Source organism: Streptosporangium sp. 'caverna' (genome assembly GCF_003203775.1).
Lineage (GTDB): Bacteria > Actinomycetota > Actinomycetes > Streptosporangiales > Streptosporangiaceae > Streptosporangium > Streptosporangium subroseum.
Map to the genome: position 1 here is coordinate 2,177,675 of NZ_CP029711.1, position 922,746 is coordinate 3,100,420.

The following is a 922,746-nucleotide window of genomic DNA, read 5'->3' on the forward strand; positions in this document are numbered from 1 at the left end:
CGGATGACCGGCCTCGCGGAGCACCCAGAACACGCCGACGACATAGCGTGCCCAGCCCTCGGCCTGGTCGAGGGTCTCGATGGTCAGCGGCTCTCCCGCCTGGAGCGACCGCAGCCGGATGACGTCGTCCTCGCGCGGAGCGACCGCCGCGGTGACCCCCCACGGCACCGCGAACGGCAGCACGAACCCGTCGTTGTAGTCGGTGTGCTCGCCGATCAGGTTGACCCGCCCCGGGGCGTGCCACACCCCCAGCGGCTCCACGCCGTACGACTCACGGAAAGCTTCAACAACGCGCATGATCCAACACTCCTCAACAACGTCCCCAGGTAGGTTAGCGAGTCCCCTGAGCATCGGTTTCACCGTCAAAGATCACATCTTGACCCCTTACTGCCCGTCGAATGTGCGAACGGGGCGCACGTTTGGTTGAATGCGGCGTACGGATCGTGTGAGGGGCGGTAGCTCAGCTGGTTAGAGCAGGGGACTCATAATCCCTGGGTCGCGGGTTCGAGTCCCGCCCGCCCTACCCTCCGTGACCACCTAGAAAGCGTCCTTGACCTGCGTGTTCGCAGTCAGGGGCGCTTTCGCCTTGTCCGGCTGTCACCGGCTTCTGGCGGTTGATCGTGCTGAATACGTGCCGAAGTTTCGACAAAGATCCCCGGCCGTCGCTCAAGCTGTGATTCGGCTCCCTGGAGCGGTTGGTTCTTTGCTGAAAGGCGTTGGCTCGAGGGTCACGCACCAGCTACGGCCGGTCGTGGAGTGAAGATTTTCTGTTCACGCTTCAAGCCGTCGATCGAGGGGCGCTCCGCAGGTCGCAGCTGCTGAAAACGCTCATCTCCGTGGTCACCCTGGTCGAAGGACCGAAGGGCGCCGGCCGGCATCGTAGTCGATCCATCGGCGGGGCTGTGGGTCTGTGCGGTGCCGCGTCGCGTTACCTTTGCGGGGTGATCCGCGCCGTAGTGATTGATGTGGACGACACGCTCTGTCTCACCGAGGCGGTGTGTTTCGAGCTGGAGAACGAGGTGTTGGCACGAATCGGCTGCGAGCCGATGTCACGTGCCGTGCACCTGTCAACGTGGGGACAGCCCCTGTTCGATGCGATGCCGCAGCGTTCACCAGGCGTGGACCTTGAGAATTTCAAGATGGTCTATCACGTCGTGCTCCGGGAGTACGTAACAGACGGCCGGCTGGATGTCGTCGTTCCGGAAAACCTCGAAGCACTCGACGAGCTCGCCGTCGCAGGACGCAGCATCATGCTGCTGACGTCGCGCACCGAAGCCGAGGTGGAGCATCTGCTCGCTCCAGACCACGTGCTCGCCGACCGGCTCACCGCCGTCTACCACGGGGGCAACATGCGCTTCAGCAAGCCTGACGCCCGCGCCTTCGACGAACTCCTCGCGGTCACCGGGCTGCGGCCCGGCCAATGCCTGTACGTCGGTGACTCACCCGGCGATGCGCAGGCCGCCAACGGCGCAGGACTGCGCTTCATCGCGTGCCTGCAAAGCGGCGTCAGACGGCGTGACGACTTCGATGATCACCACGTCGACGCGTTCATCGACGCGTTCCCGGATGTGGTCGACGCCGTGGCGCGCCTCGAAGACAGCCACATCCAGGGGTAGCGCCGCTCCGCGGTGGGTCGATGGCAGACGGATGGACAGGGGCCGTGGTTTTTGGCGATCGTTCGATGAGTTTGCGGCCGGACGCCGGTCTATGTTCGTGCCGGCGCGCAAGCCGGAACCCAAGGAGCCACAAGGAGGACAACACCATGGGCACGATCCACGTCGACCTGTTCTCGACGCTCGACCTCGTAGGCCAGGCACCGGGTGATCCTGAGGAGGACTCCGACGGCTTTCCGTTCGGGGGATGGCAGGCGCCCTTGTTCGACGAGACGGTCGGCCGGCACGTCGGTGCCGGAATGGAGGGCATGGACGCCCTGCTCCTTGGCCGCAAGACCTACGACATCTTCGCCGGGTTCTGGCCGAATCAGGTCGACGGCGTCGACGGCGGGATCGCCACGCTGTTCAACGGCATCCCGAAGTACGTCGCCTCGCGAGGCAACCCGGATCTGAGTTGGGCGGGCTCGACGCGGTTGGGACCCGACCTGGTGAGCGCCGTGCGCGAGCTGCGTGACAAGCATGAGCACGTCCACGTGATCGGAAGCCTGAACCTGGTGCAGACCCTCCTGCGCGAGCGCCTCTTCGACCGGCTCGACCTGTGGCTCTTCCCCATCGTGCTCGGCGTCGGCAAGAAGGTGTTCGACGGCGGTGCGGTGCCTGCCAACCTGATGCTCCTCGAGCCGCCCGTCACCTCGTCCAAGGGCGCCGTGCTCCTGCGTTACGGCCTCGGCGAGGGGACCCCGGGCGGCGGGGACATGCGGCGCGAAGACCGCGGCGTCGGTTCGAGCTGAACGGTGGCCGTATTGGTGAAGACCACGCCGCATCCGTACCCGGCGGCCGTAAGGTTCGACTCCCGAAGACCTCCCCAGTTCCGTTCTGATTCTGTCTGAGGGCGGTTCGCGAGTTGATGTCTCTTTCGTCGTTGGGGTAGGGCTTGCGCTCACTCACCCCGGTCGGCTTGGTCGAGACCCCGGGCCCTTGGTGGGATGACTCTCTTCGTCCATGGGGCGGGGCACTTGCCCACGGGGTGCGGGATCTCTCGTAAGGGCCGACCGGTCCCCGCCGGGTCGGTCGTAAGGAGAAGGCACGTCTTCGGAGAAGTCTGCCCAGCGTCGCGGCGCGAAACCGGAGCCGTTCCGCTCGATCTCCACGGCGCGGGCGCCGCCGAAGTGTGCGGGGATCACGAGTGCGCTGTGGTCGGCGGCCCATTGCAACACCTTGCGACGTGTCTGTGCCGCCGTGGCGGGGTCGTGACAGAAACAACTGGACAAGTCCGGTGCCAGCAGCTGCACAGGCGCGTGGAGCAGGTCACCGACGAAGATCGCACGGTCATCGCCTGATGTGAGCGTCAGGACGCCGTGTCCCGGTGTGTGACCCGGTGCGAGGGCGAGTTCCAGGTTTTCGTCGATGATGTGGCTGTCATCCCAGATGAGCGCTCGCCCCGCGCGCAGGATCGGCTCAATCGACTCGGCATAGACGATGGCGCTGCGACCAGGCTCCTCGGTGAGGGCGTTGGGGTTGAAGAAGTCCAGATCGGGCTGGGAGAGCAGGTACTGGGCGTTGGGGAAGGCCGGGACCCGTTCGCCTCCTTCATCAAGGTGAGTGTTCCCTCCCACGTGGTCGGCGTGCAGATGAGTACAGACGACGAGGTCCACGTCGGCCGGTGCCACGCCGATGGAGGACAGCGCGGCCGGGAGCGAGGCACCGGCCGGAACTCCGGGACGGTCGGTATCGACGGCCAGGCCGGTATCGATGACGATGGTGCGGCCACCGCTGCGCAGCAGCCACGACTGCACGGCCACCCGCACGCGGCCTGCCTCGGGGTCCCAGTGCGCCGGGCTGAGCCAGGACCTGTTCGCCTCCCACAGTTTCGGGTCGCCTCCGGGGAAGAACTCGGCGGGGGAAAGAGGCCAGTTGTCCAAGTGCGGGACCATCGTCACCGAGACATCGCCCAACTCGATCGTGTGCATATTCTGATCCTCGACCGGACTGCCTACCGGGAGAAAGAAGGCACATTCTTGTCCACTGATCCCACCGAGGCCCGCGCCGACACGGTCGTCACGGTCGCGACGTATGAAAACTGCCCGGTCACGGGGCTGCTACGCCGGATCGGCGACAAGTGGAGTCCTGCGGTCATCCGCCTACTCGCCGAACGCAGCCACGGCTTCAACGAGTTGGACCGAGCGATCGAAGGCATCAGCCGACGCATGCTGACCCGTACTCTGCGAGGCCTGGAAGAGGCGGGTTTCGTCAGCCGTGCGACGTCGGGTCCGCCATGGGCGCGGGTGGAGTACTCGCTGACCGAGGTGGGGCACTCCCTTCGAGAACAGCTCTTCACGCTCGGACGATGGGCGGACGCGCACAGGTCCGGCCTGGTGCGACCAACCCCGGCGAGTTCGGCCATTCCGGAGGTCGTCGCCGAGCCTCCAACTTCACCCGCCAGGGGTGCCGATGATCAGCCTCGGGCTTTGCCCCTGGGCGGCGGGTGATCTGTCGTTCGGCGGGTAGTCCCGAACCTGAGCCGGGCTTGTTCACCCAGCCGCGCCCATAGTCCGGCAGCGAACCTCGGACCGGCTCGCCTCTTCCAACCCCAACGACGAAAGAGACATCAAATCGCGAACCGCCCTCTGAAGTCGTAAAACGCCGAAAGCCGACGGGAGACGTTGAGAGCCGTAACGCCGGCGCAGCCCGATTCTGGCGACGAGCCGTCGCTGCCGCTGTCGGGTCGGCATAGGACGATCCTCCTTCAGGGCCGTCTGGCTCGTGCTCTCGGTCGGCGGGGCGTCATCTGTCCGGAGGCTGCGTCTCCCCGCAATCAAAGGATGACGCCCCGCCCGGCTCACCAGGTCTTGCCGGCCTGCTCGCGGATCGTGCGGTTGATCGTGTTGAAGAAGTTGGTCAGTGCGATCTCCAGGTTGATCGCGGACAGTTGCCTCTCGTCGAAGTGGGCGGCGGCGGCGTCCCAGATCTCGTCGGTCACGCCCGGCGCGCCGTCCTGGATCCGGGTGGCCGCCTCGGTCAGCGCGAGCGCGGCCCGCTCCTCCTCGGTGAAGAAGGGCGTCTCGCGCCACGCGACCACGTTGTGCAGCCGCTCATCGGTCTCTCCGTGCTTCTTGGCCGACTCGATCCCGGCGAATACGCACGGGCTGCAGCCGTTGATCTGGCTGGCCCTCAGATGGACCAGTCCGAGCAGGCGCGGGTCGACGCCACCGGCGTGAATCGCCTTGTAGAGGTGCTGGATCGCGGTGGACACGTCGGGATTCGCCGCGCCCTTCATACGTGCTTCCATGGGTCTTGCCCCTTCATCGGTTACCTGCGCCCATCCGGGCTCGTCATCACCCATGACGAGGCAGATCCGAGGAAGGTAACAACATGTCCGACACCATCCCGACGGACCTAGTGGCCGAGGCGTTCGAGGCCCAGCGTGACCGGCTGCGGGCGGTCGCCTATCGCATGCTCGGATCGCACGCCGACGCCGAGGACGTGGTCCAGGAGGCCTGGCTGCGGCTCTCCCGTCAGGACACGGAGACCATCCACAACTTCGCCGGCTGGCTGACCACGGTGGTCGGCCGGATCAGCCTCGACGTCCTGCGATCACGCCAGGCCCATCCTGAGGCGTCCTACGACGACCGGCTGTCCGAGCTCGTGGTGACGGTCGACGACGGTCCCGCGCCCGAGGACGACGTGGTGCTCGCCGACTCGGTCGGGCTCGCGCTGCTCGTCGTCCTGGAGTCGCTCGGGCCGAGCGAGCGGCTGGCGTTCGTACTGCACGACCTGTTCGCGGTGCCGTTCGACGAGATCGGCCAGATCCTCGGCAAGTCCACCGACGCCGCCAAGATGCTCGCCAGCCGCGCCCGCAGGAAGGTGCGGGCGACCGAGCGGCCGACGGTCACCGGGCGGGAGCAGCGACAGGTCGTCCAGGCCTACCTGGCGGCGGCTCGCCGCGGCGACTTCGAAGGGCTGCTGCGCGTGCTCGACCCCGAGGTGAAGCTGACCGTCGACACCCCCGACGGCGTGGTCGTCGTCCTCGGCGCCACCGAGGTCGCCGCCGGCGCGCGGCTGTCCTCCGGCGCAGCGGCGCGGGGGCGAGCGGTGCTCGTCAACGGCCTTCCAGGGATCGTGGCGTGGCGCGAGGACGGCACCCCGCTTTCGGTCATCGCGTTCACCGTCGTCGACGGCCGGATCGCCGGCATCACGGTCGTGACCGACCCGGCCAGGCTCGCGTCGATGAATCTGCCGGATCCGAGGTGAGTCACTGCCGAGTCGGCCGCCGCACTGCCGTCGCGCGTGGTCGCCGCCCTCACCGGCTACGCGTCGGAGTTCGCCTTCAACCGCGGCTTCAAGCGCGAGTACGGCATCAGCCCAGGCACCTACCGGCGCCGGGAGCCGGCCGCTGTCCGCCGCGGTACGGACGGGTGCCCGGCGGACGGGCTCACCGAGAAGAGCGCTGGGCGGCGAGCGGTCCCAGGGAACCGAGAAGTGTGAGACGCTCCGCCGTCGGTGTGCCCGCCGCCGGCGAGAACAGGGCGAGGATCTGTGTGCGCTCCTCGTCGACGAGCACCTGGCAGTCGAGTTCCAGCAGGCCCACCTCGGGGTGCTGGATCCGCTTGCGTCTGCTGCGCATCACACCCACCGGATGCAGACGCCACAGGGCCTCGAACTCGGGACTCGCCCGTAGCAGCCGTTTGACCAGGTCCTTCGCCTGCGCGTCGTCGCGGCGGACGGCGGCGGCCCGCAGGTCGGCGACGAGTGCCCGGGACTCCGTCGCGTGATCCTGAACCGGATACCCGGCTCGGGCGCGGGGATCGGTAAACCACCGGTACACCACCGTGCCCGCGGCACCGCGCAGCCGGGTGAGATCGCCGAAGACGGCCCGTGCCAGGTCGTTCTGGACCAGAGTGGCACCGAGGTCGGTCATCACCTGAGCCGGGACATCGTAAAGGCGGTCCAGCACACCGAGCAGGCTCGGCGCGACATGTTCGTCGGACCGCCTGCGGTCCGGCGGTCGGTGCCCGGCCAGCCGGAAGAGATGGTCGCGCTCGTCCAGGGTCAGGCGCAGTGCCCTGGTGATCGCCCGCAGCACGCCCGGCGACGGCTGTGGCGCACGATCCTGTTCCAGACGGGTGTAGTAGTCCGTGGAGATGTCGGCCAGGCGCGCCACTTCCTCACGGCGCAGTCCGGGAGTGCGCCGGCGCCCCGTGTCCGGGAGGCCGACGTCCCCGGGGTCGAGCGCCTCCCTGCGCACCCGCAGGAAATCCGCCAACTGCTTGGTGTCCACCCTTCGAGTCTGCATCACAGCCGGACCGGCAGCCAGAGACCGCCGATCCCTGGGTAAGGCGACTCTGCCTGACGGCTCCGATCGGCGAAACGCTGGTCGCCGGACCGGGAGCCGCCCGGTCGGACGACGATGGAGAAGATCCTCATGAGCAAGGCAATGACCTCCCGGACCTGGTTTCTCACCGGAGCGTCCCGCGGGCTGGGCGCGCACTGGGCCGAGGCGATCCTCGCCCGCGGTGACCGGCTCGCGGCGACCGCCCGTGACAAGGCGGCGCTGGCGCCGCTGTCCGAGCGCTACGGCGACCGCTTCCTGCCGCTGCAGCTCGACGTCAGCGACTCCGAGGCTGTTCGCGACGCCGTGCGGGACGCCGAGGCGGCGTTCGGCGGAATCGACGTGCTGGTCAACAACGCGGGCCACATGCTGGTCGGCGCCGTCGAAGAGGTCGAGGAGGAACAGGCCCGGGCCCAGATGGACGTCAACTACTTCGGTGCGCTGTGGGCCACTCGGGCCGTGCTGCCCGGGATGCGAGAGCGCCGTGCGGGCCGGATCCTGCAGGTCTCCTCATTCGGGGGCCTGGTCGCCTATCCGGCGCTCGGCATCTACCAGGCCTCCAAGTGGGCCCTGGAGGCGATGAGCGAGTCACTCGCGGCCGAGGTCGCCGCGTACGGCATCCACGTCACCTTGATCGAGCCGCTCATGTTCCCCACCGGTCTGGCGGCCACATCCCCGCAGGCCCGGCAGGACCCGGCATACGCCCACGCCCGGCAGGCGCTGTACGCGGGGGCCGAAGCCGGCGGCCTCACGCCGGGCGATCCCGCGGCGACGGCCGAGGCCCTCCTCGCGATCGCGGACACGCCCGAGCCGCCCATGCGGGTCCTGTTCGGGATCGGCGGCCTGGAGGCTCTGCGCACCGAGTACGCCGGACGGCTCTCCGGGCTGGAGCAGTGGGACCACGTCGCGCGCCTCGCGCAGGGAAAGCCGAGCGGATCATGAGCCGCTCCGACCGGCACGCCGAGCGCCGAGGCCCTCGCCGCGGACGGTTTCCCGCTGTATCGGATCGACAGCGGGGAGGTTTCACCGCAAGTCGCTGTTGGGCCATAGCCGATCGCATCGGTCGGCTAGCGTCGCCCGGACAACATCGGCAGCGGGAAGGGCCGCCTCTATGACGCAGCGCCAGCAGGTCACCGTTGACGTTCATGTGATCCTCGAACGCGCGGGTCAGGTCCTGCTGTGTCTGAGGGACGGCACCGGTTACGCCGATGGGCTGTTCTGCCTGCCGTCCGGGCACTTGGACGCCGGGGAAACCGTGATCGAATGCGCCGTTCGGGAGGCTCTGGAAGAGGTCGGGGTCACCATCGACCCCGACCGTCTACGGGCGGCGGCCGTTCTCCACCACCTGCCGCCGGAGGGTCAGCCGAGGGTCGGGTTCTTCTTCGCCACCGACACCTGGGAAGGCGAGATCGTCAACGCGGAGCCGAACAAATGCGCCCGGGTCGAATGGGCGCCCGCCGACGCGCTACCGGGCAACACGGTGCCCTACACCGTGGCGGGTCTGGGCCTCTATCTGGCCGATGCCGTAGTCGGTGTGCACGGGTGGCACGAGACGGCGTCTGCCTGATGCACGACGGAGCGTTCCGGTTCTCCTCGGAGGGCGGGGGCGTTTCGTTGTCCGTTTCGGTATAGCTGTAACCCTTTGCGACGTATGAGGCGTCTTGTTGTCAAGGAGGCCCGATGGATGTCCTGGAAGGCCTCATAGACGAAGACCTCCGGCTGGAGTTCATCCTCGTCGAGGCACTGCACACCGAGGCGGAACGACTGGCCGCCCCCGACGACTGAGTGGTTCCGGCTCCGGCGAGGGGAGCCGGGGCCCCAGACAATGCGACGCCCCGCCCCTTCCCCGGCGGGGCGTCGCAGTCTCCGCAGGTGCGAAGAAACTCCGCCGCTCCGGAGAGCGACAGGGCGTTCATCGCTTCGGCTGCCATCGGGTGGGCCGAAAGCCGTTCCTCCTCGGAACATCTCTCCTGAACCGCTCTGAGGAGTGAACACCGAAGCATCACGGCGATAGCGCCGTGCTCCGGAGCGCACCGCGCGGCAGAGGGACCGCGAGCTCGCCAGTATCGTGGGCGATCCGCAGGTGGCCGCCCTGGTCTGCCCGCATGTTCCTCCCTCGTGCGTCCCGTAGTGACAGGGACGTGCCCGAGCACGACAGGCTCTTTTCCTCTTGCAGACTTCCCTGCTGTCTCCGGCCGTGCGGCTGCGCGGTTTCCGTCCGTCCTGGCTGTCTCCGAAGGTCGCGCGTACCGAGGTTTTGGCCGGCCTGGTCGTGGCTCTGGCGCTGATTCCCGAGGCGATCTCGTTCTCGATCATCGCCGGGGTCGACCCCCGGATCGGACTGTTCGCCTCCTTCACCATGGCCGTCACCATCGCCATCGTCGGCGGCCGCCCCGCGATGATCTCCGCGGCGACCGGCGCCGTCGCCCTGGTCATCGCCCCCCTCAACCGGGAGCACGGCCTGAGTTATCTGGTCGCCGCGGTCATCCTCGGCGGTCTCATCCAGGTGGTCATGGGCTCCTTGGGAGTGGCCAAGCTGATGCGGTTCGTGCCGCGCTCGGTGATGGTCGGATTCGTCAACGCCCTGGCCATCCTCATCTTCGCCGCTCAGATCCCCGAGATGCAGAACGTCCCCTGGGCCGTCTACCCCCTGGTCGCCGGCGGTCTGGCCCTGATGGTGTTCTTCCCGAAGATCACCAAAGCGGTGCCGGCGCCGTTGGTGTCGATCGCCATCTTGACCGCCATCACGGTGGCCGCGGGGATCGCCGTGCCGACGGTGGGCGGCAAGGGCGCTCTGCCGTCCTCGCTGCCGGTTCCGGGCCTGCCCGACGTGCCGTTCACCCTGGACACTCTGAAGCTGATCGCCCCGTACGCGCTCGCGATGGCGTTGGTCGGGCTGATGGAGTCCTTGATGACCGCCAAGCTCGTCGACGATCTCACCGACACCCACTCCAGCAAAACCCGTGAGGCGATCGGGCAGGGCATCGCCAACATCGTCACCGGTTTCTTCGGCGGCATGGGCGGCTGCGCCATGATCGGCCAGACAATGATCAATGTGAAGAACGGGGCCCGGACCCGCCTGTCGACGTTCCTGGCCGGGGTGTTCCTGATGGTGCTGTGCATCGTGTTCGGGCCGATCGTCTCCCAGATCCCGATGGCCGCGCTGGTCGCGGTGATGGTCCTGGTCGCCTTCGGAACGTTCGACTGGCACTCCATCGCCCCCGCCACGCTCAGGCGGATGCCCGCCGGCGAACTCACCGTCATGGCCATCACCGTCGCAGCCGTGGTCGCCACCCACAACCTGGCCATCGGCGTCGTCCTCGGCTCCCTCACCGCCATGGTCATCTTCGCCAAGCGCGTCGCCCACCTGGTCAACGTCACCGCCGTCGCCGACCCCGACGGTCACCAGGTCATCTACTCCGTTACCGGGGAACTGTTCTTCGCCTCCAGCAACGACCTCGTCTACCAGTTCAACTACGCCACCGACCCCGACAAGGTGATCATCGACCTGACCGGCGCTCACATCTGGGACGCCTCCTCCGTCGCCGCCCTGGACGCCGTCACCACCAAATACGAAGCCCGCGGCAAGACGGTGGACATCATCGGTCTCAACACCCACAGCGCCAAGATGCACGACAACCTCAGCGGAGAACTCGCCAGCCACTGAACCGCTCGTACAGGCGGAGTTGCGCTGCCCGCGCCGGTCTTCAGGGCACACGACCATGAGAAACGCTGTCAAACAACGAGAACCGGCGCGGTGAAGGCCCGGCTTTCGTGACGTAGTCGCAGGTGGCAAGCCTGGTGAGCCCACTTGTCGGTGAAGCGGTGCTTTCCGGCGTCGCGTACGGCGGGCTCGGTGGTCAGTGCTTGTCGGTGATGGCTGCGAGGGCGCGCAGCCCCGCCACCACCTCGGACGCGGAGGGAGCCTGCTCGGGGTCGGTGAGCCACTGCGTTATCACTCCCGAGAGCAGAGCCATCTGCACCGCTCCCAGCGATCGCACGGAACCCTCCGCAACGGCGCTCTCCTCGACCCCCAGCAGGAGTGCCGTCAGCCCGCGACGACCTTCGGTCTGGGCTCCGGATAGATATCGACGCAGCTCAGGCGAGTGCTCAGCCTGGAGCAACGCCTCGAACGTGGCGATCCACAGGGTCCGGTGGGTGTCGAACGACTCGATGATCCTCGTCCACATGGCCTCGTACTGTTCCTCAGAGGTCCCCCCGGCGTAGTCGGCCAGCGTGCGTCCCGTCTCGGAGCCCCACTCGTCGATCGCCTCGATGAGCGCCGCGTTCAGCAGCGCCTCCCGTGATCCGAAGTGGTAGCCGATGGCCGCCATGCTGACCCCGCCGGAGGCCGCGGTGATGTCGCGGACCGTGGTCCGTGCCCACCCCCTCTCCTCCAGGCAGCGACGGGCGCCTGCGAGCAGGTCCTCGCGATTTCCCATGCCGCCGATGGTATCGGATGCGTCAGGCAAATGTCTTAGGCGAGCGTCTTGCGCAAATGCCCAAATCTTCCTATGGTCATCTCAGCAACGAACGGAGAGAAAAATGACCGCCACCCGGGCCGAGTTCGCCATCGATGACCGCCGCCTGTCCTACCTCGACTTCGGCGGCAACGGCCGCCCCCTGCTGGCCCTCCACGGCCACATGTCGGAGGCGGCGAGCTTCGCCGACCTGGCCACCGAGCTGTCCCCCGAATGGCGTCTCATCGCCCTCGACCAGCGGGGACACGGCTACTCCGACCGCGCCCCCGACTACTCCCGGGCCGGATACGTCGCCGACGTCGCAGCCCTCCTGGACCATCTGGGCCTCGACCGGGTCGTCGTCCTCGGCCATTCACTCGGCGGCATCAACGCCTACCAGTTCGCCGCCCGTCACCCCACGCGGGTCAGCGCTTTCATCAACGCCGACGGCGCCGTCTCCCTCGGCCTCGACGGCCACAACCCGCTGGCCTTCGTCCTGGGCCTGCCCTACGAGGCCCCCACCCGACAGGCGCTGATCGACGGCATGGGCCCGATGGCCTCCTTCTTCGGCGAGCTCCCGCGCGAACGCCCCGACGGCACCTGGAGCCTGCCCTTCCACCCCCAGGACATCGTCGACTCGGAGGACCTCGTCCACGGCGACCACTGGGCCGACTGGCTGGCCGGCACCTGCCCCGCCCTCCTGATCCGCCCCACCCAGGGCGTCATCCCCGCCGACCAGGCCCAGGCCATGATCGACCGCCGCCCCAACACCCGCATGGTCGAACTGAACACCGACCACTTCGTATACGCCGGTGACCCCATCGGTTTCGCCAAGGCGGTCAACGAGTTCCTCGCCGAACTCTAGGCCGACGGCGGTTCACCGCTGAAGCCGACAGGTCGTTCGGGCGAAGACAGATGCGGTCAGGCTCTGCTGCGGGGCGGGGTGGCGGTTCCGTGGATGCGCTCGGAGTAGGACGCGAACGCCTGCGAAGCCAGGTCCTTGATGACCGGGCGCGCTTCCGCGGGCATGCTGGAGACGGCGATCTGGATGACGTCGGGATCTCCTTCGTACATCATCATGCCGAACAGCAGGGGAAGATGTTCCGGAGGAGTGTCGGCGCCTCCCTCCTGAACCATCTGACCCCACTCGGCCGCGGTGATGGTCTTCTCGACGATCGGAAGGATGTGCTCCTCCTCCATGCCCATGTGCTCGTTGAGCAGGGGGATGATCCGGTCGAGGACGTCGGCCAGGGCCTCGCGGGGCTCGGAGGCGGCGCTGCCGCGCCAGGCTTCCAGCGCCGCGTCGATCTCGTCGTGGGCCTTCTCGATGCCTTCGTGCTGCTCTTCCATCACGTGGACGATCGGGGCGATCTCCGTGGAGCCGCGCTCCAGCAGCCTGGGCCACAGGTGCTTGTCCTCGCCATGGTGATGGTGGTGCAGGGAGGAGTTCAGGAGCCCGATGTGATCGGCGATGATCTGCGAGCGCTCCCTGTCGCCGACCGCCACCCCGCGCACCAGCCCCGGCAGCAGGGTGAACTCCCGCCGGAACACGGTGTGCACCATGTACATCTCGCGGATGTCGGCGTACTGCTCGTCAATGGTCGTCATTTTTCCCCGTGATCACTTCGCGTGTGCCGATACCGCAGGCCCAGTACGGCTGTAGTAGGAACACGGGGCCGCAGGCCCATCAGTTCAATTGGGGCAAACTCCTCGAAAGTGTCGTTATCTCTCGCCGTCGCATCGCTCGAGGAAGTCGTGCCGGACATGAAAAAGGCCACTCCCGAGGCGGAAGTGGCCTTCTCATTGAGCCGAACGGTTACCTGGTCAGCCGCAGTGCTCGAGGGGGCTGTCGTAGACGGCGGAGCCGACCTTGCCGCCCCACTTGATGCACTTCTTCGCCCCGGCGGCCGTTACCGGGCCGGCGTAGTAGTCGAAGTTGCCCGCGTCGGTGGCCCGGGCCTTCCCCTGTACCTCCAGATAGGCCGACACGGCGCTGGCCTTGCCGAGGGACGTGCTCTTGACCGTGGTCACGCAGTTGCGGCCGTTGGCCTTGTTGTAGAGCAGATAAGCCTTGCCGGCCGAGCCGATGGCGGCCGAGTCGATCACGGTGTATCCGCTGCCGCAGATCTTCTCGGGGGTGTAGGGGTTGGTGCTGCCACCGCCACCACCGCTGCCGCCGCCGCAGTTCTTCGAGGCCAGCGTCTGTCCGGGGTAGCCGAACGTGACGCCGTTGAAGACGGCCTTCTGGATGTTCGCGGGGTAGGTCCCGCTCGTACGGACCTCGAAGTGCAGGTGCGGCGGGACGCTGGCGCCCGGCTTGGTGGTGTTGCCGACCTCGCCGATCTTCTGCCCCATGGCGACGCGGGTGCCGGCGCTCACCGAGCGCACCCGCAGGTGCGCGTAGAAGGTCGTCCAGCCGCCGCCATGGTCGATCTTGACCAGGTTACCGAAACCGTTTACAGAACCCTGGTTGGCCGACGTGACGACCGTGCCGGCGGCGGCGGCGACCACGGTGTCACCGAGATCGGCGGTCGCGGAGCTGCCCCGGTTGAAGTCGATCTCCCATGATTCGTGGGCGCTGCTGCCGTTTTTGCCGGTCCAGCTCTGGCCGCAGGGGAAGGGCATCTGAAAGCCCGGTCCCGCGCTGGCCGTGCTGGCCGTACTGCTTGTGCCGGTCGCACCGGCTGCGGGGGCCAGTGCGACCGCGCCTGTCAGGCTGAGCAGCAGGGCTGCCCCTGCTGTGAAACCTCTGATCTTCACGTGGATTCTTCCTCACGCCAGTCGTGATCTTCTTGGATTTCCAGAACGGCACCTTAGGCGATCTTGCCGCCGTATCGGGCATACGGAAAACGTCGATAGGGACACAACTAGGTGTGACCGAGGGCATGAGCGAAGGGCCACTTCCGCTCAGCGGGGGGCCCTTCGGCTCGCCCGCCGGAGGGGGCGGCCCCGGCCATCCACACCGCCGCAGGCGGGAGGTCCGCAACGACCGCTGGCGGCGCTGCCCCGCTCATCCGGTGACCTCGTGCTCCGAAACCGCCGGCGTTCCGGCGCCTCTGCCCGGTCCCGGGAGCCTCCTCCTAGTTCGTGGAGGCGGTGCTCGGCGGCTGGTAGCGCAGTCCATCGAGGGCCATGCCGAGAACGCGTTCGAGCTGTCCGGGCTCGGCGAAGTGGATCATCGTGATCCCGCTGAGGAGTCGTAGGACGTCGTCGAAGCTCGTGTCTGCTCGCGCGACGCCCGCCTGCTGGGCTCGCCGCAGCAACGGCTCGCCCGCGGCGTAGATCTCCGTACGGCAGGTGCGGAAGGTCGCGGTGTCATGGCTGAGGGATTCCGCGAGGGCGCGTTTGGTGGCGGTGTAGCGGACGAAGCGGTGCAGCCAGCCGACGAGGGCGTCCCAGGGCGGCTGGTCGGCGAGGTCGCCGGCGGTGCGGCAGAGGGCTTCGACCTCGTCGACGTAGACGCTTTCGAACAGGTCCTGGCGGGTGGGGAAGTGCCGGTAGAGGGTGCCGATGCCGACGTGTGCGCGGCGGGCGATGTCCTCCAGCGAGGCTGACACGCCGTCCTCGGCGAAGGCCTCGCGTGCCGCGGAGATCAGCGTCTCGTAGTTGCGCCGGGCGTCGGCGCGCTTGGGGCGTCGCGAGAAGACCTCGGAAACCTGCTCCGCACTCGTCATGGGCACGACTCCTTACTCCACTTGCGAGCGGAGGCGGCCTCTCCGCATTGCTTCGGAGGCGGGCCTCCATTTTAGCGTCGCAGTCAACAGATCGGCGATCAAGAACAGACGACGAAGGAATCACCATGATAAAGACCTGGTTCATCGTCGGCGGTTCCCGCGGTCCGGGGTGGGCGCTCGGGTCCCTTGACGTCGTGTTACGTGGAGATCATGGCCAGTGGCGCTGCGTGGGCAGGTCGAACCAGACGCCGGTTCCGCTCTGTCCGGTGCCGCACAGCCGGGTCCAATGGGCGCCGCAGTTCCCGCCGGTGAGCTCGGCGACGATCCGCAGGCCCCGCCCGCCGAGCTCCAGGTCGTCGACGCGGTCGGGGATGCTGAACGGGCGGTGCAGGAGATGCTCGATCAGCGTGGACCCGGTGCCGGAGTCGACGACCTCGGCCCTGATCGGCAGGCCGTGATCGTGCAGGATGCGCAGCTCGTAGGGGCCGGAGGCGTAGGAGGCCGCGTTGGTGGCCAGTTCGGTGACGACGACCTCGAGTTCGGCGATCACATCGGCTGCGAGGGGGAGCCGGGCCAGGCGGTCGCGGAGCAGCTTGCGGGCGCGGCGGGCCGCGTTGTCCGGGGGCAGGCACCAGGCGATCATCCGGAAGCGGCTGCGGGACTTGCCGTGCACGCCTGGGTTTGGTGCGGGAGCGTGCTCGGTGAGCATCGTTGCTCCTGTGGGGTAGAGGACGGGAACGTTGGACCGGCGGCTGGGGCCGGGGCGCCGAAGGCCGGCGCCTGTGAGAAGGAGCCGAATCCTCCGACACCGGCCCCGGGATGCATCCCCGCTGGAAGCGAGGGAAGCGTTGGATGTGGACGAGTTAGATGGATGGGCGCAGCCTGATTACGATCTGGTTGCGATCCTGTGCCACAGGGCCCATGTACGGACAGTTGCTGAACTCATACTCTCCGCATGTCACGTTGGCGATCGGCGTGGCCGATTACCTTGAGTGATCGGTCCTGCCGATACGGCTACGGGCGTGGTGGAGCACTGGCTACCGTGACGTCAACGCAACTCGGCCTTGGAAGGGTCGGCATGAACGTCAGCCATGCGAATGAGCAGGAAATCGACCCCGTCGTCTGGGAACGTCCGCAGATGCGGCAAGCCCTGGCGGCCAGGGACATGGCCGCCGTCTACGGACTGCTGCAACGAATCGGGATCTCTCAACGCCACATAGCCGCGCTTACGGCGCAGTCACAGTCGGAGATATCCGAGATCCTCAAGGGCCGCCAGGTGATGGCGTACGAGGTGCTGGGCCGGATCGCCGACGGGCTGGGGATCCCGCGCGGCTACATGGGCCTGGCCTACGACGCCTCCTCGGCCAGGCTCGTCGGGACGGCGGTGTCCAACCACTACGGCGATTCCGATGAGGACGAGCAAGTACGACGGATGCTCGCCCACGCCGCGCAGGTGACCATCGGCGTGGCGACCGGAGACTCGGAGGAGTGGGCGGAGCCGCTGGCGCCGGTGGAGACCCCGGCCCCGCACCGGATCGGCATGGCCGATGTCGAGCAGGTCGAGACGGTGACCCGCACGCTGCGGGCGCTGGACTACAAGCACGGAGGCGGAGTCTGCCGGGACGCCGTGGTGGCGCAGCTGGCGTGGTCGCAGCGGCTGCTGCATGCCACGTGCACGGAGAAGGTCGCCCTCCGGCTGCACGAGGCGCTGGCGGACCAGCACAACCTGGCGGGCTGGACCTCCTTCGACGTCGGGCTGTACGGCCCGGCCAGAGGTCATCTGGCCCGCGCGCTGGAGCAGGCCAAGCACGCCAGGAACTCCTCGCTGGCGGCCAACGTCCTGTACCGGATGGGCCGCGTCCACCTCCACTGCGACCGGGTCATGGACGCGCTGCGGTTCTTCCAGCTGGGGCAGATCTGCGCGCAGGACGCCAGCTGCGAGCGGACCGTGGCGATGCTCTGCGCCAACGAGGCCTGGGCCTACGCCCTGCTGGGCGACAGCGAGCTCGCCCTCAAGTCGATCAGCAGGGCCCGCGACGAGCTGGCCCGCGCCAGCGCCCGAGACCGGGAGCCCCCGGTGTGGGTGAGCTTCTTCGGCGCCGCCGACCTCGACGCCACGAACGGCATGGTCTACGCGGGCCTCACCGACGCCCATCTCGAAACCGCCGAGCAACTGCTCACCAGCGCGATCGAGAGCCGCGACCCGAGCATGACCAGGAGCAGGGCGTTCGAGCTGACCGCCCTTGCGACGGTTCAGCTCAGGGCCGGTGATCTGAGCACCGGAATCACCACCGGTCGCGAGGCCGTCGCCCTGGCGGCCCAGATCCGTTCTGCGAGGATCATCGATCGCCTCGCACCCCTGGAAGACGCCGCCACACGGCGGACACATAACTGCGACGCCCAAGGCCTCGCCCGGAGCATCTCGGAAGTGCGCGCGGCATGACGACGACCACCGAAACAACGACCACCGACCACACGGGAGGGCTTACCTATGACCGGCTCCACTCGCTGCTGGAAACCGTCTGCGAAAGGGTGGGGCTCGCACCCGGTGGCGCCGAGCTGATCAAGTTCACCAACAACGCGGTGTTCCGCCTCCATCGGGCACCCGTCGTGGTGCGCATCGCCGGATCCACCGCCGTACAGGAGAGCGTGCCGACAGTGGTGCGGGCCGCCCGCTGGCTGGCCGGCCATGATTTTCCGGCGGTACGGCTTCTGCCCGGCTGCGAGCAGCCGATGCGGGTGGAGGGTCACCTGATCACCCTCTGGGAGTACGTCCCGGAAGTGGGGCCGCGTCCCGGCGGAGCGGACGTGGCGGTCCTCCTCAGGCGCCTGCACGCGCTTCCCGGCGCGCCGCGCGACCTGCCGATGTGGCGGCCGATGACCGAGATCCGCCAGCGGCTGGCCGAGCCTGAGGATCTGTCCTCGGTCGACCACGCCTTCCTGCTGGACGAGTGCGACGAGGTCGAAGAGCGGCTCGCCATGCTCAGCTATGTGCTGCCTCCGGGAGTGATCCACGGGGACGTGTTCCTGGGCAACGTCATCGCCGGCCCCGGCGGGCCGGTGCTGTGTGACTTCGACGGCATGACGATCGGTCCCCGCGAATGGGATCTGACCCCGGTGGCGGTCGGCAGCCTGCGGATGGACTATCCCAAGGACGAGCACACACCACTCGCCGAGGGGTACGGCTTCGACGTGACCCGGTGGGAGGGGTTCGCGGTGCTGCGGCGCCTTCGGGAGCTCAAGCTGGTGACCAGCGTTCTGCCCATTCTGCGCAGTAATCCGGGGATCCGGCCGCAGTGGGAGAACCGCATGTACAGCTTCAAGGCCCGTGATCTGGCGGCCAGGTGGCAGCCGTACCGGTGATTGATCTTCCGTACCTACGTACCGCGAAACGGGTACTGAAATGGGGATTCTCCCCGTCCCGTTCTCACGCCGACGGAGACAAGGCTGGCGTTCAGGCATCGACACCCGGCCCGTACGGGCAGTACGAAGGGAGCTTCATACAGTGAGCCAGATCCAGATCCGCAAGCGCCGAGGCCTCTTCAACGCCGTCTCGCTGGACCTGCGGACTCCGTCGGGGCGGCCGATGCCGTACTAGTACTTCAATCCCTGCTTTCCCGAATCCCCCGCCCCACCGGGACGCCGGAGCCGATGAGGTCACCACATGGATCGGCTCCGGCGTCTCGTGTACTCCCTGTAACGGAGGCGACACCGCCGGCGGGGTCATCCGCGGTCGTGATGCTCGTCCTGAGCGGCCCGGTTCCAGTCACCGACCCAGACCGCGATCTGGGCGCGTGAGGTGAAGCCGAACTTGCTCAGGATGTGTTCGACGTGACCTTCGGCGGTGCGCTGGGCGATCACCAGGGACGCCGCGATCTCCTTGTTGCTCATGCCCTGGGCGACGAGCTGGGCGATCTCCATCTCCCTGGGGGTCAGCAGCGACGGCCGCCCGGACCTGTCGGACTGCTCATCCCCGGAAGCGCCTTCGTCGAGGGCGTAGGAGAGCGCCTCGTCGTAGGAGAGGCGGGCGCCTCGTTCGACGGCCATGGAGAAGGCCGACTCTCCCAGAGCCCGACGGACCTGCGACTCGCATTCGTCGTGGTAGCGCATCAGGTGCCCGAACCCGGACAGCGGTGCTCCGATCGCCTGCCAGGCGGTCCGAAGGATTCCCAGCAGCCTGGCCGCTCTCCGATACTTGTGCTCCGTGGTGGCGATCCAGGCCAGCGCCTCCACGCTGAGCCCGATGCCCAGCGAGTCTTCGAGCAGGCGGTCGAACCTCAGGCTCTCCTTCTCGAGTTCTGTCGCGCGACCGAGGTCGCCCTGACGCCATAACTCGATGCCGAGCGCCGCCATCGCGTACGCCCTGTGCCAGCCTTCCTCGTGTTCGTCACACAGCGCGATGCATTCCTCGCCCACGGAGACGGCGCGTGGCGAGTCGCCCAGAAAGGAGTGGGCCAGGGAGAGCCGGATGAGCGTCAGCGCCAGGCCTATCGGATCCCCGGTGGCGCGGTGGCGGGTCGCCGCCTCCTCGTAGAGGGCGACCGCCGATTCGGCGTCCCCCTCGTTCATGGCGACCATCCCGAAATAGAGCGCGACGTGGGCGAGGACCGGCTCCTGTCCCAGGAGCTCCCCGAGACCCCGGCTCTCCTCCAGCATCGCGGTGGCGGAGGGAATGTCATCCTGGAGGATGGCCAGCCAGCTGCCGGCCCACAACGCCCGGGCCCGGACCTCGCTCGATGAGGTGTCGGCGGCGAGCCCCCGGTCCAGCCAGCGGCGCCCCTCGCCGAGGTAGTAGCTGGTGATCCAGTGGTAGAGCAGGTCGGCGGCCATGCCCAGGCCGGTCGCGGTCTCTCCCGTTTTGGTGAAGCAGTGCTCCAGGGCGACGCGCAGATTGGCGTGCTCAAGCTGCAACCTGCTGAACCAGGCCACCTGGGACGGGCCGAACAACCGGCTGTACGCCTCCGCCGACAGCTTCCGGTAGTAGTCGCAGTGCCGGTGCTGTAGCTCTCCCTCTTCCCCGGACTCCCGCAGCCGGTCGCGGCCGTACTGCCGGATCGTCTCCAGCAGCCGGTAACGCACCCCCGACGGATACTCCTCCCGGATCAGGACGGACTTGTCCACCAGCCCGATCACCAGGTCGATGATCTCCTCGCGGGCGATGTCGTTCCCTGAGCAGACCGTCTCGGCCGCCTCCAGGTCCAGACCCCCCGCGAACACCGAGACGCGCTCCCAGAGCAGTCGCTCCTGGTCGGTGCAGAGGGCGTAACTCCAGTCCATCAGGGCGCGCAGCGTCTGGTGACGGGGCAGCACCGCCCGCGAACCCGCGGTGAGCAGCCGGAACCGGTCATCCAGCCGGTTGAACAACTGCTGGACGGACATCGCCCGCAGCCGCACGGCCGCCAGCTCGATCGCGAGCGGGATGCCGTCCAACCGGCGGCAGATCCCCTCCACGGCCTCCCGGTTGTCGTCGGTGACGGCAAAATCGGGCAGGATCGCCTCAGCCCGCTCGGCGAACAGCCGCACCGCGTCAGAGTGCGCGAGCGCCTCGACGGACGGCGGCGGAACATCGGAGTCCGGCAGCGCCAGCGGCGGCAAGGTCAGCGTGTGCTCGCCGTCGATGCCCAGGGTCTGCCGGCTGGTGACGAGAATTCGCAGGTCAGGGGCGGCACGTATCAGCGCTTCTGTCATTACGGCGCACTCGTGCAGCAGCTGTTCGCAGTTGTCCAGGATGATCAGGGACTGGCTGCCCCGCAGGTGGTCGGTGAGCACCTCCATGAGCGACCGGGAGGAGAAGTCGCGGATCTCCAGAGCCTCCGCCACGGTCTGGACGAGCAGCTCCGGTCTGTCCAGCGCGGCGAGCTCGACCAGCCACACGCCGTCCCGGAAGGCCCGCCGCACATCGGCCGCGACCCGCAGGGCCAGCCGGGTCTTGCCGACCCCGCCCACACCGGTGAGCGTCACCACGTGGGCCCCGGACAGGAGGCGTTTGACCTCGGCCACCTCGTGCCGACGCCCCACGAAACTGGTCACCTCGGACGGCAGCCTCTGTGCCCGCCGCCGCTTGGAGGTGGCCGGTGCTAACGCATTCATCGGCGCCTCACGCCGGATTCGTCCGGTGGATCACCATGCACCGGAATCAAGCCGACAAAACCTAGGTTATGCCCTAACCGTTTCTGGTTATACATGCCCTTGCGCGCCCTTGCTCATGCCTCGTGCACAGTGTGACGGTTGACACCACCGATGCCATCGGTGGCGTCACGCACGAGGCCGTGCCGCCCGGGAGCCGACTGCGATCTTCATCCTTAGGGGGCGCTCGGTCGTTGACAGCGGCGCGTCGCGTGTCGGATTGTGAAATCAGCTGTTAATAGCGTAAAGCGGAGGAATGGGCATGAAATTGCACGTCCTCGACTGTGGAGCGATGAGCTGTGACCTGACCTGGCTGCTGCTCAAGCCGGGCCGCACGATCAGACCCAGGTCGGAGCGGGATAAACCGGTCGAATGGTATTCCTGTACGACTCACGCGGTTCTTGTGGAGACGGACGAGGGCACCCTGCTGTGGGACACCAGTTGCCCACGTGACTGGGAGACCCGCTGGGTGCCGACGGGGCTCCAGGAGTTCTTCCCCTACGACCAGGTCTCCGAGGAGCAGTATCTCGACGCCCAGCTCGGCGGGCTCGGCGTCGGCCCCGAGAACCTCGACTACGTGGTGCTCTCACACCTGCACTTCGACCACGCGGGGAACGTGCGGACATTCGCCGGCACCGGTGCCCGGCTGGTCTGCAACGACAGGGAGAAGGAGTTCGCCTTCGGCTACGAGGGCGCGTTCACCGGGGCGCACCTGAAGGCCGACTACGAGGGTCTCGAGTTCGAGACGGTCTCCGGCGACACCGAGATCCTCCCGGGGGTCACGCTCATCGAGGCGCCCGGCCACACGCCCGGCACGATGGCCATGCGGGTCGACCTGCCGGAGTCCGGGACCATGATCTTCACCTCCGACGCCGTCTACCTGGGCGACTCCTACGGTCCGCCCGCCATGCCCGCGTCGATCGTCAACGATCTGAGCGCCTGGTACGCCTCCGTGGAGAAGATCCGTTCGATCGCGGAGCGGTCCGAGGCCAATGTGATCTTCGGCCACGACGCGGCGCAGCTGCGCTCCATGCGTACGGCTCCCACGGGCTTCTACCAGTGAACGGCTTCCAACCAGTGAGAGAGAAGTGACGACGGTGTACACCGCTCCGAGCAATCCCGAGTCCGTCTTCACCTACGGAGCCCCCGCGCTGAAGTTCGGCCCGGGCGCCTCGGCCGAGATCGGCTTCGACCTCGGCCAGTACGGCGTCCGCCGGGCCCTCGTCATCACCGACCCCGGGGTGGCGGCCACCGGAGCGCCGCAACGGATCGCCGAGCAGTTCGCCGCGTACGGCATCGAGGCACGTGTATATGACGGCGTGCACGTCGAGCCGAGCGACGAGAGCATGCGCGCGGCCATCGAGCACGCGCGCGCCTCCGGCCCCTGGGACGCCTTCGTCGCGGTCGGCGGAGGGTCGAGCATCGACACGGCCAAGGCGGTCAACCTGCTCACCACCAATCCCGGCGAGCTGATGGACTACATCAACCCTCCGGTGGGAGGCGGCCGGGCGCCGTCGAATCCGCTCAAGCCGCTGGTGGCGGTGCCCACGACCACCGGCACCGGCGCGGAGAGCACCACGGTCTGCGTGCTGGACGTGCTGGAGCTGAAGGTCAAGACCGGGATCAGCCATGTACGGCTCCGCCCGGTCCTGGCGGTGGTCGATCCCGACCTCACGCTGACCCAGCCCGCGGGGGTGACGGCCGCCGCCGGGATGGACATCCTCTGCCACGCGCTGGAGAGCTACACCGCCCGGCCGTACACCTCCTACGAGCGCAAGCGTCCCGAGGAGCGCGTGCCGTACTGCGGCTCCAACCCCGTGGCCGACATGTGGTCCGAGCAGGCCCTGCACCTGCTCTCCCGTTCGTTCCGCAGCGCCGTACTCCACGGGGACGACGTCGCGGCCAGGGCGGAGATGGCGATGGCGGCGACCTTCGCCGGGCTGGGATTCGGCAACGCGGGCGTGCACATCCCGCACGCCAACGCCTACCCCATCGCCGGGCGGGTCAGGGATTTCCGGCCGGAGGGGTATCCGGACGAGGAACCGATGGTGCCGCACGGAATGGCCGTCGCGCTGACCGCCCCCGAGGCGTTCCGGTTCACCTTCGAGGCCCAGCCGGAGCGGCACCTGCGGGCGGCCGAGCTGCTCGACCCGTCCGCGGGCAAGCCGAACGATCTCGCGGAGTTCCTGCCCGGTGTGCTGATGAAGCTGATGCGGGACATCGGCATTCCCAACGGCATCGGCGGCGTCGGCTACACCAAGGCCGACGTCCCCGCACTCGCGGAGGGCACGATGAAACAGCAGCGCCTGCTCGCCACCTCTCCGCGGCCGGTCGACGAGGACGACGTGGCGGGCATCCTGACACGCTCCATCGAACTGTGGTGAAACGGGGACGTGGCCGTTTTCGCAAGGGTGGCGCGGTGGCCTTTCGAGGGCGACAAGGCCGTCTTGCGAGGGTGACGCGGTGGTTTACGGGGGGTCCTTGCGAGGGCGAGGCGGTGGTTTTTACGAGGGCGACGTGGCCGTCTTACATGGGCGGGGCGGTCGTTTTACGGGGGCGAGGTGGAGGACGTGACCACCTTTGCGAGAGCGTAGAGAATGTGGCGATTTTCGAGGATTTCGAGAATGAGGTGAGGACGTGGCCATCTACGAGCTGCGCTGCCGCGAGGGACACCGCTTCGAGGTCATTCAGTCCTTCACCGCGCCCCTGCCGGGCTGCCGCGAGTGCGGTGCGGCCACCGACAAGGTCCCCAGCAGGTTCGCGGTGACAGGCAGGGCCGCCACGCCGCCGCCCGCCGAGATGATGCCGCAGACCTGGCGGGGCACCCACAACGCGGACCGGGAGTACGTCGCCGAGCTGCGGCGGGCCGCCGACGCCCGCCGCGACCTGGAGGAGCGGCACCCCGAGCTGGCGGGCGACCGGAGGCCGATCATCGCGCACGAGGGCCGCTACGAGAACGCGCCGTTGCGTGCGGGCGACCGGCCGCCGATCGGTGACGTCCCGGGGCACGGTCGGCCGATCGGTGATATTCCACGTCGCGGACGGTCAACCGGTGACGTCCCGGGGCACAACCGGCCGGTCGGTGATATTCCGAGTCATGGTCGGCCGACCGGCGTCCCGGGTCATGGCCGTGGGAACACGCACGGCCAGGGGCGTGGGTCCTCGGCCGACGGGCCGCATGCCGGGGGAGCAGCAGGGGGAGTGACGTCCTGAAGCCATCCGAGCTGGCCACCGCGCTGCGCCGGGCCGGTGTACGCGACGTCGACGCCTCGTCGAGGAGCCGGGCGGAGTACTCCTCCGACGCCTCGCTGTACCGGGTCCCTCCCGCGGCGGTGGTCTTCCCCCGCGACGCGGAGGAGGTCGCCGCCGCCCTCGCGCTCTGCCGAGCCGAAGGGGTGCCCCTGACCGCCCGGGGCGCGGGGACCTCCATCGCGGGCAACGCGGTCGGGTCCGGAGTGGTCCTGGACTTCACCCGCCACATGGGACGGCTGAAGTCGCTCGACCCGGAGGCGCGGACCGCGACCGTCGAACCCGGGATCGTGCTCGACACGCTGCAGCGCCTGGCCGCGCCGTACGGCCTGCGCTTCGGCCCCGATCCCTCCACGCACAGCAGGTGCACGATCGGCGGGATGATCGGCAACAACGCCTGCGGGTCCCGCGCGCTCGCCTACGGCCGTACCGCCGACAACGTCCTGGCTCTCGACGTGCTCACCGGAGGCGGGGAGCGGCTCTCCACGGGGCGCGCCGCGGACAGGTTCTCCCCAGGACGCGGCGCGGACGGGTTCTCCACGGGACGGGATGCTCACGGGTTTCCCGCCGGACGCGGCGCGGACAGGCCCTCCACGGGACGCGGTGCTCACGGGTTTCCCGCCGAGCACGGCGCGGGCGGGCTCTTCACCGGGCATGACGCGGACGGTGCCGAGCGTGGTGTGGACGGCTCGCCGACGCTGATCGGGCTCCAGCGGGTGGTTCGCGACAACCTCGCGGTGATCCGCACCGAACTGGGCCGGTTCCGGCGCCAGATCTCCGGATACTCGCTGGAGCATCTGCTCCCCGAGCGCGGGTTCGACGTGGCCAAGGCCATGGTCGGCACCGAGGGCACGTGGGGCGTGGTGCTCGGAGCCGAGGTTCTTCTGGTCGAGGCGCCCGCGCGCACCGTGCTGGTCGTGCTCGGTTACCGGGACATGGCCACGGCGGCGGACGCCGTACCCGCCCTGCTGCCGCACCGGCCCGTCGCGATCGAGGGCATCGACGCACGCATCGTCGACGTGGTGCGGACCCGGCGCGGAGCCGGGCGCGTACCGCCGCTTCCTGCGGGGGCCGGCTGGCTCATGGTCGAGCTGGGCGGCGATTCGGAGGCCGAGCTGAGATCGGCGGCGGTCGCGCTGGTGACGGACTCGGCCGCCGACGACAGTCTCGTGATCACCAACCCGGCCCACGCGGCCGCCATCTGGCGGATCAGGGAGGACGGCGCGGGGCTGTCGGCGCGTTCGGCCGCCGGCGCTCCGGCCCACGCGGGCTGGGAGGACGCGGCCGTTCCTCCGGAGCGTCTCGGCGCCTACCTGCGCGAGTTCGAGGCGCTCATGATCGGCCATGGGCTGACCGGCGTGCCGTACGGCCACTTCGGGGACGGCTGCCTGCACATCCGCATCGACTTCCCCTTCGACCGGGCCGACGGCGCGAAGGTGTTCCGCGACTTCGTCTTCGACACCGCCCGTCTGGTCGCGTCGTACGGGGGCTCGATGTCCGGGGAGCACGGTGACGGCCGGGCGCGCGGTGAGTTGCTGCCGCTGATGTACTCCCCGGCCGCGCTGTCGGTTTTCGCGGCCGCCAAGGCCGTGTTCGACCCCGGTGACGTGCTCAACCCCGGCGTGATCGTACGGCCCGCCGCGGTCGACGCCGACCTCCGGCTCCAGCCGCCGCCTCCTCCCGTCAAGGGCACGGCCTTCTCCTACCCCGACGACGGCGGCGACCTCACGGCCGCGGTGCACCGGTGCACCGGGGTCGCGCGGTGCCGGTCCGACATCGTGGACAGCGGCGTCGTCATGTGCCCCTCCTACCTGGCCACCCGCGACGAGAAGGACTCCACGCGGGGCCGGGCGAGGGTGCTCCAGGAGGCGGTGAACGGCGCGCTGCCCGGTGGCCTGCGGGCGCCCGAGGTGCGTGAGGTGCTCGACCTCTGCCTGTCCTGCAAGGGATGCAGGTCGGACTGCCCCACCGGTGTCGACATGGCCACCTATAAGGCCGAGGTGCTCCACCAGACCTACCGTCATCGCCCGCGCCCGGCCGCGCACTACACGCTGGGACGGCTTCCGCGCTGGGCGCGGCTGGCCGGACTGGCTCCGAGGGTGGTCAACGCGATGCTGGGAGTGCGGCTCATCGCCGCGATCGCCAAGCGGCTGGGTGGGATCGACCACCGGCGCTCGCTGCCCTCGTTCGCCGAGCGCCCCTTCCGCCGTCGCCGCCCGACACGGACGGCAGCCCCGGGCACGGGGACGAGCCTGAGCGCGGGGACAGGGACGAGCGCAGGGAAGGGAAGAGACACGGGCGCCGGGAAGGGCCTGAGCGCAGGAACGGGGGCAGAGCCGGGGACAGGCACGGGGGCTGGGATTGGTACGGGGAAGGGCCTGAGCGCAGGAACCGAGGCAGAGCCCGGAACAGGCACGGGGGCTGAGATTGGTACGGGGACGAGCCTGAGCGCAGAACCGAGGGCAGGGACGAGCCTGAACGCAGGGACGGGGACGAGGGTGGTGCTCTGGGTGGACACCTTTACCGACTGCTTCTCGCCCGAGATCGCGCTGGCCGCCGTGCGGGTGCTGAACGGCGCCGGCATCGAGGTGGCCGTCCCGCGCGCCTCCCTGTGCTGCGGGCTCACCTGGATCTCGACCGGACAGCTTGACACCGCGCGGCGCAGGCTCCGGCGGACCGTGGACGCCCTGGCCCGGTACGCGGAGGAGGGAACGCCGATCATCGCGCTGGAGCCCTCGTGCACGGCGGTACTCCGCTCCGACGCCGTCGATCTGCTCGGCGGCGGCGATCGCGCCGCGAGGCTCGTCGCCGCGTCGGTCCGGACCCTCGCCGAGTTCCTGACCGACCTGCCGGGCTGGACGCCACCCGACCTCGGCGGCGTGGAGGTGCTGGCCCAGCCGCACTGCCACCATCACGCGATCATGGGGTGGGACACTGACAGGGAACTGCTCGTCCGGGCGGGCGCCTCGGTGACGTCGGTCGGCGGCTGCTGCGGCCTGGCCGGCAACTTCGGCGTCGAGCGGGGGCACTACGAGGTGTCGGTCGCGGTCGCGGAGACCCAGCTCCTGCCGGCCGTACGGCGGGCGGGGAAGGACACGATTCTGCTCGCCGACGGTTTCTCCTGCCGTACCCAGCTCGACCAGCTCGCCGGTGCCAGGGCCTGCCACCTCGCCGAGCTGCTGGCCGACCCGCCCCGATGACCGGGGAAACGACCCGGTAGGCCGCCGGAACTCGCCGGGCAGGCCGTCACACCTGGAGGGACCTCCGCAGGAGGACGCCGGGGAATTTCCCCGGAAGGACACGGGGAACCCTGCGGGAGGGCGGCAGGGAAATCTCCGCGGAAGGACGCACGGAAACGTCTGCGGAAAAGGTCACCGGAGACGGTCTTCAAGCGCGTCTAGGGACTGCCCCCACGGCCCTGTGGGCTCTAGGATGCCCGGAGGCTGGCGATAGAGCCCCTTAACATCCGACTTGACGGATGTTGTGCTCTATTTGTTACCAAAGAAGCACTTAATGCCTTATGTTACAGAGTCACGCTTCTGATGCATGTGTGTTCCGCCCCTCCCCCCATGAGGTGATTAGTGAAGAGGCGCCTGCTTCTTGCAGTGCTCGCGTCCGCGAGTATCGCCATTCCGCTGACGGTAATCCCGTCTGCGGCGACCGCGGACTCCATCCGGCCCTCCAGCTTCGAGCGTCTGGAGGGGGCATTCAGCTACACGAACTTCAAGCCTGCCGCCCTGGATCCCGCTCGTCAGCTCAAGGTCCTCATCCAGGTCACAGGCACACCGGTCGGTGACGCCACGGCCGACGCCGAGGAGGCCGGCAAGACCGTCGACAAGCCGTCCCTGCGCTCCGCGCTCAAGAAAGAGCAGCAGAGCGTCGAGCAGAAGGTGGAGACCGAGGGCGGAAAGGTCCTCGCCACCTACACCGACAGCTTCAACGGAATCGCCGCCACGATCCCTGTGCGCAGCCTGCCGGCACTCCAGCAGGCCCCCGGGGTCGTCTCCGTGCACCCCACCCGCACGTTCAGCCGTGACAACACGGCCGCCGTCACCTACATCGGAGCCCCGCAGGCCTGGCAGGACCTCGGCAAGACCGGTACGGGCGTCAAGGTCGCGATCATCGACACCGGGCTGGACTACACCCACGCCAACTTCGGTGGCTCGGGCAACCCGGCCGACTTCGCGAACAACGACGGCACGGTGATCGAGCCGGGCACGTTCCCGACCGCCAAGGTCATCGGCGGCTACGACCTCGTGGGCGACGACTACGACGGCGCCATCCCGACCTCGTTGCCCAAGCCCGACCCCGACCCGCTCGACTGCAACGGCCACGGCTCCCACGTGGCGGGCAGCACCGCGGGCTTCGGAGTCGACACCGCCGGTAAGACCTACACCGGCTCGTACGACTCCACCACGCACACCAAGGCCTTCAGGATCGGCCCCGGTGTGGCGCCCAAGGCCTCGCTGATGTCCTACCGCGTCTTCGGCTGCGAGGGCTCGGCGAGCGAGGAAGTCATCGTCTCCGCGATGGAGCGGGCTCTCAAGGACGGCGCCAACGTCGTCAACATGTCGCTCGGCTCGTCCTTCGGCCGTGTCGACGAGCCCTCCGCGCAGGCCGTGCAGACGCTGACCCGGGCGGGCGTGACCGTCGTCGCCTCGTCCGGCAACTCGGGAGCGAACGCCTACATCACCGGAGCCCCCGCCGTCGCCCCGAGCGCCATCTCGGTAGCCGCCATCGACGCCGCGCGCGCCCAGCTGCCCGCCGCGAAGATCTCGGTGGACGGTGTCGAGATCATCGCGCAGAACTCCAACGAGGCGCCCCTGCCCTCCGGAACGCTGCCGATCGCGGTGCTCCGCACCAGCTATCCGTCGGGACCCGTGTCGCTGGGCTGCGCCCCGGCCGACTACGCGGCCTACCCGGGTGGCGTCGCCGGCAAGCTCGTGATCACGCTGCGCGGCACCTGCGCCCGGGTCAAGCGGGCCATCCTCGGCCAGCAGGCCGGCGCCGCCGCGGTCGCGATGATCAACACCGACGCCGCCTACCCGGCCCTGGAGGGTCCGATCACCTCCGACCCGGACACCGGTGAGGCGTACACGGTCACCATTCCGTTCCTCGGCATCAGGAGCACCGACGCCGCCGCGGCCGCCTCGCTGGACGGCAAGAGCACCGCGCTGACGGCGCTGACCCTCCCCAACCCCGGCTACGCCCAGCTCGCCTCCTTCTCCTCGGGCGGCCCCAGCAACGGCAGCAGCGCGGTGAAGCCGGACGTGACCGCGCCCGGTGTCGCGGTCGTCTCGACCGGTGTCGGCACCGGTTCGGGCCCCGCGACGATCTCGGGCACCTCGATGGCCTCCCCGATGGTCGCCGGTGTGGCCGCGCTCGTGAAGGAGGCCCACCCGCGCTGGAAGCCCGGCGTGATCAAGGCCGCGATCGTCAGCACGGCCGACGCCACCTCCAAGATCGTGGGCTACACCGCCAGGGTCGCCGGTTCCGGCGTCGTCGCCACCCGTCAGGCGGTCGGCGCCTCCGTGGTGGCCGAGACCAAGAAGGACGGGGGCAACCTGTCGTTCGGTCTGCAGAAGATGACCGGCGCGTTCAGCGGGAGTGAGGATCTCACCCTCCGCAACACCGGCAGCACCTCGGTCACCTACGATCTGGCCGCCGCGTTCAACGGCCAGTCCTACGGCGCGCAGGTCGCGGTCTCTCCCGCGTCCGTGACCGTGGGCCCGAACAGCAGCCGCACGGTGAAGGTCACCCTGTCGCTCAGCGCGCAGGCCGTGGCCGCGCTCCCCGCCGCCGAGGAATCCAACTTCGGCACGCTCACCCACATCCAGGGTGCGGTCACCGCCACGCCGAAGCAGGCCGCCGAGGGTGTCTACCCGCTGCGGGTCGCGTTCTTGCTCGTCCCGGACGCCCAGTCCCAGGTCTACTCCACCAACCCGGGCAAGTACACCCCGGGCACCGGTGGGCTCACGACCTCCATCAAGGTTCAGAACGGCGGTAAGCACTCCGGTGCCGCCGACGTCTACGCCTGGGGCATCACCGACGCCGATGACGTCACCGGCGCCGAGGACTCGATGGACGTCCGCGCGGCCGGGGTGCAGTCGCTCCCCGGCGCGGTGCTCGGCGGTGCCAGCACCGACCGGTCGCTGGTCTTCGCGGTCAACACCTCGGGCCGCTGGTCCAACGCGGCGGCCAACGAGTTCGACATCCCGATCGACACCAACGGTGACGGGGCGCTCGACTACATCCTGGTCGGCGCGGACTACGGTCTGGTCACCACGGGTGACCTCGACGGCCGGTTCGCCTCGTTCGTCTTCAAGGCCGACGGGTCCCTGGTGGACGCGTGGGTCGCCACGGCTCCGATGAACGGCGGCACGCTGCTGATGCCGGTTCTCGCCTCCGAGATCGGTCTGGCAGAAGGCTCCTCCCGCTTCACCTACTCGGTGACCGGCATCTCGCAGGTTCCCGAGGGTCTCGTCGACGACACCGAGGCGGCGGCGTTCGACGCCTTCGCCCCGGCGATCACGACGGGGACCTACGTGCCGCTCGCGCCCGGCGCCTCGTCCACCATCGAGCTCACCGTCGACCAGGCGAAGCTCGCGGCCACGCCGGCGAAGGGCTGGCTCGTGGTCAGCCTGGACAACAAGGTCGGTGACGAAGCCGACCAGCTCGACTTCGGCAGGTTGCCGGCCGCAAAGCCGTAACCAGCACATACGGCAGTAACTCAACAAACACAGCACGCAGGCGCCCGTCCCCGGATCCCCGGGGGCGGGCGCCCGTGCGTGGACGGCCCGGCCGGAGGAGCGCCCGTGCGTGGACGGCAGAGCCGGAGAACGACCGTGTCGAAAGGCGGCCGGCGGCGCGGGTCGCCGCGATCGGGCGTGTCCACGACGGACGTCGATCTGTCATCTCCCCTGACATACGGTGACGGGATCGCGCAGCGTGTGCCGTTCTGTGATCAGCGGTGGTTATCGTGCCGATGGTGAGCGAGGCGGATGGCGAACTCATCGGCGGGCGATACCGGTTGATCGAGCCGGTCGGGGTCGGCGGTATGGGCCGGGTCTGGCGGGGCCGCGACGAGCTGCTGGATCGCGAGGTGGCGGTCAAGGAAATTCTGTTTCCGCAGGGTATGGACGCCGCCGAGCGGGAGGTGTTCGGTAAGCGGGCGATGCGTGAGGCGCGTTCGGCGGCCCGGCTGAATCATCCGGGCATCGTCACCGTGCATGACGTGATCACTCGTGACGAGGCTCCGGTGATCGTGATGGAGTTCGTCCGCGGTCTGTCGCTGGACCAGCGGATCAAGCGGCAGGGGCGGCTGGCCCCGGTCGAGGTGGCGCGGATCGGCGCGATGATGGTGGAGGCGCTGGGCGAGGCGCACGAGGCCGGGATCGTGCACCGGGACCTGAAGCCGGCCAACGTGCTGCTGTCGGGCAACCGGGTGGTCATCACCGACTTCGGGATCGCCAGTCTGGCCGGGGACGCCACGCTGACCACGTCGGGGGTGCTGATGGGGACTCCGGCGTTCATGGCGCCGGAGCAGGTCCACGGTCTGCCGGTCACCGCGGCGTGTGATCTGTGGTCGCTGGGGGCGACGCTGTACGCCGCGGTCGAGGGCCGCCCGCCGTACACCGGAGTGAGCATGGTGGCGATCCTGGCGGCCCTGCTGAGTCAGGAGCCCGCCCCGTCGGTGCACGCGGGCCCGCTGGCGCCGGTGCTGGCCGGACTGCTGCGCAAGGAGCCCGCCGAGCGGCTCAGCGCCGGCCGGGCCGCCCAGGCGCTCACCGCCCTCGCCCACCAGGCGTATCCGCACTCGTCCCCGGGCTCGTACCTGGATCCGGCCCTCCCGTCAGCGCCTTCCACCGACGGTCCCGGTGCGCTCGGTTCGGGCGAGCGGCGCCCGGGCGGCGGAACCGGCGGCCCGGGCAGCGGGCAGGAGACCTCTCCCGTCCCCGCCGCGGCGGTGGCGCCGGCCCCCGTCGCGGACCGGTCCCTGCCACGGCGCCGTGTCCTGCTCCTGGCCGGGCTCGGCGCCCTCACCGTCGTCGGCGTGCCGGTCGCGATCGCCCTCACCCGCGACTCCGATGCCGAACCGAGCACCACCTCCGCCACCCCGGGCACCACCCCCAGCCGCACACCGAGCGCCGCCTCCAGTCCCGGACTGATGACCACCTTCACCGACCACACCAAAGACGTCTGGTCGGTGGCCTTCAGCCCGGACGGCAGGACCGTCGCCACCGGCAGCGAGGACAACACGGTGCGGTTGTGGGACGTGGCCGATCGCAGAAACGTCGCGACCCTCACCGGCCACACCGAGGCCATCTACTCGATGGCCTTCAGCCCGGACGGCAAGCTCCTCGCCACCGGCAGCTACGACGACACGACGCGGTTGTGGGACGTGGCCGCTCGCAGCAGCGTCGCCACCCTCAGCGGTCACGCCGACCGCAAGGGCGCCGTCTTCTCGGTGGCCTTCAGCCCGGACGGCAGGACCCTCGCCATCGGCGGCAACGACACGGTGCGGTTGTGGGACGTGGCCGGTCGCCAACCCGTCGCCACCCTCACCGGCCGCGCCAAAAACGTCTGGTCGGTGGCTTTCAGCCCGGATGGCGGGCTCCTCGCCGCCGGTAGCGAGGATGCCACGACGCGGTTGTGGGACGTGGCAGGTCGTAAAACGGTCGCCACTCTCACCGGCCACACCGACGGCGTCTACTCGGTGGCCTTCAGCCCGGACGGCAAAACCCTCGCCACCGGCAGCGACGACGATACGGTGCGGTTGTGGGACGTGGCCGCTCGTAAAACGGTCGCCACCCTCACCGGCCACACCGACGGCGTCCGCTCGGTGGCCTTCAGCCCGGACGGCAGGACCCTCGCCACCGGCGGCGGCGACGATACGACGCGGTTGTGGGACGTGGCCGGTCGTAGAACCGTCACCACCCTCACCGGCCACACCGGCACCGTCCAGTCGATGGCCTTCAGCCCGGACGGGGCGATCCTCGTCACCGGCAGCAACGACAAGACCGTGAAGTTGTGGCGGACCCGTTGACCCGGCCATCGCCGGCAGCGGGCCGTTACGGCCGGAGAACCCGGCGGCGACTCGAGGAGACGCCTCTCCTTCCTGTCCCGCTCCGAGGCGGTCCGGCAACCCGGCTCTTCGACGTCAAGCGGGGCTGAGGCATCCACGGGCTCGTCGGGCGGACCGCGAGCGGGGCTTCGCGCACCGTGGCGGCGTCGCCGCGGTACGCACCCGGGCAGCGCGACGAGGAGGGACCGATCATTTGGGTCGGCCGCTGCGAACGGCCGCTCCAGGGCGGGCAAAGAGGTGCTAAAGCCATGCTCTAGCGTGATCACCATGAAGGCGGCTCGGTATCTGTGCTGGCTGGCCTGGGAGCAGAAGGGCCGGGTCGCGCTGGGCGCGACGCTGGGAACCCTCTGGATGGTGGGCCTGACGCTCCCGCCGTACCTGCTGTCCAGGGCGATCGACGACGACCTGGCGCTCGGCTGGGTGCTGGCGCTGCTCGGTGCGGGCCTGGTCAACGCCTGGCTGGCGATGTTGCGGCACCGCACGATGACCAAGATCCGGATGGACGCCAACTTCCGCACCGTGCGCGCCCTGGTCGAGCAGATCAACATGCTGGGCGCCGACCTGCCCAAGCGCGCTTCGACGGGCGACGTGGTGACGATCGGCATCGGCGACGTCATCGCCATCGCCGCCTCGCTGACGGTGACCGGCCCCGGCGTGGGCGCGGTGATCAGCTACGGCGTGGTGGCGGCACTGCTGCTGCAGGTCTCCGTGGTGCTGGCCGTGGTGGTGCTGCTGGGTGTGCCGCTGCTGGCGATCCTGCTCGGCCCGCTGCTCGGGCGGCTGATGAAGGTGCAGAACGGCTACCGCGAGAACCAGGGCAGGCTGACCACCCGCCTGGTCGACCTGATCGAGGGGCTGCGGGTGCTCAACGCCTTCGGCGGCAAGGGCACCTACGCCGAGCGGTACCGCGCCGACTCGGCGAGCCTGCGCGAGCAGGGCTACCGGGTGGCGTCGCTGACGAGCTGGATCGGCGCGCTGGGCACCGGATTGCCGGCGCTGTTCCTGGCCGCCGTCACCTGGCTGGGTGCCCGGCTGGCCGCCGAGGGAGCGATCACGGTGGGCGAGCTGGTCGGGGTGTACGGGTACATCGCCGTGCTGGTGGTGCCGGTCTCCGCCTTCATCGAGGGCAGCTTCCAGATCAGCAACGGCCTGGTCGCCGCCCGCCAGGTCACCCGCTTCCTCGCGCTGCGCGCCGAGGAGCGGCCCCGGCCCGCCGGGCCGGAGGTCGCGCTGGGGAGCCTGGTGGGGCTGGTCGGCGCCCGGCCCGAGGAGAGCGTGGCGCTGCTCGAAGGGCTGGGCGGGTTCGACGGCACCTCCCTGATCGCCGACCACGACGCCGCCCTGTTCGCGGGCACGCTGCGCGAGGTCCTCCAGGGCCGGGGCGAAGCGGACGACGAGGCCATCCACCGGGCCGTGCACGTCGCCGCGGCGCAGGACGTGGTCGCGGGGCTGCGCCACGGGCTCGACTCGATGATCGAACCCGGCGGCCGCAACCTGTCGGGCGGCCAGCGCCAGCGCGTGCGCCTGGCCCGGGCGCTGCTGGCCGAGCCCGAGGTGCTGCTGGCCGTGGAGCCCACCTCCGCACTGGACGCGCACACCGAGTCCCTCCTCGCGGGGCGGCTCCTTACGGCACGCGCCGGCCGTACGACGTTCGTGGCCACCACCTCGCCGCTGCTGCTCGCCCAGGCCGACCGGGTGCTGTTCATCGAGGACGGGCGGGTGGCCGCCTCCGGCACCCACCGCGAGTTGATGGAGTCCACCCCCGCCTACCGATCGGTGCTCGCATGAACCGCGACCTGCCCATCGCCGACCGCCGGCAGGTACGGCGGGCCGCCCTGCGCCTGGTCAGGCGCGACGTGCCGGGCTTCACCGCGACGCTGCTGCTCAACAGCCTCGCGGCGGCCGCAGCGCTGGTCAGCCCGTGGTTGCTGGGCCGCATCGTCGACTCCATCAGAGCCGGAGGCACGGTCGACCTGCTCGCCGCGATCGCCGTGGGCGCGGTACTGGCCCAGCTGATCCTGTCCAGGTACGCCGAGAAGATCGGCACCCGCTTCAGCGAGCGTGTCCAGGAACACATCCGCGCCGAACTCCTGGACCGCGTGCTGGCCCTGCCCGCCGCCACGGTCGAGCACATCCGCACCGGCGACCTGACCGCCCGTGGAACCACCGACGTGGCCGCCGTCGGCCGCACCCTGCGCGACGCCGCCCCCGCGATCCTCGTCTCGAGCCTGCAGGCGCTCTTCCTGATCGTCGCCGTCTTCCTGGTCGACCCGGTCCTGGGCGCCTGCGGCCTGCTCGCGCCGGCCGGCATCGCGGCCGCCTCCCGCTGGTATCTTCGCCGCGCCCGCCCCGCCTACCTGGAGGAAGGCGCCGCCCGCTCGGAGCTGGCCGAGCACCTGGCCGCCAACGCCGCGGGCGCCCGCACCATCGAGGCCCTGGGCCTGCAGGCCAAGCGCACGCGGGTGGTGGAACGGGTGATCGAGCGCAGCCGGGTCGCCCAGCTGCGGACCCTCTTCCTGCGCAGCGTGCTCTGGCCCTCGGTGGAGGTCTCCTCGCTCCTGCCGCCCGTGCTGGTACTGCTGCTCGGCGGGGTGCTTCTGGACCGCGGCCAGGTCACGCTGGGCGCGGTCGTCACCTGCGTGCTCTACCTGCGCCAGCTCGGCCAGCCGATCGAGACGATCCTGATCTGGCTGGAGCAGCTGCAGAGCAGCGGCGCCTCCTTCGCCAGGATCGAGGGCCTCGCGACACCGGCGCGGGAGGAGGTCGCCGCCGCGGCGCCGCAGGGGGACCGCATCGAGGCGCGCGGCGTGCACTTCGCCTACGAAGGCGGCGACGACGTGGTGACCGGCGTCGATCTGACCGTACGGCCCGGCGAGCGCCTGGCCGTCGTCGGCCCCTCGGGAGCCGGCAAGTCCACCCTGGGCAAGCTGCTGGCCGGCATCGACCACCCCCGCCTGGGCACGGTCACCGTCGGCTCGGTGCCCGTCGCCGACCTCTCTCCCGCCCAACTCCGCGAGCACCTCGTCCTGGTCACCCAGGAACAGCACCTGTTCCTCGGCACCGTCCGCGACAACCTGCTGCTGGCGGATCCGACGGCCGGCGACGACCGCCTGGCCAAGGCGCTGGCGGCGGTCGGCGCCGACTGGGTCGCCTCGCTCGACGACGAGCTGGGCTCCCAGTCGTCCGGCGCCACCCTCGGCCCGGACCGGGTCCAGCAGCTCGCCCTGGCCAGGGTCATCCTGGCCGACCCGCACACCGTCATCCTCGACGAGGCCACCGCCATGCTCGACCCCCGTACGGCCAGGCGCGCCGAACGCTCGCTCGCCGCCGTCCTGGAGGGGCGGACCGTCATCGCGATCGCCCACCGCCTGCACACGGCCCGCGACGCCGACCGGGTGGTGGTCATGGACGACGGCCGGGTGGTGGAGGTCGGAGCCCACGACGAGCTGGTCGCGGCGGGCGGGGTGTACGAGGCGCTGTGGAGGTCGTGGCACGGCTCGCGGAGTGTCGGCGCCGAACACGATTCTCCGCCGAGCTGACCGGTTGAACCGGGAGACGATCGGACCTCGGCTCAGATCGCGGAGCGGTTCTTGAGCGCGGCGAATAGCACTGCCGGGTGGCAGGTAGCATGCGAATGTCCGGAAAGCGGCGGTGAGGCTTTCCGTGAACATCGAGATCCGCGCCGGAGCGTAACCCTCCAGGCTCCTCAAACAATCAAGAGACGATCAGCGGCAGCCGGTTTTCATCGCTACGGCCAGCTTTATCGCGTCGCTTTTCCATATAAAAAATGCGCACCCGAGCCACCTGGGCGACGAGAACCATCAGCCGGTTTCTCGCGGTTGACCTCGCCTCGGACAAGAATGACCTGCGGACTGCGGCCCATCTGTCAAGGCATTCCATCACATGTCACGGCCTGTGGCCGTGGGCATGCGATGCGCGCTGCGAGTTTTCGCACGGTGAGCAGAGCAATCAATGTCCTGCTCCGCGGCGAGATCGTCTTACTCACATAAACGCCACATCTCACAGGCGGCATCCAGGGGAGCCGCGAGTTATGGCGTCTGCCACTCAAGAGCAGATGAATCCTCCAATCATTCAGAGCGAAGGACAGAAAATATGGGACGCGCTCACCTCATCGTCACGCCCCTTGTCATGGGCCTCCTCGTGACGGGCTTCGCCGCCCCCGGGCAACGGCCGCCCCCGGAGTCTGCGACCCGGGCCCCCACGGCTTCTCTCCAGACGTACTACAGCCAGCGGCTGGCCTGGTCCGGCTGCCGCGACGGCTTCCAGTGCACGAAGCTGACCGTGCCGCTCGACTACGCCCAGCCCACCGGAGAGAAGATAAAGATCGGCATGATCCGTCTTCCGGCACGCGGCAAGCGGATCGGCTCGATCGTCATCAACCCCGGTGGTCCCGGCGGCTCCGGCATCGACTACGCCAGGGCGGCCACATCCGTTCTGTCGTCGGATGTCCGATCGCGGTTCGACGTCGTCGGCTTCGATCCGAGGGGTGTGGGCGCCTCGGCCCCCGTACGGTGCCTCACCGGCCCGCAACTCGACCAGTACCTCAGCCTGGACGCGACCCCGGACTCACCCGCCGAGACCAAGGCCCTGGAGCAGGGAGGGCAGAAGTTCGCCGCGGCGTGCGAGGCCAGGTCGGCGAAACTCCTTCCCCATGTCGGCACGGCCGACGCCGCTCGTGACATGGACGTGATGAGGGCGGCTCTCGGGGACTCCGGGCTGACCTACCTGGGGAAGTCGTACGGCACCTACCTGGGCGCCGTGTACGCGAACCTGTTCCCCAAGAAAGTGCGCGCCCTGGTCCTCGACGGCGCCATCGATCCCACGCTGTCCCTGCTCCAATTGAACGGAGCCCAGGCACGCAGCTTCGAGGTGGCCTTCAGGTCCTTCCTCGGCGACTGCTTCCAGCGCACGAACTGCCCGTTCACGAGTCATCAGAAGGACGAGGCCTTCAACCAGCTCACCGACCTGCTGCACCGGGCCGACAAGACTCCGCTGCGCAACACCCTCGACAGCCGGAAGATCAACGAATCCATGGTCGTGACCGGCGTCCTGGCCCCCCTCTACGACCGCACGGAATGGCCCGGCCTGCGACGGGCCCTCGCCGCGGCCTTCAAGGGCAACGGCACGAGCATTCTGCAGATAGCCGACATGTACAACGAGCGGTATCCCAACGGCACCTACGCCAACGAGACCGACGCCAACGTCGCCATCAACTGCCTTGACCATTCCTACCCGAAGACGGTTTCGGGCTACGAGGAGGAGTCCCGCAAGGAGATGACCGGGGCCCCGCACTTCGGCGCCTACGTCGCGGGAGGCTCCCCGACATGCGCCTACTGGCCGGTCAAGACCACGGCCACCGACAAGCCGCTTCGCGCGGAAGGCGCTCCTCCCATCGTGGTCGTGGGCACCACGCGTGATCCCGCCACGCCGTACGCGTGGGCCCAGGCCCTGGCGTCCCAGCTGTCCTCGGGCAGGTTGATCAGCTACGACGGAGACGGTCACACGGCCTACCGGATGGGCTCCTCATGTGTCGACCAGCTGGTCGATCGCTATCTGATCTCCCGCACGGCCCCACAGGCCGGCGCTCGCTGCCCCGAGGTCGCATCGACGGAGCGATGATCTGGGGGCCGTCGAACGGCTGGAGCCACGGGGCGTCAACGGGAGCCGCCCCGAGGCCCGCGTCCGCCGCGGACATGGCTGATCACCGCCTCAACGTGCCGGTAGGGCGCGAATCGGCGGCGGGACGACCAGGGCCCGGACGCCTCGGCTGAGCCGCGGGGCGTCGACGGGAGCCAACCCGCCCACCCGCCCCGGCCGGTGGGCGGGTTGTTCTCCGCGGGGTGTCAGGGGCCGGTCGCGGGCCAGATGCCCGCGCGGCCGAGCTGGGCGGGCAACCGCTCTCCCAGCTCGGCCTCGATGAGGGCCGCGGCGGCGAGCACGCCGGGCAGGTCGGCGCCGGTCGTCACCCCCGAGCGGTGCAGCAGGTAGAGCAGGTCCTCGGTGGCGATGTTGCCGGTCGCGGCGGGGGCGAAGGGGCAGCCGCCGATGCCGCCGGCGCTGGCGTCCAGGGCGGCGGCGCCCGCTTCCAGGGCGGCGAGGGCGTTGGCGTAGCCGGTGTTGCGGGTGTTGTGGAAGTGGAACCGCAGGGGGCGAGCCGAGACCTCGCCGACCGCCTCCACCAGGCGGCGCACGTCGGACGGGACGCCGACGCCGATGGTGTCGGCCAGCGCGACCTCCTGCGCCTCCGGGCACCGCCGTACCAGCTCGGCGACCCGCGCGGGGTCGACCTCGCCCTCGAACGGGCAGCCGAAGCTCGCGCCCACGGTCAGCGTCACCCCGAGCCCGGCCTCGCGCGCGCGGCCCGCGATCACGCCGAAGCCGCGGACCGCGTCGTCGACCGACATGCCCTGATTGCGTTGGGAGAAGGTCTCGGTGGCGACCACGACGACGTTCACCTCGTCCATCCCGGCTTTCAACGCCCGGTCCAGGCCGCGCTCGTTGAGCACCAGCCCGGCGTAACGGACCCCGGAGACGCGGGGCACCCGCGCCATGACCTCCTCGGCGTCCGCCATCTGCGGCACCCGTACCGGATGCACGAAGCTGACGGCCTCGATCCGCCTCAGGCCCGCGGCGACCAGCGCCTCGACATAGGCCACCTTCGCGGCGGTGGGCACGATCACCGACTCGTTCTGCAGGCCGTCACGCGGACCGACCTCGACCACCTCGATATTCATGGATTGTATGCAACCCCTTGTCATAAGCCGGGCATATCCCCATCATGGTGACATCTCGCTCGGAGGAATGTACACATGTCGGTGGTTGATGATGTTCGTAGCCTGATCCTCGGGGGCCAGTACGCCCCCGGTGACCGGCTCGGCGAGGTCGAGCTGGCCGAGGCGCTCGGCGTCAGCCGGACCCCGGTCCGCGACGCGCTGCGGCGGCTGCAGTCCGAGGGGCTCGTCGACATCACGGCCAACAAGGGCGCCCGGGTCGTGGAGTACCCCCGGCAGGACCTGGAGACGATCTTCGAGCTGCGGGCCAGGATCGAGGGGCTCGCCGCCCGCCAGGCGACGGCCCTCGCGACGCCGCAGGACGCCGACGCCCTTCACGAGGTCGCCGTCGCCATAAGGGAGCACGCCGCGCGGGGTGACCAGGACGCGGTCTACCGGCTCAACGCCGAGTTCCACCAGTCCCTGGTACGGCTCGGCTCCAGCGCGGTGCTCGCCCAGTCGATCAGCTCACTGATCCACTCGGCCGTGCTGCTGCGCACGTACAGCTCCTTCGACGAGGAGGCCATGCGGCGCAGCGTCAACCACCACATCGAGATCGCGGCAGCCATACGGGCCGGGGACCCGGAATGGGCGGAGGCCGTCATGCGCGCCCACCTGTTCTCGGCCAGGGCGTCACTGCTGGGTCCCCGTCGACAGGAGAACGAATGAGAGGCCTTCCGCTCGCCGACGTGCGCGTCGTCGAGCTCGGCCAGCTGCTGGCCGGACCGTTCTGCGGGCAGCTGCTCGGCGACTTCGGCGCCGAGGTGATCAAGGTCGAGGATCCGGGGCGAGGCGACCCGATGCGGCAGTGGGGCCGGGAGAAGCCGTACGGCAAGTCGCTGTGGTGGCCGGTCGTGGCGCGCAACAAGAAGTCGGTGACGTGCGACCTGCGCACCCCCCGGGGCCAGGAGCTGGTCCGCGGTCTGATCGCGAAGGCGGACGTGCTGCTGGAGAACTTCCGGCCCGGCACCCTGGAGCGCTGGGGAATGTCCCCCGAGGAGCTGTACGCGATCAACCCCCGGCTGGTCATCACCCGGGTCACCGGGTACGGCCAGACGGGACCGTACGCGCCGCAGGCCGGGTACGGCTCGATCGGCGAGGCCATGGGCGGCATCCGCTACGTCACCGGCGACCCCGACCGGCCGCCGTCGCGCGCGGGGATCTCGCTCGGCGACTCCCTCGCCGCCATGCACGCCTGCATCGGCACCCTGGTCGCGCTGCACGAGCGCGACCGCAGCGGGCAGGGCCAGGTCGTCGACTCGGCGATCTACGAGGCCGTGCTCGCGATGATGGAGTCGATGCTGCCGGAGTGGCAGCAGGCCTCCTACCAGCGCGAGCGCACCGGCTCCGTGCTGCCCAACGTCTCGCCGAGCAACGTCTACCCCACCAAGGACGGCGACTCCATCCTCATCGCCGCCAACCAGGACAGCGTGTTCCGCCGGCTGGCCGCGGTGATGGGCGCGGACGAGCTGGCCGAGGACCCCCGCTACGCCACGCACGGCGCGCGCGGCGAGCACATGGCCGAGCTCGACGAGATGATCGCCGCCTGGACGGCGGGATTCTCCGCCGAGAAACTGCTCACGCTGCTCAATGAGAGCGGTGTCCCCGCCGGGCGCATCTACCGGGCCAAGGACATGTTCGACGACCCCCACTTCGCGGCGCGCGAGGCGATCGTGCGCGTTCCCCACCCGGAGTTCGGCGAGTTGGCGATGCAGAACGTCGTGCCCAAGCTGTCGGCGACCCCCGGCAGCGTGCGCGCCGTCGGACCCGAGCTCGGCCGGCACAACGACGAGGTCTACCGAGGTCTGCTCGGCCTGAGCACCGAGGAGATCGCCGCTCTCGCGGCCGACGGCGTCATCTGACACCCGCGACCACGACCCGTACGAACCCCGCCGGGGGTCGTCCGACACCCGGACCCACAACTCATACGAACCCTGACGGCCGACGGCGTCGTCCGTCATCCGAAGCCGCAGTCCCGACGAATCCTGACGGCAGAGGGCGTCATCCGAAGCCGCAGTCCCGACGAATCCTGACGGCAGAGGGCGTCATCCGAAGCCGCAGTCCCGACGAACCCTGACGGCAGAGGGCGTCATCCGACACCCGAAGCCATGACCCGCACCACCCCCGCACGAAGGACTCTGACCTGAACAAAGGGCTCTGAAAGGAGCACCGCCATGCGTTACCGGCTAGGGGTGGACGTCGGAGGGACGTTCACCGACATCCTCCTGATCGACCAGGATTCGGGGCGTACCTTCCGCGCCAAGACCCCCTCCACCCCCCACGACCAGTCCGTCGGCGTCCTGGCCGGAATCGAGAAGGCGTGCGCCGAGGCCGGGATCTCGCTGGCGGAGATCGGCCAGGTGCTGCACGGCACCACCGTCGCGACCAACGCGATCCTGGAGGGCAAGGGCGCCCGGGTCGGACTGGTCACCACCGCCGGGTTCCGGCAGGTGCTGCAGATCGCCCGGTCCTTCGTGCCGGGAGGCCTGGCCGGCTGGATCATCTGGCCCAAGCCCGAACCGCTGGCCGCCCTGGAGGACACCGTCGAGGCGGTCGAGCGGGTCGCCGCCGACGGCTCGGTCGTCACCGCGCTCGACGAGGAGTCCCTGCGGGTCTCCCTGCGCCGGCTGAAGGGCGTCGAGGCCCTGGCGGTCTCACTGATCAACTCCTACGCGTTCGACGGTCACGAGCGACGGGTCGCCGAGATCGCCGCCGAGGAGCTGCCGGGTGTGCCGATCTCGATCTCCTCGGAGGTCCTGCCGGAGATGCGCGAGTACGAGCGGACGATCACCACGGTCGTCAACTCCTACGTCCAGCCCCAGGTCGCCCGCTACATGGACAACCTCGCCACGAAGATCGCCGGTGGCGGCGTCGACGGCAACCTCTACGTCCTGCGCAGCGACGGAGGCCTCGCCTCGGCCGCCGCGGCCGCGGCCGCCCCGGTGAACCTGCTGCTGTCCGGACCGGCCGGCGGCGTCGCGGGCGCCACCTGGGTCGCCGAACAGGCCGGCTTCCCCGACTTCCTCACCTTCGACATGGGCGGCACCTCCACCGACGTCGCCCTCGTGCAGAACCTGCAGCCGCGTACCGGCCGTGAGACCAAGGTCGGCGACCTGGCGGTCCGGTCGGCCTCGGTGGACGTGCGCACCGTCGGCGCGGGCGGCGGATCGATCGCGCACGTGCCCGAGCTGACCCGCGCGCTGCGCGTCGGCCCGCAGTCCGCCGGCGCCGTTCCCGGACCCGCGGCGTACGACAGGGGCGGCGAGGATCCGACCGTCACCGACGCCAACGTGGTCCTCGGCTACCTGCCGGCCCAGCTGGCCGGCGGCGAGATCGTGCTGGACCGCGAACGCGCGCACCAGGCCGTACAGCGGATCGCCGACGCGATGGGCCTGCCGTCCGCCGAGGCCGCCGCCCAGGGCATCGTCGACATCGTCAACGAGAACATGTTCGGCGCGCTGCGCCTGGTCTCGGTGCAGCAGGGCTTCGACCCCCGAGACTTCGCGCTCGTCGCCTTCGGCGGCGCCGGCCCGCTGCACGCCAACGCGCTCGGCAGGCTCACCGGCTCGTGGCCGGTCATCATCCCGCCGTCACCCGGCGTGCTCTGCGCGTACGGCGACGCCACCACCTCCCTGCGCGACGAGGCCGCCCGCACCCACATCCGCCGCTTCTCCCGGCTCACCGACGCCGAGCTGGCCGACCTGCTCGCCGAGCTCGCCGAGACGGCGGCCGCGACCCTGGAGGCCGAGGGCATCGACCGGGACGCGCAGACCGTGACCTACCAGGTCGACGTCCGCTACCACGGCCAGGGCTTCGAGATCCCGATCACCCTGGAGCCGGGAACCGGGCTCGACGCGCTCGGCAAGGCCTTCGACGCCGAGCACGAACGGCTCTTCTCCTTCCTGCTCGGAAACGAGCACGAGCTGGTCAGCGCCCGCGCCGCGGTCAGCGGCCCGCGCCCCAACGTCCAGCCGGCGGCGCTGGCCGAGGGCACCGGGGACGCCTCGGCCGCCGTCACCGGCACCCACAAGGTCTGGGTCGAGGGCGGCTGGGCCGAGACCTCCGTCTACGACCGGTCGAAACTGCTGGCCGGCAACATCGTCCAGGGTCCGGCGATCGTCGTCGAGATGGACTCCACCACCCTTGTCCTGCCCGGCCACGCCGCCTTCGCGCACGAGAGCGGCTGCCTGCTCATCAGTCCCGTGGAGGCGTGATGGCTCAGATCATCGAGACCGCGACGGCACCGCTCACCCCGGTGGACGTCGACCCGATCACCATCGACATCATCGAGAACGCGCTGCGCAACGCCCGCTACGAGATGGACGAGGTGCTGTTCCGCACCGCCCTCTCGCCCGGCATCCGCGAGCAGCACGACGAGTTCCCGCTGATCGGCGACCCCTCCGGGCGGATGGTCGTCGGCCAGTTCGGCCTGTCGATCCCGGCGCTGCTCGACGGCTTCGAGGGAACGATCGAGGAGGGCGACGTGCTGCTCACCTCGGACCCCTACTCCTGCGACGGCGCGATCAGCCACGCCAACGACTGGCTGGTCGTCATGCCCATCTACGTGGCGGGGCGGGTCGTGGGCTGGGCGTCGATGTTCGGCCACATGTCCGACGTCGGCGGCAAGACCCCCTGCTCGATGCCCACCGACGCGCGCACCATCTTCGAGGAGGGCGTGGTCATCCCGCCCTTCAAGCTCTACTCCAAGGGCGTGCTCAACGAGGACGCGCTGCGCATCATCCTCAACCAGGTCCGCCAGCCCGACTGGAACCGCGCCGACCTCAACGGCATCATCGCCGCCTGCCGTACGGCGTCGCGGCGGATCCAGGAGCTGTGCGCCCGGTTCGGCGCCGACACCTACACCTCGGCACTCGACGCCCTGCTCCAGCGCAACTACGACGCGATGAAGACGCTGCTGTCGATGCTGTTCGAGGACGGCGAGACGCTCACCTTCGCCGACTACATCTGCGACGACGGCGTCGGCTACGGCCCGTACAAGCTGGTGCTCTCGCTGACCCGCACCGGGGACAAGGTGCTGCTGGACTTCTCGGGCAGCGACCCGCAGGCCCAGGGACCCATCAACTACTACATCAACGAGAACCTCGCCCGGATGTTCTTCGGCATCTACCTGATCACGGTGGCCGACCCGCAGATCCTCTGGAACGACGGTTTCTACCCCCTGGTCGACGTGCACATCCCGGAGAAGTCGTTCTGGAAGCCGGAGTATCCCGCCGCGCTGAACGCCCGCAACCACGGCATCGGCCGCATCTTCGACCTGTTCGGCGGGCTGCTCGGGCAGAAGACCCCCGACCTGCTCAACGCGGCCGGCTTCTCCTCCTCCCCGCACTTCATGTACTCGGGGAACCGCTCCGACACGGGGGAGTGGTTCCAGCTCTACTCCATCGGCTTCGGCGGCATCCCCGGCCGCCCGATCGGCGACGGACCCGACGGGCACTCGCTGTGGCCCTCGTTCACGAACATTCCCTGCGAGTTCCTCGAGTCGTACTACCCGATGCGCATCGAGCGCTGGGAGACCGTCGCCGACACCGGCGGCGCCGGGCTGCACCGCGGCGGCAACGGTGTGGACGTGGCCTACCGGTTCCTGGAGCCCGGAACGATCGCCATCCACGACGACCGCTGGCTCACCTATCCCTGGGGCGTCAACGCCGGCGAGCCGGGCGCGCGCGGACGCAAGTGGATCGAGCGGGCCGACGGCCGGGTGGAGACGCTGCCCAGCAAGATCCACGATGTGCCGGTCAGGCCCGGCGACCTGCTGCACTTCGTCACCTGGGGCGGGGGCGGGTGGGGCGACCCGCTGGAGCGCGACCCGGCCCTGGTCGGCCTGGAGGTACGGCGCGGCCTGGTGACCGCCGAGGGCGCCGCGACCTACGGGGTCGTGTGTGATCAGGACGGCACCGTGGACACCGGCGCCACCGCGGAACTGCGCGAGCGGCTGCGCGCGACCCGGCCGGAGCCGTCGGTGTTCAACATGGGACCTCCGATGGAGGAGATCCTCGCCCGCTGCGAGGAGGAGACCGGCCTGCCGGCCCCGAAGCCGCCGGTCCGGGTGTGATCAGGGACCACGAGGAGGTGTTCGGGCGCACCCTGCCGTTCGGGGAGCGCCCGGCACTCGTCCTCATCGACCTGATGCGCGCCTACTTCGAGCCGGGCGCCGAGCTGTACATGGGCTCGCGCGACTGCCTGGACGCGGCGGCCCGCGTCCTTCTCGCGGCCCGCGACGCCGGCGTCCCCGTCATCCACACACGCGTCGCCTACGGTCCCGGCGGCGTCGACGGCGGCCTGTTCTTCCGCAAGGTCGCCCCGCTGCGTCACCTGGTGGGCGACGGCCCGCTCGGCGCCCTGATGCCCGAGGTGACCCCGCTGCCCGGCGAGCTGGTGATCGTCAAGCAGTACGCCAGCGCCTTCTTCGGCACCAGCCTGGCCTCCACCCTCACGGCCCTGGGCGTCGACACCCTGATCGTCACCGGTGTCTCCACCAGCGGGTGCGTCCGGGCCACCGCCGTCGACGCCGTCCAGCACGGCTTCGTGCCCGTCGTCGTCCGCCAGGCCGTCGGCGATCGCGACCCCGGGCCGCACGAGGCGAACCTGTTCGACATCCAGGCCAAGTACGGAGAGGTCTGGGACGACACCGAGGTGATCGCCCGGCTGGCGGGGTGGGTCTGAGGGTTCTCACGGCATGACTCGACGACCGTAGAACTTGACGTTCACATCACGTGCAAGCCGCCGGCTTGCACGTGATGCCCGCGGCACAGCACGGCCGCGGCGTCGTCATCGCCCGCCCACGGCTCGGGGAGCCGGACGGGCATCGCTTGGTGTTCGGCAATGCCGAACGCGCGGTACGGTAGCGGCGTGGGAGAGACGATTCAATCCGTCGAGCGCGCCGCGGCCATCCTGCGGCTACTCGCTTCCGGTTCGCGCCAGCTCGGCGTGGCCGAGCTGGCCACGGCGATGGGGCTGCCGAAGGGGACGCTGCACGGGATCCTGCGCACGCTGGTGCACGTGGGTTTCGTCGAGCAGGACCGGGCCAGCGGCAAGTACCGGCTGGGCGCCACGCTGCTCGCCCTGGGCGGCAGTTACCTTGACCTCAACGAGCTGCGGGCACGTTCGCTGAACTGGGCCGACGGCCTGGCCGGCAGGAGCCGGGAGAGCGTGTGGATCGGCACCCTGCACGAGGGCCAGGTGCTCGTCATCCATCACGGGTTCCGGCCCGACGACAGCATGCAGGTGCTGCAGGTCGGCGCGCACCTGCCGGCGCACGCCACCGCGCTCGGCAAGGTGCTGCTCGCCGCCGATCCCTACATCGACCCCGCGCGGCCTCTCGCCGCCTGCACCCCGCGCACCCTCACCGAAGTCGCCGCCCTGGAGGTCGAGCTCGACCTGGTGCGCACCCAGGGCTGGGCCTGTGACCTGGAGGAACTGGAGGAGGGCGAGGTGTCCATCGCCGCGCCGATCAAGGACCACGGCGTGGTGGTCGGCGCGATCGGCATCCGTGGCGCCATCGAGCGGCTCACCGAGGACGGCGAGCCGCAGATGGTGCTGGTCTCCTACGTGCGCGACGCGGCCCGCGCGATCAGCCGCGACCTGGCCCGCTGAGCGCACACCCCCTCCGGTGAACACTGCCGAAACATGAGGAAATGTCCGGAAACGTCCGGGAAACCCTATTGACTTGCCCCGGTGACCGAATAATATTCCCCTCAGCGTTCGGCGATGCCGAACCATTATCCAAGAACTTGCGAGGAAATCCGTGCCCCGACAGGACTACGTCGCCTCCATCGACCAAGGCACCACGTCGAGCCGATGCATCGTGTTCGACCGGGACGGCAGCATCATCTCCGTCGCCCAGCGCGAGCACCGGCAGATCTACCCGAAGCCCGGCTGGGTGGAGCACGACGCAGAGGAGATCTGGCAGGTCGTCAGCGGCGTGCTGGACGAGGCGATCGGCGGCGCCGGCATCGACAGCGGCCAGATCGCCGCGCTCGGCATCACCAACCAGCGGGAGACCGCGGTGCTGTGGGACCGGGCCACCGGCCGCCCGGTCTGCCCCGCCATCGTCTGGCAGGACACCCGCACCGACGCGCTGGTCCGCTCCCTCGCCGCGCACGAGCAGCTGTTCCGTGACCGCACCGGGCTGCCGCTCGCCACGTACTTCTCCGGGCCGAAAGTACGCTGGCTGCTGGACGGCACACCGGGGCTGCGTGAGCGGGCCGAGCGTGGCGAGGTGCTGTTCGGCACCGTGGACAGCTGGCTCATCTGGAAGCTCACCGGCCGGCACGTCACCGACGTGACCAACGCCAGCCGCACCCTGATGATGAACATCCACACCCTGGACTGGGACGACGAACTGCTCGACGTGCTGGCCGTGCCCCGCGCGATGCTGCCGCAGATCCGCCCCTCGTCCGAGGTGTACGGCCGCACGGCCGCCGGCATCCCGGTCGCCGCCGCGCTCGGCGACCAGCAGGCCGCGCTGTTCGGCCAGGCGTGCTTCGCGCCCGGCGAGGTCAAGTCCACCTACGGCTCGGGCAGCTTCCTGCTGATGAACACCGGCCGCGAGCCGATCGCCTCCAAGCACGGCCTGCTCACCACGGTCGGGTACCAGATCGGCGACACCCCCGCGGTGTACGCGCTGGAGGGCGCGATCGCGGTCACCGGATCGCTGGTGCAGTGGCTGCGCGACAACCTCGGCCTCATCTCCACCGCCGCCGAGATCGAGACGCTCGCCCGCACCGTGGACGACAACGGCGGCTGCTACTTCGTGCCCGCCTTCTCCGGCCTGTTCGCCCCGCACTGGCGGTCCGACGCCCGCGGCGTCATCGCCGGGCTCACCGCGTTCGTCAACAAGGGCCACATCGCGCGGGCCGTGCTGGAGGCCACCGCGTTCCAGACCCGCGAGGTGGTCGACGCGATGAACGCCGATGCCGGCCTGGCGCTCACCTCGCTGCGCGCCGACGGCGGCATGACCGCCGACCACCTGCTCATGCAGACCCTCGCCGACGTGCTCGCGGTCTCGGTGGTACGGCCGATGGTGGCCGAGACCACCGCGCTCGGCGCCGCCTACGCCGCGGGCCTGGCCATCGGCTACTGGCCGGACACCGACAGCCTGCGCGCCAACTGGCACAAGGCCGCCGAATGGCAGCCGCGCATAGGCCCGGAGGTGCGCGAGCGCGAGTACCGCAACTGGAAGAAGGCGGTCGCCCGCACCCTCGACTGGGTCGAGAACTGACCCCCCCGTCCGTACCGGCGACGGTGCATCAGCTCTCCGCCGGCCCACTCGGCGACCTCCGTACGAAGGGGACACATCCATGACCATCGCCACCCGCGACCTGCGCGCCGCGACCCGTGAGGAGCTGTCCGGCACCGGCTACGACCTGCTCGTCATCGGCGGCGGCATCCTCGGCATCGCGGTCACCTGGATGGCCTGCCAGGCCGGGTTGCGGGCGGCCATGGTGGACGCCGGCGACTTCGCCGGAGCCACTTCCAGCGCCTCCTCCAAGCTCGTGCACGGCGGCCTGCGGTACCTGCAGAACGGCAACCTCAAGCTGGTCGCCGAGAACCACCGGGAGCGCCGAGCGCTCGCCGCCGACGTCGCGCCGCACCTGGTGAAGCCGCTGCAGTTCGTGGTGCCGATCTACCGCGGCGGCCCGCACGGCGCGGCCAAGCTGGGCGCCGGGGTGTTCCTGTACTCGGCGCTGTCGGCGTTCGGCGACGGCCCCGGGCGGCTGATCACGCCGCGCCAGGCCGTGGCGAAGGTGCCCGCGCTGCGCACCGACGGGTTGCGCGCCGCCGCCGTCTACGGCGACCACCAGATGAACGACAGCCGCGTCGCGGTGATGACGGTGCGCGCCGCGGTGGACGCCGGCGCCGTGGTGCTCAACCACGCCGAGGTCACTGGCCTGCGCACCCGCTCCGGCCAGGTCTGCGGCGCCGAGCTGCGCGACCGCCTCGACGGCAGCGAGTTCGGCGTCGAGGCCCGGCTGGTGCTGAACGCCACCGGCCCCTGGGTGGACCGGCTGCGCCGGATGGAGGACCCCGGGGCCGCGCCCAGCGTGCGGCTGTCCAAGGGCGCGCACCTGGTGCTGCGCCGCGACGAGCCGTGGAAGGCGGCGCTCACCACGCCGATCGACCGGCACCGGGTCGCGTTCGCCATCCCGTGGGAGGACCACCTGCTGCTCGGCACCACCGACGAGGCGTACGAGGGCGACCCCGCCGAGGTGCGCGCCACCGACGCCGACATCGACCAGATCCTCGCCGAGGCCGGACTGTCGGTGCGCACGGACCGGCTGCGCCGCGAGGACATCACCTACGCCTTCGCCGGGCTGCGGGTGCTGCCCGGCGGCCCCGGCGACGTCGCCGCGGCGCGCCGGGAGACCGTGGTCACCCGCGGCCGTGGCGGCATGCTCTCGGTCGCCGGCGGCAAGTGGACCACGTACCGGCACATCGGCCGGCACGTGCTGAACACGCTGTCCCGGCTGCCCGGCCGGCCGCTCGGCGACGACCTGGCCGACATCCTGCCCGCGGTGCCGCTACCCGGGCTGGCCAGCCCGGACGCGGTGGCCATGCGGCTGTGGACCGACCGCGAGCCCGGCGCCCGGATGGATCCGCTGGTCGCCCGGCACTTGGCCACCCACTACGGCACCATCGCCTTCGACCTGGCCCGGCTCATCCGCGAGGACCCGGCGCTCGGTGAGCGCATCCACCCCGGCGGGCCGGACATCTGGGCCCAGGCCGTCTACGCCCGTGACCACGAGTGGGCGGCCACCGTCGACGACGTCGTGCGCCGCCGCACCACCCTGACCGTCCGCGGCCTGGACACCCCCCAGATCCGCGAGCGCATCTCCGCCCTGCTCACCTCGGCCTGACCCCGCCTCTCACTCCCCGGTAACCCCCCATACAAGTAGGTACCACCATGAAGCCCCTTTTGCGCCGCAATGGATTCTGGCTCGCCCTGTCCCTCGTGCTGTGCCTGCTCTCCGGCCTCGGCGCCTCGTTCGTGCAGACGGCCGGCGGCAGCGTCACCATCAAGGACATGCGCTGGGAGACCCGCTCGGGCCACCTGCTGAGCGCGCTGCTGTTCAAACCCGACTCCGCCACCGCCGAGCGCAAGGCCCCCGCGGTCGTCGTCAGCCACGGCTGGTACAACACCCGCGAGATGCAGGACCTCAATTTCGTCGAACTCGCCCGGCGCGGCTACGTCGTGGTGTCCATCGACATGTACGGCCACGGCAACTCCGACTACCTGCCCGAGGACACCGAGGCCGTCGGCGGCACCGGCATGTACGACGCCGTGCGGCTCGTCGCGGACCTGCCGTACGTGGACGCGAGCAAGATCGGCGTCAGCGGCCACTCCTTCGGCGCCCGCGCGGTGAACTTCTCCGTCGCCGAGGACAACGCGGCCCCTGCGCCGCTCATCGCCGCGGCGCTGCTCGTCGACAACGACCCGACCTACCGCGACCCCACGACCAAGCAGTACGCGAACATCTACGGCACCCGCGACGTCGGCCTCATCCAGGCCCAGTACGACGAGTTCTTCTTCCGCAGCCGCGACGCCGACGGCAACGTCGTCACCGTGCCGCGGGACTACCCCTCGACCCCCAACGCGCAGTCGTTCCTGCACTTCGGCGCCGACCCCGCGCAGGCCACCGACAAGCGCGTGGCCGGCCAGGTGTACGACCAGAACGGCGCGATGCGCGTGCTGTACAGCCTGAACCAGACCCACCCGTGGGGTCACACCTCGGCCACCGCCGCCGACCGCCAGATCCAGTTCTTCCAGCAGGCCCTCGGCGCGCCGAACCCCATCGCGGCCGGCTCCCAGGTGTGGCAGTTCAAGGTGGCCTTCAACACCCTCGGCCTGATCGGGTTCGGTATCTTCCTCGTCGCGTTCGCCCGGGCGCTGCTCGGCACCCGCGCCTTCGCCGGGCTGCGGAACACCGCCGTGGCCGAGGTCGTGCCGACCACCCGTAAGGGACTCACCTGGTTCTGGGGCGGCCTCGTCGTCGCCGCCGTCGTGTCCGCCTTCAGCTACGTCTGGCTGAGCCAGCGCGTCGACGACTTCGCCCCGGCCGGGTTGCCGCAGGAGGCGCCGTACTTCATCGGGCTGTGGGCCGCGGTGAACGGCGTCGTCGGGCTGATCATCATGGCGCTCGCGTACCGGCTGTTCGGCCGCGGTAACGGGCAGGACCTGCGGGCGCTCGGCGTGCTGCCGGGCTGGCGGGCGTTCTTCCACGGCATCGGGCTGGCGCTGACCGTGGTGGTGGCCGCGTTCGCGATCGTGTTCGTCGTCGACTACTTCTTCACCACCGACTTCCGGCTCTGGGTGGTCGCGGTGAAGACGTTCACCCCGGACAAGATCGGCATCGCGCTGCTGTACCTGCCGCTGTTCCTGATCTACTTCTTCGCGAACTCGCTGGCGATCAACAGCTTCAACCGGTTCACGCTGCGCGGCAAGGAGGGGTTGAACACCGCGGTACTGGCGCTGTTCAACGCGCTCGCGCCGCTCGTGCTGGTGATCGCCCAGTACGGCACGTTCTTCGCGACCGGCGACCTGATCGACGGGTTCGGCGGCATCTACAGCATCTGGTTGTTCCCGGTCGTGGTGATCCTGGCGGTCGCAGCGGTGGTGTCCCGCAAGATCTACCGGGCGACCGGCAACCCGTACATCGGCGGCTTCATCAACGCCGCCGTGGTGGTCCTCATCTCGGTCACCAACACCCTGACGATGGCGTAAGCGTTCTCGACGCCGTCAAGTGAGCGGCGGCCGCCCGGGTTTCCGGGAGGCCGCCGCTCCGTCATTCCAGGCCCGGCGGAGGTCGGCGTCACGTGTCGGGCCGCAGCAGGGGACGCACGCTGTCTGCGCACGCCCAGGCTCTCGGCCCTGGCCCGCTTGGAGCCGCCTTCTCCCTTCCTTTCCCGTGTGTGTCAAGCCCGGATCTGGCGGGTGATGGAGGGGTCGGTGATGGCGGTGTCGTTCGCCAGCAGGAAGGCCTTGCTGAGGATGAGCGCCAACCGGCCGTCCTCCTCGAAGGGAAGGAACAGCCCGGCATGAGGATCGCGTCCGGAGACGATGCACAGGTAGGCGTCGTTGGGTTCCATCAGGATGTTCGCCGATCCCAGATGAATCTTGTAGGTGCGTAGATCGCCCCGGACCACCAGGAAGCGGTCGGTCAACGTGCACCGGTCGGCGATGGCCGTACGGCCGATCAGGCGCGACAGCGCGTCGCGTCGCACTTCGGCGGAGGACGTCAGCGCGGCGAACGAGCCGGTCCGCCAGTAGTCCTGCATCTGGTCCGGTCCCTGGTCGGCCCACTGGGGGTCGGTCATGATCGAGGTGACAGCCACGAAAAGGTCGACGTCCCGCATGGCCTCGCTGAAGACCAGCGCCGGGACCTCCCTCAACGGCGCCTCGTGCCAGGTGCCCCCGGCCAGCCTGTGGAAGCGGATCTCGTCGGTGAGCGCGTAGCCCTCCTCGTACAGACCGTGGCTCAGTGTCGCCCGCCACTGCCCGCCCGCCAGTACTCGCTGAGCCGCCCCGTCGTTGTGGCCGCCATCCCAAGACCCCAGGTAGTGGGACTTCCAGCCGCGGTCTTTAAGCAGCGCGCGTAGTTTGCGGTAGTCCACCACGTGCCTGGCGAACCGGTTGGAGTAGGTCCCGGTCGTCTCCTCGGCGGGGGTGAGCAGGTAGACCTCGCGGAAGGCCTGCTTGAACGGCTGACGCAGCTCCTTGCCCTCCACGACCTCCCGCCAGGCGCGCACCTCCTCCACGGACGCGCGCGCCGGATGCCACAGCCGCACCGGCACGTCCGGCACGCTCAACCCCAGTTCGGCCCGCCATACTCCGGGCGCGACCTCGAACTCCCAGAGCAGCCGGTCGGTGATCGCGTGACCTTCAAGCTGCCGGTACGGCGGAGTCGGCTCACCGGTGTATCCGGCCTCCAGCGCTCTGGCCAGGGTGGCCTGTTGCTGCGCGGTCTGCTTGGCCAGCTCGCGCAGCCGCTTGACCTCATCGGGGTGCTCCCGTTTGACCGCCGCCGGGACCGCCTTCAGCTTCTTGTCGCCGTGCCACCATGACAGCTCGACCTTGCCGTCGGTTGAGATCACCGCCGTGTGCTCGCCGACGGCCTGGCGCAGCCGCCCGTCGGGTAGCCGGAACGCCACCTCCAGCCGGTTGGCCAGGGCGGGCTCGATGCGCTTGAACTTGCGGTCCAGTTCCTTGGGCACCCCCGCGTGCCGGGTGATCCGGCGAGCGGTGCGCAGCGCGGTGATCGCCTCGGGGGTCGGGTAGTCCTCCGCCGCGCGGGCAATCTCGAACAACAGTGCCTGGGAGGGCAGGGTCTTGGCCGGGGTGGGAGCCACCGCGATCCCGCGTACCAGATTGTCCAGCAGCTCGGGCAGCCAGGGCTCGTCCCGGAAGAGCGCCAGCCGGACGGCCCGGCCGAGGGTCGTCTTCTCGCTGACCTCGAACGCCTTCTCCGCGCTGTAGGGAATCTCTCCGGCGTGGATCGCCGCGACGCGGGCCTCGGCCGCCTTCAGAGCCGTCCGGGCGAAGTCCGGGTAGCCGGGCTGGCCACCAAGCCACTCGATCACGCCGAGCAGCGGGGCGACATGGTCTGGCCGTGGCCGTACCGCCTCGGCGAACAGCGCCCGCCGCTCCACGTCCCAGCCGAGAAGCACGTCCATCTCGGCTACCGCGATCGGCCCGCACCCCTCGGCGAGCCGGGCGCTCACTTCGGCGTCCATGCCCGCCAGTCCCGCCGCCACCAGCAGCACGAAGGGGGATGCGTACAGTCTTTCTCCGTCCGGCATCAGGAATCCGACCAGCTCGCGGGCCGCCACGGCCAGCCGCTGCTCGTCGACCACGTACGGTGCGAATATCAAGCCGCCGTCGACGGTCCGGATCGCCGCGCCCAGCCCGGCGCTCAGCTGGGAGGCCTCGGGCCAGTAGGCGGGGTCATCCGCGGTCCCGGTGATCAGATTGTGCAGGCGCTGCGCGAGGGGGGAGAGGTTCATTCCGATGGTTCCTGTCAGGGGTGGATCTGGCGGGTGATGAACGGGTCGGTGACGGCTGCCGAACCGTCACCGCATCCAGGCCGATGCGGTGATCGGCCCAATCGCCTCGCGAAGGTCTCTGCGAGGCGATTGCCGCGTGGCTGGTTCGAGTTCGTCGATCAGATGGCATGGCTCCGGTTCTGGTCAGATGAACGGGCCGACGAGGCCGGCGAACTCCTCCGGGCCGACGATCCGCACGCCCAGGCTCTCGGCCTTGGCCCGCTTGGAGCCCGCTTTCTCCCCGGCCACCAGCAGCGACGTCTTCGCCGAGACGCTGGAGGAGGATCTGCCTCCGGCGCGCTCGATCAGCTCGTTCATCTGGTTGCGGGTCAGCGCCTCCAACGCCCCGCTCATCGCGCCGGTGACCACGACGGACATCCCGGCCAGCGGTCCCTTGGACGTGTCGCTCGCCTCCGCGTCGGGGTCGGCCTTGGCCTCGGCGTCAGGAGCGGCGGGGGGCGTCCAGTTCGGGTGGGTCATGTTGACCCCGGCCCTGATCAGCTTGTCGATGAGATCGCTGAGTCCGACCAGCTCCGTCACCACCACCGGCGCCTTCCCCGAGCCGAGGCCCGGCACCGCCTCGATCGCCTCGGCGTCGGCGGCGCGGATGGCGTCCATGCTGCCTTCTCTGAACCAAGGGATGATCATGAGCTTCAGCTGGTGCGCTCTCATTTAAGTCGCGGAAGTGCCGGTCCAGCACTCTATCGACCGTTGCGAAGGCGTCAAGAACGCCGTCTTGACTGGCGACCTCGGCGACCGGGGCCAGGACACGGTCGCCGAGGTCGCCCGGTGCGGTCTGAAGCCGACACCGCGGATCGCCGACCCGGCGTTCGCCGGTTCGCGTACGGCCCGCAACCGGTAGACGTCGTGCGGGCCGTAGCCGCGATGCCTTGAGGGCGAGTTCGCGTTGTAGCTCGACTTGCTTGGCGTACTGACCCTCATTGCTCCAGGACCAGAAGGACCATGGGTATAGCTGGATGCGGGGCTTGGTCATATCGTCCATTTCTGATGGCGCGCCCATCGGCATCGGTCCAGCAAGCGAGCCTTGGAACTGCTGACGTCCAGGGCCGGTGTGGCCATCGACCCGTTACCGCGTCCGGGCCGATGGCCACCACCGGCCCGATCGCCTCGCGTAGGCCTCTACGAGGAGATTGCCACACGGCTAATTCGAGCTCGCCGATCGGATGAGACGACTCCGGTCCTGGTCAGATGAACGGGCCGACGAGGCCGGCGAACTCCTCCGGGCCGACGATGGAAGGTGCGCTGGCGGGCCCGCGCGGTCTCGGCCACCGCCGCCTCCGCCTGGTCAAACTGGCAGTCCTTCACCATCGGCCTGCCCAAGCCCACCGCCACCGGCCTGACCGTCACCCCGTCGAAGGTGGTGGACGGCGTGACGGTGACCACCACGCTCACCCCCACGCTGAAGGCCACCCTCACCCACCCGACCGGTCAAGCACTGCGCGCCGAGGCCGAGATCGAGCACGACCCGGCCGCACCCACCGAACAGGGCACCGGCCAGATCTGGACCGGCAGCGCCGACAACGTCCCGGCCGGCACCCAGGCGAGCATCGCCATCCCGGCCGACACGCTGGCCGACGGGTGGAAGGTGCGCTGGCGCCTGCGCGCGGTCACCGAGCAGGCATCCTCGCCCTAGTCGGACTGGCAGCAGGTCACCATTGACGTCACCCAGCCCGGCGAAGAACCCCTGGCCCAGACCGCCGGACCGGTGATCCGCACCGACCAGAGCTTCACCGCCGCCGCCTGGCTGCGCTGGAGCGACAAGGACGGCGACTACACCGTCGCCGAGCAGAGGGGCACCCACCAGGCGCCCTTCCGGCTCGGCAACACCCCCGACCGCGGCCTGGTGTTCACCCTCACCAGCGCCGACACCGCCGACGCCACCGTCCAGGGCGTGCAGTCCGACGTCGAAGCACCGGTCGGCGAGTGGTTCCACCTGGCAGGCGTCTACGACGCGGAAGCCAAGACCGCTTCGCTGTACCTCAACGGTGTCCAAATCGGCACCGCCCCGGTTGGCTTTCCCGCCTGGAACGCCGCCACCGTCATGACACTGGGCACCAACATTCTCGGTGACCTCGACGAAACATGGGTCTACCAGCGGCCCTTGAGCGCCGCTGATGTCACGGGCATGATCGCTTCGGCCACGGCCACGGCCACGCTTGCGGCTGCACCCACGGTTCAGAAGAAAGCCGGGCCGATCCCGGCTGCGACTCAAGCCGGGGGATTCGATTATCAGCACCCTAAGCTGGAGAACTGCATAGCCAGCCCCGGCGAAACTGGCTATGCCGAATATGACGCCCGCATCCAGGAGCGTCCCTACTCCTCGTGCTGGTCTGCCTACCTCTACATCCAGCATTATGTAGAAGAAGAAGACGACAACGGTAACAGGATAAAGAAGCGGGCGTTTAAGCTGGGCTCGGTTTGGGCGGCGCTGGCAAAGAGCGTGGCAGATGCCGCGATCGCGGTCCAGAACGACGACACTCTCCGATTCCGCGCCACCTGGGTGGCTCACAGCTATCTGGGCAACGAAACCGGGACCGGAGTTGTGAACGGCGGGGTAACCGGCGTAAAACCGCACGACATGAAGATGTTCACCCGTCTCGACGAATTCGCTATCGTCGACAAGGACGGGCGCGTCAAGGTTCCCGGAAATAAGCTGAGGGGCCTTTACCTGGATATGCTTGTCGAAGCCGACGCGAAGGACGAGGGCGACTGTGACACCGGTGACCCAGGGGGGCCCCGGGATGTCTCGGGGTGGGTCACCAATTCGGACGAGAATTTTCTGATCCAAGCCGAAGGCTCTCCCACGCACAATACGATATGCTCATTCATCCCCCAGATCAGCCTGCATGCCAATGGCCCTGGTAATTTTATGAACATCCCGCTGTACAGCCAGAAAGTATTCGATGAGCGCGGCAAGCTTATCGGCATACTCCGTAAAGGCAGTGACCCGGGCGAGAATAAACGCTGGGTGCCCAACTTCCGGTGCGACTGGAGGATTTTTGGCGACAACGATCCGGACGTCGCGGATCGCAAGTATGCCTGTGTCAACACGCGAGCCAAGCAAGTATTCGTCATGTCCGAGAGCAGAGATACAGATTGGCCGGAGGTCACCAGGCACATCAGAGCCGCGCTGAACGCCGATAACAAGGGAACCTTCCCTCCACTCAGGCCAGGCCATGATTGGACGAAGCCGTCATACCCGCCCACACGCAAGATTCTAGGCAACGAGCAGAACAAAGCAATACCCGGAAATTGGGGTGCCCCCGGAGCGAACAACCCGGCAGGCGCGCCGCTGACTCGAGGCCCAGAGGTTGTAACTAGCGCCGAGAACCGGTTGCATTTCCAGCGGATCGATCTGCATATGGATCAGGGAGCTATCGAGGAGAATCACTGGCTACTCGCCAACGTCAATAAACCCTATAATATAAACACGTGCAAGTACTATGAGCGATCGAAGTACCCAAATCCGGACAAGCCCCTAGTATTGCCTTACAGAAGGGACCTGAGCTGCGACGAATACCCATTCGCCAACTCAATGGAAGGAGCCAAAAGAGCTAAGGGAAACTATTCTCTGCGCGTAGTAGATACTACACAAAACAGGCTGCACGGAACCCAAATCTGGAAGTTCTTTGCGGACTTCCGCGTGGGAGAAGGAAACAAGTTCTGGGTGCTCACCGAGGACTAAGTTAGGAAGCGTTTAAAAAGTGCTACCCGTCGTGAGCGCGGATCCAGATTGAATGCATCGCAAGGCGGAGGAGAAGCTCGTAGCGGAGTTACGGGCGACGACAATGCGGCGAGGCGCCATCTGAATGCGCGCACAGCGGAGCATGGACTTTTTAAACACTCCTAGATGCCAACCGTTGCGATCGGCGGGGTGGGGATTGTATAATCCGATTCCCACCCTGCTCGCCTCTTAAAAAATGAGCTGAACTGAATGGGGCTCTCTACGTGAAAATTTTCCCTACCGAAGGACAGAAAGATCTTCTGGTTGAGAATAGGCTTTATGATTCGTTCTTTGCGACATGGGTCAGCATCGAAGGCATCAATGCCGTGGCCATGCGCCTCGAAGTCGCACCAGAAGCAAAAACGATATGCGATTTACAGACCGCTGTGCGCTTATGTGATCCTAGCCCCGGGACGCAATGGTTCTGGATAGCCCAACATGCGCCTGGATGGTCCCATATTCTTACTCTGAGCGGGGCAGGTCCATGCCCAGACACTCTTAGTCTCAATCGCCAGCGTGTTTTCGAGCTCGCATATATCGGAGGAATCGAGGAAATCTATCCTCTAGCCTATACCTACGACGGTAAATCCGATGCTGACTTCTTCGACGTTCTCGAATATGCCCCATATTGGGAGGATTTCGATTCTTCTCACCATATCCCGGTAGAAGAAGAGCTCGAGCAGCAACTGATCATTATGGGTAGAATCACTGGACGGTTCTACGACCGGGAATTTTTCTCCTCACAGGGGCTGCTGTGCAAGATGCCCTAGTGTTCTGATTCGTTAACTCACGCTTCCATCGCGCGCGCTTGAAAAGGTGGCCGTTCATATCGGAAAGGTGTCTCCGACCTGCAGTTCCGGGCCACCTCGCACGCGCCCCTGCTCGACACGGCATATACGGAACCCTTTTCATCCTCTGGCAGACGTCTGCCGGTGACAGCATGATCGCGAGTTCGGCGTTCGTCTGAAGACGTAGAACTGAGTGCCATAGGCGATGGGCGCTTAAACCGTCTAATTGATTGAGGTCTGATGTACTCCGGCTGAGGAGACCCCAGGGCTGGACCAGACCCTAACCAATAGTGAAAACGTCTTGACCGTGCGCCTCGTCGACTTCTCCGGCCAGGTTCAAGTGCCGACCGGGGCCAGCAATCAGAGGTCGAGGGTGATTATCCATCTATAACGAGTTTATGAGGAGCCGCTGACGGCGCCCGGACAGTAGCTGCGCAGCCACGCGTAGCCACTGTCGTTTGGGCCCAGAAAGGTACGATCATAAAAAGGCGGATATTTGGGCGGCGAAGTTGTCGGGGGTGACAATGTGTACGCCGAGAGTTTCAGCCTTAGCTCGCTTGGACCCCGCGTTCTCCCCGGCCACCAGCAGCGACGTCTTCGCTGAGACGCTGGAGGAGGATCTGCCTCCGGCGCGTTCGATCAGCTCGTTCATCTGGTTGCGGGTGAGCGCCTCCAACGCCCCGCTCATCGCGCCGGTGACCACGACGGACATCCCGGCCAGCGGTCCCTTGGACGTGTCGCTCGCCTCCGCGTCGGGGTCGGCCTTGGCCTCGGCGTCAGGAGCGGCGGGGGGCGTCCAGTTCGGGTGGGTCATGTTGACCCCGGCCCTGATCAGCTTGTCGATGAGATCGCTGAGTCCGACCAGCTCCGTCACCACCACCGGCGCCTTCCCCGAGCCGAGGCCCGGCACCGCCTCGATCGCCTCGGCGTCGGCGGCGCGGATGGCGTCCATGCTGCCGAAGTGCTTGGCGATGCGGCGGCTCATGGCGCGGCCGGTGCCGCGTACGCCCAGCGCGCAGAACACTCTGCTGAGCGGTTGTGCCTTGGCCCGTTCGATGGCGGCTAGCAGGTTGTCGGTGCTGGTCTCGCCCATCCGCTCCAGGCCCAGCACCTGCTCGCGGGTCAGGAAGAACAGGTCGGCGAAGTCGGCGATCAGCCCGGCGTCCAGCATCTGCCGGATGCGTTTCTCGGCCAGGCCCTCGATGTCGAGCTGGTCGCGGCCGGCGGCGTAGCCGATGGAGGCGATCACCCGGCAGGCGCGCCCGCGCACGCATCGCCACCGCTCCTGGGAGGCGTCGATCGCATCGCCGCACAGCGGGCAGACCTGCGGGATCGGGATCGGCTCCTCCTTGCCGGTGCGCAGGTGCACGACCGGGGCCTCGACCCGGGGGATCACGTCGCCGGCCTTGTAGACGACCACGGAATCGCCGAGCATCAGGCCCCGGCGTCCTATGTCGGAGGCGTTGTGCAAGGTGGCGTAGGTGATGGTGCTGCCGTCGATCTCGACCGGCTCCAGCACGGCGCGCGGGGCGATGATGCCGCTGCGGCCGACGTTCCACTCGACGCCGAGCAGTTTGGTGATCTTTTCGGTGGCGGGCAGCTTGTAGGCGATCGCCCAGCGGGGGGCGCGCGAGCTGAAGCCGGCCTGCGCCTGGTCGGCGGCGAGGTCACACTTGATCACGATGCCGTCGATGCCGAAGGCCAGCTCGGCGCGTTTGGCGGCGATCTGCTCGATGCGCTCCTGGACCTGCTCCAGGGTGGTGGCGACGATCCCGCCGACGTCGGTGACGGCGGTGGTCTGCACGCCCTGGCCGGCGACCCATGCCATGACCTCGCTGTGTGGCAGCTCGCGCAGCCGCGCGGCCTGCTCGGAGGCGTCGTCGGGGGCGGGCAGCGCGCCGTAGCCGAAGAACGTCAGCTCGCACACGTACGGCCGGTCCTGGGCGCGCAGCGTGCCGGCGGCGGCGCTGCGCGGGTTGGCGAACGTGGTGCCGTCGTGCGCCTGGCGCTTGGCGCACGCGGCCTCGAACTGCGAGGTGGTCATCATCACCTCGCCGCGCAACTCCACCGTGACCGGCTCGGCCAGCCTGGCGGGCAGTCCCACGATGGTGCCGATCGCGTGACTCACGTCCTCGCCCTTGGTGCCGTCGCCCCGGGTGACCAGCTGCGCCAGCCGCCCGTCGCGATAGCGTGCGGCGATCGCCAGCCCGTCGAGCTTCGGCTCCACGCTCCACGCGGTCACCGGACGGCCCAGCCTGCGCTCCAGTGACGCGGCCCAGTCGACCAGTTTCTCCGCGCTGAAGACGTTGTCCAGGCTCAGCATCGGCACCGTGTGCGGCACGTCGCCGACCACCGCGCCACCGGCCACCTTGCCCGTCGGCGAGGACGGCAGCACCTGCTCGGGATGCTCGGCCTCATACGCCTGGATGCCCCGGACCAACCGGTCGTAGGCGTCGTCGTCCAGCGTGGAGGTGCCGTCTCCGTAATAGGCGGCGGCGGCGTCCAGAGCGAGCTGAACGGCTTCGGTATAGGCGCTCTGATCAGCAAGGAGAGCGCTGGGGGGTGCGTCGGTCATGATCCCATCATCGCGTTCGCCACCGACAATTTCCGGCCCGCAGAACGCGACCCCGAGCCGGAGCATCCCTCCTGAGCGCGGCCGCCGACGAGGACCACGCCGGGTGGTCCGTCGCGCCGGCCCATCGCCAGAGTCCGGTTGGCGATGACATCAATCTTGAGACGAACAGTCTGTGTTCGACGGGGGTACGGCGCCAGCGCGTTGGTGCCTTCGAGAAGATCACTGGCTGCCGGGCCGGGATTTTCCTCGGCTACGCCACATCCTTCGGACGTGCTGGAATGCGACCTTCTGAGGCGCTTTCTCTGCGCTTCCTCGAACCTTATAGATTGTCAAGATCATAGTCATCAATCTTTAGTGAGTGATGTCAGGCTGCGCGATTAACCCGGACCCGCATACGGGCTCCCGTGTGAATCGACAGAAGTCGCTGCTTTATCGGGGAGACAGTTGTGTTCGTGGCCCGTTTCCGCACCACCGACGTTTCTCATGAACTGCGCTTCGCGGCCTGGCATGAGATGACGTCCAAAGCACTCATCAGCACCGCCGTGACCAGCGACAGCGTGGACGACTTCGCCGCCACGGTCAGTGTGCTCGATCTCGGTGCCGTACAGATCTCCACCGTGGCCTATCCACCGTTGCGGGCGACGCGCACCGCCCGTCTGATCCGGGGGTCCGATCCCGACCTCTACTACGTGACGATGCCGTTGCGCGGAAAGCTCGGCGTCAGCCACGTCGATCGGGAAGCCGACGTCGACAGCGGTCATTTCGTGGTGATCGACACCTCGCGGCCGGGTGTGGTCGCCAACCAGGAGCCGGTGGAGCACCTCATCGTCCAGGTTCCCCGATCGGAACTGCCGAAGTCGCGGGCGCTGAGCGCCGTTGTGGCGCGGCCCCTTCCCATCGGCAAGGGCATGGGCTCGCTCATGGTGAACGTCGCCCGGCAGCTGATGCACTCCGCCGAGGAATACCGCCCGGCCGACGGAAAGCGGCTCACGACCGTGGTCATCGACCTCGTCGCGTCCACGCTGGCCGGTCATCTGGACGAGGACGACACCACCCGGGATGCCGGGCAACGACTGCTGAAGCCGAGAATCCTCGACTTCATCGAGAAACGGCTTTCGGACCCGGCGCTGTCGCCGCCGGCCGTCGCCGCGGCGCACAACATCTCCGTGCGCTACCTCCACCTGTTGTTCCGGGACCAGGGGCTGACCGTCGCCGGGTGGATCCGCGAGCGCCGCCTCGATCGATGCCGCCGTGACCTGCGCGACGCGGAACTCTCCGGGCGCCCGGTGCACGCGATCGGCGCGCACTGGGGGTTTCCGGACGCGACGGCGTTCAGCCGGGCGTTCAAGCAGACGTTCGGTGTCCCGCCCGGTGACTACCGCCGCCAGCACGCCGAGTCTTAGGAGTGCGCCGACGGTCAAGGGCTCTACGCGCAGCGTCAATGGGACCGGCACCTCGGAGATCCATCATCTTCATAACATCCGAATTGCGCTGATCGGAGTGGGCCATTCGAGAGTGTGAGCCCCGGCCGAAAGGCCCGAGACCGCTGCCGAATGAGGGTCTCGAGCTTTCGGTCTCCATCAAATAGCGCAGCACAGTACATCAGAGCGCGGAAGGGAATAAGAATGACTCGTCGCAAAATTGCCGCGGCATTACTCGCGGCCGGGACAATTCTCGGCACGACCGTGGCGGTCGCGCCGCCGGCCAACGCCATGGCGTGCGAGCAGCAGATCGGTCTCACCTCCTGGAGCGGAAACGTCATCACCGGCTACGGCAGCCTGACCGGCTGCCCCAGCGCGTCGACCGCCGGCCTCTGGATCCAGCGGTGGAGCGGCTGGCGCTGGGAGGAGGTCGCGGGCCCGGTAACCGCACACCAGGGCTACGACACCTTCATCAGATTCAACTGCGCCGGTTGGGGAACGCAGACCTGGCGCACACTCATCAACGGGGTGACGGTCGGCGGTGTTCTTAAGGTCAAGGGGTCCAACGAGATTCGATTCCACTGCGGCTGATCGGCTCCTGCCCAACTTCGGCGCCAGCCGGTCCTGGTTCAGCGGGTTATGAGCTGACCTGGTCGAGAACCAGACATAGTCTCGATTCTTCATAAGTGGGCTTTGGCCGCTACGCGGCCAAAGCCCACTTTGTTTTTCTGCGGGTGGCCGTGTTGGCGGCCCGACCGTCGCGTCGGGTGGCGGGTTCCACGGGCCTGGGTGGTCTCCTTCCGGGGGTGTCGGGACGGGGTGGTGCTGACCTCAGGCGCTCTGCCACACACCACCCCCACCAGGGCACAGGGGAACCGAACACCATCACATGCCTTACGTACCTGCGGCTCAAGCATGCGGCTGACCAGGGAAAAGGTTTGACGGCTACAGATAATCGCCAGCCAGTCGAGCTTCGGCTCCACGCTTCGCGCGGTCACCGACCGGCTCGGCCTGTGCTCCAGAGACGCGGCCCAGACGGGGGCCCATCGTGCGGTGGCCCCTCATAGGTCGGCACCAGACCGGTTGACGTTTTACGATCGTTTCCTCATGAGATTTCGAAACTTTCGGCAACGGCTGATAGCAGCATAGTCACAGGTCAATGGCTATGACCGTGCCCCTCGTCGCGGGTATCTGGCGCGCGATGTGGATGCTCGGATTTACCATTTTGATCATCTAAACTTCCGAATGTTTCTGAAACTATTGACGACATCTGTTCGTAACACCTAGCGTGGCAGCGATCGAGTTCATGGCCTGAGCGCAGGCCGCCGGCGAGGGCGGAGTGCCTGGTCCTGCGGCTGCGGCGACGGCGGTCGGGGACGGATGGGTCGGATGAGAGCCGCGCTGCTGAAACATTTCGGTACACCCCTTGTCATCAGCGACGTCGGGCTCGACGAGCCACACGCGGAAGAGGTCCTCGTCCGGGTCGAGGCGGCCGGTGTCTGTCACAGCGACCAGCACTATCTCACCGGGGATCTGCGGTGCCCGCTGCCGGTCGTCCCCGGGCACGAGGGCGCCGGTGTGGTCGAGGCCGTCGGGCCGGGCGTCACCCGGTTCTCGCCCGGGGACCGTGTCGGCCTGATGTGGCGGCCCCGATGCGGGCAGTGCCGCTACTGCCTCGTCGGGCGGCCCGCGCTGTGCGAGGCGGCCGGCATCCAGGCGAGCTCGGGCGGCCTTCTCGACGGGACCACGCGCCTGCACTCCGGCGGGGAACGGGTCCATCACCTGCTCGGCGTCTCCTGCTTCGCCGAATACTGCGTCGTCTCCGAGCGCGCCCTGGTGCCCGTACCGGCGGAGGTGCCGGCCGAGATCGCCGCGATCTCCGGGTGCGCCGTCGTCACCGGCGTCGGCGCCGTGCTGAACGTCGTGGGCAGGTGCGCGGGCGACGGCATCGTGATCTTCGGCGCGGGCGGCGTCGGGCTGTCGAGCGTCCTTGGAGCGGTCCTCGAAGGCGCGAATCCGATCGTCGTCGTCGACGTCGTGCCCGAGCGCCTGGAGATGGCGGCGAAACTGGGCGCCACGCACACCGTCGACGCGTCCGGGGAAGACGTCGCCGAGGCCCTCCGGGCGATCCGTCCCGGCGGCATGGAGTGGGCGATCGAGGCGATCGGCCGCCCCGCCACGCTGGAGACGGCGATCGACGTGCTCCGCCCGGGCGGAACGCTCGTGGCGGTCGGCCTCGGCGCGGTCGGCACGACGTTCGAAGTGCCCCTCAACGTGCTCGTGCAGCGCGAGAAGCGAGTGGTCGGCAGCCTGTACGGCTCGGCCAACCCGCTCATCGACCTGCCCAGGCTGTTCGACCTCTATCTCGCCGGACGCCTTCCGCTGGACGCGCTCATCGGCCGGCGGTATCCGCTGGATCACATCAACGAGGCCTTCGACGACCTGACCCACGGTTCGGTCGGCCGGGGCATCGTCCTGCCCTGGGAGTCGCAGTGACCGCCACACAAATCATCCTGCTCCGGGAGTCGCAGTGACCGTCACACAGGACGAGCATCGCTACGCCGTCTATCCGAGCCTGCGCGACCGGGTCGCCTTCGTCAGCGGCGGTTCGACCGGTCTGGGCGCGGAGTTCGTCTCCGCGCTGGCCGCGCAGGGCGTCCGGGTCGGCTTCGCCGACATCGACGCAGCGGGCGCGGAGCGGCTGCTCGACCGGCTCAGCCGTACGGACTGCCCGAAACCGCTGTTCGTCGAGGCCGACGTCCGCGACATCGCCCGGCTGCGGGCGGCGATCGCGGAGGTGGCGGACGGGCTCGGGCCCATCTCGATCCTCGTGAACAACGCCGCCAACGACGAGCGCCACGACTCGCAGGCGGTGGACGAGGCCTACTGGGACAACGCGATCGCGGTGAACCTGAAGCACCACTTCTTCGCGACCCAGGCGGTGGTGCCCGGCATGCGCGCGCTCGGCGGAGGCTCGGTCATCAACCTGGGCTCGGTCAGCGCGCACACCGACTTCGTCGGCCTGCCCGCGTACGTGACGGCCAAAGCCGGCATCGAGGGCCTCACCCGTACGCTGGCCCGCGAGCTCGGCCCGGATCGAATCCGGGTCAACTGCCTCATACCAGGCTGGATTTTCACCGAGCGGCAGCTCGCGCAGTTCGTCACACCCGAGACGCTGGCGAAACTCGACCAGGTCCAGTCGCTGAAGGACAACATCACGCCGGCCGACGTGGCGCGGATGGTGTTGTGGCTGGCGGCCGACGACAGCGCCATGTGCACCGGCCAGAAGTGGATCGTCGACGGGGGATGGATGTGAACGACATGACAGGACCTGAACGGCGCAGCGCGCACTGGTTCGCCGCCGAGGGGCGTTCCGGCATGCTGTACCGGTCCTGGATGCGCAACCAGGGGTTCGGGCCGGAGGTCTTCGACGGCCGTCCCGTCATCGGCATCGCGAGCACCTGGTCGGAGCTCGCGCCGTGCAACTCGCATCTGGACCGGGTGGCGGACGCGGTCAAGCGCGGCGTCTGGCAGGCCGGCGGGTTCCCGCTGGTGTTCCCCGTCCCGGCCACCGGCGAGACGCTGATGCGCCCGACGGCGATGCTGTATCGCAACATGCTCGCCATGGCGGCCGAGGAACTCATCCGGGCCAACCCGCTGGACGGCGTGGTCCTGCTGTCCGGTTGCGACAAGACCACGCCGGGGCTGCTCATGGGCGCGGCCAGCGTCGACCTCCCGGCCGTGATGGTGACCGGCGGGCCGATGCTCAACGGCAAGTTCCAGGGCCGCGACGTCGGTTCGGGCACCCACGTGTGGAAGTTCGAGGCCGAGATCAAGGCCGGACGGATGACCGTGGAGGAGGGCTACGCCGCAGAGGGCTGCATGGCACGTTCGAACGGGCACTGCATGACGATGGGCACCGCCTCGACGATGGCCTGCGTGGCCGAGGCGCTCGGCATGCAGCTTCCCGGGTCGGCGACCTGGCCCGCCGTCGACATGCGCCGCATGGAGGTCGCGCAGGAGGCCGGGCGGCGGATCGTGGACATGGTCGAGCAGGACCTGCGCCCGAGCACGATCCTCACCCGGGAGGCGTTCGAGAACGCGATCAGGACCAACGCCGCCATCGGCGGGTCCACCAACGCGATCATTCACCTGACCGCGCTGGCGGGACGGCTCGGCGTCGACCTGCCCCTCGACGACTTCGACACTCTCGTGCGGGACGTGCCGACCATCGTCGACCTCATGCCGTCCGGCCGGTTCCTGATGGAGGACTTCTGCTACGCGGGCGGCCTGCCGGTCGTCATGCGCCAGCTCGACGAGGCGGGCCTGCTCCACTCCGAGGCCGTCACGGTCACCGGCCGCGCCGTCGGGGAGAACGTCGCGGGCGCGGAATGCTGGAACACCGAGGTGATCCGCCCGATGGCCGAGCCGCTGCTGCCGTCCGGTACCGGCACCGCGATCCTGCGCGGCAATCTCTGCCCGAACGGCGCTGTCATCAAGCAGTCGGCCGCGTCGCCGTCCCTGATGCACCACGAGGGCAGGGCGCTGGTGTTCGACTCGCCCGAGGCCTACCACGCGGTGTGCGACGACGAGGATCTCGACGTCACACCGGACGACGTGCTGGTCATCCGGGGCGCCGGGCCGAAGGGGTACCCGGGCATGCCCGAGGTGGCCAACGTGCCGCTGCCCACGAAGCTCCTGCGCGAGGGTGTCAGCGACATGGTGCGCATCAGCGACGGGCGGATGAGCGGCACCGGATTCGGTACGGTCGTGCTGCACGTCTCGCCCGAGGCGGCCGTCGGCGGCCCGCTGGCTCTGGTCCGCACCGGTGACCGCATCGAGCTCGACGTGCCGGCCAGGCGGTTGACGTTGCACGTGGACGACGAGGAGCTTGCCCGGCGGCGCGCCGAGTGGAGCCCGCCCGCCACGGACGAGGCGGGCGGATACCGGTGGCTGTACCGCGAGCACGTCCTGCAGGCCGAAGGCGGCGTGGACTTCGGGTTCCTGCGGGGCAGCCGCGGAAGCGAGGTCCCGCGCGAGTCGCACTGACGTCCGCGGACGGCGCCGAGCCGGAACTCACCGCCAACACATCGGCATTCAGCACCAGGGAGCGACCGTGAACATCGTCAGATACCGCATGCGAGATTCCGCGGAGCCGCGGGTGGGCCTGTACGACGACGACGGCGTCGCCGAACTCACGGGCGTGCGGTCACTCGCCGAACTCTGGGCCTCGCCGCTCGCCGACCTGCGGGAGCGGCTGACCGGCGGCTCGCTCGGAGCCCGGGTGCCCCTCGGGGAGGTCGATCTCCTCGCGCCGGTCGACGGCACGACCGAGGTGTGGGCGGCGGGCGTCACGTACGAGACGTCGCGTGAGGCGAGAGTCGAGGAGAGCGAGCGCGCCGCGACCGTCTACGAGCTGGTCTACGACGCCGAGCGGCCGGAGCTGTTCTTCAAGTCGGTCCCGTGGCGGGTCGTCGGCCCGGACGGCAGCCTGGGCGTCCGCGCCGACTCGGTGGTGGACGTGCCGGAGCCCGAGCTGGCGCTGGTGGTGAACCGCTTCGGGGAGATCGTCGGCTACACGGTGTGCAACGACGTGTCCTCACGCAGCATCGAAGGGGAGAACCCCCTCTACCTGCCCCAGGCCAAGATCTATTTCGGCGCCTGTGGTCTCGGCCCCTGGATCAGGCCGGCCTGGGAGATCGAGGATCCGTACGACCTCAAGATCGAGATGACGATCGACAGGGAGGGCAGGCGGGAGTGGAGCGGCGAGGCGAGCACCGCGAGGCTGCGCCGGCGCCTCGACGAGCTGGTGTCGTACCTGATGCGCGGTGACGTCCATCCGGACGGGGTCATCCTGTCGACCGGCACGTGCCTCGTGCCTCCGGCGCCGTTCACGCTCACGGACGGCGACACCGTCGAGATCGGCATCGAGGGCGTCGGAGTGTTGCGCAACACGGTCGTGCGGGGGGCCCCGCACGGCGAGAAGCCATCCGAGGGGGATCGGTCATGATCGAGAACGTCCACGGTTTCGCCAGTGCCGATCCGAGGACGGGGCGTGACGTCGAGCGGGTCGGCGCCGAGACGTCACCCGCCGATCTCGACGACCTCTGCGCGCGAGCGGCCGTGGCCGCGCGGGAGCTCGCCGGGCTGGGGCGCGCGGGACGCGCCCGGCTGCTCCGATCGATGGCGCGCTCGCTTGAGGAACGCCGGGCCGACCTGGTCGCGGTGGCCGACCGTGAGACCGCCCTGGGAGAGCAGCGGCTCAACGGCGAGCTGACCAGGACGTGCTACCAGCTCGAGTTGTTCGCCGACGTGGCGGAGGACGGCGCCTATCTTGAGGCGACCATCGACCACGCGGGGGAGACCCCGATGGGACCACGGCCGGACCTGCGCCGGATGCTGGTCCCGCTCGGACCCGTCGCGGTGTTCGGGGCGAGCAACTTCCCGTTCGCCTTCTCCGTACCCGGTGGCGACACCGCCTCGGCCCTGAGCGCGGGCTGCCCGGTCATCGCCAAGGTGCACGAGGCGCACCCGGCGACGTCGGTGCTCAGCCACGAGGCGCTCGCCGCGGGCGCCAGGGCGGCCGGTGTCACCCCGGACGTGATCACCCTGGTCTGGGGGCGAGAGGCGGGCGTCGGCCTGGTCAGGCATCCGGCCGTCCAGGCCGTCGGGTTCACCGGCTCCCTCGGCGCCGGGCGCACGTTGTTCGACGTCGCGTCGTCCCGGCCGTCGCCGATCCCCTTCTACGGCGAGCTGGGCGCGCTCAACACGCTCGTCGTGTGCCCCGAGGCCGCCGCGTCGCGCGGCGAGGAGATCGCCGCGGGGCTCGCGGCCTCCTTCACGCTCGGTGTCGGGCAGTTCTGTACGAAGCCGGGCATGGCACTGCTTCCCGCCGGCGCGCACGGCGAGGCGATCCGCCGCTCGCTGGCGGAGCACGTCGGCGCCCTGCCCGCCGGCTTCATGCTCAGCGAGCGGACGGCCGACGCCTACCGCCGCGGCGCGGAGACCCTGCGCGGCATGGACGGCGTCCGGGTGCTCGCCGGCGGCGAGGAGACCGGCGAGGGCGGCGGCTGGACCGGCACGCCGCTGCTGCTGCACGCGGACGCCGGCGCCGTGACGGGCGCGCTGCTCGAGGAGTGCTTCGGGCCGGTCCTGGTGGCCGTCGAGTACACCTCCGAGGATCATCTTCTCCGGCTCCTCGAGACCTTCGGCCCGGCTCTCACCGGGACGGTCCACGCGGACGCGGCGGACGGCGATCTGTCGGCCCGGCTTCTCGCGCAGCTGTCCGGCACGGTCGGACGTGTCGTGTGGAACGGCTTCCCGACCGGTGTGGCGGTGGCCTGGGGCATGCACCACGGCGGGCCGTACCCGGCTACCACCAGCGTGCTGCACACCAGCGTCGGCACCACGGCGATCCGCCGCTGGCTGCGCCCGATCAGCCTGCAGAACGTTCCGCAGGAACTGCTGCCGGACGAGCTTCGCGATGCCCCGGCCGCCTCCGCGGGACTCATCCGCCGTGTCGACGGCGTCCTCACCCACAGCGAATAACGTCACAGCGAACAACGTCACGGCGAACAACGTCACGGCGAACAACGTCACAGCGAACAACGTCACAGCGAACAACGTCACAGCGAACAACGCGCGGCGAACAACGCCACGGCGAACAATGCGCAGCGAGGGCGGCCCGGGATCTCCCGGGCCGCCCTCGCCGTCTTGTGGTACCGATCCTGTCGGCGCCGCCCGTGGCCGGCGCCGACGGACCGCTGTCAGTCCTCGGCCGCCCCGGAGGTGACGGTCGCCTCCATGACCCGGTCGAAACCGACCTGGCGCCGCGGCCCGGTCATGGAGACGGAGATGGTCTCCCTGATGTCCGCGCTCGACGCGCCGACCCGCAGCTCGACCGCGCCCGGGTCGACCTGCCGCCGTCCGGACGCTCCGGTGTAGGAGGTCTGGTCGGCATGCAGCGTGATCGTGACCTCGCGCGTCTCACCCGGCTCCAGATCGACCCGGTGGGCCGTCAGCAGCGACTGCACCGGGCGGGCGACCTCGGCGACCGGGTCGTGAAGGTAGACCTGCACGACATCCGACACCGGGCCGGCCGCGCCGTTGTGGAGTGTCACCCGCACGTCGAAGGTGCCGTCGGTCGGCCACGTCGCCTCCGCGCCGGCGACGACGTCCTTCCACGTGATCGGGGTGTACGACAGTCCGTGGCCGAACGGGAACAGCGGAGTGGGGTCCACCGAGCTCACCTCGCTGCGCCGGCTCAGCGGCGCGGCCAGGTAGGTGGAGGGTTGGTTGCCGCCGTCGCCGGGAAAGCTCACCGGGAGCCGTCCCGCCGGATCGGCCCGGCCGGACAGCACGTCGGCCAGAGCCCGCGCGCCCTCCTCACCGGGGAAGAACCCACACACGACGGCCGCCAGGCGGTCGACCTGCCGGGCCAGCTCGTACGGCCGGCCGACCAGAAGCACCAGGACGACCGGGACGCCGGTGGCCAGCACGGCCTCCAGCAGTTCCTCCTGCCGCCCGGGCAGGCGCAGGCTCGCGGCGTCGCAGCCCTCTCCGGAGGTGCCTCGCCCGAACAGGCCCGCCTGGTCGCCGAGCACGGCCACGCAGACGTCGGCGTCCGCCGCCGCGGCGACGGCCGCGGCGATGCCCTCGTCGTCGCCGCCGAGGACGGGCACACCCTGCTCGTAGCGCACGTCATAGCGGGCGGGGTCGGCGCGCAGCGCCTCGACCAGGGTCGGCACCTCGATGCCCATGGGCACGTCGGGGTGGTGCACGCCGACGTGCATCGGGAACGAGTAGCAGCCCATCATGGCCTGCGGGGTGTCGGCCCGGGGCCCGACCACGGCCAGGCGCAGGCCCGCCGCCAGCGGCAGCGAGCCGGTGTTGCGGAGCAGGACGACGGAACGGCGGGCCAGCTCGCCCGCGAGGGCACGCTGGGACTCGCCGTCCAGCACGGCGTCGTCCGTCTCCTCCAGAACGGCGGGCTCGGGCGTCCACTCCTCGTCGAGCAGGCCCAGCCGGACCTTCTGCAGGAGCACGCGACGCAGCGCGCGGTCGACGAGAGCGACGTCGACCTCGCCGCGGTCGATCGCCTCGATCAGCGGCGGGCCGTAGGCGTTGACCGTGGGCAGCTCCACGTCGATTCCCGCCGTCAGCGCCAGCCTGGCCGCGTCGCCGGGGGACCCGGCCACGTTGTGGAGGGTCTGGAGGAAGGCGACGGAGAAGTAGTCGGCCACGACGGTGCCGGTGAAACCGTAGGTGTCGCGGAGCAGATCGGTGAGCAGAGTGGGGTCGGCCGCGACCGGAACGCCGTCGATGTCGGTGTAGGAGTTCATCACCGAGCCGACCCCGGCCCGCAGCGCCATCTCGAACGGAGGCAGCAGCACGTCGGCGATCTCCCGGCGGCCCACCGAAACGGGGGCCAGGTTCCGGCCCGCCTTGGAGGCCGAGTAACCCACGAAGTGCTTCAGGGTGGCGATCACACCCGCGGACTGCACTCCGCGGACGTACGCGCTGCCGATCGTGCCGACGAGGACGGGGTCCTCGCCGATGGTCTCCTCGACGCGGCCCCACCGCAGGTCGCGGGCGACGTCCACGACCGGGGCGAGGCCCTGGTGGATCCCGAGCCGCCGCATGGTGGCGCCGATCTGCGCCCCCATCCGCTCGACCAGGTCCGGGTCGAAGCTGGCACCCCAGCACAACGGCGACGGGTAGACGGTGGCCTTCCAGGCGGCGAGGCCGGTCAGGCACTCCTCGTGCACCAGCGCGGGAACGCCCCACCGTCCCGCCGCGGCGATCGAACGCTGGGCGCCCGCGAGCGTGGTCGCCCCGGTCAGGACGTCGACGGGCTTGGTGCCGAACGGCCGGGTCAGCTGACCGATGCCGTTCTGGACGAGCTCGTCCCACCCGACCGGCAGCGACGTGAACTCGTGCTGGTGCGGGGCCATCTCACCGTCGCCGTCGTCGATGCCCACCCAGACGCCGTAGAGCTGCGCGACCTTCTCGGCCAGGCTCATCCTGGCCATCAGGGCCTCGACGCGGTCCTCGTCGGGGACGCCGGCGTCCCTCCAGACCTCCACCGGGGTGTCAGTGCTCATAGCCACGGTCTTCTTCTCCGTCTGTCGTTGGAATCGCTTGCACGGCCGTCGGCGGCATCAGTCCAGCCACCCCCCGGACGACGGTGCGTGCCGGTCGAGCTCGTCCCACAGCTCGGGGGCGATCGGGGTGGTGGCGAGATCGAGGGTGGTCCTGATCCGCGCGGGTTCCGAGACGCCGACGATGGTCGACGTCACCCGGGGGTCGCGCAGCGAGAACTGCAGCGCGGCGGCGGCCAGGGGCACGTCGTGGGCGGCGCACACCCGCTGCATCGACCGGACCGCTTCCCTGACGGACTCGTCGGTGTCCCGGTAGGCGTAGCGAGGCTGGGCGTCCGGGCCCTTGACCAGCATGCCCCCGCCGTACGGCGCGCCGTTGACGAAGGCGACCCCCCGCGCGACGGCCTCGTCGAGCAGCGGGCCGGCTTCACGGTTCACCAGGGTCCAGCGGTTGTGGTTGATCACCGCCTCGAACACTCCGGTCCCGATGAACCGCCGCATCAGCTCCACGGGGCCGCCGGCGACCCCGAGGTGGCCGACGACGCCGGCGTCGCGGAGCGCGACCAGCGCCTCGACCGGTCCGCCCGGGGCCATCGCCTCCTCGAAGGTGACGTGGTACTCCGGGTCGTGCAGGTACATCATCGGCACGTGGTCGACGCCGAGCCGTTCGAGGCTCTCCTCCACCGAGCGACGCACGCGCTCGCCGGAGAAGTCGCCACTGTCCGGGTCGGGGTCGGCCTTGGTGGCCAGGACGAACCCGTCGGGGATCCCGCCGCGGCGGCGCAGGACGGCGCCGATGCGCAGCTCGGCGCTGCCGCCGCCGTAGTTGTTCGACGTGTCGAGGAAGTTGAACGGGCCGTCGAGCACGGCCTCGACCGTCGCCTCCGCCCTGTCCTGGCCGACCGCGTAGCCGTACAGCGCGGGCATGCTCGCCAGGGGGCTGGTCCCGATGCAGATGGGGGTCACGGTGAGCCCGGTGCGGCCGAACGCGCGGCGCTCCGCCGGGTCGGGCGACACGTCGCGCGTGTGGTCATCGGTCATGTCAGATCACGAATTCGGTCGTGCGGCGGCCACGGCATCCGGGCTCGGCCCGGAAGATCATGCCTGCCGTGGGCTGACGCCGCAGGTCGTCGGGGGACAGTTCCTCGGTGGAGGTGCTGATGATGAGCCGGTCCAGATCGGGCCCGGCGAAGCAGCACGACGTCACCTGTGACACCGGCAGGCCGACGGTGCGCTCGACCAGGCCGTCCGGGCCGAAGCGGCAGACGCGCGATCCTCCCCAGAAGGCCACCCACACGGCGCCCTCGGAGTCGACCGTGAGCCCGTCGGGCATCCCGGGGATGGCGGAGGTGTCCGCGAACACGCGCCGGTCGGACAGGGCGCCCGTCGTCACGTCGTAGTCGAACACGTCGACGCGGTGAAGGGGGCTGTCCACGAAGTAGCACAGGGTGGCGTCGGGCGACCAGTCCACCCCGTTTCCGATCGTGACGCCGGTGAGCACGGTGTGCAGGGATCGGTCGGCGTCGAGGCGGTACAGGCGGCCCGCGCCCGGCTCGAGGTCGTACGCCATGCTGCCGGCGAAGTAACGCCCGGCGGGATCGACGCCCGCGTCGTTCATGCGGATCTCCGGCCGGCCCGCCAGCGGGGCGGCGAGCCGTTCGGTCAGCCCGTCGCGCGTGGCCAGGGCCACGCCGTCGCCGTCCGCGACGACGAGAGTCCCGGGCCGGGTCGTGGGATGCACGGCCGTGACCGGCGCCGGCAGGTCGAACCAGCCGACGTCGGCGCCGCCGGCGGTGTCCACGCCGGCGTCGAAAACCCGCCCGCGGGGGATGTCGACGAACCGTAACCGGCCCGCGGCGTCGTCCCACACGACGCCCTCGCAGTGGACGCCGGAGACGTCCAGCCAGGGTTCCGCCGCCAGGTCGCCTTCGGTGCCCGTCATCACGGCGTCAGCGCCGCCGCGGCGGCCCGGTGCCCCTCGACCAGCCGGCCCAGGATCGCGTCCGTCTCGGCGTCGGGGCGGGTCTCCCCGGCGTGGGCGGCGCGCCATTCGTGCAGCCGCCGGGCCCCGGCCGACCATGTGATCGTCGGCTGGAACGCCGGGACGAACCGCTTGATCTTGGTGTTGTCGAACACCGCGCTGTGCATCAGGTCGCCGATGATGAGGTCCGACCAGAACCAGTCGGGGGCGACGGTTCGGATGAGCTCCGAGGACAGGTGCAGGAGCCGGGCCGGCGTCCCCTCGGTGCGCCCGATGATCCCGTAGATCTCGTCCCACGTCAGCGCCTCGTTGGAGGTGATGTGGAAGTCCTCCCCGATGGCCTGCCAGTTGCCGATCAGGCCGACGAGCCCCACCGCGAAGTCCTTCGCGTGCGTCAGGGTCCACAGGCTGGTGCCGTCACCGGGCACGACCAGCTCGTCGCCGCGGGCGATCCGGTCCCACGCGGTCCAGTCGCCGGGCAGCGGCGGGTGGGCGTCGTCGTAGGTGTGCGACGGCCGCACGATCGTGACGGGGAAGTCGCGCTCCTCGTAGGCCCGGTGCAGGACGTCCTCGGCGGCGATCTTCTCCTGGGCGTAGCTCAGGTAGGGGTTGTGCCGGGTGGTCGACTCGACGATCGGCGCCCGCCGTACCGGCTTGTGGTAGATCGAGGCGCTGCTGATGTGGATGTACTGGCCTGTGCGGCCTTCCAGCAGTTCGGCGGCGGCAGCGGCGTCCTTGGCGCCGAAGCTGAGGAAGTTGACCACGCTGTCGAATGTCGTGCCGTCGAGGGCCCGGCGCATCGACTCCGGGTCCTGGACGTCGGCTTCGATCGTCGTGACCCCGGCGGGGAGAGGCCGGCGGCCGGCGGTGCGGCCACGGTTCAGGACGTGGACGTCCTGGCCCTGACGCACCGACTCGGCGACGCTGGCCGAGCTGATCGTGCCGGTGCCGCCGATGTAGAGAACCTTCACTGCAGGACTCCGGATCTTGGGTGGTTCTTGGACTCGTGGGGTGGGCGGGATGCGATCAGCTGCGCGACTTGCCGGCGTACCAGTCCTCGAAGCCGTTCTCCACGACGCTGATCAGCAGGTCCTCTGACCGGACGCCGATCTCCTCCAGCCGTTTGGCGATCTGGTCGAACATCGCGTACTTGGTGGTCACGTCGTACATGTGCACCATCAGGATCTGGATGCTGACCAGCTGCCGCCGCTCCACGCCGTTGTAGCCCGGATCGAAGACGATCTCTTCGGGCGCGTGCGTGCGGAAGATCTGGAACTTGTCGGTCGGGTCCATCCCGAGGCCGTCCACCAGAGCCTGGTGGACGCCGTCACTGATCTGCGGGCCCAGCCGTTCGGCGAGGGAACGTTCGAGGTCGATCTGTACAAGAGGCAACGGTGTTCCTTTCAGCGCCGGGCGTCGACCGGTGTCCGGCACCACGGCGAGGTGTGCGCGAAAAGAGGCACAGAAAACTTTCGGAAAGTCTATGAAACTTAATGTCTGCAGCGACAACGTAGAACGGAGTATCGGGGAACGTCAAGGGTCAGGCATGGACGAAAGGCCGGCACGGTGACATCTTTGCCTGTCAGGAGGCTGCAGCGCTGATCACTCCCGCTCTGCGGCTCCGGTTGCGCGCAGACGTGCCCGGTACTGGGGGAGCGCCCCCGGTCGCCGGAGAGGCGGAGCGTTCTCCCTGGTGAACAGCATGATCAGTGCACTGGCTCGCGACCGTTCGCCCGTGGCCGTGGTTCGCACCGCGCCGGAGAGGGACTCCTGCGGCCGGGGTCGGCCGGGGTCGAGTGCCGCAGACAACTTTCTATAAACTTTCGCACCGTCCGGTCTGCGAGGGCCTCTCGAGCCGGGACGACGCCATCCGAGAGTGGGACTGACCTGTGAAAATCGCGGTTACGGGCGCGAGTGGCAAGACCGGGCGCGCCGTGGTCGAGGACCTGCTCGCGCACGGGCACGAGGTACGCGCCGTCGACGTCGCCGGGGCTCCGGGGGATCGGGGCGAACTGGCCGACCTGGGGGCGCCGCTGCTGCGCGCCGACCTGACGGACTTCGGCGACACGGTGGACGCGCTGACCTCGGTCGACGCCGTGGTCCACCTCGCGGCGATCCCCGCGCCCGGCTTCTTCACCGACGCCCGCACGTTCACCGCGAACACCGCCATGAACAGCAACGTCTTCCTCGCGGCGGCCAAGCTCGGGGTCGGCAGGGTGGTGTGGACGTCGAGCGAGACCACCCTGGGCTTCCCGTTCGGACCGCGGACCCCGCCGCGTTACCTGCCGGTGGACGAGGAGCACTACCCGCACCCGACCTCGGCCTACGCCCTGTCCAAGGTGGTCGGGGAGACGATGGCCGAGCACATCTCCGCCTGGTCGGGGATCCCGATCGTCGGCCTCCGGCTGTCGAATGTCCACGACGCGGCCGACTACCCCAAGATTCCCGGTTTCTGGGACGACCCGCTGACCCGGGTGTTCAATCTGTGGGGCTACGTCGACGTCCGCGACGTCGCGCAGGCCTGCCGTCTCGCCCTGCTGGCGGAGGTGACGGGCGCGCCCGCATATGTGATCGCCGCCGGGGACACGCTGATGGACCGGCCTTCGGCCGACCTCGCCGCGGAGGTCTTCCCCGGAGTGCCGGTCCGCCGTCCGCTCACGCCGTACGAGAGCCTGCTCAGCAGTGACAAGGCCCGTGACGAGCTGGGATATCGCCCGCGGCAGTCGTGGCGTGACGTGCTCGGCCTCCCGCGGGCATGAGCCGCGGCGGCCGCGGTGTCAGCGGCGGCCGCGTGAGATCCGGGCCGGAGGCTGGTACGGCGCGGTGCTGTTCCTGACCACCAGGCTGGTCGACAGTTCGAGACGCAACGGCTGTTCACCGGGGGAGTGCGTCGTCTCGAGCACGTTGCGGATGGCCAGCACGGCCATCTGTGCGAGCGGCTGCCTGATGGTGGTCAGCCGAGGCCATAACCACTCGCACACCTCGGTGTCGTCGAACCCGACGACGCTGAGGTCCTCGGGGATGCGCAGGCCCCTGGCGCGGGCCACGTCGTACACGCCGGCCGCCTGCTGGTCGGAGCCGGCGAAGATCGCCGTGGGCGGTTCGGGCAGGTCGAGCAGCTCGGCGGCGGCCCGCCTGCCGCTCTCGGCGTAGAAGTCGCCCGGCCGCACCAGGCTCTCGTCGAGTGGCAGCCCCGCACGCCCGAGAGCGGCGCGGTAGCCGTCCAGGCGCTCAAGACTGCACCGGACGTCGTCGGGCCCCGTGATCATGCCGATTCGGCGGTGGCCCAGCTCGGTGAGATGTTCCGTGGCGGCGAAACCGCCCGCCCAGTTGGTGGCGCCGATGGTCGGGACGTCGCGGTCGTATCCGCCGACCTGGTCGATGACGACGAAGGGGGTGTCGATCGGGCGCAGCTTCTCCGCGGACACCTGCCGGGTGTTGGTGACCACGAGGACCACGCCGTCGGTCGGCCGGGAGGCCAGCGTCTTGAGCCACTCGCGCGGCTGGGCCTGCCGATCGTGGGTCACGGTCAGGATGAGGCTCGTGCCCAGCCGGTAGGCCTCCTGCTCCGCACCCCTCAGCAGCTCACAGGCCCAGGCCGTGTCCAGCTCGGTGATCACGAAGTCGACCACGCCGACCTTGCCCGCCTCGGATCTGGTCCTGCGCTGGTAGCCGGTCGAGATCAGGGCGTCCTGAACCCGGCGGCGGGTCTCTGAGCCGACGGTCTCCCGGCCGTTGAGCACCTTGCTCACCGTCGGGGCGGAGACGCCCGCCGCCTGCGCGACCATCAGGATGGTCACCCGGTCGGCGTCGGCGCTCCGGGGAGCCCCCGCCACCCGCTTCTGTGTCCTCGTCCGCTGCTCGGTCGCCACGACACCTCTTCACGCGCTGAGCCAGTGTTGTCGAAAGTTTCTATAACGGTAGCACCGCCGGTAGCGGCTCGTTGGGCTCCGCGACAGGTAGGCTGCCCACGGCATATGTGCCTAAATGTCGCAATTTTGGCTTTGCCCTGGCCCGCTGACACGCGGCGGGCACCGTCCTGCGCGGCGTCCCGGACCCCGTCTCCGTCGCGCAGTTGCTCGGCTATGACCTGCGGATATCACATCGACGATCTCGACGTGACCGCCCCCTCCGGGGGTGAGTGCGCCTTGACGGGGGCTGCGGGACACATCCCACGTAACTGAACGGAAACAAATTCGGCTGAGGTTATTGACACCATCCCCGGGCTGGTGCTCTTCTCTCACAAGAAGACTTTCCGAAACTTTCTGTTCTCAAGCGTGCAGCTTTCGGCGATCGGCGATCCCGACCGTAGGAGGACGCACCATTCCGTTCCGCGACCCGTGCCGACCTCGTCGCCACGTGTGAGCGGACCCCGTGCTCATGCGTGAGCACAGACCGTCGCGGTCGTCCCCGTTCGGCGGAGGACGCGCGGCGTCGACACGACCAGTGCGTGCGAGTCACGTGCAAGGAGAGATCATGCTGGGATCCTCGCGAATCTGGAAGCGCCGTCTCCCCGGAGCCGCAGCCGTGTTCACGGCCGCGGCGCTGGCGCTCGCCGGATGCGCCGGCGGAAGCACGACCGAGACCACGGACAAGGGCTCGGCCGACTCGGGCAATATCACCTGGTGGGGGTGGACGCCTGACGCGGCCCCCGCCGAGGCGTACATCAAGGAGTTCAGCAAGGCCTATCCGAAGATCAAGGTCACCTACAAGAAGCTGACCATCGACGGCTATGACGCGGCGATCCGCCCCGCCCTGGCCTCGTCGGTCGGCCCCGACGTCTTCGACGTCGCGCCGGGGGCCGCCAACGGTTCGGTCGGCATCTACGGCGTGAACGCCATCGACCTCACCCCCGCGGTCGAGAAGTCGCTCGGCGCGGACTGGAAGTCCAAGCTGGCCCCGATCGGGGTGAACAGCCTGACCAAGGACGGCAAGCTCGCCGCGCTGTCGGTCGGCTCCAACTACGCCGGATCGGTCTGGGTCAACCAGGACCTGTTCGACAAGTACGGCCTGAAGCCGCCCACCACCTACGACGAGTGGAAGAGCGTCTGCGCGACCTTCAAGACCAACGGCGTCAAATGCTTCGTGCAGGGCGCCGCCCAGACGGCGTTCAACGAGGACACGCTGCAGGCGATCAGCAACAACGTCAAGCCGGGCGTGTGGGCGCAGGCCCTGGAGAAGAAGGTCCCGTGGACCGACCCGACGATCGTCCAGGCGCTGAGCATCTGGAAGAAGCTGTTCGACGACAAGATCATGCAGGATGGGGCGCTGGGCGTGCAGCAGTACCCGGACGCCAACAACGACTTCATGTCGGGCAAGGCCGCGATGGTCATGATGGGCACCTGGTACATGCAGTACTCCACCGTGGAGGGCAGCACGGCCGCCATCTCCGGCGCCGGCGTCGCGAGCCCCAAGCCGTTCACCCAGCTGCCGATCGCGTTCCCCGACGTGGCCGGCACCGGCAACGTCGGGTCGCTCTACGGTGACGCGGACTTCGGCCTGGCCGTGAACAAGAAGTCCAAGTCCATCGCCGCCGCCACCACCTTCGCGACCTGGCTCGGAACCTCGCAGGCGGGCCAGCAGGCGGTCGGCGACATCCTCAACGACATCCCTGCCCTGAGCAGCGTCCAGCCGGACTGGACCTCGATCAAGCTGGTCAACCCGACGGCGCAGCAGCCTGCGCTGGAGAAGCTGATCAGTGACGCGGGCAAGTCGGCCGAGCCGCGCCTCGCGACGGTGAGCGCCGACCTGCAGACCGCCATCGGTGTGGCGTCGACCACGGTGGCGGCGGGGCAGGCCACGCCCGAGCAGGCCGCCGCGACTCTGCAGAGCACCGCCGAGAAGATCAAGTAGAGCCGCTGACGGCCCGTCTCATCTCACCCGCGCAGGGAGATCCATGACTTCCACAACCTCACCGAAGATCGGGGCGCGCCGTCCATCGCCCGCCCCTCTTCCGGGCAACCCCCGGAAGAGGGGCGGGAGGCCCTCGGGCCTGCCGTGGATCCTGCCGGCGTTCGTCTTCGTCGTCGGACTGATCTACTTCTGCATCGTCGAAACCGGCTACATCTCGACGCTCGACTGGGACGGCACCAGCCCGACCCCCACGTCGGTCGGGGTCGACAACTACACGGCGATCATGCAGGACCCCATCTTCTGGAAGGCCATCTGGCACACGGTGGTCTTCTTCATCGTGACGTTCACCGTGCAGACCGCCATCGGGTTCGTGTTCGCGGCGCTGCTGCACTCGAAGGTGCGGCTCGGCGCCGTCTACAAGGTGCTCGTCTTCGCGCCGGTGGTCCTCGCGCCCGCGACGATGGCACCGGTGTTCCGGCAGATGTTCGCCGCGGACGGCCAGCTGAACTGGGCGCTGGACCACATCGGTCTCGGCTTCCTGTCCCAGCCCTGGCTGGCCCAGTCGACCACCGCGATGCCGGTGATCATGTTCATCACGGTCTGGCAGTTCACCGGCCTCACGTTTGTCCTCTACTACGCAGCGATGGGGCAGATCGACCCCGAGACGCTCGAGGCCGCGCGCACCGACGGGGCGAGCAACCTCCGCGTCCTGAGAAGCATCGTCTGGCCCGGTGTGCGGAGCACGACGGTGGCCCTGGCGATGCTGGGCGTGATCGGTGCGCTGAAGACCTTCGACGTTCCGTACCTGGTGACCATCGGCGGGCCGAACTACAGCACCGAGTTCCTCGGGACCTATATCTACCGGATCAGCATCCCGTCGGCCCACGTCGGCTACGGGGCGGCCCTGTCGATCCTTCTGCTCATCCTGGCGTTGCTCGGCGCGATCATCGTCGCGACCCGCGCCAACCGTAAGGACGGTGAATCCAGTGTTTGAGGCGCGTCGGCTGTCGACCAGGCTGCTGCTTCAGATCCTCGTAACCCTGATGATCATCCCCTACCTGTTCCCGCTGGTGGTCATGGTCCAGGGATCGCTCGCGGGTGAGGGATTCGGCAACTACCAGGCCGTCTTCGCCGTCGGCGCCGTGGGGACGTTCTTCAGGAACAGCGTCATCATCTCCGTCTCGACGATCCTGATCGTCTACGTCCTCACCATGTTCGCCGCCTTCGGATTCTCCAAGCTGCACATTCGTGGCAAGGAGGTCTACTTCTGGATGATCCTCGCCGCCCTCACCCTGCCCGAGGTCGTGCTGCTCACCCCGCTGTTCGCCACGACCCTCAACCTGGGCGTGTACGACACGTACTGGGCGGTAGTGTTGCCGCTGGCCGCGCTGCAGATCCCCTTCACCGTCCTGCTGGCCCGCAAGTTCATCGACGGCGTCCCCGACTCGCTCTTCGACGCGGCGCGGGTCGACGGCGCCAACGTGTTCACGGCCTTCCGCTACATCATCGTGCCGATGACACGGCCCATCGCGGCGGCGATCGTCGTCCTGACGCTGATCAGTTCCTGGAACGACTATCTGCTGCCGCTGGTGCTCATCCAGGACCCGGCGAAGCAGACGGTCACGCTGCTGCCGCAGTTCTTCGTCAGCCAGTTCAGCAACGACCAGACCAAGGTCCTGGCCAGCGCGGTCATCATCGCGATCCCCGAGATCGTGGCCTACCTGTGCCTGCAGCGCCTCTTCGAGAGGGGCCTGGCGGCCGGCGCGCTGAAGTAGCACTTCCCCGAGACCACCCCATGATCCACCGCGCTTCCAGATTTGAGGAACAGAGCACATGACGTCGAACAACACGGCCTTCCTCCGCACGGCAGGTCGCGAATTCGTCGACCAGACGGGCACCGTCGTACGCCTGCGGGGCGTCGCCGTGGGTGGTTGGCTGAACATGGAGAATTTCATCACCGGCTACTCCGGCAACGAGTCACTGATGCGCGGCACGGTCCGTGAGGTCCTGGGCGAGGAGAAGTACGAGCTGTTCTTCGATCGGCTGCTGACCGCGTTCTTCGACGAGGACGACGCGAAACTGCTGGCCGGCATGGGCATGAACTGCGTGCGATTCCCCGTCAACTACCGGCACTTCGAGGACGACTCCAAGCCGTTCGAGTTCAAGGAGGACGGCTTCCGCCACCTCGACCGGGCCATCGAGGCGTGCGCGCGACATGGGATCTACTCGGTCATCGACCTGCACGCGCTGCCGGGGTCGCAGAACCACCACTGGCACTCCGACAACCCGACCCACCGGCCGGCGTTCTTCGACCACCCCCATTTCCAGGACCGGGTGGTGGCGATCTGGGAGCGCATCGCCGAGCACTACAGGGACAACCCCTGGGTGGCGGGCTACAACCCGATCAACGAGCCCGCGGACGAGTCGCGCAAGGTCGTCGGGCCCTTCTACACCCGCCTGGTCGACGCCATCCGCGCGATCGACGACCGCCACATCCTGTTCCTCGACGGCAACACGTACTCGACCGAGTTCGACGTCTTCGACAAGGAGTGGGACAACACCGTCTACGTCTGCCACGACTACGCCGCCCCGGGCATGGGCAACGGCGGCGACTATCCCGGAGTCACCGACGGCAAGTACTACGACAAGGCGGTGCTGGAGGAGAAGTACCTCAAGCGCACCGAGTACAGCCGCCAGACCGGCACCCCGGTCTGGGTGGGCGAGTTCGCGCCGATCTACACCGGCGACGAGCGCAAGGACGCCATGCGCCGGGAGGTCCTCGAGGACCAGCTCGAGATCTACCGCCGCGAAGGGGCGAGCTGGTCGAGCTGGATGTACAAGGACCTCGGGCGGCAGGGTGTGGCCATGGTGCGGCCCGACTCCCCGTACCTGCGGCGCTTCGGCGACTTCGTGGCGAAGAAGAACCGCCTGGGCGCCGACAACTGGGGGAGCGACGGCAACGGGATCATCGAGGTGACCAAGCCGTTCCAGGACATGATCGCGAATGAGTTCCCCGACTTCGATCCGTACCCGTGGGGCCGTTTCGACTGGGTCCGCACGCTCATCCTGAACCTCGCGGTCGCCCAGCCCCTGGCCTACGAGTACGCCAAGCTGTTCCACGGGCTGAGCGACGACGAGCTGATCGCCCTCGCCGACTCGTTCGCGCTCCGCAACTGCGATGTCCGGACGACCCTGGTCGAGCAGCTGCGCAACGGCTGAGGCCACCCGGTCAGGCCGGACACCGGCACCAGGATCACCGACCGCAGGATCGGTGTCTCCCGGCTACGCCAGGTCCCCGGTGGGCGTACGGCTCACCGGCCATCCTTCGGCGGACGCGAGTTCCGCGTACCGGGCGGCGTTCCGTACCGCCGCGCCGCCCGGATCGTTGTTGAAGTACACGTAGACGTCGCAGCGGTTGTCCCAGGCGGCGTCCAGACGGCGTAGCCAGGAGCGGAGCGCGCCGTCGCCGTATGAGGGCCGGGGATCGGCCCGGCCCTCATGAAACCGCAGGTAGCCCCAGTCGGCGGTCCGCCACAGGGGCGTCCGCGGGCGGCCGAGCCGGTCGGCCCAGCACAGGGCCGCGCCGTGCGCCGACAGCGTCTCGCGGACGGGGTCGCTCCACCAGGACGCGTGCCGTGGCTCCACGGCGACCCGAACATGGGCGGGGAAACACCCCAGGCACGCGCCGAGCAGCTTGGGGTCCGCCCTCAACGTCGGTGGGAGTTGCAGGAGGACCGGTCCGAGCTTGGGCCCCAGGCCGTCGGCCGCCGCCATCAGACGCTCGACCGGCTCCTGCGGATCCTTCAGCCGTTTGACGTGGGTGAGGAACCGGCTGGCCTTGATCGCCATGACGAACGTGTCCGGGGTGCGATCCCTCCAGCTCTCGAAGGTCTGGCGCGTCGGCAGCCGGTAGAAGGTGTTGTTGTTCTCGACCGTCTCGAAACGCTCGCCGTACCGCTCAAGCCAGAGCCGCTGGGGCACGCCGGGTGGGTACAGCACCCCGCGCCAGTCGGCGTACTGCCAGCCGGACGTCCCCACCAGCATCATGAGAGCTCAGCCCGTCGACTTCCGGCTTTTCCGCACGAGCACGTCCTGCCCAGCCGGCCTGGGCGCCACACCGACCGCTGCCGGGGCTTCACTCCGGCAGCGGTCGGCGACCCGGACATAGGCGACGGTGCCGCCCGCGGCGCGAACGTCGGCGATCGCCTTTTCCATGCGTCCCAGCAGGGCCTCACCGTCGCTTTCGGGGAGCAGCGTGAGGATCGCGGGCTGATAGTCCGTGACGAGCAGGACGGTGCGTGCGGGGTCGAGCGCGGGGGCGGTGCTCATACGAGCGTCTGCCTTTCCGACGGCGCCTGATCGGCGTTCTTGTGTCGGGGCGTGCGGTCGCGTCGAGGGAGGAGGAGCGGAGTCGCCAGGAGCAGGAGACCGGCGATCGCGATCGCGGTGCGGGGGCCGGTGAGGCCGGCCAGCAGGCCCCACAGCCCGGTCAGGGCCGCGATGGTGGCTTTGCTGGTGATCGACCAGGCGGACAGGGTCCGGGCGACCCGGTCCGACGGGAGCTGTTCGAGCCGGTAGGTGGCGAACACCGGATTGAACACGCCCATGCAGGTGATCAGCCCGAGTTCGACGGCGATGACGAGGACGAGCCCGGCGACACCGGGGCCGATGAAGGCCAGTCCGAGTGACCAGCACGCGCGCAGCGTCCCGGCGACGAGCATGACCCTGTGCCGCCCGAACCGTGCGACGAGACGGCGGGCCAGCCGCGAGCCGATGAGGCCGCCGATGCAGGGGGCGCCGAACGCGAGGCCGTACTGCCAGGGTGCGAACCCGAGGTCGCCGAGCATGAGGACGGCGAGCAGCGGCGAGGTCGCCATGATCAGGCCGCTGATCAGGACCGTGTTGAAGAACAGCGGGCGCAGCGCCGGGCTGGCGAGGATGTACCGCCACCCCTCCAACAGGTCGCCGGCCCGGAGCCGGGGCGGTGTGTCGGTCCGGGCGGGGTGCGGCTCCCGCCCGCCGATGGCGCGGATCCCCGCGGCCGAGAGGAGGAAGCTGAGCGCGTTGGCCACCACGGTCGTCACCGGGCCCACCAGCCCGAGCGCGGCGGTGCCGAGCGGCGGCCCGAGCGCGGTGGCGGTCCAGGTCGTGGCCTCGAACCGCCCGTTCGCGACGAGCAGGTCCTCCGGCCGCACGAGCGCCTTCAGACACGCCCCGCTCGCGGCGGTGAAGGCGATGTCGGCCGCGCCGACGACGACCGCCACAACCAGGAGTTGAGCGAAGCTCAGCCGGCCGAGCACGTACGCGGCGGGAACGCTCATCAACGCCGCGAACCGGATCAGGTCCATCGCGACCATCACCGGCCGCTTGCGCCGGAACTCCATCCACGGCCCGAGTGGCACCGCGACCACCGCCCCGACCGCGAGCCCCGCGGCGGCCAGCACCGACACCTCGGCCGGCCCGGCGTCCAGAGCCAGAATCGCGATCAGGGCGAACGCGTCGAACGCGAGCCATGTGCCGAACGCGCTGACTGCATATGCGGCCCAGAACCACCTGAACTGCCGCCCCAGCGACCTTCCCAACGTGCACCCCGCCATCTCCGGAAACAACCACTCGTTGACCCGAGAGATCAAAACGCGCAGCCGGTAGGCTCGTCAAACAACCGACTGGCCGAAGGTGCACAACTGAGAGTTGTGCCCTAAGGTCGGTCGGTGTGGATCTCGATGCCGTGCGCACCTTCGTCACCGTCGTGGACACCGGCCAGTTCCAGCACGCCGCCGTGGACCTGTCGATCACCCAGCAGGCCGTCTCCAAGCGCATCGCCGGGCTGGAGAAGGACCTCGCGGTGCGGCTGTTCACCCGCACCGCGCGTGGCGCCGAGCTCACCATCGACGGGCAGGCGTTCCTGCCCCACGCGCGCGAACTGCTGCGTGTCGCCGAGCGCGCGGTCGCGTCCGTGCTCCCCGGCAGCCGTCCGCTGCGCGTCGACGTGATCGCCTCACGCAGCGGGGCCTCGGGCCTGATGCGCGGCTTCCATCGCGTGTATCCCGAGATCGAGCTCGACGTGGTGATGCTGTTCGACATCGAGACGGCCGTCGCCGCCATTCGCTCCGGTGCGATCGACGCGTCCTTCCGCGCCGTCACCGTTCCCGGCCGGCCCCTTCCCGAGGACATCGAGTCCGTCTGGGTGCTCGACGAGGCGCTTCAACTCCTCACCGGGCCCGCCCACGCGCTGGCGGGCGCCCGGTCGGTGACCGTCGCCCAGCTCGCCGGGCACCGGATCTGGATGCCCGGCATCGTCCCCGGTACCGAGTGGGCCGCCTACTACGACGATCTCGTCGCCGAGTTCGGCCTCACCATCGAGGCGACCGGCCCCAACTTCGGCTCCGACGCGCTCCTCGACACCATCGCCGACACCCCGGCCCTCGCGACTTTCATGGGCGAGCAGACCCGTCTGGTCTGGCCCGCCGACCACGGCCTGCGCCGCATCCCGGTGACCGACCCGACGCCCGTCTACCCGCACTCGCTCCTGTGGCACCGCGACAACCCCCACCCAGGGCTGGTCACCCTCCGCGCCCACCTCGCCGCCGCAGCGGCCGGCCACGACACCGCCGGGACCTGGGTGCCGGGCTGGGCGATCCCGCGCTGAACGCCGCCGCGTCCGCGACCTCGTGGCCGGATCGACGGGCCGGGTCAGCCCGCGGTCGTCCGCCATCCCTGCCTGGATAACCAGGCACGCCGAGGAAAAGGCTGTCCGAAAAGGACGTGAAAAACTGACCGATATTACTTCTTGGTATTTCTGGTGGGCTTCGGAGGTTTTTTCGGGTTCCGGGAAGATGCGTTAAATCCGGACAAAATTCTTTAAATAGTATTAGGGTCACGCAGATGTCATCTGTTGGCCAACCCCTGACGACCCGCTACGCATGGCTCGACGCCCTGCGTGGTCTCGGTGCGACAGCCGTACTCCTTGAGCACATGACCTACCGCTTCCTGCCTCAGCTGCGGCCAACCTGGTTCAATCTCGGAATATATGGCGTTCTTGTGTTTTTCCTGGTCAGCGGTTACATCATTCCCGCCTCGCTGGAGCGCAGGGGCGAGGTACGGGCATTTTGGATCAGTAGGGTTTTTCGTCTTTATCCCCTCTACATCCTGACCATTTTCATTGTTCTTCTGGCGGTCCCGGTCCAGCCGCTCCGTGCGAACATCGACCCCCTGAGCCACCTCACGATGCTGATGGAGGTCACCGGCTCGTGGGCGTTCACCGAACCGATGTGGACGCTCTCCTATGAAATGGTCTTCTATCTCCTGGTCACGGCGCTGTTCGTGACCGGCGTGCACAGGCGCAGCGGGCTGTTCGCCGTTTCGTTCGCGCTGCTGTCGGTGCTGGTGGCATTCGTCATGCCGGCGCGGGGCCTGCTCAGCGGGCCGATCGTGCCGATCGTCGTGCTGGTGGTGATCCTGGCCTCCCTGGGCTGCGTACTGTTCGGGCCCAGGGCGGTCCGGGTGACGGGAGCACTTGTCCTCGGTGCGCTCGCCGTCACCCTCGTCTCGATCGGCAGCCGCGTGCCCTGGCAGGGGGCGATGATCCTGGCGGTCATGTTCACCGGCACGGTCGTCTACCGATGGGAGCAAGGCCAGGGTTCGGGGCTCTGGCCCGTCCTGGGTGTCACCTTCCTGATCTGCCTGACACCCTTCATGAAGCCGGTGACGATCAGCGGCCCCGCCAACCTGATGACCGTCGTCCTGGCCGGCGGCACGTTCGCGGGCTTCATGGCGCTGCGCAACCGGCGTCTGCCGTACCCCCTGGCCTGGCTGGGACTGATCAGCTATTCGGTGTACATGCTGCACGTGCCGCTGCTGCGGTTCTTCATCCTCGTGGTCGGCGAACCACGGAGGTTCCCGGAGATCGTCCAGCTCGGCCTCGGTCTCACGGCCATCGCCGTCATCTGCGGGATCAGCTGGCTGACGTACAGATTCGTCGAGCTGCCCATGCAGCGGCTCGGCCGGCGCCTGGCCCACAGACGCCCCGCCGAGCTTCAGCGTTGACGGCGTTGAGCTATCGCGGCTCGCCGGCACCCTGCCAGTCGTAGCGGGCGTCGGGGACCTTCTCCTCGTTGTCGCTGCCGTCTCCGAGGGTTGTCAGGGTGAATCCGTGTCGTTCGTAGAGGCGGCGGGCGCCGGTGTTCTGCTGGAACACGTGCAGGCTGAGCAGGTCGGGTCGTGCCTTTTTGGCCTGGGTGAGCAGGGCGGTGCCGATGCCGTGGTCCTGGGCGTCGGGTGTGACGTAGAGGTGTTCGAGCCAGTGGTCGTTCAGTGCGACGAACCCGATGACCTGGCCGTGTTGTTCGGCCACCCAAACTTCGTGGCCGGGAACCATGATGTGGGAGATCCAGGCCCGGGTCTCCTCGTCGGTGTGCAGCTCCGGCAGGTACGTCATCTGACCGCGCGCGGCCAGGAAGACCTCCGCGATCCGTTCCGCGTCGCCGGATCGGACCCGGCGCACGTGGGTGCCGGGGCTCACGACGTCGCCCGGAGGGTGTGCGCCGCTACGGGAGTTCGTTCGATCGTCATCTCGTCGATCAGGGCGAGCAGCCTCGGATCATCGGCCGCGCAGGAGGACATCGTGAACATGGCGACATCCTCACACCCGCTCCTCACCCGCGACCACCGAATATCCCGGCGGGCTGACCGGCGACGAACCGCGCCAGGTCCGCCGCGGTCGGCGCCGTGGCGGGACCGTAGGAGGTGACCGACAGCGCCGCGGCCGCGTTCGCGGTACGGGCCGCGTCGATCGCGTCCGCACCGGTGGCGATCGCGGCGACGAAGACCCCGGTGTGGGTGTCACCCGCCCCGTTCGTGTCGACCGCGTGGACGTCGAACCCCGGCACGTGGACGGGAGCGGCGTCGCGCGCGGCGACCAGGCATCCGTCGGGACCGGTCCTGACCAGGACGCCGCGCCTCCCGGTGAGCCGGGCGAGCTCGGCCGCCGCGGCCGCCGGATCGTCTCGACCGGTGGTTCTGGTCGCCTCCCGGGCGTTGCAGCTCCACCAGTCCGCCCGGGACATGACGGAACGCGTGACGTCCGCGGGGATGAGGTGGACCAGGGGCCCCGGGTCGAAGACGACCGTGACGTCGTCGTGGACGCCGGGCAGCCAGCCCATCAGGGCCCGCCGGTTGAGCGGGTGGAGCATGCCGTACCCGGACAGGTAGACGACGTCACGGGGACCGGGACGGATCGCGTCGAGATCCTCGCCGGTCAGCGTGGCCTCGGCGCCGGTACTGGTCACGAAGGTCCGCTCGCCCTCCGCGTCGACGATGCTGACGACGAAGCCGGTGTCGAGACCGGCCTTCGGCCGCTGCCGAACCTCGATCCCGGCGCCGAGCATGGCGGCCCTGGCCCTGTCCCCGAAGGGGCCGGTGCCGTGGGCGCCCGCGTAGACGACCGGCAGCCCCTGCCGCGCGGCGGCGACCATCACGTTGAACCCGCCGCCGGTGGTCGTGTCGGATCCGGTGGCCAGCACGTCGCCGCCGCGTTCCGGCAGCGCGGGGACGTCGAGGACGATGTCGACGACGACGTTGCCCAGGTGCAGCAGCCGGCCGGATTCGGAGGCCACGGCCCTACCTCCGTTCCGGGGGCGTCACGAAAGGCGGTGCGAGAGCCACGGTTCTACCTCCGAGCCGAGGTGATGAAGGACGCGATAGGGGAGTCACGGCCCCACCCCCGGGCCGGGATCGCGAAGGGCGGTACGGTCGCCTCGCGCGCTCTTCGCCCGCAGGGTCAGCAGCCTGGCGGCGGTGTCGTCCAGCCGCAGGTCGTTGACGCGCGTGACGGTGTCGCGGGCGTCGGCGGGGAAGGCCTCCACCCCGTGGCAGGCGCCGCCGACGGAACCGGCCATCGCGGCGATGGTGTCGCAGTCTCCGCCGACCGAGGCGGCGAGCAGGCACGCCCGCCACGGGTCGTCCTGGCACGCCCAGAGGGTCGCGAAGGCGGCGGGTACGGACTCCTGGGTGGCCAGGCTGGTGCCCACCAGCGTGTAGACGCGCTCGCAGACCTCCTCGGCGGACAGCCCTTCGACGAGGGTGGTCGCCCACCTGATGCGCGCGGCCACGTCGGCGGCGGCGACCCAGTGCCCGCGCCGGGCCGCGAGCCGGGCGGCGGCCTCGGCGAACCGTACGGCCTCCGGAATGGTGGCTCCGTCGATTCCCGCGCTGACGGCGGCGGCCACGGCCGCCGCGCCCGCGAGCGCGACCCCGGTGTTGTGCGTCAGACGGCTCACCTCGACGACCCGGTCCACGAGGGCGTCGAGGTCCGAGGGTCCCACGGCGATGCCGACGGGGGTGATCCGCATCGCGGCGCCGTTGGTGGTGCCGGACCGGCCCGCCTCGTTGACGTCGGTCCCGGCGAGCACCTCGGAGACCGCGTGCTTGGTGGACGGGCCCAGGAGGTCCAGCGATCCGCGTGCGCGCATGGACTCCTCCCAGGTCACGAGGCGTCTGGCGAGTTCGGCCGCGTCGGCCTCGCCGTCTCCGTCGATGATGAGCCCGGCCACCAGCATGGCCTGCTCGGTGTCGTCGGTGATCGAGCCCGCGGGCATTCCCGCCGCGAGCGGATGGTCCTGCGGTGCGGCCTGGAAACCTTCGAGGAAGGGGCCGTACCGTGCCACGATCTGCGGGCGGGACAGCATCTGCGTCGGCATGCCGAGCGCGTCTCCGAGGGCGAGCCCGTAGAGCGCACCCGCGGCACGCGACTGTCGGTCCGTCATGAGGTGCTTCCGTCGGTGTCGAGCGGGTGCTGGCATCTGTCCGTCATGAGGCGCTTCCGGCGGTGTCGAGCGGGTGCTGGTGTCTGTCCGTCATGAGGCGCTTCCGTCGACGTCGAGTAGATACCGATGTCTATACGTCATGAGGAGCTTTCGTTGAAGTTGAGCAGGAGCTGGAAGTGTTCGGGGTCGAGCAGGCTGTCGACGTGCTCGACGAAGGCCCCGCCGGCCGTCCAGCTCGTCCGTTCGGTGTTCAGGAACCACTCGCCCGCGTCACGTCCGAGCAGGGCCGCCTCGCGCTCGTCGATCCGGCGACCGCGCACCCTCTGCTCACCGTGGTCGGCGTGCAGCCCGGCGCGACCGAGCTCCTCGGTCAGCGAGTCGCCTCCCAGTCCCCGGCCGGGCAGCTCGCTCAGCCCTTCGAGCGCGGGAACGCGACTGCACTCGTAGGAGACGACGGTCCTGGGGACGATCTCGCGGACACGCTCGACGACGATCACCTCGGGGGAGTCCAGGTTCAGGCGTTCGGCGAGGCGATCGTCCCGCCTGGCGGTGATGGCGAGGACCCGGACCCGGGTCTCCGCTCCCTGGGCGGCCAGCGCGTGGGCCCACCCGAGCCGGTCGTCCAGCGGGCGGCCGTCGAACATGACGAACGACCCCTTGCCCGTCCGCGTGGAGATCAGGCCCGCCTCGTTGAGCTCGGCGAGCGCGGTGCGGACGGTGTTGCGGCTGACCCCGAAGCGCCGGGCGAGGGAGAGCTCGCCCGGCAGCCGGGTCCCGCGTTCGACCTGGCCGGAACGGATCTCCTTCTCCAGCGCGACGGCGATCCGCCGGTGTTTGAGGTGCACGGTGCCGCTCACGGACCCGTCCTTTCCCCGGGCGCCGTGGACGTCGCGGGGCGATCCCCTGCATCACGCGGGATGCTTGGGACCTCGGCGTCCTGCCCCAGGACGTCGGCCACGGTGACCACCTGGATAAGCGGGCCGTAGAGCCGCATGACGTCCAGGGCTCGCCGGTGGTCGGCGTCGCTGACGCCGGCGCACGCGTCGGCGACGACCTGGACCTCGACGCCGGCGTCGGCGGCGGCGAGGGCGGTCGACAGCACGCAACAATCCGTACTCACGCCCGCGAGGAGCAGCCGCCCGCCGTCACCGACCCTGGCGGCCAGTTCCGGGGTCCACTTGCCGAATGTCGTGGCGTCCAGCGTCGGGCCCGCGACGGGGGCGAGGTCGTCGACCAGCTGGTAGATCTCCGACTCCGGGGGCTGCAGCGCGAACGGCCACTGCGCGTAGTACTTCGCCCAGGCGCCGCGAGGGGTCTCGGGGGCGACGAAGCGGGTGAAGGTGACCCGGGGGCCGAACGCCGCGACCAGTTTCCCGATCGGGCCGACGGTTTCGGCGAATCGGGGGGCGAACCACTGGCTGCCGGGCTCGCCGAAGATCTTCTGCATGTCGATGACCGCCAGCCACGGTGCGCTCTGCGGATCGTCCGGATCGGTGCCCGGTGCGTACGGAGTGCTCACAGCCGGCCCGCCTCCACCGGGGCCGCGCCGGGCCCCGCCGGCGCCAGGGCCTCCTGGGCGCGCACGCTGGATCGGTTGAGCGCCCAGGTGGCGGCGAACCCCACGACGAGGGCGAGCAGCACCCCCAGGTTGGCGAAGGCCCAGGAACCGGACTTGCCGCCGAGCCCGAGAGGATCGAGCAGGTAGCCCTGCCACTCCAGCCAGCTCGCGGACGTGTTGACGACCAGACCCCATCCGAGGACCGTGCCGATGACGATGACCGCGATGGACCGGAACTGGACGTCCCCGTACCGGCCCGAAGGACGGTAGAGGTCGATCTCGTCGTAGTCGCGGCGGCGCCGCAGGAGGTCGGCCAGCATGATGCCGCACCACGCGGCGACCGGGACGCCGAGAGTGGTCAGGAACCCGCTGAACTGGCCGAGGAAGTCGTCGGTGATGAAAACGATGTAGACCGTTCCCGCGATCATGAGCACGCCGTCGATCAGGGCGGCGACGTAGCGCGGCGCCCGCAGGCCGGTCGCCAGCAGCGCCAGGCCGGAGGAGTAGATGTCGAGCACGGCGCCCCCGACCAGGCCCAGGACGGCCACGATGGCGAAGGGGACGAGGAACCAGGTGGGCAGGATGGTCGTCAGCGCCCCGATCGGGTCTCCCGCGATCGCCTCGTTGAGGGGCGCGGACGAGCCGGCCAGCAGCAGGCCGAACACCAGCAGCACGATCGGCGCGACGGACGCCCCGAACGTCGTCCAGCCCACCACTCCCGCGCCCGACGACCTCCTCGGCAGGTAGCGGGAGTAGTCGGCGGACGCGTTGACCCAGCCGAGGCCGAACCCGGTCATCATGAAGACCAGGGCGCCGATGAACTCCTGACTTGAGCCCGAGGGGACCGAGGCGACGGCCTCCCAGCTGATGTGGTCGAGGACCAGGACGATGTAGACCACCGTGAGCACGCCGGTCACGACCGTGATGACCGTCTGCATCCGCATGATCAGGTCGAATCCCATGACGCCGCCGACCACGATCAGGGCGGTCACCACGATCAGGGCGCCGACCTTCGTGGAGGTGCCGCCTCCCCAGCCGAGCCGCTCGAACACCGTCGCCGTCGCCAGCGTCGCCAGCGCGGTGAGCACGGTCTCCCAGCCCACCGTCAGGATCCACGAGATCGCGGACGGCAGCCGGTTGCCCCGCACCCCGAACGCCGCCCGGCTCAGCACCATGGTCGGAGCCGACCCCCGCTTGCCCGCCACGGAGATGAAGCCGCAGAGCAGGAAGGAGAAGACGATCCCCAGGATGCCGGCCGTGAGCGCCTGCCAGAAGGAGATCCCGAAGCCGAGGGCGAAGGAGCCGTAGCTCAGCCCGAGGACCGAGACGTTGGCGCCGAACCACGGCCAGAACAACTGTCGCGGACGGCCCTTGCGATCGGCGTCGCCGATCACGTCGAGCCCCTGCACCTCGATCTTGAGCTGCCGTCCGCCCGCGCCACCGGACGGCTCGCTTTCCTGTCCGACCTGCTTACCGACCATGGAACCCACCTGTCTAGACCTGTTCAGTGGAATGTAGGGGCCGGTCTCGCCAAGCGTCAAGGAAGCGTCAAAATTCCTAAGATTTCGATATCTGGCCAAACCGATGCCGGGCCTGGCCGGCGTCCGGCCGGACCCTCGTCCTGGAGTTTCGCCTCTCCCGTGAGAACCACGGGTCGACGTACACCGGGGGAAAGATCACCGAGGGCGCGTCGAGGTCGTGACCCCGGGACTCCGGCCGAAGACGTGGCCTGCCGGGGGGAGCGTGAGACGCGGGGTCAGGCGGGCGCCGTCATCGCACACCCGCCCGTCCGACCCGGTCGCAGATCCACGCCCGGTTGCCGTGTCAGGCGGGTCCGCGCGCGGTATGCGTCACCGCGCACAGGCCCGCCGGGCCCGGCGGCATCTCATCGGCGAACACCTCGGAGTCGAGCAGGGGCTCGTAGCCGAGGTCGGCGCGGGCGTTGGAGAGGTCGAAGAGACGGCGTGTGTTGGCCGAGACCCCGAAGTAGACGCCGTAGCGCACCTCGGCCGCCAGCGCCGCGCGGACCAGCCGCCGCAGGTCGGCGGGCGCGAGCCACTCGGCGATGTTGCCCGTGGTCGTCGGCGCCTGCCGGCACAGGCCCAGCCGCAGGCAGGCGACCGAGGTGCCGCCCGACGCGGCGACCACGGAGCCGTACGCCTCGGCGAAGGCCTTGGTCGCGCCGTACCGGCAGCACGGGCGGGCCGGCCACGACGGATCGACGAGCGCCCCGCCCGGCCGCACGTAGCCGCCCATGACGTGCACCGACGTGGCCAGGACGACCTTCGCGACGCCCGCGGTCAGGGCGGCGTCGAGCACGGTGGCGACCGTGTCGACGTTCGGGCTCCGCAGGTCGGCCCACGGGGCGGAGGGATTGGGAGAGGCTGCCAGGTGGACCACGGCGTCGACGCCGTCGACGGCCTTGGCCGCGAACGCGGGATCGGACAGATCGCCGACGACGACCTCGGCGCCGTCCCAGCCCTGGACGTCACGCCTGTCGGTCACCCGCAGGTCGAGCCCCTCCAGACCGGGACGGAGCTGCCCGGCGACTCTTCCGGCGGCGCCGGTGATCAGTACGGTGGCCAAGGAAACCTCACCAGTTCGTGAACGAGCCGTCGTCGCGCCGGAAGCGCGGTGGCGGGTTCATTATCACCGGCGTCGCACGCCGGGCGGCCGCCAGATTCGATCTCCACCCCGAGCCCGGGCAGGCCGGCGGGGACCACCGCACCGCGTGTGCTCGCCCAGGTGATCGTGAGCGCGCCATCCGCGACCACCGGCGTCGCGACCGCGTTCCCCGGATGGCGCTTTCGCCAGCCGATGATGTGAAATGTCAGGACCCTCTACAGCTTGGAGATCGCTGTGCCGCTGTTCGACCTTCCCCTGGAGAAGCTCCGCGACTACCTGCCCGAGCGTGAGGAGCCGGCCGACTTCGACGCCTTCTGGTCCAGGACCCTGGCCGAGGCCGCCGAGCACGACCTGGCCCCCACGTTCACGCCCTACGACATTCCCCTGACCGCCGTCGAGGTCTACGACACCTCCTTCGCCGGCTGGGGCGGCGACCGGGTGAGCGCCTGGTTCCTGGTTCCGCGGGGTGCGGAGGGCCCGCTGCCGTGCGTGGTGAAATACATCGGCTACAGCGGAGGCCGGGGCTTCGCCCACGATCATCTGACCTGGACGTCGGCCGGCTACGTCACGCTGGTGGTCGACACCCGCGGCCAGGGCGCGGCGAGCGTGAGCCAGCCGGGCGCCACCGCCGACCCGCACACCGGCGGCGCGCCGCACGCGCCGGGGATGATGACCCGGGGCATCCTGGACCCCGAGACCTACTACTACCGGCGGGTGTTCACCGACGCGGCGCGCGCCGTCGACGTGGCGGCGGGTCACCCCGCGGTCGACGCCGGGGCGATCGTGGTGTCGGGCGGCAGCCAGGGCGGCGGCATCGCCCAGGCCGTCGCCGTGCTCCGGCCCGACGTGCGGGCCGCTCTGATCGACGTGCCGTTCCTCACCCACTTCCGCAGGGCCGTGGAGATCACCGGACGCGACCCCTACCAGGAGATCGTCCGCTTCCTGTCCTCCCAGCGCGGCGCGCCCGAGCAGGTGTTCCGCACGCTGTCCTACTTCGACGGCCTCAACTTCGCCGCCCGCGGCCAGGTTCCCGCGCTGTACTCGGTGGCGCTGATGGACGACATCTGCCCGCCGTCCACGGTGTTCGGCGCCTACAACCACTGGCAGGGACCGAAGGAGATCACCGTCTGGCCGTGGAACAACCACGAGGGCGGCGGTCCCTTCCAGGTGGAGGAGCAGCTGCGTCACCTGAGCAAACTCCTGGCCGACCGCTAGGAGTTTGAGGATGCGGTGGACGGCGAAGTGATCTCTGTCTACTTTCGGGCATTCATGTAACTTTCGTCCCAATTGCAACTTCTGTATGCCCACCTGTCGCACCGCTCCTGGATCTTTGACGGCGGCCGGGCGATCTCTGCCCGGCCGTACCGCAGGAGCAACTCGCAGGGGGGCGGAAAGCACATGCGTGCATGGCGCAAGGTCGCGGCGGTCGCGGCGCTCGGAGGGGCGATGGCAGCGCTGCCGGGGATGGCCTCGGCGGACAGCGATCACGGTCGGCCCGGAGACGGCCACCACGACCAGCCCGGAGGCGGTCACCACGACCAGCCCAAGCGTGACTTCGACCTTCAGGCGCACCGGGGCGGAGCCGCGCTGGTGGCGGAGTCCACGCTGCCCGCCTTCGCGAACGCGCTCGAGCTCGGGGTGAGCACCCTGGAGCTGGACATCGCGATCACCAAGGACGGCAAGGCGGTCGTCTCGCACGACCGGAAGATCGACGGCCGCAAGTGCAAGGACACCGGGCCCGTCTCCGCCGGTGACCCCCAGTTCCCCTACGTGGGGAAGTTCATCAAGGACCTGACCGTCCAGCAGATCAGGACCATGGACTGCGGCTCGCAGACGCTGCCGGAGTTCCCCGGGCAGCGCCCGGCGCCCAAGGCGCGCATGACGTTGCTGAGTGAGGTCTTCGACCTGGTCAAGGACTATCACGCGAAAGACGTGATGATGAACATCGAGACCAAGTTCGAGGCGGGCGCCCCGACGGAGACGGCGCCGCGTGAGCAGTTCGTCCAGGTCGCGGCGGAGGAGATCCGCAAGGCCGGGATGCTGAAGCAGGTCACCATCCAGAGCTTCGACTGGGGCGCCCTCATGCGCATGCACCAGGTCGAGCCGCGGCTGCCCCTGGTGGCGCTGACCAACCCGGTCTACGACGGCGTGCCCGGCACCGAGGTGTGGCTCGGCGGGCTCGACCTCGACGACTTCGGCGGCGACCCGCTGAAGGCCATCAAGTCCTTCGGAGCCTCGGCGTTCTCACCGCTGCCCGGCACCCCCGAGGGCGGCATGGTGACCGACCCCGCGTACAAGCCCTACGTGACCAAGGAGCTGGTCGACGAGGCGCACCGCCTGGGCATCAAGGTGATCCCGTGGACCGTCGAGGACAAGCCGACGATGAACGCGATGATCGACGCCGGCGTGGACGGCATCATCACCGACTACCCGGACCGGCTGCGCGAGGTCATGGCCGACCGCGACCTCAAACTGCCCAAGAGCTACCACCTCAAGCACCACGGCCACTGATCGGCAGGCGCCCGGGCCCGGACGGCTGTACCCGTCCGGGCTCTGTACGCCCCTGATGCCGTGACCTCGCATGCCGTGGATCGAGGTCAGGGGCGGGCCGAGCAGGCGCGATGTCCGATCGGCATCGTGCCACCGGAACGCCTCGACGCCGTCACGGTCAGGTCAGGTGGCGGGTCGGGCCTTCCGTCAGAAGCGCCAGCGGGTCTGGCTGAACTCGTCGCCCTTGCCAAAGCCGAAGACGACCACGGGGACGACCTCGTACACCAGAGCCTTGTTGCCCTCGCCGTGGAAGGCGCCGTCGCGTACGTCGAAGTGCCAGTCGCTGCCGTACTTCGACTCGTACATGTCGGCGACGAGCTGGAGCCTGGCGTGGTCGCCCACCTTCACGGCCTCGCCCTCGACCACGAGGTCGAGGCCCTCGCCGAGGGCGTTGCGTCCGGTGGTCAGGACGCAGTGCGGGTTGTGCGCGAGGTTCTTGGCCTTGCGCTCCTCCGAGCCCGTGCAGAAGTACAGGGCGCCGTCCAGCCAGACCGAGAGCAGCGGGGTGACGTGCGGCCGTCCGTCGGGGCGCACCGTCGACAGCCAGTAGATCTCCGCGTTCTCCAACTGGTCGCGCGCCTGGATCCACCCCGTCGGGGTCGCGCCGTCGCTGCTGAACCGGGCGTCCAGCTCGGTCACCGGCTCCGTGCCTGTCGGGTCTGCTATGTCTGACATGTGCTGTCTCCTTCGTGGTTTCGGCCCGGCTCCCGAGAAGCTCGAACCCGGGCTCGGATGGAGGGGAGGCCCGGAGCACTACGTGCGGCCAAGCCGGTGCAGCGTCCAGTCGGCATCGTGCCATCGGGGCACCTCGACGGCGTTGCGGGCGTCGATCAGGACCCGCTGGTTCACGACCTCGGACACCGCGTCGGGGTCGATGGTCCGGAACTCCGGCCAGGCGGTCATGGTCAACAGGATGTCGGCTCCGGCGGCGGCGGTCAGGGCGTCGTCGGCGTAGCCGAGCTGCGGGTGGACGGCGTGAGCGTTCTTCACCGCCATCGGGTCGTAGATCGTGACCGTCGCCCCGAGCGCGTGGAGCCGGGCCGCGACGTCGAGGGCGGGGGAGTCGCGCACGTCGTCGGTGCCCACCTTGAAGGCCGCACCCCACACGCCGATACGGCGGCCGGCCACATCACCGCCGCACGCCTTACCGGCCATCTCCACCACCCGGTCCCGGCGGCCGGCGTTGATCCGATCGACCGCGCGAAGCAGGTCCGCCGCACAGTCCACGCCGAGCTCGTGGGCCCGGGCGGCGAAGGCGCGGGTGTCCTTGGGCAGGCAGCCGCCGCCGTAGCCGATGCCGGCGTCCAGGTACGCACGGCCGATCCGTGAGTCCAGGCCGATGGCGTCGGCGAGCTCGGAGATGTCGGCACCGGAGGCTTCGCAGACGTCCGCCATCGCGTTGATGAAGGAGATCTTCATCGACAGGAAGGCGTTCGCCGATCCCTTGACGAGTTCGCACGTGGCCGGGTCGGTGACGACCAGCGGGACCCCGGCGTCGGTGATGGGCCCGTACACCTCGCGGATCCTCTCCTCCGCCCGCGCGGAGGTGACTCCGACGACGATCCGGTCCGGGCGCAGCGTGTCCTGCACCGCGTGCCCCTCCCGGAGAAACTCGGGATTCCAGGCGACTTCGACGTCGTCTCCCGCCGGGGCCAGCTCCCGGACCAGAGCCTGGGTCGCCGCCGTGGTGCCGACCGACACCGTGGACTTGCCGACGATCACGCAGGGCCGGTGCAGGTGCGGGGCGAGAGAGCGCACCGCGGCGAACACCTGCGACAGGTCGTAGTCGTCCCGGTCGGCCATGCCGGGAGTGGAGACCCCGAGGAAGTGCGTCTCCCCGAACTCACCCGCCTCGGCGAAGTCGGTGGTGAACCGCAGACGCCCGGAGGCGACGTGCCGGGCGAGCATCTCATCCAGCTCCGGCTCGTGGAACCAGGACCGCCCCGACCGCAGGATAGCGATCTTGCTTTCGTCGATGTCCACGCCGACCACTTCATGGCCGATCTCCGCCATCGAGGCCGCGTGCGTCGCGCCCAGATGGCCACACCCGATCACCGTCATTCGCACGTGTTCATCGTCCTTCCGCAAGGAGGTACAGCGTGAACGTCAACCTTGTCGGCTGAGGACGCTGGAACGCCCCTCACACGGCCGGTAGGGCGGAGATGGGACACCAGGTCCTCTCTTACCGCGCGAGCGAGGCCGGCGCCGTGCCGCCTTCGGCGCACCGCGAGAACGGGACGGGTGCCGCCGGCGAGGTCCGCGGGAGACCGGACACGGCTCACGGGAGCCGTGCCCCGGCGGGTGAATCGGATCGTCACCGTGTCGACTCCCAGTCCAGCTCGCCCTTCACGACGGTGGGACGCCAGCCGTGGAGCGGTCTGCCGCTCTCCAGCGACCTCGCGGTCGCCCGCAGGAGCGCGAGGTGGCGTGATTCGGGATCCTTCCAGAACCCACCGACATTTCCGCCGCCCGAGGCATTCGAACCTCCATCCATCGCGACAGGATTGGCCGGCGCCCCGCCCAGGCGCCGCGCCTGGAGACGCGGCGCACGCCGCCTCCGACAGGAGACTTCCCCGTCACGGTCCGGCGGCTACGAAGGCGTGCCCGGTCCGGCCGAGATGGTCGCGTGGTACGCGAGATCACATATATCTTGATATGAAGATATATGTGAGGAGTTGCGATGTTGCATCATGTCCAGCTGGCCTGTCCCCCCGGTAGCGAGCCTGCCTTGAGGGACTTCTACGAAGGTGTGCTCGGCCTGCCCGAGATCCCGAAACCACCCGTCCTCGCCGCACGCGGCGGGTGCTGGTTCCGCGGCCATGGCATCGAGTTGCACCTGGGCGTCGAAGCCGACTTCCGCCCGGCGCGCAAGGCGCATCCCGGTCTCCTGGTCCGCGACATCGACCGGTGGGCCCGGCGTCTGAACGAGGCCGGTTATCCGGTCGCCTTTGATGACGACTTCCCGGGGATGCGCCGCTTCTACAGTGAAGATCCCCACGGCAACCGCCTGGAATTCCTCGAACCGCTTACCTGAGAACGGATGACCTCTCTGCCCGGCCGGGGCAGGCGGCTCTGCCCGCGACGGTGTCGATGTGGAAGCCATCGACGGTGGTACCCCGTTTCAGTGGTGGGGCGCCCACCGGTGGAGGTCGTCCTGGATGAGGTTGAGCTCCTGCAGGGCCCGGGTCGCACCGGTCCGCCGCGACAGGTCGAAGGCCTCGCGAGCGATCGCGGCCGAACGCTCGCTCTCGTACGCGTCGGCGTACGCATGGGCGAGACGGGCCATGGTGTAGGCCGTCATGTAGCCCGCCGGGGCTCCCCGCAGGTCCCGCTCCAGGATCTCGATCGCGTCGGCGGGATGATGAAGCTCGATGAGGCACCCGGCGGCCAGCGCGTTGGGAAGCCCGGCGGGATAGTCGACCATGTAGGGCAGGTCGTCGCCCGGGGTCTCGGGTGACTCCGCGGACTCCTCCAGGCGGCGATGACACATGTCCTCGGCTCCGGCCATGGCGTGGCCCTGGGCTTCGTGCCGGCGGGCCATCGCGTCCAGCGGCGCGGGCGGGGCGACGCGTTCGCGGGCGGCGACGGCGAGGTCTATCACCTCGCCGGGATTGTCCCAGGTGCCTTGGAGGCCGGCCCGGTGGGCGAGCGCGTACGCCACGAGGTGCTCGTCACCGGCTCGGTGCGCCGCGGTCAGGGCGCGGTCGGACCACGCCAGCGCCTCGCTGAGATTGCCGGCCTCGTAGTGCATGCGGCTGACCAGGTCGGCATTCTGCGAGCTGAGCAGGAGCAAGGCCTGACGGATGCCGGATCCGACGCCGCGGTGCAGCCCTTCGATCGTGTCGAAGACCGGGGACAGGGTGTCGGCCAGGCCGGCCGGGTGATGGTCCGTCAGGGCGTAGGTTCGCAGGATCGTCGCGAAGTAGGCCGCGGTCTGGTCGTCGGCCCGCTGGGGATCCTCGATCGCCCGGCCGGTGCGCTCCTCCTCCTCGGCCGAGAAGCTCTCCGTCATCAGCGGAACGCCCGTCAGGTGGTGCCAGAGCGTCGTGCCCGCCGCGTCTCCGACGAACAGGTCCGTCTCATCGGTGCCGAACGCCCGGCAGAGCAGTTCCGCGTGCAGCTCGTCGGGCCGCTGCTCCCCGGCCTCCCACGAGCGGACCATCCCCGCGAGCCCCTCCTGGCCAGGCAGGCGATCACGAGTCGACTCGTCCGAGGCGTCGGCCATCTGTTTCCCGAGCTCTCGCCGGTTCCACAGATGGGCCCGCCGCTGTGCGCGCAGGCGGGCGGCCCAGATGGGAATGTCGATGGTGATCATCATCGCATCCTCTCGATGCGTGGATGGAAAGTCCCCTTTATCCCTAAATGCCGCTCTTATTCTCCTCTGCCGATACTTGTCCGGTAAGCAGGCAAATGCCAAGAATCGGGCGGTGGCCTTGACCTCCGGTTGGGCATTCTGGCGTCCCTGGTCCGGCCTGGTCCCGACCGGCGGCGCCGCTCCTCGGGGGTGCGATCCTCTCGTCTCCATGTTCTGATGCGTGGCCATTGGACGACTTGCGGCCTATTTACTCCTGTCTCATGACAGATGGTCAGAATGATTTGATATTTCCTCTTCTCTTCAGTCTCTCCATGCACAGCGTTCACTCGTGCGATCCAAAGTTTCCGCCCGAGAGCAAGCCACTTGATCGGTGCTTATGAACGCAATAGGAGGGACTGCACCCGATGCAGCCGATGGCAGCACAAAAATTATTCGGTGGCTTACGGAGCCGAGGACGTCTCGCCGCGGCCGCCGCTGTCGCGGTGCTGCTCGTGAGCAGTCTTGTGACGGCGGCGTACGCCGATCCGCAGCCGGGAGAACGGGACCGGGGACGGCCCAGCCCGACGCCGACCGGTTCCCGGAACCCTCCGACGCTCACCCCCGTCAGCGGTTCGTACCTCGAGAGCACGGCAAAGGTCGTGGCGGTCCCGACCACGGCCGGTGACAGCGTCACGACACTCGCCGTCGACGGCGCCGCACTCAACGCCACCCGGACGGTGGGCGTCTCCAAGCTCAGCTTCGACGTCGGCTCGAACTCGACGGAGGCGCAGTACCACAGCTACGTGCTCGTCAACGGCGAGCACCGGATCGACATCGGCGACCACGTGAACGAGCGGGCGACCATGGAGATCCCGAACGAGCGCCTGGTCAAGGGTGAGAACACCGTTGAGATCGTCGTCGGTACGATCGCGTCCTCCTGCGGCCAGAACTACGACGACTTCGTGCTGTCGGAGGTGAGCCTCGAACTGCTCGGTGAGGTCGCGGACGGCGAGGACAACCCCTACACCCTCTCCTTCGGCGACGGCAGTTGCGGCACGAACACCTCGCTGCTGACGCGCGCCACGCTCAAGTTCTTCGTCCAGTCCGACCCTCAGGGCACCACGGGTCTCACCGCGGACGTGGACACGACGACGCTCTCCAACGGAGAGCACGTCATCACCGCCACCACCGCGGCCAGGGTCACGGTCAAGAACACCGTGACCGTGAACAACGCCCCGGCCGGGGCGCCGCGGCTGATGCCCGTGGACGGCACGCTCGTGGCGGGCACCAAGCCGGTCTTCGCCATGGTCCCGGCCGCCGGCGAGGGCGGCGTCGGCTCCCTCACCGTCGACGACGCCGAACCCGTCACGAAGGCCACGCTCGGCAACGGCGCCGCGATGTTCGGCTTCGACGTGGGCGCGGACTCGATCGACGACAGGTTCGACAACTTCCTGCTCGTCAACGGCAAGCGCATCGACCTGGGCGGCTCCTGGGTGAGCCGTCGCGTGACCGTCGCGGTCCCGGCCCGGTTCCTGGTGCCCGGCGACAACACGATCAAGGTCGTCACCGGTGACCTCAAGGAGTCCTGCGGCAACAACCGCGACGACTTCGCGATCGCGAACCTCGATCTCGCCCTCGACGGCGCCACCGTGACCGGCCAGGACGTCAAACCGTCGTACGACATGGGCGACGGCACCTGCGGCGACAACCAGGCCCTCCTCCGCGAGGTCGAGCTGCGCTACACGATCGACGCCCCGGCGGTGCACGTCATCGAGACGCTCGGCTCGGGCAACGCGACCCTCAGCTTCAACGTGGCCACCAACTCGATCGAGGCGCGCTACCAGAACTTCGTGCTCGTCAACGGCCAGAAGGTCGTGCTCGACGGCGACTTCGTGAGCCGGCGCGTCGACCTCACGATCCCCAACGAGTTCCTCGTGCCCGGCTGGAACACGATCGACTTCGTGACCGGCACCTTCCCGACGTCCTGCGGCAACAACCGCGACGACTTCACGATCTCGAACATCGCCCTCACCCCGGCACAGGGCACGGCGACCGGCCAGATGCTCAAGGCCTCGTACGGCATGGGCGACGGCAACTGCGGCGACACCGTGAACCCGCTGACCGAGATCGACCTCGAGTTCCTCGTGGACGCTCCGGCCCGCGGCCTGCGAGCGGACCTCGACACCACCGCCATCAAGGACGGCAAGCACACCCTGGCCGCGAAGTCGACCACGGGTGAGGTCGCCACCCGCCTCCTGATCACCGACAACTCCGCGCCGCAGGTCGTCAGGAGCGTCCCGGCCGCGAACAAGAAGATCACCGCCTCGGTCGTGCTGGATGTCAGGATCGAGGACGCCTCCAGCGTCGTGTCCGGGCCGGACATCAAGCTCGACGGCCGGCCGATCGCGCTGGGCGCCCAGGTGGGCCCGGGTCTGAAGGCCGGTAAGCACACCCTGGCCGTGACCGGCACCGACGGGCTCGGCAACACCCTGACCCGCGAGATCGTGTTCGAATCCGCGGGCATCCCGGACGTCCCCACCGAGTTGACCCCGGCCGTAGGGGCCGTCAACGTGTCGGATCCCGTCAGGCTCTCGGCGAAGGTGGCCGAACCCGACGGCGGCAAGGTGACGGCGACGTTCTCCGAGGCCGAGATCCTGACCCCGGACGAGGTGTTCCAGGGCACGGCCCCGTCCGTCCCCACGACCCTGCGGATCCCGGGCGAGAGGCGCGTCAGGACCGACGGGCTCGATCCCGCCGACGGCAGGACCCTCGACGCGCCCGCCGGCCGGGACCTGACCTACCAGCGGTACGACGTCCAGGTGAAGGGCCACGTGGACTCGCCGGTCCTGCGCTGGGAGGGCGCCATCGACCCCGAGCGCCTGGCGTCGCTGCGGGTGTGGAACACGAAGACCAAGGCGTGGGACCTCCTGACGAGCACCCGGGGCGCCGCCGGCGGCAAGACCGTTCTCACGGCCGTCGTCGACGGGGAGTACGTCGACAAGCAGAAGATCCATGTCATGGTGACCGGCGAGGACCCGTTCGCCGACGACATCGAGCCCGGTGACCCGAACGGCTTCGCCGACCCCTCCACGTACGACTTCTCGATCGTCCACTACACCGACACGCAGTACATCTCCGAGGGCGCGGTGGAGCAGGAGACCCCCGAGGAGCGCGCGGTGTGGGAGTCCGCCTACGCCGGCGTCGTCGACTGGATCAAGGCGAACAAGGACGCGCGCAAGATCTCGTACGTCGCGCACACCGGCGACATCATCGAGAACAACATCCGCAAGCCCGCCGACGAGGCCACGCAGCAGCAGGTCGTCGGCGAGTTCGAGGTGTCCTCGAAGCAGCAGCGCGTGCTGGACGACGCGAACATCCCGAACGGCGTGATCGCCGGCAACCACGACAACCAGTCGGGCACCGAGGACGGGCCGGACGCGATCTACAACAAGTACTACGGCCCGGGCCGGTACCAGACGGCGTCGCAGGGCTGGCAGCACGCCAAGTACGGCGGCCCGTGGAAGGAAGGCGACAACCAGAACCACTACGACCTGTTCTCGGCGGGCGGGCTGGACTTCGTCGTGGTCGGCCTGTCGTACGGCGTGACGAGGGAGGAGGCCGAATGGGCCGACTCCGTCTTCAAGAAGTTCCCCAACCGCAACGGCATCCTGCTCTCGCACGACTATCTCGTGCCGAGCACCAACCCCGACGGGCGCGGCGCCGGATTCTCCGCCCCCGACGGCTCGATGCTCTACAAGACGGTGGTCGAGAAGAACGCGAACGTCTTCCTCATCCTCGCCGGACACGAGCACGGCGTGGGCACCAACGTGAAGCCGAAGGTGGGCCAGGTCGGCAACGGCGTCGTCGAGCTGCTGGCGGACTACCAGTTCTACACGGTGTCGGCCGACCGTCTCGGGCTCACCGAGATCGGTGGATACAACCCGGCCGACCAGCTCCAGTTCGGCGCGAGCTTCTTCCGGCTGCTGCAGTTCAACGTCAAGCGGGCGGAGCTGAGCGTGGACACGTACTCCCCGCTGCTCAACGACTTCGGCGCCATGGAGTTCGACCCCCTGCACCGCTACAACGGGCTCGAGGACAACATGGTGCTGCCGGTCGATCTCACCTCCCGTACGACGAGCTTCCAGACCGACTCGCTGGCGCTCTACAAGCCCACCCGGACCATCGGCAAGAGCACGGTCGCCTCGGGTCAGGTCGCCTCGGTGACCTGGGACCGCCTCAAGGAGGACACGGCCTACGCCTGGTTCGTCACGGCACGCTCCACCGGCGGCGGCGTGACCGCCTCCGAGCCGAGCGTCTTCGTCACGAAGGACAAGCACGGCCGCCCGGGCACGTGGGGACCGAACTCACCCATGTACCGCTGGTTCGACCGCTGACCACTGACCACTGACCAATCGCCGCCGCCCCGGACCCGGTCCGGGGCGGCATTCACCCCCGAACTGGAGAAACGAGACATGCCCCGCAGGCGCTGGCTGTCCGCCGTCATCCTCGCCGTCATCCTCGGCGGCGTGATGGCCGACCTGGTGCACCCCGCTCCTGCGGCGGCGCACGAAGCGACCACGAGCGCTCACGCCGAGGTGACCGGCACGGGCGCGGACGTCAGGGTCGTGCTCGACCTCGAGTACGACCTCCTCATGAAGTCGGCCTGGCTCTACGCGGAGGCCTACGAGGCGAAGGAGCGGACCGAGCAGCTCCGCCAGCTCGCGATCAACCGCGACGCCGTGACCGACTACGTCACGGGCCGCTTCGCCGTGGCGTACGACGACAGGCCGTGCGCGCCCACGATGGTGGGCGACGCGGACGTACGCGTCCGCGACAAGGTGGCCTTCGCGGTGCTGACCTACGCCTACGCCTGCGAGGGCGAGGCCGGGGGAGCCCACGCGATCTCAAGCGCGCTGTTCCCCGACTCCGAGAGCTTCGTCCACAGCACGGAGACGCTCGTCCGGTACGAGCTCGACGGTACGAAGGGCTCCGCGGTCCTGGTCGCCAAGGACCCGACGCTGCGGATCGGCGAGCGCCGGGCGTCGGATCAGATCTGGGAGTTCTTTCTGCTCGGCGCCGAGCACCTGGTGCTAGGCCTCGACCACATCTTCTTCCTGATCGCCCTGCTCATCGGCGCCCGCCGCCTCCGCGACGTCGTCGTCACGGCCTCCGCCTTCACGGTCGCCCACAGCATCACGTTCCTCCTGGCGGCGATGGGAGTCGTGGACGTTCCGGGAGAGATCGTCGAGCCGATCATCGCGGCGTCGATCATCGTCGTGGCGCTCGCCAACCTCCTGGGCCGCGAGGACGACAAGTTGGGCAGATGGCGGCTGCCGATCGTCTTCGCCTTCGGCCTGGTGCACGGGCTGGGCTTCGCGGGCGCGCTGGACATCAACGAGAGCGGGTCGTGGGAGCTGCTCCTGTCACTCCTGAGCTTCAACGTCGGCATCGAGCTGACACAGCTCGCGATCATCGCGGTGCTCTTCCCGCTGCTGGTGCTCCTGCGCCGGACGTCCGCGTCCCGCTGGGCGGTGGCCGCGCTGTCGGTCCCCATCGTGGCGGTCAGCCTGTACTGGTTCTTCGACCGCATCCCGCTGCCGCTCTGACGGGAGCCGGCCGCTTCAGGCTTTTGGCGAGGCGTCACGTCGGTTCCACCCCGGGGACGCCTGACGGTTGGCATCGGCCGATGGTATGGCGGCCATGACCCTCCCCCCGATCTCACCTGATCTGTCCGGTCTGAACCGTCGTCGGCTCCTCGTCGGCGTGGGCACCGTCGCCGGACTGGCCGCCTTCAGCCAGGTGCCGCTCCAGGGCACCGCCCTCGCGGCGCCGCGCACCCGCAGCGGCGAGTACCCGTTCAAGCTCGGCATCGCCTCGGGCGACCCGCTGCCCGATGGCGTGGTGCTGTGGACCCGGCTCGTGCCCGAGCTGTTCAGCCCCGACGGTGGCATGCCGAGCCGTTCGGTGCCGGTCGACTGGGAGGTCGCGCTGGACGAGCGCATGCGAAGGGTCGTCAGGCACGGCACGGTGTCGGCCCTGCCCGAGCTGGCGCACTCGGTGCATGTCGAGGTCGAGGGGCTTTCGCCGGGTCGGGAGTACTACTACCGCTTCCGCTACCGCGGAGACGTCTCCGCGGTGGGCCGCACCCGCACCGCGCCGCGCGATCACGGCTCGCTGGAGTCGTTGAAGTTCGCGTTCGCCTCCTGCCAGGACTGGACGCACGGCTTCTACGCGGCCTACCGGAGCATGGCCGAGGAGGACCTCGACCTCGTGATCCACCTCGGTGACTACGTGTACGAGTACGGAGTGCCGGCCGACGGCGGCATGCGCAAGACGGCGATGCCGGACGTGCTGCGCGAGGGGCCGCAGGACCTCGACCGCTGGCGGATGCAGTACGCGCTGTACAAGTCCGACCCGGACCTGCAGCGCGCGCACGCCCGCTTCCCGTGGATGGTCACGTGGGACGACCACGAGGTGGAGAACGACTACGTCGGGGCGTACGACGGCACGATCAGCACGAAGCGGGCCGCGGCGTACAAGGCGTGGTACGAGCACCAGCCCGTGCGCCGCCGGTCGCTGCCGCGCAGGAACGGCTCGGTCGATCTCTACGGCCGGTCGAACTGGGGCGGTCTCGCGCAGATCGATCTGCTGGACACGCGGCAGTACCGCACCGCGCCGCCGTGCGGCTGGGGTGAGGCGCCGGCGTGCGACGCCGGCGACGACCCGGCCAAGGGCACCATGCTCGGCGCCACGCAGGAGAAGTGGCTGCTCGACGGGCTACGCCGTTCGAAGGCCCGATGGAACGTCATCGCGACAAGCGTGATGATGGCACGCCTGGACCACGACGGCCCGACCGGCGACATCCTCTGGCATGACGCGTGGGACGGCTTCCCGGCCTCGCGGAAGGCCATCACCGACACGTTCACCTCGGCCAGGGTGCGCAACCCCGTGCTGGTCGCCGGCGACTGGCACTCGACGTTCGTCAACGACATCAAGAGCGACTTCGACAGGCCCGAGTCCCCCGTCGTGGCCACGGAGTTCGTCGGCACCTCCATCACGACCAACGGTGACGCGGAGGTCTACGGGCCGTACTACGGGCCGATGATGAAATGGAACCCGCACATCAAGTTCTTCGACGGCGACCGTCGCGGCTACGTCACCTGCAGGCTGGACGCGCACGAGTGGCGGACGGACCTGCGGATGGTGCCGACGGTCAGCCGGGCCGACGCGGCCGCCACGACGTTCGCCTCGTTCGTGATCGAGGACCGCCGGCCGGGAGCCGTCAGGGTCTAGCGCCGCGTCATCTGGCGGCCAGTGCCGAGGCGCCCAGGCCGCCGCTCGTCTTCGAGCCCGGCGCCGGGACGACGGTGGACCTGGAGATCATCGACCCGTGCGCCCGGGCAGAGCGGTACGGAGCCACCGGCCGGCCCGGCGCGTCGGCCGAGCGTCACGATCGGGCCGAGGCCGCTCGCAGGGCGGACACCAGCAGGTGGCCCGGGTACTCGCGCAGCCGAGGGTAGGCGCTTCTGTGGTAGCAGCTCCAATAGCTGATCACCCGTTGCCCTGTCGTCGTCAGAAAGTTCGGGTTGTCGGCGAGGAATCGCCCGTAGGCGGCATGGACGGCGGAGCCGGGCCGGTTGAGATCCTCAAGCGCGCGGTGGATGTCCGACACGATCTCCACGACGTACTCTCTCTCCGCCTTACGGCGCAGCGCGAACGCCGCCATCTCCGCCAGTCGGGCTTCCCTGCTGGTCTCCAGGATGTCCAGCGCGCGGAGCAGGGCGGCCTCGTCCGTCCGCACCTGCCCGGCGCGGCTGGTGATGTGGTTCCAGGTCGCGTTGAACCCAAGGGGTTTGTAGTGCCCGACCGCGCATCTGAGGGAGGTGTAGCGCCGGCCGTACGGGAGAGCCTGATCGCGAACTCGGCGCGCGTAGGTGCCGAAGCTCACGGTGTCGCCTGGAGGGCGCGATGGGAGTCCATGAGGGCGAATCCGAACGGGTTCACCGGAGGGACGGCGCGGCCGTTGGAGGCGGTCAGGCCGCTGTCCCGGAGGAGCCGTCGATTCGCCCGCTCGGCGACGACTGCCTTTCCGGCGGAGCGGAGCAGCTTCATGATCTCAGACACCGTCACACACTGACATGTCGGGATACGAGCGGATCACTGGATATCGCAGCTCGTCCCCGGCGGCATTTACGCTGGAACGATGAAGATCGTCATAGGACCGACGGCGCTCATCGTCAAAGTGCCGGAGGCGGAGCCGGTGGTCGGTCGTTGGCGTGAGCGCTTCGATCCCTTCGCCGCCCGGGGTGTGCCCGCGCACGTGACGGTGCTGTACCCGTTCCTGGACAACGGCCGGATCGATGATCGACTTCTGGGCGAACTGCGTGAGCTGTTCGCCGCGCAGGCCTCGTTCGAGGTGCGGTTCGATCGTTGTGGGCGCTTTCCCGAAGTGCTGTATCTCGCTCCCGAGCCGGAGGCCTGGGGGGAGGGGGAGTCCGCGCCGAGATGGAGTCACTCCTGGGAGAGGCGGGCGAGGAGCCGGGGGACGGCGACGCCGATGGGGTCGCGGATCACCTCGGTGGCCAGCTCGTCGTAGGGGGTGGGATCGGCGTTGACGATGACCAGGCGAGCGCCGGACTCCACCGCGATCCGGGCCAGCGAGGCCGCCGGCTGCACCTGCAGCGACGTGCCGATCACGACGAACACCTCACACTGTTCGGCCGCCTGGATCGCCCGGGTCGTGGTCTCGGCGGAGAGCGCTTCGCCGAACATGACGGTGGTGGTCTTGAGGATCGCGCCACAGTCCAGGCAGGCGGGATCGGGGTCGCCCGCGTCGATCCGGTCCATGGCCTCCCGCAGGGTCGATCGGGCGGCGCAGCCGGTGCAGACGACGCCGAACATGTTGCCGTGCAGCTCCAGCACCCGTCCGGGATCGGATCCGGCCTTCTGATGGAGGCCGTCGACGTTCTGCGTGATGAGCCGGTCGAGCTTCCCGGCCTTCTCCAGCTCGACCAGCGCCAGGTGGGCGGGGTTGGGTTCGGCGCTCCAGGCGGGGCTGTCGCGGCGGAACAGCCAGGAGCGGCGGCGGATGTCCGGGTCGTCCAGGTAGTAGTCGATGCTGACGAGCTTCTGGTAGTCCGGATCGGCGCGCCACAGCCCGCTCGGTCCGCGATAGTCGGGGATGCCGGACTCGGTGGAGATTCCCGCGCCGGTCATGACGGTGATCGCGTTCATCGTGAACTCCTTCTGAGGACTGATCGTCGCCGACGTCGACCGCGCTGACGGGCTCGCCGGAGAACGGTCGACGCCCGGCACGGCCATCCCGGGTGGCATCATGATCAGCGGATACTACGCCGCAGGTGCCCTTGCCGTCCTGAAGGAACGATCACCTCGTACGGTGTGGACCGAGGTCGGGCCGTGTGGGAGGCCAAGGACGCCACGCTCGGAGACCTGAGGGCTCCCGGCCGAGTTGATGCCCATACAGTGAGTGTCGTGGATCGAGTAGAAGTCGCGGTGCGCAGGCCGCAGGGTCCGGATGAGCAACTCCGCGTGGGGACGGTGCTTTCACGCACCGGGACCCTCGCCAGAGTTCAGTGGAACGACAATGGAGCAGTAGAGGAGAACGTACGTCTCGGCGGTGAGAACCTGCTGGCCGTCGCCGGCACCCGGCGGCATCAGTTCCTGATGGACCTGCCCGCCCTCATCGAGCGGTTCGCCTCCGATCCTGTCGCAGTGGTTGTGGAACTCCTTCGCGAGAGCTCGAAAGGGCTCAAGGCCCAGGCCATCAAGGAACTCCTCATCGAGCTCGGCCTGGAGCCGGCGGCAGTGGACCGGGCATGGAGGGGCGTGCAGGCGAAACTGGCCAAGCGTGACGACGTGCGCTTCAGGGCGAACACGTACAGATGGGTGTGGCCGCGTCCGGCTGAGGATGTGATCGACTCTCCGGACCCTTCCACCGAAGTCGAAACGACGGCTCTTCCGGTCGACGTCGAAGCGACGGACACTCCGGTTTCCGAGGCTCCTCAGGCCGACGTCGAAACGACGGCCGCTCCGGTCGACGTCGAAGCGACGGACACTCCGGTTCCCGAGGCTCCTCAGGCCGAAGCGACGGCCGCTCCGGTTTCTGAGGTTTCTCCGGTGGCTCCCACGGTTTTCTCCACAGCTCCCGATGCGGTTCCGGAGATTCCTGCGGCTCCTCCGGCCGAAGCCGGCGCGAAGGTGACCGGGACGGAGACATCCGCACCGATTCGGAAGTCCTCTTCGCCGGTGGCGGGCGTAGCCGAGACGGCAGAAGACCGGAAGCCCTCCTCGCGGGCGGCCGACGTGGCCGAGGCGGCAGAAGAGCGGGCACGGGTGCTCGCCGAGCGTTGCGAACGCCTCGAACGGGATCTGCAGAGCGCGAACGACAGGGCGATCAGGCTCCGCACGACCCAGGAGCGCCGGCTCCGGATCGATGTCGTCCGCGCGCTCGCCGGTCTCGCAGCCGAGATCGAGGAGATGGTGACCGGCAGGGCCACCCCGGAGACCATCGTTGAGCGAGTACGGAGCCTCGCCGCGGGACAGGCGCTGCACCCCATCGGCACGGTGGGCGAGGAGCCCGGTTTCGACCCCGCGCTGCACGAACCTCTGGCCGGCGCGCCGGAGCCCGGAACGCCGGTGAGCGTCATCCGTCCCGGATACCTCTGGACCACTCCGGAAGAGATCATCCTTCACAGGGCGCTGGTCGAGCAGGTGCGAGCGTAGTCGGTTGAGCGCGAGGCGGAGCCCCGACCCGGGTACGACCGGTGCCCCGGGCCGGGCGGTCGATGAGCGGATGCTGACCCGGGTGCGGGCGCTGCTGGCGAAGGCCGAGTCGACGGAGTTCGAGGCCGAGGCCGAGACGTTCACGGCCGCGGCCCAGTCGCTGATGGCCCGGCACAGCATCGACGCCGCGATGCTGGCCGCGCAGTCGGGCGGCCGGTCCGGCGCCGAGGAGCCGCAGGAGCGCCGGTTGAGCATCGACGCGCCGTACGAGGTGCCCAAGCTGATGCTGCTGAACGCGGTCGCCTCGGCCAACCGCTGCCGTTCGATCTGGCACAAAAAGCTGGGATTCGCCACGGTGCTGGGCTTCCCGCCCGACCTGCACGCGGTGGAGGTGCTGTTCACCTCTCTGCTGGTACAGGCGGTCACCGCGATGACCCGTGCCGGTTTCCGCCGGGACCACTCGGGCCGTTCGCATACCCGTTCGTTCCGGCAGTCGTTTCTGGCCGCCTACGCCCAGCGGATCGGGGAGCGACTGCTCGACGCCACCGGTGAGGCGGTCCAGCAGGCGTCCGCCGAGACGGGCAGGGACCTGCTGCCGGTGCTGGCGGCGAGGAACCAGGCGGTCGACGCCAAGGTCGAGCAGCTCTTCCCCAAGCTGGGCACGTTCGGCCCGAGCGCGATCAACAACCGTGAGGGCTGGATCGCCGGCCTGGTCGCGGCCGACCAGGCCGTGCTGGACACCCGTCCGAAGATCCCTGAGGGAAGCTCCTGACCGCCTTGCAGGAAGACATGCCGACCGGCCCGGCTCGTCACCGCGTCGCCGTACGCCTCGCCCGCCGTACGGCTCACCCGAGCCGTACGGCAGGCCGCGGGCTCAGGACGGCCGGCGGGCGGGGAGCATGTCGTCGTCGGGGATGGACGACGGCGACGGCGTGTTCCTCGCGGTCGGCGGGACGTCGGCCACCCCGGCCCAGCGCCGCAGGGTCGCCGTCGCCGCCTGACGGTCGGTCTCGGTCAGACCGGCGATGCTCGCTCCGTGGTTGGCGCCCGGCGCGACGTACAGATAGGAGTCTTTCCTGCTGGGCGTGAACCGCTCCGCGCTCCACGGGTCGTTCGCGCCGTAGACGAACATCATCGTGCTCGACTGCCTGTGCACCCAGTGGTCCACGTCCAGCATCGGCAACGCTCTGTGCGCGGAGCGCAGCTCGGCGGGCAGGACCGAGTTGGGCTGGTAGAGACCGGGATAGCGGGTCAGGCCGCGCAGGTGCTTGAACTTCAGCTCGGGCCAGCCGAGCTGGTTGGCCGCCTGGTAGTAGTACGGCGCGTAGTACTCCATGCCCTGGTCGGTGTAGAACAGGAAGCCCGCGACGGAGTCGATCCAGTTGTAGATCTCGTCGTCGGAGGCCGTGGCGGGCGGCACGGTCGCGCAGTCGGGCGCGCTGGAGTACTGCCAGAACGCCCACACCGTGTCGAGCACCGTCATCTCGAACGACCGGTCGGCGGTGCCCAGCGTCCGGGTGAAGGTCTGCTGGTTCAGCGCGGCGGCCGCCTCCAGCTTGGGCACCAGCCGCTTGCGGCGCTTGAGCGCCTCCTTCTGCACATTCTCCAGCGAGGTACGGCAGGCGGCGTCGCCGACCTTCTCGAAGAACGTGTCGTAGGCGCCGTCGGAGGGGTTGACCCGGTCGTTCGGCGCGACGTAGGCCACCACGCCGTCCACGTCGCCGGGGTAGAAGCGCCGGTGGTAGACCGAGGTCATGCCGCCCTTGCTCGCGCCCGTCTGGATCCATTTGCCGGAGTAGACCGTCTTGAGCGCCTGGACGATGCGGTGCTCGTCACTGGCCTCCTGCCAGATGTCGAGCTTGCTCCAGTTCGCTGGGTCAGGCCGGGACGAGCGGAAGAACCGGTGCTCGACCGAGACCTGGTTGCCGTCGAGCAGCCGCGTCGGCTCGGTCCGGGAGGCGGTCGGGTTCACGGCCAGGCCGTACCCACCGGTGAAGAGCACCACCGGCGCGTCTTCGGAGCGGTGCAGCAGGGTGAGCCGCTGCTGGTACGTCCCCCGGCGGGGGTCGCGGTGGTCCACCGGCTGGGTGAGGCTGAGGTTGAAGAACCGGTAGCCGGTCGGCTGGGTCTCGGAGACCACGCTCAGGCCGGGGATGGCCTTGAGCCGGGCCAGCAGGGTGTCCTCGGCTGTTATGACGGCCGGAGCGGCCGGTTGCGTCTGCGCCGAGGCGGGCAGGGCGACGGACCCGGCGGTGAGCAGCGAGAGGATGAGGGCGGGGAGCACCCGAGATCGCACGATCATGTCTCCTGGGGGGTGGTGGTCGGTCACCGGAGATCACGAGGTCAGGTCAGGGGAGATGGGTCTCATGCTCCGGTGACTACCGAGAAATAAAGAGATGATCGTTACCTTAGTAACATTTGTCGCGTTTTAGGAGATGTTCGCGGAGATCGGATCAGGCGGGAACGCCGTCCTCGCACGGCCGGTTGGCTGAGCGCGTCGGAGGCGGCCGAGGTCGGCACGCAGGCCGCCCACGCCACGTTCGCGCCGGTCATGGCAGTGATCATCGTGCTCATCGGGCTGGCTTCTCCCGACCAGCAACCGGCGGGCGCGGAACGGACCCGCCTCATCGGCGCCTCCGAACAGACCACGCCAGCCGGCGCCTCTGGCGTCCCGATCAGTGTTCAGCGGCCTCGGGATCCGAGAGGATCCTCAGCCGGGTCTCGCGCTGCCATTTGATTTTCACATCGAAGTGCCCTTCGGTGCCGGTCTTGGCGATCACGGCTCCGGCCGACGCGCTCAGCTTGATGCCGAATTGAATCTCGACCTCGTCCGGCGGAGTGGCCATCGTCCGGAACTGCTGCAGAGCACTCGACGCGGCGTCGCGGACATTGACCAGGGCATTTTCAAAGGAAATTTTCGCTTGGGCGAAACCATCTCCTCTTCGAGAAAGACGCTCCACGCCCGGCTCCGGGTCCAATTCGACGAGGACAGAGCCCCCCTCGTCGTCGAGGTCGAAACGCACCCACTCTGTCATGCGACGGCTCCAATCTCATCCATGAAAATCATTCAGTGCATGAAAGTTCGCGCAGTTCCTCCTGCTCCTGCGCGGTCGGATTCGACTGGACCTGAACTTTATCCAGGTCCGTAAGCAGGGTGGAGAGTCGCGTTGGATCTGGATTGCTCAGATATTCCAGGACGGCGCCACTGAACGCGTCGCGCACGGCTGGAGCCATGAGATCCGACGCGTCCATGCAGACCGTGGCCGCCGAGCCCAGGACTTCAGCGATGCGTCGGCCGATGCGGTCGTCGGGGTGATGGGCGTCGACCGATACCTTTCGGTGCACTGAGAAGGCGCCGCCATCTCGTCTGCCAGGCCAGTTCCGTTGCGCTTCCTCGCTCGCCAGGAATTTGATCAGTTCCTGGGCCTCCGGTGTGTTGTTGAACATTCCGGCCAGGTCGGCGGAGACCGCCACCGGCTGGCGGGCCGGATCACCGCCGTTCTGGCCGAATGACGGAAACGGGAAGAAGTCGAAGTTCTTTTCCGACGCGGGAAGCTTCTTGCCCGCCTCGGGTGCCCCGTCATCGGTGTTGCCCACCGACCGGTAGGTGTCGGTGATGAACGAGGCCTGATGCTCTAGGAAGCAGCCGGGCGGGTCGGTGAACATCGCACGGCCCGCATCGGTGAAGTCGGTCAGCAACGCGGCCATCCGGCCTTCGTGGACGAAGCCCGGCGTGGACACGACCTCTCCCCAGGTCTTCCATGCGTTTTCCACCTCGGGGGATGTCCACGCCAGCAGGCCCGCGGCCCACCGCCGATACGTCTCGGGGCTGGTCTGGTGCAGCAGGATGTCCTCGATCCAGTCCGTTCCCGGCCAGCCGGACGAGCGCGTTGCGCGCATTCCCATACACCAGGGGGCCTGGTTCTGATCGGCGATCGCGCGGCTGCGGATGAGAAGTTCCCCCCAGCTTCGAGGTGCCGGCGCGCTGAACCGTGATGGGTTGTACCAGATGATGCTCTTGAGACTGACCTTGATTGGAATGGTGTAGATCTCGCCGTTCAGCGGCAGCAGCCATGGACGGCTGTACTCGTGTTGAAGTGCCGAAGGAATCACCTTGCTCAGCGGGGCGAGGTCGCCGCTGCGCGCATATCGTGCCAGGTCACCGGTGCTCGACAGGATCGCGATGTGGGGAGGGGTTCCTCGTTGCAGGTTGGACTGCAGGGCCTCGTCCAGCGCGCGGGTCCCGGTGTACTCGTAGCGGATGCCGGTCTTCTCGGTGAAGGCGTCGAGCACCTTCTCGAAGTTGTCGCCCTCGGTCCCGGTCCAGGTCGCCAGTACGGACACGGTTCGATCCCGGGACAGCGGCGAGCATCCGATGACGGCGGTGAGCACCGAGAGTCCGATGAGACCGGCGGTGACTGCGCGGAACATTGATCGTGTCATCGTGGCTCGTACCTGTATTCGTTGATACGCGGATGGATGCCGCTCCAGATCAGCGCGCCGATGATGACGGACAGGAGCGGGATCAGGAACGCTAGGCCCGAATACTCCGCCGCGTCCGTCGTCCGCTCGATGGCCTGCTTGCTGCTCTCGGCCACCTCGAACGGGGCGGGCGCGTCCGCGGCTCCGGGATCGCCCTGCGAAGCGGTGAGCGCCTGCCGGGCGGTGAGGCCGCACCGGTCAAGGTTTGTGCCGCACTCAATTGACAGCAACTGCGCCAACTGCGTGTTGCCGGCCCGATATTCCGTACCCGTCTCGGCCTGTCTGGCCGCGACCACCGAAAGCACTTTCTCGTGGGCGTCGTCGAGCCGGTTCTTAGAGACATGGGCTAGCGAGGTCATCGATGCCAGGCCGACCACGAGTACGGTGGCCGCCAGCAGCAACACGTTCAAGGTCCGGCGGAAACGTCGTCGCAGGAAGAGCTGTGTCGCGCCGAGCAGGACCAGCACCAGGAGAAGGGAGACAGCCCAGCTGATCGTGGCCGCCGGCATCATCCAGGTGGACGGAAACCGCTGTTTCAGCCATGCGTACTGCTGCTCCCGAAAGCCGTTGAGCACATCGAGGATGCCGCCGTCCTCATGCAGGAGGTGGGAGGCATACCAGAGGTACGTCGCACCGAGGGCACGGTCCCCGCGCTGGTAGTGCTCCCCAGCCTGTTCGACCATGTCCGTGTAGACCACGAGCAACCCCTGGGCCAGCTGTAGCCCGTCGGTCTCCTCGGCATCGTCGGCCGCGTTGTCCTCGGCGGCCTGCGCCAGATTCAGGCCGGCGATCTGGATCTGTTTCTTGTACTCCAGCTCGGCCGGGAGCGTCGTGGTCTCCGAGCTGTTGGGGGAGATGGTGATGGCGGCTCGATCTGCGGCGGCCAGTGCCCGCTGCGCGTTCGAGATTTCCAGGATCGCGGGCATCGCCGTGGAGCCCGCGGCGGTCACGGTCTGATGCACCCCCTGAAACAACCAGAGGGAGGTGGCAAGCAGCGCGACCATTGTGATCATCAGCCCGGCCCGCAGCCGTCCCAGGGTTCTGCGTGTCGTGCTTGTGGGCATTGCGGTCGTAGGCGCTCCCGGCGGGGACGCGGCCAGGACGGACGACGTCGCCGGAGGCCGCGGCGACGGGGGGAGCGAGCTCATTGATCCTCCAGCTCGCTGCCGCATGCCTCGCAGCGCCTGTCGCCGGCGAGTGCGACGCGACCGCAGTCCGGGTTCGGGCAGCGGCGGCCCTTGGCCACCGGCCGCTCATCCGGCTTCGGGTGAGGGCGCGGGGTGTGCGGGTCGTGGCTCAGCGTCGAGAACCGCGAGCTGAGCGCCACCCCCATCAGGTCCCGGCGTTCGATGACCTCCTTGAGACGCACCTCTCCCCGGACGGCGTCGACGATGTGAACGAGGTGGGACAACCGCTCCAGGTTCTTCGTGTTGTTCAGCTCCGTCGCGAGCCTGACGGCGCGACCCCACGCCTGTTCGGCCTCATTGAGGTCACCGGATTCATAGGCCTGGCATCCGGCGTTGACCGCTTCCCTGAGCTCCACGTGCTCGGTGTAGTGACCGACCTTCGGGTGGATCCGGGAAGACCGGACCGGGTCGTCGGTCCAGTGAATGAGAATCGGAGTCCCCCTGCCGGGCACCTCCACCTCGGGCGCTCCGGCCCCGTCCCCGTCGACCTCCAGATCCACCCGTGCCAGCCGCAGATCCCGGCCGCTCTCGCGGCCGGTCGGGTCGATGGTGAAACAGACATGGTATTCACGGCTTTCCTCGCCCCACGGACCCGTGACGAACTCCGCCGTCCTGTCGCCGGTCCTCTCGAGATACTCGGTGAGGTCGGCCTCCACCGGAAAGACCTGCTTGACGAAACGGATGTCGGCGCCGGGCAGGAGCTGGAACCTGACGCGCAGGTCGGGAACGACCTTGCGCATGGCGGCCCGCGTCATTTCCTGGAAGTCGGCCACCAGGTCGGAGTCCTCGCGTGCGGCGTCGGCCGTACCGCGCAGTTTGGCGACGATGCGGAGCAGTTCGTTCGATGCCCAGCCGTCCCCGATACCGCGGGCATCGCAGTAGAAGAGCCCTTCGCAGGCGTCGAGTTCGGCGTCGAGCTGGGCTCTGGACTCGCTCTGGTTCTGGCCGTCGGTCAACAGGATCACATGTCTGATCGCGGCCGGCTGGGTGGTGAAGATCTCCCGGGCGAGGCTCAGCCAGGTGCTCATCGCCGTGCCCCCGTGGTCGGTGAGTTGCCGTACGGCGGTTTTCGCCGCGGCCCTGCCCTCCCGCGTCGCGACGGCCAGCCGGGGCCGTGCCGGATACACCATCCTGGCCTCGTGCGTACCGGCCACGATGGCGAAGAGCGCCCCATCCCGTAGCGTGTCGATCGCCGCGATGCTCGCCCGCCGCGCTGCGGCGATCTTCGTGCTCGGCATGCCCATCGAGCCGGAGGAATCCACGAGGATGACCTCGGCCACCGTGGGTTCGAAGCCGTCGAGGTGCTGCGCGTTGACCGTGAGAATGGCGTGCATCTCATCGACCGCGGCCTGAAGGTACTTGTTCTGGCCCACATCTAGGGTGAAAGCGGGTCGGGTCCCCATCCGTGCCTTCTCTCCTTCGTGACTCCGTCGGCCGATTTCCGTCGGTCCACGTCCTGCATCGCTGTCCGGTGCCGGACACGCGGGTCGAAAAGATCCACAACGAATCTGCCGGCGGAGCCCTTCATCGCAGCGTTTCCGGGCGAACGGTGTTGGCGAGATCGATCAGCGCGTCATGATCGGCGGCGTGGCCCGCCTGCCGGGCGAGCCTGCGGAACGAGGCCTCGAGGAGCAGGCGCTGGTGCGTCTCGTCGGCCGGGTCGGCCAGGATCGGCGCACCGTGCCCGTGCGTTCGCCCGGCCATGGGCGCGCCCACCGGGCTTCCCGGCTCCAGCAGCCAGTCCAGTGCCGCTTCCTGGACGACGGCCGTCAACCGGGCGCGGGCGTCACCGTCCCGATCACCGTCGTCCAGATAGAGGGTCCGTAGCCGGCTGATCACCTGGTCGAGGTCGGCGGCGGTGGGCAGACGGGTGGCCGCGGGACCGGCCTGGAGCCGTCCGGAGTGAATCCGGACCGCGGCGATCCTGGCCGCGTCGAAATGCCGTGAGACCTGGGGCACCTGATCGAGGACCTTCACCGCCTCGATCCGGTCCCCGGCGGCCAGACGGATGCGTGCGAGCCCGAAGGCCGCGCTCACCTGCGAGCGATCACGCCGCCATATCGCCTGGTAGTAGCGTTCGGCCTGATCCGGCCGGCCGAGGTACTCGGCGCAGAAACCCAGCGCCAGCTTCGGCGCGTCCTCGCTCGGCAATGTCGTGTAAACGATGTCGAACTCGCGGACGGCACTGGGCCCGGCCTGGGTGTCGCGCTTGCGTACGGCGTTGGGCGCGACCCTGACGTCGCGTTCGCGGACGGCGTCGGGCCCGGCTTCGACGGCGGCGATCTGGTTCTTCGCGAGCGCGAGGAGCCCGCGGTGCCAGGCCGCCCGCCAGTTGCACGGTGCGGAACGGCCGAGGATCTCCTCGGCCCTGGCCAGATACTGCTCGGCGCGGTCGATCTCGGCCAGTTCGAGGTGGGCTCGGCACATGAAGAACTGCGCCTCGGCCGACCGCTCCTGAACGGCCCCGAGCTTGTCGATGAGCCGGCCGGGGTCGCCCGCGCTGACGTTCGCCAGAAAGTCGGCCGCAGGATCGGCCGGATCCACCCGCGGCGTCGGCAGCCGGACGGCGACCGCGGGAGGGGCCGGCATGCTGGGATCCAGCAGGCTCGTACGGCCGGCGGGGTGGGTCCAGCGCTCCAGCGGCGGCACCGCTCCGAGTCCGGCGTCGAGCAGCGCCGCGGTCGGCGCGAAGACCGTGGAGGGTTCGGGGCGCGGATGCCCGTCCCGCAGCGAGAGGATCTCCCGCAGCACGCCTCGCAGCTGCTCCGACATCTCCGCCGCGGACGAGAAGCGCTCGTCGAAAGGCCCGGTCGCTCGCCTCAGGAGGCGCTGGAACGAATCGATGCCCAGGCCCGTCAGGTCGTTCCCGGCCGCGGCAAGCTCGGGGCCGGGGCGGAACAGTTCCCGCAGGGTGTGGCCCACCGTGTGAAGATCGGACCGTACGGTCAGTCCATGCGCCCTGATCTCCTCCCAGGAAACCTGGAATCCCTGGGTGGAGACGATCGGAGCGTCGGTGTCCCCGATCCAGCGCACCGCACCGAGGTCGATCAGCTTGATCTGCTTCCTGGTGTGGATGACATTGTCCGGCTTCATGTCGCAGTAGAGCAAGCCGTGGCGGCCCGACTTCGCGTCCGTCAGATCGTGCAGGTATTCGAAGGCCGAGAGGATCTGCAGGCCGTAGGCGATCACCTGCTCGACGGGCAGTTTCTGGCCGGCGGCGATCGTGTGCAGCGGCTGCCCGCCGACGTACTCCATCACGATGTAGTCGGTCTCTTCGCCGGGCAGCGGACCGGGATGGGTGACGAAGTTGAAGATACGGACGATGTTGGGGTGATGGATGGTGGTGAGGAACTCCCGCTCACGTGCCGCCAGCTGTGCCCCGACCTCGTCGTTGGAGTTGATCAATCCTTTGAGCGCGACGTAGAGCCCGCCCAGGTTGGTGTCCCTGGCGAGATAGACCCAGCCGAAACCGCCGTGGGCCAGGCAGCCGATCACCTCGTACTGACCGACCATCTCACCGGGTCGCAACTTCGGCTTGAAGGAGTACGGGGTGCCGCAGATCGGGCAGAAACCCTGGGAAAGGGCCGGCTGGCCGAAGTGGCCGCCTCCGATGGTCCCGGTGCACCCCTCCTTCCCGCAGGGACGTCCGTGCGCGGGTGGTCTCGGGTCTGGATCGATGCGGCTCTGCGGGTCCTCCGGCGGGAGTTCGGGCAGCGAGACCAGCTCACTGGTCATGCTGGACACCGAGTGCACCCGGGCCAGGCTCTCGCCGGTGGGCCGTTGCGGAGATCCCGGCTCCGCCCCGCCCGGTACGCCGGGCGGGGCGGAGAGCCTCGGATCCGCGTGCGAATCCGAGGTGTCCTCGTGGCCGCAGGTGTCGCAGTAGCCGGTGTCGTCGACGGTTCCGTCGCAGCCGGGGCGCTTACAGGGCTTCACTCCCCGGCCTCCCCGGATCTGTTCGCGCGCCTACGCCTGATCGCCGCTTCGTACCGTCTGACCATCACCTCGGATTCCCTCAGGTCGCACGGCAGTTCGTCCCACAACAACCGGTGAGCCTCGTCGTAAAGCCGGCCGAGCTCGATGTCCTCGGCCAGACCCGCGCCGGCGGCCATCGCCTTGTCCACCTCCGATCGCCCGCGCAGTTCGTCCCTTCGGTCCAGCGACGCCTCGAGCATCCGGCCGAACTCCTCAATCCGCGCCGATGCACGGTCCTGGGCGCGCATCAGATCGCGAAGTTCTCGTACGGTCCAGCCGTCCTCGGGCGCGGAGCCCGGAGGCCGCAGCAGGCGCAGCCGGTACGAGGCCGCGAGGTCGGGCGGATCCGGCACACCGGCGACACGCGGGGCGACCTCCTGCCAGCGCTTCACGACCCGCCTCTCGGCGGTTTCAAGATCGGCAATCTTGTCCGCCAGTTCGTCAAGGAGCAGCCGGACGCACTCGCGCTCGTCGGTCGCCACCTCCGACTCCAGCGACCGGGCCCGGTCGAGGGCCGGAGAGGAGTCGCGACGGAACACCAGGAGCAGGCGCGATCCCTGTTCGGCGAGAGGTCGTAGCAGGTGATCGACCAGGGAGATCGGGTCTTTGGCGTCGTCGATGCCGTACACGATGATGGTCATGGGCGGGACGCCGTCGCGTATCCGGTCCGTCGCGCCGCCGGACGATCCGAGCCGGATGCCCAGCCGGTCGAGGGTGCGCCGGGAGATCTCTTCCTCCGTCTTGTTCGACGCGTCGATGGCCAGATCGAGGCCGGCGGCCGGGGAGACGGTCCCCGGCGGCGCGGCGGCCAGCACCTCGTCAGGGGGACGCTGTTCCCGATCGGACGACACGATGACGCTTCGCAGCGTCTCCGACCGTGCCGAGTCACGGCTGCCGGCAGTGATCACGCGTACGTTGCTCGGTGCGGCGAGCCAGCCGGTCACCTGCTGGCCGAATTCGACATCCGGAACCCGCGGATTGAACCTCCGCGCCGTCTCCCGATCGACCGCGGTATGTCCACGCGCCCATCCGCCGACCGAGGGCAGGTATCGCACAATGGTCTCAACCGGGATCATGTAGGCGATGTCCGCCGGCTCGCCGGTGTATCTTCCGACCACCATGCCCACCACATGGCTGTTGCCGATGTCGAGGACGGCCGCGCCGCTGAATCCCCTCGCCGGCCGGCCGGGACTCCAGTCGTTCATCTGTACCCATTCGCCGCGGGGACCGCAGTTTCCGGCAAGCCTCATGAAAGCTCCGAGGCCATCCGCGTGACCACTCGGGAATCCCTGTGCGTATACCTCGCCTCCCAGGAGAATCGCCCGCCTGTAAAGCGGGGCGTCATAACCACCGGATTGGGCCTTGGCCAGCTTGAGCAGGGTGACGTCCCCCTCGCCTCTCTCCCTGCTCGGGACCCAGCAGCCATCCTCGACCCGGCCCGTCGTCGTCGCCTCGGGGCGGGTGATGAATTCCACGATGACAGCGATATCAGGCTGCTCCTGGCCGGAGCCGACAACATGGGCGCAGGTCAGCACGTGCTGGGTCCCCACCAGCATTCCGGCGCCCAGGATCTGCTCGGTGGCGGCATCCCGGATGCGCACGTGCCATGGGTACGGAATGCTGCCGGCGTCAGTCGAGCGCATCACGATTGACCTCGGTCGATCGATGAGAGCAATCCCCGGCTTCTCGGAAACGATCAGATTGACAACCTGTCCGGTATCTCATTTCGAGGCCAACGGTAATCCACCGCGTTCGATCCGTAAAGGAATTACAGATTAGGCGCTCAAGCATTCCGTTGTCATTCGTAACGACCGATCCGGGTGTATGCGAGGTCCATCCGGTAAACGGTGCGACTCGATTTCATTTGGTTCTATCGAAGAGGTTGCGGACCAGGGTTCCGGCAGTTATCGTTTATCTGTTTTGCCGATATGGCCCTCACGTATCGTGATGGTTGAATCTCCTGGCCGCCTCGGCTCTTGGCCTCCGCACCCGTTTGTACGGGTGATGTGCGAATCGAGATGAATCCCCGACCTGCCGAGGCCCTGGGCCGTGGGCGGGACCCACCCGTCATCCCGAGCACTTCGAAAGGCGAGGGCAACGTCTGCGAAGTCGCTGTATGCCGCAAGCCTCTCCTGCCTGAGTCGCCTCCGGGCCCGCCCCGCCGGCATAGATGGTTTACGTCTATAAATGGTTGGCCGCCTGTTTCACGCCATGTGGAGGTCGAAAATGACCAACCAGGAGATCGATCCCCGCACGCCGGTCCTCGTGGGGGTCGGGCAGGCCTCGGAGCGGGTCGACGAGGTCGGCTACCGGCGTCTGTCACCCGTCGAGCTGGCCGCCGAGGCGGCCGGAGCGGCCATCGCCGACACGGGCGCCGACCCCGCCGCGGTGGCCGCGGCCGTCGACGTCGTCGCGGGCGTGCGCCAGTTTGAGATCTCCGTTCCGGGCGTGCCCTCCCCGCTGGGCAGATCCGACAACTACCCGAGATCGGTGGCCAACCGGGTGGGCGCGAACCCGGCCCGCGTGATCCTCGAGGTGACGGGCGGTCAGGGGCCGCAGCACCTGGTGAACGAGTTCGCCGCCGCCATCGCGGCCGGATCCGCCGAGGTCGTGCTCCTCTTCGGTTCGGAGGCCATCTCCACCGTCCGGCATCTCGCGAACGCCGACGACCGGCCGGACTTCGGCGAGACCGTCGGCGGAGATCTGGAGGACCGCGGCTACGGCCTCGAAGGTCTCGTCTCCCGGTTTCAGGCAGCCCACGGCCTGGCCGGCGCGCCGAGCCAGTACGCCCTGTTCGACAACGCCCGGCGCGCGCGGCTCAAGCAGACCAGGCAGGAGTACGCGGACGCAATGGGCGCGCTGTTCGCGCCCTTCACCCGAGTGGCCGCCGCCAACCCGCACGCCGCCGCCCCGGTCGAGCGCTCCGCGCGGGAGCTCGTCACCCCGACCGAGAGGAACCGGGTCATCGCCGATCCCTACACCCGGTACGTCGTGGCGCGGGAGAAGGTCAACCAGGGCGCGGCCGTGCTGCTCATGTCGGCCGACGCCGCCCGGCGGCTCGGTGTTGCCGAGGACCGGTGGGTGTTCCTGCACGGCCATGCCGACCTGCGCGAACGCGACCTGCTGGACCGCGTCGACCTCAGCGCGAGCCCCGCCTCGATCATGGCCGTCAGGCACGCCCTCGACGTGGCGGGGATCGGCGTCCACGACCTCCACACCATCGACCTCTACAGTTGCTTCCCGATCGCGGTGTCCAACATCTGCGACGGGCTCGGCCTGACCGCCGACGACCCGCGCGGGCTGACGGTCACCGGCGGGCTGCCCTTCTTCGGCGGCGCGGGCAACAACTACTCGATGCACGCCATCGCAGAAACCGTCCAGCGCCTGCGCGCCGAGCCCGGCACGTACGGGCTGGTCGGCGCGAACGGCGGGTCGCTGAGCAAATACTCCGCCGGCGTCTACTCCACCACCCCCGCCGAATGGCACGCCGATGACAGCGTCGCGTTGCAGGCCGAGGTCGACTCCTGGCCGGGCGTCGACGTGGCCGTGGAGGCCGACGGCTGGGGCACGATCGAGACCTTCACCGTCAAACACGGCCGTCGCGGGCGCACCGGCATCGTGGTCGGACGGCTGGAGGCCGACGGCCGCCGGTTCCTCGCGAAAACCGAGGACGGCGACGAGGAGATGCTCGGCCTGCTCAGCGTGGACGAGCCGATCGGCCGCCGCGTCCACGTCCGCTCCCTCGACGCCGGCAACCGCGTCACCACCACCCGTACGCGGATGGACGAGCTCTTCCCGCCCCGTCCGGCCGTACCGCGCGACGACGAGCAGAGCTCTTCCACCTGATCAGAGCGGTAGGCATCGCGGACAACGGGCGAACCCAGCCGAATCATTGAGCCGGTCGCCGGTCGCCGGTCGCTGGTCGCCGTTTGCCGTTCGCCACAGGATCTGGTCCGCGCCCGCTTCACCCTGACCGTGAATATGAGAGCCGCACCCGCCACCATGCAGGTCACTGTGGGAAACCACCTCTGCGACCCTCGGGCCGGGCATTGAGAATTGCACCCGGCGGAGTGGCCATCGTTCAAGAAAGCGCTGCCACAGGTCAGGACACTGTGACCATCGAACGGTTCCGATGTGTGTCAGCGCCCCGCCCGGTTCGCGAGCACCGCCAGACCGATGCGGTTCTGGCAGCCGGTCTTGTTCATCACGCTGGCGACGTGACTCTTGACCGTGGTGATGCCGATGTACAGCCGCTCCGCGATCTCCCTGTTCGACAGCCCCTCGGCGACGAGTGCGAGCACCTCATGCTCGCGCTCGGTGAGCGACGACGGCAGCGCGGGAACCACGGGCGGCGCCCGGTGGCCGGAGGCGGCCTGGTCCACCAGTCGCCGCAACGGCGACTGGCTGAACATCCTCTCTCCTCGCGCCGCCCCGCGGATCGCGTTCAGCAGGTCACCCGGTGGGGTGTCCTTCGTGACGAAGCCCACCGCACCCGCGGCCAGCACCGGGTAGAGGTGATCGTCGTCGTCGAACGTGGTGACGGCCAGCACCTGGGTGGCGGGGCGGGCGGCGACGATCCGCCGGGTGGCGACGATGCCGTCGATCCCCGGCATCCGCAGGTCCATCAGCACCACGTCGGGCATGAGCCGCGCGGCGAGTCGTACCGCCTCCTCGCCGTTCGCGGCATCGCCCACCACCTCCAGGTCCGGCTCGGACTCGCACAGCATCCGCAGGCCCAGCCTGACCAGCTGCTGATCATCGGCGATGAGTACGCGGATCACGGCAGCACCGCCGACATCCGCCAGCCACGCTCGGTCGGTCCGGCGTCGAAACGCCCGCCGAGCAGGCTGACCCGCTCGTGCATGCCGATCAGTCCGTAACCGGTTCCGCGCGCGGGTTCCCCCGTGCCGTCGTTGGATATGTCCATCCGTACCGCTCCGTCCTCGGCCAGGCTGACGCACAGCCTGACGCGGGCCGTGGGGCCCGCGTGCTTGACCACGTTGGCCAGTCCCTCCTGGGCGAGCCGGAGCACGGCCAGGCCGCGCACGGTGTCGAGCTCGGCGACCGCCGGATCGACGTCGGCGCTGACGTCGAGCCCGTTGCCACGCCCGTGCTCGACCACGGCGTCGAGCGCGGCGGGCAACCCTTCGGGCTCCACGATCGACGCCGGCTCCCTCCCCGGGGCGCGCAGCACCTCCACCAGGGTGCGCATGTCGGCGAGGGCCGCACTGCTGGTCGCGTGCAGGTCGTCGAGGAGCTCGTCCACCCGTGAGTCCTTCGCGGGCAGCACATGCTTGGCCACGCCCACCCGCAGCACCATGGACGACATGTGATGGGCGACCAGGTCGTGCAGCTCCCGCGAGATGGCGGTGCGCTCGGCCAGCCGGGCCTCCCGCACCCGCGCCTCGCCGCGCTCCCGCTCCCGGTCGGCGACCTGCAGGCCGAGCCGGACGTAGGCGGCCAGCAGCAGCGGCACACCGACCACCACGGAGATGCGGAACAGGACCGACGGCAACTGCTGGGGGAGCTCGTCGAACAGGTTGACGCACACGACCATGCCCAGCGTCGCGGCGCCCGCCGCCACCTGCCTGCCCGGACGCCGTATGGCCAGATCGAACAGCAGCACGCAGGCGAGCACCTTCATCGCCGGCACGGCTGCGAAGCCGTACAGGTCGGCGACGGCCAGCAGCCCCGTCTGGACCAGCAGCGAACCGAACGGCGACCAACGGCCGAGCATGCTCAGCGCGAGGGCACCCAGCGCGAGGGCCCAGTCTCGGGCGTTCACGCCGGGCTCGAAGAACAGCAACTGCCCGATCAGGCAGAAGAGCAGCACCAGCGTGCGGGTCAGAACGCGACCGGGCTCGAAGGCCCGTTCGATCCATCTCACGATCCCATCGTAGGTCGGCGGGGCCGACACGGCCTCCTGCGCCGGGAGGAGGCCGCATCCTCCCAGCGGTCGCCGACCGCGGCCCGCAGCATGAGGCGGCCGACGCGTGGCGCGACGAAGCTTGACCGAGGTGGACGGTGACGCGCGAAGCCGTCCGCAGGTGGTGACGTGCGGAGTCGTCTATCGGCGGTGATGCGCGGAGTCGTCTGCAGGTGGTGACGCGCGGAGTTGCCTACGGGTGGTGAGGCGCGGAGTCGTCCGGAGGTGGTGACGTGCGGAGCCGTCCATGGGCTGTGACGCGCGAAGCCGTTTGCAGGTGGTGACGCGCGGAGTCGCCATGCGGGAACCGATGACGCGACGGACGTCCGTCACGGGATGACCAGGAAAGGGCTGCGCCAGTGACCGTAAACGATCGTGGGCGGGATTCCGTCCCTCAGAACGAGGACCTCCTGTCCGCTGGCGATGAGACGACACCGCCGAGCACACCGCGCGGGAACGGTGCCGGGCGATCCGGTCGCCGGGTGTTCATCGGGCTCGCCGCCGCCGCTGCCGGTGCGGCGGGGCTCGGCGGCGCGCTGACGCTTCCGCCGTACTTCACCTCCCCCTCCACGAGTCCGCCGCCCGCGGCGCCTCCGCGGGGCCGATTCGACGGCAAGGTCGTCCTGGTCACCGGGGCCACGTCGGGCATCGGAGAGGCCGCGGTCAAGGCGTTCGCGGCCGAGGGAGCGAAGGTCGGCTTCTGCGGCCGGCGCGTCGAACTCGGACGCCGGGTCGAGCAGGAGATCCGCCGATCCGGCGGCGTCGCGCGCTACATCAGGGCCGACGTGCGTGATCCGAAACAGCTTCAGCGGTTCGTGGACGAGACGGTCGGTGCCTTCGGCCGGCTGGATGTGGCGTTCAACAACGCCGGGATCACCAAGACCGCGCCGGTCCACGAGATGACGCTGGAACAGTGGGCCGATGTGCAGGACACCAACGCGCGCGGGGTCTTCCTCGCCATCAAGTACGAGGTGCCGCACATGCTCAAGGCAGGACACGGCGTGATCATCTGTACCGCGTCGGAGTCACGGCGGCCGGGCGGTGTCGCGTACACCGCGAGCAAGCAGGCGATCAAGGGCATCGTGGACGCCGCCTCCATGGACTACGGCCCGAAGGGAATCCGGGTCAACGCGATCGCACCGGGTACGACCGACACCGCGCTGGCTCGACCGCAGGGCATTCCGGACGCCATCTGGGAGGCGTTCAAGCGGGCCTGGGGGCCGCGGAACGTATCCGGGCTCCAGCGAATGGCCACGCCCCAGGAGATCGCCCGAGCGGTGGTCTCGCTGGCGACCGACGAGTTCTCCTACATGGCCGGCTCGACCGTGCTGGTCGGGGGCGGCCCACTGGGCGGCGGTGCGATGAACATGCCCCCGGGATTCCCGTCGGCTCGCTGATTCACCGAGGACGGCCTGGCTTACTCGTTGAGTGCCCATAAAAGAAGTGGGATAAGTCGGGATGATCTGAAGAGAGACGCACAAGGCGGCAAGATCGCAGGTTGCGGTGATCGCCGCGGGCCTGTGGAGGTGGCCGCGAGCGCGGAGTCTTACAGCGCGGGAACTCCCAGCTCAGCCTGCGATGGAGATGGCGAAGAGCTGGCCGGTGGCGGCCTTGACGAGTTCGGCTCTTTCGGTGGCAGGGTCGATGATGGCCACGTCAGCGGTCCAGTCGAGACCGACCACGAGCCGGGTTCCGCTGAACGTGATCCCGTCCTGGATCGCGTTCCTGAGGTAGTCACCGGAGATACGGCGGTCCTTGGCCGGGTCCTTGGGGGACAGGAAGAGCAGGGTCGGATCATTGTGGTCGCTCCACAGGACGGCGACCTGTCCGTCGGTTGAGGCAGCCAGGGCGCCGTCCCACGCTGTGGCCGGGATCGTAACCGTGCGGGTGGGATTGAGGTCGAAGTCGTAGAACTGGAGTAAGCTGCAACCTTCCGCGAGGGCGGCCGGCCCGGCATGAGGGACGTACGCCAGGCTCCTGCCGAAGCCGCCGCAAGGCTTGCCGTCCTTGTCCTTGGGTAGCGGAAGCCGTACTCCGGTGAGTTTTGCGGCCGTCACTTCGTGAAGGACGGTGACCGCGCCGAAAGGCTCGTCCAGGCTGTCGTTGTCCTGGCGGCCGGGTCCGTCCTGATATTCGTCGGTGGCGCCGATCATGAGGCCCACGCCGCCGCGTGCGAGGGGGCCGAGGGCCAGGTGCCCGCCGAAGTGGTCGTTGGGTTCCGAGGTGCCGGGCACGCCGCTGGTCTCCTGCGTGATTCGACGGATGACCGAGCCCTTCCTGGCCAGGTAGACGGCTCCGCCGGGCTGCTCGTTCGGTGCGCCGATCGCGATCAGGTCGCCGTAGGCGGTGACGGAGTCGCCGAAGTTCGCGTCCTCTTCCGGTCTGAGGGAGACGAGCTTTCCGGGTGGGGCGGCGGCTCCGCCGTACAGGATGTAGACCGCGCCGGCTTGGGTCTTCCCCGCGACCGTGTGGCCCGGCGCGCCAACGATCACGTCGATGCAGTCGTCGTCGTTGACCTTGGCCATGGTTACCGACCAGCCGAAGCCCTTGGACCTGTTCCCGGGAGGGGTGGGGATAGTGATGACCTTGTCCGCCGACAGGACGTGTACACGGCCGACGGGGCCCACATAGCCGATGGCGATGTCGTCACGCCCGTCGCCGTCGAAGTCGCGTGCGCTCGCCTTGGCACAGTCGGTCTTCGCGGGCCGGGTGACGGCGATGGTGGGCCGGGTGACGGCGACTGCCGGTCGGGAGGCGGTCGCTGCGGGTTGAGTGGCCGGGGCCGCGCTGGGTGCGGGTTTCGATGGCGTCGCCGAGCAGGCCGTCAAGGTGCAGATCAGCAGTGCAGCGGTGGCTTCAGCCCGCAATCGGATCACCTCGGCGATAGGCGGTCGGGGCTTTGGTCAGCTTAGTTCTATTTGATCAGCTTGGTTCTACCGGTGGATGAATCGACGACGGCCACGTTGCCGTACGGCCCGCCGATCGAACCGAGCACGATCCGGTCGCCACTGAAGGTCACTCCGAAGCTCCCTGGTAACTCCTTGCCGGATGTCGGCGGCCCCAGTGCCACTCGTCCTGACCGGACGGAGCCTGCGCGAGCTCGCCCGCGACCTCGACCTCGAACGTCTGACCTTGGTTCCTGGGCTCGTTATCCCTACGGAGTTCCGCTATGGCTCCGGCCTGACCAGGTTCCCCAAGCGCATGCACAAGGGGAGGACGCCGAGTCACTATGGATACCTGATCCGCTGCGCAGATATCAGCGCCTACTGTCGCCTGCTGGAGCGGTTAGCGGAAGAACATCCCGGAGCCATGTGATCGGCTTCCAAGGTCAGAGCTGCAGTCTCCTCAAAGCTCGCTTGATTGGATGTAACCACCCGGATCATCAAGAAGCTTGTTGAGCAGGGGTTGAATCCTCGGTGTGCCGAGGATTTCCAAGAAGGCGATCGAAGAGCTGAGGAGCGGCCTGGCCGGCGAAGTCCGCACACGTCACCTTCAACGAACGAAGCACTGTTCCGCGGCTACGGGACGATGATCGCCTTCACGACCCGGTGCGCGGCGACGTCCTCCAGGGCCCGCTGTGCCGCGCCGAGGTCGTACTCCCCGCTGATCAGGTCGGTCCACGGAAACTGCCGCCCGTAGCGGGCCATCACCTGGACCGACCGGTACAGGTGGCCGACGTCGCTGCCCCAGCAGCCGCGGATCTCCAGGTGTTTCTGGTTGAGGTCCAGATGCGGGTTGAACGTCGCGTCGCCCGCGTTGGTGTACTGCCCGACGACCACGTACCGGCCGGCGTCCCGGGTGAGCCGCATTCCCTCGGGAACCGCCGCCGGTACCCCGGTCGCCTCGACAGTCACGTCGGCGCCGCGGCCTCCGGTCGCCTCACGGACCGCTGCCAGGCGCTCGTCGGCGGTCGTGGCGGTGATGTCGAGGACCAGATCGGCACCGAACCGGGTCGCCGCGTCCAGCCGGACCTTCGACCCGTCGACCACGATCACCTGCCCGGCGCCGCGCAACTGTGCCAGGACCGCCGCGCACAGCCCGACCGGTCCGGCGCCCTGGACGAGCACGGTGTCACCGAACGCGATCTCGCCGAGCGTCACCGCGTGCAGGGCGGTCGGCATGCCGCAGCCTCCGGCGAGGAAGGCACGCCAGTCCAGCCCGTCCGGCAGCGGGACCACATGCACCCCCGGCTTCAGGTGGATGTGATCGGCCCAGCCGCCGAACAGCCCGTCGTCTGCGGAGAGCGTCACCCCGTACACCTTCCGGGACGGGCAGCGGGTGGTGGCGTGGCCGACCGTGCAGTACCAGCACCGCCCGCACGTGCCGTACACGTCGAGGAACGTGACCACCCGGTCCACCTCCAGCGGCGCCCCCGACACGTCCCGAGCCGGGGTGCCCGGGCCGAGCTCGGCGACCCGCCCGACGCTGACGTGACCCGGGATGATCGGGTACGGTACGCCCGCGAGCTGCCCCTTCCACAGATGCGCGTCGGTGCCGCACACCTCGCTGCCGAGCGTCTGGAGCAGGACGGCTCCGGGTTCGAGCTCGGGGCGGTCGAACGTCCGCAACTCCAGCGGCGCATCGGGCCGGGGCATGACGACTGCGGAAATCATGTTCTCTTCCCTTCTCTGGACTGGATCAGATCTCTGGACTGGATCGGATGGACGGCGACGGCGTTCGCGGTGACGACGCTGCCGATACCGGTCACTCGTGCGGACGCGGGACCTGGTCGAGCAGGAGTGGGGGGCGAAGGACAGCGGACCGAAACCGTACGGCAGAGACCGCGCTGCCGGCCGGGCTCCGGCGCGATCGAGTGCTTTGGCATCGAAACATGCGCCCCGGCGATGCGCTCGACCGTCTCGCACCGTCATTGAGCTGCGTCATTGCTCCTTAGCGTACGTTTCCGGTCCGTTGTTCTTCGACCCCCGAACCGCAAGATCCAGCCGGAGCACCTGGCCTACCACAGAAAGGTCATCTCAAAGCGGAGTCGAACGGCGCCTTTGGACCAGCGAATCCGAATGGGTTCGAGCCCTGTAATGCGGCTGGACCAGGAGGTGCGGTTGTCGAAGACCGTTGGGCCGATGCTCCGGTGGGTGCGCAAGAACGTCCGCCACTGTCCTCTTCAATATCCGCCGGCGTGTGGCCACGGACACCGAGCCGTCCCTGCAAGCGGTTGTATTAACCCGTGTTCGAGCGAGATTTTTCCGCTCGACCTCCGACGAGGTCTATCCCGCCTGAGCTGTGACGGCGATGAAACCGAATGTTGCACTTCGTGAGCCAGATCACTGCAAAGGGTTGACCTCTTAGTGCGTGAGCTATAGGAAAGCGCTATCCCACTCACTAATTCCCCGAAGGGCCAGTGATGACCCTGAGTCCCGCACCGGCGGGGACGACCGAGGTGCCGGTCACGCCGCCCCCCGAAAAGGCGGGCCCCTCCCACCTCGAGCGCCTCAAAGGCTCCCGCAGCCGATCGCAGGCATGGGCGGCCTACCTGTTCCTGGCCCCTTGGTTCATCGGCCTGTTCGCGATCACGATCGGCCCGATGATCGCCTCGCTATACCTGTCGTTCACCGACTACAGCCTGCTGAGCGAGGCCCACTGGGTCGGCCTCGACAACTACGAGAAGATGTTCACCCAGGACGACCGGTTCATGGCCTCCCTGAAGGTGACGACCACCTATGTGGTGGTGTCCGTTCCGCTGCAGCTGGCCTTTGCCCTGGGACTGGCCCTCGTGCTGGACAAGGGGCTGCGCGGCCTGTCGTTCTACCGGTCGATCTTCTATCTGCCGTCGCTGCTCGGGGGCAGCGTGGCGATCTCGATCCTCTGGCGGAAGATCTTCGGAGTCGACGGCATCGTCAACTCGTTCCTGGGCCTGTTCGGCTACGAGGGATACGGCTGGGTGACGAGTCCCGACACCGCGCTCTGGACGCTGATCATCCTGCACGTCTGGACGTTCGGCGCCCCGATGGTCATCTTCCTGGCCGGGCTCCGCCAGATCCCGCAGAACCTGTACGAGGCGGCCTCGGTCGACGGCGCCGGCAAGTGGCGGAACTTCCGCTCGATCACCCTGCCGTTGCTCACCCCGATCATCTTCTTCAACCTGGTGCTGGAGGTGATCAAGTCGTTCCAGTCCTTCACCCAGTCCTTCATTGTCAGCGGCGGCAACGGCGGACCGGTCGACTCGACCCTCTTCTACACGCTCTACCTCTACATCAAGGGCTTCAAGAACTACGAGATGGGCTACGCGGCCGGCATGGCCTGGGTGCTGCTGCTCATCATCGCCGCGCTGACCGGTGTCAACTTCCTCATGTCTCGATTCTGGGTTTTCTATGGCGACGAGAAGTAAGCGCGTGCCGGCCCTGTTCCGGCCCGCCCCTCGCCTGGTCAGGCATCTGCTGCTCATCGTCGCCGGGCTGTTCATGCTCTACCCGCTGCTCTGGATGGTCTCCAGCTCGCTCAAGCCCGAGGATCTGATCTTCCGGGAGCCGGGGCTGATACCGACCGCGGTGACGGTCGAGAACTACACCCAGGGCTGGGACGCCCTCAAGCACTCCTTCGGCTACTACCTGTGGAACTCGGCGGTCATCACCTCCCTGGCGGTGATCGGCAACCTGGTCGCCTGCTCGCTCGCGGCCTATGCCTTCGCCCGGCTGGAGTTCCCGCTGAAGAAGATGTGGTTCGCGATCATGCTCGGCTCGATCATGCTGCCGCATCACGTCACGGTCGTCCCGCAGTACATCGTGTTCGCCAAGATCGACTGGATCAACACGATCTGGCCGATCGTCGTGCCGAAGTTCCTCGCGACCGACGCGTTCTTCATCTTCCTGATGGTGCAGTTCATCCGCACCCTTCCCCGGGAGCTGGACGAGGCGGCGGCGATCGACGGCGCGGGCTACTGGCGCACGTTCATCCAGGTGATCCTGCCGCTGTGTATCCCGGCACTGGCGACCACCGGGATCTTCACCTTCATCTGGACGTGGAACGACTTCTTCTCCCAGAACCTCTACCTGACCAACTCCGACAACCTCACCGTTGCCGTCGCACTCCGGCAGTTCATGGACTCCGGCGGCGACTCCTCCTGGGGGCCGCTGTTCGCAATGTCGATCATCTCCCTCGGCCCGATCTTCGGCTTCTTCCTCGCGGGCCAGAAGTATCTCGTCCGGGGCATGGCGACCACCGGCCTCAAATAGTCCCTCCCACCCCCCATCTCCCGGAGGTATCTCGATGAAGCGCATTCTGGCGGCCGCCGCCATCACCCTGGTCGCGATATCGGCCACCGCGTGCGGCAGCGACGACAGCAGTGATTCCGGCGGGAAGACGAAAGTCGTCTTCTCGTACTGGGGCAGCGACGCCCGGCAGAAACTGACGGAGTCGGCCATCACCACGTTCGAGGGGAAGAACCCGACGATCGACATCGAAGGTGACTTCTCCGACTGGGACAGCTACTACGAGAAGCTGGCCACCAAGACCGCGGCCGGCGACGCCCCGGACGTCATGTCCATCGAGATCCGCGGTCTCGCCGAGTACGCCGGCCGCGCCACCCTCGCCGACCTCACCGGCAAGGTCAACACCGCCGACCTCGACCAGGACGTGCTCAAGGCCGGCCAGGTCGACGGCAAGCAGTACGCCATCCCCACCGGCGTCAACGCCTTCCCGATGATCGTCAACAGGGCGACGGTGGAGAAGGCGGGCCAGAAGGTCCCGGACGACACGGCCTGGACCTGGGACGAATACATCTCGATCGCCCAGAAGGTGACCGAGAAGAACGACGGCAAGATCTGGGGCACCGAGTACAACGAGAACCCCGCCTTCCTGCAGCTGTTCGCCGCCCAGCGCGGGGAGCAGTTCTACAAGGACGGCAAGATCGGCATGTCGGAGCAGACCATCAAGGACTGGTGGATCCTCCTGCAGAAGATCATCTCCACCAAGGCCGGTCCGAGCGCCGCCCAGATGCTGGAGACCGGCACCAACGTCGACCAGGCCCTGCTCGCCACGAACGCCAGCGCGTTCGGCAGCTGGTGGAGCAACCAGCTCACCACGCTGAGCAAGGGCTCCGGCCAGGAACTCGACCTGCTGCGGATGCCGAAGGCCGAGGGCGCGACCACCGCCGGCATGTTCCTGCAGCCGGCGATGTACTACACGATCTCGTCCAAGACCGAGAAGGCCGACGCCTCCCAGAAGTTCGTCGACTTCCTCGTCAACGACCCCGAGGCCGGCGCCATCCTGCTCAGCGACCGCGGCCTGCCGACCAACCCCAAGGTCGTCGCCGCCATCAAGGACAAGCTGACCCCGGCCGACCAGAAGGTGCTGACCTTCATCGACTCGATCAGGAGCGAGCTGAGCCCGATCGCGATCCCGCCGAAGGGCTCCATGGAGATGGAGGACATCCTCAAGCGCGCCACCGACTCGGTGCTGTTCGAGAAGGCCTCCGCGGACGACGCGGCGAAGACCTTCCTCACCGAGGCCAACGCCGCCCTCACCAAGTAACCGGCATCCGCCGGCGTGCCGTACGGCTCGGCGCGAGCCGTACGGCACGCCGGCTTTCACTCATGGAGTCCTTGATGCGATACGCCTTTGTCGGGCTCGGCCACCGAGTACAGCTGTACATCGACGCGCTGCTCGGCGAGTGGAGCGACACCGGCGAGATCGTCGCCCTCTGCGACGTCAACCGGACCCGGCTCGGCTACTACCTCGACCGGATCGGACGCGACGTCCCGTGTTTCGCGCCGCACGAGTTCGGCAAGATGCTCGAACTCGCGGACGCCGTCGTGGTCGCCACCGTCGACGCCACCCACGCCCGTTACGTCGTCGCCGCGCTGGAGGCGGGCAAGGACGTCATCGTGGAGAAGCCTCTCTGCACCACCGCGGAGGACTGCGCGGCGATCATCGAGGCCGCCGAGCGGAGCACCGGCCGGCTGATCGTCACCTTCAACTACCGCTACTCGCCGCGCAACAGCGCCGTCCGCCGGCTGATCGCCGACGGAGCGATCGGCGACGTCACCTCCGTGCACTTCGAGTGGGTGCTGGACACCATCCACGGAGCCGACTACTTCCGCCGCTGGCACCGCGACAAGGCCAACTCCGGCGGCCTGCTGGTGCACAAGTCCACACACCACTTCGACCTGGTCAACTGGTGGCTCGCCGACACCGCCCGCTCCGTCTACGCCCGGTCGGCGCTGCGGTTCTACGGAGCCGACAACGCCCGCGCCCGCGGCCTGCACGACCGGCCGGAACGCGCTCTCGGCGCGCCGGAACTCGGCACCGACCCCTACCTCCTCGACCTCTCCGCCGACCCCCGGCTCAAGCGCCTCTACCTGGACGCCGAGCACGAGGACGGCTACATCCGCGACCAGGACGTGTTCGGTGACGGCGTGACCATCGAGGACAACATGGCCGTCCTCGTCGGCTACTCCCGCGGAGCGACGCTCAGCTACTCCCTCAACGCCCACGGCCCCTTCGAGGGCTACCGGGTGGCCGTCAACGGCACCGAGGGACGGCTGGAGTTGGAGGTCGTCGAACGCGCCTGGACCCCGCCGCAGGCCGCGATCGATCCGACCGCCGCCGACAAGGCCCACGCCGTCGGCGCCTCCGAGCGGCTCGTCCTGCACCGGCACTGGAGCGAGCCGGAGGAGATCGCCATCTCCTCCGGCGCGGGCGGCCACGGCGGCGGCGACGCGCTCCTGCTGAACGACGTCTTCCGCGGTGCCGGCGAGGACCCCCTGGGGCGGCAGGCAGGGCACCACGCGGGTGTCGCCAGCGTCATGATCGGGGTCTCGGCCAACCTGTCCGCCGCGACCGGCACACCCGTTCTCCTCAACGAGGACGGCACCCGGCCCGCGGACTGAGACTCTGGAGCGATGTCTCGCATGACATCTGGGCTTTTAGGGTGATTTGAGTAGCATGATCCAGCGCTCCCTGAATCGACGGGGGGCCAGCTGGGAGAAGCGATGCACACCGCCCTCGTTAAGCCGGACATACTGTGGCGATCGGCTGACCTGCTGGCGCAGCCGAATGTCCTCCCGGCGGCTCCCGGTGTCTACGGGTGGCACTTCAACCACTCACCGGGCGCGGGACTACCGGCCGGCCGGCTTCTCTACGTGGGTATCGCCCCGCGCCGGATGGCCACGCACAAGAGTAGGCAGAATCTACGAACGCGTGTCCGCTACCACTTCCGGGGCAATGCCGAGGGCTCCACCCTGCGTCTGACTCTGGGCTGCCTGCTCGGGCTCGAACTCCGCCGCGTTGGCAGCGGGAAGCGGCTTACCTTCGGAAAGACCGGAGAGCAGGAACTCACGGAGTGGATGGCTGAGAACGCTCGGGTGTGCTGGCTGCTCCACCCGGAGCCGTGGACCGCCGAGTCCGCGTTCATCGCAGAGCTGGACCTGCCGCTCAACCTGGACCAGAACCGGAACAACAAGTTTCATGCCCACCTGACGAGTCTGCGGGCAGCTGCACGCACGAGGGCGCGTGAGCTACCCATTCTCATCTGACCGTGTGGAATGGTGGGTTTGGTGCCGTGTGCCACAAGATGCAATTTTCCTCCTTGACGAAATGGGTGAGCCGTCGTGCGACGGCGTGATCCACTCTTCGGATGTCTTCGGCTCCTGTTTGCAGCGGGATCAGATATGAAAGAAGACGTATCAGGATGATCTAATTAATTAATGCCTCGCAACTGCAATATGGCCCCTACTTCGTAGGAGGTAGTTGTGGTTCCGGTGGTTGTAAGGGTTATTGTAATGGTTGGTTCGCTACCGCTAATATCTAACATTCCGTTGATTGTGGCCTTGGCCGTTAAGTCTTCAGAAGATTGTTGGCCAGACAATATGTATACTGGATTGACGCCTACGACCGTTCCAATGATTGGAAAGATGTCACTCCTGGAATCAGGAGGATCATAGACAAAACTGCCGCCTTCGCGACTGTCTATTACAAAAACTGCTCCAGTAAAGCGCGCTTGGGCGCGCTTAATGAACTCCGCACTCCCTTGTAGCTGTTTGAAGGAAATAATATTCTTGACGGTGTAGCGCTTGCCATTAGCCTTGTATGTATCAGGGTTTGATTTCTTAGAGCTGGCGTAAGGCACGGGCTCTATCGGTGAGGATATTAACGCTTCAGGGTCATCGGAGACCAGTGAGGCTGTCAACGTAGCAGTAAAAGTTCCTCTCGTGCTCCTACCGAACGCATCTAGTCCTTGAAGGCTGAATGCTCCTTCAATCTTAGATGCCGAAGTGCGGAATCGTATCTCACCTCGATCGGGTACATAAGCGCCTGCCAAGATTCCAGGTGTAGCGGTGAATGAGTTCATGCTTTGCTTAAGCGTTGGGGGTGGATCCACAGGCGTGATAAGGGTTTCTCCGTTGTTTTCTCGAATGTGAACCACTGCCGCATCAAGACCACTTCCGAAACAGGTGCCGTTGGTTCCAAACCAAATAGCTCCTGGTGCAGGCGCTCCCCAAGGATTTCCTACCTTTAGGCACAATTCATAAGGTAGATGATCGGTTGACTTGCGGATGCGCAACTCGCCTTGTTGGTCAAATCTTGCGCTCCCAATAGCACTTCCGCTTAGGACAACGGTGTACGCACCTATCTGTACAGGTGTTGAGCGTTCGGATTGACCGTAATCGCCAATGATGAATATGATCGTGGTAGTACCAATTAGAAGAATCAGAGAAAGGATGGACCATATCGCTTTCTGTTGGCGTCGGGAGAAATTCCCAAATATAAGAGTATTTTCGTCTCCTGTTACAACTGGGCCAAGAACGCTCCCCTGAATATTGACCGATGAATCACCGGCCGGACGGGGGTCTTGCATCAGTACTCCGCCTATTGCTCGATGGTGTTGTTATCGCCGGTAATAACTGGACCGTGAACGTCCCCACCGACCTGTACGGATCTCGAACTAGTTGCTGAATCTGGCCTAGGTGCAGTGGGGCGTCTATGTGGTTTAGGGATAACTGGAGGGGATGGTGGCTTGCGGATCGCGAGAAACCCAAAAACTAGACCAGACACACCGAAGGCGAGACTGGCAAATCCTGAGAGGATGCTGGACCAGTTATCTGCTTCCGCGAGAGTCCGGCTAGATAGGAACCAGGCCCACACTCCGCCACCAAGACAGAGCGTGATCAACACCAGTGCTATAACCGACTTCGTGCGCCGGGTCAATGGATCTACTCCGTTCAACCGAAGACCGCTTGACACAGCACGGTGCGATCTTGATAGGTGATGCCGCCGCAAGGCTCCTAAAAGAAATCATAATGTTCGGCGATATTTTCGTCACCCAACTGGAAGGGAGACTTAGCGGAAATCGCCCGATTGCGACTGTCGGAGACGCTCCTTCTTAAGATCATCGAGAGTAAATTATGGCAAATGCATCACAAGGTGACAAAATGTGGCAAATGGTAAATAAGTTAACTTGTTGCTCAACCTGAACAATTTTGTCCCGCTTTAAGGGATTGGCTGCCTTTTCAGGGGGTGAAGCGGCGGCGTAGTGCTCTGAGAGCTACTCGGGCGGAGCGGGTGCGCAGGAGGAGCGCAGTGAGTCCTATGCAGGCGGCAGCCACTGCGGCGAGTATCCAGGGTTCGTCGGTTTCCAGGACCTGGAGGAGCGCGAGAGCGATTCCGGCGGGGACAGTGACGATGGTGAACACGACCACGGCGCTGTTGACGTTGCGGCTCTCGTCGTCGCGGGTGAGCCGGTTGAAGTCGCTGATCTCGGTGAGGATCTGCTCGAAGCGTTCGCGGAGCGAGTGCTGGCGTTGGTAGGCACTCAGGAGCTGGTTCGGGGCCCCGTGTGGAGTCAGATACTGCGCCCACAGCCGGCGCCGGAAGGCGCTGACCTCGCGTTCGAGCTCGGCCATCGTCGCCAAGAGCGAGGAGTCGAGCGCGGCGGCCATGCGCTCCTCCAAGTGGGTGAGCCCCTGCTTCTGCAGCATGCCGAGCAGTACGGCGTCCAGATAGATCGAGCGCAGATACAGCTCCGCGTAGCCGAAGAACGCGTCGTCTCGCCCCTGGTCGGGCCGCATGCCGACGACGCCCATCCCATCCCGCAGGACAACCGCGTGCCAGTCACTGGAGAGCCGGATGATCTCGTCGTTTGACGGTTCGAGGTTCTGGGGATCGGGGGGATAGTCGGCCAGGTTGGTCCGGGAGGCCAGGGCCCACAGCCACTGGAGGGCGGGCGCCCAGCGCCAGTAGCGAGGCTGCCGGTACAGGCGCGGTAGGCCCTGCCTGGCCGGGGTCACGAAGGAGACGGTGAAGGGCCGGCCACCCGGCTCGATCTTGGCCTGGCCGTCGATGAGTTCCTGCGGGTCGAAATCGGCGGGTGGGGCGTCCCTGCGGCGGGCCAGTGCGCGCAGCAACGCGATGGGCGTTCCTCGCCTGGGCCGCAGATGGATTGCCACCAGCCCGCAGGCATCCGGCTCGTCGGTCACGCGGAGGGCCTCGACACCCGTGATCTCGACGTCGCCGACGACGCGGTGGGAGTCGTCGTGCCAACGCCTCGGATGCGTCGTGTCGCCGTACAGCATGCGGGCCGCCTTCACGCTGTAGTACTCGCCGCGCGCCTCGGCCGTGGAGCGGACCTGGCGATGCCGGAGGATCAGCGGCCCCGGCGCCCAGGTGGGGGTGGCGGGGAAGCGGGCCTCGTAGACGACGACCAGGGCCTGCCGCGCCATCCGGGTCACCGGTAGTAGTCCTCGACGTCCGGCAGGTCCAGGCGGATGACGTAGCACGCGCGCTCGGCGTCTTCGGGATCCACCAGGAACCGCACCCGTTCACCGGTCCGGATGGTACGGAATCCCTCGGTCACGATGTCGGCGTACATGAAGGAGTGGTGAGCCTCGGTCTGTGCGTCGCGGACGATGTAGGTGCCCTGGCGACCGCCGTGCCCGCTGCCGTGCGGCATGCGGTCGACGATGTAGCCGAACCGCTGGCTGCCGGCCTCCTCGTCGCTCATCACAGCTCCTCGACGCATCGGAAACCGACCGCGTTGCTGCACACCCGCCGCCGGCACAACCCCTTGGACGAGGTTTGCAGTGCCCGGTAGGGGTTGTCGTAGGAGCCGCCGCAGATGACCACCTCGTTCAGGTCGTCGAGCACGGTGCCGGTGATCTCCCAGATGTTCCCGGCCATCTCACGGATCCCGAGGGGGGAGACGTTGCCGGGGTGCGCGTCGACCGGGCCGGGCATGGCCTGGCTCAACCTCCCGCGATCGAGCTCCTCCCGCCACGCCTCGTAGGTGATCAGCTGATGGCCGCTCCAGGAGTCCGCGGAGTTGACGATGTCCAGGTCGATGTCGTCGCCCCAGGGGAACAACCGGCCGTCGGTTCCCCGCGCGGCGGCCTCCCACTCCAGGGAGGTCGGCAGGCGTTTGCCCTCGAAACGGGCGAAGGCGTAGGCACTCCAGTAGTTGACGCAGACCGCCGGATGGTTCTCGTATGCAGGGTCGGTGAAGTACGTCTGGACCTTGAGCCGTTCCTGCCACGGCTCGTGGGAGAACTCCGGTGGCTTGTCCGGGTGATCCCACCGCTGCGAGCCGTCCCGGCGGATCGCCTCCAGGAAGCGGTTGTAGCGGCCGACCGTGACGGGGAAGCGATCGAAGCGGACCGGCCGCTCGACGTGCCGGAGCATCAGATGGTGGCTCGGCCCGACCAGGTAGACACCCGCGGGCAGGACACAGTCGTCGGTGGAGGCCGCCGGTGTCCGGCTGGACCGCCGGTAGAGGAACTCGCGAACCTGCTCGGTCAGGCGCGGGCTCGCCTCGGGGGAGGCCTCCCGGTCGGCCGTCTCCCGCAGATGCTCGGCGGCCAGCAGCTCCTGGTACGCACAGTGGACGAAGGCCACCGCGGACGGGCCCGCGAGCCGGAACAGCGCCCGGAGCCGGAAGGCGTCATAGGTGATCCGCCCGCCTTCGAACAGCTCGATGCCCAGGTCGTTAACGAGATCGACGAGCGTGAAGACCGTACGGCCGCGCAGAAAGGCTGACCCGAAGTAGGTCGTGATCGAGGGCAGGGCGGGCGTCAGGCCTGCCGAGGCCGTGACCTGGGTGATGTGCTACCAGGCCAGCTCGGCCAGGTGGGGGAGACTCCGGTCCCGGTCGAGATCCAGGTCGTCGGCCAGGCGCATCTCCAGGGGCGAGGCGGCGGCGGTGACGTCGTGCAGGCGCAGCGCGGAGAAGCGCGGCACGAGCAGGGGGTTCACGCCCTGGGCGTGGAGCTGCTGGACCAGCTTCTCCGACACCAGGGCGGTGCCGTCCAGCAGCCGCCGTACCTGCGGGGAGTCCTCAAGGAAGGAGACCCGGGAGGTGGTGATGACCGCCGATTCGGCGGACAGGACCTGGGCGATCTCGGCGAACAGCTCCAGGAACCCCGCCTGGGTCGTCGACGGCACAGCCTCGTCGATGCCGTCCAGCGCGCAGAGCACCGAGCCGGAGCGGGCGAAATAGTGGAACACGTCGAAGACGTACGTGCTCTCCACGGCCATGTACGGGGTGAGAATACGCGTGACGAACTCGCGAAACTCCTCATCCCGTCGCTTGAGGCTCATGTCGAAGTAGAAGCGGTATCGCCGCCGGCTCGCCGTGGCCGACCGGGCGACCAGCTGCTTGAGCAACGTCGTCTTGCCGCTGCCCGACCGGCCGACGATGAGCAGGTTCCCGCCCGAGGCCGCCACCTCGTCCAGCAGCCGATCGGCCGCGCCGACCTGGGAGACCTGCTGCTCGCCCGTACGCTCGTCGGTGGTGAGCAGATCCCCGGAGATCGTCAGCCGCCCGGCGTCCAGCAGCTGCGGGTAGGTGCCGACGACGTCGGCCAGATGCCGGTCCAGGTCGACGAACGCGTCCATGAACCGGTCGTAGGTGAGAATCCGGTAGTCGCCGCCCAGCGGGCTGGAGGTCTGGCCGGCGCCGTTCTCCTCCAGGATCAGGAACCGGGTGAGCTTCGGGAGCCGGGTCTGCAGCAGCTCGCCGTCGGTGGCGTCCAGGACCTGGACCACGTCCTCGACGTTCTTGCTCAGCAACAGCTCGACATACTCGCTGCGCAGGCCTCGCTCGCGGAAAAACAGCTGGTAGACGGTGTTACGGGACAGCTCGAACCGCTTGACCGGCTGGAAGCCGAGCGTGAGATACAACCCCGCGAGAAACTCCGCCTTGGCGGCCACCTCGGGAGCGAGCTTGGGCACGTCCCCGCTCAGGATGCCGCTGCCGGTGCTGCCGAACCACGCCAGCACGTCCAGCAGGCGGCGCACCGCGGTCAACCCGTCCTCGTCGGCGATGTCGTAGCCGTCGTGGGCGGAGCGGTTCCGTAATCGCTGGATGTCGCGGAGGGAGTCGAGGACGGTGCTACTGCGGATGTACGGCTGCGCACCCTTGATCAGCTCGCTCAGCGCCTTTCCTCCTGGGTCGCCGGGGACATTGTGGTGTCGCCAGAGTTGCTTGAGGATCCGTTCGGTGATCTTCCCGACCAGGGCGATGGCGTTCTCGGGGTAGCCGTCGCCGAGGGACTTGATCGGGCGCTCGAAGTCGAGGCCGAGATGGCGGGCGACCCGGGAGTGGTCGTCCAGCTCGTTTCTGAGCTGGAACAGACGGGTGTCAAGCTCGATGCTCACGCTTTCAGCCCTTCACGCCGAGCACGAAGGCGAACCGGTCCGGAAACCGTATCTCGGGGCCGGGATGCTTGCGGTGAATCTCGGAGATTCCCGCTTCGAGTTCGGCATCATCAAAGCTGGCCAGCAGCGACATATACCGGTTGCGGACCATTCGCGTGTAGCGCTCGACGGTGAACGCGAGCGGGAACTCGTCGTAGGTCAGCTCGGCGCGCAGACCGCTGTGTTCCATCGCGGCGGCGATGCTGGCGGGGTCGGGCTGCCGTTCCTGAAAGAGTTTGAGCGCCGCGCCGAACAGCGGGTAGTCGATGGTCGTCGGCAGCATGACGACGAGGATCCGTCCGCCCGGTCGCAGGAGGCGGGTCAGACCGGTGAGGACCTGCGGTGGATCGGTGACGTGGTGGAGCACCTCCTTGAGGAGGATGGCGTCGTAGCCGTCGTGTGGCGGTGTGATCCGTCCTTCGGCGAGGTCTTCGGCTCCCGCATGCAGTGGGATCAGACGCTCATCGGCGGGGAGTTGCTCCAGCATCGCGGGGGAGGGGTCGGCGCAGACCACCGCGTTCGCGTGCTCCGCCAGACCACGGGAGTAGAGGCCGGTCCCGCATCCGAGGTCCATCGCCAGGTCGCCTTGGTTGAGGCGTAGCCGGTTGAGGATGGCGGCGGTCATCCACTGGATGAACTCCGGACTGTAGGCCCAGTTCTCGTCGTACTTGTCCGCCAGGCGGTCGTAGTGAGCCCGCGTGACATCGCTCTGCACGAGACGTTCCCTCCAAGCCGAGGCACCAGGGCAAGCCTCAGCATCCGACGAGTGGCAACGCCAGTCAAGGAACGGTCAGTCCGTGTGAGGGGTTTCGGTCGACGGCGTCTGAGATCTTCTCGTGCGGATCTCACCCACCCCTTGGTGCGGAGAACCAGAGAGTGAGACATCAGGGAGGCCGGCGCCTGGGACAAGGATGGGATCAGGTCCATAGACGCCGGCCTCTTGGAAGGTCCACGCTCAGCACGGGGGAGCTATCAGCGTGGACCGGTCTGCGGCCAGGCGGTTAACTGTCGCTGCGTGTCAGCAACGCGAAGGCGACGGCCTTATCCACCTGGTTGGTACTTGAGGATCCTGGTGGGATAGCTGCGACGGTGTCCTTGGGGAGCAGGTCCGTCGGCGGCAGCCCTTCGCGCGTTCCCGTATCCAGGGTTTCCCGATTTGGCTTGATGGAGTTTGCCCGGAACGGTGGGGACTGCGGCCGGGTCTCGGTCCCCATCCACAACCTCGCACCACTTCGGTGTTTCGTCAGTGCTGAGAACACGAAGCTCATATGGGCGTCCGCGTGGGTCTCAGCCTTCGCGTAGCCGGAACCACACGCGTTTGCCGCCCAGCAGCGGCTCGATCTCCAGGTCATCTGTGAGCAGGGACAGTAGGAACAGCCCTCGGCCGCCCTCCTCGTCGAGGGCTGGTTCCTTCACGGCCGGGAGGGTGTCGTCAAAGTCGGTGACGGCGATCGTGATCCCGTCCGGGGTCTCGCGAAGCAGCACCTCGCAGCCGCCGCGGGTGTGCTTGTGAACGTTGGTCAGCAGTTCGGTGACCCCGAGCTCGGCTGTGAAGCTCAGATCGCTCTTGCGCCAAACTCGCAGGTGAATTCGGACGATCTCGCGAACGGGCCCGATCACCTCCGCGTACACCCGAGTAAGCACCATGGAGCATTGGCGTACGGGATCAGCCGTCATAACGGGCATGGGACGTCTCCAGGGGGATGGGCGGACAGATCCGGCGACCATGGCTTTCTGTGACTGAGAAGACACTTTCCGTCGTCACGCCTTGATGATGCAGCGCGAGCTACCCTCCAGGCAAGTCATTCTCCAAAGAAAGTCTTTCCTGCAGAGAGAATTGCGTTTCCTCGCGCTGACCCGAGCACTACGCTTCCCCACGTGGAAGGAGGTGGACGTGCCCGTCGAACCCACCCCGCGACGCCGCCGTCTGGGCGCAGAACTCAGACGCATCCGCGAAGCCCTCGGCTGGACCCAGGAAGAGGCGGCGAGCCATCTCGGCTACCAGTCCCTCTCGACGATCAGCAAGATCGAGAATGGGCTGCAGGCACTCAAGATCCAGCAGCTTCCCCACTTCTTCGAAGTCTTCGGCATCACCGATGCCGCGCTGCGAGAAGAACTCCGCGACCTCGTGCGTCGAGCTGGCGAAGCCGACTGGTGGCAGCGCTACGAAGGCGTGGTCGATGATCCGCTCGGCGACTATCTCTCCCAGCTGGAGAGTGCCAACGGCCTATTCGTCTTCAACCCCCTCGCGGTCCATGGCCTGCTCCAGACCCCGGGCTATGCCCGGTCGGTCACCGAAGGCAGCCGAGCCTGGAAGACCCCCGAAGACATCGACCGCTTCATCGCGCTGCGGCTGGAGCACCAGCGCACCATGCTGGAACGCCAGCCCTCGTTGAAGGTCTGGACGGTGATTCCCGAGGGTCTACTGCGACAGGAAGTCGGAGGCCGGGCCTGCATGCGCGCTCAGGTCGAGCATCTGATGCACCTTGCCCGCACCAACCCCGCCATCACCATCCAGGTCCTGCCGTTCTCCGCCGGAGCCCACGCGGGAATGGACGGGCCCTTCATGCTCATGTCCTTTCCCGCCGGGCGCGACCTCGTGTGCATTGAGTCCCTGCGCGCCTCCCTGCACCTGAACGAGCCCGAGACAGTCGAGCTCTACCGCACCACCAGCGACCTTCTGAAGTCCGACGCCCTGTCGCAGAAGGCCTCGCTGCCACTCCTCACCGCGATCGCCAAGGACCTCTCGTGAACAAGGACACCCTCGACCCAGCTTGGATCGAAACTCAGCTCCGCGACGCCCGCTGGCACATCAGCAGCCTCAGCAGCGGCGGCACCAACTGCGTCCAAGTCGCCTTCCTGGACGAGGGCGTTGTGGCCCTGCGCGACTCCAAAAATCCGGAGAAGGCGCCGCACCTGTTCACCGACGCCGAGTACAACGCCTTTATCGGAGGCATCGAGCGCGGCGAACTCCGGCGTTCCTGAGCTTGCAGGATCATCCGGGCGAGGCGGCATGGCGAACGCCGCTGACCACGCGGGTGGACTCACCCATGGGCGGCCCCGCTCGCTGTTGGCGGATGTCTGCGGCAGGGCAAGGCTCCCCACCCAGCGGTGCCGGGCTAATCGAGTTCACCAACAACACCGTTTCCGTCTCTGCCAGGCGCTCGTCGTGGTGCGCATCGCCGAATCCGCGGCTGCACGTATCCGCGTGCCGACACTAAGTACCGAGGTGAGGCGTGGAAGATCTTGCTTGAGACTACGCTGTGCCATGTGAGGTGGACGGCATGCTGCTGAGGTTCAGGACCGCGAATGTGCGATCCCTTCGGGATGAGCAGGAGTTGACGTTTGTCGCGCCACTAGAAGCGGATGCCGCCCGCGAGATAAAGCTGGCGGACGGAACCATCAGGGTGTATCCCCTGATCGGTATCTTCGGCGCCAATGCTTCGGGGAAGTCCAATATTCTCGCCGCCTTGTGCGACATGCGGGATGCGGTGCTCGACTCCTATGCGCGCTGGGCCTCGCGCCAAGGTATCCCGCGCCATGTATTCGGCCTGGCTCCCAAATGCGCGTACGAACCGTCCTTCTTCGAGGTCGACGTTGTCCTCGACGGCGTGCGCTGGACGTACGGCTTCGAGCTGGGCGCGGAGCGGGTCGAGTCCGAGTGGGTGCACAGCTATCCTCGGGGCCGCCGTCAGGAGTGGCTGGACCGGGACGCCTCCCGGTCCGAGCCCTACCGCTGGCCCGGGAAGCGGATCCAGGACCGTGGCCAGCTAGCCCGCCGCACGCGCCCCGACACGCTGCTACTCTCGACGGCCGGTACGGACAACCATCCGCAGCTTTCCGTGCTCTTCCACTGGTTCCGGCGCAACCTGTGGTCCATCGGTCCGGAGGGGGAGCGGAAGGACAGGGAGAGTTTTACCGCGACGCAGTTAGAGGGTGAGCAGGGCCCGCGCATCCGGGAGTTGCTGCGGGTTGCGGACCTGGGCATCACCGGTGCCGAGGTCGAGCCGGGGGAGGCAGGGCGGTCACACGCGGTCCGACTGCTGCACCGGTCGGCTGACGGCGGAGAAGTCGCCTTCGACTGGCAGCACGAGTCTTTCGGAACCCGGTCCTGGTTCGCGCTACTCGGCCCGATACTGCTAGCCCTGGATGAGGGCGCGGTGCTATTGATTGATGAGCTGGACGCCAGTCTGCACTCCCGGATGGCGGCCGAGGTCATCCGTATCTTCGCCGATCCGGATGCCAACCCAGCGGGCGCGCAGCTAATCTTCACCTCGCATGATGCCTCCCTGTTGAGCAGCCCGAGTGGTGAGCGTCTGCTGGCACCGGAGCAGGTTTGGCTGACGGAGAAGGACAAGGATGGTGCTACACAGTTGTACGCCCTGACGGAGGCACAGCCAGGAGAGGAGGAGAACCTGACGGTGTCATACCTGGAGGGGGCGTTCGGGGCGGTACCTGATCTACTGGAGGGGCAGATCGCCAGGCGGATGGCGGTCAGGCGGGGGTCGGGTCAACGCTGATGGCTAAGAGAGCGAAGGGCAAAGACGTCCTTCTCCCGGCACCTAGGGGAAACCGGCGTCAGCGCGCCGTCTTCGTTTTTACTGAGGGTAAAGTCACCGAGCCGAAGTATATTGAGGTGGTCAAAGCGTTGGTGGATGTGCCGGTCAATGTCCACATTGCGAATGAGCGGGCGTCAGACTCCAAACGTACCCCTTCTGACCTCCTCATTCAGGCCGTCAAGCTGTTAGAAAAGAAGAGACACGAGGACAGCAAGGCGGGGTTGCCGCAGTCGATGCAGACACAGGTCTGGTGCATCTTCGACCATGATGGCCGAGATCAAAACGAGTTGAACAGCTTGCTGACGCGAGCGAAGAACTGCGGAGTTGAGATCGCCTTCTCCAATCCCTGCTTCGAGGTCTGGCGGCTGCTGCACCTGAAGTCGGTCAACGGCGCCTTCGGCGGTGTCTGCGGTCAGGTCGCGCGGCGGCTTCCTCAGGAGTTTTACCAGGTGCCGGGCGGTATCAAGCATGTCGTTTCCGAACAGATCAGTGACAGATTCGCGATCGCCTGGAAGCGTGCATTGGAGATGAACGCTCAACATCCCGAGCATCTTGCACTGCCTAGTAGGGATCCCTACACCAACGTCTACCGCTTCGTGGAGCACGGTATGGGCGTCACAGCTTACTGACCTCGCTCTCGATATCTGCCTCCGCATATTCATGCTCAGTGCTTCCATAATGGCTTTAAGGTTCCTATGCGCCCAGGTGCACATCTGGGAGAGCGGCACAGGAGGAACTTACGTGGCTAAGCTTGGCCTTAGGCAACTGGAGCGGCACCTTTTCGGTGCGGCGGACATTCTTCGAGGCAAGATGGATGCCTCCGAGTACAAGGAGTACATCTTCGGGATGCTCTTCCTGAAGCGCTGCTCCGACCAGTTCGAGGCGGTCCGCGAAGAGTTGATCAAGGAGCTGGAACGCGGTGGCCGGAGTAGGGAGGAGGTCGAGCGGGCGGCGAGCAATCCGATTTCCTACCAGGGCGTCAGCTTCTTTGTTCCGGAAGAGGCCCGGTGGCAGCACATCAAGGATACCTCCCGTGCCAAAGATGTCGGCAACCTGCTGAACAAGGCTCTCTGTGCCTTGGAACTGGCCAATTCCGAGGCGATCGAGGGTGTTCTGGAGCACATCGACTTCACCAAGAGGGTTGGCCAGTCTACGATCCCGGACAAGCGGCTTCAGCAGCTCATCGACCACTTCAGTCGTTACCGGCTGCGCAATGACGACTTCGAATTTCCAAACCTGCTCGGCGTCGCCTACGGATGTCTGATCGGCGAGTTCGCCGATTCAGCAGGCAAGAAGGGCGGCGAGTTCTACACTCCACCCGGTGTTGCCCGCATGATGGTCCGTTTAGTGAAGCCCGGCCCGAACATGCGCGTCTACGACCCCTGTGCCGGCTCAGGCGGCATGCTCATCCACGCCAAGGAATATGTCGAGGAGCACGGCCAGGACTTCCACGACCTGACCTTTTTCGGTCAAGAGTACAACGGCGGCACCTGGGCCATCTCCAAGATGAACATGCTCCTGCATGACATGCTCAACGTTGACCTGCGCAACGACGACACCCTCGCCAATCCGCTGCACACGGAGGGCGGAGAGCTGACTCGCTTTCACCGGGTGCTCACCAACCCGCCGTTCTCGCAGAACTACACCCGTGATGGCATGGAATACCCCGAGCGGTTCATGTACGGCTTCGTGCCGAGGGCGGATCTGATGTTCGCCCAGCACGTGCTGGCCGTGCTGCTCCCTGATGGCATCGGCGCAACCGTCCTGCCGCAAGGCGTGCTCTTCCGTAGCGGAAGGGAGAAGGACATCCGCGAAGGGATCATCAAGGCTGGCCGCCTGGAGGCGGTCATCGGCCTGGCCCCAAACCTCTTCTACGGCACCGGCATTCCCGCCTGCGTCCTGGTCCTGCGCGGCACGGCCCAGCGCCCCGAGGAGCGGCGCGGCAAGGTGCTGTTCATCAACGCTAATCGCGAATTTACCTCCGGCCGGGCCCAGAACTACCTCGACGCTCAGCATGCCGAGAAGGTCGTCGCCGCCTTCGAGGAATATCGCGACATCCCCGGCTTCGCTCGCGTCGTGGACATCACGGAGTTGAAGAAGAACGACTTCAACCTCAACCTCCACCGCTACGTCGACAACACCCCGCCGCCCGAGCCCCAGGACGTCCACGCCCACCTGGAAGGCGGAATGCCGCGCGCCGAGGTGGCGGCCCGGAAGGATCTGCTCGCCGCGTACGGCATCGACCCGCTGGACCTTTTCGCGGAGCGGAAGAACGGCCATGGCAGGTATCTGGACTTTCTGCCCGAGGGCCAGCGGCCCGGCCCTGCCCAGCTGACGGAACTGGCCCGCCCGCGCGAAGACGCACTGTGGCAAGCGTTCGACGAAGCGTGGGCGGTCCTGGCTCGGCGGCTGGAGGCAATCGCAAACTCGTCTGGGGAGGATGCGGACCGGAACTCGCAGAAGCGCAAGATCACACTGATGCGAGTGCATAGCGAGCTGACGTGGGCCCTCGTCGATCGGTTGGAAGCGGTTGGCCTGCTGGATCGCTACGCCCTAGCGGGCGCAGTTGTCGGGTGGTGGCGAGAGATCATGTATGACCTACTGACGGTGGTGGAGCATGGATTTGCCGCGGTGGTGGACAACTGGGTGATGGACGTTCTTGAGCGCTTGGGGCAGGTTCCGAGCTTCGAAACGGGGAACCTACGGAAGCCTTCGGCAGCGGAGCGGCGGCAGGCCTACGAACACAAGATAGTCGCTGCCATGATGCCCTGGTTCCTGGAAAAGCTGGCGGAAGCGAACGCCCGAGCGGTGGACTTGGACACGGAACACAAGGACGCCGAGAGTAGAAGAGCCATAGCAGGGGATGGAGATGACGATACCGACGCGGCGTTGGCGGAGAAGAGCGAACTCCTAGCGCTCAAGCGGGAGCGCGACAAGGCCTATGCCACGATCAGGCGGCTGGAAGCCGACTTCCAAATCGCTGATGCCCGGCAATCCCTAGATGAGGCAGGGGAGCAGGACATCGTCCTCCGCGTACTGCGTGAGGACCTGGCTGGCAGGCTGGGGAATCTCGTTATGCGCAGGCACAGCGAACTTGTCAAGACGTACCAGGACTGGGAGGAGAAATATGTACTCTCGTTCCGCGAGATCGAGTCCCAGCTAACAGGGTCCGCCAAGACTCTGCTCTCTCAGCACAACCCGTGGTCGCGGCCAGAGCCGTGGGACTTCGGTAATGCCGGTCCGCATCACATCGGAGAGCACCACCGCGTCGCCCGCAGAATTCATGCGGTGATCGACACCGAAAAGGCCATCGAGGCAATACTTGCCAAACTGGATATCAACCGTCAGGCTGTGCTCCTTCCTGCGTTGGATCCAGTATTCAGTTCCTCGCAAGAGTGCGAACGTCTTCCGTTGAGGGAAGTTATTCGCTCTGTGCAGCGTGGTATTACCGGACCACTGAACCGCGACGCTCACGGCATCCCCGTCTTGCGGGCAAACAATTTTGGTGATAGTGGGATGGATCTCAGAGATCTCCGGTACCGCTCTGACCACACAGCAGGAGCTTTCCTCCTGCGTGCCGGGGACGTGCTTCTCGCTTATGCCTCTTTCACCGCTGAGCGTGCGGACCGCGCGGCGGTCTGGCAGGGCGAGCTGTCAGGAGCAATGTTCTCCTCGGACTTGCTGCGCATCATTCCCGATACCCAACGGCTCCTCCCCGAGTACCTGGTGGAGTGGCTGCAGCATCCGACTGTCTACCAGCGGATCCGCTCCCACACCTTGTTGACAGAGCTTGGGCACCACCTGACCATGGAACGCCTGTTAGACCTTGAAATCGAGCTACCTAGTCTAGAGGAACAGCGTCGAATGGCGTACGAAATCATTGAACTGGACAAAAAGTGCAGCAGAAGACGGACGCAGCTGGCCAAGCTGCATCTGATCAAGCGAACCCTGACGGAGAACCTGATGACTGGCCAGAGGTCAGTCACCTATGCGGACTGAACTGGTATCAACATCGCCCCTGGAACATTCAACGCTCGCGGGTGGCGCGTGGATGCCCAGGTTATCGCGTGGTGGTTGGGCACGGATCGTGCGGATCACGGCCCGATTGGGCGGCTGTCGCCGAAGAGGTGACTGGTTGGCAGAGTGAGGACAGAAGAATGGACTTTTCACCTTTGAGAGGAAACGCACTCTTCTCAAAGGTGAAGAGCACCAATGATGGGAAGTACTACAGGATCGTGAAGCGCTGTGGCTCGTCAGCACGGTCGCCCCATCGAAGTCGGCGAGACGAGCCGAAAGAGCCGTGACGGCGAGTTACCGGGGAAATGCGGCGCTGCGCTACAGCTCCATCCACAGCATGGTCGTCGACTTACGGCAGTCACAGCTGATTTCGCAGCTTAGGGGCAGCAGAGTGCCACTCCGGAACGGTCAGATCGCCCCGAAGCCGCAGGTACAGAGCGTCGACTCACTGGGATTCGTCGGCCAGCGATCCCAGCGCCGCCTTCAGGGTCGCATTGCCGCGATATCCAGCCCATGTCCACCACCACAGGTCACCAAAGGGCGTGCGGAGGATAACCGTGCCGCCGGGGTGAACAGTCACGAGTCTATCCTCGCGGACCGACACCGGCCCGCTGACCGCCTGCCGGCTCAGCGTCACTGGAGGGCCCTCGCCGAGGAGAAACGTTCCGCATCACCCTGGCCACCGCGAACGAGGCGTCACCGATCCCGACCGCCCCCACCGTCGCGTGGCTCGACGAAGCAGCGCCGTCGCTTCCAGTCCTCAGGTACCCGCCACGTGTGCCCGCCCAGCAGGATCAACCGTGGCTCGTCCACGGAAGCGCTCAGCAGGGAGGGATCGATCTTCCCGATTTCCTGGCGACTGTGCAGCACGGTGAACTCGGGCACGGCGGTGAAGACAGTGGTGAGGCCTATGAAGTATCGGCGGCCAAGTGCTTCTCCGCGATCCTGCTCGCCTCAGGGGGACAGGGTTGGGATGTTGACGACGGCGACGTCGATGCCGACGTTACGGAGGGCCGAGGTGGCCTGCAGGAGTGACACCTGCGCGAAGGTGAACAGGTTCTCGACGGTTAGAGGCTTCCCGCTCTTGAGTGAGATCGCATAGATCACCTTCTTGGGCATGAAGTCATCCTTGACGGGGTGGCCGGGGTCTTTCTCCCTCACCTTCTTGAGAAACTTGTGACGGGCCGAACTGTCCAGACGGAGAGCATCAGCGGAGACACGCCCCTGGGCGAAGAGATGGTTCAGCGGCGCGGTCGACGCGGCGCGCTTGACATGGATGAGCTCGTTCTCCACACCGAACAAATCGCAGGACTCGAAGCCTCGCGGGTGCTGCTCGGTAAAGATGAGCTTCCTATCCATGCAGACGAATCCGCCCGCGGCTGCTGCTGCCTTGTTGTAGGCCTCCTCGTCCTTGAGGGCAGCGGTCCAGTTGATCAGTGAGCTCCCTGCGGAGGCGGCAAGAAGTTCACGGACCTGCTCCCGAATGCTCTCGAGGTGCCGATCGCCAACCTCGTACCAGCGCCCCTCGTGATAGAAGAAGCGGCTCGTTCCGAGCGCTACTTCGGCGGCCAGCCACTTGTGCGCCGGAATCTTGGCGCTGGCGACCTCCTGGCCTGCCTCATCTCGACACAGCTGGATGTGTCCCTTGGCCAGCGCGGTTAGCCGCCTTCCTTCTCGCAGGCTTTGCGTCTTCGTCAGCACGTGGTCCAGGTCCAGATCGTGGACGGACTCCCTTCGCGGGCCAATCTTGACCCAGTGCGACGTGGCGCTGTCCGCTTCGTCCAGACAGACAGTGGGCGCCGTCAGTGCGATGCTGCCGAGCGACGGGTCGCCCAGCAATCCGTCGAGACGCCGGTCAAGTTCGACTCGGCGGCTGTCGTCGGACTTGAGCGGCCGAACACGGGCGATGACGTCGAACGCAGGTGCGGGCGATTCCTTGGTGGCGATCCGATTGATCTCGGCCAGATCCGAAAGCAGTTCCTTCGGCGCACTTCCCAGATGGATCTTGAGGGCATCGGTGCCGGCGATCTGTACGGACTGCTTGCGTCCCTTGTTCAGGGTGAGCGAGATCTCTCCTATCTTGCCGGCGAGGCGGCTGACCACTTCGCCGTACTCTTCGATGGCGAAAGCACGGATGTGCTGGTCTTGAGCCGCCGAGTTCCGATCGGTCCGTCCACGCGCGTCCATCATGCTGTGGGTGACCTGGCGGACAGCATCCGGATTGAGCGTCCTCAGAGCGAATCCGAATCCGAAGCCCGGCGTGACATGGGACGGATTAAGGAGGAGATGCCCCATCCCATAAGTGATGGCGAACACCTTGCCCTCGATGGGGACGAGCAGCACTCCTGCGGCCGTCCGGTTCTCCACCGAGGGACGGACAGCTGTGAGCCGGTGTATCGCATCGATCCACTCGGGAGGGCGGCCTCCGCCGATAACCCCGGTGTAGAGCAGGCCACGGACAGAACCGATACCCACTTCCTGGATCGTGAAGTTGTGTTCTTCCTGGTATTTGAGGTTCAGCGCCTCGTGTAGGTCTTCAGGGGCAACCGGGACGTCCTGGAGCAGGTACAGCGTGCCGCGCCTTGTCCGAGGAGCGGTTTCCTCGTCGGAATCAGAGGTGATTATCTCGTGGTCGTTGTTCACGCCGATCTCCTTATGGAGTAGGGGGATGATGCCGGAAAATGCCGATCCGCTCGTTCAAGCCGTGGTCGAGCGACTGCAGGGCTAAAAGTGCTGTTGGCGAGGGTGGACTGATACGTGGTGCTCTACCGGCGGTCGTCGGAATGACAGCTGGCCGCACGGTGCAGCGGAGGTCGAACCACTGGCCGATTCGGCTACGCCTCCGACCTGCTGTCCCACTTCATGCGACCGCTCCCGGAGCGGAGTGGAAGATCTCTGCCATCCGCTGCGGCCACTACTGAGATTTGTGGGATCACTATGCCGGGCGGCTGTGGTTCCAGGCGGTGCTGAAGAGGAGCAATGCGTAGTCGTACATCAGCCCTGGACGACGCGCGACGATGCACGGGGAGTTACGGCCGTGTTCTGCCTGCTGGTAGATGGTCAGGTAGGCGACGTTGTCGGTGATGATGACGCGGTGCACGTTGGGCAGGTTGTAGAACCGCAGCGAGACATGCTCGCGGTGCCGGGCGACCTCGCTCACGTAAGCGGCGTTTATACGCACCTGTTCGGTGAGCAGGCCGGAAGAGAAGCCCAAATCCACACGGCGCATTTCCTCCTCCCGTCTGGAGAGCCAGGAGTCGGGGCCGAGGTCGGCATCGGGAAGGAGGACCTGTACGGACTCCAGTCGCCTGCCCGCGGCCTCCCAGACGGGGGTGAATCCGTCGCGCGTCAATTCGTTCCCGCGGCCGGCGAGAACGCGCACCCAACGTGCACGGGTCAGTTCGGACGCCAGTTCTCTGGAGGCCAGGCGCTGTCGCGGGAGGACGCGCCGAACCCCCAGGCCTGTCAGCCGGGAGAGAAGTGCGACCGGCCACTGGCGGGAACGCATGGAGAAGGCCCAGCCTCCCGCGACGGCGAGGGCGGTGGCGAGGAGAGAGCTCACCACACCGAGTACGAACTCGTTCATGTCCGTCTCCTTCGTCAACGACCGCCAGGGAGTGCTAGGAGGTCAGGCCCTGTCAGTCGGCAGATGTAGATAGGGGAGGAGGCTGCGCAGGACCGTCGCCGCGTGCCATGCGGCGATGTCGTGGTAGTCGTCGTTCTTGGTCGGGCTGGCATCATCGGAGATCCCTCGCACGACGACCCAGCCGCGTACGGTCTGGGGCCCGTCCTGCTCGTGGAATGCCTGGGTCAGACCGCCGGCCTCCATGTCCACGGCGAGGATCTTGTCGTTGAAGGCTTTCAGGTATCGGATGATCTCCGACTCGGCATTCGCGATCACTGCTTCGCCTGAGCCGATCGGCCCAGTGAGTACTCGGTGCTCACGTGTGATGCCGTGGGTGTCGGTGGTCTGGAAACTGTCCGACTCGTCGTAGTCGATGAAGAAGGAGTTGAGGGCGTGGCCGATCGCAGCCGGTGCTTCGCGTTCCTCGCCTCTGCGCTTCTGCCCATCCGGGGTCTCCTTGCGGAGGTCGTAGTAGACGACCCGGGGAGTTACGACGACGTCGCCGATTTCGATGTCCGTGTGGATGCCTCCACCGATTCCGACTAGCACAACGATGGCGGGGTTGTAGTGCCGACGGAGGTGATCGAAGGCCATGACGGTCGACCGCTGTCCTGGGGACAGCGCGCGGATGGCAGCGACTCGGGTGACCGTGTCCCGGACGTTCACCGTCCCTTCGAAGAAGGGAAGATCTCCGCTTTGGGCCCGTTGTAGGCCGAGCACCTTGTAGATCGCTTTAGCCTCCTTGCTGAGTACGGTGATCACTCCCACGTCGGCACGCCTGCCATGTGGTGTTTTCTTCTCTCGGTCGGCCGACAGGTTGACTGTCGCTCCGTGTCCGACCGCAGACTGGCTGACCACCGTGGATCCCCCATAGCTGACGACACCACTGTTTCCGGTCATCACTGATCTCCTTCGCTTTTCGAGGACTGCTCGGGGTTCTTGTCGGGTTCGCGAGCGTCCGCACGTACTTGTGCGCCGGTGCCTATTGCTGACTGCTTGATCTCGGTCCTTCCGCCCATGTTGAGCACGCCCGTGTTGATGATGCTGGTCGCCTTTTTCTTGAACGCAGAGGTGTCGAGCCCATGTGACTCGAGAAAGTCCTCGACTGCTTTGAGTAGGCGCTGTTCGATGAGTTTCATGTGGTCGTGGATGGTGACCTCGTCCAGTTGCGCATGCTTCCACGGGGTTGACTTCTCTTCCCGGATGCTCAGTTCGGCGCCGATGGCCATCCCGCGCCGGGGTTTGAGCATGCGGTTCTTCCGGGCTCGTACGGCACTGGTCAAGAGCAGGGGAGCCCCGGCTAGATGCCACATTCCCGCTACTTCGACGGGAAGGTTGAACAGCCTGCGCAATGTAGAGCGCACCACCGCGCTCGCGCCGTTCTCACCGAAGCCGTTGAGCACGTGATACTCGGTGGGAGTGCGGGTCAGCGCGCAGGCGGCGAAATCGAGACTGAGCGCTCGGCCCTTGACCGTGACCCGGAGGAAGACCGTCGTGACCAGCTCTCCGGTGGCACTAGCACCGATCTCCAGAAAATGGTGAACGGCGCCGTAGGGGTCATCGATGATCTTATCTACGTCACTCGGGTCGGGCCGCTTCCGTAGCCATTCGGGTCGAGGGGGTACGTCGGTCTCGGCGATGTACAACCGGTCCCGCATGGTGAACCCGCGCAGCCCGGTCGGATCGTTGGTGTCCCCCATGGGGGCCATCGCGGCCTTCAGATAGGCCACGAGCTCATGAGCCCCAAAACGTGGTGTCGGAGGCTCTAGCTCTTCCATCGATTTGTGTTTCTTGAGATCCGCCGGGTCTTTCACTGATCGCAAGAGCTGGATGGTGAGCGGGGGAAGCCAGCGGTGCACAAGCTCGCCGCTGCCCACGAACGGGCTCCGGTCCTCGTCGACCAACTCGAAGACGAGGTCCTCCGGTTCCACTTCGACCACCGACTGCAAGGGCCTGCGGTAGACCACGTAGGGGTGCGACTGCTGGTCCTTGATTGCTTGTTGGCGCAAGGTGAGTTTCTGCGGTCCTGGCGAGTCTGCTCCGTGCATGCGATTGAGGCGCCACTGGTAGGCGGCACCTCTTGCGCCCACCACGACAGTGATCAGCAGCGCGAGGAACGCCGTCGCTCTCGTCACGTTGTCCAGCGGAACGCGGGAGAACGCGGCTGTCAGAGGAAGCAGCATGATCAGGACGGCACACCCCATGCCGCTGAGACGTAGAAGGCGTGTCTGCTGCCGTAGTTCGTCCGATTCGCTTTGCCACCTTGTTTTCCGCAGCCATCTGTTCATCGCCGCCTTGGCTCGAAGTGGGAGCACCACCCGGGCACTTCTGACCATCAGGCGAAACAGGCCCCAGAACCCGAGTGCGCTGGCGACGGCGAAGGTGGCCGGCGGATCGACGAGGAAACCGATAGCGAAGACCGCTAGGACGCACACGTGTTGCGCCATCTCCAGGCTCCATGCCCACCAGGCGTGCCTGATGACCGGGACGAGATCAAAGCCGTACGACGGGGCGACCATACGTGTCGTGTCGTTGTGGACCTGACGAAGGATGACGCGGCAAAAGGCGGGATCGAGATAAACACCCGCGCAGAGGTGACGGGTGGCCGTGTCTTTCCTCAAGGAACCGTGGTGTCCCTGCTCGCCTCGTGCTGCTTCCGATCGAGCCATGCCACCCTCCCACTCTTCGTTTAGGTCCTCTTGACCATAAGTCGTCGACCATTTCAGGTCAAGGTGACCTTTAGCTACAGTGTTTTCATGATGGAAAGATCCAGTCGAGGCCGGGCATCGGTCACCGTGACCGTCGACCTAGTGATCCTCACCGTCCGGCGGGATCAGCTGCGGGTCCTGCTAATCGAGCGAGGCAATAAGCCATACCTGGGGCAGGCGGCGTTGCCAGGTGGGTTTGTCCGAGACGGGGAGACCCTGGATGAGGCCGCGCTGCGGGAGCTGAGTGAGGAGACCGGGCTTGACGGCCGCAAGCTGCATCTGGAGCAGTTGCATGCCTACAGTGACCCGGACCGTGATCCGCGGGGCAGAGTTATCACGGTGGCCTACCTGGCACTCGGTCCTGATCTTCCGCTGCCCGTCGCAGGTACGGATGCCGCAGCGGCACGCTGGGAGCCGATCTCATCTGCCCTCGCTGACGACACGTCGCTGGCTTTCGACCATGCCGCGATACTGAGCGATGGTCTGGAGCGGGCGAGGACACAACTTGAGCACACGACGGTGGCTGCGGCGTTTTGCCCTGAGCCGTTCACTGTTGGCGACCTGCGCCACATCTATGAGGCAGTGTGGGGATTCAAGCTCGATCCCAGTAATTTCCGCAGGAAGGTGACGCGGACGGAAGGGTTCCTCGAACCCACGGGTGGGCGCCGCTTTCCTGAGACCGGCAGACCCGCAGCTCTCTACCGCCGGGGGTCCGCATCGCTGCTGGTCCCGCCGCTGTTGCGATCAAGCGAGGTCTTCTCCTGATTCGTCGAGGGTGCCGGTTCGGGGTACGCCGCTTCACCGGTGTACCCCGAACCAGCCATAGCCTCGACTACCAGCCGCGGATTTTACGGCCGTGCTCGGTGTCGGGGTGCAGCAGGGCGTCTGCGACGCGCCCACCGGAGTCCTTGGCCCCGCCGCCGAAGTTGAGGGTTCCCTGGGCGTTCGCGCTGGCGGCGACGCCGTCCCAGTAGCGGGCCTCGCGCTCCCAGCGCACCGAGTCCAGCAGCTCGATCAGCTCGTCCTGGCTCAGCTGCCTGCCCGAGGACGCCCAACCGGTGGCCTGGTGTACGACGATGCCGATCCCGGCGAGTACGGCCGGTGCGGAGACGGCGCCACGCGCGGCGAAGTGCGGATGCAGACGCGTGAGGAGCTCCGGCAGCAGGTCGAGGAGCCGGCGCTCGGCCTGCTCGGCGGTGACCCCCTCGGGCAGACCGCTCTCGTGCAGGGTCGTAGAGGACAGAGTGAGACCGGACCGTCCGTGCAGCGCGGTGATCACCAGCACCCGCAGGGCGGAGAGGGTGATCAGCTCAGGGTCGGTCTTGGTGAGCTGCCGCTTGCGCGTCTGCATGAGCTTGGCGAACGGCACGATCTTCCCGTCGTGCTCGACCTTGGCCGCGCCCGCGACACGATGGGCGAGCCGGGTGCCGATGTCGCGCTGGTCCATGGACATCGCCAGGTTCTTGGCGACCGGCACCCCCTCGACGTTGCGGTCGTAGAAGATCTGCCGGGCGTCCGCGACACTCAGCCCGAAGTAGAGCTCGAACGGCACCCGGACCGTGCTCAGCCGCTCGTAGGTGATCCCGAAGCGCTCCGGGTTGTCGGACAGCTCGTGCCATGCGGCGACCTGGGTCTCCCCGTCGACGGCCACCACCGACGTACCAGCGATCATCGTGATGGCGCAGATGCCGCTGCCGGGGATCAGCTCGTCGCCGACCGTGCCGGGCTGGCCGTCCAGCCAGAGCGTGATGGGTGGAGTGGACCAGCCGGAGCCGTACTCACCGTTCACACCTGAGGCGATGTAGGACGCGTACGAGGTGACATTCCGCCCCTTCTGGGTGGTCTTCAGCATCCGCTGCACCAGGGCGCGGAGCTCGGCATGCCGGCGCAGGGCGCCGGGGGCGTACTTCAGCGCCCGCTTGTCCTCCTCGGTCTTCGGGGAGGGGACGAGCTGGAGCAGCGTCGACAGCCCCATCGTTCCGATCACCGCGTCCGGCCGGAACGGGGTCACGATCAGCTGGATTCCTTCGACGGCCGCGGTCGGCATGGTCAGCGTCATTGTTCTAGCTCTCTCTCGGCAGGGAACGGCTCAGGTCCGGCGAGATTTCGCGAGACCAAACGTCCTGGGGTGGCGTGAGACGAGATTGACACCTTTTCCTTCCTTGTAGTGGCTGAATTCCTGACATCCCCCGGTATCAAGAAAAGCACTCTACATTTTCCCTTTTGGTCGTAATGTGTGCGGAGTCGAAGGCCGACAGCGATCACGAGGGGAAGAGTCCGCATGGCGCAGCCGTCGTTTCCCCTCCCGGAGAGCTCCGCCCTCTCGCTGGTTTCGATGTCCGAGATCGCGGCGATGGCACAGGTCCAGCGCTCCGTGGTCCCTACTTGGCGCCGTAGGCACAGTGGATTTCCTGCCGTCGTCTTCGAGAACGCCGGACGCTCCTGGTTCGATGGGCGGGAGGTGGTCGAGTGGCTCCTAGCCACGGGGCGGGGGAATGCCGACCCCGCCCACCTTCGGGCAGAGTTGGCTCTTCATGTTATTTCCGGCCATAAAGGTCATTTCGGCCCACGACACCTCGTTGAAATTGTCGGCAGCCTGCTCTGCCTCCGTCACCTCGACCAAAAACCTCTTATTTATGGCAAAGCGGACAATGGGCATATAAATGCTGATGAAGCATGGAAGGTGCTCCAGAACCGGGCCGAGCGGATGGATCCCGAGGACGAATTCGTGCTCCGCGAGCTGCGGGCCGCCAACAGTTCGGCGGTCGTGCTGGCGCACCTCGCCGAGGATCTGGTCGAGGCCGCCTATACCACCGGGGGCGCGTACGAACGGCTTCTGGAGCTGCGGGCACGCCTCGGACTCACGGAGCTCACTGCCGAGGCTCTCACCCTCGACCTGCAGGAACTCTTTGTCCAGCTCGCCGATCCCCGGTCCGTGGTGGAGCGGCGCGAGCAGATCACCGTCGCTGACCCGCACGCCCGAGCGGGAGATCTCCTGGCGGCGATCGTGCATGCCGTGGACGCCCCCGCGACGACACGCGCCCTGGCCGCGGAGCCCGACGCCCGCCTCGCCCGCCTTGTCCGTCGCCGGTTGCTGCTCGCCGGTGTCGAGGAGGTTGACCTCGATGTCCAGACCGGCCTTGACCTGGAGGAGAGGCTGGCGGACCCGGACCTGATCGTCACTCAGCTTCCCTACCAAGCCGCCGAGACACGGTCGAAGTTCACCGCGCTGGTGGGCATCGAAAGGATCGCCGACCTGCTGGGACCCGGCCACACAGCGCTCGTGCTCGGCCCCGCCGACGCCCTGGTCGATGCGCTGTCTGACACCCAGGAGGCCCAGCTCCGCTCCGCCCTACTACGGAGCGGTGTCGTCGAGGCGGTCATCGACCTTCCCGGCGGCGTGACCCCGTACCGGCCCGGCTACCGCTGCGCGCTTTGGGTGCTCACACGCGACCCGGTCCTGGCCGCACGCGGATACGTGCTGCTCGCCGACATCAGCGCCGAGCCGCTGAACGAGCAGGTGCGTACGCGGCTGGCCGAGGATGTCCTGATCTGGCGGGCTGAGGGCCGCCATGCCGGGCACGACCCCCGCTACGGGCATGTCGTCTCCATCGCTCAGCTCGACGCGAGGTTCGGCGGTTCACTCACCCCGCCGGGACCGCCCGCTTCCCAGACCCTGTCCCGTACGGTGACCGAACGCCCCGCGCTGATCGCCGAGGCCGAGGGTCGGTTGGAGCGGGCCGGCGAGCAGGCCCGGCGATACGCCGATGACCACGGCCGTCCGCACGTCAACGTCGTGCAGCGCACCGGCAGGGTGCCCACGCCCACCGCGGTCCGGGCGCTCATCGCCGCGCAGCGGGTCATGAAGGTCAGCGGCCACCGTCTCAACGCGGAGCACATCGTGCCGGACGGTCATCACAACGTGCTCGGCACCGAGGAGATCGGCGGCGGACCGATCGGCGCGCGGCGCATCGACCGCGCCGTCCTCGCCACGTACGGGAACGCGGCCTTCACCGAGCCCGGCGACATCGTCTACACCACCTCGCCCCGGCTCGGCCTGATGGTTGACCACGACGGTCTCTCCGTCGTTGCGTTCCCCGCCCGCGTCCTGCGCGTCGCCCCCAACACCGAACGCCCTCTCACCCCCCGTGTACTCGCCGCCCTGCTTGGCGCGGCCAGGAACACCGGTCGCAGCCCCGGCGCGGTACGGGCCGCACGGCCGATCGAGGACTTCGTCGTCCCCGACCTGGACCCGGCGGACATGAGGCGTGCTGACGCTTTCCTCGCCGACATCGAGCAACGCCAGGAGTTGTTGCACGCCCAGGACGACACGCTCACCGAGATTCGTCGCCTGACGGTCGCCGGTCTCGCCGATGGCACCCTCACCATCGCCGACCCCTGATCCTTCACAACTCCCAACCCCCTACGGAGAAGAGAACCGATGCCCCCGCGCAAACAAGCGACACCCGGCCAGGGTGAGCTGCTCGACATGTCCACCACCAAAGAAATCCAGGACATCCTGTGGAAGGCCGCGGATAAGCTCCGCGGCTCCATGGACGCCTCCCAGTACAAGGAATTCGTCCTCGGCCTGGTCTTCCTCAAATACGTCTCCGACGCCTTCGCCGAGCGCCGTGCTCAGCTCATTGCGGACCCGGAGCTGGCCGAGATCCCTGAGCACCGCCGCGCTGCCTTCCTAGAGGAAAAGGACGAGTACACCGAGGAGAACGTCTTCTGGGTTCCGCCGACCGCCCGCTGGGACTACATCTCTGACAATGCACAGAGCGCGGCAGACGGCGTCGGCAAGCTTCTCGACGACGCGATGAACGCGACCATGAAGGAGAATCCGACCCTCACCGGGGTTCTTCCGACGATCTTCAACCGGGACAATGTCGACAAGAAGCGCCTCAAGGAACTTGTCGATCTGATCAGCGACGCCCGCTTTACAGGCCACGGTGATCGCCCGGCGCAGGATGTGCTGGGTGAGACCTACGAGTACTTCCTTGAGCGGTTCGCCCGCGCCGAGGGCAAGCGCGCAGGGGAGTTCTACACCCCTGCGAGCGTGGTACGGCTACTGGTGGAGATCCTGGAACCGTACGAGGGCCGGGTCTACGACCCGTGCTGCGGCTCAGGCGGCATGTTTGTCCAAGCCAGAAAGTTCGTCACCGCCCACAGAGGCCACGACTACACCCACGCCATCGCGGTGTACGGCCAGGAGGCCAACGAGCGCACCTGGCGGCTGGCGAAGATGAACCTTGCCATCCACGGCATGGACGTCAAGGGCGTGGGCGACCGCTGGGCCGACACCTTCGTCGAGGACAAGCACCCTGACCGCAAGGCCCACTTCATCATGGCCAACCCGCCGTTCAACATGTCCGACTGGGCGCGGAACACGAAGGACCCCCGGTGGAGGTTTGGCGTTCCACCGCAGTCCAACGCCAACTACGCCTGGCTGCAGCACATCGTCTCCAAGCTGGGGGAGCGCGGTAGCGCGGGCGTGGTCCTGTCGAACGGCTCGATGGCTTCCAAGCAGTCGGGCGAAGGTGAGATCCGCGCGGCACTGGTCGAGGCCGACCTGGTCGCGTGCATGGTGGCACTGCCCGGCAACCTGTTCCGAACGACGGCAATTCCGGTCTGCCTGTGGTTCCTGACTAAAGACAAGACCCCGCAGGGGACGAAGGCGCTTAGCGAGCGACGCGGGGAGGTGCTGTTCATCGACGCCCGAAACCTGGGAACGATGATTGACCGAACTGAGCGCATCCTGACGGACGACGACCTCGCCAGAATCGCCGACACCTACCACGCCTGGCGCGGCACGGAGTCCGTCAAGACGAAGGGCCTGAAGTACGAGGACGTGGCCGGCTTCTGCTATTCGGCGACTCTGGAAGAGATCCGCGAGCACGACTTCGTGCTGACGCCGGGGCGGTACGTCGGCGCGGCGGAGACCGAGGATGACCCGGATGCGGAGCCGATGGAGGAGCGGATCGCACGGCTGAGAGAGGAGCTGTTCGAGCACTTCGAGGAGTCGGCACGGCTGGAGAAGGTCGTGCGCGAGCAGTCGGGGAGGATCTGATGAAGGCCCAGAGTGCACGATTCGGAGACTTGCTCTCCTATCCACTCCGCAGCGGGGTGACCGTTTCGAAAGATAGGCGAGGAATTGGAATCCGAATGATCAACATGGGGGAACTCTTTCGATATCCCCGGCTTGGCGATGTGGATATGTCATTGGTTGATATTGATCACTCGGACTCTAGTCGCTATTTGGTAGCGCCGGGGGATCTTTTGTTCGCAAGGCGTTCTCTAACGGCGGAAGGTGCGGGAAAATGCACCATCGTTACCTCTGTGTCGAGAAATACAACATGGGAAAGCTCCATCATTCGAGCTAGGTTGGACGCAAGGCGGGCGAGTCCCGAATTCTACTACTACCTGTTCCGTTCACCTGTTGGACGAAAGCTCATCGGGAGCATAGTAGAGCAGGTCGCAGTGGCTGGCATCAGGAGTAGTGATCTAAGTAATCTCTGCGTCCCATGTCCACCGCTTCATGAGCAGCGTGCTACCACGATGCTGCTTGGGGCGCTAGACGACAAGATTGAAGTCAATGAGCGTATTGCGGCGATCTACGAGCAGCTCCTGCAATTGCAATTCGATGAGTTGGGTGTTGCTGGGGAACTTGACCCAGCCAATACAATCATGGCATCGGAGCTAATTGAGTTCAATCCAAAGGTCTCCAAACCCTCGACTGGCGAAGCTGTATACGTGGATATGGCGGCCCTCTCGACGAATCGTGCAGGAATCCAAACATGGGCGCGCAGGAAGCCAAAGTCGGGAACACGCTTCTCGAACGGCGACACACTTCTTGCACGCATAACTCCGTGCCTAGAGAACGGCAAGACTGGGTTCGTCGACTTCATGGCTGAGGGCGAAGTAGGAGTGGGGTCTACCGAGTTTATCGTCATGCGCTCTCGACCTGGGATCCCCAGCGAGTTGAGCTACTTCCTCGCACGAAATGAACGCTTCCGAGCCCACGCCATTCGCAACATGGTCGGATCCTCCGGACGCCAGCGGGTTAGCGCTACCGACGTGGCAGATTTTCTCGTAAATCGTCCTAAAGCTGAAGCGCTCACGGATTTCGGTGCTGCAGTATCAAAAGCATTCGCACACATGAAGTCGCTCGAAAACGAATCCCGCACCCTCGCTGCCCTGCGCGACACCCTCCTCCCCCAACTCATGTCCGGTCGAATCCATGTCAGGGACGCGGAACAAGTCGTCGAGGACGCCTTATGACTATCAACAAGAACAACGACAAGATGACCGAGGCCACCTGGGAGAAGCTGGCTCTGGAAGAGCTTGCCCAGCTGGGTTGGGAGTCCACAGCGGGTAAGGACATCTCTCCCGGTTCCGAAAAGCGGATGACCTGGGACGACCTCATCCTCCATGATGAGCTGCACGGAGCGATCGAGCGTCTTAACCCTGCTCTCCCCCCTAACGCCATAGACGACGCCCTCTCCGTCGCCACCGCCCCCACCTCCCGTGAACCACTCCCCGAGAACCGGCTCGCTCACGAATACCTCACCTCCGGCATCCGAGCAGTCCCCTATACCGACGAGTTCGGTGCGGAGCACACTCCCACTATCCGCATCGTCGACCTGCGCAACCCCGAGGCGAACACCTATCGCGCCGTCAATCAGGTCACCGTCATGGACGGTGAGTATGAACGCCGCTTCGACCTCGTCCTCTACGTCAACGGCCTACCCCTCGCCGTCGTCGAGCTTAAAAGCGCCGCCGACGAGCACGCCACGCTCAAGGACGCGCACGCCCAGCTCCGCACTTACGTCGGCGAGTTCCCCCTCGCGTTCCGCTATAACGTGCTTTGCCTGGTCTCCGACGGGATCACCGCCAAGTACGGAACCCCGTTCACCGACGAGTACGAGCACTTCGCACCCTGGAACGTGGACGACGAGGGTGACCCCGTGGACACCAACGCGTTCGACCATGAAGGGCCGGAGGCACTCTTCCTTGCCCTGAATGGCCTGTTCAGCCAGCCAAGGTTCCTCTCCTTCACCCAGGACTTCGTTAATTTCACCCCCAAGGGCAAGCGCATCTCGAAGCCGCACCAGTTCTACGCCGTTCAAAGGGCCGTCGAGGCGATCGTCGAGGCGTCCCGCAGCAACGGGCAGGCCGGGGTGGTCTGGCACACGCAGGGTTCCGGCAAGTCCGAAGAGATGGTGTGCACCAGCGCGCTGACCTCCCGACACCCCGCGCTCAACAACCCCACGATCGTCGTCATCACCGACCGCACCGACCTCGACGACCAGCTTTTCAACACCTTCCAGGACAGCCAGACCCTCCTCGGCCAGACCCCGACCCAGGTCCAGACCCGTGAGGAGCTGCGCACGGAGCTGACCAACCGCCGGACCGGCGGCATCATTTTCACTACCCTGCAGAAATTCGGCCGTACCAAGCAGGAAAAGGACGTCGGCGCGGACCACCCGCTTCTGTCCGACCGGCGCAACATCCTGGTCATCGTCGATGAGGCGCACCGCAGCCACTACGACAATCTCAATGGCTATGCCCGCCGCCTGCGCGAGGCTTTGCCGTACGCCACGTTGATCGCCTTCACCGGCACGCCCATCTCCAGGGCCGACGCAAATACTCGGGAGGTCTTCGGCGCAGGCAAGGATTACATCGACGTCTACGACCTCAAGCGGGCTGTGGACGACGGGGCGACGGTCCGTGTTTATCACGAGCCACGGCTTATCCCGGTCTCGCTGCCCCCGGATGTGGACCCGGAGGCCATCGACGAGCAGGCCAACGCGTTGACCGCGGACATGGATGATGCCGAGCGGCGCCGTGCCCTGCACTACGCCGCGCAGATGACCAATGTCTATGGTGCTCCCGACCGGATAAAGACCCTCGCCGAGGACCTGGTGGCGCACTGGGAGAGACGTTCGGAGCTGATGCGCCCGCAGATCGGCGAGTCAGGCAAGGCGATGATCGTCTGTGTCACCCGGGAGGTCTGCGTCAGAGTCTACGATGCCATCGCCGAGCTGCGACCCAAATGGGTGGACAAGGACCCGCGCAAAGGCAAAATGAAGATCGTATTTCACGGTCTTCCCAGTGATCCCCAGAATCTGAAAAACCACGCGCTGCGCCCCTCCCAGCACAAGATTATCCAGGCCCGGGCGAAGGACATCAAGGACGAGCTGGAGCTGATCATCGTCCACTCCATGTTGCTCACTGGCTATGACGCCCCGCCGATCCACACCCTCTACATGGACCGTCCCATGCGAGGGGCGAATCTGATGCAGGCTCTGGCCCGAGTCAACCGCCGCTTCCGGGGTAAGCAGGACGGCTTGCTCGTCGGCTACGCGCCGCTCACCGAGAACCTCAGGAAGGCACTCGCCGAATACAGCTCCGGCGACCAGCAGGACCAGACGTTGGGCAGGGACGTTGAACGGGCCATCACCGAGGTCCGCAACGAGCACGCCACCATCTGCGGCTTGCTCTCCGGCATACCCTGGCGGACGCTGCTGGCCGACACTTCCAGGCCCAAGCCGTACGTGCACGCCCTGCGCATGACCGCCAATCATCTGCGCGACCCGCGAACCCCCGGCAACCAGGTCGAGTCGGGTGCCAAGACGCTCGGTGTACGTTTCCGGGAGAGCGCCACGCGGCTGGAGCGTTTCTACCGGCTGTGCGCGATGAGCAGGGAGATCTCCGAGCGCTTCGGCGACCTCCAGACCTGGCGCAAGGACATCGCCTTCTTCAGTGAGGTACGCGCCTGGATGGTGCAGCTGGACGCCGCGGACCGCGAGGCCAGCGGCAAACCGTTGGCCTCCGAGGTCAACGTCTACCTCAACCAGCTCGCGGCCTCCGTCGTCGACGCTGACGAGATCACAGACCTGTACGCCGAGGCCGGTCTTGGCAGACTCGACATCACCCATCTCAATGACGAGCACCTGCGCGAACTCCAGAACTCCGAGACACCGCACCTGACGGCCGAGGCACTGCGCCGGTTGATCGAGCAGAAGATGCGCGAGGTGACCCGGCACAACATCGTCCGCAGGGAGAGCTTCGTCGAGAAGCTCGAAGACCTGATGATCCGCTACATGCGGCAGCAACTCAACAGCGCCGAAATGATCGCCGAGCTAGTCGCCATGGCCAAGGAAGTCTCCGCGGAAGCCCGGCGCGGCGAGCGCTTCGACCCTCCGCTTAACCACGCCGAGCTGGCCTTCTACGACGCTGTGGCCAACCACGATCTCGCGAAAGTCTTGATGGGCGACGACACCCTCGCGCAGATCGCCCGTGCACTGGTCGCGGACATCCGTAAGAATCTGAGCGTCGACTGGCTCTCCCGCGAGCCAGTACGCGCCAAGCTGCGCACCCGCATCCGGCGCCTGCTCGCGAAGTTCGACTACCCGCCGGCAGAGGAGCGCGCGGCCGTGGACCTCGTCCTCAAGCAGATGGAAACCTTCGCCAACGAGTGGGCCCCGGGGGCGCAGTAACCGGTATCCATGCCTCGGATTTAAGCCCCGCTGAGGAAATGCGAGCAATGTGTGGAAGGTCACCCAGGCTCCGGCAAAGTGGAGCTTTATCCGATTTGACAGCTTGGGGTTGAGGCTGAGACCCGTGACGACCTGCGTCGAACCCCGGTCGAGCGTCGGACGCGAAGCGCCCGTCTCTCACTCCTGGAGCTCTCTCACGTCCTGACGCGTCGGAGATCGTCCTTGCAGCATTGAACGGCCGCTTGACTACTGACATGTACCCGAGGTGATCCATATGCCGCGTGAAGGAGGACGAGTGACTGATCTGGATCTGGACAAACTCCGCAGAGAGTGGTTCGCAGCCTTTATTGGCGACCTTCTACCCCGGTCTGAGGTCCCCAGCGTTCGACCGGATCTGGGCGAACCGGAGCTGGCCCGGTCATTGCTCTGTGCGAGAGTTGCCATGCTCGACGGAAGGGGATACCGGGCCTCCGAGATCGGCGCCCTGCTGATCGGGAGTCACCTGTTCTCCACTCCCTATCCGGAACAGCAAGACCTTGACAAGCTGATCAAAGCCGTGCGGTGGCGGACCCGGTTCAGCGGCCGGTTTTCGCTGTTGAACGGCGCGCTCCTGCCACTGGCCCCAGACGACGTCTACTTATATCTTCTGGAGCACTGGGCAGCGGAACGAAGCCGTACTCTCACTCCCGGGCAGATCCAGCGGGAGCTCACTCAATTCTGGGGCGTGAAGGACACGCGGATGCTTCAGGTCTTGAGCTCTCTGCCCGCTGATCCTCTGAAGGACTACCGGAACCTCTTCAACCGACTGAAGTCCGAGCCGGATATCCATGCCCGGAACCTCGCCGCCGGCTCATTGACCCACCAGACGGCGGTGCGTGCCGCGGACTTGTGGTTCGACCGGCTGTGCTGGAATCCCAACGCCATCCAGCACCTGTTCGAGATAGGAGACGATCTCGTACGGAGTCGGGCAGCCGAGCGACTCCTGAGCAACACCCTGGCCGGAATGTCTTTGGATTCCGCTCTAGCGAGCACAGTCTCTCGCGCGCTCTCCTTCGTCCGCGATCATCTGGAAGCGGTCGCCGGCACGCTGGAGGGACTCAGCGCCTTCGAGCGTGATCTGATCCGCGAACGCACCGCCGACGAACAGTTCCAAGATGGTTGCCTGAAGGCGTACCTCGGCTGGGCGGATTCCTCCTTCTCCGGCTTCAGCGAGAACGACACGGCGCGCGGGGTGTGGGGGCCGCTGCCTTGGTGGAGCCTTGCCACGAAGGATGAGCAACAGAGGGAAGCCGCTGCGGGTCTGCTGGTCCGGCGAGGCGCGAACCTATCGGTCGACGCCAGCGTCCCTGACATTCTCGACCTTCGGATCACAGCACCGGGTCTCGGCTCTTCCGGCCTTGATGCTCACTATTCCTATGCTCTCAAGCACCTCCCGGACATCTGTGAACTCCTCCTGCTGGCCCGACGCGGACGGGTCAACATCGACATCCTCGGCGAGAGCGAAGCGGATGAATGGGATCAGTCGGAAGTTCTCCTGTACGGCACCCTGGTCATCGAGCTTGATGGTGAAGTCGTCTCCGAACTCGCCCTACGCGCTACTCGGGCATTGCGTGCGTTGCTTCCTCCCGCTCGCGCCGACGATCTGCACCCGGGTGAGGAGAATATCCATCTGGCGAAAATCCTCCAGACAGCGGGCTACTCGATGCCAGAGCAGGGACGCTTCGAAGCGCTCTGATCCTGCCATGCATGATGACCGCCGAACCGGACAATTGCAGGGGCCATTGGGATTTGGCCACCGTCCTCCACTAGTTCACAACCCCGGGTGAGTCGATTGCCTAATTACACCGAGGCTCAAGCCGAGGCCATTTCCTGCCTCGACGAACCGCTGCAGATCATCGCTTGTGCAGGATCGGGCAAGACGCAGGTCATCTCACAGCGGATCGCTGCCATCCTTGCCCACCCGGACGTAGAACCCCGGAACCTCATTGCTTTCACGTTCACGGAGAAGGCCGCAGCCGAGTTGAAGGAACGCATCCTCTCGATTCTCGAGAAGGAAGGCCTCGATACGTTCGGTCTTGCCGAGATGTACGTCGGCACGATGCACGGGTATGCGCTGGGCCTTCTTCAGCGGCTGGTCCCCGAGACCTTCAAGTTCTCGGTCCTCACCGAGATCACTTCCCGGATGTTCGTCGACCGCAACAGCCGCAAGTCGGGCCTGACGGTCTGTCCGACGCTCTCCGGCGGCACGCCGTACCTGCGGAGGTTCTTGCACTCGCGGCTCTTCCTACAGGCTACGAGTGTTCTGCGGGAAGACACTGTCGACTGGGACCTTGTTCCAGTCGGCGTGGTGGCATCCTTCGAGGACTACATGAAACTCCTCTACGGGCATGCCTACTTCGACTTCACCGAGATGATCCACTTGGCGGTCCAGTTTCTTGAGGGTGACGTCGACGAAGACGAGAGCGCCGGCATCGTTCAGCAGCACATCCGAGACGACATCCGATACGTGGTGGTCGACGAGTACCAGGACGTGAATCCGCTTCAGGAACGGCTGGTCCGCGGCCTGACCCAGTTCGGCGCCAACCTCTGCGTGGTGGGTGACGACGATCAAACGATCTACCAGTGGCGGGGGAGCGAAGTCTCCAACATCGTTACCTTCAAGGACCGGTACGAGGGCGTCCGCCAGGTCACGCTGGGTGAGAACTTCCGGTCCAGTGAAGGCATCGTCGAGGTCGGCCGGTCCGTCGCCGAGCGAATTCCGGACGCGAACCGGCTTCCCAAGGCGATGGTCCGGGCCGGGCATCAACGATGGCAGCGCGGCGACATGATCGCGCGCGAGTTCGCCGACGAGAACGACGAGGCTGAGTGGATCTGCGACCGCATTGAGGCCATGAGGGGTCTCGCTTTCCAGGACACCGCGGACGGGGAAGCACGAGGACTTTCGTGGTCTGACTTCGCGGTCCTCTATCGCTCAGTCGCGAATGACGCTGGTGCTCTCGTGGAGGAGATGCGCCGGCGCGACATCCCCTACGTGGTGAAGGGCCTGAACCGGCTCTTCGAGAGCCCCGAGATCCAGGCAGTCGTCGGCGTCTTCCGTTACATGGTTGGGCTGATGACTGCTGCAGACCTTCACAATCTCTGGGCGGATGCGAAGCTTCTTCCGTCAACCGCAGACTGGGACGGCGCAATGGCGCTGCTGGACGAAGGGCGCGACTTCGACCGCGGCGAGCGTTGGGGCGTGTACAACATTCAGCGCCTCTACCTCGAGTTCATGGAAGCCCTGGGTCTGCGGGAGGAGACGGTTCCAGGGGAGTCTTTGCGACGCGAACTGGTCTTCTACCAACTGGGCAAGTTCAGCCAGGCGATCTCGGATTTCGAGCAGATCTACTTCAACACCGACCCCAAGCAGAAGTACGAGGCGTTCGCCGCTTGGCTTGAGCATCAGGCGCCCGGGTACTACGCGGATTCGGACGCAGACGTGGGTTACGCGACGCCCGACGCGGTCACGCTGACCACGGTCCACCAGGCAAAGGGCATGCAGTGGCCGGCGGTCTTCCTGCCTTGTCTTCGCGCGAACCGCTTCCCGGCCAAGCGACAAGGCGGACTTGGGCTGTTCCACCTCATCCCCGAGACCGCCGTGGGGGACGCCGACCGATACAAGGGCACGCTCGATGACGAGACGCGACTGTTCTACGTAGCGGTGACGCGTGCTCAGAAATACCTGTATGTCTCCTTCTCGCCGGGGCCGAATCAGCTCTACAGGAAGCGGTCGGTCTTCTTCGACCACTGCGCGGCCCAGCAGTGGTTCTCGACGCGAGACCAGGGCGTCCAAGCAGATGCGCTTCGGCTTGAACCGCAGGCTCGGCATGAGACTCCCAGCGTCACGCTGTCGTTCTCGGAGCTGAAGTACCTCTTCGAGTGCCCCTACCAGTTCAAGCTTCGATTCCTCTATGGGTTCAACCCGCCACTCCATGAGGCCCTCGGCTACGGGAAGGGCCTCCACGACGCGCTCGCCGAGATCCACAAGCGGGCGATCAACGGCGACCTGGCTTCCCTGGCCGAGGCTGAGAGCCTTGTCACCCGGCATCTGCACACTCCGTATGCCTACCCCGAGCTCAAGGCAACCCTCCACCGTGCAGCCGTTGTGGCAGTCCAGCGCTACCTCAGGGAGCATGAGACTGACCTCGCGCAGACAGTGCACAGCGAGAAGCAGGTCCAGGTGCACGTGGCGCCGGGGATCACCGTCGACGGCCGCATCGACCTCGTACGCAGACTCGACACCAACGAGCTCGCGATCGTCGACTTCAAGTCGACGGCTCGAGCTCAGGACGAAGACGTGACCCGAGATCAGCTGCACGTCTACGCGGTGGGCTATGAAGAGCTGACGGGTGAACGCGCGGATCTCATTGAGGTACTGAACCTCGATGAAGAGGGAAAGACGATCCGAGAAGAAGTCGAGGATCCACTGCTCATCGGTGTGCGGGCACGGATCAAGGAAGCCGGAGACTCGCTGCGCGACAACAACCTCCCTCGGTTGTCCGTCTGGGGCGAGCAGTGCGGCAAGTGCGACCTGGCCGAACTCTGCCGAGACGTGCCAATGGAGGCGAAGCGAGACCGACGCGCGGCGACGGGACGTTGACGTCAATTGGCAGTCGGTGAGTGTCCCGGCGATTGACCGAGCAGGCCCCTCGTCGAGCGGGCGTTCGGGGTTCCTGACTCGTCGCGCTCGACGTCCGGTTCCGCAACGTCCTTCCAGCCACCGTCGAATCCGAAGTAGTCGATCCGGCTCGCAGGATTCTGGATGCGGTAGACCTTGAAATCATCGCCCTGCGCGTTCTCTACGACGTAGAGCCAGAACAGGTCTCCATCCTTGACCGCCTGCTGATGCTGGCGGCGCGACAGCATGACGCCAGCGATGGACCACTGGCCGCCCGTCGACTTGATCTCGATCCGCCTCACGAGCTCGCCGCGCTTGTCGTACGACTCGACATCGAAACCTGCGTTGCTGTGCGCCATCTCGTGGGGATCGCGGCCGCACTCGCGCTCGTACTCCAGTACGCGCGCGACGCCGGCCATGTCGATTGGCGACAGGTCTGGAGCCTCGTCGCCAACGGCCCCGCGATCGCCCTCGTCCTCGTCGGTCTCCACGACGTAGGAGCGCAGGCGAGTCTGTCGCCCGGTTCGGGTATCCGATCCGTCGCCCTTGCGCCTTCGCTCGCCCGTTCCCTTGCCGCCACCGCCGCTGCCACTACCCGAGCCGCCACCGCCACCCGTGCCGCCACCGCTACCGCCGCCCGTGCCGTGGCGGTTCTCCTTCGCGTCGGGAGCCTCGTCTCCTTCTGACTCCACGGTTTCGCCGTGGCTGCTTTCACCTATGTTGCTCTCGGCGTCGGCATCCGTCGGTGCATCGTCCACGAAGTCATCGGCCACGATGGCGTCGTCACCTACGTCTGCCGTGGGGCTCCATGAGGCTTCGTGCTCGGTCGTGTCGAGCTTCGCGATACCGAAGTCATCGAGCGCGAGGTGTGCCTCTTGAGGCGAGATCGCACTCAGGATGGGCTCAAGCCGCATGGCGAGTGGTCCGGGGTCGTCGTCGGGCGCGATGGCCCGGGCAAGTTCTCGTGCGAGTGCCCGGTCCGACGCCTTGTCCGCGTACACGAGATGGTCCTCGTCAGGCAGGTAGATCGCGTCGGCGCCTTCCGGACCGATCTCATACGAGTAGCCGAAGAGTTCGGCCCGGTAGGAAACCCGGAGTCGGGCTGCGCGCAGGATCGTGAGTTCTTGCAGCTCATCGAGGACCTGCTCGTCGTCAAACACCCGCCGGAGAGCGCTCAGACGGTCAGCGATCCTGTTGGGGAGCTCGGTGTCGACCCGGGTATCGACATCAACCAACTTGGCCTTGATGAGTTCCTCGACCCGCTGCACTCCGGCTTCGGCAAGGGCCGGCCAGGTGCCATGAACACGAGGGATCACATTGTGAGCGAGCTGAGGGAAACGCTTGTGAAGTGCTCGGCTGTCCTCGAAGAACAGATGGTCCGGCCACGCCAAGAGTCCGCGGGGATCAAGGGTCGAGCGCATGCGCCCCAGCTTCGGAAGGACGCTGCCGGCCTCGGCATGCTCCAGGAGCTCAGACAGTCGGCTCCAGCAGCCGTGGATGGCCTCCGCCCCGTCCTGGTCCACCTGGTCTGTGCCGTACTCGTGAAGGATCGATTGTAGTACGGCCGCGATCTCGGTCGGTCCGGGTTCGTGCTTCACGCCGACGACGTCGAAAAATGGCTTGTACTGGAGCCAGTCCTCGGGGAGGGTTGTGCCCCATCTACCGAAGGGCGACTTCTGCCAGAACGCGGTTGTGGGTAGGACAAAGCGTCCCTGACCGATGTAGACACACGGCGTCCCGCGAAGTTGCTTAACGGCTTGATGATCCGCGTTGTTGCTCAGCACCCGGTAGACGTCCGGGTTCATCTCGCTCTCGGCGGCCGCGCAATGTTGGAGGTGGGCCACGACTGTCCTGGCCGGCGGAGCCGACGGCATGCCGAGCCAGCGCAGCCGCTGGAAGAAGCGGCTTTGGAGGTCCGAGGCCAGTCCGAGTTCGTCGCCCTGAGTGCCGTACAAGTGGCGGGCGTTGGTGGGTAGCACCTCGCTGGGCTTCGCGCGTCCGCCGCGCTTGAGCGGAAGCCATCGTCGCGCGGTCAGGAACTCAGGTGGGCTCTCTGGCAGGTCATCACGTGCCTGGAGTGTCCGCAACACCGCCCCGACAACGGAGGCGTCCGGATCTTTGTCTCCGCTGGCAAGCCTTTCGACCGCCACGATAAGAGCGTGGTCGGAGGGTAGCTTCCGCACACCGAGCCACTCCAGAACAGAGGGAGCTACGCCAGTGGTGAGTGCGACGGGAAGGGCGGGGGCCAACGTCGATATATCTGGAGACGGCAGGTGTACCGCCGGTGCGGGGCGTAACTGCTCGTCGGCGCAGGGCACGAGCGCGGCTGATGCAAGGCTCTCCCGGAGTCCGGTGAGCTCCTCCTGGTGAACGGCGATGAGCTTGAGTAGTTCGCTCGCCTGGCTGATGGAGATTCTCCCCGCCTCTGCTGCCGGGAGAACATGAAGGCGGATGTAATCAACGATGTTGAGCGGCCGCGCGCCGAGCGCGCTCAGAAGTTTGTGATAGTCGCGTGCTGCGGTGTGTGCGACCAGGTTCGCGACCTCAATCGGATCGCGGAAGTCGTTCGGAAGTGACAACTTTGTCAAGGGTTCAAATCCGGAGGCAGTCGGAAAGATCGGAAGCTCGGCGACCTTCTGACGAGTTGTGGGGTTGGTGATCCCCACCAGATTTAGGTTCAGCCAGTCGAGCAGGTTGTCAGCAAATGCGCCGAGCGCTTCGGTGTCTACGGCCTGCAGGATGCGCGCGGCACACGCGACGTCCAGGGGTGAACATGCCTCCCGGAGCCCCGGGCAGTGCGTCTCGATCGTCTCCACATCCGCAATCAGCAGATCGTCGACCAAGACCTCGAACAGCGTGCCGTCGTCTCCTGATGCCGGCCACACGACCTGAGATGGCGGCGCGACCATGCCATTGCGGCAAGGAACGATCGCCACATCCCCGATGCCATCGACGTTGGCAACCTTTCCTGGCAGGCGTTCGAGCGCGTCGAGGATCTGGATCAGCTCATCGCGATCGAGTGGACCGTCTGACAGGTTGAACGCCTCGGTGATGCCTTTGGAGCGGAGTTGCTCGACGACATTCCGGCCGGTCAGCACGCTTATTTCATACGCCGTATACATGGCGTTCGTGTACAGGCGGCGGTGCAGGTGCCGCGCAACTAGCGGCAGGCCAATCTTGGCCAGCGCCTCGCCAGACTCGTAGAGCTCTGACTCTGCCGGAAGTAGCACGTTTTTCGGTAGTGCACGTGTGCCGCCGATCGTATCGACGACGGGAAGACCCGGAACCACCTGGCGCAAGGCACTGAGATACGTCGCAGAGTGGTTCGGTTGGTCGATGCTTACTCCACGGCCCAGGTCCGTGATGCCGCCAAGGAACTCCCAGAACGCTGGCAAGCCAAGTCGCTCGGCGATCCTGCCTGCTTCCTCCGCTATGCCTCGTGCGACCGCAGAGATCGCTGCGCGGTTCCACTCCGCGTGATACCCGGAAGACTCGAAGCGGACTGCCTTCCGGTCAGTGCTGGGAAAGAACGCAGCATTGACGTTGGCGGGCAGCCCGCTGGGGGTCTGAGTCGGCAGCGTGGCATAGAGCACACCGGAGTTGATGCTCTGATCGACCGGCATCGCGATGGTGACCATCGTGGGTCGCTCCGGATGGATGAGGCCAGCTGCACGTTTCACCAACAGACGAGCATCCGTCTGGAACTCCGACTGGATGGTAAGCCACCGCGTGCTGGAGGCCGTGTCGTGGACGACCACTCCGTCCTCGACATCTTCGCGCTCGATGCAGAACCTGCCCCGCGAGGTTTCGAGTTCAATGCTGGTCACGTGCTGTAGGAACAGCGCCGTGGCGTGAGCGTCATCGAGGAGCGCTGTCTCAATTTCCGCAATCGTTTCGTCACTTACCGGCGGGACTTCGAGTTTCTCCCGAAGTGGGCTGGCGACGCGGGCCCACGGCAGAACGAATGTTGTTCCTGGCCCTCCGTGCGCTCTGGCGCACTGCCCGTCGCATGATCGGAGGCGTTGATCCTCCTGGGCAGTTTCGTCAAGAATCCAGTGCTCATCGTCGTACAGAAGCTCGGGAGCATCCGTGATCTGGTACACCGAGGTGAAGCCGACCCCGAAAGCTCCAGTTGTAGATGCGTCGCCTGCCTTGGTGCGGCCGGCAAACCGGCGGAAGGCGTGAAGGTCACATCGCTTTGGCCAGGGACAGTTGCCGTCATCTTCTCCGCAGTCGGTGAAGGTGCCGTTGTTCCAGACCGTGAGCGCGTCGTCGGTCACCGTGAATCTGATGGTGGTGGCGTTGCCAGCGTCGTCGGCGTTCTGGGTGAGCTCGTGAGGGATGGTCGTCGCCCCACCGAGGTCTCGCAGTGTCGTCGCAAGCGCGTCGAGATAGTCGGACGACTTCGAAAGTGTCCGGCGCTTCTGCTCGTTCACGGCAGGCGTAGCTGCTCGTCGAGCGGGACGGTCGTCGAGGGCTGCCCTTGCGTCCGTAGACAATCAGCGAGGCAGAGCGTGTCATGACTGAGCCGGGATGCGCCAAGTCTGTCGCCGCCCCGCAGGTCGAACGAGGTTCGGTAGAGGGCCGACGGCTTCTCGACGTATAGCGGGTCGAGGACGGCGCCTGGCACCGTCAGGGGGTGAGTCTTCAGCTCAGTCATGGATGCCCTTTAAGAGGATTTTCGATCTCGCCTCACCGTAGCGCCTGATCTTGGGGGTTTCTGGTTATGCGGCAGGCTAGGCGGTGACGATGTAGCCGAGGGATTCGAGCTGGAGCGGTGCTCACCTTCCCACGCACCCGTGGGCACGGGAACGTCGATCATGAAGAAGCTCTCCCACCTTGTCGCTGAGAATGGCCGTCACCCGTCGTACGTCCTTGCTCCGCTCGTGGCGCTCCACGTTGGACTGCTCCTGGCCGGCAGCAAGATGGCCGCTGTCAGTCGTCGATGGCTTGATAGGCGCAGGTCCAGAAGTCGCGGAACACAGCAGGTGGCATCGGGGACGTCATGTGCCGCTGAGTCAGCAGGATCCCGATCAGCTCCTCAGCCGGATCGGTGTAGACGGAGGTCCCCGTGCCGCCGTTCCAGCCGAACCGTCCGGGGACGGCGGACAGGTCGTTCCGCCGAGTGACGACGTTGACCCCGAGTCCCCAGCCACTCCCACCCCCGAAGAACACGGCGTTCTCCGCCTTCTGCTCCTCGGTGAGCTGGTCGGTGGTCATCAGCTCGACCGACGGCCTGGACAGGATGCGTTGCCCGCCGTACCGGCCCTTGTTCAGCATCATTATGCAGAAGGCCAGCAGATCGTCGGCGGTCGAGACCAGTCCGCCACCCGCGGACGGGAAGGCGGGCGGCCGTCCCCACAGACTCTGGCGGGGATCGTCGTCGAGCACGAGCGCTCCCGTCCCGGAATCGGGCCGGTAGGCGGCGGGCAGCCGGTCCAGCTTGTCGGCGGGGACGTGGAATCCGGTGTCCTTCATGCCGAGCGGTTCGAAGAGGCGCTCCTTCAGAAGCTCCTCCAACGGCCGCCCGGTGGCCCGGGCCATGAGCACCCCCAGGACGTCGGAACCGGTGTGGTACATCCACTTCTCTCCCGGCTGGTGGACCAGGGGCAGATCGCCGAGCCGCTTCATCCACTCATCGGGCTCGATCGGTCCGACCCGCGGGCCGGGGGTCAGTCCGGCCTCGTCCAGCGCCCGCTGAATCGGATACTCCCCGGGCTGCGCCATCACCATTCCAGTGCCCATCCGGAACGTCAGCAGATCGCGCAGGGTGATCGGCCGATGCGCCGGAACCGTGTCGTCGAGGGGGCCGCTTGGCCGCCTCAGAACCTTGCGGTCGGCCAGCTCGGGCAGCAGTTCGTCCACCGGGTCGTCCAGTCGCAGCCGGCACTCCTCAATGAGGATCATCGCTGCCGCTGCCGTGACCTGCTTGGTGACCGAGGCGATGCGAAAGATCGCGTCGCAACGCATCGGCCCGCCGCCGCCGTCGGCCTCCATGCTGCCGACCACCTCCACGTGCACTTCACCGCGCCGGGCCACCAGGGCGACCAGACCCGGCAGGTCACCGCGTGCGACATGCCCGGTCAGCACCTCGCGCATCTTTGCGAGCCGTACCGTCGACAGACCTGAAGCGCTCATCCCTGCTCCTCCGCGTTGCCGCCTCCCGACCAACAGACCCCACCGTACGGCGGCGCTGGATGCATCGGGCCTCAGCCATCTCAGCGCACTGTCAGCCGGGTGCCATCATCTACGAACTCGGTCGGTCTGACATCGGATCGCCCCGTAAGTTCCGCCCGGTACGGCCGGCCCGATCACCGTCATACTCCGGTTGCGTTGTGGTCGGGAGTCACAACCTCGCGCGCACGCAGGCCCGGGTGATCGACATTCCAGCCGATCACCCGGCGAGGGCGGCGAGTCGTGGCGGGGTCAGAACGTCACCAACGGGTCTCCGACGAAGTCGGCGATGAAGTTGACGAAGAAGAACCCGAAGAACAGGAAGTTCAGCACCAGGATCACGTAGTGCCACCAGCGGGGACGGGCGGGCCGGGGCAGCTTGGCGTTGAGGTACATCAGCATGAACGGGTAGATCAGCGCGCCCAGGTTGGACATGTTGGCCGACCACTGGACCAGGCTGATCGGAACCGCCAGGTGCAGCACGATCGCGATGACCACCAGCAGGCCGAACATGAACGGGTAGTAGAACCTCCGGGGGTCGCCCTCGATGAGCACCCGGAGCCGGGGGCTGGTGGCGTGGGCGGCGTCGGTCACCACCCGGACCATCCCTTCGAAGATGCCCAGCTGGGTGGAGAAGAGGATCAGCACCCCCAGGATCAGCGCACCGACGAACATGGCCTGACCGTATTCGTCGCCCAGGGCGCTCGCCACGAACGTCGGCACGTTCGCCTGGGTGGGCCTCTGGCCGGACAGCTCGACGGCCCTGGCCATCAGTATGGTCGGCAGCAGCATGCCGAGGATGGCCCCGACGAAGAAGACGCCCCACATGTCCACCAGCAGCAGGCGGTACCAGCGGCGCCAGCGACCGGCGTTGACGGGATCGTCGGGGAAGGTCACGCCGCTGTCCAGGAGCTCGCTTTTCGGCCCGCGCAGCCCAGCGATGAAGCCGGTGCGGTAGCCCATGCCGTAGCCCTTGTCACGGTAGTGGCCCATGACGTACCAGTTCAATCCGGAGGCGAGGGCGGTGAACCCGGCCAGCCCGCCGAGCTGGGTCGCGGTGATCCCGGCCGGCGGCGCGGCGGGGGTGACGAAGCCGCGGATCGCGTCCCACCAGATCTCGAACGGCACGACGAAGATGTCGATGAGCAGCAGCGCGACCAGGATCGCGCCGACCATGCCCCAGTTGGCGAGCTCCAGGGTCCGGCTGATCTTGCGGGCGGCGGCGGTGATGGCGAAGACGAGCAGGAGCAGGCCTATCGCCCACAGCCGCGGCTCCTCGGCGCCGGCCGGCGCGACCTCGCCGTGCACGAGGGCGTAGACGCCCTGCCCCGCGGAGGCGGCCCAGCCTCCGGCGATGAAGGCGAAGATGATGATGAAGGCCGACAGTGGCACCCAGAGCGCGAAGCCGGGCGGCACGCGCCCCCAGCCCACCACCGGTGACTCGCCGGTGGCGAGGACATAGCGGGAGCACTCGACGTTGTAGAAGGTCTGCAAGATGGCCGAGACCAGGATGACCCAGCCCACCCCGACGAATCCGTACTGGCCGACGGCCTGTGGCCCCAGCAGCCACTCGCCGCTGCCGATGGAGATGCCGAGCGCGATGAGGCTCGGGCCGACGGCATATTTGAACAGCTCTTTCGTACCGAGCCGAGAGACTCCGAAGACCTCCTCGGGCTCGGGTAGATCCGCGATGGCGAGATCCGGACGGCTGACTCCGAGCGGATGGGACCGGGTGACTTCAGTCATGGCGATCCTTCAGGGTGGGGGGACTCCCTTGCTTCGACACTGATCCTCCGAGCGCACATCGACAAGGCCCAACGTGTGAATACCGCTTCACGGACGGCAGGGTGCGGGTGCGGTGACGCACCGGGCGGTGGCGGCCGCCGCCCGGGTGTCGGTGGCGGCCACGAGCCGAGCCCGCGACGACCTCCACCCGCTCTTGCAGGCCGGCGGCCCGCATTGTGGGACGAGAGGCGAAGATGTTGCGGGCAGGTCGAGTATGTTTCTCTCTCGCTGGGATGCGCGGAAAGTCCCTTGTGGGATGCCTTGATCTGCGCGGTGGTGGTCGTCAGCCCACTGCCGTGACGCCGAGCACGGCGCCGGCCGTCGCGTGGGAAACAGCGGCCTGCGGAGCCCACGGTGTCGGGTGGGGAGCGGGTTCAACCTGCTCGTTCGAGATGACCGTCGCCCAACCGACGTGTCGCCGCAGTCGGTTACCGCAGGTCGCGTCGGGTGTCAGGCCGGACTGTTCCCCGTGCCTGTCACCCGAAGCGCCGCATCAGGCCAGGTTGCCGGCCGGGATCCGGGTCGGAGCGAACCACCCTTGAATCCAGTTCGGGTAGGCGATCGGCGACCGGCTGACCTCGTCGAGTTCGGCGAGATCCTGCTCGGTGAGGGTCAGGTCGCCGGCGGCGATGTTGTCCGTGAGCTGTTCCAGCTTGCGAGCGCCGACGATGACGCTGGTGACGGCGCGCTGGGCGAGCAACCAGGCGATGGCGACCCGGGCGGGGCTCACCTCGTGCCGCTCGGCGACGGCCCGCAGCACGTCGAGCACCCTGAAGCCCTTCTCCTCCTCGAACGGGACGAAGTCGAAGCCGTTCTGGGCTCGGCGGGAGTCTTGTTCGGTGGTCACCCCGCCGCGGTCGAACTTGCCCGTGAGGAATCCGCCGACAAGCGGTTGCCACACCGTCAGGCTCAGTCCCGCGTCCTCGGCCATGGGTACCAGGTCACGCTCGGCGTCGCGTGACAACAGCGAGTAGTGGATCTGATTGGCGACGAACTTCGCCTGGTCGTGCAGCGCGGAGACGCCCAACGCCTTGCTGATCTGCCAGGCGGAAAGGTTGGAACAGCCGATGTAGCGGACCTTTCCCTGCCGTACCGCGTCGTCGAGCGCGCTCAGCGTCTCCTCGATCGGCGTTATGTGGTCGTAGTTGTGGATCTGATAGAGGTCGATGTAATCGGTCTTCAGCCGGCGCAGGCTGTCCTCCAGGGCCCGCATCACGTGCAGACGGGAAAGCCCCTGGTCGTTGGGCCCCGGTCCGACCGGAGCGATCAGCTTGGTGGCGAGCAGCACGTCCCGCCGGTGCTGCCCGATCGCCCGGCCGAGCAACTCCTCGCTCTCGCCGTCGGCGTAGACGTCGGCGGTGTCGATGAAGTTGATTCCGGCGTCGAGTGCCGTGCCGACGAGCCGATCCACTTCCTCCTGCCCGAGTGCCCCATGGGTGCGGTACACCGGGTGCTCCTTGCCACCGAACGTCATCGTGCCCAGGGAGATCTCGGAGACCCAGACCCCGGTACGTCCCAGCAGACGATATTTCACCAGTTATTCCTTCCTGTAGATCCGCCCGGTTCACCGGCAGGCGACTGGGCGTCTCATGTATTTTCGATCACTATGTCCGGACACCGTGTCCGGAAATGACCGTACACGATGTCCGGATGAGGCGTAGTGCGACGTTCGCCGCCGAGCGGCGACCCTAGGATCAGGGCATGCCTTCGATTACTCGACGACGCACCGCGAAGGTCGGCCGGCCCACCACGGCCGAGGCGGAGATCCTGGCCGCGACGGAGCGTCTCCTGATCAACGGCGCGAATTTCACCGAGCTCGGCGTGCAACAAATCTCCACCGAGGCCGGCGTCGCCCGCTCGACCTTCTACAGCCACTTCCGCGACAAGGTCGACCTGCTCGTGCGCCTGGCCACCGAACTCATGACCTCCTCCTTCGACGTCACCTCGGCATGGGAGCCATCAGAGGGTGTCGAACGTCTTGCGGACGCCTTCCTGCAAGTGGTGCGGGTCTACCGGAAACACGCCGCCGTACGGCGGGCGATCGCCGAGGTCGCCACCTACGACGCGACCATGCGTGACTTCTGGAGCGAAGAACTCAACCGGTTCACGGACTGGACGATTGCGATGCTCCGCGCCGAGCAGGACGCGGGCCGCATCCCTGCCGACCTCGATCCGGTGAGCGCTACCCGGGTGATCGTCATGGGCGGCGAACGGGCCCTTGTCGACCAGGTCACCGCCGGGGATCCCGGCAGCGACGCCGCGTTCGCCCGCGAGCTGGCACTGATCTGGTGGTACGGCGTCTACCGCCGCCTGGCGGACCACGGTAAGTAAGCGCTTCAGATGTGGGTTGGTCCGGGTTGAGGAACAGCGGAACGGCCGTAGTCGGAGTCGTCGGTGATCCGCAGGCGTCGTCCTCGTCGTTGCAGACGATCACGGTCAGGACGGAGCCGAAGCCGCCGCTGGGCCACCCACAGCGTTCAGCCCTGTCTTGCCCTCGATCACACCGTGCTCTAGCCTGGGCCGCATGACCACGTGACCAGATTTCAAATCTGGTCACGGAGTCGGGACCTCGAAGGGGGCTGGAAGATGGCGCGGTTTTCCGCACGCTCGGCCGACGCCGAGCGCGACCTGCGGGCCGATCGGATTCTGAACGCGGCCCGTGAGCTGCTGGTGTCGTGGGGATACCGGCGGATCACCATCGATGAGGTCGCCCGGCGCGCGGGCGTCGGCAAGGGCACCGTCTACCTACACTTCAGCACGAAAGAGCAGCTGTTCATGACGGTGATGACAGCCTCGCACCTTCGGATGGTCGAGCTCTTCCTGCGCGACCTCGACGAGGATCCCGCGGCGCTCCTGCTCAGCAGGATGGCCAGGTCGGTCTACACGCGGGCGCAGGAGGACCCCGTTGTCCGTGCGATCTTCACCGGCGATACCGACACCCTCGGTTCGCTCATCCAGGTCGTATCGACGGCCCCCGGGGATCTGGCCGAAGAGCGCGAGCGCGCCATGGACGAGTATTTCGAGCTCCTGCGCGAGCGCGGCGTGCTGCGCGCGGACTCATCCGTTCAGGACCAGCGTCACGCGTTCGTCGCGATCCTGATCGGCTTCCTGACCATGGAGCCGGCCGCCAAGAGCACAGCGGGGGACATGCTCACCCAGGTCGTGCGCCTGGCCTTCGAGGTCTCCGACGACCCCGAGCGGCTGAACACGCTGGTCCCGCACATCCGCGGTGTCCTCCGGCGCATGGTCGACCGCCTGCACGACGAGATCCGCAGCAACATGAACATCTGACCACGACAGAAGGGGTCACCATGGACACCGTCAACTTCATGGACGAGGAACTGATCCGCGACCCGTTCACCGCCTTCTCGCGGATCCGGGAACAGGGCCCGCTCGCCCGCTGCGCCATTCCCGGTGTCGAGCAGCCGGTGTGGCTCGTCACCCGGTACGACGACGTCAAGATGGTGCTGAACGACCCGCGGTTCGTCAACGACCCGGCGAACGTGCCGGGCGCGGGCGCGGACAACATGGCGGCGCAGATGCTCCAGGCGCGCGGGGTGCCTCCCGAGTACAACAAGTATCTGCTGGAGAGCATCCTCGCCTTCGATGGCGTGGACCACCTGCGGCTGCGCAGGCTCGTCTCGCGCACGTTCACCGCGCGCAGGGTCCTGGAGCTGCGGCCACGGGTGGAGGAGATCACCGAGAAGCTGCTCGACCGGCTTCCGGAAGCAGCCGAGAACGGGGTCGTCGACCTGCTGGAGCACTTCGCCTACCCGCTGCCGATCATCGTGATCTGCGAGCTGGTCGGCGTTCCGGAGGAGGACCACCCGCTGTGGCGGGAATGGAGCAGGACCCTGGTCTCGTCGTACGGCCCGAGCTTCGCCGAGGCCGTGCGCGACATGGTCGCCTACATCCAGGAGCTGATCGAGCGGCGCCGCGCCGAGCTCACGGGCGACCTGATCAGCGGGCTGATCCAGGCTCAGGACGAGGATGGTGACCGCCTCAGCGACACCGAGATGGTCACCATGATCATGACGGTGGTCGTCGCCGGGCACGAGACCACCGCCCATCTGATCGGCAACGGAACCGCCGCACTGCTCACCCACCCCGATCAGCTCGCCCTGCTGCTGTCGGATCCCGCCCTCGCCCCCCGCGCCGTCCACGAACTGCTGCGCTGGTGCGGCCCCGCTCTGGCGGTGCGCATGCGCTACGCCACGGAGGACGTCGAGGTCGGCGGCGAGAAGGTACGCAGGGGAGAGGCGGTCATGCCGTCCCTGGTCGCGGCCAACTACGACCCGCGTATGTTCGGCGACCCGCGGCGGCTCGACATCACCCGGGTGCCCGACGGCCGTCGTGAGACCCACGTCGCCTTCTCTCACGGAATGCACTACTGCCTCGGCGCGGCCCTGGCCCGCCAGGAGAGCGAGGTGGCCTTCGAGGCGCTGCTGCGCCGCTTCCCCGGACTCTCTCTGGCCGTCGACGGCGACGACCTCGAGCGCGACCTGAACCCGGGCGCCTGGCGCCTCAAGGCGCTGCCCGTGAAGCTCTGAACGGTCCGGCGCCGGAGCGGATCAGCGGTGAACGGTCTCGCCCGTGAGCGCTTCGGACTCGGTAGGCCCCGGGCCTTCGTCAGCCGCTTCGCGGCGGTCGCGGTCCGCTCCCGGGGAGCGCGTGGCTCGATGCCGGTGCCCTTGACCGCCTTGGCGAACTCGGCGTCGAACCGCTCCTGCCGGGCGCGCGGCCGAGTTTCTCCGGTCCGCAAGCGAGACGGTTTCATCTGCGGGCCCGAGGGCGACGTTCCTCCTCGGCATCGCCGCTCTTCGCGGTTGTCAGAATCGCGCTCGCGACAACCTCGAAGAGGTGATCGGCGCGTGGCGCGAGCGAGGGTTGATCGCCGAGCCAAGCGAGCATGGCTATCAGCGCAAACAAATCGGCGCCATCGATATCGCTCCGCGCCATGCCCGCGATCTGGGCGCGGGTGAGGAGCCGCGCACCGGCCGCGCGCAGGGTGACGCACGAAGCGTGAAGCGCGGATTCGGTGTCCTCGATGGCGGCTGCCATCAGCACGGTCACGCCCCGATACTCGGTTGTCCAGGCGACGCAGTCGCGTAGCCACGAAACGAGAGCGTTTTCGGGCGAACTCGACGTCTCGAGCTCGCCTGCCTTTGCCGTCAGTTCGTCGAAGCTCGTGCGGAGCAGGGCATCGAGCAGCGCCTCGCGCGTCGGGAAATGCCGCAGCAGCGTCGCGAGCCCGACATCGGCCCTGCGCGCGATGTCGCGCAGTGACACGTCGACGCCATGCTCGGTGACGGCGGTGCCCGCTACCGCGAGCAGGTGGTCGCGGTTCTTCCTGGCATCGGCCCGCATCTGTCCCTCTCGCCTATCCGGATCAGTGGTCCATTTGACTATCCGGATCAGTGGTCCATATATTCGGACCAGTGATCCGTTTATGTGGAGCGCTGATCCGAATAAGCCTATCCCGCAGCGCGAGCAGGAGAAAACGATGCCGACACACACGATGAGGGCAGTCCGGCTCCATGAGCACGGCGGCCCTGAAGTTCTGCGTTACGACGAGGTGCCGATTCCCGAGCCGGGGCCGGGTGAGGTGCTCGTTCGCGTCCACGCGGCCGGCATCAACCCTCCGGACTGGTACCTGCGCGGCGGGATGACCACGATGCCCGGGGAGACGGAATCGACGGTCAGCCTGCCGACGATTCCGGGGACGGACGTGTCGGGCGTCGTCGCGGCCGTCGCCGCGGACGTGGACGGCCTCGCCGTAGGTGATGAAGTCTTCGGTCTTCTGCGTTTTCCCAGCTTCAACGGCAGCGCATACGCCGAGTACGTGGCCGCGCCCGCCTCGGACCTCGCACGCAAGCCGGCCGGCATCGACCACGTGCACGCCGCCGGGGCGCCCATGGCCGGGCTCACCGCGTGGCAGTTCCTGATCGAGCTCGGACACGGTCACCCCTCGCCCTTCCAAGAGGTACGGCATCGCCCGACAGCACTCGACGCCGACACGACGGTGCTCATCAACGGCGCCGCGGGCGGCGTGGGGCACTTCGCGCTACAACTGGCGAAGTGGAAGGGTGCACGTGTCATCGCGGTGGCATCGGGCGCGCATGAATCGTTCCTGAGCGAGCTCGGCGCCGACCGGTTCATCGACTACACCAAGAGCCGTCCCGAGGAACTCGTGCACGACATCGACCTCGTTCTCGACACCGTCGGCGGCCCCGACAGCAGCCGCTTCCTGCGCACGCTCAAGCGCGGCGGCGCCCAGTTCCCCGTGCTCCCCGGGGACTTCGACGAAGAAGAGACCGCGAAGCTGGGCGTCACGGTCTCGAGCGCCCAGGTCCGCTCGAACGGCGCGCAGCTCGCTGAACTGGGACGCCTGCTCGACTCAAGCACGGTCCGCGTCGCGATCGACAGCACGTTTGCGCTCGCGGATGCCCGAGCAGCGCACGAACGCGCCGCCCGAGGGCACATCCAGGGCAAGATCGTACTCACGGTCGCTTAGAAACGAGCCGTTTCACCGACGCGTCCGGCGCTCGTCCGCGGGGCACCGGCGGCCATCGAGACGCCGACGCGGAGAGCTTGGGGCGCGTCCGGCGACCAGGCGGCCACGATGCTCGCAGCGGCGAACCGATCCGTGCGGTCGGCTCGGTTCGCCGCAGGAGATTGCCGAGACGGTCGCATTCCCGATGCCGGCGGAGTCGCGTACATCACCGGCTGGCACATCACCGTCGCCGGCGGCAGCGGTCCGGCGTTCTGGCGGTGGAGCGGTCGGTCGCAAGGCGGTGCACCGCTCATGTCACGCCCTCCGCCCTCCCAGCGCACACCAGGTGCCTGCCGTCGCTGTGCGCGCCCGATCTTTCACCCGACAACCGAACACGAGCGAGGTTTGGTATGACGACAATTGCGGCTTTCGGCTGGGGAAGCAGCCACCTCAACACAACGCCGGCGGGAGAGGTGAATCTCGACCCTGCAGAGCGGCTCGCCGTCCAGCAGACGCTGGCACGCTACGCCTTCGCCCTGGATCACGGAGATCTGGTGACGTTGGAGGGAGTCCTGACCGAGGACGCCACCTGGACGGCCTCGATCGCCGGTGAGGTCGAGCAGGGCCCATTCATCGGACGCATAGCGATTCTCGACCTGGTACGAGAGGCAACGGAAGCACAAACCGATCAGCGAAGGCACAACCTGGTCAACATGGTCTTCCGCCGTGCGGACGCCGACACTGCAACGGTGTGGACCAACCTGATGCTGACGTCGAACGCGGGCGGGAGCACGACCGTGATCGCGACCGGCTTCTACACGTTCACTCTGCAGCACGCCGAAGGCGAGTGGCGTATCGCGAAGGTGTTCGTCGGTCTGGACAACGCCGCGTGAAGCTCAGCGACTACCGAGGTATCGGTTCAGGGCGACTGTGATGTCGCTGGTGGGTGTATCCCAGCGCTATGCGGTACCGGGGCCGAGGAACAACGGGACAGTGATGTGCCCCGCGTTTTCCAGACAGCTGTTTGAGGTCTGATCCACGCTGAGCTCGGAGGGGTCGTCGAGTTCGTCGTGGCCCTTGGGCGCCGGCCTTCCCCAACGGCTCCCAACGGAATGACGCGCGCGAACGTGACTCTGGCCTGCCGGCCGCATCGAGAGCAGGACTCGATACATGTGGCGGTCGGCCAGATCAGGCCGGGCCGGCTCCGGATACTTGATATCGAAGCACTTCAGTGTTGCGGATCATCGCCGTCTGAGTGCCGACGGACTCGTCTCGCTCGCCCGGAGCCGCCGCTCATATCCCCAGTCGGACGAAGGGGTGTTGCCGAGCCTGTTCGACGCCGGATCCACTTGACGAGGGTTGGGAGGTGGCGAATGGGCAATTCGTCCCAAACTTCGTATCGAGGATGTTTGGGCATCTGGGGAACGTGAGTGAACGCAGGAATTCTTTACTTCGGAACGTATTCCGAAGTACCATGCAGCATGGTTACACCGACGGTTCCTTTCTCTGATCTGTCGAAGCACTCCAAGCGTGTCGCCGAGACCCTTGATCGGGTTCATCGAGTGCACGTCAAGCGCCGCGACGGAGAAGACCTGTTCATCTCCACGGCGCGGCATGATCGGCAACGGGAGGAAACCGCGGACGTCGCGGCCCGGATGGTCGCCGCGCTCCTCGCCAGCGACGAGGGAGTCCGGGCCATCCTGCACGCCTTGCCCTCAGTCTTTCCGTGGGTCCGTCACCTTTCGTTGGACGAGACGCAGGAGTTCGTCCAAGAACTGGTCGAGGCCACGCGAGACGCGGTCGATCTGGACGTCCACGCCACCCTGCATCGGGTCATCGTCGAATGGCGTGCCACCGCCCGAATCCTGGCCGACCCCGCGTTGACCGCACAGCTCACCCGTGCGCTGCCCGATGAGGATCACGGCGAGGTGGTCGTGCTGTGAGTCCCAAGCGTGGCGACGCCGTGGCCCCGCCACCAATCGGGGACGAGTGGCACCTGCGATTTGCCACAAGTGAGGCGGCCAAGGGATGGGTTGATCTGTGCTCCGAGGCCGTGGGCAACACTCGGCGCTGCTTTGAGGCGTTGCGTGACGCCCCACTGTCGCAAGAAGATCCCGACCGGCAGCACCGGTTGCGCGGACGCCTTGCCACCGGGACACTGGGCGGTCGCGAGTATCCGCAGTGGGAGTACGAGGTCACCGCAGGCGGCCGAGTGCGTTACCTCGTCGACGAGGCTCGGCGAACCGTCCATCTCGTCTATGCCTCCACCCGCCATCCCAAGGACACCGACGGCTGAACCCGACCCCCGCACCGACGCCACCCAGTGTTTCCAGCGGGTTGAGACCGGCTTACGACGGGTGTGGTGCCCGCCCCCGAGCCGGAGCGGGAGAGAGCGTGTTCGTCGGCGGTCTTCCGGTTGTCGTGTGGGACGACGGGATCGCCTGGGCAGTAACGCCTGGCAGTCGAGACGATGCGAATCTCTTCATGGCTGTGGGGGGCGACTCACCGTGCGCGCGGCTGGGAAGAATGAAGGCCGATTCGTCCAAGCCGTGGCCTACGCCATCGCGCACAATATGGGCGGGAGGTGCGCATGACGAGCAACGACGAGACGACCGCGGCGACCGGTGGCGCTGAGCTGGACGGGCCCACCGCATGGCGGACCCTGACTCCGCTGATGGACCTGGTGACCCCGATGGCGCTCCGGGTGGCCGTGACCCTGCGGCTGCCCGATCTGATGGACGAGGACGGCTCGGACCTCGACGACCTGGCCGTCCGGGCCGGCGCGGACCCGGACGCGTTGGGCCGGCTGCTACGCCATCTGGTCAGCCGCGACGTGTTCGTCGAGCCCCGGCCCGGCACGTTCGCGGTGAACGGGACGGCCGCCCTGCTGCGCCGGGACCACCCGTCCGCGGTGTGGCGGTGGCTGGACCTGGACGGGTTCGGCGGCCGGATGGACCTGGCCTTCACCGGTCTGGCGGACACGGTACGGACCGGGCAGCCGGCCTGGCCGGCGGTGTTCGGCGCACCGTTCTGGCATTACCTCGACGCCAACCCCGAGCTGAGCGCGTCCTTCGACGCGACGATGGCGGCCAACGCCGCGTACCGCGAGCTGGCGGAGGGCTACGACTGGTCGGCGCTGACCCAGGTGGCCGACGTCGGCGGCGGCACCGGGGCGCTGCTGGCCGAGCTGCTGCTGCGCCACGACGGCCTGCGCGGTGTGCTGATCGACCTGCCGGACACCGCGTCACGCGCGCAGCGATACCTGGCCGGGCGCGGGCTGGCGGACCGGTTCGAGACGGTCGGGCGGAGCTTCTTCGACGAACTGCCCGGCGGCGCCGACGCGTACGTGCTCAACCGGGTGCTGCACGATTGGACCGACGCCGAGGCGACCGCCATCCTGCGCCGCTGCGCCACCGCGGCGGGCGGGCAAGGCCGGGTGCTGATCCTTGAGTCGCTCGGTGCCCTGGAAGCCGATCCGGCCATGTTCGCGGAGATGAACCTGCGGATGCTGGTCCTGAGCGGCGGCCGCGAACGGACCATCGACGACTACCGGGCGCTGGCCGCAGCCGCAGGGCTGCGGGTCGTCGCCGTGCACGACATCCCGGCGCGGCACACCGTCGTCGAGTGCGTCCCGGTCACCGTCGACACCTGACGACCCTTTTCCCGTCTCGCACCGACCTCAGGCGCGCGAACTCAGCGGGTCATCCTCATGATGACCGGACTGTGGTCGGACAGGGTGGTCGACAGTACGGAGCCGCTGGTGGTGGTGACTCCCTTCGTGTAGATGTAGTCGATGCGGGCGCCACCGTGGGTGGGCTTGTTCGCATACTTGGCGCCGGTGTCCACCCAGCCCGCGCTCACGAATCGCTTCGACAGCGCGTCCGTGGGCTTGGCGTTGAAGTCGCCGGTGAGGATCAGCTGGGATCTGGAGCCGAAGTAGTTCAGGACCTTTGCAGCCTGAGCCTCCCGGCGGCTGACCGAGGTCTGCGACAGGCCGGGGGACAGGTGGGTGCTGAACACCGTGATCGTCGAAGTGCCGCCGAGGGCGAGCTTCGCCCCGGCCATGGAGCGGTTGACCGGGCAGGTGGTGAAATTGGTGAGCGGGACTGTCACGCGTTCGACGATCTTGAACGAGGACAGGATCGCGTTGCCCGCGTTGCCGGGTTGCGGGTCGTCGCAGGGGCCGACGTTGTCGCCCGCGCCGAAGTGGGCGTTGGCGGTGATGTCCCAGCCGAGCTCATCGGCCAGCTGTCTCACCTGGTCGGCGTCCGGCCTGCGGTGGATCTCCTGGAGCGTGACGATGTTGGCGCCGCTGTCGCGGATCACCTTGGCGATGGCCTTCATGTCGGCGCTCTCGCCGTGGATGTTCCAGTCGAGGACGACGAGCTGTGTGGCGGCCTGAGCGGTGGCGGGTATGGCGGAGGTGACGGCGAGCACGACCGCCGTAATCATATAAATCCCTCTTGTCACACGCATGCCCGGAGATCTTACGGACATCGTGAATGCCCGTATAGCCCGTCGGGGATCTGGTAGGGCTTCTCATCCGAGACGACGAGGTGGGGGATCGAGCCGCGGATCCTCAGCCGCTCGTGGTGGGCAGTTCCACTCGCAGCAGGGTGCCCCGGCCGGCTGGACTCGTGATCTCGATGGATCCGTACAACGCCTCGACCCGGTCGATGAGCCCGGTGAGGCCGCTGCCCTGGCCGGGATCGGCGGAGCCGACGCCGTCATCGCGTACCGACAGATGTAGCCGGCCGTCCTGGACGTTCGCCTCGACGTGGACGCCCGAGGCCTGCGCGTGCTTCGCCGCGTTCGCCAGGGCCTCCGCCACGATGTAGTAGGCCGTGATCTCGACGGTCTCCGGTAGCCGGGTCTCGATGCGTACGTCGAGGTTCACCGGGACGGCGGAGCGGCGGGCCAGCCCGCTGATCGACGGCCCGAGGCCCCCCTGGGTCAGGATCGCCGGGTGGATGCCGTGCACGATCTCCGCCAGATCGTTCAGCGCGTCCGTGAGGCCGGCAGCGATCTTGGACAGCTGGGCCTTGAGCTCGGGGGCGTCGTCGGGCACGTTGTGCTCGGCGGTACGGAGATCCAGGACGAGTGAGATGAGCCGTTGCTGGGTGCCGTCGTGCAGGTCCCGTTCGACCCGGTGCCGGGCCTGGTCGGTGGCGGCCACGATCCGAGCGCGGGAGGCGGTCAGGTCGGTGCGGGCCTGGGCGTTGGCGATGGCGATGGCCACGAGATCGGTGAAGTCGCAGATCTGCGTCTCGGCTCTGCGGGGCAGCAGCCGGTTACGGGTTGAGAAGGCCGCCATCACCCCCCAGCACTTTCCCTCGACGGTGATCGGGGTGCCGATCCCCGAGCGGATGCCGTGTTCCCGGAGGAAGACGCACAGCGGGCTCACGGCGTCGATGAAGCAGTCCATCCGCACGGGGGAGTTCTTCTGCAGCGCCATGGACGGAATGTTGCTGCCCACGATCGTCCAGCTGGTGCCGATCGGCAACACCTTGTCGGGCTCGCCCCACGCGCCGATCACGGTCGTCGTCTGGTCAGGCTCGTAACGGAGCATTCGGGTGAGGTCCGCGCCGAGGACCTCACCCACCTCCTTGGACACCGCGGCGAAGACCGTGGACGGTGGTTCTCCGCACGCGATGAGCGTCGCCAACCGGTGCAGGGCGGCCTGTTCCCGGACAAGCCTTCTGAGCCTGTCCCGGCTCTCCCACGGAGAGATCGACATGGTGGTGAACACCCGGTCGAGCACGATGGTCTCCTGATGGTCGGATGGCGGTTCAGGCCGGCCGCGCGATACTTCGGTTCCCGTGTCTCAAGGCGGCCCCGCGGGCTGGGTCACAGGGCGCGGGCCGGCGGACCGCGGGTGTGATGTCGCTCGACGACGATGGATACGGCGAGCGTGACGTCGTGTCGCGCCTTCGATGCCTGAGGCCGGCCAGACGGTGTCTCGCAGTCGATTTCGCTCGTCCGCGGATATGTCCCTGCCCTACCGATTTCCGGCATCGAATTGAACCGGCCCTCATGGCCGAATGACCGAGGCGCCGCAGGCGATCTCCACCGTTCCACACCCTGTCCCGCCAGGATACGTCGAGGTCAGACGCTGAGACCATGGCGAGCGGGCGTGGCTGTCGGATCCAGTCCCGCCTTTTTGGCCGCCTTCTCGTCCATGGCGAAAGCGTGGCGTTCCACTTGTCGGAGCCTTACTTTTCGGAAAAGGCGGACGACCGTATGAAATGGGCGATTACTCCAACCTGATTGGATCCGATGCCCATGACCCGAACGCCGCATGGCTGTACGCCGTGTAAGGAATGGCTCCGGAGTTCGCGCGGCGCGGGGATGTGTGCGGAGTGGGAGCCGGATGAGCCGATCGGCTCGTGGGCGCCGGCGATCTAGGCGCTGGGTTCGCCGTCGCGCATCGCCTCGCGCGTGATCGTGGAGGTGGGACGGTCCAGACCTCGGGCGATCTCCGCGTAGGTGAGGCCGTCGGCCCGCCCCGGCGCGATTCGACGGCGGCCCTGCCGGGTGAGCCCGCCTCCCGGCGTCGCGAGCTTTTCGCGGCCGGTGATGCCCGAACTGTAGCGTTCGCTTTCAGTCAATTGCAACGCATGGATAGTTGTTGTTGCATTCCCTTCAGAGTCACTGCAACGATTTTGCTGCTTTTACCTGCATCAATGCTTATTTTCCGCAACGAACATGTTGCCTTGGACTGGAATGCAACGTAGCGTTTCCATTGTCAGAAACAACGAGGCACAGGAGCGCATCATGCAGAAGTTCGCCACCCCCACCCCGATCACCACCATCCTCGACCTCCCCGCCGGACGCCTCCAGCTCATCGCCGCCGACCGCCCCGACACCACCGTCGAGATCCTGCCCACCAACCCCGCCAAAACCCGCGACGTCCAGGCCGCCGAACAGACCACCGTCACCCACACCGACGGCATGCTGCGGATCCACACCCCCCAGCCCAAAAACCAGCTCTTCGGCCCCTCCGGATCCATCCAGATCACCGTCCAGCTGCCCACCGGCTCCCACCTCGAAGCCACCACCGCCGCCTGCGAACTGCGCAGCGTCGGCCGGCTGGGCGAGGTCACCTTCGACGGCGCCTACCACCAGATCAAAATCGACGAAGCCGCCAGCGTCCGGCTGACCGCGGTCGACGGCGACGTGGAGATCGGCCGGCTCGGCGGCTCCGCCGAGGTCAGCACCGCACGCGGCGACATCCGCATCGCCGAGGCGGTGCGCGGCACGGTGGTGTTGCGCACCCAGTCCGGTGACATCTCGGTCACCGCCGCCGCGGGCGTCTCGGCCGCGCTGGATGCCGGTACCTCCTTTGGCCGGATCAGCAATGCCCTGAAGAACAACGGCGGTGTCGAGCTTGACATCCGTGCCACCACCTCCCACGGCGACATCACCGCCCGCAGCCTCTGACCATCCGCGGGCTCCTTCCGGGCACCCCGATCGGCAACGGCGCCGCCACCGCCATCGCCTGGTGCGCCGGCACCGCCGCCCTCTCCTACCTCCAGGCCAAGAGCACCTTTCAACAAGGCCTGACCACGAAAAGGGTCGACCAGGGCCGTCAGACCAACGGGTCTGACGGCCCTGAACCTTTCCCGCCCCTCGCACGCACGTCCCTGATCGATGCTGATGGTGAAGTCCCGACACAAGAAGCCGGAGAACGTCCGCCGCTGCTTCGAACCGTCGCCAGAGGCGAGCGCCGAGCCTACGAGCCTGCTCGCGCCCGGCGGTAGCAATCGCCGAGCCGCGTTCCTTGACCCTTCTCGGTGGCGACGGCGGAGGCGGAGAGGAGCGTCGCAGCGGCGAGGCTGCCCCAGAGGGCGGCCGGGCCGTGGGGTGCGAGAGCGGTGATGACCGCTGGGGAGGCGGCGAGGCCGAAGCCCGTGGATAGCTGGAAGCGGGTGAGGGTGCGTCCCAGGACATGCGCCGGGGCGAGGGCGGTGACGAGCGCGGTGGCGCTGCCCGCATAGATGATCTCGCCGAGGGTGCAGACCACGGACACCGCGGCGACAGCCGGGGCACCCCAGCCGCGTCCCAGGGAGGTGGCCGCGAGGAAGCCGAGGTAGGACGCGGTGAGCACCACACCGGCGATTGCCAGCGCGGACCGGCGGGGAAAGCGGGACATCAGGACGGTGACCGGAACCTGCAGGGTGACCACCAGCACCGTGTTGGTCACGAAGATGGCCGCCGACCACACCGGGGAGGCGTGCATCTGCGTCACCAGGACCAGAGGGAGCGCGACTTCGAAGATGTTGAGGCAGAAGGCGTAGATCACGTTGGCGGCCAGCAGCGCGCGCATCCGGGGTGCGGGCTCGTCGTCCCTGTCCCTGGCCGCGGCAGCGGCCGGATGAGCGTGCACGTGGACCGACCACGCCAAGGCCGCCGCGGCGAGGTAGGCGAGCCCGGTGACGGCTGCCAGTGCCTGCAATGCGGTGGTGCCTCCCGCCAGGCATGCGGTGGCGAGGAGCGCACCGGCGCCCAGGCCGGCGTTGCGCAGGGCGCGGCCCCCTGCGAGGGCGGCGTCGCGTTCCCGGCCGTGGGCGACCGTGGCCACGAGGGCGGCGTGGGCGGCCGGCCATGCCTGGTTGCCGATGCCGAGGAAGAGCGCCGCTGTCGCGAACAGCCAGACGTTCCCCGTCGGGGTGGCCAGCAGCAGCGCCACGCCCAGCACCCGTACCAGCATCGACGCCGCCACGACCGTGCTGCGTGCGCCCCGGTCCAGCCATCGGCCCACCGCGGGCATGCACACGAGACCCGCGACGGCGCCGGCTGTCATGGCGGTGCCGGTGACCGGAGCGGACAGCCTGAGCACCGTCACCCCGTAGAGCAGCAGAAAGGGCCGCAGCAGGCCGGTGCCGAGCGCGTCCACGGCCAGGGCGACGGCATAGCGGGGGCCTCCGGAGGCTCGGAGGAGGGCGCGGGGACGGATTCCGGTGGTGGTTGCCATGGCGCCAACGGTCGTGCCGGGCTGCCGGATGGGGCACGTCGGTTGACGGACATCGTCAACCGACGCCGTCGCCGGCCGTCCGACCAGCGATGATGGGGGCATGACGCTGCGCATCGACATCACCGGGCTACCGGCCGAGCGGCTGCGGTTCGCCGCCTCCCCGCTGGCCGAGCTGACCGCGATGTTGCACGTCCTGGCCGAACCCGGGCATCACCCGCGGCTGGCCGGCTGGGCCGGGGACGTCTGGGCCGGGCTGCCGCCGGAGCTGGCCGAGCGGTTGCGGGAGGCGGAGTTCCTCTGGCGTTCCTCACGAGCCGACTTCCTGGTCCCCGCCCGGCCTCGGCAGACCCTCGCCGAAGAGCTGGACGATGTGGACCGGATCGACGACGAGACCTATGTGACCGCCGCGCTCATCACCACGTGCGGCAGCAACCGGGTCCTCTTCGCTGCGCCGTCGCCGCTCGCCGACGCAACCGCGCGCGAGCGGGCCCTGGAACTGGCCCAGGCCCGCGGCGCGCTCCAGGAGGCGTTCGCGGAGCGGCTGCTCGCGGACCCGGGCGCAGTGCGGGCACGGGTGCGCGACACCCTCGAACAGTGCGCCGAGGCGTTCTTCGACGCCGCCTGGACAGGCGTCGCCGTGCGACTGGCCACCGACCTGCGTCTGAAGAACGACCTGCTGAAGCGCCAGGGCATCAGGGCGGCACTCGCCTCGGTCTCCGGCGCGGTCACCCTGGCACCGGACGGCGACTGCATCGTCGTGGACAAGCTGCAGGACAACGCGACCGCCGCCCACAGCACCGGGGTCACCTTCATCCCCAGTGACTTCGGCCGCCCGCACCTGGTGGTGGTCCACGCGCCTGGATGGCAGCCGGTGGTGCAGTACCCCGTGGCCGAGCCGAGTCCGTCGGAGCCGGTGTCGCTGGAAACGGTCACCCTCCGGCTGGAGGCACTCGCACATCCGGTACGGCTGCGGCTGCTGCGCACCTTGGCCCGCGGCCCGCACACCACCGGCGAGCTGGCCCACGCCTGGGGACTCTCGCCCCCGGAGGTCTCCCGCCACCTCGCCGTCCTGCGCCGAGCGGGCCTGCTCACAGGCCGGCGGCACGGTCGTTACATCCGTTACACCCTCAATCTGCCCGATCTGACGGTGCTGGGCGCCGACCTGCTGGCGGCCGTACTGCGCTGAACGGCTTCGGTCTGCCAGAACGCGGGCGACCGCCGCCTGCTTCGTGGAAGAACAGGAGCGGTGTGTGCGGGATGTACATCTCGGACAGACGATGTTCTCGCGATCAACCACGCCCTCAACGGGATCTGCGACGGCGGTGGTGCGAGGCGCCGACACGGACGGGCTTGCCACGGCGGTACTGTCGCGGTTCTTGAGGCCGACGTATTCAAGGAGGGGCGGAGACACATGCGTGACGCACAGGTGCTGGCGGACGGCTCCCGGATTCGCTGGGTGGAGATCGCCGGTACCGGACCGGCCCGGGTCTGCGTCCACGGGGCTGGGGCGCAGGCGGCGGCATACTTCACCCAGGCGATGACCTTGCCGCTCCTGGCGGGCCGGCGGACCTTGATGATGGACCTGCTGGGCTTCGGGCTCAGTGACCGTCCGGCGGAGTTCGGCTATCGGCTCGACGACCACGCCGACGCGCTTGCCCGGGCGATGGACGGCGCCGGTGTCGGTGACGCCGAGGTCATCGGTCACAGCATGGGCGGTGCCGTCACGATCGCGCTGGCCGTTCGACGACCGGATCTGGTGTCCCGGCTGATTCTGGCCGAAGCCACCCTCGACCCGGTGCCTCCACCCGCGCCCGGCAGCGTCGGCATCACCAGTTTCACCGAGGCCGAGTTCGCCGCCGGCGGGATGGACCGGATCCTGGATCAGGTGGGGCCGTCGTGGGCCGCGACCATGCGCCTCGCCGATCCCACGGCGCTGCACCGCAGTGCGTTCGGTCTGCGCGCCGGTGCCGGCCCGACCACCCGGGAGCTGCTGACGAACCTGCGGATTCCGCGGACGTTCCTGGTCGGGGCGCTGTCGCAGCCGCTCGCCGGACGATCGGAGCTGGAGGCCTCCGGGGTGCGGGTCGTGACCGTCCCCGACGCCGGCCACAACATCATGCTGGACAATCCACAGGCATTCGCCGAACAGGTCGCCCAGCACTGAACGGTCCCGGCCAGGTCGAGCCCGCCGATCGCCGCGAGGAGCGGCGTCAGGACGGGCGCGACGATCACCCGTCACGTGCCCGAACCCCTTAAGCTCGTCCTCGATCCGCGCGGATAGTACGGGTCGGTTCGATCTCTGCTGGTTCGGGGCCGGCGGGGTGCCGGTATTCCCACCACCGGTACTCCTCGCCCCCTCGTTCCAGTCATCGCCGAGCACGGCCTTCTCGCCGTGGAGCACGGAAGGTTTCCATTCGGTCGAGGAAGCCCGCGCCAAAAGGATCTCCACCCCACCTGCCGGCGTGTCGCCGGCCTCCCGAAGCAGCCGATGAAGGGGGGTGGAAGGCACCCATGATCAACCCTAACCAGGCTTGCCCGTTATCAGCTAATTTGGGTTAAATGTCGATTAATGGTGTGCACCTCGTCGGTAGTGTCCCTCTGGGTGATGCGGAGGAGGTCTTCCGCACCGTTGCCGCTCAGCTCGGGAGCCACTTCCGGCGTGTCCCGGACGGCGAGACCGGTGTTCGGTCCAACTGGACGTTCTGGCAGAGGGCGGTGTTCGAAAAGACCCCCGGCCTGATCACGGGCGGGGTGGAGGAAGGCGAATACAGCCGGACCCCGAAGTTCCGGCTGCGTGACGGGGTCGACCCCGCCGCCCTGCGCTTCGGCGCTCTCGGTTACGCGGAGGCGGCGCGCGCGTCGTGGGAGGTCTTCCAGCGACTGCAGGCCGCCGGAGTGCTGCCCGACGCTCGCTTCCAGGTGAGTCTCCCGACGCCGATGGCTCCCATCCGGCTTCACTTCGACGCCAGTGTCCAGGCCGCGGTCGAACCGGTCTACGAGGCGGCCATGCTCCGCGAACTGGAGCTGATAACCGACGCCGTTCCGCACGACCGGCTCTCCATCCAGTGGGACACCGCGGTCGAGTTCGGCATGCTCGAGGGCGTTTTCCCCAGCTGGATCCCCGACCTCGAGCAGGGAATCCTCGATCGGCTGATCCGCTTGGGCGATGCGGTTCCCGCCGACGTCGAGGTCGGCTACCACCTCTGTTACGGCGACAGCGGACACCGCCATTTTGTCGAACCGAAGGACACCGGACGTCTCGTGGCCGTCGCGAACGCGCTGGCCGACGGACTCACCCACCCGCTCGCGTGGATCCACCTGCCCGTCCCGATCGGCCGGACGGACCCCGCCTACTTCGCCCCCCTGCGCGACCTGCGACTGCCTGCCCGTACGGAGCTCTACTTGGGGCTCGTCCACGCGACGGACGGCGAAGACGGCGCGCGGCGGCGTATCGACGCCGCGCTGACCGCCGCCGACGCGTTCGGGGTGGCGACGGAGTGCGGCTTCGGCCGGCGCCCACCGGAGTCCGTGCCAGGGTTGCTCGCCCTGCACGCGGCGGTGGCCGGACTCGCGACCTGACCACGTACGGCGCCGGTGTCCACCCGGGCCTGGCAGGACATCGTCCGTCTCATTCGATCACCACGCGGTTGGTCGAGACGGAGACGGACCCTGTTCGCGTCCATGGGCGGCCGAAGGCGTGAAGGTTCGGTCATGGTGATCGGCGCAGAGAGCGCCGCCGGACTCGTCCAGGTTGTGCGCGGCCCGCTTGCCTGTATGAGGTGATCAATCGAGCCAGGTACCTGCCCGCGATCTCCAGCGGCTCCTCACTTCCGGACATCTGGGCGGCCCGTTCGACGCCCTCCAACGTGTTGATCACCGTACTCATTCGATCATTGATCCCGGCGGCGGTCGCCCAAGACGGAGAAGAGGACCGTTCCCGCCAGGAAGCCGATGACGCCCGGCAGGAGCAGCATCCCGAACGGGCCGCTGGAGGCCACGTCCGCGGGTCGCGGGCCGATCACGCCGGTCGAGTCCCAGGTGGCCGTGAATCGGTCGCCCACAACCCGCTTCTCCCTCTCCCGCATCAGGCCGGAGATGGCTCGCCCATCCGGCGCCGCGAGGGCCAGCCAGTAGGTGCAGCGGCCCTTGGTCTCCTGGCAGGTTCGCCCGGTCACCACGACCTCGCTCGTCTGTCCGTGCTGCTTGAGGTAGACATCGGGCACCGCGGAGTACGCGCCCAGAATCAATGCCAACCCGACGACGGCACCGGCGACGGCGGCGGGCTTCGTCAGGTACGACCAGCGCGACCAGGACCACGGGATCGCGAAGAACGCCGCCATCGCCAGGAGGCCGCCGCCCACATCACCCGACACGCCGCCCTGGGCCGACACGAGCGGCCCGGCGACCATGCCGACCGCCACGCCCATCACGAGCAGCGCCGCCCGCATCATCGGCATCGTCGCCAGTCCTTCCGGGCGTGCAAAAACGGCAAGGCGCAGGCGGACACCGTATCGAAGTCGTGCGTGAGTTCCGGTGGGCTGTGGTCGGCATCGTGATGGATGCGGTTCCCGGTCCCGGGTCGGGGCGGGGAAGATCGTGTCCGTCGATAATGGTGTGTGCCCTTCACCCTGAGCCACGTCGTCGCAATTTTGCCGCTGCGGCGATGGCTGCCTCCCTCGGCGCTGGCGGTCGGTGCGATGGTGCCGGATCTGCCGTACTACGTGCCGCTGCCTTTCTCCTCGAACACCACCCACGACTGGCTGGGCGGGTTGCCGGTGGATCTGCTCGTAGGAGTCGCGGTGCTCGTTGTGTTCCACCTGTTGCTGCGCGGGCCGTTGACGGCGCTGGCCCCGGAGGGGGTGCGTGCGCGGTTGCCCGATCGGGCGCCGTCCGGGCGTGGGATCGCGGTGGTGGCCGCCCTGCTGATCGGTGCCGCCACGCACCTGGTGTGGGACGGGTTCACCCAGGTAGGTGGCTTCGCGGTGGTGCACTGGCCGGCGATGCGCGTCTCGGTCGTCGGGGCGCATCGGGTGTTCAACGTGGTGATGTACGTCAGCTCGCTGGGCGGGCTCGTGGCCTTGGCCTACTGGTTCGCCCTGTGGTATCGGCGCGCCGCCGTACGGCCGGGGCGATGGCCCGGCGTGACAGGACTTCTTCGCGGGTGGGTCCTGGCCATCGGCGTGGGCGCCGCGGGTGTCGGTGCGGTCATGCTGGGAAGCAGCGACCGTGCCGCGGTGAGTCTGTACGACCTGGTGCGCTGCGTGATCCTGGGCGGGATAGGCGGGTGCGGCGCCGTTCTGGCCTGTTACACGGTCGCGTGGCACCTGTGGCCGGCGATGCGCTCCCGGCCGGGTGCGCATCAGCCGGTTCACGCCGAGACGAGTGAGGCCGGTGTCCGGGACGGGTCCTCGGACATCAGTGTTTGAAGGTCCCCCTCGGTATCGGGGAAAGGCCCGTCGGAGAGGTGGGAACGGGTCGCCGCGATCGATTCGGTCACCGGGCAGGAGTGGTGGCCTTCAGCGGCATAGGGCTCGCACGGGTGTGATGATCTCGTCGACGAGCCAATGCGCGACCTGTGAGGGGTAGGGGCTTCGCAGGCTCAGCACGATGTGTGTCATGCCGGCGTCGATGAGATCCAGGATCGCCTTCCGGTCACCGGCCGGGTCGTCGTAGGAGACGATGTACTGCACGGAGCGTGTGATCGTCTGCCGGTCCCGGCCGATGGCGGCGCAGTGGGCGTCCAGGACGCGGCTGCGTTCGGCGATGTAGTCGAGGGTGTTGTGCGGCGGGCCGGGGATGTTCCAGATGTCCGCCTGCTCGGCGACCAGGCGCAGGGTTTTGGTGCCCCAGCCGCCGATCAGCAGTGGCGGGCCCGGTCGCTGGACGGGCTTGGGCTCGTTCTGGTTGGCCTTGAGGGTGTAGTGGCGCCCGTGAAAGTCGAAGACATCTTTCGTCCACATGTTCTTGAGGATGGTGATGGTCTCGGCAAGGCGGGCGATGCCCTCGGCTGGGGAGACCAGGGTCAGGCCGTAGGCGTCGTACTCCGCGATGGCGGGGTTCTCGCCTGCGACGCCCCCGGCGTCGGATGGCTGATGGGTGCCGCCCACGCCGAGTCCCATGATCAGGCGGCCCTGGGAGATCACGTCCACTGTGGTGGCGATCTTGCCCAGGACTGCGGGCTCACGGATCCGGTTGCTGGTCACCAGGAGACCCAGCCGCAGACGCCGGGTCTGTGCGGCCAGGGCGCTCAGCAGGGTCCACCCTTCGAGGATCTGGCCGTTCCTGGGGCCGGCGACAGGCATGAGGTGATCCCACAGCCATGCGTCGGCAATCGCCGGCAGGGCGTCGGCCTCCTGCCATACGCGGGAGATCTCCTCGTAGGTGGCGCGCATCGGGGTGGTCTTGATGCCGAACGTCACCCGGTCCCGGTGTTGGTTGCTCATCACGTGTGTGCGTCCTTCGGCTCGACGTACCGCCATCGAAGGCGGCTTTATCGTCACCATAGAGGATCGTCAGTAGTGCTGACTATCAGCGGGTGGGATAGAGTACGGCCATGACAGATGATCCACCCTCAGAGGTCCTCACCTCCCGCCTGGGCTATCTGCTCAAACACGCGTACCTGCGGCTGACCGAGGCGTCCACGCTCGCGCTCGCGCCGTTCGGTATCGACGGCCGCGAACTGGCGGTCCTGGCCGTACTCGCCACGCAGTACCCGCTGTCCCAACTGGAGGCGGCAGGCAGGCTTGGCATCGACCGCACGACGATGGTGGCGCTCATCGACACCCTGGAGGCCAAGGGCCTCGTCGAGCGCCACCGCAGCGCCCAGGACCGGCGCAAGAACACCGTGCAGCTGACATCAACGGGCCAGGACTGCCTGCGCCAGGCCGAGCAGGCCCGCAAGGAGATGGAACATCGGTTTCTCGCCCCACTTTCCCCCTCGGACGCAGACCAATTGGTCCATGCCCTGCAGACTCTCGTCACGGCCCCGAAGAGTCTTGACTGACAACCGGGAGCAACGCCCCGACCATCGTTCAGGGTTCGGGCAGTGAGGGCTGTGCAGATTACGCCCGGCACGCGGATGGGAGAGCCGGGCGACCTGTACGCAGGCCGCCTGGCCGTTTCGCTGTCGTGGGCAGGGGCGCCTGCCCGGGAAGACGTTCATCGTGCGCCGTTACTGCTCCCAGGCGCAGATCGCGTACGCCGTGACGGTCCAGTAATGGCCGATCGGCTCCATTTCGGACGCCCGGACCAGGACCTCGTCGCTGGTCGGGATGAAGTAGTCGAGGGTGACCTCGCCGTGGCCGTTGCCGATGGAGAATCCGGTCCCCAGGACCACCTGCCTGTCACCGGCGGCGCCGCAGGCGACCTCGATCGGCTTGTTGGACGAGGTGCTCTGGCTGGTCTCGGAGTAGAGCCACAGTCCCGCCGGCGGGTCTTCGGCGCAGATCGCGAACACCCGGAGGGTCCAATCGGTGTATGTCGCCGGATACCTGTTCACCGCGTGCGCGTAGACCATGTTCAGCTGCGGGATGAGGTAGTCGAGGCTTGCCGTACCTCGGGCTCCTTCCAGTTGGTACCCGGTGCCGAGCAGGAACTCGCCGGGGTCGCAGGTGACGGACACGGGGATCATCCCGTTGAGCGGGGAGACCCGGGAGAGGATCGTGGTCGATTCGTCCGGGTCGCCGCAGACGGCCCGCACGCGGATCGACCAGGAGGCCGAGGTGCCCTCCTCGGTCTCGACCCCGTACGCGCTGACGGTGTACGTGGTCGGTATCACCTCGTCGATGACGACAGCTCCACTCGCGCCGATGATTTCGGCTCCCGTACCGAGCACGCGCGTGCCCCCGGTGCAGGTGACCTCGGCGCCTTTGTCGTTGGAGTTGCTGTCACTGGTGGCGTACTTGACCTGGTAGCCGGAGATGTCGGCCGACGACGCGCTGGCCGGCACCGTCATGATGGCGGCGGACAGCGCGATGACGAGTGACACGGTGGCGGCCCAGGCGCGCCTTGTGGTGCTGGGTAATACGGGCAATGCAGCCCTCCCTGAACGGTGGGTTCGTGGGTACCTCCCCGATCTTGGGGAGCACGCTCCCTGACTTCCCACACCATCACCCTCGGCCTCGCGTCGCGCTGTGCCCTTTTACCAGCTGTGGCCTGGTACTTCTTCCTGGAGTGATCGGGTCAGACGTGATAGCACCTATGTGGAGACTCGGGGCTCTGCCGCCCGTGCGTTGACATATGGGCTTGATCGTCGGGTAGACCTGGCCCATGTCTTCTCCGCGGTACGAAGGGTGGCTGCTGGCCGGACGGTACCGCCTTGTGGCTGGGCTGGGCCGGGGCAACATGGCGACGGTATGGCGTGCCCATGACGAGTTCCTCGATCGTGAGGTCGCGGTCAAGGAGGTCGCGATCCCCGATCACCTGGTCGGGCAGGAGCGCGAGGTCCTGCTGGGACGCACGATGAGGGAGGCGCGCCTCGCCGCACGGCTGAGCCATCCCAACATCGCCGCGGTGTACGACGTGGTGCAGGCCGACGGCCGTCCGTGGATCGTGTTGCAGCTCATCAGGTCACGCAGCCTCGCCGAGGCGATCGCCGAGGAAGGACGTCTGCCCGTTCCCGCCGTCACACGCATCGGGTTGGAGGTGCTGTCGGCGCTGGAGGCCGCCCACGCGGCCGGCGTCATGCACCGTGACGTCAAACCCGCCAACATCCTGCTCACCGAGGACGGGCACGCGATCCTGACCGACTTCGGGCTGGCCACCAGCACCGTCGATGAGGACCCCTGCCTCACCACGGCGGGAATAGTCGTCGGCACGCCCGCCTACATGGCTCCCGAGCGTGCCAACGGCGCCGCTTCGAGCGCCGAAAGCGACCTGTGGTCCTTGGGGGCCACCCTGTACACGGCCGTGGAAGGCAGCGTCCCGTTCGCTCGCGGCACCGTACTGGCCACCCTCGCCGCCGTGCTGACGGCCGCCCCCGAACCGTTCCGGCACGCCGGCTCCCTGGCGCCTGTCATCACCGGCCTGCTCGACAAGGATCCCGCTCGGCGTACCGACGCCGTCCGCGTCCAGGAGCAACTGCGGAACGTGGCCGCCCTCTGGGACGAAGGACCGGACGGCATCGCGGCGTCGCTCTCCACCGCGTGGATCGAGGCGCCGACTGTTGTCCAGAACATCGCCGATCGCTCCGAGGACGGCCCCCGGTCACCGTCGATACGTCAGCGGATCACCAAGCATCGGCGCCTGTCAGCCGGCGCCGCGGCCCTGGTCGTCGGCGTTTTTGTTGTCACCACCGTCACCGCCGAATGGCGGAGCGATGAGCCCGGCCGACCGGAGCGGGCCGTTCCCTCCGGTACCGCCCCCATCGCGGTGCTCCGGACCACCCCCACCCCCCACGTGAAACCGGTGACCGACGGCCACCCCACCCCCACTCCCACGCCCACTCACACTCCTCAGCGCCGCAGGCAGTCCGGCCCCCTCCCCGATCCGCCCCGTGCCGAACCCCAGGAGCCCGGCACTCCCAGAGGCCCCGCGAAGAAACCCAAGGAACCCAAGCCCGTCAAACAGAAGCCGATCCAGCACGGAAACGGCCAGGGGAACGGCAACGGTCAGGGGAACGGAAACGGCAACAAGAACTAGCCGTGTTCGGGTGCGATGGTGACGCCGGTACGGCGGGCAGGTGGTCGCCGGAGGTAAATCGGGTGACCGGGCGGGATGGCAGGCCATAGCGTACGGATTTCAGGTGGTTGAGAAGAGGGAGCGTCATATGGGTCCGGCAGAGGTTCGTCGTCTGACACCCGAGGACTGGGAGATCTTCCGAGATGTCAGGCTCGTGGCGTTGGCCGACGCACCGGAGGCCTTCGCCTCGTCGCTCGAACGGGAACAGGCCTACGACGAGGCACGGTGGCGCGACTGGATGCAGCCGGAGCGCGGGGTGAAGGCGATCGCCCTCGTCGAGGGCAGGGTGGTCGGAGTCGCCGGTGGCTGGGTGCCCGAAAGCAGGGGCGGGGCGGTCGAGGTCTACAGCATGTGGGTCGACCCGGTCGCGCGGGGCACCGGAGTCGGAGCCCTGCTCGTCGAAGAGGTCGTGGGATGGGCCGCTGAGCAGGGCTATCACAAGATCGAGCTGTGGGTTGTGGACGGGAACGACGGTGCCGCGCGTCTGTACAAGCGTCTGGGCTTCGAGGCCACGAACGAGTCCCAGCCGCATCCCAATGATCCCGGCCTCCGCGAGTGGCTGATGGTTCGCATGCTCGGTGCATTGATCTAGCGGAGTGTCTCCGAGCCTTGACCGGGTTGTTTCGGGGACGGCCGGCCACGGGGGGACCCGGTCAATGTTCTCGTGCCACCAGGTTTCTTGCGGCACGTGAGGATCGATTCGGGTGGGGGCGTGTTCAAAGGAGCGATCTCGCGTCGAAACGCGGCTTCAGCGATGATCTGGAGCGATCGCTCCGCCACGCGGTTTCGGCGATGACGTGGGCGAGCGCATCGACCGGGTGAAACACGAGCGCCGCCGTCTTCGGACCCGCGGCGACATGACAGGCTGGGCTCCATGGATGAGTCGACGCCTCAGCCGGGGGCTCCAGAGGAGATGCGGGCCGAAGACGGGCATCGCCGTCGCCGGGCCGGGATCTCGCGGGCGGAGGTACGCCGCGGATGAGTGAGCCGGTGGTCTGCTCGGCGAAGGGTTGCCAGGCGACGGCGGTGTACGCCGTGGTCTGGAACAACCCCAAGATCCACACGCCCGATCGGGAGAAGATCTGGACGGCCTGCGAGGAACACCGCCGGTCGCTCTCCGACTTCCTGGACGCACGCGGGTTCCTGCGCCGGGTGGACAGGTTGTAGGCACCGGCTCCGGACGGAGCACGGAGCACGGAGCACGGAGCACGGAGGAGTTCACAACACCGCTTCTGTCGTTGTGCGCGGAACCTTGGGATCCTGCCGGCCCGTGCACCGGCATACGGCGACGTTGACCGCTGATGTTCAATGACCGACGCCGGCTCATGTAGAGAGCATCTATGCAGGTCAGAGCTGGTCGCATGGCCCTACATGGCTCACTCGCGTTCGGTGATCACCCGAGCCCGGTCCCAAGGACACCGGCGGCTGAAACCGAATGACAATACCTGCCATACGATGCTGAACCATGATGAGCCGGCACGTCGTGGCGCAGCGAAATGAAATCCCTCCGAGCTCGCGGAACGGCGCCTCGGAGAGAGGGAGCGGCGTCGCCATGGGACCGGCCGAGGACGAACGGAAGAGCGCGCTGTCGGATGAGTGACCATGGACTCCGGTTCTCGATACTGGGACCGGTACGCGCTTGGCGGGACGGCGACGAGGTGGAGATCGGCTCGCCCCAGCAACGGCTGGTCCTCGCCGTACTTCTTCTGGCCGAGGGCAGAGCGGTCGGCCAGGACCACCTGCTCGACGCCGTCTGGGCCGACGACCCTCCGCGCACCGCCGTGAGCACGTTGCGGACCTACATCTCGCGACTGCGCTCCGTCCTGGGCGCGAAAACGGTCGTCTCCATCGGAAACGGGTACGCCCTCGCGGGCGGAGTCTGCGACCTGGTCACCATGGAGGAGTTGTCCCGCGAGGGAAGGTACGGCGAGGCGCTGGCACTCTGGCGGGGAGAGCCGCTCGCCGGGATGGAGGGACCCTACGTCTGGTCCCAGCGAACGAACCTTGAAGAACGGCGACTCGCCGTGCTGGAGCGCAGGCTCACCCAGGACGTCGAGGAGGGCAGGCACACCGAGGCCATCGCCGAGCTGACCGCGCTCTGCGGGGAGCATCCGGCCAGGGAGCGGCTCTCCGGCCTGCTGATGCTGGCTCTGTATCGTTCGGGAAGACAGGCCGAGGCGATAGGAGTGTTCACCGACACCCGGAAGCTGCTCGCCGAGGAGCTCGGCATCGACCCCTCTCCCGAGCTGGCGGAGCTCTATCAGAGGATCATCACGGCCGATCCCGCCCTCGGCGCGAACCAGACCGCGAAACCGGCCGTGAGGCAGGTGCCCCGGCAACTCCCCGCCGACGCGGCGGACTTCACCGGGAGAGAGGCCGAGATCGAGGCGATGGTGGGGGCGCTGAGGTCGGGAAACGCCTCGGCGCTGATGATCTCGGCGCTGTCGGGTGCGGGCGGCATGGGCAAGACCACCCTGGCCGTCCACCTGGCGCACCGGCTCGCGCCGCACTATCCCGACGGCCAGTTCTTCGTGAACCTCCAGGGGACGAGCGCGCGGCCCCTGTCACCGGAGACCGTGCTCGGTTCCTTTCTGCGTTCTCTCGGGGTGGACGCCTCGGCCGATTCGGCGGAACTGAGCGAACAGTCGGCCCTGTACCGTTCCGCGCTGGCGGACCGGCGGATGCTCGTGGTGCTGGACAACGCCGCGAACGCGGCGCAGGTACGGCCGCTGCTGCCGGGTGCCGCCGGGTGTGCGGTGCTGGCGACGAGCCGCGTGAAGATGGTCGGGCTGTCCGGCGCACGGCAGGTCGACCTGGGCGTGATGGACCACGACGAGGCGATGGCGCTGATGGCCAAGGTGGTGGGGGAGTCGCGGGTGGCCGCCGAGCGCGAGGCGGCGGGGGATCTGATCGGGGCGTGCGGGCATCTGCCCCTGGCGATCAGGATCGTGGCCTCGCGGCTGGCGGTGCGGCCCGCCTGGAGCGTGGCCAGGATGCGAGACCGGATGGCCGACGAGCGCCGGCGGCTGGCGGAGCTGCGCGTGGGAGACCTGGCCGTCGAGGCGACGTTCGCCCTCGGTTATGACCAGCTCGACGCGGCACACGCCTCGGCGTTCCGGCTGCTGGCGATCTCCGACACACCCGACCTCTCGCTGGCGGCGGCGGCGGCCGTTCTCGATCTGGACGAGTCGGAGGCGGAGGAGGCCTGCGAGGCACTGGTGGACGTGAGCATGCTCGAGTCGCCCTCTCCCGGCCGCTACCGCTACCACGACCTGCTCAAGATCTTCGCCCGGTCGCGGCTGGACGACGAGGCTGAACGGCGGGCCGTGCTCGCCCGGTTGCTCGACTTCTACCTCGCCGGGATGACGGGGGTCTTTCACCTGACCAACCCGGGAGTCCCAGTGCGCGACTCGGGCGAGGCGATCCGTACCGGGCCGTCCTTCGCGGACAGGGAGGCCGCGGTCGGCTGGGCGGAGGACGAGGAACGGGGGGTGCTCAGCTGCGTTCACCAGGTCGCCCAGACGCCGGGCAGCGCGCTTCTCGACGCGGTACGGCTGCTCGACATGGCGTCCGACGTGCTGGAGACCGATGCGGCTCCCGAGCGTTACGAGCGGACGGTGGAGGCGCTCATCGAGGCGGCGGCGGCTCGGGGGGAACGCGGTGCCGAGGCACACGCGCGTTGCCTGCGCGGCGAGTTCCGGATGGGCCGCAGGTTCGCCGAGGCGGCGATCGAGGACGGCGCCGTCGCACGTGACCTCAGCCTGGCCGAGGGCGACCGGGCGACGTACGCGAGGAGTCTCAACCTGCTGGCCATGGCCGTCTCCAGCCAGCGGTCGAAGACCGAGGCGATCGCGATGTACCGCGAGGCGATCGAGGTCTGGCGCTCGCTCGACGATCGCTGGCTGGAGCCCATGGGCCTGGGCAACATGGCGCTCGTGCTCGCGTCGGAAGGCAAGATCGACGAGGCGGTGGAAGCCGCGGAACGGGCCAACCGCATCACGCATGAGCTGGGCGGCATGGTGGATCCCGACGTCATGTACCAGTCGGCCATCGTGCTGCGCGAGGCCGGACGCCCGGAGGAGGCGCTCTCCCGGCTCCTGGAGACGCGAGGGGAGTACCGGCGGCTCAAGCAGCGCGTCCGGGAGGGGGCGACCCTGCTGCGGATGGCCGAGACCTACCTCGTCGTGGAGCGGCCCGACCGTGCCGTCGACTGCGCCGAGGATTCGCTGGCCATCATGGCGAAGGCGGGCGACGAATGGGTTCGGGGCAAGGCGCTCGTCGCACTCGGGCAGGCGCTCGCCCGGCTCGGCCAGCCGGCCCGGGCGGAGGCGTGCCTGGTCGAGGCACTAGAGGTTTTCGCGCGGCGGAACCTGCCGGAGGCCGACGACGTACGGATCCTGCTCAAGGCCGACGACGTGCGGAGCCTGCCGAACCAGGGTGGGGCGCCGCGCCAAGGCGCCGAGCGGGAGGACGTCGGACAGCTCGCTCTTCCGTGAAACCCATGGTCAGAGCCGTATGGCGGAAGATATGTTGATTCTCCATGCGTCGAACCGACTCTCTGCGTAAGGTCATCGCTACAAATAGTGACCGAAGCGGGGGTTGTCGTTGTTGACTCGCGCGCAGATCCGGCTCGTGATGGCCGGACTCATGCTCGCCATGCTGCTCGCCGCCCTGGACCAGATGATCGTGGCCACCGCGCTGCCCACGATCGCGCAGGAGCTCGGCGGGCTGGACCAGCTCTCCTGGGTGGTCACGTCCTACCTTCTCGCCTCGACGGCCGGGACCCCGCTGTACGGCAAGCTCTCCGACCTGTACGGCCGCAAGCGGATCTTCCAGAGCGCGATCGTCATCTTCCTGATCGGCTCCGTTCTGTGCGGTCTCGCCCAGAACATGGTTCAGCTGATCGTCTTCCGGGGTGTTCAGGGACTGGGCGGCGGCGGGCTCATGGCGCTCGCGATGGCGATCATCGCCGATGTCGTCCCGCCCCGCGACCGGGGGCGCTACCAGGGGCTCTTCGGCGGCGTGTTCGGCCTGGCCAGCGTCGCCGGGCCGCTGGTCGGCGGCTTCTTCACCGACCACGCCACCTGGCGCTGGATCTTCTGGATCAACCTCCCGCTCGGGGCGGTCGCCCTCGCCGTGGTCGCGGCCACGCTCCACCTGCCCGGCAGGAGGGTGCAGCACAGCATCGACTATCTCGGGGCCGTCCTCCTGACCGCCGCGGTGTGCTGCATCCTGATGGTCACGGTGTGGGGCGGCCGGACGTACGACTGGTCCTCCTGGCAGATCATCGGGCTCGCGGGCGTGGGCGTCTGCCTGACCGTGGCCTTCGCCGCCTGGCAGCGCAGGGCGTCCGAACCGATCCTGCCGCCCCGGGTCATCGGCCATCCCGTGGTCGCGGTCAGCGCGGGGCTGTCGCTGCTGTCGGGGGTCGCGCTCTTCGGCGCCATCGTCTACCTGCCCGCCTACTTCCAGATCGTCCGCGGCGACACGGCCACCGAATCCGGGCTCGCCCTCGTCCCGCTGACCGGCGGGGTGATCGCCGCCTCCATGGTGAGCGGATGGCTGATCTCCAGGACGGGCCGGTACAGGGCGATATCCGTGCTGGGCGCGGCGATCCTGGCCGGCGGCCTCTACCTGCTCAGCCTCGTCGAGGTCGACACCTCCACGGCCGTGCTCCTGGCCTTCACCGTCGTGGTCGGCCTCGGGGTGGGCGGCTTCATGCAGGTGCCGCTGGTGGCGACCCAGAACGCGGTACGGCCCGGCGACATCGGCAGCGCGTCCAGCGCGATCGCCTTCTTCCGCACGCTCGGTGGCTCGCTGGGGACCGCGCTGTTCGGCACGATCCAGATCCGCGCCCTGGAGGAGCAACTGAGCGACGCCGGTCTGCCGGCGCAGGCCGTACAGCTCGATCCCGTCCTTCTCGGACAGCTTCCCGCCGCGCAACTGCGGCAGCTGCTGGAGGCGTTCACTGCGGCGGTCCAGGCCGTATACCTGTGGGCGATACCGTTCGCGGTCGCCAGCCTGCTGCTCGCGCTGTTCCTGAAGGAGATACCGCTGCGCGGGGGCGGGTCCACGCGGCCGAGCGCGGTGACCCTCGCGGTGACCGGCGTCGCCCTCAGCTGGCTCGCCGACCGGCTCGAACAGGGTGGATCACCGCGGCTGGTCGAGGCCGCCGCCCGGCTTGCCCCCGCCGATCAGGCCGGTGACGACGTCACTCGCGCCCGCGTGGCCTCCCGTCAGGTTCTCAGACCGCTGGCCGGACAGATCCTCCTCGCAGCATTGACGGAAAAGGAGAGGAAATGACGCGTTATCTGGCCGGTCTGATCACCGCGACCGCCGCTCTGGGTGTCGGGACGTGGCTGCTGCTCGCGCCGTACGCGCTGGACTACCCGTCCGGCGGCACCGCGTCGGACGTCGACCTGTGGACGGGGGCGGGAGTGTGCGCGCTCTCCCTGGTCACCATCGTGGTGTGGGTGCGGGCCTGGCGAGCCCGGCTCCGCGACGACGGGCTTCTCCCCGAGCGTCCCGTCCCGCAGCCGGGCATGCCGGAGGAGCCGCCGGTCCCCGCCGCGACCGAGCCGACGATCGAAGACCTGCACAGCCTGCTCAAGCCCCTGGTCACCGCGCTGGCGGCCGATCAGCTGGAGTACGCGGCCCGGAAGACCGGCGGAACCACCGAGGAGCGACGATGAGCAGACTGGGAATCATCGGCATCGGCCTGCTCTTCGCGACCGGGATCTGGCTGGTCGCCGCGCCGTTCGTGACCGGTCAGCAACCGGACGGCACGACCTGGACGGCGGCGACGCGCAACGACGTGATCGCCGGCGCCCTGCTCACGCTGCTCGGCTTCGCGGGCTTCTTCACCGCGCTCGCGGGCCACATCGCCGACCTGTACGCCAGGGGTGCCGGGCCGTCCGTTCCCCAGTGACCGCGGAGCGGCCGATCGGCTTCGGTCGAACGCGCGTACACACGGCGAACTTCGCTAGTGACCGCGGAGCGGCCGATCGGTTCGGACGAACGCGCGTACGCACGGCGAACTTCGATCGAGCCGGGCGAACGTGCGCGCGTACGGTGAGGCGACCACGAGCGTTCGATCGAGCCGGGCGGGCGTGTGCACGCACAACGGATCGACCACGCGGCGGTTGATCAAGCCGGACGAACATGTGTACGCAGAGCGGAAACGGTGCTGTCAGGGTTTCTTTCCGCTTTCCCATAGGCTTGGCTGCAGTATTTCGGTCACATGGCCGCGACCTGGAACACGGGGGACACCTGAAGATGGCGGGACGCGGAGAAGGTCCGGACTTCGTCGAGGCGCTGGCTCGCGGGCTCGACGTGCTGGGGTGCTTCGACGCGGATCGGCCCCAGATGAGCCTCAGCGAGGTGGCCGCCGCGGTCAACCTGGCCAGGCCGACGGCCCGGCGGCTGCTGCTCACCCTGGAAGAGCTCGGTTACGTCCGCTCCCACGGCAGCCAGTTCACGCTCACCCCGCGTGTGCTGAGCCTGGGCGTCGCCTTCGTGAGCTCGCTCGGCCTGTGGGACATCGCGCGCCCGCACATGGAACAGCTGGTCAGGAGCACCGGCGAGTCCTCTTCCATGGCGCAGCTCGACGGGTCGGACATCGTCTACGTCGCCCGGGTCTCGGTGCCGAAGATCATCGCGCTCCGGGTGGAGATCGGCACCCGGTTCCCGGCGTTGCAGACCTCGCAGGGCAAGGTGCTCCTGGCCGCCCTGGACACGGACGTCCTCAAGAGCGTGCTGGCCCAGCCCAGCCGGTCCCGTCTTCCCGAGTTCACGCCGCGCACCCGGGAGGAGGTCGAGAAGGAGCTCCTCTCGATCCGCGCCCGGGGCTGGGCGCTGGCGGACGAGGAGCTCGCGCCGGGCGTACGCTCCGTCGCCGTTCCGGTCCGTGACGGGACCGGAGCCGTACGCGCGGCGATGAACGTCACCGTCCACGCCGCGGAGACCAGCCTCGACACCCTCGTCGACGAACACCTGCCCCGGCTCCTGCGCACGGCCGGGGACATCTCGGCCGAGTGGGCGCTCTGGCAGTCCAGGCCACACAGCGAGGTCACCGACCAGATGTGATGTCTCAGGACGTCGGTTCCACGACGTCCTCCATGGTCAGCTGCTGAGAGCAGGTGCCGAGCGGTTTTGGCGGCTGGTCCGAGGTGACGCGGCAGCCGGCACCGTTGTCTGTCAGGACGCGGCGGATCGGGGTGATGCCGTGGTCGGGAAGAACGCCACGGCCCGGTGCCGGAAGGCGACCGCGATCACGGCTCTCCCGTCATCCAGGGCCTCGGTGCAGGCGAGCCGGGAATGCTCGTCGAGCGCGGAACGACCGATCTTCCCGATGTCGGGACCAGCGCGTTTGGAGGCGCAGGCGGCTGTGCTCGGCGTCAACGTTCGAACTTCTCGATGGCCGCCGGGGTGACGGGGGTGAAGAAGTTGACGAGGTTGCCGTCGGGGTCGCGGAACAGCAGCGACCGGTTGCCCCAGGGCATCGTGGTGGGCTCGTTGACGAAGTCGGTGACGAAGCCGGTCAGGTTCTGGTGCACGCGGTCCACGTCGTCGACGAGGAACTCGATGATCACGCTGTGGTTGTCCGCCGGGCGGGCGGAGCCCGGGGCGAACAGCGGGACGGTGCGGGTGCCGGCGATCGCGAGGGTGGCGCCCGCGGTCTTGAGTTCGGCGAAGTCCTCGGTGGCCCACGTCGCCCGCACCCCCGTGGCTCGCTCGTAGAACTCGACGAGGCGCGCGACGTCGCCGGCGATGATGCGGATCGAGACGAAGTCCATGGTGTTCTCCTTGGTTGACGGAGTCGCTGCACTCCGCAGGCTAGGAGAAATAGTGGACAGAATCGGTCCAGTATTCGCATTAGGCTGTGAACATGCCTCGACCCACCGGCCGCGTGCTGACGCTCCTGGAGCTGCTGCAGTCGGGCGGCACTCGGACGATGGCCGAACTCGCCGACCGGCTCGGCGTCGAAGGGCGCACCGTGCGGCGATATGTGGACCATCTGATCGACCTTGACGTGCCCGTGGAGTCGGTGCGCGGCCGCTACGGCGGATACCGGCTCGCCCCCGGGTACCGTCTGCCTCCGCTCATGCTCAGCGACGACGAGGCGCTGGCCGTGCTGCTCGGCTTGGTCGCCGGCCGCCGAGCAGGGTTGATGACGGCGGATCACGCGGCGAGCGAGACGGCATCGGCCAAGATCCGGCGAGTGCTGCCCAAGCACGTCGCCCACCGGCTCGACACGCTCCTGGAATCTCTCGCCTTCACGGATCAGCCCGGTGAGCTCGCCACCCCGGACGCAGGGGTCCTGCTCACCATCGCCGACGCGGTGCGCCACCGCCGACCGGTCTCGATCAGATACACCGACCGCGACGGCCGGCGCAGCGAACGCACGCTGCACGCGTACGGGATCGTCGCCCATTCGGGCCGGTGGTACGTCACGGGCACGGACGCCCGGATCGGCGAGGACCGAACCTTCCGGCTCGATCGCATCGCGGACGCGAGGACCTTGCCCGGCTCATTCGAGGCGCCCGTGGGTCCCGGTCCGGCACAGCGCGTGTTGTCAGGGTTCGCCACGGCTGAGTATCGGCATGAGGTGACCTTGCGGATCCACGGGACCGTTGAGCAGATCCGCGCTCACCTTCCCGCCGGCGTCGCGAGCCTGGAGGAGCACGAGCCCGCGGCAGACGAGGACCGGGCGACCGAGCGCTGGCTGCGCGTCGAGCTACGGGCGGAGCGGCTCGACTGGTTGCCTCCGGCACTCGCCTCACTCGACCGGCCGTTCGTCGTAGAGCGCCCCGATGAGCTGCGCGACCTCGTCATCGCGCTCGCCGATCGCCTCGCGTCCCGCGCCCGCCAAGCCTGACGGCGAGGAGCCGATGTCATGAGATGGCACAACCAGAAGGCCGCCGACCTGGCGCCGCCAGGTCGGCGGCGAGGTCATCGGTCAGAAGGTCAGGACGACTCGGTCCGTCACGAAGTTGCGTCGGCAGTGAGGTCGCCGGTCAGAAGGTCAGGATGATCCGGCCCGTCGCGCTGCCGTCGGCCTGGCGCAGCCACGCCGACTCGGCGTCGCCGAGCGGGGCGATCTCGTGGGCGACGGCCAGCCGTCCGAGCACGGCCTGCTCGGCGATCAGGGTGATCGCCGCGGCGCGCTGTTCGGGGCTCAGCTCGTTGTTGGTGTAGCCGAGCAGCCGCAGCGATCTGCTGCGGAGCGTGGAGGAGTCGATGGGGCAGGTCTCGGCGGCGGAGCTGCCGAGGTTGACCAGCCTGCCGCCCGTCCGCAGGGTGCGGGCGGCCGCCGCGGCCGGTGGGCCGAAGAGCGGGTCGAGCACCAGGTCGACCGGCCCGTCGGCGACGGCGGCGAAGCGCGCCGCCAGCTCGGCGACGTCATCGGTGTCGAGCGCGACGACGGCATCCGCGCCGGCCCGTTTCGCACGCTCCCGCGCGGCCGGTGAGCGCGCGCCCGCCACGACCCTGCGGGCGCCGGCGATGCGGGCCAGCTGGACGGCCGCCTGCCCGACCACTCCACCGGCGCCGAGCACCAGGACCTGCTCGCCGGCGACGAGCTCACCGCGCCAGGTCAGCGCCATGTGGGCGGCGACGGCGGAGAGCCCGAGCGCGGCGACGGCGGCCGGGTCGGCGCCGTCGGGAAGCTCGACGAGGTCCTTCACCGGGATCGAGGCGATCTCGGACATGCTCCCGTCACCCGGGGCCATCCCGGCCGAGGTCGGGAACCACACCGCTCTACCCCCGACGGTCCCGACGCCCTGGACGCCCGGCACGTACGGGGTCCGCGGCAGGCCGAAGTAGGATGTGCCACTCGCGCAGAGCAGGTCCAGCGGGGTGATGGGGGCGGCGCGGACCTCGACCAGCGTCTCGCCGGGCAGGGGGACGGGCGCGTCCCGGTCGACCACCGACGGCGGCCGGCCGGGGCTCTGGATCTCCGCGGCGCGCACGGCTCAGGTGGCGATGTCGGGGTAGGGCATCGACACGTGCGCGAGCCGCCGAGCGTACTCGGTCTGGAAGCCCATCGGCTCGTGGTCGCGTTCGAACATGGCGATGAACAGCGTGAGCGTCAGGAACGGGTGCGCGCCCAGCTCGAACAGCGCCGGGTAGTCGTGGGCGGCCAGGGCCTCGCGCTCGACGTCGTCGAACCGCAGCCAGGTGGAGGACTCGCCGTCTATGCAGTTGAGGATGCGGTTGGCGTACTCGGTCTCCCACATCGCCACCGTGGCCCGCGGGTCCTCGCGGTAGCGCTCGACGAGCTCGGGGTCGCGGTCGACGGTGTACAGGAACTTGTTCAGCAGATACTTGCTCACGACCTGCCTCCGTTCGGGTACCAGGTGAAGTAGGCCTCCATGGTGTGGAACAGGTCGTAGGTGTCGACGTAGTCGGCCTTCCGGCCCTCGCCGGCGACGCCCATCATCAGCATGAAGTCCATGAAGCCGTGGGTGGCGTTGCCGGGCAGGTGGAGGCTGTCGAGGGTGACCTCGGACAGGCAGCCCTCGATGTCTCCCGACGAGATCCACTCGACGGCCTTGCGGTCGAACTGGGGGTCCGGCCCGGTCGGCCCGAACTGGCGCGGCCCGCCGAGTTCGAGCGACAGGTGCCCGGTGCCGATGACCGCTACTCGTTTGTCCTCCGGCCAGGACTCGATGAGCTGGCGGATGGTGCGCCCGAGCTGCACGAACCGCTTCGGCTGCGGCAGGGGAGGGGCGAAGATGTTGGTGTAGATCGGCACGATCGGCAGGTCGTTCTGCGGGCGCAGGGTGATGATCGGGCAGGTGATGGAGTGGTCGATCCGCAGCTCGTTGGAGAAGGCGAGGTCGAATCCGGCGTCCAGGCCCTCCCGCAGCACGTAGGCCGAGAGGTCTTCCTGGCCTTTGAGGAGCATCTTCGGCAGGCCGAACTCGCGTTCCTCGTTGTAGAAGTTCGCGTCGTAGAAGGGAGCCTTGCCGACGAGGAACTGGGGCATGTTGTCCAGCCAGAACTGGTGGAAATGGTCCGAGCCCACCATGACCAGCACGTCCGGCCGCGCCTTCGTCAGGGTCTCCCTGAACGCCTCCACCTTGCGCACCCACTCGTCCGCGAACGGAGGACGGTCGTCCCCGACGGCGGTGCTGGCGCGGTAGTAGAAGGGGTGGTGAGTGGACGCGATCACCGCGACCAGTTCAGCCATGCGAACCTCCATGGGCATCGGCGGGGGTGTAGGGCTCGGGGGCTACGGACCGGTTGTTCAGGTCCACCGACAGGAAGATGTCATTGGCCACCGGGCGGCGTAGCTCCTCGGCGAGCTGCCCGATCAGCCCGGCGGTGCGGGCGAGCAGGGCGAAGCCGCGCAGCAGCTCCAGCGGCAGGCCCAGGTCGGCCAGCGCGGCGCCGCAGACACCGGCCCCGTTGAGGGGCAACGTCCTGCCCAGCACCTGCGGGTGGACGCGGCCGATCGCGGCGAACAGCGACAGGTGCGGTCCGAACAGGTCTTCCTCGGCGGCGATCCGCATCAACCGCGGGGTGCGGGGGTCGCCCTCCTTGTGCACGTGGTGACCGAGGCCGGGGACGAACCTCTTCGCCTCCCGCTGAGCCCGTACGGTGTCCAGGGCCAGGGCGTCCCAGCCGGCGTCGTCGGCCGGCAGCGCTCCGTCGGCCGAGGTCAGCACGTCGTGCAGGAACCGGCCGCAGTCCTCGGTGACGCCCAGGAAGCGGGACCCGCCGCCGAGCAGCCCGGCCGCGAGCGCGCCCTGGATGGAGTCCGGCGCGGAGAGGTACGTCAGCCGGGTCACGATCGCGGTGGGCGTGAACCCGTGGTCGGCCAGCGCGGCGAGCACGGCCTCGAACACCCGGGTCTCTCCCGGCGTGGGCCGTCGCTGGGTCGCGAGCCAGAACGCCAGCTCCCCGAACCCGACCGTGCCCATCACGTCCTCTGCCAGGTCGTGGCCGAGCAGGGTGATCTTCTTCAGGGACGAGGCCCCGAGCGCGGTGGGATATTCCGGCCGGTCGATCCGCTCCGGCCTCTCCGTCTGCTCAGCCACGGTCGTCCTCCTGCGGGCCGGTCAGCCACCTGCGCAACTCCGCGCCGTGCTCGTCAAGCTCGGGTGGTGGCAGAGTATAGGTGACCGGCGTCTCGGAGAACCTGATCGGATGCCGCGTCGTCGGGATCGCGCGGTCGCCTTCGCCGACCTCGACGACGGGGTCGAGCCCGAAGCGCTCCGCCATCGCGAACCCGCCGTCGATGGTGTTGATCGGCCCGCTCGGCACCCCGGCCTCGACCAGCAGCTCGAACCACTCGACCGCGCCGCGCTTGGCGAGCCGCTCGGTGAGGATGGGACGCAGTTCCTCGCGGCGCTCGGTGCGGTCGGCGTTCCTGGCGAACCGCGGGTCGTCGGCGATCTCGGGGATGCCGAGGACCTCGCACAGCTTGCGGAACTGCCCGTCGTTGGCGGCGGCGACGATGAGGTCGTTGTCCGCGGTGGGCAGCGGCTCGTACGGGAACACGCTCGGGTGCGCGTTGCCCATGCGGTAGGGCACGACGTCGCCGGCGACATAGGCGGAGCTGTGGTTGACCAGCCCGGTCAGCGCCGAGGACAGCAGGTTGACCTCGATGTGCTGACCCTGACCGGTGCGGTCGCGGTGCCGCAGCGCGGCGAGCACGCCGATGACGGCGTGGTTGCCGGCCATCACGTCGAACACCGAGATCCCGGCCCGGTAGGGCGGGCCGTCCGGGTCGCCGGTGAGGCTCATCAGGCCGGAGATGGCCTGGACCATCAGGTCGTAGCCCGGCACGTGCCTGCCGGCGCCGGAACCGAACCCGCTGATGGAGGCGTATACGATGCCGGGGTTGGCGGCCTTCACGGCCTCGAAGCCGAGCCCGTACTTGTCCAGCCCGCCCGGTTTGAAGTTCTCGATCAGCACGTCGGCGCGGTGGGCCAGCTCCCGTGCGACCTTGGCGTCGGCCTCGTTGCGCAGGTCCAGCGCGATTGATCGCTTGCCCCGGTTGATCCCGAGGTAGTAGGTCGAGACCTCGTCACGCACCGGGGGCACCCAGGCGCGGGTGTCATCTCCCTTGGGGCCCTCGACCTTGACAACCTCGGCGCCCATGTCCGCCAGGAGCATCGTGGCGTACGGGCCCGCCAGGACCCGGGAGAAGTCGGCCACCAGCACGCCGGACAGTGGCCCGCCTCCGGTCGATCTCTCCGGTACGGCATCGTCTGCCATCCAGCTTCCCCCTGTGTCCGTCTAGTGGACATTCGTCCGCAAAATTGATTCTGGCATATGAAGAACAGGTGTCAAGCAGTTCACCGTACCCCTTGACATTGGCCTAGATGCTCATAAAGGTGGCAGCGAACAGGGTTGACCGTTTGGCGGACATGAGTCCGGTAGATCGGATTACGCTGCGAAACCGGTCGTACACATGGTGAGGAGTTCGTCGATGAGCGAGCGGACCGAGTTCGGGCCCGGGCGGCCCGTGGTGCTGCGGGGCGGCACGGTGCTGCCGATGGACGACAGACGTCAGGTGCTCACGCACACCGACGTCCTCATCGTCGACGACCGGATCGCCGCGGTGGGACCCGATCTGCCGGTGCCGGAGGGCACCGTCGTGATCGACGCGACCGACGGCATCGTCATGCCCGGGATGATCGACACTCACCGGCACATGTGGCAGACCGCCATGCGCGGTTACGGCGCGGACTGGACCCTGACCCAGTACTTCGTCTGGTACTACCTGGAGCACGGGAAGCTCTTCCGCCCGGAGGATGTGTACGCCGGCAACCTGCTGGCCGCGATCGAGGCCGTCGACAGCGGTGTCACCACCGTCGTCGACTGGTCCCACGGCCTGCAGACCGTCGATCACGCCGACGCCGCCGCCGACGCGCTGCAGTCGGTGCCCGGCCGGTTCGTGCTCGCCTACGGCAACATCCAGCAGCCGCCCGCCGAGTGGACCGGTACTCCGGAGTTCCGCGACTTCATCAGCCGCCGGATCACCGGCGACGACATGTTCGGCTTCCAGATCGCGTTCGACGTCACCGGCGATCCGGCCTTCCCCGAGAAGGCCGCCTTCGAGGTCGCCCGCGAGCTCGGCGTCGCGGTCACCACCCACGCCGGAGTGTGGGGCGCCACCGGCGACGACGGCATCCGGCTCATGCACGACCACGGCTTCATGACCCCCGAGACGGTGTACGTGCACGCCGCCTCGCTCTCCGCGGACTCCTACCACCGCATCGCCGCCACCGGCGGCTCCATCTCGGTCTCCACCGAGAGCGAGCAGAGCGCCGGCCAGGGCTACCCGCCCACCTGGGCCATCCGCGCCCACGACATCCCGGTCTCGCTCTCGATGGACACCAGCGTCTGGTGGAGCGGTGACCTGTTCTCCGCCATGCGCACCACGCTCGGCGCCGACCGTTCCCGCGAGCACATGCAGGCGCACGCCAAGGGCGACACCGTCACGCACGGCAGCCTGCGCGCCGAACAGGTCGTCGACTGGGCCACCCGCGGCGGGGCCCGCGCCCTCGGCCGCGACCATGAGCTCGGCAGCATCGAGGCCGGGAAGAAGGCCGACGTCGTCCTCATCAAGAACGAGCACTCGCCCGTCTCCTTCCCGCTGCTCAATCCCTTCGGGCACGTCGCGTTCCAGGCCCAGCGCGGGGACGTGCACACCGTCGTCGTCAACGGCCGCGTGGTGAAGCACGAGCACCGCCTGGTCGACGTCGATCTCGCCGCGGCCCGCCGCCGGATCGAGCAGACCGTTGATCACCTGCGGTCGACGATGGGGGAAGAGGCATGGCAGAAGGGGATGAACCCCGACATCCCCGAAACCACCATCCTCGACAATCCCTACACCTACACCGACTATCACAGCTCCTCCACGCACAGCCAATGAGCACGGCCGATCGGGCCGATGTCAGTCCAGGCCGGGTGCGTGGCGCGGGCGCAGGGCGTGGGCGCGCAGCGCGGCCCTGGCGGCGACGGCGCCCTGCGAGGTGAGTGCGAAGGGGGCGTCGAACGAGCGCGCGGGGTGATGACAGTCGAGTGCCCACAGCCGGTGACGCAGGACGGCCAGCTCCTCGCGGACCGACTGGGCAAGTCCGCCGGAGGTGTCCCACTCCTGACCGAGGACCTCGACCGTGTCCCGCTCGAGGTCCTCGGCGTTCATGGGGCCGTGGACGGTGAGCAGCATCAGCATGACCTCCCGGGCGGTGACGGTGAACGCGTGTCCCTGGCCGATCACGGCCGAGACCGCCGTGTTCCACAGCAGGGTCTCGTCGGCGAGCATGCGGCGGCCCAGCGGGGTGAGGACGAGCTGCTTGCCGGTACGGCGGACCGCCTTCATCTCCCTGGTGGCCAGCTCGCGAATGCTCTGCAGGGGAAAGACGTCGAACTCACGGGTGAGGGTGCCCGCCAGGAGTTCGCGCCAGCCGAACAGGTCGACGGCCTCGGTGACCAGTCGCGGGATGATGTAGTGCCGCTCGGTGAGCGGCAGCCCGTCGGCGGCCTTGTCCAGCAGCCAGCGCAACAGCGTGAACGCGCCGGGCGGGGCGATGACGGGTTCCCGCAGCTGGGAGACGACCGCCCGGCACAGTTCGGCTCTGCGCCGGTTGCGCGGTCGAGTCCAGGTCGCCAGGCGTTCGGCGTGGACCCGCTCCAGCCAGGATCCGCCGGGCCGGGGCGCGGTCAGGTGGCGCTCCACCACCGCTGCCCGCCTCTTCTCCCAGCCGCGTGCCCCGACTCGAAGATCACCGGACGCGATGGCCAGCTCGATGGCGGCCGAGGCGGCGTGGTGGGCGGCGCTCTCCTGGGCGCCGCTGAAGTCGCCCCAGGCCAGCACCCCGGTGTCGGGCGGAATCAGGCCCGTCTCGTGCAGCGCGGCGCGATAGGCGTCCCGGCCCGCGTCCGTTCCCTCGATGGCGTAGACGGCCATCAGGTCCCTGGTCGTGGCGGAGGTGCAGATCCCGGCGTAGCGATCAAGGCCCACCAGGGTGAAGAAGCGGCCCAGCGCGGTGGTCACCCGTTCGGGATCGTCGACGAGCCAGGTGGTAGGAAGCGTGTCCCAGAGGAACTCACACAGCCGTAGCGCGGTGATCGCCTCCAGGCCGTCCTCGCCGGTCAGCGCGCTGAGCGCGGCTTCGACGAGGCCGACCGCCTCATCTCCCTGCTCGCGGCGTAACCCGGCGAGAGCTTCCCGTTCCATCTGCATGCTCTTCAGTGTGCCCTCCTGGGCGATTTCTCACAGGCCGGGGGCCGATCCGTGCGACGAGGCCGCCTGCGGCGACGAAGGCGCCCGGCCCGGCGGTGTTGGTCAGGTGTTGGTCAGGTGTTGGTCAGGTGTCCTTACCCCCGGAATTCCGTCACGCCGAGCCGTTCTGGTCCGCGGGTCCCGCGGCGTTGAGGGCCTGCTCGAAGGCGACGTACGCGTCCGGCGTGAACAGGACGAACCGCACGTCCACCACCCGTGTCGGAGTGGCGCGTACGGTGTCGACCGCGATGCGGGCGGCCTCGGCCATCGGCCAGCGGTAGATCCCGGTGGACACCGCGGGGAAGGCGACGCTGGTCGCGCCGAGTTCGTCGGCGGCCCGGAGCGACTCCCGGTAGCAGGAGGCCAGCAGTTCCGAGCGGTCTTCCGCGGCGGAGAAGACGGGGCCGACGGTGTGGATCACCCAGCGGGCCGGGAGTTCACCCGCCGTGGTCGCCACGGCCCGGCCCGTCGGAAGCCCCTTGCCATAGTGCGAGGCGCGGAGTTTCCGGCAGGCGTCGAGGATGGCGGGGCCGCCGCGCCGGTGGATCGCCCCGTCGACTCCGCCGCCGCCCAGGAGCGAGGAGTTGGCCGCGTTGACGACGGCGTCGACGTCCTGCCCGGTGATGTCTCCCTGTACCAACGTGATCCTCATAAAATGTGCCCTTTCACAATGTTTGTTCCTTTTGTGTTAAATCTGACCTTTGGTCATATGCGGCCTGACAGGTTGAGGCAAAGATTGCCGCTGGCCCCCGATGTCGTGGCGCCGCCTCGCTCCACAGGCCCGTCCCCCCACATGATCTTCGTCACAGCGAAACATCAAACGCCCCATAAGTGCGTATTCTGCGCATTGATCGCTATCCACGTATGGCAGAAGGCCCTCGTGATCTGACAGGTCGCGAGGCCTTTCTTCGCCATGCCCTGCCTTCTGCAGTGCCCCCTTTTCGACGGGCAACGCTGCTGCCCGAGATCCGGGTACGGAGCGCCGTCCGTCGCGTTGAAACGGAGACCCCCCATGCGGCAACGCCGTCGTACCGCTCACGGCGCGCTCGTCCTCGCGTTCGTGGCCGCCTTCGTGGGCAGCCCCAGCATCGCTGCCGCCGAACCGGCCCCGACCCCGGCCCCGCCCCCGGTTCCGCTGGGCGTGGCACAGGACACCTCACCGGACTCCGGCGAGGCGACCGCCAGGACGGTGACCCTGATCACCGGCGACAGGGTCACCTCCTTCGGAGGCCGGATCACGGTGAAACCCCGCCACGGCGTGCAGTTCCTGCGCTACGGCGACGGCAAGCACCAGTACGTCATGCCCAGCGACGCGATCGCCCTGCTCCGGGCCGACCGCCTCGACCGCCGGCTGTTCGACGTGGAGGAACTGCTCGCCGGCGACTACGACCGGCTGCCCGACCTGCCGCTGATCGTGTCGGACTCCTCGGCCACGCGAGGGCTGACGGCCGGCCGCCGGCTCGCGGCGGTCGACGGGTTCGCGGCCAAGACGCCGACCGCCGACCTCGCGAAGAACTGGCCGGCCCTGCGGACCTCCCTGACCACCGGGAAGGTCTGGCTGGACGGGCAGCGCGCCCTCTCGCTCGACGTCAGCGTGCCGCGGACGGGTGCCCCGGTCGCGTGGGCCGAGGGCCTGGACGGCACCGGGACGACGGTCGCGGTGCTCGACAGCGGCATCGACGACACCCACCCGGATCTCGTCGGGAAGGTCGCGGGACGGAAGAACTTCGTCACGGGCTACGAGGGCGACAACGACCTGAACGGGCACGGCACCCACGTCGCCTCGACCGTCGCCGGCTCCGGAGCGGCGTCCGGCGGCAGGAACCGGGGCGTCGCACCGGGTGCGACGCTGCTCGACGGGAAGGTCTGCTTCAACTACTTCGGCCAGGGGGCCTGCCCCGAGTCGTCGATCCTCGAAGGCATGCAGTGGGCCGCCGCGTCCGGCGCCAAAGTGATCAACATGAGCCTCGGCGCCCCGGACAGTCCGGGCGTCGACCCGCTGGAGCAGGCGGTCAACGACCTCACCGCCGAGTACGGCGCGCTGTTCGTGATCGCGGCGGGCAACGACGGCGTCCCGCAGTCGATCGGGTCCCCGGCGTCCGCGGACGCGGCCCTGGCGGTCGGCGCCGTCACCAAGACCGGTGTGGTGGACTACTACTCCAGTCGCGGCCCGCGCCTCGACGACTACGGCGTCAAGCCGGAGATCACCGCTCCGGGCACGGACATCGTCGCCGCCCGCAGCACGTACACCGAGGACGGCCGGCCCGGCGAACCGTACATCGCACACTCCGGCACGTCGATGGCCACGCCGCACGTGGCAGGGGCCGCCGCGATCATCACCCAGGCGCACCCGCAGTGGACGGCCGAGCAGCGCAAGTCGGCGCTGGTGGGCTCCGCCAGGCCGAGTCCGGACTTCGACGTGTTCGCCCAGGGCGGCGGCGAGCTGGACATCGTGCGGGCGCTGAAGCAGCCCGTCAGCACCTCGCCCGCCTCGGTCAACCTTGGTTTCCAGGCGTTCCCGCAGGGTGACGAGGACGTCGCGCGCACCGTGACGTACCGCAACACGGCCGCCGCGCCGGTCACGCTGAACCTCGCCCTGAACGGCGACGCCCCGTCCGGTCTCTTCTCGCTCGGCGCCACCTCGGTGACCGTGCCGGCCGGTGGAGAGGCGTCGGTGGAGTTGAGCGCCGACCTCGATGCCGCGGGGAGCACGTACGGCGTCTTCTCGGGCCGGTTGACGGCGACGGCCGAGGGCATCGCCGTGCAGACGCCGTTCAGCGTCTTCCGGGAGGAGCCGAGCGCGGACCTCAAGGTGAGCGCGCTCGACCGCGCCGGAGCACCGGCGGCGGGGTCGGTCACGATGATCGCCAATCACAGGACCGAGCAGACGTTCTACACGATGGAGCCGGAGGCGACGTTCCGCGTGCCGATGGGCACCTACTTCGCGGCCACGCTGGCCACCGGCGACGACGGCACGTCGACGCTGGTCTCCAACCCGAACCTGGTGGTCACCAAGGCGGTAAGCCTCGTCATGGACGGCCGGAAGGCGCGTCCCGTCGACGTCACCATGCCGGAGAGAAGCGCGGCACCGGTGGAGGTGTCGGTGTCCGCGGAACAGTCGGGCGAGATCCGCAGCATGATCGCGGGCATCTCCGGTGACGATCCCGGCGCGCTGTACACCGCGGACCTGGGGACGAAGAAGGCCTCCGGGTTGACGACCCTGGTGAGCGCGCTGTTCGCCAAGCCGGACGGCAAGGGCGGTTTCAGCGGCAGCCCGTACACCTACCAGGCCGGATGGCACCACACCGGATCGTTCACCACCGGCTTCACCGAGCACGTCAAGCAGAAGGAGCTGGCGACGGTCCGCGCCGAGTACGCGGCCAACACGACCAACGCGGCGGGCAGCGTGGGGTGGCGGAGCAACACCCCGATCGTCCCCGGCATCAAGTATCCGGTCGGCGTCGAGCTGCCGGGCATCCCCCTGCCGGGGACGCGTACGGAGTACTACGTGGGCAACACCGCCTGGGAGTCGATCGTCCAGGAGGGGATCGAGGGGGCGGACTTCCCGACGCTCCTCGCTCAGCTGGGCAGACCGGCGACAACCCGTGCCGCCGGCCGTAAGGACACCGAGCGCTGGAACGGAGCCGTGCACGGTCTCCCGATGACCCCGGCGTACCCGGAATATCCGATCGTCGAACGGCGGGTGGACGAGCTGCTGCTGCGGCTCGGCGGCTACGCGGACGCCGAGGGTCACCTCGGTTACTCGGAGGCCGACGGCGTGGGCGGGCGGATCGCCGTCTACCGTGACGGCAAACTGGTGGGGGAGCGCGAGGGCGCCTACGCCGGGTTCGACATGGATCCCGGAAAGGCCCGCTACCGGCTGGAGTACAGCGTCACGGCGCCCTCCCTGCGGCTGTCCACGCGGCGCGACACCGTGTGGGAGTTCGACTCGGCGCACAACGCGTCGAGCGTGGCCCTGCCGCTCACCGCGATCGGCTTCGCCCCGGACCTCGACCTCACCAACACCGCGAAGGCCGGTCGGGTCATGACGATCCCGATCACCTTCACCCGGCAGGCCACCGCGGGCAAGGTGCGCAAGGTCGACGTTGACGTGTCGTTCGACGACGGCGCCACCTGGCAGAAGGCCCCGGTCGTCCAGCTCCTCGGCACGTCGAGCGCCGTGGTCCGGAACCCGGGCGGGCCCGGCTACGTGTCGCTGCGCGGGCACGTGGTCGACTCGGCCGGGAACAAGGTCACCATGACCGTGATCCGGGCGTACGCGACCAAGTAGCGGCATGACGTCGGAGGCCGTGTTCGCGACGTCGAACACGGCCTCCGTCCTATCGGGCCGGCGCGGCTTCGGCGATGACGGTGGTGATCAGTTTCGCCACCTCCGCCGGGCTGGACAGGAACGGGGAGTGGCCGGTGAGCAGGCGGCGAACCGTCGTGGCGCGGGAGGCCATCTGCTCCTGGAAGGCGGGGGCGAGCACGTTGTCCTGCTCGCAGACCACGTAGGTCGAGGGGATGGTCTTCCACGCCACCCTGGTCAGGACCTCGGTGCACGACCGCACGCTCTGCGGGAGCATCCGGGCGACGGCGCGGTCGGCTTCGTCTACCGGAACGTCCGCGTAGAAGAGGTCGCGAGAATCGTCGGGAGGCAGAAGGACATCGCCGTCCCGCGTCGGAAACTCGGTGTCGCCGGGGGCCATGGAATCTCCCTCGTCGAGCAGCAGAGCCGCGAGGTAGATGATGTGGGAGACGTCGCCCGCCTCGCCGGCCGCCTGAGTGACCGGAATCCCGCCGTACGAATGCGCGACGATCACCACGGGGCCGCCGAGGCCGTCCAGACGTTCCCGGATGACCTGGGCATCGTCGTACATGCCGAAGACCTGGGCGCCTTTCTCGGCCGCGCTCGGCAGATCGACGGTGTGGACCGCCCATCCTTCGTCGGTGAGTTCCGGCAGGAGTCTCTCCCAGCACCAGGAGCCGTGCCATGCTCCGTGCACGAACAGCAGAGCCGGCCGGTCGTTCGTGACCGTGTCCATGCAGCATCCTTTCCAGGCGGAGGTCATCCTTGTTCGCCCCCGAGATTTGTTCTCCGTGTAGCTTTATGTACCGCTAACGGATAGTCCATGAGGGAAAGTCCGATTTTCCTGCGCGACCGTCCAGGGTCGCCGCGGACCCGTTGCCTCATGTGTTGCCGCCGCTGTTTGCCCGCCGGGCAGGTCTGGGCGCGGATCGCGGAGGAGCTTCCCCTGCCGTGACGCGAGTTGTCGCATGCGTTGTCACCGCTGAACGTCTTGGGCGCCGCGTCGGCGTCTCTGCGCGGGCGGGAACCGGAAAACACATGCGCGAGATGGCCGGGAGATCCTGAAGCCACGGTGCGCCGCAAGGTGGGAAATCAGCGGGTCAGTATGTGGGTGGCAGCGGCTTGACCCGCGTTGGGCATGATCGCGATAGTTATTTCATGCCATATGAGAAGTTTGACGAACTGTCCTTCGGTGAAGAACGCGAGCCCTGGCTGCAGACCTGGGTCACCGCGCATCGGTGGATGCTCTCGATCGCGGTGGCGACGGCCGTTGTTCTCGCCGGGCTCGGCACGGGCGGGTGGTATCTCCACAGGCAGTCGTTGCTGCCCTCTCCACCGCCGGACGTGGCGCTCCCGCCCGCGGTCAGTTTTGTTGTCGAGCTCTGCCTGAAGAAGAATTCAAATTGCACGACGGGCACGATCGAGCAGGCGGCCGAATTTGTTCGCGGGATCCCCGAGGTGGCGTCGTCCGTCGTGGTGACGCATGAGGAGCGTCTGGCCCGGTTCAGCGAAACCTCACTTACAGGGGAGGACCTGCTGAAGAACGGGGATGGGCTCTGGCCTGCCGAGATCGAAGGCGAACTCCGCCATACGGAGGACTTCGAGGTGGTCAAGCGGCAGCTCACCGGAGAGCCGGGTGTCGCGACTGTGTCCCGCTACAGCAGGAATTTCTGGAAGGGCAGAGCGGATCTCCAGGTGAACCTGTGCGGGCTCAGCCGCCTCTCCCCGGCGTGCCGAAACGGCGCCGGCACCGAGACGCAACGTAACGCGGTCGTGGCGCGGTTGCGGGAGCAGAGCGGGGTGAACAAGGTGTTCCTCGAGGACCCGGCATTCGGGCTGCGACTGAGCCGGCACTATCAACCCGAGTACTACCTGACGATCAACGATGTCCCCGAGAGGCTCTACGTGCGGTTGGATGATCCGGCCAAGGCCCGGGCGGCAGGTCAGGCGGTGCTCGCCATGCCCGGCGTCGAATCGGCGAGCTTGATCAAGTGACAGGCGGAGACGCGAGCTCCCACCCGCCCCCGCCATCCTGCGGCTCGCGTCACTCACCGTGGTCTCTATCTGGGGCGTAGCCGCTCCAGGCGCTCGTGACTTCGAAGATCCGCCCATGTCGCCGGGCTGTGTCTCGTGGAGGTCGTGGCGCTTGTGCGTCAGGAGAGTGTGGCGCTTGTGCTTCAGGTGAGGTGCATAGACTCAAGATCGACTGAGTCGTCACGAACGGGGAATCGCAGTGGTCGATCGTCTGGCGCGTGTCGTGGCCGCGTTTCTGGTGTTACCGGCCCTCGGCGCGTGCTCCGCGCAAAACGCGGACCCATTGCTGAAGGACCCGGCCCAGTGGCCGCTGGTCAAGCTGAAGGGCCTGACCGACCCACCGAAACTGCCCGAAGAGGCGGAGCGGGTACTTGCACAGATCAAGGTCGGTTCCTACGACCTGATCGCGTGGATCCACTCCTCCGGCCTGTGCGGGCTGTCCGGCTCCGACTGGAGCATGAACGTCGACATGATCAGGTCCGAGGGGCAACCGGCGCGGGAAGAGGGGTTTTCCGGGCCGGTTGAGCCGGCCGTGGGCAGTTCCAGCGAGAGCAAGGTCAGTCTGTTCTGTACCCCCACCAGGATGCTGATCAGGGTCGAGGGGGAGACGTCGAAGCCCTCCGTCTCCGGCGACGCGGTCGCGCAGCTTTTCAACGGCGGGCTCAACGCCGTCGTCGGCTCGCAAGAAGCTCGGCAGGAGTCGCTGCCCGGCGCGACCGTGACTCCGGGTGGATAGCGGGTCACCCACGCGCCCCGGTGACCTCGCTGATCGGGACTGTACGGGCCGCTCGCTGATCGGGACCGTACAGGTCAACGGTGTGTCAGTTGGTCGGGTGAGCCGTCTTGGGGATGGGCTTGTCGAGCATCGCGCAGACCGCACCGTTCACCAGGGCCTGGTCGGCGGCACCGACCTTCGGGTCGGCCAGGCCGAAGATGGTCGTGGTGAAGATCGAGACGGTGCGGCGGCCGGTGCCGTCGGTGAAGTTCTGGCTGGAATAGCCGGGGACCTGACCGACATGACCCCATACGGCGCCGCACGGTGTGACGACCTTCTCCAGGCCCAGCCCGTACCGGTTCGGATTGCCGGGCTCCTCGGCGACGGTGGTCCGCATCTGCTTCAGCTGGGCAGGAGGCAGCAGCTTGCCGGACATCAACGCGGTGTCGAAGCGGCCCCATTCCTCGGCGGTGGAGACCATGCCCCCGGCGGCCCATTCCGTGCTCAGGTTGATCCAGGTGGTGTCGACGTGGCCGGCGCGGCCGGGACCGGCGAACTTCGTCCCGGCGGGCGTGCCGGGAGGAAGCAGGGGCGCGATATGGGCGGCGTCGGGCTCGTAGCCGTGGGCGAGCTTGCGGTTGTCCGGCCGGCGGGTGCCGGTGGCCATGTAGGTGTTCTTCAGGTTCAGGGGCCGGGCGATCCGTTCCTGGATCAGGTCGCCCAGGCTGTGTCCCGTGACCTTTTCGGCGATGAGGCCGAGCGCGATGTAGTTGGTGTTGCTGTAGGAGTACTGCTTGCCGGGGGCGAACATCGGGTCGTGCCCGACCGCTGCGGCGATCAGCTCCTCGGGGGTCCACTGCCTGGTGTCCTGGCCGGTGAATGCCTTGAGCACGTCTGGATCGTTGATGTAGTTGAACAGGCCGCTGGTGTGGTTGAGCAGCATCCGCAGGGTGATTGCATCGCCGTTCGGGATGAGGCCGGGCAGCCATGTCTCGACCGGGTCGGTCAGCTTGAGCCGGTGTTCGGCGACAAGTTGCAGGACCACCGTGGCTACCACGGTCTTGGTGCTGGAGCCCATCCGGAACTGATCATCCGATGCGAGCGTGTGCTCGGTCCTGGTCCAGGGCGCCTGCCGGACGATCTCGATCGCCGGTCCGTTGCCGTCGTTGACCCGCACGATCACCCCGGGAGCGCCGGCGTCCACGGCCTGCCGAGCCAGCTTGGTCAGTTGAGCCGTCCGCGTCACCTCCGCTTCGGTGTGCCCCGCTGCGATCTGCGTGGCCGAAGCCGATGCGGCGGACGCCCCGGCCGCGACCGCACCGGTCAGGGCGGTGGTCAAGAGCAGCGCCAGCGCCGCACGCCGACGCGGCGGCAGGATGTTCTCGGTCATGTGGTGCTCTCCTGAGGGAATGCCCGGCTCGATCAGACCGGCGATCTGCGAGCTGACGGGCTTGTGCCGAACACCGATCAGTCTGTTCGAGCACGGGCCGCCCATCGATGTGGCTGACCCCCTGGTTCAGGATGTGATTACCGACCACACAGGATGCGGCTGGCCCCACCACGCGTCGTCGGCGCGGGCCCTCCACTCGGATCCGTGCTCCGTTCCACCGACGATCTTGTCGATCGAACGGTGCCGGATCGGCCGGTCAGAGCCAGAAGGTGTCGTGGCGGAAGTAGAAGGCCGCCAGTTCCTCGTCGCTGGGACGGCCGGAGACGGCGAACTCCGCCAAGCCCTCGAAATATCCCTCGCGAGGAGCGCCAGGGGCGAAGTGCAGCAGCATCGACGCGGGTTCGCCCGACTCGTTGCGGAAGGCATGGATGCCGCCTTCGGGGACGTGCACGAAGTCACCCGGCCTGGTGTCGATCCAGCGGTTGCCGTCGTAGATCCGTATCGTTCCGGTGAGGGTGAAGAACGACTCGGAGATCGACCGGTGGAAGTGCTGGTCGGGCCCGCTCGGCTCCGGCCCCATCTCCCAGCGGTAGAGGCCGAACCGGCCGTTGGTGGAGGCTCCCGTGGCCAGGTAGTGCACCGTGTTGCCGGACCGGTAGGTCAGCTCGGGCTCGTGGGCCGCCGGACGGTAGGTCGCGTTGATCTCGCCCTTGTCACCAAAGTAGACCGGATCCGGATATGTCATGATCTGCCCTCTCGTGTGTCTCCGCCTGGGTCCCTATTCAACCGCTACCGGGTCACGGGCAGGCAGCGGGGAAGGCCATGATCCCCTGAGCCCATGAGCCGGTGGGGGATCAGGCTCACGTGCCCGATGCCGGGCCGTCTGCCGGGCCCTTGGCCACGGCTCCCTATCCTGGGATCAAAGGGCATCTTCCACAGCGCGTCGCCGCACCCACGGGGTGCGGCATGCGGCTGCGACCGGGCCGTCGGCCCGGCGGGTGCCCGTGGCGACGCCGGGCGGCAGGGTGCCGTCGCCGGGCGAACCACGGCTGCCGCGCGTACAGGCACGCCGGCCCCGTGGCCGTTCATCGGCGCCGGCCGCAGCAACGTTCACATTCCTGTCGGGCAGGAGGAACGACCATGACCACACACCGTTCCCGCACTCGCCGTGCCGCCGTTGCGGCCGCCGCCGCCGTCACCGCCGCGGCGGTCCTCGGCGCCTGCGGCGGTGAGAACGTCCTGAGCAGGGGATCGGGCGATATCGTCGCCGTCGCGGTGCGGGCCACGCCTCCGCCCTCCTCATCCACGCACAACGCCGCCGATGTGTCCTTCTCCCAGCAGATGATTTCGCACCACCGGCAGGCGGTGGCGATGGCCGAGCTCGCCGCGGGCCGGGCGTTCTCACCGGAGGTCAAGGCTCTGGCGACCAGGATCAAGGCAGAGCAGGGCCCGGAGATCGGGACGATGTCCGGGTGGCTGAAGACCTGGGGCGAGCGGGTGCCCGGAGACATGCCGGGGGCGGATCATCCGGGCCACGACATGCCCGGGATGATGAGCACCGAGGAGATGGACCGGTTGTCGAAGGCCTCCGGGAAAACCTTCGACACCATGTTCCTGCAGATGATGATCGCCCATCATCGGGGCGCGGTCGCGATGGCCGGGACCGAGAGGTCCACCGGCTCCTACCCGCCCGCCAAGGACCTGGCCGAGGCCATCATCGCCTCGCAGAACAAGGAGATCGGCCAGATGGAGTCCCTGCTCGGCGCCGGATAGTCGTCGTTCCCGGTCGATGCCGCGGGCCGGATCCCTCCTCGGGAGCGGGGCGTGCGAGGAGGAGCGGTGACGCCCGCCGTACCCGATCGCGCCGGGCAGGGAAAGTCGGGTCCGGCGGGACGGGCCCCGCCTAGCGTGGTGATCGAAAGGAAGGAGGTCCGGGGTTGCTGGAGCGGTTGAACCAGGCCATGGAGCACATCGAGCAGCATCTTGATCAGCAGATCGAGGTGGACGAGCTCGCGCGGATCGCGCTCACGTCGGAGTATCACCTCCGGCGGTTGTTCTCCGCGCTGGCGGGGCTGCCGTTGTCGGAGTACATCCGTCGCCGGCGGCTCACCGTCGCGGGCGCCCGGGTGCTCGCCGGGCAGGAGACGCTGCTCGAGATCGCGGTCCGTTACGGCTACGGCTCGGGGGAGGCGTTCGCACGGGCGTTTCGCGCCGTGCACGGCGTCGGACCCGGCGAGGCCAGGCGGACCGGTGCGGCTCTGTACTCCCAGCCCCGGATGTCCTTTCGCCTCGTCATCGAAGGGAGTAGCGGCATGCGGTATCGGGTCGTGCAGAAGGAGGAGTTTCAGGTGGTGGGCCGGAAGGCGCGGGTCCCCCTGGTCCATGAGGGGATGAATCCGGCGATCGTCGCGTTCATACGGAGCATCGATCAGGAGACCGTACGGCGTATGGAGGAACTGTCGGACCAGGAGCCGAGGGGGATCGTCAACGTGAGCGACGGTCTCGCCGACCGCAGGGAGGAGGGCACCGAGCTCGACTATTACCACGGAGTGGTGACCGGCGCCGCCGTACCCGAGGACATGGAGGCCCTCACCGTCCCGGCCGGGACCTGGGCGGTCTTCGAGAGCTCGGGGGCGTTCCCGCAGGCGCTGCAGTATCTGTGGCGAGATGTGTTCACGCAGTGGTTCCCCTCCAACCCCTACCGGAGCAGGCCCGGCCCCGAGATCTCGTCCACGCGGCTGTCGCCGGACGGGACGCAGGCCGACGCCGCGCTGTGGATCCCCGTGGAACGGACCGCCGACTGAGGGGGTGGCGACGGGGACCGCCTGCTGGGAAGGCCGTGACGGAACGGTGGCCCGTTTTCGGGGCCTGTGGCGAACGAAGATCTGTCGCAGGCCCCAAGGGCGCACGGCGGTGGGAACGTCCTCTTGTGGTCGCACATGTTCAGGTCGGCCGTGTGTGCCTGTCCAGACGCGGACATGGTCAAGCGCTGGACTGTGGAATGTCTGTGCTGGTTCAATAAATCAAGATCGCGGCGGCGCTGATTCCGGTCCTGGAATCAGCGCCGTTCGTGGGCGCAGAACTCTTCGCATCGGGAAAGACCAGGCAGCTCCGGAGAGGTGTGCGTCATGGTCCTGTGGGGGCGCGACAAGGAGCGCGAGGCGCTCGATGCCCTTGTTGAGGCGACACGTCAAGGTCTGAGCGGCGTGGTGGTGTTCCAGGGCGATGCCGGCATCGGCAAGACGGCGCTTCTGGACTATGTCGCGGGCTCGGCGGCGGGTGTGCGGGTCATCCGGGTGGCCGGGGTCGAGGCGGAGTCGGACTTTCCGTTCGCGGCCCTGCACCGGCTGCTCATCCCGTTCCTGAAGGGTCCGACCCGGCTCTCCTCCTCCCAGCACGCGGCCCTGTCCGTGGCCTGCGGGCTGGCCGAGGGACCGCCCGCCGACCGTTTCCTGGTCGGGCTGGCGGCGTTGAGCCTGCTGGCGGAGGTGGCCGAGCGGGGGCCTGTGCTGTGCTGCGTGGATGACGCGCAGTGGCTGGATCGCGAGTCGGTCAACGTGCTGGCCTTCATCGGCCGGCGGATGCACGCCGAGGGGATCGGCCTGGTGTTCGCGGTGCGCGGAGGCTTCACCGGCCTGGAGGGTCTGCCGGTGGTGGAGGTGACGGGCCTGGAGGAGCGGCCCGCCCTGGAGCTGCTGCGCTCGGTGGTGGACGGGCCGCTGGACGCCCGGATCGCCGCGCACATCGTGGCCGCGACCGCCGGCAACCCGCTCGCGCTGACCGATCTGGGGCAGGAGCTCTCCACCGACCAGCTCATGGGCGGCATCGCACTGCCCGCGCCGTTGCCGGTCGGCGGACGCCTGGAGGGCCATTACCTGGCCCAGGTGCGGGAGTTGCCGCGGGCGACGCAGACCTGGCTGCTGCTGGCGGCGGCCGAGCCGACCGGTGACGTGGGCTACATCACCGAGGCGGCCGCGCTTCTGGGGGTCGGGCCGGATGCGACGGGGCCGGCGGAGGCGGCGCGGTTACTGGTGATGCGGGCGGACGCGGAGTTTCGTCATCCGCTGGTGCGCTCGGCGGTGTACGGCGGGGTCACCAGCGTGGAGCGGCGCCGTGCGCACGGCGCGCTGGCGGCGGTCACCTCGCGGTCCGATGACGCCGATCGGCGGGCCTGGCATCTGGCGGCCGCCTCGATCGGCCCGGATGAGTCCGTCGCCGTCGAGCTTGAGCGCTCGGCGGAGCGGGCGGCGGGCCGGGGCGGGTACGCGGCGCGTGCCACCTTCCTGGCACGCGCCGCGGAGCTGACGCCGGAGGGCTCCGGCCGGACCGGACGGCTGCTGGCGGCGGCCGAGGCGGCCTTCATCGCCGGGGCGCCGCTGCAGGCCCAGACGCTGCTGGAGGCCATCGACATCGAGGTGATCGACGACATCGGCCGGGGCAGGGCACTGACGGTGCGATCTGGAGCCCTCATCGCGCTGGGCGCCTCAGAGTCCTTCGCCCAGGCTCCCGCCCTCTGCCTGGCGGCCGCGGTGGCCTTCGGGGAGGAGTCGCCGGAGCTGGCCCGCGACGCGCTGCTGGACGCCGTCGCCCACGCGGTCCGAGCCGAGCATCTCATCCGTGACACGACACTCGCCGAGATCGCCCGGATCGCCGAGACCACTCTGACACCCGCTCGTTCACCGGCCCCGCCGGATCTCGTGCTGCACGGTTTCGCCGCGCTCGTCTCCGGTGGCTACGAACAGGCGGTCCCGCACCTGCGGCGGGCGGTCGACGCACTGCTGGACCCGGACACCCCCGACGAGGGTGTCCTGAGGAGATACCAGACATGCGTCACGTTCTCCATGATGATCTGGGATAACGAGTCGCAGGGCGCCGTCATCCGGCGGGTCGCCGACGTCGCCCGCAGGACCGGCTCGCTGTGGCATCTGGACAGCGCCCTGTTCTGCGCGTCGATGTTCGAGACCAACCTCGGCGATCTGGCCGCCGCCGACGCCTATCTGGTCGAGGGTCACCAGATCCGCTCGGCGATCGGTGCGACCTCTGACACATGGGAGATCTACCGCCACCCCGAGCTGCTCGCCTGGCACGCCGGCGACGACAAGCTCGATGAGACGCTGCGCCGCTCGATGGAGGCGGCGACGGTGCTCGGCATCGGCGCAATAGAGTCGATCGCCCGCATCGGCCGCGTCATCCTCGCCATCGGCAGGGGCGGCTACGCCGAGGCCTGCGCGATCGCCCACCATCTGGTGGACACCGACACACTGGGCGTGCACTCCCGGCTGCTGCCCGAGCTCGTCGAGGCCGCGGCCCGCTCCGGCGACCGGGTGCTGGCGGCCGCCGCCCTGCGCACCCTGACGGCCCGGGCCACCGCGAGCGGCACTCCCTGGGCGCTCGGTCTGCTGGCGCGCTCGGAGGCGATCCTCGCGCACGGTGACCACGCCGAACCCCTCTACCGCCGGGCGATCGACATCCTCACCCCGACCAGGGCCCGTTCCGACCTCGCCCGCGCCCACCTGCTCTACGGCGAATGGCTGCGCCGGCAGAAACGGCGTCGCGACGCCCGCGAGCAGCTGCGCACCGCCGTGGCACTGTTCGAGGACATGGACGCCGCCGGATTCGCCGCGCGGGCCACGCAGGAGCTGCTGGCCACCGGCGAGAACGCCCGCAGCCGCTCGGCCGAGACGGCGACCGACCTCACCCCGCAGGAGAGCACGATCGCCCATCTGGCCAAGGGCGGCGCCACCAACGGCGAGATCGCCGCCCACCTGTTCATCAGCGCGAGCACCGTCGACTACCACCTGCGAAAGATCTTCCGCAAGCTCGACGTCACCTCACGGCGGCAGCTCGCCCAGGCGCTGCCCGACTGACCCGGGCTCACGACTACGCGCTCCACGGGGTTCGAGCGACGCCGCCTTGATCGAGGATCAAGGGGTCGGACAATCCACCCAAAAAGGGAGCTGCGATGGGATTCATCACCGCCACCGATGGAGCGCAGATCTACTACAAGGACTGGGGCGAGGGACGGCCCGTCGTGCTCAGCCACGGCTGGCCGTTGAACGCCGACAGCTGGGAGGCCCAGATGCTCTTCCTGGCCTCCCACGGCTACCGCGTCATCGCCCACGACCGCCGCGGCCACGGACGCTCCACCCAGACCTGGCACGGCAACGAGATGGACACCTACGCCGACGACCTCGCCACGCTCATCGAGACGCTCGACCTGCGCGAGGCCACCCTCATCGGGTTCTCCACCGGCGGCGGCGAGGTCGCCCGCTACATCGGCAGACACGGCACCGCGCGCGTCGCCCAGATCGTGCTCGTCTCCGCCGTGCCGCCCTTCATGCTCCAGACCGACGACAACCCCGGCGGGGTGCCGATCGAGGTGTTCGACGCCATCCGCGCCGGATCCCTCGCCGACCGCTCCCAGCTCTACCGCGACCTGGCCGACGGGCCGTTCTTCGGCGGCAACCGCCCCGGGGCCGACCCCTCGCAGGGAATGCGCGACGCGTTCTGGCTCCAGGGACTGCAGGCGGGCCACCGTAACGCCTACGAGTGCGTCGCGGCGTTCTCCGCCACCGACTTCCGCGCCGACCTGGACGCCTTCGACGTGCCGACGCTCGTCATCCACGGCGACGACGACCAGGTCGTGCCGTTCGAGGTCGGGGGCAAGGCCTCGGCGGCCCGGATCAAGAACGCGACCCTCAAGGTCTATCCCGGCGCGCCGCACGGCATCACCGACACCCACAAGGAACAGCTCGGCGCCGACCTCCTCGAATTCCTCAACTCCTGAGCCTCGCTTTCCGTCCGCAGCGCCCCTGCTCGCATGCTCGAAATCGAATGAAAGAGAAGCTCCCGCATGTTTTCTGAGCGACCGCGTCGCAGCCGCGTCATGACCGCGCTGTTCACGACGTTCGTCCTGCTCCTCGGCTTGACCGGCGTCACCGCGCCGGCGTCGGCCGCCATTCCCGCCACGAGCGCCACCGGCGTCAAGCCCACCGTGGTCCTGGTCCATGGCGCGTTCGCCGACGCCTCCGGCTTCAACGACACGATCGCCCTGTTGCAGAAGGCGGGCTTCCCCGTCATCGCCCCGGCCAACCCGCTGCGCGACGCCGCCGGTGACGCCGCCTACATCTCCAGCATCCTCGACACGATCCCCGGGCCCGTCATCCTCGCCGGGCACTCCTACGGCGGCATCGTGATCACCAACGCCGCACGCGGGCACGCCAACGTCAAGGCGCTGGTCTACCTGGGGGCCTTCGCACCCGACGAGGGCGAGAGCGCGCTCCAGCTGGCCGGGCAGTTCCCCGGCAGCGAGCTGGGCGCCGCCCTCATCGCACGCCCCTACCCACTGCCCGACGGCACCCTCGGCCAGGACGGCTACATCGACGCCGCCAAGTTCCGTGCGGTCTTCGCCGCCGACCTGCCCGAATCCCAGACCCGGCTCATGGCCGCCACCCAGCGCCCCGGCAGCGTCGGCGGGCTCGCCGGCCCCAGCGGCGTCCCGGCCTGGAAGACCATCCCGTCGTGGTACCTGATCCCCACCCAGGACAAGGTCATCCCGCCGGCCGTCCAGCGCTTCATGGCCAAGCGCGCCGGCAGCAAGATCACCGAGATCCGCTCCTCGCACGTCGTCATGATCTCCCACCCCGCGGCCGCCACGGCCGTCATCGTCGCCGCCTACGCCGCCACCCGCTGAGCTTCCCGCCCACCGACCGGCCGCGGGTCCGCGTCACGCATGGCATCGGGCCCGCGGCCCACCCGGCACCGACTCTCCGGAAGGACCATCCATGAGCCCCACGTCCACGCCTCCCGACACCATCGTCTTGATCCATGGCTTCTGGGTCACCCCCCGATCCTGGGAGCACTGGATCACCCACTACGAGAGCAAGGGATATCGGGTGCTGGCCCCGGCCTATCCCGGCTTCGAGGTCGAGGTCGAGGCGCTCAACGCCGACCCCACCCCGATCGAGGAACTCACCGTCCCCGCCATCATCGCCTCGCTGGAAAAACTGATCGACGGACTGGACTCCCAGCCGATCATCATGGGCCACTCCGCGGGCGGCGTCTTCACCCAGATCCTGCTCGACCACGGCTACGGCGCCGCCGGGGTCGCGATGAACTCCGCCCCCACCGAAGGCGTCCAGGTCATCCCGCTGTCGCAGATCAAGGCGACCTTCCCGGTGCTCAAGAACCCGGCCAACCGGCACAAGGCCGTCGGGTTCACGTTCGAGCAGTGGCACTACGCCTTCACCAACACCTTCTCCGAGGAGCAGTCCCGCGCCCTGTACGAGCGCTATCACATCCCCGCCTCCGGCAACGTCTTCTGGGGCAGCGCGCTGGCCAACATCCACCCCGGCAAGGACGACACCTACGTCAACTACCACAACGACGACCGGGCACCGCTGCTGTTCATCGCGGGTGAGAACGACCACCTGATGCCGCCCAAGATCCAGCGGTCCAACGCCAAGCACTACACGTCCGACACCGTCACCGAGGTCAAGGAGTACGAGGGCCGCTCCCACCTCATGCCCGCGCAGGAGGGCTGGGAAGAGGTCGCCGACTACGCCCTGGACTGGGCCCTCAGGCACGCCCGCTAAGCAGACCACCGGGCGGGGCGGCCTCGCGGGGCCGCCCCGCCCCCCGGAGGGAACAGCGCATGACCGACGTCCGCATCACCCACATCGGCGGCCCGACCGCCCTGATCGAGGTCGGGCCGTGGCGGCTGCTGACCGACCCGACCTTCGACCCGCCGGGCCACAAGTACTTCTTCGGCTGGGGCACGAGCTCGCACAAGGTGGCCGGACCCGCGGTCCTCGCCGCCGATCTTCCCCCGATCGACGCGGTCCTGCTCACCCACGACCACCACGGCGACAACCTCGACGTCGCCGGACGCGCCCTGCTGCCATCGGCGGGCGTCGTGGTCACCACACCGTCCGGCGCCGGGCGCCTGGGCGGTGGCGCCCGCGGCCTGGCGCCCTGGGAGACCATGCGGCTGGAGGCGGCCGGACGCCCGAGCATCGAGATCATCGCGACCCCGGGCCGCCACGGCCCGCCGCTGTCCCACCCGATCATCGGCGACGTGACCGGCTTCGCCCTGAAATGGGACGGCCAGCAGCACGGCGTGCTGTGGATCTCCGGCGACACCGTCCTCTACAGGGGCGTGCGGCAGGTGCCCGACCGGCTGCGGGTCGGCACCGTACTGCTCCACCTGGGCGGCGTGCGCTTCCCGATGACCGGCCCGGTGCGCTACACCATGACCGCCCGCCAGGGCGTGGAGCTGTGCCGCCTGCTGCGCCCGCACACCGCCATACCCGTCCACTACGAAGGATGGGCCCACTTCCGCCAGGGGCGAGAGGCCATCGAGCACGATCTCGCGAGCGCGCCGGAGGACATCCGCCACCGCTTCCGATGGTTGCCTCTCGGTACCAGGAGCGAGGTCACCGTGTGACCTGCGAGACCACCGCTCCCGTGCTCTCACCGGCGGACGGGCACGGACCCGCGGTGTTCCCGTGTTCCCATCGGCGGACGGCCGTCGACCCGTGGTCAGGCGGCGAGGACCGGGCGGGAAAACGGGTCGCGGTCCGGAGAGATCCGTTCCTATGCTCGGGGACCATGACTCTGAAGTGGGTTCCGCTGACCACAGGCGACATCGATGCGTGGGCGGAGCTGCTGGCCGCCATCGAGGACGTGGACCAGACCGGGGAGAACTACGAGGCGGACGACCTCGCCGAACGTCTCGCCAACCCCCTGCTCGATCGGGCCGAGGGCACGCTGGCCGCGTGGGACTCCGGCCGGCTCGTCGCGGTCGGAGTGACCATGGCCAGGCCCGCCGCCACCCCGGTCCACCAGATGACCCTGTGGGGCGGAGTCCATCCCGCATACCGCCGCCGGGGCCTGGGCGGCCACCTGCTCGGCTGGGCGATGAGCAACACCCCGGTGCTGCACGAGCGCCGCTTCCCCGGGCAGCCGCTCGAACTCCACTTTCATGCGGACTCCCGCAACGAGGGCGCGAGGGCACTGGCCGCCTCGATGGGCATGAGCCCGGTCCGATGGTTCTACGAGATGACCCGTGATCTGGGCGCCGAGTTGCCGGAGCACTCTCTGCCCGGCGGGCTGAGGATCGTCACCTACCGCGACGACCTGGAGGATGCCGTTCGCGGGGTGCGCAACCTCTCCTTCACCGACCACTGGGGCAGCGTCGAGCACACGGCGGAGTCCTGGAGGGCGGCCCTCATCGGAGTGAAGGCATTCCGGCCCGAGGGCTCCTTCGTCGCCCAGGACGAGTCAGGGGCGAGTGTGGGCATTCTGATCACCCATTACTACGAAGCGGACACGGAGGCGACCGGCATCCGTGAGGCGTGGATCCAGATCATCGGCACCCTGCGCGAGTGGCGTGGCAGGGGAGTGGGGAGCGCACTGCTCGCCCACGCCCTGGCCGAGTTCCGCGCGCAGGGCTACCAGAGGGCCGGGCTGGGCGTGGACGCGCACAACTCGACCGGCGCTCTTGGCGTCTACACCCGCGCGGGCTTCGAGATGGGCCACCGCGCCGTCACCTACGCGCTCCCGCTGGTTCCCTGAGAGCTCGGCCGCCCCGCAAGGCCGGTGCGCACTCTCCCTCCCGGCCGCCGGTGTGATCAGCGCGTGGCTGCTCGCCACGAGCGAGGAGCTCTCCACGTTGTGGGACGACCATGAGGTCGCCGTCCGAACGAGCGGGCACAGACGGGCCGTCCGAACGAGTGGGCACAGACGGATCGTGCATCCCGCGGGGCCGTGGGGCCGTGGGGCCGGAAAATCCACGGCATCGGGTCACGGACCGGCAAAGAGGCATCGCCAACCATGAAGGTTCCGGCTAGCATCGGCCACCTCTCGATCATGAGGAGATGGGCATGAGCTGGTTCTCGGATCGCCTCTTTATCGGACGTCTACGGACAGGTCCCACCGTTCTGCTGCCCGCCGAGGCGAGTCCCTCGGTCCTGCTGGAGATGCTCCGGCTCGTCGATCCCGGCGCGCACTTCGACGGCGACGACATCATGGTGGCGGGGGTCCGGGTGACGGCCGGCGTCGAGCTGGCGGAACCGCAGCTCCACAAGCTGAGCATCCAGGACGAGAAGCAGCTCTGGGCCCATCGGGTCGTCGCCGACGGCCCACTGCCCGTGAACGGTTTCGACGAGGGTCTCGCGGAGGGGATCGCCTACCGTCTCGGCGGCTGGTCGATGACGAGGGGGCTGATGAGCGATCCCGCGGAGGACGACTCCCGGGGCCCGATCGCCTATCTCGGGGAGATGCCGCCCCACGAGGAGATGCTCCCGTTGCTGCGACGGCATCTGCGCCCCGCCGACTCCATCAAGCAGAGCTGGCAGCAGGCGGGTCCCGCCGAGCTCGACGACGGAATCGTCCACCTTCTCCAGGAAGACCTTCACATGTACGGCGGAGCCGACATCCTGGTCTCCGCCGTCCACGAGTACGAGATCCCTCCGGCCGTGCACGCCGTGATGCCGTACGCGAAGCAGCTGGTCAAGGTCGACGTGCGTCCCTTCGAGGACGCCGACGGCACGATCCTCCTGTCGGGAGACGAGGCCATGCTCGAGATCGGAGCGGTGGCTTTTGCGATCGTGGACGCCTTCAGAGGTCAGGTGACCGACATCTGGGGCTTCCAGGTCTCCGAGCCGGAGGACCTGCTTCCCTGCGGCTACCTCGACACCACGGAAGCCACGGAAGCCACGGAAGCCGCTGCCCTGGACTCCTGATCAATGCTCGGCGTGGCTACCTCGACACCGCGGAAGGCGCGGAAGCCACGGCCCTGGACTCCTGATCAGTGCTCGGCGGCTGGGGACGCAGTCCGTCGAGGGCCAGGCCGACGACGCGTTCGAGCTGCCCGGGCTCGGCGAAGTGGATCATCGTGATCCCGCCGACGAGGCGCATGACGTCGTCGAAGCTCGCGTCTGCTCGCGCGACGCCCGCCTGCTGGGCTCGCCGCAGCAACGGCTCGCCCGCGGCGTGGACCTCCGTACGGCAGGTGCGGAAGAGCTCGGAGTCACGGTTGAGCGCCTCGGCGAGGGCGCGTTTGGTGGCGGTGTAGCGGACGAAGCGGTGCAGCCAGCCGACGAGGGCGTCCCAGGGCGGCTGGTCGGCGAGGTCGCCGGCGGTGCGGCAGAGGGCTTCGACCTCGTCGACGTAGACGCTTTCGAACAGGTCCTGACGGGTGGGGAAGTGCCGGTAGAGCGTGCCGATGCCGACGTGTGCGCGGCGGGCGATGTCCTCCAGCGAGGCTGACACGCCGTCCTCGGCGAAAGCGTCGCGTGCCGCGGAGATCAGCGTCTCGTAGTTGCGCCGGGCGTCGGCGCGTTTGGGGCGTCGCGAGAAGACCTCGGAAACCTGCTCCGCACTCGTCATGGAGAGGTGCCCTCCTTACTCACTTGCAACCGGAGGCATTCCTCCGCTACTTTGTGGAGGTGCCCCTCCGCTACTGTTCGGAGGAGAGCCTCCGAATACTTTACATCCATCACGAACGGGTGGGCAAAGCTCCTCTCGACATCCCGCGTTCCCCGTGAAGGCCGGCCCCGGGAATCGGGTGCCCGGCAGACCGGATCAACCTCGTTTTCAGGCTCCCTGAACGCGCATGCCTGAAAACGAGTCTCTTAACCGTAAAAATGGAGATCTTTGTGGCTTCGACCACCAGACGTACCACCTATCAGTTGACCTTCGTGGTTCTCGCGGCCGGCGCCGGGTTCTTCTCGATGATGCAGTCGCTCATCAGCCCGGTGCTCTCCACGATTCAGCAGGACCTGCACACCTCCCAGAGCACCGTGACCTGGGTGCTGATCGCCTACCTGCTCTCCGCGTCGATCTGCACTCCGATCCTGGGGCGGGTCGGCGACATGGTCGGCAAGGAACGGGTGCTCGTCATCGCCCTCGTGGGACTCGCCGTCGGCTGCCTGCTTGCCGCGATCGCGCCCAACATCGGCGTGCTCATCGTCGCCCGCGTCATCCAGGGCGTCGGCGGAGCCGTTTTCCCCCTCTCGTTCGGGATCATTCGCGACGAGTTCCCCCGGACGCGGGTGCCGTCGGCCATCGGGGCGATGTCGGCCCTCATCGCGGCGGGCGGAGGCCTGGGCATCGTGCTCGCCGGGCCGATCGTCAATGCTCTCGGCTATCGCTGGCTGTTCTGGATTCCCATGGTCATCGTCGCGCTGACGGCCGTGGCGGCGTACCTGTTCGTCCCCGAGTCACCGGTCCGGACCCCGGGCCGGATCAGCTGGCTCGCCACCCTCCTGCTGTCGGGCTGGCTCGTTGCCCTGCTGCTGCCGCTCAGCGAGGCGCCGGTATGGGGCTGGGGCTCTCCCAGGGTCATCGGCCTGCTGGCGGTCGCGGTCGTCATCTTCGCCGCCTGGGCCGTCGCCGAGGCCCGCTCGGCCAATCCGCTCATCGACATGCGCATGATGCGCCTGCCCGCGGTGTGGACCACCAACCTCGCCGCGCTGCTCTTCGGGGCCGCGATGTTCGCCGTGTACGGGTTCCTTCCGCAGTTCGTGCAGACCCCGACGGTCTCGGGCTACGGCTTCGGGGCGAGCATCACCGAGGCGGGCCTGCTGATGTTGCCGATGCTCGTGACGATGTTCGTCGCGGGCATCCTCAGCGGGCGCGTGGAGAGGGTGTTCAGCCTCAAGGCACAGCTCGCCACCGGCTCCGCGTTCGGCGTGCTCGCCTGCGCCGCGCTCGCCGCAGCCCACGACGAGCGCTGGCAGATCGGCGTCGCCGCGGGCGTGTTCGGGCTCGGCATCGGTCTGGCGTTCTCGTCCATGACAAACCTGATCGTGAAGAGCGTGCCGGCACAGCAGACGGGTGCCGCCGCCGGGATGAACGCCAACATCCGTACCATCGGCGGCTCGATCGGGGCCGCGGTGATGAGCAGCATCGTCACCGGCAACCTGCAGTCGAACGGGCTACCGTACGAAGCCGGATACACCCACGGTTTCGCGACGCTCGCGGTGCTCTCCCTCACCGCCGTCGCGGCGGCGCTCCTCGTGCCCACCGCCGGCCGCGCGGCCCGCGCCGACGACGCGGCGCCGGTCCTGCCGTCCCCCCGTGACATCGTCGGCGCCGAGGCGAAGTGACCCGGCGGCGGAATACTCTCTGAGATCTTGAGGTTCGCAGGCAGTGGCAGGCATCGCAGACCCCCCGGCGGAGGCTTCGGAATGGCGCAGATCAGAGAGCTCTATCTCACGGCGGCCGCGTCGGTGGCGAAACTGATCGCCGCCCCGGAGGTGGCCGCCGCATGGCGTGAGCCGAGCGCGTTGCCGAAGCTCAGCGTTCAGGGGCTCGCCGGTCATCTGGCCGGGCAGGTCTTCTTCATTCCCAAGGTGCTCGCCGAGCCGGTGCCCACGGAAGAGCTCATCTCGATCCACGAGTACTACGCACGGGCGAGCTGGATCGGATCAGATCTCGACGATCGGTTCAACGTGCTCATCCGGACCAGCGGGGAGCAGGACGCGGCGGACGGCCCCGCCGCGTTGGCGGGCCGGGTCGAGGCCACCGTCCGGGAACTGCGCACCGTGCTGCCGGCCGTCCCGTCGCGGCCGGTACGCCGTCCGACCTGGGGGGCGTGGTCGATCAGCCTGGACGACTTCGTGACGAGCCGGCTGCTGGAAATCGCCGTCCACAGCGATGACCTGGCCCACAGCGTGGGGATTCCAACGCCCGAACTGCCCGCCGAGGCCGTCGAGACCGTCGTCGACCTGCTGTCTCGGATCGCGCTGAGGCGGCACGGCGCGACCAACGTGCTGCGCGCGCTCAGCCGTGCCGAACGCGCGCCTGCCTCGATCTCCGCGATCTGACGATCCGCTCCGGGGAACGCCTGTCCCGTCGGTGCCGATGACGGTCGCCGGGCTGGGCCGGATCACCGGGATGTTCTTCGAGGCCGGGAGCCGGCCGGTGCGCCCGCACGTGGTCCGGACGCCTGACGGCTTCCCGCCGCGCGTGATCGTCTTCGCGGCGTTCCGGCGGTTCTTCCTCAGGGGCGTGGAGGAAGAACCGATCAGGGGCTGGGCGAGGGGGCGTCGGCCCCGTGGGAGGAATACCGTTCGCCGTGCCAGGGGAGTGTGACCGGCTCTTCTGGAATATCCCCGCTGAGCAGGCGCCGCATCAGGTCCGCGAGGTTGAACGGGGTGACCCGATCACGGGTGGTGCGCAGCTCGGGCAGTGTCCACCAGCGGTGGGAGACCATCATGGCGCGCTCGAACTCCTCCTGCCCGGAGGTGTCGATCTCCGCCGAGTCGACGCGGAGGAAGAAGAACGAGTCGGTCGCCAGGTAGGTGGTTTTGTCACCTCTCCAGTGCCCGGTGGTGACGGCCACCACCGGCCCCAGGTGCTCGGGAGGAACGACCAGCCCGGTCTCCTCCCGGAGCTCCCGGGAAGCCGCGACGGGGAGGGACTCCCCGGCCGCGACGCCTCCCCCCGGGGTGAACCAGGCGAGCTCGGCGCGGCGCTCGCCCTCACCGCGGCCCTGAAACAGCAGCAGGCGGTCCAGCGAGTCGGTGAGGAGAATCCGGGCGGTCGGCCGGGGCACGGGGATCGTCACGCTCGTGATCGTAACCTCGTTCCCAGCCCGGCGGCCTGCCTACGGCGCCAGGAGCTCCACCGCGCCGCGTCCGCCGTCGACGCGGATCCTGTCGCAGGCGCACGGTCGCGGTGCCGATGCCGGTCACGGCCGGTGATCACGGGTGAGACGGCCGACGATCCCCCTCGTCCTGCGGGAATGGAACAGCGGCTCGACATCCGAAGACCGAACGCTGAGAGCGCTCTCTGACTTTTTCACAATCAGGCCTTGACCCGAGTTAACCTTCGCGTAACAGTGACATCAATCGGTCTTTACGCTGCAGCGACGTTCGGCCGTTCCCCTCGTTCGCCTTGTGAGAGGTTACGAATGAGTCACCCCCCAACAAGAAAGCGCTCTCTCGGGTGGATTTCGATCATCATCGCGGCCCTGGTGCTGCCGATGGTCGCGATCACCGCCTACGCCGCGGTTCCCCCGACCCCCTCCGGGTGGTCCCTGGTCTGGAGTGACGACTTCAACGGCGGTTCCGGGTCGCTTCCCTCCTCCGCCAACTGGATCGTCGACACCGGCCACGCCTACCCCGGAGGCCCCGCCAACTGGGGCACCGGTGAGGTCCAGAACTACACCGCCAGCCCGTCCAACCTCAGCCTCGACGGCGGCGGAAACCTGCGCATCACCCCCATCAAGAGCGGGACCGAGTGGACGTCGGCCCGTATCGAGAGCCGCCGCGCCGACTTCAAGCCCGCCGACGGCCGCGTCCTTCGCATCGAGGGACGGATCCAGATGCCCAACGTCACCGGCAGCGCCGCGCTGGGTTACTGGCCCGCGTTCTGGGCGCTCGGGGCTCCGTACCGGGGCAACTACTGGAACTGGCCCGGCACCGGCGAGTTCGACATCATGGAGAACGTCAACGGGATCAACTCCGTCTGGGGCGTGCTCCACTGCGGGGTGAGCCCCGGCGGTCCCTGCAACGAGACCACCGGAATCGGTACCAGCAGGACCTGTCCCGGTGCGTCCTGCCAGTCGGCGTTCCACACCTACCGCTTCGAATGGGACCGCAGCGTCAGCCCGAACCAGCTCCGCTGGTATGTCGACGGGCAGCAGTTCCACAGCGTCAGCCAGGCCCAGCTCGACGCCGGGACCTGGAACGCCATGACCGGCCACCAGGGCTACTTCCTCCTGCTCAACGTGGCCATGGGCGGTGCGTTCCCCAACGCGCTGGCCGGGCAGACCCCGACCGCGGCCACGGTCTCCGGACGTCCGATGCTCGTGGACTACGTGGCCGTCTGGCAGAGCGGCTCCGGGACCCCGCCCACCAGCACTCCGACACCCCCTCCGGGCGGTGGGGTGGACGCCCGCTCGACCATCCAGGCCGAGCGGTACCAGGCGCAGGCGGGCACGGCGGTGGAGACGACCACCGACACCGGTGGCGGGCAGAACGTCAGCCAGATCGGCAATGGTGACTGGCTCCGCTTCGACGGAGTGAACTTCGGCACCGCGGCGGCGACCCAGTTCAAGGCCCGGGTCGCCTCCGGAGCCGCCGGCGGGGTCAGCGGGCTGGTCCAGGTGCGCCTCGACAGTCCGACGGCCGCTCCGATCGGGGACTTCGCCCTCGGCAACACCGGCGGCTGGCAGAGCTGGCGTACGGTTCCCGCCAACATCGCGGGGGTGACCGGGACCCACACGGTCTACGTCACCTTCACCAGCGGGCAACCCGCCGACTTCGTCAACCTCAACTGGATCACCTTCGGCAACTGACCCTCCCGCGGCCCGCGCGTCCCGGGGCACGGCATGTGCCCCGGGACGCGCGGGCCGTACCCCGGAGGTCCTGTCCCGGGGATCGGCTGCCGCCGCGCCCCGGGGCTACACCCCGGAGGGTTTCGTCCGAGGGGTCGGCCGCCGCCTGGCCTTACGCCGTGCCGGTTCGTCGGCGCACGTGGCCGGGGAACCTCAGCCGGTGATGCGCATGAGGGAGACGCGGTCGCCGCTGACGGTGAAGGTGAAGTCGGAGGGGCCGTTGAAGCCGCGCCCGCCGACATCGGCCGAGACGGTGACCGTGGCCCCGGTCTGGCGTACGGCGGTGACGGCCAGGCTCACGTCGACCCCGATGAACTCCTCGTCGCTCCAGCTGCGAATCGCCTCTCGCCCGCGAAACTCCCGTCCCCAGTCGTCGACGGCGCCCTCGTCGGTGAAGGAGCCGAGGAAACCCTCGGTGTCTCCGGAGTTGGCGGCGTCGATGGCTCGCTGGACGGCGGGATGAGTGGTCACGGAGTCCTTCTTTCGATAGAGGCCGCGCTCGGTGGAGAGACGCGGGGCGATGCGGGCTCGGCCTCATGGCCCGACCTCTGGGGATCCGAGTCTGCCATGCCCTGCGTCAGGCCGACGGCCGGGTGGAGCGGTGGGCACACACGCCTGGATGAGCCGTTGCGCGATGCTGGATGTCTGTTTTGAGAAGGTGCGTGAGGCCGACGTCACGACCGGGCAGCGGCGGCCACCGGGGGCGGAGCCGTGCGGCGTGGTCGCCGAGCCGGTCCTTCTCCCCGGTCGGGCTGCGAAAACCTCCCGGCGGCGGGCCATGCGAGAGCCGCCTCCGGTGTGACTTCGGCCCCTTGACATGATGCGTAGTTCACATATATCCGTTATTTTAGTAACAAATATGGCGAGCGTTGCCCACTGTTGATCGGTATCGAGCATGACGGTGGACGGCGCATCCCCCGCGAAAGGTTGACCGTGCCCCTCCCCTTGTTGTCCCTTCAGCTCTACAGCGTCCGGAATGCCCTCGAAGAGGATCTTTCGGGCACGATCGCCAGAGTCGCCGAGGTCGGCTACCGGCAGGTCGAGTCCTCGTACAAGTTGTACTCCCGCGGCCCGGAGTTCCTCGACGCGGTGCGCGCCAACGGCCTGACCTCACCCACGATGACCTCGTCGCTGATAGACGTCGATCTGGACGCGGTGTTCTCCGCGGCGAACGAGCTCGGCGCGAACACGGTGGTGGACACGTTCGTGCCTGAGCAGTTCTGGAGGACGGAGGCCGATGTCGCTCGCATCGCCGACCACCTGAACACGGCGGCGGAGAAGGCGGCGGACTACGGCCTGCGGGTCGGTTACCACAACCACTGGTGGGAGCTGGAGCGGAAATTCGCCGGTCGCACCGCGCTGGAGACCCTGGTCGACCGGCTCCGTCCCGAGGTGGTGCTGGAGGTCGACACCTACTGGGTCGCGGTGGGGGGAGAGAACGTGCTCGACCTGCTGGGCCGCCAGACCGACCGGGTACGGTACCTGCACCTGAAGGACGGCCCCGTCAACCACGAGAACACCCAGCAGCTGCCGGCGGGCCAGGGCAAGATGCCCATCCCCGAGATCCTCGACGCGGTGCCGCACCTGGAGGTCGGGGTGGTCGAGTTCGACGAGTACTCCGGGGACATCTTCCAGGGGATCGCCGCGAGCTTCGCCTACCTCAACCCGAGGGTCACGGCATGAGCGCGTCGGGCCCGATGGGCGTCGGCGTCATCGGCGCCGGGAAGATCAGCGACCAGTACCTGGAGAACCTCACCCGCTTCCCGGATGTGGAGGTCCGCATCGTCGCGGACCTCTACCCGGAACGGGCCGCCGAGCAGGCCGCGGCCTACGGGGTGCCGGAGTCGGGACTCCCCGAGCAGGCGTTGCAGCACCCCGATGTGGAGATCATCGTCAACCTGACGATCCCGGCCGCGCATGCCGAGGTGTCCATGGCCGCGCTCGACGCGGGTAAGCACGTGTGGACGGAGAAGCCGTTCTCGCTGGACAGGGCCTCCGGACAGCGGCTGCTGGAGAAGGCGGAGAGCGCCGGCCTCCGGATCGGGGGAGCGCCGGACACCTTCCTCGGCGCCGGCCTGCAGACGGCCCGGCGGATGATCGAGCGGGGCGACATCGGCGTGCCGCTGACCGGGCTCACCCTGTTCGAGGTGCCGGGGCCGGTGGACGACCACCGCAACCTCGAGGTGCTGCTCTCGCGCGGCGCGGGCCCGCTGTGGGACATGGGACCGTACTACCTGACCGCGCTGACCCAGTGCTTCGGCTCGTTCCGCTCGGTGGTGGCGGCCGGTCGCATCGCCCGGCCGACGCGCGTCCTTCAGGTCGGGCCCAAGACCGGGCAGGAGATCACCGTGCAGGTCCCGACCCATGTCAGCATCATCGCCGAGTTCGAGTCCGGGCAGAGCTCGACGAGCGTGCTGAGCTGGGACTCCCCGCACCGCCGCGTGGGCCATGTGGAGATCGTGGGTTCGGAGGCGACGCTGTCGATCCCTGACCCGAACCACTTCGACGGGGACCTCCACATCCGGCGCGCCGGCGACGACGACTGGACGACCGTACCGGCCGTGGGCCCGGTGGGTGGTCGCGGGCTCGGCACGCTGGACATCGCCCGTGCCGTGCGGGCACAGGTGCCGCACCGGGCCTCCGGCCGGTTGGCCTACCACGTGGTGGACACGATGGCCGCGGTCTCGGAGTCGATCGAGCGCGGGGAGGCCGTGTCCGTGCGGAGCTCGGTCCCGGCGACGGAGACCGTCGGCGAGGACTGGGACCCCTACCTCAAGACCCTCTGACAAGACGCGAACGGCGCCCGCCGGGGACGGGCGCCGTTCGCGTTTCCGGTGTTCGGTGAGGAATCAGCCCCGCTGAGCGTGGAGCGTCTCGATGATGCGGATGGCCGCGAGCGCGTCCCGGGGATCCACGGGGAGCGGGCCGCGACCGGACAGCGCCTCGGCCAGGGTCGCGTAGAACCGCCGGTAACCGCCGCGTTCGGTCGGCACCGGCCTGTCGTCACCGTCACGCCCGAGCCTGCCGTAGGACTCGGCCGGCTCCACGCCGAAGCCCTCGTCCACGGAGGACATTCCGGCTGCGAGCTGCGACTCCTGCGGATCCAGCCCCCACTTGCCGTAAGCGGACTCCGAGCCGAGCACCCGGAAGCGGAATCCGCGCCGCGCGACCAGGCTGCTCATCGCCAGGTGCGAACGGACCCCTGACGTGTGGGTGAGCGCGATGAAGCTGTCGTCGTCGTTGACGGCGTTCTCCCGATGGCGATCAAGCTCGCCGTACGCCTCCGCGACCGGCCCGAACAGCTGCACGGCCTGGTCGATGAGGTGGGTGCCCAGGTCGTAGGCGACGCCGCCGCCGTCGCGGCCGGCGGTGCCGCTCTTCCAGGCCGGCCGGGGCCGGGGGTTGAGCCATTCGAACCGGGACTCGAAGCGCCAGACCTGTCCGAGCTCGCCCTCCTCGATGAGCCGCCGGACGGTCAGGAAGTCGCCGTCCCACCGCCGGTTCTGGAACACGGTCAGGGGCACCCCGCGGCTGTCCGCGAGCGCGATCAGCCGTTCGGCGTCGGCGGCCCGGACGGCCAGCGGCTTGTCGACCACGGTCGCCAGGCCTCGCTCCAGAGTCCGCTCCGCGAGCTCCACGTGGCTCGGGGTCGGCGAGGCGATCACCACAAGGTCGAACTCGTCCGCCGCGAGCAGTTGGTCGACGCCGGCAAGGATGCGGGCATCGGGGTAGCGCTCGGCCGCCGCGCGCGCCCGGCCCGGGTCGCCGGTGACGATGCCGCGCAGGGCGTACGCGGGGTCGGCGCTGATCAGCGGCGCGTGAAAGACGCTGCCGGCCAGGCCGTACCCGACGATGGCGGTGCGGATCCGTGCGGGGGCCATCAGATCCGCCCTCCCACGTGTTCCTTGACGAGCCGGCCCACTTCGCCGCCCACCGGGGTGCCGGTCCGGCCGGCGAAGCTCGCCACGATCCGCTGGCAGTCCAGGATGTCGGCCCTGCCGGCGTGCAGGCCGGATCGGGGCTCCAGCCCGTCGCGGACCATGGCGTGAAACGCCTCCAGCTGGGTCTCGAACGCCTCGGTGATGCTGCGGCGCAGCACCCTGTGCTCCGCGTCGCCGTCCAGCGTGGTGGTGACAAGCTCCGTCGGCGCGTGCAGGAGGTAGGGGGAGGGGAAGGTCAGCTCCACCGTGCCCCGCCCGTGCACCACCCGTACGGTCTCCCGGTAGGCCGGAAAGTCGGGCAGGTAATGCCAGGAGAGGCTGAACCGGCCACCGGCGGCGAGCGTGCCCGTGGCGGAGATCGACGGCGGATGCTCACCGAAGGACTTCCGGTCGCGACCCACCTCCCGCCGGGTGTGCCGGGAGCTCTGCCGCCAGATGTCGGCGAAGTCCACCGTTGCGGGCGGCGAGTCGAAGCTCCTCAGGATCGACAGGTCGTGCGCGAGGCTGCTGACCAGCGCGCCGCGGTAGGCACGCCACAACGCCTCGTCGGCGTCGCCCACCGCGTCGCGCCGGAGGGCCTGGTCCGCGGCGTCGCCCTCGGCCAGCACCTGCGGAGGCAGCGGCGAGCCGGGACCGATCACCCGGGCGAAGTCCAGCTGGGACGCTCCGGTGGGATGCAGCACGGTCGCCTCGATGCTGCGGATGTCGTCGACGTCCGCCAGCAGCCGCGCCGCTTCGATGACCGCGGGGTCGTACTGCTTCATGTAGCCGAGCAGGATCGCCGGGTGCCCGAGATCGGGTTCGGCGGCGATCAGGTCGTCGACCTCGGCCGTGGTGAAGGCCAGCGGTTTTTCGCAGAACACCGGCAGACGACGGGCGAAGACGGCCCGGACCGCCGACGCGTGTGAGCCGCGGGACAGGATCATCACGGCGTCGATGCCACCGGCGTCGAGCATGTCGTCGAGACCGGTGAAGCGCCGGGACTCGGCGATGCCGTATCGCCGGCCCATGGCGTCGGCGACCTCGGAGGAGAGGTCACAGATGCTTGCGATGGTGTACAGGTCGGGCCGCTTCGCCAGGAGCGGCAGGTGGACCGCCTGGGCGACCGCACCGAGCCCGAGGATCCCCATACGGATGGGTGACGGGATCACGCCGTTGGCCTTTCAGCTCGTCGTCTTGTTGGTCTGAGTCCCGAAGGGCATCCGCAGCGCGGATTTGATGTTGTGCCCCTGCTGCATCGCGGAGAACGCCTCCTCCCACTGCTCGATGGCGTACACGCCGCCCAGGACCAGCTCCGGACGCAGCTTGTCCTGGCTGAACAGGCGCAGCACGTTCTCCCAGGTGCTCCAGGTGTGCGAGTAGCACCCGTAGAGGGTCACGGCCTTCTTGACCAGCGGGTCCAGGGTGAAGTCGAGAGGCTGCGGTCCCCAGCCCACCTTCGCGATCGCCCCCGCGGGGCGGACGAGCTCCATGCTCTGCCGCAGCGCGGCGCTCACTCCGGTCGCGTCGACCACCAGGTCGGCGCCGAGCCCGTCGTGCAGTTCCGAGACCACCTCGGCCGGGTCCTGCCGGGTGATGTCGACGACGTGGTCGGCGCCGAGCTGCTTCGCCTTGTCCAGCCGGTGGGCGTCGATGTCGGTGCCGAGCACGACCGTCGTGGCCGCGCCGCGGAGGATGGCGATCTGGAGGGCGAGGGTTCCGATCGCCCCGGCCCCCTGGATGACCACCAGGTCCCCGGGGTTCACGGTCGCGCGTTCGACCACCGCGTTGTACGCGACCGCGTAGGGCTCGCACATGGACGCGGTCTCGAAGCCGATGTTGTCCGGAATCCTGTGCAGCACACGGGGTTCGGCCACCAGATACTCGGCCATCGCCCCGTCACGCTTGAGTCCGTAGCCCTCACGCCACGGGCACAGGTTGTAGCGGCCGCTGCGGCACAGGGAGCACACGCCGCAGATCGACGCGGCGGTCTCGCACACCACGCGATCTCCGGTGGACCATCCGGTCACACCCTCGCCGACGGCGGCGATGACACCGGCCGACTCGTGCCCGAGGACGACCGGCAGCACGCCCTTGGAACTCTTGCTCTGCGTGTTGTGCCACATGTGGATGTCGGATCCACACACCCCGACGGTGTGCACCCGTACGAGGACCGTCCCCGGTCCGGCCACCGGCTCGGGAACATCACGAACCTCCAGTGCGCCGTCGGTGTTCGCGTATTTGACCAACGCCTTCATCAGCGATCTCCAGCTCGTAGCTTCGTCGATCGAGCGGTGGGGCTTCCGGAGCACTCGGGATGGTCCTCCAGAGTGCTGACGGGCGCAAAGAATGCTCGCTCCCGCCCAACAATAGTTCAGAATCTGGTCAAAGTCTGTATGCTATCTCCCACACTTTGGTGTTAACGTACCGATTTAGATAGTGAGTCGTTAGGAGCGGCCGTGAGGATCGCAGCGTTCCCGAAGGGCGACCTGGAGCAGATGGTGATCCGGCGCACCAAGTCCATCTTCGAGTGGATCGACGAGGCCCGGACACTCGGGGTCGACGGACTCGAACTTCACACCGGGTTCTTCTGGTCCACCGCCGAGGACGAGGTCCGGCGCATCGGCGATGCCATCGCGGCCGCCGGCTTCCAGATGCCGATGATGTGCGCCTCGCCCGACTTCACCCATCCCAACCCTGACGTCCGGGCGCGGGAGATCGACGGTCAGGCCGAGTTCATGCGCATCACCGCCCTGCTCGGCGGCCCGGGGGCCACCTGCCGCGTGCTCAGCGGGCAGCGCTACCCGGAGGTCCCCGTCGAGCAGGGCGTGCGGTGGGCGGCCGAGGCGATAGGAGAACTCCTCCCGCTCGCCGCCGAGCTCGGCATCACCCTGGCCATCGAGAACCACTACAAGGCCAGCACCTGGACCTACCCTGAGCTGGCGCAGTCGCCGGACGTCTTCCGGGCCCTGGTCGACAGCATCCCCGACCGCGTCCATTTCGGGGTGCAGTACGACCCCTCCAACGCGATCACCGCGGGCGTCGACTCGGCCGAGTTCCTCCAGAGCGTGATCGACCGGGTGGTCACCATGCAGGCGTCCGACCGCTTTCTGGAGGCCGGCACGACGCTGGACGACCTGCGCCAGGCCGACGGCACCATCGGATACTCGCCGGCCCTGAAGCACGGCGTCATCGGGCAGGGGCTCAACGACTACGACCGCATCTTCACGATCCTGGTGGACGCCGGTTACGACGGCTGGATCAGCATCGAGGACGGGGTCAACGGCATCGACGAGCTACGCGCCTCGGCGGACTTCCTCCGAGAGGCTCGCGACCGCTGGTTCGGTGGGTCGACGGCGGTTCGGGTGCGCAGCCACGAGGCTGCCAAGAGCGCGGCCGGTCACACCGGCTGAACCGCCGGACCCGCCCGACGCGGCGGGAACATCCGGCGGCAGAGACGGGAACACCCGGAAACAACAGGGAGGGACAGCATGAGTACGTCGATCCGAGGTCTGCGACGATCCGATCTGACCCATGGCATCGTGCAGGTTTCGCTCGATCTGAAGACCCTCGACGACGGGCTGCGCATGGCCGCGATCGCGGTCGAGGCCGGTGCCGACTGGCTGGAGATCGGCACCCCGCTGGTGATGGCGGAGGGCGTCCGTGCCGTGCGCGCCCTGCGCAAGGAGTATCCGGACCATCCGCTGGTGGCCGACCTGAAGATCATGGACGGCGGATACGGCGAGACCACCATGTACGCCGAGGCCGGCGCCGATGCGGTGGTCGTGATGGGCCGCGCCCACGACGCGACGGTGCAGCGGGTCTGCGAGGCGGGGGAGGCCCACGGAATTCTGGTCATGGGCGATGACATGGGCGCCGACGACCGGGTGGCCGAGGCGAGACGACTGGAGGACCTCGGGGTCGGCATGGTCATCCACCACATCGGCCATGACCACCGCAGCATGCACCGGGAACTGAACCTGTCCCCGCTCACGGATCTGCCCGGCATCGTCGCCGCGACCACCGTTCCCGTGCAGGCGGTCGGAGGGCTCTCCATCGACCAGGCGGTCGGCTGCCCGGCCATCGGCGCCGGAGTCGTGGTGTTCGGCGCCCCGCTGGCCATCGACGACGAGACGTCGTTCACCATCCCGGAACGTGATCTGCCCCGGATCCTCGGAGAGGCGATCGCTCGCGTGCACGCCACCCCGGTAAAGGGATGACCGCCCCGGCCGGTGTCGCTTTCCAGCGGCTGCATCACGCCACCTTCACCATGCCGGTCGGCGAGGAGAAGCGGGCCCGCGCCTTCTACGGCGGTGTGCTCGGTATGACGGAGGTGCCGAAGCCGTCGACCATGCGGCCGATCGGCTGCTGGTTCCGCCTCGGAGGCGTGGAGATCCACGGGTTGCCCGAGGAGGATTTCCGGCCGAACCGGCTCGGCCACCCGGCGATCCTGGTCGACGACCTGGACGCGCTCGCCGCCCGGCTGGCCGAGCACGGCGTCGCCGTCGAGACCGACGACCGCTTCCCGGCGCATCGCCGCTTCCACACCTACGACCACTTCGGCAACCAACTCGAATTCCTGCAGCCCGATCCCCGAGCGGACCCGGCCAGGTGAAGGAGACCTGATGTCAACCCGTCCCGTGACGCTGTTCACCGCGCAATGGGCAGACCTGCCTTTCGAGGAGGTGGCCCGGCTGGCGAGCGAGTGGGGTTTCGACGGCCTGGAGATCGCCTGCAAGACACAGCATCTGGATGTGGACCGGGCGCTTGAGGACGAGAGCTATCTGAACTCCCGGCGAGAGATCCTGGACCGTTACGGGCTCGGCGTCTGGGCCCTGTCGAACCACGCCCAGGGCCAGGTGATCTGCGACGACCCGCTCGACTTCCGCCACGAACCCATCGTCGGCCCGCGAACCTGGGGAGACGGCGACCCGGACGGAGTCCGCGCCCGGGCGACCGAGCAGGTCAAGCGGACCGCCATCCTCGCCCGTAAGCTCGGTGCGTCGGTGGTCACGGGATTCACCGGCTCGAAGATCTGGCGCTACGTCGCGATGTATCCGCCGGTCTCCCAAGAGGTGATCGACGACGGCTACGCGGACTTCGCCGCCCGGTGGAACCCGATCATGGATGTCTTCGACGCGGAGGGCGTGCGCTTCGCCCTCGAGGTTCATCCGAGCGAGATCGCCTACGACTACTGGACGACGGTGCGGACCCTGGAGGCGATCGACCGCCGCGAGGCCTTCGGGATCAACTGGGATCCGAGCCACATGATGTGGCAGGACATCAACCCGTCCAACTTCATCGTCGACTTCGCCGACCGGATCTACCACGTCGACTGCAAGGACACCAGGATCCGCGCGAAGGACGGCCGGGTGGGCCGGCTCGGTTCCCATCTCGCCTGGGGAGATCCCCGGCGCGGCTGGGACTTCGTCTCCGCCGGCCACGGTGACGTGCCCTTCGAGGACTCCTTCCGCGCCCTGGAGTCGATCGGCTACACCGGGCCGATCTCCATCGAGTGGGAGGACGCGGGAATGAGCCGGATGCACGGCGCGCCGCAGGCGCTCGCCCTGGTGCGGTCCCTGCTCTGGGAGCAGCCTCACGCCCGCTTCGACACGGCCTTCACCCAGAGGTGACGTCCGTCCGGCCATGCGGCCGGAACGCATAAGGCCCGGCCGTACGGCCGGGCCTTACTGCTTGAATCAACGTGCCGGGTCCTACGGTTTGAACACGACCAGCTTGTGGTGCAGCAGTTCGTCGATCGCGTACTTGACGCCCTCGGTGCCCTGCCCGGAATCCTTGACCCCGCCGTAGGGCATGTGGTCGGCGCGGTAGGACGGGGGCATGTTCACCAGCACGCTGCCCGCCTGTGCGCGGGCCGCGAACCCCATGGCCTCGCCGAGGTCGCCGGTGTAGATCGAGGAGTTCAGCGAGTAGCGTGAGGAGTTCACGCCGCGGATCGCCTCGTCCAGGTCGTCGACGACGAGCACGCTCGCGACGGGGCCGAAGGCCTCCTCGCAGACGAGCACGTCTCCCGGATCGACGTCGGTCAGCAGGGTGGGCTCCAGCACCCCGTCGATCACGTCGCCGCCGGCGAGCAGCCGCGCGCCGGCGGCCACCGTGGCATCGATCGAGCCTTTCAGCTTTGCCGTCGCCTCGGTGGTGATGAGCGGCCCGACCACGGTGGCGTCATCCCGCGGATCGCCGTACCTCACCGTCTTGAACCCGTCGCCCAGCAGGGCGAGGAATCGATCGGCCACCCCGCGGGTCACGTACAGCCGCTGCAGCGAGACACAGGCCTGCCCCGAATTGGCCAGGGCCGCGGTCATCGCGTCGGCGGCCGCGCGCTCCAGATCGGCGTTGTCGGTGACGACCATGGCGGTGTTCGAACCCAGCTCCAGCACGTGCAGCTTCTGGGGCGACCTCGCCTTGAGGTCCCAGCCCACCCGGCTCGATCCGGTGAAGGTGATCACCGCGACCCGGGGGTCGTCGAGCCACGGCTCCACGACGTCGGCGGGCGTGCCGGTCACCAGGTTGAGCCACCCCGCGGGAAGGCCCGCCTCCGCGAACACCTCCACCAGCAGGCCGGCGACCAGCACCGCCCTGTCGGACGGTTTGAACACCACGGCGCATCCCGCCGCGAGCGCCGGCGCGACCTTGTGCAGCACCAGGTTGAGCGGGAAGTTGAACGGGGTGACGGCCGCGGCGATGCCTCGGGCCTCGGGCACCGTCAGCGCGATGGTGCCGGCCCCCGACTCGATGGCGTTCAGCGGCACCGCCTCACCGGCCAGCCGCCTGGTCTCCTCCGCCGCCCAGCCGAGCGTCTGCACCGCCCGGTCCACCTCACCGCGCGCGGCGGTGATCGGCTTTCCGGTCTCCGCGGTGATGGACCGGGCGAACTCCTCGCCGCGCCGCTCAAGGAGCTGCGCGGCGGTCGCCAGGATGCGGGCACGTCGCGGCACGGGCAGCCCCCGCGCCATGGCCCGCTCGGCCGCGTCGACGGCACGGACGGCGTGCTCGGCCAGGCCCACCGCGACCGTGCCGATCTGCTCGCCCGTCCAGCGGTTGCGAACCGGGCGTCGATCCGCACCGGCGACCCAGGCCCCGTCGATGTACAGCAACTGATCGCAATCCACCATGGTCTAGCTCTCGCTCCCGTCTCCGGTGCCGGCATGTTCGCCGTACTGTTCCTCGATGTTCCTGCGCACCGTTTCCGCGAACGCGGTCGTCGACGCGTCCCCGCCCAGATCACGGGTGCGAACGCCCTGTGCCAGCGTGGCCTCGAAGGCGGCGACCAGGTGTCCGGCGGCCGCGGGATGTCCCAGGGCGTCCAGCATCATCGCGCCGCTCCAGATCTGGCCGATGGGATTGGCCACGCCCTGCCCGGCGATGTCCGGCGCCGATCCGTGGACCGGCTCGAACATCGACGGGTGCCGGCGCTCGGGGTTCAGGTTGGCGCTCGGTGCGGATCCGATGGATCCGGTGATCGCGCCGGCCAGGTCGGAAAGGATGTCGCCGAACAGGTTGGAGGCCACGATCACGTCGTAGCGGCCCGGGTGCAGCACCAGGCTCGCGGCGAGTGCGTCGATGAGCTCGCTGCGTAGCTCGACGTCGGTGAAATCGGCGAGCACCTCCCGGACGACCTCGTCCCAGAACGGCATCGTGTGCACGATGCCGTTGCTCTTCGTGGCCGAGGTGAGACGCCCGTTCCGGCCCGCGGCGAGCCGGGCGGCGTACCGCGCCACCCGCTCCACACCGCGCCGGGTGAAGACCGACTCCTGTACGGCGAGCTCCTCGGCCAGGCCGCGGTTCATCCGCCCGCCGATCTCTGAATACTCGCCCTCGTTGTTCTCGCGTACGACGACCAGATCGATCGGGCCGGAGTCGGCGAGGGGGGAACGCACGCCCGGCAACGTCTTCACCGGACGGAGGTTGATGTACTGCTCGAACCGGCGCCGGATCGGAATCAGCAGGCCCCACAGGGTCTCCACATCCGGGATGTCCGGAACCCCGACCGCGCCGAGAAAGATCGCGTCATGCTCGGCCAGGACGTCCAGCCCGTCGACCGGCAGCATCCGGCCATGGGCACGGTAGTAGTCGGAGCCCCAGTCGAGATGGTGCCAGTCGAAGTCCAGCCCGTGCAGATCCGCCAGCAGGTCGAGGCAGTCGATGGCCGCCGGCATCACCTCCTGGCCGATGCCGTCTCCCGCGATGACCGCGATCCGATGGCGGCTCATGAGACGGCATCGGCCGTGACGCCGATCTCCTGGGGCACGGCCGTCACCGTCACCACGTCCACGTCCTGCTGTTCCAGCATGCGCTGCTGTTCCTCGGAGATGCCGTCGTCGATGACGATCCGGTCGATGGCCTCCCAGTCGCAGATCTTCACCATCGCCGAGGCGTAGAACTTGGAGGAGTCCGCGAGCAGCACGACCCGCTCCGCGACCTCGATCAACGCGCGTTTGGTGATGGCGTCGAAACCGTTGCCGCAGAAGGCGCCCCGCTCCCCGACGCCGCTCGCGGCGAGGAAGAGCGTCTCCACCCGAAGGTTGGAGATGGCCGCGAGGGTGGCCGGTCCGTCGAAGGACAGCGACTCCGGGTGTAACAGCCCGCCCAGACACATGACCTCCGTGCCGGCACGGCCGATCAGGCTCGACACGACGGGGAAGGAGTGGGTGACGACCGTCACGTTGCGGTCGGGCGGCAGCAGTTCGGCCACCTGGCGAGCCGTCGTTCCGGCATCGATGGCGATCACCGACCCGACGCCCACCATCTCGATCGCCTCAAGCGCGATGGCCCGCTTGGCGTCGGCCATCTTCATGTCTCGCAGACGGTAGTCGCTGCCCTCCATCTCCTGCTTGGACAGCGAACCGACACCGCCGCGGAATCCGCGCACCTTGCCCTGCTCGGCCAGTCGCATCACATCGCGCCGGATCGTCATCTCGGACACGGCGAAGGCCTTGGACAGCTCCATGATCGTGCAGTAGCCCTGCTCCCCGATGAACTGCACCAGCCGCTCGCGGCGCTCCGGTGCCGAGGTGTACCGGAAGGTCTCTTCGCTCATCCCCCTGCCTCCTTCGTTCTTACGTCTGACGCCAAGGAACGGGCGACGGTGCGCTGCTGACCCCGTGACCGCAGGGCCTCCGCCACGATGGTGGTCAGCGCGCGCAGCCTCTCCGCCGACCGGCGGGTGAGCGCGTCGAGCGTGTCGGGATCAGCGACCGTATCCTCCCAGATGGCTCGTCCGGCGAGGAATCCCTGAGCGCCGCCCAGGCACGCCTCTCGGAGGCCCGGTGCGAAATCGGGCTGGTTGACGCCGTTGGACAGCACCACCCAGGGGCCCGGGACGATTTCCGTCATGCGTTCGGAGTGCTCCCGGACACGCGAGAGGTCTCCGGGCAGGTAGCCGGGCATCTCCGCCTTGTAGATCGTGCCGCCGAGGGTAGAAAGCTCGCGCGCCGCCTGGAAGATGGCGGCGTGGCGGGCATCGGGACCGTCCCATTCCAGGCCGGCCGCCGGCCGCACGATGGCCTCCACCAGGCTGGGGACCCCCGCGGCGTCGGCGACCTCGAGGAATGACCGGACCAGTCGCACCCGGTCCTCCGCGCCGTCGTCCGGTCGCCAGATGACCAGGAACTTCACCGCGGCGGCTCCGACCCGCCCGATGAACTCGGGAGTGACGAGAGGATCGAGACTCGTGTCGACCACCCCCTGGCCCGGAGGCTGGTCCAGAACATCCGCGGCGAGGATCAGGCTCGACGAGGGGCCAAGGCTGTCGGGCCGGGCGTCGGTGACGGCAAAAGGACGGTCGAGCAGGATCGCCGAAGCCAGCGGTGACAGCACCCGTGTCGCCGTTGCCTTGAACCGGCGCAGAGAGTCGTCGTCGACTTCCAGGCCGTCCACAAGTGGGAACATTCGGCGCAGTGACTCCCGCTGATCCAGCGCCAGCATGGCAAAACCGCCCTGGGCCGATTGCAATGACGCTACCGGCTTCGCTGTCGCTTGATCATCCGGGGCTACGTGGTTCCCAGACATCTCTCTCCGTTCAGGCATATTCATCAATCCACGGTGCAGGCCGCACCGTGGACAGGTATTTTTCGGTCTCGGCGGCATCGGGGATACCGCTTCTGCCGTCGAGGGCCCGGCAGGACAGCGCCGCCACCACGTTCGCCCGCCAGGCCGCCTCCACCAGGGACCGGCCCTCGACCAGCCCGGCCAGCAGCGCGCCGTGGAAGACGTCACCGGCGCCCATGGTGGACACCGGATCGACGGTCACCGGCGGCACGTGTACGACCCGGTCGTTCACGAGCACCTCGCACCCCTCGCCACCAGCGGTCGCCACCACCCGGCGGGCGCCCGCGGCGGCGGCTCGAAGGCTTCCGGTCACGTCCTCGGCGGGGAAGGCGGCACGCAGCGAGCCGACAGTCGGCGAGTACAGGTCGACGTCCCTGAGGTCCAGCCGGGGAATCGGGTTGCCGCCGTCGATGCTCAGCGAGACCTCGTCCGACCCGCCCCGCAGCGCGGCGCGCACGCTGTCGTATCCGGTCTGGTCGACGTGCAGCCACCGGGAGGCGCGGGTCGGTACGGAGCCGGGGTCGGGCGACACCGAGGGCGAGGTGACGATCGACCGGGAGCCGGACGCACGGGACACCATGATCATGCTCTGCGGCGTCCGCACGTCCGGGCGCGTCCGCAGCCAGCGGGTGTCGACTCCCTCGTCCTCCAGGAGTCGTCGGCTGAGTTTCCCGGCGTCGTCGTCGCCGACGACGCCGCAGAAGCCGACCGAGGCGCCGAGCCGGGCGAGGGCGACCGCCGCGGTGGCGGCGGGACCGCCCCCGGCGACCACGAATGGGTCGCCGAGCACACGGTCGTCCTCGGCGGGCATGCGCTCGATCGTGGTGATCGTGTCGACGGTGACGACTCCGACGCAGATGACGTCCAGCGCCATTCTCCTCACCCCTACTTCACCGCACCGGCCGTGAGACCACTGACCAGATATCGCTGCAGGATCAGGAATCCGACAACGATCGGCACGCTCACGACGAGAGCCGCGGCCATGACCTGATTCCAGTAGACATTGGTCTCCGTGGCGTAGCTCTGCATTCCCACGGAGAGGGTCCGGGTCTCGCTGTTCGTCAGTTGCGAGGCGAAGAGGATCTCCCCCCAGCCGGTCATGAAGGCATAAACGGCGACCGCGATGATGCCGGGTCGTGCGGCGGGCAGGATGATCCGGAAAAGCGCACCGAGCGCCGTGGTGCCGTCCACCTTGGCGGATTCGTCGAGAGCGCGCGGAATGCCGTCCATGTAGCTGGCCAGCATCCAGATCGAGAACGGCAGGGTGAAGGTCAGGTACGTGACGATCAGGCCGATCCTGGTCTGATAGAAGAACGTGAACCCGAGACTCTTGTCGATGTTGACGAAAATGATGAACAGCGGCAGCAGGAAGAGCACGCCGGGGAACATCTGCGTCGACAGGATGACCCCGGAGAAGGCACCCCGGCCCCGGAACCTGTAGCGCGAGATGGCGTACGACGCGAAGATCGCGATGACCACGCTGAACAGCGTCGCGACGGTGGTGACCACGAGGCTGTTCACGAAGTACTGGGCCAGCGGCACGGTGGACCACATGTCGACGAAAGGCCTGAACGTCAGATGCCTCGGCCACCACTGGAACTCGCCCTGCACGTCCCGCAGCGGCTTGAGCGCCGAGGTGACCATCACATAGAGCGGCACCGTCGTGAACACGGCGAGAGGGACCAGTACCACCCAGCGGAAGACACGGAACGACAGTTGCTCACGCATGGCGGTTCACTCTCCTGTTCCACAGCGCCCACAGGCTTGAGACGACGACGAGGAAGAGCATCAGCAACACGGACATCGCCGAGCCCAGGCCGAAATTCCAGGTGATGAAAGAACTCGAATAGATGTGCACGGTCAGCAGGTCCGCGGATGGCGGCGGATTGGGGCCGAACAGCACGTACGGGGTGTTGAACTCGCGGAATGTCCACAGGAACAGCAGCAACAGCAGGACGGCGCTGATGGGGCGCATCATGCGCAGCGTGATGTGACGGACCTGTTGCCAGGTGCTCGCACCGTCGATCGAGGAGGCCTCATAGAGCTCTTCGGGAATCGCCTGCATGCCGGCCATCGACATCAGGAACGCGAATGGCCACTGCTGCCAGATCGACACCACGACGAGCGAGATGAACGCGTTGCCGCCGATGAGCCAGAACGGCCGGTCGTTCACGAGGTGGACACCGTCGACCAGTAGCTGGTTGAGCAGCCCGTTGTCCCTCTGGAAGATGAACTTCCACACGATGATGCCGGCGTAGGCGGGCAGTGCGTAGGGGATGAGGAACAGGGTGCGCAGGAAACCGCGACCGCGCGCCATGCGTTGCAGCACGATCGCCGCCGACATCCCGAAGGCGTATGAGGCGCCGACGACGAGGATCGTGAAGCCGAGGGTGACCCCGAAGGACCGGAGCAGTTGCTGACCGATCGGACCGGAGAAGTCCAGCGCGACACTGAAGTTGCCGAGACCGGTGAACGGCGCCGCCGACCAGTTCGTGATGAAGAGCTGGGTGAGCTCGATGAGACTCATGAAGATCCCGACGATCATCGGGAGGACGTGGACGAGTAGTTCGAACGCCACAGCCGGGAGGATCAGCAGGTAGGGCGCCGCCCGTGTCCAGCTGAACCTTTTCATGAGTCGCGGCCGGGCCGCGTGCGGGCCCTGCTCATCTGGCGGCGTCCGTTCGGACCGCCTGGGGAACGTCACTGCCATCTCGTTCTCCTCGGGTTGACGTCGTCCCTGGTGCTGGGCTGACGCGGGACGATGTCAACCCGTGGTTCGGTCGGGTTGTCTGGGACGGATGGATTCAGCTGGCACCCATCTTCTGCTGGGCCTCCTCCAGCGCGGCCTTCACGTCGGCGTCGCCGATGGTGGCTCCGGTCGCCGCCCGCGCGATCAGCGCGACGGCCGCACCGCCGACGTTGGCCTGGAAGGCCTGGATCGCCGGGACGATGGGCAGCGGCTTCGAGTAGTCCGACAGGATCTTCGTGAAGGCGTCCAGCTTCTCCTGGTCATCGGTGAAGGAGGCGGACGCGCCCTTGACCGTGGGCTGGGTGGTGTAGGCCTTGTTGAGGATCTGCTGTTCCTCGTCGCTGGTCATGAACTTCACGAACTGCAGCGCGGCGTCGAGGTTCTTCGTGTTCTTGAAGATGGAGATGTTCGTTCCGGCGACGAAGCTCGAAATCTTGGTGCCGCTCGCGGGCGCCGGGATCGGCACGATGCCGTACTGGTCGGGCTTCATGCCGTTCTGCGTCAGGACGTTGATCCCGGAGGTCTGCGCCATGTACATGGCCGCGTTGCCCCGGGCGAAATCTCCGGCGGCCTGCGCGGAGTCGGTGTACTGCGCGGCGCTCGGGTTCACGACGTGGTACTGGCTGAGCAGGTCGACGTACTGCTTGAGGCCCTTGAGCATCCCCGGGGTGGTGAAGGTCGGCTTGCCGGCCTGGTCGAAGGCCGAGCCGCCGTTCTGCTCGCTGAAGATGTAGGCGAAGTGCATGCTCGCGTTGACGGTCGCGCCGGGGAGGACGATGCCGTACTTCTTCTCAGCGGGCTTGGTCAGCTTCTGGGCGGCCGCGACCAGGTCCTCCCAGGTGGCGGGCGGTTGCAGCCCGGCGTCGGAGAAGAGCTTCTTGTTGTAGTACAGCGCGTACACCTGGCTGTACAACGGGATCGAGGTCGGGGGAGTGCCGGCCACCCCGGAGGCGGCGAAGGCGCTTTCGACAAAACGATCCTTGCCCCCGATCTTCTGCAGGGCGGCGTCGTCGAAGGGGTAGAAGGCGCCGGTCGACTGGAACGTCGCCGCGTTGGTGTTTCCGATGTTGAGCACATCGGGTCCCTGTCCGCTCACCGCGGCGGAGAGGGTGTTGTTGGTGAGGTCGGTCCATGGCACGACCTCCAACTTGACCTTGATGCCGGTCTGCTGGGTGAACTTGTCCAGTTCCGGAGTCAGGATCTGTTTGTCGTTGTCCAGGCTCGCGCCCTGGTTGCTCGCCCAGTAGGTGAGGGTGACCGCGCCGTCGCCGGCACCGGTCCCGCCGCCCGAGTCGGAGTTGCCTCCGCAGGCGGTCAGGGCGGCGGCGAGGAGTACTGCAGAGATACCGGCTGCGAGGGGTTGGGGCTTCATCGCGCCGCTCCTGATGAGTAGGGCAAGCGGGGGGATTTCGCTTACCTTGCCGTTAAGTGTTGCCATTGGAACACTGGCTCAGGGTTGGTGTCAATGGAACATCCTTTGATGTTTTCCAACCAGTCGTTGAATCAAACCAGAGCCTTCCTGTTCCAAGACGACCACCTGTTGTGCGTAGGCGACATGGTTGAGAGGTTGGACATGCGTCGTCCGCCCCGGGGCGGGAGCAGAGGTTGATCGCGATCGTTCCCGCACAAAGGAAGGGAGTTGGCGGCACGGAGGAGAAGGGGAACGGCCGTGTGAAGGGGCGTCAAGCCGAGGGGCACGTCACTCGGCGGTCGTCATCAACGCGGCTGCGCGGCCGGTGAGATCAGGGTTCTCCGACCGGTGAACGGTGAGTCTCGGCCTGATCGGGGAGAGGACTTTCGGGCGCCGGGTCCTTCGCCGCCGTGGAGCCTTTCGACCGGGTCCCCGTGGTGGCGAACGGGGAGTACCGCGGCACCCAGCGCAGCAGCGCGGCCGCGGCCACCACCCCGGTCACGCCCATGGCGGAGATGCCGAGGGCCAGGCTGCCCAGCCCGGCGGCGGCGGAGACGATCAGCGGTCCACCGGCGCTTCCGGAGTCGGCACAGAGCCTCCACACCCCGAGGAACTTCGAGCGGATCGCCGGTGGCGCGACATCCGCGCCGAGGGTCATCAGGATCCCGCTGCCGATCCCGTTGCCGAATCCCATGAGCATCGCGACGACGGTGAACGACACCAGCCCGTGCGTGAGCGGCAACAGGGCCTGGGTCAGCCCGAGTACGAGCATCGACGGGACGGCGATCCACAGCCTGCCCGCGTAGTCCATGATCTTTCCGGAGGGATAGAAGGTCAGGGTGTCCACGAGTCCGACGATCCCGAAGACGATGCTCGTGGTGGAGGGGTTCAGACCGAGATGCTCGGCCCACAGGGGCAGCACCGTCTGCCGGGTGGCGCGCACCGACCCCACGAGGAAAACGGCCAGGCCGAGGGTCAGGAACACCCGGCGGTGCCGCACCATCACCGACCGGACGGAGACGGGCGCGGGCCGGTGTTCCCGTGCCACGGCCGGTTCGGACACGTCGGGCACGAGCAGGACGATCAGCCCGGCGATCACCGCGCAGGCCAGAGCCAGCCAGTAGACGTAGTGCACCGGGCGGTCGTACACCACCGCGGCGCCGAGAAACGGCCCGATGAACGCCCCCACCCGGGACATGCCGCCGAGCGTGGACAGCGCCCTGGCCCTCAGCCCCACGGGGATGACCTCGGTCAGGTAGGACTGCCGGGCCAGGTTGAACACGGCGTTCGTCGACCCGGTGGCGGTGACGGCCAGTGCCAGCTGCCAGAGCGTGGTGGCCATCACGCAGCCCAGAAGCGTCACCACGGCGATTCCGGCGGCGATGAGCATCGCCCTGCGATCGCCCACCCGGGCCGCGAGAGCCCCGGCCGGCACGTCTCCCAGGATCTGTCCCACGCCCAGCAGCGCCAGCAGCAGCCCGGCCGTTCCTATGGAGGCGCCGAGGGTGAGCCCGCTCAGCGCGATCATGGGCATGATCGCGCCCATGCCGATCTCGAAGATCAGGGTGGGGAGGAAGACGGACGGCACCATGCCGGCGAGGGATACCGGTCGGGAACTCACCTGCTCGGGCCTCGCTTTCAGGGTCGCCGGTATCTGGCATTCCCGGCGATCCTATTCGTGGGGATTTTTACGTCATGCCCCGGGCGGGGTGAACGTCGCGACGCGGCGGACCGGGCGCGACCTGCCGTTTCGTACGGATGTCGCGGAGACCGGAATGAATCCGGGCCTGGACGAGCTGTTACACGATGTTGAATGTCCGTTTTGAGAAGGCTCGTGGGGCCAACGCTACGATCGTGCAGGAGTCGCGGGGGCGACTCTTCCGGCCTCTGCCGGGACGGCTTCCGCAGGGGGGCTCCAATGGACGAAGCCAGGCTTCAGAAGTTCGTGGATCAGGTCGTACTCGACATGGGGGCCGCGTTCGGCGCGGCGACGGTCGTGCTCGGCGACCGGCTGGGCCTGTGGAAGGCGATGGCGGGGGCGGGTCCGATCGGCGCCGGTGAGCTGGCCCGGCGCACCGGCACCAACGAGCGGCTCATCGCCGAATGGCTCGCGGCCCAGGCCGCCGCCGGATACGTCTCCTACGACGACGGCGCCTACACGCTGACCGACGAGCAGGCCACCGTGTTCGCCGACGACTCCAGCCCGGTGTTCATGACCGGGATAGCCGAAATGATCTCTTCGGTGTATCGCGACGAGGACAAGCTCGTGGAGGCGTACCGGGGTAACGGCGGTCTGGCCTGGGGAGATCACGACCGGGCGTTGTTCGACGGCACCGAGCGGTTCTTCCGCCCGGGGTACACCGCCAACCTCTCGACCAGCTGGATTCCCGCGCTCGAAGGAATCCAGGACCGGCTGGACGACGGCGCCCAGGTGGTCGACGTCGGCTGCGGGCACGGCGCCTCGACCGTGGCGCTGGCGCGGGCGTACCCGAACTCGTACTTCACCGGTTTCGACGCCCACGGGGAATCGATCATGCAAGCCCGTGAGCGGGCGGCGGAGGCCGGGCTGGCGGACCGGGTGAGCTTTGAGACGGCCTACGCCGACGACTACCCCGGGACCGGCTACGACCTGGCGTGTCTTTTCGACTGCCTGCACGACATGGGAGATCCCGCGGGCGCGCTACGGCATATCCGATCCACTCTCGCGCCCGACGGCACCGTGCTGCTGGTCGAGCCGTTCGCGTACGGCCGGCTGCCGGACGACCTCAATCCGGTGGGCCGGCTCTTCTTCAACGGCTCGGCCACGATCTGCGTGCCCGGCGCGCTCTCGCAGAACGGCCCTGAGGCGCTGGGCTCCCAGGCCGGGCCGGAGCGGTTGTTCGAGGTCGCCGCGCGGGCGGGGTTCACCCGGATGCGCAAGGCGACCGCCACGCCGTTCAACCTGGTGCTGGAGCTGAAACCGTGATGCTCCGGCCGACGGCGCCCACGAACCGCCGAGCGTCGGATTGACCCCGTCGCCACGCGCTTTCCGTTGCCTCCGCGGCGCTCCTCGCCGCCCCGGGGCGTTGAGGAGAGCCCGGCCGGTTCCGTCGGCGTGGGGAGCCGGATCGGCTCCGTCAGTGTTTGGAGGAGTGCTTGGGGGAACGCTTGGAAGGGTGCTTGGAGGGGGCCACGGGGGAGGTGCTGCTGAGGGGGACCTCCTGGTGGCGGACCACGCCGAGCTGCACCGTCTGCCGCGGCAGCAACGCGTCAAGCAGCCAGCTCCCGGCGATGCGCGCCCGGCCTCCGGGGATGGCCAGCAGGTGATAACCCCTGGTCACCGCCTTGGCCACAACACCGGACAGCGGCACGCCCAGCGGGTTCGCCGCGGCCTTGGCGTCGCCCAGGTCGACGACGAATCCCAGGTCGCTGTGCTTGTACGGCTTGCGCTCTCCGTGACCGTAGGAGGCGGCGACGTTGTACGCGGCGCGCCTGCCCTGGCGGGTGGCGTGCTGGGCGGTCATCGCGGTGTATTTGCCCGGCCTGGTCAGGTCCGGCACCGCGGCCGCGTCTCCGCAGGCGAAGATCTCCGGGTGGCCGGGCATGTTGAGATATTTGTCCACCAGCAGCCGTCCCTTCTCGGTGGGCAGTCCCAGCGACTCCACGAGCGGGTCGGGCCGCACGCCCACGCACCAGACCAGCGTGCGGGTCGGTACGAACTCCCCGGTGGAGAGCTTGACCCCCTCGGCGGTCGCCTCGGCCACGCTGGTGCCGGTGCGGATGTCCATGCCGCGCTCGGTCAGGGTGCGGTGTGCGATCCGCGACAGGCGCTCGTCCAGTTCGGGCAGGATGCGCGGGGCGAGGTCGACGAGGAGCCAGCGGATCGGCTGGTCGCGCAGGCCCGGGTGGCGCTTGCCCGTGGCGAGGGTCAGGAGCTGGCCCTGCGCGGCGACCTCGGTCCCGGTGTATCCGGCGCCCACGACGACAAACGTGCAGCGTGCCTCCCGCTCCTTGGGGTCGTCGGCATCGGCGAGCTCGATCTGGCGGATGAGATGGTCGCGCAGGTAGAGCGCCTCGTTGATGCTGCGGAAGCCGTGCGCGTACTCGGCGACTCCCGGGACGGGCAGCAGCTTGTTGACGCTGCCGACCGCGACCACGAGGCGGTCGTAGCCGAGGTCGCGCGGGTTGCCCTCGGCGTCGGTGCACTTCACCCTTCGGCCCTGCACGTCCACGGAGTCCACCGTGGCGAGCAGGTGCCGTACCCCCGGACAGCAGCCGGTCAGCGGGATCGCGACCTTGCGCGGATCGAGGATGCCCGACGCCACCTCGGGCAGCAGCGGCAGATAGAGGAAGTAGTCGGTCGGGTTGATCAGGACGATCTCGACCGCGCCCCGGGCGATCCGGGAGAGGGTCCTGGCGGCGTTGAAACCCGCGAAGCCCCCTCCCACAATGACGACTCTCTGCCGGTTGGCCATGACCCCGAGTCCCTTCCCCGGTGCGGAACTTCCGTCCTTAGCCGCTTGCCCCTTTTGGTGGCACATCACGCATCCGGCCTGGAAACGGCCCGCCATCGTGTGCGCCCCGCGGGTCGAGGCGAGGGCGATGAGGGGCCTTTCGCGCCGAATGGGAGCTTCCATGCTGAACGGGGCGACGGGCGCGGCAGCGTGCCCTCCGGCGGGTCGTAGGCGGCGTCCGGGGCGGATGGCGGCTGGTGATGGTGGGCCGATTCGGACTCAGGTGAGTAACGTCACATCATGGGATGAATGGGACTAAGTGGGACACACCTCTGGTTAACACTCATGTAACACAGAGCACGCCCATCGTCTGGAGTCACTGGACCAGCGTGCACAACCAGGGGGAAACACCATCATGAGCAAGATCACACGTCGTCTGGCAACCGCTACCGCCACTCTCGCAGTGGCGGGCGGGATCATCTTCGCGGCCGGGGGCGCGGCATCGGCGGCCACATACGAGAGTGACAGCCACACTGCCACCGTTGCCACCCGACAGGAGGTGGTAAAGGTCGTAAAAGTGGTAAGCCGGAGCTGGGACGGACACCGGTGGTGGAGCCGCTACAGCAAGAACGGCAGCCTTTACCTCTCCATTCAGGGGCACCGCTACCGGTATGACGGCCACCACTTCTACCAGTGGAGCCACGGCAAGTGGAGGCGCCTGACGTCTGCCTCCATCCGGCACCTTGGCTTCGACCGCAAGCACTTCTCCGGCCACCACGGCGACCACAGCGACCACGGGCACTCGGACCACCACGGGAACTCGGACCACCATGGTGACTCCGGTCACGGCGACTCCGGTCACGGGAACTCCGGTGACCACGGGCACGGGCGCTAGGCATGGGCGCCGAGTTCGAGGAGAGCGCGTCGGTAGGCGGGGCCACAGCTCAACAAGCTGAAGAACTTCCGGGCGGTGGCTCCGCGCCCCGACAGGCACGAACGGATTCCTCAGGTCGCCATCGACGTCATCCCGATCAGGATCCGGCTCCGAGTCTCCGTTCCGCGACGGATTCACCAGGTCGCCATCGACGTCATCTCGACCAGGACCCGGCTCCGCGTCCCCAGTTCGCGATGTAGGAAACGATCTCCAGATCGATCCGTCCTCCGGATCCGATGGCCTGTCTCCGAACTTTGATCGGATAGCACCGCCGGACAGCCGCTTCCTGGGGGGGAACCGGTTTTCCCGGCGAGGTTGTGACGGGCCATCGGATCGGGGGCTTCCGGGTTCGGCCACGGTCGAGAACGACAGGGTGAGCCGGACCCGGGAGCCGACCCCATTCGGTGGGAGGCGGGGCACCGCGGCCCCTTTTTCAGGGTGGGACAGAATTACGGGATGACGGGACCGCAAACATCCAGCTCATCGTTCTCCGAGCGGACCGCATGGGCACGAAATCTCCAGACGCCCCTGCGCGAGTTCCTCCGTACCGAGACCGGCAGCGCCGCGCTCCTGCTCGTCGCGACGGTCCTCGCGCTCCTGTGGGCGAACACGGACTCGTCATCGTATGAGGCGTTCTGGGGGACGCAGCTCTCGATCCGCGTCGGTGACATGGGTGTGTCACAGGATCTCCGTCACTGGATGAACAACGGGCTGATGACGTTCTACTTCTTCGTCATCGGTCTGGAGGCGCGCCGCGAGTTCGACATGGGCGAGCTGCGCGAGCGGCGGCGGATGGCGCTGCCGCTCCTGGTGGGCATCGGCGGGATGGTCGTTCCCGTCATGATCTATCTCGCGGTGAACGCCGGGCTCCCCTCCGCGCACGGCTGGGGCGCGGCGATGTCGACGGACACGGCGTTCGCGCTCGGGATCCTCGCACTCGTCGGGACCCGCTTCCCCGAACGCCTGCGCGCCTTCATGCTCAACATCAGCGTCGTCGACGACATCGTCGCGCTCGGCGTCATCGTGGTCGTCTACAGCGGCCACATCTCCATGTCCGCGTTCGTGGCCGCGTGCGGGATCTTCGGAGTGACCCTGCTCGTGCGCGCCAATGGGGTGCGCTACGGGCTGGTGTACGGACTGCTCGGCGCGGCCACGTGGGTGGCGCTCTTCAAATCCGGCGTCGATCCGCTTGTCGTCGGCCTGGCGATGGGGCTGCTGACCTTCGCGTATCCGGCGGCACGCAGCGATCTCGAGCGTGCGAGCGGCCTGTTCCGGCTGTTCCGAGAGCAGCCGACACCGGAGTTCGCGCGTTCGGCCCAGCAGGGACTCGTGTCGGCGATCTCGCCGAACGAGAGGTTGCAGCAGCTCTATCATCCGTGGACCAGCTACGTGATCGTGCCGCTGTTCGCGCTCTCCAACATCGGAATCGCGATCGACGGCGCCCTCCTCTCCCGTGCCTTCACCTCGCCGATCACGCTCGGGATCCTGTTCGGCTACCTCCTGGGAAAACCGGTCGGGATCGTCGCCGTCTCGTGGCTCGTCACGCGGTTGAGCCGTGGCCGGCTCCGTCCGCCGGTGGGCTGGGCCGCCGTCCTGGGCGGCGGCACGATCGCCGGCATCGGCTTCACCGTCTCCCTGCTCGTCGCGAGCATCGCCTTCAGCGGCACCGAGCTGGAGGAGGCGAAGATCGGCGTGCTCAGCGCGGCGATCTGCGCGTCCGTTCTGACCTGGGTGGTCGCCCAGGCGACCGCGTTCCTGCCGCTGCGCGTCCGGATCCGCGCGCTGTTCGGCACGGCCGAGTCCCTCGTCGACCTGGCCGCGCCGGTCGACTCGCGCCGTGACCACGTGCGCGGGCCCGCGGAGGCGCCCGTGACGGTGGTCGAGTACGGGGACTTCGAGTGCCCCTACTGCGGCCAGGCGGAATCCGTCGTCCGCGAGCTGCTCGCCGACTTCGGCGACGTCCGTTACGTCTGGCGGCACCTGCCGCTCAACGACGTCCATCCGAACGCGCAACTGGCGGCGGAGGCCTCCGAGGCCGCGGCCGCGCAGGGGGCGTTCTGGGAGATGCACGACCGGCTGCTGGAGGACCAGGGCGAGCTGAGCGTACGCGATCTGATCCGCCACGCGGAGGTTCTCGGTCTCGACGTCGAGCAGTTCCATCGGGACCTGCGGGAGCACCTCGGCACCGCCCGGGTCGCCGAGGACGTGGACTCCGCCGACCTGAGCGGCGTGGCGGGCACACCGACGTTCTTCCTCAACGGGCTGCGGCACCAGGGCTCCTACGACATCGCCACGCTCTCCGCCGCGGTGCGGGCGGCCCGTGCGCGCGCGGCGATCAGATCGTAGGCCGATCGGCAGGCCGGGGACAGCCGGGGACAGCCGGGGACAGCCGGGGACAGCCGGGGACAGCCGGGGACACGGTTGGCCGCGACCGGTTACCGGTTGTGGGGGAGGGCGACCGACGGGCGGGGGCGGCCGGGGTGCGGTCGGCCGGGCGTGAGGTCACGTCCTCCGGTTAGGCCGGGGGCCGAGGGGTAATCAGCAGCACATGCTTGATCTCTTACCCGAGGAGACCCTCCGGGAGATCGTCAACCTGCTGGTCCGCCTCGTCGAGGCCGCCGGCGCGATTGTCATCTTCGGCGGCGCGGCGGTGGCCTTCGTGCGCTTTCTCCTGGTCGCCGTACGACGGCGTGACGACAACGGCTTCATCGCCGTACGCCTGTTCCTGGGACGGTTTCTCGCACTGGGCCTGGAGTTCCAGCTGGCCAGCGATGTGCTGCGTACGGCCATCGCGCCGACCTTCACGCAGATAGGGCAGCTGGCGGCGATCGCGGCCATCAGAACGGCGCTGAACTTCTTCCTGAGCAGGGAGATCGAGAGGGAGGGGCGTACGGTGAACGCCGCCCCCCGTCCTCCCGCGTCCGGTGCCGAGAATGCCTGAGCAACTCGTCCGGACGGGCGTCACCCTGATCGTCGCCGCGGGACTGGTCTGCGCGCTCGCCGTCCTGTTCGCCGGGGGCGGCCCCAGAACCGCGATGGCGGTGTTGCTGGACTTCCTTCTGGCGGCCGGGCTTCTCCGCCTCTCCATGGCGCAGACCTGGACGGCGATCGCCGTGGCGGCCCTCACGGTGGTGATCCGCAAGGTCGCCATCGCCGGCTTCTCGCTCCCGCTGGGGTGGGAAGGGCGGATGCGATGGGGTGGTGATCATCAGGCGTCCGACGCGGACGCGACGTCGAGGAGGCCCGGGCAGGGGAACCGGTAGGGGGGTGCGGGGGCCAGGAAGGAGACCGGCGAGGGGATCAGGTCGACGCGCCGGCGCGGCGCTTCGTCCAGACGTCGAAGGCCACGGCGGCGAGCAGCACCAGGCCCTTGATGAGCAGCACCCGCTCGCTGGGCGCGCCGATGAGGGACATGCCGTTGTTGATCACAGCCATGATCAGACCGCCGGTGATGGCGCCGATCACCTTGCCGACACCGCCCTGAACGGCCGCGCCGCCGATGAACGCGGCGGCGATGGCATCCAGCTCGAAGCTGGTGCCCGCCGTGGGACCCGCCTGGTTCAGCCGGCCGGCGAAGATCACTCCGGCGAGTGCGGCGAGCACGCCCATGTTGACGAAGATCCAGAACGTGACGGACTTGACCTTGATCCCGGACAGGCTCGCGGCGTTCAGGTTGCCACCGATGGCATAGATGTGGCGGCCGAAGACGGCGCGGTTGGTCAGCAGGGTGTAGGCCAGGACGAGGACCGCGAGGAGGACCAGCACCCAGGGCAGGTTCTTGAACCTGGCCAGCTGGATGATGACCGCCATCACGACCGCGACAGCGGCGACGATCTTGAGGATGAACAGGGGCAGCGCGTCGACCTGCTGCCGGTAGCCGATGCGTCCCTGGCGGGTGCGCCACTGCGTACCGATGATCGAGGCCACCGCGGCCAGTCCGACGAGCAGCGTCAGCAGGTCGGCGCCCCCGAGCGGGCCAAGGCCGATGTTGCCGAGGTAGGAGGAGGTGAAGCCGTTGGCCAGCGTGCGGACCTCGTCGGGGAACGGGCCGATGCCCTGGTTGCCGAGCACGGTCAGCGTCAGAGCCCGGAAGATCAGCAGACCGCCCAGGGTCACGATGAACGCCGGTATGCCGAAGTAGGCGACCCAGTAGCCCTGCCACGCCCCGATCAGCGCGCCGGAGACGAGCGTGATGATGATCGCCAGTGGCCATGCCACGTGCATGTTGACCATCAGCACCGCTGCTATCGCACCGGTGAGCGCCACCACCGATCCCACCGACAGGTCGATGTGGCCGGCGATGATGATCAGGATCATGCCGATCGCGAGGATCAGGATGTAGGAGTTCTGCACGATGATGTTGGAGATGTTCTGCGGCTTGAGCAGCTCACCGTCGGTGACGACGGAGAACAGAACAATGATCAACGCGAAGGCGATGTAGATGCCGCTCTGCCGCAGGTTGATGGAGAAACGGCCTCCCGACGCCGCTGCGGGAACGGGAGGAAGGCTTCCGCTCGCGGGAGCGGGAGAGGTTTCACGTGGAGGGGCCTGACCGCTGCTGCTCATCTGTGCCATTACTCCTTTTCCTTGGTCATGAACTGCATGAGCCGCTCCGGGGTGGCGTCCGCCCTTGAGACCTCACCGGTGACGCGTCCGGCGGACAGCGCGTAGATGCGATCGCAGATACCGAGGAGCTCGGGAAGCTCCGAGGATATGACCAGGACGGCTTTGCCCTGGTCGGCGAGCTTGTTGATGATGGCGTAGATCTCGTACTTGGCGCCCACGTCGATGCCGCGGGTGGGCTCGTCGAGGATCAGCACGTCGGCGTCAGTGAAGATCCACTTCGACAGCACCACTTTCTGCTGGTTGCCGCCGCTGAGCTTCCCGGTGACCGACAGGACGCTGGGGGCCTTGATGTTCATCTCGGTGCGGTAGTCGCTGGCGACTCGGAATTCCTCGTTGTCGTCGACCCAGCCGCGTTTGGCCAGTTTCCCCAGCGCCGCGGCCGAGATGTTGCGCTTGATGTCCTCGATCAGGTTGAGCCCGTACCGCTTGCGGTCCTCGGTGGCGTAGGCCAGCCCATGCTGGATCGCCTCGCCGACCGTGCGGAGCTGGATCTCCTGCCCGTTCTTGTAGACGCGGCCGGAGATGTCGGTTCCGTAGCTACGGCCGAACACGCTCATCGCCAGCTCGGTACGGCCGGCGCCCATGAGACCCGCCAGACCGACGATCTCGCCGCGGCGCAGCGTCAGGTTGGCGCCGGACACGACGACACGACCGCGCTGGGAGGGGCTGTGCACGGTCCAGTCCTCGATCCGCAGCACCTCCTCGCCGATCGTCGGCTCGTGCGGCGGGTAACGGTTGTCGAGGTCACGGCCGACCATGCCCGAGATGATCCGGTCCTCGGTGACCGCGTCGTTCTTCATGTCCAGGGTCTCGATCGTCCGGCCGTCGCGCAGGATCGTCGTGGAGTCGGCGATGGCCCGGATCTCGTTCAGCTTGTGCGAGATGATCACTGAGGTGATGCCCTCGTCACGCAGCCCGCGCAGCAGGTTGAGCAGGTGCGCCGAGTCCTCGTCGTTGAGCGCCGCGGTCGGCTCGTCGAGGATGAGCAGCCGGACCCGCTTGGACAGCGCCTTGGCGATCTCCACCAGTTGCTGCTTGCCCACCCCGAGGTCCATCGCCCGCGTCACCGGGTTCTCGTGCAGCCCGACCCGTTCGAGCAGCTCCATGGCCTCGGCGTTCGTACGGTTCCAGTCGATCAGGCCGCGCTTGGCCCTCTCGTTGCCCAGGAAGATGTTCTCGGCGATCGACAGGTGCGGGCTGAGCGCCAGCTCCTGGTGGATGATCACGATGCCGAGCTTCTCGCTCTGCCTGATGTCGGAGAACTGGCTCAGCTCGCCGTCGAAGTAGATCTCGCCCTCGTAGGAGCCGTGCGGGTAGACGCCCGACAGGACCTTCATCAGGGTCGACTTACCGGCGCCGTTCTCTCCGCAGATCGCGTGTATCTCGCCTTTTCGCACCGTCAGGTTGACGTCCTGCAGTGCCTTGACGCCCGGGAACGTCTTGGTGATCCCGCGCATTTGAAGTATGTGGTCGGTCATACCGTCCGCCTCCGCACCGTTGCCCCCATCCGCCGGATGTCCGGTCGGCGGCGAGTGATGATCGCCGCCGACCGGACACCTTTCACCGTGCCGCCGGTTCTCCTACTTGAGCTGGTCTTCGGTGTAGTAGCCCGAATCGACCAGAAGCTGCTTGTAGTTGTCCTTGTAGACGATCGCGGGGTCGAGCAGGTAGGACGGGACGACCTTGCTGCCGTTGTCGTAGTCCGTGGTGTTGTTCACCTCGGCCTTGCCGCCCTTGAGCACGGCGTCGGCCATCTTGACCGTGACGTCGGCCAGCTGGCGGGTGTCCTTGTAGATCGTGGCGTACTGCTCACCGGCGATGATCGACTTGACCGAGGCGGCCTCGGCGTCCTGGCCGGTGACGATCGGGTAGGGCTGGTCGGCGGTGCCGTACCCGTTGCTCTTCAGCGCGGACAGGATGCCGATGGACAGACCGTCGTACGGCGAGAGCACGCCCTGGACCTTGGCGTCGCCGCCGGAGTAGGTCTTGGTGAGCACGTCCTCCATGCGCTTCTGCGCGGTGGCGGGGTCCCAGCGCAGGATCGCGACGGTCTTGAAGTCGACCTGGCCGCTCTTGACGACGAGGGTGCCCTTGTCGATGTAGGGCTTCAGGGTCTCCATCGCGCCGTTGAAGAAGAAGGTGGCGTTGTTGTCGTCCGGCGAGCCGGCGAAGAGCTCGATGTTGAACGGGCCCTTGGCGTCGCCGTCGGAACCGTCCTCCTTCTTCAGCCCGAGGCCCACCAGCAGCGAGGTCGCCTGCTGCACGCCCACCTTGAAGTTGTCGAAGGTGGCGTAGTAGTCGACGTTGGGGCTGTTACGGATGAGCCGGTCGTAGGCGATCACCGGGATCTTCTTGTCGGCCGCTTCCTGCAGCTGAGTGGTGATCGCGGTGCCGTCGATCGAGGCGATGACAAGAAGCTTGGCGCCCCTGGTGATCTGGTTCTCGATCTGGTTGACCTGCGTGGGAATGTCGTTCTCCGCATACTGCAGGTCGACCTTGTAGCCCAGCTTCTCCAGGGCGCTCTTGACGTTGTCGCCGTCGTGGATCCAGCGCTCGGACGACTTGGTGGGCATGGTGACGCCGACCAGGGCCTCACCCGCCGCACCCGGCGCCGCCGAACTCGCCGCGTCCTGATCGACGGTCTTGGTGCTCGAGCCACAGGCGGTCATCGCCATGGCGAGAGCCAGGCCTACCGACGCGGTGGCCAGCTTCGCTAGCTTCATGTTCTCTCCTTCATGTGACGGGGGTTCAGCTCGGCGGGGAAGTCCAGGCCCGGATGCTCGTCAGAGGGGGCCGTGCTGCCTCCTGAGATGCTGAAAGAGAGCCGGAGCGCCTGGCGTCCCGAAGGCAGCCGGTGCTCGGGCGGCACGCCGGAGCCACAAGGGGCGGAGCCGTTGCCCTGGCGCTTCTGGTCCAGGTGCCGCAAGGCGGAACGACTCGATCGAGCCGTGCCTCCGGCGGCATGAAGGTGGGCTCCTACGAGGCCCGCCTTAATGGTGTTAGCGCTCACATTGATCTTTATAAACCTTGCGATGACGTGAATGACTTTGTGACGTGCCATCAAATGCCCGCATTGCCCGACTGTCAACCCCTGGGAGATCAACGTTGGTGAGAAATGCTCCCCCAACGTCTGCCCGGAGGTCCGTTCCCACGTCCGAGCAGCGCGGATCGACATAGAACGGCGTGTTGACAGTGCCTGTGTGAACGTTAACACCTGCTCTGCAACATTCCGGAAACAATGTCATGATCGTAAGCCGGTCGTGACCGTCGGCGTCGGCTCCGTCGCGCATCCGCCCGATCTGCCGCACGGTCGGCGGGAACGGGCATCCGGGCGTCTCGCACCGGCGAACGGGCCTTCCGGCTCCTCGGGAAGGGGCGGCACCGGCTGCGACGGACCTTCCGAGACGCGTCCGGGCACCCGCGGCCCTCGTTTCGGGCCGCCGCGCCTCGTCCTCCGCGGAGGACGAGGCGCGGCGGATCCTCGGCATGGACGTCAAGGGCCACCTCGCGGAGACCGTACGGCTCCGGGCGGCGTCCTTGGGACACCCTCCGGCGCACGTGACCCGCCGTTCCACGTCGCCCTTCCGGGGTATCGCTGATGGCATGACTCCAGAATCGAAGGATCCGCTGGCGGATCTCGACCCTTTCGACATCTTCGACGCAGAGGCCACCCGTCTGGACCGTCACTTCTCGGGCCTCGACGACGAGGGCTGGAACCGCCCCTCCCGGTGCGAGGGCTGGTCGGTGCGGGACATCCTCGGGCATCTCGCCGGGGAGGAGCTGTACAACCACGCCTGCCTCGACGGCGACCTCGACGGTTTTTTCGCGATGCTCGCCCGCGAGGGCGCCGGAGGCGGCTTCAACGGCTTCAACCAGTGGTGCGTACGGCAGCGCCGCGACGTGCCCGTCGAGGAGGTGCTGGAGGAGTGGCGGCGGGCGAACGCGGAGACGCGCGAGCGCATGCGGTCCCTCGGCCGCGAGGCGGAGCTGCAGACTTCGGCGGGGCCGTACCCGGTTGGCCTGCAGGCCTTCCACTACGACTCCGAGTACGCCACCCATGCCGACGACGTGGGAGCGCCCGTCTCGGATGGCGAGGCCGGCGGGCGGGCGTGGTGGCGGGCCAGGGTGGGCGAGTTCGTGCTCGGCGAGCAGGGATCGGGCGTCCAGGTCGGCCTGACCGCCGAGGGGGTCTCGGTGCGGGTGGACGGCATGAGCGAACGGCTGCCCACGGACGTGTTCGTCGAGGCCACGGTCGGCCGGTTGCCGGATGATCACCCGCTTGACGGCGGGCTCAAGGACGCCCTGCGGTGTCTTGCCTGACCCGGATGGCAGGGCCCTATGTGTCATGCCTGACCCGGGCGGCAGAGCCCGAGGTGTCATGCCCGGCTCACGTGACAGGGCCATGCCGCCCTGTACGCGACGGGGCCATCCCGCCCTGTCTCGTCTGACCCTGAGGACGGGATCGCCCCGCGATGCCCTGCCCGGCCGGGACGAGGGGAGAGGCGGCGTCCTCGGCTCGGCCGAGGCGGCGGTCGGTCCGCCGGGCCGGTACGGTGTGCCCTCCGCAGGAGTCAACCGGGCGTCGAAGGAAGTGGCAAGTGGCAGACGGTGACAGCCGGAAGGGGCCCGGACGGTTCGGAGCGCCGTCCGATGCGCCCGTGATCCTGAGCGACGTTCCCGGTTCCTTTACCTGGAAGGTTCTCCACGACCGGCACCCCGCCCTGATCCAGAAGGTCCGCGACGCCACGCCGTACGATCCGGAACGGCTTCGGGCACTCGACCTTCTGCTCGGGGAGATCACCGAGGGTGTGATCGGGCCGCTGGAGGGTGCCATGCATGATCGGGACCTCTGGGAGAGCTGGGACCGGGGCCACATCGGAGAGCGGTGGGACGACGCGCCGTTCCTGTGGACGGAGAGCTACTTCTACCGCAAGCTCCTCGCCGCGGTCGGATACTTCGATCCCGGTCCGTGGCAGGGCATAGATCCGTTCGAGCCGTTCAAGCAGGCCGAGCTGTTCGGTGAGGCCGTCGACGACGAGCTCCGCGCGCTCGACGGATTTCCCGCCCTGGACGTGGGGGAGCGGGACCAGGCGTTGATCCTGAGGGCACTGTGGGGAAACCGGGCGGACCTCGTGTTCCGGATCTCCGCCGGAGGTTCGGGGCTCGCAGCTCAGGTGCCGGGCCTGGTGGCCGACGACAGCGCGCTCATCTGGTCGATGATCGACGGCCTTTCGGCGACGGGCGGGTCCCTGGCGGGTGGCGCTCCGGCGGGTGGCGATTCGACGGTCGGCCGGGGCCTGGCGGGCGGCGCTCCGGCGGCCGATGGTCGCTCCTCGCGGATCTGCCTCGTCGCGGACAACGCAGGAAGCGAGCTGCTGCCGGACCTCGTCCTGATCGACCATCTCCTGCATGCCCGCGGCGTGGGGGAGGTCGTCCTCCATGTCAAGCCGTCCCCCTACTACGTGTCCGACGCGATGATGACGGACGTGGTGGCCTGCCTGCGCCGCATGTCCGAAGCAGGAGGTCAGGCCGGCGAGATCGGGGGCCGGCTCCGGGAGGCGATGGGATCGGGACGGCTGCTCGTGCGGGCACATGTCTTCTCGTGCGCGCCCCTGCCGTACAGCGAGATGCCCGACGACCTGAGGAAGGACTTCGCCTCCGCCTCGCTGACGATCATGAAGGGTGACCTGAACTACCGTCGCCTGGTCGGTGACAGGTACTGGCCGCCGACCACGCCGTTCGCCGAGGTCACCGGGTATTTCCCCGGCCCGGTGGCGGCCCTGCGGACCCTGAAGTCCGAGGTGGTGGTCGGCCTCGGAGCCGAGACGGTCACGGCTCTGGAGGCGAGCGGACAGCCCTGGCGCGTCAGCGGCACACACGGCCTGATCCAGGCCAGATCGTAAGCCGCCGGTGGCGGCGTCAGGCCCTTTCGGGCCTGGCCGTCACCGGCGGCGTCTCCCGTCTCGCGATGATCAGCGGTCGCCCTGCGGCATGATCCTTCACCGGCCTGGGTCGGAATGATGACCAGTCGTTGCCCTACGGCACGATCGGGCTTTCACCGGCCTGGATCAGGACGACGATCAGTCGTTGCTCCGCGGCTCGATCGGGCCTTCACCGGCCCGGGCCAGGACGACGATCAGCCGTTGCTCTGCGGCACGATCGGACCCTCGCTGGCCTGGACCAGGACGAAGCCCGCACCCTGGAACGCGAGCTGCGCGGCCTCGCCGCTCCCGCGGCCGATCAGCGCGCCCGCCTTCATGGTGCGGTTGACACCCACGCGCAGCTCGGCGCTCCAGCACACCGCGGACTGGCTGTCGGCGAAGGTCGGCGCGCCGGAGGTGTCGAGCAGCACGGGGGAGCCGTGCGCGGTGACCGCCACCCAGCCGGTGCCCCGGATCGTGGTGTTGAACAGGCCCCCGGCGGCGATGCCGGCGCCCTGGATGCGCTGGATGTCCCAGGTGAGCTGCGGATCGAAGGCCAGCAGGTTCGTCCCGTTGACGGTGATCGCCTCGTTCTCCAGGTAGAACAGGTGCACGTCGTCGGCGTTGTCGGCCAGGAAGAGCATGCCCTGCCCGCGGACCCGCATCAGCGGCGCACCCTCGCCGGTGACCATTTTCTTCAGGAACCGCCCCATCCCTCCGGAGCCCTCGTAGTCGAAGTCCATCTGTCCCTGGAAGGCGACCATGGATCCCTGCCGCGCCAGCACCTCTCCGTTCAGCTGCACCCGCAGCATCTTGGCGTTCTGCAGGGCGAAGTGGCCGGGGAGCGGGCCTTGCTCCAGGTTTCCGAAGAACGAGCTACGCACGGGGATGCCTTTCGGTATCGAGTCGGTGCCGAGGAAAGTCGTACGAATGACGAACCGGACGTCGCCGTAGTTCCCTTCGACGTTCCCCTCGACCGCCGGAGACGGCGGTGGGAGATTCTCCCGGCGCGGTTGTTACGATCGGCTGATGTCCGACCTCGGGAAGGAAAGCGTGAGATCGCGCCCATATGTGCTGTTGAGCTGCGCGATGTCCGTCGACGGATACATCGACGACAGCTCTCCGGAGCGGCTCCTGCTCTCCAATGACGAGGACTTCGACCGTGTCGACGCGGTGCGGGCCACCTGCGACGCGATCCTGGTGGGAGCCAACACCGTCCGCCGTGACGACCCCCGGCTCCTGGTCCGGTCGCAGGCCCGCCGGCAGGAGCGGGTCGCGCGAGGGCTGCCGCCGTCGCCCGCGAAGGTGACGCTGACCACGGCGGGCGACCTCGACCCGTCCAGCCGCTTCTTCGCCGACGACGGCGCGGTGAAGATCGTGTATGCCGCGTCGGCCGCCGTCGGCAAGCTCGCCGCCCGCCTGGGCGAGACCGGGGCGACGGTGGTCGACGCGGGTGACTCCGTGGATCTCCGCCGCCTCCTGGAAGACCTGGCCGGGCGCGGGGTGCGCCGCCTGATGGTCGAGGGCGGGGCCTCGGTTCACACCCGGTTCCTCCAGGAGGACCTCGTGGACGAGCTTCACCTCGTCATGGCGCCGTTTTTCGTCGGGCACTCCACCGCCCCGCGCTTTGTCCACGACGGCGACTTCCCCCGCGATCACCGGCGCCGGATGGACCTGGCGGAGGTCCGGAAAATGGGCGATGTCACGCTCATGCGCTACCTGCTGGCCTGACGTACCGTGCACGGGGGAGATGTCCGATGAACGATCATGACTGGCTACGGCTGGCCTGCGACCTGGCGGGGCTGTGCCCGCCCTCGGAGACGGCGTTCTCGGTGGGGGCCGTGGTGGTCGGCGCCGACGGCGAGGAGCTCTCCCGCGGATACTCGCGAGAGACCGACTCCCACGTCCACGCGGAGGAGTCGGCGCTCGGGAAGATCTCCCCCGACGATCCCCGGCTGGCCGGGGCCACGGTCTACAGCAGTCTCGAACCGTGCAGCAAGCGCAGCTCCCGTCCCCGCACCTGCACCCGGCTGATCCTGGACAGCGGTGCCCGCCGGGTGGTGCTGGCCTGGCGGGAGCCTGCGATCTTCGTCGACTGCCACGGAGCGGAGGAGCTCGCGGCGGCCGGGGTGACCGTGCTGGAGATCCCCGAGCTGGCGGAGCGCGCCCGCGAGCCCAACGTCCATCTCCTCTCCCGCTGACGTGCGAGCCCCCTCGGCCGCCTCCGACGCCGGCAGCGCGTAGGCCTGTTCTCCCAGGTGGTCTTCCAGAGTGGCCTGGAACTGCCGTTCGGCGTGCCTGTCACCGCCCTCGGCGAGAGGGTGTCGCCGTCGGCCGGCAAGTACGAATAAACCCGAAAATAACTACTTAAAGTTATAAGGATAGGCCGATAGGTCCCTTAACTGCGCTTATATCCAGTTTTTCTGTTTGAGGGTCGCTGCTCTCGGTAGTCATTCAGATATCGGACGAGAGGCCAGCCCCATGAGATCGATCGAATCAGACGCGACCTTTCCTGATCCGCCACTGGCGTGTGCGCATCACCTCCACGGCGAACTGCGAGTGCCGCGATGACCGGCGCGGCGACGACCGGCACCGTTCTCGTCGCCCGCATGGACAACGCGGGAGACGTCCTGCTGGCCGGGCCCGCGATCCGCGCGGTCGCCAAGGGCGCGCGGGAGGTCGTGCTGCTGGTGGGACCGCACGGCCGGGCCGTGGGCGAGATGCTGCCCGGCGTGTCCAGGGTGGTGGAGTGGCGGACACCGTGGATCGATCCCGAGCCGTCGCCGATGACCGGCCCGCACGCCCTGCGGCTCCTGCGGATCATCAGGGACGTCGCTCCCGAGCAGGCGCTGATCTTCACCTCGTTCCAGCAGTCGCCGCTGCCGCTCGCCCTGCTGTTCAAGCTGGCCGGAACGCCGAGGACCGCCGCGATCTGCGCCGACCACGCCGCCTCGCTGCTCGACGTGCGGCACGTCGTCGACGAGAGCGTGGACGTGCCCGAGACCGAGCGCATGCTCGCCCTGGCCAGGGCGGCGGGATTCGACCTGCCGCGGGGAGACGGCGGAGCGCTTGCCCTACGGGGTCCGCTGCCCGAGGTCGGCTACCTCACCGGGCCGCCCGGCTACGTGGTCGTGCACCCTGGAGCCTCGGTGCAGGCCAGGGCGTGGCCGGCTACGAGCTGGGCGCGGGCGGTCCAGGATCTCGTCCGCGCGGGCCGGCGGGTCGTGGTGACCGGCGGCCGCGGAGAGCGGGCGCTCACCGCGAGGGTCGCCGGCGGCGCCGGGCAGCACGGCCTCTCGGCGGGACCCGCCTTCTCGGGTCAGTGGATGGCGGGCGGGCCCACCCTCGCCTGCGGCGTGGCGGGGGACGAACGCGCCCTCACGGACGGCTGGGTGGAGGGCGGCCCCGCCCTCCCGGGCGGCTACTGGGAGAAGAACGGGTCCACGGGGAGATCCATCACCGACCTCGGGGGAAGGACGACCTTCGCCGAGCTCGCCGCGGTGCTCGCCGGAGCGAGCGTGGTGGTGGTGGCGAACACCGGTCCGGCCCATCTCGCGGCGGCGGTCGGCACGCCGGTGGTCAGCCTCTTCGCTCCCGTGGTCCCGGCCGGTCGATGGGCGCCGTACGGCGTGCCGACCGTGATCCTCGGTGATCAGCAAGCTCCCTGCCGGGGCACCCAGGCCAGGGTGTGCCCGGTTTCCGGCCACCCGTGTCTTACGTCCGTGTCAAGCGATCAGGTGGTAGAGGCCGTTAACCGCCTGGTATGCGCGAAAGAGGATGTTAAATGAAAATTGCTCTGATATCAGAGCATGCGAGTCCCCTGGCGGCCATCGGCGGCGTCGACACCGGCGGGCAGAACGTTCATGTCGCCGGCCTGGCCGCCGCGCTGGCGGAGAGAGGGCACGAGGTCGTCGTCCACACCCGGCGCACGGCCGTGACCCAGCCGGACCGGGTCTTCCTCCGTCCGGGCCTGACCGTCGAGCACGTCCTGGCCGGGCCTCCGATCTTCCTTCCCAAGGACCAGCTGCTGCCGTACATGCCGATGTTCGCCGCGCATCTCGCGCGGCGATGGGCCGAGCGCCCGCCCGACGTGGCCCACGCGCACTTCTGGATGAGCGGCCTGGCCACTCTGATGGCCGCGCGGGATCTCGGGATCCCGGTCGTGCAGACCTTTCACGCCCTGGGCACCGTCAAGCGGCGCTGGCAGGGCGTGGCGGACACCAGCCCGGCGGGGCGGATCGCCGTCGAGGCCGACATCGGACGGCGGGCTCACGCGGTCGTCGCCACCTGCCGCGACGAGGTGAGCGAGCTCCTGCGGATGGGCGTGCGCAGGGAGCGGATCGTGGTCATACCGTGCGGGGTCGATCTCGACCTCTTCTGCCCGGCCGGATCCGCCGCCCCCCGCGGATCACGGCAGCGCATTCTCAGCATCGACCGCATCGTTCCCCGCAAGGGGCTGGACACCGTCGTGCAGGCCATGCGTGATCTGCCGGAGGCCGAATTGCTCATCGTGGGAGGCACGCCCGAGGACGACGAGGCGGTGCGACTGCTCCGGATGGTCCACTGCTACGGCCTGTCGGACCGGGTCCGTCTGATCGGCGGCGTCGACCGGACCGAGGTGCCGGTCCTGATGCGCTCGGCCGACGTCCTGGTGAGCGTGCCCTGGTACGAGCCGTTCGGCATGGTGCCGGTGGAGGCCATGGCCTGCGGGGTGCCCGTGGTCGCCTCCGCGGTCGGCGGCCATCTCGACACGGTCGCCGGGTGCGGGATGCTGGTGCCTCCCCGCCGCCCGGGCGCCCTCACCGGGGCGCTGCGCGACGTGCTGGGCCAGCCCCGGCTCCGGACGTCGCTCACGAAGGCGGGCGAGCGGCGCGCCCGGCTCCTGTACGGCTGGCCGCAGGTGGCGGGGCGCACCGAGTCCGTCTACCTCGATGTGCTCACAGAACGTCGCGACGGTTCGTCGTCGCGGGAAGCCGGCCCGCGTCCTCGGACCACCGAGCCGTCAAGGAGCAATGGAGCCGGCCGGGAGGGCGAACCGGAAAAGCAGACACACGGTTAGGCGAGTACGGAGTCGACCCCGTACTACCTGCCTTGATTTCCGACGGATCCTGCCTGCGGCCGGGCGGAGAGGTACGCGAGGATCCTCTCCGCTGTGGTGGGAGGCTTCGGGCCCCCGGCCGGCTCGCCGCTCTGGGCGGACTCCAGGTCCTGATGGAGGATGCACATCACGCGGCCCCGGAGGAGACCCGGGTCATCGTCCCGGCGGGGTCGATCACCATGTCGAGAACGTTCAGATCGTCGATCATGCGTCGGAGCGTGGGCTCGCTGAGCCGGATCCAGCGCTGGTCGGCGCCGAGCACCTTGGCCAGGCGGATCGGCGAAGAGAAGGCGGCTGCCGTTCTCTTGCCCGACGCGGTCCGAAACAGGCGCAACGACACGGCGAAGGCGCCTTCACGGACCGGGACGAATAACGGTACTTCCGACATAACTTCCTCCTACGGAGAATTCCTACAAGAAGGACGTTACGGCCTTGCAGGGAGTTGGCGGCACGATCCCTACGGAATCTCTACGGGAACGGCCGAAGGGCTGACGCCGTATTGACGTCGAGCGGCCCCGAATCCGGAAAGATCCGACGCCGTGTCGACGCCGAACGATCCCGGGCCCGCAGAGGTGGTCCCTGCTGACCTGCCCCACAGCCGGCACCTCACACGGAAAGGGCGGCGGAGGTCAGGCCTGGCCGAGGGAATCGGTGCGGACGAGCCGAAGGAAGGCCTTGAGTCCGCTGATGACCTCGTGGTTGTCGGTGAGACCGTCCACGGTGTCCTCGAAGCGCCGGGCGATCCCGGTGATCCGGCGATCCAGGTCTTCGTCGCCCACCCGCAGGTCGGTGTGGAGCGTCTCGACGTCGCGCTGGAGCCGCTCGGCCGACTCCGTCAGCGCGGTCACCTCGGTGGTCAGACGCTCCACCCGGGAGACGAGGGCCACGATGTCCTCGCGGGGATAACGGGCCTCGCTCATCAGCGTGGTGACCCGTTTGTGAAGGTGTGAGAAATAGGCGCCCGCCGGCCGGAAGAAGGTGCTGAGCAGGTAGAACCCGGCGAAGTAGTAGCCCACCTCGGTGCCGGAGAAGAAGGTGATGACGGCGAGGAGCGCCGCCGAGACGAGGTGACCGCCGACGGCGAAGCGGCGCATGCGCCCGGCGATCTCCAGGGCCTCGGCCTCGTGGGCGTCGGGGACCTCGATGCCGCGTTCCCGCGACACGTGGATCTCGTGGACGACCTGACGCGCTCCGAAATACAGGTTCCAGGGGAGGGTGAGGAGCAGGATCAGCCAGATGAGGCTGATCGCGCCGAGCCCGAGTGACAGGACCGTGGACAGCGGAACATCGGCGTATACGAGCAGCCACGCGGCGACCACCGTGGTGACGAGCGCGACCAGAAAAACCCACCATTTCATGATGCGATCGTCCCGAAGATCCAGACGGCGGGGGAGGGCGCGCACACTCAGCCGTGACTGAGCACCCCTACTCAGATCACCGGACTCATTTCGAAGGGGATGTCACACTCGAGCGTCGCCGCACCTCTCAAGGGGGGAAGCACACGACATAAGGACCATCCATGCCCGACAATCCGGATGACACCTCGACGCGGGTGTTCGCCGACCATCGCGAGCTGCTGTTCTCGATCGTCTACAACCTGCTCGGCAACGTGGCCGACACCGAGGACGTGTTGCAGGACACCTGGCTGTCGTGGGCGCCCAGAAACCGGGCGTCAGGCGCCGAGGAGATCACCAACCCGCGCGCCTACCTGGTACGGATCGCGGTCAACCACGCGCTCGCCCGGCAGGGCGCCATCCGCCGCCGCCGCGAAACCTACGTGGGACCGTGGTTGCCCGAACCCCTGCTCACCGACACCGTCCCGGACTCCGCCGAGCCGGCCCTGCGCGCGGAGTCGGTGTCGATGGCGTTGCTGGTGGTGCTGGAGACCCTCACCCCGCTGGAGCGGGCGGTGTTCGTCCTGCACGAGGTGTTCGGCTATCCCCACACCGAGATCGCCGGCATGCTCGACCGCGCCCCGGCCACCGTACGGCAGCTCGCCCACCGCGCCCGCGAGCACGTCCACGCCCGTCGCCCCCGCTACCAGGCCAACCCGCGCGTCCAGCGGCAGGCGACCGAACGGTTCCTCGCCGCCGCGCTCGGCGGTGACCTGGACGCCCTGATGCAGATCCTGGCGCCGGACGTGACCATGTGGATCGACGGAGGCGGCAAGGCCCGGGCCTCCGTCCTGCGCCCGGTGCACGGTCGCGACAAGGTCGCCCGCATGATCGCCGGTGTCACCTCCCGCGCATCCGAAGACCTGGACGTCCGCTACCGGACGGTCAACGGCGATCCGTCCGCGGTGCTGTTCGCCGACGACGCCCCATTCGCCGTCATGGTCATCGACCTCAGCCCGGACGGGGAGCAGGTGTCGGGAATCTACTCCGTCACCAACCCCGACAAACTCTCCCGCATCCAGGACACGCCAGAAGCGGTACGGAGCTCAGGAGGTGCGGACGAGTCCTGAAGCCGCCTACCTCGCCCAACGCCGACCGGCGAAACCATGGGAATCGACCGCTGAGGTCTCGGCCGAACCCGGGGCGATTCGGTGCCGTTCAGCGGGGCGGTGCGCAGCGACGCCGCCTTGCATGATCACACGCCACCGGTCCGTGGCGGCCGCCCTTCGTGGGCCGGGACCACACGCACTTGGCCATTGGCAGAGCGCATCGGTGACGACATGATCCGCGTCATGTTCGTGACCCGGTCACGTACTTCAGGCGGTAAGGCGAGTGCTGCGGCGTTGGAGCCGCCGGGGTCACTCGGCCCGCTGGGAGGTCCAGACGACCTCGCCGTCCACCCGGGCGTCGGTCGGGACGAGGCCGGCGCGGCGAGCCACGGCCGACGAGACGGCGTGGTCGGGGTGGACGGTGGCGACGATGGTGCTCACGCCGCGCTCCCTGAGCCAGGCGACAAGCGCGAGCGCCGCCTCGCCGGCGATGCCCCGGCCCTGCCAGGGGACTCCCACCACCCAGGCCACGGAGGCCTCGGCGGGGGTCACGGTGGCCTGGACATAACCGGTCAGGGGATCGGACCCGCTCGAGCCTTCCGATCCATCGCCGGTCTCCGTCTCGCCTGCGGTCTCCGTCTTGTCGCTGGGTTCCGATCCGCTCGCGGTCTCCGGCCGACCCAGGTCTCGCGACGCGTCCGTGGGCTCCGACGTGTCCGGGCCTTGCGAGGCGTCCGAGTTTTCCGACCTGTTCAGGTTCTGCGACGGGTGCAGGCGGATCACCCAGTTGAGCCATACCTCGTCACGGCCTGGCGGAGGCCCGGCGACCATGCGGGTGTAGCGGGCGCGGAGCTCTGACGGGGTCGCCGGGGAGCCGCCGATGAAGGCGTGGAGGGCGGGGTCAGCGAGCGCCTCGGCCATTTCGGCCGCGTGTTCCACCGCCAGCGGTATGAGCGTGAGCCGGGGAGTCCTGATCGGTTCGGCATCCATAGTCAAACGAGTGTTCCACGGTTGGCAATCGCCTGGCGATCGGTCTGTGTTCGACTGGCACCGGGTTCGTCGAGGAGGATCAGTGGCCGTTGAAGAGAAGCCGTACTTCAGAATCGTCTGGCCCCTCCCGGCTCAGTCCGGGCAGGGCGGGTCAGACGTGGACAATCGAACGATCGACGGTGTCGAGAGTGAGCCGGACACGGACGGCCGGACGGTCGAGGATGGGTCGGGTACGGACCGCTGAACGATCGGTGGTGTCCGGGCGGGTCGTACGCGGACGATCGAACGGGGGCGATGCCCGGGGCGAGCCGGACACGGACGGGCGACGGCGCCCGGGCAGGCCGGACACGAGCAATCGAACGGCGGTGCCCGGGCAGGCCGGACACGGATGACTGAACGATCGACGGTGCCCGGGGCGAGCCGGACACGGACGATCGGACGGGCGAGGGCGCCCGGGGTGGGTCAGACGCGGATGACCGACTGGTCGACGCTGCCGGGGGCCAGGACGTGCTCGATGACCATGACGGCGGCGCCGATCACTCCCGCGCGGTCGCCCAGCTCGCTGGCGGTGATCGTCAGGTGCTGGGTGGCGAGGGGGAGTGACCGGCTGTAGATGACCTCGCGGAGGCCGGCGAGCAGTTGCTCCCCGGCCTCGGCGATGTCTCCGCCGAGCACGATCACCGAGGGGTTGAAGAAGTTCACGATGGAGGCGAGGACGTCGCCGACCTCGCGGCCCGCCTGCCGGATGAGCTGGACCGCCTGGGTGTTGCCGCCGCGCACGAGGCGGACCACGTCGCGGCTGTCGGAGGCATCCACGCCGGCGGCGCAGAGGCGGGCGGCCATGGCGGAACCGCTCGCCACGGCCTCCAGGCAGCCGATGTTGCCGCAGCGGCAGACGGTGTCGAGGGCCGAGGCCACCCGGATGTGGCCGATGTCGCCGGCCGCGCCCTGCGCGCCCCGGTGCAGGCGGCGGTCGCTGATGATGCCGCAGCCGATGCCTGTGCCGATCTTGACGAAGATCAGGTGGTCGGCCTCCGGGCGGGCGGCCCAGTGCTCGCCCAGGGCCATGATGTTCACGTCGTTGTCGACGAGGACGGGTGCGCCAAGGCGTGAGCCGAGCCACTCGGGGACGGGGAAACCGTCCCATCCAGGCATTATCGGCGGATTGACCGGCCGTCCCGAGCTGTGCTCGACCGGGCCCGGCAGCCCGACGCCGATGCCGCAGACCTCGTCCAGGTCGTGGCCGGTCTCGGCGAGCATCTCCTCGAAGGTGCGCTGGAGCCAGGCGAGTGTCTCCTCGGGTCCACGGTCTATCGATATCTCGGCCGCGCGTTCGGCGAGGACCTCGGTGCCCAGATCGGTGATCGCGACCCGGGCGTGGGTGGCGCCGAGATCGGCGGCGAGGACGACGCGGGCGGCGCGGTTGAAGGTGAAGGCGATGGCGGGACGGCCGCCGGACGAGATGGCCTCCTCGGTTGGAATGATCCACTGTTGGCTCAGCAGCGCGTCGAGGCGCTGGGCCAGGGTGGATCTCGCCAGTCCGGTCAGTTGCACCAGTTCGGCCCTGGTACGGGCCTGTCCATCACGCAGGATCTTGAGAAGCGCCCCCGCGCCGGCGATTGAACCGTTCGCTTCGTTCAGCATGCGCACAGTCAACACTCCTCGTTTCCGCCACGTCAAAGCGACTTACGCCTCTCGATGCCTTCATTATGCCTAATGGTGACTTACTTTTGCTTGACCATCGCCATAAGACCCCTTTAGCATCCCGAAATATGGAGGAAATTGGACGGTTACCGGCGAATCAAGTACGACCGCGTGTTGCCGGGACCGGATTTACGGGCACGGTTCACAGGCTCTCCACGGACTGCTCCGCCGGCGGGTCGGCGCAGGTGGGAGCAGGTATTCATGATCGATCGTTTGGCCGGCCGACGCCGGCCGGGCGGATGGGCGCCGTCGTGTTACCCGGGGAAATGGGCGCGTCGTGATTCTCAGAATGCGCGGTATCGCCAAGAGTTTTCTCGGGGTGCGCGTGCTGAGCGGGGTGAATCTGGAGGTCGCCGCCGGTGAGGTGCACGCCGTCGTGGGCGAGAACGGCGCCGGGAAATCCACGCTGATGAAGATCCTCGCTGGGGTCCACTCGCCCGATGAGGGCAGCGTCGAGATCGACGGCGTCTCCGTCTCCTTCGCCCACCCCGTCGAGGCCCAGCGCGCCGGGGTCGCGATCATCTATCAGGAGTTCAACCTGCTGCCCGAGCGCAGCGTCGCGGAGAACGTCTTCCTCGGACGGGAGCCCGTCCGGCGGGGGCTGGTCGACCGCACCGCGATGGAGACCGACACCACGCGGCTGCTGAAGGAGCTCGGTGAGACCTCCTTCGTCTCCCACGACCTGGTCCGGCACCTGTCCATCGCCCAGCAGCAGGTCGTGGAGATTCTCAAGGCGCTCTCCCAGGACGCCCGGATCATCGTGATGGACGAGCCCACGGCGGCACTGGCCGAGCACGAGGTGGAACTGCTCTACCGGCTGGTCGCCCGGTTGCGGGAGCGGGGGATCGCCGTCCTCTACATCTCCCACCGGCTGCGGGAGGTGTTCGACCTGGCCGAACGGGTGACCGTACTGAAGGACGGCGCGCTGGTCAGGACCGCGGACACCGCCGACATCACCTCCGACGAGCTGGTCAGGCTGATGGTCGGCCGCGACCTCGGCACCTACTTCCCGCCTCGCGGCACCGAGACCGGTGAGGTACGGCTCAGCGTCCGGGGCGGCGGCAACGCCGTACTCGACGGGATCGACCTCCAGGTGAGCGAGGGGGAGATCCTCGGGGTGGCCGGGCTGCAGGGGTCGGGCCGCACCGAGCTGGCGAAGGCGATCTTCGGTGCGGAGCCGTTCACGCGCGGCACGATGAGCCCGCTGCGGCCCAGGTCGGTACGGCAGGCCGTGGCCGCCGGGATCGGGCTGGTGAACGAGGACCGCAAGGCCGAGGGGCTCGCGCTGCGCCAGTCGGTGCGGGACAACGCCCTGCTGGTCTCCCGTTCGGTACGGCGAGGCGGCAGGACCGACATCCGGGAACTCCTGGAGTCGGTACGGCTCCAGCCACCGCGACCCGAGCAGGAGGTCCGCTACCTGTCCGGTGGCAACCAGCAGAAGGTCGTGCTGGCCAAATGGATCACTGTGGCACCCAAGATCCTGATCTTCGACGAGCCCACGCGGGGGGTCGACGTGGGGGCCAAGGCCGCGATCCACGACCTCATGCGCGGGCTGGCCAAGGACGGCATGGCGATCATGATGATCTCCTCCGAACTCCCCGAACTGATCGGCATGAGCGATCGCATCATCGTGATGCGCGACGGACGCATCGCCGGAGCACTTCCCGCCGGCCCCTCAGAGGAGACCGTCATGCACTTGGCCGCCGGCGAGGTGACGCCGTGACCGAACGTACCCTCACCTCTTTCTCCCTCCGAGGGAAGGTGACCGGCTCGACGCTGATCATCTATCTGGCCCTGATCGGCGTCCTGCTCATCGGATGGGTGCTGGTGGCGGTCGACGGGGGGAACTTCCTCACTCTGGAGACCGTCGTCGGCATCCAGCAACGATCGGCCGCGCTGGGGATCGTCGCGGTGGGACAGACGCTGGCGATCCTGGTCGGGTCGCTGGACCTGTCGGTGGCATACCTGATCAGTCTCACGTCGCTCGTCGCGGCGGAGATCATGGCCGGGCAGGACGGCGGGATCCTCCCGGCCGTCGCGGCGGTGATCGCGGTGAGCGCGCTGATCGGCCTGGTCAACGGGCTGGTCATCACGCGGCTTCACGTGCACGCCTTCATCGCGACGCTCGGCGTCGCGCTGATCATCAAGGGAGTGGTGGACCACCTCTACGACGGGCCGTCCGGCAGCGTGCCCGAGTCCTTCCAGCGGCTCGGCTACGACAGGCTCGGGCCGGTTCCGGTCTCGGCGCTGCTCTGGGCGGCCGTCGCCGTCGCGGCGTGGTTCCTGCTCCGCCGTACGAGGCTCGGATACCGGATCTACGCGGTCGGCGGGGACGAGGAGGTGGCCCGGCTCTCCGGGGTGCGGACCGGCAGGGTCATCGTCGCCACTCACGTTCTCTGCTCGATCTGCGCCGGGATCGCCGGGCTGCTGCTGGCCGGCAGGCTCGGCGCGGGGGCGCCCACGGTCGGCACCGACGGCGGCTACGACCTGGAGTCGATCGCCGCGGTGGTGCTCGGCGGCACGGCCCTGGCCGGCGGCAAGGGCGGGGTCCCCGGAACGGTCGGCGGGGTACTGCTGCTGGCCGTGCTCGACAGCATCTTCAACCAGCTTGAGGTCAACGCGTTCTTCAAGGACGTGGTGCGCGGCGTGGTCATCGTCGCCGCGGTGGCCGTTTATGCCCGCCGTACCGTCAGGAGGCGATCCCGATGAGAGCCCTCAGGTCCATGGGGCCCATCTTCCTCGTGCTGGCCGTGCTGCTGGTGCTGATCGCCGCGGCCAACCCGTTCTTCCTGGAGCCCGCCGGGTTCCTCGCGTTCGTCAAGCGCGCCGCGCCGCTGGTCATCCTGGCGGCGGGGCAGTACTTCGTGATCGTCTCCGGGGAGTTCGACCTGTCGGTCGGGTCGCTGGTCACGGTGCAGGTGGTGGTGGCCGCCCGGCTGATCGACGGGGACGAGACGGCGACCTGGTGGGTACTGGCCCTGCTGATCGTGATCGGGCTGCTGGTCGGGCTGATCAACGGGGTGATCACCACCGGGCTTCGGGTGCCGTCCTTCATCACCACGCTCGGCATGATGCTCGTGCTGTCCGGCGCGGTCTTCCTGTGGACGGGCGGCGCCCCGCGCGGCGCGCTGTCGGAGACGTTCAGGATGTTCGGCCGGAAAGACCTCGGCGCGGTGCCCTGGTCGGTGCTCATCCTGCTGGTCATGGGCGGAGCGGCGATCATGCTCATGCGCTCCGACTTCGGCAAGCGGCTCATGGCCACCGGGGACAACGAGCGCGCGGCGGGGCTGTCCGGCGTCCGGGTGAACCGGACCAGGATCCTCGCCTTTGTCATCTCCGGCCTGGCGGCGGCCGTCGCGGGCATCCTGCTCGGCGGTTTCGCGGGGGTCTCCGCCCAGGTCGGACAGGGTCTGGAATTCCAGGCCATCACGGCGGTCGTGCTCGGCGGGGTAGCCCTGGGCGGCGGGCGCGGTTCGGTGGTCGCGGCCATGGCCGGCGCGCTCACGCTCGAAGCGCTGTTCACGCTGCTCAACCTGTACGGAATCTCGGGGGCCCTGGAGTACGCGGTCCAGGGCGTGATCATCATCGCCGCGGTCGCTGCGGGGGCCGTACGGCTTCCGTTCAAACGTGTGGCGCGTGCTTGAACGCGCCTCCGGTAAGGACGCGTTCCTCGACAGAACGCACCTCTCGAAGAGATCGAACCCTCTCGGTAGAACGCTCCACACCAAAGCGCTCCTCACCAAGAGACACCCCCTAAGAAAAAAAGGAGACCTCCATTGAACAGGTCTATCGCGGCCCTCGTCGCGGGAGCCTCCGCGCTGTTACTGGCCGCCGGATGTGCCAGCGACAAACCGACGGCGACCGCCACCGCCCCGGGCGCCTCGACGTCGGCTCCGGCCGCCGCCGCGTCGTCGGGAACGGGAGAGCAGTCGAAGTTCTTCGTCCAGGCGGACTTCGACGCCGAGCTCGCCATGCGCACCCAGAACGCGGAGGGGCCCGCGGACAAGCCGTGGGAGCAGGCCATCGCTCCGGAGATGATCGACACCGCCAAGTACAAGAAGGACGGGCCGTACCACCTCTGCTTCTCCAACGCCGCCGTCAACAACCCGTGGCGGCAGGTGGGCTGGAAGACGATGCAGGCCGAGGTGGCCCTGCACAAGGAGATCACCAAGTTCACCGCCCTCGACGCGGAGGGCAAGGACGACAAGCAGATCTCCGACATCGCCGAGCTGGTCGGCCAGGACTGTGACGCGCTCATCGTCTCGCCCAACACGACGGCGACGCTGACCCCCGCGGTGACCGGCGCCTGTCCCAAGATCCCGGTGATCGTCTTCGACCGCGGCGTGGAGACCGACTGCCCGGTGACGTTCATCAACCCGATCGGCGGCTACGCCTTCGGTGCCGACGGCGCCGAGTTCCTGGTCGAGAAGGTGCCCGCGGGCGGGAAGATCCTCGCGCTGCGGATCCTGCCGGGCGTCGACGTGCTGGAGACCCGCTGGTCGGCGGCCAAGGTGTCCTTCGACAAGAGCCAGCTCAACGTGGTCGGGGTCGAGTTCACCGACGGCGACGCCGCGAAGACCAAGAGCATCGTGAGTGACTACATCCAGCGCCACGGCAAGATCGACGGCATCTGGATGGACGCGGGCGCGACCGCCGTGGCCGCGATCGAGGCCTTCGAGGACGCCGGCCAGCCGGTGCCGGCGATCGTCGGCGAGGACCAGCAGGACTTCCTGCAGAAGTGGAAGGACGGCGGGCTCACGGCCATCGCGCCGACCTACCCCACCTACCAGTGGCGCACCCCGGTCATCGCCGCCCTGAAGATCCTCAAGGGTGAGGAAGTGCCCAAGAGGTGGAAGCTTCCCCAGCCCAAGATCACTTCCGAGAGCCTGGACACCTACCTCCAGCCCAACATGCCGCCGCTCCACTACGCGCTCTGCGGCTGCGAGGACCTGCCTGACTTCCCCGCCAAGTGGGGTGGCAAGTAGGGCTGATCCGCCAGTGGGGAGGAGGCGGCGCCCGGGGCCGGGCGCCGTCTCCTCCCCGACCGTCCGCCGCGCCGTGACCCCACGTCTGTGGGGTCACGGCGCGGCGGTCACCTGTCATGGGACGGCACGTGTTCACGAGGAAAAGGGGTTGCCGGTGTTCTCGATCGGAGTCAACACGTGGGTGTGGGTCTCGCCGCTGACGGGCGAGGATCTCGTACGGCTGGCGCCGAAGGTGGCCGCCTGGGGGTTCGACGTGATCGAGCTGCCGGTGGAGCAGGTCGGTGACTGGGATCCCAAATGGGCGGCCGGCCTGCTGGAGGAGCTCGGCCTGAAGGCGTCGGTGGTGCTGGTCATGCCGCCCGGCAGGGAGCTCGTCGCGACCGATGCCGAGACGGTCAGGTCGACCCAGGAGTACCTGCGTCGATGCGTGGACGCCGCCGTGGCGGTGGGGAGTCCGACCATCGGGGGCCCGGCCTACGCGTCGGTCGGGCGGACCTGGCGGATGTCGGACGAGGAACGGCGGGCGTGCTACGCCGAACTGCGCAAGAACCTGACCCCGGTCGGGGAGTACGCGGCGGAGCGTGGGGTGACGGTCGCCGTCGAGCCCCTCAACCGATACGAGACCAGCCTGATCAACACGGTGGAGCAGGCCGTCGAGGCGGTCGGCGGGATCCCCGGGGTCGGCCTCGCGCTGGACGTCTACCACATGAACATCGAGGAGCGGGATCCGGCGGCGGCCGTACGGCGGGCCGGGGAGCTGGTCGCGCACGTGCAGGTCTGCGCCAACGACCGGGGCGCTCCGGGAGCCGACCACCTGGACTGGCCGGCCCTCGTCGAGGCGCTGCACGCGGTGGACTACCGGGGCCCGCTCTGCATCGAGTCCTTCACCGCGCACAACCGCTCGATCGCCACCGCCGCCTCGGTCTGGCGCCCCCTCGCCGCCAGCCAGGACCTCCTGGCCACCGACGGCCTGGCCTTCCTCCGGGGTCTCTGAGACCGGATCGGATGACGGGTCCGACGGCGGATGGAGGTGGGGAGGTCGTGGGTATCCGCACCTTCTACGTCGATCCGCTACCGATCCAAGACCGGCCGCGAGGCTTCGCCCCCATGCTCGGCGAAGCCCTGCGCGCGGGCGAGCCCGGCTCGAAGGCGTTCGCCATCGGCGTGTAGAGGGGGCGGCCCATCCCTGGGCCGCCCCTTTTCGCTCAAGCGCCTACGGTCCCGTCGACACCCTCGCGGAGAAAGTCCGCGTGCCCGTTGTGGCGGCCGTACTCCAGAAGCACGTGCACCATCACCATCCGCAGCGACACGTCCTCGCCCCACCTCGGCTGGTGCCCGGACAGATCCAGGGACTCGGCCTCCCGCTCGACGCGGCGTGAGTTCTCGACCTCCGCCTCCCAGGCCGTGAACGCCTCGGCCCTGGTCGAATTCCTGGCATCGTACGCCGCCTGAAAGTCGATCTTGTCGGACCAGACCATCGGGGCGTCGTTGTCCTCGAACACCCGGCGGAACCAGGTCCGCTCCACCTCCGCCATGTGCCGCACCAGGCCAAGCAGCGAAAGCGTCGACGGCGGCATCGACTGCCGCCGGAGCTCCTCATCGGTGAGTCCCTCGCACTTCATGGCGAGGGTCGCGCGCTGGTAGTCGAGGAAGGCCCGCAGCATTTCACGTTCGCTGCCGAAGTTCGGGGGTCCTACGCGATTGTCGGTGGTCACGGGTCTCGCTCCTCGTCCAGGCTTCAGCTCAAAGGGCAGAACCTACTCTTATCGGTCAACCCTCGTTGAGGGTCGCCTGCCCGGACCAAGGTAGGACGAGCACCGCGCCGTTCCAGGACCGACCGGCGACGCCGACCACCGGGAAGCCGCTGAGCTCAGGTCGTGTGGAAAGCACACCCTCGGAACGAGGGCCGTCCTGACGCGGCCGCCCGGTGCCGCCCGCCTCAGGCGAAGAGATCGACGGCGTTGCCGTCGGGGTCGTGGACGATGGCGTACCGCTGGCCCCAGACCGCGTCCCAGGGTTCCTTGTGGCCGTGGTAGCCGAGCCCGGTGAGCTTGCCGTACGCGGCGTCGACCTCGGAGGGGGAGTCCAGCCTGAAGGCCAGTGCGATGCGGTGGCCGCCGGTGGGCCGTTCCCAGGCCGGATCGAACGACCGGACGGTGTCCTCGGTGTCCCAGGCGAGGCGCAGGCCGCCGGGCAGTTCCACCTCGGCGTGCGGCGACGCGTCCGCCTCGGGCGGCAGGTCGAGTCCGAGGTGACGGTAGAAGGCCAGGGAACGGGCCATGTCCTGGACGACGAGGCCGATGAGATCAATCTTGGCGTGCATCTTGGGTCGCCCCTTCAACGTGGTGGGATGTTGTGGTTGATCCGGAACAGGTTCTGCGGGTCGTAGCGCGACTTCACCTCGGTGAGGCGGGTGAAGTCCGCCGGCGTGTAGGCGGTCCGGACCCGCTCGACGCCGACGTCGTCGATGCCCAGGAAGTTGGCGAAGGAACCGCCGGTGCACCAGGGCCGCATCTTGTCGTTCAGCGTGCCGTGCGCGAGCCGGTTCTCCTCGATCCGGTCCGGATCGAGGAGCGAACCGGAGTAGAGGGAGAAGGCCGCGTCGCGTCCGCCGACCGCGTTCGGCACGGCGGGCGGCCGGGCGTAGGCGCCGCCGAAGTGGCGCAGCTCGACGACGAACGGGGCGTCGGCCTCCGGTCCCGCCAGCGACACCAACGTGTCGACGGCGTGCGCGTCCAGGTGGCCGAGCAGGACGTTCGTGTCGTAGGCGGCGGCGGGTTCGGTCGGCTCGTGGTGGATGGATCCGACCTGGGCGTACGGCATCTCGCCGACGGTGTCGAGCAGCCGGGGGCCGAGGTCGCGCAGTCGCCGGGTCAGCCGTTCGCCCTCCTCCGCGGGGCCGCTGTGGGCGATCCGCACGTGGGTGACAAAACGGCCGCGCAATGATCCGGGCACGGCGGGATCGTCCGGGTAGTGGATCAGCATGACCGAGGACGCCATCTCCTCGGGTACGGCCGCCGCCCACTCGGCGTAGGCGTGCAGGACATCCGAGGTCGCCTCGGCGGGGAAGTACAGCCCTCCTCCGTACAGGCGTGCGACCGGGAAAAGGTCGATCTCCATGGCGACGACCACCCCGAAGTTGCCCTTTCCGCCGCGCAGCGCCCAGAACAGGTCCGGTTCGAGATCGGCCGACACCTGCCGCAGCCGTCCGTCGGCGGTCACGACCTCGAACCCGCGCACGTGGTCGGCGGCGTAGCCGTAACGGCGGCCGAGCAGGCCCGCCCCGCCGCCGAGCGTGTAGCCGACCGCGCCGACGTTGGGGCTCGATCCGTTCAGGGGAGCCAGCCCGTACGGCGTGGTCGCCTCCAGCACCCGCTGCCAGCGCACCCCGGCCTCGACCCGGGCGGTCGCGGCCGCCGCGTCGACCTGGACGCCGTCCATCCGCCGCGTGTTGACGAGCACGGCGTCGTCGGCCGTGACGGCGGGCCCGTGCCCGGTCGCCAGCACCGCCACGGGAAGGTCGCGGGAGGCGGCCGTGGTCACCGCGGCCCGTACGTCCTCCGCGCAGGTCGCCCCGACGATGAGGGCCGGACGGTGTTCGACGGCGAGGTTGAACCCCGACCGTTCCCCGTCGTAACCGCCGTCGCCCGGCTGGAAGACCGGGCCCGTGAAATCGTTCATCCAGGTGAGGCTAGTGACGGCGGTCATCCCGGTCTTGTAGGAATCGGACACGTCCACACGCCGGATCAGGCCGGCTCGCGGTGTGACGGTGCCGACCGGGGAGCGTGCTGCCGCGGACGCAGGCCCGCGTCCCGGCTCAGGACCCGGAACCGGAGACCGGGCCGTCGCCGTTCTCGGGAGAAGTCCCCGCCCGGCGCGGGCGCCTGAAGAAGGCGGCCACCGCGTAGGGGTCGACGGGGTCGGTGAGCAGGGCGAGCATCTCCTCCCGGCGTTCGGGGTCGATCTTGAACGGGTGGCCGAACACGTGCGGGCCCGCCCCGTCGTCCAGCAGCCTGGTCAGCATCAGGTCGCCGGGCAGCGCCTGCTGGGAGAGCAGCTCGTCGGTCAGCGTCACCCGCTCCTCGCCCTCGCGTACGGTGATCTCCTCCCCGGCGACGTCGAGGACCTCCCACAGGCGCAGCGGCGTCCGCCGCCAGGACTCCAGCAGCGCCGTCTCGTCGTCGCGCAGCCACTCTCCCCGCGCGTCCAGGAACTCGCCGACCACGTCGTTCTCGAACAGCGCCAGGTCGGCCAGGGCGGGCTCGGCCACCCTGACGCTCAGCCCGATCAGGTCGTCGAGCAGGCTCCTCCGGGCCGGGCGGTAGAGGTAGGTGTGCAACTGCCGGAACAGGTGCGCGGACCGCTCGGGCAGCGGGGCGTCGGGGTCGGTACGGCACGCGGCGTACTCGGCCGCGTCCTGCTGGGCCAGGGCAAGATCGGGAGCGGCGAAGAGCGCCTCGGAGATGAGCTCCGCCGCCTCGAACGAGCGGCCCTCACCCTCGGCCGACCTGGCGATCAGCAGCAGCGCGGCCGGTTCGGTGCGGGGGAGCGCCTCGATCAGCGCCGGGCCGAGGGGCTCGCGCTCCACCTCATCGGCGATCTTCGCGAGCACGACCTCGGAACGGGACAGGTAGGTGATCGCCTTGGACAGGTCGTTGCCCTCGTCGTAGGTGCGCAGCGCGCTGCGCACCAGGGTCAGCCTGATGATGTCGAGCGAGGTGAGGTCCGCGACCGACGCGGGGTCCCACGGCGCGCCCACGATGCCCACCCGGCCTCCGTGCAACTCCAGGGAGGCGTTGCGGAGCAGCGGGGCCAGCGGGGGGAGTGGGTCGGCGAACGTCTCGGGAGCCTTCATCAGCAACTCCAGGACCACGACGTCGATCGGCACGCCGGGGCTGGGCTCGAGCCCTTCGGCGAAGGCGCGCAGCCCGTCCAGTGCCTGCTCCCCGAACTCCTGGACGACCCGGATCGTCCGTTCGGCGGGGAAATCGGCCAGTTCGGTGATGGACAGCTCGAAGGTGCCGTCGCGCAGGCGCAGCGCGATCATGTCCTCCGGCTTCACCCCGGCCAGCCAGCCCTCGGGCCCGGTCAGGACCGGCGCGCCCGTGTCGATCGAGGTCCGGACCAGGCCGCCCACGGCCAGCGGCACTCCCGCGCCGTCGGCCAGCCGTGCCCACAACCGAAGGTCGTCGGCGGCCAGCAGCACCCCGTCCGTCAGCTCGGCCCGGGTGACGAGGTGCGTCAGCACCGCGCCCTCGCTCAACGTCAGAAGCTCGCTCATCCATCCATTGTTCTCGACCCGGGGGCATGACGGCACCGCCGCCGCCCCCGTGAGAGTTCACGGAAGCGGCGGCGGCGCTTGGCTCACCGTCGACCCTGGGCGCTTATGGCCTGGTCAGGCCCAGGGCCGCTCGTGGCCTGGTCGGCCCTGGGAGTTCCTACGGCCTGGTCAGGCCCAGGCGGAAGGCGCCGGAGCCGCTGTAGGCGTGGACCCGGACGCGGTAGGTGCCCGCGGTGCCGGTGTAGGTGAAGGCCTCGTCGGGGCTGGCGGTGGCCCCGCTGGCCACGTTGGTCCAGGTGGAGCCGCTCAGCTTCTGCAGGTAGATGTCGAAGTCGGTGCCGGTCGGACCGTCAAGGCAGACGCGCTGCACGCCGGCGGCGGCGCTGTAGCCGGTGCTGCTCGTCGCGTAGGCGCTCTGGTTGGAGGTCAGGGTGCCGGTGTAGGTGTTCTGGTAGCCGGTGCACCCGCCGGTGGGCGGCGGGGTGGTTCCGCCGGTGGTCAGGGTGAGTCCGTAGGCCTGCAGGATCTCGTTGATCGGCTGGAAGTAGGTCGTGCCGCCGGAGGTGCAGTTGCCCGATCCGCCGGAGGTGACGCCCTGCGCCTGGCTGCCGGAGATGAGGGAGCCGCCGGAGTCGCCGGGCTCGGCGCACACGCTGGTGCGGATCAGGCCGGTGATGGTGCCCTCGGGGTAGGTGACGCTGGCGTTGCGGGCCTGGATGGTGCCGCAGTGCCAGCCGGTGGTCGAGCCCGCCCGGCAGACCGACGAGCCCACGGCCGCGTCGGTGGATCCGCCGACCTGGACGATGCCGTTGGTGTAGCCGTTCACGACGCCGGTCGGGGTCCAGTTGGAGTTGACCGCGACCCAGGAGTAGTCGTTGCCGGGGAAGGAGGAGGCCTGGAAGGTGCCCTGCGCGACCTGGTTGGAGCCCCTGGTGGTGGCTCCGGCGGTGCCGCAGTGACCGGCGCTGGCGAAGCCGCCCTGGGTGCCGCGGGTGACCGAGAAGCCGACCGAGCAGCGGGAGCCGCTGCCGATGTAGTAGGCGTCGCCGCCGCGGACGTCGTAGAGCGGCCGGGGCTGCTCGGTGGAGGCCTCAACGCGGATCAGGGACTTGTCGGCGCCGCTGGCGTTCACGAACGCCTCGGCGGCGGCGGGGTCGGCCGCCAGCACCACGACGCTGTTGCTCTGGAGGTCGACGTACCAGGAGGGCACCGACTTCGACGTGCCGGCGGCGGCGTCGAGCTGCGCGTTGGCGGCGTCGAGCGCGGCCAGCGAGTGCTTGACGAGCTTGGCCTCGGCACCGGCGCGGAGAATGGAGGTGACCTTCGTCGAGTCGCTGGTGGCGACCACGAAGGTGGAGGTGGCGCCGGTCACCCAGGCCCCGGCGAAGCCGGCGGCGAGCTGCTCGCGGAGGGCGGGCCCGACCTTGGCGGCGGCGGCCTCGTTGATCAGACGGGTCGCGGCCTGCTCGGCGGTGATTCCGAGGTCGCGCGTGAGTCCTTCGATCATGGCGGGTGCGGGCTGGGCGGCGGCTGCGGCCTGGGCCTGCGCCTGGGCGAACGCTGTGGGGGCGGCGGTTTCTCCGCCGGGCCCCGTCTGGGCGATGGCGGGGGTGGCCACCAGTGTGAGGGCGAGCGCGAAGCCCGCCGTCACGGCACTTCTGCGGAGCATGGGTTGATCTCCTCATGTGGGGGGTGGCGCAAACGTAACGGTGTTCACATGAGGCACGGCTCTATCAGATGTCACCTATCGCCACGTTATGGAGAGATCATCACGTTACGGAGAGGTACCGAAGCCGGGATTGTCGGCCAGCCAGACGGCATATCGCCTGCTCCGCCGTACCGCGTCGGTGTGGGCGGCCTTCGCGTGCTCGAATATCGTCGATACGACTCCGGCGGTGGACGTCTCCGGATGCCAGCCGAGCAGCTGCCGCCAGCGCAGCGGGGCGCCGGTGAGCGGCACCAGCGCCAGGCCCTCGGCCGGCTGGAAGGTCGCCTGGCACAGGGCCACGGCACGGCCGACCTTGGCCAGGTGCATGCACGTGGCCACATCGGTCTCGTAGATGGTCTTGGGCGTGAAACCCGAGCGGGCGCAGGCCGTGGCGAAGCAGTCGCCGAAGCAGCTGTCACCGGGGGTGACCGTCCACTGCTCGTCGGCCAGCTCGGCCAGCTCGACCTCCTTCCTGCCCGCCAGGGCGTGGTCCTCGTTCAGCAGGACGAAGACCGGATCCGTCCCCACGGTCAGCCACGCCACCGGTCCCTCCACCGGAGGCGAGCTCTCCCCGCAGGCGCCGATGATCGCGAAGTCGACCCGGCCGAGCATGACCATCGTGGTGAGCTCCTTGGCCGACCAGGAGGTGTGGGTGCTCACCGGCGTCGTCGGCCATGCCGTGGCGAGCCGGTCCACCAGTCCGCCCAGGATCGGGCCGTTGGTGGCGCCCAGCCGGTATCTGGGGACGTCCACGCTCGCGTTGGCGAACCGGACCGCCTCCTCCTGAAGCTCCCGGGCGGCGGGCAGCAGCACCATCGCCCGGGACAGCACCAGCTCCCCGAGAGGCGTGGCCCGTGCGCCGTTGTGGTCGCGTTCGAAAAGAGCACCGCCGAGCACCCGCTCTATGCGTTTGAGCTGCGCTGTCAGCGCAGGCTGGGCCAGACCTAGGTTGGTGGCCGCCTTGGTGACGCTCCCGGCATCGGCGACCGCGCGGACGATCTTGAGGTGTCGGAGCTCGAGGTCCATACCGGGAACGTAAGGCCACATCGGTATGCCCGCAATGCAAATGTGTCACGAAATCTGACGGATTTTCGTCGAATCGTTCCAACAGGAAGCATCGCCGAGGTGGCTGGGAGGTGAAGGTGGGCCGTGACGGGGTAGGCGAGTCCTATGACGATGGGAATTGATCCGAAGGACCTGTCCGAGGATGACCTCTTCCGTGAGCTGCGACAACTGCACGCGACCCGGACGGAGACGCTCATGCACGGTTCCGATGAGGCGCTCGCCAACCACACCACGCGGTCCGAGGAGCTGGAGCAGGAGTATCTGCGCCGCCACCCCGCCCGGGATGTCGATCCCGAGCGACTGCGGGCGGGCGCCCGGCTGCGCTGACCGTCCCCGATCTCACGATGAACTGTCGAGCCGTCCTCGGCCCTGCGGTCGGCGGCTTGGGGTATCGGGCTGTGCCCGATCCCGTGATCGGGCCTGAGATATTGAGCTCGCAGGGTGGCGGGTCTCCCGTCTGGTGACGCGTTTCGCCAGGTGGGGGACCTTTTTTTGGTGCCCGAGGTGGCGCAATCCGAACGTTACCCTTATTTTCCTACCTGGTAGCTAGGGTTGTGTGCATGGACAAGGTGACTGCCGTACCGGCGCTCGCGGACGGACGGCGCCCCAGGGCCGACCGGGCCCGGCAGGTGGCGGACCTCCTGCGCGGGGAGATCGCGCACGGGCGGTTCGGCGGAGGGCAGCTGCCGCTGGAGGCCGCGCTCGCCCGCGAGTTCGGCACCTCGCGCAACACCGTCCGCGACGCGCTTGACCTGCTGCGGGACGAGGGGCTGATCGAGCGCTGTCCCGGTGTGGGCACCACGGTCTCGGGCGAGAAGTATCCGCACGGCCTGCACCGGCTGCTCGGACTCGCCGAGGTCCTCCACGAGCACGGCGAGGTGACCAACGAGGTCCGCGCGATGTCTCTCATCGAACCGCCCCCGGCGGTCAGCGGGCGGTTGGGTCTGGCCTTGGGAGAGCCGGTCGTCTACGTCGAGCGCCTGCGCCGGCTCAACGGGCTGCCGCTCTCGCTCGACCTGACCTACCTCGTCCGCGACGTCGGCGAACCGCTGTTCGACGCGGACCTGGAGCACAACGACATCTTCGTGCTCCTGGAGCGGATCGCCGGGCAGCGGCTCGGGCTGGCCGAGCTGAGCCTGGAGGCCGTCAACGCCGACGCGCACACCGCGGCCGTGCTCGGCGCCCCGCGCGGCGTGGCACTGCTGATGGTCGAACGGCTCGCCCACCTGGCCGACGGGCGACCGGTGGATCTGGAGTTCATCCGCTTCCGCGGCGACCGCCTGACCATGCGCGGCCACCTGCGGCGCTCCCCGAACGACTCGATGGAGAAGACATGGCCATGATCACTCAGCGCGTCGAGGTCCCGGTGACCATCGACGAGGCACTCTGCATCGACGGCTGCACGCTCTGCGTCGACGTCTGCCCGCTCGACTCACTCGCGATCAGCGACGAGACGGGCAAGGCGTACATGCACGTCGACGAGTGCTGGTACTGCGGGCCGTGCGCCGACCGGTGCCCCGTGGACGCCGTCACCATCAACATCCCCTACCTGCTGCGCTGAAAGGCCGCGCGCGTGGGTGGCGACCGCGGTCGCCACCCTGCCCGCCGAACCGCGCGATCCCCATGCCGGCCGCGCGGACTCCCGCGAACGGATCCCGAAGGAGCTGCAGTGGAGATCCCCTCGATCGACGACCGCCTCGACCTCGAGTGCGAGGTGCTCGTCGTGGGCGGCGGCACCGCCGGAACCATGGCCGCGATCACCGCGGCCGAGCGCGGCGCGCGGGTGCTGCTGCTGGAGAAGGCCCACGTACGGCACAGCGGGGCACTGGCCATGGGCATGGACGGCGTCAACAACGCGGTCATCCCCGGCAAGGCCACCCCCGAGGACTACGTCGCCGAGATCACCCGGGCCAATGACGGGGTCGTCAACCAGAAAACGATCTACCAGACGGCCACGCGGGGCCACGCCATGGTGAAGCGGCTCGAAGGCTACGGGGTGAAGTTCGAGAAGGACGAGTACGGCGAGTACGCGGTGCGGCGCGTGCACCGCTCGGGCAGCTACGTGCTCCCCATGCCCGAGGGCAAGGACGTCAAGAAGGTGCTCTACCGGGTGCTGCGCCGCCGCGACATCCGTTCGCTGGTCCGTATCGAGAACCGTTTCATGCCCGTGCGAATCCTCACCCAGGGGGGCAGGGCGGTGGGGGCCGCCGGGTTCGACACCCGCTCCGGCCGGTTCGTCACGGTCAGGGCGGGCGCGGTCATCCTGGCCACCGGAGCCTGCGGGCGCCTCGGCCTGCCCGCCAGCGGCTACCTCTACGGCACCTACGAGAACCCGACCAACGCCGGTGACGGCTACGCGATGGCCTACCACGCGGGCGCCGAGCTCAGCGGCATCGAGTGCTTCCAGATCAACCCGCTGATCAAGGACTACAACGGCCCCGCCTGCGCCTACGTGGCCAACCCGTTCGGCGGCTACCAGGTCAACAGCAGGGGCGAGCGCTTCGTCGACTCCGACTACTGGTCGGGCCAGATGATGTCCGAGGTGTCGAGGGAGATCGCCTCGGCCCGCGGCCCGATCTACCTCAAGCTCTCGCACCTGCCCGACGAGACCGTCAGCGCCGTCGAGGGCATCCTGCACTCCACCGAGCGCCCCACCCGGGGCACCTTCCACGCCGGGCGCGGCCACGACTACCGCACCCACGACGTGGAGATGCACATCTCCGAGATCGGCCTGTGCGGCGGGCACTCCGCGTCGGGCGTGTGGGTGGACGAGAACGGCGCGACCACCGTCCCCGGCCTCTACGCGGCGGGTGACCTGGCGTGCGTGCCGCACAACTACATGATCGGCGCGTTCGTCTTCGGCGACCTGGCGGGCACCCACGCCGCCGCCCGCCACGCCGTGCCGGAGACGCTCCCCGAAGATCAGATCGCCGCCGCCCACGAGCTGGTCTACCGCCCGCTCCGCAACCCGGACGGCCCCCCGCAGCCGCAGGTCGAGTACAAACTGCGCCGCTTCGTCAACGACTACGTCGCCCCGCCCAAGACCGGCGCCAAGCTGGAGATCGCGCTGGAGTCCTTCGAGCGGATGCGCGGCGAGATCGCGGAGATGGGCGCGCGGACCCCGCACGAGCTCATGCGCTGCGCCGAGGTCGACTTCATCCGCGACTGCGCGGAGATGGCCGCCCGCTCCTCCCTCACCCGGACCGAGAGCCGCTGGGGCCTCTACCACGAGAGGGCCGATCTCCCCGAACGGGACGACGACGGCTGGCTGTTCCACCTCAACCTGCGCAAGCGCGCCGACGGCGCCATGGAGTTCCTCAAACGGCCGGTCGAGCCGTACCTCGTGCCCGTGGCCGAGTTCCAGCCCACGGGCACCGAGCCGGTGCTCCTCGGGGCCCGGACCACCGTCGCGGTACGGCGGGCGAGCGCGGGCGGGGCAGAGCGGGGCTCGGTGGGCCGCTCACCACGCATCCTGGAGCTGCAGCGGCTGGCCGAGGACCAGCCCGGCGTCGGCCGGCTCGCCCCCTACCTCGCCGACGAGGACCCGAAGATCAGGCGGGCCGCGATCGCCACGCTGACCGAGACCGTGCCCGAGGGGACCGGCGCCGCGCTGATCGCCGCCCTCGCCGACGGCCACGGCATCGTACGGCGGGCCGCGGCGACCGGGCTCCGCGAGCTGCTGGAGGTGCTGCCCGCCACGCCGGAGCTGGGCGGCGGCCTGACCGAGCGGGTCGCCAGCCCCGACCCGGTGGTGCGCGCCACCGCGGTGGACGCCCTGCGCGCCCTGCGCCTGGGGGGAAGCGAGATCTTCGCCGCGGCCGTCTCCGACACCGACCGCAGGGTCCGGATCGAGGCCATCCGCGGCCTCGTCTCGCTGAACGAGACCGCCCTGGTGGCCGCGGCCGCGGACGACCCCGCGCGCGAGGTCCGCGTCTGGGTCGCCCGCGGACTCGGCCTCGTCGGCAGGCCCTCCGCCGCCCTGGCCCGGCTCGCGGGGGATCCGGATCCGCTCGTCAGGGCCGCCGCCCTGGAGTCGTCCGGAGCGGTCGCGGACCCTCTGGAGGCGCAGGCCGTACGGGCGCTGAAGGACCCCGCCTGGGAGGTCCGCGTCGGTGCGGCCAGATGCCTGGCCGCGGCCACCCCGGAGGTCGCGGTCGGACCGCTCCTGACGGTCCTGTCCGACGACAACCTCGACGTCCGCAAGGCCGCGGTGCTCGCCCTGGCCCCCTGGACCTCCCGGCCCGACGTGACCCGCGCCCTGCGCGCGGCCGGTGACGACCCCGACGCCGACGTCCGGGCCTACGCCCGCAGGTCACTGGCCGGCAGCGCGCGCTGAGGCCCTTCACGCCCGCGGGCCAACGGCCGGCCGCGCGCCGAGGTCAGCGCCTGTCCCGGGTCATGACCCGGTTCCTGGTGCCGCGATCCTGGCCGTCTGAAGGGCTGGGGGAGGGTGCGCTTGTCTCGAGTTATGATCCGCACGCTTCCGGGCGCCTTGATGCTGGCCGCCTGCAGTGCCAAGGGAGGGTGCGCCCGTTCCGGGTCACGACCCGGTTCCGAGTGCCGTGATCCTGGCCGTCTGGAGCGCCAGGGAGGGCGCGCCGGGGCGGTTGTCGATCTCGATGTGAGGCACGGCGGGTGGTTCGTCCGCCTTGATCGCCCGCAGGTAGTCCTCGAAGCGGGCCAGTTTCCCCGCGTCCCTGGCGAGGCCCCTGGCCTCCAGCCGGGAGCGCAGGGTCGGGCCGTCCGAGCGGATCCAGATCAGGTGGACCGGCGGCCCGCCCAGCTCCTCGACCCAGCGTTCCCACCGCTCCGCGTCGTGCACCTGGCCGGTGAACGGCCCCTCGATCATCACCGGGCAGCCGTGGGAGCGGATCTGCCGGGCCGTCGCCGTCATCCCCTCGTACTCATGCCGCTTGACGTGCTCGTCATACCAGGGGCCCTCGCGCTCTCCGGGCTCACGATCGTGAGCCCGGAGGGTGGCCGCCACGAACCCGGCGTAGAGGGTGTCCTTGTCGAGCAGCGCGGGCACCGGGTCGAGCCGCGCGAGCAGCGCCGCCGCCACGGTCGACTTCCCCGCGCCCGGCGGCCCGCTCACCACCCACAGCGGAGCCGGCCGGCCGGTGGCCTCGCCTCCGTCCGGCCCCGCCAGACCTCCACCGGGCGTCGCCACGTCCGGGCCGTCGTCCCGGCTCACGGGATGCCGGCCCTGGCCGCGTCCTCGTGCCCGTCTCCGCTCACGGGACGTCAGTCCCGCCAGGCCTTCGCCACGATCTCCACGACGGCCGGAGCCTGGGCGAGACCGGCCTCGAAGGCCGGGCGCCACAGCGCGCCGTCCATGACGTTGGAGCCGAACACGGCCATGGACGCCTCGTCGGGGCCCACGTGGGCGATGGTGGCGTCGCCGAGCTCGGCGACCTCGGCCTCGAAGCGCTGCCGCGGCGCCATGCTCGCCAGCGGCTCCAGGATCACCACGGTGGAGCTGCCCGCCGCCAGGTCGATGTTGGTCGCCGAACGGACCCCGCCGTCCATGTAACGGTGCCCGTTGATCTCCACCGGCGGATACACGCAGGGGACCGCGCAGCTGGAGGCGACGGCCAGCACCAGCGACGCCCCGGAGTCGCGCTCCCAGACCGTGAACTCGCCGGTCTCGGCGTCGACAGCGGTGATCATCAGGCGGCGCTCCGGCCACTCCTTCACGGGCAGCCGGTTGCCGACGGTCTCGATCCTGGCTCCGGTGTCCTCCACGGCCAGAGCCATCGCGCCCACCCGGCGCCTGGCCTCCTGGGGTTCGAGGGAGGGGTCGTAGAGCAGGGCGAAGGCGGCCATCACCGGCTCCATGTCGACCGGGGGAGCCTTCGCGGCCGGGGCCTCCGCCTGGGTGCCGACCGAACTCTCCAGATCGGCGCCGGTGGTCACCAGCGCCCCGACCACCGACCCCGCCGAGGTGCCGATCACCAGATCGGCCTCTCCCAGATCCACGCCCGCGCGGCGCAGGCCGGTGATGACCCCGGCCTCCCAGGCGATTCCCGCTATACCCCCGCCACCAAGCACCAATGTCCTCGTCATGTGCCTATTCATACCCGATCATTCCTTGCGACTGAACAGCAGGTGCTCTCGATTACCTGTCGTTTGTAGACAGGACAGAGGACGGTCACCCACCCCCGGGTGACGAGAGCCGGCAGCAGACGGTCGCCGGACCGGTCATGCGCGGCCTTCAGACGTCGCGGCCCTCCATGCCCGCCTGGGCGGGGTCGACGCCCCAGGAGATGATCCGCCTGGGGTGGATGCGGATGATCTCGCGGCTCATGTACGGCGAGGGTGGGTCGTGGTCCTCGACGGCCTCGGCCGTGCCGCGGATCTCCACGCCTCTGACCCGCCAGGGGTCGACCGAGGCGAGGTCGTCCACCACGAAGGCCACCTGGCCGTTCGCCCGCACGTTGCGGAACTTCCTGGTCGTCCCCATCGCGCGCCCGTAGATGTCGATGGTGCCGGTCTCGGGATTGTGGCGGAAGCCGGTCGGACTATTCTGAAGCACCCCGTCGGCGCCGGCCGTGGCCAGGCGGCCCAGGTGCTGTGTGGCGAGGTAGTCGAGTTCTGCCTGCGTGAACGTCATGGTTCAAGCATTCAACCTCAACCTTGCTTGAGGTCAAGTTAAAGTAAGATATGCCCAACAATCCGGAGATCACCGTCGGCCAGCTCTCCGAGCGCAGCGGGGTCGCCGTCTCCGCCCTGCGCTTCTACGAGTCCAAGGGCCTGATTCGCAGCCGTCGTACGGCGGGCAACCAGCGTCGCTTCTCCCGCGACACGCTCCGCAGGATCGCCTTCATCAGGGTCTCCCAGCGCGTGGGGATCCCGCTGAAGGTGATCCAGGACGCGCTCTCCGCGCTTCCCGGCGAACGCACGCCCACCCGCGAGGACTGGGCGAGGCTCTCGGCGAGATGGCAGGGCGAGCTGGACGACCGCATCAAGCAGCTCGAACGGCTCCGCCACGGCCTGACCGAGTGCATCGCCTGCGGCTGCCTCTCCCTGGACCGCTGCGCGCTGTCCAACCCCGACGACGTGGCCGCCGCCCGGGGACCCGGCTCGCGCCTGATGGTCGCCCCGCGCGACGGCTGCGCTCCCTCCTGCTAGCGGGCACCGTCCGGGCGGGCGCCCGCCCCGGTGGGATCGCCGTACGGCGCGGGTGCCCGGCGGGGCGCTCATTTCTCCCGAAGGGTCGGCGGGGCGCTCACTTTTCCTGGAGTACGGACAGGATGTTGCCCGCGGGGTCCTTGAACCACGCGATGTAGGGGCCTTCTCCGCGGTGGATGCCCTTGCTGTCCATCTCGGGAAGGCCGTAGTTCTCGAAGCTCACTCCGCGTCCGGTCAGCTTGTCGACGGCCGCCTCGATGTCGTCCACCGGGAAGTTGAGGATCGTGAAGGACGCCGGGGCGTGGTCGGGCTTGGGATAGATCAGCACGTTCGTGCCACCGGCGAGGTGCAGGGTCACGAGGCCGTACTCCTCGGACAGGTCCAGGCCGAGCGTCCCGCCGTAGAACTCCTTCGCCTTCTCCATGTCGTTCACGGAGAAGCCGCTGAACGCGTTGATGTCCTTGAACATGACGCCGCTCCTTCGCGGGTGGTGATTCGCACTCCGGTTCTAATCTAGAACCGGCTGGTTGCGAATAACAAGCATCGAATCGCCGGTGGGCGGGCGCCGCCGGCCTGGAAGGGCCCGGAGCCCACCGGCGCATTCGCGATCTTGGTTCGCTCCGCGCGGGCCGGTTTCGAGGGTCGGGCGGACCCTGGATGAGGACGGCCGTTACTCCGTGTTCCAGGCGAAACTTATGGAAGTTTCGCGGGTTTTGCCGCGTGCCTGTTAGTTGTGTCTCCAAACTATTGACGGCCCAGGGTCCGGCGTGTGACCCTCTGGGCGTTCATGCACGCGCATCATGGGCGGCTGACGGTCAGGGTCCCGCCACCTGATCGTGCATGGCGGTTTGTCCGTTGCTTTGCGAAGGGAAGCCGTACATGCGAAGAAGGCTGTTCAGCATGCTCACCGCCGTGGCGGTGGCGTGCGCGACGGTCGGCGCGGCCGTCGCGGGCGGGACCGCGTCAGCGTCCTCGTCCGTGGCCGCCGCCGAGCCGTACCAGTGGAAGAACGTCAGGATCGACGGCGGCGGATTCGTGCCGGGGATCATCTTCAACCAGACCGAGAGGAACCTGATCTACGCCCGCACCGACATCGGCGGCGCCTACCGCTGGGAGCAGTCGAGTAAGAGCTGGACCCCGCTGCTCGACTGGGTGGGCCTGGACAAGTGGGGCTACAACGGCGTGGTCAGCCTTGCCACCGACCCGGTGGAGACCGGCAGGGTCTACGTCGCCGCCGGGATGTACACCAACAGCTGGGACCCCAACAACGGCGCGATCCTGCGCTCGGCGGACAAGGGGGCGACCTGGCAGGCCACGGCGCTGCCGTTCAAGCTCGGCGGCAACATGCCGGGCAGGGGGATGGGCGAGCGACTGGCCGTCGACCCCAACAGGAACAGCATCGTGTATCTGGGCGCGCCCGACGGCAACGGCCTGTGGCGCAGCACCGACAAGGGCGTGACCTGGGCGAAGGTGGCGTCCTTCCCCAATCCGGGCAACTACGCCCAGGACCCCGCCGACCCCAACGGCTACCTCAGCCACCGCCCCGGCGTGGTCTGGGTGACCTTCGACAAGTCCTCGGCGACCGCGGGCAACACGACGCAGAAGATCTACGTCGGCGTCGCGGACAAGGAGAACACCGTCTACAGCTCCGCCAACGGCGGGACCACCTGGACCAGGGTCGCCGGGCAGCCGACCGGCTACATCGCGCACAAGGGCGTGCTGGACAACACCGGCCAGACGCTCTACATCGCCACCAGCGACACCGGCGGGCCGTACGACGGGGCCAAGGGTGACGTGTGGAAGCTCAACACGGCCACCGGCGTGTGGACCCAGATCAGCCCGATCCCCTCAAGCTCGGCCGACGACTACTTCGGCTACAGCGGCCTCACGGTCGACCGGCAGCGCCCCGGCACGCTGATGGTCGCCACCCAGATCTCCTGGTGGCCGGATGTGATCTTCTTCCGCTCCACCGACAGCGGTGCGACCTGGACCAGGGTCTGGGACTTCACGTCGTACCCGAACCGCAGCTTCCGCTACACGATGGACGTCTCCTCCTCACCGTGGCTGACCCTCGGGGCGAACCCGCAGCCACCCGAGGTGGCGCCCAAGCTCGGCTGGATGACCGAGTCGATGGAGATCGACCCGTTCGACTCCAACCGCATGATGTACGGCACGGGCGCCACGCTCTACGGCACCGAGGACCTGTTGAAATGGGACACCGCCGGTGCCCAGTTCACGATCAGGCCGATGGTGAAGGGGCTTGAGGAGACCGCGGTCCTCGACCTGATCAGCCCGCCCTCCGGGGCCCCACTGGTCAGCGGGCTGGGCGACATCGGCGGCTTCCGCCACACCAACCTCGACGCCGTCCCGCCGATGATGTTCACCTCCCCGTACTTCACCTCGACGACCAGCCTCGACTACGCCGAGACCAACCCGGCCGTCATGGTCCGCTCCGGCAACTTCGCCGACGCCGACCGGCCGAACGACAGCCACGTCGCCTTCTCCACCGACGGCGGCGCCAACTGGTTCCAGGGCGGCGAGCCCGGCGGGATCAACGAGGGCGGCACGGTCGCGGCGGCGGCGGACGGATCCAGGTTCGTCTGGGCGCCCAAGGGCGTGGGCGTGCACTACTCGGTCGGTTTCGGCAACACCTGGACCGCCTCCACCGGCCTCCCGACCGGGGCCGTGGTGGAGTCCGACCGGGTCAACTCCAGCAAGTTCTACGGCTTCAACGCCGGGACGTTCTACGCCAGCACCAACGGCGGCGTCTCGTTCACGGCCACCGCCGCGACCGGGCTGCCGGCCGTGGGCAACGTCAAGTTCAAGGCCGTGCCCGGCCGCGAGGGCGACATCTGGCTGGCGGGCGGCGAGACGGGCGCGTCCGGCATCTGGCACTCCACCAACGGCGGAGCGTCGTTCACCAAGCTGTCCGGCGTCACGAGCGCGGTCAACATCGGGTTCGGCAAGGCGGCGCCCGGCCGGAGCTACCAGGCCCTGTACACGCTCGCCACGGTCGGCGGGGTGAGCGGCGTGTTCCGCTCCGACGACACGGGCGCCACCTGGCTCAGGATCAACGACGACCAGCACCAGTACGGCAACGCGGGCGAGGCCATCACCGGTGACCCCCGGATCTACGGCCGGGTCTACCTCGGCACCAACGGCCGGGGCATCCTCTACGCCGACAACGGCGGGGTCGTCCCGCCGGCGGACACCGTTCCGCCGTCGAGGCCGGGAACCCCGGCGGCCTCGGCGATCACCTCTTCGGGTGCCACGTTGACGTGGACGGCTTCGACGGATGCCGTTGGGGTGAGCGGTTATGACGTGTATCGGGAGGCGGGGGCGACGGATGTGAAGGTCGGTTCGCCGACCGGAGCGTCGTTCGCGGTGACCGGGTTGTCTCCGGACACCTCGTACTCGTTCTATGTGATCGCCCGTGATGCCGCGGGCAACAGTTCGACGGCCTCCAGTCCGGTCACCTTCAGGACCATTCCGGGATCTGCGGGCAGCGGATGCACCGCGGCCTACAGAGTGACCAACTCCTGGCAGGGCGGCTTCCAGGGCGAGGTGACGGTGAAGAACGCCGGCACCGCGGCGATCAGTGCCTGGACCGTCAAGTGGTCGTTCCCGAACGGCCAGACGATCACTCAGCTCTGGAGCGGGGTCCACACCCAGACCGGTGCCGACGTCACCGTGAAGAACACGAGCTGGAACGGCAGCCTGGCGGGCGGCGCCTCCACGACGTTCGGCTTCGGTGCCGGCTGGACCGGGACGAACGGGGTGCCCTCCACGGTCACCTGCACCATCGGTTGAGCCCGGGGTGGCGTGCCCTTACAGGGACACGTCACCCCGGTTCGACCCGTGGTGGCGTGCCATCTAAGGGCACGCCACCACGGGTCGAACCGGAGCGGTGGCGTGCTTCCCAACCAGGGAGCACGCCATCACCGCTGCGGTCCAGGTAGCGGGACGCGTCCACCTCGGAAGCGCGCCCGCGGGCGGGACCCAGGCTGACGCATCCGGGCGTCACAGCGTGATCAGGAATCGCGTTTTCGCAGCTCAGAGGCCGAAAATTGACCGCTCGTCCTGAGGGCGGCCACACGTGCACGACGCGTACCCCGGGGTGGGCGGAGGAAGGTCGTTCGGGCCTATTCTGGAACCTAACCAACGGTCCGGGGGAGTTGCGTGACGATCTCAGGTGGAGCGGGAAATCCTCAGGACGGGCCCCAGAGGCAGTCCGCGACCGGCGACGCTCTGAAGGACGACGAGGCTGGCGCGGAGCGGTTGGAAAACCCTCAGAACGGGCTCCACAGGCCGTCCGTGACCGGTGACGCCGACGACTTGAAGGACGAGGCGGCGGAGCGGTCCGCCATAGGCCGCAGGCTCGACAGGGTCAGGTCCACCCCCGCGGGACGGCTCACCCTGAAGATCGCCGTCGGCACCGTCGGTGCCGTGCTGGTCGTCGCGGGCCTCATCATGGTGCCCTTCCCCGGCCCCGGCTGGCTGGTCGTCTTCGCCGGTCTGGCGGTCCTGGCCACGGAGTTCCACTGGGCCAACCGGGTCCTGGATTTCGGCAAGCGAACCCTGGCGGGCTGGACGGCCTGGCTCGGCCGCCGGGGCTGGACGGTCAAGATCCTGGTCGTCCTCGTCGCCGCCGCGGCGGCCGCCGTCATCGTGTACTACGGCCTGAAGCTCAGCTTCGACTTCGACCTGATAGCCGAGGCCCGGAAGCTCTTCACCCGTTGACGCCTCCGGAGCCCTACGAACTCCGGATCTTCATGAACTCCGGAGCCCCGTGAAGAAGTCCGGCCCGCCGTGACGATCCGGCTGTCACGCGTCCGACGCGTCAGCGGAGGCCGGGCCGGCATCCGGGAGGCGTGACCGACGACGGCGCCCGTGAGGTCGAGTTCACGGGCGGCCACGGGCACCCCCTGCCCGCGATGGCGGAGGCCGGGCCGACGTCCGGGAGGCGCGATCGCGACCGTGAGGTCGAGTCCGCGGGCGGCTACGGGCGTTCCCTGCCCGCGATCAGGTCGGCGACTCCGTCCAGGATCCGGGCCAGGCCGAAGGTGAGGGCGTGGGTGGGGCTGGAGGCCGCCTGATACTCCTCGCCCGCGGACTGACCCACGCGTGAGGCCACGGGGAACCGGGACGCGTCCGCGACCTTGTCGAGCAGCGGGGCATTGGAGACCCACCATTCGGCATCCGTCATCCCGGTGTCCTGCTGGGTCTGCGCCATGTTGGCCTGGAGCCTGGCGGTGCCTTCGACGTGGGTCAGGATCAGGGCCAGGACGGAGTCCATCTCGACGTCGGACAGGCCGATGCCGTCCAGCGGACGCAGCTCGGCCTCGTATTTGAGCGTGGCGTTCGGGCCCAGCACGGGGCGGCCGCCGACGATGTGCAGCATCCAGGGATGCCGCCGGTAGAGGTCCCAGTTGCGGGTGGCGATGAACTCCAGGGCGCCCCGCCAGCCGCCGGGCTGTCCGGACGGGGCGTCCACATCGGCGTAGAGCTCCCCGAAGGCAGTGTCGATCATGAGGTCGGTCAGCTCGGCCTTGCCGGGGACGTGGGTGTAGAGGGACATGGTCCCGACCTCCAGCCGATCGGCGACCTGACGCATGGAGACCGCCTCAAGCCCGTTGGCGTCGGCGAGCTCGATGGCCGCGAGGACGATCGACCGGACCGTCAGCCCGGACCGCCCCGGCTTGCTGTGCGAGCCCCACAGCAGCGCCAGGCTCCGGGCCGGATCAGCGTCAGAGGCTTTCTTTCCACCCACGGGAACAATCTCCAAATCGTCGTCGTTGGGTCCACCGTAACCGAGCCGTACGATGTACGGTACGGTCTACGCTTCAAGAGTGGATCGATGTCGGCAGATCTTCCGGCCTGGCCGGACGGGAAAAGGGTGGATGTGAAGGCAGTCGAGTTCGCGATCGCCGCGCAGGGCGTGCGCAAAAACTATGCGGGGGCCGCGGAAGGGGCCGGTCTCAACGGATTCGATCTACAGGTGCCGGTCGGTACGGTCTGCGGCCTGCTCGGGCCCAACGGCGCCGGTAAGACCACGGCCATCCGGATCCTGGCCACGCTCCTGCGCCTGGACTCGGGCCGGGCGAGCGTCGCGGGCTTTGATGTCCGGGCACAGCCGCGGCAGGTGCGCGAGCGCATCGGGCTGGTCGGTCAGTACGCGGCGGTCGACGAGATTCTCACCGGGCGGCAGAACCTGGTGATGTTCGCCAGGCTGAGTCATTTCTCCCCGGCGGGGGCGAAAAGGCGTGCCGATGAGCTGCTGGAGCGCTTCTCCCTGGCGGACACGGGCAAGAAGCCGGTCGGTAAGTACTCCGGTGGCATGCGCAGGCGGCTCGACCTCGCGGCGAGCCTGATCGTCGCACCGCCGGTGCTCTTCGTGGACGAGCCGACGACCGGACTGGACCCGGCCGGTCGCCGGGAGGTCTGGGCGGCGATCCGAGATCTGGTCGGCTCCGGCACGACCGTGCTCCTCACCACCCAGTATCTGGAGGAGGCGGACCGGCTGGCCGATCGGATCTCGATGCTCAGGGCGGGCCGGGTGGTCACCGAGGGCACCCCCGAGGAGTTGAAGTCCGCCATCGGCGGTGACTGGCTCGACATCGTGCTCGCCGACGCGGGGGATGTGGCCGCGACGGAGGCCATCGCCGGAAGGGTCGCATCCGGCGAGGTGCGTGTCGACGGTGAGGCCCGTCGCGTCAGCGTCCCGGTCGCCGAGCGCACCAGGGCACTGGTCACGATGGCCACCGCGCTCGGGGATGCCGGGGTCGAGCCCCTCGACATCACCTTGCGCCGCCCCACGCTCGACGAGGTGTTCCTTCATCTGATGGGGGAGCAGACGGCGACGGGGAAGGAGACGGTGACCGATCACCGGACGGTGAAGGGGAAGGCGGCGATCGATCACAGGGCGGCGACGGCGGAGCGGGCGGTGATCGATGACCGGGCGGCGGCGGATGATCGGGCGGGCGAACCGCCCGGCGGCGGTGACCCGACCGCGAACCGGCCCGCGTCCGCAGGTCCCGCCACGGGTACGGAGGCGACGGTATGAGCACGACGACCCCGATGAGCGCGGCGCACCACACCTTGTCCACCGGATCTCCGCTGTCCAGGTTCGGCTGGACGCTGGCGGACGCCTGGACCATCACCCTCCGGGACCTGAACCACTGGGTCCTCCGGCCCGGCACGGTCATCGTCGGATGGGTCTTCCCCGTCATGATCGTGCTGATGTTCGGCGGCCTTTTCGGTGGCGCCATCGGTGTCCCCGGCGGGGGTGGCTACTTCGAGTTCCTGATGCCGGGCATGTTCGCCATGACCATGCTCTTCGGCCTGGAGACCACGATGATGGCGGTCACCACCGACGCGGCCAGGGGGGTGACCGATCGATTCCGTTCGATGCCCATGAGCGCCTCCGCGGTGGTTCTGGGCCGGTGTGTCGCGGACATGCTCAACTCGGCCGTCGGGTTGATTATCATGATCGGCACCGGGCTGCTGCTGGGCTGGCGCTGGGAGGGCGGATCCGCCGCCGCGCCGGCCGCCGTCGGGCTGCTCCTGTTGTTGCGCTTCGCTCTGCTCTGGGTCGGCATCTACGTCGGGCTCATCGCCGGCGGACCCGAGGTGGTGACATCCGTGCAGATCCTGGTCTGGCCTGTCGGCTTCCTGTCCAGCGTGTTCGTCGACCCGGCCACCATGCCCGGCTGGCTTGGCGCGGTCGCCCAGTGGAACCCGCTCTCGACGACGGCCACGGCCGCCCGTCAGCTCTTCGGGAATCCCGGATGGGGAGGAGATTCCTGGATCGCCCAGAACGCGACGCTCATGGCGGTGGTCTGGCCGCTCCTGTTGATCGCGATCTTCCTGCCGCTGTCGGCGCGCGGTTTCCGCAGGCTCGGCGGCTGACGGACCGGGCCTTCCGGTGCACTGAGCGGCTTGTAACCCTGCGGGGCCGGTCTCGCCTCTCGCGCGCCCTCATCGCGGTCCGCGAGGGGCGGCTCTGTTACCTGGGCTTCACAGCATTTTCGCCGCGGGAAGATGCTCCGTCTTTTACATGGTGGTGACGCGATCCGTCGTGACCTGTAACTGATGGTAGTGACCCTGGGAGCATGAGTGAGACGGAACGGGAACGATCCGCCTCGGGGTGGACGCTCAACAGAGAGTTGCTCAACGTCGGCGCGATCATTGTCGCCGCAGGTATAGCCCATCTTGTCATGGGCCTGATCGGGCACGAGAAATACGGGCCGGTGATGCTTCTGCTGCTCGGCGGGGTGCTCGTCGCGGCGGCCCTCGGCCACCGCTTCTACGAGCATCGGCGGCACCGTCCCCGGATGGCCATCGAATGCGGCAGGTGCGGAGAGTCGCTGGGCGGAGGACCCTGATCCGGTACGGCGGGCGGCGACCGGAAACGGCGACCGACGGTAATCGGGACGCGGTTACCAGGAATGCGACGGCAACCAGGAACGGTGACCGGGAATCATTACGGCGACCAGGGACATGATGATCAGAAATACGACGATGACCGGAAACGGCGGCCAACGGTAACCGGGGACGAGTGGGATCGGTCCTCGCCGGGGTCCAGGACGTTCGGCCGGTGTATGCGCGGCCGGCGTTGGCCTGACGGGAAAGCCGTCCTGGGCCCCGGCGTCGCCGCCGTTCCGGGTTCGCGATTACGCGATCTTCAGTCCCAGGGCCGCCATTCCCTGCTCGTGGTGGGGAACCAGGCCCATCTTTCTGTAGAAGGCATGTGATTTCTCGCCGTCCGGCGACGACTCGTGCTCGGTGGACAGGAAGAAGAACTTGCAGTGGGAATAGCGATCCGTCAGGTGGTCGAGCAGCGCCCGGCCGATTCCCCGGCCCTGGAATTCGCTGTGCACCAGCAGATCCTGGAGATAGCAGATGGTTTCGTCGTCGGAAATCGTCCGGGCCAGTCCGACAAGCCTGCCGGAGTCGTCGCGGGCGGTGATGACCAGATGCGAATTGCTCAGGCTGCGCTGGAGCTTCGCCATGTCACGGGTATAGCCACCCCAGCCGACGGAGTCGTAGAGCTCGAAGAGCTCGTCGGTGGCAAATGACTTTTCCCTGGAAATTATCATCTCAGCGTTTCCTTGTGGAGTTCCGCCGCAAGTGGCGTGGTCGTATCGTGTGAGGCTTTCTGAGTGGCTGCCGCATCCGCGTTATATCCGGCAATGCGTGCGTGATTTCGGATCGGCCGGAAAGAGGCGGACGGTTTCGAATGGGAGGTCGGAGAGCCGCGACCGGGTCGGCAGGCCGGGGCGAGTTTACACTTTTCCAACCAATTCGCTCTAGATCATGATCTTGATGGGTTTGCAGCCTAGTATTCCGTCGTGCCTGTGTCTCCTGGGTTTTATCGACTGCTGTGTTGTTCGGTTGTCGCGGCCTCCGTGGCCGCGATGGCGCCGCCGGCCGCGCAGGCCGCAGCTCCTGCGGCGCCCGCGGCCATCGTGCTGCCCGGCACCCGTGTGACCGCGCGGGAGAATCCGGCGGACCCGTTCGCGGTGACCTCCTACACGTCCGGCACGTCGGCCTACGTGCGCGGGAGCGCGGGATTCTCCAAGCAGGCCTCCTACAAGGAGATCACGGTGGCCCCCAAGGGCGGTAGAGCCCTCGCGGTCCCCACCTCCTACCGCGACGGCTACGACTCGGTGATCCTCGTCGATCTGGCGACGGCCAAGGGCACCAGGATCAGGACCGTCAGGAAACCGGTGGTCGCGCAGTACGTTCACTGGACGCGCGACGCGAAGAAGGCCGTTCTGACCGTCGAGAGAAAGAGCGGCACGAGCTGGGAGACCGTCGGGTTCGTGGTCGTCGACGTGGCCGCCAAGACCGCCCGGACGGTGATCGTGGCGGGAGTGGCCAAGGCCGCGAAGTTCCGCTGGAGCCCCGACAACACCGACGTGATCGCCGAATACCAGGGTGGCACCCGCTTCTACCGTCAGACCGGCGAGGTCCGGCGCACGCTGGCCAGGACGGGCCGGCCCGCGGGAGGCGAGGACGTCTTCTCGCCCTCCGGCCGCGGGTTGATGACGTGGTGCCCCGCCACCTACACCGAGCATGTGTGCGTCTGGGACCGGGTCTCCGGCAAGCTCACCGCCAAGGTGCCCGGCGTCCGGCCGAAGACCGTCTGGGGCTGGTGGGACGAGAAGCACATCATCGCGGTCGTCCCCAACGGGAGCGCGTACAGGGCCGTCCTGGTCGATCTCAAGGGCAAGGTCGTGCGGGCGCTGGCCGACATCTCCGCCGCCGACTGGAACAACAAGCTCTATCTCAGCTACACCCGTAAGTAGCCGGCCGCGGACATGCGGTCCGCGGGTCTCGGGCGGTCACGCGGTGCCCTGCGGGCGTCGCCGGCGCCCGAGCCGTCACAGATACAGGCCGGTGCCGTTGTCGGTCTGCGGGGTGGCGATGGCGTGCAGGTCGCGCTCGCGCATGACCAGGTAGGGCTGGCCGTGGATCTCGACCTCGTACTGCTCCTCGGGATTGAACAGGACCTTGTCGCCGACCTTGACCGCGCGGACGTTCTGGCCCGCGCCGCAGACCTCGCCCCAGACGAGTCTGTTGGCCATCTTCACCGTCGCCGGGATGACGATGCCGGCGGTGCTGCGCCGCTCCTCCGACTCCTGCTCGGCTTTCACCATGACACGGTCGTGGAGCATCTGGATCTCGAACTTCGGGTCACCCACGGAACAAGTTTATGGGAACCGGGGAGCCGTACCGGCTGATCCTTGCAGGGAGAAGGGGGTTCTCTGCCGGGGGAAGCCCCGTTCGCCGGTGATTTGATGATCAACATCTGATGTGAGGTGCCGGGTAGGATCGGCCGCTATGACGTCTGCTGAGCTTGTTAACGACTTTCTCGACTGGTATCTGAAGGCGAACCCCATCCACGCGGCCCTCGCCGGCGCGGAGGGCTATGACCGGACCCTCGGCGACTTCACCGAGGCGGGCATCCTTGCCAAAGAGCAGGAGTCGCGGCGCTGGCTGGAGCGGCTTCAGGCCGCGGGGGGTGACGGGCAGGGAGACCCCGAGCCCTTCGAGGATGAGATCGATCGTGAGCTCGTCATGGCCACGCTGCGCGGAGGGCTCGCCTACGAGGCCTGGCCCGCCTGGCGGCGTGACCCGTCCGTCTACGTGGGGCCCATCTTCAACTCGATGTTCGGCGCGTTCCTCTACCGGTTGTCCTCCGAGGCCGAACTGGTCGACGCGGCCGTCGCGCGGCTGGCCGAGGTGCCGGACGTCCTCGCGGCCTGCCGTGCGAACCTCGACCCGGCGCTGGCGGCCCCGCTGCTGATCGAGCGCGGCCTGGGCCAGGCCCGTACGGCCCGGAACTTTCTCACCGAGACGATTCCCGGCCAGGTCGCCGACGAGGCCCTGCGCGCCCGGCTGGCGGCGGCGGCCGAACCCGCGGCGGCGGCCTTCGACGAGCTGGTGGAGTTCTTTGAGGGCTTCGAGGCCACCGGCACCTGGCGGATGGGGGAGGAGCTCTACTCCACCCTGCTGCGCGAGCGGGAGATGCTCGGCTACGGCGCCGACGAGCTCCTCAAGCGCGGTCAGGCCGCCTACGACGAGCTGGACGCGCAGATGCGTGAGGTCGCCGTGCGGCTGACCGGTGACTCCGACGACTGGCACGCGGCCATCACCGAGCTCCAGGACGACCACCCGGCGACCCTGGAGGGCATGCGGGCCGAGTACGAGGCCGAGACCGAGCGGGCCAGGGAGTTCGTGCGCGAGCGCGGCCTGGTGACGTTCGCCGAGGGCGAGGAGTGCCGGGTGGTGCCCTCGCCGGAGTTCCAGCGGCCCATTCTCGCCGTCGCCTCCTACATGATGCCGCCGCCCCTGTCGACCTCCAGGATCGGGCACTTCTTCGTGCCGTTCACCCCTGACTCCTTCACCGAGGAGCAGGTCCGTCAGCGGCTGCGCACCAACGCCAGGGCGCAGATGCCCTCCATCGCCGTCCACGAGGCCTACCCCGGTCACCACTGGCACCTGTCCTGGATGGCGGGCAACCCGCGCCGGGCCCGCCAGCTGTTCCGCACGCCGTACTTCTCCGAGGGCTGGGCCCTCTACGTCGAGAAGGTCATGCGGGAGCAGGGCTACTTCACCACTCCCGCCCAGGAACTGGCCCACCTGGAGTTCCGCCTCTTCAGGGCGGCCCGCATCATCGTGGACGTCTCGCTGCACTGCGGTGAGATGACCATCGAGGAGGCCGAGCACTTCATGACCACCAAGTCCTCGCTCACCCCGGGCACCGCCAAGGGCGAGGTCAACCGCTACTGCGCGTGGCCCACCCAGGCCCCCTCCTACCTGACCGGCGCGCTGGAGATCGACCGCATCCGCGACGACTATGTGGCCGCGAGCCGGGGCGACCTGCGTACGTTCCACGACAACCTGGCCGGTTCCGGTGGCCTTCCCCTGGGCCTTGCCCGCCGGGTGGCTCTGGAAGGGTAGCGGCATGTCCCAGAACGAGGTGATCGAAGCGAGGGTGCTGGACGCCCTCGACGAGGCGGCGACGGTACGGCTGCTGGCCGACCTGGTACGGGTGCCGAGCGTGACCGGCACCGACGCCGAGTCGGATCTGCAGCACCACTGCGCCCGCCTGCTCGTCGAGGCGGGCCTGGACGTGGACGTCTGGAAGCTCGACCTCGACGAGCTCAGGGCGGCTCCCGGTTTTCCCGGCACCGAGGCCCCGCGCACCGAGGGTTACGGCGTGGTCGGTGTCACGGAGGGCGAGGGGGAGCCGGCGCTCGTTCTGCAGGGGCACGCGGACGTCGTGCCGATCGGTGACCCGGCCAGGTGGGAGGGTGACCCCTTCGCCGCCCGGATCAGCGGGAACATCATGCACGGCAGGGGCGCCTGCGACATGAAGGCGGGCCTCGCGGCGAACCTCGCCGTCGTCGCCGCCCTCTCCAGGTCGGGAGTACGGCTGGCGCGACCGCTGGCCCTGCACTGCGTGGTGGGGGAGGAGGACGGCGGCCTGGGCGCGTTCGCGACCCTGGCCCGCGGCCACCGGGGCGAGGCCGCGGTGATCGCCGAGCCGACCAGCGGGGCGATCATCGCCGCGACGGCGGGTGCGCTGACGTTCCGGATCGAGGTCGCCGGGCGGGCGGCCCACGGAGCCACTCGCTACGAGGGGGTCAACGCCCTGGAGGTCTTCTGGCCGGTCTTCGAGGTGATCAGGCGGCTGGAGGCCGACCGCAACCGCGATCCGGACCCGGTCTTCGACGGCAACCCGATGCCCTACCCGATCGAGATCGGCACGGTCCGCGCGGGCGACTGGGCCAGCAGTGTGCCGGACCTTCTCGTCGCGGAGGGGCGGCTCGGCGTGCGCCTGGACGAGGATCCGGCGCAGGCCCGCCTGGCGCTGGAGAGCGCGATCGCCGAGCTCGATCACCCGTGGCTGCGCGAGCACCCTCCGGTCGTCACCTGGCCCGGCGGCCAGTTCGCGAGCGGGCGGCTGCCCGCGGGGCACGCGCTGCTGGGCCAGGTCGCCACGGCGGTGGCGGAGGTCACCGGCTCCCACCCGGCCGAGGCCGCCGCGCCGTACGGGAGCGACCTGCGTCTCTACGCCGCCGGTGGCATCCCGGCCCTGCACTACGGTCCTGGCGACGTGCGCTTCGCCCATGCTCCGCGCGAGCAGGTCGACCTGCGCGAGCTCCGGGACGTGACCCGGGTGCTCGCCCTGCTCGCCCTGCGCCGCTGCGGGGTGAGGGGCTGAGCCGGAGGGAGGCCGCATCGCGGCCACCGTGCTAGGCGTAGGTGCTGCGGACCTCGACGATGTCGGCCAGCGGGAACTCCAGATAGTCTCCCGCCTCCTCGCACCACGCGTCGAGCACGCCGCTGCGCAGCTCGCCGTGGCTGATGGTCGCGGTCAGGCCGTCGGTCAGCGTGATCGCCGCCTGCACGCCCCGGTCGACCACGAAGCCGAGCAGGGACTGCTGGGCGGTCGGCAGCCGGAAGGCCAGGCGGCCGATGACCGCCCAGGTCCTGCCGTTCTGCTGAGCGGCGTTGTCCTTGGAGGCGAGCAGGCGGCCGGCGTGCTCGCGCGGGTCAGGCGGCGGCTCGACCAGCAGGTGCGACGACTGCTCCAGCTCGGCCACCCGGCCTCCCGGCAGCAGGATCAGCCGCCCGTTCTGCGGCTCCTCGATCCGGGCGCGGCGGATGGTGATCTCCCCGGTGTCCTCGATCGGCACCGGGGCGTAGCCGTTCTCCCTGAGCGCGGCGAGGGTCTTGTCGGCGGGCATCGTGCTGGCCAGCACGGTCGGCGCCAGCAGCCGCAGGCCCAGCCTGGACAGCCGCCGGTGCCCGGCGATCTCGGCCAGCAGCACCGGGTCGGAGGCCTGCACGATGCAGGCGACCGTCGTCACGCTGACCTCGCCGTGCCGTCTGGCCACGTCGTGCACCAGATAGTCGAGGGGCTGCGGCACCGCGCCCACCTCGGCGAGGTCTGCCAGCAGGCCGTCGGCGGTGTGTCCCGCGTCCATGGCGCGGCGCACGCTCGCCGGGGTGAACCGCCATACCGAGGCCGCGCCGCGGGACTCGCGCTCGGCGGCCCGGTCCAGCAGCTCGGCGAGCTCGCTGGAGGGCGGGCCGGTCACCACGGCGGTGAGGTCGGCGCCGAACAGCGCGCTCCGCCGTACGCTGGCCAGCGCCCGGGTCGAGCACTCCACCAGCAGGGGGTCGTTCTCCACGATCGGCGTGGAGTCGTCGGTCTCGTCGCCGGCGGCGGTGTCCAGGCCGGCCAGCGCGCGGCCGAGGTCGGTGATCGTGTCGAGGGCGACCAGCCCGAGCATCCGGGCCTCGTCGAGCACGGCGGGGGCGCACTCGGCCAGCAGCGACTGGTCGAGCAGGGGGGCGTGCCAGTGTGTGGCGCCGACCAGCCCCGCCCGGTCGGTGCAGGCCGTGTTGGCGGGCAGGCGGGCCAGTACGGCGAGCACCGCACGTCTCGCCCGCGCGACCGCCGCCCCCGCCGGGTCGTCGCCCAGCACGGTGCCGTACTTGCCGTCGGTCCTGCGGAGCGACGAGCGCTCCATGCGCCACCACGCCGACAGCAGCACGCGGAGCCTGGCGGCCGCGTCGTCCAGCCGCCAGCGGTCGAACTTCTCGGTGGGCACCAGGCCGCCGGCCGAGTCGTCCCAGGCCAGCAGCCGGGCCACCGCGCAGATCTCCAGCAGCAGCCGGGTCTCGTCCTCGTCGCAGCCGGTGTCCTTGGCCACCCGCCGGACCTCGCGCACGCCCACCCCTCCCGCCTTGAGCAGCGGCAGCGGGATCTTGGCGGTGTTCTCCAGCATCGCGGCGCAGCGCTCGACCACGTGCGGGGCGGCCAGCGTCATCAGGTGGTCCACGGCCTCGGGGTCCACCGGGACCGTGCCGAGGTCGGGCGGGCCGGGGGTGAAGGGCGGGTGGTAGTCGGGGCCGCGCAGCGCGAGCGACACCTCCCGGGGCATCTCGGCCACGTTCCAGCTCGGACGGAAGATCAGTCCGTGGTCGACGGCCCACTTCTCGGGGGCGCCCGGCACGACGAACCTGCCGCCGTCCACGGTGCGGACCGGGCCGTCCCAGGCGAACTCCTCCAGGAGCCGTCTCGTGCCCTCCGGGGCCCGCTCGACCAGGGCGCTCACCCGTTCGGGATCGGAGAGGACCTCGGAGACCTTGGTGATCGTGCGGCGTTTTGGGCCCTGCGGCAGGCCGAGCGTCCTGGCGAGCCCCCGCAGGGCGTCGGCGCTGACGGTCCAGGAGTTCAGATAGTGGGTGAGCGGCTCACCGAGCCCGCAGGGGGCCGTCCACCAGCGGGCGACCCCGCCGGCCACGCGGATCCGTCCTTCGTCGTCCGGCCAGGCCAGGGCATGGTCGAACAACAGGTCGAGCCAGGGCGTCACCTCGGCCTCCGGCACGCCCATGAAACGGGCCACTTCCTCCGGGCGGACCTGATCGCCGAGGGCCAGTGACGCCTGCGCCACCTCCAGGGACGGCAGTGGCAGCCCGCGCATGACCTCCATCACCGCGAAACCGTTGCCCAGTCGCTGCGCCAGGGTGTCCAGGCGGCGCGGCCACGGCGGGGCGAGGGCGTCCAGCCGGTTGGCCAGAACTCGGGCGAGCCGTTCTTCGTCGAGGGTTTTCAACCATCCGAGCAGGTGATCGTCCATCTCGTAGCTCTTTCAGGAATCTCGCGCGGGGACTCTCCGTGAGCCATAAACATCCACGGTAATGCAGAGGGCATCTCCGACGGCATGCACCGCGCAGAATGCAATGCGTTACCACATCGACGGCCCGCTTCTGATCGGCCCCGGGACCGCCGGGGGAGGGGAGGGCGGGTCCCGGGACCGATCGGCGCCAGTTGAAGGGGAAGAGGCGGCGCCGTTCGGGAAAGGTTCGGTTGCGGAGGTTCGGGGGGCCGTGATCCCCTGGGGGGATCCTTGAGAGGGGCCTGAGAGGTCTTACTCCTCGGGGAGGTCCGGGCGCAGGACCGCCCACACGATCTTGCCGTACGGCGCCAGCGGCGCCCAGCCCCAGCGCAGGCTCAGCGACTCGACGATGTGCAGTCCGAGCCCGCCGATGTCGAGGGGCGCCGGGTCGCGGAGCGCGGGGAAGCCGGCCCCGGGATCGTTGAGCGTGCAGGCGACCAGACCGTTCCTGCGGATCAGGGAGAGCCTGATCGGCTCTCTGGCGCGCGACTCGGCCAGTCGCAGACCGTGCCTGAAGGCATTGGTGGCCAGTTCCGAGACGACCAACTCCATGTTGTCGCTCAGCTCGCCGAGCTTCCAGCCAGTGAGCGTGCCCGTCGCGAAGCTGCGGGCGGAGTGGACGGACTCGGCCTGTGGCGGAAGCACGAACGTGGCGCTGGCCATGGCCGAGGAGCCGGAGACGAGGTCACGCGCCGCGTCAGGCCACCAGCCGACTGGGGGCCACCAGTCGAGCGCTGTCCATGACGTTGACGATCGGGGGGGCGCGGTTTGGGCGGACTGCACAGCCGCAATCATGGTGCAAACTCCCGTGCAGGTGCAAGGGCGAATGCACGTGCATAAGGTCTGTGCAACCGCTACGGTTACCCATGAGTTCGACATTTCGTAAGGAAAGGGGATCTTGTTCGCGGCCCGGTAACTCTCGGGGCGCAAAGTGACAGACTGTCGATCAGGAAAGCGAGCGAGGAGCACCACGTGTCCATGGATCCGCCCGGTACCGGTTCCACCGTTCGGCGCATCATGCTCGGCGCAAGCCTGCGCCGTCTGCGTGAGGAGAAAGATCTCACCCGTGAGGTGGCGGGGTTTCACATCCGCGCCTCCGAGTCCAAGATCAGCCGGATGGAGCTCGGCCGTGTCGGTTTCAAGACCCGAGACGTGGAAGACCTGCTCACCCTGTACGGCGTGCTCGACGACGCGGAACGGCGCGGCCTGCTGGAGATGGTCCGCGAGGCGAACACCCCTGGTTGGTGGCACAAGTACGGCGACCTGTTGCCGAGCTGGTTCACCACCTACGTGGGGCTGGAGGAGGCGACGAGCGTGATCCGCACCTACGAGGTGCAGTTCGTTCCCGGCCTGCTGCAGACGTCCGCCTACGCACACACCGTGATCCGGTTGGGCCACCCGGACGTGCCAGAGGCGGAGATCGAGCGTCGTGTGCATATGCGCATGCAGCGGCAGGATCGCCTGACGAAGAAGGACGGCCCGCGGCTGTGGGCGGTCATCGACGAGGCGGCCCTGAAGCGTCCCATCGGAGGCAGGGAGATCATGCGTGAGCAGCTTCAGCACCTGCTGGAAGTGGCCACGCTGCCCAACATCACCCTTCAGGTGATGCCCTTTCGATCAGGTATGCACGCGGCCGAGGGTGGTGCGTTCAGCATCTTGCGATTTCTCGAGTCCGATCTATCGGACATCGTCTATGTCGAGCAGCTCTGGGGTGCCCTCTACCTGGACAAGCGTGAGGACATCGATCCATACCTCACGGCCATGGAGCAGTTGTGCGTGGAAAGCACCACGCCTGGGGGCACCGCCGAGATCCTCGGCGACCTTCTCAGAGAGATGTAAATGGAGCAGACCTATAACGGCATGCCTGCCACTGACCTTGCCGGGGCCAGCTGGCGCAAGAGCCGGTACAGCAACTCTCAGGGCAACTGCGTCGAGCTCGCCGAACTGGCGGACGGCAGCATCGCGGTCCGTAACTCCCGTTTTCCCGAGGGTCCAGCCTTGATCTACACACGTGATGAGATCCGCGCCCTCGTACTCGGGGTGAAGGACGGGGAGTTCGACGGGCTGACGGTGTAACACCGTTTTTACATCCGGCGCAGCGGGTTAACCGTGGCGCGCCGGTGACGTAACCGGGGAAGTGGGGCGGTGGGGAAGTGTTTGAGCCCACAGCGATTGGGGGCTCAAACCGTGCTCGATCAAATGACCTTGTATCCAGTGGCCGACGACGTGCTTTTCGCGCCGGGAGGCCGCGTCGTGATCCGCACCTACGGAGTGGCCTCGGCAGCCACGGGGGACGGTGCGATCGCTCCGGTGTCCTACCGGACCTGGGTCACCGGAGTGCGTGACCAGCCTCGCTACTGGCGCTGGGGTCACTTCGAGGACGCTCGCCACGGCCACCGCAAGGTCATCGAATGGCTCACAGGCCGCGGTCCGCAGCCCGCGGCCGCGGCCGCGGCCGCCTGAGCAAGATCCCCGTGCTGTACGGCGTGCGCCTCCCCGACCGGGGAGGACGGCCGGGCGTCCGCCAGGATCGAGGAGGCGGTTTCCGTACGGCGGGGAGCCCGCCCGATGCGGCCGGGCGGTTCGTCCCCGTGTCAGACGGGGGCGTTCCAGGTGAGGACGACCGGCTCGGCGTGTTCGAAGCCCAGTCGTGAGTAGGTGCCGGTGTCCAGGCGGAAGAGCCGGCCGTCGGTGGGGGACAGGTCGAGCCAGCGGGCGCACAGCACCCGCAGAAAGTGCCCATGGGCGACCAGGACGACGTCGCCCTCGGCGGCCCTGGCCCGGGTGATCACTCGATCGGCGCGGGCGCCGACCTGCTCCGCGCTCTCGCCGGGGTGCTCGTCGTCACCGGGGACGACCCCGTCGCGCCAGAGGTACCAGCCGGGACGGGTCTTGCGGATCGTGTCGGTGGTGATGCCCTCGTAACCGCCGTAGTCCCACTCCCACAGGTCGGGCTCCGTATCGTACGCCTTCAGCCCCGCGAGCTCGGCCGTCCTCCGGGCCCGCAGGGCGGGGCTGACCAGGACCAGGTCGAACGTCTGGCCTTCGACCAGTGGGGCGAGCGCTCGCGCCTGGTCCTCGCCCTTGTCGGTGAGCGGCAGGTCGGTGCGGCCGGTGTGACGGCCGTCCCTGCTCCACTCGGTCTCGCCGTGCCGCAGCAGAATCATCTGGTTCATGATGAAGCCCATCATGCCGGTACGGCGAACACCGGTCAGACCGCGCCCCGCGAGCCCGCCCACGGGCCGTACGGCGGGCACCGGTCCGCCGGTTCGACGGGCACCCCGTGGGCCCGCTCACGGGCCGCCGGTCCGACGGCGCCCTGCGAGCCCGCCCCTGGACCGCCGGTGCCGCGGTAGAGCGACCCGAGCACGCGGCCGGAACATGGGGGCGTGAGAAACTGGATTACGTGACGATATCTGTGGGTCTGGTGGGCGCGGGGCCGTGGGCCGAAATGGTGCACGCGCCGAGGCTGGCGGCCGGGCCGGACACGCGCCTGGCCGGAGTGTGGGCACGGCGACCCGAGGCGGCGAGAAGATTCGGGGCCCCGGTCTTCGAGCGGATCGAGGAGCTGTTCGACAACTGCGAGGCGGTCGCGTTCTCGGTGCCGCCCGCCGTGCAGGCCGAGCTCGGCGTGCTCGCCGCCAAGGCGGGCAAGGCACTGCTGCTGGAGAAACCGCTCGCGGCAGATCTGGACGGCGCCCGGCGGCTGGCCGGAGCCATCGCCGAGGCTGGCGTGGCCTCCCAGATGGTCCTCACCTGGCGTTACTCCGCGGCGACCCGGGCGTTCCTGGCAAGGGTCTCGGCCATCGAGCCCTTCGGCGGGCACGCGGCCAACATCACCGGAGCCATGCTCGGAGGAGACTTCGCCACCCCGTGGCGGCTGGAGCGCGGTGCGATCCTCGACGTCGGCCCCCACATGATCGACCTACTGGAGGCCTCGCTCGGCAGGGTCGTCGGGGTCCGAGCCCACGGCAACCCGCGGGGCTGGGTCGGCCTGCTGCTGGAGCACGAGACCGGCTCGGTCAGCGAGGCCTCGCTGTGCCTGAGCGTTCCCGGCGAGCTACCGCCCTCCAACGTGGGAATCTACGGCCGCCTGGGCCGGGAGTCCATCAACGACACCCAGCTCGGCGACGACGTCTTCTCCCTCATGCTCGCCGAGTTCGCGACGACCGTACGGCGCGGCGGCGGGCACCCTCTCGACGCCGCGCACGGCCTGCACCTCCAGGAGATCATCGCCGCCGCGGAGGAGCAGCTCACGTAGGCGGTGGCGCCTGACTAGGACTGCGGGTCGACCTGCTTCGCGGTGGGGATCGGGCTTCCCGTACGGCGTGCGTGCCAGAGCATGAGCGAGCCCAGCGCGAATCCGATGAGGATCGGGGCGCCGTGCGCGTCACCGATCACCACGAGGAGGACGGCCCCGGCCGACAGCGCGACAGCCCCCACGCGGGGGAAGGCGGGTAGCCGGGCATGGCCGAGGACCACCCAGGCGGTGAGCCCGCCGAGCAGTCCCGCGATGGCGAGGGAGGACCCCGCGCTGTAGTCGCCCATCGCGTAGCTGAAGATCTCCCCCGAGAGCGCCCCCGCCAGGTACAGGGCGATCCAGCGGAGCCGGCCGTAGACCCGTTCGGCGACCGTGCCGAGGACGAGCAGCGCGGCGGCGTTGAAGACGATCTGATGCCAGCCCTCCGGATTGATCAATATGGGGCTGATCAGTCGCCACCACTGGCCGTCGAGGAAACCCGGAGTCCTGCTCATCGCCTCCCTTACCGCGGGAGAGAGCAGACCCGCGACCGTGGTCGTCGCCGTGACCGTGAAAACGGTCCAGGTCAGCCAGGTCTGGCTGAGGCGTGCGGTGGTGCGCTCGGACCGGGGCGGGAGGGCTGCCGGTTCGGCGCTCTCGGTCATGGAGGTCTCCTCGGTGGTCATGCCCACGACTATAAGGACGAAAATTACACCAAGGCAATATTTATCCTGAGACTATTTTTTCACCCGGTATATTGGTGTGCATGACCGAGGAACTCCGCCTGCGCGAGCGCAAGAAGCTTCAGACTCGCCACTCTCTGTGGCAAACCGCGATCGATCTGTTCGTGGAACGAGGCTTCGACAACGTCTCCGTCGCGGAGATCGCGGCGGCCATCGATGTCTCCAAGAAGACCGTCTTCAATTACTTCCCGACCAAGGAAGACCTGGTCACAGCTCCGATGGAGGAGCACGTGGACGAGCCGGCCCGGATCGTCAGGGATCGGGCGGTCGGAGAGTCGGCGATCACGGCCCTTCGCCGCCATTTCCTCGCCGCGCTGGCCGTTCGTGACGCGGCGACCGGTCTCAACGACAACCCGGCGGTGCTCAACGTCCAGCGGCTCGTCCGCGTCACTCCCTCCTTGACGCAGCGCGTCTACGTCTTCTTCGCCCGCAGCGAGGATTTCCTGGCACGGGAGTTCGCCGGGCAGACGGAGGCGGCGGACATCGCCGCTCGCGTCGCGGCCGCACAGATCCTGAGCGTCCGCAACGTGCTCGTGGCGGAAAACGTGCGGCGTCTCCTGGAGGGAGAGTCCGCCGATGCCGTTTATCCGGACGCCGTCGCGAACGCGGAGCACGCCTTCGACGTACTGGAAGGCGGCCTCGGCGCGTACTGCACGCGCGAGGCGGAGGCGGATTGAGCTGTGCGGCGGAGGCGGGTTGATCTGTACGTGTGAGACGGGGGCGGGTTGATCCGCGCGCGTGGGGTGGGGGCGGGTCGATCCGTACGCGCGAGACGGAGGCAGGCCGATCGCCATCGCGCGGGGTCTCGCACGATTCCGGCCGGTCCTTTGGGTGGAAGGGCGGGCCGAAAGCCCTTGATGCTGGAGTGTTCGGGTGAATTGATAGCGTCTATCTGACGCGCAGCGCGTAGCGAAGTCCGGTGTGAGTCCGGCGCTGTCCCGCAACTGTCATGATCCCCCCGGATCGAGCCAGGTCGCCTCCGCTGCGCCGACGCTGCCAACCCTCGTGGAAAAGGGTGATCCGTCCCTTCTTCGGGTCTCTTTCTTCCGGCAACCGAAAGGACCTCGCTTGAGGCCCGTACGTACCGCCCTCGCAGGCGCGCTGCTCGGCGTGCTGGCCCTGGCCGGATGCGGTCAGAGCTCCACCACCGCCTCTCCGAGCGCGGATCCCACCTCCGCGGCCCCCACGACCGCGGCACCCGCCGCGGCGGAGGGGTTCCCGGTCACGGTCGAGGCGGGCAACGGCTCCGTCGTCCTCGCCCGGAAGCCCGGGCGGATCGTGTCCCTGTCGCCCACCGCGACCGAGAGCCTGTTCGCCATCGGAGCCGGACCCCAGGTCGTCGCGGTGGACGACCAGTCGGACTACCCCGCCGAGGCGCCGAAGAGCGACATGTCCGGCTTCAAGCCGAACGTGGAGGCGATCATCGCCAGGAAGCCCGATCTCATCGTGCTCGCCAACGACCTCGACAACGTCGTGGCCGAGCTGAGCAAGATCGGCATTCCGGTGCTGCTGGAGCCCGCGGCCACCAAGCTCGACGAGGCCTACGACCAGATCGCCGACCTCGGCGCGGCCACCGGCAACAAGGCCAAGGCCGACGAGGTCGCGGCCGACATGAAGAAGCAGATGGAGGAGCTCGCGGCCACCGCGCCGAAGGACACCAAGCTCACCTACTATCACGAGCTGGACGTCACGCCCTACGCGGCCACCTCCGGCACCTTCATCGGCCAGATCTACGGACTGTTCGGCCTGACCAACATCGCCGACAAGGCCCCCGACGCGGCCGGAGGCTATCCCAAGCTGTCGGCCGAGTTCGTCGCCCAGGCCGACCCGGACCTGATCTTCCTGGCCGACACCAAGTGCTGCGCCCAGTCCAGGGACACCATCGCCAAGCGCCCCGGCTGGTCCAAGCTCTCCGCCGTCAAGAACGACCGGGTCATCGCCCTTGACGACGCCGTCGCCTCCCGCTGGGGCCCGCGTGTCGTGGACCTCGCCAAGCAGGTCGGCGACGCCGTGCAGAAGGCCACGACCGACTAGGTGACCGATCTTTCTCGTCCCTCCGACTCCTCCGGCGGTTCCCGGGGACGGCGGGCGACCCGGCTGAGCCCGGCGGTGGTGGCGGCGGCCGTGGGCATCCTTCTGGCGAGCATGCTCGCGGGACTGCTGGTGGGCGCGGCCGATATCGGGCCGACCAGGGTGGCGCTGCAACTGCTCGACTGGCTGCCCTTCGTCTCGGTCGACTCGGGACTGTCGCCCGTCGAGCAGGGGCTGCTGTTCGAGCTGAGGCTGCCCCGGGTCCTGCTCGCCGCGATCGTCGGCGGGCTGCTGGCCACCGCGGGCGCCGGGTACCAGGGTGTCTTCCGCAACCCTCTGGCCGACCCCTACCTCCTGGGGGCCGCCGCGGGCGCCGGTCTCACGACCACGGTGGCGATCGTGTTCATGAAGGGCGACGACCAGGGGCTGCTGATCCCGGCCGCGGCCTTCGCCGGGGCCATCGGCGGCGTCCTGCTCGCCTACGCGCTGGGCAACGTGGCGGGCCGGGGTGGCGGCACCGCCACGCTGGTCCTCGCGGGGGTGGCGGTCTCGTCCTTCCTCACCGCCATCCAGACGTTCCTGCAGCAGCTCAGGGTGGAGGAGCTGCAGCGCGTCTACTCCTGGATCCTCGGCGACGTCGGCGGGGGCTGGGCTCAGGTCACGCTGGTCGCCCCGTACGCCGTCGTCTCAGTGGTGATCATGCTGCTGCACGGCAGGCTGCTCGACGTGCTCTCGGTCGGCGACGACGAGGCGGCCAGTCTCGGCCTCAACGCCACTCGCGTCCGGCTCGTCGTGCTGCTCGCCGCCTCCCTGGCCACCGCGGCGGCCGTCGCGGTCAGCGGGCTGATCGGCTTTGTCGGCATCGTGGTCCCGCACGTGGTCCGCCGTCTGGCGGGAGGGTCCTACCGGATCGTGCTTCCGCTCTCGCTGATGGGCGGTGCGGCCTTCCTGGTCCTCGCCGACCTGATCGCCAGGACCGTGCTCTCCCCGGCCGAACTGCCCATCGGCGTGGTCACCGCCTTCGTCGGCGCGCCGTTCTTCGTGGCCGTGCTGCGCGTGACCAGGCGGGTGGACACGTGAACCGGACCGCACGCGATCAGACGGGTGGAGGCGTGGGCGGGGTTGGGCTTGACCAGGCGGGCGGAGACGTGAGCGGACGCGCGGGCGGGAACGGTGAGCTTGCGAACGCGGGCTCCGAGCCGGGAGGCGAGGAGATCGCGAGCCGGGTCAGGGTGCGGAACCTCGCGGTCGTGCTGGAACGGCGGAGCGTGCTGTCCGGCATCGACCTCGACGTCCGCGACGGCGACTGGCTGGCCGTCATCGGGGCGAACGGCGCGGGCAAGTCCACGCTGCTCAAGGCCATGGCCGGGGTGCTGCCCTGCTCGGGCGAGGTGCTCATCGACGACGCGCCGGTCCGGCGGCTCAAGCCCAGGGACCGGGCCCGGCTGATCGCCTATGCCCCGCAGTCTCCCGCGTTGCCGGTCGACATGACCGTGTTCGACTACGCCCTGCTGGGCCGCACGCCGTACATCCCCTATCTGGGCCGTGAGAGCCGCCACGACCGTGAGGTGACGGCCTCGGTGCTGGACCGGCTCGACCTGTCGCCCTTCGCCTCCCGCACGCTCGGCCACCTGTCGGGCGGCGAGCGGCAGCGCGTCGTGCTCGCCAGGGCACTGGTCCAGCAGGCCCCCGTGCTCCTGCTCGACGAGCCCACGACCGCCCTGGATCTGGGGCACCAGCAGCAGGTGCTGGAGCTCGTGGACCGGCTCCGGCTGGCCGACGGTCTGACCGTCGTCACGACCCTGCACGACCTGAGCCTGGCCGGTCAGTACGCCGACTCGATGACGCTGCTCTCGGGCGGCCGGGTCGCGGCCGCCGGCACCCCGGCCGAGGTGCTGACCGGGGAGCTGATCGGCGAACACTTCGACGCGCGCGTCCGCGTCGCGACCGGTCCCGGGGGCCGGCCCGAGGTCCACCTGGAGCGCCCTTGAAACTCACCTACCGCGACGAGGACGGGGCCAGGCTGGGATCGCTGCTGTGGGAGTTCGGTCCCGGACGGCGGGCCATCTCCTCGGCGATGCTCGGCGGCGGCATCGGCCCGGCGGAGTGGGCGCTGAACGCCCAGGTGGTCGCCGGCTACTCCCGGATGGACCCGGTGGACCACCTGCTCGAGATGGCCCCCGCCGGGCCCGGCGTCGGCATGCTCACCGCGGCCTCGGTCGACCGCTTCGTCCGGGCGGACGACGGGGGAGCGGAGGCGGCGGCGACCGTCGGCCTGCGCGTCCCCACCTGGGCCGCGGCCCCCGACGGCGTCCCCGACCCCGAGCTCGCGCCCCTGTACGTCCCGGGCACGATCAACATCATCGTCGCCGTGCCGGTCGCCATGAGTGACGCCGCCCTGGTCAACGCGGTCATGACGGTGACCGAGGCCAAGTCCCAGGCGCTGGCGGAGGCCGGTTTCGCCTGCACGGGCACGGCCTCCGACGCCGTCTGCGTCGCCGTACGGGATCACGGACCCGAGGAGCTCTTCGGCGGCCCCCGTTCCACCTGGGGCGCCCGCATCGCCCGCGCGGTCCACACCGCCGTACTTCAGGGTGCCCAAGCCTGTGCGAATCGTGATCAATCAATTACATAAGGTAGTGGAATCGCGGGAAGTAGCATGTGAGTGAGGGCAGGACTCCCGATACTGAGCAGGTGACCGTAATGGCAACGACGGAGCCGACGACCAAGCGGACGGTCCTCCAAGGAGAGCCGCCGTTCACCGTCGACGACCTGCTCACGTTTCCCGACGACGGAAACCGCTACGAGCTCTTCAACGGGAGCCTACTGGTGAGTCCCTCGCCCACGCCTATGCATCAGTATGCGAGCCTGCGCCTTGTGCGGATCCTCGAAGATGCCGCACCGCCGGAGTTTCAGCCGCTGCAGGAGGTCAATCTCCGGGTGGGCCCCCGTGACTTCCTCATCCCCGACCTCGTGGTGGTGCCGACGGAGGCCCTCGACAGGACGGAGCTGATGTTCGCGCTGAACGACATCCTGCTGGCCGTCGAGATGGTCAGCCCGAGCACTCAGACGCGAGACCGTCACATCAAGAGGTCCGTCTACGCCGCCGCGGGCATTCCCGCCTACTGGCGGATCGAGCTCTCCGAGGGGCCGTCCCTCTACGTCCACGAGCTCGCCGGCGAGGAGTACAAGCCCGCCGAGAAGCATGAGGCGGGAGAGATCGCGACCCTGCTCGCGCCCTTCGAGATGAGCTTCGATCCCGCAGTGCTCGTTCGGCCCCGTGCCTAGCGCGGTGATGCGGGTGCGTCCGCCGCGTTCGGGGCGTCGTGCCTTCGGCCGGCGGCTCCGGCAGGGCGGCGACTGAAAACCGGGTCGCCGTCCCCGCCGTGAACGGCAGGCGGTTCTCCTGGCACGCCGTTGTCCGAGCGTGATCTATCCGGCTCACCTGACTGTTCACGTGATGGTTGTACGACATGGGTAGAAGTGGGCGATTTTTCGCTTTTGTACCTACTTGTGCTAGTTTATTGCGACGCAAGGCCGTTGTCCCGCCGGAGCTGTTCAGAGGGGTGCGATGGCTGAGGATGGCTTTGTGGTGTTGTTGCCGAGAGGGCGCGCATTCTCGCCGGATCGGGCACGCGAAGCATAGACTTTGCGCATCTGCTCACGGCGGGGTGCGGATGAAGCGAAAGACCGTGAATGTCAAGGGGAAAAGCCGGGTGAAGGTTCCCAAGCTGTTACCTTTCGCAGGTAAGCGCGGGAAGAAACCCAATTCTTCGGGCTCAGACGGTTCACTTATTCGCTGCTCTTTGCGACCCTTGTCCTATCCCCTGTAGGGAGTGGCGATGCGGCGGTTCGGTTCGTTCCTGGCGTTGGTCGGAGGCCTGTCACTCGCGGTGGCCGCGGTGACCCCCGCGCTCGCCCACGAGCATCCCAGTGGAATCACCGATCTGGTGACCCCCGCGGTGGTCCGGATCGAGGCCACGGCGAAGATCAAGGTCACCCTGCTCGACCACATCGGCGAACTGCTCCACGTGGAGCGTTCCTACGATGTGCCGATCGGCACCGGCACCGGCACGGTCGTCAATCCCGAGGGCGCCATGGTCACCCTCACCCGGGTGGTCAAGAACGACCTCGACCTCGAGGTGTACGCCGCCAACAAGATCTTCGCCGCGCACCACAAGGTCAAGATTCCCGCGGACTTCGAGCGGCACACCCTCAAGGACGAGCAGCTCAACCACCACCTGCAGGAGTGCTACCCGCCCAAGCAGCCCACCGCCACCTGCATCTTCGACGTCACCACCGACCTCAGGGTCTTCCCCAACATCGCCCCTGCCGACAAGGAGGGGTTCAAGGCCGAGATCGTCCGCACGGGTGACAAGCCCGACAGCCCCGCCGTGCTGAGGCCCGTCGGGCGCGCCGACGGTGGTGCGGGCCTGCCCACGGCGCCGCTCGCCACCGTGGTGCCCACCAAGGACGCCTCGCCGGTGGCGGTCGCCGGGTTCACCGGGCGACCCGCCGCGAACCTCCCGGAGACCGTGGACATCGGTCACCTGCGGGCGGGGGGCGCCGGTGAGAGCGGCCGGCAGTTCAGGGATCCGGAGAGCAAGGTCAACGAGCCGGAGAAGCTGGGGGCCCTCGTCGACAGGGGGCTGATCGGCGGGCCGGTGATCGAGGACAAGAAGGGCGAGGTCGTCGGGCTGCTGGTCGGCGGGGGCAAGGACGCCAGGATGATCGGCATCCGGGAGGTCACCAAGGCGCTGGCCGAGGCCGACGTCGCCCCCAGACGCGGCCCGATCGACGCCGCCTTCGAGCAGGCGCTGACCCGCTTCCACACCCATTACTACGGGGCCGCGGTCCCCGCCTTCCAGCGGGTCCTTGACCTCTATCCGGGCCACACCGTGGCCGCCGCGCACCTGAAGACGTCCCAGCAGAAGCGCGGCACCGCCGAGGACGCGGGGACCAAGGGAGCCACCGCCGTCGCCGACACGGGAGAGACGCCGCTCTGGCCGCTTCTCGTCGCCGGGGCCGTGCTCGTGGGGGTCGTGGTGGTGTGCGCGCTGCTGCTCTGGCGCCGCAGGTCGTCCGCACCGGATTCCCCGGAGAGTCCGCCCGCGCCGACCAGGCCTCCCCTGACCAACCCGCCCGCGCAGACCAGGCCTCCCCTGACCAATCCGCCGTCCGCTCCGCCGGGACCGGCGTTAGACGAGAAGGCCGACGCCACGATCGTGGTCGGCCGTTCCTTCCCCGCGCTGCCCAGGACCCCCACCTCGCCGGGCCAGCCGGTGCTGGTCGCGAAGGGGCCCGACACCAAGAGGGAGCCCGGCAGCAAACCGGCCGACACGCCCACGCAGCAGAAATACTGCACCGGTTGCGGGATGGGCCTCGGCCCCGCCCACAGCTTCTGCGGATACTGCGGCCAGTCTGTCAAGACGTGATGTCCATGAATGACAGGGCGCTGATCGGGCGGGAGGTGGCCGGTTACTACATCGAGGACCTCATCGGCAAGGGCGGCATGGCCGTGGTCTACCTCGCGGTGGACCCCCGGCTCAACCGTCGCGTCGCACTGAAGATCCTCAACCCGCTGCTCGGGGAGGACGACCGGTTCCGCCAGCGCTTCGTCCTGGAGTCGCGGACGGTCGCGAGCATGGACCACCCCAACATCATCCCGATCTACGAGGCCGACAGCGCCGACGACGGCACCCTGTACATCGCGATGCGCTACGTGGACGGCCCCGACCTGCGCAAGATCTTCTACGACCGCGGGCCGATGACGGTGAGCCAGGTCAACCGGATCTTCGCCCAGGTGGCCGCCGCGCTGGACACCGCTCACGCGCACGATCTGATCCACCGTGACGTCAAGCCCGCCAACATCCTGATCGCCGCTCACACCGAAGGCGACCACGCCTATCTCACCGACTTCGGCATCACCAAGCACCGCACCTCGCTCTCCGGGCTGACCCAGACCGACCAGTTCATCGGCACGCCCCGCTACATGGCGCCCGAGCAGATCAACAAGGAGCGCATCGACGGCCGCTGCGACCAGTACGCCCTGGCCTGCGTGGTCTATGAGGCGCTGGCAGGGCAGCTGCCGTTCCAGCGCGACAACGAGATCGCACTGCTCTGGGCGCATCTGGCGGAGGCGCCCACGCCGCTCACCACGCTCCGGCCCGACCTCCCGCTGGAGGTCGACGGCGTCATGATGCGGGCGCTGGCCAAATCGCCCGAACAGCGCTACGACACCTGCGCGCAGTTCATCGCCGAGCTGCGTGACGCGATCAGCGGAACGAGTCAGCCCTACGAGTTCGCCAGGGTGGCGCCGACCGAGGAGGCGAGGAGGAGACAGCCCAAGCCCGGCGGCGGCAAGGGCATTCTCATCGGTGCCGCGGTGGCGATCGTGACGATCATCGCGCTGGTCGCGGTGCTCGCGACGGTCCTGCGGGGCGGCGACGACTGGACGGCCCAGAAGGGCTCGGCCGCCGTGCCGATCGCGTTCGAACATCCCGCCGACTGGACGCTGCAGCAGCAGGCGGACGTGTTCGTGGTGGCCTCGCCGCACGCGGACGAGTTCCGGACGCTCTTCGCCACGCCGGTCACCGCCGACTGGGCGAACGCGAACGAGACCATCAAGAACACGCCGGAGGAGGCCACCGGCTTCTACGCGCAGACACTGGACACGCTTGATCCCCGGGGCGGGGCGCAGCAGCTGCAGGAGACCCTGCAGTCCTCGCTGCCGGGCAAGGTCAGCGTCTTCTCCGAAGTGGTCCAGGTGAGCGTGGGCGGGCAGCCCGCCGTACGGCTGGAGGGGTCGATCGCCGACCCGCAGCGTGGTGGCCAGCTCGACTTCACGGGGTGGGCGGTGGAGCGGGCGGACGAACCCGCTCTGGTGATCTACTTCTGCGCGCCCAGCCGGTGTGACAACGCGCTGGCCAACCGGTTCATCCGGAGCGTGTCCTTCCCGACGTAGCGATCCTCCGGCCCGTGGAAGAAGTGCCGGTCCTTTCGGCCCGTGCCTTCGGGAGCGGTTATTGGGCTTGGTCGTCCCAAAGAACGGCTATCGGATGAAATATGCCATTTTGGGGGTAATGGCTTTTGTCTCACCTGTGGGCGGATTTTCGGGATAGCCCGTCCCGTACGCATGAAGGAAATGCGGCTTTAGTCCCAAATGCGGCGGTTCTTTAGTCTCCGGACGCGGCGGTTCCTTCTCTCCTTTCGATACCTCCGCACGGCGTCGAAATCCGAGCTCACCGGTTGCGCGATTATCGCTCTCGGGCGCCGAGGCAGGGGGCGGCTCGTTCAGGGGGTTCGGGCCGGGCGGAGGCCGTTCATGACGATGGCGACCAGATCGTCCACAAAGCCGGGCGGGACCTGGACCGAGGCCGCGGTGGGGTCGAAGAGCATGGGGGGCAGGACCAGCTCGTGACAGGCGCCGACGATCATCGTGGCGGCGGCCTCGACGCTGACGCCCTGGGCGATGCGGCCGAGATCCTGCTCGGCGCGCAGGTAGCCGGCCAGGTGCGCCCGCAGCCCCAGCCCGTCTCCGACGGGACTGGGCATGCCGGCGAACAGGGCGAGGACCTCGGGCCGGCCGAGCAGACCCGCGAAGGCGGGCAGGATGGCGGTGTGCAGGGCCACGCCGTGGGTGAGGTAGGCGCGCAGGTTGGCCTCGACGGTGCCGCTGCCGGCCTTGCCGGGCAGCTCGCCCAGCTCGCGCTCCACGGTCTGGACGTGGGCGTGCAGGGCGAGCGCGAGGAGCTCCTCCTTGCCCGCGAAGTGGTTGTAGAGCACGCCGTCGGCGACCTGGGCCTCCCGGGCGATGTCGCGCACGGTGAGGCCGACGGTGCCGCGCAGGGCTATGAGGCGTTCGGCGGCGGAGATCAGGTGCTCGCGCAGGCTCTGACCGCCGCCGTCACGCAGGACGGCTGCTTTTCTCGGTGACATCACATGCATCGTATGAGTGCCACGGCCCGCGCGTCGCCCGGCAGGCGATGAGGGTGCGCCGCGCAGCCGTGCGGTGTCGGGTTCCTCCGCGTATGGTCCGCGTCGTCGCGTGGCGGGTGGCGGTGACGACCCAGGCGGCGCCGCGTAGCCGTGCGGTGTCGGGCTCCTCTGTGTACGGTCCGCGTCGTCGCCTGGCGGTTGGTCAGGGGCGGGTGGCGGTGACGACCCACGCGGCGCCGCGTAGCCGTGCGGTGTCGGGTTCCTCTGTGTACGGTCCGCGTCGTCGCCTGGCGGTTGGTCAGGGGTGGGTGGCGGTGACGAGCCACGCGGCGCCGCGCAGCCGTACGGCGTCGGGCTCCTCGTAGGGCCGCATCGCCGCCGTGAGCGCGTCACGGGCCCGGGCGGCGGCGGTCTGGTCGACCTGGCCGAGCATGTGGCGGACGGGGCCCCAGGCTTGGAGGAACCCGGCCGCGTCCGCGGCGTCCTTACCCCATACCTGGGGCGCCTCGACGGGCACCGAGGTCACCTTCTCGTAGCCGGCGCCGGTGAGCACCTCGCGGATGCGGGCCGGGTCGGCCAGCGACTCCGGCCCGTCGGAGGCGGGCCACAGGGAGTCCGGAGGCAGGTGTTCGGCCATCGCCGCGAAGGCGGCGCCCAGGTCGTTGTCGCTCATGTCCCGCAGGGCCAGGAAGACGAGGCGGCCTCCCGGTCGCAGCGCGTGGCCGATGTTGGCGAACGCGGCGACCGGGTCGGCGAAGAACATGATCCCGAAGCGGCTGACCGCCACGTCGAAGCCCGCGGCGGGGAAGGGGTGGATCTGGGCGTCTCCCTGCTCGAAGGTCACGTTGGCGACCCCCTCGTCGGCGGCGGTGGCGCGTGCCCGCTGGAGCATCGGCGCCGACAGGTCGATCCCCGCGGCGTGCCCGAGCCGCGCCCGCCGGGCGGCCAGCCGGGTCACCTGCCCGTTTCCGCACCCGATGTCGAGCACCCGGTCCCGCTCGCCGATGGCGGCCGCCGCGAGCAGATGGTCGTTGAATCCGCTGTTCACGGCGTCGTAGCGGTCCTGGTGATCGGCCCAGTGGTTGCCCTCGTAGCCGTTCCACGCCTCGGCCTGCTCGGTGTTGACGATGGAATGCATCATTTCCTCCTGCGGGCACGATCGAATGGTTCCGTCGGCCTCGGGGTCTCGATTAGGTTGTGCCTCTATTATGAACACACGTTCATGAATACATGTTCATAATGGTGTACGGGGCCGGGAGTGTCAACGGGACACAAAAATCAGGAGGCCCTGGGCGGACGGTTCGTCCGGCCCGGACGGCGCGCGCCGCGAAAGGCGAGGGCCGCACGCCGGTTTGCCCGCGTTTACATCCGTTGAACGACCGTTATCGCAGGTCGGCGAGATATCACCGATGGGGGTCCAGGGCGGTCCAACTGCCACAAACTGGATATATGAGCAAACCGATGACAGAAAGCAACGGTAGGAACGCCGCCGCTCACGGGCTTCTCGAAGACAAGGTGGCACTGGTCAGCGGGGCGGGGCGGGGCATCGGCGCCGCCGCCGCACGGCTCTTCGCCCGGGAGGGCGCGTCGGTCGTGCTGACCTCACGCACCGAGTCCGAGCTGAGCGACGTGGTCGACGAGATCCGGGCGGCCGGAGGCACCGCCGACTACGTGGTGGCCGACATGGCCGACGCGGAGAGCATCCAGAACGCGGTCGACACGGTGGTGGAGCGCCACGGGCGCCTCGACGTCGCCTTCAACAACGCCGGAGTGTCCATTTCCCACGTACCTCTGGCCGAGGTGCCCGACAACGACTTCGACCGGGTCACCTCGATCGACTACAAGGGCGTCTGGCTGGCCATGGTGGCGGAGATCAAGGCGATGCGCGCGACGGCCGGGGGCGGGGCGATCGTCAACAACAGCAGTACCGCCGGCCTCAGGGCCAGCGCGAAGCTGGGGCCGTACTCCGCCTCCAAGCGGGCGGTGAACAGCCTCACCGAAACCGCCGCCGTCGAGTACGGGCCCGAAGGCATCCGGGTCAACGCCATCGCTCCGGGCACCACCAGGACCGCGATGTTCCAGCGGCTGGTCGCGGAGGAACCCACCATCGTCGAGGAGTTCAGCACCGGCACTCCGCTGCGCCGCGTCGCCGACCCGGAGGAGGTCGCCGAAGCGGCCGCCTGGCTGCTGAGCGACCGCGCCTCGTACGTCACCGGCGCGGTCGTGCCCGTCGACGGCGGCCTCACGATATGAGTCCCTGCCGGGATCGAGGTTCGCGTCCGGCCGTCAGGTGGGCAGTCGCAGGCCGGTGCTCGCCGAGAAGAGCTGTTCCTTGCCCGGCACGATCCGCAGGAGGACGCGGGCGCCCTTGGACGGCGGCGCGGTGGGGTCGACCCGGGCGATGACGGTCTGCTCACGGAGAGCCGGATCGGTCGCGTCGGCGTACTGGCCGTAGAGGAAGGCGTCCGAGCCGAGCTCCTCGACGACGGTGACGGTGACCGGGAAGGTCGTGTGGTCCTTGTCGGCGTCGCCGACCACCTCGACGGCCTCGGGCCGGAAGCCCAGGATGACGCGGTCGGTGCCCTCGTCCTTGAGCGCCTTGAGCGTCTCGCGAGTCAGCCGCGTCCGCGTCCCACCGGAGAGGACCGCCTCCTCGCCCTCGACGCGGTATTCGGCCAGGTTCATCGACGGGGAGCCGATGAAGCCGGCGACGAAGACGTTGGCCGGCTGCTGGTAGAGGCGCAGCGGCGTGTCGACCTGCTGCAGGAGCCCGTCCTTGAGGACCGCGACCCGGTCGCCCATCGTCATGGCCTCGACCTGGTCGTGGGTCACGTAGACGGTCGTCGTCCCGAGCCGGCGCTGCAGGGCGGCGACCTGGGTTCGGGTCTGCACGCGCAGCTTGGCGTCCAGGTTGGACAGCGGCTCGTCCATCAGGAACACCTTCGGCTCGCGCACGATCGCCCTGCCCATGGCCACGCGTTGCCGCTGGCCGCCGGAGAGCGCCTTGGGCTTGCGGTCGAGGAACTCCTCCAGATCCAGCAGGCGGGCCGCCTCGAGAACCCGGCGGTCGCGCTCGTCCTTGGGAACCTTGATCACCCGCAGGGCGAAGCCCATGTTGTCGGCCACCGACATGTGCGGGTAGAGCGCGTAGTTCTGGAACACCATCGCGATGTCCCGGTCGCGCGGCGGCAGGTGGGTGACGTCACGCTCGCCGATGGCGATGCGCCCGCCGTCGACCCTCTCCAGCCCGGCGAGCATGCGCAGGGAGGTGGACTTCCCGCAGCCGGAGGGACCGACGAGGACCAGGAACTCGCCGTCGGCGATGTCGAGGTCGAGGGCGTCCACCGCGGGCTGCGTGGACCCGGGGTAAACGCGGGTCGCCTCGTCGTAAAGGACTCTGGCCATGTCATCACTCCTGCGGTTGTACGACTGCCTTGACCAATCCGGGGTCGCGGGTCCCCGCCGTGAGCGCCTGCTCGACCTCGGCCAGGCCGTAGTGGCCGGTGACCAGGGCGTCCAGCTGAACGCGTCCCGAGACGACCAGCTCGATGGCCGTCGGCCAGGTGTTCGCGTAGCGGAACGTGCCCGTCACCTCGAGCTCACGCGTCTGCACGTGCGCCAGCGGCAGCGGGATCTCGTCCCCGCCCATGCCGACGAGGACGACCCGGCCGGCCCGCTCGACCGAGCGGACGGCCTCCCCGATGGCGGCGGGATGACCCGAGCATTCGAGCAGTACGTCGGGGCCGAACGCGGCATCGGCCAGGCGGTCCTCCCGTACGTCGAGGGTCGCGCTCGCCCCCAGGTCGCGGGCCAGCCCGAGCCGGACGGGGTTGACATCGGTGATCATGACGTCGGTGGCGCCGAAGGCCCGGGCGGCCTGCAGGCAGAGCAGCCCGACCGGGCCCGCGCCGGTGACGAGCACGCGGGTGCCCGGCCCGACCCGTGCCTTCCCGCAGGACCACACGCCCACCGACAGCGGCTCGATCAGGGCGGCGGCGTCATCGGACAGGGCGTCGGGGACGGGGTGGGCGAACTCCTCGTGCACGACGACGTACTCGCAGAAGGCGCCGTCGATCGGAGGGGTGCCGAAGAACCGCATCCGCGGGCAGAGGTTGTAGCGACCGGCCCGGCACTGCGGGCAGATGAGGTCGGGCATTCCCGGCTCCAGCGAGACGCGCTGCCCCAGGCGGTGACGGCCGGCCCCGGCCCCGGTGGCGACCACCGTCCCGGAGGGCTCGTGGCCGAGCACCAGCGGTGACTCCACCACGAAGTCGCCGATCCGCCCGTGCTCGTAGTAGTGCACGTCGGAACCGCACGTCCCGACCGAGGAGACCCGTACGAGCACTTCCTGCGGGCCGGGCTCGGGCCGGGGCCGTTCCTCCAACGTGATCTTTCCCACGCCGTGCAGCACGGCCGCGCGCATGGTGTGCTCGCGCGTGGCCCTCCTTTCGCCTCCTCGCCGGTGTTGGGACCGAGGATGAACGTTGTGCGAGGTCATGGCCCACGCTCCTACTCTCCGGTGACGGCGCCGAGGGTGAGCCCGGTGACCAGCCAGCGGCGCACGGCGAGCCCGGCGAGCATCATCGGCACGACCACGATCGTGCCGATGGCGGTGAGCTGGCCCCAGTCGATGCCCGTCTGCGTGACCAGCTGGGAGGCGGCGATGGGCAGCGTTTGGGAGTTGGGACCGGAGAAGACCACGGCGAACGCGTAGTCGTTCCAGGCGAAGACCAGGCAGAGCACGAAGGTGGTGACCAGCCCCGACTTGGTCAGCGGCAGGATGACCGTGCGGAAGGCCTGCCAGCGGGTGCAGCCGGCGACGAGCGCCGACTCCTCCAGGGAGGCCGGCACCTCGGCGAAGAACGCGCTCATCAGCCAGATGGCGAACGGCAGGTTGAAGGTCAGGTAGGCCAGCACCAGGCCGGGAATCGAGTCGATCAGGCCGAGCCCGCGGAAGATCAGGAACAGCGGGACCACGACCGCCGCGATGGGCGCCATGCGGGTCGAGATGATCCAGAAGGCCAGGTGTTTCTTTCCGCGCATCTGGGTCCGCGCCAGGCCGTAGCCGGCGAGTGCGCCCAGGCAGACCGCGAGCAGCGCGGAGATCCCGGCGGCGAGCACGCTGTGCCAGATGTAGGGGCCGAGGTTGTTCGAGCCGGTGAACAGGTTGCGGTAGTTGTCCATGGTCGGCGTGAACAGGACCTGCGGCGTGGCCGAGGTCACGTCCGTGCGGTTCTTGAACGACGACAGCAGCATCCAGAGCAGCGGGACCAGCGTCCAGAGCAGGGCCACCGCGAGAAGAAGCCCCACCACCCACCGCGAGCGCCGGCTGCTCTCCTCCAGCGGGGACTGCGGCACCCCCGGCGGGGCGGCGAGGACCCCGTGCCCGTTCCCCCGTACGGCCTGATCGGGGCCTGCCTGCCGGGGTACGGACGACCGCGGCGTCATCGAGGTGCTCATCGGGCCGGCCCCCCTTCCCGTGCGGCCTGCCGGGGTACGGATGATCGTGATCTCATCGGGTCAACCCCCTGGTGTCCAGCAGCCGGACGAAGGTGCGGGCGATGAAGATCGAGAAGGCCAGCATCGCCAGGCCGATGGCGGCGGCGTAGCCGAGGTCGAAGAAGCGGAACGCGGTCTCATACAGCCGGATGGGGACGATCTTGGTCGCGTCCGCGGGGCCGCCGTTGGTGGTGACCCAGATGATGTCGAAGTAGCGGATGGCGTCCATCGAGCGGATGAGCAGGGCGACCAGCAGCACGTTGGCGATCGCGGGGAAGATGATGTACCGCAGCGTCATCCAGGCCGGGGCGCCGTCGACGGCGGCGGCCTCCCGCACCGACTGCGGCACGCTGGACAGGCCGGCCAGGGTGATCAGGGCGATCAGCGGGGTCCACTCCCACACGTCCATCAGCACGACGGCGGCGAAGGCGCCGGTGGGGCTGCCGAGGATGTCGCCGGTGTAGCCGAGGGAGCGCAGCACCCACGCGTAGAGCCCGAAGGTGGAGTCGGTGAGGTAGCGGCCCAGCAGGCCGACGATCACGGGCGCGGCGAACATCGGCAGCAGCAGCAGGCTGAGCAGGACGTTACGGCCGCGCAGCACCCGGTACAGGCACAGCGCGATGCCCACCCCCAGCGCCATCTCCAGCCCGACGGTGAGCACGAAGTAGATGATCGTGCGGAGCCACGACATCCACATGTCGGCGTCGGTGAAGAAGCGCACCCAGTTGGTGATGCCCACCACTTCGAGCCGGACCCCGCCCAGCAGCAGGACGCGGGAGAAGCTCATCGCGATCAGGGCGAGGAAGGGCACGATCGACAGCGCGGCCAGCAGGATCAGGCCGGGCGTCATCATCCTGCCCTCGAAGCCGAAGCGCGGCTCCTTGGGAGCGGTGCGCTGCGGCCGGGTGGCCTGGCGGAGCACCGGTGAGGAGTCTGCGGCATGCGCCATCAGGCCACCCACCCCCGTTCCACGATCTGGTCCACCCGATCCTTGATCGAACGCATCGCCTCCTCGGGCGGCACCGATCCGGTGAGCATCCGGGACAGCTGCGTGAAGATCGCGGTGTTGCACTCGTTCCACATCGGGATCTTGGGCCGGAGGCCGATCTTGTCGGGCTTCCAGGCCTGCCGCACCGCGGCGGCCGTGAGCATGTTGGGCATCGACGAGGGCCGCTTCTCGGCCGCGCGCACCTCTGGCAGCTCGTAGACGGAGGTACGCGTCGGGGTGCCCCCACCGGCCTTGCTCTTGAGGTTGGCGAGCTGCGTCTGGGGCGAGGTGGCCCAGACGATGAACAGCCAGGCCGCCCCACGCTCGTTGGGCATCGTGTTCCCGCTGATCGCCACCCCCGTGCCCCCGTACATGTTGGCAGTGCCGCCCGGGCCCTTGGGCAGCGGCGAGTAGTCGACCTTGCCGGGCAGCACCTCCTCGTTGCTGGCCGCGTACTCGTGCCAGTTGGGGCACATCGCCAGCCGTCCCGCGCGGAACGCGGCGCCCAGGCCGTCCCAGTCCCACGTCTTCGAGGCGGGGTCGGCGATGCCGAGCAGCCGGTTGTAGAACTCCGCGCCCGTGATCGCGGCGTCGGAGTCGATCCGGCACGGACCGGGGCTCCGCGACCCCATGCGCCCGACTTCCTTGCCGTTGTCGAAGTAGTCGCCCCCGTAGGACCAGAGCACGTTGCTGAAGTCGTTCATCAGGGAGTCGTGCTGGCGGCCCTGGTGCCCGGTGCCGTACGCGACGTCCGACGTGGCGTTCTTGTTGAACCACTCGGCGATCCTGAAGTACTCCTCCCACGTCCGGTCGCCGCTCGGCTGGGGGTCGAAGCCGAGGTCGTTCGTCATGCGGTCGCGGTATCTGTCGAACAGGTCGCGCCGGTACTGCCAGATCATCGTCGGGGCGTCGTACGGCAGGGCGTAGACGGGCGCGGACTCGACGAACCGGCCGGCGGCGTCCAGCTGGGTGGGGATGAAGTCGGTGAGGCCGAGGGGCAGGTCCGGCAGGTTCGGATCGGCCTGCAACGAGCGCAGGTCCACCAGCCCCCGCTGGTACGGCGCGAGCACCTGGTAGGGGTCGGCGTAGACCACCTGGTACTGGGCCCGGCCCGAGGCCAGGTCGAGGGCGACCCGCTGGACCAGCGCGGTCAGCTCCAGCGTCACGATGTTGACGTTGATCCCCGTCAGGTCGGTGAACGGGCGGAGGTTCGCGGCGATGGCCGCGGTGGGAGCGGTGTTCTCCGAGATGAAGTTCAGGGTGGCGCCCTTGAACTGCCGCCACTCGTCGCCGCCGGCGACGCGCGCCACGTCGCTGTGGGAACCGCAGGAGCTCAGGCTCCCGGCCAGTGTGAGGGAGGCTCCGGTGGCCAGTGCGCCACGGAGAACGTCACGCCTGCTCGGCTGAGGCTGAGATGGATGGTCGCTCACTGCACCTCCCGACACCGCAGGTCAGGGCAACGACGATAGTTTTATCCCATTTATGCAGTTATATCGCGAAAGTATTGATTTAAACATATATGTGATGTTTTGTCCCAAAAATGTGGGGCCTTGGTTTTCATTGAGAAGTGACGGCGGGGTTTGTTGAACCGAGGAGTGGCGGCGGGTTCGTTGAACGCGCTCGATCGAATGGAGCCGTGCTTTGCCTTGCTTGCACCGTTATGGGTTGGTCGGGAAACCGCAGCACCTTCCATGACGCACAGACAACGTCCTTGGGATCGGTGGCTGACTCCTTGATGGATAGCCTCGAAAGAACGCCGTCGAGGCTCAGACCCGACGGGATGCCGCCTGAGGCGCCGCGACGTTGCCATCCCGACCACGTCGGGGCCTCCGCGGGCCGATGCCTCGTCCCCCGACCAGCGAAAGGCCATTGTCATGTCCAATCCTTGGGAGACCAAGAACCGACTGTGCGAAGCGGTCAATGCTCACGATCTGCACCGAGTGATCGAGTGCTACAGCCCGGACGCCGTCCTTGTCGGGCCGGCGGGCATAGCAGAAGGGCATGAGCAGATCGCCTGGTACTACGAGCAGCTCTTCAAGAGCTTCCCGGACTTTCACCAGACGGCGTGGTTCGAGGTCGCCTGCGACGAGCCCGCGGTCACGGAATGGACGATCACCGGCACCCACATGGGGCCTCTCCTCCTGCCCGGCGGGCGCGAACTGGAGGGAACCGGCCGTCGCATCACGGTCCGCGCCTCCTGCGCGGCCCACGTCGCCAACGACATGATCGTCACGCACCGGGAATACTTCGATCAGCTGGAGCTGTACAGCCAGCTCGGCTTCGGCCTGACCAGGCTTGACGGCTTCGCCGTGTAGGTCGAGGTGGGTCGGGCGCTCATCGCCAGGCCGAAGGCCGCGTTCAGCTCGCGCTGGGGACGGTGACGTTCCTTTCCCTGAAGTTGTAGCCGTTCTTCGAGGCGTTCTCCCGCAGGGACTCGAAGGATTTCATGCTGGCGTCGAGGTCGGCCTGGGTGGCGGTGCCGTTCTTCAGCTTGCCGAGCAGGTTGTCGAAGCTGTCGCTGACCGCCCTGGTCCCCTTGCACAACGTCGGGTTGGCCATGGCGAAGCGCCTGGCGACCTTCAGCTCGTGAAGGGTGAAGGCACCGGCCGCGGCCGCCTTCAGGAAGTTCCGCTTCCGTCTCTGCGCCCCGCGTTCGAAGCCGCCGCTCCGCAGCGGCTTGTAGATGTAGCGATAGAAGGCGCCGAGGGCGAGGCCCGCGTGCAGTGCGAAACGCGTCTTGGCGAACGGCCTGGCGTTGGCGGTGGCCGGGCACTCCCCGTCGTACTCCTGGTCGGCTTCCGCCGCCGGTGCACCCGCGGCGGGCGGGACGCCGGGGTCCGGTAGATCGGGCGCGGGCGCAGAGTTCCTGGTCGCCACGATCTCGGGATTCGCGGTGGTCGTCTGGTCGCCGGCGCAGCCGCCGAGCAGCGTCACGGCCAGCAATGCCGCCGCCGGGACGGCAACGGACCGGGCACCCCGTACAGGCATTTTTCCCCCTGAAGAACTTCAGGCGCTCCGATTCGCACCTTCCCTCACCGCCGTACCCTTCGTATCCGAATAGACACATTCTGTGAGCAAGGTGATTTCCGGAGACGCCTGGCCGGCCAGGCGGGATTCCGGGTCCGGGGCTACCGGTCGGGGGCCTGGTCGTCTCCGGAGAGTCCGGTGAGGAATCGCCGGACCGCCCGGGGGCTGCGCAACAGGCGGAGGTCCGCGTGGGGAGCGTGCGCGGTGATCGCCTGTGCCAACCGGGGGAGGCCGCGTCGCCGGTAGGCCCACACCCAGCGCCAGAAGTCGGCGCGTTCGCGGCCTCGCCGGATCGCCTGCCAGGCGCATCGGGGAAAGGAGAAGTCCAGTACGACAATGGTGTCGGCCGCGCGGAGCCGCACGTCGAGGGCGCTGTCGTAGGGTCCGAGGTCGCCATCGAGGATCCAGGCGTCCCGCTGGACCAGCTCCCGCTGACGAGCCGCCCATCGGGCGGGAGCCGTCGCGGTGAGATCGGGCTGCCAGAACAGCGTGTCCAGCTCGATGACGGGCAACTCCGTCACGTCGCCCAGACGGCGGGCGAGAGTCGATTTGCCCGCGCCGCCCCGACCGAGGATCACCACTCGTCTCACGCTTCCATGATGCCCCGGGGGCGGTGCTCCGCACCGGGCCGCCGCCCCGCCGGCGCATGGACTTCTCCTCCTGCTGCCACGTCGCGTGATCGTCGAAATCGACGGAGTTCACGAGGAATCTCGACGGGACGCCGTAGGCTGTCTTAACGATCATTTGTTTTCGACCTGTGCAGGAGCCCCCGTTGCCGGACATTTCTCCCATCACGGATGAAATATGGGCCAAGCTGGACACTTCCGTGGCCCATTCCGCGCGACTGTGGAACTACCTGCTCGGCGGGAAGGACAACTTCGCCGCCGATCGCGAGGCCGCGGAACAGGTGCTCGCCTTCATGCCGGAGCTGGTGCAGTCGGCTCGGTTCAACCGGGAGTTCCTGGGTCGCGCGGTGCGGCATCTTGCCGGTGAGGCCGGTGTCCGGCAGTTCCTCGACATCGGCACCGGGCTACCCACCGCCGACAACACCCACGAGGTCGCGCAGGCGACCGCTCCCGACTCCCGGGTCGTCTACGTGGACAACGACCCGATGGTCCTGGTGCACGCCCGGACACTGCTGACGAGCAGTCCCGAGGGAGCCACCGACTATCTCGACGCGGACGTCCGCGACCCGGGCCGGATCCTGGCGGAGGCCCGCAGAACGCTGGACTTCGATCAGCCGATCGCGGTCATGCTGCTCGGCATCGTCAACTTCGTCATCGACGACGAAGAGGCTTACGAGATCGTCCGGACGCTGATGGACGCGGTGCCCGCCGGCAGCTACCTGGTGATGTCCCACCCGACCCGTGAGGTCAACGCCGAGGCCGTCGACCGGGCTCTTGAGATGTGGAACGACGGCGGCTCCGCCAAGATGGCCGTCCGTACGCCGCAGCAGATCACCCGTTTCTTCGACGGCCTCGACCTGCTCGATCCTGGCCTGGTCACCTGCTCGCGGTGGCGTCCGGACGGTAACGACACCACACCGACGTCCGAGTTCGGCGCGGTCGGTCGCAAGAGCGGCTGACCCTCCAGCCACTCCCGCGACGCCGTATACCGTCGTGCGCGGCCCACGTCTCCGGATCGTTTGCGACGGCGTCGAGGTCGGCCGCGACCGACTGCTCGCCGGGGTGCCCGGCGGATGGGCCGGCGCCGATCCGCCGGGCACCCCCCCCGCATTTAGGGGCAGGTGGTCAGAAGGATGGAGACGACGGTGCAGGTGGCTGAGGCCTTGTCATTGGCCGGGTTGGGGTCGGCGGGCGCGGAGGTGGTGCGCGTGCCGGTGACCGTGACCTGGCCGAGGGAGAGCAGCCGCAGAGGCAGGCGGAAGGTCTTGCTCGCGCTTGCGCCGCTGGCGATCGCGCCATAGGCGCAGGTGACCGACCCGGCGGCGCTGGTGCATCCGGCTGCCAGGTTGGTGGCGATCTTGCCCGGCGGCAGGGTCGCGGTGAGGGTGGCGGAGGTGACCGCGTTTGGGCCGGTGTTGTGGGCGGTCAGGGTGTAGCTGAGGTAGGGCGCCAGGATGCCCAGGTGCGGCTGTGCGCCGAAATTGACGTCGATGTCGGCGGCGGGCGGCGTGTTGACGGTGGTGTTTTCGGCGTCGGTGTTGTTGGCCGGGGTGGGGTCGGTTTTGGTGCCGGTGACCGCGGAGGTTGCGGTCAGGGTGCCGGTGGCGGTGGGCTTGACCGTGACGGTCACCGTGGCCGAGGCGCTATTGGCCAGCACGCCGATCGGGCAGGTGATGGTCGGCGCGGCGATGGCGCACGAGCCTTGGGAAGCGGCGGCGGAAACGATGGTGCGGGCCGTACCGGACAGGGCGGTGGACAGGCTCACCCCGGTGGCGGCGTCGGGCCCGTTGTTGGTGATGGTCGCGGTGTAGGTGAAGGTGCCGCCCTGGCTGACGGGATCGGCCGAGTCGGCGACGGTGACGCGGAGGTCGGTGGATGGCGCGGCGCCAGGTGTGGCGAAGGCCACCGCGTAGGGGAAGTCGCCGACGGCGATGGTGGCGGTTACGGCGTTGGTGGCGGTGTCGATCACCGAGACGTTGTCGTCGCCGCTGTTGGCGGCGTAGACGTGGGCGCCGTCCGAGGCCACAGCCAGCCCGTACGGGCTGTCGCCGACGCTGAAGGCGGTGGTGACGGTGTTGGTGGCGGTGTCGATCACCGAGATGGTGCCGGAGGCGACGTTGCCGACGTAGGCATGGCTGCCGTCCGGGGTCAGTGCGACCGTGAAGGGGGCGTATTCGACGTCGACGTTGGCGACCACGGTGTTGGTGGCGGTGTCGATCACCGACACGGTGGCCGAGTTCTGGTTGACGCTGTAGACGCGGCTGCCGTCCGGGGATGCCGCGACCCCGTTCGGGGCTTGGCCGACCGGGACGGTGGCGGTGACCGTGTTGGTGGCGGTGTCGATCACCGACACCGAGTCGGAATCGTGGTTGGAGACATAGACGCGGCTGCCGTCCGGGGACACCGCGACCCCAAACGGGACCGTGCCGACGGCGATGGTGGCGGTGACGGTGTCGGTGGCGGTGTCGATCACCGAGACGCTGCTGCCGCCGCCGTTGGCGACGTAGACGCGGCTGCCGTCCGGGGACACTGCCGCGCCCGCCGGGCTTGCGCCGACGGTGATGGTGGCGGTGACGGTGTTGGTGGCGGTGTCGATCACCGAGACGGTGCCGCCGCCGCTGTTGGTGATGTAGACGCGGCTGCCGTCCGGGGATGCCGCGACCCCGTTCGGGGCTTGGCCGACCGGGACGGTGGCGGTGACGGCGTTGGTGGCGGTATCGACGACCGACACGGTTCCCGCGGCAAGGTTGGCGACGTAGGCGAAGGTCTGAGCGGCCGCGTGCGCGGGCAGGGTGGTGAGGCCGGTCATGGCTAGGGCGGTCAGCAGCGCGCACAGGGCTGCCATCGTGCGTCGTCGTAAGGGCGTGACGACGTGCGTGGTGGAAAGCATGAAGTTCCTCAGGGTGAGTCGAAGGATGATGCCGCGCGCGATGACGCCTTCATGCGCCTGGGTGCCCCGTCCACCCTCGCCCGCGCTGGAACCGGCCCAGATCAGGCGGCGGGACCGGCCCGCCGTACGCGTCGTGGCCGTTGACGCGTGACCAAACGCTGAACGTCGCGGTATCGGGGAGGGCTTCGTGCTCGACGTAACCTCATCTGCTCTCCCGTCGGTTGTGGCAGGTCCACACACCCGACGCGCGACAGAGCACGTGACAGAGAGTAATAAGTGTAGAACCTTCGGTCATTTACCTACATTGCCGCCCTCGGCTCGGCAACCGCGTGGCCTATACCGGACAGTTTCTGCGACTGACTGGACACGTACGGTTACTGCCGGAATGTTGCCGGTTTGGCGCATGCGGCCACTTATCGCGCGAGGCGGGTATGTGCGCGCCGTTGTGACCGCCTCGCCCGCAACTCCATGACCTTGATCCAGGGCCACTGTCGCCGCCGTCCCGACACCGGCCTACGATCCTGCTATGTACAACGATGGTCTGGTGGCGTGTACCGACACAGAGCTGATCATTGGGCGCTACTACTTCCCGTGGGGGTCCGCCAAGCGGATTCCACTCTCTGCCATCCGAGGGCTGAGCTGGGTGCCGCTACCGAACGGCAGCTGGCGGATCTGGGGCTCTGGCGACTTCGTGCACTGGTTCAACCTGGACTCCGGCCGACCGCAGAAGAAGGCCGCGCTCATGATCGACCTGGGTCGAAGGGTCGTACCAGTGATCACGCCTGACGAGCCGGGCCGGCTCGTCGAGGAACTCACCGCCCGCGGGATCGCCACCGGTGGAAACTTCCCGCAGGGCCCCACCGGGCTCGCCTGACCGGGAGAATCGGCGTCCTGTCGGCGCATGGGAGATGAAGATGTCAGACCGGGTGGTCATCGCGGCTTTCTCGCCGCCCGGACGATCTTCCTGATCAGTCCGTCGTACTTCTCGCCGGTCGCGTTCCGGAGGCCGGCGTGGTGGCGGCTTCGGTCGAACCCGGGGAGGTCCGCGTCTTCGATCACCTGGACGCAGAGTCCGTTGACATCGCCCTCGACCGGCTCGACCAGCCCGGTGAGTGACCTCTCCTCTCTGATCCGCTCCCCGGAAAATCCTCGACCACCCTCCGTCGTGATCAGGACGCGGAGCGGGTGGCCGCCGCGAGGGTGTGAATCTCCTCGATGATCGCGGGCCAGAGCTCGCGGGGGAGGTGGTGGCCCATTCCCGGGTAGAGCACCAGGCGCGCGCCGGGGATGGCGTCGGCGGTGGCCTTCGCCGCGCTCGGCCGTACCATCGGGTCGGCCTCGCCGTGCAGGACGAGCGTGGGGATCCGCAGCCCGGCGAGCCGGGAGGTGAGATCACCCGTCGCTCCGAACGCCGCCGAGTGGCGCATCATGCCGTCCTCGCGGGGATCGCGGTCATAGGACAGCGTGGCGAGTTCCCGTATCTCCGCCTCGTCGAGTGGGTAGACGGGGGAGCCGATGAGGCTCATGGCGTCGACGAGCCGGTCCCCGGCGCCTTCCCTGCCGGGGGTGCGGCGTCGCAGGGCCGCTCGCAGGAAGAGCCGGGCCACGGTCCGCATGTTCGACCTGCCGCGGCCCCAGCCCGGTTGGCTCATCATCGAGGTGAGGGTGCGCACGCGTGAGGGGTGGCGGAGCGCGGCGACCTGGGCGATGACCCCGCCCATGGACACTCCGACCAGGTGGGCGCCTTCCCAGCCGAGCGCGTCCATCACCGCGACGGCGTCGTCGGCCATGTCCTCCAGCCGGTAGGAGGCGACCTTCCCGGCGCGGAACCAGTCCTTCAGCAGGTGGGGCTGCCCGGTGAAGTGTGTGGACAGCCCGGTGTCCCGGTTGTCGAAGCGGGCCACCGCGAAGCCCCGGTCGGCCAGCGCGGCACAGAGGTCATCGGGCCACGCCACCATCTGCATGGCGTTCCCCGCGATCAGCAGGAGTGGCTCGCCATTCAGAGAACCGAACGTTTCGTAGGCGATCTGGACGTCGCCGTTGCGCGCCATGGCGATAGACATGGTTGGTACCTCCGCCCGTTTGGCAATGCACTTGCATTGTAAAAGTCGGGCGGCACGATTTTCAACGGAGAACGGCATGCCCAAGCAGGTAGACCGGGAGGCGCGGCGGCGGCAGATCGCCGAGGCCCTGCACCGCATCCTCGACCGCGACGGGCTGGAGGCCGTAAGCCTCCGCGACGTGGCCGCCGAGGCGGGCGTGTCCATGGGAATGGTCCAGCACTACTTCAAGAACAAGGACCAGATGCTCTACTTCGCCCTGGAGCATCTGCATGCCCGCATCACCCGGCGCATCGCCGCCCGCGCCGACTTCGGCTCGCCCCGTGACCTCATCCGCTCCGGGATGATCGAGATGCTGCCGCTGGATGACGAGCGGCGCACCGAGGCACGCATCGCGATGGCCTTTCTCGGCCGGTCCGTGGTGGCGCCCTCTCTGGCCACGCTCCTGAGAGAGGCCTATCCCCACATCATCGCCTTCTGGGCGGGGCAACTCCGTACCGCCCAGGAGACGGGCCAGGTGCCGGGCGACCTCGACCCCGAGCGTGAGGCCATGATCCTGTACGCCCTGACGCAGGGGCTGGTCAGCCCGACCCTGATCGACTGTTATCCGGCGGAACTCGTCGAGGCCACCGTCGACTATCACCTCGACCGGCTTTTCCGCCAAGGCCGGTGACGGAAGAGCGTCCAGCCGTACGGCTTGCTCACCGGTGCCGGTGCGGACCTGGACATACGGAGCTTCTTCGGAGCGCTGTCAGCGGATCTTGGTGCCGTACACGTGGTCGACCGTCATCGTCATGAGCACCCTGCGGTCGGCCACCATCACCGACCGGTATTCGTCCCAGTCCGGGTGCTCTCCGGCGGCGAGGCGGTAGTAGTCCACCAGTGCCTCGACCTCGGGACCGTGGGGGTCGGTCCCCGGCCCGATGAGTGTCGCCGTTCCCTCCGCGGTGGCCCACGCCACACCGTCGGGGCTGGTGACCTCCAGCGTGGCCCGTGGGTCTCGACGCAGATTCGCCGTCTTGGCGCGTCCCTCGGTCATCGAAACGTGGATGACGCCTGCGTCCTGGTCGTAGAAGGGCATGACGGGAGAAAGCTGGGGGCGGCCGTCCGATTTGATCGTTGCGAGGACGCCAAGTCGACTTTCCGCGAGCAGCGTGCGTGGGTTGAACGATGTGGCGGTCATGTCCAGGTCCAAGTCGCGACCGGATGGCGGCTATTCCCGGCGGTGCCGGGCCGACGGCCGTCCACCCGTGAATCGGGACGACGCGAGGGACGGAGGCGGTGCCGCCTATACGCGGATGTGAACATAGAGTTACAGTACAGCTACCTAGAGTAGTGGAATGGAGACGCGACGATGACCGCCGTCAACCGCAAGCATGACCTCTGGTTCGACACGGAGGACACCGACCGCGATGGCGGAATCGCGCGTGTGGACCCGCCCGCTCCGTGCCGGCAGGCCGTCGGGCAACTCGGATGTGTGTCGGATCCGGCCAAGATCCGCCACCTGGTCGACGTCTACAACACCTTCTGGGAGTCGCTGGTCCGGCAGACGGACGTCAACCGTGACGGCGGCGTCTCACGGGCGGAGTTCTGGGCGGCGATGGAGCGGGAAGGCGCCGACCTCGACCGGTTCGAGCAGGCCTCGAGGCGGAGCTCGCCCTGTTCGTGATCAGGGGTGTGCCGGCCCTTCGCCTGTTCGCGGTGTCCCGGGTTCCGGTCCGGCCGCGTCGCGTGCGGCCTGCCGGGAGCGGGTGGCCAGCCAGAGGTCGAATCGGTCGCCCGCGTCGTCGAGGTGGCGTCCGGTGATCCGCATCGCCTTGTCGATCCGGTTGCGTACGGTGTGGCGGTGCACCCTGAGCAGGCGGCTGGTCTCGTCCCAGGAACCGCCGGTGTCCAGCCAGGCCGTCAGGGTCGCCACCAGGGTCCCGCTGGGATCGGCGAGGTCGAGCGCTCCGAGCATGGCGTCGGCGTAGCCCCGCAGCGCTCGGCGGTCGCCCAGTTCCAGCAGCAGCCGGCTGGAGCGGCTCTCCCGCGCCTCCACGGGCTGCCCGGTCATCCTGCTCATCTCCAGGAGGTTCCCGGCCTGCCGGATCGACGAGGCGGCCGACTCCGGCGCGACGGGGGGCCCGATGCCCGCGGGGCAGCCCGGAGCGAACCGGCTGAGGACCTCCCGCACGTCGAGATCGCCGCCGACGACGACCTCGATCACCCCGTCCGTGATCCTGGCCAGCCCTCCCGGTACGGCGAGCGCCAGATCCGCCGCCACTTCCGCCACCTCCGCAGCCTCGCTCGCGGGTCTGACCGCCAGACCGCGTACGGCGTCGGCGGCCAGCCCGGCCTCGGCCAGCACGTCCCGGGCCTGCCCGGCCGAGGCCGCGTCCAGCAGCCGCCCCAGCAGGGCGGATCGGTGCCCGCGCTCGGGCTCCTCGGCCAGGTGGCGGCGTTCGAGTTCGAGGGAGAGCAGCGAGACCAGGCCCGAGGCCAGCAGCCGCGTCGTCGGCTCCATCGAACCGGTCAGCATGAGCAGCCCGCGCAGCCTCCGGGCGCCGAGCGGCTGCACCTCCACGTGGGCGGTGCCCACGATGCTGCTCCCGCTGCCGTGCATGCCGCGGGCGGCGACCCGCTGGATCAGGTCCGCGCCGGAGCCGAGCAGGTCCGCGGTGTCCTGACCGGATGCGGCGATCAGCCGCCCGAGGGGGTCGGTCACCGCGACGCCGATCCCGGTGGCCTCCGTCCACGCCTTCAGGGTCGGGGCAAGCCCGCGGCCCGAGGCGGCGGCGGTCGTCAGCCGCCGCTGGGTCTCGAACGCGCGCTCCAGCCTCTGGCGCTGCTCGGCCGCCCGCGCGGCGAAGACCGCCTTGGTGACCGCGATGAAGGGGATCTCGTCGGGCACGGTCAGCAGCGGCAGCCCGGCCTCCTCGGCGGCGGCGATCAGCGGTGCCGGCGCGTGCTGGTAGGGCAGGCCGTGCCCGAGCCCGAGCGCCAGCCCGCAGGCTCCGCCCCCGGCGACGTCATGCACGTAGGCCCGGCACGAGGCGCGGTCCATCGGCAGCAGCAACCCGATGGTCATGAGCAGCTCGCCGCCCTGCAGCCACTCTCCCGGCCGGACCAACTCGGACGTGTGGGCGGCCTCGACCAGGCGATCCAGATGATGTGACCCGACGACCACCGACAAGTGAAGCTCCGGCAGGGCGACCAGGTCGGCGATGCGAAACGCCATGGACACAGTGTCCAACAGTTCCCGGAAGATTCGCCAATCGTTCCATCCTCGTTTTTATTCCGGCCGCATACCGTTTCCGGCAACAGCCCGCCGCGACGCCCCCGAGGAAGTCCCATGAGCGACAGACCAAGGCCCCTAGCGGGCATGCCGGCCATCGAAGTGCGCTCCATCGACTACGTCCCGGCGAGTGAGAGGCACGGCAAGGTCTGGCACCAGGGACCGTTCTGGTTCACCGGCAACTTCGTGCTGACCACGATGGTGACCGGCTTCCTCGGCCCCGCCTTCGGGCTCAGCCTCGGCTGGTCGGTGCTGGCCGTCGTTCTGGGCGCGTGTTTCGGCACCTTCTTCATGGCCTTCCACGCCAACCAGGGCCCGCGGATGGGCCTGCCGCAGATGATCCAGTCGCGGGCCCAGTTCGGCCTCCGCGGGGCGATCGTCCCGTTCGCCGCCGTGGTCTTCGTCTACGTCGGGTTCAACGTCTTCAACGTCGTACTGGCCACGCAGGGAATGCAGACCATCCTGCCCGGCGGCGCAGGCCTGTGGTACCCGCTGCTCATCGGTCTCGCGATCGTGCTCGCCGTGGTCGGCCACGACCTGCTGCACAAGGTGCAGCGCTGGCTCACCTACCTGCTCATCGCGGTGTTCGCCGTCATCACGATCGGGGCGCTGACACAACCGGACGGGCCCTCGGCGGCCCCGGTCTCCGGTTTCTCCTGGACGTCGTTCCTCCTGGTGTTCTCCGCGGCGGCGGGCTACCAGATCAGCTACGCGGTCTACGTGTCCGACTACTCCCGCTACCTGCCGAAGGACGTGTCCTCCAAGAAGGTGATCTGGTGGACCTACGCGGGTGCCGCGGGGTCGGCCGTCTGGCTCATGTCGCTGGGCGCCCTGCTGGCCTCGCTGACGCCCACACCGGACGCGATCGCCGGAATCCAGAAGATCGGGAACGATATCGCGCCCGGGTTCGGCACCTTCGCCGTGGTCGTCTCCGCCCTGGCGCTGATCACCGTCATGGCCGTCAACGCGTACGGCGGCATGCTCACCTCCGCGAGCATGGTGGACGCCTTCCGCACGGTGCGGCCGACCATCGGGATCCGGGTGATCGGCGTCGTGGCGATCCAGGTCGTGGTCCTCGTGGTGGCGCTTCTGCTGCCCGCCGACTATCTGGCCAGCCTGAACGTCTTCCTGCTGCTGATGCTGTACTTCCTGATCCCGTGGACCGCGGTCAACCTCGTGGACTTCTACTTCGTACGGCGGGGGCACTACGCCATCACGGCGATCTTCGATCCGCGCGGCATCTACGGGCTCTGGTCCTGGCGCGGTCTGACCGCCTACCTCGTGGGCATGGCCGCGATGGTCCCCTTCTTCTCCACCTCCTTCTTCACCGGTCCGGTGGCGGCCGCGCTGGACGGAGCCGACATCTCCTTCGCGGTGGGCCTGCTGGTGTCCGGCCTGCTGTACTTCGCGCTCACCCGCGGGATCGACCTGGAGGCCGAGAAGGCGGCGGTCGCCGCCAGCGACCGCGAGCTGGAACGCCGTGAGCCGCGGGCCGGCCACGACCCGTCCACGTCCCCGGTAACGGCAATATGAGCAATATGAGCCAGATGCCACTGACCTCCGTCGCCTGCTGCCAGATCACCCTCGCCGTGGGGGACCCGGACGGCAACCGCGCCGCCGCCCAGCGGGCCGTCGAACGCGCGGCGGCCGCCGGAGCCCGGATCGTGGTCCTCCCCGAACTGGTCAACAGCGGATACGTGTTCCGCGATCGGGAGGAGGCGGCCGGGCTCGCCGAGCCGCTGGACGGTCCCACCGTGACCGGCTGGATCGCCTCCGCGCGACGGCACGGCCTGATCCTGGTGGGAGGACTGTGCGAGCGTGACGAGGACGGGCTCGTGCGCAACTCCGCCGTGCTCGTCGACGCGAGCGGCGTGCGAGCCGTTTATCGCAAGACACATCTGTGGGACATGGAGAGGACCGTCTTCACCCCGGGGGACGAGCTTCCGCCGGTCGTCGACACGGAGGCCGGCCGGATCGGACTCCTCGTCTGCTACGACCTGGAGTTTCCGGAGTGGGTCCGCACCGTGGGGCTCCGCGGCGCCGACCTGCTCTGCGTTCCCACGAACTGGCCGCTCTCCCCGCGGCCGGCGGGGGAACGCCCCGCCGAAGTGGTGCGGGTGCAGGCGAACGCCTCGGTGAACCGCATGTTCGTCGCCGCCTGCGACCGGGCCGGACCCGAGCGCGGCGTGGCCTGGGTCGGCGGCTCGGTCATCGCCGACGCCGACGGCTTCCTCCTCGCCGGCCCCCTCCCCGACTACGACGAGGGACTGGTGATCGCCGAGTGCCGGCTCGGTGACGCCCGGAACAAACGCATCAGCGAGCACAACGACGTGCACGCCGACCGCCGGCCGGAGCTGTACCGGTCGATTCTGGAGCCCGCGCAGAGCGCGGACCGACTCCCCATGGAGAGAGAGCACCATGCTTGACGCACCCCGCGATTCCAGCGGTCCGGGAGATCCCGTCGGCCCGGTCGACGCGATGAGCGTGCCGCGGTTCGCGGGGCCCTCGACCTTCGCCCGCCTGCCCCGTGTGGACGAGGTCGGTCATGTCGACGTCGCCGTGGTGGGGGTGCCCTTCGACGGCGGGGTCAGCTACCGGCCCGGGGCGCGGTTCGGCCCCGCCCACGTCCGCGCGTCCTCCAAGCTGCTCCGCCCCTACAACCCGGCCCTGGGGGTCTCGCCGTTCGCCGTACAGCAGGTGGCCGACGCCGGTGACATCGCGGTCAACCCGTTCGACATCGGCGAGGCGGTCCGCACCATCGAACGGGCGGCCCGCGATCTGGGCGCCGACGGCACGCGGCTGCTCACCATCGGCGGTGACCACACCATCGCGCTCCCGCTGCTGCGGGCGGTCGCGGCGGAGCACGGTCCCGTGGCGGTCGTCCACTTCGACGCGCACCTGGACACCTGGGACACTTATTTCGGTGAGCCGTACACCCACGGCACGCCGTTCCGCCGGGCCGCCGAGGAGGGATTGCTCGACCCCGGACGATGCCTGCACGTGGGAATCCGCGGGCCGCTCTACACGCCGGACGACCTCAGGGAGGACGACGTCCTCGGCTTCCAGGTGGTGCACTCCGACGACTACCAGGACGCGACCGTCGCCTCCGTGGTGCAGCGGATGCGTCGCCGGCTCGGCAGCGGTCCCGTCTACGTGTCCGTCGACATCGACGTGCTCGACCCGGCGCACGCCCCCGGCACCGGGACGCCGGAGGCCGGAGGACTGACCAGCCGCGAACTGCTGAACACCCTGCGCGGCCTGGTCGGACTCGACGTCGTCGGAGCGGACATCGTCGAGGTCGCCCCCGCGTACGACCACGCCGAGATCACGGGTATCGCCGCGGCGCACGTCGGCTACGAACTGCTCTCCGTCCTCGCCCGCAACCGCCGGGACGCGCCCCTCATGCCGGATGGGACCGCGCGGTCGCGGGAGTAGGAACACCGCGACGACCTCGGGAGGCCCGGCGGTTCGCCCCCGGACCGCACGGTCGCGGAAGTAGGGGCGCCGTGACGACCCAGGGAGGACCGGCGGTTCACCCCGGATGGACCGCACAGTCGCGGGAGATAGAAGTGCCGCGGAGTCCCTCGGGAGGACGGCGGTTCACCCGCCGATCGCCTCGGCCACGACGGATCCGGACGTCTCCGGCGTCTCCGTTGTCTCCGCCGTTTCGCCGTGCACACGATCGGCACCGGTCCGAGCGGGGTCGGACGCCTCCGCCGTCTCCCCGGCCGGGCCCGTTTGGGAACGTTCCCAACCGGGGGGACGATCGACCGGGGTGATATCGCACAGCCCGGCGACCGCGTCGAGCGGCACGTCCTCGGCGACGGCGCTCACCAGCAGGGTCTCCATCCCGCGCAGCAGCGTGTGGACCGTGGTCCGGGGCAGGTAGGCGGTGTCGGCCAGCAGGTGGAGCTCGCAGGTTTCCCTGGCCGGGCCGATGATGAACTGGACCGTGGTGGCGTCCACGTGATCCCAGGAGCCGGCCGGGGCGAACGTGGTCCGCCCGGTGAGGGCGGCGATCGCGGCGGGGTCTCCCGGCTGCTCCAGCGCGGGCAGGTCGGGCCAGTCGCCGCCGCCCCGCGTGTCGTTGAAATAGGCCGACAGGTCGATGGGCCCGCCCCGTCTGCGGCCGACCTCCTCACGCATCGCCATCAGGCCGAGCGGTTCGTAGTGAGCGTGGCGGTAGGCGGTCAGGGCCTGCCGGTGCCCGATGCGGGTGGCTTCCGCCAGGGTCCCGCCGGGCAGCTCCAGCATGAAGATCCCGTCCTGCGCGGCCGGGCCCACTAGGGCGCCGATCCGGGGATCGTGCCGGTTGGCCCCGATCAGCTGCATGGCTATCCGCCGGTGCCCGGTCAGGGTCGACAGGAGCACGGCGCTCGCCGTGGTCAGCACGCTGGCCGTGCTGACCGACCAGCGCGCCGCCAGCGTTTCGGCGGCGGCGCCGAGCGCGACCGACCTCATGAGGATCCGGATGAACCTCGGCTCCCCGGACGGGTGGCGGGGGTAGTCGAACATGAACGCGGGCGCCTTCTCCAGCACCGCCTGCCAGTATCGGACCGCTCTCTCCCCGCGTACGGCACCCGGTCCCTCGCGCTCGAAGGCGGCCTGGTCCATCGGCTGCCAGGTGGGTTCGGGCGGGTCGTTCCCGGCCAGCAGGTCGCGCCAGTCGGCCGCCAGCAGGCCCAGCGCTCCTCCGTCGGCCGCCAGGTGGGACAGGCCGAAGGCCACGGCGCGGGGCCGTCCGCCGATCGTCACGACGGCGCACCGCACCGGTAGCTCGGCCTCGTAGTCGAACGCGGCGGCGGCCAGGCCGGCGGCCAGTTCCCTGGCGGCGGTCAGCGGTCTGGCGTGCCCGCCGTCGACGACCTGGACCGTCAGCCGTCCCTCGCGCGTCACGTGCTGGACCATGCCGCCGGGGGTCCGCCGGAAGTTCGTCCGCAGGGTCTCGTGCCGTTCGAGGAGGCGGCGCAGGGCCCCCAGGACGGTGTCGAGGTCGCGCCTGCCGTAGACGGGCAGCGTCCAGGGCATGTTGAAGTAGGAGTCGCCGTCGGCCCGCCACGTGGTCAACCGCCAGATCGACGACTGTCCCCAGGTGAGCGGGGCCACGCCGCCCCGGGCGCCGGTGAACTCCACGACGGCCGTGCCGTCCGCCGTCGCTCCCGGCTCGGGCGGCGGCGGCACCCGTGACGCCGGGGCCGGATCGTCGGTCTCGGCACGGAACCGCTCGGGATCGGTTCGCAGAAAGGTCGCACCGTCAGAATTCACGCCACAAGGCTGATCTTCCCGAACCACGGTGTCAATGGGTGTCTCAGCGACCCGGGCCCGCCGTTCCGTCCACACGGAATCCGGGCGGAATCCGGGCGCCCGCGCGGGCTGTGAGGATGCCCGGCCGACCCGCAGACACCCCGCCGCCGCCGGCCCCGAGACGTTCTCGCGAGGACGCCCGTCCGGTCCGTGGGCGCCCCGCCGCTCACCGGTTCCGAGACGTCCTCACGAGTATGCCCGTCCGGTCCGCCGGCGCCCGCCGCTCGCCGGCTCCGAGACGTTCTCGCGAGGACGCCCGGCCGGCTCACGAGCATGCCCGGCCGGTCCGCTCGCCGGCTCCGAGGCGCCCTCGCACCGGAGCCGGTCGCTCGCCGCGGTTTCCGGGGCCCGGACCTAGATCGACCGTAAGAGATGTGTCAATGCTTGTACCTATTGTGTATATTTTCCGTCATTAGATCTCATGTGAGGGAGGATTTATCGTGCGAGCTTTCCCGCAGGTGTTGTTCGACGAGGCACACAGCGAGTCATGGACCATCCGGCGGGACGTGGCCGAGACGATGAATCCGGGGCACCCCGACGACAGCAGCTACGCCCGCGCCGCGGGACTGCTGCGCGGTCTCGGGCACTCCGTCTCCGCGCACACCGAGGGCCCGATCACCCCGGCCCTGTTGAGCGCGCGGGACGTCTTCGTGATCGCTCATCCGTCCGCCGAGCGCTGGGAGCGCACCACCGGCCTGGGCAGCCCCGTCCTGCCCGTCGAGGAGCTCGACGCGATCGAGGAGTACGTCGTGGGCGGCGGCGGGCTGATCGTGCTGGCCGAGTACGAGCAGGAGAAGTACGGCAGCAACGTCACCGAGCTGCTCGCCCGCTTCGGCGTCGGCGTCGAGCACACCCTCGTCCGGGATCCCAGGAGCGCCCACAACGGCGTGGCCTCCTGGGTTCTCGGAACCCCGGCGGACACGACCGGAGACGCGTCCGGGCAGGACCTCCTCGCGGGGGCCCGCCGCGCCTGCTTCTACCGGTCCGGCGTGCTCACCGCCCCCGGGCACGCGACCGTGCTGTTTCGGACGTCGCCCACCGCCGACCCCGCCGGCCGGCCCCTGGCCGTGGCCGTACGGCACGGCCAGGGCCGCGTCGTGGTGGTCGCCGACTCCGACCTGTTCGGCGACGACTCGATCGGCGACTACGATCACGCCGCCCTCTGGGGCAACCTCGTCACCTGGGTCGCGCGCGTGCCCGTCCCGGCGGACACCAGGGAGTCGGAGGCGCGAGCCGCCTTCCAGGGGCTCAAGGACGCCGTGGAGGCGATCAAGCCTCTGCAGGCCAAGGACGGCTCCATCGAGGGCGATCGCGACCGGGCGGTGGAGCTGGTCTCCGAGATCGTCGACCACGTCGTACGGCTCGCGCCCCGCTTCCCCCACGACGAGGCCTACCTGACCGCCGTCGTCGCCGACTTCCGCAAGTGGGTCGAGCAGGGCCTCGGCGTGCCCGACTTCCTGGACTCGCTCGACGCCTTCCACCCCGACACCCAGCGGGTGGACGGTTTGGAGCACCTGGTCGTCTTCCCGATGTACACGCAGAACGGCACCACCTTCCGGCACATCGAGGCGGTCTGGATCCGTACGATCTGGCCGGAGTGGCTGGCCGAGCTGGAGCGCACCCGCTACGACAACCCGATGTTCGTGCCGATCGCCTTCGAGGACTTCACCTCCGGCTACGACACCAACTCCGCGGTGCTCTTCCCCGAGACCGTCGCCGTCCGCGAGACCCCGGCCCGTTTCACCTGGGGCGGCATCTTCGCGGACCGCGAGGCCGCCCGGTTCCGCGCGGTGAGCAGGGCCGCCGCCGCCACGCTCAAGCTCGCGCTGCCGCCGGACGCGACCCGGCTGATCGAGTCGCAGGACCTGGCCCAGGACACCTTCGTACTCTGGGACCTGATCCATGACCGTACGCACAGCCACGGCGACCTGCCGTTCGACCCATTCATGATCAAGCAGCGCATGCCGTACTGGCTGTACGCCCTGGAGGAGCTCCGCTGCGACCTGACCGCGTACGGCGAGGCCGTGAAGCTGGAGGGGGAGGGCGTGCCGCACGCCCGCTACGTCCAGCTCGCGATCCTGTTCGACAGGCTGTTCCGTTTCCCGATCACCGGTGCCCGGGTCCGTAACTACGACGGGCTCGGCGGGCAGCTGCTCTTCTCCTACCTGCACCGCAACGGTGTCGTCAGGTGGACCGACAACCGGCTGAGCGTTGACTGGGACCGGCTCGCCGACGGTGTCGCCGACCTGCGCGGCGAGGTGGAGAAGCTCTACCGCGACGGCATCGACCGCTCCAAGCTCGCCCACTGGCTGGCCGCGCACCAGCTCGTCGCGGCCTACGTGGAGCCGCACCCCGCCTCCGTCTGGGCTCGCGGCGTGGACGCGCTGCCCGTCGAGGACCCCCGGGCGACCGGAGGAAGCCCTCCCGCGAGCAACAGCACCAAGGCCGTGGTGGACGCGGTGCTGCCCGACGAGTTCCCCCTGAGCATGTTCTACGAGGCCCTGCGTCGTAAGCTCGGCGATGTCGTCGACTCCACGAAGGGCATCCGAGCATGATCATCGTTGTTACCGGCGCGTCCGGCCCCGCGGGCCAGGCCGCCGTCCGCCGATTCACGGGCGAGGGGCACACGGTCATCGGGGTGGACAGATCCGGCGACCACGGGATGCCGGTGGAGCAGCCGGACCGGGTCGAGGGGCGCGGGGAACGAGCCGGCGATCACCCGGTCAAGCATGATCACCGGCAGGTCGACCTGCTCGACTTCGACGCCGTGAAGAACCTCGCGGAGTCCATCGGGGCCGAGCACGGCCGGGTGGACGGGGTTGTGCACCTGGTCGGAGGCTGGCGCGGGTCCAAGACCTTCGCCGAGACCAGGCTTGAAGACTGGGACCTCCTTCACGATCTGTTGATCCGTACTCTCCAGCACGTCACGCTGGCCTTCGAGCCGCTGCTGGCGGCCAGCGAGCGCGGCCGGTTCGTCATCGTCTCCGCGAAGGCGGCCGAGCGCCCCACCCAGGGCGGCGCGGTGTACGGCACGGCCAAGGCGGCCTCCGAGGCCTGGACCCTGGCCTTCGCCGACGCGCTGAAGGGCACCGCCTCCACCGCGAATATCCTGGTCGTCAAGGCGCTCGTGCACGACGGCATGCGTGCGGCGAATCCGGAGAAGAGGTTTCCCGGCTTCACCGACGTCGACGACCTCGCCAAGGCGATCGACGGCCTCTGGGACACCGACGTCAACGGCACCAGATTGGATCTCACACACGAGTGAGCGCCGGGCCGGACCTCGCCCACGGGTGAGCACCGGATCGGATCTCGCCCGCGAGCGGGCGCCGGGTCGGACCTCACGCACGGGTGAGCACCGGATCGGGCCTCGCCACGGGTGAGCGTCGGGCCGGATCTCGCCCGCGAGCGGGCGCCGGATCGGACCTCACCCGCGAGTGAGGAGACAGGCACAACCAGCGGCCGGCCGTCCACGCACCGCCGGACCGCTTCGCTGAGGGGAAGAAGTGACGGACGCGATTCGCAGGCACGACCCGCTGGTGAAGGGCTTCGCCAGCGACAACTACGCCGGGGTCCACCCGGAGATCCTCCAGGCCCTGGCACTCGCCAATGGGGGGCATCAGACCGCCTACGGCGACGACGTCTACACCGAGGCGCTGCAGGAGATCTTCCGCGGGCACTTCGGACCGGAGGCCGTGGCCTGGCCGATGTTCAACGGAACCGGTGCCAACGTGGTCGCGCTCCGCGCGATGACCTCCCACTGGGAGGCGGTGGTCTGCGCGGATTCGGCGCACATCCACACCGACGAGGGCGGGGCGCCGGAGCGGTCCGCCGGACTCAAGCTGCTGCCCGTGGCCACCCCGGACGGCAAGCTCACCCCCGACCTGATCGACAGGCAGGCATGGGGATTCGGCGACGAGCACAGGGCTCAGCCCAAGGTCGTCTCGATCACCCAGACCACCGAGCTGGGCACGCTCTACACTCCCGCCGAGATCAAGGCGGTCTGTGACCACGCCCACGAGCTCGGCATGGTCGTTCATCTCGACGGCTCCCGCGCCACCAACGCCGCCGCCGCGCTGGACGTGCCGCTACGCGCGTTCACGACCGACGTGGGTGTGGACGTGCTGTCCTTCGGCGGGACCAAGGCCGGGCTGATGTTCGGCGAGGCCGTCGTGGTGCTCAACCCCGACGCCGTCCGCGGCCTGCGCTACCTGCGCAAGAGCTCCATGCAGCTCGCCTCCAAGATGCGGTTCGTCTCGGTGCAGTTCGAGGCGCTGCTCGCGGGCGACCTGTGGCTGCGCAACGCCCGCAACGCCAACGCCATGGCCCAGCGGCTCGCCGTCGCCGTCAGGGACATCGACGGCGTGGAGGTTCCGCGCCCCGTGCAGGCCAACGCGGTCTTCGCGATCCTGCCCCGTGACGTGACCGAGCGCCTGCAGAAGCGCTTCCGCTTCTACACCTGGAACGAGGCCACCGGCGAGGTCCGCTGGATGACCGCGTTCGACACCACCGAGGCCGACGTGGACGCCTTTGCCGCCGCCCTGGCGGAGGAGATGGATTCGTCGGCGTAAGGCGGCACAGGGCACGGCCCGGAGCCTGTGGCGGCCCCGCCCATCGGCGGGACCGCCACCGTGATCCGAGGGTCCGGGCGCGTCAGGCCTTGTGGCCGGTTTCGTGCTCGTAGGCGGTGAGCTGCTGTTCGAGGGCCTTCATCAACTCGAACACCTGGCTCGGAGGGATGCGGATCCGGCTGACGATCCGGGTGGGCACGCTGACGAAGTGCTGGCCGGAAGAGGGGTCGTTGGCCAGCTGGGGTGGTCTGGTGATCACCGCGAAGTCCAGGACGAAGCCATCCTGGGTGTGCCACACGGAGGCGAAGTTGGCGTATTGCCCCGATTCGACCTCGGCGGAGATGCTCACCTCCAGGCGGTTCTCCGGCTCGTCGTTCACCATTTTTTCCTCCGGCCAGGTTGGCTCCATGCTGCCCTGGCCGGAAACCGGCCGCACAGGGACGCGCCGACACTATTAAAGGATGGAAGGCAGCCGCTGGGCGCCGCGTTGCCTCAACATGTCGGTCATCAAACTGATCTCACTTGTCTGCCCGTCGACGATGTGCTGAGCCATCGTGGTCACCTCGTCCCGGTCGGACAGTTTCAGCAAGCCTTGGGCCATCTGCACGCCGCCTTCGTGATGGCGGATCATGAGCTGGAGGAAGAGGATCTCCTTCTCCTTGCCTTTGGCGTCGCTGAGCCTTTTGATGTCGTCCTTGCTGGCTATACCGGGCATCGTGGTAGGCGCCGCAGCCGTTACACCGTGACTGTGACCGGTCATCCAGGCCATCTCCGGCCGCTCGCCCGTCTGGTTCAGGCCCCACTGCTGTAACCAGCCGGTGAAGATCCCGCGCTGGGCCGTCTGCGTGATGATGATGTCGTAGGCGAGCCGCCGCAGTGACTCGTCCGTGCTGCCGTCTCTGGCGATGAAGGCCATCTCGACGGCCTGGGCGTGGTGCGTGGCCATGTCGCGGGCGAACCCCGCCTCGGGCGAGGTGTCGGTGGGGGTCGTGGTCCTCCCGACGAGGAACAGGAGGATGGCCCCCACGGCCAGAAAGCCGAACAGCACGCCGAGCGTTACGCCACGCCTGGATTTTGGAACCTCTTCAACAGGGATTTCCATAGCTCATCCAGAGTACCCACTGTCGTGAATCGTCGCCGTACCGCGCTTTGCCGATCGCTTATTCTCTGCATACGCCAGTAGGGCATAGGGTGACCGGAGTTGTTTGCCGGCTGGAGGCCCGATGACCAAGGAAAAGGCGCAGTCGAGGCGAGATCATCTCGTCAGGATGCGTGCAGAGCAGAAGCGCAAGGAACGCCGGACCGCGTTCCTGATGTGGGGTGCTGGAGGCGCCGTCATCCTTGTGCTCGTTGGATTCGTTGCTTTTTACCTGGTCAAGGAACGGGCGACGACGTCGCTGGACGCCGTCACGAGTGCCAAATATCCGGGAAGCCTTCACGTCCAGACCAAGGTGAAGTACAAGGAGAACCCGCCGGTCGGTGGCGAGCACAACCCGGCGTGGCAGAACTGCGGCATTTACGATCAGCCGCTCAACAACGAGAACGCCGTCCACTCGATGGAGCACGGCGCCGTGTGGATCACCTACCAGCCTGATCTGCCCAAGGCCCAGGTGGACAAGCTGAAGGAGCTTGCCTCCAAGGACTACATGCTCCTGAGCCCCTACCCGGGGCTCCCCGCCAAGGTCGTGGCGAGCTCCTGGAACAAGCAGCTCAAGCTGGACAGCGCGGAAGACCCGCGTCTGCCCAAGTTCATCAGCACGTACAAGAACAACAGCGCGGAGACCCCCGAGCTCGGAGCGGCCTGTGACGGTGGAGTGAGCACCGTCGCCGCCGACGCCCCGATTCCGGAGACCACGCCGACGGCGGCGCCGAGCTCGACCGCGGGCACCGACGCACCCGTGACCTCCGCGCCCAGCAGCTCGCCGACCGGCTGACCTCCGTACGGCTCCGCCCCGCGGAGCCGTACCGGCAGGACGGAAGACGCCGGAAGAACGGCGCGAAAGCCGTACTTCCCGATAGAAGAACCGGTCGACCCGATCCGTCGGGCGCTCCGGCGGATCGGCCCTTTCCGGTCGGCCCGCTGAGCGCCCAACGGATCGATACGTGCGCCGGGCGGAACCGGAATTCCCGGTCCGGGCTCCGTCTCGCGGAGCGCTACTGGGCCAGCACCCGCTCCAGGGGGACCGCTTTCATCCTCTGAGCCTCGGCCACGGCCGGGTTGGTCAGGTATCCCTCGTGGGTGTTCAGCCCGAGGGCCAGCGCGGGGTCGCTCCTCAGGGCTTCGAGCCAGCCCAGGTCGGCGATCGCCAGGGCATAGGGCACGGTCACGTTGGTCAGCGCGTACGTCGAGGTGTGCGGAACCGCGCCCGGCATGTTGGCCACGCAGTAGAACACCGAGTTGTGCACCTGGTAGACCGGGTTGTCATGGGTGGTGGGCCGGGAGTCCTCGAAGCAGCCGCCCTGGTCGATGGCGATGTCCACCAGGACCGAGCCGGGCTTCATCCGCGAGACCAGCTCGTTGCCGACCAGCTTGGGGGCCTTCGCGCCGGGCACCAGGACCGCGCCGATGACCAGGTCCGCGGCCAGGACCGCGCGCTCGAGCTCGTAGGTGTTCGAGGCGACCGTCATGCAGCGGCCCTGGTAGATCAGGTCCGCCTGGCGGAGTCTGTCGATGTTCTTGTCCAGCAGCACCACCTCTGCCTGCATGCCCATCGCGATGGTCGCGGCGTTCATGCCGGAGACCCCGGCGCCGATCACGACCACGTTGGCCGCGTGCACGCCCGGCACCCCGCCCATCAGCACGCCTCGCCCGCCGCCCTGGCGCATCAGGTGATATGCCCCCACCTGTGGGGCGAGTCGCCCCGCCACCTCCGACATCGGGGCCAGCAGCGGCAGGGAGCCGTCCGGCGTCTCCACGGTCTCGTAGGCGATGCCGGTGACACCGGATTCGAGCATGGCCCGGGTGCACGCCTCCGACGCGGCCAGGTGCAGATAGGTGAAGAGCACCTGTCCCTTGCGCATCCGGTGATACTCCTCGGCGACCGGTTCCTTCACCTTCAGGACGAGGTCCCCCTCGGCCCACACGTCGTCCGCCGAGTTCAGGATGGTCGCGCCCACGCTGAGAAAGTCGGAGTCGAGGATCGAGGATCCGGTTCCGGCGTCTTTCTCGACGAAGACCCGATGGCCGTGCCGGATGAACTCATGGGCTCCGGCGGGAGTCAGGGCCACACGGTATTCACGGTTCTTGACCTCACGGGGAACTGAGATCTTCACGGTTCCTCCAGGTGCGCATCTGGCGTCACTTTCACTCTGCGTTCCCCGGAGAGCAGCCACTATGCGCAACATGGAAGGAATCGGCCAATGTTGATGACAGGGTGTCAATCACGGCCGGTCTCCGTGTTTTCGACGCCGGTCTTGACCGTCTGGTTACCCGCCTTCCTGCGCTGATCGGTAGGCTCGCCGCGAGCAAATGCGAGGAATACGGGGATGTGACATGGAGATGCACGAGGGTCCGGGTGGGCCGCCCGTGCCGCAGGGACCTCCGGCCGGGTCTCGTGAGCCTTCTCTGTGGACGCGGGGAGTCTTCCCCGAGCCATATGGCTTTCCCTCCGGGACGCAGGAACCTTCGGACGGATCTCCCGGCGACCCTTCGGGTTCGCGGGAATCCTGGTTCGAGTCGCCTCATACCCCGTCCCCGGATCCGCAGGGATCTCCGGCCGGGCCTTACGACTATCCTTCGGACCCGCAGGAACCTCCGGCCGGTCCCTATGACAATCCTTCGGCGCCTCCGGCCGGCCCCTATGACTATCCTTCGGGCCCGCAGGGATCTCCGGCCGGGCCCCGTGCTCCGGAGCCGTCCGGCCCCTACGGATCCGTGCCCTCCGATCCTTTCTCCAGCCCGCAGGAACCGTTCGACGGTCCACAGGGACCGTCCGAGCCTCCGCCCGGCTCGCAAGAGCCGGCGGGGAGCCCACCCGGTTCGCCGGTGCCGCCGGTGCCGCCGGTGCCGTCGCGCGGCAGGCACAGGTCGCGCGGCCCCGAGGCGAGTCCGCCCGGCGGCGTACCGGGTGACCCCAGGGCAAGCCGGGTCACCACCGGGATCCTGATCGCCGCCCTGGTCGTCGTCGTACTGATCACCGGGGTGCTCAGCACCATCGCGGTGCTCATGACGAGGAACCCCGACATGCCGCTCGGCGGTACGCCGCCCAGGCGTCTGTCGATCCCCATCCACTTCGCCCCGGTGACCGGGACCCAGGCCGGATCCTGCACGACCCCCGAGGGCGTTCCCGACGACCAGGGACGGACCTGCTACACGATCGCCGCCGGGGTGAACGTGAACGCCGTACGGAAGATCGAGGCCGTCCAGGAGAAGAGCGGCGCCTACTCGGTCAGGATCGCGTTCGCGCCCGCGTTTCGCGAGCAGATCAGCGACCTGACCCAGGAGGCTGTCAACCAGCCGATCGCGATCGTCGTGGGGGAGAAGGTGGTGGCGGCCCCCCGGGTCGCCCAGGTGATCACCGATGACAGCCTGAGCATCGCGGGCTCCTTCACCAAGGAGCAGGCGGACGCCATGGTCGTGCGACTCCTCGGCGGCGGAACCGGCGGGACCGGGGGGGTCGGCGGGACCGGGGCGCCGACGGGCCAGCCTCAGCCGACCTCGCCGACCGTCACGTCCGTGCCCTCGAACCAGCCGGTGTCCCCGCCGGGCGCGACCCCGCCCGCCGGGACCACCTCGCAGCCGACGGCCTCGTCCCCGACGATCGCACCGGCCGCCGGGCCGGCCACGACGCGCTCGCCGGTCACCACACCGGTCACCACGTCCACGGCGGGGGCCGCCCGCGCTGGGGAGGAAGGCCTCGACCACAGATATCCGGACTGCAAGGCCGCGTTCAAGGACGGTTACGGGCCCTATTTCAAGGAGACCCACGAGGAGTACAAGTGGTACGTCGACAAGGACAAGAACGGCGTCGCCTGCGACTCCGGTGACATGACCTAGAACATCAGCTTCTCGATGCCGTCGATGGCGAAGTACGCCGCGAAGATCAGTGCGATCACCCAGAGCAGCCACGGGATCTCCCGGATCCTGCCGAGCGTCGCCTGGATGACCGTGTAGGAGATCACCCCCGCGCCCACGCCGTTGGTGATGCTGTAGGTGAACGGCATCAGCACGATCATCAGGAACGCCGGGATCGCCAGGGTCAGATCCTCCCAGGGCACGTTCCTGGCCTGGGTCATCATCAGCGCGCCCACCAGCACCAACGCGGGAGACGCGGCCGCCGACGGGACGACCGTGGCGAGCGGGGTGAAGAACAGGGTGACGGTGAACAGGGCGCCGGTGACGAGGGCGGCCAGCCCGGTCCTGGCCCCCTCGCCGACCCCGGCCGCCGACTCGACGAAGACGGTGTTCGCCGAGGCGCTGGCGAACCCGCCGATCGCCACGGCCACGCCGTCGGCGGTCAGGATGGCCCCCAGCCGGGGCACCCGGCCCTGGGAGTCCACCAGGCTCGCCTCGTCGCTCACCCCGATGATCGTGCCCATCGCGTCGAAGAACCCCGACAGCACCAGGGTGAACAGGATGATCCCCGCGGTCAGCACCCCGGCGCGGGCGAATCCGCCGAACAGGTCCACCTGGCCGACCAGCCCGAAGTCCGGCACCGCTATCACCCCCTCCGGTACCCGGGGGACCACGATGCCCCAGGACTCCGGGAGGACCGTCGCGACCGAATTGACCACGATGGCCAGCACGGTGGTGACCACGATGCCGATCAGGATGGCCCCCCGGATCCTGCGCACGAAGAGGACGATTATCAGCAGGAGGCCGATGCAGAACACCGCCACGGGCCAGCCCGTCAGGTGACCGGTCCTGCCGAGCTGTACCGGCGCTCCCGTCCCCCTCCCGACGAACCCGGCGTCCACCAGTCCGATCAGCGTGATGAACATGCCGATCCCCACGCTGATCGCGTGTTTCAGAGCGAGCGGGATGCTGTTCATGATGAGGCGGCGCAGCCCGGAGGCCGCCAGCACGATGATCAGCAGTCCTTCCAGCACGACCAGCCCCATGGCCTGCGGCCAGGTCATCAGCGGGGCGGCCTGGTAGGCGACCACCGCGTTCAGGCCCAGTCCCGCCGCGACGCCGAACGGGGCGTTGCCCACCAGCCCGATCAGGATCGTGCTGACCGCCGCCGCGAGGATGGTCGACGTGGTGAGCTGCGGAATCGACAGCTTCGCCCCGGTGACGTCGGTGGCGCCGCCGAGGATGATCGGGTTCAGCAGGATGATGTAGGCCATGGCCATGAACGTCGTGAGGCCACCCCTGATCTCCTGGCCGACCGTCGACCCCCGCTCCGACAGCTCGAAGAACCGATCCATGACCTCCCCCTCGCGGACGGGGGGCGACCGGTTCCTACCCGTTCAGTGCGATGTCATGGGGGCGGATGGGCACGCGGGGCAGCGGCAGGCCGGTGGCGGCCCGTACGGCGGCGGCCACCGCAGGGGTGGAGGAGAGGGTGGGGGGCTCGCCCGCGCCACGCAGGCCGTAGGGGGAGTGCGGGTCGGGGTTCTCCAGGATCGACACCTTCATGGGGGGCATGTCGAGGATGGTGGGGATCAGATAGTCGGTGAAGGACGGGTTCAGCACCCTTCCGTCGCGAACCTGGATCTCCTCCATCAGCGCCAGTCCCAGCCCCTGCGCGGAACCGCCGTGGATCTGACCCTCCAGGGCGAGCAGGTTCATGATCTTTCCCACGTCCTGGACGGCCGTCAGCTCCACCACCTTGACCAGGCCGAGCTCCACGTCCACGTCCACGACCGCGCGGTGCACGCACAGCGCGAGCTGGGTGTGGGAGTTGCCCTGCCCGGTGGCCGGATCCATCGGGAAGGTGCGCCGGTGACGGTACTCCCGGGTCTCCTCGACCGCGCCGGCCCGCTCCAGCACCTGGACCAGCGACGATCCGTCGGCCATCAGATCGTCCAGGCGCTTCCTCACGGCCTCGCAGGCGGTCTTGACCGCGCCGCCGGTGACATACGACTGCCGGGAGGCCGACGAGGACCCGGCCGAGCCCACCGTCGTGTCCGCCTTCGCGACCGTCACCCTGTCGATGCCCAGCTCCGTCCTGGCGATCTGCGCCTGGACCATCAGCAGGCCCTGACCCACTTCGGCCGCCGCAGTGTGCACCAGGACGTGCGGCTCGCCGCCGAGCAGCTCCACCCTGACCCTGGCGGTGGAGTAGTCGTCGAAGCCCTCGGAGAAGCAGATGTTCTTGATGCCGACGCCGTATCCGACGCCCCGCCGTACGCCCTCGCCGTGGGTGGTCTGTGAGACGCCGCCCGGCATGTCCAGCAGACCGGGGTCGTCGGCGACGGCGGGCAGCGGCATCGCGGCGAGCTCGCGGAGCATGTCGGCCAGCGGCGCGGGAGTGTCGATCACCTGCCCGGTGGCCAGCGTCGAGCCCTGGGAGACGGCGTTGCGGATGCGGATCTCGACCGGGGAGATCCCGCAGGCCTCGGCGAGCCTGTCCATCTGCGACTCGTAGGCGTAGCAGGCCTGCACCGCGCCGAAGCCGCGCATGGCGCCGCAGGGCGGGTTGTTGCTGTAGACGCCGTAGGCGTCGATCCAGACGTTGTCCACCTCGTACGGTCCCACTCCCAGCGAGGCGGCGTTGCCGACCACGGCGGGGGAGGAGGAGCAGTAGGCGCCGCCGTCGAGCAGGATCTCCGCCCTGACGTAGAGCAGCCTGCCCTCGCGGGTCGCGCCGTGTTCGTAGCGCATCCAGGCCGGGTGCCGGTGGACGTGACCGAAGAACGACTCCTCGCGGTTGTAGACGATCTTCACGGGGCGGCCCGTGCGCAGCGCCAGCATGCACGCGTGGACCTGCATGGACAGGTCCTCGCGGGCGCCGAACGCGCCGCCCACCCCGGCCAGCGACAGCCGTACCTTCTCCTCGGGAAGCCCGAGGCACGGCGCGATCTGGTCGCGGTCCACGTGCAGCCACTGGGTGGCGACGAACAGGTCCACCCCGCCGTCCTCGGCCGGTACGGCCAGACCGGACTCGGGGCCGAGGAAGGCCTGGTCCTGCATGCCGACCTCGTACTCCCCGGTGACGACCACGGGGGCCTCGAAGTCGGAGCCGACCCGCACCGGCTGGTGGCGCAGCACGTTGCCGTGGTCGTGGACCCTCGGGTAGGAGGGGTCGAAGGCGGCCCGGCGGGGGTCGGTGACGGCCTCGCGGAGCTCGTACTCCACGACGATCGCCTCGGCCGCGCGCCTGGCGCGCTCGGGGTGGTCGGCGGCCACCAGCGCGACCGGTTCGCCCTGGTAGCGGACCTGGTCGACGGCCAGCACCGGCTGATCCTTGTGCTCCAGGCCGTAGAACTTCTCGCCGGGCACGTCCTCGTGGGTGAGCACCGCGAACACACCGGGCATGGTCAGCGCGGGGCCGATGTCGATGGAGCGGATCCACGCCGAGGGATGCGGGCTGCGGAGGGTCACGCCCCAGATCATGTCCGCGAGATACAGGTCGGAGGAGTAGGCGAACTCACCCGTCACCTTCAGGGTTCCGTCGGGGCGCAGAACGCTCTCGCCGACGCCCTGACCCCGTCGGGTTTCGACGTCCTGGCTCTGTCGGGTCTCGATGTCGCTCACCACAGCAGTACATCAGCAGGGCCGGGCGCCGGACAGGGCAGACACGACGAAACACGGGCCGGAGCCATTGGCGACTCTTGTGGCCGCATCCGTTGCGGCCGCCCCGGCCATCGGGGACCCGGCGGTCTGGAACCGTTCACAGCGACCGGGTGGAACCGTTCGCGACGACCGGGGGCCCGTTCACGACGGTCGGCCGGTGGAACCGTTCGCGACGGCAGGGGGCCCGTTCACGACGGCCGGCCGGGTGGAACCGTTCGCGGCTCTCGGGGCGTCATGATCCCGTCAGAGCCGTGATCGGCCTCCCGTGAGCGGCCAGAACCGCCTCCTCCTCCGCCAGCCCGTTCTTCAGCTCCTCGGTGCCCGTCGCCCGGGCGGTCGCGACGGAACGGGCCAGGTAGGCCGCGGCCTGGTCGAACTCGCCCAGGAGACGGGAGGATCGGGCGAGACCGAGGAGCATGTACGGCTCGGCGATGCTCAGTTTCGCGACATGCGCGCAGGTCAGGGCGGTCTCGTAGCAGATTCGGGCCGAGGCGGGATCTCCCAGGTCAAGGTGGATGTCGCCGAGCTTCTCATGCACGGCCGTCTCCTGATAGAGGTTGCCGTCCTCGCGGGTCTGGGCCAGCGCATCGCCCAGCACCTTCAGCGCCTGATCGAACTGACGCAGTTTGTGGCGTGCCGCACCGATCGTGGTGGCCGCGTAGTGCTCACCCGGCCTGTGCCCGATGGTTTTCGCGACTTTTCGCTGCGCCTCGGCGTAGCCGATCGCCTCCTCGTAGTGCCCCAGGACAAGATGGATCTCACCGAGACTGCCCAGGGCGATCTGCTCGCCGTGGAGGTCGGACAGTTCGCGGAAAAGAGCCAGCTCCTCCAGGACGTGGGCCAGGGCCTCCTCGCGGTGACCGGTCACGCAGAGGGCCATGCTCATGTAGCCGTGCGCGTACGCCTGGATGTTGCGGTCGCCCAGCCGCTGGCCGATGTCGAGGACCTGCCGGTTGATCGCGAGAAGGCGCGAGGGCAGACCGGAGCGCTGGAGGTGCCAGAAGAGGGAGAGGGCGAGGGCGGCTCCGAGGCGGGCGGTCCGTTCCTCGGGGGCGGCCATCGCCTGGGAGGCGGCGGACAGGAGATTGGCGAGCTCCTGCTCCAGCCACTCGCGAGCCTCGTCCCCAGAGGTGAGCGGGGCGGGATCCGCGCTGAGGTCGACCTCTGTCGGCGCCGGGCGCCGGTAGCCGGAGAGCTTCACGGCCAGGCGTGTGGTCGCGACGTACGAGCTCAGCGCCCGGTCCAGCGTGGCACTGCGGACCTCCTGCGTCTGCTGCCGTACGGCCTGCTCGCCGGCGAACAGCCGTATCAGATCGTGCAGCCGGTATCTTCCGGTCTCGTCCACTTCCGCGAGATGCCCGTCGACCAGCCGTTCCATGGCGCGTTCGGCCATGTCGACGGGAACGTCCAGGAGGGCGCCGATGACGTGGGAGGTCACGTCGGGCACCTGAAGCACACCGAGCGCGCACAGCGCGTGGGCGGCGGTCCGGTCGAGGGGGTGGGCGCCACCGAGGAACAGGTCGTAACTGACCGCCAGGCTGGAGCTGACCGCGAGATCTCCCGCTTCCAGCTCGTGCAGACGTCGCCGTTCGTCCTCCAGGCGTTCCACCAGATCGGCCACCTCCCACTGCGGCCGGTTCGCCAGCCTGGCTCCCGCGATGCCCACGGCCAGCGGCAGGTTTCCGCAGAGGCCGACCAGGCGCGTCGTCGCCCGGACGTCCCTGGCGACCCGCTCGGCGCCCGCCAGCCGCGCGAGCATGATGGTCGCCTCCGTCTGGCTCATCCGGCTGATCCGCACATGAACGCAGTTGTCGACCAGGGCGAAGGTCTGCCGGCTGGTCAGCAGGATCGTGCTGCCCTTCGGCACCGACAGCAGAGGACGGACCTGGGCCAGATCGACGACGTCGTCGAGGACGACGAGGACGTCCCTGCCGTCGAGCAGGCTGCGCCACAGGGCCGCGGCCTCGTCGACGTCGGCGGGAACGGTGTGCGGGGCGACTCCCAGGGCCCGCAGGAACCTGCCGAGCACCTCCAGGGGTTCGAGGCGCCGGATGCCCGGCGTCGCCCCGTGCAGGTTGGCGTAGAGCTGCCCTCCGGGAAAGCGGTCGCGGACCAGGTGCGCGGTCCGTACGGCCAGGGTCGACTTCCCCGAACCCGGCGGTCCGGTGATGGCGACGACATGGTGGGGAAGCCTGCCGTTCGGCGGGGAGAGCAGCGATCTCAGCTGTACCAGCTCCTCTCCGCGCCCTACAAAATCGGCGGGGTCGCGCGGCAGCTGGCGGGGGATCGGATCGCAGGGAGCGGCCTCGACGAGATGGATCGATTTCGCCGGAAGCCTCAGGTCGAAGACGCTGCCGGAGGCGAGTATCCGCTGGTGGAGATCCTGAATCGGCTGGCAGGGCTCCAGACCGGTCTCCTCCGCGACGACCTTTCTGAACCGCTGGTAGGCGCGCAGGGCCGCGGCTCTGTCTCCCGCCCCGTACAGGCTGAGCATGAGCTGTGCCCACAGCCGTTCGTGCGTTGGATTGGCGAGGGCCGCCGCGCGCAGGCCGGACGCGGCCTCGGCGTATCTGCCCAGACTGAGCCGTATCTCCGAGAGTTCCTCCAGCGAGGCGAGGTGCTCCGCGGAGAGGTGGGCCGCCGCGTCGTCCAGAGACCGGCTTCCCCTGGAATTGAGCAGGGCCTCGCCGCGCCACAGACCGAGGGCCTGCTCGAAGCAGTGATACGCGGTGTTCAGGTCGCGGGCGCGGGACGCCTGTCTCCCCTGCCGGACGCGGTCCTGGAAGGCGAGCAGGTCGAGATCTTCCGGCTCGACGGCGATGAGGTATCCGTCCGCCTGGGTCTCTATCGGCGTCGAACGCAGATCATCGGGGGAGAGCAGCTTGCGGAGCGTGTGAACGTACGTTTTGATGTTCCGCTCCGCGGAGGGCGGAGGGGCGCCACCCCACAGCGACTCCATCAGATGCTCAATGGATGTGGGTGTATTGGCCCGCAGGAGGAGCGTCACCAGAAGCTGGCGATGTTTGAGACGCTGGATGTGAATGGTCTCGTGCTTGGCATTGCGAACCGTCAGGCTACCGAGTATCAGAAATGTCATGGGTTAGTCCCAATGCTCTCGGCTTCGGTCCGTCCCAGTGCTGACAAACGAGGTTTTTGAGGATAATAGTAGCCGATCATTGCCTCAAGCCATTTTTTTCGGGGGGTTGTTTTCTTGTAATGTATTGGGAGTGTATTAACGATCCTTCGCGCAATCCAGGCGCGCCCGCTTCCGGCGGCCGGGGCGTGAGATCGGGGCCCCACCGGATCGGTCAGGCGGTCTGGCGGCATCGCCGCGGGCACCGGACCGGCTGCTGTGCCTGGGGTTGGGGGTTTCCCTTCTTCGACCTCACCCGCTTCCGGGTTGTCCTCCAGCCACTGCTCAGGCGCTGGGGGGCGGCGGGCCGGGTCATCGAGGCGAAGTGTGAAGGCCCGCTCGCCCTCGAACCCGAATGAACCGTTCGCTCCGTGGCTGAATCGTCCGTGGCGTGTCCGGCGCACATTACCCGGTGTCCGATGCGAAATCCCTGGATCGGGGCTGGGAGATGGGCCTTGGCCGCGACTTCGCCGCCGGGTCATCGCGTATATCTGGTAAGCGCGATAAGCGGGCGCCGTCTTGCCCTTGCGATTGGCATTAAAATGTGGTTTTCTCGCATTGCGTTCGGTTTTGGGCTGGCCGACGAATGTGCTCCAGGGGCGGCCTGCATTCTCGGCGTGGATCGGGCACACCTGCCGGAGAAGCGCCGGCGCGTTTCTCGATGCTGAGACACCGGGAAACGCGCCGAACACCCCAACTTCAAGATTGATTAGTTCTGTTGACGTGTGGTCGAGGAGAGTCGGGACGACCCTCGACCACGATCAGCCTCACATGCCACGGGCGGGCGGGGCCCACTGGCTGGGGGAACTCATCACCGGATGAGGTCTCCTTGCCATGACGGATCGGCCGATCTGCCGATCCGTCCTCACGGGCGGGGAGATCCGCGAGCTGAACTCTCGCCTGCGGGGTGGATCCGGTCCAGGTTGGGCTCTGCCTTGGGAGGGGCCGGGCCCAAATCGGACTCCTAGTAGGGATAGGTCCAGTAGTCCAGGGTGGACGCCGCCCTGGAAGGGGCCGGGCCCAGATTGGACTCCTCGTAGGGGTAGGTCCAGCCCAGGCTGGACCCGTCATCTTGCAAAGAAGACTGAGGGGCGGCCGCTGAGGGGGCAGACGAATCGGCGCTGGCGGTCGTAACATTGCCGGTAACGGCTAAAGCGGCCGCAAACAGCGTGGCGAGGGCAGACAAGGCAAGACGTCGGCGCACGGGGAAGACTCCTGTCGTAGGTTCTGCTGCTCAACGATATCTTTCAAGGGGTAACGTGACTGGTCAAGACTTGGTCGGGCAGCGCATCAAGACCGTCCGTCGTCAACGGGGTCTTTCCCAGGCGCAGCTCGCTCATCCAGAACTCTCGGACAGTTACGTGTCCCTGATAGAAAGTGGCAAGCGTACTCCGACGCCCGCGGTCTTGGAGCTTCTGGCCAACAAGCTCGACTGTTCGCTCACCTACCTCATCAACGGCGTGACGGCCGAGCAGATGAAGGAGATCGAGCTCGTCCTGAGCTACGCGCAGCTGGCCATGGACAACGGCGAGGTGACCGAGGCGCGCACGCGCTACGCGGAGCTCCTCGCCGACAGCGGCCTCGCGGGGTTGCCCCAGCTCAAGCAGGACGCCGAGTACGGCCTGGCCCTGGCGACCGAGGCCTGCGGAGACCTGGACGAGGCCATCCTCCTGCTCAACGGTCTGCGTCAGAACGAGTCGGCGCCGATGACCCCCGATCGCTACGTCGCCGTCGCCGTCACGCTCTCGCGGTGCTACCGCGAGCAGGGAGACCTCGCCGAGGCCGTGTCGGTCGCCGAGCAGATCCTGGGCAGGACGGCGCGACCGATCTGGACGGACGGCCTGATAAGGCTGGGTTCCCAGCTTGTCGCCGCCTACATCGAGCGGGGAGACCTGCTCCGGGCCCGTCAGTTCTCCGCGGAGGTGCTCGCCGCCGCCGAACTCCTCAACACGCCGATGTCGATCGTTCTGGCGCGCTGGAACGCCGCGATCGTCGCCGTCGAGAGCGGGCAGAGCGATGAGGCGGTCAGCCAGGTCGAGCGGGCCTTCGCCATCCAGTCCGAGTACGGGGATCCCGGTCGGCTGGCACGGCTCCGCAGCGCCTACGCGGAGGTTCTTCTGGCCGTGCGGCCCATGGAGGCCGGTGCCTGGCGCGACATGCTGCTCAAGGTGGACACGGAGTTGTCCGAGAGTTCCGCCAGTCCGATGGACAAGATGCGCTGCGCGATGAGCCTCGCCCGCGTGGAGCTGCTGCTCGACAAACCCGAACGGGCCAGAGAGCACATGAAGGGGGTCTGCGACATGCTCGACGGAATGCCGCAGGCCGTGCAGGCGGAGGCCCGGATCCTGTACGGCCAGGCTCTCGCGGAGCTGGGCAGGCAGGAGTCGGCCCTGGACGAGCTGCTCGTGGGGGCGAGATGCCTGGAGCAGTCGCCGACCACCCGATACACCGCCCACGCGTGGCTGACCGCCGCGCAGGTTCTGGAGCGCGTCGACGAGCCGGCCCGCAGCGTCGACGCCTACAAACGGGCGCTGGCCTGCGTCGGGCTGTAGATCGGGGGCGGGGAGGTCGAGACCGCGTGGAGGCGTCGGTAGCCTTGTGGGTGCTATGAAGACTTCCCCTGTCGCGGTCGCCCTCGCGCTTCTCGCCACTTTCGTCCTCGGTACGGCCTTCGCCTCGCCCGCTCTCGCCCACGACGCGCTCAAGAGCAGCGATCCCGCGAAGGGCGCCAAGGTCGAGAGCCTGACGGAGGTGAGGCTGACGTTCAGCGCCACGACGCGCTTCCCGAACGTCATCGTGCGCACCGCGGACGGTGGTGTCCACCAGGACGGCAAGCCCGTCGTCGACGGTCCCGTGGTCATCCAGAAGGTCAAGGACGACCTCCCGCCGGGCGAGTACGTCATCGCCTATCGGGTGGTCTCCTCCGACGGTCACCCGATAGAGGGGGAGATTCCCTTTACCCTGGTCGGTTCCCCGGAACCTCCCTCCGCGTCCGCCTCCACGTCGGGAGAGGCGTCTCCGCCCGCCTCGGAGAGTCCCTCCGCGGCGCCCGTGGACGCCACGGCCACCGGCACGCCCGGCTCGGCTCTCGCGGCAGAGAGCGCGGACGAGCCCGCCTCCTCGGGCGGTGTACCCGGCTGGATGTGGCTTGTCGTCGGAGGTCTGGCCGGTATCGGCATCGGCCTGTTCTTCAGCCTGCGGAACAAGAAGCAGCCATGAGCCGGCCGGGGCAGGCCGCAGCGGCAGAGCGCGCGGGAAGTGGCAGCGGCCGGATCGTGAAGCTCGCACTGGCGGCCGCGGCGGCGGCCATCGTCGCGCTGGTGATCGCCATGATCGCCAGTGGCGCGGCGACTCCGCGCATCATCCCCGGACTGCCCGACCAGGGCGCGTTCACCCGCTGGGGGATGCCGCTGGCCAAGCTGACCATGGACACCGCGGGCGTGCTCACCATCGGCGCGTTGCTGGCCGCCGCGGTCTTCCTCCCCAGCGACAAGGGTCTGCTGGGCAAGCCCGCACTCGCCTACGTCAAGGCCGCCTCCTGGATTGCGCTCGTCTGGGCCTGCGCGGCGGCCGCCACGATGGTGTTCAGCCTGTCCGAGGCACTGGGTCTGCCCGTCACCGACGTGCTCGGCGGCAACGAGCTCACCAGCTTCGCCAGCCAGGTGTCCCAGGGCATCGCGCTCACCCTGGTCGTGCTGTTCGCGGTGGCGATCGCGCTGTTCGCCCGCGGGGCGATCACCGTGGGCACTGCCGGCGGGCTGCTGGTGCTCGCGCTGGTCACCCTGCTTCCTCCCGCGCTGACCGGGCACTCCGCCTCCTCGCCCAACCACGACCTGGCCACCACCGGCGTCGCCGTGCACCTGCTGGTCCTCGCGCTCTGGGTGGGCGGGCTCGTCGTGCTCTGCACGCACGCGCTGCGCCGGCAGCCACAACTGGAGATCGCCGCCACCCGGTTCTCCGCGATGGCGCTGTGGTGCTTCATCGGCGTGGGCCTGTCGGGCGTGTTCAGCGTCATCGCCAGGCTCACCTCGATCTCCGAGCTCTACACCTCCGCCTACGGCCTGCTGCTGCTGGCCAAGACCGCCGCGTTCGTGGTGCTCGGTCTCATCGGCTGGTGGCATCGGAAGCGGACCCTGCCCCTGCTCACCGCGGGCAGCCCGAGGACGTTCGTCCGGTTCGCCTCCGGCGAGGTCCTCGTCATGTTCGTGGCCGTCGGGCTGGCCGTCGCGCTCTCCCGCACCGCTCCGCCCCCGCCGATCCTGCCGGTCGACCAGGCCTTCGACGTGCTCGGCTACGTCATGCCGCCGGAGATCTCGCTGGCCAACCTGGCCTCGCTATGGTGGTTCGACCTGTTCTCCGGGACCCTGATCGTGCTGCTCGGCGGCCTCTACCTCGCCGGGATCATACGGCTCGCACGACGCGGCGACTCCTGGTCCGGAGGCCGCACCGCCGCGTGGTTCGTCGGCATGGTGATCCTGGTCATCGCCACCCAGAGCGGTGTCTCCCGCTACGCCAAGGTGCTGTTCAGCGCGCACATGGCCGAGCACATGACGCTGTCCATGCTGGTGCCGATCTTCCTGGTGCTCGGAGCCCCCGTCACCCTGGCACTGCGCGCGCTCAAGCCCGCCGCCCGCAGGGGCGACCGCGGCCCGCGCGAATGGCTGACCGCGATCCTGCACAGCAGGTTCCTCCGCGTCGTCGGTCATCCGGCGGTCGCCACCGCGATCTTCATCGTCTCCACCTACGCGCTGTACTTCACCCCGCTGTTCCCCGCCGCGATGGAGGAGCATCTCGGCCACATCGTCATGACGATGCACTTCCTGCTCAGCGGTTCCCTGTTCTTCTGGGTGATCATCGGAGTGGATCCGGCCCCCTACAAGCTGCCGCACGTGGCCCGGCTGATCCTGCTGTTCGTCACGATGCCGTTCCACGCGTTCTTCGGCCTCGCGTTGATGAGCATGAGCACAGTGCTGGCCAGCGAGTGGTACGACCAACTCGGCCGGACCTGGGGTGCCTCCGGAGTCCACGACCAGCAGACCGGAGGCGCCATCGCCTGGGGCTTCGGGGAGGTTCCGACGCTGATCGTGCTCCTCGCCCTGGCCTTCCAGTGGTGGCGGGACGACGAACGGACGGCCCGCCACGCCGACCGACGGGCCGACGCCGCCGCGGCCCGCACGGGCGGCACCGGTGATGCGAAACTCGATGCCTACAACGACTACCTGGCCAAACTCAGCAAACGAGACAGCGAGAAGAAGTAGCCGGACGGTTACGGCCGCCTGTCTTCGGCTCCTGTCGCGGGCGCGTCCTGGTGGCCTAACACAGGCGTCTCCAGTAACCTGACAAAAGAGGACATGGGCTCACCATGGCGGGCGCAACGCTCCGTTGCCGCACGCCACGCCCCATCACATGTCCGGTCGGGGGACCGGTGGCTTTCATGTGGATCAGGAAGGTTGAGCGGTGTCCGAGGAACTTCGCCTGCACGAGGGACGGAGCCTTGCCCAGGCGCTGGAGGAACACCTCGCCGAGTGGGCCGAGCGCACCGGGATCGCCGTCGAGATATGGGCGCTGCCCGCGCACGACGTCTCTCCCAGCACCGCCAGAGCCGTCCTCGCCACGCTGGGCGAGGCGCTTGCCAACGTCGAGTCGCACAGCGGCGCCCGCGTCGTGTCGGTCGCCGTCACCCTGGGCCCCAGCGGCCTGCGCATGACGGTGAGCGACGACGGCGTCGGCTTCATCGGCCCGCTCACGGGCCGGGGCGTCACCGCCATGCGGACTCACTTCGCCGAGGTCGGAGGCACGCTCGGCATCAACGGCGTCCTCGGGGAGGGCACCACCGTCACCGGGGCGGTGCCCCATCGGGGCTAGGCGTCGCTCGACGCCGGGGCGGGCGCGCTCTTCGAACCCGGGCTCCGATCCGGGAGCACGGTTCAGGGCAGGGTCAGGACCTCGTGGCCGGTCTCGGTGACCAGGATGGTGTGCTCGAACTGGGCGGTCCGCCTGCGGTCCTTGGTCACGGCGGTCCAGCCGTCCGGCCAGATGTCGTAGTCGATGGTGCCGAGCGTCAGCATGGGCTCGATGGTGAACGTCATGCCCGGTTCGAGCGTGACCGCCAGCGACGGATCGTCATAGTGCGGGACGATCAGACCGGAGTGGAACGTGGTGCCGATGCCGTGGCCGGTGAAGTCGCGGACCACGCCGTAGCCGAACCGCTTGGCGTAGGCCTCGATGATGCGGCCGGCCACGTTGAGCTGGCGGCCGGGGGCCACGGCCTTGATGGCTCGGTTGGTGGCCTCGCGGGTGCGCTCGACCAGCAGGCGTGACTCCTCGTCCACCTCGCCGACCAGGAAGGTGGCGTCGGTGTCACCGTGCACGCCGCCGATGAAGGCGGTGATGTCGACGTTGACGATGTCGCCCTCGTGCAGCACGGTGTCGTCCGGGATGCCGTGGCAGATCACCTCGTTGATAGAGGTGCACAGCGACTTGGGATATCCCCGGTAGCCGAGCGTGCTGGGGTAGGCGCCGTGGTCGCAGAGGAACTCGTGGCCGATCCGGTCGAGCTCGTCGGTGGTGATGCCGGGCTCCACCCGCTTGCCGACCTCTTCGAGCGCCTGAGCCGCCAGCTTGCCCGCGATGCGCATGCGTTCGATGATCTCGGGGGTCTTGACGTCGGGTTCTCCGGTCTTCGGAGATTTCTTCCCGACATACTCCGGCCGCTCGATGTGGGCGGGAACCTTGCGCAGGGGCGAGATTCGCCCGGGCTGGAGCAGTGTCGTCATGGTCCCCCAGTCTAGTTGCGCTTCTCACTGGGCAGGATTGCCCCATGAGTGATCGATGGTGGTTCTGCCTGACGCACATGGCGGTCGAGCCCGACGAGGGCTGCCCCAACAAGGACCGGATGGGCCCCTACGAGAGCCGCGAGGCCGCGGCCAACGCGCTGAAGACCGCGGCCGACCGTAACAAGCAGTGGAAGGAAGGGGACAAGGCCTGGGACGGCGACGACTAGACGATCAGACGGAACCGACCGGGGGCCGCGCCTGGCCGTCCACGACGGCGTAGGCGCGGACCGGGAAGGTCCCCAGGCCCACCACCATCGGCGGGGTCGCGTGGAAACGGAAACCGGCGTCGGGCAACGCGGCCAGGCCGGTCATGTGCTCCACGATCGGGATGCCCGCGCCGAGCAGGAGTGTGTGCGCGGGCCGTTCGCCGCGAGGCGGGGCGTCGTCGATGTTCAGGGTGTCGATCCCGACGAGCGCGGCTCCCTGCTCCACGAGCCATCCGGCCGCCTCCGGTTCGAGGTAGGGGTGGCCGTGGAAGTAGTCCTCGGTGCCGAAGTGCCGGTCCCAGCCGGTGTGGATCAGCACGGCCTTCCCTCGCACGTCGTCTCCCGCGAACCGGTCCAGGCCCACCGAGCGCAGCCCCTCGGCCCGTACGACCAGGCCGGGCAGATCGGCGATCGCCTCCAGCGGCACCCCGGACAGGTCGGGTCCCTCCGGATAACGGTGATAGGGAGTGTCCAGATAGGTGCCGGTGTTGGCGACCAGCTCGATGCTGCCGATGTGAAACTCGGTGCCGGGCGCGTAGATCTCGTGCGAGGCCTCCCGGCTCAGATGCACACCGAGCCGGGGCCCGGGCACCCCCGGGTAGGTGCGCATGCCTTCGATGATGCGATGGCTCAGCTCGACCAACCGGGTCACGGGACGCTCACCGTCTTCTCTCTGGATCGGGCCGCCGCCATCCTGACGACGGCCACGACGCCGATCACGCCCCAGACGACGTTGAGGATCGTCGAGGGCCAGGCGGAGTGGTGGGCCGAGTTGATCATCAGGGCGATCGACCCGGCGAGATTGATCGCCTGGTACGGCATGCCGTCCCCGGCCATGCGGGAGGTGGACACCATGGCGTAGCCGTACAGCATGATCCCGGCTCCGACCCAGCCGAGGAGGTTGACGAAGAGGGACACCGGCGTCATGTGCCGGTGGAGAAGGGGCTCATGCCCTCATGATTTCCGCTCTTGTCACTGAAGAGCAAATAAAGTTTCCTTAATACCCACGTAAGCTGAGCTGTATGGACATCGATCCTCGACGGCTGCGGGTGCTCCACGAGGTCGCTCGCCGCGGTGGCGTCATGCGGGCGGCCGAGGCACTCCATCTGACGGCCTCGGCGGTCTCCCAGCAGCTCATGATGCTGGAGCGGGAGGTCGGGCTCGCGCTCATCGACCGGTCGCAGCGCAGGGTCTCCCTCACCCCCGCGGGCAGGGTCCTCGCCGGATACGCCGAGCGGATCGAGGAGGAGCTGGCCGAGGCTCGACGGGAGCTGATCCGCTTCACCGAACGGCTGGCCGGTCCGGTGGCGATCGCGGCGTTCCCCACGGTCATCCGGCACCTGCTGGTGCCCGCGCTGGGCATCCTGGCCGACCGCCATCCCCAGATCGAACCGCGCATCCACGAGCTGTACGGACCGTCCGCACTCCAGGAGCTCCGGCTCGGCGGGATCGATCTCGCGGTCACCGAGCAGGACGCCGACAAGATCGTCGCGGTTCAGCCGTCGATCGTCTCCCACCCCCTCCACGTGGACGAATACCGCATCGTGGCGCCGCCGGGCTGGGCGGAGATCCCCCGCGGGGTCGCGGACCTGGGCGGTGTGCCCTGGGTGGCCGGGCCGCCCGACCAGGCCTGCGGGCACGCCCTGGAGCGGCTCGCCGCCCTGCACGGTTTCATCCCGCGACGGGTCCACGTGATCGAGGAGTTTCCGCCCACGCTCGCCCTGGTCGCGGCGGGGCACGGCGTGGCGATCGTGCCGTCGATGGCCCTGCTCGAGGTCCCGGCGGGGGAGGTCGTGGTCACCGACATCCCCAATGTGGGCGCCCGCCGGCTGGACGCCGTGACCCGCCTCAGCCGCACTCGCTCGGGGGAGCCCGACCCGGTGCAGGCCGTGGTCGTCGCGGCGCTCAGGGAGGCGGCGGACGGCCTGGTGACCCGGCTCGGCGAGCGCCGCGAGACGCGCCGGCCCTAGTCGCCGATCTGCGGGCCGTTGACCCGGTCCAGCAGCCTCGCCAGCCGGTCGCGCAGGCCGGAACGCCGGTGGGTTCCCTCGCCCGCCGCGGCGCTCACCAGATGCTGGGCCCCGTCGAAGGAGAACGGCGCGTGGTCGGGGATCGTCAGCGCGTCGTGGGCCAGCCCCTCCAGCCTCCGGTCGCCGCCGTCCAGGGCCAGGATCGTCGCTCCGGTGCGCCGGGCGTCACTCACCCTTTCGAGCAGCGCCTCCGGGGCCTGCTCCTCGGTCACCACGAACAGGGTCTCGCCCCGCCTGGCGTGCTCGATCCGCTCCATCCCCACCCGCAGGTGCGCGGGCGCGCCGGGGGCGGGCGCCCAGCGCACCAGCGTCGGGGCGAGCTGCGGCAGGCCGGAGAGCCGGGCCTCGTCGCTGAGATGCGCGGTCAGGTGCCAGGGCTCCTCTTCGGGGGTGCCGACCACCAGCAGGCCTCCGGGGGAGCGCGTCGAACGGAGGGCGAGACCGAACTCGCGGGTGCGCTCGACCCAGTCGGTCGAGGAGAGGATCTCACGCAGAAGTGCCACAGCCCCAGCGTCCATGCTTTCCATCGTGCACCAGTCACCCCCGGATGGTCCCGATAATGCGTTCCTGGGATGATCTGGACAGGCGATATCTTCAATGAAGATCCCTAGAACAGCCGAGGAGCGACAAGTGAGCACTGATATTCCGGACGTGAGCGGAATCTCGATCGGGATCCTGGGCGGTACCGGCGATCAGGGCAAGGGTCTGGCCCGGCGGTTCGCCCTCGCGGGACACACCGTGCTGATCGGCTCGCGGAGTGCGGAGCGGGCGCAGGAGGCGGCGGCGAGCATCGGCGGGCCGGTGCGCGGCGCGGACAACTCGACCGTGGCCGCGGAGGCCGATGTGGTGATCGTGGCGATCCCGTGGGAGGGACACAGATCCACCCTGGAGTCCCTGCGGACCGAGCTGACCGGAAAGATCGTCGTCGACTGCGTCAACCCGCTCGGCTTCGACAAGCAGGGCGCCTTCGCGCTCCAGGTCGAGGAGGGCAGCGCCGCCCAGCAGGCCGCCGAGGTCCTGCCCGGCAGCCGCGTGGTCGCCGCCTTCCACCATGTCTCGGCCGTCCTGCTGCTGGACCCGGAGGTCGCCGAGATCGATCTGGACGTGCTCGTCCTGGGCGACGACCGCGAGGCCACCGACACGGTTCAGGCGCTGGCCGGCCGGATCCCGGGCGTGCGCGGCGTGTACGGCGGGCGCCTTCGCAACGCCCACCAGATCGAGGGGCTGACCGCCAACCTCATCTCCATCAACCGCCGCTACAAGGCCCACGCCGGGCTGCGCGTCACCGACGTGTGACGGCTCCGGGCGGATGAGTCCGGGGGCGACTCCGGACTTGGGCCCGGTTGTCTCGGACAGGTGCTGTTCCCGGTGGCGGGGAGGTCCGGCCGCCGTCACGCGAGACCACGGGGCGGCGCCTCCGAGCGCCGACCGGGTTGTCTCGGGAACGGGAGCCGAACCCGGTCGGCGGTGCGCGCGGGGCGACTAGATCCAGCCGGCGTCCTGGGCGATCCGGATGGCGTCGATCGTGTTGCGGGCACCCGTCCTGGTGATGGCGCCGGTCAGGTAGTTGCGCACGGTTCCGGGGGAGAGGTGCAGCCGTCTGGCGATCTCCTCCGCAGGGGCGCCGCGTGCGGCCTCCCTGAGCACGGTGGCCTCGCGGAGCGTCAGCGGGCTCGCGCCGTACTCGACGGCCGCGGCGACCAGTTCGGGATCCAGCACCCGCAGGCCCTGGGCGGTGCGCCGGATCGCGTCGGCGAGGCGGTCGCCAGGGGCGTCTTTGACCAGGAACGCCTCGATGCCGGAGTTCAGGGCGCGGCGCACCTGGCCGGGCTGACCCATCGCGGTGAGCACCAGCACCCGGCAGCCGGGCAGTTTCTCGCGCAGCTCCACCGAGGCGGTGATGCCGTCGACTCCGGGCAGGTCGATGTCCAGCACCGCCACGTCCGGACGGCTGCGCAGGGCGGCGGGGACGATCTCGTCGCCGCGGGTGACCTCGGCGACCACGTCGATGTCGGGCTCCAGCCTCAGCAGCGCGCTGAGCGCCGCCCTGATCATGTGCATGTCCTCGGCGAGCAGCACGCTGATCATGCGGGCACCTCCATCGTGAACCGGAACCCGTCGTCCTCGATCCGCTCCGCGCTCACCGAGCCGCCCAGCCCGGCGGCTCGCTCCTTCAGACCGGTCAGCCCGCCGCCGTCCGCGCGACGTTCCAGGGCGCCGTCGTTGACCAGCTCCAGCCGTACGGCGCCGGCCTGTACGGAGGTGCTGATCGAGCAGTTCGTCGCGCGGCTGTGCCGTACGACGTTGGTGGTCCCCTCGCGCACCGCCCAGGCCAGCGCCTCGTCGACCTGCCGGGGCACCTCCAGCGGGGCGAGGCTGGTCCTGCAGCTCACCCCGGAGGACTCCAGCAGGGCCATCGCCCGGTGCACCTCCTCGGTCAGCGACATCTCCCGGTAGCCCCGCGCCACCTGCCGCACGTCCTGGGCGGCGTCCCTGGCCACGTGGATCAGCTCGGTGAGCTCTCCTTCCGCCGCCACGGGGTCGCGCCCGATCAGTTTGCGCGCGAGGTCGCCCTTGAGGGCGATGGCGGCCAGGCTGCTGCCCAGCCCGTCGTGCAGGTCCCGGGAGATCCGCAGCCGCTCCCGCAGCACCGCGGCCTCCGCCAGCTCCGTCCTGGCCTGCTCCAGCTCATCGGCGACGGCCACCAGCCGCACCAACCCGTAGATCGTGAATCCGGTGACGAAAAGGGTGATGTCTGCATACAAGCCGTTCACCGGTGCGAAATCCGGCGCCGAGGCGTTCCACATGGCAACGAAATGGACCACCGTCATCGAGACCAGGGCTCCGAAGGCGAGCGGCAGGCGCAGGCGCAGGAGCGCGGGGCCGAGAAGGATGCATGGCGCGCCCCACCAGAGGGATCCGAGAAAGGGCGGAAGAATCATGATCGGGGCGTAGGCGGCGACCGCCTGGACCAGCAGGCCGACGGTCAGACCACCCGGCTCGGCGCCACGCAGGGCGGCGCGGATGTGCAGGAAGTGGGGGACGAAAAAGCCGGGGAGCGCGACCGAGAGCACGGCGATCCCGGTGAGCCCGCCGTCCTGGACGATCAGGATGACCGCGGAGATCATGAAGCCTACGGACATCAACACGATCACGCCGATGGCCAGGCGCCGGGGGGTTAACCGCATATGTGTGAACCTACGACTTCCTCGTCTTCCCGGGGAGCCGGCGCGAGGGGGCGAGGCCACGAGCGTTCCGTCTTCCAGGGGCCTGCGCGATGTGGGTGAGCCCACGACCTTCTTGCCTTCCAGGGGATCTGTGGGGTGGACCTATGACCTTCTCGTCTCCCAGCGGAACCAGCGCCTGATCGCGAAAAGCCCGATGGCCGCCCAGACCACCAGCTTCAGCGCCGGTACGGCCGCCGCCCCCAGGTCGCCGAGGAACGTGCCGTCCGCCGCGTAGGCGACCTGGGCCGCCTCCACGACCGCGGCGGTCGGCAGCAGATCGAGCACCGTGCCGGCCCAGCCGGGAAGCATCTCCAGCACCGGGCCGAAGCCACCCGCGCCGATACCGGCCAGGAAGAAGAACGGCATGGTCATGACGGTGGATACCTCGGTGCGGGGGATGACCGCGGTGAACGCCGCTCCCAGGAGGCACAGGACGGCGGCGCCCGCGACCACGAACACCAGGTACAGCAGGGGGTTGCGCGGCACCGTCAGGCCGGTCAGCGCGTACAGGGACACCGACACGACGCCGGTCAGCAGCGTCGCCTGAACGACCAGGTTGCCCACCTCGCCGCCGAGGATGTCGCGGTCGCTCAGCCCGGTGGTCCGCATCCGCTTGAGGAGGAGCTGGTCGCGGCGGGCGGTGAGCGTCGTCGCGATCTGGCTGAACGTCGCGATGGTGAGGAACGTCACGAGCACCCCCAGATGAATGTCCAGCAGGAACCTCGGGCCCTCCGGGCCGACCCTGTCCATCATGAGCGGGAGCCCGATGCCGAGAAGGACGAAGAGCCCCACGGACGTGGTCAGAGCCGCCTTGTCGCGCCAGAAGAGACGGCTGTCGAAGCGGGCCACCACCGCCAGATCGTGTGCGGACATGATCACACCGTCGCTTTCTTCTCGGACTTCTCGCCGGAGGCGAGGTCGAGGAACAGGTCTTCGAGCGTCGCCGTACGGACCTCGAGGCCGCGCAGGCGCAGGCCACGTTCGCTCGCCCAGCTCAGCAGGGTCTGCGCGGCGAGGTCGGGATCGGCGAGGCGATACACCGCGATGCGGCCCTCCATCGTGGTGACGGGCACGGGCAGCTCCTCGGGAGCGACCGAGGAGGGCAGTTCGAAGGCGACCCTGCCGGTCTCGGCTGCCAGGGTCTCGGCCATGCCGCCGCCGGCGACGATCAGCCCCTGATCCATGATCGCCATGGAGGAGGCCAGGCGCTGGGCCTCCTCCAGGTAGTGCGTGGTGAGCAGGATCGTGGTGCCCTGGCCTGCCAGTCTCTGGATGACCTCCCAGGTGTTCCTGCGCGCCTCGGGGTCCATTCCCGCCGTGGGCTCGTCGAGGAACAGCGCGTCGGGGCGGCTCAGGACGGCCAGGGCCAGATCCAGGCGGCGCTTCTCCCCTCCGGAGAGCTGGCGCACCCTCGTCGTCGCCTTGGCGGCCAGCCCGGTGAGTTCCAGGGTCTCGTCGCGCGGCCGGGGGGCGGCGACGAAGTCGCGCCAGGCGTCCACGGTCTGCGCCACCGTCAGGTCGGGGAAGAACCCCGCCTCCTGGAGCATGATCCCGATGCGGGCGCGGACCTTGCTCCGATCCCTGGCCGGATCGAGCCCGAGCACTCGGACGGTGCCCTCATCCGGCGCCTGGAAGCCCGCCAGCACCTCCATCGTCGTGGTCTTCCCGGCCCCGTTGCGCCCGAGGAGGGCGAAGATCTCGCCCGGGGCGACGTCGAAGGAGATGCCCCTGACGGCCGCGAAGTCTCCGTAGCTCTTCGTGAGCCCGTCCACCTGAATCGCTGTCATATCTCAGATCCTGGAGGCCTGGCCTGGCGGGCAGTAGTGAAAAATTCATGACTTCGCCCGAGCGGTGTCGCGATCCGGTGGAGGGCTGCCGGGGGCGTCGCCGAGATGCGGTGACCGTACCCGGATCGTCCGTGGGCCGCTCGTCCCGTCGGCGATGTGCGGACGGCGGACCGCCCGGTGTCGCCGGGGCACGGCGGCCGTACCCGGGTCTCCCGCCCCGGACGGCGGACCGCCCGGGGCGCGGATCCGGTGTCGCCGTCCTGCGGGGGATTTTGCCCCCGTAGGAAAGGGTCGTACGTCACTCTCGACCGTTTGGATCTGACAAACACCTGGTTAACCGGACATTCTTGACGCATGACTGAACTTCGCCCTGAGACGCGCACCGTCCATCTTCCTCACCCGCAGCTGAACGGCAGTCGTCCCATCTCGGTGCCGATCTACCAGACCTCCGGTTTCGTCTTCGACGACCCGGCCGTCTTCGCCGATGGGATGGGGCGTCCCGACGGCGCCTTCGTGTACGGGCGGATGTCGAATCCGACCGTCAGGTCACTTGAGGAGGCCGTCGCCGGGCTGGAGGGCGGCGTCGGCGCCATTGCCACCGGCTCGGGCATGGGGGCCATCAACTCCGTACTGCTCGGCCTGCTCAAGCCCGGTGACCACCTGATCGCGCAGAAGCCCCTCTACGGCGGCACCGCCGGGATGATCAACGATCTGATCGAGCGCTTCCAGATCGCCGTCTCCTACGTTTCCGAGGCCGACCCGGAGGCTCTGCGCGCGGCCGTGCGGCCCGAGACCAAGCTGGTCTACCTGGAGACCATCGCCAACCCGGTGACCCAGGTCGCCGATCTTCCCGGTATGTGCGCGGTGGCTCGCGAGGCCGGTCTGATCTCGGTGGTGGACAACACCTTCGCCTCGCCGATCCTGTGCAGGCCGCTGGAGCACGGGGCCGACATCGTGGTCCACTCCACGACCAAATATCTGAGCGGGCACACCGACGTGCTCGGCGGGATCGCGGTCTTCGCCTCGGACGAGCTCTACCGCAAGGTGTGGTCCTTCGCGATAGAGCTGGGCGCCACCGCCGACCCGTTCGCCGCGTGGCTCACCCTGAGAGGCATCCAGACCCTGCCGCTGCGGATGGAGCGCCACTGCTTCAACACCCGCGAGCTGGCCACCCGCCTCAACGACCATCCCGCGGTCTCCGCCGTGCACTGGCCCGGCCTGCCCTCGCACCCCTCCTACGAGCTGGCGGCGAAGCTGCTGCCGGACTTCGGCGGGGTCTTCTCCTTCGACCTGGCGGGCGGGCGCGCGGCGGGGGAGAGGTTCATGGGTGCGGTACGGCTGGCGCTGCTGGCCCCGTCCCTCGGGGGAGTCGAGACGCTCATCCTTCACCCGGCCAGCACCTCCCATCGCATGCTGACGGCCGAGGAGCTCGTCAGGAACGGGATCGGGGAGGGCACGATCCGGGTGGCGGTGGGCATCGAGCACGTCGAGGACCTGTGGGCGGACTTCGAGCAGGCGCTCTCCTGACCCTCCGGGCTCCCCGGCGGGACACCCTTAGGGGCCCCGACCCGGTTGCCGCTGTTGCCTCCGGTGGCTCCCGGCCCTGGCCGCCTCCACTCGCGGGGCCCAACCCGGTGACCGCCGTCGCCTCCGGCGGCTCCAGGCCTTGACCACTCCCGTTTGCGGCCTCTGATCGGTGATCGCCGGTGCCTCCGGCGACCGCCGGTTCATGATTTCGACAGCCGTTGCCGCCGGTGATTCCCTGCCCGGGCGAAAGAGCGTAGACATAGTCCGCAGGGTTTGCTTTCCGGAGGGTGGAGCCAGTGCCGCTGAAGAGCTACGGGGTCCTTGCGGGCCGCGCCGTCGCCAGTCGTCGCGAGGGGTCCACGGACTCCCCGCACTACCAGATCCACCTCGTCGACCAGGCCGGGACCTCATATCGGGTCGCGGTCAACGTCGAGTCCCAGCAGGCTCCTTCCGAGCTGCTCTATCTCGCCGACGAGGACTTCCGGCACCCGGTGGTGCAGGCACTTCCCCAGGCCGCCGGAGGCTGGACGGCCCTGCCGTCCCGTCCCGGTGGCGCCGCCCTCGACTACATCCGGGGCAACCTGTTCGACCCCGCGGGGATGCGCGTCATCCCGCCGGACCTTCCCGGCGTGGACAACGACCTGGCCGACAAGCTCGACCACTACATCCAGCGGGCGATCGCCGACCCCGCCGCGATCGTCTACGCCTTCGGTGAGCGCTGGGGCCCCGAGTCCGGCACCCCCGACAAGGTCTTCGGATTCCGGCCGGGCAACGGCGTGCACGACATCCATATGAACCAGGGCAACTCCCGGCAGTTCCGCGGTGACGACGGTGTGTGGCAGGACGGCGGGGTGATCCTGCACTTCCCCGCGGAGTCGCGCTGGGTCGCGATCTTCCTGGCCTTCCAGTCCCAGTCGTGGCACACCGATGACATCACCGGGCACACCCTGCCGGAGACTCCCGTACGGCCGGGCAAGGGCGAGGAGCCCGTCCGGATCCTCGCCGCCCTCGTCAACCCCGCCGGGCCCGGGCCCGAGAAGGTCACCCTGCTGAACGCCTCTCCCGGCCCGGTCGACCTCGCGGGCTGGTCTCTGGTAGACAGACAGAAGAACCCTTTTCCCCTGCCGGCAGGCCCGCTGGCTTCCGGCGACACCCTCGCGCTCGCCATCGGTTCCCCGTTCGAGCTGGGTGACGGAGGAGGCGCGATCACGCTGCTGGACGCCGCCGGGCTCAAGGTCCACGGAGTCTCCTACACCGCGGCCCAGGCCAGGCGGGAGGGCTGGACGATCACCTTCTGAGAAGGATGTTGCGAGTGAGCGTGTCAATCGGGGATGTCGAGCGAGCCGCCGAGCGGATTGCCGCGTATGTCCGCCGTACGCCCGTGCTGGAGGTGGCACCGGGGCTGTTCCTGAAGTTGGAGGGGACGCAGCACTCGGGGTCGTTCAAGGCCAGGGGCGGTTTCAACCGGGCACTGATGGCGGGGGAGCTGCCCGAGGCCGGGTTGATCGCGGCGAGCGGCGGCAACCACGGTCTGGCGGTGGCGCACGTGGCACGGACCCTGGGCGTCAGGGCGGAGATCTTCGTGCCGACGGTGTCCAGCCCGGTGAAGGTCGCGGGGCTGCGTGCGCTGGGTGCGGAGGTGACCCAGATCGGGGCCGTCTACGCCGAGGCGTACGAGGCGTCGGCCAAGCGGGCGGGCGAGACCGGCGCCCTGGACATTCACGCCTACGACCAGGCCGAGGTGGTCGCCGGGCAGGGCACGGTCGGGCTGGAGACGCTGGAGCAGACCGGAGGGGTGGACACGGTCCTCGTCGCGGTCGGCGGCGGCGGGCTGATCGCCGGGATCGTCGCCGCCCTTGACGGCCGGGCCCGCGTGGTCGCCGTCGAGCCCGAGCTCATTCCGACCCTGAACCGGGCGCTTGAGGCCGGAAGGCCGGTCAAGGTCGGGGTCAGCGGGGTCGGAGCCGACGCCCTGGGCGCCAGCCAGATCGGTGCGATCTCCTACGACCTCACCAGCGCCGCGGGAGTGCGGAGCGTCCTGGTCTCCGACGAGGCCATCGTCGACGCGCGACTGGACCTGTGGCGGTCCTACCGCGTCGTCGCCGAGCACGCGGGTGCGGCGGCCCTCGCCGCCCTTCGCTCCGGCGCCTACGTCCCGGCCCCCGGAGAGCGGGTGGCCGTGATCGTGTGCGGCGCCAACACCGACCCGGCGGACCTGGTCTGACTCCACGCCGGAGCCGCTCGCCCCGTACCGGGCGAGGACCGGCCGCCCGGGTGCCGTCAGGATGTCTTCCTGGGGCGCCGGGGCGGCCGGACGCGCGTATATCAGCGGTAGCCGCGCTCGGCGGCTGTCAGTGGTAGCTGTGCTCGGCGGTGGGGAAGGCGCCGGTGGCCACCTCGTCGGCGAAACTCCGGACGGCCTTGTCCATCTCCTGAGCCAGGTCGAAGTACTTCTTGACGAACTTGGCGGGGCGGGCGGTCAGGCCCATGAGGTCCTGCCACACGAGAACCTGGGCGTCGGTGGCGGGACCGGCGCCGATGCCGATCGTGGGGATCGACAGTGACGCGGTGACCCGTTCTGCGAGCTCGCTGGGGACACACTCCAGGACCACGGAGAAGGCTCCGGCGTACTCGAGGTCCTTGGCGTCGGACATCAGCTCGTCGCCTGACTGGCCGCGGCCCTGGACCCGGTAGCCGCCGAGGGTGTTGACCGACTGGGGGGTCAGGCCGAGGTGGGCCATCACCGGAATGCCGGCCGAGACCAGGGCCTCTACCTGGGGGAGCACCCTGCGTCCGCCTTCGAGTTTGACCGCGTGGGCGCCGGCCTCCTTCATGAAGCGGGCGGCCGTCTCCAGTGCCTGCTGGGGCGAGGACTGGTAGGAGCCGAACGGCAGGTCGGCGACGACCATCGCGCGGGACGAGCCCCGCACCACGGCCGCCGTCAGCGGCATGAGGTCGTTGACCGACACGGGCAGCGTCGAGTCGTACCCGTACACGACCATGGCGGCCGAGTCGCCGACGAGGAGCACCGGAATGCCCGCCTCGTCGAAGACCTTGGCGGTCATCGCGTCATAGGCGGTGACCATCGGCCACCTCTCGCCCCGCTCCTTCGCCGCGGCGATGTCTCGTACGGTGATCCTTCGTCCAGCCTGGCCGCCATAGAGAGAGGTCGGACGGCTGGTGACGGAAGAGGACATGGGAACCCTCCAGAGAGTCTCGAGGCGCCCCAGTGGCGTCCCCGGACATTTCCGATGATTGCATGCGTTCGGTTGGTTCAACAGCCCCGGCCTGCCCGGTAATCCAGTGGCGGCGCTGTCGGGGGTATGCGGCACAATGCATGCGGAGGTAAGCAATCAAATGGCTATAGAACCTTACCGTCGGCTGCTGGCCATCCCTGGCGTGCGGTCGTTGCTGCTGGTGGGCCTTGTCGCCCGGATCCCCTCGACCGCCGTCGGCATCACGCTGACGCTGCACGTCGTCACCGGGCTCAAGCTCGGTTACGGCGCGGCCGGCCTGGTGACCCTGACCAGCACGGTGGGGATGGCCATCGGCTCGCCTCTGTCCGGACGGTTCGTCGACAGGCTCGGCCTGCGCCCGGTGCTGGCGGTGACCACCCTCGCGCAGCTCGTCTTCTGGAGCACCGCGTGGGCGATGTCGTTCCCCGTGCTGCTCGCCTCCTCCGTGCTGGCGGGCCTGCTGAGCCTCCCGGTGTTCAGTGTGATCAGGCAGTGCCTCGCGGCCCTGGTCCCGGTCGACCAGCGCAGGATGGGCTTCTCCCTCGACTCGATGATCGTTGAGCTCTCCTACATGGCCGGACCCGCCCTGGCGGTCGCCGGGGTGACCATGCTCGGCAGCATCTGGACCATGTGCGTCCTCGCGGCCGGTCTGGTCTTCTCCGGGACGGCGCTGATCGTGCTGAACCCGCCCACCCGTTCGGCGGAGGAGCTCCAGGCGCCTGGCGCGAAGGTCTCGCGGCGCCAGTGGCTCACCCCCGGCCTCCTCACGCTGCTCGGGGCCGTGTCCGCGGCGACCTTCGTGCTGGCCGCCACCGAGCTGTCGCTGGTGGCGACGATGACGGCGTCGGGCGACACCGCGTGGGTCGGGCTGGCGATCGGTCTGTGGTGCGTATACTCGCTGGTCGGCGGCTTCGTGTACGGCATGCTGCCCCGGGGGCTGTCGCCGCTGGTCCTGGTCGGCGCCATGGGCGCGCTCACGATCCCCGTGGGGCTGGTGAGCGGTGACTGGCACTGGCTGCTCCTGGCCCTTCTTCCGGCCGGTGTGCTGTGCGCCCCGGCGCTGTCCGCCACAGTCGACACCGTGAGCCGCTGGGTTCCCGCCGCTGCCCGGGGCGAGGCGATGGGCCTGCACGGCACGGCGCTCCTGATCGGCGGGGCCTCCTCTGCGCCGATCGCGGGGGCGATCATCGACGGTGCCGGTCCCAACTGGGCCTTCACCGTCGCGGGGGCGTTCGGCGTGGTGATGGTGCTGATCGCCCTGCCGTTCTGGCGGCGGAGCGGATCGCCGGTCGAGGCGCCCGTCCCGGTCACCGCCTGACCTCTCGGCCGCCCGGGTGGGTCACTCGCGTTAACATGACGTAAATACGAAACGATACGGTTGCGTATCGAATAGATCATCGCTACGCTTGTGTTTCGAAACGCATTCGTATCGAAAAACGGGGCTCGCATGGAACAGCAGCTTGGTCACCCCAAGCGTTGGAAGATCTTGGGAGTGCTGGTATTCAGCCTCCTGGCGGTCGTGCTCGACAACACGATCCTGAACGTCGCCTTGAAGACCATCGCCGACCCTAAAGTCGGCCTGGGTGCCACCCAGAGCCAGCTGGAATGGGCGATCAACTCATACACGCTCGTGTTCGCGGGGCTGCTGTTCACCTTCGGGGTGATCGGTGACCGGACCGGGCGCAAGCGCATGCTCCTGGTGGGCATGGTTCTTTTCGGCCTGGCCTCGCTGGGCAGCGCCTACGCGCAGGATCCCGGACAACTGATCATCGCACGCGCGTTCATGGGAATCGGCGGCGCCGCGATCATGCCGGCCACGCTGGCGATCATCTCCAACGTCTTTCCCCCGGAGGAGCGCGGCAAGGCGATCGGCTTCTGGGCCGGTGGCGTGGGCCTGGCCGTGGCGATCGGACCGATCACCGGTGGTCTGCTCATCGAGCACTTCTGGTGGGGCTCGGTCTTCCTGATCAACCTGCCGATCGTGGTGATCAGCATGGTGCTCATCTCGCTGATCGTGCCCGATTCGCGTGACCCCAGGCCCTCCAAGCTCGACCCCGTCGGCGTGGTCATGTCCATCATCGGTCTCGTCGCCATCACCTACGGCATCATCCGGGGCGGAGAGCTGGCCACGATCGCCAGTGCCCAGGTGCTCGTCCCGACGATCCTGGGTGTGGCCGTGCTGGCCGCCTTCGTCTGGTACGAGCGCCGGATCGACCACCCGGCCTTCGACGTCACCTACTTCCGTGACCCCCGCTTCGCCACCGCGATCGGCATGGTCGGCATCATGTTCTTCGCGATGATGGGCGCGATGTTCTTCCTGGTCTTCTACCTGCAGATCGTGCTGGGCTTCAGCCCGCTGCAGGCGGGCGCCCTGCTGATCCCCTTCGCCGCCGCACAGCTCATCTTCGCCCCGCTCAGCCAGCAGGTGGCCAGGCGCTTCGGCGGCAAGCTGTCCGGCACCGTCAGCATGGTCGTCGTGGCCGGCGTGCTGGCCTCCTACGCGCTGATGGACGCGAACACCCCCATTTTCCTGATCGAGATCGTGTTCTTCATCCAGGGCGCGGCGATGGCCAACATCATGCCGCCCGCGACCACCGCGATCATGGAGGCGCTCCCCAGGGAGAAGGCCGGCGTCGGCTCGGCCATGAGCAACACCGTCCGCCAGGTGGCGGGGGCCCTCGGCGTGGCGCTGCTGGGTTCGGTGCTCTCGGCCACCTACCGCGACGAGATCGCCCCCGCGCTGACCGGCCTGCCCGAGGGGATCAGGCACGTCGCCGGCGAGTCCATCACCGGCACGCTCACCGCGGCCCAGGGCCTCGGCGCGCGTGGCGCCGCGCTGATCGAGCCCGCGAAGCTGGCGTTCGTCGACGGCATGCACGTCACGGCTCTGATCGCGGCCGCGATCGCCCTCGTCGGAGCCCTGGTGGTGGTCAGGTGGCTACCGGGTAAAAATGCTCCGGTATTCGTTCCGGCGAGCCGGGATCGCGACGAGGAACCGGCAGTAGTGTAGGCAGGCGATGACGACCACCGACGAGACGCAGACGGCCCGCCCCGCGGGCCGTCCCCGCAGCGCCAGGGCAGAAAAAGCGATCATTGACGCGACCCTCGACCTGATAGGCGAGAGCAGCGGCCTCGCCGAGCTGTCGATCGAGGCGATCGCCGCTCGCGCGGGGGTCGGCAAGACCACGATCTACCGGCGCTGGTCCAACAAGGAGGACCTGCTCGTCGACGCGCTGGCGACCCTCAAGTCGCCGCTGCCCTCGCCCCGGGGCGGTTCGGTCCGCGAGGATCTCGTCGCGTACGTGGAAGTCTTTCAACGCGACGCGTGCGACGCGAGCAAGCGCTGCGTGATGAACATCGCGATGAACGAGGCCGAGCGGCACCCGCGCCTGGTGGAGCGGATTCGCCAGGTGACCATCGAGCCCCGCAGGGCGGCGATCGCCGCCCTGCTGAGGCGCGGTATGGCCACCGGCGAGCTCCGGGCCGACATCGATCCGCTCATCGCGATGGCCGCGCTGATCGGCACCGCGATGTGGTACGTCCGAAGCGAAGGGGCCGCCGAGGTTTCGAGGGAGCTCGCCGAACGGGTCGTCGACCAGCTTCTGGCCGGCATCGCCCCGGCTGAAGCCGTGGCCGGAGCCGTGAAGCCGGAGCCGTGGCCGGAACCACAGAGCTGAGCCGTAGAACCGAGCCGTAGAACGACAGGGCCCCCGTCCACGTGGACGGGGGCCCTTTTCAGGTCAGCTACCGAGGTGGTCGAACTCGCCGAGTTTGACGCCGGCGACGAAAACGTCCCATTCGATCTGGGTGAAAAAGAGCTTCGGCCCCTGGGGATTTTTGGAGTCGCGGAGCACGTGCAGGGCGCCGAGGCCGGCCTTGTGCCCGGTGCCGGGGGCGTCCATTACGGCGACCTCGACGCAGTCGCCGCCACCGGAGCCGCTGAGAGAGGATTTACGCCAGGTCGCGCCGGTCAGGTCTGCTGCCATTCGGTTGTCACCTTCGCTATCAGATCGGCGCCGGCCCGCGCGGGCAGGGCCTCCGCGCGGATAGCTTCGTATCGCTTGCAGATCGCCGCGACGTTGCGTGGATGATTCGTGACATGCCCTGCGACGGCGGACTCCAGAAATACACTATCCAGGCTGCTTTCGATCTCCGCAATGGGGAACTCTTCTTTCCGCGCCTGCAATCGAGCCCCCATTGGCATGCCCTTTTCGGGCACATTTGCATGGAAATCTTCCTGTGTTCGGTTGTGGCCAACAGGGCGGCGAGTCGGCCATGTATGAGTCGGGCCCTCCGGGACGACGGGAAGCCCGGGAGGCGCCAGATCGCATCGACGCCATTTTGGCGATCGGGTACTCGCTTTCAATATGTTCCGGAAGGATCGCGGACGGTCTCCCCCTGGTAATTCGGACATCCTCCGGCTGAAAGAAATTCTCTGCGGAGCATTTTTCGGCCAAGGGCCGTTGACCTGCGTGTCCGTTGTTTTCCGTGCTTACCGCCGGAGCCCCTGTCACCGCTCCGGATCCACCGAGAACGTCGCCGCCGATCGGCGACGACGTTCGCTCTTTCCCCAAGAATTCTGACAAAGAGGGTGAATGTGAGGTAAGCCCCATGGAACTACATGGGCGTCTGGTGGAGAAGGACGACACGCCAGCCGTCGGGGGTCCGGCGATAGACCGTCGACGCGCACCACGAGGACGTCTCGTCGCCGGTGGTACTTGTCAGTTTGTAGGCCACCACGGCTCCTGTGTCGCCGAGCGGCTTGACCACGACATCGTGCGCCTGGTTGCGTCGGTCCGGGTTCCCGGTCCCCTTGGCGTACATGTCGAGAACTTGCCGCCTGGACACGATGCCGTAATTTCCCACGGCCACGAAGTCATCGGCGCAGTACTCCTCGAAAAACTTCTCGTCATAGGCCGCGTCGGCGTTCAGCATCCGCTGCTCGATTTCTACCAGCGTCTTTTCGATGTCGCTCACCCTGCCAACTCCTCTGCGTAATGTGCGACCTACGCTGCCAGCCATACCTGACACCTCCCGACAGGTACGCCTACCGCAGGAGCCCGGAGAATTTTGGACCGGTAGCCTCGGCTCGCCGAACATTCCGGGTGGCCGCGGAGAACCTGAGGCGATCGGCTCTGCGACATCGAGCCCGGGCCGTCGGCAGGCGGTCGGTCTCGCCCGTCGTATCCCGCCGACGTCGCCGGCGGTCTTCCCGTACGGCGAGACGACATTCAAAAACGGCCGGTTCGGGATGGCCGGAAAGAACCCGTCAGGTGGTGGTTTCGCGCCAGCGGTTGGTGATGGGGAGGCGGCGGTCGCGGCCGAAGTTCTTGGGGGTGATCTTGGGACCCGGGGGATACTGCCGGCGCTTGTATTCGGCGAGGTCCACCAGGCGGATGATCCGGGCGACCAGGGCCGGGTCGTGGCCGGCGGCGATCAGTTCGGCGGAGCCCATGTCCTTTTCGACGTAGTCGTACAGCAGGAGATCCAGCACCTCGTACTCCGGCAGGGAGTCGGTGTCCCGCTGGCCGGGGCGGAGCTCGGCGCTCGGCTCCTTCTCGATGGACTCCTCCGGGATCGGGGGCACCGCGAAGCCGTACAGGAACTCGCCGGCGGTCCCCGCCTGGGCGTTGCGCCAGCGGGACAGGTCCCAGACCAGGGTCTTGAGCACGTCCTTGATGGGGGCGAAGCCGCCCGCGGAGTCGCCGTAGAGGGTGGAGTATCCGGTGGCCAGCTCGCTCTTGTTGCCGGTGGTCAGGACCAGGTGGCCGTGCTGGTTGGACAGGCCCATCAGGATCATGCCGCGCACCCGGGCCTGCAGGTTCTCCGACGCTATGCCGGACAGCTCGATCTCCTTCTCGAAGCCGGTCACGATGTCGGCGATCGGCGCGATCCGGGCGTTGATCCCCTGCCGGTTCACCAGCTCCTGGGCGTCGCCCACGGAGTGCTCGGAGGAGTAGCGCGAGGGCATCATCACCACGTGCACCCTGTCCGGGCCGATCGCGTCGGAGGCGATCGTGGCCGTCAGGGCCGAGTCGATGCCGCCGGAGAGGCCCAGGATGACCGACTCGAAGCCGTTCTTGGCCACGTAGTCGCGGACCGCGAGGACCAGCGCGGAGTAGATCTCGGCGACGTCGTCGAGATGCTCGGCGATCGAGGGGGTCTCCGGTTCGTACGGTTCGACGGGGGACGCCGACAGCTCCAGCCGCTCCACCGTGATCACGGTCCCGTCCCCGGCGTCCACCTGGAACGTCCCGAGACCCCCGAACCTGGCCTCGGGCAGCTCCAGATCCGTGATCAGCAGTTCCTCGGTGAATCTCGCGGCCCGCGCGATCAGCTCACCGGAGGCGGAGACGACGACCGAGTCGCCGTCGAAGACCAGCTCGTCCTGCCCGCCCACCTGGTTGACGTAGGCGAGGGCGCAGCCGGCCTCGCGGGCGCGCCGGGCGACCAGCGCGAGCCGTACGTCGTCCTTCTCCTTCTCGTACGGCGAGGCGTTCGGCACCACCAGCAGCCCGGCTCCCGCCTCGGCCACCACCGAGACCGGGCCGCCCTCCTGCCACAGGTCCTCACAGACCGCGATCGCCACGTCGACCCCGTGCAACCGGAAGACGGGCATCCGGTCCCCGCGCACGAAGTAGCGATACTCGTCGAAGACGCCGTAGTTCGGCAGGTGGTGCTTGGCGGTCTTGGTGACCACGCGGCCCCTGTGGAGCAGCGCCGCCGCGTCCAGCGGGGCGCCCTTGGGCTGCCCGACGCGCGAGGCGAGGTTCGCCCGATCGACGTAGCCGACGACCACGGGGATCTCGCCGAGGCCCTCGTCCGCCAGCCGTCGCGCGACTTCTTCGACGGCGGCGATCGACGCCTCCACGAACGAGTTGCGCAGCACCAGGTCCTCGACCGGATAACCGGTCAGGAACATCTCGGTGAAGACGACCAGGTGCGCGCCGCGGTCGGCGGCGCGCCGGGTCCACTCGACGAGTTTGTCGGCGTTGGCCGCCAGGTCGCCGACCACGGGATTGCTCTGGGCCAGGGCGATACGGAGTTGAGCCACATGTTCCACCTTATTCCCGGCGGTGGAGGGACCTGTATCCCCGGCGGTGAAGGGACCGGTTCACAGGTGATTCAGGCTCCGTTAAGCGGGTCTCGGGCCTGGCGAGTCCGTCTCCCGGCGAAACGTCCCCGGGTGGATCCCGAGCCGTTTCGCCGCGGCCCCACCAGAGCCGTGCCGGAACCACGGTGAAAAACAGGTTCCCTCAGCCTGAGGAAGGCACCGTTCGGACCCTTCTCTAGCCGAGGACGTTGAGCAGGCCGAGGTTCTTGGCCTTGGCAGGCTCGGTCACCCGCTGGAGCTCCTTGCCGGAGGCGTTCAGGATCACCAGCGTGTTGGCGGCCGCGCCCTTGACGCGGACCGCGAGACGGCCGTCGTTCAGGTAACGGGCGCCCAGCAGCCTGCCCTTGACCGGGATGGGGATCTTCCTGCCGGTCGAGGTCTCGTAGATCGACGGGTTGGTGAACAGGGGCCAGGAGCCGTCACCGCCCTCGGCGTTCGCGCCGATGGCGTTCACCACGACCCGGCTGCCGTTGGGGGACAGGCTCTCCACGTGGTTGGCGAGCTTGATGCCGCGGGCCTTGGTGGAGGTGCGGAATCTGGTGTCCAGGAGGTAGACGCCGCGGGTGTCGCCGGCGTACCCGGCGAGCGTCCTGCCGTTGGCCGACCAGGTCAGATGGCAGATACCGATGGTCTTGCCGGAGTCGACCGCGTTCCTGCCGTCGGCGCCGACCACGATCACGGTCGCGGCCGTGGCGGTGCCCTTCTTCGGGTAGGCGATTCGCCTGCCGTCGGCCGTCCAGGCCGGGGTCGCGCAGGGCCCGACGTAGAGGGCGTCCTTGGCGATCACTCTGTCCCCACCGGCGGACTTGACGTGCAGACGGCCCTTGTCGTCGATCCAGGCGATCCGCTTGCCGTCGGGTGACGCGGAGAACTGCCCGGTAAGGGCCTCGCCGCCGATGGCCAGGCTGCTCCAGCCGCGCCGGTGGGTCAGCACCTCGATCTTGGAGCCCCTGTAGCCGAGGTAGACGGCGCCCGCGACCGGAGCCGTCCGCGACGAGGCCAGCGGAGTCGTCCGTGACAGGGTCGGCAGGGCCGTCTGTGACGAGGCCGTCGGAGTCGTCTGTGACGAGGCCAGGGCGGGAGCGGCGACTGTGGCGGTGGACACGGCGAGTGCGGCGCCGGCGGCCATGGTCCAGTGCTTCACAACGAGCTCCTCAGATCAATTCACGAACGGATCGAATCCATCAACGGATAGTTAGAGGCCGGAGAGATCAAAAAGGTTCACATCCAACCGGCCGAAATCGGCAGGAGGACCTCCACCATCCTGTCGGCCTCCTTCACCGTGCCGCTCCACCATGCCGATCTCCGGTGCCGCGCCGGTTCGTCCTGGTCCTTCTGCGCGGTGTTCGAGGAGACCTCGACGAGGCTCCGTCATCGTGCCGATCTCCGGTGCCGCGCTGGTTCGTCCCGATCCTTCCGTGTGGTGTTCGAGGAGACCTCAGCGCCGCTCCGTCATCGTGCCGGCCTCCGGTGCCGCGCCGGTTCGTCCTGGTCCTTCCGTGTGGTGTTCGAGAAGACCTCGGCGAGCCCGGACGCCACCCGGTCGGCAGGCGTTCACCGCGGGATCGACTCCATACGGCGCCGCAGCGCCGGGCCGATCGCGAGTACGCTCCCGGCGGCCATCAGATTGAGGGTGCCGACGACCAGCCAGAGCACGGTGGGGCTCACCTCGAGCAGTCGCGTGCCGAGCAGCGGGGCGAGCATGGTCCCGCACGACCAGGCCAGGCCGTACAGGCCGGAATAGCGCCCGCGCAGATGGGCGGGGGCGAGGGCGGCCACGATGGCGCCCGCGATGCCCGCGGTGACGATCTCGCCCAGGGTCCACACGACCACGGTGGTCGCGTATCCGGTGATGTCGGAGACGAACGCGGTCAGCGCGAAGCCCGCTCCGATGATCGTCAGACCGACGGCGAGGACCGTGCTGTGATCGCGCCTGCCGAACCAGTCGCCGGTCAGCGGCTGGAGGAGCACGATCAGGATGCCGTTGACCGCCATGATCATGCCGTAGTCACCGGTGGTGAACTTCTCGTGGGTCATCGCCAGCGGCAGGGTGGTGAACGCCTGGACGTAGACCAGGGTGGAGAGCACGGTGATCAGGGTGAAAGTGACCATCAGCCGGTCCCTGAGCACGTCGGCGAAGCCGCCACGAACCCGCTTGCCGGCCTCGTCCGGGTCCCCCTTGCCGTGCCGCTCGTCCCGTGCGGGCAGCGTCTCGGGCACCGCCCGCCACACCAGGAGACCGAAGGCCACCGCGGTGGCGGCGTTGATCCCGAACATCCAGCCGTACCCGGCCTGCGCGAGCCAGCCGCCCGTGACCATCGCCACCGCGAAGCCCAGGTTCAACGCCCAGAAGAGAAGCCCGTAGGCGCGCGGCCGGTCGTGGGGCGGGATCAGGTCGGCCACCAGCGCGTTGGACGCGGGCCGGTAGGCGTCGATGGTCATGCCGAGCACGAACATGCTGATGACGATCGCCGGAAGCGAGGTGCTGTAGCCCAGCGCCACCATGGCGACCGCCGTCGCGATCATGCCGCCCGTCAGGGTGACCCGCCTGCCGAACCGGTCGGCCAGCCACCCCGCCAGGATCTGCGAGAGCAGCGAGCCCACGCCGAACACCGCCATCACCACGCCCGCCGCGCCGTAGGACATACCGCGCGCCTGGGTCAGGTAGACGCCGATGAACGGCTCGACCATCATGCCCACCCGATTGACCAGCGTGCCGGCCCACAGGGCCCAGAAAGCCCTGGGCAGGCCGCCGATCTTCGATTGCAGGAAGGTGGGTTTCGGGAGGGTCGTGGTGCTCATGGGACCAGGTTGGACAGGCGTCCGGGCATGCGCCAATCTTTTAGTCGTGCCTAAAAAGTCCTGTTATGTCGAGTGGATCTTCGCCATGGACGACGTGGCCAGGATCCGCTTCGCCTTCTCGCCGATCTGGGAGTTGGTGGCGAGTCTGCGCACCCTGCGCGATCCGGCCAGGCACTCCCTTCACCTGCCCTGGGTGCGCGCCGTACGGCCCCGCCTGACCGGAATCGACCTGTCGGAGCTGTTCGCGCTGGTCCCGCTCCAGGGATATCTGGTGGACTTCGTCACCCCGACGCCCGAGACTCCGATGCCCGACTTCGCCGCCGACCTCGAGCGGGTACGGCGGACGCACCCCGAGCGCGCGGCCGAGGAGGCGACCTGGGTGAGCGGGTCCGACCCCCGGGTCATCGAGCGTTTCCTGGCGGACCCCGAGGCGGGCGTGGCCCGGGTCGCCGACACCTTGGAGCGTTACTGGGAGATCGGGTTCGCCGAGTTCTGGCCTCGGATCTACGGCCTGCTGGAGGGCGACGTGCTGCGGCGCTCCCGGCAGCTCGCCGTGGGCGGGGCCCGGGAGCTCTTCGGCGACCTGCATCCCAACGTGCGCTGGCGCGGAGACAGGCTCACCGTCACCCGTAACTGGGAGTATTCCGCGCCGCTGGGCGGCGACGGCCTGGTGCTCGTGCCGACCGCCTTCTACTGGCCGGATGTGGCCGTGATGGTCGAGCCGTACCAGCCGATGCTCGTCTATCCGGCGACGGGCGTCGGCACGTTGTGGACCTCGGGCCCGCCGCCCGCCCCCGGCGCCCTCGCCGCGCTGCTCGGCCGGACCAGGGCGCAGATCCTGACCGCCCTGGCCGACCCCACGACCACCTCGGCGCTCGCCCGGCAGATGTCCCTCACCCCGGGCGCGATCAGCCAGCACCTGAGCGTCCTGGCGGACGGCGGCCTGGTCACCCGCCGCCGCCTCGGCCGCGAGGTCGTCTACCGGCGCACCCCGGTGGGGGACTCCTTGGTGTGCGTCTCCTGATCTCCCCGGCGGTCGCATGATCGTTCGTCTGCTCCACGCCGCGCGTCCGGAGCCTCCCGCTCTCGCGGGCGGGCCGGGCCGGAGTCCCGCTGTCACGGGCCCCCGGAGTGCCCCGCCCTCACGGGCGGGCCGGAGTCCCGCTGTCACGGACCCCCGAAGTGCCCCGCCCTCACGGGCGGGCCGGAGTCCCGCTGTCACGGACCCCCGAAGTGCCCCGCCCTCACGGGCGGATCCTTCCCCGCATGCCTCCATGGGGACATGCGGGGATCGTACGGTTACGGCACGTCGTACCGGCTGGACTCCAGGAGCCATTCCAGCTGGGCCCTGGGCGCGGCGAGAAACGCGCACGCCACCCTGCTGAGGTCTCTGGCCTGGCCCGCCGGGATTCCGAGCTGGTCGAACAGCCCCGGCAACCGCCTGGCGGCGGTCCGCAGATCCTTGGAACGGGCGGCGATCCGGTCGTTCACCCACGTGACGGCGTCGCCGTCCGAGAACCCGAAGGCGACGGCGGCGACCGTCACGTAGTTGTGCACGTCGCCGTTCGCGCGTTCCTTGTGATGGGAGGCGACGTCGTTGCACCAGGCGGTGACGTCGTTGCAGGCGTCCATGAGGGTCTGCCAGGTCGGGGTCTCGCGCAGCTCGACCGGAACCTCCACCCCCAGACACGGTTCGACCAGGTCGAACAGGTAGGGGCCCGCCGTTCCCCGGCGGAGCGCCGGATACTCGGCCACCGAGGGCACCCGCCCCGAGCACCGGTTCTCGGCCTCCGTACGGCAGGCCGCCCCCTGGGCCGCCAGCCCCACGAGGAACCGCCGGCGCCAGCGCGGGCCCATCCGCGCGGAGGTGACCTTCCAGAGGTCCTCGAAGGCTCTCTCGACGGGGGAGGAGGCGGGGGCGGAGCCGCGGGCGATGAGATCAAGCCGTTCGAAGGCGACGTCCACGATCTCGACCGCGCGTCCCGCGGGCTTCTCGTCCCATTCGTCGTCGAAGTGGAACAGCCAGGTCAGCCACTTGGCGAACAGGAACGCCGCGTCCGTGCCCGACTCGGCGAAGGCGCGGCCGGCCATCCGTTCGAACCCGGCCTGAGCGGGCGTTTCCAGCCCCATCTCGCGGGTCCAGCCGGCGAGTTCGGCTCCGATACGGTCGATCGAGGGGTGCATCTGGCAGCGTGCGGCCATCGCCGGGACCAGGTCGGTGAGGGGGAGCAGCAGGGCCGCGGCAACTCCCGGAGCCCGCTCCGGCGGTGAGGGCACCCCCGTTTCGCCGATCGCCGGGGTGGGGGGCCGGGTCGAAGGTTGAGCGAAGGACTGGGTGAGGGTCGGGGCCACTAGATCGGCCCGAAAAGCCAGTTGCCGGCGGCGTCGGGATCGGTGCTCGTGTAGTACTGCCGAGCCGCCTCGACCAGCTCGGTGACCGAGATGTTGCCGTCCCGGTCGAGGTCGAGCCGGTCGAAGGCCGCCTCCACGTCCTCGTACGGGGTGCCGAACGCGGCCATCATGACCTGGAACCCGTCCGGCCCGACGGAGCCGTCTCCGTCGGTGTCGCACAGCTCGGCGAACGCCTCGGTCGCGGGTCCGAAGACCGTGTCGAACCGGTCGCCCTCGATGAAGGCCGAGGTCATGCCCGCCCGGAACTCCTCGGGGGAGATCGCGCGGTCACCGGCGGCGTCGATCTCCGTGGACAGGGTCTGCCAGATCGACCCGAAGCCCTGGACGAGTTTGCTGCCGGCGGCCGAGGTCGGGGCCTCGCCGAAGCCGACGAGGATCCGGGCGCCGAGGCCGAGAAGGTCACCGCGCTCGATCGAGCCGTTGCCGTTGACGTCCATGTGCCCGAAGGCGCGGTCCAATTTATGATTGAGGAGCTCGAGGCTCATTTTGACTCCCACGTTACTTGAAGAACTCAGATCGTTACCCTAAGTGACGATAGCGAGACGATTCCAGGAACCACTCCAGGTAAGCCCTGGGTATGGTCAAGAAAGCGCATACCACTCGGGTCACCTCGCGGGAGGCGGCGAATCCGAGATCGTGCCGTTCCAGAAGCAGGGGAATCGCGCGGGCGGCCGTCCAGAGCTCCTCCATCCGGGCCACGACACGGTCGATCACCCATTCCACGGCCGCGTCGTCCGGGCGGTCCAGCCAGGCGGAGGCGACGGCCACGTAGCCGCGCCCGGTGGTCAGATCGTCGCACCAGGCGGCCACGTCACCGCTCGCCTCGACGACCGCCCGCCAGCGCGGGCTCTCCTGGACCGGGGCGGGCACCTCCACCCCGGCGCAGGGCTCCACCAGGTCGAACAGATACCGGCCGAAGGCGTTCCTGCCCAGCGCCGGGTAGCCCTCGATCGACGGGCAGCCCTGGATCGGCGGATGCTCGCCGGTCGATGTCCGGTCCCGGAACGGCGACCCGCTTCCGGCCGGCGGCCGGTCTCCGGCGGAGAGCCGATCCCCGGCAGGCGGCCGGTCTCCCACCGGTGTGCCGGTGACGAGCAGCGCCTCGTGCTGGGCGGTCAGCCCGGCCAGGAACCGTTCGCGCCATCCCTGGCTCATCCCGGGCGCACAGGCCCGCCACAGGTTCGCGAAGGAACGTTCCAGCGGCAGCGGTCCCGGCTCGCCGCCCTCGGCCACCGCGAGCACTCCGGCGAATGCCGCCGGATCCTCGCGGAAGCGGGACATCCACGTCAGCCAGCGGGCGAACAGCGAGGCCGTGCCCGTGTCGTAGCCGGCGAACGCCCGCCCGGCCAGCCGGTGGGCGCCGGGGTCGGCGTCCAGGCCGACCTCGCGCGACCAGTCGATGACCGCGGCCTCGATCTGGTACACCGACGGGTGCATGGGACACGGCATCGCCATCGCCGCGAGCCGTTCGGCCAGCTGGGCCGGCGGCGTGGCGGCGCACGGCGGTCTGCGGAGTTCGGTGCCCATCGTCGTCTTCCCCCCGGATAGCACTTCAGCGGCTCCGGTCGCACACTGTAAGAGGAGACGGCGCAGGTTGTGGGGAGGCGCGACGTGGCCGATGCCGCATCTCACCGTTCTCCCTCGTAACGTGTGCGAAACACGGAGCAGGCAAACTGGTAGACCACCAGGCGTGTCGCACCACGTCGGCAATGAAGGAGAAGCCTTGGACCGCCAGCAGGAGTTCGTTCTCCGCACTCTCGAGGAGCGCGACATCCGGTTCATCCGGCTGTGGTTCACCGACGTGCTCGGGTTCCTCAAGTCGGTGGCCATCGCCCCGGCAGAGCTTGAAGGTGCTTTCGCGGAGGGCATCGGGTTTGACGGCTCGGCGATCCAGGGCTTCGCCCGGGTCTACGAGTCGGACATGTTGGCCAAACCGGACCCATCAACGTTCCAGATCCTGCCCTGGCGCAGCGAGACGCCGGGCGCGGCCAGGATGTTCTGCGACATCCTCATGCCGGACGGCTCACCCTCGCACGCCGATCCGCGCTGGGTGCTCAAACGCACCCTGGCCAAGGCCTCCGACATGGGCTTCAGCTTCTACACCCATCCCGAGGTGGAGTTCTTCCTGCTGAAGGACCGGCCGGAGCGGGGCGACCGTCCCGAGCCGATCGACGACGGCGGATACTTCGACCACACCCCGCACAGCGCCGGTCACGACTTCCGGCGCAACGCGATCATGATGCTGGAGTCGATGGGCATCTCCGTCGAGTTCAGCCACCACGAGGGCGGCCCCGGCCAGCAGGAGATCGACCTGCGCTACGCCGACGCCCTCACCACCGCCGACAACATCATGACCTTCCGTCTGGTCATGAAGGAGGTCGCGCTGGAGCAGGGCATCTGGGCGAGCTTCATGCCCAAGCCCTTCACCGAATATCCGGGCTCCGGCATGCACACCCACATGTCGCTGTTCGAGGGTGACCGCAACGCCTTCTACGAGCCGGGCGCCGACTACCAGCTCTCCAAGATCGGTCGCTCGTTCATCGGCGGCCTGCTCACGCACGCCGCCGAGATCACCGCGGTCTGCAACCAGTGGGTGAACTCCTACAAGCGGCTGTGGGGCGGCGCGGAGGCGATCGCCGGAGCCGGCGGCGAGGCCCCGAGCTACATCTCCTGGGGCCACAACAACCGCTCGGCCCTGGTCCGGGTGCCGATGTACAAGCCGCACAAGAGCGGCTCCACCCGCGTCGAGTTCCGCTCCCTGGACTCCGCGTGCAACCCCTACCTGGCCTTCGCCGTGATCCTCGCGGCCGGGCTGAAGGGCATCGAGGAAGGCTACGAGATGCCCCCCGGCGCCGAGGACGACGTCTGGGCGCTGACCTCGGCCGAGCGCCGCGCGCTGGGCATCCAGCCGCTGCCCCAGTCGCTGGACGAGGCCATCGCGGTCATGGAGCGCAGCGAGCTCGTCGCCGAGACCCTCGGCGAGCACGTCTTCGACTACTTCCTGCGCAACAAGCGCAACGAGTGGAACGACTACCGCCGCCAGGTCACCGAGTTCGAGCTCGGCCGTTACCTGCCGATCCTGTAAGCCCGGGTCGGCGGGAGATTCTCTCGGAACGAAGGCGTGGGGCCAACGGTGGCGAACCGTTGGCCCCACGCCGTTTCATCGGCTCCGGGCCATGGGCCTGCGAGACCCGGGAGCGGGCGGTCTCACGGATCGTGTCCGCGTCGGGGCGGCGCGGGTTCCGAGGGCGAGTCCGCACCGGGTGAGAGGGCATTCGCCGTGCCCCGGAGCCCCGCCGCCCGGCGGCGGAGCGTGTCACAACGCTTACCCGGTGGTGGACCGCCGAACGTCATGCGGGCGTTACCCGTGGCTAACGGCGGCGTCATCGACCCCGAGTTGGCTGTACGTGCAACGACCCAGGTAAAATCGGCCTGTCCGTTTAGAGGTATTTCTGAGTATTAATCGCCATAAAAGGCGACAGGAGGTGCGGTATGACGACGGCTGCCGAGCTGCAGACCGTGGTGACCGTTCCGGCGCGTTTCCGGGGGCCCGAGGGCGTCGCGAACGGCGGGTGGATCGCGGGTACGGTCTCCGAGGCGCTGCACGGCGTCCAGCACGACTCGGCCGTTGAGGTCACGTTGCACGCGCCCACGCCGCTGGACACACCGTTGCATCTGCGCCATCTCGCCAACACCGCCACCCTCACCCACGGTGAGAACCTGCTGGTCGAGGCCATCACGGTGGCCGAGGAGCTTGACGCCCCGGAGTTTGTGCCCTTCAACGAGGCGGCTCTCGCCGAGGGTGGATTTGTCGGATTTGTCGCCCACCCCTTCCCTGGCTGCTTCGTCTGCGGGGTGCGCGACCCCGGTGACGGCATGCGCATCTTCCCCGGCCGGGTGTCCGGCACCGATCTGGTCGCGGCCGGTTGGCGGGTGCCGATGACCGTCGCCGAGGAGGACGGCGTCGTCTCCGACGCGATCATCTGGGCCGCGCTCGACTGCGCCACCGGCTGGGCGCATTTCCAGCCCGGAGAGTCGGCCCTGCTGGGCCGCCTGACCGCGCGGATCCACCGCCGCGTCTATCCCGGCGGCACCTACTCCGTGGTCGCCCGCGCCACCGGCCGCGAGGGCCGCAAGCTCTTCGGCGAGAGTGCCGTCTACGAGGTCGACGGCACCCTGGTCGCCTCGGCCAGAGCCGTCTGGATCACTCCGGCGTAGGGCCGCCGGGAGGTTCTACCGGCTGAGATGCCGGGCGACCAGTGAGGCGCAGCGGTCCTGGAACAGGATCGTGTAGTGGTTGCAGTCCTCGACCAGCTCCTCCTCCAGGGCGGGCAGCCGCCTCCTCCAGGTGGCGGTGAGCTCGTCGGGGATCATGCCGACCGGCTGGTCGAGCAGGCCGCGAGGGGCCCGCAGCAGTGACAGCGGCGACTTCACCGCGTGGAGCGCGGCGCCGATCTCCTCGCTCTCGTTGAGCAGCCACCGGCCGTCCTGGCGGACCGGTTCTTGCCGCACCCGTGAGCGCACCGCGCCCTCGGGGCCGGTCGCGTCGTAGCGGACGTACTCCTCCGCCTCGTCGTTCCAGTTGCCGGCGAAGGCCGGGTGGGCCTTGAAGAAGTCCACGTAGGCGTCGGCGCTCGGAAAGGTCCGGTCGAGCCGGGCGAGAGCCGGGCCGATCGTGGCGTCCAGGGTCGCGTCGGCGTCCAGGCCGGGAAGCAGGGGCAGCGGGAGCCCTCCGTCGAGGAGTACGACCCTGGCGTAGTCGTGGCCCGCCGCGGCGAGGACCGCGATGTAGGCGCCCATCGAGTGGCCGGTCAGCACGATGTCGGACTCCGCGCCCACGGACCGGGCGACCAGGTTCACGTCCTCGGCCTGCCGCGGCAGGCCGTACGGGCCGGGAAGCCCGGCGCTGTGGCCGCGGCCCCGGAGATCCATGGCGACCAGCGACCATTCGGCGGGCAGCCGCCGGGCGACGGCGTTCCAGGCCATGAGCGAGGCGGTGATGCCGTGCACCGCCACGATCAGACGCGGTCCGGTGCCGAACCGGGCGACGCGCAGCGCGCCGCCGGGAACCTCGACATCGCTCAAGACAGGGTTCACGGGACTCTCACAAAATTCGCGGATGAAGTGATGCTCAGGTTCGTACGGCCCCATGCGACGGAGCCGCGCCGTACCGGCCGCATGCCCGTCCCGGAGGTCGCGGCAGGCATGAGGAACGGGTCGTCCACGTCGATGGTGGCGGGTGTCTCCGCCCGGGGTCAACGTCCAACGATCAGAGTCGGAGGGAATTGTGACGGTTTCCACGGCGGTGGAGCACGTCCCCTGGTAGGTAACACCGCCTCATACCAGCCCATAATTACTCCATGAGGATTACCGTCATCGAGCACGAGGCCGACGCGGGCCTGGGGTTCTTCGCCGGATGGCTGGCCGATGCCGGGGCGGGGTTCGAAGTCGTCCGGCCCTACCTGGGAGAGGCCGTGCCCGAGCGGGCCGCGGGCGGGCTGATCGTGCTCGGCGGCGAGGCGGCGGCCTGGGAGGACGAGCAGTACCCCTGGCTGCCCGCCACCCGAGACCTGATCCGGCGCTCGGTGGAGGGCGGCGTGCCGACCCTGGGGATCTGCCTGGGCGCCCAGCTCATGACGCTCGCCTGCGGAGGCGCCGTCGAGCGCGGTGAGCACGGGCTGGAGGTGGGCGCGTGTGAGGTCGTCCCGCTCCCGGCAGCCGATGCCGACCCGCTGTTCGGCGGGCTGGGCCCCGCTCTCGCCGTCCAGTATCACCGCGACGCGACGACGGCGCTGCCCCCGGGCGCGGTGCCGCTGGCGACCGGCGACCCCTACCCCAACCAGGCCTACCGGCTGGGGGACAGGGCCTGGGCGGTGCAGTTCCATCCCGAGGCCACCCCGGAGATCTTCACCGGCTGGACGGTGGGGTCGGCGGATCACCTGACCGAGCGCGGCTACTCGGTCGAGGAGCTCAACACGCAGGTGAAGGAGGCACGGGAAGGTCTCGCCGGCACCTGGAAGTCACTCGCCGAGCGTTTTGTCACCGTCGTCCAAACCGCGTGACTGCGCGATTACGGTCCGAATCCGCTAACGACGCCGCACACTTTCAGGATTAGCGTGTGCGGCGACGCTCCGGATACCTGGGAGCGCGAGCCCGACCTGAGAGGGTGAGCGGAGAGGCCACATCGCCTCCACCGCTCGCCGAGGACCGAGGCGAGCGCGATGTGCGGGGGAGCGTGCACCTTTGATCGCTCGGGGTAGGGATTGAGGAAGGTCACCCGTGGTTGTGATCGAGGATGAGGGAGGGGCGGTGGACACCGTGCCCCGAATGCAGACGACCGCCGGGCGACTGGCCCGGCTCGGTTTCGCCGATGGGGCCAGAGCCGAGCGGCTGCTCGACGAACTGGGCCCGGAGGCGGTCGGCGACATCGACCTGCTGGCCTCCCTGGTCGGCACGGCGGACCCCGATCTGGCGCTCACCTCGCTCAACCGGCTGGCCGAGCGGGATCCGAGCGTGCTTGGATCGTTCCGGTCCGACCCCGGTCTGCGGACCCGGCTGCTCGGCGTCTTCGGCGTCAGCGCGGCTCTCGGCGAGCACGTGGTCAGGCATCCCGAGCACTGGCGCCTTCTCGGCGGGGCGCAGGCCGTACAGCGGCCGACCGAGGCGGAGCTCCGTGCCGAGCTGCTGCTCGCGGTCGGCGCCGAACCGGAGAACCCCGAACCCCGCGCGGGCGACGCCACCACCGACACCCTGGTCGCGCTGCGTGTCGCCTACCGGGGCCGCCTGCTCCACCTGGCCGCCCGTGACGTCACCGGCGAACTCTCGCTGTCCGAGGTCACCGCCGAGCTGTCCGACCTGGCCGGGGCCGCGCTGGAGGCGGGCCTCGCCGTCGCGCGGTCCGAGCACCCGGAGTCCGACTCGGTACGGCTGGCCGTCATCGGCATGGGCAAGTGCGGCGCGCGCGAGCTCAACTACATCAGCGACGTCGACGTCATCTTCGTGGCCGAGCCTCGCGAGGGCGCCGACGGGACCGTCGACGAGAACAAGGCCATCCAGCTCGCCACCCGGCTGGCCCAGGGCATGATGCGCGCCTGCTCGACCAGCACCCCGGAGGGGTCGCTGTGGGAGGTGGACGCGGCACTGCGCCCCGAGGGCAAGGCCGGACCCCTGGTCCGCACCCTCGCCAGCCACCAGGCCTACTACCGGCGCTGGGCCAAGACCTGGGAGTTCCAGGCGCTGCTGAAGGCCCGGCCGATCGCGGGCGACGCCGAGCTCGGCGGGCAGTACGTCTCCCTGATGAACGACATGGTCTGGCAGGCCGCCACCCGCGAGAAGTTCGTCGAGGACGTGCAGGCCATGCGCCGCCGGGTGGAGGCCCACGTCCGTACGAGCGAGGCCGAGCGCCAGCTCAAGCTGGGGCCCGGAGGGTTGCGAGACATCGAGTTCGCGGTCCAGCTGCTCCAGCTCGTCCACGGCCGCATGGACCCGCTGCTGCGCCGCCGCGCCACGCTTCCCGCGCTCGCCGCCCTGTCCCGGGGCGGTTACGTCGGCAGGGACGACGCCAAGGCGCTCGCCGAGGCGTACACCTTCCTGCGCCAGATCGAGCACCTGATCCAGCTGCACCGGCTCCGCCGTACGCACGTGGTGCCCGAAGGCGTCGCCGACCTGCGGCGGCTGGGCCGGGGACTGGCGATGACCGTCGACCCGGTGGGGGAGTTCACCACCCAGTGGAAACGGCATGCCATGGAGGCCAGGCGCCTGCACGAGAAACTGTTCTACCGCCCGCTGCTGCAGGCCGTGGCCCGGCTGCCCGAGTCGGAGGACCGGCTCTCCACCGTCGCCGCGAAGGCCCGCCTGGAGGCGCTCGGCTACACCGACCCGACGGGCGCGCTGCACCACATCAGCGCGCTGAGCACGGGCGTCTCGCGTCGCGCGGCGATCCAGCGGACCCTCCTGCCGGTCATGCTCGGCTGGTTCGCCGACGCTCCCGACCCCGATGCCGGCCTGCTCGGCTTCCGCCAGATCTCTGACAAGCTCGGCGCCACCCCGTGGTACCTGCGGCTCCTCCGTGACGAGACCGCCGTCGCCTCGCAGCTGGCCCGGTTGCTCGGCACCAGCCGCTACGCGACGGGGTTGCTGATGGACGCCCCCGAGGCGGTGACGATGCTCGGCTCGGAGGCGGAGCTGGATCCCCGGCCGGTCGCGGCGCTGCTGTCGGAGGCACGGACCATGGTGAGCCGCTATCCGGGCGAGGCCGAGAAGGGCGTGGGCGCGGCGCGCGGGCTGCGCCGCAGGGAGCTGTTCCGTACGGCGGTCGCCGACCTCTCCGGGCACATTGGCATCGAGGAGGTCGGCCAGGCGCTGTCGGCGCTCAACGACGTGACGATCCAGGCCGCGCTGGACGCCGCCGTCGGCAAGGTCGAGATGGAGAGGCGCGCTCCGCTGGGCACCCGGTTCGCGGTGATCGCGATGGGCCGCCTGGGCGGGATCGAAAGCTCCTACGGCAGCGACGCCGACGTGATGTTCGTGCACTCGCCGCTGGAGGGGATGCCGGAGCGGGAGGCCACCGACGCGGCCTACGCCGTGGCCAACGAGCTGCGCCGCCTGCTGGCCCTGCCCTCCTCCGACCCGCCACTGATCATCGACCCGGATCTCCGTCCGGAGGGCCGTCAGGGCGCGCTGGTCCGTACGCTGGCCTCCTACGCCGCCTACTACGAGCGCTGGTCGTCGCCGTGGGAGTCCCAGGCACTGCTGCGTGCCCGGTTCTCCGCGGGAGACGCGGAGCTGGGCGTCTCACTCCTGCACCTGGCCGATCCGCTGCGCTATCCGGAGAGGGGCATCTCCGACGCGGCCGTGCTGCAGATCCGCAAGCTGAAGGCGCGGATGGAGGCCGAACGGCTGCCCCGCGGCGCCGACCCCGCCCTGCACACCAAGCTCGGTCCCGGCGGGCTGTCCGACGTGGAGTGGGTGGCCCAGCTCATGCAGCTCCGTCACGCGGGACGTCTGCCGTCGCTGCGGACCACCCGCACCCTGGAGACGCTGCGTGCGGCGGTCGTGGAGGAACTGCTGTCCGAAGCCGACGAGGAGGTGCTCGGCAAGGCCTGGATCTTCGCCTCGCGCATCCGCGACGCCATCGTCCTGGTCCGGGGCCGCGCCGCCGACTCCATCCCGGTGGACGTCCGCGAACGCGCGCTCATCTCCCGCGTCCTCGGCTATCCGCCGGACGGCAGCGAGGACTTCGTGGACGACTACCGCCGCGCCACCCGCCGTGCCCGCCGGGTCGTGGAGCGCGTCTTCTACGAAGGCTGACCCGTTCCCCGAAGGCCGGTCCGGGATCTTGGACCGCCTCCGCGAAAGCCGTTCTGTGCTTCGGGGACGGCCTCGGACCCGCTTCTGGGAAAGTCTGTCCGGGCTTCGGGACGGTCCCGGATCCGCCTCCGCGAGAGCTGTTCCGGACGTCAGGAGGCCGGTCCGTTCGGGCGGTCTCGGATCCGTTCGCCGGATCGCGGGGGCGGGCCCGCGTGCCGGTTACGAAACCGACCTGTTTTACGTGATCACGTTGCGCCGCCTGGGACAGGCGTGTATCAACGGTCCGGGTGATCCGATTGATATCGATTTACGTTGATTTGGCCATAGGCCTGATTCTGGCCTTCCTGCTTCTGTCCCTGCTGGTGAGCGGGGTCAACGAGGCCTTCGTCCGGCTGCTCGGGATCCGCAGCAAGTTTCTCTGGGCCTACCTCAGGGACACACTGGACGGAGGTCCCGAAGAGGGAAGGTCGTGGATCCCGTCGAAGATCGCTGACATCTTCGCGAAGCTGCCCTTCTCCAAGGACGACCCGCGTCCGGTGCACAGCCCCGACCCGGCGCCCTCGGTGGTCGAGCCGATGCGGGTCGACCCCGTGGTGGTCCCGACCGCCGAAGAGCCCGCCACGGACGGCTCCACCGCGAACACCTCCGAAGGGCTCGCCGACGAGGGGGTCACCGCGGGGCTCGCCGCGGGGGAGGCCACCGGAGAGCCCGCCGCCGAGTCCGCCGCCGGGAAACCCGCCGAGGGGTTCGCGCCGATCGACATGACCGCGCGGCTGTACGAACGTCTCCAGGAGATCGACCATCCCAAGGGCGCTCGCACCAGCATCGCCAACATCCCGCCCGAGCGGTTCTCCGGCGCGGTGATGGAACTGGCCTCCGCCGAGGAGAACGGGATCGAGGGTCTGCTCGCCAAGCTGGAGGCCATCAACAGCCCCCTGGCGGGCCATCTCAGAGGCGTGTGGGAGGGCGCCCAGCGGGACATGGGGAAGTTCCGCAAGGGCGTCGAGAACTGGTTCGACGGGGAGATGCAGCGGCTGTCCATGCTCTATGGCCGCTACGTCAAGCTGGTGGTGTTCGCGCTGGGAGTGGTGCTGACGCTGGTGTTCAGCATGGACGCGCTGGAGTACGGCAAGACCCTGCTGCGCGACAACGCCTACCGCACCGGGGTGACCGCCATCGCGGGGGGCGGCGGGGATGGATACGCCGCGCTGAGGGACAAATGCGCGGGCTCCGAGGTCGGTGTCGCCGAGCCGTACGGGTGCGTCACCGAGTCCCTCAGCTCCCCGGCGCTGGTCAAGATCTTCGACCACGCCCTCGTGAGCGTCACGATGCCGCCCGAGGACTCCGACGAGCCCTCCTTCCACTGGAACGGCGGAGCCTGGTGGGACCGGCTGATCACTCCCGGGCACTGGCCCGGCTACCTGCTCACCATGGTCGCGCTGTTGTTCGGCGCCTCGTTCTGGTGGGACGTCCTGCGCCGGCTGACCGGCGTCCGAGGCCAGCGCTCCTAGCCGTCGCTCCCGCGGCCGAACGCGCCGGGCCGGCGGGAACCGCCGGTGAGTACGGGGTTCCCGCGACCGCCGGGCGACTCCTGGCCCGCGCCGGTGGAGGCCCGGTTCGCCCGCGCGGAGCACACGCTCCCGTTCGGGAGCACGGCTCCAGGGCTCAGCGGAGCTCCGCCAGGAGCAGGTCGACCTGGGGGAGGGGGTCCGGACCGAACGGGCGGACCACCACCGTGTCCGCTCCGGCCTCCCACAGCGACCTGACCTGGTCGGCGGCGGTCTCGGGAGAGCCCGCCGCCATCACGACCTCGCCCGGATCGATCTGCAGGAACTCCGCCGCACCGGCCGCCAGACGCGCGACCGCCGTGGAGTCTTCACCGATGTACAGGTGGGTGAACACCACCAGCTCGTGATCGCCGCCGCCGATCAGCTTCCGCGCCTCCTCGATCTGCGCGCCGCCGACCCCCTCGGGCAGGATCGTGCCCTGTGCCGCCCTCCCCGACAGCTCCAGCGAGCGGGGCCGTACCACCCCGGCGAGGACCGGCGGCGGAGTGGCGGGCGGATGCACCAGGCTCACCCCGTCGAGGTGGACGGCCCGGCCCTGGACGGTGACCGTCTCGCCGCGCAGCAGCGCGCGCACCGCCACGATGGTCTCCTCCAGCAACGCCAGCGGCGAGGGCGCGAGTACGCCCACCTGACGCATCCAGTCCTGGACGCCGTGGCCGATCCCGGCGGCGAGCCGGTGCGGGTACAGCCTGGCGAGGTTGCCGAACTCCATGGCGAGCAGGGCCGGACTGCGCAGCGGCGCCGGAGCGATCCCGATGCCCACGCGGAGCCGTTCGGTGACGGCGAGCGCGGTGGCCGCCGACGAGATCGATCCGGTCCAGCCCAGATCCTCCACCACCCAGACGTCGTCCACCTCGGCCGCGTCCAGATGACGGCAGAAGGGGACGAGCGACTCGGGAGGGAGGTCGCGGTCGAACATCACGCCGAGGCGCATATATCTCCTAGGAAAAACGGGAGTGAGACCGGCTATGGGAAACGGTAGTAACCGGCGAAACCCTTGACCGCCGTGATGGGGTCGATCCGGATCTCGGTGCCGGTCCTGAGCGCATTGATCATCTTGCCATCGCCGATGTAGACGCCCACGTGGTGGGTCCTCACCTTACGCGCGCCCACCTTGCCGTAGAACTTGCGTGTGCCGACCTTGCCGTAGAAGACGAGATCTCCCGGCTGCGCCCTGGCGGCGGAGATCCTGGTGAGCCGCCGGATGTGATCGTTGGTGTTGCCCGGTCCCAGCACGTCCCGCCCGTAGGCGAGCTGGTAGACCCATCTGGCCAGCCCGGAGCAGTCGAGGCCGAGGGTCCTGGTGGCCGGGCACGGCCGGACCGAACCCTGGTATCCCTCGCAGGTGCCGAAGGAGGGACCGGGAGTCTTGGCGTGGCCGCCGCCCCAGGAGTAGGGGATCTCGCCGCCCTGCCAGCCCGGCTGGTACTGCCCGGCCTCGATGGAGTACGCGATGGCGGTGAGCCGGTTCAGGGTGACGGGCAGGGTCGGGGCGGAGGCTGAGCCGCTGAGGAGCAGGAACGTTCCCAGAAGCACGGCCGTCGCCGCCCGCCGTCGGCGTCTGGGCAGGTCACGGCGTTCGGAAAAGTCGTCGCGTCCGGGAAACCATCCGGGCGACCGGAGGTGTCCGAGGGGGTCGCGACGTCGCTCCCCGGTCTGGGGAGGCTTGGGATGTGCCCCTTCGTACCGGAGAACCTCTGTCACGTCACCTCACCGATTTGTCGCCATAAGTTATGGCCAGTCTGCCTAACAAGTCGGTGACGCGCGCCGGGCGAACCCTGACCGATCCGGCCGGGCTCAGCCGTCGATCTAGACCTTCCTGGGCCCTGTCGTCTCCGTATCGGCCCTGGGACTCTCGATCCCCTCGGTGGCCCGAGGAGGCATTGGACATGCCGCTGCCCGCGTGCGGAGGCGCGCGGGCAGCGGTAGCGCTGGAGCGAAGTACGGGGGAGATCGTTCCCCGTGCCTAGCGGTCGTCAGTCGTCATCCCCGTCGTCGTCATCGTCCACGCCGGGTCCGTTCGTCGTGTTGACCACGTCCGGGCCGTCGTCCCCGTCATCGTCACCCCCGCCTCCGCAGCCGCTGACCAGGCCGACGAGCGCCGCCATGGCCGCGGCGCTCAGCGCCGCCTTCCGCGTGGTCTGAGCAAGCATGCACAACCTCCAGGTGATGATCTCCGGCCGGACGCGTCGGCGTCCGTCGAATCACCTCTGTCCGGTACGGCGGAGATCTAACGGCCGGCGGCTCAGACCCCGCCCTGAGGGCCTGTCATGCCGGCGTGGAGGTGGCGAAGCCGGCGACCGCCCGAGCGAAGGTCTCGGGCTCCTCGATGTGACCGAAGTGGCCGCTGTTCTCCAGGATGAGCAACTCGGAGCCGGGAATCAGTTTGTTGAGTTCGCGTGACCAGCGCACCCCGCAGATGACGTCGTAACGGCCGACGATCACCAGCGCCGGAACCGTGAGCGAGCCCAGCGTTTCCCGGTCGTCGATGAGGTCGGGAGCGAGGTTCTCGTCGAGGCCCGAGATGTGTGATCCCCCCACCGAGGCCCGCATGGGCGCGAACTCCTCCACGCGCCCCCAGTAATCGGCGAAGTAGGCCGGGAGCAGCCCACGGACCGCGACGGTGAACTCCTCGTCGTTGGAGATGGCGGGGATCGACTGGAAGGCGTCGAGGACCTCCTGGAGCTCGGGGTTGCCCGCGTTCCTCCGGGTGAAATCCTCCAGGTTGCGCATGGCCTCGGCGAAGTGCTCGGCCCCGGTGACCGGCGCGCTGTCGTACAGGATGACGCCGGCGAGACGGTCGGCGTGACGCAGGGCGTAGTGCTGTGTCACGAAGCCGCCGTGCGAGTGGCCCAGGAGATACACCTTCGGCAGCGCAAGGTGATCGATCAAGCCGTCGAGAACCCGTGCGTAGCGGTCGCGCGTGTAGCCGTTGGGATGCGTCTCCAGGCGGCCCGACCCGCCCGTGCCGATCGGCTCCACGTACACCATGGTCAGGTGCTGCTCCACCGCCGGCATCCTGAGGTACTCCCAGAGGACTCCGGGACCACCGGAGTGCGCCAGGCACACCGGTCCGGTGCCGTGGACGTGGTAGCGCTGGGCGACGCCGTCCACGTCGATGACATGGGTGCCGGGCGACAGTGGGTTCGTGGCAGAGGTGCTCATGAGGTCTCCGGTCGTGATGGTGGTGTGAACACCGACAAGATGCGGAGACCGCGGGTAAGTTCGATTCCATCTCTGTGATGACGGTCACAGAACGCGCTGCGGGCGGCGAGCGCCTCACGCGTCGGGGGGCAGCCCGTTCGCGTCGAGCAGGACGACGGCGGTGCGTATGCCCACCCCGTCCAGGGTGCCGGGGTACATCATCACCCGGGCGCTCAGCCCGTCGAACAGCATGGTGAGCTGGATCGCCAGCGTGGCGGGGTCGGTGGCGCCGCCGAGCTTCGCCTGTTCGGCGAAGTAGTCGGTGAGCTGCTGCTTGCCCTGCCGGGCGATCTCGCTCGCCGGGTGAGCGGGGTCCTTCAGCTCGATCGAGGCGTTGACGAACGGGCAGCCGAAGTACTGCGCCGCCGCGACCAGCTTCTCCATCTGTTCGAAGACGTGCAGGATCCGCCGGCGTGGGGTCCCGTCGGTGGATCGGTCGAGGAACAGTGCGAAGTTCGCCGGGCCGGACCGGGCCAGCACCTCGGCCAGCAGTTCGTCCTTGGTCTCGAACAGCTGGTACATCGACCGCTTCGACACCCCGGCCGTCTGGCAGAGCTTCTGCACACCGGTGGTGGCGAAGCCCTCCAGGTAGAACAGCTCGGTCGCGGCCTGGATCAGACGCTCGCGGGGGGAGGTCTTCGCGGTCGACGTCATAACCGCAGCCTACCTCCTGGTTGGCACTTAGAAACCGATCGGTTTATAGTGGCTGAAACCGATCGGTTTCCAGCGGTCTCCGCCGCGCGAATCGTCCTTCTCCGTGCAAGGGAATTCACATGAAGATCCAAGACTCCGTGGTGTTCGTCACCGGAGGCGGCCGCGGTCTCGGCAAGGCGCTCGTCGACGAGGTGCTCGCACGTGGTGCGGCCAAGGTCTACGCCACCGCCCGCGACCCGAAGACGATCACCAACCCGGACGTCGTCCCGTTGCAGCTGGAGGTCACCGATCCGGCCTCGGTGGCCGCCGCCGTCGCACAGGCCCCGGACGTCAACCTCCTGATCAACAACGCCGGCGTCACCCTGGCGGCGGACTACCTCAATGGGGATCTGGAGGAGGTCCGCCGGGAGTTCGAGATCAACTTCTACGGGCCGCTGCACATGACCCGGGCCCTCGCGCCCCGGCTCATCGCGAACGGCGGGCACCTGCTCAACATCCACTCGGCGCTGTCCTGGTATGCGACGCTCGGCGCGTACGCGGCGTCCAAGGCGGCGCTGTGGTCGATGAGCAACGCGCTGCGGCAGGACCTGCACCCGCACGGGGTGGGCGTCACCGGCCTGCACGTCGGCTGGGTCGACACCGACCTCGCGACGCAGTGGGCGGGGGACGCGCCCAGGTCCGCCCCGGCCGACGTGGCCCGGCAGGCGATCGACGGTGTCGAGGCGGGTCTGCACGAGGTGCTCGCCGACGAGTGGACCCGTCAGGTGAAGGGCGCCCTGGCGGCGGACATCACCGCGCTCTACCCGCACGTGGCCGTCAACGGCTGATCCACGGATCGGGAGGGCCGCGATCGCCGGCCCTCCCGGCCTCCGGTGGGGCAGCCGCGCCACCCGAGGGCGCATCGGCCGCGGCCCCCGCGAAGTGCCTCATGCCGCCTGGGAAGGGGTGCATGCCGCCGGGGGAGGAGCGCATGCGAAAGGCCGTCGAGCCTTCCCTCGGAGGAGGGACGGTCAACGGCCTTTCGCAAGATGCCCGAGTGCCCTGTGCGTGATCTGGCGGATCAACCCGCCAGTGTGTTTCCGCAGATCAGAGGCTTGGCGGCTCAGACGTCGTAGTACAGCTCGAACTCGTGCGGGTGCGGGCGCAGGCGGATCGGGTCGATCTCGTTCTCACGCTTGTAGGTGATCCAGGTCTCGATCAGGTCCGGCGTGAACACGCCGCCTTCCAGCAGGTATTCGTGGTCGGCCTCAAGGGCGGCGAGCACCTCCGGGAGCGAGCCCGGGACCTGCGGGATGTTGCGGGCCTCCTCGGGGGGAAGCTCGTAGAGGTCCTTGTCGACCGGCTCGACCGGCTCGATCTTGTTGCGGATGCCGTCGATGCCGGCCATGAGCTGGGCGGCGAAGGCGAAGTACGGGTTGCACGACGGGTCCGGAACGCGGAACTCGATGCGCTTGGCCTTCGGGTTGGAGCCCGTGATCGGGATGCGGATGCACGCCGAGCGGTTGCGCTGGGAGTAAACCAGGTTGACCGGGGCCTCGTAGCCGGGGACCAGGCGGTGGTAGGAGTTCACCGTCGGGTTGGTGAACGCCAGCAGCGACGGAGCGTGCTTGAGCAGACCGCCGATGTAGTAGCGGGCGGTGTCGGACAGACCCGCGTAGCCGACCTCGTCGTAGAAGAGCGGCGCGCCGTCCTTCCAGAGCGACTGGTGGCAGTGCATGCCGGAACCGTTGTCACCGAAGATCGGCTTGGGCATGAAGGTGACCGTGTGGCCGTACTTCTGCGCCGTGCTCTTGACGATGTACTTGTACAGCATCAGGGTGTCGGCTGCCTTGAGCAGCGTGTTGAACCGGAAGTCGATCTCGGCCTGACCGGCCGTGCCCACCTCGTGGTGCTGCATCTCGACGTCGATGCCCGCCTCGATGAGCTTGCGGACCATCTCCGAACGCAGGTCGGTGAAGTGGTCCATCGGCGGAACCGGGAAGTAGCCGCCCTTGAAGCGCGGCTTGTAACCGAGGTTGCCGCCCTCCTGGGCCTTGCCGCTGTTCCAGGCGCCTTCGATCGAGTCGATGTAGTAGTAGCTCGACTGAGCGTTGGTCTGGAACCGCACATCGTCGAAGATGTAGAACTCGGCCTCGGGGCCGAAGTAGATCGTGTCGGCGATGCCGGTGCCCTTGAGGAACTCCTCGGCCTTGCGGGCGACGTTGCGCGGGTCGCGGCTGTAGGCCTCACCGGTCAGCGGGTCGTGCACGAAGAAGTTGATGTTAAGCGTCTTGTGCTGCCGGAAGGGGTCAAGGACGGCCGTGGACGGGTCGGGCAGCAGGAGCATGTCCGACTCGTGGATGGCCTGGAAACCACGGATCGACGACCCGTCGAACATGAGACCTTCGGTGAAGACGCCGGCACCGAAGTTCTCCGTGGGGAACGTGAAGTGGTGCGTCGTTCCCGGCAGGTCCGTGAACCTGACGTCAACGAACTGCACTCCTTCGTCCTCGATGAACTTAAGGACGTCTTCGGCGGAGTTGAACACGCGAACCTCCCAAGGGGCACGGGCTAGACACCGAATATAGGTCTCTGCCGTTACCGCCCCGTGTCTCGTTTGTTTCACCTGTGTTAAGGGAAAGCAGCCTCCACGTTAGTCCTGGGATGCGACTGGACTCGTCATAAAAGCGCTTCCTTTGCCCGAGTTTCACGTGCCGGTAGTAAGGCTGCACTTCTCGTCTCTCACGTTATCGTCGAGATCGTAGGGGTCTACCGGAGCGCCGGTGGCCTTGAGAGCCTCCTTGTCGGGGACGGAGTCGTCGTAGAACGGGTGGGTGAATGCGTCGTTGATGTCGCAGCGGGCGCCCGCGACGCCGTCGGCGTTCCAATCGGCGAGCCATATCACCAGCTCGCCGTTCTCGCGGTAGGCGTGGATCTCGCCGAGGTTGTGCGCGATGATCCGCTGGGTGGGCTCCGGCCGTCCGGGGCGGTGAATGGCGTAGACGAATAGATAATTCACTCTGATGCGGACTCCGGACCTGCCGTCCTCGCGGAAACCGGAGTATTTCGTCCTTCCCTTGACCTTGATCACGTCGGTGGCCAGTTCGGCTGTTTTCGGTGCCAGGCTGGTGACCCAGTACCTGCTGTCCCAGGCGTTCTTTTTCGGACTCCTACGATCCAGGTTCTTCAGGAACCACACGCGTTGCTCAGGATGCAGGAGTTTCGTCAGAGCCGTCGGCTTGCCACCCATGAGCGTTTTGCGATCGAGATGGGAGGCCTTCAGCATGTCCCGGGTGCGCTGCAGAGCGGTGGCGACGTCCTTTCGGCTCAGCCCACCCGTCGCCCTGGCCGCAGGCATCACCAACCCCTTGGCGCCGTCGGCGTAGTTCTTGGCCGGAGAGCCCTCGAAGGGGGAGAGCTTCGGCGGCCTCACGTCCACCGGTGCGGTCTCTTCGGGAACCTGGCCGAGGCGCAGGGCATCCATGCCCATATTGGAGAACCGCTCGGAGACGACGCCGGGGATCATGCTCACGACCTCGGGCCGGTAGGCGACGAACAGCCCGGCGCCCGCCACGACGGCGACCACGGCGAACGCCGCGATCCGCCGGTTGCGGCGACGCCTGACGCGTGGCAGGCGCGCCCACTCCTGGGCGGCGGCCTTGTTCATCTTCCGCTGTTCGTTCCGGTCGATCTGCGCGGTGAGTTCGTTGAAGCGCTTATCGACGTCTTCTAGGTCAGACACTGGGGGGTTCTCCGGTGGAAACAGATGTTGAGAAGTTGAATGACCATGATGTACGGATTTTTACCGGTTAGATACTAGTTTGGGCGGATGCGGAGGCGAGCCTCGGGGCGGATACCGTTGAGGTTATGAGCAGCAGGCAGCAGCCCCGTTGGACCCAGACCTGGCTCGGTGGCGTCAGGTCGGCCGGAGTCGACCTGGGCTATCCGGGAGAGCGGCTCGGTCTGCCCAGGGAGGGCAGTGGCGCGGTCGCCGGATTCGGACGCAGGATCGGCGCCATCGTGATCGACTGGCTGATCTGCACCTGGGCCATCACCCAGGGACTCCTGCGGATCGATCCCGTCCAGCAGGGCTGGGTCCCGATCCTGATCTTCGCGGCGGAGTACGTCCTGCTGGTCGGGACGATGGGCATGACCTTCGGCATGCGCCTGCTCGGCGTCCGGGTCGCCGCCCTTGACGGCGGGCGCCCCGGGTTCGTCTCCGTGCTGGTGCGCACCCTGCTGCTGTGCCTGGCCGTACCGGCGCTCATCTGGGACCGTGACCAGCGAGGCCTGCACGACCGCGCGGCGAACACGGTGGTCGTGCGCATGTGAACGGCCCCTGCCCCGGCTTCGGACCTGTCCGTCTCCGATGAGCGACCCGGGCCGAGGCTCCGGGCGTGTGTGCCCGTGAACGACCCGCACCGAGAGCTCGGGCGTGTGTGCCCGTGAACGACCCGTACCGAGGGCTCGGGCGTGTGCCCGAGAACGGCTCCGGACTCCGAACCGGACGCCGTCGCAGACCGTAAGCGATCTCTTCGCCGGGGGCGAGAGGGAAGAGCCCTTCGCCCCCGGCGAGGAGGAGACCCGCTACCGGCCCGCCGCGTAGCCCTGAGCGCCTCGCGGGTTGGCCGCGGCCCGCAGGAAGCCGGAAGAGTCGATATCCCTGGCCACCGCGCTGAGGCGGCCGAGCGACCAGGAGTCCTGGACCTCGACCTCGTGTCCGCGCCGCCGCAGCTCCTCGACGACGGCGGGATCCACCCGATCCTCGATCATCATCACGCCGGGCCGGGACTCACGGGGGAAGAACGAGCTCGGGAAGTGCTCGGAGTGGAACATCGGCGCGTCCACGGCCTCCTGGAGGTTCAGATCGCCGTGCACGACGGACAGGAAGAAGTTCAGGCTCCACTGGTCCTGCTGGTCGCCCCCGGGGGTGCCGAAGGCCAGCCACGGCTTGCCGTCGCGGAGCGCGAAGGACGGCGACAGGGTCGTGCGGGGGCGAGCACCCGGACGCAGGGAGTTCGGCAGCCCTTCCTCCAGCCAGAACATCTGGGCCCTGGTCCCGAGGCAGAAGCCGAGGTCGGGGATCGTCGGTGAGCTCTGCAGCCAGCCGCCGCTCGGAGTCGCCGAGACCATGTTGCCGTGCCGGTCCACGACGTCCAGATGGCAGGTGTCGCCGCGGACCCGCCCGTCGGAACGGACGGTCGGCTCGCCCGCGCCCGCGAACGACGCGCCGCCGTCGCGCGCCGCGTCGCCCGGAGCTCGCGTGGGAAGCCGCGGGGCCCGCCCGTCCGGGCTGCCGGGCCGCAGGGCGCCGTCGGACCGGGGTCCGACCAGGGCCCGCCTCTCGGCGTTGTAGGCCTCCCCGAGCAGCGTCGCGAGCGGGACGTCAGTGTGATCGGGATCGCCGTACCATGCCTCGCGGTCGGCGAACGCGAGCTTCGAGCACTCGATGATCGTGTGGAGGTAGTCGGCGCTGAGGTGCCCCATACCGGACAGGTCGAACCCGGACAGCAGCGCGAGCTGCTGCAGGAAGGCGGGACCCTGCCCCCACGGCCCGGTCTTGCACACGGTGTACCCGTGGTAGTCGAAGGTCAGGGGGTCCTCGACGGTGGCCTCCCAGCCCGCGAGGTCCTCGGCGGTGAGCAGGCCGCCGTGGACCTTTCCCGAGGTGTCCTTCCAGGCCGTCTCGGCACAGAACTTCGCGATCGCCTCGGCGACGAAACCGCGGTACCAGCTGTCGCGGGCGGCGGCGATCTGCCCCTCACGGGTGGGGGAGGCCTCGTGGGCCTCGGCGACCAGCCGCCGGTAGGTGGCGGCCAGCACGGGGTTGGCCAGCCGGGATCCGGCCTCGGGAACGCGGCCGTCCGGCAGCCAGGTCGCGGCGGAGGTGGGCCAGTCCTCGGTGAACATCTGCTCCACGGCCCCGATCGTGCCGGCGACGCGCTCCAGGACCGGGACGCCGTTCTCGGCGTAGGAGATCGCCGGCTCCAGCACGTCGGCCAGCGTCCAGGTGCCCCAGCGTTCGAGCATGAGCATCCAGCCCCCGAACGCGCCGGGCACCGTGGCGGCAAGCAGTCCGGTGCCCGGGACGAGGTCCAGTCCGAGGCCGGTGAAACGGTCGACGGTGGCGGCGGCGGGGGCCACTCCCTGGCCGGAGACCACCGAGACCTTCTGCTCAGCCTCGCTCCACAGCAGGATCGGCACCTCGCCGCCGGGCCCGTTGAGATGCGGTTCGGCAATCTGCAGGACAAAACCGGCGGCCACCGCCGCGTCGAAGGCGTTGCCGCCGCGCTCCAGCACGCTCATCCCGGTGGCCGACGCGAGCCAGTGGGTGCTGGCCACCATTCCGAAGTCACCTGTCAGCTCGGGCCTGGTCGTGAACACGTGGATCCTCCCACTTCAACGGGCTCCGACCGTTTTGCCGGAGTCCCACGGTCTTATTCTCCTGCGGTCGCGGTCGCGGTCGCGGTCGCGGTCGCGGTCGCGGTGGCGTCGGGCACATGGTCGGCCGTGACGAGGTGGCAGGCCACCGGGTGGTCGCCGAGGCGAAGGTCCCGCAGCTCGGGCACCTCCGTACGGCAGCGGTCGACCGCGACCGGGCAGCGCGTGTGGAAACGGCAGCCGGGCGGTGGGTCGAGCGGACTCGGCACCTCGCCCGAGAGCACGACCCGACGCCGCTGTCTCTGTTTGACCGGGTCGGGGACCGGCGCGGCCGACAGCAGCGCCTGGGTGTACGGGTGCCGCGGCGCGGCGAAGATCTCCGCGGTCGGTCCCGTCTCCACGATCCGCCCGAGATACATGACGGCGATCCGATCGGCCAGGAACTCCACGACCGAAAGGTCATGGGTGATGAACAGGCAGGAGAACCCCATGTCGCGCTGGAGGTCGGTGATCAGGTTGAGCACCGAGGCCTGTACGGAGACGTCCAGCGCCGACACCGGCTCGTCGGCCACCACCAGCTTGGGCTCCAGGATCAGGGCCCGGGCGAGGCTCACCCGCTGGCGCTGCCCCCCGGACAGCTCGTGAGGGAAGCGGCTCAGCGTCTCGGCGCTCAGCCCCACCCGCTCCAGCATCGCCGTGACCTGCCTCGCCGCCTCGCCACCCCGGGCGAGCCGGTGCCGCCGCAACGGTTCGGCGACGATCTGCCCGATCGTGAAACGTGGGTTGAGCGAGGAGTACGGGTCCTGGAACACGATGTGGACGTCACGCCGGAGCGGGCGCAGCGCCCTGCGGGACAGGTGCGTGATGTCGCGGCCCACGAGGCTGACGGTCCCCGAGGTGGGCTCGGTCAGGCGCAGGATGCACTTTCCGACGGTGGACTTCCCGCTGCCCGACTCGCCGACCAGCCCGAGGACCTCTCCGGGACCGATGGAGAGCGACACGCCGTCCACGGCGTGGACCACGTTTCCCCGTCCGGCGCCGTAGTGCTTGACCAGGTCGCCGACCCGCAGGATCGGCTCTGCCACGGGTGACGTCACGGGTGACCTCCGGGGTGGAAACAGGCGGCCAGATGCGCGTCCCCGTGCCGCTCCAGCGGAGGGCGGGAGGCCGCGCAGTCGGCCTGGGCCGACGGGCATCGCGGATGGAACGCGCACTCCTGCGGATCTGAGAGCGGCGAGGGCACCATGCCGGGGATCTCGGTGAGCCGCCTGCGCCCGTCCGGCCCGACGACCGCGGCCGCGGGAAGGGCGCGCATCAACCCCAGCGAGTAGGGGTGGCGAGGACGGGCGAACAGTTCCTCGACCGGCGCCTGCTCGACGGCCCGGCCCGCGTACATGACCACGGCCCGGTCGGCGATGTCGGCGACCACGCCCAGATCGTGGGTGATCAGAATGATCGCGGTTCCGAGCCGGTCGCGCAGGTCGCGGAAGACGTCGAGCACGCCCGCCTGGATCGTCACGTCCAGCGCCGTGGTCGGTTCGTCGGCGATCAGCAGCTGGGGGGAGCAGGCCACCGCGATGGCGATCATCACCCGCTGGCACATCCCGCCCGACAGCTGGTGCGGATACTCCCCGACCCGCCGGTGGGGGGCGGGGATCCCCACCAGCTCCAGCAGTTCGACGGCGCGGGCGCGGGCGGCCCGCGCGGACAGGCGCTCGTGCCGGCGCAGCACCTCGGTGATCTGGTAGCCGACCGTGAACGACGGGTTCAGGGAGGTCATCGGCTCCTGGAAGACGACCGCGACCTCCTTGCCCCGTATTCGCCGCATCTCCGCCTCGGGAAGGACCGTGAGCTCCTGCCCGTCGAGCTTGATCGACCCTGACAGGCGGGTCGTGGCGGAGGGCAGCAGCCGGGGCACCGCCATCGCGGTGACCGACTTGCCGCAGCCGGACTCGCCGCACAGCGCGAGGATCTCGCCTCGCTCCACGCTGAACGACACGCCCTTGACGGCGTGCACCGTACCGTCTTCGGTGTCGAAGCCGACCGTGAGGTCGGTGATCTCGAGGAGGCTCATCGGCCACTCCCGGGATTGACGGGGTTCATCGGCCGCTCCTTGGGGTCGGCGGCGTTCACGGGCCGCTCCTGGGGTCGAGGACGTCGCGCAGACCGTCTCCGAGCAGGTTGAAGCCGAGCGTGGCCAGCGCGATCAGCAGACCGGGCCAGATCGCCAGCCACGGAGCCGTGTCGAGGTACTGCTGCGCGTCGCTGAGCATCACGCCCCACGACGGCGTCGGCGGTTGCACGCCCAGCCCGAGGAACGACAGCGTGGCCTCACCGATGATCGCGGTGGGGATCGCCACGGTGGCTTGGACGATGAGGGGGCTGGCGGAGTTGGGCAGGATGTAGCGGAACAGGATGTGACCATCGGTCGCGCCGTCGGCGATCGCCGCCGACACGTAGTCCATCTCCCGGATCGCCAGCACCTCGCCGCGCGTGATCCGGATGACCGCGGGAAGCTGGGCGAACGAGAGCGCCAGGACGACACCGCGCAGCGACGGGCCCAGGATCGCGGCCAGCCCCACGGCGAACACCAGGAACGGGAAGGCCAGCGTCACGTCGACCAGCCGCATCACGATCGAGTCCAGCCACCGCCGGTAGAAGCCGGCCGCCAGCCCGATCGGGATGCCGACGACCATCGCCAGCATCGTGGACAGCACCCCCGCCTGCAGCGAGGTCCGGGCTCCCGACGCGACCCGGGCGAACGCGTCGCGACCGAGGTCGTCGGTGCCCAGCAGGTGGTCGATCGAAGGCGGCATCAGGGTCGCCAGGTAGTCCTGGGCCGAGGGGTCTCCGCTCACCAGGGGGCCGAAGACGGCCAGCATCAGGAACGCCACGACAAGCGTCAGGCCGATCATGGGCATCGGGCGGCGCCGGAAGCGGCGCCAGAGCCGGCGGCGGCGATCCGCCCGGCCCGAGTTCCACCGCACGATCGGCTCAGGGGAGAGTGTCTTCTCAGCCACGGGAACCTCCCGACAGCCGGACGCGCGGGTTGAGCAACGCGTAGGCGATGTCAACGAGGAGGTTGACCAGCACGTACCCGGTGACCGTGACCAGGACGACGGCCTGGATCACCGGATAGTTGCGGGTGAGGACCGCGTCGATGGTCAGCTTCCCGAATCCGGGAAGCACGAATATCTGCTCGACGACCACCGCACCGCTGATCAGCGCCCCGAGCTGCAGGCCGAGTACGGTGATCACGGTGGTCAGGCTGTTGCGCAGGGCGTGCGCGCCGACGACCTTGGTCTCCGACAGGCCCTTGGACCGGGCGGTCCGGACGTAGTCGGCCGACAGCGCCCCGAGCATCGCCGACCGGGTCTGCCGCATCAGCACGGCGGCGAACCCGGTGCCGAGCACCAGGGCCGGTAGCACCATGCGCTGCAGGTTGCCCGCCGGATCCTGCGTGAAGGGGACGAACCCGGACGCCGGCAGCCAGTGCAGGGTGACCGAAAACAGCAGGATGCCGAGCAGCCCGAGCCAGAAGTGCGGGACGGACAGGCCGATCAGGCCGAACCCGGTGGCGACGTAGTCGGCGAGCCGGCCGCGCCGTACGGCGGCGACGATGCCGGACAGCACGCCGATCGTGATCGCCACCAGCAGGGCCAGGGCGGACAGTTCGAGGGTCACGGGCAGGCGCTCGACGAGGATCTGCCCCACCGGCAGCTGGTCCTGGGTGGAGCGGCCGAGGTTGCCGCTCAGGACCTGGCCGACGTAGTCGACGTACTGCGTGGGCAGGGGCTTGTCGAGGCCGTAGGCGTGGCGGATGGCCGCGACCGCCTGGGGCGTCGCGTCCTCACCGGCCATCACCAGTGCGGGGTCGCCGGGCAGCGCCCTGATCCCCAGAAAGATCAGGACGCTGGCCAGGAACAACACGATCAGTGCCGCTCCGCCTCGGCGGAGGACGAACCAGAGCATCTGGCCGGTCCTACTGGGCGAGCCCGGCGGTGGTGAACCGCGGGAGCCCGTCCTCGTAGTACTTCACGCCGGCGACGTTCTTGTTCATGCCCAGGTAGTACTTGTTGTGGTACAGGTAGATGACGCTGCGGATCTCGGCCGCCCGCTGGACCGCCTTCGCGTACAGGTCACGACGCTCGTTGACGTCGCCCGTCGCCGCGGCCTCCTTGATGGGGTCGTCGATTCCCGGGTCGGACATGCCGCCGAAGTTGTTCGTGCCCCCGCTGGTGATCAGGTTGGTGACGTTGCCGTCGGGGTCGACCCGGCCGGACCATCCGTTGAGGAAGGCGTCGAACTTGCCCTCCCTGCCCTGCTCCAGGGTGGTGACGAACTCGGCCGTCTGCACGGTGACGGCGAACCCGGCGTCCTTGACCATCTGCTGGATCACCTGGGCCAGCCGCTGGTTGGTCGCGTCGTTCGGCGAGAGCAGGGTCACCGGGATCGGGGTCTTCGCTCCGCTCTCCGTGACCAGCTGCTTGGCCTTGGCCGGGTCGTGCGGGGGGCACTTGAGGTCGGGCGAGCGGTAGGGGCTCTTCAGCGGCAGGGGGAAGCAGTCAGGCTCGTACAGACCGTTGTAGACGGTCTTGTTGATGACGTCTCGGTCGAGGGACAGCTCGAAGGCCTCGCGGAGCCGGGGATCGCCTGCCAGCGCCGTGTCGACCTTGCCCGGCTTCTCCGTGGCCCCCTTGGCGTTGCCCACGTTGATGGTGAAGCCGTAGAAGCCCAGCCCGCCGCCGGAGACCACCCCCAGGTTGGGGTCGGCCTGAACGCCGGCCACCGTGGTGGTGGCCAGCTGGTCGGCCACCTGGACGTCACCGGACTTGAGGTTGGCGGCCCGTACGTTCGGATCAACGATGATCTTGTAGACGAGCTTGTCGAGCTTGACCTTCGCGGCGTCGTAGTAGTCCGGCGCGCGTTCCAGGCGGATCTCGCTGCCCGAGGTACGGCCGGCGAACTTGAACGGCCCGACACAGACGGGAGCGGCGCCGAAGTTGTCGCCCTCGCTGTCCAGCGCCTTCGGCGACATGATCATGCCCGCGCGGTCGGCGAGCTGCGCGGTCAGCGGGGTGAAGGGGCGCGCCAGGGAGAGGCTCACCGTCTCCGGGTCCACGACGGTCACCTCCTCCACCGCGGCCAGGTCGGCCTGGCGGGACGACTTCTCCCACGTGCGGTGGCGGTCCAGCGACTTCTTGACCGCGGCGGCGTCCAACGTCGTGCCGTCGTTGAACTTGAGGCCGGTCCGAAGCTTGATCGTGACGGCCTTGCCGTCCGCCGAAACCTCCGGAAGCCCGGCCGCCAGCTGGGGAACAAGGGCGGAGGCGGCGTCTATGTCATAGAGCTTCTCGCACATGTTCACAAATACCTCGCGGCCCACGAGGGTCGTCGACAAGCTCGGATCCAGGGCATCCGGGTCCGCGTTGAGCGCGACGGTGAGGGTCCCACCCCCCTTGACCTGACGGTCGTCGGCCCCGGCACCGGTGACGGAGGGGGCCGGTGCGCTGCCGCCTCCACCTCCGCCGCAGGCGGTGAGGACTAAGGGTGACACGGCGAGGGCCACGACCAGCCTGCGGAAGCTCAAGGGGGATCGCATGGGGGGCTCCTTCTTTCCCGAGACAACTCAGGGGCAAGTCAGGAGACTGTATACGATGTACGGTTTCGGAAGTGTTTCTCCTTTACAACAGGAGAGGGGCCTTCCTGTCACATGACAGGTGAAACACCGGCCCCACCTGCACCTTGTGTCCCCTCGGGCCGCCGCGTATTCGGCTCGGCCGGAAGTGGCGAATCGGTCGACAAGGTCGCAAAAAACCGGGCCCCGTGCGGGGGCCCGGCCGGGAGACGTCCTGCGGCTATCTCACGCAGGTGAAGATCGCGGTGCCGGGCAGGTGGCGGCCACGCAGCGGGCTCCAGCCGCCCCACTCACGGTCGTGGCCCTCGGGCCACTCCGGCTCGGTCAGCGCCGTCAGGGTCATCCCCGACGCGGTGATGTGCCCGATCCAGTCCGCCATCGTCCGGTGATGCTCCACGTAGGTCGGCTGCCCGTCGTCGCCCATCTCCACGTACGGCGAGCGATCGAAGTAGGAGCGGTCGGCGGTCAGCCCGCCGGGACCCGGATCGTCGGGGAAGGCCCAGCGGATCGGATGGCTCACCGAGAAGACCAGGCGGCCACCCGGGCGCAGCACCCGGCGGGTCTCGGTGAGAACGGACCTCGCGTCGGCCACGAACGGCAGCGCGCCGAACGCCGAGCAGGCCAGGTCGAACGACTCGTCGGCGAACGGCAGGGCCTCCGCGTCGGCCTGGACCACCGGGAGCGCGGAGTCGGCGTCGATGTCGATCCGGCGGGAGTGCTGGAGCTGGCGGAAGGACAGGTCGAAGGCCGCCACCCGGGCCCCCCGGCCGGCCAGCCATCGACCGCACTGCCCCGCACCGCAGCCGATCTCCAGGATGTCTCTGCCCACGACGTCGCCCAGCAGGTGGGCATCGGCCTCGTCGAGGCCCTCGGGGCACCAGACGAAGCCGGAGTCACGCAGGAACTCTCCGTGCTCCGCCTGGTATTCGTCGGCGGCGCCGTCCCACCAGCCGCGGTTGGCCCGCGAGGTGACCACGGCGTCCACTCGATGACGGCCGATCCCTGCGAGGCTCATCAACGCATCTTCGGCCGAGGCATCCTGGCGCCGCGCGGCAGCGGCCCCTTGGGCATCGGCAGAGTCTGCGGAAGAGCCTTGAGCCGGCTGTTGATCTCGTAGACGGCGGGCTTCTTGAGGTTGCGGGGCAGCTTCATCAGGTGCCGTTGCAGCTTGGCCAGCGGGATCTGCCCGTCGCCGTCACCGCACTGGATGTCGTAGACGGGGACGTCGAGGGCGACGCGCTGGACACGCTTCTTCTCGGAGACCAGCATCTTCTGCACTCGGCTGCCCGGCCCCTCGGAGACGAGGATGATGCCGGGGAAGCCGACCACGCGGTGCACGATGTCCTGGTCGCGGGTGACCGCGACGGCCGGGGTGACCTCCCACTGGCCGCGCATGCCCTGCAGGATCGCGGCTGCGGCGCCCACCTGGCCGTGCAGCATGGAGTACTGGGCTCTCTGGGCGAGCTGGCCGAACACCACCAGTCCGACGGTGAGGGCCAGCATGACCCCCAGGAAGAGCAAGTACCAGATCAAGCCCGTGACCAGGCCGATGACGACGCACAGCACGAGTGTGCCGAGCGCCGACGCGTAGACAATCGGCATCCCCTTGGGGTTGGCTTCCTTGATGATCTTCGCGATCATGCCGAGCTGCTTGATGCGCCCCGGGCGCTCTGATTCTGCGGGCTTTTTGGCCATGCTCCGAGAATACAAATCCAGGGGTCAAGATGTGAAAACGTGACCTGCCGCTTTCGGGCGTAAAGGGGCGAAGGGGCCACGAAGGCGAAGGGCCCCGCACGTGAGGTGCGAGGCCCTGAGATCACAGGTGCTCGTAGGGTCCGGAAGGCCCGGAAGCCCTGATCAGACGTGCTGGCGAGCCTCGATGGCCTGCTTGTAGAGGCGGCCGGCCCGGTAGGAGGAACGGACCAGCGGGCCGGACAGGACTCCGGCGAAACCGATGGCCTCGGCCTCCTTCTGAAGCTCCACGAACTCCTCGGGCTTCACCCAGCGCTCCACGGGGTGGTGGCGCGGGGTGGGACGCAGGTACTGGGTCACGGTCAGCAGGTCACATCCGGCCTCGTGGAGGTCGCGCATGGCCTGGACGATCTCCTCGCGCTCCTCGCCCATGCCGAGGATCAGGTTCGACTTGGTCACCATGCCGGCCTGGCGGGCCTTGGTGATCACGCCCAGGGATCGCTCGTAGCGGAACGCCGGCCGGATGCGCTTGAAGATCCGCGGCACGGTCTCGATGTTGTGCGCGAACACCTCGGGCTTGGAAGAGAAGACCTCATCGAGCTGGTCCTGGTCGCCGTTGAAGTCGGGCACCAGCAGCTCGACGCCGCAGCCGGGAAGCAGCGCGTGGATCTGCCGCGCGGTCTCGGCGTACAGCCAGGCGCCGCCGTCGGGCAGGTCGTCACGGGCGACGCCCGTCACGGTCGCGTAGTTGAGGCCCATCTGCCGCACCGAGTCGGCCACGCGGCGCGGCTCGTCGGTGTCGTACTCCTTGGGCTTGCCCGTGTCGATCTGGCAGAAGTCGCACCGCCGGGTGCACTGGTCGCCGCCGATGAGGAAGGTGGCCTCGCGGTCCTCCCAGCACTCGGAGATGTTGGGACATCCGGCTTCCTGGCAGACGGTGTGCAGGCCTTCGCGTTTGACCAGCGCCCTCAGCTCGGTGTGGTTGGGACCGGTTCGGTACTTGGTCTTGATCCACTCGGGCTTCTTCTCGATGGGGGTCTCCGCGTTGCGGACCTCCAGCCGGAGGAGCTTCCGGCCTTCAGGGGCAACGGTCATGAGATCTCCTTCGCCGGTCGGGGGACCGGGGCGCTGAATACATCGGTTCGCTTGTCACGCTGGCTCACCGTCTCAGCTTATGTCCCGGAAGAACATGAGGCGGACCCGGGTCTCAGCGCCGGAAAAGGTCCTCCTCGGGAAGCTCGAAGGCCTGCGCTCCGAGTGCCTCCGCCAGGTGCTTCTCCGCGTACGGCATGACCTCGTCGACCACGATCCGGCGGCCGGTCTCGGCCGACAGCGAGGAGACCCCGGCGTCGCTGATCCCGCACGGGACGATCCGGTTGTACCAGCTCGGGTCGTTGGAGCAGTTGAGCGCGAACCCGTGCATCGTGACACCTCCCGCGACCCGGATGCCGATCGCGCCGACCTTCCTGTCCGGGAGGCCGTGCGAGGGGTCGCCGGCCACCCAGACGCCGCCGCGGCCCTCCACCCGGCCCGCCTGCACCCCGAAGTCGGCGCAGACGTGGACGAGCGTCTCCTCCAGGATCCGGATGTAGGAGGTCACGTCGAGCCGCTCCCCGAGCCTGATGATCGGATAGCCGACCAGCTGGCCGGGACCGTGCCAGGTGATGCGGCCGCCCCGGTCGACGTCGATGACCGGGGTGCCGTCGGAGGGCCGCTCGTGCGGGGCCGTGCGTTTTCCCGCCGTGTAGACCGGTGCGTGCTCGAGCATCAGACAGGTGTCGGGAATCTCATCGGCCGCCCGGCGGGCGTGGATCCGCCGCTGAAGATCCCATGCCTGCTCGTAGGGGAAGTCAACGCCAAGACGGACGATCGCCAGCTCACTCACGCATCAAGAGTAGTTGACCCATCGGGGCTCAAGACGTGAGAAGTCGAGGCTCGATGCGGAACTCCTTGGTCCCACCAGCCCCATCGTGCTCCACTTTGTATGCATAGGCGCCTTGATGCACGGTAACGGCCTGGATGAATTCCGTGCCGACGTAGTGCAGCGCGACGCCCTCGTCGGCGGCGTAGCCGCCGGGCAGCTCACCGGAGGCGACCGACCGGTGCAGCAGCTCGCGGCGCTGCGGGTCGGAGTTGTAATGAACGCCACACGAGTGAGGCAGGAACCCGAGGCCGTCGGCCCACGTCCGCAGGGTCGGGCCGAAGGAGTCGGTGTTGCCGCCCACGTGCCAGCAGAGGGCTCCCGCGCTCTGCCCGGACAGCACCACGCCCGCCTGCCAGGCCTCTCTGAAGGCCTCGTCCAGGCCGTGCAGCCGCCACAGCGCCGCCAGGTTGGCCACGCTGCCCCCGCTGACGTAGATGACGTCCTGGCTCAGGATCCACTCGCGAGGATCCGCGACGTTGGGCATCGGGAAAACGGTCAGATGGCTGACCTCGACGTCCCATTCGCCGAACGCGCCGTACATCTTCAGCAGCCATTCGGCGTCGTCTCCGGTGGCGGTGGCGAGCAGGCCCAGCCGGGGTCGGTCCTGACCGGTCAGATCAAGGGCGTATCTGAGCAACGGGCTCGCTTCGAGGACCCCGTGGCGTGCGGAGGGGCGGAAGGAGCCGCCTCCGATGGCAAGAATGTGAGACTGCCCGGACCTGCCCATACGTATCTCTCCAGTGGCTCCAGCGGCGACAAGGGACCCTAGAGTACGGTGGCCAGTGCCTCGTTGAGACGCGTATGCCGGAACGCATGGCCGCTGTCGAGCAGGCGCCGCGGAAGCACCCGCTGCCCGATCAGCACGCCCTCCTCCGCGAACCCGCCCAGGGCCGTGCGGAGCAGGATCCCGGGCACCGCCAGCGGCATCGTGGGACGGTGGAGGGCCTCCCCGAGAGCCCTGGTGAACTCCGCGTTGGTGACCGGTTCGGGGGCGGTCAGGTTCACCGGACCCGATATTTCCGGATTTTTTATGAGGTTTTGGACGGCGAGCACCCAGTCCTCGGCGGAGATCCACGACCAGTACTGCCGCCCGGATCCCAGCGGAGCGCCCAGTCCCAGCTTGAAGATCGGCAGGATCCTGGACAGGATGCCGCCGTCACCGCTCAGCACCAGGCCGGTGCGGAGCAGCACCACCCGGATGCCCGCCTCCTCGGCGGGCGCCGTCGCGGCCTCCCACGGCACCACCACCTCCTCCGCGAGGAACCCGGTGCCCGGCGGGGCCGTCTCGTCCACCGCGCGGTCGCCGGTGTCCCCGTAGAAGCCGACCGCGGAGCCGGACAGCAGCACCGGGGGCTTGGCGGACAGGCCGGTCAGTGCCTCCACCAGCGTTCCCGTCCCCTTGACCCGGCTGCGAACCACCTCGCGCTTGTAGTCGTCGGTCCAGCGCCGGTCGCCGAGGCCCGCCCCGGCGAGGTGGACCACCGCCTCCGCGCCTTCCAGGGCCGCCGGGTCGACAATGCCCTTCTCCGGGTTCCAGAAGGACTCGTCCGAGTCCCGTGGGACACGCCGGACCAGACAGACCACCCGGGCGCCGTCGGCGCGCAGAGCCTTGACCAGAGCCGATCCCAGCAGTCCCGAGGACCCCGTCACGATGATCGTCATATCGCTCAATCTAATCGACCTCCCCCCACATATTCGGAAGGCGGGCGCTCACCGGACGCACCGGATTCGCAGCGCACCGGAATCCGCCGTGGAATCTCGTGGGCCCTCACGAAAACGCGGAGGGAGGACGGAACCCTCGGAAGCCCGGGATGTCCTCCGGATGGACGCCCGTTCCGGGCCGAGAATCGGGGCGGTCCCACTGAAGGTGATCTTCGAGATCGTGGAGAAGGCCTCAGGAGGCCTCGGGGAAGACTCGCGGGAGAACGGAACGGGCCGGCCCGCGAAAACGCGGACCGGCCCGGCGGAGAGAAGAGGGCTGAACGGACTAGCCGTTGAGACCCAGCTGGTTCTCGAAGTTGCCCTCCTCGAGGCGACGCTTGATCGTCGTCAGGAAGCGGGCGGCGTCGGCACCGTCGACCAGACGGTGGTCGTAGCTGAGCGCGAGGTAGACCATCGAGCGGATCGCGATGACCTCGCCCTCGGCGGTGTTGATGACAACCGGGCGCTTGACGACGACGCCGGTGCCCAGCATGCCGACCTGCGGCCTGTTGAGGATCGGCGTGTCGAACAGCGCGCCCCGGCTGCCGGTGTTGGTCAGCGTGAACGTGCCGCCGGTGATCTCGTCCGGGCTCACCTTGTTGGTGCGGGTGCGCTCGGCGAGGTCGGCGGTCTTGCGGGCGAGACCGGCGATGTTGAGGTCACCGGCGTCCTTGATCACCGCGACGAGCAGGCCGCGCTCGGTGTCGACGGCCATGCCCAGGTGCTCGGCGTCGAAGTACGTGACCTCGTTGGTCTCGTCGTTGATCGTGGCGTTCAGCTTCGGGTGCTGCTTGAGCGCCTCGACGGTCGCGAGCGAGAAGAACGGCAGGAACGAGAGCTTGACGCCCTCGCGCCGCTGGAACTCCGCCTTCGCCCGGTCGCGCAGCTGAGCGATCCTGGTGACGTCGACCTCGACCACGGTGGTCAGCTGTGCCGCGGTCTGCAGCGATTCGACCATGCGCTTGGCGATGGTCTGACGCAGGCGAGACATCTTCTCGGTACGGCCGCGCAGCGTGGTGTCCACCACGACCGGCTCGGGAGCCTGCGCGGCGGCCTGGGCCGGAGCCTGGGCGGCCGCCTGCGGGGCGGGGGCGGGAGCCTGCGCTGCGGCCCGCTCACGCTGGTTGCGGGCCGCCTCCAGGACGTCCTGCTTGCGGATCCGGCCGCCGACGCCGGTGCCGTTCAGCGAGTCCAGGTCGACGTCGTGCTCGCCGGCGAGCTTGCGCACCAGCGGGGTGACGTACGGGCTGTCGCCGGAGGACTGCGGGGCGGGCGCGGTGGTCGGCGTCGGCGAGATCGGGGACGGCGGAGGCTGGGTGGCCTGCGGAGCCGGGGCGGGGGCGGCCTGCGGGGCGGGGGCCGGGGCAGGAGTGGGCTCGGGGGCCGGGGCGGCGGCCTGGGGAGCGGGCTGGGGGATCGAGGAGATCGGCTGCTGCGCCTGCTGAGGGGCGGGCGCGGGCTCCGGCTCAGGCTCGGGCTCGGGGGCCTTCTCCTGGGCGGGGGCGGGGGCGGCGGCCGCGGAGCCGTTCTCGTCGATGATGGCGAGCTCGGCGCCGACCTCGACGGTCTCGTCCTCGGCTACGATGATCTTGGTGAGGATGCCCGCCGCCGGCGACGGGATCTCGGTGTCGACCTTGTCGGTGGAGACTTCGAGGAGCGGCTCGTCCGCCTCGACGCGCTCACCCTCCTTCTTCAGCCAACGGGTGACCGTGCCCTCCGTGACGCTCTCACCGAGCTGGGGCATCTGTACGGACTTCGGCATTGGTGTCTTCTCTCGCGTTCCAGGTGAGGGCGTAGTTAGTTGTGAACGTGCAGGGGCTTGCCGGCCATGGCCAGCATCGCCTCGCCAATGGCTTCCGACTGGGTCGGGTGCGCGTGGATAAGCTGCGCGACCTCGGCGGGGAGAGCCTCCCAGTTGTAGAGCAGCTGCCCTTCGGTCACGAGCTCGCCGATGCGACGGCCGACCATGTGCACGCCGAGCACCGGGCCGTCCTTCGCAGTGATGATCTTGACCGCGCCCTGCGTCTGCAGGATCTGGCTCTTGGGGTTGCCCGCGAGGTCGTAGGTGAACTCGACGATCTCGTGGCCGCGCTCCCTGGCCTGGACGGCGGTGATGCCCACCGAGGCGACCTCGGGGTCGGAGTAGGTGATCCGCGGCACACCGTCGTAGTCGATCGGGACCGGGTTGAGCCCGGCGATGTGCTCGGCCACCAGGATGCCCTCGGCGAAGCCCGCGTGAGCGAGCTGCAGGGTCGGGATCAGGTCGCCGACCGCGTAGACGCCCGGCACGCTGGTCTGGCAGAACTCGTTCACGGTGACGGTGCCGCGCTCGATCGCGACACCCGCCTCCTCGAGGCCCATGCCGGCGGAGACGGCGCCGCGGCCGACCGCGACGAGCAGCAGCTCGGCGTCGAGGGTCTTGCCGTTGGCGAGCGTGACGACCACGCCGTTGTCGGTGATCTTGACGCCCTCGAAGAACACGCCCAGCTCCTGCTTGATGCCGCGGCGGCGGAAGGCGCGCTCCAGAAGCTTGGAGCTCGACTCCTCCTCCAGCGGGAGCAGGTGCGGCAGGCCCTCGACGATCGTCACCTCGGCGCCGAACGAACGCCAGACGCTGGCGAACTCGACACCGATGACGCCGCCGCCCAGGACGACCACGGAGGCGGGCACGCGGTCCAGCTTGAGCGCGTGCTCGCTGGTGATGATCCGCTCGCCGTCGATCTCCAGACCGGGCAGGGACTTGGGCGCGGAGCCCGTCGCCAGCACGATGTTGCGGCCCTCGTAGACGGTGTCGCCCACGGCGACCCCGTTCGAGACGAGACGGCCCTCGCCCTCGATGATCGTGACGTTCTTGCTCTTGAGCAGACCCTGCACGCCCTTCCAGGCGCGAGTCACGATCTTGTCCTTGAACGCGTGGACCGCGGGCACGTCGATGCCCTCGAAACGGGCCTTGACGCCGTAGGTGGCGCTTTCCCGCGTCTCGTCGGCCACTTCCGCTGAGTGCAGAAGAGCCTTGGTGGGGATGCATCCCCGGTGCAGGCACGTGCCGCCGATCTTGTCCTTCTCGATCAGCGCGACCGTCTTGCCCAGCTCGGCCGCCCGCAGAGCGCAGGCATACCCACCGCTACCGCCACCCAGGACGACGATGTCGTAGGGGCCGCTGCCATCAGCCACAGGAAAAGCTCCTTGTCGGATCGGAATACCGTGTTCACGGTCGCGCCCGTCGCGGGCACTCGCCGGCTCCGCGGATCCCGACTCGGATCCGCACCGCCGCTCTTGTGCCCGGCTCGACGCTGTGCCGGTGCCCCGCCTCTGGCTTGACCCCGACAACCGCATCTTTTCATTTGTCTACGTCGCTTGTGACCCGCTTACGCGGGCCATGACTAGCCCGCGTAACGCTCGGCGAGACCGACGAGGGTCCGGGTGATCGCCCCGGTGCCGCCCTTCGGCGTGTAACCGTGGGCCTCACCCTTGTTGAAGGCGGGACCGGCCATGTCGATGTGTGCCCAACGGACGCCGTCCGGCACGAATTCCCGCAGGAAGATGCCCGCCGTCAGCATCCCGCCGAAGCGCTCGGGATGCAGGTTGGCGATGTCGGCGACCGGGGAGTCGAGGCCCTTGCGGAGCTCGTCGGGCAGAGGCATGGCCCACACGGCCTCACCCTGCTCGCCCGCGATCTCGACGATCTCCGCACGGAGATCGTCGTCGTTGGCCATGACGCCCGCCGTCCGCCAGCCCAGCGCGACGATCTGGGCTCCGGTGAGCGTGGCGACGTCCACGATCAGGTCGGGGTTGTCCTGGCCGGCGCGGGCGATGCCGTCGATCAGGACGAGGCGGCCCTCCGCGTCGGTGTCGAGCACCTCGACGGTCTTGCCCGAGAAGCTGGTGAACACGTCGGAGGGACGCTGGGCCGAGCCGCTCGGCATGTTCTCCGCCAGGCAGAGGTAGCCGATCACGTTGACCTTGAGACCCAGCCTGGCGATCGCGAGAAGTGCGCCGAAGATCGAGGCCGCACCTCCCATGTCCGCCTTCATCCAGTCCATCGCGGCCGACGGCTTGAGCGACAGGCCGCCCGAGTCGAAGGTGATGCCCTTGCCGACGAGTGCGATCGTCTTGGCGGCCTCGGGGTGGCCGTAGGCGAGGCGGACCAGGCGCGGCGGGCGGATCGAGCCCTGGCCGACGGCGACGATGCCGCCGTAGCCGGCCTCCTCGAGCTGCTTCTCGTCGAGAACCTCCACCGACAGCCCGGCCTTCGAGCCGGTCTCCTCGGCGATCTCGGCGAAGCGGGCCGGCCACAGGTCCGACGGCGGGGTGTTGACCAGGTCGCGGACCAGCGAGACCGAGTCGGCCAGGGCGGAGGCGCGCTCGATCGCGGGCCCGGCGTCCTCGGCGTCGCTCAGCACGGTCAGCTCGGTCACCGGGGCGGGTCGCTCGCCGGTGGTCCGGTATTTGACGAAGGAATAGGCGCCGAGCAGGCCGCCGACGGCGACGGCCCCCGCCTGCTCCGCATTCGCGGCGGGCAGGGCGAGCGCGACGCGGCCGGTGCCGGCCAGGGCGCGGATCGCGGTGCCGGCGGCGCGGCGGAGGACCTCGGCGTCGTAGTCGCCCTCGGGTGCGTCGCCGAGACCGACGACGACCAGCAGGGGAGCGGTCAACGCGCCGAAGGTCGGCACCTTGGCGACCTCGCCCGGCTTGCCCTTCATGCCCACGCTGTCGAGCGTCGCGGCCAGTCTGCCGCCCAGCGCCTCGTCGAGGCCGTCGGTCCCGGGGGCGGGGCGCAGACCGTCCGGGCCGGTATGGATGCCGACGACCAGGGCGTCGGTATCGAAAGAGACAGCGTTGTCAGTTGGGGTCAGCCGCACAGTGGTCACGTAGGCCGATGCTAGTCGCGCTTGGCGAATGCGCGTTAACGAGGGTTCGTCCTACGAATCGCCGCATCTGATGGTGCCATCCTGGGTAGCACCATTCAGGGAAATGATGCTAATGTCACTAGCACTATGTTGCTTACCCTGGATCTGAACGATCTCCGGCCCCTGCACGAGCAGGTCGCCGAGGCGATCCGACGAGCCGTCGCCGAGGGGTCATACGCACTCGGAGACCGGCTCCCGCCCGCCCGCGACCTGGCCGAGGCACTGGGCATCAACGCCAACACCGTCCTGCGCGCCCTGCGCGACCTGCGCGACGAGGGCGTGCTGGAGTTCCGCCGCGGACGCGGGGTGAGCGTGCTCAGCCGCCCCGACCCGCGCAGCGTGATCGAGGAGAAACTGCGGGCCCTGCTCTCCGAGGCGGGCCAGTACGGCTACCGCCACGACGACGTCATCGAGCTCATCAGGGAAATTTCATGACCGGGCCCCGCTCCCGGTCCTTCAAAGGAGAAACCGTCATGGGCCTGAGAGGCCGGTTCCTTTCCGTGGCAGTCGGCTGGTTCGCGCTGCTGACCGTCGTCATGGTCGCCGTTCCCCTGGCGCTGCGGGATCGGCTGCCCGAGCCGATGGCCTCCCACTGGGGTCCGTCGGGTGCTCCCGACGGGTCGATGTCCTTCGCCACCCTGCTCGCCCTGCAGCTGGGCATATGGGTGCTGATCGGCGGCGGGGCCTGCGCGGGCGCCCTCCGCGACTCCTGGATGCTCCGGCGTCGCGCGAGCCGTATGGGCCTCGGCGCCCTGCTGTGCGGCGGTGGCCTGTTCCTCGTGGGCCTGCAACTGGTCACGCTCTCCGCGAACCTCGACATTCCCACCTGGTCGGCGGCCGCCCCCCTGTCGTGGGACGCCCTGCTGGTGGTCGCCGTGATGCTGCTGGGCGGTTGGCTGGGAGCGCTCGCGGCTCGGCCCGGCCCCGACGAGTCCCCGCGATCGAGCGGCACCGCGACGGAGACGATTCCGCTCCGTCCCGGCCAGCGCACGGTCTGGGTCTCCTCTGTCCGCAACGGCTGGGTCTCCGGGATCGGCGGATCCCTTGTCGCCGCGGGGGCGGGCTTCGCAGCGGTCGCCCTGCTCAACGGGAACGACGCGCTGTGGCCTCACTCAGTGATCATGATCGTGACCGGCCTTCTGGCCCTGACCTTCAGCTCGGCGCGCGTGCAGATCACCGAAGACGGCCTGCGGATCTCCTACGGACCGCTGCGCCGGCCCCGCAAGCACATCCCGATCGAGCGGGTGCAGCGAGCCTGGTCGGAGGAGCGATCCCCCTGGGAGGTGGGCGGCTGGGGCATCCGGGGCATGCCCGGCGCCGCGACGGTCATGCTCCGAAGCGGGGAGTGCCTGGTCGTGGGCTACGTCTCCGGTGGCCGGTTCACCATTTCGATCGACGACGCCGAACACGGCGCCGCCCTCCTGAACACTCTCGTCGCCAGAACGCCCGCCGGCACCGGTTCGGGCTGACCTCCCGTGCCGATCGACCGGTTCCGATAGCCGTCCTTCAGGGCCGGCGGGACGGGAAGCGCCGCCTGCGCCCGCTGTCCAAGCCGCCCCGCTCCGGGGCCGCCCCTGCCTCGGCGGACCCCCGCGGGCCGACCCCAGGCCCCCCGGCCCTCAGACCTCAAACCCAGACCCCAGGCCCCAGACCCGACCCCCAAGGCTCCCTGAGGTCCTCCGAAGCCCACAAAACCCCCTGAAAGCCCCCCGAAGGCTCCTATGAAGGTGACCGTCATGCCTCGTCGTTCGACTGATCTCTGGCTGTTCCTGCTCCTCGCATTCGGCTTGTCCTGGCTGTTCGCCCTTCCCCTCTGGCTGACGGACGCACCCCTCGGTTCTCCGATGGTCACGGCGGTCGGCGTCGCGATGATGCTCACCCCGACGCTCGGTGTCCTCGCTGTCCGGTTGTACGGCCGACGGAAAGGACAACCCGGGACCACCTGGCGCGAATGGGCCGTACGGACCGGTCTGTCCCTGGGTGAGCGCCGAGGGCGCACGTTCGCGCTCATCGCGCTGGCCTGGTTCGGCATCCCGCTGCTGGTCGTCGTGGCGGCCGCGTTCAGCGCCGCCCTCGGGCTGCTCTCCGTGGACCTGGGCGGACTCAGCATGTTCCGCCAGAGTCTGGCCACCGTCACCCCGGGGCAGGCGCTTCCGCTGGAGCCCGAGGTGCTGTTCGCCGTGCAGATCGTCTCGATGGTCCTGATCGCCCCACTGATCAACTCGATTCCGGCCTTCGGGGAGGAGTGGGGCTGGCGAGGTTGGCTCCTGCCGCGGCTGATGCCGCTCGGCACCTGGAAGGCGCTGCTGGTGTCCGGAGTGATCTGGGGGGCCTGGCACGCCCCGCTCACCCTGCGTGGCTACAACTACCCCGAGCTGGGAGCGTGGGCCGCGCCCATGTTCGTCATCTTCTGCGTGGCCTTCGGGGTCGTGCTCGGCTGGCTTCGCCTCTACTCCGGCAGCCTCTGGCCGGCGGTGATCGGCCACGGTTCCCTGAACGCGTCGGGCGGTCTCGTCATGCTCATCGGCGACGCGGCGGATCCGCCCAACCTCGTCGTCGCCGGGATCACCGGGCTGGTCGGCTCCGCGCTCCTGGCTGTCGTCTCGGCCGTGCTGCTCAAGAGCCGGCCGATCCGGCACACCGACTCTGTCGCGGTCTGAGCCCGTTTCGCTGAGCGTCGGTCGGTCCGGCCGTCGGCCGCCTGCCCCGCTCCATGCCGCCACTGCGGTCCGAGGTCCGGTCGGCCCCTTCCCACCCATGTACGCGGTCGGGGCGACCGTGGGGCGATCCAAGTGTGAGCTGGCGAGTAGGGGGCGATCCGAGCGAGGCGGTGGGTGCGGGGCGATCTGAGTGAGCTGGTGGGTGCGGGTGACCCGAGCGAGGTGGTGGGTGCGGGGCGGCCCGAGTGAGCCGGTGAGTGGGGGTGGCTCGGGTGAGCTGGTGGATGCGGGGCGATCTGAATGAGCTGGTGAGTGGGGGTGGCTCGGGCGAGGTGGTGAGTGTGGCGAGTGGCCGGGGGCGGTCTCAGCGAGATCTGGGGTGGTCAGGCGACGATGACGCAGGCCACCAGGGCTGCGGCCGTGGCGGTCTCGACGAGAGCACCGAGCACGTCTCCCGTGACCCCGCCGAGCCGCCGCACGGCCCTTCGCCGAAGGACCCAGGCCGCCAGCAGTCCCACGAGGACGGCCACGGGGAAGCCCCAGAACGCCGGTATCCCACTCCCGAATGCCGGATCTCCCAGAAGAAGGCCGGGACCGTCAGATCCGCCCACTATGCCGGTCCCCTCGACGAGGCCGTACCCGCTGGGAGGCGAGAGGAAGACCTCAAACCGTGAGTCCGGCAGCCACGACGCGAAGGTGTCGCTGAACTGGAAGAAGGCCACGACCGCCGTTCCGGCGAGCACGAGGACGGTCATGACCAGTGCGACGCCTCGCCGCACGGTGCCCGCGACCATCGAGCCGAGCCCGCCCGGACGGGCCGAGGGGATGCCCACGAGGCAGGCCCAGGTGAGGGTAAGCCTTCCCGTCACGCAGGCTGTGACCAGCGCGATCGGGCCTACCCCCGCGGTGGTGGCCTCCGATAACGTCCCGACCTGGATCAGCAGGGTGAAGACCAGCGTCACGACGCCGAACGGGCCGATGTCGGACCGTTTCATGATGTCCAGTGCCCGCTCGGCGGGCTTGCCGCTGCCCAGCCCGTCCGCGAGGTCGGCCAGCCCGTCCAGGTGCAGTCCCCGGGTGAGCAGTGCCAGGGTCCCCACCGCCAGCACCGACGCCGGAAGCGGAGTGACTCCCAGCCACAGTGCCAGCGTGAGCACCACCCCGGCGACGGCACCGAGCAGCACCCCCACGATCGGTGCGACCGTCATCGCGATCCCACCGGCCCGGCGATCGACCACCCCCGGACGGACCGGGAAAACACTCAACGTGCCGACCGCGAGACGGATCCCGTCGGCGAACGTGGACGGACTCTCGGAAGGCGGCGTTTCAGACACGATCGGTGATCGTAGCCCGGAGGTCATCCCTCACGGCGAGCGTGGGTGCCCCGCCCCCGTTTCCCTCTCATCCTGCGCGGATGTTGTTGTAGGACGGGCCGTTCCGAGGTGGGCGGGCCGGAGGGTGGCGTGGGGTGGGCCGTTCCAAAGGGGCGGGCCGGAGGGTGGCGTGGGACGGGCTGTTCCGGGGTGGGTTGATCTGAGGGTGGCGTGGGACGGGCTGTTCCGGGGTGGGTTGATCTGAGGGTGGCGTGGGGTGGGTGGTTCCGGGGCGGGCCGGATGTTCTTGCGGGATGGGCGATCCCCGGGGACGGTCAGATGGGGAGGGGGAGAAGGCGGCCGGAGACGACCAGGGTGACGTCCTCGGATTCGAGGGCGAGACGCTGGTTCAGGCGTCCGAGGACATCGCGGAACATCCGGCCGCTGGAGGTGGCGGGCACCACACCGAGACCGACCTCGTCGGAGACCGCCACGACGCGGGCACGGGTCTGCCGCCAGGCTGCGACCAACTCGTCGCATCGGGCCGTGACCGCGTTCCTGGCACTCCCGCTGTTCCCGCCACCCTTGTTGGTTCCGCTGTTCCCGCCGTCATTGTCGGTCTCACTGCTCTCGTCGTTTCCGTCGTTCCCGCTGTTCTTGTCGTATGTGCTGTCCGTGCTGCCCTCGTCCGTCCAGGCGTCGCACTCGTCGAAGACCGCGGCGACCCACGTGCCGAGCCCGTCGATCAGCATCGGGGTTGTGGCGGTCCGCAGCAGGCCGGCCAGGTCGGTGGTCTCTGCCGTGTCCCAGTGGGCGGGCCTGCGGTCCCGGTGTGCGTCGATCCTGCGCCGCCACTCGGGGTCGTCGCCGCCGGAGGGACCGGTGGCGACGTAGAGGACCTCGGGCTCGGCAGCCAGCCGGAGCTCGGCCTCCGCGGACTTCCCCGACCGTGAGCCGCCCAGCAGCAGGGTCCTGCGGGGGAGCGGGGGCATGGGAGGCACGAGCTCCCGGGTGTCGATGATCGTTCCGTCCGGTACGGCACGCACCCCCCACAGCGCGGCTCGCCGGATCAGCTCGGTCTCCGTCGGCACCCGGTGATCGATGTCCACGGCCACGACATGTGTCCGCTCGCCGACCAGGCCTCTGCGCCGCAGGTCTCCCAGGCGCTCCGGCCGGTCCAGCACGTCCATCAGCACCAGATCAAGCGGTTCTTGGTCATGGGTCTTCCGGTCCGGCGTTTCTTGACCGTTCGCCTTGCGGTCCCGTGCCTCCGAGTCCAGTGCCTTCTGGCCATGGGTCTTCCGGTCCGGCGTTTCTTGACCGTGCGTCTTTTGGTCCAGAGGCTCCTGATCGGGCGCCTCCCGGTTCGGAGCCCTCTGGTCGTGCACTTTCTGAGTCGGCGCCCCCTGGCTCGGCGTCTTCTGCCGGTTGTCCGTCAGCGCGGGGCTTCGCGGCTCGGTCCGCTCGCCGTACCGGCCTGGGAGCGGGGCCGCGTAGAGGATCCGGTCACCGTCGGGTGTGGTGACGGTGAGGCCGTCGGCACCGGTTGTGGCCCGGTAGCCGGAGGGGAGCGGGCCGGTGAGGGGAAGCCGTACGGAGTCGGCCAGGACGATCGCGGTGGGGCGGCGATGGCCGTGGACCAGGCGGGCGCAGGAGGCGCACCCGCAGTCCGGGAGGGGCCAGCCGCCCGCTCCCGCCGTACCGGAGATCAGGACCTTCACCGAGCCCTCCCAAGGATGCCCCGGTCTTCAGATCGGGGCTGTTGACGGCCTCAGCGTACGGGCGCCCGATCTGACCGACGTGGGCGGCATGATTTTGGCTCCACGCTCGGAGCGTCTTGGAGAGGTAGGGTTCGTTGAGCCGTCGAGGGGGCACCAGCAAGACCCGTAAAAGGAGCGTAATGGCATGACTTGGCACTGGCGTTATGAAAACGCAAATGGTGGCGAGGTAACTGAGGGAGTTTTGCCGTCCGACATGTTCCCAAGTCAGGCCGATGCCGAGTCCTGGCTTGGCGAGAGCTGGCGTGAGCTGCTGGAATCCGGTGTTGAGAAGGTCACCTTGCTTGAAGGTGACCGGGTCGAATACGAGAAGATGTCACTGCGCTCCGAATGAACGAGAAAACCCCTTGAGTTTCCCCGTCAACGGGAAAACTCAAGGGGTTTTATTTATTGTGACGATTACGGGCGCTTCTCGGGGCTGACGGTCTTGGCGGGGTCCCGCTCGACGATCGAGCCAAGAACATCGTCGATCTTCTTCAGCACGTCGGTGTCCAGCTTCACGCCCGACGCCTTGACGTTGTCATGGACCTGCTCCGGCCTGGTCGCCCCGACGATGGCGGAGGCCACGTTCGGGTTCTGCAACACCCAGGCCACGGCGAGCTGGGCCATGCTCAGGCCGAGGTCGGCGGCGATCGGCTTCAACTCCTGGACGCGGGCGAGCACGTCGTCGTTCAACAGCCTGGCGATCATGTTGCTGCCGGACGGGTCGGTGGCCCGGGAGCCGGAGGGCGGCGGCTGGCCCGGCAGATACTTGCCGGTGAGCACACCCTGGGCGATCGGGGAGAAGACGATCTGGCTGACTCCCTCCTTTTCGCTCAGCGGCACGATCTCGGACTCAATGACCCGCCACAACATCGAGTACTGCGGCTGGTTGGAGACCAGACGGTCGAAGCCCATCTCATCGGCGATCTTCAGAGCCCGGGAGATCTGGTCGGCGTTCCACTCGCTGACGCCGACATAGAGGACCTTGCCCTGCCGTACGAGGTCGTCGAAGGTCTTGAGGGTCTCCTCCATCGGCGTCTCGTTGTCGAAGCGGTGAGCCTGGTACAGGTCGACGTAGTCGGTCTGCAGGCGCCGCAGCGAGCCGTGGATGGACTCGGTGATGTGCTTGCGGGAAAGTCCGCGGTCGTTGCGGCCCGTGCCGGTGGGCCAGTAGACCTTGGTGAGAATCTCCAGGGACTCACGGCGGACGCCCTTCAGCGCCCGGCCGAGCACTTCCTCCGCCCTGGTGCCCGCGTAGACATCGGCGGTGTCGAAGGTGGTGATTCCCTCGTCGAGGGCGGCCTGCACGCACTGCTTGGCGGCGTCCTCCTCGACCTGGGAACCGTGGGTGATCCAGTTGCCGTAGCTGATCTCGCTGACGATGAGACCGCTTCGGCCAAGGTGACGGAATTCCATGTGTTTGACCCTAGTGGTCATCATGAAACAAGCTCATTTCGGGATACTCTGCCCCGGTGCTGAAGTTGATCACCTCCCGATGGGTACGGTTCGCGCTCGCGGTCGTCGGGGTGGCGGCGATCGTCGCGACGGTCCTGCACCTGCGCCGGAGCCCAGTGCGGCAGGGCCCGGCGATTCCTGGAGGCGCGTCCGAGGGTCCTGGGGACAACGCGTCCGGGGACAAGGCGGGCGAGGCGGGGGAGGCCGGGAGCGCATCCGAGTCTCCATGGCCTCCGGTCCCGATCCTGGGCGTTCCCACCGACGGCGACCTTGCACGTTATACCGCCGGGCGGCTCACTCTGCAGGGGTTCTTCAGGGACCCTCTGCCGAGAGTGTCCCTGGGTGAGATCACCCGGAACCGTCCACTCCTCTGGGGTGTTGCCGGGCTCGCGCTGTGCCTCCTGGTCTTCGGCGCGCAGGTCCTCGAGAACACGGCCTTCTCGAAGGAGATGGAGACCGTCGAGGAGTCGGCGGCCTTCGTGGGGAGCACCGACTGGAGGTCGGGCGAGTCCGAAAACGACTTGTGTCCCGAAATGCCAGACAGCTTGGCAATCGGAAGGCCGGATGACCTGGTGGCCGAGGGGACGGTTGGCCTGGTACGCACGTTCGGCCAATGCCTGATCGATGTCGAGTCCGTCGGGGAAGGGTCGGACGGCCTGGTCACCACGCACGTCGGCCCGGCCGGCCCGGACAGCGTGTGGACGCTGGAGGAGATCCCCTCCGACAAAATGCCGGTCGGCGAGGAGCAGGCCCCGGTCCCGGTCCGCGATGAGCCGGTCCCGGCCCGTGAGCCGGTTGCGGACGCGGACTGCCGGCCGGAGGTCCGGGCGCCGAGGGTGCGAGCCGTCAGCCCAGGGGTGACCCGGGCGGTGAATCGGCAGTGGCGGCGGATCGAGACATGGCTGAAGGCCAACGCCCCCAAGACCCATCTCACGCTCGGCGGGCCCGGCAGGGCTCGGACGATCGCGGTCGCGGAGGCGCAGATGGGCCTGCGGTTCCCCGACGACCTTCGGGCCTCCCTGCTCCGCCACGACGGAGCCGTCTCCTCGAAGGACGCCTGGGCGTTCGGCTTCCTCGACAACGAAAGCCAGGGGGTTCGCGGTATCCGCGACACCTGGCGAGGGCTGTGCGAGGCCGAGGGGGAGGACGGGAGCGACGATCCGCGATCGGAATCGTGGGACGGGCGAATGATCCCGATCGGTGCCGACGGGAGCGGCAACCACCTGGTGATCGACTCGGTGGTGGGCGACGTGGGGGACACCGACAACGAGGGCACGATGAGCTTCACACCGGGGGAGATCCGGATCGGCTCGTACTACGAGCTGCTGAAGGCGACCGCGAACGCCCTGGAGACCGGCGGGTTCATCGGCTACTGGAAGCCTGGGGCGGTCGACGGCGAGCTGGAGTGGAACATCCCCGGCTAGCCATGATCGGCGGCAGCTCCGGCAGCGGCTCCGACATACGGTCGAATGGGATAAAAGCATCAAATACTGCATAAAACTCTTATTGCGACAAGTTCTGCTTACAGCTAATTGTTAGAAAACTCCCAGCTAACTGCCAGAAATCGCACCCGGGAATCTCGCGCGAACGGGTCCCGCACAGCAAAAACCCCGCCTCTCCACGGAGAGGCGGGGCCGGGAAAACCTGCTTGCCCGCGTCCTACTTCTTCGGCGGGACGGGCTTGCCGCCGGGCAGGAAGGCGGGGGGCGGGAAGCGCAGCTTGCGGATCTGCAGCGCGCGCATGGCGGCGTAGAAGCCGACACCCTTGAGGCTCTCGTCGGGGAACTTCTCGGCGACGAGTTTCTTGACCTTCCAGGACACCCAGACCGAGGTGAACAGCACGCCGACCATCATGACGGGCCAGCCGATCGTGATGACCGCGACGTAGACGGCCTCGCGGACACCCGCCGGGAAGGGAACCCAGGTCAGCAGGAGGATGACGAGGGAGAACGGCAGGAAGTACTGGCTGACGACGCGTCGTGAGTCGACCCAGTCACGGGCGAACTTGCGGGCGGGCCCCCGGTCGCGTGCGGGGAAATACTTCTCGTCGCCGCGCATCATGCCCTCGCGCGCCTTGACGCGGTCGCCGGCCTGGCGCGTGCGGAGCTGTTTGTAGGCCTCTTTGCGATTCTGGGGGGCGTTCACCGGCTGGCGGCGACGGCCTTCGGCGTCCCGGCGCTTGGGTGTGGGACGCCCCTTGCCCGCAGGCTTAGGATCGTTATCGGAGGCGGGGGAGTCGTCCGCGGTGGTCTGGGTACGTCGGAACACATCGTCAGCCTACCGGGACTGCAACTTAGTGACGCCCCCGCGCGTTATGCGTAGGGTGAACCCTATGGTGGTTCCGGCGTTTTTACGGGGGGCTGGAATCGCTGGGGTGACCCGAAGCGCACTTGAAGAAGGGGACGGCCGACGCGCATGAGCGTGATGAAGAGACTTTCGTTGATCTTCAGGTCCAAGGCGAACAACGCGTTGGACAAGATGGAGGATCCGCGCGAAACCCTGGATTACTCCTATCAGCGCCAGTTGGAGTTGTTGCAGAAGGTGCGCCGGGGCGTGGCCGACGTCGCCACCTCGCGGAAGCGGGTGGAGTTGCAGATCAATCAGATCGAGGCCCAGTCGCGCAAGCTTGAGGAGCAGGGCCGCAAGGCGCTCGGCGTCGGTCGTGAGGACCTCGCTCGCGAGGCGCTTACCCGCAGGGGAGGCCTGCAGACCCAGATCGCCGACCTCCGCGTGCAGCACGACAACCTGCAGGCCGAGGAGGAGAAGCTCACCACCGCCTCGCAGCGCCTGCAGGCCAAGGTCGACTCCTTCCGCACGAGGAAAGAGACGATCAAGGCGACCTATACCGCGGCCGAGGCGCAGACGCGGATCAACGAGGCCTTCTCCGGCATCTCCGAGGAGATGGGCGACGTCGGTCTGGCGATCCAGCGAGCCGAGGACAAGACGGCCTCCATGCAGGCCCGCGCGGGCGCCATCGACGAACTGCTGGCCAGCGGTGCGCTCGACGACTACAGCGGACAGCGCGGCGACGACATCCAGGCCGAGCTCGACCGCATGGGCGGCGGTCAGGACGTGGAGCTGGAGATCGCGCGGATGAAGGCCGAGCTCGGCCAGGGCTCCGCGCCCAAGAGTGCGATCGAGCCGGGTCCGCCCCAGCAGCAGCCGAATCAGCAGCCGCAGTCGAACCAGACGCAGCAGCTGCGCCAGCCGGGGGAGGGGCTGTGATCGTTCGCATCATGGGAGAAGGGCAGATCGAGATCGGGCCTGACGATCTCGAGGTCCTCAACGCTCTGGACAGTGGGCTGGAAGCCGCGATCGAGGCCGGGGACGAGGAGACGTTCCGGGTCCAGCTGCACGCCCTTCTGGACAAGGTCCGCCACGTCGGCAAGGCGCTTCCGGACGACAGCCTGGAGTCCTCGGAGCTGATTTTGCCTCCGTCTGACGCTTCCATGGACGAAGTGCGGGAGATGCTCGGCAACGAGGGTCTGATTCCCGGCTAGCTTGGACATATGGCACAAACCCGGTTTGCCCCGGACCGGGGCCTGACCAGTCGCATGGTTCTGACCATGTTCCTGCTCGGACTGCTCTATGTCGTCTTCGTGGGCGTGCTGATCGCGCTGGGGATGCGGTCGATCACGGTGCTGCTCATAGCGGGCGGCATCCTGCTGGTCCAGTACTTCATGTCCGACCGCATCGCGCTGTTCGCGATGCGCGGACGTGTGGTCTCACCGCAGGAGGCCCCTGAGCTGCACGGCATGATCGATCGGCTCTGCGCCATCGCCGACATGCCGAAGCCGCGGGTGGCGATCGCCGACTCGGATGTTCCGAATGCTTTCGCCACCGGCCGCAACCAGAAGAACTCGGTGGTCTGCGTGACCACCGGGCTGCTGCGCCGCCTTGACGGGCCCGAGCTCGAAGGCGTGCTCGCCCATGAGATGTCCCATGTGGCCCACCGCGACGTCGCGGTGATGACGATCGCGTCCTTCCTCGGCATGGTCGCCGGGCTCATGACCAGGATCGCGCTCTACAGCGGCCTGGGCGGGCGCAGCCGCGACGACAGGAGCGGCGGCCTCCCGATCGGTTTGATCATCCTGCTGGTCTCGGTCCTGGTGTACGCGGTCAGTTTCCTGCTCACCCGAGCTCTGTCGCGCTACCGCGAGCTGGCCGCCGACCGCGCCGGAGCGCTGCTCACCCAGCGGCCCTCGGCCCTGGCCAGCGCGCTGGTCAAGATCAGCGGCGAGATGGCCCGCATCCCGACGAGGGATCTGCGCGAGGCCGAGCCGTTCAACGCCTTCTTCTTCGTCCCCGCCCTATCCGGAAAAGCCAGTCTGGCCGCGATTCTGGCGACCCATCCGCCGCTGGAGCGGCGCCTGGAGCAGCTCGCCAAGATCTCCGCTCAACTCGGACGGGGAGTGTGATCCGTGAGCTGGTGGGATGTGCTGCTGGGCCGTACCGAACCGGCGAAGGCAGACCTGGACGCGCTGTTCGCGCTGCCGTCGGCGTCGGTGACCCTGCAGGCCGCGACCGGCTTCGCACCCACCGGGTCGGGAGCGGTCTGCTTCCGTTCGGCCGAGGGCGGAGCCTTCGCCACGCTGCAGCGTGACATCGCCGAGTTGCTGGACTCCGGGGGCGGGCCGCCGGTGGAGATCTCCCAGGACTCCTACGGATACACGTGGCTGCTGGTGCGCCGCGCGCCCGACCAGTTCGGCGACCTGGTCACCGACCTGCACGCCGTCAACTCCTCCCTGGAGGCGGCGGACTTCGGCCCCTCGCTGCTCTGCTCGCTGGTCTCCTTCACCGACCCGAACGGCCGCAGGCTCGCCCTGGTCTACCTCTACAAGCAGGGCACCTTCTATCCGTTCGCGCCGCTGTCCGGCCAGCGCAGGGACAACACGCTGGAGCTCGAGATACGGGGTGCGCTCGCCGGGGAGCTTCCGATCGAGCCCGACCTCGGCCGCTGGTTCCCGCTCTGGGGTGCTCCGGGCCTGTAGAGGTTCCGGCGCAGCGCCGCGGACCGGTTCCCCACGCTGCTCGCCGGCCGGTGAGCCTGGTGGACGCCGCTTTCCTCCCGATCCGGTCAGCTGGCCGGCGCATGGGTTTTTAGTGCATAGATCGTGATTTTCTGCCTTCACAATGAGGTGCTAAAAGCCCTCAAGGGAAGGTGTGGCCATGCCGGACCTCGTGCCCTTGCGGACCGGGGATCCCCAGTGGATACGGGAGTATCGGCTCACCGGGCGGCTCGGCGAGGGCGGCCAGGGAACGGTCTATCTGGGTGTGTCACCCACGGGCGCCCGCGTCGCGGTCAAACTGCTCCGCCCCGGCCGTGCCCAGGACGGAGAGGCGACGGAGCGTTTCGTCCGCGAGGTCGGCATGGCCCAGCGGGTCGCACCCTTCTGCACCGCCGCGGTAATCGGCACCGGGGCCGCCCGGGGACGGCCGTACATCGTCAGTGAATACATCGAAGGCCCGACGCTGGAAGCCGTCGTGACCTCCGAGGGGCCGCGCGAGGGATCGGCCCTGCACCGTCTGGCGGTCGGCACCGTCACCGCACTGGTCGCGATCCACCAGGCGGGGGTCGTGCACCGAGACTTCAAGCCGTCCAACGTGCTGCTCGGCCCCGACGGCCCCCGGGTGATCGACTTCGGCATCGCCAAGGCGCTCGACCGGACCTCCACGCTGACCGTGACGACGATCGGCACCCCGTCCTACATGACCCCCGAGCAGCTGGCGGGGGAGGACGCGGGGCCGTCGGCCGACATGTTCGCCTGGGGCGCCACGATGGTCTTCGCGGCCACCGGGCGGCCGCCGTTCGGCACCGACAGCCCGCCCGCGATCTTCAACCGGATCATCAACCTGGAGCCCGACCTGCGGGCGATCACCGATCCGGCCCTGCGGGACCTGATCGGGCAGTGCCTGGACAAGGACGAGGGCAGGCGCCCCACGGCGGGGGAGGCGCTGCTGCGACTGCTCGGCCACGCGGGCGGGGCGCCCGGTGCGGCGACGCCCGCCGCACCCCGCGGCATCCTCGCCGAGGGGTCGGCCGCCGCCTCGCCGGACCCGGCCCGGAGGCCCTCGCCGTACTCCGCGCGGGGAGAGGGGCCCGGTTCCGCGCGGGGAGAGGGGTCCGCCAAGGGCCGGGGCGGACTCCGGATCGCGGTCGGCGGAGGACTCGCGGTCGCACTCGTGGCGGCCGGGGGGATCACCCTGGCGCTGAGGGGCACGGCACCCGAGGTGATCGGCCCCACCCGGGCCGGCGACATGCGGGACGTGATCACCCCACCGTCTGCCGACCCGACCCCGACCCCGACCCCGGCCGTCTCCGGCCCGCCCCGCGCGAGCAGGACGATCAGGCTGCCCGACAGTTCGATCACGGTCTACGAGAGCGACGACGACCCGATCCAGCTGAGTTCCTACAGCCTGGAATGGGACAGACGCCTCTACGTGCGCGAGCCCGGAACCAGCCGGTTCACCAAGAACGACGACTATTTCCAGTACACGGTCAACGCCTCGGGCAGCCACGCGCTGGCCACCGGACGGAGCTACGACAAGAGCGGCTACGCCGTCGTCTCGGTCGTCGACCGGCGGTCCGGTACGGCGAGCCGGATCAGGATCGCCAGGGATCCGGTCTACCCGACCCTGCCGCAGTGGTCCCCGAACGGCGAACAGGGCCTGGTGACCCTCTACGAGGTCGTCGGGAAGGACCGGAAGAAGAGCAGGGAGTACGGTTACGCGATCATCGACATCGCCACGAAACAGGCCAGGGTCGTCCGCGTGAAGGAGAAGGACGCGGGCACGTGGAGCTACTTCTGGCGGGGGGACGGCCGCGCGGTCGGCACCTGGGCGCTCACCGGCGAGACCCAGCGCATCCGTTTCTATGACCTGCGGGGCACCGTGCTGCAGACTTTGCTCGACGTCGGCACGCCGATCACCGTGGAGGGCGACGACGTCTCTCCGTCGGGCTCGCTGCTCATGACGTACTGCAAGGGGACCGAACAGGAGATCTGCATCTGGTCCACAGCCGCCGACGGGGAGGCCAAGGCTCGGATCCCGTTCGAGACCAAGCGGCTCATCGGCTGGTACGACGACCGGCACCTCGCCGGCTGGCGGAAGAGGGGCACCGGTTACGAGGCCGTGGTGATCGACTTCCAGGGAAAGGTCGTGCGGGTGCTGGCCACCAGCGCCGAGCCGGCGGAGTACGACAGGCAGTTCATGCGCTACACACGAGGGAGCTGAGATGAGGGACTGGAGCCACGCCGAGCACGTCCAGGCCGCCGGGGTGGAGATCGTCCGGATGGCGGACGTCCTGCGGGACGGTGACATGTCCACTCCGGTACGGACCTGTCCCGGCTGGAATTTGGCCGAGCTCACCGCCCACACGGGCGGTCTGCACCGATGGGTGGCCGCCATGGTGCGCGACCTGTCCGAGCGGCGCTACGACCGCGACGGGATGGACATGGGCCTTCCCACCGATCCGAGTGGCTACGCCGCCTGGCTGGGAGAGGGGGCGAAGGTGCTGTCCGAGGCGCTGCTGTCGCAGGATCCGCAGGCGCCGATGTGGTCGTGGAGCGCGGACAGGCAGGTGCGGTTCTGGTCGCGGCGCCAGCTTCACGAGACCGTGGTGCACCGGGTCGACGCCGAGCTCGCGCTGGGCGTCCCGGTCCTGATCGACGAGGACGTGGCGGCCGACGGGGTCGAGGAGTTTCTCGACGTCCTGCCGTACGTGCGGTGGAACCCCGGTGTGGCCGAGCTCAGGGGGGCGGGCGAGACGATCTCCCTGCAGGCCGACACCGGCGCCGGGTGGGTGATCACCGTCGATCCCGATCGTTTTCACCACCGGAGATCCCTCCAGCCGGGAACGGTGACCGTCCGCACCGCCACCTCGGCCGACCTGATGCAGGTGGTGTGGGGGCGGCGCAGCGCCGACGACTACGCCGTCGAGGGGGACACCGGGCTGTTCGGCTGGTGGAGGGAGCACAGCGGGATCTGACACTCCGGCCGGGGCCCGGGTCGGACGCCCTAGGCTCCAGCCGGGCCCGGGCCGGAGGTTCAGGTCAGGGCCCTGCCCCGGCCCGGTACCCGGGGCAGGGCCCCTGGGCCGGTGTTCGAGGTGGGGCCCGGGGGATATTTCACGGCAGGTCCCGGCCCGATGTTCAAAACATGACAGGGCACGTCGGCGACTCCCCGACACGGCTGTCGCCCCGTGATGCGATGAACTCATGAAGCTATCTCACGCGGCGGCCGTGACCCTGCTCGCCTCCATGGGGTCCCTGGGGCTGTTCGGCGGGACCGCGTTCGCCGATCCCGAGACGACGAGGGCGGTCCCCGAAGAGCCGACGTCCTGTTGCGCGAAGCCGCAGGTCACGGTCCGGGGAGAGGGAATTTATGCCGCCACTCCCGATGTCATGCGGCTGAACGCCGGGGTTGAGGTCCGTCGTCCCACCGCGGGGGCGGCCTTCACCGAGGCCCGCAAGGTGGCCGCCACGCTGACCCAGGTGCTGATCAAGGCCGGGATCGGGGTCAAGGACCTGCGGACCAACCAGCTCTCCCTCGGCCCCGAGTACGAGACCTACCCCAAGGTCGCCGGTTACCGTGCGGCGCAGGGCGTCGAGGCCGTGGTGCGCAACATCGAGTCCGCGGACCGGGTGGTCGACGCGGTGGCCGCGGTGGGTGAGGACGTCCGGCTGAACGGCCTCTCCTTCGAGGTGTCCGACACCCGGGCGGCGCTCGAGGCGGCGCGCGACGCCGCCTTCAAGGACGCCAGGGCCCGAGCCGGGCAGTACGCCAAGCTGGCCGGCCGCGCACTGGGCCGCGCCTTGACGATCAATGAGGAGAACGTCGTCCGGAACCCGCCGGCCATGGCCGGCGCCATGTTCGCGGAGAAGAGCTCGATCAGTCCCGGCCAGCAGAACATCTCGGTCGACGTACTGGTGAGCTACGAGCTCAAGTAGTCCTTGGCAGGGCCAGACCCGCGTACATGCCGGTTTTGGGGTACGCAGCCGGCCCCGCGCAGGTGACAGGTCCCCGTGTACGAGGCCCCGTGTACGAGGCCCCGTGTACGTGACGGGCCCCGGCGGGCAGCTGCCCGCCGGGGCCCGTCACGTGGTGCCGGAAACACCGGACATCCCGGATATCAGGGAAGGGCGAGCATCCGGTCCAGGGCGACCTTGGCCCAGTGGGCGGTGTCCTCGTCCACGGTGATCTGGTTGACGACCTGGCCGGCCGCGAGGGACTCCAGCGCCCACACCAGGTGCGGCAGGTCGATCCGGTTCATCGTCGAGCAGTAGCAGACGGTCCGGTCGAGGAACGTCACGTTCTTGTCGGGGAACATCGTTCCCAGCCGCTTGACCAGGTTCAGCTCGGTGCCCACCGCCCAGGAGGACCCGGCCGGAGCCTCTTCGAGCTTCTTGATGATGTATTCGGTCGAGCCGACGTAGTCGGCCTTGGTGACGACCTCGTGCGTGCACTCGGGGTGGACCAGCACGTTGACGCCGGGAATCCGCTCGCGGACGCCGTCCACGCACTCGGCGGTGAAGCGGCCGTGCACCGAGCAGTGCCCCTTCCAGAGGATCATCTTGGCGTTCTCGAGCTGCTCGGCGGTCAGCCCGCCGTTCGGCCGGTGCGGGTTGTAGACCACGCAGTCGTCCAGTGAGAGGCCCATCTCCAGCACCGCGGTGTTCCGGCCCAGATGCTGGTCGGGCAGGAACAGCACCTTCTCCCCTCGGGAGAAGGCCCACTCCAGGGCGCGCTTGGCGTTGGACGAGGTGCACACGGCGCCGCCGTTGCGCCCGCAGAACGCCTTGATGTCGGCGCTGGAGTTCATGTAGGTGACCGGAACCGTGATCTCGGCGATCCCCGCGTCCTCCAGTGCCTCCCAGCACTCCTCGACCTGGTTGAACGTGGCCATGTCGGCCATCGAACACCCGGCTGCGAGGTCGGGCAGGACGACCTTCTGGGAGTCGCCCGTGAGGATGTCGGCCGACTCGGCCATGAAGTGCACGCCGCAGAAGACGATGTACTCGGCGTCCGGCCGGGCCGCGGCCTCCCTGGCGAGTTTGAAGGAGTCGCCGGTCACGTCGGCGAACTGGATGACCTCGTCGCGCTGGTAGTGGTGCCCCAGCACGAAGACCCGCTCGCCCAGCGCCGCCTTGGCCCGCCGCGCGCGCTCCACGAGCGCCGGGTCGGAGGCGGACGGCAACTCGCCCGGGCAGTCGACACCGCGTTCGCTGTGCGGGTCGGTCTCCCTGCCGAGGACGAAGAGCGGAAGTCCGGTATCGGTGGTCGTCACGACCACACCCCCTTATCGTCGAACTGACGACTAATGATGACACACGTCCCCGGGCGCTTTATTCCCGGGGGGAGCCTGGGGGGAAGGGTGTGAGGGAGGTCTCTGGAATGTGTAGCAGGCGGCCGGTGTTGGTAGCTTCTAAGTAGGACGTCATTAACAGACAACCGCTCCAGCCGGGCGGTTGACGCAGACGCGGGAGTCAACACATGTCGGTTGAGAGCAGCGAGACCAGCACCGAGACCGGCGCGGCGCAGGGTCTGATCCTTAGTTCCGCAGCCGCAGCCAAGGTCAAGAGCCTGCTGGAGCAGCAGGGCGAGGAAGGCCTTCAGCTGCGCGTGGCCGTGCAGCCCGGTGGCTGTTCCGGCCTGCGTTACCAGCTCTTCTTTGACGACCGTTCGATGGACGGCGACGTCGTCTCGGACTTCGGCGGCGTGAGCGTCGTCACCGACCGGATGAGCGCCCCGTACCTCGCGGGTGCCACGGTCGACTTCGTCGACACGATCGAGAAGCAGGGCTTCACCATTGACAACCCGAACGCCGGTGGTTCCTGCGCCTGCGGCGACTCGTTCAACTAGGCGACAACACGAAGGCCCCGCGGGGTGACATCAGTCACCCCGCGGGGCCTTCGTGTGCCTGTCCGGTCCCGTATTCTTGCGTGGTTTCACACCTACCGTTCCTTGAGATGCAGACAACGAGGAGAAGAACCCCGTGCGCATCGCCGTCACCGGCTCCATCGCGACCGATCATCTGATGACTTTTCCCGGGCGCTTCGGCGACCAGCTCATCGCCGAGCAGCTCGACCGGGTATCCCTTTCCTTCCTTGTGGACGAACTGCAGATCCGCCGTGGCGGCTGCGCGGCCAACATCGCCTTCGGCATGGGCTGCCTGGGACTCACGCCCATCCTGATCGGAGCGGTCGGCACGGACTTCGCCGACTACCGGTCCTGGCTCGAACGACACGGTGTCGACTGCGACTCGGTATACGTCTCCGAGCTCCATCACACCGCCCGGTTCCTCTGCACCACCGACGAGGATCACAACCAGATCGCGTCGTTCTACACCGGTGCTATGGCCGAGGCCCGGCAGATCGAGCTCGGCCCGATCGCCCAGCGGCTCGGCGGTCTCGACCTGGTGCTCATCAGCCCCAACGACCCCGACGCGATGCTCCGGCACACCGAAGAGGCCCGCCAGCGTGGCATCCCCTTCGCCGCCGACCCCTCGCAGCAGCTCGCGCGGATGCCCGGCGAGCACATCCGCCTGCTGGTCGACGGTGCCGCCTACCTCTTCAGCAACGACTACGAAAAGGGCATGATCGAGCAGAAGACCGGCTGGTCCGACGAGGAGATCCTCGACAGGGTCGGCGTCCGCGTCACCACGCTCGGCCCCAAGGGCGTCGTGATCGACCGCAAGGGCGAGCCGTCCCTGCACGTCCCCCCGGCCCCCGAGCTCGGCAAGGCCGACCCCACGGGCGTGGGCGACGCCTTCCGCGCCGGCTTCCTGGCGGCCCTGGGCTGGGGTCTGCCCCTGGAGCGCTGCGGCCAGGCCGGCAACCTCACGGCCACCCACGTGCTGGAGTGCGTCGGCGGCCAGGAGTACGAGCTCGGCCAGAAGGTCTTCCTGGACCGCTTCGCCGACGCCTACGGCGCCGCCGCCGCCGACGAGGTGGCCCAGTTCGTGAAGTGCCACCACGCCTGAGCCTTCTTATCGGCACGTACGGCCAGGCCGGGTGGGGGCCCACCGCCGCCACCCGGCCCGGCCGTACGACACGCTCCTCGCCCGGGCCCGGCCGCTCGCCGCGACGCCGTACGGCGGAAGGATCAGTAGTTACGCCGCACGTGGATCGCCCAGCCGCGCTGGGGAAGCTCGTAGCTGCCCACGTGGTGGTGCGACTTCAACCGGCACCAGGCCGGGATGTCGCTGAAGGCGGCGGGGTCGTCGGCGAGGACCGCGACGATCCCGTTGCGCGGGACGTCGTTGATCTGCGCGGCGAGCATGATGATGGGGATCGGGCACTTCTTGCCCAGCGCGTCGATGGTCAGCGCCGGGGGCTGTGCGGATCCCTCCGGGGTGGCCTGGCCGGACGTCATGAAGTCTTCACTCCCCGAATATTGATCATGGTTTTACTCCCGCGTCCTCGCGAATCCTTCTCACCATCTCAGGCAGGACGGAGAGGAAGCGGTCGACCTCCGTCGCGGAGGTGCCCCGGGGCAGCGACACCCGCACGTTCCCGTGCGTGAGCACGCCCATGGCCTCCAAAACATGTGACGGACGAAGCGTACTCGCCGTGCACGAACTGCCGGACGATACGGCGAATCCAGCTTTGTCGAGTTCGGTCAGCAACGCCTCGCCCTCTACGTAAAGACACGAAAAGGTGACGATATGTGGCGCGCGCGCGACGGGATCGCCGATGACCTCGACATCGGGGACCAGCCGGGGCACCTCGGTTCTGATCCGGTTCACGAGCGCCGAGAGCCTGGCCGACTCCGTGCCCGACTCGGCCACCGTGGCACGTAGCGCGGCGGCCGCCGCGACGATCGCCGGCACGTTCTCGAAACCGGGTACGCGGCGGTGCTCGCGGTCGTCCTCGGGGAGCGGGGTGCGCCACCGGGTGCCCTTGCGGATCACCAGCACGCCGACCCCGGCCGGGCCGCCCCACTTGTGCGCGCTCGCGGTCAGCACCGACCAGCCGCCAGGCGACGGCATCCGGCCCGCGGTCTGCGCGGCGTCCACCAGCAGGGGCACTCCCGCCTCGGCGCACACCGCCGCGGCCTCGGCGATCGGCTGAACCGTCCCGACCTCGTGGTTGGCGCTCTGGAGACAGGCCAGGGCCGTACCCTCCGCGAGGACCGCCTTCCGGAAGGCGGCCAGGTCCACCGCGCCGGTGAGGCCGACGCCGACCGTCTCGACCGAACCGCCGTCGCGTTCGTGGATCCCGGCGGCGTGCAGCACGCTGGAGTGCTCCACCGCCGAGGTCACCAGGCGGCGGCCGGCCCTGCGCCGCCCGTGCAGGGTGCCGAGCACGCCGAGATGGATCGCCTGCGTGCCGGACGAGGTGAACGCGACCTCGTCGGGGCGGGCTCCGAGCGCTTCCGCGACCTCTGTCCTGGCCTGTTCGAGTAACATTCTTGCCCGGCGGGCGGGGCCGTACAGCCTTGCGGGGTCGGCCCAGCCGACGTCGAGCGCCGCGATCAGAGCCTCGCGCGCCTGAGGGTGCAGCGGCTCCGTGGAGGCCGCGTCGAAGTACGCCACCTTCCAATCGTCGCACCACGCGTGGTGCAAGCGGGGGCTGCGCGGGGGGGCGGGCCTAGTCCGCGCTAATGTGTCCCCCAGCGTAAAGCTGTGAACTACAAGCCGTGAATACGAATAAACGACCGCCCAGGAGTGACTCCTGGGCTTCCTCTGTGGGGTAGGCGATCCGTGAGTCCGACCCGCCGTTCTGCACGGCGTCCGTTGGCCCGCCGCCGGGTGCCACGCGCTGCCGCTCTGGCGCTGCTGATGGTGTCCGCAACGGCGTGCAGTGCCGATACTCTCGATGAGTGGTCCCGTGGCGGTATGCCCGTCGGCGTCACCAAGCAGGCCGAGACCGTCCAGAGTCTGTGGAACGGATCCTGGATCGCCGCTCTCGCCACCGGTGTGGTCGTGTGGGGCCTGATCCTCTGGTCCGTTGCCTTCCACCGCAAGAAGAAGCACTCGAAGGAGGAGCTGCCGCCTCAGGTGCGGTACAACCTGCCGATCGAGATTCTCTACACGGTGGTGCCGATCATCATGGTCGGCGTTTTCTTCTTCTTCACCGCGCGGGACCAGGACTACGTCAACGTGGTCTCCGGCACTCCCGACGTGAAGGTCAAGGTTGAGGGCTTCCAGTGGAGCTGGCGCTTCACGAGCGAGTACGCCGGCAAGACGGCCCAGGTGGTCGGCACGCCCGTCGCCGACTACACACAGGGACCGCAGCTGGTGCTCCCGATGGGCAAGAAGGTCGAGTTCGACCTCAACTCGCCGGACGTCATCCACTCCTTCTGGGTGCCGGCCTTCCTCTTCAAGCGTGACGTGATCCCGGGCGTGACCAACAAGTTCGAGATCGAGACGTTGAACAAGCCCGGCGTCTTCGCCGGCCGCTGCGCCGAGCTCTGCGGTGTGGACCACAGCCGGATGCTCTTCTCGGTGAAGCTCGTCACACCGGCCGAGTATGACCAGTACATCGCTAGCCAGGCGGGTGCCCAATGACCGCACTTAACGAACCTGTCGCCTTCGTGCCGGTGACGACCCGCAAGGGTTCCGTCATCGCGAAGTGGGCGTCGTCCACCGATCACAAGATCATTGGACATCTCTACCTGATCACCTCGTTCATCTTCTTCCTGATCGGCGGCGTCATGGCGCTGATCATGCGAGCGGAGCTGGCGCAGCCGGGCCTGCAGATCACGAGCAACGAGCAGTTCAACCAGCTGTTCACCATGCACGGCACGATCATGCTGCTCATGTTCGCGACGCCGCTGTTCGCGGGTTTCGCCAACGAGCTCATGCCGCTGCAGATCGGCGCCCCGGACGTGGCCTTCCCGCGTCTGAACATGGTCAGCTACTGGCTCTTCACCTTCGGCAGCCTCATCGCCCTGTCGGGTTTCCTTACCCCGGGCGGCGCGGCCAGCTTCGGCTGGACGGCGTACACCCCGCTGTCGAACGCGATCACCTCGCCCGGTATCGGCGGTGACCTGTGGTTCGTCGGCCTGACCATCAGCGGTCTGGGCACGATCCTCGGCGCGGTCAACTTCATCACCACGATCATCTGCATGCGCGCCCCCGGCATGACCATGTTCCGGCTGCCGCTCTTCACCTGGAACGTCCTGCTCACCGCGATCCTGGTGCTGATGGCCTTCCCGGTGCTGGCCGCCGCGCTGCTCGCGCTGGAGGCCGACCGCAAGCTCGGCACGCACATATTCGACTCGAACACCGGCGGCGCGCTGCTCTGGCAGCACCTGTTCTGGTTCTTCGGCCATCCCGAGGTCTACATCATCGCGCTGCCGTTCTTCGGAATCATCACCGAAGTCCTGCCGGTCTTCAGCCGCAAGCCGCTGTTCGGTTACATCGGCCTGGTCGGCGCGACCATCACCATCGCGGGTCTGTCGATCACGGTGTGGGCGCACCACATGTTCGCGACCGGACAGGTGCTGCTGCCGTTCTTCTCCTTCATGACGTTCCTGATCGCGGTTCCGACCGGCGTGAAGTTCTTCAACTGGGTCGGCACCATGTGGCGGGGACACCTGTCGTTCGAGACGCCGATGCTGTTCGCCATCGGATTCCTGATCACCTTCCTGTTCGGTGGTCTGACCGGCGTCATCCTGGCCTCGCCGCCGCTGGACTTCCAGGTGTCCGACTCCTACTTCGTGGTGGCCCACTTCCACTACGTGGTCTTCGGCACCGTGGTGTTCGCGATGTTCTCCGGCTTCTACTTCTGGTGGCCCAAGTTCACCGGCAAGATGCTGAACGACCGCCTGGGCAAGGTGCACTTCTGGACGCTGTTCGTCGGCTTCCACACCACCTTCCTGGTCCAGCACTGGCTGGGCGCGGAGGGCTTCCCGCGGCGGTACGCGAACTACAGCCCGCTCGACGGCTTCACCGACCTCAACATGATCTCCTCGGTCGGTGCGTTCCTGCTGGGCGCCTCCACGTTGCCGTTCCTGTACAACGTCTGGCACACCTACAAGAACGCTCCGAAGGTCACCGTGGACGACCCGTGGGGCTTCGGCAACTCACTGGAGTGGGCAACCTCCTGCCCGCCCCCGAGGCACAACTTCACCTCGCTTCCGCAGATCCGGTCCGAGCGCCCGGCGTTCGACCTCAAGTACCCCCACGTCTCGGCCAAACGTGAGCTGGAGGAGACCCGATGAAGGTCCAGGGCTGGTTGTTCATCCTCTGCGGGGTCTTCTTCGCCGCCGTGGACGTCGTCTACTGGTACTGGTCCAAAGAGCCGGTCGGCACGACGGCGATGGCCATCTCGGTGGGCTTCGCGTTCATGATCGGGTACTACCTGATGTACACCGCTCGCCGCATCGGCGAGCAGCCTGAGGACGACAAGCAGGGCGAGATCAGCGACGGCGCGGGGGAGCTCGGCTTCTTCAGCCCGCACAGCTGGTGGCCGCTCTTCGTCTGCCTGGCGGTCGCGCTCAGCGCGGTCGGCATCGTCATCGGCTGGTGGATGTTCCTGATCGGCGTTTTCGCGATCATCATGAGCATGATCGGATTCGTCTTCGAGTACTACAGGGGTCACTTCTCGCACTGATCCCCACGAGCTTCACCGAAGAACGGACCATGGAAAACTTCCATGGTCCGTTTTTTGGCGTTTATTAGCACCTCTGGCCGGATGTCTTATGTGGTCAATCGCTTACTCCGGGTAATAACAGGATGAGCAGATCAGTCCGGGACAGGGGAGTTCAAGTGGGGCACGCGATCCGTGGTTCGATCCAGGGGGCGGGATTGCTGGTCCTGGTGCTGGCGACCTCATGTTCGTCGACCACCGCCGTCAAGAACGACGATGCCGGGGGCGTTCCGCAACACGCCAACGCCGCCGTGGCCGTGACCCCCCTCGACAGGACGCGCGACGTGCCGACGGACACGCCCATCCTGGTCGCCGCGGACGGCGGGACCCTGAAAGAGGTCACCGTGAAGGCCGTCAAGGGCACACAGGGCTCTCTGCAGGGCGTTCTGAGCGCCGACCACACCCAGTGGCGCAGCCGCGGCACAGCGGCTCCAGGAGCCTCCTACGAGGTCACCGTGACGGCGGTGAACGCGGCGGGCGCGGTCACCCGGAAGACCACCTCCTTCTCCACGGTGAAGGGGAAGGAGACCCTCGCGATCGAGAGCCTCATGCCGAGCAAGGACACGACCGGCCTGACCGTCGGTGTCGGCATGCCGGTGATGATCGCTTTCGACAAGGACGTCACCGACCGCGTCTCCGTCGAGCGGAATCTGTTCATCCACACGTCCAAGCCGGTCCTCGGGGCGTGGCACTGGTTCGACAACAAGACCGTGCACTTCCGCCCGAAGCACTTCTGGCCGGCCCGCACCAAGGTCCGGGTCGAGGCCCGCCTCGCGGGAGTGCGCGGTGGCCCGGGCCTGTACGGCAAGCGGAACCAGGAGATCGAGTTCAAGGTCGGCCGCTCCCAGATCACCCGGGGCAGCACCAACTCCCACCAGCTCACCGTGAAGCGCGACGGCAAGACGGTCCGCCGGATGCCCATGAGCGCGGGCCAGGGCGGCGTCTGGAAGTACCACACGACCAGCGGCATCCACCTGGCCATGTCCCGTGAGCCGGTCACCGTCATGACCTCCCCCGGCATCGGGCCCGGCTCGGCCGGCTACTACCAGATGACCGTCTACAACACCGTCCGCATCTCCAACAGCGGTGAGTACATCCACAGCGCCCCCTGGTCGGTCGGTTCCCAGGGCTACTCCAACGTGAGCCACGGCTGCGTCAACGTCAGCCCCGACAACGCCAAGTGGTTCATCGACAACACCCTGATCGGGGACCCGATCATCATCACCGGCTCGCCCCGCCCGCTGGAGCCCACGAACGGCTGGGGCCACTGGCAGGAGAACTGGAAAGAGTGGCTCAAGTGGAGCAGCGTCAAGCACTTCACCACCGAGGACGTCTGAGCGTCCAGGTGTGACCGTTGCGTTCCCTGAGCGGCCTGCCTGACCCGTGAGTGCCCTGAGCGGCCTTCTGCCCCCCGGCGCTCCTTGAGCGATCTTGCCTGACCCCGTGGCGCCCTGAGCGGCCCGGTCACGACCGTGGCGCTCTCCGAGGCGCCCAGTCGTAGCCGTGACCTCCCTGAGCGGGTCTGCCTGACCGACCCTCCCTGAGCGGGCCTGCCTGACCCGTGGGTGCCCTGAGCGGGTCTGCCTGACCCCGTGGGGCGCCCTGAGCGGCTCCTGAGCGGTTGGCCGCTCTTCTGGCTGTCCGTGGGACCGTGGCCGCTCTCTGAGGGCTCCCTGAAGCACACGGACACGACCGTGACGTCTTTTAAGCGGGTGGGGGATGCCTGAGGTCCGGTCCGCGACCGTGGCGGCTGCCTGAAGCGCACAGAGGTGACCGTGACGAGGCCGTGCAGCCGGTCGTGCCGGCGACGGCACGACCGGCTGCACGGCCGGTGACGATCGGTCAGCGGGCCGGAGAGGACGTGTCGTCCTCTCCCGGGCCGACGGCCGCGTGCTTCTCCTGGTCCTCGCCGTGGCCGTCGGTGAGGGCGATCTTCTCGCCGCCGTAGGCCTTGCTCATCTTGGCGCGGAGCCTGCCGAGTGGATGGCGCATCTTCTCGGAGGGGACGCCGTCGCCGTCGCCGTCGGGGGTGCCACCGTCGGTCCCGGCGATGATCGGGACCGGCTTCTTGTCCCGGATGAGAGCCTCGATGCCCTTGTTCGGCGGGGCGTGCACCTCGATGTACTCCCCGTCGGGCAGGCGCTTGATCACGCCTGTCTCCACGCCGTGGTCGATGGTGGCCGCGTCGATGCGCTGCAGGCCCAGGCAGATCCGGTAGGTGATGAGGTACGCCAGGATCGGGCCCACGATGATCAGGACCCGGCCGACGTAGGTCGTCACGTTCAGCGAGACCTGGAAGAAGGCGGCGATCTCGTCGTTGGCACCCATCAGCCAGAGCAGGCCGTAGAAGGTGATCGCCGTCATGCCGATCGAGGTGCGGTGCGGGTTGTTGCGGGGACGGTCCACGACGTGGTGCTCGCGGTTGTCCCCGGTGACCCACCGCTCCACGAAGGGGTACAGGGCCATGCCCGTGATGATGATGCCCAGCGGGACCAGCGCCGGGATCAGCACGTTCAGCGGTAACGTGCCGCCCGCCGTCCCGAAGAGGTTGATCTCCCAGGCGGGCATCAGGCGGAGCGAGCCCTCAAGGAAGCCCATGTAGAAGTCGGGCTGCGAACCCGCCGAGATGTCCGACGGCGTGTAGGGGCCGAACAGCCAGATCGGGTTGATCTGGGCGGCGGTGCCCAGCAGGGCGATCACCCCGAAGGTGAACATGAAGTAGGCGCCCGACTTGGCCATGAAGGCCGGGTAGAACGGGGCTCCCACCACATTTGCGTTCGTGCGGTCCTTGCCCGGCATCTGGGTGTGCTTCTGCACCCACATCAGGATCAGATGAGCGGTGATGAGCGCCAGCAGGATGCCCGGGATGAGCAGGATGTGGATCGAGTAGAACCGTGAGATCACGTCCGCGCCGGGATACTCCCCGCCGAAGAGGAAGAAGGAGAGCCACGTGCCGACCACCGGCAGCGAGAGAATCACGCCCTGGGTGATCCGCAGGCCGGCGCCGGAGAGCAGGTCGTCGGGCAGGGAGTAGCCGGTCAGACCCTCGAACAGGGCCAGCGTGAACAGCAGGACGCCGATCAGCCAGTTGAGCTCGCGCGGCTTGCGGTAGGCGCCGGTGAAGAACACCCGCAGGGCGTGCACCATCAGGCCGGCGATGAAGAGCAGGGCCGCCCAGTGGTGCATCTGCCGCATCAGCAGGCCGCCGCGGACGTCGAAGCTGATGTTCAGCGACGAGGCGTACGCCTCGGACATCGTGACGCCCTGCAGCGGCTGGTAGGAGCCGTTGTAGACGACGTCGCCCATGCTGGGCCTGAAGAAGAACGTCAGGAACGTGCCGGTCAGCAGCAGGATGACGAACGAGTAGAGCGCGACCTCCCCGAGCAGGAACGACCAGTGGTCGGGGAAGATCTTCCGCAGGTTGCGTTTGAGGAAGTTTCCCGCGCCGATGCGTTCATCGATGAAGTTGCTCACGCCCGCGATGTGCTTCGGGACAGGTCCGACGCTCATGCGTGGCCTCCGTTCTCACGGACCTCGGCCTCGGTGTCGCCACGATCCCAACGGCTGGGACCAACTACGGCGGAGCCTGTCGCGGCGACTGGATATGTCTGTCGTGGCTACGCGGTATATCTCAATTATCCACAATGGTGTCTGACCTGGGCAAATGGGGTCACCGGACGGGAGGCGATCTCGGCGGCGCCGCGGTTCCGGAAAACGTCGAGGCCCGGACACCGTGTGGTGTCCGGGCCTCGACTGTGGCGTCAGCGGTGATCGGTCAGTGGGTCAGGGAAGGCTTGTCGTCTTCGCCCGAGCCCACGGCCGCGTGCTCCTCGTGGCCGTGACCGTGGCCGTCGGTGAGGGCGATCTTCTCGCCGCCGTAGGCCTTGCTCATCTTGGCGCGGAGCTTGCCGAGCGGGCTGCGCATCCCCTTCGAGGGGATGCCGTCGCCGTCGGGGTCGTCGCTGTCGGCCCCGGCGATGATCGGGATCGGCTTCTTGTCCCGCATGAGGGCCTCGATGGCCGGGTGCGGTGGGACGTGCACCTCGATGTACTCGCCACTGGGCAGGCGCTTGATCACGCCGGATTCCACGCCGTGGCCGATGATGTCCGCGTCCTTGCGCTGCAGGCCCAGGCAGGTCCGGTAGGTGATGACGTATGCCAGGAACGGGCCCACGAAGATCAGGACCCGGCCGACGTAGGTCGTCCAGTTCAGCGAGACCGAGAAGAACGCGGCGATCTCGTCGTTGGCACCCAGCAGCCAGAGCAGGCCGTAGAAGGTGATCGCGGACATGCCGATCGAGGTGCGGTGCGGGTTGTTGCGGGGACGGTCCACGACGTGGTGCTCGCGGCGGTCCCCGGTGACCCACTGTTCGAGGAACGGATACAGGGCCAGGCCCGTCATGATGATGCCCATCGGGACCAGCGCCGGGATCAGCACGTTCAGCGGTAACGTGCCGCCCGATCCCCCGAAGAGGTTGATCTCCCAGGCGGGCATCAGGCGGAGCGCGCCCTCAAGGAAGCCCATGTAGAAGTCGGGCTGCGAACCGGCGGAGATGTTCGCCGGGTTGTAGGGGCCGAACAGCCAGATCGGGTTGATCTGGGCGAAGGTGCCCAGCAGGGCGATCACCCCGAAGGTGAACATGAAGTAGGCGCCGGCCTTGGCCATGAAGGCCGGGTAGAACGGCGCGCCGACCACGTTCTCGTTCGTGCGGCCCTTGCCCGGCATCTGCGTGTGCTTCTGCACCCACATCAGGATCATGTGAGCGGTGATGAGCGCCAGCAGGATGCCAGGGATGAGCAGGATGTGCAGCGAGTAGAACCGCGAGATCACATCTTCGCCGGGATACTCCCCGCCGAAGAGGAAGAACGTGATCCACGTGCCGACCAGCGGCAAGGAGATCGCCACACCCTCGGTGATCCTCAGACCGGCGCCGGAGAGCAGGTCGTCGGGGAGGGAGTAACCGGTCAGACCTTCGAGCAGGGCCAGCGTGAGCAGCAGGACACCGATCAGCCAGTTGAGCTCGCGCGGCTTGCGGTAGGCGCCGGTGAAGAACACCCGGAGCGCGTGCACCATCATGCCGGCGGTGAACAGCAGGGCGGCCCAGTGGTGCATCTGCCGCATCAGCAGGCCACCGCGGATGTCGAAGCTGATGTGCAGCGACGAGGCGTACGCCTCGGACATCGTGACGCCCTTGAGGGCGTCGTAGGAGCCCTCGTAGACGGTGTGGCCCATGCTGGGCTTGAAGAAGAACGTCAGGAACGTGCCGGTCAGCAGCAGGATGATGAACGAGTAGAGCGCGATCTCACCCAGCAGGAACGACCAGTGGTCGGGGAAGACCTTCCGCAGGTTGCGCTTGAGGAAGGTTCCCGCGCCGATGCGCTCGTCGATGAAGTTGCTCGGACCCGCGATGGGCTTCGGGACGGTTCCGGTGCTCATGCGTGGCCTCCCTTTTCACGGACCTCGGCCTCGGCGTCGCCGCGCTCCCAGAAGCTGGGACCGACGGGGACGGCGAAGTCCGACGCGGCGACGAGGTATCCCTCGCTGTCGACGGCGATGTGTAGCTGGGGCAGAGGCCGGGCCGCGGGTCCGAAGATGACCTTGGCGCCGTCGGCGGCGTCGAAGGTCGACTGGTGGCACGGGCACAGGATGTGGTGCGTGGTCTGCTCGTAGAGGGCCGCGGGGCAGCCGACGTGCGTGCAGATCTTCGAGTACGCGACGATCCCGTCGGGCGCCCAGTTCTTGTTCGTCCCCGACTTGATCTCTTCCGGACGGAACTTGATCAGGATCAGGGTGGCCTTGGCCAGGGCGTTCAGGTCGTGCTCGAAACCCTCGGGCACCACCGACAGGATGCCGCCGGGGGAGTTGAAGTCCGCCGCGCGGATGGGCGCGCCGGTTCCCTCGACGACGAGCTTGCGGGGCTTGCCGTCCTTGGTCTTCTCTCCCCAGACGGTGTGCCGGAGCTTGCTGGGGAAGTTGGTGTGGGGCGGGCCGAGGTCCCGGAGGAGGACCAGCGGTGCCACGCCCAGCGGTGCGGCGGCGATCAGCAGCGTACGGCGGAGCAGCGGCCGCTTGGTGATGCCGCTCTCCTTGGCGCCCTGCAGGAAGGTCTCGCCGACGTACTCGCGGGCCTCGGGGCCGGAGACCATCGGGTGGCGCTCCTGGACCAGGCTGTACTTCGGCATGATCAGGCGCACCCAGACCACGATGCCCGCGGCCAGCGCCAGCAGCGTCAGGGTGAGCGTGCCGCCCAGGGCCAGGTTGGAGACCTGCGTCTTCTCGACGTCACCGACCTGGAACACCACGTAGGAGACGATGAAGCCGAGGCCCGACAGGAAGGCGATGACAAAGAGGAGGGCGGCGAACTTCTCGCCCTTCTTCGCCGTCTTCTCGTCCTGGAGGACCACGCCGGGAACGTCGACCTCCTCGGTCGCCGGCTCCTCGGCTCCGAGCAGGGAGTTGCCTGCGGCGGGTGGGGGGGTGCCGATCACGCGCCTTGGCACGCGCTCTTCGGGCTGCTCGATGTCGTGATTGTTGTCAGTCATTGGGCCTGTCGCTTCTTCGCGGTGATCCAGATGGCGGCCAGAATGAGCAGGCTGATGCCCACGATCCAGGCCACCAGACCCTCGGTGACCGGGCCGACGCGGCCGAGACCCGCACCGCCCGGATTGGGCTCGTCACGCACGCCCACGATGTAGGCGATCATGTCCCGCTTCTGCTGGGGGGTGATGATGCTGTCGTTGAACACCGGCATCGCCTGCGGGCCGGTGATCATGGCCTCGTAGATCTGCCTCTCGGTGGCCTCGTGCAGCGGCGGAGCGTGCTTGCCCTGGGTCAGGGCGCCGCCCGCGCCGACGAAGTTGTGGCACTGGATGCAGTTCGCACGGAACAGCTCCCCGCCCTTCGCCTTGTCGCCCAGGGCGGCGTCGACCTGCTCGTTCCCGGGGACGGCGGGGCCGCCGCCGAGGGACTGCACGTAGGCCGCGAGCTGCCTGATGGTCGTCTCGTTGACCCAGGGCGCCGGCTGCTTGCGAGGTGCCTGGGGGCCGGGGTTGGCCATGGGCATGCGGCCGCTGCTGACCTGGAAGTCCACGGCGGCCGCGCCGACGCCGACGAGGGTCGGGCCCTGCTTGGTGCCCTCGGCGTTGAGTCCGTGGCAGCTGGAGCAGCTCAGCTCGAAGAGCTTCTTTCCCTCGGCGACGTCGTCGGCCTTGCCGGAGGCGATGGCCGCATCGGCCCGCTCGTTCGATTTGGCGGTCACCAGGGTGTAGAACCCCCCGATCAGCACCAGGGCCAAGAGCAGGACGGCGTATCTCGCGAGGGGATGCCGCCGCCTAGCGGTGATCCTATTCACAGAGATCCCCGATTCCTTATTGAATGCCGTAGATGGTCACGAAAAGGCCGATCCAGACCACGTCGACGAAGTGCCAGTAGTAGGACACGACGATGGCGCTGGTCGCCTGCTCACGGGTAAAGCGCTTCGCGGCGTACGTGCGTCCCAGCATGAAGAGGAACGCGATCAGTCCACCGGTCACGTGGAGGCCGTGGAAGCCCGTGGCCAGATAGAACACCGAGTCGTACGCGGAGTGCGACAGGGTGTGCCCTTCATGGACCAGCTGGCTGTACTCGTACAGCTGGCCGCCGACGAACGTGGCCCCCATCAGGAAGCTGAGGATGTACCAGAAGCGCAGCTTGGCGACCTGGCCCTTCTCAGCCGCCCACACGCCCATCTGGCAGGTCACACTAGACAGGACCAGGATGATCGTGTTGGCCAATGAGAACGGGACGTTCAGCTCGGCCTCCGGCCAGGGCAGACCCTGGCCGAGGCTCACTGACCGGATGGTGAAGTACATCGCGAACAGCGCCGCGAAGAACATGAGCTCGGAGGACAGCCAGACGATCGTCCCCACGCTGACCAGATCGGGTCTGCGGGACGAATGTGCTGCCGTCGTCGTTGAAATTGCGGATGCTGTCGCCACGGGCAGCATTATTGCGGTTCCCCTGCTCGGGTCGCCGCACGACCCCCCGATAGGGGGGGCAAACGTAACCCCAATGCGGACGTATGGGGCAATTCGCTCACCGATGCCTCCGGCCTGGGTCCCCAGGCGAGCTGACCGGTAGCATCCCAGGTGACCATACATCGACGAGGGATATCGACGAGGGATAGTGAGTGCGACCGTGAGCACCGACGACAAGATGAGGGTCCTCGTCTACAGCGACGACGCGAGCACCCGCGAGAAGGTGCGGCAGGCGATCGGCCGTCGCCCCGCCGGAGACGTGCCTCTTGTGGAGATCGTGGAGTGCGCCACCCATGCCAAGGTCATCCAGCACTTCGACTCGGGTGAGATCGACGTCGCCGTGCTCGACGCCGAGGCCCAGCCGGCCGGCGGCATGGGCGTGGCCCGTCAGGCCAAGGACGAGGTTCACGACTGCCCGCCGATCTGCCTGCTGATCGCCCGCCGTGACGACCGATGGCTGGCCGAGTGGTCGCGCGCCGAGGCCGTCGTGCCGCAGCCGATCGACCCCGTGGTCCTTGCCGAAGCCGTCGCCGACCTGATGCGCCACCGCCTCTCCACTCATCTGACCACCCGGTAGAACCCCCCTGGAGACACCCCATGGACGCGCGCACCACCTGGCCCGCGCTGTTGTCGGCCCTGCTCACCGGTGAGAACCTGACGGCCGACGAGGCCGCCTGGGCGATGAACGAGATCATGTCCGGCTCCGCCACGTCCGCGCAGATCGCGGGCTTCGCGGTGGCGCTGCGCGCGAAGGGGGAGACGGTCGCGGAGGTGACGGGTCTGGCACGCACGATGCTGGAGCGGGCCACCCCGCTGACGGTGGAGGGACCCATCGTCGACGTCGTGGGCACCGGCGGCGACCGGGCCCACACCGTCAACGTCTCGACCATGGCGGCGATCGTGGCCGCCGCCGCGGGCGCCCGGGTGGTCAAGCACGGCAACCGCGCCGCGTCGTCCTCCTGCGGCGCCGCCGACGTGCTGGAGCACCTGGGCATCATGCTCGACCTGTCTCCGGCCGACACCGCGAAGGTCGCCGTCGAGGTGGGGATCGCCTTCTGCTTCGCGCCGGTCTACCACCCGGCGCTGCGTTTCGCCGGGCCGCCGCGCAAGGAGCTCGGCATCCCGACGGTCTTCAACTTCCTGGGCCCGCTGACCAACCCGGCCAGGCCCACCGCCCAGGCGATCGGCATCTTCGACCCGGGCATGCTTCCCGTGGTCGCGGGCGTCTTCGCCGAGCGGGGGGTGTCCGCCCTGGTGTTCAGGGGCGACGACGGGCTGGACGAGCTCACCACCGCGACGACCTCCACGGTCTGGGTGGTGCGCGAGGGGACCGCCACGCGGACGGTCTTCGACCCGGCCGCGCTGGGCATCCCCCGGTCGGCGGCGGACGCGTTGCGAGGCGGGGACGTGGTGTTCAACGCGCGGGCCGTGCACGACCTGCTCGACGGCAAGACCGGCGCGGTCCGTGATGCGGTGCTGCTCAACGCGGCGGCCGCGCTGGTCGCACTGGACGGCGCGGGCGACGACCTCGACGCCGCGATGGCCGCCGGATACGCACGCGCCGCGCAGGCCGTCGACTCCGGCGCCGCCGCGGCCATCCTCGAACGCTGGATCGCGTTCAGCCGGTCGTTGAAGCCGTCCTGATCGGCTGTCCTGCTCGCGCGAAAAGCCGTCCCGGCCCGGGAATCCGGGTCCGGGACGGTCGCCCGCGCGATCGTCAGTCGGACTCGCCGAGACCGATCGAGAAGGCGGCGTCCAGGTCGTGCCTGGAGTAGGTGCGGAAGGCGATGTGGGTCTCGGTGTGCAGCACCCCGGCGACCTTGTTCAGGCGCCCGGGGATGACCTCGGCGATCTCCTCGTAGGCGGAGACGCGGACCATGGCCATCAGGTCGTACTCCCCGGTGATGGAGTAGACCTCGCTCACCCCGTCGATCTCGGCGATCGTCTGGGCGACCTCGGGGATCCGGTCCACCTCGGCGTTGATGTGAACGATCGCGGTGACCACGAGTTTCCTCCTCGTTGAGTGCGGGGGCTTGCCGCCTTCGAAGTTATCAGCGCAGCGGACGGCCCTCGCGCGGCCGTTGTGGCAGGGCGGCCTGGTAGGCGCGGTCGATGCGGGCCTGGAGCCGGCCCGCGCCGAGGGTGGGCAGGCTCCAGGTGCCCTCGACCTGCGCCAATCGCACACCCGGGGTCTCCAGCCAGCGCAGGACGCACTCGGTCTCCTCCATGCTGGCCGCGGGGACGGGCCCCGGCCCCGGCACGACGGTCTCGGCGGTGGCCACCAGGGCGTCCACGAACAGGGTGGGATGGGCGCCCTTCGGCATCACCCCGGCCGAGGCCAGCCGGCCGTACCGGATGACGTGGATGTCCCAGCCGCCGCCCCCCGCGGGGCTGGCCGCGACCATCTGGGGGATCACGGTCAGCGCCCGCAGCCTCTGCATGCGCGCCGAGGCGCGGATGTAGGAGGCGAGCCGGTCGCGGTCGGCGGCGGCCTCCTCGTAGCGCTGGTCGAGGGCGAGGCGGTCCATCCGGGCCTCGATCGCGGAGAAGACCGCGGAGGCGTCCAGCTCCATCGCCTGGCGGGCGCTCGCGACGTGCAGGCCGTACTCCTCGGGGCTCTGGCGGCCCTCGCACGGCGCCCCGCACTTGCCGAGCTCGGCGAGGGCGCAGGCGGAGTGCCTGGTCCGCAGGGTCATCTTCTCGGTGCACTGCCGCAGGGGAACCGTCTCGTACAGCGCGGTGCGGGCGTCCTCGGCGGCACGGGTGCTGGTGAACGGGCCCAGATAGCCGGCCTTGTCGTCTTTGATCTCGCGGACGATCGACAGGCGGGGAAACGGCTCGTCGGTGAGCTTGAGCCAGAACATCTTCTCCGGAAAGCGCGACCTGCGGTTGTATCGCGGCTTGGCCGAGCCGATCAGCCTGAGCTCCCTGACCTCGGCCTCCAGCGGGGTCGCGCAGACGATGGTCCGGATCCGCTCGGCGATGCCGATCATCTCCCGGACGCGGGGCCGCGTCTCGCCGGCGGTGAAATAGCTGCGGACCCGGTTGCGGAGGTTCGTGCTCTTGCCGACGTAGAGGGGGTCGCCGCCGGAGTCCTCGAACACGTAGACGCCGGGGCTGCTGGGCACGGCGTCGGCCAGGTGCCGCTTGCGGCGCTGCTCCGTGGTGGGCGCGCGGACGAAACCCTTCAGCTCCTCCAGGGTGTGCACCCCGAACGAGCCCGCCCGCTCCAGCAGCGCGTGGAGCACGTCCACGGTGGCGCGGGCGTCGGCGAGCGCGCGGTGGCAGGGCTCCGTCCTGCTGAAGATCTTGGCCAGCGTGGACAGCTTGCAGTTGGGGGCCTCGTCACGGGTCAGCAGCCTGCGGGCCAGGACGACGGTGTCGACCACCGGGTGGCGGGGCGGAGGGTAGCCGTGAGCGGCGCAGGCCGCCTTGATGAAGCCCAGATCGAATCCGGCGTTGTGCGCCACGAGGGTGGAGCCGCGGGCGAACTCCAGGAACGAGGGCAGCACCGACTCGATCCTCGGCGCCGCCACGACCATGCTGTCGGTGATGCCGGTCAGCACCGAGATGAACGGCGGGATCGGCGAGCCGGGGTCGACCAGGGTCGCGAACTCGCCGAGCACCTCACCGCCCCGGACCTTGACCGCCCCGATCTCCGTGATCGCGTGCTCGCCCGCCGAGACGCCGGTCGTCTCCAGGTCGAACACGACGAACGTGATCTGGCTGAGCGGCATGCCCAGCTCGTCCAGCGTTCCCTGTACGGAGTTCTTCACAGTTCATGACCTCCACGGTTCACGACCATAGAAGCCCCGACCGACATTTGCCGCTCCGGGGTCCCCGTCGGGGTGCACCGGTTACGGCCGCCAGTAGCTCCCGTCCAGCATCCGCTCGAGGGCGGCCCGGTGCAGGACCAGGTCGTCGGGGTCCTCGGGCATGGGCTGCTCGCCGAAGTGGACCCGGCGCTGCCAGACGCGGGCCATGATGACGCCGTGCCTGAGCGCGGCGTACATCTCGTAGAACTCCATGTCGCGCGGCTCGTAGCCGGTGATCTCCCGGTACGTCCGGCAGACGTCCTCGCGCCGCATGAAGTCCGGCATGCCGGGCAGCTCGAAGACCTCGGCGACCTCCTGGAAGAACTGGTGCAGGAAGATCATCCAGGCGATGTCCAGCTCGCGGGGGGCGACGGTGGCCATCTCCCAGTCCAGCACCGCCACCGGCGTGAAGTCCCTGTAGATCACGTTTCCGATACGCGCGTCCCCCCAGCTCAGCACGTCGGGTCCGGGGTCGGCCGGCCAGTGGTCCTCCAGCCAGTCGAACGCCCGCTCCAGCAGCGGGATCCGCATCGAGCCGTGCGCCCAGTCGTAGTAGGCCCGCTGGTCGTCGACGTGCCTGCGCAACGCGGACCCGCCGGGCCCGGCGATCTCCAGCGGCCGCAGTTCCTCGGCGGTGAAGACGGTGTCGTGCAGCCTGGCCAGGATCTCGACGCTTCGCCGCTGCAGCCGTCCCCGGTCGGCGGGGGAGGCGTCCAGCAGCCAGCCCTGGAAGGTGTAGGGCGTCACGTCCGGCGGCACGTCGCCGAAGAGCCGCTCCATCACGAAGAACGGGGCGCCCATCGGCTCCGGATCCGGTTCGAACCACAGGGGCCGCGGCGCGAGCACCCCCGCGCGCTCCCTGACCATCCGCATGACGTCGAACTGCCTGCCGAGGTCGTAGTCCGGGAAGACCGGCATCGCCTCGCTCGCCGGGGCCATCCGGGCGACGTACCGGAGCTCCTGCGCGTCCTCGGCGGTGCCCCGGAGGGCATCGAAGATCAGCGTCTCGCTGGACAGGCCGTTGCCGTCGGGGTGGGACAGCCGTGACACCGTGACGGGACAGTCCAGGCGGCCGGTCAGCCACGACTCCAGCCGCTCGCGCAGCTCGTCGAGGTCACGGGTGGAGGTGCGCATCTGTTCGGCCTGCGGGCGCTCTTCGGTCGCGTCTTCCATCGCGCTCTCCCCGGGTGGCGTGCGTCACAAGTCAGTGATCACAGTCGTATACCTGGGAGCAAGCGCTTGTCCATAAAGAATTCACCATCAAGACTGATCTTTCCGGACTTCCGGTCAGGTCGGGGTCAGGGTGCGGTAGCCGTACCCTTGACGAGAAGACCAATCCGAGTAGGGGCCGTGATGAGTTCAGCCGGAGAGGGCCTGTCTCGTCCGCTACCTGAGCAGGTTCGCTTACACGTCGTGGAGCTGGCATCCCAGATCCTCGGGTCGATGCCCGCTGCCACGATTCCCCTTCCTCTCAGGGGAATCGCCAAGTTCGACCCCCGAAAGCGGGCCAAGCTGGGCAGCGCGCCGATCGCCGCCCAGCTCGAGACCGACAAGAAGTTCCGCGAGCTGGTCGCCGAGACGCTGAGCACGGGCTGGCCCGAGCTGATCACGAGCCTCGCCGAGGGCGTCGTGCCCCCGGCGGCCGAGCCCGTCCTGGTCGCCGCCGCCGCATATCTGACCCGGCCACCGGGCTGGGCGGAGATGGTTGAGGCCGCTCGCGCGGACCTGGAGCAGTCGGCGGCCGCGGCCGAGGGGTCGGCGCAGGAGCAGACGCTCCAGCGGCTGCGCGAGCAGCTCGCCGCTCAGAAGACCGCGACCAAGGAGGAGGCCGACCGGCTGCGCGAGCAGCTCAAGGTCGCCCGGTCGGAGATCTCCGACCTGCGCCGCAAGCTGCACGACGCCCGCGAACGGACGAAGGCGGCCGAGAAGCGGGCCGCCGAGGTGCAGGAGACCGCTCAGGAGGCGATGGCCCTCGCGGTCTCGGCGGGAAGCGCGGGGGAGAGCGAGCTGCGACGCCTCCGCGAGCGCCTGGCCGACGCCGAGCGGCAGCTGGAGTCCACCCGCCGGGCGGCCCGCGAGGGCCGCAGCGTGGAGGACACCAAGGTCCGCATGCTGCTCGACGCGCTCCAGGACGCCGCGGCCGGGCTGCGCAGGGAGCTGGCCCTGCCCTCCAGCATCCACCGGCCCGCCGACTCGGTGGCCTCGGTCGCGCCCGGCAGGCAGGGTGTCCAGGGGGTGCCCGCGCGGGCGCTCGCCGACGACGACCCCGCCCTGCTCGACCAGCTGCTCGCGCTGCCGCAGATCCACCTGATCGTGGACGGCTACAACGTGACCAAGACCGGCTACGGCACGTTCACCCTCGCCGACCAGCGCAACCGCCTGCTCACCGGCCTCGGCGCGCTGTACGCGCAGACCCGCACCGAGCTGACCTGCGTCTTCGACGGCGCGGAGTTGAACGGCCCGGTTCCGATGTCGGCCCCCCGGGGCGTCCGGGTGCTGTTCAGCGCCCCCGGCCAGATCGCCGACGACCTGATCCGCCAGCTGGTCCGCGCCGAGCCCGCGGGACGTGCGGTCGCCGTCGTCTCCTCCGACCGTGAGGTGGCCGATTCGGTCCGCCGGATGGGGGCACGGCCGGTGCCTTCCGTATTACTTTTACGTCGTCTCGGGCGGGCCTGAACTTTTCGGCTCTATGGTGCATCGGATCACACCTGGAGGTTGATTCGATGAAGAAGATCATAGCGCTGGTCTGCGTCGCGCTCGTTGCCGGTACGGCCGCCGCCACGGCGCCCGCCATCCCCAAGGGTTTCCTGCTCTACGAGAAGGCCGCGGCCAAGAAGGACAACGATCCCGAGACCAACTGGAAGGTCGGCAACTCGCCGAAAATCCGGCTGGCGGTGAACCCGTGCGACAGGGCCGATCTCGGCGTCACCGGCCGGGCGGCCGGGCGGACGGTGACGTTCACCGGCGTGCCGGACTTCATGAAGGTCGAGCAGGTGATCCTGTACGGCTCGCAGACGGCCGCCAGGAAGGCCGTCATCCAGGTCCGCGGGGCCCTGGCGGCGTGCAGGTCCAGGACGGACTCGGGCGCCGGCTACCGCTACGTCTCCACGCCCGTGACCGGTCTCGGAGACGAGGCTCTGAAGGTCTCCGGGCAGGTCTACTACGGCGGGAAGGTCGGCGTCGGCGGCGACCGGAGCGTGCTGGTGAGGAAGGGCAACGCCGTGTTCGTCTACCTCTGGGCCGGGGAGTACTCCGCACCGGCCGGGCGAGACTGGGCCGGCCAGCTGCGCGACGCCAAGGCGATGACCGCGAAGATCTGTCGTGTCGCTACCTGTGAATAGTGACCAAAACGACTGAAAAGGTGAGTTGTACCTTACTTTCTCTGTACTATTCCGACGCAGGGCTTTGCAGTCGGGAGGCGTCGTCGTGGCCGTGGCGGGTATGCCGGTTAGATTGATTCGGATGCCGTTGGCCGCGGGGCTTGCCCTCGCGCTGCTGACGCTGCCCATGGGCGGTGCTTCGGCCGAGCCGAAACCGACGGTCGCCCAGGCCAAGGCGAAGCTGGAGAAACTCAACGACCAGGCTGACGCTGTCGTCGAGAAGTACAACCAGGCCGCTGAGAAGTGGAAGAAGGCCAAGAAGAAGTACGACACGCTGAACGGCGAGCTCACCCGCCAGGGTGAGAAGGTCGCCGGGCTGCGCAAGGAACTCGTCACGATGGCCGTCAGCACCTATCAGGTCGGCATGGTGAGCGGCTGGGAAGGCCTGGTCAACCAGGCCGACCCGGATGACCTGCTGAACGGCATGGCCGCCGTCGACCAGCTCTCGGCCTCTCGCGCCGAATCCCTGAACGCCTTCGACGAGGCGACCAAGTCGCTGCGGAACAGTCGTGACGGCGCCAAGAAGGCATTGGCGGAGGCCGACGAGACGCGTGACGAGTTGTCGGGCGAGAAGGCCAAGGCCGACAAGATGGTCAAGGCCCAGACGAAGATCCTGCGTGAGCTCAACGCCTTCCAGGTGGGCAACCCCAACGGCTCCGGAGTCCAGTACACCGGTTCGGCCTCCGGCAACGCGCGAGCCGCCCTGGCCTTCGCCTTCGCCCAGATCGGCAAGCCGTACCAGTACGGAGGGACCGGCCCGAGCGGCTGGGACTGCTCCGGTCTCATCCAGGCCTCCTGGAACAGCGGCGGGGTCAACCTTCCCCGTACGACCTGGGAGCAGTGGAGCTGGGGCGCGAGCCGCAAGGTCTCCCTGAACGACCTCCAGCCCGGTGACCTCCTCTTCAGCGAGGGCCTCGGCCACGTCGGCATGTACGCGGGCAACGGCCAGATGGTCCACGCTCCCCAGACCGGAGACGTCGTCAAGGTCGTCCCCCTGTCCTCCTACGGCCGCAACTTCGTCGGAGCCGTCCGCCCCTGACCGGGTGCGTTCGTGAGAACGGCTCCGCGGTGACCTGCGGGTCCGCCGCCGTCAGGCGCCACCGCCTGCGTGGGTCCGGTTCAGCGGTCCGACGCGGAGGCGAAGTAACGCCGCGGGTTGCCGACCAGCATCGTGGTCAACTGCTCCTCGGTCACACCGGCTTCACGGAGAGCGGGGATGACGGCGTCAAACAGGTAGGTGTAACGCCAGTTGGGCATCAACTCTTCGCGTACGCCGGGCGGAAACCACATGTTGTGGCATGAGGCGTCGTGTGAGAGAACCATCCGGTCGGCCAGGCCCTCGCCGGCGAGTTTCGCGACAGTCGCCACGCGCTGGTCCGTGGGCAGCAGGATGTCCAGCCCGAACCTGTCCATGCCCACGTAGGACCCGTTGTCGATCAAGCGATGCAGATAATCGAGGTCAGCGGTGTCGCCGCTGTGGCCGATGACCACCGCGCCCAGATCGACGCCCTCGCGGCGCAGGACCTCCTGCGCGATCAGGCCCGTCCGGTGCGTGGCGCCTGTGTGCACCGTGATCGGAACGCCGGTGCTCCTGTGAACTTCGGCGACGGCCCTCATCACCCGTTCCACGCCGGGTGTCAGCTCCTCTTCTATGGCGCACTTGAGGAACGCGGCTCTGACGCCCGTGCCGGCGATTCCCTCGGTGATGTCCCTGGTGAACATCTCGACCATGTATTCGGCGCCGCCCAGTAGCGTGCCGGGCCCGTGGTAGTGGAGAGCCATGGGGACGTCGTTGAGGGTGTACAGCCCGGTGGCGGCGATGATGTTGATGTCCACCTGGGCATTGACCCGTGCGACCAATGGGATGTCCCGTCCCAGCCCGATCACCGTCGGGTCGACGATGGTGTCGACACCCCGGTCGGCCAGTCCGCGAAGCCGGTCGACGGCGTCGGCGACGATCCGCTCCTCGTCCCAGGCCTCCGGGTGATTGCGCCGGAGCTCCTCGTCGAGGACGAAGACATGCTCGTGCATCAGCACGGTACCGAGTTCATGCGCCTGCACAGAACCCCTCACCGTCTCGATCTGCGGCATTTACTGCTCACCACTCTCTGTGGGTTTCGGATCACTCTCGTCAGATGAAATGAGATACGACCGGCCCGGTGTCCGGGCGCCGGGAAGAAGCTCACCCCCACGACGTCGCCGGGCCGCTCGGTCGCCCGGTTCGGTTCGCGATCAGGGATGCCGCCCGTTCGGCGATGGCGAGCACGGTCGCGTTGGTGTTCGCCGACACGATGGACGGCATGACGGACGCGTCGGCGACGCGCAGCCCTTCCACTCCCCGGACGCGCAGCTCCGGGTCGACCACGGCTTCGGCGTCTGTGCCGATACGGCAGGTGCCCACGGGGTGGAAGTACGAGTTCGTGTTTCCCCTGACGTACGTGCTGCAGGCGTCGTCGTCTCGCACGTCCGGTCCGGGAAGGATCTCGCGAGACCGCCAGGGATCGAGCGCCTCCGCTTCGCCCAGTTCGCGGGCGCGTCTGAGGCCGATCACCATGCGGTCGACGTCCCGTTCGTCGGCGAGATAGTTCGGGTCGATGACGGGAGGAACGGCCGGATCGGGGCTGCGCAGATACAGGGACCCACGGCTGGCGGGACTCATCAGCGAGACGAGGACGGAGTATCCGCCACCGGCGACCGACCACCCCGGTCCCATGATCGCGGGGGCAAAGCCGATCTGCAGGTCGGGGTCGGCGTCGTGTGTACTGCGGAGCAGAACGTGTGGGGGCAGTGAGAAGGGACCGGCTGCCGGAAGCCGCGTGGCCTCGTAGACCACTTGAGTGATCGGGTGGTCATGAAGATTCTGTCCCACCCCTGGGAGGTCGACGAGTGTCCGTACTCCCACGTCGTCCAGGTGCGCGGCGGGTCCGATGCCGGAGACGAGGAGCAGCTGTGGTGAGCCGATCACCCCGGCCGCGAGAACCACCTCCTTCTCGGCGTGGACCGTGTGAACACCGCCGTCCAGCACGTACTCGACGCCCCGGCAGCGTTCACCGTCGAGCAGCAGCCGCCGGACGTGAGCCGAAGTGATGACCGTGAGGTTGGGGCGGCCGATCGCGGGGGCGAGATACGCGTCGGAAGCGCTCTGGCGCTTGCCCTCGAACACGTTCGCATCCGTCCAGGACACCCCTTCGGCCTCGACGCCGTTGCCGTCTTCCAGGGGCGTGTGGCCCGTTTCCACCGCGGCCTGGAACCACGCCCGCTGCAACGGGTCGGGCTCGGGGCCGCGTTCGATCAGCGTGGGACCCGAATCGCCGCGCACGGCCGCGTCCCGGCCTGGGGCGTTCTCGCTTCGCCGGAGGTACGGCAGCAGGCTGTCGTAGTTCCATCCGGTCGCGCCTGCCTTCTCCCACGCGTCGTAACTCGATCGATGACCGCGCAGGTGCGCCATTCCGTTGATGCCACTGGACCCGCCGAGCACCTTGCCGCGGGGCCACGCGTGGCTCCGTCCGAGAGCGCCTCGCTGGGGCGTGGTGACGTAGGACCAGTCGACCGGGGAAGACCACAGACCGAACCAGGCCGTCGGGTCGCCGGCGAAGCCGGGGCCCTCGCTGGGGCCCGCCTCCAGGAGGAGGACCTTGCGGCCTGGGTCCGCTGACAGGCGAGAGGCGAGCACACAGCCGGCCGTTCCACCACCAACGATGATGTAGTCGTAGGGGACCATCATGCTTCTTCCGTGTCATCTACTTTTGGCATGTTTTGTCCTTAAGCGCGCTACGGACGATGCGGGCCATCGGCCGGTGAGGGCAGCCGGCCGGCGTGTATGTCGTGCTCAGCGCAGGGTTCGGCCGAGGAAGCCGCGGATGTAGCCGGCGATGGTGTCCAGGTGGCTTTCCAGGGCGAAGTGGCCGGTGTCGAGGAGGTGAATCTCGGCGTCGGGCAGATCGCGCTGGAAGGCGCGGGCGCCGTCGGGGCCGAAGATCTCGTCCCCTGCTCCCCAGACGGCGAGCAGGGGGACCTGCCTGGTGCGGAAGTACTCCTGAAGGGCGGGGTAGAGGTCGACGTTGGTCGGATAGTCCCGGAAGAGCTGTAGCTGGATCTCGTCGTTGCCGGGCCGGTCCAGCAGGGACTGGTCATGGGTCCAGGTGTCCGGGCTGACGAGGGTGGGGTCGGCGACCCCGTTGAGGTACTGCCAGCGGGTGCTGTCCAGAGACAGCGCGCCGCGCACGGGGGGCTCGGTGTCCGGTCCCGGGGCGGCGGCGTAGGCGAAGAGCCCGTTCCAGAAGGAGTCGACGAACCCGTCGGTGTAGGCGTTGCCGTTCTGGGTGATGATCGCGGTGATCTGCTCGGGGTCGCGGGTCGCCAGGCGCCAGCCGATGGGCGCCCCGTAGTCCTGCACGTAGATCGCGAACTTCTCGACGCCCAGCTGCCCGAGGAGTCCGGCGGTGATGTCCGTGAGGGCGTCGAAGGTGTAGGGGAATTCCTTGACGGAGGGCATGGAGGACCGGCCGAAGCCGATGTGGTCGGGCGCGATCACGTGGTAGCGGTCCGCCAGGAGCGGGATCAGGTGGCGGAACATGTGCGAGCTGGTCGGGAAGCCGTGCAGCAGCACGACCGTGGGAGCCTCGGCCGGGCCGGCCTCGCGATAGAAGACCTTCTGGCCCGCGACGGTGGCGGTGAGGTGCCTGATCTCAACCATGTCTAACCCCTTATAGCTCTTTGTGTGGTTAGGGGAAGTGAAGCATCAGGCTCTATAACCTGTCAAACCGCTCTATGGGGTTAGTGAAGCTCTGGCATCTCGTGGGCCGTTCGCTCCGTGCGCGGCGGCGATCGCCGTGGGCGTCGCATCGGCCCGTTGCCTGCGTGCTCCGCGTAGAACGATCAGGGGTTCCGGCGATGTACTAACCTGCTAAGAAGAGATTTCAGGTTAGATGGGAGGGGCGTCGATGACCCCGGACAACATCGTTCTCGCCCTGTTGAACAGTCGGCCCGTGATCGAGGGGACCTCCCAGGACGCGCTCGCCGATGACGCCGAGGGGCGGCGATGGCTGAGCGCGCACGGCGGACGCGGATCGGAAGGCGAGCTGCGCTTCACGCGACGCGCCCGGGATCTCCTGGACCGCGTCGTGCGTGGCACCGCGCGGGCGCCCGCCCTTGCCGAGGTGGTCGCCCACGCGCACAAGGTGCCGCATCTCGACGGCGACGGGCTCCGATGGGAGCTCGTCGTGGACGAGGATGAGCGCTTCGCGGTGGAGGTGATCCTCGCCTGGGACGAGTTGCGCCGCGGTGCCCCCGGACGCCTTCGGGCCTGCGCCAACCCCGAATGCACGCTGTTCCTGCTGGATCGCAGCCACGCCAACCGCGCCCGATGGTGCTCGATGGCGATCTGCGGCAACCGTATGAAGGCGCGCCGCCATCACGAGCGGACGCGCACCGCGGGCGGGTAGGCGGTGATTCATCCGCCGCCGGTCCGGAACCGCCGGTCGGGCGGCTCGCCGAGCGCGCCGGTATCGGCCGCCCGGTGACCTTCTCCCGTTCTCCGGCCACCTCGACGCGGGGGAGCGGTGGCCACTCCGCGGGCGTCCGGGCCGCGTTCGGCGGGAGCGGTCGTTTCCCGGCGCGTCAGCCGGCCGCCCGCAACGTGCCGAGGGTGGCCCGTGCCTGCTCGCTCAGGGCCGTGCGCACGGGCGCGGGCATGCCGCCGAGAACGATCTCAACCTCCTCCGGGGTGCCCACCTGCTCCAGGAAACCGACCAGCAGGTCCGTTCCCACCTCGGGCGTCGTGGCGATGACATGCCGGGAGAAGTCCGCCCAGGCCTCCTCGGAGACGTGATCACGCAGGGCCGGGAAGAGAACCGGCTCCTCGCGTTCCAGATGCAGATGGACCAGGTCGCGTACGGCGACCGCCGCGTCGACGAGCGAGGCCCGGTCGGTGTCCACCGTGGCCGCGCCGAGCGCGTTGAGCGCCGCGTCCAGCCGGTCGTGCTCACCGCTGAGACCGGCGAGCGGGTCGGCGGCCTCGGGCGCCTTGGCGGTGATCATCGGCCAGAGGATGTCGTCCTCCGTCTCGTGGTGGTGGTGCAGGTGCGCGACGAGGAAGTCGCGGACGTCGGTCAGGGCGGCCGCCGGCGCCGAGGGACGAGCGGCGGCTTCGGCCAGCAGAGAGGTGGCCCGGCGGTGGATGTCGTGGATGAGACGGGTCTCGATGACCGCCGTCACTTGGGAATCTGTCACGTGGGGAAATTATTGAGTAGAGAGTCCTATTGTCAATAGAGTCTACTCTCCCATGGGGTAATGTTCATCGGGATGGGCTCCTACAACTCGCCTCGACGCACGGACGCCGCGCTCTCCACGCGCGCGGCGATCCTGGAGAGCGGACGCAGACTGTTCCTCGCCGACGGCTACGCCAACGTGACCGTCGCGGACATCGCCTCGGCGGCGCGGGTGGCCGTCCAGACCGTGTACGGCAGCACCGGCGGCAAGGCGGCGATTCTGGCGGCCCTGCTGGCTCCGGCGGTCGAGGACCCGGCCGTCGAGCAGACCCTCACCGGGATCGCGGCGACCGACGACCCGCGCGCGGTCATCGCGATCACCGCGGCCGGCACCCGGCAGGCGCATGAGCGGAACTGGGAACTCGTCTGGGGCCTGCTCCACCAGAACCTCACGGAGCCTTCCGCCGCAAGCGTCATGGAGGCGATCGAGGCGGCCTACATCGGCGCACTCACGGCGGTGGCGGACCGGCTCGCGGCCCTGAACGCGCTGAGGCCGGAGCTGGACCACGCCGGCGCCGTCGACCTGCTCTGGTTCTACCTCGGCCAGTCCGCCTGGCTCACCCTCGTGGGAAAGCGGGGCTGGGACTTCGACCGGGCCGAGGCCTGGATGGCCGGCGCGGCTCAGCAGGCCCTGCTGAGTGCGCCTTCCGTCACATCGGTCAAGCGCCGCCGGCCCGAGGGGTCGTCCGAGCCCGCGAGGTAGCCGTCGACCCCCGGCTACGTGGACCTGTCGTTCGCCGTCCGGCCGTTGTCGGATGGTCCGGCCAGGGGGAGGCGGAGGATGAAGCGTCCGCCTCCGGAGGGGGACGCTCCGGCCTCGATCGTCCCGTCGTGGGCCTGGGCGATGCCGCGCGCGATGGCCAGGCCGAGGCCCGTCCCTCCCCGGTCGCGGCTACGAGCCGCGTCCAGCCGGGTGAACCGCTCGAAGATCCGTTGCCGGTCGGCTTCGGCGACGCCCTCCCCGTCGTCGTCGACGATGAGTTCGGCGCTGTCGCCGTTCTGCCGCACCTCGACGACCACCGCGAGCCTGGCGTGCCGCTCGGCGTTGTCCAGCAGGTTGGTGATGGCGCGGCCGATCTGGCTGCGGATGGCGTGGACGGGCACGTCCGGAGTGAGCCTGAGCCGCACCCTGTCCGGATCGGCTCGCTGCGAGACCTCCGTCCCCACGATGGTCGCCAGATCGACCCTCTCCCGCAGCTCGGATGCGCTGGACTCGAGCCGGGTCAGCAGGAGCAGGTCGGTGATGATCGTCTGCAGCCGATCGACGTCATACAACGAGTGCGCGAGCAGGTCGTTCAGGTCGGTCTCCTCGGGATGCAGCTGAGCCTCCTCCAGCTGCGCGCGAAGGCCGGCGACGGGGGTGCGCAGCTCGTGGGAGGCGTCGGCGGCGAACTGCCGCTGCTGGGTCAGCGCCCGATTCATCCGGTCCCTGGCGTTCTCCAGCCGTTCCAGAGTGCCGTTGACGGTCCGGGCCAGCCGGGCGATCTCGTCGTCACCCACGGGTTGCGGGACGCGGTTGCCCAGGTCGTCGCCGTTGATCGCGGCCAGTTCGGCGCGGATCGCCTCGACGGGCCGTAGCGTCCGGCCGGTGACCTTCCAGGTTGTCGAGGCGGCCAGGAGGACCAATATGGTGCCCTGGGCGGCGAAGAGGGAGTCGATGACCCTCGTGGAGCTGTCCGCGGGAGCGGACCGGCCGGCGTAGACGATGGGTGAGTCCGGCGCCGAGGTGACCCGGAGCGCGGAGAGGTGGACGCACCCCAGCTGCCGTTGCGCGCAGGTCCCCACATCCTGCTCGGGGTCCTGCGGCGTCGGCCACGCCGTACTCAGGGGCGGCAGGCCCTGGGCGTCGGCCGAGGAGGCGACGACGCGGTGGTTGCTCGCCACGACCTGCACCAGGTCGATCCCCGGCACGCCGGACTTGATGGGATCGGTCAACCGCCCGAGATGGTCGGCGGCGGCCGCGGAGGTGGCCTCCTGCCGTGCTTGCAGCCACACGCTGTCATTGATCGCCCGGTGTGCAACCAGGCCGGCCACCAATCCCGAAGGAACAAGGAGAAGCACGGCCAGGAGGCTGACAAGGACGGTGACCCGTCCGCGAATCGATCGCGGACGGAACCGGACACCCCGTGAAAGCGGAGGCGTGGTAGGCATAGGTTTCCCCCTCATGCCTGTCGACTACTCAATCGGTCGTCAACAAGGTGATCACGGTGGCCACACCTGGTGTTCTGGTGTCGCTCATCCGATTAGGCCGAGATATCGCCTACAACCGCGACGGCCGGACCGTGTTCCTGCGTTGTTCCTGCGTTTCTGTGTTGCCGTGCTTCCTCGCGTTCGCAAGGCCGGTGGACGCCGTCGTACTCGCCCGGCCGTCCATTGACACCCGGGGTCGATTCGCGCTCCGTGGCGGATCTTCGACGCCGTGGGCGTGAACCGGTGCGGGGGATGACGTGCGCGGTGCGTTTCCTGACGCGTCCCAACCCTTTAGGTTTATCACCTGATCTGCGGTTTTACAGATCGTCATCGATGTCTTGAACGACTTTCACCCCTTTCGTATGACTGTATTGCACATACCGTATACAGTATTGCCTTTCCAGGGGGTCGCGAGGCCCTGACCGTACGCGTGGGCCGCCGGCGGCGGCGGCGCGTCGGAAGTGCGGACCTCGAGCCGGAGGGGCCGGTGAGGGGGCGACGGCTCGTGTAGGCGGAATGCAAGGGGTTCGGGGTCAGATGTCCACGGTGCGGCGGGCCATGTCTGCCGGGCGCACGGCTGCCACTCGACCGGGAGGCCTCCCTTGATTACCACTGCCGTTCTCGTTTTTCTCGCCCTGTTCCTCTTTCTGCTTCTTGTCCTGCTCGTCGTCTCTACATACAACGGCCTGGTCAGCAGGTGTGGCGCGGTGGACAGCGCCTGGGCGCAGGCGGACGCGCAGCTCAGGCGCCGTCACGACCTCGTCTCCATCCTGGTGGAGACCATGGAGGGCCACGCCGTCCACGAGCGGCAGGCTCTGGAGGCGGTGGCCGCCGCGCGTTCCCAGGCCGTCGGCGCGCGGACTCCCGCCGAGCAGGTGACCGCCGAGAACCTGCTGTCCGGGGCGCTGCGGAGCCTGCTCGCGGTGGCCGAGGCCTACCCGGACCTGAAGGCCGGCCGGAACTTCGCCAAGCTGCAGGAGGAACTGGCCGCCACCGAGAGCCGGATCGCCTACTTCCGGCAGTGCTACAACGACGCCGCTCTCATCTACAACAACGCGATCCAGATGACCCCGGCCAACATCGTGGCGAGTGTGAACGGCTTCTCGCAGCGCGAATACTTCCGCGCGCCGGATGAGGAGCGCAGCCCGGTGAGGGCGCGATTCTGAAACCGTTTTTCCTGTCTTGGAGGGGAGGGGCGCCCAGGTGACCGCGCTGCGGCAGAGGACATCGGCCTACCTAAGCATGTCAACCTGGCATAACGCTCTCACCTGGGGGAATGAGCTGCGAATGTCGTCCGAAACTCGTCCTGCCAACGGGGACACCCGCACCTTCCTTGGCGCGATCATTCGTAATCCCTTCGAACTGGGGGCGATCGCGCCCAGCTCAAAGGCCGTGGCCCGCCTGGCCGCGTCGGTCGTCCCGGTCACTCATGGAGCCGTGGTCGTCGAGCTCGGCGCGGGCGGTGGTGTGATCAGTGACGCGATTCGCGAACGGCTTCCGCCGGGCGGGCGGCAGCTCGCCGTCGAACTCAACGACGACATGGTCCGCCATCTGCGGCGCAGCCGCCCCTGGTTGGAAGTGATCGCTGACGACGCGGGTGACCTGGAGAAGTTACTGGGGCGGGCCGGGGTGACACGGGTCGACGCGATCATCTCCTCGCTTCCCTGGACCCTGTTCGACGAGCAGCGGCAGAAACATATTCTGGACGGGGTGTCGGCCGCGCTCGCTCTGGGCGGGAGGTTCAGCACCGTCATCACCCTGTCCGCGATGCCCTCCAGGCGGTTCAGGCAGTTCCGCGGGCTCCTGAACCGCACCTTCGCCACCGTCGGCACCATGGGCCCGGTCTGGCTCAACGTTCCGCCCGCGCTGGTCTTCACGGCATCGAGGTCCCACTCCGACCTCGGGGAGTGAGGGCCTGCCGGTAAGGGACGCGACACCCTCGGCTCCGGCCGGGCGCGTCTGTCATCGCTGCTGGGCCAGCACGTCCCGGAGGACGTCGGCGACCGAGGTCTGGGCGAGCTGTTGCCGCACGGCTTCTTCGAGTCCGCCGTACACACGCCGCAGCGCGGGCTGGATTCCGTAGCCCACCGGGCAGCCCTCGTTCGGCGGAGTGCGGTGCATGCCGAACAGGGGGCCCTGCTCGACGGCCTGGTGAACGTCGAACAGGCTGATCGACTCGGGATCGCGAACCAGGCTCCATCCGGCTCCCGCGCCGCGCCGCGCCTCCACGAAGCCGGCCTTGCGGAGATCTCCGAGGCAGCGCCTGATGACCACCGGATTGGTGTTCACGCTGCCGGCGATCTGCTCCGAGGTCACGACCTCGCGGCCGCCACGCCGGTCGAGCTCCATCCACGCCAGTATGTGCGCGGCGATCGTCAACCTGCTGTTCGCGCTCATCATCGCCCCATCTCCGCTGGATGTAACAGTACATGTTATAACAACCGCCGCCAAGCGCCCGCTTGGTCTTGGCATGCGGGGTCGGCGGCCGGAAACGCACCAAGCGAGGGGCTGTTTCCGTCTGCCGTTATCGGCCGGTTTCCGCATGCTCGTCCCGAGTCTGGGCCATCGCTTGCGGAGTCCTCCGGTGATCCGCCGTCCACGGTCGGAGCGGTGAGGATCGCGGCGAGAGCGACGGTGAATGATCCTGCACGGAAGTGAATGACCATAGGCGGCGACAAAGATCGTGCGCGGTGACGGAGATCATATTGAAGATCAAGTCAGATGTGACGTATCTGACAGAAATAGAGCATTTGCCGTGGTGATTCATGGAATGTGACCAGAGTCATATCTCAATAGCATAAATAGCCCTTATGCAGGGAGTCTGGAAGGGTGAAGAGCTCTCTTCGATCTTCGAACATGACGATTGCTTTGCCGAACGTTGAAGACCGGGGTAGTTTCTGGCGTCGCGACGTTCAAGCCATGCCGTCGCGATGAATGTCGGCCCCCAGGGCCGGTGTCTCTCATAGAAATCCAACCGGCCACCGCTTCTCCCCATCGGGGTTCGACCCCACTGCGGTGGCCTGCCGAATCCATGCAGCCAGGAGGCATGGAACCGGGGACCCAATGGGCCCTTAAAAGCGTGGCCAGGGGTGAATCGGCGCATTTCGCCGTAGGGCATCTTCCCAGCCCGAATCCGTCAGCTAACCCGGTAGGCATCAGTGGAAGTCCCAAGGAGAAATCCTGTCTACCACCCTGCATAACCCCCGTTTGTCGCGCCTTTTCCGCCTTTCCATCGGCGGGTTCGCCCTCACAATGACCGCCTCAGCCGGAGCGGTCACGTTGGGGCCCATGGCGGCACAGGCGACGGCGAACAGCGCGACCACCCTTCAGGTCAAGAGCACGGCGAAGACCTCGACTCAGGTCGGAAGCACGGCGAAGGCCAGGTTGAGCAAGGTCGCACAGCAGAAGGTGAAGGCCAAGAAGGCCGTCTCCACGGCCAGGAAGCAGATCGGCGCCCCGTACCGGTGGGGAGCCACCGGTCCCGGCGCGTTCGACTGCTCAGGGCTCGTCCAGTACTCATGGCGGAAAGCAGGCGTCAAGCTCCCCCGCATCACGTACAGCCAGTACAGGGCTGTCAGGAAGAAGGTCTCGTGGCGCAACCTGCACCCCGGTGACCTGATGTTCTTCAGCGGGAAGGGCCACGTCGGCATGTACGTCGGCAAGGGCAGGATGGTCCACTCGCCGAGCAGCGGCAAGACGGTCCGGATCGTGAAGCTGGAGGGGTACTACAAGTCCTCCTTCACCGGAGCGGTCCGTCCCGGCGGCTAGCCCAGGGATCAGAGGCCCAGGGATACAGGGATACGGCCCCGTCCATCCGCGCGGATGGACGGGGCCGCTCCATGCCCGTCGAGTAGCATCAATCCATATGTCCGTCCCGAAGGGGCGCCGCGCCGTGCTCACCGGGATGCTGGCGCTGATCAGCGCCGCTCCGCTCGCCGGAGGTGGGCCGATTCCGCAGGACACGCGCGGTCTCTGGCCCGGCGCGGCCACCGTCGTGCGAGGTGAGCGCTCCCTCGTGATCGGCCACGGCGTCCCGTACGGAAGTCTCCGTGATCTGGCCTCCAGGGCCGACCGCGCCCGCCGCGGCGTCGAGGAGGTCTGGGGTCCGGTCCGGGCGGTGATCCTGTTTCCCGCCACGGACGCCGAGGCCGCGGCGCTCGCGGGAGCCGGCGGCACCGGCGGCCTGGCAGCCCTGGCGACCTCGGATCGGGTGATCGTCCTGCCGTCGGGCTACGCGAGGCTCAGCGAGGTCGGCCGTGACGTGGTGATCACGCACGAGCTCACCCACGTGGCCACCGGCGCGACCCGGGGCGGCCGGGTGCCGATGTGGATGTCGGAGGGCTTCGCCGACTACGTGGGCTACCGCGACGCCGGGATCGCGGTCCGCACGGTCGCCGCCGAGCTGGCGCTGGAGGTGCGCGACGGCATCCTGCCCGCCCGTCTCCCCGGGCCCGGCGACTTCGCCCCCGGAGCGCCGCGGCTGGCGCAGGCCTACGAGGAGGCGTGGCTCGCCTGCCGTCTCATCGCCGAGCGCTATGGCGAGAAGGCGCTGGTGAGGCTCTACGGTAGCGATGTCGGGAGCACCCTGGGCCTGTCCGAGGCGTCGCTCGTCGGGGCCTGGCGCGACTACCTCCGGAGGGAACTCGGATGACGCTGAGTAAGACGGACACGCCCGCGGGACTCCGGACGGCGGGGTGGGCGCTGGCCGCCCTCGGGGCGGTCACGCTGGCGATCGTGGCGTTCACCACACCCTGGCGAGAGCTGGCCGCGGGGGCGCCGACCGTCGTCCCCGACCCGGCCCGCGACTTCCTCCCGGAGCAGATCGCCCGCGCGGAGACCTTCGACGCACTGGTCAGCGTGCCCTCCTACCTGTCGCTCGGCCTGACCCTGGTCGTCGCGGGAGTGCTGGTGGGCACCCCGCTGGGCGCACGGCTGCTCGGCCGCCTGAGAGGACCGTGGTGGCTGCGGGTGCTGCTCGGCGTCCTGGGGCTGTCGGTGGCGGTGGCGATCCTGCGCTGGCCGCTGGGGATGTGGTCGGAGACCCACCTGCGCGCCTTCGGGCTGTCCACCCAGACCTGGGCGACCTGGACGGCCGACCGGATCAAGAACCTCGGCGTCAGCACCGGGCTGACCGCGATCATGGTGCTCGCGGTGGTCGCGCTGGCACGGCGCTTCCGGCGCTGGTGGATCCCCGCGGCGATCGGCGCGTTCGTGCTGACCCTGCTCGCCTCGTTCGCCTACCCGGTGGTGATCGAACCGATCTTCAACGACTTCCGGCCGATGGCCGCCGGGCAGCTCCGCGACGACCTGCTCACCATGGCTGCCAGGGACGGCGTGCCGGTCGAGGACGTGCTCGTCGCCGACGCCTCCCGGCGGACCACGGCGCTCAACGCCTACGTCTCCGGATTCGGCGCGACCCGCAGGATCGTGGTCTACGACACGCTGCTCCGGGCGCCCGCCGACCAGGTCGAGCTGGTGGTCGCGCACGAGCTGGGCCACGCCAAGGCGGGCGACGTGCTCTCCGGCACGCTCATCGGCGGCCTGGCCGCGGCGTGCGGGGCGTGCCTGCTCTACCTGGTGACCTCGGCGGGAGCCGTACGGCGGCGTGCCGGGATCCCCTCGCTCGCCGATCCGAGGGCGGTGGGACTGATCATGGGGCTGCTGAGCCTGGCCACGGTCCTGTCCGGTCCCGCCCAGAACCTGATCAGCAGGCACATCGAGGCCCGCGCCGACGTCCACGCGCTGAACCTGACCAAGGACCCGGCGACGTTCATATCCATGCAGAAACGGCTGGCGATCTCCAACATCTCGGATCTGTCGCCCGACGCCTTCGAATACCTCCTCTACGCCTCCCACCCCACGACCCCGCAGCGCATCGCCATGGCGCGCTCCTGGGCCCTGCTGCACGGCCTCCCCGCGCCGTGAGCGCCGTGAGCGCCGTGAGCCGCACCCTCATCGTCACCAACGACTTCCCGCCCCGGGCCGGCGGGATCCAGTCGTTCGTGTACGGCCTCGCCGCCTGCCGCCCGCCGGACTCGGTGGTCGTCTACGCCCCCGAATGGCCCGGCGGCGAGAGCTTCGACAGCCGGCAGCCCTACCCGGTCGTCCGCCACCCCACCTCGCTGATGCTGCCCACGCCCGCGGTCGCCCGCCGGGCCGCCGCTCTGATCGCCGAGTTCAAGTGCGACACCGTGGTGTTCGGGGCGGCGGCGCCACTCGGCCTGCTCGCGCCCAGGATGCGCGCGGCCGGGGCCCGCCGTGTCGTCATGGTCACCCACGGCCACGAGGCGGCCTGGGCGGGGGTCCCGATCGCCCGCCCGCTGCTCGCGAGGATCGGCGACCACGCCGACGTGGTGACCTATCTGGGGGAGTACACCCGGCGAAGGCTGGCGAAGGTGATCCCGCCCCACAAGCTGGTACGGCTCGCGCCCGGCGTCGACACCGCCGTGTTCCGGCCGGACGCCGGCGGCGAGGCAGTGCGCGCGGCGCTCGGCCTGGGGGACCGGCCGGTCGTGGTCTGCCTGTCCCGGCTGGTGCCGCGCAAGGGCCAGGACACCCTCCTGCGCGCCTGGCCCCACGTGCTGCGCGCCGTGCCCGACGGGGTGCTGCTCCTCGTCGGCGGCGGGCCGTACAGGAAGACCCTGGAACGGTTGGCCCGGACGCTGGGCGACTCGGTCAGGTTCACCGGACCGGTGCCGGGGGCGTCGCTGTCCGGCTACCTCGCCGCGGCCGACGTGTTCGCCATGCCGTGCCGTACCCGCCTGGGCGGCATCGACGTGGAGGGGCTCGGCATCGTCTACCTGGAGGCCTCCGCCAGCGGGCTGCCCGTGGTGGCGGGCTCGTCGGGCGGAGCCCCGGACGCGGTGCTGCACGGGAAGACGGGGCTGGTGGTCGACGGCACCTCCCCGCACGAGGTCGCGGCGGCGCTGGTCGGCCTGCTGAAGGACCCGGCCGGGGCGCGCGCGATGGGGGAGCGCGGACGGGAGTGGGTCACGCGCGAGTGGGGCTGGGACCTCGTCGCCTCCCGGTTCGCTCAGTTGCTCGAAGGTGCGCCGACCTTCTAGGCCGTGCCCCGCGCCGTGTTCTAAGGTGATCCGGGCTGCAAACGGGAGGTCTTATGTACTTCGGCGGTGACTACAACCCCGAGCAGTGGCCGGAGCAGGTGTGGCACGACGACGTGGTGCGCATGCGTGAGGCCGGAGTCAACCTGGTGACGGTCGGCGTCTTCTCCTGGGCATCGCTGGAGCCGCGGGAGGGCTGCCACGAGTTCGGGTGGCTGGACCGGGTGCTCGACCTGCTGGACGCGAACGGGATCGGCGTCGATCTGGCGACGGCCACCGCGAGCCCTCCGCCGTGGTTCTCCGCCGCCCACCCCGACTCGCTCCCGGTGGACGCGGGCGGGCACGTCCTGTGGCCGGGAAGCCGCCAGGCCTACTGCCCCTCCTCGCCGAGCTACCGGGCCGCCGCCGTACGGCTGGCACGGGCCCTGGCCGAGCGGTATCGCGACCACCCCGCGCTGCGCATGTGGCACGTCGGCAACGAGTACGGCTGCCACGTGGCACGCTGCTACTGCGACGTCTCCGCCGCGGCGTTCCGCGCCTGGCTCCGCGACCGCTACGACCTGCCCCGGTTGAACGAGGCCTGGGGCACGCGGTTCTGGTCGCAGGAATACGCCTCGTTCGAGGAGGTCCTGCCGCCGCGCAGGACCCCGGCCGTCCCCAACCCCGCCCAGGCACTGGACTTCTTCCGGTTCAGCTCCGCCGAACTGCTCGCCTGTTACCTGGCCGAGCTGGAGGTGCTGCGGGAGGTGAGCCCCGGTGTCCCGGTGACCACCAACTTCATGGCCGGGCTGCACTGGGACATCGACTACTGGGAATGGGCGCCGCACGTGGACGTGGTCTCCACCGACCACTACCTCCGCGCCCACGATCCCGAGGCCCACATCGACCTGGCCTTCGCCGCCGACATCACCCGGGGCCTTGCGGGCGGAGCACCGTGGCTGCTGATGGAGCACTCCACCAGCGCGGTCAACTGGCAGCCGCGCAACATTCCCAAGACCCCCGGCCAGATGCGCCGCAACTCCCTGGCCCACGTGGCCAGGGGATCCGACGGCGCGTTGTTCTTCCAGTGGCGGGCCTCCCGCGCCGGAGCGGAGAAGTACCACTCCGCGCTGCTCCCGCACGCGGGCGTGGACTCGCGCGTCTGGAGGGAGGTCTGCGAGCTCGGCGCCGACCTGCGCAGGCTGGAGGAGGTCGAGGGCTCCAGGGTCGGCGCCGACGTGGCGATCGTGTTCGACTGGCAGAGCGTCTGGGCGCAGGAACAGCCCGGCCACCCGAGCGTCGACATGACTGTGCGCGACGAACTCGCCGCCTGGCACCGGGCCCTGTGGAAGCTCGGCGTCACCGTGGACTTCCTCCCGGCCCACGGCGACTTCAGCTCCTACCCGCTGCTCCTGCTGCCCTCCCTGTACGTGCTGGGCGAGACCGACCGGGCGGCCCTGGACTTCTACGTCGAAGGCGGCGGCACACTGGTCGTCGGCGCCTACTCCGGTGTCGTCGACGAGAACGACGCCGTCTGGACCGGCGGTTACCCCGGCGCCCTGCGCGACCTTCTCGGCGTGCGCATGGAGGAGTTCGTGCCCCTGGGCGAGGGCCGTACGGTGACGCTGTCCGACGGCTCCACCGGCGGGGTCTGGCGTGAGCTCGGCCGGACCACCACCGCCGAGGTGATCGCCTCCTACACCGATGACGGATTCCACCCCGGCGGTTCCGGGACCGGGGGTTTCTCCGAGGGCGGCTTCCCAGGCGGCTATGCCTCCTCGGGCGGCGGGCCCGACCCCTGGGCCCGGCACCTGGCGGGGGCGCCCGCGATCACCCGCAACGAGCACGGTTCCGGTGCGGCCTGGTACGTCTCCACCCGGCTGGACGACGCCTCCCTGCGACGTCTGCTCGCCCGGATCGCCGCCGAGACGGGCATCGCCGCCCCGGCTCCCGGCCTGGAGCTCGTACGGCGGAGCCACCCCGACGGCTCCACCTACCTGTTCGCGATCAATCACGACGACGAGAAGGACGTCGCGCTGGCCGAGTCCGGCACCGACCTGCTCACCACGAAGGACTTCCCCGGTACGGTGCCGGCGGGCGGCGTCGCCGTGATCAGGCAACGCCCGGAGGCCGGGTAGGGATCGGGCTTCTTCCCGGGCAACCGGTCACCCGGTGGAGCCGGAGGCCGGGTAGGGGCCGGTGTTTTCCCCGGCGGGCAGCCGGTCACCCGGTGGAGCTCAGGAAGAGGCGGCCGGTCATCGGATGGCGCCCCCCGTTGAGGTTGCCGGTCACCCGGGAGTCCGCCGGGTGACCGGCGGTCATTTGGTGGAGCCCAGGGTGAGGCCCGCGATGAAGTGTTTGTGAAGGAGCTGGAAGACGATGAGCGTGGGGAGCGCGACGAGCACCGATCCGGCGGCGAGCAGGTTGTAGTCGGTGAAGAACTGGCCGCGGAGGTTGTTCAGCGCGCTGGTCACGGGAAGCTTGTCGCCGGAGGACATCAGCACCAGCGCCCAGAGGAAGTCGTTGTACATCCAGGTGAACTGGAGCGTGCCCAGCGCGGCCAGGGCCGGACGGCACAGGGGCAGGGTGAGCTGCCAGTAGCGCCGCCACACGCCGGCCCCGTCCACCAGGGCGGCCTCGGTGATCGACTCGGGGATCGTGCGCATGAAGTTGGTGAGCACGAACACGCAGAAGCCGAACTGGAACGCCACGTGGACGAGGGTCAGCCCGAGGTAGGAGTCGTAGAGGGACAGGGAGTCCGACAGCCACCAGGGCAGCGGGATCATCGTGTAGACCGTGTAGAGCGGAGTGATCAGCACCTGGGGCGGGAGCAGGTTGCCCGCGGTGAAGACGATCAGCAGGGTGCGGCGGCCGGGGATGCGCGTCCGGGCGATGGCGAACGCGGTGAACGAGGCGAGCAGCAGGGTGAGAAGCACGCCCGGGACCACGATGATGAGCGTGTTGAGGTAGTACTTGGGCAGTTCGGCCTGGGTCCAGGCCTCGCTGTAGTAGTCGAGCGTGAGCGTCTCCGGCAGGGAGAAGTAACCGAGCCTGGCCGTCTCCTGGTACGGCCGGAGCGAGGCGTAGAGGGCGAGCGCCAGCGGGACGAACCAGCCCAGCGCCACCAGTCCCAGGAAGACGTGAAGCAGGATCCGCAACGGCCTGACCCGGCGGGGCGGGGCGGCGGGGGCGTCGACGGCCGGTGTCAACGCTCCTCCCTGAAGAGCTGCGTCAGATAGACGATGATGAACCCCATCGAGATCACCAGCAGGACGACCGCGATCGCCGAGCCGAAGCCGATCCGGCTGGCCTCGCCGACGATGTTCTCGGTGACGAGCACCGACAGCAGTTCCAGGCCGTTCCTGCCCTTGTTGATGGCGTAGACGATGTCGAACGCGCGCAACGCCTCGATGACCGTGATGACGAGGACGATGACGTTGATCGGGCGGAGCGTCGGGAACACCACCCGGAAGAACGCCTGAGTCTCGCTGGCGCCGTCGATCGCGGCGGCCTCCTTCAGGGCGGGGTCCACCGCCTTGAGCCCCGCGAGATAGATGATCATCACGTAGCCGACGTGCCGCCAGGCCGCCGCGACCATGACGACCCAGATGTTGACCGAGGGGTCGCCCAGCCAGTCGGTCTCCCTCCCGGTCACCGCGTTGAGCACGCCGTAGTCCTGGGAGTAGACGAGCTGCGCGATGAAGCCGACCACCGCCAGGGAGAGCACCACCGGCAGGTAGAGCGCGCCCTGGTAGAGGCGGGAGAACCGGATTCGCCGGTCGAGCAGCACCGCGCAGAACAGTCCGAACGGGGTCGCGATCAGGCCGAGGAAGGCCAGCCAGAGCACGTTGTTGCGGACCGCGGTCCAGAACGGCGGATAGGAGGTGGCGAGGTCGTGATAGTTCTCGGCGCCGATCCAGCGGATCTCGGAGATGCCGTTCCAGTCGGTGCCGGACAGCACGATCGAGGCCAGCGTGGGCCCCCAGATGAAGGCCACGTTGATGCCGATCGCGACGCCCAGCCCGATGGTCAGGACGACCACGTCGCGCGAGGAGTGACGACGGGCTCGCAGGCGCGTCACCGGAAGATATTGGTTTTCTGTGCCTCGATGTCCTTCAGTAGGGCGTCGATGTCGTCGGGCTTGCCGATGCACCGCTGGAAGGCGGGGATCATGACGGTCGAGGCGAAGTCGGGGCGGGTGTCGCGGTCGAGGAACTGGGAGATGTGCGCGGCCTGGGAGACGAGCTCGGCGCCGCGTTTCTGCAGCGCGCTGTAGCCGCTCGTGTCGGCCTTGGAACTGGCGGCGAGCGTGCCGGGGTCGAGTTTGGTCGCCACGTTCTGCGACGCGGCGGAGGCGAGGTGCTTGAGCAGCTGCTTGGCCCCGTCCACGTTCCTGGCCTTGGCCGAGATCATGTAGCCGTCGATCGGTGCCTCCACCGAGTCCTGACCGTGCTGCGGGTTGATCTCGGGGAAGGCGAAGAAGTCGAGGTCGTCGAGGTCGCTCTCGGGGAACTGCTGGGCGACGAACATGCCCAGGAGATACATGCCCGTCTTCTTCTGCTGGAGCGACTGGGCGGCCTCCTGCCAGGTGCGCCCGTTGGCGCCCGGCTGGTGGTGCTCCAGGAGCCCGCGCCAGGTGTCGAAGACCTGCTTGACCCTGGGGTCGGTCCACGACTCCTTGCCCGCCATGAGCGAGATGTGGAAGTCGTAGCCGTTGACCCGCATGTTGACGATGTCGAAGGTGCCCATCGCCGGCCAGCCGTCCTTGTCGGCGAAGGCGATGGGGATCAGCCCGTCGGACTTCATCTTCGTGGCCAGCGCGGTGAACTCGTCGAGGGTCTTCGGAACCGCGTAGCCCTTCTCCTCCCACACGCTCTTGCGGTAGAAGACGGCCCAGGGGTAGTAGGTGAACGGTACGAAGTACTGCTTGCCGTCCGAGCCCGTCGCCGCCTGCTTGAAGGCGGGGGTGTAGTCGGCGCCGATCTCCTGCCAGACGTCGGAGATGTCCGTCGCGAGCCCCTGCTCCGCGAAGAACCGCATCCGGTAACCGGCGAACCAGGTGAACACGTCGTCCGGCCTGCCCTGGAGATAACGGTTGATGTTCTCCTGGAACGTGTTGTGGTCAACAGTGTTGATCTTCACGTCCGCCTGGGTGAACGCCTGCACGACGGTCTGCAGCGCCTTCTTGGGAACCTCGTCGGAGGCGTTCGAGCCCACGGAGACCGTGCCCCGCGCCGCGGCTCCGCCGGTGCTGGGAGTGCCCTGGTCGGCGGGGTTGGAGCAGCCGGCCAGGATGGCCGGGACGCCGAACGCGGCGGCTCCGAGCAGCGAGTTCTGAAGCATGGTCCGGCGGGACATCGGCAATGGGTGGGTCATGGCTTCTCCTGACCGAAGTGCTCATGTTCCCCCGAAATCCCTCACGTTTCATCACATAGAAGATCGAATGTCAGGGCTTGTCAATGAATTTTTTTCGCATCACTGTTGATTTATGGTGCTTTGGCCCACGGCGGCCACGGCGGTTCCCGGCTGCCTACGGCACCTCGCGGCGGCTCGGGGCAGCCCGGAGAAAACAGCTCGTACGGCGCCGCCCGGGCGGGCGGCCCGGCGGGAACGCAAAAGGCCGCGGCGACCCATCCGGGTCGCCGCGGCCGGCCGGAGCGGCGTCAGCCGTACAGGGCGTCGATGTTCTTGGCGAAGTCGCGCATCACGACGTTGCGCTTGACCTTGAGGGTCGGGGTCACGTGCCCGCTCTCCTCGGTGATGTCGACGTCGAGCACCGTGAACTTCTTGATCTGCTCGGCCTTGGAGACGAACCTGTTGGCGGTGTCCACCGCCTTCTGCACCTCGGCGAGGACGGCCGGGTCGGCGCTGAGCTCGGCGAGGGTGGCCCCCGCCTTGCCGTTGGCCGCCTTCCACTGCTCCAGCGCCTCGGGGTCGAGCGTGACGAGCGCCGCGACGAACGGTCTGTCGTCGCCGACCACCATCGCCTGGCTGACCAGCGGGTGAGCGCGGATGTGGTCCTCCATCGGGGCCGGGGCGACGTTCTTGCCCGCGGCGGTGACGATGATCTCCTTCTTGCGGCCGGTGATGCGCAGGTAGCCGTCGTTGTCGAGTTCGCCGACGTCGCCGGTGTGGAACCAGCCGTCCGTGTCGATCGCCTCGGCGGTGGCCTCGGCGTTGTTCCAGTAGCCGTCGAAGAGGTGGCGGCCCTTGACCAGCACCTCGCCGTCCTCGCCGATGCCGATCGTGACACCGGGGAACGGCTTGCCGACGGTGCCGATTTTGTTGGCCCCCGGCAGGTTGACCGTGGACGGCGCGGAGGTCTCGGTCAGGCCCCAGCCCTCGAGGACCTCGATGCCGACGCCGCGGAAGAAGTGGCCGAGCCGCTCGCCCAGGGCGGAGCCGCCGGACACCGCGACCGACAGCCGGCCGCCGGTGGCGGCGCGGAGCTTGCCGTACACCAGCTTGTCGAACGCGGCGTGCTTGAGCTTGAGGCCGAGCCCGGGCCCGCCCGCCGACCGCGCCCGGCTCCAGGCGACGGCGGTGTCGGCGGCGGCGTGGAAGATCTTGCCCTTGCCGTCGGCGGTGGCCTTCTGCTCGGCGCCGTTGTAGACCTTCTCGAACACCCGGGGCACGCCCAGCAGGAACGTGGGCCTGAAGCCCTGCAGGTCGGGGCCGACGTTCTTCATGTTGGGCGTGTGCGCGAGGATCGTGCCCGTCTCGACCAGCACGACCTCGATGATGCGGGCGAAGGAGTGCGCGAGCGGCAGGAACAGCAGCGCGGCCCTGCCCTCCTCGGTGAAGAGCGACTCCAGGGGACCCCGCGCCACGTTTCTGGCGGTGAACAGCAGGTTGTCGTGGGTCAGGCGGCAGCCCTTGGGCCTGCCGGTGGTGCCCGAGGTGTAGACGATGGTCGCCAGGTCCGTGCCGCCGCGAGCGGTCCTGCGCTCGGCCAGCGTCTCGTCGGACACTCCGGAACCGCTCGCGGTCAGCTCGTCCAGGGCGCCGCCCTCGATGCGCCAGACGTCCTTGAGCTCCGGCAGTTCGGACACGCTCTCGCGCACGGTCTCCTCGTGCGACTCCAGCTCCACGAACACGGCCTTCGCGCCGCTGTCGGAGATGATCCACTGGACCTGGTCGGCGGAGGAGGTCTCGTAGATCGGCACGCCGACGGCGCCGGCGGACCAGATCGCATAGTCGATCACGGTCCACTCGTAGCGGGTGCGCGACATCAGCGCCACCCGGTCGCCCGGTTCGAGACCGGCCGCGATCAGCCCCTTGGCCACCCCGGCGACCTGGTCGCGGAACTCCTTCGCGGTGACGGCGGTCCAGTCGTCGCCGGTCTTGCGGCGCAGGGCGACGACGCCCGGCTCCTCGTCGGCGCGCTGGAACACCGTGTCGGTCATGGTGGCGGACAGGGGGACATCCACCAGCACGGGGACGCTGTACTCGCGCACGGATCACTCCTGAAGACGCACGGATCGATGGGCTGCCTGGAAGCTATCGCGATAAGTTACGTGCAGGTAGATCCGTCACCCAGGTGTTACGAGGACAATTCCACCGTACCAAGCCGCCAGGTGAGGCCGCAGGACGACGCACTCACCGCTCCCGTCGCATTTGGCCTGTCTGCTCGTGCCCCGACCGGTAGATAGTTAGGATATCCGGCATGCGGGTTCATGTCGTCAGTGATGTGCACGGAAGGGCCGACGCTCTGGCTCGTGCGGGCGACGGTGCCGACGCACTCGTCTGCCTGGGCGACCTGATCCTTTTCGTCGACTACGACGACTACTCCCAGGGCATCTTTCCCGAGCTGTTCGGGGTGGAGAAGACGGCGGAGTTCATCGCGCTGCGCACGGCCAAGCGGTTCGACGAGGCGCGGACGATGTCCGCCGCCCTCTGGGCGTCGCTGGACGGCGACCCGCGCGAGCACATCGAACGCTCCGTCCGGCGGCAGTACGGCGAGATCTTCGCCGCGATGCCCACCCCCGCCTACATCACCCACGGCAACGTGGACCTTCCCCGCTACTGGCCCGAGTACGTCAGGCAGGGTCACCACGTGCTCGACGGGGAGACGGTGGAGATCGGCGGGCTCCGGTTCGGCTTCGTCGGGGGCGGCCTGCGCACGCAGTACCGGACACCGAACGAGATCGACGACGAGGAGTTCGCCCGCAAGGTCGAGGCCGTGGGCAAGGTGGACGTGCTCTGCTGCCACATCCCCCCGGCCGTCCCCGAGCTGCTCTACGACGTGGTCGCCCGGCGTTTCGAGCGGGGGAGCGAGGCCACGCTGGAGGCGATCAGGCGGACTCAGCCGCGCTACGCCCTGTTCGGGCACGTGCACCAGCCGCTCGCCGGCCGTACACGCATCGGCAAGACCGAATGTCTCAACGTGGGCCATTTCCGCAACAGGGGGGTCCCCTTCGTGCTCGAGTGGTGAGCCGGAGACGAGACCGGTGCGTCAGAGGTTCGCGCGGAAACGACGAACCAGTACGGTAAGCCCATGGCTGATCGCACCACCTCAAGCATCACGATCGGCGCGGGCCGATCGACCATCATGACGGTGATCGCCGACTTCGACTCCTACCCGGAGTGGGCGGGTCAGGTGAAGTCCGCGCGACTCCTCTCCACGGGGGAGGACGGCCGCCCCGAGACGGTCAGGTTCGTCCTGGACGCGGGCGTGATCAGCGACGAATACACCCTCGGCTACACCTGGCGCGACGAGGACTCCGTCGACTGGAGCATCGTCGAGGCGGGAAAGATGGTTTCGAAGCTCACCGGAAGTTACCGCCTGGCCGACGTGGGCAGCGGTACCGAGGTGACGTACGAGCTCGCCGTCGATCTCAAGGTCCCGATGATCGGCATGATCAAGCGGAAGGCGGAGAAGGTCATCATCGACACCGCCCTGAAGGGACTGAAGAAGCGCGTCGAAACCTCATGAGAGAACAGGGCCGGCGAGCCCGAACCCTCACCGCGTCCCCGGCACACGGTCCGGCGGCGAGGGCATGCCCCCAGCCGCCTCCCCGGGAGGTCGCGTGAGCAGGGTTCTGCTGTTCACGGGCAAGGGCGGCGTGGGCAAGACGACCGCCGCGGCGGCCACGGCCACTCTCGCGGCCAGGTCGGGGTTCAAGACGCTGGTGGTCTCCACCGACACCGCGCACTCACTGGCCGACGCGCTCGGCGTGAGCGTCGCCGACGAGCCCACCGAGGTCGCGTCCGGTCTCTACCTCTACCAGGTGGACACCCAGAAGGCGCTGGAGCGCCAGTGGGGCGAGCTGCGCGACTACGCCAGGGACGTCTTCGCGGAGCTGGGCCTGGACGAGATCACGGCCGAGGAGATCACGGTGCTGCCCGGCGCCGAGGAGATCATCGCGCTGCTGGAGCTCCGCGAGCAGGCCCTCACCGGGCGCTGGGAAGTGATCGTCATCGACTGCGCTCCCACGGCCGAGACGCTCCGGCTCCTCGCCCTGCCCGAGGCCCTCGACTGGCACATGAACCGGCTGCTGCCGGTCGGCAGGCGGCTCCTTCGTGCCCTCTCGCCGCTGGTCCGCCGGCTGGCGCAGGTCAGCATGCCGGGAGACCACGTGGTCGGCGCGGGGGAGCGGCTCCATCGGAGCCTGCTTGAGGTGCGCGAGCTCCTCACCGGGCCCGAAACGAGCGTCCGCCTGGTGCTCACCCCCGAGGCCGTCGTGCTGGCCGAGGCTCGCCGTACGCTCACCTCTCTCAGCCTGTACGGCTACCGCGTCGACGCGGTGATCGCCAACCGGGTCTTCCCCGCCGAGGGCGCCGACCCATGGCGGCAGAGATGGGTGGAGGCCCAGTCCAGGCACCTGGCAGAGGTGGAGCAGTCCTTCGCCCCGCTGCCCATCCACATCGTGCCCTATTTGGACGCCGAGCCCGTCGGTCCCGACGCCCTCGCCCGGGTCGCCGAGGTCATGTACGGAGACGCGGACCCCTTCGCCCCGCCCACGGTGGACCCGCCGCTGCGGATCACCGCCGAGGGCGAGCTGATCCTGGCCCTGCCGCTCGCGGGGAAGGGAGAGGTGGATCTTTCACGCAAGGGCGACGAGCTGATCATCAACGTGGGCTCCTATCGCCGGGTCCTCGCCCTGCCGGCCGCCCTGGCCCGCAGGTCCGTAAGGGAAGCAGCGCTCCGAGACGGGTTTCTCCGGGTACGGTTCGAGGCGGGAGGGCCTGATGACAGAGAACACGAATGACGCCCAGAAGGACCAGAAAGCCACGCACGCCGAGCCGGCGCAGAAGGCGGAGAGCACCGAGACCGCGGGCGGGACCCAGCGGTCCGAGCCGGCCGAGCAGGCTGAGCGGGCGGAATCGACCGAACGCGCTGAAAGCGCCGAGCGGACTGAGCCGACCGAACGCGCCGAGCGGCCGGGGCGAGACGAGCGGTCCGAGCGGCCCGGACGAGACGAACGGGCTGAGCGGTCCGAGCGGACTGAGCGGTCCGGACGCGATGAGCGGGCCGAGCGGACTGAGCGGTCCGGACGCGATGAGCGGGCCGAGTGGGCCGAACGCGACGAGCGGGCCGGACGGAACCGGAGCGAGCGGACCGGCAGCGACCGGGATCCGCTGAGCGCCGCGACCGAGGAGGCGTTCAAGCTTTTCGAGACGCTCCAGCAGAAAGCCGCCAGGGAACTGCGCAAGAATCTGATCAAGGGCACCATGAGCGGATTCGGCAGCGCGTTCTCCGGCGGCGGACGCGGCAAGAGCCAGGACGTGTGGGAGGAAGCGATCTCCGAACACGACGAATACATCTGCCGGGCCTGTCCCGTCTGCCGCGCGATGGCCGCGCAGCGCGAGTCGGGCGGCGCGGTCACCGATCACCTCATGCAGGCCGGTACCGAGCTGTTCGCCGCGTTCAAGTCGGCCGTCGACGGGCTGAACAAGCCCTCGTCCGCACAGCGGGCGCGGGAGCGCGGACAGGAAGAAACCCCCGTGGAGCACATCGACCTGGGGTGAGCCCAGGGGGAGAGGGTGGATGCACAATGGCGCTGACCATCGGCGTTGACATCGGCGGTACCAAGGTCGCGGCGGGAGTTGTGGACGAGGACGGCAACATCGTCGAGCATCTTCTGCGGCCCACTCCGGCGGAGAACCCGGAGCAGGTCGCCCACACGATCGGCGACGTGGTCCTGGAGCTCGGGAAGGGCAGGGAGATCGAGGCCGTGGGCCTCGGCGCCGCCGGGTTCGTCGATGAGACCCGCGCCATCGTGCGCTTCGCCCCCAACCTCGCCTGGCGCGAGGAACCGCTGCAGAAGAAGGTGTCCGACCTCGTCGGCCTGCCCGTCGTGGTGGAGAACGACGCCAACGCGATGGCGTGGGGCGAGGCCAGGTTCGGCGCGGGGCGCGGCGAGACCCACGTGGTGTGCGTGACCGTCGGCACGGGCATCGGCGGCGGCATCGTGCTCGACGGCTCCCTCTACCGAGGGCGCTGGGGCATGGGCGCCGAGCTCGGCCACATGCAGGTGATCCCCGAGGGACGTCTGTGCGGGTGCGGCAACCTGGGCTGCTGGGAGCAGTACGCCAGCGGCAGCGCCCTGGTGATCGACGCCAGGGAGAGCGCCGAAGCCAACCCCGAACAGGCCGCCAAGCTGCTGAAGATCGCCGGTGGTACGCCCGACCTCATCGAGGGCCCCGAGGTCACAGAAGCCGCCAGGCAGGGCGACCCGGCGGCACTGGCCGCGTTCGCCTCCATCGCCCAGTGGCTCGGCCGGGGTCTGGCAGACCTCGCCGCGATCCTCGATCCGGGCTGCTTCATCCTCGGCGGCGGCGTCTCCCGCGCCGCGGACCTCTGGCTCGATCAGACCCGTGAGTCCTTCGCCGCTCATCTGACCGGCAGGGGGCATCGTCCCCTGGCCGATATCCGCCTCGCCGAGCTTGGCGCGTCGGCGGGTCTGGTCGGCGCCGCGGACCTCGCCCGGAGACGCTGATCCCCGATCTCACCCCGAAGACGTCGACCTCGGCGTTCCCGCCCGGAGGCCCGGCCTCGAAGGGCTCTTCCCGAAAGTGCCGATCTTGGTGCTCCCACCCGGAGGCTCGATCCTGGAGGGCTCTTCCCGAAGGTGTTGATCTCGGCATCTCGCCCCAGAAGCCCGGCCTTGGAGACCTCTCACCCCCAAGATGTCGATCTCGAACTCCACCCCGAAGGCGCTGACCAAAGGCTTTTTTGCTCCCGGCACCCCGAAGTTTGCCGCGCCTGACCTGCTCATATGCGATTTATGCGTAGATGGTGGCATGTCGCACGCTGTGCGGTTACGATCGCGCCACGCTTGGTCAATTGACGTCCTCCCCGGTTTGAAAACCGGGGATTCCAGCACCCGGCCTTCCAGCCGGGTCTGTCGGTTCGCGGTTCATCGGCCCGGGCAACCCCGAAGCCTCCCCGCGCAGACACGGCACGCCCTGCCGTGTTCAAACAAAACATGCCCCACTTGGCTATCGCGGAACACCCCGCCCCTACCGAGCCCCACTCGCACACCAAGAGAAAACACAAGAAGTGCTTCCTCCCCGTTCTGAAGGACGGGGCATCTGCCCTAAGTATCCGGTGAGGTGTCCATGGTGCTCAGAGTCGCCAGCTACAACGTGCGTTCGATGCGAGACGACGTCGCCGCGCTGGGGCGGGTGATCACGGGGCTCCGTGCCGACGTGCTCTGCGTGCAGGAGGCGCCCCGGTTCCTGTGCTGGCGCGGTAAGCGCGGGCGGCTGGCCGCCTCCGGAGGGCTGACCGTCGCGGCGGGCCGCCGCGGTGGCGGAGTCGCCGTGCTGGTCGGCCCGGGGGTGAGGCTCCTGCGCGGTGAGGGCCACCTGCTGAAGTGCTTCTTCGGCCTGGAGCGGCGCGCGATCGCGATCGCCGTGGTGGAGATGGACGGACAGCGGGTGGCCGTCGGCTCCATCCACCTGGATCTCGACGAGACCGCCCGGCTGCACCACGCGCGTGAGGCGGTGACGCTGCTGCAGGCCGCCGCCGATCGGTTCGACGCGCTGCCCGTGCTCGCCGGGGACATCAACGAGCAGTCCGACCAGCCGACCTGGCAGCACCTCGCCGAGCGGCTGACCGACTGCTACACGGTCTCGCCGCGCGGCGACGGCTTCACCTTCCCGGCCAGGGGCCCGCACAAGCGCATCGATGCGATCTTCGCGGTGGCGGGCTTCTCGGTGGTCTCCTGCGGCGGGATCGACGCCGACCCCGCCGACCTGGTGGCGGCCACCGATCACCTGCCGGTGGTCGCCGAGCTGAGTCACCCGCATCCCGGGATCGACGACCGCCTGGAGCAGGTCCACCAGGAGACCGTCGAGCGGGCCGCCAGGAGCGGACGGCTCGGCCGGGCGGGCCGGTCCTGGCGGCCCGGGAAGATCGCGGATTTTACGGCAGTCGGCAGGTCGCCGCGTCGGATCACCCCGGCCGGTTGAGGTCAACCGAGGGGAGCGGTACATGAGGGCGAGAGCGCCCCGTACCATTTGTGGCATGACCCGTCGCCTTCCGCGGCGTGCGCTGGCGCTCTGCGCGGGAGGCCTGCTCCTGTTGTCCTCGCACCCGTCCGCTGCTCACGCCGATCCTGTCAGTCCGTCCACGCTGGAAGCATGGCAGGCTCCGGTCAGCGCGGGGCTGAGCAGGGACGGATCGCTGTCCGACGTGGCGGGGATCTCGGCCGGCAGCGTCTGGGCGGTGGGTCAGCAGAGCGTCTGGGACATCTGGCAGAGCCGTGGCGCGATCACCCACTGGGACGGCACGACCTGGACCGAGGTCGGCATCCGCAACGATCCCACCGGTGCCGGGCTCCTGCGTTCGATCGCGGCGGCCTCGCCGACCGAGCTGTGGGCCGTCGGCGAGGGTCATGACGGCCTGCCGTACCTCGCGAGAGGGGACGGCACGTCCTTCGACAGGATCACCATCGACAGGCTGCACGTGGGCGACTGGCTGGGCGGGGTGGCGGCCACCACGGGCCGGATGGCCGCCGTCGGCAGTCGCGACAAGCAACCACTGATCATGACCGGGACCGACGGAAAGTGGAAGTTCACCCAGCTTCCGGACCGGGGCACGCTGTACGGCGTGGCACTGTCGGGCAAGAGCGACGGATGGGCGGTGGGTGACTCCGCCGGTAAGCCGTTGATCATGAGGCAGTCCGGTTCGCGCTGGAAGACCTTCCATATCCCGGACATCCCCGGCGGCTACCTGCGTGACGTCTACTTCGACAGCCCGAAGCGGGCACTGGCGGTCGGCGGCGTCTCGCAGGGAGCCGACAGGATCATCCCGCTGATCCTGTCCTGGAACGGCAAGAAATGGTCCCGGGTGTCTCCCGGCGGCGGGGACGTGCGCCTGTACGGCGTGACCGGCGACCGCAAGGGCCACTTCTGGATCTCGGGAGTGGACCTGGAGCAGCCGGAGGAGGCGTTTGTGCTCAGCTACGACGGCCACAAGGTCGAGACGTTGCGCGGCCCCGAAGCTCCCGCCTCCCGCACCATCAGGCTCCAGTCCCTGGCCTACCTGCCCGGCACCGGCACCGTGTGGACCGTGGGCCACGTGGTGGACGCGGCCGGCCGATACACCGACGTGATCGAGCGGTTCGGCACCCCGGAGCGGGCCAAGCCCTAGCCGCGCCCCGGCCGCGGGAGGACCGCGGTCGTCGGACGCCGCCGGGCGTGACCGTCGGACGGCCGCGCCCGTCAGACGGCCGACGCCCGTCAGATGACCGCGCCGTCGTCCCAGCCGGAGTCGCTGGGCGGACCGTCGCCCATCCTCACCACCAGCGCCACAAAACCGCCGATGAACGCGGCGACGGCGGTGAACAACATCCAGCCCTGCAGGTGCCAGTTCAACGCGGCGCTGAGCAACAGGTAGGCGGGACCGCCGAACAGGGCCAGCCACGCGACCTTGGTGGTGGCGTCCGTCTTGGGCAGCGGGGGTGGCTGCGGGGGGACGTAGTGGCCCTCGTCGTCGGCCTGTTCCGAATCCGGGTCCGAATCGGTTTTGGGGTCGGCGAGGTCGTCCTCCATCAGGAGGTGCTCTTCCTCGTCCGGCTGTTTGATCACTCGTCGTGGAGGTTCGGAGGGCAGGTTCTCGCTGTCCGGCCACGGCTGATCGGCCGAGTCGCGCTCGGCCGTGTCGTTGAAGGACGCGACGATCTGACGCCAGACCTCGTCCTCATCGCTTTGAGGTGTCACTTAGCTGGGCTCGTTATCCATCGGCCGGTCACTTTCTCCCGGAGACCGCGCTTCCCCCGCTCGCGCTCAGTCTCTCTGCAAGGGTACCGAGGCGTTCGTCCGGATGAACTCCAGGCTCCCCGCGAAGATCCGCTCCGCGTCGTTGTCAAGCGTCGCGACGTGGTAGCTGTCGGTGAGCTCCACCACATTCAGATTCCCCCCGGTCAGCTTCTCACGCAGAATACGCAAACTGGTCGATTTCACCACATGATCCTGTGGACTATGGAAAACCAAAACGGGTTGGGTTATCTTCCCGAGTTCCGACTGGGTCAGCGACCAGAGTCGCGGGAGGGTGGCCGCGGCCTTGAGCGGGGTGCGCGTGTAGGCGAGTTCGGTCACCCCCTCCTTCTTGACGTCCCCGCCGACGCCCGGCACCGACGGGACCACGAGCCCGAGCAGCGGCGCCAGCCTGAGCAGCGGCACGTCGTTGACCACGGACGGGTTGACGAGCACCAGCCCCTTGATCCCGTCGCCGTTGACCTCGGTCAGCCGCAGGGCCATGCAGCCCCCCAGCGACAGGCCCATGATGAAGACCTCGGAGCAGCGGCCGCGCAGGTCCGCCAGGGTCTTGTCCAGCTCGGCGTACCAGTCTTCCCAGCGGGTGCGGTTCATCTCCTGCCAGGTGGTTCCGTGGCCGGGCAGCCGGGGTAGTGCCACTGTCATGCCCGCCTCCGCCAGGTATTCGCCCCAGGGGCGCAGCGACTGCGGAGACCCGGTGAATCCATGACAGAGCAGAACGCCGATTTGGCCTCCCGCGTGGTGGTACGGCTCCGCACCGGGCATGACTGGCATCGCGGCTCCTTTGGTTCGCCCGATCGTCGCACGAGTGGGCGGTATTTTGCGAGAGGTGTATTTGAGTGGTTTGAGGGTGTAGGTGGTCGGGGTCTGAAGTGGGAGGATAATTCCAGGTCCTCGCCTGTCAATCGAAGGAGCATCGAGTGTTCTACTGGGTGGTGAAGGCCATCCTCGGGCCCTTCCTCCATCTCATTTTCCGCCCGTGGGCGGAGGGTGTGGAGAACGTCCCGAAGGACGGGCCGGTAATCCTGGCCGGTAACCACCTGTCGTTCGCCGACCATTTCTTCGGAGCGCTCTTCCTGCGGCGCAAGGTGATCTCCCTCGGCAAGTCCGACTATTTCACGGGCCGGGGCATCAAGGGCCTGCTCAGCAAGGCATTCTTCAGCGGGGTCGGCACCGTTCCCATCGACCGGTCCGGGGGGAAGGCCAGCGAGGCGGCGCTCCGTACGGGCAAGCGCATCCTGAACGAGAACCAGGTGCTCGCCATCTATCCCGAGGGCACCCGCTCTCCCGACGGCCGCCTCTACAAGGGCAAGACCGGCGTGGCCCGGCTGGCGCTGGAGTCCCGCGTGCGGGTGATTCCGTGGGCGATGGTCAACACCTTCGAGATGATGCCCCCCGGCCACGCCCTTCCCAAGCTGGGCATCCGTCCCGGGGTGAAGTTCGGCAAGCCGCTGGACTTCTCCCGCTACTACGGGATGGAGGAGGACCGGCTCGTCCTGCGCGCCGTCACCGACGAGATCATGTACGCGCTGATGGAGCTCTCCGGCCAGGAGTACGTCGACAAATACGCCGCGAGTGCCAAGGTCGAGGCGGCCCGCGCCGCCAAGGAAGCCGTCAAGCGCCCCCTTCCTTAGGGTCTTCGATCTCCCGCGGCCGTCTGAGGGGTTCGGGCATGCCGGCCGGTGTGTCCGTGCCCGTACGGAGTCCGTGGTGTCGCGCCGGCCTGCGGAGACGCCGGCCTGCGGAGACACGGTGGGCCGGTGGCGGAGACGCCCGCCGGATGGCCGCCCGCGGGGTGCCGGTTCCCGACGAATGTCTCCGGCTGTCTCCGGCACCGAGGGGCTCATCCGTCAGGCGCCGGCACCGTGGGTTTTGCCGGGAACCGGCATCGAATGGCTCAACCGAAGAGCGCCCGGGCGAGCGCGAGGCCGACGAACACCGCCCCCAGACCGGCGGCGATCGAGGCGATGACGTTGGCGGCGGCGAAGAACCTCGCGCCGGTCTCGGCCAGCCGCAGCGTCTCGTACGAGAACGTCGAGTAGGTGGTCAGCGCCCCGCAGAAGCCGGTGCCCAGGAGCAGCTGCACTCCGGGGCCCGCCGCCCCGGACAGCGCCGCCCCGGTCAGGGCGCCCAGGATCAGCGAGCCCACCACGTTGACGGCGAAGGTGCCCCAGGGGAAGACCGTGTCGTGACGGGCCTGCACGGCCCGGTCGGTCAGATAGCGCAAGGGCGCGCCGACGGCGCCGCCGATCAGCACCAGCAGCCAGTTCACCGGGCCTGCCCGCCGCGGTGGGCAACGACCTCGACCTCGTCCAGGATGGCCAGACCCTCGATCAGCAGATCGTCCAACCGGGGCAGGAAGGCGCGGACCTTCTCCTCGATATCGACGATCATGATGGCTACCGGCAGGTCGTCGGTCATCGTCAGCAGCCGGGTGGTGTGCACGACCTGGGTGGCGCCGAAGCCCTCCATGCCGCGGAAGACCGACGCCCCGGCCAGTCCGGCCGCGTGGGCGCGGTGCACGATCTCGGTGTACATGGGGCGGTGATGCCAGGTGTCGGTGTCGTCGACGAAGATTGTCAGCCGCAGGGCCCGTCCGGACAGGATCATCGTGTTCTCCTTGCCGTCTTCAGCGCCAGGAGCCGGCGGGTGGTCCACGACCCGGCCGTCACCGCGGCCAAGGCTGCCAGGACCGTTGCCGCCAGATAGCCGAGCGCCGTGCCGGCCCGGCCACCGGAGACCAGGCGCTCGATGTCCACGCAGTAGGTGGAGAAGGTGGTGTATCCGCCCAGCACCCCGGTGGCGAAGAACGGCCGGACCCAGGCCGGCGCCGTCCACGCCTCGGTCAGAGCCACCAGGAGGATCCCGATCAGCAGGCACCCTGAGACGTTGATGCCCAGCGTGGCCCACGGGAAGGAGCCGGGTGCGGCCGGCCACAGCAGGCCGGCGCCGTAGCGGGCGCCCGTGCCGATCATGCCGCCGGCGGCGATCACCGCCAGCACGCCGTAGTGCGAGCGGCGCAGCTCGCGGCGCCGGCGCGCATCGGTGAGATCGACATCGGGGTCGATGGGTTCGTCAGCCACTGTCTTGAGCCAAGCTCCTGTCCCGCCCGCTGGGACGCCTGCTCGCGGTCCTCATGGTCGATGGGTTCGCCAGCCGCTGTTTCGAGCCTAGTGCGATCCGAAAACGCGCCTCATGGCCACCCCCGAGGGTGTCGTTCGCCGGAGCGGACCCCGGCCGAGCCTCCTGGACCCGGGTCCGGAGGAGGTCAGCGGGTCGACTCGCGGACGATCAGCTCGGGCTGGAACATGATCTGCTGGTGGGCGTGTGAGTCCGGGTTGTCGCATTCGTCGAGCAGCAACTCGGTGGCGACCCGGCCGAGCCGGTGGGTCGGCTGCCGGATCGAGCTGAGCGAGACCGCGGAGGCGGAGGCGAAGTCGATGTCGTCGTAGCCGATGAGGGAGAGGTCCTGGGGGACCCGGACGCCCGCCTGGAGCAGCCCGCGCAGCATGCCGAGGGCCAGAAGGTCGTTGGCGCAGAACACGGCGTCAGGCAGCCGCCCCTCGGCGATCAGCTTCTCGGCCGCCTGCTGCCCGGACCGGGCGTTCATCGCGCTCATCGCGAGCTCCTCCAGCGCCTCCCCGGGGTCGTGGCCCGCCGCGGTCAGCGCCCGTTCGGCGCCGATCAGGCGGTCGGCGCACTGGCGGATCGTGAGAGGGCCGGTGACGTAGGTGATCCGGTCGGCTCCGGCGGCCAGCAGGTGGGAGACCGCCAGGGAACCGCCGGTGACGTCGTTGACCGCCACCGAGCACTGGTCGGCCCGCGTCGCCGGATGGTCCACCAGGACCACGTTGATGCCGCGGTCCTTGAGCTGGTCGACCTTCGCGAGGTCCGCCCCCGCCGGGGTGATGAGCACCCCGCGGACCCGCTGTTCGGCGAAGACCAGGAGGTTGCGCTCCTCCTTGAGCCGGTCGCCCGAGGAGTTGCCCAGGATCACCGCGTATCCGCGCTCGCTGGCCGCCTCCTCCACGCCCGCCGCCACGTCGGTGAAGAACGGGTTGCCGATGTCGATGACCGACAGGCCGACCGTGCGGCTGTGCCCGGCCCGCAGGCTGGAGGCCGAGCCGTGCCGGACGAACCCCAGGTCGCGGACGGCCTCCTCGACGCGGATGCGTGTTGATTCGGCGACCTTCTCCGGGCGGTTGAGCACGTTGGACACCGTGCCGGGGGAGACTCCGGCCCGCGCCGCTACTTCCTTGATGCTCACCGAACTCATGAGCACAGATTAAAACGTAACAACCGCTTGGACGCCAGTAAGGCGTCGGAACTTTCGACTTGCCGGGTCCGGCCTCCGCTTTCAGGCCTAAAACGTTTTGATCACGAGGACCATTCGAGGGCGTGTGACGATCACGGTCACCGGTGGTCATCCGGCGAGCGGCCTCCCGACGGGCGAGGGCGCCCGGCCGTGATCCGTAACCATCGGGCAATCCATGCCCCCGCCGCGGCAGGCCGCGGGGCGGCCTGCCGGCGTCATTGGCGTCATTGTGAGGATTTCCTGCGGTCTCCGGCGGAACCGCTCGGCGAATGAGCCTTGCGCGGCCGGGGGAGGAACGTTTTAATCCCCGGTAAAGCCGATATGACGGGCGTGCTGCTCATCGTTCATTCGAAGCGCTTCGACCTGGAAGGGAGAAACGTGGTCGTTTGCGGCGGGGACGGAACCCCCGATGGCGGTTCGGGGAAACGCGGGCCGGGGGCGCCCCGCTCACGGCCGAGGCCGGGGTTTCCGGGGGCCGGGGGTCGGGGTCGGGGGCCCGGGGGAGATGCAACTGTCGATCCGGGGGACCTCTTTTTTTCGCGCGTTGGGAAAGCGCTTACCAAGAGAGAAGCATGAAGATCGGTAAGCGTGCCCTGGCGGGAGCGCCGGCGGCCGGGCCGCTCGCGACGGTGTCCGCCTGCGGCGGCGGCGGCGAGGCGACCGGCGGCAAGGTCGCCATCCGGTTCGCCTGGTGGGGCGACGGTGGTCGCGGTGATCGTCTCCCCGAGGTTTCCCATCGTCACCCCGCTGGCACTCGGGCGGCTGGTTCTCGCCGCCGTTGCCGTCGATGCCCGGGTCGTTACGGGTAAAAACGTATCAATCTCGTAACCCTGTTCGGAGGCGTTGACAGTGTTATGCGTCCCGCGTAGCTTCATAATCGGCTCTTAAAACGTTTTAGACGTAGTTCGTGCGCGGCCTGGATTAGGGATTTTTATGATCAAGGACTTGCTGCGGCGGCAGCACATCGAGACCCCCTCCTGGGCGTTCGGTAACTCCGGCACCCGATTCAAGGTGTTCGCCCAGCCCGGAGTGCCCCGCGACCCGTTTGAAAAACTCGCCGACGCGGCGCAGGTGCACCGCTTCACCGGGGTGGCGCCCACGGTGGCGCTGCACATCCCGTGGGACCGGGTGGCCGACTACGGCGCGCTGGCCGCCCGGGCGGCGGAGCTGGGAGTGGGCATCGGGGCGATCAACTCCAACGTGTTCCAAGATGACGCCTACATGCTGGGCAGCGTGACCAACCCGGACCCAAGGGTGCGGGCGCGGGCGATCGATCATCTGCTGGAGTGCGTGGACATCATGGATGCCACCGGCTCATCAACGTTGAAGCTGTGGTTTTCCGATGGCACCAACTATCCGGGCCAAGACGACATCCGCGCCCGCCAGGATCGTTTGGCGGTGGCGCTGGAGCGGGTGTATGCCCGGCTGGGCGAGGGCCAGCGGTTTTTGCTGGAGTACAAGTTGTTTGAGCCGGCGTTTTATGTCAGTGATGTGCCGGATTGGGGCACCGCGTATGCGCACTGCCTGCGGTTGGGCGAGCGGGCGCAGGTGGTGGTGGATACCGGTCATCATGCGCCGGGCACGAACATCGAGTTCATCGTGGCGTTTTTGCTGCGGGAGGGCAAGCTGGGCGGGTTTGACTTCAACTCGCGGTTTTATGCCGATGACGATCTGATGGTGGGGGCGGCGGATCCGTTTCAGTTGTTTCGGATCATGTTCGAGGTGATCGGCGGGGGGGGGGTGGAGGCGGAGGCCGGGGGGGCGTTCATGTTGGATCAGTGTCACAACATCGAGCCGAAGATCGCGGGGCAGATTCGGTCGGTGATGAATGTGCAGGAGGCCACGGCGAAGGCGTTGCTGGTGGATCGGGGGGCGTTGTCGGTGGCGCAGGCGGCGGGGGATGTGCTGGGGGCCAATGCGGTGGTGATGGATGCCTATAACACCGATGTGCGGCCGTTGCTGGGGCAGGTGCGGGCGGAGATGGGGTTGGATCCCGATCCGATGGCGGCGTATGCCCGGTCGGGGTATTTCGAGAGGGTTCGGGATGAGCGGGTCGGCGGCGCCCCCGCCGGCTGGGGCGCCTGACCCCGGCCATCGGCCAGGGCGAGATGGGGTGCGCCGTTCCTCGGCGCCTGTGGAAGGCAAGCAACTAGTGAGTGGGAGATGTCATGAATTCGGCTGTTGAGGAGCTTCTCCAGCGGTCGCGTGCTCTCGGTTCCGATCCGCGTAACACGAACTACGCGGGGGGCAACACCTCGGCCAAGGGCTCGGCCCCCGACCCGGTCACCGGGTCGGACACCGAGCTGATGTGGGTGAAGGGCTCGGGCGGGGACCTCGGGACGCTCACCGAGGGCGGTCTGGCCGTACTGCGGCTGGACCGGCTCCGGGCACTCGCCGAGGTGTATCCGGGGGTGGAACGCGAGGACGAGATGGTCGCCGCGTTCGACTTCTGCCTGCACGGCAGGGGCGGCGCTGCGCCGTCGATCGACACGGCGATGCACGGCCTGGTGGACGCGGCGCACGTGGACCACCTCCACCCGGACGCGGGCATCGCGATCGCCGCGGCCGCCGACGGCCCCGAGCTCACGGTGCGGATCTTCGGTGACCGGGTGGTCTGGGTGCCGTGGCGGCGGCCCGGATTCCAGCTCGGCCTGGACATCGCCGCGATCAAGGCGGCCAACCCGCAGGCGATCGGCTGCATTCTCGGCGGGCACGGCATCACCGCCTGGGGTGACACCTCGGCCGAGTGCTCGGCCAACTCCCTGGACATCATCCGCACCGCCGAGACCTACCTGGCCGAACACGGCAGGCCCGACCCGTTCGGCCCGGTGATCCACGAGCCTCTGCCGGAGGCCGTACGGCAGGAGCGGGCGGCCGCGCTGTTCCCGCTGATCCGCGGCCTGGCCTCGACCGACCTGCCCCAGGTGGGCCACCACACCGCCACCGCCGAGGTGCTGGACTTCCTGTCGCGCGCCGAGCACCCCCGCCTGGCCGCGCTCGGCACCTCGTGTCCCGACCACTTCCTGCGCACGAAGGTCGCGCCGCTGGTCCTGGACCTGCCCGGCGACGCACCCCTGGACGAGGTGACCGCGCGGCTGCGCGAGCTGCACGCCGAGTACAGGGAGCAGTACGCGGCCTACTACGCCCGGCACGCCGTCCCGGGCTCGCCCGCGATGCGCGGCGCGGACCCGGCGATCGTGCTGGTCCCCGGCGTGGGCATGTTCTCCTTCGGCAAGGACAAGCAGACCGCCCGGGTCGCGGGCGAGTTCTACGTCAACGCGATCAACGTGATGCGCGGAGCCGAGGCGGTGTCGTCCTACGCGCCGATCGAGGAGTCGGAGAAGTTCCGCATCGAATACTGGGACCTGGAGGAGGCCAAACTCCGCCGGATGCCCCCGGCCAAGCCGCTGGCGACCCGGGTCGCGTTCGTGACCGGCGGCGGTTCGGGCATCGGCGCCGCGACCGTACGCAGGCTCTCCGCCGAGGGCGCGTGCGTGGTCGTGGCCGACCGGGACTTCGCGGCGGCCGAGAAGGTGGCCTCCGAGCTGGGCGAGACGGCGCTCGCCGTGGCGGTGGACGTGACCTCCGAGGAGCAGGTCACCGCGGCCGTACGGCAGGCGGTGCTCGCCTTCGGCGGGGTGGACCTCGTGGTCAACAACGCCGGGCTGTCCCTGTCGCGCTCCCTGCTGGAGACCACGCTCGCCGACTGGGACCTGCAGCACGACGTGATGGCCCGCGGGTCGTTCCTCGTCTCCCGCGAGACCGCCCGCGTCATGATCGAGCAGGGGCGGGGCGGGGAGATCGTCTACATCTCCTCCAAGAACGCGGTCTTCGCCGGTCCGAACAACGTCGCCTACGGCGCGGCCAAGGCCGACCAGGCGCACCAGGTCCGGCTGCTCGCCGCCGAGCTGGGCGGCCACGGCATCCGGGTCAACGGGATCAACCCCGACGGCGTGGTCCGCGGATCCGGGATCTTCGCCTCCGGGTGGGGTGCCAACCGGGCGGCCGTCTACGGCGTGGAGGAGGAGAAGCTCGGCGAGTTCTACGCCCAGCGGACCCTGCTCAAGCGCGAGGTGCTGCCCGAGCACATCGCCGCCGCCGTCTTCCAGCTCACCCAGCTCACCCAGACCACGGGCCTGCACATCCCGGTGGACGCGGGTGTGGCCGCGGCGTTCCTGCGATGAGGCGGTACGCGGCCGTCGACCTGGGCGCCTCCAGCGGGAGGGTCGTCGTCGCCGAGGTGGGCCCCGGCACGCTGAACCTCCACGAGGTGCACAGGTTCGCGAACGTGCCCGTACGGGCGGGCGGCACGCTGCACTGGGACATCCTGCGCATCTACCGGGGGGTGCTGGACGGCCTGCGGGCCGCCGGCCCCGTGGACGGGATCGGGGTGGACTCCTGGGCGGTGGACTACGGGTTGCTGGACGAGCGCGGCGCGCTGCTCGGCAACCCGGTGCACTACCGTGACGGCCGCACCGAGAAGGTGAGCAGCCGGGTCCCCTTCGAGGAGCTGTACGCCCGCACCGGCATCGCGCGCCAGCCGTTCAACACCATCCACCAGCTGGCCGCCGAGCCCCGGCTGGGCTCGGCCACGACGATGCTGCTCATCCCCGACCTGATCGCGTACTGGCTGACCGGGGAGATCGGCGCGGAGCTGACCAACGCCTCCACCACCCAGCTGCTCGACGCCAGGACCCGCGAGTGGGACGCCGTCCTGGCGGGCGGCTTCGGCCCCGCCTCGAAGATCCTCCCGCCGCTGCGGCGGCCGGGCGAGGTGATCGGCCCGCTGACGGCGGAGGCCGCGGACGAGACCGGGCTGCCGCCGGGCACCCCGGTCATCGCGGTGGGCTCGCACGACACGGCTTCGGCCGTGGCCGCGGTCCCGGCCGACGGCGAGCGGTTCGCCTACATCTCCTGCGGCACGTGGTCGCTGGTCGGCGTCGAGCTGGACCAGCCGATGATCAGCGAGGAGGGGCGGCGGGCCAACTTCACCAACGAGGCCGGTATCGACGGCACCGTCCGCTACCTCCGCAACGTCACCGGCCTCTGGCTCCTGCAGGAGTGCGTCCGCGTCTGGGAGACCGGGGGCGAGCGCGTCGACCTGGAGGCGCTGCTCGGGCAGGCCGCAGGGGAGGCGCCGTTCCGGTCGACGGTGGACGCCGACGATCCGGTCTTCCACGCGCCCGGCGACATGCCGGGACGCCTCGCCGACTTCTGCCGCCGCACCGGCCAGCCGGTCCCGGAGACCCGGGCCCGGATCGTCCGCTGCGTGGTGGACTCCCTCGCGCTGGCACACCGGGCGGCGCTCCAGGACGCCCAGCGGCTCACCGGGCAGGAGGTGGATGTGATCCACATCGTCGGTGGAGGTTCTCGCAACGCCCTGCTCTGCGAGCTCACCGCGGACGCCTGCGGTCTTCCGGTGGTCGCGGGGCCGGTCGAGGCCACCTCGATCGGCAACGTCCTGGTCCAGGCCAGGGCCGACGGCGCGATCTCCGGCACCCTCGCCGACCTGCGAGCCCTGATCCGCGGCACCCAGCGGCTGGAGCGCTACGAGCCCCGGGCGGACGCCGCGGTGCCGGCCGCGAGGGCGTTCGCGCGGCCGGCACGGTAACAAGAACGGGAAGTCGTGAGACGGGATTCAGGGCGGCCGTGAATCCCGTCTCACGCGCCCGGCCGGTGTGCCGCCCCGTGAGGACGAGACGCACCGCCGGGGAGTTCGGCGGTCGTGAGTCCCGGTCGCGCTTCAGCCGGTGGGCTGTCCCGTGAGGTGGGCGCGGATCTGGCGGATGTGCTCGGGGGTGGTGCGGCAGCAGCCGCCGACGAAGGCGGAGCCCGCGGCGTTCCACTCGGCGGCGGCCTGACCGAACTCCACCGGGTCGGCCAGCCCGAGCCAGCTGTGGCTCGCGGCGTCCCAGAGCTCACCGGAGTTCGGGTAGACCATCGCCGGCTTGCCCTTGATCTGGCCGATAAGGCTGAGAATGTGGCGCGGCGCGGTGCAGTTGACGCCGACCGCGATCACCTGCGGGTCGCCGGCGAACAGCGCGGCGGCCTCCTTCAGCGGGGTGCCGTCGTTGATGCGCTCACCGTCGCGGCAGGAGAAGCTCACCCACGCCCGCATCTCCGGAGTCTCGGCGAGCAGCCGCTTCAGCGCCTTGGCCTCGGTGTAGGACGGGATGGTCTCGCACGCCAGCAGGTCGGCCTCGCTGCCGGCCAGGATGTGCCAGCGCTCCCGGTGCCAGTCGGTCAGGCCGTCCTCGTCGAGGTCGTAGTCGCCGGTGTATTCGGCCCCGTTGGCCAGGTAGGCCCCGTAGGGACCGACGCTGGCGGCCACCGTGCCCGAACCGTGGGCGTCGCGGGCCTCGACGGCCAGGTGCACGGAGAGCAGGATCAGATCCTCGGCCTCGGCGGGGCTCAGGCCCCGCCGTACGAACGCCGGAATGCTCGCCTGGTAACTCGCGGTGGTCGCCACCTCCGCCCCCGCGGCGAAATAGTCGAGATGCGCCTGCCGGATCACCGCGGGATTCTCCAGAAGGAGTTTCGCCGACCAGAGCTCGTCGCGCAGGTCCGCGCCCAGCGCCTCCAAATGCGTGGCCAGCCCGCCGTCCAGAATCACCATGCCGCTACTTTATGGGGTTGCGGTCCCGGCATCGCCTCGACGAACTCCGCTGTGGCGCGGAGTCAGGGGCCACTCGATCGAAAAGAAGTGCTTTCGGGCGAGAAAGCTGAGTTTTGGCTGGGAAATATTCCCGGAACGAGATCGTCGATCTTACGCAATAGATCCCGCTCACACTTGCCTCCAAAGATCTTGGAGGTTTCTTTGAGTTACAGCAGGCGTGGTTTTCTGACAGCGGTCGGCACGACGGGTGGCGCAGGCGCACTCTTCGCCACGATGGGTGCGCTCGGCCTCGCGCCCACCGCCGAGGCGATGACCCGTACGGCTTTCACTCCTCCGCAGCCGTCCGATTTCACCCTCACCGGCAGGGGCGCGAAGAAGGTGGTCGTGCTCGGCGCGGGCGTCGCGGGCCTGGCCACGGCCTACGAGCTGGGCAAGGCGGGCTACGACTGCACCGTGCTCGAGGCGCTGGACCGGGTCGGCGGCCGCAACTGGACCATCAGGGGCGGCGACAGGATCACGGAGCTGGACGGCTCGACCCAGATCTCCCGCTTCTCCGAGGGCGTCTACATGAACGCCGGGCCCGCCAGGCTCGCGCAGTGGATGGTCACCATGGACTACTGCCGCGAGCTGGGCGTTCCCCTGGAGGTCTTCACCAACTCCAACGCCCAGTCGTACATCTTCAACGAGGCGGCGGGGATGACCGCGCCGGTCCGCTGGCGTACCGCGAAGTCGGATGTCTACGGCTACATCTCCGAGCTGCTCTCCACGGCCACGGACAGCGGCGCGCTGGACGCCAAGCTGACCGCGCAGGACAAGGAGAGGCTCATCTCCTTCCTGAGAGGTTTCGGCGCGATCGGCACCAAGGCGAACGGCTTCGCCTACACCGGTGGCGAGCGCCGGGGGCACAGCGTCGATCCCGGCGCGGGCGAGCAGCCGGGCACCGCGCTGGGTCCCGTTCCCTCACTCTCCGACGTGCTCGCCAGCGGAGTCGGACAGCGCTTCTCCTTCGAGTTCGGCTACGACCAGGCGATGCTGATGTTCCAGCCGGTCGGCGGCATGGACTCCATCCCCAAGGCGATCGCCGCCGCGGTCGGCAAGGAGAAGATCCTGCTGAGATCGAAGGTCACGAAGATCACCGACCTGGCCGACGGCGTCGAGGTCGAGTACCAGGACAGGAACGGCAGGACGCGGAAGATCAAGGCGGACTTCTGCGTGGCCACGATGCCGCCGCACATCCTGGCCAAGACCCCGCACAACCTGGGCCCCGACGTGCAGGCCGCCCTGTCCATGCCGACCGTCACCTCGTCCGGCAAGATCGGCCTGGAGTACCGTCGCCGGTGGTGGGAGATCGACGAGAACATCTACGGCGGCATCACCAACACCGACCTCGACCTGTCCGTCATGTGGTACCCCTCCTACGGGTACGGCACGCGGCGCGGTCTCGTCATCGGCTACTACCACAACGGGGCCAACGCGGACTCCTACGCCGCGCTCCCGCACCCCCAGCGGGAGAAGCGCGCGATCGAGCAGGGCATGAAGATCCACGGCGCCAAATACCGGGACGAGCTGGCCTCCTCCGTGTCGGTCGCCTGGAAGCTCCAGCCGCACATCGAGGGCGCCTGGGTCGGGTGGCCGTCCCGCACCGGCGGATACCAGCTGCTCAACAAGCCGGCCGGTCACGTCCACTTCGCCGGCGACTGGCTCAGCTACATGATCGCCTGGCAGTCGGGCGCCCTGGAGTCGGCCCGCAAGACCGTCACCGACCTTCACAAGCGCGTGCTCACGCACTGACCAGGGCCGTAGCCCATCCGCAGGACCGTCACCGATCTCCGCAGGCGCATGCCCATGCCCTGGACCGGGCCGTAGCCCACCGGCAAGACCGTCACCGATCTCCGCAGGCGCGTGCCCATGCCCATGCCCTGAACCGGGCCGGGGCCCGTCCGTAGGACCGTCACCGATCTCCGCAAGAAGGTGCTCACGGGCCCGCCCGCACGCTGTGCGGGCGGGCTCCGGCGGGAGTCAGCCGATCCGGCGCAGGGCCTCCGCCATGCCGGCCAGGCCCACGGGGCCGAGCTCCAGGGCCGCGGTGTGCCAGCGCTTGAGGTCGAAACCGGGTCGCCGCGCGGCCTCGTCCCTGGCGGCCAGCCAGGCGCGCTCGCCGAGCTTGTAGGAGATCGCCTGGGCGGGCCAGCCGAAGTAGCGGACCACCTCGGCGTGGACGCGGTGCGGCTCGCAACGGCCCCGGTCGCGGAGCACCTCGCACGCCTTCTCGAAGGTCCACTTCGAGCCGTCGGGCAGGGGCAGGTCGAGGTGGACGCCGATGTCGATGACCACCCGGGCGGCCCGCAGCGCCGACGCGGCGAGCATGCCCAGCCGGGTGCCCGGCTCGCTGAACCAGCCCAGCTCGTCGGCCAGCCTCTCGGCGTACAGGGCCCAGCCCTCACCGTGCCCGCTCACCCAGGAGTTCTTGCCGAACCGTGACAGGCCGTCCCCGGCCACCCGGGTGGCGCCGAGCTGGAGGTGGTGGCCCGGCACCCCCTCGTGGAAGACCACGGTCAGCTCGCTCCAGACCTCGAACCGATCCCGTCCCTCGTCCACCGGCCACCAGGTGCGGCCGGGGCGGGACATGTCCTCGCTGGGGGAGCTGTAGTAGGCCGCGCCCGAGGACGAGCCGAGGGCCAGGGTGACGTCCACCGTGCGCAGCGGCTCGGCGATGTCGAAATGAACGCCGTGGAGCTGGTCGATCGCCTGGTCGTGGCGCTCCTTCAGCCAGCCCAGGTAGGCGTCCCGGCCCTCGACGTACTGCGTCTCGTTGAGGATCGCGGTCGCCTCCTCCACCGAGGCGCCCGGTCGTACCAGCTCCGCCTCGGCGGCCAGCTCCGCCTCGATGCGGCCCAGCTCGGCCCAGCCCCATTCGTAGGCGTCCAGCAGGTCGACGTCGGCGCCCAGGCTGATCCGGGCGGCCACGGCGTAGCGTTCGGCGCCGACCGCGTCGGTCTCCGTCGCCCGGGGCGCGTAGTCCTCACGCAGGTAGCGGGCGGCCTCGGCGTAGGCGGCGTGCGCCGAGGCGGCGCCCGCGTCCAGCTCGCCCCTGACCGGCCCGTCGCCGTAGCCCGCCACGAAGTCCCGGTGGGTGGAACCGCTCGCGAAGAGCTCGGCCTGCGCGGCCAGCTCCATCGCCTGGCGGCGGGCGGCCCTGAGCCCCTGGGCCAGCCCGGTCTCCAGGCTCGCCCGCCAGCCGTCCAGCATCTCCGGGATGGCCGCGAGCCGGGCGGCCACATCGCGCCATTCGTCGTCGGTGCCGTGCGGCAGCAGGTCCACGCTGTCCCGCAGATCGGCGAGCAGCCCGAAGGGCGCCTGCACCGCGCGGAGCGGCTCGCCGATCTCGTACGAGGCGAGTTCGGCCTCCAACCGCTCGCGCAGGTGCGCCGCGGCCCGCACATCCGCCTCGTCCTGTGGACGCAGGGAGGCGAGTCCGCCCAGCGTCTCGACGATCAGGGCGGCCCGGGCGGCGTCGCCGTCCGGGCTGTAGTCGGTGGCCGCTGCGAACTCGGCGTCGACGCCGTCGCCTCCGGCGGCGACCGGTTCGAGCACCGCCCAGCGAGAGACGTATTCATCGCAAAGGTTAAAGATCGGGCTGGTCATTCCGGCACCCTAACCGAGGTGACCTGGGGAGTCACTTCTTTATCGGCGGGCGTTCGCTCCAGGCCACGACGGTCGCCCCTCCGTCAGGATGATGTTCCCCTTGGGGCCCGCGGCGGCCGTCTTCCCCATCCGGGTGACGGCCGTCCCGGCCACGACGGTCGCTCCTCTGCCAGAGGCGGTCTTCCCCAGGGCGGCCGTCTTCCCCATCCGGGTGACGGCCGTCCCGGCCACGACGGTCGCTCCTCTGCCAGAGGCGGTCTTCCCCGCAGCGGCCGTCTTCCCTTTCGGGTGACGGCCGCCGCGGACCACGACGGGTCACCGCTTCCAGAACGCCCGGCGCCTTCCGGGTCCGATCAGCGCCTCCAGGCCTTCGACGGCCCGGCGCATGAGGGCGTCCACGTCTCCGCCGGACTGCAGGTCCCTGGCCAGGGCCTCCAGCTCCGCGTGACCGCCCAGGTAGACGGCGAGGGCCGAGAGGCGGCTGCCCAGGTCATCCAGGTGGCGCAGCCGGTCGGCGACCGGAAGGGACGCGACGGCGCGCAGTCGCTCCAGCTCCTCGACGAGCTGCTCCCTGGGCAGCTCCTGCCGGGGCGTCCTCATCGGTGCGGGAGTGGGCAGCATCCGGGAATGCCCGGAGAAGCCGCCGGCGGCCTCGGCCTGCGGCGCGCCGGTCACCATCCCGCTCGCCGCGAACTTCGGCGCGGCGCCCGGAGCCGCCAGCCCGGGCGGGGGCACGGGAGCGGCCGAGGAGACCATCATGGTCTGCATCATCGGCATGGCGGCGGCGGCCGGGCTCTCCCAGCCGCTGGGCAGCTCCACCGGCTGGATCACCCTGTGCCCGGGACCGCCCTCGGCGACCACCTGGCTGTCGACCGCGACGAACGCGGTGAACCGGCAGAGCACGCCGTACTTGAGCGAGACCTCGACGATCTCACCCTCCAGCGAGCGGTCGCCGCTCGCGTAGCGGTCCTCCAGCGTGCGCAGCCGGGCACGCGCCCAGATCGCGCGCGCAGCGGGGTTGTCCACGACCGTCGCGGCGACCCGCCGCTCCCAGGGCTGGGCGGCTCCGTCCAGCCCGCGTACGGTCAGCGCCCCGCCGGCCGGGCCCCGATAACGCCCGAGGACGGTGAGCGGGACGCCCGGGTAGATCGAGCCGAGGTGGCCGACCGTGTCCGGTACCAGGTCGAGCCCGTCGGCCTTGAGGGACAGATCGGTGACCAGGGGGGCGCCGATCCGGCGGTGGATGTGTTCCATCGCCTCGTCCAGCCGGTCCTCGGACTCCACCAGCTCGCACCGGCCCCCTCCCAGCCCGGCCAGCCTGCCCAGGAAACCGGCGTTGACCGCCCTGTCGATGCCGACCGTGTGCACCCGCACCCCGGCCAGCCGGGCGCCGGTCCGCTCCAGGATCTGGTCCTCGTTGCCGACCTGCCCGTCGGTGACGAGAACGAGGACCCGGTCCCTGGCGGAGTCGGCGAGCAGCGTGACGGCCTGCTCCAGCGGGGTGAGCATCTCGGTGCCGCCGCGCGCCTCCAGCCGGGCCAGGTGCTCCACGGCCCGGTAGCGGTTGCGGTCGGACGCCTCCGACAGCCCCTCGCCGAGTCCGTCCGGGTGCTCCACGACGCTGTCGAAGGAGAGCACCGCGAACCGGTCGTCCGAGGTGAGCGTGTCGACGATGCGGGCGGCGGCGCGCCGGGCGGCGACCATCTTCCAGCCGGTCATGCTGCCCGAGCGGTCGAGTACCAGCACGACGTCCTTGGGGTTGGCCGTGGATCGCACCGGGCCGGGGACGACGGTCAGGGTGAACGTTCCCTCGTCTCCGTCGGGGGTCAGCGCCAGGGAGGTGGAGGCGTCGAACGACAGGCGCAGGATGAAGTCGCGGTCCAGCCGCTCACCCGGCTGGAGGCGGATCGTGTTTCCCTCCTCCTGGACCACGTGCAGGCTGGAGCGGACCTCGCGCAGCTCCAGCCCGGCCTCCTCGACGGAGACCGCGAGCGAGAGCCGCACCGGGTTGGGGAACCCGGGCAGCAGCACCGGAGGTGTGATCCGGGAGGCGTCGGGGACCGCGTCGGTGTCCGGCGCCCAGCCGGCGCCCGCCTGCTCGCCGTCGAGCGGGGTGCCGGGGACGTAGCGGGGGGCGACGACCAGCGGGAAGCGGAAGGTGGCCGCGCCGTCCTCGTAGGGGAGCGGCTGGTTGAGCGTGAGGTGCACGGTGACCCGCTCGCCCGGCACGATGTTGCCGACCCTGATGGTGAAGACGTCCGGCCGGTCCTCCTCGGCGATCGCGGCCCGTCTGCCCTGGGAGATCGCCTGGTCGTAGTCGGCCCTGGCCTGGCCGCGCTCCTTGAGAATCCCCTCGATGACCCGCCCGTCCGCCTCCATCCTGAAGGCGGTCACGGCGGCGCGGTCGGGCAGCGGGAAGACGTAGGTCGCCTCGAGCGCCACGTCGTGGGGGTTGCGGAAGCCCTGGACCACCTCGACCCCGGCGATCAGCCCGGACACGGCGGCGGTCACGTCCACGCTCTCCAGCGGCAGGTTGCCGCGCTCGGTGACGAGGGCTCCCAGCCCCGCGTCCGGGACCGGGGCGCACTCCTCCGGCCGTAGCGTTGCGATCGAAGTGATCATGATTGCTTTCCTTCCGGAGAAGTGAGACCGCGTTCGCGGAGGACCGCCAAGAGCGCCGCGGACGCGGCGGTGATCTCGGCGAGGTCGTCTGGTGACGGGGTACGGCCACCGCCGTCGAGCAGCACCGTCACCCCGGCCGCCAGCCGTACGCCGTGGACGATCGCGGCGGGCTGAGCGGGCTGAGCGGGCTGAGCGGGCGGGGCCGGGGACCGGGGCTCCTCGGCGACGGCCGGTGCGACGGGGGGAGGCCCGGACGGGGCGGAGAGCGATGCGGCCGGGGCGGCGGGCGGCTCGGCCCAGAACCGGGGGCGTGGAGTCCTGGTCGCGACCGTCGCGGCCGTCTCGTCCGGTGTCTCCGGGAGGTGGGCGATCGCCTCCAGGATCTGGTCGGCCGCCCCGGTGAGCTCGGCCTGTATCTCGGCGATGGTCAGGCCGTCGGCCTGGCGGCGTTTGACGGCGATGAGCTGCAGCAGGTGGCGCCTGCCGTACAGGGCGACGCGACCGCGGCGGGCCGACGGCGGGTCGAGCAGGCCGATCGTGGAGTACCACCGGATCAGGCGTTCGTTGGGTACGTCCCTGACCCGCCCGTTGAGCCGGGCGGTGGGGGCCAGCGCCGTGGAGGCTCGCTCTGCCAGTTCACCGATGGTCCATTCCATGCGCCCATAGTGACACTGTCACGATTACAGTGTCAACATAGGGAAGACATATCCGGGTAAGGGCGTTGAAATTCAAAGGGATAACTTGAGGTCAAACCGGGGGGAGTACGCCTCATGTCCGCAATTACCAGCCCACTCAAGCCCGATGCCAAGAAGATCGTCGCCACCGCGCTCCAGGGGGCGCTCGTCGATCTGCTCGACCTGTCGCTCCTGACCAAGCAGGCTCACTGGAACGTGGTCGGTCACAACTTCCGCTCGTTGCACCTGCAGCTCGACGAGATCGTCGCGGCCGCCAGGGAGCATGCGGACACCGTCGCCGAGCGCGCGGTGGCTCTCGGGATCAACCCCGACGGCAGGTCGTCCACGCTGGCCAAGACGACGGAGCTGGCGCAGCTGGAGACGGGCTACATCAACGACGGCAAGATCGTCGCCGCCATGACGGACATCCTCGGGTTCATCGTCGGCCGGATGCGCGAGCGCGTCCTGGACACCGATGAGCCCGATCCGGTGACCCAGGACCTCCTCATCGAGATCACGCAGGACCTGGAGAAGCACCACTGGATGATGGAAGCCCAGCGCTAGGGCGTCTCAGCGCGGCGGAGCGCCCCGGCCCGTGAGGGCCGGGGCGCTCTCTGTTTGCGAAGCCGGGAGAGAGCGCCGATCGCCCGGTTCTTCATGCCCTGGTTCGCCTGCGGGAGCAGCGCCGAACCCGGCGGCCCAGGGCTCTCCGAGGGGTGAATCCAACTGAACCGATCAAGGCCTGAGATGGGCGGGCCGCCCTGCTCGCCGCAGCCGCGGCCCGTCAGCCTGCGTTCACCGTGAGGGCCATGCTCGGAGGGATCGCCCCGAACGCCTCGCTCATCCGGGCCTGGAGCGCTTCGCGCCCCGGATCGTCCCCGGTCTCGGACCACTCCTTCAGCGCCCAGCGCCAGGCCGCCACCATGAGTTCAAGGGGCAGGTGAAGCTGGACACGCTCGGGGCCGTCCGGGCCGAGGCGCGCCGCCACGGTGTCGACCACCGCGCGGGTGATGTCGGCGCAGTGCTGAAGGCTGTGCGCGGTCAGCGACGGCGTGGCCTCCGCGAGGCGTCGGCTGGCCACGAATCGACGCTCCCAGCTCGGGTCCATTCCCGCGAGCGTGACCGCCAGCGCTTCCTGGTAGACCGTCAGGATCGGCCCGGCCAGCGGGCACGCCGCGATCTCCACGGCGTAGCCGGCCCACAACTCCTTCTCGGGAGCCAGCGCCACGTCCTCCTTCGAGCTGTAGTTGCGGAAGAACGTCCGCTTGGAGACCTCCACCGCGTCCACCACGTCGTCCAGCGTGGTCGCGTCGAAGCCCTTCTCGGTGAACAGGCGAAGCGCGGCGTCCGCCAGCGCCTCCCGCGTCCGCAGCTTCTTCCGCTCCCGCAGTGAGAGGTCGCCGGGAGGGGGTCCGCCGGCCGGTGAGATCACAACCATGAGTGTAGTGACGATACGCGCCACGATAATCGCTACTTGACGGCAAATGCCACTCAGTGGCAAATTCTCTCTCGTTGTCGCCCATCCTGCGAGGTTCGAACATGCGCGCCCAGATCATCGATCACGCTGCCCCGGGACACCTGACGCCGGCTCAGGTCCCCGATCCCGAGCCCGCTCCCGGCCAGGCTCTGATCCGGGTAAGCGCCATCTCGCTCAACCCCGGCGAGGTCACTCACGTACTGCCGTACGCCGAAGAGGGCGGCGTCCCGGGCTGGGACGCGGCAGGCATCGTCGTTCAGGCCGCCGCCGACGGCGGCCGCCACGACCGGTCACTGACGACGTTCTTCCTTCTGGACGGCACACCCGGGATCGGCGCCGACCTCACCTGGCTGGCCACCCGCCTCGACAGCGGAGACCTGGAGCCGCAGATCTCCTGGCGCGGGTCATGGACCCGCATCACCGAGGCGACGAGCGTGCTCACCGGCGGCGGCCTGCGTGGCAAAGCCGTACTGGACATCGACCACGCGCGCTGACGCGATCTCTCAGGCGGAACGGACGCCGTCGGCATCGCTCACCCCGGCAAGGACGGGACCGTTCTCGGCTCTCGCCGCTCCCCGAACCGCTCCCTTCCCTGCCGGGGTGAGCCGCGTCCGCCTCCCGAGCTGCCGATGACCCCGGGTTCGGAGGCGGCCTTCGCATCCTCCGCCGGGGAATCGGCCGGTCCGGGGAGACGGCGCTCAGAGAAGGTGACGGGCCAGGGCGGCCACCGGGTAGGGGGTGGAGAGCAGGTCGCGCAGGCCGTCCAGGTGGGCGCTGCCCGGGATGTCCAGATCGGCCAGGCCCGTCTCGCGGACGGTCAGCTCCCAGACCCGGTCGTCGGCCGTGTTCGCGGCGTGTTCGAGCTCCTGGAGCACGGTCGTCTCGCCCCTCTCCTTGACCAGCAGTGACAGCAGGTGCGGCCAGTGGATGGTCAGCGCCGCGAGCTTGGCGACCTCGCCGTCCGAGGCGGGCGCCGCCCCGGCGAGCGTGCGGCGGTAGGTCAGGAAGGAGTAGAAGCGGAAGACGTTCACGTAGCGCTTGATCTCGCGAGGGTTGAAGAACGTCAGGGCCGGAAGCACGAACTCGATCGCCCGGTAGGCGTTCTCGTCGCTGTAGAGGTCGTCGAAGACCCGGTCGGCGGCCTCGCGCGTCGCCGAGCACAGCCCGCCGATCGCGTCGGAACACTCGATGCCCAGGGCCTCCTGCGCCCGCCAGGCCACCTCGTCGAGGTTCGCCGCCGTCGGCTGCAGCGCCCAGATCGCGTCCTCCAGGCGGCTCACCTGCTCCGGATCCGTCTGCTCCATCGCATGCGGCCCGCCCGCGGTGAGCGGTGCGTCGGCCGCCGGGCGCGGCCGACGCACGGCTCCGCGCCACCATCGCGTGCCTCCCTGCGACCGCCGTACCGCCCCGGGCGGCGGTGGCACGGCCTCGCGCGAGGGCGCGACGCCCCGGTACGGCGGTGACACGGCCGCGGTGGCCGGCTGGCCACGCCCGCCTGACAGGTCCCTCCCGGCGGCGCGGGGCGTCGCGGTCTCGGCGGCGCCGACGCCGGCGGCCTCGGGCATGCCCAGCAGCGCGCGTACGAAGCCGGGCAGCCGGTCGGCGTCGTCCAGCAGCGGCACGCTCAGCGGCAGCTGCACGATCTTCTCCAGGAACCGCCAGCCCAGCCCCGCGCGCCCGTCGGCCCGCAGCGTCTCCATCAGCTCCGGATAGGCGGCCTCCACGTGCGCGACGACCACCTCCGGCTCCATGGCCAGCACGAACACGCAGTTCGGGAACTCCCCGGCGAGGAACAGGTTGATCGCCTCGATGACCTGGGCCACCGTCCCGGGCGAGCACCGGTCCAGGTCGTCCACGAACACCACCAGAGGCCGCTCCTCGGTGGCGACCAGGTCGAGCACCTGCCGCATGTCGGTCTGCACCAGGTGCAGGAAGCCGGTCCTGGACCGGTAGCCGGGGTTGATCGCGACCTCGGTGACGAACCCGTCCGCCGCGCCGGGGGCGAGCAGGTCCGGCTGGCGGACCAGCCCGCGGAACGCGTTGTCCGCCGACTCGCCGAAGAACCTCGCCAGCCGTACGGCGCCCGCTCCCACCACGGCCACCGACCCGGCGGCGCCGACGGTGGCGGCGGCGCCGTCGAGGAAGGCGCCGAACGCGGGCAGCAGCGCGGCGCCGGCGACCAGGGCGCAGGTGAGGACCAGGACGGCGACCAGGCCGAGCGCGACCGGCAGCAGGCGGGTCATCGCCAGGTGGTAGGCGCGCCGGCGGACCGCCTCCCTGTCGATCCTGGACAGGTTGAGCTCCAGCCAGAACCGTTCCCGCTCCGCGCGGGGCAGCCGTTCGGTGACCTGACTGATGATCTCGTGGGCGAGCCCGGCCCAGACCTGCTCGCCGCTCTGGTACATCCACGGGTTGAACCAGACCGTCGGCCGCCAGTCCGACCGCCGCAGGGGAAGGGCGCCCGGTTCCGCCTGCCCGGTGCTCTCCTCGGGTCGCCGCCCGGCTCTGGTCAGCACCTCGGCGTTGGTCAGGGCCTTGTCCGTGCGGGAGCCGGGGAGATGGATCGGGGCGGGCCGGTCGGCGGCCCCGGGGTCCAGCAGGTCCTGGATCATCCGCATCAGGGAGGTCTTGCCCGCGCCCCACGGCCCCTTGACGCCGATCGTGAGCGGGGGCCGGGTCTCGTGGTGGCGGACGAAGGCGGCGATGGCCTCGGCGTAGACCCGGTGCCCGAGCTGGTCCTCGGTGGTCCACCGGTCGGCGGTGAGCCTGGCCCGGGGCCGTACGGTGCGCAGCCCGGCCCGCCGGCGGCGGAGCACCGCGGAGGTCTGGGCCCGCTCGGCCGCCGACAGCCGCGAGTAGCCGAAGGCCCGCACGTCCGGGTGGACGAACGTGGTCGTCTCGCCGAGCAGCCCCCACTGCCTGAGCTCGCCCGCGTCGCCGAGGACCTCGTCGATCGACTCGTCCTCGTCGAGGAGAGACGCCTTGCGCAGCAGTTCCCTGGCCGGTTCGCTCAGGTGGAGCTCGTAGACCCGCCGGACGATCTCGATGCCGGAGGCCTGGGGAGCGGAGTCGCCGAGCCTGGACAGGAGGTGGGCGAAGGCGGCGTGGGCCGGGGCGGACGGGTCCCAGGCCGGGGTCAGGGCGACACCGGCGACGGCGCCGTAGGTGATCAGGATGGGGGTGCGGGCGGCCGAGGCCGCCGCGTAGTGGTGGAGCGCGTAGGCGTGCAGATCGCCGATGGTGATCGTCCCGTCCCCGTCGAGATCGGCGGCCCGGGTGGCCAGGCCTTCCGCGAGGACGTCGGTCAGGGTGCGTACGGGGCCGAGAAGCGTCTCGTCGAACCTCAGCGTCAGGGTCAGTGCCGCGGCGACCACCTGCGGCTCTCCGGCCACGGCCAGCTGCCGGACCGGCGTGGCGGAGTCGTCCAGGGCGCTCCAGCCGAAATCCATGATCAGCAGTACGGCCGCCGCCAGCGACTCGCCGACCTGCCGGCCGAACGCGCCGATCATCGATCCCAGCTGCCCGGAGGTCCAGCCGTTGTCGGCCGGCAGCCGGATCACCAGCAGGTCCCCCTCCTCCGCCGACCGGAGGAAGTCCCACACCCGCTCGCCGTCGGCGCGCGCACCCTCGCTGCACTCGGAGTCGACGGTGAAGCCCTCGGCGCGGAGCGCGTTCGCCAGGCGCACGTCGGGGCGGGCGGCGAAGGGAGCGCCGGGCAGGCCCTCGAAGGACCAGGCGGGCAGAGGGGACGGGGCCGAGGACCGGACCGGTCGCGAGGGCGAGGACGGCGCCGAGACCGGCGACAGGTTCGAGGGCGTGGTGGGGGACGGGGCCGAAAGCGGGATCGAAGACGGGGTCGAGGGCGCGGCCGGGACCGAGAGCGCGGCCGGGTCCGGGTCCGGCGGCGGGGCCGGGGAGGGGCCGGGGGACGGCGCCGGGACGCAGGTCAGGGCCGAGATAGAGCCCGGACCCGCGTCCAGGAAGACCAGGGCCCTGTGGGTGCCCACCCCGGGGGCGGTCTCGAGGATTGGATGTGCGAACGCGAGTCCCTCACTCAACGGTTCCCCCGGTCTGACAATGGTGTGAAGTGTGGATCTCACTCTGAACGCACCCGGCCCGGAAAATGGCGATCTTGGCAATAGGGCGACCTGTTTTGACGAACGTTTGTTCCTCGGTTTCCGCAAAATTTGTACCGGAGGCGTCCCGGCGTTCATATGAGTTCGATCAACTGGCGGCGTACCGTGAGGGCAACGAGGAGGCGCCATGCTTCGCCGTACGTTCGTGCGCACCGGGACCCTGGTCGCCGGAGCGGCCTTCGCCGGATCACTCTGGCAGGGGGCCGCTCGCGCCACCGCGCCCCGCGACGGCAGCCCCTACGGCCCGCTCGGCTCACCCGACGCCAACGGTGTCGCGTTGCCGTCGGGGTTCACCGGCAGGATCGTCGCGCGCACCGGGCACCGGGTCGGCGGGGTGCTGTGGCACCCGGCCCCGGACGGCGGCGCGTGCTTCCCCGACGGCGACGGCTGGATCTACGTGTCCAACTCGGAGATCCCGCTGCTCGGCGGCGCGTCGGCCATCAGGTTCGGACCCGACGGGACCGTCCGCGGCGGTTACCGGATCCTCTCCGGCACCAACCTCAACTGCGCCGGAGGCCGTACCCCCTGGAACACCTGGCTGTCGTGCGAGGAGATCCTCCGCGGCCGGGTCTTCGAATGCGACCCCTACGGTTCGCGCGCCGCGATGCCGCGCCTGGCCATGGGCAGGTTCAAGCACGAGGCCGCGGCCTGCGACCCCGACCGGGAGGTCGTCTACCTCACCGAGGACGAGCCGGACGGCTGCTTCTACCGGTTCGTGCCGTCCCACTGGGGCGACCTGACGGCGGGCCGCCTGGAGGTGCTCTGCGCCCCGTCCGAGACCGGCGCGGTGACCTGGCAGCGGGTGCCCAACCCGAACGCGTTGCTGGAGGCGACCCGCCACCAGATCGACGGCGCCAGGCACTTCACCGGGGGAGAGGGCTGCCACTACGCGGAGGGGATCTGCTTCTTCACCACCAAGGGCGACAACCGGGTGTGGGCCTACGACGCGGAGAACGAGCGCCTGGAGATCGTCTACGACGCCGACTCCCCGCTGAACGGCGTGGACAACATCACCGGCACCCCCTCCGGCGACCTCTACATCGCCGAGGACGGTGGAAACATGGAGATCAACCTCATCACCGTCGACCGGGTCGTCACGCCGTTCCTCCGGATCACCGGGCACGCCAGGTCGGAGATCACCGGCCCGGCCTTCTCCCCGGACGGCAGCCGCCTCTACTTCTCGTCCCAGCGCGGCGCCCGCGGTGACGCGGCCGGCACCGACGGCGTCACCTACGAGATCACCGGCCCGTTCCGCCGCTGAGCGACGCGCCCTCCCCGACGACACCGCTCGTCCGCTCTCACGGGCCGTCCGCTCTCACAGGCCGGTCGTTCCCACGGCCGCCGAGGCGGGTCAGAGATCGCGGAGGGACAGGGAGCAGCGGGCGCGGGGACGGGGCCGGCGATCGCGGAGGAGGGGGCCGGAGAACGCGAGGGGCGAGGTCACAGATCGCGGGTCCAGGTCTCCTCGGTGAAACCCTCGCCCTTCTCCGCCTCGACCAGCTCGAAGCCCGCCGTCCGGTAGATGCGCCTGGCGCCCAGCAGCACGTCCCTGGTCCACAGCGTGATCCGCCGGTAGCCGGCGATCCTGGCGAAGCGCAGGCACTCCTCCACGAGCCGTCCGCCGATCCCCATCCCCCGGGCGGACGGCTCGACCAGGAGCAGCCGGAGCTGGGCCGTCTCGTCGTCCTTGCGCACGCAGAAGACGCACCCGGCCCGCTCTCCGTCCACCTCGGCGATCCACCCGGCCTCCCGCGAGGGATCGTGGCCGTCCACGTAGTCGGCCACGATCTGGGCCACCAGCGCCTCGAACTCCAGGCCCCAGCCGTACTCCTGGTTGTAGAGCAGGCCGTGCCGGTACACGACCCAGCCGAGGTCGCCCGGGCGCGGCGGACGGATGACGTACGGCCGCGCCTTCGGGCCCTCGCCGAGGATCTCCTGGATCGTCCCCATGCTCGCGATCAGCCGGCGCCGGTCCTCCTCGGCCACCCCGTCCAGCAACTCCCGCACCTCCGTGGCCGCCTGCTCGTCGAGGGCGGCGAACACGGCCCTGCCCGCCTCGGTCAGCCCGATCACCTGGCGCCGCGCGTCGGAGACGGACCGCTCGCGCACGACCAGCCCGTCCGTCTCGAACCGGCCGAGCATCCGGCTGAGGTATCCGGCGTCGAGCCCGAGCAGCCGCCGCAGCTCGCCGGCCTCCATCAGGTCCCGCCGGTCCAGCTCGAACAGCACCCTCACCTCGGTCAGCGAGTAGGGGGCGTCCAGGACGTTCTGGTGAAGCACCCCGATGACACCGGTGTAGAAGCGGTTGAAAGCGCGGATCTCCGCCACCTGGTTTTCCATGCTTGACAGGATCAATGATTCCGTTGACTGAGTCAACGAAATATTCTCCGATCGTTCCAGCCGATGGGCATCCCGTTTCCGAGGGTCTCAGGGGGGCAGCCGGTGCCCGGCCGTCGTTCGGCTGCGCTAACTTCGCAGACTGGCTGAGAACAGATGATGAGCTGAGGGCGGCGCATGTCGGCCTCCAGAATGGTGGGAGCACGATGGCCGAGGTCGCGTACATCGGTGGATACACGCCGGATACCGGTGGGTCCGGGACAGGGATCACCCTGGTGGAGCTGGGAAGCCTCGCACGGCTCGGCGAGACGGCGGCCTCGGGCCCGTCCTTCCTCGCCGCGCATCCCCTGCTCCCGGTCGTATACGCCGTGGGGGAGAGCGAGCAGGGCACGGTCGGTGTTTTCGCGCGGGCCGCCGACGGCGCGCTGAGCCCGCTCGCCCAGCGGCCCAGCGGGGGGTCCTTCCCCTGCCACGTGGCCGTCGACCCGACCGGCACGCTGCTCGCCGTGGCCAACTACGGAGACGGCACGGTCAGCGTGCACGGTATCGACGAGTCCGGGCTCCTCACCGACGTGTGGACCTTCTCCCACGGGGAGCCCACCCACGCCCACCAGGCGGTCTTCGGCCCCGACGGCGTGATGTACGTGAGCGACCTGGGCGCCGACGAGGTGCGCCGCTACCTGGTCACGGACCAGGTGGTGCCGCATCCCGACGGTCCGGTACGGCTCGCGGCCGGCATGGGCCCCCGGCACATGGCCAGGAGAGGGGACCACTGGTACGTGGCGGGGGAGCTGGACGGCACGGTCCGCGTGTACGACGCCGGGTGGAGTGAGATCAGCGTCGTCGAGGCCAGCGGCATCGAGGGGAAGAACCAGCCCTCGCACCTGGAGGTGTCCGGGGAGTTCGTCTACGTCGCCAACCGGGGCCCCGACACGATCTCGGTCTTCTCCGGCCCCGGCCTGGAGAGGGTCGCGGAGGTTCCCTGCGGCGGTGACTGGCCGCGGCACTTCGCCGTCGCGGACGGCCGGATGTACGTGGCCAACCAGCGCTCGGACGGCGTCGCCGTACTGCTCATGAAGGACGGGATCCCGCGGGTCGGCGGAGAGGTGTTCGCGGTCGGCTCGCCCTCGTGCGTGCTGCCGCTGTCCTGACGCCGGGATCCGGCCGAAGGTCCTGACGCCGTCGAGAAGCCGTACCGACATCAAGATCCGTCCAAGATCCCGTGGCTCCGCACGGGGCGGGCCTTTCCCACGGACATGCTGCTGTCCATGCGTCGAATGTCCGCGTGTCTGGCCGCTCTGGCGGTGACCTCGCTGGTCGCCGGATGCACGGTCCTTCCTCGCGCGGGCGGGCTTCCCAGCCCGCCCGCCACCCCGGCCGCGGTTCCGTCCACGACTCGGGACACGGCTCGGGCCGCGCCGGCCGCCTCCTCCACCTCGGTGGAGAACGCCAGGAAGGGCAGCCCGCACTGGCGGACGCGCAGGCCGGGCGCGGAGCACGAGATCGAGGGCTTCGCCGACCGGGTGAGCATGCTGCCGGGGGAGAGCTTCCGGCTCTACGTCTCGACCACGGCCGCCCGCTACACCGTGCGGGCCTTCCGGGTGGGCTGGTACGGCGGGGCCGGAGCCAGGAAGGTGTGGGAGTCGGAGCCCCTGCCCGGCAGGCGGCAGGCCCCGCCCGAGACGATCGCCGCCACCCGCACGGTGACCGCCGCCCGCTGGAAGCCCGGACCGGCCGTGGACACCTCCGGCTGGCCCGAGGGCTCCTACCTCCTCCGGCTGGACGCCGACACCGGAGCCGGGCGCTACGTCCCCGTCACCGTCAGATCCGCCTCCACCCGCGGCCGCCTGGTCGTCGTCAACGCGGTCACCACCTGGCAGGCCTACAACGACTGGGGTGGCCGCAGCCTTTACCGGGGGCCCGGCGGTTTCGAGGACAGGTCCCGGGCGGTCAGCTTCGACCGTCCCTACGACACCTCGGGAGCCCGGCTCTTCCTGGACATGGAACGCGACGCCATCGAGGTCGCCGAACGCAGCGGCGTTCCGCTCGCCTACGTCACGAACCGGGAGCTCGACGACGACCCGCACATCCTCGACGGCGCCACGGGGCTGATCTCGCTGGGACACGACGAGTACTGGTCGGCGCACATGCGGCGCACCGTCGAGGCCGCTCGCGACCGAGGGACCAACCTCGCCTTCCTCGGCGCCAACGCCGTCTACTGGCGGATCCGCTTCGCCAGGACGCCGCTGGGCGCGGGCCGCCTGGTCGTCTGCGGCAAGGACGACGCCGGGGACCCCGGCACCCGCCTGTGGCGCGAGGACGAGCCGGAGAGCTCGCTGACCGGTCCGATGTACGACTGCTTTCCCGCCGAGGCCGCCTACGTGGTCTACAACCCCGGCCACTGGATCTTCAAGGGGACCGGGGTCAGGCGTGGCACCGCCTTCCCCGGCATGGCCGGGGTGGAGACGGACAAGGTCTTCTCCGGCGTGCCCCGTCCGATGGAGATCCTGTCGATCTCCCCCCTCAACTGCGGCGGCAGGTCCACGATCGCGCACAGCGCCTACTACACCGTGCCCGGCGGCGCCGCGGTGTTCAGCTCGGGCACCATGCGCTGGGTGTGCGCGTTGCGCGGCGCCCGCTGCGGCCACGGCGTCACCGGCAGGGCCGCGGCCTTCGTCCGCAGGGCCACCACGAACATCCTGCGGACCTTCGCCGCCGGCCCCGCCGGGCGGCTCCACCCGGCCGAGGACAACCTCGAACCCCTGGGACTGGGCGGCCCGTGGGATGGTTAGACCAGGGGCGGGTCCGGATCGCAACGTCGAACCAGAGGGCTCGTGAGGCCTTTGGAGCGGGAGCGGGTTCCCGGAGCCGGGCTGCCCACGGGGCCGCCGGATCCGGTCCGTGGTCTGGAACCGTCTGACCCGTGAGACCGTTGGGTGCAGGAGCGGGATCGGTTTACGGTCACGACGAGCGCGGTGCCCACGTCGCTCCGGTATCCACTGCCGGAACCGACATGTGAGGGCTCATTCGGTTTGGTCTAGACCATTGGCCCGCTCTGGAGGCAGAATGCGTTGCGTCGGTGGCGGAAATCGCCCGCCGGACGCATCACCACGCTTACCCTTGCCGTCTTGCCTCGGAACCATTACCGGAGGATGCCATGCGTATCGGAGTGCTAACCGGGGGCGGCGACTGCCCCGGCCTGAACGCCGTTATCCGCGCCGTCGTGCGCAAAGGCGTGACCGTTCACGGACATGAGTTCGTTGGATTTCGTGACGGCTGGCGAGGTCCGCTCGAGGGCGACACCATGCAGCTGGACGTCCAGGCCGTGCGGGGCATCCTGCCGCGTGGTGGCACGATCCTCGGCTCGTCGCGGACCAACCCCATCAAGATCGACGGTGGCGTTGAGAAAATCAAGGAGAACCTGGCGCAGGGTGGGATCGACGCGCTGATCGCGATCGGCGGTGAAGACACCCTCGGAGTCGCCAAGCAGCTCTTCGACAAGGGCGTGAAGGTCGTCGGCGTGCCCAAGACGATCGACAACGACCTCAACGCGACCGACTACACCTTCGGGTTCGACACGGCCGTCAACATCGCCACCGAGGCGATCGACCGGCTGCACACCACCGCCGAGTCCCACCACCGCGCGCTGATCTGCGAGGTCATGGGCCGCCACGCGGGCTGGATCGCCCTGCACGCGGGCATGGCCGGCGGCGCCAACGTCATTCTCATCCCGGAGAAGCCCTTCGACATCGACAAGGTCTGCGCCTACGTCGAGTCCCGCTTCAAGACCCGGTACGCCCCGATCATCGTGGTCGCCGAGGGTGCCCACCCGATGGAGGGGCAGATGGCGCTGCAGGCGGGTGAGCTCGACTCCTTCGGGCACGTGCGTCTGGGCGGGATCGGCGAGATGCTCGCCAAGGAGATCGAGAAGCGGACCGGCAAGGAGGCCCGCACCACCGTGCTCGGCCACATCCAGCGCGGCGGCACTCCCACGGCCTTCGACCGGGTGCTGGCCACCAGGTTCGGTCTGCAGGCCATCGACGCGGTCCACGACGGCGACTTCGGCGTCATGGTCGCGCTGCAGGGCACCGACATCGTGCGGGTCGGCCTCGACGAGGCCACGAAGGAGCTCAAGACCGTTCCGGTCAGCCGCTACGAGGAGGCCGAGGTCTTCTTCGGCTGACAGAGGTGTGAGGGGGCGCTCCCGAGGTCATGCCCGCAGGCACCTTGCGAGCGCCCGGCCCCGTCCTCGGGGCCGCGGGTGACCGGTGGCCCGCACCTCCTCTCCGGTACGGCTCACGTCTCGACGGAGTGGTCCGCGGTGGCGCAAGCTGTACATCATCGGCCGGTCGAGCCGGCGGTGATGGCCGCCTCGGCGTGCCGGAGGGCAGGATCGGCTGGTGATGGGGATCGACGGGTCGTTCTGGCGGGCGATCGCGGTCTTCCGCGTCGCATCCCTTGTGTACGCGGCGGTTCTGCTCGTCGGCGCCGGAGGATACGCGCGCCCGATGATCGGCTTGCTGGTGATCGGCGTCATGGCGCTGTGGACCGTGGCGACGATCTTCGCCTACTCCATCGAGGAGTTTCGCGGCTGGCCGCTGCTCGCCCTCGACATGCTCGTGACCCTGGGCTGCCTGCTCAGCACCCCGCTGGTGCAGGGCGTCTACCAGCAGGACATCCTGCCGATCACCGCGACCTGGATGGGCGGTGCGGTGCTGGCGTGGGGCGTGCACGGCGGGCGGCGGGCCGGGGCCGCGGCGGCTCTGATCGTCTCACTGACCGACCTGTGGCTGCGCGGGGCCGGCGGGCTGGACTTCGAGAAGCTGCCGATCAACGGCACCGTGCTGTTCTTCCTCGCCGGGGTGGTGGTCGGGCACGCCGCCCGGCTGACCAAGAGGGCGGAAGAACGCATGCAGCAGGCGATCGAACTGGAGGCCTCCGGTCGCGAGCGGGAGCGGCTCGCCCGGGGCATCCACGACTCGGTGCTCCAGGTGCTCGCCCTGGTCCAGCGGCGCGGCCAGGAGCTGGGCGGCGAGGCGGCCGAGCTGGGCAGGCTGGCGGGTGAGCAGGAGGCCGCACTGCGCGAGCTGGTCAGGCTCCGGCCGGAGCCGCCGGCCGCCGGCATCGCCGACCTGCGCACCCTGCTGCAGAAGTATGGCTCGGCCTCCGTCACCGTCTCGGCTCCGGCGACCCCGCTGACCCTGCCCGCGACCGTCGCGGGGGAGATGGCCGCGGCCGTCGGCGCCGCTCTGGACAACGTCACCCGCCACTGCGGGACGCAGGCCCCCGCCTGGATCTTCGCCGAGAGCGACGGCGGCGTGATCACCGTGACCGTCAGGGACGAGGGGCCGGGCATTTCCCCCGGCCGCCTGGAGGCCGCCGCGGCGGACGGCCGGCTCGGCGTCGCCCAGTCCATCCGGGGACGCATCGCCGACCTGGGCGGTACGGTCACCGTGGTATCCGGTCCCGGCGGGGGCACCGAGGTCGAGATGTCGGTGCCGGCTGATCTTTAATCAGGGAGTTCGGATGCGCGTGATGGTGGTGGACGACCATCCGATGTGGAGGGACGGACTGGCCAGGGATCTGGCCGAGGCCGGCTACGAGGTCGTGGCCGCGGTCGGGGAGGGACAGCAGGCGGTCCGGGTGGCCGCGGCGGTCCGGCCCGAGCTGGTCGTGCTGGATCTGCAACTGCCGGACCTGTCGGGGGTGGAGGTGGCCAGAAGGCTGGCGGCGTCGGACCCGCCTCCCCGGGTGCTCGTACTGTCGGCCAGCGGAGAGCAGGACGACGTGCTGGCGGCGGTCAAGGCAGGCGCGTCAGGGTATCTGCTGAAATCCGCGAGCAAGGAGGAGTTCCTTGAGGCGGTCAGGCGTACCGCCGGGGGTGACGCGGTGTTCACTCCCGGGCTGGCGGGGCTCGTCCTGGGGGAGTATCGGAGGCTGGCGGCCCAGCCCGCTCCCGACGTGGCGCCACGCCTGACCGAGCGGGAGACGGAGGTGCTCCGCCTGGTCGCCAAGGGCCTGTCCTACAAGCAGATCGCCGAACGACTCGTGCTGTCTCATCGGACCGTGCAGAACCACGTCCAGAACACGCTGAACAAGCTGCAGCTCCACAACCGTGTCGAGCTCGTCCGCTACGCCATCGAGCAGGGCCTCGACGAACCGCTCGGCGAGCCGTAGGAGCCGCGGGCTCGCTAAAGTGGCCGCCGGCGCGTTAGCTGAATCTGGCCGCGCTTTGTTGCGTTGTGACGATCGAGATCTCATTCGAGTCGACGCCCTCGTTTCCGGCCACGCGGATCGTCGTAAGAGTTCCGTGATCTTCCGCCATTTCGCCTGATGGGCGGTGATGCCGATGGCCGCCCATATGCGCGGGATGCAATCCGTGCAGGTGATCTGCCGTCTCGCCGGAGTGTAAAAAGCGTTTGAGGAGTCCGGTGTTAACCGGATGTGGCTCGCACGCGGGATTCCGGTCGCATCGCAATGACCTCTAGAACATTCAACTTTGAGGTTTGGATATCTCCGGGAAAACGGAGGGCCAAGGAGAAATAACTCCAAGTGATTAGGCGCTCACTCTCGGTTTTTGCTGCAAATCCGAGAGTAATCTGACCGAACCGAGACCTTTGCCTCCTTGATGCACCACCCCGGTGCCCTGCAACTAACGTGGAATTCATGTCCGGCTCCGCGCCGGCGTTCTTGCGATACCGATTCGACGTTGTGTCAGTCGGGGTGTCGCGCGAAACCCAATCAATATGACATGGGGTGTTCTACATGTCCAAGGTCAGAAACGCTCTCGTCGCCGGTGCAATGGTGGCCTCCGCCCTCGTCGTCCCCGTGACGATGCCGGCTCAGTCCGCCAGTGCCGGAACCCCGACCCAGGCTTCCAGCGGCACGAGCACGACCCTCATTCAGAGGCCCTGCCGCAACGCCAACAACCCTGACAGGTGCAGGGCCAGGAGGAACAACAACAATAACAACAACAATAACAACAACGGAGGCCGCGGAAACAACAACAATAATAACAACAACAATAATGGAGGTCGCGGGAACAATAACAACAACAATAACAACAACAATGGAGGCGGGAACAACAACAATAACAACAACAATAACGGAGGCGGAGGAAATAACAACAACAACAATAACAACAACAACGGGGGCGGGAACAACAACAATAACAACAACAACAACTGAGAATCCGCGGAACGGCCTGAATTCCCTTCTGGTCGGCCCCAGGGGCCTGGATAGAGGGGTCGGGCCGCGAATCAGCGGTTGAGCTGAGACCGTTCGGTGTGAATCCGCCGACATGGCCGGGCCAGGGGCGCGGTCCGTGAGATCCGTTCGGGGGTGCTCATTGACCGACGTCTGTGCCGCACCGCCGTCCGTAAAGACTCCCTGCGAAACCATTTCGGGATGGAAGTGACCTCCATCGCCGTCGGAGAATGAGCAGGTGTCCAAGAAAGGTGTCAGAGTCGAATCCGGCGTCGGCGTAATCGTCGAGGTCGGCGGCGGCCGCGTGAAGACGATCTCAGAGCCGGTGAAGGCGGTCCCGCGAACCCGGTAGATCATCGGGTGGGTACGGGGTCGTCACACATACAGCTACCACGGCACAGCGAATGAACTTCGGCCCCGCCGGCGGACAACAGTTCGTCGGCGGGGCTCTGCCGTGCGGTTGCGCGTTCACGTCCCGCGCTTCCCGCGGATCCGTCCGAGGCCGGTTTCGAGGTCCTGGCCGCCGTTGGCGGGCGCGCGGCGGCCCGGATGGCCGTATTCCTGGGGATTCCCGGGGGGCCGTACGGACCGCGGCCAGACGTGCCGCCGCTCCACGGGCGGGCGGAACTCCTCCGATGCGCCCCGGGCAGGGCTCCGGCGGGTCGCGGGGCCTACTAAAGTAACGAGGTCGAGACGTTGTCTTTAGGCGGTCCCGCGAGACACTTGACGATGGTTCCACTTTCCCCTCGAAGCTCCACCGGAGGTTGCACCATGACCATGTCCGCTCTGGGCGAGCCCTGTGTTCTGCTCAAACTGGGCGAGGTCGTCCTCAAGGGAAACAACCGAGAGCTCTTCGAGCAGAGGCTGCAGGCCAACCTCAAGGCCGCCCTGAAGGACATCGGCGTCAAGGTCGACGTGCGGCAGCGCCACGGAGTCATCGCGCTCTTCCTCCCCGAGGGCACCGGCGTCGAGATCGCCGACGCGGTCGCCGAGCGGGTCAGCCACGTCCCCGGGCTGATCTGGATCCACCGGGCCTGGAAGGTCGCCAAGGACCCCTCGACGATCACCAAGGCCGCGATCGAGCTGCTGGCCGACCGCGACGACGTCAGGCGCGGCGTCTCCTTCGCGGTCCGCTCCCGCCGCCGCGACAAGCGTTTCCCCTTGACCTCGATGCAGCTGGACCGCTCGGTCGGCGGAGAGCTCAACGACATCTACGGCCTGCCGGTCGACCTGAAGAACCCCGAGCTCGTGGTCTCCATCGAGGTCGACCGCGACGAGGCGTTCGTCTTCACCGGCGGTCTGCCGGGCCAGGGCGGGCTGCCCGTCGGCAGCAGCGGCCGGGGCCTCGTCCTGATGTCCGGAGGCATCGACTCCCCGGTGGCGGCCTACCGGATGATGCGCCGCGGCATGCGGGTCGACTTCCTGCACTTCTCCGGCATCCCGTTCAGCACCTCCGAGTCCATTTACAAGGCGTACGCGCTGGTCCGGGCACTGGACAAGTTCCAGGGCAAGTCCCGGTTGTGGGTCGTCCCCTTCGGCAAGGCACAGCAGTCCATCAAGGCCTCCGGCCAGGAGCGCCTGGCGATCATCACTCAGCGCCGCCTGATGCTCAAGACCGCCGAAGAGGTCGCCCACCGCCTCCGCTCGGCGGCTCTGATCACGGGTGACTCCCTCGGCCAGGTGGCCTCCCAGACCCTGCAGAACATCACCGCCCAGGACGACGCGGTCGACCTGCCGATCCTGCGCCCGCTCATCGGCTTCGACAAGACCGAGATCATGGCGGAGGCCCGCCGCATCGGCACCCTGGAGATCTCCGAGCTTCCCGACGAGGACTGCTGCACCCTCCTCGCCCCCCGCCGCGTCGAGCTCGCCGCCAAGGTCGCGGATCTCAAGCAGATCGAGCGGCGCATGGACGCCGAAGATCTCGCCGTCCAGCTGGCCGGCTCCCTCCAGGAGTACAAGCTGGAGGACTGAGAGCGGACCTTCCGGTACGGCAGGCGGTCTGTGGCGCCGGCCGTACCGGAAAAGCGTCGGTGCCCGTGGCGGATCGACGCGAGGCCGGGCATGGGGCCACGCCTCAGGCGAGGGTCAGGGCGTCGCCGGCTGCGATCTTGCCCAGCAGCGGCGGGAACTCGCGCATCACGCGCGCCAGCTCGTCCAGGTCGCCGTCGACCAGTGCCTGGGGGCCATCGCAGAGGGCCTGCTCCGGGTGGGGATGAACGTCGATGATCACGCCGTCGGCGCCGACGGCGATGGCCGCCCGGGTGAGCGGCAGGACAAGATCGCGGTGGCCGCCGGAGTGGGACGGGTCGATGATGACCGGCAGATGCGACAGCCGCTGGGCGACCGGGACCGCGGAGACGTCCAGGGTGTTGCGGGTGGCGGTCTCGAAGGTGCGGATGCCGCGCTCGCACAGCACGATGTCGAGATTGCCGCGCTGGGCGATGTACTCGGCGGCCATCAGCCACTCCTCGATGGTGGCGTTCATGCCGCGCTTGAGCATGACCGGCTTGCCGATCCCGCCGACCGCCTGGAGCAGCGCGAAGTTCTGCGCGTTGCGGGTGCCGACCTGCAGCATGTCGGCGTAGGAGGCGACCAGCTCCACGTCGTGGGCGTCGACGACCTCGGTGACGATGGGCAGTCCGGTCTGCTCGCGCACGTCGGCGAGGATCCGCAGGCCCGCCTCGCCGAGACCCTGGAAGGCGTAGGGGGAGGTACGGGGCTTGTAGGCGCCGCCTCGCAGCAGGGTGGCCCCGGCGGCCCTGGCCATCTGGGCCGCCTCCAGCGTCTGCTGCGGGGTCTCCACCGCGCACGGGCCGGCGATCAGCGTGACCGTGCCGGGGCCGATGGGCACGCCGCCGACCCGGACGGTGGAGCGCTCGGGATGGTTGTCCCGGCTCACCAGCTTGTAGGGCGCGGTCACCCGCATCACGTCGGCCACCCCGCGCATGCCGCGCAGGTTGAGCGTCGCGAACTGGGCGACGTCGCCGACCAGGCCGATGATCGTACGGCTCACTCCCCGGCTGACGAAGGCGTCGCCGCCCGCCGTATCGATGATCTCCACGATCGCCTCGACGTCTTTCTGGGTGGCGTCGGGGCCCATGACGATGACCATGTCTCTCCTCTGGTGCTCGGTGGTCGATGGGGGGCTGGAAACGCAGAAGGCCCCGAGTCCGAAATCCGGACCCGGGGCCTTGAGGTTCGCCTGGCTGTCAGCGCAGCATCTGGGGGCGAACGGTCCGACCTACGGGTCCGTCGCCATACCAAAACCAGAACACAGTACGCATCGCGGGTAATGATAGCGCACCGCGCGATCGTGCCCGTGACCTGGAGAGGGAGGAGGCCGTCAACCGGGTGCCCCAGGGCGACGCGGCGCGGTGCGTCGTCCACCCAGGCGGCGCTGGAGCGCTACCCTGAGGCCCGCCCGGTTGACGGTCGACGGATGTGGTGGCCGAGGCGGCGATCCCGATGATCCCGGCGACCACGGCGATCACGGCCGAGGCGGCGGTGGTCGGCGGCGGTGGCCGGGTGTGACAGCCGGTCGGCTCCGGAGCGGTGATCGGGTCGGCGGTGAGCTTTATCCGGTGGCCGCCGGACCGGCGGAAAACTCGCGGTGGCAGGATTGCCCCGTGTTACCGGGGAAACGGCGAGGGGAGTGATGGTGGAGCAGTCCGAACCTCCACGGGAGGACACTCGTCTGCCTCCAGGCCAGTACGTCCCCCGAGGACGGCCGGTGATCCATTACGGCCGGGTGCCCACGTTCCGCCCGGCCACGTGGGAGTTGCACGTCATGGGGGCGACCGCTTCGGGTGAACAGCACCGGTTCACCTGGTCGCAGTTCTCCGAGCTGCCACGCACCACGATCCTGGCCGACTTCCACTGCGTCACGAAGTTCTCGATCATGGGAAACGAGTGGAGCGGGGTGTCGGCGGCGACGCTGATGAAACTGGCCCCGCCCGCGCAGGACGTGAAGCACGTGATGATCTGGGCCGAGTACGGCTACAGCGCCAACGTGCGGATGAGCGACTTCGCCGGCAGCCAGACGATGTTCGTCCTGGAGCTCGACGAGAAGCCGCTGCCCCCCGAGCGCGGTTTCCCCGTCAGGCTGGTCGTCCCGCACCTGTATGCCTGGAAGAGCGTCAAATGGGTGCGCGCCGTGGAATACCTGCTGGAGGACAAGCGTGGCTTCTGGGAGGAGCGTGGCTACCACAACATCGCCGACCCCTGGCGCGAGCAGCGCTACTCCTATCAGGAGGAACCGGGCGAAGGGCCGCTGTGATCGGGGTTTTTCCCTGATTGTCCGGGGCGGTTGGCCGCGGTTGGCTACGGTTCCCCCATGTCGACCAGTGGCTGGATGCTGCTCTGCGTCACCGGTACCTTTCTCGGGTTCATCCTGCCCCGCCGCCGGCCCGTGTCCTCCCGCCGTCCGGACGATCTGCCGGACGAGGCCACCTTCGTCACCCTGCACATCGCGGCGATGGCGGCTCCCTCGCTGCGAGCCGGGCTGACGCGCGACTCCGCGCGCAAGGCGGTCTGTCACCTGCGGATCCTGCTGGGCACCAGCGCCGTCGCGGTGTCGGACGCCGGCGGCGTGCTCGCCTGGGACGGCGGGGCGGACTGTCACCGGGCCCACGCATCCGAGCACGCCCGGATCGCGCTCGCCTCGGGACGCTCGCACGTGGTCACCGGAGACGCCTTCGCCTGCGGCACCCCGGATTGCCCGATCCGGGGCGCGGTGGTCGTGCCCCTCGTCGTCGACGGGCGGGCGGTGGGCGCGCTGGCGGTCTATGACACCGCGTTGAGCGCGGTGCTGGTGCGGACCGTCACGGAGGTCGCCCGATGGGTCTCCGGTCAGCTGGAGCTGGCCGAGTTCGACTCCTCCCGGCGGCGTGCCATGGAGGCCGAGCTGCGGGCGCTGCGCGCGCAGATGTCCCCGCACTTCGTCTACAACGCGCTGACCACCATCGTCTCCTTCGTCCGCACCGACCCCGAGCGGGCCCGGGAGTTGCTGATGGACTTCGCCGACTTCACCAGATACGCGCTGAGCGGGGCACGGGACTTCACCACCCTGGCCGAGGAGCTCCACTGCGTGGACCGGTATCTGCTGCTGGAACGTGCCAGGTTCGGCGACCGCCTCCGCTTCACCGTCCGGGTGGCGCCGGAGGTGCTGTCGATGCCGGTGCCGTTCCTGTTTCTGCAGCCGTTGGTGGAGAACGCCGTCAAGCACGGGGTCGGCGCCGCCGCAGGGCCCGGCGAGGTACGGGTGACGGTCGAGGACGCGGGCTCCGAGGCCCGCATCAGCGTGGAGGACGACGGGCGGGGCATGTCGCCCGAGCGGGCCAGGTCATTGCTCGGCGGCGACTCCCGTCGCGGGCGGGGCGAGGGCGGGATCGGGCTGGCCAACGTCGACGCCCGGCTCCGCCAGATCTACGGCGAGGACTACGGCCTCGTCGTGGAGAGCGAGCTGGACGCGGGCACCAGGGTAAACCTGCGATTGCCCAAGGTTCACCCTCGGTAATAGCTATTTGTAGTCAAACTATTACCTGAAGTTGCCATGCGGCTTGCGGTGGAAGTGGTTCAGGGGGCAGCGTGGGGTCATGTTGCGAGTCCTGGCCGTTGACGATGAGGTTCCCGCCCTGGAGGAGATCGCCTACCTCCTCCGCCAGGACCCCCGGATCGAGCACGTGTCCACCGCTCCCGGCGGCGTCACGGCGCTCCAGGACATGGTTCAGATGATCGGGACCGGGGAGCGGCTCGACGGGGTCTTCCTCGACATCCGCATGCCCGGCCTCGACGGCCTCGACCTGGCCCGGCTCATCGGTGGCTTCCCCAACCCGCCCCGGCTGGTGTTCGTCACCGCCCACGAGGAGTGCGCCGTCCAGGCCTTCGAGCTGGAGGCGGTGGACTACCTGCTCAAGCCGGTCCGGGCCGACCGGCTGGCGGAGGCCGTGCGGCGCCTGGAGGCCGCGATACCTGCGGCGGCCGGCTCGGCCCCGGAGGACGTCATCCCGGTCGAGCTCGCCGGACGGACCAGGTTCGTGCCCCAGCAGGCGGTCTGGTTCGCCGAGGCGAAGGGCGACTACGTACGGCTGCACACCGTGGAGGGCAGCTATCTGGTGCGCATGCCGCTGGCCGCGCTGGAGCGGCGCTGGGCCGGGTCCGGGTTCATCCGGGTGCATCGCAGCACGCTGGTCTCGGTGCGGCACGTGAGCGAGCTGCGTTTCGACGGCGGCCGGGTGATGCTGCGGGTGGGCACCGAGACGCTGCCGGTCAGCCGGCGCCACACCCGTGAGGTCCGTGAGCAGCTCGTCCGTCAGCTCCGGGATCGGCCGCTGGCCTCCATCGCGGTCAAGGGCCGGCCGCTGCCGTCCTCCGCCATGACCAAGGACTGGCAGCTGCCCTCCGGCGCGACCAGATAGAACGCCGGCCGGCACACGTCGCGCCCTCCGCCGGCCGGCACGCGGTGTGCCGTCCGCCGTTCCGCACGCGCTGCGTCGCGTCGTTCCGCTCGTTCCGCACGCGTCGCGCCGTCCGCCGTTCCGCACGCGTCGCGCTGCGCCGTCCGCTGTTCCGCATGCGTGCGCCGTCCCGCACGCGCCGTCCCGCACGCGGCGTGCCGCCTGCCGTTCGGCGCACATCCGCACTCGCCGTGGTGGTACCGCCGGGGAGCGCCCTGCCGGGGTTCGCCGTGGTTCGTCGCCGGAAAACGCGTTTCCCGGAAGACGGAACCCATCCGGGGAGCTCGAAAACACATCCCCCGGAAGAGGGAACACATCCCGGGGGGCTGGAAAACACATCCTCCAGGAGCCGGAACCCACATCCTGGAAGCACGAACACACATCCCCCAGGAGTCCGCAAGCCCATGAATCGACCGTTCGTCGTTCGTGGACGACCGTTCGTCGTGCGGATACCTTCCGTACATCGACGGCTACACACCGTTAAACGCGCTGGCCAAAAAGCAGGACTCACTCTTCTGGGTGCCCCTCTAGTGTTCCCTCATCGGAGAGCGAGACCCGCGACATCGGGGGGACAGAGCCGCAAGGCTCGCAAAAGACCTGGTGCGCGGGAAATTCGGGTGAGCGTCGACATTGGTCACCCGGCTGCTGGGTCCCTGACCGGGGGGTAGGGCCCACCGATCTCCGGTATGGCGGGACGCCTGTGCTAGCCCACGGGTCGGACCGTGATCCGGCCACACGGGGGCGGCCGGATCGCGAAGATGGGCGTCCCGTCTCGCCCGCTGACCGTCCGGCCCAGGTCAGCGGGCAGTCAGCCGATGACGGGGCCGCGGCCGGCGAATCCGGCCCGACGGTCGTCGCTCGACGCCGGTGGGCGGAACCCCCGGATGGCGGGCCGCGGCCCGCCATCCGGCCCGGTGATCCGCGCTTCAGTCGTCGCGGAGCTTCTTCAGCAGTTCGATGTCCTCGCGGTGCTTCTCCGCGCCGCCCGGCGTCTCGATGCAGATAGACACCCCCGCGACCACCGGGTGGCGCATCATGTCGGCGAAGGGCCGCATCCCGATGTGACCCGAGCCGATGTTCTCGTGCCGGTCCTTCTTGGAGTCGCACACGTCCTTGGAGTCGTTGGCGTGGACCAGCTTGAGCCGGCCCGGGGCGATCGCGTGCAGGGCGTCGAAGGTCTCCTTGACGCCCTCGGCCGTCGACAGGTCGTGGCCCGCGGAGAAGGCATGGCAGGTGTCCAGGCAGATGCCCGCCTTCGGGTGCCAGTCGAGGGCGGCCAGGTAGGGCTCCAGATCCTGGACGGTCGCGCAGAGCATCGCGCCCTGCCCGGCCATCGGCTCCAGCAGCAGGTCCGGGCCGTCCTCGGGGATCTCCTCAAGGAGCGGCAGGAGATGCTCGTGCAACTGGCGCAGGGCGTCGTCGCGGTGCTGGGTGACCGCCGACCCGGTGTGGATCACCAGGCCTTTGGCGCCGATCGCGTGGGCGCGCAGCAGGCCGTGCCGTACGGTGGCGACCGATTTCTCCAGGGTGTCGGCACTGGGAGAACCCAGGTTGACGAGATACGGCGCGTGCACGAAGGACAGCATGCCGGACTCGCGCAGCTCCGCGTCCTGGGCGGGGTTGCCGGCGGCGAGCGCCCAGCCGCGCGGGTTGGTGACGAACACCTGGATCATCTCGGCGCCGATGTCCGAGGCGTATCGCAGGCCGCCCTTGGCCAGGCCGCCGGTGACGGAGACGTGTCCGCCGATAGGGGAGAGAGGAGTCATGGTGACATCAAGCTTAGGCCTTGACCCCGACCGTTTTCCGGACCCCGCGCGGCGGGGGCGGGTGTGTCCGGGGCCGCCGGGCACGCCGATCGGCCCGAATGAGTTACACCATCAGGAATCCGGATGAGCTACGCCACAGGGAAAAAGTCCACGCGATTTGCTGGACCGCGCATGGTGGTGGTGTATGTACTGCTCACATGCCGAATGTGAACTCCGCACCGCCGGTGGCGGGGCTGGCCGAATTCAACGCGCTGAGCGCGGCCGAGGCCGAGGCCGAGCTGCTGACCTGCTGCGCGTCCCGGACCTTCGCCCGTGAGGTGACCGCGCTGCGCCCCTACCGCGATCTCGACTTGCTGGCCGGGGTGGCGGAGGCCGCCGTGCGGGACCTGGAGTGGTCCGGCGTGCTTGAGGCGCTGGCCGCCCACCCCCGGATCGGCGAGTCCCGTACGGGCGGGCAGGCGTCCGGGTCGTCGCCGGGGGCCGTTCGGGCTTCCCCCGCGGACCCCGGCGAGTCGTCCGGCGGAGAGGGCCCGGCGACCTCCCGGGAGCCCGGCCGCTCCGGCAGGGAGTCGGGCTGGTCGCGTCAGGAGCAGTCCGGGGTGGGTGCGGCCGGACGGGAGGTCCTCGAGGAACTGGCCGAGGGCAACCGCGCCTACGAGGAGCGGTTCGGCCACGTCTATCTCGTCTGCGCCACGGGCCTGTCGGCCGAGGAGATGCTGGCCCGTCTCCGGGAGCGGCTGGGCAACAACGAGGAGGCGGAGCGGGACGTCGTCAGGGCCGAGCTCGCCAAGATCACGCGGCTGCGGCTGGCGAAGCTGCTGGGAGGCGCCGCGTGAGCCTGTCCACGCACGTGCTGGACGCCGCCCTGGGCAGGCCCGCGGCGGGCGTCGCCGTACGCCTGGAGAAGGACGGCCGGGTGCTCGCCGAGGGGGTCACCGACGCCGACGGCCGGATCGGGGGCTGGACGTGCGGGGCCGGCGCGCATCGGATCGTCTTCGACACCGGCGCCTACTTCGCCGCCCGTGCGGTGGACGCCTTCTACCCCCGGGTCTCGATCGACTTCACGGTCGTGAACCCGGCTGAGCACCACCACGTGCCCCTGCTGCTCAGCCCGTTCGCCTACTCGACCTATCGAGGGAGCTAGCTTGACCTCCTCTCCACGGCCGAGGCCCGGGGTCTCCACACCGGAAGGATTGCGATGACCGTCATTCTCGGCCCAAACCGCTACGGCAAGGCGGAGACCCGCCTGGTCCGCGTCGTCAGGGACGGCGTCGTCCACCACATCAAGGACGTCACCGTCAGCTCGGCGCTCTCCGGCGACATGGAGGACGTCCACCTCACCGGTGACAACGCCTCGGTCCTGACCACGGACACGCAGAAGAACACCGTCTACGCCTTCGCCAGGAAACACGGCGTGGCCGAGATCGAGGACTTCGCGATCCTGCTGGCCCGCCACTACGTGGAGTCCCAGCCCACCGTCCACCACGCCCGCGTGGAGATCGAGGAATACTTCTGGGACCGGATCCCGGTGGCGGACGACTCCGCGCCGGGGGCCGAGGGCAAGCGGCACTCCTTCGTCCGCTCCGGCCGGGAGGTGCGCACCTGCCTGGTCCACCACGACATCGACGGCACCACCACCGTGGTCTCCGGGCTGAAGGACCTGGTGGTGCTCAACTCGACCGACTCGGAGTTCTCCGGCTACATCCAGGACGAGTACACCACCCTCCCGCCCACCCGGGACCGTGTCCTCGCCACCGCGGTGTCGGCTCGCTGGCGGCACCTTTCCGAGGCGTCCCCGTACGGCGAGTCGTACGCTGAAGTGCGCGGATGCCTTCTGGGGGCGTTCGCCGAGACCTACAGCCTGTCGTTGCAGCAGACGCTCTACGCGATGGGCGAGCGGGTGCTGAACGCCCGCGAGGAACTCTGCGAGGTGCGCCTGGCGATGCCGAACAAGCACCACTTCCTGGTGGATCTCACGCCGTTCGGGCTGGACAACCCGAACGAGGTGTTCTACGCCGCCGACCGTCCCTACGGGCTGATCGAGGGCACCGTGCTCCGTGACGACGCCCCCGCCGCCCTTTTCGCCTGGGAGTGACGATGGATTTCCTGCGACCCGCCACGTGGGCGGAGGCGCTGGCCGCCAAGGCGGACCGGCCGGAGGTGGTGCCCATCCAGGGCGGCACCGACATGATGGTCGAGCTCAACTTCGACGTGCGCCGGCCGACCGGGCTGCTCGACCTGAACCGGGTCGCGGAGCTCGCGGGGTGGAGCGAGGAGCCGGACGGCAGGCTCAGGGTCGGCGCGGGCGTGTCGTACGCCCGGCTGATCTCCGAGCTGGGAGACCGGCTGCCCGGCCTGGCGCAGGCCTCGCGCACGGTCGGCTCGCCGCAGATCCGCAACCGGGGCACCGTGGGGGGCAACCTCGGCGCGGCCTCGCCCGCGGGGGACAGCCACCCGCCGCTGCTGGCCGGGAACGCGGTCGTGGAGGTCGAGTCCGCCGCCAGGGGCGTGCGGATGGTCCCGGCCGACGGCTTCTACCTCGGGGTCAAGCGCAGCGCGCTGGAGGCCGACGAGCTGATCCGGGCGTTCTGGATGAGCCCGGCGAGCGGACCCCAGTACTTCTCCAAGGTCGGCACCCGCAACGCCATGGTGATCGCGGTCTGCTCGTTCGCGATCGCGCTCCACCCCGGCGAGCGCCGGGTGGGCACCGGCATCGGCTCGGCCGCCCCGACCCCCCGCCGCGCCGTCGCCGCCGAGGAGTTCCTCGCCGCCGAGCTGGACTGGGAGGCGAGGCTCGACCCCGCGGTGCTCGGGCGTTTCGGGGAGCTGGCCGCCGAGGCCGCCTCGCCGATCGACGACGTGCGCGGCACCGCCGACTACCGGCGTCACGCCATCGCGGTGATGGCGCGGCGCACCCTTACGTGGGCATGGAACGAGTTCCGTTCGGGACACTTCGAGAGGAGAGCCGGCTGATGCGCCTCACCTTCACCGTCAACGGCCGCCAGGAGATCGCCGACGACGTCTGGGAGGGCGAGAGCCTCCTGTACGTCCTGCGCGAGCGGGTGGGCCTGCCGGGCTCCAAGAACGCGTGCGAGCAGGGCGAGTGCGGCTCCTGCACCGTCTACCTCGACGGCGTCACCGTCTGCGCCTGCCTGGTCGCGGCCGGCCAGGCCGAGGGCAGGGAGATCCGCACCGTCGAGGGTCTCGCCGACGGCGACCGGCTCGACGCGGTCCAGGAGGCCTTCGTCGAGTGCGGCGCCGTCCAGTGCGGTTTCTGCACGCCCGGGCTCGTCGTCCAGGCCCACGACCTGATCGAACGGATCCCGCAGCCGTCCGACGCGGAGATCCGCGAGGCCCTGGCGGGCAACCTGTGCCGGTGCACCGGCTACGAGAAGATCCTCGACGCCGTACGGCTCGCCGCGACACGCAAGGCAGGCATCAGATGAGCGCCATCCTGATCGAGAACGTCCACATCGCCCCGGTCGTGGGCGAGGAGATCCCCTCCGGGCACATCCACGTCGAGGGCGACAGGATCGTGGCCCTCGGCGCGGGGCCCGCCCCCGTCGTGACGGGCGCCACCCGGATCGACGGGACCGGCTGCCTGGCCACCCCCGGCCTGGTGAACACCCACCACCACCTCTACCAGTGGGCCTCCCAGGGGCTGGCCCAGGACGCCACGCTGTTCGAGTGGCTGACGGCGCTGTACGACGTGTGGGCCGCCATGGACGCCGAGGTCGTCAGAGGCGCGGCGGGCGCGGGCCTGGGCTACCTCGCCCTGTCCGGCTGCACCACCTCCAGCGACCACCACTACATCTTCCCGAAGGGACGCGGCGACCTGTTCGCCGCGGAGATCGAGGCGGCCAGGGAGATCGGCCTCCGCTTCCACCCCGCCAGGGGCTCGATGGACCGGGGCAGGTCACAGGGCGGCCTGCCGCCGGACGTCGTGGTCGAGCGGCTCGACGAGATCCTCGACGCGACGGCGGAGGCCGTCGACACCTACCACGACCCGTCCTTCTCCTCCAAGCTGCGCGTCGCGGTCGCCCCCTGCTCGCCGTTCAGCGTCAGCGCCGACCTGATGATCCAGGCCGCCGCGCTGGCCAGGTCCAAGGGCGTGCGCCTGCACACACACCTCGCCGAGACCCTCGACGAGGAGGAGCACTGCCTGGAGCAGTTCGGCCTGCGCCCGGTCGACTACATGGAGAAGCTCGGCTGGCTCGGCCCGGACGTGTGGTTCGCCCACGCCGTCCACCTGAGCGACGGCGACATCGACAAGTTCGTCCAGACCGGCACCGGTTCCGCGCACTGCCCGAGCTCCAACGGCCGCCTCGGCGCGGGCATCGCCCGGGTCTCCGACATGCTCGGCCGGGGCGCGATCGTCGGCCTCGGGGTGGACGGCAGCGCCTCCGCCGAGCTGACCTCGCTCTCCGGCGAGATGCGGCAGGCGCTGCTGTTCCAGCGGGCCAGGTACGGGCCCACCGCGCTCACCGCCCGCCAGGCCCTGGAGCTCGCCACCCTCGGCGGCGCGAAGAACCTGGGCCGCCAGGAGGAGCTCGGCTCCCTGGAGGCCGGCAAGCTCGCCGACATCGCCCTCTGGAGGACCGACGGCGCCTTCGCCTCGGCCGTCGTCGACCCGGTCTGCACCCTGGTCTTCGGCTCCCGGCAGCCGCCGCTGGCCCGGCTCCTGGTGGGCGGCGAGACCGTCGTCGAGGACGACGAGCTGCGCACGGTCGCCCAGGACGAGCTCGGCCGCGCGGGGGGCCGGGCGCACCGACGCCTCATGCGCCTGGCCGCGGAGCGGGGCTTCACCGCCGGCGGGGAGGCCGGTTCCTGATCGGCCCGGGGCCGCCGGCTTCTTTGGCGACCCTCGTCACCGTCGGGTTCGGCGTGGACGGACGCCCTGAGCGCGGGGCCGAGACAGGGGGGCCGCCAGGGCGTTCAACCCCGTTCCCGGGCAAGTGTGATGATGGTTCTCCATCTCACCGGGTTCCGGCACTCGCCCCCGCCCGCTCGTACCGGGCGGGAACGGATGCCCGCCCGTCCTTCATCAGGGAGCAGGGTTGTCTGAGTTGTCAGGACATGTCGTGATCGCACCGGACAAGTTCAGGGGATCGCTGACCGCCGCCGAGGTCGTCGCCCGGGTGGCCGCGGGTCTCGGCCCCGGCGTCACCACCGTCGCGCTGCCGGTGGCGGACGGCGGTGACGGCACCGTGGACGCGGTCGTGGCCAGCGGGTTCACCCGTGTCGAGGTCGAGGTCGCCGGTCCGGTGGGGGAGCCGGTCCAGGCCTCCTACGCCTGGCGGGACGCCTCCGCCGGAGGGGACGTGGCGACGGCGGTGGTCGAGCTGGCGGAGGCCTCGGGGCTGCGGCGGCTGCCGGTCGCCGACGGGGCGTCCGCCGGGACGGACTCGCCCGCTCGCGGCGACGTCAAGCTCGCGGCGCTCACCGCGACCAGCTACGGCACCGGCGAGCTGATCGCCCATGCCGTACGGCGGGGCGCCGGGCGGGTCGTGCTCGGGCTCGGCGGCAGCGCCTCCACCGACGGCGGCGCCGGCATGATGCAGGCGCTCGGCGTCCGCTTCCTGGACGCGGAGGGGCGGGATCTGCCGTTCGGCGGGGCCGCCCTCCGCGGTCTCGACAAGATCGACACCTCGGGGCTCATCGAGATCGGCGGCGTCGAGTTCGTCGTCGCGGGCGACGTGGACAACCCGCTGCTCGGCCCGCACGGCGCCGCCGCCGTGTACGGCCCGCAGAAGGGCGCGAGTCCCGAGGACGTGAAGCTGCTCGACGCGGCCCTCGCCAGGCTCGCCGCGGTCGCCGCGCACACCCACGGCCTGGTCGGCGCCATCGAGCACGACGGCGTGGTCCGTTCGATGGGCGTGGCCGCCCAGCCGGGCGCGGGCGCCGCCGGAGGGGTGGGTTTCGCCGCGCTGGCCTTCCTGGCGGCCGATTTCCGCCCCGGCATCGGGTATCTCCTCGACCTGCTCGGCTTCCACGACCTGGTCCGGGGCGCCCGCCTGGTCATCACCGGCGAGGGCTCGCTGGACGAGCAGACCCTGCGCGGCAAGGCTCCGGCAGGGGTCGCGGCCGCCGCCGCCAAGGCCGGAATACCGGTCGTCGCGGTCTGCGGCCGCAGGGCCCTCGGGGACGACGAGCTGAACGCGGCGGGCATCACGGCCGCCTACGCGCTCACCGACATCGAGCCCGATCCTGCCGTGTGCATGTCCGACGCGGGCCCGCTGCTGGAGCGGCTCGCGCAGAGGGTCGCGAAGGATCACCTTTGAGCGTGGAGGCCGGCGACGTGATGGATCTGGTCATCCGCTCCCGCCGGGCCGTGCTGCCCGGTGGGGAGGGCCCGGCGGCGGTCGCCGTACGGGACGGGAGGATCGTCGGCCTGCACGCCTACGACGCGCCCCTCGCCGCCGCCGAGCAGGTCGATCTCGGCGGCATCGCGCTGCTGCCCGGTCTCGTGGACACCCACGTGCACGTCAACGAGCCGGGCCGGACCCACTGGGAGGGCTTCGCCTCCGCCACCCGGGCGGCGGCGGCGGGCGGCGTGACCACGATCGTGGACATGCCGCTCAACTCGCTGCCACCGACGGTGAACGTGGACGCGCTGGCCGAGAAGAGAAGGGCCGCGGCCGGGCAGTGCCTGGTGGACGTCGGCTTCTGGGGTGGTGCTATCCCCGGGAACCTCAAGGATCTGAGGCCGCTGCACGAGGCGGGCGTCCGGGGGTTCAAGTGCTTCCTGTCCCCCTCGGGCGTCGAGGAGTTCCCGCCGCTGACCCCGGGCGAGCTGCGGGCCGCCATGGTGGAGATCGCCTCCTTCGACGGCCTGCTGGTCGTCCACGCCGAGGATCCCGCGCTGCTCGGCGACCCGGCCGGACCGGGATACCGGGAGTTCCTCGACTCCAGGCCGGGGGAGTCCGAGCGCCGGGCGGTCGAACGGGTCGCCGCGCTGGCGGGGGAGACCGGCGTGCGGGCGCACATCCTGCACGTGTCGTCCGCGCTCTGCCTCCAGCCGCTGGCCAGGGCGCGGGAGGAGGGCGTCAGGATCACCGCGGAGACCTGCCCGCACTACCTCACACTGATGGCCGAGGAGATACCGGAGGGCGCGACCCAGTTCAAGTGCTGCCCGCCGATCCGATCCTCGGCCAACCGCGACGAGCTCTGGCGAGGCCTCGCCGACGGGGTGCTGAGCTGCGTCGTCTCCGACCACTCACCGTCCACCCCCGATCTGAAGGTGCCCGACTTCGCCGCGGCGTGGGGCGGGATCTCCTCCCTTCAGCTCGGCCTGACGGCCGTCTGGACCGAGGCCTCGCGGCGCGGGCACACCCTGGAGGAGGTCGTCCGGTGGATGGCCGGGAACCCGGCCGCGCTGGCAGGTCTCCACGGCAAGGGCGTCCTCGCCGTGGGCGCCGACGCCGATCTGGTCGCCTTCGACGCCGATGCCGGTCACACCGTGGACGTGTCCTCCCTGCACCACAAGAACCCGGTCACGCCGTATCACGGCAGGACGCTCACGGGGGTGGTCCGCACCACCTGGCTGCGCGGCCGGGTCGTCGACCCGGCCGTGGGTCCGGTTCTGGATCCGGCCCTGAGCCCGGCCGCGGAGGGCCCGCTGGGAAACCTCCTCTGACCGCTCCGGCCCCGGAGCCCGTTCCACCTAGAAAGGGTTTTCCATGAGTGAGTTCACCGCACTGCCCGACCTCGCCCTGCGATCTCTCGGCGGTTCGGTCATCGCGGCCAACGACGAGTCCTTCGCCGAGCGGGAGAGCCTGATCCGGCCCGGCCGGCCCGGCTTCCAGCCGCACACCTTCGGGGCCAAGGGCCAGGTCTACGACGGCTGGGAGACGCGGAGGCGGCGCGAGCCCGGCCACGACTGGGCCCTGGTCCGGCTCGGCCTGCCCGGCGTGATCCGCGGCATCGTGATCGACACCGCCTGGTTCAGGGGCAACTACCCGCCCCACGCCTCCGTCGAGGCGGTCGCGATGGAGGGGTATCCCACGGTCGCCGAGCTGGAGGCCGCCGGCTGGACGGAGATCGTGCCCAAGAGTGAGATCAAGGGCGACGCCGAGCACTTCTTCGAGGTGGCCGACGAGCGCCGCTACACGCACGTCCGGCTGAACATCTTCCCCGACGGGGGCGTCGCCCGCCTGCGGGTGCACGGCGAGGTCAGGCCCGACCTGGCGCTCTACGACGGCCTCAGCCTGGACCTGGCGGCGCTGGAGAACGGCGCGCTGGTCACCGCCTGCTCCAACCAGTTCTACTCCTCGCCCAACAACGTCCTGGCCCCCGGTCTCGCCCGCCACCAGGCCGAGGGCTGGGAGACCGCCCGCCGCCGCGACGGAGGCAACGACTGGCTGGTGATCCGCCTCGCGGGCGCCGGGATCATCAGGCTCGCCGAGATCGACACGACCAACCTGCTGTTCAACGCTCCCGGCGCGGTCTCGATCGAGGGCACGGCGGACGGGACCACCTGGTTCGGGCTGCTGCCCAGGACCCGCCTGCAGCCCGACACCCCGCACCGCTTCCGCATCGGGGACGCCCCGGCGGTCACTCACGTCAGGGTGGACATCCACCCCGACGGCGGGCTTGCCCGCATCCGCCTGCACGGCTCCCTGAGCGAGGGCTGACCCCTGCTCCCGGAGCTCGGCCACTGAGCTCTGACGCCTGTTTCCGGGGCTCGGCTCAACCGAGCCGACCCCTTGCTCCCGGGGGCCGGCTCACTGCCAGAGGGTCGCCTCGGTGCCGGGCGGAACCTGCTGCCCGGCCTGCGGAATCTGGGCCAGAACCCTTCCCCGGCCCAGGCCTCTTTTGATCTTCACCTTGAATCCCGCGGCCTGCAGCTCGCCCCTGGCCGCCTGGATGTCCTTGAACAGCACGTTCGGCACGACCACGACGACGCCGCCGTCCGTGGCGTTCTGGTCGTTGTTCTCCCACGGCCAGTGCCATTCGGGGTTGGTGCACTGCGACAGGGTCAGCCGGATGGCGGCGCCCTTGTCGATCTCCGCGTTCGGCTGCGGGTCCTGGGCGATGACCGTGCACGGCTGGGCGGCATCGGTCTGCTCGACGAATTCGGGGACGAACCCGCCGCTGCGCGCCGCGCCGTCGGCCTGGTCGCGGGGCATGCCCTTGAAGTCCGGTGTGAGCAGGCCCGCGCTCATGATCAGACCGACCTTGCTGCCCTCCTTGACCAGGTTTCCCACGGCCGGGCTGGTCCGCATGACCTGACCACGCGGCACGGTCTCGCTGGCCTGCTTCTTGACGGCGCTGACGACGAGCCCGGCCTCGGCCAGTTTGCTCCTGGCCTCCGCCTCGCTGATGCCCACGGCGTTCGGCACGGCGATCCGCTTGGGGCCCGCGGAGGCGATGAGGACCAGCTTGGGGTTCTCGTCGGTCATCTCGACGCCCGCGGCGGGTTCCGTCCGCAACACGTTGCCCTTGGCCATCTTCTCGTCGTTCTCAGCCTTGCCGGCCTCGACCTTGAAGCCGAGCCGCTCGGCCTCGCTCGTGGCGATCGTGATGTTCTTGCCCACCAGGGTCGCGGGCACCTTGATGGAGTCGGTCTGGGACGACAGCCAGGCGGTCACCCCGACCCCGGCCACCATCACCACGGCCAGCGCGATCAGGAACCAGAGCGGCCGGAACCTCGCCCGGGTCTTGGCCGGAGGCGGGGCCTGGCGGCTCGTGGCGGGACCGGTCAGCAGGTCGGCGCGGGGCTGGACCAGCGTGTGGTTGGCCGGCGCCGGCGGTGGCACCGCCAGATTGTGGCCCTGCGGCGGGCCGACCGGGGCGGACGGCACCGGGCCGCTCTCCCTGGGCAGCATCCGGTGCGCCTCGACGGCCGCGACCAGCAGCGCGGTGGCGTCCGCCGGGCGTGACGCGGGGTCGCGGGCCGTCGCACGGGCCACCAGCGTGTCGAGCAGCGGAGAGGAGCCCGGCAGCAGGGCCGAGGGCAGGGGCACGGTGTCGTGCACGTGCCGGTAGGCCACCGACATCGGGGTCTCGCCCTCGTACGGCTGGCGGCCGGTGAGGAGCTCGAACAGCATGATTCCGGACGAGTAGACGTCGCTGCGGGCGTCGGTGGAGCCGGAGGTCACCTGCTCGGGCGACATGTAGCCGATGGTGCCGATCATGACGCCCGTGCGCGTCTGGTTGGTCGCCTCGATGGCACGGGCCAGGCCGAAGTCCACGACCTTCACCCGGCCGTCATCGCTGAGCAGCACGTTTTCCGGCTTGACGTCCCGATGGACGAGCCCGGCCTGGTGCGCGGCGCCCAGCGCGGCGAGCACCGGGATCATGACTTCGAGGGCCTCGCGGGCGGGCAGCCTGCCCCGGTCGCGAAGCACGTCGCGCAGGGTGCGCCCCGGGACGTACTCCATCGAGAGATAGACGTTGTCGCCGTCGGTGCCCTGGTCGAAGACGTGCACCACGTTTGGGTGCGAGAGACTCGCCACCGACTTGGCCTCGCCGATGAACCGCCGCACGAAGGCGGGATCCTCCGCGAGGGAGCGATGCATCACCTTTACGGCGACCGTGCGATCGAGCCGGATGTCCAGGGCCAGATAGACGGTCGCCATGCCGCCCCGGGCGATCCGGGACTCAACGCGGTAACGCCCGTCGAGGAGTTTCCCGACGAGAGGGTCCGTAAACGTCGTGTCCACGAGCCCGAGTTTAAGGGCGGTTTGACGTCCGCAGGATCCTTGTGTCGTAAACCGATGCCGAGACGTGGCGGTTTTCTATGGATTGAGGGGAGAAGAGGCTTCTGCATACCGACGTCGGGGTATGCGCCCCGCCAGTCGGGCCAGACGTCCCGCGCCGACCGCCGAGCGCATGGCCTGTGCCATCAGGTCCGGACGCTGTGCCCTGGTCACCGCGGTGGCCAGCAGAACCGCGTCACAGCCCAGTTCCATCGCCAGTGCGGCGTCGCTGGCCGTACCGATCCCGGCGTCCAGGATCACCGGCACCTTCGCGAACTCCACGATGAGCTCGATGTTGTGCGGGTTACGAATTCCCAATCCCGAACCGATCGGCGCGCCCAGCGGCATCACCGCGGCGCAGCCCACCGCCTCCAGCCTCCGCGCCAGCACCGGATCGTCACCGATGTACGGCAATACCACGAACCCGTCGGCGACCAGCCGCTCGGCCGCGTCGAAGGTCTCGATGGGATCGGGCAGCAGGGTGCGCTCGTCGGCGATGACCTCCAGCTTGACCCAGTTGGTCTCCAGGGCCTCCCTGGCCAGCCTGGCGGTCAGCACGGCCTCCCCGGCGGTGAAGCAGCCCGCGGTGTTCGGCAGGACCTTGATGTCACGCTTGCGCAGCACGTCGAGCACCGAGCCTCGCGCGCCCGGGTCGAGCCGCCGCATCGCGACGGTGGTCAGCTCGGTCCCCGAGGCGGCGAGCGCCTGGTCCAGGATCTCCAGCGAGGGCGCGCCCCCGGTGCCCATGATCAGCCGGGAGGAGAACCTCTCCCCACCGATCATGAAGTCGTCGTCCATGCCCACGCCGATGTCGCTGATATCTGTCATCTGCTCCGTCATCCTCCCTGCACGGCGGTGAGCACCTCGACCCGGTCGGCCTCCACGAGTGCCGTGGAGTCCCAGGCACCCCGCGAGACGACCTCGTCGTTCACCGCGACGGCCACGCCGCCGCTGACCCCGGTCAGCTTCTGTACGGCCTGCCTCACGGTGGCTCCCCGGGGCAGCTCGTGCGCGGTGCCGTTGATGGTCACGTTCATCTGAGTCCTTCTGGCGTGGAAACCCCGGGCTCCGGCGTCGGGGATGTCGGCGGTGCCTCCTGGAAACGGAGGGGCGAGCAGATCGCCGAGAGTCCCCGGTCGGCCTCGCCCGAGCAGAGGTCGGCGGTGAGCGGGGCGAGCAGCACCCCGGCGCGGTGGTGCCCGGTGGCCAGGGACAGGCCGGGCAGGGAGGTGGGACCGATCAGCGGCAGGTTGTCCGGGGTGCCGGGACGCAGTCCCGCGACCACGTCGGCGACCTCCAGCTCGGTCACGCCGGGGACGAGCTCCCGCGCGTCGCGCAGCAGCTCCCAGAGCCCTCCGGCGGTGACCCGGGTGTCGAAGCCCATCTCCTCCTGGGTGGCCCCGACGACCAGCTCTCCGTCGCCGCGCGGCACCAGGTAGACGTGCGAGCCGTGCACCACGCCGCGCACGCACCGCTGGAGGATCGGCGTGGGAGAGCGCAGCCGCATGATCTGGCCCTTGACCGGCCGCACCGGCGGCAGCACCTCGGTCGGCAGCCCCTCCAGCGCTCCCGACCAGACCCCGGCGGCCAGGATCACCCGGCCGGCCCCGACGGACTCGCCGGTCGCCAGCCGCACTCCGGTGACCGTCTCACGGGAGGCCTCCAGCCCTGCCACGCGGGAGCGGATCAGCGCGCAGCCCAGTCGCTCCAGCGCCGCCAGGAGCGCGCCTGTGACCCTCCTGGGGTCCACCCAGGCGTCCCCACCGGCCAGCAGGCCTCCGCGGACGGAGGGGGCGAGCATGGGCTCCAGGCGGCGGCACTCGCGGCCGGTGAGCCGCTGGGCGGGCAGCCCGAGCTTGCCGATGAAGGTGGCGAGCTCGTCCAGCGCCGCCAGGTCGTCGGAGCCGAAGGCCACGTCCAGCGTGCCGTCGGTGCGGTAGTCGAGGTCGTGGCCGCTGGCCGCCTCGAGCTCGGCCGCGAACGCGGGCCATCTCTCGAGGGAGGCCAGACCCAGCTGGAGCAGGGGCTCCTCGGTGTAGGTGACCTCGCTGACCGGTGCGAGCATGCCCGCCGCCGCGTGCGAGGCCCCGGAGGCCGGTGCGGGATCGACCACCGCCACCCTCAGGCCGGAGGCGGCCGTGCGCCATGCCACCGACAGCCCGATCACGCCCCCGCCGATGACGAGTACGTCGAAGTGGTCTGCCATACGTGCTCCGCTCCCTTCGCCGGCATGACCCGGATCAGGTTCGTGGCGGTCGAGGGCCCGCATGCGGTCGCGCTCGAATTCCCGCTCGCCCCGTGATGTGAGAAATCGCGCTTCGGGCACGCCGTGCCGTCTCTCGCACATCACCGGGATCGCTGGAGTCCTCGCAGCTCCGCAGCCCTCCTCTCAGCCCGGTGCGTCCCGGGCTCCCGCGCGTCTTATCCCTCCTACCTTAAGGGCTCCGACAACACATTCATCGCGCAAGATGTGAGCTAAATACCGTTTTCGTTATCAACGACCGTTGGTAGGAGGTTGGCTCGGCCACTTAGGGTCAGGAAGTGTGAATCATGTCGTGGTGGTTGGCGCCGGCCTGGCCGGTGTGCGCAGCGTCGAGGCGTTACGGGCCCGCGGGTTCGGCGGCACGATCACGTTGCTGGGAGAGGAGCAACATCGGCCGTACGACCGCCCTCCCTTGTCGAAGGGGGTGCTCATCGGCAAGACCGACTCCACGATCGTCGACTCCGACCTCGACGCGCTGGAGATCGACTTCCGCCCCGGCGTGTCCGCCAAGGGGCTCCACACGGGCGTGGTGGAGACCACCGAGGGCGAGCTGGCCTATGACGGCCTGGTCGTCGCCACCGGCGCCCGCCCCGTCCGGTTGCGCGGCGACGGCCCCCAGCACGTGCTGCGCACCATCGACGACGCGCTCGCGTTGCGCGCCCTGCTCACCGAGGGGGCGAGGGTCGCCGTGATCGGCGCCGGCTGGATCGGCGCCGAGGTCGCGACCGCGGCCCGCAAGGCGGGTTCCACGGTGACCGTCGTCGAGGCCGCGAGCTTCCCGCTGGCCACGGCGCTGGGCTCGGTCGGCGCGCACACCGCCTCCTGGTACGCCCAGGCGGATGTGGATCTGCGCCTCGGCGTCACGGTCGCCTCGGTCGACCAGGGAGGGCTCACCCTGGGCGACGGATCCGCGGTCGAGGCCGACGTGGTCGTCACCGGCGTGGGCGTGCGGCCCGCGGTCGAGTGGCTGGCCGGCTCCGGCATCGCGCTGGACAACGGGGTCGTCACCGACGAGCATCTGCGCACCTCGCTGCCGGACGTGGTCGCCGTGGGCGACTGCGCCGCCTGGTGGTCGCGCCGCTACGGCCGCCGCCTCCGGGTCGAGCACTGGGACACCGCCCTGGGCGCCCCGGACGTGGCCGTGGCCGCCCTGCTCGGCGCCGACGCGGTCTACGACCCGGTGCCCTATTTCTGGTCCGAGCAGTTCGACAACATGGTGCAGTACGCCGGGTATCACGACGGCGCCCGTCTGGTCCTGCGCGGCGACCCCGCCGCCGGAGGCAAGGCCAACTGGGGGGCCTGCTGGACAAACGAGGACGACACGCTCGCCGCGGTGCTCGCGGTGAACCGCCCCCGGGATCTGCTCCAGGGCCGCCGTCTCATCGAGGGCGGGCAGCGCCTCGACGTCCATCGCCTGGCCGACCCTGCGGTAGCGTTGCGCGACTGTACGGTGGCGTAACCTCGCCGCCGGGTGTTTGGCGAAGGGCTCGATGTGGTAGTGGTGGATTCGTGACGCTTTCTGTTGCGCAGATCGACCGGGAAACCGACCAGTTGGTGGGCGAGTGGCTCACCCTGACCGAGGTGGCCAGAAGGCTCAACCTGAGCGCCGGTCGCGCCAAGCAACTCATCAAGGACCGCAAGCTCATCGGTGTGCGACGAGGCGGTGGCGAACCCCAGGTTCCCGCGGCCTTCATCGCCGCGGACGGCGATCTCGTCAAAGGCCTGTCGGGCACCCTCACGGTGCTGCTCGACGCCGGGTACGACGACGTCGAGTCGCTCCGGTGGCTTTTCACTCCCGACGACACCCTTCCGGGGTCACCGGTGGACGCGTTCCGCGCGGGCCGCCATACCGAGGTCAAGAGACGTGCGCAAGCCCTCGGTTTCTGACGCCCGCCTGTATCTGTGCACCGACGGGCGTCGTGACCGGGGAGATCTCGCCGATTTCCTCGACGCGGCCCTCGCGGGCGGGGTCGACATCGTGCAACTGCGCGAGAAGGGCCTCGAGGCACGCGAGGAGCTCAGGCTCCTCGAGGTCTTCCGCGAGGCCTGCGACAGGCACGGCAAGCTGCTGGCCGTCAACGACAGGGCGGACATCGCGTACGCGATCCGTCCTGACGTGCTCCACCTCGGCCAGGACGACCTGCCGGTGCCGATCGTGCGCGACATGCTCGGCGACGACATCCTCATCGGGCGTTCCACTCACGCCCCCGAGGAGGCGTCCGCCGCGGCCGTCGAGGCCGGTGTCGACTACTTCTGCTGCGGCCCGATCTGGCCGACGCCCACCAAACCCGGGAGGTCCGCCCCGGGCCCCGGCCTGCTCAGGCATGCCGCGGCCCTGGACACCGACCGGCCCTGGTTCGGCATCGGCGGCATCGACCTCGTCAACCTGGACGAGGTCATGTCGCACGGCGTGCGCCGGGTCGTGGTCGTACGGGCCATCACCGAGGCCGACGACCCCAAGGCGGCGGCCGAGGAGTTTCGGCGGAGGCTGACCGCTCCGAGCTGAGCGCGGGGCGGCCGATCGCTCCGGGCCTCGTCGAGGAGGACGCCGAAACCACGGCCTGCCCCGTCCGGGCAGGCCGCCTCAGGGGTCAGGTGCGGCGCGACGTCGCGGCCACGGCCAGGTCGGCCAGGGCCACGCGGGCCTCGGCGGTGATCGGCGCTCCGTCCAGCGAGCCCAGGGCGTCCTCGAGGTAATTCTTGATCATTGCCTCGCACGCGACGAGCGCCCCGGTCTCCTCGATGATCTGGCGCAGCCGGTCGACGCCCGCCACGTCCAGCGCCGGGTCGCCGAGGGTGCGGCGCACCACCTCCGCCTGGGCGGGGGAGGCCGCGGCGAGCGTCCGGGCGATGAGCATCGTCCGCTTGCCCTCGCGGAGATCGTCGCCCGCCGGCTTGCCGGTCTCGTCGGGGTCGCCGAACACGCCGAGGATGTCGTCGCGGAGCTGGAAGGCGATGCCCACGCATCGCCCGTACTCCTCGCAGAGCCGGTCGATCCACGGCTCGCGGGCCTGCGCGGCCAGCACCAGGCCGAGCCGGAGCGGTTGCTCCACCGAGTATTTCCCGCTCTTGAAGAGGGCGACCCGCAGCGCGCTGTCGAAGGTGTTCTCGCCGTGGGCCTGCTCCAGCAGGTCAAGGTACTGACCGCACATGAGTTCGGTGCGCATGTGGTCGTGAACATTCTGGGCCGCGGCGAGCGAGGCGGGCGGCAAACCGCTGCTCCGCCACATCTCGCTGGACCAGATGAGCATCAGGTTGCCCAGCAGGATGGCCGCGCCCTCCCCGAACTGCTCGGCCGAGCCGTGCCAGCCGGCCTCGCTGTGCAGCGCCTGGAACCTGCGGTGCGCTGAGGGCATGCCCCGGCGCAGGTCGCTGGCGTCCATGACGTCGTCGTGCACGAGGGCGCTCGCCTGGAGGAGCTCGAGCGAGGCGGCGGCGGTGAAGATCGCGGGGTCGTCGCCCCCGCCCGCACCGCGCCAGCCCCAGTAGCAGAAGGCGGGACGCAGCCGTTTCCCGCCGGCGAGGAAATCCTCGGCGGCCGAGATGAGGGGAGCCAGCTCGGGAGCGCTGACCTGGGGCCGACGCTCGTCGACGAACCCCCGGAGAGAACGATCCACTTCGGACCGAATGGTGTCGAGCGCGGCTGCGGAAGTGGTCATGCACTGAGATTAACCGGCCGGAGGAACCACTCATATGGGTGAGGAGGGGAAAGATCGCGATTGTTGACGGGCGCCGGAGAGGGTATGCAAAGCGGACATCTCAGGGGGGCATTGGGATCGAGGCCGGCGGCGGGCATTCGAGGCGGACGCCGGAACGGGCCCCGAAGGCGTATCGGAACGGGCACCGGACACGGGTGCCGGGGCGACCGGGCCAGTACCCTAGGGGTATGGCTCTGGGTCGCCCGTCAATCCTTCCCGATCGTGTTCCCACCGTCCGCGAGCTCCTCGCCGCCGGTGGCCGGTCGTTCTCCTTCGAGTTCTTCCCACCGAAGACCGATGAGGGGGAGCGGCAGCTCTGGCGCGCGATTCGCGAGTTGGAGTCGCTGCACCCCACGTTCGTGTCCGTCACCTACGGCGCCGGCGGAGGCACCCGCGACCGCACGGTCGACCTCGTGGAGCGGCTCGCCCACGAGACCACGCTGACCCCGGTCGCCCACTTCACCGCGGTCAACCACTCCGTCCGCGAGCTTCGCCACCTGATCGGCAGGTTCGCCGGGGCGGGTGTCCGAAACATCCTCGCGGTGCGGGGCGACCCGCCCGGCGACCCGATGGGCGAGTGGGTGCCTCACCCCGAGGGAGTCCTCTACGCCGACGATCTGGTCCGGCTGATCCGCCAGTCCGGAGACTTCTGCGTGGGCGTGGCCGCCTTCCCCTACAAACACCCGAGGTCGGGCACGGTGGAGGCCGACACCGAGCACTTCGTGCGCAAGTGCCGCGCGGGCGCCGACTACGCGATCACCCAGATGTTCTTCGAGGCCGACGACTACCTGCGGCTGCGCGACCGGGTGGCGGCCAAGGGCTGCGACACCCCGATCATCCCCGGCATCATGCCCGTCACCCAGATGAGCACGATCGCCAGGTCCGAGCAGCTCTCCGGCGCGCCGTTCCCGCCCCGCCTGACGGCGAGGTTCGAGGCGGTCGCGGACGACCCCGCGGCCGTGCGCGAACTGGGCATCGAGCACGCCGCCGAGCTCTGCCAGACCCTGCTCGACGAGGGCGCACCCGGGATCCACTTCATCACCTTCAACCGTTCGAGCGCGACCCGGGAGGTCTTCCAGGCCCTCGACTTCGCGCCCAAGGCGGTCTCGCTGGCCGGCCGGTGACATAGCGGCACCCCACGTCCCCGGCGCGGGGGGAAGCGGTCGTCGTGACCCCTCCTTCGCGGGGATCGCGGGCCTCGGCCCCGCAGGGAGACCTCGGGCCCCGGGCCCGCAGGGAAACCTCGGGCCCCGGCCCCGTAGGGAAACCGTATGGGGGCGTAGCGACGGTCGGCGCGCCTTTCGGTAAGGTGCACCCCATGCCGTCGCCAGACAGTGCAGCCAATACAGCGGAAACGGGGAGCGCCGGATCGGGCGCGTCCCCGGATTCCGGCACGCGCGCGGGTCTGGGACGCTGGCTGCTCAGTGGTCTCCAGCGCCCGGATCACAGGAGCACGGGGCCGCACGCGGAGGAGGTCCCGCACGCGCAGCACTCGTGGTGGCAGGTCATGTGCCTCACGGGTGTCGACTACTTCTCCACGCTCGGTTACCAGCCGGGGATCGCGGCGCTCGCCGCCGGGACCCTCAGCCCGATCGCGACCCTGCTGCTGGTGGCGCTGACGCTCTTCGGCGCGCTGCCGGTCTATCGCGCGGTCGCCAGGGAGAGTCCCAACGGCCTGGGCTCCCTGGCGATGCTGGAGAGCCTGATGCCCGGCTGGCGGGGCAAACTGCTGGTGCTGTTCCTGCTCGGGTTCGTCGCCACCGCGTTCATCGTGACGATCACCCTGTCGGCGGCGGACGCCACCGCGCACGTCCTGCACAACCCGTTCGTGCCGGAGTTCCTGAGCGGCTGGCAGGTCCCGGTGACGCTGGTGCTGATCGCGGCCCTGGGCGGGGTGTTCCTCGTCGGGTTCAGCGAGGCGATCTCCATCGCGGTGGTTCTGGTGGCCGTCTACCTGAGCCTGAACGTGGTCGTCCTGGTGGTGGCCGTACAGCACGTGATCGCCAACCCCAGCTTGATCGCGGACTGGCAGAACGCGCTGACCACCGAGCACTCCAGCCCTATCGCGCTGATCGCCGTCTCGCTCTACGTGATGCCGAAGCTCGCCCTGGGCCTGTCGGGGTTCGAGACCGGGGTGGCGGTGATGCCCCTGGTCAGAGGCAGCCTGACGGAGCGGATCGGGGGCGCGAAGAAGCTGCTGACCACGGCAGCGCTGATCATGAGCGTCTTCCTGATCGCCTCCAGCTTCCTCACCACCGTGCTGATCCCGGCGCAGGAGTTCCAGGAGGGCGGCAAGGCCAACGGCCGCGCCCTGGCGTACCTCGCCCACGCCTATCTCGGCGACTGGTTCGGCACCGCCTATGACATCAGCACCATCGGCATCCTCTGGTTCGCCGGCGCCTCGGCCCTGGCGGGCCTGCTCAACATCGTGCCGCGCTACCTCCCCCGCTACGGCATGGCACCCGACTGGTCGCGGGCGACCCGGCCGATGGTGCTCGTCTTCACCGCCATCTCATTCGCGATCACCTTCTTCTTCGGCGCGGACGTGGAGTCCCAGGGCGGCGCCTACGCCACCGGCGTGCTGGCGCTCATCCTGTCGGCGGCCGTCGCCGTCACCCTGTCGGCGTGGAAGAACGGCCGGACGAGGACCGCGATCCCATTCGGGATCGTCGCGCTGATCTTCGCCTACGCGCTGGTCGCGAACATGATCGAGCGCCCGGACGGACTCGTGATCGCCTTCTTCTTCATCCTCGCGATCGTCGTCACCTCGCTGATCTCCCGCGCCACCCGCTCGACCGAGCTGCGCGTCACCCGCATCACCCTGGACGACCAGGCCCGCCGTTACGTCAACGAGGCGGCCGAGATCCACCTCATCGCCAACGAGCCGCATGCCCGCGACTGCAAGGAGTATGTGGACAAGGCCCGTGAGGCCTGGGAGCTCCACCGGCTCCGCAGCAATGAAGGCCTGCTGTTCCTGGAGGTGACGGTGCCCGACGCGTCGGAGTTCGAGAGCGAGCTCCGGGTGATCGGCGAGGAGAGGCACGGCTTCCGCATCCTTCGCGTGGAGAGCCCGACCATCGCCAACGCGATCGCGGCGATCCTCCTGCACCTGCGCGACCTGACCGGCAAGACGCCCAACGTCTACTTCCACTGGGCCGAGGGCAATCCCATCGGTGCGCTGCTGCGCTATCTCGTCTTCGGCGGGGGAGATGTCCCTCCGCTCACCCGCGAGGTCCTGCGGCAGGCCGAACCCGACGCCGAACGCCGCCCTCTCGTCCATGTCGGCTGACGTCGGCCGACGCGCCGGGGTTCGCCCGCCGGCGCCTGCCCGCGCTCACTCGTTCAGCGGAAGCACGACTCCGAGGATCGCGTAGCGCTCGTAGCCGCCGGGGAAGATGAACTGGGTGAGCAGGTCCACGAAGCCGATGCTCCGGTAGAGGTGCCGGGCCGCGGTGGGCTGGTCACGGGTGGACAGTACGGCGGTGCGCTCCAGGCGGCCCGTGCACATGCCCGTGATCATCGCCCGGCCGACGCCCTTGCCCTGGTAGTCGGGATGCACGTGGATCTCGGCGAGCTCCAGGGCGTCGCCGAGCCAGCCGCGCGCACTTCCCTCGCCGTTCTTCTCCGCGATCGCCCGGCGCACCACGTCGTGCCACCACTGCCCGGGGTCGCCGTGGAAGCCGTAGGCGACACCGACCGGCGTCCCGTCGGAGGTCTCGGCGAACAGGCAGGTGAACCCGGGATGGGCCGCGTGGTTCCTCATGATCGCTTTTCGCCCCGAAAGCTGATCACTGGGCGGATTCATCGCCGCGGTGTAGACATCGAGGACCGAGTCCAGCCGAAGGGTGAACTCATCGGGGGCGACCCGTCGCAGTCCGATCACCCGACGCACCCTAGCAGGACCGGTGCCACGGGGACCGCAAAATGGTGCGAAAGCGGTGCTTAGTGATTTTCGTGGAACTTTTGGACATCTTTACCTGCTCTCCGGCCCGGGTGACCCGGGGCTGAGAAACGCGCCCCACCGAGGCCGCTGCGGAACACACCGCACCATGCGAGGCATGCGCGTCCTGCCTCCACGCCGGTGTTCCCCCGCGGGAGCGGAACGAACCCGGGCCGGCGAGCGCTCGGGCACCGTCCGGTCTCCGTAGACGCGCGGCCGCGACGGACGGCGGGGCGTTTTCCGTTCGATCAACGGCCCGCTCTCCGCGGTCGAACGCTCTTCCGGTGGTGCTCGTCAACGAGCACCACCGGCCTCCGCGGGCGTGGGGTCGCACCGGACAGCGGTTACTCGACGTCCACCGGCACGCCGCCGGTGATGCGGATGAGCTCGTCGAAGGAGGTGGGGAAGATCGTGTGCGGATGGCCGGCGGCCGCCCAGACCACCTCGTGCTTGCCGAGCCAGGTGTCGACGAGCGTCCTGATGGGGGCGGGATGACCGATCGGGGAGACCCCGCCGATGACCTGACCGGTGGCGGTACGGACGAAGTCCGGGCTGGCCCGCTTCACCTTCGCCACGCCGATCGTCTCGGCGACGAGGTCGGTGTTCACCCGGTGGGCGCCGCTGGTCAGCACCAGGAGGGGCTCACCGTCGGCGTCGAATATCAGGCTGTTGGCGATGGCGCCGACCTCGCAGCCGAGCTGGGCGGCGGCGGTGACGGCGGTGGGAGTGGCCTCCGCGAACACGACGATCTCGCCCGAGACGTTGTGCTCGGTGAGGATCGCGGCGACTTTCTCGACGTTTGGATGCAACTTTTCTGGCACTCGGCCACTCTAAACAGGTTGACCATGCATTACCGCTTCATTACCTCTGGCCGACGTAGGCGGTTCGTACGCTATGGTCCCTTGATTCGATCTCTAGCGATGTAAGGGGTTGATTTTAAGTGAGGGTTGGACAACGGCTCGGAGTGGCCGCGCTTATGACGGCGGGCGCCGTGCTTCTCTCATCCGCCGGAGTCGCGAACGCCCAGTCCGTCACCTCGGCGGCCCCGGTCGTCGTGGCGAAGGCCGAGGTGTCCACGGCGGCGTCCAGGGTCGAGGCGTCCAGGTTCGCCGCGCCCGGCAAGACGCTCAAGGTCGGGGCCAAGGGCACCGAGGTCAAGGTGCTCCAGACCCGGCTGGCGGAGCTCGGCTACGCGCCGGGCAGGATCGACGGCCGGTACGGCGGGTCGACGCTGTCGGCGGTCTGGGCCTTCCAGAAGGTCAACGGCATCTCGCCGACCAGCACCGTGGCGAGCAGGACCTGGAACGCGATGGAGATCCCGCGGGCTCCGAAGGTGCTGGTGCCGGGCGGCAAGCCGACCAGGGTCGAGGTCAACCTCGCCAAGCAGTTGCTGGTCCTCTACGTCAACGGCCGGGTGAAGCTCATCAGCCACATCTCCTCGGGCAGCGGGATCGCGTACTGCGAGACGGCCACCTGGCAGGGGAAGCCCCAGCGGTTCTGCGGTGACGCCCGCACGCCGACCGGTGACTACAAGACGACCTGGCGGAGGGACGGCTGGCACAAGTCCTATCTGGGCCAGCTCTACAACCCGATCTTCTTCAACGGCGGCATCGCCTTCCACGGCGCGTTGTCCGTGCCTCTGGCACCGGCTTCTCACGGTTGTGTTCGACTGCCGATGCAGGTGGCGGAGGTCCTTCCCGGCCTGGTCGGCACGGGGGTTCCCGTGCACGTTCGGGGCAGGTTCGTCCGATAGTCGCAGGTGAAGGCCCCGGGAGATTTTGATCTCCCGGGGCTTTTGCTTTTCAACGAAGATCGAACTTTTGTTCGTGGTTTTACTTGACACTATGAGTGATCGAATTTATGTTCGATGTAATGACGCGGGGTTCGTGACCCGCGTCCAGGGCGGGTCGATCTGGTCCATGTCATCGGCGGGAGTCGATCGGGCCAGGTCGCGGCGGGCGGGGAGAGGGGAAGCTCCTCGTCCGGCCGCCCGGTGAATTTGTCGGTGGGGTCTGCAAGTGTGACTTCACCGGCGAAATCGCCGGGAGCCGCTTGCGACCAAGGAGGCTGAAGCACATGACCCCTCGGCTCAGCGATTCCGGTGGGCCCCGGTTGTCCCCTACGGTGCGGGCACACCTCACAGACGCGCGCGACTGCCTCGATGAGGCGGCCGCCGCCCAGACTTCCGCCACGCGTTACGTCGCCGCCCACCTGGCGGCACTCAGGGCCGCCGCGGCGATCCTGGCCGCACGACCCCGTCCCATGGACGGCCGCAGGCGCCGGCTTCGCAGTGCCTGGGAGCTGCTGCCCGAGGCCGAGCCCAGGCTGGCCGACTGGGCGCCGTATTTCGAGGTGAGCGCGGCCAAGCGGGCCTCGGCCGAGGCCGGGATGACGCGCGTGGTGTCGTCGCGGGACGCGGAGGAGCTGATCTCCGAGGCGGAGCGGTTCGTCACGGCGGTGGAGCAGCTGCTCGGCGTGCCCACGCAGCCCAGGTTGCCGGGCCGCGTGCCCCTCGCGGGTTGATCGTGTTCTCTTCCGGTGGAAGGCGGGGCCGGTCAGGGGTCAGGGCATGACCTGAACGGCACGGCCGGAGGAAGAGCCTAGGCGGCGGCGGAGGCCGTCGGGTAGGTGACGCGGTGGCGCAGCAGGAGCATGGCGGCGTCGTCGCCCAGCGGCCTGCCCACGTGGCGGAGCAGGTCGGCGCGGAGGGCGTCCAGTGAGAGCTGCGGGTCGGAGCCGTTGAGCAGGTGCGCCCGCGAGGACAGGGGATAGAACGCACCCCTTCCGTTGCGTGCCTCGATGACCCCGTCGGTGTAGAAGAGCACCTGGCCGCCCGGTTCGAACGGGATGTGGTACGGCATGGGCTCGATGGCCTTCAGCGAGCTCATGCCCAGGGGGAGCGCCTCGTCCGGCGGATCGGCGAACCAGCTCTTGCCGTCGGCGGAGAGCACCATGGGCGACGGGTGGCCGCAGTTGATGACGGTGATGGTGGAGCCGGCGCCGATCTCGGCGAGCACGGCGGTGACGAACTGCTCGCCGGACAGCTCCCGGGTCAGGGCGTTCTCCAGGCGGACCACCACGCCCTGGAGCTTGCCCTCGTCGTGGGCCGCCTCCCGGAAGGCGCCGAGCACCACCGCGGCGGTCTCCACGGCCTCCAGGCCCTTGCCCTGGACGTCTCCCACGATGATCCTGACCCCGTGCGGGGTGGTGACCACCTCGTACAGGTCACCGCCGATCCTGGCCTCCGCCGTGGCCGAGGTGTAGGAGACGGCCACACCGATCCCGGGCCCCGCCCGGCGCGGCACCGGCCGCAGCAGCACCCGCTGGGCGGCCTCGGCCACCGAGCGGACGTCGGCGAGCTGCCGCTCGTGGCGGAGCCGCCCGGCGCTGGCCAGCACGCTGGCGATGGTGACGCCGAGGATGGCGATCATCGTGATGTTGGTGCGGGACGTCCAGAGGATGTCGTTGTAGAGGCCGAGAGCGACGAACAGCGCCAGGGCGACGGCACCGACCAGTGTGGTGCGCGCCAGGCCACAGGCCACGCTGGCGAAGGCCGGGCCCAGGGCGAGCATGGAGAGCAGGCCGGCGGTGGGGCCGGAGGCGAGGTCGACGACGGCCACCGCGCCCATGACCACGAACGGCAGGAGCTTCAGGGTGTCCTGGGTCCTACTGGTGCCGATGGACGCCAGCAGCCTCAGGAAGGCGCGCGTCCTGGTCGATCCCAGGGACGCCATGACGGCTTGGCGACGGCTCTTCGGGCGCGGTCGAGAGTGGTCGTGCCGATCCTCTCCCGAAGCCATGTCCACCACATCTCGCTAAATGCATGTTTGCCTTTTCCTACCACAACCACTGTCGCCTGCGGTGGAATGAAGGCGATGTTCCGCTGAGAGCAGGATTTCCGGTGGGGTGGGCACGCCGGACCCCGGCGCACCCACGACCGGACGACCGTCAGAAAGCCTCGACGGCGCGGCGTGCCTCGGGGTCCAGGACGCCCCAGCTGATGAGCTCCTCGGTGAGCTCGGTGGGGGACTTGTCGTAGATTACGGCGAGCGAGCGGAGGTCCTCCTGACGGATGGACAGCACCTTGCCGTTGTAGTCGCCACGCTGGCTCTGAATGGTGGCCGCGTAACGGGCAAGCGCACCCGCCTTCTCCTTGGGGAGCTGGGCAAGGCGCTCAAGGTCGATCACAAGTTTCGGTGTCGGACCCAGGGGGCTTGGAGCGGCTCCCCCGGGCAGCAACTCCGAGACCGGCACCCCGTAGAAATCAGCCAGCTCGGCAAGCTTCTGCACGGTGACAGCGCGATCGCCGCGCTCGTAGGAGCCAACGACAACCGCCTTCCAGCGTCCACGGGACTTCTCTTCGACTCCATGCAGGGACAAGCCCTGCTGGGTGCGAATGGCGCGGAGTCGTGCACCCAGCGACTTGGCGTACTCAGACGGCATCGGTTGGCCCCCCGGCTCTCTATGTGCTGCTCTCAACTTGATTGTGCTACCTCGCAACTTATGCCCCATCCACCGGGTTGGTGCCCGGGGTAGGCACCTTCGGTGACCAGAGCGTCAGGGTTCACCCGATAACGCCGCGAGGTGTGGTTACGGACAGTGACGGTAAAGCTGTGGGAGCCTAAGGTCAAGCTGATTGGAAAAAAGATGTCGAATCCGGTCCGGTGTGGTCCGCCTCAAACGCCACACTTGTCCTATTCCACATCGTGAACTCTCACGTGTTTCCCGACTTTTCACCAGATTTCGACTTCTTTTGCAGGTTTCTGGGCAACATCATCACCGGGCACGGCGCCGAGCGTATGATCTTCAACGAGACATCGCCAAGAAACACCCGGCGCAACGGCCCTGCCTGGCTGGAGGCGCAGATCAGCATCGCCCCGGCGGGCCAGTCGACGCCGGCGAGCGCCGCCGCGACGTCCCTGCCCTCCAGCACCTCCACCTCGGCCCGTACCGGCCGGTGACCGCGTGCCACCGTCTCGAGGTCGGCCGCGACCTGTTCGCGCACCCGGGCGAGCATCTCCTTGACCACGGAGTGCCGCCCGCCGCTCACCACCAGGGTGATCAGGCGCAGCGGCACGTCCAGCTGCGTGGCGAGCGTGACGGCCTGCCTGACGGCCTGGCCCGCGGCCGGATCGCGCCGGTAGGCCACCGTCAGCTGCCGGAGCCCGGGTGGGGGCGAGGTGCCGTACCCCCTGGGAGCCAGCGCCACGGGCACGGGAGAGCCGTGCAGGAGCTGGTCGGCGGTGCTGCCGAGGGAGATGCGGCTCCGGCCGCCCCGCGGGGCCGAGCCGATGACCACCACGTCGGCGTCCGTCCGGGCGGCGAGTTCGGCCAGACCGCGCCCGCTGCCCCGGTTGCCGTGGGAGACGTAGTCGATCGGCACGTCCCGCACCTCCGCCAGCAGTCGCCGAGCCTGTTCGAGGGTCTGGGCGGTCTGCTCGGCGATGTACGCCTGCCATTCGGCGTCGATCTTCCCGGGGCCGGGCGTGGTCCAGGCGGGCGGGTGGACGTAGGCGACCGTCAGCCGGGCGCCGGCCTGCCTGGCCAGCAGTACGGCCAGCGCCAGCCCGTCCCGGCACCGAGACTCGGGAACGAATCCGGCGAGAACGTGTTCGATCTTCATCCGAGGCTCCGGTTGAGACGGGAGTGGCGGTAGCCGTAGAGGAAGTAGGCGGCCAGGCCGACCAGCATCCAGATCGCGAAGGCCAGCCAGGTGACCCCCGCCAGCCCGAGCATCACGATGACGCAGAAGATCACGCCGAGGATCGGCGTGATCGGGAAGAACGGGGTCCTGAAGCTGCGAGGCAGGTCGGGCCGGGTGCGGCGGAGCACCAGCACGCCGACGTTGACGATGGCGAAGGCGAACAGGGTGCCGATGCTGGTGGCCTCGGCGAGCTGGCCCAGCGGGATGAACCCGGCGAGCACGGAGACGAACGCGGCCACGATGAGCGTGTTCGCCACCGGGACCTGGCGGCGCGGATCCACCTTCTCGAAGATCTTCGGAATCAGGCCGTCGCGTGCCATCGCGAACAGGATGCGGGTCTGGCCGTACAGCACGGTGAGGACCACGCTGGCGATGGCGACGACCGCGCCGAAGGAGATGATGAGGCCCGGCCAGGTGGCGCCGGTGGCCCGGTCCGCGATCAGGGCGAGGCTGGCCTCGGTGCTCTCGGGGTCGAACTGCCGCCACGGCATGGCGCCGACGGCGGCCAGCGCCACCGCCACGTAGACGACCGTGACGATGACGAGCGAGAAGACGATCGCCAGGGGGAGGTCCCGCCTGGGGTTCTTGGCCTCCTCCCCGGCGGTCGAGGCCGCGTCGAAGCCGATGTAGGAGAAGAACACCTGCGAGGCGGCGGCGGTGATGCCGGCGATCCCCATGGGGACGAACGGCGTCAGGTTGCCCGTGCTGAAGGCGGTGAAGGCCACGAGGCAGAAGAACACGAGAACCACGACTTTGATCATCACGAAGATCGCGTTGGCGGTGGCGCTCTCGGAGGCGCCGCGCAGCAGCAGCCAGGTGGCGAGCAGGACGATCAGGATCGCGGTGAGGTTGAGCACGCCGCCCTGGACGCCGGGGGAGTGGGTGACGGAGGCGGGCAGCTCCCAGCCGAACAGGTCCCGGAAGAAGTGGTTGAGATACTCGCCCCAGCCGACCGCCACCGCCGCCACCGAGACGGCGTACTCCAGCATCAGGCACCAGCCGCACACCCATGCCACGAGCTCGCCCAGGGTCGCGTAGGCGTAGGAGTAGGACGAGCCGGCGACCGGGATCGTGCCGGCCAGCTCGGCGTAGGAGAGGGCCGAGAACAGGGCCGTGATCGCCGCCAGCACGAAGGCGACCACCACCGCGGGTCCCGCCTTGGGCACGGCCTGGCCGAGGATGACGAAGATGCCGGTGCCGAGTGTGGCGCCGACGCTGAAAAGAGTGAGCTGCCACAGGGTCATGGTCCGGCGCAGCTCCCCGCCCTCGCCGTGGCCGCCCTCGGCGATGATCTGGTCGGTGGGTTTGGTGCGGAACAGCCGATGCGCCACGGAAGCCATGTCCACGGAAGCCATGTGTCGTCTCCCTCCCCTGCCTGTGCGGCGATGATCCGTCTGTCAGGGGGGCCGGCCGGGCCCTGTCCGCCGGAAGGCGGGCGGGGACCCTCGGTCAGAACACGTCCTCCCGTGTCCGGGTGGTGCGGGGCGAGGTGATGGCGCCTGTCTCTCTCCCCGGATTCATTCCAGTTTCCGGTCGGTTTTCATCGGGTTCCGGGTCATGTTCTGTTCAGATTCCGTCGCGTTCGAGCGGGCAGCTCATGCATCGGGGGCCGCCGCGGCCGCGGCCGAGCTCGCTGCCCCGGATCGTGATCACCTCGATGCCGTGGCCGCGCAGGAAGTTGTTGGTGGTGGTGTTGCGCTCGTAGGCGACGACCACGCCGGGTTCGAGGGCCAGCACGTTGCAGCCGTCGTCCCACTGCTCCCGCTCGGCCGAGTAGACGTCCTGCGTCGGGGTGAGGACCTTGATGTCGTCCAGGCCGATGGCCCGCCCGATGGCCCGGTGCATGTCCTCGGGAGCGTGATCGGTGATCTTGAGCTCCTTCTCGTTGTCCCCGGGTTCGACCGTGTAGGAGGGCAGCATGCCCAGGCCCGCGAACTTGGTGAACACCCCGACGTCCACGTTGGTCATGACCGTGTCCAGATGCATGAACGCCCGCGCCTTCGGCATGTTCAACGCGACGATCTTTTCCGCCGACCCCTTGGCGAACAGGCTCCGCGCGAGCATCTCCACGGCCTGCGGCTGGGTGCGCTCGCTCATCCCGACCAGCACCGCCCCCCGGCCGATGACGAGCACGTCGCCGCCCTCGATCGTGGCCGGCGCGGCGGGCAGCCCGGACATCCAGACGTTGTAGCCGCCCTCGCCCGGCCTGTCGTACCCGGGGGCGAACAGCGGGTGGTAGCGGTAGACGGCCTCGTAGTTCACGGTCTCGCGCTGGCGGGCCTTCTTCTTCATCGCGTTGATGGAGACGCCGTCGTAGATCCAGCAGGAGGTGTCACGGGTGAACAGGTGGTTGGGCAGCGGCGGCAGGATGAAGTCGTCCGGCGCGAGCGTGTGGAACGCGAGGCTCTTGGGGTCGATACCTCTCTCCACGAGCTCGCGTTTGGTGATGCCCCCGGTGAGATACAGCTGGAGTTCGGCGGAGTCCATCGCGTCCAGCGCGTTGCGGAGGGCGTCGACGGCCATCGGCCCGAAGTACCGCTCGTCGATGATGTGGTCGAGGACGAACTTGCGGGCCTCGGGGATGTCGATCGTCTCGCGCAGCAGATCCGTCAGCAGGTGGACGGCGACGCCGCGGTCGCGCAGCACTCCCTGGAACTCCTCGTGTTCCTCCACCGCGCGCTGCACCCACAGCACGTCGTCGAAGAGGAAGTCGTGCATGTTCGAGGGGGTGAGCCGCTTCAGGGACAGCTCGGGCCTGTGCAGCAGGACCTGGTGAAGGCGGCCCACTTCGGAACCGACGTGAAAAGTCATGGTCTTCCTTCGTCGTCGCGAACGAGATCGTCCGGGGTGCGGAGGCCCCGCCCCCGGGGCCCCGGAGGCGGGGCCTGCCCTCCCGGAACGGCGGGACGGTGCGAGACATGCGGGGCGGAGGCGGTGATCAGAGGGATCCCGTCGAAGTCACCGGAGCCCACGAGGTCGACGGGGACGGCGGCCGCCGGGAGGCCGCGTGCGCCGTGCCCGGGCGCTTCGGTTGTGTCAGCCGGATCATCACGGATCGTCTCCTCTCCGGCGAGGGCGCGCGGGCGATCATGACAAGATCCTCCCACTTCACGCTTATTGGCACAAATCTCACATATCACCCAAATTCATGAGTAATACCGAAAAGATCCCCGTGGGGGAGGGGGCGAAACCCGTGCCGTCGACGGGGCCGCGCATCGAGCCGTGTTGGTGGTTTGTCCATGTCAGTGAGCTAAGGGGGTGATTCCGAGGAGTCAGGCTCCGGCTGCTACCGTGGGGGCGTCGGCTTCCTTTAAGCCCCGTCCTGTGAGGCGGGAAAGGTGGTGTTTTCTTTGGCTGATGCCATTTCGCATGCTCAGAGCAGCGCACGTGCGGTCCTCGAAGGGCCTGACATCAACCGCGCGCTGATCCGCATCTCCCACGAGATCCTTGAGCGCACCAAAGGCGCGCAGGACATCGTCCTGCTGGGAATCCCCACCCGGGGCGTCCATCTGGCCCACCGCCTGGCCGCCCACATCAGGCAGTTCGAGGGCCGTTCCGTGCCCGTCGGATCCCTCGACGTGACGATGTACCGCGACGACCTCCGCCTCCGCCCCGCCCGCGCGCTGGGCCGCACGGAGCTGCCCGCCGACGGCATAGACGGCAAGATCGTCGTCCTCGTCGACGACGTCCTCTACTCCGGCCGCACCGTCCGCTCCGCGCTCGACGCGCTCAACGACCTGGGCCGTCCGCAGGCCGTCCAGCTCGCCGCCCTGGTGGACCGCGGGCACCGCGAGCTGCCCATCCGGCCCGACTACGTGGGCAAGAACCTCCCGACCTCCAAGTCCGAGATCGTCAAGGTCTATCTGGAGGAGAACGACGGCCGCGACGCGGTCCTGCTGCTGAAGGAGGACGAGAAGTGAAGCGGCACCTGATCTCGGCGGCCGACCTGAGCCGCGACGACGCCCTGCTGATCCTGGACACCGCCGACGAACTGGCGAAGATCTCGGAACGTTCCATAAAAAAGCTGCCGACCCTGCGCGGCCGTACCGTGGTGAACCTCTTCTTCGAGGACTCCACCCGGACCAGGATCTCCTTCGAGGCCGCGGCCAAGCGGCTGTCGGCCGACGTCATCAACTTCTCCGCCAAGGGCTCCAGCGTCTCCAAGGGCGAGTCGCTCAAGGACACCGCGCTCACCCTGGAGGCGATGGGCGCGGACGCCGTCGTCATCCGGCACGGCGCCTCCGGCGCGCCGCACCGGTTGGCCACCTGGGTGCGCGGCAGCGTCGTCAACGCCGGTGACGGCACCCACGAGCACCCCACCCAGGCACTGCTCGACGCCTTCACCATGCGCCGCCGCCTCGGCTCGCTGGACGGCAGGAAGATCACCATCGTCGGCGACGTGCTGCACAGCCGGGTGGCCCGCTCCAACGTGCTGCTGCTCAGCACGCTCGGCGCCGAGGTGACCCTGGTCGCCCCGCCGACCCTGTTCCCGGTGAGCGTGGACTCCTGGCCGTGCCAGATCTCCTACGACCTCGACGCCGTGCTGCCCAAGTCCGACGTGGTGATGATGCTGCGCGTGCAGCGTGAGCGCATGAACGCGGCGTTCTTCCCCACCGAGCGGGAGTACAGCCGCCGCTACGGCCTCGACCGCGACCGGGTCGCCCGGATGCCCGACGAGGCCATCGTGATGCATCCCGGCCCGATGAACCGCGGAATGGAGATCGCGGCCGAGGTGGCCGACTCGCCGCGCTCGACGATCGTCGAGCAGGTCGCCAACGGTGTGACCACACGCATGGCCGTCCTGTACCTGCTGCTTGGCGGCGCCGACCTCGGGGGAGAGATTCAGTGAGCAGCATCGTCATCAAGGGCGCGAGCATCCTCGGCGGCGAGCCGCAGGACATCCTGATCCGCGACGGGGTCGTGGCCGAGATCGGCCAGGAGCTGACCGGCGACGAGACGGTCGAGGCCCGGGGGCTCATCGCCCTGCCCGGCCTGGTCGACCTCCACACCCACCTGCGAGAGCCCGGCCGCGAGGACGCGGAGACCGTCGCCACCGGCACCCGCGCCGCGGCCCTCGGCGGCTACACCGCCGTCCACGCCATGGCCAACACCGAACCGGTCGCCGACACCGCCGGCGTCGTCGAGCAGGTCTGGCGTCTCGGCCAGGAGGCCGGCTACTGCGACGTGCAGCCGGTCGGCGCCGTCACCGTCGGCCTCGGAGGCGAGCGCCTGGCCGAGCTCGGCGCGATGGCCGACTCCGCCGCGCAGGTCCGCGTCTTCTCCGACGACGGCAAATGCGTCTCCGACGCGGTGCTCATGCGCCGCGCGCTGGAGTACGTCAAGGCCTTCGACGGCGTGGTCGCCCAGCACGCCCAGGAGCCGCGCCTGACCTCCGGCGCGCAGATGAACGAGGGCGCGGTCTCCGGCAGGCTCGGCCTGACCGGATGGCCCGCGGTCGCCGAGGAGGCGGTCATCGCCCGCGACTGCCTGCTCGCCGCGCACGTCGGCTCCCGCCTGCACGTCTGCCATGTGTCCACGGCGGGCTCCGTGGAGATCCTCCGCTGGGCCAAGTCGAAGGGCTGGGACGTCACCGCCGAGGTGACCCCGCACCACCTGCTCCTCACCGACGAGCTCGTCGAGGACTCTCCCGTCGGCGCCTACAACCCGATCTACAAGGTGAACCCGCCGCTGCGCACCCGCGCGGACGTCGAGGCGCTGCGCGAGGCGCTGGCCGACGGCACGATCGACTGCGTGGCCACCGACCACGCCCCGCACCCGGTCGAGGACAAGGAGACCGAGTGGGCCGCCGCGGCCATGGGCATGATCGGTCTGGAGACGGCGCTGTCGGTGGTTCAGGAGGCCATGGTGGAGACCGGGCTGCTCGACTGGGCCGGCGTCGCCGAACGCATGTCGCTCGCCCCCGCGAGGATCGGACGCCTCCGGGGTCACGGCCGGTCGATCGAGGTCGGCGCCCCGGCCAACATCACCCTCTACGACGCCTCCGTGCGCGGCGAGGTGGACCCGTCGGGCTACGCCTCCAAGAGCCGTAACACGCCCTACGAGGGCAGGACCCTCCCCGGACGCGTCATGGCCACCTTCCTAAGGGGCAAGCCGACCGTCCTGAACGGAAAGCTCGCGTGACGCCTCCGACAACGACGCCGAGGACGCCGAGGACGCTGAGGATGCTGCCGCCGGGTGAGGGCGTCCCACATCGTGGAGAGACGCTCCTCCAGAACATCGGATATTTCATACTTTGCGGAGCAATGACCGAGATGATCGGGGTGTTTGAGTGACCGCAGTGCTTGTGCTGGAAGACGGACGTGTCTTCCACGGGATCCCCTACGGCGCCGAGGGCGAGACCTTCGGCGAGATGGTCTTCAACACGGGGATGACCGGATACCAGGAAACCCTGACCGATCCCTCCTACCACCGCCAGATCGTCGCGATGACCGCGCCGCACATCGGCAACACCGGGATCAACGACGAGGACCCGGAGTCCTCGCGGATCTGGGTCTCCGGCTACGTGGTCCGCGAGCCCGCCCGCGTCTTCTCCAGCTGGCGCGCGGGCCGCTCCCTGGACGACTACCTCAAGGAGCAGGGCGTCGTCGGCATCGCCATCTCCGGCACCCGCGCCCTCACCCGGCACCTGCGCGAGAGGGGCGCCATGCGCGCCGGGGTCTTCTCCGGCGCGGCGCTCGCCCCGGTCGAGGAGCTCCTGGAACGGGTCCTTCGCAGCCCCGGCATGGAGGGCGCGGACCTGGCGCAGCAGGTCTCCACGAAGGAGCCCTACGTCGTCGCCGCGATCGGGGAGAAGCGCTTCACCGTGGCCGCCGTCGACCTCGGCATCAAGTCGATGACCCCGCACCGGATGGCCGAGCGCGGCTGCGAGGTGCACGTCCTGCCGGCCTCCACCACCGCCGGGGAGATCCTCGCGCTCGACCCGGACGGCGTCTTCTTCTCCAACGGCCCCGGCGACCCCGCCACCGCGGACGGGCCGGTCGAAGCGCTTCGAGGGGTCCTGGACGCGGGCATCCCGTTCTTCGGCATCTGCTTCGGCAACCAGATCTTCGGCCGGGCCCTGGGCCTGGGCACCTACAAGCTGCGCTACGGCCACCGCGGGGTCAACCAGCCGGTCCAGGACCGGCGCACCGGCAAGGTGGAGATCTCCGCGCACAACCACGGCTTCGCCGTACAGGCTCCCCTGGAGGGGACCTTCGACACGTCGTACGGCCCGGCGGAGGTCAGCCACGTCAACCTCAACGACGACTGCGTCGAGGGCCTGCGCCTGATCGACCGCCCGGCCTACAGCGTCCAGTACCACCCCGAGGCCGCGGCCGGCCCGCACGACTCCGCGGGTCTGTTCGACGATTTCTGCGCATTGATGGAACAGGCGCGGGGAACAGGGATCGAAGTGGCCGGCGCGGTGCACGAGAGGCCGAGCGTGACCACGAACACGAAGGGAAGCAAGGGTGCCTAAGCGCACGGACATCCAGTCGATCATGGTGATCGGCTCAGGGCCGATCGTGATCGGCCAGGCATGCGAGTTCGACTACTCGGGCACCCAGGCCTGCCGCGTGCTGCGCGCCGAGGGCTTTCGCGTGATCCTCGTCAACAGCAACCCGGCGACGATCATGACGGACCCCGAGTTCGCCGACGCCACCTACGTCGAGCCGATCACCACGGAGATCATCGAGAAGATCATCGCCAAGGAGCGCCCCGACGCGCTGCTGGCCACCCTCGGCGGCCAGACCGCGCTGAACGCCGCGATCGACCTGTACGAGGCCGGGATCCTGGCCAAGTACCAGGTCGAGCTGATCGGCGCCGACGTGGACGCCATCCAGGCCGGCGAGAACCGCGAGCTGTTCAAGGGCATCGTGACCAAGGTCGCGAAGGAGAGCGGACTCAACGCGGAGTCGGCCCGCAGCTTCGTCTGCCACACCATGGACGAGTGCCTGGCCGCCGCGGGCGAGCTGGGCTACCCGGTGGTCGTGCGGCCCTCCTTCACGATGGGCGGAGTCGGCTCCGGGTTCGCCTACGACGAAGGCGAGCTGCGCCGCATCGGGGGAGCGGGCCTCGACGCCTCTCCGACCACCGAGGTGCTCCTGGAGGAGTCCATCATCGGGTGGAAGGAGTACGAGCTCGAGGTCATGCGCGACCGGGCCGACAACGTCGTCATCGTCTGCTCCATCGAGAACATCGACCCGATGGGCGTGCACACCGGCGACAGCGTCACCGTGGCCCCCGCCCTGACCCTCACCGACCGCGAATACCAGAACATGCGCGACGTCGCCATCGCGGTCATCCGCGAGGTCGGCGTCGACACCGGCGGCTGCAACATCCAGTTCGCCGTCGACCCGCGCACCGGGCGCATGATCGTCATCGAGATGAACCCGCGCGTGTCACGTTCCAGCGCGCTCGCCTCGAAGGCCACGGGCTTCCCGATCGCGAAGATCGCGGCGAAGCTGGCCATCGGCTACACCCTGGACGAGATCCCCAACGACATCACCAAGGAGACCCCGGCGTCGTTCGAGCCCTCGCTCGACTACATCGTGGTCAAGGTGCCGCGCTTCGCGTTCGAGAAGTTCGCCGGGGCCGACGCGACCCTGACGACCCACATGAAGTCGGTCGGCGAGGCCATGGCCATCGGCAGGTCCTTCCCCGAGGCCCTGCAGAAGGCGCTGCGCTCGCTGGAGAAGAAGGGGGCGGTCTTCACCTGGGCCGGGGAGCCGGGGGCCAAGGAGGACCTCCTCGCGGCCTGCCGCATCCCGCACGACGGCCGCCTGTTCACCATGCAGCAGGCCATCCGGGCCGGGGCCACCGCCGAGGAGCTCTTCGACGCCACCTCGATCGACCCGTGGTTCCTGGACCAGCTGTACGTGATCGACGAGGTCGCGGCGGAGCTGCGCGAGGCGCCCCAGCTGACCGCCGAGGTGCTGACGAAGGTCAAGCGCCACGGCTTCAGCGACGTGCAGATCGCCGAGCTCCGCGACATGACCGAGCCCCGGGTCCGCGACCTGCGCCACGCGCTCGGCGTCCGGCCGGTCTACAACACCGTCGACACCTGCGCCGCCGAGTTCGCCGCCCAGACGCCCTACCTCTACTCCACCTACGACGAGGAGACCGAGGTCCCGTACGGCGACCGCCCCAAGGTCCTCATCCTCGGCTCGGGGCCCAACCGGATCGGCCAGGGCATCGAGTTCGACTACGCGTGCGTGCACGCCTCCTTCGAGCTGTCGGCGGCGGGCTACGAGACCGTCATGGTCAACTGCAACCCCGAGACGGTCTCCACCGACTACGACACCTCCGACCGGCTCTACTTCGAGCCGCTCACCCTGGAGGACGTCCTGGAGGTCGTCCACGCCGAGCAGCAGACCGGCACGGTCGTGGGCGTCATCGTCCAGCTCGGCGGCCAGACCCCGCTCGGCCTGGCCCAGTCCCTCAAGGACGCCGGGGTCCCGATCGTCGGCACCTCGCCGGAGTCGATCCATCTCGCCGAGGAGCGCGGCGCGTTCGGCCGGGTCCTCGCCGAGGCGGGTCTGCCCGCGCCCAAGCACGGCGTCGCGGTGACCGTGGACGAGGCCCTGGCGATCGCCGAGGAGATCGGCTACCCGGTCCTGGTCCGGCCCTCCTACGTCCTGGGCGGCGCCGGCATGGCCATCGTCTACGACGACGAGACGCTGAGCTCCTACATGGGCAAGGCGGAGGCCGCCAGCGACCACCCGGTGCTGGTGGACAAGTTCCTCGACGAGGCCGTCGAGATCGACGTGGACGCGTTGTTCGACGGCGAGGAGCTCTACCTCGGCGGCGTGATGGAGCACATCGAGGAGGCCGGCATCCACTCCGGCGACTCGGCGTGCTCGCTGCCCCCGATGACGCTCGGCAGCTACGACATCAAGCGCATCCGAGCCGCCACAGAGGCCATCGCCAGGGGCGTGGGCGTGCGCGGCCTGCTGAACGTGCAGTACGCCATGTCGGCCAACATCCTCTACGTGCTGGAGGCCAACCCGCGCGCCAGCCGTACGGTGCCGTTCGTCTCCAAGGCCACGGCGGTGCCGCTGGCCAAGGCGGCGGCCCGCGTGATGATGGGCACCACGGTGGCCGAGCTGCGGGCCGAGGGCATGCTCCCGGCCGAGGGCGACGGCGGCACCATGCCGCTGGACGCGCCCATCGCGGTCAAGGAGGCGGTGCTGCCGTTCAACAGGTTCCGCGGCGTCGACATCGTGCTGGGCCCCGAGATGCGCTCCACGGGCGAGGTCATGGGCATCGACGAGTTCTTCGGCACGGCCTACGCCAAGTCGCAGGCCGCCGCCTACGGATCGCTGCCCGTCAAGGGACGAGCGTTCGTCTCAGTCGCGAACCGGGACAAACGGGCGATGATTTTCCCGGTCAAGGCTCTCGCCGACCTCGGTTTCGAGATCCTGGCCACCGAGGGAACGGCCGAGGTGCTGCGCCGTAACGGCGTCCATGCCAAGATCGTGCGAAAGCAGAGCGAGGGAACCGGATCCGACGGCGAGCCGACCATCGTCCGGCGCATCCTGGATGGGGAGGTGGATCTCATCGTGAACACGCCCTTCGGCAGCCCCGGCCAGTCCGGGCCGCGGCTGGACGGCTACGAGATCCGCACCGCGGCCGTGCTGCGGGGCATTCCCTGCATCACGACCGTCCAGGGCCTGGCCGCGGCGGTGCAGGGCATCCAGGCGATCGTCCGCGGCGACATCGGCGTACGGTCACTTCAGGAGCACGCCAGGCGGTTGCGGAGTAGCTGAGGGGAGGGTTCGTTCCCCTGTGGGGTCGATGCCTTAAGCGGAGGTGAGGGAGACGCCTGTTACTCCGGTACAGGTGACGGGCACGGTGCTGACGACGCGCCGGGTCGACGCCTACCATGCGCTGACCGTGGTGGCGCCCGGCATCGCCGAGCGGTTCCGGCCCGGCCACTTCGTGGGAGTGGCCGTCGGCGGGGCCCAGACGTCGATGCTGACGCGCCGCGCCTTCTCCGTCCACGACGTCAAACCCGACTACGGCGGCACGGTGGAGTTCGTCTTCACCGTGCGAGGCCCGGGCACGGCCTGGCTGGCCGAGCGCCGTGCCCGTGACACCCTGGACCTGGTCGGCCCGCTCGGCCGCCCGTTCCCGTTGCCGCGGGACCCGGTGACCTGCGTCCTGGTCGGAGGGGAGTACGGCTCGGCGACGCTGTTCCCCGTGGCCGACGCCCTCCAGCAGCGCGGCTGCCGCGTCGACTTCGTGCTCGGCGCGGTCTCGGCCGACCGGGTGTTCGGCGCCCTGCGCGCCAGGAGGATGGGGGAGACCACCACGCTGACCACCGAGGACGGATCCGTGGGCATGCGCGGCCGGGTGACCGACGTGCTGCCCGGTGTGATCGCCGACGTCCGGGCCGACGCGGTCTACGCCTGCGGCCCGATGCCGATGCTGCGCGGCGTCACCGCGGTGGCGGTCGAGTTCGACATTCCCGTCCAGGTGGCCGTGGAGGAGCAGATGGCGTGCGGGACCGGCGTCTGCATGACCTGCGTTCTTCCGGTCATCGGAGACGACGGTGTAACCCGGATGGTGCGCTCGTGCGTCGAAGGACCGGTCTTCCGGGGCGAGCGCGTCCGCTTCGACGATGTGGGAACGATCCCGTTCGACGCGCTGGGAGCGCCCGGTGGGGGAACACGGAATGTCGGTTGACATGCGGACGTACCTCGGGCACGTGGAACTGATCAATCCGATCACCACGGCGGCGGGGTGCGCGGCATCGGGCTCCGAGCTCTCCCAGTTCTTCGACCTGGGCCGGATCGGCGCGCTGACCACCCGGTCGATCACGATGGCCCCCAGGGCGGGCCGTCCGACCCCCAGGATGGCGGAGACCCCCTCGGGCATGCTCAACGCCATCGGGCTCCAGGGGCCCGGCGTGGACGCCTTCCTGGAGCGCGAGCTGCCCTGGCTGGACCAGCGGGGCGTCAAGACCGTGGTGTCCATCGCCGGCGGCACCGTGGCCGAATACACCGCGCTCGCCCGCAGGCTCACCGACGCCCCCGGTGTCAGCGCGGTGGAGGTCAACCTGTCCTGCCCCAACATCGAGGACCGGGGCCGGGTCTTCGCCCGAGACGGCGCGGCCTCGGCCGAGGTGATCGCCTCGGTGCGTTCGGTGATGCGCTACGACGTGCCGGTGGTGGCCAAGCTCTCCCCGGACGTGATGGACATCGTGAGCGTCGCCCGCGCGTGCGTGGACGCCGGCGCCGACGCGCTCTCGATGATCAACAACCCGCTCGGCATGAGCATCGACACCGAGGCCATGCGTCCCTCGCTCGCGGCGGTCACCGGCGGCCTGTCGGGCCCCGCCATCCGGCCGCTGGCCGTACGCTGCGTGTGGCAGGTCCACGCCGCCCTGCCCAGCGTGCCCGTCATCGGCATGGGCGGCGTGCTGACCGGCAGGGACGCCTTCGAACTCATCCTCGCGGGCGCCTGCGTCGTCGCTGTGGGCACGGCGCTGTTCCACGACCCATATGCCTGCCTGCGCATCCTGCGCGAGCTGGAGGAGCTCCTGGCCGCCCGGGGGTTCCATCGGCTGGCGGACGCGGTCGGGCTGGCCCATCGCCCGCCGGGGGCGGCCACCCGGCATCGGACGGACCTGGAGGAGAGCTCTCTTTAGACATCCCTCCCGGCCCTGCGGGCCGGGAGACCCGGCCGAGGCCGGATGGTTCGCGGTTCGCAGGCCCCGCCCAGCGGCCGGAGGCCTCTCCGCGCAGCCACCTCGCGCCTCAGAGCCGTCGGGCACGCCGACGGCCGGCCCTATGCCACCGACGGACCCAGACCAGCGAAAGGAACTCACAGATTCCGATGAACGCCACTCCTCACCGGCTCGAAGACCGAAGCATCCCGGCGGACCCCCGATGACGCCCGCGCCCATCGCCGTCGCCCTGGACGCCCCGGACCTCGAGACCGCGGCCCGCTGGGCGAGCCTGGTGACGCCCCACGTCAGCACGGTCAAGGTCGGGCTCGAACTCTATCTCCGCTACGGTCCCGACGTGATCGCCTCGATCCGCGGGGCGAGCGGCGTGCGGTTGTTCCTGGATCTGAAGCTCCATGACATCCCGAACACCGTCGCGGGCGCGGCCGGCGCCGTGGCCCGGCTCAAACCCGCCATCCTGACCGTCCACGCGACCGGGGGCCCCGCGATGATCGAGGCGGCGGTGAACGCCCTGCCCAACACCCAGATCGCGGCGGTGACGCTTCTCACATCGCTCTCCGAGGCCGACCTGGAGCGGATCGGTGTGAACGGTCCCGCGAGTGACGCCGTGCGCCGCCTGGCGGTCATGGCCGTCGGCGCGGGCGCCCAGGCCCTCGTCTGCTCGCCGCATGAGATCACCACGGTGCGCGCGGAGGTCGGGCCGGACATCACCCTGATCATTCCCGGTGTCCGCCCCGCCGGCACCGCGAGCCAGGATCAGGTAAGAGTAGCGACTCCCGAGCAGGCTTTCGCCGACGGGGCGGATCTTCTCGTGATCGGCCGTCCGATCACCGGCTCCGCCGACCCCGGCGCGACGGCCGCGGGGATCGCCGCGTCGCTCCGGCGCACCTCTGCGGCCACCGGACGGCGATCATGATCCAACCCCTGAAAACGCGGCGTTGAGCGTAGTTTCGTAGACGGAACGCGACGGCATGGTTACGTAAAGTCACGAAGTAGATTTTCTCAAGGAAGAAAGTGGCCTTGACGTTGCTTGAAGCGCCATGACCAGCTAGTTTCCCTTCCCGTCCGAGTACATCGACAGGAAATTCGAGGTGACCCGGCGTGGCTCTTCCTCCCCTTACCCCTGAGCAGCGCGCCGCAGCCCTAGAGAAGGCTGCGAAGGCACGAAAAGAGCGTGCCGAGGTGAAAAACCGCCTTAAGCACGGTGCGGTCTCTCTGACTGAGGTGCTCAAAGACGGGCAGGCCGACGACGTCATCGGCAAGATGAAGGTTTCGGCTCTTCTGGAGTCGCTTCCCGGCGTGGGCAAGGTCCGCGCCAAGCAGCTCATGGAGCGGCTTGGCATCGCAGATTCCCGCCGCGTGCGGGGTCTCGGTACCAACCAGCGAGCTGCGCTCGAGCGTGAGTTCGGCGGGGCCGAGAGCTAATCTCGGTTCAGTACGAACACATTCACCCCGCATCCGCGGGGAAGGCATCACGGGGGGTTTGGAGTGACCGGAACGTCGTGGCCCGATGCGAGTCGGGCTCCGGAGGCAACCGCGAAGAGCGGGTCCGGTCGCGCCACATCCCCTGTCGGGAGTCCGGAGAAGGCGCGAGCCTTCGCCGGACTTCCGACGGGTAACCGCCTCACGGTCCTCTCCGGACCGTCGGGCGTCGGCAAGTCCACGGTCGTCGCCGAGCTTCGGCGGGCACACCCCGAGGTGTGGCTGTCGGTCTCGGTGACCACCAGGAAACCCCGCCCCGGTGAGGTCCACGGGGTCGAATACTTCTTCGCCGACGAGGCGGAGTTCGATCGCCTCGCCGCCTCCGGCGAGCTGTTGGAGTGGGCCGAGTTCGCCGGCAACAAGTACGGCACGCCGCGGGGTCCGGTGCTCTCCAAGCTCGCCGCCGGGGTGCCCACGCTGCTGGAGATCGACCTGCAGGGCGCCCGGCAGGTCCGTGCGACCATGCCGGAGGCAATCCTGATCTTCCTGGCCCCCCCGACCTGGGAGGAGCTGGAGAAGCGCCTGCGCGGCCGCGGCACGGAGCCCGAGGACGTCATCGCGCGCCGCCTCGCCGCGGGCCGGATCGAGATGGCCGCCGAGCAGGAGTTCGACCTGACTCTGGTCAACACATCCGTCCAGGATGTGTGTCATCGGCTGATAGCCTTGTTGGCTGATGCTCCCGAGGCCTCACGCCCCGGACGTTCACCTAGCTAGGGGAAACACAACGTGGCAACCAGCGCCGCCTATTCCGAAGGCATCACCAACCCGTCGATCGACGCGCTGCTCGACATCGTCGACAGCAAGTACAGCCTTGTGATCTTCGGCTCCAAGCGGGCGCGTCAGATCAACGCCTACTATTCCCAGCTCGGCGAGGGCCTGCTGGAATACGTCGGCCCGCTCGTGGAGACCCACGCCCAGGAGAAGCCGCTGTCCATCGCGCTGCGCGAGGTCAGCGAGGGGCTGCTCACCTCCGAGCCGATCGAGGGCTAGTCCCCCCGTGCCGACGCCTGACGGTTGCAAACCCGGTGTCGTCCTCGGGGTGAGCGCGGGCATCGCCGCCTACAAGGCGTGCGAGCTGCTCCGCCTCTTCACCGAGTCCGGTCACGACGTCCGCGTCGTGCCGACGAGGGAGGCGCTCCGCTTCGTCGGCGAGCCGACCTGGGCGGCCCTCTCCGGCAACCCGGTGACGACCGACGTCTGGGAATCCGTGCACGAGGTGCCCCACGTCCGGATCGGACAGGGCGCCGACCTGGTGGTGGTCGCACCGGCCACCGCCGACGTGCTCGCCAAGGCCGCCCACGGCCTGGCGGGCGACCTGCTCACCAACACCCTGCTCACCGCGCGGTGCCCGGTGGTGTTCGCCCCGGCGATGCACACCGAGATGTGGGAGCACCCCGCGACCCGGGCGAACGTCGCCACGCTCCGCGAACGCGGGGCGATCGTCATCGATCCCGCCGTGGGCCGCCTGACCGGCGCCGACACGGGCCCGGGCCGGCTGCCGGACCCCAAGGAGATCTTCGAGGTCTGCCGGCGGATCCTCACCGGGCGGGCCGCGGACCTGGCGGGCCGCCGCCTGGTGATCTCCGCCGGCGGCACCCGCGAGGCCATCGATCCGGTCCGTTTCATCGGCAACCGCTCCTCCGGTCTCCAGGGCTACGCGCTGGCCCGCACGGCGATCGCCAGAGGCGCGGAGGTCACGCTCGTGGCCGCCAACGTGGCCCTGCCCGATCCGGCCGGCGCCAGGATGGTCCGGGTGGAGTCGGCCCTGGAGCTGCGCGCCGCCGTGCTGGACGCGGTGGAGGGCGCCGACGCCGTGGTCATGGCCGCCGCCGTCGCCGACTTCCGGCCCTCGGCACAGAGCGGGTCGAAGATCAAGAAGACCTCGGCGGAGCCTGACTCAATTCATCTGGTGAAAAATCCAGACATCCTTGCCGAGCTGGGCGAGCGCCGCCGCGAGGGGCTCAAGCCGTACCCGCAGGTGATCGTGGGGTTCGCGGCCGAGACCGACGACGTCCTCGCCAACGGGCGGGCCAAACTCGCCCGCAAGGGCTGTGACCTGCTCGTCGTCAACCAGGTCGGCGAAAATCTCGCCTTCGGCACCCCGGACAACGCGGCGGTGGTCCTGGTCGCGGACGGTGACCAGGTGGACATCCCGCGCGGTCCCAAAGAGGCGCTCGCCGACGTGGTCTGGGATCTCGTGGCCGCACGTCTTCTCTGATCTGCCTGATCTGCTTGCCCGGGATCTTCTCTCGACGGATACTGCGTCCGAGATGACCTGGAACGTTGCAGTAGGGAGGGATTTGACCATGCCGGTTCCCGCCGCTGTCAGAGCTCGTTGCCGCGCGCTGCTCCCTCCCGGGGAAGACCTGCGCTACATCCTGCCCGCAACGTCGGCGAGCTTCCCGGAGACGGCGTCCTTCCTGATCGCGATCACCGACCGCTCCATCTGCGTGATGTCCACGCTGCCCACGCTCTCCCCGCTCTCCACCGGGTTCTCCGACCGGAACCTGCCGACCGCGGTCTACGCCACCCATTCCCGGCGGACCCGGCTCGGCCCGGTGGAGTTCTCCGCGGGCGCGGCCATCGAGTTCGGAGGCATGGTGTTCAAGGTCGACGAGGAGTACGTGGCGGTGATCTGCGCCGCCGACACCGAGGTGTTCGCGCCCGAGACGCTGCCCCCGGACCCGCTTCCCCACCTCTGACGAGTGTCCGGTCCCTTCGGCCTCCGGCCGGGACCTCGGCCGCTGACGGGGGTTCTGACGGAGGCTCCAGCGAAGTTGATTCGGGGGCTTTCTCCCTGATCAGGACGTACTCGATTTGGTAAGATAGCTCCAGGTGAAGACCTGATTGTCCGGCCTCTGCCTCCCGCCGAGGCGGACCGACACGCGTTAGCCGGATACGAGATGGTTTCGCGACGCCACTCCAGGTGGGGCTAGACTTCGGCGAAGCGCTACTGGTGTCCTGTCGACGCCAGAGCCCCCAGACGCCAGCAGCCGCTGCATGAGGAGCCACTGACTTGTCCCGTCGCCTTTTCACCTCCGAGTCGGTCACAGAGGGCCACCCGGACAAGATCGCCGACCAGATCAGTGACGCGATTCTCGACGCCATGCTCAAGGGTGATCCCAAGAGCCGTGTCGCCGTCGAGACGCTGATCACCACCGGTCAGGTCCACGTCGCCGGAGAGGTGACGACGGAGACCTACGTCGACATCCCCGGTCTGATCCGGGAAAAGATTCTCGAGATCGGCTACGACGCCTCCCACAAGGGCTTCGACGGCGCCTCCTGCGGCGTGTCGGTGTCCATCGGCGCTCAGTCGCCCGACATCGCCCAGGGCGTCGACGACGCCTACGAGGCCCGCGAGGGTGAGGGCATCGACGAGCTCGACCGTCAGGGCGCCGGCGACCAGGGCCTGATGTTCGGCTACGCCTGCCGCGAGACGCCCGAGCTGATGCCGCTGCCGATCCAGCTGGCACACCGCCTCGCCGAGCGCCTGTCGCAGGTCCGCAAGGACGGCACCGTTCCGTACCTGCGCCCCGACGGCAAGACCCAGGTCACCATCGAGTACGACGGCGACAGGCCGGTCCGCCTCGACACCGTGGTGGTCTCCACCCAGCACGCGGCCGAGATCGACCTCAAGGAGATGCTCGCGCCGGACATCAAGGAGCACGTGGTCGACCCGGTGCTCGCCGGCCTGGAGATCGACACCGAGGGCTACCGCCTGCTGGTCAACCCGACCGGACGCTTTGAGATCGGCGGCCCGATGGGCGACGCCGGCCTGACCGGCCGCAAGATCATCGTTGACACCTACGGCGGCATGGCCCGCCACGGCGGCGGCGCCTTCTCCGGCAAGGACCCGTCCAAGGTCGACCGCTCGGCCGCCTACGCCATGCGCTGGGTCGCCAAGAACATCGTGGCCGCCGGTCTGGCCGACCGCGCCGAGGTCCAGGTCGCCTACGCCATCGGCAAGGCACACCCGGTCGGCGTGTTCGTGGAGACCTTCGGCACCGAGAAGATCGAGACCGAGAAGATCCAGGAAGCCGTGCTCAAGGTCTTCGACCTCCGCCCGGCCGCGATCATCCGTGACCTCGACCTGCTCCGCCCGATCTACTCGGCCACCTCCGCCTACGGGCACTTCGGCCGGGAGGGCTTCTCCTGGGAGTCCACCGACCGCGCCGAGAGCCTGCGCGCGGCCGCCGGTCTCTGACCTCAGCCTGTGGGACGGCCCCCGTGAGACTTCTCACGGGGGCCGTCCCATGCCCGGGCCGGCTGCGCCTCCGGCCACTCCGCGTCCTACGTCGGCTCGAAGGCCTGAGCCGTCGGCGGGGGCGGGCGTACGGATCGGAGCGTTCCGCGTGGTGCCGCGTCTGCCACCCACCCCGCGCCGGACAACGCGCTCTGCGAGAGGCCGCGTGGGCGGCACGGGAAATCTCCGGTTCAGGCCGGAGAGGAGGTCACATGCCGGCCGGTATGACCGGGTGGCGCTGGACGATGATCGTGCTGCGCACGATGGCCTCCTTGTACAGCGCCGCCGTACGCCCGGTGAGCACGGTGGCGCGCGGGCTGTCGTCGGCGTTGACAAACTGGATGAGCCCGTCGCGCCGGCCCAGGCTGATGCACTGGTTGAAGTAGCGGAAGTGCAGCGGTCGTGGCTCGCGTCCGGACAGGCGGTCGGCGAGGGCGCGGACGGCCTGCTGCGCGGTCGGCAGTCCGGTCGCGCACGCCATGCGCAACTCCTGCCCGTCCGGCCGGTGGATGGCCGCCGCGTCCCCGATCCCGTAGACCTCCGGGTGCGAGGTCGAGCGGAGCGTCTCATCCACGATCATGCGGCCGTGCCCGTCGACGGCGAACCCGGCCTCGCGAGCCAGGTGCGGCACCCGGAAACCGGTCGTCCACACGACGGTGTCGGCGCCGATGTGCTCGCCGCCCTCCAGCAGCAGACCGTCCGCGCGGACCTCGGCCACCCGGACGCTCTCCCGGACGTCGATGCCGAGGCGATGGAAGGTTCGCCGCAGGTAGCGCCGGCCGCGCTCCGACAGCGAGCCGCCCAGAACGCCACCGGTCACCAGCTTCACCCTCAACCCCGGGTGGGTCTCCGCCAGCTCGGTGGCGGCCTCGATGCCGGTCAGCCCGCCTCCGACCACGGCGATCACCTCGGCCTCGCCCACGCGCTCTCTCAGGCGCAACGCCCGATCGGGCTCGATGACGCTGTAGGCGTGCTCGGCCACGCCGGGAACGGAGTCGAGATCGGCCTGGCTGCCCAGGGCGTAGATCAGGATGTCGTAGCCCGCGGCCTGGGACGCCCGCTCCAACCGTACGGTCCGCTCCGCCGCGTCGATCTCCGTCACGCGGTCGACGACGAGCTCCACCCCCGTGCCCTTGAGGAGATCTCTCAGCGGGAGGTCCCGGAGCCGCTGGCCCGCCGCGAGCTGGTGCAGCCGTACCCGCTCGACGAACCGATCGCTCGCGTTGATCAGCGTTACCTCGGTGTCCGTCCACCTGGCCGCCAGCTTGGCGGCGGTGAGCCCCGAGTAACCGGCGCCGAGGACCACAGTACGGAGTGTCATTTCTTGTTCCCTTCGTCGCCTTAAGAACCGGCGACCGGGATCATCCGTGACAGCGTCCCCTGTGAGTTGGATCACGTAACCGGCCGACGTCTCCGCCGGAGAGGTCCTCGCGCGCGGCGTGTCCGACGAGGCGCTGGGACGCGGAGATCCACCGGCTCGGGCGGCGGCCCGTCGTGATCGTCGTCGCCGGGCCCGAGGGATACGTCTCGCCGTCCCTCTACCGGGCGGAGCCGTATGTCCCGGCAGCGTGGGCGGCTCCGGCGAGGATGCCGCCGTACTGGATGGCGACGAGGTGGCGGATCGGGATCGTCTCGTCGGGAGTGCCCGCCTCGGCTTCGGCGCACCAGGTGGCGTAGGTCTCGGACAGCGCGCGTGCGTGCGCCCGGATGGCCGGGGTGCCGTTGCCGATGGCCATCTCGCCCTCCAGCGCGCGCAGCAACATTCCGCCGAACCGCAGCCGTGTGCTGTGCACGAGCTGGTGGCAGGACTGCTGTTCGGCCACGGTGGCGGGCCGATCGGCGGTCGGCTCCTTGGCCCGGTACAGGGCGGTGGAGGCTGTTTCCTCGAGCAGCGGGACGGAGAACCTGCTCGCGCGGATGAACGGGGAGTCGGCCCTCAGGTCGGACGCCACGGCGGTCATCGTGTCGTCGAGTACGGCGAACGTCTCGCGCAGCTCCGCCCCGTGAGCCCGGAGCAGGTCGGAGTAGACGATTCCGGCGGGGGAGTGGTCGTCCGCAGCGGGGTCCCTCCAGTAGGGCAGTTCCGCGGCCAGGCAGAGCGTGCCGTACCGGGCCGCGTAGGAGTCGCTGGCACCGCCTCCGACCTGTTCCATCGGGTCCTGCCCGAGCGCCTCGAGGTAGTCGTAGGCGTCCTCCAGGCGGGGAGTCAGGAAGACGGCCTCGTCCAGCCTCCGTAACGAGGGATGCTCGGCCTCGCCTCCGTGCAGAGGCACGCCGTACCGGCCGGGCAGCGCCTTGAGCACGGACTGGAGCTCGGGAACCGGGCGGCTGAGGTAGAAGTAGGCCCCGCCCATCTCGCTGTTGTGCAGGTTGCTCATGAACGCCGGACGGGTCTCGTCGATCAGCCGCATCAGCGCCAGCGTCTCGGGTATCACCCGGTCGAAGTAAGCGTTCTTGTAGGAGAACGGAAAGGTCCATTCGACCTGTTCGTCGCCGGCCGGCCGGTAGAAGTGCCTGCCGTAGTGGGCCTTGGTGAACGGCCCGGCGAACCATCCCTCGTTGAGCCGGGTCCCGTCCGGGTCCAGGCAGCCCACGATGTGCCAGGTGTATCCGGTGGACTCGCGCAACGTGGCGTCCTGGCACATGCGGGTCGCGAGGTGGACCACGGTGAGCCCGCCGATCGGCTCGTTGGGATGCGGCATCGCACCGATCAGCGCGTGGCGCGGTCCGTCGCCGACGGTCAGGCAGAGGATCGGCTCGCCCAGGCTGGAGCTGCCCACCCGCCGTAGCGAGGCGACGCCGGGGTGGTCGGCGGCCAGCCGGGTGAGGGCGGCCACGACCTCGTCCACGGTGGCGAATCGGTGGTAGTCGGGAACAGAGTCGAGTTCGTCACTCATCAGGGGGTCCATCACCTCTCACAGCGTGCCGGCCACGCTCCCGGAGGACACCGTGGTGGTTTCCAAGGTCAGAAGCCAGCATTTGTCGTAACCATCAAGCAGCCGCCATAAAAGGGATGAACTGCTTCAATAGGACACTTCTGGGTGGTGTCCATGGGACCCGTGGGGAAGGATCGACGTGTCGGCGCCCGGACCTGCTACCCGATGGCGCGGCCCTACCGGCCGTCGCTGGGCCAGGTACTGGAAACGCTGGGAGGCGCTGCGCTCTCGGCGGCCTGTCTTCCGGACGACCGGCATCTCACCGTCGGCGAGCCCATCGTGCGCGACCTCGACGACTCCCCGGAGGCGTCCTGCCGGCGGGGGGCTCACGGGTCACCAGCCCGGCCACCCTGGAGCTCCTGCGGCGGGCGGACAGGGAAGCATACCACGCCGTGGTCGTCAAGCCCCGATGCTGGAAGGCCGTGGAGAACCGCTCCCGGCTGCCGCCCGCCCTGGACCCCGGAACCGTGCCCGGCCACCTGGTGGCCTGCCACCTCGCGGACCGGTGACCGCCGCGGGTCTCGGATCTCGCCGTCGCCGCCCCTCTCACGCGGTGGACGGCCCGGTGGACGGCCGCGGCCTCGAACAGGGGCCCGTCTGTTTCGGTGCTCAAGCGCCAAGACGGCTTCCGGCATCTGGTAGGACATGTGGGTGACCCACGCCAGCCCCTCGTCGGACGACGACGCCCTGCTACCGCTCGACGCCGTGCGCGCGCGGCCCGTGCCGGGCGGTGCCGCGACGGCGCGGGCCAGGGCGGCCAGGGCCGTCAGAGCTGCCGAGACCCCCAGGACCGCCGCCACGGCCAGGGTGCCCAAGACGGACGCCCCGGCCAGGGGGATGCCGGAGCCCGCCGCGGTGCTGCCGGTCGCGCGGGTCGCCGTGGACATGCCGCTGCCGCATCTGGACCGTCCGTTCGACTACTTCGTCCCCGCGGCCCTGGACGCCGACGCGGTGCCCGGCGCCCGGGTCAGGGTCCGGTTCGCGGGCAAGCTCGTCGACGGGTTCCTGCTGGAGCGGGCGGAGACCACCGAGCACGAGGGCAAGCTGGCCCGCCTGGAGAAAGTCGTCTCCGCCGAGCCCGTGCTCACCCCCGAGATCGTCCTGCTGGCCCGCGCGGTGGCCGACCGTTACGCCGGAACCCTGGCCGACGTCCTCCGCCTGGCCGTACCGCCCCGTCACGCCAGGGTGGAGGCGGAGGGCATGGCCGCACCTCCGGAACCGGACGCGGAGGCGGAGGCGCCTACGGGAACGGAGGCGGCAGTTCATCCGGAACAGGACGCGGCGGTGTGTGCGGGAACGGACGCGGCAGTTCATCCGGAACAGGACGCGTCGGTTCATACGGGAACGGACGCCGCGTGTCCGGATGTGGATCGAGGCCCCGGACCGTGGGCGGACTACCCGGACGGGGAGTCGTTCCTGGCGGCCCTCGCCGACGGACGGTCGCCGCGGGCCGTGTGGACCGCTCTGCCCGGGATGGGCGAGGGCGGGCCCGCGTGGGCGACGGCGGTGGCGACGGCCGTGCGGGAGACCCTCCGAGGGGGCAGGGGGGCCCTCGTGGTGCTTCCCGACGGGAAGGACGTGGCGCTGGCCGACGCGGCGCTGAGCGCGGCCCTGGGGTCCGGGACGCACGTGGCGCTGACCGCCGATCTGGGGCCCGCCGAGCGCTACCGGCGGTGGCTGCGGGTGCTCCGGGGACAGGCGCGGGTCGCGGTCGGCACCAGGGCGGCGGCGTTCGCCCCGGTCAGGGATCTCGGGCTGGTGGTGATCTGGGACGACGGGGACGACCTGCATGCCGAGCGGCTCGCGCCGTACCCGCACACCAGGGAGATCCTCTCCCTCCGTGCACACCAGGCGCGCGCGGGCCTGCTCATCGGGGGATACGCCCGTACGGCGGAGGCCACCCAGCTCATCGCCACCGGCTGGGCGGGGCCCATCGCCGCCGCCCGCGAAACGGTCAGGAACAGGGCTCCGAGGGTCCATCCCGCGGGAGAGGACTCGGAGCTGGCCAAGGACGAGGCGGCCAGGGCGGCGCGGCTGCCCAGCCTCGCCTGGCGGACGCTGCGCGCCGGCCTGGAGAGCGGTCCGGTGCTGGTGCAGGTCCCCCGGCGGGGCTACCTGCCCGCGCTGGCGTGCCAGAACTGCCGGGCCCCGGCGCGCTGCGGGCACTGCAGGGGACCGCTCGCGCTGCGCAGCGGTCATGCCGTCCCCTACTGCCGCTGGTGCGGCCGGATCGCGGGGGAGTGGCGGTGCTCGGCCTGCGGTGCGTCCCGGGTGCGGGCGCAGGTGATCGGCGCCCGCCGTACGGCCGAGGAGCTGGGCAGGGCCTTCCCCTCGGTCAAGGTCAGGACCTCGGGCAAGGAGGGGGTGCTCGCCACGGTCGGCGCCGGTCGCGCGCTGGTGGTGGCCACCCCGGGGGCCGAGCCGGTGGCCGAGGGCGGTTACGCGGCCGCGGTGCTGCTGGACGGATGGGCGCTGCTCGGCCGGCCCGATCTGCGGGTCGGCGAGGAGACGTTGCGCCGGTGGATGAACGCGGCGGCGCTGCTGCGGCCCCGGGCCGAACTGGTGGTGATGGCGGACTCCTCGGTGCTCGCCGTCCAGGCGCTGCTGCGCTGGGATCCCATCACCCATGCCGAACGGGAACTGGCCGAGAGGACAGAACTAGGTTTCCCCCCTGCGGTAAGGCTGGCGACCCTTACGGGGTCTCCCGCGGCGGTGCGGGAAATGCTCGGCGAGGTGGTTCTGCCCGGTGAGGCGCAGGTTCTCGGACCGGTTCCCGTGGACGCGCCCAGGGGGGACGAAGTGCGAGAACGCGCCATGGTGCGGGTCCCGCGAGGGTCCGGATCGGCCCTGGCCGCCGCGCTGAAAGGGGCCGTCGGAGTGCGCTCCGCACGTAAGGCTTCGGAGGTCGTCAGGGTATGCATTGACCCCCTCGATGTGATTTGAGTTATTTCCCCGATTCGCGGTGCTGGCAGTAAGCCGTTAATTTTCCCCTGTGTCGATCGAATGGGTGAATCGGGCCGTAGACGACCTGCGCGCGTGGGGGCGTGCGCATGGCCTGGATGTTGACGTGGACGAGGTACGGCTGCTCTGCGACTACGCGAGCGACTATCTGGACGTGAACGAGCTGGGTGACTTCACCCCGGTCGCCTTCGAGGAACTGCTGCTCAACATCTACCCCCGCAAGGTCATCGCCCCGCCGGAAAGTGCCTCCGAGACCGTCGCCGCGGCTCGCACGCTGGTCGACTTCCTGCTCGCGACCGAGGAGATCGGCGGCAAGATGGCCGTCCGCATGCGGGTCGTCCTGGACAGGATCGAGCCCGAGATGCCGGTCGCGCTCGCCGACACCTCCCGGTTCGGCATGGCCAAGAGCCTGTTCAGCGCGATGGGCGCCGACTCGCTGGAGCAGGGCGACGTCTCGCTGTCGGCGGTGGAGGAACCCGTCTCCGAGGCCTGTGACTGCCCCGGCTGCTCCCCGCTTCCCCCGGTACGGCTCGCGCCCCGAGAGACGCTCGCCGGGAGCGTCCTGCGGGTGCCCCTGGTGACCGACGTCCGGCGGCTGGTCCAGTGGATGCTGGCCGGGGGCCGCACGCCGACCCTCAAGGGACGGCTCAGGGTCCGCGACGCCGCCGAGGCCACCGCGCAGCTCGCGGTGGCCGATCCCGCGCTCCTGTGGAACCTGGCCGTCTACACCGGGCTGGTCGAGGTGGAGGGCGCCGCCATCTTCGACGGCGAGGACTTCGACCCGCTCGGCACGTGGGCGGCGGTGGTGGAGTTCGTCGTGGAGAAGGAGACCGGCGGCGCCGTCACCGGCGACAGCTCCCTCGACGAGGAGCTCTACGGCCTGTGCGACATGCTCTACCGCCTGCAGGCGCCGGTGCCGATCCCCCTCGTCACGGAGTACCTCGAGGAGATCGGGCTGACCGAGGACGGGGAGATCGACGTCCAGGACGTCGTGCGGCGGCTGGCCTACTGCGGGCTGGCCGAGCCGGGAGACGAGGTCCTGGAGCTGACCCCGCTGGCCCTGTGGGGCCTGCGGGAGCTCTACGCGGACCTGGGCATCGAGGCGCCCGAGGCCGCCGACCTGACCGTCGCCGACGCGTCGGAGCTCATCGAGGGACTGCTCTCCGGGATACCCACCGAGATGGCCGAGGCCGACATCGAGGGCTGGCTGGAGAACAGGACCCCGGCCGAGGCCGCCGCGGAGCTGCTGGGCGCCGCCTCCGGCGCCCCCTCGATCGCCCGGGGCATCGCGGTGACGATCGTCGACCGGCTCGGCCCCGACGCCGAGGCCGCGGTGCGCGCCTACCTGGAGGAGGCGGAGCTGCGCCCGCACGCCATCCACTGGCTGTCCGCCCGGGGCCTGGCCGCCCCGGCGCTCACCCAGGAGGAGGTGCTCTGGATGAGCGTGGACATGCTCGCCCTGGCCATGCCCGCCGCCGAGGACGACCCGGAGACGTTCGCCGAGAACATGTCGGCGTCCGGCCCGTCGGCACACGTGATCGAGGAGATGTGGCGGGTCGACCACCCGGACGTCGTCGACGTCCTTGAGCTGCTGGGACGCTCCCTGGAGGACCAGAACACGGCCAAGGCGGCCCGTAAGGCGGCCTTCAAAGCGCGTTCACGCGCGATCGGTTGAGCCGTGTATGTGTGAGGCTCGAGTGCAGTAAGTTTCACGGGTGGCAAAGAGCGGGAACACTGGCAACGTCTTCGATATCGGCGAATTGCGCAGGTTGGTGGACGAGCTGGGAGCAGGACCCCGTGAGGCGCGCGCGGCCGTTCTCGAAGGAGCCGTCGCCGACAACGAGGACTGTGACTGCCCCAGCTGTGGCACCGACGCGCTGACCTTCCCACCGGTCGAGCTCTCGCCGGACGGCGAGCTCGCGGCGTCCGTGCTCAAGGTCCCGCTGGTGCTTGACGCCCAGCGGCTGGCCGCGTGGACCGGCACCCGCGAGGTGTCGCCCGAGAGCCTGCTGCCCGACCCCTTCCTGCCGTGCGCCGAGCTCGGGCTGCCCAGCCCCGCACGGCTGCACCTGCTCTGGGTCGTCGCGGTCAACACCGGCATGCTCCGCATCTCCCGGGGCGTGGCGGCGCCCGGCCCCCTGGTGCTCTCTCCCGAGCTGCCCCCGGAGGCCCTGCTGGGATTCTGGGACGGCGTGGTCATGGACGTCCTGGACCGCGCGGACGAGGGCCTGACCGGATCCGCGGTGGTGGACGACCACCTCGCCGAGATGCTCGCCACCCTGTACGCCGTGGGCGAAGGCCTCTCCTCGGCCACCCTCGTCAAGGGCATCCTCCAGTCGCACGAGGTGGCCTGCGAGGCCCGCCCGGCGGAGATGCGGGCGCTGACCGTCGCCCTGCCCCGCGAGCTGGAGGCGGCGCTGTCGCTGCTCGGCTACTGCGGGCTCATCGAGCCGTCGCAGGCGGGCTGGCCCCGGCTGACCCCGCTCGGCATCTGGGCCGTCCGCCAGGATCTGCTGCGCGAGGGCCACGACGCGCCCACCGGCGCGGAGGTCGCCGCCTTCGCCGACCTCGGCGCCGCCGAGCTGGTCGACGAGATCGTGAAGGGCTCGGCCGCTCCCAGCGCCGTCACCGTGTGGCTGGAGTCCCGTCCCCCCGAGGTCGCCGCCCGCGAGCTGGTCAAGGTCGCCGTATCCGGTACGGCGGGCCTGCGCGGGGCCGTGGGCAGGATTCTGGAGGAGCTCGGGCCCGAGGCCGAGACCCCCCTCAGGGAGGCGCTCTCCGAGCCCGCCATGTGGCGCTACGCCGCGTCCTGGCTGCACATCCGCGACCTGCCGGCCCCCGACCTCACCCCCGCCGACAGCACCTGGCTCACGGTCGACTCGCTCGCCTCGCTGATTCACCTCGGCAACGTCCCCGAAGCTCTGTGCGGGTTCGACGCGCTCGAACCCGGCGAGGACCTGGTCCGGCTGGTGGAGGAGATGGCCCTGGTGGACCATCCCGACACGATCGCCGTCCTGGACCTGCTGGGCGCCCATCACAGCAAGGCGGCGGTGGCCAAGAGCGCGCGCAAGGCGGCCATGAAGGTCCGTTCCCGATAGGGGCCACGGGGGCCACGGCCCCGGGAGGCGGCCGTGAGGGCTCGCTTCGAGGGCTCGTTCCCGATGGGGGCACGGCCGGCGGGGCGGCCGTGAAGGTCCGTTCCCGATAGGGTCACGGCCAGGGGTTCCCGCCGCTCTCTCGGCGTGCGGGCAGAGGATCCGAAGGACCCGGTCAGGCCCTTAGACTGGGAGATCCCCGGAAAGTGTGAGGAGATCCCTGTTGGCCATTCAGCCGATCCGCCTTTTCGGCGACCCGGTGCTGCGCACTCCAGCCGATCCGGTGAAGGACTTCGACAAGGAGCTGCGCAAGCTCGTCAAAGACCTCACGGACACGATGATGGACGCCCCCGGAGCCGGACTGGCCGCGCCGCAGATCGGGGTCGGCCTGCGGGTCTTCACCTACTACGTGGATGACCAGCTCGGCCACCTGATCAACCCCGGTCTCGACCTGTCGGACGAGAAGGACGAGGAGGGCGAGGAGGGCTGCCTGTCCTTCCCCGGCCTGTCGTACCCGACGCCCCGGGCGGTGCGGGCCGTGGCGACGGGCTTCAACATGCACGGCGAGCCCGTCACCCTTGAGGGCACCGACATGATGGCCCGTTGCTTCCAGCACGAGACCGACCACCTGGACGGCGTGCTGTTCATCGACCGGATGGATCTCAGGCAGCGCAAGCTCGCCATGAAGGAGATCCGCGAGGCCGAGTGGAGCGGGCTGTCGTCGACCCCCACGTTCAAGTTCTCTCCGCACGCTACCCACGGGAAGGCTCTGTAGGAACCTTGCGCCTGGTCTTCGCCGGAACCCCGGACACCGCCCTGCCCTCGTTGCGGGCCCTGATCGATTCACCGCGCCACGACGTCGTCGCCGTCGTCACCCGGCCCGACGCCCAGGCGGGCAGGGGCCGCAAGGTCCAGCCGAGTCCCGTCGCCGAGCTCGCCGAGGAGGCCGGCATCGAGATCCTCCGGCCGCACAAGGCCGGCGATCCCGAGTTCCTGGAGCGGCTCCGGCGGCTCGACCCCGACTGCTGCCCGATCGTGGCCTACGGCGCGCTCCTGCCGCAGCCCGCCCTGGACATCCCGCGGCACGGCTGGGTCAACCTCCACTTCTCACTGCTGCCCGCCTGGCGCGGCGCGGCTCCGGTGCAGCAAGCCGTGCTGCACGGTGACGAGATCACGGGCGCGGCCACCTTCCAGCTCGTCAAGGCGATGGACGCCGGTCCGGTCTACGGCGTGGTCACCGAGGAGATCCGGCCCACCGACACCAGCGGCGACCTGCTGGCCCGGCTCGCCGTTTCCGGCGCCGGGCTGCTGCTGGCGACCCTGGACGGGATCGAGGACGGCAAGCTGGAGGCCATGCCGCAGCCCGTCGAGGGGGTGAGCCTCGCCCCGAAGATCAGTGTGGAGGACGCCAGGATCGACTGGTCCGCGCCCGCCATGCGGGTGGACCGCCTGATCCGCGCCTGCACGCCCGCCCCGGGCGCGTGGACCGAGTTCCGCGGTCAGCGGGTCAAGCTCGGTCCGGTGCGGCTCGCACCCGACGCCGCGGGCGCTGCGGCTCTGGCCCCCGGCCGGATCGCGGCGTCCAAGAATTCCGTTCTGGTTGGTACGGCCACGCACCCGGTCGAGCTGGGTGAGGTGCAGCCGCAGGGCAAGCGCCTGATGAACGCGGGAGAGTGGGCCCGCGGTGTGCGGCCCACCGACGAGGATCGGCTGGCCTGAAGATCATGAATAATCGGGGGAACGGCGGGGATGTCCCGCGCGGCGGCGCAGGCGGGGCCGGAGGCCGCGCGCGAGGCGGTGCCGGCGGCCAGGGAGCGGGCGGTCGCGGGCAGGGCGCCGGTGCTCCGGCCGGAGGCCGCAGTCAGGGTTCCGGCGGTGGCCGGGGCTCCGGCGGGGCTTCAGGTGGCGGACGTGGCCAGGGTTCCGGCGGCGCCTCAGGCGGCGGACAGGGCGCCGGGGGCAGGAGCGCCGGAGGCAGAGGCGCCCGGCCGCCCAAACCGGTTCACGACGCGGCCCGCAACACCGCATACGACCTGCTGCGCGCCGTCGACGAGCGCGACGCCTACGCCAACCTGCTGATGCCCGCGCTGCTGCGTGAGCGTCGCCTGTCCGGAAGGGACGCGGGCCTGGCGACCGAGCTGGCCTACGGGACCCTGCGCGGCCTCGGCACCTACGACGAGATCATCGCCGCCTGCAGCGACCGGGCCCCGGAGAAGGTGGACCCGCCGCTGCTCGACGCCATCCGCCTCGGGGTGCACCAGCTGCTCAAGACCCGGGTTCCCCCGCACGCCGCCGTGGGCACGACCGTCGACCTGGTGCGGCTGCGCGTGGGCATCGGCGCGTCGAAGTACGCCAACGCCGTGCTGCGCAAGGTCTCGACCCGCTCCCTGGAGCAGTGGCTCCCGATCGTGGCCCCGGACTCCACCGAGGATCCGATCGGGCATCTGGCCGTGACGCACAGCCATCCCCGGTGGATCGTCACCGCGCTGCGCGACGCCGTCGGCGGAGACTTCGACGAGACGGCCGCACTGCTGGCCGCCGACAACGAGCGTCCCCGGGTCACCCTGGTCGCCCGCCCCGGCCGCTCGTCGATCGAGGAGCTTCTCGCCTCGGGCGCCGAGCCCGCCCAATACTCTCCCTACGCGGCCTACCTGCCCGAGGGCGACCCCGGAGCCGTCCCGGCCGTGGCCGAGTCGCGCGCCGCCGTCCAGGACGAGGCCAGCCAGCTTGTCGTCCTGGCCCTGACCCGGGTCCCGGTGGAGGGCACGGACTCCCGCTGGCTCGACCTGTGCGCCGGCCCCGGTGGCAAGGCGGGCCTCCTGGACGCCATCGCCACCCACGGAGACGAGTCCGGCCGCGCGCCGGTGCACGCCTCCGGGGAGCAGGCCGGGTCATCCGGTCCGGTGGCCTTCTCCGGCGGAGCCAACCTCCTCGCCGCCGAGCTTCAGTACCACCGCGCCCGCCTGGTCTGGCAGACCACCCGCAACGCCTCGGTGGTCACCGTCGACGGTACGGCTCCCGCCTGGCGGCCCGGGTCGTTCGACCGGGTCATGGTCGACGCCCCCTGCACCGGCCTGGGCGCCCTGCGCCGCCGGCCGGAGGCCCGCTGGCGCCGCGACCCCCGCAGCCTCCCCGAGCTCGGCAGGCTCCAGCGTGACCTGCTCACCTCGGCCCTCGACTCCGTCCGCCCCGGCGGGGTCGTCGCCTACGCGACCTGCTCGCCTCACCTGGCCGAGACGGCCGCCGTGGTCGGTGACATCCTGCGCCGCCGCGACGACGTCGAGGCCCTCGACGCCCGCTCCTACCTTCCCGAGGTCGACGGGCTGGGCGAGGGCCCGCACGCCCAGTTCTGGCCCCATCGCCACGGCACCGACGGGATGTTCCTGGCGCTGCTGCGCCGCCGCTGAGCGATTGCCCGGCCTGCCCCTCGCGGGGCCGGCGCGGGAGATCGCGCATGGTCGAGGGCGGGGGCTCACGGCGCCTCCGCCCGAATTCACCCCTTGATGAGTTTGCGGTCCTATCTACCAATTGTCCTACTTTTGCCCTTTGTGTGACTTTGAACTGCCCCCCGATGTTGTTGAAAGATGGAAAGACTTCACGACAAGCGAGGGGTTGTCGAGATGTGTGGAATCGCTGGATGGGTGGACTTCGAACGCGACCTCAGGCAGTCACGGGGCGTCGCGCAGGCCATGACCGACACCATGTCCTGCCGCGGACCGGATGACGAAGGACTGTGGCTGGCTCCACACGCCGCGATGGGGCACCGGCGGCTCGCCATCATCGACATCGAGGGCGGACGGCAGCCGATGATCGCGGATGAGGACGGGCGGGAGCTCGCCGTCCTCATCTACAGCGGGGAGGTGTACAACTTCCGGGAGTTGCGCGCCGAGCTGACCACACGAGGCCACCGATTCCGCACACGCAGCGACACCGAGGTCGTCCTGCGGGCCTACCTGGAATGGGGCGAGGATCTCGCCACCAAGCTGAACGGCATGTTCGCCTTCGCCATCTGGGACACCCGCCGCGAGGAGCTACTGCTCGTCCGCGACCGGATGGGCATCAAGCCGCTCTACTACTACCCGACGCCGGAGGGCGTGCTGTTCGGCTCGGAGCCCAAGGCGATCCTCGCCAACCCGCTCGCACAGCCGGCCGTGGTCGACGCCGACGGGCTACGCGCGCTGATCTCCTTCGTCAAGCCACCGGAGCACGGGATCTACCGCGGGATGTACGAGGTGCGTCCCGGCCAGACCATCCGGGTGAGCCGGCAGGGACTGAGCAAGCGCCGTTACTGGAAGCTCGAGTCCTACGAGCACCCCGACGACATTCCCACCACCGTCCGGACCGTGCGAGAGCTGCTGGACGACATCGTCGACCGTCAGACCATCTCCGACGTGCCGCTGTGCACCCTGCTCTCCGGCGGCCTCGACTCCAGCGCCGTCACCGCGCTCGCCCAGCAGGCGGTCGAGAAGCAGGGACTGGGCAAGATCCGGTCGTTCTCCGTCGACTTCGTCGGCTACAGCGAGAACTTCAAGCCCGACGAGATGCGCGGCACCCCCGACACACCGTTCGCCCACGACGTCGTGGACCACGTCCACACCGACCACGCCGACATCGTCCTGGACTCCGCGGACCTCATGAACCCGAGCGTGCGCGCCGCCGTCCTGAAAGCACGCGACATGCCGACCGGCATGGGCGACATGGACACCTCGCTCTACCTGCTCTTCAAGGCGATCCGGAGCCAGTCGACGGTGGCGCTGTCGGGTGAGTCCGCCGACGAGGTCTTCGGCGGCTACCGGTGGTTCCACGACCCCGCGGCGGTCAACGCCGACACCTTCCCGTGGCTGGTGTCGGGGGAGGCCATGAGATTCACCGGTCTGAACATGATCCTCGGCGAGGACGTGCGGCGCGAGCTGGACATTCCCGGCTACCGCGCCGAGAGCTACCGGCAGGCGCTGGACGAGGTGCCGCGGCTGCCCGGCGAGAGCGCCACGGAGAGGCGCATGAGGGAGATCAGCTACCTGCATCTCACCCGGTTCGTGCAGATCCTGCTCGACAGGAAGGACCGCATGAGCATGGCCGTCGGCCTCGAGGTCCGCGTGCCGTTCTGCGATCACCGGCTGGTGGAGTACGTCTTCAACGCCCCGTGGGCGATGAAGACCTTCGACGGCTACGAGAAGAGCCTGCTCCGGGCGGCCTCGGAGGACATCCTGCCGCGTTCGGTGCTCGATCGCCGCAAGAGCCCCTACCCCTCCACCCAGGACCCCTCCTACGAGCAGGCCCTTCGCGTGGAGACGGCCCGGCTGCTCGACCGCGGGGACGTCGCCGCCACGCCGCTGATCGACCTCGACAGGATACGGGTCATCCTCGAACAGCCCATGTCCGAGGACAGCCCCCCGGGAACCCGGGCATCGCTGGACGGCCTGCTCGAGTTCAACCAGTGGATCGAGGACTACCAGCTCCAGATCAAGGTCTGACGTCCCCGGCCGCCCTCCCGCGCCGCCGAGCCGGCCTCGGCGTTCGTACGGGGCACACCGCCGGCTCATTCCGGGATCTTCGGAATGAGCCGGCGGTGTGCGGTCCGGCTGGCGAGGCGGCTTACGGCCCTGCCCGGGCGGCGGGGACCCGGCTCTCCGGTGCCGACCCGATCGTGCGTGCCGACCGCCCTGCCCGGGCGGCGGGGGCTCAGCTGTTCGCGTCGCCGGGCACTCTCACGGTGAGCAGCATTACGGGCAGGGACGCGACGGCGAGGACCAGAAACAGCGTCCTAGGGGAGCTCGCGCCGGCCAGCAGGCCTCCGAGCAGCGCGCCCAGGGGGCGGGTGCCGAAGACGACCAGGCGGGCCGCGGCGAGGACCCGGCCCATCAGGTGGGTGGGGATGGCCTTCTGGCGAATGGTGACGATGATGACGTTGACGATGCCGGTCGCGAAGGTGGAGGCGAAGAACGCCGCTCCGACGGCGAACACGTTCGGGACCAGCGCGCACACGACGAAGAAGACGGCGTTGATCAGAACGGACGTGGTGAGGATGACGGCCGGACTCCAGTGCCGTTCCACCCTGGAGCTGGCGAGGGCGCCGAGGACGGCGCCCACGGCGGAGACGGTCAGCAGGGTTCCGTAGCCGATCTCGGACAGGCCGAGCGCGGCCGTCTGACCTACGGCATAGACGATGAAAACGGCCATGAACGCCGCGTGGAGCAGATTCAAGGTGCCCGCCATGACGACGATGAGCCGTATGAGAGGGTCACGCCAGACCACGGTGACACCTTCGCGGACATCGGCGCGCAGGCTCATGGGACCCGAGCGCGGGGAGGCGTAGGCGCCTCTGATCGCGAACAGGGTCAAGGCGGAGAGCAGGTAGAGGGCGGCCGGGACGGAGAGCGCGGCGACCGCGCCCAGGGTGATCAGCGCACCGGCGAGGGGACCGCCGACGAAGTTGTTCATCGCGACGCGGGTGCCCTCGAAACGGCTGTTGGCCCGGGACAGGTTGCCGGTGGAGACGATCATTGGGACGAGGGCGGATCCGCTCAGGTCGGCGAAGGTCTCGGCGGAGCCCAGCAGGAAGGCGACCGCGTAGAGGAGCGGCAGCGACAGCTCGCCGGCCAGGGCCGCTCCGCAGATTACGGCCAGGACGGCGCCGCGGGCGAAATTGGCGTACAGGATGATCCGCCGCCGGTCGACCCGGTCGATCACCAGTCCCGCGACCAGGCCGAAGAGCAGCCACGGCAGGGTGAACGCGGTGGACACCCCGGCGATCAGCGAGGGAGAGTCGGTGAGGCTCAGCGCGAGGAGGGGCAGGACGAGCAGGGCCAGGCCGTCGGCGAGGTTGGAGAACGTGGCCGAGCCCCACAGCCAGGCGAACGGCCGGCCCAGTGGGGCAGGGGAGGCAGGGGGCGTCGCGGCGGACATGGCCGTTCCTCTCGGGAGGCCCGTCACCTCTCCTGTCGGAGTGGACGGGGTTGCCCACTACATCTGGGCACGCGGGAACGCCAGGGGTCGTCGTGACGGCGTCCGTGGGGTGGTGGGCGTCGGCCGGTGCGCGAAACAGGGAGCGAGCGCCGGCCGGGGACGGGGGCGGCGGTGGGGCCTCGACCGGTGCCGGGAGCGGACGTCACCGGGGACGCCGGGTGGTTCCGGTGGGGCGTGGACCGGGATCCGGAGGGGCAGGGGAGCGGACGTCACCGGGGGACGCCGGGTGATTGCGGTGGTGGGACGTCGGAGGCCGGGGCGGGCGAGGTCGAGGTGGGCCGGGACGGGGAAGTACTGGTGGCGGCGAAGAGGCGCACCGTACGGGAGCCGGGCGGGCGCAGGGCGGGATCGGCGGTGCGGGGGAGATAACGCTCGGAGAGGGCGGTCAGCTCATTGCGGAGGTCGTGGGTCTCCTCGGCGGTCAGCCAGAGCGTGCTGCCGATGGTCGCGGTGGCCTCCTGCCACTCCCCGGGCTCCCCGGGCATGGCGCGGTGCCAGGTGAGCAGGCGCTCCATCTCCCGGCGGACGAAAACCTCGGCGAACGCCAGGGTGGCGTTCTCCTGCTCGGGGGAGGCGGCCACCCTGGGAAGGCTGTGCCGCAGGTGGGTGCGGCGCCAGGGCTTCTCCCTGCCGGGTGAGGCGACCTCCTCGATGAAGCCGTGCCTGGCCAGGATCCGCAGGTGGTAGGAGCAGCCGGCCACGCTCTCACCGATCAGCTCCGCGCAACGGGTCGCCGTCGCGGTCTCCTCCGCGGTCAGGGCCTCCAGAAGCGCCAGCCGGACGGGATGGGCCAGGGCCCGCAGGGCCAGGGGGTCGCCCACGAAGTTGTCGGTGATCTCTCTCGCCATGACATGACTCAACCATCTAAAGAAGTCTTTAGCAAGACTCCTTTAGGTGCCTCGACGCCGGGCCTTCATCCGGCGCGGGACGGCGGCGCCCGCCGCCGGTCGGCGAGCGTCCACGGATGAGCCGTCCGCCGGTGACCGGCGGGCCGGAGAGGACCAATAGACTCGACCGCATCATGGCCGTACAGATCTCTCCCAGCATCCTGTCCGCCGACTTCGCCCGCCTCGCGGAGGCGGCCGCGGCGATCCCCAACGCCGACTGGCTACACGTCGACGTCATGGACAACCACTTCGTGCCCAACCTGACCATCGGGCTGCCGGTCGTCGAGTCCCTTCTCAAGGCGACCTCGACGCCGCTCGACTGCCACCTCATGATCGAGGACCCGGACCGCTGGGCCCCGGCCTACGCCGAGGCCGGTGCGGGCAGCGTGACCATCCACGTCGAGGCCGCCAAGGCTCCGATCCGCACCCTGCGTCAGATCCGCGGGGCCGGAGCCCGCGCCGGCCTCGCGCTGAACCCGGCCACGCCGGTCGAGCCGTACGAGGACCTGCTCGGCGAGATCGACATGTTGCTGGTGATGACCGTCGACCCCGGATTCGGCGGGCAGAAGTTCCTCGACGTGGTGCTGCCCAAGATCCGCCGGGCCCGCACGCTGATCGACGGGCACGGGGGCCAGGTCTGGCTGCAGGTGGACGGCGGGGTGTCGGCCCAGACGATCGAGCGCTGCGCCGAGGCGGGGGCGGACGTCTTCGTGGCGGGCAACGCCGTCTACGGGGCCGACGACCCGGCCCGCGCGGTGGACGGCCTGCGGGCCCTCGCCGAGAAGGCCTGACCCCTCACGAACGCGGAGAGGGCCCGGTCCGTCACGGACGTCGGGAAAGCCTGATCCATTACGAGCGCCGGGAAGACCTGGCCGTCACGGTCGCGGGGAAGGCCGGGGCTGTCGCGGCCCCGCCGCCCCTCGGCGGGCCGCGACGAGAGGCGGCGGCCGGATGGCCGGGGGCGGCTGCGGCCGGGAATGCCGACGGGCCGCCAGGTCCTGGGACCGCGGTGCGGGCCCAGGAGGCGGTGCGGGCGGGGACAACCGCGGTGCGGGCCCGGGCGACCTGTCAGAACCGCGGCGCGAGCCCGGGTGACGCCGTCAGGACTGCAGTGCGGGGTCCAGCACGACGTCCTTGCCGTGCACGGTCGGCTGCTCGGGGAAGTGGCAGGCGGTCAGGTGCCCCTCCAGGTTCCCCTCCAGCCTGACCAGCGGGGGCTCCTCGGTCGCGCACTTGTCCTGTGCCTTCCAGCAGCGGGTGCGGAAGCGGCAGCCGGACGGCGGATTGATCGGGGAGGGCACGTCTCCGGCCAGGCGGATCCGCTCGCGGGGCTCGTCGTCCACGGTGACCTCGGGGACCGCGGAGAGCAGCGCGTGGGTGTAGGGATGGCGCGGACGCGTGTAGAGGGAGTCCCGGTCGGCGATCTCGACGATCTTGCCGAGATACATGACCGCGACCCGCTGGGAGAAGTGCCTGACCACGGCCAGGTCGTGCGCGATGAACAGGAACGCGATGCCCATGTCGCGCTGGAGTTGCTGGAGCAGGTTGACGACCTGCGCCTGGATCGACACGTCCAGCGCCGAGACCGGCTCGTCGGCGATGATCAGCTTGGGGTTGAGGGAGAGCGCGCGGGCCACCCCGATACGCTGCCGCTGACCGCCGGAGAACTCGTGCGGGAAGCGGTTGTAGTGCTCGGGGTTGAGCCCGACGATCTCCAGCAGCTCCTGGATCCGCTTCTTCACGCCGCCCGGAGGGTTGATGCCGTTGATCTCCATCGGGCCGCCGACGATGCTGCCCACCGTGTGCCGGGGGTTGAGCGACGAGTACGGGTCCTGGAAGATCATCTGAATCTCGGCCCGGATCGGCTTGAGCCCCCTGCGGCTGGCGTGGCCGATCTCCCGCCCGGCGTACCGGATGTTGCCCGCGGTCGGCTCCAGCAGCCGGGCGGCCAGCCGTCCGGTGGTGGACTTGCCGCAGCCCGACTCGCCGACCAGCCCCAGGGTCTCCCCGGCGTGCACCGTCAGGTCGATGCCGTCCACCGCGTGGACCTGGCCGACCTGGCGCTTGAAGATGAGGCCGCCCGTCAGGGGGAAGTGCTTCTTCAGCCCGGACAGCTCCAGCAGCGCCTCGCCGCCGGATTCACCGGTTGTCTCGCTCACTTGTGGATCTCCCGCTTCTGGGCGAGGGTCAGGTAGCACGCGTCGCCGTGGCCGCGGTGCGGGGACAGTTCGGGCCGTTCGGACCGGCACAGCTCGGGACCCGCCAGCTTCGCGTAGTCGCACCGGGGGTGGAACGGGCAGCCCGGCGGGACGTTGATCAGGCTCGGCGGCGTGCCGCGAACCGGGAGGAGCGGCACGTCCACCGCGGAGCTCAGGCGGGGCATCGAGCCCAGCAGGCCCCAGGTGTAGGGGTGGCGGGGCTCGTGCAGCACCTCCTTGACGGTGCCGCGTTCCACCGCCCGTCCCGCGTACATCACCAGCACGTCGTGCGCGGTGTTGGCCACCACGCCCAGGTCGTGGGTGATCAGGATGATCGAGGTGCCCATCTCGTCCTGGAGGTTTTTGAGCAGGTCCAGGATCTGGGCCTGCACGGTCACGTCCAGGGCGGTGGTGGGCTCGTCGGCGATCAGCAGGTCGGGGTCGCAGACCAGCGCCATCGCGATCATCGCGCGCTGCCGCATGCCGCCGGAGAACTGGTGGGGATAGTCGTCCACCCTGGTCTTCGGCTGGGGGATGCCGACCCGCGTCAGCATCTCGATCGCGCGGTCCCTGGCCTCGGCGCGGCTCGCGCCCTTGTGCTTGCGGTAGACCTCACCGATCTGCTTGCCGATGGTGTGGTACGGCGAGAGCGACGTCAGGGGGTCCTGGAAGATCATCGCGACCTTGTTGCCGCGCAGTTTCTCCATGCTGGACCGGGAGGCGCCGATCAGCTCGTCGCCGTCCAGCCGGATCTCGCCACTGATCGTGGTGTTCTCCGGGTTGTGCAGGCCGAGCACGGTCAGGTTGGTCACCGATTTACCGGAGCCGGACTCGCCGACGATGCCCAGCGTGGTGCCCTTCTCCACGTCGAAGGAGAGCCCGTTCACGGCGTGGACGACGCCGTCCTCGGTGTGGAAGTCGACGGTCAGGTCACGGACGGAGAGGAACGGAGTTGACACTTTCTTCGGACTCCTAGCTCAGCCGCACGCGGGGATCGATGAAGGCGTACATGATGTCCACGATGATGTTGAACACGACGATGGCCCCGGCCGCCACCAGCACCGTCGCCATCAGCATGGGCAGGTCGGAGGAGGTGACGGCTCTGATCGAGAGCTGCCCCACGCCCTGCAGCCCGAAGGTCGTCTCGGTGATGATCGCTCCGCCGATCAGTGCTCCGAGGTCGATGCCCAGGATGGTGACGATGGGGGTCAGGGTGCCGCGCAGCGCGAATCTCATCACGACGCTGCGGGCCGACATGCCCTTGGCCCGCGCGGTGCGGACGTAGTCCTCACCGAGTTGCTCCACCATCGTCGAGCGGGTCATGCGGGTGTAGTTGGCGGTGAAGATGAGCGCCAGCACGATCCAGGGCAGTAGCAGCCCGGCGGCCCAGGAGAGTGGATTCTCGGTGAACGGTATGTATTTCGGTTGCCGCAGGATGTGGTTCTGGTAGACGAGGAAGTACAGCGCGAGCGTGCCGACGAAGTAGATCTGCACGGAGGCGCCGATGAGGGACGACACACTGGCGATTTTGTCCAGCGCCTTCCCCTGACGCAGCGCCGCGATGATGCCCGTGGCCACGCCGAAGGTGAAGAAGATGACCGCCGCGCCGATCGTCAGCGAGATGGTGAGCGGGAGCCGGTCCAGGATCGTCTCCAGCACCGGCGCCTTGTTGACGAAGGAGTAGCCCAGGCAGGGCGCCGAGCAGTGTCCCAGGCCCTGGTAGTCGCGGCCGACGAAGATGCCGGCCAGCCAGGACACGAACTGGGTGAACAGCGGCTGGTCCAGTCCCAGATTGTGCCGCGCCTGCTCGAGCAGCTCGGGCGGGCAGACCTTGCCGCACGCGAGCCGCGCCGGGTCGGCCGGTACGGCGAAGAAGAGGAAGAACGTGACGGCGGCGATGATCACCAGAGTGACCGCGGCGCCGAAGGTTCGGCGAGTGATGAATCGAAGCATTGCCTGTTTCCCGACGGTGGCTTGGACCGCTGCGGGGGGCCTGACGGCCCCCGGGCCGTGATCTCGCCCATGTCGTGCTGCGAGATCACGGCCGCTGGTTTCCTACGGCTTCACGAAGATTTCTACGGCTTCACGAAGATGGTGTTCGGCTGAACGATCCACTGCTGCGGGTCGATCTCGGCGCCGCCCACCTTGGAACCGTGGAGCATGGTGGAGATCTTGTTCTCCGCGACGACCAACGGGGTGATCGTTTCCTGGATCTTCTTGTCCAGGGCCATCCACGCGGCGTTGGCCGCGTCGATGTCGGTCATAGCGGTGATCTTGTCCATCTCGGCCGTGATCGCCGGGTCCTTCAGGTGCGAGTAGTTCGGCGCGCCGTCGCTGACCGGGCCGAAGACGACCGGCAGCACCGTGGAGCCGGACGGCCAGTCGGCGCCCCAGCCACCCCAGTACATGTCGAACTCGTTCTTCGTCTTGCCGATGGAGTCGTAGTAGGTCTTGCGGTCGAGCGGCTTGGCCACGACCTTGATCCCGGCCTTCTCCAGAGCGCTCTTGATCACGACGGTGACCTGCTCCTGGACCGGCGTCTGGTTGTAGGCGTAGACGATGGTCGGAGTCGGGTTGCTCGAGGAGGCCAGCAGTTCCTTGGCCTTGTCGATGTCACCCTCGGGCTTGGCCACCTTGTTGAACAGGTCGTAGGACTGGTAGCCGACCGTGGTGTTCTCGTTGAGGATCGTGGTGGGCAGCGCGGCGGCCGCGGGGCCTCCCAGCGTCTGCTGGATCTGCTTGGACGGCCAGGCGAAGTTGATGGCCTGGCGGATCTTGGGATCCGTCACCCGGTCGAGGTTGAAGTAGTAGTAGTTGCCGTACGGCGAGGGGCTGTTCATCCGGCGCGACGCCAGGGAGGAGTCGCCCAGCACCTGCTGCAGCCGCTCGGGCGGGACGGACGCGTAGAAGGTGAAGGCGCTCTGGTCGGGGCCCGAGTCCGCCATCAGGCGGTCGGTGATCTGCAGGGCCTCCTGGCCGAACTCCATGTGCCACTTGTCGGGGTAGGCGCCGCGGATCGGGTCGGTGGCCGGGTCCCAGTTCGGGTTGCGCTCAAGGTCGATGGACTTGTCCACCAGGTGCGACTTGATGATGTAGGGCCCGCTGGAGACGGGCTCCTTGTCGTACTTCTCCTTGGTGTCCTTGGCCTTGGGCACGATGCCGTAGCCGGCCATGGCGAAGGCGTAGTTGGCGTCGGCGTGCGGCGTCTTGAACTTGTAGACGATCGTCTTGTCGTCCGGCGTCTCGATGGACTCCATGCTCTTGCCGTCGTACGGGCCCTGGTAGGCCTTCTTGTAGTCGACGTCGGTCAGCCACTGCTGGACGTAGGTCGGGCCCGTGGTGATGAAGGGCGCGAACGTCCGCTCCATGCTCCACTTGACGTCCTCGGACGTGATCGGCGTGCCGTCCTGCCACTTCACGCCGTCCTTGAGGGTGAAGGTCCAGGTCTTGCCGCCGTCGGAGGGGGTGCCCGTGTCGGTGGCCAGGTCACCGACCAGCTTGAACTCACCCGCGGCGACCCGCTTGTAGCCCGTCAGGGCGCGGCCGATCAGCAGGTTGAAGTTCGACTCGGTGTTGACGTAGATCTGGGCGGGATCGAGGTGGGAGAAGTCATCCCGGTCGAACATCGTGACGGTGCCGCCCTTGACGGCGCCTTCCGGTGCGATGGCGGGTCCCTTGGAGTCATCAGCCGTGCCGACGGTGATCGTCGGCGGCTTGTAGGCCGCGGTGGGGGCCGCCGCGCCGGGGGTGTCGCCGGAAGTGGCCGGGGCACCCGGGTTGCCCTCGGCGCACGCACTCGTCATTGCGAGAACGCCGATGGCGAGTGCGGCTACTGCTGACCGCGTACGGACTGTCATCTCTCTCCTATTGGATGGATCTAGCGCTTAAGTTTGGGGTCGAAGGCGTCGCGGATGGAGTCTCCGAGCAGGTTGAAGGCGATCACGAAGATCAGCAGGGCGACACCTGGGAAGATCAGATAGGTGATGTCGTTCTGGTAGATCTCGGTGCCGCGCCGGAACATGCGGCCCCAGTCGGGGATGGGCTCGATCATTCCGACGCCGAGGAAGGACAGCGCGGCCTCGGACGTCACCAGTGCGGGCAGCAGCAGCGACGACTGGATCAGGATCGGCGTCCACAGGTTGGGCAGCAGTTCCTTGAACACGATCCGGGCGGGGGAGGCCCCGGTGACCCGGGCGGCCTCGACGAACTCGCGTTCGCGCATGGAGAGCACCTGGCCGCGCAGGAGCCTGGCCAGTCCGGCCCACCCGAACAGCGTCAGCATGACCACGAGCGTCACGGCCCGCAGCCAGACCGGGGTCTCCTCATCCGGGCTGACGAAGATGTTCTCGATGACCGGCATGAACGCGATGATGAAGAGCACCGAGGGGAACGACAGGACGGTGTCGATCAGGCGGCCGACGAGGTAGTCGGTCTTGCCGCCCGCGTATCCGGCGACGATGCCGATCACGACGCCGATCGCCGTCGTGAGGACCGTCGCGATGACCGCGATCAGCAGTGAGGTTCTGATCCCGTAGACCAGTTGCATGAACACGTCGCGGCCCAGGCCTGGTTCGAGACCGAACCAGAAGTCCGAGCTGATGCCACCGCTGGGCAGGATCGGATAGCCATAGTCGTTGAGCAGCCCCGGGGTGTCCTGGCCATAGAGGACGTAGGGGTCCTTGCCGTACAACCAAGAGATCACCGGCGCGAGTATCGCGACCAGTAGAAAGAAAATCACCACGACGGCGGAGGCGATACCGGTCCGATCGCGGCGGAAACGCAGCCACATCAGCTGCCCGGGTGAACGGCCCACCGTTTCCGGTGGCTTCACCGTGGGCGCCTCGCCAATCGTAGTCGTGGCAGGTGCAGGGATGGTCATCGTGCGGGGGCCCCCAACGAGCATGGCTGAGCTGGATCTCAAGGAACCATTGCAATTGACCATGAACAAATCAATACTTGGACCATTCCTGATTTTTTTGTTGTGAAATGTAAATCAGGTTGTGGCTGCAATTCCGTTGACGCAGAAGGGGGTCGGATGGAACAGTAAAGGTACCCAGAAGTTCATATTCACGGATCTGTGACACAACTATGACGCTATTAAGATGAATTCATCTTGTTCTTGTCTTGGTTGTGTAACAGACTCGGGACATATGTGTTTAGCCCGCTTTCGTAGGGTAACTACCTACTTACGAGGGGGTGGCGTATGGATCACGGGCTGTTCGGGCCGGATTCGGTGACCTGGCGGGTGATGGGGGAGCCGATCCTGCTCGTGGGGGGCTTCCGGGCCATGCTCATGCAGGGCCTGCACCCCCGCGCGATGCGCGGCGTCGCCCAGAACTCCGCGCTGATGGATCCCTCCGAGGCCTGGGCCCGCTTCGCCCGCACCACCGAGTTCGTCCGCGTGCGCACCTACGGCACGAGGGCCGAGGTCGCCCGTGCCGGCGCCCGGGTCAGGAAGATCCACTCACGGCTCACCGCCCTCGACCTCGACACCGGAGAGCGTTTCCGCCTCGACGATCCCGACGCGTTGCTCTGGGTCCACGTGGGCGAGGTCGACTCCTATCTGTCGGTCGCCCGCAGGGCCGGGGTGCGCCTGACGGACGAGGAGGCCGACCGGTTCGTCGACGAGTGGCGGCGGGCCGCCGAGGTCGTCGGTCTCCGTCCCGATGACGTGCCCCGTTCGGTCGGCGAGATGTACGACTACATCGAGAGCTGCCGGCCCGGCCTCTACTTCGCCCCCGAGGTGCCCCACCCGCTCCGTCAGTCGTTCAACGCTCCTCTCCCGGCGCGCCTGACGCCGCTCAAGCCGGTGTTCCCCGTGCTCACCCTGCTGGCGTTCGCGACCCTGCCGCGCTGGGCTCGCAAGCTGTACGGCCTGCCCGCGACGCCGCTCGGCGACCTGTGGGCGACGGCCAGCCTGAGAGCCCTGCAGACGGGGATCGGCCTGATCCCCGCGCCGGTCAGATACTCCCCGGACGCCCGCAGGGCAAGGCGGGCGATGGCCGAGCGGGTCGCCTAGCCCGGCCCTCGACGCACCCGGCCCCGTACCCCCGGCCTGCCGGGGCAGAGCGTCCGGGAACCGGCTCGGACCAGCCGGTTCGGGTCGTCCGGACGTGAATAATCGAGCGCTTGGTCCATATTGTGGAGGTGCGTCCCGTTCGGTTTGCCGGACGTGGCACACTGATATAGGGGGAGCGAGCCCGACGCGGTGAGCTCCCACCAGACAGAGCAGCGTGCTCCGGGGTCGGTGAAAGTCCGAACCGGCGGTTACAGTCCGCGACCCGGTCGATGCCATCGACCGGTTGACCTGGTGAAATTCCAGGACCGACGGTTAAAGTCCGGATGGGAGGAAGCGCGCGAGCGGAGAGTGTCTTCGGGCACCCTCCGCTGACTGGGTGTATACACCTGTGATCCCCCGGGGCCCGCCGTGGCAGAAAGCTACTGGCGAGTAGGAGACCTCGGGTGACTGATCGGGCGCAGACGCGCCGGGCGATCGAGCGTACGGCCCACGGGCGCGACGCTACCGGCCCCCATCCCTTCGCAGGCCGTGCCGGCCTCGACATCCTTGACGTCCCCTCCACCCGGCCCCACGCGGCGGTCCCGGTGGAGGCCGCCTTGACGAACGCCCCCTCAGCGAACGCCTTCCCATGGAACGCCGTCCCGGTGGACGCCGCCCGGATGGACTTCGCCCCGGCGGATGTTGTCCCGGACGCCGCCCTGACGGGCGCCCCGCCGAGGGTGCCGTTCCCGGTGGACACCGCCCGGCGCATGCCGGAAGCGGTCCGGCCGATACCCCCGAAGGAGCTGTGAATGTTCACCGGAATCGTTGAAGAACTGGGTGAGATCGCCGCGATCGAGCCGCTTGAGGACGCGGCGCGGATGTCGATCCTGGGCAAGGTGGTCACCGCCGATGCCGGCCACGGCGACTCGATCGCCGTCAACGGCGTCTGCCTGACCGTGGTGGACGTGCAGGGGGAGGTGTTCACCGCCGATGTGATGAAGGAGACCCTGGACCGCAGCTCGCTCGGCGCGCTGGAACCGGGATCCCCCGTCAACCTCGAGCGCGCGGTCCGCGCGGACCAGCGTCTGGGCGGCCACATCGTGCAGGGCCACGTGGACGGCACCGGCGTGCTGCTGTCGCGGGAGCCCGCCGAGCACTGGGAGGTCGTCCGGATCTCCCTGCCGGACGACCTCAACCGCTACGTGGTGGAGAAGGGCTCGATCGCGGTGGACGGCATCAGCCTGACCGTGATGAGCGTGGACGGCGAGGGCTTCGCCGTCAGCCTGATCCCGACCACCCTGCAGCTCACCACCCTCGGTGCGAAACGGCCCGGCGACCCGGTGAACCTCGAGGTCGACGTGATCGCCAAGCACGTGGAGAAGCTCGTCGGCGCGTATGTCCCCGGCGGCCGGTCATGAACTGGGCCGAGGCGGGATTCGAGGTCCTCGGGACCAAGGTCCTCTGGACCGATCTGATCGGGAACGTGGCCGCGCTGGCCACCGTACTGCTGGCGATCCGCAAGTCGATCTGGACCTGGCCGGTGCAGCTCGTCGGCTCGGTGCTGCTGCTCGTCGCCTCCGTCAACGCGCACATCACCGGCAACGCGCTCAAGCAGTTCATGTTCGGCGCGCTGGCCGTCTACGGCTGGTGGCGCTGGTCGCGCGGTACCCAGAACGGCCAGGAGCTGGCCGTGCGGCCCGCCACCGGCCGCGAGCGGTCCGTGCTGCTCGGAGTCATGGTCGCGGGTACGGCCGCGGTCGGTCTGATCTTCTTTGCCACCGGGCTCTCCTGGGGTTCGTACGCCCCGCTGCCCGAGGGTTACTTCCTGGTCGCCGCCGACGCCTACATCTTCGTCGGCAGCGCGGTCGCGACCTGGGCCCAGAGCCGGGCGCTGGTCGACTTCTGGCTGATCTGGGTGGCCGTGGACCTGGTGGGCGTGCCGGTCGCCTTCCGCTCGGGACTGGTCGTCTCGGGAGCCGTGTACGGAGTGTTCTTCGTGCTTGTCCTGATCGGATTCTTCAACTGGCTCAAGGAGTACCGGTCGAGGGCCGTGCTCGTTCCGAAGGAGGCGGTGTGATCAAGCTGGACCCGATCGAACGGGCGATTGCCGATATCCGCGAGGGTAAGGCCATCGTGGTCGTCGACGACGAGAACCGCGAGAACGAGGGTGACATCATCTTCGCCGCGTCCAAGGCCACGCCGGAGCTGCTGGCCTTCACGATCCGGCACAGCAGCGGCGTGGTGTGCGTGCCGATGCGCGGTGAGGACCTCGACAGGCTCGGCCTGCCGCTGATGGTGCACGACAACAAGGAACGCCTCCGCACCGCCTACACGATCAGTGTGGACGCCCGTGACGGGGTGAGCACCGGCATCTCGGCCTCGGACCGGGCCAGGACGATCCGCACCCTGTGCGACTCGGCCACCGAGCCGTTCGAGCTGGTACGGCCGGGCCACGTCTTCCCGCTCCGCTACCGCGAGGGCGGCGTGCTGGTCAGGCGCGGCCACACCGAGGCGGCCGTGGACCTGGCCGTGCTCGCCGGGCTGGGCTCGGCGGGCGTGCTGGCCGAGGTCGTCAACGACGACGGCACGATGATGCGGCTGCCCGAGCTGCGCGAGTTCTGTGACCTGCACGACCTCGCGCTCGTCTCGATCGAGCAACTGGTGGAGTATCGGCGGCGGACCGAGCGGATGGTGACCCTGGTCGCGGAGACACGCCTGCCGAACCAGTATGGAATGTGGAAGGCGTACGGCTACGCGAGCGCGCTGGACGGCGGCGAGCACCTGGCCCTGGTCTACGGCGACCTGGAGGACGGGGAGAACGTCCTGGTCCGTGCGCACTCCGAATGCCTGACCGGGGACGTGTTCGGGTCGCTGCGGTGTGACTGCGGGGTGCAGCTCGACCGCGCGATGTCCACGATCGCCGCCGAGGGCCGAGGAGTGATCGTGTATCTGCGCGGGCACGAGGGACGCGGGATCGGGCTGCTGGCCAAGCTCAAGGCGTACGGCCTCCAGGACAGCGGCAGCGACACCGTGGACGCGAACCTGGAGCTCGGACTGCCGGTGGACGCGAGGGAGTTCTCCAACGCGGGGCAGATCCTCGCGGACCTGGGCGTGAAGTCGATCCGGTTGCTGACCAACAACCCGGCGAAGGTGCGGGGCATGGACGGCTACGGGATCAAGGTGCTCGGCCGGGAGCCGATGCCCGTGGCGATGAACCCGTACAACGAGAAATACCTGAGGGCCAAGCGCGACCGCCTCGGCCACGACATTCCCGAGGAGAACGCATGAGCGGCACCGGACGTCCCCCCGCGCAGGCCGTCGAGGCCGGAGGGCTGACCGTCGGCATCGTGGCCGCCCGATGGCACGAGAAGATCACCGACCAGCTTGTGGCCCGCGCCGTACAGGCCGTCCAGGACAGCGGCGCCACCGCGACCGTGATCCGCGTGGCCGGGTCCCTGGAGGTCCCGGTCATGGTCCAGGCCCTGGCCCGGCGGTGCGACGCGGTTGTCGCCCTCGGGGTCGTGATCCGCGGTGAGACCGCCCATTTCGACTACGTCTGCGACTCGGTGACCTCCGGCCTGACCCGGATCTCCCTGGACGAGGAGATCCCGGTCGGTAACGGCGTGCTGACCTGCGAATCCCTCGACCAGGCCCTCGACAGGTCCGGACTGCCCGGCAGCCACGAGGACAAGGGTTACGAGGCCACCGTCGCGGCCCTGGAGACGGCGCTGCTGCTGAGGGGCCTCCGGGCCCTGGAGGCGCCGAAGGTGGCCGATCCGGGGCGGGTCTGAGAGGCCGAGGCCCGGAACCCGCCGGGGAGGCGTCCGGGACGTGCCCGGGGCCGTGCCGGGACTCCTCTCCCGCCCGTCGCGGAGCATGACGCCCGTCGCGCTCGCGACGGGCGGGAGAGACGCCTCCACGCCGGTGCCCGTGTGCGGCCGGGCCCGGAGGTGCCGTGCGGTAAATTTCGTTCGGCACTGTGGCCGGCCGTCACAGCCGTCGTGACCGGTGGTCTGCCCGAAGGATCGTGATCTCCAGTTGAGCCCAGAGAACGTCTCTCCGCCCGCCCTGCCCGTCGTGTGGCGGCCGAGGAAGGGCCGGATCGTGGCGTACGGCTTCGCGGGTGTGATCGTGCTCGGGGCGTTGCTCCTGGCGATCCTCCTGCCGCCGCCGTTCACCGTCCCCGACAAGATCGCGATGGTCGGGCTCGGCGCGATCGTCGCCGGGGTCCTGCACCTGCTGGGGCGGTGCCGGGTGGAGGCCGACGAGCGGGGGATCACCGTCGTCAACCCGCTGCGCGTGCACCGCTACGAGTGGTCCGAGGTGCTCGGGGTCAGCCTGATCGTCAACGAGCCCTGGGCCAAGATCGACTTCGCGGACGGCGTCACGATCGGGGCCATGGGCCTGCAGGGGTCGGAGAAGAACCGGACCGTACGGCAGGTCCGCGAGCTGGCCGCGCTCATCAGGGAGCGCGGCGAGGCCACTGAGACCCGCTGACCCGCTTCCGGTCCCCGTCCGCTCCCTCTCAGAGAGCACGGCTCAGGGGGGAGCACGGCGAGGCCGGCGAGATCCGCCGACCCGCCTCCGGTTCCCGTCTGCCCCCTCTCAGGGGAGCACGGCTCAGGGGGAGCGCGGCGAGGCCGGCGAGATCCGCCTCCGTTCCCCGTCCGTCTCTTCTCAGCCGGTGACCGCGGCGGACTCGGCCGTGGACGCGCCTGACCCGGTGGACCGGAGGAGGCCTCAGGTCTCCTCGGCGAACCGTTCGGCCTTGTCGGTCTCGCCGGCCACGAGCAGGATGTCGCCGCTCTGGATGAGCGTGTCGGAGGTGCAGTAGGTGAACCCGCTGCCGGGCTTCTTGATCCCGACCACGGTGACCCCGTACTTCTTGCGGATGCCGAGCTCGCCCAGGGGCTTGCTCTCGGCCCATCGGGGAGCCTTGGTCTTGATCAGGGCGTAGCCCTCGTCGACCTCCACGTAGTCGAGCATCCGGCCGGTGACCAGGTGCGCGACCCGCTCGCCCATGTCGTGCTCGGGCTGCACCACGTGGTGGGCGCCCACGCGCTCCAGGATCCGGCCGTGCTGGAGGGTGATCGCCTTGGCCCAGATGTCGGGGACGCCGAGATCGCTCAGGATCGAGGTGGTCAGGATGCTCGCCTCGATGTCGGTGCCGATGCCGACCACGGCCCGGCCGAACTCCGCGATGCCCAGCTGGGTGAGCGCGTCGGGGTCGGTGGAGTCGGCGCACACCACGTGGGTGAGCTGCCCGGAGAGCTGCTGCACGGTCCTTGAGTCGCTGTCCACGCCGAGCACCTCGACGTCGCGTCCCACGAGTTCGACCGCCAGCGAGCCGCCGAACCGGCCGAGGCCGAGCACCACGACCGCGTCGCCGCGGTTCTTCTTGTCAACCAACGAGAGGACGCTCCTCCGGATAGCGGAACCGACGGGTCTGGATGTGCAGGGCCAGGGCGGCGCCGAGGGTCACCGGGCCGATTCGGCCGATGAACATCAGGGCCGTCAGGACCAGGTGCCCCGCGGTGCCGGCCTGGGCGGTGACCCCCGACGACAGGCCGACCGTGCCGAAGGCGGAAATCACCTCGAACAGTACGCGGTCGAGCTTGAACGGGGTCACCACCATCATCACGAAGGTGCCCACGGCGACGGACGCCACGCTCAGCAGCGCGATGGTCAGCGTCTGCCGCTGGAGCTGCTCGGGGATGCGGCGTCGGCCCGCCGAGACGTCCGGTTCGCCGCGCAGCTCGGCGAGGATGACGTACCCCAGAAGCGCGAACGTCGTCACCTTGATGCCGCCGCCGGTGCTCGCGCTGCCCGCGCCGACGAACATCAGCACGTCGCTGATCAGCCAGGAGTTCTCGGACATCTGGGAGGTGTCAACCGAGTTCAGGCCGCCGCTCCGCGTCATGGCGCTGTGGAAGAACCCGGCCATGATCCGCAGGCCGGGGGAGAGCCCGCCCATGGTGCCGGGGTTGTTCCACTCGGTGATGGTGATGGCCAGGGCCCCGCCGAACAGCAGGACGGCGGTCATCCCCAGCGTGATCTTGGTGTGCAGTGACCAGCGGGCCGGGCGGCGCCAGTGCAGCCGGAGCACGGCGTAGACGGGGAAGCCGAGGCCTCCGGCGACCACCGCCAGCGCGAGGGGGAGGCAGATCCACGGGTCGCCGACGAACCTCATGATGCTGTCCGGCCAGAGCGCGAACCCGGCGTTGGTGAAGGCCGAGACGGAGTGGAATATCCCGTAGTAAAGAGCGCGGCCGAACGGCTCGCCGTACCCGATCAGGAAGCGGGCGGTGAGCGCCGCGGCGGTCAGCACCTCCGCCACCAGCGTGACCTTGGCGACGCCCGTGATCACCCGGCGCACGTCGCCGGGGCCGAAGGTCTTGGTCTCGGCCTGGGTGTTGAGCCGGGCGCGCAGGCCCAGCCTGCCGGAGACGACCACCGCGAGGATCGAGGAGAGCGTCATGATCCCGAATCCGCCGATCTGCATCAGCACCAGGATCACGATCTCGCCGAAGAACGACCAGTGTTCCGCGGTGTCGTGCACGGCGAGTCCGGTCACGCACACCGCCGAGGTGGCGGTGAACAGAGCGGACGTCCACGAGGTCGTCTCGCCCGCCTCGACCGCCATCGGCATCGACAGCAGCCCCGTGCCGATGGCGACCACCGTCAGGAACGCCACCACGACGACTCTCGACGGTGTGTTGATCTGACGGACCGGATTCCTCACAGGGGGTGAGAATACGCCTGTTCGCCCCCGAACCTAAGATCGTTCGCCCGATCGCCCCGGGGTGATCGGGCGCAGCCGCTCCGGCCTCCCCCTCCGGGCACCGCCCGCGGCGGCCCGCCATGGCCGATCTCTGCCATCTGATGCCGGATCCGATGGCACTGTTCTCCCAAGCCTTGATCGGACATTCAGGCGTAACCTGAGGTGGTGGTGAGGCGGACGATCGAGGCATCGGACATGGAGTCTCCCGGCCGGCTGGCCGAGTTGCTCGAGGAGCGGGCTTATCTCGCCGACGAGGGGCTGGCCACGGCGGCGTTCCTCGCGCTGCGGATGGGCCGCCCGCTGCTCCTCGAAGGCGAGGCGGGGGTCGGCAAGACCGAGCTGGCCAGGACCCTGGCCGCCGTGCTGGAGGCGCCGCTGATCCGGCTGCAGTGTTACGAGGGACTCGACGCCTCCCAGGCGCTCTACGACTGGGACTTCGCCCGCCAGCTCCTGCACCTGAAGGCCGCCGAGGCGGGCGGGATCACCGACGCCGCACGGCTGGAGGGGGAGGTCTACGACCGGAGGTTCCTGATCGCCCGGCCGTTGCTGAAGGCGATCGAGACCCAGCCGGCGGTGCTGCTCATCGACGAGGTCGACCGGGCCGACGTGGAGTTCGAGGCGATCCTGCTGGAGGTGCTCTCGGACTTCGCGATCTCCGTCCCCGAGCTCGGCACGATCCGCGCCGAGCGGCCGCCGGTGGTCGTGCTGACCTCCAACCGCACCCGCGAGGTGCACGACGCGCTCAAGAGGCGCTGCCTCTACCACTGGCTCGAACACCCCTCTTTCGAGCGGGAGGTGGCGATCCTGCGCAGGCGGCTGCCCGCGTGCTCCGAGAGCCTCGCCGAGCAGGTGGCCAAGGCGACGGCACGGCTCCGCGAGACCGACCTCATCAAGCCTCCCGGGATCGCCGAGACCCTCGACTGGACCGAGGCGCTGCTGACCCTCGGCGCGCGGGAGCTGGACCCCGACGTGGCCGCCGCCACGCTGGGCGCCCTGCTCAAGCACCGGGAGGACCACGAGGCCGTGCTGGGGAACGGGTTCTTCGGTGATCTCCGACGCTGACGGCGACCGGCGACGCGGCGGTCCCGCCGACGCGGAGACGGCTGTGCCTGCCGCGTCCGCCGAGCCTGTCGCGTCCGCTGTGCCTGCCGTGACGCCGGGGGACATGGTCGCCGTCATGACCGGCTTCGCCAGGACGCTGCGCGCCGCCGGGGTCCCCGCCGACCACGAGAGGACCCAGAACTTCCTGCGAGCCCTGTCCCACCTGGACGCCGCCAGGCCCGACGACGCCTACTGGGCGGGCCGCTTCACCCTGTGCGCCTCGGCCGACGACCTGCCCCGCTACGACCGGGTCTTCCGGGCCTACTTCGGGGGGCTGCGCGCGAGCCGCGCGAAACCCGCCGCGATCACCGTCGTCCGGCACACCGCGGCCCTGGCCGGTGACCGGGAGGAGAGCGGCGACGGTCCGGTCCTCGCGGCGACCGCGAGCGCGGTGGAGGTGCTGCGCAACCGGGACGTGGCCAGGATGACCGGGGCGGAGCTGGCCGAGGTGCACCGGATGCTCGCCCTGCTCAGGGCGGGGCGTGAGCAGCGCAGGTCGCGGCGGTTCCAGCCGTCGCACCGGGGCCGGCTGGACAGCAGGGCGACGATCCGCGAGGCGCTGCGCAGGGGCGGGGAGACCGCCAGGCTCCGCTATCGCACGCACAGGACCAGGCCCCGCCGGGTCGTGCTGCTGGTGGACGTCAGCGGTTCCATGACCCCCTACGCCGACACGCTGCTCCGCCTCGGCCACGCGCTGGTCAGGTCCGAGCCCCGGGCCACCGAGGTGTTCAGCACGGGCACCCGGCTCACCCGGCTCACCGCGGAGCTGCGCCACCGCGACCCGGCCACCGCCATGAACGCCGTCTCCCGCGCCATCCCCGACTGGAGCGGCGGCACCCGGCTGGGCGAGGAGCTGCGGAGGTTCCTGACGCTGAACGACGCGGGGGGCGCGGTCGTGGTGATCGCCTCCGACGGGTGGGAGCGGGGGGACGTCTCGCTGCTCGGCGCGGAGATGGCCCGGCTGTCCCGGACGGCGCATCGCGTGATCTGGGTCAACCCACATAAGGGGCAGAAGGGTTACCAACCGCTCACCGCGGGGATGCGTGTGGCACTGCCGTACGTTGACGACTTTGTGGCCGGGCACAGCCTGGCCGCCTTCGAGGAGCTAGCCAGGTTGTTGGGAGGCGCGAATGCGTGACGTGTTGATGCAGATCGCGCGGTGGTGGGAGACCGGGGAGAGGTTCGGCCTGGCCACCGTGGTGGATACCTTCCGTAGTGCCCCGCGCCCGCCGGGCGCCTCCATGGCCGTGCTCGGCGAGGAGGCGGAGGGCAGTGTCTCTGGCGGCTGCGTCGAGGGCGCCGTCTACGAACTGGCCCAGGACGTGCTCGCCTCCGGCACGCCGGTCCTGCAACGCTACGGCGTGAGCGACGACGACGCCTTCTCCGTCGGGCTGACCTGCGGCGGCATCCTGGACGTGTTCGTCGAGCCGATATCGCGCGAGACCTTCCCCGAGCTGGGGGCGATCGCCGAGTCGGTGCGGGAGCGCGAGCCGGTGGCGGTGGCGACCGTGCTGTCGGGACCCGGCGCGGTCGGGGCCCGCCGGGTGATCTGGCCGGACCGCTCCTCGGGCTCGCTGGGCGTGGCCCGGCTCGACGAGGCGGTGGACGACGACGTCCGGGGCATGCTCGCGCAGGGGCTCACCGGGGTCCGGCGCTACGGCGCGGAAGGTGAGCGGCGCCTCGACGATCTGTCGATCTTCGTGAACTCCTTCGCCCCGCCGCCCCGGATGCTGGTCTTCGGCGCGATCGACTTCGCCGCCGCGGTGGCCAGGGTCGGCAAGTTCCTCGGCTACCACGTGGTCGTGTGCGACGCCCGGCCGGTGTTCACCACGGCCAAACGCTTTCCCGAGGCCGACGAGGTGATCGTCAAGTGGCCGCACGACTACCTCAGCTCGATCACCGTGGACGAGCGGACCGCGATCTGCGTGCTCACCCACGACCCGAAGTTCGACGTTCCCCTGCTGGAGGTGGCCCTGCGCACCCCGGCGGGCTACGTCGGCGCGATGGGCTCGCGCCGTACGCACGAGGACCGGCTGGCACGGCTCGCGAAGGCGGGCCTGAGCGAGGCGGAGCTGAAGCGGCTGCGCTCGCCGATCGGCCTGGACCTAGGCGCGCGGACCCCGGAGGAGACCGCGGTCTCCATCGCGGCCGAGCTGATCCAGCTGCGCTGGGGCGGTTCCGGGCAGCCGCTCACCGACGGCTCGGGCCGGATCCACGGGCACGGGCCCCACGCGTGATCACGATGGCCGGGCGGAGCCGAGGAGTCACATGAGATCTGGAAGCGCGGGGCTGCTGCTGGCGGCCGGGTCGGGGTCGCGACTCGGCACGCCGAAGGCACTGGTGGAGTTCCGGGGAGAGCGGCTGGTGGACCGGGGGATCCGGCTGCTCCATGACGGCGGCTGCCATCCCGTGGTCGTCGTGCTGGGAGCCGCCACCGCGCAGGTGCGGGGTGCGGTGACCGTGTGCAATCCCGACTGGCGCTCCGGGATGGGCTCCTCGCTCCGCGTCGGCCTGGGCGCGCTTCCCGACGGTGCCGAACACGTGGTGATCGCCCTGGTGGACCAGCCGTTCATCGGCCCGAAGGTGGTGGAGCGGCTCATCCGGGCCGCGAGGGACGGAGCCTCGGTGGCCGTCGCCACCTACGGCGGGGCGCGGCGCAACCCGGTGCTGATCGCCAGGGAGCACTTCGAGGAGGTCGCCGGGCTCGCGACCGGTGACACCGGCGCCCGGCCGTTCCTGCGTGCCCACCCCGAGCTGGTCGTCGCGGTGCCCTGCGACGACATCGGCGACCCCGCCGACATCGACACTCCGGCGGATCTGTCCGCGCTGCGGGCCCGCTGAGGTCTCCCGCGGCGGCGGGCCGGACGGGAGGGGCTCCCCGCCGCCGGATTCAGAGGCCTTCCCGCCGCCGGGTTCAGAGACGGAGTGACGCGACCGCCGCGCGGTGGTCGCTGCCGGCGGCCTGCTCGACACCGGCGCTGGTGGCGGTGAGGCCGCGGTAGAGGATGTGGTCCGGGCGGGTGACGGGGAAGGACGCCGGCCAGGTGAAGCCGAACCCCTCGCCGGCCTCCTGCTGGGCGTCCGACAGGGGCGGCACCAGGCCCGCGCGTTTGCGGTCGGTGGTGGCGGTGTTGAGGTCGCCGAGCAGCAGCAGGTGCTCGCTGGTGTCCCTGTCGACGATCTTCCCGGCCTTGGCGAGGGTCTCGTCGCGCAGGTCGGTCTGGCCGGGCCGGGCGGAGGCGAGGTGCATGACGTAGACGGTCAGCTTTCCCCTGGGGGTCTTGACCACCGCCCGCAGGGCCCGTGCCCAGTCCAGGCCGATGTCCACCTTGCGGGTCTCGAGGATCGGAAACCGGCTCCAGAGGCCGACCGTGGCGATCCGGTAGTTGTACGGGAAGTGCTCGTTGAGGAACTTCGCGGCCGGGCCGCCCGGCGTCAGCTCCTGCACCGCGACCAGGTCACGGCCTTTCGAGACGGCCTGTACGGCCTGCGCCGACTGGGCGTTGGTCGCGCCCACGTTGAGCGTGGCGACGGACACGTCGCTCAGCCCGCCGGGCGGGCTGTGCAGCAGCGTGGGGCCGAACATGAACGCCCACACGGTCACGGGGACCAACGCCGCGGTGACCACCTGCCACGAACGGGTGAACAGCGCGCCCACCAGCAGGAGCGGCGTGGCGACACCGAGCCAGGGGAGCACGCTCTCCAGCACGGGCGTGAACCCGCCCAGCTCCGGCAGCAGCCAGTGTCCCCCGAGAACCAGGGAGAGCACCCCCGCCGTCACGACGATCGACCACCTCAGCACATCGCTCCTCGTCCGCCGCACCCGAGGGATCCCCTACCCCGGAATGCGTAGGCTACCGGCCGTAGGGCGGCGGCGCGGGGCTTGGTGCTTCGGCGGTGAGTGGTTAACCTTTGTTGCCGAGACAACGGAACAACATTCGGTTTCGTCGGCGTATGCGGAAGGACGATCTCACGATGCGTATCGGTATGGCCCTGAACTACTCAGGGGGCTTCAAGGAGACGGTGGCCGAGCTGGCCGACTACGAGAAGGCCGGTCTCGACATCGTCTTCGTCGCCGAGGCCTACAGCTTCGACGCGGTCAGCCAGATGGGCTACATCGCGGCCAAGACCGAGCGGCTGCAGATCGCCTCCGGCATCCTGCCGATCTACTCCCGGACCCCGACCCTGCTGGCCATGACCGCCGCGGGCATGGACTTCGTCTCCGACGGCCGCTTCACCCTCGGCCTGGGCGCCTCGGGCCCGCAGGTCATCGAGGGCTTCCACGGCGTGCCGTACACCGCCCCGCTGGGCCGTACCCGCGAGATCATCGAGATCTGCCGCCAGGTCTGGAAGCGCGAACGCCTGACCTATGAGGGCAGGCACTACACCATCCCGCTCCCCGCGGACCAGGGCACCGGCCTGGGCAAGCCCTTGAAGATCATCAACCACCCGGTCCGCGACCGCATCCCCGTCGTGGTCGCCGCCATCGGCCCGAAGAACGTCGAGCTCTCCGCCGAACTGGCCGAGGGCTGGGAGCCGATCTTCTACATGCCGGAGAAGGCCGCGGACGTCTGGGGCGCCTCCCTGGCCGCGGGCAAGGCCAAGCGCGACCCGGCCCTGGGCGAGCTGGACGTCATCGCCCAGGCGGCGCTGGCCATCGGCGACGACGTGTCGGACTGGCTGGAGCTGGGCCGCCCGATGGCGGCCCTCTACATCGGCGGGATGGGCGCCAAGGGCAAGAACTTCTACAACGACCTCGCCCGCCGGTACGGCTACGAGAAGGAGGCCGAGCAGATCCAGAACCTCTATCTCGACGGCAAGAAGGACGAGGCCGCCGCGCTCGTCCCCCACGAGCTGCTCGAGAAGATGTCGCTGATCGGCTCCGAGGGCCACGTCCGCGACCGCCTCCAGGCCATGAGGGAGTCGGGCGTCACGACCATCAATGTCACCCCGCTCGGCCGTACGCACGAGGAGCGCATCCAGCTGATCGAGAAGGTCAGGGATCTCGCGTCCTGACCTCTCCGCGAGCGGGAGGACCGGCCGGGCCGGCCTCTGCCCGAGCCGCGGCCCGGACCGGGCCGCGTCTCTCCCCGAGAGGGGGGCCGGTCCGGGGCCGGACCCCTCCCGCTCACGGAAATCACTTCACATGGTCGTAGCGCCATGAAACCGGTCAATAACATTCAGATATGACCGTCACCCATGCTCGGCGCCGCGAACACCTGGCGGCTCTGCTCCCCGCTCACGAGGCGGACGCGATCCTGGTCACCCATGGCGTGAACGTGCGCTATCTGACCGGCCTGGACAGCTCCAACGCGGCGGTGCTCGTCCGGGCCGACGCCACCGCGACGCTGGCCACCGACTCCCGCTACACCGAGACCGCTCGGCGGATCTGCCCCGACATCGAGGTGATCGAGGAGCGCGACGTCGCCGGGGGCCTGGTCTCCAGGGCTCGCAGGATCGGCGTCGAGGCCGACCACCTGTCCGTCGCCGACTACTTCCGGCTGGGCGAGGACCTGCTGCGGGTGTCCGGGATGGTGGAGGCGGTGCGCCTGGTCAAGGACGAGGCCGAGATCGACCTCATCCGCACCGCGTGCGAGCTCACCGACCGGGCCCTCGCCGACGTGCTGCCCATCCTGAGGCCCGGACTGACCGAGAAGGAGATCGCCAGGGCGCTGGAGTGCCGGATGATCGAGCTGGGCGCCGACAGGCCCGCCTTCGACTCGATCGTGGCGAGCGGCCCCAACGGCTCGATTCCGCACCACTCGCCCTCGGACCGGCCGCTGGAGCGCGGTGATCTGGTCACGATGGACTTCGGGGCACTCTACGAGGGCTACCACGCCGACATGACCAGGACCGTGGCGATCGGCGAGCCCGCGCAGTGGCAGCGCGAGCTGTACGAGCTGGTCCGCGCGGCCCAGCGGGCCGGTCGCCGTGCCGTACGGCCCGGCGCGATCACCCATGACGTGGACGCCGCGTCCCGCGACCTGATCGTGGAGGCCGGGTACGGGGAGTACTTTGGGCACGGTCTCGGCCACGGTGTCGGGCTGGAGATCCACGAGGAGCCGTTCCTGTCTCCGGCAAAGCCAGAGTCCGACCCCGAGCACGCTAGACTAAAGGATCGAGTTCCGGTCACCGTTGAGCCTGGGGTTTACCTACCGGGCAGGGGCGGCGTCCGCATCGAGGACACGCTCGTGGCGCGTGATCAGGGGCCGGAACTTCTCACACGGACGACCAAAGAGCTGCTTGTCCTTTAAGAGCGGCCGTACGCAGGAGAGACTAGTGGCGACGACGAACGACCTCAAGAACGGCCTGGTGCTCAAGCTCGAAGGCGGTGAGCTCTGGGCGGTTGTGGAGTTCCAGCACGTCAAGCCCGGCAAGGGCGGTGCGTTCGTCCGCACCAAGCTGAAGAACGTCAGGTCGGGCAAGGTCGTCGACAAGACCTTCAACGCGGGCGTCAAGGTCGAGGTGGCCAACGTCGACAAGCGCGAGATGCAGTTCTCGTACATGGACGGCGAGGAATACGTCTTCATGGACACCGAGAACTACGACATGCTCAACGTCTCCAGGACGTCGGTCGGCGCCGCCGCCGACTACCTCCTGGAGAACATGCTGGCCGTTCTGGCGATCAACGAGGGCAACGTCCTCTACATCGAGCTGCCCGCGGCCGTCGAGCTGACCATCACCGAGACCGAGCCCGGCCTTCAGGGCGATCGCTCCACCGGCGGCACCAAGCCGGCCAAGCTGGAGACCGGCGCCGAGATCAAGGTGCCGCTGTTCATCACGACCGGCGAGAAGGTCAAGGTCGACACCCGCACCGGCGATTACCTCGGCCGAGCCTGATGTCGGCTCGGGGTAAGGCGCGCAGACGCGCGCTGGACATCCTCTTCGAGGCGGAGGCGCGGAGCGAGAATCCACTGAGCGTTCTCGCCGAGCGCCTGGAGCGGGCCGAGCCACCCGTGAACGAATACACCACCACGATCGTCGAGGGTGTCTGCCGGCACCAGATCCGCATCGACGAGCTGATCACCACCTACGCCGAGGGCTGGACGCTCGACCGCATGCCCGCGGTCGACCGCAACCTGCTGCGTGGCGGCACCTACGAGCTCCTGTGGATGCCCGACGTCCCGGAGGGCGTTGTCATCAGCGAGTGGGTCAGCCTGGCCTCCGAACTGTCGACCGACGAGTCGCCGCAGTTCGTCAACGGCCTGATGGCCCGCTTCAAGCAACTCAAGCCGTCGCTGGCGCTGTAGCGCCATCCAGCGGGGGCCGGCGGACCTGTCCCCGGCTCCCCGACACGCGTATGTATGGCGCCCGTCCCGGCCTCCGGCCGCGACGGGCGCCCGCGTGTTTTCATCGCATCCTTATGCCCCGGAATCGACCCGTGCCGGGAAAAAACTCGATCAAGCGTGAGTATGGATCGTGCTTGGGCCGCTTCACGGGCGGTCCAGCGTAGGCTGGGTTCGTCACCGAAAGAGGAGGCGATCTGAAGTTGCATGCCGTAGGCATCTCGCGGCAGGCAGGCACCCCGGCGGTACGAACCGCTGTCGTGTGGGATGTCCTGCGTGCAGTGCTGGCCGATCAGATGGCCGCTACAGGCCGTGATCGACTCGACATCGTCGATGCCGGGGGTGGAACGGGCGGCTTCGCCGTACCTTTGGCCGATCTGGGACATGCTGTCACGGTCGTCGACTCCAGCCCCGACTCGCTGGCCGCGCTGGAGCGCCGCGCCGCGGAGGCGGAGGTCGAGGTGCGCGCCCTGCAGGGCGACGCCGCGGACCTGGGCGAGCTGCTCCCCGCGGGCGGCGCGGACCTGGTGCTCTGTCACAGCGTGCTGGAGTACGTGGAGGATCCGGTCAGCGCGATGACGGCCATGGCCGGTCTGCTGCGCAAGGGCGGGGTGATCAGCGTGCTGGCCGCCAACCCCATCGCCGCGGCGTTGCATCGCTCGGTCGCCGGCCGCTTCGACGAGGCCCGCCAGATCCTGGAGGACCCCGAGGGGCGCTGGGGCGATCGTGACCCCACGCCGCGGCGCTTCACTCGCGAGAGCCTGGAGCGACTCCTCGGCATGACCGGTTTTGTCCCCGGGGAGGTTCACGGTGTGCGGATCTTCGCCGACCTGGTGCCCAGCAGGCTGCTCGACGGCGAGCCGGGGGCCGCGCGTGCCCTGATCGCCCTGGAGCAGGCGGCCGCCGCCCATTCGGTGCTCCGTGACATCGCGACCCAGCTGCATGTGTTGGGTCACCGGTGAAGGGCACATCGAACGCGTGTTCTCGTAGAATGACGTCGTGTCGAGAAAACAGCAGATGCCGCGTCCAGGCCCGAATCTGGGCGCCGACGACACCGGCTGTCCCATCCTCCACGTCGACATGGACGCCTTCTACGCCAGCGTCGAGCTGCGTGAGCGCCCCGAGCTCAAGGGAACACCCGTCATCATCGGCGCGCCCGGTGCGCGCGGGGTGGTGCTCAGCGCCACCTACGAGGCCAGAAGGTTCGGCGTGCACTCGGCGATGCCCATGACCCGGGCCCGCCGCCTCTGCCCCCAGGCGGTGATCATCCCCCCGAGCCGCGGCAAATACTCGGAGGTCTCCCGGGGCGTCATGGAGATCTTTCACACGTTCACCCCCGAGGTGGAGCCGATCGCCTCCGATGAGGCGTTCCTCGACGTCGGAGGGGCCCGCAAGCGGCTGGGCCCGCCGGCCGCGATCGCCGAGATGATCCGCGAACAGGTCGTGCACGAGCACGGGATCACCTGTTCCGTCGGGGTCGCCAACAGCAAGTTCGTGGCCAAGCTCGCCTCGCAGCACTGCAAGCCTGACGGCCTGCTGGTCGTGCCCGTGGATCAGGTGGTCGACTTCCTCCACCCGCTCCCCGTGGCGGCACTGTGGGGCGTGGGAGAGCGCACTGAGCAGTCCCTCACGAGGCTCGGCATCAAGACCGTCGGTGATCTCGCCAGGGTCCCGGTCGCGACGCTGGAGCGAGGGCTCGGTCAGGCGGCGGCCACGCACCTGGCCGCGCTCGCCTGGGGGCGCGACGAGCGCCCCGTGACCCCGCACGTGCCCGACAAGAGCATCGGTGCGGAAGAGACATTCACCACAGATGTTGACGATCCGGTGAAGATTCGCAGGGAGTTACTCCGCCTCTCGGAACGGGTCGCCGCGAGGCTCAGGCAGGGTGGTCACGTCGGCCGGACGGTCAGTGTCAAGCTTCGGCGGGCCGATTTCAGCACGATTTCCCGTTCCCGTAGCCTCCACGAGCCCACGGACGTCGCCCAGATCCTCTACGCCACCGCCTGTGAGCTGTATGCCGCTGCCGGCCTGGAAAATGTACGACTTCGCCTGGTCGGAGTGCGTGTGGAGAACCTCCGCCCGGCAGACGGGGCGACCAGACAACTCGGCCTGGGAGAGCGCGAGACGGGTTGGCGGGAGGCCGAACAGGCTATGGACAGGGCGGTCCGGAGATTCGGTCAGGATGCGGTGCTCCCGGCGTCGCTTGTTAGCCCGCCGTTTGATGGAATAGACCCATGATGCCGCCTCCGGTTTGGACTACGTTGGACGTTTTCTTTCGTCTACGTCTACAGCCTCGTATTCTGGGGATAACCGACCGCGAGGTTCGGACACCCCGTGTCGTCCGTCACCGTCTTCCCCGTCCTGGGGCTGTCCTTGGGAGGCGCCGTGCCGCTCTCTGAGCACGAGCAGCGCTTGCTCGACCAGATCGAGCAGGCCCTCTACGCCGAGGACCCGAAGTGGGCCAATACCGTCAGGATCAGTGATCCGCGCAGCCATTACAGGCGTCGCCTGGTGAAGGCCTCCATCGGCTTCATCCTGGGCGTCGTCCTGCTGATGGTCGGCGTTGTGATTATCAACATCCCGCTCGGCGTCGGCGGTTTCGTGGTCATGCTCGCCGCGTGTTTGTGGGGTCTGTCCAGTTGGAAGCGGATGAACGGGTTCGGTGAGGCATCCACTGCCGTGCCGTCCGATCAGCCGCAGAGCAAGGCGGGGCGCCGCAGCTCCCGGCCGAGCTTCATGGAGCGCGTAGAAGAGCGCTGGCGCCGTCGGCACGACGAACGCTAGTGAAGAAACGTTCCGCCACCTGACGGTGGCGGGCCGTTCTCTTTGATGATGTGGGTCACTCCCGATGGGAGTGACCCACATCATCGGCCGTGATGTCTCTTTAGCCTGTCCTGTCGCGGTCGAGTCCTCCCGCGTTCAGGCGTTCCTCCTGGTCGGCCGGCGGAGCCTGATGTTCTCCAGCCGGTCGAAGCCGTCCAGCAGCCGCCCGCCCATCGCCCGCATCCGCAGGAGCGTGGAGGTCGGCAGCAGCACGGCCCTGATCCGCCTGCCGCGGGTCACGGTGGCCGCCAGGGCCCGCCGTACGCGGTGGAGGTCGGCGCGGAGCGAACCGATCTCGCCGGGAGTCCTGGCGTAGAGCATCCGTTCCACCACCGTGGCGATCCTGGTCACCGCGGCCGTGGCCTCCGCGTCGAACGCGTACTGCTCGGCCAGCCGCCGGGCCAGAGCCCTGGGACTCTCGCTCGCCTGCCTGGACATGCCGTAGTCGCACAGCGCGTCGTCAAGCTCGGACCACGCCGCGCTCACCGCCGGCTCCCCTCGGTGGGTCCTGGCCGAGGTGACGCCGGTGAGCCCGGGGGCGGCCGGATCCTGGAGATCCGCGTCATCGGGGGAGGCCTGGATCTCGCGGGAGTAGGCCCTGCGGCGGCGGGCGCGGAGTTCCAGGCGGAACATCCCCGGGATCAACGCGATCAGCAGGACGATCGCGGCCCCGATGCCGATCTTCGCGATCAGCGGCACGCCCTCGTCCACCGGGATCAGCGACCCGCCGAACTCGGGATCGAGCGGGCGGCCGCCTCGGTTGGCCGTCGGTCCGCCCGGCAGTTCCGCGCCGCTGGAGCTGGAGGTGGGACTCGCGGAGGGCTCGTCGGTGGTGGTCGGCGCGATCTCGGGCCGGGTGTAGGACGGCACCGTCGCGCTGCCCTGACCACCTCCGCCGGTGGGGGTGGGCTCGAACCGCAGCCATCCCGTGCCCTCGAAGTAGAGCTCGGGCCAGGCGTGCGAGTCGTGGGTGCGCACCTGCCACTCGCCGGCGAAGTTGGTGCCGCTGGTGTAGCCGATGGCGACCCGGGCGGGGATGCCCACAATTCGTGCCAGCACCGCCATCGAGGAGGCGAACTGCTCGCAGTACCCGGTCCTGTTGCGGATCAGGAAGTCCGTCAGGGCAGAGGCGCTGCTCCCCTGGGTGGCCAGGCTGTAGGTGAATCCGCCATCCTTGGTGAAGAACTCCTGCAGCTCGATCGCCTTCTCGTAGAGGCTCGCGTTCTGGTCCGTAACCTGCCCGGCCAGCTCCTTGATCGCGGGCGGAAGGTTCTCCGGCAGCGCCAGGTAGCGTTCGTTGATCGCGGCGGGCGCGGCCCCCGCCGTCTTGAGCGCCTCCGCCGTGGGCTTGGGTTCGGCGGTGGTCACCTCGTAGGACAGCCCTCCGGCGGTGTCCCGGGTGGAGAACACCATGAGCGTGTCGCGGTCGGGCCGCCAGTCGCCCTCGACGGTGACCTTGGTGGCCGGATAGGGCAGGGGTAGGAAGCTCAGTCCCCTGACCTCCTCGCTCACCGTGATCTTGGTGGTCGCCGGCGTGGTGGGCACGGAGGCGCTCTGGCCGACAGCCGGCGGCATCGGCCCCTCGGAGGTCCGGTCCTCCGGGCGCCCCCTCGGCTCCGACATCGTCCACTGGTCGCCGTCGAAGGTGTCCAGCGAATACATCCGCAGATAGCGCGGGGAGCTGTCGCTGATGGTGTACGTCAGGACGGTGGAGTTGTTCGGCAGCGAGAGCTGGCCCCGCAGGTTGACGATCGGATTGGGGATGCTGACCGAGTTGCCGCCGCCGCCCCTGCCGTTGCCCACACCGAACCCGAACAGCGGGTCCGGCTCCAGGGTGGGCAGCAGCGAGGGCAGAAGGACGGCCAGCACGATCGCGGTGACCCCGATGCGCTTGCCGGACAGCCGCAGCGTCCCGGTGTCGGAGGTGGCGGGCCGCGGGGCGACGAAGGACGGCGTCCGGCGCACCAGCACCGTCCGGCCCCAGTGGCTGACCCGTTCGCGCCCGTCGGCGACCAGCAGCGCCAGGTAACCCAGGGCCCCGATGATGAACGCCGGCCAGCTGATCGGCTCGACGACGACCGCGGCCGGAACGGTGAACAGCGCCAGCAGAGGCAGTCCGGTGAGTGCCGCCCTGCGCAGCCGGGAGGCCAGCAGGTCGACGAGGATCGCGATCAGGCCGACGCCGCCGCAGGTGAGCAGGACGATGCCGACGCTGTCGGGCACCGGGGCGGCGAATCGCTGGATGTCGGTGAAGCCGGTGGACAGCAGCTCGCCCAGCCTGACGACCGACTCCTTGGTGGGCACCACCTTGGCCCAGGCCTGCTCGCCGGTGAACACCGCGGTCAGATAGATCAGCACTGCGACCAGCTGGGCCAGGGGCGCCAGCCAGTTCGGCAGGGTGTAGCGGCTGGCCAGGACGCCGACGCCGGTCACCACCAGGATGATCCCGAGACTCGTCCAGAACCAGCTGCCGCCCTGGAAGAGGGGGTAGAGCGCGATCGCGACCGCTCCCGTGGCCACTCCCGACGCTAGGGGAAGTCTCATGAGCCGCCCTTGCTCGCTGCGAATCGCCCGCGTTGCGCGGCGTCCGGCCACACGCTCGCGATGGAGGCGCCCGCGGGCAGCCGGACGATGCGCCAGCCCATCCCCGCGAGCACCGCCTGCGCCGCCTGGTATTCCTCGTTGTCGCCGAGCTCGGGACGTTCCCAGCCCGCCACGTCCAGCATCACGGCCACGCCGGTCACGTTGCCGTGCCTGAGCCTGGCCAGCTCCTGTGCCTGCTCCAGGTCGATCCCGCCGAGCACGGCCACGATCAGCCCGTCCCCACCGCCCTGCCGCAGCGCGCTGATGCCGTACTCGAGTGATCGCGCCGGGCTCGTCCGCACGACGGCCAGGGTGTCCAGGAGCGACCAGCTCAGCCCGGCGTCGGTGAGGTGCTCGGCCCCCTGGTCGGTGACCAGGCGCAGGCCGAGGCCCTCGTGGGCGAGCTGCACGCCGATGGAGGCCGCGGCCGAGACCGCCACCTCGAACGAGGAACGCGGTCCCTCGCCCCGGTGCGCGTAGCGGCGGGTGTCCAGGAGCAAGGCCCCCCGGCTCTGCCACTGCTGTTCCTCGCGCCGCACCATCAGCTCGCCGTACCTCGCGGTCGAGCGCCAGTGCACCCGCCGCAGGTCGTCTCCCTGCCGGTAGTCGCGCGGCGCGACGTCGTCGTCACCCGCCGACGCCACGCTTCTGGTACGGCTGTCGCCTCCGCCCGTCCACTCGCCGGAGAGGCGGACGTGGGGCAGCGCCGTCACCTGGGGGGTCACCACGAGCGTGTCGCTGATGGTGAAGGATCTGGTCAGCTCCACCAGACCGAAGGGATCGCTGATCCGGATGGAGAGCGGTCCGATGGTGAAGCGGCCGCGCAGGTCGGAGCGGACCCGGTAGTCGATCTCCCGGACGCCCTGCGACTCCACCCGGTCCAGGACGAACCTGGGCCGGGCGCCGAGCGCGTAGGGAACGGTGTCCTCGATCATCAGCAGGCCGGTCGGCAGCCTCGTGACGTTCTCCAGCCGGAGCGTCACCGTGGCCTCACTGCCCAGCTCGGCCCTCGGCGGGTCCAGGCGGCGCGCGCAGCTCAGCCGGTAGCGCGTGCGGGCCACCACCAGGGCGGCCAGCAGCGGCAGGGAGAGGATCAGCACGCCGATCCTGAGCAGGTCGTGCTCACCGAGGATGAAGGCGCACAACAGGGCCGCGATGCCGGATGCGAGGAAGGACCGGCCGCGGGCGGTGAGCGCCTTGAGGCCGGAGGTCACTTCGCTTGGGCCTCAGGCACGGGCACCCTGCGGATCAGGTCGGTCATCACCTGTTCGGGCAGGCGGCGCTGCCCCTGGGCCTCGACGCTGGGCAGCAGCCGGTGGGCGAGGACGGGGACGCACAGCTCCTGCAGGTCGTCGGGGATGACGTAGTCGCGACCGGCGAGCGCGGCGTGCGCCCGGGCGGCCCTGACCAGCTGCAGGGTCGCGCGCGGAGAGGCGCCGAGCCGGAGGTCGGGGGAGTTGCGGGTGGCGGTCACCAGGTCGATCGCGTACTTCTTGATCCCCTGCGAGACGTAGATCGCGCGCACCGCCTGGATCAGGGCCTGGATCTCGGCGGTGGTGGCCACCGGCTCCAGCTTGTCGAGTGGAGAGGCGCCGCCGTGCACGTCGAGCATCTCCAGTTCGGCCGTGGCCGCGGGATATCCCATCGCGATCCGGGCGGTGAAGCGGTCGCGCTGCGCCTCCGGGAGAGGGTAGGTACCCTCCATCTCGATGGGGTTCTGGGTGGCGATCACCATGAAGGGGGTGTCCAGCTTGTAGGTCGTGCCGTCGACGGTGACCTGATGCTCCTCCATGCACTCCAGCAGGGCCGACTGCGTCTTCGGCGAGGCACGGTTGATCTCGTCGCCGACCACGATGTTGGCGAAGATCGGTCCAGGCTTGAACTCGAACTCTCTGGTCTGCTGGTTGTAGGCGCTCACACCGGTGATGTCGCTGGGCAACAGGTCGGGGGTGAACTGCACGCGGCGCACCGGGCAGTCGATGGACCGCGCCAGCGCCTTGGCAAGCATGGTCTTGCCGACTCCGGGCACGTCCTCGATGAGTAGGTGGCCCTCGGCGAGGAGGACGGTCAAGGTCAGGCGGACGACGTCGCTCTTGCCCTCGATCACTGATTCGATCGACTGGCGGATCCGGTGCGCGGTGACGGCGAGATCATCGAGCTGCGGTGAGACGTCATGGGTTACTGCCACCAGGCCTCCATGAAGGTACGGCGTTACGCGCCGGGGGTTCGTATTGCGGACCTTTGTAGGTCCATAGCTCATTCTGCGTACTGACCCTACGGCGCTGTACGTTCCAGCGGCGACTTTATGTGGTCATTAGGGCCGATTCCGGGTGAACAGCCACAGTGTGTGGCATGGCCGTCGTGTTTTCGTGCGATTGACGTACGGACTCCGTGACAGATGGACGTGATCGGGCGCGGCCGAGACCGGCGTTGACCGGGGGGCTCCACTTTCCGCCACTCATCACCGCGATGCGGTCGATTCGCAAATCTTCTGACTATTCGGGTGCCTTCTGGGCGTGCTCGCGACACGCAAGGGGGCCCTCATCCCCTCCACTCCGCACCACCCCTTCTGAGCTGCGGAAATATCAGCAAAACAGCGCGCGAAGACCCGCAGAATCAGTTGACGGTGGGGAGAAGTGGAGTATGGTGGTGCGCAGTGGAGGGCAGGGGCTACTAACGCCGGGCACTCCGCCAGGCACGGGAGGTGGGGCCGGTGTTCCTCGGCACTCATCACCCGCGTCTTGATGACAAGGGACGGCTGTTCCTGCCGGCGAAGTACCGTGAGGAGCTGGCGGAGGGTCTGGTGATCACCAAAGGCCAGGAGCGCTGCCTCTACGTTTTTCCCGTAGAGGAGTTCCAGCGCATTACCGAGGCTCTGCGCACCGCGCCGATGACCGCCAAGGCGGTCCGCGACTACAGCCGTGTCTTCTTCGCCAGTGCATCTGACGAGGTCGCCGACAAGCAAGGCCGGATCACCGTCCCACAGGCTTTGCGCGAATACGCCAACCTGTGCCGTGACTGCGTGGTCATCGGAGCCAACACCCGGCTGGAAATCTGGGATGCACACGCCTGGAGCACTTATCTGGCCGATCAAGAGCAGGCTTTTGCCGATCTCTCGGAGGAGGTGCTGCCAGGGATTCTGTGACTCCACGGTCGACTCATCGGTTAAAACGTCGTTCGGCGAGGTCTCCACCCGCAACCACACCTAGTCCGTCAGCTGATGCACCTTCCCCGGTGTCAGGTGACGGACCGATACGCGGGTGCGGATGGGGACCTGGCCGGACGGCCCCGAGGGTGGGGGCCAGTAAACATACCGATGAACGTCCGCCGCACGTCTGTGAGACGAGGCGGAAAAGGGGGATTGCGCTTCATGCGCGCGGGTAACGACAACCATGATCTTCAGGTGCCGGGCGGCCACGTGCCCGTGATGCTTGATCGCGTACTCGAGCTTCTCGCTCCCGCGCTTGCCCGCCCTGCTCCCGTCGTCGTCGACGCCAACCTCGGACTCGGCGGCCACGCGGAGGCGCTGCTCGCCGCACACCCCTCGCTGCACCTGATCGGGATCGACCGCGACCCCGACGCGATCGAGCGGTCCACGATCCGGCTCGCGCCGTACGCCGACCGGATCACGCTGGTGCGCGCGGTCTCCGACGAGCTCACCGAGGTGCTGGCGGAGGCCGGTCACCCCCGTGTCCACGGCGCGCTCTTCGACCTGGGGGTCTCCTCGCCCCAACTGGACGAGGGCGAGCGAGGCTTCGCCTACTCCTACGACGCCCCGCTGGACATGCGGATGGACCGCGACGAGGAGCTGACGGCCGAAGTCGTCGTCAACACCTACACAGCCGCCGAACTGATCAAGATTCTCCGTAATTACGGCGAAGAGCGATTTGCTCCGCGTGTCGCGAACCTAATCATCAAGGAAAGGGCCAGGGAGGCCATAACGTCGACCAAGCGGCTTGCGGAGATCGTCCGTACGGCGATCCCAGCCGCGACCAGACGGACCGGGGGCAACCCCGCGAAGAGGACTTTCCAGGCGTTGCGGATCGAGGTGAACGCGGAGTTGACGGCGCTGGAACGCGCGCTCCCAGCCGCGCTCGACGCATTGACGCTGGGCGGGCGCGTGGTCGTGCTCGCGTACCACTCCCTTGAGGACCGGCTGACGAAGCAGGTCATCACGGCGCGGACCAGGGACACCAGCCCGCCGGGGCTGCCCGTCCCGTTGCCGGCGCATCAGCCGCGGTTCGCCCTTCTGACCAAGGGAGCCGAGCTTCCAAGTGAAGAGGAGGTCACCCGCAACCCGCGGGCGGCCTCTGCCCGGTGTCGGGCGGCAGAGAGGATCCGTGAGGCAGTTGACGAGGAGTGAGTCAGACGTCCGCCGCACCGCGCCGAGCCGTGGTGCGCGACCTGCCTACGTCCCCCGCACGATGCCGCAGGGACACAGGCCCAGACCGGCCAGGCCCGCACCGGCCAAGCCCGTGCCCGTCGGCGCGCCGGCCGCACCGGTCGCGGCCCCCGCGGTCGCGGCGCCCCGCCCCGCGCGTGCGCCGAGGGCTCCCTTCGTGCTGCTCGTGGTCGGTCTGCTCTGTGGCGGCCTGGTCAGCCTGCTGCTGCTGAACACCGTCCTCGCCCGGGACTCCTTCGAGCTGAGCAAGCTGCGCGCCGACATCAACCTGTCCCACCAGCAGAAGGAAGAGCTGGAGCACACCAACATGCTGCTCGAGATGCCCGCCGCGGTCGCGGACAAGGGCGAGCTCCAGGGACTGAATCCCGACTGGAACAAGCTGAACCCCCTCATCCCCGGCCAACCCACCAGCCGGACCGCCAGCGACGGACAGACGCTCGCCGGGCAGGAGCCAGTGCCGGGCACGGGCCGGTGAGGGACGCCGGAGGCAGGGGCCCGGGGCCGGGCCGGGGCGGTTCCGGCGGCGGTTCCGCCGGAGGCACCGGTCGCCGTGCCCCGGGCGGTCCCGGCCGTCCGGACGCGACGGGAAAGCCGGGTCCGGGCCGTCCGGCCCGCCCGGAGGGCCCCGAGGGCCGCGGAGGACCGGGTTCGTCCGGCAGGCCCTCCGCCGCCGACGGACCGGCCAGGCCCGGTTCCTCCGGCAGGCCGTCGGGTTCCGACGGGCCGAACAGGTCCGGTCCGTCCGGCAAGGCGCCGGGTTCCGACGGGCAGGGCAGGGCCGGTGGGTCCGGCAAGACACCCGGGCCCGAGAGATCCGCCAGGCCCGGAAAGCCTTCGGGGCCTGAGCGGCCCGTCAGGCCCGGTGCGTCCGGCAGGCCTCCGGGTCCCGCCGCGCCGCGCAGGCAGGGTTCCGCGGGCAAGGCGCCGGAGCCCGGGCAGGGCAGGTCCGGGCGACCCGACAGGCAGGCGAGGTCGCGCTCCGAGGGAGCGGGCAGGCCGGAGGTTCCCGGCAGACCCACGCGTCCGGAGACGGCGGGCAGGTCCGGCAGGCCTCCGGGCCCCGAGACGCCGCGCAGAGCGGGGCGTCCTCCGCGGCCACAGGAGCCGCAGACCGCCCCGGGCCGGGTCCGTCCCGCCCCGAGGCGGACGGGCGAGCAGACGACCGATCCGGGCCGCATGCGCCCCAGGGGATGGTCCGGCGGCAGGCCGCCGCGACCGCCCGCGCGGCCGCCGGCGGTGCTTCGGCTGGGCAACCCCGGCAGGCGCATCAACATCAGCCTGATCGCGATGACCTTCGTGCTCTCCATCTTCGCCGGACGGCTCATCCAGCTCCAGGGCCTCGACTCGAAGGTCTATACGGCGGAGGCGGCCAAACAGCGGGTCCAGGCCGAGAAGCTGACCGCGCGGCGAGGCTCGATCACCGACGTCAACGGACACGAGCTCGCGCTGACCCTGGAGGCGCGCGAGATCTTCGTCGATCCCTCCGAGGTCGACGCCAAAAAACGCGACCAGGTGGCCACGGTCCTCGCCAAGGAGCTGAACCAGCCGAAGGAGGGGATCGCGGCCAAGCTCGCCGACACCAGCAGCCACTACGAGCAGGTGGCCGCCACCGTCGACCCGCCCATCGCCCAGCGGATCATGGATCACGAGTTCAAGGGCGTCGGCGCCAAGCACCGCTACCGGCGCGACTACCCCGGTGGCAACCTGGCGGGCACCCTGCTGGGGTTCGTCGGCGACGACGGCACGGGACTGACCGGGCTGGAGAGCACCTACGACAAGCTGCTGGCCGGCCGCGACGGACAGCAGTTCGTCGAGACGGGAGCCATGGGGCAGCGCATCCCGATGACCCGCAGCACCCTGGAGGCGCCGGTGGAGGGCCGGGACGTACGGCTCACCATCGACCGCGACGTCCAGTGGGCCGCGCAGAAGGCGATCACGGACCAGGTCACGGCCACCGGAGCCCGCACCGGCAGCGCCATCGTGATGGACGTGCAGACCGGTCAGGTGGTCGCCATGGCCAACGCCCCCGAGCTCGACCTGAAGAACTGGTCGAAGACCCCCGCCAAGGACTGGGTCAACCGATCGGTGGCGGACGTGTTCGAGCCGGGCAGCACCAACAAGGTCATCACCGCGGCGGCGGCCCTGGAGTCGGGAGCCGTTCGGCCCGACACCCTGTTCACGGTCCCCGACCAGGTCAGGTGCGCGGACCGGGTGCTTCGGGACTCCCACCCGCACGCCGTCGAGCGGCTGACCTTCTCCGGCATCGTGGCGACCTCCAGCAACGTCGGCACGATCCTCGCCGCGCACAAGATCGGAGACCAGAAGGTCGGAGACCAGAGGCTGTACGAGATGTTGCAGCGCTTCGGCTTCGGCGCCAAGCCCGGCGCCGGCCTCCTGGGTGAGGAGGCCGGGCTCCTGCCCGACTGGAAGTCGTGGTCGGGCAGCCAGCGCTGCACGATCGCCTACGGCCAGGGGGTCTCGGTGACCGCGCTCCAGACGGCCAGCGTCTACCAGACCATCGCCAACGGCGGAGTCCGCGTCGCCCCGCAGGTCGTGGCCGGTACGACCGCCGAGAACGGCACGTTCACGCCGTCGAAGCCGGGCAAGCAGACCCGGGTGGTCGGTGAGCGTACGGCGAAGGAGATCTCCTCCATGCTGGAGGCCGCGGTGAGCGAGGAGGGCACGGGCCACCTCGCCGCCATCGACGGCTACCGGGTGGCCGGTAAGACGGGTACCGCGATGCGCTATGACGCCAAATGTCAGGGCTATTGTGGATATAGCGCGACGTTTGTCGGGTTTGCCCCCGCGGACAAACCCCGTCTGGTCGTCCTGGCAGTGGTCCAGGACCCCCAGAAGGGCTACTACGGCGGGGAGATCGCGGCCCCGGTTTTCAAGCAGGTGATGACGTTCGCCTTGAAGAGCAAGAAGATCCCGCCGACCGGCACCCAGCCCTCTCCGGTGCGGATACGCGCCGGAGAATGATGAGTGAAGGTACGCTCTCGCCGTGCGTCCCCCGTCGTCCATGCGACCATCCACCAGTTCACCCCGTTCGCTCTCGGGGCTAGCAAGCCTGCTCGGCGCGCCTTCCGGCACGTCACGAGCGCCGCTGGCCGCAATCTCGGGGATCACCATCGACTCGCGCCAGGTGCGGCGGGGAGATCTTTACGTCGCGCTGCCGGGAGCCGCCTCCCACGGCGCCGACTTCTCCGCGCAGGCCCTCGCCGCGGGAGCCACCGCGATCCTGACCGACCAGGCGGGCAGGGAGGCCGCGATCGCCACGGGCCTGCCCGTCCTCGTCGTGCCGGATCCGCGCCGCCTGCTCGGGCAGGTCTCCGCCTGGGTGTACGGCAATCCCGCGGCGGACGTGATGGTCATCGGCGTCACCGGGACCAGCGGCAAGTCCACCACCAGTTTCCTGCTGGAGGCCGGGCTGCGGGCCGCGGGACACAAGGCGGGGCTGATCGGGGGCGTGGAGATCCACGCCGGTGAGCTCCGCTTCATGCCGAAGCTGACCACCCCGGAGGCCAGCGACCTGCAGGGCCTGTTCGCCCTCATGCGCGAGCAGGGCGTCACCGCCGCCGCCATGGAGGTCTCCAGCCACGCGCTGGCACTGGGCCGCGTCGACGTGGTGTTCTACGACGTCGCGCTGTTCACCAACCTGTCCCAGGACCATCTCGACTTCCACAAGGACCTCGACGACTACTTCGCGACCAAGGCCCGGCTGTTCACCCCCGAGATGAGCCGTGTGGGTGTCGTCAACATCGACGACGCCCACGGGCGCAAGCTCCTCAGCCTGGCCAAGATCCCGATGACCACCTTCTCCGCGGAGGGCACCCCGGAAGCCGACTGGCGGGCCGTGGACGTGCGTCTGGGCGCCGAGGGCAGCACCTTCCGCGTCGCCGGCCCCGGCGGTGTCGAGGAGGCCGTGACGATCTCGCTGCCGGGCCTGTTCAACGTGGCCAACGCCCTGGGCGCGGTCGTCTCCCTGGTGGAGGCCGGGGTGCCGCTGCGGACCGCGGTCGCGGGTGTCGGCACGCTCGCCGGAGTGCCGGGCCGGATGGAGCGGGTGCCCGGGGGCGAGGATTTCCAGGCCATCGTCGACTACTCGCACAAGCCGGGCGCCGTGGAATCGGTCCTGCGCTCGCTTCGCGAGGTCACCACGGGCAGGCTGACCGTGGTGCTCGGTTGCGGCGGTGACCGTGACCGGGGCAAACGCCCGATGATGGGGGAGGCCGCCGCACGGCTGGCGGATGTGGCTATTCTCACCAGCGACAACCCCCGCTCCGAGGATCCGCTGCGGATTCTCGCGGAGATGATGGACGGAGTTCTCAGCGTGCCCCAGGATGGGCGCGCACATGTGATCATTGAGCCGGACCGCGCCGCGGCCGTCGACCTGGCGATAAGCCGGGCGGGTTTCGGTGATGTCGTCGTCGTGGCTGGGAAAGGTCACGAGCAGGGGCAGTACGTCGGTGACGAGGTGCTCCCGTTCGACGACAGACAAGTGGTCGCCGACGCGATCGTCAGGCGGCGGAACCGAACCGGGCGCCGAAGCACGTATGGAGAGTAGGGAAGACGCATCATGATCCCGTTGCCGCTGGCCAGGATCGCCGAGATCACCTCGGGCGCCCTCGCGGGCATGGCCGATCCCCGCGCGGTGGTGCGCGGCCCGGTCGTCATCGACTCCCGGGCCGTCGAACCGGGGTCGCTGTTCGTCGCCATCAAGGGCGAACGAGTCGACGGGCACGACTTCGCGGCCCAGGCCATCGCCGACGGAGCGGTCGCCGTGCTGGCGTCCAAGCCCGTCGAGGTCCCCGCGGTCATCGTGGGCGACACCGTGGCCGCGCTCGCGGCCCTGGCCACCGCCGTCTGCGTGGACCTGCCGGAGACCACGGTCATCGGCATCACCGGCTCGGCGGGCAAGACCACGACCAAGGACCTGCTGGCCAGGCTCACCGCCAGGATCGGCCCGACGGTGGCCCCCGCGGGCTCGTTCAACAACGAGATCGGCCACCCGCTCACCGTGCTGAAGGCCGACGAGGGCACCCGCTACCTGGTGCTGGAACTCAGCGCCAGATACGTGGGCGACATCAGACACCTCACCCGCGTCGCCCCGCCGAAGATCGGCGTCGTCCTCAACGTCGGCACCGCCCACCTGGGCGTCTTCGGCGGCAAGGAGGCGATCGCCAAGGCCAAGGGAGAGCTGGTCGAGGCGCTGACCAGCGACGGCGTGGCCGTACTGAACGCGGACGACCCGCTGGTGGCCGCGATGGCCGAGCGCACCCAGGCCAGGGTCACCTGGTACGGCCGCGCCGAGAGCGCGGACGTACGGGCCGAGGACGTGACCGTCGACGCCCGGGGCCGCGCCGCCTTCACGCTGCGCACCCCGTCCGGGGCCGCTCCCGTCCGGCTCAGGCTGTACGGCGAGCACGCCGTGCAGAACGCGCTGGCAGCCGCCGCGGCCGCATACGAGCTCGGCCTGCCGGTCGCCACCATCGCGGAGGAGCTGTCGGAGGCCGAGCCCCGCAGCCGCTGGCGGATGGAGGTCACCGACCGCCAGGACGGGGTCACCGTGATCAACGACGCCTACAACGCCAACCCCGAGTCCATGCGCGCCGCCTTCGGCGCCCTGGACGCCCTCGCGGGCGGGCGCCGCCGCTTCGCGGTCATCGCCGCGCTGCGGGAGCTGGGCGAGGAAAGCGCGGCCCTGAACGAGGATCTGGGCCGTCTGGCCGGGAGCGCCGGTCTCACGGGCCTGTTCGTCGTCGGCTCCGACGCCGAGCCGGTCCTGGCCGGCGCCAGAGCCGTCGCCCAGGACGGCGCGGGCGGTGTTCCGGGTCCGGACGGCGCGAGCTCCCCGCAGGAAGACCAGGAAAACGGAGCCGCAGCCGCGGCCACCGTACGAATCACGCATGTCGCCGACGCGGCCACGGCGGGTGCCGAGTTGTCGGGGCTCCTGGCCCCGGGCGACGTGGTGCTCGTCAAGGGGCCGCGTGCGGCCGGACTGGAACGTGTGGCCGCAGTGCTGCTCGAAGGTGACCGCCAATGACAGAGATCATCATTGCGGCGGCGGTAGGTCTGCTGCTGTCCATGTTCGGCACGCCGCTGGCCATCCGCCTGTTCTCGCGGCGTGGCTACGGGCAGAGCATCCGCGAAGAGGGCCCCTCGGGCCACCACGACAAGCGCGGCACCCCCACCATGGGCGGCACCGTGATCGTGATCGCGGCGCTGGTCGGGTTCGCCTGCGCCCACCTGGTCAGCCAGACCACGCCCACGATCTCCGCGATCCTGGTGCTGTTCCTGATGGTGGGCCTCGGCGCGGTCGGCTTCCTCGACGACTTCATCAAGATTTACAAGCAGCGCAGCCTCGGCCTGCGCAGCGGCGCCAAGGCGCTGGGGCAGCTTGTCATCGGCGCGGTCTTCGCGGTCCTGGTGACCCGCTTCCCGAACGCCTACATGATCACTCCGGCCGAGACCCGGCTGTCGTTCCTGCGGGACTTCGGCCCGTCCATCGGTCTCATCGGGTTCGCGATCCTGGTGCTCATCATGATCGTGGGCTTCTCCAACGCGGTGAACCTCACCGACGGCCTCGACGGCCTGGCCAGCGGTGCCACCGGTGTGGTGCTGGCCTCCTACGTGCTGATCGGCAACTGGCAGCTCCGTAACAGCTGCACCGTCCAGCTCGGTCCCAACTGCTACTGGGTCCGGGACCCGCTGGACCTGGCCGTGGTCGCCGCCGCCGTGCTCGGCGCGCTGGTCGGCTTCCTGTGGTGGAACGCCCCGCCCGCCAAGATCTTCATGGGTGACACGGGCTCGCTGGCCCTGGGCGGCGTGCTGGCCGGACTGGCCATCACCACCCGCACCCAGTTCCTGCTGATCATCCTGGCCGGGATGTGCGTGATCATCACGATGTCGGTGATCATCCAGGTGGGCTTCTTCAAGATGACCGGTAGACGGGTCTTCAGGATGGCGCCGCTCCAGCACCACTTCGAGCTGGCGGGCTGGGCGGAGACGACGATCGTGGTGCGCTTCTGGCTCATCGCCGCGCTCTGCGCCGCAGCCGGCCTCGGACTGTTCTACGTCGAATGGATGCCCAAGTGACGAGCGAGCGCGGCGAGTGAACCGATGAGCACGACAGTTCCGTCCGCGGGGGAGGGCGGCGTGATCTGCGTCGCCGGTCTCGGGGTCTCCGGTACGGCCGTCGCCCGGATCATGGCCGCCCGGGGCGAGAAGGTGATCGTCCTGGAGGGCAGGGACGGCGAGCGCGCCAGGGCGAGCGCGGAGGAGCTCGCCGGGCTCGGGGTCGAGGTCCGCTTCGGCGAGCCCACCGAGCCGCCCCCGGGCACCTCCATGGTCGTCACGACCGGCTGGCCGCCGCACCACCCGCTGCTCGTCGCCGCGGCGGCGGCCGGGATCGAGGTGATCGGCGAGGTCGAGCTCGCCTGGCGGCTCCGTCCGGCCGGTGCGGCGCCGTGGCTGGCGTTGACGGGCACCAACGGCAAGACCACCGCGGTGCGGATGCTCACCGCCATGCTGGCCGCCGCGGGGCACAGGGCGCTCGCGGCGGGCAATGTCGGGACCCCGGTCCTGGAGGCCGTCACGGGGCCCTGGGACGTTCTGGCGGTGGAGCTGTCCAGCTTCCAGCTGCACCGCTCGCCCAGCGTGGCCCCGCACACCGCCGCCCTGCTCAACGTCGCCCCCGACCATCTCGACTGGCACGGTTCCCTGGAGGAGTACGCCCGCGTCAAGGGCGAGATCTTCACCCGGGCCGGGACGGTCGTCCACAACGCCGACGACGAGTGGGCCGCCCGCCTGGCCGCACCGTACGGGAGCGCGCAGGGACACCCCGGAGCCGCGCGGAGCGTGAGCTTCACCCTCGGCGTCCCCGGCCCCGGTCAGATCGGCGTGGTCGAGGACCTGCTGGTGGACCGGGCGTTCGTGGCCGACCCCGTGCGCAACGCCGAGGAGCTCGCCTCGTTCGCCGACGTCCGGCCGTTCGCGCCGCACAACGTGGCCAACGCGCTCGCCGCCGCGGCCCTGGCCAGGTCCTACGGGGTGCCGGCCGAGGCCGTACGGCGGGGCCTGCTGGACTTCGTCCCCGACCCGCACCGGATCGCGCACGTGGCCCGGGTCGGCGAGGTCGACTACGTGGACGACTCCAAGGCCACCAACCCGCACGCCGCCGCCGCGTCGCTCGCCGCCTACGCGTCGATCGTCTGGATCGCCGGAGGTCAGCTCAAGGGCGCCGACGTGGACGAGCTCGTACGGCGGGCCGCGCCGCGGCTGCGCGGTGCGGTGCTCCTGGGCGTCGATCGCGGGCGAATTCGCGAAGCTCTGACGCGACACGCCGGGAATGTTCCGATCATTGAGGTGTCCGGGCAAGACACTGGGGTCATGGATCGCGTCGTCACCGAAGCCGCAAGGCTCGCCACCCCCGGAGACACCGTGCTGCTGGCTCCGGCCGGTGCCTCCCTGGACATGTTCGCCGGTTACCCGGCCCGAGGGGAGGCGTTCGCCCGAGCCGTGCGGCGTCTCGCCGCAGAGGACGGCGGGAGACGGGCGTGAGCGTGACGGCGCACGAGGGCGCCGCCTCCCGCCAGGACGGGTTCCGCGAGCATCTGAACGCCTTCCGGGAGCTGCTCAACCGGCCGCTGACCTCCTACTACCTGATCCTGGGATGCAGCGCCCTGCTGCTCGCGCTGGGCCTGATGATGGTGCTGTCCGCCTCCAGCATCGAGGCGCTGCAGGAGACGGGAAGCCCGTTCTACTGGTTCTTCAAGCAGTCGATCTCGGTCGCGATCGGCATCCCGCTGATGTGGATCTGCGCGCAGCTGCCGCTGCGGTTCTTCAAGCTCGCCGGATACCCGCTGATGGCGCTGTCGATCATCGGCCTGGTGCTGGTGCTGTTCGTCGGCACCTCCCAGCTCGGGGCCCAGCGCTGGATCGACCTCGGCCCGATCTACCTGCAGCCGTCCGAGCCGGCCAAGTTCGGGCTGATGCTCTGGGGGGCCGACCTGCTGGCCCGCAAGGCGCGCGGCGGCCGGATCGAGTGGCGCAACCTGTTCATCCCGCTGATGCCCGGCACGGTGATCCTGGCCGTCATGGTCATGCTGGGGCGCGACCTCGGCACCACGCTGGTGCTGATGCTGATCTTCCTGGCGCTGCTGTGGGTGGTGGGCGCGCCGCTGAAACTGTTCGGCGGGATCCTCGCGGTGGCGGTGCTCGCGGTCATCGTCATGATCAGTACCGAGGGCTACCGCTCCGAACGGATCGCGGGATGGCTGGACCCGTGGGGCAACGCCCAGGGGTCGGGCTTCCAGGCCGTGCAGGGGCAGATCGCCATGGGCAGCGGCGGCTGGTTCGGGCTGGGTCTGGGCTCCAGCAGGCAGAAGTGGAGCTGGATCCCGCACGCCGAGAGCGACTTCATCTTCTCCATCCTCGGAGAGGAGCTCGGCCTGATGGGCACGCTCGTCGTGATGGCGCTGTTCGGCCTGCTCGGCTACGCGGGGCTGCGGGTGGCCACCCGGGTCAAGGACCCGTTCGTCCGGCTCGCCTCGGCCGCCGCGGTCGCCTGGATCGCGGGCCAGGCGATCGTCAACATCGGCGCGGTCATCGGCGTGTTCCCCATCACCGGGATCCCGCTGCCGCTGGTCTCCTACGGCGGATCCGCTCTGTTACCCACCCTCGCCGCGCTCGGCATGCTGCTCTCGTTCGCAAAACATGAACCTGGCGCGCGCGAGGCTCTCGCCGCGCATGGCCCCGGACCGGTGGCGCGGGGCCTAAGCTGGCTTGGCCTGGGTGGTCCGGCGCCGAAACGATGGCCGGTCCGCAGAAAACGATAAGCGAAAGGACCGACATGAGGGTGGTCCTCGCCGGCGGCGGGACGGCCGGTCATATCGAACCAGCGCTGGCTCTGGCCGACGCGCTGCGCCAACTTGACCCGAACATCGGGATCACCTGTCTCGGCACGGAGCGCGGCCTGGAGACCCGGTTGGTGCCGGCGCGGGGTTACGAGCTGCAACTCGTGCCCGCGGTGCCGCTGCCCCGGGCCATCACGCCCCAGCTCCTGAGCGTGCCCGGGCGCCTGGCGGGCGCCATCAACGCGGCCGCGGGGATCATGGACCGTGTCCAGGCCGACGTGCTGGTCGGTTTCGGTGGTTACGTCGCGACCCCCGCCTACCTGGCGGCACGGCGGCGCGGGGTGCCGATCGTGGTGCACGAGGCCAACCCGCGGCCCGGACTGGCCAACCGGCTGGGCGCGCGGCTCACCGACCACGTCTTCACCGGCCATCCGGACACCCCTCTGGCCCGTGCGAAGTATGTGGGGATCCCTCTTCGCCGTGAGATCGTCACGCTGGACCGGCTGTCCATGGGCGACAAGGCGCGCTCCTGGTTCGGGCTGGAGGCCGACCTGCCCACGCTGCTGGTCACCGGCGGCTCCCAGGGCGCGCGGTCGCTCAACCAGGCGGCCCTGGCCGCCGCCCCCGCGCTCCGCAAGGCCGGGGTGCAGGTGCTGCACGTCATCGGCCCGAAGAACACGCTCGAGGTGGAGCCGCCGCCGGGCGACCCCCAGTACGTCGTGCTGCAGTACGTCGACCGGATGGACCTGGCCTATGCCGCCGCCGACTTCGCCCTGTGCCGGAGCGGCGCCATGACCTGTGCCGAGCTGACCGCCGTGGGCCTGCCGGCCGCCTACATCCCGCTCCCGCACGGCAACGGCGAGCAACGCCTCAACGCCATGCCGATCGTGCAGGGCGGGGGCGGCATCATGATCGACGATGCCGATCTGACCTCGGAGTGGATCATCCAGAACCTTCTGCCCATCCTGTCGGACCCCGAACGCGTGGTCATCATGTCCGAGGCGGCGTCCAGGATGGGCCGCAAGGACGCCGATGTGACGCTCGCCCGCCAGGTGATGCAGATCGCGCAGCAGGGGAGAAGTAAGTGAGTCGGACGAGAACCCGACGCAGTGAGCGCAGCGGCCGGTTGAGGGACGAGACCGTCCGCGTAGCGAACGAGGAGTGGTGAGCGGCCGGATGGGTGCGACGAGAACCCGACGCAGTGAGCGCAGCGGCCGGTTGAGGGACGAGACCGTCCGCGTAGCGAATGAGGAGTGGTGAGCGGCCGGATGGGTGCGACGAGAACCCGACGCAGTGAGCGCAGCGGCCGGTTGAGGGACGAGACCGTCCGCGTAGCGAATGAGGAGTGGTGAGCGGCCGGATGGGTGCGACGAGAACCCGACGCAGTGAGCGCAGCGGCCGGTTGAGGGACGAGACCGTCCGCGTAGCGAATGAGGAGTGGTGAGCGGCCGATGAGCCTCGTCAAGTTGGTGGATCCGGTCGCGGCAGGAGATCTCGGACGGGTTCACTTCATCGGGATCGGCGGCTCCGGAATGTCCGGCATCGCCCGCATTCTGCTCAAGCGCGGCGTGCCGGTCTCCGGCAGCGACTCGCGCGGCTCGGACATGCTGAACGGACTGCGGGAGCTGGGGGCCAGGGTCCACATCGGCCACGCCGCCTCGCACATCAAGAACATCGACACCGTCGTGGTCTCCACCGCGATCCGCGACTCCAACCCGGAGCTCGGCGAGGCGCTGCGCCAGGGACTGCGGGTGATCCCCAGGGCCGCCGCTCTGGCCTCCGTCATGGCGGGCAAGACAGGGGTCGCCCTGGCGGGGACCCACGGCAAGACCACCACCACCTCGATGCTCACGGTGGCGCTGCAGAAGTGCGGCGCCGACCCGTCCTACTGCGTCGGCGGCCAGCTGGTGACCACCGGCCTGGGCGCCGACGAGGGCACGGGCGAGGTCTTCGTCGCCGAGGCCGACGAGAGCGACGGCTCCTTCCTCATGCTGGCTCCGGACATCGCCGTGGTGACCAACGTGGAGCCGGATCATCTGGACAACTACGGCGATCCGCGCGCGGTCTACGACAGCTTCGCCCGTTTCGTCGAGCGGGTCGGCAAAACCATGGTCATCTGCGCCGACGACCCCGGTTCCGCCGCGCTGGTCCCGATCGCCCGTGCGCGCGGCCTCAGAGTGATCACATACGGTGAGGCCGAAGACGCCGACCTCAGGGTTGGTGAGATCACTCCTGACGGCCTGGGCATCACCTTCGAGGTCCACGGCCACGGAGAGGTCAGGCTGGCCGTCCCAGGCCGTCACAACGCGCTCAACGCCGCCGCGGCCATCGCGGTGGCGGCGGAGCTGGGGGTGTCCTTCGACGAGATCCGTGACGGCCTGGCCGCCTTCACCGGTGCCAAGCGCCGCTTCGAGGCCAAGGGGGAGGCCGGGGGAGTCGCGGTCTTCGACAGCTACGCCCACCATCCGACCGAGCTCGCCGCCGACCTGCGCGCGGCGCGGGACGTGGTGGCGTCCTTCTCGGGCACAGGCAGGGTCATCGCGGTCTTCCAGCCGCATCTCTACTCACGGACCAGGTTCTTCGCCGACGAGTTCGGCATCGCCCTCGGGCTGGCCGACGAGGCCATCGTCCTGGACGTCTACGGTGCCCGTGAGGATCCCGAGCCTGGTGTTTCGGGGGCGCTGGTGGCGGGTAAGGTGCCGCTTCCGGCCGATCGGGTGGCCTACGTACCGCAGAGGGAGAGCGTCCCCGCCCTGGTGGCGGGCAGGGCCAGGCCCGGTGACATCGTGCTCACCATGGGCGCGGGCGACGTGACCGAGCTCGGGCCCAAGATCGTGGCGGAGCTGGCCGCGCGGTGATCCGCGCCAGACGACGCAGGTCGCCGGAGGGGGCGGGGCGATGAGCAGTGTGTGGCGGTCGGCCTTCCTGGCCCTGCTCACCGTGGGGGTGGTGGGCACCGCCGCCTGGCTGGTGTTCTTCTCGTCCGTGCTCGGGGTGAGGGAGATCCAGGTGGTGGGCAACCTCGGCCTCCCCGCCCAGCGGATCCAGCAGGTGGCGGGGGTGGCCGAGGGCAAGCCTCTCGCCACGGTGGACCTGGCCGAGGTCGAGGACCGGGTCGGCAGGATCCCGCAGATCGAGTCGGTCGTGGTCAGTCGCGGCTGGCCGGGCACCCTGCTGGTCGAGATCGTGGAGCGTGAGCCGGTGGCGGTGGTACAGGTCGGGCTCAAGTCCGCGCTCATGGACCGGCACGGGGTGGTGACCGAGATCAGGGACGTCGCGCCCCCGACCCTTCCCGTGCTGCGGGTGGACCGCCCGGGGCCGAACGATCCGGCGACCGCCGCGGCGCTGACCGTCATGGGTGCGCTGCCGGCGGATCTGGCTCCGCGGGTCGCGGAGGTGCTCGCGCCCTCCGCCGAAACGGTCTCATTGCGTCTCAAGGACGGCCGTACGGTCGTGTGGGGCGGAGGGGACCGTCCGGCTGACAAGGCGCGGATCCTTGTTACGCTGCTTAGACGTCAGGCTGACACCTATGACGTCAGTTCGCCTGACGTTGTGACCGTTAAGTGACGTCATCGGATCACGCGCGTTCTCTGGACAAGGGCGGCCTGCGACACGCCGGGCTCGCTTGCGGCGCGGTTAGTTGACCCGCCTGGAGCGTAACTCCTACTGTCCGTATCACTCCTCAGGTTGACATAAAGCTAAATCTCAACTTGAGGGTGAGGGTTTTGGAAACGACGGCACGGGCCCCGTGCCGCATGAAATTGCAAGTCAACGAGCGGAAAGGCCCCTCGTCGTGGCAGCACCGCAGAACTACCTCGCGGTCATCAAGGTTGTAGGAATCGGCGGAGGCGGAGTCAACGCCGTCAACCGGATGATCGAGGAGGGACTCAAGGGCGTCGAGTTCATCGCCATCAATACCGACGCCCAGGCGCTGCTGATGAGTGACGCCGACGTCAAACTCGATGTCGGACGCGAACTCACCCGCGGCCTCGGCGCGGGAGCGAATCCCGAAGTCGGGCGCAAGGCGGCCGAGGACCACCGTGAGGAGATCGAAGAGGTCATCAAGGGCGCCGACATGGTGTTCGTCACCGCCGGTGAGGGCGGCGGCACGGGCACCGGCGGAGCTCCGGTGGTGGCCAACATCGCCCGCTCCCTGGGTGCGTTGACCATAGGCGTAGTGACCAGGCCCTTCAGCTTCGAGGGCCGTCGCAGGGCAATGCAGGCCGACGCCGGTATCGAGACCCTCCGCGAGGAGGTCGACACCCTCATCGTGATCCCGAACGACCGGCTGCTGTCGATCTCCGACCGGCAGGTGAGCGTGCTGGACGCCTTCAAGGCGGCCGACCAGGTGCTGCTCTCCGGTGTCCAGGGCATCACCGATCTCATCACCACCCCGGGTCTGATCAACCTCGACTTCGCCGACGTGAAGTCGGTCATGTCCGGCGCCGGTTCGGCGCTCATGGGCATCGGCCACGCGCGCGGCGACGACAGGTCGGTCGCGGCAGCCGAGATGGCCGTCTCCAGCCCTCTGCTGGAGGCCAGCATCGACGGTGCGCACGGTGTGCTGCTGTCGATCGCCGGTGGATCCGACCTCGGTCTCTTCGAGATCAACGAGGCGGCTCAGCTCGTCTCCAACGCGGCCGCGCCGGATGCCAACATCATCTTCGGTACGGTCATCGACGACGCCCTGGGCGACGAGGTGCGCGTCACCGTGATCGCCGCCGGGTTCGACGAGCCGGTCGCGGAGGTCAAGACGGTCGTTCCGCAGCCCGCCTCCCGCCCGCAGCCGGCGTCCCGCCCGGTCCCGCCGCCCTCGGTGACCTCCCCGGTTCGTCCGATGGCGCCCACGGTCAAGGCCGAGCCCCGTCCGGAGCCGAGGGTCGAATACACCCCGCAGCCGATGCGGCCGGTCGCGGGCCCGCCCTCCGCCCCGGCGGAGGCGCCGCCCGCACAGCAGCAGAGCCACCCGGTTCAGCCCGCCCCGCAGGCGCATTCTCCGGCAGAGCACGTCGAGCCGCACCGCACGGAGGAGTCGCACTCTCCGCAGGTGTCGATCCCGCGCCCGGCTCCCGAGCCGTCGCACCCGAGTTCGATCTCCGCGAGGGTTCCCGACCCCGGTCGCCGGCGTCCGGTGATCTTCGAGGAGCAGGAAGAGGAGCTGGACGTCCCCGATTTCCTGAAGTGACATTGCTCACGGCTGGGTGGATGACGGATCACTCAGCCGTGGCCGGAAGAATAGATTCCGCCTGTTTGTCAGTATTCGAGCGGCGGAGACGTGACGGAAACAACACGACGTGATGAGATCGCGGCCGGCCTGGCCAAGGTGGAGGCGGAGATCGCCGAGGCCTGCCGGGCCGCCGGCCGTACCCGCCGGGAGCTGACGCTCATCGCGGTGAGCAAGACCTACCCAGCCTCGGACGTGCGACTGCTGGCCGAGTTGGGGGTGACGGACGTGGGGGAGAACCGTGACCAGGAGGCCTCGGCCAAGGCGCGGGAATGCGCCGACCTGGGCCTCGTCTGGCACTTCATCGGCCAGCTGCAGACCAACAAGGTCCGTTCGGTGATCGGTTACGCCGACGTCGTTCATTCGGTGGACCGCCCGCGCCTGGTGGCGGCGCTCAGCCAGGAGGCGCTCAGGGTGGGCAGGGAGATCACCTGCCTGGTGCAGGTCGCCCTGGACGGTGACCCCGCAAGGGGCGGCGTGCCGCCCCAGGACGTGCCGGCCCTGGCCGAGGCCGTCGCCGGATCCGGGGGGATCAGGCTGGGCGGGGTGATGGCGGTCGCGCCGCTGGGGGAGGAGCCCTCCAGGGCCTTCGCGAGATTGCGGGAGATTGCGCAGGTCGTACGGGATGCTCATCCCGGGGCCGACGCCATCTCGGCTGGAATGAGTGGTGATATGTCCCAGGCTATTGCGAATGGTGCGACACACCTGCGTGTTGGTACGGCGTTGCTCGGTCGCAGGAAGCCCTTCGTCAGGTAATGTCCCTTCAAGTGGGCCTTGGCGTCCGCGTATCCAGATAGAGGTCGAACGGTGGTGAGCTCCAAGGGGGTGTGGCTACCGCCCCGGGCAAATCAAAGTAAGACGGAGGAAGAACTAGCGATGGCCGGCGCGATGCGCAAGATGGCGGTCTACCTCGGTCTTGTGGAGGACGACCGCTACGAGAGATACGACAGCTATTCCGACGACGAGTACGAAGACTTCGACGACCCTCGGCGTGAGGGCGATGAGCGCCCTGGCACGGTCCAGGACCGCGAGGACGACACTGATCCAGGCGTGCCCGCCCCGAGGCCCGCGACGACCGTCCTGGAGCGCCGGACGACCGATCTGGCCCGCATCACGACGCTTCATCCCCGTACATACAACGAGGCGCGCACCATTGGTGAGCACTTCCGTGACGGGACCCCGGTCATCATGAATCTGACCGAGATGGTTGACAGTGATGCAAAACGACTTGTTGATTTTGCGGCAGGTCTGGTCTTTGGCCTACATGGCAGCATTGAACGTGTTACCAACAAGGTGTTCCTGTTGTCCCCAGCCAATGTTGAGGTGACCGCCGAGGACAAGGCTCGAATCGCGGAACGCGGATTCTTCAACCAGAGCTAGAGTTCCACCATGAACAGTGACCGACCGGACAGGCCCCGACGGGACCGGCGTCGGCAGGACAGAGTGGAGACAGGGGCGGACCATGGAGCTCGTTAGAGGGATCTTGGTCATCGTTCTTTCGATCTACCTCGTTCTGCTGATCGGCAGAATGATCTTTGAGACGGTGCAGGCGTTCGCACGTCAGTGGCGCCCCACCGGGATCGTCCTCGTGTTGGCGGAAGCCGTATACACGGTGACCGATCCACCTCTCAAGTTCCTCCGCCGTTTCATTCCACCACTCCGGTTGGGTACGGTGGCCTTTGACCTAAGCTTCACAGTGCTGTTCATTGTGGTCTTGGTCTTGATCCAACTCGTGTCCGCGCTTCCGTGATCGAGTACCGTCCTCCGGATCGACTCCAAGCGCGCCAAGGAGACCGAAATGCCGCTGACGCCCGCTGATGTGCGGAACAAGCAATTTAGTACGACCCGACTCAGGCCGGGTTACGACGAGGAAGAGGTAGACGCCTTCCTTGATGAGGTGGAGTCCGAGTTGGACCGCCTCATTCAGGAGAACGAGGAGCTCCGCGCCAAGCTGGCGGAGTGCCTGCGGGGCAAGGTCCCCGGTGGAATGGGCATGTCCATGGCGCCCGCCCCGATCGCCGAGCCCAAGCCTGAGATGATGATGCAGCAGCCGGAGCCGATGCGCGCTCCCGAGCCGGTGCAGCATCAGCAGCCTGTTCCCGTCGGCATGGGGATGCCCCCGGCTGAGGACAACATGGACACTGCGGCTCGCGTGCTCGCCTTGGCCCAGCAGACTGCGGACCAGGCGATCGCCGACGCCCGCCGGGAGGCGGACGAGACGGTGACCAGGGCGCGTCGCGAGGCCGACGACATTCTCGGCAAGGCGCGTCGCCAGGCCGAGCAGGTCATCGGTGACGCCCGTGCCCGCGCCGAGACGCTCGAACGCGACGCGCAGGAGCGGCACCGTCAGGCCATGGGCTCTCTGGTGCAGACTCGTGACGAGCTTGAGCGCAAGGTCGAGGAGCTCCGCTCCTTCGAGCGCGAATACCGCAGCCGTCTGAAGCTGTACTTGGAGAACCAGCTCGCCGAGCTGAACGTGGCTGCCGAGGGCAGCGGCGGATTCCCGATCGTGAGCGGGCCTCCGGCCATGTCCCACGCCGTGGCTCCGGGCGTTCAGCAGCCGATGCAGGGCCCCCCCAACAACCCGTTCGGTGGCGATCCGTCGCAGCATTCAGGCGCCTTCCAGGGCGTTGACGGTCCTCACAACGACCGCCGCTAAGGTGTCGCGGGTCATCCCCCTTGATCCGCACCAGGAGTTTTTCTGTGATCCTTGTCAGCGCTGGCTTGGTGCTCACGGCCATCGTCCTGCTTATCGCGGGGTTCGTGCTGGGCCAGGCATATCTGGTCATGTGGTCGATCGCGATCAGTCTTCTGTCCGCGGTCTTCCTGGTGATCGGGGCGTTGTTGCGCCGCCACGAGTTGTTCCCCGGCGGGCACGCCGGGGCTGCTCCGGCCTTCCCCCAGAAGGGGCCGGTTCCGGCCGGACCGCTGCCCGCACCGCACATGATGCCGAACCAGACCTCTCCTCACCCCCCGCAGATGATGATGCCGCGCGGCATGCAGCAGACGGCGACCGTCGCGGCCCAGCCACGGGTGAGTCCGATGACCAGGCCGGTCCCCGCCGCGAGGCAGGGCCCCCTGGACGACGGGGCGATCGTGCTGGTGATCCCCGGACGTAAGCGCTATCACGTCGCGGGATGCCGGCAGCTGGTCGGCAGGGATCATGAGGAGCTCACTCATGAGGAGGCACGGGAAGAGGGCTTCACGCCCTGCACCACGTGCCTACCGGAGTCCATCGCCGGGACGCAGCCGCAGGACGCCCCCGCAGGAGCGCAGGAGCCCGTCAGGCCCCTCCAGCAGGCGGCTTCCCAGGAGTCCAGCTCCTCCGGCGCCCCGCGAGAGCCCGGTCATCACGAGGCCACCGCCAGATTCACGTCCCCGTACAAGCCTGTCGCCTCGCCCGCAAGGCAGGAGACCTCGTCCGCCAGGCAGGAGAGCCCGCTCGCCGGGCAGGAGACCTCGGCTTCCGGACAGGAGACCGTCGTTCCGCCGGCCAGGCCCTACGCCCACCCTCCGGCGGCGCAGACATCCCCTTCGGAGCCCGGGCGGACACGTTCCCAGGAGCCGGGGGAGACGCGTCCTCAGGAGCCGGCGAGCCCGCCGCTCCGCACCGGGCAGTCCGCCGTCCCGTCGTTCTCGTTCCTGTCGCCGTCCATTCCGGAGATCCCCCCGGCCGAGTCCGAGGCGACCAGCTGGTTCAACCGCGACGCGGTCGCGCCTGAGGAGTCCGGCACCGGAGCCCCGGCGAATCCCGATCCCGAGCTCGTCAAGCCTGGATCGCCCGCCGAGTCCGAGCCGGCCAAGCGAAAGCCCGCCGAGCCCGGATCGCCCACGGCGGCCGAGTCGTCGACCAGGTCTGAGGCATCGGCCCGGTCCGAGGCCTCGGCCGAATCTCCGGCGGCCAAGCCGGAGACCCCCGAACCCGTCAAGTCTGAGGCCGCCGGGTCCACGTCCGTCAAGCCTGAGGCTTCCGGATCCCAGGCGGTCGAGCCTGAGATAGCCGAATCTGAATCCGCCGCGTCCGAGACCGCTTCTGCCAAGGGGGAGGCCCCTGAGGCGCCCTCCGAGGTGAAGCGGAAGGCTCCCGCCGTGCCCGCGCCCGCGGAACCGGCGGACGAGGTCGCCGAGTCCGTGGAATCGGCCGAGACCGCACCCGGGCGCGCCGGGCAGCCGGTTCCAGCCGACCTCACCCCGTCGGAGTCCGCGGCGGCCGAGTCCGACGAGGCCGCGGAGCCGTCCGCTCAGAAGGCTCAGGAAAGGGTTCCGTTCGAGGATCGCGATGACGACGACACCTCCCCGGGGGGCATCCCGGTCGTCTGGGATCAGCCGGGTTCGGCAGATCCGGAGACGGAGCCCGGCCAGGAGACGGCGTCCGACGCCGAGCCCGGCCCGAAGCGGGAAGCGGTCAAGGTCATCGCCGGCACCCGACGCTTTCACGACTCCGACTGCCCTCTCATCAAGGGCATGGGCGGCAGTGGCGTCGAGACCATGTCCCAGAGCGAGGCCGAGGACGCGGGTCTGACCAGCTGCCCCATCTGCCTGAGCGATCACTAGCCCGCGCCCGCCGGCGGCTCTGCCGTGGGCGGCGCGTCCCCGGCGTCACGAGCGGGCGGAGGCTCCGGACGCCCGTGACCCGGATCGGGACACGGGCGAGCCGTAGAAGCGGATCGGGACACGCGTGAGCTGTAGAGGTGGATCAGGACACGCCTGAACCACGCGCGGGCCGCGGAAGCGGATCAGGGTACGTCTGAACCGCGCGGGCCGCGGAGACGGATCAGGACACGCCGGCACATGAGAAAGGGCCCCGGGACTCCCGGGGCCCTTTCTCATTCGTGGATCCTGCCCGCGGTCGCCCGCGGATGGGTCAGACCGTACGGCGGAGCTGGAAGGTCAGGCCCAGGTCGGCGTCCTGCAGGACGGGGAGATCATCCGTGGCGCCCTCGGTGAGGGACACGGCGAGGACCTCGTCGGCCACCGTCCGGCCCTGGGTGCGGAGGGCTTCGGCCAGGTCCGCGTCACCGGTGGACCACCACACGTCGATCCGGTCGGAGATGGACAGGCCGGTGGACTTGCGGGTGTCCTGGAGCAGGCGGATGACGTCGCGGATCAGACCCGAGCGGCGCAGGTCATCGGTGATGGTCAGGTCGAGGGCGACGGTCTCGCCGGTGCCGGTGTCGACGGCTCCGGTCTCCACCGCCCAGCCGGACATCGGCTGCTCGGTGACGATCACGTCCTCGGTGGTGAGCTCCACCGTGCCCAGCTCGCCCGCGTCCACCGAGACCGGCGAACCCGAGCGGAGCACGTGAGCGAGCTTCCCGGCGTCGGCGGAGGTGACGGCGGCGGCGACCAGCTTGGTCTGCGAGCCGAACCGCTTGCCCAGCGCCCGGAAGTTGGGCTTGACCGTGAAGGAGACCAGGTCGGACTCGACGCCGGACAGGTCCTCCAGGCCCTTCACGTTGAGCTCGTCGGCGATCAGCTCGCGCAGCTCGGGGGAGAGCGCGGCCCAGCCGCGAGCGCCCACCAGGGCGCGGCCGAGCGGCTGGCGGGTCTTCACCCCGCTGGAGGCGCGGGCCGAGCGGCCCAGCTCCACCAGGCGGCGGACCAGTGCCATCTGCTCCGACAGAGCCCCGTCCAGCAGGTCGTCGTTGACCGCCGGCCAGGTGGCCAGGTGGACCGAGACGGGGGCGTCCGCGTCGCGGAGCACGTCCCAGACGTAGTCGGTGGTGAACGGCACCACCGGCGACATCAGCCGGGTGACGGTCTCCAGGCACTCGTACAGCGTGGCGAACGCCGAGGCGTCACCGGACCAGAACCGGCGGCGGGAGCGCCTGACGTACCAGTTGGACAGGTCGTCGAGGAACTCCGCCAGCCGCCGCCCCACCCGGGCGGTGTCGTACTCGTCCATCGACGCGGTGACCTCGGCCACCGTACGGTGCAGCTCGGCCAGGGCCCAGCGGTCGATGAGCGGGCGCTCGGCGTACGGGGGGGCCTCTTCGAGCTTGGACGGCGACCAGGACTCGGCGTTGGCGTAGAGGGTGAAGAACGACGCGGTGTTCCAGTAGGTCAGCAGGACCTTGCGGACGATCTCCTCCAGGGCGCCGTGCCCCACCCGGCGGGCCGCCCACGGCGAGCCGCCGCAGGCCATGTACCAGCGCAGCGCGTCGGCGCCGTGCTGGTCCATCAGCGGGATCGGCTCCAGCACGTTGCCCAGGTGCTTGCTCATCTTGCGGCCGTCGTCGGCGAGGATCAGGCCGAGGCAGAGCACGTTCTCGTACGACGACTTCTCGAAGACCAGCGTGCCGACCGCCATCAGCGAGTAGAACCAGCCACGCGTCTGGTCGGTGGCCTCGCAGATGAACTGCGCGGGATAGGCCTCCTGGAGCATCTCGGCGTTCTGGTGGGGGGCGCCCCACTGGGCGAAGGGCATCGAGCCCGAGTCGTACCAGGCGTCGATCACGTCCGGCACCCGGCGCGCCTCGGCGCCGCAGGTGGGGCAGGGCAGCGTGACGTCGTCGACGTAGGGGCGGTGCGGGTCGAGCGCGGAGACGTCCTGGCCGGACAGCTGGCTCAGCTCGGCCATCGAGCCGACGCAGGTGATGTGCTCCTCGTGGGCCGAGCAGATCCAGAGCGGCAGCGGAGTGCCCCAGTAGCGTGAGCGCGACAGCGACCAGTCGACGTTGTTGCGCAGCCACTCGCCGAAGCGGCCCCACTTGATCGTCTCGGGGTACCAGTTGGTCTTCTCGTTCTCGGCGAGGAGCTGGTCCTTGATCGCGGTGGTGCGGATGTACCAGGCGGGGAGGGCGTAGTAGAGCAGCGCGGTGTGGCAGCGCCAGCAGTGCGGGTAGCTGTGCTCGAAGTGGCCGCCGCGGTAGAGCAGGCCGCGTGCCTGCAGGTCCGCGGTGAGGCCCTCGTCGGCGTCCTTGAAGAACTGGCCGCCGACCTGGGGGACGCCTTCCAGGAAGCGCCCGTCGGGGCCGATCGGGTTGACCACGGGCAGGCCGTACCGCTTGCAGGTCGTCAGGTCGTCGGCGCCGAAGGCGGGCGCCTGGTGGACCAGGCCGGTGCCGTCCTCGGTGGTGACGTAGTAGCCGAGCACCACGTAGTGCGCGCCGGGGATGTCGACCAGGTCGAAGGGACGGGAGTAGGTGGTGTGCTCCAGATCCGCGCCCTGGAAGGCGGCCAGCACCTCGGCGTCCTCGCCCAGTGCCGAGACCAGCAGCGGCTCGGCCACCACCAGCACCTCGTCGGAACCGGCGGGGCGCGCCGCGACGTAGGTCACGTCGGGGTGCACGGCCACCGCAGTGTTGGAGACCAGCGTCCACGGGGTGGTGGTCCAGATCAGCAGGGAGGCGCCGAGATCGGCCAGCGGGCCCGAGGTGGCGGGCATGCGGACGTAGACGGACGGGCTGCTGACCGTCTCGTAGCCGCCCGGCTGGCCCAGCTCGTGGTCGGACAGGCCGGTGCCGCAGCGGGGGCAGTACGGCGTGATCCGGAAGTCACGGGAGAGGAGATCCTTGTCGAAGATGACCTTGAGGGACCACCAGACCGACTCGATGTAGGCGGGGTCCATCGTCCGGTAGGCCTGGGACAGGTCGATCCAGTAGCCCATCCGCTCGGTCATCTCTTCGAAGGCGTCCACGTGCCGCAGCACCGACTCGCGGCACCTGGCGTTGAACTCGGCGACGCCGTACGCCTCGATGTCCTTCTTGCCGGTCAGGCCGAGCTCTTTCTCGACGGCGACCTCGACGGGCAGGCCGTGGCAGTCCCAGCCGGCCTTGCGGGGCACGTTGAAGCCCTGCATCGACTTGTAGCGGGGAAAGAGGTCCTTGAAGACGCGGGCCTCGACGTGGTGCACGCCCGGCATGCCGTTGGCGGTGGGCGGGCCCTCGTAGAAGACCCAGTTGGGACCGCCCGCGTTCTGCTCGACCGAGCGCTCGAAGACCTTGCCGTCCCGCCAGCGGTCGAGGACCTTGTGTTCGAGGGCGGGAAGATCGATCTGCGCGGGAAGAGAACGGAAATAGGCGGACATGGCGAGCGGGACCTCCACGCTGGTGCGGGCAGTGGCGTGGAGGGACGAGACCCTTCGGGCCCCGCGGTACCACCCTCCTTGACCCTCGCTGGGAGGGCCCTCTTCCTTGGATCTGCTGCCGGGTCTACTGGGTCTGTGAAAACCGTTCTTCCGGCGGCTCCGGGGTGATTTTCCCTCCGCGTCTCGCCCCGGGCTCACACCGTCCCCGGGTCGCTCGTGCGAGGGGGCACGGAGGTAGCTGTCCCCATCAACGCCTTGCAGCCTCAAACGATAACGCAAGGGCTCCCCCGAAGCTTCCCGATTTCGAGGGGGCTCAGGCGGAATCAGGAGGAAGGGGGCGGATGTTACGGGAGTGGTAAACATTACGGCGGGTCGTTTGCCGTTCTGTTATATGAGATCTAAGCTGCCCGCACCGTTTACCACTTTGGATACGGTCCGATCTCGAGTAAGGAGGCCGACATGGCCGCGACTGTGCGCGCCGATGAAAGCGCTGTAGTGCCGTCGTCGAACGGTGCCGTCGTCACCTGGTCGGCCAAGGAGCTCGCGGAGGTTCGCGAGCAACTGGCCACGGAGATCGAGGAGCTGAACGGGGAGATCGCCAAGTCCGAGTCGGAGATCGCGTCGAGCGATGTCACCGACGGTGCGGGGGACGACCAGGCGGATGCCGGGGCCAGGACATATGAACGCGAACGCGAGATCGCCCTTACCCTGAACTCACGCGACCTGGTCGCGCAGAACGAGCGAGCGATCGCCCGGATCGACGCAGGGACCTACGGAGTGTGCGAATCGTGCCATCAGCCGATCGGAAAGGAGCGCCTGCAGGCGTTTCCGAGGGCGACGCTGTGCGTGGCCTGCAAGCAACGGGAGGAGCGCCGCTGACCGGTGACACCGTTGACGGGGCGGCTCCGGCCGCCCCGCTCGCGGCGCGCCGGGTCGGCGTGCTCGCGGTGATCGTCCCCATCGTCTACCTTCTCGATCTCGTCACGAAGACGATCGTGCTGAAGACGCTTGAGGGCAAGGAGCCGTTTGTCGTCATCCCCGACGTGCTCCAGTTTCGAGTGATCTTCAACTCCGGGGCCGCGTTCAGCCTCGGCGCCGGCATGACGATCGTCTTCACGATCGTCGCGGCAGTGGTCGTGGTGGCCATCCTGCGCACCGCACGCAACCTGCGCAGCCTGCCGTGGGCGATCACGCTGAGCCTGCTGCTCGGCGGAGCGCTCGGCAATTTGACCGACCGCGTCTTCCGCTGGCCGTCGGGCTTCGGCAGGCCCTCGCCGTTCCAGGGGCACGTCGTCGACTTCGTCGAGACCTTCCCCGGGCACTTCGCCGTCTGGAACGTGGCAGACTCGGCAATTGTCTGCGGCGGAATCCTGGCCGTCTTCCTCGCCTGGCGGGGCTACCAGATCGACGGCACGCGCGACATAAGAGAAGAGAAGAAAGATGGCTGAACAGCGGAGTCTCCCGGTTCCCGAAGGGCTGGAAGGCGAGCGCCTCGACGCGGCCCTGTCGCGGCTGTTCGGCTTCTCCCGCACCCGCGCGGCTGAGCTGATCGTCGCCGGTGACGTGCTCGTGGACGGCTCGCTCGCGGCCAAGTCCGACAGGGTCCACGGGGGTGCGTGGCTGGAGGTGACGCTGCCGCCGCCGCCCGTCGCGCCGATGCCGGTGGCCGAGCCCATCCCCGGCATGAAGATCGTCTACGAGGACGACGACATCGTCGTCGTGAACAAGCCCATCGGGGTGGCGGCCCACCCGACCACCGGCTGGACCGGGCAGACGGTGATCGGCGGCCTGCTCGGCACCGGGCACCGGGTGTCGACCAGCGGCGCTGCCGAGCGCCAGGGCATCGTTCACCGCCTGGACGCCAACACCACCGGCGCCATGGTCGTGGCCAAGAGCGAGCACGCCTACTCCCACCTGAAGCGGGCCTTCAAGGAACGCACGGTCGAAAAGCACTATCACGCGCTGGTCCAGGGTCACCCCGACCCGTCGCGCGGCACCGTGGACGCTCCGATCGACCGCCACCCCTCGGGGGACGGTCGCTGGGCGGTCGTGGCCGGAGGCAAGGACTCGATCACCCACTACGACACGATCGAGGCGTTCCGCGCGGCGTCCCTGCTGGACGTCAAGCTGGAGACGGGCCGGACCCACCAGATCCGGGTTCACATGTCGGCGCTGCACCACCCGTGCGTCGGCGACCTGATGTACGGCGCGGATCCCACGCTGTCCGCGCGCCTGGGCATCACCCGGCAGTGGCTGCACGCGGTCTCCCTGGCCTTCGAGCACCCGTCGACGGGGGAGTGGATCACCTTCACCACCGAATATCCGGAGGACCTGTCCCACGCCCTGAAGGTCCTGGGCGGAGAGTCCTAGCGGCTCTGACGGGACCATCCGGAGGATCTGCCGCTCACGTCCTGATGGTCCTTGGGCGGAGAGGCCCTGGCGGGATTACCCGCCAGGATCTGCCCCACATCGTGAAGGTTCTAGCGGGTCTGCCGCTTCCTTGGGTCTGCTCTTCCTGCCCGTTCCCGCCGGGGCCGCCGGTCGTGCCGCCGGCCCGGCTCTAACCCTCGCCTCGGGGGCCGAGGGCGGTCCCTTCCTGGGGGGCGGGCTGAGCGGCCGAGCCGGCCTGTCCCGAGTCCTCCCCGGAGCCGTGCCCCGAGCCCGAGTCCTGCCCCGAGCCCTGGTCGGCGTTCTGGCCGGGGTCGTCCACGGAGCCTTCTCCGGAGTCTCCGGAGTCGTCCCCCGAGCCGTTTCCCGGGTCCTTCCCCGGGTCGTCCTGAGAGGGCTTGCCCGACGGCTTGCTCGTGGGTTTGCCAGAGGGGTCGCCCGAGGGCTTGCTCGTGGGTCTGCTCGTGGGCTTGCCCGACGGGTTGGCCGATGGGGCGGGCCTGTCCCAATCGGACCTGTTCGGGGCCGGACCGTAGTAGGGCTCGCTGGGGGCCTGCCTCGTCCTGGTCGGTGCGGGATCGTCCTGCACGGGCAGTTTCGCCTCCTCGGGCTTGTTCTCCGAGGTGGTTTTCCGCACGGGAGTGCTCGGCAGGGCCGGTGACTCCACCGGGCTCGTCGAGGAGGAGTTCGAGACGACCCAGGCCATCCCGGCCGAGGTCAGGGCGATGGCGAGCGCCATCGCCATGACGGCGAGCAGCACCGGGCGCCGCCGTCGCCCGGTGGAGGTCAGGATGGGCCCGGGGTCCGACGCGATGGACGGCTCGTCCATCGGCGCCGCGTCATGTGCAGGGTTCTGCGTGGGGCCGTCCTGTACGGACGACGGTGCGAACGACGGCATCGACGGCGCCACCGGGATCGGGGCCGCGATCCGGGTGGGGTCCGCAGCGGAGAGATCGATCGGCACGGTGGGCTGCGGGGCGGTCCCGTTCACGATCGCCCAGAGATGGGTCTGCGCCTCCTGCGCGGACATGCGCTCCGCCGGGTCCTTGCGGAGCAGGCCGAAGATCACCGGGCCCAGCGATCCGGCGAGCTTCAGCGGCGCCGGATGCTGGTGCATGACCGCGCTGAGCGTGGCCAGAGGATGGGCCCGCTCGAAGGGTGAACGCCCTTCGACCGCCACGTAGAGCGTCACGCCGAGCGACCACAGGTCGGAGGCGAACTCCGCGGGCCCCCCGCTCGCCCGCTCCGGCGCGATGAACGCCGGGGTGCCGATGAGGGAGCCGGTCTTGGTCAGCGAGGAGTCACCCTCGAGGACGGCGATGCCGAAATCTGTCAGCACGGCCCGTCCGTCGCCCGCGAGCAGCACGTTGTCCGGCTTCACGTCACGGTGCAGGACACCCACGTGCTGGGCCGCGAACAGCGCCCCGAGCACCTCGATCCCGATCTGGGCCACCCGCGCCGGCGGCAGCGGCCCGTCCTCCCTCACCACGGCTCCGAGGGTGCGGGATTTCACCAGCTGCATCACGATCCACGGGCGCCCGTACTCCTCGATCACGTCGTAGACCGTGGCGACGCCCGGATGCCCGACCCGCCCGGCGGCGCGGGCCTCCCTGAGCGTCCGCATGGTGAAGATCTCGCGCTCGGGACCGGTCAGGTCAGGAGAGGGAATGATCTCCTTGACCGCGACCTCCCGGCCGAGGACCTCGTCGCGTGCCCGCCAGACCGTTCCCATGCCTCCGCTGCCGATGCGTTCCAGCAATCGGTAACGGGCCCCGATGATCTCCTGCGAGTCGGACATGTGCCTCGAGTACCCCCAGATGAGGTCAACAATCCGTATACACGGTATCCCGCGATGAGGGAAGTGCTGGTACGGCCTGCTCCGTTGTCGTGTCCCGGAGGCCTTGGCCCCGCGCGGAAGGGCCATTCTACGAGGAGTCCACGGTGGGAGTGATCCATTGGTAGATCTTTGATTGCAATCGTATCGTGATCGACCGGCCGGAGCGTTCCTGGTCGCGGAGCACGGGTTTGGGGGGCCGCTCGCCCGAATAAACCCATCCTCACCGGATAAACCACCGGGAGGGTCTCCCGCGCCGAGCTGGAAACGGTCTGAAAATCATTCGGGGGACGGCCGGCCCGGTGCGGGCTTTTCCCGCCCTTCCCGGCATTTACTCGGGTGGAGAGGCGATCGGAGGGAGTGACCTGTGAGCGTGAGACGACGCGTTGCCGTCCTGTCCGCCCTGGCTCTTTTCCTGGGCGTGGGCATGGGCGTGGGCGCCACGACCGCGGGCTCCGCCCTCGCCACCGAGCGGCCGGGGCCGTCTCCGGTGCGCTCGGGCACGCTGCTCGACGAGGTGCCGCACAGCGGGGAGCTACGCGTGTGCACCACCGGTGACTACCGGCCTTTCACCTACCGGGACCCGAGGACCGGCGCGTACAGCGGCATCGACATCGACATGGCCCGGGACCTGGCCAGGAGCCTCGACGCCAAGGTCGAGCTCACCCCCACGACCTGGGGGAGCCTGGTCGCGGATCTGGCCGCGGGCCGCTGTGACATCGGCATGGGCGGGATCTCGGTGACCCTGGACCGGGCCCGTGAGGCGGTGTTCAGCGAGCCCTACCGCACCGACGGCAAGACGCCGATCGTGCGGTGCGCGGACAAGGACAGGTACGGCACGCTGGGGCAGATCGACCGGTCCGGCGTGCGGATGATCGTCAATCCGGGCGGGACGAACGAGACGTTCGCCCGCGCGCACCTGCGCCACGCGACGATCGCCGTGCACCAGGACAACAACACGATCTTCGACGAGATCGTGGCCGGGCACGCGGACGTGATGATCACTGACGCCAGCGAGGCGCTCTACCAGGCCAAACTGCATCCGCAGCTGTGCGCGGTCCACCCCGACCGGCCGTTCACCTTCGCCGAGAAGGCGTATTTACTGCCGCGCGGTGACCAGGAGTTCGCGAACTACGTGGACGAATGGGTGCACCTGCGCACCCACGACGGGACCTACCGGCGATACGCGCGGCCCTGGCAGTAAGTCCTCAATGGGTCCTGGCGGCAGGAAGGCGCGCTCCCCGCGGCCGGACCACTCCCGGGCCGGGCCGGAGGAGTGCCGTCACGGCTTGGGCTTGAAGGTCGCGGTGAACGTGTCGAAGAACGCCGGGTCCCACTCGGAGTCCGGGCTCTCCCAGTAGATCGCGTACGGTATCTCGGAGGCCGTGTGGAACCCCCGATCGAGGACGTGCGTCCGGACGCCCTTCTTGAGGTAGAGGAACTCCCAGTCGGCGGCGGCCACGCCGCGATAGGTCAGCAGGGTGATGCGGATCCGCTCGTAGCCCGGCCAGAGGTTCTTGGCCGTCCCGGCCTTCTCGACCTTCTGCCAGTGCCTGACGGGGTCCTTCTCGGAATCCTCGGTCGACTCGATCCACAGGAAGGCGTCCGAGTCCGGATCCCGGAACTCCACCCGGTCGCGGTCGGGAAACCGCCTGGCGCTCCAGCCCCTGGGTATCGCGACGGTGAAGCCCATCGAGTCCCGGTGCATTTTCCAGCCCGGGGGAATGGCCTGGCCGGACGGGGTGGGAGTCGCCTTGCGGGTCTTCGAGGGACGAGGAGAGGGCTCGGCGGCGCGGTCATCGGGGAACGTGGCCGTGGACACCGGCCGGTCGCCCTGGCTCGGCGTGTCGTCCGGACCGCCGGTCAGCAGCCAGACGCCGACTCCGATCACCGCCACGAGGGCGGGCACCCCGATCAGGATCGCGATCCGCTCCACCGGCGGGCGCCGGTGGAGAAACCCGCTCACGGCGCCGGTGGGCAGACCTCGATGCGATCGGGAAACCGGATACGGGGGCTCGGCGCCGTGGGGCGGCTGCCCGGAGCGTGTGGGCGCGCCCCGGTACGACGGTTCGCCGCCATACGGCGACTGCTCGGAGTACGAAGGTCCGCCCCGGTACGACGGTTCGCCGCCATACGGCGACTGCTCGGAGTACGAAGGTCCGCCCCGGTACGACGGTTCGCCGCCATACGGCGACTGCTCGGAGTACGAAGGTCCGCCCTGGTACGGGGACTGCGCCGGGTTGCTCCTGTAGGCGGGCTGCCCGGATCCCGCCGGACCGTCCTGGTGGTCGGGCCGGCCCGGTTCGGCCGCCCGACCCCTGTAGGCGGGCCGTCCGGGCTCGGCGGGACCGCCCTGATAGGCCTGCTGCCCGAGATGGGCGGGCCGCCCCGGCCCTGCCGGACCGCTCTGATGGGGCCGGCCCGGTTCGGCCGCGTCACCTCGGTAGGCGGGTCGTCCGGGTTCCGCCGAGCCGTTCCTCCCCGGATCGCCGGGGGAGTGCCGCAGGCGCCACGCGCTCGCCGCCCCGGCCGGAGGGGCCTGATGAGCGGGCCCCCCGGCGTACGGCGACCGGGATTCGTACGGCGGCTCGCTCCGATGGGCCTCGGCGCCCGGGGGGGACGACTGGGAGGGGCGTGAGGCGAAGCCGTGATCCGCCGACGGCGCCGACGGCCCGTCCGCGTCGAGGAGGCTCCTGTGCCGGGAGGCCTGGTTTCCGGGTCCGGAGGCCTGACCCGAGGACACGCGGTTGAGCAGGGCCTCGGCCTGCTCGGGGTCCATCCGGGCTCCCGGGTCCCTGGACATCAGACCGAGGATCACGACGGAGAGGGGCCCGGTATACGTCATGGGGCTGGGCTCGCCGTGGAGGACCGCCTGCATGGTCGCGGCGGCCGTGGACCGCTCGAAGGGCGGACGGCCCTCCAGGGCCGCGTACAGGGTCGCCCCGAGGGACCACAGGTCCGACAGGGGGGTGGCCGCCAGGCCGTGGAGCCGTTCGGGGGGCAGGAACGCCGGGGTGCCGACCATCCCGCCCGTCCGGGTGATCGCCGTCTCGTGCGTCATCGCGGCGATGCCGAAGTCGGTCAGCACCACCCGGCCGTCGTCGGCAAGCAGGACGTTCTCCGGCTTGACGTCGCGGTGCAGCACGCCCGAGGCGTGCGCCGCCCGCAGCGCGCTCAGCACGTGCAGGCCGACCGAGGCCACCTGGCCCGGCGCCAGCGGCCCGTCCTCGCGGATGACCGCGCCCAGCGACCGCGACCGGACCAGCTGCATGACGATCCAGGGCCGGCCCTCCTCCTCGACCACGTCGTGCACGATCACCACGGATGGATGGTCGAGCCGCCCGGCGGTCCTGGCCTCCCGGATCGTCCGCCGGTTCAGGTCGGCCCGGGCGCTCTCGTCGACCCCGCGGTAGCGGACCTCCTTGACCGCCACGATCCGGTCGAGAAGCTCGTCATGGGCACGCCAGACGATGCCCATCCCACCTTCACCGATGGGTTCGAGCAGACGGTAACGGCCCGTGACCTTCCGTTCGGTCAATTCCTCTCGCCCCCCAGGCTCATGCATCGTCGTCGGTCAGGACACCGCTCACTTCTTCGACGAGAAGGTCTTGGCGAATCCCTCGAAGAGGGGCAGGTTCTTCTTCCAGTTGGAGGCGAGGGTGTGCCAGTAGATGGCGTAGCCCCGGCCGCCCTTCTTGGCGATGAACCCCCGGTTGATCACCCGGGCCTTGCCCGCGTTCATGTTCCAGGTGAACTCCCAGTCGGCGGCCTTCACCATGTAGTCGACCTTCTCGATCCGAATCCGTTTGTAGCCGGGGAAGTTGCCCCTGCTGTGGGGCTCCTGCTGCTCCCAGTCCTTCTTCGGGTCCGAACCCCCCTTGTCGACGTACTCGATCATCAAGTAGCTCACCGAGTCGCTCGGGCTGCGGAACCGCACCTGCTTCCCGTTCCGCCTCTCCACGTACCACCCCTTGGGCAGGCCCACCGAGAAGCCGTTGCCGTCCTTGTGCATGTGCCAGCCGGCGGGAAGCGCGGACTTCTCCTTCTCCTTCGTCTTGGTGGGACTCGGCGAAGGAGACGGTGAGGGCTTCTGCTCGGGCGTGCTCTCCGGAGTCGTCTCGGCCGGGCCGCTCGGCGCGTTCGACCCGGTCGGCCCGGTCGCGCCGTTCGGCCCGTCCGAGCCGCTCGGGCGCGCCTGCGACGAGCCGGTGCCCTGGTCCTCGGTGGTCTGGCCACTGCGCAGTCCAAGCCAGCCCGCGACCACCCCGACGACCAGCAGCGCGGGCAGGACCACCAGCAGGCCCCGCTTCATCGGCGCCCGCGGCACGTTTCGCGAGGTCGCCGTCATCATCCTCTGGAAGGAGGGATCCTCGGTCCCCGCGTCGTCGGAGGAGAGCTCGGAGTACCCCTTGGACGGGGCGAGGGGTTCGGGCCGCGGGGCCGGGACGGGCTGCCGTATGGGCGGGAAGGGGTTCGGCCGGCCTCCGGGAGCCGGGCGTACCGGCGGCTTCGGCTCGGGCCTGGGTGCGGGAACGGAGCTCTGCCGCGCCGGCGGGGCGGTCTCCGGCCGTGCGGACGAAACGGCCTCCGGCGGGGCGGGTTTCCGCTCCGCCTCGGACGCGGGCTTCTGCCGTGCCTCCTCGGCCGGCGCCTTCGCGGCGGGCTCCCGAGACTTTTCCCGCGGGGGAGAGACGGGGGCCTTGGAAGGCGCCGGTACGGCGACGCCCAGCTTCGCCCCCGTGGCGGGGAAGCCCTCGGCCCGGAACTGGATCCCCGGATCGGTCTCTGCCGTGGCCGAGGTGCTTGCGGGGCTCATCACGGCGGGCATGACGGACGTCTTGGCGGGCTGATCGGGCTGCTTGGGCTGTTTGGGCTCGCCCTCGGCCACCGCGCGCAGCAGCCGCTCGGCCTCGTCGTAGTTCATGCGCAGGGCCGGATCCTTGCGGAGCAGCCCCTCGAGGACCGGGGCCAGCCGTCCGGCGTTGACCGGGGTCTCGGGCTCGTCGTTCAGGATGGCGTGCATGGTCGGCAGCGCCCCGCCGCGATCGTGCGGGGGCTTGCCCTCCACCGCCGCGTACAGCGTCGCCCCGAGGGACCACAGGTCGGACTCACGCTGCGCGGTCGCGCCCTTGATGCGCTCCGGCGGGATGAACGCGGGGGTTCCGGCGATCCCGGTCATGGTCAGCGCGGTCTCGGTCTCGAGCGTCGCGATGCCGAAGTCGGTCAGCACCACCCGGCCGTCGTGGGCCAGCAGGACGTTCTCCGGCTTGACGTCCCGGTGCAGCACTCCCTGGGCGTGCGCGGCACGCAGCGCGTCCAGGAGCTGGAGCCCGATCTCCGCCACCCGTTCGGGCGGCAGCGGACCGTCCTGACGCATGACCTTGCCGAGGGAGCGGGACTCCACCAGCTGCATGACGATCCAGGGCCGTCCGTCCTCCTCGACCACGTCGTGGACCACCACGACGTTCGGGTGCGTCAGTCGCCCGGCGGCGCGCGCCTCACGCTTGGTGCGCCGGTTGAAGTCCTCCTGGTTGTCCTCGCCGAGCATGTCGGCGTAGCGGACTTCCTTGATCGCGACTTCGCGGTCGAGGAACTCGTCGTGGGCCCGCCAGACGATGCCCATGCCACCTCGGCCGATGGCTTCGAGCAGGTGGTAGCGGGAGGCGACCCGGCGCCCCTCAGGCTGTGCTTCGGCCATCAACCGCCTTACCTCCTTCTAAACCCCCGAATACTCTCATAGCCAAGTAAAGTGATCGACTTAAACGGGGTTTTGGAGTCCACACTTTGAGATGCGGTGTCCGGCAGGTGGCAGGTGGCGGGGACATGGCTTATCGTTGGGCGCATGACTTGCTGTTCAGCGTTTATCGTGCCGGCTCCGGAGGGCCGGTCGTGACAGCGTGATTCAGTGACCATCCGGAGCCGGCACGAGGCAGAGACACATCGTCTCTGCCTTTTCTGTTTTCTGACGAACCCGCCGGCTCGCGGGATGTGCGCCGGCTGACCATGGGAGCCGAGATGTCGTTGACCGCACGCCTGGAGCGTGGAGCCGTGGAGCTGGGAACACTCGCGGTGGGGGCGGGACCCGTCGTGGTGATCGGCGGCGCCGGGGCGGACGCCCGCTGGATCAACCTGCGTGACCACCACGGGCGCGTCCCCGCGGCCGAATCGGTGGCGGCGGTCCGCGCCGACTGGTCCGGGCCCGTCCTGGTGGAGCCGTTCTCGGTGGCGGATCTGCCGGAGATCGCCGCGAACGCCGCGGGCGTGGTGGTCGGCGCGGCCTGGATGCAGGACTTCCAGCTGGTCCGCGCGGTCGCCCGGCTCGGCCTTCCCGTGCTCGTCCAGCGTGCCCCCTCCGCGACCCTGGAGGAGTGGCTGGCCATCGCCGACTACTGCGTGGCCGAGGGCAACGACAGCGTGGTGCTCTGCGAGAGCGGCAGCCGTACGCACCTGGGCGGGGTCACCCTCGACCTGGCCCTGATGCGCGCCGCCCGTGAGAAGTCCGGCCGACCCGTCCTGGCCGACCTCGGCGGTGACCCCGCCCTGGCCGCCGCCGCGGTCGCCGCCGGTGCCGACGGCCTGCTCCTGTCTCCCGGCGCCACCGAGCAGGAGGCCCTCGCCGCCCACGAGGCCGTGAAGATCGTCGGAGCCGTCACCCGCAGGGAGGACCCCGACTCCCTGCTGACCGCCCGCGATGCCATCGACCGCGTCGACGCGGCCCTCGCCGTCCTCCTGGAACGCCGGGCCGAGCTCGCGGGCACCATCCAGCGGCTCAAGCCCGTCGGCGGCTTCGCCGGTCGCGACATGGACCGCGAGCGCCGCCTGGTCGCCGACATGGCCCGCCGGGCCCCCACCCTCGGTGAGGAACGTCTCGCCCTCATCATGAACGCCGTCATCGAGGCGGGCCTGCACCTCGCGGAGGAACGCATGACGACTCACCGGGGCTGAATTCGCCGCCGGTCATCCTGTGACGGTCAGCAGACCGGACGGGAGCGCCTTCGCCACCCGATGGCCGTCATCGAACGGGACGGCACGCGTGGCGATCCGGTCGAATCGCAGGAGGGCGGTCGAGCGCGACGTGGCCGACCTCACCGGCGCCGTCGGCCCAGGGGAAGCGGTCACAAGGGAAACCCGTCGGTCCCGTACGGCGGTGTGCGTGCCGTGGGGACCGACGGGTCACCTGTCGCGAAGGCCGATGCGGCCGCGGGACGTGTCGTTCAGTGGGGCATCCGTACGACGACGGTGTTCGCCACCTTGTCGTGCAGGCACTGCCTGAGCGGCTTGTCCCAGAACTGGGACAGAACGTTCACCAGGCTGAAGATGCCACCGATGAAGGTGAGGAGGGCATTGAAGGTGAGCAGCTGCGGTCCCCAGAGCACGGCGGTCCGCTTGAGGGCGGTCTCCGAGTCGAGCCCGCCCTGGACGCCGGCGCCCACCGTGGTGATGCGGATCTTCAGGAGCTTCTTGCCGAGGGTCTGCCCGTCCCGGGTGATCTGGAAGTACTCGTAGGCCCCGTAGATCACGAATCCCAGGATGGCCGAGACCAGCAGCCCGAGGAACGAGGCGGCGGGGAACAGCCCCGTGATGATCGGGGTGATGATGATCCGGACGACGACGCCCAGGATGATGCCGTCGATCAGGCGGGCAAGGAGACGCTCCCACCAGAAGGCCAGCTCGGGGAGAGGCGGCGGAGCGGCCTCGTAGGGGTTCTGGCCGTACTGGTTCTGGTAGGGGGGTTCAGCGGTCATTGACGTTCTCCACTTGCTCGCCCAGAGGGCTGTCGGTGTTCGGGGGGTGGATCGCTGTTCCAGGCCGGTGTCCGTCCGATCCTCCTGTGATCACCGCTTCGGCGGGACAGAAGGGAGACAGGCCAGATCGGAGCGCCGGTTTGCTGCTTTCCGGACAAGAACATACCGCCACGATCGGCGAATCGCTCCAGTATGCACCCGACCAACCCCGGAGTGTTATTTTTCCTTTGGGTTGAGTTTGATCCCTGTTTGGCCGGGGTCTGCGAGAGGGCACGCGGCAGGGTTGAGCAGCTCGGCGAGGGCGACGCTCCCTCCGCGTACGGCGTCCTCGCGTGCGGTGTTCCCGCGTTCAGCCGCGCTGCCCCATGTGCTTGCGCCGACCGGTGACGCGGTGCGCGCGCCCCTCGTCGCTGCGGCCCTCCTCCTCGTCCTCGCGGCGTTCGGCCTCCAGCGCCTCCTTCATGCCGGGGGTGAACCCGCCGCCGAACCGTCCCATGTCCGGGTGGTGGAAGGAGGTCGGGGAGACGTTGCGCAGAGCCCGGGTCATCGACGACACCCAGATCGGTCCCGGGAGAGAGGCGCCCTGGACCGCGCCGTAGTACTCGTCGCCGATCTGCACGCCGGTCAGCGGATGTTTGTAGGAGCCGCGGATGTCGCCCACGCTGACCGCGGCGGCCAGGTCGGGGGTGTATCCGGCGAACCAGGCGGAGGTGTAGCCGTTGTTGGTGCCGGTCTTGCCCGCCGCGTCGCGGCCGATGTCCTGACCCGTCATGGTGCCCTTGGTGAACACCCCGGACAGCACGTGGTTCACCGCGTCGGCCACGTCGCGCTCGACCGCCCTCTTGCAGCTCGGCCGGACCGCCACACGCGTGCCGTCCCGTTCGATGATGTCCATGATGGCCATCGGGCGGCAGTAGCGGCCCCGTGCGCCGAACGCGGCGAACGCGGCCGCCACCGTCAGCGGATCCATCTCGTTCACGCCGAGGGTGAAGGTCGGGACCTCACGCAGCGGGGTGCCGTCGGCGCGGGCGATCCCGAGCGCTCTGGCGGTCTTGACCACCGAGCAGAGGCCCACCCGCTGCTCCAGCATCATGTAGAAGATGTTCACCGACTTCCAGGTGCCGGTGTAGATGCTCTGCGGGCCGCCCGAGCCCTCGCCGCTGGCGTTGAAGATCTTGGCCGTGGGGGCGTTGACCTTGCGGCCGTTGCAGTTGGTGAAGCCCTGGCGAGGCACGAACATGCCCGGCGTCATGAAACCGTCGTCGAACCGCCAGCCCTTGCTCAGCGCGGTCGCCAAGGTGAACACCTTGAACGTGGACCCCGCCTGGAAGCCCTGGCCGCCGCCGTGCGCCACGTCCACGGGAAGGTTGAAGGTGGTGCTGGGACCGTTGTTGTCCTTGCCGGAGTCGCGGCCGTACTTCTTGCTCGCGGCCAGTGCCCTGATCCGTCCGGTGCCCGGCTCGACCATGGCCTCGGCCGCGACCTCGGTGTCGCGCTGGCCGACCCGCGAGGAGATGGCGCGTTGCGCGGCCCGCTGGTCCTGCGGGTCCAGGGTGGTGTGCAGTACGAGGCCGCCCCTGGCCAGGCGCCGCTCCCGCTCCGGACGGCTCGGGCCGAAGGCGGGGTTGGTCAGCAGCTCCCGATGGACGTAGAGGCAGAAATAGGGATAGGAGCTCTCGGCGCAGCCACCCGGCTCCGGCTTGAGATGGATGCTCAGGGGACGCCGCTTGGCGGCGGCGACCTTGGGCTGGGGGGCGTACGAGAGCTGGGCCATCCGGTCCAGGACGATGTCCCTGCGCTCCCGCAGGCGCTCACGACGCTGTTTGCCCAGCGACGGATCGGTCGAGTACGGCGCCCGCACCGCGCCGGCCAGCGTCGCCGCCTGTGACAGGGACAGTTTCGACGCCGGGATCGAGAAGAAGCGCTGAGCCGCGGCCTCCACCCCGAAGGCCCCCGCGCCGAAGTAGGCGATGTTGAGATACCGCTCCAGGATCTCGGCCTTGCTGTACTTCTTCTCCATCGCCAGCGCGTACCGCAGCTCGGTGATCTTGCGCTGGATGCTCGGCGCGCGGGCCTGGTCGCGCTCGTTGTCGCTCTCGGAGTTCTCGACCAGGATGTTCTTCACGAGCTGCTGGGTGAGCGAGGATCCTCCCTGCCGCACCTCGCCCGCCTGGGTGTTGGTCACCAGCGCCCGCAGCGTCCCCTTGATGTCCAGGCCCGCGTGCTCGTAGAACCGGGCGTCCTCGATCGCCACGATCGCGTCGCGCATGACCGGGGCGACCTGGTCGAGCTTCACGAGCGTCCGGTTCTGCTTGTAGAACTGGGCGAACTGCTTACCGCGCCTGTCCAGGAGCACGGTGCGCTGGGAGAGCGGGTCCTCGCGCGGGCTCGGTGGCAGGTCGATGAGGGTGGTCGTGACCTTGTTGGCGGTGAGCCCCACGGTGCCGACCAGGGGCAGCGCCGCCATCGCCGCCAGCAGCCCGCCGAGCACACCGCAGGTCACCAGCCCGCGCAGGCACGCGGAGGGCCTCCGTCTCTCCTCGCGTCGCAATGTCACGCATAGTAAGGTGCAACCGGGTGATCACCTACAAACACCCGATTGCGAATCCTTACCCGTCCTGCACCTTTTCTCTACTGATCTTCAGGCCCAGCGAGGCGAACTGCTCGAACGGCCGGTGGTAGCCCCGTTCGATGTGGTGCACCCCGCGCAGGGTGGAGGTGCCCTCCGCCGCGGCCGCCGCGAGCACGGCGGAGAACCCGGCCCGGATGTCCGGCAGGGTCACGTCGGCGCCGCTCAGCTTCGACACACCGCGAACGACCGCCGAGTGCTTGGCGTTGGTGTCGTGGTAGCGGCAGGCCGGACCGCCGAGGCACACGTCGAAGACCTCGATCTCGCAGCCCATCTTCTGCAGGGCGGGCACGTAGACGAGGCGGTTCTCGAACACCGTCTCGTGCAGCACCGACATGCCCTGGGCCTGCGTGAACAGCACCATCAGAGGCGTCTGCCAGTCGGTCATGAACCCCGGGTGGGTGTCGGTCTGCACCGCCGCCGCCCGCAGCCCGTTCGGCGCCGACGCCGACAGGTAGTCGTCGGTGATGTCCATCTCGGCGCCCATCCGGGCCAGGGTGGTGATCGCGGTGACCAGCCGGTCCTGCGGGCAGCCGTGCACCCGCACCTGCCCGCCGGTGATCAGCCCGGCCGCCAGGTAGGAGAACGCCTCGATCCGGTCACCGTTCAGCCAGGTGGACGCGCCGTGCAGGCGGTCCACCCCCTCGATCACGATGCGCCGGTCCGGGCTGAGCTCGATGCGCGCGCCCATGCGCTGCAGGAACAGGGCGAGCTCCACCACCTCGGGCTCCATGGCCGCGCCCTTGAGCACGGTCTTGCCCTCGGCCAGCACCGCCGACATCAGGATCGTCTCGGTCGCGCCCACGCTGGGGTAGGGCAGCTCGATGCGGGTCCCGCGCAGCCGCTTGGCCTTGGCGTAGATGCCGGTGTCGCTCACCTCGACCTCGGCGCCCATCGCGCGCAGCGCCTCGACGTGGAAGTCGACGGGCCTGCGCCCGATCGGGTCGCCGCCGACCAGCGGCACGAAAGCCTCGCCCGCCAGGTGCAGCAGCGGGCCCAGCATCAGGATGGGGATCCGGTTGAGACCGGTGAACGCCGCCGGGACGTGGGGATTGATCTGCGGCCCCTGGGAGATGACGATCTCCCCGGAGGTGATCTCCACGTCGATGCCGAGCGCCCGCAGCATCTGCGCGGTGATCCCGACCTCACCCACGTCGGGCGCGTTGTGAATCGTGCTCTCACCCATGCCGAGCATGGCGGCGACCATGTGCTTGGAGACGCCGTTCTTGGAACCACGCACCTCGACGTCACCGCGTAGCGGTCCGGAGGGTTCGATCAGCCATGCCTCTTCGTTCACTTGGACAGAGTAACTGGAGTCCATCGGAACCTCTGGTAGCGCCTGGCGAGCTGATAGGTAACATCGGGCACATCAACACAGAGGGTGAGGGGTATTACATTGCGGAACGCGCGTGACTTCGCTGTCACCGTGCTGGCACTGGGCCTGGCCGGGGTGATCGCCGGAGTCCTGTGGTCGCTCGCCGCGCCCCGTCCGCCGTACGTCATGACCAAGCAGGGCCCGATGCTGGCCGACCCCACCACCCAGGCGCTCATCGCGGCCGACGGCTGGTTCGTCATCATCGCCGGCGCCCTCGGCCTGGCGTGCGGTGCCCTCGGCTACAGCCTGTCGCGCAGGGGCCGTCCGCTCGCCGTGGTGCTGGGGCTGGCCGCGGGCGGCCTGCTCGGCTCGTACATCGCCCTGGTGGTCGGCCAGGCGGTCAACCTCGGGGCGGCGACGGTCACCGCCTCCGGGGCGTCCGCGTCCCTGATCGCCGGCCCGCTGAACCTGACCGCCCAGGGGGTGTTGCTGGCGTGGCCGGTGCTCGCCGTCGGGCTCTTCTTCGCCCTGGAGAGCGTCGCGGGCTACCGGGACTCGCCGCTGCGCCGTCCGTTCGGCGGGGAGGACCCCTACGGACCGCTGTCCGGCTACGACATCAGCGACAGGTAGGTCTGCGGGTGCCGTGCCCGGTGGCGCTCTCGAACGCGTGAGCCAGGCGCAGGACCTGCATGTCGGCGAAGGGGCGTCCGACGATCTGCACGCCGACCGGCAGCCCGCCGCCGGTGAACCCGCACGGCACCGACGCCGCGGGGGCGTGCAGCACGCTGATCCAGTAGGCGGAACGCATCCATGCCAGGTAGTCCGGCAGCGCCTGTCCGTTGATCTCCGAGACGTACGGCGCGTCCACCGGGAACGGCGGCACCTGGCTGACCGGGGCGATCAGGAAGTCGTAGGTGCGGAAGAAGTCGCCCATCCGCTGGTAGAGGCCGCTGCGCAGCCGTTCCGCGCGCGCCAGGTCGGCCCCGGTCACCTCGCGGCCCCGCTCGACGTTCCACCGGACGTTCTTCCCCACGCGGTCCTGGGGGAGGTCGCCGAAGGACGACGCGTAGTGCCAGGCCCGGTAGACGCGGAACGCGTCCTCGGCGTCCGACAGATCCAGGTCCACCCGTTCCACCCGCGCGCCCAGCCCTTCGAGCACGGCCGGGGCGTCCGCGGTGACCTTCGCCGTCTCCGCGTCGACCGGAAGCCCGCCCAGGTCAGGGCTCCACGCGATGCGCAGTCCGGTCAGGTCCAGCTCCAGCGGCTCGGCGAAGACCGCGCCGCTCTCGGTGATCGACAGGGGAGAGGCGGCGTCGAACCCGGCCACCGCGCTCATCATCAGCGCCAGGTCTTCGGCGGTGCGAGCCATCGGCCCCGATACGCCGAGGGTGAACCACGCCGCGATCGCCGACGGCGACGGCACCCGCCCCGGCGTCGGCCGCAGCCCTGCCACGTTGCAGAACGAGGCCGGATTGCGCAGCGAGCCGCCCATGTCGGAGCCGTCGGCCAGGGCCACCATCCCGGTCGCCAGCGCCGCGGCCGCCCCGCCGCTGCTGCCGCCGGCCGACTTCGACAGGTCGTACGGGTTGCGGGTGGCGCCGAACAGCTCGTTCACGGTGTGTGAGCCGGTGCCGAACTCCGGGGTGTTGGTCTTGCCGACGGTGATCGCCCCGGCCTCGCGCATCCGCCGGACGATCGGCGCGTCCTTGGCGGGAACGTGGTCGGCGAAGAGCGGTGAGCCATACGTGGTGCGGATCCCCGCGGTGTCCGTCAGATCCTTGTGCGCGACCGGCAGCCCGTGCAGCGGCCCGCGCCAGTGCCCCCGCGCCAGGTCCCGATCGGCCTCCCGGGCCTCCTCGCGGGCGCGTTCGGCCACCAGCGTGACGATCGCGTTGACGTCCGGGTTGATCTCCTCGATCCGGCGCAGGTGCGCGTCGAGCAGCTCGACCGCGCTGACCTCCCTCGCGCGCAGCAGCTTGAGCATCTCGGTAGCGGTCAGGTAAAACATCTGCTCCCCCGATCAGGTACGGCCTGCGCCGAGTCTCGCCGAAGGCCGTCGTTGAGCGCGCCGGCAACCTTCGCCAGGATTGCCCGGGATTCCCCGGGGAAACCCTCGGCGCCGCACACGGCGTCGACCGGACTCACCCGTGAGTTCTCTCCCCGAGACGACCCGGTCGGTGTCCCCGGGACAACGCGGTCAGGGCGCGGAGGGACTTCACTGGCCAGTCTTGCCGATGGGCGCGGTGATCGCCTGCGTGAGCCGTGCCAGCTCCGCGGGGGCGGTCTCGATCTGCAGCCCGCGCCGTCCGGCGGAGAAGTAGATCGTCGCGAAGTCCAGCGCGGAGGCGTCGATCACGGTCGGCAGGCGTTTGCGCTGCCCCAGGGGGCTGATGCCGCCCACCACGTAGCCGGTGACGCGTTCCACCTTGGTGGCGTCGGCCATCGCGGCCCGCTTGCTCTTCAGCGCCGCCGCGAACGCCTTGAGGTCCAGCTTGCCCGCGACCGGCACGACCGCGACGGCCAACCCGCTCTCCACCTCGGCCACGAGCGTCTTGAAGATCTGCTCGTACGGCACGCCGAGCGCGTCGGCCGCCTCCTCGCCGTACGCCTGCGCGTCGGCGTCGTGCTCGTAGGGATGAAGGGTGAAATCCACCTTGGCCTGGGTCAGCGCCACCGTCGCGGGGGTCCCCTGACCGCCTGTGCGCTTCGACTTACTCACGGCTGGCAGCTTACTCGTGACCGGCGGCGTGAGACATCGAATGGATCTACAACGTAAAGGAGTGCGCTCGCGCATGCGCGCTCCGAAGCCGGACCGAGCGCCTTTCTCCTCCGCCGGAGCGAGGGAAACGCCGTCGCCGAGGTGCGTCCGGACCCCTTCGGCGAGGCGAGGGAGTGCCGTTCCTAACTCTGCGCCTTTGAGTGAATACCCAATGTATTTTCCGCTGTTTAACGAAAGGATGAAGCGTCCGGATGGTGGACAAGATGAGACCGGGCGTCAACCCTCCGTAGACTGGGCGGGTGATTTCCCGTACCGACCTGCGTGGAGCCCTCCCCGAGGACCTCCATGGCGTGCTGCCCCGTGCCCAGCTCGACGTTGAGGCCGCCCTGGAGAAGGTGCGGTCGATCTGCGAGGACGTGCATCATCGCGGGATCGCGGCCGTACGAGAGTGGACCGCCAGGTTCGACGGCGTGGAGCTGGAGTCCACCCGTGTCCCCGCCGAGGCGATCACCAAGGCGCTGGAGGAGCTCGATCCGAAGATCCGGGCGGCCCTTGAGGAGTCGATCCGCCGCGCCCGCCTCGTCCACCGCGACCAGCGGCGCACCGACGTCACCACCCAGGTCGTGCCCGGCGGCACCGTCACCGAGCGCTGGGTCCCCGTCGAGCGCGTGGGCCTGTACGTCCCGGGCGGCAGGGCGGTGTACCCCTCCAGCGTGGTCATGAACGTCGTCCCCGCCCAGGAGGCCGGGGTCTCCTCCCTCGCGCTCTCCTCGCCCGCGCAGCGGGAGTTCGGCGGGCTGCCGCACCCGACCATCCTGGCCGCGTGCGCGCTGCTCGGGGTGGACGAGGTCTACGCCGTCGGCGGGGCCCAGGCCGTGGCGATGTTCGCCTACGGCACCGAGGAGTGCGCCCGGGTCGACATGGTCACCGGCCCCGGCAACATCTGGGTCGCCGCCGCCAAGCGCCTGCTCAAGGGCCGTATCGGCATCGACTCCGAGGCCGGGCCCACCGAGATCGCGATCCTCGCCGACTCCACGGCCGACCCGGTGCACCTCGCCGCCGACCTGATCAGCCAGGCCGAGCACGACACGATCGCCGCAGCCGTCCTCGTCACCGACTCCGTCGAACTGGCCGAGGCCGTCGAGCGGGAGCTGCCCCGCCAGGTCGCCGCCACCAAGCACGGCGAGCGGATCGCCGAGGCCCTGTCCGGACGCCAGTCGGGCATCCTCCTCGTCGACGACATGGAGGCCGGGCTGCGCGTCGTCGACGCCTACGCCGCCGAGCACCTGGAGATCCACACCGCCGGCGCGTCCGCGCTGGCCGCCCGGGTGCGCAACGCCGGAGCCATCTTCGTCGGCGCGTACGCGCCCGTCTCACTCGGCGACTACCTCGCCGGGTCCAACCACGTGCTGCCCACCGGCGGCTGCGCCTGCCACTCCTCCGGACTGTCGGTGCAGACCTTCCTGCGGGGCATCCACGTCGTCGACTACAGCCGTGAGGCCCTCGCCGAGGCGGCGGCACACGTGTGCGTGCTCGCCGACGCCGAAGACCTTCCCGCGCACGGCGCCGCCGTCCGTGCGCGTTTCGACTGGGAGATCCCCTCGTGAAGCTTGAGGACCTGCCGATCCGCGACGACCTTCGGGGGCGCACGCCGTACGGCGCGCCCCAGATCGACGTCCCGGTCAGGCTCAACACCAACGAGAACCCCTACGGCCCCTCCGCCTCCCTGGTCACCGACCTGGCCGAGGCGGTACGGCACAGCGCGGCCGGGCTCAACCGCTACCCCGACCGCGACGCCGTCGCGCTCCGCCAGGACCTGGCCGCCTATCTCGGCCATGACCTGACCACGGAGGAGGTCTGGGCCGCCAACGGCTCCAACGAGGTGCTCCAGCAGATCCTGCAGGCCTTCGGCGGCCACGGCCGCACCGCGATGGGCTTCGAGCCCTCCTATTCGATGCACCCGATCATCACCAGCGGCTCCTCGACCGAATGGATCTCCGGGGCGCGCGAGGACGACTTCGGGATCGACCCGGACAAGGCCGTCGCCGCGATCGAGGAGCACCGGCCCGACATCGTCTTCCTCACCTCGCCCAACAACCCGACCGGCACCGCGCTCGACCCGGCCGTGATCGCCAGGATCGTCCAGGCCGCGCCGGGCATGGTCGTCGTGGACGAGGCCTACTTCGAGTTCGCGCGCACCGGCACCCCGTCGGCGCTGGTCCTGCTGCCGGACCACCCCCGGCTCATCGTCACGCGGACGATGTCCAAGGCGTTCGCCATGGCGGGCACCCGCCTCGGCTACCTCGCCGCCGACCCGGCGGTGATCGAGGCGCTGCTCCTGGTCCGCCTGCCGTACCACCTGTCGACGCTCACCCAGACGGCGGCGCGCGTCGCGCTCGCCCACCAGACCGAGCTGCTCGGCACCGTCGACCTGCTGCGGGCCGAGCGGGACGCGACGGTGGAGTGGCTGCGCGACAAGGGGCTGACGGTCGCCGACTCCGACGCCAACTTCGTGCTGTTCGGCCGTTTCCCGGATAGGCACGCGGTCTGGCAGGGCATGCTTGAGCACGGAGTGCTGATCCGCGAGGTGGGCCCGCCGGAGTGGCTGAGAGTGTCCATCGGAACGGCCAAGGAGATGGCGGCGTTCCGCGCCGCCCTGGAGGGAACCCTGTGAGCAGTACCACCGGTGAGTTCGCGCCGCGCCGAGGTCGCGTGGAGCGTGGCACCAAGGAGACCTCGGTGCTGGTCGAGGTCAACCTCGACGGCACCGGGAACGTCGACGTGTCCACGGGTGTCGGGTTCTACGACCACATGCTGAACCAGCTCGGCAAGCACGGCCTGTTCGACCTGACCGTGAAGACCGAGGGCGACCTCCACATCGACTCCCACCACACGATCGAGGACACCTCGATCGCGCTGGGCGCCGCGTTCCGCGAGGCTCTGGGCGACAAGTCCGGCATCCGGAGGTTCGGCAACGCGTCCTGCCCGCTGGACGAGGCCCTCGCCCAGGTCACGGTCGACCTGTCCGGCCGCCCGTACCTCGTGCACAGCGAGCCCGAGGGCATGGCCCCGATGATCGGCCCCGACTACGACACGACGATGACCAGGCACATCCTGGAGTCGTTCGTCGCGCAGGCCGCCATCTGCCTGCACGTCCACGTCCCCTACGGCCGCAATGCCCACCACATCGTGGAGGCCCAGTTCAAGGCCCTGGCCAGGGCCCTGCGCGAGGCGTCCGAGCTCGACCCCCGCGCCACCGGCGTGCCCAGCACGAAGGGTGTGCTGTGAGCCAGAACTGGGCGGCCACGGCGATGGCCTTCATCGCGCTCTTCCTGGTGGGCGGGATCTTCTCGTTCTTCAAACAGGGACTGAAGAAGGGCGCGATACTGCTCGGCGCCCTCGCGGCCCTGGCGACGACGGCGGCGGTGCTCTGGTGGTGATGCCCCGATGGTGAACATAACCGTTCTGGACTACGGTTCCGGCAACCTGCGCTCCGCGGAACGCGCCCTGGCCCGGGTCGGCGCCAACGTCACGGTGACCTCCGACTACACGGAGGCGATGGAGGCCGACGGCCTCGTCGTCCCGGGCGTCGGGGCGTTCGCCGCCTGCATGACCGGGCTGCGCGCCGTACGCGGTGAGCGCATCATCGGGCGGCGCCTGTCGGCGGGGCGGCCGGTCCTCGGCATCTGCGTCGGCATGCAGATCCTCTTCGAGACGGGCGTCGAGCACGGCGTCACGACCGAGGGCTGCGGCGAGTGGCCGGGGACGGTGGAGCGCCTCGAGGCGCCGGTCCTGCCTCACATGGGCTGGAACACCGTCAAGGCGCCCGCCGACACCGTGCTGTTCGCCGGAATCGACCCGGACACACGCTTCTACTTCGTCCACTCGTACGGGGTGCGGACCTGGGAGCTCCAGGCGGGGCCGGGTTTCGACGACCCCCTGGTCACCTGGTCGGAGCACGGTGTCCCGTTTGTGGCGGCGGTGGAGAACGGCCCGCTGACGGCCACCCAGTTCCATCCCGAGAAGTCGGGCGACGCCGGAGCCCAGCTGCTCACGAACTGGCTCGGAACCGTCAGGTGAGCGCTCGGCAGGGCTTTCAGCCGGGTCCTCGGTCGAGCCTCTCACCGGTTCCCTTACCGGTCCTCTCGTGGGATCTCCCATGAGCAAGGAACGGGCCCGGCGCAGGGCCGAACGCGAGGCCGAGCAGGCACGCCAGGCGGCCCGGGTCGCCGAACGCGAGGCCAAGCTGGTGCGGCGCCGCCAGCGGGTCGGCAGGGTCACCGCCCTCCTGCCCGGCAGGCCCGTCCGGATCGCCTCCCAGGGCGGGATCATCGCCCGTCGCCGCCGCGCGCAGAACGGCGGCGTGGCGGTGCTTTTCATGATTGTCCAGGTGATCGCCTGGCTGCTGTGGTCCTCGTGGAGCGCGCGGTTCGGGGTCTTCGTCCTGTCGCTGCTCTTCGTACCGCTTATCGTCACCCTTGTCTTCGACCGGAGGTCCTGATCAGATGTCGCTAGAGCTGCTCCCCGCCGTGGACGTCGCCGACGGCCAGGCGGTCCGCCTGGTCCAGGGCGCGGCCGGCACCGAGACTTCCTACGGCGACCCTCTCTCCGCGGCGCTCGCCTGGCAGGAGGCCGGCGCCGAGTGGATCCACCTGGTCGACCTCGACGCCGCCTTCGGGCGCGGTACCAACCGTGATCTCCTCGCCACCGTCGTGGACGCGCTCGACGTCAAGGTGGAGATGTCCGGCGGGATCCGCGACGACGCCTCCCTGGAGGCCGCGCTGGCCACCGGCTGCCGCCGGGTGAACATCGGCACCGCGGCCCTGGAGAACCCGGCCTGGTGCTCCAAGATCATCGCCGAGTACGGCGACAGCATCGCGATCGGCCTCGACGTGCGCGGGACCACCCTCGCCGCCCGCGGCTGGACCCAGGAGGGCGGCGACCTGTGGGAGGTCCTCAAGCGCCTTGAGGGCGACGGCTGCCCCCGCTACGTCGTCACCGACGTCACCAAGGACGGCACGCTGCTCGGCCCCAACCTGGAGCTGCTCCGCGAGTTCTGCTCCCGCACCGACAAGCCGGTGGTCGCCAGCGGCGGCGTCTCCTCCCTGGACGATCTGCGCGCCCTGGCCTCGCTGGTCCCGATCGGCGTCGAGGGCGCGATCGTGGGGAAGGCGCTCTACGCGCAGGAGTTCACCCTCGAAGAGGCCCTTGCCGCGGTGAGATCGTAGGTTGCGGGGAGTCGCGGTCATAGGTCGCGGGGAGTCGCGGTCGTGGGTCGCGAGGGCGAGGGAAGCCGCGGTCGTAGGCTGCGGGAAGAGTCGCAGCCGTTGGTCACGAGCGCGGGAAGAGTCGCGGTCGTAGGTTGCGAGCGCGGGAGAGTCGCGGTCGTAGGTCGCGGTGGCCCGCCGCTGCCGGTCGAGGCGGAGGCGGAGGCCTGCCGTGGATGAGGAGCTTTGATGAGTGTCGCGGTACGAGTGATCCCCTGCCTGGACGTGGACGCCGGGCGGGTGGTCAAGGGCGTCAACTTCGAGAACCTCCGTGACGCCGGAGACCCGGTCGAGCTGGCCCGCCGCTACGACGCCGAAGGCGCCGACGAGCTGACGTTCCTCGACATCACGGCCTCCAGCTCCGACCGGTCCACGATGTACGACGTGGTCAGCCGGACGGCCGAGCAGGTGTTCATCCCGCTGACCGTGGGCGGGGGAGTGCGCTCGGTCGAGGACGTCGACAGGCTGCTGCGCGCGGGCGCGGACAAGGTGGGCCTGAACACCGCCGCCATCGCCCGTCCCGAGCTGCTGACCGAGGCGTCGCAGCGGTACGGCGCGCAGTGCATCGTGCTGTCGGTGGACGCCCGCCGGGTCGTCGACGGCCCGCCGACCCCGTCCGGTTTCGAGGTGACCACCCATGGCGGTCGCCGGGGCACCGGCATCGACGCGATCGAGTGGGCCCGCAGGGGCGAGGAGCTCGGCGCGGGGGAGATCCTGCTCAACTCCATGGACGGCGACGGCACCCGTGACGGCTACGACCTGGAGATGATCCGCGCCGTACGGCGGGCCGTGTCGGTCCCCGTGATCGCCAGCGGCGGTGCCGGCTCCCTGGAGCACTTCCCTCCGGCCGTCGAGGCGGGGGCGGACGCGGTCCTGGCCGCGTCGGTGTTCCACTTCGGCCAGCTCAAGATCGGCGAGGTGAAGGACACTCTTCGCCAGGCGGGCCACCCCGTCCGCTGACCCGGACGGTCACCCGGCATTTGAGAGCGCGGTGGTCAGGCGAGGGTGCCGGGGTCGATCGTCAGGGGAACGGGGCCGGGCAGGGTGGCGGTGGTGCCGGGCGCGATCGCGGCCACCTGCCGGTAAAGATCACCATCGAGCTGGTAGACGTCGATGACGAGGGTGTTCTGGTCGACGATCCAGTACCACTCGCATTTGGTCCGGGCGTATCGGCTCATCTTGGTGAGGCGGTCACGGTTGGAATTGGTGGACGTGACCTCCGCGAGGACCTCGATCTCGTGTGGTTCCACATAGAGATCGCTGTCGGTGTCACGGCGGAAGACGGCGATGTCGGGAGCGAACACGGTGTCGGAGTTGAGACGGTGGTTGACCGGGCCCTCCACGTCCAGGTCCAGACCGTCGGCCTGCAGGCATGCCTCGATGGCGTTGATGAGGCGCCGGGCGACGCGCTGGTGACGGATGGAGGGGGCGGGGGTCATGACGATGCAGCCGTCCTCAAGCTCGAAACGGCGGCCGAGGTCGCCGAAGTCGTGATGCATGAACTCATCCGCGCCCCAGTAGCGCGGAGCCCCCGAAGGCACCTCGTGGGGTTCGGACCCAGGCGCATCAGTCATGCCGACCACGTTAGTGCTTGACCGGGAAGGTTCGCCGGGTGACTGTTCCGGCGGTTGGACGTGCGGTGACGTCCGTTGATCCGACCGTTGGGGGTGTGGTGGCAGAGCTTGTCCGTGTGCGCAGGTTGACCGACCAGGAGGGGCAGAAGCTGCAGCAGATCGTGCGCCGGGTACCGGTGATCGCGAAGCTGGTGCAGGCCGATGAGGACACCGTCCGTGATGTGATCCACCAGTTCAACGAGATCCGAACGCGCCCGCATCCGCAGCGAGAAGGGAATCCGCTGGGGCGGACGCCCTCTGTTGCAGCCTGACCAAGCCGGTGAACCTATGCGGTCAAAGTACGAGGTAGTCGCGTCACGAATTGAAGCGGCTCTTCGCAGTTGAGGGTGTAGCTGCGGGGCGTGCGGCGATCGCCGAACTGGGTCGATCCCGTCGAGGCATCCCCAGTGGGAGAGACTCACTTGTCCAGTCCAAACCGAGAGCCCATACGGCTGACGGGCGGCGCTCGCTCACTCCTCTTCGCCGCGTTCTTCGCGGGCAAGGGCGGCGCGGCTTGCCCAGACCCCCGCAACCCCCACGACCGCCACACCTGCTCCTATGGCCGCTTTGCGCCCCGCCTCTGCGGCCGCGTTCTTCAATTGCGTCGGGTCTCGGGTCGCGTCCCACCATCGTGTCGCCTCCAATGAATGTCGACCAGACTCGATTCCGAGCGGCCTGTGGAATTCAGCGACGGCGATGCCGACATGGTTGATCGAGCCCACCACAGCCCGATGCGCGGGCAAGTGCAGGAGCACATTCGAGTTGGTCGTGCCGGCAGCCGCATCCATGCGTGCCATCAGGTGCTCGATCTTCTGCAAGATGAGTTCCCGCCGCTTCTGCCGGTCATCCTTCAGCACGAGTCGATGCCCGTCCAGTTCGTCCGGAGACTTGTCCAGCACCCGCTCCAGTCGCAGCACGTCGAGCGCGTCTTGCAGTTCGAAGCAACGAGCCACAACGGTGAGTAACTCCTGAACCTTGGGCTCTGCTTTCTTGGTTATCTTGGCGAGATCACCGATCTTGGTCGTGCTCTCCACTCTCTCCGCGAGTGCGTCGAGTCGACCCAGCGCCCACCCCAGGGCGTCCGTGATCGTATGAGTCCTGCCCTGTACGGTCGACCACGTATCATCGTCGACCCGACACTTCCGTTCTAGAAAGGTCATGGCGGACTCGATGTCAAGGCCCGCTCCGAACACCTTCGCCAACTCAGCATCCTTCTGAGCGCGGAGCACGTCGTCGACCTTCTTGTCGATCGTCGCGAGATAGCTCTTGATCTCGCTCATTTCATGCTGCCTCGCGAGCTGCGCCATAATCCCCGCCGCACCGGCAAGAATCGCCGGATTGGTCAGGAGCGAGCCGGGCCCCTTCGCGATCTGGAGCCATGACTCGATTGAGCCCGGTTTCCCCACCATCGCATAGTTGACGCCCGGCGTCTTGCTTTCCATCAGCCCGAACTTCCTGACAAGATGCGCGGACTCCTTGGTCATCTTCAGCCAGCAACCTGAGTTGGCGGCAATTTCAGAACCCGCCTGTGCGACTCCAGCCCCGGCATGGAGGAGAGGTCCGAGCCTTTGCAATCCGAGGTCCCTCGACAACGACAACAGTCCCTCTGAGGCGAGGAAGTGCTCGACATCCGTCGGGTTCCCGATGACCGCAAGTCCATCGCCGTCACTGATCAGCTGAATCTCGTTATCCATCGCCCGCTCCTGTAGTGACTCCTCGCAGTTGAGGGTGGTTGGGGTGAGCGGCGCAAGAGCCTCCATCATCGGAAGACGTCGACCTCTACCCGGCCACCAACGCGCGCACTGCGGCTACACCCTCAACTGCGAAGAGCCGTTGAAGCCCAACACCTGCCATACGTTCGAACCCTCGGCCTCTTCGACCAGATCGCGGAGCTTTGCCAGTCGCCAGGCAGCTCCATCACCACACCCCTAACGGTCGGATCAATGGACGTCACCGCACATACAATCGACGGAACAGTCAACCCGGCGAACCTTCCCGGTCAAAGCACTAGCGGGGCTCTGGGGCGTCTCAAAGCGTGGTTGCTTTATGATCACCGATCGCAGATGCGAGGCCCTGCGGATCTTTAGCATCCGGATTCCTTCAATATGGGCGGCCCTCGTCCGGCATCGTCTCTCCTCAAAACGAACGTATGCGAATCGTATAAGGATGATTACGGAGAGACATTGCAATGTGGAAAATGGGGCGCTCAGTGGCTGGCGGGAGCGGGCGTGGTCGCGCTGCGGTGGGTCGGCGTTCCGGCCGGCCGTCGTGGTCGCGGTCTAGTGTTCCAGGCCTCCGGCCTGCTCGGGCGTGATGGTTGCGGTCCCTTTTTTATGCCGACCGGAACACCGACCCACCTCCGCGCCTTTCTGCTCCGCCGTACGGAGCGCGGGCCGTAGCCGCTCTGTTTCGGGCCGCCCCGGATGCGTCCTGATGCTGAAGCCTCCGTGCGAGCCGGCTAAGGGTTGATCGCCGTTGCTGAAGCGACCCAGCGGAAAGGAGCGCATGGTCAGGCGCAGCGGGCGTACGACCCACGCGGTCTCGTTCTCTGTCAGGTTCAGCGTGCCTATCTGGGACACCGTCGACAGCTTCTCTGGCGGATCCGAGGTCAGTTGCCATGCCAGCGAAAGCGTCGGCAACTCCGGCATGCTGCTTTGATCGAGCCTGCGGTAATCGCCAGAACCTTATGCTCCGAGATATCGGAAATCTGTTGACCGCAGGCGATCTCTCTGGATTTGATGGTTGGGAACTATCTGAAGATGCTTCCCAAGCTCCTTCTATTTCCTTCGTGTCGAGAGAGGTCGAATGCCCCTCGAACCCCGGTTTCGCCGGGTTGCGGCATTGCATCGCCGTTTTGTAAATCGTGAGACCGTTTTTGAGGCGTTTGAGGAAGAGCTCTCCCAAGTCGGTTACGGGCCCAGGATCTTCAACATCACGGGCGTCGGCGGGATCGGTAAATCACGGTTGTTGCGCGAGTTCGGTGAGCGGATCAAGAAGACCCATCGGGTGGTGGCGCTGGACCTGCAGGTGCCCGCTCATCGCCAGCAGGAGGACGCGCTGGCCGTACTGCGTGGGCAGTTCGGCGAACAGGGGGCGCGATTCGATCGATATGACATCGCCTACGCGGTGCTGTGGCAGCGACTTCATCCGCATCTCGGGCTCACCGGAAACGGACTGCCGTTCATCGAGCACAGCGAGGTCCTGAGCGAAGTGCTTGACAGCGCCGCGGGTGTGCCGGTCTTCGGCACCGCAGTCGGGCTGCTCAAGCTCCTGGACAGGGGCAATGCCACCCGTAAGCGCCGCCGTCACCTGCGGGATGACGAGACTCTGCGGCAGTTGGATGCGCTTTCCGGCGCAGAACTGGTGGATGCCGTCACGTTCCTGTTTGCCGAAGATCTGCGTGCCTGCAGTGATGACAGGCCGTACGTCGTGCTGATCGACGCCTATGAAGCGCTTAGCCGTACCGCCGTCGATGATGTCTGGCTACGGGATCTGGCCGCACAGCTCGATCGTGGGTTGACTGTGGTGGCGAGCCGGGAACCGCTGGGTTGGGAGGCCTACGACGTCGATTGGTGGCAGGTCGTCCGCCACGCGCCGATTGAGGGGCTTTCGATGGCGGCGCGACTGGAGTTGCTCGCCGACAGTGGGGTCACCGATGCCTCCCAGCGGCAGGTGATCGCTCAGGCGAGTGTCGGCCTGCCGTTCTACCTGCATTTGGCGACCGACAGTCAGGCCAGCGGCAACGTGGTCTCCCAAGGTGAAATCGCCCAGCGTTTCCTGCAACATGTCGGGGCGGAGGAGAAGCGCTATCTGCAATTGCTGAGCGTGACCCGGACCTTCGATTACGGCCTGTTCCAGGGGTTGGCGGTGGCTTTCCAACTGCCCGGCGGCCGGTTGGCCTGGGAGGGGGTGACAGGCTATTCCTTCGTTTATCCGGCGGGCGATGGGTGCTTTCAACTGCATCGGCTCATGGCAGACATGCTGTGCGCACGACTCTCGCCCGACATGGCCCAGGACGCTCACCGAGCTCTGTACGCTCTCTGGAGCGAGCGGGCCACGGACGCAGTGGGCATCCGTGAAGCGGTGTTCCACGGCCTGAATGCGTGCATGCTCCGTGACGATGAACTACTCGCCTATGCCGACCGGATGACCGCGTACGGCGGGACCCAAGGTATCGCGGGAGTGATCTCCGATCTGCGCGCCCACCTGGACGATGGCGGCGACTCTGCGCTGGAGGATATCGCGGCCTGTCTGGCGGCTGAGGCGGCCGTCCTGCTCGGTGATTCCGAGCAGATCAATGCGTTGACCCCGGATAGCGAGTGGAAACTGGGCAGTGAGGCTGGGGCGCGGCTCGCCGTGGCAGCCGCTCATGGGCGTCGCATCTCTGGGCAGACCGTCGGAGCGCTGCGCATTTATACCGACGTACTGACCGTCCACGGTGGTGCGGCGCGACGCCCCGCCGGTCTGTGGGCCGCTGACCTGCACATGGCTCAGGGCCGTTTCCGGCAAGCTTTCGATCTGGCCGGAGAGGTCACGCGGGAGTGCCCTCCAGATGACGGGGTGCTTCTCGGAGATCTGGCACGGCTGCTCCATCTGGCGCTGCGGTTCTCCTATGACTTCACCGACGCGGATCGTCATATGGAAGAGGCTGCCCGGCACTACCGGGAGGCAGGGACGATCGTCGGTGAAGCGCTGATCACAACTAATCGAGCGGAGTTGCTGGCCTGGACTGACCCATTCGCCGCTATCGCTGTCGCGTATGAGGCCATTGAGGCCAATACCGACCTTGGGGCGATGCACGAGGTCGGCAAGGCTTACAGCGCGCTGAGTCAGGCGCTGCTGGTGCTCGGCCGTCTCGGAGAAGCTTCCATCGCGTTGGATTCGGCTTGCGTCGCTTTGGAGAAGGCCCGATATCGCTCAGGCCGAGCGCGAGCCGAATTGCTCCGGGCATGCCTGCACGTCCGTAGTGAGCAGCCTGAACTGGCTGCGGTTTCGGTCCGCTGGGCTGTCGATGAGCTCTTGGCCGTCGAGGTTTATCCGACGTTGATCGTTGTCGCTGACGGGTTGCTGGAGGTCATTGACCGGCCCGATGAGAGGGTGAGCGAGGCCGCTCGGCAGGCTTGGGCGGCGATTGAGCCGATCGACTCACGCAGTGCGCTGGAGACTCGTATGACATATCACTTGCGGAGGCTGCTGGGATGACGATCGATCTCTATCGAGCCGCGCTCACCGACTCCGGGGCCAGCGGTTTTTATAACAAGAACGTGCGGATCGATGGTCCGTCCGGGCCGGTGATCGTGCGTATTCCCTTGCACGGCGCGGACAACGTCGATCTGCGGATCTGGCCCGAGCACGAGGTCCTGACCGCGATCGCCCCCTACGTGACTTATGCTCCCAGGCTTTTGCAGGTCTCCGAGTCGCCTGCCTATCAGGTGCACGAGTTCATCTCCGGCGATGTTCTGGACGACATTGCGCCACGAGGACAACGCGTTCCTGAAGTTGTCCTGACCCAGGTCGTTGAGCTGTTCACCCAACTTGTGGCGGTGCCCCGGAAAAGCCTGCCCGGCCTACCGGAGGCCTGGCCCGAGGACGGGGACACCGGTGCTTTCGCGCGTGTGCTGTCGGACACCACACAGGGCGTCTACGACATGTTCAACGAGGAGTTCGGGCAGTTGTTCTCGGACCTCGGAATTCCTGAAGACCCACTGGCCCTCGCGCGTGATGGGTGGTCCTCCCTGGCCTCGCGTCCATTTCACCTGGTTCATTCGGATGTCCACCGCAAAAATATGATTTTCAGCTCGGATCGTGTGACTTTCCTCGATTGGGAACTCGCCCTGTGGGGTGATCCGCTCTATGAGCTTGCCGTGCACTTTCACAAAATGGGCTATCGGGACGATGAGCGCGACGCCGTACTCGCTCGGTGGGTGAGGGAGATGGCCCCGGAGTGCACGCTTGGCTGGGAGCGTGATCTGAATACCTATCTCGCCCATGAGCGGGCGAAATCGGCCATCGTCGACACTGTCCGCTACACCCAGCTCGTCACCGGAGGGAAGCTCCTCGATGAGGAGGAACATGAGCTGATCGACAAGCTCACGGCCAAGCACGTGGCGGCGGCTTCGGTCTGGGGTCTGTCTGGGTCGGCCGACTATGAGCATGTCGAGAGAGCTATACGGCGATTTTCAAATCGGCCTGATTGACGTGGCTGTTTCTCATATCTCCGTTTCCCGGCTGATTGTGGTCCACATGCTGTTGAACCATGCCCGAGCCTGAGCGACGTACTGCGAGGCCGTGGAGGACGGATCGTCGGTGAGTGCGTAATGGAACAACACGGAGTCCTTACCCATGACGTCGTACAGTTCTTTTCGCTCGCCGTTCAGGCGGGCCGTGTGCTTGACGACCGGGTAAAAGCCGAAGAATGCCTGCTCATGGTTGATCAGGTAGAGCTTGAAGGATGGCATGGCCGCGTAGGTGCGTATCTGCACCGAAGCGTTCTTCACCAAGCCGAGGTCGGCCAGTTCGTGCACTCCGTCGGCGATGGCCTGTGTGCTGCGCAACATGATCCGGAGGGCTCGTTCCCTGACGCCGGAATCATCGGTGAGATCTTCGGCCAGGCAGGGCAGGAGCATGGGCTGCTCCAGATCCGGGAGAAGAATCCGGATGGTGATCGAGTCAGGAGTGAGCCGTCCGATTCGGACCTTGTCCAGTGGTTCCTGGAGTATTCCGGCGAGCGTCTCACCGGAGAAGCCGGCGAAATCGATGGAGACACTCGTATCGTCGAAGGCGCGCTCCAGATGTGGGCGCAGTTCGACTGGGAGTTCGGTGCGTTCTCGCACGAACACGCCGCTTCCCTGCCGCGAGGAGACCAGCCCTTCGTCGCGGAGGAGGCGAATGGCCTGTTGGACGGTCATTCGTGCCACGCCGTACGTCTTCGCCAGTTCGGTTCCGGAGGGAAGTTTCTCTCCAGGCTCGAACTTCTTGGTAAGGATCGCAGCCCGGAGCGCATTCGCCACCTGCTTGTACGGCGGGCGCGGGTCGTCGGGATCCAGACTCACCATGGGTGAAGCTTAAGTTATCTAGGCTGCCTAGACCGGATTTTGCGATTTCCTTGACACTTCCATTACTGAGAGTAACAGTAAAGGTTGCCTAGATGGCTAGGCAGATTAGGTAAGTAAGCGGAGGTGGCTGAAATGACCTGCAGCGAGAACCTGTGCTCCGTCCTGTCTACGGGGCATGTGGCCCCGGCATTGATCGAGGCGATGGTTGGGCTCCGTCCCAGTGGGATGACCTACCGGCGGACCTTTGCCGGTCGTCCGGATCAGATCCCTCGGGCTCGCTGTTTCATCAGGTTTCTCCTGGAGGACTCGCCCTGCCGAGATGACGCCGAGCAGATCGTCGCCGAGCTTGCGGCCAACGCTGTCGCCCACACGAGCAGCGGGCAGGCCCACGGAACCTTCATCGTCGAGCTGACCCGCAAGGTCGCGGTCATCCGGGTCACCGTCTACGACTGCGGCTGGGGCGGCATCCCCAGGTTCAACCGCTGCCGGGAGGCGGACCCGCTCGCCGAGCGCGGCAGGGGACTGGCAGCGGTCGCGGCACTGGCCTCCAAAGTCGGTTGTCGTGGCACGCAGGCGGTAGGTCACGCGGTGTGGGCCGAACTCTCCCAGACTTGATCGTCATATGTGCCCTGGCCAAAGTGACAGCTGGGTGAGCTCGGGGAAGAGGCTCTCGGCGAGCTTCCGGACCCTGCGGTGCGCCTCCTCCAGTTCGCCGGCGAACTCCACGCCCGGTTCGTCCAGCTGCGGCTTCGCGATGGCGATCGTACGGACCGCCCAGTCGCCGGGCCCAGGCGGTGCCCGCGCACCGGGGCCCGTTAGGGTGACCCGGTATCGAGTTCCGGTCTGTCTGAGGTGCGGGGGCGCTGTGGCGGGGACGTCTGCCGGAACCGGGCAGCCGGGGTTGGAGCGCCGCCTGGGGCTGGCGGACGCGGTGGTGATCGGCCTGGGGTCGATGATCGGCGCCGGGGTCTTCTCGGCGCTCGCCCCGGCCGCGGCGGCGGCCGGATCAGGGCTGCTGCTGGGCCTGGGTCTCGCGGCGGTGGTGGCCTACTGCAACGCCACCTCCTCGGCCCGGCTGGCGGCGCGCTATCCCGCCTCCGGCGGCACCTACGTCTACGGCCGGGAACGGCTGGGTCCCTTCTGGGGCTACCTGGCCGGCTGGAGTTTCGTGGTGGGCAAGATCGCGTCCTGCGCGGCGATGGCCCTGACCGTGGGCGCCTACGTGTGGCCGGGACACCAGCGGGAGGTGGCCGCGGCCGCGGTGGTGGCCCTGACCGCGTTGAACTACACCGGAGTGCGGAAAGCCGCGTGGCTGACCCGCACGATCGTCGCGGTGGTGCTCCTCGTACTGGCCGCCGTGGTGGTGGTGAGCCTGCTCAGCGGGCAGGCGCGGGCGGCACGGCTGGACATCGCCTCCGACGCGGGCGTGGGCGGCGTTTTGCAGGCCGCGGGCCTGCTGTTCTTCGCCTTCGCCGGCTACGCCCGCATCGCCACCCTGGGTGAGGAGGTGCGCGACCCCGCCCGGACCATTCCCCGCGCGATCCCCATCGCCCTCGGCGTCACCCTGGTCGTCTACGCGGCGGTGGCGATCACCGCCCTGGCCGTCCTGGGGCCGCAACGGCTGGGCGAAACGGTTGCACCACTGGCCGAGGCGGTCGGGGTCGCGGGCGTGCCGGCTCTCGTCCCCGTCGTCCGCGCCGGCGCCGCGATCGCCGCCCTCGGGTCGTTGCTGGCGCTGATCCTCGGCGTCTCCCGCACCACCCTGGCCATGGCCAGAGATCATTACCTGCCGCCCGCCCTGGCCGCCGTGCACCCGCGTTTCAAGGTGCCGCACCGGGCCGAGCTCGCCGTCGGCGCCGTCGTCGCCGTGCTCGTACTGGTCGGTGACCTGCGCGGTGCCATCGGGTTCTCTTCCTTCGGCGTGCTGGTCTACTACGCCATCGCCAACGCCTCCGCCTGGACTCTTTCTCCCGGCGAAGGCCGCCCGCCCCGGGCCGTTCCCATCCTGGGTCTTGTCGGCTGTGTGGCCCTGGCGTTCAGCCTGCCGTCGGTCGCGGTGCTCTCGGGCACGGCCGTTCTGGCGGTCGGCGCCGTTCTGTACGGGGCCCGGCATCTGCTGGGCGGCCGATGATCTCGGTAACCGTCCAGGCTCGATGTGCGGTGTGGGCCGAGCCGCCTTCGCTCTGATCGACGTCCGGAGTGCCATCGTCCGTGGCGGGCCGCGCCCGAAAGATAAACCGCGCGGCGCGGTGTTCCCGGAGTATTCCAAACAATTCGGACAATCAGCGTTATCGGAGGTCAGCGGGGTACTGCCTGTGATTACTCAGCAGGTTCGCCGTCGGCTGGGATGTGACGATCACCAGGGTGGACGGCGTCCGTGGACGTCGGCGTGTCGCCGCCGTCACGGACGCCGACCTGTACACCGCGGTACGCGCGAACCGGAGCCGCGGGAACAGAAGGATGGAGCATCCGATGGACCTTCATGCCGCCATAACGATCAATCGCCCCCGCGAGGAGGTGTACCGCTACTGGCGCGACGTCGAGAACCTTCCCCGCTTCATGACGCACCTGGAGTCGGTGGAGACGACCGGCGACGGGCGCTCGCACTGGAAGGCGAAGGGGCCCCTGAAGAGGACCGTCGAGTGGGAGGCGGAGATCGTCGAGGACAACCCCGGCGAGCTGATCTCCTGGCGTTCCCTGAAGGGCGCCCTCGTCGGCAACAGGGGTTTTGTGCATTTCTCCGACGCTCCCGGCGGGCGCGGCACGGAGGTGCGGGTGAAGCTCATCTACGACCTGCCGGGCGGCAAGGTCGGCACGGCCGGCATGGCCCTCGCCAGGCTGCTGGGCGAGCATCCCGAGCAGCAGGTGCGAGACGACCTGCGCCGGTTCAAGCAGGTCATGGAGACCGGCGAGGTGGTTCGCTCCGAGGGCAGCCCGGAGGGCACCCTCACGTCGCGCCAGGTCAGGCAGCGTCCCGCCCAGCCCGCGATGCGGTAAGGAGAATCACATGAAGGCCAACTGCTGGATGGGCCGGAACACCGTCGAGGTCCATGAGGTTCCCGATCCCAGGATCCTGAACTCCCGCGACGCCATCGTCCGCGTCACCTCGACCGCGATCTGCGGCTCCGACCTGCACCTGTACGACGGCTACATCCCGACCATGAAGAAGGGCGACATCCTCGGCCACGAGTTCATGGGCGAGGTGGTGGAGGTGGGCCCGAAGGTGTCGACCCTGCGGGTCGGCGACCGGGTGGTCGTCCCCTTCCCGATCGCCTGCGGCAACTGCGTCGCCTGTGCGCACGGCCTGTACTCGGTGTGTGAGAACTCCAATCCCAACGCGGGTCTGGCGGAGAAGCTCATGGGCCATTCCCCCGCGGGCATCTTCGGTTACTCCCACATGCTCGGCGGCTACCCGGGGGGCCAGGCGGAGTACGCGCGCGTGCCGTTCGCGGACGTGGGGCCGATCAAGATCGAGAATGGCCTGAGGGACGAGCAGGTGCTGTTCCTGTCCGACATCCTGCCCACCGGCTGGATGGGCGCGGAGATGTGCGACATCAAGCCCGGGGACGTCATCGCCGTATGGGGAGCCGGGCCCGTCGGCCAGTTCGCGATCGCCAGCGCCTTCCTGATGGGGGCCGAGAAGGTCATCTCCATCGACCGCTTCCCGTACCGGCTGAAGCGGGCCGAGCGGGCGGGCGCGCAGACGCTCAACTACGAGGAGGTCGACGTCCTCGACGCGCTACGGGACATCACCGCCGGGCGGGGCCCGGACGGGTGCATCGACGCCGTGGGCATGGAGGCCCACCACCCCGCCGGCGTCGTGCACGCCTACGACCGGGTCAAGCAGGCGACCCGGATGGAGACCGAGCGGCCGCACGCCCTGCGCGAGGCGATCATGTCCTGCCGCAACGGCGGGACCGTCTCCGTGGTCGGTGTCTACGGCGGCCTGCTCGACAAGTTTCCGATGGGCTCGCTGATGAACCGGTCACTGACGCTGAGAGGCGGCCAGTGCCACGTGCAGCGGTATCTGAAGCCCCTGCTGAAGAAGATCCGCAACGGCGACATCGATCCCAGCTCCGTCGTCAGCCATCGCATGCGGCTGGAGGACGCTCCGCGCGCTTACGAGATGTTCAAGAACAAGGAGAACGAATGCAACAAGATCGTTCTCACTCCCTAGCGGGGCTCTGCCGGGCGGTCGGCTCGCGGTGGCGTGCTCGATCCACCGGCTGATCTCGCTGGGCCGCGCTCACGGGATGCCGACCGTCTTCGGGCCGGAGGGGAGTCGCCGCGCCGCCTGCTCGCCGCGCCTGCCGTACCAGGAGCTCCACAGGGCGAGCAGCCCGATGGTCCCTGTCAGGAGGATCGATGACAGGCCGACCATGACATCGGTCGGCAGCAGGTAGATCAGCGGGATGCGGATGGCCGACTCGGCCAGGAGGGTGATGCCCCACACCAGGGTCATCACCAGGTAGACGCGGCGGAAGGCCAGCTCCGCGGCGTACAGGGCCTCCCAGCGTCGTACGGTGTCCGCGTTCTCGGCGCCGAAGAGCTTGGCCACGGCGAAGGCGGCGGGACGGCCGAGGGCGCAGGTGCCCAGGAACACGACGCCCCGGGGCAACGGATCTAGGCGTGGCCGCCCACGGTCACGGTGCCGATGGTCAGCCGCGGGCTGGCTTCGAGGATCTCGCCGACGCGTTCTCCCTGGTGGTCGAGCTCGTCGCGTTGTGAGGCCGTGAGCTGTACGAGAGGCTCGACGGTGATGTCGATCCGGCGGCCCGAGCGGCGCTGGTGCCACAGTCCGGCGACGACGCCGTCGACCAGGAGGACCTGGAAGTTGCCGGGCAGCACGCGTTCGGCCGCGCGGCCGGGATAGAGCAGCTCGGGTGGCTGGTTGCCGACCCGGTAGGCGTAGCCGTCGAAGTACGGGAGCAGCCGAACGCCCCGGGGCGGGGCGGGGGGAACCTCGGTGTCGCCGGCCGCCACCCACGCGGAAGCGCCCTCGACCTCGACCCGCTGGAGCTCGCCGGCCAGGGACGAGAAAAGGTCGCTCGCCCAGCGGACCGGGGCGCCCAGCCAGTGCGCGAACCGTTGCGGGGTGGCCGGTCCGTACGCGTGCAGGTAGCTCCTCACCACGTGGGACAGGGCGGCCGAGGCGTCGGCCGGCTCGGAGCCGGGCAGCCATCGGCCCGGGCTGGTGTAGGTGACCTTGCGGCCCCGGTTGGGGCCGAAGCACAGGGCGCCCCGCATTCCGGCCAGGTGCATGACCTGGCGCCAGCGGGGCCACATGCCCTGGAACGCGGGCATGACAAGGTCTCCGGCCCACGGCCCCGTACGGTGGACCACCGCGTCGCCGAGCTCGTCGATCGTGAGTTCGTCGTCCCGCAGCGTGTCCGCGATGGCCGCGAGGACCGCTTCGACCTGGCCGGGGGTCATCCGCACGTCGTCGGAGAAGCCGTTCTGGGACGGCGGGAGGGCTGACAGCGCCGCGACCCACAGGGGCAGGTCGCGGGTGGGAAACAGGTGAACGGTGCCGCGCGGGCCGAACGTCTTGACCAGGCTGTGCTCGGTCCAGAGGGCCTCACGGACGTCGGTGCGCGTCGCGCCGGCGAGGCGGAGCCCGACGGCCAGTTCGGCGGCGGACATGACCTGCGCGTGCGTGCCGGCCATGGCGCCGACGATGTCGGCGGGCCGGGAGTTCTCGGACGGGGTGGCCAGCGCATGCCGTTCCAGACGCCGGGCGCGCACCTCGGCCCAGGAGAGACACGGGACTTCCGTCGGGCGGTCGGACATCGAGTACGGCTCCTTGGCACGAGGGGACGAAGGGGGGGCGGGGCGGTCGCGTCCCCCGAAGGGAGATCCCCCGGGGGAGATATGGAGGCGGCGCGGTCACGTTCCCCGGAGGGAGAAGAGGGAGATGCGGAGGCGGTGCGGCAGCGTCGCCGGGCGGGAGACGCGGCCGCCTGTGGGTCAGCGGACCTTGCCGAAGAACTCGCGGATGTCAGCGGCGACGTGATCGGGCTGCTCCATGGCGACGAAGTGGTGGCCGCCTGGATTGTCCTCCGGCCAGTGAACGATGGTGTTGTGTCGTTCGGCGAGCCGGCGGATTCCGGGCGGCCCGCTGTACACACCGGTCGGCGCCGCCGTCTGACCCTCCGGCCAGCCGAAGCCCGTGCTGTCGTAATAGGGCCAGGAGGAGGTTCCCAACGTCCCGGTGAGCCAGTAGAGGCTCACGTTGGTGAGGAACAGGTCGCGATCGATCACCTGCTCCGGCGGTTTGGCGGCGGTGGTGAACTCCTTGAACTTCTGCGTCATCCAGGCCAGCGCGGCGACCGGAGAGTCGTGCCACCCGTAGGCGAAGGTCTGGGGCGCCGCGCGCAGCAGCCCATGATGGTCCACGCCGTTCACCCAGTCCTGCTTCTGAAGCTGCGCGTAGGCCGCCCGCTCGTCGTCGGTCATCTCGGGAACGTCGGCTTCGGTGGGGAAGCCGAGCCCGCTGATGACGTAGACGCCGATCACGTGCTCGGGATCGACCTTGGCGACCTCCGGGGCGACGTACGCGCCGAAGTCTCCTCCCTGGGTGCCGTAGCGGTCGTATCCGAGGCGGCTCATCAGCTCCGCCCAGATCCGCGCCACGCGCGTGGCGTTCCAGCCGGTCTCGCGCGGCGGGGCGGAGAACCCGAAGCCGGGCACCGACGGCACGACGACGTGGAACGCCTGAGACGGGTCGCCGCCGTGCGCGCGGGGATCGGTGAGGGGGCCGATGAGGTCGGTGAACTCCACGAACGAGTTCGGCCAGCCGTGGGTGAGGATCAGCGGCAGGGCGTCGGGCTCGGGGGAGCGCACGTGCAGGAAGTGAATGTCCTGACCATCTATCTCGGTCATGAACTGCGGAAACCGGTTCAGCCGGGCCTCGTGCCGACGCCAGTCGTAGCCGTCGAGCCAGTGATCGGCCAGGTCCTTGAGGTAGCCGGCGGGGACGCCCCGGCTCCACTCCTCGCCGGGCAGCTGCCGGGGCCACCGGGTGCGGGCCAGCCGGTCGCGCAGGTCGTCCAGGTCCGCCTGGGGGACGCCGATGCGGAAGGGGCGGATATCGGTGCTCATGACTCTCCTCGGCAAGTGTGCCCGCCGCGTCCTCCCGGAAGATCCGGGCGGTGTGCCGCGGTGACGTGATCGACGATAGGAGCCATCTAGGACAGGTTCTGTCCCATATGGCCGGGCATGATGGATCTCATGAGCGACACCTCCGCCCGGCTGCTCAAGCTGCTGTCCCTGTTGCAGACCCCGCGCGAATGGCCCGGCAGCGAGCTGGCCGAGCGCCTGGGGGTCAGCCCCCGTACGGTCCGCCGGGACATCGACCGCCTGCGCGAGCTGGACTATCCGGTGCGGGCGACGATGGGGGCGGTGGGCGGTTACCGTCTCGCCGCGGGCAAGGCCATGCCGCCGCTGCTGCTGGACGACGAGGAGGCGGTGGCCATCGCGGTCGGCCTGCGCATGGCGGCCGGGACGCCGGTGGACGGCATCGGGGAGGCGTCCGTGCGGGCCCTGACCAAGCTGGAGCAGGTGCTGCCGTCCCGGCTGCGGCACCGGGTCGGCGCGCTCGCCGCCGCCGTGGTCCCGATGCTGGCCGGGGACGGGCCGGGCGTCGATCCACGGGACCTGACGGTGCTCGCCGGGGCCGCCGCCAACCGCGAACGCCTGCGGTTCGACTACCGGGCGGGTGACGGGAGCGAGAGCAGACGCCTGGTCGAGCCGTACCGTCTGGTGGCGGCGGCGCGCCGCTGGTATCTGCTGGCCTACGACAACGATCGCGACGACTGGCGGAGCTTTCGCGTCGACCGGATCGGCGATCCGCGGCCGACCGGCGTGCGGGTCGCGCCCCGCGAGCCGCACGGGCAGGACGCGGCCGCCTTCGTCACCGACAGGCTGTGGTCGTCGGCACCCACCTACGAGGTGCTGGCGACCCTGCGTCTTCCGGCCGGCCAGGTGGCCCAGCGGCTCGGCGCCGCCCCGGGCGACGTCCAGCCGATCGACGAGCACAGCTGCCGCCTGCGCGGGCGCGCCGACACCCTGGAGTGGCTGGCCTCCAGGCTGCTCATGCTCGGCTGCGAGTTCGAGGTGCACGAGCCGCCGGAGCTGCTGACGTACCTGCGTGCGGTGGGCGCCCGCGCCATCCGGGCCACGGAGGCCACGGCGGAACCGGCCGTCCGGGCGGATCACGTCGCCCGCCGGGAGGGGTGAGGCCGCCCGGCGGTGTCGATCGGCCTCACGCAGACCGCCGGGCCCGCCGTCGCGGCGAGCCCGGACCGCTGCTTCCGGCGCTCGGCCTCAGAAGGCCTTGAAATGGTGGAACAGCTCGTAGGCGACGTCCTGGGCCGCGAAGGACTTGACCTCGGAGCGTTTGACGGCCAGGTAGGCGGAGCTGCGGAGGGGGCCGAGGGCGTTCATGAGGACGTCGTCGGCCTCCAGGGCGTCCAGGGCCTCGTCCAGGGAGCTGGGAAGGCGGGGGACGCTTCCCTCGGGAAGGGTGGCGGGGTCGACGTTGACCGCCTCGCCGGGGTCGAGCTCGCGGCGGATGCCGTCCAGGCCGGCGTGGATGACGGCCCCGAGCGACAGGTAGGGGTTGGCCGAGGAGTCGGAGGGTTTGATCTCCAGGTTGGTGGAGGCCGCGACGTCCTTCCCGGTGGGGGAGCAGATCCGCACCGCCGCCTCCCGGTTGTCCATGCCGTAGCAGGAGTAGGCGCTCGACCACATCTGCGGCGCCAGGCGCCGGAAGCTGTTCACCGAGCCACAGGTCAGCGCGGTGAGCGCCGGAAGGTGGGCGATCAGGCCCCCGATGAAGTGATACGCCGTGGCCGACAGGCCGTAGCGGCCGGAGGGGTCGCTGAAGACGTTGACGCTGAGCTCGGGATCCCACAGGGAGACGTGGATGTGTGCGCCGTTGCCCGCCTGGTCGGCGATGGGCTTGGGGGCGAGGGACGCCCACATGGACATGCGGGTGGCGACGCCCCGGACCGTCTCGCGGTAGATCACCTGGTTGTCGGCGGCGCGCATGGCGGGGGCGTGGCGGATCGAGAGCTCCTGCTGGCCGTGGCCGAGCTCGGGATGGCAGTGCTCGGGCCGCAGGCCCTGGCTCTCCAGGGCGTGGACCAGGGCCATCGTGTAGTCGTGGGTCTGGTTGAAGCCGGTGGTGGAGTAACACAGGCTGTCGTCGACGGGGACCAGCCGGTCCGGGCCGCCCGCGGGGTCCGGGACGCGGTGGCCGAGGGTGAACTCGGGCTCGTAGGCGGCGACGAGGGCATGGCCCTCATCGGCCAGGGCGGCGACGGCCTCGCGCAGGAAGGTGCGCGGGCAGGCGGCCCAGGGGGACCCGTCGGGCAGACGCAGGTCCGACAGCATGGCCGCCGCGCCGGGAGCGTAGGGCAGACGGACGAACGTGGCCGGATCAGGGACGATGCGGACCTCGCCGACCGGGCCGAGATGCTCGACGCTCTGAAGCCCGTCGAGCATGTTCATCGCCATCATCGCCACGGTGTGCCCGATGCCGGTGCCGAGCCGTTCGGCGAGCAGGGAGCGTGAGGTGGCCTTGCCCCGGATCACACCTCCGTGGTCCGCGTAGAGAAAACGGATCAGCTCGACGCCCTCTGTGTCGGCGCGTTCGACGACGCGCCCCGCTGCGGGATCGAGTGTGTGAACTCCGGTGATGTCGTAACGATCGCCCATGCTCTCTGCCTAACACGTCCCTGGGGGACAGCGGAAGCACATCGCACGGTTGCTCGGCGTGGGGAGGGTCCTGCGCTCCCCCGTGGCTCGGACGGGAGCGCCGAATAACTCACATCAGGGCGGGGTGAACCACCGCCGGCCGGTCAGGTGAGCACCCGAGTGAAAAACAGAGCCAACTGATCGGCTCCTCTCGCGATCCCATCAACGACTCCGTTGACCGCACTCGCCGCCTCGGCGGGCCTGGTAAACAGATAGAAGACCACGAACGCTACCGCGAGGTAGGTGAGGACCTTCTTGACCTGCATGGGGGCCTCCCGCAGTTCCATTCCCAGCCGTATGTACCCACATTTTACCGATCTTTGACCTGTGCGGCCCGAGTGGCTCCCGGATTCTGGTGATCATACCCGTCTCGCAGGCGCGATCCATTGCCTGAGCGAGGATTGGCATAGGTCACACCGCCATGGTGGGGTCGCCGGGGGCTCCTGTCCAACCTTTACTGTCACATGTACCGGTAGGGCTACGAGTCCGCGCCGGCGTGATGGCGCGGCGGGCGCGGGCGAGGCGACGGGCGGGGTCGTGATCGAGGACGCCGGCGCGGCGTCCATCGCCGCGAGGACGACATCCGGACCCGGGTGAACCGGCCGCCCTCACCGGGCCGGGCCGGGGCGGAACGCCCTCCCGGCCCGCACGGACGGAGATCCTTCCCGAAAAACCCGAGGGAACTCGGCATCGCGGGGCATCCGGATCCCCGACGGTTCCGAATAAGGGGTCATACCGACCCAAGGGACCCCCGATGACCCCACCTGCCTCCGCCGTTCTCATCCTCCACGGCGGTCGTGCCACCGGCCGTGAGCCCACGGCGCCGACCCAGCTCGCCGTGCTCAGAATGATCCCCTTCGAGCGTGCCGTACGGCATGCCACCCGCGGGCGCGACGTCGCGGTCTCGCGCCCGAGGTTTCGGGTGCGCGGCTGGAACGGGGCCGAGGCCTCGCCGGTCGCGGACGTGTACGCGATCATCGAGCGGCTCGGCGTCCCGGTGGTGCTGATCGGACACTCGATGGGGGCGCGCGCGGCGCTCCGGGCGGCCGGGCATCCCCTGGTGACCGCGGTCGCGGCCCTGGCGCCCTGGCTCCCCGCCGGTGAACCCGTCTCCCCGCTCCCCGGCAAGCGCGTGCTGCTCGCCCACGGTGACCGCGACACCGTCACCGATCCCCGCGCGACCTGGGCCTACGCGGAGCGGGCGCGGCACGGAGCCGTGCGCGTGCCTTCGCGGGGCGCGCGAGACGGCGCGGGCGCCGTGGCCGTGATCGAGGTGGCCGGAGACGGCCACGCGATGCTCCGCAGGGCCGCTCTCTGGCATCGCCTGGCGGTGGAACTGACTCTTTTGTCGCTTGACCGGCGGACCGCACCGGGGCCGGTGGCGGACGCCTTCTCCCGGGCCGCCGACGGATCGCCCCGGCTCGTGCTGTGAGAGCCGTGGGAGCTGCGAGAACTGCGAGAGGACATCGATCGATGGAGAGGCGCAGGATCGCCGTCATCGGAAGCGGCGTGGCCGGTCTCACCGCGGCGTACGTGCTGGGGCGGCGCGACGACGTCACCCTCTTCGAGGCGGACGACCGGATCGGCGGGCACGCGCACACCCACGACGTGGCGTCGGCGGACGGCCGGACGCTGGCCGTGGACAGCGGGTTCATCGTCCACAACGAGCAGACCTACCCCCGGCTCGTCCGGCTCTTCGCCGAACTGGGCGTGCGGACCCAGCCCTCCGACATGAGCATGTCGGTCTCGTGCGGGGGCTGCGGCCTCGAATACGCCGGGGGCAAGGGGGCGCCGGGCCTGTTCGCCCGGGTCTCCAGCCTGACCCGCGCGCCGTACCTGAGGATGCTCGCCGAGGTGCCGCGCTTCCACCGGATGGCCCGCGAGGCGCTGGAGCACGGTGACGACCGCACGCTGGGGGAGTTCGTCGCGGGCTTCTCGCCCTATTTCATCGCCCACTTCACGACCCCGCTGGTGTCGGCGGTCTGGTCGTGCCCTCCCTCGGACGCCGGGCGCTATCCGGCGCGCTACCTGTTCGCGTTCCTGGCCAACCACGGGATGCTCACCGTCTCCGGCTCCCCGCGCTGGCGGACCGTCACCGGGGGCTCACGCGACTACGTCGAGAAGATCGCCAAGACCCTCACCGCCGTGCACACCTCCACCCCGGTCCGGGCGCTGCGCCGTACGGGGGAGGGGGTGGAGCTCCACGCCGACGGCGTCCACCGGTTCGACGCGGCGGTGGTCGCCACCCACCCCGACCAGGCGCTGCGCCTGCTCGCCGAGCCGACGCCCGGCGAGCGGGAGGTGCTCGGCGCGTTCCGCTACTCCCGCAATCCCGTGACCCTGCACACCGACCCGTCGGTGCTGCCCCGGGCGCGGCGCGCGCGAGCCTCGTGGAACTACCGGATGGAGTCCTGTACGGCGGGCGCCGCCGGAGCGCGGGTCACCTACGACATGAACCGCCTGCAGCGGCTGGAGGCGTCGCGGCCCCATCTCGTCACCCTGGGCGCCGAGATCCCCGACGGGCACGCGATCGCCCGGATGACCTACGAGCACCCGGTGTACACCCCCGAGTCGGTCGCGGCCCAGGAGCGGCTGCCCGCGCTCGACGACGACGTGATCGCCTACGCCGGGGCCTACCACGGCTGGGGGTTCCACGAGGACGGCTGCGGCTCCGGCGTCCGCGCGGCCGAGGCGCTCGGGGGGCGGTGGTGACCGCCCTGTACGAGTGCGTGATCACCCACGTCCGCTCCGAGCCGATCCGCAACGACTTCAGCTACGGCTCCTACCTGTGGCTGGTGGACCTGGACCGGCTGCCGCGCAACCGCCCGCTGGCCGCGTTCCACGCGCGCGACCACGCGGGTGATCCCGCGCTGAGCATCAGGCAGAACGTCGACGCCTTCCTCGCCGGGCACGGGATCACCGCGGGCCGGATCACGATGCTCGCCAACGCCCGGGTGCTCGGCCACGTGTTCAACCCGCTGACCGTCTACTGGTGCGACACCGGCGACGGGACCGCCGTGGTGGCCGAGGTGCACAACACCTACGGCGGGCGCCACAGCTACCTGCTGCGCCCCGGCGAGCGCGAGGTGGCCAAGGAGTTCCGCGTCTCGCCGTTCAACGCGGTGGAGGGCCACTACCGGCTCAGCCTTCCCGAACCCGGCGAGCGCCTCGCGCTCACCGTCGTCCTGCACAGGCCGGGACGGCCCCCTTTTGTCGCCGGGGTGCGAGGACGCCGCAGGCCGGCGACCGGGCCCTGGCTCTGGCGGATGGCCGCCAGGCACCCGATGGCCCCCCTCGTGGGCAGCGCCAGGATCCGCCGCCAGGGGATCGGCCTGTACCTGCGTGGCCTGAGAACAGTTCCCCCGGAAGGACCCAGATGACCTCGACGACCGAGCGGGTGGCCACGGCCTGGCCCGATGTCGACACCGTGCCCGCCTCACGCCTGCGCGGCGTGCCCGTGCGGCTGCTCTTCCCGCGCGCCGTGCGGCGGCTGCCCCTGACCGTGGAGCTGCCGGACGGGCGGCTGCTCGGCACCGGCGGCCCCGTGATGCGGGTGCGACGCCCCGAGGCGTTCTACCGCCGGGTCGGGGCCTCCGGGCTCATCGGGTTCGGCGAGGCCTACATGGCGCGCGACTGGGAGGCCGACGACCTGCCCGCCGTGCTCACGGTGATGGCCGAGCGGCTGACCACGCTCATCCCTCCGGGACTGCAGCGGCTGCGGCGGCTGGCCGTGCGCGGGGTGCCGCAGGATGAGCTGGGCGGCCAGGAGAGCGTCCGGCGCAACGTCTCGCGCCACTACGACCTGTCCAACGAGCTGTTCGCCGAGTTCCTGGACGAGACCATGACCTACTCCAGCGCATTGTTCGAGGGACCCGCGTCGTGGGAGACGCTCGCCGGCGCCCAGCGGGCCAAGATCGACCGGCTGCTGGACCAGGTGGGGGCGGGGCCGGGCACCCGGCTGCTGGAGATCGGCACCGGCTGGGGCGAGCTGGCGCTGCGGGCGGCGTCGCGGGGCGCGCGGGTCACCTCCGTCACCCTGTCGCGGGAGCAGAGGGCGCTGGCCGTCGCCAGGGTCGCCGACGCCGGGCTGTCGGACCGGGTGGAGATCCGGCTGGCCGACTACCGGGAGGTGGACGGCAGCTACGACGCGATCGTCAGCGTCGAGATGGTCGAGGCGGTCGGCGCCCGTTACTGGCCGGTCTACTTCCGCGTGCTGGAGGAGCTGCTCGCCCCCGGCGGCCGCATCGCGATCCAGGCGATCACGATGCCGCACGACCGGATGCGGGCCACCCTGAACACCCACACGTGGGTCCAGAAGTACATCTTCCCCGGCGGCATGCTGCCCTCGGTGACCGCGATAGAGGAGAACCTCGGCGGGCTGCGGATCACGCGGCGGCTCTCGCTGCGCGACGACTACGCCGAGACGCTCCGCCTCTGGCGCGAACGCTACCTGGAGCGGGTCCACGCCGTCGGCGCGCTCGGGTTCGACGAGGTCTTCCACCGCATGTGGACGCTGTATCTCGCCTACTCGGAGGCGGGATTTCGCTCACGCTACCTGGACGTCTGGCAGTTCACCCTCGGGAGGCAAACATGACCGTCACCGCACCCGCCGCCACCGGCGCGGCAGGAGTCCTGGCCCCGCTGCTGCGCGGCCTGTTCGGCGGTGAGCCGCCGCTGCGGCTGCGCACCTGGGACGGCGGTTCGTACGGCCCGGCGGACGCGCCCACCGTGGTGCTGCGCTCCCCGAGGGCGCTGCGGCGCATGCTGTGGAGCCCGGGGGAGCTCGGCCTGGCCAGGGCGTACGTGACGGGCGAGCTGGACGTGGAGGGGGACCTGGCCGACGGGCTGCGCCGGGTCCGGGAGGCGGTGGCGGGCGGACCCGGAGCGGCCCGGCCCCGGGTCGACCGGGTGCGGGCCGTACGGGCGCTGCTGAGACTGCGCACCGTGATCGGCCGCCCCCCGGCCCCGCCCGCCACCGAGGCCCGGCTCGGCGGCAGGCCGCACAGCCGGGGCAGGGACCGGGCGGCGATCTCCCACCACTACGACCTGTCCAACGACTTCTACGCGCTGATCCTGGACGGGTCGATGGCCTACTCCTCGGCGTTCTTCGAGCCGGGAGACACCCTCGCCGGCGCCCAGCGCCGCAAACTGGACATGATCTGCCGCAAGCTGCGCCTGGAGCCCGGCATGCGGCTGCTCGACGTGGGGTGCGGATGGGGCTCGCTCGTGTTGCACGCCGCTCGCGAGTACGGCGTGTCGGCCACCGGGGTCACCCTGTCCGGGGAGCAGAAGGCGTTCGTCGAGTCGCGCTCGGCGGGGCTGGACGTGACGGTCCGGCTGCAGGACTACCGCGACGTCGCCGACGGCCCCTACGACGCGATCGGCTCGGTCGAGATGGGCGAGCACGTCGGCCGGGACAACTACCCGCTCTACGCCTCGGCCCTGCACCGGCTGGTCAGGCCGGGCGGGCGGGTGCTGGTCCAGCAGATGTCACGCGGGGCCGGCCATCCGGGGGGAGGGCCGTTCATCGAGACCTACATCGCCCCCGACATGCACATGCGCCCGGTCGGGGCGACCATCGCGCTGCTGGAGGCCCCCGGCCTGACCTTCGAGCACGCCGAGGCGATGGGAGAGCACTACGTCAGGACCGTGCGCGAGTGGCACCGCACCTTCGAGTCCCGGTACGCCGAGGCCGTCGCGCTGGTCGGCGAGGAGACGGCCCGCGTCTGGCGGCTCTATCTGGTCGGTGGTGCGCTCGCCTTCGAGCAGGGCAGGATGGACGTCCACCAGGTCCTGCTGAGGAGGCCGTGATGTCCTGGTGGATGTTCTGGTGGTCCCTGCTCGCCTCCGCGACCGCCCTCGCCGCGCTGCTCGCGGTCACCCTGGCCGTGGCGCTCAGGGTGGGCCGCCACTCGGTGATCGACGTGGCCTGGGGCCTCGGGTTCACGCTCGTCGCCCTGGTGTCCTACCTGATGTCCGGCTCGTCCGGCTCCTCCGGCGGCGAGGAGGCCAGGCGGCTGCTGGTGCTGGGGCTCACCGCCGCGTGGGGGATGCGGCTGGCGTTGCACATCGGGCGGCGCAACGTCGGTGAGGGCGAGGACCCGCGCTACGAGCGGATGCTCGGCCGCGCCCTCGGCAGCCGCACCCTGTACGCGGTCCGCACGATCTACGCGACCCAGGGCGTCGTCCTGCTCTTCGTCTCGCTCCCGGTCCAGGTGGCGATGTTCGAGAAGGGGCCCCTCGGCTGGGCCACCTGGGCCGGTACGGCCCTCTGGCTGGTCGGATTCGTGTTCGAGACGGTCGGCGACCGGCAGCTCGCCCGCTTCCGCGCCGACCCCGGCAGCGGGGGCAGGGTCCTGGACACCGGTCTGTGGCGCTACACCCGCCATCCCAACTACTTCGGCGACGCCTGCGTGTGGTGGGGTCTGTTCCTGGTCGCCGCCGATCAGTGGCCGGGCGTGCTGACGGTGCTCTCGCCGGTGCTCATGACCTATTTCCTGGTGGCCGGGACCGGCAAGCCGCTGCTGGAGAGGCAGCTGTCGAAGTCTCGCCCCGGCTACGCCGACTACGTCCGCCGTACCAGCGGGTTCTTCCCGCTCCCGCCCCGGGGCGCACGCGACGCCCCGGGGCGGGAGCGCGGGTGACGTTCGGAGCGGGCCCCGGCCTCCGGGTGAACCCGCGTCGGTCCGGACGAGAGATGTGAGTGGGCGGGTCAGGTGCCCAGCGAGGCGTCCATCAGCTTGGCCACCACCTCGTCGTCGCCGGTGACGTCGACCCTGGCGTGGGACTGGCGGCCGAAGCAGAAGAGCATGAGCTCGCCCGCCGCGCCGGTCACCTCGGCCTGGGGGGTGTCCTTGGGCCCGCCGATGGCGACGCCGCCGCCGATGCGGTGCAGGACGACGCGGACCGGTGACTTGCGCAGGAACACGCGGGTGCCCGCACGGGCCTGCTTCCAGAGGGTCTCGTCGAAGTCGGCGGGAAGCTCGCGCGGCTCCCAGACCCGCTGCGCACGCCGTACGTCCTCGTGGTGGATGAAGTATTCGGTGGTGTTGGCCAGCCGGTCCAGGCCGGGCAGGCGGTAGATCCCGGAGGGGCCGGAGCGCAGGAGCTCGACGAGGCCCGCGTATCCGTGCTTGGCCTTCAGGGACTCCTGCACCCTGGCGGTGTATCCGGCCAGTGACGAGATCATGATGCCGCCGGCGGCGTCGGCGCGGCGTTCGCGCAGGACCAGGTGGGCGACGAGGTCGAAGGTGGTCCAGCCCTCGCAGAGAGTGGGGGCGTCCGGGCCGAGCCCGGCGAGCAGGTCGCTGAGCGCGGCGCGTTCGGCGCGGGCGTATGTCACATGTCGACCCTACCAAGGTTGTTGTTCGGGCAACCACAACGCCGGATGCTCGCCTGGCGTGACGGGTTCGGGAATAAGCGCTTGATCCAAATTGATAGTGACTTAGATAGAAATATTTCCTCTGAAAGGACACCCCCCGAGTGGCGAGCAAGGTGACTCCCGCCGTCATGCGCCGGGGGCTTCAGGTCCTCGGGGTGGCCATCCGGACGGAGAAGGCGGTCTTCGCCGCCGCCGTCGTGTTCAGCGCGCTGTACGGCGGCATGACGGTCGCGTCGGCATGGGCGCTCGGCTGGGCCACGGAGAACGTCGTGCTGCCCGCGTTCAAGCAGGGAGAGGCCACCACCGGCACGCTCGTCCTCGGCACGGCCCTCATCCTCGGTGTCTCCCTCCTCAAGGCGATGGGCGTGGCCGGACGGCGGTTCCTCGCCGGGGTCATGCAGTACCGGATGCAGGCCCACTCCCGCCGGGCCGTCACCCGGCAGTACCTGAAGCTCCCGCTGGCCTGGCACCACAGGCACCCGACCGGCCAGCTCCTCTCCAACGCCAGCGCCGACGCCGAGGCCGCCTGGGCGCCGCTGGCCCCGCTGCCGATGGCGGTCGGCGTGATCGTCATGCTGGTCACCGCCGCGGTCGCGATGGTGATCACCGATCCGATCCTCGCCCTGGTGGGCTTCCTGATCTTCCCGGCGATCGCCGTGCTGAACCTGGTCTACCAGCGCAAGCTCAGCCCCCTGGCCACCCGGGCCCAGCAGCTCCGCGCGGAGGTCAGCGAGATCGCGCACGAGAGCTTCGACGGCGCCCTGGTCGTCAAGACCCTCGGCCGCGAGACCGAGGAGACCGACAGGTTCCGGGCCAGGGCCCACGAGCTGCGCGACGCCAACATCGCCGTCGGCAGGGTCCGCGGCCTGTTCGACCCGATGCTGGAGGCACTGCCCACGCTGGGCGTGCTCGCGGTGCTGCTGATCGGCGCGTTCCGGCTGGAGAGCGGCGCGATCACCTCGGGAGTCCTCGTCCAGGTCGCCTACCTGTTCACCCTGCTGGCCTTCCCGATCCGCGCGCTCGGCTGGGTGCTCGGCGAACTGCCCCGCGCCGTCGTCGGCTACGAGCGGATCAAGGGCGTGCTCACCGCGACGGGCTCCATGGAGTACGGCACCGCCACGCTGGCCGGGGAGTCCCCGGCCAGGCTGGAGGTCCGCGACCTCGGCTACTCCTACGGCGACTACCCCGTCCTGCACGACGTGAGCCTGAAGGTCGAGCCCGGCCGCACCGTCGCGCTGGTCGGCCCCACGGGCTCCGGAAAGTCCACGCTCACCCAGACCTTCGTCCGCCTGGTCGACCCGGAGGCGGGAGCCGTGCTGGTGGACGAGGTGGACCTGCGCGAGGTCGCACACGGCGGGGTCAGCGACGTGGTGGCGCTGGTGCCCCAGCAGACGTTCCTGTTCGACGACAGCGTGCGCGGCAACGTCACCCTCGGCCTGCCGGTCGGGGACGAGGACGTCTGGGCGGCGCTGCGCCTGGCCCAGGCCGACGGGTTCGTCAGCGGTCTCCCCTCGGGGCTCGACACCATGGTCGGCGAGCGCGGCACGACCCTTTCCGGTGGACAGCGCCAGCGGGTGGCACTGGCCCGCGCGCTGGTCCGCCGCCCCCGGCTGCTCATCCTGGACGACGCCACCTCCAGCGTGGACCCGCAGGTCGAGGCCAGGATCCTGTACGGCCTGCGGGACGCGGCCCAGGCCTCGACCGTGATCGTCGTCGCCTACCGGATGGCCACCATCGCCCTGGCGGACGAGGTCGTCTACCTCCAGCAGGGCCGGATCGCCGACCGCGGCTCCCACGAGGAGCTGCTGATCCGCTGCGAGGGATACCGCAACCTGGTCACCGCCTACGAACGTCAAGAGGCCGAGCGCGAGGCGCTCGGCGCAGAGGAAGAGGTCAGCGCGTGAGTTCGTTGCAGGGGGTCGAACGGTCGGCGAGCGCCACCGTCCGGCATGGACTGTCGCTCACGCCGGAGTTTCGCAAGGGGCTGGTCGGGACGCTCCTGCTGGCCGTGGTGGCGACGCTGGGCAAGGTGATCGTGCCGATCGCCGTCCAGCAGACCATCGACACGGGGCTCCAGGAGTCGGGCCCCGACCTGGCCTACATCCGCACCGCCGTGCTGCTGTGCGCGGTCGCGGTGGTGTTCACCGCACTGTGCGCGTACTGGATGAACGTCCGCCTCTACAGGACGAGCGAGTCCTCCCTCGCCACGCTCAGGGTGCGCGGCTTCCGGCACGTGCACGACCTGTCGGTGCTCACCCAGAACGCCGAGCGCCGAGGGGCCCTGGTCTCCCGGGTCACCGGTGACGTCGACCAGATCAGCGTGTTCATGCAGTCGGGCGGACTGATGATCATCGTTGCCATGGGGCAGCTCCTGGTCGCCACCGTGCTGATGTTCATCTACTCCTGGCAGCTCGCCCTGCTGGTCTGGCTCTGCTTCCTGCCGCTCCTGGTGGCGCTGCCGCGCTTCCAGCGGTGGCTCTCGGGGGCCTACACGCTGGTCCGCGAGCGCGCCGGCGACATGCTCTCCGCCGTCAGCGAGGCGGTCGTGGGCGCGGCGGTGATCCGGGCCCACGGCTCGGAGGCCCGTACGGCGCAGCGGCTCGACGTCGCGATCGACGCCAACAAGGCCGCCCAGGCCCGCACGCAGAAGATCGTCGCGACCGTCTTCCCGCTGACCGAGATCGTCGCGGCGGTGGCCGTGGCCGGGGTCGTGCTGCTCGGGGTGAAGCTGGGCGTCGGGGGCGACATCACGGCCGGGCGCCTGATCGCCTTCCTGTTCCTGATCACACTGTTCGTCTCGCCGCTGCAGGTCGCCACCGAGGTGCTCAGCGACGCGCAGAACGCGATCGCCGGATGGCGGCGCATCCTCGGCGTGCTCGACACCCCGCCCGACGTCGTCGACCCGGGCCCGGAGGGCGTCGAGCTGCCCCGCGGTCCCATCTCGGTCTCCTTCGAGGACGTCGGGTTCGCCTACCCCGGCGGCGTGCCGGTGCTGCACGAGGTCTCGGTGCGCATCCCGCCGCGCTCCAGGATCGCCGTGGTGGGGGAGACCGGTTCCGGCAAGACGACCTTCGCCAAGCTGCTCACCCGGCTGATGGACCCGGCCTCGGGCCGGGTCACCGTGGACGGGGAGGACCTGCGGACGGTCCGTTTCTCCTCGCTGCGCGAGCGGATCGTCATGGTGCCGCAGGACGGTTTCCTGTTCGACGGCACCCTGGCGGAGAACATCCGATTCGGCCGCCCCTCGGCGACCGACGAGGAGATCCGGCTGGCCCTGACCGAGCTGGGGCTCGCCGACTGGCTGGAAGGCCTGCCCGAGGATCTCTCCACCCGGGTCGGCCAGCGCGGCGAGTCGATGTCGGCGGGCGAGCGCCAGCTCGTCGCGCTGGCCCGCGCCTACCTGGCCGACCCGGACCTGCTCCTGCTGGACGAGGCCACCTCCGCGGTGGACCCGGCGACGGAGGTACGGCTGGCCCGCGCGCTCGAGGGGGTCACGCGGGGCCGTACCGCCGTCTCCATCGCCCACCGGCTGTCCACCGCCGAGGCGGCGGACGAGGTGCTGGTCTTCGACAAGGGCCGGATCGTGCAGCGCGGCCCGCACGCCGAGCTCGTCCGGGAGCCCGGTGTCTACGCCGACATGCACGCCTCCTGGGTCTCGGCCCGCAGCTCCTAGAGGAGCTTTTCGAAGGGGTGCACGCCGACGGTCTCGGGGTCGGCCTCCACGTCGTAGAGCGGGGTGTAGCCGCCGGTCAGGTAGAGTCCGGCGGCCTCGGGCTGCCGGGGGCCGGTGGTGAGGTGGATCCGGCGGTAGCCCCGCCGCAGCGCCTCCCGTTCGAGCTCGCGCACGACGGCGAGGCCGAGGCCGCGCCGCCGGTGGTCCGGATGCGTCCAGATCCGCTTGAGCTCGGCGGTCTCGGGGTCGTGGCGGCGGAACGCGCCGCCGGCGACGGTCTGCCCGTGCTCGACGAGGATCAGGAACGCCCCTCCCCGCTCCGGGGCGAACTCGTCGTCGGGATAGCGGGAGAGCTCCTGGTTGGGGCCGTACCGGCTGGTGTACTCGAAGTGCAGGTCGTCCAGGAGCGGCCGGACCTCCGGGTCCCCGACCGCGACGTGCCGTACCTCGATGGAGTCGATGCTCACTTGGGCTGCCTGGGGAGACCGGGCGGGTTGATCAGGGACTCCGGCAGCGCCTCGTTCTCGAGACCCCAGCGCTTGAGCACCTCGGCGTACTTTCCGTTCTTGATGAGCTCGTTCAGCGCCTCGTTGACCGGCTTGACGAGCCCGTTCCCCTTGAGGGTCATGACCGCGATCAGGCCCTGGATGGAGCCGCCGCCCGGAACGGTTCCCACGATCCTGCTGTCGCCGCCGACGGCCACCTGGTAGGCGATGGACGGATTGGGGCCGAAGTAGGCCTGGATACGGCCGGACTTCAGGGCGAGCAGCACGTCGCCGTACTTCTGGTAGTACTGGATCCGGGCCGCCTTGAGCCCGGCCTTCTGGTTCTGGGCGTCCCAGTCCAGCAGGATCTTCTCCTGGTTGGTGCCCGACCCGACCGACACGTTCAGCCCGGCGATGTCGGCGGGCTTCTCGATCTTGGTGATCGGGCTGTCCGCGCCCACCTGCCAGGCGAGCTGGTCCACCCGGTAGGTGGCGAAGTCGTAGATGTCCTTACGCTCCTCGGTCACCGTGACGTTGCTGAGGGCCACGTCGTACTTGCCGGACTTCACGGCGAGGAACAGGTTCTCCCACGAGGTGTTCTCCTCCTTCACCTTGAGGCCCAGGACGTCGGCGATGAGGTGGGCGAGGTCGGTCTCCACGCCGATCGGCGTGGTGTCGTCGTCGGCCAGGAACGTCAGGGGCGGGGAGCCCTCGCCGTTGAAACCGACGGCGAGCTCACCGTCGGCGCGGATCGCCTCGGGAACCTCGGCGGCGATGGCCTCGACCTTGTCGGCGCGGACCCGGTTCTGCTCGGGGCTGGTGTTGATCTTCGCGCCGGTGGCTCCGGGCGGAGCGGTGGCGGAAACCGCCTCGGACGTGCTCGCCGTGCTCTCACTCGCGGCGCAGGCGGAGGCGAGGAGGAGGGGCAGGGCGACGGCGACGGGGACGAGCCTCGATAAGAACGACATGTCAATCCTTGCTCTGGGGTCAGAGAACCTTGCTGAGAAACAGGCGGGTGCGTTCGTGCCGGGGCGCGTCCAGCACCTGGGCGGGGGTGCCCCGCTCGACGATGCGGCCCTCGTCCATGAACACCACCGTGTCGGCGATCTCGCGGGCGAAGCCGATCTCATGGGTGACGACGATCATGGTGGTGCCGCTCCCGGCGAGGTCCTTCACCACGTCGAGCACCTCCCCGACGAGCTCCGGATCCAGCGCTGACGTCGGCTCGTCGAAGAGGATGACCTTGGGTTCGAGGGCCAGGGCGCGGGCGATGGCCACCCGCTGCTGCTGCCCGCCGGAGAGCTGCCGGGGGTAGGCGTCGATCTTGTCCGACAGCCCGACGCGTTCCAGCAGCCGGACCGCCAGGGCCTCCACCTCGGCCTTGGGCCTGCGCTGGGCCGAGGTGGGCGCCTCGGTGACGTTCTGCCGCACGGTCAGGTGCGGGAACAGGTTGAAGCTCTGGAAGACGAACCCGATCCGGGTCCGCTGCCGGAGGATCTCGCGCTCGGAGAGCTCGTACAGCCTGTCGCCCGCCCGGCGGTAGCCGACGAGCTCGCCGTCGACGGTGACCGACCCGCTGTCCACCTTCTCCAGGTGGTTGACGGTGCGCAGCAGGGTCGACTTGCCGGAGCCGGACGGGCCGAGGATCACGGTGACCTCGCCCGCGCCGACCTGGAGATCCACCCCGCGCAGGACCTCCAGCGACCCGAAGCTCTTGTGCACGGCCTTCAGATCGACCATCGCGGCGCTCATGCGCGGCCCTTCGCGTAGTGGCGCTCGATGTAGTGCTGCGCGACGGACATCACGGAGGTCATGACCAGATACCAGACGGTCGCCACCAGCAGCAGCGCCATGACCCGGCCGTTGCGGTTGTAGATCACCTGAACCTGGTAGAACAGCTCGGGCAGGGCCATGATGTAGACCACCGAGGTGCCCTTGACCAGGCCGATGATCTCGTTGCCGGCGGTGGGCACGATCGACCGCATCGCCTGGGGCAGGACGATCCGCAGCAGTTGCCTGGTCCGGGGGATGCCCAGCGCCGCGGCGGCCTCCCGCTGCCCGCGGTCCACCGAGAGCAGGCCCGCCCGGACGATCTCGGCGGCGTAGGCGGCCTGGTGGAGCGCGAGGCCGAGCGCGGCGGCGGTGACCGGGCCGATCAGGTCCATGGTCCCGATGTCGAAGAACGCCGGGCCGAACGGGACGCCGAAGGAGAGCCTCGGGTACAGCAGCGCCAGGTTGTACCAGAACAGCAGTTGCAGGATGAGCGGGATCGAGCGGAACAGGGCGATGTAACCCCAGGCCGCCGAGGACAGCAGCGTGTTCCTCGAAAGTCGCATGAGCGCCAGTACGGTGCCCAGCAGGAAGCCGAAGACGATCCCCAGCGCGGTCAGCTCCAGCGTGAAGACGACCGCCCGCAGCACCGAGGGCGCGAACAGGAACTCCCCGACCACCTCCCACTCCCAGGCGGGATTGGTGATCAGCGCGCTGGCCACCATGGCCAGCAGCACGGCGATGGCCGCGGCGGCCACCCACCGTCCCGGATGCCTGGTGGTGATCACTTTCAGCGCGGGGCTCCCGGGCTCCCCGGCGCCGTTCGCCGGGGGTGCGGCGGCCCGCGCAGGGGCGGCGGATCCGGATCCGGAGGCGAGGAGCACCCGGTCCCGGCCGTGTCTCCGGTGCGTTCGCACCGATCGCGCCGCCAACCGGCGTGGGCCGGGAGCCGGACGCGGTGCCGTCTCCGGTCCGTTACGGATGTCACCGCCACCGATGCCTGGAAATTCGACGGGCATGGTTGAAGCCTTTCTGGCCGGTCGTCCGGGGAGAGAGAGGGGAGGCGCGCGGGCGGCGCTCCGCCGAATGAGCTGGAGCGTCAGTGGCGACAGGAGGAGGACCACACGCGGCACAGGTCGATGTGACCGCGGATCACCAGCCGGAGCTCGGACTTCATGCCCACACTTCAACACAGTCCCGTAATCCCGTCAAGACCTACTGGTTTAGTAGGTTTTTGTCATGGCGATCCCATGGTTATCCCGAGGGCGGCGGCGTGCGCCGCACGCGATGATTTCACCGAGGATTAACGCCCCCCGGAGGAGGCAGAGGATAGAACGAGCGCTAAATTCTGTCTCAGGGGTAGGAAACCATGACGAATGTGCTGGGTGATGAACCGGTGGATAAGCAGTTCCCGATCCTTCACGTGCGCTCGGCCATAGCCCGCGGTGACCTGCTCGACGAGCTGCCGAACCTGCGGGTCAGGGACGATGACGACGATGATCCCGTCCTGGTGCGGCTGGACGGCAGCGCCGTCGACACCTGGCGGGAGAAGTATCCCTACGCCGAGCGGATGGACCGGTCGGAGTACGACCGGCTCAAGCGCCTGCTCCAGATCGAGCTGCTCAAGCTGCAGTACTGGGTGAAGGACACCGGCGGCCGGCTGGTGGTCCTGTTCGAGGGGCGTGACGCGGCGGGCAAGGGCGGCACGATCAAGCGGTTCATGGAGCACCTCAACCCGCGCGGGGCGACCGTGGTCGCGCTGGAGAAGCCGAGCGAGCGCGAGAGCACGCAGTGGTACTTCCAGCGCTACATCTCGCACCTGCCGGCCGCGGGGGAGATGGTCTTCTTCGACCGGTCCTGGTACAACCGCGCCGGGGTCGAGCGCGTGATGGGCTTCGCCACGCCGGAGGAATACCTGGAGTTCATGGAGCAGACCCCCGAGTTCGAGCGCATGCTCGTCCGGGACGGCATCCACCTCGTGAAGTTCTGGTTCTCGGTGTCCCGCTCCGAGCAGCGCACCCGCTTCGTGATCCGCCAGGTCGACCCGGTACGGCAGTGGAAGCTGTCGCCGATGGACCTGGAGTCGCTGGACAAGTGGGAGATGTACACCGAGGCCAAGGAGGACATGTTCCTGCACACCGACACGGAGGAGTCGCCGTGGACGGTGATCAAGAGCAACGACAAGAAGCGGGCCAGGATCGAGGCCATGCGCCATCTCCTGAGCCTGTTCGAGTATGACAACAAGGACCACGAGATCGTGGGGTCTCCCGACCCCCGGATCGTCGTCCACGCCACCGACCTGCTCGACGACGACCGCACGCCGGGAACGCCATCCCTGCCGCAGGTCTGATCGATCGACGGCGGTCGCTCCTCCTGACCGTCGGACGACCGGCCTCTCACCGCCCCCGGGCGCGTGCCCGGGGGCGGTCGCCCGCTCAGCGGGTGCCCGCGTCACCGCCTGACAGGCGCTGGGCGAGGTAGATGGGAACGATCGACGCCACGATCAGGGCGGCGGCCACCACGTTGACGACCGGCGCCTGGTTGGGACGGAAGAGGTTCTCGAAGATCCACAGGGGAAGCGTCCTGACCCCGGCCCCCGCGGTGAACGTGGTCACGATGATCTCGTCGAAGGACAGGGCGAAGGCGAGCAGACCACCCGCGAGCAGCGCCGAGCGCATCATCGGGAAGGTGATCAGCCGGAACGTGGTGAAGGTGTCGGCGCCCAGGTCGGCCGAGGCCTCCTCCAGGGAGGAGCCCATGCGGCGCAGGCGGGCGAGCACGTTGTTGTAGACGGTCACCACGCAGAAGGTCGCGTGCCCGATGATCACGGTGAACAGGCCCAGGCTCACCCCGAACGGTTCCAGCACCGCCCGGAAGGCGTTGTTCAGCGCGATGCCGGTGACGATGCCGGGCAGGGCGATCGGCAGCAGGATCAGCAGCGAGACCGCGTTCTTGCCGAAGAAGTCGTACCGCTGGATCCCGAAGGCCACCATCGTGCCGAGCACCAGGGCGATCGCCGTGGCGCCCAGCCCGGCCTGGACGGACGCCCACAGCGCGTCGCGTACGCCGGTGGAGTTCCAGGCCGCCTCCCACCACCGGACGGTGAACCCGGTGGGCGGCCAGGCGAACGTGCGGTCGGTGTTGAAGGAGTTGACCAGCACGATGAGCAGGGGCACGTAGATGACGCCGAGCCCCCCGGCCAGCATCGCCCACAGCGCCGTGCGTGCCGTACGGGAGAGGTTCACAGGTTCTCCAGGGCGCCGGTGCGGCGGACCGCGGCGAGGTAGACCAGCATGATCACCACGGGGACGGTGGCGACCGCGGCGGCGAAGGGGAGGTTGTTGGCCGCGCCGATGTTGTCGTAGACGACGTTGCCGATCAGCTGCGACGTGCCGCCCACGATCTTCACGGTGATGTAGTCGCCGAGCGACAGCGAGAAGGTGAAGACCGAGCCCGCGATCACGGCGGGGAAGGTGAGCGGCCACACGACGGTCCAGAACGTCCGCGGGCCGCGCGCACCCAGATCGCCGGCCGCGTCCAGCAGCGAGTCCGGCAGCCGTTCGAGTCCGGCGTAGATCGGCAGGATCATGTACGGCAGCCACAGGTAGGACAGGGTGAGGATCGTGGCGGTCAGGCCGTACCCCCAGCCGAGGATGCCGTCAGAGGAGAGCATGATCCGCCAGGCGTAGGCCTTCACCAGGTAGGACGCCCACAGCGGGGTGAGCACCGCGATCACCAGCCAGCGCTGGGCGCGGGGGGAGGCCAGCTTGGCCATCGCGAACGCCATCGGGAACGCGATGACCAGGTCGATCAGCGTCACCGCGACCGCCACCCCCACCGAGCGCAGGGCGATCGTCCGGTAGACGTCGAGGGTGAACAGATCCTGGAAGTTGACCCAGGTCAACTCCTTGACCACGTCGCCGGTGAAGGTGTCGGTGCTCCACAGGGCCGTCACGAACAGGGCCGCCAGCGCGCCGAGATAGGCGACGCCGAGCCAGAGCAGGGGCGCGGACAGCAGCAGCGACAGCCGTACACCCGCGTGACGGTGCAGAAAGGCGGTGAGCCGGCGTCGCGGCGTGCGGCCCGCCGTCGCGGTGGGGGTCAACTTCGGTTCCTCCGTGTAAGGGGACCCCGGGAAGGGGGCGGGGACCGGGCAGGCGGGCCCGTACCTCCTGCCGTGCGGATGGTTCCTGCGGGGATCAGCCCTTGATCTCGGTCCAGGCCCGGGTCCAGGCGGAGTAGTCCTTGCACGTGACGTCGGTGCGGCCGTCCAGGCACTGGGCGATCGGCGTGGTCCAGTACCAGACCTTGGAGTAGTAGTCCTCGTCGGCCGCGTGGAAGGTCTCGCAGTGCTTGGGATCGGCGGTCAGCTCACAGGACTTGGCGTTGGACGGAGCCTCCCCGAAGTATTCGGCGACCTGGGCGTTGGCCTGGGGGGAGATGATCCAGTCCATCCACTTGTAGGCGCAGTTCGGGTGCTTGGCCGCAGCGGCGATCATCCAGGTGTCCGACCAGCCGGTCGACCCCTCCTTGGGCAGGGTCACCTCGATCGGGGCCTTGTCCGCGGCGGCCACGTTGGCGATGACCTGCCAGGTGGTGCCGACCACGGAGTCGCCGCTCTTGAAGGCCTGGACCTCCTTGGTGTAGTCCGACCAGTACTCGCCGACGAGCTTCCTCTGCTGCTTGAGCAGGTCGACCGAGGCCTGGAACTGCCCGTCGTCCAGCGCGTAGGGGTTCTTGATGCCGAGCTCGGGTTTGGTGGCCATCAGATACAGCGCCGCGTCCGCGATGTAGATCGGGGAGTCGTAGGCCGTGATCTTCCCCGCGTACGGCGAGGCGGGGTCGAACACCACGCTCCAGGAGTCGGGCGCGGGCTTGACCGTGTCGGTGCGCCACATGAGCAGGTTGGCCCCGCGGCCGTGCGGCACGCCGTAGGCCACGCCGTCGATCGAGTTCCACGCCTTGTCCTTGAGGCCGGCGAACACATCGGCGTAGTTGGGGATCAGCGCGGTGTTGACCGGAGCGACGGTCCCGCCGGCGATCAGCCGCAGTGAGGCGTCGCCCGAGGCGGAGACGGCGTCGTACTCGCCGGTTTTCATCAGGTTGACCATCTCGTCGGACGTGCCCGCGGTCTTGGCGTTGACCTGGCAGCCGGTCGCCTTCTCGAACGGGGTGACCCAGTCGACCTTGGGATCGTTGCTCCCGTCCTCGACGTATCCGGCCCAGTTGACCAGGTTGACCTGACCCTCGCCCGTGCCGAGGGTCTTCAACGACTCGATCTTGGGCGGGGTGAAGCCGCTCCTGCCCGGAGCGGGGGCACCGGCGCCGGGCTCCGGCGAGGAGGCGCCGCAGGCGGTGACGGTGACCAGGGCGAGCGCCGAGAGGGCGACCGCGCTGTGCCGGATGAGAGTCCGGGGGGTGGATCGCATGTGATGACTGCCTTTCCTACGAGACGCCTTCTTGCGAGACGATCGCGAACTCGTGCCGGCGGTGCCAGACGAGGCGGACCCTGGTGTCCCGCAGACTCATCACGTCCATGGACGAGACCTGCAGGTTCTGCTGGAGGGCGATGAGCCGCCCGCCCACGTCGAGCTCGACCACGAACCGGGTGGCGGGCCCGGCGTAGACGACCTCCGAGACGGTGCCCGTCGCGCTGTGCTCGGCGGCGTCGACCGCGTCGTCGAGCCCGGCGACGCGCAGCTTCTCCGGCCGCACGCTGAAGGTGCCCTCCCTGCCGAGCACGGCCCGCGCGGCCTCGCCGGAGATCAGGTTGGAGGTGCCGACGAATCCCGCGACGAAGGGGCTGACGGGTTTTTCGTAGATGTCGGCCGGGGTGCCCACCTGCTCGATCCGGCCCCGGTCGAACACCGCCACCCGGTCGCTCATGGTCAGCGCCTCCTCCTGGTCGTGGGTGACGAACAGGAAGGTGATGCCCACCTCGCGCTGGATCGACTTGAGCTCCACCTGCATCTCCTCGCGGAGCTTGAGATCCAGCGCGCCGAGCGGCTCGTCGAGCAGCAGCACCCGGGGGCGGTTGACCAGGGCGCGGGCCAGGGCCACCCGCTGGCGCTGGCCGCCGGAGAGCTGGTTCGGCCTGCGCCGCTCCAGGCCCTCCAGCCGGACCGACTCCAGCGCGGCCAAGGCGCGGACGCGGCGCTCGGCCTTGGGGACCCGCTTCACGCGGAGGCCGTACTCGACGTTGTCCACCACGTTCATGTGCGGGAACAGCGCGTAGTCCTGGAAGACGGTGTTGACGTCCCGCTCGAAGGGGGCGAGCCGGGTGACGTCCACCCCGCCGAGCTCGACCCTGCCGGAGGTGGGGGTCTCGAAGCCCGCGATCAGCCGCAGAACGGTGGTCTTGCCCGAACCCGACGGCCCGAGCATGGCGAAGAACTCGCCGTCGGCGATGTCGAGGTCGACACCGGCGACCGCGGCCACGGCGCCGAAGCTCTTGCTGAGGCCGCTCAGTCTCACAGCTGGGTCTGACATGGCGAAAACCTATGAGGCCAAATCTCTTACCGCAAGGCTCGTTGCGATATCACCGTCGCGGGCCGCCGGGGGCGAGGCATCCGTGCCGGCTCCCGCGACCAGGCGGGCCGAGCGGGCGGACGGGGATGGCCGCCCAGCGTGCGGTAGCCGTGATCGTCGATAGGTTCGGGGTCTCGTCCGGCCATGCCGGACGCCGTACCTCTCCCTGGTTGCGGCACAATTGCGGCATGTCCCTTGACCCAGCCATCGCGGCACGACTGAAGCGCACCGGCGACGGGCTGGTGCCCGCCGTCGTCCAGCAGTACGACACCGGCGAGGTGCTCATGCTCGCCTGGATGGACGACGAGGCGCTGCATCGCACGCTCACCTCCGGCAGGGCCACCTACTGGTCGCGCAGCCGCGGGGCCTACTGGGTGAAGGGCGACACCTCCGGCCACGTCCAGCACGTCAAGTCCGCCGCCCTCGACTGCGACGGCGACACGATCCTGCTCAAGGTCGACCAGGTGGGCGCCGCCTGCCACACCGGCGACCGGACCTGCTTCGACGCCGACGAGCTGACGGTGACCTCGGAGTGACGGCCAGGCGAGCGCTGTGGACCTGGGTGATCGTGTGCGTGGCGGGCGCCGCGCTCGTGCTGCTCACCGCCGGGCGCGAGTGGTTCACCGTGACGTACGGCGTGCGCAAGGTGGCGGTCTCCGCCGCGGAGCTCGCTCCCGCGCTCGGCCCGGCGGCCTGGGCGGGGCTCGCCGGGGTGGTCGCCGTGCTCGCGACCAGGGGCGTGTGGCGCAGGATCATCGGTGGCGTGATGGCGCTCTGCGGGGCCGGGGTGATCGCCGCGGCCTGGTGGGGGAGCGGCGCGAGCGCGGCGCTGCGGATCTCGGCGAGTCAGGCGCCGATGGCCGGGGGCGGCGCTCCGCAGGTCGCCTCCGTCATCGCCTGGCCGCTGATCGCCACGGTCGGGGGTCTGCTCCTGCTGGGCGGGGGAGTGACGGCGGTTCTCAGAGGTGATCGCTGGCCCGGCATGTCCGACCGCTACGACCGCCCCGGCTCGAATCCCGAAGGCGCGGGCCGTACCCTCGCCGAGAGCGCTCCCAGCGAGCGGGCGCTGTGGGACGCCATCGATCTCGGCGCCGACCCCACGGCCGGACCGGAGAACAGGGAGTAGAGCCGGCGGCGGTTCCTGATTTCCTGGTTTCCTTTACGGCCACAACTTGCTCACAAGGCGGGCGGAGCTCCTCGTCCACGGCGTGTTTTAGCTAGGATTTCGCCCGCAACTTGCATATAGGGGAGCTATTCATGAGCTATGGGAATCAGCCGGGTGGTTACGGACCACCTCAGGGTGGCGGTTACGACTCCTCCGGCGGTTACGGCTCCGGTGGGTACGGCACGCCGCCCGGCGGCCACGATCCCTACGGCGGCTACGGCTATGGCGCGCCGCCGCCCCGAGGCAACAACGGCATGGCCATCGCCGCGCTGGTCATGGGCATCGCCGGACTGTTCGCGTGTGGTATCACCTCGATCGTGGGCGCCGTGCTCGGCCACATCTCGCTGAGCCAGATCAAGCGGACCGGCGAGGAGGGACGGGGCATGGCCATCGCCGGTCTGGTCCTGTCCTACTTCGGCATCGCCTGCTGGGTGCTGGTGCTGGGAGGGCTCCTCTTTCTGGGCATCATCGGCTCGACCAGCATGCCGGGCTAACCGGGGAGCCACGGGGACGACGGGGACAGGGCTTCGCTTCCCCTGGGTATCGTGGCCGGTGGCGGGTCGCCGCCGGTGGGGAGTTCGGGCGAATCATGGTGACGGGGAAGATCGCGAGATCACGTCGGGCGCGGGCGCGGGCCCTGCTGGCGCCGCTCGGCGTCGCGGCGGCGGTCGGCGCCGCGACGGTGTTCGTGAGCGCGGTGGACCCGAACGAGCCCGGTCACTACCCCACCTGCCCGTTCCTCATGCTCACCGGGCTCTACTGCCCGGGCTGCGGTGGGCTCCGGACCGTCTACGCGCTCGCCCACGGCGACCTCGTCACCGCTCTGGGGCTCAATCCGTTCGTTGTGGTCCTGGTGCCGGTGCTGGTCGCGCTCTGGGGGCGCTGGGCGCTGCGATCCTGGCGCGGAGAGCCATTTAACGGTAAATCCATACATACTGCCTATATTTGGATATTTCTCGCTTTAATGATCGCCTTTTGGGTGGTGCGAAATGTTCCCTTTGGGGAATTCCTGGCTCCCTAGTCACCTATAGGCGTTACCCGGTGGCAAGGCGACCTCGGCCGGGCCGATACCATCGGCGAGACAGGGCAATCGATCGGGAGGGACCTTACTCGTGAGCGAGCGGAGCGAGCGAACCATGGGCACGGCAACGTTCGCGGACCTGACCTCCGAGCTTCGCGAGGAGGACAGATGAGCGTGCTGGAGGAGATCCTCGAAGGGGTCCGCGCCGATCTGGCCGAGCGGCAGAAGAGCGTATCGCTGGCCGAGCTCAAGGAGCGGGCCGGGCGGGCTCCCGCACCCCGCGACGCCTACGCGGCGCTGGGCGGCGACCCCGTGGCGGTCATCGCCGAGGTCAAGCGTTCGAGCCCGTCCAAGGGGGCACTGGCCGCGATCGCCGACCCCGCGGCACTCGCCGCCGACTACGAGTCGGGCGGCGCCCACGTCATCAGCGTGCTGACCGAGAGGCGCCGCTTCGGCGGCAGCCTCGAGGATCTGGCCGCCGTCCGCGCCGTCGTCGACATCCCGGTGCTGCGCAAGGACTTCATCGTCACCTCCTACCAGCTCTGGGAGGCCCGCGCCTACGGCGCCGACCTGGCGCTGCTGATCGTGGCCGCGCTGGACCAGAACGCGCTGGTCTCGCTCATCGAGCGGGCCGAGTCGATCGGGCTGACCCCGCTGGTCGAGGTGCACACCGAAGAGGAGCTCGACCGGGCGATCGACGCCGGAGCCAAGATCATCGGCATCAACGCGCGAGACCTCAAGACCCTTGAGGTGGACCGCGAGGTGTTCGCCAAGCTGGCGCCCAAGATCCCCGAAGGCATCATCAAGGTCGCCGAGTCGGGCGTGCGCGGCCCCCATGACCTCCTCGCCTACGCCAGGGCCGGCGCCGACGCCGTCCTGGTCGGCGAGAGCCTGGTCACCGGCAAGGATCCGCGGGCCGCCGTGGTCGACCTGGTCACCGCCGGTGCCCACCCCGCATCCCGACCCGAGGGGCAGTAAGCAGTGACAGCGCAAGAAGGAACCGTTCTCACCACCGCCGACCTCGCCGGGAACGGCGCCCACGGCAACGACCCGGACATCCACGGCAAGTTCGGCGTCTTCGGCGGACGCTACGTGCCCGAGGCGCTCATCCCGGCGCTGGACGAGGTGGCGGCCGAATACGACAAGGCCAAGAACGACGTCGCGTTCATCCGTGAGTTCGACCACCTGCTGCGCACCTACGCCGGGCGGCCGACCACGCTGACCGAGGTGTCCCGCTTCGCCGAGCAGGCGGGCGGCGCCCGGATCATCCTCAAGCGCGAGGACCTGACGCACACCGGCGCCCACAAGATCAACAACGTGCTCGGCCAGGCCCTGCTGACCAAGCGGCTGGGCAAGACCCGGGTGATCGCCGAGACCGGCGCAGGCCAGCACGGCGTCGCCACCGCGACCGCCGCCGCCCTGATGGGCCTGGAGTGCGTGATCTACATGGGGGCCGTCGACTGCGAGCGCCAGGCGCTCAACGTCGCCCGCATGAAGCTGCTCGGAGCCACCGTCATCCCGGTCACCAACGGCAGCCAGACCCTCAAGGACGCGATCAACGAGGCCTTCCGCGACTGGGTGGCCAACGTCGATCACACCCACTACCTCTTCGGCACCATCGCCGGGCCGCACCCCTTCCCGGAGATCGTCCGCGACTTCGCCCGCGTCATCGGCGTCGAGGCCCGCCGCCAGATCCTGGAGCTCACCGGCAGGCTGCCGGACGCGATCGCCGCGGCGGTCGGCGGCGGGTCCAACGCGATCGGCATCTTCCACGCCTTCCTCGACGACGAGGGCGTCCAGCTGCACGGCTACGAAGCCGGCGGCCGCGGGCTGGAGAGCGGTGAGCACGCCCTCACGCTCACCCAGGGCTCCGTCGGAGTGCTGCACGGCTCCCGCACCTACGTCCTGCAGGACGACGAAGGCCAGACGATCGAGTCCCACTCGATCTCCGCCGGTCTCGACTACCCCGGTGTCGGCCCCGAGCACGCCTGGCTCAAGGACACCGGCCGCGCCTCCTACCACGGCATCACCGACGCCGAGGCGATGGACGCCTTCTCGCTGCTCTCCCGTACCGAGGGCATCATCCCCGCGATCGAGTCCTCGCACGCGCTGGCGGGAGCCCTCAAGCTCGGGCGCGAGATGGGCCCGGAGGCGACCATTCTGGTCAACCTCTCGGGCCGTGGCGACAAGGACATGGGCACCGCCATGAAGTACTTCAACCTCTGACGACCGACTTGCTTCCCCTCCGGCCGCGCCCGGAGGGGACGGAGGCCACGAACCGCAACGGAACTCAACGATGACGACTCTTCAGACGGTGTTCGCCAAGGCGAAGGCGGACGATCGCGCCGCCCTCATCGGATACCTTCCCGCTGGATTTCCCACGCAGGACGGTGCGATCGCCGTCGCCACCGCCATGGTGGAGGCGGGCTGCGATGTGATCGAGATCGGCCTGCCCTACTCCGACCCGCTCATGGACGGCCCGACGATCCAGGACGCCGTGCACAGGGCGCTGACCAACGGCACCCGTATCGCCGACGTGCTGCGCACGGTCGAGGGCGTGGCCAAGACGGGCGCCGCCACGCTGGTCATGACGTACTGGAACCCCATCGACCGCTACGGCGCCGAGCGTTTCGCCCGCGACCTGGCGAACGCGGGCGGGACGGGCACGATCACCCCCGACCTGACCCCCGAGGAGTCCGAGCCCTGGCGTACGGCCAGCGCCGCGGTCGGAATCGACACGGTCTTCCTGGTCGCGCCGAGCTCTCCCGAGACGCGCATCAAGGCCGTCATCGACAGCTGCACCGGTTTTGTCTACGCGGCCTCGCTGATGGGCGTCACCGGCGCCCGCGAGTCGGTCGGCTCGGCGGCGCAGGGCCTGGTCGAGCGGACCCGTGTCCACACCGACCTGCCGATCTGCGTCGGGCTGGGCGTCGGCACCGGCCGGCAGGCCGCGGAGGTGGCGGGCTACGCCGACGGCGTCATCGTCGGCTCGGCGTTCATCCGCCGCATCCTGGACGCCCCCGACGAGGCCTCCGGCCTGGCCGCGGTCCGCGAGCTGGGCGCCGAGCTGGCGGCGGGCGTCCGAGGCTGATCGTTTCATCTGGAATCCCGTCTGGAATGCGGCCGTCCGGCAGGGCGGCCGCATTTTCGTCTCCGTTCCGGGCCGGCCGTTTCCCGCTACCCTGAGACCCGCGTCGATCGCGGTGGGTAGCCGCTTCGGTGGTGTCATGCCGCCCTCCCGGCGTGTCCGAGGGCTCAGATTGCTATCGTGGTACTCCGTCCATCGTCACTCTCCCTTCTGCTTTAGGCCGACCGGTTTATCCGACGCTTATCCAGCTCATGATGGGGTTTCCTTCAGATACAGCGGGCACCCGCAGGGGACGGCCGTGCCGGGCGCCCGGATAGGAGACGAAGGTGCTTGTGACTTCCGATAAGCCCGCGCCTCTTAGGTCGCGTGCGGTGGGTTCAACGCTACTCTGGGTAACGACCGTCTCGCGTCTGCTGCTGGCGGGCGTGCTGATCGTCGCTGGTTGGGGCAAGATCGGCACTCCTGTGCTCTCGGTGCAGGCGGTCAAGGCATACGAACTGCTTCCATACTCTCTCGCCACGGTGGTCGGCTACGGCCTGCCCATCCTGGAGATCGTCCTAGGGGTGTTGCTGATTGTCGGGCTGCTCACCCGTGTCGCGGGCGCCATCTCGGCGCTGCTCATGCTGGCGTTCGTCATCGGCATCGCCTCGGCGTGGGCCCGCGGGCTGCGGATCGACTGCGGCTGCTTCGGCGGCGGAGGTCCGCTCAAGGCGGGAGTGGAGCCCAACTATCTCTTCGACATCGTGCGGGACTTCGGCTTCTTCGTGCTCGGCGTGCTCATCGCCTGGTTCGCACCAGGACGGTTCGCGCTGGACTCCGCGCTGGGGCTGGTCCCCGGGCAGGAGCCATACGACGGCATCGAGGGTGACGAGGAGGAGCCCCATGAAAAGGAGAATCGCTGATGGGCAAGGCCGCGCGGGATCAGTCGGCGCGTGACCGCGTCAAGGCGCAGCGCGAGGAGCAGCGGCAGAAGGAGCGGATGAGGCGCATGGTGACCATTGTGGCCGCGGTCGTGGTCGCACTGGCCGCGGTCGGGGCAGGCTGGTGGGTCGCGGCCAAGGGCAGCGAGTCCGAGCAGGCCACCACGGCGATCGCGCCGATCACCGTTGCCGCGGACGGTTCCGTCGTGATGGCCAAGACGGGCGTGGAGAAGCCCGTCCTGGACGTCTACGAGGACTTCCAGTGCCCCGCGTGCAAGGCTCTGGAGGAGACCAGCGGAGCCACGATCAAGAATCTGGCGGCCGAGGGCAAGGCCAAGGTGGTCTACCACCCGATCACGATCTTCACCACGCCCGTCACCCGTGGCAACTCCGTCCGTGCGGGAGCCGCCTCCCGCTGCATTCCCGGCGGCACTCCGTGGATCACGTATCACGACAGGTTGTTCAAGGAGCAGCCTTCGGAGACCGCGGAAGGGTTCAAGATCAGTGATCTGGTCGCCTGGGGCAAGGAAGCGGGAGTCACCGCTCCGAACTTCGAAAAATGCGTGACCGGTCAGGAAAAGGCACCCGAACACACCGCGTACAGCACCAAGATCCTGGAGACCCAGAAGCTCACGGGCACGCCGACGCTGAAACTCGACGGCAAGGAGCTGAGTCAAGACGTGGCCTTCAAGCCGGCCTCGCTGCGTCAGGCTATTCTTGATGCCGCAAAGTAGTCTGCGAACACGGTAACGTCACCTGACATGCCCCTCGCCTCGATTCCCAGCCCCTCCCAGGGGGTCTGGCATCTCTTCGGTGTGGTCCCGCTTCGGGCCTACGCACTGTGCATCGTGCTCGGCGTCATCGTCGCGGTCGTCATCGGTGAACGCCGTTGGCGTGCCCGCGGCGGTGAGCCCGGCACGATCGTGGACCTCGCCGTCTGGGCCGTGCCGTTCGGCCTGGTCGGTGGTCGCCTGTACCACGTCATCACCGACTGGCAGCTCTACTTCGGACCCAACGCGCCCAATGAGCCGATCGAGGCGCTGTACGTCTGGAACGGTGGCCTGGGCATCTGGGGCGCCGTCGCACTCGGCGCCCTCGGAGTGTGGTTCGGCTGCCGCAACCGGGGACTCTCCCTGGGCGCGGTGGCCGACACCATCGCCCCCGGCATCGTGATCGCCCAGGCCATCGGCCGATGGGGCAACTACTTCAACCAGGAGCTGTTCGGCAGCCCCACCGACCTGCCGTGGGGCCTGGAGATCGACCCCGACAGGCCGGGCACGGTGCCGGGCGTGGACACCTACCACCCCACGTTCCTGTACGAGTCGATCTGGGACCTGGCCCTGGGCCTTGCCCTGATCTGGGTCGGACGCAGGTTCGCCCTGCGCCACGGCCGGGTGTTCGCGCTCTACGTCGCGGGCTACACCGTGGGCCGGTTCTGGATCGAGGGCCTGCGCGTCGACACCGCCCACCACATCCTGGGCCTGCGGCTCAACCAGTGGACCTCGATCATCGTGTTCATCGGCGCGATGATCTACTTCTGGTACGCCAGGAACAAGACCAACGACGAGCAGGTCGGCATGACGCCGGAGCTCGCCCTGGGCTCGCCGGGCGCAGAGGGCTCCATCGACCCGGCGCACCCGTCCGACCAGGCCGACGACGCCGACGACGCCGACGACGCCGACGACACTGCCGGCGAGGCCGCCAGGGACGGCGAGGGGCCTTCGAGGGACGGGGAGCCGGAGGCGATCGCGGGCACGCTGGGCGAAGGCGCCGAGGAATCCGCTGATCCGGCGCATCCGGCCGACCAGGCCGACACGTCCGGCCCCGCGGGCGAGGAGCCTCAGGACCTGCCCCAGAGCGTCGTCGTGACCGAACCGGCCCGGGAGCCCGGCGCGGACGACGAGCGTCACAAGGTGGCGGCTGAGAAGGTCGTCGTGCCCGGGAAGGACGGCGCTCTCCACGAAGACGTCACGGTCGACGCCGTGTCCGAGGGAGAGAAAGAGCGGCGATGAGCCCGGGGGGCCGCGCCGAGATCCATCATGAGCATCGTGATGTCAACGGCGGCTGGCTGCGTCCGTCGGTGTTCGGCGCGATGGACGGGCTCGTCTCGAACTTCGCCCTGATCGCGGGGGTCGCCGGCGGCACGGCCAGCACCAGGGTCATCGTGCTGGCCGGGGTGGCCGGCCTCGCGGCCGGCGCGTTCTCCATGGCCGGCGGCGAGTACGTCTCGGTGGCCAGCCAGCGAGAGCTCGCCCTGGCCGAGATCGACGTCGAACGCAACGAGATCGAGCGTCATCCCGAAGCCGAGCAGGAAGAACTGGCCAAGTTCTACGAGGGCCGCGGCGTCGACCCCGTCGTGGCGGCCGAGGTGGCCAGGCAGATCTCGATGGATCCGGTGAAGGCTCTGGAGGCGCATGCCAGCGCAGAGCTCGGCGTCACCCTCGAAGATCTGCCCTCGCCGAGGATCGCCGCGCTCTCCTCGTTCCTGTTCTTCAGCGTGGGCGCGCTCCTGCCGCTCCTGCCGTACCTCCTGGGGGTCACCAGCCTGGTGACCTCGGCGGTGCTCTCCTGCCTGGCCCTGTTCGGCGCGGGTGCGCTGGTCTCCCGGGTGACCGCGCGCAGCTGGTGGTACAGCGGGCTCCGCCAGCTTCTCGTCGGTGTGGTCGCGGCCGGCCTGACCTTCACCCTGGGCAACCTCCTGGGAGGGAGCTGACCGATGAGCACACCCCCGCGCAGGCGCCGCCGCAGTCCGGTCAGGGCGACCCAGGCAGTGAAGGAACCGAAGGAGCCGAAGCCGGCGAAAGAGCCGAGGCGGGCGAAAAAGCCGAAGGAACCCTGGAACGTCCCCCGCCTTGAGGAATGGGGCCTGAGCCGGCTCCAGCAGCGGCTGGTGGTGGTCGTCGGGTCGGTGGTCGGCGTGGTGGTCGCCGTGGTCGGCTTCATCCTCGCGGTCAACGCGATCGGCGGCACCTACGTGCCCGAGCGGGCCGCCTCCTCGGCCATCGGCAGCCAGCCCCGGCCCGACACCTACAAGGGCTGGGTCTCGCCCAAGCTGTTCGCGCCGATCGCGCAGAGCGAGGCCGACCCCAAACCCCTGACGCTGAAGGACGTCTTCGCCGAGAAGACCCTCAAGGGGGACAAAATCACGCTGCAGCTGGCGGGCACCCACCTGGACGCCGACTGCGCGGCGGCCGTCTGGGGCCAGGAGCTGGTGGACCTGCTCGCCCAGGGAGGGTGCACCCAGGCCGCCCGGGGCATCTACACCAGTTCCGACGGCCGCTACGTCGCCCAGTACACCCTGCTCAACCTGCGCGACACCGCCTCCGCCGACGCGCTCGTCCAGACGTTGACCACCCTGCACCGGGGCGGCTGGGTCCAGATCCTGGAGACGGACAAGGCGGTCTTCCCCGTCGGCGGTCACACCGAGGGCAGCGGCCACGCCATGGGCCACTACGCGGGCCTGGTCTGGTACGGCCGCGCGGACGGCGCCGATCCGGGCCCCAGAGACGACTTCCTCTCCCTGGGCCTGACGGTCCGGGGCGCGGAGAAGGCGGTGTTCCGCCGGGTCGTCGCGGCCGATCCCAGCGCGACTCCGGCGCCCTAGCCCCCGCCGGTCCCAGTAGGGTCGTCTGTCATGCGTAAGTGGATCGTCGGCGTCGTGCTGGTCGTGGTCGCCGGGGCGGCGGTGTTCCTGTGGACGCGGGGCGGCGAGGCCGCCCCGCGTGCGGCCGTCTTCCGCGGTGAGCCGACCTCGGCTCACTACGACCCCATCGCCACCCGCGCTCTCGACCCCGAGCCGCTGACCGTCGCCGAGATCTTCCCCGGCGGGTCGGTGACCTCGGGCGCGGCCACGCTCACGGTCAAGGGGACCGAGACGCTGACCGACTGCGCCCAGGCGGTGTGGGGCAGCGCCGAGGGCGCGGTCGCCGGGTGCACACAGGCGCTGCGGGCCCGCTACGAGACCCCGGACGGCCAGATCTCCGGGCAGTTCATCATTTTCAACCTGGCCGACTCCGCCGCCGCCGACAAGCTCGTGGCCGCCCTCGGGAACGGCGGTTTCGTACGGCTCGCACCCGGCACTCCCGCCGGTTTCGACGGCGCCCGAAGCTGGGCACAGGCCCGTGCCCTGGGGCACTACGTCACCCTGAGCTGGGTCGGCCCGGCGGCGCCGGAAGACCAGGTGGACCTGACCTACGCGCAGGTGGCGGTGGACGGCCTCAGCCTGGTCATCCAGCAGCGGCTGCTGCTCTGAGGGAGCGCGCCGCCGGGGCGGGGATCTCCTCCGCTCGGTGACGTGCCGCCCGGGGGCCGGCCGCTCCGCGATGTCCCGCCCTCGGCCGCCTCGCCGCGTTTCGCCCGAGGGGTCGGGCCGTCCCGCTACGTCTCGCTCGGCACGGTCAGCGAGCTCGCCACCGCGGCGGGGAGCTCCTGGAGGCGGTGGGCGGGCAGTTCGAGGACGGTGACGTCGTCGGCCCAGGGGGCGACGGCGGTGATGACCGCCCTGGCCTGCTTCTTGGTCAGATCGCCCCGGGCTCTGATGAGGGCCTCGCGCCAGGTGTTGGCGAGCTTGCCGTGGGCGTTGTCCAGGATGCGGCGCAGGATCCGCCCCATGTCCGTGGTGGGAGGCGGCAGCCGTACGACGTGAACGGCGCTCCCGTCGGCGGTGAGCTCGTAGACGGGAGAGAGCAGGTCGGCGGGCAGGTCCTTCGGCGGCCCGGCCAGCGTGATCCGGATGTCCTGGGCGCGGGTGGCCAGCAGGAGCCGGGGGAGCGCGGCCTCCAGGGCGGCGGGGACGGCTATCGCGACCCGGGCGGGGTCGGTGGCGTGGGGCTTGGCGAGCCAGGTGGTCAGGCGCGCCCGGGGCACCTTGGGAAACACGTCCCCCGGCCACTCGCCGACCAGTACCTCGGGGGTGAACTCGCCGAGGGAGGCGGCCGGCGCGGGCTCGGCGGGGCCGGTGGACTCCACGGACTGCGGGCCCTGGGTGTAGATGGCGGTGCCGTAGCCGTCGACGCGGGCGGCCACGGCGGGCCAGGTCTTGGTGGTGGGACGCAGGACGTACAGGTCGGCGGCCGAGCCGATGGCCTCCGCGCCGAGATAGCGGTTGAAGTCAGGATAGATCGCCTCGTTGACGAGGTTGAGCTGGGACAGGGCGTGCTGCACCTTGAGGGCGAGAGCCGGGGTGCGCTCGCTCGCGCCGTAGGCCAGCAGGATCCTGCCCTGCTCGCGGTCGCGGAGCCCCTCCACGCCGCGGGCGACGAACAGCCCGACGCCCTCGGGGGTGTAGGGCGGGTCGGTGATCACCAGGTCGGCCCAGGCCTGGGCCGAGGCGGGCAGGCCCAGGCGCAGGTCCGCCCAGCGGGTCCGTACGTTGAGGCCGAGCCGGTCGGCCTGGTCGGCGATGTAGGCGAGGATGCGCTCGTCGAGGTCCACGACGGTCACCTCGACCCCGGGATGCAGCATCGCGGTCGCCAGCGAGGTCAGGTCGTGGTCGCCCACGCACAACAGCCGGGCGCCGTCCAGCCAGAACCGGGCGTCCAGCAGCAGCGCCCGCCTGACCACGGTGTCGGCCGTCGCGGCCACGTGATCCAGCGTGTGGCGGCCGCGGGGCGCCTTGGTGATCAGCTCGTCCATTCGCGCGACCAGGCCGGTGTGATCCGGCAGCAGGTGCGCCACCGGGTCGGCCGGTACGGCCTTGCTCACGGTGAAGCCGGTGAAGCCGGTGAGACCCGCGCGGACGGCCGGACCCGTGGAGCCGGTCAGGCTCGCCGGGCCCGTGAGACCCGTCGGGTCCACGGGACTCGCCGGGCCCGTGGAACCCGTCCGATCCGGGGGATCCGCGAGGCCCGCCGGAGGTTTGGGGAGCCGGAACCGGTCGCCGGACCGCTCCAGCTCGACCTCGCGCAGCAGGGACTCGATGGTCCGCCGTGACGTCGCGGTCTCCCGGACCAGCTCCGCGAGCGTCCACCAGCGCCCGTCGTTCAGCGCCGCCAGCGCGTTCCGCAGTCGCCTGCCGTCCACTCCCGCACGCGCGACGAGCGCCATCAGCGGGTCCATCGGGCCACTCGGTTCCATTGGCCCACCTTAAAGCCCGGACCTGGAATGCCTCGCCACGCTGCGGCGTTCAACGAATCGGGGCGAACCAGCACTAAATACGTGCGATTCGGACCGGGTAGGCAGGTTTCCGGCAGGGTACGGTAATGTCTACCCACCACGCAGCAGGGCCAACGTCGTCCCTTTGCTTGTTCCAAAGAAGCAAGACGACGGGAGGGATTCAATGCCTGCTGCCCACCTCGGCTTTCCCGAGCCTCAGGGCCTGTACCACCCCTCGCACGAGCACGACGCCTGCGGTGTCGCCATGGTTGCGGATGTGGCCGGCCGCCGTAGTCACGACATCGTCGCGAAGGCCTTGACCGCGCTGTGCAATCTCGATCATCGGGGGGCCCAGGGTAGCGAACCAGACACCGGTGACGGAGCCGGGATCCTGACGCAGATCCCCGATGCCTTCCTCCGCGCGGTGGTAGATCTTTCCCTGCCTCCGGCCGGTGCCTACGCCGTCGGCATGGCCTTCCTGCCCAGCGACTCCGAAGCCCGCGAGATCGGCGTGCGGATGATCGAGGAGATCGCCGCGGAGGAGGGCCTCACGGTCCTCGGCTGGCGCGACGTCCCGGTCGACGCGGAGCTTCCCGGGCCCAGCGCCCGCGCGGTGATGCCGTTCTTCCGCCAGCTGTTCGTGGCCTCCCCGAACGGCGAGACCGGCCTCGACCTCGACCGGCTGGCCTTCTGCCTGCGCAAGCGCGCCGAGCACGAGGTGGACGTCTACTTCCCCTCGCTGAGCTCCCGGACGATCGTCTACAAGGGCATGCTCACCCCGCTGCAGGTCGAGGCGTTCTTCCCCGACCTGAGCGACGAGCGCTACGAGACCGCGATCTCACTGGTCCACTCGCGCTTCTCCACCAACACCTTCCCCTCCTGGCCGCTGGCGCACCCGTACCGCTACATCGCCCACAACGGCGAGATCAACACCGTCAAGGGCAACCGCAACTGGATGCGCGCCCGCGAGGCGATGCTGGAGACCGCCAACCTTCCGGGTGACCTGTCGCGGCTCTTCCCGATCTGCGACCCGAGCGGCTCCGACACCGCCTCCTTCGACGAGACGCTGGAGCTCCTCCACCTCGCGGGGCGCAAGCTGCCGCACGCCGTGCTGATGATGATCCCCGAGGCGTGGGAGGGTCACACCGAGATGGACCCCGCGCGGCGGGCGTTCTACGAGTTCCACTCCACGCTCCTCGAGGCCTGGGACGGCCCGGCCTCGATCACCTTCTCCGACGGCACCCTGGTCGGCGCGGTCCTCGACCGCAACGGGCTGCGCCCCGGCCGGTTCTGGGTCACCGCGGACGGACTGGTCGTGCTGGCCTCCGAGGCGGGCGTGCTCGACATCGCGCCGGAGAACGTGGTCAGAAAGGGCCGCCTGCAGCCCGGCAAGATGTTCCTGATCGACACCGAACTCGGCAAGATCATCGAGGACGACGAGATCAAGGCCGAGCTGGCCGCCGAACTGCCCTACGCCGACTGGCTGCACGCCGGGCTGGTCCGCTTCGAGGAGCTGCCGGCCCGCGCGCACGAGGTCCCGACCCACGAGGCGCTGATCAAGCGGCAGCAGACCTTCGGCTACACCGAGGAAGAGCTGCGCATCATCCTGTCGCCGATGGCCAAGGCGGGCATCGAGCCGATCGGCTCGATGGGCACCGACAGCCCCGTCGCGGTGCTCAGCGAGAAGCCCCGCCTGCTGTTCGACTACTTCAGCCAGCTGTTCGCGCAGGTCACCAACCCGCCGCTGGACGCGATCCGCGAGGAGCTCGTCACCTCCCTGGCCAGCACGCTCGGCCCCGAGGGGAACCTGCTCGACCCGGGCCCGGTCTCCTGCCGCCAGCTCGTGCTGCCCTACCCGGTGATCGACAACGACGAGCTCGCGAAGATCATCCACATCAACGACGAGGGCGCGCTGCCGGGCTTCCACCCGCACGTGATCTCCGGCCTGTACGAGGTCAGAGGCGGCGGCGAGGCACTGCTCCACCGCATCGAGGAGATCTGCACCGAGGCCTCCGAGGCGATCAGGGGCGGGGCACGGGTCCTCGTGCTCTCCGACCGGGGCTCCTCCGACGTCCTGGCGCCGATCCCGTCGCTGATGCTCACCGGCGCCGTCCACCACCACCTGATCGCCGAGAAGACCCGCACCAGGGTCGGCCTGGTCATCGAGACCGGCGAGGCCCGCGAGGCGCACCACATGGCGCTCCTCATCGGGTACGGCGCGGCCGCGATCAACCCCTACCTCGCCATCGAGACCGTCGAGGACATGATCGACTCCGGGACCCTGGAGATCGACAAGCACAAGGCCGTGCGCAACCTCATCAAGGCGTACGGCAAGGGCGTGCTGAAGGTCATGTCCAAGATGGGCGTGTCCACGGTCGCCTCCTACACCGGCGCGCAGATCTTCGAGGCGCTCGGCCTCGGCCAGGACGTCATCGACACCTGCTTCGCCGGGACGACCTCCCGCCTGGGCGGCATCGGCTTCGACATCCTCGCCCAGGAGGTCGCGCTCCGCCACCAGCGGGCCTACCCGCGCGCCGAGAACGCGCACCGCCGCCTGGACGTCGGCGGCGAGTACCAGTGGCGCCGCGAGGGCGAACCGCACCTGTTCAACCCCGAGACCGTCTTCAAGCTGCAGCACGCGACCCGCTCGCGCCGCTACGAGGTCTTCAAGGAGTACACCGGCCTGGTGGACTCCCAGGCCGAGCGGCTGATGACCCTGCGCGGCCTGTTCAAGTTCAGGGAAGGCGTCCGCGAACCGGTCCCGATCGACGAGGTCGAGCCGGTCAGCGAGATCGTCAAGCGGTTCTCCACCGGCGCGATGTCCTACGGCTCCATCTCGATGGAGGCGCACGAGACCCTCGCCATCGCGATGAACCAGCTGGGCGGCAAGTCCAACACCGGCGAGGGCGGCGAGGACTCCGAGCGGCTGAACGACCCCGCCCGGCGCTCGGCCGTCAAGCAGGTGGCCTCCGGCCGCTTCGGCGTGACCTCGGAGTATCTCGTCAACGCCGACGACCTGCAGATCAAGATGGCCCAGGGCGCCAAGCCCGGTGAGGGCGGCCAGCTGCCCGGCCACAAGGTCTACCCGTGGATCGCCAAGACCAGGCACTCCACCCCCGGCGTCGGCCTCATCTCGCCGCCGCCGCACCACGACATCTACTCCATCGAGGACCTCGCCCAGCTCATCCACGACCTCAAGAACGCCAACCCCGCCGCCCGGGTGCACGTCAAGCTCGTGGCGGAGGTCGGCGTCGGCACGGTCGCGGCGGGCGTGTCCAAGGCCCACGCCGACGTCGTGCTCATCTCCGGCCACGACGGCGGCACCGGCGCGTCCCCGCTGACCTCGCTCAAGCACGCCGGCGCCCCCTGGGAGCTCGGCCTGGCCGAGACCCAGCAGACGCTGCTGCTCAACGGCCTGCGCGACCGGATCACCGTACAGGTGGACGGCCAGCTCAAGACCGGCAGAGACGTGATCGTCGCCGCGCTGCTCGGCGCGGAGGAGTACGGCTTCGCCACCGCCCCGCTGGTCGTCTCCGGCTGCGTGATGATGCGCGTGTGCCACCTGGACACCTGCCCGGTCGGCGTCGCCACCCAGAACCCCGAGCTGCGCAAGCGGTTCACCGGCAAGCCCGAATTCGTGATCAACTTCTTCGAGTTCATCGCCGAGGAGATCCGCGAGCACCTCGCCGCGCTGGGCTTCCGCAGCCTCGACGAGGCCGTCGGCCACGCCGAGATGCTGGACACCACCTCGGCCGAGCAGTACTGGAAGGCCGGCGGCCTGGACCTCGCGCCGATCCTGCACCAGCCGGAACTGCCCGCGAGCGCCGCGCTCCGCCGCACCCAGGGCCAGGACCACGGGCTGGCCAAGGCCCTGGACCACACCCTGATCCAGCTCGCCGAAGGCGCGCTCAAGGACGGCAGGCGGGTCACGCTCGACCTGCCCATCCGCAACGTCAACCGCACGGTCGGCACCATGCTCGGCCACGAGGTGACCAAGCGGTACGGCGGCTCGGGCCTGCCCGACAACACCGTCGACATCCGCTTCACCGGCTCGGCCGGCAACTCCTTCGGCGCCTTCCTGCCCAAGGGCATCACGCTGCGGCTGACCGGCGACGCCAACGACTACCTCGGCAAGGGCCTGTCAGGCGGCCGGATCACGGTCCAGCCCCACGACGAGGCCCCGCTGGAAGGTCACATCATCGCCGGAAACGTCGGCCTGTACGGCGCGACCTCCGGTGAGGCGTTCGTCAGGGGCGTCATGGGGGAGCGGTTCTGCGTCCGCAACTCAGGCGCCACCGCGGTCGTCGAGGGCGTCGGCGACCACGGCTGCGAATACATGACGGGCGGCAAGGTCGTCGTCCTCGGCCCGACCGGCCGTAACTTCGCGGCGGGCATGTCCGGCGGCATCGCCTACCTGCTCGACCTCAACCTCGCCCGGATCAACCGCGAGATGGTGGAGATCGAGACGCTGACCGAGGCCGACTCCGAAGCACTGCGGGAGATCGTCGAGGCACACATGACCGAGACCGGCTCCACGGTGGCCAAGACGCTCCTCACCGACTGGGACCCGTCCCGCTTCAGCAAGATCATGCCGAAGGACTACAAGCGGGTCCTGAAGGCCGCCGAATCCGCCCGGCTCGAAGGCCGCGACATCGACGAGGCCGTCATGGCCGCGGCGGTCCAGGGATGACGCCGATGCCGACACGGATCGGCGCCCACGGCAGGCCGCGCTCACCGGGCCGCCACCCGGAAACGACGCCCGCCGGCGGCGCCCGCCGACCACGCTCATCGGACCGTCCGGCGACGACGCCGGCATCGATCCAGGCCGTCACCGGCCGCGCCCACCAGACCGTTCAGGATTAAGGGAGGTACGACCGATGGCTGACCCTAAGGGTTTCCTCACTCACGAACGCGAGCTGCCGGCCCGCCGCCCCGTGGATGTCCGCATCCGCGACTGGCGGGAGGTCTACCAGGACTTCCCCAAGCCCGAACTGACCAAGCAGGCCGCGCGCTGCATGGACTGCGGCATCCCGTTCTGTCACAACGGCTGCCCGCTCGGGAACCTCATCCCCGAATGGAATGACCTCGTCTACCGCGACGACTGGCAGGAGTCCATCGAGCGCCTGCACGCCACCAACAACTTCCCAGAGTTCACCGGCCGCCTGTGCCCGGCTCCGTGCGAGGCGGCGTGCGTGCTCGGCATCAACTCCGACCCCGTCGCGATCAAGCGGGTCGAGGTCGAGATCATCGACCGCGCCTTCGCCGAGGGCTGGGTCACCCCCCGGCCCCCGACCTCGAAGACCGGCAAGAAGGTCGCGGTCGTCGGCTCGGGCCCCGCGGGCCTGGCCGCCGCCCAGCAGCTCACCAGAGCCGGACACGACGTGGTGGTGTTCGAACGCGCCGACCGGATCGGCGGCCTGCTCCGCTACGGCATCCCCGAGTTCAAGATGGAGAAGCGGCACATCGACCGGAGACTCGCGCAGATGCGGGCCGAGGGCACCGAGTTCCGCACCGGCGTCAACGTCGGCGTCGACATCACCGCGGCCCGGCTCCGCGAGGAGTACGACGCGATCGTCCTGGCGGGCGGCGCCACCCAGTGGCGCGACCTGTCCGTCACCGGACGCGACCTGGGGGGCATCTACCAGGCGATGGAATACCTGCCCCCGTCCAACAAGGTCCAGGAGGGCGACTACCCCGTCTCCCCGATCAGCGCCGAGGGCAAGCACGTCATCGTGATCGGCGGCGGCGACACCGGAGCCGACTGCATCGGCACCGCGGTCCGCCAGGGCGCCGCGTCGATCACCCAGCTGGAGATCATGCCCCGGCCCCCGGAGACGCGTCCCGGCAGCCAGCCGTGGCCCACGTTCCCCATGCTGTTCAAGATGGAGAGCGCCCACGAGGAACTGGCCGAGGGCGGCGGCGACCGGGTCTACGGGGTCTCCACCACCGAGTTCGTCGGCGACGCCGACGGCAACGTCCGGGCACTGCGCCTGGTCGAGGTCGAAGGCCCGGGAGCGGGATTCAAGCCGATCCCCGGAACCGAACGGGAGATCCCGGCCGAACTGGTCGCCCTGTCGATGGGCTTCGTCGGCCCGGAGAAGAACGGCCTGCTGCAGGAGCTCGCCCAGACCGCCGGAGACGAGTTCTTCGACGCCCGGGGCAACGTCGCCCGCGACAAGGGCTACATGTCCTCCGTGGACGGTGTGTTCGTCGCCGGAGACATCGGCCGCGGCCAGTCGCTGATCGTGTGGGCGATCGCCGAGGGCCGCTCCGCCGCCTCGGCCGCCGACCGTTACCTCACCGGCCAGACGGCCCTCCCGGTCGCGATCCCGCCGACCGCCCGGCCACTGGTCTGACGAACATCGCCGGTGTTGCCGGTACGGCATGTACGCCGTACCGGCAACACCGGCATTGCTTTTCCTGCCGTACGGTGATGGGGATACTAACGGCGGACAGATTGCTTGACCGATTACATGCCTGAAGGGTGACTTCTTTTGATCAGGCCCGGTACGGAGGATCGATGAATCGCGGGACCAGACGCCTGACGGGTGCGGCGACGATGGTCGCCCTGGCGGCAACCCTCACAGCCGGCACCCTCACAGGCGGAGCCAACGGGGCCACAGCCGCCACCGGGCAGACCCGCGACTACCTCGTCTTCTACGCCGACGGCGCCAAGGACAAGGCGCTCGCCGCGATCAGGAAGGACGGCGGCACCACGCTGTCCACCGAGGGCAAACTGGGATACGTCGTGGCCAGGGGGCCCGGCACCCGCTTCATCGAGAGCCTGGCGGGCAGCGACGCCGTCGCGGGTGTCTCCTCCAACCGCGAGATCGGCTTCGCCGCGTCGGACGCCGCGACCGCCCCGACCAGGGGAAGCGTGTCGGACATCCCGGCGGTCAAACTGTCCGGCGGCGCTGAACCACTGGCCGGACAGCAGTGGGACATGAAAATGATCGGCGCCACCGCCGCCGGCTCCTACGCCACCGCGCCCGGCAGCAAGAAGGTGCTGGTCGGCATCATCGACACCGGCGTGGACGGCAAACACCCCGACATCGCCCCCAACTTCAACCTCGCGCTGAGCCGCAACTTCGTGACCGACCGCCCCAACGACTCCAACGGCAAAACCCTCGACGGCCCCTGCGAGTTTCCCGGCTGCAAGGACCCCGCCGACTGGGACGACGACGGCCACGGCACCCACGTGGCCAGCACGATCGGCTCGCCGGTCAACGGCCTGGGCATCGCCGGCGTCGCCCCCGGAGTGTCCCTCGTGAACCTGCGCGCCGGCCAGGACTCCGGCCTGTTCTTCCTCAAGCCCAGCCTCGACGCGCTCACCTACGCCGCCGACGCCGGCATCGACGTGGTCAACATGAGCTACTACGTCGACCCGTGGCTGTTCAACTGCGCGTCCAACCCCGCCGATTCCAAGGCCGAGCAACTCGAGCAGCGCGGCGTCATCACCGGCATGCAGCGCGCCATCGACTACGCCCGCAAGCGGGGCGTCACCCTGATCAGCGCCCTCGGCAACGGCTCCACCGACCTCGGCAAGCCCAAGTCCGACGCGACCAGCCCCGACTACCCCGCCGACAGCGAGCGCGTCCGCAAGGTCGACAACTCCTGCATCAACGTCCCCGCCGAGTCCAAGGGCGTCATCTCGGTGTCGGCGGTCGGCCCGACCACGCGCAAGGCCTACTACTCCGACTACGGCAACGAGCAGGCCGACCTGGCGGCGCCGGGCGGAGACGAGTACGACGGCGGCAAGAAGGCCGACGTCACCAGGACCGTCCTGGCCGCGGCCCCCGAGCACGTGCTCCGCAGCCAGGGGATGCTCTCCGCGAGCGGTGAGCCGCTGAGCCCCTCGATCGTCCGCGACTGCCTGAACGGCGCCTGCGCCTACTACCAGTACCTCGCCGGCACCTCCATGGCCTCCCCGCACGCCACCGGCGTCGCCGCCATCCTGATCAGCCGCTTCGGCAAGCCCGGCAAGGGCGGCGTCACCATGCCCCCCGAAGACGTCCAGCGCCTGCTCTACGCCACCGCCACGAAGAAGTCCTGCCCCTCACCGCGCAAGTACGTCTACCGCATGGAGGGCCAGGAGATCACCCAGGTCTGCGAAGGCTCCAAGACCGACAACGGCTTCTACGGCCACGGCATCGTCGACGCCGGCGAGGCGGCCAAGGTTGCGCCCTAGAGCCCCGCAGGAGGCGCCGTCGAGCCTGTCCCGCCGGATGCCCGTCGGCTGAGCACCCCGTCCCGAGCGGGAAACTCGCCTGCCGGGCGCTCCGGACCGAATGGGAAGCCCGTCGGCTTGAGGATTCAGGACTGAGCGGGAAGTTCGTCGGCTGAGCACCCCGTCCCGAGCGGGAAGCCCGTTGGCCGAGGGTTCTGGACTGAGTGGGAAGCCCGTTGGCTTGAGGGTTCCGGACTGAGTGGGAAGTTCGTTGGCTGCGTGCTCCGGATCGAGCGGAAGCCCGTCGGCCGAGCCCATCGGGCCGAGTCCGGCAGCCCAGAGATCGACAGCAGGACGACCGTGTCACGGGGGACTTTCGCGGGTCACGCCCGAGTTCGGACATACCAAAATTATCGTTACCCGGCCCCTCTGATCCGGCCCCGCGAAACTCGCCGAACGAGATAACCTGCGAGACCCGCCACAGCGGGCCGATCCCGCAAAATACCACCCCGAAAGCGGAGGACAGGGACCCCGGCCGGGATCTACGGTCGAGTTATGGCCTATCGCCTCATCGGGGAAGCCGCGATGGTGGTGCACTTCCTCATCCTGGTCTTCATGGCCGCCGGCGGGTTCCTCGCCTGGCGGTGGCCGCGCCTGATCTGGGCCCACCTGGCCGTCGCGGCATGGGGCCTCGTGTCCGTCGTGACCGGCGTCGAGTGCCCGCTGACCGTCGTGGAAGACTGGGGCAGGCGCAACGCGGGGGAGCGAGGGCTGACCCCCGGCGGGTTCATCGACCACTACATCGAAGGGGTCGTCTACCCGCAGGAATACACCAACGTGGCGCGCCTCGGAGTGCTGATCCTCGTGCTCGCCTCCTGGCTCGGATACCTATGGAGACGCCGCCGGAACCCCCGCCGGAACACCGCGGCCGACTGTCCACCTCCCGTTCACCAGCGGTAGCGTTATGTAACCCAGTTTTTCGTTGGCGGAATGACTAACGTCACAACCCAGTGGTCTGTACCAATTAGGGTGGGATCCGTGACTCGTCGCGCGAAAATCGTCTGCACTCTCGGCCCCGCCACCTCCTCTCCCGAACGCCTCCGCGAACTCATCGTCGCGGGCATGGACGTGGCCCGTTTCAACCTCAGCCATGGCAGCCATGAGCTGCACAAGGAGGTTTATGACAGGGTGAGGGAGGCTGCCGCCGAGCTCGGTCGTGGCGTAGGCGTGCTGGCCGACCTCCAAGGTCCCAAGATCCGAGTCGGCAGGTTCGAAGAGGGCCCCGTCCGCCTCGGCTTCGGTGACGTCTTCGTCATCACCACCGAAGACGTCCCGGGCAACCGCGACCAGGTGTCCACGACCTACCTCGGACTTCCCAAGGACGTCAACCCCGGCGACAACATCCTCGTCGACGACGGCCGCGTCCACCTGGAGGTGACCGCGGTCGACGGCCAGCGCGTCACCACCCGCGTGCTCATCGGCGGCATGATCTCCGACAACAAGGGCATCAACCTGCCCGGCGTCAACGTCAGCGCCCCGGTCCTCACCGACAAGGACGAGACCGACCTGCGCTGGGCCCTGCGCACCGGCTGCGACATGATCGCGCTCTCCTTCGTCCGCCGTCCCTCCGACGCCGACGTGGTGCGCAACATCATGGAGCAGGAGGGCATCCGCCTCCCCTTGATCGCCAAGATCGAGAAGCCACAGGCCGTCGAGCGGCTCCCGGCGATCGTCGAGGCCTTCGACGGCATCATGGTCGCCCGCGGTGACCTCGGCGTCGAGCTGCCCCTCGAAGAGGTGCCCATCGTGCAGAGGCGCGCCATCGAGCTGTGCCGCGAGAAGGCCCGCCCGGTCATCGTCGCCACCCAGATGCTCGAATCAATGATCACCGCTCCGCGCCCCACCCGCGCGGAGGCCTCCGACGTCGCCTACGCCGTCATGGACGGCGCCGACGCGGTCATGCTCTCCGGTGAGACCTCGGTCGGCAACTACCCCGTCGGGGCCGTCGAGACGATGAGCCGCATCGCCACGACCGCGGAGAAGACCTCGCTGCAGGCCACCCACAGCCTGGACCGGCTGCCGGAGACCACCGGCGGCGCCATCGCCCGTGCCGCCGCCGAGGTCGGTGCCATCGTCGGCGCCAAGGCACTGGTGGCGTTCACCATGTCCGGTGAGACCGCCCGCCGCCTGGCCCGCTACCGCTCGCCGATCCCGCTCCTGGCCTTCACCTCCGCCCCTGAGATCCGCAACCAGCTCGCGCTGATCTGGGGCGTGGAGACCTTCGAGGTGCCCTTCGTCCACCACACCGACGACATGGTCCGCCAGGTCGAGGCCTCGCTGCTGGCCAACTCCCGCTTCGAAAAGGGCGACAAGGTCGTCATCGTCGCAGGCTCCCCTCCCGGAACGGCCGGCTCCACCAACGCGCTGCGCGTCCACACCATCGGCTCGGCGGTCTCGAACCCCGCCTGACCCGCCCAGCCCCACCTGATCCGCTCGTCGTCCGACCCGCTCGTCTGGATACGGCCACCGCCCTGGCGGTGGCCGACCGGGCGGCCCCCGGCCCCGGCGTTCAGCCCGCGTCCCGGCGTCCCCACTCGCGCCCCAGGACCCGGCGTCCCGCCCGCACCCCGGCACCGGCCGTCCCGGCGTCGCACTCGCACCCCGGCATCCTGGCCGTCCCGGCGTGGTGCAGATCCACACAGCAACATCGCCCGGGGCTGTTCCACGCTCAGGAGCACCGCTTCGGGCATTCGGCTCAGCCCGCAACAAGGGCTTTACCTTGCGGACTTTCGATAATCAATAAGCCGGAAAATTTCCATTGGTAAGCATTAAGTAAATCCGGTAATTAAAACTTAAACCTATGTGTGCGCGTTTTTTAATATGTGGAACAATTTTCGGACGCGCGCTCCGTTCGAAGCCTGCGAAGGCCGAGGGGGAGCGCCGAGCGGGCTTCAGCTGATCTTTTTGTATCCCCGTCGCAGCGGGAAGATGCGAGTCCCTCCGTGATTTCCTCCCTTTCCATGAAACGAAACAACTTCAGGCGCTGTCCGACTGGTTCGGAGCCGATGACAGGGCCGATCGCTCATGCGTGGTCGTATTCTCGGGGCTGCAAGAAAGCCAGTCACTCACGCGTGGTCATACTCCCAGGTCTGCAAGGAAATCGGGCGGCCTTTCTCCTCCGAATGAATCGGCGGCGCCTCCGTCAGGCGATACCCAGACGCACGGGCCACCGCCGCGCTCGCGGCGTTTCCGGCCTCGATCTCCAGCAGCAGCCGGGAGACGCCCACGGTGTCATGGGCGAAGTCCGTCATCACCCGCACCGCCCGCGCCGCCAGCCCCCGCCCCCGATACGCCGCCCCCATGGCGTAACCGATCTCCGCGACATCCAGATCCAGCTCGCTCAGCATCAGCAACACCTCACCCATCGGCTCGCCCCCGTCAACGGTGACGGCGAGCTGAACCCGCTTCCCCGCCGCCCGCCTCTCCTGAGCCCGCTTCAGATAGACCCGCGCGGCCTCCAGGTCGAACGGCGAGGCCAACGGCGTCCAGTAGGCCACATCCGGGTCGTCGAACAACCCGACCATCGCCACCAGATCGTCGTCCTCCCACTCCCGCAGCACCACCCCGTGCCCGCTCAGCCTCACCACCCCCGGAAGAGTTGCCGGAGCACCCCCCGACGCCGCCGAGGCACCCTCTGAAAAAGCCGCCGGTACATCGCTCCGGCCTCCCCGGCCGTTCCCCGTCGCTTCCACGCCGCCACCTTCCGATCAACAGTCTTCCGAGCAACCTACTCGCGCCCGCCTGCAGCCCACCCACCACCCACCCGCCGCGCGAGGGACGGCCGAAGCCGGCCCGGCAACCCGCCGGCCCGCTCGGGAAAACCCGTTGCCGCCCGCACCGGCGAAAGACCATCCTGAAGTCGTCTCCACGGGGCGGCGCCGGAGCTGGAGAGCCGGGCCTGACTGTAAATCAGGTGTTTCGACTAAGGGGGTTCGAATCCCTCTCGCCCCACCACGCTCTCGCCCCAACCACATCAGTACTTCGGGTCAGTACTTCGGCCCTACGAACTCGTCCAACCGCTCAACCGCCTCACGCTTGGCCACCGAGATGGTGTTGGGCTTGGAGTAGCGCCACTCCACCTTCAGGAGATCGAGCACCTCCCCGCAGAGATCGAGAATGTCCTGGGACTCGTTCACGAAGAGATAGCGCGGATACTCGTACCAGTGGTCGCTGCCGTTGAAGTGACGACGGACCCGGTTTATCCCGCGGTAGCCGTCGGAGTGAGTCAGACCTCGGGCGAAGCGACCCGGATGCTCTTCATTGATCTCGCGCTGCCATCTCTCCAGCGTGATCGCGCGCTCGTGTTTCCGACCGGGGCCGTGTTGGGGAAACAGGCAAGCCCAATGCTTGGAATAGCTTTTGATCTCTGTCCAGCCTGGGTGCCGACGGCGACTGACGGACGATGTCGGCATGACCGTCGCCATGACCTCCGCTGCCGCCTCTATCAGGCCGGGCCAGGTGCCGCAGCATGCGAGCGAGAGTTGGTAGACACCTTTCTTGCACAGCAGGACATGGCCGTCGCCGAGGTAGAGCCCGAGCAGGTAGGCATAGGCCTCGAAGTCGAGCTTTCGGCCGTGGCACCGAGGACACGAACGGTGTCTTCTGATGTCCTCGTCCTCAGTTGTCCGGCGTGTTCGTGTTCGCCATTTCTGCACGGCGCCTAGGGATACACCGCACAGATCGGCTACCTGACGATCGATAAGGCCGAGCGCGGACAGTTGCAGAGCGCGGTCGACGGTTTCGCGGGGGTGCATGAAGCAACCATGCCAGCGGCCACCGACAGTTTCGGATTCGCTACAGAGGGTGGTTCAAGGAGTTGATTCGAAGAGTCCAGTGGGCGATTTGTCCAGGATTGAAAGACTCTGTCAGTTGGGTGCCGGAAGCGGGATTCGAACCCGCACGCCCTTTCGAGCAGACGCTTTTGAGGCGTCCGTGTATGCCATTCCACCATTCCGGCTGATATTTCCGGACTTGTCCGGATTTTTACATCGGTGACGAGCATACCTAGAGCTGGATCAGCCGTGGACACCGACGTAGTCCTAATCTAGCGGACGTCGGTACTCTCTTGCTCGTGAGTACGCAGCGGCGAGTGGTGATCGCGGAAGACGAGGCACTGATCCGCCTCGACCTGAAGGAGATGCTGGAGGAGGACGGGTATGCCGTCGTCGGGGAGGCCGGGGACGGGGAGACCGCGGTCAAAATGGCGTTGGAGCACCGGCCTGATCTGGTGATCCTGGATGTGAAGATGCCCATCCTGGACGGGATCTCGGCCGCCGAGCAGATCGTGTCGCAGCGGATCGCGCCGTGTCTGATCCTCACGGCCTTCTCGCAGCGGGATCTGGTCGAGCGGGCCAGGGACGCCGGGGCGATGGCGTATCTGGTGAAGCCGTTCACCAAGTCGGATCTTGTGCCCGCGATCGAGATGGCGGTCAGCAGGCATGAGGAGATGGCGGCGCTGGAGCGGGAGGTCGGCACGCTCTCCGAGCGGTTGGAGACGCGCAAGCTGGTCGAGCGGGCCAAGGGGTTGCTCATGGAGCAGCACGGGTGGAGTGAGCCGCAGTCGTTCCGGTGGATTCAGAAGGCGTCGATGGATCGCAGGCTGAGTATGCGTCAGGTGGCTCAGATCGTGGTCACGGAGATGTCGGGGCCCGCGGCCGGGGGTGCGGAGACTCCGGAGGTCTGATTTCCGCAGGGCGCTCCGGAGGCCTGATTTCGGGGTGGGGCGTCGTGTCTGGCGGTGCCCTGTGGTGGGAAGTCTTTCTCTGGGCCAATGTGTGTGTCCACTGGTCGAGACGTCGGGTGTGCCTTCGCGTACTCGGAGTGATCTACCTGTATTGCATTAGATTGCCAGTGACCATGGCTTTTGTATCTGATAGCCGAAAAGGATCGGTGTTATAACGAAACAGCAACGGTGGGCCGTCCTGTATCGACCCGTGACATCCGCTAGCTGTACTAACCGACACAACCCCCTGGCACACCTCGCCAGGGGTGGGCATCTGTGAACTCGGTCCTGACGAGGGACTGGGCGAAAGGAAGGCAACCTTGCGGCCTAAGTCTGCACGCCTCGGTGGAGTGCTTGCCGTCGGTCTGGCGCTCACCCTCGGTCTCGCTGCCTGCTCAGACGGAGGAGGCACGGAAGCCAGCCCGGAAGCCGGTAGCTCCAGCGCCGCCGCCGGCAGCACCATCAAGCTTGGGTTCATGGGCGACCTCACCGGCGCGAACGCCGGCATTGTCATCCCTCCCAGGAATGGTGCGAAGCTCGTCATCGACGAGTACAACAAGACCAATCCGGCCGTGAAGGTCGAGATGGTCGAATATGACAGCCAGGCCGACCCTTCGAAGGCCGTCGCGCTGGCTCAGCAGGCCATCAAGACCGACAAGATCGTCGGTCTGATCGGCCCGGCGTTCTCGGGCGAGTCCGCCCAGGTGGCGCCGGTTATGGAAGAGGCGATGATTCCGAGTATCTCGGCATCCGCCACGAACGCCGCTCTGTCGGCGAACGGCTGGAAGTACTGGCACCGGGTTCTCCCGAGCGACAGCGTTCAGGGCCCCGGTATCGGCAACTTCATGGCTGACGGCGTCGGCGCGAAGAACGCTTTTGTCATCGACGACAAGTCCGAGTACGGCAAGCCGCTGGCCGATGTCGTCAGGACCACGCTTGAGGGCAAGGGCGTGAAGCTGACGAACGACTCGCTGGACCCGGCCGAGAGCGACTTCTCCTCTGTCGTGAACAAGGTCGTGGCGGCGAAGCCTGACGCGATCTTCTTCGGTGGTTACTACGCCGCGGGCGGTGTCCTGCTCAAGCAGCTCCGTGACAAGGGCGTGACGGCGAAGTTCCTGTCCGGCGACGGTTCGCTGGACAAGGGCCTCATCGACGGCGCGGGTGCCGCGAACGCCGAGGGCGCTCTCGTGGGCTGCCCGTGCTACATCGCGACCCCGGATGTCACCGACGCGAAGGTGAAGGCCTTCGCCGACGCCTACAAGGCCGCTTACAGCGCCGACCCGGCGATCTACGCGGCCGAGGGCTATGACGCGGCCACCGTCTTCATCGACGCGATCAAGGCGGGCAACACCACCGCTGACAAGATCAACGCCTTCATCGGCACGGTTGACTTCGCGGGTGTCTCGAAGCAGGTCAAGTTCGAGGCCAACGGTGAGGTCGCGGCGAAGGACATCTACATCTATCAGGTCAAGGATGGCGCGATCGGCCTGCTTGGCAAGGCCGCCGAGGCCAAGCTGGGCTGAGCCGGGAGCTTGAAGAAAGAGTTAGGTAGTTGATGCGCGAGGAGCGGGAACGCCGCGATGCGTTCCCGCTCTCCGCGTACTTCCGGTCAGAGTCCACGAGGCTTCGCCGGAAGTGGTGTACTACCGGCACAGTGCAGGCGACCCCCGCTAGAAGTGGTAAACCCTAGTGCTCAATGACTTCGTCAATCAGTTCTGGCCGGCGACGATCGACGGCCTCGCCTTCGGCTCGATCTACGCCCTGATCGCGCTCGGCTACACCATGGTGTACGGCGTGCTGCGGCTCATTAACTTTGCACACTCCGAAGTGTTCATGATCGGAACTTTCGGTGCGATGGTCGTGCCGTTTGTGCTGGGCATCTCCTCGCCGCTGACCGGCATCGCGCTGGTCGGCATCATCGTGGCGATGATTCTGGCGGGCATGCTGGCTTCGGCGGGCACGGCGATGGCGCTGGAGCGGATCGCCTACCGGCCGCTGCGCAGTCGCGGCGCGTCCCGGCTGGCGGCTCTCATCTCGGCGATCGGCGCTTCGATCTTCCTGCAGGAGCTGTTCGCGCTTCTGATCATTCCGAAGGTCTTCAACCGTCCGCAGCAGGGCCGGATTCCGATGGCTCTGCCCCGGCTGATGGAGCGGACCGAGCTTTTCTCGATCTTCGGCCATGCGGTCCGCGTCGACCAGATTCTGGTCATCGTGGCGGCCATCGGCATGATGGTCGCGCTCGATGCCCTGGTGAACCGTACGAAGGTCGGCCGAGGGATTCGCGCCACGGCGCAGAACCCCGAGGCCGCGGTTCTGATGGGCGTCGACATCAACAAGATCGTCCGGATGACGTTCCTCATCGGCGGTGGAATGGCCGGTGTGGCGGGCGCCCTCTATCTGATCTCGTACGAGAACACGAACTATTTCATCGGGTTCCTCTTCGGGATCAAGGCGTTCACCGCGGCGGTCCTGGGTGGTATCGGCAACCTGCGTGGCGCCCTGGTCGGCGGTATCACGCTGGGTCTGGTGGAGAACTACGGAGCCATCTTCTTCGGCTCCGACTGGAAGCATGTGATCTCCTTCTCCATCCTTGTTCTCGTCCTGATGTTCCGTCCCACCGGAATCCTCGGTGAATCACTTCAGCAGGCGCGCGCATGAACCAGAATCCCCTGGCACGTTTCCGTACCGGACTTGGCAACTTCGGCGACGTCATGCACGATCGCTGGCTGAACACCCCGGGTTGGCAGCGCTGGATCGTCTATCTGTTGCTGATCGTGGTGGCTCTGCTGCTGCCGTCGGACAGCATCGGCAGCTTCATGTCGCCCGACACCGACTGGGCGAGCATCCTGTTCTTCCCGATCGGGACCTATGTGGTCCTGGCGATCGGCCTGAACGTGGTGGTCGGTCAGGCGGGCCTGCTGGACCTGGGTTTCGTCGCGTTCTACGCGGTGGGCGGTTACGCGATGGCGTTGATCGGCACCAGGCTCGGCTGGAACTTCTGGGTCATCATGATTGTCGGCATCGCGCTGTGCGCGCTGTCGGGCATCACGCTGGGTGCTCCGACGCTGCGGTTGCGCGGTGACTATCTGGCGATCGTCACGCTGGGCTTCGGTGAGATCATCCGTATCACCGCCCGCAACACCGACGAGATCGGTGGCCCGAACGGCATCCGCGGGATCCCGCACCCGCCGAGCATCAACGATCTCCACATCTTCGGAGTGGACATCTCCAACCTGCTGGGCGGTGTAGAGCCTCTCAAGTACGGCGTGCTGGACCCCAAGCCCTACTACTACCTGCTGGTGGGCTTGGCCGTCATTGTGATCATCCTGGTGAAGCGCTGGGAGAAGAGCCGTGTCGGGCGGGCCTGGGCGGCGATCCGTGAGGACGAGGACGCGGCCGAGGTCATGGGCGTGCCGACGTTCCGGTTCAAGATGCTGGCGTTCGCGATCGGTGCGTCCATCGGTGGTTCGATGGGTGTGCTGTGGGCGGCGAAGTCCATCTCGATCAACCCGAACGACTTCCAGTTCCTGCTGTCGGCGACGATTCTGGCCGCGGTGGTCATGGGCGGCGCGGGCAACCTTCCGGGTGTCATGCTGGGCGCGTTCGTGGTGGCGTGGCTGCCTGAGCGTTTCCGCGGTCTGGAGGAGTACCGCATGTTGATCTTCGGTGCGGTGCTCGTCGCGCTGATGATCTTCCGTCCCGAGGGTCTGCTTCCATCGCGTCAACGCAGGGCGGAGCTGAAAGAGGGAACAGGTGGGATGGGTACGCTCGGCGCAGAGGTGCCCGGGCCCGAGGCGCGTGGCGAGGAGGTGGCTTCCAAGTGAGCGCTGATGTGAACGCGGAGGCGGTTCGGGAGCCGGAGCCCGTGCCGGTCCAGGAGCGGAGCGGTCGCGCGATGCTGGAGCTGAAGAGCCTCGTCATGCGCTTCGGCGGTGTCACGGCGCTGCGCGATGTCAACCTGACCATCAACGAGGGTGAGATCTTCGCTCTCATCGGCCCGAACGGCGCCGGCAAGACCACGGTCTTCAACGTGGTGACGGGTGTCTACCAGCCGACCGAGGGAGAGATCCGCTTCCTGGGTGAGAAGATCAGCGGCGTCAAGCGTTTCAAGATCACGAAGCGTGGTATCGCCCGGACGTTCCAGAACATCCGGCTGTTCCACAACATGACGGCGATCGAGAACGTCATGGTGGGCGCCGACGCGCATCACCGGTCGGGTGTGGTCAGTGTGGCGCTGGGGCTTCCCTGGCACCGTACGGCCGAGCGCGGCGGTCGTGAGCTGGCGATGGAGTTGCTTGACTTCGTCGGCATCGCGCATCGCGCGAACGACCACGCCAAGAACCTGCCCTACGGTGACCAGCGCCGGCTGGAGATCGCCCGTGCGCTGGCGACCCAGCCGAAGCTGCTCCTGCTGGACGAGCCCGCCGCCGGTATGAACCCGGCGGAGAAGATCGCCCTGCAGCAGCTGATCCGGGATATCCGGGACGCCGGCCGTACGATTCTGATCATCGAGCACGACATGAGTCTCATCATGGGCATCAGCGACCGTATCGCGGTGCTGGACTTCGGTCAGAAGATCGCCGACGGCCTGCCGGACGAGGTGCGGAACGACCCTCGGGTCGTCGAGGCGTATTTGGGGGCTCCCGCAGATGCTTCTTGAGGTCAAGGACATCCATGTCCACTACGGCAAGATCGAGGCGCTCAAGGGCATCTCGGTCGAGGTGAACGAGGGCGAGATCGTCACGCTCATCGGAGCGAACGGGGCGGGCAAGACCACGACCCTGAAGACGATCTCGGGTCTGCGTGGCCTGTCGTCGGGGAGCATCTCCTTCGACGGCAAGGACATCAGCAAGCTGCCCGGCCACCGGCGCGTTGTCGCGGGTCTGGGTCAGGCGCCCGAGGGCCGGGGCATCTTCCCCGGTATGACGGTGCACGACAACCTGTTGATGGGCGCCTACACGCGTTCGGGTGACTTCTCCGCCGATCTGGCGGAGGTCTACGAGCTGTTCCCGCGGCTGGCCGAGCGCAGGGTCCAGATGGGCGGGACGATGTCCGGCGGCGAGCAGCAGATGCTCGCCATCGGCCGTGCCCTGATGGCCAAGCCGAAGGTGCTGTTGCTGGACGAGCCGTCGATGGGTCTGGCGCCGCTGCTGGTGCAGCAGATCTTCTCCATCATCGCGGAGATCAACCGCCGTGGCACCACGGTGCTGCTGGTGGAGCAGAACGCTCAGCAGGCGCTGAAGCTGGCTCATCGGGCCTACGTTCTGGAGACCGGGAAGGTGGTCAAGAGCGCGCCCGCCGCGGACCTGCTCAACGACCCCGCCGTGCAGGCCGCCTATCTGGGCGGTTCCGTCGCGGCTGAGGTGTCGGAGGAGGCGGAGGAGCAGGCGTAAGCCTCACCACGTGACATCCTGGGCCCGCCGCACGCATGTGCGGCGGGCCCGTCCGTTCTAGGACGTTCTACGACAGGGGCACCTCGGCACCGTCGGTGGTGCCGGTCACGCCGAGGGGCGGGTCGCCGAACAGCCGGATCGCGGTGACCTTCGCCTCCTTGGGGATGTCGAACCAGAGGTCCATCTCGATTCTGACCCCGGCGCCGAGCGGGAGCGTGTCGGGCTGGCGTTTGATGGCCTGGGCGAACTTGTCGACGGTGTAGGTCGCGCCGCCGGCCGCGACGAGTTTCTGCCGTCCCGCCACGAAGCGGGAGTTGGCGCGACCGGGGTTCTCCACGACGATCCGCACGACCACGTACTGGCCCTTGGCCTGCCATTCGGCGTGGGTGCCGAAGAAGCCGCTCAGGCCGGTCTGCAGGCCGATCACCTGGAAACGGGTGTCGCCGTCGTTGGCGGGCTTGGCGGCGATGGGGCGCTCGCTCGGGCGTACCGGGCGGGGCGGCAGTTCGTAGGTCGGCGTGGGGGTGGCCGTGGGGGAGGCGGATCTCGCCGGATCCGTTCCGGTGCAGCCGGTCAGGACGGCGGCGGTCATGACGGCACCGGTGAACAGGATTAGGGGGTTTCGCACATCGGGCAACGTAATCGAGGCGGCTTTCGAATTCAATGTGTGGGCGGTGCCCGGATCCGGTAGGAGTGGCGCCGGGGCTCGATGTCCGGGTGGCCGGGAGGGCGTGTGACCTCCCGTGATCCGGTTCCGGTCGCCACGCCGGAGCGGGATGGCGGCCATTCGATTCGGTGAATGGCCCCCTCCGGTTCCATGATGGGAAGGCGTTACTGATAAGGGAATCTCGAACGTGGTTGTTGTCCGAATTGTGTCGTACTGGTGATCTGCATGGTCGTGCAGGTGAGGAAGCATCGCCTTCACTGAGGTATTCATACAAGATGCGACATTTCACCGTAAGGAGGCCGTTGTGGGCCTGAGTTTTGTTTCCCGTCGTGCGCTCACGGTGGGCGCGGTGGCCGTGGCCGGTGTGCTCGGCCTGTCGGCCTGCGGCGGTGGCTCCACCACCAGTGCGAGCCCGAGCGACGGTGCCTCGTCGGGCGCCCCCGCGGCCGCTACCGGTCCCAAGCTTGTCACTCCCGGCAAGCTGACCACCTGCACGAACCTTCCGTATGAGCCCTTCCAGTTCAAGGAGGGCGACAAGACCGTCGGCTTCGACGTGGACATCGTCGACCTCGCGGCCAAGAAGCTCGGCCTGACGCAGGAGATCGTCGACATCGACTTCGCTGTCATCAAGAGCGGCGCGGCCATGGCCACCGGCAAGTGCGACGTGGCCGCCGCGGGCATGACCATCACGCCCGAGCGCCAGGCGAACATCGACTTCTCGGTCCCCTACTTCGACGCCACCCAGGCGCTGCTGGTCAAGAAGGGCGTGACGGCCAAGACGCTGGAGGAGGTCAAGACCCAGAACCTCAAGCTCGGCGCCCAGGCCTCGACCACGGGTCTCGACTACGTCAAGAAGGCGGGTCTGGACCCGAAGGAGTTCGCCGACTCTCCCAAGGAGCTGCTCGGTCTGCAGTCCGGCCAGGTCGACGTGATCGTCCAGGACCTGCCCGTCGTTCTGACCTGGCTGAAGAAGCCGGACATCTCCGCCAACTTCGAGCTGGCCGCCAGCCTCGACACCGGTGAGCAGTACGGCATCGGCCTGAAGAAGAACGCCGACCCGATCCTGCTCAAGGCCATCAACGACGCGATCACGACGGCCAAGTCGGACGGCACCTACGACGAGATCTTCATGAAGTGGTTCGGCAAGAAGCCCGGCGAGCTCGGCTGATTCATGACAGATCAGTCGACGACGGCTGAGTCGCCAGGTCCTGCCGGGGCGCCCCCCGGCAGGGCCAAACTCAGTCCGCGTAAGAAGCAGCAGATCAGCCGGGCCGTCCAGTACGTCGTGCTGGTGGTCGTCGCCGTCTTCCTTCTCACTCGCATCGAGTGGGGTCCTCTCGGCCAGAACTTCGCCAAGGGCGAGGTCGCGGCGGAAACGCTGCCGGAGTTGTTCACGGTCGCGCTGAAGAACACGATCATCTACTCGGTGGGCGGTTTCGTCTTCGCCTTCCTTCTCGGCCTGCTGTTCGCGCTGATGCGGTTGTCGTCGGTGCGCGCGTACCGGTGGATCGCGGTCGCCTACATCGAGATCTTTCGAGGGCTGCCCGCCGTACTGATCTTCCTGTTCATCCTGTTCCTGCCGCTGGCGCTGCCCGGCTTCGAGGTGCCCGGAGGCACCTACGGCCAGGGCATCCTGGGTCTGACCATCGTGGGATCGGCCTACATGGCGGAGACGCTCCGGGCCGGTCTGCAGGCGGTGCCCAAGGGGCAGCTGGAGGCGGCCCGCTCACTGGGCATGTCCTACAGCCGGGGCATGATCTCCATCGTCATCCCGCAGGCCGTCCGCATCGTCATCCCGCCGACGACCAACCAGTTCGTGTCCCTGCTCAAGGACTCCTCGCTGGTGCTGTTCCTCGGCGTCTCCGGTGAGTACGTCGAGCTCACGAAGTTCGGCAACGACATGGCCTCGACCTACGCCAACGCCACACCCCTCCTGGTCGTCGGCGTGACGTATCTCCTGGTCACCATTCCCCTGGGCTATCTCGCGTCCCGGCTGGAGAAGCGTCAGATGAGGGGACGGTGACTCCGATGACCCACGCGGTTGAGATCCGCAACCTTCACAAGTCCTTCGGCAAGCTGGAGGTGCTCAAGGGGATCGACTTCTCGGTCGACCCCGGCCAGGTGGTCTGCGTCATCGGCCCGTCGGGGTCGGGCAAGTCCACGCTGCTGCGCTGCGTGAACCTGCTGGAGCAGCCCACGTCGGGCAGGGTGATCCTGGAGGGCGTCGAGCTGACCGACCGCGACGTCGACATCGACGCCGCCCGTCGCCGGGTCGGCATGGTCTTCCAGCAGTTCAACCTGTTCCCGCACATGACCGCGCTGCAGAACGTGATGATCTCCCAGCGACGGGTGCTGAAGCGGGGCAAGGCGGAGGCCGAGAAGATCGCCAGGGAGAACCTGGAGAAGGTCGGGGTCGCAGACAAGTGCGACTCCTATCCGCTCCAGCTCTCCGGCGGCCAGCAGCAGCGCGTGGCCATCGCCAGGGCACTGGCGATGAGCCCGGACCTGATGCTGTTCGACGAGCCCACCTCGGCGCTGGACCCCGAGCTGGTCGGCGACGTGCTCACGGTCATGCGCAAACTGGCCGAGGAGGGGATGACCATGCTCGTGGTCACCCACGAGATGGCGTTCGCCAGGGACGTGGCCGACCGGGTGGTCTTCATGGACGGCGGCGTGATCGTGGAGGACGGCCCTGCCGCCCAGGTGATCGGCGACCCGCAGCACGAGCGGACGAAGGTCTTCCTGCGCCGCGTGCTCGACCCGACGCACACCGACAACATCTGAGCCGCCTCGTTCCTGTACGGCCCGCGTCTGCGCGGTGCGGGCCGTACAGGTGTCGAAGGGCGTGAACAGCGTTGGACAGGACCCCTGGCGGGAGAGGGCGGCCGGGTGGATTCCGGCCCGGGCTCACCCGTGGAGTCCGACGAGCCCGGGGAAGGCCTTTGGCGCCGTACAGAGCTTCCCCGACCCTGTACGTTTTCTACTCGGCCTCCCCGCGGGCGTCGATGTCACCCAGCGTATCCGATCAGTTGCGCCAGAAAGGCAAAAACGTGGTCGGGTTATGATCGAATACGCGATGTGATCAGATGTCGCGGAGCATGCACGTGAGGCGTGCGGTGCACACCCGACGGTCCTGCTCGTCGGTGATCTCGATCTCGTAGGTGGTGAGGGTCCGGCCCCCGTGCACCTGGGTGGCCACGCCGGTGACGTATCCGGAGGTGGCCGAGCGGTGGTGGGTGGCGTTGATCTCGATGCCCATGGCGATGCGCCCGGGTCCCGCGTGGGTCGCCGCGCCGATCGAGCCCAGGGTCTCGGCGAGCACGCACGAGGCGCCGCCGTGCAGCAGGCCGTACGGCTGGGTGTTGCCCTCGACCGGCATCCGGCCGACCACGCGCTGGGGGGTCGCCTCGGTGATCTCGATGCCCATCCGCTCGACGAGCGTGTTCGTGTGGGCGGCGCGGATCTGCTCTTCCATGCCTGAGTTGACGTCGCCGGGGTCTGTCATGGTCAAGGGGATGTCTCCTGTCACGCGAGGCCAGGTTTTCTGTCGCACCAGGAGACTAGGCTTTCCGTGTGCCGAAGAAAGAAGCGACCCCCACTCGTCCCTGTCTTCTGTTGCTGGATGGGCATTCCCTGGCGTACAGGGCCTTCTACGCCCTTCCTGAGGAAAACTTCTCCACGACGACGGGCCAGACGACCAACGCGGTTTACGGGTTCACCTCGATGCTGGTCAACGTGCTCCGCGACGAGCAGCCCACACACGTGGCGGTCTGCTTCGACCGGTCGGAGCCGACGTTCCGGCACGAGGAGTACGCCGAGTACAAGGCGAACCGGAGCGCGAGCCCCGACAGCTTCCGCAGCCAGATGAGCCTGATCCACGAGGTGCTCGACGCGGTGCGCGTCCCGCACATGTCGCTGGCGGGTTACGAGGCCGACGACCTGATCGCCACCCTCGCCACGCAGGCCGCCGAGCAGGGCATGAACGTGCTGATCGTCACCGGCGACCGTGACGCGCTGCAGCTCGTCGACGATCGGATCACGGTGCTGATGACCCGGATCGGGATCAGCAACATGACCAGGTTCACCCCCGAGGCGGTGGTGGAGAAATACGAGCTCACCCCGGCCCAATATCCGGACTTCGCGGCCATTCGCGGCGATTCCAGTGACAACCTCAAGAACATCCCCGGGGTCGGGGAGAAGACCGCCGCCAAGTGGATCCGCGAGTTCGGCTCGCTGGAGGAGCTGGTCAACCGGGTCGACGAGGTCAAGGGCAAGGTCGGCGACAAGCTCCGCGACCATCTCGACCAGGTGCTGATGAACCGCCGCCTGACCCAGTTGATCCGTGACGTGCCGCTGGAGCTCGAGGTCTCGGGCCTGACGGTCGGGGTGTCCGACCGCGACGAGATCAACAAGATCCTCGACACTCTGGAGTTCCGTGGCGAGATCCGCGACCGGCTGTTCAAGACGCTCGGTCAGGCCGAGGTCTCGGCGGAGGAGGGCTTCGAGGTCGAGGTCGTCACCCTCGGACCCGACGAGGTGGCCGCGTGGCTGGGGGCACTGCCCGAGGGCAGGGTGGGCCTGGCCTTCAAGGGCACGTACGGCAGCGGCACCGGCCGGATCGACAGCATCGCGATCGCCGCGGCGGACGAGGGCGCAGAGGGCGCGCACGGCGGGCGCCGTGCCGCGTTCATCGACCCCACCACGCTGACCGAGTCCGACGAGGGGGCACTGCGCGCCTGGCTGGGCGACGCGTCGAAGGCCAAGGCCGTGCACGACGCCAAGGGCCCGATGCTGGCGCTGTGGGCGCACGGCATGGAGCTGCGAGGCCTCTCCTGTGACACCGCGCTGGCGGCCTATCTGGCGATGCCGGGGCAGCGGTCGCTGCCGCTGGAGGATCTCGTGCGGGCCTATCTCAGGCGTGAGCTGCGCGACGAGGCGGAGGCGGCGGGCCAGGCCAGCCTCTTCGACGACGACCAGGACGACGACGCGGCCCGCGACCTGGCGTTGAGGGCATTGGCCGTCCAGGAGCTGGCCGACGCTCTGGAGGCCTTCCTGGAGCCGCGTGGGGGCACTTACCTGATGAGCGACGTGGAGTTGCCGCTGGTCACCGTGCTGGCCGAGCTGGAGCGGACCGGGATCGCCGCGGACCGCGATTACTTCAGCGGCCTGGAGTCGGAGTTCCGCGCCGCGGTGAAGCAGGCCGTCGAGGCGGCGCACGCGGCCGTGGGCGAGCAGTTCAGCCTGAACTCGCCCAAGCAGCTCCAGGAGATCCTGTTCGTCAAGCTCGCGCTGCCCAAGACCAAGAAGATCAAGACCGGTTACAGCACCGACGCCGGCCAGCTGGCCTGGCTGGTCACGCAGACCGACCACGAGCTCCCGACGATCATGTTGCGCCACCGTGACCAGGACAAGCTGCGCACCACGGTCGAGGGCCTGATCAAGGAGATCTCCGACGACGGGCGGATCCACACCACGTTCGAGCAGACGACGGCGGCCACCGGGCGGCTCAGCTCGAAGGAGCCCAACCTGCAGAACATCCCGATCCGCACCTCCGAGGGCCGCCGGATCCGGCAGGGCTTTGTCGTCGGGTCCGGTTACGAGACGCTGCTGACCGCCGACTACAGCCAGATCGAGTTGCGCATCATGGCCCACCTGTCCGGCGACGAGGCGCTGATCGCGTCCTTCGAGTCCGGGCACGACTTCCACAGGGCGACCGCGGCCCGGGTCTTCGACATCGCGCCCGAGCAGGTCAACGGGGAGATGCGGGCCAAGATCAAGGCGATGAACTACGGCCTGGCCTACGGACTGTCCGACTTCGGGCTGTCGGCGCAGCTCAGCATCCCGGTGTCGGAGGCCAAGGCGCTCAAGGAGGAATACTTCGAGGAGTTCGGCGGCGTCCGTGACTTCCTCAACGCGATCGTCGCCCAGGCCAGGAACGACGGCTACACCGAGACGATCCTGGGCCGCCGCCGCTACCTGCCCGACCTGAACAGCGACAACCGGCAGCGCAGGGAGATGGCCGAGCGGATGGCGCTCAACGCGCCGATCCAGGGTTCGGCGGCCGACATCATCAAGGTCGCGATGCTCAACGTGCAGAGCGCGCTGAAGGAGGCGACGCTGGGCTCCCGGATGCTGCTCCAGGTTCACGACGAACTCGTGTTCGAGGTGGCCCCGGGGGAGCTGGAGACCCTGCGCGAGCTGGTCACCGACCGGATGAACGCCGCCTACTCCCTGCGGGTCCCGCTGGTGGTCTCCCTGGGCGTCGGCCGGACCTGGGAGGACGCCGGGCACTGACGGCCGGCCGCACCTGAAAAGGCCACGGGACATCGACGAATGCCCGGCCTGTCCGAGTCTGTTCTAGGCTGGTGATCCAGCCGGATACCTCGACGGGCACGGGAGTTTTGTGCGGAGCTCACCCCACCTCACCAAGATCGTCGTTCTGGCCAATGTGACGGTCATGGTCACGGCGCTGGTGGTGCTCCTGGTGCTCCGCACCGCGACGGTGACGCCGGCCACCCCGCTGTCCGGCAAGGCGACGAGCGCTCCGTCCGGGTCCGCCGCACCCGCGCCCTCGCCGGAGCCCGACCTGCCCTCGGCCGCCCTGCCGCCGCCCATTCCCGCCACCGTGGAGTTCGCCCGGCAGGTGAAGGCCAACGAGGCGGGGCTGGTCCCGGTGCTGATGTACCACCGGATCGTGAAAAAGCGGCTGGCCTCCATCGACCGCACGCCCTCCCAGGTGCGTCAGGAGCTGGAGAAGCTGGCCAAGAACGACTACGTGCCGATCACCGCGCGGGAGTTCGTCACCGGGAAGATCGACATTCCGGCGGGCAAACACCCCGTCGTGCTGACCTTCGACGACGGGCACAGCGGCCATTTCGCGCTGGAGGCGGACGGCATGCCGGCGAAGGACACCGCGGTCGGGATCATCTACCAGGTCGCCAGGAAGTATCCGGGCTTCCGGCCCGTCGCCACCTTCTGGGTGAACCGCCGGCCGTTCGGCCTGGAGGACCTGGACGACCAGAAGCGCGCCGTGCGGTGGCTGACCTCGCACGATTTCGAGGTGGCCAACCACACCTGGACGCATCCCTCCCTGCCCGGCCTGTCGAAGAAGAAGGTCGCGGAGCAGATCGTCAAGATGGAACGGCTGCTGAAGAAGCTCGGCAACGGCCCCTCCGAGACGCTGGCGCTGCCCTTCGGGGCGATGCCGCGTAAGAAGTCCACCGTGCAGTCCGGCAAGTGGGACGGAAGCAAGTTCGCGTTCAAGGGCGTCTTTCTGGCCGGTGCGGAGCCGTCGCTCTCGCCCTTCGTCAAGGGGTTCGACTGGCGGGCCATCCAGCGGATCCAGAGCAACGGCAAAAAGGGCGAGTGCCGCAAGTGGTGCTCGCAATACTGGCTGGAGTGGCTGAACAAGCACCCCGGCGATCGCTACACGGCCGACGGCGATCCCGAACACATCTCCATCCCCCAAGGGCTTCGGGGTAATATCAGATCGCAACGGAGGCAGCAGATCAACGCCTATTGAGCGTGTCCGTAACCGGTCTGATCTGCCCGCGTGTCGTGCCCCTGGATTGACCATACCCGTCTGGTCTCATATGCTGATCGCTGCGCTGTGGGCTCGCGCGTGTCTCGGACGGAGTGGGCTCGCGCTCGATCACGCCGATGCCAATTCCTTCGGCTGAACGATAAGAAGCCCGCCGCGCGTTCGCCACATCGACATCTGTCCGCGTTCGGAGCAACTCCACACATGACGAGCAGCACTGAGGCCACCTCGAGCACCCCGCAGGTAGCGGTCAACGACATCGGCTCTGAGGAAGACTTCCTCGCAGCGATCGACCTGACCATCAAGTACTTCAACGACGGCGACATCGTCGAGGGCACCGTCGTCAAGGTCGATCGAGACGAAGTTTTGCTCGACATCGGCTACAAGACCGAGGGTGTCATCCCCTCGCGCGAGCTCTCGATCAAGCACGATGTCGACCCGGCGGACGTCGTCGAGGTTGGCGAGCACGTCGAGGCCCTCGTTCTCCAGAAGGAGGACAAGGAAGGCCGTCTGATCCTGTCCAAGAAGCGCGCTCAGTACGAGCGGGCCTGGGGCACGATCGAGAAGATCAAGGACGAGGACGGTATCGTCACCGGCACCGTCATCGAGGTGGTCAAGGGTGGACTCATCCTCGACATCGGCCTCCGTGGCTTCCTCCCGGCCTCCCTGGTCGAGATGCGCCGCGTCCGCGACCTTCAGCCGTACGTGGGCCGTGAGCTCGAGGCGAAGATCATAGAGCTGGACAAGAACCGCAACAACGTGGTTCTCTCCCGCCGCGCCTGGCTTGAGCAGACCCAGTCCGAGGTTCGCCAGACGTTCCTCAACACCCTGCAGAAGGGTCAGGTCCGCAAGGGCGTCGTCTCCTCGATCGTCAACTTCGGTGCGTTCGTGGATCTGGGCGGCGTCGACGGTCTGGTTCACGTCTCCGAGCTCTCCTGGAAGCACATCGATCACCCTTCCGAGGTTGTCGAGGTCGGCCAGGAGGTCACCGTCGAGGTTCTCGACGTCGACATGGAGCGCGAGCGTGTCTCCCTGTCGCTCAAGGCGACGCAGGAAGACCCCTGGCAGCAGTTCGCCCGCACCCACCAGATCGGTCAGGTCGTGCCCGGCCGCGTCACCAAGCTGGTGCCGTTCGGTGCGTTCGTCCGCGTCGAGGAGGGAATCGAGGGCCTGGTTCACATCTCCGAGCTGGCCGAGCGCCACGTCGAGATCCCCGAGCAGGTCGTCCAGGTTGGTGACGAGATCTTCGTGAAGATCATCGACATCGACCTCGAGCGTCGCCGGATCTCGCTGTCGCTCAAGCAGGCGAACGAGGGTGCCATCGGAGCCGACGTCGAGTTCGACCCCACGCTGTACGGCATGGCGGCGACCTACGACGACTCGGGCAACTACATCTACCCCGAGGGCTTCGACTCGGAGACCGGTGAGTGGCTCGACGGATTCGACAAGCAGCGCGAGGAGTGGGAGCGGCAGTACGCCGAGGCTCAGACCCGCTTCGAGGCTCACAAGAAGCAGGTCGAGGAGGCTCGCAAGGCCGAGGCAGAGGCCGGCGAAGCAGCCCCCACGTCCTACTCCGGTGAGACCCCGGCCCCCGGCGCCAGCGCCGGCTCGGGTTCCACCACCAGCTCCAGCAGCAGCAGCTCCTCCGCTCCGGCGGCGGGCGCTCTTGCCTCTGACGAGGCTCTCGCCGCTCTGCGCGAGAAGCTCGCGGGCGGCCAGAGCTGACGCTCTGGTGAAGCGGTAACGGTTTCAAGGAAGGGCCCCGCTCCGGCGGGGCCCTTTTCCGTGTGTATCCACGGCTTCCGTGCGTATCCACGGCACGATCACCACCGGCGTCCTGACCCATGCCTACGCCGGCCCGGAATAGGTCACGGCTCGTGCCCGCGCGGCCGGTGTGCCACTCCGGCGGTCTTGGCGGCGGGTGCGGACGCGCCCGCCGGTCGGCGCCGTGCGCGGGCCCGTTAGGGTGGCGCCGTGATGGCGATCGAACGGGCGGAGCCCGAGGACGTGGGCGAGATCCTGACCGTGCAGCGTGCCGCCTACGTGAGCGAGGCCCAGCTCTACGGAGATCCGTTCATCCCGCCGCTGGTGGAGTCGGCCGACCAGATCCGCAGGGCCGTCGAGACCGCGACCGTGCTCGTCGCCCGTGACGCCGGGCGGATCGTGGGCGCGATCCGGGGGCGGCTGTCCGGCACGACCTGCATGGTCGGCCGCCTGGTGGTCGCGCCGGACGTCCAGAGGCGGGGCCTCGGAGGCACCCTGCTGGCAGCCCTTCACGACGAGGTCGTCTCGGCCCAGGCGTTCGACCTGTTCACCGGCCACCTGTCGGAGGGCAACCTGCGGCTCTACCGCGGCCACGGCTACCGTGAGACCCGCAGGGAGCGGATGAGCGACCACCTGACCCTGGTCCACATGCGTCGGCAGCTGTAGGCGCCCGGCGTGATGTGACGGGGCCGTGCGCCGTTTGGTCGTCCGGGCATGCGCCGGCAGCGGTAAGGCGTCCGGTGTGACGAGGCGGGACCGTGCCGTCCCCGTACACCTGCCTGCCGCCTGGGCATGCTCTGGCAGCCGTAGGGGCGTCCGGCGTACACCTGCCTGCCGTCTGGGTATGCGTCGGCAGCCGCAAGCCGTCCGGTGCGGCGGACGGCGGGTCGTCAAAGGGGGCAAATCGCCTCCGCGGGCTCCGCGCCATGGGCCGTACGGCGTATGCTGCGGATCATGTTGAAGGTAGGGCTTACCGGCGGTATCGGATCGGGCAAGAGTGAGGTTTCCCGGCTGCTGGCAGCCCGAGGCGCCGTGGTGATCGACGCCGACAAGATCGCCCGTGAGGTGGTCGAGCCGGGCACCGCCGGGCTGGCGCACGTGGTCGGGGTCTTCGGCACCGGAGTGCTGAACGAGGACGGGTCGCTCAACCGGGAGAGGCTGGGCTCGATCGTCTTCGCCGACTCGGAGAAGCTGGCCTCCCTCAACGCCATCGTGCACCCACTGGTCGGGGCGAGGGTCGCCGAGCTGCAGGAGCAGACGGACGATGACGCGATCATGGTTTACGACGTGCCGCTGCTGGCCGAGAACAACCTGGCCCCGATGTACGACGTGGTGGTCGTCGTGGACGCCTCCGACGAGGTGCGCCTTGCCCGGCTGGTCGAGCTGCGCGGCATGAACGAGGAGGATGCCAGGGCCCGGTTCGCCGCCCAGGCGACCCGGGAGAACCGCTTGAAGATCGCGGACATCGTGGTGCCGAACGAGGGGTCGCTGGAGGATCTCCAGGTTCAGGCGGACGAGGTCTGGGCCGAGCTGACCGCCCGCGTCACCCCCTGAGCCAGGCGGCCACAACCCCGGACCTCCGAGCGACTGTTGGGCATCTGAGCCGGGTGGCCACGACTCCGGACGACTGCGGGACCCCCGAGCGACCATCGGACGTCTGAACGGTGATCGGGAGCCGGGCGGTGTCGATCCCCGGGTGGTTGCCGGGTGCTTGGACGGTGATCGGAGCTCCGGACGGCGGCGAGTTCCCGGGCGGCGGTCAGAACTCCGCGTCCAGGGGGATCTGCCCGATCCCGGGCAGGTAGGCGTCCAGCTCTCCGGGCTCGAACCTCCGCGTGCCGACGACGTACCAGAACTGGCCGGTCACCTCACCCGCGAGCTTGTAGCGGCCGTCCGGGGCGATCGCCGCCCATCCCTCGGGCAGGCCGAGGAGAACGACCCGCTGGGTGGGAGCGGCCCCGGAGGGGAGGTTCCACAGGATCACCACGCCGTCGTCGCCCGCGCTGGCCAGCAGGTCCCCGGAGGGGGCGAAGGCCAGTGACCAGATGCGGCGGGTGTGCCCGGCCAGCGCGTGCAGGTGCCGGCCGGTGACGGCGTCCCAGATCCGCACGGTCAGGTCGTCGCCTGCGGTGGCCAGCAGCGAGCCGTCCGGGCTGAGGGCGGAGGCCCACAGTCCTCCCGAGTGGCGGGTGAGCGTGTGCAGGAGCCTGACCTGCCAGGGACGGCCGGGCCGTAGCTCCCACACGCGGGCGTCGCCGTCGTTGCTCGCGCTGACCAGCCTGGTTCCGTCGGGGCCGAAGGCCACCGAGTAGATCCGGCCGGCGTGGCCCTCCAGGATCGCGACGCACTCGCCGGTCTCGACGTCCCAGATCCGCACCAGCCGGTCGTCGCAGCCGGTGGCCACGGAGAGGCCGTCGGGACTGAACGCGATGGAGCGGACCCGCCCGCGGTGGTCGGCGAACTTGGCGGCCCGGCGGCCCGTCGCCCGGTACCAGACGCAGACGCTGTCGTCGTCGTTGGCGGTGGCGATGTGGTCCCCGTCGGGGCTGAACGCCTCCGCCCAGACATGGTCGGTTTCGACGTGCAGCTCGCGCTCGTAGTCGCCGGTGGCGGCATTCCAGAAGTGCACCCCGCCGTCGTTGCTCGCGGTGGCGAGTGTGGGATCCGTCGGGCTGAAGGCGGCGGAGATGAGCCGGTCCGCCTGCCCGGTGAACTCCCGCAGGCGGCGGCCCGTGAGCGGTTCCCAGATCCGGACGACCCCGTCATTGCCGCTGGTGGCCAGCATGCTTCCGTCGGAGCTGAACCGGACCGAGGTGATCTTGCGGCCGTGGCCGCGCAGGACGCGCTGGCACTGTCCGGTCGCCGGGTCCCAGAGCCGGACGGTGCCGTCGTTGCTGCTGGTGACCAGCTGCTCGCCGTCGGGCCGGAACGCGAACGGCCAGACGGAGCCCTGGTGCCCCGCCAGCTCCACCCGCTCGTGACCCCCGGCGACGTCCTGCAGGTGGACCGTGCCGTCGGAGTCGGCGCTGGCCAGCATCGAGCCGTCCGGGCTGAACCCGACCTGGTAGACGGCCGTCCTGTGACCGGTGCGCGCGCCGCGTGAGGCGCCCGTGGCGGGGTCCCACAGCAGGATCGCGCCCTCGGTGTCCCCGGTCGCCATCAGCCGCCCGGAGGGGGAGAAGGCCAACGAGTAGACGCTGCCGGTGTGCCCGAGCAGCTCGTGCAGGATCCGCCCGTCCTCGGGGTCCCAGATCCGGACCACGCCCTCCCGGTCGCCCGCGGCCAGCACGGTGCCGGTGGGGTCGTAGGCGATCCGGTAGATGGCGCCGCGGTGCCCGATCAGGGTCCGGCGGATCTTTCCGGTCCGCACGTCCCACATCCGGATGACGCCGGCCGCGTCGCCGATGACGAGCGTGTCGCCGCCCGGGTCGAAGGCCGCGGTGTAGATCGGCGTGTCGTGACCGGACAGTTCCCGGTGCGGCAGCCCGGTGGCGGTGTCCCATACCCGCATGACGCCGTCCGCGCCGCCCGCGGTGATCAGCCGCCCCGAGGGGCTGAACACCACCGGCCACACCCCGTCGGGATGACCGGTGAGCACGTGGGAGGGGGCCGCGGTGACGGGGTCCCAGAGCCGGACCGTGCCGTCGCTCGCCCCGGTGGCGAGCAGGTCGCCCGAACCGCTGAAGGCGACGGCGTAGACCCGCCCCCGGTGGCCCGGCAGGCTTTTGATCGGCAGGCCGGTGCCGCTGTCGCAGAGCAGCACCCCGCCGTCGTCGCTGCCGATCACGACGGTCTCCCCGTCGGGGCTGTAGGCGACGGGATCGGGCAGCCTGCTGAACTGGAAGTGATAGCCGTACGGCACGCCGATCGCGGCCGGGGCCAGCTGGGTCTCCACGGGCTGACCCGGTGCGATCGCGGCCCCGCGCAGCTCGGGGATGCCGGGCACCGTACCGATGACGTCGATCAGCGCCGCCCGCTGCCAGCGGCTGCCCGCCAGCGACGCGTCCCGCAGGTCCGCCCTGGCCAGCCTGGCCCGGGTCAGGTCGGCGCCGCGCAGGTCGGCGCCGGTGAGCTTCGCCTCGTCCAGCCGGGCCCCGGTCAGCCGGGCGCCGCGGAGCACGGCGCGTGACAGGTCCGTGCCGACCAGGGTGGCGTCGGTCAGGTCGGCGCCGGTGAGGTCCACCTCTCGCAGGTCACGCGAGGACAGGTCCTCGCCCCGAAGGTTTGCCCCGCGCAGGTCGGCCATCGCCGGGGTGCGCAACCTGGTGGTGATCTTGATGGCGTTGGCCCGGGAGACGTCGTCCGCGCCGGGGGTGGCGAGCACTCTCGCGGCCCAGGCCTGGCAGGCGCGCACGTCGGCCAGGTCGCACAGGAACTCCACCGTGAGCTGTGACAGCGGTCTGAGCGCCAGGGTCACCGGTTCTTCGAGGGTCGTGGCGATGTGCCGGGCGACCAGCCATTCCATGACCGAGGAGTGGATGAACCCGAACAGGCCCTCCTCGGTGCGGACCATGAGGCTGCCGGTCCCCACCGCGTGCGCGGTCTGCTGGCCGGAGAGCTGCCCGTCGGCCAGGCCGGTCAGCGTCTCGGCGACCTCCGCCAGCTCCGCGGGCCGCAGGTAGGCCTCGCCGCTCTCCCATAACCGCAGCGCCAGCGTGGTCACCGCCTGCCACAGCTCCTCGGTGCGCAGCCCGGCGGGCGTGCCGCGGACACCGCTCACCCGGTGCTCCTCGAAGGCGAGCCAGGAGCCCAGGATCTCCTGGTACAGCATCGCCGCGCTGATGGTGTGCCTGGCCTGGGCCACGGTGGCGAGGCGCTGGTCGTCGAGTTCGGCGATGAAGCTGAGCATGCGCGGGTTCCTGGCCAGTCCGAGCAGGTCCTCGATGTCGCTCATCAGCGAGAACCGGTCCTGTGCCGCGACCTCGTCGCCGCCGTAGCGGTTGACGAGGTAGGCGCGGATCTGCGGGCGGGTGAAGTCCTCGACGCTGAGGACGCGCCGCTGCGGCAGGAGCCCCACCTTCTCGCCGAGCTTGGTGAGCACCTGGGCGCTGGACTTGAAGTGCTGGGTGCGGCTGGCCACGATGATCTTCGCCTTGTCCTCGGCGGCCTGCAGCAGCGTGTCCAGGTGGTCGGCGGCCCGCTCGTAGGTCATCCGGGTCACGAGCTCGTCGAACCCGTCGAACAGCAGCACGATGCGCCCCTGGCGGAGCATGTAGTGGAAGGCCTTCAGGTCGATGACGTCCTCGCCGTGGTTGGCCAGGTGCGCGGCGACCAGGCCGTCCACCGAGTGCGCCTTGTCCAGCGCGCGCAGCTCGATCAGGATGGGCGCCAGGTGGGGCAGCTCCACCGGGATCCGCCTGGCCAGCTCGCGCAGGGCGAAGGTCTTGCCGTGCCCGAAGTCGCCCAGCACCAGCAGGAACCGGCCGTGGTCGGTGGCCAGCAGCCGCATCAGCTCGTCGGTGAGGCCGTCCTTGACCGGCTGGTCGGGCCGGTCCAGCTCCCTGAAACGCTGCGTGACGTACAGCTCCTGCGGGTAGCGCCGGTCCGCGCGCAGCCGCGCCGTCTGGTCGGCCACGTATCCCGTCAGGTCGAGCAGCCCCTGGAACTCGGTGAAGCTGCGCAGCCGCAGCCCGCGCCGGGTCATCTCCTCGCGGAGCGCCTGAGCGGGCGGCGGGCCCTGGTAGACCAGCTCGGCGCCGTGCTCCAGCCCCGAGGCGTGCACCTGCCCGGCGAAGACCTCCACGTCGCCGGAGGTCAGCTCACCGGCGTGCGCGCCGATCCTGAGCTGCCTGATGAAGCCGTCCTCTGGGTAGGTGACCAGCAGCTGCGGGACGTCGCCGGCCACCCTCCTGATCTTGGCCCGTTCGTGCCTGGCCTCGCAGACCTCCGCGATGCGCTCCAGCAGCAGCGCGGCCGGGCTCGCGGCCCGTTCGGGCTCGGCGGCGGGGAGGGCCTGCGGGGGCAGGGCGGGCGCGACCTCTCCCGCCGAGAAGGTCAGCCCCGTCGCGTGCCAGTGATGCGAGGTCTCCTCGACGGGGGTGAGATCGACCCCGTCCCGGTCCCAGCGGCGCAGACCGCCGGAGGTCACCTCGATGAGCTGATGGCGGCCGGGACCGAGCGCGGGCAGGCAGGCCAGGCTCTTCAGCCGCCCCTCGCCCGCCCCGTGCAGCAGAAGGTTGAGCCGGCCGCCCAGCAGATGTTCGAGTGTGGCGGTGTCGCGCAGGCGGGACGGCGACGGCGGGTGGCCGACCGCGCCGATCCGCAGCCAGCCCGACTCCTCGAACGGCCGTAGCCGCTCGGCGAACCACGCGGCCTGCGCCTCCCCCACGAAGCCGTACAGGTCCTCCTCGCGGTGGCTCATCGCCATGGTGGAGTTCAGGCCGGCGACCACGACCTTGAGCTCCGGTATGGAGAAGAGCGTCCACGGCTGGGCGCTGTCGAACTCCGGGCCGTCGAGCCCCAGGTAGAGCTCTTCGAACAGGCCGGTGAAGTGCCGCCATTTGGGCCAGTAGGGAGGTTGCGGGCGGACGTCGTCGGCCTCGCAGTTGCTGAAGTAGGCCCGGCAGGCCGCCTTCGTGATGTCCCTCGGCCCGGGAACGACGATCAACCGCTGCGGCTCCAGGCCGAGCAGCACCCGCAGCCCGGTCAGGAAGGTCGCGGCCTCGCCGAACTCCCTGCGGCTGCCCGACTCGGTCAGGTCGCCGGTCACCACCATCAGGTCGGGACGGGGCAGGCCGGAGTCCCGCAGCCGGGTCAGATCCGCCCAGATCCTCGGCTGCAGCTCCTCGGCCGTCAGCGGCTCGCCCTCCTCGGCCAGCCCCCTGCCGAACCGGGAGCCCGCGATGTGCAGCAGCGTGATCGACTCGCGCGGGGCGTACGTCGACGGCCCGGCCGGATAGGCGGGCGGCGCCACCGGCGTACGGCGCGTCCGCGAGGACTCGCGCCGGGCGGGCGTGGAGAGCACCTGGCCGGGGATGGTCATGGGGCCGTTGGGGAACGACGGCCGCTCCAGCGGCTTGGCGCGGCCCGCCAGCGCCTGGGCGATGCGGTTGAGCAGCAGCGCCCGCGCCTGCTCGGGGTCGGCCACCCCCACCAGGTCCACCCAGGTGATCGTGGACAGCAGCCCCTCCAGCGGGCAGTCCTCCAGCCGGATCGTCACCAGCTTGTTGGAGGGGTTCTCCGGGTCGGCGCGGAGCGCGGCCTGCCACTCCATCCGCCCCCAGCGCGACCTGAGGTAGTTTCTCGACAGCACCGCCACCACCAGGGCGGCCTCGCTGACACCCCGGTCCATGAACTCGATGAACTGCGTTCCCGGGACGAAGTCCCACGCCTGGATCATCGTCCGGTATCCGGCGGCCTCCAGCTCCCACGCGATCCAGGAGGCCCAGCGTTCGTCGGCGGGGGAGTAACTGACGAAGATGTCGATCGGCCTGTCGTCCCGAGCCATCGCGTCCCCATCCCTCGCCGCCGTGCCCGAAATTCAGTATCGCCCGCCGCAGCAGGGTTTTGGAGTACTTCGATCAAGGGAGCAGATGCAATCTCGTCCGGTTTGATGGATCATGGCGGATTGTGTTGCGGCGATTGAGCGTTCTGGACCGGATCCGGATCGGCCTGCTCGGGCTGGGTCTGTTGTTCGTCGTCACCGGGTTGCTTCCGGTGCGGGAGGCCGGGGACCAGCTGGCGCGGATCGCGCCCATCCTGCTGTTCCTCGGCGCTGTGATCGTTCTGGCGGAGTTGACCAAGGAAGCCCAGGTCTTCGACGTGATCGCGACCCGGATGGCGACGGTCGGGCGGGGGAACTACCTGGCGCTGTTCCTGCTGTGCACGGCCTTCGCGTCACTGGTCACCATGTTCCTGAACCTGGACACGACGGCGGTGCTGCTGACGCCCGTCATGCTCGCGCTGGCGGCCAGGACCGGGATCGCCGCCCTGCCGCTGGCCATGACCACCGTCTGGCTGGCCAACACCGCCAGCCTGCTCCTGCCGATCTCGAACCTGACCAACCTGCTGGCCATGGAGCGGCTGGGCATGTCCGTCCAGGAGTTCGCCGGGCGGCTCTGGTTCCCGCAGCTCGTCTCCATCACGGTCACGATGGTCTTCCTGTGGGTGTTCTTCTGGCGGCGCGGCCGGCGCGGCGCCGACCGCTACGACCCGCCGGTCCCCGAGCCGGTCGCCGACCCGGTGCTGTTCCGTACGGCGGCCGTGGTGTGCCTGCTGTTCATCGCCGCCATCCTGCTGGAGCTGCCGATCGAGGTGGCCGCCCTGGCCGCCGCGGTGCTGATGATCGCCGCCTTCGCCTGGCGCGACCGCTCCAAACTCACCTTCGCGCTGTTTCCGTGGCAGCTGCTGGTCTTCGTCACCGGCCTGTTCCTGGTGGTTCCCACCCTGAGCAGGTACGGCCTGGCGGACGTGCTGGGCACCCTGGCCGGGACCGGCGGCGGAGGTGACGGTGCCTACCGGGCATCGGCCATAGGCACCGGACTGGCCAACCTGATCAACAACCTGCCCGCCTACACCGCGGTGGAGAAGGTCATCCCGGTGGGCAACCAGGATCAGCTGCTGGCGCTGCTCATCGGCACCAACGTCGGCTCGGTGATCACTCCGTGGGCCTCGCTCGCCATCCTGCTGTGGTTCGAGTGGTGCCGCCGCAGCGGGGTGCGGGTGCCGATCCCGACGTTCGTCCTGGCCGGGGCCGGACTGGCAGTGGTCGGTGTGGGCGCGACCGTGGGCGCGCTGCTGCTCACGGCCTGATCCTGTCCCCGACGAGCTCCAGCAGGTCGTCCAGGAGCCCGGGCCGGCTCGCGACGAAGTCGTGCCCGTCCCCCGACAGCGGAGCGTCGAAGGGCGTGCCGTCGAAGGCCGTGACCAGCGCTCCGGCCTCCCGCGCGATCAGCAGGCCGCCCGGCAGGTCGACGATCCCGGTCCGGTAGCCGACGATCCCGTCGATGTCCCCCCGGGCGAGCATCACCCAGGCGAGCAGCGGCGCCCAGAGTCTCAGGACCCGGCGGGCGTGCTCGTCCAGCCCGGCCTTCAGCGCCCCCGCCACGGCGTCGCCGCGCCGCACGCCGTACCCCTGGATCCAGGCCAGCACGGGACCGTGAGCGGCGGGGCGGTACGGCGGAGTGGTCAGCGGACCTCCCGGACCGAGGGCGCCCCGGCCCCGGATCGCCGACCAGGTCCTGCCGGTCACCGGCTCGTGCACGACCCCCAGCTCCGGCCGGCCGTCCCTGCACAGGGCCAGGCCCACGGCGTACAGCGGCAGGCCGATCGCGACGTTGTTGGTGCCGTCCAGAGGGTCGATGACCCAGGTCCACTCGGATACCGCCTCTCCGAGCCTTCCCGACTCCTCGGCGATCACCGCGTGGCCGGGAAAGGCGGCCAGCACCCGTTCGAGCAGCAGCTTCTCCGCGGCCAGGTCCAGGTTGGTGACCACGTCACCGTGATCGCCCTTGGAGTTGATCTCGACGATCCCGCAGGTCCCCGCGGAGAGCAGCAGCCCGGCCGCCTCCGCGGCGTCGACGGCGATCCGGCGGGCGTGTTCCAGGTCCGTGTCACTGGTCATACGAGGTCCTCCCAGACCAGATGCCCGGCGGCGTGCAGTGCGACGCGGGCGGTCTCCCGCGCGTCGCAACGGTACCGGGAGATGAGGTGGGCGGGGAGGTCCGGCGGACCCAGTGACAGATCGCTGTGGCCCGGACGACCCCGGCCGAGCGCGATCGTCGCGGTCTCCCCGTCGCCGGGGATCAGGCTGGAGTGGAAAACCCCGGCCGGCAGGGTGTAGGTCTGGCCTGGACCGAACACCTCGCTCGTTCCCCAGTCGCACCTTACGGTGCGCGGAGTCGGCCGGATGCGGTCGCCGTCGGTCTCGCTGACCACCTCGAAGATCCGGTGGGTGACGGCCGAGGTCGTGTCGCTGACGTCGGCGCGGACGTTCTCCACCCGGCCGTACAGCACGTGGCTGATCAGGTCCCAGCTGTGACAGTGGATCTGCGAGGTGGTGGAAGCGGCGTGCGGAAGCGTGCCGGACCAGACGTGCACGCACACGCCGTGCTCCTCGGTCCGTTCCAGCGGCAGGCAGAGGAAGCCCAGCGGGTGGCGGACGGCGGTGACCGGGGAGTCGCCGGAACCGATGGCCTCGAGGACCCCGCGTGCCCAGCCGGGCAGGGAGTCCCGCGCCGTACCGTTGATCATCTCGTCGTACAGATCCTGGTATCTCATCACAGGTACGGGTTCTTCGCCCGAAGCGCCTTTCGCGTGAGGTCGCCGATGTCCCTGTCGGTGTAGGAGCGGGGGAGCGGCAGGCCGAGGGTCTCGAACAGCCGGCGCACCTCCTCGATCGTGGGCTCCTCGCTGAGCGGGACCGACCTGCCCAGCTCGATCGGCACCCGCTTGGCCTGCTCCAGGCTGGTCATCAGCTCGGTGGTGCAGCTGTCGTAGTAGAAGGAGCCCCTGCGAGCCAGGAGCGCCCGCCGGGGGTCCTCTCCCGTGATGATCAGTGATGCCGACGAGAGGTCCCAGCGGAACGTGGTCATGGTGGCCGACAGCCCGATGTGGATCTCCAGCAGGCCGAACCGCTGGTGGTACCAGCAGCCCGCCAGGATGGTGGCATAGGACTCCTTGCGGGTGCGCTCGGGGGTCCAGACCTCTCCCGTGCCGTCCGGCTCCTGCGACATCGACCGCCGGAAACGGGCATAGGCCTCGCAGACCCGCTCGTTGCCCGGGTCGAGGATCTCCAGGCGCACCAGCAGCGCGCGCCGCTCCTTTCTGGCCGCGGCGACGCACTCGGGCAGCGTCACCGCGCGGAAGTAGGTGCCCGTGCCGCCCTTGAAGATCCAGCGGTCGGTCTCCCTGCGGCCTTCGGCGTGCGCCTTGGCGATCTCCTCTGCGCCGTTGAGCACGTGCACGACCGACAGGTCCTGCAGCGCCCTCCCGGCCTCGTCGACCACCCCCTCCAGCCGCTCCAGCCGGCCGGGAAGCGCCGCGGTGCTGGTGAAGCTCTCCCTGATCGCCGTCTCGACCGGCTCCTGCCGCCAGCGGTCGCGCAGGATGGCGGTGGCCAGCAGGGCCAGGACGAGGAGGGTCCCGGACTCGATCACCTGTCTTTTGACGGCCTCGGAGATGGAGTCGTCGATCAACCCCACCACGCCGATGCCCACGGCGAGGAGCAGAGCGATGAAGCCGTCGACGTTCTTACCGAGCCATGCCCCGAACCGTGCTATCCGCCCCATGTAAGCCCCGCTCGTCCCGTCGGCAGTCAGCCCCCGCTGTCATGGTCACGTCGTCATCGTAGGTCTGGACCCGGGCATACTCCATGCTCCGTCTTGGTAATCATTTTACGTACCCAAAGATCTTCGGCTCGGATCGTCTCGGCGGCGAGGGAACGGCTCCTCTCCGGGAAACGAGCGGCGCCCCGGTCGCCGGGTGACGGCGACCGGGGCGCGGCCGTACGGAAGGCCCTGCGAGAGGGAGGGGGCTAGAACCAGCCGCGCTTCTGGGCCATGGCCTGGAGACCGGCGCGGAGCGACTGCTCGACCTGGCCCGGGTGGTCGTTGTAGCGGACCGTGAACCGGTTGTAGGTGTCGTGGCTGGAGCTCATGAAGCCGCCGCGCTTGTCGGCCTCCAGGATGACGTCCAGCGCGTGCGGACCGGCGATGAAGGTCAGCTCCAGCTCGTTGAAGTGGCGCGTGTACTCGCGGCCCGCGTAGTACTCGATCTCCTGGAAGAACGGCATCTGCGAGCCGTGCAGCGTGCCACGTTCCAGGTCGGCCTTCTTGAAGCGGAAACCCATGTTGTCCAGCGCGCCGAGCACGTGGTCCTGGGCGGGCAGGGGGTTGACGAACAGCGGGTCGCGGTCGCCCTTGTCGAGCGCGCCGGCCAGGGCGAGCTCGGTGGCGACGCCGAGCTGCATGCCGCGCAGCGGGTGGCCGCCGATGGCGCTGATCGGGGTCTCCCAGGGGACGAGGATCTCGAAGGGGGTCGACTGGGGGGCGCCCGAGGCGAGCTGGAAGGGCCCGCTGACCTGCTGGCGCAGGAAGCTGTAGGTCGACTTGTACTCGTTGTCGCCGCTCTCGACCTCGACGACCGCGGTGAAGTCGATGAAGATGCCCTCGACCTTGTAGTCGGAGCCGCCGCCGCGGAAGTTGACCTGCCCCCGCAGGACCTCGCCGGGACGGACGTTGGAGTTTTGCAGCACCGTGTCGACCTCGACGCCTGCGCCGAACGCGGCCATCAGCTTACGGAACACCATCGGGGAACTCCCAGGGGATAGAAGGTTTTCAGTTGGGTTCAACGGCTGGCCTGACCTGGCCGTTCCCGCTGCTGAGCTGAGGCAGGATCTGGGCCAGAAGCATGGTGGACAGCGCGGAGGACTCGCCGGACGCACCGCTGGTGCGGACGACGACGGGGCGCGGGGCGCTCTCGGCGAGCTTGGCGCCCACGTCCAGCCGGCGGCGGGCCAGCTCGTATTCGAGCACGGCCCGGTTGTCGCGGTAGGAGTCTGCCAGGTGACGCAGCCCCTTCGCCTCGTTCTCCGCGGAGGTGAGCTCCGCCCGGCCCTTGGCCTCGATCTCCCAGCGCACCCGCTGGGCCTCGGTCTCGTGCTCCTCCAGCATGCGGGCGACGTCCTTGCGCGCGGTGTTGGCGGCGGCTCTCACCTCGACGATACGGGCGTCACGCGTCTTCTTGGAGCGTTCGATCTCCATCAGGAGGGTGTCGATCCGACGCTTGCGGGTGAGCTCCCACTCGCGCTCGAAGGCCGACAGCTCCTTGGCGACCTTCTCGCGGGTGGCCAGATGCTGCTGGTACTGGTCGGGCAACTGCACGTCGGGAATGTTGGCGCCGGTGATCCGCACGCCGTACCGGCCGAGCTGGCGGGTCAGGAGCTCCTGCATGTCGCCCACGTCGGATCCGCGCAGGTCGTAGGCCCGCTCGGTGTTGACCTGGCGACTGCGCTGGCGGATGGCGTCCTGTACGGCGCTGCTGAGCACGAGGTCGAAGTTGCCGGCACCGATCGTCCGGACGAAGGCCACCGGGTCGACGATGCGGAACTTCAGGAAGAACTCGATCGACTTCAGCGGCACGTTCTCCGCGGTGGGGCAGGCCACGATCGGGGCGGAGTAGGGGATCTCGGTGGAGGTGTCCACCACCGCGTCCACCCGGTCCCACGGCAGCCACAGGTAGTGGCGTCCCGGGGGCAGGACGCCGACGATCGCACCCCACCGGCTGCGCACGCCGGTGGTGCCCTCCTCGATCTCGATGATCGCCCGGCGCCACATCCAGACCAGCGCCGCGGCCAGGGAGACCACCGCGCCGATCGCGGCGAGGCCTGCGAGCGCCCCGTCGGCCAGCACCGCGGTACCCATCAGGTAGAGGGCGAGGAACAGCAGGGCCACCCAGGCGAAGCCGCGGCGGTCCTTGGGGATCACCACGGGGACGAGCTGGCCGGACTCGCCGCCGCGCAGCAGCTGGCGGATCTCCGACCATGAGGCCAGGGATTCCTTGATCTTGGAGAACTCTCTGTTGCTCATCGGTCGACTCAAGCCTTCTCTTGTGCGGCGGGCACCACGGTCTCGGAGGCGGGGTGGAGGAGGGCGGTGATCTCCGCCTCCCGGCCCTCGACGCGCCTGCCGATCTGGGTGATCCGATCTCTGATCGCGGCCATGTCCGTGTCGGAGAACAGCTGCTTCTCGTGGCTGCCGACCATCTGCTTGGCCAGGGCGAGCAGGTCGATGTCGGTGGTCTCGCCGATCTGCACCAGGCGGGGCATGTGGGAGGCCACGGATTCGAGCTTGTCGAGCAGGTCCTGCTCGAAGCGGTAGTCCAGGATCTCCGGCGCCTCGGCGGCGCTCAGGGCCCGGATGTCCAGGGCCTGCGCCTCCAGGAGGGCCGCGTTGGCCTTGGCGGTGGACTCGGCCTCCACCAGCCGCTGGCCTCCCTGGGCCTTCGCCTGGTGGGACGCGCGCTCCAGCGCGGTGTCCATCCGGGCCTGGTGTCCGGCGATCTCGGCGTGGATGGCCGACAGCTGCTCCTGCAGACCGGCGAGCTCCTTGATCAGGTCGCCCTCGTTCTGCTCCTTGCGCAGCTGGAGCTCGTACTCGTAGGTGTAGGCCTCCTTGGCCACCCTGATCATCTCTGGAGCGGCCAGGTCCATCCGATACTCCTGGCTCGTCGGCTCGGCGTGCGTGATGTTCACGTCGGTGAGCCGTACGGCGGGCAGGAACTGCTGGTTGAGGTTGTCCAGCATGCCCATGGTGCTCTCGCCGACCAGGTCGTAGATCTCCTCGGCGCGCTGGGCGTAGATGAGGGAGCGGGTGACCTCGCTGATCGCGTTCTGCAGTTTGGCCTGGAAGCCGCCGACCGAGCCGAGCACGAAGATGAACTCGGCCGGGTCCTCGATCCGGAACTGCAGGAACAGGTCGACGCTGGCCTTGACGCCCTGCTGGGTCGGGGCCTCGCGGATGGGCGCGTTGAAGGGGTATTCGCGGGTGGTGTTGACGATGTAGCTGACCCGCTTCCACGGGTTGAACAGCGTCACCCGGCCGGGCTCGGCGATCTGCACGAGCTTGCCGAACTTGGTGATCAGGGCCTTGCAGCCCTCGGGCACCATGACCACGCTCCGCCGCCACCACAGGAAGGCGGCGGCCAGCAGCAGCACGACCCAGTAGTGAGGGCCGAACAGCACCCGTGCGCCGTCGGGCAGCCCGGTGGCGACCAGACCGACCAGTCCGAGCACCGCCAGCCCGACCAGGGGGAGGACGATCCGGGCCGTGGTGTCCTTGGGGATCACCACCGGCGAGATCACGTGAACCGGCTCGCCGTTCGGGCCCTTCCCGGTGAAGCTGCGGTTGATGATCTCACCGGCCTCGTTCAGCGACGCGCTGCGGGCCTCGATGGCGGTGGCCAGGGACACGCCCTGGTCGCGGGCGGCCATGAAGTCCGAGGTGTTGAGCGAGAACCCCTTCTCGCCGGCGACCTGGCCGGCGATCTGTCCCACGGCCTGCCCGATGACCTGGCGTACGTCACCGCCCTGCCCTATCGCCTGGGCCGCGACCATCGCGGACTGCATGGCTTCTCTTGGCCGGGACATCAAACCTCCGGATAGTCATATGTCAAAAGGCGGATATATCACGCTTGGTGAGCGTAGGTGTGCAGAACAGTCAAGGGGATCCCGCTTGCGGTTCGCTTGCCACGTGATTGAGGACCGTGCGGCCCGTTTGCCGTGTGGCCGGGGGCCGGGCGAGTGAGGACCGGGGGCGAGAAGCACGCGGGGGAGATCGAGCGGGTGGGGATCGCACGGTTGAGGACCGAACAGGTGGAGGTCAGGCGCTTGGAGGCCGGGCGATTGAGGGCGTGGTGATCGGGGCCTTGCGGTTGGGCTCAGGCGACCGGAGAAGGATTGTCGGTGGCTCCGCCTACAGTGGAGCAGGTGAGGCCGGTAACAGATTTGCAGCGCAAGGTGGCCCCCTTCGAGGTCATCACCGACATGACGCCCTCAGGCGACCAGCCAACGGCGATCGCCGAGCTCGAGCGGCGCGTCAAGGCGGGTGACAAGGACAACGTCCTGCTGGGCGCCACGGGCACGGGCAAGACCGCCTCGATCGCCTGGCTGATCGAGCGGCTCCAGCGGCCGACCCTGGTCATGCAGCCCAACAAGACGCTCGCCGCGCAGTTCGCCAACGAGCTGCGCGAGATGATGCCCAACAACGCGGTCGAATATTTCGTCTCGTACTACGACTATTACCAGCCCGAGGCATACGTCCCGCAGAGCGACACCTACATCGAGAAGGATTCGTCGGTCAACGACGAGGTCGAGCGGCTCCGCCACTCGACAACTAATTCGCTGCTGACCCGCCGCGACACGATCGTGGTGGCGTCCGTGTCGTGTATCTACGGCCTGGGCACACCCCAGGAATACGTCGACCGCATGCTCCGGCTCAAGGTGGGCGAGGAGCTCGAGCGCGACAAGCTGCTGCGTCGCCTGGTCGACATGCAGTACACCCGTAACGACCTGGCCTTCACCCGGGGCACCTTCCGGGTGCGCGGCGACACGATCGAGATCATCCCCAAGTACGAAGAGCTCGCCGTGCGGATCGAGATGTTCGGCGACGAGGTCGAGAAGCTCTCCACCATGCACCCCCTGACCGGCGAGGTGATCACGGAGGACGAGGAGCTCTACATCTTCCCCGCCTCCCACTACGTCGCGGGTCCCGAGCGGATGGAGAGAGCTGTCCGGAGCATCGAGGAAGAGCTGGCCGTCAGCCTGGAGACGATGGAGCGGCAGGGCAAGCTCCTGGAGGCCCAGCGGCTGCGGATGCGCACCACCTACGACCTGGAGATGATGCGCCAGATCGGCACCTGCTCCGGCATCGAGAACTACTCGCGTCACATGGACGGCCGTGAGCCCGGCAGCGCGCCCAACACGCTGCTCGATTACTTCCCCGAAGACTTCCTGCTGGTCCTGGACGAGTCGCACCAGACCGTCCCGCAGATCGGCGCGATGTACGAGGGAGACGCCTCCCGCAAGCGCACGCTCGTGGAGCACGGCTTCCGCCTGCCGTCCGCGATGGACAACCGCCCGCTGAAGTGGGAGGAGTTCCTGGAGCGGATTGGCCAGACCGTCTATCTGTCGGCCACTCCGGGCTCCTACGAGCTGGGTCGCTCCAAGGGCGACGTGGTCGAGCAGGTCATCCGGCCGACCGGCCTGATCGACCCCGAGGTGATCGTCAAGCCCACGAAGTCCCAGATCGACGACCTGGTCCACGAGATCCGGACCCGGACGGAGAAGAACGAGCGGGTCCTGGTCACCACACTGACCAAGAAGATGTCCGAGGACCTCACCGACTACCTGCTGGAGCTCGGCATCCGGGTCCGTTACCTGCACAGCGAGGTCGACACCCTTCGCCGCATCGAGCTCCTCCGCGAGTTGCGGATGGGTGAGTTCGACGTGCTGGTCGGCATCAACCTGCTCCGTGAGGGACTGGACCTGCCCGAGGTGTCGCTGGTCGCCATCCTCGACGCCGACAAGGAGGGCTTCCTCCGCTCGGAGACTTCACTGATCCAGACCATCGGCCGCGCGGCCAGAAACGTCTCCGGCCAGGTGCACATGTACGCCGACCGGATCACCCCCTCCATGGAGCGGGCGATCGACGAGACCAACCGGCGCCGGGCGAAGCAGGTCGCCTACAACGAGGCCAACGGGGTCGACCCGCAGCCGCTGCGTAAGAAGATCGCCGACATTCTCGACTCGCTCAACCGGGAAGACGCCGACACCGCCCAGCTCCTCGGCGGCAGTGGCCGCCAGCAGTCGCGCGGCAAGGCTCCGGTCCCCGGTTTCGCGGTCAGGCAGGTGGGCCAGCACGCCAAGGCGATCGCGGGGGAGATGCCCCGAGCCCAGCTGGAGGCGCTGGTCGAGTCGCTCACCGACCAGATGCACCAGGCCGCTGCCGACCTCCAGTTCGAGGTCGCCGCCCGGCTCCGCGACGAGATCAAGGAGCTCAAGCGCGAGGTTCGCGACATGCGCGAGGCCGGCGTCTCCTGAGAGGGAGCACTGGTCCCCGCTGCCCGTGCGGGCAGCGGGGACGCAGCTCGGCACCGGTGGGCGCCGTTCAGCCCAGCCGGGCCTCGGCACGCAGCAGCGAGGCCAGTGAGTCGGCGTCGGCCGCGGCCACGCCGCGGGCGGCGAACCAGGTGGCGACGTTGCGGGCGTCGCGGTCGAGAAACTCCGCGCCGACGGGGTGGGCCACCACGTCCACGATCTGTGGCAGGTCGATGATGACCAGCCGTTCCTCGTGGACGAGGATGTTGTAGGGCGACAGGTCGCCGTGGGCCAGGCCCTCGCGGGCCAGGGCCGCCATCGCCTCGACGAGCTGCTCCCACAGGCCGGCGAGGCCCTCGGAGACGGCGGCCAGCCGGGGCGCGGCGAAGCCGTCGGGGGTGCCGATGAACTCTTCGAGGATCTCCGTACCGATGATCTGCACCGGGTACGGCACGGGCACGCCCAGCGACCACAACCGGCACAGTGCCTGGAACTCGGCGTTGGCCCACTGGCCGGCGATCATCTCCTTGCCGAACCGGGATCGGCTGGCCATCGCCCTGCTGACCCGGCTGTCCCGCTCGCCGCGGCCCTCCAGGTAGCCGGCGTCGCGGTGGAAGAGCCGGTGCTCGGCCGAGCGGTAGCGCTTGGCGGCGAGCAGACAGACCCGATCGGTGTCCGGAACACCCCGCGAGAGCAGGTGGACGTCGGCCTCCTTGCCGGTCTTCAGGATGCCGAGTTCGGTGTCGACGGCCGCCAGTTCGGTGACGAGCCACTCGGGATGCGGCCGGGGGCCGCGTTCGGTGGGGCTGCTCAGGTCCCAGGTGGACCAGCGGTCGCCGGATGGCGGCCCGTCGAGATCATCGGGGGTGTTGTCGAGCCATTCGACGTCGTCGTCATCGAGTGCGTGCTTGCCGCGGCGACGGTGTTCGGAAGGCTTTGGCACTGCGGGTTCTCCGATTCGAGAGGCCCACCGGTGCGGCGATCAGGTCAGCGAGAACCGGTGGGAAAGGACCTACGGGCATGAGAGAAGAAAGCAGCCACGGTCACCCTCCCTTCGTCTGAGGCGCGTAACGGGCGCCGGATGATCGACTCCGATGATTGTGCTGGGCCGTCCCGCCCTGTCGCAAGCCATTTATTCGCTCGCCCCGGGGAGAGCGGGCGGATACGGTCACGGTTCGTCGAGAACGAAGAGCTGAGAGCGGGAGCGGAAGCGGAATGCGCAGATGTGCCGACTGCGGCTGCTGGGAGTACGGCGGAGCCCCCGACTGCGCCCGCTGCGCCGATCTGGTCGACCGCATCGTCCAGGACGGCTGGCGCGACTTCCTCCGGGCCTGGTCCGGGACGGCGGAGCCGTCCGCCGAGGAGGAGCGGGCGATCGCCGAGATGGTCGTGGAGGAGCCGGACCGGCACGACTGGCGGATCGTGGACGGCGCGCTGGACCGGCTGAGCTGCGCCGACTGCGGCTCAACGCTGGGCCGAGGCCCCCGCGGCTGCCCGCCCTGCGATCTCGCCGACGGGTTTCGCTACTCGGCCATCGAGACCGACCGTCCGAACGTGCATCCCCGCAACGAGCACGCGGTCCGGGTCGGCGTCTCCGTGGTCCGAGCCGGCCACCGATACTCCGCGAGGGCACTGCTGGGCTGGCGCCTCGGCCTGCCCTTCGTCCTCGACGGCTTCCTGCCGTCCACGGCCCAGGCCCAGGCCATGCGCGCCCGCATCAACGACGGAGCGACCTACGACGACCTGGCGGACCTCTGGTCCCTGCCGGGATCCAGCTAGCCGATGAACCTGCTCAGGTCCAGGTCGATGTCCACGTCGAAACCGATGTTCGTCCGCAGCCGCCCACGGTGGATGCCGGTGGGGACGTAAGCCTTGACGGCGGGCTCCAGCTCAAAGGTATAGGCGACCGGCTGATCGCTCTCTTGCTCGATGCGCCAGAAATGCTTAATCCCAGCATCGGAGTATTTGATCGGTTTGGTAGTCCGATCGCGGTCCATTGATTCGGGTGACACCACCTCGACGGCAAGATGTACGTTTTCGGCTTTGAAGGATGTCGTTTTCATGGTCACCAACGTCGTCTTGTCCACCACCATGATGTCGGGTTCGGGCCGCTGCCGGATTCCGAGGGTCACCGTCATCTCCCGGACGACGGCGAGATCGTCAGGGGGTATGAGCTCCTGCTCGAAACGCCTCAGTACGAACATGTGGAATGCGGTCTGCGGAGACATCATGATGAGCGACCCGTCGATCAGTTCGACGTGCCTGGGCGCGTCGGGGGGAAGACGATCGAGCATGTCGGCGGTCCAGCCACCATCCGGCCCCGGGTAGAACCACTCGGGAAGTGCCGTGGTCATCAGGAAACCTCCTTCGGGTGACGTTCTGGAAACTCACGCGACATGACCATCCTGCCACTTTCCGTAGTCGCCCCGCGCTCCAAGAAAGACTTGTCCGGTTAATTACACCAGTCGGTAATAGGCGTTGAATCGCCTTTGAAGAAGTGGCGGAGGCTCCATTCTGAGGGCTTTTGATGTAGAAAGCCTTGCATATGGATGCCGAAGGGGGTAGACGGTACCGCCGCCGCGCGTCCTGGGTGGCTCAGTGGTGACCGCGACTCAGCGGCGATGGTGACTCAACGGTGATCATCGCGATGGCGATCACGGCTCAGCGGTGGTCGTCGGGGCGGGATCGGTTGACCATCGTGCGGTTGTAGAGCTCGTCGATCTGGTCCAGGGGGTCGGGAGCCCGGCGGCGGGCCTCGATCTCCAGGTCCGTGCGGCTCTGGATGTCGTCGATGCCGCCGGCCGAGTGCGCCATCTGGTCGTTGAGCAGGTCGGCGCGGATCCGGGCGCAGGACGTGGTCAGCTTGGCGTGGTGCTCGCGCAGGCGGCCCAGGGAAGCGTGGTCGACGTAGGAGGACACGCGGCTGTGCTGGGCGTACAGGCCGAGCTGGGCGTCCAGCTGATCGGCGTGCGTGCCGATCTCGGCGACGAGCTGGGGCAGGTCGCCGAGCCCCCACCCGTCGCGCAGCGCGTGGTCCACCGCCTGGCGGGTCAGGGAGACCTCCCGGCGCAGGTCCAGGCGCATCCGCTCGGTCGCGGCGGCATCGCCGGGACCCATCGCCGCCACCTGGGAGGCCACGCGGGTGCTCACCTTGCGCGCCTTCTTGGTGGCCTTTTTCCCGACCTTTACCAGCAGGTAGACCCCGGCTATTCCCGCGATGAGAAAGAACAGCATGATCACCAGCATGATGGTGAGGAAAGTGCCGATCGGAGCCACCTCCCGATAGGGTGAAACGAGGTTCTTCGAGCATATCCCGCGCACCCACGTGTGCGCGGTCGTCGATCAGACCGGACTTCGCCGGAGCGCGCGGCGGCGTCGTACCTTGCGGAACACCCACCAGGCGAACAGCGCCAGCACGGCCACCGCGACGATGACCAGGACCGGTAGGAAGATCGCGATCAGGCTCATGCCGAGCGATCCGGCGTCCTCCACGGTGCTGATCACGGGTGCGCCCACCCCGGCCGTCGAGGCGTTGACCACCGGCCTGGCGGCCGATTTCATCAGATGCACGGCCAGCGCGATTCCGATGCCCAGCACCCAGCTGATCCAGGGGTTGTGGCTCATCCAGGTCGAGCCGTCGAGCCGGGCCGCCGCGTCGGTGGCGCTGAACACCACTCCGCCGGCGGCCGGACGGACGAAGGTCTGGATCATGTCGTTGACGCTGTCAACCACCGGGACCTTGTCGAGCACGACCTCGGCGAGCAACAGCACGCCGATGATCCCGAGCACCCAGCCGTTGGACAGCCAGGCGAACTCCTGCGGCAGCCGTATCTGATCGGTGAAATTGGCGATCAGGCCGACCACGAGCAGCGGGATGTAGGCGTTCAGGCCGGCCGCGGTGGAGAGCCCCAGGCCCGTCAGTGCCGCGAGCATCGCACCTCCATTTTCGCTTGTCGGCCTTCCAACGATCGCCGGGCCGCGATGGATCCCATCCGTCCGCGACGGTTTCGCGGCAAAGGCGAATCTAACGTGTTCTTCCCGGCTTTTCCGGCCTATACCGTCCGTGTAGCAGGCCGTTCTGCTCTCGACGTCGTCTAGATCAGCGGAGTCCGGTGTCCTGGGCCGTCGACGGCGGCGGACTCGACAAGGGCGCCGTCGATGGCGGCGGACTCGGCGAGGGCACCGTTGAGGGCGGCGGATTCGACGAGGGCGCCGCCGGTGCCGAGGGAGCCGGCGAGTTCGACGTGGGCGTCGTCGAGGTGCGGGGGCACCCACCCCTCGCCGGGGACGTGGTGACGGACGACCCTCGCGGGTACGCCGGCGATCACGCTGTGGTCGGGGAACTCCCCGCGCACCACGGCCCCGCCCGCCACCACGCACTGCCTGCCGATCCGGGTGCCCGGGAGGATGATCGCGCCGGTGCCCAGCCAGGATCCCGAGCCGATGGCCACGGGGTTGTTGCGCGGCCACTGGCGGCCGATCGGCATCTCCGGGTCGTCGTAGACGTGGTTCTGGTCGGTGATGTAGACGTAGGGGCCGGTGAACACGTGGTCGCCGATGTCGATCGACTGGTGGCCGACGATGTGGCTGCCCCTGCCGATCGAGCAGCTTCCGCCGATCCTCACGATCGAGTCCGGACCCAGGTCGACTCCCGGGCCCATGCCCGCGGAGATGGAGACCCGCTCGCCGATCAGGGTGTGCTCGCCGATCTCGATCCAGGCCTCGCCGAAGATGGCCCCGATGGGGAACGACAGGAGGGCGCCTTCCCCGAGGCGGCGGAACCGGTATCCGGCGGGGCTGAGGGGGGTGACCGCGCCGGCCGCGCGGATGGCGGCCCAGCCGCGATGAATGAGGCTGCCCACAGCACGCCGTACCGCACCACTAAGTGACATAACGGCTCAAGTTACCGCTTGGTTGGGTTTGATTGGAACACAGGTTGGGGACGGCCGGGCACTTCGCCGGTACTGTTTGATATTCTGAGAGCCCGTGGACCTGTAGGCCATTCATCAGGGTGTGCCGACTGATCTATAACGACCACGGGAGCCTTCTTGCGCAGCGCCGCACACACCAAACATCTGTTCGTCACCGGCGGCGTCGCCTCCAGTCTTGGTAAGGGACTGACGGCGTCGAGCCTCGGACGCCTTCTCAAGCTGCGTGGCCTGCGGGTAACCATGCAGAAGCTCGACCCCTACCTCAACGTCGACCCCGGAACGATGAATCCGTTCCAGCACGGTGAGGTCTTCGTCACAGACGACGGGGCCGAGACCGACCTCGACGTCGGCCACTACGAGCGCTTCCTCGACACCGAGCTGCACGGCTCGGCGAACGTGACCACCGGCCAGGTTTACTCCAACGTCATCGCCAAGGAGCGCCGCGGCGAGTATCTCGGTGACACCGTGCAGGTCATCCCGCACATCACCAACGAAATCAAGGACCGCATCCGGTCGATGGCGGGTCCCGACGTGGACGTGGTCATCACCGAGGTCGGCGGCACCGTCGGAGACATCGAGTCGCTGCCCTTTCTGGAGGCCGTCCGCCAGGTCCGCCACGAGGTCGGCCGCGACAACGTGTTCTTCCTCCACGTCTCGCTGCTGCCGTACATCGGGCCGAGCGGCGAGCTGAAGACCAAGCCGACCCAGCACTCGGTCGCCGCGCTGCGCAGCATCGGTATCCAGCCCGACGCGATCGTCCTGCGCTCCGACCGCCCGGTCACGAACGCGATCAAGCGCAAGATCAGCCTCATGTGCGACGTCGACGAGGACGCGGTCGTCTCGGCCATCGACGCGGCGAGCATCTACGACATCCCCAAGGTGCTCCACGCGGAGGGGCTGGACGCCTACGTGGTCCGCCGCCTCGGCCTGCCCTTCCGCGACGTGGACTGGAAGGAGTGGGAGCAGCTCCTGCGCCGGGTGCACCGCCCGGCCAACGAGGTCACGATCGCGCTCGTCGGCAAATACATCGACCTGCCCGACGCCTACTTGTCGGTCACCGAGGCGCTGCGCGCGGGCGGCTTCGCCAACGACGCCCGCGTCAACATCCGCTGGGTGAAGAGCGACGACTGCGAGACCGTCGAGGGCGCCGCCCGCGAGCTCGACGGCGTGGACGGAGTGCTCGTCCCCGGCGGGTTCGGCGTGCGGGGCATCGAGGGCAAGCTCGGCGCGGTCCGGCACGTGAGAGAGAACAAGATCCCGTTGCTCGGCATCTGCCTGGGCATGCAGTGCATGGTCATCGAGGCCGCCCGCAACCTGGCCGACATCAAGGACGCGGGCAGCACCGAGTTCGACGCCGAGACCACCCACCCGGTCATCTCCACCATGGCGGACCAGGAGGACGTCGTCTCCGGCGAGCGCGACATGGGCGGCACCATGCGGCTGGGCCTCTACCCGGCCAAGCTCGCCGAAGGCTCCCTCGCGCGCCAGCTGTACGGCCAGCCGAAGGTGGACGAGCGCCACCGCCACCGCTACGAGGTCAACAACTCCTACCGGGAGCAGCTGGAGAAGATCGGCATGGTCTTCTCGGGCCTGTCACCCGACGGCCGCCTGGTGGAGTACGCCGAGCTGCCCGCCGACATCCACCCCTTCTTCATCGGCACCCAGGCCCACCCCGAGTTCCGCTCGCGGCCGACCCGGGCGCACCCGCTGTTCAAGGGCCTGATCGGCGCCGCCCTGACCTACGCCGACATCCGGGGAAACGTCGCCAAGGCCGGGCGGGGCAAGTGAGCGCCGCCGACGCCGGAGACGCCCCCGAGTCCGGCGTCCACGCCGTACGGGACCCGGAGGTCCGCGACGTCCCGGAGGGGTGGAAGGTCGACTCCTCCGCCGAGCACTTCCGCGGGCGGGTCATCACCGGGGTGACCGACGCGGTCGTGATGCCGGACGGGGAGGTCGTCAACCGCGACTACGTGATCCATCCCGGCTCGGTGGCCGTGGTCGCGCTCGACGACCAGGACCGGGTGCTGCTGATCCGCCAGTATCGTCACCCCGTCCGCAGGCTGCTCTGGGAGCTGCCCGCCGGCCTGCGTGACGTCGACGACGAGCCGCTCCACGTCGGGGCGGCCCGCGAGCTCGCCGAGGAGGCGGGCTACCGGGCGGCCACCTGGCACACCCTGGTCGACGCCTTCACCTCGCCGGGGATGACCGACGAGCGGACCCGGATCTTCCTCGCCAGGGACGTCAGCCTCATCCCCGAGGCGGAGCTCGACTTCATCCGGCGACATGAGGAAGCCGACATGCCGGTGGTCTGGATTCCCCTGTCCGACGCGGTTCGGCGTGCCCTGGAGGGAATGATCCACAATTCCCAAGCCGTGGCCGGTATTCTCGCCGCATACGCCGCTTCGGCGGATGGTTTCGCCTCACTGCGGCCCGCCGACGCACCGGAGGCATGACAGGAGGACACCCTGAGCGAGACGGAGGCCGTCCTCTCCCGCTACCTGGCCCATCTGGCGGTGGAGCGGGGCTTGGCAGCCAACACACTGGCCTCCTATCGCCGTGACCTCCTGCGGTACGTGGAGCATCTGAAGAATCGCGGCCGCGTCACCTTCGGCGAGGTCGCCGAGGCCGACGTCACGGCCTTCCTGTCCGCGCTCAGGGAAGGCGACGAGGAGCACCAGGCCCTCGTCGCCAGCTCGGCGGCACGGGCCGTCTCCGCGGTCCGCGGCCTGCACCGTTTCGCGTTACGCGAAGGGGTCTGCCGTCATGACCCGGCCCACGAGGTGCACCCGCCGCGCCAGCTCAAACGATTGCCCAAGGCGATCAGCGTCGACGACGTGGAACGTCTGATCGCCGCCTCGGGGCCCGACGACGCCCCGCTCACGCTGCGCAACCGGGCGCTGCTGGAGCTCCTGTACGGCACGGGCGCCCGCATCTCCGAGGCGGTGGGGCTCGCCGTGGACGACGTCGATCTGGGGACGGAGGCCCAGCGGGTGCGCCTGCGCGGCAAGGGGGGACGCGCGCGCCTGGTGCCCCTGGGCCGCTTCGCCAGGGAGGCGCTGGGCGCCTACCTCACCCGGGCCCGCCCCCGGATCGCCTCTCGCGGCCGCGGCACCTCCGGGCTGTTCCTCAACGCCAGGGGCGGAAGACTCACTCGTCAGGGCGCCTGGGAGGTCCTCCAGGCCGCCGCCGAGCGCGGGGGCCTGAACGGTGTCTCGCCACACATGTTGCGACATTCATTCGCAACACACCTCCTGGACGGGGGTGCGGACGTTAGGGTGGTTCAGGAACTACTCGGCCACGCTTCGGTGACTACCACACAGGTGTACACCTTGGTCACGGTCGACAAGCTTCGCGAGGTCTATGCCGCCGCGCATCCGCGCACACGGCATTGAGCTTGCTTATGTCCGGGCGTGCCGCCTTGCCGCATACGTGTTGACGCCATAGTGTCCGTCCGGACGGTCCGGTTCGAGGCCGTCAGGGAGGTTCGACTGGTGACTGTGACCACCGACGGTTCTGTCCGGGGAACGACCCCTGGAAACCCCGAGAATCCCTGGGGGGACACAAAGACCGCCGGGACCCCTCGCAGTGGGGGAGTTCTCGGCCCTACAGGGCGTCCTCGCCCGGTGTTTCCCGACCCACCCCCCCGTACGGTGCACGGGCCGGCGCGGGTCGTCGCCATGGTCAACCAGAAGGGTGGCGTCGGCAAGACGACCACCACCATCAACCTGGGCGCGGCGCTGGCCGAGGCCGGGCTGAGGGTGCTGCTGGTCGACTTCGATCCGCAGGGCGCGCTCTCCGTGGGCCTTGGGATCAACCCGCTCCAGCTCGACCTGACGGTCTACAACCTCCTCATGGAGCGCCAGATCACCGCCAGGGACGTGCTGCTGGAGACCGGCGTCGAGCGGATGGACCTGCTGCCCAGCAACATCGACCTGTCGGCCGCGGAGGTCCAGCTCGTCACGGAGGTGGCCCGCGAGCAGGTGCTCGGCCGGGTGATCAAACCCCTCCTGCCCGAGTACGACGTGTGCCTGATCGACTGCCAGCCCTCTCTCGGCCTGCTCACGATCAACGCGCTGGCCTGCGCGCACGGCGTGATGGTGCCGCTGGAGTGCGAGTTCTTCGCGCTGCGCGGAGTCGCGCTGCTCATGGACACGATCATCAAGGTCCAGGAGCGCATCAACGACGAGCTGGTGATCGAGGGCCTGCTCGCCACCATGTACGACGCGCGCACCCTGCACGGCCGCGAGGTGCTGGCCCGGGTGGTCGAGGCGTTCGACGAGAAGGTCTACCACACGGTGATCAACCGGACGGTTCGCTTCCCGGACGCCACCGTGGCCGGTGAGCCCATCACCAGCTTCGACTCCTCCTCCCTCGGTGCGAGCGCCTATCGCGAGCTCGCTCGCGAAGTTCTCGCCAGATGGGACGCGCTGTAGCGGTGAGTGTGTCCCGCCTGCGGGACAATGGAGGGATGACCGAGCAGACGCAGGCCGACAGCGGCACCTTCAGGGTGCACCTGGAGGTCTTCGAGGGTCCTTTCGACCTCCTGCTCGGTCTGATCTCCAAGCACAAGCTGGACATCACCGAGGTCTCGCTCAGCCAGGTCACCGACGAGTTCATCTCCTACATCCGGGCCAGGGGCCCGGAATGGGATCTGGACCAGACGAGCCACTTCCTGCTCGTCGCGGCGACCCTGCTCGACCTCAAGGCGGCCAGGCTGCTGCCGTCGGGCGAGGTCGACGACGAGGAGGACCTGGCCCTGCTGGAGGCCCGCGACCTGCTGTTCGCCCGTCTCCTGCAGTACCGGGCCTACAAGGAGGTCGTGAAGGTCTTCGCCGGCCGGCTGGCCGACGAGGCCCTGCGTTTTCCCAGGACCGTGCCGATGGAGGCCCAGTTCGCCAACCTCCTGCCCGCGCTGATCCTGGGCATCGGTCCCGACCGCCTCGCCGAGATCGCCCGGCAGGCCTTCGCGCCCAAGGCCCCTCCGTCGGTTTCGGTGGCTCACATCTACCAACCGCTCGCCAATGTCCGCGATCAGGCGGTTATCCTGGTCGAGCGGCTGCGGCGGGTGCGCCGGGCGACCTTCCGGGCCCTCACCTCCGACTGCACCGGCACATTCGAGATCGTCGCGCGTTTCCTGGCCGTCCTCGAGCTCTACCGGGAAGCGGCCGTCTCCTTCGAGCAGGTTGAGCCTCTTGGAGAACTGCACGTGACCTGGACCGGCAGCGACGACGGGGACGTCTCCGTGGCCGACGACTACGACGAGAGCATGAAGAGAGAACCCGCTGATGACTGACATGGCACCCGAGCCGGACCTGCGTGCCGGGTTGGAGGCCATCCTGCTGGTGGTCGACGAACCGGTCGCCGAGGTGACCCTCGCCCAGGTGCTGGAACGGCCCACGCACGAGATCGGCAAGGCGCTCCGTGACCTCTCGGCGGAATACACCGCGTCCGGCCGGGGTTTTGATCTCAGAGAGGTCGCGGGCGGCTGGCGGTTCTACACGCGGGCCGAGTATGCGACTCTCGTAGAGCGGTTCGTCCGCGACGGCCAGCAGACGCGGCTCACCCAGGCCGCGCTGGAGACCCTGGCCGTGGTCGCCTACCGGCAACCGGTCAGCCGGGCTCGGGTGGCGGCCATCCGAGGCGTCAACAGCGACGGTGTCATGCGCACGCTGGTGACCAGGGGGCTGGTCGAAGAGGCCGGCACCGAACCGGAGAGCCAAGCCGTGCTCTACCGGACAAGTTCGTATTTTCTCGAGCGGATGGGCCTGCGGGATCTCGAAGAGCTCCCCGAACTGGCACCGTTCCTGCCCGACGACATGGAATCCCTAGAGGAGCAGAAGTAGTGAACAACAGGCGCAGTACCCCGTCCGGTGATGGACGCGGTCAAGGCCGTGGCGGAGCCCCGCGCGGTGGCAATCCCCGTGGGGGCTCGCAGTCCGGTGGATTCCGGGGCGGCTCCTCATCCGGTGGATCCAGAGGTGGTTCGCAGTCCGGCGGGTTCCGTGGCGGTTCCTCGTCCGGTGGATCCCGTGGCGGATCGCAGTCCGGTGGTTCGCAGGGCGGTTTCCGCTCCGACGCTCCGCGCCGTGACGACCGCGGTGGCGGCTTCCGCGCGGACCGCGATGGTTCACGCAGCTCGTACGGCAGGCCCCCGGGCGGTTCGCAGGGCGGCTTCCGCTCCGACGCCCCGCGCCGCGACGACCGCGAAGGCTCCCGCTCCGACGCTCCGCGCCGTGATGACCGCGGCGGTTCGCAGGGCGGTTACCGCTCCGACGCCCCGCGCCGCGACGACCGCGGTGGCTCTTCGTTCGGTGGTTCCCGTGGTGGTTCGCAGGGCGGCTACCGTTCTGACGCCCCGCGTCGTGATGATCGTGGTGGGTCCTCCTCGTACGGCAGGCCCTCCGGTGGTTCGCAGGGTGGGTCCCGCTCCGACGCTCCGCGTCGTGACGATCGCGGTGGCTCTTCGTTCGGTGGTTCGCAGGGCGGCTACCGTTCCGACGCTCCTCGTCGTGACGACCGTGGTGGGTCCTCCTCGTATGGCAGGCCCTCCGGTGGTTCGCAGGGCGGTTACCGCTCGGATGCCCCGCGTCGTGATGATCGTGGTGGGTCCTCCTCGTACGGCAGGCCTTCCGGTGGTTCGCAGGGCGGCTCCCGTTCGGACGCTCCGCGTCGTGACGACCGTGGTGGCTCTTCGTTCGGTGGTTCCCGTGGGGGTTCGCAGGGCGGCTACCGCTCTGACGCTCCGCGTCGTGACGACCGTGGTGGGTCCTCCTCGTATGGCAGGCCCTCCGGTGGTTCGCAGGGTGGGTCCCGCTCCGACGCTCCGCGTCGTGACGATCGCGGTGGCTCTTCGTTCGGTGGTTCGCAGAGCGGTTACCGCTCCGACGCTCCGCGCCGTGACGACCGTGGCGGCTCGGCGGGCGGTTTCCGTTCCGACGCCCCGCGTCAGGACGACCGTGGCGGCTTCCGCGCGGACCGGGACGGCTCGCGGAGCCGGTTCGGCTCCGACCGTGGCCGCTCCGGCGCGCCGGCCGGCGGTTCCCGTGGCCGCTTCGGCAAGCCCGGACGCGCGGACGAGGTCCAGACGATCGGCGGCAACCGCGTCGGAGGGCCCGACGAGCGCCGCGCCCCCGCCCGCGGTCCCGTCGTCAACCGGGGTCCCGCCGCTGACCGCGGTCCCGCCGCGAAGGCTCCGCTCAGGCCGGGCACGATCGAGAACGACCGGTTCAAGACCGCCCGCCAGCCCAAGCGGGACGGGGACTTCTACGATCGCGACTACACCGACGAGCGCGACACCACCGAGGTCCCGGACGGCATCCGGCTGCAGAAGGTCCTCGCCCAGGCGGGCGTGGCCAGCCGCCGGGCCTGCGAGGACATGATCGGTGACGGCAGGGTGACGGTCGACGGCCAGGTGGTCCGCCGCTTCGGCGCCCGGGTCGACCCGGCCAAGCAGGTCATCCACGTGGACGGCAAGCGACTGCCGACCATGCCCGACCTGGTCTACCTCGCCATCAACAAGCCGATCGGCGTCGTCAGCACCATGTCCGACCCCGAGGGCCGCCCCTCGCTGGCGGACTTCGTGGCCGACCGCACCGAGCGGCTCTTCCACGTGGGACGCCTGGACACCGAGACCGAGGGTCTCATCCTGCTCACCAACGACGGCGAGCTGGCCAACCGGCTCACCCACCCGAGCTACGGCGTGAAGAAGAAGTACTGGGCGAAGGTGCCCGGCCGGATCGAGCGCGATCTGCCCCGCCGCATGAAGCAGGGCATCGAGCTGGAGGACGGCATCGCCAAGGCCGACTCCTTCACCCTGGTCCAGGAGCACGGGCAGCAGGCCCTGGTGGAGGTCGTCCTGCACGAGGGGCGCAAGCACATCGTGCGCCGCATGCTGGAGGAGGTCGGGCACCCGGTCATCGACCTGGCCCGCATCGAGTTCGGCCCGGTCAAGCTCGGCCGCCTCAAGCCGGGGACGCTCCGCGCGCTGACGCTCACGGAGGTCGGCGAGCTCTACGCGGCCGTCGGCCTGTAACCTTCCGTAATACACATGTTGAGAACACGCCGGGTCACCCATTCGGATGGCCCGGCGTGAGTGATATGGAGGAACGACCATGGTGCGGGCGATCCGCGGTGCGATCCAGGTCGAGGGCAACGACCGTAACGCGATCCTGTCCGGGGTCACCGAGCTGGTGACCGAGGTGATGGGGCGCAACAACCTCACCACCGACGACGTGATCAGTGTGATCTTCACGGCCACGCCCGATCTGACCGCCGAGTTTCCGGCCCTGGCAGCCCGCAAGCTCGGCTTCCACGACGTTCCGCTGATCTGCGCGTCCGAGATCGAGGTCCCGGGCGCGCTGCCCCACGTCGTACGGCTGATGGCCCACGTGGACGTCGACCGGCCGCGAGACGAGATCCAGCACGTCTACCTCCGCGGCGCGGTGGCCCTGCGCGTGGACATCGCTCAGTGAGTTCCTCGGGTCCGTTATGTCGCTGCGTTCCCACCTCCAAGGAGCACGTGTGAGCGGTCTCGAGAGCGTTCTCGTCGTCGGCACGGGACTGATCGGCACCTCGATCGCCCTGGCCCTCCGCGAGCAGGACGTCGTCGTCTACCTCGCCGACCGCGACGCGGGAGCCGTACGGCTGGCGCGCGAGCTGGGCGCGGGCACCGAGTGGGCCGACGGGATGACCGCCGACATCGCGATCATCGCGGTCCCGCCGCAGTTGGTCGCCGGCCAGCTCGCCGAGCTCCAGCGGGCCGGGGCGGCCCGCTTCTACACCGACGTGGCCAGCGTCAAGGTGCTTCCGCTGCGGCAGGCCGCGAGCCTCGGCTGCGACATGAGCACCTATGTCGCCGGGCACCCGCTCGCGGGCCGGGAGCGCTCGGGACCCGCGGCGGCCCGCGCAGACCTGTTCCTCGGACGCCCGTGGGCCGTGTGCCCGACGGAGGAGACCTCACCCGACGCCGTGGAGGCCCTGTACGGGCTCATCAAGCTCTGTGGCGGCGAGGCCGTCAGGGTCGGCGCCGACGAGCACGACAGGGCCGTGGCGATCGTCTCGCACGCTCCGCACGTGACCGCCGCCGCGGTGGCCGCCCGGCTCGCCGAGGCACCGGCCACCGCGCTCGGCCTGGCCGGGCAGGGGGTCCGTGACGTGACGCGCATCGCGGCGAGCGACCCGGGCCTGTGGACCGGGATCCTGTCGGGCAACGCGCTGCCGGTGGCCGAGGTGCTGGAGGCGGTGGCCGTCGACCTGGCCGCCGTGGCGGCCCTGCTCCGGGCCTCCGCCGAACCGGCGGCCATGGACGACGTCATGGACGGTGTCACCGCGCTGCTCCACCGCGGTGTCGCGGGCACGAGCAGGATTCCCGGCAAGCACGGCGGTCCCGCGCGCACCTACGCGACCGTTCAGGTCATCATCGGCGACCGCCCCGGCGAGCTGGCCCGGCTGTTCCAGGCGGCCGACGAGGTGGGGGTCAACATCGAGGACGTCCGGCTGGAGCACGCCCCGGGACTGCCGCTGGGCGCCGCCGACCTCTACGTGCAGCCCGAAGCGGTGGTCGTCCTGTCCGAGGCGCTGCGCTCCCGCGGCTGGCACCTGCCGTAACGCTCTCCTCACGCGGCCGGTCCGGCCTCCGGGGTGCGATCAGGACCTGCCCCGGAAGCCGGCTCCGGCCACCGGGGCATGGTGGAGAGGGTTCCGTCCGGTGTTGTGCCGGGTGCTCCCGGTCGCTTGATGCGTGGTTCCCCTCCCGATCCCGGTAGCCTCGTACGGACAACTGAAGCGGGCTGTAAGGGAGAGGCGTCGTGACCGGACTGGTCGTCGCCATGGACGGTCCTTCGGGATCGGGCAAGTCGAGTGCGTCACGCGGAGTCGCGAGGGCGCTGGGTCTGCGCTATCTCGACACCGGGGCGATGTACAGGGCGGTCACATGGTGGATGCTTGAGCAGAGCGTCGACCTCGCCGATCCTCAGGCGATCGCCGCCAGGGCCCTTGACCCGGTCCTGACGATGGGCACGGACCCCGACGCCCCCGCGGTGGCGGTGGGCGGAGTCGACGCCGCGGGCCCCATCCGCACCTCCGAGGTCACCGCCGCCGTCTCGGCGGTCAGCGCGGTGCCCGAGGTACGGCGCCGCCTGGTGGCCGAGCAGCGCGAGATCATCGGCGCCGGCGGCATCGTCGTCGAGGGCCGTGACATCGGCACCGTGGTGGTGCCCGACGCGCCGGTCAAGATCTACCTGACCGCGAGCGCCGAGGCGAGGGCGCTCCGCCGTACGGCGGAGCTGGTCGGCACCACGGTGGACGTGCAGAAGGCCGCCATGGCCCGGCGCGACACCCTGGACTCGACGCGGAAGATCGACCCGCTTGCGATGGCGGCCGACGCCATCGAACTGGACACCACCGCGCTGAACCTCGAAGAGGTCATCGCGGAGGTGCTACGTGTGATTAAGGAAAAAGCGTGACCGGGGAAAACGACGACGACACCGGCTGGATCGACGCTGAGCTCGCCGATCTGGGTACCGACGAGAGCTCTGAGGACGCGGAGTACGACAACGATCCGCAACCGGTGGTGGCCGTGGTGGGCCGCCCCAACGTGGGCAAGTCCACGCTGGTCAACCGGATCATCGGCCGCCGCGAGGCGGTCGTGGAAGACGTTCCCGGCGTGACCCGCGACCGGGTCACCTACGACGCCACCTGGCGTGGGCGCCGGTTCACGGTGGTCGACACCGGCGGCTGGGACCCTGACGCCACCGGCATGGCGCTGAAGATCGCCGAGCAGGCGCAGATCGCGGCCGAGCTGGCCGACGTGATCCTGTTCGTGACCGACGCCATAGTGGGCGTGACCGACGCCGACGAGATCGTCGGCCATGTGCTGCGCGCTTCGGGCAAGCCGGTCATCCTCGCCGCCAACAAGGTCGACAACCAGCAGATGGAGCTGGAGGCCTCCGGTCTCTGGTCTCTCGGCCTGGGCGAGCCGCAGCCGGTCTCGGCCCTGCACGGCCGCTCCAGCGGTGACCTCCTGGACGTGATCCTCGACAAGCTGCCGGAGACGCCGAAGCAGCGCTTCGGCGCCGAGCGCGGCCCGCGCAGGGTCGCCCTGGTCGGCAAGCCCAACGTGGGCAAGTCCTCGCTGCTGAACCAGCTCGCGGGCCAGGAGCGCGTGCTCGTCGACCCGATGGCGGGCACCACCCGCGACCCGGTCGACGAGCTGATCGAGCTCGGCGGCAAGCCCTGGCGCTTCGTGGACACGGCGGGCATCCGCCGTCGCGACCGCGAGCTGCAGGGCGCCGACTTCTACGCGAGCGTGCGCACCCGGGCCGCCCTGGAGCGCTCGGAGATCGCGGTCGTGCTGATCGACGCCAGCGGGGTGCTGACCGAGCAGGATCTGCGGATCATCTCGCTGGTGATCGAGTCCGGCCGGTGCATGGTCGTGGCGTTCAACAAGTGGGACCTCCTCGACGAGGACCGCCGCTACTACCTGGAAAAGGAGATCGACCGCCAGCTCGTCCGCGTTCCGTGGGCGCTGCGGGCCAACATCTCCGCCAAGACCGGCTGGCACGTGGACAGGCTTGTCCCGGCGCTGGAGACCGCCCTGAAGTCCTGGTCCAGCCGGGTCCCCACGGCCCGTCTCAACGCCTTCCTGACCGACCTGGTCGCGGCCACCCCGCCCCCGGTCCGCAGCGGCAAGCAGCCCAAGATCCTCTTCGCCACCCAGGCGTCGACGGAGCCGCCCAAGTTCGTGCTGTTCACCTCGGGCTTCCTGGAGGAGACCTATCGCCGCTTTATCGAGCGCCGGATCCGCGAGGAGTTCGGCTTCGCCGGCTCTCCCATCGAGGTCACGATGAAGATCCGCGAGAAGCGTCAGCGCCAGGGACAGGGCCAGAAGAAGAAAAAGTAGCGGTTATTTGACGAACGGCCCGGCCAGACAGGCCGGGCCGTTCGTCGTTTCAGGTCCCTGGACCCGCGCGGGCGCCGGTTCGCCGGGAAGGCCCGCCGGAGCGGTCCCGTCGCATGAGCCGCCGCGACGACGGCCTGTCGCCGGCGCCGTAGGTGGAGGTGGATCGGGGCGAGTGTCCCGTCTCCCACCGTCCGCCCACGACGGGCCCGGCCTGTTCGGCCGGGATGTGAAGAGCCCGCTGTGCCGCCGGATCGCTCTCGTCGGCCGTCACCCGATGAGCTCGGGATCGGCTCGCCGTCCAGGTAGGGCTGGGACGCACGCATGGACAGACAAGACGATCTGACCAAGCGCACGCGTGGACGGACGAGAGACCCGGCCTGACCGAGCGCACGGAAGATCTCTCACTGCTTTTCGCGGCGGCCCATGTGACGACCCCGGAAACCGGTGAAGATCAGCGGAACTCAACGACCGGCGTATGACGGCGTGCTGTGCGACGCCGTCACGGTTCTCCCCTGCGGCTTATCTTTCGTCGACCCGGCCGGCGGCAGGGTCGTCGGCCTTGTTGTCTAGCGGGGGATTGTCACCGCCGAGCTCCTTACGCAACCGCTCAAGATCGATACCGTGGCTGCTGTACTTCAGCTCACGCGCGACCTTCGTCTGCTTCGCCTTCGATCGACCCCGCCCCATTGGCTGTACTCCCTCACGCAGGTCGTGCTCGACCTCTCGTCGCTGTCCGTATCACTGTCCGCGCTGCCGCCTGATACAGGCTGACACTGTAGATCAGTCCTTACCCGATGGCAGCCGCACCTGCCACACACCCAGTTTCGCAGCCAACCCGTCGTTGATCGAGTTTGAGCTGTCCGCGGGTGTTGTGGAAAACGGCCTTCGCCATCATACCCAACGTCATTATGATTTGAAGAATTATGCAATTTGCCACATCATGGTTAGCGGCGTTCGTCAACCGGGCGCCCACAGGTGATCTGATACGCGGGGAAGAGCGGGGCATGAGCGAGTTTGCGGCGGAGCTTCGCGCACGCGTCGACGACGTCGACGCCGAACTGGGGCTCATGCGCGAAGCGTTTGACGACCACGCGATAGAGGTGCTGTCCGGAAGGTTGGAAAACCTGCTGCGCATCGCCGATCGGCACGGCATCGACGTGCGGTACGCGGCCGACGCAGCCGACGCGCCTGCCGGCGAGGTGGCATGATCATGACGGTGCCGCTGTACCAGGCCAAGGCCGAGCTCTTCCGCGCCCTCGGTCATCCGGCCCGCATCCGGGTGCTGGAGCTGCTTCAAAGTGGCCCCCTGCCGGTCCGGGACCTTCTGAGCGCGATCGATATCGAGGCCTCCAGCCTGTCTCAGCAACTGGCGGTGCTGCGGCGCGCCGGGATAGTGACCGCCACCCGAGAGGGTGCCACCGTCGTGTACGCCTTGTCCACAGTGGATGTCGCCGATCTGATGTTCGCGGCACGACGAATCCTGACCGAACTGCTGGCCGGCCAGGGCGAACTGCTCGCCGAACTGCGCGCGGAGGCTCACAGCGGATGATCACTCACTTCAATCCTGGGACCGTCATGGCTCGTCAGAAGCGAAAGACCCTGGAAGAGCGGATCGCCGATCGGCAGGCGCAGAGGCCCGCCCTGAAAGAGGGCAGCCACTTCGAGCACGGACCGGCGAAGTTCGTGTTCATCTTCCTCGTCGTGCTCGTTGCGATGATCCATATCGTCGGCCTGACCGTCCTCATGGCACTGGACTCTGCCTGAACCCCGGGCGTGGCTTTCGGTGGAACGGGGCTGACCGCGCCCCTTCCGCGGCCGGTGCGGCGGCCCGGTAGGCCGCCGTACCGCGCGAAGGACCCGCGGCCTACGTCGCTTCGGTCAAGAACCCGACTCGACGTCCGCAGACGAATGAAGAGTGGCCAGCGCCGCGCGAAGGTCCGGATACATCAGGGCGGAAGGATCGTCGTGGCTGATGGCCCATGAGGTCAGCTTGTCGCGCGGCTGGCACACCGCGACACGACGATGAACGGCCAGAGAGCGAACGGCGTCGACCACGGCGGCGCGTCCGTCGGGGCCCCAGCCTTCCATGTCGGTGAGATCGAGCACGAGTGGACGGTTGGTGCGCGGTGGAGCCAGGCCGACCGTTGTGGCGACCAGGTCTGTGGCCATGAGGCCCACATGCCCGGAAAAGCGCAGAATCTCAACGTCGGACCGTACCTCGTGGTGCCATCGGAAGGTCACGCGGTCATCTCCTCAACCGAGGACTTACCAGGGGAAGAATCTTCGAAGCTCCGGCACGGCGGCCGTAGCAGAACTGGTGGCCGTTCCCGCATGCTCGCTTACCGATCTTCTCACTTGTTAAAGTTAGCAATTAATAAGGTATCAAAGAGCCCAACAGCAGGATAACCGGAGGTCGCCGAACGGGTACCTCGCCGGGGTGAGGCATGAGAAACCCCGTTCTGGGCGGGGATTCGGGGCGCAAGTGTCGATCATCGCGATTGCTCCGCAAAGCCGACACGGCCTTGTCCGCCCCGGTCGCGGGCCGTTGGTATGACGCCTCAAAAATCTACGCAAAGGCCGATGGAGGCTGTGGCGAGGACGGGCCTCAGGCCGTCCGGGACCGGCTCACCGTAGTTGCTCCGTCTTCGCCCCATGCAGCTCCGCCAGCAGCTCTCCCCGCACAGCGATCACGTCGGTCAGGATCCGGCGCGTCGTTCGCAGCAGGTCGGCCACATCCGCGCTGACCAGCGCGTACACCACCGTCGATCCCTCACGTGTCGCCGACACGATCCCCGACCTGCGGAGCACCGCCAGCTGCTGCGACAGGTTGGACGCCTCCACCTCGGTGCTGATCAGAAGATCGCGCACGGGCAGCGGGCCGTTCTGCAGCAACTCCAGAACCCGGATTCGCACGGGGTGCCCGAGAGCGCGGAGGAACTCGGCCTGCGCCCGGTACAGGGGGGTCGACATGCTCACACCTCTCCGGACGCGGGCTCCGCGTGGAGATCGACTCCGCACCCCGCGGCCGGGTGAACGGGATCGGCCGCGTGCGTCCGGACGGCGTGATCATCCCCGGCGGCCCGCACGTCCCGGCGCGCCTCCCGGGCCCTTCGCCGAAGGCCTCCCGCGCAGTCGGTCACCACCGTCTCCGATCTTCGGGGAAGCCGCGCGGACCTGGCAGGCACATCACGGAGCCGATCGAACAATCCTTCAACGCCTCGGAGCACGGCGCGGTTCCTCACGGGGCCCGTGGCCATGCCCCCCGTGCGGCAGCAGGAGCGCGGCCAGCACGCCCACCGCGCACAGCGCCGCCGTGAGCAGGAAGATCTCGCTGTACTCGGTGTGCAGGGCGGCCCGAACCCTGTCTCCGTACTCGGCGAGCCGCCTGGCGTAGACGACGGGATCCACGCCGAACGGCAGCGGTGTGTCCAGCTCGGCGGTGAGTGACTGGAAGCGGTGAAAGCCCCACGCGGACAGCCCGGCGACGCCGAGCAGCATGCCCATCATCCTGGCCACGACCACCGCCGCGGACGCCACGCCGTGCTGGGCGGCCGGGGTGGCCCGCAGCACCGCCGAGGAGACAGGCGCGATCACCAGGCCGAGGCCGAGCCCCGCGACGATCAGGTCGGCGTCCATGCGGGCTCCGGCCGAGGCCAGGTCCAGCGGCCACTGGCCGATACGGACGTAGCCGACGGTGGCGAGTGCCAGCCCGATCACCGCCACCGCCCGCTCGCCGTACCGGCGGGCCATGACCCCGCCCAGCAGCGCGGCGACGGAGAGCGCGACGAGGAAGCGGGACAGCACCAGCGCGCCGTCCAGGGCCTCCAGTTCGAGCAGCGTCTGCGCCGACAGCTGGACGTCCACGAGGGTGACCAGCAGCGCCGCGCCGGTCAGGAAGCTCACCCCGAGCGTGGCGAAGAACGGGCCGCGCGACACGCCCGTCAGGTCGATGAGCCGGGTCCTGGACCGTGTCTCCCACACGACGAACACGGCGCCGGCCACCGCTCCGGCCACGATCATGGGCGGGCCCCACGGCGGGAGGACCGACGTGCTCGGATCGGGGTTGTACAGCCCGGCCACGAGCAGTCCCAGCGCCAGGGCCAGCAGCAGCCCGCCGATCACGTCGACGCGGGCCCCCGGTACGGCGCGGCCCTGGCCGCGGGCCGGCGGCGGCACGGATCTCTGTACGGCGATCGCGGCCGCGGCGACCAGCGGGAGGTTCAGCCAGAAGATCGACCGCCAGCCGCCGAGCTGGACGCCGCCCAGCTGGAGGGCGGACGGCACCAGGGCGGCCATGCCCGCGCCGTACAGGGGGCCCAGCACGCTGCCGAGCTCCTGTGCCGCGCCTACGGCGCCGAGGGCCACCGGGCGGTCGTGCTCGTCCCACAGGTCGCCGACCAGCGCCATGGTGATGGGGAGCAGGGCGCCGCCCGCGATGCCCTGCAGGGCGCGTCCCGCGGCCAGCCAGGGAACCGTCTCGCCCAGCGCGGTGACGACCGAGCCGAGGGCGAAGCCCGCCAGGCAGAGCTGGATCAGCGGGCGCCTGCCGTACCGGTCGGAGAGCTGACCGAGCAGCGGCATGGCCGCGATGTAGCCGAGCAGGAAACCGGTGACGATCGGGGTGGCCCGCTCCAGGTGGTTCAGCGGGACGTCGACGTCCTTGGCGATGTCGACGAGGACGGTGACCACGACGTAGGCGTCCAGGGCCGCCAGCAGCACCGCGGTGCCGCCGACGCCGAGGGCGACCCGTCGCCGGGCCGCCGGGTCGCCGCCGGGCGGGGGAGAGGTCACCTGATCATTCCGCCGGCGCGGTGACCTGGACCGGCACGTCGTAGTCGCGGAAGGCGACGACCACCTTGCCTCCGGTCATGGGCAGATCGGCCTTGAGCAGGCGGCCGGTGGCCCGGTCGATCCAGAGCGTGCCGTCGACGCTCTGGTCGAGCCCGGGAACCATCGTGGCCAGAACCTGCTGGGAGAGCGTGGCCGAGACCCGGTAGGCGTCGGCGCCGTCCAGCTTCTCCGCGGCCTCGGTCTTCGCGTTCAGCGCACTCTTCAGGAGCTGCGCGACGCCCTTCTCCGGGTTGAGGAGGGCGGAGGGGTCGTAGATCGAGGCCAGCTGGCTCCGCGTCATCCGCTGGTAGCCGCCGGTCACGCCCTTGAAGTGGACGGTCTCCCCGATCAGGATGAAGTTGATCTCCTGGAGGCTGCCCAGCAGGTCGACCTGGACGGTGCCGTCGGCGTCGCCGGTTCCGCTGAGGCGGCCCTCGGCCTTCTTGACCTGCACCGGCGGCGTGCCCTCGGCCTCCATGGTGAAGGCGACGGTCTTGACCGCCCGCATCGCCTCCGCGGACTTCCCGACCAGCTCCGCCCCCGCGGGAAGCGCGGCTCCGGCGCCGGAGGCGTCACCACCGCTGCACGCGGTGACCAGGGAGAGGGCGGCGAGCACCGCGGCGAGGATGATCCGGCGAGCAGGCATGGCCGGATCGTAGCGACCGTTCGGACCACTACGGGCGAACTCGCGGTATCGGTTTCGCGTCAGCGAAGGCTTTTGAGATGCTCCACCACGGGGGCGTAGGCCGTTTCCAGCTCGTGGAGCTGGTCGTCGGTGAGCAGGTCGATGAAGTGCTGCCGCACGCTGGCCACGTGGTGCGGCGCGACCTTCTGGATGGTGTCCCAGCCGTGCTCGGTGAGCACCGCGAAGGTGCCGCGCCGGTCGTCCTCGCAGGTCTCCCTGGCGACCAGCCCGGCCGCCTCCATCCGGGAGATCTGGTGGGACAGGCGGCTGCGGGACTGGATCGTGGCGTCCGCCAGATCGCTCATGCGGATGCGATGACCGGTGGTCTCCGACAGGTTCACCAGGATCTCGTAGTCGTTTACAGAGAGCCCGAAGGGCTGCAGCTCGCGATCGAGGCGGTGATCGAGGAGTTTGTGCGCGGCCAGGTGGGTACGCCATGCGCGCTGTTCGATCGGGGAGAGCCAGCGGGACTCCTCGTCGTTCACCGGTCGCTCACCACTCCTCGTTCGTCGTGCTGAGAGCCTCGTCTTCCAGCCCGCCACTCCGCTCGCTGAATGAGGTTCGCTCCAGGGTCATAGATCAGAATCTACCTCAGAGTATGGGCCGACCTCATGACGGGTGAGGCGGATGAGGCGGCTGGAGCAGGTGTTCTTCCCTCGTCCGCCGTTTCGGCCCCGCCCGGCCGGGCCTGATCGGTCGCGTCGGCGGTGGATCAGGCGTGAAATACATGCACGTATGGTGACCGTATGTCGGAGAAGGAGATGGAAAAGCCCGGGTCCGAAAGTCTCGTCACGGTGATCGTGGCGGGTCTAGCCAACCTGGCGATCGGGGTGGCCAAACTGGTCGCCGGCCTCATCAGCGGCTCGTCGGCGATGCTGTCCGAGGCCATGCACTCGGCCGCGGACACCGTCACCGAGGTCCTGCTGTTCGTCGCGGTGCGCAGGGGCGGCAAGTCCCCCGACGTCCGGCATCCGTTCGGGCACGGCAAGGCCGGGTTCTTCTGGGCGTTGATGGCCGCCTTCGCCACGCTCATCGGCGGCGCCGGATTCTCGATCACCCACGGCGTACAGGAGATCATCTACGGTGAGGAGCTCGCCGATCTGACGATCTCCTACGCGGTCCTGGCGATCTCGTTCGTGATCGAGGGAATCTCGTTCCTCAGGGCGCTGTCACAGGTGCGCGGGGAGGCCCGGCGGCTGGACGTGAGCCCCGGGCGCTACGTCGCCAAGACCTCCGACACCGCGCTGAAGGCCGTGCTCTACGAGGACGCGGCCGCCCTGGCCGGCCTGCTGATCGCCGGGGGCGGCCTGCTGGCCTACCAGCTGACCGGCTCGACCCTCTGGGACGGCGTCGCCTCGATGCTGATCGGACTGCTGCTGCTCTGGGTCGCGCTCCATCTCATCTGGGTCAACGCCTCCCTGCTGATCGGCCAGGCCGCACCCGCGAAGATGGAGGACGAGGTCAGGGCCGAGATGCTGGCCCTGCCCGAAATCGAGAACGTGGTGGAGCTGCTGACCATGATGCTGGGCCCGAGCGAGGTGATGGTCGCCGCCCACATCGACTTCGCGGACGACGCCACCGGCGCGAACCTGGAGCTGGCCGCCGACCGGGTGGAACGCAGGCTCGTGGAGCGCTTCCCCTCGATCACCCAGGTCTTCCTGGACCCGACACCCGGCAGGCCCGCCCGCACCGAACGGCTGGCCCGCGACACCTGAGCCACGAGCCCCCGCCGTCGCCTCCCGGCGGGGAGAGGACTCCGCCGACCGGTTCGTTCGGAACCCGCCCGGCCCGCGTGTCCGGCACGGGACGGGCCGGGCGTGGGGCGGAGGAACCGGCCGGCGGGGCGGCGAGGGTCAGGAGAGAAGCGTGCCCATCCACTCCTCGATCTCGTCGGGGTGGCGGGGCAGCCCGGCCGACATCAGGCGGGCGCCGTCGGCGGTGACGACGAGGTCGTCCTCGATGCGCACCCCGATGCCGCGCAGCTCCGGGGGGAGCGTCAGGTCGTCCGGCTGGAGATAGAGGCCGGGCTCGACGGTGAGCACCTGCCCCTCCTCCAGCACGCCGTCCAGATAGACCTCCGAGCGAGCCTTGGCACAGTCGTGCACGTCCAGGCCGAGCATGTGGCCGCTGCTGCACACGGTGTAGCGGCGGTACAGGCCGCTCTCCGGATCCATCGCCTCATCCGCGCTGATCTTCAGCACGCCCCAGTCGTGCAGGCCCTCGGCGATGACCCGCATGGCCGTCTGGTGGAAGTCGCGGAATCTCGCCCCCGGCCGGAGACCGGCGATCGCCGCGCTCTGGGCCTCGTAGACCAGCTCGTAGACCTGGCGCTGGATCGGGCTGAAGCGCCCGGAGAGCGGCAGGGTCCTGGTGATGTCGGCGGTGTAGAGGTTGTCCGTCTCCACGCCCGCGTCGAGCAGCAGCAGATCGCTCTCGTTCAGCCGGCTGTCGTTGCGGATCCAGTGCAGCACGCACGCGTTGGCGCCGGAGGCCACGATGCTGTCGTAGCCGACCGAGTTGCCCTCCAGCCGGGAGCGGAGGTTGAAGACGCCCTCCAGGTAACGCTCACCGCGGCGGTGGGCGAGGGCGGCGGGCAGGGCCCGCACGACGTCCTCGAACCCCCACGTGGTCGCGTCCACCGAGAACTGGAGCTCGGCGACCTCCCACGCGTCCTTGATCAGCCGCATCTCGGAGAGGAACGTCTCCAGCTCGCCGTCGCCGTCGTGCGGCGCGACCCGGCCGTCCACCGACGCGTCCACCCCGCGCAGCACCCGCGCGGGCCCGGCGAGCACGTCGTCCAGCTTCTCCGAGGCCGCGCACTCGATCTGGTAGAGCGCCTCGGCCTCGGCCAGGTCGGGGCGGCGGCCCACCCAGAACTCGCCGTAGCGGCGGTCCCGGTAGAACTCCTGGCCGGCCGTTCCGGGCGCGGACCGCGGTGAGCGGGGCCGCACGAACAGCGTGGCCGAGCCGTCCGGCTCGATGACCAGGACGTCGTCGGGCTCCTGGTCCCCGGTGAGATAGGCGAACGCGCTGTGCGGCCTGAACCGGTGGTCGCTGTCGTTGCTGCGGGTCTTGAACGTGCCGGACGGGATGATCAGCCTCTCGCCGGGGAAACGGGCGGCGAGCACGCCGCGCCGCTTGGCGGTGTAGGCGGCCTGCGGCACCGAGGCGAGGTCGTCGCGGTGGGTGTCGGCCCAGCCCGTGTTCATGAACGTGGCGAGGGCGTCGGAGACCGGCAGGTCGTGGCTGCCGGTGTTGAGCTTCTGGGTCATCGTGTTCCCGGGAGCGAAGGTCTGTGGTGCGCCCACGGTATCCCCGGGCGGTACGGCGCGCACCTCACTGCCGGAGGTGCGCGCCGTACCCGAATCTCCGATCAGCCCACCGGGACCTGGTACTCCTTGGCCAGGTCGGACGCGGCGGCCTCCTTGTAGATCACCGAGCCGCCCAGGGCCGCCTTGTCGGGCTTGGCGACGTAGGACAGCAGGGACGCGGGCTTGTCGAACGTGGTGAAGTCCATGCTCGTGCCGAACGCCTCGCCCCAGGCGGACTGGCTGCGGTGCGCGGTGACCACTCCGGCGCGGGTCAGGTCCTTGCTCTCGCAGGCCTTCTTGAGCGCGTCGACGACGATGCCCGCGGCGGAGTAGCCCGCCGAGATACCGCTGTCGATCTCCGCGTCCGGATACTTCGCCGCGTAGTCGGCGGCCAGCTTCTTCATGGCGGGCTCGTCCGAGCTGATCGGAGCGCCGGCGGTTATGTAGTAGAAGTCCTTGAGCAGCGCCGGTCCGGCCGGGGTGGGGAGCAGCTGCGGGGAGTAGGCCGAGTTGCTGCCGACGAAGGGCACGTCCATCCCCTTGGCGAGCGAGACGCCGACGAGCGAGGCGGTCTGCTTGGGGCCGACCGAGACCAGGATGGCCTTGACGTCCTCGGCCTTGAAGGCGGCGACCTGGGCGCTCATGTCCTGGTCGGTCGCCTTGATCTTCTGTTCGACGACCGTCAGTCCGAGCTTCTCCGCGGCGTACTTGGAACCGTTCAGCGCGCTCTCGCCGTAGTCGCCCTCGAAGTACAGGTGACCGATCTTGTCGCCGGACTTGACGCCCTTCTCCTTGACCAGGAAGTCGACCCCGTTGATCATGTCGATGTCGTAGGTGGTCCCGGTGACCTGGATGGGCTTGCTGCCGAGCAGCCCGGTCGCCCAGGCCATCGGGATGGTGAGCATCTGGTCGGCCTCGATGCGCTGCTTGAGCGCGTTGACCATGGGGGAGCCCACGACGTGGGCGAGCGCCACCGACTTCGGACCGATCTCGGTGTAGGCCGCGACCGCCTTCTGCACGTCGTAGCCGTGGTCGCGCACGATGGTCTCGAGCTTCCGGCCGCACACGCCTCCGGCCGCGTTGATCTGCTCGAAGTAGAGCTGCTGGGCCTGGGTCAGGCTCTTGCCGAACGAGGCATAAGGGCCGGTGAGGTCGGTCATCAGACCGAGCGTGATCGTGTCGGCGGTGACACCGGGCCCGGTCTTCACCCCGTCGCCGCCCACGGCGGACGCCGCAGGAGCGCCCCCGGTGGCCTTCTCGCTGGCGCACGAGGCGACGGCCAGGGCCAGGAGGGCCAAGACCGCGATTCTTCGGGCGGGGCTTCTGGGAATTCCCATAATCAGTTCCTTGTGTCGGGAGACGGGGTGAGAGAGGGGTTTTTTGGTGCGGGGACGGGAGCGGCCCGGCGGCCCAGGGGCAGCCGGAGGCGGCCGGCGAGGCCGAACAGCCCGCCGGGCAGGAAGAGGACGATGACAACGACGGCGGCGCCGTACAGGATCCGCGCGGCCTCGGCGGGGGAGACCCCGCCGGAGCCGGGCTCGGCCACCAGTGGCAGGGCGTCGCTGTAGCGGCTGAGCAGCTGGGGCAGCATCGAGATGAAGACCGCGCCGATCACCGCGCCCGCGACCGATCCCAGCCCGCCGATAATGATCATGGCGAGGTAGTCGAGGGAGAGCAGGAGGCCGAAGTACTCCGGCACGGTCCGCTGGAAGACGAGGGCGATCAGGACGCCCGCCAGCCCGCCGTACATCGACGACAGCACGAACACGCCCGCGCGGTAACGGGCCACGGGCACGCCCATCACCCCGGCCGCGATCTCGTGGTCGCGGATGGTGTTCATGGCCCGTCCCGGACGGCCCTTGAGCACTCCCCGGGCGAACAGGCCGGCGCAGACCACGACGGCCAGGCCGAGGAACCAGAGCCGTTCCAGCGCTCCGAACGGCACCTGGGCGATCACGAGCGCGGGGGAGTCGGCGAAGACGAACCCGAACAGTTCCATGGGCGGCACCGCCCGGCCGTTGAAGCCGCCCGTCACGGGCTCGACGTTGAACAGCAGGTGCTGGCCGAGAAAGACCAGGGCGAGCGTGGCGATGCCGAGATAGGCCCCCTTCAGACGGCCGGCGATCGGGCTGAACACGCCGCCCGCGACACCCGCGACGACCACCGCGAGTATCGCCGCGACGGGGGTGGGCAGGCCCAGACCGGCCAGGGCGTGCCCGCCGCCCTGCTCTGGCTCCGAGGCGAAGTAGACGTACGCGTAGGCGCCGATCGCCAGGAAGAACGCGTGGCCCATGGACAGCTGGCCCGTCGCGCCGGTCAGCAGGTTGATGCCGATCGCTCCGATGGCCGCCGACATCGCGAAGAGCCCGGTCTGCAGCCAGAAACCCTCGAGGTAGAACGGCGCGATGACCGCCGCCGCGAGCAGGACGGCCGACCAGAGAAGAGTCCTCCTAGACACGGGCCAGCTCCCTCGTCCCGAAAAGCCCCGCGGGGCGGATGAGCAGGACCACGATCATCACGAGGAACGGCGCGACGTCGCCGATGCCCCGGCCGAGGAAGACCATGTCGTTCTGGTAGCCGCTCATCAGGGCCTCGGTGACCCCGATGATGAGCCCGCCGACCAGCGCGCCCGTGGTGGAGTCCAGACCGCCGAGGATCGCGGCGGGGAACGCCTTCATCGCGGCGAACGTCGTGCTGCGGTCCAGCCCCGGCGTGGGGAACACGCACAGGAAGAGGGCGGCGACGGCGGCGAGGGCCCCGGCGATCGCCCAGGCGCCCATCGACACCCGCCCGCGCCGCACGCCCATCAGCGCGGCGGTCTCGGAGTCCTCCGCGGTGGCACGCATGGCGATGCCCCAGTTGGTGTACTTGAACGCGAGCAGGAACGCGGTGATCAGGACGGTGGCGACGACCAGCGCGGCGACGCGGGTCTGGGCGATGCTGACGGCCCCCAGATGCAGCACCTGGTCGCGCCAGGGGTCGCCGAGGGCGAGCACGTCCGCGCCGATCTCCCGGGTGAGCTCGGTCGTCAGCACGATGTCGATGCCGATCGTCGCGATCGCGAGGACGCTGTGGGAGGCGACGTTCGCCCGGCGGATGACCAGAAACTCGATCAGGGCGCCCACGAGGGCCGCCCCGGCGATGCCGATCAGCAGGGCGAGCCAGAAACCGACCGAGGCGTGCAGCTTGGCGATGATGAAGCCGCCGACCAGCAGCAGCGAGGCGTGGGCGAAGTTGAGCACCTCGGTCGCCTTGAAGATGATGACGAACCCCAGGGCGATCAGCGCGTACACCGTTCCCACGGAGATGCCGTTCGCCAGAAGCTCGAGAAAAGTGATCACGAAGCGGTCTCCTCCTTCTCGCTCGCCGCGCCCAGGTAGGCGCGGATGACCTCGGGGTTGCTCTGGACCTCATGGGGAGGCCCGTCCGCGATGCGCCTGCCGAAGTCCAGGACCGTCACGGCGTCGGCGAGCCGCATGACCATCCCCATGTCGTGCTCGACCAGCAGGATCGAGATGCCGAGGCTCTCCCGGACGGCGATGATCAGCTCGGCCATGTTGCGGCGCTCGCCGCCGCTCATGCCGGCCACCGGTTCGTCGAGCAGCAGCAGCCGGGGTTCCATGCACAGGGCCCGCGCCAGCTCGACCCGCTTCTGCACGCCGTACGGCAGGAGCCCGACGGGGGTCGCCAGCCGCTCGGTGAGTCCCACGAAGGCGGCGATCTCGGTCACCCGCTCGCCGTGCCTGACGGCCTCGCGCCGGGCGGACGGCAAACGCAGCCCGGCCGAGACGAACCCGGCGCGGGTCAGCCGGTGACGGCCGAGCATCAGGTTCTCCCGCACCGACAGGCGGGGTGACAGGGCGATGTTCTGGAAGGTGCGCGCCACGCCCAGGGCGGCGATGCGATGCGGGAGCAGGGAGGTCAGCTCCGCGTCGCCGAACCGCACGCTGCCCGAGGTCGCGCGGTAGACGCCCGACAGCACGTTGAAGCAGGTCGACTTGCCCGCGCCGTTGGGGCCGATGACCGCGTGGACGCTGCCCGGCTCGACGGTGAAGCCGATCGCGTCGAGGGCGGTGAGCCCCGCGAAGCGCACGGTGACGTCGCGCACCTCGAGCCTGGGGATGGAGGTATCCATACCGGCTGGTTGGTATGTGTCGGTCATGCCGACCACCTCGCCAGGACCGGGCGCTCGGCGGGCGCCGCGGACTCGGCGGCCGCAGAGGCCGCGGAGACATCGGGGTCGTCCTCGATCCCCAGGTAGCGCCGTCGCACCTCGTCGCTCTCGGCGAGCTCGGCGGCCGGGCCTGACAGCACCACCTCGCCGACCTCCAGCACGTACGCGTAGGAGGCGAGGGACAGGGCCATGGCGGCGTTCTGCTCCACCAGGAGCACCGTCGTGCCCTGGGCGTTGATCTCGCGGACGGTGTCGGCGATCCGGGCCGCCATCATCGGCGCCAGGCCGAGGGTGGGCTCGTCCAGCAGGAGCATCCTCGGCCTGGCCATCAGCGCGCGTCCGATGGCGAGCATCTGCTGCTCGCCCCCCGACAGCAGTCCCGCCCGCTGCCTGGCGCGTTCGGCGAGCACGGGAAAGAGCTTGAGCACGTCCTGCTTGGCCCCGGCCGCGGACCGGCGGTCACGCGCTCCGAGCGCGCCGGCCCGCAGGTTCTCCTCGACGGTCATCCGCGCGAAGACGCGGCGTCCCTCGGGCACCTGGACGACGCCGCCCGCGACGACGGCCGAGGTGGCCGTGCCTGACAACCTCGTCCGGTCAAAGCTGATCTCGCCCGCCGTGATCCCGCCCCGCTGGAACCGGAGCGTGCCCGACACGGCGCGCAGCAGGGTGGATTTTCCCGCGCCGTTGCCGCCGAGCACCGTGACGATCGAGCCGCGCGGAACGTTCAGCGAAACCCCTCGCAGGGCAAGGACCGGACCGTAACTCACCGCCAGATCCCTGACGACCAGCCCGGAGTCTTCGGGCGGGCGAGGGTCGTGGACGTCCATGTGTGCCTCCTGACAACCGATGAACGCACCCAACCGAGGTGGCTCACCGGCGTCCAGGGGGCCGGGTGAAGTCGGGGCGGGTGCCCACGCCGGGCGGGTGCCGGCTGTGCGCCCGCACAAGGCCGGGTCACGAAACAGAACAGAATCTTGTTCGGTAGATGTATTGCTGACACGATCACCAGATGGGGACTCGGGTCGTCACGGATGACGAAGTGCGAAGGATCATGCGCCTGGCCGCCGGCCGGCTGCTGCAGAGGCTCCCTCAACTCACCGACGAGCTCGTCGCCAAGATCCGCGACACCGACGAGGCCTACCGCCGGATGGTGCCCACCGACGACCACTGGCAGAGCGTCTACGAGGCCATGCGGGACGGCATCGGCGCGATCCTGCTGCCCCGCCCGGAGCGGCGCGACCTGCCCCAGGCGGAGAAGACCGCCCGCCGCAGGGCGGAGCAGGGCCTTCCCATGGACTCGCTGCTGCGCAGCTACCGGCTCTCCGCGCAGGTGATGTGGGACGGCCTGATCGAGGTGGTCACGGACGAGGAACCGGAGAACCTGGCGGTTCTGATCCGTAGCGCGACCAAGGTGTGGCACGCCACCGACCGGCAGGCGATCGCCGCCGCCGAGGCCTACCGCAGACGGGAGGCCGAGATGTTCGGCCGCACAGCCGAGCGGGTCCAGGCCCTGCTCGACGCACTCCTGGAGGACCGGGCGGACGCCGCCCTGGTCCGCAGCGCCGCCGCCGCGCTGGACCTGCCCGAACTCGGCAGGTACGCGGTCGTCGTCACCCGCCTGCCGGGTCGTCACGACCACGGGGACGACGCCGTCCGCCCGACCAGCCTGGGCGTGATGCGATTACTGTGGCGGATGCGCTCCGACTACGAGGTCTCGGTCGTCCTGCTGCACGAGGCGGAGATGGACGATCTGACCAACGAACTGCGCCCGCACATCGCCGGGTGCGCCGGGATCAGCCCGGTGGTCGAGGGACTGGCCGAGCTGGGCCGCGCCCGCCGGCTCGCCGAGCTCGCGCTGCGGACCTGCGTGGGGGAGGGCCCGGAGATCGCCAGGCTGGAGGACCGGCTGCCCGCGGCGCTGGTGGTGAGCCAGCCCGAGCTCGCGGGCCATCTGAGCGGCACTGTGCTCCGGCCCATTCTCGCTCTCGACCCGGCCGACCGGGAGGTGCTGCTCGGCACCCTGGAGGCGTGGCTGCGCTGCGAGGGCTCCGCGATGCGCGCCGCCGGGCAGCTGTACTGCCACCGCAACACGGTCTTCAACCGCATCCGCCGGATCGAGCAGCTCACCGGGCGCTCCCTGGCGCGACCGCTGGACATCGTGGAGCTCACCCTGGCTCTCGACGCCGTACGGTTGCTCCCCGTAACCTGAGAATCACATGCGCTGCCGCTGTCGGCCGCTTAGGCAGGGGCAACGGGGGGCAGTGGTTAGGGATACCCCAGCCAGGTTGAACCGAGGTGGTGTCGATGCTGATCGGTACGATTCTGCAAGGCAAGGGCACAGACGTGGCAACCATCCGTCCGGACGCGACGGTGACCGAGCTTCTGGCCGTCCTGGCCACGAACAACATCGGTGCCGTGGTGGTGTCGGAGGATGGCTCGTCGATCGTGGGCATCGTCTCCGAGCGTGACGTGGTGCGACGGCTGAACGACCGCGGCGCGGATGTGCTGGGAGCCCCGGTGTCGTCCATCATGACGACCGAGGTTCGCACCTCGTCGCCCGATACCAACGTGGACGACCTACGACAGACCATGACCACGCATCGCATCCGGCACGTGCCGGTCGTGGCCGATGGACGGCTGGCCGGGATCGTGAGCATCGGTGACGTGGTCAAGAACGCCATCGAGGCGCTGGAGACGGAGAAGGCACATCTGGTGGACTACCTCCACCGCTGAGATCCGGGTGAGCCCCGCAGGTTCGCAGGCTTCGCAGGTTCGTGAGCGCGTCGGTTCGCGAGCCTCCGCTTGTTGGTGAGCACGCCGGTCGGTGAGTCCCGCATGTCTGTCGGTGTGCACGCCGGCTCGTGGGATCCCACAGGTTTGCGAGCACCACGGTTCGCGAGCCCGTACGTCTGCGAGCCACGTACGTCTGCGAGCACGCCGGTTCGTGAACCCCGCGGGGTTCTGCCGATCACCGCAGCTTCGTGAGGTCCTCGTGAAGTGCGGGTGGGTCCGGCGCCGCGGCGCCGGACCCACCCGTTCTCTCAGGTCTTCTTACTGCACGGTTATCTTGTCGACCTCGATGGTGAGGCCCTTCACCTGCGGCGTCGACGTGCCCGTCGTCACCGTCCCGGTTCCCTTGGTCACTCCCTTGATCTTCATCGTGTAGGTCAGGGTGCCGCCGGGCGCTCCGGGCGTGCTGGTCACCCGCAGGTCCTCGGTCGGCGGGCCGGTGATCTGGCCGCCGGCCGTGCCCTCGGCGTTCTCGGCGCCGACGGTCAGGCCGTAGCTCGCCGGCGGTTCGCCGGGCAGGTTGCCCGGGTCATAGGTGTAGGTGATGTCCTCTGCCCCGTTCAGCCCGATCCACTGCTGGAACACCTTGGTGTCCGCCGTGCCGAAGAGGTTGAGCCGCCACTCGACGACGAGCCAGTCGTTCACGCCGTCGGTGAGCGTCCCGACGAAGACGCCCGGCGCGCCGGTGCCGTCCAGGTCGGTCCAGTAGGGGGCGAGCACGTTGTTCGGAGGTGCCGGGTTCGGCAGGGTCTGCGGTGCGAAGTCGATGTCGGTCGAGCCCGTGCTGCCTCCCGGGATCGTGTAGCCGTTGGAGACGATGCCGATCCGGGTGTAGGTCTTGCCCGCGTACTGGAACGGCGGAACGGTGAAGTTGAGCGCGTCCTCGTCACCTATGGGTGTCGGCGCGATGCCGAAGGCGTCGAGCGGCAGGTAGGGGGCGGGTCCGGTGCCGCCGCTCGGGGCGATGCCCGGCCTGTCCGGCTGCCTGGCCGCGAGGGTGGTCTTCACCGTCGCTATCTGAGAGCCGATCTTGGTTGCGCCGGTGACGCTGTTCAGCCGCAGCTTGCCGTCCAGCGTGCTGAGCGCGGTCACCTCGGCGTCCTGGAGGGTGTCGTTCTTCACGCTGACCGTGCAGGTGGACTCACCGGTGTTGCGCGGAATGGTGGCCGGCGCACAGGTCTGGTCGATCGGGACGGCGCCTTCCTTGCGGACGAACGCGACCGGGAGGTGCAGGTTGCGCGTGCCGCCCACCTGCTTGAGGTTCACCTGGCCGAAGTACTGTCCTTCCGGCAGATCCGGTGCGGTGATCACCACGCTGAGGTTCGCGGTCTTGCCCGGCTTGACGCTGAACAGCGGCGGCAGCACCGTGATGTTCGCGCCGCTGACGGTCGTTCCGGTGGCGGTGAAGGTGAGCGTCTTGTCGGTGACGTTGGTGAACGTCCGTTTGGCGGTGATGAGGCCCGGCATGATCGGGGCGTTCACCGACGGCAGGTTGAGGTCGATGCGGTTGAGCTCGTCGTTGGCCGAGGCGGCGAAGTTCTCCGCGGTCTCGTTCAGGGTCAGGCCCGGGTCGCCGGCCTTGGTGAGGTCGATGCGACCGCCGCCGAAGTCGAACGGGTCGGCGGGGGTGACGCGGTCCTGCTTGGTGACCGAGGTCTTGGCCGTGGTCTCCAGCGCGGACTTCACCTGGCCGGGTGTCCAGGTCGGGTGCAGCGCGAACACCAGGGCCGAGGCGCCCGCGACGTGCGGCGCCGACATCGAGGTGCCCGCGATGACCTGGTACAGGTTGCCCTGCGGGCCGCCCGCCGGGTCCTCCAGCGTCGGGGTCTGCCCGGCCAGGATGTGCAGGCCGGGCGCGGTGACGTCCGGCTTGAGGAAGTCGCCGCCGGGCCCGCGGGAGGAGAACGTGGTGATCACGTCGCCCTGCCAGGTGGCCTTGGCGCCCTGGGTGAGCTGGCCGGTCGCGCCGGGGTTGGCGGACAGGAAGGTCAGCAGGGTGTCGGTCTCCGGCTTGTCGAGATGGACCGTCGGAAGCCAGTGGTTGTCGGTCATGATGTCGAGCGGCGTGGTGTTGTAGAGGATCATGCCCGCCGCGCCGCCCTGCATGACGTTGAAGCTCTTCAGGATCCGGCCGGGACCGCGTTCACAGGCGACGATCTTTCCGACGAACAGACCGGGGGGAGCGGGCGACGTGCACAGCGCGTTGGAGTACGGCGGGGCCGAGGCCAGGACCACCGGCCGCGGCGAGGCGATGCCCGCCGTGATGGAGGCACCCTTCAGCGTGGCCTTCGCGCCGCCCGTACCGGTCAGGGAGAGGGTGGACTGGAACGTCCTGCTCTGGGTGGACGCCGCCACCGTGGTCACCCACGGGCTGAGGTGGTCGGCGGTCGCGGCTCCGGGACCGGAGTTGCCCGCCGAGGCCGAGACGAGCACGCCCGCCGCGTAGGCGTCGAGGAAGGCCAGTTCCACCGGGTCGCTGTAGGGGGAGCTGCCGCCGGAGATCGAGAAGTTGATCACGCGGACGCCGTCGATGATCGCCCGGCCCACCGCCTGCGCGGAGTCGGAGGGGAAGCAGCCCTGGACACCGCAGATCTTGTAGACCGACACGTGCGCCGCCGGAGCGATGCCGTGGATCGGGCCGCGGTCGATGCCGAGCGGGTTGGCGTGGGCCACCGGGCCGCCCGCCGAGGTGGTCGCGGTGTGGGTGCCGTGGCCGTTGGAGTCACGGGCGCTGTCGGGGTAGACCTCGCCGCCGAACACCGCGTTGTAGGTGTCGAGGAACGGTGCGCCGCCGATCAGCTTGCGGTTGCAGACGAACGGGTCGGCCGCCGGGGTCAGCGGGTTGTCCCCGAAGTCGCAGATGCGCGGGCTGCCGTCCTTGGTGGCGGGTACGGCGGGCAGCGTGCCGGGGTCGGCGAACTGGGGGTGCTCCGGCCAGGCGCCGGAGTCCAGGATGCCGACGATGACGCCCTTGCCGGAGGAGGAGCTGCCGCCCAGCTTGTTGTAGATCGTGGGCGCTCCGATGAAGGCGGGGCTGGAGTCGCTCAGAAGATGCTCGGGCTTGTCCTCCTGGACGGCGGCCACGCCGGGCAGCTTCAGCAGCTCGGCCGCCTTGTTGGCGGGGACCCGCAACGCGATGCCGCCGTAGACGGTCCGCAGTTTCTGTCCCGCCCTGGCGTTGGGCACACGCTTGGCCAACTCGGCGAGGAAACCGTTCTCGACTTCTTCGATGTGCTTTTCGTATTTCTTGGCGTCACTGCTCTTGATGTCGAGGGATTTGCCGGTCTTAGCCGGACTTGTAGCCGGAAGCCCTTCGAGTCCGCCTTGGTAAGCGGCGTACGAGTCGTAGTCCAGCTTGACCATCACATTGACCGTGGCGCCCGAAGTGGACTTAAGTAGTCCCTCGTCACTCTGGGCGAGCCTGCCGGTCGGCGACTTCGCGCCCTGGACCAGCTCACCCCCGGTCAGCGGGGTCGCCGTCCACTTGGTGGACGGGGCGGGGGTGGGGGATGGAGCCGCACTCGCCGGCGGCGCCATCGCCGCGACGAGCCCGACGCCGGCGGCGAGCACCGCCACGCGCCTGATCCTTGATAAGTAGGGCTTCGGTGACAACGAGACCTCCCTGTAGGACGCATGAACACGTCACAAGGCAGGGAGGGGAGAGCGTCACCGGGCATGCCCGGGCGGAGCATGGCGGAGAAGGCCTCGACCCTCCCCGTCGGGTGACGCACAATCGGCCACCCCGAAGAGCGGACGATCATGACAGGGAGCCTAACTAGGGATCATTTATTTGCCTAGATAGTGAAATTGCCATAATTGTCGGCTGAATTAGTCAAATCTAATTCCATGGCAGCCCAGCCATCCAACGAGAGATCGTTGCGATGGATGGCAAGAATTCCCACCCGTTATGTCCCTTTAGGCGTTGACAATCGCCGACAAATGAGCGTGGGAGAGGTCATCTGAAGCGGACCCGTACAGTTCGGTGCCGATCGGCACCGGGTCACAGGCGCATTCGGTATTGGCGTCGCGCATGTCCCACGTGATCCTTCGAGGGGCCGGCGAGGTCACCTGGGTGCGGGCCTCGCGGGGAAGGGCCGTCACCGGCGCGGAGATGCGAGGATCCGCTGTGCGTAAACTGGCCTGAAGCGACACGCGGGAGGCCTGGTTGAAGCTCAAGCTGGATCTGCACCCCCTCTACAACCGAGGCGGAGAGATCGACAAGGCGCTGCGGGGCATCATCGACGAGGCCATCAGGAAGAAGGCCACCGAGGTCGAGATCATCCCCGGCAAGGGCTCGGGCCAGCTCAAGAAGAAGGTCCTGCGCTTCCTTGAGCAGAAGGAGATCAAGGCCCTCTACCACCGCATCGACAAGGACGCCAAGAACCACGGCCGCCTGTTCGTCTACTTCCGCTACAAGTAGGCCGGTGAGCGCAACGGCGACCGCCGACGGGCCATCGGGTCCGAGCTGAACCTCTGTCGCCTGATGCTGTAAGCCGCAGGTCAATGGCTGTTTCTTCGATGCGGAAGGTGTAAAGGTGTAAGGGCCGGCGGCGATGAACCGCTGACCCGAGACGCCCCCACTGATCCTGGACCGTCTGTGGGCCGTCGGACCGAGGCGCGGTGGCCTCGTAGCCCCTGTCGTTGGCTCTTCGGGTTTGTCTCCCGCTGCTGGGCATCAAGGAGTAATTGTTAAGACCTGTGGATCGGCGGTTGCCTCGGAGGGCTCCAATCCGCAGGCGAAAATGAGGTGCGCGCGACCTCTGGTGCTGACAGGCTGCGCCGGTGAACCGTGAACAGATCTCCAGGATCGCCCATGCTGATCATCCAATAAAGTCTCCGCTCGATGACGACGCGGTGCGCCGGTTGCTGGAACGCGGAGTCCCGCGCGGCGACGAGCGTGTGCTCGACCTTGGTTGCGGCGGCGGGGAATGGCTCCTGCGTGCCCTGGCCATGCGCCCGCACCTGCACGCCGAGGGCGTGGACATCTCCGAGGACGCCCTGGCGCAGGCCCGCCAGGCAGCGAGCCACCGCGGCGTCCAAGAGCGCCTCGTCCTTCACCACCAGGAGGCCGCGGATTTCGTTTCCTCGGAGTCGTTCGACCTGGTGCTCAGCGTCGGGGCCACGCATGCCTTCGGCGGTCTGCTCCCCACTCTCGCGGCGGCACGCAAGCACCTGGCTCCCGGCGGCCGCGTCCTGATCGGTGAGGGGTTCTGGGACCGTGACCCTTCTCAGGAGGCCATCGAGATGCTCGGGGACTTCACCGACCTGGCGACCACCATGGACCGCGTCGTCGCCGATGGGTGGGTTCCTGTCGACGGGCACGTCAGCACGCGCCGTGAGCTGGACGACTACGAATGGGCCTGCTGGGGATCACTGGCCTCATGGGCCCTGGACCACCCTGCCGATCCGGACAGCTCGCAAGCGCTCGAGACGGCCACCATCCGCCGCTCCGAATGGCTGCGCGTCTACCGGGACACCTGGGGCTTCGTCACCCTGGTCCTGCGTCAGACGTCCGACTGACCCTGGATAAGCCCTGGTATCCAAGCTCAGTCCCGACAGATCACAGCGCCGCGCGGCCGGGGTACAGCGGTCTCGTGGTTCGACCCTCGTCCGCAGGTCTCGTCCTTGGGCTGCGTGCCCCTCGGGGCGTTCGACGAGCTGGCCTCGTTTGAAGCGGGCTCCGGCCCGGACGAGCGGCACCAGGTGAGCGCCGTTAACGGTGCGCCAGCGGGCCTGGGCGGACTCGACCAGCTTGAAGACCATCGCGAGCCCGGCGGCGCGGGAGCCGGCTCCCTTGGTCACCTTGGTGCGGAGCCGGACGGTGGCGAAGGTCGACTCGAGGGGAAGACCTCACGCAGAGCCTTCCAGAACCCCGGCGCGCCGTCGCCGACCGCGAGGACGGGGGCGCGCATGCCCCGGCGGGCGCAGTCGCGCACCCTCGCGAACGATCTCGTCGATCAGGGATCCGTCTCGGATGGAGCCGTCGTCATTCACTACCGTGAGCATGGGTGTGCCTTCCCGACCGGCGCTGCGAACGCCGGCCTACTCGGTGGCCATCACAAGATCAATCGGGAAGGTATGCCCTCCCTGCGCCTCCCAGAGCTGATCCACAAGTCTTGAGCACATTGCTCGGCATCAAGTGCGTATAGACCCGCAAGGTGAACCCTGGATCGCTGTGGCCGAGGTATTGGCTGAAGACCTTGATGTTCTCTCCGGCGTCCAGCAAGACCGAGGCGTAGAAGTGCCGCGGCGTATGCGTGCGGTCACCACGAGACCCACCAGGTTAAGCCGTCACCGTGCGAGCAGGGCAACCGGCGGGCGAGGAAGGTCACCGGGAGCAGATACACGAAGACGACCTTGCTCTTCCGTCCCCAAGCTGTTGCCCTCCGGGTTGGGACGAGACAGACGGGAAGATCGGGCTAGAGAGGGGACTCTGGCCGCAGTCCCTTCATGTCATGACCGCTGTCGAGATCTCGATGACCTTTGCTCTAGTAGCCGTGGCCATAACGCTGATCGCAAGAGCACGGCAGCCAGGTCGGACTGATCAGGAGCGCAAGCAGGCGCGCATGGCAGTAGTCATGATGTTTACCTGCTGGGTTGGCGCGATCCTTGTCGGAAAGATCATTCTCTGGACGAACTGATTGGGCCGATGCTCCGGCAGTGAATGTGCCGGCTGTGCCCGTCGCGTGCCCGATGGGGCGATAGGCAATGGGGAACAGCGGGGAGTCACGGGGAACACGACCAGTACCGCGAGCTGCGGCTTCGCTGGTCGTCCGAGATCGGTATGCGTCTTTGCAAGCAGGCGGTCAGGGGTGGTGCGCCGGCAATCGCCGGGCGCCCGTGCCGTGCCCGCGAGCGGGATGGGTATCGGGAGACCCCACCTTCAGGCAGCTCCTCTTCCGTCAGAAGGCGCGCCCGCTACGACGCAGGCTCGGCGATCTCAGCCTCGGGATTCCGCGATTGTGGCACGGCTCCCGCGGTACGAACCTCGTCACAGAGTCGGTCGATGGATGGGCGCAGGGAGCGGGCTTCCCCTCGCGGCCTCCACTCCTCGATCGTCACTGGCAGACCTGCCTCCTGCCGGATCCTCTCCGCGAGCGCCGCGAGGTAGCCTTGGTCCCGCACGCAGGTGATCAGGATGACGGCATCGCAGCCGGTCCTCGGGAGAATGTCGATGAACTCGTCATCGAACTCCGCTGTCAGACTCCCGTTCTCGTTGGGGGCGAACATGGCGAAGACGCCAATCCGCATGCCATCCGGTCGCACGACATGAAGCAGAGGCTCTCCGATGTCCGCCTCCGGGTGCGTCTCTACCCGCTCGACCTCGTCGAGAGTCCCGATAACTGTGTCTCGCACCCGAGCTTCGAAGAACAACGAATCGATCAGTGTCAACAACGGTTCGGTGTAGGGGGCGCCGTTGTTCGTCTCCTGGAGGAGTTGCATGAGGCGTACCGCCTCGCCGTGAGGCAAACGGCTGGCCAGGTCAGTGATGCGCTCCCGCTGGCGTATACCGAAGAATAGCTCCATTTCCTGGAATCTCACGCGATGCACGGACATCCCGATGACCGCGATGATCAGGAATACAAGTCCTCCGAGGAGCAGCGCCACACTCCCCGCCTCGCCCTTCGCAAGAAAGATCGAGGCCACGCCGCCACCGGTGAGGGAGAGGCCGATTGCCGTAGCGGCGATGCGCTGCCACACCGGTCTGTCCGGCGATCTGGGCGTCGATGATGTGGAACTCGCCAAAATCTGCAGCCTGCAGTGATGTCTGGGTTCCCTCGGCGACCTCGGCTGCGGTCCATCCCAGCCGCGCCATCGAGCGGAAGACGATGACGGTGTGCCGGCGGTCGGTGGGATCCCCGAACCTGGCGGTCTCCCACGGGCTGTTTTTCAGGTTGGGCGGCCGCTCGTCCCAGCCCTGCGGGACGTGGACGGCGTAGCCGAAGTCGGGTTTTTCAATGCGCTGCCACTGCACCAAGTGCTCCTGGGCGTCGATGCGTCGAAGGTGCCTGAGCGCAGCGGTGTAGGACTCCCCGGTACGGAGAGCACGTTCGCGGACGCGGCGTTTGAAGTGCTTGTTCGCTGTCATCAGGCCCTCGACACCACAGAACTCAACCCCCGGCGAGGAGCCCGTGGCGGGCGGATGACCAGCGATCCGAGGAAACGGGTCCCCTTTGCCCCCGCCGAGCGGCCCTGCCGGGGAGGGCCGAAGGAGGTTGGGCGGTGGATCGACGCCCAGCCCAGACGATAGCGTCCGCAACCGCTTCCATGCCACCTCACCGAGACCCGTGGACCAGTGCCTGGGCCGCCCGGCAACACCTGCTCCTGCGTACCCGCCGTGCGCCGGCAGAGTTGTGCCTGGTCGCCCCTGGCCGTCAGTCTGCCGTTCTCGTCAACCCGGATCTCGGCTTGGTGTCCGTGGCCACCGTTGAGGGCGCCGTCCGGTTATCGCCCTGTTCGTGCCCGTCCCCCGAGACGGGCAGGCAGGGGTCAGGCGACCTTCGAGGAGGGAGCCTTCCAGGTGTTGCACGCGCTCGGGCCTTGCGACTTGTAGCCCTGCTCGAACCAGTGGAGGCGGTTGGCGGGCTTGCCGTACCAGTTGAATCTGCCGTATTCCTTCGGCGTCTCTGCGGCGAGCAGGGGCTTCCAGTTTCCGGCCGAGCGCCCCAGGACCTTCATGGACACCCCGCCCAGGCAGTCGGCCTGCAGGTAGTAGCGGTGCGTCTGCTCCTTGCCGCCGTCCTTCTCGTCTCTGGTCGGCAGCGCCCACCAGGCCTTGCCGATGCCCGTCTGCCCCTGGACGACTCCGGCGTACGCGCGCGTGACCTCGATGAGGATGGCCTGGTCGGACTTCGCCGTGATCCAGTCGGAACCGAGCTGCACCTGGATGCCGCCGCTGCAGCTGGCGGCGAAGGAGCCGGAGACCTGCAGGCCGGTGAAGCACAGGCCGCTCTCGATCTTGGCCTTGACATCCACCTCGGCAGGGACGAAGTCCTTGATGGTCTTGCGCCAGGCGGAGTTCAGGCAGCCGACGACCTTGTTGAGGTATTTCGTGGTGGAGGCCTTGGTGGTGCCCTTGGTCGCCTTGCAGGAGATCGCGGGGAGACGGCCCTGCTTGTAGAGCGGGTTGTGGGTCAGTTCGGGAACCCCGACGATGGGGCCGGCGGACGCAGCGGTCGCACCGGCGAATAACAGGACGAAAACCCCGGAGGTGGTCGCTAATGCACGAACAATCATGAAACGTGATCATAGGGGCGGCGTAATCCGCGGGGCGTCTCATTATCCGTCCCGCCTCGGGGGATGCGCGCCGGCGCGACCCGGGGGTGGCCGTTCAGCCGGAGACTGTTTGACAGAGCACTTGATCTACGTTGTAAAGGGCGTGTCCGTGGCGGAGAACCCGGGGACTTCCGCAGGAAGGATCCGCGCGCTGACGAGGCGGATGAGATTTCTGATCATGCCTGGGGAGTGCCCCGCTCGTTCTCGGCGGCCGGGGCGTCATCGCCGCGTTCAGCCTGCGGCGCGATCTGCGAGCGGGCGCCGCCGGCCCGCGGTGTCGGTCGGCGCCGGCGGGCGCCAGGCTCCGTCGGGGCTGTACAGGTTGGTCCCGGGCGGCACGATTTCGTCGATCCGGTCGAGGGTCGCGTCGTCGAGGGTGAGCGAGGCGCCCTTCAACGGCCCTTCCAGCTGCTTCATGGTCCGCGGTCCCGTGATCACCGAGGTGACGGCGGGATATGCCGCGGCGAAGGCCACGGCGAGCTCGGGGAGCGAGCAGCCGATGCCTGTCGCGAGCTCGACCAGCTCTTCGACGGCATCGAGCTTGGCGACGTTCTCGGGAACCGAGGGATGGAAGCGTGCTCCCTGCCGGCGCGTGGAGAACGGGGCCGGACTCGTTTCCGCACGTGAGCGTTTGCCGCCGTGGACAGGACGGCCTGTGATCGCCCGGCTGCCGGGACCGCGCCGGTTCTCGTCTCTCCGGTACGGCTGTCGCGCGACGGCGACGAGTCCGGCCCCGGGTCACTCCGGACGCAGTCGCGCCGACAGCCGGTGGAGCGTCTCCAGGTCGGTGTTCGACAGCTCCGACAGGATGGCGGGTGGCCGGTGGAGGTCGTTCAGCAGCCGCGCCCGGAGCTGTTTGCCACGAGAGCTCAGGATCACGACCTTGACGCGCCTGTCGGTCTGGTGGGCCTGGCGTTCGACCAGGCCCTGCTTCTCCAGCCGGTCGACGATCCAGGTGACGGTCGAGGCGTCGCAACGCCACATGTCGGCCAGCGCGCGCATCGGTTCGCCGCGGTCCGGGATCAATCGCATGAGGGCCTTGAGATCTCCGGGGCTGACGCCCAGCTCGGTGACGGTCTCGAGGTGGCGCTCGTGCTCGGCCAGGAAGAACTCATACAGCCCTCTCCAGATCTCGGACCTGAGCTGTTCGTCCCGCTCGGGATCGTGTTCTTCCATGAGGCCCATGGTACGGATGTCGTACGGCTCAAAATATTGGATGACTCAGAAGGTTTGATTAATCAAAGTATATGTTAGCGTCGAGGCCGACAGCACATCGAGCTTCGGGAGTTTCACCATGACCATCCTCGTGACCGGCGCGACCGGTCGAGTCGGCAGCCGTTTTGTCCCTCGCCTGCTCCGGCAGGGTGAGTCCGTCCGGGTGCTGGTCCGCGATCCGGTCCGGGCTGATTTCCTCGGTGCGCTCGGCGCCGAGGTCGTCGTCGGTGACCTGCGTGACACCGGCGCCCTTGACGGCGTCCTCAAGGGCGCCGACGCGGTCGTTCACCTCGGCGCGGCGTTCCGCGGCGTCTCCGACGAGGAGGCGGTCGCCGTCAATCACGCCGCCACGGTCGGGCTGGCCGTGTCCACTCTTCGCGCCGGTGTCGCCCGGTTCGTCTATGCGAGCACCACCCTCGTCTACGGCCCCGGCCGAGGTCGCTCGGCTCTTGAGGCGGATGAGCTCGTTCCGCCCGGGCGGGCCTATCCCACGAGCAAGGCGGACGCGGAGAAAGCCCTCCTGGGACTCCATCGAGCCGAGGGGTTGCCGCTGCGCATCGCCCGGCTGGCCTTCGTCTACGGCGACGGCGATCCGCACCTCGCCGAATCCCTGCTGTGGGCACGCGACTGGCCGTTGCACAAGCGCCTGCATCTGGTGCACCACGCCGACGTCGCCCAGGCCCTGCTGCGGGCCGTCCGGGCGAACGGTGTGGACGGAGAGGCGTTCAACGTGGCCGACGACGCACCCGTCACCGCGCTGGAACTGCTGAACCTCAACGGCGAGCCGGTCTCCGAGGGGGCGGCCGGCCGGTCGCTCGACGATCCCTGGGAGGGCATCGCGGACACCTCCAAGATCCGCCGAGAGCTCGGCTTCCGGCCGATCCATCCCACCGTCTACACCGCGAAGGCCGCCGGAGCCCTCTGAAGGCGTTGATTTCGCGCGAGATCATCTCGTTCGCACGATCTTCACAACCTGTTTGGCTGACTGTTGCTGAGTGAGTCAATCATCCTGAGATGGTCCTTTTGTCCCGCCTCGCCCCCTTGTCGGAGCACCCCTCTCCGGCCGAGGTCGCGGACAGAAGGGACGCGCTCGCATGCGCCGAGTCGTCACCATCGTCTCCGCTGCCCTGGCAGCGATCCTCGCCCTCTCCCTGAGCGCCGGCACTGCGGAGGCCACCCCTCCCGGCATCCCGTCGGCGAGCACCGCCGCCTCCCGCCTGGCCGCCCTGACCGTGGCGGCCGAGTCCCATGCCAGCACCTACAACCGCGACCTCTTCCCGCACTGGATCACCATCTCCGGGTCCTGCGACACCCGTGAGCAGGTGCTCAAGCGTGACGGCACCAACGTCGTGACGAGCAGCAGCTGCGCCGCCACCAGCGGCAGGTGGTTCAGCCCGTACGACGGCGCCACCTGGACCGCCGCCAGTGACGTCGACATCGACCACATGGTGCCGCTGGCCGAGGCGTGGCGCTCCGGCGCCTGGGCGTGGACCACCGCCAAGCGTCAGTCCTTCGCCAACTCCCTCAACGACGGCCAGCTGTGGGCGGTCACCGACAACGTCAACCAGAGCAAGAGCGACCAGGACCCCAGTACCTGGAAGCCCTCGGTGGCCTCGTTCCGCTGCACTTACGCCCGGGCGTGGATCGGCGTCAAATCCAACTGGGGCCTGAGCCTGCAGTCCGCGGAGAAGACCGCGCTGCAGAGCATGCTCGCCACCTGCTGACCCGCATTCCCGGAGTACATGTGGAAGCCCCCACGGTCCGAAGAGGACGGCGGGGGCTTCCACATGTGAGTGGCGCGCCGCACCCCCGGGCATCGTCGACCGCGGGCGCGCCGGTCCGTCACGGCCGGTTGGAGCACCACTCCGAGATCGGAACTTTATGACTTCTTTATCCGTCCTTTTGTGAAACGGGAGGCTTTGACCTACGGAAAGCGGGGGCGCTGATCGACGCGCAGCGATGGGAATTGCGGCCATTCGCCGGGGCGGTCAAGGGCGCACCGCGACCGGCGACCGTACTCTCCTGGGACGGGGCAACGTTGGTGGCGGTCGATCCGATCGCCGGGCGTTCGGTACGGCTCGCGCCCGCAGCCCTGTATCACTACCGGTACAGGCGGATGGTCCTCGTCTCCAGAGAGAAGAAGGCGCAGTTCGTCAACGGGCTCGCGGGGCTCGATTCCGACGGACTGGTGCTTCTCGATCTTCCCGGCGAGTGGCCGGCCGACGATGTGGCCGCCTTCGCGGCCGGCCGGGGGATACCCGTCGAGGATGCTCTGCTCACCCCGTCGAAGCGGGTGCGCACTGCGCTCGCCAGGCGGGCGCCCGGCTGGGAACGCCTGGTAGGGCAACCCTCCTCGCGCATGTCCAGGTGGAAGAAGGCCGTGGCTCTTGGTGTCGGCGCCGCGGGTCTGCTGGCGATGGCCTACATCGCCACGACGGTCGGCATGTTCGCGTGGCGAGGGCTGTCCACGATGGGGAGGGTGCTGCTGGATCTCGTCGAGGTCAAATGGCTGGCCGTTTTCTTCAGCCCCCTGGTCATCTTCCTGAGCCCCGCATACCGGGCGCTGCACGCGAGGCGGAGCAGGCGTGGCACCACCCTCGGGCCGCCCGGCGGTCCCTGCCTCATGCTCAGGCGCAATGAGAGGCTGCGCGTCTGGCTTGGCCCGCGAATGGTTCCCGAAGACCTGGCCATGGGACCGAATCCGGACTGCGTGGGAGGCTTGCTGCTCTATCGCCACGAACGTTTATCCGGACTTTTCATCACAAGTGGTGATGGTCGGTTGATGCGCCACCTACCCGGCCCCTGGCCGCCCGAGGACGCGCATCGCTTCGCGGTACGGCTGGGCCTGAGTTTCGAGATCCGCGCGCTGGGCCGCGAGGAGTATCTGGGCCTGACCTCGAAGGTCTCCGACGCGGCGCCCTGACTCACCCGCGGATCTCGGGGGCGCCGCCCCGAGCTGCCGACCGTCCGGCGGGCCGTACGAGACGCCGGCCGTGCGACGCGAAGAAGTCCCGCACTCCGAAGAGCACGGGACTTCTCCGCGTTCCGGGGGCCCGCTGCGGTAGACGTCCCGGACGTCATGGGGGAGGAGGCGATCGCCGTCAGAATTTGCGGAAGGACCGGGACTCCATGGCCGCCGCGAGCACGTTCTTCAGCGACATGTCCGCGCCCGCCGACACGACCGCCGCGATGGTCCCCTCCACGAACGGCACGTCGGCGATCACCACGTCCGGTCCCACGAACAACCGGGCGGTCAGCACCGAGCTTCCCAGGTCGGGGATGAGGATCACCCCGTCTCCCCGGTCCACGTGCTTGATCGCCGCCTCCACCAGGCTGGGACTGGTGCCGAGGCCGCCGTCCTCGGTGCCTCCGGCCGCGGCCAGCGGGACGTCCTGGCCGCCGATCTGTGCGGCCAGGGCCGCGACCTCGGCGGCCAGCGGTCCACTGTGGGAGATGAGAACGATGCCTACCATCGAGGGAGTTCGTTCATTGTGTCGTCACCGCGTGCAGGGCGGCGAAGATGAGCGCGGTGGAGGCGGCGCCGGGGTCCTCGTGGCCCACGCTGCGCGGGCCGAGATAACTGGCCCGCCCCTTGCGGGCCAGCATCGGGATCGTGGCCTCCGCTCCGGCGAGGGCCGCGGCCGCCGCCGCGCCGATCGCCTCCTCCGGTTTCACCCCATCCTGTACGGACTGCGCCAGCGCCTGGATCGCCGGGGCGAGGGCATCCACCAGGGTCTTGTCGCCCTCGGTGGCGGCTCCCAGCTTCTGGATACCGGCCAGCCCGGCTTCCAGGGCGGTGCACAGTTGCGCGATCGACACGTCGGGGGTGTCGCCCAGAACCCTGCCCATCTGCCGGAACGCCATGCCGTACAGGGGGCCGGAAGCCCCGCCGACGTTGCGGATCAGTGTGCTCCCGACCATGGTCAGCATCGCCCCCGTGGTCTCCGGCTGCTTGGCGGCCAGCACCCGGGAGACCGCGGTGAAACCCCGGTCGAGGTTGGCCCCGTGGTCGGCGTCGCCGATCGCGGCGTCCAGCCGGGTCAGCCGGTCCTTCTCCGCGTGGACGGTCCGGGTGATCTCCTCGATCCAGGCGGCGAAGCAGGCGGTGTTCACGTCAGCGGCCCCAGCGCAGGGAGGGGGTCTCGACGGGGAAGTCCCAGAGGCGGGTGAGCTGGTCGTCCAGCCGGCAGGTCGTGATCGAGAAACCCTGCATGTCGAGGCTGGTGGTGTAGTTGCCGACGAGGCTCCGTGCGGCTCTCGCGCCCTTCTCGGCCAGATAGTCGACGACCTCCGCGAAGACGATGTACAGCTCGATCAGGGGCGTGCCGCCCATGCCGTTCACCATGACCAGGGTGTCCCCGGAGAGCGGCAGGTCCTCGTGGAGGGCGTCCATCGCGGTCCAGGCCAGGTCGCGAGCGGGGCGCATGGTCGAGCGGGTCCGGCCGGGCTCGCCGTGGATGCCTATGCCCAGCTCGATCTCGGTGTCGCTCAGGTCGAAGGTGGGCTTTCCCGCAGCCGGGGTGGTGCAGGAGCTCAGCCCGATGCCGAAGGAGCGGCTGCGGGCGTTGACCTCCTCGGCCACCCGCACGACCTCGTGCAGCGGCGCCCCGGTCTCGGCCATGGCTCCGGCGATCTTCTCGACGAAGACCGTGGCGCCGGTGCCCCTTCGGCCGGCCGTGTGGATGGAGTTGTGCACGGCCACGTCGTCGTCGACCAGCACGGCCGCCACCTCGATGTTCTCCTCGGCGGAGAGCTCGGCGGTCATCTGGAAGTTCAGGACGTCGCCCGTGTAGTTCTTCACGATGTGCAGCACCCCGGCGCCGCCGTGCACCGCCGTGGTGGCCTCGATCATCTGGTAGGGCACGGGAGAGGTGAAGACCTCTCCGGGGCAGGCCGCGTCGAGCATGCCGTACCCGACGAAGCCGGTGTGCAGTGGTTCGTGCCCGGCGCCCCCGCCGGACACCAGGCCGACCTTGCCGGGACGCGGCCCCGCGGCACGGTAAACGATCCGGTTCTCCTCGTCCACCCGCAACCCGGGATGCGCGGCCGCGAGACCGCGCAACGTGTCCGGTACGACCGACTCGATGCCGTTGATGAGCTTTTTCACAGTTCCCAAACTGTTCCCGTTCGTCGGCGATGGCAAGCGCTCACGTGGGAAAACCTCTTCCATTTAGTTTGCTTACGACGTAAGCTTACGCAGTAAGCAAACTAAGGAGTGGCACATGACCATGATCGCCTTAATCGTCCCCCTGGTCTGGCTCGCCTGGCTGATCCTCACCGAGTGGGTGCCCATGTTCCCTCTCAACGACCTGGAATCCAGCACCGTCAGGGAGCGGGCCCTACTCGCCCTCGCCAACTACCCGTTCCCGCTGCTCATCGCCGCGGGCGTCGCGCTCCACGAGAGGTGGTCGCTCGTGACGGCCACCGTCCTGGTCGTGCTCACCCTCGTCGGGCACATCGTCAGCTGGTGGCTGCCCTACTTCGGGATCAGCTTCAGGGCGCAGCGTGAGGCGTACGAGCGTGAGTTCCTCCGTACGCTGAAGATCCTGCCGACCGAGGGCCACGACGTGGTCATCGACGTGCAGCACATGGTGGTGGGCGCGCTCACGCTGGTGATGCTGGGCACCACGCTCGCCGTTACCCTTACCGGGTGAAGCAGCCGTCGCCACGTAGGGGAGGGCGGCCCGCCCTCCTGACACCGGAGCGCGTCGTCGTCGCCGCCGTCGAGGTTCTCGACGCCGAGGGCCTCGACGCGCTCACCATGCGCGGGGTCGGCGCGAGGCTCGGCGTCGCGGCGATGTCGCTGTACCGGCACGTCCCCAACCGCGACGCCCTGCTGGCCGCCGTGGTCGACCACCTGTTCGCCGAGTCCCTGGTGGAGTTTCTCCCGAGCGGCTCCTGGCCTCAGGCGCTGACCCGCTTCGCCGAGTCCTACCGCCGGACGCTGCTCGCCCACCCGCACGCGGTGCCGCTGCTGGCCACCCATCCCGTCGACGTCGACGGCGGCCTGTCGCTGCTCGCCGGCCTGCTGGAGCGGTTCTCCGCGGCCGGAGTCGAGCGCGCCGACGCCCTCACCGTCGTCCAGTCCGTGGGCGTGTACGTCCTCGGTCACGCCCTCGCCCAGGTCGGCAGGCCCCCCGGCGCTCCCGAGCTTGAGCCCTCGCCGGAGGCGGCCGCCTACTACGACCGCTGGTTCGAGGCCGGGCTTCACGCCATGATCTACGGCTTCGAGCGCGATCTCGGGCAGGCCGGGCGCGGCGACCGTACGAACAGGCCGAAGGCGGAGCAATCGGATTAACGGCTCACCTGTGTGATTAGGGTTGAGGGTGGATGTCGCTGAAGTGCTGGGACTGGCCGCGGTGGGGGTTCTGGCGGGCGTGGTCAGCACGGTGGTGAGCCTGGCGTCCGTGGTGTCCTACCCGGCGCTGCTGGCGTTCGGCCTGTCCCCGCTGAGCGCGAACGTCACGAACACGGTCGCGCTGATGTTCACCGGTCTGGGGGCGGCGGCCGGGTCGCGGCCGGAGCTCGCGGGTCAGGGGAGGCGAGTCCTGCGCCTGGGATGGGTGACGGCGCTGGGGGGCGCCGCGGGCGCGGTCCTGCTGCTGCTGACCCCGTCCCGGACGTTCGAGGCGATCGCGCCGTGGCTGATCGCGGCCGCCTCGCTGATGCTGCTCCGCCCGCCGAGGCTGATCGCCCTGGCGGGAAGCCCCGAGGCGGAGCGCGGCTGGATGGTGCGTGCCGCGCTGTTCACGGTCGCGATCTACATCGGATACTTCGGGGCGGCCGGGGGGATCCTCATGTTCGCGGTGCTGGCGGCCGTGCTGGACCAGACGCCGGTCAGGGTCAACGCCGTCAAGAACGTGGTGTCCGCGCTGGCCAACGCCGTGGCCGCGATCGGCTTCGCGCTCTTCGGACCGGTGGACTGGTCGGCCGTGGCGCCGCTCGCCGCGGGGTTCCTGGTGGGAGGCTGGCTGGGCCCGTCGATCGCACGGCGGCTTCCCGGACAGTCCCTCCGCGTCGTCGCCGCTGTCTGCGGCCTGATCGTGGCGCTCAAACTCGGCATCGACGCCTACCGGTGAGATCGGGTTCCCCTTCCGGGGAAGGTGGGGATGACGGGAGGCATGAGGGTGTAGGAGGATCTGGCCAGATCTTTTCCAATGCTGGAGGCGTCATGTCGGTTTTGCAGAGCTTGGTGGAGAGCATCCGAAACGGTGGGATCGAGGTGATCGACCTTACGGCGCCGCTGTCGTCGGAGACGCCGATCCTGCAGTTGCCCGAGCCGTTCGGCAACACCGTCCCCTTCACCCTGAAGGAGATCAGCCGCTACGACGACCGCGGTCCGGCCTGGTACTGGAACGACATCTCGACCGGTGAGCACACCGGCACCCACTTCGACGCGCCGGTCCACTGGGTCACCGCCAAGGACGGCGAGGACATCTCGCAGGTGCCGGTGGACCGGCTGATCGCCTCGGCCGTGGTGCTCGACTTCTCCGCCGAGTCGGCCGAGGACCCCGACTTCCTGCTGGAGATCGAGCACGTCAAGGCCTGGGAGCAGGCCAACGGGCCGCTTCCCGAGGGCGGGTGGCTGCTCTATCGCACCGGCTGGGACGTCCACTCCCACGACCAGGAGCGTTTCCTGAACGCGAACGAGACGGGCCCGCACACGCCCGGCATCTCGGTGGAGTGCGCCAGATGGCTGGCCGAGGAGACCTCGATCGCCGGGCTGGGCGTGGAGACCGTGGGCACCGACGCGGGCACCGCGCACGGTTTCGACCCGCCCTTCCCGTGCCACTCGTTCCTGCTCGGCGCGGGGAAGTACGGCCTGACCCAGCTCCGCAACCTCGACCGGCTCCCGGTCACCGGCGCGGTGATCGTCGCCCCGCCGCTGCCCATCGTCGGCGGCTCGGGCAGCCCGGTGCGGGTGCTGGCACTGGTCGAGAGGTGAACGTCGCCGAGGCCGTGGGCCGGGTCCTCGCCTCCCTCGGCGTGGACACTGCCTTCGGGGTGGTGGGCAGCGGCAACTTCCACGTGACCAACGCGTTGATCGAGCACGGCGTCCGATACGTCGCCGCGCGCCACGAGGGAGGCGCGGCGACCATGGCCGACGCCTACGCGCGCCTCAGCGGCCACGTCGGTGTGCTCAGCGTCCATCAGGGACCGGGCCTCACCAACGCGATGACCGGCATCACGGAGGCCGCCAAGAGCCGCACGCCGCTCATCGTGCTGGCCGGAGAGGTGACCGCGCCGCGGTCCAACTTCTTCGTCGACCAGGCCGCCCTGGCCACGGCGGTCGGCGCCGTCCCGCTGCGGATCGCCTCCGCGGGGACCGCCGTGGCCGACACGGCCGAGGCGTTCCGCGTCGCCCGCGACGAGCGGCGCACGGTTCTGCTCAACCTTCCGCTGGAGGTGCAGGGCCAGACCGTCCCGGACGCGCTGGACGGCGACCTCCTCGGCTCCCTGCCGGTGGAGAGCAGGCCGGAGGCGAAGGCCGTCGAGGAGCTGGCGGAGCTCCTCGCGGCGGCGCGGAGGCCGGTGTTCGTGGCCGGGCGAGGGGGCCGTGCGGCCCGGCGGGAGCTCGAAAGGCTCGCCGAGCTGACCGGGGCGCTGCTCGCCACCTCCGCCGTGGCCAGGGGCCTCTTCCGGGGCAGCCCGTGGGACCTGGACGTGAGCGGTGGCTTCGCCTCACCCCTCACCGCCGAGCTCATCCGCGACGCCGACGTGATCGTGGGCTGGGGCTGCGCGCTCAACATGTGGACCATGCGTCAGGGCGCGCTGATCGGCCCGGACGCCAAGGTCGTCCAGGTCGACCTGGACCCCGATGCCCTCGGTGCCCACCGGCCCGTCCACCTCGGGGTGGTCGGCGACGTCGCGCTCACCGCGCGGGCCGTCGCGGACCTGCTCGACGGGGGTGGCCGTGACGGCGTCGGATACCGGTCGGCGGCACTGGCCGGGCGGATCGCCGGGGAGAACCGCTGGCGGGACGTGCCCTACGCCGACGAGGGCGGGGACGGCCGGATCGACCCCCGGACGCTGACGATCGCGCTGGACGACCTGCTCCCCGCGGAACGCGTCGTCTCCATCGACTCCGGAAATTTCATGGGATATCCGGCGATGTTCCTCGACGTCCCCGACGAGTTCGGTTTCTGCTTCACCCAGGGCTTCCAGTCGATCGGCCTCGGCCTGGCCACCGCGATCGGCGCCGCCGTGGCCCAGCCGGACCGGCTTCCGGTGGCCGCGCTCGGCGACGGCGGCGCGCTGATGGGCGTCGCCGAGCTGGAGACGGTCGTACGGCTCGGCCTCCCGATGGTGATCGTGGTCTACGACGACGAGGGCTACGGCGCCGAGGTGCACCACTTCGGCCCGGACGGGCACTCCCTGGACACCGTCACCTTCCCGCCCGCGGACATCGCCGCCATCGCCCGGGGATTCGGCTGCGAGGCGGTGACCGTACGGGATCGAGCGGATCTGGCTGCGGTGGCCGGGTGGGTGAAGGGGCCTCGGGACCGGCCGTTGCTGGTCCACGCCAAGGTCAGCGCCGCACACGGCTCATGGTGGCTGGAGGAGGCCTTCCGAGGGCACTGAGATGACCGGGCACCGGTCATGACCTGCCGGGCGGCTGAGGTACGGTTCAGCCATGGCTGAGATCGTGTACCCCCCGGTCATCGGGGCTGCGCGGACCCTGTTCCGCGCCCTGGACCTCAAGATCCGTATTGAGGGCGCGGAGCATATCCCGCGGACCGGTGGAGCTGTGCTGGTCAGCAACCACATCAGCTACCTGGACTTCATCTTCGCGGGCCTGTCCACGCTGCCGACCAAGCGCCTGGTGCGCTTCATGGCGAAGAAGGAGGTCTTCGACCACAAGATCTCCGGTCCGCTGATGCGTGGCATGCACCACATTCCGGTGGACCGCGCGGCGGGCGCCGCGGCGTTCGGGGCGGCGTTGAAATCGCTCAGGGGCGGCGAGATCGTGGGCGTGTTCGCGGAGGCCACGATCAGCCGGTCCTTCACGATCAAGGAGATCAAGAACGGCGCGGTCCGGATGGCCGTCGGCGCGAAGGTGCCGATGATCCCGATGGCCCTCTGGGGCACCCAGCGGCTGTGGACCAAGGGACATCCCAAGAAGCTGCTCCAGCGGCACGTGCCGATCACCATCCTGCTCGGCGAGCCCATGCACCCCCAGCGCGGCGACGACTACGACGCCGTCAGCGCCGACCTGCGCGAGCGCATGGCCGCGATGCTGGACCAGGCCCAGCGGAGCTACCCGGAGATTCCCCCGGGCGCCTGGTGGCAGCCCCGCCACCTCGGCGGCACCGCCCCCACGCCGGAGGAGGCCGCCGAGATGGACGAAGCCGAGGCGAAGGCCAGGGAGGCCCGGCACACGCCGTAGGCACCGGCAACGCGGCGCAGTCGTGGATCGCGATTCTCCGGGAAGTCCACAGCCGAGAGTTATGCGGTTCTGATAACTGTATAACTCTTGGGGGAGACTGATGCGGAAGCCATCTGACATGTTCGACCGCGACCGTGAGTGGTCGGCGTTGGTGAGGTTCGCAGCCGATGAGCAGCCGGGGGCCACACTCGGCGTCGTCTCCGGCCGCCGCCGTCAAGGCAAGAGCTTCCTGCTGGAGGCGCTGTGCCAGGAAATGGGCGGGTTCTACTTCTCGTCGCAGGAGGCGACCGATACGGAATCGCTGGCGCTCATTGGGGAGGCGCTGACTCGGCATCTCGATCCCGTGATTCCATTCACGCCGTCGAACTGGTCCATGGTGCTCGATGTCCTGTTGCGAATGGGCCGGGATCGCCCGGTTCCTGTCGTGATCGACGAGTTTCCGTATCTGGCCCGCGCCAACCCCGCTCTTCCCTCGATCATCCAGGGCGCCTATGCCCCGCGCAGGGCCGAACGTACAAGCTCGCGAACCCGGCTGCTCCTCTGTGGTTCGGCCATGTCTTTCATGGGAGGACTCCTTTCCGGCAACGCGCCGTTACGCGGACGCGCGTCGCTGGACCTGTCGGTGGACACCCTCGACTACCGGCTCGCCGCGCGGTTCTGGGAGTTGAGCGATCCCCGGCTTGCGCTGCTCCTGCACTCCGTTGTCGGTGGCACCCCCGCCTACCGCACCGAGATGATCCGTTATGACGCGCCCCGGGATCTCGACGACTTCGACGCCTGGGTCGTCCGGGCCATCCTGTCTCCCGGCAGCCCGATGTTCCTTGAGGCGAGGTATCTCCTCGCGGAGGAGCCCGCTCTGCGGGACGGTGCTCTCTTCTCTACCACTCGGTTCTCAGCGCCATCGCCGAGGGCAACAGCGGGCGTGGCGGGATCGCCGGATACGTGGGTCGCAAGAGCAACGAACTGTCTCACCCGTTGACGGTCTTGGAGGATGCCGGGCTCATCGCGCGCGAGACGGACGCCTTCCGTGGCAACCGCACCGATTTCCGCATCAAGGAGCCCCTGCTCACCTTCTACCACGCGATGATGCGTCCCTTCTGGTCACAGCTCATGCGTGCCGGTGCCACCGACCGGATCTGGCAGCGGGCCAAGCAGCGATTCACTGTGAACGTGCTAGGACCCCACTTCGAGCGGTTGTGTCGTGACTGGACGTTGCATTTCGCGGAAGATCGGTTCGGTGACTGGCCCTCTCAGGTGACCGCCGGGACCGTCAATGACCCAGAGAACCGGACCACCCATCAAGTGGACATCGCGGCAGTCGGACATGCCGACGATGGCAAGCCTCCGCTACTCGCGATCGGTGAGGCCAAATGGGGCGAGGTCATGGAAATGAAGCACCTCGAACGACTGAGGCGCATTCGCGACATCATCGACCGGAACGACAGATACGACAGCTCCCAGACCCGTCTGGTGTGCTATTCGGGGGCGGGTTTCACTGAGGAACTCGATCAGGCGGGACAGCGCGGAGAGGTCGAGCTGGTCGGGCTCAAAGATCTGTACAGCTGAAACGGATGGCACCCGGCCTCGAAGTGGAGAGCCGGATGCCATCGTTTCCTCGCGGATTGTTCGAGAGCGTCATTCGGATAGCCGAGTCTTCCGACCTCCGCGAGCTCGGTCAGGCTCGACGTCGTCTGCCGTTACACCACCGTCGTTTCCGACGGAGCCAGGGAACCACCGCAGGCCGTCCGTGCCGCGTGGTGGCCGCGCTCGATGTCATGCCTGGTTCTTCACGGGGCCGCTCACCCCGGGGGCGAACTCGGCGCGGAGGGCGTCGCTATGCTGGCCGACCGCCGGGATCGCGCCCATGGCCGCCTCCCGTCCCGTCACGGTGACCGGGGGCAGCAGGGAGCGGAGGGGGCCGACGGGAGAGTCCACCTCGCGCCACCGGTCGCGTGCCTCCAACTGCGGGTGCTCGGCGAACTCGTGCATGGTGCGCATGCGAGCGTTGGCGATGCCCACCCCGTCGAGGCGCTCGACGACCTGCTGGGCGGTCAGGCCGGACAGGGCCTCCTGGAGCATCACCCGCAGCTCGGCGTCGTTCTCCACGCGGCTGGAGTTGCGGACGAAGCGGGGGTCCAGGGCCAGGTCCGGCCGGCCCAGGACGTCGGCGCAGAGCGCCGCCCACTCGCGCTCGTTCTGCACGCCGATGAACACCTGGGCCCCGTCCCCGGCCCGGTACGGCCCGTAGGGGGAGATGGAGGCGTGGCGGGCGCCGGTGCGGGGCGGAGGCGTGCCGCCGTAGCCGGCGTAGAAGTACGGCTGGCTTGCCCACTCGCCGAGCGCGTCGAGCATCGCCACCTCGAAACCGGTGCCGGCGCCGGTGCGCTCGCGCTCGTACAGCGCGGTCAGCACACCGCTGTAGGCGTACATGCCGGCGGAGATGTCCGCGATGGAGATGCCGGCCTTGGCGGGCGACTCGGGCGTGCCGGTCACGGACAGCACGCCGGTCTCGCACTGGATAAGCAGGTCGTAGGCCTTCTTGCTGCGGTAGGGGCCCTCCGAGCCGTAGCCGGAGATCGAGCAGGTGATCAGCCGTGGATGCTTGGCGCGCAGGGTCTCCTCGTCCAGGCCCAGCCGCTTCACCGCCCCCGGCACGAGGTTCTGCACGAACACGTCCGCCCGCGCGAGCATCGCGTCGAGGACCGCGCGGTCCTCGGGGTCCTTGATGTCGAGGGTGATGCTCTCCTTGCCCCGGTTGAGCCATACGAAGTAGCTCGACATGCCCTTGACCGTCTCGTCGTAGCCACGGGCGAAGTCCCCGCCGCCCGCACGCTCGATCTTGATCACGCGTGCACCGAGGTCGGCCAGCTGGCGGGTGGCGAACGGGGCCGCCACGGCCTGTTCCAGCGCGATGACGGTGATGCCCTCCAACGGGAGCATCAGGACCTCCTCCGGTCGTCAGGGGTGGGTTCGACACCGGCCCGTCGCAGGACCAGCCGGGCGCGCTCCACGACCGGCCGGTCGATCATCTGCCCGTCCAGCCGTCCCGCGCCGCCGTCGGTGACGCTGTCAAGGATCCGCCGGGCGCGGCGCACCTCCTCCTCGCCGGGGCTGAACGCGGCGTTGACGGCGCTCACCTGGCGCGGGTGGACGCAGAGCTTGCCGCCGAAGCCCAGACTCGCCGCGGTGGCCGCGTCCGCCGCGACGACGGAAAGGTCGTCCAGGGCGACGGTGACACCGTCGATCGGGGCGGCCACGCGCGCCGCGCGCGATGCCACCACCAGGGAGGACCGCGCGAACAGCATCGAGGTCGGGGTCTCCTCGGCACCGAGGTCGAGAGCGAAGTCGATCGAGCCGAAGGCCAGGCGAACCACGCCGGGCGCCGAGGCCAGGTCATACGCGCGGTGCAGGCCCAGCGCCGTCTCGACCAGCGCGACCACCACCGTGTCCGGGCCCAGGGCGTCGCTCAGCTCACCCAGGGCCCGCGGGTCCTCGGCCTTGGGCAGCATGACGGCACGCAGGCCCCGCATCCCGGACAGCGCGGAGACGTCGGCGTCGTGGAACGGCGTGCCCCGGGCGTTGATCCGCACGCACGCGACCCCGCCCGCGCCGAGCCAGCGCGCGACCTCGGCGCGGGCCGGCTCCTTGGCGTCCACGGCGACGGCGTCCTCCAGATCGCAGACCACGACGTCGGCGCCGCTCGCGGCAGCCTTGGCGAACCGGTCGCCGCGGTCACCGGGGACGAAAAGCCAGGAGCGAGCTCCGGGCACGTCCACCGCCTGCCCTTCCCCGTTCGGTCCCACCACGGGGACTCCTCTCCGGTTGTGATCGGTGCGGTGCCTCGGCGCGAAGCCGGGCGGCTCCCGGGCCGGCCTTGATCAGTCCGAATACGAATCAGTCCGAATACGACCGATCATTCATTTGAGCATGACTTTGATCGACTCCCGGGCCGCCATCGCGGCATAACCCTGAGCCACGTCGGCGAGCGGAAGCTCGGCGTCGAAGACAGAGCCGGGGTCGAGCGTCCCGGCGGTGATCCGCGAGACCAGGTCGGGGAGGTAACGGCGTACGGGTGCGATTCCGAGATTCAGGCTCAGGTGGTGGATGAGCGGCTGGAACAACGGCAGCTCCGGCGCCGTGTGGGGGATGCCGACCGCGCCGATCGAGCCTCCCTCGCGGGCCATGCCGACCGCCATCGCCCAGGACTCCGGGGTGCCGACCGCCTCCACCACGTGGCGTACGCCCAGGCCGCCGGTCCTTTCGCGGACGGCCGCGATGCCCTCGTCGCCTCGCTCGGCGATGACGTCCGTCGCTCCGAAGGACCTGCCGATCGCGGCGCGGTCCTCGTGCCGGCTCATCAGGAAGATCCGCTCGGCGCCGAGGATGGCCTTCGCCCCCAGCACCGCGCACAGTCCGACCGCCCCGTCGCCGATGACGGCCACCGTCGAACCCTCGGTGACGCCGGCCAGAACGGCTCCGTGCAGCCCGGTGGCCATTACGTCGGAGGCGGACAGAAGTGCGGCGTACAGCGACTCGTCGACGCCGCTCATGCCACCCGGTACGGCCACGAGGGTGCCGTCGGCCTGGGGAACCCGCACGGCTTCGCCCTGGCCGCCGTCGGTGCCCGGTGCGCCGAAGGTGCCGCCGTTGTCACATGAGCTCTGGATCCCGTCCACGCAGGCCGGGCAGGTGTTGTCGGACCACATGAACGGCGCGACGACGAGATCGCCGACACGGAGGGTGCCGACCTCGCTGCCGACCTCCTCGACGAGGCCGATGAACTCGTGACCCAGCCGGGATCGCTCCGCGCGGTTGATGACCCCGCGGTAGGACCAGAGGTCCGAACCGCAGACGCAGGAACGGAGAACCCGCACCACGGCATCGGTGGGCTGGGACAGGGAGGCGTCAGGCACGTCGTCGACGATGACGTTTCCGGCGGACAGGTAGAGAGCGGCACGCATGGAGAAGATCGCCTTCGTTCAGGTGGTTCGGGTCGTTCGGGGGGAGTGAGGTGGGGGGTGCGAGGCGGGGTGTGGGCCGGCGTGAGGGGTGCGGGGTCAGTGCACGGCGGGGGTGCGGGCCTCGACGTTCAGCGTCGACTCCACATACCGGGCCGCGGCGAGCAGTCCCATGTCGGTGCCGAGGGGGGACGACAGCTGAAGCCCGATCGGAAGGCCGTCCGCGCTCCAGCCGCAGGGCAGCACCAGCGCCGGCGCTCCGGTGAGGTTCTGGATGCCGGTGAACAGTCCCTCCGCGGCGCCCTCCGGGGTGTCGACCGGAGGCGTGGTGGCCGGCGCGACGAAGGGCGCGGCGGGAGTCAGCAGGACGTCGATCCCGGCGTAGACCTCGGCCGCGGCGGGCAGCAGCCGCTCCCGTGCGGCAAGGGCCTTGCGGTAGTCGGCCTCGCTCACCTCGGAGGCGGAACGCACCAGCCGCAGGGTCTCCGGGCCGTAGTGGCCGGGATCGGCCGTCGCCCGCTCGCCGTGGACCTGCCAGGCCTCGAACAGCAGGATGTCGGAGAACGTCTCCTCCAGCGCGTCGAAGGCGGAGCCGTCGACCTCGATGATCGAACAGCCGGCGTCGCGCAGAACGCCGATCGCGTCGCGCACCGCGGCCGCCACGTCCGGCTCGACCTCGGCGCGTTCGAGCTGACCGGGGATGACACCGATCCGCAACGCCGTACGGCTCGCGGTTTCCGGCGCGGCGCCCGTCAGAGCCGAGAAGACCTCGGTCGTGACCTGGACGTCGCGGGCGAGCAGGCCCACGTGATCAAGCGTCGGCGCGAGCGCCTCGACACCGTCCAGGGGCAGCGCGCCGTAGCTCGGCTTGAAGCCGACGGTGGCGCAGTAGTGCGCCGGGAGCCGGATCGAGCCGCCGGTGTCCGTACCCAGGGCGACCGCGCAGGCGCCGACGCCGACCAGGGCGGCCGAGCCGCCGCTGGACCCGCCGGCGGTCCGCTTGGGGTTGTAGGGGTTCATCGCCTCGGGCACGTCCGGGTGGGTCGCGCCGGCCGCGTACTCGAGCAGCGAGGTGGCCGCGAAGACGTCCGCCCCGGCGGCGCGCAGCGTCGTGATGATCGGAGCGTCGGCCGTGGCCGGTTCGGCCTGCATCGCATGGGGATTGCCGTTGCCGCGCGGGTGGCCGGCGATGTCGATCAGGTCCTTGACCGCGATCTGCACACCGTGCAGCGGTCCGTCGGGCGCGCGCAGGGGTGCGTGGAACAGCGTGACCACGGCGTTCAGCGGGCGGCCGAGTCGTTCGGATCGCTCGTAGGCGGCGAGCAGTTCGAGGTTGGCCACCTCGCAGGTGCGCTCACCCCGTTCGATCGCCTTGATGAGCTCGCCCGTGTACGTCGTCAGCGGGCCTGCGAGATCGTTGAGCAGGTCGTCGACCTCGGTCTTGCGCTTGCGGACCATGAGGTCGCGGTAGATGCCGCTGTGGGACTTGGCGCTGTTCCGGTTGAAGGTGACCAGCCGGGCGAGCGAGCCCTCGAGGTCGTCGGGTTCGAATCCGTCGAATCCCTCCGGCTTCACCGGCGACTGTGCCAGCACCTCCCTGGCGATGCCGAGCATGAGAGGACGCCACTCCGGCGCCTCCAGGGAGTCGGCGATCGACAGGTCGGAGACCGCACCGGCGTAGAGCATCGCGCCGTAGGCCTCTTTGCCCCAGAGGAATCCCATGATGTTGTCGGTGGCCACGGCGTAGGGGAGGGCCTCGACGAGTTCGCGCACTCGCGGTGTGATCTCACTGCCGGTCGACTCGCCGACACGGAACGTGCCGATGTTGCCCTGCATGATGCGCCCGGGGGCCAGCACGTCCGCGCCGAAGTTCACGAAGCTCACGAGGAGGCGATGGGCGCCGACCGCGGCCGAGAGCGTGTCGGCGGTCAGGCCGTTCTGGAAGCTGACCAGGTAGCCGTCGGGGGCCAGCCGATCGCGGACGAGTTCGGCGGCCTGGGCGGTGTGATGGCTCTTGACGGCGATCGCGACACGGTCCAGGCGGTCCGGCAGATCCTCGGGTGTGACCGCCCGCGCGGAGACGGTGAAGTTCTCGACCGGCCCCTCGATGGTCAGTCCTTCTCGGTTGATCGCCTCGACGTGCGCCGGGTCGGCGTCGCAGAACAGCACGTCGTGTCCGGCGCGGATCAGATGCGCGCCGATCGTTCCGCCGATCGCGCCCGCACCGATGATGGTCAATTGCATGGGAGATCCGCCTGGTTTGGTAGCGCTTGGGTAGCTTTGCCGTCGGACACTACCTGAACCGATTTGAATGCTCTAGTCTGCATCTGCTGGTGAACTCGGGACGGCGACCTTACGTATGACAGCTTATCTGCACGTAACCTTTGCGAAACGTAGCGATGCTCGAATGCGTCACAGCCGGACCGATCCGCGCTTCTGAGCGGATCCCCTCGGGCCTCTCCGAACCGTCTGACCTACAGAGCACGACCGCGAAACCCATAAGGATAGGCATGTCTGATCAGAGCCATGACGCGTTGAACCCGGCCTCCAACATCCCCGACGGCCTCAGGGTCCCCGCGATCAGCAGGCGTCGGCTGCTCCAGCTGAGCGCCCTCGGCGTGGGAGCCTTCTCCGCCGCGCCGCTGCTGGCCGCCTGCGGCGCCGACGCGACCTCCACGCAGTCCTCCTCCGCCTCGGGTGGGGCGGCCAAGAAGGGGGGCGACCTCGTCATCGTCCGCGACCACGATGCCGTGAACATGGACAAGACGACGGTGTTCAGCAACGGCTCGATCTGGACCTACAACCAGATGTACGAGCCGCTGGTGGCCATGACGGACGACGGCCAGGGAGTGAAGCCCTGGCTCGCGGAGAGCTACGAGATGTCGGCGGACAACCTCTCCTGCACGCTGAAGCTCAGGAAAGACGTGAAGTTCCACAACGGCCAGCCGATGACCTCGGCCGACGTGAAGTTCTCCATCGACGAGTCGAGCAAGACCAAGGGCGGCTGGGAGTTCATCAACTCCGCGATCAAGGAGATCACCACGCCGGACGACTACACCGTCGTGGTGACCACCAAGTACCCGTGGGCGCCGCTGCTGGCCGACCTGAGCTGTCCGAACAACGGCATCATCCCCAAGGACTACGCGGGCAAGACCAAGGACGAGTTCTACGCCGCCCCGATCGCGACCGGCCCGTTCATGTGGGGCACCTGGCAGAAGGGCAGCTCCCTCACCCTGAAGAAGAACCCGTCCTACTGGCAGGCGGGCAAGCCGTACCTGGACTCGGTCACCTGGAAGGTGGTCGCGGACAGCAACGCCCGCGCGATCCAGCTGCAGGGTGGGCAGGCGCACATCAACGAGGCTCCGCCGTTCTCCAGCCTCACCCAGCTCAAGAGCACGCCGAACCTGAAGGTCGACCTGTTCCCGTCCACCAGGACGGACTACATCATGATGAACAACACCAAGAAGCCGTACGACGACATCCACGTGCGCCGCGCCATCTCCTACGCCATCGACCGGGAGGCGCTGGTCAAGAGCGTCCTGTTCGGCAACGGCACCGTGGCGAACTCGTTCATGATGCCGTCCGCGCCGTACTACGACAAGGACTCGCCGGGCCTGACGTACGACATGGCCAAGGCCAAGGCGGAGCTGGCCCAGTCGAGCGTGCCGCAGGGCTTCAAGACCACCTGGCTGGCCATGTCCGGCGACGCGGTGGACGCGTCGATCGCGCAGATCCTGCAGGCGTCCCTGAAAGAGCTCGGCATCACCATGGACATCCAGAACGTGGACCCGAGCGCGCAGCACGACCTGACCGGCAAGCTGCAGTACGAGATCGCGCACTCGTACTGGACGATGGACCTCGCCGACCCCGACGAGCTGGCGCAGTTCGCGCTCGACCCGACGACGGGCGGGCACTCCTTCAACACCGGGTTCGACGACAAGGCGATCATCGAGCTGGTGCACAAGGCGCAGCAGGAGTTCGACAAGACCAAGCGCCAGGAGCTGTACAGCGAGCTCCAGGTGAAGGCCGCCGAGTCCGCGTTCATGGCGTTCCTGTTCTACACGCCGTTCCCGTACGCGAGCAGCAGCAGCGTGAAGGGCTTCAAGGTCCTGCCCACCGGCTCCTACCACATGGAAGACGTCTCGCTCTGATCCGGAGGACGACGACCGAACCCATGGAACGGCAGAGTCGATGAAGTATCTGGTCTACATTCTCAAACGGCTGGTGTCCCTGATCCCCGTGTTACTGGGGATCTCGTTCATCGTGTTCTTCCTCATCCGCCTGATACCAGGGGATCCGGCGGCCACGTTGCTCGGGTCGCACGCCACCCCGGCCGCGATCAACGAACTGCGCACCCAGCTGGGGCTCACCGAGCCGGTGTGGAAGCAGTACCTGACGTTTCTCGGCCACCTGCTGCAGGGCAACCTCGGTTACTCCTACGTGTACAACAGCCCGACCGTGGATCTGATCAAGGTCAGCCTGCCGGTGACGATCTGGCTGCTGGTGGCGGGCACCGTCTTCACGCTCCTGATCGCCGTGCCGCTGGCCGTCCTGGCCGCGGCACGGCGCAACGGGATCGCCGACAACATCATCCGTGCGGTGCCGGTCGTGGGACTGGGGCTGCCGGCGTTCTGGCTCGGCATCATGCTGATCCTGGTCTTCGGGCTGAAACTGGGCTGGTTCCCGGTCGCCGGATACGGGGTCAGCATCGCCGACCATCTGCGCGGGATCGTGCTGCCGGGTATCACGATCGCCCTGACCCTCTCGCCGATCCTGATCCGCAGCCTGCGGGCCAGCATGATCGACGTGTTGAGCAGCGACTACATCGTGACGGCGCGTTCCAAGGGGATCAGCACCTCACGGGTGGTGCTCGGTCATGCCCTGCGTAACGCCGCGGTCTCGTCGGTCACGGTGCTCGGCGTGAACATCGCCTATCTCACCGGGTCGACGCTCGTGGTCGAACGGGTCTTCTCGCTGCCCGGCATCGGGCAGCAGATGATCAATTCCATTCTCGGAAGGGATTTCCCCACGGTGCAGGGAATCACGCTTACTTTCGCGATCATGGTCGTGGTCGTGAACCTGCTGACCGACGTGACGCACGCCGCTCTCGACCCCCGGGTCAAGCTCACATGAGCGCCGTGACGAGTGTCGGTCCGGCTCTGCCGGCGGTCACCGGCACACCCCGGCGCAGACGCGGGCGCTGGAACGTTCCCCTGGTGGCGGGGCTGACGCTGTTCGCCCTCATCGTGCTGTGCGCGGTCTGCGCGCCCCTGCTGACAAGCTACGACCCGATCCAGCAGAACCTCACGGACGCGTTCCTCCCACCCGGCGCGAAGGATCACCTTCTCGGCACCGACGCGTTCGGGCGCGACGTGTTCTCCAGGCTGCTCTACGGCGCGCGCGTCGACCTCAAGGTCGGCGTGCTGGCGGTCATCTCACCGTTCGTGATCGGCAGCCTGCTCGGTCTGATCGCGGGATGGTTCGGCGGATGGGTCGACGCCGTCATCAGCCGCATCGTCGACATGGTGATCGCTTTCCCCTTCCTGGTGCTGGTGATCGCGCTGGTGTTCGCGATGGGCCCCGGTACGACGAGCATCTACACGGCGATCACGCTTGTCGGCTGGGTGGCGTACTGCCGCATCGTGCGCGGCCAGGTGCTGATCGCCAAAGAGCAGGAGTACGCGATGGCGGCCAGGGCCAGTGGCCTGCCGACGTGGCGGATCCTGCTGCGGCACCTGCTGCCCAACGTCGTCCTGCAGGCGTTCGTCTTCTCGATGAGCGACATCGTGCTGACCCTGCTGGCGATCGTGACCCTAGGCTTCCTCGGTCTCGGGGTGCCGCCCCCCACTCCCGACTGGGGAACGATGATCCAGGAAGGCCAGCAGTTCATCTTGGATAAGTGGTACATGTCCACGATTCCCGGCCTGGCGGTCGTTCTGACCGGCCTGGCACTGGCGCTGATCGCGGACGGCATCGTGGAGAAGGCGAACAAATGACGGCGCCATTGCTAGAGGTCCGCGACCTGCACGTGGACATCCCGATGCCGCATGGACGGTTGCACGCGGTCCGCGGGGTGTCGCTCTCGGTCGGCGTCGCGGAGTCGGTCGGGCTGGTCGGCGAGTCGGGCTCGGGCAAGAGCCTGACGCTGCGCGCGCTGCTCGGACTGCTGCCGCGCCCGGCCAGGATCGTCTCCGGAACCGTGCTCATCGACGGCGAGGACGTCACCGGGTTGCCGGCCAAGCAGTTGCACCGCCGGCTGACCGACACGATGGGCATGGTTTTCCAGGACGCCCTGACGGCGCTGAATCCGGTCATGCGCGTCGGCGACCAGATCGCCGAGGCGCCCCTGCGCAAGCTGGGCAAGTCGCGCAGCGAGGCGAAGGCCATCGCGATCGACCTCATGAAGGAGGTCGGCATTCTTGATCCCGAGCGCCGTTACCAGCTGTATCCCCACGAGCTGTCCGGCGGGATGCGCCAGCGAATCTGCATCGCGATCGCGCTGTCGACCAAGCCGCGGCTGATCCTCGCCGACGAGCCGACCACCGCGCTCGACGTGACGATCCAGGCTCAGGTCCTCGGCGTGCTGCGCCGGCTCAAACAGGATGAGAACGTCGGGCTTCTGCTGGTGAGTCATGATCTCGCGGTGGTCAGCCAGACCTGTTCGCGGCTCTACGTCATGTATGCCGGCAAGGTCGTGGAGTCGGGCACCCTGCTCGACCTGATCACCGAGCCCAAGCACCCGTACACGTTCTCGTTGCTGCGGTCGGTGCCCGATCCGGGCCGTCGTGTCGCCCGGCTGCTGACCATCCACGGGCAACCGCCCGACCTCACCGACGCCCTCGTCGGATGTTCCTTCGCCGCCCGGTGCCCGTTCGCGGAAGAGCGCTGCCGCCAGGAGGAACCGATGCTGGAACCCGTCGGATCGGCGCCCGGTACGGTGATCCGCAAGAGCGCCTGCCTGCGCGTCGACACCGCGGAGCATTGGACCGCGATGGTCTCGGAGGAAACGGTGGGTCAGCAGTGATGGCGGGAAACGAGATCCTCTCAGTCGAAGGCCTGGCCCGGCACTTCGTCCCTCCCGTGTCGGTCACCGACCGGCTCTTCGGCAAGAAGCCGGTGGTGAACCGCGCCGTCGACGGCGTGGACCTCGTCCTGCACAAGGGGGAGACGCTCGGGCTGGTCGGCGAGTCGGGCTGTGGCAAGTCCACGCTGGCGCGCTCCATCGTCGGTCTCTACCGTCCCACCGCCGGCACGATCAGCTACGACGGCGAACTCGTGCAGGAGAAGCGGACACGGGCCCAGCGGCTCGCCATCCAGATGGTGTTCCAGGACCCGTTCAGCTCGCTGAACCCCCGGATGACCGTCGAGCAGACGCTGTCGGAGTTGCTCCGGTTCCACAAACTGGTCCCGCGGAACAAGGTGGGCGAGCGCAACCGGGAGCTGATGGACCTGGTCGGCCTGCCCGAGCGGGCCCTGAAGCAGCGGCCGCGGCAGTTCTCCGGCGGGCAGCGCCAGCGGGTGGGCATCGCCCGCGCGCTGGCGCTCGAGCCGACGGTGCTGATCGCCGACGAACCGGTGTCGGCGCTCGACGTCTCGGTGCAGGCCAACATCATCAACCTGCTCACCGATCTCCAGGAGAGGCTCCACCTGTCGGTCATCTTCGTCTCGCATAACATGGCGGTCGTGCGGCAGATCAGCGATCGGACCGCGGTGATGTACCGGGGCCGCATCGTCGAGACCGGTGAGACCGAGACCCTTTTCGACGACCCCGTCCATCCGTACACCAAGCTGCTCATCGGCTCGGTCCCGAGACTCGCCGGAGCAGGCGACGCCGTCGAGCCGGATGCGGTGGCCGCCGCCGAGAGCGGCGTCGAAGCGGCCGGCGAGAACCCGATGCTGGCGGAGATCATCGGGTCGGCGGCACGCGGCGGAACCAGCCCGTGCCGCTACGCGGACCGTTGTCCGGCCGTCGTCGCCGCGTGCGCCGTCGAGCCGTCCCTGATAGTCGATCCACGTGACAGCGGCCGGTCGGCCGCCTGCGTCCACGTGGCCGAACGCAAAGGAGTGGTCGCGTGAGCGGCGCCATCGTCATCGGCAGCGAGCGTAGCGAGGCGGGTCTTCCCGCGGCGATGGAGATTCTCGCCCGCGGGGGTTCCGCCCTGGACGCCGTCGAGGCCGGGTTACGACGGTGTGAGGACAACCTGGACGACCACTACGTCGGGACCGGCGGACTGCCGAACGCGCAGGGCGTGGTGGAGCTCGACGCGTCGTTGATGATCGGTTCGAGCAGGGCCTTCGGCGGGGTGGGAGCGGTGAAGGGTTTTCCCAATCCCATCTCGATCGCACGGGCCGTGCTGGAACGCCTGCCGCAGCACAACCTGCTCGTCGGCCCGGGAGCCGAGTTGTTCGCCGAGGAGAACGGTTTCGAACGGGCGGAACTCCTGACGGAGGAGTCCAGGAAGCTGTTCCTGGCGGCTCTGCAACCGTCGGACGAGTCCGTCGAGGGCGAGCGGACCGCGGCCCAGGCCGGTGACGAGCTGTACAGGAAGACCGCGCTGGACCTGGTCAACCACTTCGCCCCGCATGACGGGCCGTGGGGGACCATCAACATCCTGGCGCTGGACGCCTCGGGCGAACTGGTCGTGGGCGTGTCCACCAGCGGCTATCCCTGGAAGTATCCGGGAAGGGTGGGGGACTCGGCGCTGCCCGGCGCCGGAAACTACGCCGACGGGCGGTACGGAGGCGCGGCCTGCACCGGCCGCGGGGAGCTGAGCATGCGAGCCCTCGGAGCCCGCGGCATCGTCGCCGACCTGGCACGCGGGCTCGATCCCGCCGAGGCGTGCCTGGCGATGCTGACCGACGCGGCGACCCTGCCGGACGAATACCGCGCCGAACTGCGCTGCCTGGCCCTCACCCCGGACGGACGGCACGGCGCGGCGGCGGGTCAGACCGGTTCCGTCTACGTGGTGATGACCGAGTCCTCGACCGAGCCCGAGTTCCACCCGAGGAGCATGCTGTGAAGATCTACATCTCCTCCGACATGGAGGGCACCGCCGGCGTCGTGGACTGGGACCAGTGCGTCATCGGGGGTTCGCAGTATCCCTATTACACCGAGCTGCTGACCGGTGAGATCAACGCCGCCATCGAAGGCGCGATGCAGGCCGGCGCCACCGAGTTCCTGGTCAACGACGCGCATTCGAAGATGGCCAACCTGAAGCCGGACGCGCTCGCCGGGCGGGCCGGTTATCTGTCCGGCCGGTACAAGCCGATGTACATGATGCAGGGGCTCGACGCGAGCTTCGACGCGATCTTCCTGGTGTCCTATCACGGCTCGATGGGCAGCAAGGGTTCGGTTCTGTCGCACACCTACTTCCCGCTCGCGTTCGCCGAGGTCACCGTCAACGGCGTCGTCGCGGGCGAGGCCGGCATCAACTCCCTGGTGTCCGCCGCCTACCAGGTGCCGATCGTGCTGGTCACCGGCGACGCGACGACCGCCGAGGAGACCGAGCGGTTCTGCCCGGGCATCAAGGCCGCGGTCGTGAAGAGGTCTGTCTCCCGGTTCTCCGCGGAATCGTTGCACCCGGCGGCGGCCAGGGACCTGATCCGGGAGCAGGCCCGGTCCGCCGTCGAGGACCTCTCCACCGCGAGGCAGACGGCTGTCAGCCTCCCCGCCACCCTGGGCATCTCCTTCCGCAGCAGCGACTACTGCGAGCTGGCGTGCAGGATCGCCGGGGTCGAGCGGACCGGTGACCTTTCGGCGAGCATCACCGGCGACGATCCGCTGCGGATCTATCAGACGTTCATCACCGTCGTCCTGCTGTGCCGGGGCCTTGTCGAATGAAAATCGTCGAAGTCCTCACCCAGCCGGTCCGCACCGGATTCTTCGCCGACGACCAGGCGGCCATCAGGGCCGGTGCCGAACACGACGGCTTCGCCTACTCGGGCACCCCGATCACGCCGGGCTTCTCCGCGATCCGGCAGGCCGGTGAGGCGCTGTCGGTGATGCTGCTGCTCGAGGACGGCTCGGTCGCCCACGGTGACTGCGCCGCCGTGCAGTACAGCGGCGCCGGTGGCCGCGACCCGCTCTTCAGCGCGGAGGCGGCCCGCCGGGACGTCGAGGAATACCTGACGCCGTTGCTGGTCGGCGCCGAGCTCGGCTCGTTCCGCGAGCTGGCCGGGCGGGTGGACGCCTGCCACGGCGCCTCCGGCCGGCTGCACACGGCCATCCGGTACGGCGTGACCCAGGCGGTGCTCGACGCGGTCGCGCAGAGCAGGCGGCTCACGATGGCCGAGGTCGTACGGGACGAATACTCGACCGGGGTGGACCTCAAGCCGGTGCCGATGTTCGCGCAGACCGGCGACGACCGGTACGGCAACGCGGAGAAGATGATCCTCAAACAGGTGGACGTGCTGCCGCACGGCCTGTTCAACAACGAGGCCAAGCTGGGAGAGCGGGGAGAGCTTCTCGAGGACTACCTGCGGTGGCTGGTGGCCAGGATCGGGCAGCTGCGCCCCGGCAGCGCGTACGTCCCCAGGCTGCATTTCGACACCTACGGCACCGTGGGGCTGGTCTTCGGCGGTGACGTCGACGCGGTCGCCGGTTACCTCGCCCGTCTCGGAGAGATCGCCGGCCCGTACGAGCTGGTCGTTGAGCATCCGATCGACGCCGGGGGCCGGGAGGCCCAGATCGAGACCTACGTGCGCCTGCGGGCCGCCCTCCGTCGGACGGGCTCGCGGGTGAAGATCGCCGTCGACGAGTGGTGCAACACCCTTGAGGACATCGAGATGTTCGTCGACCGGGGCGCCGCCGACGTGATCCACGTCAAGACGCCGGACCTCGGTGGGGTCAACAACATCATCGAGGCGCTGCTGCTGGTCCGCGACCGGGGTCTCGTCGCGTACTGCGGGGGAACATGTAACGAGACGGACCGCTCGGCGCAGGTCAGCGCCAACGTGGCCATGGCGTGCGCGGCCGGGCAGGTGCTCGCCAAGCCCGGAATGGGAGTGGACGAAGGACTGATGATCGTGGGGAACGAGATGGCGCGGGTGGCGGCGATCGTGGCGGCGCGCCGGCCCGGGGAGATGGTGCTGCCGTGACGCCGTTGTCGGATGTCCGGATCATCGCGATCGAGCAGTACGGAGCCGGGCCGTTCGGCAGCGTGCACCTGGCGGACCTCGGCGCCGAGGTCATCAAGATCGAGGACCCCTCGACCGGCGGGGACGTCGGGCGTTACGTGGTTCCCGAACAGCACGGCGAGGACAGCCTGTTCTTCGAGACGTTCAACCGCAACAAGCGGAGCCTCGGCCTCGACATCTCCACCCCGGCGGGCCGTGCCGTGTTCGAGGACCTGGTGAGGGTCAGCGACGTGGTGCACTCGAACCTGCGGGGGGACGTCCCGGCCAAGCTGAAGATCCGCTACGACGACCTCAAACACCTCAACCCCGCGATCGTGTGCAGCTCGCTCAGCGGCTTCGGGATGACGGGGCCGCGCAGCGCGGAGCCCGGATACGACTACGTGCTGCAGGGCATGGCCGGCTGGATGGACATCACCGGCGAGCCCGGTGGACCGCCCACGAAATCCGGCCTCTCGCTGGTGGACTATTCGGGCGGGCTGGTGGCGGCGGCGTCGATCCTGGCCGCACTGCACGCCGCGCGGCGCGACGGTGTCGGCGCCGACTGCGACATCAGCCTGTTCGACACGGCGATCTCGATGCTGACCTATCCGGCCGCCTGGCAGCTCAACGGCGACTTCGAGCCCAAGCGGACCCGTCACTCGGCTCACCCGTCGCTCGTCCCCTTCCAGGCGTTCCCCACGGGGGACGGCTGGCTGGTGGTGGCCTGCCCGAAGGAGAAGTTCTTCCGGCGGCTCGCCGAGACGCTCGGGCATCCGGAGTGGCCGGACGACCCCCGATATCGTGACTTCGCCGCTCGCAGGGAGAACGCCGCGACCCTGCTGGCCGAGTTGGAGGCGGTGTTCGCCTCCGGCACGAGCGAGCACTGGCTGGGCCTTCTCCGCGCGGCCGGGGTGCCGTGCGGGCCCGTGAACACCGTGGCGCAGGCCCTGCGGGACCCGCACACGATCGCCCGGGGCATGGTCGTCGAGACCGAACATCCCTATTTCGGAACCGTGCGGCAGGTGGCGAGCCCGCTGCGGGTGGGTTCGGACGAGCGCCGATACAGACGCGGCCCCCGACGCGACGAGGACGCCGACTACGTCCTCACCGAGGTGCTCGGTTACGACGCGGAGCGCATCAAACAGCTGCGCGAGGGGGAGGGCTGAGGTGACCGTACGCGAGGGATGGCAGGGCCGTTACTTCGAGGACTTCGAGGTCGGTGACGTGTACCGGCACGGGCTCGGGCGCACGGTCACGCAGGCGGACAACATCTGGTTCACCCTGCTCACGCAGAACACCGCCCGGGTCCACTTCGACGCGCACTACGCGGCGCAGACCGAGTTCGGGCGGCCGCTCGTCAACTCCGCCTTCACGATCGCGCTCGTGACCGGGCAGTCCGTCAACGACGTCTCCTACAACGTGATGGCGAACCTGGGCTGGGACGAGGTGCGATTGCCGAACCCCCTGTTCGAGGGCGACACGGTCTACTCGTCGTCCGAGGTGCTCACGCTCAGGGAGTCGCGTTCCCGGCCGGAGGTCGGAATCGTCACCGTGCGGACCACGGGCACCAATCAGGACGGGACGGTCGTCATCACCTTCAACCGGACGGTGATGGTCTACCGGCGAGGCTTCGGACCCGTACAGGGACCGATGACCGGCGGATGACCGCCGGTCGGCCCGGCCCTCTCAGGCCGGGTCGCCCTCTCGGGCCAGGTCGTCGGAGTGGTCCGACAGCAACTCGGCCACCAGGTTCTTCGGCCCGATCTCCACCAGGCTCAGCGACGTCTCGGTACGTTGCACGCCCTCGATCTGCCAGATGCGTTCCATGAGCAGCTGCCGCAGGTGCAAGTGGTCACGGACCCGGAGCCGGGCGAGCAGGTCGATGGCGCCGGTGACGATGTCGAGCCCCTCCAGCTCGGGGATGAGGGCGAGCTTGTCGACGAGGTCCCTCTGCTGGTAGCCCTGAACGGCGGTGATCGTCAGATACACCGTCATGGGGAAACCCGCGGCGCTCCAGTCCAGATGCACGCCGTACCCACGGATCACGCCGAGGCGCTCCAGACGCGCGATGCGCTCTCCGACCGCGGGGGCGGACATCCCCAGCTCACGGGCCAGCGCCCGTTGGGAGCGCCGGGAGTCCTTGCTGAGCAACACGAGTATCTGCCTGTCCACGTCGTCGAGCGGGACCGGCGGAGACTGCGCCGGCATGGCCAGATCTCGCAGCGGAGCGGTCGAGGAGTTGGGTGTGGCGGAGCGGCGGCGTGGGGGCATGGTGGGAAGGCTACCGGGCCGGATGCGTCGAAAGCGTACTTCAACCCGAAGTCACCCGTATGGGGAACACCACAGTGCAAAAGCGCTTGGTCGGTTGCCGTGGGTGAGGACCGTTCGCAGGGCGGCGGTTGAGTGATCAAATACAACGAAGAGGTACGGACTGGCAATTAACGGGCGAATGGATAGTATTGGCTCGGATCTCCTTACGGATGACTATTTCGTGGGTCGAGTTGGGTTTCACTTCGCGCGCCGCCGACGCGGACGGTGCGTGAATCACCAGAACGGAGCGTGAGGGCCGGTGCGGGTCTTCGACAGCAACTGGATGCAGATCGCCGACTATCTCGAACGCGACGATCGCATCGTGCTTCCGATCGGCTCGACGGAGCAGCACGCGTACCTCTCGCTGGGAACGGACGCGCTGCTGGCCGAGCGGGTGTCGGTGGAGGCGGCGGAGCCACTCGGCGTGCCGGTCCTGCCGGTCCTGCCGTTCGGCATGGCGCCGTACTTCACCGAGTATCCGGGCAGCATGAGCCTGCGGATGAGCACCTACATCGAGGTGATGCGCGACCTGCTGGACGGCCTGGCCTCCCAGGGCTTCCGGCGCATCGCGGTGGTCAACGGCCACGGGGGGAACTCACCCGTCGCCGGTCTCATCCGCGAGTGGGTCTGCCGGCCGCGGGAGCACCGGGTGCAGGTCCTGTTCCACAGCTGGTACAACGCGCCGAAGACGGCGGAGGCCGCCTCCCGGTTCGACGACGACCAGTTCCACGGCTCCTGGCTGGAGAACTTCGCCTGGACCAGGGTCGCCGGAGTCGAGATCCCCAGTGGCAGCGCGCCGGTCATCCCGCGGTCGATGGCGAACGACGTGACCGCGCGGGAGATGAAGGAGCTCTCTCCCGACGGGAGCCTGGGCGGGGCCTACCAACGCAGTGACGAAGACATGCAGATCGTGTGGGACGCCGGCGTGGCCGAGGTCCGCGAGCTGCTCGAGAAGGGATGGCTCGACCAGTGACAACAGGTAACGGCAGGACCGCCGTGGTCACCGGCACGGCACACGGGATCGGGGCGGCCATCGCGGCCGCGCTCGAGGCGGACGGGATCCGGGTGCACGGCGTCGACAAGGACACCGTGGACGTGACCGACTCGTCCGCGGTCAACGCCTTCTTCGCCGAGATCGGTGACGTCGACATCCTGGTCAACAACGCGGGCGGCGTCGTCGGCCAGGTGCACCACCCGATCGAGGAGATCACCGACGAGGGCTGGTCCGCCGTGGTCGCGGCCAACCTGACCAGCACTTTCCTGTGCACCAGGGCGGCGGTGCCGGGCATGAAACGGCGAGGCTCGGGACGCATCGTCAACATCTCGTCCGGCGCGGGCCGCAGCGTCAGCCTCACCGGCATCCAGGCCTACGCCAGCTCGAAGGCAGGGCAGATCGGCTTCACCCGCCAGATGGCTCACGAGCTGGGCCGGTTCGGCGTCACGGTCAACTGCATCGCGCCGGGGTTCGTACTGTCCAACCCCTCGACCATCAAGCAGTGGGAGAGCTACGGCGAGCAGGGCCAGGCCGAGCTCATCGAAGGCATCGCGGTACGCCGGCTCGGCGCGGCCGAGGACATCGCCCACGGTGTCCGGTTCTTCGTCTCCGAGGCCTCGTCCTGGATCACCGGTCAGACTCTCTCGATTGATGGCGGACATGCTCTCTTTTAATTCGACCGACGCCGAGTATCTCGAAGAGCTCGCCGGTTACGTCGCGGTGCCCAGCGTGAGCCGGGACGCGACCGAGGAAACCATGCGGTCCGCCGCCGAATGGCTCGCGGCCCAGCTGACCTTCGCCAATGCCCGCGTCGTCGCGACGGCGGGTCACCCGCTGGTGAGGGGCGAGTGGCTCGGGGCGCCCGGCGCCCCCACCATCCTCGTCTACGGCCATTACGACGTGCAGCCGACGGGGGACCTCGCCGAGTGGCACACTCCGCCCTTCGAGCTCGTCGTCGACGGCGACGTGATCCGCGGACGCGGGGTCACCGACGACAAGGGCCCGGTCTTCATCGTGCTCAAGGTGGCGCAGGCGTTCATCGAGCAGGAGGGCGCGCTGCCGCTGAACATCAAGTTCCTCCTCGAAGGAGAGGAGGAGATCGGCAGCCCCCACCTTCCGGCCTACGTGCGTGAGCACGCGGACGAACTCGCGGCCGACCTGGTGATCTCCGCAGACGGAGCCATGTGGCGCCCGAGCGAGCCGTCGCTGTCGATCGCCTCCAAGGGCCTGGTGACCCTGGACATCGAGGTCACCGGGGCGGACGCGGACCTGCACTCCGGACGGTTCGGCGGCACGGTGGCCAACCCCGTGCACGCCCTGAGCGAGATCCTGGCCGGGCTGCACACGGCCGACGGGCGGGTCGCGGCCGACGGCTTCTACGACGGGATACCCGAGCTGAGCGACGAGCGCCGCGCCGACATCGCGGCGGTGCCCTTCGACGAGGACCGCTACCGGGAGGGCCTCGGCCTCGACGAGGTCTTCGGCGAAGCCGGCTACAGCACGCTGGAACGGCTCTGGGAGCGTCCCACGCTCGAGATCAACGGGCTCCGGGCCGGCGGCAAGTACACCGTCATCCCGCACATCGCGACCGGTCACATCTCCTGCCGGCTGGTACCGGGCCAGCGCCCGGAACTGGTGCTGGCGGCGATCACCGACCACGTGCTCGCGCAGAAGATCCCCGGCGTCCGCGTCACGGTGCGCCCCGACGAGGCCGGCGTGCCCGCGTACACGATCCCCGCCGACCACCCGGCGATCCGGGCGGCGAGCGCGGCGCTCGAACACGTCTACCCGGGCCGCGACGTCCTGCTGGCGGTCATCGCCGGGACGCTGCCGGCCACGGCGCTGTTCGAGGAGGTGCTGGGCGCCAAGACGCTCTTCTTCTCCTTCTCCACGGCGGACGAGAACCTGCACGCGCCGAACGAGTTCATGCGCATCTCCCGCCTGCGCGAAGGCATGCGCGCCTGGGAACAGCTGTGGCGGCTGCTCGCCGATGGACCGCACCGGCTGGCCCCGGTCCGCCGCGACGGGTCCGCGTGATGACCGGCGAGCCTTACCGGTCCTACGGTTACCTCACCCCGGGCGTCGATCTCCCCGTTTTCGAGCTGGCCCCGGAGTTCGACCGCGTTCCGCCGTACGCCGACGGGCTCGGCGCGGAGGACCGGTCGCGGGCGGAGCGGCTGCTGCGCGACAACATCGTCGTCAGCCTGCACGACCACCCGGTGCGGTTCCCCGACGACATGCGGCAGACCCCCGAGTACAACCGGACGGGACGCCAGCACACGGCGTTCGCCGGGCTCGCCGCCTCGGGCATGACCGTGGTGTTCGACAACATGATGGACGGCACCGCCTGCGTCACCGGCAACGCGCCGTGGCGGTGGCTGGACATCATCACCGACCTCGGCATGCGGCAGGCCGACATCGCGCACCAGAGCGACGTCGTCGTGATCCGGACGCTGGCCGACATCCACGACGCCCATCGGGCGGGCAAGGTGGGGCTGCTGTTCGGCCTGGAGGCCGCGACGCCCATCGAGAACGAGATCGACCGGCTCGACGTGCTGTACGGCCTCGGCCTGCGGCAGATCGGCATCGCCTACTCCGACGCGAACGCGCTCGGCAGCGGCCTGAACGAGACCGTCGACGGCGGCCTGACCGACTTCGGCAGGCGGGCGGTCGCCCGGATGAACCAGCTGGGCCTGGCCGTCGACATCTCGCACTCCTCCGACCAGACCGGCATCGACACCTGCTCCGTCAGCGAGCGCCCCGTCTTCATGACGCACGCCGGAGCGCGTGCGGTCTGGGACACCCCGCGGATGAAGTCCGACGACGTCCTGCGCGCCGTGGCCGAGACGGGCGGCGTGATCGGAATGTCCGCGGCGCCGCACACGACGCTGTCCCACGCCCATCCCCGGCACACCATCCTGTCGGTGATGGACCACTTCCGGTACTGCCTGGACCTGGTCGGCATCGAGCACGTCGCGTTCGGACCCGACACCCTCTACGGCGACCACGTCGGCCTGCACACCGTCTTCGGGCACCTGCTCAAGGTGGGAGCCGCCGCCCCCGGGGGGCCCTCCTTCGAAAAGGTGGAGTACGTGGACGGGCTGGAGAACCCGACCGAGAACTTCGCCAACATCTGCGGATGGCTGGTGCGGGAAGGGTTCTCCGACAGCGAGATCGCCGCCGTGCTGGGCGGCAACATCCTGCGGGCACTCGAGCAGATCTGGGCCTAGTGGCGAGTTACGACAAGAAAGAGGACAACGATGTCCGTTGACGACCAGAGCTCGGCTCAGGCGACCGCAGAGCCGAACGAACAGCTCGCCCAGCTCAGCGCGGAGTTCTTCCAGGTAAAGCACACGGCCGACCCGTTCAGCGCCACGATGCTGGGCGTCTCGGGCTTCGACGGCCTGGTGCCCGATCCCAGCAGGGCCGGCTCCCAGGCCGACGCCGCGAAGATCTCCGATATCGAACGGCGGCTCCGGGACATCGACCCCGATGGCCTGAACCCGGCCGACCGGATCAACCACGCGGTGCTCGGCCGCCTCGCCTGGGGCGTGCGGTCCGATCTGGAGCACGCGCTGTGGGAGACGGGAGCGTCCGCCGACGGCTACTCCGCGCCGCAGGCGATGATGTTCATGTCACTCCCGGCCGCCTCCCTCACCGACGCGGCGGCCGTCGAGCAGTACATCCAGCGGCTGACCGCCCTGCCCCCGTTCCTCGACGCGATCCTCGACCGCTACCGGGCGGCCAAGGCGGACGGGCGGATCCCGACCCGCGTCGGGGTCGGCCAGGCGGTGGACCAGCTCACCGGACACCTGTCGCTGAGCCTGGCCGACGACACCCTGCTCAGCCTGCGGCTGCCGGGAGACGTCGACCACGACCGGGTCAGGGCCCGCGCGTCCGAGATCGTCTCCGAGTCCGTCCGCCCCGCCCTGCGGCGCCTGCTCGCCGGCATCGAGGACGAACTGCTGCCCGTGGCCCGCGCCGACGACCGGGTCGGCATCCGGTTCGTCCCGGGTGGCGAGGAAGGCTACCGCGACGCGGTACGGCGGCACACCACCACCGATCTCAGCCCGGAGGAGATCCACCAGATAGGCCTGGACGCTCTCGCGGACCTGCGGCAGGAGTGGGCCGAGCTGGGCGGACGGGCGCTCGGCACGAGCGACGTGGCCGAGGTCATGTCCCGGCTGCGGGACGACCGTTCGCTGCGGTTCGTCGACGGCTCGCAGATCGTCGACACGGTCGCCGACGCGCTGCGCCGTGCGGAGGAGGTCCGCGACAGGTGGTTCCCCGCGTACGACATCGCCGACTGCGTCATCGAGGAGATCAACCCGATCGAGGCGGGCAACGCGGCGCTCGCGCACTATCGGCCACCGGCGGGCGACGGGTCCCGTCCCGGCGCGCACTGCGTGCTCACGACCGACCCGCAGGAGCGGTTCGTCTACGAGTACGAGGCGCTGGCCTTCCACGAGAGCACGCCCGGCCATCATCTCCAGATCGCCTCCGCGCAGACGCTGACGGATCTGCCGGACTACCGGCGCTTCCTCGACGCCGAGGTGTGCGGCTACGTCGAGGGCTGGGGCCTGTACAGCGAACGCCTGGCCGACGAGATGGGGCTGTACACCTCCGACATCTCCCGGTTGGGAATGCTCTCGTTCGACGCGCTGCGAGCCTGCCGCCTGGTGGTCGACACCGGCATGCACCACCTGGGCTGGTCACGGCAGCAGGCCATGGAGTTCATGTGGAACAACACCGCGACCACGCACGCCAACGTCCGCAATGAGATCGACCGCTACATCTCGTGGCCCGGTCAGGCGCTGGCATACATGATCGGCCGCCGCGAGATCCGCCGCCTGCGCGCGGTGGCCGAGGACCGGCTCGGTGCCCGCTTCGACATCCGCGGCTTCCACGGCGCGGTTCTCGGCAACGGCGCCGTTCCGCTCGGCGTCCTCGACCAGATCGTCACCGGCTGGATCGACACCGAATCCCTCTGACGTCTCTCTGAGATGTCCCTCCGATGCCTGAGGCCTGTCGGACGCTCGCACGGCCTCTCACCCCCCGTATGCCTCACGGCCCTCCGTCCCCCCGCATGCTTCACCTGAATGAGGAGTGCACATGTTCGTAGAGATCAATGGAGCTCAGCTCAACGTCGAAGTCCTCGGCGACGAGGGCGCGCCGGTGCTGATCGCCCACCACGGCGGCGGAGGAATCGGCTCCCTCGCCGAGCCGAAGTCGACGTTCGGCCCGCTCGCCGACCTGTTCCGCGTCATCGTTTTCGACGCGCGCGGCTGCGGCCTGAGCGAGGCCGCGCCGCCCTACTCGCACGCCCAGTGGGCCGCGGACGTCGACGCGCTGCGCGAGTGGGCCGGCGCCGAGAAGATCGTGGTCACGGGCGGCTCCTACGGCGGTTTCATCGCCATGGAATACGCGATCGCCTATCCCGACCGGGTGAGCGCGATGATCCTGCGGGACACCTCGCCGGACCGCGAGAACCTGACCTCCGCCGTCGAGAGGGCGCGCGCGCAGACCCGGGTGAAGCTGAACTGGGAGAACTACGACCGCTACTGGAGCGGCAACATCCGCGACGACGCCGACCTGAAGGCCTGCTGGGCCGAGCTGATCCCGCTGTACGACTTCGAATACGACCCGGTGGCGGCCACGGCGCGGGTGGAGGCCGGCATCTACCGTCACGAGGCGCACAACTGGTGCTTCCAGCACAACGCGCCGATCTATGACGTCAAGCCGCAGCTTCCCTCGGTCACCTGCCCGACCCTGGTCACCGTGGGCCGCACGGACTGGATCACCCCGGTGTCGTCGGCGGAGACGATCGCGTCACTCATCCCGAACTCGAAGCTGGTCGTCTTCGAGAAGTCCGGCCACTCCCCGCAGATCGAGGAGGCCGAGCTGTTCCAGCAGACGATGCGCGACTTCCTCGCCGAGGCGCTGCCGGATCTCGGGGCCGTCGCCCGATGATCACGCGGCGGACGCTGAGCGTCCCTGATCTCGGTCCGGACGGACTCGACATACCGTACTTCGACATTCAGGGTCGCGGGGACGGACCGCAGCTCACGGTGCTCGCGGGCGTGCACGGAGCGGAGTACGCCTCGATCGCGGCCGTCCGTGAGTTCGTACGGAACCTCGATGACGGTGCCGTCTCGGGCCGGATCATCGCCGTTCCGGTGGTGAACGTGCCGGGATTCTGGGCCAGAACCCCGTTCATCGTCCCCGCCGACGGCAAGAACCTGAACCGGAGCTTCCCCGGCGATCCGGACGGCACCTTCTCCGAGGTGCTCGCCCACCACCTGTTCACCTCGTTTGTCGTCGGCGCCGACTACGTGGTCGATCTGCACGCCGGTGACATCCCCGAGGCGCTCGAGCCGTTCACGATCTTCGAGGAGTCCCCGGTCGAGGCGGCGTCGCTCGATCTCGCCGTGGCCTACGGCGCCGGGCACATCGTCCGGCAGGCCGCGGTGGCACGGACGGTGGCGGGCAGCACCTGCGCCGCCGCGGCGGACATCGGCATCCCGGCGATCATCGCGGAGGCCGGTCAGAACGGCCTGCTCGACCGGCCCGCGATCGACATGCACCTGGCGGGGCTGAGCAACATCGCCAGGTCCGTCGGTGTGCTCGACGGTGATCCGTGGCCGGTGCGCGACGCTCTCCGGCATGAGGGATGGCACTGGCTGCGCACCGACCGGGCCGGCTGGTGGCAGCCCGTCGTGACGACGGGGGAGTCGGTGCCGGCCGGTGGCCTGCTCGGAACCATGAGCGACGTGTGGGGCGAGGTGTTCGCCGAGGTGCGCGCGCCCGAGGCCGGCACGCCGCTGTTCCTGACGACCAGCCCCGCCGTGTCCGCCGACGGCCTGCTGCTCGGCCTCGCCCGCGCACCCCACAGCGGACCGCGCTAGCGCGGCGTTCCTCTACGGGATGGTCGCCCGGTTGCGCCCGCAGAGCATGCGGTCGTTCACCGAGGCCCTGACCAGCGCGTCGTCGGACGACCGTCCCCGGGGGAATGTCTTTGGATCTGTCCGCGACCGCCTCTTGGGTGAGAGGCCGGGGGACGACCGGTCAGCCTCGGTAGGGAGCGAGGAAGGGCTTGAGGGCGTCGATCACCTGCGTGGGATTCTCGTCCATCAGGAAGTGGCCGGCCTTCGGGATGAGCACGCTGCGCACGTTCTCGGCGACGGCCCGCATCTCCGTCTCCATGCCGGTGCCGACGGCGATCTCGCCCGCGATGGTCAGGACCGGCATCTTGAGCTTGGTCTTCTTGCGCTCGGTGTTCTGGGCGATGATCTCATCGATCGCCCGGTAGAACTCGAAGCTGCTCCGCAGCGCCTGGGGGCTCGACTTGAGCGCATCGACGTACACCTGAACGGCCGTGGCCGGCATCGAGGTGGGAGTCGTGCCCTTGGTGGCGAACTGGTACCTGAAGTAGATGTCCTCCCGGCCCCGCACCAGCTGCTCGTTGATGCCCTCGAGACGGTTGAACGGGAAGTGCCACAGCAGGCTGTTCAGCTGTCCCGGGAGGAACATGGCCCCGGGTTCGGTGAGCCCGGGAGTGATCGTCTCCATGGCCACATACCGCTCCACGGACTGGGGGTGGTCCGAGGCGAGCGCGTAACCCGTCCATGACCCCACATCGTGGGTCACCAGGGCGAAACGATCGTGTCCCAGGGCCTTCATGAGCTTCACCGCGTCGTTGGCGAGGGTGCGCGAGTCGTAGCCCGAAGCGGGTTTGGACGACAGGCCCACGCCGCGTGAGTCGATCGCGACGATGCTGAAGTCCCGCGCGAAGGCGGGCATCACGTGCCGCCAGGCGTACCAGGTCTGAGGCCATCCGCCGATGAACAGAATGGGAGGGCCGTCTCCGCCGGTCACCGCGTGGAGCCGCATTTTGTCGACTTCGACGTATCTGCTGGTGAAGGTCTTCCAGAAGTCCTTCGGCAGGCCCGGCAGGCGGGTGGCGGCCGTGGCGCCCTTCCCGGGCGCCGGCCGGGTGGCCGCCTGTGACGTACCTCCGGCAAGGAGCGGAACGGCCGCGGCGCTGACCGTCGCCGTCCTGAGCAGCCATCGCCGGCTGACCTTCCCGGCGTTTTCAGGCTCGCTGAACTCTTCACCGTTGTAGTTCATGACGGAAAAACCCTCTCTGAAGGAAATCGGATGCCACGTTGACGGTGGCGGCAGTGCCCGCCTCAGGGTCGCTCTGAAGCCGCAACAGGCCTGATGCGCCTGCTTGTTCGGTCGACCTGTTCCGTATCGATCGGTACCGAAATGGACGTTAGCACAAGTGGGACGACTTATGTATCGATCGGTTTGGATTGGCTACGATGGGCGGCATGAGCACCGTCAGGCAATCCACCATCGGACGTCCGCGTGGCTTCGACGCCGACCAGGCGCTGGATCGGGCGGTGGAGGTGTTCTGGCGACAGGGCTACGAGGGCGCCTCGCTCAGCGATCTCACCGCGGCCATGGGCATCAACAGGACCAGCATGTACGCCGCCTTCGGCAACAAGCGCGAGCTGTTCGACAAGGCGCTCGCCCGGTACGCGGCCATTGACATGGCCTATGTCCGTGACGCCCTGGCCGCTCCCACCGCCAGGGAGGTCGTCGAGACCTTTCTGGACGGGAACATCAAGGCGGTGACGGCGCCGGGTCGTCCGCCCGGATGCTTCAGCATCCAGAGCGGCCTGTCCTGTGGCGTTGAGAACGCCGATGTGAGCGCGGCGCTGGCCCGCGCACGCAAGGGTGGAGAGCTCGCGATGCGCGACCGCCTCCGCCGCGCGGTCCAGGAAGGCGACCTGGCTCCCGAGAACGACCCCGACGGGCTCGCCCGCTACATCATGACCGTGTCGGAGGGACTCTCCGTCCACGCCGCCGCCGGCGCCACCCGCCAGGAGCTGGCCGAGGTGGTCGCTATCGCCCTCCGGGCTTTTCCCGGCGAGTCTCGCCGGCCGTGAAGGAGAACGGAGCGGCCTCGGCGTGAGGCCGCCCGTTCCGGGTGGGCGTGCGGTGATCGCCCCGCCGCCGCGCAGGACGCCATGACCGGGACCGGGCCGGGTTACGACCTTTGGGGTTGCGGCGCCGGATAGGGCAGGGGCCGTGCCGCGCGAGGCTGGAGTCCGTCCAGTGCCAGGGCGAGGTAGCGGCGCCAGAGCTCGGGTTCGGTGGCGGCCAGCGGGGCGGCGGTCTGGTAGACGCCGCTCAGAAGCAACGCGATGTCGGTGCCGGTGATGTCGTCGCGGATCGCACCATGTGAGCGGGCTCGCTCGGTGAGCGCCTCCACGAGATCATGAAGTCGGTCGACCACCGCCCGCACCCGGGGATGCTGCTGAGAGGTGCCGGCCACGACTTCGCAGAAGGCCCGGTCGTTCGCCTGGAGCTCGATCGCGTCGGCCATGAACTCGTGCAGGGCCGCTGCCGGGTCGGTCGCGTCGACGAGCTCGGCCCCCTTCGCGAGGAGCGTGTCCAGGACATCGCCCACGATCGTCGCGATCAGCTCGTCCTTTGTCGCGAAGTGCCGGAACACCGTCCCCTTGCCGAGTCCGGCGCGCAGGGCGATGTCGGCGACGGACGCCTCCGTTCCCTCGGTCGCGAGCACCTCTCTGGCCGCACGCAGCAACAACTCGCGGCTGCGTACCGCGTCCGCACGGAGCCCGCCCGTAACTGTCGCCGGTGCGTTCCGGCCGCGCTGTTCGCTCATGGCCTCACAATAACCTGACCGGCGGGTCCACTTCTGGCGGTCCTAACATGACCGGCCGGTCCGCTTGCTGTACGCTTAACCTGACCGCCGGGTCCGTTTAGTGATCCGAGGGGAAACCGTTCTCGAGAGACCTGAAGGAAGAGCAGAAGCGATGAGCAAGCCGCTGCAGGGAAAAGTCGTCCTGATCACAGGAGCGTCGTCGGGAATCGGTGAGGCCGTCGCGCTGTCGCTGTCGGCGGCGGGCGCCCGGATCGCCGTCGGCGCGAGACGGATGGACCGGCTGCGGACCGTTGCCGAGCGCGCCGAAGGGGACGTGCTGCCGCTCGAGCTCGATGTCACCGAGCTGCGGTCCAACCGCGACGCCGTCGCGGCCACGGTCGAGCGGTTCGGCAGGCTCGACGTACTGGTGAACAACGCGGGCGTGATGCTCAGCGGGCCGATCGCCGGTGCCGACACGGCGGAGTGGGACACGATGGTGCGCACCAACCTGCTCGGAACGATGTACGCGACACACGCCGCCCTCCCGCATCTGCTGGAAAGCAAGGGGACCGTCGTTCAGACGTCTTCGACGTCGGGGCGCATCGCCTCGGCGGGTGGCGGCGTGTACGCGGCCACGAAGTTCGGAGTGAACGCCTTCTCGGAGTCGCTGCGCCAGGAGATCACCGCGCAGGGCGTGCGCGTCGTGGTCGTCGAGCCCGGATTCGTCGCCACCGACCTCGCGAGCCACATCACCGACCCCGCGACGCGTGCCATGGCGCAGGAGATGCAGAGCTCGATGAGGACTCTCCAGCCCGAGGACATCGCCGCGGCCGTGCTCTACGCCGTCAGCCAGCCGAGCCATGTGTCGGTGAACGAGATCCTGATCCGCCCCACCGACCAGACCCGATGACAACGGCGAGGGTGCCGCACGCGAACGTGTGCGGCCCCCACTCCTTGCGCGGCGGATCGTGCCGGGCGACATGCGGTCCCTCGTACGGCGGGGATCGGATGGTGGGCCGCCGAGCCGGTCGGATATGACGACTTCAGCCCTCTGGCATGCCCTCCTCGATGGTCCAGCGAATGCCGTGGGGAAGGAGGGAGTCCAGGAAGCCGGCCGGGTCGTAGGCCTGGGCGGGGGCGAGCACGCCCGGCTTGGCCGGATCGATGAGACGGCGACGCCCGGGTCTCGAATGCGAGACCCGGGCGTCGCCGTCTGTCGCGAATTACCCGGAACAGCCGGGCTTCTTCCGGTCCTGACCCCTCTGCGAGGGTCAGCCCATGTGCGGGTAGCGGTGGTCGGTCGCCGGGACGAACGTCTCCTTGATCGTCCGAGCGTTCACCCAGCGGATCAGGTTGAAGATCGAGCCGGCCTTGTCGTTGGTGCCCGAGGCGCGGGCGCCGCCGAAGGGCTGCTGGCCGACGACCGCGCCGGTGGGCTTGTCGTTGATGTAGAAGTTGCCCGCCGCGAAGCGCAGCCGCTCCGACGCCGAGGCGATCGCGCCGCGGTCCCGGGCGATGATCGAGCCGGTCAGCGCGTACTGGGAGACGCCTTCCATCTGGTCCATCACCGCGTCGAAGTCCGCGTCGTCGTAGACGTGCACGCCGAGGATCGGCCCGAAGTACTCCTTGGCGAAGATCTCGTCCGTCGGGTCGGACGACTCCAGGATGGTCGGCTTCACGAAGTAGCCGACGGAGTCGTCGTAGGAGCCGGTCAGCACGTTGATCGAGTCGAGCGAGCGGGCCCGGTCGATCGCCGCCTTGTGCTTGGCGAACGCCCGGTCGTCGATGACCGCGCCCATGAAGGTGGACAGGTCCGCGGCCACGTCGCCGACGGTCAGCGACTCGGCGGTGCCGACGAGCTCGTCACGGATCAGCGACCAGATCGAACGCGGCACGTAGGCGCGCGAGGCGGCCGAGCACTTCTGCCCCTGATACTCGAACGCGCCGCGGATCAGGGCGGTGGCCAGCACCGCCGGGTCGGCCGAGGGGTGGGCCAGCACGAAGTCCTTGCCGCCGGTCTCGCCGACCAGGCGCGGATAGGACTTGTACGAGCCGATGTTCGCGCCGACCGTCGACCACAGGTGCTGGAAGGTCGCGGTGGAGCCCGTGAAGTGAATGCCCGCCAGCTCCGGATGGGTCATCGCGACCTCGGAGACGGCCGAGCCGTTGCCGGTCACCATGTTGATGACGCCCGCGGGGAGCCCGGCCTCCTCCAGAAGCCTCATGGTGAAGTGCGCGGCGAACTGCTGGGTGGGGGAGGGCTTCCAGACGACGACGTTGCCCATCAGGGCCGCCGACGAGGGCAGGTTCCCGGCGATGGCGGTGAAGTTGAACGGCGTGATCGCCAGGACGAAGCCCTCCAGCGGCCGGTACTCCATCCGGTTCCACACGCCGGCCGAGGACACCGGCTGGTTCTCGTAGAGCCGGCGCGCGTAGTCCACGTTGAAGCGCAGGAAGTCGATCAGCTCACAGGCGGCGTCGATCTCCGCCTGCTGCGCGGACTTGGACTGGCCCAGGATCGTGGCGCCGTTCAGCGTCTGCCGGTACGGCCCGGCCAGCAGGTCGGCGGCCCGCAGGAAGATGGCGGCCCGCTCGTCGAACGACAGCGCACGCCACGCGGGCGCGGCCTTCAGCGCCGCGTCGATCGCGGCCCGCACGTCGTCGGCGGTGGCGTCAGCCGTACGGCCGAGCACGGAGGCGTGGTTGTGCGGCTGGACGACGTCGATCGAGGCGCCGCCGCCCATCCGCTGCTCGCCGCCGATGGTCATGGTCAGGTCGAGCTGAGCGCCGGCCAGTTCCTTGACGCGGTTCTCGAGCGCGGTGCGCTCCGCGCTGCCGGGGGCGTAGCCGAGCACCGGCTCGTTGACCGGGCTGGGAACGGTGAAGTTGGCATCCATCACTTGCCTCCAAGGGCACGAAGAAAGAAGGCGATGTTCGCGGGGCGCTCGGCGAGGCGGCGCATGAAGTAGCCGTACCAGTCGTCGCCGTAGGGGATGTAGACGCGCACCGTGTGACCGGCACCCGCCAGGGCCTGCTGTTTGTCGGTGCGGATGCCGTAGAGCATCTGATACTCGTAGTCGCCCTGGGAGCGCCCGAAACGGTCGGCGAGGGTCTCGGTGATCGAGATCAACCGGTCGTCGTGCGTCCCCACCATGGGGTAGCCCTCGCCCGCCATGAGGATGCGCAGGCAGCGGACGTAGGCCTTGTCGACCTCGTTCTTGTTCTGGTGGGCCACCGAGGCGGGCTCGGCGTAGGCGCCCTTGACCAGGCGGACCCGGGAGCCGCGCTGTGACAGGTCACGGCAGTCGGCCTCGCTGCGGAACAGGTAGGCCTGGATGGCGACGCCGGTGGAGGGAAAGTCCTCGCGCAGCGCCCGCAGGATGCCCAGCGTGGAGTCGACCGTGGTGTGGTCCTCCATGTCGAGGGTCACGTTCGCCCCGGCGGCGCGGGCGGCCTCACCGATCTGGCGGGCGTTCTCCAGCGCGATCTTGTCGCCGTCCGCTCCAAGAGCCTGGCCGACCGCCGAGAGCTTCACCGACACCTCGGCGCGGTCGCCGAGATTCAGTTCACTCAGCGCGTCGAGCAACGCGACGTAGGCCCCGGCCTTCTGTGCGGCGGCCTTCGCGTCACGCGTCTCCTCGCCCAGATGGTCGATGGTGACGGTGAGACCGGCGTCGGTCAGGCGGTGGACCGCCCCGACCGCGTCCTGGGTCGCCTCGCCCGCGACGAAGCGGTCGACGACCTTGCGTGTCAGCGGGACGCCGGACACCGCGCGCCGGACCAGCGGCAGCCGGGATCCGGCGAGAAGAAGGGAACCAAGCATGTCCCCACCCTAAAACCCCAGCTCAAATATCCATTATGTGCATCTGTCACGACCGGTGTGAAGAGTGTTCATACATATGTATGACAATGGTGGGGTGTTGCAGGAGACCGTCGACGAGATCGCCGCCAGGCTCGGTGCCTCCGCCACCCTGGAAGACCGTTCGTTCCAGCTCCTGGCCTACGCCGCGCAGAGCGGCGACATCGACGTGGTGCGGCAGGAGTCCATTCTCCGGCGCCGCGCGACGGAGGAGGTGCGGGCCTACTTCGAGGGGTACGGCATCGCGACCGCCCGCGGCCCCGTCCGGATCCCCGCCGACGCCGATCTCGGGGTGCTCGCCCGGGTGTGCGTGCCGCTGCGTCATCACGAGGTCACCTACGGCTATCTGTGGCTGCTGGACGACGGCACGCTCGGCAGTGCCGCGCTCGCCTCCGTGGCCGACCTGGTCGCCCGGGTGGCCGCGGTCCTCGCCCAGGAGGTCCACCGCCGTCAGGACCTGGGCAGGAACCTCCGGGAGCTGTTCTCGACCGACGCCGAGGAGCGCTCCTGGGCGCTGTCGGAGCTGGACGTGCGCGGCCCGGTGGCGGCGATCGCCGTCCGGAGCTCCCCGGACCGGGTCGCCGCGCTCTGGACGCTCCCGCGCGGCGTGCTCGCCGACTCCGCGCTCACCACCCAGGACGAGTCGCTGGTCGCGCTGCTCGTCCCGGCGGGCCAGGCGTGGGAGTTGGCCTGCCGGATCCAGGCCATGTACGGCACGGCCGCCGGGGTCGGCGGCGCCCGCCCCGAGCCCGCGCAGGCCTGGCGGAGCTGGCGGGAGGCCGTACAGGCGCTCAGGGTGGCCGACCGGGTGCCCGAGCTCGCGCCCGTCGCCGCCTGGTCCGACCTCGGCGTCTATCGGCTGCTCGTCCGGCTGCCCGAGGCCGAGCTGCGGGAGCTGGCGGGGGAGATCGGCCACCTGGCGGAGGACCCGGAGCTCGCCAGGACGGTGGAGGGCTACCTCGACCGCGCCGGCCACGTCCAGGAGACCGCGTCCGCGCTCGGGGTGCACCGCCAGACGCTCTACTACCGGCTGGGCAAGGCCGAGCGCCTCACCGGCCGCGATCTCGCCGACGGTGAGGACCGGCTGCTGATCCACCTCGGCCTGAAGGCGACCCGCCTGCTGTGACGGCCGGGAGCCGCCCGAGGGTTCGGAGGCCTCACGAGACCCGGTTTGAAGGTCGTCGCCCTTGCGCGTCCAGCTCCGAGTAGGCGATCGCCGCCCCGGCGGCGTCGGCCCCGGATCAGATGCGCAGCCGTGAATTGAGGACCATGTGATCGAGTCCGATGAGGCGATCAAGCTGGACCTTGCGAACTTCCGCCGCTGGGTGGGCATCCTCAAGGACCACGGCGTCGACAACCTGCACGACTTCGATCTGAGCCTGGCCCGCCTGCGAAAGGCCGCGAATGACGGCCTGGCCTACGCCTACGTGGACTCGCTGGCCACGATAGGGGAACTGCGAAAGATCATCGAGGACCCGCTGGTCCAGACGGTCCGCGTAGCGGACGTCACCTACGACCTCGAACGGCCTTAGACGGCCGGGGAGTGGGCGGGCCCGTTGATCTCCTCTCCGCCTCTCCGGTCTGGCCACGAACTCCGCCGCGCGGTCAGGCCAATGATGGCGCAGGCGGCTGCGCGTGACCGCACGGCCCCAACGCGGGCAATCGCCGATGTGGATCCGGGCGATTACCACGCCGTTCTTCTTCTCCACTCGCGTGACTATGGCCACATCACCCAACACCGGTTACTCGGAGCTGGTTGTACTGCGGCCGATGACACGGGCACACCATGATGCCGACGCCGTCCGCGTGACCGGCTGAAACTCGAAGGCCATATGAAAAGGAGCGGGGTCCCCATATGGGGACCCCGCTCCTTCGGCCTGGTCGGCCGCCGTAGATCAGTGCTGGACGGAGGTGGCGAGGGCGTTCTCGTAGACCTGGACGAGCTCCTGGCTGATCCGCTCCCACGAGTAGCGGGACCGGGCGCGGTCGGCGCCGGCGAAGCCGATGGCGGTGCGCCGGGTCGGGTCGGCGAGCAGTTCGCGGGTGAGGCGGGAGGTCTGCGCCGGACGGTCGGCCGGGATCAGCAGGCCGGTCACCCCGTCCACGACGGAGTCGAGGTGGGCGCCCACCGCCGAGGCGATGATCGGCACGCCGCACGCCATGGCCTCCAGGGCGACGACACCGGCGGGGGCCTCGCGCGGCAGCGAGAGGACCACGTCGGCGCTGCGCATCAGCTTGGCCACCGAGGCGTGCGGGATGTGCCCGAGCAGGGTCACCCGGTCGTCCACCCCGATCTCCTTGGCCAGCAGCATGATCCGGTGCGCGTCGGCGTCCTGGGCCAGGTTCGTGTGGGCGGGTCCGCCGGCGATGAGCAGCTCGGCCTCGGGGATGCCCTCCAGCGCGCGAACCGCGGTGTAGACGCCCTTGTCCTGGGTCAGCGGCCCGACGTGCAGCAGCCGGGGCCGGGTGCCGCGTGCCGCGGCCGGGCCCTGGCGCCGGAAGCGCTCGATGTCGACGCCGCAGGGAATCACGGAGATGTTGCGGCGCGGCACGCCCAGCCGGATCAGCGAGGACTCCTCGTCTCCGCACCCGGCGATGACCGCGCTGGCCCGGAGGCCGATGGCGCGCTGCAGCCGGACCTTCTTGACGTCGTGGGAGTTCTCGGTGCTGAAGGTCTGGGTGAACGGCACGTCGAGGCCGTTGGCGCCGGCGATGGCGGCCAGGCCACCGGTCCAGGAGTGCGCGTGGATGACGTCGGGACGGTCCTGGCCCCAGCGGTGCATGAGCTGCTCGCCGAGGTCGGACAGGTAGGGCAGCATGCCGTCCTCGGGCAGGTCCTGGGCGGGACCGGCCGACAGGTTCTCCAGCGTGACGCCCTGGGAGACCCGGACCCGAGCCTTGCCGGCGTCGGAGTTTCTGCGGGTGTAGATGGTCACCTTGTGGTCCCGGCCCAATTCGCGGGCGATGGACAGAAGGTGGGCGCGCTGGGCGGCGAGGTCGGACTGGTCCTGGGTGGAGGAGAGAGCCTCGGAAGAAACGAATGCAATGTTCACGGCACACCTCTGGGAGGAGATAGGCATAAAAAGCCTGTGATTCCTTCAGGGGTGCCTGCGTCTTAGGCACACGTCTGTATGACTCAAACCATACCCGGATCCGCGCCGAAGGCAAACCTCAATACTTCCTGCTCTGCCTCAGCTCTTCGGCCCGGGCGCTCGGCACCTGCAGCTGAATCGTGCATCCACCCAGGTCATGATGGATATCAAGGCGGTCGCAGAGCTGCCTGGCGATCCAGAGTCCGTCGCCGGGCTTGGCCGTGGCGCCCGGGGGCAGGAAGCCGGCGACCGGGTCGGCGACGCGTCCGCCCTCGCGGTGAACGTGGCAGGTGATCGCGCCCAGCCGTTCCCAGAGCCGGACCGTGACGGGCACCTCCAGCAGGGCGGCGATCTCGTTGACGACGACGGCGAGCAGGGCCGCGCGGTCGGGGCTCAACCCGAGGAAGGACGCCTGCCCGGTGATGAACGCCCGCAGGGAGTGCAGGGTGTCCGCGTGGACGGTGGCCGCGTCCTCCGGCGGTTCGAGGGGCAGGACGGAGTCGCATTCGCGGATGAACTCCACGGGATCGATGTATTCGGAGCAATCCAGCGCCGTGTAACCGTCCGCTGACATCGCGGGGTGGGTACGCCGGGCGGACCTCATCACCTCCGGGTCCAGGACCCTCTCGTCGTAGGGGCAGAGCATCCAGACGTTGGTGCCACGCAGCAGCAGGTTGAGGCTCGCCTCCATGCGCTGCCAGGCCCGGACCTCGCAGGCCGCCCGCCCGGTCCACACGGGCTCGGCGATGATCCGCACATGCCCGCCGCACGGAGCCTCCGGGGCGCGCCGCTGCCAGTAGCGGTGGAACGCCGTGGCGCGCTCCACCGTCCGGCGGCCGAGAAAGCCGCTCTCGGCGTAGTCGATCAGGCGGCCGTCCCTGCCGAGGGCGTTCCCGAGGAGCTCCAGATTGGCCGAGGTGGTCGCGACCATCACCGGGTCGCCCTTGGCCAGCCCATCCTGGATGAACGGCAGCGCGACCGCCAGGAACCGGCGATCGGAGTCGTAGACCGCCGCCTGGTGTATTGAGGTCATGTCAGGTCGTCCCCGCTCAGGCGCAGGCCGGGCGTCGTGTCCCAGCCGATCATCTTGATCAGTTGGTGGACGTGCGAGGACTCCGGCGACAGGCACAGGGACCTCGGCGCCTTGAGCCCGGCGGCCAGATCGATGATCGCCCGGAGCCCGGCGAGGTCAACGAAGGCCAGTTTGCCGACATCCACGTGGATGTCGCCGGACATCCGCCGCGCGGCCTCATGCAGCGCCGTCGTGAACACCGGCAGGGTGGCGGCGTCCACCTCGCCCTCGACCCTCAACCCGTGGGGATTGACCATGGGCCTGATCTTGAGGAGCCCGCCGTCGAAGCGCAGGCCCATGCTCACCTCACGGTCATGGATTCCCCGCAGGCGGGGGAGCTGCTCCGGGGCGAACAGGCGCCGGTCGTACTGGCACACCGCCATCGCCGTGCCGGTGTCCAGGATCGGCTTTATCCGGGATTCGTACTCGACGAGCCGTTCCGGGCCGGAGCGCAGGGCGCAGCTCATCTCGCCGGTGACGCGCAGCGCCCGGTAACCCTGACGCAACGCGCCGGCGGCGGCCCTGGCCAGGGACTCGACCGCCAGATCGGGGTCGAAACGCCCGTCGCTGAAGTAGATCTCCTCCGCGCCGTCGATCCGTAACTGGCCCCGGGCCAGGAAAGGATCCGGATCCACGCCCCAGCCCCGGAGCAGCCCGATCAGAACCGCCGGGTGGGTCATGTCGGTGTGGTAAACGACCTGATCCCCCCGCGCCAGCCCGTCGGAGACGAACGCGGCGAGCACCGGCTCGCGCTCCTCGTCGTCGTCGAAGGTGAGACAGAGATGCTCTCCCGGCCGAATCCAACCGGGAGAGCGCTGATCATCGTCCTCGGGTGAGGTCATCCTTCGTCTCCACACTGCTGGACACGAGCGCTCGTCGCGTGGTGAGACCACTAAGTTACGCCAAGTTACACGACACGTAGGGCGAGTATCACGATCTCGTCCCATACCCGTCCGCCGGAGAACGCGTGCCGGTCCTCCTCCAGCGTCTTGACCACCGCCGCCGGAGACTGCGTCACACATCGCGCCAGCACGTCGGCGAGCCGGCTCTCACCGTATGACTCGCCCAGCTCGTTCTGCGAGGCCACCAGCCCGTCGGAGTAGAAGACCAGGGTCTGGCCGGAGGTCAGCGTGAGCTCCTCGTCGAACATCTCGGCCTCGGGCGCGATGCCCAGCGGCACGCCGCCTCCGGCGGTGAACCGTACCCCGCCGTCGGGCTGCAGCAGCGCGGCGGGATGGTGCCCCGCGCTGGCCAGCCTGATCTTGCGTGACCGCACGAACCCCGCCACGGCCATCACGAACATGCCGTTGCGCTGGGCGATCAGTGCCTGGTTCAGCTTGCGGAGCGCCTCGCCCGGATCGGACTCCCAGACGCTGAGCACGCGCAGCCCGTTGCGCACCATGGCGCTGACCGACGCGGCCTCCTCACCCTTGCCCGCGGCGCCCCCGAGGGCGAAGCCCCAGCCGTCCTGAACGGGGAAGACGTCGTAGAACTCGGCGCCGACCGGGCTGGAGCCCGCGTGGTAGATCGCCGCCGCCTCGAACCCGGGGATGTTCGGCAGACTCCGCGGCACCACGCTGGTGCGCAGCGCGTCGGCGGCCTGGGAGCGGGTCTGGAAGCTGCGCCGGGCGCGCAGGGCGAGCCCGAGGTGGACGCCGATCTCCTCCATCAGGCCCAGGTCGGCGAGGGAGAACGGCTCGCGGTCGCGCAGCCGTACCAGCGTGAGAGCGCCGAGGACGCCGTTCTCGCCGCCGATCGGCACGATCAGCACCGAGGCCGCGCCCATGACGCGCAGCAGCGGCGGCCCGCCGGGGACATCGCCGAGCAGCGTGTCCTCCTCCAGCATCTCGTGCACCACGCCCGAACCGCCGGTCAGCACGTGGGCGATGGCCGGTGCGGTCAGCGGGTTCATCCCCTCGATCAGGCGGACGAGCTGGGTCACCGGCTTGTCGCTCGGGCCGAGCGCGCAGGCCCGCCTGGGCACGCCGTCGCGGACCACGTCGGCGATCACCCAGTCGGCGGACTCGGCGGCCAGCAGCCGCGCGGCCCTGGTGACGGTCACCGGCTGGCGCAGGCTCTCCTCGTCGAGCAGCAGACGGGTCATCCTGGACAGCAGCTCCTGCCGCCGGGCGGAGGCGAGGACCATCGAGGCGTCCGACCGGTCGACCGGTCCGGGGGGCGTCCCCGCGACCTGAGCCTCCAGCGGGAGGATCATGATCGCGATCATCTCCTGCGGCTCACCCGGCATCGTCAGCCGGGTGATGGCCAGCTGCACCGTGTGCGCACGGCCCTGGTGGGCCAGCCGGGTCTGGAACGTCGCGGTCTGCCCGCCCTGCTGAACCGCCGTCAGATGCGAGCGGAACGCCGCCCGCCGGGAGACGTCGACGAACAGCGGGAACGAGCGGCCGATCAGGTAGCCCGCCGGGCTGCCCAGCATCTGGGAGGTTTCAGCGCTGATCCGCCGGACCACTCCCGAACCGTCCAGCACCACCACGGGGACCGGGAAGGTGCGGAACACCTGCCGTAGTAGTTTGAGCTCCCTCTGTGATCCGCTCTCTCGCTCACCGGACCGCTTGGGCGTCTTGCGCAGCTCGCGCAGGGACGCCTCCAGCAACTCGCGGGCGGTGTCGAGCTCGGCGAGCGCCGCGTCAAGTGTGGACCGGGGGTCTGCGGGGTAGGCGGATTTGGCCTCCCGCAGGGAGGAGACCCTGGTGGTGAGCGCCGTCAGCGCTTGTTCCAGGGCCTGAAGGCCAATGATGTCGGTCAATGCTCGTCCTCGTCGGCGGCCGGGATGGGGCTGGTCCCGTCGTAGACGGTACGCCACCCGGTGGATCAAATCGATGCGCGGTCAGATAGTGATTAAGCTAACGAAACCGGGAAGGGATCTCGCGATATGGATATGGTCACTCCCGTTCTTGCCCGTGACCTCGCGGCCCTGGGAAGGGTCAGCGAGGAAACCTCGAGCGAGAGCGTGCTGCGCGGGCTCACCGTAACCCTTGCGAGCGGTGTGCCCGGTTGTGCCGGTGGTTCCGCCGAACTCTGGCGCGAGGAGCGGATGGTCGTCTCAGCCTCGCACAGCGAACTCATCGTGCTCGTCAACAGCGAGGGCGAACTCGGCGAAGGTCCGTCGGCCGAGGCCCGCGCCACGGGTCGCCCCGTGATCGTCCAGGACGTGCTCCGCGAGCCCCGTTGGCCAGACTACGTCGGTATGGCGGTCCGCTGCGGGGTCCGCTCGGTCCTGGCCATGCCGATCACCGTCGAGCGCGCCGTCCTGGTCCTGGGACTGTACGGCGTGCGGCCCGGCGTCTTCGCGGCCAGGAACGTCCCCCCGCTGGCCGACATGCTGGCCGAGCAGGTGAACGTGGTGCTGGCCAACATGTGGGACTACGACGAGGTCCGGACCGACGCCGCCCAGATGCAGGAGGCGCTGGCCGGCCGGGCGATCATCGACCAGGCCAAGGGCATCATCATGAAGTCCAGCGGTTGCTCGGCCGAAGCGGCCTTCGACGAGCTGCGCAGGATCTCCCAGCACCACCAGGTGAAGGTGGCCGACCTGGCCCGGCTGCTGGTCGACGAGCACCAGCGCAACCAGGAGACGAAAAAAGAGGCCTGAGGAGCGAGGAACCCCCGGCCGGACGGGTTGGGCCTCCGGCCGGGCCGGTCGGCTCAGCCAAGCCGGTCAGGCTGGTCCGGCTGGTCGAACGCGGCGAGCGCGTCGTCGATCGTGTCGTAGAGGGGCAGACGCTGGGCCAGACCGGTGATCCACATCACCTTGGTCTTGGCGTACTCCACCCCGATGAGGGCGAACTTGGCCTTGGCGGTGGTGCTGAGCTGCCAATGGTGGACGATGAGCCCGAGCGCCCGGGAGTCCATGAAGGTCACCCCGCCCAGGTCCAGGGCCATGTCAGGGCCGTGCTCGCCTGTCTCGGCCGCCAGGTAGTCGGCGAACTGATCTCTGGTCGTCGCATCCAGCAGGCCGATCACCTGGACCACGTTGATCCCGCCGACCCGCACCGACGTCAGAGTCAGGGCTGCCGATCTCTCGCCGTTCTCCGACACCGTCACTCAGAGCCTCCTCGCCATTCGATTAGCAACCCTACTGTTACCTGAGTGCGAGTAATACTCCGGGAATCCGGGGAATACTCGAAGCAGAGGTCCAGCAGAGGGCCTTGCCTCGAAAAGTGGTCGAGGCGATGCCGTCTGCCCGGAATTGCTCCGTGGGTCGGTTCGCCCGACAGTAATACCAGGGAGCAGCAATGTCTGTTCAGGCACTCGAAATCACCGACATGACCGCCGAGGACCTCCTCGCCGAGATGGTCCTGCCTGAGGTCTCCGAATACCGCGCCGAGCGTCTGCGTGAGCGCATCGTCGAGATGCACCGCTCGCTCGCCATGGAGATCGCCCGCCGCTATCGCTACCGTGGCGAGCCGCTGGAGGACCTCCTCCAGGCCGCCTACGTCGGGCTCATGAAGGCCATCAACGGCTTCGACCCGACCCTCGGACACGCCTTCCGCGGCTACGCCGTGGTCACCATGACCGGTGAGGTCAAGCGACACTTCCGCGACCGCACCTGGGCCATTCGCGTCCCCCGCGTCTACCAGGAGCGCAGGGCCGAGCTGAACCGGCTGGTCGCCGACCTCAGCCAGGATCTCGGCCGCGCCCCGACGGTCGCCGAGCTCGCCGTGAAGATGAACATCACCGAAGAGGACGTCCTGCTCACCCTCGACGCCTCGGCCGCGTACAGCGCCCTCTCGCTCGATGCCCCGCTCGGCGCCGACGACGACGCGGCGGCACTGGGAGACGTCATCCCCGACGAGGACGACGCACTGGGTGTGCTCGTGGACCGCGAGGCGGTCAAGCCGCTGATCGACAAGCTGCCGGCGCGGGAGAAGAACATCCTCCTCCTGCGCTTCTTCGGCAACCTGACCCAGGCTGAGATCGCGGCGGAGTTCGGCATCTCGCAGATGCACGTCTCTCGTATCCTGCGGAAGGTGCTCGACCAGCTCCGTGAGGAACTGATCGCCGAATGCTGATTACACCGCTCGCCATCGGGCACCCCAGTCGGCGACGATACGACGTGACTGCGACGATGCGAGACGGTACGACATGAGTGTGACCATGCGACGTGACTGCGACGTGACATAGGGTGCGTTGAAATGATCCCCAGATGTTGAGGACAGCGCCACGATGGACCAGGGGAGGCGGATTCCGGGTGAACGAGGACGGTGCTCGTCCGGATCGCTTCTTGCCGAGCGCTGATCGTTCCCGATCCTCCCTCGCCGGAACCGCCGTCGCCGAGCTTGCCTTCTTCCTCCCCGACCTGCCTGACGTGCGCGATTTCGCCGCCGCACAGGCTGTGCGCGGGGGGATGCCGGAGGAGGATCTGGCCGACTTCCTGGTCGCGGTGAACGAGGTGGCCACCAACGCGGTCACGCACGGTCATCCCACCGCCAAGGCCGTGCTGCGGATGTGGAACGTCGGGCGGACCCTCGCGGTGGAGATCCACGACGAGGGCCGGTGGGATCCCGGCCCGGCCCCCGGCGAGACGCCGCCCGCTCCCCACGCGACCAGTGGCATGGGGCTGTGGGTGGCCCGGATGGTCAGCTCGGACATCACCTTCGAGACCGGTGTGTCCGGCACGTTCATCACGATGTTCTTCAAGGTCTGAACGGGTTCTTCCGAATACGCCTCACCCATGGGGTGACCGACCATGAGAAGGAGTGCCATCCGTGTGGATGGCACTCCTTCTCATGTGACTACGCCCTTCTGGATACATGCCGCCCATGAGGTGGCCGACCACAAAAAGAGCGCCGTCCGTGTGGATGGCGCTTCTTCTTGTGCGAACAGGCCCTTTCGAATACGTCTCACCCCTGGGGGCCGACCGTGAAAGGAGCGCCGTCCGTGTGGATGGCGCTCCTTTTCATGGGGCTGTTCTTGGTCTGTCGTCAGCGGCCGATCAGCGGCGGGTGCGGCGCCAGTTCCCGCTCCGCGTGGCGCCGGCCGTACCGATCCCGGCCTGGTGCAGCGCGAGGAGAAGCAGGCCGAGGAGCAGGAAGGTGGTGCCACTGATTCCGGCGATGCTGGTGCCGATCAGATCAAGTAACAGGCCGAGGCCGAATACGATTGCTGCAGCGATTGCGAGCATAGGTCACCTTGTCCCAGCAGAAGAAGTGGTCAGGAGCTGCTCCAGCATCGCCCGGTAGTCACGCAGGGCGGTGCGGAGTTCTTCGGTGTCGTTCTGGTCGCTGTTCTTCCAGCGGCCCTGGAGTTCGGCGGTCCGGGTCTCCAGCGCGGTTCGCAGCGAGGTCGTGATCTCGTCGAGCAGGGAGTCCGCCCGCTCCACCGAGTCGCGGGGATCGTCCACGAAACCCGCCTGAACCTCCTGCCAGCGCCTCCGCACCTCGTCCGGGTCGTGATCGAACAGGGAGGTGCTCGCGGCGGGCTGGTCCACGGCGGGCGCCGTGCCCTGCCGGTTGGAATCGATGACGGTCACGTCCTGGTCGAGCCCGTCGCCCGGCGGGTCGGCGACGACCGCCGGGGTGCTGTCGTCGAGCCCGTCATCGTGGCGTGTGGAGTCGATCACCGGCGGCTCCTGGTCGAGCACGTCGCCGGGCCTGCCGTCGTTCAGGTCGTCGTCCAGCTTGTCACCCAGGTCGTCGTGCCCCGGGCGGGGGTCGTCCACGCGACCGGCCACGAGGCTGTCGCCCGAGCGGTCGTCCCCCAGATCGTCGCGTCGGTCGTCCAGATCGCCCGTCCGGTCGTCGTCCAGATCACTCGTCCGATTCGGGAGGGTGTCACCGTGGTGCTCCTCGAATCCAGGGGTTACGTCAGTGCGCTGTGATGGCACGTTCAGGTCGTCTTCGTCCTGCTTGTTAAGAAGGTGATCGTTGTCTCGTCCAATTCGATCGTTCATTTTGATTACCGTCCTTGCGCGTCGCGGCGGGCAGCTCGCTCGTCGTCGTTGATGGGTTCCTGGTGGCCGGCGTCGGCGGCGTGCCGGGGAGGCTGGTCACCGGTGACGGCGCCGCCGGAGTCTGCGAGCAGTTCCTCGAACAGGGCGCGGTAGTGCACCATGGCCTGCCTGAGCTCCTCGGTGGAAGCCTCCTGATGGGCGGCGCGGCTGCTGATCTCGTGGGCCTGCCGGTAGTGGCCGAGGGTGCGGCCGTGCACGACCGAAAGGTCGGAGAGCCGCTGCTCGAAGTCCTCGGTCGGGTAACCTCGCTCAGCCATCACGGAGGTCACGAGCTGGTCGGCTTCGGTCACCGCAAAGCCCGGGGCGTCCACGAAGCGCTCCTGGACCTCCATCCACTTCTTGGCATAGGCCTCGCGCGTTTCGGAGTCGAGCGGGCGGATGTCGAGCGAGTTGACACGCTGCTCACGGGCGGTGAGCTCCTGCTCGGCCTCTCGCCGGGTGTCGCGCTCCTGCACGGTACGTTCGTACTCGGGGCCGAATCGGTCGCGAAGTCGGTGTCGGCGTTGTTGCTGCAGTACGAAATAGCCGACTGCGATGATCGCCACCACCGCGGCCACGACGACGGCCACCCAGATCACGGTGGACATGTCTGCCTCCGGTTGTATAAGCGGTTGTTCCCGTGCGCTGCCCCAGGGTCAGGGCTCGAAACCGCCTACGCATGTCCGTGATTTTTCGCTAGGCAATCCACATGTCGCTTTTATCGGTCCTTATCAAGGAACGAATGCTTTTTTAGATTCTTCTTTACCCGTCGTTCGGCGCCCACGGGTCGCGGCCCGTGGGCGTGTCCCCAAGTCCTGCTGTGACGTCCCTGCTCAGTCCTGGGCGGGCTCCAGCGCCCTCCGGGCCTCGGCCAGGACCGTTGCGACGAGCGACCCTTCGGGGGAGGCGGGAATCTCGAAGAACCCCCGCTCGGGCTCATAGGCGATGTCCAGATCGCCGGAGACCAGCCGGCCGGCCCAGCGCAGCGCCGTGTTGAGCTTTTCGGCGGGGATCGTACGCCCCTGCGCGACGGACGACAGATTGCGCAGGTTCGTCGCGGGACCGGACTGGTTGTGCGCGCGGTTCAGCTTCCACGGGATCGCCCGGGAGTGGTCGAGCATCGGCTTGGAGAGCCCCGCGGCCCGTTTCGCCTGCAAGATCCCGGACTCGCTCACTCCGAACCGCGCGGCCAGCTCCGCGTTCGTCAATCCCCGCCCCGCCAGTCGTCGCAGCTCCTCGTGGTCGATCAGTGCCTTACGCCCCACGTCTCCCAGCCCTTCGCCCGATCGCATGTTTCGGCGGACGTTGTGGCGTGCACAGGTCCCTCCGATCTGCGCTAAGGTTAGTGACGTCCAGCCCGATAGGGCGCAGGACAGACCGGGACGTAGCGCAGCTTGGTAGCGCACTTGACTGGGGGTCAAGGGGTCGCAGGTTCAAATCCTGTCGTCCCGACCAGGTTTTTACTGGTCGGCAAGGGTGTCACCCGAAAGGGAGGCACCCTTTCTGCATTCTGAGTGACTAAGTGAGTGACTATCGCTCCGGTCACGTGAAGATCCGGTCCATTGCTTCGGCGCCACCGAGGAGTACAGGGCGGATCTGTTTACGGTAGACCGCCTCGGTGACCGCGGTTCCGCTGTGGCCGACGAGTCGCGCGGTGTCCTCCAGGGGAACGCCGGAGTCGGACAGCAACGAGACGAAGCTGTGCCGCATCTCCCGTGGCGTCCAGTCCTGCGCGGGCAGCTCGGCATCTTTCACGATCTTCCGGAATGCCCGCCGTACGTTGTGGGAGTCCAGGGGAGTGCCGACCAGGGATGCGAAGACGAGATCGTTCTCCTTCCACTTCGCGCCCGCCGTCTCCCGCTCCTTGGCCTGTTGCGCCCGATGCTGCTGGAGGGCTTCGACGCAGCGACGAGGCAGCGCGAGAGATCTCCGTGACTTCCGGGTCTTGGTATCGCCACCCTCCCGTACGGAGCGCCACACGGCGATCCACGGGGGAGTGTCGGTGCCGGGAGCGCCGTCGAGATTCACCTCCGACCAGGCGAGCGCCCGCAACTCCTCCGTACGGGCACCGATGAGGAGGGAGAGCACCACGTAGGCGTACATCCGCGTGTCTCCCGCGGCCTTGAGGATGGCTTCCGCCTGGTCGAGAGTGAGTGCTTTGGGCGGCCGCCCTTCCTTTCCTTCGGGGACCTCACAGAGACCCACCACACCGCCAAACAGAGCGTCAACGAAGCTTTCGTCCACGCGCTCACTCAACGGTCGTTCCACGACACGATCACCAACGGACGCGGCTCCACCACCTGGGAGACCACAATCACCGCCCGCATGCCGTACGCCGACGAGCGCGACCTGATGGCCCTATCGGTCGGCAGCCCCATCCTGATCATCCGCCGCATCCTCGCCGACAAAGACGGCCGCCCCCTGGAGATGACCGAGATCAAGGCCGACGCCGAACGCTTCGAGACCGTCTATGCCCGCGAGAATTTCACTAGCCAGCCCGAGGGATTCGACACTGACATCCACAATCCCGAACAGCTCCAGGACAGGCCTGATCCCGAACCAACCGGCCGCATCCTGTTCCTGCTGTGATTTGGCTGTCAATCTTCAGCTGATGGTTGCCAGAGGCAGATCTCTTCAAGACGGACGCGCCGCCCACATAGTCCGCACCAGTCGCGTTCCATGGTGGGCAGCCCGGTGGCGGCACGTCTGGACGCCGCCAGAATCTTGTTGAGCGGTTCGAGACGCTTGGCGAAGCACCGCAGCACCCAAGTGTCATGATCTCCCCACCATGAGCCGAGTTGCAGATGTACTGCCGTTTCATCGTCGTACCACCAGAGATCCGCCGGTCCGGTGGCCTCCGGCACGACTGGAGGGAGCTCATCTGACGCGATCACAGGGATCTCGCTCGTGTCGACTGTCAGCCCAAAGGCACGATGCGGCCACGATCGGACGACAGCGAGCAGCGCGTGGCTCTCAAGGCGCTGCTCAACTGACCGATTGATGATCTGGTACGGAATAGGCGGGGACAGCGCCATTGCGACCCGCCCGTCTTCCAGAACATCGACTCCCCACGTCCAATCACCGTCAACGATTGCGGGGAACGCCCAGCCGTAGAGAGTTTCGCGAGCCTCCATCTCACCTTCAAGGCCGTGGTCCATGCCGTTCTCTCCGGGCATGCCGTAGAAGAGACCGCCGTATCGCTCTTCGAAGTCGACCATTGCCGTGACTACGCTTGGCGGTATCGGGACCGAGGTTCCGGTTTGGTCAACCGAACAGCCAAGGGCTTTGATCTGCTCTGTCGGGGTGGCAGTGATCCGCTTGCCGTACGTCAGGAGTAGGTTCCGCACTCGGGGTGAGACCGATGGATCATCGAAGATGTGCACTTCGCCAACCTACGTAATGCATGATCACTCGTGTCGATGTCCAGTTGATGATCGTCGGGTTGGCATTGGCTCAGAGTTTCTTTACTGGTTCAAGGCGGCAGCGCTCCGCGCCGCCGCAGGCGGCCCTGCGCTTGCCCATCAGCCGGGCTGCGGCCCTGGCGGCCGGTCCCGGCTGGCAGCAGCTACGGCCGCCCTCCACACGAAGATCCACGCTCGGCTCTATTTACTCGTTTGTGCTCTCGTTCAGGAGCATCGCCATGACACTCTGATCTTATGAATGAGCCCTCCACCGAATCTTTCGGGCAGATCGATGGATCCAGCAGCTCCAAGTCAGCGATGCAAGCACTTGGAGCCATGGGTTCATCTCGTGAACCTCGCAATAACGCCTACGTGGTTCGTGGGGTCAGTAGCGTTCTGATTTTTCTGGCTGGCTTCGTTGCTCTGCTCTCGGTACTGAATGGAAACGAAAGCTTCGCTACCGTGGCTATCGTGTTTGCGATTATTGGGATCGGTGGCCGAATCGAAGCAGCAGTACGACTGCGATCCTGAAGCTCAGATCGTCCCTGCTCAACAACATTCAGGCATGCAGTTCTAACAGCCAGTTCCGGTTGGCAGCTCCGGCGACCCTCGTCATGCCTAGCACTCCCAGCCCCAGTGCGCGCTGCCGCCTGCCGCTCCGACCGCCGGCCCAACCGCTTCGCGGCCCCTACGGGGTGCCATTCGGCATTGCGCCAGCCGTCTCCACTCGGTGATCTCAGGAACGTCCACATGGCGAGGAGCAAGGACTCTGCCGCAGTGCTTCCGGTGCTCGCGCCTGGCGGCACTGCGCTCCGGGTCAGGTTGCCACCGGACGACACGGTTATCGGATCACGGTCATTGCTGGTCGGGTACGGCAACGCGACTACGAGGAGGTGTGTGCCGTGCCCGACCAGTGGTCATCGACCGTGCGCCCCAGGTTGCCTAGTTCGTACAGCATCCGGTGGCGCTCAGCGTCCTCCCACGCCCAGATGACCGACCCGATGTCGCCCGACGTACCGGCCGTGACGATGACCTCTTGGCCGTTGACGCGCTTCGTGGCCGCATCGCCCAGGATGACCCAGCCGTACACAGTCACGTCCCCCGAGCAGCCACGATCAGGGCAACCATCTGTTCGGGATACTCGCTTCTCACCGCCTGGAGGTCGGAGCCGTTGCACAGGGAGACCAGGTGGCCGCCCGAGCGCGGACCCATAGTCGCCGTGGCTACACGCCAGCCCTGCGGACCCTTCACGGTCAGCTCCGGCGGGTGCCGCTCCATCCACGACCGAAGAGGCGGAATGGGCACCGTGCGGGATCTGGCGGCACGGGTTCACGGTCTGCGGCTCGCCGATGACGTCATCGCCGGAAGCGACCTGATCCGGCCCGCCTTTCGCGAACTTGACGCGGCGGTACGCCTCTACCGGTGCGGTACCCACACCGAGGAGGCAGGTCGGGCGCTGCTGGTCAACATCGGCGAACTGGCACAGATCGTTGGATGGATCGCCAGCGACGCGGGCCGGCACGACCAGGCCGCCCAGACCTACCAACTGGGTATCAGCGCGGCCCGCGAAGCCGGAGACGGCTCCCTAGAGGCCAACCTCATCGGCTCTCTGGCTTACCAGATCGCCAACGTCGGCGACGCCCAGGAAAGCGTGGCACTCACCCGCGCCGCACTGGACGCGGAAGGACGGCATGCCTCACCACGGCTTTGCGCCGCGATCGTCGACCGGCTCACCTTCGGCGGCAACATCATCGAGACCGGCACCGAGTCCTACTGGCTCGCCCAGACCCGCGTCCAGGCCACCGCCGCCACCGCCACCGGCAAGGCTGTCGGCTGATCTTTTTCCTGGCTCGTCCTCGACAACGCGCGGCCATCGTCACAGCGTCGAGGAAGAGCCCCAGCGACTCGTCGAAGGTCCGGCGGTAGCCCGGACTACCGGGAGCCCGCCACAGGGCGCGACTTGTAGAAGGACTCCTCCAGGTAGGCGGCCTCGTGCGGATGGTAGGGCTCCTCCAAGTAGGCGACCTCATCTTCGTCGAGTTCGACGTCCACCGCGGCGACCGCGTCGGCCAGCTGGGCAGGCTTGGTGACCCCGACGATGGGCGAGGTCACCACCGGGTTGCGCATGACCCAGGCCAGGGCGACCTGGGCCGGGGACAGACCCCGCTTGCTCGCGATCTCGTGGACGCGCTCGGCCACTGCCTGGTCCTCGTCACGGTAGAGGATCTTGCCGCCCTCGTCGGTCTCGGCACGCGCCGTGACGGTGTCCCGGGCCCGCGTCAGCCTGCCCCGCGCCAGCGGGCTCCACGGGATCACGCCGACGCCCTGGTCGGCGCAGAGCGGGAACATCTCCCGCTCTGCTTCTCGGTGGATGAGGTTGTAGTGGTCCTGCATCGACACGAACCGGGTCCAGCCGTTCAGGTCAGCCAGGTACAAGGCCTTGGCGAACTGCCAGGCGTACATGGAAGAGGCTCCGATGTAGCGGACCTTCCCGGACTTGACCGCGTCGTGCAGCGCCTCGAGGGTTTCCTCGATCGGGGTGTCGTAGTCCCAGCGGTGGATCTGGTACAGGTCGATGTAGTCGGTCCCCAGTCGCTTCAGGGAGGCGTCAAGCTCGGCGAAGATCGCCTTGCGGGACAGCCCGGCGCCGTTCGGGCCGGGGCGCATCCGCATCCAGGCCTTGGTGGAGAGAACGACCTCCTCGCGCCGGGTGAAGTCCTTGACCGCCTGGCCGACGATCTCCTCGCTGCTTCCGGCGCTGTACCCATTGGCCGTGTCGAGGAAGTTGACGCCGTCCTCGAGGGCCTGCTTGATGATGTCCCGGCTGGCGTCCGCGCCCAGCGACCAGGGCTCGCCGCCCCGGTCCGGCTCGCCGAAGCTCATGCAGCCGAGGGCGATGGCGGAGACTTCCAGTCCGGTCGTTCCAAGTTTGATGTATCGCATGCTTCCGCAATCTAGGAATTGGAGTGCGCTCTAACGCAAATTCGGAGGCGTGGGGCATGTGCGCCCTGGTTTCGACCGTTTCGGCCCGACGTACCAGAGAACCCAGTAGTAGCGGGTGTCCGGGAACTGCACGCGCTTGCGCCCAGAGCTCATGCGCCCGGAGTGCTGGCCCCTCCAAGCCAGCCTTGTGCTTTCCCTCTCGTGATCGGACGCAGCCCGGGGGAGAGGGTGGGCTGATGCGCGGAACGATTCCAAGGGATGAGGGAAGCGGGCTCAGTAGCCTGCGGCAATCTGTACAGCAGCGCTGGCGCCGGCTAGATAGCCCGAGGCGATGGCGGTAGCCATAGACGGGGGGACGGAGGCAGCCGCGTCCCCGGCCGCATAGAGTCCGGGGACTCCGGTCCGGGACATTGCGTCTACCTTGATCGCCTCGACGCTGAGCATCTCGTCCGGCTGGGTCAGGCTCGCTCCGAGGTCACGGGCCAGCGAGGAACGCTGGTAGAGAGTCGTCTTGACCAGCAGGGCGCTGATGGGGAGTTCACCGCCATCGGCGAACACCGCGGCCCGCAACTCTGCTCCCGGCCCGTCGAGGCTCGTGACCGGCCGCTCGTCCAGGCCCACGCCGCCGACGGCCAACTGCTCGCGCTGCTGATCGGTCAGCTCGCTCCCGTTCGTCAGCAGCGTGATCCGCTCGCTCCAGGCACGGAGGTTCAGTGCACCGTGCACGCCGACCGCACCGCCGGCGAGAACGCCCATGGGGCGATCGCTGACTTCCCAGCCGTGGCAGAACGGACAGTGGAAGACCGAACCTCCCCAGCGTTCGTCCATGCCGGGCAGCCGTGGGTAGCGGTAGTCCATTCCGGGAGCCAGGACCATGCTCCGTGCTCGCTCGCGACGGCCGTCGCCGAGGGTCACAGCGAAGCTTCCGTCGTCCTCCTGTACGCCGTGGCTGGCCTCGCCCTGGTGTAGCTCGACGGACGAATAGGCCATCAGTTCCGACCGCCCTGTGGCATAGAACTCGGCGGGCGAGCGTCGATCATGGCCGAGCAGGCCTCCGATGCCCGCAGCGGCGAGGTTGCTCTGCCGGCCGGCGTCGATGACCAGGGTGGTTCGCCGGGCCCGGGCGAGCGTGAGCGCGGCGCTCAGTCCGGCGGCCCCCGCGCCGACCACGATGCAATCCCTCATGCCAGTGTCGCTTTCTTTCATAACACTCACTGAACCAGCCGCTGACGTGCATAGACATACGCAGTCGGCTCGGCCGCATACGAGTTTGTACGGCGGATAAAATCGACGAGATGGACATGATCAACCAGGCGATCTCCAGCCTCCGGGTCGGGCGTGGGACCGTCCGGCGATTCCGGCAGTCGGGCTCGTGGGGTATGCGGTATTCCGGCCTGACCGGGAGCGGTTTCCACGTGGTCCTCCGGGGCAGCGGCTGGCTGGTCTCCGACGGCGCGCCGCCCGTCGCACTACAGCCGGGCGATGTCGTCCTGATCCCGTCCGGAGCGGACCACGGGCTCAGCCACGCCCCGCGTACGCTACGCGGGCTACCGCAGGTGGCGCTGAATCTGGATCAACCGCCGGCGGGTCCGGCCGACTTCGAGTTCCTATGCGGCGCCTACCGGTTGGACCACGGTCAGGTGCACCCGTACCTCATGCTGATGCCGGACCTGCTCGTGGTGTCCATGGACTATGAGCGGTCCCCGGCGTTGCGGTCGGTCGTCAGCCTGCTCGACGACGACGCCTCGCAAGTACAGCCGGGCACGGGAGTGAGCAGGTCGGCGATACTCGACCTGATGCTCGTTCACGTCTTGCGTCAATGGATGGAGGACGAGGCTTCAAAGAGTCGGCGCCCGATTTCCGACCCGGCGATCGCGGCCGTCCTGCGCAGGATTCACGACAGTCCGCAGACGCCGTGGACGGTTTCGCGACTCAGTGAGAGCGTGGACATGTCCCGGGTGGCGTTCACGAGACGATTCACGTCAGTGGTCGGCAAGCCGCCCATGACGTATCTGAGGGGCTGGCGACTCAGTTGTGCCGCCCGACTGCTTCGAGAAACCGACGCATCGTTGGCCGCGATAGCCCGGCAGATCGGCTACTCGACGGAATTCGCCTTTGCCGGAGCATTCCGTCGCGAGTACGGCATGTCACCAGGTCGGTTCCGGCACTCGAACGGCGCACCGAATCAGCAGGTCTAACTGGGTAGGCCGCATGGCGAGGTGCCTGCTGGGCAGGTCCTTTTTCTAATAATCAACCCCAGGGTTGCTTCTCCCTCTTCATTGAGGTTCTTGTAGTGGGGGTGAAGACGGGGAAGCACGCGACGGCTCGGCCGAGGACGTCTCGGACCAGTGGGGGTTCCGGACCTGGCACGGCTGGGACGTCCTCCGCGCGGTCACCGACGAGGAGACCTGCCGACGCGCCTGGGCCTGGAACGACACGGTCGGGGTCGGGCACCTGCACGCGGTGTTCACCGGCAAACCCTTGTCGCGCGTCGACGGTTTCGTCCGTTCCGTCGTCGCTTGGTTGGAGGAGCGCAGCTGACGTCCCCTCGTGCTCGGCCCCAGGAGACGGCTTCTCGTACTCCCCCAGGCGCCGACCGAAGGAACGGACGACACCACGCGCGAGACAAAGACAAGTCCTGCCTCACCTATCAAGTTAGGGACCAGACCACGGACAGCTCCACCACCCACCCAAGGCCTCAACACGCTTAATTGACAGGGAACATCATCGAGACCGGCACCGACTCCTGCCGCCTCGCCCAGACCCGAGCCCGCCAAGGCGTAATTTCCGGCTGACCAGCGGATCCATCACGCAGCTGGTCGCGCGGTGCTTCGCTCACGAGTCCGTGCGTTGGAAGACCTGGCTGAACTCCTCCGATTCAACGAGCCCGACGATCACTTCGGTCATCGCCCGCAGGCCAGGTTCACGGACGATCAGCCCATCAGAGCACCAGAAATACCGCCCGTCCTGGGCCTCGCCCTGGAAGACCCTTCGCCGAAGCTCTGACCAGCATTTCCGTTTTTTTGCGGCGGTTACTACCGGGACCCCGACAGCACCAGTTGATCAACCAGGAGCTGTGGGTCGAACCCTCATACCTGTGTCGACCGGTTGGCGGCGCGGTCGCGGTAGGTCTGCACGAGTCGGGCCAGGATGGCGATACCCGCGCCGATGGCGAAGGCGTGTTGGACCAGCGTGACGACGGGGTGTTCGGGGGGCATGTAACCACCTGGCCTCAGCACCGCCATGGAGAGTTTCCAGCCGCTCCAGGCGAAAAGCGATCCTGACGCGGCGAAGGCCAAGGACATTGGAACCCACAGTGGCAGTCGGGCGGCATGCTGACGGGTGGTGACGACCCAGATGCTCCAAACGCCGATGAACGCCCAGATCCCCGAGTTGCCGCTCAGTAAACGCTCATTCAGGTCCATTTCGCGATGTGCGAGGTCCAAACCGAGCGTCCCGCCGATGGCCCAGTACAGCCATAACAGTCCCAGCGCTGAACTCACCGCCAGCGCCGCTCGCACCATGCACAGGTCCCGCGGCGGGCGGGCGGGGGCCACTGTGGTCAGGTCGTTCCCAAGACGGCCCACGAATGCGTCCGGCCAGCGCTCCCGCATATAGATCGGCAGAGCGATCGCCAGCCCCACCGCCATCCCGGCGAACCCCACCGAGATGAAGACCATCTCCCACGCCGGCATCACCTGGCCACCGCCGGACGTGCCGCCGTCCTCGCCGCCAGCGCTGATTCCGGTCGCGCTGAGCACAGCGCTCACCACCATGTACGGCACCATCGGGATCAGGAAGCCCGCGCCCGTCCACGCGAGAAAGATCAGCGGCTGGGCGGGGATTCGACGTCCCCATCGCTGCGCCAGCGCTAGTCCCAGCGCGACCCCGATCGCTGACATCCCCACTGTGACCACGTTGAGAGTCACCCAGTCGGGGGTACTGGTGTCGGGATCCTTCGGCCCATTGCTCAAGAGTGCGGTGAGAACCCAGATGACCTTGACGACAAGATAGAGAGACATCGTCGAGGCCGCTCCATAGCCCGCGAGCTTGCGCGCGGTACTCCATCGTGTGCCAAGACCAAGGTGTGCCGAATCAGCCGCCTTTTGGGTCATGTCCGGATCATGTCGAACTCATCCTGAGATGGCGCTGAATGCCTCTCAGGCTTTTCACAGGATGCCGGATTCGCGTCTGCAGCATCAGGTGTCCGCCGAGTTGTGGACCTCTGACGACCTCAACCCCGATGACCGCGGCAGACAGTGGCGCGAGCGCTCGCACGGTCTTACGTTCCCCTCTCGCGCCTTTGCGCCAGGAGGCCGCCGGGCCGTTTTGGTAGTAGTGGCCGAGGTCGCCCAGGGCGACGATGACTGCGACCGCCGCGGTGACCCACAGCGGGAACAGCAGCCTGACCAGGACGCTCGTGCCGAGGGCTTTGACCTCACGCCAGATGAGCCGGGCGCGGCGCCCGGCGACGAGCTCGGCGCGATAGCGCGCCAGGGCGGAGGCCCCGGCGACGTCGAGCGCGCCGAGGTTAGCGGGTCCGGCGTCAGCGGTGACCTGTGCGGAGGTCTGTTCGCCGAGTTGGCCTGCCGTTAAGGAAACTGCTACCAAGTACACGCGAGCGGTGTTAGCCCAGGTAGAAGGTGCCTGAGTCGTGAGCGTCGGAGCGCTCGATGGCCAGTGCCGCTTGCTGGCCGGCCCGTCTTCGGGTGTGGTGGCTGGGGTCAGTGGCATCGGCGGCCGGGGTCGCGCTTGCCCAATTCCACACCCGGAGGGTTCGATCCCAACTGCCGGTGACGGCGATGGTCTTCCGTTAAATGTGCTCACCGCCACCGCTTCGATGCGCTCTTCTGCGTGAGCCCCACTCGGGTCCGCGCGACCAGCCCCAAAGTAGCTTTGCGGGCAGTCGGTGAGCGGGGCCAAGCCGGGCTCGTAGGCCCGTCGTTTGTCCTTCGTGCAGGCTCATCGGCGACCGGTGTCATTTGAGGTCCCGTGACCGTTGGGGCCGAGCGCCGTCTGTGTCCGGACCGCGTGCCTGAGCACATGGTCCGGGATGTGGCTCATCGCGTCATGCGGAGGCCGCGTCGGAGTGGACTCCCTGGTCAAGCAGGGCGTTGATTATCTCCTGGAGTTGGTCGCGTCCGACGATGCCGAGTGCGCCGGTCAAGGCCTGGGCGAGCTTGTCGAACGGGTCGTCCATCGGCAACTCCTTCATCTTCTCGGCCAGTTCCTCCACGCTCCACAGCCCGTCTTTGTGGATGTGGCCGCCGAGGGACCAGCCGTGGTTGACCGTGACCGTTCCGCCCCGCACCGACAGCACCTGGCCGGTGAGCGGGCAGGTTGCGCTGGCCAGGTAGGCGGCAACAGGTGCGCAGGCGGCTGGGTGCAGTGGGTCGAACCGGCCCAACGGCGGTTCCTGGCTCATGCCGGGAACGGCGAGGGTGAGGCGGGTGCGGACCATCGAGGGCGAGATGCAGTTGGCCCGCACGCCGTAGCGGCCGAGTTCGAGGGCGGCCACGGTGGTCAGCGCCGCGACGCCGGCGTTGCCCGCCGCGTAGGAGACCTGCGCGGGCAGTGGGTTGAGCAGCCCGGAGCCGGAGGAGGTGTTGACCACGGCGCGGTCGGCGTGGATCCCTGCCTGATACCGGTCGCGCCAGTGGCGGGCCGCCCAGTGCGTTACCGCGAAGGTGCCCTTCAGCTTGACGGCCACGACGTCGTCGAAGTCCTCCTCCGACAGGTCGGTCAGGCCCATGTTCCGTTCGATGGTCGCGTTGTTGACCACGACGTGGAGGTCGCCGAAGGACTCCAGGGCCGTCTCCACCATGCGGCGGGCGCCGTCCCAGTCGGCGACGCTGTCGGTGTTGGCCACGGCCTGTCCGCCGCGGGCAGTGATCTCTTCGACGACCTTCGCGGCCACGTCGGCGTCGCCGCCCGTGCCGTTGATGGCGACGCCGGGGTCGTTGACGACGACCTTGGCGCCTTCGGCGGCGAAGAACAGCGCCTCTTCCCGCCCGATGCCGCGCCCTGCTCCGGTGACGAGGACGACGCGTCGGTCCAGACTTCCCATGGATGATCACCTTTCAGTGACTGCAGTCTATGTACCGATTCACAGTATGCATCAATTCGGAAGATGAACTAAACTGCCCTGCGTGGTGGAAAAACACGGATTGCGGGAGCGCAAGAAGCTGCGCACCCGGCAGGCACTGATCGAGGCGGCGGTGCGCCTGATCGAGGACAAGGGCTACGACCATGTGACCGTGGCCGAGATCGCCGACGCCGCGGAGATGTCCCCCCGCACCTTCTTCCTCCACTTCCAGGCCAAGGAGGATGTGCTCTTGGCCAATGCCGACGTGCGCGTCGATCTGGCGCTGCAGGCGATCGCCGAGCGCCGCGCCGGGGAACGGCTGCCCGAGGTGTTGGTGCGGGCGATGGACCAAATGATCGCCAACACCTGGGACAGCGACCTCCCCAGCGGGCTCGCGGCACTGCGGGCACGGCTGGCGGCCTCGGTGCCGGCGCTGCAGGCCCGGCTGCTGCAGCGTTACCTCACCGCGCAGGCCGAACTGGCCCAGGCGCTGCAGCGGGCATTCCCCGACAGGCTCGACACGATCACCGCCTCCGCCCTGGTCGGCGCGATGGTGGGCGCGATCAGCGCATCCGCACTGACCGCGCTGCAGCGCGGCGACGGACCCAACGAGGTGCGCAACGCCATGCGGCAGGCCATGGCCTTGGTGGCGCAATCCGTCTCCTGACCCCGTCCGTCCCGGAGGGATTTAGTGATCGTTAAGAACGGTCGAAGAAGCGGTCCCAGGGGTTGGGCGGTATCGTTCGGGGCATCGGGCACTCTGCCTTCGGGGTGGCGGTCAGTGGCGCCGGCGGCCCGGGTCGTGCACGGCGAGTGCGGCGGCGACGGCTTCTGTACTGGGTCGAACGTAGATGCCGAGGGTGCGCAGGTTCCGATGGCCGGACAAGGCCATCAGCATGGAGGCCGACCAGCCATCCTCGCCCAGGTGAGCCAGCCGTGAGTGGCGTAGCTGGTGGAGGGTGTAGCCGGCTCCAATCGGATCGATGCTCTTGGTGGCCTGCTTGAACAGGAACTCGGCGCGTTCGTAGGACAGGCAGGCGCGACCGGTGACCGGGCACAGGTCGGCCGCGGCAGGGGTACGGGCGGGGCGGGACGCCGGTCGGTGAGGAAGACGGGGCTTCGGGTGCGGCCGGCGAGCAGGCGTGGTAGCAGCCGGGCGGTGCCGGACTGCCACAAGATCCAGTCGGTGGTGCCTCCCCTGCGGCGTACGCGGCCGCGCTTGGCCTCCAGCACGAGGTCGCCGACATCCAGGCCGAGGAATTGGGGTTCCATTCGATGTTTGGATCATGAGGTTGCGAAGCCCTCGCTGCTTCTGCTGTCTATCGCGGGGGATCGGGTAAGGCGGGAACCACATGGGGACCACACGTCGTGCACACAGCCGAACAACTCGCACGTCACCAGACGTCGTCTGTAGCTACCTGAAGGCCGGTGAGCCGTGAGAACGCCTACCCCAACGTCCTGGGGGTCAAGGGGTCGCAGGTTCAAATCCTGTCGTCCCGACCAGGTTTTCACTGGTCGGCAAGGGTGTCACCCGAAAGGGAGGCACCCTTTCTGCATTCTGAGTGACTATCGCTCTGGTCACGTGAGGATCCGGTTCATTGCTTCGGCTCCGCCGAGGAGCACCGGGCGGATCTGTTTACGGTAGACCGCCTCCGTGACCGCCGTCCCGCTGTGGCCGACGAGTCGCGCGATGTCCTCGATGGGGACGCCGGAGTCGGACAGCAGGGAGACGAAGCTGTGCCGCATCTCCCGTGGAGTCCGGTCCTTGGCCGGCAGCCCGGCATCTTTCACGATCTTCCGGAACGCCCGCCGGCGCTTCCCAAGTCAGCTCCCGGCTGTCCGAGTCGAATGCCATCATGTGCGACGTGATGAACGAAACGGACGTATTGAAAGTGCTTGATGCCCTGGAGGAGGCCGATCTCACGGCCTGGGTCGACGGCGGGTGGGGCATCGATGCTCTCGTCGGCCAGACGACGCGGGAGCATTCGGATCTTGATCTGGTTATATTGTTGCCGCAGGTAGAGGCCGTTCGGATGGTCCTGGGCCGGCTCGGATATGACCGTCTCCTTCGGGACTGGCTGCCGGTCGCCGCCGCCGTCGCCGATGCGCAAGGACGTGAAATCGACCTGCATCCAATCACCCCTGTCCCTGATGGCGGCGGAACACAAGCGCAGCCCGACGGGAGTTCCTTCTACTATCCACCTCCCGTCCGAGGCACGATCAAAGGTCGTCCGGTCTCCTGCGCCGATGCCTCGACACAGGTTCGTTGCCATCTTGGTTACCAACCTTCGGAGAAGGACCACCAGGACATGCGCCGCTTGCATGCAGCGACCGGGGTGGAGCTCCCGGCCCGATTTCAGCCACGCTGATCAGTTTCCCACCTCACTTTCGAAACAGGCCTGAGAAGCCTCTTGTGGATCGACACAGGTGCTGATCACGGGATGGCCCAGAGTTGCCTTACCGGTTCAAGGCGGCAGCGCTCCGCGCCACCCGCACGGCGACCTTGAGCAGCTCGCCCAGGATGGGCATCTGCAACTGCTGGTCTGGGTGAACAAGCTCGCCGGCACCGATCGGGTCTGGGCGGTCGAGGATGTTCGGCATGTGGCCGGCAATCTGGTCCGCGACCTGCCGGCCGCAGGCGAGAAGGTGATCTGCGTGCCGTCCAAGATGATGGCCGGGAAACGGCGCGGTGGCCGCGAGCACGTCAAGTCCGATCCCCTCGACGCGCCGGCCATCACGTGTCTGGCCCTGCGCGAGGCGGCGAGCCTGCCGCCCGGTGGCGGTTTTGGATGAACCGCGCAGCCCCACGGATCGTGGCGAAGAGCATCGCTTCTAAGCTCCCATGCATGGCAAAGTACTTCGACGTGCATCGGGACAACCCGCAACCTCGGGCCCTCCGTCAGGTGGCAGACCTCGTCCGTGCGGACGGGCTGATCGCGTACCCGACGGACTCGTGCTTCGCACTTGGGTGCCGATTGGGCAATCAGGAGGGCATCAACCGGATCAGGGAGATCCGCCGTCTCGACAGTGGCCACCACTTCACTCTGGTGTGCAGGGATTTCGCTCAGCTCGGCCAGTTCGTCCACGTCAGCAACGCGCTGTTCCGCTCGATCAAGGCGGCGACTCCTGGCAGCTACACATTCATCCTGCCGGCGACGAAGGAGGTGCCACGCCGGTTGCTGCACCCCAGAAAGAAGACCGTCGGTGTTCGGATCCCCGATCACGTCGTCGTGCAGGCGTTGCTTGCCGAACTCGGCGAACCGCTGCTGTCGAGCACCCTGCTCTTGCCCGACGAGACCGAACCCATGACACAAGGCTGGGAAGTCAAGGAAAGACTCGACCACGTGGTGGACGCGGTGATCGACGTCGGTGAGTGCGGCGCCGTGCCGACGACGGTCATCGACTTCTCGCAGGACGAACCCGAGATCCTCCGCAGAGGCGCCGGAGACCCGTCCCGCTTCGAGTAGAACCATCGTTGCCATCGCGACCAGGGTCGTCAGGTGAAAAGAGCTCACTGTCTTGAGCCAAGAAGTCGGCAGGACGGACGTGCGGGCCGGTCCCGCAAGCGGATCGCTAGCCGGGCGTCCCGTCGCGCTCGCTTCTTCGGGTGAGGCGCTGGGCTTGCCCGTCGTGCACGTCGCTTACCCACTCCCAGCCGGGCTTGGCCGATGGGCCGACCCGCGGGTCACCGGGAATACGGCCCTCACGCAAGGCGAGCACGTACGCCCGATCCCGCTCGATCCGTGCGTGTACCTGATCGGCTCCGCCGACTGACCCGTGGCCGGGGACGAGGACATCGACGTCGCCCGCCACGTCCTCCAGCAGCCGCAGCGCTGCGAGGTAGTCCTCGATCGGGTCAGCGGTGCCGTTCAGGTCGAGCATCGGGATCAAGACATCAGAGAGCATGTCGCCGGCGACGAGAACCCCGCGTTCCTCGATGAACAGCGCCGCATGGCCCGGCGCATGCGCTTGATGCTCGATGATCCGGACGCCGGGGCCATCCCAAGGGATCTGCGTCGTCTCGGCAGGCAGGCCGGTGATGAGGCCGAGCAGGTCCAGCGGTACCTCCTCGGGGATGCCGGCGGCCTTTGCGGCCGCATTCACCCCGCCCGACAGGCGATCCCGGGCAGTGGCCGCGCAACGCGCGGTGCCGTAACGGGGCGCCACGCCGAGCCTGGGGTGCCAGAGCAGGTGATCCCAATGGGGATGGGTCGAGAAACCCGCCACAACGGTCTGGCCCGAATCGGACAGGTCATTCGCGAGGCAGGCCAGCTCGCCGTTCAGCACCCCGGCGTCGATGAGCAACGCGCCACCCCGGCCCTGCACGACAACGGCGTTGCTCTGGCAGAACTCGCTCTCGTGGATCAGCACACCCTCCGCGACCTGCCTCAGCACGGGTGGCTCCTTCCGCTTGTGGTTTGCAACCGCTTGTCGAGACCGTAATGCCTGGTGGTGGTAGATTGCAAGCACTATGGGCGAAGCGTATGAGCCGCGGTCGGGGTGCCCGATCAACGCCGCCATCGAGGTGTTCGGCGATCGCTGGAGCCTGCTCGTCCTCCGCGACATCGTCTTCGGAGACCGCCGGTATTTCCGAGAGCTGCAGGCCGGCTCAGAAGAGGGAATCGCCTCCAATATTCTCGCCGACCGACTCAAGCGACTCGTCGAGTTCGGATTGCTCACCCGTGAGGACACGCGTCCCGGCCAGCGGGCGCGCTACAGCCTGACCGAGCCCGCGATCCAACTCGTACCCGTGTTCGCACAGCTCGGCAGCTGGGGGCTTCGCCACCGGCCCACGAGCCGCGCGCTGCGCGTTCGCGCCGAGTTGCTCGAACAAGGGGGCCCCGCGCTCTGGCAAGAGTTCATGGACGAGCTTCGCCACTCGCACCTTGGCTCCGAATCCCCAGCGCGATCACCGAGCGTTCGCGAGCGACTGAAAGCGGCCTACCTCGCTGCTACCGACTCCTCGTAGCCGCCAGGCAGCCGACCATGTCCGGGGGTGCCGACGGACCCCGCCCCCGGCCCACGATGGGCCGGGGGCGGGGGTCGGCACTCGGGTCAGGGGTTCGACGGGCGCCACATGGGGAACATCGGCGGGCCGCCGGGCATGAATATCGGGTCGCCGAGGTCCTGATAGCCGTGGCGCAGGTAGAGCCTGCGGCTGCGGGTGCTGCTGGCCTCCAGGTACGCGGGTATGCCCGCCTCGTCGAGCCCGCGGTGGTACTTCTCGAGCAGCCGGGTCCCCGTCTTCCGTCCCTGGTGCCCGGGGAGCACGGCGAGGAATGCCAGGTAGTGGTGCGGGTCGTGGGGGTGGCGCTTGTCCATCTCCTCTCCCATCTGCCCGATGCGCTCCGCGTGGGGACCGGCGATAGCCTCCACCCGGGCGTCCCGGTCGGGGATCTCGGGAAGCGGCTCGGCGCCTTTGCGGAACCATACGGCCACCGCGGACATGTCGGCCGTCGCGTGGACCTCGCCGTGGATGAGGGCGCTCTCGGTGATCATGGAGAAGAAGGGAGGCATCACCCGGCTGCGGTCGTCGTCCGGAGGGATCATCCAGGCCGAGATTTCCTGCTCGTGGAAGGAGGTGGCGATGATCGCGCCGATGGTCTCGGCGGCTCCGGGAGCGTTCTGAACGCGAATGATCTCTGTCATTCGGTCCCTCCCACGGCCGCCTGGGCGCCCCGCCCGATGTTCGCGTATACCTTCGGCCGGTTGGCCCGCAGGGCGAGTCCCCACATGACGCCGAGCCCTATGGCGACGAAGTAGACGGCGGGCATGATCCAGCGCAGCGGGGAGTCGGGGGCCACGCCGAGCACGGTGTCGAAGTTGGCCATGACGAGCACGATGACCACGATCAGCAGGACCGAGGAGATGCCCGGGGCGATCCTCGTCCGCCAGGCGTTCTCCTCGTTGGGGTTCTTGGCGAAGAAGACCAGCACGGAGATCGAGGTGGCCGCCAGCATCATGAGCAGTCCCAGGCCGCCGAACGATCCGACGGTGAAGAACAACTGGACGACCGGGTCCAGGCCGAAGACCGCGTATATGACGATCGTGATCAGCCCG

Annotated in this window: 807 protein-coding genes, 4 tRNA genes, 5 pseudogenes and 2 riboswitches (2 of these 818 only partly in view); of the genes and pseudogenes, 461 read left to right on the top strand and 355 right to left on the bottom strand. The window is 68.9% G+C overall.

The window, feature by feature from the left end:
* Positions 1–297, bottom strand: the beginning of a protein-coding gene (gene galK / locus DKM19_RS09690; RefSeq protein WP_110695405.1) for a galactokinase. Its footprint begins 822 nt before the window's first position; only the first 297 of its 1,119 coding nucleotides appear in the window; it begins with the start codon at positions 295–297; its stop codon lies beyond the left edge, outside the window.
* A gap of 152 nt (positions 298–449) precedes the next feature.
* Here galK and DKM19_RS09695 point away from each other — a divergent pair.
* The 3 genes from DKM19_RS09695 to DKM19_RS09705 all read left to right on the top strand — a co-directional run bounded on the left by DKM19_RS09695 (position 450) and on the right by DKM19_RS09705 (position 2,404).
* A tRNA-Ile gene (locus tag DKM19_RS09695) sits at positions 450–523 on the top strand.
* A gap of 313 nt (positions 524–836) precedes the next feature.
* Complete coding sequence (locus DKM19_RS09700) at positions 837–1,616, top strand: HAD family hydrolase (RefSeq protein WP_204358726.1); 780 nt, start codon at positions 837–839, stop codon at positions 1,614–1,616.
* Between the two features lie 146 nt (positions 1,617–1,762).
* On the top strand, positions 1,763–2,404 hold the full coding sequence (locus DKM19_RS09705; RefSeq protein ID WP_110695406.1) for a dihydrofolate reductase family protein: 642 nt from the start codon (positions 1,763–1,765) through the stop codon (positions 2,402–2,404).
* A 153-nt stretch (positions 2,405–2,557) separates the two neighbouring features.
* On the opposite strand, the gene DKM19_RS09710 is transcribed toward DKM19_RS09705, so the two are convergent.
* Positions 2,558–3,583, bottom strand: coding sequence for an MBL fold metallo-hydrolase (locus tag DKM19_RS09710; RefSeq protein WP_110695407.1), 1,026 nt, complete (start codon positions 3,581–3,583; stop codon positions 2,558–2,560).
* Between the two features lie 48 nt (positions 3,584–3,631).
* Here DKM19_RS09710 and DKM19_RS09715 point away from each other — a divergent pair, with 48 nt between their 5' ends.
* Positions 3,632–4,102: a helix-turn-helix domain-containing protein gene (locus DKM19_RS09715; RefSeq protein ID WP_110705601.1), complete on the top strand. Its 471-nt coding sequence runs from the start codon at positions 3,632–3,634 to the stop codon at positions 4,100–4,102.
* 350 nt (positions 4,103–4,452) lie between these two features.
* On the opposite strand, the gene DKM19_RS09720 is transcribed toward DKM19_RS09715, so the two are convergent.
* Positions 4,453–4,902: a carboxymuconolactone decarboxylase family protein gene (locus tag DKM19_RS09720; protein WP_110695408.1), complete on the bottom strand. Its 450-nt coding sequence runs from the start codon at positions 4,900–4,902 to the stop codon at positions 4,453–4,455.
* 83 nt (positions 4,903–4,985) lie between these two features.
* Here DKM19_RS09720 and DKM19_RS09725 point away from each other — a divergent pair, with 83 nt between their 5' ends.
* Together DKM19_RS09725 and DKM19_RS09730 are read left to right on the top strand one after the other, a co-directional pair.
* The gene (locus tag DKM19_RS09725; RefSeq protein ID WP_110695409.1) at positions 4,986–5,864 is read left to right on the top strand and encodes a sigma-70 family RNA polymerase sigma factor; all 879 of its coding nucleotides are present in this window, start codon (positions 4,986–4,988) and stop codon (positions 5,862–5,864) included.
* Between the two features lie 36 nt (positions 5,865–5,900).
* Positions 5,901–6,098: an AraC family transcriptional regulator gene (locus tag DKM19_RS09730; protein WP_239514173.1), complete on the top strand. Its 198-nt coding sequence runs from the start codon at positions 5,901–5,903 to the stop codon at positions 6,096–6,098.
* On the opposite strand, the gene DKM19_RS09735 is transcribed toward DKM19_RS09730, so the two are convergent.
* On the bottom strand, positions 6,046–6,906 hold the full coding sequence (locus DKM19_RS09735; protein ID WP_204358727.1) for a helix-turn-helix domain-containing protein: 861 nt from the start codon (positions 6,904–6,906) through the stop codon (positions 6,046–6,048). The genes DKM19_RS09730 and DKM19_RS09735 overlap by 53 nt on opposite strands.
* Before the next feature lie 129 nt (positions 6,907–7,035).
* Here DKM19_RS09735 and DKM19_RS09740 point away from each other — a divergent pair, with 129 nt between their 5' ends.
* From DKM19_RS09740 to DKM19_RS09750, 3 genes are all read left to right on the top strand, one after another.
* Positions 7,036–7,884 (top strand): SDR family NAD(P)-dependent oxidoreductase, encoded by an 849-nt coding sequence (locus DKM19_RS09740; protein WP_239514174.1) that lies wholly within the window; start codon positions 7,036–7,038, stop codon positions 7,882–7,884.
* A gap of 169 nt (positions 7,885–8,053) precedes the next feature.
* Positions 8,054–8,509, top strand: coding sequence for an NUDIX domain-containing protein (locus DKM19_RS09745; RefSeq protein ID WP_110695413.1), 456 nt, complete (start codon positions 8,054–8,056; stop codon positions 8,507–8,509).
* A gap of 630 nt (positions 8,510–9,139) precedes the next feature.
* Complete coding sequence (locus tag DKM19_RS09750) at positions 9,140–10,609, top strand: SulP family inorganic anion transporter (RefSeq protein WP_239514427.1); 1,470 nt, start codon at positions 9,140–9,142, stop codon at positions 10,607–10,609.
* A gap of 193 nt (positions 10,610–10,802) precedes the next feature.
* On the opposite strand, the gene DKM19_RS09755 is transcribed toward DKM19_RS09750, so the two are convergent.
* Complete coding sequence (locus DKM19_RS09755) at positions 10,803–11,384, bottom strand: TetR/AcrR family transcriptional regulator (RefSeq protein ID WP_110695415.1); 582 nt, start codon at positions 11,382–11,384, stop codon at positions 10,803–10,805.
* A gap of 103 nt (positions 11,385–11,487) precedes the next feature.
* On the opposite strand from DKM19_RS09755, the gene DKM19_RS09760 reads away from it, so the two are divergent.
* Positions 11,488–12,267, top strand: coding sequence for an alpha/beta fold hydrolase (locus DKM19_RS09760; protein ID WP_110695416.1), 780 nt, complete (start codon positions 11,488–11,490; stop codon positions 12,265–12,267).
* A 56-nt stretch (positions 12,268–12,323) separates the two neighbouring features.
* On the opposite strand, the gene DKM19_RS09765 is transcribed toward DKM19_RS09760, so the two are convergent.
* The 4 genes from DKM19_RS09765 to DKM19_RS09780 all read right to left on the bottom strand — a co-directional run bounded on the left by DKM19_RS09765 (position 12,324) and on the right by DKM19_RS09780 (position 15,785).
* Complete coding sequence (locus DKM19_RS09765) at positions 12,324–13,010, bottom strand: hemerythrin domain-containing protein (protein WP_110695417.1); 687 nt, start codon at positions 13,008–13,010, stop codon at positions 12,324–12,326.
* Positions 13,011–13,226: 216 nt separating this feature from the next.
* Positions 13,227–14,162 (bottom strand): M23 family metallopeptidase, encoded by a 936-nt coding sequence (locus DKM19_RS09770; protein ID WP_239514175.1) that lies wholly within the window; start codon positions 14,160–14,162, stop codon positions 13,227–13,229.
* Between the two features lie 320 nt (positions 14,163–14,482).
* Complete coding sequence (locus DKM19_RS09775) at positions 14,483–15,076, bottom strand: TetR/AcrR family transcriptional regulator (protein WP_110695418.1); 594 nt, start codon at positions 15,074–15,076, stop codon at positions 14,483–14,485.
* Positions 15,077–15,284: 208 nt separating this feature from the next.
* Positions 15,285–15,785, bottom strand: coding sequence for an ATP-binding protein (locus DKM19_RS09780; protein ID WP_110695419.1), 501 nt, complete (start codon positions 15,783–15,785; stop codon positions 15,285–15,287).
* 369 nt (positions 15,786–16,154) lie between these two features.
* Here DKM19_RS09780 and DKM19_RS09785 point away from each other — a divergent pair, with 369 nt between their 5' ends.
* Together DKM19_RS09785 and DKM19_RS09790 are read left to right on the top strand one after the other, a co-directional pair.
* Positions 16,155–17,519, top strand: coding sequence for a helix-turn-helix transcriptional regulator (locus tag DKM19_RS09785; protein ID WP_110695420.1), 1,365 nt, complete (start codon positions 16,155–16,157; stop codon positions 17,517–17,519).
* On the top strand, positions 17,516–18,439 hold the full coding sequence (locus DKM19_RS09790; protein ID WP_110695421.1) for a phosphotransferase enzyme family protein: 924 nt from the start codon (positions 17,516–17,518) through the stop codon (positions 18,437–18,439). The genes DKM19_RS09785 and DKM19_RS09790 overlap by 4 nt, the downstream gene beginning before the upstream one ends.
* A gap of 360 nt (positions 18,440–18,799) precedes the next feature.
* Here the strand turns inward: DKM19_RS09790 and DKM19_RS09795 are convergent, their stop codons facing one another.
* Positions 18,800–21,166 carry a LuxR C-terminal-related transcriptional regulator gene (locus DKM19_RS09795; protein ID WP_110695422.1) on the bottom strand — a complete coding sequence of 789 codons (2,367 nt, stop codon included), beginning with the start codon at positions 21,164–21,166 and terminating at the stop codon, positions 18,800–18,802.
* A 298-nt stretch (positions 21,167–21,464) separates the two neighbouring features.
* Here DKM19_RS09795 and DKM19_RS09800 point away from each other — a divergent pair, with 298 nt between their 5' ends.
* The 9 genes from DKM19_RS09800 (at position 21,465) to DKM19_RS09840 (ending at position 39,176) form a co-directional block, all read left to right on the top strand.
* On the top strand, positions 21,465–22,265 hold the full coding sequence (locus tag DKM19_RS09800) for an N-acyl homoserine lactonase family protein (RefSeq protein WP_110695423.1): 801 nt from the start codon (positions 21,465–21,467) through the stop codon (positions 22,263–22,265).
* Between the two features lie 25 nt (positions 22,266–22,290).
* Positions 22,291–23,586 carry a hydroxyacid-oxoacid transhydrogenase gene (locus tag DKM19_RS09805; protein WP_110695424.1) on the top strand — a complete coding sequence of 432 codons (1,296 nt, stop codon included), beginning with the start codon at positions 22,291–22,293 and terminating at the stop codon, positions 23,584–23,586.
* Positions 23,587–23,839: 253 nt separating this feature from the next.
* Positions 23,840–24,415 carry an FmdB family zinc ribbon protein gene (locus DKM19_RS50565; protein ID WP_204358728.1) on the top strand — a complete coding sequence of 192 codons (576 nt, stop codon included), beginning with the start codon at positions 23,840–23,842 and terminating at the stop codon, positions 24,413–24,415.
* Positions 24,412–27,651 carry an FAD-binding and (Fe-S)-binding domain-containing protein gene (locus DKM19_RS51555; protein ID WP_239514428.1) on the top strand — a complete coding sequence of 1,080 codons (3,240 nt, stop codon included), beginning with the start codon at positions 24,412–24,414 and terminating at the stop codon, positions 27,649–27,651. The genes DKM19_RS50565 and DKM19_RS51555 overlap by 4 nt, the downstream gene beginning before the upstream one ends.
* A gap of 381 nt (positions 27,652–28,032) precedes the next feature.
* The gene (locus DKM19_RS09820; RefSeq protein WP_110695426.1) at positions 28,033–31,161 is read left to right on the top strand and encodes a S8 family serine peptidase; all 3,129 of its coding nucleotides are present in this window, start codon (positions 28,033–28,035) and stop codon (positions 31,159–31,161) included.
* A 260-nt stretch (positions 31,162–31,421) separates the two neighbouring features.
* On the top strand, positions 31,422–33,497 hold the full coding sequence (locus DKM19_RS09825) for a WD40 repeat domain-containing serine/threonine protein kinase (RefSeq protein WP_162641387.1): 2,076 nt from the start codon (positions 31,422–31,424) through the stop codon (positions 33,495–33,497).
* A gap of 306 nt (positions 33,498–33,803) precedes the next feature.
* Positions 33,804–35,324, top strand: coding sequence for an ABC transporter ATP-binding protein (locus DKM19_RS09830; protein ID WP_204358729.1), 1,521 nt, complete (start codon positions 33,804–33,806; stop codon positions 35,322–35,324).
* Positions 35,321–37,075, top strand: coding sequence for an ABC transporter ATP-binding protein (locus tag DKM19_RS09835; protein ID WP_110695428.1), 1,755 nt, complete (start codon positions 35,321–35,323; stop codon positions 37,073–37,075). The genes DKM19_RS09830 and DKM19_RS09835 overlap by 4 nt, the downstream gene beginning before the upstream one ends.
* 574 nt (positions 37,076–37,649) lie before the next feature.
* Positions 37,650–39,176 carry an alpha/beta hydrolase gene (locus tag DKM19_RS09840; protein ID WP_239514176.1) on the top strand — a complete coding sequence of 509 codons (1,527 nt, stop codon included), beginning with the start codon at positions 37,650–37,652 and terminating at the stop codon, positions 39,174–39,176.
* A gap of 224 nt (positions 39,177–39,400) precedes the next feature.
* On the opposite strand, the gene DKM19_RS09845 is transcribed toward DKM19_RS09840, so the two are convergent.
* Positions 39,401–40,291, bottom strand: a complete 891-nt coding sequence (locus DKM19_RS09845; RefSeq protein ID WP_110695429.1) for a hydroxymethylglutaryl-CoA lyase — start codon at positions 40,289–40,291, stop codon at positions 39,401–39,403.
* 75 nt (positions 40,292–40,366) lie between these two features.
* On the opposite strand from DKM19_RS09845, the gene DKM19_RS09850 reads away from it, so the two are divergent.
* From DKM19_RS09850 to DKM19_RS09890, 9 genes are all read left to right on the top strand, one after another.
* Positions 40,367–40,996, top strand: a complete 630-nt coding sequence (locus DKM19_RS09850) for a GntR family transcriptional regulator (protein WP_110695430.1) — start codon at positions 40,367–40,369, stop codon at positions 40,994–40,996.
* Positions 40,993–42,189, top strand: a complete 1,197-nt coding sequence (locus DKM19_RS09855; protein WP_110695431.1) for a CaiB/BaiF CoA-transferase family protein — start codon at positions 40,993–40,995, stop codon at positions 42,187–42,189. The genes DKM19_RS09850 and DKM19_RS09855 overlap by 4 nt, the downstream gene beginning before the upstream one ends.
* Positions 42,190–42,501: 312 nt before the next feature.
* A complete protein-coding gene (locus DKM19_RS09860; protein WP_110695432.1) occupies positions 42,502–44,541 on the top strand; it encodes a hydantoinase/oxoprolinase family protein in 2,040 nt (679 codons plus the stop codon).
* On the top strand, positions 44,541–46,400 hold the full coding sequence (locus DKM19_RS09865) for a hydantoinase B/oxoprolinase family protein (protein WP_110695433.1): 1,860 nt from the start codon (positions 44,541–44,543) through the stop codon (positions 46,398–46,400). Before DKM19_RS09860 ends, DKM19_RS09865 begins: the two co-directional genes overlap by 1 nt.
* Complete coding sequence (locus tag DKM19_RS09870) at positions 46,397–47,011, top strand: isochorismatase family protein (protein WP_110695434.1); 615 nt, start codon at positions 46,397–46,399, stop codon at positions 47,009–47,011. Before DKM19_RS09865 ends, DKM19_RS09870 begins: the two co-directional genes overlap by 4 nt.
* 186 nt (positions 47,012–47,197) lie before the next feature.
* The gene (locus DKM19_RS09875) at positions 47,198–47,941 is read left to right on the top strand and encodes an IclR family transcriptional regulator (protein ID WP_110705605.1); all 744 of its coding nucleotides are present in this window, start codon (positions 47,198–47,200) and stop codon (positions 47,939–47,941) included.
* 151 nt (positions 47,942–48,092) lie between these two features.
* The gene (gene glpK, locus DKM19_RS09880) at positions 48,093–49,568 is read left to right on the top strand and encodes a glycerol kinase GlpK (RefSeq protein WP_110695435.1); all 1,476 of its coding nucleotides are present in this window, start codon (positions 48,093–48,095) and stop codon (positions 49,566–49,568) included.
* A 79-nt stretch (positions 49,569–49,647) separates the two neighbouring features.
* Positions 49,648–51,204, top strand: coding sequence for a glycerol-3-phosphate dehydrogenase/oxidase (locus DKM19_RS09885; protein ID WP_110695436.1), 1,557 nt, complete (start codon positions 49,648–49,650; stop codon positions 51,202–51,204).
* 47 nt (positions 51,205–51,251) lie between these two features.
* Positions 51,252–53,069, top strand: a complete 1,818-nt coding sequence (locus DKM19_RS09890) for a S9 family peptidase (RefSeq protein WP_204358730.1) — start codon at positions 51,252–51,254, stop codon at positions 53,067–53,069.
* Positions 53,070–53,260: 191 nt separating this feature from the next.
* On the opposite strand, the gene DKM19_RS09895 is transcribed toward DKM19_RS09890, so the two are convergent.
* Together DKM19_RS09895 and DKM19_RS09900 are read right to left on the bottom strand one after the other, a co-directional pair.
* Complete coding sequence (locus DKM19_RS09895) at positions 53,261–55,348, bottom strand: DUF4132 domain-containing protein (RefSeq protein ID WP_110695437.1); 2,088 nt, start codon at positions 55,346–55,348, stop codon at positions 53,261–53,263.
* 183 nt (positions 55,349–55,531) lie between these two features.
* A complete protein-coding gene (locus DKM19_RS09900) occupies positions 55,532–56,005 on the bottom strand; it encodes a BRCT domain-containing protein (protein ID WP_239514177.1) in 474 nt (157 codons plus the stop codon).
* A 118-nt stretch (positions 56,006–56,123) separates the two neighbouring features.
* Between DKM19_RS09900 and DKM19_RS52485 the strand changes: the two genes are divergently transcribed.
* The 4 genes from DKM19_RS52485 (at position 56,124) to DKM19_RS49360 (ending at position 59,902) form a co-directional block, all read left to right on the top strand.
* Positions 56,124–56,249: a hypothetical protein gene (locus DKM19_RS52485; RefSeq protein WP_255415511.1), complete on the top strand. Its 126-nt coding sequence runs from the start codon at positions 56,124–56,126 to the stop codon at positions 56,247–56,249.
* A 396-nt stretch (positions 56,250–56,645) separates the two neighbouring features.
* Complete coding sequence (locus DKM19_RS09905; protein ID WP_110695438.1) at positions 56,646–57,041, top strand: hypothetical protein; 396 nt, start codon at positions 56,646–56,648, stop codon at positions 57,039–57,041.
* Positions 57,042–57,113: 72 nt separating this feature from the next.
* On the top strand, positions 57,114–59,093 hold the full coding sequence (locus DKM19_RS09910) for a LamG-like jellyroll fold domain-containing protein (protein ID WP_110695439.1): 1,980 nt from the start codon (positions 57,114–57,116) through the stop codon (positions 59,091–59,093).
* A gap of 263 nt (positions 59,094–59,356) precedes the next feature.
* Positions 59,357–59,902 carry a hypothetical protein gene (locus tag DKM19_RS49360; RefSeq protein ID WP_162641389.1) on the top strand — a complete coding sequence of 182 codons (546 nt, stop codon included), beginning with the start codon at positions 59,357–59,359 and terminating at the stop codon, positions 59,900–59,902.
* A 496-nt stretch (positions 59,903–60,398) separates the two neighbouring features.
* Here the strand turns inward: DKM19_RS49360 and ligA are convergent, their stop codons facing one another.
* A complete protein-coding gene (ligA, locus tag DKM19_RS09915) occupies positions 60,399–62,495 on the bottom strand; it encodes an NAD-dependent DNA ligase LigA (protein WP_110705607.1) in 2,097 nt (698 codons plus the stop codon).
* A gap of 446 nt (positions 62,496–62,941) precedes the next feature.
* Here ligA and DKM19_RS09920 point away from each other — a divergent pair, with 446 nt between their 5' ends.
* The 7 genes from DKM19_RS09920 (at position 62,942) to DKM19_RS09950 (ending at position 71,464) form a co-directional block, all read left to right on the top strand.
* Positions 62,942–63,898 (top strand): helix-turn-helix domain-containing protein, encoded by a 957-nt coding sequence (locus tag DKM19_RS09920; protein ID WP_110695440.1) that lies wholly within the window; start codon positions 62,942–62,944, stop codon positions 63,896–63,898.
* A gap of 222 nt (positions 63,899–64,120) precedes the next feature.
* Positions 64,121–64,507, top strand: coding sequence for a hypothetical protein (locus DKM19_RS09925; RefSeq protein ID WP_162641390.1), 387 nt, complete (start codon positions 64,121–64,123; stop codon positions 64,505–64,507).
* A gap of 798 nt (positions 64,508–65,305) precedes the next feature.
* The gene (locus DKM19_RS09930) at positions 65,306–66,412 is read left to right on the top strand and encodes an alcohol dehydrogenase catalytic domain-containing protein (protein ID WP_204358731.1); all 1,107 of its coding nucleotides are present in this window, start codon (positions 65,306–65,308) and stop codon (positions 66,410–66,412) included.
* Positions 66,413–66,446: 34 nt separating this feature from the next.
* Entirely contained in the window at positions 66,447–67,232 is a 786-nt protein-coding gene (locus DKM19_RS09935; protein ID WP_110695442.1) for an SDR family NAD(P)-dependent oxidoreductase, read from the top strand.
* Between the two features lie 5 nt (positions 67,233–67,237).
* Positions 67,238–68,965, top strand: coding sequence for an IlvD/Edd family dehydratase (locus DKM19_RS09940; protein WP_110705609.1), 1,728 nt, complete (start codon positions 67,238–67,240; stop codon positions 68,963–68,965).
* Positions 68,966–69,032: 67 nt separating this feature from the next.
* Complete coding sequence (locus DKM19_RS09945; protein WP_239514178.1) at positions 69,033–69,926, top strand: fumarylacetoacetate hydrolase family protein; 894 nt, start codon at positions 69,033–69,035, stop codon at positions 69,924–69,926.
* Positions 69,923–71,464: an aldehyde dehydrogenase (NADP(+)) gene (locus tag DKM19_RS09950; protein WP_110695443.1), complete on the top strand. Its 1,542-nt coding sequence runs from the start codon at positions 69,923–69,925 to the stop codon at positions 71,462–71,464. The genes DKM19_RS09945 and DKM19_RS09950 overlap by 4 nt, the downstream gene beginning before the upstream one ends.
* A gap of 218 nt (positions 71,465–71,682) precedes the next feature.
* Here DKM19_RS09950 and DKM19_RS09955 read toward each other — a convergent pair whose 3' ends face one another.
* Genes DKM19_RS09955 through DKM19_RS09975 form a run of 5 tightly spaced genes read right to left on the bottom strand, consistent with a single transcriptional unit; the run spans position 71,683 to position 77,389 of the window.
* Positions 71,683–74,019, bottom strand: a complete 2,337-nt coding sequence (locus DKM19_RS09955) for a beta-glucosidase (protein ID WP_110695444.1) — start codon at positions 74,017–74,019, stop codon at positions 71,683–71,685.
* A 57-nt stretch (positions 74,020–74,076) separates the two neighbouring features.
* Complete coding sequence (locus DKM19_RS09960; RefSeq protein ID WP_110695445.1) at positions 74,077–75,057, bottom strand: aldo/keto reductase; 981 nt, start codon at positions 75,055–75,057, stop codon at positions 74,077–74,079.
* 1 nt (position 75,058) lies between these two features.
* Entirely contained in the window at positions 75,059–75,958 is a 900-nt protein-coding gene (locus DKM19_RS09965; protein ID WP_110695446.1) for an SMP-30/gluconolactonase/LRE family protein, read from the bottom strand.
* Complete coding sequence (locus DKM19_RS09970; protein ID WP_110695447.1) at positions 75,958–76,968, bottom strand: NAD-dependent epimerase/dehydratase family protein; 1,011 nt, start codon at positions 76,966–76,968, stop codon at positions 75,958–75,960. The genes DKM19_RS09965 and DKM19_RS09970 overlap by 1 nt, the downstream gene beginning before the upstream one ends.
* Positions 76,969–77,023: 55 nt before the next feature.
* Positions 77,024–77,389 (bottom strand): tautomerase family protein, encoded by a 366-nt coding sequence (locus tag DKM19_RS09975; RefSeq protein WP_110695448.1) that lies wholly within the window; start codon positions 77,387–77,389, stop codon positions 77,024–77,026.
* Positions 77,390–77,886: 497 nt separating this feature from the next.
* Between DKM19_RS09975 and DKM19_RS09980 the strand changes: the two genes are divergently transcribed.
* Positions 77,887–78,756 carry an NAD(P)-dependent oxidoreductase gene (locus DKM19_RS09980; RefSeq protein WP_204358732.1) on the top strand — a complete coding sequence of 290 codons (870 nt, stop codon included), beginning with the start codon at positions 77,887–77,889 and terminating at the stop codon, positions 78,754–78,756.
* Positions 78,757–78,774: 18 nt separating this feature from the next.
* Here the strand turns inward: DKM19_RS09980 and DKM19_RS09985 are convergent, their stop codons facing one another.
* Positions 78,775–79,869, bottom strand: a complete 1,095-nt coding sequence (locus DKM19_RS09985) for a LacI family DNA-binding transcriptional regulator (protein ID WP_239514179.1) — start codon at positions 79,867–79,869, stop codon at positions 78,775–78,777.
* A gap of 604 nt (positions 79,870–80,473) precedes the next feature.
* Here DKM19_RS09985 and DKM19_RS09990 point away from each other — a divergent pair.
* The 4 genes from DKM19_RS09990 to DKM19_RS10005 are packed head-to-tail and all read left to right on the top strand — an operon-like array spanning position 80,474 to position 85,069.
* The gene (locus tag DKM19_RS09990; protein WP_162641391.1) at positions 80,474–81,850 is read left to right on the top strand and encodes an ABC transporter substrate-binding protein; all 1,377 of its coding nucleotides are present in this window, start codon (positions 80,474–80,476) and stop codon (positions 81,848–81,850) included.
* 43 nt (positions 81,851–81,893) lie between these two features.
* Entirely contained in the window at positions 81,894–82,844 is a 951-nt protein-coding gene (locus tag DKM19_RS09995) for a carbohydrate ABC transporter permease (RefSeq protein WP_110695450.1), read from the top strand.
* Positions 82,837–83,625, top strand: coding sequence for a carbohydrate ABC transporter permease (locus tag DKM19_RS10000; RefSeq protein WP_110695451.1), 789 nt, complete (start codon positions 82,837–82,839; stop codon positions 83,623–83,625). Before DKM19_RS09995 ends, DKM19_RS10000 begins: the two co-directional genes overlap by 8 nt.
* A 58-nt stretch (positions 83,626–83,683) precedes the next feature.
* Positions 83,684–85,069 (top strand): glycoside hydrolase family 5 protein, encoded by a 1,386-nt coding sequence (locus DKM19_RS10005; RefSeq protein ID WP_110695452.1) that lies wholly within the window; start codon positions 83,684–83,686, stop codon positions 85,067–85,069.
* Between the two features lie 63 nt (positions 85,070–85,132).
* On the opposite strand, the gene DKM19_RS10010 is transcribed toward DKM19_RS10005, so the two are convergent.
* The 3 genes from DKM19_RS10010 to DKM19_RS10020 are packed head-to-tail and all read right to left on the bottom strand — an operon-like array spanning position 85,133 to position 87,432.
* Positions 85,133–85,897 (bottom strand): DUF72 domain-containing protein, encoded by a 765-nt coding sequence (locus DKM19_RS10010; RefSeq protein ID WP_110695453.1) that lies wholly within the window; start codon positions 85,895–85,897, stop codon positions 85,133–85,135.
* A gap of 6 nt (positions 85,898–85,903) precedes the next feature.
* Entirely contained in the window at positions 85,904–86,179 is a 276-nt protein-coding gene (locus tag DKM19_RS50580) for a hypothetical protein (protein WP_204358733.1), read from the bottom strand.
* Positions 86,176–87,432: an MFS transporter gene (locus tag DKM19_RS10020; RefSeq protein ID WP_239514180.1), complete on the bottom strand. Its 1,257-nt coding sequence runs from the start codon at positions 87,430–87,432 to the stop codon at positions 86,176–86,178. Before DKM19_RS10020 ends, DKM19_RS50580 begins: the two co-directional genes overlap by 4 nt.
* A 131-nt stretch (positions 87,433–87,563) precedes the next feature.
* Between DKM19_RS10020 and DKM19_RS10025 the strand changes: the two genes are divergently transcribed.
* Together DKM19_RS10025 and DKM19_RS10030 are read left to right on the top strand one after the other, a co-directional pair.
* Positions 87,564–88,499 (top strand): LysR family transcriptional regulator, encoded by a 936-nt coding sequence (locus tag DKM19_RS10025; RefSeq protein ID WP_110695454.1) that lies wholly within the window; start codon positions 87,564–87,566, stop codon positions 88,497–88,499.
* A gap of 236 nt (positions 88,500–88,735) precedes the next feature.
* On the top strand, positions 88,736–89,896 hold the full coding sequence (locus DKM19_RS10030; protein ID WP_110695455.1) for an acyltransferase: 1,161 nt from the start codon (positions 88,736–88,738) through the stop codon (positions 89,894–89,896).
* Between the two features lie 10 nt (positions 89,897–89,906).
* On the opposite strand, the gene DKM19_RS10035 is transcribed toward DKM19_RS10030, so the two are convergent.
* From DKM19_RS10035 to DKM19_RS10065, 7 genes are all read right to left on the bottom strand, one after another.
* Positions 89,907–90,371: a GNAT family N-acetyltransferase gene (locus DKM19_RS10035; protein ID WP_204358734.1), complete on the bottom strand. Its 465-nt coding sequence runs from the start codon at positions 90,369–90,371 to the stop codon at positions 89,907–89,909.
* A 133-nt stretch (positions 90,372–90,504) separates the two neighbouring features.
* Entirely contained in the window at positions 90,505–91,464 is a 960-nt protein-coding gene (locus DKM19_RS10040) for a PfkB family carbohydrate kinase (protein WP_110695456.1), read from the bottom strand.
* Positions 91,465–91,557: 93 nt separating this feature from the next.
* Positions 91,558–92,613, bottom strand: a complete 1,056-nt coding sequence (locus tag DKM19_RS10045) for an ADP-ribosylglycohydrolase family protein (protein WP_110695457.1) — start codon at positions 92,611–92,613, stop codon at positions 91,558–91,560.
* Between the two features lie 137 nt (positions 92,614–92,750).
* Entirely contained in the window at positions 92,751–93,470 is a 720-nt protein-coding gene (locus DKM19_RS10050) for a GntR family transcriptional regulator (RefSeq protein WP_110695458.1), read from the bottom strand.
* Positions 93,467–94,132, bottom strand: coding sequence for a cysteine hydrolase family protein (locus DKM19_RS10055; RefSeq protein WP_239514181.1), 666 nt, complete (start codon positions 94,130–94,132; stop codon positions 93,467–93,469). The genes DKM19_RS10050 and DKM19_RS10055 overlap by 4 nt, the downstream gene beginning before the upstream one ends.
* Entirely contained in the window at positions 94,129–95,652 is a 1,524-nt protein-coding gene (locus tag DKM19_RS10060) for a cytosine permease (protein ID WP_110695459.1), read from the bottom strand. Before DKM19_RS10060 ends, DKM19_RS10055 begins: the two co-directional genes overlap by 4 nt.
* 343 nt (positions 95,653–95,995) lie before the next feature.
* Positions 95,996–96,757 (bottom strand): NAD(P)-dependent oxidoreductase, encoded by a 762-nt coding sequence (locus DKM19_RS10065; RefSeq protein ID WP_110695460.1) that lies wholly within the window; start codon positions 96,755–96,757, stop codon positions 95,996–95,998.
* Between the two features lie 261 nt (positions 96,758–97,018).
* Between DKM19_RS10065 and DKM19_RS10070 the strand changes: the two genes are divergently transcribed.
* Positions 97,019–98,011: an acetylxylan esterase gene (locus tag DKM19_RS10070; RefSeq protein WP_305000302.1), complete on the top strand. Its 993-nt coding sequence runs from the start codon at positions 97,019–97,021 to the stop codon at positions 98,009–98,011.
* 183 nt (positions 98,012–98,194) lie between these two features.
* A complete protein-coding gene (locus tag DKM19_RS10075) occupies positions 98,195–99,307 on the top strand; it encodes a glycerophosphodiester phosphodiesterase family protein (RefSeq protein ID WP_110695462.1) in 1,113 nt (370 codons plus the stop codon).
* A gap of 186 nt (positions 99,308–99,493) precedes the next feature.
* Here DKM19_RS10075 and DKM19_RS10080 read toward each other — a convergent pair whose 3' ends face one another.
* Together DKM19_RS10080 and DKM19_RS10085 are read right to left on the bottom strand one after the other, a co-directional pair.
* Entirely contained in the window at positions 99,494–100,021 is a 528-nt protein-coding gene (locus tag DKM19_RS10080) for a pyridoxamine 5'-phosphate oxidase family protein (protein WP_110695463.1), read from the bottom strand.
* A 78-nt stretch (positions 100,022–100,099) separates the two neighbouring features.
* Complete coding sequence (locus DKM19_RS10085) at positions 100,100–101,407, bottom strand: UDP-glucose/GDP-mannose dehydrogenase family protein (RefSeq protein ID WP_204359057.1); 1,308 nt, start codon at positions 101,405–101,407, stop codon at positions 100,100–100,102.
* Between the two features lie 619 nt (positions 101,408–102,026).
* On the opposite strand from DKM19_RS10085, the gene DKM19_RS10090 reads away from it, so the two are divergent.
* Entirely contained in the window at positions 102,027–102,380 is a 354-nt protein-coding gene (locus DKM19_RS10090) for a VOC family protein (RefSeq protein ID WP_110695465.1), read from the top strand.
* 87 nt (positions 102,381–102,467) lie between these two features.
* Here the strand turns inward: DKM19_RS10090 and DKM19_RS10095 are convergent, their stop codons facing one another.
* Positions 102,468–103,661, bottom strand: coding sequence for a hypothetical protein (locus DKM19_RS10095; RefSeq protein WP_110695466.1), 1,194 nt, complete (start codon positions 103,659–103,661; stop codon positions 102,468–102,470).
* A gap of 491 nt (positions 103,662–104,152) precedes the next feature.
* Here DKM19_RS10095 and DKM19_RS10100 point away from each other — a divergent pair, with 491 nt between their 5' ends.
* The 3 genes from DKM19_RS10100 to DKM19_RS10110 all read left to right on the top strand — a co-directional run bounded on the left by DKM19_RS10100 (position 104,153) and on the right by DKM19_RS10110 (position 110,933).
* Positions 104,153–108,034 carry a metallophosphoesterase gene (locus DKM19_RS10100; protein WP_162641393.1) on the top strand — a complete coding sequence of 1,294 codons (3,882 nt, stop codon included), beginning with the start codon at positions 104,153–104,155 and terminating at the stop codon, positions 108,032–108,034.
* 78 nt (positions 108,035–108,112) lie between these two features.
* Entirely contained in the window at positions 108,113–109,246 is a 1,134-nt protein-coding gene (locus DKM19_RS10105) for a HupE/UreJ family protein (RefSeq protein ID WP_110695468.1), read from the top strand.
* 94 nt (positions 109,247–109,340) lie between these two features.
* Positions 109,341–110,933 carry an alkaline phosphatase gene (locus DKM19_RS10110; protein ID WP_110705616.1) on the top strand — a complete coding sequence of 531 codons (1,593 nt, stop codon included), beginning with the start codon at positions 109,341–109,343 and terminating at the stop codon, positions 110,931–110,933.
* A gap of 154 nt (positions 110,934–111,087) precedes the next feature.
* Here the strand turns inward: DKM19_RS10110 and DKM19_RS10115 are convergent, their stop codons facing one another.
* Positions 111,088–111,588 (bottom strand): hypothetical protein, encoded by a 501-nt coding sequence (locus DKM19_RS10115; RefSeq protein ID WP_110695469.1) that lies wholly within the window; start codon positions 111,586–111,588, stop codon positions 111,088–111,090.
* A complete protein-coding gene (locus DKM19_RS49365; RefSeq protein ID WP_162641394.1) occupies positions 111,585–111,764 on the bottom strand; it encodes a hypothetical protein in 180 nt (59 codons plus the stop codon). The genes DKM19_RS10115 and DKM19_RS49365 overlap by 4 nt, the downstream gene beginning before the upstream one ends.
* Positions 111,765–111,843: 79 nt before the next feature.
* Here DKM19_RS49365 and DKM19_RS10120 point away from each other — a divergent pair, with 79 nt between their 5' ends.
* Positions 111,844–112,236: a 2'-5' RNA ligase family protein gene (locus DKM19_RS10120; RefSeq protein WP_110695470.1), complete on the top strand. Its 393-nt coding sequence runs from the start codon at positions 111,844–111,846 to the stop codon at positions 112,234–112,236.
* On the opposite strand, the gene DKM19_RS10125 is transcribed toward DKM19_RS10120, so the two are convergent.
* Complete coding sequence (locus tag DKM19_RS10125; protein ID WP_110705617.1) at positions 112,152–112,874, bottom strand: Sir2 family NAD-dependent protein deacetylase; 723 nt, start codon at positions 112,872–112,874, stop codon at positions 112,152–112,154. The genes DKM19_RS10120 and DKM19_RS10125 overlap by 85 nt on opposite strands.
* A 258-nt stretch (positions 112,875–113,132) precedes the next feature.
* Between DKM19_RS10125 and DKM19_RS10130 the strand changes: the two genes are divergently transcribed.
* The gene (locus tag DKM19_RS10130; RefSeq protein ID WP_162641396.1) at positions 113,133–114,383 is read left to right on the top strand and encodes a hypothetical protein; all 1,251 of its coding nucleotides are present in this window, start codon (positions 113,133–113,135) and stop codon (positions 114,381–114,383) included.
* A 4-nt stretch (positions 114,384–114,387) separates the two neighbouring features.
* Positions 114,388–115,155: a DUF2786 domain-containing protein gene (locus tag DKM19_RS10135; protein ID WP_204358735.1), complete on the top strand. Its 768-nt coding sequence runs from the start codon at positions 114,388–114,390 to the stop codon at positions 115,153–115,155.
* A 102-nt stretch (positions 115,156–115,257) separates the two neighbouring features.
* Here DKM19_RS10135 and DKM19_RS10140 read toward each other — a convergent pair whose 3' ends face one another.
* The 7 genes from DKM19_RS10140 to DKM19_RS10170 all read right to left on the bottom strand — a co-directional run bounded on the left by DKM19_RS10140 (position 115,258) and on the right by DKM19_RS10170 (position 125,670).
* The gene (locus DKM19_RS10140) at positions 115,258–116,685 is read right to left on the bottom strand and encodes a S28 family serine protease (RefSeq protein ID WP_110695473.1); all 1,428 of its coding nucleotides are present in this window, start codon (positions 116,683–116,685) and stop codon (positions 115,258–115,260) included.
* A 373-nt stretch (positions 116,686–117,058) separates the two neighbouring features.
* Positions 117,059–117,418 (bottom strand): CU044_2847 family protein, encoded by a 360-nt coding sequence (locus DKM19_RS10145; protein WP_110695474.1) that lies wholly within the window; start codon positions 117,416–117,418, stop codon positions 117,059–117,061.
* A 28-nt stretch (positions 117,419–117,446) separates the two neighbouring features.
* Positions 117,447–118,814, bottom strand: coding sequence for an ABC transporter substrate-binding protein (locus tag DKM19_RS10150; RefSeq protein WP_110695475.1), 1,368 nt, complete (start codon positions 118,812–118,814; stop codon positions 117,447–117,449).
* An 8-nt stretch (positions 118,815–118,822) separates the two neighbouring features.
* Positions 118,823–119,869, bottom strand: a complete 1,047-nt coding sequence (locus tag DKM19_RS10155) for a hypothetical protein (protein ID WP_110695476.1) — start codon at positions 119,867–119,869, stop codon at positions 118,823–118,825.
* Between the two features lie 140 nt (positions 119,870–120,009).
* Positions 120,010–121,455, bottom strand: a complete 1,446-nt coding sequence (locus tag DKM19_RS10160) for a vWA domain-containing protein (protein WP_110695477.1) — start codon at positions 121,453–121,455, stop codon at positions 120,010–120,012.
* A 121-nt stretch (positions 121,456–121,576) separates the two neighbouring features.
* Positions 121,577–123,988 (bottom strand): serine/threonine-protein kinase, encoded by a 2,412-nt coding sequence (locus DKM19_RS10165; protein ID WP_110695478.1) that lies wholly within the window; start codon positions 123,986–123,988, stop codon positions 121,577–121,579.
* Positions 123,985–125,670, bottom strand: a complete 1,686-nt coding sequence (locus DKM19_RS10170) for a serine protease (protein WP_110695479.1) — start codon at positions 125,668–125,670, stop codon at positions 123,985–123,987. Before DKM19_RS10170 ends, DKM19_RS10165 begins: the two co-directional genes overlap by 4 nt.
* Before the next feature lie 583 nt (positions 125,671–126,253).
* Here DKM19_RS10170 and DKM19_RS10175 point away from each other — a divergent pair.
* Entirely contained in the window at positions 126,254–127,873 is a 1,620-nt protein-coding gene (locus DKM19_RS10175; protein ID WP_110695480.1) for an acetyl-CoA acetyltransferase, read from the top strand.
* Between the two features lie 293 nt (positions 127,874–128,166).
* Here the strand turns inward: DKM19_RS10175 and DKM19_RS10180 are convergent, their stop codons facing one another.
* Both DKM19_RS10180 and DKM19_RS10185 read right to left on the bottom strand, forming a co-directional pair.
* Positions 128,167–128,808 (bottom strand): response regulator transcription factor, encoded by a 642-nt coding sequence (locus DKM19_RS10180; RefSeq protein WP_110695481.1) that lies wholly within the window; start codon positions 128,806–128,808, stop codon positions 128,167–128,169.
* Positions 128,805–129,914: a sensor histidine kinase gene (locus DKM19_RS10185; protein ID WP_162641397.1), complete on the bottom strand. Its 1,110-nt coding sequence runs from the start codon at positions 129,912–129,914 to the stop codon at positions 128,805–128,807. The genes DKM19_RS10180 and DKM19_RS10185 overlap by 4 nt, the downstream gene beginning before the upstream one ends.
* A 521-nt stretch (positions 129,915–130,435) precedes the next feature.
* Here DKM19_RS10185 and DKM19_RS10190 point away from each other — a divergent pair.
* Positions 130,436–131,350, top strand: coding sequence for an SDR family NAD(P)-dependent oxidoreductase (locus DKM19_RS10190; protein WP_204358736.1), 915 nt, complete (start codon positions 130,436–130,438; stop codon positions 131,348–131,350).
* 171 nt (positions 131,351–131,521) lie between these two features.
* Here DKM19_RS10190 and DKM19_RS10195 read toward each other — a convergent pair whose 3' ends face one another.
* Both DKM19_RS10195 and DKM19_RS10205 read right to left on the bottom strand, forming a co-directional pair.
* Entirely contained in the window at positions 131,522–132,820 is a 1,299-nt protein-coding gene (locus DKM19_RS10195) for an integrin alpha (RefSeq protein ID WP_162641398.1), read from the bottom strand.
* A 651-nt stretch (positions 132,821–133,471) separates the two neighbouring features.
* Entirely contained in the window at positions 133,472–134,566 is a 1,095-nt protein-coding gene (locus tag DKM19_RS10205; protein ID WP_110695485.1) for a zinc-binding dehydrogenase, read from the bottom strand.
* Positions 134,567–135,315: 749 nt separating this feature from the next.
* Between DKM19_RS10205 and DKM19_RS10210 the strand changes: the two genes are divergently transcribed.
* The 5 genes from DKM19_RS10210 to DKM19_RS10230 all read left to right on the top strand — a co-directional run bounded on the left by DKM19_RS10210 (position 135,316) and on the right by DKM19_RS10230 (position 140,443).
* Entirely contained in the window at positions 135,316–136,299 is a 984-nt protein-coding gene (locus DKM19_RS10210) for a carbohydrate ABC transporter permease (protein WP_110705619.1), read from the top strand.
* Entirely contained in the window at positions 136,283–137,143 is an 861-nt protein-coding gene (locus DKM19_RS10215) for a carbohydrate ABC transporter permease (protein ID WP_110695486.1), read from the top strand. The genes DKM19_RS10210 and DKM19_RS10215 overlap by 17 nt, the downstream gene beginning before the upstream one ends.
* 34 nt (positions 137,144–137,177) lie before the next feature.
* A complete protein-coding gene (locus tag DKM19_RS10220; RefSeq protein WP_110695487.1) occupies positions 137,178–138,440 on the top strand; it encodes an ABC transporter substrate-binding protein in 1,263 nt (420 codons plus the stop codon).
* Positions 138,441–138,514: 74 nt separating this feature from the next.
* Positions 138,515–139,798, top strand: coding sequence for a Gfo/Idh/MocA family protein (locus DKM19_RS10225; RefSeq protein ID WP_110695488.1), 1,284 nt, complete (start codon positions 138,515–138,517; stop codon positions 139,796–139,798).
* Between the two features lie 102 nt (positions 139,799–139,900).
* Positions 139,901–140,443 carry a GIY-YIG nuclease family protein gene (locus DKM19_RS10230; RefSeq protein WP_110695489.1) on the top strand — a complete coding sequence of 181 codons (543 nt, stop codon included), beginning with the start codon at positions 139,901–139,903 and terminating at the stop codon, positions 140,441–140,443.
* Between the two features lie 164 nt (positions 140,444–140,607).
* On the opposite strand, the gene DKM19_RS49370 is transcribed toward DKM19_RS10230, so the two are convergent.
* The 4 genes from DKM19_RS49370 to DKM19_RS50585 form a co-directional block, all read right to left on the bottom strand.
* The gene (locus DKM19_RS49370; RefSeq protein ID WP_162641399.1) at positions 140,608–141,765 is read right to left on the bottom strand and encodes a hypothetical protein; all 1,158 of its coding nucleotides are present in this window, start codon (positions 141,763–141,765) and stop codon (positions 140,608–140,610) included.
* A gap of 652 nt (positions 141,766–142,417) precedes the next feature.
* Positions 142,418–143,635: a hypothetical protein gene (locus DKM19_RS10235; RefSeq protein WP_110695490.1), complete on the bottom strand. Its 1,218-nt coding sequence runs from the start codon at positions 143,633–143,635 to the stop codon at positions 142,418–142,420.
* Positions 143,632–143,907, bottom strand: a complete 276-nt coding sequence (locus DKM19_RS10240; protein WP_110695491.1) for a hypothetical protein — start codon at positions 143,905–143,907, stop codon at positions 143,632–143,634. The genes DKM19_RS10235 and DKM19_RS10240 overlap by 4 nt, the downstream gene beginning before the upstream one ends.
* Entirely contained in the window at positions 143,907–144,794 is an 888-nt protein-coding gene (locus DKM19_RS50585) for an SUMF1/EgtB/PvdO family nonheme iron enzyme (RefSeq protein WP_204358737.1), read from the bottom strand. The genes DKM19_RS10240 and DKM19_RS50585 overlap by 1 nt, the downstream gene beginning before the upstream one ends.
* Here DKM19_RS50585 and DKM19_RS50590 point away from each other — a divergent pair.
* Positions 144,780–144,935, top strand: coding sequence for a hypothetical protein (locus DKM19_RS50590; protein ID WP_204358738.1), 156 nt, complete (start codon positions 144,780–144,782; stop codon positions 144,933–144,935). The genes DKM19_RS50585 and DKM19_RS50590 overlap by 15 nt on opposite strands.
* A gap of 69 nt (positions 144,936–145,004) precedes the next feature.
* On the opposite strand, the gene DKM19_RS50595 is transcribed toward DKM19_RS50590, so the two are convergent.
* The 3 genes from DKM19_RS50595 to DKM19_RS10255 form a co-directional block, all read right to left on the bottom strand.
* Entirely contained in the window at positions 145,005–146,555 is a 1,551-nt protein-coding gene (locus DKM19_RS50595) for an ATP-binding protein (protein ID WP_204358739.1), read from the bottom strand.
* A gap of 4 nt (positions 146,556–146,559) precedes the next feature.
* Entirely contained in the window at positions 146,560–147,309 is a 750-nt protein-coding gene (locus DKM19_RS10250; RefSeq protein WP_110695492.1) for a class I SAM-dependent methyltransferase, read from the bottom strand.
* A 572-nt stretch (positions 147,310–147,881) separates the two neighbouring features.
* A complete protein-coding gene (locus tag DKM19_RS10255; RefSeq protein WP_162641401.1) occupies positions 147,882–148,238 on the bottom strand; it encodes an ATP-binding protein in 357 nt (118 codons plus the stop codon).
* 244 nt (positions 148,239–148,482) lie between these two features.
* Between DKM19_RS10255 and DKM19_RS10260 the strand changes: the two genes are divergently transcribed.
* From DKM19_RS10260 to DKM19_RS10280, 5 genes are all read left to right on the top strand, one after another.
* Positions 148,483–149,346 carry a helix-turn-helix transcriptional regulator gene (locus DKM19_RS10260; RefSeq protein ID WP_162641402.1) on the top strand — a complete coding sequence of 288 codons (864 nt, stop codon included), beginning with the start codon at positions 148,483–148,485 and terminating at the stop codon, positions 149,344–149,346.
* Positions 149,343–149,579: a DUF397 domain-containing protein gene (locus tag DKM19_RS10265; protein WP_239514182.1), complete on the top strand. Its 237-nt coding sequence runs from the start codon at positions 149,343–149,345 to the stop codon at positions 149,577–149,579. Before DKM19_RS10260 ends, DKM19_RS10265 begins: the two co-directional genes overlap by 4 nt.
* 299 nt (positions 149,580–149,878) lie before the next feature.
* Positions 149,879–151,114: an ATP/GTP-binding protein gene (locus DKM19_RS10270; RefSeq protein WP_110705621.1), complete on the top strand. Its 1,236-nt coding sequence runs from the start codon at positions 149,879–149,881 to the stop codon at positions 151,112–151,114.
* The gene (locus DKM19_RS10275) at positions 151,114–151,782 is read left to right on the top strand and encodes an RloB family protein (protein ID WP_110695495.1); all 669 of its coding nucleotides are present in this window, start codon (positions 151,114–151,116) and stop codon (positions 151,780–151,782) included. The genes DKM19_RS10270 and DKM19_RS10275 overlap by 1 nt, the downstream gene beginning before the upstream one ends.
* A 112-nt stretch (positions 151,783–151,894) precedes the next feature.
* Positions 151,895–155,152: an N-6 DNA methylase gene (locus DKM19_RS10280; RefSeq protein WP_204358740.1), complete on the top strand. Its 3,258-nt coding sequence runs from the start codon at positions 151,895–151,897 to the stop codon at positions 155,150–155,152.
* A gap of 463 nt (positions 155,153–155,615) precedes the next feature.
* On the opposite strand, the gene DKM19_RS52490 is transcribed toward DKM19_RS10280, so the two are convergent.
* From DKM19_RS52490 to DKM19_RS10305, 5 genes are all read right to left on the bottom strand, one after another.
* The gene (locus tag DKM19_RS52490) at positions 155,616–155,750 is read right to left on the bottom strand and encodes a hypothetical protein (protein WP_255415512.1); all 135 of its coding nucleotides are present in this window, start codon (positions 155,748–155,750) and stop codon (positions 155,616–155,618) included.
* 374 nt (positions 155,751–156,124) lie between these two features.
* Positions 156,125–157,813 carry a DUF6119 family protein gene (locus DKM19_RS10290; RefSeq protein WP_162641403.1) on the bottom strand — a complete coding sequence of 563 codons (1,689 nt, stop codon included), beginning with the start codon at positions 157,811–157,813 and terminating at the stop codon, positions 156,125–156,127.
* A 292-nt stretch (positions 157,814–158,105) separates the two neighbouring features.
* Positions 158,106–158,756 (bottom strand): hypothetical protein, encoded by a 651-nt coding sequence (locus DKM19_RS10295; protein WP_110695498.1) that lies wholly within the window; start codon positions 158,754–158,756, stop codon positions 158,106–158,108.
* Positions 158,757–158,798: 42 nt separating this feature from the next.
* The gene (locus DKM19_RS10300; RefSeq protein WP_110695499.1) at positions 158,799–159,695 is read right to left on the bottom strand and encodes a hypothetical protein; all 897 of its coding nucleotides are present in this window, start codon (positions 159,693–159,695) and stop codon (positions 158,799–158,801) included.
* Positions 159,695–161,464: a hypothetical protein gene (locus tag DKM19_RS10305; RefSeq protein WP_162641404.1), complete on the bottom strand. Its 1,770-nt coding sequence runs from the start codon at positions 161,462–161,464 to the stop codon at positions 159,695–159,697. Before DKM19_RS10305 ends, DKM19_RS10300 begins: the two co-directional genes overlap by 1 nt.
* A gap of 90 nt (positions 161,465–161,554) precedes the next feature.
* Between DKM19_RS10305 and DKM19_RS10310 the strand changes: the two genes are divergently transcribed.
* Positions 161,555–162,268 (top strand): NUDIX domain-containing protein, encoded by a 714-nt coding sequence (locus tag DKM19_RS10310; protein ID WP_110705623.1) that lies wholly within the window; start codon positions 161,555–161,557, stop codon positions 162,266–162,268.
* Positions 162,269–162,335: 67 nt separating this feature from the next.
* On the opposite strand, the gene DKM19_RS10315 is transcribed toward DKM19_RS10310, so the two are convergent.
* Complete coding sequence (locus DKM19_RS10315; protein ID WP_110695501.1) at positions 162,336–163,562, bottom strand: DNA sulfur modification protein DndB; 1,227 nt, start codon at positions 163,560–163,562, stop codon at positions 162,336–162,338.
* Between the two features lie 624 nt (positions 163,563–164,186).
* Here DKM19_RS10315 and DKM19_RS10320 point away from each other — a divergent pair.
* The 6 genes from DKM19_RS10320 (at position 164,187) to DKM19_RS10340 (ending at position 176,644) form a co-directional block, all read left to right on the top strand.
* On the top strand, positions 164,187–165,905 hold the full coding sequence (locus tag DKM19_RS10320) for a hypothetical protein (RefSeq protein WP_239514184.1): 1,719 nt from the start codon (positions 164,187–164,189) through the stop codon (positions 165,903–165,905).
* A 39-nt stretch (positions 165,906–165,944) separates the two neighbouring features.
* Positions 165,945–167,573, top strand: a complete 1,629-nt coding sequence (locus DKM19_RS10325) for a class I SAM-dependent DNA methyltransferase (protein ID WP_110695503.1) — start codon at positions 165,945–165,947, stop codon at positions 167,571–167,573.
* A 95-nt stretch (positions 167,574–167,668) separates the two neighbouring features.
* Positions 167,669–168,784: a restriction endonuclease subunit S gene (locus tag DKM19_RS49375; RefSeq protein WP_162641406.1), complete on the top strand. Its 1,116-nt coding sequence runs from the start codon at positions 167,669–167,671 to the stop codon at positions 168,782–168,784.
* Positions 168,781–172,005, top strand: coding sequence for a type I restriction endonuclease subunit R (locus DKM19_RS10330; RefSeq protein WP_110695504.1), 3,225 nt, complete (start codon positions 168,781–168,783; stop codon positions 172,003–172,005). Before DKM19_RS49375 ends, DKM19_RS10330 begins: the two co-directional genes overlap by 4 nt.
* 295 nt (positions 172,006–172,300) lie before the next feature.
* On the top strand, positions 172,301–173,740 hold the full coding sequence (locus DKM19_RS10335) for a hypothetical protein (protein ID WP_162641407.1): 1,440 nt from the start codon (positions 172,301–172,303) through the stop codon (positions 173,738–173,740).
* A gap of 96 nt (positions 173,741–173,836) precedes the next feature.
* The gene (locus DKM19_RS10340) at positions 173,837–176,644 is read left to right on the top strand and encodes an ATP-dependent DNA helicase (protein WP_110695506.1); all 2,808 of its coding nucleotides are present in this window, start codon (positions 173,837–173,839) and stop codon (positions 176,642–176,644) included.
* Positions 176,645–176,646: 2 nt separating this feature from the next.
* Here DKM19_RS10340 and DKM19_RS10345 read toward each other — a convergent pair whose 3' ends face one another.
* From DKM19_RS10345 to DKM19_RS10365, 5 genes are all read right to left on the bottom strand, one after another.
* Positions 176,647–181,098: a DUF3883 domain-containing protein gene (locus DKM19_RS10345; RefSeq protein WP_110695507.1), complete on the bottom strand. Its 4,452-nt coding sequence runs from the start codon at positions 181,096–181,098 to the stop codon at positions 176,647–176,649.
* Entirely contained in the window at positions 181,095–181,322 is a 228-nt protein-coding gene (locus DKM19_RS10350) for a hypothetical protein (RefSeq protein ID WP_110695508.1), read from the bottom strand. Before DKM19_RS10350 ends, DKM19_RS10345 begins: the two co-directional genes overlap by 4 nt.
* A gap of 275 nt (positions 181,323–181,597) precedes the next feature.
* Positions 181,598–182,800: a serine hydrolase gene (locus DKM19_RS10355; RefSeq protein WP_110695509.1), complete on the bottom strand. Its 1,203-nt coding sequence runs from the start codon at positions 182,798–182,800 to the stop codon at positions 181,598–181,600.
* Between the two features lie 288 nt (positions 182,801–183,088).
* Complete coding sequence (locus DKM19_RS10360; RefSeq protein ID WP_110695510.1) at positions 183,089–184,582, bottom strand: Nramp family divalent metal transporter; 1,494 nt, start codon at positions 184,580–184,582, stop codon at positions 183,089–183,091.
* A gap of 532 nt (positions 184,583–185,114) precedes the next feature.
* Positions 185,115–186,155: an aldo/keto reductase gene (locus DKM19_RS10365; protein ID WP_110695511.1), complete on the bottom strand. Its 1,041-nt coding sequence runs from the start codon at positions 186,153–186,155 to the stop codon at positions 185,115–185,117.
* Between the two features lie 167 nt (positions 186,156–186,322).
* Here DKM19_RS10365 and DKM19_RS10370 point away from each other — a divergent pair, with 167 nt between their 5' ends.
* The 3 genes from DKM19_RS10370 to DKM19_RS10380 all read left to right on the top strand — a co-directional run bounded on the left by DKM19_RS10370 (position 186,323) and on the right by DKM19_RS10380 (position 189,171).
* Positions 186,323–186,952, top strand: coding sequence for a TetR/AcrR family transcriptional regulator (locus tag DKM19_RS10370; RefSeq protein ID WP_110695512.1), 630 nt, complete (start codon positions 186,323–186,325; stop codon positions 186,950–186,952).
* 255 nt (positions 186,953–187,207) lie between these two features.
* A complete protein-coding gene (locus DKM19_RS10375) occupies positions 187,208–187,912 on the top strand; it encodes a TetR/AcrR family transcriptional regulator (protein ID WP_110695513.1) in 705 nt (234 codons plus the stop codon).
* Positions 187,913–187,932: 20 nt separating this feature from the next.
* Positions 187,933–189,171, top strand: coding sequence for a cytochrome P450 (locus tag DKM19_RS10380; RefSeq protein ID WP_204358741.1), 1,239 nt, complete (start codon positions 187,933–187,935; stop codon positions 189,169–189,171).
* Positions 189,172–189,394: 223 nt separating this feature from the next.
* Here DKM19_RS10380 and DKM19_RS10385 read toward each other — a convergent pair whose 3' ends face one another.
* On the bottom strand, positions 189,395–189,988 hold the full coding sequence (locus DKM19_RS10385; RefSeq protein WP_110695514.1) for a TetR/AcrR family transcriptional regulator: 594 nt from the start codon (positions 189,986–189,988) through the stop codon (positions 189,395–189,397).
* Between the two features lie 136 nt (positions 189,989–190,124).
* Between DKM19_RS10385 and DKM19_RS10390 the strand changes: the two genes are divergently transcribed.
* The 5 genes from DKM19_RS10390 to DKM19_RS10410 all read left to right on the top strand — a co-directional run bounded on the left by DKM19_RS10390 (position 190,125) and on the right by DKM19_RS10410 (position 194,766).
* Positions 190,125–191,135 (top strand): NADP-dependent oxidoreductase, encoded by a 1,011-nt coding sequence (locus tag DKM19_RS10390; RefSeq protein ID WP_204358742.1) that lies wholly within the window; start codon positions 190,125–190,127, stop codon positions 191,133–191,135.
* Between the two features lie 389 nt (positions 191,136–191,524).
* On the top strand, positions 191,525–192,007 hold the full coding sequence (locus tag DKM19_RS10395; protein ID WP_110695515.1) for a nuclear transport factor 2 family protein: 483 nt from the start codon (positions 191,525–191,527) through the stop codon (positions 192,005–192,007).
* 537 nt (positions 192,008–192,544) lie between these two features.
* Positions 192,545–193,057, top strand: coding sequence for a hypothetical protein (locus DKM19_RS10400; RefSeq protein ID WP_204358743.1), 513 nt, complete (start codon positions 192,545–192,547; stop codon positions 193,055–193,057).
* Positions 193,054–193,410, top strand: a complete 357-nt coding sequence (locus tag DKM19_RS10405; RefSeq protein WP_089205285.1) for a hypothetical protein — start codon at positions 193,054–193,056, stop codon at positions 193,408–193,410. The genes DKM19_RS10400 and DKM19_RS10405 overlap by 4 nt, the downstream gene beginning before the upstream one ends.
* 294 nt (positions 193,411–193,704) lie before the next feature.
* Positions 193,705–194,766, top strand: a complete 1,062-nt coding sequence (locus DKM19_RS10410) for a methyltransferase (protein ID WP_110695517.1) — start codon at positions 193,705–193,707, stop codon at positions 194,764–194,766.
* A 41-nt stretch (positions 194,767–194,807) separates the two neighbouring features.
* Here DKM19_RS10410 and DKM19_RS10415 read toward each other — a convergent pair whose 3' ends face one another.
* From DKM19_RS10415 to DKM19_RS10425, 3 genes are all read right to left on the bottom strand, one after another.
* Positions 194,808–195,566 carry an endonuclease/exonuclease/phosphatase family protein gene (locus tag DKM19_RS10415; RefSeq protein WP_162641408.1) on the bottom strand — a complete coding sequence of 253 codons (759 nt, stop codon included), beginning with the start codon at positions 195,564–195,566 and terminating at the stop codon, positions 194,808–194,810.
* A 127-nt stretch (positions 195,567–195,693) separates the two neighbouring features.
* Positions 195,694–196,875: a GAF domain-containing sensor histidine kinase gene (locus tag DKM19_RS10420; protein ID WP_110695519.1), complete on the bottom strand. Its 1,182-nt coding sequence runs from the start codon at positions 196,873–196,875 to the stop codon at positions 195,694–195,696.
* A gap of 640 nt (positions 196,876–197,515) precedes the next feature.
* Positions 197,516–197,722, bottom strand: coding sequence for a helix-turn-helix domain-containing protein (locus tag DKM19_RS10425; RefSeq protein ID WP_369988503.1), 207 nt, complete (start codon positions 197,720–197,722; stop codon positions 197,516–197,518).
* A gap of 166 nt (positions 197,723–197,888) precedes the next feature.
* Here DKM19_RS10425 and DKM19_RS10430 point away from each other — a divergent pair, with 166 nt between their 5' ends.
* Positions 197,889–198,554: a DUF4097 family beta strand repeat-containing protein gene (locus DKM19_RS10430; protein ID WP_110695520.1), complete on the top strand. Its 666-nt coding sequence runs from the start codon at positions 197,889–197,891 to the stop codon at positions 198,552–198,554.
* Positions 198,555–198,846: 292 nt separating this feature from the next.
* Here the strand turns inward: DKM19_RS10430 and DKM19_RS10440 are convergent, their stop codons facing one another.
* A complete protein-coding gene (locus tag DKM19_RS10440; protein ID WP_110695521.1) occupies positions 198,847–200,088 on the bottom strand; it encodes an MFS transporter in 1,242 nt (413 codons plus the stop codon).
* A gap of 100 nt (positions 200,089–200,188) precedes the next feature.
* On the opposite strand from DKM19_RS10440, the gene DKM19_RS10445 reads away from it, so the two are divergent.
* The 3 genes from DKM19_RS10445 to DKM19_RS10455 all read left to right on the top strand — a co-directional run bounded on the left by DKM19_RS10445 (position 200,189) and on the right by DKM19_RS10455 (position 203,667).
* Positions 200,189–201,274: a DUF5937 family protein gene (locus DKM19_RS10445; protein ID WP_110695522.1), complete on the top strand. Its 1,086-nt coding sequence runs from the start codon at positions 200,189–200,191 to the stop codon at positions 201,272–201,274.
* Between the two features lie 225 nt (positions 201,275–201,499).
* The gene (locus DKM19_RS10450; protein ID WP_110695523.1) at positions 201,500–202,252 is read left to right on the top strand and encodes an alpha/beta fold hydrolase; all 753 of its coding nucleotides are present in this window, start codon (positions 201,500–201,502) and stop codon (positions 202,250–202,252) included.
* Between the two features lie 551 nt (positions 202,253–202,803).
* Complete coding sequence (locus DKM19_RS10455; protein WP_204358744.1) at positions 202,804–203,667, top strand: hypothetical protein; 864 nt, start codon at positions 202,804–202,806, stop codon at positions 203,665–203,667.
* A 311-nt stretch (positions 203,668–203,978) separates the two neighbouring features.
* Here the strand turns inward: DKM19_RS10455 and DKM19_RS10460 are convergent, their stop codons facing one another.
* Positions 203,979–204,545 carry a hypothetical protein gene (locus tag DKM19_RS10460; RefSeq protein WP_110695525.1) on the bottom strand — a complete coding sequence of 189 codons (567 nt, stop codon included), beginning with the start codon at positions 204,543–204,545 and terminating at the stop codon, positions 203,979–203,981.
* Positions 204,546–204,704: 159 nt separating this feature from the next.
* Here DKM19_RS10460 and DKM19_RS10465 point away from each other — a divergent pair, with 159 nt between their 5' ends.
* Positions 204,705–205,514 (top strand): DUF4184 family protein, encoded by an 810-nt coding sequence (locus DKM19_RS10465; RefSeq protein ID WP_110695526.1) that lies wholly within the window; start codon positions 204,705–204,707, stop codon positions 205,512–205,514.
* A gap of 90 nt (positions 205,515–205,604) precedes the next feature.
* Here DKM19_RS10465 and DKM19_RS10470 read toward each other — a convergent pair whose 3' ends face one another.
* Positions 205,605–206,531 (bottom strand): LLM class flavin-dependent oxidoreductase, encoded by a 927-nt coding sequence (locus DKM19_RS10470; RefSeq protein ID WP_110695527.1) that lies wholly within the window; start codon positions 206,529–206,531, stop codon positions 205,605–205,607.
* A gap of 110 nt (positions 206,532–206,641) precedes the next feature.
* On the opposite strand from DKM19_RS10470, the gene DKM19_RS10475 reads away from it, so the two are divergent.
* Positions 206,642–207,091, top strand: coding sequence for a MarR family winged helix-turn-helix transcriptional regulator (locus DKM19_RS10475; RefSeq protein ID WP_110695528.1), 450 nt, complete (start codon positions 206,642–206,644; stop codon positions 207,089–207,091).
* A gap of 168 nt (positions 207,092–207,259) precedes the next feature.
* Here DKM19_RS10475 and DKM19_RS10480 read toward each other — a convergent pair whose 3' ends face one another.
* Positions 207,260–208,120, bottom strand: a complete 861-nt coding sequence (locus tag DKM19_RS10480; RefSeq protein WP_162641409.1) for a hypothetical protein — start codon at positions 208,118–208,120, stop codon at positions 207,260–207,262.
* Between the two features lie 236 nt (positions 208,121–208,356).
* Between DKM19_RS10480 and DKM19_RS10485 the strand changes: the two genes are divergently transcribed.
* The 8 genes from DKM19_RS10485 (at position 208,357) to DKM19_RS10520 (ending at position 217,851) form a co-directional block, all read left to right on the top strand.
* The gene (locus DKM19_RS10485) at positions 208,357–209,727 is read left to right on the top strand and encodes a serine/threonine-protein kinase (protein WP_110695530.1); all 1,371 of its coding nucleotides are present in this window, start codon (positions 208,357–208,359) and stop codon (positions 209,725–209,727) included.
* 127 nt (positions 209,728–209,854) lie between these two features.
* Positions 209,855–210,358, top strand: a complete 504-nt coding sequence (locus tag DKM19_RS10490; RefSeq protein ID WP_110695531.1) for a GNAT family N-acetyltransferase — start codon at positions 209,855–209,857, stop codon at positions 210,356–210,358.
* Between the two features lie 386 nt (positions 210,359–210,744).
* On the top strand, positions 210,745–210,933 hold the full coding sequence (locus DKM19_RS10495; RefSeq protein WP_110695532.1) for a hypothetical protein: 189 nt from the start codon (positions 210,745–210,747) through the stop codon (positions 210,931–210,933).
* A gap of 425 nt (positions 210,934–211,358) precedes the next feature.
* A complete protein-coding gene (locus DKM19_RS10500; protein WP_162641411.1) occupies positions 211,359–214,262 on the top strand; it encodes a BTAD domain-containing putative transcriptional regulator in 2,904 nt (967 codons plus the stop codon).
* A gap of 112 nt (positions 214,263–214,374) precedes the next feature.
* On the top strand, positions 214,375–216,069 hold the full coding sequence (locus tag DKM19_RS10505) for an MDR family MFS transporter (protein ID WP_162641412.1): 1,695 nt from the start codon (positions 214,375–214,377) through the stop codon (positions 216,067–216,069).
* Entirely contained in the window at positions 216,066–216,458 is a 393-nt protein-coding gene (locus tag DKM19_RS10510; RefSeq protein WP_110695535.1) for a hypothetical protein, read from the top strand. The genes DKM19_RS10505 and DKM19_RS10510 overlap by 4 nt, the downstream gene beginning before the upstream one ends.
* Positions 216,455–216,694, top strand: a complete 240-nt coding sequence (locus DKM19_RS10515) for an SPW repeat protein (RefSeq protein WP_089205259.1) — start codon at positions 216,455–216,457, stop codon at positions 216,692–216,694. Before DKM19_RS10510 ends, DKM19_RS10515 begins: the two co-directional genes overlap by 4 nt.
* Before the next feature lie 347 nt (positions 216,695–217,041).
* Positions 217,042–217,851, top strand: a complete 810-nt coding sequence (locus DKM19_RS10520) for an IclR family transcriptional regulator C-terminal domain-containing protein (protein ID WP_110695536.1) — start codon at positions 217,042–217,044, stop codon at positions 217,849–217,851.
* A gap of 111 nt (positions 217,852–217,962) precedes the next feature.
* Here the strand turns inward: DKM19_RS10520 and DKM19_RS10525 are convergent, their stop codons facing one another.
* Positions 217,963–218,166: a hypothetical protein gene (locus tag DKM19_RS10525; protein WP_110695537.1), complete on the bottom strand. Its 204-nt coding sequence runs from the start codon at positions 218,164–218,166 to the stop codon at positions 217,963–217,965.
* A complete protein-coding gene (locus DKM19_RS10530) occupies positions 218,163–218,561 on the bottom strand; it encodes a VOC family protein (RefSeq protein WP_110695538.1) in 399 nt (132 codons plus the stop codon). Before DKM19_RS10530 ends, DKM19_RS10525 begins: the two co-directional genes overlap by 4 nt.
* 92 nt (positions 218,562–218,653) lie before the next feature.
* Here DKM19_RS10530 and DKM19_RS10535 point away from each other — a divergent pair, with 92 nt between their 5' ends.
* Positions 218,654–219,643: a YafY family protein gene (locus tag DKM19_RS10535; RefSeq protein WP_110705627.1), complete on the top strand. Its 990-nt coding sequence runs from the start codon at positions 218,654–218,656 to the stop codon at positions 219,641–219,643.
* Positions 219,644–219,782: 139 nt separating this feature from the next.
* On the opposite strand, the gene DKM19_RS10540 is transcribed toward DKM19_RS10535, so the two are convergent.
* Genes DKM19_RS10540 through DKM19_RS10560 form a run of 5 tightly spaced genes read right to left on the bottom strand, consistent with a single transcriptional unit; the run spans position 219,783 to position 223,992 of the window.
* Positions 219,783–220,736, bottom strand: a complete 954-nt coding sequence (locus DKM19_RS10540) for a zinc-binding alcohol dehydrogenase family protein (protein WP_110695539.1) — start codon at positions 220,734–220,736, stop codon at positions 219,783–219,785.
* A gap of 3 nt (positions 220,737–220,739) precedes the next feature.
* The gene (locus tag DKM19_RS10545) at positions 220,740–221,099 is read right to left on the bottom strand and encodes a hypothetical protein (RefSeq protein WP_110695540.1); all 360 of its coding nucleotides are present in this window, start codon (positions 221,097–221,099) and stop codon (positions 220,740–220,742) included.
* Positions 221,096–221,959 (bottom strand): extradiol ring-cleavage dioxygenase, encoded by an 864-nt coding sequence (locus DKM19_RS10550; RefSeq protein WP_110695541.1) that lies wholly within the window; start codon positions 221,957–221,959, stop codon positions 221,096–221,098. The genes DKM19_RS10545 and DKM19_RS10550 overlap by 4 nt, the downstream gene beginning before the upstream one ends.
* Positions 221,952–222,809, bottom strand: a complete 858-nt coding sequence (locus tag DKM19_RS10555) for a citryl-CoA lyase (RefSeq protein ID WP_239514185.1) — start codon at positions 222,807–222,809, stop codon at positions 221,952–221,954. Before DKM19_RS10555 ends, DKM19_RS10550 begins: the two co-directional genes overlap by 8 nt.
* A complete protein-coding gene (locus DKM19_RS10560) occupies positions 222,802–223,992 on the bottom strand; it encodes a CaiB/BaiF CoA-transferase family protein (RefSeq protein WP_110695542.1) in 1,191 nt (396 codons plus the stop codon). Before DKM19_RS10560 ends, DKM19_RS10555 begins: the two co-directional genes overlap by 8 nt.
* Positions 223,993–224,206: 214 nt before the next feature.
* Here DKM19_RS10560 and DKM19_RS10565 point away from each other — a divergent pair, with 214 nt between their 5' ends.
* Positions 224,207–225,655 (top strand): amidohydrolase family protein, encoded by a 1,449-nt coding sequence (locus DKM19_RS10565; protein ID WP_110695543.1) that lies wholly within the window; start codon positions 224,207–224,209, stop codon positions 225,653–225,655.
* A 21-nt stretch (positions 225,656–225,676) separates the two neighbouring features.
* Here the strand turns inward: DKM19_RS10565 and DKM19_RS10570 are convergent, their stop codons facing one another.
* Both DKM19_RS10570 and DKM19_RS10575 read right to left on the bottom strand, forming a co-directional pair.
* Positions 225,677–226,963 carry a hypothetical protein gene (locus DKM19_RS10570; RefSeq protein WP_162641414.1) on the bottom strand — a complete coding sequence of 429 codons (1,287 nt, stop codon included), beginning with the start codon at positions 226,961–226,963 and terminating at the stop codon, positions 225,677–225,679.
* Positions 226,964–227,120: 157 nt separating this feature from the next.
* A complete protein-coding gene (locus tag DKM19_RS10575) occupies positions 227,121–227,660 on the bottom strand; it encodes an O-acetyl-ADP-ribose deacetylase (RefSeq protein WP_110695545.1) in 540 nt (179 codons plus the stop codon).
* 360 nt (positions 227,661–228,020) lie between these two features.
* On the opposite strand from DKM19_RS10575, the gene DKM19_RS10580 reads away from it, so the two are divergent.
* Complete coding sequence (locus tag DKM19_RS10580) at positions 228,021–231,299, top strand: S8 family serine peptidase (RefSeq protein ID WP_110695546.1); 3,279 nt, start codon at positions 228,021–228,023, stop codon at positions 231,297–231,299.
* 49 nt (positions 231,300–231,348) lie between these two features.
* Here the strand turns inward: DKM19_RS10580 and DKM19_RS10585 are convergent, their stop codons facing one another.
* On the bottom strand, positions 231,349–232,053 hold the full coding sequence (locus DKM19_RS10585) for an alpha/beta fold hydrolase (RefSeq protein WP_110695547.1): 705 nt from the start codon (positions 232,051–232,053) through the stop codon (positions 231,349–231,351).
* Between the two features lie 386 nt (positions 232,054–232,439).
* On the opposite strand from DKM19_RS10585, the gene DKM19_RS10590 reads away from it, so the two are divergent.
* Both DKM19_RS10590 and DKM19_RS10595 read left to right on the top strand, forming a co-directional pair.
* A complete protein-coding gene (locus DKM19_RS10590) occupies positions 232,440–233,312 on the top strand; it encodes a permease-like cell division protein FtsX (protein WP_162641415.1) in 873 nt (290 codons plus the stop codon).
* A 238-nt stretch (positions 233,313–233,550) separates the two neighbouring features.
* Entirely contained in the window at positions 233,551–234,087 is a 537-nt protein-coding gene (locus DKM19_RS10595; RefSeq protein ID WP_110695549.1) for a hypothetical protein, read from the top strand.
* A gap of 85 nt (positions 234,088–234,172) precedes the next feature.
* Here DKM19_RS10595 and DKM19_RS10600 read toward each other — a convergent pair whose 3' ends face one another.
* On the bottom strand, positions 234,173–235,456 hold the full coding sequence (locus tag DKM19_RS10600; RefSeq protein WP_110705629.1) for a serine hydrolase: 1,284 nt from the start codon (positions 235,454–235,456) through the stop codon (positions 234,173–234,175).
* 256 nt (positions 235,457–235,712) lie between these two features.
* Positions 235,713–236,201: a cupin domain-containing protein gene (locus tag DKM19_RS10605; protein ID WP_110695550.1), complete on the bottom strand. Its 489-nt coding sequence runs from the start codon at positions 236,199–236,201 to the stop codon at positions 235,713–235,715.
* Positions 236,202–236,596: 395 nt separating this feature from the next.
* Between DKM19_RS10605 and DKM19_RS10610 the strand changes: the two genes are divergently transcribed.
* The 9 genes from DKM19_RS10610 (at position 236,597) to DKM19_RS10650 (ending at position 247,200) form a co-directional block, all read left to right on the top strand.
* On the top strand, positions 236,597–237,229 hold the full coding sequence (locus tag DKM19_RS10610; RefSeq protein WP_110695551.1) for a DUF305 domain-containing protein: 633 nt from the start codon (positions 236,597–236,599) through the stop codon (positions 237,227–237,229).
* A 164-nt stretch (positions 237,230–237,393) separates the two neighbouring features.
* Positions 237,394–238,260 carry an AraC family transcriptional regulator gene (locus DKM19_RS10615; protein WP_110695552.1) on the top strand — a complete coding sequence of 289 codons (867 nt, stop codon included), beginning with the start codon at positions 237,394–237,396 and terminating at the stop codon, positions 238,258–238,260.
* 324 nt (positions 238,261–238,584) lie between these two features.
* Complete coding sequence (locus DKM19_RS10620; protein ID WP_110695553.1) at positions 238,585–241,323, top strand: helix-turn-helix transcriptional regulator; 2,739 nt, start codon at positions 238,585–238,587, stop codon at positions 241,321–241,323.
* 95 nt (positions 241,324–241,418) lie between these two features.
* Positions 241,419–242,243: an alpha/beta fold hydrolase gene (locus tag DKM19_RS10625; protein WP_110695554.1), complete on the top strand. Its 825-nt coding sequence runs from the start codon at positions 241,419–241,421 to the stop codon at positions 242,241–242,243.
* 66 nt (positions 242,244–242,309) lie between these two features.
* Positions 242,310–243,149, top strand: coding sequence for an alpha/beta fold hydrolase (locus DKM19_RS10630; RefSeq protein ID WP_110695555.1), 840 nt, complete (start codon positions 242,310–242,312; stop codon positions 243,147–243,149).
* Between the two features lie 91 nt (positions 243,150–243,240).
* Positions 243,241–244,050, top strand: a complete 810-nt coding sequence (locus tag DKM19_RS10635) for an alpha/beta hydrolase (RefSeq protein ID WP_110695556.1) — start codon at positions 243,241–243,243, stop codon at positions 244,048–244,050.
* Positions 244,051–244,109: 59 nt separating this feature from the next.
* On the top strand, positions 244,110–244,901 hold the full coding sequence (locus DKM19_RS10640; RefSeq protein WP_110695557.1) for an MBL fold metallo-hydrolase: 792 nt from the start codon (positions 244,110–244,112) through the stop codon (positions 244,899–244,901).
* Between the two features lie 164 nt (positions 244,902–245,065).
* Complete coding sequence (locus tag DKM19_RS10645; RefSeq protein ID WP_162641417.1) at positions 245,066–246,031, top strand: GNAT family N-acetyltransferase; 966 nt, start codon at positions 245,066–245,068, stop codon at positions 246,029–246,031.
* A 308-nt stretch (positions 246,032–246,339) separates the two neighbouring features.
* Positions 246,340–247,200: a hypothetical protein gene (locus DKM19_RS10650; protein WP_110695559.1), complete on the top strand. Its 861-nt coding sequence runs from the start codon at positions 246,340–246,342 to the stop codon at positions 247,198–247,200.
* Positions 247,201–247,216: 16 nt separating this feature from the next.
* Here DKM19_RS10650 and DKM19_RS10655 read toward each other — a convergent pair whose 3' ends face one another.
* The gene (locus DKM19_RS10655; RefSeq protein WP_110695560.1) at positions 247,217–247,846 is read right to left on the bottom strand and encodes a TetR/AcrR family transcriptional regulator; all 630 of its coding nucleotides are present in this window, start codon (positions 247,844–247,846) and stop codon (positions 247,217–247,219) included.
* 269 nt (positions 247,847–248,115) lie between these two features.
* On the opposite strand from DKM19_RS10655, the gene DKM19_RS10660 reads away from it, so the two are divergent.
* Positions 248,116–249,567, top strand: coding sequence for an MFS transporter (locus DKM19_RS10660; RefSeq protein WP_204358745.1), 1,452 nt, complete (start codon positions 248,116–248,118; stop codon positions 249,565–249,567).
* 81 nt (positions 249,568–249,648) lie between these two features.
* Positions 249,649–250,287 (top strand): maleylpyruvate isomerase N-terminal domain-containing protein, encoded by a 639-nt coding sequence (locus DKM19_RS10665; RefSeq protein ID WP_110695562.1) that lies wholly within the window; start codon positions 249,649–249,651, stop codon positions 250,285–250,287.
* 200 nt (positions 250,288–250,487) lie between these two features.
* Here the strand turns inward: DKM19_RS10665 and DKM19_RS10670 are convergent, their stop codons facing one another.
* On the bottom strand, positions 250,488–251,030 hold the full coding sequence (locus DKM19_RS10670) for an NUDIX hydrolase (protein ID WP_204358746.1): 543 nt from the start codon (positions 251,028–251,030) through the stop codon (positions 250,488–250,490).
* Between the two features lie 345 nt (positions 251,031–251,375).
* On the opposite strand from DKM19_RS10670, the gene DKM19_RS10675 reads away from it, so the two are divergent.
* The gene (locus DKM19_RS10675) at positions 251,376–252,764 is read left to right on the top strand and encodes a glycoside hydrolase family 16 protein (RefSeq protein ID WP_110695563.1); all 1,389 of its coding nucleotides are present in this window, start codon (positions 251,376–251,378) and stop codon (positions 252,762–252,764) included.
* A gap of 192 nt (positions 252,765–252,956) precedes the next feature.
* Here DKM19_RS10675 and DKM19_RS10680 read toward each other — a convergent pair whose 3' ends face one another.
* Positions 252,957–253,274 carry a nuclear transport factor 2 family protein gene (locus tag DKM19_RS10680; RefSeq protein WP_089205235.1) on the bottom strand — a complete coding sequence of 106 codons (318 nt, stop codon included), beginning with the start codon at positions 253,272–253,274 and terminating at the stop codon, positions 252,957–252,959.
* Between the two features lie 462 nt (positions 253,275–253,736).
* On the opposite strand from DKM19_RS10680, the gene DKM19_RS10685 reads away from it, so the two are divergent.
* On the top strand, positions 253,737–254,486 hold the full coding sequence (locus DKM19_RS10685) for a sugar phosphate isomerase/epimerase (protein WP_204358747.1): 750 nt from the start codon (positions 253,737–253,739) through the stop codon (positions 254,484–254,486).
* Positions 254,483–255,589, top strand: coding sequence for a Gfo/Idh/MocA family protein (locus DKM19_RS10690; protein WP_110695565.1), 1,107 nt, complete (start codon positions 254,483–254,485; stop codon positions 255,587–255,589). The genes DKM19_RS10685 and DKM19_RS10690 overlap by 4 nt, the downstream gene beginning before the upstream one ends.
* Positions 255,590–255,652: 63 nt before the next feature.
* Here DKM19_RS10690 and DKM19_RS10695 read toward each other — a convergent pair whose 3' ends face one another.
* The 3 genes from DKM19_RS10695 to DKM19_RS10705 are packed head-to-tail and all read right to left on the bottom strand — an operon-like array spanning position 255,653 to position 258,981.
* Entirely contained in the window at positions 255,653–256,684 is a 1,032-nt protein-coding gene (locus DKM19_RS10695; protein ID WP_110695566.1) for a Gfo/Idh/MocA family oxidoreductase, read from the bottom strand.
* Positions 256,684–257,895 (bottom strand): Gfo/Idh/MocA family protein, encoded by a 1,212-nt coding sequence (locus tag DKM19_RS10700; RefSeq protein ID WP_162641418.1) that lies wholly within the window; start codon positions 257,893–257,895, stop codon positions 256,684–256,686. The genes DKM19_RS10695 and DKM19_RS10700 overlap by 1 nt, the downstream gene beginning before the upstream one ends.
* Before the next feature lie 12 nt (positions 257,896–257,907).
* A complete protein-coding gene (locus tag DKM19_RS10705; RefSeq protein ID WP_110695568.1) occupies positions 257,908–258,981 on the bottom strand; it encodes a zinc-binding dehydrogenase in 1,074 nt (357 codons plus the stop codon).
* A gap of 201 nt (positions 258,982–259,182) precedes the next feature.
* Here DKM19_RS10705 and DKM19_RS10710 point away from each other — a divergent pair, with 201 nt between their 5' ends.
* The 4 genes from DKM19_RS10710 to DKM19_RS10725 all read left to right on the top strand — a co-directional run bounded on the left by DKM19_RS10710 (position 259,183) and on the right by DKM19_RS10725 (position 262,356).
* Positions 259,183–260,136 carry a sugar phosphate isomerase/epimerase gene (locus tag DKM19_RS10710; protein ID WP_204358748.1) on the top strand — a complete coding sequence of 318 codons (954 nt, stop codon included), beginning with the start codon at positions 259,183–259,185 and terminating at the stop codon, positions 260,134–260,136.
* Positions 260,137–260,214: 78 nt separating this feature from the next.
* On the top strand, positions 260,215–260,943 hold the full coding sequence (locus DKM19_RS10715; protein ID WP_110695569.1) for an orotidine 5'-phosphate decarboxylase / HUMPS family protein: 729 nt from the start codon (positions 260,215–260,217) through the stop codon (positions 260,941–260,943).
* Entirely contained in the window at positions 260,940–261,338 is a 399-nt protein-coding gene (locus tag DKM19_RS10720) for a VOC family protein (RefSeq protein ID WP_110695570.1), read from the top strand. The genes DKM19_RS10715 and DKM19_RS10720 overlap by 4 nt, the downstream gene beginning before the upstream one ends.
* A 10-nt stretch (positions 261,339–261,348) precedes the next feature.
* Positions 261,349–262,356 carry a sugar phosphate isomerase/epimerase gene (locus tag DKM19_RS10725; RefSeq protein ID WP_110695571.1) on the top strand — a complete coding sequence of 336 codons (1,008 nt, stop codon included), beginning with the start codon at positions 261,349–261,351 and terminating at the stop codon, positions 262,354–262,356.
* A gap of 81 nt (positions 262,357–262,437) precedes the next feature.
* Here the strand turns inward: DKM19_RS10725 and DKM19_RS10730 are convergent, their stop codons facing one another.
* The 9 genes from DKM19_RS10730 to DKM19_RS10770 all read right to left on the bottom strand — a co-directional run bounded on the left by DKM19_RS10730 (position 262,438) and on the right by DKM19_RS10770 (position 272,575).
* On the bottom strand, positions 262,438–263,859 hold the full coding sequence (locus tag DKM19_RS10730) for an aldehyde dehydrogenase family protein (RefSeq protein ID WP_110695572.1): 1,422 nt from the start codon (positions 263,857–263,859) through the stop codon (positions 262,438–262,440).
* Between the two features lie 3 nt (positions 263,860–263,862).
* On the bottom strand, positions 263,863–264,957 hold the full coding sequence (locus DKM19_RS10735) for a tartrate dehydrogenase (RefSeq protein ID WP_110695573.1): 1,095 nt from the start codon (positions 264,955–264,957) through the stop codon (positions 263,863–263,865).
* Positions 264,954–265,784, bottom strand: coding sequence for a DeoR/GlpR family DNA-binding transcription regulator (locus DKM19_RS10740; RefSeq protein ID WP_110695574.1), 831 nt, complete (start codon positions 265,782–265,784; stop codon positions 264,954–264,956). Before DKM19_RS10740 ends, DKM19_RS10735 begins: the two co-directional genes overlap by 4 nt.
* A complete protein-coding gene (locus tag DKM19_RS10745) occupies positions 265,781–266,671 on the bottom strand; it encodes a hypothetical protein (RefSeq protein ID WP_162641420.1) in 891 nt (296 codons plus the stop codon). The genes DKM19_RS10740 and DKM19_RS10745 overlap by 4 nt, the downstream gene beginning before the upstream one ends.
* A 94-nt stretch (positions 266,672–266,765) precedes the next feature.
* Positions 266,766–267,668, bottom strand: a complete 903-nt coding sequence (locus tag DKM19_RS10750) for a carbohydrate kinase family protein (RefSeq protein ID WP_110695576.1) — start codon at positions 267,666–267,668, stop codon at positions 266,766–266,768.
* A gap of 11 nt (positions 267,669–267,679) precedes the next feature.
* Positions 267,680–268,522: a carbohydrate ABC transporter permease gene (locus DKM19_RS10755; protein ID WP_110695577.1), complete on the bottom strand. Its 843-nt coding sequence runs from the start codon at positions 268,520–268,522 to the stop codon at positions 267,680–267,682.
* Positions 268,515–269,504 carry a carbohydrate ABC transporter permease gene (locus DKM19_RS10760; protein ID WP_110695578.1) on the bottom strand — a complete coding sequence of 330 codons (990 nt, stop codon included), beginning with the start codon at positions 269,502–269,504 and terminating at the stop codon, positions 268,515–268,517. Before DKM19_RS10760 ends, DKM19_RS10755 begins: the two co-directional genes overlap by 8 nt.
* 94 nt (positions 269,505–269,598) lie before the next feature.
* Entirely contained in the window at positions 269,599–270,915 is a 1,317-nt protein-coding gene (locus tag DKM19_RS10765; protein ID WP_110695579.1) for an ABC transporter substrate-binding protein, read from the bottom strand.
* A gap of 370 nt (positions 270,916–271,285) precedes the next feature.
* Complete coding sequence (locus tag DKM19_RS10770) at positions 271,286–272,575, bottom strand: MFS transporter (RefSeq protein WP_204358749.1); 1,290 nt, start codon at positions 272,573–272,575, stop codon at positions 271,286–271,288.
* Between the two features lie 297 nt (positions 272,576–272,872).
* Between DKM19_RS10770 and DKM19_RS10775 the strand changes: the two genes are divergently transcribed.
* Positions 272,873–273,919 carry a class I SAM-dependent methyltransferase gene (locus tag DKM19_RS10775; RefSeq protein WP_110695581.1) on the top strand — a complete coding sequence of 349 codons (1,047 nt, stop codon included), beginning with the start codon at positions 272,873–272,875 and terminating at the stop codon, positions 273,917–273,919.
* 151 nt (positions 273,920–274,070) lie between these two features.
* Here the strand turns inward: DKM19_RS10775 and DKM19_RS10780 are convergent, their stop codons facing one another.
* The gene (locus DKM19_RS10780; RefSeq protein WP_110695582.1) at positions 274,071–275,408 is read right to left on the bottom strand and encodes an NAD(P)/FAD-dependent oxidoreductase; all 1,338 of its coding nucleotides are present in this window, start codon (positions 275,406–275,408) and stop codon (positions 274,071–274,073) included.
* A gap of 556 nt (positions 275,409–275,964) precedes the next feature.
* Between DKM19_RS10780 and DKM19_RS10785 the strand changes: the two genes are divergently transcribed.
* From DKM19_RS10785 to DKM19_RS10800, 4 genes are all read left to right on the top strand, one after another.
* Positions 275,965–276,282 (top strand): hypothetical protein, encoded by a 318-nt coding sequence (locus DKM19_RS10785; RefSeq protein WP_162641421.1) that lies wholly within the window; start codon positions 275,965–275,967, stop codon positions 276,280–276,282.
* A 495-nt stretch (positions 276,283–276,777) separates the two neighbouring features.
* A complete protein-coding gene (gene nhaA, locus DKM19_RS10790; RefSeq protein ID WP_110695584.1) occupies positions 276,778–278,667 on the top strand; it encodes a Na+/H+ antiporter NhaA in 1,890 nt (629 codons plus the stop codon).
* Between the two features lie 202 nt (positions 278,668–278,869).
* Positions 278,870–279,262, top strand: coding sequence for a DUF1622 domain-containing protein (locus DKM19_RS10795; RefSeq protein ID WP_110695585.1), 393 nt, complete (start codon positions 278,870–278,872; stop codon positions 279,260–279,262).
* Positions 279,255–279,584: a hypothetical protein gene (locus tag DKM19_RS10800; protein WP_110695586.1), complete on the top strand. Its 330-nt coding sequence runs from the start codon at positions 279,255–279,257 to the stop codon at positions 279,582–279,584. The genes DKM19_RS10795 and DKM19_RS10800 overlap by 8 nt, the downstream gene beginning before the upstream one ends.
* A 37-nt stretch (positions 279,585–279,621) precedes the next feature.
* On the opposite strand, the gene mmsB is transcribed toward DKM19_RS10800, so the two are convergent.
* From mmsB to chvE, 3 genes are all read right to left on the bottom strand, one after another.
* Complete coding sequence (gene mmsB, locus DKM19_RS10805; protein WP_110705632.1) at positions 279,622–280,887, bottom strand: multiple monosaccharide ABC transporter permease; 1,266 nt, start codon at positions 280,885–280,887, stop codon at positions 279,622–279,624.
* 8 nt (positions 280,888–280,895) lie between these two features.
* Complete coding sequence (mmsA, locus tag DKM19_RS10810) at positions 280,896–282,425, bottom strand: multiple monosaccharide ABC transporter ATP-binding protein (RefSeq protein WP_089205226.1); 1,530 nt, start codon at positions 282,423–282,425, stop codon at positions 280,896–280,898.
* A gap of 102 nt (positions 282,426–282,527) precedes the next feature.
* Complete coding sequence (gene chvE / locus DKM19_RS10815; protein WP_110695587.1) at positions 282,528–283,670, bottom strand: multiple monosaccharide ABC transporter substrate-binding protein; 1,143 nt, start codon at positions 283,668–283,670, stop codon at positions 282,528–282,530.
* Positions 283,671–284,550: 880 nt separating this feature from the next.
* On the opposite strand from chvE, the gene DKM19_RS10820 reads away from it, so the two are divergent.
* Both DKM19_RS10820 and DKM19_RS10825 read left to right on the top strand, forming a co-directional pair.
* Entirely contained in the window at positions 284,551–285,267 is a 717-nt protein-coding gene (locus DKM19_RS10820) for a maleylpyruvate isomerase family mycothiol-dependent enzyme (protein WP_110705633.1), read from the top strand.
* Positions 285,268–285,545: 278 nt separating this feature from the next.
* Entirely contained in the window at positions 285,546–286,850 is a 1,305-nt protein-coding gene (locus DKM19_RS10825; protein ID WP_239514186.1) for a damage-control phosphatase ARMT1 family protein, read from the top strand.
* A 233-nt stretch (positions 286,851–287,083) separates the two neighbouring features.
* On the opposite strand, the gene DKM19_RS10830 is transcribed toward DKM19_RS10825, so the two are convergent.
* Positions 287,084–287,752, bottom strand: coding sequence for an AIM24 family protein (locus DKM19_RS10830; RefSeq protein WP_110695589.1), 669 nt, complete (start codon positions 287,750–287,752; stop codon positions 287,084–287,086).
* Between the two features lie 169 nt (positions 287,753–287,921).
* On the opposite strand from DKM19_RS10830, the gene DKM19_RS10835 reads away from it, so the two are divergent.
* From DKM19_RS10835 to DKM19_RS10850, 4 genes are all read left to right on the top strand, one after another.
* On the top strand, positions 287,922–288,599 hold the full coding sequence (locus DKM19_RS10835) for a dihydrofolate reductase family protein (RefSeq protein WP_110705634.1): 678 nt from the start codon (positions 287,922–287,924) through the stop codon (positions 288,597–288,599).
* Positions 288,600–288,625: 26 nt separating this feature from the next.
* Entirely contained in the window at positions 288,626–289,069 is a 444-nt protein-coding gene (locus DKM19_RS10840; RefSeq protein ID WP_110695590.1) for a dCMP deaminase, read from the top strand.
* A 366-nt stretch (positions 289,070–289,435) separates the two neighbouring features.
* On the top strand, positions 289,436–290,656 hold the full coding sequence (locus DKM19_RS10845) for a glycosyltransferase family 9 protein (RefSeq protein ID WP_239514187.1): 1,221 nt from the start codon (positions 289,436–289,438) through the stop codon (positions 290,654–290,656).
* Positions 290,653–291,927, top strand: coding sequence for a glycosyltransferase (locus DKM19_RS10850; RefSeq protein WP_110695591.1), 1,275 nt, complete (start codon positions 290,653–290,655; stop codon positions 291,925–291,927). The genes DKM19_RS10845 and DKM19_RS10850 overlap by 4 nt, the downstream gene beginning before the upstream one ends.
* Positions 291,928–292,093: 166 nt before the next feature.
* On the opposite strand, the gene DKM19_RS10855 is transcribed toward DKM19_RS10850, so the two are convergent.
* Together DKM19_RS10855 and DKM19_RS10860 are read right to left on the bottom strand one after the other, a co-directional pair.
* On the bottom strand, positions 292,094–292,354 hold the full coding sequence (locus tag DKM19_RS10855) for an SAV_915 family protein (protein ID WP_110695592.1): 261 nt from the start codon (positions 292,352–292,354) through the stop codon (positions 292,094–292,096).
* Positions 292,355–292,595: 241 nt separating this feature from the next.
* The gene (locus tag DKM19_RS10860) at positions 292,596–293,324 is read right to left on the bottom strand and encodes a hypothetical protein (protein ID WP_110695593.1); all 729 of its coding nucleotides are present in this window, start codon (positions 293,322–293,324) and stop codon (positions 292,596–292,598) included.
* A 161-nt stretch (positions 293,325–293,485) separates the two neighbouring features.
* Here DKM19_RS10860 and sigJ point away from each other — a divergent pair, with 161 nt between their 5' ends.
* Positions 293,486–294,430, top strand: a complete 945-nt coding sequence (gene sigJ, locus DKM19_RS10865) for an RNA polymerase sigma factor SigJ (RefSeq protein WP_110695594.1) — start codon at positions 293,486–293,488, stop codon at positions 294,428–294,430.
* Between the two features lie 288 nt (positions 294,431–294,718).
* Here sigJ and DKM19_RS10870 read toward each other — a convergent pair whose 3' ends face one another.
* Entirely contained in the window at positions 294,719–295,399 is a 681-nt protein-coding gene (locus DKM19_RS10870) for a GNAT family N-acetyltransferase (protein WP_110695595.1), read from the bottom strand.
* A gap of 462 nt (positions 295,400–295,861) precedes the next feature.
* Positions 295,862–297,043, bottom strand: coding sequence for an ROK family transcriptional regulator (locus DKM19_RS10875; protein ID WP_239514430.1), 1,182 nt, complete (start codon positions 297,041–297,043; stop codon positions 295,862–295,864).
* Between the two features lie 349 nt (positions 297,044–297,392).
* On the opposite strand from DKM19_RS10875, the gene DKM19_RS10880 reads away from it, so the two are divergent.
* From DKM19_RS10880 to DKM19_RS52495, 6 genes are all read left to right on the top strand, one after another.
* Positions 297,393–298,826, top strand: coding sequence for a sugar ABC transporter ATP-binding protein (locus DKM19_RS10880; RefSeq protein ID WP_110695597.1), 1,434 nt, complete (start codon positions 297,393–297,395; stop codon positions 298,824–298,826).
* Positions 298,823–299,812 carry an ABC transporter permease gene (locus DKM19_RS10885; protein ID WP_239514188.1) on the top strand — a complete coding sequence of 330 codons (990 nt, stop codon included), beginning with the start codon at positions 298,823–298,825 and terminating at the stop codon, positions 299,810–299,812. Before DKM19_RS10880 ends, DKM19_RS10885 begins: the two co-directional genes overlap by 4 nt.
* Positions 299,809–300,747 carry an ABC transporter permease gene (locus DKM19_RS10890; protein ID WP_110695598.1) on the top strand — a complete coding sequence of 313 codons (939 nt, stop codon included), beginning with the start codon at positions 299,809–299,811 and terminating at the stop codon, positions 300,745–300,747. Before DKM19_RS10885 ends, DKM19_RS10890 begins: the two co-directional genes overlap by 4 nt.
* A 132-nt stretch (positions 300,748–300,879) precedes the next feature.
* On the top strand, positions 300,880–302,088 hold the full coding sequence (locus DKM19_RS10895) for an ABC transporter substrate-binding protein (RefSeq protein ID WP_110695599.1): 1,209 nt from the start codon (positions 300,880–300,882) through the stop codon (positions 302,086–302,088).
* 154 nt (positions 302,089–302,242) lie between these two features.
* On the top strand, positions 302,243–303,082 hold the full coding sequence (locus DKM19_RS10900; RefSeq protein ID WP_110705637.1) for a sugar phosphate isomerase/epimerase: 840 nt from the start codon (positions 302,243–302,245) through the stop codon (positions 303,080–303,082).
* A gap of 47 nt (positions 303,083–303,129) precedes the next feature.
* Positions 303,130–303,258 carry a hypothetical protein gene (locus tag DKM19_RS52495; RefSeq protein WP_255415514.1) on the top strand — a complete coding sequence of 43 codons (129 nt, stop codon included), beginning with the start codon at positions 303,130–303,132 and terminating at the stop codon, positions 303,256–303,258.
* A 35-nt stretch (positions 303,259–303,293) separates the two neighbouring features.
* On the opposite strand, the gene DKM19_RS10905 is transcribed toward DKM19_RS52495, so the two are convergent.
* The 6 genes from DKM19_RS10905 to DKM19_RS10930 all read right to left on the bottom strand — a co-directional run bounded on the left by DKM19_RS10905 (position 303,294) and on the right by DKM19_RS10930 (position 310,103).
* The gene (locus DKM19_RS10905) at positions 303,294–303,803 is read right to left on the bottom strand and encodes a DinB family protein (RefSeq protein WP_110695600.1); all 510 of its coding nucleotides are present in this window, start codon (positions 303,801–303,803) and stop codon (positions 303,294–303,296) included.
* Positions 303,804–304,027: 224 nt separating this feature from the next.
* Entirely contained in the window at positions 304,028–304,411 is a 384-nt protein-coding gene (locus DKM19_RS10910; protein WP_110695601.1) for a VOC family protein, read from the bottom strand.
* A 14-nt stretch (positions 304,412–304,425) separates the two neighbouring features.
* Positions 304,426–305,796: an FAD-binding oxidoreductase gene (locus tag DKM19_RS10915; RefSeq protein ID WP_239514189.1), complete on the bottom strand. Its 1,371-nt coding sequence runs from the start codon at positions 305,794–305,796 to the stop codon at positions 304,426–304,428.
* A gap of 109 nt (positions 305,797–305,905) precedes the next feature.
* Positions 305,906–307,369 carry a hypothetical protein gene (locus tag DKM19_RS10920; protein ID WP_110695602.1) on the bottom strand — a complete coding sequence of 488 codons (1,464 nt, stop codon included), beginning with the start codon at positions 307,367–307,369 and terminating at the stop codon, positions 305,906–305,908.
* Between the two features lie 157 nt (positions 307,370–307,526).
* Positions 307,527–309,038: a S1 family peptidase gene (locus DKM19_RS10925; protein ID WP_110695603.1), complete on the bottom strand. Its 1,512-nt coding sequence runs from the start codon at positions 309,036–309,038 to the stop codon at positions 307,527–307,529.
* 105 nt (positions 309,039–309,143) lie between these two features.
* Entirely contained in the window at positions 309,144–310,103 is a 960-nt protein-coding gene (locus DKM19_RS10930; protein ID WP_110695604.1) for a LysR family transcriptional regulator, read from the bottom strand.
* 144 nt (positions 310,104–310,247) lie between these two features.
* On the opposite strand from DKM19_RS10930, the gene DKM19_RS10935 reads away from it, so the two are divergent.
* From DKM19_RS10935 to DKM19_RS10950, 4 genes are all read left to right on the top strand, one after another.
* Complete coding sequence (locus tag DKM19_RS10935) at positions 310,248–310,469, top strand: DUF6158 family protein (protein ID WP_089205200.1); 222 nt, start codon at positions 310,248–310,250, stop codon at positions 310,467–310,469.
* Positions 310,470–310,702: 233 nt separating this feature from the next.
* Positions 310,703–311,485 (top strand): GntR family transcriptional regulator, encoded by a 783-nt coding sequence (locus tag DKM19_RS10940; protein ID WP_110695605.1) that lies wholly within the window; start codon positions 310,703–310,705, stop codon positions 311,483–311,485.
* Entirely contained in the window at positions 311,476–311,703 is a 228-nt protein-coding gene (locus DKM19_RS10945) for a ferredoxin family protein (protein WP_089205198.1), read from the top strand. Before DKM19_RS10940 ends, DKM19_RS10945 begins: the two co-directional genes overlap by 10 nt.
* A 108-nt stretch (positions 311,704–311,811) precedes the next feature.
* Positions 311,812–314,478, top strand: coding sequence for a fumarate reductase/succinate dehydrogenase flavoprotein subunit (locus DKM19_RS10950; protein ID WP_110695606.1), 2,667 nt, complete (start codon positions 311,812–311,814; stop codon positions 314,476–314,478).
* Between the two features lie 204 nt (positions 314,479–314,682).
* Here the strand turns inward: DKM19_RS10950 and DKM19_RS10955 are convergent, their stop codons facing one another.
* The 3 genes from DKM19_RS10955 to DKM19_RS10965 form a co-directional block, all read right to left on the bottom strand.
* Positions 314,683–315,291: an AAA family ATPase gene (locus DKM19_RS10955; RefSeq protein ID WP_110705639.1), complete on the bottom strand. Its 609-nt coding sequence runs from the start codon at positions 315,289–315,291 to the stop codon at positions 314,683–314,685.
* Positions 315,292–315,386: 95 nt separating this feature from the next.
* Complete coding sequence (locus DKM19_RS10960) at positions 315,387–316,208, bottom strand: patatin-like phospholipase family protein (RefSeq protein WP_110695607.1); 822 nt, start codon at positions 316,206–316,208, stop codon at positions 315,387–315,389.
* Positions 316,209–316,356: 148 nt separating this feature from the next.
* Complete coding sequence (locus DKM19_RS10965; RefSeq protein WP_110695608.1) at positions 316,357–316,755, bottom strand: PPOX class F420-dependent oxidoreductase; 399 nt, start codon at positions 316,753–316,755, stop codon at positions 316,357–316,359.
* A 50-nt stretch (positions 316,756–316,805) separates the two neighbouring features.
* On the opposite strand from DKM19_RS10965, the gene soxR reads away from it, so the two are divergent.
* Positions 316,806–317,273: a redox-sensitive transcriptional activator SoxR gene (gene soxR / locus DKM19_RS10970; protein ID WP_089205193.1), complete on the top strand. Its 468-nt coding sequence runs from the start codon at positions 316,806–316,808 to the stop codon at positions 317,271–317,273.
* A gap of 97 nt (positions 317,274–317,370) precedes the next feature.
* Here the strand turns inward: soxR and DKM19_RS10975 are convergent, their stop codons facing one another.
* Positions 317,371–317,742, bottom strand: coding sequence for a VOC family protein (locus tag DKM19_RS10975; RefSeq protein ID WP_110695609.1), 372 nt, complete (start codon positions 317,740–317,742; stop codon positions 317,371–317,373).
* 410 nt (positions 317,743–318,152) lie between these two features.
* On the opposite strand from DKM19_RS10975, the gene DKM19_RS10980 reads away from it, so the two are divergent.
* Positions 318,153–321,083 (top strand): cellulose binding domain-containing protein, encoded by a 2,931-nt coding sequence (locus tag DKM19_RS10980; RefSeq protein WP_110695610.1) that lies wholly within the window; start codon positions 318,153–318,155, stop codon positions 321,081–321,083.
* A 369-nt stretch (positions 321,084–321,452) separates the two neighbouring features.
* Entirely contained in the window at positions 321,453–322,013 is a 561-nt protein-coding gene (locus tag DKM19_RS10985) for a TIGR02611 family protein (RefSeq protein WP_239514190.1), read from the top strand.
* Positions 322,014–322,272: 259 nt separating this feature from the next.
* On the opposite strand, the gene DKM19_RS10990 is transcribed toward DKM19_RS10985, so the two are convergent.
* Positions 322,273–323,043, bottom strand: coding sequence for a TetR/AcrR family transcriptional regulator (locus DKM19_RS10990; RefSeq protein WP_110695611.1), 771 nt, complete (start codon positions 323,041–323,043; stop codon positions 322,273–322,275).
* Positions 323,044–323,175: 132 nt separating this feature from the next.
* Between DKM19_RS10990 and DKM19_RS10995 the strand changes: the two genes are divergently transcribed.
* The 3 genes from DKM19_RS10995 (at position 323,176) to DKM19_RS11005 (ending at position 325,657) form a co-directional block, all read left to right on the top strand.
* On the top strand, positions 323,176–324,336 hold the full coding sequence (locus tag DKM19_RS10995; RefSeq protein WP_369988552.1) for an ATP-binding cassette domain-containing protein: 1,161 nt from the start codon (positions 323,176–323,178) through the stop codon (positions 324,334–324,336).
* Positions 324,333–325,181: an ABC transporter permease gene (locus DKM19_RS11000; protein WP_369988555.1), complete on the top strand. Its 849-nt coding sequence runs from the start codon at positions 324,333–324,335 to the stop codon at positions 325,179–325,181. Before DKM19_RS10995 ends, DKM19_RS11000 begins: the two co-directional genes overlap by 4 nt.
* A gap of 203 nt (positions 325,182–325,384) precedes the next feature.
* On the top strand, positions 325,385–325,657 hold the full coding sequence (locus tag DKM19_RS11005; protein ID WP_110695613.1) for a hypothetical protein: 273 nt from the start codon (positions 325,385–325,387) through the stop codon (positions 325,655–325,657).
* Between the two features lie 288 nt (positions 325,658–325,945).
* Here DKM19_RS11005 and DKM19_RS11010 read toward each other — a convergent pair whose 3' ends face one another.
* Complete coding sequence (locus DKM19_RS11010) at positions 325,946–326,371, bottom strand: GNAT family N-acetyltransferase (protein ID WP_110695614.1); 426 nt, start codon at positions 326,369–326,371, stop codon at positions 325,946–325,948.
* Positions 326,372–326,689: 318 nt separating this feature from the next.
* Between DKM19_RS11010 and DKM19_RS11015 the strand changes: the two genes are divergently transcribed.
* The gene (locus tag DKM19_RS11015; RefSeq protein WP_162641423.1) at positions 326,690–327,583 is read left to right on the top strand and encodes a hypothetical protein; all 894 of its coding nucleotides are present in this window, start codon (positions 326,690–326,692) and stop codon (positions 327,581–327,583) included.
* A 75-nt stretch (positions 327,584–327,658) separates the two neighbouring features.
* On the opposite strand, the gene DKM19_RS11020 is transcribed toward DKM19_RS11015, so the two are convergent.
* On the bottom strand, positions 327,659–327,979 hold the full coding sequence (locus DKM19_RS11020) for a co-chaperone GroES (protein WP_089205186.1): 321 nt from the start codon (positions 327,977–327,979) through the stop codon (positions 327,659–327,661).
* A gap of 139 nt (positions 327,980–328,118) precedes the next feature.
* On the opposite strand from DKM19_RS11020, the gene DKM19_RS11025 reads away from it, so the two are divergent.
* On the top strand, positions 328,119–329,741 hold the full coding sequence (locus DKM19_RS11025) for a DUF885 domain-containing protein (RefSeq protein WP_110695616.1): 1,623 nt from the start codon (positions 328,119–328,121) through the stop codon (positions 329,739–329,741).
* A 4-nt stretch (positions 329,742–329,745) separates the two neighbouring features.
* The gene (locus DKM19_RS11030) at positions 329,746–331,008 is read left to right on the top strand and encodes an ArgE/DapE family deacylase (protein WP_110695617.1); all 1,263 of its coding nucleotides are present in this window, start codon (positions 329,746–329,748) and stop codon (positions 331,006–331,008) included.
* A 31-nt stretch (positions 331,009–331,039) separates the two neighbouring features.
* On the opposite strand, the gene DKM19_RS11035 is transcribed toward DKM19_RS11030, so the two are convergent.
* Both DKM19_RS11035 and DKM19_RS11040 read right to left on the bottom strand, forming a co-directional pair.
* On the bottom strand, positions 331,040–333,436 hold the full coding sequence (locus DKM19_RS11035) for a helicase-associated domain-containing protein (RefSeq protein ID WP_110695618.1): 2,397 nt from the start codon (positions 333,434–333,436) through the stop codon (positions 331,040–331,042).
* A gap of 291 nt (positions 333,437–333,727) precedes the next feature.
* On the bottom strand, positions 333,728–334,258 hold the full coding sequence (locus tag DKM19_RS11040) for an ATP-binding protein (RefSeq protein ID WP_239514191.1): 531 nt from the start codon (positions 334,256–334,258) through the stop codon (positions 333,728–333,730).
* Between the two features lie 195 nt (positions 334,259–334,453).
* On the opposite strand from DKM19_RS11040, the gene DKM19_RS11050 reads away from it, so the two are divergent.
* From DKM19_RS11050 to DKM19_RS11060, 3 genes are all read left to right on the top strand, one after another.
* Positions 334,454–335,314, top strand: a complete 861-nt coding sequence (locus DKM19_RS11050) for a helix-turn-helix transcriptional regulator (RefSeq protein WP_239514431.1) — start codon at positions 334,454–334,456, stop codon at positions 335,312–335,314.
* Positions 335,315–335,551 (top strand): DUF397 domain-containing protein, encoded by a 237-nt coding sequence (locus DKM19_RS11055; protein WP_089205181.1) that lies wholly within the window; start codon positions 335,315–335,317, stop codon positions 335,549–335,551. It abuts the gene before it with no gap.
* A 123-nt stretch (positions 335,552–335,674) separates the two neighbouring features.
* Entirely contained in the window at positions 335,675–335,938 is a 264-nt protein-coding gene (locus DKM19_RS11060) for a hypothetical protein (RefSeq protein ID WP_239514192.1), read from the top strand.
* Positions 335,939–336,069: 131 nt separating this feature from the next.
* On the opposite strand, the gene DKM19_RS11065 is transcribed toward DKM19_RS11060, so the two are convergent.
* Complete coding sequence (locus DKM19_RS11065) at positions 336,070–336,651, bottom strand: histidine phosphatase family protein (RefSeq protein ID WP_110705642.1); 582 nt, start codon at positions 336,649–336,651, stop codon at positions 336,070–336,072.
* Positions 336,652–336,881: 230 nt separating this feature from the next.
* On the opposite strand from DKM19_RS11065, the gene DKM19_RS11070 reads away from it, so the two are divergent.
* A complete protein-coding gene (locus tag DKM19_RS11070) occupies positions 336,882–337,736 on the top strand; it encodes a Gfo/Idh/MocA family protein (protein WP_110695622.1) in 855 nt (284 codons plus the stop codon).
* A gap of 14 nt (positions 337,737–337,750) precedes the next feature.
* Here the strand turns inward: DKM19_RS11070 and DKM19_RS11075 are convergent, their stop codons facing one another.
* Positions 337,751–338,380: a rhomboid family intramembrane serine protease gene (locus tag DKM19_RS11075; protein WP_162641424.1), complete on the bottom strand. Its 630-nt coding sequence runs from the start codon at positions 338,378–338,380 to the stop codon at positions 337,751–337,753.
* 101 nt (positions 338,381–338,481) lie between these two features.
* Here DKM19_RS11075 and DKM19_RS11080 point away from each other — a divergent pair, with 101 nt between their 5' ends.
* The 8 genes from DKM19_RS11080 (at position 338,482) to DKM19_RS11115 (ending at position 347,453) form a co-directional block, all read left to right on the top strand.
* Entirely contained in the window at positions 338,482–339,135 is a 654-nt protein-coding gene (locus DKM19_RS11080; RefSeq protein WP_110695624.1) for a TetR/AcrR family transcriptional regulator, read from the top strand.
* Between the two features lie 391 nt (positions 339,136–339,526).
* Positions 339,527–340,492 (top strand): ABC transporter substrate-binding protein, encoded by a 966-nt coding sequence (locus DKM19_RS11085; RefSeq protein ID WP_110695625.1) that lies wholly within the window; start codon positions 339,527–339,529, stop codon positions 340,490–340,492.
* A gap of 63 nt (positions 340,493–340,555) precedes the next feature.
* Positions 340,556–341,569, top strand: coding sequence for an iron ABC transporter permease (locus tag DKM19_RS11090; protein ID WP_110705643.1), 1,014 nt, complete (start codon positions 340,556–340,558; stop codon positions 341,567–341,569).
* A 68-nt stretch (positions 341,570–341,637) separates the two neighbouring features.
* Positions 341,638–342,480 carry an ABC transporter ATP-binding protein gene (locus tag DKM19_RS11095; RefSeq protein WP_239514193.1) on the top strand — a complete coding sequence of 281 codons (843 nt, stop codon included), beginning with the start codon at positions 341,638–341,640 and terminating at the stop codon, positions 342,478–342,480.
* On the top strand, positions 342,477–343,124 hold the full coding sequence (locus tag DKM19_RS11100; protein ID WP_110695626.1) for an adenosylcobinamide amidohydrolase: 648 nt from the start codon (positions 342,477–342,479) through the stop codon (positions 343,122–343,124). Before DKM19_RS11095 ends, DKM19_RS11100 begins: the two co-directional genes overlap by 4 nt.
* A 68-nt stretch (positions 343,125–343,192) precedes the next feature.
* Complete coding sequence (locus DKM19_RS11105) at positions 343,193–343,777, top strand: Uma2 family endonuclease (protein WP_110695627.1); 585 nt, start codon at positions 343,193–343,195, stop codon at positions 343,775–343,777.
* A 554-nt stretch (positions 343,778–344,331) separates the two neighbouring features.
* Positions 344,332–345,924: a S1C family serine protease gene (locus tag DKM19_RS11110; RefSeq protein ID WP_110695628.1), complete on the top strand. Its 1,593-nt coding sequence runs from the start codon at positions 344,332–344,334 to the stop codon at positions 345,922–345,924.
* A gap of 5 nt (positions 345,925–345,929) precedes the next feature.
* Complete coding sequence (locus tag DKM19_RS11115; RefSeq protein ID WP_239514194.1) at positions 345,930–347,453, top strand: serine/threonine-protein kinase; 1,524 nt, start codon at positions 345,930–345,932, stop codon at positions 347,451–347,453.
* A gap of 329 nt (positions 347,454–347,782) precedes the next feature.
* Here the strand turns inward: DKM19_RS11115 and DKM19_RS11120 are convergent, their stop codons facing one another.
* Together DKM19_RS11120 and DKM19_RS11125 are read right to left on the bottom strand one after the other, a co-directional pair.
* The gene (locus tag DKM19_RS11120; protein WP_110695630.1) at positions 347,783–348,427 is read right to left on the bottom strand and encodes a TetR/AcrR family transcriptional regulator; all 645 of its coding nucleotides are present in this window, start codon (positions 348,425–348,427) and stop codon (positions 347,783–347,785) included.
* Between the two features lie 298 nt (positions 348,428–348,725).
* A complete protein-coding gene (locus DKM19_RS11125; RefSeq protein ID WP_110695631.1) occupies positions 348,726–349,565 on the bottom strand; it encodes a class I SAM-dependent methyltransferase in 840 nt (279 codons plus the stop codon).
* 323 nt (positions 349,566–349,888) lie between these two features.
* On the opposite strand from DKM19_RS11125, the gene DKM19_RS11130 reads away from it, so the two are divergent.
* On the top strand, positions 349,889–350,680 hold the full coding sequence (locus DKM19_RS11130; RefSeq protein WP_204358750.1) for an SDR family NAD(P)-dependent oxidoreductase: 792 nt from the start codon (positions 349,889–349,891) through the stop codon (positions 350,678–350,680).
* Positions 350,681–350,713: 33 nt separating this feature from the next.
* Here DKM19_RS11130 and DKM19_RS11135 read toward each other — a convergent pair whose 3' ends face one another.
* From DKM19_RS11135 to DKM19_RS11155, 5 genes are all read right to left on the bottom strand, one after another.
* Positions 350,714–351,832, bottom strand: a complete 1,119-nt coding sequence (locus DKM19_RS11135) for an ABC transporter ATP-binding protein (RefSeq protein WP_110695633.1) — start codon at positions 351,830–351,832, stop codon at positions 350,714–350,716.
* Positions 351,833–351,836: 4 nt separating this feature from the next.
* Complete coding sequence (locus DKM19_RS11140) at positions 351,837–352,850, bottom strand: NAD(P)-dependent alcohol dehydrogenase (protein WP_110695634.1); 1,014 nt, start codon at positions 352,848–352,850, stop codon at positions 351,837–351,839.
* Between the two features lie 86 nt (positions 352,851–352,936).
* On the bottom strand, positions 352,937–353,887 hold the full coding sequence (locus DKM19_RS11145; protein ID WP_110695635.1) for a carbohydrate ABC transporter permease: 951 nt from the start codon (positions 353,885–353,887) through the stop codon (positions 352,937–352,939).
* A gap of 52 nt (positions 353,888–353,939) precedes the next feature.
* Entirely contained in the window at positions 353,940–354,875 is a 936-nt protein-coding gene (locus DKM19_RS11150; RefSeq protein WP_110705645.1) for a carbohydrate ABC transporter permease, read from the bottom strand.
* On the bottom strand, positions 354,875–356,344 hold the full coding sequence (locus tag DKM19_RS11155) for an extracellular solute-binding protein (RefSeq protein WP_110695636.1): 1,470 nt from the start codon (positions 356,342–356,344) through the stop codon (positions 354,875–354,877). Before DKM19_RS11155 ends, DKM19_RS11150 begins: the two co-directional genes overlap by 1 nt.
* A 444-nt stretch (positions 356,345–356,788) precedes the next feature.
* Here DKM19_RS11155 and DKM19_RS11160 point away from each other — a divergent pair, with 444 nt between their 5' ends.
* Entirely contained in the window at positions 356,789–357,229 is a 441-nt protein-coding gene (locus DKM19_RS11160; protein WP_239514195.1) for an ester cyclase, read from the top strand.
* 43 nt (positions 357,230–357,272) lie between these two features.
* Here the strand turns inward: DKM19_RS11160 and DKM19_RS11165 are convergent, their stop codons facing one another.
* A complete protein-coding gene (locus DKM19_RS11165; RefSeq protein ID WP_110695638.1) occupies positions 357,273–357,902 on the bottom strand; it encodes a hypothetical protein in 630 nt (209 codons plus the stop codon).
* Positions 357,903–358,042: 140 nt separating this feature from the next.
* Complete coding sequence (locus DKM19_RS11170; protein WP_110695639.1) at positions 358,043–358,531, bottom strand: adenylate kinase; 489 nt, start codon at positions 358,529–358,531, stop codon at positions 358,043–358,045.
* Between the two features lie 191 nt (positions 358,532–358,722).
* Here DKM19_RS11170 and DKM19_RS11175 point away from each other — a divergent pair, with 191 nt between their 5' ends.
* Complete coding sequence (locus DKM19_RS11175; protein WP_369990473.1) at positions 358,723–359,526, top strand: SAM-dependent methyltransferase; 804 nt, start codon at positions 358,723–358,725, stop codon at positions 359,524–359,526.
* A 152-nt stretch (positions 359,527–359,678) separates the two neighbouring features.
* Here DKM19_RS11175 and DKM19_RS11180 read toward each other — a convergent pair whose 3' ends face one another.
* On the bottom strand, positions 359,679–361,457 hold the full coding sequence (locus DKM19_RS11180; protein WP_204358752.1) for a beta-propeller fold lactonase family protein: 1,779 nt from the start codon (positions 361,455–361,457) through the stop codon (positions 359,679–359,681).
* Between the two features lie 526 nt (positions 361,458–361,983).
* Here DKM19_RS11180 and DKM19_RS11185 point away from each other — a divergent pair.
* A complete protein-coding gene (locus tag DKM19_RS11185; RefSeq protein ID WP_110695642.1) occupies positions 361,984–362,331 on the top strand; it encodes a hypothetical protein in 348 nt (115 codons plus the stop codon).
* A gap of 295 nt (positions 362,332–362,626) precedes the next feature.
* On the opposite strand, the gene DKM19_RS11190 is transcribed toward DKM19_RS11185, so the two are convergent.
* Positions 362,627–363,520, bottom strand: coding sequence for an alpha/beta fold hydrolase (locus tag DKM19_RS11190; protein WP_110695643.1), 894 nt, complete (start codon positions 363,518–363,520; stop codon positions 362,627–362,629).
* A 76-nt stretch (positions 363,521–363,596) separates the two neighbouring features.
* Here DKM19_RS11190 and DKM19_RS11195 point away from each other — a divergent pair, with 76 nt between their 5' ends.
* Complete coding sequence (locus DKM19_RS11195) at positions 363,597–364,190, top strand: TetR/AcrR family transcriptional regulator (RefSeq protein WP_110695644.1); 594 nt, start codon at positions 363,597–363,599, stop codon at positions 364,188–364,190.
* A 78-nt stretch (positions 364,191–364,268) separates the two neighbouring features.
* Here DKM19_RS11195 and DKM19_RS11200 read toward each other — a convergent pair whose 3' ends face one another.
* Positions 364,269–364,700 carry a PPOX class F420-dependent oxidoreductase gene (locus DKM19_RS11200; protein ID WP_110705646.1) on the bottom strand — a complete coding sequence of 144 codons (432 nt, stop codon included), beginning with the start codon at positions 364,698–364,700 and terminating at the stop codon, positions 364,269–364,271.
* Between the two features lie 171 nt (positions 364,701–364,871).
* Here DKM19_RS11200 and DKM19_RS11205 point away from each other — a divergent pair, with 171 nt between their 5' ends.
* Positions 364,872–365,186: a hypothetical protein gene (locus DKM19_RS11205; RefSeq protein ID WP_110695645.1), complete on the top strand. Its 315-nt coding sequence runs from the start codon at positions 364,872–364,874 to the stop codon at positions 365,184–365,186.
* Here DKM19_RS11205 and DKM19_RS11210 read toward each other — a convergent pair whose 3' ends face one another.
* Positions 365,187–366,737, bottom strand: coding sequence for a PucR family transcriptional regulator (locus DKM19_RS11210; protein ID WP_110695646.1), 1,551 nt, complete (start codon positions 366,735–366,737; stop codon positions 365,187–365,189).
* 114 nt (positions 366,738–366,851) lie between these two features.
* On the opposite strand from DKM19_RS11210, the gene DKM19_RS11215 reads away from it, so the two are divergent.
* The 3 genes from DKM19_RS11215 to speB are packed head-to-tail and all read left to right on the top strand — an operon-like array spanning position 366,852 to position 370,229.
* The gene (locus DKM19_RS11215; RefSeq protein WP_110695647.1) at positions 366,852–368,327 is read left to right on the top strand and encodes a cytosine permease; all 1,476 of its coding nucleotides are present in this window, start codon (positions 366,852–366,854) and stop codon (positions 368,325–368,327) included.
* Positions 368,328–368,332: 5 nt separating this feature from the next.
* Positions 368,333–369,220 (top strand): nitrilase-related carbon-nitrogen hydrolase, encoded by an 888-nt coding sequence (locus tag DKM19_RS11220; RefSeq protein WP_110695648.1) that lies wholly within the window; start codon positions 368,333–368,335, stop codon positions 369,218–369,220.
* Complete coding sequence (speB, locus tag DKM19_RS11225) at positions 369,213–370,229, top strand: agmatinase (RefSeq protein WP_110695649.1); 1,017 nt, start codon at positions 369,213–369,215, stop codon at positions 370,227–370,229. The genes DKM19_RS11220 and speB overlap by 8 nt, the downstream gene beginning before the upstream one ends.
* 165 nt (positions 370,230–370,394) lie before the next feature.
* Here speB and DKM19_RS11230 read toward each other — a convergent pair whose 3' ends face one another.
* Positions 370,395–372,059 (bottom strand): condensation domain-containing protein, encoded by a 1,665-nt coding sequence (locus DKM19_RS11230; RefSeq protein ID WP_162641427.1) that lies wholly within the window; start codon positions 372,057–372,059, stop codon positions 370,395–370,397.
* A 479-nt stretch (positions 372,060–372,538) separates the two neighbouring features.
* Between DKM19_RS11230 and DKM19_RS11235 the strand changes: the two genes are divergently transcribed.
* From DKM19_RS11235 to DKM19_RS11245, 3 genes are all read left to right on the top strand, one after another.
* On the top strand, positions 372,539–374,653 hold the full coding sequence (locus tag DKM19_RS11235; protein WP_110695651.1) for a DUF6421 family protein: 2,115 nt from the start codon (positions 372,539–372,541) through the stop codon (positions 374,651–374,653).
* Positions 374,650–375,363, top strand: a complete 714-nt coding sequence (locus tag DKM19_RS11240; RefSeq protein WP_110695652.1) for an SDR family oxidoreductase — start codon at positions 374,650–374,652, stop codon at positions 375,361–375,363. The genes DKM19_RS11235 and DKM19_RS11240 overlap by 4 nt, the downstream gene beginning before the upstream one ends.
* 238 nt (positions 375,364–375,601) lie before the next feature.
* Positions 375,602–376,666: a low specificity L-threonine aldolase gene (locus DKM19_RS11245; RefSeq protein WP_110695653.1), complete on the top strand. Its 1,065-nt coding sequence runs from the start codon at positions 375,602–375,604 to the stop codon at positions 376,664–376,666.
* An 82-nt stretch (positions 376,667–376,748) separates the two neighbouring features.
* Here the strand turns inward: DKM19_RS11245 and DKM19_RS11250 are convergent, their stop codons facing one another.
* Positions 376,749–377,045 (bottom strand): DUF3467 domain-containing protein, encoded by a 297-nt coding sequence (locus DKM19_RS11250; protein WP_089205373.1) that lies wholly within the window; start codon positions 377,043–377,045, stop codon positions 376,749–376,751.
* A gap of 75 nt (positions 377,046–377,120) precedes the next feature.
* A complete protein-coding gene (locus DKM19_RS11255) occupies positions 377,121–377,768 on the bottom strand; it encodes a DUF305 domain-containing protein (protein ID WP_110695654.1) in 648 nt (215 codons plus the stop codon).
* A gap of 121 nt (positions 377,769–377,889) precedes the next feature.
* Here DKM19_RS11255 and DKM19_RS11260 point away from each other — a divergent pair, with 121 nt between their 5' ends.
* Entirely contained in the window at positions 377,890–378,600 is a 711-nt protein-coding gene (locus DKM19_RS11260) for a DUF3105 domain-containing protein (RefSeq protein ID WP_089205151.1), read from the top strand.
* A gap of 220 nt (positions 378,601–378,820) precedes the next feature.
* On the opposite strand, the gene ald is transcribed toward DKM19_RS11260, so the two are convergent.
* Positions 378,821–379,939, bottom strand: a complete 1,119-nt coding sequence (gene ald / locus DKM19_RS11265) for an alanine dehydrogenase (RefSeq protein WP_110695655.1) — start codon at positions 379,937–379,939, stop codon at positions 378,821–378,823.
* 601 nt (positions 379,940–380,540) lie between these two features.
* Here ald and DKM19_RS11270 point away from each other — a divergent pair.
* Positions 380,541–381,662, top strand: a complete 1,122-nt coding sequence (locus DKM19_RS11270; RefSeq protein ID WP_162641428.1) for an excalibur calcium-binding domain-containing protein — start codon at positions 380,541–380,543, stop codon at positions 381,660–381,662.
* Here the strand turns inward: DKM19_RS11270 and DKM19_RS11275 are convergent.
* From DKM19_RS11275 to DKM19_RS11285, 3 genes are all read right to left on the bottom strand, one after another.
* Positions 381,659–383,035: an NCS2 family permease gene (locus tag DKM19_RS11275; protein WP_110695657.1), complete on the bottom strand. Its 1,377-nt coding sequence runs from the start codon at positions 383,033–383,035 to the stop codon at positions 381,659–381,661. The genes DKM19_RS11270 and DKM19_RS11275 overlap by 4 nt on opposite strands.
* Positions 383,036–383,069: 34 nt before the next feature.
* Positions 383,070–385,310 (bottom strand): xanthine dehydrogenase family protein molybdopterin-binding subunit, encoded by a 2,241-nt coding sequence (locus DKM19_RS11280; RefSeq protein ID WP_204358753.1) that lies wholly within the window; start codon positions 385,308–385,310, stop codon positions 383,070–383,072.
* Positions 385,311–385,578: 268 nt separating this feature from the next.
* Entirely contained in the window at positions 385,579–388,443 is a 2,865-nt protein-coding gene (locus DKM19_RS11285) for an AfsR/SARP family transcriptional regulator (protein ID WP_110695658.1), read from the bottom strand.
* A 1,295-nt stretch (positions 388,444–389,738) separates the two neighbouring features.
* Between DKM19_RS11285 and DKM19_RS11290 the strand changes: the two genes are divergently transcribed.
* From DKM19_RS11290 to DKM19_RS11305, 4 genes are all read left to right on the top strand, one after another.
* Entirely contained in the window at positions 389,739–391,031 is a 1,293-nt protein-coding gene (locus DKM19_RS11290) for a helix-turn-helix domain-containing protein (protein WP_110695659.1), read from the top strand.
* Between the two features lie 55 nt (positions 391,032–391,086).
* The gene (locus DKM19_RS11295; RefSeq protein ID WP_110695660.1) at positions 391,087–391,698 is read left to right on the top strand and encodes a copper resistance CopC family protein; all 612 of its coding nucleotides are present in this window, start codon (positions 391,087–391,089) and stop codon (positions 391,696–391,698) included.
* Positions 391,695–393,737 (top strand): cytochrome c oxidase assembly protein, encoded by a 2,043-nt coding sequence (locus tag DKM19_RS11300; protein WP_110695661.1) that lies wholly within the window; start codon positions 391,695–391,697, stop codon positions 393,735–393,737. Before DKM19_RS11295 ends, DKM19_RS11300 begins: the two co-directional genes overlap by 4 nt.
* 199 nt (positions 393,738–393,936) lie before the next feature.
* Positions 393,937–394,344 carry a sensor histidine kinase gene (locus tag DKM19_RS11305; protein WP_110695662.1) on the top strand — a complete coding sequence of 136 codons (408 nt, stop codon included), beginning with the start codon at positions 393,937–393,939 and terminating at the stop codon, positions 394,342–394,344.
* A gap of 62 nt (positions 394,345–394,406) precedes the next feature.
* On the opposite strand, the gene map is transcribed toward DKM19_RS11305, so the two are convergent.
* Entirely contained in the window at positions 394,407–395,255 is an 849-nt protein-coding gene (gene map, locus DKM19_RS11310; protein WP_110695663.1) for a type I methionyl aminopeptidase, read from the bottom strand.
* A 44-nt stretch (positions 395,256–395,299) separates the two neighbouring features.
* Between map and DKM19_RS11315 the strand changes: the two genes are divergently transcribed.
* A complete protein-coding gene (locus tag DKM19_RS11315) occupies positions 395,300–395,482 on the top strand; it encodes a hypothetical protein (RefSeq protein ID WP_089205141.1) in 183 nt (60 codons plus the stop codon).
* A 4-nt stretch (positions 395,483–395,486) separates the two neighbouring features.
* Here DKM19_RS11315 and DKM19_RS11320 read toward each other — a convergent pair whose 3' ends face one another.
* Positions 395,487–396,173 (bottom strand): cyclase family protein, encoded by a 687-nt coding sequence (locus DKM19_RS11320; RefSeq protein WP_110695664.1) that lies wholly within the window; start codon positions 396,171–396,173, stop codon positions 395,487–395,489.
* On the bottom strand, positions 396,170–396,439 hold the full coding sequence (locus DKM19_RS11325; RefSeq protein ID WP_204358754.1) for a hypothetical protein: 270 nt from the start codon (positions 396,437–396,439) through the stop codon (positions 396,170–396,172). The genes DKM19_RS11320 and DKM19_RS11325 overlap by 4 nt, the downstream gene beginning before the upstream one ends.
* Positions 396,440–396,543: 104 nt before the next feature.
* On the opposite strand from DKM19_RS11325, the gene DKM19_RS11330 reads away from it, so the two are divergent.
* Positions 396,544–397,491, top strand: coding sequence for a LysR family transcriptional regulator (locus DKM19_RS11330; protein WP_110695666.1), 948 nt, complete (start codon positions 396,544–396,546; stop codon positions 397,489–397,491).
* Here the strand turns inward: DKM19_RS11330 and DKM19_RS11335 are convergent.
* Positions 397,488–398,069, bottom strand: coding sequence for a hypothetical protein (locus DKM19_RS11335; protein ID WP_204358755.1), 582 nt, complete (start codon positions 398,067–398,069; stop codon positions 397,488–397,490). The genes DKM19_RS11330 and DKM19_RS11335 overlap by 4 nt on opposite strands.
* Before the next feature lie 79 nt (positions 398,070–398,148).
* On the opposite strand from DKM19_RS11335, the gene npdG reads away from it, so the two are divergent.
* Positions 398,149–398,847 carry an NADPH-dependent F420 reductase gene (gene npdG / locus DKM19_RS11340; protein ID WP_089205136.1) on the top strand — a complete coding sequence of 233 codons (699 nt, stop codon included), beginning with the start codon at positions 398,149–398,151 and terminating at the stop codon, positions 398,845–398,847.
* Positions 398,848–399,033: 186 nt separating this feature from the next.
* Here the strand turns inward: npdG and DKM19_RS11345 are convergent, their stop codons facing one another.
* From DKM19_RS11345 to DKM19_RS11360, 4 genes are all read right to left on the bottom strand, one after another.
* A complete protein-coding gene (locus DKM19_RS11345; protein WP_110695668.1) occupies positions 399,034–399,639 on the bottom strand; it encodes a DNA-binding response regulator in 606 nt (201 codons plus the stop codon).
* A complete protein-coding gene (locus DKM19_RS11350; protein WP_110695669.1) occupies positions 399,636–400,739 on the bottom strand; it encodes a sensor histidine kinase in 1,104 nt (367 codons plus the stop codon). Before DKM19_RS11350 ends, DKM19_RS11345 begins: the two co-directional genes overlap by 4 nt.
* A 141-nt stretch (positions 400,740–400,880) precedes the next feature.
* A complete protein-coding gene (locus DKM19_RS11355) occupies positions 400,881–401,651 on the bottom strand; it encodes an ABC transporter permease (RefSeq protein ID WP_162641430.1) in 771 nt (256 codons plus the stop codon).
* A gap of 2 nt (positions 401,652–401,653) precedes the next feature.
* Positions 401,654–402,565 (bottom strand): ABC transporter ATP-binding protein, encoded by a 912-nt coding sequence (locus DKM19_RS11360; protein WP_110695671.1) that lies wholly within the window; start codon positions 402,563–402,565, stop codon positions 401,654–401,656.
* Positions 402,566–402,919: 354 nt separating this feature from the next.
* On the opposite strand from DKM19_RS11360, the gene DKM19_RS11365 reads away from it, so the two are divergent.
* The 3 genes from DKM19_RS11365 to DKM19_RS11375 all read left to right on the top strand — a co-directional run bounded on the left by DKM19_RS11365 (position 402,920) and on the right by DKM19_RS11375 (position 406,316).
* On the top strand, positions 402,920–404,092 hold the full coding sequence (locus DKM19_RS11365) for a PLP-dependent aspartate aminotransferase family protein (protein WP_110695672.1): 1,173 nt from the start codon (positions 402,920–402,922) through the stop codon (positions 404,090–404,092).
* Between the two features lie 296 nt (positions 404,093–404,388).
* Entirely contained in the window at positions 404,389–405,390 is a 1,002-nt protein-coding gene (locus DKM19_RS11370; protein ID WP_110695673.1) for a DUF2278 family protein, read from the top strand.
* 5 nt (positions 405,391–405,395) lie between these two features.
* Positions 405,396–406,316 (top strand): threonine/serine dehydratase, encoded by a 921-nt coding sequence (locus DKM19_RS11375; protein ID WP_110695674.1) that lies wholly within the window; start codon positions 405,396–405,398, stop codon positions 406,314–406,316.
* A 127-nt stretch (positions 406,317–406,443) separates the two neighbouring features.
* On the opposite strand, the gene panB is transcribed toward DKM19_RS11375, so the two are convergent.
* Positions 406,444–407,289 carry a 3-methyl-2-oxobutanoate hydroxymethyltransferase gene (panB, locus tag DKM19_RS11380; protein WP_110695675.1) on the bottom strand — a complete coding sequence of 282 codons (846 nt, stop codon included), beginning with the start codon at positions 407,287–407,289 and terminating at the stop codon, positions 406,444–406,446.
* A gap of 160 nt (positions 407,290–407,449) precedes the next feature.
* Between panB and DKM19_RS11385 the strand changes: the two genes are divergently transcribed.
* The 3 genes from DKM19_RS11385 (at position 407,450) to DKM19_RS11395 (ending at position 411,005) form a co-directional block, all read left to right on the top strand.
* The gene (locus DKM19_RS11385; RefSeq protein ID WP_110695676.1) at positions 407,450–408,646 is read left to right on the top strand and encodes an MFS transporter; all 1,197 of its coding nucleotides are present in this window, start codon (positions 407,450–407,452) and stop codon (positions 408,644–408,646) included.
* A 129-nt stretch (positions 408,647–408,775) separates the two neighbouring features.
* Positions 408,776–410,338 (top strand): MFS transporter, encoded by a 1,563-nt coding sequence (locus DKM19_RS11390; RefSeq protein ID WP_110695677.1) that lies wholly within the window; start codon positions 408,776–408,778, stop codon positions 410,336–410,338.
* A 7-nt stretch (positions 410,339–410,345) separates the two neighbouring features.
* Positions 410,346–411,005, top strand: a complete 660-nt coding sequence (locus DKM19_RS11395) for a TetR/AcrR family transcriptional regulator (RefSeq protein ID WP_110695678.1) — start codon at positions 410,346–410,348, stop codon at positions 411,003–411,005.
* Positions 411,006–411,068: 63 nt separating this feature from the next.
* On the opposite strand, the gene DKM19_RS11400 is transcribed toward DKM19_RS11395, so the two are convergent.
* From DKM19_RS11400 to DKM19_RS11425, 6 genes are all read right to left on the bottom strand, one after another.
* Positions 411,069–411,314 (bottom strand): DUF397 domain-containing protein, encoded by a 246-nt coding sequence (locus tag DKM19_RS11400; RefSeq protein ID WP_110695679.1) that lies wholly within the window; start codon positions 411,312–411,314, stop codon positions 411,069–411,071.
* On the bottom strand, positions 411,299–411,547 hold the full coding sequence (locus DKM19_RS11405; RefSeq protein ID WP_162641431.1) for a hypothetical protein: 249 nt from the start codon (positions 411,545–411,547) through the stop codon (positions 411,299–411,301). Before DKM19_RS11405 ends, DKM19_RS11400 begins: the two co-directional genes overlap by 16 nt.
* Positions 411,548–411,945: 398 nt before the next feature.
* Positions 411,946–412,305 (bottom strand): nuclear transport factor 2 family protein, encoded by a 360-nt coding sequence (locus DKM19_RS11410; protein WP_162641433.1) that lies wholly within the window; start codon positions 412,303–412,305, stop codon positions 411,946–411,948.
* Between the two features lie 292 nt (positions 412,306–412,597).
* Positions 412,598–414,382 (bottom strand): NAD+ synthase, encoded by a 1,785-nt coding sequence (locus tag DKM19_RS11415; protein ID WP_110695682.1) that lies wholly within the window; start codon positions 414,380–414,382, stop codon positions 412,598–412,600.
* A gap of 235 nt (positions 414,383–414,617) precedes the next feature.
* Positions 414,618–415,586 carry a PD40 domain-containing protein gene (locus DKM19_RS11420; protein WP_110695683.1) on the bottom strand — a complete coding sequence of 323 codons (969 nt, stop codon included), beginning with the start codon at positions 415,584–415,586 and terminating at the stop codon, positions 414,618–414,620.
* 410 nt (positions 415,587–415,996) lie between these two features.
* On the bottom strand, positions 415,997–417,244 hold the full coding sequence (locus DKM19_RS11425) for an MFS transporter (RefSeq protein ID WP_110695684.1): 1,248 nt from the start codon (positions 417,242–417,244) through the stop codon (positions 415,997–415,999).
* 46 nt (positions 417,245–417,290) lie between these two features.
* Here DKM19_RS11425 and DKM19_RS11430 point away from each other — a divergent pair, with 46 nt between their 5' ends.
* Positions 417,291–418,268: a DUF5937 family protein gene (locus DKM19_RS11430; RefSeq protein WP_110695685.1), complete on the top strand. Its 978-nt coding sequence runs from the start codon at positions 417,291–417,293 to the stop codon at positions 418,266–418,268.
* Positions 418,269–418,543: 275 nt separating this feature from the next.
* Here the strand turns inward: DKM19_RS11430 and DKM19_RS11435 are convergent, their stop codons facing one another.
* The 3 genes from DKM19_RS11435 to DKM19_RS11445 form a co-directional block, all read right to left on the bottom strand.
* Positions 418,544–419,521 (bottom strand): terpene synthase family protein, encoded by a 978-nt coding sequence (locus DKM19_RS11435; protein ID WP_239514196.1) that lies wholly within the window; start codon positions 419,519–419,521, stop codon positions 418,544–418,546.
* A gap of 74 nt (positions 419,522–419,595) precedes the next feature.
* Entirely contained in the window at positions 419,596–420,141 is a 546-nt protein-coding gene (locus DKM19_RS11440; protein ID WP_110695686.1) for an EF-hand domain-containing protein, read from the bottom strand.
* 34 nt (positions 420,142–420,175) lie between these two features.
* Positions 420,176–421,183, bottom strand: a complete 1,008-nt coding sequence (locus DKM19_RS11445; protein WP_110695687.1) for a terpene synthase family protein — start codon at positions 421,181–421,183, stop codon at positions 420,176–420,178.
* Between the two features lie 196 nt (positions 421,184–421,379).
* Between DKM19_RS11445 and glnA (DKM19_RS11450) the strand changes: the two genes are divergently transcribed.
* Together glnA (DKM19_RS11450) and DKM19_RS11455 are read left to right on the top strand one after the other, a co-directional pair.
* Positions 421,380–422,741, top strand: a complete 1,362-nt coding sequence (gene glnA, locus DKM19_RS11450; protein WP_089205117.1) for a type I glutamate--ammonia ligase — start codon at positions 421,380–421,382, stop codon at positions 422,739–422,741.
* Between the two features lie 407 nt (positions 422,742–423,148).
* A complete protein-coding gene (locus DKM19_RS11455; RefSeq protein WP_110695688.1) occupies positions 423,149–423,874 on the top strand; it encodes a PaaI family thioesterase in 726 nt (241 codons plus the stop codon).
* Between the two features lie 15 nt (positions 423,875–423,889).
* Here DKM19_RS11455 and DKM19_RS11460 read toward each other — a convergent pair whose 3' ends face one another.
* The gene (locus DKM19_RS11460) at positions 423,890–424,753 is read right to left on the bottom strand and encodes an alpha/beta hydrolase (protein ID WP_110695689.1); all 864 of its coding nucleotides are present in this window, start codon (positions 424,751–424,753) and stop codon (positions 423,890–423,892) included.
* Positions 424,754–425,016: 263 nt separating this feature from the next.
* Here DKM19_RS11460 and DKM19_RS11465 point away from each other — a divergent pair, with 263 nt between their 5' ends.
* The 3 genes from DKM19_RS11465 to DKM19_RS11480 all read left to right on the top strand — a co-directional run bounded on the left by DKM19_RS11465 (position 425,017) and on the right by DKM19_RS11480 (position 430,476).
* The gene (locus DKM19_RS11465; RefSeq protein WP_110695690.1) at positions 425,017–425,718 is read left to right on the top strand and encodes a type 1 glutamine amidotransferase; all 702 of its coding nucleotides are present in this window, start codon (positions 425,017–425,019) and stop codon (positions 425,716–425,718) included.
* 265 nt (positions 425,719–425,983) lie between these two features.
* Positions 425,984–428,965: a bifunctional [glutamine synthetase] adenylyltransferase/[glutamine synthetase]-adenylyl-L-tyrosine phosphorylase gene (locus DKM19_RS11470; RefSeq protein ID WP_110705649.1), complete on the top strand. Its 2,982-nt coding sequence runs from the start codon at positions 425,984–425,986 to the stop codon at positions 428,963–428,965.
* 317 nt (positions 428,966–429,282) lie between these two features.
* Entirely contained in the window at positions 429,283–430,476 is a 1,194-nt protein-coding gene (locus DKM19_RS11480) for a hypothetical protein (RefSeq protein WP_204358756.1), read from the top strand.
* 154 nt (positions 430,477–430,630) lie between these two features.
* On the opposite strand, the gene DKM19_RS11485 is transcribed toward DKM19_RS11480, so the two are convergent.
* From DKM19_RS11485 to DKM19_RS11500, 5 genes are all read right to left on the bottom strand, one after another.
* The gene (locus DKM19_RS11485; protein ID WP_110695691.1) at positions 430,631–431,467 is read right to left on the bottom strand and encodes an LLM class flavin-dependent oxidoreductase; all 837 of its coding nucleotides are present in this window, start codon (positions 431,465–431,467) and stop codon (positions 430,631–430,633) included.
* A 32-nt stretch (positions 431,468–431,499) separates the two neighbouring features.
* On the bottom strand, positions 431,500–432,069 hold the full coding sequence (locus DKM19_RS11490) for a C40 family peptidase (RefSeq protein ID WP_305000304.1): 570 nt from the start codon (positions 432,067–432,069) through the stop codon (positions 431,500–431,502).
* Positions 432,070–432,509: 440 nt separating this feature from the next.
* The gene (locus DKM19_RS49380) at positions 432,510–432,686 is read right to left on the bottom strand and encodes a hypothetical protein (RefSeq protein ID WP_162641436.1); all 177 of its coding nucleotides are present in this window, start codon (positions 432,684–432,686) and stop codon (positions 432,510–432,512) included.
* Between the two features lie 115 nt (positions 432,687–432,801).
* A complete protein-coding gene (locus tag DKM19_RS11495) occupies positions 432,802–433,698 on the bottom strand; it encodes an alpha/beta fold hydrolase (RefSeq protein ID WP_110695692.1) in 897 nt (298 codons plus the stop codon).
* Positions 433,699–433,812: 114 nt separating this feature from the next.
* Positions 433,813–434,391: a TetR/AcrR family transcriptional regulator gene (locus DKM19_RS11500; RefSeq protein ID WP_110695693.1), complete on the bottom strand. Its 579-nt coding sequence runs from the start codon at positions 434,389–434,391 to the stop codon at positions 433,813–433,815.
* Positions 434,392–434,510: 119 nt separating this feature from the next.
* On the opposite strand from DKM19_RS11500, the gene DKM19_RS11505 reads away from it, so the two are divergent.
* Positions 434,511–435,218, top strand: a complete 708-nt coding sequence (locus DKM19_RS11505; protein WP_110695694.1) for an SDR family oxidoreductase — start codon at positions 434,511–434,513, stop codon at positions 435,216–435,218.
* A gap of 275 nt (positions 435,219–435,493) precedes the next feature.
* Here DKM19_RS11505 and glnA (DKM19_RS11510) read toward each other — a convergent pair whose 3' ends face one another.
* Together glnA (DKM19_RS11510) and DKM19_RS11515 are read right to left on the bottom strand one after the other, a co-directional pair.
* Positions 435,494–436,918, bottom strand: a complete 1,425-nt coding sequence (gene glnA, locus DKM19_RS11510) for a type I glutamate--ammonia ligase (protein ID WP_110695695.1) — start codon at positions 436,916–436,918, stop codon at positions 435,494–435,496.
* Positions 436,919–437,077: 159 nt separating this feature from the next.
* Entirely contained in the window at positions 437,078–438,112 is a 1,035-nt protein-coding gene (locus DKM19_RS11515; protein WP_110695696.1) for a hypothetical protein, read from the bottom strand.
* A gap of 125 nt (positions 438,113–438,237) precedes the next feature.
* Between DKM19_RS11515 and DKM19_RS11520 the strand changes: the two genes are divergently transcribed.
* Positions 438,238–438,702 carry an RDD family protein gene (locus DKM19_RS11520; protein ID WP_089205107.1) on the top strand — a complete coding sequence of 155 codons (465 nt, stop codon included), beginning with the start codon at positions 438,238–438,240 and terminating at the stop codon, positions 438,700–438,702.
* 255 nt (positions 438,703–438,957) lie between these two features.
* On the opposite strand, the gene DKM19_RS11525 is transcribed toward DKM19_RS11520, so the two are convergent.
* The 15 genes from DKM19_RS11525 to DKM19_RS11595 all read right to left on the bottom strand — a co-directional run bounded on the left by DKM19_RS11525 (position 438,958) and on the right by DKM19_RS11595 (position 456,577).
* Positions 438,958–440,715 carry a gamma-glutamyltransferase family protein gene (locus DKM19_RS11525; protein WP_110705651.1) on the bottom strand — a complete coding sequence of 586 codons (1,758 nt, stop codon included), beginning with the start codon at positions 440,713–440,715 and terminating at the stop codon, positions 438,958–438,960.
* A gap of 92 nt (positions 440,716–440,807) precedes the next feature.
* Positions 440,808–441,848, bottom strand: coding sequence for an ABC transporter ATP-binding protein (locus DKM19_RS51565; protein WP_239514197.1), 1,041 nt, complete (start codon positions 441,846–441,848; stop codon positions 440,808–440,810).
* Positions 441,845–442,825 (bottom strand): ABC transporter ATP-binding protein, encoded by a 981-nt coding sequence (locus tag DKM19_RS51570; protein ID WP_110695698.1) that lies wholly within the window; start codon positions 442,823–442,825, stop codon positions 441,845–441,847. The genes DKM19_RS51565 and DKM19_RS51570 overlap by 4 nt, the downstream gene beginning before the upstream one ends.
* A gap of 55 nt (positions 442,826–442,880) precedes the next feature.
* On the bottom strand, positions 442,881–443,771 hold the full coding sequence (locus tag DKM19_RS11540; RefSeq protein WP_204358757.1) for an ABC transporter permease: 891 nt from the start codon (positions 443,769–443,771) through the stop codon (positions 442,881–442,883).
* Positions 443,764–444,723: an ABC transporter permease gene (locus DKM19_RS11545; RefSeq protein ID WP_110695699.1), complete on the bottom strand. Its 960-nt coding sequence runs from the start codon at positions 444,721–444,723 to the stop codon at positions 443,764–443,766. The genes DKM19_RS11540 and DKM19_RS11545 overlap by 8 nt, the downstream gene beginning before the upstream one ends.
* Positions 444,724–444,733: 10 nt before the next feature.
* Positions 444,734–446,353: an ABC transporter substrate-binding protein gene (locus DKM19_RS11550; protein WP_110695700.1), complete on the bottom strand. Its 1,620-nt coding sequence runs from the start codon at positions 446,351–446,353 to the stop codon at positions 444,734–444,736.
* 256 nt (positions 446,354–446,609) lie between these two features.
* Positions 446,610–447,404, bottom strand: coding sequence for a class I SAM-dependent methyltransferase (locus tag DKM19_RS11555; RefSeq protein ID WP_110695701.1), 795 nt, complete (start codon positions 447,402–447,404; stop codon positions 446,610–446,612).
* Positions 447,404–448,084: a DUF4191 domain-containing protein gene (locus DKM19_RS11560; protein WP_089205100.1), complete on the bottom strand. Its 681-nt coding sequence runs from the start codon at positions 448,082–448,084 to the stop codon at positions 447,404–447,406. Before DKM19_RS11560 ends, DKM19_RS11555 begins: the two co-directional genes overlap by 1 nt.
* A 162-nt stretch (positions 448,085–448,246) precedes the next feature.
* Positions 448,247–449,176 (bottom strand): lipoyl synthase, encoded by a 930-nt coding sequence (lipA, locus tag DKM19_RS11565; RefSeq protein WP_110695702.1) that lies wholly within the window; start codon positions 449,174–449,176, stop codon positions 448,247–448,249.
* A 112-nt stretch (positions 449,177–449,288) separates the two neighbouring features.
* Positions 449,289–449,966, bottom strand: a complete 678-nt coding sequence (lipB, locus tag DKM19_RS11570) for a lipoyl(octanoyl) transferase LipB (protein ID WP_089205098.1) — start codon at positions 449,964–449,966, stop codon at positions 449,289–449,291.
* Between the two features lie 28 nt (positions 449,967–449,994).
* Positions 449,995–450,732 (bottom strand): peptidase E, encoded by a 738-nt coding sequence (locus DKM19_RS11575; RefSeq protein WP_110695703.1) that lies wholly within the window; start codon positions 450,730–450,732, stop codon positions 449,995–449,997.
* A gap of 38 nt (positions 450,733–450,770) precedes the next feature.
* On the bottom strand, positions 450,771–451,667 hold the full coding sequence (locus DKM19_RS11580; RefSeq protein ID WP_110695704.1) for a TIGR01777 family oxidoreductase: 897 nt from the start codon (positions 451,665–451,667) through the stop codon (positions 450,771–450,773).
* 325 nt (positions 451,668–451,992) lie between these two features.
* Positions 451,993–453,468: a 2-oxoglutarate dehydrogenase, E2 component, dihydrolipoamide succinyltransferase gene (gene sucB, locus DKM19_RS11585; RefSeq protein WP_110695705.1), complete on the bottom strand. Its 1,476-nt coding sequence runs from the start codon at positions 453,466–453,468 to the stop codon at positions 451,993–451,995.
* Between the two features lie 35 nt (positions 453,469–453,503).
* Positions 453,504–454,880, bottom strand: a complete 1,377-nt coding sequence (gene lpdA, locus DKM19_RS11590) for a dihydrolipoyl dehydrogenase (protein ID WP_110695706.1) — start codon at positions 454,878–454,880, stop codon at positions 453,504–453,506.
* Between the two features lie 209 nt (positions 454,881–455,089).
* Entirely contained in the window at positions 455,090–456,577 is a 1,488-nt protein-coding gene (locus DKM19_RS11595; RefSeq protein WP_110695707.1) for a leucyl aminopeptidase, read from the bottom strand.
* A 126-nt stretch (positions 456,578–456,703) separates the two neighbouring features.
* Between DKM19_RS11595 and DKM19_RS11600 the strand changes: the two genes are divergently transcribed.
* The 3 genes from DKM19_RS11600 to DKM19_RS11610 all read left to right on the top strand — a co-directional run bounded on the left by DKM19_RS11600 (position 456,704) and on the right by DKM19_RS11610 (position 459,276).
* Positions 456,704–457,051, top strand: a complete 348-nt coding sequence (locus DKM19_RS11600) for a GntR family transcriptional regulator (RefSeq protein ID WP_179281812.1) — start codon at positions 456,704–456,706, stop codon at positions 457,049–457,051.
* A gap of 38 nt (positions 457,052–457,089) precedes the next feature.
* Entirely contained in the window at positions 457,090–458,085 is a 996-nt protein-coding gene (locus DKM19_RS11605) for a DUF1648 domain-containing protein (protein WP_162641438.1), read from the top strand.
* 267 nt (positions 458,086–458,352) lie between these two features.
* Complete coding sequence (locus DKM19_RS11610) at positions 458,353–459,276, top strand: CPBP family intramembrane glutamic endopeptidase (protein ID WP_110705653.1); 924 nt, start codon at positions 458,353–458,355, stop codon at positions 459,274–459,276.
* Positions 459,277–459,659: 383 nt separating this feature from the next.
* Here DKM19_RS11610 and DKM19_RS11615 read toward each other — a convergent pair whose 3' ends face one another.
* Positions 459,660–460,610: an adenosylcobinamide-GDP ribazoletransferase gene (locus DKM19_RS11615; protein WP_239514199.1), complete on the bottom strand. Its 951-nt coding sequence runs from the start codon at positions 460,608–460,610 to the stop codon at positions 459,660–459,662.
* A 314-nt stretch (positions 460,611–460,924) separates the two neighbouring features.
* A pseudogene (locus tag DKM19_RS52920) lies at positions 460,925–461,578 on the bottom strand (bifunctional adenosylcobinamide kinase/adenosylcobinamide-phosphate guanylyltransferase); the annotation flags it as partial.
* Positions 461,579–462,494: 916 nt separating this feature from the next.
* Between DKM19_RS52920 and DKM19_RS11625 the strand changes: the two are divergent.
* Positions 462,495–462,701, top strand: a complete 207-nt coding sequence (locus DKM19_RS11625; protein ID WP_089205088.1) for a hypothetical protein — start codon at positions 462,495–462,497, stop codon at positions 462,699–462,701.
* 65 nt (positions 462,702–462,766) lie between these two features.
* On the opposite strand, the gene DKM19_RS11630 is transcribed toward DKM19_RS11625, so the two are convergent.
* The gene (locus tag DKM19_RS11630) at positions 462,767–463,765 is read right to left on the bottom strand and encodes an aldo/keto reductase family protein (protein ID WP_089205087.1); all 999 of its coding nucleotides are present in this window, start codon (positions 463,763–463,765) and stop codon (positions 462,767–462,769) included.
* A 56-nt stretch (positions 463,766–463,821) separates the two neighbouring features.
* Here DKM19_RS11630 and DKM19_RS11635 point away from each other — a divergent pair, with 56 nt between their 5' ends.
* Positions 463,822–465,228: an SMI1/KNR4 family protein gene (locus tag DKM19_RS11635; RefSeq protein WP_110695710.1), complete on the top strand. Its 1,407-nt coding sequence runs from the start codon at positions 463,822–463,824 to the stop codon at positions 465,226–465,228.
* Between the two features lie 235 nt (positions 465,229–465,463).
* On the opposite strand, the gene DKM19_RS11640 is transcribed toward DKM19_RS11635, so the two are convergent.
* Positions 465,464–466,072 (bottom strand): DUF3043 domain-containing protein, encoded by a 609-nt coding sequence (locus DKM19_RS11640; RefSeq protein ID WP_110695711.1) that lies wholly within the window; start codon positions 466,070–466,072, stop codon positions 465,464–465,466.
* A 147-nt stretch (positions 466,073–466,219) separates the two neighbouring features.
* Here DKM19_RS11640 and DKM19_RS11645 point away from each other — a divergent pair, with 147 nt between their 5' ends.
* The 7 genes from DKM19_RS11645 to DKM19_RS11675 all read left to right on the top strand — a co-directional run bounded on the left by DKM19_RS11645 (position 466,220) and on the right by DKM19_RS11675 (position 472,752).
* Positions 466,220–467,029: a PspA/IM30 family protein gene (locus tag DKM19_RS11645; RefSeq protein WP_110695712.1), complete on the top strand. Its 810-nt coding sequence runs from the start codon at positions 466,220–466,222 to the stop codon at positions 467,027–467,029.
* Entirely contained in the window at positions 467,026–467,304 is a 279-nt protein-coding gene (locus tag DKM19_RS11650; RefSeq protein WP_089205083.1) for a hypothetical protein, read from the top strand. The genes DKM19_RS11645 and DKM19_RS11650 overlap by 4 nt, the downstream gene beginning before the upstream one ends.
* A gap of 9 nt (positions 467,305–467,313) precedes the next feature.
* Positions 467,314–468,222: a zinc metalloprotease HtpX gene (htpX, locus tag DKM19_RS11655; RefSeq protein WP_110695713.1), complete on the top strand. Its 909-nt coding sequence runs from the start codon at positions 467,314–467,316 to the stop codon at positions 468,220–468,222.
* A gap of 3 nt (positions 468,223–468,225) precedes the next feature.
* Positions 468,226–468,795: a hypothetical protein gene (locus tag DKM19_RS11660; RefSeq protein ID WP_110695714.1), complete on the top strand. Its 570-nt coding sequence runs from the start codon at positions 468,226–468,228 to the stop codon at positions 468,793–468,795.
* A gap of 178 nt (positions 468,796–468,973) precedes the next feature.
* On the top strand, positions 468,974–471,037 hold the full coding sequence (locus DKM19_RS11665; protein WP_110695715.1) for a serine/threonine-protein kinase: 2,064 nt from the start codon (positions 468,974–468,976) through the stop codon (positions 471,035–471,037).
* Between the two features lies 1 nt (position 471,038).
* Positions 471,039–471,791 carry a maleylpyruvate isomerase family mycothiol-dependent enzyme gene (locus tag DKM19_RS11670; RefSeq protein ID WP_110695716.1) on the top strand — a complete coding sequence of 251 codons (753 nt, stop codon included), beginning with the start codon at positions 471,039–471,041 and terminating at the stop codon, positions 471,789–471,791.
* Positions 471,792–472,020: 229 nt separating this feature from the next.
* Positions 472,021–472,752: an SIMPL domain-containing protein gene (locus tag DKM19_RS11675; RefSeq protein WP_110695717.1), complete on the top strand. Its 732-nt coding sequence runs from the start codon at positions 472,021–472,023 to the stop codon at positions 472,750–472,752.
* Between the two features lie 182 nt (positions 472,753–472,934).
* Here DKM19_RS11675 and nadA read toward each other — a convergent pair whose 3' ends face one another.
* Positions 472,935–474,089 carry a quinolinate synthase NadA gene (nadA, locus tag DKM19_RS11680; RefSeq protein WP_204358758.1) on the bottom strand — a complete coding sequence of 385 codons (1,155 nt, stop codon included), beginning with the start codon at positions 474,087–474,089 and terminating at the stop codon, positions 472,935–472,937.
* 206 nt (positions 474,090–474,295) lie between these two features.
* Between nadA and DKM19_RS11685 the strand changes: the two genes are divergently transcribed.
* Both DKM19_RS11685 and DKM19_RS11690 read left to right on the top strand, forming a co-directional pair.
* On the top strand, positions 474,296–474,664 hold the full coding sequence (locus tag DKM19_RS11685; RefSeq protein WP_089205076.1) for an iron-sulfur cluster assembly accessory protein: 369 nt from the start codon (positions 474,296–474,298) through the stop codon (positions 474,662–474,664).
* 133 nt (positions 474,665–474,797) lie between these two features.
* Positions 474,798–475,784 carry a carbohydrate kinase family protein gene (locus DKM19_RS11690; protein WP_110695719.1) on the top strand — a complete coding sequence of 329 codons (987 nt, stop codon included), beginning with the start codon at positions 474,798–474,800 and terminating at the stop codon, positions 475,782–475,784.
* 122 nt (positions 475,785–475,906) lie between these two features.
* Here DKM19_RS11690 and DKM19_RS11695 read toward each other — a convergent pair whose 3' ends face one another.
* Together DKM19_RS11695 and DKM19_RS11700 are read right to left on the bottom strand one after the other, a co-directional pair.
* Entirely contained in the window at positions 475,907–476,176 is a 270-nt protein-coding gene (locus DKM19_RS11695) for a sulfurtransferase TusA family protein (RefSeq protein ID WP_089205074.1), read from the bottom strand.
* 25 nt (positions 476,177–476,201) lie between these two features.
* Positions 476,202–477,338: a cysteine desulfurase family protein gene (locus DKM19_RS11700; protein ID WP_110695720.1), complete on the bottom strand. Its 1,137-nt coding sequence runs from the start codon at positions 477,336–477,338 to the stop codon at positions 476,202–476,204.
* Positions 477,339–477,641: 303 nt separating this feature from the next.
* On the opposite strand from DKM19_RS11700, the gene coxB reads away from it, so the two are divergent.
* The 4 genes from coxB (at position 477,642) to DKM19_RS11720 (ending at position 481,736) form a co-directional block, all read left to right on the top strand.
* Complete coding sequence (coxB, locus tag DKM19_RS11705) at positions 477,642–478,313, top strand: cytochrome c oxidase subunit II (protein ID WP_369988639.1); 672 nt, start codon at positions 477,642–477,644, stop codon at positions 478,311–478,313.
* Positions 478,310–479,971, top strand: a complete 1,662-nt coding sequence (gene ctaD, locus DKM19_RS11710; RefSeq protein ID WP_110695722.1) for a cytochrome c oxidase subunit I — start codon at positions 478,310–478,312, stop codon at positions 479,969–479,971. The genes coxB and ctaD overlap by 4 nt, the downstream gene beginning before the upstream one ends.
* Positions 479,968–480,363, top strand: a complete 396-nt coding sequence (locus DKM19_RS11715) for a cytochrome c oxidase subunit 4 (RefSeq protein WP_110695723.1) — start codon at positions 479,968–479,970, stop codon at positions 480,361–480,363. Before ctaD ends, DKM19_RS11715 begins: the two co-directional genes overlap by 4 nt.
* Before the next feature lie 155 nt (positions 480,364–480,518).
* Positions 480,519–481,736: an Ig-like domain-containing protein gene (locus DKM19_RS11720; protein WP_110695724.1), complete on the top strand. Its 1,218-nt coding sequence runs from the start codon at positions 480,519–480,521 to the stop codon at positions 481,734–481,736.
* Between the two features lie 505 nt (positions 481,737–482,241).
* Here the strand turns inward: DKM19_RS11720 and DKM19_RS11725 are convergent.
* The 5 genes from DKM19_RS11725 to DKM19_RS11745 all read right to left on the bottom strand — a co-directional run bounded on the left by DKM19_RS11725 (position 482,242) and on the right by DKM19_RS11745 (position 488,385).
* Complete coding sequence (locus DKM19_RS11725; RefSeq protein WP_110695725.1) at positions 482,242–483,909, bottom strand: ubiquinol-cytochrome c reductase cytochrome b subunit; 1,668 nt, start codon at positions 483,907–483,909, stop codon at positions 482,242–482,244.
* Positions 483,910–484,174: 265 nt separating this feature from the next.
* Complete coding sequence (locus DKM19_RS11730; RefSeq protein WP_110695726.1) at positions 484,175–485,836, bottom strand: cytochrome bc complex cytochrome b subunit; 1,662 nt, start codon at positions 485,834–485,836, stop codon at positions 484,175–484,177.
* Positions 485,833–486,942, bottom strand: coding sequence for a ubiquinol-cytochrome c reductase iron-sulfur subunit (locus DKM19_RS11735; protein ID WP_110695727.1), 1,110 nt, complete (start codon positions 486,940–486,942; stop codon positions 485,833–485,835). Before DKM19_RS11735 ends, DKM19_RS11730 begins: the two co-directional genes overlap by 4 nt.
* Entirely contained in the window at positions 486,939–487,751 is an 813-nt protein-coding gene (locus DKM19_RS11740) for a c-type cytochrome (protein ID WP_089205065.1), read from the bottom strand. The genes DKM19_RS11735 and DKM19_RS11740 overlap by 4 nt, the downstream gene beginning before the upstream one ends.
* A 16-nt stretch (positions 487,752–487,767) precedes the next feature.
* The gene (locus DKM19_RS11745; RefSeq protein ID WP_110695728.1) at positions 487,768–488,385 is read right to left on the bottom strand and encodes a heme-copper oxidase subunit III; all 618 of its coding nucleotides are present in this window, start codon (positions 488,383–488,385) and stop codon (positions 487,768–487,770) included.
* A gap of 208 nt (positions 488,386–488,593) precedes the next feature.
* On the opposite strand from DKM19_RS11745, the gene DKM19_RS11750 reads away from it, so the two are divergent.
* Positions 488,594–488,992, top strand: a complete 399-nt coding sequence (locus DKM19_RS11750; protein ID WP_110705655.1) for a response regulator transcription factor — start codon at positions 488,594–488,596, stop codon at positions 488,990–488,992.
* Positions 488,993–489,012: 20 nt separating this feature from the next.
* Positions 489,013–490,059, top strand: coding sequence for an anthranilate phosphoribosyltransferase (trpD, locus tag DKM19_RS11755; RefSeq protein WP_110695729.1), 1,047 nt, complete (start codon positions 489,013–489,015; stop codon positions 490,057–490,059).
* A gap of 73 nt (positions 490,060–490,132) precedes the next feature.
* On the opposite strand, the gene DKM19_RS11760 is transcribed toward trpD, so the two are convergent.
* The 3 genes from DKM19_RS11760 to DKM19_RS11770 form a co-directional block, all read right to left on the bottom strand.
* Positions 490,133–490,420, bottom strand: coding sequence for an Lrp/AsnC family transcriptional regulator (locus DKM19_RS11760; protein WP_089205062.1), 288 nt, complete (start codon positions 490,418–490,420; stop codon positions 490,133–490,135).
* 46 nt (positions 490,421–490,466) lie between these two features.
* Entirely contained in the window at positions 490,467–492,191 is a 1,725-nt protein-coding gene (locus DKM19_RS11765) for a DEDD exonuclease domain-containing protein (protein WP_110695730.1), read from the bottom strand.
* Between the two features lie 81 nt (positions 492,192–492,272).
* On the bottom strand, positions 492,273–493,403 hold the full coding sequence (locus tag DKM19_RS11770) for a phosphotransferase family protein (protein WP_110695731.1): 1,131 nt from the start codon (positions 493,401–493,403) through the stop codon (positions 492,273–492,275).
* A gap of 240 nt (positions 493,404–493,643) precedes the next feature.
* Here DKM19_RS11770 and DKM19_RS11775 point away from each other — a divergent pair, with 240 nt between their 5' ends.
* From DKM19_RS11775 to DKM19_RS11785, 3 genes are all read left to right on the top strand, one after another.
* Complete coding sequence (locus DKM19_RS11775; RefSeq protein WP_239514201.1) at positions 493,644–494,906, top strand: NYN domain-containing protein; 1,263 nt, start codon at positions 493,644–493,646, stop codon at positions 494,904–494,906.
* 47 nt (positions 494,907–494,953) lie between these two features.
* Positions 494,954–495,571: a hypothetical protein gene (locus DKM19_RS11780; protein ID WP_110695733.1), complete on the top strand. Its 618-nt coding sequence runs from the start codon at positions 494,954–494,956 to the stop codon at positions 495,569–495,571.
* Positions 495,572–495,692: 121 nt separating this feature from the next.
* Entirely contained in the window at positions 495,693–496,649 is a 957-nt protein-coding gene (locus tag DKM19_RS11785) for a C40 family peptidase (protein ID WP_239514202.1), read from the top strand.
* An 80-nt stretch (positions 496,650–496,729) separates the two neighbouring features.
* Here DKM19_RS11785 and DKM19_RS11790 read toward each other — a convergent pair whose 3' ends face one another.
* From DKM19_RS11790 to DKM19_RS11800, 3 genes are all read right to left on the bottom strand, one after another.
* The gene (locus DKM19_RS11790; protein ID WP_369988652.1) at positions 496,730–497,671 is read right to left on the bottom strand and encodes a phosphotriesterase; all 942 of its coding nucleotides are present in this window, start codon (positions 497,669–497,671) and stop codon (positions 496,730–496,732) included.
* Positions 497,672–497,792: 121 nt separating this feature from the next.
* Positions 497,793–499,334: a GMC family oxidoreductase gene (locus DKM19_RS11795; RefSeq protein WP_204358759.1), complete on the bottom strand. Its 1,542-nt coding sequence runs from the start codon at positions 499,332–499,334 to the stop codon at positions 497,793–497,795.
* A 105-nt stretch (positions 499,335–499,439) separates the two neighbouring features.
* Positions 499,440–500,306 carry an alpha/beta fold hydrolase gene (locus DKM19_RS11800; RefSeq protein ID WP_110695736.1) on the bottom strand — a complete coding sequence of 289 codons (867 nt, stop codon included), beginning with the start codon at positions 500,304–500,306 and terminating at the stop codon, positions 499,440–499,442.
* A 247-nt stretch (positions 500,307–500,553) separates the two neighbouring features.
* On the opposite strand from DKM19_RS11800, the gene DKM19_RS11805 reads away from it, so the two are divergent.
* Complete coding sequence (locus DKM19_RS11805; protein ID WP_110695737.1) at positions 500,554–501,054, top strand: CGNR zinc finger domain-containing protein; 501 nt, start codon at positions 500,554–500,556, stop codon at positions 501,052–501,054.
* Positions 501,055–501,229: 175 nt separating this feature from the next.
* Here DKM19_RS11805 and DKM19_RS11810 read toward each other — a convergent pair whose 3' ends face one another.
* Positions 501,230–501,841, bottom strand: a complete 612-nt coding sequence (locus tag DKM19_RS11810) for a hemerythrin domain-containing protein (RefSeq protein WP_110695738.1) — start codon at positions 501,839–501,841, stop codon at positions 501,230–501,232.
* A gap of 60 nt (positions 501,842–501,901) precedes the next feature.
* Between DKM19_RS11810 and DKM19_RS11815 the strand changes: the two genes are divergently transcribed.
* Positions 501,902–502,582: a TetR/AcrR family transcriptional regulator gene (locus tag DKM19_RS11815; RefSeq protein WP_204358760.1), complete on the top strand. Its 681-nt coding sequence runs from the start codon at positions 501,902–501,904 to the stop codon at positions 502,580–502,582.
* A 14-nt stretch (positions 502,583–502,596) separates the two neighbouring features.
* Here the strand turns inward: DKM19_RS11815 and DKM19_RS11820 are convergent, their stop codons facing one another.
* Positions 502,597–503,874: a cell wall metabolism sensor histidine kinase WalK gene (locus tag DKM19_RS11820; RefSeq protein WP_162641441.1), complete on the bottom strand. Its 1,278-nt coding sequence runs from the start codon at positions 503,872–503,874 to the stop codon at positions 502,597–502,599.
* A 797-nt stretch (positions 503,875–504,671) separates the two neighbouring features.
* On the opposite strand from DKM19_RS11820, the gene DKM19_RS11825 reads away from it, so the two are divergent.
* On the top strand, positions 504,672–505,235 hold the full coding sequence (locus DKM19_RS11825; RefSeq protein WP_110695740.1) for a LemA family protein: 564 nt from the start codon (positions 504,672–504,674) through the stop codon (positions 505,233–505,235).
* Positions 505,236–505,356: 121 nt separating this feature from the next.
* Positions 505,357–505,980: a class I SAM-dependent methyltransferase gene (locus DKM19_RS11830; protein WP_110695741.1), complete on the top strand. Its 624-nt coding sequence runs from the start codon at positions 505,357–505,359 to the stop codon at positions 505,978–505,980.
* A 51-nt stretch (positions 505,981–506,031) separates the two neighbouring features.
* Here the strand turns inward: DKM19_RS11830 and DKM19_RS11835 are convergent, their stop codons facing one another.
* On the bottom strand, positions 506,032–506,466 hold the full coding sequence (locus DKM19_RS11835; protein ID WP_110705658.1) for an Rrf2 family transcriptional regulator: 435 nt from the start codon (positions 506,464–506,466) through the stop codon (positions 506,032–506,034).
* Between the two features lie 614 nt (positions 506,467–507,080).
* Positions 507,081–507,239, top strand: a riboswitch (cyclic di-AMP (ydaO/yuaA leader).
* A gap of 118 nt (positions 507,240–507,357) precedes the next feature.
* Between DKM19_RS11835 and DKM19_RS11840 the strand changes: the two genes are divergently transcribed.
* The 5 genes from DKM19_RS11840 to DKM19_RS11860 all read left to right on the top strand — a co-directional run bounded on the left by DKM19_RS11840 (position 507,358) and on the right by DKM19_RS11860 (position 513,247).
* Entirely contained in the window at positions 507,358–507,837 is a 480-nt protein-coding gene (locus tag DKM19_RS11840) for a C40 family peptidase (RefSeq protein ID WP_110695742.1), read from the top strand.
* 97 nt (positions 507,838–507,934) lie between these two features.
* Positions 507,935–508,720, top strand: coding sequence for a hypothetical protein (locus DKM19_RS11845; protein ID WP_110695743.1), 786 nt, complete (start codon positions 507,935–507,937; stop codon positions 508,718–508,720).
* Positions 508,717–509,994, top strand: coding sequence for a M48 family metallopeptidase (locus DKM19_RS11850; protein ID WP_110695744.1), 1,278 nt, complete (start codon positions 508,717–508,719; stop codon positions 509,992–509,994). Before DKM19_RS11845 ends, DKM19_RS11850 begins: the two co-directional genes overlap by 4 nt.
* 14 nt (positions 509,995–510,008) lie before the next feature.
* Complete coding sequence (locus DKM19_RS11855) at positions 510,009–511,133, top strand: glycosyltransferase family 4 protein (protein ID WP_110705659.1); 1,125 nt, start codon at positions 510,009–510,011, stop codon at positions 511,131–511,133.
* A 53-nt stretch (positions 511,134–511,186) separates the two neighbouring features.
* Positions 511,187–513,247 (top strand): beta-galactosidase, encoded by a 2,061-nt coding sequence (locus DKM19_RS11860; protein ID WP_110695745.1) that lies wholly within the window; start codon positions 511,187–511,189, stop codon positions 513,245–513,247.
* Positions 513,248–513,427: 180 nt separating this feature from the next.
* Here DKM19_RS11860 and DKM19_RS11865 read toward each other — a convergent pair whose 3' ends face one another.
* From DKM19_RS11865 to DKM19_RS11880, 4 genes are all read right to left on the bottom strand, one after another.
* Positions 513,428–514,318 carry a carbohydrate ABC transporter permease gene (locus DKM19_RS11865; RefSeq protein WP_110695746.1) on the bottom strand — a complete coding sequence of 297 codons (891 nt, stop codon included), beginning with the start codon at positions 514,316–514,318 and terminating at the stop codon, positions 513,428–513,430.
* Positions 514,315–515,190, bottom strand: coding sequence for a carbohydrate ABC transporter permease (locus DKM19_RS11870; RefSeq protein WP_110695747.1), 876 nt, complete (start codon positions 515,188–515,190; stop codon positions 514,315–514,317). The genes DKM19_RS11865 and DKM19_RS11870 overlap by 4 nt, the downstream gene beginning before the upstream one ends.
* Entirely contained in the window at positions 515,187–516,485 is a 1,299-nt protein-coding gene (locus tag DKM19_RS11875; protein WP_239514203.1) for an ABC transporter substrate-binding protein, read from the bottom strand. The genes DKM19_RS11870 and DKM19_RS11875 overlap by 4 nt, the downstream gene beginning before the upstream one ends.
* A 287-nt stretch (positions 516,486–516,772) precedes the next feature.
* Positions 516,773–518,566 carry a long-chain fatty acid--CoA ligase gene (locus DKM19_RS11880; RefSeq protein ID WP_110695749.1) on the bottom strand — a complete coding sequence of 598 codons (1,794 nt, stop codon included), beginning with the start codon at positions 518,564–518,566 and terminating at the stop codon, positions 516,773–516,775.
* Positions 518,567–518,775: 209 nt separating this feature from the next.
* On the opposite strand from DKM19_RS11880, the gene DKM19_RS11885 reads away from it, so the two are divergent.
* The 7 genes from DKM19_RS11885 to DKM19_RS11915 all read left to right on the top strand — a co-directional run bounded on the left by DKM19_RS11885 (position 518,776) and on the right by DKM19_RS11915 (position 525,711).
* Complete coding sequence (locus tag DKM19_RS11885; protein ID WP_110695750.1) at positions 518,776–519,543, top strand: metallophosphoesterase; 768 nt, start codon at positions 518,776–518,778, stop codon at positions 519,541–519,543.
* Between the two features lie 63 nt (positions 519,544–519,606).
* Entirely contained in the window at positions 519,607–520,044 is a 438-nt protein-coding gene (locus DKM19_RS11890) for an SRPBCC family protein (protein WP_110695751.1), read from the top strand.
* Positions 520,045–520,138: 94 nt separating this feature from the next.
* Entirely contained in the window at positions 520,139–521,320 is a 1,182-nt protein-coding gene (locus tag DKM19_RS11895) for an ArsA family ATPase (protein WP_110695752.1), read from the top strand.
* Positions 521,301–522,080 carry a hypothetical protein gene (locus DKM19_RS11900; RefSeq protein WP_110695753.1) on the top strand — a complete coding sequence of 260 codons (780 nt, stop codon included), beginning with the start codon at positions 521,301–521,303 and terminating at the stop codon, positions 522,078–522,080. Before DKM19_RS11895 ends, DKM19_RS11900 begins: the two co-directional genes overlap by 20 nt.
* A gap of 26 nt (positions 522,081–522,106) precedes the next feature.
* Positions 522,107–523,051 (top strand): ROK family glucokinase, encoded by a 945-nt coding sequence (locus DKM19_RS11905; RefSeq protein ID WP_110695754.1) that lies wholly within the window; start codon positions 522,107–522,109, stop codon positions 523,049–523,051.
* Positions 523,052–523,673: 622 nt separating this feature from the next.
* A complete protein-coding gene (locus tag DKM19_RS11910; protein WP_162641442.1) occupies positions 523,674–524,528 on the top strand; it encodes an endonuclease/exonuclease/phosphatase family protein in 855 nt (284 codons plus the stop codon).
* A gap of 55 nt (positions 524,529–524,583) precedes the next feature.
* Positions 524,584–525,711 (top strand): hypothetical protein, encoded by a 1,128-nt coding sequence (locus tag DKM19_RS11915; protein WP_110695755.1) that lies wholly within the window; start codon positions 524,584–524,586, stop codon positions 525,709–525,711.
* An 89-nt stretch (positions 525,712–525,800) separates the two neighbouring features.
* Here DKM19_RS11915 and DKM19_RS11920 read toward each other — a convergent pair whose 3' ends face one another.
* Positions 525,801–526,280, bottom strand: coding sequence for a hypothetical protein (locus tag DKM19_RS11920; RefSeq protein WP_110695756.1), 480 nt, complete (start codon positions 526,278–526,280; stop codon positions 525,801–525,803).
* Between the two features lie 66 nt (positions 526,281–526,346).
* On the bottom strand, positions 526,347–527,111 hold the full coding sequence (locus DKM19_RS11925) for a carboxylesterase (RefSeq protein ID WP_110695757.1): 765 nt from the start codon (positions 527,109–527,111) through the stop codon (positions 526,347–526,349).
* Positions 527,112–527,257: 146 nt separating this feature from the next.
* Here DKM19_RS11925 and DKM19_RS11930 point away from each other — a divergent pair, with 146 nt between their 5' ends.
* Positions 527,258–527,971: a 1-acyl-sn-glycerol-3-phosphate acyltransferase gene (locus DKM19_RS11930; RefSeq protein WP_089205036.1), complete on the top strand. Its 714-nt coding sequence runs from the start codon at positions 527,258–527,260 to the stop codon at positions 527,969–527,971.
* Between the two features lie 263 nt (positions 527,972–528,234).
* Here the strand turns inward: DKM19_RS11930 and crcB are convergent, their stop codons facing one another.
* The 4 genes from crcB to DKM19_RS11950 form a co-directional block, all read right to left on the bottom strand.
* Positions 528,235–528,609, bottom strand: a complete 375-nt coding sequence (crcB, locus tag DKM19_RS11935; protein ID WP_110695758.1) for a fluoride efflux transporter CrcB — start codon at positions 528,607–528,609, stop codon at positions 528,235–528,237.
* Positions 528,606–528,947, bottom strand: a complete 342-nt coding sequence (locus DKM19_RS11940; protein WP_110695759.1) for a DUF190 domain-containing protein — start codon at positions 528,945–528,947, stop codon at positions 528,606–528,608. Before DKM19_RS11940 ends, crcB begins: the two co-directional genes overlap by 4 nt.
* Positions 528,944–529,420 (bottom strand): CrcB family protein, encoded by a 477-nt coding sequence (locus DKM19_RS11945; RefSeq protein ID WP_110695760.1) that lies wholly within the window; start codon positions 529,418–529,420, stop codon positions 528,944–528,946. The genes DKM19_RS11940 and DKM19_RS11945 overlap by 4 nt, the downstream gene beginning before the upstream one ends.
* Before the next feature lie 185 nt (positions 529,421–529,605).
* Positions 529,606–530,613 carry a LacI family DNA-binding transcriptional regulator gene (locus tag DKM19_RS11950; RefSeq protein ID WP_110705660.1) on the bottom strand — a complete coding sequence of 336 codons (1,008 nt, stop codon included), beginning with the start codon at positions 530,611–530,613 and terminating at the stop codon, positions 529,606–529,608.
* Positions 530,614–531,585: 972 nt separating this feature from the next.
* Here DKM19_RS11950 and rhaI point away from each other — a divergent pair.
* From rhaI to DKM19_RS11965, 3 genes are all read left to right on the top strand, one after another.
* Positions 531,586–532,737, top strand: a complete 1,152-nt coding sequence (gene rhaI, locus DKM19_RS11955) for an L-rhamnose isomerase (RefSeq protein WP_110695761.1) — start codon at positions 531,586–531,588, stop codon at positions 532,735–532,737.
* Positions 532,738–532,820: 83 nt separating this feature from the next.
* Positions 532,821–534,836 (top strand): bifunctional aldolase/short-chain dehydrogenase, encoded by a 2,016-nt coding sequence (locus DKM19_RS11960; protein ID WP_110695762.1) that lies wholly within the window; start codon positions 532,821–532,823, stop codon positions 534,834–534,836.
* The gene (locus DKM19_RS11965) at positions 534,833–536,263 is read left to right on the top strand and encodes a rhamnulokinase family protein (protein WP_110695763.1); all 1,431 of its coding nucleotides are present in this window, start codon (positions 534,833–534,835) and stop codon (positions 536,261–536,263) included. Before DKM19_RS11960 ends, DKM19_RS11965 begins: the two co-directional genes overlap by 4 nt.
* A 132-nt stretch (positions 536,264–536,395) precedes the next feature.
* On the opposite strand, the gene mmuM is transcribed toward DKM19_RS11965, so the two are convergent.
* Positions 536,396–537,268: a homocysteine S-methyltransferase gene (mmuM, locus tag DKM19_RS11970; RefSeq protein ID WP_110695764.1), complete on the bottom strand. Its 873-nt coding sequence runs from the start codon at positions 537,266–537,268 to the stop codon at positions 536,396–536,398.
* A gap of 201 nt (positions 537,269–537,469) precedes the next feature.
* Between mmuM and DKM19_RS11975 the strand changes: the two genes are divergently transcribed.
* Positions 537,470–539,059, top strand: a complete 1,590-nt coding sequence (locus DKM19_RS11975; protein WP_369988674.1) for an FAD-dependent oxidoreductase — start codon at positions 537,470–537,472, stop codon at positions 539,057–539,059.
* Between the two features lie 228 nt (positions 539,060–539,287).
* Here the strand turns inward: DKM19_RS11975 and DKM19_RS11985 are convergent, their stop codons facing one another.
* The 3 genes from DKM19_RS11985 to DKM19_RS12000 form a co-directional block, all read right to left on the bottom strand.
* Positions 539,288–540,913 (bottom strand): DUF885 domain-containing protein, encoded by a 1,626-nt coding sequence (locus tag DKM19_RS11985; RefSeq protein ID WP_110695767.1) that lies wholly within the window; start codon positions 540,911–540,913, stop codon positions 539,288–539,290.
* A 315-nt stretch (positions 540,914–541,228) separates the two neighbouring features.
* Positions 541,229–543,535, bottom strand: coding sequence for a VIT domain-containing protein (locus tag DKM19_RS11995; protein WP_110695769.1), 2,307 nt, complete (start codon positions 543,533–543,535; stop codon positions 541,229–541,231).
* Entirely contained in the window at positions 543,532–544,191 is a 660-nt protein-coding gene (locus DKM19_RS12000; protein ID WP_110695770.1) for a MerR family transcriptional regulator, read from the bottom strand. Before DKM19_RS12000 ends, DKM19_RS11995 begins: the two co-directional genes overlap by 4 nt.
* 114 nt (positions 544,192–544,305) lie before the next feature.
* Here DKM19_RS12000 and DKM19_RS12005 point away from each other — a divergent pair, with 114 nt between their 5' ends.
* Positions 544,306–544,773, top strand: coding sequence for a Dps family protein (locus DKM19_RS12005; protein WP_110695771.1), 468 nt, complete (start codon positions 544,306–544,308; stop codon positions 544,771–544,773).
* A gap of 220 nt (positions 544,774–544,993) precedes the next feature.
* On the opposite strand, the gene DKM19_RS12010 is transcribed toward DKM19_RS12005, so the two are convergent.
* Entirely contained in the window at positions 544,994–545,641 is a 648-nt protein-coding gene (locus DKM19_RS12010) for a TetR family transcriptional regulator (RefSeq protein ID WP_239514204.1), read from the bottom strand.
* Positions 545,642–545,748: 107 nt separating this feature from the next.
* Between DKM19_RS12010 and DKM19_RS12015 the strand changes: the two genes are divergently transcribed.
* Positions 545,749–546,180 carry a hypothetical protein gene (locus DKM19_RS12015; RefSeq protein ID WP_110695773.1) on the top strand — a complete coding sequence of 144 codons (432 nt, stop codon included), beginning with the start codon at positions 545,749–545,751 and terminating at the stop codon, positions 546,178–546,180.
* Between the two features lie 204 nt (positions 546,181–546,384).
* Here DKM19_RS12015 and DKM19_RS12020 read toward each other — a convergent pair whose 3' ends face one another.
* Positions 546,385–549,744, bottom strand: coding sequence for a P-loop NTPase fold protein (locus DKM19_RS12020; RefSeq protein ID WP_162641443.1), 3,360 nt, complete (start codon positions 549,742–549,744; stop codon positions 546,385–546,387).
* 205 nt (positions 549,745–549,949) lie between these two features.
* Here DKM19_RS12020 and DKM19_RS12030 point away from each other — a divergent pair, with 205 nt between their 5' ends.
* The gene (locus DKM19_RS12030) at positions 549,950–551,083 is read left to right on the top strand and encodes an alkaline phosphatase PhoX (protein ID WP_110695776.1); all 1,134 of its coding nucleotides are present in this window, start codon (positions 549,950–549,952) and stop codon (positions 551,081–551,083) included.
* A gap of 179 nt (positions 551,084–551,262) precedes the next feature.
* Here DKM19_RS12030 and DKM19_RS12035 read toward each other — a convergent pair whose 3' ends face one another.
* On the bottom strand, positions 551,263–552,162 hold the full coding sequence (locus tag DKM19_RS12035; RefSeq protein ID WP_204358761.1) for a bifunctional helix-turn-helix transcriptional regulator/GNAT family N-acetyltransferase: 900 nt from the start codon (positions 552,160–552,162) through the stop codon (positions 551,263–551,265).
* Positions 552,163–552,365: 203 nt separating this feature from the next.
* Here DKM19_RS12035 and DKM19_RS12040 point away from each other — a divergent pair, with 203 nt between their 5' ends.
* From DKM19_RS12040 to DKM19_RS12060, 5 genes are all read left to right on the top strand, one after another.
* Positions 552,366–553,310 (top strand): beta-propeller fold lactonase family protein, encoded by a 945-nt coding sequence (locus tag DKM19_RS12040; RefSeq protein WP_162641445.1) that lies wholly within the window; start codon positions 552,366–552,368, stop codon positions 553,308–553,310.
* 117 nt (positions 553,311–553,427) lie between these two features.
* A complete protein-coding gene (locus tag DKM19_RS12045; protein ID WP_204358762.1) occupies positions 553,428–554,951 on the top strand; it encodes a N,N-dimethylformamidase beta subunit family domain-containing protein in 1,524 nt (507 codons plus the stop codon).
* A gap of 365 nt (positions 554,952–555,316) precedes the next feature.
* The gene (locus DKM19_RS12050) at positions 555,317–556,342 is read left to right on the top strand and encodes a 6-phosphofructokinase (RefSeq protein WP_089206233.1); all 1,026 of its coding nucleotides are present in this window, start codon (positions 555,317–555,319) and stop codon (positions 556,340–556,342) included.
* 220 nt (positions 556,343–556,562) lie between these two features.
* Complete coding sequence (macS, locus tag DKM19_RS12055; protein WP_110695778.1) at positions 556,563–557,672, top strand: MacS family sensor histidine kinase; 1,110 nt, start codon at positions 556,563–556,565, stop codon at positions 557,670–557,672.
* A 22-nt stretch (positions 557,673–557,694) separates the two neighbouring features.
* Positions 557,695–558,336: a response regulator transcription factor gene (locus DKM19_RS12060; RefSeq protein ID WP_204359071.1), complete on the top strand. Its 642-nt coding sequence runs from the start codon at positions 557,695–557,697 to the stop codon at positions 558,334–558,336.
* 564 nt (positions 558,337–558,900) lie between these two features.
* Here the strand turns inward: DKM19_RS12060 and DKM19_RS49390 are convergent.
* A complete protein-coding gene (locus tag DKM19_RS49390) occupies positions 558,901–559,722 on the bottom strand; it encodes a hypothetical protein (RefSeq protein ID WP_162641446.1) in 822 nt (273 codons plus the stop codon).
* Positions 559,723–560,136: 414 nt separating this feature from the next.
* Between DKM19_RS49390 and thiI the strand changes: the two genes are divergently transcribed.
* Positions 560,137–561,339, top strand: coding sequence for a tRNA uracil 4-sulfurtransferase ThiI (thiI, locus tag DKM19_RS12070; protein WP_110695780.1), 1,203 nt, complete (start codon positions 560,137–560,139; stop codon positions 561,337–561,339).
* A gap of 103 nt (positions 561,340–561,442) precedes the next feature.
* Here thiI and aroF read toward each other — a convergent pair whose 3' ends face one another.
* Complete coding sequence (gene aroF, locus DKM19_RS12075) at positions 561,443–562,480, bottom strand: 3-deoxy-7-phosphoheptulonate synthase (RefSeq protein ID WP_110695781.1); 1,038 nt, start codon at positions 562,478–562,480, stop codon at positions 561,443–561,445.
* A gap of 543 nt (positions 562,481–563,023) precedes the next feature.
* Here aroF and DKM19_RS12080 point away from each other — a divergent pair.
* The 3 genes from DKM19_RS12080 (at position 563,024) to DKM19_RS12090 (ending at position 565,784) form a co-directional block, all read left to right on the top strand.
* Positions 563,024–563,644: a molybdopterin-dependent oxidoreductase gene (locus DKM19_RS12080; RefSeq protein WP_110695782.1), complete on the top strand. Its 621-nt coding sequence runs from the start codon at positions 563,024–563,026 to the stop codon at positions 563,642–563,644.
* A gap of 57 nt (positions 563,645–563,701) precedes the next feature.
* On the top strand, positions 563,702–564,883 hold the full coding sequence (locus DKM19_RS12085; protein WP_110705663.1) for a histidine kinase: 1,182 nt from the start codon (positions 563,702–563,704) through the stop codon (positions 564,881–564,883).
* A 79-nt stretch (positions 564,884–564,962) separates the two neighbouring features.
* Complete coding sequence (locus tag DKM19_RS12090; protein WP_110695783.1) at positions 564,963–565,784, top strand: LytTR family DNA-binding domain-containing protein; 822 nt, start codon at positions 564,963–564,965, stop codon at positions 565,782–565,784.
* A gap of 965 nt (positions 565,785–566,749) precedes the next feature.
* Here DKM19_RS12090 and DKM19_RS12095 read toward each other — a convergent pair.
* The gene (locus DKM19_RS12095) at positions 566,750–567,589 is read right to left on the bottom strand and encodes a deoxyribonuclease IV (RefSeq protein ID WP_110695784.1); all 840 of its coding nucleotides are present in this window, start codon (positions 567,587–567,589) and stop codon (positions 566,750–566,752) included.
* 197 nt (positions 567,590–567,786) lie between these two features.
* Here DKM19_RS12095 and uraD point away from each other — a divergent pair, with 197 nt between their 5' ends.
* The 9 genes from uraD (at position 567,787) to alc (ending at position 576,222) form a co-directional block, all read left to right on the top strand.
* Positions 567,787–568,425 (top strand): 2-oxo-4-hydroxy-4-carboxy-5-ureidoimidazoline decarboxylase, encoded by a 639-nt coding sequence (gene uraD / locus DKM19_RS12100; protein ID WP_110695785.1) that lies wholly within the window; start codon positions 567,787–567,789, stop codon positions 568,423–568,425.
* Positions 568,422–568,733: a hydroxyisourate hydrolase gene (uraH, locus tag DKM19_RS12105; protein ID WP_110695786.1), complete on the top strand. Its 312-nt coding sequence runs from the start codon at positions 568,422–568,424 to the stop codon at positions 568,731–568,733. Before uraD ends, uraH begins: the two co-directional genes overlap by 4 nt.
* Positions 568,734–568,787: 54 nt before the next feature.
* Positions 568,788–569,684 carry a factor-independent urate hydroxylase gene (pucL, locus tag DKM19_RS12110; RefSeq protein ID WP_110695787.1) on the top strand — a complete coding sequence of 299 codons (897 nt, stop codon included), beginning with the start codon at positions 568,788–568,790 and terminating at the stop codon, positions 569,682–569,684.
* A gap of 2 nt (positions 569,685–569,686) precedes the next feature.
* Positions 569,687–570,562 carry a xanthine dehydrogenase family protein subunit M gene (locus DKM19_RS12115; protein WP_110695788.1) on the top strand — a complete coding sequence of 292 codons (876 nt, stop codon included), beginning with the start codon at positions 569,687–569,689 and terminating at the stop codon, positions 570,560–570,562.
* Positions 570,562–571,035, top strand: a complete 474-nt coding sequence (locus tag DKM19_RS12120; protein ID WP_110695789.1) for a (2Fe-2S)-binding protein — start codon at positions 570,562–570,564, stop codon at positions 571,033–571,035. The genes DKM19_RS12115 and DKM19_RS12120 overlap by 1 nt, the downstream gene beginning before the upstream one ends.
* On the top strand, positions 571,032–572,420 hold the full coding sequence (locus DKM19_RS12125; protein ID WP_204358763.1) for an 8-oxoguanine deaminase: 1,389 nt from the start codon (positions 571,032–571,034) through the stop codon (positions 572,418–572,420). Before DKM19_RS12120 ends, DKM19_RS12125 begins: the two co-directional genes overlap by 4 nt.
* A gap of 226 nt (positions 572,421–572,646) precedes the next feature.
* Entirely contained in the window at positions 572,647–573,870 is a 1,224-nt protein-coding gene (locus DKM19_RS12130; RefSeq protein ID WP_110695790.1) for a glycerate kinase, read from the top strand.
* Positions 573,871–573,890: 20 nt separating this feature from the next.
* Positions 573,891–575,225: an allantoinase AllB gene (allB, locus tag DKM19_RS12135; RefSeq protein WP_110705665.1), complete on the top strand. Its 1,335-nt coding sequence runs from the start codon at positions 573,891–573,893 to the stop codon at positions 575,223–575,225.
* A gap of 43 nt (positions 575,226–575,268) precedes the next feature.
* Complete coding sequence (gene alc, locus DKM19_RS12140; protein ID WP_110695791.1) at positions 575,269–576,222, top strand: allantoicase; 954 nt, start codon at positions 575,269–575,271, stop codon at positions 576,220–576,222.
* Positions 576,223–576,312: 90 nt separating this feature from the next.
* Here alc and pknB read toward each other — a convergent pair whose 3' ends face one another.
* The 4 genes from pknB to thiO all read right to left on the bottom strand — a co-directional run bounded on the left by pknB (position 576,313) and on the right by thiO (position 580,495).
* The gene (gene pknB, locus DKM19_RS12145; RefSeq protein WP_110695792.1) at positions 576,313–578,253 is read right to left on the bottom strand and encodes a Stk1 family PASTA domain-containing Ser/Thr kinase; all 1,941 of its coding nucleotides are present in this window, start codon (positions 578,251–578,253) and stop codon (positions 576,313–576,315) included.
* 75 nt (positions 578,254–578,328) lie between these two features.
* Positions 578,329–579,117, bottom strand: coding sequence for a thiazole synthase (locus tag DKM19_RS12150; RefSeq protein WP_305000306.1), 789 nt, complete (start codon positions 579,115–579,117; stop codon positions 578,329–578,331).
* A gap of 8 nt (positions 579,118–579,125) precedes the next feature.
* Positions 579,126–579,326, bottom strand: coding sequence for a sulfur carrier protein ThiS (gene thiS, locus DKM19_RS12155; RefSeq protein WP_089206218.1), 201 nt, complete (start codon positions 579,324–579,326; stop codon positions 579,126–579,128).
* Positions 579,323–580,495, bottom strand: a complete 1,173-nt coding sequence (gene thiO, locus DKM19_RS12160; protein WP_110695793.1) for a glycine oxidase ThiO — start codon at positions 580,493–580,495, stop codon at positions 579,323–579,325. The genes thiS and thiO overlap by 4 nt, the downstream gene beginning before the upstream one ends.
* Before the next feature lie 349 nt (positions 580,496–580,844).
* Here thiO and DKM19_RS12165 point away from each other — a divergent pair, with 349 nt between their 5' ends.
* From DKM19_RS12165 to thiE, 3 genes are read left to right on the top strand one after another with little or no spacing between them, the layout of a single operon-like run.
* Positions 580,845–582,011, top strand: a complete 1,167-nt coding sequence (locus tag DKM19_RS12165) for an NAD(P)/FAD-dependent oxidoreductase (protein ID WP_239514205.1) — start codon at positions 580,845–580,847, stop codon at positions 582,009–582,011.
* Between the two features lie 50 nt (positions 582,012–582,061).
* The gene (locus DKM19_RS12170; RefSeq protein ID WP_089206215.1) at positions 582,062–582,439 is read left to right on the top strand and encodes an Rv2175c family DNA-binding protein; all 378 of its coding nucleotides are present in this window, start codon (positions 582,062–582,064) and stop codon (positions 582,437–582,439) included.
* Entirely contained in the window at positions 582,417–583,058 is a 642-nt protein-coding gene (gene thiE, locus DKM19_RS12175; protein ID WP_110695795.1) for a thiamine phosphate synthase, read from the top strand. Before DKM19_RS12170 ends, thiE begins: the two co-directional genes overlap by 23 nt.
* Positions 583,059–583,143: 85 nt before the next feature.
* Here the strand turns inward: thiE and DKM19_RS12180 are convergent, their stop codons facing one another.
* Entirely contained in the window at positions 583,144–584,211 is a 1,068-nt protein-coding gene (locus tag DKM19_RS12180) for a polyprenyl synthetase family protein (RefSeq protein ID WP_110695796.1), read from the bottom strand.
* Between the two features lie 227 nt (positions 584,212–584,438).
* Here DKM19_RS12180 and metF point away from each other — a divergent pair, with 227 nt between their 5' ends.
* Positions 584,439–585,374, top strand: a complete 936-nt coding sequence (gene metF / locus DKM19_RS12185) for a methylenetetrahydrofolate reductase [NAD(P)H] (RefSeq protein WP_110695797.1) — start codon at positions 584,439–584,441, stop codon at positions 585,372–585,374.
* A gap of 194 nt (positions 585,375–585,568) precedes the next feature.
* Entirely contained in the window at positions 585,569–587,539 is a 1,971-nt protein-coding gene (locus DKM19_RS12190) for an amino acid transporter (RefSeq protein ID WP_204358764.1), read from the top strand.
* A gap of 45 nt (positions 587,540–587,584) precedes the next feature.
* On the opposite strand, the gene DKM19_RS12195 is transcribed toward DKM19_RS12190, so the two are convergent.
* A complete protein-coding gene (locus DKM19_RS12195; protein WP_110695798.1) occupies positions 587,585–588,133 on the bottom strand; it encodes a GNAT family N-acetyltransferase in 549 nt (182 codons plus the stop codon).
* Positions 588,134–588,534: 401 nt separating this feature from the next.
* Entirely contained in the window at positions 588,535–589,011 is a 477-nt protein-coding gene (locus DKM19_RS12200) for a YbaK/EbsC family protein (RefSeq protein WP_089206211.1), read from the bottom strand.
* Between the two features lie 170 nt (positions 589,012–589,181).
* Here DKM19_RS12200 and DKM19_RS12205 point away from each other — a divergent pair, with 170 nt between their 5' ends.
* Complete coding sequence (locus DKM19_RS12205; RefSeq protein WP_239514206.1) at positions 589,182–589,943, top strand: L,D-transpeptidase family protein; 762 nt, start codon at positions 589,182–589,184, stop codon at positions 589,941–589,943.
* A 323-nt stretch (positions 589,944–590,266) separates the two neighbouring features.
* Positions 590,267–590,713 carry an SAV_6107 family HEPN domain-containing protein gene (locus DKM19_RS12210; protein WP_110695800.1) on the top strand — a complete coding sequence of 149 codons (447 nt, stop codon included), beginning with the start codon at positions 590,267–590,269 and terminating at the stop codon, positions 590,711–590,713.
* A 77-nt stretch (positions 590,714–590,790) separates the two neighbouring features.
* On the opposite strand, the gene DKM19_RS12215 is transcribed toward DKM19_RS12210, so the two are convergent.
* The 5 genes from DKM19_RS12215 to DKM19_RS12235 all read right to left on the bottom strand — a co-directional run bounded on the left by DKM19_RS12215 (position 590,791) and on the right by DKM19_RS12235 (position 596,705).
* The gene (locus DKM19_RS12215) at positions 590,791–591,924 is read right to left on the bottom strand and encodes a PP2C family protein-serine/threonine phosphatase (RefSeq protein ID WP_110695801.1); all 1,134 of its coding nucleotides are present in this window, start codon (positions 591,922–591,924) and stop codon (positions 590,791–590,793) included.
* A gap of 214 nt (positions 591,925–592,138) precedes the next feature.
* Entirely contained in the window at positions 592,139–592,633 is a 495-nt protein-coding gene (locus DKM19_RS12220) for a transcriptional regulator (protein WP_089206207.1), read from the bottom strand.
* Between the two features lie 271 nt (positions 592,634–592,904).
* Positions 592,905–593,813, bottom strand: a complete 909-nt coding sequence (locus DKM19_RS12225) for a universal stress protein (RefSeq protein WP_110695802.1) — start codon at positions 593,811–593,813, stop codon at positions 592,905–592,907.
* Positions 593,810–595,249, bottom strand: a complete 1,440-nt coding sequence (locus DKM19_RS12230; protein WP_369988692.1) for an amino acid permease — start codon at positions 595,247–595,249, stop codon at positions 593,810–593,812. Before DKM19_RS12230 ends, DKM19_RS12225 begins: the two co-directional genes overlap by 4 nt.
* Positions 595,250–595,460: 211 nt before the next feature.
* Entirely contained in the window at positions 595,461–596,705 is a 1,245-nt protein-coding gene (locus DKM19_RS12235; RefSeq protein WP_110695803.1) for an arginine deiminase, read from the bottom strand.
* 539 nt (positions 596,706–597,244) lie between these two features.
* Here DKM19_RS12235 and pyrR point away from each other — a divergent pair.
* The 14 genes from pyrR (at position 597,245) to metK (ending at position 612,268) form a co-directional block, all read left to right on the top strand.
* On the top strand, positions 597,245–597,814 hold the full coding sequence (gene pyrR / locus DKM19_RS12240) for a bifunctional pyr operon transcriptional regulator/uracil phosphoribosyltransferase PyrR (protein ID WP_239514207.1): 570 nt from the start codon (positions 597,245–597,247) through the stop codon (positions 597,812–597,814).
* Positions 597,811–598,743: an aspartate carbamoyltransferase catalytic subunit gene (locus DKM19_RS12245; RefSeq protein ID WP_089206204.1), complete on the top strand. Its 933-nt coding sequence runs from the start codon at positions 597,811–597,813 to the stop codon at positions 598,741–598,743. The genes pyrR and DKM19_RS12245 overlap by 4 nt, the downstream gene beginning before the upstream one ends.
* A complete protein-coding gene (locus DKM19_RS12250; protein ID WP_110695804.1) occupies positions 598,740–600,035 on the top strand; it encodes a dihydroorotase in 1,296 nt (431 codons plus the stop codon). Before DKM19_RS12245 ends, DKM19_RS12250 begins: the two co-directional genes overlap by 4 nt.
* 148 nt (positions 600,036–600,183) lie before the next feature.
* A complete protein-coding gene (carA, locus tag DKM19_RS12255; RefSeq protein ID WP_239514208.1) occupies positions 600,184–601,371 on the top strand; it encodes a glutamine-hydrolyzing carbamoyl-phosphate synthase small subunit in 1,188 nt (395 codons plus the stop codon).
* Positions 601,364–604,660 carry a carbamoyl-phosphate synthase large subunit gene (carB, locus tag DKM19_RS12260; protein WP_110695805.1) on the top strand — a complete coding sequence of 1,099 codons (3,297 nt, stop codon included), beginning with the start codon at positions 601,364–601,366 and terminating at the stop codon, positions 604,658–604,660. Before carA ends, carB begins: the two co-directional genes overlap by 8 nt.
* A gap of 85 nt (positions 604,661–604,745) precedes the next feature.
* Positions 604,746–605,579, top strand: a complete 834-nt coding sequence (locus DKM19_RS12265; protein WP_239514209.1) for a dihydroorotate dehydrogenase electron transfer subunit — start codon at positions 604,746–604,748, stop codon at positions 605,577–605,579.
* The gene (locus DKM19_RS12270) at positions 605,569–606,543 is read left to right on the top strand and encodes a dihydroorotate dehydrogenase (RefSeq protein ID WP_110695807.1); all 975 of its coding nucleotides are present in this window, start codon (positions 605,569–605,571) and stop codon (positions 606,541–606,543) included. The genes DKM19_RS12265 and DKM19_RS12270 overlap by 11 nt, the downstream gene beginning before the upstream one ends.
* A 241-nt stretch (positions 606,544–606,784) precedes the next feature.
* Positions 606,785–607,498, top strand: a complete 714-nt coding sequence (pyrF, locus tag DKM19_RS12275) for an orotidine-5'-phosphate decarboxylase (protein WP_110695808.1) — start codon at positions 606,785–606,787, stop codon at positions 607,496–607,498.
* 185 nt (positions 607,499–607,683) lie between these two features.
* Positions 607,684–608,007, top strand: a complete 324-nt coding sequence (mihF, locus tag DKM19_RS12280; RefSeq protein WP_089206198.1) for an integration host factor, actinobacterial type — start codon at positions 607,684–607,686, stop codon at positions 608,005–608,007.
* 63 nt (positions 608,008–608,070) lie between these two features.
* On the top strand, positions 608,071–608,778 hold the full coding sequence (gene gmk / locus DKM19_RS12285) for a guanylate kinase (protein WP_110695809.1): 708 nt from the start codon (positions 608,071–608,073) through the stop codon (positions 608,776–608,778).
* A 12-nt stretch (positions 608,779–608,790) separates the two neighbouring features.
* Positions 608,791–609,054, top strand: coding sequence for a DNA-directed RNA polymerase subunit omega (gene rpoZ, locus DKM19_RS12290; RefSeq protein WP_030909981.1), 264 nt, complete (start codon positions 608,791–608,793; stop codon positions 609,052–609,054).
* Positions 609,055–609,061: 7 nt separating this feature from the next.
* Positions 609,062–610,282: a bifunctional phosphopantothenoylcysteine decarboxylase/phosphopantothenate--cysteine ligase CoaBC gene (coaBC, locus tag DKM19_RS12295; protein WP_110695810.1), complete on the top strand. Its 1,221-nt coding sequence runs from the start codon at positions 609,062–609,064 to the stop codon at positions 610,280–610,282.
* A gap of 88 nt (positions 610,283–610,370) precedes the next feature.
* Positions 610,371–610,766, top strand: a complete 396-nt coding sequence (locus DKM19_RS12300) for a hypothetical protein (RefSeq protein ID WP_110695811.1) — start codon at positions 610,371–610,373, stop codon at positions 610,764–610,766.
* Between the two features lie 314 nt (positions 610,767–611,080).
* Positions 611,081–612,268, top strand: coding sequence for a methionine adenosyltransferase (gene metK / locus DKM19_RS12305; RefSeq protein ID WP_110695812.1), 1,188 nt, complete (start codon positions 611,081–611,083; stop codon positions 612,266–612,268).
* 247 nt (positions 612,269–612,515) lie between these two features.
* On the opposite strand, the gene DKM19_RS12310 is transcribed toward metK, so the two are convergent.
* Together DKM19_RS12310 and DKM19_RS12315 are read right to left on the bottom strand one after the other, a co-directional pair.
* Positions 612,516–613,628 (bottom strand): NAD(P)/FAD-dependent oxidoreductase, encoded by a 1,113-nt coding sequence (locus tag DKM19_RS12310; RefSeq protein WP_204358766.1) that lies wholly within the window; start codon positions 613,626–613,628, stop codon positions 612,516–612,518.
* A gap of 217 nt (positions 613,629–613,845) precedes the next feature.
* A complete protein-coding gene (locus tag DKM19_RS12315) occupies positions 613,846–615,204 on the bottom strand; it encodes a M14 family zinc carboxypeptidase (RefSeq protein WP_204358767.1) in 1,359 nt (452 codons plus the stop codon).
* Between the two features lie 690 nt (positions 615,205–615,894).
* Between DKM19_RS12315 and DKM19_RS12320 the strand changes: the two genes are divergently transcribed.
* From DKM19_RS12320 to asnB, 7 genes are all read left to right on the top strand, one after another.
* Entirely contained in the window at positions 615,895–618,186 is a 2,292-nt protein-coding gene (locus tag DKM19_RS12320) for a primosomal protein N' (protein WP_369988703.1), read from the top strand.
* 64 nt (positions 618,187–618,250) lie between these two features.
* A complete protein-coding gene (locus tag DKM19_RS12325) occupies positions 618,251–619,879 on the top strand; it encodes a hypothetical protein (RefSeq protein WP_239514211.1) in 1,629 nt (542 codons plus the stop codon).
* 40 nt (positions 619,880–619,919) lie between these two features.
* A complete protein-coding gene (locus tag DKM19_RS49395) occupies positions 619,920–621,302 on the top strand; it encodes a hypothetical protein (protein WP_162641447.1) in 1,383 nt (460 codons plus the stop codon).
* Between the two features lie 220 nt (positions 621,303–621,522).
* On the top strand, positions 621,523–622,074 hold the full coding sequence (gene def / locus DKM19_RS12335; protein WP_089206190.1) for a peptide deformylase: 552 nt from the start codon (positions 621,523–621,525) through the stop codon (positions 622,072–622,074).
* A gap of 5 nt (positions 622,075–622,079) precedes the next feature.
* Positions 622,080–623,018, top strand: a complete 939-nt coding sequence (gene fmt / locus DKM19_RS12340) for a methionyl-tRNA formyltransferase (protein WP_110695816.1) — start codon at positions 622,080–622,082, stop codon at positions 623,016–623,018.
* Between the two features lie 5 nt (positions 623,019–623,023).
* Positions 623,024–624,706 carry an RsmB/NOP family class I SAM-dependent RNA methyltransferase gene (locus tag DKM19_RS12345; RefSeq protein ID WP_110695817.1) on the top strand — a complete coding sequence of 561 codons (1,683 nt, stop codon included), beginning with the start codon at positions 623,024–623,026 and terminating at the stop codon, positions 624,704–624,706.
* Positions 624,707–624,919: 213 nt separating this feature from the next.
* A complete protein-coding gene (gene asnB, locus DKM19_RS12350) occupies positions 624,920–626,773 on the top strand; it encodes an asparagine synthase (glutamine-hydrolyzing) (RefSeq protein WP_110695818.1) in 1,854 nt (617 codons plus the stop codon).
* A 208-nt stretch (positions 626,774–626,981) separates the two neighbouring features.
* On the opposite strand, the gene DKM19_RS12355 is transcribed toward asnB, so the two are convergent.
* Positions 626,982–628,205 carry an MFS transporter gene (locus DKM19_RS12355; protein ID WP_110695819.1) on the bottom strand — a complete coding sequence of 408 codons (1,224 nt, stop codon included), beginning with the start codon at positions 628,203–628,205 and terminating at the stop codon, positions 626,982–626,984.
* Positions 628,206–628,474: 269 nt separating this feature from the next.
* A complete protein-coding gene (locus DKM19_RS52500) occupies positions 628,475–629,113 on the bottom strand; it encodes a helix-turn-helix domain-containing protein (protein WP_110695820.1) in 639 nt (212 codons plus the stop codon).
* A 173-nt stretch (positions 629,114–629,286) separates the two neighbouring features.
* On the opposite strand from DKM19_RS52500, the gene rpe reads away from it, so the two are divergent.
* Positions 629,287–629,943, top strand: coding sequence for a ribulose-phosphate 3-epimerase (gene rpe / locus DKM19_RS12365; RefSeq protein WP_089206186.1), 657 nt, complete (start codon positions 629,287–629,289; stop codon positions 629,941–629,943).
* A 309-nt stretch (positions 629,944–630,252) separates the two neighbouring features.
* Here rpe and DKM19_RS12370 read toward each other — a convergent pair whose 3' ends face one another.
* From DKM19_RS12370 to DKM19_RS12390, 5 genes are all read right to left on the bottom strand, one after another.
* Positions 630,253–631,311 (bottom strand): ABC transporter ATP-binding protein, encoded by a 1,059-nt coding sequence (locus DKM19_RS12370; protein WP_110695821.1) that lies wholly within the window; start codon positions 631,309–631,311, stop codon positions 630,253–630,255.
* Positions 631,308–632,309 (bottom strand): ABC transporter ATP-binding protein, encoded by a 1,002-nt coding sequence (locus DKM19_RS12375; RefSeq protein WP_110695822.1) that lies wholly within the window; start codon positions 632,307–632,309, stop codon positions 631,308–631,310. Before DKM19_RS12375 ends, DKM19_RS12370 begins: the two co-directional genes overlap by 4 nt.
* 13 nt (positions 632,310–632,322) lie before the next feature.
* Positions 632,323–633,303, bottom strand: a complete 981-nt coding sequence (locus DKM19_RS12380) for an ABC transporter permease (protein WP_110695823.1) — start codon at positions 633,301–633,303, stop codon at positions 632,323–632,325.
* Positions 633,304–633,425: 122 nt separating this feature from the next.
* Complete coding sequence (locus DKM19_RS12385; protein ID WP_110695824.1) at positions 633,426–635,207, bottom strand: ABC transporter substrate-binding protein; 1,782 nt, start codon at positions 635,205–635,207, stop codon at positions 633,426–633,428.
* 20 nt (positions 635,208–635,227) lie between these two features.
* On the bottom strand, positions 635,228–636,181 hold the full coding sequence (locus DKM19_RS12390; RefSeq protein ID WP_204358768.1) for an ABC transporter permease: 954 nt from the start codon (positions 636,179–636,181) through the stop codon (positions 635,228–635,230).
* A gap of 372 nt (positions 636,182–636,553) precedes the next feature.
* Here DKM19_RS12390 and DKM19_RS12395 point away from each other — a divergent pair, with 372 nt between their 5' ends.
* From DKM19_RS12395 to DKM19_RS12425, 7 genes are all read left to right on the top strand, one after another.
* Positions 636,554–637,369, top strand: coding sequence for an oxygenase MpaB family protein (locus DKM19_RS12395; protein WP_110695825.1), 816 nt, complete (start codon positions 636,554–636,556; stop codon positions 637,367–637,369).
* Between the two features lie 210 nt (positions 637,370–637,579).
* Positions 637,580–637,710: riboswitch (FMN riboswitch) on the top strand.
* A gap of 102 nt (positions 637,711–637,812) precedes the next feature.
* Positions 637,813–638,160, top strand: a complete 348-nt coding sequence (locus DKM19_RS12400; RefSeq protein WP_110695826.1) for a hypothetical protein — start codon at positions 637,813–637,815, stop codon at positions 638,158–638,160.
* Positions 638,161–638,769 (top strand): riboflavin synthase, encoded by a 609-nt coding sequence (locus tag DKM19_RS12405; RefSeq protein ID WP_110695827.1) that lies wholly within the window; start codon positions 638,161–638,163, stop codon positions 638,767–638,769.
* Positions 638,766–639,428, top strand: a complete 663-nt coding sequence (locus tag DKM19_RS12410; protein WP_110695828.1) for a nicotinamide mononucleotide transporter family protein — start codon at positions 638,766–638,768, stop codon at positions 639,426–639,428. The genes DKM19_RS12405 and DKM19_RS12410 overlap by 4 nt, the downstream gene beginning before the upstream one ends.
* Positions 639,425–640,639, top strand: a complete 1,215-nt coding sequence (locus DKM19_RS12415; protein WP_110695829.1) for a bifunctional 3,4-dihydroxy-2-butanone-4-phosphate synthase/GTP cyclohydrolase II — start codon at positions 639,425–639,427, stop codon at positions 640,637–640,639. Before DKM19_RS12410 ends, DKM19_RS12415 begins: the two co-directional genes overlap by 4 nt.
* Positions 640,636–641,142: a 6,7-dimethyl-8-ribityllumazine synthase gene (gene ribH, locus DKM19_RS12420; RefSeq protein ID WP_110695830.1), complete on the top strand. Its 507-nt coding sequence runs from the start codon at positions 640,636–640,638 to the stop codon at positions 641,140–641,142. Before DKM19_RS12415 ends, ribH begins: the two co-directional genes overlap by 4 nt.
* Positions 641,143–641,389: 247 nt before the next feature.
* On the top strand, positions 641,390–641,848 hold the full coding sequence (locus tag DKM19_RS12425) for a PH domain-containing protein (protein ID WP_110695831.1): 459 nt from the start codon (positions 641,390–641,392) through the stop codon (positions 641,846–641,848).
* Positions 641,849–642,091: 243 nt separating this feature from the next.
* Here DKM19_RS12425 and DKM19_RS12430 read toward each other — a convergent pair whose 3' ends face one another.
* The gene (locus DKM19_RS12430) at positions 642,092–642,760 is read right to left on the bottom strand and encodes a TrkA family potassium uptake protein (RefSeq protein ID WP_204358769.1); all 669 of its coding nucleotides are present in this window, start codon (positions 642,758–642,760) and stop codon (positions 642,092–642,094) included.
* A complete protein-coding gene (locus tag DKM19_RS12435; protein WP_110695832.1) occupies positions 642,753–644,093 on the bottom strand; it encodes a TrkH family potassium uptake protein in 1,341 nt (446 codons plus the stop codon). The genes DKM19_RS12430 and DKM19_RS12435 overlap by 8 nt, the downstream gene beginning before the upstream one ends.
* A gap of 234 nt (positions 644,094–644,327) precedes the next feature.
* On the opposite strand from DKM19_RS12435, the gene DKM19_RS12440 reads away from it, so the two are divergent.
* From DKM19_RS12440 to DKM19_RS12455, 4 genes are read left to right on the top strand one after another with little or no spacing between them, the layout of a single operon-like run.
* Entirely contained in the window at positions 644,328–645,194 is an 867-nt protein-coding gene (locus tag DKM19_RS12440; RefSeq protein ID WP_110705671.1) for a MoxR family ATPase, read from the top strand.
* Positions 645,178–646,371 carry a VWA domain-containing protein gene (locus DKM19_RS12445; protein ID WP_369988715.1) on the top strand — a complete coding sequence of 398 codons (1,194 nt, stop codon included), beginning with the start codon at positions 645,178–645,180 and terminating at the stop codon, positions 646,369–646,371. Before DKM19_RS12440 ends, DKM19_RS12445 begins: the two co-directional genes overlap by 17 nt.
* Positions 646,364–647,470: an XdhC family protein gene (locus DKM19_RS12450; RefSeq protein WP_110695834.1), complete on the top strand. Its 1,107-nt coding sequence runs from the start codon at positions 646,364–646,366 to the stop codon at positions 647,468–647,470. Before DKM19_RS12445 ends, DKM19_RS12450 begins: the two co-directional genes overlap by 8 nt.
* A 31-nt stretch (positions 647,471–647,501) precedes the next feature.
* Positions 647,502–648,074, top strand: coding sequence for an NTP transferase domain-containing protein (locus DKM19_RS12455; RefSeq protein ID WP_110695835.1), 573 nt, complete (start codon positions 647,502–647,504; stop codon positions 648,072–648,074).
* 73 nt (positions 648,075–648,147) lie between these two features.
* Here DKM19_RS12455 and DKM19_RS12460 read toward each other — a convergent pair whose 3' ends face one another.
* Positions 648,148–649,035 carry an endonuclease/exonuclease/phosphatase family protein gene (locus DKM19_RS12460; protein ID WP_110695836.1) on the bottom strand — a complete coding sequence of 296 codons (888 nt, stop codon included), beginning with the start codon at positions 649,033–649,035 and terminating at the stop codon, positions 648,148–648,150.
* 173 nt (positions 649,036–649,208) lie between these two features.
* On the opposite strand from DKM19_RS12460, the gene DKM19_RS12465 reads away from it, so the two are divergent.
* From DKM19_RS12465 to DKM19_RS12495, 7 genes are all read left to right on the top strand, one after another.
* Entirely contained in the window at positions 649,209–650,249 is a 1,041-nt protein-coding gene (locus tag DKM19_RS12465; RefSeq protein WP_110705672.1) for an LLM class F420-dependent oxidoreductase, read from the top strand.
* Between the two features lie 170 nt (positions 650,250–650,419).
* Positions 650,420–651,487 carry a Xaa-Pro peptidase family protein gene (locus tag DKM19_RS12470; protein WP_110695837.1) on the top strand — a complete coding sequence of 356 codons (1,068 nt, stop codon included), beginning with the start codon at positions 650,420–650,422 and terminating at the stop codon, positions 651,485–651,487.
* 25 nt (positions 651,488–651,512) lie between these two features.
* On the top strand, positions 651,513–652,073 hold the full coding sequence (gene efp / locus DKM19_RS12475) for an elongation factor P (RefSeq protein WP_089206168.1): 561 nt from the start codon (positions 651,513–651,515) through the stop codon (positions 652,071–652,073).
* Positions 652,073–652,483, top strand: a complete 411-nt coding sequence (gene nusB, locus DKM19_RS12480) for a transcription antitermination factor NusB (RefSeq protein WP_110695838.1) — start codon at positions 652,073–652,075, stop codon at positions 652,481–652,483. The genes efp and nusB overlap by 1 nt, the downstream gene beginning before the upstream one ends.
* 239 nt (positions 652,484–652,722) lie before the next feature.
* A complete protein-coding gene (locus DKM19_RS12485; protein ID WP_110695839.1) occupies positions 652,723–653,481 on the top strand; it encodes a bifunctional 2-polyprenyl-6-hydroxyphenol methylase/3-demethylubiquinol 3-O-methyltransferase UbiG in 759 nt (252 codons plus the stop codon).
* Between the two features lie 55 nt (positions 653,482–653,536).
* Entirely contained in the window at positions 653,537–654,757 is a 1,221-nt protein-coding gene (dinB, locus tag DKM19_RS12490) for a DNA polymerase IV (RefSeq protein WP_110695840.1), read from the top strand.
* Between the two features lie 147 nt (positions 654,758–654,904).
* Positions 654,905–655,303 carry a DUF3040 domain-containing protein gene (locus DKM19_RS12495; RefSeq protein ID WP_110705673.1) on the top strand — a complete coding sequence of 133 codons (399 nt, stop codon included), beginning with the start codon at positions 654,905–654,907 and terminating at the stop codon, positions 655,301–655,303.
* 135 nt (positions 655,304–655,438) lie between these two features.
* On the opposite strand, the gene DKM19_RS12500 is transcribed toward DKM19_RS12495, so the two are convergent.
* The 3 genes from DKM19_RS12500 to DKM19_RS12510 are packed head-to-tail and all read right to left on the bottom strand — an operon-like array spanning position 655,439 to position 660,185.
* Positions 655,439–657,886, bottom strand: coding sequence for a DUF3488 and transglutaminase-like domain-containing protein (locus DKM19_RS12500; RefSeq protein WP_110695841.1), 2,448 nt, complete (start codon positions 657,884–657,886; stop codon positions 655,439–655,441).
* Positions 657,883–659,139: a DUF58 domain-containing protein gene (locus DKM19_RS12505; RefSeq protein WP_110695842.1), complete on the bottom strand. Its 1,257-nt coding sequence runs from the start codon at positions 659,137–659,139 to the stop codon at positions 657,883–657,885. The genes DKM19_RS12500 and DKM19_RS12505 overlap by 4 nt, the downstream gene beginning before the upstream one ends.
* Positions 659,136–660,185 (bottom strand): AAA family ATPase, encoded by a 1,050-nt coding sequence (locus tag DKM19_RS12510; protein ID WP_369988722.1) that lies wholly within the window; start codon positions 660,183–660,185, stop codon positions 659,136–659,138. The genes DKM19_RS12505 and DKM19_RS12510 overlap by 4 nt, the downstream gene beginning before the upstream one ends.
* A 453-nt stretch (positions 660,186–660,638) precedes the next feature.
* Between DKM19_RS12510 and mraZ the strand changes: the two genes are divergently transcribed.
* The 18 genes from mraZ to DKM19_RS12600 all read left to right on the top strand — a co-directional run bounded on the left by mraZ (position 660,639) and on the right by DKM19_RS12600 (position 681,962).
* Positions 660,639–661,070, top strand: coding sequence for a division/cell wall cluster transcriptional repressor MraZ (mraZ, locus tag DKM19_RS12515; protein ID WP_089206161.1), 432 nt, complete (start codon positions 660,639–660,641; stop codon positions 661,068–661,070).
* A 225-nt stretch (positions 661,071–661,295) separates the two neighbouring features.
* Positions 661,296–662,288 (top strand): 16S rRNA (cytosine(1402)-N(4))-methyltransferase RsmH, encoded by a 993-nt coding sequence (gene rsmH / locus DKM19_RS12520; RefSeq protein ID WP_089206160.1) that lies wholly within the window; start codon positions 661,296–661,298, stop codon positions 662,286–662,288.
* Positions 662,266–662,802 carry a hypothetical protein gene (locus DKM19_RS49400; RefSeq protein WP_162641449.1) on the top strand — a complete coding sequence of 179 codons (537 nt, stop codon included), beginning with the start codon at positions 662,266–662,268 and terminating at the stop codon, positions 662,800–662,802. The genes rsmH and DKM19_RS49400 overlap by 23 nt, the downstream gene beginning before the upstream one ends.
* 701 nt (positions 662,803–663,503) lie before the next feature.
* Complete coding sequence (locus DKM19_RS12530) at positions 663,504–665,309, top strand: penicillin-binding protein 2 (protein WP_110695845.1); 1,806 nt, start codon at positions 663,504–663,506, stop codon at positions 665,307–665,309.
* Positions 665,310–665,349: 40 nt separating this feature from the next.
* Positions 665,350–666,894 carry a UDP-N-acetylmuramoyl-L-alanyl-D-glutamate--2,6-diaminopimelate ligase gene (locus DKM19_RS12535; RefSeq protein ID WP_110695846.1) on the top strand — a complete coding sequence of 515 codons (1,545 nt, stop codon included), beginning with the start codon at positions 665,350–665,352 and terminating at the stop codon, positions 666,892–666,894.
* Between the two features lie 12 nt (positions 666,895–666,906).
* Complete coding sequence (murF, locus tag DKM19_RS12540; protein ID WP_110695847.1) at positions 666,907–668,373, top strand: UDP-N-acetylmuramoyl-tripeptide--D-alanyl-D-alanine ligase; 1,467 nt, start codon at positions 666,907–666,909, stop codon at positions 668,371–668,373.
* Positions 668,370–669,425, top strand: coding sequence for a phospho-N-acetylmuramoyl-pentapeptide-transferase (mraY, locus tag DKM19_RS12545; RefSeq protein ID WP_110695848.1), 1,056 nt, complete (start codon positions 668,370–668,372; stop codon positions 669,423–669,425). Before murF ends, mraY begins: the two co-directional genes overlap by 4 nt.
* Before the next feature lie 24 nt (positions 669,426–669,449).
* Positions 669,450–670,889, top strand: coding sequence for a UDP-N-acetylmuramoyl-L-alanine--D-glutamate ligase (gene murD / locus DKM19_RS12550; RefSeq protein WP_110695849.1), 1,440 nt, complete (start codon positions 669,450–669,452; stop codon positions 670,887–670,889).
* Positions 670,886–672,166, top strand: a complete 1,281-nt coding sequence (gene ftsW / locus DKM19_RS12555; RefSeq protein ID WP_110695850.1) for a putative lipid II flippase FtsW — start codon at positions 670,886–670,888, stop codon at positions 672,164–672,166. The genes murD and ftsW overlap by 4 nt, the downstream gene beginning before the upstream one ends.
* A 14-nt stretch (positions 672,167–672,180) precedes the next feature.
* The gene (gene murG / locus DKM19_RS12560; RefSeq protein ID WP_110695851.1) at positions 672,181–673,272 is read left to right on the top strand and encodes an undecaprenyldiphospho-muramoylpentapeptide beta-N-acetylglucosaminyltransferase; all 1,092 of its coding nucleotides are present in this window, start codon (positions 672,181–672,183) and stop codon (positions 673,270–673,272) included.
* Between the two features lie 363 nt (positions 673,273–673,635).
* Positions 673,636–675,042, top strand: coding sequence for a UDP-N-acetylmuramate--L-alanine ligase (murC, locus tag DKM19_RS12565; protein ID WP_110695852.1), 1,407 nt, complete (start codon positions 673,636–673,638; stop codon positions 675,040–675,042).
* A 40-nt stretch (positions 675,043–675,082) separates the two neighbouring features.
* Positions 675,083–675,751: a cell division protein FtsQ/DivIB gene (locus tag DKM19_RS12570; protein ID WP_110695853.1), complete on the top strand. Its 669-nt coding sequence runs from the start codon at positions 675,083–675,085 to the stop codon at positions 675,749–675,751.
* A gap of 226 nt (positions 675,752–675,977) precedes the next feature.
* Positions 675,978–677,369, top strand: a complete 1,392-nt coding sequence (gene ftsZ, locus DKM19_RS12575; protein WP_110695854.1) for a cell division protein FtsZ — start codon at positions 675,978–675,980, stop codon at positions 677,367–677,369.
* A gap of 90 nt (positions 677,370–677,459) precedes the next feature.
* Entirely contained in the window at positions 677,460–678,164 is a 705-nt protein-coding gene (locus tag DKM19_RS12580; protein WP_110695855.1) for a YggS family pyridoxal phosphate-dependent enzyme, read from the top strand.
* A 120-nt stretch (positions 678,165–678,284) separates the two neighbouring features.
* The gene (locus DKM19_RS12585) at positions 678,285–678,788 is read left to right on the top strand and encodes a cell division protein SepF (RefSeq protein WP_089206147.1); all 504 of its coding nucleotides are present in this window, start codon (positions 678,285–678,287) and stop codon (positions 678,786–678,788) included.
* Between the two features lie 82 nt (positions 678,789–678,870).
* Positions 678,871–679,158 (top strand): YggT family protein, encoded by a 288-nt coding sequence (locus DKM19_RS12590; protein WP_110705674.1) that lies wholly within the window; start codon positions 678,871–678,873, stop codon positions 679,156–679,158.
* Between the two features lie 48 nt (positions 679,159–679,206).
* Positions 679,207–680,067 carry a DivIVA domain-containing protein gene (locus DKM19_RS12595; RefSeq protein ID WP_089206146.1) on the top strand — a complete coding sequence of 287 codons (861 nt, stop codon included), beginning with the start codon at positions 679,207–679,209 and terminating at the stop codon, positions 680,065–680,067.
* Positions 680,068–680,111: 44 nt separating this feature from the next.
* Complete coding sequence (locus tag DKM19_RS12600; protein ID WP_162641450.1) at positions 680,112–681,962, top strand: hypothetical protein; 1,851 nt, start codon at positions 680,112–680,114, stop codon at positions 681,960–681,962.
* A gap of 310 nt (positions 681,963–682,272) precedes the next feature.
* On the opposite strand, the gene ileS is transcribed toward DKM19_RS12600, so the two are convergent.
* A complete protein-coding gene (ileS, locus tag DKM19_RS12605; protein WP_110695857.1) occupies positions 682,273–685,437 on the bottom strand; it encodes an isoleucine--tRNA ligase in 3,165 nt (1,054 codons plus the stop codon).
* Positions 685,438–685,908: 471 nt separating this feature from the next.
* On the opposite strand from ileS, the gene DKM19_RS12610 reads away from it, so the two are divergent.
* From DKM19_RS12610 to DKM19_RS12620, 3 genes are read left to right on the top strand one after another with little or no spacing between them, the layout of a single operon-like run.
* Positions 685,909–686,316 carry a TraR/DksA C4-type zinc finger protein gene (locus tag DKM19_RS12610; RefSeq protein ID WP_089206274.1) on the top strand — a complete coding sequence of 136 codons (408 nt, stop codon included), beginning with the start codon at positions 685,909–685,911 and terminating at the stop codon, positions 686,314–686,316.
* Entirely contained in the window at positions 686,280–686,885 is a 606-nt protein-coding gene (locus DKM19_RS12615) for a signal peptidase II (RefSeq protein WP_239514213.1), read from the top strand. Before DKM19_RS12610 ends, DKM19_RS12615 begins: the two co-directional genes overlap by 37 nt.
* Positions 686,878–687,807, top strand: a complete 930-nt coding sequence (locus DKM19_RS12620) for an RluA family pseudouridine synthase (RefSeq protein WP_089206142.1) — start codon at positions 686,878–686,880, stop codon at positions 687,805–687,807. The genes DKM19_RS12615 and DKM19_RS12620 overlap by 8 nt, the downstream gene beginning before the upstream one ends.
* Positions 687,808–687,997: 190 nt before the next feature.
* On the opposite strand, the gene DKM19_RS51580 is transcribed toward DKM19_RS12620, so the two are convergent.
* Positions 687,998–689,623, bottom strand: a complete 1,626-nt coding sequence (locus DKM19_RS51580) for a serine/threonine-protein kinase (RefSeq protein WP_239514214.1) — start codon at positions 689,621–689,623, stop codon at positions 687,998–688,000.
* 403 nt (positions 689,624–690,026) lie between these two features.
* Between DKM19_RS51580 and DKM19_RS12635 the strand changes: the two genes are divergently transcribed.
* Positions 690,027–690,863 (top strand): transporter substrate-binding domain-containing protein, encoded by an 837-nt coding sequence (locus DKM19_RS12635; RefSeq protein WP_204358770.1) that lies wholly within the window; start codon positions 690,027–690,029, stop codon positions 690,861–690,863.
* A gap of 78 nt (positions 690,864–690,941) precedes the next feature.
* On the opposite strand, the gene DKM19_RS12640 is transcribed toward DKM19_RS12635, so the two are convergent.
* Together DKM19_RS12640 and DKM19_RS12645 are read right to left on the bottom strand one after the other, a co-directional pair.
* Positions 690,942–693,197, bottom strand: a complete 2,256-nt coding sequence (locus DKM19_RS12640) for a serine/threonine-protein kinase (protein WP_162641451.1) — start codon at positions 693,195–693,197, stop codon at positions 690,942–690,944.
* A 48-nt stretch (positions 693,198–693,245) separates the two neighbouring features.
* Positions 693,246–695,357: a serine/threonine-protein kinase gene (locus DKM19_RS12645; RefSeq protein WP_110695859.1), complete on the bottom strand. Its 2,112-nt coding sequence runs from the start codon at positions 695,355–695,357 to the stop codon at positions 693,246–693,248.
* 317 nt (positions 695,358–695,674) lie between these two features.
* Here DKM19_RS12645 and DKM19_RS51585 point away from each other — a divergent pair.
* Together DKM19_RS51585 and DKM19_RS51590 are read left to right on the top strand one after the other, a co-directional pair.
* Positions 695,675–696,172: pseudogene (locus tag DKM19_RS51585) on the top strand (3-deoxy-D-arabinoheptulosonate-7-phosphate synthase); the annotation flags it as partial.
* Positions 696,173–696,295: 123 nt separating this feature from the next.
* Positions 696,296–696,604, top strand: coding sequence for a chorismate mutase (locus DKM19_RS51590; RefSeq protein ID WP_239514437.1), 309 nt, complete (start codon positions 696,296–696,298; stop codon positions 696,602–696,604).
* Positions 696,605–696,873: 269 nt separating this feature from the next.
* On the opposite strand, the gene DKM19_RS12655 is transcribed toward DKM19_RS51590, so the two are convergent.
* From DKM19_RS12655 to murA, 3 genes are all read right to left on the bottom strand, one after another.
* A complete protein-coding gene (locus DKM19_RS12655; protein ID WP_110695860.1) occupies positions 696,874–697,404 on the bottom strand; it encodes an RDD family protein in 531 nt (176 codons plus the stop codon).
* Between the two features lie 349 nt (positions 697,405–697,753).
* Positions 697,754–699,961 carry a transglycosylase domain-containing protein gene (locus DKM19_RS12660; protein ID WP_110695861.1) on the bottom strand — a complete coding sequence of 736 codons (2,208 nt, stop codon included), beginning with the start codon at positions 699,959–699,961 and terminating at the stop codon, positions 697,754–697,756.
* 52 nt (positions 699,962–700,013) lie between these two features.
* Positions 700,014–701,330: a UDP-N-acetylglucosamine 1-carboxyvinyltransferase gene (gene murA / locus DKM19_RS12665; protein ID WP_089206137.1), complete on the bottom strand. Its 1,317-nt coding sequence runs from the start codon at positions 701,328–701,330 to the stop codon at positions 700,014–700,016.
* A 99-nt stretch (positions 701,331–701,429) separates the two neighbouring features.
* Between murA and DKM19_RS12670 the strand changes: the two genes are divergently transcribed.
* Entirely contained in the window at positions 701,430–701,978 is a 549-nt protein-coding gene (locus tag DKM19_RS12670) for a hypothetical protein (protein ID WP_110695862.1), read from the top strand.
* Here DKM19_RS12670 and DKM19_RS12675 read toward each other — a convergent pair.
* Both DKM19_RS12675 and ybaK read right to left on the bottom strand, forming a co-directional pair.
* Positions 701,965–703,356, bottom strand: coding sequence for an amidase (locus DKM19_RS12675; protein WP_110695863.1), 1,392 nt, complete (start codon positions 703,354–703,356; stop codon positions 701,965–701,967). The two genes, DKM19_RS12670 and DKM19_RS12675, sit on opposite strands and share 14 nt — an antisense overlap.
* Positions 703,357–703,563: 207 nt before the next feature.
* A complete protein-coding gene (gene ybaK, locus DKM19_RS12680; protein WP_110695864.1) occupies positions 703,564–704,067 on the bottom strand; it encodes a Cys-tRNA(Pro) deacylase in 504 nt (167 codons plus the stop codon).
* A gap of 299 nt (positions 704,068–704,366) precedes the next feature.
* Here ybaK and hisD point away from each other — a divergent pair, with 299 nt between their 5' ends.
* From hisD to hisF, 8 genes are all read left to right on the top strand, one after another.
* Positions 704,367–705,674, top strand: coding sequence for a histidinol dehydrogenase (hisD, locus tag DKM19_RS12685; RefSeq protein WP_110695865.1), 1,308 nt, complete (start codon positions 704,367–704,369; stop codon positions 705,672–705,674).
* The gene (locus DKM19_RS12690; RefSeq protein ID WP_110695866.1) at positions 705,671–706,741 is read left to right on the top strand and encodes a histidinol-phosphate transaminase; all 1,071 of its coding nucleotides are present in this window, start codon (positions 705,671–705,673) and stop codon (positions 706,739–706,741) included. The genes hisD and DKM19_RS12690 overlap by 4 nt, the downstream gene beginning before the upstream one ends.
* Positions 706,738–707,355 carry an imidazoleglycerol-phosphate dehydratase HisB gene (gene hisB / locus DKM19_RS12695; RefSeq protein ID WP_089206131.1) on the top strand — a complete coding sequence of 206 codons (618 nt, stop codon included), beginning with the start codon at positions 706,738–706,740 and terminating at the stop codon, positions 707,353–707,355. The genes DKM19_RS12690 and hisB overlap by 4 nt, the downstream gene beginning before the upstream one ends.
* Entirely contained in the window at positions 707,352–707,507 is a 156-nt protein-coding gene (locus DKM19_RS50605; protein WP_204358771.1) for a hypothetical protein, read from the top strand. The genes hisB and DKM19_RS50605 overlap by 4 nt, the downstream gene beginning before the upstream one ends.
* 7 nt (positions 707,508–707,514) lie before the next feature.
* Complete coding sequence (gene hisH / locus DKM19_RS12700; RefSeq protein WP_110695867.1) at positions 707,515–708,147, top strand: imidazole glycerol phosphate synthase subunit HisH; 633 nt, start codon at positions 707,515–707,517, stop codon at positions 708,145–708,147.
* A gap of 79 nt (positions 708,148–708,226) precedes the next feature.
* Positions 708,227–708,568, top strand: a complete 342-nt coding sequence (locus tag DKM19_RS12705; protein ID WP_110695868.1) for a hypothetical protein — start codon at positions 708,227–708,229, stop codon at positions 708,566–708,568.
* A 4-nt stretch (positions 708,569–708,572) separates the two neighbouring features.
* Positions 708,573–709,295 carry a bifunctional 1-(5-phosphoribosyl)-5-((5-phosphoribosylamino)methylideneamino)imidazole-4-carboxamide isomerase/phosphoribosylanthranilate isomerase PriA gene (gene priA, locus DKM19_RS12710; RefSeq protein ID WP_110695869.1) on the top strand — a complete coding sequence of 241 codons (723 nt, stop codon included), beginning with the start codon at positions 708,573–708,575 and terminating at the stop codon, positions 709,293–709,295.
* Positions 709,296–709,523: 228 nt separating this feature from the next.
* Positions 709,524–710,294, top strand: a complete 771-nt coding sequence (gene hisF / locus DKM19_RS12715; RefSeq protein WP_110695870.1) for an imidazole glycerol phosphate synthase subunit HisF — start codon at positions 709,524–709,526, stop codon at positions 710,292–710,294.
* A gap of 35 nt (positions 710,295–710,329) precedes the next feature.
* Here hisF and DKM19_RS12720 read toward each other — a convergent pair whose 3' ends face one another.
* Entirely contained in the window at positions 710,330–710,908 is a 579-nt protein-coding gene (locus tag DKM19_RS12720) for a Uma2 family endonuclease (RefSeq protein ID WP_162641453.1), read from the bottom strand.
* Positions 710,909–710,946: 38 nt separating this feature from the next.
* Here DKM19_RS12720 and DKM19_RS51595 point away from each other — a divergent pair, with 38 nt between their 5' ends.
* A complete protein-coding gene (locus DKM19_RS51595) occupies positions 710,947–711,219 on the top strand; it encodes a hypothetical protein (protein ID WP_239514215.1) in 273 nt (90 codons plus the stop codon).
* A 198-nt stretch (positions 711,220–711,417) separates the two neighbouring features.
* Here the strand turns inward: DKM19_RS51595 and DKM19_RS12730 are convergent, their stop codons facing one another.
* Complete coding sequence (locus DKM19_RS12730) at positions 711,418–712,641, bottom strand: hypothetical protein (RefSeq protein WP_110695872.1); 1,224 nt, start codon at positions 712,639–712,641, stop codon at positions 711,418–711,420.
* A gap of 585 nt (positions 712,642–713,226) precedes the next feature.
* Complete coding sequence (locus DKM19_RS49405; RefSeq protein WP_162641454.1) at positions 713,227–713,595, bottom strand: hypothetical protein; 369 nt, start codon at positions 713,593–713,595, stop codon at positions 713,227–713,229.
* Positions 713,596–713,752: 157 nt separating this feature from the next.
* Here DKM19_RS49405 and DKM19_RS12740 point away from each other — a divergent pair, with 157 nt between their 5' ends.
* Positions 713,753–716,149 (top strand): ATP-binding protein, encoded by a 2,397-nt coding sequence (locus DKM19_RS12740; RefSeq protein ID WP_110695874.1) that lies wholly within the window; start codon positions 713,753–713,755, stop codon positions 716,147–716,149.
* Positions 716,146–717,144: an aminoglycoside phosphotransferase family protein gene (locus DKM19_RS12745; protein WP_110695875.1), complete on the top strand. Its 999-nt coding sequence runs from the start codon at positions 716,146–716,148 to the stop codon at positions 717,142–717,144. The genes DKM19_RS12740 and DKM19_RS12745 overlap by 4 nt, the downstream gene beginning before the upstream one ends.
* 12 nt (positions 717,145–717,156) lie before the next feature.
* On the opposite strand, the gene DKM19_RS12750 is transcribed toward DKM19_RS12745, so the two are convergent.
* Positions 717,157–718,002, bottom strand: a complete 846-nt coding sequence (locus tag DKM19_RS12750) for a GntR family transcriptional regulator (RefSeq protein ID WP_110695876.1) — start codon at positions 718,000–718,002, stop codon at positions 717,157–717,159.
* Between the two features lie 132 nt (positions 718,003–718,134).
* Here DKM19_RS12750 and DKM19_RS12755 point away from each other — a divergent pair, with 132 nt between their 5' ends.
* The 4 genes from DKM19_RS12755 (at position 718,135) to DKM19_RS12770 (ending at position 722,179) form a co-directional block, all read left to right on the top strand.
* Positions 718,135–718,617 (top strand): ATP-binding protein, encoded by a 483-nt coding sequence (locus tag DKM19_RS12755; protein ID WP_110695877.1) that lies wholly within the window; start codon positions 718,135–718,137, stop codon positions 718,615–718,617.
* Between the two features lie 250 nt (positions 718,618–718,867).
* Positions 718,868–720,133: an APC family permease gene (locus DKM19_RS12760; RefSeq protein ID WP_369988746.1), complete on the top strand. Its 1,266-nt coding sequence runs from the start codon at positions 718,868–718,870 to the stop codon at positions 720,131–720,133.
* A gap of 341 nt (positions 720,134–720,474) precedes the next feature.
* A complete protein-coding gene (locus DKM19_RS12765) occupies positions 720,475–720,999 on the top strand; it encodes an SRPBCC family protein (protein ID WP_239514216.1) in 525 nt (174 codons plus the stop codon).
* A gap of 10 nt (positions 721,000–721,009) precedes the next feature.
* Positions 721,010–722,179: a zinc-dependent alcohol dehydrogenase gene (locus tag DKM19_RS12770; protein WP_110695879.1), complete on the top strand. Its 1,170-nt coding sequence runs from the start codon at positions 721,010–721,012 to the stop codon at positions 722,177–722,179.
* Between the two features lie 69 nt (positions 722,180–722,248).
* On the opposite strand, the gene DKM19_RS12775 is transcribed toward DKM19_RS12770, so the two are convergent.
* The 3 genes from DKM19_RS12775 to DKM19_RS12785 form a co-directional block, all read right to left on the bottom strand.
* The gene (locus DKM19_RS12775; protein ID WP_162641455.1) at positions 722,249–722,620 is read right to left on the bottom strand and encodes a VC0807 family protein; all 372 of its coding nucleotides are present in this window, start codon (positions 722,618–722,620) and stop codon (positions 722,249–722,251) included.
* A gap of 5 nt (positions 722,621–722,625) precedes the next feature.
* The gene (locus DKM19_RS12780; RefSeq protein WP_110695881.1) at positions 722,626–723,792 is read right to left on the bottom strand and encodes a winged helix DNA-binding domain-containing protein; all 1,167 of its coding nucleotides are present in this window, start codon (positions 723,790–723,792) and stop codon (positions 722,626–722,628) included.
* A gap of 177 nt (positions 723,793–723,969) precedes the next feature.
* Entirely contained in the window at positions 723,970–725,103 is a 1,134-nt protein-coding gene (locus tag DKM19_RS12785; RefSeq protein ID WP_110695882.1) for an epoxide hydrolase family protein, read from the bottom strand.
* Between the two features lie 129 nt (positions 725,104–725,232).
* Here DKM19_RS12785 and DKM19_RS12790 point away from each other — a divergent pair, with 129 nt between their 5' ends.
* Positions 725,233–726,240: a YafY family protein gene (locus DKM19_RS12790; RefSeq protein WP_110705679.1), complete on the top strand. Its 1,008-nt coding sequence runs from the start codon at positions 725,233–725,235 to the stop codon at positions 726,238–726,240.
* An 87-nt stretch (positions 726,241–726,327) separates the two neighbouring features.
* On the opposite strand, the gene DKM19_RS12795 is transcribed toward DKM19_RS12790, so the two are convergent.
* A complete protein-coding gene (locus DKM19_RS12795; protein WP_110695883.1) occupies positions 726,328–727,722 on the bottom strand; it encodes a glutamine synthetase family protein in 1,395 nt (464 codons plus the stop codon).
* A 143-nt stretch (positions 727,723–727,865) separates the two neighbouring features.
* A complete protein-coding gene (locus DKM19_RS50610) occupies positions 727,866–728,027 on the bottom strand; it encodes a hypothetical protein (RefSeq protein ID WP_179281901.1) in 162 nt (53 codons plus the stop codon).
* A 488-nt stretch (positions 728,028–728,515) separates the two neighbouring features.
* On the opposite strand from DKM19_RS50610, the gene DKM19_RS12805 reads away from it, so the two are divergent.
* The 6 genes from DKM19_RS12805 to DKM19_RS12830 are packed head-to-tail and all read left to right on the top strand — an operon-like array spanning position 728,516 to position 734,405.
* Complete coding sequence (locus tag DKM19_RS12805) at positions 728,516–729,193, top strand: alpha/beta fold hydrolase (RefSeq protein WP_110695884.1); 678 nt, start codon at positions 728,516–728,518, stop codon at positions 729,191–729,193.
* A gap of 41 nt (positions 729,194–729,234) precedes the next feature.
* Positions 729,235–730,473: an NAD(P)/FAD-dependent oxidoreductase gene (locus DKM19_RS12810; RefSeq protein ID WP_110695885.1), complete on the top strand. Its 1,239-nt coding sequence runs from the start codon at positions 729,235–729,237 to the stop codon at positions 730,471–730,473.
* Positions 730,470–731,141: a DUF1365 domain-containing protein gene (locus DKM19_RS12815; RefSeq protein ID WP_239514217.1), complete on the top strand. Its 672-nt coding sequence runs from the start codon at positions 730,470–730,472 to the stop codon at positions 731,139–731,141. Before DKM19_RS12810 ends, DKM19_RS12815 begins: the two co-directional genes overlap by 4 nt.
* The gene (locus DKM19_RS12820) at positions 731,138–732,355 is read left to right on the top strand and encodes a class I SAM-dependent methyltransferase (protein ID WP_110695887.1); all 1,218 of its coding nucleotides are present in this window, start codon (positions 731,138–731,140) and stop codon (positions 732,353–732,355) included. Before DKM19_RS12815 ends, DKM19_RS12820 begins: the two co-directional genes overlap by 4 nt.
* Positions 732,352–733,572 (top strand): cyclopropane-fatty-acyl-phospholipid synthase family protein, encoded by a 1,221-nt coding sequence (locus DKM19_RS12825; protein WP_110695888.1) that lies wholly within the window; start codon positions 732,352–732,354, stop codon positions 733,570–733,572. Before DKM19_RS12820 ends, DKM19_RS12825 begins: the two co-directional genes overlap by 4 nt.
* Entirely contained in the window at positions 733,572–734,405 is an 834-nt protein-coding gene (locus DKM19_RS12830; RefSeq protein ID WP_110695889.1) for a DUF1295 domain-containing protein, read from the top strand. The genes DKM19_RS12825 and DKM19_RS12830 overlap by 1 nt, the downstream gene beginning before the upstream one ends.
* Before the next feature lie 68 nt (positions 734,406–734,473).
* On the opposite strand, the gene DKM19_RS12835 is transcribed toward DKM19_RS12830, so the two are convergent.
* Complete coding sequence (locus DKM19_RS12835) at positions 734,474–735,103, bottom strand: TIGR03085 family metal-binding protein (protein ID WP_110695890.1); 630 nt, start codon at positions 735,101–735,103, stop codon at positions 734,474–734,476.
* Between the two features lie 140 nt (positions 735,104–735,243).
* On the opposite strand from DKM19_RS12835, the gene DKM19_RS12840 reads away from it, so the two are divergent.
* Both DKM19_RS12840 and DKM19_RS12845 read left to right on the top strand, forming a co-directional pair.
* Positions 735,244–737,046 carry an ABC transporter ATP-binding protein gene (locus tag DKM19_RS12840; protein ID WP_110695891.1) on the top strand — a complete coding sequence of 601 codons (1,803 nt, stop codon included), beginning with the start codon at positions 735,244–735,246 and terminating at the stop codon, positions 737,044–737,046.
* On the top strand, positions 737,043–738,815 hold the full coding sequence (locus DKM19_RS12845; protein ID WP_110695892.1) for an ABC transporter ATP-binding protein: 1,773 nt from the start codon (positions 737,043–737,045) through the stop codon (positions 738,813–738,815). The genes DKM19_RS12840 and DKM19_RS12845 overlap by 4 nt, the downstream gene beginning before the upstream one ends.
* Here DKM19_RS12845 and DKM19_RS12850 read toward each other — a convergent pair.
* From DKM19_RS12850 to DKM19_RS12865, 4 genes are read right to left on the bottom strand one after another with little or no spacing between them, the layout of a single operon-like run.
* On the bottom strand, positions 738,812–739,282 hold the full coding sequence (locus DKM19_RS12850) for a GNAT family N-acetyltransferase (protein ID WP_110695893.1): 471 nt from the start codon (positions 739,280–739,282) through the stop codon (positions 738,812–738,814). The genes DKM19_RS12845 and DKM19_RS12850 overlap by 4 nt on opposite strands.
* On the bottom strand, positions 739,279–740,268 hold the full coding sequence (locus DKM19_RS12855; RefSeq protein ID WP_110695894.1) for an ABC transporter substrate-binding protein: 990 nt from the start codon (positions 740,266–740,268) through the stop codon (positions 739,279–739,281). Before DKM19_RS12855 ends, DKM19_RS12850 begins: the two co-directional genes overlap by 4 nt.
* Positions 740,269–740,287: 19 nt before the next feature.
* Positions 740,288–741,052 (bottom strand): amino acid ABC transporter ATP-binding protein, encoded by a 765-nt coding sequence (locus DKM19_RS12860; RefSeq protein ID WP_110695895.1) that lies wholly within the window; start codon positions 741,050–741,052, stop codon positions 740,288–740,290.
* Positions 741,049–741,987, bottom strand: a complete 939-nt coding sequence (locus tag DKM19_RS12865) for an amino acid ABC transporter permease (protein WP_239514218.1) — start codon at positions 741,985–741,987, stop codon at positions 741,049–741,051. The genes DKM19_RS12860 and DKM19_RS12865 overlap by 4 nt, the downstream gene beginning before the upstream one ends.
* A 479-nt stretch (positions 741,988–742,466) precedes the next feature.
* On the opposite strand from DKM19_RS12865, the gene ppk2 reads away from it, so the two are divergent.
* Positions 742,467–743,420: a polyphosphate kinase 2 gene (gene ppk2 / locus DKM19_RS12870; RefSeq protein ID WP_239514219.1), complete on the top strand. Its 954-nt coding sequence runs from the start codon at positions 742,467–742,469 to the stop codon at positions 743,418–743,420.
* Positions 743,421–743,505: 85 nt separating this feature from the next.
* Here the strand turns inward: ppk2 and DKM19_RS12875 are convergent, their stop codons facing one another.
* The 4 genes from DKM19_RS12875 to DKM19_RS12890 form a co-directional block, all read right to left on the bottom strand.
* Complete coding sequence (locus DKM19_RS12875; RefSeq protein ID WP_110695898.1) at positions 743,506–744,315, bottom strand: ABC transporter permease; 810 nt, start codon at positions 744,313–744,315, stop codon at positions 743,506–743,508.
* Positions 744,312–745,175: an ABC transporter permease gene (locus DKM19_RS12880; RefSeq protein WP_110695899.1), complete on the bottom strand. Its 864-nt coding sequence runs from the start codon at positions 745,173–745,175 to the stop codon at positions 744,312–744,314. The genes DKM19_RS12875 and DKM19_RS12880 overlap by 4 nt, the downstream gene beginning before the upstream one ends.
* A gap of 94 nt (positions 745,176–745,269) precedes the next feature.
* The gene (locus DKM19_RS12885) at positions 745,270–746,499 is read right to left on the bottom strand and encodes an ABC transporter substrate-binding protein (protein WP_110695900.1); all 1,230 of its coding nucleotides are present in this window, start codon (positions 746,497–746,499) and stop codon (positions 745,270–745,272) included.
* A gap of 16 nt (positions 746,500–746,515) precedes the next feature.
* On the bottom strand, positions 746,516–747,559 hold the full coding sequence (locus DKM19_RS12890; RefSeq protein ID WP_110695901.1) for an ABC transporter ATP-binding protein: 1,044 nt from the start codon (positions 747,557–747,559) through the stop codon (positions 746,516–746,518).
* Positions 747,560–747,786: 227 nt separating this feature from the next.
* On the opposite strand from DKM19_RS12890, the gene hisI reads away from it, so the two are divergent.
* From hisI to DKM19_RS12955, 13 genes are all read left to right on the top strand, one after another.
* Positions 747,787–748,134 (top strand): phosphoribosyl-AMP cyclohydrolase, encoded by a 348-nt coding sequence (gene hisI, locus DKM19_RS12895; protein ID WP_110695902.1) that lies wholly within the window; start codon positions 747,787–747,789, stop codon positions 748,132–748,134.
* On the top strand, positions 748,131–748,724 hold the full coding sequence (locus DKM19_RS12900; protein ID WP_162641457.1) for a Trp biosynthesis-associated membrane protein: 594 nt from the start codon (positions 748,131–748,133) through the stop codon (positions 748,722–748,724). The genes hisI and DKM19_RS12900 overlap by 4 nt, the downstream gene beginning before the upstream one ends.
* A 131-nt stretch (positions 748,725–748,855) precedes the next feature.
* A complete protein-coding gene (locus DKM19_RS12905; protein ID WP_110695904.1) occupies positions 748,856–749,257 on the top strand; it encodes a DUF4190 domain-containing protein in 402 nt (133 codons plus the stop codon).
* Positions 749,258–749,352: 95 nt separating this feature from the next.
* The gene (locus DKM19_RS12910) at positions 749,353–749,784 is read left to right on the top strand and encodes a DUF2752 domain-containing protein (protein WP_110695905.1); all 432 of its coding nucleotides are present in this window, start codon (positions 749,353–749,355) and stop codon (positions 749,782–749,784) included.
* A gap of 168 nt (positions 749,785–749,952) precedes the next feature.
* Entirely contained in the window at positions 749,953–750,762 is an 810-nt protein-coding gene (trpC, locus tag DKM19_RS12915) for an indole-3-glycerol phosphate synthase TrpC (protein ID WP_110695906.1), read from the top strand.
* 3 nt (positions 750,763–750,765) lie between these two features.
* Positions 750,766–752,010 carry a tryptophan synthase subunit beta gene (gene trpB / locus DKM19_RS12920; protein ID WP_089206089.1) on the top strand — a complete coding sequence of 415 codons (1,245 nt, stop codon included), beginning with the start codon at positions 750,766–750,768 and terminating at the stop codon, positions 752,008–752,010.
* Between the two features lie 70 nt (positions 752,011–752,080).
* Positions 752,081–752,875, top strand: a complete 795-nt coding sequence (gene trpA / locus DKM19_RS12925; RefSeq protein ID WP_110695907.1) for a tryptophan synthase subunit alpha — start codon at positions 752,081–752,083, stop codon at positions 752,873–752,875.
* A 368-nt stretch (positions 752,876–753,243) separates the two neighbouring features.
* Positions 753,244–753,774, top strand: coding sequence for a MauE/DoxX family redox-associated membrane protein (locus DKM19_RS12930; protein WP_239514220.1), 531 nt, complete (start codon positions 753,244–753,246; stop codon positions 753,772–753,774).
* Positions 753,774–754,526: a thioredoxin domain-containing protein gene (locus DKM19_RS12935; protein ID WP_110695909.1), complete on the top strand. Its 753-nt coding sequence runs from the start codon at positions 753,774–753,776 to the stop codon at positions 754,524–754,526. The genes DKM19_RS12930 and DKM19_RS12935 overlap by 1 nt, the downstream gene beginning before the upstream one ends.
* Positions 754,527–754,553: 27 nt before the next feature.
* Positions 754,554–755,804, top strand: a complete 1,251-nt coding sequence (lgt, locus tag DKM19_RS12940) for a prolipoprotein diacylglyceryl transferase (RefSeq protein ID WP_239514221.1) — start codon at positions 754,554–754,556, stop codon at positions 755,802–755,804.
* Positions 755,801–756,505: a VIT1/CCC1 transporter family protein gene (locus DKM19_RS12945; protein WP_089206085.1), complete on the top strand. Its 705-nt coding sequence runs from the start codon at positions 755,801–755,803 to the stop codon at positions 756,503–756,505. The genes lgt and DKM19_RS12945 overlap by 4 nt, the downstream gene beginning before the upstream one ends.
* 3 nt (positions 756,506–756,508) lie before the next feature.
* Positions 756,509–757,396: a hypothetical protein gene (locus tag DKM19_RS12950; protein WP_162641458.1), complete on the top strand. Its 888-nt coding sequence runs from the start codon at positions 756,509–756,511 to the stop codon at positions 757,394–757,396.
* A gap of 30 nt (positions 757,397–757,426) precedes the next feature.
* A complete protein-coding gene (locus DKM19_RS12955) occupies positions 757,427–758,044 on the top strand; it encodes a hypothetical protein (protein ID WP_110695911.1) in 618 nt (205 codons plus the stop codon).
* A 125-nt stretch (positions 758,045–758,169) separates the two neighbouring features.
* On the opposite strand, the gene DKM19_RS12960 is transcribed toward DKM19_RS12955, so the two are convergent.
* Positions 758,170–759,867 carry a bis-aminopropyl spermidine synthase family protein gene (locus DKM19_RS12960; protein WP_239514222.1) on the bottom strand — a complete coding sequence of 566 codons (1,698 nt, stop codon included), beginning with the start codon at positions 759,865–759,867 and terminating at the stop codon, positions 758,170–758,172.
* Positions 759,868–760,069: 202 nt separating this feature from the next.
* Here DKM19_RS12960 and gltB point away from each other — a divergent pair, with 202 nt between their 5' ends.
* From gltB to pyk, 5 genes are all read left to right on the top strand, one after another.
* Complete coding sequence (gene gltB, locus DKM19_RS12970; RefSeq protein WP_204358773.1) at positions 760,070–764,575, top strand: glutamate synthase large subunit; 4,506 nt, start codon at positions 760,070–760,072, stop codon at positions 764,573–764,575.
* Between the two features lie 187 nt (positions 764,576–764,762).
* Positions 764,763–766,241 (top strand): glutamate synthase subunit beta, encoded by a 1,479-nt coding sequence (locus DKM19_RS12975; RefSeq protein WP_110695912.1) that lies wholly within the window; start codon positions 764,763–764,765, stop codon positions 766,239–766,241.
* A gap of 164 nt (positions 766,242–766,405) precedes the next feature.
* A complete protein-coding gene (locus DKM19_RS12980) occupies positions 766,406–768,073 on the top strand; it encodes a S8 family serine peptidase (RefSeq protein ID WP_110695913.1) in 1,668 nt (555 codons plus the stop codon).
* Positions 768,074–768,607: 534 nt separating this feature from the next.
* Positions 768,608–769,012, top strand: coding sequence for a DUF2784 domain-containing protein (locus DKM19_RS12985; protein WP_110695914.1), 405 nt, complete (start codon positions 768,608–768,610; stop codon positions 769,010–769,012).
* A gap of 78 nt (positions 769,013–769,090) precedes the next feature.
* Complete coding sequence (gene pyk / locus DKM19_RS12990) at positions 769,091–770,521, top strand: pyruvate kinase (RefSeq protein ID WP_110705681.1); 1,431 nt, start codon at positions 769,091–769,093, stop codon at positions 770,519–770,521.
* A gap of 100 nt (positions 770,522–770,621) precedes the next feature.
* Here pyk and DKM19_RS52505 read toward each other — a convergent pair whose 3' ends face one another.
* Positions 770,622–770,750 (bottom strand): hypothetical protein, encoded by a 129-nt coding sequence (locus DKM19_RS52505; protein ID WP_255415558.1) that lies wholly within the window; start codon positions 770,748–770,750, stop codon positions 770,622–770,624.
* 427 nt (positions 770,751–771,177) lie between these two features.
* The gene (locus DKM19_RS12995) at positions 771,178–771,699 is read right to left on the bottom strand and encodes a GNAT family N-acetyltransferase (protein WP_239514223.1); all 522 of its coding nucleotides are present in this window, start codon (positions 771,697–771,699) and stop codon (positions 771,178–771,180) included.
* Between the two features lie 282 nt (positions 771,700–771,981).
* On the opposite strand from DKM19_RS12995, the gene DKM19_RS13000 reads away from it, so the two are divergent.
* A tRNA-Tyr gene (locus tag DKM19_RS13000) sits at positions 771,982–772,066 on the top strand.
* 32 nt (positions 772,067–772,098) lie between these two features.
* On the opposite strand, the gene DKM19_RS13005 is transcribed toward DKM19_RS13000, so the two are convergent.
* The gene (locus DKM19_RS13005; protein WP_110695915.1) at positions 772,099–772,866 is read right to left on the bottom strand and encodes a helix-turn-helix domain-containing protein; all 768 of its coding nucleotides are present in this window, start codon (positions 772,864–772,866) and stop codon (positions 772,099–772,101) included.
* A gap of 120 nt (positions 772,867–772,986) precedes the next feature.
* Positions 772,987–773,069, bottom strand: a tRNA-Leu gene (locus DKM19_RS13010).
* A gap of 132 nt (positions 773,070–773,201) precedes the next feature.
* Here DKM19_RS13010 and DKM19_RS13015 point away from each other — a divergent pair.
* The 6 genes from DKM19_RS13015 to DKM19_RS13040 all read left to right on the top strand — a co-directional run bounded on the left by DKM19_RS13015 (position 773,202) and on the right by DKM19_RS13040 (position 779,227).
* Positions 773,202–773,795 carry an ANTAR domain-containing response regulator gene (locus tag DKM19_RS13015; RefSeq protein WP_204358774.1) on the top strand — a complete coding sequence of 198 codons (594 nt, stop codon included), beginning with the start codon at positions 773,202–773,204 and terminating at the stop codon, positions 773,793–773,795.
* 389 nt (positions 773,796–774,184) lie between these two features.
* Positions 774,185–775,357 (top strand): branched-chain amino acid ABC transporter substrate-binding protein, encoded by a 1,173-nt coding sequence (locus DKM19_RS13020; protein ID WP_369990501.1) that lies wholly within the window; start codon positions 774,185–774,187, stop codon positions 775,355–775,357.
* A 166-nt stretch (positions 775,358–775,523) separates the two neighbouring features.
* Positions 775,524–776,492 (top strand): branched-chain amino acid ABC transporter permease, encoded by a 969-nt coding sequence (locus tag DKM19_RS13025; RefSeq protein WP_110695917.1) that lies wholly within the window; start codon positions 775,524–775,526, stop codon positions 776,490–776,492.
* Positions 776,489–777,658: a branched-chain amino acid ABC transporter permease gene (locus tag DKM19_RS13030; RefSeq protein WP_110695918.1), complete on the top strand. Its 1,170-nt coding sequence runs from the start codon at positions 776,489–776,491 to the stop codon at positions 777,656–777,658. The genes DKM19_RS13025 and DKM19_RS13030 overlap by 4 nt, the downstream gene beginning before the upstream one ends.
* The gene (locus tag DKM19_RS13035) at positions 777,655–778,494 is read left to right on the top strand and encodes an ABC transporter ATP-binding protein (RefSeq protein WP_369988768.1); all 840 of its coding nucleotides are present in this window, start codon (positions 777,655–777,657) and stop codon (positions 778,492–778,494) included. Before DKM19_RS13030 ends, DKM19_RS13035 begins: the two co-directional genes overlap by 4 nt.
* Positions 778,484–779,227: an ABC transporter ATP-binding protein gene (locus tag DKM19_RS13040; RefSeq protein WP_110695919.1), complete on the top strand. Its 744-nt coding sequence runs from the start codon at positions 778,484–778,486 to the stop codon at positions 779,225–779,227. Before DKM19_RS13035 ends, DKM19_RS13040 begins: the two co-directional genes overlap by 11 nt.
* A gap of 67 nt (positions 779,228–779,294) precedes the next feature.
* Here the strand turns inward: DKM19_RS13040 and DKM19_RS13045 are convergent, their stop codons facing one another.
* Positions 779,295–779,855 (bottom strand): DUF4352 domain-containing protein, encoded by a 561-nt coding sequence (locus DKM19_RS13045; RefSeq protein WP_204358775.1) that lies wholly within the window; start codon positions 779,853–779,855, stop codon positions 779,295–779,297.
* 343 nt (positions 779,856–780,198) lie between these two features.
* Between DKM19_RS13045 and DKM19_RS13050 the strand changes: the two genes are divergently transcribed.
* Genes DKM19_RS13050 through DKM19_RS13060 form a run of 3 tightly spaced genes read left to right on the top strand, consistent with a single transcriptional unit; the run spans position 780,199 to position 782,678 of the window.
* Positions 780,199–781,062, top strand: coding sequence for an ABC transporter substrate-binding protein (locus DKM19_RS13050; protein WP_110695920.1), 864 nt, complete (start codon positions 780,199–780,201; stop codon positions 781,060–781,062).
* 3 nt (positions 781,063–781,065) lie between these two features.
* On the top strand, positions 781,066–781,917 hold the full coding sequence (locus DKM19_RS13055) for an amino acid ABC transporter permease (protein ID WP_110695921.1): 852 nt from the start codon (positions 781,066–781,068) through the stop codon (positions 781,915–781,917).
* A gap of 5 nt (positions 781,918–781,922) precedes the next feature.
* Entirely contained in the window at positions 781,923–782,678 is a 756-nt protein-coding gene (locus DKM19_RS13060) for an amino acid ABC transporter ATP-binding protein (protein ID WP_110705686.1), read from the top strand.
* Between the two features lie 298 nt (positions 782,679–782,976).
* On the opposite strand, the gene DKM19_RS13065 is transcribed toward DKM19_RS13060, so the two are convergent.
* Positions 782,977–783,369, bottom strand: coding sequence for a PaaI family thioesterase (locus DKM19_RS13065; RefSeq protein WP_110705687.1), 393 nt, complete (start codon positions 783,367–783,369; stop codon positions 782,977–782,979).
* A gap of 98 nt (positions 783,370–783,467) precedes the next feature.
* Here DKM19_RS13065 and polA point away from each other — a divergent pair, with 98 nt between their 5' ends.
* The 5 genes from polA (at position 783,468) to coaE (ending at position 790,752) form a co-directional block, all read left to right on the top strand.
* On the top strand, positions 783,468–786,188 hold the full coding sequence (gene polA, locus DKM19_RS13070) for a DNA polymerase I (RefSeq protein WP_110695922.1): 2,721 nt from the start codon (positions 783,468–783,470) through the stop codon (positions 786,186–786,188).
* A gap of 109 nt (positions 786,189–786,297) precedes the next feature.
* The gene (locus DKM19_RS13075) at positions 786,298–787,416 is read left to right on the top strand and encodes a polysaccharide deacetylase family protein (protein WP_239514225.1); all 1,119 of its coding nucleotides are present in this window, start codon (positions 786,298–786,300) and stop codon (positions 787,414–787,416) included.
* A 222-nt stretch (positions 787,417–787,638) separates the two neighbouring features.
* On the top strand, positions 787,639–789,159 hold the full coding sequence (rpsA, locus tag DKM19_RS13080; protein ID WP_110695923.1) for a 30S ribosomal protein S1: 1,521 nt from the start codon (positions 787,639–787,641) through the stop codon (positions 789,157–789,159).
* 252 nt (positions 789,160–789,411) lie between these two features.
* On the top strand, positions 789,412–789,864 hold the full coding sequence (locus DKM19_RS13085; protein WP_110695924.1) for a GNAT family N-acetyltransferase: 453 nt from the start codon (positions 789,412–789,414) through the stop codon (positions 789,862–789,864).
* Positions 789,865–790,152: 288 nt separating this feature from the next.
* Positions 790,153–790,752 (top strand): dephospho-CoA kinase, encoded by a 600-nt coding sequence (gene coaE / locus DKM19_RS13090; protein WP_110705689.1) that lies wholly within the window; start codon positions 790,153–790,155, stop codon positions 790,750–790,752.
* 205 nt (positions 790,753–790,957) lie between these two features.
* Here the strand turns inward: coaE and DKM19_RS13095 are convergent, their stop codons facing one another.
* Entirely contained in the window at positions 790,958–796,645 is a 5,688-nt protein-coding gene (locus tag DKM19_RS13095) for a TIR domain-containing protein (protein ID WP_110695925.1), read from the bottom strand.
* 134 nt (positions 796,646–796,779) lie between these two features.
* On the opposite strand from DKM19_RS13095, the gene DKM19_RS13100 reads away from it, so the two are divergent.
* Positions 796,780–797,949 carry an SLC13 family permease gene (locus DKM19_RS13100; protein ID WP_239514226.1) on the top strand — a complete coding sequence of 390 codons (1,170 nt, stop codon included), beginning with the start codon at positions 796,780–796,782 and terminating at the stop codon, positions 797,947–797,949.
* Here the strand turns inward: DKM19_RS13100 and DKM19_RS13105 are convergent.
* The 6 genes from DKM19_RS13105 to DKM19_RS13130 form a co-directional block, all read right to left on the bottom strand.
* On the bottom strand, positions 797,939–798,760 hold the full coding sequence (locus DKM19_RS13105; protein ID WP_110695927.1) for an inositol monophosphatase: 822 nt from the start codon (positions 798,758–798,760) through the stop codon (positions 797,939–797,941). The two genes, DKM19_RS13100 and DKM19_RS13105, sit on opposite strands and share 11 nt — an antisense overlap.
* Positions 798,757–799,416 (bottom strand): hypothetical protein, encoded by a 660-nt coding sequence (locus DKM19_RS13110; RefSeq protein WP_110695928.1) that lies wholly within the window; start codon positions 799,414–799,416, stop codon positions 798,757–798,759. Before DKM19_RS13110 ends, DKM19_RS13105 begins: the two co-directional genes overlap by 4 nt.
* Positions 799,416–800,426: a hypothetical protein gene (locus DKM19_RS13115; RefSeq protein ID WP_110695929.1), complete on the bottom strand. Its 1,011-nt coding sequence runs from the start codon at positions 800,424–800,426 to the stop codon at positions 799,416–799,418. Before DKM19_RS13115 ends, DKM19_RS13110 begins: the two co-directional genes overlap by 1 nt.
* Before the next feature lie 245 nt (positions 800,427–800,671).
* Positions 800,672–801,445, bottom strand: a complete 774-nt coding sequence (locus DKM19_RS13120) for a sporulation protein (protein WP_110695930.1) — start codon at positions 801,443–801,445, stop codon at positions 800,672–800,674.
* Positions 801,446–801,473: 28 nt separating this feature from the next.
* Positions 801,474–802,724, bottom strand: coding sequence for an SPFH domain-containing protein (locus DKM19_RS13125; RefSeq protein WP_110695931.1), 1,251 nt, complete (start codon positions 802,722–802,724; stop codon positions 801,474–801,476).
* Between the two features lie 8 nt (positions 802,725–802,732).
* The gene (locus tag DKM19_RS13130) at positions 802,733–804,262 is read right to left on the bottom strand and encodes an SPFH domain-containing protein (protein WP_239514227.1); all 1,530 of its coding nucleotides are present in this window, start codon (positions 804,260–804,262) and stop codon (positions 802,733–802,735) included.
* 360 nt (positions 804,263–804,622) lie between these two features.
* Here DKM19_RS13130 and uvrB point away from each other — a divergent pair, with 360 nt between their 5' ends.
* Entirely contained in the window at positions 804,623–806,734 is a 2,112-nt protein-coding gene (gene uvrB / locus DKM19_RS13135) for an excinuclease ABC subunit UvrB (protein ID WP_110705690.1), read from the top strand.
* Positions 806,735–806,801: 67 nt separating this feature from the next.
* Here uvrB and DKM19_RS13140 read toward each other — a convergent pair whose 3' ends face one another.
* Positions 806,802–807,674 (bottom strand): serine protein kinase RIO, encoded by an 873-nt coding sequence (locus DKM19_RS13140; RefSeq protein ID WP_204358776.1) that lies wholly within the window; start codon positions 807,672–807,674, stop codon positions 806,802–806,804.
* A gap of 272 nt (positions 807,675–807,946) precedes the next feature.
* Between DKM19_RS13140 and DKM19_RS13145 the strand changes: the two genes are divergently transcribed.
* A complete protein-coding gene (locus DKM19_RS13145) occupies positions 807,947–808,510 on the top strand; it encodes a hypothetical protein (RefSeq protein ID WP_239514228.1) in 564 nt (187 codons plus the stop codon).
* On the opposite strand, the gene DKM19_RS13150 is transcribed toward DKM19_RS13145, so the two are convergent.
* The 4 genes from DKM19_RS13150 to DKM19_RS13165 all read right to left on the bottom strand — a co-directional run bounded on the left by DKM19_RS13150 (position 808,507) and on the right by DKM19_RS13165 (position 811,623).
* The gene (locus tag DKM19_RS13150; RefSeq protein ID WP_110695934.1) at positions 808,507–809,085 is read right to left on the bottom strand and encodes a Uma2 family endonuclease; all 579 of its coding nucleotides are present in this window, start codon (positions 809,083–809,085) and stop codon (positions 808,507–808,509) included. The two genes, DKM19_RS13145 and DKM19_RS13150, sit on opposite strands and share 4 nt — an antisense overlap.
* Positions 809,086–809,392: 307 nt before the next feature.
* Positions 809,393–810,007, bottom strand: coding sequence for a hypothetical protein (locus DKM19_RS13155; protein WP_110695935.1), 615 nt, complete (start codon positions 810,005–810,007; stop codon positions 809,393–809,395).
* A gap of 66 nt (positions 810,008–810,073) precedes the next feature.
* The gene (locus DKM19_RS13160) at positions 810,074–810,664 is read right to left on the bottom strand and encodes a DUF4126 domain-containing protein (protein ID WP_089206059.1); all 591 of its coding nucleotides are present in this window, start codon (positions 810,662–810,664) and stop codon (positions 810,074–810,076) included.
* A gap of 161 nt (positions 810,665–810,825) precedes the next feature.
* Positions 810,826–811,623 (bottom strand): acyltransferase, encoded by a 798-nt coding sequence (locus DKM19_RS13165; protein WP_110695936.1) that lies wholly within the window; start codon positions 811,621–811,623, stop codon positions 810,826–810,828.
* 156 nt (positions 811,624–811,779) lie between these two features.
* On the opposite strand from DKM19_RS13165, the gene DKM19_RS13170 reads away from it, so the two are divergent.
* The 11 genes from DKM19_RS13170 to der all read left to right on the top strand — a co-directional run bounded on the left by DKM19_RS13170 (position 811,780) and on the right by der (position 823,561).
* The gene (locus tag DKM19_RS13170; RefSeq protein WP_110695937.1) at positions 811,780–813,450 is read left to right on the top strand and encodes a CTP synthase; all 1,671 of its coding nucleotides are present in this window, start codon (positions 811,780–811,782) and stop codon (positions 813,448–813,450) included.
* Positions 813,447–814,115: an NUDIX hydrolase gene (locus DKM19_RS13175; protein WP_110695938.1), complete on the top strand. Its 669-nt coding sequence runs from the start codon at positions 813,447–813,449 to the stop codon at positions 814,113–814,115. The genes DKM19_RS13170 and DKM19_RS13175 overlap by 4 nt, the downstream gene beginning before the upstream one ends.
* A gap of 12 nt (positions 814,116–814,127) precedes the next feature.
* Positions 814,128–815,054, top strand: coding sequence for a site-specific tyrosine recombinase XerD (locus DKM19_RS13180; RefSeq protein ID WP_089206052.1), 927 nt, complete (start codon positions 814,128–814,130; stop codon positions 815,052–815,054).
* A 99-nt stretch (positions 815,055–815,153) separates the two neighbouring features.
* The gene (locus DKM19_RS13185; RefSeq protein ID WP_089206256.1) at positions 815,154–816,095 is read left to right on the top strand and encodes a ParA family protein; all 942 of its coding nucleotides are present in this window, start codon (positions 815,154–815,156) and stop codon (positions 816,093–816,095) included.
* Positions 816,096–816,130: 35 nt separating this feature from the next.
* The gene (locus DKM19_RS13190; RefSeq protein ID WP_110695939.1) at positions 816,131–816,955 is read left to right on the top strand and encodes a ScpA family protein; all 825 of its coding nucleotides are present in this window, start codon (positions 816,131–816,133) and stop codon (positions 816,953–816,955) included.
* Positions 816,948–817,505, top strand: coding sequence for an SMC-Scp complex subunit ScpB (scpB, locus tag DKM19_RS13195; RefSeq protein ID WP_110695940.1), 558 nt, complete (start codon positions 816,948–816,950; stop codon positions 817,503–817,505). Before DKM19_RS13190 ends, scpB begins: the two co-directional genes overlap by 8 nt.
* Positions 817,505–819,694, top strand: coding sequence for a pseudouridine synthase (locus DKM19_RS13200; protein ID WP_110695941.1), 2,190 nt, complete (start codon positions 817,505–817,507; stop codon positions 819,692–819,694). Before scpB ends, DKM19_RS13200 begins: the two co-directional genes overlap by 1 nt.
* Before the next feature lie 79 nt (positions 819,695–819,773).
* Positions 819,774–820,133, top strand: coding sequence for a chorismate mutase (gene aroH / locus DKM19_RS13205; protein ID WP_110695942.1), 360 nt, complete (start codon positions 819,774–819,776; stop codon positions 820,131–820,133).
* Between the two features lie 16 nt (positions 820,134–820,149).
* Entirely contained in the window at positions 820,150–821,268 is a 1,119-nt protein-coding gene (locus DKM19_RS13210; RefSeq protein WP_110695943.1) for a prephenate dehydrogenase, read from the top strand.
* A 200-nt stretch (positions 821,269–821,468) separates the two neighbouring features.
* The gene (gene cmk, locus DKM19_RS13215) at positions 821,469–822,125 is read left to right on the top strand and encodes a (d)CMP kinase (RefSeq protein ID WP_239514229.1); all 657 of its coding nucleotides are present in this window, start codon (positions 821,469–821,471) and stop codon (positions 822,123–822,125) included.
* The gene (gene der / locus DKM19_RS13220) at positions 822,122–823,561 is read left to right on the top strand and encodes a ribosome biogenesis GTPase Der (RefSeq protein WP_110695944.1); all 1,440 of its coding nucleotides are present in this window, start codon (positions 822,122–822,124) and stop codon (positions 823,559–823,561) included. Before cmk ends, der begins: the two co-directional genes overlap by 4 nt.
* Positions 823,562–824,080: 519 nt before the next feature.
* Here the strand turns inward: der and DKM19_RS52925 are convergent.
* Complete coding sequence (locus tag DKM19_RS52925) at positions 824,081–824,248, bottom strand: DUF3073 domain-containing protein (RefSeq protein ID WP_089206045.1); 168 nt, start codon at positions 824,246–824,248, stop codon at positions 824,081–824,083.
* Between the two features lie 317 nt (positions 824,249–824,565).
* On the opposite strand from DKM19_RS52925, the gene DKM19_RS13230 reads away from it, so the two are divergent.
* From DKM19_RS13230 to DKM19_RS13240, 3 genes are read left to right on the top strand one after another with little or no spacing between them, the layout of a single operon-like run.
* Positions 824,566–824,769: a hypothetical protein gene (locus DKM19_RS13230; protein ID WP_110695945.1), complete on the top strand. Its 204-nt coding sequence runs from the start codon at positions 824,566–824,568 to the stop codon at positions 824,767–824,769.
* Positions 824,770–824,771: 2 nt separating this feature from the next.
* Positions 824,772–825,110: a helix-turn-helix transcriptional regulator gene (locus tag DKM19_RS13235; protein ID WP_089206043.1), complete on the top strand. Its 339-nt coding sequence runs from the start codon at positions 824,772–824,774 to the stop codon at positions 825,108–825,110.
* Positions 825,107–825,325 (top strand): hypothetical protein, encoded by a 219-nt coding sequence (locus tag DKM19_RS13240; protein ID WP_239514230.1) that lies wholly within the window; start codon positions 825,107–825,109, stop codon positions 825,323–825,325. Before DKM19_RS13235 ends, DKM19_RS13240 begins: the two co-directional genes overlap by 4 nt.
* Before the next feature lie 114 nt (positions 825,326–825,439).
* Here DKM19_RS13240 and DKM19_RS13245 read toward each other — a convergent pair whose 3' ends face one another.
* From DKM19_RS13245 to DKM19_RS13265, 5 genes are all read right to left on the bottom strand, one after another.
* Positions 825,440–825,730 (bottom strand): hypothetical protein, encoded by a 291-nt coding sequence (locus DKM19_RS13245; protein ID WP_143653119.1) that lies wholly within the window; start codon positions 825,728–825,730, stop codon positions 825,440–825,442.
* A 456-nt stretch (positions 825,731–826,186) separates the two neighbouring features.
* The gene (locus DKM19_RS13250; protein ID WP_110695946.1) at positions 826,187–826,531 is read right to left on the bottom strand and encodes a helix-turn-helix transcriptional regulator; all 345 of its coding nucleotides are present in this window, start codon (positions 826,529–826,531) and stop codon (positions 826,187–826,189) included.
* 240 nt (positions 826,532–826,771) lie between these two features.
* Positions 826,772–828,352 carry an MFS transporter gene (locus DKM19_RS13255; protein WP_110695947.1) on the bottom strand — a complete coding sequence of 527 codons (1,581 nt, stop codon included), beginning with the start codon at positions 828,350–828,352 and terminating at the stop codon, positions 826,772–826,774.
* 4 nt (positions 828,353–828,356) lie between these two features.
* The gene (locus tag DKM19_RS13260; protein ID WP_110695948.1) at positions 828,357–829,037 is read right to left on the bottom strand and encodes an LppX_LprAFG lipoprotein; all 681 of its coding nucleotides are present in this window, start codon (positions 829,035–829,037) and stop codon (positions 828,357–828,359) included.
* 59 nt (positions 829,038–829,096) lie between these two features.
* A complete protein-coding gene (locus DKM19_RS13265) occupies positions 829,097–829,561 on the bottom strand; it encodes a MarR family winged helix-turn-helix transcriptional regulator (RefSeq protein ID WP_110695949.1) in 465 nt (154 codons plus the stop codon).
* A 261-nt stretch (positions 829,562–829,822) separates the two neighbouring features.
* Here DKM19_RS13265 and DKM19_RS13270 point away from each other — a divergent pair, with 261 nt between their 5' ends.
* Complete coding sequence (locus DKM19_RS13270) at positions 829,823–830,791, top strand: cation diffusion facilitator family transporter (RefSeq protein ID WP_110695950.1); 969 nt, start codon at positions 829,823–829,825, stop codon at positions 830,789–830,791.
* Positions 830,792–830,929: 138 nt separating this feature from the next.
* Here DKM19_RS13270 and DKM19_RS13275 read toward each other — a convergent pair whose 3' ends face one another.
* From DKM19_RS13275 to DKM19_RS13300, 6 genes are all read right to left on the bottom strand, one after another.
* Positions 830,930–832,384 (bottom strand): aminopeptidase P family protein, encoded by a 1,455-nt coding sequence (locus tag DKM19_RS13275; protein ID WP_239514231.1) that lies wholly within the window; start codon positions 832,382–832,384, stop codon positions 830,930–830,932.
* A gap of 65 nt (positions 832,385–832,449) precedes the next feature.
* Positions 832,450–833,685, bottom strand: coding sequence for an ABC transporter substrate-binding protein (locus DKM19_RS13280; RefSeq protein WP_239514232.1), 1,236 nt, complete (start codon positions 833,683–833,685; stop codon positions 832,450–832,452).
* Positions 833,686–833,726: 41 nt separating this feature from the next.
* Positions 833,727–834,845: a branched-chain amino acid ABC transporter permease gene (locus DKM19_RS13285; protein WP_110695953.1), complete on the bottom strand. Its 1,119-nt coding sequence runs from the start codon at positions 834,843–834,845 to the stop codon at positions 833,727–833,729.
* Positions 834,838–835,728, bottom strand: a complete 891-nt coding sequence (locus DKM19_RS13290; RefSeq protein ID WP_110695954.1) for a branched-chain amino acid ABC transporter permease — start codon at positions 835,726–835,728, stop codon at positions 834,838–834,840. The genes DKM19_RS13285 and DKM19_RS13290 overlap by 8 nt, the downstream gene beginning before the upstream one ends.
* The gene (locus DKM19_RS13295) at positions 835,725–836,549 is read right to left on the bottom strand and encodes an ABC transporter ATP-binding protein (protein ID WP_204358777.1); all 825 of its coding nucleotides are present in this window, start codon (positions 836,547–836,549) and stop codon (positions 835,725–835,727) included. The genes DKM19_RS13290 and DKM19_RS13295 overlap by 4 nt, the downstream gene beginning before the upstream one ends.
* The gene (locus tag DKM19_RS13300; protein ID WP_239514233.1) at positions 836,546–837,388 is read right to left on the bottom strand and encodes an ABC transporter ATP-binding protein; all 843 of its coding nucleotides are present in this window, start codon (positions 837,386–837,388) and stop codon (positions 836,546–836,548) included. The genes DKM19_RS13295 and DKM19_RS13300 overlap by 4 nt, the downstream gene beginning before the upstream one ends.
* Before the next feature lie 212 nt (positions 837,389–837,600).
* Here DKM19_RS13300 and DKM19_RS13305 point away from each other — a divergent pair, with 212 nt between their 5' ends.
* Positions 837,601–838,770, top strand: a complete 1,170-nt coding sequence (locus DKM19_RS13305) for a PucR family transcriptional regulator (RefSeq protein WP_369988794.1) — start codon at positions 837,601–837,603, stop codon at positions 838,768–838,770.
* Positions 838,771–838,865: 95 nt separating this feature from the next.
* Complete coding sequence (locus DKM19_RS13310; RefSeq protein WP_110705695.1) at positions 838,866–839,294, top strand: CBS domain-containing protein; 429 nt, start codon at positions 838,866–838,868, stop codon at positions 839,292–839,294.
* A 318-nt stretch (positions 839,295–839,612) separates the two neighbouring features.
* Here the strand turns inward: DKM19_RS13310 and DKM19_RS52715 are convergent, their stop codons facing one another.
* A complete protein-coding gene (locus DKM19_RS52715; protein ID WP_305000307.1) occupies positions 839,613–842,927 on the bottom strand; it encodes a S8 family serine peptidase in 3,315 nt (1,104 codons plus the stop codon).
* A 589-nt stretch (positions 842,928–843,516) separates the two neighbouring features.
* Between DKM19_RS52715 and DKM19_RS13320 the strand changes: the two genes are divergently transcribed.
* Together DKM19_RS13320 and DKM19_RS13325 are read left to right on the top strand one after the other, a co-directional pair.
* Positions 843,517–843,771, top strand: a complete 255-nt coding sequence (locus tag DKM19_RS13320; RefSeq protein WP_089206032.1) for a Smr/MutS family protein — start codon at positions 843,517–843,519, stop codon at positions 843,769–843,771.
* A 362-nt stretch (positions 843,772–844,133) separates the two neighbouring features.
* Positions 844,134–844,871, top strand: coding sequence for a cyclopropane-fatty-acyl-phospholipid synthase family protein (locus DKM19_RS13325; RefSeq protein ID WP_110695957.1), 738 nt, complete (start codon positions 844,134–844,136; stop codon positions 844,869–844,871).
* 40 nt (positions 844,872–844,911) lie between these two features.
* On the opposite strand, the pseudogene DKM19_RS13330 reads toward DKM19_RS13325, so the two are convergent.
* The 6 genes and pseudogenes from DKM19_RS13330 to DKM19_RS13365 all read right to left on the bottom strand — a co-directional run.
* Positions 844,912–845,308: pseudogene (locus DKM19_RS13330) on the bottom strand (hypothetical protein); the annotation flags it as partial.
* A 107-nt stretch (positions 845,309–845,415) separates the two neighbouring features.
* Positions 845,416–845,601: pseudogene (locus tag DKM19_RS52930) on the bottom strand (site-specific integrase); the annotation flags it as partial.
* Positions 845,602–846,269: 668 nt separating this feature from the next.
* Positions 846,270–847,052 (bottom strand): hypothetical protein, encoded by a 783-nt coding sequence (locus DKM19_RS13345; RefSeq protein WP_162641459.1) that lies wholly within the window; start codon positions 847,050–847,052, stop codon positions 846,270–846,272.
* A 789-nt stretch (positions 847,053–847,841) separates the two neighbouring features.
* Positions 847,842–848,588: a hypothetical protein gene (locus DKM19_RS13355; protein WP_110695961.1), complete on the bottom strand. Its 747-nt coding sequence runs from the start codon at positions 848,586–848,588 to the stop codon at positions 847,842–847,844.
* Between the two features lie 270 nt (positions 848,589–848,858).
* Positions 848,859–849,287: an aldo/keto reductase gene (locus tag DKM19_RS13360; RefSeq protein WP_110695962.1), complete on the bottom strand. Its 429-nt coding sequence runs from the start codon at positions 849,285–849,287 to the stop codon at positions 848,859–848,861.
* Between the two features lie 78 nt (positions 849,288–849,365).
* Positions 849,366–849,803 carry a MarR family winged helix-turn-helix transcriptional regulator gene (locus DKM19_RS13365; protein WP_162641460.1) on the bottom strand — a complete coding sequence of 146 codons (438 nt, stop codon included), beginning with the start codon at positions 849,801–849,803 and terminating at the stop codon, positions 849,366–849,368.
* Positions 849,804–849,921: 118 nt separating this feature from the next.
* Between DKM19_RS13365 and DKM19_RS13370 the strand changes: the two genes are divergently transcribed.
* From DKM19_RS13370 to DKM19_RS13380, 3 genes are all read left to right on the top strand, one after another.
* Positions 849,922–850,767 (top strand): NAD(P)-dependent oxidoreductase, encoded by an 846-nt coding sequence (locus tag DKM19_RS13370; RefSeq protein ID WP_110695964.1) that lies wholly within the window; start codon positions 849,922–849,924, stop codon positions 850,765–850,767.
* A gap of 169 nt (positions 850,768–850,936) precedes the next feature.
* Positions 850,937–851,566, top strand: a complete 630-nt coding sequence (locus DKM19_RS13375) for an HNH endonuclease family protein (protein ID WP_110695965.1) — start codon at positions 850,937–850,939, stop codon at positions 851,564–851,566.
* Between the two features lie 242 nt (positions 851,567–851,808).
* Positions 851,809–852,765, top strand: a complete 957-nt coding sequence (locus DKM19_RS13380) for a hypothetical protein (protein ID WP_162641462.1) — start codon at positions 851,809–851,811, stop codon at positions 852,763–852,765.
* 178 nt (positions 852,766–852,943) lie between these two features.
* Here the strand turns inward: DKM19_RS13380 and DKM19_RS13385 are convergent, their stop codons facing one another.
* The 3 genes from DKM19_RS13385 to dhaK are packed head-to-tail and all read right to left on the bottom strand — an operon-like array spanning position 852,944 to position 854,949.
* On the bottom strand, positions 852,944–853,315 hold the full coding sequence (locus DKM19_RS13385) for a PTS-dependent dihydroxyacetone kinase phosphotransferase subunit DhaM (RefSeq protein ID WP_110695967.1): 372 nt from the start codon (positions 853,313–853,315) through the stop codon (positions 852,944–852,946).
* A gap of 13 nt (positions 853,316–853,328) precedes the next feature.
* Entirely contained in the window at positions 853,329–853,955 is a 627-nt protein-coding gene (dhaL, locus tag DKM19_RS13390) for a dihydroxyacetone kinase subunit DhaL (RefSeq protein ID WP_110695968.1), read from the bottom strand.
* A 1-nt stretch (position 853,956) separates the two neighbouring features.
* The gene (gene dhaK, locus DKM19_RS13395; protein ID WP_110695969.1) at positions 853,957–854,949 is read right to left on the bottom strand and encodes a dihydroxyacetone kinase subunit DhaK; all 993 of its coding nucleotides are present in this window, start codon (positions 854,947–854,949) and stop codon (positions 853,957–853,959) included.
* 115 nt (positions 854,950–855,064) lie between these two features.
* On the opposite strand from dhaK, the gene DKM19_RS13400 reads away from it, so the two are divergent.
* From DKM19_RS13400 to DKM19_RS51620, 8 genes are all read left to right on the top strand, one after another.
* Positions 855,065–855,496 (top strand): hypothetical protein, encoded by a 432-nt coding sequence (locus tag DKM19_RS13400; protein ID WP_110695970.1) that lies wholly within the window; start codon positions 855,065–855,067, stop codon positions 855,494–855,496.
* The gene (locus tag DKM19_RS13405; protein WP_110695971.1) at positions 855,493–856,140 is read left to right on the top strand and encodes a TetR/AcrR family transcriptional regulator; all 648 of its coding nucleotides are present in this window, start codon (positions 855,493–855,495) and stop codon (positions 856,138–856,140) included. Before DKM19_RS13400 ends, DKM19_RS13405 begins: the two co-directional genes overlap by 4 nt.
* 28 nt (positions 856,141–856,168) lie before the next feature.
* The gene (locus DKM19_RS13410) at positions 856,169–856,921 is read left to right on the top strand and encodes a sulfite exporter TauE/SafE family protein (RefSeq protein ID WP_239514234.1); all 753 of its coding nucleotides are present in this window, start codon (positions 856,169–856,171) and stop codon (positions 856,919–856,921) included.
* Between the two features lie 92 nt (positions 856,922–857,013).
* Positions 857,014–857,787: a cyclase family protein gene (locus tag DKM19_RS13415; protein ID WP_089206019.1), complete on the top strand. Its 774-nt coding sequence runs from the start codon at positions 857,014–857,016 to the stop codon at positions 857,785–857,787.
* Entirely contained in the window at positions 857,784–859,424 is a 1,641-nt protein-coding gene (locus DKM19_RS13420; protein WP_110695973.1) for a thiamine pyrophosphate-binding protein, read from the top strand. Before DKM19_RS13415 ends, DKM19_RS13420 begins: the two co-directional genes overlap by 4 nt.
* 52 nt (positions 859,425–859,476) lie before the next feature.
* Positions 859,477–860,229, top strand: coding sequence for a 1-acyl-sn-glycerol-3-phosphate acyltransferase (locus DKM19_RS13425; RefSeq protein WP_110695974.1), 753 nt, complete (start codon positions 859,477–859,479; stop codon positions 860,227–860,229).
* A gap of 118 nt (positions 860,230–860,347) precedes the next feature.
* The gene (locus DKM19_RS51615; protein ID WP_239514235.1) at positions 860,348–861,208 is read left to right on the top strand and encodes an ATP-binding protein; all 861 of its coding nucleotides are present in this window, start codon (positions 860,348–860,350) and stop codon (positions 861,206–861,208) included.
* Complete coding sequence (locus tag DKM19_RS51620; protein ID WP_239514236.1) at positions 861,205–861,795, top strand: hypothetical protein; 591 nt, start codon at positions 861,205–861,207, stop codon at positions 861,793–861,795. The genes DKM19_RS51615 and DKM19_RS51620 overlap by 4 nt, the downstream gene beginning before the upstream one ends.
* A 207-nt stretch (positions 861,796–862,002) precedes the next feature.
* Here the strand turns inward: DKM19_RS51620 and DKM19_RS13435 are convergent, their stop codons facing one another.
* The 4 genes from DKM19_RS13435 to DKM19_RS13450 form a co-directional block, all read right to left on the bottom strand.
* Positions 862,003–863,169: a CaiB/BaiF CoA-transferase family protein gene (locus tag DKM19_RS13435; RefSeq protein WP_110695975.1), complete on the bottom strand. Its 1,167-nt coding sequence runs from the start codon at positions 863,167–863,169 to the stop codon at positions 862,003–862,005.
* Positions 863,169–864,035 (bottom strand): CoA ester lyase, encoded by an 867-nt coding sequence (locus tag DKM19_RS13440; protein WP_204358779.1) that lies wholly within the window; start codon positions 864,033–864,035, stop codon positions 863,169–863,171. The genes DKM19_RS13435 and DKM19_RS13440 overlap by 1 nt, the downstream gene beginning before the upstream one ends.
* A 111-nt stretch (positions 864,036–864,146) precedes the next feature.
* Positions 864,147–865,190, bottom strand: a complete 1,044-nt coding sequence (locus tag DKM19_RS13445) for an alcohol dehydrogenase catalytic domain-containing protein (RefSeq protein WP_110695976.1) — start codon at positions 865,188–865,190, stop codon at positions 864,147–864,149.
* A 96-nt stretch (positions 865,191–865,286) separates the two neighbouring features.
* A complete protein-coding gene (locus DKM19_RS13450; RefSeq protein WP_110695977.1) occupies positions 865,287–867,431 on the bottom strand; it encodes an amidase family protein in 2,145 nt (714 codons plus the stop codon).
* Between the two features lie 266 nt (positions 867,432–867,697).
* Between DKM19_RS13450 and DKM19_RS13455 the strand changes: the two genes are divergently transcribed.
* Genes DKM19_RS13455 through DKM19_RS13500 form a run of 10 tightly spaced genes read left to right on the top strand, consistent with a single transcriptional unit; the run spans position 867,698 to position 877,967 of the window.
* Positions 867,698–869,338: an ABC transporter substrate-binding protein gene (locus DKM19_RS13455; protein ID WP_162641464.1), complete on the top strand. Its 1,641-nt coding sequence runs from the start codon at positions 867,698–867,700 to the stop codon at positions 869,336–869,338.
* 40 nt (positions 869,339–869,378) lie between these two features.
* A complete protein-coding gene (locus DKM19_RS13460; protein ID WP_110695979.1) occupies positions 869,379–870,320 on the top strand; it encodes an ABC transporter permease in 942 nt (313 codons plus the stop codon).
* 5 nt (positions 870,321–870,325) lie between these two features.
* Positions 870,326–871,183, top strand: a complete 858-nt coding sequence (locus DKM19_RS13465) for an ABC transporter permease (RefSeq protein ID WP_204358780.1) — start codon at positions 870,326–870,328, stop codon at positions 871,181–871,183.
* Positions 871,180–872,211: an ABC transporter ATP-binding protein gene (locus tag DKM19_RS13470; RefSeq protein ID WP_204358781.1), complete on the top strand. Its 1,032-nt coding sequence runs from the start codon at positions 871,180–871,182 to the stop codon at positions 872,209–872,211. Before DKM19_RS13465 ends, DKM19_RS13470 begins: the two co-directional genes overlap by 4 nt.
* Positions 872,211–873,263 (top strand): oligopeptide/dipeptide ABC transporter ATP-binding protein, encoded by a 1,053-nt coding sequence (locus tag DKM19_RS13475; protein ID WP_110695981.1) that lies wholly within the window; start codon positions 872,211–872,213, stop codon positions 873,261–873,263. The genes DKM19_RS13470 and DKM19_RS13475 overlap by 1 nt, the downstream gene beginning before the upstream one ends.
* Positions 873,260–874,207: a N(4)-(beta-N-acetylglucosaminyl)-L-asparaginase gene (locus DKM19_RS13480; RefSeq protein ID WP_110695982.1), complete on the top strand. Its 948-nt coding sequence runs from the start codon at positions 873,260–873,262 to the stop codon at positions 874,205–874,207. The genes DKM19_RS13475 and DKM19_RS13480 overlap by 4 nt, the downstream gene beginning before the upstream one ends.
* The gene (locus tag DKM19_RS13485; RefSeq protein WP_110695983.1) at positions 874,204–875,028 is read left to right on the top strand and encodes a M55 family metallopeptidase; all 825 of its coding nucleotides are present in this window, start codon (positions 874,204–874,206) and stop codon (positions 875,026–875,028) included. Before DKM19_RS13480 ends, DKM19_RS13485 begins: the two co-directional genes overlap by 4 nt.
* Positions 875,025–876,284, top strand: a complete 1,260-nt coding sequence (locus DKM19_RS13490; protein ID WP_110695984.1) for a methylaspartate ammonia-lyase — start codon at positions 875,025–875,027, stop codon at positions 876,282–876,284. Before DKM19_RS13485 ends, DKM19_RS13490 begins: the two co-directional genes overlap by 4 nt.
* Complete coding sequence (locus DKM19_RS13495) at positions 876,281–877,468, top strand: CaiB/BaiF CoA-transferase family protein (RefSeq protein ID WP_110695985.1); 1,188 nt, start codon at positions 876,281–876,283, stop codon at positions 877,466–877,468. The genes DKM19_RS13490 and DKM19_RS13495 overlap by 4 nt, the downstream gene beginning before the upstream one ends.
* Position 877,469: 1 nt before the next feature.
* Positions 877,470–877,967 carry a MaoC family dehydratase gene (locus DKM19_RS13500; RefSeq protein WP_110695986.1) on the top strand — a complete coding sequence of 166 codons (498 nt, stop codon included), beginning with the start codon at positions 877,470–877,472 and terminating at the stop codon, positions 877,965–877,967.
* A 21-nt stretch (positions 877,968–877,988) separates the two neighbouring features.
* Here DKM19_RS13500 and DKM19_RS13505 read toward each other — a convergent pair whose 3' ends face one another.
* Positions 877,989–878,573: an Lrp/AsnC family transcriptional regulator gene (locus DKM19_RS13505; RefSeq protein WP_110695987.1), complete on the bottom strand. Its 585-nt coding sequence runs from the start codon at positions 878,571–878,573 to the stop codon at positions 877,989–877,991.
* A gap of 298 nt (positions 878,574–878,871) precedes the next feature.
* On the opposite strand from DKM19_RS13505, the gene DKM19_RS13510 reads away from it, so the two are divergent.
* The 7 genes from DKM19_RS13510 (at position 878,872) to DKM19_RS13540 (ending at position 886,511) form a co-directional block, all read left to right on the top strand.
* On the top strand, positions 878,872–879,585 hold the full coding sequence (locus DKM19_RS13510; RefSeq protein ID WP_110695988.1) for a creatininase family protein: 714 nt from the start codon (positions 878,872–878,874) through the stop codon (positions 879,583–879,585).
* On the top strand, positions 879,582–880,280 hold the full coding sequence (locus DKM19_RS13515; protein WP_204358782.1) for an SDR family NAD(P)-dependent oxidoreductase: 699 nt from the start codon (positions 879,582–879,584) through the stop codon (positions 880,278–880,280). Before DKM19_RS13510 ends, DKM19_RS13515 begins: the two co-directional genes overlap by 4 nt.
* Complete coding sequence (locus DKM19_RS13520) at positions 880,267–881,643, top strand: dipeptidase (protein WP_204358783.1); 1,377 nt, start codon at positions 880,267–880,269, stop codon at positions 881,641–881,643. Before DKM19_RS13515 ends, DKM19_RS13520 begins: the two co-directional genes overlap by 14 nt.
* On the top strand, positions 881,643–882,836 hold the full coding sequence (locus tag DKM19_RS13525; protein ID WP_110695991.1) for a dipeptidase: 1,194 nt from the start codon (positions 881,643–881,645) through the stop codon (positions 882,834–882,836). Before DKM19_RS13520 ends, DKM19_RS13525 begins: the two co-directional genes overlap by 1 nt.
* 30 nt (positions 882,837–882,866) lie before the next feature.
* Positions 882,867–884,597, top strand: a complete 1,731-nt coding sequence (locus DKM19_RS13530; RefSeq protein ID WP_110695992.1) for a DUF885 family protein — start codon at positions 882,867–882,869, stop codon at positions 884,595–884,597.
* 121 nt (positions 884,598–884,718) lie between these two features.
* Positions 884,719–885,576 (top strand): alpha/beta fold hydrolase, encoded by an 858-nt coding sequence (locus tag DKM19_RS13535; RefSeq protein ID WP_110695993.1) that lies wholly within the window; start codon positions 884,719–884,721, stop codon positions 885,574–885,576.
* Complete coding sequence (locus tag DKM19_RS13540) at positions 885,573–886,511, top strand: succinylglutamate desuccinylase/aspartoacylase family protein (RefSeq protein WP_110695994.1); 939 nt, start codon at positions 885,573–885,575, stop codon at positions 886,509–886,511. The genes DKM19_RS13535 and DKM19_RS13540 overlap by 4 nt, the downstream gene beginning before the upstream one ends.
* Before the next feature lie 160 nt (positions 886,512–886,671).
* Here the strand turns inward: DKM19_RS13540 and DKM19_RS13545 are convergent, their stop codons facing one another.
* A complete protein-coding gene (locus DKM19_RS13545; RefSeq protein ID WP_162641466.1) occupies positions 886,672–887,733 on the bottom strand; it encodes an alpha/beta fold hydrolase in 1,062 nt (353 codons plus the stop codon).
* Between the two features lie 206 nt (positions 887,734–887,939).
* On the opposite strand from DKM19_RS13545, the gene DKM19_RS13550 reads away from it, so the two are divergent.
* Positions 887,940–888,560 (top strand): TetR/AcrR family transcriptional regulator, encoded by a 621-nt coding sequence (locus DKM19_RS13550; protein WP_110705700.1) that lies wholly within the window; start codon positions 887,940–887,942, stop codon positions 888,558–888,560.
* Positions 888,561–888,661: 101 nt separating this feature from the next.
* On the opposite strand, the gene DKM19_RS13555 is transcribed toward DKM19_RS13550, so the two are convergent.
* On the bottom strand, positions 888,662–889,303 hold the full coding sequence (locus tag DKM19_RS13555) for a TetR/AcrR family transcriptional regulator (RefSeq protein WP_110695995.1): 642 nt from the start codon (positions 889,301–889,303) through the stop codon (positions 888,662–888,664).
* 151 nt (positions 889,304–889,454) lie between these two features.
* Between DKM19_RS13555 and DKM19_RS13560 the strand changes: the two genes are divergently transcribed.
* Positions 889,455–890,192, top strand: coding sequence for an SDR family NAD(P)-dependent oxidoreductase (locus DKM19_RS13560; RefSeq protein WP_110695996.1), 738 nt, complete (start codon positions 889,455–889,457; stop codon positions 890,190–890,192).
* A 361-nt stretch (positions 890,193–890,553) separates the two neighbouring features.
* Here DKM19_RS13560 and pruA read toward each other — a convergent pair whose 3' ends face one another.
* On the bottom strand, positions 890,554–892,179 hold the full coding sequence (pruA, locus tag DKM19_RS13565) for an L-glutamate gamma-semialdehyde dehydrogenase (RefSeq protein WP_110695997.1): 1,626 nt from the start codon (positions 892,177–892,179) through the stop codon (positions 890,554–890,556).
* A complete protein-coding gene (locus DKM19_RS13570) occupies positions 892,179–893,105 on the bottom strand; it encodes a proline dehydrogenase family protein (protein ID WP_110695998.1) in 927 nt (308 codons plus the stop codon). Before DKM19_RS13570 ends, pruA begins: the two co-directional genes overlap by 1 nt.
* Positions 893,106–893,181: 76 nt before the next feature.
* Here DKM19_RS13570 and DKM19_RS13575 point away from each other — a divergent pair, with 76 nt between their 5' ends.
* Positions 893,182–894,267, top strand: a complete 1,086-nt coding sequence (locus tag DKM19_RS13575) for a CdaR family transcriptional regulator (RefSeq protein ID WP_110695999.1) — start codon at positions 893,182–893,184, stop codon at positions 894,265–894,267.
* A 145-nt stretch (positions 894,268–894,412) separates the two neighbouring features.
* Positions 894,413–894,673, top strand: a complete 261-nt coding sequence (locus DKM19_RS13580; RefSeq protein WP_110696000.1) for a hypothetical protein — start codon at positions 894,413–894,415, stop codon at positions 894,671–894,673.
* A gap of 363 nt (positions 894,674–895,036) precedes the next feature.
* Here DKM19_RS13580 and DKM19_RS13585 read toward each other — a convergent pair whose 3' ends face one another.
* From DKM19_RS13585 to DKM19_RS13600, 4 genes are all read right to left on the bottom strand, one after another.
* Entirely contained in the window at positions 895,037–896,194 is a 1,158-nt protein-coding gene (locus DKM19_RS13585; protein WP_239514237.1) for a glycosyltransferase, read from the bottom strand.
* Positions 896,195–896,312: 118 nt separating this feature from the next.
* Complete coding sequence (locus DKM19_RS13590; RefSeq protein WP_110696002.1) at positions 896,313–897,266, bottom strand: sensor histidine kinase; 954 nt, start codon at positions 897,264–897,266, stop codon at positions 896,313–896,315.
* Positions 897,263–898,147, bottom strand: a complete 885-nt coding sequence (locus DKM19_RS13595) for an MEDS domain-containing protein (protein ID WP_162641467.1) — start codon at positions 898,145–898,147, stop codon at positions 897,263–897,265. The genes DKM19_RS13590 and DKM19_RS13595 overlap by 4 nt, the downstream gene beginning before the upstream one ends.
* A 65-nt stretch (positions 898,148–898,212) precedes the next feature.
* Positions 898,213–900,072: a SpoIIE family protein phosphatase gene (locus DKM19_RS13600; protein WP_110696004.1), complete on the bottom strand. Its 1,860-nt coding sequence runs from the start codon at positions 900,070–900,072 to the stop codon at positions 898,213–898,215.
* Positions 900,073–900,198: 126 nt separating this feature from the next.
* Between DKM19_RS13600 and DKM19_RS13605 the strand changes: the two genes are divergently transcribed.
* Positions 900,199–900,918, top strand: a complete 720-nt coding sequence (locus DKM19_RS13605) for an ANTAR domain-containing response regulator (RefSeq protein WP_110696005.1) — start codon at positions 900,199–900,201, stop codon at positions 900,916–900,918.
* Between the two features lie 53 nt (positions 900,919–900,971).
* On the opposite strand, the gene DKM19_RS13610 is transcribed toward DKM19_RS13605, so the two are convergent.
* Entirely contained in the window at positions 900,972–901,370 is a 399-nt protein-coding gene (locus tag DKM19_RS13610; protein WP_110696006.1) for an STAS domain-containing protein, read from the bottom strand.
* 191 nt (positions 901,371–901,561) lie between these two features.
* Here DKM19_RS13610 and DKM19_RS13615 point away from each other — a divergent pair, with 191 nt between their 5' ends.
* Together DKM19_RS13615 and DKM19_RS13620 are read left to right on the top strand one after the other, a co-directional pair.
* Positions 901,562–902,338, top strand: a complete 777-nt coding sequence (locus DKM19_RS13615) for a SigB/SigF/SigG family RNA polymerase sigma factor (RefSeq protein WP_110696007.1) — start codon at positions 901,562–901,564, stop codon at positions 902,336–902,338.
* Between the two features lie 212 nt (positions 902,339–902,550).
* Positions 902,551–902,973: an ATP-binding protein gene (locus DKM19_RS13620; RefSeq protein WP_239514238.1), complete on the top strand. Its 423-nt coding sequence runs from the start codon at positions 902,551–902,553 to the stop codon at positions 902,971–902,973.
* 288 nt (positions 902,974–903,261) lie between these two features.
* Here the strand turns inward: DKM19_RS13620 and DKM19_RS13625 are convergent, their stop codons facing one another.
* From DKM19_RS13625 to DKM19_RS13640, 4 genes are all read right to left on the bottom strand, one after another.
* Positions 903,262–903,450, bottom strand: coding sequence for a hypothetical protein (locus tag DKM19_RS13625; RefSeq protein WP_089212875.1), 189 nt, complete (start codon positions 903,448–903,450; stop codon positions 903,262–903,264).
* Positions 903,451–903,453: 3 nt separating this feature from the next.
* The gene (locus tag DKM19_RS13630; protein WP_110696009.1) at positions 903,454–904,218 is read right to left on the bottom strand and encodes a hypothetical protein; all 765 of its coding nucleotides are present in this window, start codon (positions 904,216–904,218) and stop codon (positions 903,454–903,456) included.
* A 5-nt stretch (positions 904,219–904,223) separates the two neighbouring features.
* Positions 904,224–904,865: a hypothetical protein gene (locus tag DKM19_RS13635; RefSeq protein ID WP_110696010.1), complete on the bottom strand. Its 642-nt coding sequence runs from the start codon at positions 904,863–904,865 to the stop codon at positions 904,224–904,226.
* Between the two features lie 225 nt (positions 904,866–905,090).
* Positions 905,091–905,549 (bottom strand): hypothetical protein, encoded by a 459-nt coding sequence (locus tag DKM19_RS13640; protein ID WP_239514239.1) that lies wholly within the window; start codon positions 905,547–905,549, stop codon positions 905,091–905,093.
* An 86-nt stretch (positions 905,550–905,635) separates the two neighbouring features.
* On the opposite strand from DKM19_RS13640, the gene DKM19_RS13645 reads away from it, so the two are divergent.
* Positions 905,636–905,712, top strand: a tRNA-Pro gene (locus DKM19_RS13645).
* An 87-nt stretch (positions 905,713–905,799) separates the two neighbouring features.
* Here the strand turns inward: DKM19_RS13645 and xerC are convergent.
* Positions 905,800–906,513: a tyrosine recombinase XerC gene (gene xerC / locus DKM19_RS13650; RefSeq protein ID WP_239514240.1), complete on the bottom strand. Its 714-nt coding sequence runs from the start codon at positions 906,511–906,513 to the stop codon at positions 905,800–905,802.
* Here xerC and DKM19_RS13655 point away from each other — a divergent pair.
* Positions 906,397–906,846, top strand: a complete 450-nt coding sequence (locus tag DKM19_RS13655; RefSeq protein WP_204359079.1) for a UTRA domain-containing protein — start codon at positions 906,397–906,399, stop codon at positions 906,844–906,846. The two genes, xerC and DKM19_RS13655, sit on opposite strands and share 117 nt — an antisense overlap.
* Before the next feature lie 8 nt (positions 906,847–906,854).
* Here DKM19_RS13655 and DKM19_RS13660 read toward each other — a convergent pair whose 3' ends face one another.
* The 3 genes from DKM19_RS13660 to DKM19_RS13670 all read right to left on the bottom strand — a co-directional run bounded on the left by DKM19_RS13660 (position 906,855) and on the right by DKM19_RS13670 (position 908,748).
* Positions 906,855–907,640, bottom strand: coding sequence for a hypothetical protein (locus DKM19_RS13660; RefSeq protein WP_162641468.1), 786 nt, complete (start codon positions 907,638–907,640; stop codon positions 906,855–906,857).
* A 70-nt stretch (positions 907,641–907,710) separates the two neighbouring features.
* Positions 907,711–907,851: a hypothetical protein gene (locus DKM19_RS49410; protein ID WP_162641470.1), complete on the bottom strand. Its 141-nt coding sequence runs from the start codon at positions 907,849–907,851 to the stop codon at positions 907,711–907,713.
* Positions 907,852–908,541: 690 nt separating this feature from the next.
* Positions 908,542–908,748, bottom strand: a complete 207-nt coding sequence (locus tag DKM19_RS13670; protein ID WP_110696015.1) for a hypothetical protein — start codon at positions 908,746–908,748, stop codon at positions 908,542–908,544.
* A 207-nt stretch (positions 908,749–908,955) separates the two neighbouring features.
* On the opposite strand from DKM19_RS13670, the gene DKM19_RS13675 reads away from it, so the two are divergent.
* Positions 908,956–909,495, top strand: coding sequence for a hypothetical protein (locus tag DKM19_RS13675; RefSeq protein ID WP_110696016.1), 540 nt, complete (start codon positions 908,956–908,958; stop codon positions 909,493–909,495).
* Between the two features lie 95 nt (positions 909,496–909,590).
* Here DKM19_RS13675 and DKM19_RS13680 read toward each other — a convergent pair whose 3' ends face one another.
* The gene (locus DKM19_RS13680) at positions 909,591–910,601 is read right to left on the bottom strand and encodes an aldo/keto reductase (protein ID WP_110696017.1); all 1,011 of its coding nucleotides are present in this window, start codon (positions 910,599–910,601) and stop codon (positions 909,591–909,593) included.
* A 273-nt stretch (positions 910,602–910,874) separates the two neighbouring features.
* On the bottom strand, positions 910,875–911,786 hold the full coding sequence (locus DKM19_RS13685) for an NAD(P)/FAD-dependent oxidoreductase (RefSeq protein WP_110696018.1): 912 nt from the start codon (positions 911,784–911,786) through the stop codon (positions 910,875–910,877).
* Between the two features lie 116 nt (positions 911,787–911,902).
* Between DKM19_RS13685 and DKM19_RS13690 the strand changes: the two genes are divergently transcribed.
* Positions 911,903–912,799, top strand: coding sequence for an AraC family transcriptional regulator (locus tag DKM19_RS13690; protein ID WP_204358784.1), 897 nt, complete (start codon positions 911,903–911,905; stop codon positions 912,797–912,799).
* 891 nt (positions 912,800–913,690) lie between these two features.
* Here DKM19_RS13690 and DKM19_RS13700 read toward each other — a convergent pair.
* The 3 genes from DKM19_RS13700 to DKM19_RS13710 all read right to left on the bottom strand — a co-directional run bounded on the left by DKM19_RS13700 (position 913,691) and on the right by DKM19_RS13710 (position 916,668).
* Positions 913,691–914,623: a hypothetical protein gene (locus tag DKM19_RS13700; RefSeq protein ID WP_204358785.1), complete on the bottom strand. Its 933-nt coding sequence runs from the start codon at positions 914,621–914,623 to the stop codon at positions 913,691–913,693.
* A gap of 100 nt (positions 914,624–914,723) precedes the next feature.
* Positions 914,724–915,218 (bottom strand): hypothetical protein, encoded by a 495-nt coding sequence (locus tag DKM19_RS49415; protein WP_162641472.1) that lies wholly within the window; start codon positions 915,216–915,218, stop codon positions 914,724–914,726.
* A gap of 451 nt (positions 915,219–915,669) precedes the next feature.
* A complete protein-coding gene (locus DKM19_RS13710; RefSeq protein WP_110696022.1) occupies positions 915,670–916,668 on the bottom strand; it encodes an SDR family NAD(P)-dependent oxidoreductase in 999 nt (332 codons plus the stop codon).
* An 82-nt stretch (positions 916,669–916,750) separates the two neighbouring features.
* On the opposite strand from DKM19_RS13710, the gene DKM19_RS13715 reads away from it, so the two are divergent.
* Positions 916,751–917,353 (top strand): TetR/AcrR family transcriptional regulator, encoded by a 603-nt coding sequence (locus DKM19_RS13715; RefSeq protein WP_110696023.1) that lies wholly within the window; start codon positions 916,751–916,753, stop codon positions 917,351–917,353.
* 111 nt (positions 917,354–917,464) lie between these two features.
* On the opposite strand, the gene DKM19_RS13720 is transcribed toward DKM19_RS13715, so the two are convergent.
* Both DKM19_RS13720 and DKM19_RS13725 read right to left on the bottom strand, forming a co-directional pair.
* Positions 917,465–917,860 (bottom strand): tyrosine-type recombinase/integrase, encoded by a 396-nt coding sequence (locus tag DKM19_RS13720; RefSeq protein ID WP_204358786.1) that lies wholly within the window; start codon positions 917,858–917,860, stop codon positions 917,465–917,467.
* A 404-nt stretch (positions 917,861–918,264) separates the two neighbouring features.
* A pseudogene (locus DKM19_RS13725) lies at positions 918,265–918,486 on the bottom strand (tyrosine-type recombinase/integrase); the annotation flags it as partial.
* A gap of 68 nt (positions 918,487–918,554) precedes the next feature.
* Between DKM19_RS13725 and DKM19_RS13730 the strand changes: the two are divergent.
* From DKM19_RS13730 to DKM19_RS13740, 3 genes are read left to right on the top strand one after another with little or no spacing between them, the layout of a single operon-like run.
* Positions 918,555–919,055, top strand: a complete 501-nt coding sequence (locus tag DKM19_RS13730) for a nucleotidyltransferase domain-containing protein (protein ID WP_162641473.1) — start codon at positions 918,555–918,557, stop codon at positions 919,053–919,055.
* 58 nt (positions 919,056–919,113) lie between these two features.
* The gene (locus tag DKM19_RS49420; RefSeq protein WP_162641475.1) at positions 919,114–919,479 is read left to right on the top strand and encodes an IS110 family transposase; all 366 of its coding nucleotides are present in this window, start codon (positions 919,114–919,116) and stop codon (positions 919,477–919,479) included.
* Entirely contained in the window at positions 919,476–920,153 is a 678-nt protein-coding gene (locus DKM19_RS13740) for an L-threonylcarbamoyladenylate synthase (RefSeq protein ID WP_239514242.1), read from the top strand. The genes DKM19_RS49420 and DKM19_RS13740 overlap by 4 nt, the downstream gene beginning before the upstream one ends.
* Before the next feature lie 106 nt (positions 920,154–920,259).
* Here DKM19_RS13740 and DKM19_RS13745 read toward each other — a convergent pair whose 3' ends face one another.
* Positions 920,260–921,081, bottom strand: coding sequence for an MBL fold metallo-hydrolase (locus DKM19_RS13745; RefSeq protein ID WP_110696028.1), 822 nt, complete (start codon positions 921,079–921,081; stop codon positions 920,260–920,262).
* A 76-nt stretch (positions 921,082–921,157) separates the two neighbouring features.
* Between DKM19_RS13745 and DKM19_RS13750 the strand changes: the two genes are divergently transcribed.
* Positions 921,158–921,655 carry a helix-turn-helix domain-containing protein gene (locus DKM19_RS13750; RefSeq protein ID WP_110696029.1) on the top strand — a complete coding sequence of 166 codons (498 nt, stop codon included), beginning with the start codon at positions 921,158–921,160 and terminating at the stop codon, positions 921,653–921,655.
* 86 nt (positions 921,656–921,741) lie between these two features.
* Here the strand turns inward: DKM19_RS13750 and DKM19_RS13755 are convergent, their stop codons facing one another.
* Complete coding sequence (locus DKM19_RS13755; RefSeq protein ID WP_110696030.1) at positions 921,742–922,335, bottom strand: N-acetyltransferase; 594 nt, start codon at positions 922,333–922,335, stop codon at positions 921,742–921,744.
* Positions 922,332–922,746 carry the end of an APC family permease gene (locus DKM19_RS13760; RefSeq protein WP_110696031.1) on the bottom strand. 1,058 nt of this gene lie beyond the right edge of the window, so 415 of the gene's 1,473 nt are visible here — the last part of the coding sequence; the start codon falls outside the window, past its right edge — the gene reads right to left on this strand; the stop codon is at positions 922,332–922,334. Before DKM19_RS13760 ends, DKM19_RS13755 begins: the two co-directional genes overlap by 4 nt.

What these genes read in the sequence shown, in the direction of transcription:
- DKM19_RS13640 (WP_239514239.1), bottom strand. Translation starts at nt 905,549, where the DNA reads ATGCGATCGGGCGAAGGGCTGGGAGACGTGGGGCGTAAGGCACTGATC.
- DKM19_RS10940 (WP_110695605.1), top strand. Translation starts at nt 310,703, where the DNA reads ATGGACAAGGTGACTGCCGTACCGGCGCTCGCGGACGGACGGCGCCCC.
- DKM19_RS10910 (WP_110695601.1), bottom strand. Translation starts at nt 304,411, where the DNA reads ATGCACGCCAAGATTGATCTCATCGGCCTCGTCGTCCAGGACATGGCC.
- DKM19_RS49375 (WP_162641406.1), top strand. Translation starts at nt 167,669, where the DNA reads ATGATCAACATGGGGGAACTCTTTCGATATCCCCGGCTTGGCGATGTG.
- DKM19_RS12120 (WP_110695789.1), top strand. Translation starts at nt 570,562, where the DNA reads ATGCGCCTCACCTTCACCGTCAACGGCCGCCAGGAGATCGCCGACGAC.
- DKM19_RS09765 (WP_110695417.1), bottom strand. Translation starts at nt 13,010, where the DNA reads ATGACGACCATTGACGAGCAGTACGCCGACATCCGCGAGATGTACATG.
- DKM19_RS11470 (WP_110705649.1), top strand. Translation starts at nt 425,984, where the DNA reads ATGCAGACGACCGCCGGGCGACTGGCCCGGCTCGGTTTCGCCGATGGG.
- DKM19_RS10650 (WP_110695559.1), top strand. Translation starts at nt 246,340, where the DNA reads ATGAGCTGGTTCTCGGATCGCCTCTTTATCGGACGTCTACGGACAGGT.
- DKM19_RS10030 (WP_110695455.1), top strand. Translation starts at nt 88,736, where the DNA reads ATGTCATCTGTTGGCCAACCCCTGACGACCCGCTACGCATGGCTCGAC.
- DKM19_RS10570 (WP_162641414.1), bottom strand. Translation starts at nt 226,963, where the DNA reads ATGGAACGGGAAGCTCTCGCCGGGTTACGCCGCGAGCAGGGAGATGAG.
- DKM19_RS12720 (WP_162641453.1), bottom strand. Translation starts at nt 710,908, where the DNA reads ATGACTGATGCGCCTGGGTCCGAACCCCACGAGGTGCCTTCGGGGGCT.
- DKM19_RS09830 (WP_204358729.1), top strand. Translation starts at nt 33,804, where the DNA reads ATGAAGGCGGCTCGGTATCTGTGCTGGCTGGCCTGGGAGCAGAAGGGC.
- DKM19_RS09895 (WP_110695437.1), bottom strand. Translation starts at nt 55,348, where the DNA reads ATGAACCTCTCCCCCCTCGCGCAGCGCCTGCACAATCTGATCACCGGG.
- speB (WP_110695649.1), top strand. Translation starts at nt 369,213, where the DNA reads ATGCTTGACGCACCCCGCGATTCCAGCGGTCCGGGAGATCCCGTCGGC.
- DKM19_RS12750 (WP_110695876.1), bottom strand. Translation starts at nt 718,002, where the DNA reads ATGGTGAGTCTGGATCCCGACGACCCGCGCCCGCCGTACAAGCAGGTG.
- DKM19_RS12755 (WP_110695877.1), top strand. Translation starts at nt 718,135, where the DNA reads ATGACCTGCAGCGAGAACCTGTGCTCCGTCCTGTCTACGGGGCATGTG.
- DKM19_RS12115 (WP_110695788.1), top strand. Translation starts at nt 569,687, where the DNA reads ATGGATTTCCTGCGACCCGCCACGTGGGCGGAGGCGCTGGCCGCCAAG.
- DKM19_RS11260 (WP_089205151.1), top strand. Translation starts at nt 377,890, where the DNA reads ATGACCAAGGAAAAGGCGCAGTCGAGGCGAGATCATCTCGTCAGGATG.
- DKM19_RS13555 (WP_110695995.1), bottom strand. Translation starts at nt 889,303, where the DNA reads ATGAGCGAACAGCGCGGCCGGAACGCACCGGCGACAGTTACGGGCGGG.
- DKM19_RS13300 (WP_239514233.1), bottom strand. Translation starts at nt 837,388, where the DNA reads ATGGACGTCCACGACCCTCGCCCGCCCGAAGACTCCGGGCTGGTCGTC.
- DKM19_RS11110 (WP_110695628.1), top strand. Translation starts at nt 344,332, where the DNA reads ATGCGGCGGTTCGGTTCGTTCCTGGCGTTGGTCGGAGGCCTGTCACTC.
- DKM19_RS10460 (WP_110695525.1), bottom strand. Translation starts at nt 204,545, where the DNA reads ATGCCGATGATGCGGGCGGCGCTGCTCGTGATGGGCGTGGCGGTCGGC.
- DKM19_RS11835 (WP_110705658.1), bottom strand. Translation starts at nt 506,466, where the DNA reads ATGAGCGCGAACAGCAGGTTGACGATCGCCGCGCACATACTGGCGTGG.
- DKM19_RS09940 (WP_110705609.1), top strand. Translation starts at nt 67,238, where the DNA reads ATGACAGGACCTGAACGGCGCAGCGCGCACTGGTTCGCCGCCGAGGGG.
- DKM19_RS10765 (WP_110695579.1), bottom strand. Translation starts at nt 270,915, where the DNA reads ATGAAGCCCCAACCCCTCGCAGCCGGTATCTCTGCAGTACTCCTCGCC.
- DKM19_RS11135 (WP_110695633.1), bottom strand. Translation starts at nt 351,832, where the DNA reads ATGGCCAGAGTCCTTTACGACGAGGCGACCCGCGTTTACCCCGGGTCC.
- DKM19_RS12530 (WP_110695845.1), top strand. Translation starts at nt 663,504, where the DNA reads ATGCGCCCCAGGGGATGGTCCGGCGGCAGGCCGCCGCGACCGCCCGCG.
- DKM19_RS09835 (WP_110695428.1), top strand. Translation starts at nt 35,321, where the DNA reads ATGAACCGCGACCTGCCCATCGCCGACCGCCGGCAGGTACGGCGGGCC.
- DKM19_RS12620 (WP_089206142.1), top strand. Translation starts at nt 686,878, where the DNA reads ATGGCTGAACAGCGGAGTCTCCCGGTTCCCGAAGGGCTGGAAGGCGAG.
- lipA (WP_110695702.1), bottom strand. Translation starts at nt 449,176, where the DNA reads ATGACCGTTGCCCCTGAAGGCCGGAAGCTCCTCCGGCTGGAGGTCCGC.
- DKM19_RS12410 (WP_110695828.1), top strand. Translation starts at nt 638,766, where the DNA reads ATGAACTGGGCCGAGGCGGGATTCGAGGTCCTCGGGACCAAGGTCCTC.
- DKM19_RS11695 (WP_089205074.1), bottom strand. Translation starts at nt 476,176, where the DNA reads ATGACGTCCGGCCAGGCCACCCCGGAGGGATCCGCACAGCCCCCGGCG.
- DKM19_RS10485 (WP_110695530.1), top strand. Translation starts at nt 208,357, where the DNA reads ATGTCTTCTCCGCGGTACGAAGGGTGGCTGCTGGCCGGACGGTACCGC.
- DKM19_RS49370 (WP_162641399.1), bottom strand. Translation starts at nt 141,765, where the DNA reads ATGCAAGACCCCCGTCCGGCCGGTGATTCATCGGTCAATATTCAGGGG.
- DKM19_RS13570 (WP_110695998.1), bottom strand. Translation starts at nt 893,105, where the DNA reads ATGCTTGGTTCCCTTCTTCTCGCCGGATCCCGGCTGCCGCTGGTCCGG.
- DKM19_RS11025 (WP_110695616.1), top strand. Translation starts at nt 328,119, where the DNA reads ATGACGTCTGCTGAGCTTGTTAACGACTTTCTCGACTGGTATCTGAAG.
- DKM19_RS12310 (WP_204358766.1), bottom strand. Translation starts at nt 613,628, where the DNA reads ATGACACTCCGTACTGTGGTCCTCGGCGCCGGTTACTCGGGGCTCACC.
- DKM19_RS12355 (WP_110695819.1), bottom strand. Translation starts at nt 628,205, where the DNA reads ATGTCCGCCGCGACGCCCCCTGCCTCCCCTGCCCCACTGGGCCGGCCG.
- DKM19_RS10210 (WP_110705619.1), top strand. Translation starts at nt 135,316, where the DNA reads ATGACCCTGAGTCCCGCACCGGCGGGGACGACCGAGGTGCCGGTCACG.
- DKM19_RS10755 (WP_110695577.1), bottom strand. Translation starts at nt 268,522, where the DNA reads ATGCGTGAGCAACTGTCGTTCCGTGTCTTCCGCTGGGTGGTACTGGTC.
- DKM19_RS13120 (WP_110695930.1), bottom strand. Translation starts at nt 801,445, where the DNA reads ATGGTGTTCCGTAAGCTGATGGCCGCGTTCGGCGCAGGCGTCGAGGTC.
- DKM19_RS13505 (WP_110695987.1), bottom strand. Translation starts at nt 878,573, where the DNA reads ATGCCCCCACGCCGCCGCTCCGCCACACCCAACTCCTCGACCGCTCCG.
- DKM19_RS10095 (WP_110695466.1), bottom strand. Translation starts at nt 103,661, where the DNA reads ATGATCACCATCGACATTCCCATCTGGGCCGCCCGCCTGCGCGCACAG.
- DKM19_RS12595 (WP_089206146.1), top strand. Translation starts at nt 679,207, where the DNA reads ATGCCGCTGACGCCCGCTGATGTGCGGAACAAGCAATTTAGTACGACC.
- DKM19_RS12960 (WP_239514222.1), bottom strand. Translation starts at nt 759,867, where the DNA reads ATGGAACCGAGTGGCCCGATGGACCCGCTGATGGCGCTCGTCGCGCGT.
- DKM19_RS10450 (WP_110695523.1), top strand. Translation starts at nt 201,500, where the DNA reads ATGCGTGACGCACAGGTGCTGGCGGACGGCTCCCGGATTCGCTGGGTG.
- DKM19_RS11745 (WP_110695728.1), bottom strand. Translation starts at nt 488,385, where the DNA reads ATGCTGCCCGTGGCGACAGCATCCGCAATTTCAACGACGACGGCAGCA.
- DKM19_RS09885 (WP_110695436.1), top strand. Translation starts at nt 49,648, where the DNA reads ATGACCATCGCCACCCGCGACCTGCGCGCCGCGACCCGTGAGGAGCTG.
- DKM19_RS10205 (WP_110695485.1), bottom strand. Translation starts at nt 134,566, where the DNA reads ATGATTTCCGCAGTCGTCATGCCCCGGCCCGATGCGCCGCTGGAGTTG.
- DKM19_RS13125 (WP_110695931.1), bottom strand. Translation starts at nt 802,724, where the DNA reads ATGAGCAACAGAGAGTTCTCCAAGATCAAGGAATCCCTGGCCTCATGG.
- DKM19_RS12510 (WP_369988722.1), bottom strand. Translation starts at nt 660,185, where the DNA reads ATGAGCTATGGACCTACAAAGGTCCGCAATACGAACCCCCGGCGCGTA.
- DKM19_RS13625 (WP_089212875.1), bottom strand. Translation starts at nt 903,450, where the DNA reads ATGCTCGCAATCGCTGCAGCAATCGTATTCGGCCTCGGCCTGTTACTT.
- DKM19_RS10760 (WP_110695578.1), bottom strand. Translation starts at nt 269,504, where the DNA reads ATGGCAGTGACGTTCCCCAGGCGGTCCGAACGGACGCCGCCAGATGAG.
- nusB (WP_110695838.1), top strand. Translation starts at nt 652,073, where the DNA reads ATGTCGGCTCGGGGTAAGGCGCGCAGACGCGCGCTGGACATCCTCTTC.
- DKM19_RS10240 (WP_110695491.1), bottom strand. Translation starts at nt 143,907, where the DNA reads ATGAGCGACGAGGAGGCCGGCAGCCAGCGGTTCGGCTACATCGTCGAC.
- trpA (WP_110695907.1), top strand. Translation starts at nt 752,081, where the DNA reads ATGACGACTCTTCAGACGGTGTTCGCCAAGGCGAAGGCGGACGATCGC.
- DKM19_RS09900 (WP_239514177.1), bottom strand. Translation starts at nt 56,005, where the DNA reads ATGGACGCCATCCGCGCCGCCGACGCCGAGGCGATCGAGGCGGTGCCG.
- DKM19_RS09965 (WP_110695446.1), bottom strand. Translation starts at nt 75,958, where the DNA reads ATGACGGGCACCGAAGGCGACCTGGCGGCGGAACCCTGGCTGGACGTC.
- DKM19_RS12190 (WP_204358764.1), top strand. Translation starts at nt 585,569, where the DNA reads ATGCCGTCGCCAGACAGTGCAGCCAATACAGCGGAAACGGGGAGCGCC.
- mmsB (WP_110705632.1), bottom strand. Translation starts at nt 280,887, where the DNA reads ATGAGCAGCAGCGGTCAGGCCCCTCCACGTGAAACCTCTCCCGCTCCC.
- DKM19_RS10490 (WP_110695531.1), top strand. Translation starts at nt 209,855, where the DNA reads ATGGGTCCGGCAGAGGTTCGTCGTCTGACACCCGAGGACTGGGAGATC.
- DKM19_RS11005 (WP_110695613.1), top strand. Translation starts at nt 325,385, where the DNA reads ATGAGTGAGACGGAACGGGAACGATCCGCCTCGGGGTGGACGCTCAAC.
- DKM19_RS10230 (WP_110695489.1), top strand. Translation starts at nt 139,901, where the DNA reads ATGCACACCGCCCTCGTTAAGCCGGACATACTGTGGCGATCGGCTGAC.
- DKM19_RS12955 (WP_110695911.1), top strand. Translation starts at nt 757,427, where the DNA reads ATGCGTAAGTGGATCGTCGGCGTCGTGCTGGTCGTGGTCGCCGGGGCG.
- ligA (WP_110705607.1), bottom strand. Translation starts at nt 62,495, where the DNA reads ATGACCGACGCACCCCCCAGCGCTCTCCTTGCTGATCAGAGCGCCTAT.
- DKM19_RS11165 (WP_110695638.1), bottom strand. Translation starts at nt 357,902, where the DNA reads ATGCCTGTACGGGGTGCCCGGTCCGTTGCCGTCCCGGCGGCGGCATTG.
- DKM19_RS13130 (WP_239514227.1), bottom strand. Translation starts at nt 804,262, where the DNA reads ATGCAGTCCGCGATGGTCGCGGCCCAGGCGATAGGGCAGGGCGGTGAC.
- DKM19_RS10075 (WP_110695462.1), top strand. Translation starts at nt 98,195, where the DNA reads ATGCGTGCATGGCGCAAGGTCGCGGCGGTCGCGGCGCTCGGAGGGGCG.
- DKM19_RS51615 (WP_239514235.1), top strand. Translation starts at nt 860,348, where the DNA reads ATGTTCGACCGCGACCGTGAGTGGTCGGCGTTGGTGAGGTTCGCAGCC.
- DKM19_RS13370 (WP_110695964.1), top strand. Translation starts at nt 849,922, where the DNA reads ATGACCATCCTCGTGACCGGCGCGACCGGTCGAGTCGGCAGCCGTTTT.
- DKM19_RS11960 (WP_110695762.1), top strand. Translation starts at nt 532,821, where the DNA reads ATGAATTCGGCTGTTGAGGAGCTTCTCCAGCGGTCGCGTGCTCTCGGT.
- DKM19_RS11180 (WP_204358752.1), bottom strand. Translation starts at nt 361,457, where the DNA reads ATGCTTTCCACCACGCACGTCGTCACGCCCTTACGACGACGCACGATG.
- DKM19_RS11385 (WP_110695676.1), top strand. Translation starts at nt 407,450, where the DNA reads ATGGCTATAGAACCTTACCGTCGGCTGCTGGCCATCCCTGGCGTGCGG.
- gltB (WP_204358773.1), top strand. Translation starts at nt 760,070, where the DNA reads ATGCCTGCTGCCCACCTCGGCTTTCCCGAGCCTCAGGGCCTGTACCAC.
- DKM19_RS10625 (WP_110695554.1), top strand. Translation starts at nt 241,419, where the DNA reads ATGGGATTCATCACCGCCACCGATGGAGCGCAGATCTACTACAAGGAC.
- DKM19_RS11335 (WP_204358755.1), bottom strand. Translation starts at nt 398,069, where the DNA reads ATGGACGCTGGGGCTGTGGCACTTCTGCGTGAGATCCTCTCCTCGACC.
- ribH (WP_110695830.1), top strand. Translation starts at nt 640,636, where the DNA reads ATGAGCGGCACCGGACGTCCCCCCGCGCAGGCCGTCGAGGCCGGAGGG.
- DKM19_RS10530 (WP_110695538.1), bottom strand. Translation starts at nt 218,561, where the DNA reads ATGGACTTCGTCTCGATCCGCATCATCGCCGGCGACGTCGCGCGCCTC.
- DKM19_RS11345 (WP_110695668.1), bottom strand. Translation starts at nt 399,639, where the DNA reads ATGATCAGCGTGCTGCTCGCCGAGGACATGCACATGATCAGGGCGGCG.
- DKM19_RS10105 (WP_110695468.1), top strand. Translation starts at nt 108,113, where the DNA reads ATGCCCCGCAGGCGCTGGCTGTCCGCCGTCATCCTCGCCGTCATCCTC.
- DKM19_RS11715 (WP_110695723.1), top strand. Translation starts at nt 479,968, where the DNA reads ATGAAGGTCCAGGGCTGGTTGTTCATCCTCTGCGGGGTCTTCTTCGCC.
- DKM19_RS13150 (WP_110695934.1), bottom strand. Translation starts at nt 809,085, where the DNA reads ATGACCACGGCACTTCCCGAGTGGTTCTACCCGGGGCCGGATGGTGGC.
- DKM19_RS10010 (WP_110695453.1), bottom strand. Translation starts at nt 85,897, where the DNA reads ATGATGCTGGTGGGGACGTCCGGCTGGCAGTACGCCGACTGGCGCGGG.
- DKM19_RS11315 (WP_089205141.1), top strand. Translation starts at nt 395,300, where the DNA reads ATGAGTGATCGATGGTGGTTCTGCCTGACGCACATGGCGGTCGAGCCC.
- DKM19_RS12820 (WP_110695887.1), top strand. Translation starts at nt 731,138, where the DNA reads ATGACCTCGACGACCGAGCGGGTGGCCACGGCCTGGCCCGATGTCGAC.
- DKM19_RS09995 (WP_110695450.1), top strand. Translation starts at nt 81,894, where the DNA reads ATGACTTCCACAACCTCACCGAAGATCGGGGCGCGCCGTCCATCGCCC.
- DKM19_RS12585 (WP_089206147.1), top strand. Translation starts at nt 678,285, where the DNA reads ATGGCCGGCGCGATGCGCAAGATGGCGGTCTACCTCGGTCTTGTGGAG.
- DKM19_RS09720 (WP_110695408.1), bottom strand. Translation starts at nt 4,902, where the DNA reads ATGGAAGCACGTATGAAGGGCGCGGCGAATCCCGACGTGTCCACCGCG.
- DKM19_RS10840 (WP_110695590.1), top strand. Translation starts at nt 288,626, where the DNA reads ATGAACGATCATGACTGGCTACGGCTGGCCTGCGACCTGGCGGGGCTG.
- DKM19_RS09735 (WP_204358727.1), bottom strand. Translation starts at nt 6,906, where the DNA reads ATGCAGACTCGAAGGGTGGACACCAAGCAGTTGGCGGATTTCCTGCGG.
- DKM19_RS13030 (WP_110695918.1), top strand. Translation starts at nt 776,489, where the DNA reads ATGAACCAGAATCCCCTGGCACGTTTCCGTACCGGACTTGGCAACTTC.
- DKM19_RS12300 (WP_110695811.1), top strand. Translation starts at nt 610,371, where the DNA reads ATGCCGGTTCCCGCCGCTGTCAGAGCTCGTTGCCGCGCGCTGCTCCCT.
- DKM19_RS12985 (WP_110695914.1), top strand. Translation starts at nt 768,608, where the DNA reads ATGGCCTATCGCCTCATCGGGGAAGCCGCGATGGTGGTGCACTTCCTC.
- DKM19_RS13115 (WP_110695929.1), bottom strand. Translation starts at nt 800,426, where the DNA reads ATGGGGCGGATAGCACGGTTCGGGGCATGGCTCGGTAAGAACGTCGAC.
- DKM19_RS12645 (WP_110695859.1), bottom strand. Translation starts at nt 695,357, where the DNA reads ATGGCCGAAGCACAGCCTGAGGGGCGCCGGGTCGCCTCCCGCTACCAC.
- DKM19_RS10730 (WP_110695572.1), bottom strand. Translation starts at nt 263,859, where the DNA reads ATGGTGGATTGCGATCAGTTGCTGTACATCGACGGGGCCTGGGTCGCC.
- DKM19_RS09950 (WP_110695443.1), top strand. Translation starts at nt 69,923, where the DNA reads ATGATCGAGAACGTCCACGGTTTCGCCAGTGCCGATCCGAGGACGGGG.
- hisH (WP_110695867.1), top strand. Translation starts at nt 707,515, where the DNA reads ATGGTGAACATAACCGTTCTGGACTACGGTTCCGGCAACCTGCGCTCC.
- DKM19_RS10695 (WP_110695566.1), bottom strand. Translation starts at nt 256,684, where the DNA reads ATGGCCCCCGCACGGATCCGCACCGCCATCGTCGGGTACGGCCTGGCC.
- DKM19_RS10980 (WP_110695610.1), top strand. Translation starts at nt 318,153, where the DNA reads ATGCGAAGAAGGCTGTTCAGCATGCTCACCGCCGTGGCGGTGGCGTGC.
- DKM19_RS11000 (WP_369988555.1), top strand. Translation starts at nt 324,333, where the DNA reads ATGAGCACGACGACCCCGATGAGCGCGGCGCACCACACCTTGTCCACC.
- DKM19_RS10350 (WP_110695508.1), bottom strand. Translation starts at nt 181,322, where the DNA reads ATGACTGAGCTGAAGACTCACCCCCTGACGGTGCCAGGCGCCGTCCTC.
- DKM19_RS10385 (WP_110695514.1), bottom strand. Translation starts at nt 189,988, where the DNA reads ATGCGGGCCGATGCCAGGAAGAACCGCGACCACCTGCTCGCGGTAGCG.
- DKM19_RS11925 (WP_110695757.1), bottom strand. Translation starts at nt 527,111, where the DNA reads ATGCCAGTCATGCCCGGTGCGGAGCCGTACCACCACGCGGGAGGCCAA.
- DKM19_RS10575 (WP_110695545.1), bottom strand. Translation starts at nt 227,660, where the DNA reads ATGAGGATCACGTTGGTACAGGGAGACATCACCGGGCAGGACGTCGAC.
- DKM19_RS10500 (WP_162641411.1), top strand. Translation starts at nt 211,359, where the DNA reads ATGAGTGACCATGGACTCCGGTTCTCGATACTGGGACCGGTACGCGCT.
- DKM19_RS12910 (WP_110695905.1), top strand. Translation starts at nt 749,353, where the DNA reads ATGGTGACGGGGAAGATCGCGAGATCACGTCGGGCGCGGGCGCGGGCC.
- uraD (WP_110695785.1), top strand. Translation starts at nt 567,787, where the DNA reads ATGCCGAATGTGAACTCCGCACCGCCGGTGGCGGGGCTGGCCGAATTC.
- DKM19_RS10560 (WP_110695542.1), bottom strand. Translation starts at nt 223,992, where the DNA reads ATGGCAGACGATGCCGTACCGGAGAGATCGACCGGAGGCGGGCCACTG.
- DKM19_RS12980 (WP_110695913.1), top strand. Translation starts at nt 766,406, where the DNA reads ATGAATCGCGGGACCAGACGCCTGACGGGTGCGGCGACGATGGTCGCC.
- DKM19_RS10295 (WP_110695498.1), bottom strand. Translation starts at nt 158,756, where the DNA reads ATGAACGAGTTCGTACTCGGTGTGGTGAGCTCTCTCCTCGCCACCGCC.
- DKM19_RS12890 (WP_110695901.1), bottom strand. Translation starts at nt 747,559, where the DNA reads ATGTCAGACCCAGCTGTGAGACTGAGCGGCCTCAGCAAGAGCTTCGGC.
- DKM19_RS10330 (WP_110695504.1), top strand. Translation starts at nt 168,781, where the DNA reads ATGACTATCAACAAGAACAACGACAAGATGACCGAGGCCACCTGGGAG.
- DKM19_RS11915 (WP_110695755.1), top strand. Translation starts at nt 524,584, where the DNA reads ATGACCCGTCGCCTTCCGCGGCGTGCGCTGGCGCTCTGCGCGGGAGGC.
- DKM19_RS10005 (WP_110695452.1), top strand. Translation starts at nt 83,684, where the DNA reads ATGACGTCGAACAACACGGCCTTCCTCCGCACGGCAGGTCGCGAATTC.
- DKM19_RS11030 (WP_110695617.1), top strand. Translation starts at nt 329,746, where the DNA reads ATGTCCCAGAACGAGGTGATCGAAGCGAGGGTGCTGGACGCCCTCGAC.
- DKM19_RS10780 (WP_110695582.1), bottom strand. Translation starts at nt 275,408, where the DNA reads ATGGCCAACCGGCAGAGAGTCGTCATTGTGGGAGGGGGCTTCGCGGGT.
- DKM19_RS10110 (WP_110705616.1), top strand. Translation starts at nt 109,341, where the DNA reads ATGACCCTCCCCCCGATCTCACCTGATCTGTCCGGTCTGAACCGTCGT.
- DKM19_RS11295 (WP_110695660.1), top strand. Translation starts at nt 391,087, where the DNA reads ATGAAGACTTCCCCTGTCGCGGTCGCCCTCGCGCTTCTCGCCACTTTC.
- DKM19_RS13675 (WP_110696016.1), top strand. Translation starts at nt 908,956, where the DNA reads ATGGGCACCGTGCGGGATCTGGCGGCACGGGTTCACGGTCTGCGGCTC.
- DKM19_RS11910 (WP_162641442.1), top strand. Translation starts at nt 523,674, where the DNA reads ATGGTGCTCAGAGTCGCCAGCTACAACGTGCGTTCGATGCGAGACGAC.
- DKM19_RS12090 (WP_110695783.1), top strand. Translation starts at nt 564,963, where the DNA reads ATGTTGCGAGTCCTGGCCGTTGACGATGAGGTTCCCGCCCTGGAGGAG.
- DKM19_RS10120 (WP_110695470.1), top strand. Translation starts at nt 111,844, where the DNA reads ATGAAGATCGTCATAGGACCGACGGCGCTCATCGTCAAAGTGCCGGAG.
- DKM19_RS11780 (WP_110695733.1), top strand. Translation starts at nt 494,954, where the DNA reads ATGAAGAAGATCATAGCGCTGGTCTGCGTCGCGCTCGTTGCCGGTACG.
- DKM19_RS12745 (WP_110695875.1), top strand. Translation starts at nt 716,146, where the DNA reads ATGACGATCGATCTCTATCGAGCCGCGCTCACCGACTCCGGGGCCAGC.
- DKM19_RS12765 (WP_239514216.1), top strand. Translation starts at nt 720,475, where the DNA reads ATGGACCTTCATGCCGCCATAACGATCAATCGCCCCCGCGAGGAGGTG.
- DKM19_RS12345 (WP_110695817.1), top strand. Translation starts at nt 623,024, where the DNA reads ATGAATAATCGGGGGAACGGCGGGGATGTCCCGCGCGGCGGCGCAGGC.
- DKM19_RS12465 (WP_110705672.1), top strand. Translation starts at nt 649,209, where the DNA reads ATGCGTATCGGTATGGCCCTGAACTACTCAGGGGGCTTCAAGGAGACG.
- allB (WP_110705665.1), top strand. Translation starts at nt 573,891, where the DNA reads ATGGATCTGGTCATCCGCTCCCGCCGGGCCGTGCTGCCCGGTGGGGAG.
- DKM19_RS11300 (WP_110695661.1), top strand. Translation starts at nt 391,695, where the DNA reads ATGAGCCGGCCGGGGCAGGCCGCAGCGGCAGAGCGCGCGGGAAGTGGC.
- DKM19_RS11605 (WP_162641438.1), top strand. Translation starts at nt 457,090, where the DNA reads ATGGGCCTGAGAGGCCGGTTCCTTTCCGTGGCAGTCGGCTGGTTCGCG.
- DKM19_RS11815 (WP_204358760.1), top strand. Translation starts at nt 501,902, where the DNA reads ATGTTCATCGGGATGGGCTCCTACAACTCGCCTCGACGCACGGACGCC.
- DKM19_RS11160 (WP_239514195.1), top strand. Translation starts at nt 356,789, where the DNA reads ATGTCCAATCCTTGGGAGACCAAGAACCGACTGTGCGAAGCGGTCAAT.
- DKM19_RS11365 (WP_110695672.1), top strand. Translation starts at nt 402,920, where the DNA reads ATGACTGAACTTCGCCCTGAGACGCGCACCGTCCATCTTCCTCACCCG.
- DKM19_RS13105 (WP_110695927.1), bottom strand. Translation starts at nt 798,760, where the DNA reads ATGACCAGTGACACGGACCTGGAACACGCCCGCCGGATCGCCGTCGAC.
- DKM19_RS11500 (WP_110695693.1), bottom strand. Translation starts at nt 434,391, where the DNA reads ATGACGTCGACCGCGAAGACCTCCCCCCGCGAGCGTCTGATCCAGGCC.
- DKM19_RS52925 (WP_089206045.1), bottom strand. Translation starts at nt 824,248, where the DNA reads ATGGGGCGGGGTCGATCGAAGGCGAAGCAGACGAAGGTCGCGCGTGAG.
- DKM19_RS12085 (WP_110705663.1), top strand. Translation starts at nt 563,702, where the DNA reads ATGTCGACCAGTGGCTGGATGCTGCTCTGCGTCACCGGTACCTTTCTC.
- DKM19_RS11200 (WP_110705646.1), bottom strand. Translation starts at nt 364,700, where the DNA reads ATGACCGCCACATCGTTCAACCCACGCACGCTGCTCGCGGAAAGTCGA.
- DKM19_RS12045 (WP_204358762.1), top strand. Translation starts at nt 553,428, where the DNA reads ATGCGTCGAATGTCCGCGTGTCTGGCCGCTCTGGCGGTGACCTCGCTG.
- DKM19_RS10045 (WP_110695457.1), bottom strand. Translation starts at nt 92,613, where the DNA reads ATGACGGACCGACAGTCGCGTGCCGCGGGTGCGCTCTACGGGCTCGCC.
- panB (WP_110695675.1), bottom strand. Translation starts at nt 407,289, where the DNA reads ATGTCCTCTTCCGTCACCAGCCGTCCGACCTCTCTCTATGGCGGCCAG.
- DKM19_RS10720 (WP_110695570.1), top strand. Translation starts at nt 260,940, where the DNA reads ATGACCGCCCCGGCCGGTGTCGCTTTCCAGCGGCTGCATCACGCCACC.
- DKM19_RS11190 (WP_110695643.1), bottom strand. Translation starts at nt 363,520, where the DNA reads ATGTCTATCGCCATGGCGCGCAACGGCGACGTCCAGATCGCCTACGAA.
- DKM19_RS13415 (WP_089206019.1), top strand. Translation starts at nt 857,014, where the DNA reads ATGTCGGTTTTGCAGAGCTTGGTGGAGAGCATCCGAAACGGTGGGATC.
- DKM19_RS09860 (WP_110695432.1), top strand. Translation starts at nt 42,502, where the DNA reads ATGCGTTACCGGCTAGGGGTGGACGTCGGAGGGACGTTCACCGACATC.
- DKM19_RS12810 (WP_110695885.1), top strand. Translation starts at nt 729,235, where the DNA reads ATGGAGAGGCGCAGGATCGCCGTCATCGGAAGCGGCGTGGCCGGTCTC.
- ileS (WP_110695857.1), bottom strand. Translation starts at nt 685,437, where the DNA reads ATGTCCGCCTATTTCCGTTCTCTTCCCGCGCAGATCGATCTTCCCGCC.
- DKM19_RS10565 (WP_110695543.1), top strand. Translation starts at nt 224,207, where the DNA reads ATGAGCGAGCGGACCGAGTTCGGGCCCGGGCGGCCCGTGGTGCTGCGG.
- aroF (WP_110695781.1), bottom strand. Translation starts at nt 562,480, where the DNA reads ATGGTCATCGTCATGGGCCCCGACGCCACCCAGAAAGACGTCGAGGCG.
- DKM19_RS13540 (WP_110695994.1), top strand. Translation starts at nt 885,573, where the DNA reads ATGATCACGCGGCGGACGCTGAGCGTCCCTGATCTCGGTCCGGACGGA.
- thiS (WP_089206218.1), bottom strand. Translation starts at nt 579,326, where the DNA reads ATGAACGTGACCATCAACGGCACCGCGCACGAGCTGCCCCGGGGAGCC.
- DKM19_RS10800 (WP_110695586.1), top strand. Translation starts at nt 279,255, where the DNA reads ATGCCTGAGCAACTCGTCCGGACGGGCGTCACCCTGATCGTCGCCGCG.
- DKM19_RS10090 (WP_110695465.1), top strand. Translation starts at nt 102,027, where the DNA reads ATGTTGCATCATGTCCAGCTGGCCTGTCCCCCCGGTAGCGAGCCTGCC.
- DKM19_RS11465 (WP_110695690.1), top strand. Translation starts at nt 425,017, where the DNA reads ATGAGGATTACCGTCATCGAGCACGAGGCCGACGCGGGCCTGGGGTTC.
- DKM19_RS10080 (WP_110695463.1), bottom strand. Translation starts at nt 100,021, where the DNA reads ATGTCAGACATAGCAGACCCGACAGGCACGGAGCCGGTGACCGAGCTG.
- DKM19_RS11015 (WP_162641423.1), top strand. Translation starts at nt 326,690, where the DNA reads ATGGCGCCGCCGGCCGCGCAGGCCGCAGCTCCTGCGGCGCCCGCGGCC.
- rhaI (WP_110695761.1), top strand. Translation starts at nt 531,586, where the DNA reads ATGATCAAGGACTTGCTGCGGCGGCAGCACATCGAGACCCCCTCCTGG.
- DKM19_RS49390 (WP_162641446.1), bottom strand. Translation starts at nt 559,722, where the DNA reads ATGATCTACCGGGTTCGCGGGACCGCCTTCACCGGCTCTGAGATCGTC.
- DKM19_RS09740 (WP_239514174.1), top strand. Translation starts at nt 7,036, where the DNA reads ATGAGCAAGGCAATGACCTCCCGGACCTGGTTTCTCACCGGAGCGTCC.
- DKM19_RS13250 (WP_110695946.1), bottom strand. Translation starts at nt 826,531, where the DNA reads ATGTCGACCCCCCTGTACCGGGCGCAGGCCGAGTTCCTCCGCGCTCTC.
- DKM19_RS10855 (WP_110695592.1), bottom strand. Translation starts at nt 292,354, where the DNA reads ATGTCGGAAGTACCGTTATTCGTCCCGGTCCGTGAAGGCGCCTTCGCC.
- DKM19_RS12060 (WP_204359071.1), top strand. Translation starts at nt 557,695, where the DNA reads ATGGTGGTGGACGACCATCCGATGTGGAGGGACGGACTGGCCAGGGAT.
- map (WP_110695663.1), bottom strand. Translation starts at nt 395,255, where the DNA reads ATGACGACACTGCTCCAGCCCGGGCGAATCTCGCCCCTGCGCAAGGTT.
- DKM19_RS13755 (WP_110696030.1), bottom strand. Translation starts at nt 922,335, where the DNA reads ATGACAGAGATCATTCGCGTTCAGAACGCTCCCGGAGCCGCCGAGACC.
- DKM19_RS13145 (WP_239514228.1), top strand. Translation starts at nt 807,947, where the DNA reads ATGCGCAGATGTGCCGACTGCGGCTGCTGGGAGTACGGCGGAGCCCCC.
- DKM19_RS12270 (WP_110695807.1), top strand. Translation starts at nt 605,569, where the DNA reads ATGTCGGTTGACATGCGGACGTACCTCGGGCACGTGGAACTGATCAAT.
- DKM19_RS12050 (WP_089206233.1), top strand. Translation starts at nt 555,317, where the DNA reads ATGCGTATCGGAGTGCTAACCGGGGGCGGCGACTGCCCCGGCCTGAAC.
- DKM19_RS13605 (WP_110696005.1), top strand. Translation starts at nt 900,199, where the DNA reads ATGGATATGGTCACTCCCGTTCTTGCCCGTGACCTCGCGGCCCTGGGA.
- DKM19_RS11905 (WP_110695754.1), top strand. Translation starts at nt 522,107, where the DNA reads ATGGCGCTGACCATCGGCGTTGACATCGGCGGTACCAAGGTCGCGGCG.
- DKM19_RS51570 (WP_110695698.1), bottom strand. Translation starts at nt 442,825, where the DNA reads ATGAGCCTCCTCGAGATCACCGACCTCACGGTCGGCTTCGACACCGAA.
- DKM19_RS13365 (WP_162641460.1), bottom strand. Translation starts at nt 849,803, where the DNA reads ATGGAAGAACACGATCCCGAGCGGGACGAACAGCTCAGGTCCGAGATC.
- DKM19_RS11060 (WP_239514192.1), top strand. Translation starts at nt 335,675, where the DNA reads ATGACCTTGTATCCAGTGGCCGACGACGTGCTTTTCGCGCCGGGAGGC.
- DKM19_RS12655 (WP_110695860.1), bottom strand. Translation starts at nt 697,404, where the DNA reads ATGACCGCTGAACCCCCCTACCAGAACCAGTACGGCCAGAACCCCTAC.
- DKM19_RS09840 (WP_239514176.1), top strand. Translation starts at nt 37,650, where the DNA reads ATGGGACGCGCTCACCTCATCGTCACGCCCCTTGTCATGGGCCTCCTC.
- DKM19_RS13520 (WP_204358783.1), top strand. Translation starts at nt 880,267, where the DNA reads ATGCTCTCTTTTAATTCGACCGACGCCGAGTATCTCGAAGAGCTCGCC.
- DKM19_RS10305 (WP_162641404.1), bottom strand. Translation starts at nt 161,464, where the DNA reads ATGGCTCGATCGGAAGCAGCACGAGGCGAGCAGGGACACCACGGTTCC.
- DKM19_RS11275 (WP_110695657.1), bottom strand. Translation starts at nt 383,035, where the DNA reads ATGGATCGGTTCTTCGAGCTGTCGGAGCGGGGGTCGACGGTCGGCCAG.
- DKM19_RS11055 (WP_089205181.1), top strand. Translation starts at nt 335,315, where the DNA reads ATGGAGCAGACCTATAACGGCATGCCTGCCACTGACCTTGCCGGGGCC.
- DKM19_RS10220 (WP_110695487.1), top strand. Translation starts at nt 137,178, where the DNA reads ATGAAGCGCATTCTGGCGGCCGCCGCCATCACCCTGGTCGCGATATCG.
- DKM19_RS12385 (WP_110695824.1), bottom strand. Translation starts at nt 635,207, where the DNA reads ATGACAGTCCGTACGCGGTCAGCAGTAGCCGCACTCGCCATCGGCGTT.
- DKM19_RS10535 (WP_110705627.1), top strand. Translation starts at nt 218,654, where the DNA reads ATGCCTCGACCCACCGGCCGCGTGCTGACGCTCCTGGAGCTGCTGCAG.
- DKM19_RS13545 (WP_162641466.1), bottom strand. Translation starts at nt 887,733, where the DNA reads ATGAACTACAACGGTGAAGAGTTCAGCGAGCCTGAAAACGCCGGGAAG.
- murC (WP_110695852.1), top strand. Translation starts at nt 673,636, where the DNA reads ATGAGCCTCGTCAAGTTGGTGGATCCGGTCGCGGCAGGAGATCTCGGA.
- DKM19_RS12220 (WP_089206207.1), bottom strand. Translation starts at nt 592,633, where the DNA reads ATGCCGTCTGAGTACGCCAAGTCGCTGGGTGCACGACTCCGCGCCATT.
- DKM19_RS11075 (WP_162641424.1), bottom strand. Translation starts at nt 338,380, where the DNA reads ATGACCGAGAGCGCCGAACCGGCAGCCCTCCCGCCCCGGTCCGAGCGC.
- DKM19_RS12380 (WP_110695823.1), bottom strand. Translation starts at nt 633,303, where the DNA reads ATGCTTCGATTCATCACTCGCCGAACCTTCGGCGCCGCGGTCACTCTG.
- DKM19_RS12150 (WP_305000306.1), bottom strand. Translation starts at nt 579,117, where the DNA reads ATGACAGATATCAGCGACATCGGCGTGGGCATGGACGACGACTTCATG.
- DKM19_RS10515 (WP_089205259.1), top strand. Translation starts at nt 216,455, where the DNA reads ATGAGCAGACTGGGAATCATCGGCATCGGCCTGCTCTTCGCGACCGGG.
- DKM19_RS12825 (WP_110695888.1), top strand. Translation starts at nt 732,352, where the DNA reads ATGACCGTCACCGCACCCGCCGCCACCGGCGCGGCAGGAGTCCTGGCC.
- DKM19_RS10645 (WP_162641417.1), top strand. Translation starts at nt 245,066, where the DNA reads ATGACTCTGAAGTGGGTTCCGCTGACCACAGGCGACATCGATGCGTGG.
- DKM19_RS12005 (WP_110695771.1), top strand. Translation starts at nt 544,306, where the DNA reads ATGTCCGCAATTACCAGCCCACTCAAGCCCGATGCCAAGAAGATCGTC.
- DKM19_RS10140 (WP_110695473.1), bottom strand. Translation starts at nt 116,685, where the DNA reads ATGATCGTGCGATCTCGGGTGCTCCCCGCCCTCATCCTCTCGCTGCTC.
- DKM19_RS10860 (WP_110695593.1), bottom strand. Translation starts at nt 293,324, where the DNA reads ATGAAATGGTGGGTTTTTCTGGTCGCGCTCGTCACCACGGTGGTCGCC.
- DKM19_RS12790 (WP_110705679.1), top strand. Translation starts at nt 725,233, where the DNA reads ATGAGCGACACCTCCGCCCGGCTGCTCAAGCTGCTGTCCCTGTTGCAG.
- DKM19_RS09725 (WP_110695409.1), top strand. Translation starts at nt 4,986, where the DNA reads ATGTCCGACACCATCCCGACGGACCTAGTGGCCGAGGCGTTCGAGGCC.
- DKM19_RS12030 (WP_110695776.1), top strand. Translation starts at nt 549,950, where the DNA reads ATGCTTCGCCGTACGTTCGTGCGCACCGGGACCCTGGTCGCCGGAGCG.
- DKM19_RS09745 (WP_110695413.1), top strand. Translation starts at nt 8,054, where the DNA reads ATGACGCAGCGCCAGCAGGTCACCGTTGACGTTCATGTGATCCTCGAA.
- DKM19_RS11940 (WP_110695759.1), bottom strand. Translation starts at nt 528,947, where the DNA reads ATGATCCTGTCCGGACGGGCCCTGCGGCTGACAATCTTCGTCGACGAC.
- DKM19_RS10550 (WP_110695541.1), bottom strand. Translation starts at nt 221,959, where the DNA reads ATGGCTGAACTGGTCGCGGTGATCGCGTCCACTCACCACCCCTTCTAC.
- DKM19_RS11875 (WP_239514203.1), bottom strand. Translation starts at nt 516,485, where the DNA reads ATGACCCACCCATTGCCGATGTCCCGCCGGACCATGCTTCAGAACTCG.
- DKM19_RS11115 (WP_239514194.1), top strand. Translation starts at nt 345,930, where the DNA reads ATGAATGACAGGGCGCTGATCGGGCGGGAGGTGGCCGGTTACTACATC.
- DKM19_RS11800 (WP_110695736.1), bottom strand. Translation starts at nt 500,306, where the DNA reads ATGGTTGAGATCAGGCACCTCACCGCCACCGTCGCGGGCCAGAAGGTC.
- DKM19_RS13400 (WP_110695970.1), top strand. Translation starts at nt 855,065, where the DNA reads ATGACCATGATCGCCTTAATCGTCCCCCTGGTCTGGCTCGCCTGGCTG.
- DKM19_RS10925 (WP_110695603.1), bottom strand. Translation starts at nt 309,038, where the DNA reads ATGCTCCGCAGAAGTGCCGTGACGGCGGGCTTCGCGCTCGCCCTCACA.
- DKM19_RS12230 (WP_369988692.1), bottom strand. Translation starts at nt 595,249, where the DNA reads ATGGCTTCCGTGGACATGGCTTCCGTGGCGCATCGGCTGTTCCGCACC.
- DKM19_RS10605 (WP_110695550.1), bottom strand. Translation starts at nt 236,201, where the DNA reads ATGACATATCCGGATCCGGTCTACTTTGGTGACAAGGGCGAGATCAAC.
- DKM19_RS11545 (WP_110695699.1), bottom strand. Translation starts at nt 444,723, where the DNA reads ATGCTCTGGTTCGTCCTCCGCCGAGGCGGAGCGGCACTGATCGTGTTG.
- DKM19_RS09760 (WP_110695416.1), top strand. Translation starts at nt 11,488, where the DNA reads ATGACCGCCACCCGGGCCGAGTTCGCCATCGATGACCGCCGCCTGTCC.
- ctaD (WP_110695722.1), top strand. Translation starts at nt 478,310, where the DNA reads ATGACCGCACTTAACGAACCTGTCGCCTTCGTGCCGGTGACGACCCGC.
- asnB (WP_110695818.1), top strand. Translation starts at nt 624,920, where the DNA reads ATGTGTGGAATCGCTGGATGGGTGGACTTCGAACGCGACCTCAGGCAG.
- DKM19_RS13475 (WP_110695981.1), top strand. Translation starts at nt 872,211, where the DNA reads ATGGCGGGAAACGAGATCCTCTCAGTCGAAGGCCTGGCCCGGCACTTC.
- DKM19_RS11580 (WP_110695704.1), bottom strand. Translation starts at nt 451,667, where the DNA reads ATGACGATCATCGTGACGGGGTCCTCGGGACTGCTGGGATCGGCTCTG.
- sigJ (WP_110695594.1), top strand. Translation starts at nt 293,486, where the DNA reads ATGCCCGACAATCCGGATGACACCTCGACGCGGGTGTTCGCCGACCAT.
- DKM19_RS11455 (WP_110695688.1), top strand. Translation starts at nt 423,149, where the DNA reads ATGACGACGGCTGCCGAGCTGCAGACCGTGGTGACCGTTCCGGCGCGT.
- DKM19_RS13260 (WP_110695948.1), bottom strand. Translation starts at nt 829,037, where the DNA reads ATGCCTGCTCGCCGGATCATCCTCGCCGCGGTGCTCGCCGCCCTCTCC.
- DKM19_RS12470 (WP_110695837.1), top strand. Translation starts at nt 650,420, where the DNA reads ATGACCGTCACCCATGCTCGGCGCCGCGAACACCTGGCGGCTCTGCTC.
- coxB (WP_369988639.1), top strand. Translation starts at nt 477,642, where the DNA reads ATGCCCGTCGGCGTCACCAAGCAGGCCGAGACCGTCCAGAGTCTGTGG.
- DKM19_RS11770 (WP_110695731.1), bottom strand. Translation starts at nt 493,403, where the DNA reads ATGGAAGACGCGACCGAAGAGCGCCCGCAGGCCGAACAGATGCGCACC.
- DKM19_RS12795 (WP_110695883.1), bottom strand. Translation starts at nt 727,722, where the DNA reads ATGGGCGATCGTTACGACATCACCGGAGTTCACACACTCGATCCCGCA.
- DKM19_RS12405 (WP_110695827.1), top strand. Translation starts at nt 638,161, where the DNA reads ATGTTCACCGGAATCGTTGAAGAACTGGGTGAGATCGCCGCGATCGAG.
- DKM19_RS11890 (WP_110695751.1), top strand. Translation starts at nt 519,607, where the DNA reads ATGGCTGATCGCACCACCTCAAGCATCACGATCGGCGCGGGCCGATCG.
- DKM19_RS11425 (WP_110695684.1), bottom strand. Translation starts at nt 417,244, where the DNA reads ATGAGCACCACGACCCTCCCGAAACCCACCTTCCTGCAATCGAAGATC.
- DKM19_RS09855 (WP_110695431.1), top strand. Translation starts at nt 40,993, where the DNA reads ATGAGAGGCCTTCCGCTCGCCGACGTGCGCGTCGTCGAGCTCGGCCAG.
- DKM19_RS10705 (WP_110695568.1), bottom strand. Translation starts at nt 258,981, where the DNA reads ATGAAGGCGTTGGTCAAATACGCGAACACCGACGGCGCACTGGAGGTT.
- DKM19_RS11750 (WP_110705655.1), top strand. Translation starts at nt 488,594, where the DNA reads ATGAGGGTCCTCGTCTACAGCGACGACGCGAGCACCCGCGAGAAGGTG.
- DKM19_RS10380 (WP_204358741.1), top strand. Translation starts at nt 187,933, where the DNA reads ATGGACACCGTCAACTTCATGGACGAGGAACTGATCCGCGACCCGTTC.
- DKM19_RS10795 (WP_110695585.1), top strand. Translation starts at nt 278,870, where the DNA reads ATGCTTGATCTCTTACCCGAGGAGACCCTCCGGGAGATCGTCAACCTG.
- DKM19_RS10125 (WP_110705617.1), bottom strand. Translation starts at nt 112,874, where the DNA reads ATGAACGCGATCACCGTCATGACCGGCGCGGGAATCTCCACCGAGTCC.
- DKM19_RS09850 (WP_110695430.1), top strand. Translation starts at nt 40,367, where the DNA reads ATGTCGGTGGTTGATGATGTTCGTAGCCTGATCCTCGGGGGCCAGTAC.
- mmsA (WP_089205226.1), bottom strand. Translation starts at nt 282,425, where the DNA reads ATGACCGACCACATACTTCAAATGCGCGGGATCACCAAGACGTTCCCG.
- DKM19_RS13235 (WP_089206043.1), top strand. Translation starts at nt 824,772, where the DNA reads ATGACGGTGCCGCTGTACCAGGCCAAGGCCGAGCTCTTCCGCGCCCTC.
- DKM19_RS12675 (WP_110695863.1), bottom strand. Translation starts at nt 703,356, where the DNA reads ATGTTTTACCTGACCGCTACCGAGATGCTCAAGCTGCTGCGCGCGAGG.
- DKM19_RS12080 (WP_110695782.1), top strand. Translation starts at nt 563,024, where the DNA reads ATGGTGGAGCAGTCCGAACCTCCACGGGAGGACACTCGTCTGCCTCCA.
- DKM19_RS12015 (WP_110695773.1), top strand. Translation starts at nt 545,749, where the DNA reads ATGCGCGCCCAGATCATCGATCACGCTGCCCCGGGACACCTGACGCCG.
- chvE (WP_110695587.1), bottom strand. Translation starts at nt 283,670, where the DNA reads ATGAAGCTAGCGAAGCTGGCCACCGCGTCGGTAGGCCTGGCTCTCGCC.
- DKM19_RS11725 (WP_110695725.1), bottom strand. Translation starts at nt 483,909, where the DNA reads ATGAGCGTCGGACCTGTCCCGAAGCACATCGCGGGCGTGAGCAACTTC.
- DKM19_RS13310 (WP_110705695.1), top strand. Translation starts at nt 838,866, where the DNA reads ATGCTGATCGGTACGATTCTGCAAGGCAAGGGCACAGACGTGGCAACC.
- aroH (WP_110695942.1), top strand. Translation starts at nt 819,774, where the DNA reads ATGGTGCGGGCGATCCGCGGTGCGATCCAGGTCGAGGGCAACGACCGT.
- DKM19_RS13700 (WP_204358785.1), bottom strand. Translation starts at nt 914,623, where the DNA reads ATGTCTCTCTATCTTGTCGTCAAGGTCATCTGGGTTCTCACCGCACTC.
- DKM19_RS10370 (WP_110695512.1), top strand. Translation starts at nt 186,323, where the DNA reads ATGCCTTCGATTACTCGACGACGCACCGCGAAGGTCGGCCGGCCCACC.
- DKM19_RS11630 (WP_089205087.1), bottom strand. Translation starts at nt 463,765, where the DNA reads ATGGAATTCCGTCACCTTGGCCGAAGCGGTCTCATCGTCAGCGAGATC.
- murD (WP_110695849.1), top strand. Translation starts at nt 669,450, where the DNA reads ATGAGCACGACAGTTCCGTCCGCGGGGGAGGGCGGCGTGATCTGCGTC.
- DKM19_RS12805 (WP_110695884.1), top strand. Translation starts at nt 728,516, where the DNA reads ATGACCCCACCTGCCTCCGCCGTTCTCATCCTCCACGGCGGTCGTGCC.
- mraY (WP_110695848.1), top strand. Translation starts at nt 668,370, where the DNA reads ATGACAGAGATCATCATTGCGGCGGCGGTAGGTCTGCTGCTGTCCATG.
- DKM19_RS10415 (WP_162641408.1), bottom strand. Translation starts at nt 195,566, where the DNA reads ATGATTACGGCGGTCGTGCTCGCCGTCACCTCCGCCATACCCGCCACC.
- DKM19_RS11840 (WP_110695742.1), top strand. Translation starts at nt 507,358, where the DNA reads ATGGCGGCACAGGCGACGGCGAACAGCGCGACCACCCTTCAGGTCAAG.
- DKM19_RS10585 (WP_110695547.1), bottom strand. Translation starts at nt 232,053, where the DNA reads ATGGACACGGTCACGAACGACCGGCCGGCTCTGCTGTTCGTGCACGGA.
- DKM19_RS12855 (WP_110695894.1), bottom strand. Translation starts at nt 740,268, where the DNA reads ATGTCGTTCTTATCGAGGCTCGTCCCCGTCGCCGTCGCCCTGCCCCTC.
- DKM19_RS10975 (WP_110695609.1), bottom strand. Translation starts at nt 317,742, where the DNA reads ATGTTCAAGGACATCAACGCGTTCAGCGGCTTCTCCGTGAACGACATG.
- DKM19_RS10315 (WP_110695501.1), bottom strand. Translation starts at nt 163,562, where the DNA reads ATGACGCTGACCATGCCGACCGCGGCCGTCGAAGGAATCCAGCTGATC.
- DKM19_RS13240 (WP_239514230.1), top strand. Translation starts at nt 825,107, where the DNA reads ATGATCACTCACTTCAATCCTGGGACCGTCATGGCTCGTCAGAAGCGA.
- DKM19_RS13295 (WP_204358777.1), bottom strand. Translation starts at nt 836,549, where the DNA reads ATGACCGACACATACCAACCAGCCGGTATGGATACCTCCATCCCCAGG.
- DKM19_RS49380 (WP_162641436.1), bottom strand. Translation starts at nt 432,686, where the DNA reads ATGCTTGCTCAGACCACGCGGAAGGCGGCGCTGAGCGCCGCGGCCATG.
- DKM19_RS13445 (WP_110695976.1), bottom strand. Translation starts at nt 865,190, where the DNA reads ATGCGTGCCGCTCTCTACCTGTCCGCCGGAAACGTCATCGTCGACGAC.
- DKM19_RS10440 (WP_110695521.1), bottom strand. Translation starts at nt 200,088, where the DNA reads ATGGCAACCACCACCGGAATCCGTCCCCGCGCCCTCCTCCGAGCCTCC.
- DKM19_RS10160 (WP_110695477.1), bottom strand. Translation starts at nt 121,455, where the DNA reads ATGGGGACCCGACCCGCTTTCACCCTAGATGTGGGCCAGAACAAGTAC.
- DKM19_RS13710 (WP_110696022.1), bottom strand. Translation starts at nt 916,668, where the DNA reads ATGGGAAGTCTGGACCGACGCGTCGTCCTCGTCACCGGAGCAGGGCGC.
- DKM19_RS13560 (WP_110695996.1), top strand. Translation starts at nt 889,455, where the DNA reads ATGAGCAAGCCGCTGCAGGGAAAAGTCGTCCTGATCACAGGAGCGTCG.
- DKM19_RS13455 (WP_162641464.1), top strand. Translation starts at nt 867,698, where the DNA reads ATGTCTGATCAGAGCCATGACGCGTTGAACCCGGCCTCCAACATCCCC.
- DKM19_RS10740 (WP_110695574.1), bottom strand. Translation starts at nt 265,784, where the DNA reads ATGAGCGAAGAGACCTTCCGGTACACCTCGGCACCGGAGCGCCGCGAG.
- trpC (WP_110695906.1), top strand. Translation starts at nt 749,953, where the DNA reads ATGAGCGTGCTGGAGGAGATCCTCGAAGGGGTCCGCGCCGATCTGGCC.
- htpX (WP_110695713.1), top strand. Translation starts at nt 467,314, where the DNA reads ATGGCACAAACCCGGTTTGCCCCGGACCGGGGCCTGACCAGTCGCATG.
- DKM19_RS10930 (WP_110695604.1), bottom strand. Translation starts at nt 310,103, where the DNA reads ATGGACCTCGAGCTCCGACACCTCAAGATCGTCCGCGCGGTCGCCGAT.
- DKM19_RS12860 (WP_110695895.1), bottom strand. Translation starts at nt 741,052, where the DNA reads ATGAGCGCCGCGATGGTCGATCTGAAGGCCGTGCACAAGAGCTTCGGG.
- DKM19_RS13575 (WP_110695999.1), top strand. Translation starts at nt 893,182, where the DNA reads ATGTATGACAATGGTGGGGTGTTGCAGGAGACCGTCGACGAGATCGCC.
- DKM19_RS11560 (WP_089205100.1), bottom strand. Translation starts at nt 448,084, where the DNA reads ATGGCCAAAAAGCCCGCAGAATCAGAGCGCCCGGGGCGCATCAAGCAG.
- DKM19_RS13460 (WP_110695979.1), top strand. Translation starts at nt 869,379, where the DNA reads ATGAAGTATCTGGTCTACATTCTCAAACGGCTGGTGTCCCTGATCCCC.
- DKM19_RS10225 (WP_110695488.1), top strand. Translation starts at nt 138,515, where the DNA reads ATGCGATACGCCTTTGTCGGGCTCGGCCACCGAGTACAGCTGTACATC.
- DKM19_RS11965 (WP_110695763.1), top strand. Translation starts at nt 534,833, where the DNA reads ATGAGGCGGTACGCGGCCGTCGACCTGGGCGCCTCCAGCGGGAGGGTC.
- DKM19_RS13190 (WP_110695939.1), top strand. Translation starts at nt 816,131, where the DNA reads ATGACCGAGCAGACGCAGGCCGACAGCGGCACCTTCAGGGTGCACCTG.
- DKM19_RS12570 (WP_110695853.1), top strand. Translation starts at nt 675,083, where the DNA reads ATGAGCAGTGTGTGGCGGTCGGCCTTCCTGGCCCTGCTCACCGTGGGG.
- DKM19_RS11885 (WP_110695750.1), top strand. Translation starts at nt 518,776, where the DNA reads ATGCGGGTTCATGTCGTCAGTGATGTGCACGGAAGGGCCGACGCTCTG.
- DKM19_RS10150 (WP_110695475.1), bottom strand. Translation starts at nt 118,814, where the DNA reads ATGTTCCGCGCAGTCACCGCCGGTCTCATCGGACTCTCGGTGCTCACC.
- DKM19_RS11330 (WP_110695666.1), top strand. Translation starts at nt 396,544, where the DNA reads ATGGACATCGATCCTCGACGGCTGCGGGTGCTCCACGAGGTCGCTCGC.
- soxR (WP_089205193.1), top strand. Translation starts at nt 316,806, where the DNA reads ATGCCCAACAATCCGGAGATCACCGTCGGCCAGCTCTCCGAGCGCAGC.
- thiO (WP_110695793.1), bottom strand. Translation starts at nt 580,495, where the DNA reads ATGGCAGACCACTTCGACGTACTCGTCATCGGCGGGGGCGTGATCGGG.
- thiI (WP_110695780.1), top strand. Translation starts at nt 560,137, where the DNA reads ATGACCATGTCCGCTCTGGGCGAGCCCTGTGTTCTGCTCAAACTGGGC.
- alc (WP_110695791.1), top strand. Translation starts at nt 575,269, where the DNA reads ATGAGTGAGTTCACCGCACTGCCCGACCTCGCCCTGCGATCTCTCGGC.
- DKM19_RS09890 (WP_204358730.1), top strand. Translation starts at nt 51,252, where the DNA reads ATGAAGCCCCTTTTGCGCCGCAATGGATTCTGGCTCGCCCTGTCCCTC.
- DKM19_RS11445 (WP_110695687.1), bottom strand. Translation starts at nt 421,183, where the DNA reads ATGGGCACCGAACTCCGCAGACCGCCGTGCGCCGCCACGCCGCCGGCC.
- DKM19_RS12215 (WP_110695801.1), bottom strand. Translation starts at nt 591,924, where the DNA reads ATGGCGTCCCTGGGATCGACCAGGACGCGCGCCTTCCTGAGGCTGCTG.
- DKM19_RS11600 (WP_179281812.1), top strand. Translation starts at nt 456,704, where the DNA reads ATGTTGCTTACCCTGGATCTGAACGATCTCCGGCCCCTGCACGAGCAG.
- DKM19_RS09865 (WP_110695433.1), top strand. Translation starts at nt 44,541, where the DNA reads ATGGCTCAGATCATCGAGACCGCGACGGCACCGCTCACCCCGGTGGAC.
- DKM19_RS10610 (WP_110695551.1), top strand. Translation starts at nt 236,597, where the DNA reads ATGACCACACACCGTTCCCGCACTCGCCGTGCCGCCGTTGCGGCCGCC.
- DKM19_RS13630 (WP_110696009.1), bottom strand. Translation starts at nt 904,218, where the DNA reads ATGAACGATCGAATTGGACGAGACAACGATCACCTTCTTAACAAGCAG.
- DKM19_RS13085 (WP_110695924.1), top strand. Translation starts at nt 789,412, where the DNA reads ATGGCGATCGAACGGGCGGAGCCCGAGGACGTGGGCGAGATCCTGACC.
- hisI (WP_110695902.1), top strand. Translation starts at nt 747,787, where the DNA reads ATGTCCCTTGACCCAGCCATCGCGGCACGACTGAAGCGCACCGGCGAC.
- DKM19_RS09705 (WP_110695406.1), top strand. Translation starts at nt 1,763, where the DNA reads ATGGGCACGATCCACGTCGACCTGTTCTCGACGCTCGACCTCGTAGGC.
- DKM19_RS13110 (WP_110695928.1), bottom strand. Translation starts at nt 799,416, where the DNA reads ATGAGATACCAGGATCTGTACGACGAGATGATCAACGGTACGGCGCGG.
- coaE (WP_110705689.1), top strand. Translation starts at nt 790,153, where the DNA reads ATGTTGAAGGTAGGGCTTACCGGCGGTATCGGATCGGGCAAGAGTGAG.
- hisF (WP_110695870.1), top strand. Translation starts at nt 709,524, where the DNA reads ATGAGTGTCGCGGTACGAGTGATCCCCTGCCTGGACGTGGACGCCGGG.
- DKM19_RS13450 (WP_110695977.1), bottom strand. Translation starts at nt 867,431, where the DNA reads ATGCAATTGACCATCATCGGTGCGGGCGCGATCGGCGGAACGATCGGC.
- DKM19_RS11525 (WP_110705651.1), bottom strand. Translation starts at nt 440,715, where the DNA reads ATGGTGGCCAGCACCCACTGGCTCGCGTCGGCCACCGGGATGAGCGTG.
- DKM19_RS52500 (WP_110695820.1), bottom strand. Translation starts at nt 629,113, where the DNA reads ATGGCGAGAGAGATCACCGACAACTTCGTGGGCGACCCCCTGGCCCTG.
- DKM19_RS11355 (WP_162641430.1), bottom strand. Translation starts at nt 401,651, where the DNA reads ATGTCCGCACACGATCTGGCGGTGGTGGCCCGCTTCGACAGCCGTCTC.
- DKM19_RS12785 (WP_110695882.1), bottom strand. Translation starts at nt 725,103, where the DNA reads ATGAGCACCGATATCCGCCCCTTCCGCATCGGCGTCCCCCAGGCGGAC.
- DKM19_RS10880 (WP_110695597.1), top strand. Translation starts at nt 297,393, where the DNA reads ATGCGCGGTATCGCCAAGAGTTTTCTCGGGGTGCGCGTGCTGAGCGGG.
- DKM19_RS12780 (WP_110695881.1), bottom strand. Translation starts at nt 723,792, where the DNA reads ATGTCCGACCGCCCGACGGAAGTCCCGTGTCTCTCCTGGGCCGAGGTG.
- DKM19_RS12500 (WP_110695841.1), bottom strand. Translation starts at nt 657,886, where the DNA reads ATGAGACTTCCCCTAGCGTCGGGAGTGGCCACGGGAGCGGTCGCGATC.
- DKM19_RS12095 (WP_110695784.1), bottom strand. Translation starts at nt 567,589, where the DNA reads ATGACTCCTCTCTCCCCTATCGGCGGACACGTCTCCGTCACCGGCGGC.
- DKM19_RS09955 (WP_110695444.1), bottom strand. Translation starts at nt 74,019, where the DNA reads ATGAGCACTGACACCCCGGTGGAGGTCTGGAGGGACGCCGGCGTCCCC.
- DKM19_RS10060 (WP_110695459.1), bottom strand. Translation starts at nt 95,652, where the DNA reads ATGGTCGGTAAGCAGGTCGGACAGGAAAGCGAGCCGTCCGGTGGCGCG.
- DKM19_RS13385 (WP_110695967.1), bottom strand. Translation starts at nt 853,315, where the DNA reads ATGGTAGGCATCGTTCTCATCTCCCACAGTGGACCGCTGGCCGCCGAG.
- DKM19_RS11215 (WP_110695647.1), top strand. Translation starts at nt 366,852, where the DNA reads ATGAGCGACAGACCAAGGCCCCTAGCGGGCATGCCGGCCATCGAAGTG.
- DKM19_RS13595 (WP_162641467.1), bottom strand. Translation starts at nt 898,147, where the DNA reads ATGACCTCACCCGAGGACGATGATCAGCGCTCTCCCGGTTGGATTCGG.
- DKM19_RS13525 (WP_110695991.1), top strand. Translation starts at nt 881,643, where the DNA reads ATGACCGGCGAGCCTTACCGGTCCTACGGTTACCTCACCCCGGGCGTC.
- DKM19_RS13740 (WP_239514242.1), top strand. Translation starts at nt 919,476, where the DNA reads ATGAACCGCGCAGCCCCACGGATCGTGGCGAAGAGCATCGCTTCTAAG.
- pucL (WP_110695787.1), top strand. Translation starts at nt 568,788, where the DNA reads ATGACCGTCATTCTCGGCCCAAACCGCTACGGCAAGGCGGAGACCCGC.
- npdG (WP_089205136.1), top strand. Translation starts at nt 398,149, where the DNA reads ATGAAGATCCCTAGAACAGCCGAGGAGCGACAAGTGAGCACTGATATT.
- DKM19_RS11795 (WP_204358759.1), bottom strand. Translation starts at nt 499,334, where the DNA reads ATGATGGTCCCCTACGACTACATCATCGTTGGTGGTGGAACGGCCGGC.
- DKM19_RS10270 (WP_110705621.1), top strand. Translation starts at nt 149,879, where the DNA reads ATGCTGCTGAGGTTCAGGACCGCGAATGTGCGATCCCTTCGGGATGAG.
- DKM19_RS13730 (WP_162641473.1), top strand. Translation starts at nt 918,555, where the DNA reads ATGAACGAAACGGACGTATTGAAAGTGCTTGATGCCCTGGAGGAGGCC.
- DKM19_RS12040 (WP_162641445.1), top strand. Translation starts at nt 552,366, where the DNA reads ATGGCCGAGGTCGCGTACATCGGTGGATACACGCCGGATACCGGTGGG.
- DKM19_RS10890 (WP_110695598.1), top strand. Translation starts at nt 299,809, where the DNA reads ATGAGAGCCCTCAGGTCCATGGGGCCCATCTTCCTCGTGCTGGCCGTG.
- DKM19_RS12125 (WP_204358763.1), top strand. Translation starts at nt 571,032, where the DNA reads ATGAGCGCCATCCTGATCGAGAACGTCCACATCGCCCCGGTCGTGGGC.
- DKM19_RS10390 (WP_204358742.1), top strand. Translation starts at nt 190,125, where the DNA reads ATGCCGACACACACGATGAGGGCAGTCCGGCTCCATGAGCACGGCGGC.
- DKM19_RS11555 (WP_110695701.1), bottom strand. Translation starts at nt 447,404, where the DNA reads ATGAGCCTCGCAGGGATCGGCCGTCATCGAGTGGACGCCGTGGTCACC.
- DKM19_RS13245 (WP_143653119.1), bottom strand. Translation starts at nt 825,730, where the DNA reads ATGGCCACAGACCTGGTCGCCACAACGGTCGGCCTGGCTCCACCGCGC.
- DKM19_RS09960 (WP_110695445.1), bottom strand. Translation starts at nt 75,057, where the DNA reads ATGACCGATGACCACACGCGCGACGTGTCGCCCGACCCGGCGGAGCGC.
- DKM19_RS13210 (WP_110695943.1), top strand. Translation starts at nt 820,150, where the DNA reads ATGTCGCTGCGTTCCCACCTCCAAGGAGCACGTGTGAGCGGTCTCGAG.
- pyrF (WP_110695808.1), top strand. Translation starts at nt 606,785, where the DNA reads ATGACGCCCGCGCCCATCGCCGTCGCCCTGGACGCCCCGGACCTCGAG.
- DKM19_RS12950 (WP_162641458.1), top strand. Translation starts at nt 756,509, where the DNA reads ATGAGCACACCCCCGCGCAGGCGCCGCCGCAGTCCGGTCAGGGCGACC.
- DKM19_RS11805 (WP_110695737.1), top strand. Translation starts at nt 500,554, where the DNA reads ATGACCCCGGACAACATCGTTCTCGCCCTGTTGAACAGTCGGCCCGTG.
- DKM19_RS10600 (WP_110705629.1), bottom strand. Translation starts at nt 235,456, where the DNA reads ATGACCGAGAACATCCTGCCGCCGCGTCGGCGTGCGGCGCTGGCGCTG.
- DKM19_RS10945 (WP_089205198.1), top strand. Translation starts at nt 311,476, where the DNA reads ATGGCCATGATCACTCAGCGCGTCGAGGTCCCGGTGACCATCGACGAG.
- DKM19_RS11120 (WP_110695630.1), bottom strand. Translation starts at nt 348,427, where the DNA reads ATGTCACCGAGAAAAGCAGCCGTCCTGCGTGACGGCGGCGGTCAGAGC.
- DKM19_RS10310 (WP_110705623.1), top strand. Translation starts at nt 161,555, where the DNA reads ATGGAAAGATCCAGTCGAGGCCGGGCATCGGTCACCGTGACCGTCGAC.
- DKM19_RS11010 (WP_110695614.1), bottom strand. Translation starts at nt 326,371, where the DNA reads ATGATAATTTCCAGGGAAAAGTCATTTGCCACCGACGAGCTCTTCGAG.
- DKM19_RS11400 (WP_110695679.1), bottom strand. Translation starts at nt 411,314, where the DNA reads ATGGCAGCAGACCTGACCGGCGCGACCTGGCGTAAATCCTCTCTCAGC.
- DKM19_RS09790 (WP_110695421.1), top strand. Translation starts at nt 17,516, where the DNA reads ATGACGACGACCACCGAAACAACGACCACCGACCACACGGGAGGGCTT.
- DKM19_RS11520 (WP_089205107.1), top strand. Translation starts at nt 438,238, where the DNA reads ATGAGCAGCAGGCAGCAGCCCCGTTGGACCCAGACCTGGCTCGGTGGC.
- DKM19_RS12455 (WP_110695835.1), top strand. Translation starts at nt 647,502, where the DNA reads ATGAGATCTGGAAGCGCGGGGCTGCTGCTGGCGGCCGGGTCGGGGTCG.
- DKM19_RS11150 (WP_110705645.1), bottom strand. Translation starts at nt 354,875, where the DNA reads ATGGCGCATGCCGCAGACTCCTCACCGGTGCTCCGCCAGGCCACCCGG.
- DKM19_RS49405 (WP_162641454.1), bottom strand. Translation starts at nt 713,595, where the DNA reads ATGCCGGAGTTGCCGACGCTTTCGCTGGCATGGCAACTGACCTCGGAT.
- DKM19_RS10145 (WP_110695474.1), bottom strand. Translation starts at nt 117,418, where the DNA reads ATGACAGAGTGGGTGCGTTTCGACCTCGACGACGAGGGGGGCTCTGTC.
- DKM19_RS09795 (WP_110695422.1), bottom strand. Translation starts at nt 21,166, where the DNA reads ATGAATGCGTTAGCACCGGCCACCTCCAAGCGGCGGCGGGCACAGAGG.
- priA (WP_110695869.1), top strand. Translation starts at nt 708,573, where the DNA reads ATGTCGCTAGAGCTGCTCCCCGCCGTGGACGTCGCCGACGGCCAGGCG.
- DKM19_RS12395 (WP_110695825.1), top strand. Translation starts at nt 636,554, where the DNA reads ATGGATCACGGGCTGTTCGGGCCGGATTCGGTGACCTGGCGGGTGATG.
- DKM19_RS11785 (WP_239514202.1), top strand. Translation starts at nt 495,693, where the DNA reads ATGCCGTTGGCCGCGGGGCTTGCCCTCGCGCTGCTGACGCTGCCCATG.
- DKM19_RS10325 (WP_110695503.1), top strand. Translation starts at nt 165,945, where the DNA reads ATGCCCCCGCGCAAACAAGCGACACCCGGCCAGGGTGAGCTGCTCGAC.
- DKM19_RS11035 (WP_110695618.1), bottom strand. Translation starts at nt 333,436, where the DNA reads ATGGACGATCACCTGCTCGGATGGTTGAAAACCCTCGACGAAGAACGG.
- DKM19_RS11950 (WP_110705660.1), bottom strand. Translation starts at nt 530,613, where the DNA reads ATGAGTTCGGTGAGCATCAAGGAAGTAGCGGCGCGGGCCGGAGTCTCC.
- DKM19_RS11985 (WP_110695767.1), bottom strand. Translation starts at nt 540,913, where the DNA reads ATGACCAGCCCGATCTTTAACCTTTGCGATGAATACGTCTCTCGCTGG.
- DKM19_RS10675 (WP_110695563.1), top strand. Translation starts at nt 251,376, where the DNA reads ATGAGTCACCCCCCAACAAGAAAGCGCTCTCTCGGGTGGATTTCGATC.
- DKM19_RS13095 (WP_110695925.1), bottom strand. Translation starts at nt 796,645, where the DNA reads ATGGCTCGGGACGACAGGCCGATCGACATCTTCGTCAGTTACTCCCCC.
- DKM19_RS10750 (WP_110695576.1), bottom strand. Translation starts at nt 267,668, where the DNA reads ATGGCGCTGGACGTCATCTGCGTCGGAGTCGTCACCGTCGACACGATC.
- metF (WP_110695797.1), top strand. Translation starts at nt 584,439, where the DNA reads ATGGCTCTGGGTCGCCCGTCAATCCTTCCCGATCGTGTTCCCACCGTC.
- DKM19_RS13040 (WP_110695919.1), top strand. Translation starts at nt 778,484, where the DNA reads ATGCTTCTTGAGGTCAAGGACATCCATGTCCACTACGGCAAGATCGAG.
- DKM19_RS10655 (WP_110695560.1), bottom strand. Translation starts at nt 247,846, where the DNA reads ATGACGAGTGCGGAGCAGGTTTCCGAGGTCTTCTCGCGACGCCCCAAA.
- DKM19_RS10920 (WP_110695602.1), bottom strand. Translation starts at nt 307,369, where the DNA reads ATGAGCGAGCTTCTGACGTTGAGCGAGGGCGCGGTGCTGACGCACCTC.
- DKM19_RS10640 (WP_110695557.1), top strand. Translation starts at nt 244,110, where the DNA reads ATGACCGACGTCCGCATCACCCACATCGGCGGCCCGACCGCCCTGATC.
- DKM19_RS11065 (WP_110705642.1), bottom strand. Translation starts at nt 336,651, where the DNA reads ATGAACCAGATGATTCTGCTGCGGCACGGCGAGACCGAGTGGAGCAGG.
- scpB (WP_110695940.1), top strand. Translation starts at nt 816,948, where the DNA reads ATGACTGACATGGCACCCGAGCCGGACCTGCGTGCCGGGTTGGAGGCC.
- DKM19_RS10410 (WP_110695517.1), top strand. Translation starts at nt 193,705, where the DNA reads ATGACGAGCAACGACGAGACGACCGCGGCGACCGGTGGCGCTGAGCTG.
- DKM19_RS12975 (WP_110695912.1), top strand. Translation starts at nt 764,763, where the DNA reads ATGGCTGACCCTAAGGGTTTCCTCACTCACGAACGCGAGCTGCCGGCC.
- DKM19_RS10960 (WP_110695607.1), bottom strand. Translation starts at nt 316,208, where the DNA reads ATGACGAGGACATTGGTGCTTGGTGGCGGGGGTATAGCGGGAATCGCC.
- DKM19_RS11665 (WP_110695715.1), top strand. Translation starts at nt 468,974, where the DNA reads ATGCCGGACCTCGTGCCCTTGCGGACCGGGGATCCCCAGTGGATACGG.
- DKM19_RS12730 (WP_110695872.1), bottom strand. Translation starts at nt 712,641, where the DNA reads ATGGATAACGAGATTCAGCTGATCAGTGACGGCGATGGACTTGCGGTC.
- sucB (WP_110695705.1), bottom strand. Translation starts at nt 453,468, where the DNA reads ATGCCGAAGTCCGTACAGATGCCCCAGCTCGGTGAGAGCGTCACGGAG.
- DKM19_RS11845 (WP_110695743.1), top strand. Translation starts at nt 507,935, where the DNA reads ATGTCCGTCCCGAAGGGGCGCCGCGCCGTGCTCACCGGGATGCTGGCG.
- DKM19_RS11485 (WP_110695691.1), bottom strand. Translation starts at nt 431,467, where the DNA reads ATGCGCCTCGGCGTGATGTTCGACCGCGACCTCCCTCCCGAGTCGCTC.
- DKM19_RS10215 (WP_110695486.1), top strand. Translation starts at nt 136,283, where the DNA reads ATGGCGACGAGAAGTAAGCGCGTGCCGGCCCTGTTCCGGCCCGCCCCT.
- DKM19_RS11205 (WP_110695645.1), top strand. Translation starts at nt 364,872, where the DNA reads ATGACCGCCGTCAACCGCAAGCATGACCTCTGGTTCGACACGGAGGAC.
- DKM19_RS11125 (WP_110695631.1), bottom strand. Translation starts at nt 349,565, where the DNA reads ATGCATTCCATCGTCAACACCGAGCAGGCCGAGGCGTGGAACGGCTAC.
- DKM19_RS12935 (WP_110695909.1), top strand. Translation starts at nt 753,774, where the DNA reads ATGGGCAAGGCCGCGCGGGATCAGTCGGCGCGTGACCGCGTCAAGGCG.
- DKM19_RS10630 (WP_110695555.1), top strand. Translation starts at nt 242,310, where the DNA reads ATGTTTTCTGAGCGACCGCGTCGCAGCCGCGTCATGACCGCGCTGTTC.
- DKM19_RS50610 (WP_179281901.1), bottom strand. Translation starts at nt 728,027, where the DNA reads ATGCAGGTCAAGAAGGTCCTCACCTACCTCGCGGTAGCGTTCGTGGTC.
- DKM19_RS11375 (WP_110695674.1), top strand. Translation starts at nt 405,396, where the DNA reads ATGTTGCGAGTGAGCGTGTCAATCGGGGATGTCGAGCGAGCCGCCGAG.
- DKM19_RS13590 (WP_110696002.1), bottom strand. Translation starts at nt 897,266, where the DNA reads ATGACCTCAATACACCAGGCGGCGGTCTACGACTCCGATCGCCGGTTC.
- DKM19_RS11255 (WP_110695654.1), bottom strand. Translation starts at nt 377,768, where the DNA reads ATGGAAATCCCTGTTGAAGAGGTTCCAAAATCCAGGCGTGGCGTAACG.
- DKM19_RS10850 (WP_110695591.1), top strand. Translation starts at nt 290,653, where the DNA reads ATGAAAATTGCTCTGATATCAGAGCATGCGAGTCCCCTGGCGGCCATC.
- DKM19_RS12450 (WP_110695834.1), top strand. Translation starts at nt 646,364, where the DNA reads ATGCGTGACGTGTTGATGCAGATCGCGCGGTGGTGGGAGACCGGGGAG.
- DKM19_RS12945 (WP_089206085.1), top strand. Translation starts at nt 755,801, where the DNA reads ATGAGCCCGGGGGGCCGCGCCGAGATCCATCATGAGCATCGTGATGTC.
- nhaA (WP_110695584.1), top strand. Translation starts at nt 276,778, where the DNA reads ATGACGGGACCGCAAACATCCAGCTCATCGTTCTCCGAGCGGACCGCA.
- DKM19_RS13535 (WP_110695993.1), top strand. Translation starts at nt 884,719, where the DNA reads ATGTTCGTAGAGATCAATGGAGCTCAGCTCAACGTCGAAGTCCTCGGC.
- DKM19_RS11675 (WP_110695717.1), top strand. Translation starts at nt 472,021, where the DNA reads ATGAAGCTATCTCACGCGGCGGCCGTGACCCTGCTCGCCTCCATGGGG.
- DKM19_RS13355 (WP_110695961.1), bottom strand. Translation starts at nt 848,588, where the DNA reads ATGATTGTTCGTGCATTAGCGACCACCTCCGGGGTTTTCGTCCTGTTA.
- DKM19_RS09780 (WP_110695419.1), bottom strand. Translation starts at nt 15,785, where the DNA reads ATGCTCACCGAGCACGCTCCCGCACCAAACCCAGGCGTGCACGGCAAG.
- DKM19_RS51580 (WP_239514214.1), bottom strand. Translation starts at nt 689,623, where the DNA reads ATGTCCGACTCGCAGGAGATCATCGGGGCCCGTTACCGATTGCTGGAA.
- DKM19_RS12035 (WP_204358761.1), bottom strand. Translation starts at nt 552,162, where the DNA reads ATGGAAAACCAGGTGGCGGAGATCCGCGCTTTCAACCGCTTCTACACC.
- DKM19_RS13425 (WP_110695974.1), top strand. Translation starts at nt 859,477, where the DNA reads ATGGCTGAGATCGTGTACCCCCCGGTCATCGGGGCTGCGCGGACCCTG.
- DKM19_RS11185 (WP_110695642.1), top strand. Translation starts at nt 361,984, where the DNA reads ATGTACAACGATGGTCTGGTGGCGTGTACCGACACAGAGCTGATCATT.
- DKM19_RS12885 (WP_110695900.1), bottom strand. Translation starts at nt 746,499, where the DNA reads ATGCGATCCACCCCCCGGACTCTCATCCGGCACAGCGCGGTCGCCCTC.
- DKM19_RS10375 (WP_110695513.1), top strand. Translation starts at nt 187,208, where the DNA reads ATGGCGCGGTTTTCCGCACGCTCGGCCGACGCCGAGCGCGACCTGCGG.
- DKM19_RS11495 (WP_110695692.1), bottom strand. Translation starts at nt 433,698, where the DNA reads ATGAGCACCTCTGCCACGAACCCACTGTCGCCCGGCACCCATGTCATC.
- DKM19_RS11860 (WP_110695745.1), top strand. Translation starts at nt 511,187, where the DNA reads ATGTACTTCGGCGGTGACTACAACCCCGAGCAGTGGCCGGAGCAGGTG.
- DKM19_RS12235 (WP_110695803.1), bottom strand. Translation starts at nt 596,705, where the DNA reads ATGACTTTTCACGTCGGTTCCGAAGTGGGCCGCCTTCACCAGGTCCTG.
- DKM19_RS13375 (WP_110695965.1), top strand. Translation starts at nt 850,937, where the DNA reads ATGCGCCGAGTCGTCACCATCGTCTCCGCTGCCCTGGCAGCGATCCTC.
- DKM19_RS11390 (WP_110695677.1), top strand. Translation starts at nt 408,776, where the DNA reads ATGGAACAGCAGCTTGGTCACCCCAAGCGTTGGAAGATCTTGGGAGTG.
- DKM19_RS10445 (WP_110695522.1), top strand. Translation starts at nt 200,189, where the DNA reads ATGACGCTGCGCATCGACATCACCGGGCTACCGGCCGAGCGGCTGCGG.
- DKM19_RS10155 (WP_110695476.1), bottom strand. Translation starts at nt 119,869, where the DNA reads ATGGTCGCGCTGCTTGCCACCTCCCTCTGGTTGTTTCAGGGGGTGCAT.
- DKM19_RS11210 (WP_110695646.1), bottom strand. Translation starts at nt 366,737, where the DNA reads ATGGCGTTTCGCATCGCCGACCTGGTCGCCCTGCCGGAGCTTCACTTG.
- DKM19_RS11645 (WP_110695712.1), top strand. Translation starts at nt 466,220, where the DNA reads ATGAGCGTGATGAAGAGACTTTCGTTGATCTTCAGGTCCAAGGCGAAC.
- DKM19_RS10735 (WP_110695573.1), bottom strand. Translation starts at nt 264,957, where the DNA reads ATGAGCCGCCATCGGATCGCGGTCATCGCGGGAGACGGCATCGGCCAG.
- DKM19_RS12440 (WP_110705671.1), top strand. Translation starts at nt 644,328, where the DNA reads ATGGAGTCTCCCGGCCGGCTGGCCGAGTTGCTCGAGGAGCGGGCTTAT.
- DKM19_RS10635 (WP_110695556.1), top strand. Translation starts at nt 243,241, where the DNA reads ATGAGCCCCACGTCCACGCCTCCCGACACCATCGTCTTGATCCATGGC.
- DKM19_RS11105 (WP_110695627.1), top strand. Translation starts at nt 343,193, where the DNA reads ATGGCAACGACGGAGCCGACGACCAAGCGGACGGTCCTCCAAGGAGAG.
- DKM19_RS12830 (WP_110695889.1), top strand. Translation starts at nt 733,572, where the DNA reads ATGTCCTGGTGGATGTTCTGGTGGTCCCTGCTCGCCTCCGCGACCGCC.
- DKM19_RS13060 (WP_110705686.1), top strand. Translation starts at nt 781,923, where the DNA reads ATGACCCACGCGGTTGAGATCCGCAACCTTCACAAGTCCTTCGGCAAG.
- DKM19_RS09800 (WP_110695423.1), top strand. Translation starts at nt 21,465, where the DNA reads ATGAAATTGCACGTCCTCGACTGTGGAGCGATGAGCTGTGACCTGACC.
- murF (WP_110695847.1), top strand. Translation starts at nt 666,907, where the DNA reads ATGATCCCGTTGCCGCTGGCCAGGATCGCCGAGATCACCTCGGGCGCC.
- DKM19_RS11145 (WP_110695635.1), bottom strand. Translation starts at nt 353,887, where the DNA reads ATGAGCACCTCGATGACGCCGCGGTCGTCCGTACCCCGGCAGGCAGGC.
- DKM19_RS13550 (WP_110705700.1), top strand. Translation starts at nt 887,940, where the DNA reads ATGAGCACCGTCAGGCAATCCACCATCGGACGTCCGCGTGGCTTCGAC.
- DKM19_RS13005 (WP_110695915.1), bottom strand. Translation starts at nt 772,866, where the DNA reads ATGCACCCCCGCGAAACCGTCGACCGCGCTCTGCAACTGTCCGCGCTC.
- DKM19_RS11395 (WP_110695678.1), top strand. Translation starts at nt 410,346, where the DNA reads ATGACGACCACCGACGAGACGCAGACGGCCCGCCCCGCGGGCCGTCCC.
- trpD (WP_110695729.1), top strand. Translation starts at nt 489,013, where the DNA reads ATGGACGCGCGCACCACCTGGCCCGCGCTGTTGTCGGCCCTGCTCACC.
- DKM19_RS13685 (WP_110696018.1), bottom strand. Translation starts at nt 911,786, where the DNA reads ATGAGGGATTGCATCGTGGTCGGCGCGGGGGCCGCCGGACTGAGCGCC.
- DKM19_RS10665 (WP_110695562.1), top strand. Translation starts at nt 249,649, where the DNA reads ATGGCGCAGATCAGAGAGCTCTATCTCACGGCGGCCGCGTCGGTGGCG.
- DKM19_RS09755 (WP_110695415.1), bottom strand. Translation starts at nt 11,384, where the DNA reads ATGGGAAATCGCGAGGACCTGCTCGCAGGCGCCCGTCGCTGCCTGGAG.
- DKM19_RS10775 (WP_110695581.1), top strand. Translation starts at nt 272,873, where the DNA reads ATGGACGAAGCCAGGCTTCAGAAGTTCGTGGATCAGGTCGTACTCGAC.
- DKM19_RS13165 (WP_110695936.1), bottom strand. Translation starts at nt 811,623, where the DNA reads ATGTCACTTAGTGGTGCGGTACGGCGTGCTGTGGGCAGCCTCATTCAT.
- DKM19_RS13270 (WP_110695950.1), top strand. Translation starts at nt 829,823, where the DNA reads ATGTCGGAGAAGGAGATGGAAAAGCCCGGGTCCGAAAGTCTCGTCACG.
- DKM19_RS11220 (WP_110695648.1), top strand. Translation starts at nt 368,333, where the DNA reads ATGAGCCAGATGCCACTGACCTCCGTCGCCTGCTGCCAGATCACCCTC.
- pruA (WP_110695997.1), bottom strand. Translation starts at nt 892,179, where the DNA reads ATGGATGCCAACTTCACCGTTCCCAGCCCGGTCAACGAGCCGGTGCTC.
- DKM19_RS12705 (WP_110695868.1), top strand. Translation starts at nt 708,227, where the DNA reads ATGAGCAAGGAACGGGCCCGGCGCAGGGCCGAACGCGAGGCCGAGCAG.
- DKM19_RS11550 (WP_110695700.1), bottom strand. Translation starts at nt 446,353, where the DNA reads ATGCGATCCCCCTTGAGCTTCCGCAGGCTGGTCGTGGCCCTCGCCGTG.
- DKM19_RS10520 (WP_110695536.1), top strand. Translation starts at nt 217,042, where the DNA reads ATGGCGGGACGCGGAGAAGGTCCGGACTTCGTCGAGGCGCTGGCTCGC.
- DKM19_RS10845 (WP_239514187.1), top strand. Translation starts at nt 289,436, where the DNA reads ATGACCGGCGCGGCGACGACCGGCACCGTTCTCGTCGCCCGCATGGAC.
- DKM19_RS10395 (WP_110695515.1), top strand. Translation starts at nt 191,525, where the DNA reads ATGACGACAATTGCGGCTTTCGGCTGGGGAAGCAGCCACCTCAACACA.
- DKM19_RS10875 (WP_239514430.1), bottom strand. Translation starts at nt 297,043, where the DNA reads ATGCTGAACGAAGCGAACGGTTCAATCGCCGGCGCGGGGGCGCTTCTC.
- DKM19_RS11360 (WP_110695671.1), bottom strand. Translation starts at nt 402,565, where the DNA reads ATGACAGCGATTCAGGTGGACGGGCTCACGAAGAGCTACGGAGACTTC.
- murG (WP_110695851.1), top strand. Translation starts at nt 672,181, where the DNA reads ATGAGGGTGGTCCTCGCCGGCGGCGGGACGGCCGGTCATATCGAACCA.
- DKM19_RS11685 (WP_089205076.1), top strand. Translation starts at nt 474,296, where the DNA reads ATGTCGGTTGAGAGCAGCGAGACCAGCACCGAGACCGGCGCGGCGCAG.
- macS (WP_110695778.1), top strand. Translation starts at nt 556,563, where the DNA reads ATGGGGATCGACGGGTCGTTCTGGCGGGCGATCGCGGTCTTCCGCGTC.
- DKM19_RS12000 (WP_110695770.1), bottom strand. Translation starts at nt 544,191, where the DNA reads ATGGAATGGACCATCGGTGAACTGGCAGAGCGAGCCTCCACGGCGCTG.
- DKM19_RS11440 (WP_110695686.1), bottom strand. Translation starts at nt 420,141, where the DNA reads ATGAGCCTCGAGCTCCTCAATCATAAATTGGACCGCGCCTTCGGGCAC.
- DKM19_RS10470 (WP_110695527.1), bottom strand. Translation starts at nt 206,531, where the DNA reads ATGAGCAACCAACACCGGGACCGGGTGACGTTCGGCATCAAGACCACC.
- DKM19_RS12210 (WP_110695800.1), top strand. Translation starts at nt 590,267, where the DNA reads ATGACCCCTCGGCTCAGCGATTCCGGTGGGCCCCGGTTGTCCCCTACG.
- DKM19_RS10495 (WP_110695532.1), top strand. Translation starts at nt 210,745, where the DNA reads ATGAGTGAGCCGGTGGTCTGCTCGGCGAAGGGTTGCCAGGCGACGGCG.
- DKM19_RS09710 (WP_110695407.1), bottom strand. Translation starts at nt 3,583, where the DNA reads ATGCACACGATCGAGTTGGGCGATGTCTCGGTGACGATGGTCCCGCAC.
- DKM19_RS13230 (WP_110695945.1), top strand. Translation starts at nt 824,566, where the DNA reads ATGAGCGAGTTTGCGGCGGAGCTTCGCGCACGCGTCGACGACGTCGAC.
- DKM19_RS12315 (WP_204358767.1), bottom strand. Translation starts at nt 615,204, where the DNA reads ATGAGTGACGAACTCGACTCTGTTCCCGACTACCACCGATTCGCCACC.
- DKM19_RS10580 (WP_110695546.1), top strand. Translation starts at nt 228,021, where the DNA reads ATGCGGCAACGCCGTCGTACCGCTCACGGCGCGCTCGTCCTCGCGTTC.
- DKM19_RS12225 (WP_110695802.1), bottom strand. Translation starts at nt 593,813, where the DNA reads ATGAAGATCGAACACGTTCTCGCCGGATTCGTTCCCGAGTCTCGGTGC.
- DKM19_RS10275 (WP_110695495.1), top strand. Translation starts at nt 151,114, where the DNA reads ATGGCTAAGAGAGCGAAGGGCAAAGACGTCCTTCTCCCGGCACCTAGG.
- rsmH (WP_089206160.1), top strand. Translation starts at nt 661,296, where the DNA reads ATGCGCGCGGGTAACGACAACCATGATCTTCAGGTGCCGGGCGGCCAC.
- DKM19_RS10300 (WP_110695499.1), bottom strand. Translation starts at nt 159,695, where the DNA reads ATGACCGGAAACAGTGGTGTCGTCAGCTATGGGGGATCCACGGTGGTC.
- dinB (WP_110695840.1), top strand. Translation starts at nt 653,537, where the DNA reads ATGCCGCGTCCAGGCCCGAATCTGGGCGCCGACGACACCGGCTGTCCC.
- DKM19_RS12905 (WP_110695904.1), top strand. Translation starts at nt 748,856, where the DNA reads ATGAGCTATGGGAATCAGCCGGGTGGTTACGGACCACCTCAGGGTGGC.
- DKM19_RS09990 (WP_162641391.1), top strand. Translation starts at nt 80,474, where the DNA reads ATGCTGGGATCCTCGCGAATCTGGAAGCGCCGTCTCCCCGGAGCCGCA.
- DKM19_RS12180 (WP_110695796.1), bottom strand. Translation starts at nt 584,211, where the DNA reads ATGACCACTTCCGCAGCCGCGCTCGACACCATTCGGTCCGAAGTGGAT.
- rpe (WP_089206186.1), top strand. Translation starts at nt 629,287, where the DNA reads ATGGCCGTACAGATCTCTCCCAGCATCCTGTCCGCCGACTTCGCCCGC.
- DKM19_RS10725 (WP_110695571.1), top strand. Translation starts at nt 261,349, where the DNA reads ATGTCAACCCGTCCCGTGACGCTGTTCACCGCGCAATGGGCAGACCTG.
- DKM19_RS10965 (WP_110695608.1), bottom strand. Translation starts at nt 316,755, where the DNA reads ATGACGTTCACGCAGGCAGAACTCGACTACCTCGCCACACAGCACCTG.
- DKM19_RS10170 (WP_110695479.1), bottom strand. Translation starts at nt 125,670, where the DNA reads ATGCGCTCGACTGACGCCGGCAGCATTCCGTACCCATGGCACGTGCGC.
- DKM19_RS13615 (WP_110696007.1), top strand. Translation starts at nt 901,562, where the DNA reads ATGTCTGTTCAGGCACTCGAAATCACCGACATGACCGCCGAGGACCTC.
- lgt (WP_239514221.1), top strand. Translation starts at nt 754,554, where the DNA reads ATGCCCCTCGCCTCGATTCCCAGCCCCTCCCAGGGGGTCTGGCATCTC.
- DKM19_RS09845 (WP_110695429.1), bottom strand. Translation starts at nt 40,291, where the DNA reads ATGAATATCGAGGTGGTCGAGGTCGGTCCGCGTGACGGCCTGCAGAAC.
- DKM19_RS12535 (WP_110695846.1), top strand. Translation starts at nt 665,350, where the DNA reads ATGCGACCATCCACCAGTTCACCCCGTTCGCTCTCGGGGCTAGCAAGC.
- DKM19_RS10430 (WP_110695520.1), top strand. Translation starts at nt 197,889, where the DNA reads ATGCAGAAGTTCGCCACCCCCACCCCGATCACCACCATCCTCGACCTC.
- DKM19_RS50580 (WP_204358733.1), bottom strand. Translation starts at nt 86,179, where the DNA reads ATGAGCACCGCCCCCGCGCTCGACCCCGCACGCACCGTCCTGCTCGTC.
- DKM19_RS11505 (WP_110695694.1), top strand. Translation starts at nt 434,511, where the DNA reads ATGAAGATCCAAGACTCCGTGGTGTTCGTCACCGGAGGCGGCCGCGGT.
- DKM19_RS10820 (WP_110705633.1), top strand. Translation starts at nt 284,551, where the DNA reads ATGACTCCAGAATCGAAGGATCCGCTGGCGGATCTCGACCCTTTCGAC.
- DKM19_RS12590 (WP_110705674.1), top strand. Translation starts at nt 678,871, where the DNA reads ATGGAGCTCGTTAGAGGGATCTTGGTCATCGTTCTTTCGATCTACCTC.
- DKM19_RS11730 (WP_110695726.1), bottom strand. Translation starts at nt 485,836, where the DNA reads ATGAGCACCGGAACCGTCCCGAAGCCCATCGCGGGTCCGAGCAACTTC.
- rpsA (WP_110695923.1), top strand. Translation starts at nt 787,639, where the DNA reads ATGACGAGCAGCACTGAGGCCACCTCGAGCACCCCGCAGGTAGCGGTC.
- DKM19_RS11735 (WP_110695727.1), bottom strand. Translation starts at nt 486,942, where the DNA reads ATGACTGACAACAATCACGACATCGAGCAGCCCGAAGAGCGCGTGCCA.
- DKM19_RS11050 (WP_239514431.1), top strand. Translation starts at nt 334,454, where the DNA reads ATGGATCCGCCCGGTACCGGTTCCACCGTTCGGCGCATCATGCTCGGC.
- DKM19_RS13435 (WP_110695975.1), bottom strand. Translation starts at nt 863,169, where the DNA reads ATGCTCCCGTTGGAGGGCATCACCGTCATCGCGCTGGAACAGGCCGTG.
- DKM19_RS12740 (WP_110695874.1), top strand. Translation starts at nt 713,753, where the DNA reads ATGCCCCTCGAACCCCGGTTTCGCCGGGTTGCGGCATTGCATCGCCGT.
- DKM19_RS10745 (WP_162641420.1), bottom strand. Translation starts at nt 266,671, where the DNA reads ATGCTGGCGCTGGATCAGCGGGAGTCACTGCGCCGAATGTTCCCACTT.
- DKM19_RS13680 (WP_110696017.1), bottom strand. Translation starts at nt 910,601, where the DNA reads ATGCGATACATCAAACTTGGAACGACCGGACTGGAAGTCTCCGCCATC.
- DKM19_RS09785 (WP_110695420.1), top strand. Translation starts at nt 16,155, where the DNA reads ATGAACGTCAGCCATGCGAATGAGCAGGAAATCGACCCCGTCGTCTGG.
- DKM19_RS11625 (WP_089205088.1), top strand. Translation starts at nt 462,495, where the DNA reads ATGACTTGGCACTGGCGTTATGAAAACGCAAATGGTGGCGAGGTAACT.
- DKM19_RS12770 (WP_110695879.1), top strand. Translation starts at nt 721,010, where the DNA reads ATGAAGGCCAACTGCTGGATGGGCCGGAACACCGTCGAGGTCCATGAG.
- DKM19_RS11610 (WP_110705653.1), top strand. Translation starts at nt 458,353, where the DNA reads ATGCCTCGTCGTTCGACTGATCTCTGGCTGTTCCTGCTCCTCGCATTC.
- DKM19_RS11130 (WP_204358750.1), top strand. Translation starts at nt 349,889, where the DNA reads ATGACAGAAAGCAACGGTAGGAACGCCGCCGCTCACGGGCTTCTCGAA.
- DKM19_RS11850 (WP_110695744.1), top strand. Translation starts at nt 508,717, where the DNA reads ATGACGCTGAGTAAGACGGACACGCCCGCGGGACTCCGGACGGCGGGG.
- DKM19_RS10355 (WP_110695509.1), bottom strand. Translation starts at nt 182,800, where the DNA reads ATGAGCGCTTCAGGTCTGTCGACGGTACGGCTCGCAAAGATGCGCGAG.
- DKM19_RS11900 (WP_110695753.1), top strand. Translation starts at nt 521,301, where the DNA reads ATGACAGAGAACACGAATGACGCCCAGAAGGACCAGAAAGCCACGCAC.
- DKM19_RS10715 (WP_110695569.1), top strand. Translation starts at nt 260,215, where the DNA reads ATGAGTACGTCGATCCGAGGTCTGCGACGATCCGATCTGACCCATGGC.
- DKM19_RS10085 (WP_204359057.1), bottom strand. Translation starts at nt 101,407, where the DNA reads ATGACGGTGATCGGGTGTGGCCATCTGGGCGCGACGCACGCGGCCTCG.
- DKM19_RS11140 (WP_110695634.1), bottom strand. Translation starts at nt 352,850, where the DNA reads ATGCGCGCGGCCGTGCTGCACGGCGTGGGAAAGATCACGTTGGAGGAA.
- DKM19_RS09775 (WP_110695418.1), bottom strand. Translation starts at nt 15,076, where the DNA reads ATGACGAGTGCGGAGCAGGTTTCCGAGGTCTTCTCGCGACGCCCCAAG.
- DKM19_RS11195 (WP_110695644.1), top strand. Translation starts at nt 363,597, where the DNA reads ATGCCCAAGCAGGTAGACCGGGAGGCGCGGCGGCGGCAGATCGCCGAG.
- DKM19_RS10175 (WP_110695480.1), top strand. Translation starts at nt 126,254, where the DNA reads ATGACCAACCAGGAGATCGATCCCCGCACGCCGGTCCTCGTGGGGGTC.
- DKM19_RS11830 (WP_110695741.1), top strand. Translation starts at nt 505,357, where the DNA reads ATGTCGTCCGAAACTCGTCCTGCCAACGGGGACACCCGCACCTTCCTT.
- DKM19_RS13470 (WP_204358781.1), top strand. Translation starts at nt 871,180, where the DNA reads ATGACGGCGCCATTGCTAGAGGTCCGCGACCTGCACGTGGACATCCCG.
- DKM19_RS10915 (WP_239514189.1), bottom strand. Translation starts at nt 305,796, where the DNA reads ATGACCGCCGTCACTAGCCTCACCTGGATGAACGATTTCACGGGCCCG.
- DKM19_RS13160 (WP_089206059.1), bottom strand. Translation starts at nt 810,664, where the DNA reads ATGCTCGCGGCACTGACGGGCCTGGGGCTCTCCACCGCGGCCGGCCTG.
- DKM19_RS11350 (WP_110695669.1), bottom strand. Translation starts at nt 400,739, where the DNA reads ATGCGGTTAACCCCCCGGCGCCTGGCCATCGGCGTGATCGTGTTGATG.
- DKM19_RS09930 (WP_204358731.1), top strand. Translation starts at nt 65,306, where the DNA reads ATGAGAGCCGCGCTGCTGAAACATTTCGGTACACCCCTTGTCATCAGC.
- DKM19_RS11285 (WP_110695658.1), bottom strand. Translation starts at nt 388,443, where the DNA reads ATGACATTTCTGATACTCGGTAGCCTGACGGTTCGCAATGCCAAGCAC.
- DKM19_RS10360 (WP_110695510.1), bottom strand. Translation starts at nt 184,582, where the DNA reads ATGACTGAAGTCACCCGGTCCCATCCGCTCGGAGTCAGCCGTCCGGAT.
- DKM19_RS11995 (WP_110695769.1), bottom strand. Translation starts at nt 543,535, where the DNA reads ATGATCACTTCGATCGCAACGCTACGGCCGGAGGAGTGCGCCCCGGTC.
- DKM19_RS09925 (WP_162641390.1), top strand. Translation starts at nt 64,121, where the DNA reads ATGACTCGTCGCAAAATTGCCGCGGCATTACTCGCGGCCGGGACAATT.
- DKM19_RS11080 (WP_110695624.1), top strand. Translation starts at nt 338,482, where the DNA reads ATGACCGAGGAACTCCGCCTGCGCGAGCGCAAGAAGCTTCAGACTCGC.
- DKM19_RS11240 (WP_110695652.1), top strand. Translation starts at nt 374,650, where the DNA reads ATGATCATCGTTGTTACCGGCGCGTCCGGCCCCGCGGGCCAGGCCGCC.
- DKM19_RS10475 (WP_110695528.1), top strand. Translation starts at nt 206,642, where the DNA reads ATGACAGATGATCCACCCTCAGAGGTCCTCACCTCCCGCCTGGGCTAT.
- DKM19_RS10870 (WP_110695595.1), bottom strand. Translation starts at nt 295,399, where the DNA reads ATGGATGCCGAACCGATCAGGACTCCCCGGCTCACGCTCATACCGCTG.
- DKM19_RS10620 (WP_110695553.1), top strand. Translation starts at nt 238,585, where the DNA reads ATGGTCCTGTGGGGGCGCGACAAGGAGCGCGAGGCGCTCGATGCCCTT.
- DKM19_RS13055 (WP_110695921.1), top strand. Translation starts at nt 781,066, where the DNA reads ATGACAGATCAGTCGACGACGGCTGAGTCGCCAGGTCCTGCCGGGGCG.
- DKM19_RS13490 (WP_110695984.1), top strand. Translation starts at nt 875,025, where the DNA reads ATGAAAATCGTCGAAGTCCTCACCCAGCCGGTCCGCACCGGATTCTTC.
- DKM19_RS13065 (WP_110705687.1), bottom strand. Translation starts at nt 783,369, where the DNA reads ATGGAAGAGCAGATCCGCGCCGCCCACACGAACACGCTCGTCGAGCGG.
- DKM19_RS10935 (WP_089205200.1), top strand. Translation starts at nt 310,248, where the DNA reads ATGACGATGGGAATTGATCCGAAGGACCTGTCCGAGGATGACCTCTTC.
- DKM19_RS11575 (WP_110695703.1), bottom strand. Translation starts at nt 450,732, where the DNA reads ATGGGCAGGTCCGGGCAGTCTCACATTCTTGCCATCGGAGGCGGCTCC.
- DKM19_RS13750 (WP_110696029.1), top strand. Translation starts at nt 921,158, where the DNA reads ATGGGCGAAGCGTATGAGCCGCGGTCGGGGTGCCCGATCAACGCCGCC.
- DKM19_RS10510 (WP_110695535.1), top strand. Translation starts at nt 216,066, where the DNA reads ATGACGCGTTATCTGGCCGGTCTGATCACCGCGACCGCCGCTCTGGGT.
- DKM19_RS13690 (WP_204358784.1), top strand. Translation starts at nt 911,903, where the DNA reads ATGATCAACCAGGCGATCTCCAGCCTCCGGGTCGGGCGTGGGACCGTC.
- DKM19_RS11670 (WP_110695716.1), top strand. Translation starts at nt 471,039, where the DNA reads ATGAGGGACTGGAGCCACGCCGAGCACGTCCAGGCCGCCGGGGTGGAG.
- mmuM (WP_110695764.1), bottom strand. Translation starts at nt 537,268, where the DNA reads ATGGTGATTCTGGACGGCGGGCTGGCCACGCATTTGGAGGCGCTGGGC.
- DKM19_RS13530 (WP_110695992.1), top strand. Translation starts at nt 882,867, where the DNA reads ATGTCCGTTGACGACCAGAGCTCGGCTCAGGCGACCGCAGAGCCGAAC.
- DKM19_RS10690 (WP_110695565.1), top strand. Translation starts at nt 254,483, where the DNA reads ATGAGCGCGTCGGGCCCGATGGGCGTCGGCGTCATCGGCGCCGGGAAG.
- DKM19_RS13635 (WP_110696010.1), bottom strand. Translation starts at nt 904,865, where the DNA reads ATGTCCACCGTGATCTGGGTGGCCGTCGTCGTGGCCGCGGTGGTGGCG.